828 protein-coding genes, 13 tRNA genes, 1 other RNA gene, 2 pseudogenes and 3 riboswitches (2 of these 847 running past the window's edge) are annotated in these 920,031 nt (G+C 74.4%); of the genes and pseudogenes, 538 read left to right on the top strand and 306 right to left on the bottom strand.

The features are described from left to right. Positions 1 to 551 carry the 3' end of a sodium-translocating pyrophosphatase gene (locus NP075_RS14355; protein WP_227565318.1) on the top strand. The gene continues 1,741 nt to the left of window position 1, outside the view, so the window shows 551 of its 2,292 coding nt (coding positions 1,742-2,292); its start codon lies off the left edge, out of view; it ends in the stop codon at positions 549 to 551. A gap of 66 nt (positions 552 to 617) precedes the next feature. On the opposite strand, the gene NP075_RS14350 is transcribed toward NP075_RS14355, so the two are convergent. Further along, complete coding sequence (locus NP075_RS14350) at positions 618 to 1,319, bottom strand: hypothetical protein (RefSeq protein ID WP_227565319.1); 702 nt, start codon at positions 1,317 to 1,319, stop codon at positions 618 to 620. A 173-nt stretch (positions 1,320 to 1,492) separates the two neighbouring features. Between NP075_RS14350 and NP075_RS14345 the strand changes: the two genes are divergently transcribed. The 9 genes from NP075_RS14345 to NP075_RS14305 all read left to right on the top strand — a co-directional run bounded on the left by NP075_RS14345 (position 1,493) and on the right by NP075_RS14305 (position 12,691). Beyond that, entirely contained in the window at positions 1,493 to 2,191 is a 699-nt protein-coding gene (locus NP075_RS14345; protein ID WP_227565320.1) for an endonuclease/exonuclease/phosphatase family protein, read from the top strand. A 70-nt stretch (positions 2,192 to 2,261) separates the two neighbouring features. Beyond that, positions 2,262 to 3,821, top strand: coding sequence for a DUF7059 domain-containing protein (locus tag NP075_RS14340; protein WP_227565321.1), 1,560 nt, complete (start codon positions 2,262 to 2,264; stop codon positions 3,819 to 3,821). Between the two features lie 504 nt (positions 3,822 to 4,325). Further along, the gene (proC, locus tag NP075_RS14335; protein WP_227565322.1) at positions 4,326 to 5,150 is read left to right on the top strand and encodes a pyrroline-5-carboxylate reductase; all 825 of its coding nucleotides are present in this window, start codon (positions 4,326 to 4,328) and stop codon (positions 5,148 to 5,150) included. 3 nt (positions 5,151 to 5,153) lie between these two features. Further along, positions 5,154 to 6,209 (top strand): LacI family DNA-binding transcriptional regulator, encoded by a 1,056-nt coding sequence (locus NP075_RS14330; protein ID WP_308054147.1) that lies wholly within the window; start codon positions 5,154 to 5,156, stop codon positions 6,207 to 6,209. A gap of 122 nt (positions 6,210 to 6,331) precedes the next feature. Beyond that, on the top strand, positions 6,332 to 7,945 hold the full coding sequence (locus NP075_RS14325) for a xylulokinase (RefSeq protein WP_227565374.1): 1,614 nt from the start codon (positions 6,332 to 6,334) through the stop codon (positions 7,943 to 7,945). A 95-nt stretch (positions 7,946 to 8,040) separates the two neighbouring features. Beyond that, positions 8,041 to 8,757, top strand: a complete 717-nt coding sequence (locus NP075_RS14320; RefSeq protein ID WP_207339140.1) for an L-ribulose-5-phosphate 4-epimerase — start codon at positions 8,041 to 8,043, stop codon at positions 8,755 to 8,757. 25 nt (positions 8,758 to 8,782) lie between these two features. Further along, positions 8,783 to 10,291, top strand: coding sequence for an L-arabinose isomerase (gene araA, locus NP075_RS14315; protein WP_227565323.1), 1,509 nt, complete (start codon positions 8,783 to 8,785; stop codon positions 10,289 to 10,291). Positions 10,292 to 10,989: 698 nt separating this feature from the next. After that, positions 10,990 to 12,180: a hypothetical protein gene (locus tag NP075_RS14310; RefSeq protein ID WP_256791134.1), complete on the top strand. Its 1,191-nt coding sequence runs from the start codon at positions 10,990 to 10,992 to the stop codon at positions 12,178 to 12,180. A 73-nt stretch (positions 12,181 to 12,253) separates the two neighbouring features. Further along, entirely contained in the window at positions 12,254 to 12,691 is a 438-nt protein-coding gene (locus tag NP075_RS14305) for a hypothetical protein (RefSeq protein WP_227565324.1), read from the top strand. A 41-nt stretch (positions 12,692 to 12,732) separates the two neighbouring features. Here NP075_RS14305 and NP075_RS14300 read toward each other — a convergent pair whose 3' ends face one another. Genes NP075_RS14300 through NP075_RS14290 form a run of 3 tightly spaced genes read right to left on the bottom strand, consistent with a single transcriptional unit; the run spans position 12,733 to position 15,892 of the window. Then, positions 12,733 to 13,770, bottom strand: a complete 1,038-nt coding sequence (locus tag NP075_RS14300; RefSeq protein WP_227565325.1) for a PPK2 family polyphosphate kinase — start codon at positions 13,768 to 13,770, stop codon at positions 12,733 to 12,735. 48 nt (positions 13,771 to 13,818) lie between these two features. Further along, complete coding sequence (locus NP075_RS14295; RefSeq protein ID WP_372456730.1) at positions 13,819 to 14,526, bottom strand: potassium channel family protein; 708 nt, start codon at positions 14,524 to 14,526, stop codon at positions 13,819 to 13,821. Further along, complete coding sequence (locus tag NP075_RS14290; RefSeq protein ID WP_227565326.1) at positions 14,519 to 15,892, bottom strand: TrkH family potassium uptake protein; 1,374 nt, start codon at positions 15,890 to 15,892, stop codon at positions 14,519 to 14,521. The genes NP075_RS14295 and NP075_RS14290 overlap by 8 nt, the downstream gene beginning before the upstream one ends. A 153-nt stretch (positions 15,893 to 16,045) precedes the next feature. Between NP075_RS14290 and NP075_RS14285 the strand changes: the two genes are divergently transcribed. The 5 genes from NP075_RS14285 (at position 16,046) to NP075_RS14265 (ending at position 20,641) form a co-directional block, all read left to right on the top strand. Then, a complete protein-coding gene (locus NP075_RS14285; RefSeq protein ID WP_227565327.1) occupies positions 16,046 to 17,266 on the top strand; it encodes an acetoin utilization protein AcuC in 1,221 nt (406 codons plus the stop codon). Between the two features lie 143 nt (positions 17,267 to 17,409). Continuing rightward, positions 17,410 to 17,646 (top strand): helix-turn-helix domain-containing protein, encoded by a 237-nt coding sequence (locus tag NP075_RS14280; RefSeq protein WP_227565328.1) that lies wholly within the window; start codon positions 17,410 to 17,412, stop codon positions 17,644 to 17,646. A 181-nt stretch (positions 17,647 to 17,827) separates the two neighbouring features. Then, positions 17,828 to 17,926: a 30S ribosomal protein bS22 gene (locus tag NP075_RS14275; protein ID WP_003792170.1), complete on the top strand. Its 99-nt coding sequence runs from the start codon at positions 17,828 to 17,830 to the stop codon at positions 17,924 to 17,926. Between the two features lie 207 nt (positions 17,927 to 18,133). Next, positions 18,134 to 19,150, top strand: a complete 1,017-nt coding sequence (locus NP075_RS14270) for a LacI family DNA-binding transcriptional regulator (protein ID WP_227565376.1) — start codon at positions 18,134 to 18,136, stop codon at positions 19,148 to 19,150. A gap of 162 nt (positions 19,151 to 19,312) precedes the next feature. Then, a complete protein-coding gene (locus NP075_RS14265; protein ID WP_227565329.1) occupies positions 19,313 to 20,641 on the top strand; it encodes a glycoside hydrolase family 27 protein in 1,329 nt (442 codons plus the stop codon). 34 nt (positions 20,642 to 20,675) lie between these two features. On the opposite strand, the gene NP075_RS14260 is transcribed toward NP075_RS14265, so the two are convergent. After that, positions 20,676 to 21,221: a GNAT family N-acetyltransferase gene (locus tag NP075_RS14260; protein WP_227565330.1), complete on the bottom strand. Its 546-nt coding sequence runs from the start codon at positions 21,219 to 21,221 to the stop codon at positions 20,676 to 20,678. Beyond that, positions 21,218 to 22,084 (bottom strand): HAD family hydrolase, encoded by an 867-nt coding sequence (locus NP075_RS14255; protein WP_227565331.1) that lies wholly within the window; start codon positions 22,082 to 22,084, stop codon positions 21,218 to 21,220. The genes NP075_RS14260 and NP075_RS14255 overlap by 4 nt, the downstream gene beginning before the upstream one ends. Positions 22,085 to 22,153: 69 nt before the next feature. Between NP075_RS14255 and NP075_RS14250 the strand changes: the two genes are divergently transcribed. After that, positions 22,154 to 22,432 carry a glutaredoxin family protein gene (locus NP075_RS14250; protein WP_227565332.1) on the top strand — a complete coding sequence of 93 codons (279 nt, stop codon included), beginning with the start codon at positions 22,154 to 22,156 and terminating at the stop codon, positions 22,430 to 22,432. A gap of 54 nt (positions 22,433 to 22,486) precedes the next feature. After that, the gene (locus NP075_RS14245; protein WP_227565333.1) at positions 22,487 to 23,182 is read left to right on the top strand and encodes a redox-sensing transcriptional repressor Rex; all 696 of its coding nucleotides are present in this window, start codon (positions 22,487 to 22,489) and stop codon (positions 23,180 to 23,182) included. Between the two features lie 79 nt (positions 23,183 to 23,261). Here NP075_RS14245 and NP075_RS14240 read toward each other — a convergent pair whose 3' ends face one another. Then, on the bottom strand, positions 23,262 to 23,831 hold the full coding sequence (locus NP075_RS14240; RefSeq protein ID WP_227565334.1) for a YceI family protein: 570 nt from the start codon (positions 23,829 to 23,831) through the stop codon (positions 23,262 to 23,264). Positions 23,832 to 23,958: 127 nt separating this feature from the next. Here NP075_RS14240 and NP075_RS14235 point away from each other — a divergent pair, with 127 nt between their 5' ends. Genes NP075_RS14235 through ccsB form a run of 6 tightly spaced genes read left to right on the top strand, consistent with a single transcriptional unit; the run spans position 23,959 to position 29,549 of the window. Continuing rightward, positions 23,959 to 24,540, top strand: coding sequence for a MarR family winged helix-turn-helix transcriptional regulator (locus tag NP075_RS14235; protein WP_372456731.1), 582 nt, complete (start codon positions 23,959 to 23,961; stop codon positions 24,538 to 24,540). Between the two features lie 46 nt (positions 24,541 to 24,586). Then, positions 24,587 to 25,243: a histidine phosphatase family protein gene (locus NP075_RS14230; protein WP_227565335.1), complete on the top strand. Its 657-nt coding sequence runs from the start codon at positions 24,587 to 24,589 to the stop codon at positions 25,241 to 25,243. 1 nt (position 25,244) lies between these two features. Then, positions 25,245 to 25,889, top strand: a complete 645-nt coding sequence (locus NP075_RS14225) for a TlpA family protein disulfide reductase (protein WP_227565336.1) — start codon at positions 25,245 to 25,247, stop codon at positions 25,887 to 25,889. After that, entirely contained in the window at positions 25,886 to 26,812 is a 927-nt protein-coding gene (locus NP075_RS14220; protein WP_227565337.1) for a cytochrome c biogenesis CcdA family protein, read from the top strand. Before NP075_RS14225 ends, NP075_RS14220 begins: the two co-directional genes overlap by 4 nt. Next, positions 26,809 to 28,542: a cytochrome c biogenesis protein ResB gene (gene resB, locus NP075_RS14215; protein ID WP_227565338.1), complete on the top strand. Its 1,734-nt coding sequence runs from the start codon at positions 26,809 to 26,811 to the stop codon at positions 28,540 to 28,542. The genes NP075_RS14220 and resB overlap by 4 nt, the downstream gene beginning before the upstream one ends. Continuing rightward, complete coding sequence (ccsB, locus tag NP075_RS14210; protein WP_227565339.1) at positions 28,539 to 29,549, top strand: c-type cytochrome biogenesis protein CcsB; 1,011 nt, start codon at positions 28,539 to 28,541, stop codon at positions 29,547 to 29,549. The genes resB and ccsB overlap by 4 nt, the downstream gene beginning before the upstream one ends. A gap of 28 nt (positions 29,550 to 29,577) precedes the next feature. Here the strand turns inward: ccsB and NP075_RS14205 are convergent, their stop codons facing one another. After that, positions 29,578 to 29,934 carry a PLD nuclease N-terminal domain-containing protein gene (locus tag NP075_RS14205; RefSeq protein WP_227565340.1) on the bottom strand — a complete coding sequence of 119 codons (357 nt, stop codon included), beginning with the start codon at positions 29,932 to 29,934 and terminating at the stop codon, positions 29,578 to 29,580. A 42-nt stretch (positions 29,935 to 29,976) separates the two neighbouring features. On the opposite strand from NP075_RS14205, the gene NP075_RS14200 reads away from it, so the two are divergent. Continuing rightward, entirely contained in the window at positions 29,977 to 30,270 is a 294-nt protein-coding gene (locus NP075_RS14200) for a DUF4229 domain-containing protein (RefSeq protein WP_227565341.1), read from the top strand. A 25-nt stretch (positions 30,271 to 30,295) separates the two neighbouring features. On the opposite strand, the gene NP075_RS14195 is transcribed toward NP075_RS14200, so the two are convergent. Continuing rightward, entirely contained in the window at positions 30,296 to 31,165 is an 870-nt protein-coding gene (locus tag NP075_RS14195) for a 1,4-dihydroxy-2-naphthoate polyprenyltransferase (protein ID WP_227565342.1), read from the bottom strand. Positions 31,166 to 31,179: 14 nt separating this feature from the next. Next, positions 31,180 to 32,343, bottom strand: coding sequence for an o-succinylbenzoate--CoA ligase (menE, locus tag NP075_RS14190; RefSeq protein WP_227565343.1), 1,164 nt, complete (start codon positions 32,341 to 32,343; stop codon positions 31,180 to 31,182). Between the two features lie 189 nt (positions 32,344 to 32,532). Between menE and NP075_RS14185 the strand changes: the two genes are divergently transcribed. Both NP075_RS14185 and NP075_RS14180 read left to right on the top strand, forming a co-directional pair. Beyond that, positions 32,533 to 33,615, top strand: a complete 1,083-nt coding sequence (locus NP075_RS14185; protein ID WP_227565344.1) for a DUF3048 domain-containing protein — start codon at positions 32,533 to 32,535, stop codon at positions 33,613 to 33,615. 155 nt (positions 33,616 to 33,770) lie between these two features. Further along, positions 33,771 to 33,959: a hypothetical protein gene (locus NP075_RS14180; RefSeq protein WP_227565345.1), complete on the top strand. Its 189-nt coding sequence runs from the start codon at positions 33,771 to 33,773 to the stop codon at positions 33,957 to 33,959. Positions 33,960 to 33,975: 16 nt separating this feature from the next. On the opposite strand, the gene NP075_RS14175 is transcribed toward NP075_RS14180, so the two are convergent. Then, positions 33,976 to 34,959 (bottom strand): 1,4-dihydroxy-2-naphthoyl-CoA synthase, encoded by a 984-nt coding sequence (locus NP075_RS14175; protein WP_227565346.1) that lies wholly within the window; start codon positions 34,957 to 34,959, stop codon positions 33,976 to 33,978. Positions 34,960 to 35,006: 47 nt separating this feature from the next. Here NP075_RS14175 and NP075_RS14170 point away from each other — a divergent pair, with 47 nt between their 5' ends. The 3 genes from NP075_RS14170 to NP075_RS14160 all read left to right on the top strand — a co-directional run bounded on the left by NP075_RS14170 (position 35,007) and on the right by NP075_RS14160 (position 39,494). Then, complete coding sequence (locus tag NP075_RS14170; protein WP_227565347.1) at positions 35,007 to 35,963, top strand: o-succinylbenzoate synthase; 957 nt, start codon at positions 35,007 to 35,009, stop codon at positions 35,961 to 35,963. Beyond that, complete coding sequence (menD, locus tag NP075_RS14165; protein WP_372456732.1) at positions 35,960 to 37,882, top strand: 2-succinyl-5-enolpyruvyl-6-hydroxy-3-cyclohexene-1-carboxylic-acid synthase; 1,923 nt, start codon at positions 35,960 to 35,962, stop codon at positions 37,880 to 37,882. The genes NP075_RS14170 and menD overlap by 4 nt, the downstream gene beginning before the upstream one ends. A gap of 103 nt (positions 37,883 to 37,985) precedes the next feature. Continuing rightward, the gene (locus tag NP075_RS14160) at positions 37,986 to 39,494 is read left to right on the top strand and encodes a S1C family serine protease (RefSeq protein WP_227565348.1); all 1,509 of its coding nucleotides are present in this window, start codon (positions 37,986 to 37,988) and stop codon (positions 39,492 to 39,494) included. Positions 39,495 to 39,679: 185 nt separating this feature from the next. Here NP075_RS14160 and NP075_RS14155 read toward each other — a convergent pair whose 3' ends face one another. Together NP075_RS14155 and NP075_RS14150 are read right to left on the bottom strand one after the other, a co-directional pair. Beyond that, positions 39,680 to 41,008, bottom strand: coding sequence for an isochorismate synthase (locus tag NP075_RS14155; RefSeq protein ID WP_227565349.1), 1,329 nt, complete (start codon positions 41,006 to 41,008; stop codon positions 39,680 to 39,682). A gap of 60 nt (positions 41,009 to 41,068) precedes the next feature. Next, the gene (locus NP075_RS14150) at positions 41,069 to 42,118 is read right to left on the bottom strand and encodes a TRM11 family SAM-dependent methyltransferase (RefSeq protein WP_227565350.1); all 1,050 of its coding nucleotides are present in this window, start codon (positions 42,116 to 42,118) and stop codon (positions 41,069 to 41,071) included. Between the two features lie 115 nt (positions 42,119 to 42,233). Between NP075_RS14150 and NP075_RS14145 the strand changes: the two genes are divergently transcribed. The 19 genes from NP075_RS14145 to NP075_RS14055 all read left to right on the top strand — a co-directional run bounded on the left by NP075_RS14145 (position 42,234) and on the right by NP075_RS14055 (position 64,687). Continuing rightward, positions 42,234 to 42,926 carry a demethylmenaquinone methyltransferase gene (locus NP075_RS14145; RefSeq protein ID WP_227565351.1) on the top strand — a complete coding sequence of 231 codons (693 nt, stop codon included), beginning with the start codon at positions 42,234 to 42,236 and terminating at the stop codon, positions 42,924 to 42,926. A gap of 339 nt (positions 42,927 to 43,265) precedes the next feature. After that, positions 43,266 to 44,570: a geranylgeranyl reductase family protein gene (locus NP075_RS14140; RefSeq protein ID WP_227565379.1), complete on the top strand. Its 1,305-nt coding sequence runs from the start codon at positions 43,266 to 43,268 to the stop codon at positions 44,568 to 44,570. An 85-nt stretch (positions 44,571 to 44,655) separates the two neighbouring features. Further along, the gene (locus tag NP075_RS14135; protein WP_227565352.1) at positions 44,656 to 45,018 is read left to right on the top strand and encodes an NADH-quinone oxidoreductase subunit A; all 363 of its coding nucleotides are present in this window, start codon (positions 44,656 to 44,658) and stop codon (positions 45,016 to 45,018) included. 60 nt (positions 45,019 to 45,078) lie between these two features. Continuing rightward, a complete protein-coding gene (locus NP075_RS14130) occupies positions 45,079 to 45,630 on the top strand; it encodes a NuoB/complex I 20 kDa subunit family protein (RefSeq protein WP_227565353.1) in 552 nt (183 codons plus the stop codon). Then, positions 45,627 to 46,475, top strand: coding sequence for an NADH-quinone oxidoreductase subunit C (locus tag NP075_RS14125; RefSeq protein WP_227565354.1), 849 nt, complete (start codon positions 45,627 to 45,629; stop codon positions 46,473 to 46,475). Before NP075_RS14130 ends, NP075_RS14125 begins: the two co-directional genes overlap by 4 nt. Then, positions 46,475 to 47,827 (top strand): NADH-quinone oxidoreductase subunit D, encoded by a 1,353-nt coding sequence (locus NP075_RS14120; RefSeq protein WP_227565355.1) that lies wholly within the window; start codon positions 46,475 to 46,477, stop codon positions 47,825 to 47,827. Before NP075_RS14125 ends, NP075_RS14120 begins: the two co-directional genes overlap by 1 nt. After that, positions 47,827 to 48,708: an NADH-quinone oxidoreductase subunit NuoE gene (gene nuoE / locus NP075_RS14115; protein ID WP_227565356.1), complete on the top strand. Its 882-nt coding sequence runs from the start codon at positions 47,827 to 47,829 to the stop codon at positions 48,706 to 48,708. Before NP075_RS14120 ends, nuoE begins: the two co-directional genes overlap by 1 nt. After that, positions 48,708 to 50,042, top strand: a complete 1,335-nt coding sequence (gene nuoF / locus NP075_RS14110) for an NADH-quinone oxidoreductase subunit NuoF (RefSeq protein ID WP_227565357.1) — start codon at positions 48,708 to 48,710, stop codon at positions 50,040 to 50,042. Before nuoE ends, nuoF begins: the two co-directional genes overlap by 1 nt. Beyond that, a complete protein-coding gene (locus tag NP075_RS14105) occupies positions 50,039 to 52,705 on the top strand; it encodes an NADH-quinone oxidoreductase subunit G (RefSeq protein WP_227565358.1) in 2,667 nt (888 codons plus the stop codon). The genes nuoF and NP075_RS14105 overlap by 4 nt, the downstream gene beginning before the upstream one ends. Continuing rightward, on the top strand, positions 52,702 to 54,078 hold the full coding sequence (gene nuoH, locus NP075_RS14100) for an NADH-quinone oxidoreductase subunit NuoH (protein ID WP_227565359.1): 1,377 nt from the start codon (positions 52,702 to 52,704) through the stop codon (positions 54,076 to 54,078). The genes NP075_RS14105 and nuoH overlap by 4 nt, the downstream gene beginning before the upstream one ends. Before the next feature lie 109 nt (positions 54,079 to 54,187). Next, positions 54,188 to 54,874 (top strand): NADH-quinone oxidoreductase subunit NuoI, encoded by a 687-nt coding sequence (gene nuoI / locus NP075_RS14095; protein WP_227565380.1) that lies wholly within the window; start codon positions 54,188 to 54,190, stop codon positions 54,872 to 54,874. Then, positions 54,871 to 55,812: an NADH-quinone oxidoreductase subunit J gene (locus NP075_RS14090; protein WP_227565360.1), complete on the top strand. Its 942-nt coding sequence runs from the start codon at positions 54,871 to 54,873 to the stop codon at positions 55,810 to 55,812. Before nuoI ends, NP075_RS14090 begins: the two co-directional genes overlap by 4 nt. Further along, entirely contained in the window at positions 55,809 to 56,108 is a 300-nt protein-coding gene (gene nuoK / locus NP075_RS14085; RefSeq protein WP_227565361.1) for an NADH-quinone oxidoreductase subunit NuoK, read from the top strand. Before NP075_RS14090 ends, nuoK begins: the two co-directional genes overlap by 4 nt. A gap of 31 nt (positions 56,109 to 56,139) precedes the next feature. Further along, on the top strand, positions 56,140 to 58,077 hold the full coding sequence (nuoL, locus tag NP075_RS14080) for an NADH-quinone oxidoreductase subunit L (protein WP_227565381.1): 1,938 nt from the start codon (positions 56,140 to 56,142) through the stop codon (positions 58,075 to 58,077). Between the two features lie 29 nt (positions 58,078 to 58,106). Next, a complete protein-coding gene (locus tag NP075_RS14075; protein ID WP_227565362.1) occupies positions 58,107 to 59,663 on the top strand; it encodes an NADH-quinone oxidoreductase subunit M in 1,557 nt (518 codons plus the stop codon). After that, entirely contained in the window at positions 59,660 to 61,369 is a 1,710-nt protein-coding gene (gene nuoN, locus NP075_RS14070) for an NADH-quinone oxidoreductase subunit NuoN (protein WP_227565363.1), read from the top strand. Before NP075_RS14075 ends, nuoN begins: the two co-directional genes overlap by 4 nt. A 97-nt stretch (positions 61,370 to 61,466) precedes the next feature. After that, positions 61,467 to 62,474, top strand: a complete 1,008-nt coding sequence (locus tag NP075_RS14065) for a polyprenyl synthetase family protein (RefSeq protein ID WP_227565364.1) — start codon at positions 61,467 to 61,469, stop codon at positions 62,472 to 62,474. Between the two features lie 16 nt (positions 62,475 to 62,490). Next, positions 62,491 to 63,258 carry a PP2C family protein-serine/threonine phosphatase gene (locus NP075_RS14060; protein WP_227565365.1) on the top strand — a complete coding sequence of 256 codons (768 nt, stop codon included), beginning with the start codon at positions 62,491 to 62,493 and terminating at the stop codon, positions 63,256 to 63,258. Between the two features lie 28 nt (positions 63,259 to 63,286). After that, the gene (locus NP075_RS14055) at positions 63,287 to 64,687 is read left to right on the top strand and encodes an FHA domain-containing protein (RefSeq protein WP_256791120.1); all 1,401 of its coding nucleotides are present in this window, start codon (positions 63,287 to 63,289) and stop codon (positions 64,685 to 64,687) included. A gap of 21 nt (positions 64,688 to 64,708) precedes the next feature. On the opposite strand, the gene rarD is transcribed toward NP075_RS14055, so the two are convergent. Then, positions 64,709 to 65,635 carry an EamA family transporter RarD gene (gene rarD / locus NP075_RS14050; RefSeq protein WP_227566630.1) on the bottom strand — a complete coding sequence of 309 codons (927 nt, stop codon included), beginning with the start codon at positions 65,633 to 65,635 and terminating at the stop codon, positions 64,709 to 64,711. Between the two features lie 220 nt (positions 65,636 to 65,855). On the opposite strand from rarD, the gene NP075_RS14045 reads away from it, so the two are divergent. Next, on the top strand, positions 65,856 to 67,241 hold the full coding sequence (locus NP075_RS14045) for an FAD-dependent oxidoreductase (RefSeq protein WP_227566629.1): 1,386 nt from the start codon (positions 65,856 to 65,858) through the stop codon (positions 67,239 to 67,241). A 186-nt stretch (positions 67,242 to 67,427) separates the two neighbouring features. After that, on the top strand, positions 67,428 to 68,297 hold the full coding sequence (htpX, locus tag NP075_RS14040; RefSeq protein ID WP_227566628.1) for a zinc metalloprotease HtpX: 870 nt from the start codon (positions 67,428 to 67,430) through the stop codon (positions 68,295 to 68,297). Positions 68,298 to 68,382: 85 nt separating this feature from the next. Here htpX and NP075_RS14035 read toward each other — a convergent pair whose 3' ends face one another. Continuing rightward, entirely contained in the window at positions 68,383 to 68,880 is a 498-nt protein-coding gene (locus NP075_RS14035; RefSeq protein WP_227566627.1) for a YajQ family cyclic di-GMP-binding protein, read from the bottom strand. A 214-nt stretch (positions 68,881 to 69,094) separates the two neighbouring features. Between NP075_RS14035 and NP075_RS14030 the strand changes: the two genes are divergently transcribed. Then, positions 69,095 to 69,176: transfer RNA gene (locus NP075_RS14030), tRNA-Tyr, on the top strand. A gap of 66 nt (positions 69,177 to 69,242) precedes the next feature. On the opposite strand, the gene NP075_RS14025 is transcribed toward NP075_RS14030, so the two are convergent. Continuing rightward, positions 69,243 to 69,668: a hypothetical protein gene (locus NP075_RS14025; protein ID WP_227566626.1), complete on the bottom strand. Its 426-nt coding sequence runs from the start codon at positions 69,666 to 69,668 to the stop codon at positions 69,243 to 69,245. Positions 69,669 to 69,816: 148 nt separating this feature from the next. Here NP075_RS14025 and NP075_RS14020 point away from each other — a divergent pair. The 5 genes from NP075_RS14020 to NP075_RS14000 all read left to right on the top strand — a co-directional run bounded on the left by NP075_RS14020 (position 69,817) and on the right by NP075_RS14000 (position 71,204). Continuing rightward, a tRNA-Thr gene (locus NP075_RS14020) sits at positions 69,817 to 69,889 on the top strand. Between the two features lie 58 nt (positions 69,890 to 69,947). Further along, positions 69,948 to 70,024: transfer RNA gene (locus NP075_RS14015), tRNA-Met, on the top strand. 93 nt (positions 70,025 to 70,117) lie between these two features. Beyond that, a complete protein-coding gene (gene rpmG, locus NP075_RS14010) occupies positions 70,118 to 70,288 on the top strand; it encodes a 50S ribosomal protein L33 (protein WP_013117912.1) in 171 nt (56 codons plus the stop codon). 32 nt (positions 70,289 to 70,320) lie between these two features. Continuing rightward, positions 70,321 to 70,773 (top strand): FAS1-like dehydratase domain-containing protein, encoded by a 453-nt coding sequence (locus NP075_RS14005; protein ID WP_227566625.1) that lies wholly within the window; start codon positions 70,321 to 70,323, stop codon positions 70,771 to 70,773. Then, complete coding sequence (locus tag NP075_RS14000) at positions 70,770 to 71,204, top strand: MaoC/PaaZ C-terminal domain-containing protein (protein ID WP_227566624.1); 435 nt, start codon at positions 70,770 to 70,772, stop codon at positions 71,202 to 71,204. The genes NP075_RS14005 and NP075_RS14000 overlap by 4 nt, the downstream gene beginning before the upstream one ends. A 22-nt stretch (positions 71,205 to 71,226) precedes the next feature. Here the strand turns inward: NP075_RS14000 and NP075_RS13995 are convergent, their stop codons facing one another. After that, entirely contained in the window at positions 71,227 to 72,294 is a 1,068-nt protein-coding gene (locus NP075_RS13995; protein WP_227566632.1) for a LacI family DNA-binding transcriptional regulator, read from the bottom strand. Positions 72,295 to 72,488: 194 nt separating this feature from the next. Between NP075_RS13995 and NP075_RS13990 the strand changes: the two genes are divergently transcribed. The 3 genes from NP075_RS13990 to NP075_RS13980 are packed head-to-tail and all read left to right on the top strand — an operon-like array spanning position 72,489 to position 76,327. Continuing rightward, a complete protein-coding gene (locus NP075_RS13990; protein ID WP_227566623.1) occupies positions 72,489 to 73,910 on the top strand; it encodes an MFS transporter in 1,422 nt (473 codons plus the stop codon). Next, complete coding sequence (locus tag NP075_RS13985) at positions 73,907 to 75,172, top strand: MFS transporter (protein ID WP_227566622.1); 1,266 nt, start codon at positions 73,907 to 73,909, stop codon at positions 75,170 to 75,172. Before NP075_RS13990 ends, NP075_RS13985 begins: the two co-directional genes overlap by 4 nt. A 9-nt stretch (positions 75,173 to 75,181) precedes the next feature. Continuing rightward, positions 75,182 to 76,327 (top strand): UDP-N-acetylmuramate dehydrogenase, encoded by a 1,146-nt coding sequence (locus NP075_RS13980; protein ID WP_227566621.1) that lies wholly within the window; start codon positions 75,182 to 75,184, stop codon positions 76,325 to 76,327. Positions 76,328 to 76,339: 12 nt separating this feature from the next. On the opposite strand, the gene NP075_RS13975 is transcribed toward NP075_RS13980, so the two are convergent. From NP075_RS13975 to NP075_RS13940, 8 genes are all read right to left on the bottom strand, one after another. Further along, positions 76,340 to 77,371: an adenosine deaminase gene (locus NP075_RS13975; RefSeq protein ID WP_227566620.1), complete on the bottom strand. Its 1,032-nt coding sequence runs from the start codon at positions 77,369 to 77,371 to the stop codon at positions 76,340 to 76,342. A gap of 37 nt (positions 77,372 to 77,408) precedes the next feature. Further along, positions 77,409 to 78,083 (bottom strand): response regulator transcription factor, encoded by a 675-nt coding sequence (locus tag NP075_RS13970; protein WP_227566619.1) that lies wholly within the window; start codon positions 78,081 to 78,083, stop codon positions 77,409 to 77,411. After that, positions 78,080 to 79,621: a sensor histidine kinase gene (locus NP075_RS13965; protein WP_227566618.1), complete on the bottom strand. Its 1,542-nt coding sequence runs from the start codon at positions 79,619 to 79,621 to the stop codon at positions 78,080 to 78,082. Before NP075_RS13965 ends, NP075_RS13970 begins: the two co-directional genes overlap by 4 nt. A 79-nt stretch (positions 79,622 to 79,700) precedes the next feature. Continuing rightward, the gene (locus NP075_RS13960; RefSeq protein WP_227566617.1) at positions 79,701 to 80,330 is read right to left on the bottom strand and encodes a response regulator; all 630 of its coding nucleotides are present in this window, start codon (positions 80,328 to 80,330) and stop codon (positions 79,701 to 79,703) included. After that, entirely contained in the window at positions 80,327 to 81,601 is a 1,275-nt protein-coding gene (locus tag NP075_RS13955; protein ID WP_227566616.1) for a sensor histidine kinase, read from the bottom strand. The genes NP075_RS13960 and NP075_RS13955 overlap by 4 nt, the downstream gene beginning before the upstream one ends. 43 nt (positions 81,602 to 81,644) lie before the next feature. After that, positions 81,645 to 82,520: an ABC transporter permease gene (locus tag NP075_RS13950; protein WP_227566615.1), complete on the bottom strand. Its 876-nt coding sequence runs from the start codon at positions 82,518 to 82,520 to the stop codon at positions 81,645 to 81,647. Further along, the gene (locus NP075_RS13945) at positions 82,517 to 83,413 is read right to left on the bottom strand and encodes an ABC transporter ATP-binding protein (RefSeq protein ID WP_227566614.1); all 897 of its coding nucleotides are present in this window, start codon (positions 83,411 to 83,413) and stop codon (positions 82,517 to 82,519) included. The genes NP075_RS13950 and NP075_RS13945 overlap by 4 nt, the downstream gene beginning before the upstream one ends. A 96-nt stretch (positions 83,414 to 83,509) precedes the next feature. Next, the gene (locus NP075_RS13940) at positions 83,510 to 84,745 is read right to left on the bottom strand and encodes a pyridoxal phosphate-dependent aminotransferase (protein WP_227566613.1); all 1,236 of its coding nucleotides are present in this window, start codon (positions 84,743 to 84,745) and stop codon (positions 83,510 to 83,512) included. A gap of 222 nt (positions 84,746 to 84,967) precedes the next feature. On the opposite strand from NP075_RS13940, the gene NP075_RS13935 reads away from it, so the two are divergent. The 5 genes from NP075_RS13935 to rplA all read left to right on the top strand — a co-directional run bounded on the left by NP075_RS13935 (position 84,968) and on the right by rplA (position 87,763). Further along, a tRNA-Trp gene (locus tag NP075_RS13935) sits at positions 84,968 to 85,040 on the top strand. A gap of 163 nt (positions 85,041 to 85,203) precedes the next feature. Continuing rightward, a complete protein-coding gene (gene secE, locus NP075_RS13930; RefSeq protein ID WP_227566612.1) occupies positions 85,204 to 85,485 on the top strand; it encodes a preprotein translocase subunit SecE in 282 nt (93 codons plus the stop codon). A gap of 101 nt (positions 85,486 to 85,586) precedes the next feature. After that, positions 85,587 to 86,420 (top strand): transcription termination/antitermination protein NusG, encoded by an 834-nt coding sequence (gene nusG / locus NP075_RS13925; RefSeq protein ID WP_227565761.1) that lies wholly within the window; start codon positions 85,587 to 85,589, stop codon positions 86,418 to 86,420. A gap of 84 nt (positions 86,421 to 86,504) precedes the next feature. Next, positions 86,505 to 86,936, top strand: coding sequence for a 50S ribosomal protein L11 (rplK, locus tag NP075_RS13920; RefSeq protein ID WP_147795436.1), 432 nt, complete (start codon positions 86,505 to 86,507; stop codon positions 86,934 to 86,936). A gap of 110 nt (positions 86,937 to 87,046) precedes the next feature. Then, positions 87,047 to 87,763 (top strand): 50S ribosomal protein L1, encoded by a 717-nt coding sequence (rplA, locus tag NP075_RS13915; RefSeq protein WP_227565758.1) that lies wholly within the window; start codon positions 87,047 to 87,049, stop codon positions 87,761 to 87,763. A 142-nt stretch (positions 87,764 to 87,905) separates the two neighbouring features. Here rplA and NP075_RS13910 read toward each other — a convergent pair whose 3' ends face one another. The 3 genes from NP075_RS13910 to NP075_RS13900 form a co-directional block, all read right to left on the bottom strand. Further along, on the bottom strand, positions 87,906 to 88,430 hold the full coding sequence (locus tag NP075_RS13910; RefSeq protein ID WP_227565757.1) for a hypothetical protein: 525 nt from the start codon (positions 88,428 to 88,430) through the stop codon (positions 87,906 to 87,908). Then, positions 88,411 to 89,052 carry an RNA polymerase sigma factor gene (locus tag NP075_RS13905; protein WP_227565756.1) on the bottom strand — a complete coding sequence of 214 codons (642 nt, stop codon included), beginning with the start codon at positions 89,050 to 89,052 and terminating at the stop codon, positions 88,411 to 88,413. Before NP075_RS13905 ends, NP075_RS13910 begins: the two co-directional genes overlap by 20 nt. 295 nt (positions 89,053 to 89,347) lie before the next feature. After that, on the bottom strand, positions 89,348 to 90,682 hold the full coding sequence (locus NP075_RS13900; RefSeq protein WP_227565755.1) for a S8 family peptidase: 1,335 nt from the start codon (positions 90,680 to 90,682) through the stop codon (positions 89,348 to 89,350). A gap of 147 nt (positions 90,683 to 90,829) precedes the next feature. Here NP075_RS13900 and NP075_RS13895 point away from each other — a divergent pair, with 147 nt between their 5' ends. The 48 genes and pseudogenes from NP075_RS13895 to NP075_RS13660 all read left to right on the top strand — a co-directional run. Beyond that, positions 90,830 to 93,382, top strand: coding sequence for a CHAT domain-containing protein (locus NP075_RS13895; protein ID WP_227565754.1), 2,553 nt, complete (start codon positions 90,830 to 90,832; stop codon positions 93,380 to 93,382). A gap of 267 nt (positions 93,383 to 93,649) precedes the next feature. Continuing rightward, positions 93,650 to 94,180, top strand: coding sequence for a 50S ribosomal protein L10 (rplJ, locus tag NP075_RS13890; RefSeq protein ID WP_227565753.1), 531 nt, complete (start codon positions 93,650 to 93,652; stop codon positions 94,178 to 94,180). Between the two features lie 94 nt (positions 94,181 to 94,274). Beyond that, positions 94,275 to 94,667, top strand: a complete 393-nt coding sequence (gene rplL / locus NP075_RS13885) for a 50S ribosomal protein L7/L12 (RefSeq protein ID WP_227565752.1) — start codon at positions 94,275 to 94,277, stop codon at positions 94,665 to 94,667. Positions 94,668 to 95,228: 561 nt separating this feature from the next. Continuing rightward, positions 95,229 to 98,735 carry a DNA-directed RNA polymerase subunit beta gene (rpoB, locus tag NP075_RS13880; protein WP_227565751.1) on the top strand — a complete coding sequence of 1,169 codons (3,507 nt, stop codon included), beginning with the start codon at positions 95,229 to 95,231 and terminating at the stop codon, positions 98,733 to 98,735. 118 nt (positions 98,736 to 98,853) lie between these two features. Then, positions 98,854 to 102,723: a DNA-directed RNA polymerase subunit beta' gene (locus NP075_RS13875; protein WP_227565750.1), complete on the top strand. Its 3,870-nt coding sequence runs from the start codon at positions 98,854 to 98,856 to the stop codon at positions 102,721 to 102,723. A 145-nt stretch (positions 102,724 to 102,868) separates the two neighbouring features. Next, entirely contained in the window at positions 102,869 to 104,296 is a 1,428-nt protein-coding gene (locus NP075_RS13870; RefSeq protein WP_227565749.1) for a C2 family cysteine protease, read from the top strand. Then, positions 104,296 to 104,649, top strand: coding sequence for a hypothetical protein (locus tag NP075_RS13865; RefSeq protein ID WP_227565748.1), 354 nt, complete (start codon positions 104,296 to 104,298; stop codon positions 104,647 to 104,649). The genes NP075_RS13870 and NP075_RS13865 overlap by 1 nt, the downstream gene beginning before the upstream one ends. A gap of 358 nt (positions 104,650 to 105,007) precedes the next feature. Beyond that, positions 105,008 to 105,376: a 30S ribosomal protein S12 gene (gene rpsL / locus NP075_RS13860; RefSeq protein ID WP_013117883.1), complete on the top strand. Its 369-nt coding sequence runs from the start codon at positions 105,008 to 105,010 to the stop codon at positions 105,374 to 105,376. Between the two features lie 5 nt (positions 105,377 to 105,381). Continuing rightward, positions 105,382 to 105,852 (top strand): 30S ribosomal protein S7, encoded by a 471-nt coding sequence (gene rpsG / locus NP075_RS13855; protein WP_089798424.1) that lies wholly within the window; start codon positions 105,382 to 105,384, stop codon positions 105,850 to 105,852. Between the two features lie 83 nt (positions 105,853 to 105,935). Then, complete coding sequence (gene fusA, locus NP075_RS13850; RefSeq protein ID WP_227565747.1) at positions 105,936 to 108,038, top strand: elongation factor G; 2,103 nt, start codon at positions 105,936 to 105,938, stop codon at positions 108,036 to 108,038. 121 nt (positions 108,039 to 108,159) lie between these two features. After that, complete coding sequence (gene tuf, locus NP075_RS13845; protein ID WP_227565746.1) at positions 108,160 to 109,353, top strand: elongation factor Tu; 1,194 nt, start codon at positions 108,160 to 108,162, stop codon at positions 109,351 to 109,353. 414 nt (positions 109,354 to 109,767) lie between these two features. Further along, positions 109,768 to 110,076, top strand: coding sequence for a 30S ribosomal protein S10 (gene rpsJ, locus NP075_RS13840; RefSeq protein WP_013117879.1), 309 nt, complete (start codon positions 109,768 to 109,770; stop codon positions 110,074 to 110,076). A 23-nt stretch (positions 110,077 to 110,099) separates the two neighbouring features. Then, positions 110,100 to 110,759, top strand: a complete 660-nt coding sequence (rplC, locus tag NP075_RS13835) for a 50S ribosomal protein L3 (protein WP_227565745.1) — start codon at positions 110,100 to 110,102, stop codon at positions 110,757 to 110,759. Between the two features lie 5 nt (positions 110,760 to 110,764). After that, positions 110,765 to 111,451: a 50S ribosomal protein L4 gene (rplD, locus tag NP075_RS13830; protein ID WP_227565744.1), complete on the top strand. Its 687-nt coding sequence runs from the start codon at positions 110,765 to 110,767 to the stop codon at positions 111,449 to 111,451. After that, positions 111,448 to 111,750 (top strand): 50S ribosomal protein L23, encoded by a 303-nt coding sequence (gene rplW / locus NP075_RS13825; RefSeq protein ID WP_089798428.1) that lies wholly within the window; start codon positions 111,448 to 111,450, stop codon positions 111,748 to 111,750. The genes rplD and rplW overlap by 4 nt, the downstream gene beginning before the upstream one ends. A 25-nt stretch (positions 111,751 to 111,775) precedes the next feature. Further along, positions 111,776 to 112,612, top strand: a complete 837-nt coding sequence (rplB, locus tag NP075_RS13820) for a 50S ribosomal protein L2 (protein WP_227565743.1) — start codon at positions 111,776 to 111,778, stop codon at positions 112,610 to 112,612. Positions 112,613 to 112,627: 15 nt separating this feature from the next. Then, positions 112,628 to 112,909, top strand: a complete 282-nt coding sequence (rpsS, locus tag NP075_RS13815) for a 30S ribosomal protein S19 (protein ID WP_207339054.1) — start codon at positions 112,628 to 112,630, stop codon at positions 112,907 to 112,909. A gap of 55 nt (positions 112,910 to 112,964) precedes the next feature. Next, positions 112,965 to 113,345, top strand: a complete 381-nt coding sequence (rplV, locus tag NP075_RS13810) for a 50S ribosomal protein L22 (protein WP_089798430.1) — start codon at positions 112,965 to 112,967, stop codon at positions 113,343 to 113,345. Next, positions 113,345 to 114,196, top strand: a complete 852-nt coding sequence (rpsC, locus tag NP075_RS13805) for a 30S ribosomal protein S3 (RefSeq protein ID WP_227565742.1) — start codon at positions 113,345 to 113,347, stop codon at positions 114,194 to 114,196. Before rplV ends, rpsC begins: the two co-directional genes overlap by 1 nt. Before the next feature lie 3 nt (positions 114,197 to 114,199). After that, the gene (rplP, locus tag NP075_RS13800) at positions 114,200 to 114,616 is read left to right on the top strand and encodes a 50S ribosomal protein L16 (RefSeq protein WP_191782354.1); all 417 of its coding nucleotides are present in this window, start codon (positions 114,200 to 114,202) and stop codon (positions 114,614 to 114,616) included. Continuing rightward, positions 114,616 to 114,852: a 50S ribosomal protein L29 gene (rpmC, locus tag NP075_RS13795; protein WP_225214955.1), complete on the top strand. Its 237-nt coding sequence runs from the start codon at positions 114,616 to 114,618 to the stop codon at positions 114,850 to 114,852. The genes rplP and rpmC overlap by 1 nt, the downstream gene beginning before the upstream one ends. Positions 114,853 to 114,859: 7 nt before the next feature. Then, positions 114,860 to 115,150, top strand: a complete 291-nt coding sequence (gene rpsQ / locus NP075_RS13790) for a 30S ribosomal protein S17 (protein WP_227565741.1) — start codon at positions 114,860 to 114,862, stop codon at positions 115,148 to 115,150. 162 nt (positions 115,151 to 115,312) lie between these two features. Beyond that, positions 115,313 to 115,681: a 50S ribosomal protein L14 gene (gene rplN, locus NP075_RS13785; protein WP_013117868.1), complete on the top strand. Its 369-nt coding sequence runs from the start codon at positions 115,313 to 115,315 to the stop codon at positions 115,679 to 115,681. A gap of 2 nt (positions 115,682 to 115,683) precedes the next feature. After that, complete coding sequence (gene rplX / locus NP075_RS13780) at positions 115,684 to 116,025, top strand: 50S ribosomal protein L24 (protein WP_227565740.1); 342 nt, start codon at positions 115,684 to 115,686, stop codon at positions 116,023 to 116,025. Next, positions 116,025 to 116,597 (top strand): 50S ribosomal protein L5, encoded by a 573-nt coding sequence (gene rplE / locus NP075_RS13775; protein ID WP_227565739.1) that lies wholly within the window; start codon positions 116,025 to 116,027, stop codon positions 116,595 to 116,597. Before rplX ends, rplE begins: the two co-directional genes overlap by 1 nt. Before the next feature lies 1 nt (position 116,598). Next, positions 116,599 to 116,784, top strand: coding sequence for a type Z 30S ribosomal protein S14 (locus NP075_RS13770; protein WP_013882869.1), 186 nt, complete (start codon positions 116,599 to 116,601; stop codon positions 116,782 to 116,784). A gap of 90 nt (positions 116,785 to 116,874) precedes the next feature. Further along, complete coding sequence (gene rpsH, locus NP075_RS13765) at positions 116,875 to 117,273, top strand: 30S ribosomal protein S8 (protein WP_191782362.1); 399 nt, start codon at positions 116,875 to 116,877, stop codon at positions 117,271 to 117,273. A gap of 25 nt (positions 117,274 to 117,298) precedes the next feature. Next, on the top strand, positions 117,299 to 117,838 hold the full coding sequence (gene rplF, locus NP075_RS13760) for a 50S ribosomal protein L6 (protein ID WP_227565738.1): 540 nt from the start codon (positions 117,299 to 117,301) through the stop codon (positions 117,836 to 117,838). Between the two features lie 3 nt (positions 117,839 to 117,841). Then, positions 117,842 to 118,213 carry a 50S ribosomal protein L18 gene (gene rplR / locus NP075_RS13755; protein ID WP_089798437.1) on the top strand — a complete coding sequence of 124 codons (372 nt, stop codon included), beginning with the start codon at positions 117,842 to 117,844 and terminating at the stop codon, positions 118,211 to 118,213. 34 nt (positions 118,214 to 118,247) lie between these two features. After that, positions 118,248 to 118,892, top strand: coding sequence for a 30S ribosomal protein S5 (gene rpsE / locus NP075_RS13750; RefSeq protein ID WP_089798438.1), 645 nt, complete (start codon positions 118,248 to 118,250; stop codon positions 118,890 to 118,892). Continuing rightward, positions 118,892 to 119,074 (top strand): 50S ribosomal protein L30, encoded by a 183-nt coding sequence (gene rpmD / locus NP075_RS13745; RefSeq protein WP_013117860.1) that lies wholly within the window; start codon positions 118,892 to 118,894, stop codon positions 119,072 to 119,074. The genes rpsE and rpmD overlap by 1 nt, the downstream gene beginning before the upstream one ends. 2 nt (positions 119,075 to 119,076) lie before the next feature. Beyond that, positions 119,077 to 119,811 carry a 50S ribosomal protein L15 gene (gene rplO / locus NP075_RS13740; RefSeq protein ID WP_227565760.1) on the top strand — a complete coding sequence of 245 codons (735 nt, stop codon included), beginning with the start codon at positions 119,077 to 119,079 and terminating at the stop codon, positions 119,809 to 119,811. 353 nt (positions 119,812 to 120,164) lie between these two features. Beyond that, positions 120,165 to 122,048 (top strand): prealbumin-like fold domain-containing protein, encoded by a 1,884-nt coding sequence (locus NP075_RS13735; RefSeq protein ID WP_227565737.1) that lies wholly within the window; start codon positions 120,165 to 120,167, stop codon positions 122,046 to 122,048. Positions 122,049 to 122,165: 117 nt separating this feature from the next. Continuing rightward, positions 122,166 to 122,795: an alternate-type signal peptide domain-containing protein gene (locus NP075_RS13730; RefSeq protein ID WP_227565736.1), complete on the top strand. Its 630-nt coding sequence runs from the start codon at positions 122,166 to 122,168 to the stop codon at positions 122,793 to 122,795. An 88-nt stretch (positions 122,796 to 122,883) separates the two neighbouring features. Beyond that, entirely contained in the window at positions 122,884 to 123,495 is a 612-nt protein-coding gene (locus tag NP075_RS13725) for a signal peptidase I (RefSeq protein ID WP_227565735.1), read from the top strand. Further along, positions 123,492 to 124,103: a hypothetical protein gene (locus NP075_RS13720; protein WP_227565734.1), complete on the top strand. Its 612-nt coding sequence runs from the start codon at positions 123,492 to 123,494 to the stop codon at positions 124,101 to 124,103. The genes NP075_RS13725 and NP075_RS13720 overlap by 4 nt, the downstream gene beginning before the upstream one ends. Beyond that, positions 124,100 to 124,819 (top strand): SipW-dependent-type signal peptide-containing protein, encoded by a 720-nt coding sequence (locus tag NP075_RS13715; protein WP_227565733.1) that lies wholly within the window; start codon positions 124,100 to 124,102, stop codon positions 124,817 to 124,819. Before NP075_RS13720 ends, NP075_RS13715 begins: the two co-directional genes overlap by 4 nt. A 29-nt stretch (positions 124,820 to 124,848) precedes the next feature. After that, positions 124,849 to 125,757 carry a hypothetical protein gene (locus NP075_RS13710; protein ID WP_227565732.1) on the top strand — a complete coding sequence of 303 codons (909 nt, stop codon included), beginning with the start codon at positions 124,849 to 124,851 and terminating at the stop codon, positions 125,755 to 125,757. A 75-nt stretch (positions 125,758 to 125,832) separates the two neighbouring features. Continuing rightward, complete coding sequence (gene secY, locus NP075_RS13705; RefSeq protein ID WP_227565731.1) at positions 125,833 to 127,128, top strand: preprotein translocase subunit SecY; 1,296 nt, start codon at positions 125,833 to 125,835, stop codon at positions 127,126 to 127,128. Further along, positions 127,125 to 127,703 (top strand): adenylate kinase, encoded by a 579-nt coding sequence (locus NP075_RS13700; RefSeq protein WP_227565730.1) that lies wholly within the window; start codon positions 127,125 to 127,127, stop codon positions 127,701 to 127,703. The genes secY and NP075_RS13700 overlap by 4 nt, the downstream gene beginning before the upstream one ends. Positions 127,704 to 127,713: 10 nt before the next feature. Further along, on the top strand, positions 127,714 to 128,547 hold the full coding sequence (gene map / locus NP075_RS13695; protein ID WP_227565729.1) for a type I methionyl aminopeptidase: 834 nt from the start codon (positions 127,714 to 127,716) through the stop codon (positions 128,545 to 128,547). A gap of 220 nt (positions 128,548 to 128,767) precedes the next feature. After that, a complete protein-coding gene (gene infA / locus NP075_RS13690; RefSeq protein WP_012867920.1) occupies positions 128,768 to 128,989 on the top strand; it encodes a translation initiation factor IF-1 in 222 nt (73 codons plus the stop codon). A gap of 68 nt (positions 128,990 to 129,057) precedes the next feature. Beyond that, positions 129,058 to 129,171 (top strand): 50S ribosomal protein L36, encoded by a 114-nt coding sequence (gene rpmJ, locus NP075_RS13685; RefSeq protein ID WP_013117849.1) that lies wholly within the window; start codon positions 129,058 to 129,060, stop codon positions 129,169 to 129,171. Between the two features lie 169 nt (positions 129,172 to 129,340). Then, a complete protein-coding gene (rpsM, locus tag NP075_RS13680) occupies positions 129,341 to 129,721 on the top strand; it encodes a 30S ribosomal protein S13 (protein WP_227565728.1) in 381 nt (126 codons plus the stop codon). A gap of 77 nt (positions 129,722 to 129,798) precedes the next feature. Further along, entirely contained in the window at positions 129,799 to 130,200 is a 402-nt protein-coding gene (gene rpsK / locus NP075_RS13675) for a 30S ribosomal protein S11 (RefSeq protein ID WP_046528973.1), read from the top strand. A 216-nt stretch (positions 130,201 to 130,416) separates the two neighbouring features. Next, the gene (locus tag NP075_RS13670; RefSeq protein WP_227565727.1) at positions 130,417 to 131,430 is read left to right on the top strand and encodes a DNA-directed RNA polymerase subunit alpha; all 1,014 of its coding nucleotides are present in this window, start codon (positions 130,417 to 130,419) and stop codon (positions 131,428 to 131,430) included. Between the two features lie 82 nt (positions 131,431 to 131,512). Next, positions 131,513 to 132,052: a 50S ribosomal protein L17 gene (gene rplQ, locus NP075_RS13665; protein WP_227565726.1), complete on the top strand. Its 540-nt coding sequence runs from the start codon at positions 131,513 to 131,515 to the stop codon at positions 132,050 to 132,052. Positions 132,053 to 132,172: 120 nt separating this feature from the next. Next, positions 132,173 to 132,790: pseudogene (locus tag NP075_RS13660) on the top strand (alpha/beta fold hydrolase); the annotation flags it as partial. Between the two features lie 111 nt (positions 132,791 to 132,901). Here the strand turns inward: NP075_RS13660 and NP075_RS13655 are convergent. Beyond that, positions 132,902 to 133,675 carry an ROK family protein gene (locus NP075_RS13655; RefSeq protein ID WP_227565725.1) on the bottom strand — a complete coding sequence of 258 codons (774 nt, stop codon included), beginning with the start codon at positions 133,673 to 133,675 and terminating at the stop codon, positions 132,902 to 132,904. A 35-nt stretch (positions 133,676 to 133,710) separates the two neighbouring features. Here NP075_RS13655 and truA point away from each other — a divergent pair, with 35 nt between their 5' ends. Continuing rightward, positions 133,711 to 134,625 carry a tRNA pseudouridine(38-40) synthase TruA gene (truA, locus tag NP075_RS13650; protein ID WP_372456740.1) on the top strand — a complete coding sequence of 305 codons (915 nt, stop codon included), beginning with the start codon at positions 133,711 to 133,713 and terminating at the stop codon, positions 134,623 to 134,625. A gap of 7 nt (positions 134,626 to 134,632) precedes the next feature. Here truA and NP075_RS13645 read toward each other — a convergent pair whose 3' ends face one another. After that, positions 134,633 to 135,121 (bottom strand): DUF5709 domain-containing protein, encoded by a 489-nt coding sequence (locus tag NP075_RS13645; RefSeq protein ID WP_227565723.1) that lies wholly within the window; start codon positions 135,119 to 135,121, stop codon positions 134,633 to 134,635. 101 nt (positions 135,122 to 135,222) lie between these two features. Here NP075_RS13645 and NP075_RS13640 point away from each other — a divergent pair, with 101 nt between their 5' ends. From NP075_RS13640 to NP075_RS13605, 8 genes are all read left to right on the top strand, one after another. Next, positions 135,223 to 136,899, top strand: coding sequence for an ABC-F family ATP-binding cassette domain-containing protein (locus tag NP075_RS13640; RefSeq protein WP_227565722.1), 1,677 nt, complete (start codon positions 135,223 to 135,225; stop codon positions 136,897 to 136,899). Between the two features lie 215 nt (positions 136,900 to 137,114). Beyond that, positions 137,115 to 137,558: a 50S ribosomal protein L13 gene (rplM, locus tag NP075_RS13635; protein WP_227565721.1), complete on the top strand. Its 444-nt coding sequence runs from the start codon at positions 137,115 to 137,117 to the stop codon at positions 137,556 to 137,558. Positions 137,559 to 137,601: 43 nt separating this feature from the next. Next, the gene (gene rpsI, locus NP075_RS13630) at positions 137,602 to 138,090 is read left to right on the top strand and encodes a 30S ribosomal protein S9 (RefSeq protein ID WP_207339029.1); all 489 of its coding nucleotides are present in this window, start codon (positions 137,602 to 137,604) and stop codon (positions 138,088 to 138,090) included. Between the two features lie 172 nt (positions 138,091 to 138,262). Then, on the top strand, positions 138,263 to 139,609 hold the full coding sequence (gene glmM, locus NP075_RS13625) for a phosphoglucosamine mutase (protein WP_227565720.1): 1,347 nt from the start codon (positions 138,263 to 138,265) through the stop codon (positions 139,607 to 139,609). Positions 139,610 to 139,652: 43 nt separating this feature from the next. Then, positions 139,653 to 140,348 (top strand): peptide deformylase, encoded by a 696-nt coding sequence (locus NP075_RS13620; protein ID WP_227565719.1) that lies wholly within the window; start codon positions 139,653 to 139,655, stop codon positions 140,346 to 140,348. Then, positions 140,345 to 141,139: a glutamine amidotransferase gene (locus tag NP075_RS13615; protein WP_227565718.1), complete on the top strand. Its 795-nt coding sequence runs from the start codon at positions 140,345 to 140,347 to the stop codon at positions 141,137 to 141,139. The genes NP075_RS13620 and NP075_RS13615 overlap by 4 nt, the downstream gene beginning before the upstream one ends. A gap of 93 nt (positions 141,140 to 141,232) precedes the next feature. Then, positions 141,233 to 141,931, top strand: coding sequence for a DedA family protein (locus tag NP075_RS13610; RefSeq protein ID WP_227565717.1), 699 nt, complete (start codon positions 141,233 to 141,235; stop codon positions 141,929 to 141,931). Between the two features lie 238 nt (positions 141,932 to 142,169). Continuing rightward, the gene (locus tag NP075_RS13605; RefSeq protein WP_227565716.1) at positions 142,170 to 142,721 is read left to right on the top strand and encodes a hypothetical protein; all 552 of its coding nucleotides are present in this window, start codon (positions 142,170 to 142,172) and stop codon (positions 142,719 to 142,721) included. 28 nt (positions 142,722 to 142,749) lie between these two features. On the opposite strand, the gene coaA is transcribed toward NP075_RS13605, so the two are convergent. Then, the gene (coaA, locus tag NP075_RS13600) at positions 142,750 to 143,715 is read right to left on the bottom strand and encodes a type I pantothenate kinase (RefSeq protein ID WP_227565715.1); all 966 of its coding nucleotides are present in this window, start codon (positions 143,713 to 143,715) and stop codon (positions 142,750 to 142,752) included. A gap of 70 nt (positions 143,716 to 143,785) precedes the next feature. Here coaA and glmS point away from each other — a divergent pair, with 70 nt between their 5' ends. Both glmS and NP075_RS13590 read left to right on the top strand, forming a co-directional pair. Beyond that, entirely contained in the window at positions 143,786 to 145,642 is a 1,857-nt protein-coding gene (glmS, locus tag NP075_RS13595; RefSeq protein WP_227565714.1) for a glutamine--fructose-6-phosphate transaminase (isomerizing), read from the top strand. Positions 145,643 to 145,667: 25 nt separating this feature from the next. Beyond that, positions 145,668 to 146,024, top strand: a complete 357-nt coding sequence (locus NP075_RS13590) for a holo-ACP synthase (protein WP_227565713.1) — start codon at positions 145,668 to 145,670, stop codon at positions 146,022 to 146,024. A gap of 163 nt (positions 146,025 to 146,187) precedes the next feature. On the opposite strand, the gene NP075_RS13585 is transcribed toward NP075_RS13590, so the two are convergent. Beyond that, positions 146,188 to 147,174: an LLM class F420-dependent oxidoreductase gene (locus NP075_RS13585; protein ID WP_227565712.1), complete on the bottom strand. Its 987-nt coding sequence runs from the start codon at positions 147,172 to 147,174 to the stop codon at positions 146,188 to 146,190. A gap of 141 nt (positions 147,175 to 147,315) precedes the next feature. Here NP075_RS13585 and NP075_RS13580 point away from each other — a divergent pair, with 141 nt between their 5' ends. From NP075_RS13580 to NP075_RS13550, 7 genes are read left to right on the top strand one after another with little or no spacing between them, the layout of a single operon-like run. Then, on the top strand, positions 147,316 to 148,812 hold the full coding sequence (locus NP075_RS13580; protein WP_227565711.1) for an NAD(P)H-hydrate epimerase: 1,497 nt from the start codon (positions 147,316 to 147,318) through the stop codon (positions 148,810 to 148,812). After that, positions 148,809 to 149,513 carry a nucleoside/nucleotide kinase family protein gene (locus NP075_RS13575; protein WP_227565710.1) on the top strand — a complete coding sequence of 235 codons (705 nt, stop codon included), beginning with the start codon at positions 148,809 to 148,811 and terminating at the stop codon, positions 149,511 to 149,513. Before NP075_RS13580 ends, NP075_RS13575 begins: the two co-directional genes overlap by 4 nt. Before the next feature lie 56 nt (positions 149,514 to 149,569). Next, the gene (gene alr / locus NP075_RS13570) at positions 149,570 to 150,775 is read left to right on the top strand and encodes an alanine racemase (protein ID WP_227565709.1); all 1,206 of its coding nucleotides are present in this window, start codon (positions 149,570 to 149,572) and stop codon (positions 150,773 to 150,775) included. After that, complete coding sequence (gene tsaE, locus NP075_RS13565) at positions 150,772 to 151,332, top strand: tRNA (adenosine(37)-N6)-threonylcarbamoyltransferase complex ATPase subunit type 1 TsaE (RefSeq protein ID WP_227565708.1); 561 nt, start codon at positions 150,772 to 150,774, stop codon at positions 151,330 to 151,332. The genes alr and tsaE overlap by 4 nt, the downstream gene beginning before the upstream one ends. Beyond that, entirely contained in the window at positions 151,332 to 152,021 is a 690-nt protein-coding gene (tsaB, locus tag NP075_RS13560; RefSeq protein WP_227565707.1) for a tRNA (adenosine(37)-N6)-threonylcarbamoyltransferase complex dimerization subunit type 1 TsaB, read from the top strand. The genes tsaE and tsaB overlap by 1 nt, the downstream gene beginning before the upstream one ends. Further along, entirely contained in the window at positions 152,018 to 152,512 is a 495-nt protein-coding gene (gene rimI, locus NP075_RS13555; RefSeq protein WP_227565706.1) for a ribosomal protein S18-alanine N-acetyltransferase, read from the top strand. Before tsaB ends, rimI begins: the two co-directional genes overlap by 4 nt. Then, a complete protein-coding gene (locus NP075_RS13550) occupies positions 152,509 to 153,369 on the top strand; it encodes a sulfurtransferase (RefSeq protein ID WP_372456739.1) in 861 nt (286 codons plus the stop codon). The genes rimI and NP075_RS13550 overlap by 4 nt, the downstream gene beginning before the upstream one ends. A 27-nt stretch (positions 153,370 to 153,396) precedes the next feature. On the opposite strand, the gene NP075_RS13545 is transcribed toward NP075_RS13550, so the two are convergent. Further along, the gene (locus NP075_RS13545; protein WP_227565705.1) at positions 153,397 to 154,023 is read right to left on the bottom strand and encodes a malonic semialdehyde reductase; all 627 of its coding nucleotides are present in this window, start codon (positions 154,021 to 154,023) and stop codon (positions 153,397 to 153,399) included. An 88-nt stretch (positions 154,024 to 154,111) separates the two neighbouring features. Between NP075_RS13545 and tsaD the strand changes: the two genes are divergently transcribed. Continuing rightward, the gene (gene tsaD, locus NP075_RS13540; RefSeq protein ID WP_227565704.1) at positions 154,112 to 155,152 is read left to right on the top strand and encodes a tRNA (adenosine(37)-N6)-threonylcarbamoyltransferase complex transferase subunit TsaD; all 1,041 of its coding nucleotides are present in this window, start codon (positions 154,112 to 154,114) and stop codon (positions 155,150 to 155,152) included. A gap of 18 nt (positions 155,153 to 155,170) precedes the next feature. Here tsaD and NP075_RS13535 read toward each other — a convergent pair whose 3' ends face one another. Further along, positions 155,171 to 155,734, bottom strand: coding sequence for a hypothetical protein (locus NP075_RS13535; protein ID WP_227565703.1), 564 nt, complete (start codon positions 155,732 to 155,734; stop codon positions 155,171 to 155,173). Continuing rightward, entirely contained in the window at positions 155,731 to 156,120 is a 390-nt protein-coding gene (locus NP075_RS13530) for a PadR family transcriptional regulator (protein WP_227565702.1), read from the bottom strand. The genes NP075_RS13535 and NP075_RS13530 overlap by 4 nt, the downstream gene beginning before the upstream one ends. A gap of 134 nt (positions 156,121 to 156,254) precedes the next feature. Here NP075_RS13530 and NP075_RS13525 point away from each other — a divergent pair, with 134 nt between their 5' ends. Continuing rightward, positions 156,255 to 157,454 (top strand): hypothetical protein, encoded by a 1,200-nt coding sequence (locus NP075_RS13525; protein WP_227565701.1) that lies wholly within the window; start codon positions 156,255 to 156,257, stop codon positions 157,452 to 157,454. A 3-nt stretch (positions 157,455 to 157,457) separates the two neighbouring features. Here NP075_RS13525 and NP075_RS13520 read toward each other — a convergent pair whose 3' ends face one another. Both NP075_RS13520 and NP075_RS13515 read right to left on the bottom strand, forming a co-directional pair. After that, positions 157,458 to 158,606: a glutamate--cysteine ligase gene (locus tag NP075_RS13520; RefSeq protein WP_227565700.1), complete on the bottom strand. Its 1,149-nt coding sequence runs from the start codon at positions 158,604 to 158,606 to the stop codon at positions 157,458 to 157,460. Beyond that, positions 158,606 to 159,808 carry a class I SAM-dependent methyltransferase gene (locus NP075_RS13515; RefSeq protein ID WP_227565699.1) on the bottom strand — a complete coding sequence of 401 codons (1,203 nt, stop codon included), beginning with the start codon at positions 159,806 to 159,808 and terminating at the stop codon, positions 158,606 to 158,608. Before NP075_RS13515 ends, NP075_RS13520 begins: the two co-directional genes overlap by 1 nt. 252 nt (positions 159,809 to 160,060) lie before the next feature. On the opposite strand from NP075_RS13515, the gene groES reads away from it, so the two are divergent. Next, on the top strand, positions 160,061 to 160,354 hold the full coding sequence (gene groES, locus NP075_RS13510) for a co-chaperone GroES (RefSeq protein WP_046528945.1): 294 nt from the start codon (positions 160,061 to 160,063) through the stop codon (positions 160,352 to 160,354). Between the two features lie 94 nt (positions 160,355 to 160,448). Here the strand turns inward: groES and NP075_RS13505 are convergent, their stop codons facing one another. Further along, positions 160,449 to 160,745: a WhiB family transcriptional regulator gene (locus tag NP075_RS13505; RefSeq protein ID WP_227565698.1), complete on the bottom strand. Its 297-nt coding sequence runs from the start codon at positions 160,743 to 160,745 to the stop codon at positions 160,449 to 160,451. Positions 160,746 to 161,003: 258 nt separating this feature from the next. On the opposite strand from NP075_RS13505, the gene NP075_RS13500 reads away from it, so the two are divergent. From NP075_RS13500 to NP075_RS13485, 4 genes are all read left to right on the top strand, one after another. Beyond that, positions 161,004 to 162,083, top strand: a complete 1,080-nt coding sequence (locus NP075_RS13500) for a MerR family transcriptional regulator (protein ID WP_227565697.1) — start codon at positions 161,004 to 161,006, stop codon at positions 162,081 to 162,083. Positions 162,084 to 162,279: 196 nt separating this feature from the next. After that, positions 162,280 to 162,954 (top strand): response regulator transcription factor, encoded by a 675-nt coding sequence (locus NP075_RS13495; protein ID WP_227565696.1) that lies wholly within the window; start codon positions 162,280 to 162,282, stop codon positions 162,952 to 162,954. A 74-nt stretch (positions 162,955 to 163,028) separates the two neighbouring features. Beyond that, entirely contained in the window at positions 163,029 to 164,555 is a 1,527-nt protein-coding gene (gene guaB / locus NP075_RS13490; protein ID WP_227565695.1) for an IMP dehydrogenase, read from the top strand. 40 nt (positions 164,556 to 164,595) lie between these two features. Further along, the gene (locus tag NP075_RS13485) at positions 164,596 to 165,720 is read left to right on the top strand and encodes a GuaB3 family IMP dehydrogenase-related protein (RefSeq protein WP_227565694.1); all 1,125 of its coding nucleotides are present in this window, start codon (positions 164,596 to 164,598) and stop codon (positions 165,718 to 165,720) included. 19 nt (positions 165,721 to 165,739) lie between these two features. On the opposite strand, the gene NP075_RS13480 is transcribed toward NP075_RS13485, so the two are convergent. Genes NP075_RS13480 through NP075_RS13460 form a run of 5 tightly spaced genes read right to left on the bottom strand, consistent with a single transcriptional unit; the run spans position 165,740 to position 170,882 of the window. Continuing rightward, a complete protein-coding gene (locus tag NP075_RS13480; RefSeq protein ID WP_227565693.1) occupies positions 165,740 to 166,855 on the bottom strand; it encodes an alpha/beta hydrolase in 1,116 nt (371 codons plus the stop codon). Positions 166,856 to 166,859: 4 nt separating this feature from the next. Beyond that, positions 166,860 to 167,723 (bottom strand): ABC transporter ATP-binding protein, encoded by an 864-nt coding sequence (locus NP075_RS13475; RefSeq protein WP_227565692.1) that lies wholly within the window; start codon positions 167,721 to 167,723, stop codon positions 166,860 to 166,862. Then, entirely contained in the window at positions 167,720 to 168,772 is a 1,053-nt protein-coding gene (locus NP075_RS13470) for a FecCD family ABC transporter permease (RefSeq protein WP_227565691.1), read from the bottom strand. Before NP075_RS13470 ends, NP075_RS13475 begins: the two co-directional genes overlap by 4 nt. Next, the gene (locus NP075_RS13465; RefSeq protein WP_227565690.1) at positions 168,769 to 169,824 is read right to left on the bottom strand and encodes a FecCD family ABC transporter permease; all 1,056 of its coding nucleotides are present in this window, start codon (positions 169,822 to 169,824) and stop codon (positions 168,769 to 168,771) included. The genes NP075_RS13470 and NP075_RS13465 overlap by 4 nt, the downstream gene beginning before the upstream one ends. Beyond that, positions 169,821 to 170,882 carry an ABC transporter substrate-binding protein gene (locus tag NP075_RS13460; RefSeq protein WP_227565689.1) on the bottom strand — a complete coding sequence of 354 codons (1,062 nt, stop codon included), beginning with the start codon at positions 170,880 to 170,882 and terminating at the stop codon, positions 169,821 to 169,823. Before NP075_RS13460 ends, NP075_RS13465 begins: the two co-directional genes overlap by 4 nt. 196 nt (positions 170,883 to 171,078) lie before the next feature. Here NP075_RS13460 and pfkB point away from each other — a divergent pair, with 196 nt between their 5' ends. The 6 genes from pfkB to NP075_RS13430 are packed head-to-tail and all read left to right on the top strand — an operon-like array spanning position 171,079 to position 177,805. Then, a complete protein-coding gene (gene pfkB / locus NP075_RS13455) occupies positions 171,079 to 172,074 on the top strand; it encodes a 1-phosphofructokinase (protein WP_227565688.1) in 996 nt (331 codons plus the stop codon). Position 172,075: 1 nt separating this feature from the next. Then, positions 172,076 to 172,537, top strand: coding sequence for a PTS sugar transporter subunit IIA (locus NP075_RS13450; protein ID WP_227565687.1), 462 nt, complete (start codon positions 172,076 to 172,078; stop codon positions 172,535 to 172,537). Continuing rightward, on the top strand, positions 172,534 to 174,102 hold the full coding sequence (locus tag NP075_RS13445) for a PTS fructose transporter subunit IIC (protein ID WP_227565686.1): 1,569 nt from the start codon (positions 172,534 to 172,536) through the stop codon (positions 174,100 to 174,102). The genes NP075_RS13450 and NP075_RS13445 overlap by 4 nt, the downstream gene beginning before the upstream one ends. A gap of 25 nt (positions 174,103 to 174,127) precedes the next feature. Then, positions 174,128 to 174,424, top strand: coding sequence for an HPr family phosphocarrier protein (locus NP075_RS13440; protein ID WP_227565685.1), 297 nt, complete (start codon positions 174,128 to 174,130; stop codon positions 174,422 to 174,424). Continuing rightward, entirely contained in the window at positions 174,421 to 176,139 is a 1,719-nt protein-coding gene (gene ptsP / locus NP075_RS13435; RefSeq protein WP_227565684.1) for a phosphoenolpyruvate--protein phosphotransferase, read from the top strand. The genes NP075_RS13440 and ptsP overlap by 4 nt, the downstream gene beginning before the upstream one ends. A gap of 52 nt (positions 176,140 to 176,191) precedes the next feature. Next, the gene (locus NP075_RS13430; protein ID WP_227565683.1) at positions 176,192 to 177,805 is read left to right on the top strand and encodes a succinic semialdehyde dehydrogenase; all 1,614 of its coding nucleotides are present in this window, start codon (positions 176,192 to 176,194) and stop codon (positions 177,803 to 177,805) included. A gap of 96 nt (positions 177,806 to 177,901) precedes the next feature. Here NP075_RS13430 and NP075_RS13425 read toward each other — a convergent pair whose 3' ends face one another. The 3 genes from NP075_RS13425 to NP075_RS13415 all read right to left on the bottom strand — a co-directional run bounded on the left by NP075_RS13425 (position 177,902) and on the right by NP075_RS13415 (position 183,867). Continuing rightward, the gene (locus tag NP075_RS13425) at positions 177,902 to 179,119 is read right to left on the bottom strand and encodes an acetate kinase (RefSeq protein WP_227565682.1); all 1,218 of its coding nucleotides are present in this window, start codon (positions 179,117 to 179,119) and stop codon (positions 177,902 to 177,904) included. Beyond that, the gene (gene pta / locus NP075_RS13420; protein WP_227565681.1) at positions 179,116 to 181,224 is read right to left on the bottom strand and encodes a phosphate acetyltransferase; all 2,109 of its coding nucleotides are present in this window, start codon (positions 181,222 to 181,224) and stop codon (positions 179,116 to 179,118) included. Before pta ends, NP075_RS13425 begins: the two co-directional genes overlap by 4 nt. A 93-nt stretch (positions 181,225 to 181,317) precedes the next feature. Continuing rightward, the gene (locus NP075_RS13415; RefSeq protein WP_227565680.1) at positions 181,318 to 183,867 is read right to left on the bottom strand and encodes a phosphoketolase family protein; all 2,550 of its coding nucleotides are present in this window, start codon (positions 183,865 to 183,867) and stop codon (positions 181,318 to 181,320) included. 204 nt (positions 183,868 to 184,071) lie between these two features. Here NP075_RS13415 and NP075_RS13410 point away from each other — a divergent pair, with 204 nt between their 5' ends. Then, entirely contained in the window at positions 184,072 to 184,887 is an 816-nt protein-coding gene (locus NP075_RS13410) for an SURF1 family protein (protein WP_227565679.1), read from the top strand. 45 nt (positions 184,888 to 184,932) lie between these two features. Here NP075_RS13410 and NP075_RS13405 read toward each other — a convergent pair whose 3' ends face one another. From NP075_RS13405 to NP075_RS13395, 3 genes are all read right to left on the bottom strand, one after another. Then, entirely contained in the window at positions 184,933 to 186,672 is a 1,740-nt protein-coding gene (locus NP075_RS13405) for an ABC transporter ATP-binding protein (protein WP_227565678.1), read from the bottom strand. After that, positions 186,669 to 188,504, bottom strand: a complete 1,836-nt coding sequence (locus tag NP075_RS13400) for an ABC transporter ATP-binding protein (RefSeq protein ID WP_227565677.1) — start codon at positions 188,502 to 188,504, stop codon at positions 186,669 to 186,671. Before NP075_RS13400 ends, NP075_RS13405 begins: the two co-directional genes overlap by 4 nt. Before the next feature lie 213 nt (positions 188,505 to 188,717). Then, positions 188,718 to 189,101 carry a DUF192 domain-containing protein gene (locus NP075_RS13395; protein ID WP_227565676.1) on the bottom strand — a complete coding sequence of 128 codons (384 nt, stop codon included), beginning with the start codon at positions 189,099 to 189,101 and terminating at the stop codon, positions 188,718 to 188,720. Positions 189,102 to 189,258: 157 nt separating this feature from the next. On the opposite strand from NP075_RS13395, the gene NP075_RS13390 reads away from it, so the two are divergent. The 13 genes from NP075_RS13390 to NP075_RS13330 all read left to right on the top strand — a co-directional run bounded on the left by NP075_RS13390 (position 189,259) and on the right by NP075_RS13330 (position 200,763). Then, positions 189,259 to 190,068, top strand: coding sequence for a hypothetical protein (locus tag NP075_RS13390; RefSeq protein WP_227565675.1), 810 nt, complete (start codon positions 189,259 to 189,261; stop codon positions 190,066 to 190,068). Next, positions 190,065 to 190,793: a Flp pilus assembly protein CpaB gene (gene cpaB, locus NP075_RS13385; protein ID WP_227565674.1), complete on the top strand. Its 729-nt coding sequence runs from the start codon at positions 190,065 to 190,067 to the stop codon at positions 190,791 to 190,793. Before NP075_RS13390 ends, cpaB begins: the two co-directional genes overlap by 4 nt. Continuing rightward, positions 190,793 to 192,361, top strand: coding sequence for a CpaE/TadZ family protein (locus NP075_RS13380; RefSeq protein ID WP_227565673.1), 1,569 nt, complete (start codon positions 190,793 to 190,795; stop codon positions 192,359 to 192,361). The genes cpaB and NP075_RS13380 overlap by 1 nt, the downstream gene beginning before the upstream one ends. Continuing rightward, positions 192,358 to 192,717 carry a TadE/TadG family type IV pilus assembly protein gene (locus tag NP075_RS13375; RefSeq protein WP_227565672.1) on the top strand — a complete coding sequence of 120 codons (360 nt, stop codon included), beginning with the start codon at positions 192,358 to 192,360 and terminating at the stop codon, positions 192,715 to 192,717. The genes NP075_RS13380 and NP075_RS13375 overlap by 4 nt, the downstream gene beginning before the upstream one ends. Beyond that, positions 192,714 to 194,090: a TadA family conjugal transfer-associated ATPase gene (locus NP075_RS13370; RefSeq protein ID WP_227565671.1), complete on the top strand. Its 1,377-nt coding sequence runs from the start codon at positions 192,714 to 192,716 to the stop codon at positions 194,088 to 194,090. The genes NP075_RS13375 and NP075_RS13370 overlap by 4 nt, the downstream gene beginning before the upstream one ends. Further along, positions 194,087 to 195,013 (top strand): type II secretion system F family protein, encoded by a 927-nt coding sequence (locus NP075_RS13365; protein ID WP_227565670.1) that lies wholly within the window; start codon positions 194,087 to 194,089, stop codon positions 195,011 to 195,013. Before NP075_RS13370 ends, NP075_RS13365 begins: the two co-directional genes overlap by 4 nt. Then, the gene (locus tag NP075_RS13360; protein ID WP_227565669.1) at positions 195,010 to 195,921 is read left to right on the top strand and encodes a type II secretion system F family protein; all 912 of its coding nucleotides are present in this window, start codon (positions 195,010 to 195,012) and stop codon (positions 195,919 to 195,921) included. The genes NP075_RS13365 and NP075_RS13360 overlap by 4 nt, the downstream gene beginning before the upstream one ends. Next, positions 195,921 to 197,126 (top strand): sensor histidine kinase, encoded by a 1,206-nt coding sequence (locus tag NP075_RS13355; protein WP_227565668.1) that lies wholly within the window; start codon positions 195,921 to 195,923, stop codon positions 197,124 to 197,126. Before NP075_RS13360 ends, NP075_RS13355 begins: the two co-directional genes overlap by 1 nt. Next, a complete protein-coding gene (locus tag NP075_RS13350) occupies positions 197,123 to 197,785 on the top strand; it encodes a response regulator (protein WP_227565667.1) in 663 nt (220 codons plus the stop codon). The genes NP075_RS13355 and NP075_RS13350 overlap by 4 nt, the downstream gene beginning before the upstream one ends. Before the next feature lie 139 nt (positions 197,786 to 197,924). Continuing rightward, positions 197,925 to 198,149, top strand: coding sequence for a hypothetical protein (locus NP075_RS13345; protein ID WP_227565666.1), 225 nt, complete (start codon positions 197,925 to 197,927; stop codon positions 198,147 to 198,149). A 92-nt stretch (positions 198,150 to 198,241) separates the two neighbouring features. After that, entirely contained in the window at positions 198,242 to 199,015 is a 774-nt protein-coding gene (locus NP075_RS13340) for a hypothetical protein (RefSeq protein WP_227565665.1), read from the top strand. Between the two features lie 54 nt (positions 199,016 to 199,069). Continuing rightward, complete coding sequence (locus tag NP075_RS13335) at positions 199,070 to 200,158, top strand: OmpA family protein (RefSeq protein WP_227565664.1); 1,089 nt, start codon at positions 199,070 to 199,072, stop codon at positions 200,156 to 200,158. After that, positions 200,155 to 200,763 (top strand): hypothetical protein, encoded by a 609-nt coding sequence (locus NP075_RS13330; RefSeq protein WP_227565663.1) that lies wholly within the window; start codon positions 200,155 to 200,157, stop codon positions 200,761 to 200,763. Before NP075_RS13335 ends, NP075_RS13330 begins: the two co-directional genes overlap by 4 nt. Positions 200,764 to 200,785: 22 nt before the next feature. Here NP075_RS13330 and NP075_RS13325 read toward each other — a convergent pair whose 3' ends face one another. After that, positions 200,786 to 201,205 (bottom strand): hypothetical protein, encoded by a 420-nt coding sequence (locus tag NP075_RS13325; protein WP_227565662.1) that lies wholly within the window; start codon positions 201,203 to 201,205, stop codon positions 200,786 to 200,788. A gap of 231 nt (positions 201,206 to 201,436) precedes the next feature. Between NP075_RS13325 and NP075_RS13320 the strand changes: the two genes are divergently transcribed. From NP075_RS13320 to NP075_RS13265, 12 genes are all read left to right on the top strand, one after another. Further along, a complete protein-coding gene (locus NP075_RS13320) occupies positions 201,437 to 201,817 on the top strand; it encodes a hypothetical protein (protein ID WP_227565661.1) in 381 nt (126 codons plus the stop codon). Then, positions 201,814 to 203,223 (top strand): hypothetical protein, encoded by a 1,410-nt coding sequence (locus NP075_RS13315; RefSeq protein ID WP_227565660.1) that lies wholly within the window; start codon positions 201,814 to 201,816, stop codon positions 203,221 to 203,223. Before NP075_RS13320 ends, NP075_RS13315 begins: the two co-directional genes overlap by 4 nt. 74 nt (positions 203,224 to 203,297) lie before the next feature. Continuing rightward, the gene (locus NP075_RS13310; protein ID WP_227565659.1) at positions 203,298 to 203,876 is read left to right on the top strand and encodes a hypothetical protein; all 579 of its coding nucleotides are present in this window, start codon (positions 203,298 to 203,300) and stop codon (positions 203,874 to 203,876) included. A 3-nt stretch (positions 203,877 to 203,879) separates the two neighbouring features. After that, positions 203,880 to 204,434 carry a hypothetical protein gene (locus NP075_RS13305; protein WP_227565658.1) on the top strand — a complete coding sequence of 185 codons (555 nt, stop codon included), beginning with the start codon at positions 203,880 to 203,882 and terminating at the stop codon, positions 204,432 to 204,434. A 159-nt stretch (positions 204,435 to 204,593) separates the two neighbouring features. Then, entirely contained in the window at positions 204,594 to 206,030 is a 1,437-nt protein-coding gene (locus tag NP075_RS13300; RefSeq protein ID WP_227565657.1) for a hypothetical protein, read from the top strand. Beyond that, positions 206,027 to 206,503: a hypothetical protein gene (locus NP075_RS13295; RefSeq protein WP_227565656.1), complete on the top strand. Its 477-nt coding sequence runs from the start codon at positions 206,027 to 206,029 to the stop codon at positions 206,501 to 206,503. Before NP075_RS13300 ends, NP075_RS13295 begins: the two co-directional genes overlap by 4 nt. Before the next feature lies 1 nt (position 206,504). Next, entirely contained in the window at positions 206,505 to 207,035 is a 531-nt protein-coding gene (locus NP075_RS13290; RefSeq protein ID WP_227565655.1) for a hypothetical protein, read from the top strand. Between the two features lie 47 nt (positions 207,036 to 207,082). Further along, positions 207,083 to 208,684: a glutamine-hydrolyzing GMP synthase gene (guaA, locus tag NP075_RS13285; RefSeq protein WP_227565654.1), complete on the top strand. Its 1,602-nt coding sequence runs from the start codon at positions 207,083 to 207,085 to the stop codon at positions 208,682 to 208,684. 13 nt (positions 208,685 to 208,697) lie between these two features. Next, complete coding sequence (locus tag NP075_RS13280) at positions 208,698 to 209,132, top strand: DUF3592 domain-containing protein (protein ID WP_227565653.1); 435 nt, start codon at positions 208,698 to 208,700, stop codon at positions 209,130 to 209,132. Positions 209,133 to 209,181: 49 nt separating this feature from the next. After that, a complete protein-coding gene (locus tag NP075_RS13275) occupies positions 209,182 to 209,604 on the top strand; it encodes a DUF3817 domain-containing protein (protein WP_227565652.1) in 423 nt (140 codons plus the stop codon). 17 nt (positions 209,605 to 209,621) lie between these two features. After that, on the top strand, positions 209,622 to 210,749 hold the full coding sequence (locus tag NP075_RS13270; RefSeq protein ID WP_227565651.1) for a glycosyltransferase family 4 protein: 1,128 nt from the start codon (positions 209,622 to 209,624) through the stop codon (positions 210,747 to 210,749). Between the two features lie 249 nt (positions 210,750 to 210,998). Next, entirely contained in the window at positions 210,999 to 211,475 is a 477-nt protein-coding gene (locus NP075_RS13265) for an aromatic ring-opening dioxygenase LigA (RefSeq protein ID WP_227565650.1), read from the top strand. A gap of 137 nt (positions 211,476 to 211,612) precedes the next feature. On the opposite strand, the gene NP075_RS13260 is transcribed toward NP075_RS13265, so the two are convergent. After that, positions 211,613 to 211,897 (bottom strand): hypothetical protein, encoded by a 285-nt coding sequence (locus NP075_RS13260; RefSeq protein WP_227565649.1) that lies wholly within the window; start codon positions 211,895 to 211,897, stop codon positions 211,613 to 211,615. Then, entirely contained in the window at positions 211,894 to 213,294 is a 1,401-nt protein-coding gene (locus NP075_RS13255) for a PspC domain-containing protein (RefSeq protein WP_227565648.1), read from the bottom strand. The genes NP075_RS13260 and NP075_RS13255 overlap by 4 nt, the downstream gene beginning before the upstream one ends. A 147-nt stretch (positions 213,295 to 213,441) precedes the next feature. On the opposite strand from NP075_RS13255, the gene NP075_RS13250 reads away from it, so the two are divergent. Together NP075_RS13250 and NP075_RS13245 are read left to right on the top strand one after the other, a co-directional pair. Continuing rightward, complete coding sequence (locus tag NP075_RS13250; RefSeq protein ID WP_227565647.1) at positions 213,442 to 214,773, top strand: ATP-binding protein; 1,332 nt, start codon at positions 213,442 to 213,444, stop codon at positions 214,771 to 214,773. Further along, positions 214,770 to 215,423: a LuxR C-terminal-related transcriptional regulator gene (locus NP075_RS13245; protein ID WP_227565646.1), complete on the top strand. Its 654-nt coding sequence runs from the start codon at positions 214,770 to 214,772 to the stop codon at positions 215,421 to 215,423. The genes NP075_RS13250 and NP075_RS13245 overlap by 4 nt, the downstream gene beginning before the upstream one ends. A 24-nt stretch (positions 215,424 to 215,447) precedes the next feature. Here the strand turns inward: NP075_RS13245 and NP075_RS13240 are convergent, their stop codons facing one another. Continuing rightward, positions 215,448 to 216,065, bottom strand: a complete 618-nt coding sequence (locus tag NP075_RS13240) for an HIT family protein (RefSeq protein ID WP_227565645.1) — start codon at positions 216,063 to 216,065, stop codon at positions 215,448 to 215,450. 119 nt (positions 216,066 to 216,184) lie between these two features. Here NP075_RS13240 and NP075_RS13235 point away from each other — a divergent pair, with 119 nt between their 5' ends. The 6 genes from NP075_RS13235 (at position 216,185) to NP075_RS13210 (ending at position 224,468) form a co-directional block, all read left to right on the top strand. Next, complete coding sequence (locus NP075_RS13235) at positions 216,185 to 216,532, top strand: hypothetical protein (RefSeq protein ID WP_227565644.1); 348 nt, start codon at positions 216,185 to 216,187, stop codon at positions 216,530 to 216,532. Between the two features lie 56 nt (positions 216,533 to 216,588). Continuing rightward, entirely contained in the window at positions 216,589 to 219,150 is a 2,562-nt protein-coding gene (gene pcrA, locus NP075_RS13230; RefSeq protein ID WP_227565643.1) for a DNA helicase PcrA, read from the top strand. A gap of 30 nt (positions 219,151 to 219,180) precedes the next feature. After that, on the top strand, positions 219,181 to 220,758 hold the full coding sequence (locus NP075_RS13225) for an OmpA family protein (protein ID WP_227565642.1): 1,578 nt from the start codon (positions 219,181 to 219,183) through the stop codon (positions 220,756 to 220,758). A 174-nt stretch (positions 220,759 to 220,932) separates the two neighbouring features. Continuing rightward, positions 220,933 to 222,114: an ADP-forming succinate--CoA ligase subunit beta gene (gene sucC, locus NP075_RS13220; protein WP_227565641.1), complete on the top strand. Its 1,182-nt coding sequence runs from the start codon at positions 220,933 to 220,935 to the stop codon at positions 222,112 to 222,114. A gap of 31 nt (positions 222,115 to 222,145) precedes the next feature. Continuing rightward, positions 222,146 to 223,024, top strand: a complete 879-nt coding sequence (sucD, locus tag NP075_RS13215; RefSeq protein WP_227565640.1) for a succinate--CoA ligase subunit alpha — start codon at positions 222,146 to 222,148, stop codon at positions 223,022 to 223,024. 148 nt (positions 223,025 to 223,172) lie between these two features. Next, positions 223,173 to 224,468: a cell division protein PerM gene (locus tag NP075_RS13210; RefSeq protein WP_227565639.1), complete on the top strand. Its 1,296-nt coding sequence runs from the start codon at positions 223,173 to 223,175 to the stop codon at positions 224,466 to 224,468. 6 nt (positions 224,469 to 224,474) lie between these two features. On the opposite strand, the gene NP075_RS13205 is transcribed toward NP075_RS13210, so the two are convergent. After that, positions 224,475 to 225,056: a hypothetical protein gene (locus NP075_RS13205; protein WP_227565638.1), complete on the bottom strand. Its 582-nt coding sequence runs from the start codon at positions 225,054 to 225,056 to the stop codon at positions 224,475 to 224,477. A gap of 72 nt (positions 225,057 to 225,128) precedes the next feature. Here NP075_RS13205 and purN point away from each other — a divergent pair, with 72 nt between their 5' ends. Further along, a complete protein-coding gene (purN, locus tag NP075_RS13200) occupies positions 225,129 to 225,785 on the top strand; it encodes a phosphoribosylglycinamide formyltransferase (protein ID WP_227565637.1) in 657 nt (218 codons plus the stop codon). Positions 225,786 to 225,794: 9 nt separating this feature from the next. On the opposite strand, the gene NP075_RS13195 is transcribed toward purN, so the two are convergent. Further along, positions 225,795 to 226,778, bottom strand: a complete 984-nt coding sequence (locus NP075_RS13195) for an NAD-dependent epimerase/dehydratase family protein (protein WP_227565636.1) — start codon at positions 226,776 to 226,778, stop codon at positions 225,795 to 225,797. A gap of 127 nt (positions 226,779 to 226,905) precedes the next feature. On the opposite strand from NP075_RS13195, the gene NP075_RS13190 reads away from it, so the two are divergent. After that, entirely contained in the window at positions 226,906 to 227,670 is a 765-nt protein-coding gene (locus tag NP075_RS13190) for a TetR-like C-terminal domain-containing protein (RefSeq protein ID WP_227565635.1), read from the top strand. A gap of 4 nt (positions 227,671 to 227,674) precedes the next feature. Beyond that, a riboswitch (ZMP/ZTP riboswitch) is annotated at positions 227,675 to 227,764 on the top strand. Positions 227,765 to 227,813: 49 nt separating this feature from the next. Continuing rightward, complete coding sequence (purH, locus tag NP075_RS13185; RefSeq protein ID WP_227565634.1) at positions 227,814 to 229,451, top strand: bifunctional phosphoribosylaminoimidazolecarboxamide formyltransferase/IMP cyclohydrolase; 1,638 nt, start codon at positions 227,814 to 227,816, stop codon at positions 229,449 to 229,451. A 78-nt stretch (positions 229,452 to 229,529) separates the two neighbouring features. On the opposite strand, the gene NP075_RS13180 is transcribed toward purH, so the two are convergent. Beyond that, entirely contained in the window at positions 229,530 to 230,795 is a 1,266-nt protein-coding gene (locus NP075_RS13180) for an NAD(P)/FAD-dependent oxidoreductase (protein WP_227565633.1), read from the bottom strand. A gap of 138 nt (positions 230,796 to 230,933) precedes the next feature. On the opposite strand from NP075_RS13180, the gene NP075_RS13175 reads away from it, so the two are divergent. Beyond that, positions 230,934 to 231,473 carry a hypothetical protein gene (locus tag NP075_RS13175; RefSeq protein ID WP_227565632.1) on the top strand — a complete coding sequence of 180 codons (540 nt, stop codon included), beginning with the start codon at positions 230,934 to 230,936 and terminating at the stop codon, positions 231,471 to 231,473. 93 nt (positions 231,474 to 231,566) lie between these two features. On the opposite strand, the gene NP075_RS13170 is transcribed toward NP075_RS13175, so the two are convergent. Continuing rightward, positions 231,567 to 232,652: an aquaporin gene (locus NP075_RS13170; protein ID WP_227565631.1), complete on the bottom strand. Its 1,086-nt coding sequence runs from the start codon at positions 232,650 to 232,652 to the stop codon at positions 231,567 to 231,569. 233 nt (positions 232,653 to 232,885) lie between these two features. Here NP075_RS13170 and NP075_RS13165 point away from each other — a divergent pair, with 233 nt between their 5' ends. Further along, a complete protein-coding gene (locus NP075_RS13165; protein ID WP_227565630.1) occupies positions 232,886 to 234,103 on the top strand; it encodes an NADP-dependent isocitrate dehydrogenase in 1,218 nt (405 codons plus the stop codon). A gap of 65 nt (positions 234,104 to 234,168) precedes the next feature. Here the strand turns inward: NP075_RS13165 and NP075_RS13160 are convergent, their stop codons facing one another. Both NP075_RS13160 and NP075_RS13155 read right to left on the bottom strand, forming a co-directional pair. Then, positions 234,169 to 235,515, bottom strand: coding sequence for a hypothetical protein (locus NP075_RS13160; RefSeq protein ID WP_227565629.1), 1,347 nt, complete (start codon positions 235,513 to 235,515; stop codon positions 234,169 to 234,171). Continuing rightward, a complete protein-coding gene (locus tag NP075_RS13155) occupies positions 235,505 to 236,065 on the bottom strand; it encodes a sigma-70 family RNA polymerase sigma factor (protein WP_227565628.1) in 561 nt (186 codons plus the stop codon). Before NP075_RS13155 ends, NP075_RS13160 begins: the two co-directional genes overlap by 11 nt. A gap of 413 nt (positions 236,066 to 236,478) precedes the next feature. On the opposite strand from NP075_RS13155, the gene NP075_RS13150 reads away from it, so the two are divergent. The 13 genes from NP075_RS13150 to NP075_RS13090 all read left to right on the top strand — a co-directional run bounded on the left by NP075_RS13150 (position 236,479) and on the right by NP075_RS13090 (position 256,582). Further along, a complete protein-coding gene (locus NP075_RS13150; protein ID WP_227565627.1) occupies positions 236,479 to 237,471 on the top strand; it encodes a malate dehydrogenase in 993 nt (330 codons plus the stop codon). Between the two features lie 14 nt (positions 237,472 to 237,485). Further along, the gene (locus NP075_RS13145; protein ID WP_227565626.1) at positions 237,486 to 237,758 is read left to right on the top strand and encodes a DUF167 domain-containing protein; all 273 of its coding nucleotides are present in this window, start codon (positions 237,486 to 237,488) and stop codon (positions 237,756 to 237,758) included. 136 nt (positions 237,759 to 237,894) lie between these two features. Beyond that, positions 237,895 to 243,756 (top strand): pullulanase-type alpha-1,6-glucosidase, encoded by a 5,862-nt coding sequence (gene pulA, locus NP075_RS13140; protein ID WP_227565625.1) that lies wholly within the window; start codon positions 237,895 to 237,897, stop codon positions 243,754 to 243,756. A 259-nt stretch (positions 243,757 to 244,015) separates the two neighbouring features. Then, complete coding sequence (chvE, locus tag NP075_RS13135; RefSeq protein WP_227565624.1) at positions 244,016 to 245,146, top strand: multiple monosaccharide ABC transporter substrate-binding protein; 1,131 nt, start codon at positions 244,016 to 244,018, stop codon at positions 245,144 to 245,146. Between the two features lie 88 nt (positions 245,147 to 245,234). Beyond that, positions 245,235 to 246,782 carry a multiple monosaccharide ABC transporter ATP-binding protein gene (gene mmsA / locus NP075_RS13130; RefSeq protein WP_227565623.1) on the top strand — a complete coding sequence of 516 codons (1,548 nt, stop codon included), beginning with the start codon at positions 245,235 to 245,237 and terminating at the stop codon, positions 246,780 to 246,782. Beyond that, the gene (mmsB, locus tag NP075_RS13125) at positions 246,779 to 248,014 is read left to right on the top strand and encodes a multiple monosaccharide ABC transporter permease (protein ID WP_227565622.1); all 1,236 of its coding nucleotides are present in this window, start codon (positions 246,779 to 246,781) and stop codon (positions 248,012 to 248,014) included. Before mmsA (NP075_RS13130) ends, mmsB (NP075_RS13125) begins: the two co-directional genes overlap by 4 nt. A 47-nt stretch (positions 248,015 to 248,061) precedes the next feature. After that, positions 248,062 to 249,288, top strand: coding sequence for an ROK family transcriptional regulator (locus NP075_RS13120; protein ID WP_227565621.1), 1,227 nt, complete (start codon positions 248,062 to 248,064; stop codon positions 249,286 to 249,288). A gap of 65 nt (positions 249,289 to 249,353) precedes the next feature. Then, a complete protein-coding gene (locus tag NP075_RS13115; protein WP_227565620.1) occupies positions 249,354 to 250,136 on the top strand; it encodes an ATP-binding cassette domain-containing protein in 783 nt (260 codons plus the stop codon). Between the two features lie 285 nt (positions 250,137 to 250,421). After that, positions 250,422 to 251,579, top strand: a complete 1,158-nt coding sequence (gene chvE / locus NP075_RS13110; protein ID WP_227565619.1) for a multiple monosaccharide ABC transporter substrate-binding protein — start codon at positions 250,422 to 250,424, stop codon at positions 251,577 to 251,579. A 78-nt stretch (positions 251,580 to 251,657) separates the two neighbouring features. Then, on the top strand, positions 251,658 to 253,214 hold the full coding sequence (mmsA, locus tag NP075_RS13105; protein ID WP_227565611.1) for a multiple monosaccharide ABC transporter ATP-binding protein: 1,557 nt from the start codon (positions 251,658 to 251,660) through the stop codon (positions 253,212 to 253,214). Then, the gene (gene mmsB / locus NP075_RS13100; protein WP_227565610.1) at positions 253,211 to 254,389 is read left to right on the top strand and encodes a multiple monosaccharide ABC transporter permease; all 1,179 of its coding nucleotides are present in this window, start codon (positions 253,211 to 253,213) and stop codon (positions 254,387 to 254,389) included. The genes mmsA (NP075_RS13105) and mmsB (NP075_RS13100) overlap by 4 nt, the downstream gene beginning before the upstream one ends. 124 nt (positions 254,390 to 254,513) lie before the next feature. Beyond that, the gene (locus NP075_RS13095; RefSeq protein WP_227565618.1) at positions 254,514 to 255,731 is read left to right on the top strand and encodes an ROK family transcriptional regulator; all 1,218 of its coding nucleotides are present in this window, start codon (positions 254,514 to 254,516) and stop codon (positions 255,729 to 255,731) included. Positions 255,732 to 255,793: 62 nt separating this feature from the next. Further along, positions 255,794 to 256,582 (top strand): ATP-binding cassette domain-containing protein, encoded by a 789-nt coding sequence (locus tag NP075_RS13090; protein WP_227565609.1) that lies wholly within the window; start codon positions 255,794 to 255,796, stop codon positions 256,580 to 256,582. A gap of 49 nt (positions 256,583 to 256,631) precedes the next feature. Here the strand turns inward: NP075_RS13090 and NP075_RS13085 are convergent, their stop codons facing one another. From NP075_RS13085 to purU, 3 genes are all read right to left on the bottom strand, one after another. Beyond that, on the bottom strand, positions 256,632 to 257,099 hold the full coding sequence (locus tag NP075_RS13085) for an aromatic ring-opening dioxygenase LigA (protein WP_227565608.1): 468 nt from the start codon (positions 257,097 to 257,099) through the stop codon (positions 256,632 to 256,634). Positions 257,100 to 257,242: 143 nt separating this feature from the next. After that, positions 257,243 to 258,664: an extracellular catalytic domain type 1 short-chain-length polyhydroxyalkanoate depolymerase gene (locus NP075_RS13080; RefSeq protein ID WP_227565607.1), complete on the bottom strand. Its 1,422-nt coding sequence runs from the start codon at positions 258,662 to 258,664 to the stop codon at positions 257,243 to 257,245. A gap of 200 nt (positions 258,665 to 258,864) precedes the next feature. Next, a complete protein-coding gene (gene purU / locus NP075_RS13075; protein ID WP_227565606.1) occupies positions 258,865 to 259,731 on the bottom strand; it encodes a formyltetrahydrofolate deformylase in 867 nt (288 codons plus the stop codon). A 48-nt stretch (positions 259,732 to 259,779) separates the two neighbouring features. Here purU and NP075_RS13070 point away from each other — a divergent pair, with 48 nt between their 5' ends. Next, on the top strand, positions 259,780 to 260,271 hold the full coding sequence (locus NP075_RS13070) for a GNAT family N-acetyltransferase (RefSeq protein WP_227565605.1): 492 nt from the start codon (positions 259,780 to 259,782) through the stop codon (positions 260,269 to 260,271). 18 nt (positions 260,272 to 260,289) lie between these two features. Here the strand turns inward: NP075_RS13070 and NP075_RS13065 are convergent, their stop codons facing one another. Beyond that, entirely contained in the window at positions 260,290 to 261,258 is a 969-nt protein-coding gene (locus NP075_RS13065; RefSeq protein WP_227565604.1) for a DMT family transporter, read from the bottom strand. Positions 261,259 to 261,297: 39 nt separating this feature from the next. On the opposite strand from NP075_RS13065, the gene NP075_RS13060 reads away from it, so the two are divergent. The 5 genes from NP075_RS13060 to NP075_RS13040 all read left to right on the top strand — a co-directional run bounded on the left by NP075_RS13060 (position 261,298) and on the right by NP075_RS13040 (position 265,770). Then, positions 261,298 to 261,831 (top strand): MarR family winged helix-turn-helix transcriptional regulator, encoded by a 534-nt coding sequence (locus NP075_RS13060; protein ID WP_372456738.1) that lies wholly within the window; start codon positions 261,298 to 261,300, stop codon positions 261,829 to 261,831. Between the two features lie 104 nt (positions 261,832 to 261,935). Next, positions 261,936 to 262,026, top strand: a riboswitch (ZMP/ZTP riboswitch). A 69-nt stretch (positions 262,027 to 262,095) separates the two neighbouring features. Further along, complete coding sequence (gene glyA, locus NP075_RS13055) at positions 262,096 to 263,376, top strand: serine hydroxymethyltransferase (protein WP_227565603.1); 1,281 nt, start codon at positions 262,096 to 262,098, stop codon at positions 263,374 to 263,376. An 11-nt stretch (positions 263,377 to 263,387) separates the two neighbouring features. Continuing rightward, on the top strand, positions 263,388 to 264,269 hold the full coding sequence (locus NP075_RS13050; protein ID WP_227565602.1) for a bifunctional methylenetetrahydrofolate dehydrogenase/methenyltetrahydrofolate cyclohydrolase: 882 nt from the start codon (positions 263,388 to 263,390) through the stop codon (positions 264,267 to 264,269). Between the two features lie 140 nt (positions 264,270 to 264,409). Then, entirely contained in the window at positions 264,410 to 264,889 is a 480-nt protein-coding gene (locus NP075_RS13045; RefSeq protein WP_227565601.1) for a VOC family protein, read from the top strand. 68 nt (positions 264,890 to 264,957) lie between these two features. Further along, positions 264,958 to 265,770 carry an exodeoxyribonuclease III gene (locus NP075_RS13040; RefSeq protein ID WP_227565600.1) on the top strand — a complete coding sequence of 271 codons (813 nt, stop codon included), beginning with the start codon at positions 264,958 to 264,960 and terminating at the stop codon, positions 265,768 to 265,770. 67 nt (positions 265,771 to 265,837) lie between these two features. On the opposite strand, the gene NP075_RS13035 is transcribed toward NP075_RS13040, so the two are convergent. From NP075_RS13035 to NP075_RS12970, 14 genes are all read right to left on the bottom strand, one after another. Beyond that, entirely contained in the window at positions 265,838 to 267,085 is a 1,248-nt protein-coding gene (locus NP075_RS13035; protein ID WP_227565599.1) for an ABC transporter permease, read from the bottom strand. Beyond that, positions 267,082 to 267,813 carry an ABC transporter ATP-binding protein gene (locus NP075_RS13030; protein ID WP_227565598.1) on the bottom strand — a complete coding sequence of 244 codons (732 nt, stop codon included), beginning with the start codon at positions 267,811 to 267,813 and terminating at the stop codon, positions 267,082 to 267,084. The genes NP075_RS13035 and NP075_RS13030 overlap by 4 nt, the downstream gene beginning before the upstream one ends. Continuing rightward, positions 267,810 to 269,438, bottom strand: coding sequence for an RND family efflux transporter (locus tag NP075_RS13025; protein WP_227565597.1), 1,629 nt, complete (start codon positions 269,436 to 269,438; stop codon positions 267,810 to 267,812). Before NP075_RS13025 ends, NP075_RS13030 begins: the two co-directional genes overlap by 4 nt. A gap of 28 nt (positions 269,439 to 269,466) precedes the next feature. After that, positions 269,467 to 270,450 carry a hypothetical protein gene (locus NP075_RS13020; protein ID WP_227565596.1) on the bottom strand — a complete coding sequence of 328 codons (984 nt, stop codon included), beginning with the start codon at positions 270,448 to 270,450 and terminating at the stop codon, positions 269,467 to 269,469. A gap of 155 nt (positions 270,451 to 270,605) precedes the next feature. Next, positions 270,606 to 271,802 carry an ABC transporter permease gene (locus NP075_RS13015; protein WP_227565595.1) on the bottom strand — a complete coding sequence of 399 codons (1,197 nt, stop codon included), beginning with the start codon at positions 271,800 to 271,802 and terminating at the stop codon, positions 270,606 to 270,608. After that, entirely contained in the window at positions 271,799 to 272,605 is an 807-nt protein-coding gene (locus tag NP075_RS13010) for an ABC transporter ATP-binding protein (protein ID WP_227565594.1), read from the bottom strand. Before NP075_RS13010 ends, NP075_RS13015 begins: the two co-directional genes overlap by 4 nt. Next, a complete protein-coding gene (locus NP075_RS13005) occupies positions 272,602 to 273,633 on the bottom strand; it encodes a permuted SH3 domain-containing protein (protein ID WP_227565593.1) in 1,032 nt (343 codons plus the stop codon). Before NP075_RS13005 ends, NP075_RS13010 begins: the two co-directional genes overlap by 4 nt. Before the next feature lie 224 nt (positions 273,634 to 273,857). Then, positions 273,858 to 275,099 (bottom strand): galactokinase, encoded by a 1,242-nt coding sequence (gene galK, locus NP075_RS13000; protein ID WP_227565616.1) that lies wholly within the window; start codon positions 275,097 to 275,099, stop codon positions 273,858 to 273,860. A 53-nt stretch (positions 275,100 to 275,152) separates the two neighbouring features. After that, complete coding sequence (galT, locus tag NP075_RS12995; RefSeq protein WP_227565615.1) at positions 275,153 to 276,346, bottom strand: galactose-1-phosphate uridylyltransferase; 1,194 nt, start codon at positions 276,344 to 276,346, stop codon at positions 275,153 to 275,155. Positions 276,347 to 276,351: 5 nt separating this feature from the next. Continuing rightward, complete coding sequence (locus NP075_RS12990; RefSeq protein ID WP_227565592.1) at positions 276,352 to 277,149, bottom strand: DeoR/GlpR family DNA-binding transcription regulator; 798 nt, start codon at positions 277,147 to 277,149, stop codon at positions 276,352 to 276,354. 121 nt (positions 277,150 to 277,270) lie between these two features. Next, complete coding sequence (locus NP075_RS12985; RefSeq protein WP_227565591.1) at positions 277,271 to 278,698, bottom strand: glycoside hydrolase family 10 protein; 1,428 nt, start codon at positions 278,696 to 278,698, stop codon at positions 277,271 to 277,273. Between the two features lie 245 nt (positions 278,699 to 278,943). Then, positions 278,944 to 280,110: an Mrp/NBP35 family ATP-binding protein gene (locus NP075_RS12980; protein ID WP_227565590.1), complete on the bottom strand. Its 1,167-nt coding sequence runs from the start codon at positions 280,108 to 280,110 to the stop codon at positions 278,944 to 278,946. 29 nt (positions 280,111 to 280,139) lie between these two features. Next, positions 280,140 to 280,667 (bottom strand): DUF1003 domain-containing protein, encoded by a 528-nt coding sequence (locus NP075_RS12975; protein WP_227565589.1) that lies wholly within the window; start codon positions 280,665 to 280,667, stop codon positions 280,140 to 280,142. Beyond that, positions 280,660 to 281,973 (bottom strand): magnesium transporter MgtE N-terminal domain-containing protein, encoded by a 1,314-nt coding sequence (locus tag NP075_RS12970; protein WP_227565588.1) that lies wholly within the window; start codon positions 281,971 to 281,973, stop codon positions 280,660 to 280,662. The genes NP075_RS12975 and NP075_RS12970 overlap by 8 nt, the downstream gene beginning before the upstream one ends. An 89-nt stretch (positions 281,974 to 282,062) precedes the next feature. On the opposite strand from NP075_RS12970, the gene NP075_RS12965 reads away from it, so the two are divergent. Beyond that, on the top strand, positions 282,063 to 282,707 hold the full coding sequence (locus tag NP075_RS12965; protein ID WP_227565587.1) for a YflT domain-containing protein: 645 nt from the start codon (positions 282,063 to 282,065) through the stop codon (positions 282,705 to 282,707). Positions 282,708 to 282,750: 43 nt separating this feature from the next. On the opposite strand, the gene NP075_RS12960 is transcribed toward NP075_RS12965, so the two are convergent. Then, positions 282,751 to 284,304, bottom strand: coding sequence for an aminopeptidase P N-terminal domain-containing protein (locus NP075_RS12960; RefSeq protein WP_227565586.1), 1,554 nt, complete (start codon positions 284,302 to 284,304; stop codon positions 282,751 to 282,753). A gap of 69 nt (positions 284,305 to 284,373) precedes the next feature. Between NP075_RS12960 and NP075_RS12955 the strand changes: the two genes are divergently transcribed. Both NP075_RS12955 and NP075_RS12950 read left to right on the top strand, forming a co-directional pair. Next, positions 284,374 to 285,216 carry a PHP domain-containing protein gene (locus tag NP075_RS12955; protein WP_227565585.1) on the top strand — a complete coding sequence of 281 codons (843 nt, stop codon included), beginning with the start codon at positions 284,374 to 284,376 and terminating at the stop codon, positions 285,214 to 285,216. Then, complete coding sequence (locus tag NP075_RS12950) at positions 285,213 to 285,833, top strand: MarC family protein (protein WP_227565584.1); 621 nt, start codon at positions 285,213 to 285,215, stop codon at positions 285,831 to 285,833. Before NP075_RS12955 ends, NP075_RS12950 begins: the two co-directional genes overlap by 4 nt. 79 nt (positions 285,834 to 285,912) lie before the next feature. Here the strand turns inward: NP075_RS12950 and NP075_RS12945 are convergent, their stop codons facing one another. Continuing rightward, entirely contained in the window at positions 285,913 to 287,730 is a 1,818-nt protein-coding gene (locus NP075_RS12945; RefSeq protein WP_372456737.1) for a DEAD/DEAH box helicase, read from the bottom strand. Positions 287,731 to 288,084: 354 nt separating this feature from the next. Between NP075_RS12945 and NP075_RS12940 the strand changes: the two genes are divergently transcribed. Beyond that, complete coding sequence (locus NP075_RS12940) at positions 288,085 to 288,864, top strand: ferritin-like fold-containing protein (protein ID WP_227565583.1); 780 nt, start codon at positions 288,085 to 288,087, stop codon at positions 288,862 to 288,864. Positions 288,865 to 288,925: 61 nt separating this feature from the next. Here NP075_RS12940 and NP075_RS12935 read toward each other — a convergent pair whose 3' ends face one another. Beyond that, positions 288,926 to 289,153: a DUF3107 domain-containing protein gene (locus NP075_RS12935; RefSeq protein WP_227565582.1), complete on the bottom strand. Its 228-nt coding sequence runs from the start codon at positions 289,151 to 289,153 to the stop codon at positions 288,926 to 288,928. Between the two features lie 57 nt (positions 289,154 to 289,210). Continuing rightward, on the bottom strand, positions 289,211 to 289,879 hold the full coding sequence (locus NP075_RS12930) for a TetR/AcrR family transcriptional regulator (RefSeq protein ID WP_227565581.1): 669 nt from the start codon (positions 289,877 to 289,879) through the stop codon (positions 289,211 to 289,213). A 119-nt stretch (positions 289,880 to 289,998) separates the two neighbouring features. On the opposite strand from NP075_RS12930, the gene NP075_RS12925 reads away from it, so the two are divergent. Beyond that, complete coding sequence (locus NP075_RS12925; protein ID WP_227565580.1) at positions 289,999 to 293,226, top strand: ATP-dependent helicase; 3,228 nt, start codon at positions 289,999 to 290,001, stop codon at positions 293,224 to 293,226. Next, positions 293,223 to 296,804 carry an ATP-dependent helicase gene (locus NP075_RS12920; RefSeq protein WP_227565579.1) on the top strand — a complete coding sequence of 1,194 codons (3,582 nt, stop codon included), beginning with the start codon at positions 293,223 to 293,225 and terminating at the stop codon, positions 296,802 to 296,804. The genes NP075_RS12925 and NP075_RS12920 overlap by 4 nt, the downstream gene beginning before the upstream one ends. Positions 296,805 to 296,844: 40 nt before the next feature. On the opposite strand, the gene NP075_RS12915 is transcribed toward NP075_RS12920, so the two are convergent. Beyond that, positions 296,845 to 297,780 (bottom strand): phosphotransferase, encoded by a 936-nt coding sequence (locus tag NP075_RS12915; protein WP_227565578.1) that lies wholly within the window; start codon positions 297,778 to 297,780, stop codon positions 296,845 to 296,847. 172 nt (positions 297,781 to 297,952) lie between these two features. Here NP075_RS12915 and nudC point away from each other — a divergent pair, with 172 nt between their 5' ends. After that, positions 297,953 to 299,002 carry an NAD(+) diphosphatase gene (gene nudC, locus NP075_RS12910; protein ID WP_372456736.1) on the top strand — a complete coding sequence of 350 codons (1,050 nt, stop codon included), beginning with the start codon at positions 297,953 to 297,955 and terminating at the stop codon, positions 299,000 to 299,002. A gap of 14 nt (positions 299,003 to 299,016) precedes the next feature. On the opposite strand, the gene NP075_RS12905 is transcribed toward nudC, so the two are convergent. After that, positions 299,017 to 299,277: a mycoredoxin gene (locus NP075_RS12905; RefSeq protein ID WP_227565576.1), complete on the bottom strand. Its 261-nt coding sequence runs from the start codon at positions 299,275 to 299,277 to the stop codon at positions 299,017 to 299,019. A gap of 81 nt (positions 299,278 to 299,358) precedes the next feature. On the opposite strand from NP075_RS12905, the gene NP075_RS12900 reads away from it, so the two are divergent. Together NP075_RS12900 and NP075_RS12895 are read left to right on the top strand one after the other, a co-directional pair. After that, positions 299,359 to 301,371 carry an ATP-dependent helicase gene (locus NP075_RS12900; RefSeq protein ID WP_227565575.1) on the top strand — a complete coding sequence of 671 codons (2,013 nt, stop codon included), beginning with the start codon at positions 299,359 to 299,361 and terminating at the stop codon, positions 301,369 to 301,371. Positions 301,372 to 301,771: 400 nt separating this feature from the next. Continuing rightward, entirely contained in the window at positions 301,772 to 302,113 is a 342-nt protein-coding gene (locus NP075_RS12895) for a WhiB family transcriptional regulator (RefSeq protein ID WP_284439895.1), read from the top strand. Between the two features lie 59 nt (positions 302,114 to 302,172). On the opposite strand, the gene NP075_RS12890 is transcribed toward NP075_RS12895, so the two are convergent. After that, entirely contained in the window at positions 302,173 to 303,231 is a 1,059-nt protein-coding gene (locus tag NP075_RS12890; protein ID WP_227565574.1) for a ThiF family adenylyltransferase, read from the bottom strand. 139 nt (positions 303,232 to 303,370) lie between these two features. Continuing rightward, a complete protein-coding gene (locus tag NP075_RS12885; protein ID WP_227565573.1) occupies positions 303,371 to 303,529 on the bottom strand; it encodes a DUF5679 domain-containing protein in 159 nt (52 codons plus the stop codon). Between the two features lie 255 nt (positions 303,530 to 303,784). On the opposite strand from NP075_RS12885, the gene NP075_RS12880 reads away from it, so the two are divergent. After that, positions 303,785 to 304,420: a M48 metallopeptidase family protein gene (locus tag NP075_RS12880; protein ID WP_227565612.1), complete on the top strand. Its 636-nt coding sequence runs from the start codon at positions 303,785 to 303,787 to the stop codon at positions 304,418 to 304,420. A 36-nt stretch (positions 304,421 to 304,456) separates the two neighbouring features. On the opposite strand, the gene NP075_RS12875 is transcribed toward NP075_RS12880, so the two are convergent. Continuing rightward, entirely contained in the window at positions 304,457 to 305,893 is a 1,437-nt protein-coding gene (locus NP075_RS12875) for a zinc-dependent metalloprotease (protein WP_227565572.1), read from the bottom strand. A gap of 137 nt (positions 305,894 to 306,030) precedes the next feature. On the opposite strand from NP075_RS12875, the gene NP075_RS12870 reads away from it, so the two are divergent. Then, positions 306,031 to 307,197 carry a YlbL family protein gene (locus tag NP075_RS12870; protein WP_308054150.1) on the top strand — a complete coding sequence of 389 codons (1,167 nt, stop codon included), beginning with the start codon at positions 306,031 to 306,033 and terminating at the stop codon, positions 307,195 to 307,197. A gap of 20 nt (positions 307,198 to 307,217) precedes the next feature. Here the strand turns inward: NP075_RS12870 and NP075_RS12865 are convergent, their stop codons facing one another. Further along, a complete protein-coding gene (locus NP075_RS12865) occupies positions 307,218 to 307,811 on the bottom strand; it encodes a PPA1309 family protein (RefSeq protein WP_255630379.1) in 594 nt (197 codons plus the stop codon). A 99-nt stretch (positions 307,812 to 307,910) separates the two neighbouring features. On the opposite strand from NP075_RS12865, the gene NP075_RS12860 reads away from it, so the two are divergent. From NP075_RS12860 to NP075_RS12830, 7 genes are all read left to right on the top strand, one after another. Next, positions 307,911 to 310,907, top strand: coding sequence for a UPF0182 family membrane protein (locus NP075_RS12860; protein ID WP_227565569.1), 2,997 nt, complete (start codon positions 307,911 to 307,913; stop codon positions 310,905 to 310,907). A gap of 152 nt (positions 310,908 to 311,059) precedes the next feature. Beyond that, a complete protein-coding gene (locus NP075_RS12855) occupies positions 311,060 to 312,031 on the top strand; it encodes a DMT family transporter (RefSeq protein WP_227565566.1) in 972 nt (323 codons plus the stop codon). A gap of 19 nt (positions 312,032 to 312,050) precedes the next feature. After that, positions 312,051 to 312,124 (top strand) — tRNA-Met (locus tag NP075_RS12850). A gap of 312 nt (positions 312,125 to 312,436) precedes the next feature. Further along, positions 312,437 to 318,046 (top strand): beta-1,3-glucanase family protein, encoded by a 5,610-nt coding sequence (locus tag NP075_RS12845; protein WP_227565565.1) that lies wholly within the window; start codon positions 312,437 to 312,439, stop codon positions 318,044 to 318,046. A gap of 30 nt (positions 318,047 to 318,076) precedes the next feature. Beyond that, positions 318,077 to 318,604 carry a hypothetical protein gene (locus NP075_RS12840; RefSeq protein WP_227565564.1) on the top strand — a complete coding sequence of 176 codons (528 nt, stop codon included), beginning with the start codon at positions 318,077 to 318,079 and terminating at the stop codon, positions 318,602 to 318,604. 131 nt (positions 318,605 to 318,735) lie between these two features. After that, positions 318,736 to 319,485 carry an ABC transporter ATP-binding protein gene (locus NP075_RS12835; protein ID WP_227565563.1) on the top strand — a complete coding sequence of 250 codons (750 nt, stop codon included), beginning with the start codon at positions 318,736 to 318,738 and terminating at the stop codon, positions 319,483 to 319,485. Positions 319,486 to 319,490: 5 nt separating this feature from the next. Further along, positions 319,491 to 321,377: an FtsX-like permease family protein gene (locus NP075_RS12830; protein WP_227565568.1), complete on the top strand. Its 1,887-nt coding sequence runs from the start codon at positions 319,491 to 319,493 to the stop codon at positions 321,375 to 321,377. Positions 321,378 to 321,600: 223 nt separating this feature from the next. Here the strand turns inward: NP075_RS12830 and NP075_RS12825 are convergent, their stop codons facing one another. Further along, positions 321,601 to 322,170 (bottom strand): MOSC domain-containing protein, encoded by a 570-nt coding sequence (locus NP075_RS12825; protein WP_227565562.1) that lies wholly within the window; start codon positions 322,168 to 322,170, stop codon positions 321,601 to 321,603. Between the two features lie 138 nt (positions 322,171 to 322,308). Here NP075_RS12825 and NP075_RS12820 point away from each other — a divergent pair, with 138 nt between their 5' ends. Next, positions 322,309 to 323,256, top strand: a complete 948-nt coding sequence (locus tag NP075_RS12820; protein ID WP_227565561.1) for a DUF808 domain-containing protein — start codon at positions 322,309 to 322,311, stop codon at positions 323,254 to 323,256. Between the two features lie 7 nt (positions 323,257 to 323,263). Here NP075_RS12820 and NP075_RS12815 read toward each other — a convergent pair whose 3' ends face one another. Beyond that, complete coding sequence (locus NP075_RS12815; RefSeq protein WP_372456735.1) at positions 323,264 to 323,725, bottom strand: MarR family winged helix-turn-helix transcriptional regulator; 462 nt, start codon at positions 323,723 to 323,725, stop codon at positions 323,264 to 323,266. Positions 323,726 to 323,778: 53 nt separating this feature from the next. Here NP075_RS12815 and NP075_RS12810 point away from each other — a divergent pair, with 53 nt between their 5' ends. Beyond that, a complete protein-coding gene (locus NP075_RS12810; protein ID WP_227565559.1) occupies positions 323,779 to 323,994 on the top strand; it encodes a hypothetical protein in 216 nt (71 codons plus the stop codon). 19 nt (positions 323,995 to 324,013) lie between these two features. Here NP075_RS12810 and NP075_RS12805 read toward each other — a convergent pair whose 3' ends face one another. The 3 genes from NP075_RS12805 to NP075_RS12795 all read right to left on the bottom strand — a co-directional run bounded on the left by NP075_RS12805 (position 324,014) and on the right by NP075_RS12795 (position 328,744). Further along, positions 324,014 to 327,481, bottom strand: coding sequence for a bifunctional proline dehydrogenase/L-glutamate gamma-semialdehyde dehydrogenase (locus tag NP075_RS12805; RefSeq protein ID WP_227565558.1), 3,468 nt, complete (start codon positions 327,479 to 327,481; stop codon positions 324,014 to 324,016). 112 nt (positions 327,482 to 327,593) lie between these two features. Then, positions 327,594 to 327,989 (bottom strand): Fur family transcriptional regulator, encoded by a 396-nt coding sequence (locus NP075_RS12800; protein ID WP_227565557.1) that lies wholly within the window; start codon positions 327,987 to 327,989, stop codon positions 327,594 to 327,596. Between the two features lie 74 nt (positions 327,990 to 328,063). Then, on the bottom strand, positions 328,064 to 328,744 hold the full coding sequence (locus tag NP075_RS12795; protein ID WP_227565556.1) for an NAD(P)-dependent oxidoreductase: 681 nt from the start codon (positions 328,742 to 328,744) through the stop codon (positions 328,064 to 328,066). Between the two features lie 127 nt (positions 328,745 to 328,871). Between NP075_RS12795 and NP075_RS12790 the strand changes: the two genes are divergently transcribed. Beyond that, positions 328,872 to 329,831 (top strand): AraC family transcriptional regulator, encoded by a 960-nt coding sequence (locus NP075_RS12790; protein WP_227565555.1) that lies wholly within the window; start codon positions 328,872 to 328,874, stop codon positions 329,829 to 329,831. 15 nt (positions 329,832 to 329,846) lie between these two features. On the opposite strand, the gene NP075_RS12785 is transcribed toward NP075_RS12790, so the two are convergent. Next, positions 329,847 to 331,412 (bottom strand): UxaA family hydrolase, encoded by a 1,566-nt coding sequence (locus tag NP075_RS12785; protein ID WP_227565554.1) that lies wholly within the window; start codon positions 331,410 to 331,412, stop codon positions 329,847 to 329,849. A gap of 207 nt (positions 331,413 to 331,619) precedes the next feature. On the opposite strand from NP075_RS12785, the gene NP075_RS12780 reads away from it, so the two are divergent. The 7 genes from NP075_RS12780 to NP075_RS12750 all read left to right on the top strand — a co-directional run bounded on the left by NP075_RS12780 (position 331,620) and on the right by NP075_RS12750 (position 336,764). After that, positions 331,620 to 332,042 carry a hypothetical protein gene (locus tag NP075_RS12780; RefSeq protein ID WP_227565553.1) on the top strand — a complete coding sequence of 141 codons (423 nt, stop codon included), beginning with the start codon at positions 331,620 to 331,622 and terminating at the stop codon, positions 332,040 to 332,042. Between the two features lie 147 nt (positions 332,043 to 332,189). After that, entirely contained in the window at positions 332,190 to 332,567 is a 378-nt protein-coding gene (locus NP075_RS12775) for a hypothetical protein (protein WP_227565552.1), read from the top strand. A gap of 79 nt (positions 332,568 to 332,646) precedes the next feature. Next, positions 332,647 to 333,048 (top strand): hypothetical protein, encoded by a 402-nt coding sequence (locus NP075_RS12770; protein ID WP_256791064.1) that lies wholly within the window; start codon positions 332,647 to 332,649, stop codon positions 333,046 to 333,048. A gap of 39 nt (positions 333,049 to 333,087) precedes the next feature. Beyond that, positions 333,088 to 333,264, top strand: coding sequence for a hypothetical protein (locus NP075_RS12765; RefSeq protein WP_227565550.1), 177 nt, complete (start codon positions 333,088 to 333,090; stop codon positions 333,262 to 333,264). Between the two features lie 312 nt (positions 333,265 to 333,576). Further along, entirely contained in the window at positions 333,577 to 335,946 is a 2,370-nt protein-coding gene (locus NP075_RS12760; protein ID WP_227565549.1) for a carbon starvation CstA family protein, read from the top strand. A 1-nt stretch (position 335,947) separates the two neighbouring features. Continuing rightward, positions 335,948 to 336,130 (top strand): YbdD/YjiX family protein, encoded by a 183-nt coding sequence (locus tag NP075_RS12755; protein ID WP_207338870.1) that lies wholly within the window; start codon positions 335,948 to 335,950, stop codon positions 336,128 to 336,130. Between the two features lie 166 nt (positions 336,131 to 336,296). Further along, positions 336,297 to 336,764 carry a hypothetical protein gene (locus NP075_RS12750; RefSeq protein WP_227565548.1) on the top strand — a complete coding sequence of 156 codons (468 nt, stop codon included), beginning with the start codon at positions 336,297 to 336,299 and terminating at the stop codon, positions 336,762 to 336,764. Between the two features lie 26 nt (positions 336,765 to 336,790). On the opposite strand, the gene recD is transcribed toward NP075_RS12750, so the two are convergent. The 6 genes from recD to NP075_RS12720 all read right to left on the bottom strand — a co-directional run bounded on the left by recD (position 336,791) and on the right by NP075_RS12720 (position 349,103). Beyond that, complete coding sequence (gene recD / locus NP075_RS12745) at positions 336,791 to 338,773, bottom strand: exodeoxyribonuclease V subunit alpha (protein WP_308054149.1); 1,983 nt, start codon at positions 338,771 to 338,773, stop codon at positions 336,791 to 336,793. Next, entirely contained in the window at positions 338,770 to 342,225 is a 3,456-nt protein-coding gene (locus NP075_RS12740) for a UvrD-helicase domain-containing protein (protein ID WP_227565547.1), read from the bottom strand. The genes recD and NP075_RS12740 overlap by 4 nt, the downstream gene beginning before the upstream one ends. After that, entirely contained in the window at positions 342,222 to 345,683 is a 3,462-nt protein-coding gene (gene recC, locus NP075_RS12735) for an exodeoxyribonuclease V subunit gamma (RefSeq protein WP_256791061.1), read from the bottom strand. The genes NP075_RS12740 and recC overlap by 4 nt, the downstream gene beginning before the upstream one ends. Positions 345,684 to 345,830: 147 nt before the next feature. Continuing rightward, the gene (locus tag NP075_RS12730; RefSeq protein ID WP_227565545.1) at positions 345,831 to 346,637 is read right to left on the bottom strand and encodes a glycerophosphodiester phosphodiesterase family protein; all 807 of its coding nucleotides are present in this window, start codon (positions 346,635 to 346,637) and stop codon (positions 345,831 to 345,833) included. A gap of 88 nt (positions 346,638 to 346,725) precedes the next feature. Continuing rightward, positions 346,726 to 347,739 (bottom strand): CNNM domain-containing protein, encoded by a 1,014-nt coding sequence (locus tag NP075_RS12725; RefSeq protein WP_227565543.1) that lies wholly within the window; start codon positions 347,737 to 347,739, stop codon positions 346,726 to 346,728. Beyond that, complete coding sequence (locus NP075_RS12720; protein ID WP_227565542.1) at positions 347,736 to 349,103, bottom strand: hemolysin family protein; 1,368 nt, start codon at positions 349,101 to 349,103, stop codon at positions 347,736 to 347,738. Before NP075_RS12720 ends, NP075_RS12725 begins: the two co-directional genes overlap by 4 nt. A gap of 275 nt (positions 349,104 to 349,378) precedes the next feature. Here NP075_RS12720 and NP075_RS12715 point away from each other — a divergent pair, with 275 nt between their 5' ends. The 3 genes from NP075_RS12715 (at position 349,379) to NP075_RS12705 (ending at position 350,621) form a co-directional block, all read left to right on the top strand. Then, a complete protein-coding gene (locus NP075_RS12715; protein ID WP_227565541.1) occupies positions 349,379 to 349,828 on the top strand; it encodes a helix-turn-helix transcriptional regulator in 450 nt (149 codons plus the stop codon). 10 nt (positions 349,829 to 349,838) lie between these two features. Next, complete coding sequence (locus tag NP075_RS12710; RefSeq protein ID WP_227565540.1) at positions 349,839 to 350,249, top strand: VOC family protein; 411 nt, start codon at positions 349,839 to 349,841, stop codon at positions 350,247 to 350,249. 72 nt (positions 350,250 to 350,321) lie between these two features. Continuing rightward, a complete protein-coding gene (locus NP075_RS12705) occupies positions 350,322 to 350,621 on the top strand; it encodes a hypothetical protein (protein WP_227565539.1) in 300 nt (99 codons plus the stop codon). 9 nt (positions 350,622 to 350,630) lie between these two features. Here the strand turns inward: NP075_RS12705 and NP075_RS12700 are convergent, their stop codons facing one another. Then, positions 350,631 to 351,017 (bottom strand): MerR family transcriptional regulator, encoded by a 387-nt coding sequence (locus NP075_RS12700; RefSeq protein WP_227565538.1) that lies wholly within the window; start codon positions 351,015 to 351,017, stop codon positions 350,631 to 350,633. A gap of 63 nt (positions 351,018 to 351,080) precedes the next feature. Between NP075_RS12700 and NP075_RS12695 the strand changes: the two are divergent. Continuing rightward, positions 351,081 to 352,112 (top strand): annotated as a pseudogene (locus NP075_RS12695) (MFS transporter); the annotation flags it as partial. Positions 352,113 to 352,222: 110 nt separating this feature from the next. Here NP075_RS12695 and NP075_RS12690 read toward each other — a convergent pair. The 5 genes from NP075_RS12690 to NP075_RS12670 form a co-directional block, all read right to left on the bottom strand. Further along, positions 352,223 to 354,964 (bottom strand): cation-translocating P-type ATPase, encoded by a 2,742-nt coding sequence (locus NP075_RS12690; protein ID WP_227565537.1) that lies wholly within the window; start codon positions 354,962 to 354,964, stop codon positions 352,223 to 352,225. 154 nt (positions 354,965 to 355,118) lie between these two features. Further along, positions 355,119 to 357,029 (bottom strand): DUF4914 family protein, encoded by a 1,911-nt coding sequence (locus tag NP075_RS12685; RefSeq protein ID WP_227565536.1) that lies wholly within the window; start codon positions 357,027 to 357,029, stop codon positions 355,119 to 355,121. Positions 357,030 to 357,187: 158 nt separating this feature from the next. Continuing rightward, complete coding sequence (locus tag NP075_RS12680; protein WP_227565535.1) at positions 357,188 to 358,099, bottom strand: DUF4349 domain-containing protein; 912 nt, start codon at positions 358,097 to 358,099, stop codon at positions 357,188 to 357,190. 126 nt (positions 358,100 to 358,225) lie between these two features. Next, positions 358,226 to 359,173: a DNA-3-methyladenine glycosylase family protein gene (locus tag NP075_RS12675; RefSeq protein ID WP_256791059.1), complete on the bottom strand. Its 948-nt coding sequence runs from the start codon at positions 359,171 to 359,173 to the stop codon at positions 358,226 to 358,228. 189 nt (positions 359,174 to 359,362) lie between these two features. Further along, complete coding sequence (locus NP075_RS12670) at positions 359,363 to 360,373, bottom strand: helix-turn-helix transcriptional regulator (RefSeq protein ID WP_227565533.1); 1,011 nt, start codon at positions 360,371 to 360,373, stop codon at positions 359,363 to 359,365. A 102-nt stretch (positions 360,374 to 360,475) separates the two neighbouring features. Between NP075_RS12670 and NP075_RS12665 the strand changes: the two genes are divergently transcribed. From NP075_RS12665 to NP075_RS12625, 9 genes are all read left to right on the top strand, one after another. Beyond that, on the top strand, positions 360,476 to 361,483 hold the full coding sequence (locus tag NP075_RS12665; RefSeq protein WP_227565532.1) for an ATP-binding cassette domain-containing protein: 1,008 nt from the start codon (positions 360,476 to 360,478) through the stop codon (positions 361,481 to 361,483). Further along, positions 361,480 to 362,298 (top strand): ABC transporter permease, encoded by an 819-nt coding sequence (locus NP075_RS12660; RefSeq protein WP_227565531.1) that lies wholly within the window; start codon positions 361,480 to 361,482, stop codon positions 362,296 to 362,298. The genes NP075_RS12665 and NP075_RS12660 overlap by 4 nt, the downstream gene beginning before the upstream one ends. 126 nt (positions 362,299 to 362,424) lie before the next feature. Next, positions 362,425 to 363,138, top strand: a complete 714-nt coding sequence (locus NP075_RS12655) for a DUF6518 family protein (RefSeq protein WP_227565530.1) — start codon at positions 362,425 to 362,427, stop codon at positions 363,136 to 363,138. A 69-nt stretch (positions 363,139 to 363,207) separates the two neighbouring features. After that, a complete protein-coding gene (locus NP075_RS12650; RefSeq protein ID WP_227565529.1) occupies positions 363,208 to 363,726 on the top strand; it encodes a methylated-DNA--[protein]-cysteine S-methyltransferase in 519 nt (172 codons plus the stop codon). Positions 363,727 to 363,748: 22 nt separating this feature from the next. Next, positions 363,749 to 364,282 carry a DUF1697 domain-containing protein gene (locus NP075_RS12645; RefSeq protein ID WP_227565528.1) on the top strand — a complete coding sequence of 178 codons (534 nt, stop codon included), beginning with the start codon at positions 363,749 to 363,751 and terminating at the stop codon, positions 364,280 to 364,282. Between the two features lie 139 nt (positions 364,283 to 364,421). After that, a complete protein-coding gene (locus tag NP075_RS12640; protein WP_227565527.1) occupies positions 364,422 to 365,618 on the top strand; it encodes a zinc-dependent alcohol dehydrogenase in 1,197 nt (398 codons plus the stop codon). A 25-nt stretch (positions 365,619 to 365,643) separates the two neighbouring features. Next, the gene (locus tag NP075_RS12635; protein ID WP_227565526.1) at positions 365,644 to 366,678 is read left to right on the top strand and encodes an NAD-dependent epimerase/dehydratase family protein; all 1,035 of its coding nucleotides are present in this window, start codon (positions 365,644 to 365,646) and stop codon (positions 366,676 to 366,678) included. A 42-nt stretch (positions 366,679 to 366,720) separates the two neighbouring features. Further along, on the top strand, positions 366,721 to 367,248 hold the full coding sequence (locus NP075_RS12630) for a DsbA family protein (RefSeq protein WP_227565525.1): 528 nt from the start codon (positions 366,721 to 366,723) through the stop codon (positions 367,246 to 367,248). A 56-nt stretch (positions 367,249 to 367,304) separates the two neighbouring features. After that, positions 367,305 to 368,159, top strand: coding sequence for an SDR family NAD(P)-dependent oxidoreductase (locus tag NP075_RS12625; RefSeq protein ID WP_227565524.1), 855 nt, complete (start codon positions 367,305 to 367,307; stop codon positions 368,157 to 368,159). Positions 368,160 to 368,170: 11 nt separating this feature from the next. Here NP075_RS12625 and nhaA read toward each other — a convergent pair whose 3' ends face one another. Both nhaA and NP075_RS12615 read right to left on the bottom strand, forming a co-directional pair. Further along, positions 368,171 to 369,496 (bottom strand): Na+/H+ antiporter NhaA, encoded by a 1,326-nt coding sequence (gene nhaA / locus NP075_RS12620; protein ID WP_227565523.1) that lies wholly within the window; start codon positions 369,494 to 369,496, stop codon positions 368,171 to 368,173. Between the two features lie 111 nt (positions 369,497 to 369,607). After that, a complete protein-coding gene (locus tag NP075_RS12615; RefSeq protein ID WP_227565522.1) occupies positions 369,608 to 370,054 on the bottom strand; it encodes an HIT family protein in 447 nt (148 codons plus the stop codon). Positions 370,055 to 370,212: 158 nt separating this feature from the next. Here NP075_RS12615 and NP075_RS12610 point away from each other — a divergent pair, with 158 nt between their 5' ends. Next, the gene (locus NP075_RS12610) at positions 370,213 to 371,013 is read left to right on the top strand and encodes an alpha/beta hydrolase (RefSeq protein WP_227565521.1); all 801 of its coding nucleotides are present in this window, start codon (positions 370,213 to 370,215) and stop codon (positions 371,011 to 371,013) included. 60 nt (positions 371,014 to 371,073) lie between these two features. Here the strand turns inward: NP075_RS12610 and NP075_RS12605 are convergent, their stop codons facing one another. Next, positions 371,074 to 371,637 (bottom strand): NYN domain-containing protein, encoded by a 564-nt coding sequence (locus NP075_RS12605; RefSeq protein ID WP_227565520.1) that lies wholly within the window; start codon positions 371,635 to 371,637, stop codon positions 371,074 to 371,076. Positions 371,638 to 371,763: 126 nt separating this feature from the next. Between NP075_RS12605 and NP075_RS12600 the strand changes: the two genes are divergently transcribed. Both NP075_RS12600 and NP075_RS12595 read left to right on the top strand, forming a co-directional pair. Further along, entirely contained in the window at positions 371,764 to 372,330 is a 567-nt protein-coding gene (locus NP075_RS12600) for a MarR family winged helix-turn-helix transcriptional regulator (RefSeq protein ID WP_227565519.1), read from the top strand. A gap of 103 nt (positions 372,331 to 372,433) precedes the next feature. Continuing rightward, positions 372,434 to 372,964 (top strand): flavodoxin domain-containing protein, encoded by a 531-nt coding sequence (locus NP075_RS12595; protein ID WP_227565518.1) that lies wholly within the window; start codon positions 372,434 to 372,436, stop codon positions 372,962 to 372,964. Positions 372,965 to 372,986: 22 nt separating this feature from the next. Here the strand turns inward: NP075_RS12595 and NP075_RS12590 are convergent, their stop codons facing one another. After that, positions 372,987 to 373,877 (bottom strand): serine/threonine-protein kinase, encoded by an 891-nt coding sequence (locus tag NP075_RS12590; RefSeq protein WP_227565517.1) that lies wholly within the window; start codon positions 373,875 to 373,877, stop codon positions 372,987 to 372,989. 236 nt (positions 373,878 to 374,113) lie between these two features. Between NP075_RS12590 and NP075_RS12585 the strand changes: the two genes are divergently transcribed. From NP075_RS12585 to NP075_RS12575, 3 genes are read left to right on the top strand one after another with little or no spacing between them, the layout of a single operon-like run. Then, positions 374,114 to 375,298: a ferrochelatase gene (locus NP075_RS12585; protein WP_227565516.1), complete on the top strand. Its 1,185-nt coding sequence runs from the start codon at positions 374,114 to 374,116 to the stop codon at positions 375,296 to 375,298. A gap of 46 nt (positions 375,299 to 375,344) precedes the next feature. Then, the gene (hemQ, locus tag NP075_RS12580; RefSeq protein ID WP_348519249.1) at positions 375,345 to 376,055 is read left to right on the top strand and encodes a hydrogen peroxide-dependent heme synthase; all 711 of its coding nucleotides are present in this window, start codon (positions 375,345 to 375,347) and stop codon (positions 376,053 to 376,055) included. Positions 376,056 to 376,114: 59 nt separating this feature from the next. Next, positions 376,115 to 376,564: an META domain-containing protein gene (locus tag NP075_RS12575; protein WP_227565515.1), complete on the top strand. Its 450-nt coding sequence runs from the start codon at positions 376,115 to 376,117 to the stop codon at positions 376,562 to 376,564. Positions 376,565 to 376,576: 12 nt separating this feature from the next. Here the strand turns inward: NP075_RS12575 and NP075_RS12570 are convergent, their stop codons facing one another. The 7 genes from NP075_RS12570 to NP075_RS12540 form a co-directional block, all read right to left on the bottom strand. Beyond that, positions 376,577 to 377,875, bottom strand: coding sequence for a Glu/Leu/Phe/Val family dehydrogenase (locus tag NP075_RS12570; protein WP_227565514.1), 1,299 nt, complete (start codon positions 377,873 to 377,875; stop codon positions 376,577 to 376,579). Between the two features lie 35 nt (positions 377,876 to 377,910). Then, positions 377,911 to 378,432, bottom strand: a complete 522-nt coding sequence (locus NP075_RS12565) for a hypothetical protein (RefSeq protein ID WP_227565513.1) — start codon at positions 378,430 to 378,432, stop codon at positions 377,911 to 377,913. Positions 378,433 to 378,507: 75 nt separating this feature from the next. After that, a complete protein-coding gene (locus NP075_RS12560) occupies positions 378,508 to 379,530 on the bottom strand; it encodes a LacI family DNA-binding transcriptional regulator (protein ID WP_255630357.1) in 1,023 nt (340 codons plus the stop codon). Positions 379,531 to 379,707: 177 nt separating this feature from the next. Beyond that, entirely contained in the window at positions 379,708 to 380,619 is a 912-nt protein-coding gene (locus NP075_RS12555; RefSeq protein ID WP_227565511.1) for a carbohydrate ABC transporter permease, read from the bottom strand. After that, positions 380,619 to 381,656 (bottom strand): carbohydrate ABC transporter permease, encoded by a 1,038-nt coding sequence (locus NP075_RS12550; protein ID WP_227565510.1) that lies wholly within the window; start codon positions 381,654 to 381,656, stop codon positions 380,619 to 380,621. The genes NP075_RS12555 and NP075_RS12550 overlap by 1 nt, the downstream gene beginning before the upstream one ends. Before the next feature lie 143 nt (positions 381,657 to 381,799). Further along, on the bottom strand, positions 381,800 to 383,107 hold the full coding sequence (locus NP075_RS12545; protein ID WP_227565509.1) for an ABC transporter substrate-binding protein: 1,308 nt from the start codon (positions 383,105 to 383,107) through the stop codon (positions 381,800 to 381,802). Positions 383,108 to 383,523: 416 nt separating this feature from the next. Next, positions 383,524 to 384,051, bottom strand: a complete 528-nt coding sequence (locus NP075_RS12540; protein WP_227565508.1) for a DUF2505 domain-containing protein — start codon at positions 384,049 to 384,051, stop codon at positions 383,524 to 383,526. Positions 384,052 to 384,174: 123 nt separating this feature from the next. Between NP075_RS12540 and NP075_RS12535 the strand changes: the two genes are divergently transcribed. Beyond that, positions 384,175 to 385,656: a sensor histidine kinase gene (locus NP075_RS12535; protein ID WP_227565507.1), complete on the top strand. Its 1,482-nt coding sequence runs from the start codon at positions 384,175 to 384,177 to the stop codon at positions 385,654 to 385,656. 118 nt (positions 385,657 to 385,774) lie between these two features. Here the strand turns inward: NP075_RS12535 and NP075_RS12530 are convergent, their stop codons facing one another. Further along, the gene (locus NP075_RS12530) at positions 385,775 to 386,023 is read right to left on the bottom strand and encodes a WhiB family transcriptional regulator (protein WP_013117620.1); all 249 of its coding nucleotides are present in this window, start codon (positions 386,021 to 386,023) and stop codon (positions 385,775 to 385,777) included. A gap of 505 nt (positions 386,024 to 386,528) precedes the next feature. Between NP075_RS12530 and NP075_RS12525 the strand changes: the two genes are divergently transcribed. Beyond that, on the top strand, positions 386,529 to 386,960 hold the full coding sequence (locus NP075_RS12525) for a hypothetical protein (RefSeq protein ID WP_227565506.1): 432 nt from the start codon (positions 386,529 to 386,531) through the stop codon (positions 386,958 to 386,960). 34 nt (positions 386,961 to 386,994) lie between these two features. Here the strand turns inward: NP075_RS12525 and NP075_RS12520 are convergent, their stop codons facing one another. The 5 genes from NP075_RS12520 to NP075_RS12500 form a co-directional block, all read right to left on the bottom strand. After that, the gene (locus tag NP075_RS12520) at positions 386,995 to 391,011 is read right to left on the bottom strand and encodes an FtsK/SpoIIIE domain-containing protein (protein ID WP_227582929.1); all 4,017 of its coding nucleotides are present in this window, start codon (positions 391,009 to 391,011) and stop codon (positions 386,995 to 386,997) included. Between the two features lie 205 nt (positions 391,012 to 391,216). After that, positions 391,217 to 393,796: an ABC transporter permease gene (locus NP075_RS12515; protein WP_227565504.1), complete on the bottom strand. Its 2,580-nt coding sequence runs from the start codon at positions 393,794 to 393,796 to the stop codon at positions 391,217 to 391,219. Then, complete coding sequence (locus NP075_RS12510) at positions 393,796 to 394,635, bottom strand: ABC transporter ATP-binding protein (protein WP_227565503.1); 840 nt, start codon at positions 394,633 to 394,635, stop codon at positions 393,796 to 393,798. The genes NP075_RS12515 and NP075_RS12510 overlap by 1 nt, the downstream gene beginning before the upstream one ends. Positions 394,636 to 394,784: 149 nt before the next feature. Next, the gene (locus NP075_RS12505; RefSeq protein ID WP_227565502.1) at positions 394,785 to 395,516 is read right to left on the bottom strand and encodes a response regulator; all 732 of its coding nucleotides are present in this window, start codon (positions 395,514 to 395,516) and stop codon (positions 394,785 to 394,787) included. Beyond that, a complete protein-coding gene (locus NP075_RS12500; RefSeq protein ID WP_227565501.1) occupies positions 395,513 to 396,835 on the bottom strand; it encodes a sensor histidine kinase in 1,323 nt (440 codons plus the stop codon). The genes NP075_RS12505 and NP075_RS12500 overlap by 4 nt, the downstream gene beginning before the upstream one ends. A 189-nt stretch (positions 396,836 to 397,024) precedes the next feature. Between NP075_RS12500 and NP075_RS12495 the strand changes: the two genes are divergently transcribed. The 5 genes from NP075_RS12495 to purE all read left to right on the top strand — a co-directional run bounded on the left by NP075_RS12495 (position 397,025) and on the right by purE (position 402,107). After that, positions 397,025 to 397,747: a response regulator transcription factor gene (locus tag NP075_RS12495; protein ID WP_227565500.1), complete on the top strand. Its 723-nt coding sequence runs from the start codon at positions 397,025 to 397,027 to the stop codon at positions 397,745 to 397,747. Between the two features lie 3 nt (positions 397,748 to 397,750). Next, complete coding sequence (locus NP075_RS12490) at positions 397,751 to 399,070, top strand: sensor histidine kinase (RefSeq protein ID WP_227565499.1); 1,320 nt, start codon at positions 397,751 to 397,753, stop codon at positions 399,068 to 399,070. A gap of 70 nt (positions 399,071 to 399,140) precedes the next feature. Then, the gene (manA, locus tag NP075_RS12485) at positions 399,141 to 400,331 is read left to right on the top strand and encodes a mannose-6-phosphate isomerase, class I (protein ID WP_227565498.1); all 1,191 of its coding nucleotides are present in this window, start codon (positions 399,141 to 399,143) and stop codon (positions 400,329 to 400,331) included. Between the two features lie 43 nt (positions 400,332 to 400,374). Then, on the top strand, positions 400,375 to 401,565 hold the full coding sequence (locus NP075_RS12480) for a 5-(carboxyamino)imidazole ribonucleotide synthase (protein WP_227565497.1): 1,191 nt from the start codon (positions 400,375 to 400,377) through the stop codon (positions 401,563 to 401,565). Beyond that, positions 401,562 to 402,107, top strand: coding sequence for a 5-(carboxyamino)imidazole ribonucleotide mutase (gene purE / locus NP075_RS12475; RefSeq protein WP_227565496.1), 546 nt, complete (start codon positions 401,562 to 401,564; stop codon positions 402,105 to 402,107). The genes NP075_RS12480 and purE overlap by 4 nt, the downstream gene beginning before the upstream one ends. Before the next feature lie 25 nt (positions 402,108 to 402,132). Here purE and NP075_RS12470 read toward each other — a convergent pair whose 3' ends face one another. The 7 genes from NP075_RS12470 to NP075_RS12440 all read right to left on the bottom strand — a co-directional run bounded on the left by NP075_RS12470 (position 402,133) and on the right by NP075_RS12440 (position 411,133). Further along, positions 402,133 to 403,068, bottom strand: a complete 936-nt coding sequence (locus NP075_RS12470; protein WP_227565495.1) for an LCP family protein — start codon at positions 403,066 to 403,068, stop codon at positions 402,133 to 402,135. A gap of 530 nt (positions 403,069 to 403,598) precedes the next feature. Continuing rightward, positions 403,599 to 404,849, bottom strand: coding sequence for an LCP family protein (locus tag NP075_RS12465; RefSeq protein ID WP_227565494.1), 1,251 nt, complete (start codon positions 404,847 to 404,849; stop codon positions 403,599 to 403,601). Between the two features lie 105 nt (positions 404,850 to 404,954). After that, positions 404,955 to 405,950: a dTDP-glucose 4,6-dehydratase gene (gene rfbB / locus NP075_RS12460; RefSeq protein ID WP_227565493.1), complete on the bottom strand. Its 996-nt coding sequence runs from the start codon at positions 405,948 to 405,950 to the stop codon at positions 404,955 to 404,957. An 83-nt stretch (positions 405,951 to 406,033) separates the two neighbouring features. Continuing rightward, a complete protein-coding gene (locus NP075_RS12455) occupies positions 406,034 to 406,900 on the bottom strand; it encodes a hypothetical protein (RefSeq protein ID WP_227565486.1) in 867 nt (288 codons plus the stop codon). Between the two features lie 111 nt (positions 406,901 to 407,011). Then, positions 407,012 to 408,946 carry an O-antigen ligase family protein gene (locus tag NP075_RS12450; RefSeq protein WP_227565485.1) on the bottom strand — a complete coding sequence of 645 codons (1,935 nt, stop codon included), beginning with the start codon at positions 408,944 to 408,946 and terminating at the stop codon, positions 407,012 to 407,014. Between the two features lie 19 nt (positions 408,947 to 408,965). Next, the gene (locus tag NP075_RS12445) at positions 408,966 to 409,979 is read right to left on the bottom strand and encodes a hypothetical protein (RefSeq protein WP_227565484.1); all 1,014 of its coding nucleotides are present in this window, start codon (positions 409,977 to 409,979) and stop codon (positions 408,966 to 408,968) included. A gap of 128 nt (positions 409,980 to 410,107) precedes the next feature. Beyond that, positions 410,108 to 411,133, bottom strand: coding sequence for a hypothetical protein (locus NP075_RS12440; RefSeq protein WP_227565483.1), 1,026 nt, complete (start codon positions 411,131 to 411,133; stop codon positions 410,108 to 410,110). A gap of 224 nt (positions 411,134 to 411,357) precedes the next feature. Here NP075_RS12440 and NP075_RS12435 point away from each other — a divergent pair, with 224 nt between their 5' ends. From NP075_RS12435 to NP075_RS12405, 7 genes are all read left to right on the top strand, one after another. After that, positions 411,358 to 413,184, top strand: coding sequence for a hypothetical protein (locus NP075_RS12435; RefSeq protein ID WP_227565482.1), 1,827 nt, complete (start codon positions 411,358 to 411,360; stop codon positions 413,182 to 413,184). Between the two features lie 180 nt (positions 413,185 to 413,364). Beyond that, positions 413,365 to 413,697: a hypothetical protein gene (locus tag NP075_RS12430; RefSeq protein WP_227565481.1), complete on the top strand. Its 333-nt coding sequence runs from the start codon at positions 413,365 to 413,367 to the stop codon at positions 413,695 to 413,697. Further along, entirely contained in the window at positions 413,694 to 416,003 is a 2,310-nt protein-coding gene (locus NP075_RS12425; RefSeq protein ID WP_227565480.1) for a glycosyltransferase, read from the top strand. Before NP075_RS12430 ends, NP075_RS12425 begins: the two co-directional genes overlap by 4 nt. Before the next feature lie 74 nt (positions 416,004 to 416,077). After that, positions 416,078 to 417,154 (top strand): class I SAM-dependent methyltransferase, encoded by a 1,077-nt coding sequence (locus NP075_RS12420; RefSeq protein ID WP_227565479.1) that lies wholly within the window; start codon positions 416,078 to 416,080, stop codon positions 417,152 to 417,154. After that, complete coding sequence (locus NP075_RS12415; RefSeq protein ID WP_227565478.1) at positions 417,147 to 419,393, top strand: glycosyltransferase; 2,247 nt, start codon at positions 417,147 to 417,149, stop codon at positions 419,391 to 419,393. Before NP075_RS12420 ends, NP075_RS12415 begins: the two co-directional genes overlap by 8 nt. Next, entirely contained in the window at positions 419,390 to 420,484 is a 1,095-nt protein-coding gene (locus tag NP075_RS12410; protein ID WP_227565477.1) for a glycosyltransferase family 4 protein, read from the top strand. The genes NP075_RS12415 and NP075_RS12410 overlap by 4 nt, the downstream gene beginning before the upstream one ends. Before the next feature lie 78 nt (positions 420,485 to 420,562). Beyond that, positions 420,563 to 422,668, top strand: a complete 2,106-nt coding sequence (locus tag NP075_RS12405) for a hypothetical protein (protein WP_227565476.1) — start codon at positions 420,563 to 420,565, stop codon at positions 422,666 to 422,668. A gap of 3 nt (positions 422,669 to 422,671) precedes the next feature. On the opposite strand, the gene NP075_RS12400 is transcribed toward NP075_RS12405, so the two are convergent. Together NP075_RS12400 and NP075_RS12395 are read right to left on the bottom strand one after the other, a co-directional pair. Then, positions 422,672 to 423,391, bottom strand: a complete 720-nt coding sequence (locus NP075_RS12400) for a class I SAM-dependent methyltransferase (protein WP_227565475.1) — start codon at positions 423,389 to 423,391, stop codon at positions 422,672 to 422,674. Next, the gene (locus tag NP075_RS12395; protein WP_227565474.1) at positions 423,388 to 424,338 is read right to left on the bottom strand and encodes a glycosyltransferase family 2 protein; all 951 of its coding nucleotides are present in this window, start codon (positions 424,336 to 424,338) and stop codon (positions 423,388 to 423,390) included. Before NP075_RS12395 ends, NP075_RS12400 begins: the two co-directional genes overlap by 4 nt. A gap of 115 nt (positions 424,339 to 424,453) precedes the next feature. Between NP075_RS12395 and NP075_RS12390 the strand changes: the two genes are divergently transcribed. Continuing rightward, on the top strand, positions 424,454 to 425,446 hold the full coding sequence (locus NP075_RS12390) for a lysylphosphatidylglycerol synthase domain-containing protein (RefSeq protein WP_227565473.1): 993 nt from the start codon (positions 424,454 to 424,456) through the stop codon (positions 425,444 to 425,446). A gap of 25 nt (positions 425,447 to 425,471) precedes the next feature. Further along, positions 425,472 to 426,500 carry a hypothetical protein gene (locus NP075_RS12385; protein ID WP_227565472.1) on the top strand — a complete coding sequence of 343 codons (1,029 nt, stop codon included), beginning with the start codon at positions 425,472 to 425,474 and terminating at the stop codon, positions 426,498 to 426,500. A 32-nt stretch (positions 426,501 to 426,532) separates the two neighbouring features. Here the strand turns inward: NP075_RS12385 and NP075_RS12380 are convergent, their stop codons facing one another. Together NP075_RS12380 and NP075_RS12375 are read right to left on the bottom strand one after the other, a co-directional pair. Then, positions 426,533 to 428,539, bottom strand: coding sequence for an FG-GAP-like repeat-containing protein (locus NP075_RS12380; RefSeq protein ID WP_227565471.1), 2,007 nt, complete (start codon positions 428,537 to 428,539; stop codon positions 426,533 to 426,535). 81 nt (positions 428,540 to 428,620) lie between these two features. Then, on the bottom strand, positions 428,621 to 429,721 hold the full coding sequence (locus NP075_RS12375) for a glycosyltransferase family 4 protein (protein ID WP_227565470.1): 1,101 nt from the start codon (positions 429,719 to 429,721) through the stop codon (positions 428,621 to 428,623). Positions 429,722 to 429,880: 159 nt separating this feature from the next. Here NP075_RS12375 and NP075_RS12370 point away from each other — a divergent pair, with 159 nt between their 5' ends. The 7 genes from NP075_RS12370 (at position 429,881) to NP075_RS12340 (ending at position 439,790) form a co-directional block, all read left to right on the top strand. After that, complete coding sequence (locus NP075_RS12370; RefSeq protein WP_227565469.1) at positions 429,881 to 430,681, top strand: ABC transporter permease; 801 nt, start codon at positions 429,881 to 429,883, stop codon at positions 430,679 to 430,681. A gap of 1 nt (position 430,682) precedes the next feature. Continuing rightward, on the top strand, positions 430,683 to 431,927 hold the full coding sequence (locus tag NP075_RS12365; RefSeq protein WP_227565468.1) for an ABC transporter ATP-binding protein: 1,245 nt from the start codon (positions 430,683 to 430,685) through the stop codon (positions 431,925 to 431,927). 13 nt (positions 431,928 to 431,940) lie between these two features. Then, the gene (locus NP075_RS12360; protein ID WP_227565467.1) at positions 431,941 to 433,107 is read left to right on the top strand and encodes a class I SAM-dependent methyltransferase; all 1,167 of its coding nucleotides are present in this window, start codon (positions 431,941 to 431,943) and stop codon (positions 433,105 to 433,107) included. A 2-nt stretch (positions 433,108 to 433,109) separates the two neighbouring features. After that, positions 433,110 to 434,972: a glycosyltransferase gene (locus tag NP075_RS12355; RefSeq protein WP_227565466.1), complete on the top strand. Its 1,863-nt coding sequence runs from the start codon at positions 433,110 to 433,112 to the stop codon at positions 434,970 to 434,972. 114 nt (positions 434,973 to 435,086) lie between these two features. After that, on the top strand, positions 435,087 to 437,489 hold the full coding sequence (locus NP075_RS12350) for an N-acetylmuramoyl-L-alanine amidase (RefSeq protein WP_227565465.1): 2,403 nt from the start codon (positions 435,087 to 435,089) through the stop codon (positions 437,487 to 437,489). After that, positions 437,476 to 438,039, top strand: a complete 564-nt coding sequence (locus NP075_RS12345) for a hypothetical protein (protein ID WP_227565464.1) — start codon at positions 437,476 to 437,478, stop codon at positions 438,037 to 438,039. Before NP075_RS12350 ends, NP075_RS12345 begins: the two co-directional genes overlap by 14 nt. Continuing rightward, positions 438,036 to 439,790, top strand: a complete 1,755-nt coding sequence (locus NP075_RS12340) for a hypothetical protein (protein WP_227565463.1) — start codon at positions 438,036 to 438,038, stop codon at positions 439,788 to 439,790. The genes NP075_RS12345 and NP075_RS12340 overlap by 4 nt, the downstream gene beginning before the upstream one ends. Positions 439,791 to 439,872: 82 nt before the next feature. Here NP075_RS12340 and NP075_RS12335 read toward each other — a convergent pair whose 3' ends face one another. Continuing rightward, positions 439,873 to 440,724, bottom strand: coding sequence for a glycosyltransferase family 2 protein (locus NP075_RS12335; RefSeq protein WP_227565462.1), 852 nt, complete (start codon positions 440,722 to 440,724; stop codon positions 439,873 to 439,875). A 118-nt stretch (positions 440,725 to 440,842) separates the two neighbouring features. Between NP075_RS12335 and NP075_RS12330 the strand changes: the two genes are divergently transcribed. Both NP075_RS12330 and NP075_RS12325 read left to right on the top strand, forming a co-directional pair. After that, entirely contained in the window at positions 440,843 to 441,853 is a 1,011-nt protein-coding gene (locus tag NP075_RS12330; protein WP_227565461.1) for a glycosyltransferase, read from the top strand. Beyond that, a complete protein-coding gene (locus NP075_RS12325; protein WP_227565460.1) occupies positions 441,850 to 442,917 on the top strand; it encodes an NAD-dependent epimerase/dehydratase family protein in 1,068 nt (355 codons plus the stop codon). The genes NP075_RS12330 and NP075_RS12325 overlap by 4 nt, the downstream gene beginning before the upstream one ends. Here the strand turns inward: NP075_RS12325 and NP075_RS12320 are convergent. The 3 genes from NP075_RS12320 to NP075_RS12310 are packed head-to-tail and all read right to left on the bottom strand — an operon-like array spanning position 442,854 to position 446,658. Further along, positions 442,854 to 444,398, bottom strand: a complete 1,545-nt coding sequence (locus tag NP075_RS12320) for a glycosyltransferase family 4 protein (protein ID WP_227565459.1) — start codon at positions 444,396 to 444,398, stop codon at positions 442,854 to 442,856. The genes NP075_RS12325 and NP075_RS12320 overlap by 64 nt on opposite strands. Continuing rightward, a complete protein-coding gene (locus NP075_RS12315; protein WP_227565458.1) occupies positions 444,395 to 445,972 on the bottom strand; it encodes a glycosyltransferase in 1,578 nt (525 codons plus the stop codon). Before NP075_RS12315 ends, NP075_RS12320 begins: the two co-directional genes overlap by 4 nt. Continuing rightward, the gene (locus NP075_RS12310) at positions 445,969 to 446,658 is read right to left on the bottom strand and encodes a hypothetical protein (protein ID WP_227565457.1); all 690 of its coding nucleotides are present in this window, start codon (positions 446,656 to 446,658) and stop codon (positions 445,969 to 445,971) included. The genes NP075_RS12315 and NP075_RS12310 overlap by 4 nt, the downstream gene beginning before the upstream one ends. Positions 446,659 to 446,731: 73 nt before the next feature. On the opposite strand from NP075_RS12310, the gene NP075_RS12305 reads away from it, so the two are divergent. The 3 genes from NP075_RS12305 to NP075_RS12295 are packed head-to-tail and all read left to right on the top strand — an operon-like array spanning position 446,732 to position 451,026. Beyond that, positions 446,732 to 447,718: a GDP-mannose 4,6-dehydratase gene (locus NP075_RS12305; RefSeq protein WP_227565455.1), complete on the top strand. Its 987-nt coding sequence runs from the start codon at positions 446,732 to 446,734 to the stop codon at positions 447,716 to 447,718. A gap of 3 nt (positions 447,719 to 447,721) precedes the next feature. After that, the gene (locus tag NP075_RS12300) at positions 447,722 to 448,720 is read left to right on the top strand and encodes a GDP-mannose 4,6-dehydratase (RefSeq protein ID WP_227565454.1); all 999 of its coding nucleotides are present in this window, start codon (positions 447,722 to 447,724) and stop codon (positions 448,718 to 448,720) included. Next, the gene (locus tag NP075_RS12295) at positions 448,717 to 451,026 is read left to right on the top strand and encodes a hypothetical protein (protein WP_227565453.1); all 2,310 of its coding nucleotides are present in this window, start codon (positions 448,717 to 448,719) and stop codon (positions 451,024 to 451,026) included. Before NP075_RS12300 ends, NP075_RS12295 begins: the two co-directional genes overlap by 4 nt. Before the next feature lie 7 nt (positions 451,027 to 451,033). Here the strand turns inward: NP075_RS12295 and NP075_RS12290 are convergent, their stop codons facing one another. Together NP075_RS12290 and NP075_RS12285 are read right to left on the bottom strand one after the other, a co-directional pair. Beyond that, on the bottom strand, positions 451,034 to 452,149 hold the full coding sequence (locus NP075_RS12290; protein WP_227565452.1) for a glycosyltransferase family 4 protein: 1,116 nt from the start codon (positions 452,147 to 452,149) through the stop codon (positions 451,034 to 451,036). Continuing rightward, positions 452,146 to 452,775: a dTDP-4-dehydrorhamnose 3,5-epimerase family protein gene (locus NP075_RS12285; RefSeq protein ID WP_227565451.1), complete on the bottom strand. Its 630-nt coding sequence runs from the start codon at positions 452,773 to 452,775 to the stop codon at positions 452,146 to 452,148. The genes NP075_RS12290 and NP075_RS12285 overlap by 4 nt, the downstream gene beginning before the upstream one ends. A gap of 105 nt (positions 452,776 to 452,880) precedes the next feature. Here NP075_RS12285 and rfbD point away from each other — a divergent pair, with 105 nt between their 5' ends. From rfbD to NP075_RS12265, 4 genes are all read left to right on the top strand, one after another. After that, positions 452,881 to 453,747 carry a dTDP-4-dehydrorhamnose reductase gene (gene rfbD, locus NP075_RS12280; protein WP_227565450.1) on the top strand — a complete coding sequence of 289 codons (867 nt, stop codon included), beginning with the start codon at positions 452,881 to 452,883 and terminating at the stop codon, positions 453,745 to 453,747. Further along, positions 453,740 to 454,909 carry a glycosyltransferase family 4 protein gene (locus tag NP075_RS12275; RefSeq protein ID WP_227565449.1) on the top strand — a complete coding sequence of 390 codons (1,170 nt, stop codon included), beginning with the start codon at positions 453,740 to 453,742 and terminating at the stop codon, positions 454,907 to 454,909. The genes rfbD and NP075_RS12275 overlap by 8 nt, the downstream gene beginning before the upstream one ends. A gap of 90 nt (positions 454,910 to 454,999) precedes the next feature. Then, a complete protein-coding gene (locus NP075_RS12270; RefSeq protein WP_227565448.1) occupies positions 455,000 to 456,553 on the top strand; it encodes a DUF2079 domain-containing protein in 1,554 nt (517 codons plus the stop codon). Continuing rightward, positions 456,550 to 457,371, top strand: a complete 822-nt coding sequence (locus tag NP075_RS12265) for a glycosyltransferase family 2 protein (RefSeq protein ID WP_227565447.1) — start codon at positions 456,550 to 456,552, stop codon at positions 457,369 to 457,371. The genes NP075_RS12270 and NP075_RS12265 overlap by 4 nt, the downstream gene beginning before the upstream one ends. Positions 457,372 to 457,402: 31 nt before the next feature. Here the strand turns inward: NP075_RS12265 and NP075_RS12260 are convergent, their stop codons facing one another. The 3 genes from NP075_RS12260 to NP075_RS12250 form a co-directional block, all read right to left on the bottom strand. Next, positions 457,403 to 458,740, bottom strand: a complete 1,338-nt coding sequence (locus NP075_RS12260; protein WP_227565446.1) for a lipopolysaccharide biosynthesis protein — start codon at positions 458,738 to 458,740, stop codon at positions 457,403 to 457,405. Then, the gene (gene rfbA, locus NP075_RS12255; protein WP_227565445.1) at positions 458,737 to 459,600 is read right to left on the bottom strand and encodes a glucose-1-phosphate thymidylyltransferase RfbA; all 864 of its coding nucleotides are present in this window, start codon (positions 459,598 to 459,600) and stop codon (positions 458,737 to 458,739) included. Before rfbA ends, NP075_RS12260 begins: the two co-directional genes overlap by 4 nt. A gap of 114 nt (positions 459,601 to 459,714) precedes the next feature. After that, positions 459,715 to 460,443 carry a TIGR03089 family protein gene (locus NP075_RS12250; protein ID WP_227565444.1) on the bottom strand — a complete coding sequence of 243 codons (729 nt, stop codon included), beginning with the start codon at positions 460,441 to 460,443 and terminating at the stop codon, positions 459,715 to 459,717. Between the two features lie 258 nt (positions 460,444 to 460,701). Between NP075_RS12250 and NP075_RS12245 the strand changes: the two genes are divergently transcribed. The 3 genes from NP075_RS12245 to NP075_RS12235 all read left to right on the top strand — a co-directional run bounded on the left by NP075_RS12245 (position 460,702) and on the right by NP075_RS12235 (position 466,305). Beyond that, positions 460,702 to 461,031: a WhiB family transcriptional regulator gene (locus NP075_RS12245; RefSeq protein WP_284439894.1), complete on the top strand. Its 330-nt coding sequence runs from the start codon at positions 460,702 to 460,704 to the stop codon at positions 461,029 to 461,031. Between the two features lie 85 nt (positions 461,032 to 461,116). Next, positions 461,117 to 464,719, top strand: a complete 3,603-nt coding sequence (locus tag NP075_RS12240; protein WP_227565443.1) for a glycosyltransferase — start codon at positions 461,117 to 461,119, stop codon at positions 464,717 to 464,719. Then, positions 464,716 to 466,305 (top strand): DUF5719 family protein, encoded by a 1,590-nt coding sequence (locus tag NP075_RS12235; RefSeq protein WP_227565442.1) that lies wholly within the window; start codon positions 464,716 to 464,718, stop codon positions 466,303 to 466,305. Before NP075_RS12240 ends, NP075_RS12235 begins: the two co-directional genes overlap by 4 nt. A gap of 28 nt (positions 466,306 to 466,333) precedes the next feature. Here NP075_RS12235 and NP075_RS12230 read toward each other — a convergent pair whose 3' ends face one another. Together NP075_RS12230 and NP075_RS12225 are read right to left on the bottom strand one after the other, a co-directional pair. Continuing rightward, positions 466,334 to 467,242 (bottom strand): glycosyltransferase family 2 protein, encoded by a 909-nt coding sequence (locus NP075_RS12230; protein ID WP_227565441.1) that lies wholly within the window; start codon positions 467,240 to 467,242, stop codon positions 466,334 to 466,336. A gap of 25 nt (positions 467,243 to 467,267) precedes the next feature. Then, positions 467,268 to 467,780 (bottom strand): metallopeptidase family protein, encoded by a 513-nt coding sequence (locus tag NP075_RS12225; RefSeq protein WP_372456734.1) that lies wholly within the window; start codon positions 467,778 to 467,780, stop codon positions 467,268 to 467,270. An 85-nt stretch (positions 467,781 to 467,865) separates the two neighbouring features. Between NP075_RS12225 and NP075_RS12220 the strand changes: the two genes are divergently transcribed. The 3 genes from NP075_RS12220 to NP075_RS12210 are packed head-to-tail and all read left to right on the top strand — an operon-like array spanning position 467,866 to position 468,757. Continuing rightward, entirely contained in the window at positions 467,866 to 468,255 is a 390-nt protein-coding gene (locus NP075_RS12220; RefSeq protein WP_227565440.1) for a DUF3499 domain-containing protein, read from the top strand. Next, positions 468,252 to 468,506: a hypothetical protein gene (locus tag NP075_RS12215; RefSeq protein ID WP_227565439.1), complete on the top strand. Its 255-nt coding sequence runs from the start codon at positions 468,252 to 468,254 to the stop codon at positions 468,504 to 468,506. Before NP075_RS12220 ends, NP075_RS12215 begins: the two co-directional genes overlap by 4 nt. A 41-nt stretch (positions 468,507 to 468,547) precedes the next feature. Continuing rightward, positions 468,548 to 468,757 (top strand): Trm112 family protein, encoded by a 210-nt coding sequence (locus tag NP075_RS12210; RefSeq protein WP_227565438.1) that lies wholly within the window; start codon positions 468,548 to 468,550, stop codon positions 468,755 to 468,757. An 81-nt stretch (positions 468,758 to 468,838) separates the two neighbouring features. Here the strand turns inward: NP075_RS12210 and NP075_RS12205 are convergent, their stop codons facing one another. Next, entirely contained in the window at positions 468,839 to 469,687 is an 849-nt protein-coding gene (locus tag NP075_RS12205; protein ID WP_227565437.1) for an RDD family protein, read from the bottom strand. 71 nt (positions 469,688 to 469,758) lie between these two features. On the opposite strand from NP075_RS12205, the gene NP075_RS12200 reads away from it, so the two are divergent. Next, positions 469,759 to 470,748, top strand: a complete 990-nt coding sequence (locus NP075_RS12200; protein ID WP_227565436.1) for a stage II sporulation protein M — start codon at positions 469,759 to 469,761, stop codon at positions 470,746 to 470,748. Between the two features lie 11 nt (positions 470,749 to 470,759). On the opposite strand, the gene NP075_RS12195 is transcribed toward NP075_RS12200, so the two are convergent. From NP075_RS12195 to NP075_RS12170, 6 genes are all read right to left on the bottom strand, one after another. Beyond that, positions 470,760 to 471,923, bottom strand: coding sequence for a winged helix DNA-binding domain-containing protein (locus NP075_RS12195; RefSeq protein WP_227565435.1), 1,164 nt, complete (start codon positions 471,921 to 471,923; stop codon positions 470,760 to 470,762). Positions 471,924 to 471,988: 65 nt separating this feature from the next. Continuing rightward, entirely contained in the window at positions 471,989 to 473,305 is a 1,317-nt protein-coding gene (locus NP075_RS12190; RefSeq protein ID WP_227565434.1) for a DUF58 domain-containing protein, read from the bottom strand. Between the two features lie 4 nt (positions 473,306 to 473,309). Beyond that, the gene (locus NP075_RS12185; RefSeq protein WP_256791044.1) at positions 473,310 to 474,410 is read right to left on the bottom strand and encodes an AAA family ATPase; all 1,101 of its coding nucleotides are present in this window, start codon (positions 474,408 to 474,410) and stop codon (positions 473,310 to 473,312) included. Further along, positions 474,407 to 475,627 carry a DUF4350 domain-containing protein gene (locus NP075_RS12180; RefSeq protein ID WP_227565433.1) on the bottom strand — a complete coding sequence of 407 codons (1,221 nt, stop codon included), beginning with the start codon at positions 475,625 to 475,627 and terminating at the stop codon, positions 474,407 to 474,409. The genes NP075_RS12185 and NP075_RS12180 overlap by 4 nt, the downstream gene beginning before the upstream one ends. Then, a complete protein-coding gene (locus NP075_RS12175) occupies positions 475,624 to 476,247 on the bottom strand; it encodes a DUF4129 domain-containing protein (RefSeq protein ID WP_227565432.1) in 624 nt (207 codons plus the stop codon). Before NP075_RS12175 ends, NP075_RS12180 begins: the two co-directional genes overlap by 4 nt. Before the next feature lie 30 nt (positions 476,248 to 476,277). Next, positions 476,278 to 477,468, bottom strand: coding sequence for a glycerophosphoryl diester phosphodiesterase membrane domain-containing protein (locus NP075_RS12170; RefSeq protein ID WP_227565431.1), 1,191 nt, complete (start codon positions 477,466 to 477,468; stop codon positions 476,278 to 476,280). Positions 477,469 to 477,636: 168 nt separating this feature from the next. On the opposite strand from NP075_RS12170, the gene mtrA reads away from it, so the two are divergent. From mtrA to secA, 7 genes are all read left to right on the top strand, one after another. Then, entirely contained in the window at positions 477,637 to 478,320 is a 684-nt protein-coding gene (gene mtrA / locus NP075_RS12165) for an MtrAB system response regulator MtrA (protein WP_227565430.1), read from the top strand. A 37-nt stretch (positions 478,321 to 478,357) separates the two neighbouring features. After that, positions 478,358 to 480,121: an MtrAB system histidine kinase MtrB gene (gene mtrB, locus NP075_RS12160; RefSeq protein ID WP_227565429.1), complete on the top strand. Its 1,764-nt coding sequence runs from the start codon at positions 478,358 to 478,360 to the stop codon at positions 480,119 to 480,121. Then, on the top strand, positions 480,118 to 481,809 hold the full coding sequence (locus NP075_RS12155) for an LpqB family beta-propeller domain-containing protein (protein WP_227565428.1): 1,692 nt from the start codon (positions 480,118 to 480,120) through the stop codon (positions 481,807 to 481,809). The genes mtrB and NP075_RS12155 overlap by 4 nt, the downstream gene beginning before the upstream one ends. Positions 481,810 to 481,967: 158 nt before the next feature. Further along, the gene (locus NP075_RS12150; protein WP_227565427.1) at positions 481,968 to 482,759 is read left to right on the top strand and encodes a phosphoribosyltransferase family protein; all 792 of its coding nucleotides are present in this window, start codon (positions 481,968 to 481,970) and stop codon (positions 482,757 to 482,759) included. 157 nt (positions 482,760 to 482,916) lie between these two features. Then, positions 482,917 to 483,552: a ribosome hibernation-promoting factor, HPF/YfiA family gene (gene hpf / locus NP075_RS12145; RefSeq protein ID WP_227565426.1), complete on the top strand. Its 636-nt coding sequence runs from the start codon at positions 482,917 to 482,919 to the stop codon at positions 483,550 to 483,552. A 364-nt stretch (positions 483,553 to 483,916) separates the two neighbouring features. Then, complete coding sequence (locus NP075_RS12140) at positions 483,917 to 485,200, top strand: winged helix-turn-helix domain-containing protein (RefSeq protein ID WP_227565425.1); 1,284 nt, start codon at positions 483,917 to 483,919, stop codon at positions 485,198 to 485,200. Between the two features lie 121 nt (positions 485,201 to 485,321). After that, the gene (secA, locus tag NP075_RS12135) at positions 485,322 to 488,132 is read left to right on the top strand and encodes a preprotein translocase subunit SecA (protein WP_227565424.1); all 2,811 of its coding nucleotides are present in this window, start codon (positions 485,322 to 485,324) and stop codon (positions 488,130 to 488,132) included. 46 nt (positions 488,133 to 488,178) lie between these two features. Here secA and NP075_RS12130 read toward each other — a convergent pair whose 3' ends face one another. Next, positions 488,179 to 488,895: an Rv3235 family protein gene (locus NP075_RS12130; protein ID WP_227565423.1), complete on the bottom strand. Its 717-nt coding sequence runs from the start codon at positions 488,893 to 488,895 to the stop codon at positions 488,179 to 488,181. Beyond that, positions 488,892 to 489,827 carry a LysM peptidoglycan-binding domain-containing protein gene (locus NP075_RS12125; RefSeq protein ID WP_227565421.1) on the bottom strand — a complete coding sequence of 312 codons (936 nt, stop codon included), beginning with the start codon at positions 489,825 to 489,827 and terminating at the stop codon, positions 488,892 to 488,894. The genes NP075_RS12130 and NP075_RS12125 overlap by 4 nt, the downstream gene beginning before the upstream one ends. 97 nt (positions 489,828 to 489,924) lie before the next feature. Here NP075_RS12125 and NP075_RS12120 point away from each other — a divergent pair, with 97 nt between their 5' ends. Further along, a complete protein-coding gene (locus tag NP075_RS12120) occupies positions 489,925 to 490,488 on the top strand; it encodes a hypothetical protein (RefSeq protein WP_227565420.1) in 564 nt (187 codons plus the stop codon). Positions 490,489 to 490,502: 14 nt separating this feature from the next. On the opposite strand, the gene NP075_RS12115 is transcribed toward NP075_RS12120, so the two are convergent. After that, a complete protein-coding gene (locus NP075_RS12115; RefSeq protein ID WP_227565419.1) occupies positions 490,503 to 490,727 on the bottom strand; it encodes a helix-turn-helix domain-containing protein in 225 nt (74 codons plus the stop codon). A 188-nt stretch (positions 490,728 to 490,915) separates the two neighbouring features. Here NP075_RS12115 and NP075_RS12110 point away from each other — a divergent pair, with 188 nt between their 5' ends. From NP075_RS12110 to NP075_RS12090, 5 genes are all read left to right on the top strand, one after another. Beyond that, on the top strand, positions 490,916 to 491,584 hold the full coding sequence (locus tag NP075_RS12110) for a CpaB family protein (protein ID WP_227565418.1): 669 nt from the start codon (positions 490,916 to 490,918) through the stop codon (positions 491,582 to 491,584). Beyond that, complete coding sequence (locus tag NP075_RS12105) at positions 491,584 to 492,831, top strand: CpaE/TadZ family protein (RefSeq protein WP_227565417.1); 1,248 nt, start codon at positions 491,584 to 491,586, stop codon at positions 492,829 to 492,831. Before NP075_RS12110 ends, NP075_RS12105 begins: the two co-directional genes overlap by 1 nt. 24 nt (positions 492,832 to 492,855) lie before the next feature. Then, entirely contained in the window at positions 492,856 to 493,314 is a 459-nt protein-coding gene (locus tag NP075_RS12100) for a DUF6912 family protein (protein WP_227565416.1), read from the top strand. Between the two features lie 143 nt (positions 493,315 to 493,457). Then, a tRNA-Gln gene (locus NP075_RS12095) sits at positions 493,458 to 493,529 on the top strand. A 143-nt stretch (positions 493,530 to 493,672) separates the two neighbouring features. Further along, positions 493,673 to 493,745 (top strand) — tRNA-Glu (locus tag NP075_RS12090). 132 nt (positions 493,746 to 493,877) lie between these two features. Here the strand turns inward: NP075_RS12090 and NP075_RS12085 are convergent. Further along, on the bottom strand, positions 493,878 to 494,597 hold the full coding sequence (locus tag NP075_RS12085) for an IclR family transcriptional regulator (protein ID WP_227565415.1): 720 nt from the start codon (positions 494,595 to 494,597) through the stop codon (positions 493,878 to 493,880). Between the two features lie 119 nt (positions 494,598 to 494,716). Here NP075_RS12085 and leuC point away from each other — a divergent pair, with 119 nt between their 5' ends. The 5 genes from leuC to NP075_RS12060 all read left to right on the top strand — a co-directional run bounded on the left by leuC (position 494,717) and on the right by NP075_RS12060 (position 500,158). Beyond that, positions 494,717 to 496,180 (top strand): 3-isopropylmalate dehydratase large subunit, encoded by a 1,464-nt coding sequence (gene leuC, locus NP075_RS12080; RefSeq protein ID WP_227565414.1) that lies wholly within the window; start codon positions 494,717 to 494,719, stop codon positions 496,178 to 496,180. 30 nt (positions 496,181 to 496,210) lie between these two features. Beyond that, positions 496,211 to 496,879, top strand: a complete 669-nt coding sequence (leuD, locus tag NP075_RS12075; protein WP_227565413.1) for a 3-isopropylmalate dehydratase small subunit — start codon at positions 496,211 to 496,213, stop codon at positions 496,877 to 496,879. 151 nt (positions 496,880 to 497,030) lie between these two features. Continuing rightward, entirely contained in the window at positions 497,031 to 498,362 is a 1,332-nt protein-coding gene (gene murA / locus NP075_RS12070; RefSeq protein ID WP_227565412.1) for a UDP-N-acetylglucosamine 1-carboxyvinyltransferase, read from the top strand. Between the two features lie 48 nt (positions 498,363 to 498,410). Further along, positions 498,411 to 499,142 (top strand): lysophospholipid acyltransferase family protein, encoded by a 732-nt coding sequence (locus NP075_RS12065; protein WP_227565411.1) that lies wholly within the window; start codon positions 498,411 to 498,413, stop codon positions 499,140 to 499,142. Then, entirely contained in the window at positions 499,139 to 500,158 is a 1,020-nt protein-coding gene (locus NP075_RS12060; protein WP_256791040.1) for an NAD(P)H-dependent glycerol-3-phosphate dehydrogenase, read from the top strand. The genes NP075_RS12065 and NP075_RS12060 overlap by 4 nt, the downstream gene beginning before the upstream one ends. Positions 500,159 to 500,174: 16 nt before the next feature. On the opposite strand, the gene NP075_RS12055 is transcribed toward NP075_RS12060, so the two are convergent. Further along, positions 500,175 to 501,395 carry a trans-sulfuration enzyme family protein gene (locus NP075_RS12055; protein ID WP_227565410.1) on the bottom strand — a complete coding sequence of 407 codons (1,221 nt, stop codon included), beginning with the start codon at positions 501,393 to 501,395 and terminating at the stop codon, positions 500,175 to 500,177. Between the two features lie 77 nt (positions 501,396 to 501,472). On the opposite strand from NP075_RS12055, the gene NP075_RS12050 reads away from it, so the two are divergent. After that, the gene (locus NP075_RS12050; RefSeq protein WP_227565409.1) at positions 501,473 to 502,639 is read left to right on the top strand and encodes a D-alanine--D-alanine ligase family protein; all 1,167 of its coding nucleotides are present in this window, start codon (positions 501,473 to 501,475) and stop codon (positions 502,637 to 502,639) included. Positions 502,640 to 502,669: 30 nt separating this feature from the next. Here NP075_RS12050 and NP075_RS12045 read toward each other — a convergent pair whose 3' ends face one another. Beyond that, a complete protein-coding gene (locus NP075_RS12045; protein ID WP_227565408.1) occupies positions 502,670 to 503,143 on the bottom strand; it encodes a DUF3515 domain-containing protein in 474 nt (157 codons plus the stop codon). 112 nt (positions 503,144 to 503,255) lie between these two features. Here NP075_RS12045 and NP075_RS12040 point away from each other — a divergent pair, with 112 nt between their 5' ends. Continuing rightward, positions 503,256 to 504,233: a thiamine-phosphate kinase gene (locus NP075_RS12040; protein ID WP_227565407.1), complete on the top strand. Its 978-nt coding sequence runs from the start codon at positions 503,256 to 503,258 to the stop codon at positions 504,231 to 504,233. A 33-nt stretch (positions 504,234 to 504,266) separates the two neighbouring features. Here NP075_RS12040 and NP075_RS12035 read toward each other — a convergent pair whose 3' ends face one another. Together NP075_RS12035 and rpmB are read right to left on the bottom strand one after the other, a co-directional pair. Then, positions 504,267 to 504,791, bottom strand: a complete 525-nt coding sequence (locus NP075_RS12035) for a GNAT family N-acetyltransferase (RefSeq protein ID WP_227565406.1) — start codon at positions 504,789 to 504,791, stop codon at positions 504,267 to 504,269. Between the two features lie 94 nt (positions 504,792 to 504,885). After that, on the bottom strand, positions 504,886 to 505,077 hold the full coding sequence (gene rpmB / locus NP075_RS12030) for a 50S ribosomal protein L28 (RefSeq protein WP_046528726.1): 192 nt from the start codon (positions 505,075 to 505,077) through the stop codon (positions 504,886 to 504,888). A 284-nt stretch (positions 505,078 to 505,361) separates the two neighbouring features. Between rpmB and NP075_RS12025 the strand changes: the two genes are divergently transcribed. Genes NP075_RS12025 through rsmD form a run of 5 tightly spaced genes read left to right on the top strand, consistent with a single transcriptional unit; the run spans position 505,362 to position 512,019 of the window. After that, complete coding sequence (locus NP075_RS12025) at positions 505,362 to 506,840, top strand: DAK2 domain-containing protein (protein ID WP_227565405.1); 1,479 nt, start codon at positions 505,362 to 505,364, stop codon at positions 506,838 to 506,840. Between the two features lies 1 nt (position 506,841). Then, positions 506,842 to 509,085, top strand: a complete 2,244-nt coding sequence (locus NP075_RS12020) for an ATP-dependent DNA helicase RecG (RefSeq protein ID WP_227565404.1) — start codon at positions 506,842 to 506,844, stop codon at positions 509,083 to 509,085. Between the two features lie 53 nt (positions 509,086 to 509,138). Then, positions 509,139 to 509,825: an ABC transporter ATP-binding protein gene (locus NP075_RS12015; RefSeq protein ID WP_227565403.1), complete on the top strand. Its 687-nt coding sequence runs from the start codon at positions 509,139 to 509,141 to the stop codon at positions 509,823 to 509,825. Next, positions 509,822 to 511,456, top strand: a complete 1,635-nt coding sequence (locus NP075_RS12010; RefSeq protein WP_227565402.1) for a DUF6297 family protein — start codon at positions 509,822 to 509,824, stop codon at positions 511,454 to 511,456. The genes NP075_RS12015 and NP075_RS12010 overlap by 4 nt, the downstream gene beginning before the upstream one ends. Continuing rightward, complete coding sequence (gene rsmD / locus NP075_RS12005) at positions 511,453 to 512,019, top strand: 16S rRNA (guanine(966)-N(2))-methyltransferase RsmD (protein WP_227565401.1); 567 nt, start codon at positions 511,453 to 511,455, stop codon at positions 512,017 to 512,019. Before NP075_RS12010 ends, rsmD begins: the two co-directional genes overlap by 4 nt. On the opposite strand, the gene NP075_RS12000 is transcribed toward rsmD, so the two are convergent. Then, positions 511,974 to 513,263 carry a saccharopine dehydrogenase family protein gene (locus tag NP075_RS12000; protein ID WP_227565400.1) on the bottom strand — a complete coding sequence of 430 codons (1,290 nt, stop codon included), beginning with the start codon at positions 513,261 to 513,263 and terminating at the stop codon, positions 511,974 to 511,976. The two genes, rsmD and NP075_RS12000, sit on opposite strands and share 46 nt — an antisense overlap. Positions 513,264 to 513,306: 43 nt before the next feature. Then, complete coding sequence (locus tag NP075_RS11995; RefSeq protein ID WP_227565399.1) at positions 513,307 to 513,912, bottom strand: GNAT family N-acetyltransferase; 606 nt, start codon at positions 513,910 to 513,912, stop codon at positions 513,307 to 513,309. Between the two features lie 61 nt (positions 513,913 to 513,973). Here NP075_RS11995 and coaD point away from each other — a divergent pair, with 61 nt between their 5' ends. The 6 genes from coaD (at position 513,974) to mutM (ending at position 517,715) form a co-directional block, all read left to right on the top strand. After that, positions 513,974 to 514,480 (top strand): pantetheine-phosphate adenylyltransferase, encoded by a 507-nt coding sequence (gene coaD / locus NP075_RS11990; RefSeq protein WP_227565398.1) that lies wholly within the window; start codon positions 513,974 to 513,976, stop codon positions 514,478 to 514,480. Then, positions 514,477 to 514,974, top strand: coding sequence for a hypothetical protein (locus NP075_RS11985; RefSeq protein WP_227565397.1), 498 nt, complete (start codon positions 514,477 to 514,479; stop codon positions 514,972 to 514,974). The genes coaD and NP075_RS11985 overlap by 4 nt, the downstream gene beginning before the upstream one ends. A 212-nt stretch (positions 514,975 to 515,186) precedes the next feature. Continuing rightward, complete coding sequence (locus NP075_RS11980) at positions 515,187 to 515,726, top strand: YceD family protein (protein ID WP_227565396.1); 540 nt, start codon at positions 515,187 to 515,189, stop codon at positions 515,724 to 515,726. 2 nt (positions 515,727 to 515,728) lie between these two features. Further along, the gene (rpmF, locus tag NP075_RS11975) at positions 515,729 to 515,926 is read left to right on the top strand and encodes a 50S ribosomal protein L32 (RefSeq protein ID WP_089799764.1); all 198 of its coding nucleotides are present in this window, start codon (positions 515,729 to 515,731) and stop codon (positions 515,924 to 515,926) included. A 46-nt stretch (positions 515,927 to 515,972) separates the two neighbouring features. Beyond that, positions 515,973 to 516,740, top strand: a complete 768-nt coding sequence (gene rnc, locus NP075_RS11970; protein ID WP_256791032.1) for a ribonuclease III — start codon at positions 515,973 to 515,975, stop codon at positions 516,738 to 516,740. Positions 516,741 to 516,743: 3 nt separating this feature from the next. After that, complete coding sequence (gene mutM / locus NP075_RS11965) at positions 516,744 to 517,715, top strand: bifunctional DNA-formamidopyrimidine glycosylase/DNA-(apurinic or apyrimidinic site) lyase (protein WP_227565394.1); 972 nt, start codon at positions 516,744 to 516,746, stop codon at positions 517,713 to 517,715. A 19-nt stretch (positions 517,716 to 517,734) separates the two neighbouring features. Here mutM and NP075_RS11960 read toward each other — a convergent pair whose 3' ends face one another. Then, positions 517,735 to 518,697, bottom strand: a complete 963-nt coding sequence (locus NP075_RS11960) for an NAD(P)-dependent oxidoreductase (protein ID WP_372456733.1) — start codon at positions 518,695 to 518,697, stop codon at positions 517,735 to 517,737. A 67-nt stretch (positions 518,698 to 518,764) separates the two neighbouring features. Here NP075_RS11960 and NP075_RS11955 point away from each other — a divergent pair, with 67 nt between their 5' ends. Then, the gene (locus tag NP075_RS11955) at positions 518,765 to 519,391 is read left to right on the top strand and encodes a response regulator (RefSeq protein ID WP_227565489.1); all 627 of its coding nucleotides are present in this window, start codon (positions 518,765 to 518,767) and stop codon (positions 519,389 to 519,391) included. A 21-nt stretch (positions 519,392 to 519,412) separates the two neighbouring features. On the opposite strand, the gene NP075_RS11950 is transcribed toward NP075_RS11955, so the two are convergent. The 5 genes from NP075_RS11950 to NP075_RS11930 are packed head-to-tail and all read right to left on the bottom strand — an operon-like array spanning position 519,413 to position 527,297. Continuing rightward, on the bottom strand, positions 519,413 to 521,185 hold the full coding sequence (locus NP075_RS11950) for a sensor histidine kinase (RefSeq protein ID WP_308054148.1): 1,773 nt from the start codon (positions 521,183 to 521,185) through the stop codon (positions 519,413 to 519,415). Continuing rightward, positions 521,182 to 523,014, bottom strand: coding sequence for a thiol reductant ABC exporter subunit CydC (gene cydC / locus NP075_RS11945; RefSeq protein ID WP_227565392.1), 1,833 nt, complete (start codon positions 523,012 to 523,014; stop codon positions 521,182 to 521,184). Before cydC ends, NP075_RS11950 begins: the two co-directional genes overlap by 4 nt. Then, positions 523,011 to 524,690, bottom strand: a complete 1,680-nt coding sequence (gene cydD / locus NP075_RS11940) for a thiol reductant ABC exporter subunit CydD (protein WP_227565391.1) — start codon at positions 524,688 to 524,690, stop codon at positions 523,011 to 523,013. The genes cydC and cydD overlap by 4 nt, the downstream gene beginning before the upstream one ends. Positions 524,691 to 524,709: 19 nt before the next feature. Further along, positions 524,710 to 525,759, bottom strand: coding sequence for a cytochrome d ubiquinol oxidase subunit II (gene cydB, locus NP075_RS11935; protein ID WP_227565390.1), 1,050 nt, complete (start codon positions 525,757 to 525,759; stop codon positions 524,710 to 524,712). An 11-nt stretch (positions 525,760 to 525,770) separates the two neighbouring features. Next, the gene (locus NP075_RS11930; protein ID WP_227565389.1) at positions 525,771 to 527,297 is read right to left on the bottom strand and encodes a cytochrome ubiquinol oxidase subunit I; all 1,527 of its coding nucleotides are present in this window, start codon (positions 527,295 to 527,297) and stop codon (positions 525,771 to 525,773) included. Between the two features lie 466 nt (positions 527,298 to 527,763). On the opposite strand from NP075_RS11930, the gene NP075_RS11925 reads away from it, so the two are divergent. The 13 genes from NP075_RS11925 (at position 527,764) to NP075_RS11865 (ending at position 542,396) form a co-directional block, all read left to right on the top strand. After that, the gene (locus NP075_RS11925; RefSeq protein WP_227565388.1) at positions 527,764 to 530,994 is read left to right on the top strand and encodes an Rne/Rng family ribonuclease; all 3,231 of its coding nucleotides are present in this window, start codon (positions 527,764 to 527,766) and stop codon (positions 530,992 to 530,994) included. 307 nt (positions 530,995 to 531,301) lie between these two features. Beyond that, complete coding sequence (gene rplU, locus NP075_RS11920) at positions 531,302 to 531,610, top strand: 50S ribosomal protein L21 (RefSeq protein ID WP_227565487.1); 309 nt, start codon at positions 531,302 to 531,304, stop codon at positions 531,608 to 531,610. A gap of 58 nt (positions 531,611 to 531,668) precedes the next feature. Continuing rightward, positions 531,669 to 531,926 (top strand): 50S ribosomal protein L27, encoded by a 258-nt coding sequence (gene rpmA, locus NP075_RS11915; protein WP_227565387.1) that lies wholly within the window; start codon positions 531,669 to 531,671, stop codon positions 531,924 to 531,926. Between the two features lie 107 nt (positions 531,927 to 532,033). Beyond that, complete coding sequence (gene obgE / locus NP075_RS11910; protein ID WP_227565386.1) at positions 532,034 to 533,551, top strand: GTPase ObgE; 1,518 nt, start codon at positions 532,034 to 532,036, stop codon at positions 533,549 to 533,551. Positions 533,552 to 533,630: 79 nt separating this feature from the next. Then, positions 533,631 to 534,779 (top strand): glutamate 5-kinase, encoded by a 1,149-nt coding sequence (gene proB / locus NP075_RS11905; protein ID WP_227565385.1) that lies wholly within the window; start codon positions 533,631 to 533,633, stop codon positions 534,777 to 534,779. 84 nt (positions 534,780 to 534,863) lie between these two features. After that, entirely contained in the window at positions 534,864 to 536,159 is a 1,296-nt protein-coding gene (locus tag NP075_RS11900) for a glutamate-5-semialdehyde dehydrogenase (protein ID WP_227565384.1), read from the top strand. A 125-nt stretch (positions 536,160 to 536,284) separates the two neighbouring features. Next, on the top strand, positions 536,285 to 536,440 hold the full coding sequence (locus NP075_RS11895) for a hypothetical protein (protein ID WP_227565383.1): 156 nt from the start codon (positions 536,285 to 536,287) through the stop codon (positions 536,438 to 536,440). Positions 536,441 to 536,442: 2 nt separating this feature from the next. After that, the gene (gene nadD, locus NP075_RS11890) at positions 536,443 to 537,060 is read left to right on the top strand and encodes a nicotinate-nucleotide adenylyltransferase (RefSeq protein WP_227565382.1); all 618 of its coding nucleotides are present in this window, start codon (positions 536,443 to 536,445) and stop codon (positions 537,058 to 537,060) included. Continuing rightward, the gene (locus tag NP075_RS11885; RefSeq protein ID WP_256791028.1) at positions 537,053 to 538,330 is read left to right on the top strand and encodes a hypothetical protein; all 1,278 of its coding nucleotides are present in this window, start codon (positions 537,053 to 537,055) and stop codon (positions 538,328 to 538,330) included. The genes nadD and NP075_RS11885 overlap by 8 nt, the downstream gene beginning before the upstream one ends. Before the next feature lie 70 nt (positions 538,331 to 538,400). Continuing rightward, entirely contained in the window at positions 538,401 to 538,784 is a 384-nt protein-coding gene (gene rsfS / locus NP075_RS11880) for a ribosome silencing factor (RefSeq protein WP_227566588.1), read from the top strand. Next, the gene (locus NP075_RS11875; protein WP_227566609.1) at positions 538,784 to 539,479 is read left to right on the top strand and encodes a histidine phosphatase family protein; all 696 of its coding nucleotides are present in this window, start codon (positions 538,784 to 538,786) and stop codon (positions 539,477 to 539,479) included. The genes rsfS and NP075_RS11875 overlap by 1 nt, the downstream gene beginning before the upstream one ends. A gap of 122 nt (positions 539,480 to 539,601) precedes the next feature. Beyond that, positions 539,602 to 539,674, top strand: a tRNA-Ala gene (locus NP075_RS11870). Positions 539,675 to 539,840: 166 nt separating this feature from the next. Next, the gene (locus NP075_RS11865; RefSeq protein WP_227566589.1) at positions 539,841 to 542,396 is read left to right on the top strand and encodes a LuxR C-terminal-related transcriptional regulator; all 2,556 of its coding nucleotides are present in this window, start codon (positions 539,841 to 539,843) and stop codon (positions 542,394 to 542,396) included. Positions 542,397 to 542,408: 12 nt separating this feature from the next. Here NP075_RS11865 and NP075_RS11860 read toward each other — a convergent pair whose 3' ends face one another. Then, positions 542,409 to 542,630, bottom strand: a complete 222-nt coding sequence (locus tag NP075_RS11860) for a DUF8691 family protein (protein WP_227566590.1) — start codon at positions 542,628 to 542,630, stop codon at positions 542,409 to 542,411. A 178-nt stretch (positions 542,631 to 542,808) separates the two neighbouring features. Here NP075_RS11860 and NP075_RS11855 point away from each other — a divergent pair, with 178 nt between their 5' ends. Further along, positions 542,809 to 543,222 (top strand): hypothetical protein, encoded by a 414-nt coding sequence (locus tag NP075_RS11855; protein ID WP_227566591.1) that lies wholly within the window; start codon positions 542,809 to 542,811, stop codon positions 543,220 to 543,222. A gap of 25 nt (positions 543,223 to 543,247) precedes the next feature. Here the strand turns inward: NP075_RS11855 and NP075_RS11850 are convergent, their stop codons facing one another. Further along, positions 543,248 to 543,538 carry a DUF1330 domain-containing protein gene (locus NP075_RS11850; RefSeq protein ID WP_227566592.1) on the bottom strand — a complete coding sequence of 97 codons (291 nt, stop codon included), beginning with the start codon at positions 543,536 to 543,538 and terminating at the stop codon, positions 543,248 to 543,250. Between the two features lie 243 nt (positions 543,539 to 543,781). Between NP075_RS11850 and NP075_RS11845 the strand changes: the two genes are divergently transcribed. Next, entirely contained in the window at positions 543,782 to 545,362 is a 1,581-nt protein-coding gene (locus NP075_RS11845; RefSeq protein WP_227566593.1) for a pectate lyase family protein, read from the top strand. 54 nt (positions 545,363 to 545,416) lie between these two features. On the opposite strand, the gene NP075_RS11840 is transcribed toward NP075_RS11845, so the two are convergent. The 3 genes from NP075_RS11840 to NP075_RS11830 are packed head-to-tail and all read right to left on the bottom strand — an operon-like array spanning position 545,417 to position 546,724. After that, a complete protein-coding gene (locus NP075_RS11840; protein ID WP_227566594.1) occupies positions 545,417 to 545,686 on the bottom strand; it encodes a hypothetical protein in 270 nt (89 codons plus the stop codon). Between the two features lie 55 nt (positions 545,687 to 545,741). Then, a complete protein-coding gene (locus tag NP075_RS11835; protein ID WP_227566595.1) occupies positions 545,742 to 546,254 on the bottom strand; it encodes a MarR family winged helix-turn-helix transcriptional regulator in 513 nt (170 codons plus the stop codon). 32 nt (positions 546,255 to 546,286) lie between these two features. After that, positions 546,287 to 546,724 (bottom strand): hypothetical protein, encoded by a 438-nt coding sequence (locus NP075_RS11830; protein WP_227566596.1) that lies wholly within the window; start codon positions 546,722 to 546,724, stop codon positions 546,287 to 546,289. Positions 546,725 to 546,831: 107 nt separating this feature from the next. Between NP075_RS11830 and NP075_RS11825 the strand changes: the two genes are divergently transcribed. Continuing rightward, positions 546,832 to 549,507 (top strand): phosphoenolpyruvate carboxylase, encoded by a 2,676-nt coding sequence (locus tag NP075_RS11825; protein ID WP_227566597.1) that lies wholly within the window; start codon positions 546,832 to 546,834, stop codon positions 549,505 to 549,507. A 79-nt stretch (positions 549,508 to 549,586) separates the two neighbouring features. On the opposite strand, the gene NP075_RS11820 is transcribed toward NP075_RS11825, so the two are convergent. From NP075_RS11820 to NP075_RS11810, 3 genes are all read right to left on the bottom strand, one after another. Beyond that, a complete protein-coding gene (locus NP075_RS11820; protein ID WP_227566598.1) occupies positions 549,587 to 551,083 on the bottom strand; it encodes an AAA family ATPase in 1,497 nt (498 codons plus the stop codon). Between the two features lie 76 nt (positions 551,084 to 551,159). Then, positions 551,160 to 551,666, bottom strand: a complete 507-nt coding sequence (locus NP075_RS11815; protein ID WP_227566599.1) for an NUDIX domain-containing protein — start codon at positions 551,664 to 551,666, stop codon at positions 551,160 to 551,162. Positions 551,667 to 551,717: 51 nt separating this feature from the next. Next, positions 551,718 to 552,110 (bottom strand): VOC family protein, encoded by a 393-nt coding sequence (locus NP075_RS11810; RefSeq protein ID WP_227566610.1) that lies wholly within the window; start codon positions 552,108 to 552,110, stop codon positions 551,718 to 551,720. Positions 552,111 to 552,431: 321 nt separating this feature from the next. On the opposite strand from NP075_RS11810, the gene NP075_RS11805 reads away from it, so the two are divergent. Next, positions 552,432 to 553,079 (top strand): hypothetical protein, encoded by a 648-nt coding sequence (locus NP075_RS11805; protein ID WP_227566600.1) that lies wholly within the window; start codon positions 552,432 to 552,434, stop codon positions 553,077 to 553,079. Positions 553,080 to 553,247: 168 nt separating this feature from the next. Further along, a complete protein-coding gene (locus NP075_RS11800) occupies positions 553,248 to 554,276 on the top strand; it encodes a sigma-70 family RNA polymerase sigma factor (protein ID WP_256791025.1) in 1,029 nt (342 codons plus the stop codon). A gap of 62 nt (positions 554,277 to 554,338) precedes the next feature. Here NP075_RS11800 and NP075_RS11795 read toward each other — a convergent pair whose 3' ends face one another. The 3 genes from NP075_RS11795 to NP075_RS11785 form a co-directional block, all read right to left on the bottom strand. Beyond that, positions 554,339 to 556,435 (bottom strand): pectate lyase family protein, encoded by a 2,097-nt coding sequence (locus NP075_RS11795; RefSeq protein ID WP_256791023.1) that lies wholly within the window; start codon positions 556,433 to 556,435, stop codon positions 554,339 to 554,341. A 202-nt stretch (positions 556,436 to 556,637) separates the two neighbouring features. After that, the gene (locus tag NP075_RS11790; protein WP_227566602.1) at positions 556,638 to 558,230 is read right to left on the bottom strand and encodes a DEAD/DEAH box helicase; all 1,593 of its coding nucleotides are present in this window, start codon (positions 558,228 to 558,230) and stop codon (positions 556,638 to 556,640) included. Positions 558,231 to 558,384: 154 nt separating this feature from the next. Further along, positions 558,385 to 560,193 carry an alpha/beta hydrolase gene (locus tag NP075_RS11785; protein WP_227566603.1) on the bottom strand — a complete coding sequence of 603 codons (1,809 nt, stop codon included), beginning with the start codon at positions 560,191 to 560,193 and terminating at the stop codon, positions 558,385 to 558,387. 109 nt (positions 560,194 to 560,302) lie between these two features. On the opposite strand from NP075_RS11785, the gene NP075_RS11780 reads away from it, so the two are divergent. Further along, positions 560,303 to 560,935 (top strand): CYTH domain-containing protein, encoded by a 633-nt coding sequence (locus tag NP075_RS11780; RefSeq protein WP_227566604.1) that lies wholly within the window; start codon positions 560,303 to 560,305, stop codon positions 560,933 to 560,935. A gap of 7 nt (positions 560,936 to 560,942) precedes the next feature. Here NP075_RS11780 and NP075_RS11775 read toward each other — a convergent pair whose 3' ends face one another. Next, on the bottom strand, positions 560,943 to 561,677 hold the full coding sequence (locus NP075_RS11775) for a class I SAM-dependent methyltransferase (protein WP_227566605.1): 735 nt from the start codon (positions 561,675 to 561,677) through the stop codon (positions 560,943 to 560,945). A gap of 180 nt (positions 561,678 to 561,857) precedes the next feature. On the opposite strand from NP075_RS11775, the gene NP075_RS11770 reads away from it, so the two are divergent. The 12 genes from NP075_RS11770 to holA all read left to right on the top strand — a co-directional run bounded on the left by NP075_RS11770 (position 561,858) and on the right by holA (position 578,824). Continuing rightward, complete coding sequence (locus NP075_RS11770; RefSeq protein WP_227566606.1) at positions 561,858 to 563,540, top strand: hypothetical protein; 1,683 nt, start codon at positions 561,858 to 561,860, stop codon at positions 563,538 to 563,540. A 49-nt stretch (positions 563,541 to 563,589) separates the two neighbouring features. After that, the gene (locus NP075_RS11765; protein ID WP_227566607.1) at positions 563,590 to 564,435 is read left to right on the top strand and encodes an aldo/keto reductase; all 846 of its coding nucleotides are present in this window, start codon (positions 563,590 to 563,592) and stop codon (positions 564,433 to 564,435) included. Between the two features lie 41 nt (positions 564,436 to 564,476). After that, a complete protein-coding gene (locus tag NP075_RS11760; RefSeq protein WP_227566608.1) occupies positions 564,477 to 565,268 on the top strand; it encodes an LLM class F420-dependent oxidoreductase in 792 nt (263 codons plus the stop codon). A gap of 46 nt (positions 565,269 to 565,314) precedes the next feature. Further along, entirely contained in the window at positions 565,315 to 567,405 is a 2,091-nt protein-coding gene (locus NP075_RS11755) for a metallophosphoesterase (protein WP_256791019.1), read from the top strand. Positions 567,406 to 567,526: 121 nt separating this feature from the next. Then, on the top strand, positions 567,527 to 569,074 hold the full coding sequence (locus NP075_RS11750; protein ID WP_227566510.1) for a D-alanyl-D-alanine carboxypeptidase family protein: 1,548 nt from the start codon (positions 567,527 to 567,529) through the stop codon (positions 569,072 to 569,074). A gap of 20 nt (positions 569,075 to 569,094) precedes the next feature. Next, positions 569,095 to 569,775, top strand: coding sequence for a metal-dependent transcriptional regulator (locus tag NP075_RS11745; protein WP_227566511.1), 681 nt, complete (start codon positions 569,095 to 569,097; stop codon positions 569,773 to 569,775). Between the two features lie 74 nt (positions 569,776 to 569,849). Continuing rightward, positions 569,850 to 571,097 carry an MFS transporter gene (locus tag NP075_RS11740; protein ID WP_227566512.1) on the top strand — a complete coding sequence of 416 codons (1,248 nt, stop codon included), beginning with the start codon at positions 569,850 to 569,852 and terminating at the stop codon, positions 571,095 to 571,097. Between the two features lie 49 nt (positions 571,098 to 571,146). Continuing rightward, positions 571,147 to 574,062: a leucine--tRNA ligase gene (gene leuS / locus NP075_RS11735; protein WP_227566513.1), complete on the top strand. Its 2,916-nt coding sequence runs from the start codon at positions 571,147 to 571,149 to the stop codon at positions 574,060 to 574,062. 32 nt (positions 574,063 to 574,094) lie between these two features. Next, entirely contained in the window at positions 574,095 to 575,036 is a 942-nt protein-coding gene (locus tag NP075_RS11730) for a DegV family protein (protein ID WP_227566514.1), read from the top strand. A 111-nt stretch (positions 575,037 to 575,147) separates the two neighbouring features. Further along, positions 575,148 to 576,167 carry a ComEA family DNA-binding protein gene (locus tag NP075_RS11725; protein ID WP_227566515.1) on the top strand — a complete coding sequence of 340 codons (1,020 nt, stop codon included), beginning with the start codon at positions 575,148 to 575,150 and terminating at the stop codon, positions 576,165 to 576,167. Next, a complete protein-coding gene (locus tag NP075_RS11720; protein ID WP_227566516.1) occupies positions 576,164 to 577,726 on the top strand; it encodes a ComEC/Rec2 family competence protein in 1,563 nt (520 codons plus the stop codon). The genes NP075_RS11725 and NP075_RS11720 overlap by 4 nt, the downstream gene beginning before the upstream one ends. A 132-nt stretch (positions 577,727 to 577,858) precedes the next feature. Then, positions 577,859 to 578,824, top strand: coding sequence for a DNA polymerase III subunit delta (gene holA, locus NP075_RS11715; RefSeq protein WP_227566520.1), 966 nt, complete (start codon positions 577,859 to 577,861; stop codon positions 578,822 to 578,824). A gap of 27 nt (positions 578,825 to 578,851) precedes the next feature. Here holA and NP075_RS11710 read toward each other — a convergent pair whose 3' ends face one another. Beyond that, positions 578,852 to 579,472, bottom strand: a complete 621-nt coding sequence (locus NP075_RS11710) for an EAL domain-containing protein (protein WP_227566517.1) — start codon at positions 579,470 to 579,472, stop codon at positions 578,852 to 578,854. A 109-nt stretch (positions 579,473 to 579,581) separates the two neighbouring features. After that, positions 579,582 to 580,307: an EAL domain-containing protein gene (locus NP075_RS11705; RefSeq protein WP_227566518.1), complete on the bottom strand. Its 726-nt coding sequence runs from the start codon at positions 580,305 to 580,307 to the stop codon at positions 579,582 to 579,584. A 194-nt stretch (positions 580,308 to 580,501) separates the two neighbouring features. On the opposite strand from NP075_RS11705, the gene NP075_RS11700 reads away from it, so the two are divergent. Together NP075_RS11700 and NP075_RS11695 are read left to right on the top strand one after the other, a co-directional pair. Next, on the top strand, positions 580,502 to 580,630 hold the full coding sequence (locus NP075_RS11700) for a hypothetical protein (RefSeq protein WP_255630744.1): 129 nt from the start codon (positions 580,502 to 580,504) through the stop codon (positions 580,628 to 580,630). A gap of 177 nt (positions 580,631 to 580,807) precedes the next feature. Further along, entirely contained in the window at positions 580,808 to 582,136 is a 1,329-nt protein-coding gene (locus NP075_RS11695; protein ID WP_227566521.1) for a helix-turn-helix transcriptional regulator, read from the top strand. Positions 582,137 to 582,263: 127 nt separating this feature from the next. Here NP075_RS11695 and rpsT read toward each other — a convergent pair whose 3' ends face one another. Then, positions 582,264 to 582,524, bottom strand: a complete 261-nt coding sequence (rpsT, locus tag NP075_RS11690) for a 30S ribosomal protein S20 (protein ID WP_227566522.1) — start codon at positions 582,522 to 582,524, stop codon at positions 582,264 to 582,266. Between the two features lie 144 nt (positions 582,525 to 582,668). Beyond that, positions 582,669 to 583,175, bottom strand: a complete 507-nt coding sequence (locus NP075_RS11685; protein ID WP_227566523.1) for a type II toxin-antitoxin system PemK/MazF family toxin — start codon at positions 583,173 to 583,175, stop codon at positions 582,669 to 582,671. 82 nt (positions 583,176 to 583,257) lie between these two features. On the opposite strand from NP075_RS11685, the gene NP075_RS11680 reads away from it, so the two are divergent. The 3 genes from NP075_RS11680 to NP075_RS11670 are packed head-to-tail and all read left to right on the top strand — an operon-like array spanning position 583,258 to position 586,597. Continuing rightward, positions 583,258 to 584,838 (top strand): circularly permuted type 2 ATP-grasp protein, encoded by a 1,581-nt coding sequence (locus NP075_RS11680; RefSeq protein WP_227566524.1) that lies wholly within the window; start codon positions 583,258 to 583,260, stop codon positions 584,836 to 584,838. Continuing rightward, the gene (locus NP075_RS11675; RefSeq protein ID WP_227566525.1) at positions 584,832 to 585,761 is read left to right on the top strand and encodes an alpha-E domain-containing protein; all 930 of its coding nucleotides are present in this window, start codon (positions 584,832 to 584,834) and stop codon (positions 585,759 to 585,761) included. The genes NP075_RS11680 and NP075_RS11675 overlap by 7 nt, the downstream gene beginning before the upstream one ends. After that, the gene (locus NP075_RS11670) at positions 585,758 to 586,597 is read left to right on the top strand and encodes a transglutaminase family protein (protein ID WP_227566526.1); all 840 of its coding nucleotides are present in this window, start codon (positions 585,758 to 585,760) and stop codon (positions 586,595 to 586,597) included. The genes NP075_RS11675 and NP075_RS11670 overlap by 4 nt, the downstream gene beginning before the upstream one ends. On the opposite strand, the gene NP075_RS11665 is transcribed toward NP075_RS11670, so the two are convergent. Beyond that, the gene (locus tag NP075_RS11665) at positions 586,581 to 587,468 is read right to left on the bottom strand and encodes a class I SAM-dependent methyltransferase (RefSeq protein WP_227566527.1); all 888 of its coding nucleotides are present in this window, start codon (positions 587,466 to 587,468) and stop codon (positions 586,581 to 586,583) included. The genes NP075_RS11670 and NP075_RS11665 overlap by 17 nt on opposite strands. 60 nt (positions 587,469 to 587,528) lie before the next feature. Beyond that, positions 587,529 to 588,278, bottom strand: coding sequence for a maleylpyruvate isomerase family mycothiol-dependent enzyme (locus NP075_RS11660; protein WP_227566528.1), 750 nt, complete (start codon positions 588,276 to 588,278; stop codon positions 587,529 to 587,531). A 160-nt stretch (positions 588,279 to 588,438) separates the two neighbouring features. Here NP075_RS11660 and lepA point away from each other — a divergent pair, with 160 nt between their 5' ends. Together lepA and hemW are read left to right on the top strand one after the other, a co-directional pair. Then, positions 588,439 to 590,316 (top strand): translation elongation factor 4, encoded by a 1,878-nt coding sequence (lepA, locus tag NP075_RS11655; protein ID WP_284439893.1) that lies wholly within the window; start codon positions 588,439 to 588,441, stop codon positions 590,314 to 590,316. Positions 590,317 to 590,347: 31 nt separating this feature from the next. Continuing rightward, positions 590,348 to 591,586: a radical SAM family heme chaperone HemW gene (gene hemW, locus NP075_RS11650; RefSeq protein ID WP_227566529.1), complete on the top strand. Its 1,239-nt coding sequence runs from the start codon at positions 590,348 to 590,350 to the stop codon at positions 591,584 to 591,586. 23 nt (positions 591,587 to 591,609) lie between these two features. Here the strand turns inward: hemW and NP075_RS11645 are convergent, their stop codons facing one another. Together NP075_RS11645 and NP075_RS11640 are read right to left on the bottom strand one after the other, a co-directional pair. After that, entirely contained in the window at positions 591,610 to 591,993 is a 384-nt protein-coding gene (locus NP075_RS11645) for a DUF4870 domain-containing protein (protein WP_227566530.1), read from the bottom strand. Next, positions 591,990 to 592,367, bottom strand: coding sequence for a DUF4870 domain-containing protein (locus NP075_RS11640; RefSeq protein ID WP_227566531.1), 378 nt, complete (start codon positions 592,365 to 592,367; stop codon positions 591,990 to 591,992). Before NP075_RS11640 ends, NP075_RS11645 begins: the two co-directional genes overlap by 4 nt. A gap of 203 nt (positions 592,368 to 592,570) precedes the next feature. Here NP075_RS11640 and NP075_RS11635 point away from each other — a divergent pair, with 203 nt between their 5' ends. Next, complete coding sequence (locus NP075_RS11635; RefSeq protein WP_227566532.1) at positions 592,571 to 593,551, top strand: hypothetical protein; 981 nt, start codon at positions 592,571 to 592,573, stop codon at positions 593,549 to 593,551. A 70-nt stretch (positions 593,552 to 593,621) separates the two neighbouring features. Here NP075_RS11635 and NP075_RS11630 read toward each other — a convergent pair whose 3' ends face one another. Further along, on the bottom strand, positions 593,622 to 594,491 hold the full coding sequence (locus tag NP075_RS11630) for a DUF3097 domain-containing protein (RefSeq protein ID WP_227566533.1): 870 nt from the start codon (positions 594,489 to 594,491) through the stop codon (positions 593,622 to 593,624). 183 nt (positions 594,492 to 594,674) lie between these two features. On the opposite strand from NP075_RS11630, the gene hrcA reads away from it, so the two are divergent. The 3 genes from hrcA to NP075_RS11615 all read left to right on the top strand — a co-directional run bounded on the left by hrcA (position 594,675) and on the right by NP075_RS11615 (position 597,664). After that, positions 594,675 to 595,697, top strand: a complete 1,023-nt coding sequence (hrcA, locus tag NP075_RS11625) for a heat-inducible transcriptional repressor HrcA (RefSeq protein WP_227566534.1) — start codon at positions 594,675 to 594,677, stop codon at positions 595,695 to 595,697. Between the two features lie 87 nt (positions 595,698 to 595,784). Continuing rightward, positions 595,785 to 596,909, top strand: coding sequence for a molecular chaperone DnaJ (dnaJ, locus tag NP075_RS11620; RefSeq protein ID WP_227566535.1), 1,125 nt, complete (start codon positions 595,785 to 595,787; stop codon positions 596,907 to 596,909). Beyond that, a complete protein-coding gene (locus NP075_RS11615) occupies positions 596,906 to 597,664 on the top strand; it encodes a 16S rRNA (uracil(1498)-N(3))-methyltransferase (protein ID WP_227566536.1) in 759 nt (252 codons plus the stop codon). The genes dnaJ and NP075_RS11615 overlap by 4 nt, the downstream gene beginning before the upstream one ends. A 168-nt stretch (positions 597,665 to 597,832) precedes the next feature. Here NP075_RS11615 and ppdK read toward each other — a convergent pair whose 3' ends face one another. Continuing rightward, positions 597,833 to 600,553: a pyruvate, phosphate dikinase gene (gene ppdK / locus NP075_RS11610; RefSeq protein WP_227566549.1), complete on the bottom strand. Its 2,721-nt coding sequence runs from the start codon at positions 600,551 to 600,553 to the stop codon at positions 597,833 to 597,835. A 278-nt stretch (positions 600,554 to 600,831) separates the two neighbouring features. Here ppdK and NP075_RS11605 point away from each other — a divergent pair, with 278 nt between their 5' ends. From NP075_RS11605 to NP075_RS11545, 13 genes are all read left to right on the top strand, one after another. Further along, complete coding sequence (locus tag NP075_RS11605; RefSeq protein ID WP_227566550.1) at positions 600,832 to 601,833, top strand: PhoH family protein; 1,002 nt, start codon at positions 600,832 to 600,834, stop codon at positions 601,831 to 601,833. Beyond that, positions 601,830 to 602,282 (top strand): rRNA maturation RNase YbeY, encoded by a 453-nt coding sequence (ybeY, locus tag NP075_RS11600; protein WP_227566537.1) that lies wholly within the window; start codon positions 601,830 to 601,832, stop codon positions 602,280 to 602,282. Before NP075_RS11605 ends, ybeY begins: the two co-directional genes overlap by 4 nt. Beyond that, entirely contained in the window at positions 602,279 to 603,649 is a 1,371-nt protein-coding gene (locus NP075_RS11595; protein ID WP_227566538.1) for a hemolysin family protein, read from the top strand. The genes ybeY and NP075_RS11595 overlap by 4 nt, the downstream gene beginning before the upstream one ends. Next, a complete protein-coding gene (gene era / locus NP075_RS11590; protein ID WP_227566539.1) occupies positions 603,646 to 604,566 on the top strand; it encodes a GTPase Era in 921 nt (306 codons plus the stop codon). Before NP075_RS11595 ends, era begins: the two co-directional genes overlap by 4 nt. A 1-nt stretch (position 604,567) precedes the next feature. After that, the gene (locus NP075_RS11585) at positions 604,568 to 606,163 is read left to right on the top strand and encodes an alpha/beta hydrolase family protein (RefSeq protein WP_308054155.1); all 1,596 of its coding nucleotides are present in this window, start codon (positions 604,568 to 604,570) and stop codon (positions 606,161 to 606,163) included. Positions 606,164 to 606,254: 91 nt separating this feature from the next. Beyond that, complete coding sequence (locus NP075_RS11580) at positions 606,255 to 607,145, top strand: PP2C family protein-serine/threonine phosphatase (protein WP_372456750.1); 891 nt, start codon at positions 606,255 to 606,257, stop codon at positions 607,143 to 607,145. After that, positions 607,142 to 608,464 carry an FHA domain-containing protein gene (locus NP075_RS11575; protein WP_227566541.1) on the top strand — a complete coding sequence of 441 codons (1,323 nt, stop codon included), beginning with the start codon at positions 607,142 to 607,144 and terminating at the stop codon, positions 608,462 to 608,464. Before NP075_RS11580 ends, NP075_RS11575 begins: the two co-directional genes overlap by 4 nt. Further along, positions 608,461 to 609,954, top strand: coding sequence for a serine/threonine-protein kinase (locus tag NP075_RS11570; RefSeq protein ID WP_227566542.1), 1,494 nt, complete (start codon positions 608,461 to 608,463; stop codon positions 609,952 to 609,954). The genes NP075_RS11575 and NP075_RS11570 overlap by 4 nt, the downstream gene beginning before the upstream one ends. Continuing rightward, entirely contained in the window at positions 609,951 to 616,118 is a 6,168-nt protein-coding gene (locus tag NP075_RS11565; RefSeq protein WP_227566543.1) for an Ig-like domain-containing protein, read from the top strand. Before NP075_RS11570 ends, NP075_RS11565 begins: the two co-directional genes overlap by 4 nt. Positions 616,119 to 616,191: 73 nt before the next feature. Further along, positions 616,192 to 617,148 carry an AAA family ATPase gene (locus tag NP075_RS11560; RefSeq protein ID WP_227566544.1) on the top strand — a complete coding sequence of 319 codons (957 nt, stop codon included), beginning with the start codon at positions 616,192 to 616,194 and terminating at the stop codon, positions 617,146 to 617,148. Between the two features lie 3 nt (positions 617,149 to 617,151). Then, the gene (locus NP075_RS11555; protein WP_227566545.1) at positions 617,152 to 618,300 is read left to right on the top strand and encodes a DUF58 domain-containing protein; all 1,149 of its coding nucleotides are present in this window, start codon (positions 617,152 to 617,154) and stop codon (positions 618,298 to 618,300) included. Positions 618,301 to 618,328: 28 nt separating this feature from the next. After that, positions 618,329 to 620,710 (top strand): transglutaminase-like domain-containing protein, encoded by a 2,382-nt coding sequence (locus NP075_RS11550; RefSeq protein ID WP_227566546.1) that lies wholly within the window; start codon positions 618,329 to 618,331, stop codon positions 620,708 to 620,710. Further along, a complete protein-coding gene (locus NP075_RS11545; protein ID WP_256791003.1) occupies positions 620,707 to 621,927 on the top strand; it encodes an RDD family protein in 1,221 nt (406 codons plus the stop codon). Before NP075_RS11550 ends, NP075_RS11545 begins: the two co-directional genes overlap by 4 nt. Here NP075_RS11545 and NP075_RS11540 read toward each other — a convergent pair. Beyond that, positions 621,924 to 622,661, bottom strand: coding sequence for a TetR/AcrR family transcriptional regulator (locus tag NP075_RS11540; protein ID WP_227563351.1), 738 nt, complete (start codon positions 622,659 to 622,661; stop codon positions 621,924 to 621,926). The two genes, NP075_RS11545 and NP075_RS11540, sit on opposite strands and share 4 nt — an antisense overlap. 72 nt (positions 622,662 to 622,733) lie before the next feature. Between NP075_RS11540 and NP075_RS11535 the strand changes: the two genes are divergently transcribed. The 6 genes from NP075_RS11535 (at position 622,734) to NP075_RS11510 (ending at position 628,581) form a co-directional block, all read left to right on the top strand. Continuing rightward, positions 622,734 to 623,111, top strand: coding sequence for a VOC family protein (locus tag NP075_RS11535; protein ID WP_227563350.1), 378 nt, complete (start codon positions 622,734 to 622,736; stop codon positions 623,109 to 623,111). 41 nt (positions 623,112 to 623,152) lie between these two features. Further along, positions 623,153 to 624,586 (top strand): outer membrane protein assembly factor BamB family protein, encoded by a 1,434-nt coding sequence (locus NP075_RS11530; protein WP_227563349.1) that lies wholly within the window; start codon positions 623,153 to 623,155, stop codon positions 624,584 to 624,586. A gap of 177 nt (positions 624,587 to 624,763) precedes the next feature. Next, positions 624,764 to 626,551 carry a 2-isopropylmalate synthase gene (gene leuA / locus NP075_RS11525; RefSeq protein WP_227563348.1) on the top strand — a complete coding sequence of 596 codons (1,788 nt, stop codon included), beginning with the start codon at positions 624,764 to 624,766 and terminating at the stop codon, positions 626,549 to 626,551. 55 nt (positions 626,552 to 626,606) lie between these two features. Continuing rightward, positions 626,607 to 627,338, top strand: a complete 732-nt coding sequence (recO, locus tag NP075_RS11520; RefSeq protein ID WP_227563347.1) for a DNA repair protein RecO — start codon at positions 626,607 to 626,609, stop codon at positions 627,336 to 627,338. A gap of 40 nt (positions 627,339 to 627,378) precedes the next feature. Further along, on the top strand, positions 627,379 to 628,164 hold the full coding sequence (locus NP075_RS11515) for an isoprenyl transferase (protein ID WP_227563346.1): 786 nt from the start codon (positions 627,379 to 627,381) through the stop codon (positions 628,162 to 628,164). Between the two features lie 57 nt (positions 628,165 to 628,221). Then, positions 628,222 to 628,581, top strand: a complete 360-nt coding sequence (locus NP075_RS11510; protein WP_227563345.1) for a VOC family protein — start codon at positions 628,222 to 628,224, stop codon at positions 628,579 to 628,581. Between the two features lie 38 nt (positions 628,582 to 628,619). On the opposite strand, the gene NP075_RS11505 is transcribed toward NP075_RS11510, so the two are convergent. The 4 genes from NP075_RS11505 to NP075_RS11490 are packed head-to-tail and all read right to left on the bottom strand — an operon-like array spanning position 628,620 to position 631,913. Beyond that, entirely contained in the window at positions 628,620 to 629,216 is a 597-nt protein-coding gene (locus tag NP075_RS11505) for a DedA family protein (RefSeq protein ID WP_227563344.1), read from the bottom strand. Positions 629,217 to 629,248: 32 nt separating this feature from the next. After that, entirely contained in the window at positions 629,249 to 630,217 is a 969-nt protein-coding gene (locus NP075_RS11500) for a metal ABC transporter permease (protein WP_227563343.1), read from the bottom strand. Then, complete coding sequence (locus NP075_RS11495; RefSeq protein ID WP_227563342.1) at positions 630,214 to 630,984, bottom strand: metal ABC transporter ATP-binding protein; 771 nt, start codon at positions 630,982 to 630,984, stop codon at positions 630,214 to 630,216. Before NP075_RS11495 ends, NP075_RS11500 begins: the two co-directional genes overlap by 4 nt. Next, a complete protein-coding gene (locus tag NP075_RS11490; RefSeq protein ID WP_227563341.1) occupies positions 630,981 to 631,913 on the bottom strand; it encodes a metal ABC transporter substrate-binding protein in 933 nt (310 codons plus the stop codon). The genes NP075_RS11495 and NP075_RS11490 overlap by 4 nt, the downstream gene beginning before the upstream one ends. A gap of 158 nt (positions 631,914 to 632,071) precedes the next feature. Here NP075_RS11490 and NP075_RS11485 point away from each other — a divergent pair, with 158 nt between their 5' ends. Continuing rightward, on the top strand, positions 632,072 to 633,460 hold the full coding sequence (locus NP075_RS11485; protein ID WP_227563340.1) for a glycine--tRNA ligase: 1,389 nt from the start codon (positions 632,072 to 632,074) through the stop codon (positions 633,458 to 633,460). A gap of 63 nt (positions 633,461 to 633,523) precedes the next feature. Here the strand turns inward: NP075_RS11485 and NP075_RS11480 are convergent, their stop codons facing one another. From NP075_RS11480 to NP075_RS11465, 4 genes are all read right to left on the bottom strand, one after another. After that, complete coding sequence (locus NP075_RS11480) at positions 633,524 to 634,054, bottom strand: SRPBCC domain-containing protein (RefSeq protein ID WP_227563339.1); 531 nt, start codon at positions 634,052 to 634,054, stop codon at positions 633,524 to 633,526. Further along, entirely contained in the window at positions 634,051 to 634,377 is a 327-nt protein-coding gene (locus tag NP075_RS11475) for an ArsR/SmtB family transcription factor (RefSeq protein ID WP_227563338.1), read from the bottom strand. Before NP075_RS11475 ends, NP075_RS11480 begins: the two co-directional genes overlap by 4 nt. Before the next feature lie 81 nt (positions 634,378 to 634,458). Beyond that, the gene (locus NP075_RS11470; RefSeq protein ID WP_227563337.1) at positions 634,459 to 635,400 is read right to left on the bottom strand and encodes a hypothetical protein; all 942 of its coding nucleotides are present in this window, start codon (positions 635,398 to 635,400) and stop codon (positions 634,459 to 634,461) included. Then, complete coding sequence (locus NP075_RS11465) at positions 635,397 to 636,023, bottom strand: SigE family RNA polymerase sigma factor (RefSeq protein WP_227563336.1); 627 nt, start codon at positions 636,021 to 636,023, stop codon at positions 635,397 to 635,399. Before NP075_RS11465 ends, NP075_RS11470 begins: the two co-directional genes overlap by 4 nt. A gap of 198 nt (positions 636,024 to 636,221) precedes the next feature. On the opposite strand from NP075_RS11465, the gene dusB reads away from it, so the two are divergent. Next, the gene (dusB, locus tag NP075_RS11460) at positions 636,222 to 637,403 is read left to right on the top strand and encodes a tRNA dihydrouridine synthase DusB (RefSeq protein ID WP_227563354.1); all 1,182 of its coding nucleotides are present in this window, start codon (positions 636,222 to 636,224) and stop codon (positions 637,401 to 637,403) included. Positions 637,404 to 637,463: 60 nt separating this feature from the next. Beyond that, positions 637,464 to 638,558 carry a carboxylate-amine ligase gene (locus tag NP075_RS11455; protein WP_227563353.1) on the top strand — a complete coding sequence of 365 codons (1,095 nt, stop codon included), beginning with the start codon at positions 637,464 to 637,466 and terminating at the stop codon, positions 638,556 to 638,558. Positions 638,559 to 638,608: 50 nt separating this feature from the next. Here the strand turns inward: NP075_RS11455 and NP075_RS11450 are convergent, their stop codons facing one another. Beyond that, positions 638,609 to 640,315 carry a glycoside hydrolase family 13 protein gene (locus tag NP075_RS11450; RefSeq protein WP_227563335.1) on the bottom strand — a complete coding sequence of 569 codons (1,707 nt, stop codon included), beginning with the start codon at positions 640,313 to 640,315 and terminating at the stop codon, positions 638,609 to 638,611. An 88-nt stretch (positions 640,316 to 640,403) separates the two neighbouring features. Then, entirely contained in the window at positions 640,404 to 641,459 is a 1,056-nt protein-coding gene (locus NP075_RS11445; RefSeq protein WP_227563334.1) for a LacI family DNA-binding transcriptional regulator, read from the bottom strand. A 190-nt stretch (positions 641,460 to 641,649) separates the two neighbouring features. Here NP075_RS11445 and NP075_RS11440 point away from each other — a divergent pair, with 190 nt between their 5' ends. The 4 genes from NP075_RS11440 (at position 641,650) to NP075_RS11425 (ending at position 646,904) form a co-directional block, all read left to right on the top strand. Continuing rightward, positions 641,650 to 642,888 (top strand): sugar ABC transporter substrate-binding protein, encoded by a 1,239-nt coding sequence (locus NP075_RS11440; RefSeq protein ID WP_227563333.1) that lies wholly within the window; start codon positions 641,650 to 641,652, stop codon positions 642,886 to 642,888. A 123-nt stretch (positions 642,889 to 643,011) separates the two neighbouring features. After that, positions 643,012 to 644,655 carry an ABC transporter permease subunit gene (locus tag NP075_RS11435; protein ID WP_227563329.1) on the top strand — a complete coding sequence of 548 codons (1,644 nt, stop codon included), beginning with the start codon at positions 643,012 to 643,014 and terminating at the stop codon, positions 644,653 to 644,655. Between the two features lies 1 nt (position 644,656). Further along, positions 644,657 to 645,565 (top strand): sugar ABC transporter permease, encoded by a 909-nt coding sequence (locus tag NP075_RS11430; RefSeq protein ID WP_227563328.1) that lies wholly within the window; start codon positions 644,657 to 644,659, stop codon positions 645,563 to 645,565. Between the two features lie 49 nt (positions 645,566 to 645,614). Further along, the gene (locus tag NP075_RS11425; RefSeq protein WP_256790998.1) at positions 645,615 to 646,904 is read left to right on the top strand and encodes a deoxyguanosinetriphosphate triphosphohydrolase; all 1,290 of its coding nucleotides are present in this window, start codon (positions 645,615 to 645,617) and stop codon (positions 646,902 to 646,904) included. A gap of 25 nt (positions 646,905 to 646,929) precedes the next feature. Here NP075_RS11425 and NP075_RS11420 read toward each other — a convergent pair whose 3' ends face one another. After that, the gene (locus tag NP075_RS11420; protein ID WP_372456681.1) at positions 646,930 to 647,292 is read right to left on the bottom strand and encodes a YciI family protein; all 363 of its coding nucleotides are present in this window, start codon (positions 647,290 to 647,292) and stop codon (positions 646,930 to 646,932) included. A 128-nt stretch (positions 647,293 to 647,420) separates the two neighbouring features. On the opposite strand from NP075_RS11420, the gene dnaG reads away from it, so the two are divergent. Next, a complete protein-coding gene (gene dnaG, locus NP075_RS11415) occupies positions 647,421 to 649,379 on the top strand; it encodes a DNA primase (protein ID WP_256790997.1) in 1,959 nt (652 codons plus the stop codon). A gap of 21 nt (positions 649,380 to 649,400) precedes the next feature. On the opposite strand, the gene NP075_RS11410 is transcribed toward dnaG, so the two are convergent. From NP075_RS11410 to NP075_RS11400, 3 genes are all read right to left on the bottom strand, one after another. Then, complete coding sequence (locus NP075_RS11410) at positions 649,401 to 650,195, bottom strand: transglutaminase-like domain-containing protein (protein WP_227563325.1); 795 nt, start codon at positions 650,193 to 650,195, stop codon at positions 649,401 to 649,403. Between the two features lie 321 nt (positions 650,196 to 650,516). Continuing rightward, entirely contained in the window at positions 650,517 to 651,035 is a 519-nt protein-coding gene (locus tag NP075_RS11405; RefSeq protein ID WP_227563324.1) for a phage holin family protein, read from the bottom strand. 153 nt (positions 651,036 to 651,188) lie between these two features. After that, positions 651,189 to 651,875, bottom strand: coding sequence for a TetR/AcrR family transcriptional regulator (locus NP075_RS11400; RefSeq protein WP_227563323.1), 687 nt, complete (start codon positions 651,873 to 651,875; stop codon positions 651,189 to 651,191). Between the two features lie 129 nt (positions 651,876 to 652,004). Here NP075_RS11400 and NP075_RS11395 point away from each other — a divergent pair, with 129 nt between their 5' ends. Then, positions 652,005 to 652,742, top strand: a complete 738-nt coding sequence (locus NP075_RS11395; protein WP_227563322.1) for an SDR family oxidoreductase — start codon at positions 652,005 to 652,007, stop codon at positions 652,740 to 652,742. Positions 652,743 to 652,798: 56 nt separating this feature from the next. Next, positions 652,799 to 653,689, top strand: coding sequence for an SDR family NAD(P)-dependent oxidoreductase (locus tag NP075_RS11390; RefSeq protein WP_227563321.1), 891 nt, complete (start codon positions 652,799 to 652,801; stop codon positions 653,687 to 653,689). A gap of 194 nt (positions 653,690 to 653,883) precedes the next feature. On the opposite strand, the gene NP075_RS11385 is transcribed toward NP075_RS11390, so the two are convergent. From NP075_RS11385 to NP075_RS11365, 5 genes are all read right to left on the bottom strand, one after another. Beyond that, positions 653,884 to 653,956, bottom strand: a tRNA-Asn gene (locus tag NP075_RS11385). A gap of 78 nt (positions 653,957 to 654,034) precedes the next feature. After that, positions 654,035 to 654,547: a hypothetical protein gene (locus tag NP075_RS11380; protein ID WP_227563320.1), complete on the bottom strand. Its 513-nt coding sequence runs from the start codon at positions 654,545 to 654,547 to the stop codon at positions 654,035 to 654,037. 56 nt (positions 654,548 to 654,603) lie between these two features. Next, a complete protein-coding gene (locus NP075_RS11375) occupies positions 654,604 to 655,287 on the bottom strand; it encodes a phosphatase PAP2 family protein (protein WP_227563319.1) in 684 nt (227 codons plus the stop codon). 41 nt (positions 655,288 to 655,328) lie between these two features. Next, positions 655,329 to 656,039 (bottom strand): phosphatase PAP2 family protein, encoded by a 711-nt coding sequence (locus tag NP075_RS11370; protein WP_227563318.1) that lies wholly within the window; start codon positions 656,037 to 656,039, stop codon positions 655,329 to 655,331. A 55-nt stretch (positions 656,040 to 656,094) separates the two neighbouring features. Further along, positions 656,095 to 656,168, bottom strand: a tRNA-Ile gene (locus NP075_RS11365). Positions 656,169 to 656,302: 134 nt separating this feature from the next. On the opposite strand from NP075_RS11365, the gene NP075_RS11360 reads away from it, so the two are divergent. The 4 genes from NP075_RS11360 to NP075_RS11345 all read left to right on the top strand — a co-directional run bounded on the left by NP075_RS11360 (position 656,303) and on the right by NP075_RS11345 (position 658,775). Continuing rightward, on the top strand, positions 656,303 to 657,085 hold the full coding sequence (locus NP075_RS11360; protein WP_227563317.1) for a DUF1206 domain-containing protein: 783 nt from the start codon (positions 656,303 to 656,305) through the stop codon (positions 657,083 to 657,085). A gap of 79 nt (positions 657,086 to 657,164) precedes the next feature. Then, positions 657,165 to 657,239: riboswitch (cyclic di-GMP riboswitch) on the top strand. A 19-nt stretch (positions 657,240 to 657,258) separates the two neighbouring features. Beyond that, positions 657,259 to 657,480 carry a BldC family transcriptional regulator gene (locus tag NP075_RS11355; protein WP_227563316.1) on the top strand — a complete coding sequence of 74 codons (222 nt, stop codon included), beginning with the start codon at positions 657,259 to 657,261 and terminating at the stop codon, positions 657,478 to 657,480. 157 nt (positions 657,481 to 657,637) lie between these two features. After that, the gene (gene def, locus NP075_RS11350) at positions 657,638 to 658,126 is read left to right on the top strand and encodes a peptide deformylase (RefSeq protein ID WP_227563315.1); all 489 of its coding nucleotides are present in this window, start codon (positions 657,638 to 657,640) and stop codon (positions 658,124 to 658,126) included. Between the two features lie 148 nt (positions 658,127 to 658,274). Further along, positions 658,275 to 658,775 (top strand): DUF3145 domain-containing protein, encoded by a 501-nt coding sequence (locus NP075_RS11345; protein ID WP_227563314.1) that lies wholly within the window; start codon positions 658,275 to 658,277, stop codon positions 658,773 to 658,775. Between the two features lie 428 nt (positions 658,776 to 659,203). Here the strand turns inward: NP075_RS11345 and NP075_RS11340 are convergent, their stop codons facing one another. From NP075_RS11340 to NP075_RS11315, 6 genes are all read right to left on the bottom strand, one after another. Next, a complete protein-coding gene (locus NP075_RS11340) occupies positions 659,204 to 659,584 on the bottom strand; it encodes a hypothetical protein (RefSeq protein WP_227563313.1) in 381 nt (126 codons plus the stop codon). A gap of 32 nt (positions 659,585 to 659,616) precedes the next feature. Then, entirely contained in the window at positions 659,617 to 660,861 is a 1,245-nt protein-coding gene (locus NP075_RS11335; RefSeq protein WP_227563312.1) for a beta-ketoacyl-[acyl-carrier-protein] synthase family protein, read from the bottom strand. A gap of 86 nt (positions 660,862 to 660,947) precedes the next feature. Beyond that, the gene (locus tag NP075_RS11330) at positions 660,948 to 661,196 is read right to left on the bottom strand and encodes an acyl carrier protein (RefSeq protein ID WP_013117379.1); all 249 of its coding nucleotides are present in this window, start codon (positions 661,194 to 661,196) and stop codon (positions 660,948 to 660,950) included. A 79-nt stretch (positions 661,197 to 661,275) separates the two neighbouring features. After that, positions 661,276 to 662,280 carry a beta-ketoacyl-ACP synthase III gene (locus tag NP075_RS11325; RefSeq protein ID WP_227563311.1) on the bottom strand — a complete coding sequence of 335 codons (1,005 nt, stop codon included), beginning with the start codon at positions 662,278 to 662,280 and terminating at the stop codon, positions 661,276 to 661,278. Next, a complete protein-coding gene (locus tag NP075_RS11320) occupies positions 662,277 to 663,257 on the bottom strand; it encodes an ACP S-malonyltransferase (RefSeq protein WP_227563310.1) in 981 nt (326 codons plus the stop codon). Before NP075_RS11320 ends, NP075_RS11325 begins: the two co-directional genes overlap by 4 nt. Positions 663,258 to 663,362: 105 nt before the next feature. Next, positions 663,363 to 664,595, bottom strand: coding sequence for a PucR family transcriptional regulator (locus NP075_RS11315; RefSeq protein WP_227563309.1), 1,233 nt, complete (start codon positions 664,593 to 664,595; stop codon positions 663,363 to 663,365). A 240-nt stretch (positions 664,596 to 664,835) separates the two neighbouring features. On the opposite strand from NP075_RS11315, the gene NP075_RS11310 reads away from it, so the two are divergent. Then, positions 664,836 to 665,396 (top strand): hypothetical protein, encoded by a 561-nt coding sequence (locus NP075_RS11310; RefSeq protein ID WP_227563308.1) that lies wholly within the window; start codon positions 664,836 to 664,838, stop codon positions 665,394 to 665,396. Between the two features lie 84 nt (positions 665,397 to 665,480). Here the strand turns inward: NP075_RS11310 and aceE are convergent, their stop codons facing one another. Beyond that, positions 665,481 to 668,228: a pyruvate dehydrogenase (acetyl-transferring), homodimeric type gene (gene aceE, locus NP075_RS11305; protein ID WP_227563307.1), complete on the bottom strand. Its 2,748-nt coding sequence runs from the start codon at positions 668,226 to 668,228 to the stop codon at positions 665,481 to 665,483. 303 nt (positions 668,229 to 668,531) lie between these two features. Between aceE and NP075_RS11300 the strand changes: the two genes are divergently transcribed. Next, a complete protein-coding gene (locus tag NP075_RS11300; RefSeq protein ID WP_227563306.1) occupies positions 668,532 to 668,951 on the top strand; it encodes a DUF3052 domain-containing protein in 420 nt (139 codons plus the stop codon). Next, the gene (locus tag NP075_RS11295; RefSeq protein WP_227563305.1) at positions 668,948 to 669,421 is read left to right on the top strand and encodes a peroxiredoxin; all 474 of its coding nucleotides are present in this window, start codon (positions 668,948 to 668,950) and stop codon (positions 669,419 to 669,421) included. Before NP075_RS11300 ends, NP075_RS11295 begins: the two co-directional genes overlap by 4 nt. Positions 669,422 to 669,538: 117 nt before the next feature. Here NP075_RS11295 and NP075_RS11290 read toward each other — a convergent pair whose 3' ends face one another. Next, positions 669,539 to 670,015, bottom strand: coding sequence for a MarR family winged helix-turn-helix transcriptional regulator (locus NP075_RS11290; RefSeq protein ID WP_227563304.1), 477 nt, complete (start codon positions 670,013 to 670,015; stop codon positions 669,539 to 669,541). A gap of 114 nt (positions 670,016 to 670,129) precedes the next feature. Here NP075_RS11290 and NP075_RS11285 point away from each other — a divergent pair, with 114 nt between their 5' ends. Then, positions 670,130 to 671,548 (top strand): MFS transporter, encoded by a 1,419-nt coding sequence (locus tag NP075_RS11285; protein ID WP_227563303.1) that lies wholly within the window; start codon positions 670,130 to 670,132, stop codon positions 671,546 to 671,548. Positions 671,549 to 671,631: 83 nt separating this feature from the next. Here NP075_RS11285 and NP075_RS11280 read toward each other — a convergent pair. Further along, positions 671,632 to 671,705 (bottom strand) — tRNA-Val (locus NP075_RS11280). Between the two features lie 100 nt (positions 671,706 to 671,805). Between NP075_RS11280 and NP075_RS11275 the strand changes: the two genes are divergently transcribed. The 4 genes from NP075_RS11275 to NP075_RS11260 all read left to right on the top strand — a co-directional run bounded on the left by NP075_RS11275 (position 671,806) and on the right by NP075_RS11260 (position 675,653). Then, entirely contained in the window at positions 671,806 to 672,855 is a 1,050-nt protein-coding gene (locus tag NP075_RS11275; protein ID WP_227563302.1) for a zinc-dependent alcohol dehydrogenase family protein, read from the top strand. Continuing rightward, a complete protein-coding gene (locus NP075_RS11270; RefSeq protein ID WP_227563301.1) occupies positions 672,852 to 674,039 on the top strand; it encodes a Nif3-like dinuclear metal center hexameric protein in 1,188 nt (395 codons plus the stop codon). Before NP075_RS11275 ends, NP075_RS11270 begins: the two co-directional genes overlap by 4 nt. After that, complete coding sequence (locus tag NP075_RS11265) at positions 674,036 to 674,770, top strand: zinc ribbon domain-containing protein (protein WP_227563300.1); 735 nt, start codon at positions 674,036 to 674,038, stop codon at positions 674,768 to 674,770. The genes NP075_RS11270 and NP075_RS11265 overlap by 4 nt, the downstream gene beginning before the upstream one ends. A gap of 64 nt (positions 674,771 to 674,834) precedes the next feature. Further along, a complete protein-coding gene (locus tag NP075_RS11260; protein ID WP_227563299.1) occupies positions 674,835 to 675,653 on the top strand; it encodes a histidine phosphatase family protein in 819 nt (272 codons plus the stop codon). Positions 675,654 to 675,720: 67 nt separating this feature from the next. On the opposite strand, the gene NP075_RS11255 is transcribed toward NP075_RS11260, so the two are convergent. Then, complete coding sequence (locus NP075_RS11255) at positions 675,721 to 676,500, bottom strand: YaaA family protein (protein WP_227563298.1); 780 nt, start codon at positions 676,498 to 676,500, stop codon at positions 675,721 to 675,723. A 153-nt stretch (positions 676,501 to 676,653) separates the two neighbouring features. On the opposite strand from NP075_RS11255, the gene NP075_RS11250 reads away from it, so the two are divergent. The 4 genes from NP075_RS11250 to NP075_RS11235 all read left to right on the top strand — a co-directional run bounded on the left by NP075_RS11250 (position 676,654) and on the right by NP075_RS11235 (position 678,579). Further along, complete coding sequence (locus NP075_RS11250) at positions 676,654 to 676,938, top strand: tautomerase family protein (RefSeq protein WP_227563331.1); 285 nt, start codon at positions 676,654 to 676,656, stop codon at positions 676,936 to 676,938. Between the two features lie 16 nt (positions 676,939 to 676,954). After that, on the top strand, positions 676,955 to 677,446 hold the full coding sequence (locus NP075_RS11245; protein ID WP_227563297.1) for a GNAT family N-acetyltransferase: 492 nt from the start codon (positions 676,955 to 676,957) through the stop codon (positions 677,444 to 677,446). A 34-nt stretch (positions 677,447 to 677,480) separates the two neighbouring features. Further along, positions 677,481 to 677,861, top strand: an RNA gene (gene rnpB, locus NP075_RS11240) — RNase P RNA component class A. Between the two features lie 118 nt (positions 677,862 to 677,979). Beyond that, the gene (locus NP075_RS11235) at positions 677,980 to 678,579 is read left to right on the top strand and encodes a PilZ domain-containing protein (RefSeq protein ID WP_227563296.1); all 600 of its coding nucleotides are present in this window, start codon (positions 677,980 to 677,982) and stop codon (positions 678,577 to 678,579) included. Between the two features lie 10 nt (positions 678,580 to 678,589). Here NP075_RS11235 and NP075_RS11230 read toward each other — a convergent pair whose 3' ends face one another. From NP075_RS11230 to NP075_RS11200, 7 genes are read right to left on the bottom strand one after another with little or no spacing between them, the layout of a single operon-like run. Further along, entirely contained in the window at positions 678,590 to 679,891 is a 1,302-nt protein-coding gene (locus tag NP075_RS11230; RefSeq protein ID WP_227563295.1) for a sensor histidine kinase, read from the bottom strand. After that, positions 679,888 to 680,556, bottom strand: a complete 669-nt coding sequence (locus tag NP075_RS11225) for a response regulator transcription factor (RefSeq protein WP_227563294.1) — start codon at positions 680,554 to 680,556, stop codon at positions 679,888 to 679,890. Before NP075_RS11225 ends, NP075_RS11230 begins: the two co-directional genes overlap by 4 nt. Before the next feature lie 47 nt (positions 680,557 to 680,603). Beyond that, a complete protein-coding gene (locus NP075_RS11220; protein WP_227563293.1) occupies positions 680,604 to 681,869 on the bottom strand; it encodes a cation:proton antiporter in 1,266 nt (421 codons plus the stop codon). Beyond that, positions 681,866 to 683,206 (bottom strand): cytochrome P450, encoded by a 1,341-nt coding sequence (locus tag NP075_RS11215; protein ID WP_227563292.1) that lies wholly within the window; start codon positions 683,204 to 683,206, stop codon positions 681,866 to 681,868. Before NP075_RS11215 ends, NP075_RS11220 begins: the two co-directional genes overlap by 4 nt. Then, entirely contained in the window at positions 683,203 to 684,234 is a 1,032-nt protein-coding gene (locus NP075_RS11210) for an alpha-hydroxy acid oxidase (protein ID WP_227563291.1), read from the bottom strand. The genes NP075_RS11215 and NP075_RS11210 overlap by 4 nt, the downstream gene beginning before the upstream one ends. A 1-nt stretch (position 684,235) precedes the next feature. Continuing rightward, a complete protein-coding gene (locus tag NP075_RS11205) occupies positions 684,236 to 685,789 on the bottom strand; it encodes an NAD(P)-binding domain-containing protein (RefSeq protein WP_227563290.1) in 1,554 nt (517 codons plus the stop codon). Continuing rightward, entirely contained in the window at positions 685,786 to 687,294 is a 1,509-nt protein-coding gene (locus NP075_RS11200; RefSeq protein ID WP_227563289.1) for an aromatic amino acid ammonia-lyase, read from the bottom strand. The genes NP075_RS11205 and NP075_RS11200 overlap by 4 nt, the downstream gene beginning before the upstream one ends. A gap of 62 nt (positions 687,295 to 687,356) precedes the next feature. On the opposite strand from NP075_RS11200, the gene NP075_RS11195 reads away from it, so the two are divergent. Further along, positions 687,357 to 688,793 (top strand): class I adenylate-forming enzyme family protein, encoded by a 1,437-nt coding sequence (locus NP075_RS11195; protein WP_227563288.1) that lies wholly within the window; start codon positions 687,357 to 687,359, stop codon positions 688,791 to 688,793. Here NP075_RS11195 and NP075_RS11190 read toward each other — a convergent pair. The 4 genes from NP075_RS11190 to map (NP075_RS11175) all read right to left on the bottom strand — a co-directional run bounded on the left by NP075_RS11190 (position 688,783) and on the right by map (NP075_RS11175) (position 692,749). Continuing rightward, positions 688,783 to 689,691: a DUF817 domain-containing protein gene (locus NP075_RS11190; RefSeq protein WP_227563287.1), complete on the bottom strand. Its 909-nt coding sequence runs from the start codon at positions 689,689 to 689,691 to the stop codon at positions 688,783 to 688,785. The genes NP075_RS11195 and NP075_RS11190 overlap by 11 nt on opposite strands. A 112-nt stretch (positions 689,692 to 689,803) precedes the next feature. Beyond that, on the bottom strand, positions 689,804 to 690,901 hold the full coding sequence (locus tag NP075_RS11185) for a fatty acid desaturase family protein (protein ID WP_227563286.1): 1,098 nt from the start codon (positions 690,899 to 690,901) through the stop codon (positions 689,804 to 689,806). Positions 690,902 to 691,073: 172 nt separating this feature from the next. Continuing rightward, positions 691,074 to 691,880, bottom strand: coding sequence for a polyphosphate--glucose phosphotransferase (ppgK, locus tag NP075_RS11180; protein ID WP_227563285.1), 807 nt, complete (start codon positions 691,878 to 691,880; stop codon positions 691,074 to 691,076). Continuing rightward, complete coding sequence (gene map / locus NP075_RS11175; RefSeq protein WP_227563284.1) at positions 691,877 to 692,749, bottom strand: type I methionyl aminopeptidase; 873 nt, start codon at positions 692,747 to 692,749, stop codon at positions 691,877 to 691,879. The genes ppgK and map (NP075_RS11175) overlap by 4 nt, the downstream gene beginning before the upstream one ends. A 57-nt stretch (positions 692,750 to 692,806) precedes the next feature. On the opposite strand from map (NP075_RS11175), the gene NP075_RS11170 reads away from it, so the two are divergent. Beyond that, the gene (locus NP075_RS11170) at positions 692,807 to 692,974 is read left to right on the top strand and encodes an SPOR domain-containing protein (protein WP_227563283.1); all 168 of its coding nucleotides are present in this window, start codon (positions 692,807 to 692,809) and stop codon (positions 692,972 to 692,974) included. Positions 692,975 to 693,016: 42 nt separating this feature from the next. On the opposite strand, the gene panB is transcribed toward NP075_RS11170, so the two are convergent. After that, positions 693,017 to 693,838: a 3-methyl-2-oxobutanoate hydroxymethyltransferase gene (gene panB / locus NP075_RS11165; protein ID WP_227563282.1), complete on the bottom strand. Its 822-nt coding sequence runs from the start codon at positions 693,836 to 693,838 to the stop codon at positions 693,017 to 693,019. 119 nt (positions 693,839 to 693,957) lie between these two features. Between panB and glnA (NP075_RS11160) the strand changes: the two genes are divergently transcribed. The 3 genes from glnA (NP075_RS11160) (at position 693,958) to NP075_RS11150 (ending at position 699,633) form a co-directional block, all read left to right on the top strand. Beyond that, a complete protein-coding gene (gene glnA / locus NP075_RS11160; protein WP_227563281.1) occupies positions 693,958 to 695,295 on the top strand; it encodes a type I glutamate--ammonia ligase in 1,338 nt (445 codons plus the stop codon). A gap of 4 nt (positions 695,296 to 695,299) precedes the next feature. Continuing rightward, positions 695,300 to 698,341: a bifunctional [glutamine synthetase] adenylyltransferase/[glutamine synthetase]-adenylyl-L-tyrosine phosphorylase gene (locus NP075_RS11155; protein WP_227563280.1), complete on the top strand. Its 3,042-nt coding sequence runs from the start codon at positions 695,300 to 695,302 to the stop codon at positions 698,339 to 698,341. 62 nt (positions 698,342 to 698,403) lie between these two features. Beyond that, positions 698,404 to 699,633, top strand: a complete 1,230-nt coding sequence (locus NP075_RS11150) for a cytochrome P450 (protein WP_227563279.1) — start codon at positions 698,404 to 698,406, stop codon at positions 699,631 to 699,633. A gap of 37 nt (positions 699,634 to 699,670) precedes the next feature. On the opposite strand, the gene NP075_RS11145 is transcribed toward NP075_RS11150, so the two are convergent. Both NP075_RS11145 and NP075_RS11140 read right to left on the bottom strand, forming a co-directional pair. Beyond that, a complete protein-coding gene (locus NP075_RS11145) occupies positions 699,671 to 700,975 on the bottom strand; it encodes an alkaline phosphatase (protein ID WP_227563278.1) in 1,305 nt (434 codons plus the stop codon). 136 nt (positions 700,976 to 701,111) lie between these two features. Then, complete coding sequence (locus tag NP075_RS11140) at positions 701,112 to 702,155, bottom strand: hypothetical protein (RefSeq protein WP_227563277.1); 1,044 nt, start codon at positions 702,153 to 702,155, stop codon at positions 701,112 to 701,114. Positions 702,156 to 702,276: 121 nt separating this feature from the next. On the opposite strand from NP075_RS11140, the gene NP075_RS11135 reads away from it, so the two are divergent. Then, on the top strand, positions 702,277 to 702,885 hold the full coding sequence (locus tag NP075_RS11135; protein WP_227563276.1) for a TetR/AcrR family transcriptional regulator: 609 nt from the start codon (positions 702,277 to 702,279) through the stop codon (positions 702,883 to 702,885). Positions 702,886 to 703,003: 118 nt separating this feature from the next. On the opposite strand, the gene glnA (NP075_RS11130) is transcribed toward NP075_RS11135, so the two are convergent. Further along, positions 703,004 to 704,428 carry a type I glutamate--ammonia ligase gene (gene glnA / locus NP075_RS11130; RefSeq protein ID WP_227563275.1) on the bottom strand — a complete coding sequence of 475 codons (1,425 nt, stop codon included), beginning with the start codon at positions 704,426 to 704,428 and terminating at the stop codon, positions 703,004 to 703,006. A 178-nt stretch (positions 704,429 to 704,606) separates the two neighbouring features. Between glnA (NP075_RS11130) and NP075_RS11125 the strand changes: the two genes are divergently transcribed. After that, complete coding sequence (locus NP075_RS11125) at positions 704,607 to 705,110, top strand: RDD family protein (RefSeq protein WP_227563274.1); 504 nt, start codon at positions 704,607 to 704,609, stop codon at positions 705,108 to 705,110. On the opposite strand, the gene NP075_RS11120 is transcribed toward NP075_RS11125, so the two are convergent. Both NP075_RS11120 and lipA read right to left on the bottom strand, forming a co-directional pair. Then, positions 705,111 to 705,851: a DUF4191 domain-containing protein gene (locus tag NP075_RS11120; RefSeq protein WP_227563273.1), complete on the bottom strand. Its 741-nt coding sequence runs from the start codon at positions 705,849 to 705,851 to the stop codon at positions 705,111 to 705,113. 75 nt (positions 705,852 to 705,926) lie between these two features. Next, entirely contained in the window at positions 705,927 to 706,940 is a 1,014-nt protein-coding gene (lipA, locus tag NP075_RS11115) for a lipoyl synthase (RefSeq protein WP_227563272.1), read from the bottom strand. A 169-nt stretch (positions 706,941 to 707,109) separates the two neighbouring features. Here lipA and NP075_RS11110 point away from each other — a divergent pair, with 169 nt between their 5' ends. Beyond that, positions 707,110 to 707,613 carry a flavodoxin domain-containing protein gene (locus NP075_RS11110; protein WP_227563271.1) on the top strand — a complete coding sequence of 168 codons (504 nt, stop codon included), beginning with the start codon at positions 707,110 to 707,112 and terminating at the stop codon, positions 707,611 to 707,613. Between the two features lie 10 nt (positions 707,614 to 707,623). Here NP075_RS11110 and lipB read toward each other — a convergent pair whose 3' ends face one another. Together lipB and NP075_RS11100 are read right to left on the bottom strand one after the other, a co-directional pair. Further along, positions 707,624 to 708,319, bottom strand: coding sequence for a lipoyl(octanoyl) transferase LipB (gene lipB / locus NP075_RS11105; protein ID WP_227563270.1), 696 nt, complete (start codon positions 708,317 to 708,319; stop codon positions 707,624 to 707,626). 10 nt (positions 708,320 to 708,329) lie between these two features. Then, on the bottom strand, positions 708,330 to 708,824 hold the full coding sequence (locus NP075_RS11100; protein ID WP_227563269.1) for a MarR family winged helix-turn-helix transcriptional regulator: 495 nt from the start codon (positions 708,822 to 708,824) through the stop codon (positions 708,330 to 708,332). A gap of 48 nt (positions 708,825 to 708,872) precedes the next feature. On the opposite strand from NP075_RS11100, the gene NP075_RS11095 reads away from it, so the two are divergent. From NP075_RS11095 to NP075_RS11085, 3 genes are all read left to right on the top strand, one after another. Continuing rightward, entirely contained in the window at positions 708,873 to 711,149 is a 2,277-nt protein-coding gene (locus NP075_RS11095; RefSeq protein ID WP_227563268.1) for an MMPL family transporter, read from the top strand. A gap of 9 nt (positions 711,150 to 711,158) precedes the next feature. Then, a complete protein-coding gene (locus NP075_RS11090) occupies positions 711,159 to 712,202 on the top strand; it encodes a Gfo/Idh/MocA family oxidoreductase (protein WP_227563267.1) in 1,044 nt (347 codons plus the stop codon). Between the two features lie 86 nt (positions 712,203 to 712,288). Beyond that, the gene (locus tag NP075_RS11085; RefSeq protein ID WP_227563266.1) at positions 712,289 to 713,626 is read left to right on the top strand and encodes a hypothetical protein; all 1,338 of its coding nucleotides are present in this window, start codon (positions 712,289 to 712,291) and stop codon (positions 713,624 to 713,626) included. Here NP075_RS11085 and NP075_RS11080 read toward each other — a convergent pair. The 3 genes from NP075_RS11080 to lpdA form a co-directional block, all read right to left on the bottom strand. Then, a complete protein-coding gene (locus NP075_RS11080) occupies positions 713,598 to 714,512 on the bottom strand; it encodes a TIGR01777 family oxidoreductase (RefSeq protein ID WP_227563265.1) in 915 nt (304 codons plus the stop codon). The two genes, NP075_RS11085 and NP075_RS11080, sit on opposite strands and share 29 nt — an antisense overlap. A gap of 100 nt (positions 714,513 to 714,612) precedes the next feature. Next, positions 714,613 to 716,373: a 2-oxoglutarate dehydrogenase, E2 component, dihydrolipoamide succinyltransferase gene (gene sucB, locus NP075_RS11075; RefSeq protein WP_227563264.1), complete on the bottom strand. Its 1,761-nt coding sequence runs from the start codon at positions 716,371 to 716,373 to the stop codon at positions 714,613 to 714,615. A gap of 29 nt (positions 716,374 to 716,402) precedes the next feature. Beyond that, positions 716,403 to 717,785, bottom strand: coding sequence for a dihydrolipoyl dehydrogenase (lpdA, locus tag NP075_RS11070; RefSeq protein ID WP_227563263.1), 1,383 nt, complete (start codon positions 717,783 to 717,785; stop codon positions 716,403 to 716,405). A 198-nt stretch (positions 717,786 to 717,983) separates the two neighbouring features. Here lpdA and NP075_RS11065 point away from each other — a divergent pair, with 198 nt between their 5' ends. After that, a complete protein-coding gene (locus tag NP075_RS11065) occupies positions 717,984 to 718,343 on the top strand; it encodes an oxidoreductase (protein ID WP_227563262.1) in 360 nt (119 codons plus the stop codon). Positions 718,344 to 718,369: 26 nt separating this feature from the next. Here the strand turns inward: NP075_RS11065 and NP075_RS11060 are convergent, their stop codons facing one another. Continuing rightward, positions 718,370 to 719,851, bottom strand: coding sequence for a leucyl aminopeptidase (locus NP075_RS11060; RefSeq protein ID WP_227563261.1), 1,482 nt, complete (start codon positions 719,849 to 719,851; stop codon positions 718,370 to 718,372). 76 nt (positions 719,852 to 719,927) lie between these two features. Here NP075_RS11060 and NP075_RS11055 point away from each other — a divergent pair, with 76 nt between their 5' ends. The 4 genes from NP075_RS11055 to NP075_RS11040 are packed head-to-tail and all read left to right on the top strand — an operon-like array spanning position 719,928 to position 722,018. Then, on the top strand, positions 719,928 to 720,284 hold the full coding sequence (locus NP075_RS11055) for a hypothetical protein (RefSeq protein ID WP_227563260.1): 357 nt from the start codon (positions 719,928 to 719,930) through the stop codon (positions 720,282 to 720,284). Further along, positions 720,281 to 720,745 carry a hypothetical protein gene (locus NP075_RS11050; protein ID WP_227563259.1) on the top strand — a complete coding sequence of 155 codons (465 nt, stop codon included), beginning with the start codon at positions 720,281 to 720,283 and terminating at the stop codon, positions 720,743 to 720,745. The genes NP075_RS11055 and NP075_RS11050 overlap by 4 nt, the downstream gene beginning before the upstream one ends. 5 nt (positions 720,746 to 720,750) lie before the next feature. Beyond that, positions 720,751 to 721,806 (top strand): quinone-dependent dihydroorotate dehydrogenase, encoded by a 1,056-nt coding sequence (locus NP075_RS11045; RefSeq protein ID WP_227563258.1) that lies wholly within the window; start codon positions 720,751 to 720,753, stop codon positions 721,804 to 721,806. Then, entirely contained in the window at positions 721,806 to 722,018 is a 213-nt protein-coding gene (locus NP075_RS11040) for a hypothetical protein (protein WP_227563257.1), read from the top strand. The genes NP075_RS11045 and NP075_RS11040 overlap by 1 nt, the downstream gene beginning before the upstream one ends. A gap of 10 nt (positions 722,019 to 722,028) precedes the next feature. Here NP075_RS11040 and yczR read toward each other — a convergent pair whose 3' ends face one another. After that, positions 722,029 to 723,480 carry a MocR-like transcription factor YczR gene (gene yczR / locus NP075_RS11035; protein ID WP_227563256.1) on the bottom strand — a complete coding sequence of 484 codons (1,452 nt, stop codon included), beginning with the start codon at positions 723,478 to 723,480 and terminating at the stop codon, positions 722,029 to 722,031. Positions 723,481 to 723,541: 61 nt separating this feature from the next. On the opposite strand from yczR, the gene NP075_RS11030 reads away from it, so the two are divergent. The 3 genes from NP075_RS11030 to NP075_RS11020 are packed head-to-tail and all read left to right on the top strand — an operon-like array spanning position 723,542 to position 725,160. Continuing rightward, positions 723,542 to 723,694: a hypothetical protein gene (locus tag NP075_RS11030; protein ID WP_227563255.1), complete on the top strand. Its 153-nt coding sequence runs from the start codon at positions 723,542 to 723,544 to the stop codon at positions 723,692 to 723,694. Continuing rightward, positions 723,691 to 724,329, top strand: coding sequence for a membrane protein YczE (gene yczE / locus NP075_RS11025; RefSeq protein WP_227563254.1), 639 nt, complete (start codon positions 723,691 to 723,693; stop codon positions 724,327 to 724,329). Before NP075_RS11030 ends, yczE begins: the two co-directional genes overlap by 4 nt. Positions 724,330 to 724,380: 51 nt before the next feature. Further along, entirely contained in the window at positions 724,381 to 725,160 is a 780-nt protein-coding gene (locus NP075_RS11020; RefSeq protein WP_227563253.1) for a hypothetical protein, read from the top strand. 36 nt (positions 725,161 to 725,196) lie between these two features. Here NP075_RS11020 and NP075_RS11015 read toward each other — a convergent pair whose 3' ends face one another. Then, positions 725,197 to 725,796: a DUF3043 domain-containing protein gene (locus NP075_RS11015; RefSeq protein ID WP_227563252.1), complete on the bottom strand. Its 600-nt coding sequence runs from the start codon at positions 725,794 to 725,796 to the stop codon at positions 725,197 to 725,199. 32 nt (positions 725,797 to 725,828) lie between these two features. On the opposite strand from NP075_RS11015, the gene NP075_RS11010 reads away from it, so the two are divergent. Then, on the top strand, positions 725,829 to 727,223 hold the full coding sequence (locus tag NP075_RS11010; protein WP_227563251.1) for a M20/M25/M40 family metallo-hydrolase: 1,395 nt from the start codon (positions 725,829 to 725,831) through the stop codon (positions 727,221 to 727,223). Between the two features lie 36 nt (positions 727,224 to 727,259). Here the strand turns inward: NP075_RS11010 and NP075_RS11005 are convergent, their stop codons facing one another. Beyond that, the gene (locus NP075_RS11005) at positions 727,260 to 727,778 is read right to left on the bottom strand and encodes an acyl-CoA thioesterase (protein WP_227563250.1); all 519 of its coding nucleotides are present in this window, start codon (positions 727,776 to 727,778) and stop codon (positions 727,260 to 727,262) included. 64 nt (positions 727,779 to 727,842) lie between these two features. After that, the gene (gene nadA, locus NP075_RS11000) at positions 727,843 to 729,039 is read right to left on the bottom strand and encodes a quinolinate synthase NadA (RefSeq protein ID WP_227563249.1); all 1,197 of its coding nucleotides are present in this window, start codon (positions 729,037 to 729,039) and stop codon (positions 727,843 to 727,845) included. 97 nt (positions 729,040 to 729,136) lie between these two features. Here nadA and NP075_RS10995 point away from each other — a divergent pair, with 97 nt between their 5' ends. Together NP075_RS10995 and erpA are read left to right on the top strand one after the other, a co-directional pair. Next, positions 729,137 to 730,345 (top strand): glycerate kinase family protein, encoded by a 1,209-nt coding sequence (locus NP075_RS10995; protein WP_308054126.1) that lies wholly within the window; start codon positions 729,137 to 729,139, stop codon positions 730,343 to 730,345. Positions 730,346 to 730,490: 145 nt separating this feature from the next. Then, positions 730,491 to 730,841, top strand: coding sequence for an iron-sulfur cluster insertion protein ErpA (erpA, locus tag NP075_RS10990; protein ID WP_227563248.1), 351 nt, complete (start codon positions 730,491 to 730,493; stop codon positions 730,839 to 730,841). A gap of 75 nt (positions 730,842 to 730,916) precedes the next feature. Here erpA and NP075_RS10985 read toward each other — a convergent pair whose 3' ends face one another. Continuing rightward, a complete protein-coding gene (locus NP075_RS10985) occupies positions 730,917 to 732,077 on the bottom strand; it encodes a cysteine desulfurase family protein (RefSeq protein WP_227563247.1) in 1,161 nt (386 codons plus the stop codon). Between the two features lie 213 nt (positions 732,078 to 732,290). On the opposite strand from NP075_RS10985, the gene ctaC reads away from it, so the two are divergent. From ctaC to NP075_RS10970, 3 genes are read left to right on the top strand one after another with little or no spacing between them, the layout of a single operon-like run. Beyond that, positions 732,291 to 733,160 carry an aa3-type cytochrome oxidase subunit II gene (gene ctaC / locus NP075_RS10980; RefSeq protein ID WP_227563246.1) on the top strand — a complete coding sequence of 290 codons (870 nt, stop codon included), beginning with the start codon at positions 732,291 to 732,293 and terminating at the stop codon, positions 733,158 to 733,160. Further along, complete coding sequence (ctaD, locus tag NP075_RS10975) at positions 733,160 to 734,989, top strand: aa3-type cytochrome oxidase subunit I (protein WP_227563245.1); 1,830 nt, start codon at positions 733,160 to 733,162, stop codon at positions 734,987 to 734,989. Before ctaC ends, ctaD begins: the two co-directional genes overlap by 1 nt. Further along, a complete protein-coding gene (locus NP075_RS10970; protein ID WP_227563244.1) occupies positions 734,986 to 735,384 on the top strand; it encodes a cytochrome c oxidase subunit 4 in 399 nt (132 codons plus the stop codon). The genes ctaD and NP075_RS10970 overlap by 4 nt, the downstream gene beginning before the upstream one ends. Positions 735,385 to 735,562: 178 nt before the next feature. On the opposite strand, the gene NP075_RS10965 is transcribed toward NP075_RS10970, so the two are convergent. The 5 genes from NP075_RS10965 to ctaE form a co-directional block, all read right to left on the bottom strand. Next, positions 735,563 to 736,192 (bottom strand): superoxide dismutase, encoded by a 630-nt coding sequence (locus NP075_RS10965; RefSeq protein ID WP_227563210.1) that lies wholly within the window; start codon positions 736,190 to 736,192, stop codon positions 735,563 to 735,565. Positions 736,193 to 736,315: 123 nt separating this feature from the next. Further along, complete coding sequence (gene qcrB, locus NP075_RS10960) at positions 736,316 to 738,061, bottom strand: cytochrome bc1 complex cytochrome b subunit (RefSeq protein WP_227563209.1); 1,746 nt, start codon at positions 738,059 to 738,061, stop codon at positions 736,316 to 736,318. After that, the gene (qcrA, locus tag NP075_RS10955; protein WP_227563208.1) at positions 738,058 to 739,113 is read right to left on the bottom strand and encodes a cytochrome bc1 complex Rieske iron-sulfur subunit; all 1,056 of its coding nucleotides are present in this window, start codon (positions 739,111 to 739,113) and stop codon (positions 738,058 to 738,060) included. Before qcrA ends, qcrB begins: the two co-directional genes overlap by 4 nt. Continuing rightward, the gene (qcrC, locus tag NP075_RS10950; RefSeq protein ID WP_227563207.1) at positions 739,110 to 739,895 is read right to left on the bottom strand and encodes a cytochrome bc1 complex diheme cytochrome c subunit; all 786 of its coding nucleotides are present in this window, start codon (positions 739,893 to 739,895) and stop codon (positions 739,110 to 739,112) included. The genes qcrA and qcrC overlap by 4 nt, the downstream gene beginning before the upstream one ends. 73 nt (positions 739,896 to 739,968) lie before the next feature. Beyond that, positions 739,969 to 740,607 carry an aa3-type cytochrome oxidase subunit III gene (gene ctaE / locus NP075_RS10945; RefSeq protein WP_227563206.1) on the bottom strand — a complete coding sequence of 213 codons (639 nt, stop codon included), beginning with the start codon at positions 740,605 to 740,607 and terminating at the stop codon, positions 739,969 to 739,971. A gap of 190 nt (positions 740,608 to 740,797) precedes the next feature. On the opposite strand from ctaE, the gene NP075_RS10940 reads away from it, so the two are divergent. Both NP075_RS10940 and trpD read left to right on the top strand, forming a co-directional pair. Beyond that, a complete protein-coding gene (locus NP075_RS10940; protein WP_227563205.1) occupies positions 740,798 to 741,214 on the top strand; it encodes a response regulator in 417 nt (138 codons plus the stop codon). Continuing rightward, complete coding sequence (gene trpD / locus NP075_RS10935; RefSeq protein ID WP_227563204.1) at positions 741,211 to 742,260, top strand: anthranilate phosphoribosyltransferase; 1,050 nt, start codon at positions 741,211 to 741,213, stop codon at positions 742,258 to 742,260. The genes NP075_RS10940 and trpD overlap by 4 nt, the downstream gene beginning before the upstream one ends. A 46-nt stretch (positions 742,261 to 742,306) precedes the next feature. On the opposite strand, the gene NP075_RS10930 is transcribed toward trpD, so the two are convergent. Beyond that, positions 742,307 to 742,588, bottom strand: coding sequence for an Lrp/AsnC family transcriptional regulator (locus tag NP075_RS10930; RefSeq protein ID WP_227563203.1), 282 nt, complete (start codon positions 742,586 to 742,588; stop codon positions 742,307 to 742,309). Positions 742,589 to 742,596: 8 nt separating this feature from the next. Then, positions 742,597 to 744,417: a DEDD exonuclease domain-containing protein gene (locus tag NP075_RS10925; RefSeq protein WP_227563202.1), complete on the bottom strand. Its 1,821-nt coding sequence runs from the start codon at positions 744,415 to 744,417 to the stop codon at positions 742,597 to 742,599. A 73-nt stretch (positions 744,418 to 744,490) separates the two neighbouring features. Between NP075_RS10925 and NP075_RS10920 the strand changes: the two genes are divergently transcribed. Then, positions 744,491 to 745,768, top strand: coding sequence for an NYN domain-containing protein (locus NP075_RS10920; RefSeq protein ID WP_227563201.1), 1,278 nt, complete (start codon positions 744,491 to 744,493; stop codon positions 745,766 to 745,768). Positions 745,769 to 745,867: 99 nt separating this feature from the next. On the opposite strand, the gene NP075_RS10915 is transcribed toward NP075_RS10920, so the two are convergent. Continuing rightward, the gene (locus NP075_RS10915; protein WP_227563200.1) at positions 745,868 to 747,670 is read right to left on the bottom strand and encodes an AMP-dependent synthetase/ligase; all 1,803 of its coding nucleotides are present in this window, start codon (positions 747,668 to 747,670) and stop codon (positions 745,868 to 745,870) included. 233 nt (positions 747,671 to 747,903) lie between these two features. Between NP075_RS10915 and NP075_RS10910 the strand changes: the two genes are divergently transcribed. Then, positions 747,904 to 748,851 (top strand): ROK family glucokinase, encoded by a 948-nt coding sequence (locus tag NP075_RS10910; RefSeq protein WP_227563199.1) that lies wholly within the window; start codon positions 747,904 to 747,906, stop codon positions 748,849 to 748,851. A gap of 40 nt (positions 748,852 to 748,891) precedes the next feature. Here NP075_RS10910 and NP075_RS10905 read toward each other — a convergent pair whose 3' ends face one another. After that, on the bottom strand, positions 748,892 to 749,512 hold the full coding sequence (locus tag NP075_RS10905) for a hypothetical protein (RefSeq protein ID WP_227563198.1): 621 nt from the start codon (positions 749,510 to 749,512) through the stop codon (positions 748,892 to 748,894). Between the two features lie 120 nt (positions 749,513 to 749,632). Between NP075_RS10905 and NP075_RS10900 the strand changes: the two genes are divergently transcribed. The 3 genes from NP075_RS10900 (at position 749,633) to NP075_RS10890 (ending at position 753,188) form a co-directional block, all read left to right on the top strand. Then, positions 749,633 to 750,427, top strand: a complete 795-nt coding sequence (locus NP075_RS10900; RefSeq protein WP_227563197.1) for a lysophospholipid acyltransferase family protein — start codon at positions 749,633 to 749,635, stop codon at positions 750,425 to 750,427. Between the two features lie 191 nt (positions 750,428 to 750,618). Beyond that, entirely contained in the window at positions 750,619 to 751,839 is a 1,221-nt protein-coding gene (locus NP075_RS10895; protein WP_227563196.1) for a pyrophosphate--fructose-6-phosphate 1-phosphotransferase, read from the top strand. Further along, positions 751,836 to 753,188: a class II 3-deoxy-7-phosphoheptulonate synthase gene (locus NP075_RS10890; RefSeq protein WP_227563195.1), complete on the top strand. Its 1,353-nt coding sequence runs from the start codon at positions 751,836 to 751,838 to the stop codon at positions 753,186 to 753,188. Before NP075_RS10895 ends, NP075_RS10890 begins: the two co-directional genes overlap by 4 nt. Positions 753,189 to 753,264: 76 nt before the next feature. On the opposite strand, the gene pknB is transcribed toward NP075_RS10890, so the two are convergent. After that, positions 753,265 to 755,256 (bottom strand): Stk1 family PASTA domain-containing Ser/Thr kinase, encoded by a 1,992-nt coding sequence (pknB, locus tag NP075_RS10885; protein WP_227563194.1) that lies wholly within the window; start codon positions 755,254 to 755,256, stop codon positions 753,265 to 753,267. A gap of 47 nt (positions 755,257 to 755,303) precedes the next feature. Continuing rightward, a complete protein-coding gene (locus tag NP075_RS10880; protein WP_227563193.1) occupies positions 755,304 to 756,626 on the bottom strand; it encodes a LysM peptidoglycan-binding domain-containing protein in 1,323 nt (440 codons plus the stop codon). 165 nt (positions 756,627 to 756,791) lie between these two features. On the opposite strand from NP075_RS10880, the gene NP075_RS10875 reads away from it, so the two are divergent. Then, positions 756,792 to 757,202, top strand: coding sequence for an Rv2175c family DNA-binding protein (locus NP075_RS10875; RefSeq protein ID WP_227563192.1), 411 nt, complete (start codon positions 756,792 to 756,794; stop codon positions 757,200 to 757,202). 37 nt (positions 757,203 to 757,239) lie between these two features. Here the strand turns inward: NP075_RS10875 and NP075_RS10870 are convergent, their stop codons facing one another. Continuing rightward, positions 757,240 to 758,358 carry a polyprenyl synthetase family protein gene (locus NP075_RS10870; protein ID WP_227563191.1) on the bottom strand — a complete coding sequence of 373 codons (1,119 nt, stop codon included), beginning with the start codon at positions 758,356 to 758,358 and terminating at the stop codon, positions 757,240 to 757,242. A gap of 15 nt (positions 758,359 to 758,373) precedes the next feature. Further along, positions 758,374 to 758,883 (bottom strand): hypothetical protein, encoded by a 510-nt coding sequence (locus NP075_RS10865; RefSeq protein WP_227563190.1) that lies wholly within the window; start codon positions 758,881 to 758,883, stop codon positions 758,374 to 758,376. A 130-nt stretch (positions 758,884 to 759,013) separates the two neighbouring features. Here NP075_RS10865 and NP075_RS10860 point away from each other — a divergent pair, with 130 nt between their 5' ends. The 6 genes from NP075_RS10860 (at position 759,014) to NP075_RS10835 (ending at position 764,504) form a co-directional block, all read left to right on the top strand. After that, positions 759,014 to 760,135 carry a DUF4192 domain-containing protein gene (locus NP075_RS10860; RefSeq protein ID WP_227563189.1) on the top strand — a complete coding sequence of 374 codons (1,122 nt, stop codon included), beginning with the start codon at positions 759,014 to 759,016 and terminating at the stop codon, positions 760,133 to 760,135. Positions 760,136 to 760,235: 100 nt separating this feature from the next. Next, entirely contained in the window at positions 760,236 to 760,628 is a 393-nt protein-coding gene (locus NP075_RS10855; RefSeq protein ID WP_227563188.1) for a universal stress protein, read from the top strand. 285 nt (positions 760,629 to 760,913) lie between these two features. Continuing rightward, on the top strand, positions 760,914 to 762,455 hold the full coding sequence (locus NP075_RS10850) for an RNA polymerase sigma factor (protein ID WP_227563187.1): 1,542 nt from the start codon (positions 760,914 to 760,916) through the stop codon (positions 762,453 to 762,455). Positions 762,456 to 762,568: 113 nt separating this feature from the next. After that, entirely contained in the window at positions 762,569 to 762,934 is a 366-nt protein-coding gene (locus NP075_RS10845; RefSeq protein WP_227563186.1) for an ArsR/SmtB family transcription factor, read from the top strand. Further along, the gene (locus tag NP075_RS10840; protein ID WP_227563185.1) at positions 762,915 to 763,409 is read left to right on the top strand and encodes an SRPBCC domain-containing protein; all 495 of its coding nucleotides are present in this window, start codon (positions 762,915 to 762,917) and stop codon (positions 763,407 to 763,409) included. The genes NP075_RS10845 and NP075_RS10840 overlap by 20 nt, the downstream gene beginning before the upstream one ends. A 123-nt stretch (positions 763,410 to 763,532) precedes the next feature. Then, complete coding sequence (locus tag NP075_RS10835) at positions 763,533 to 764,504, top strand: hypothetical protein (protein ID WP_227563184.1); 972 nt, start codon at positions 763,533 to 763,535, stop codon at positions 764,502 to 764,504. Positions 764,505 to 764,590: 86 nt separating this feature from the next. Here NP075_RS10835 and NP075_RS10830 read toward each other — a convergent pair whose 3' ends face one another. Next, on the bottom strand, positions 764,591 to 764,806 hold the full coding sequence (locus NP075_RS10830) for a DUF7455 domain-containing protein (protein WP_227563183.1): 216 nt from the start codon (positions 764,804 to 764,806) through the stop codon (positions 764,591 to 764,593). A 163-nt stretch (positions 764,807 to 764,969) separates the two neighbouring features. Here NP075_RS10830 and NP075_RS10825 point away from each other — a divergent pair, with 163 nt between their 5' ends. The 11 genes from NP075_RS10825 (at position 764,970) to NP075_RS10775 (ending at position 780,125) form a co-directional block, all read left to right on the top strand. Next, entirely contained in the window at positions 764,970 to 767,111 is a 2,142-nt protein-coding gene (locus NP075_RS10825) for a DNA gyrase/topoisomerase IV subunit B (RefSeq protein WP_227563182.1), read from the top strand. A 71-nt stretch (positions 767,112 to 767,182) separates the two neighbouring features. Next, positions 767,183 to 768,208 carry a GNAT family N-acetyltransferase gene (locus NP075_RS10820; protein WP_227563181.1) on the top strand — a complete coding sequence of 342 codons (1,026 nt, stop codon included), beginning with the start codon at positions 767,183 to 767,185 and terminating at the stop codon, positions 768,206 to 768,208. Positions 768,209 to 768,281: 73 nt separating this feature from the next. After that, positions 768,282 to 769,076 carry an ABC transporter ATP-binding protein gene (locus NP075_RS10815; RefSeq protein WP_227563180.1) on the top strand — a complete coding sequence of 265 codons (795 nt, stop codon included), beginning with the start codon at positions 768,282 to 768,284 and terminating at the stop codon, positions 769,074 to 769,076. 88 nt (positions 769,077 to 769,164) lie between these two features. Next, complete coding sequence (locus NP075_RS10810) at positions 769,165 to 769,638, top strand: NfeD family protein (RefSeq protein WP_227563179.1); 474 nt, start codon at positions 769,165 to 769,167, stop codon at positions 769,636 to 769,638. A gap of 78 nt (positions 769,639 to 769,716) precedes the next feature. Then, positions 769,717 to 770,928: an SPFH domain-containing protein gene (locus NP075_RS10805; RefSeq protein ID WP_227563178.1), complete on the top strand. Its 1,212-nt coding sequence runs from the start codon at positions 769,717 to 769,719 to the stop codon at positions 770,926 to 770,928. Positions 770,929 to 771,119: 191 nt separating this feature from the next. Then, on the top strand, positions 771,120 to 772,865 hold the full coding sequence (locus NP075_RS10800; protein WP_227563177.1) for an ABC transporter ATP-binding protein: 1,746 nt from the start codon (positions 771,120 to 771,122) through the stop codon (positions 772,863 to 772,865). Beyond that, complete coding sequence (locus tag NP075_RS10795) at positions 772,862 to 774,853, top strand: ABC transporter ATP-binding protein (protein ID WP_284439892.1); 1,992 nt, start codon at positions 772,862 to 772,864, stop codon at positions 774,851 to 774,853. The genes NP075_RS10800 and NP075_RS10795 overlap by 4 nt, the downstream gene beginning before the upstream one ends. Before the next feature lie 237 nt (positions 774,854 to 775,090). After that, on the top strand, positions 775,091 to 776,512 hold the full coding sequence (locus NP075_RS10790) for an SLC13 family permease (RefSeq protein WP_227563176.1): 1,422 nt from the start codon (positions 775,091 to 775,093) through the stop codon (positions 776,510 to 776,512). Positions 776,513 to 776,596: 84 nt separating this feature from the next. After that, positions 776,597 to 777,895, top strand: coding sequence for an endo-1,4-beta-xylanase (locus tag NP075_RS10785; RefSeq protein WP_227563175.1), 1,299 nt, complete (start codon positions 776,597 to 776,599; stop codon positions 777,893 to 777,895). Between the two features lie 56 nt (positions 777,896 to 777,951). Then, positions 777,952 to 779,256 (top strand): MFS transporter, encoded by a 1,305-nt coding sequence (locus NP075_RS10780; protein WP_227563174.1) that lies wholly within the window; start codon positions 777,952 to 777,954, stop codon positions 779,254 to 779,256. A 29-nt stretch (positions 779,257 to 779,285) separates the two neighbouring features. Next, entirely contained in the window at positions 779,286 to 780,125 is an 840-nt protein-coding gene (locus tag NP075_RS10775; protein WP_227563173.1) for a TrmH family RNA methyltransferase, read from the top strand. Positions 780,126 to 780,139: 14 nt separating this feature from the next. Here the strand turns inward: NP075_RS10775 and NP075_RS10770 are convergent, their stop codons facing one another. Together NP075_RS10770 and NP075_RS10765 are read right to left on the bottom strand one after the other, a co-directional pair. Further along, on the bottom strand, positions 780,140 to 780,907 hold the full coding sequence (locus tag NP075_RS10770; protein ID WP_227563172.1) for a YoaK family protein: 768 nt from the start codon (positions 780,905 to 780,907) through the stop codon (positions 780,140 to 780,142). Then, the gene (locus tag NP075_RS10765) at positions 780,907 to 781,647 is read right to left on the bottom strand and encodes a FadR/GntR family transcriptional regulator (protein ID WP_227563171.1); all 741 of its coding nucleotides are present in this window, start codon (positions 781,645 to 781,647) and stop codon (positions 780,907 to 780,909) included. The genes NP075_RS10770 and NP075_RS10765 overlap by 1 nt, the downstream gene beginning before the upstream one ends. A 236-nt stretch (positions 781,648 to 781,883) precedes the next feature. Between NP075_RS10765 and NP075_RS10760 the strand changes: the two genes are divergently transcribed. The 4 genes from NP075_RS10760 to NP075_RS10740 are packed head-to-tail and all read left to right on the top strand — an operon-like array spanning position 781,884 to position 785,997. Then, positions 781,884 to 782,810, top strand: coding sequence for an ABC transporter substrate-binding protein (locus NP075_RS10760; protein ID WP_227563170.1), 927 nt, complete (start codon positions 781,884 to 781,886; stop codon positions 782,808 to 782,810). A gap of 46 nt (positions 782,811 to 782,856) precedes the next feature. Next, positions 782,857 to 784,443 carry an amino acid ABC transporter permease/ATP-binding protein gene (locus NP075_RS19095; RefSeq protein WP_308054124.1) on the top strand — a complete coding sequence of 529 codons (1,587 nt, stop codon included), beginning with the start codon at positions 782,857 to 782,859 and terminating at the stop codon, positions 784,441 to 784,443. Position 784,444: 1 nt separating this feature from the next. Continuing rightward, a complete protein-coding gene (locus NP075_RS10745) occupies positions 784,445 to 784,864 on the top strand; it encodes a RidA family protein (RefSeq protein WP_227563169.1) in 420 nt (139 codons plus the stop codon). Continuing rightward, positions 784,861 to 785,997, top strand: a complete 1,137-nt coding sequence (locus tag NP075_RS10740; RefSeq protein ID WP_227563168.1) for an acetamidase/formamidase family protein — start codon at positions 784,861 to 784,863, stop codon at positions 785,995 to 785,997. Before NP075_RS10745 ends, NP075_RS10740 begins: the two co-directional genes overlap by 4 nt. 26 nt (positions 785,998 to 786,023) lie before the next feature. On the opposite strand, the gene NP075_RS10735 is transcribed toward NP075_RS10740, so the two are convergent. Genes NP075_RS10735 through NP075_RS10720 form a run of 4 tightly spaced genes read right to left on the bottom strand, consistent with a single transcriptional unit; the run spans position 786,024 to position 789,319 of the window. Next, a complete protein-coding gene (locus tag NP075_RS10735) occupies positions 786,024 to 786,596 on the bottom strand; it encodes a YbaK/EbsC family protein (protein ID WP_227563167.1) in 573 nt (190 codons plus the stop codon). A 23-nt stretch (positions 786,597 to 786,619) separates the two neighbouring features. Beyond that, the gene (locus NP075_RS10730) at positions 786,620 to 787,162 is read right to left on the bottom strand and encodes a YbhB/YbcL family Raf kinase inhibitor-like protein (RefSeq protein WP_227563166.1); all 543 of its coding nucleotides are present in this window, start codon (positions 787,160 to 787,162) and stop codon (positions 786,620 to 786,622) included. A 38-nt stretch (positions 787,163 to 787,200) separates the two neighbouring features. After that, positions 787,201 to 788,913 (bottom strand): SulP family inorganic anion transporter, encoded by a 1,713-nt coding sequence (locus NP075_RS10725; RefSeq protein WP_227563165.1) that lies wholly within the window; start codon positions 788,911 to 788,913, stop codon positions 787,201 to 787,203. Between the two features lies 1 nt (position 788,914). Beyond that, a complete protein-coding gene (locus NP075_RS10720; RefSeq protein WP_227563164.1) occupies positions 788,915 to 789,319 on the bottom strand; it encodes an ArsR/SmtB family transcription factor in 405 nt (134 codons plus the stop codon). A gap of 208 nt (positions 789,320 to 789,527) precedes the next feature. On the opposite strand from NP075_RS10720, the gene NP075_RS10715 reads away from it, so the two are divergent. Continuing rightward, the gene (locus tag NP075_RS10715; RefSeq protein ID WP_227563163.1) at positions 789,528 to 789,923 is read left to right on the top strand and encodes a hypothetical protein; all 396 of its coding nucleotides are present in this window, start codon (positions 789,528 to 789,530) and stop codon (positions 789,921 to 789,923) included. A 54-nt stretch (positions 789,924 to 789,977) separates the two neighbouring features. Here the strand turns inward: NP075_RS10715 and arfB are convergent, their stop codons facing one another. Further along, complete coding sequence (gene arfB, locus NP075_RS10710; RefSeq protein ID WP_207341190.1) at positions 789,978 to 790,427, bottom strand: alternative ribosome rescue aminoacyl-tRNA hydrolase ArfB; 450 nt, start codon at positions 790,425 to 790,427, stop codon at positions 789,978 to 789,980. Positions 790,428 to 790,775: 348 nt separating this feature from the next. On the opposite strand from arfB, the gene NP075_RS10705 reads away from it, so the two are divergent. Genes NP075_RS10705 through NP075_RS10695 form a run of 3 tightly spaced genes read left to right on the top strand, consistent with a single transcriptional unit; the run spans position 790,776 to position 796,862 of the window. Next, a complete protein-coding gene (locus tag NP075_RS10705; protein WP_227563162.1) occupies positions 790,776 to 791,690 on the top strand; it encodes a hypothetical protein in 915 nt (304 codons plus the stop codon). After that, positions 791,687 to 793,384, top strand: coding sequence for a DNA polymerase Y family protein (locus NP075_RS10700; RefSeq protein ID WP_227563161.1), 1,698 nt, complete (start codon positions 791,687 to 791,689; stop codon positions 793,382 to 793,384). The genes NP075_RS10705 and NP075_RS10700 overlap by 4 nt, the downstream gene beginning before the upstream one ends. Then, complete coding sequence (locus NP075_RS10695) at positions 793,377 to 796,862, top strand: error-prone DNA polymerase (protein ID WP_227563160.1); 3,486 nt, start codon at positions 793,377 to 793,379, stop codon at positions 796,860 to 796,862. The genes NP075_RS10700 and NP075_RS10695 overlap by 8 nt, the downstream gene beginning before the upstream one ends. 65 nt (positions 796,863 to 796,927) lie before the next feature. Here NP075_RS10695 and NP075_RS10690 read toward each other — a convergent pair whose 3' ends face one another. Together NP075_RS10690 and NP075_RS10685 are read right to left on the bottom strand one after the other, a co-directional pair. Further along, positions 796,928 to 797,200, bottom strand: coding sequence for a hypothetical protein (locus tag NP075_RS10690; RefSeq protein ID WP_207341194.1), 273 nt, complete (start codon positions 797,198 to 797,200; stop codon positions 796,928 to 796,930). Between the two features lie 5 nt (positions 797,201 to 797,205). After that, positions 797,206 to 797,376, bottom strand: coding sequence for a hypothetical protein (locus tag NP075_RS10685; RefSeq protein ID WP_207801365.1), 171 nt, complete (start codon positions 797,374 to 797,376; stop codon positions 797,206 to 797,208). Between the two features lie 245 nt (positions 797,377 to 797,621). Here NP075_RS10685 and NP075_RS10680 point away from each other — a divergent pair, with 245 nt between their 5' ends. Then, positions 797,622 to 799,025, top strand: coding sequence for a recombinase family protein (locus NP075_RS10680; RefSeq protein ID WP_227563159.1), 1,404 nt, complete (start codon positions 797,622 to 797,624; stop codon positions 799,023 to 799,025). 188 nt (positions 799,026 to 799,213) lie between these two features. Here NP075_RS10680 and NP075_RS10675 read toward each other — a convergent pair whose 3' ends face one another. The 10 genes from NP075_RS10675 to NP075_RS10630 form a co-directional block, all read right to left on the bottom strand. Further along, positions 799,214 to 799,960: a rolling circle replication-associated protein gene (locus NP075_RS10675; RefSeq protein WP_227563158.1), complete on the bottom strand. Its 747-nt coding sequence runs from the start codon at positions 799,958 to 799,960 to the stop codon at positions 799,214 to 799,216. Positions 799,961 to 800,259: 299 nt separating this feature from the next. Then, positions 800,260 to 801,093, bottom strand: coding sequence for a hypothetical protein (locus NP075_RS10670; protein WP_227563157.1), 834 nt, complete (start codon positions 801,091 to 801,093; stop codon positions 800,260 to 800,262). A 64-nt stretch (positions 801,094 to 801,157) separates the two neighbouring features. Continuing rightward, complete coding sequence (locus NP075_RS10665) at positions 801,158 to 801,532, bottom strand: type II toxin-antitoxin system death-on-curing family toxin (protein WP_207341195.1); 375 nt, start codon at positions 801,530 to 801,532, stop codon at positions 801,158 to 801,160. A 468-nt stretch (positions 801,533 to 802,000) separates the two neighbouring features. After that, a complete protein-coding gene (locus NP075_RS10660; RefSeq protein WP_227563156.1) occupies positions 802,001 to 802,564 on the bottom strand; it encodes a GNAT family N-acetyltransferase in 564 nt (187 codons plus the stop codon). Positions 802,565 to 802,832: 268 nt separating this feature from the next. Continuing rightward, complete coding sequence (locus tag NP075_RS10655; protein ID WP_227563155.1) at positions 802,833 to 803,885, bottom strand: Fic family protein; 1,053 nt, start codon at positions 803,883 to 803,885, stop codon at positions 802,833 to 802,835. Positions 803,886 to 804,370: 485 nt separating this feature from the next. Then, complete coding sequence (locus NP075_RS10650) at positions 804,371 to 804,721, bottom strand: MazG nucleotide pyrophosphohydrolase domain-containing protein (protein ID WP_227563154.1); 351 nt, start codon at positions 804,719 to 804,721, stop codon at positions 804,371 to 804,373. Continuing rightward, a complete protein-coding gene (locus tag NP075_RS10645; protein ID WP_227563153.1) occupies positions 804,718 to 808,098 on the bottom strand; it encodes an ATP-binding protein in 3,381 nt (1,126 codons plus the stop codon). The genes NP075_RS10650 and NP075_RS10645 overlap by 4 nt, the downstream gene beginning before the upstream one ends. Continuing rightward, positions 808,095 to 808,847: a DUF4194 domain-containing protein gene (locus NP075_RS10640; RefSeq protein ID WP_227563152.1), complete on the bottom strand. Its 753-nt coding sequence runs from the start codon at positions 808,845 to 808,847 to the stop codon at positions 808,095 to 808,097. The genes NP075_RS10645 and NP075_RS10640 overlap by 4 nt, the downstream gene beginning before the upstream one ends. Further along, positions 808,844 to 810,313: a DUF3375 domain-containing protein gene (locus tag NP075_RS10635; protein WP_227563151.1), complete on the bottom strand. Its 1,470-nt coding sequence runs from the start codon at positions 810,311 to 810,313 to the stop codon at positions 808,844 to 808,846. Before NP075_RS10635 ends, NP075_RS10640 begins: the two co-directional genes overlap by 4 nt. A gap of 87 nt (positions 810,314 to 810,400) precedes the next feature. Continuing rightward, positions 810,401 to 811,303: an SDR family NAD(P)-dependent oxidoreductase gene (locus tag NP075_RS10630; RefSeq protein ID WP_227563150.1), complete on the bottom strand. Its 903-nt coding sequence runs from the start codon at positions 811,301 to 811,303 to the stop codon at positions 810,401 to 810,403. A 94-nt stretch (positions 811,304 to 811,397) separates the two neighbouring features. Here NP075_RS10630 and NP075_RS10625 point away from each other — a divergent pair, with 94 nt between their 5' ends. Continuing rightward, positions 811,398 to 812,063 (top strand): TetR/AcrR family transcriptional regulator, encoded by a 666-nt coding sequence (locus NP075_RS10625; RefSeq protein ID WP_227563149.1) that lies wholly within the window; start codon positions 811,398 to 811,400, stop codon positions 812,061 to 812,063. Positions 812,064 to 812,159: 96 nt separating this feature from the next. Here NP075_RS10625 and NP075_RS10620 read toward each other — a convergent pair. Further along, a tRNA-Leu gene (locus NP075_RS10620) sits at positions 812,160 to 812,242 on the bottom strand. Between the two features lie 176 nt (positions 812,243 to 812,418). On the opposite strand from NP075_RS10620, the gene NP075_RS10615 reads away from it, so the two are divergent. The 5 genes from NP075_RS10615 to NP075_RS10595 all read left to right on the top strand — a co-directional run bounded on the left by NP075_RS10615 (position 812,419) and on the right by NP075_RS10595 (position 817,890). Then, positions 812,419 to 813,642 (top strand): AI-2E family transporter, encoded by a 1,224-nt coding sequence (locus tag NP075_RS10615; protein ID WP_227563148.1) that lies wholly within the window; start codon positions 812,419 to 812,421, stop codon positions 813,640 to 813,642. A 55-nt stretch (positions 813,643 to 813,697) separates the two neighbouring features. Further along, a complete protein-coding gene (locus NP075_RS10610) occupies positions 813,698 to 814,672 on the top strand; it encodes a PaaX family transcriptional regulator (RefSeq protein WP_227563147.1) in 975 nt (324 codons plus the stop codon). Positions 814,673 to 814,816: 144 nt separating this feature from the next. Further along, entirely contained in the window at positions 814,817 to 816,073 is a 1,257-nt protein-coding gene (locus NP075_RS10605) for a cellulose binding domain-containing protein (RefSeq protein WP_227563146.1), read from the top strand. Positions 816,074 to 816,173: 100 nt separating this feature from the next. Next, entirely contained in the window at positions 816,174 to 817,430 is a 1,257-nt protein-coding gene (dinB, locus tag NP075_RS10600) for a DNA polymerase IV (RefSeq protein WP_227563145.1), read from the top strand. Positions 817,431 to 817,515: 85 nt separating this feature from the next. After that, positions 817,516 to 817,890: a helix-turn-helix domain-containing protein gene (locus tag NP075_RS10595; RefSeq protein WP_227563144.1), complete on the top strand. Its 375-nt coding sequence runs from the start codon at positions 817,516 to 817,518 to the stop codon at positions 817,888 to 817,890. A gap of 19 nt (positions 817,891 to 817,909) precedes the next feature. On the opposite strand, the gene NP075_RS10590 is transcribed toward NP075_RS10595, so the two are convergent. Continuing rightward, positions 817,910 to 818,503, bottom strand: coding sequence for a ClpP family protease (locus tag NP075_RS10590; RefSeq protein WP_227563143.1), 594 nt, complete (start codon positions 818,501 to 818,503; stop codon positions 817,910 to 817,912). Continuing rightward, on the bottom strand, positions 818,500 to 819,129 hold the full coding sequence (locus tag NP075_RS10585; protein ID WP_227563142.1) for a ClpP family protease: 630 nt from the start codon (positions 819,127 to 819,129) through the stop codon (positions 818,500 to 818,502). Before NP075_RS10585 ends, NP075_RS10590 begins: the two co-directional genes overlap by 4 nt. Positions 819,130 to 819,250: 121 nt before the next feature. On the opposite strand from NP075_RS10585, the gene NP075_RS10580 reads away from it, so the two are divergent. Continuing rightward, complete coding sequence (locus tag NP075_RS10580; protein WP_227563141.1) at positions 819,251 to 820,057, top strand: alpha/beta fold hydrolase; 807 nt, start codon at positions 819,251 to 819,253, stop codon at positions 820,055 to 820,057. A gap of 7 nt (positions 820,058 to 820,064) precedes the next feature. On the opposite strand, the gene NP075_RS10575 is transcribed toward NP075_RS10580, so the two are convergent. The 3 genes from NP075_RS10575 to NP075_RS10565 form a co-directional block, all read right to left on the bottom strand. Then, the gene (locus NP075_RS10575; protein ID WP_227563140.1) at positions 820,065 to 820,829 is read right to left on the bottom strand and encodes a metallophosphoesterase family protein; all 765 of its coding nucleotides are present in this window, start codon (positions 820,827 to 820,829) and stop codon (positions 820,065 to 820,067) included. 39 nt (positions 820,830 to 820,868) lie between these two features. Then, positions 820,869 to 821,531, bottom strand: coding sequence for an alpha/beta fold hydrolase (locus NP075_RS10570; protein ID WP_227563241.1), 663 nt, complete (start codon positions 821,529 to 821,531; stop codon positions 820,869 to 820,871). Between the two features lie 174 nt (positions 821,532 to 821,705). Beyond that, positions 821,706 to 822,503: a fructosamine kinase family protein gene (locus tag NP075_RS10565; RefSeq protein WP_227563139.1), complete on the bottom strand. Its 798-nt coding sequence runs from the start codon at positions 822,501 to 822,503 to the stop codon at positions 821,706 to 821,708. 113 nt (positions 822,504 to 822,616) lie between these two features. Here NP075_RS10565 and ald point away from each other — a divergent pair, with 113 nt between their 5' ends. The 3 genes from ald to NP075_RS10550 all read left to right on the top strand — a co-directional run bounded on the left by ald (position 822,617) and on the right by NP075_RS10550 (position 827,291). After that, positions 822,617 to 823,750, top strand: coding sequence for an alanine dehydrogenase (gene ald / locus NP075_RS10560; RefSeq protein ID WP_227563138.1), 1,134 nt, complete (start codon positions 822,617 to 822,619; stop codon positions 823,748 to 823,750). 134 nt (positions 823,751 to 823,884) lie between these two features. Continuing rightward, positions 823,885 to 825,975: a M3 family metallopeptidase gene (locus NP075_RS10555; RefSeq protein WP_227563137.1), complete on the top strand. Its 2,091-nt coding sequence runs from the start codon at positions 823,885 to 823,887 to the stop codon at positions 825,973 to 825,975. Next, complete coding sequence (locus NP075_RS10550) at positions 825,972 to 827,291, top strand: M20/M25/M40 family metallo-hydrolase (RefSeq protein WP_227563136.1); 1,320 nt, start codon at positions 825,972 to 825,974, stop codon at positions 827,289 to 827,291. The genes NP075_RS10555 and NP075_RS10550 overlap by 4 nt, the downstream gene beginning before the upstream one ends. Before the next feature lie 38 nt (positions 827,292 to 827,329). Here NP075_RS10550 and NP075_RS10545 read toward each other — a convergent pair whose 3' ends face one another. Next, positions 827,330 to 827,578 (bottom strand): DUF5703 family protein, encoded by a 249-nt coding sequence (locus NP075_RS10545; protein WP_227563135.1) that lies wholly within the window; start codon positions 827,576 to 827,578, stop codon positions 827,330 to 827,332. Positions 827,579 to 827,679: 101 nt separating this feature from the next. Between NP075_RS10545 and NP075_RS10540 the strand changes: the two genes are divergently transcribed. Further along, positions 827,680 to 828,000 carry a primosomal protein gene (locus NP075_RS10540; RefSeq protein ID WP_227563134.1) on the top strand — a complete coding sequence of 107 codons (321 nt, stop codon included), beginning with the start codon at positions 827,680 to 827,682 and terminating at the stop codon, positions 827,998 to 828,000. A 17-nt stretch (positions 828,001 to 828,017) separates the two neighbouring features. Here the strand turns inward: NP075_RS10540 and NP075_RS10535 are convergent, their stop codons facing one another. After that, complete coding sequence (locus tag NP075_RS10535) at positions 828,018 to 828,974, bottom strand: aldo/keto reductase (protein WP_227563133.1); 957 nt, start codon at positions 828,972 to 828,974, stop codon at positions 828,018 to 828,020. 86 nt (positions 828,975 to 829,060) lie between these two features. On the opposite strand from NP075_RS10535, the gene NP075_RS10530 reads away from it, so the two are divergent. Together NP075_RS10530 and mshC are read left to right on the top strand one after the other, a co-directional pair. After that, on the top strand, positions 829,061 to 829,951 hold the full coding sequence (locus tag NP075_RS10530; protein ID WP_227563240.1) for an undecaprenyl-diphosphate phosphatase: 891 nt from the start codon (positions 829,061 to 829,063) through the stop codon (positions 829,949 to 829,951). A 43-nt stretch (positions 829,952 to 829,994) separates the two neighbouring features. Further along, on the top strand, positions 829,995 to 831,239 hold the full coding sequence (mshC, locus tag NP075_RS10525) for a cysteine--1-D-myo-inosityl 2-amino-2-deoxy-alpha-D-glucopyranoside ligase (RefSeq protein WP_227563132.1): 1,245 nt from the start codon (positions 829,995 to 829,997) through the stop codon (positions 831,237 to 831,239). Positions 831,240 to 831,282: 43 nt separating this feature from the next. Here mshC and NP075_RS10520 read toward each other — a convergent pair whose 3' ends face one another. After that, on the bottom strand, positions 831,283 to 832,140 hold the full coding sequence (locus NP075_RS10520; RefSeq protein ID WP_284439891.1) for a PAC2 family protein: 858 nt from the start codon (positions 832,138 to 832,140) through the stop codon (positions 831,283 to 831,285). A gap of 249 nt (positions 832,141 to 832,389) precedes the next feature. On the opposite strand from NP075_RS10520, the gene NP075_RS10515 reads away from it, so the two are divergent. Beyond that, on the top strand, positions 832,390 to 833,109 hold the full coding sequence (locus NP075_RS10515) for an HAD family hydrolase (protein WP_308054125.1): 720 nt from the start codon (positions 832,390 to 832,392) through the stop codon (positions 833,107 to 833,109). Positions 833,110 to 833,124: 15 nt separating this feature from the next. Here NP075_RS10515 and NP075_RS10510 read toward each other — a convergent pair whose 3' ends face one another. Then, positions 833,125 to 833,970: a RecB family exonuclease gene (locus tag NP075_RS10510; protein ID WP_227563238.1), complete on the bottom strand. Its 846-nt coding sequence runs from the start codon at positions 833,968 to 833,970 to the stop codon at positions 833,125 to 833,127. Positions 833,971 to 834,149: 179 nt separating this feature from the next. Between NP075_RS10510 and NP075_RS10505 the strand changes: the two genes are divergently transcribed. The 11 genes from NP075_RS10505 to hisF all read left to right on the top strand — a co-directional run bounded on the left by NP075_RS10505 (position 834,150) and on the right by hisF (position 845,604). Beyond that, positions 834,150 to 835,280, top strand: coding sequence for a site-2 protease family protein (locus NP075_RS10505; RefSeq protein WP_227563130.1), 1,131 nt, complete (start codon positions 834,150 to 834,152; stop codon positions 835,278 to 835,280). A gap of 164 nt (positions 835,281 to 835,444) precedes the next feature. Then, on the top strand, positions 835,445 to 835,927 hold the full coding sequence (locus NP075_RS10500) for a DUF1269 domain-containing protein (RefSeq protein ID WP_227563129.1): 483 nt from the start codon (positions 835,445 to 835,447) through the stop codon (positions 835,925 to 835,927). 62 nt (positions 835,928 to 835,989) lie between these two features. After that, positions 835,990 to 837,048, top strand: a complete 1,059-nt coding sequence (locus NP075_RS10495; protein ID WP_227563128.1) for a tRNA (adenine-N1)-methyltransferase — start codon at positions 835,990 to 835,992, stop codon at positions 837,046 to 837,048. A 166-nt stretch (positions 837,049 to 837,214) separates the two neighbouring features. Then, the gene (gene arc / locus NP075_RS10490; RefSeq protein WP_227563127.1) at positions 837,215 to 838,849 is read left to right on the top strand and encodes a proteasome ATPase; all 1,635 of its coding nucleotides are present in this window, start codon (positions 837,215 to 837,217) and stop codon (positions 838,847 to 838,849) included. An 87-nt stretch (positions 838,850 to 838,936) separates the two neighbouring features. Next, positions 838,937 to 840,544: a depupylase/deamidase Dop gene (gene dop, locus NP075_RS10485; RefSeq protein WP_284439890.1), complete on the top strand. Its 1,608-nt coding sequence runs from the start codon at positions 838,937 to 838,939 to the stop codon at positions 840,542 to 840,544. 123 nt (positions 840,545 to 840,667) lie between these two features. Further along, positions 840,668 to 840,862 carry a ubiquitin-like protein Pup gene (locus NP075_RS10480; protein WP_227563126.1) on the top strand — a complete coding sequence of 65 codons (195 nt, stop codon included), beginning with the start codon at positions 840,668 to 840,670 and terminating at the stop codon, positions 840,860 to 840,862. A 6-nt stretch (positions 840,863 to 840,868) separates the two neighbouring features. Continuing rightward, on the top strand, positions 840,869 to 841,699 hold the full coding sequence (gene prcB / locus NP075_RS10475; protein WP_227563125.1) for a proteasome subunit beta: 831 nt from the start codon (positions 840,869 to 840,871) through the stop codon (positions 841,697 to 841,699). Then, positions 841,696 to 842,430, top strand: coding sequence for a proteasome subunit alpha (prcA, locus tag NP075_RS10470; protein WP_227563124.1), 735 nt, complete (start codon positions 841,696 to 841,698; stop codon positions 842,428 to 842,430). The genes prcB and prcA overlap by 4 nt, the downstream gene beginning before the upstream one ends. Positions 842,431 to 842,467: 37 nt before the next feature. After that, positions 842,468 to 843,829: a Pup--protein ligase gene (gene pafA / locus NP075_RS10465; RefSeq protein WP_227563123.1), complete on the top strand. Its 1,362-nt coding sequence runs from the start codon at positions 842,468 to 842,470 to the stop codon at positions 843,827 to 843,829. Positions 843,830 to 843,952: 123 nt separating this feature from the next. After that, complete coding sequence (locus tag NP075_RS10460; RefSeq protein WP_227563122.1) at positions 843,953 to 844,837, top strand: FKBP-type peptidyl-prolyl cis-trans isomerase; 885 nt, start codon at positions 843,953 to 843,955, stop codon at positions 844,835 to 844,837. Beyond that, positions 844,834 to 845,604 carry an imidazole glycerol phosphate synthase subunit HisF gene (gene hisF / locus NP075_RS10455; RefSeq protein ID WP_227563121.1) on the top strand — a complete coding sequence of 257 codons (771 nt, stop codon included), beginning with the start codon at positions 844,834 to 844,836 and terminating at the stop codon, positions 845,602 to 845,604. The genes NP075_RS10460 and hisF overlap by 4 nt, the downstream gene beginning before the upstream one ends. A gap of 6 nt (positions 845,605 to 845,610) precedes the next feature. Here hisF and NP075_RS10450 read toward each other — a convergent pair whose 3' ends face one another. Next, on the bottom strand, positions 845,611 to 846,243 hold the full coding sequence (locus NP075_RS10450; RefSeq protein WP_227563120.1) for a TIGR03085 family metal-binding protein: 633 nt from the start codon (positions 846,241 to 846,243) through the stop codon (positions 845,611 to 845,613). Positions 846,244 to 846,370: 127 nt separating this feature from the next. On the opposite strand from NP075_RS10450, the gene NP075_RS10445 reads away from it, so the two are divergent. The 17 genes from NP075_RS10445 to NP075_RS10365 all read left to right on the top strand — a co-directional run bounded on the left by NP075_RS10445 (position 846,371) and on the right by NP075_RS10365 (position 867,745). Beyond that, positions 846,371 to 848,278 carry an ABC transporter ATP-binding protein gene (locus NP075_RS10445; RefSeq protein ID WP_372456677.1) on the top strand — a complete coding sequence of 636 codons (1,908 nt, stop codon included), beginning with the start codon at positions 846,371 to 846,373 and terminating at the stop codon, positions 848,276 to 848,278. Positions 848,279 to 848,322: 44 nt separating this feature from the next. Beyond that, positions 848,323 to 850,122: an ABC transporter ATP-binding protein gene (locus NP075_RS10440; protein WP_227563235.1), complete on the top strand. Its 1,800-nt coding sequence runs from the start codon at positions 848,323 to 848,325 to the stop codon at positions 850,120 to 850,122. A gap of 70 nt (positions 850,123 to 850,192) precedes the next feature. Further along, positions 850,193 to 850,618: a phosphoribosyl-AMP cyclohydrolase gene (hisI, locus tag NP075_RS10435; protein WP_372456676.1), complete on the top strand. Its 426-nt coding sequence runs from the start codon at positions 850,193 to 850,195 to the stop codon at positions 850,616 to 850,618. Then, entirely contained in the window at positions 850,615 to 852,192 is a 1,578-nt protein-coding gene (locus tag NP075_RS10430) for an anthranilate synthase component I (RefSeq protein WP_227582321.1), read from the top strand. Before hisI ends, NP075_RS10430 begins: the two co-directional genes overlap by 4 nt. Then, positions 852,189 to 852,794, top strand: a complete 606-nt coding sequence (locus tag NP075_RS10425) for a Trp biosynthesis-associated membrane protein (protein WP_227563118.1) — start codon at positions 852,189 to 852,191, stop codon at positions 852,792 to 852,794. Before NP075_RS10430 ends, NP075_RS10425 begins: the two co-directional genes overlap by 4 nt. A 63-nt stretch (positions 852,795 to 852,857) precedes the next feature. Beyond that, positions 852,858 to 853,163, top strand: coding sequence for an HGxxPAAW family protein (locus NP075_RS10420; RefSeq protein WP_227563117.1), 306 nt, complete (start codon positions 852,858 to 852,860; stop codon positions 853,161 to 853,163). Between the two features lie 73 nt (positions 853,164 to 853,236). Further along, positions 853,237 to 853,902, top strand: coding sequence for a DUF4190 domain-containing protein (locus NP075_RS19050; RefSeq protein WP_284439889.1), 666 nt, complete (start codon positions 853,237 to 853,239; stop codon positions 853,900 to 853,902). After that, a complete protein-coding gene (locus NP075_RS10410) occupies positions 853,899 to 854,345 on the top strand; it encodes a DUF2752 domain-containing protein (protein WP_227563116.1) in 447 nt (148 codons plus the stop codon). The genes NP075_RS19050 and NP075_RS10410 overlap by 4 nt, the downstream gene beginning before the upstream one ends. A 51-nt stretch (positions 854,346 to 854,396) precedes the next feature. After that, the gene (locus NP075_RS10405) at positions 854,397 to 854,897 is read left to right on the top strand and encodes a DUF4190 domain-containing protein (protein WP_227563115.1); all 501 of its coding nucleotides are present in this window, start codon (positions 854,397 to 854,399) and stop codon (positions 854,895 to 854,897) included. Between the two features lie 150 nt (positions 854,898 to 855,047). After that, positions 855,048 to 855,860 carry an indole-3-glycerol phosphate synthase TrpC gene (trpC, locus tag NP075_RS10400; RefSeq protein ID WP_227563114.1) on the top strand — a complete coding sequence of 271 codons (813 nt, stop codon included), beginning with the start codon at positions 855,048 to 855,050 and terminating at the stop codon, positions 855,858 to 855,860. 38 nt (positions 855,861 to 855,898) lie between these two features. Continuing rightward, complete coding sequence (gene trpB, locus NP075_RS10395) at positions 855,899 to 857,176, top strand: tryptophan synthase subunit beta (protein ID WP_227563232.1); 1,278 nt, start codon at positions 855,899 to 855,901, stop codon at positions 857,174 to 857,176. 2 nt (positions 857,177 to 857,178) lie between these two features. Further along, positions 857,179 to 858,006: a tryptophan synthase subunit alpha gene (gene trpA / locus NP075_RS10390; RefSeq protein ID WP_227563231.1), complete on the top strand. Its 828-nt coding sequence runs from the start codon at positions 857,179 to 857,181 to the stop codon at positions 858,004 to 858,006. Continuing rightward, positions 858,003 to 858,884, top strand: a complete 882-nt coding sequence (gene lgt, locus NP075_RS10385; protein ID WP_227563113.1) for a prolipoprotein diacylglyceryl transferase — start codon at positions 858,003 to 858,005, stop codon at positions 858,882 to 858,884. The genes trpA and lgt overlap by 4 nt, the downstream gene beginning before the upstream one ends. Positions 858,885 to 859,038: 154 nt before the next feature. After that, positions 859,039 to 863,604, top strand: coding sequence for a glutamate synthase large subunit (gene gltB, locus NP075_RS10380; RefSeq protein ID WP_227563112.1), 4,566 nt, complete (start codon positions 859,039 to 859,041; stop codon positions 863,602 to 863,604). Then, positions 863,597 to 865,072, top strand: a complete 1,476-nt coding sequence (locus NP075_RS10375) for a glutamate synthase subunit beta (RefSeq protein ID WP_227563111.1) — start codon at positions 863,597 to 863,599, stop codon at positions 865,070 to 865,072. The genes gltB and NP075_RS10375 overlap by 8 nt, the downstream gene beginning before the upstream one ends. Positions 865,073 to 865,179: 107 nt before the next feature. Then, complete coding sequence (gene pyk / locus NP075_RS10370; protein WP_227563110.1) at positions 865,180 to 866,616, top strand: pyruvate kinase; 1,437 nt, start codon at positions 865,180 to 865,182, stop codon at positions 866,614 to 866,616. A 118-nt stretch (positions 866,617 to 866,734) separates the two neighbouring features. After that, positions 866,735 to 867,745 (top strand): RDD family protein, encoded by a 1,011-nt coding sequence (locus tag NP075_RS10365; protein ID WP_227563109.1) that lies wholly within the window; start codon positions 866,735 to 866,737, stop codon positions 867,743 to 867,745. 23 nt (positions 867,746 to 867,768) lie between these two features. Here NP075_RS10365 and NP075_RS10360 read toward each other — a convergent pair whose 3' ends face one another. Beyond that, positions 867,769 to 868,614 (bottom strand): hypothetical protein, encoded by an 846-nt coding sequence (locus NP075_RS10360; RefSeq protein ID WP_227563108.1) that lies wholly within the window; start codon positions 868,612 to 868,614, stop codon positions 867,769 to 867,771. Between the two features lie 171 nt (positions 868,615 to 868,785). On the opposite strand from NP075_RS10360, the gene NP075_RS10355 reads away from it, so the two are divergent. Both NP075_RS10355 and NP075_RS10350 read left to right on the top strand, forming a co-directional pair. Continuing rightward, positions 868,786 to 869,337 carry a cysteine hydrolase family protein gene (locus NP075_RS10355; protein ID WP_227563107.1) on the top strand — a complete coding sequence of 184 codons (552 nt, stop codon included), beginning with the start codon at positions 868,786 to 868,788 and terminating at the stop codon, positions 869,335 to 869,337. A gap of 88 nt (positions 869,338 to 869,425) precedes the next feature. Further along, positions 869,426 to 870,805 carry a hypothetical protein gene (locus NP075_RS10350; protein ID WP_227563106.1) on the top strand — a complete coding sequence of 460 codons (1,380 nt, stop codon included), beginning with the start codon at positions 869,426 to 869,428 and terminating at the stop codon, positions 870,803 to 870,805. 70 nt (positions 870,806 to 870,875) lie between these two features. On the opposite strand, the gene NP075_RS10345 is transcribed toward NP075_RS10350, so the two are convergent. Beyond that, positions 870,876 to 870,956: transfer RNA gene (locus tag NP075_RS10345), tRNA-Leu, on the bottom strand. Between the two features lie 170 nt (positions 870,957 to 871,126). On the opposite strand from NP075_RS10345, the gene NP075_RS10340 reads away from it, so the two are divergent. Together NP075_RS10340 and NP075_RS10335 are read left to right on the top strand one after the other, a co-directional pair. Then, positions 871,127 to 871,810: an ANTAR domain-containing response regulator gene (locus NP075_RS10340; RefSeq protein ID WP_372456674.1), complete on the top strand. Its 684-nt coding sequence runs from the start codon at positions 871,127 to 871,129 to the stop codon at positions 871,808 to 871,810. A gap of 206 nt (positions 871,811 to 872,016) precedes the next feature. Then, positions 872,017 to 873,300: an ABC transporter substrate-binding protein gene (locus tag NP075_RS10335; RefSeq protein ID WP_227563105.1), complete on the top strand. Its 1,284-nt coding sequence runs from the start codon at positions 872,017 to 872,019 to the stop codon at positions 873,298 to 873,300. A 155-nt stretch (positions 873,301 to 873,455) separates the two neighbouring features. Here NP075_RS10335 and NP075_RS10330 read toward each other — a convergent pair whose 3' ends face one another. The 4 genes from NP075_RS10330 to NP075_RS10315 are packed head-to-tail and all read right to left on the bottom strand — an operon-like array spanning position 873,456 to position 877,571. Beyond that, entirely contained in the window at positions 873,456 to 874,271 is an 816-nt protein-coding gene (locus tag NP075_RS10330; protein WP_227563104.1) for an ABC transporter ATP-binding protein, read from the bottom strand. Continuing rightward, positions 874,268 to 875,200 (bottom strand): ABC transporter ATP-binding protein, encoded by a 933-nt coding sequence (locus NP075_RS10325; RefSeq protein WP_227563103.1) that lies wholly within the window; start codon positions 875,198 to 875,200, stop codon positions 874,268 to 874,270. The genes NP075_RS10330 and NP075_RS10325 overlap by 4 nt, the downstream gene beginning before the upstream one ends. Further along, positions 875,190 to 876,173 (bottom strand): branched-chain amino acid ABC transporter permease, encoded by a 984-nt coding sequence (locus NP075_RS10320; protein ID WP_227563102.1) that lies wholly within the window; start codon positions 876,171 to 876,173, stop codon positions 875,190 to 875,192. Before NP075_RS10320 ends, NP075_RS10325 begins: the two co-directional genes overlap by 11 nt. 12 nt (positions 876,174 to 876,185) lie before the next feature. Beyond that, a complete protein-coding gene (locus tag NP075_RS10315) occupies positions 876,186 to 877,571 on the bottom strand; it encodes a branched-chain amino acid ABC transporter permease (protein WP_227563101.1) in 1,386 nt (461 codons plus the stop codon). Between the two features lie 385 nt (positions 877,572 to 877,956). On the opposite strand from NP075_RS10315, the gene NP075_RS10310 reads away from it, so the two are divergent. Beyond that, positions 877,957 to 878,631, top strand: coding sequence for a GNAT family N-acetyltransferase (locus NP075_RS10310; RefSeq protein ID WP_227563100.1), 675 nt, complete (start codon positions 877,957 to 877,959; stop codon positions 878,629 to 878,631). Here the strand turns inward: NP075_RS10310 and NP075_RS10305 are convergent. After that, the gene (locus tag NP075_RS10305) at positions 878,547 to 878,951 is read right to left on the bottom strand and encodes a PaaI family thioesterase (protein WP_227563099.1); all 405 of its coding nucleotides are present in this window, start codon (positions 878,949 to 878,951) and stop codon (positions 878,547 to 878,549) included. The two genes, NP075_RS10310 and NP075_RS10305, sit on opposite strands and share 85 nt — an antisense overlap. On the opposite strand from NP075_RS10305, the gene polA reads away from it, so the two are divergent. The 3 genes from polA to NP075_RS10290 all read left to right on the top strand — a co-directional run bounded on the left by polA (position 878,950) and on the right by NP075_RS10290 (position 883,882). Beyond that, positions 878,950 to 881,685, top strand: coding sequence for a DNA polymerase I (polA, locus tag NP075_RS10300; protein WP_227563098.1), 2,736 nt, complete (start codon positions 878,950 to 878,952; stop codon positions 881,683 to 881,685). The two genes, NP075_RS10305 and polA, sit on opposite strands and share 2 nt — an antisense overlap. Before the next feature lie 167 nt (positions 881,686 to 881,852). Further along, positions 881,853 to 882,224: a DUF485 domain-containing protein gene (locus NP075_RS10295; RefSeq protein ID WP_227563229.1), complete on the top strand. Its 372-nt coding sequence runs from the start codon at positions 881,853 to 881,855 to the stop codon at positions 882,222 to 882,224. Then, positions 882,221 to 883,882: a solute symporter family protein gene (locus NP075_RS10290; RefSeq protein ID WP_227563097.1), complete on the top strand. Its 1,662-nt coding sequence runs from the start codon at positions 882,221 to 882,223 to the stop codon at positions 883,880 to 883,882. Before NP075_RS10295 ends, NP075_RS10290 begins: the two co-directional genes overlap by 4 nt. A 4-nt stretch (positions 883,883 to 883,886) precedes the next feature. Here NP075_RS10290 and NP075_RS10285 read toward each other — a convergent pair whose 3' ends face one another. Continuing rightward, entirely contained in the window at positions 883,887 to 884,714 is an 828-nt protein-coding gene (locus NP075_RS10285) for a class I SAM-dependent methyltransferase (RefSeq protein WP_227563096.1), read from the bottom strand. Positions 884,715 to 884,840: 126 nt separating this feature from the next. Between NP075_RS10285 and NP075_RS10280 the strand changes: the two genes are divergently transcribed. From NP075_RS10280 to NP075_RS10225, 12 genes are all read left to right on the top strand, one after another. After that, complete coding sequence (locus NP075_RS10280) at positions 884,841 to 886,514, top strand: ABC transporter substrate-binding protein (RefSeq protein WP_227563095.1); 1,674 nt, start codon at positions 884,841 to 884,843, stop codon at positions 886,512 to 886,514. Between the two features lie 18 nt (positions 886,515 to 886,532). After that, the gene (locus NP075_RS10275; protein WP_227563094.1) at positions 886,533 to 887,537 is read left to right on the top strand and encodes an ABC transporter permease; all 1,005 of its coding nucleotides are present in this window, start codon (positions 886,533 to 886,535) and stop codon (positions 887,535 to 887,537) included. Then, positions 887,534 to 888,475 carry an ABC transporter permease gene (locus NP075_RS10270; protein WP_227563093.1) on the top strand — a complete coding sequence of 314 codons (942 nt, stop codon included), beginning with the start codon at positions 887,534 to 887,536 and terminating at the stop codon, positions 888,473 to 888,475. Before NP075_RS10275 ends, NP075_RS10270 begins: the two co-directional genes overlap by 4 nt. Further along, the gene (locus tag NP075_RS10265) at positions 888,472 to 890,220 is read left to right on the top strand and encodes a dipeptide ABC transporter ATP-binding protein (RefSeq protein WP_227563092.1); all 1,749 of its coding nucleotides are present in this window, start codon (positions 888,472 to 888,474) and stop codon (positions 890,218 to 890,220) included. Before NP075_RS10270 ends, NP075_RS10265 begins: the two co-directional genes overlap by 4 nt. Positions 890,221 to 890,376: 156 nt before the next feature. Further along, positions 890,377 to 891,402: a 6-phosphofructokinase gene (locus tag NP075_RS10260; RefSeq protein WP_227563091.1), complete on the top strand. Its 1,026-nt coding sequence runs from the start codon at positions 890,377 to 890,379 to the stop codon at positions 891,400 to 891,402. Between the two features lie 211 nt (positions 891,403 to 891,613). Beyond that, positions 891,614 to 893,098 (top strand): 30S ribosomal protein S1, encoded by a 1,485-nt coding sequence (rpsA, locus tag NP075_RS10255; RefSeq protein WP_227563090.1) that lies wholly within the window; start codon positions 891,614 to 891,616, stop codon positions 893,096 to 893,098. Between the two features lie 162 nt (positions 893,099 to 893,260). Beyond that, a complete protein-coding gene (gene coaE / locus NP075_RS10250) occupies positions 893,261 to 893,890 on the top strand; it encodes a dephospho-CoA kinase (RefSeq protein ID WP_227563089.1) in 630 nt (209 codons plus the stop codon). Positions 893,891 to 894,064: 174 nt separating this feature from the next. Continuing rightward, positions 894,065 to 894,511 carry a hypothetical protein gene (locus NP075_RS10245; RefSeq protein ID WP_227563088.1) on the top strand — a complete coding sequence of 149 codons (447 nt, stop codon included), beginning with the start codon at positions 894,065 to 894,067 and terminating at the stop codon, positions 894,509 to 894,511. Positions 894,512 to 894,584: 73 nt separating this feature from the next. Beyond that, positions 894,585 to 896,690 (top strand): excinuclease ABC subunit UvrB, encoded by a 2,106-nt coding sequence (gene uvrB, locus NP075_RS10240; RefSeq protein WP_227563087.1) that lies wholly within the window; start codon positions 894,585 to 894,587, stop codon positions 896,688 to 896,690. Between the two features lie 37 nt (positions 896,691 to 896,727). Then, positions 896,728 to 897,165, top strand: a complete 438-nt coding sequence (locus tag NP075_RS10235; protein ID WP_227563086.1) for a VOC family protein — start codon at positions 896,728 to 896,730, stop codon at positions 897,163 to 897,165. A gap of 191 nt (positions 897,166 to 897,356) precedes the next feature. Then, positions 897,357 to 898,436, top strand: a complete 1,080-nt coding sequence (locus tag NP075_RS10230) for a TerC family protein (protein ID WP_227563085.1) — start codon at positions 897,357 to 897,359, stop codon at positions 898,434 to 898,436. Further along, the gene (locus NP075_RS10225; protein ID WP_227563084.1) at positions 898,433 to 899,443 is read left to right on the top strand and encodes a TerC family protein; all 1,011 of its coding nucleotides are present in this window, start codon (positions 898,433 to 898,435) and stop codon (positions 899,441 to 899,443) included. The genes NP075_RS10230 and NP075_RS10225 overlap by 4 nt, the downstream gene beginning before the upstream one ends. Before the next feature lie 55 nt (positions 899,444 to 899,498). On the opposite strand, the gene NP075_RS10220 is transcribed toward NP075_RS10225, so the two are convergent. Next, positions 899,499 to 899,789 (bottom strand): YciI family protein, encoded by a 291-nt coding sequence (locus tag NP075_RS10220; RefSeq protein WP_227563083.1) that lies wholly within the window; start codon positions 899,787 to 899,789, stop codon positions 899,499 to 899,501. A gap of 108 nt (positions 899,790 to 899,897) precedes the next feature. On the opposite strand from NP075_RS10220, the gene NP075_RS10215 reads away from it, so the two are divergent. Next, positions 899,898 to 901,061 carry an acyl-CoA dehydrogenase family protein gene (locus tag NP075_RS10215; RefSeq protein WP_227563082.1) on the top strand — a complete coding sequence of 388 codons (1,164 nt, stop codon included), beginning with the start codon at positions 899,898 to 899,900 and terminating at the stop codon, positions 901,059 to 901,061. A 3-nt stretch (positions 901,062 to 901,064) separates the two neighbouring features. On the opposite strand, the gene NP075_RS10210 is transcribed toward NP075_RS10215, so the two are convergent. After that, positions 901,065 to 901,778 carry an MBL fold metallo-hydrolase gene (locus NP075_RS10210; protein ID WP_227563081.1) on the bottom strand — a complete coding sequence of 238 codons (714 nt, stop codon included), beginning with the start codon at positions 901,776 to 901,778 and terminating at the stop codon, positions 901,065 to 901,067. Beyond that, positions 901,775 to 903,649 carry a glycoside hydrolase family 15 protein gene (locus NP075_RS10205; protein WP_227563080.1) on the bottom strand — a complete coding sequence of 625 codons (1,875 nt, stop codon included), beginning with the start codon at positions 903,647 to 903,649 and terminating at the stop codon, positions 901,775 to 901,777. Before NP075_RS10205 ends, NP075_RS10210 begins: the two co-directional genes overlap by 4 nt. A gap of 134 nt (positions 903,650 to 903,783) precedes the next feature. Between NP075_RS10205 and uvrA the strand changes: the two genes are divergently transcribed. Further along, a complete protein-coding gene (uvrA, locus tag NP075_RS10200) occupies positions 903,784 to 906,651 on the top strand; it encodes an excinuclease ABC subunit UvrA (protein ID WP_227563228.1) in 2,868 nt (955 codons plus the stop codon). 28 nt (positions 906,652 to 906,679) lie between these two features. On the opposite strand, the gene NP075_RS10195 is transcribed toward uvrA, so the two are convergent. After that, positions 906,680 to 907,192, bottom strand: coding sequence for an OsmC family protein (locus tag NP075_RS10195; RefSeq protein WP_227563079.1), 513 nt, complete (start codon positions 907,190 to 907,192; stop codon positions 906,680 to 906,682). 101 nt (positions 907,193 to 907,293) lie between these two features. On the opposite strand from NP075_RS10195, the gene uvrC reads away from it, so the two are divergent. The 9 genes from uvrC (at position 907,294) to NP075_RS10150 (ending at position 916,523) form a co-directional block, all read left to right on the top strand. Beyond that, positions 907,294 to 909,324, top strand: a complete 2,031-nt coding sequence (uvrC, locus tag NP075_RS10190; protein WP_227563078.1) for an excinuclease ABC subunit UvrC — start codon at positions 907,294 to 907,296, stop codon at positions 909,322 to 909,324. After that, positions 909,321 to 910,262 carry an RNase adapter RapZ gene (gene rapZ / locus NP075_RS10185; protein ID WP_227563077.1) on the top strand — a complete coding sequence of 314 codons (942 nt, stop codon included), beginning with the start codon at positions 909,321 to 909,323 and terminating at the stop codon, positions 910,260 to 910,262. Before uvrC ends, rapZ begins: the two co-directional genes overlap by 4 nt. After that, positions 910,259 to 911,269: a gluconeogenesis factor YvcK family protein gene (locus NP075_RS10180; protein ID WP_227563076.1), complete on the top strand. Its 1,011-nt coding sequence runs from the start codon at positions 910,259 to 910,261 to the stop codon at positions 911,267 to 911,269. Before rapZ ends, NP075_RS10180 begins: the two co-directional genes overlap by 4 nt. A gap of 58 nt (positions 911,270 to 911,327) precedes the next feature. Continuing rightward, complete coding sequence (whiA, locus tag NP075_RS10175) at positions 911,328 to 912,308, top strand: DNA-binding protein WhiA (protein WP_227563075.1); 981 nt, start codon at positions 911,328 to 911,330, stop codon at positions 912,306 to 912,308. Positions 912,309 to 912,551: 243 nt separating this feature from the next. Further along, positions 912,552 to 913,556 (top strand): type I glyceraldehyde-3-phosphate dehydrogenase, encoded by a 1,005-nt coding sequence (gene gap, locus NP075_RS10170; protein WP_227563074.1) that lies wholly within the window; start codon positions 912,552 to 912,554, stop codon positions 913,554 to 913,556. A 119-nt stretch (positions 913,557 to 913,675) separates the two neighbouring features. After that, complete coding sequence (locus NP075_RS10165; RefSeq protein ID WP_227563073.1) at positions 913,676 to 914,875, top strand: phosphoglycerate kinase; 1,200 nt, start codon at positions 913,676 to 913,678, stop codon at positions 914,873 to 914,875. A 3-nt stretch (positions 914,876 to 914,878) separates the two neighbouring features. Further along, positions 914,879 to 915,673 carry a triose-phosphate isomerase gene (gene tpiA, locus NP075_RS10160; RefSeq protein ID WP_227563072.1) on the top strand — a complete coding sequence of 265 codons (795 nt, stop codon included), beginning with the start codon at positions 914,879 to 914,881 and terminating at the stop codon, positions 915,671 to 915,673. A 244-nt stretch (positions 915,674 to 915,917) separates the two neighbouring features. Further along, positions 915,918 to 916,163, top strand: a complete 246-nt coding sequence (secG, locus tag NP075_RS10155) for a preprotein translocase subunit SecG (RefSeq protein WP_089799182.1) — start codon at positions 915,918 to 915,920, stop codon at positions 916,161 to 916,163. A gap of 12 nt (positions 916,164 to 916,175) precedes the next feature. Then, positions 916,176 to 916,523, top strand: a complete 348-nt coding sequence (locus tag NP075_RS10150; RefSeq protein WP_227563071.1) for an RNA polymerase-binding protein RbpA — start codon at positions 916,176 to 916,178, stop codon at positions 916,521 to 916,523. A 124-nt stretch (positions 916,524 to 916,647) separates the two neighbouring features. On the opposite strand, the gene pgl is transcribed toward NP075_RS10150, so the two are convergent. The 3 genes from pgl to zwf all read right to left on the bottom strand — a co-directional run. Further along, entirely contained in the window at positions 916,648 to 918,153 is a 1,506-nt protein-coding gene (pgl, locus tag NP075_RS19090; protein WP_308054123.1) for a 6-phosphogluconolactonase, read from the bottom strand. A 72-nt stretch (positions 918,154 to 918,225) separates the two neighbouring features. Next, the gene (gene opcA / locus NP075_RS10135; RefSeq protein ID WP_227563070.1) at positions 918,226 to 919,143 is read right to left on the bottom strand and encodes a glucose-6-phosphate dehydrogenase assembly protein OpcA; all 918 of its coding nucleotides are present in this window, start codon (positions 919,141 to 919,143) and stop codon (positions 918,226 to 918,228) included. Beyond that, positions 919,140 to 920,031, bottom strand: partial view of a glucose-6-phosphate dehydrogenase gene (zwf, locus tag NP075_RS10130; protein ID WP_227563069.1) — the 3' portion only. 650 nt of this gene lie beyond the right edge of the window; the window shows 892 of its 1,542 coding nt (coding positions 651-1,542); its start codon lies beyond the right edge, outside the window; its stop codon occupies positions 919,140 to 919,142. The genes opcA and zwf overlap by 4 nt, the downstream gene beginning before the upstream one ends.

Raw genomic sequence — 920,031 nt, 5'->3', positions numbered from 1 at the left:
CCGGCGAGGTGCGGCCCGAGTACGCGCGCGTCGTCGACATCTGCACGCGCGACTCGCTGCGCGAGCTCGCGACCCCGGGGCTGCTGGCGGCGTTCGCGCCGATCGCCGTGGGCTTCGGCCTGGGCGTCGGCCCGCTCGCCGGCTTCCTCGCCGGTGCGATCGGGTCGGGCGTGCTCATGGCCGTCTTCCTCGCGAACTCCGGCGGCACGTGGGACAACGCGAAGAAGATCATCGAGGACGGCAGCTACGGGGGGAAGGGCTCGCCCGCGCACGCGGCGGCCGTCATCGGCGACACGGTCGGCGACCCGTTCAAGGACACGGCCGGCCCGGCGATCAACCCGCTCATCAAGGTCATGAACCTGGTGTCCGTCCTCATCGCGCCGGCGATCGTCGTGGTGTCCGTCGGTGACGACGCCAACCACGTCCTGCGCCTGGCCATCGCGGTCGTCGCGACGGCCATCGCGTTCGGCGCGGTCGTCGCCTCGCGGCTGCGCGCGGCGAAGGTCGACCGCGAGGGGCGGCTCGAGCACGAGGCGCAGCTCGTCGGCTGAGCCGCGGCGCCACGGACGACGCGGGCCGGGCCCCCTCCTGACAGGAGGGCGGTCCGGCCCCGTCGTTCAGCGCCGCAGCGTGTACGTCAGGCTCACGGGGTCGCTGTCCTCGTCCGCCACCGTGGCCGTCGCGAGCGTCAGCGTCGCCGTCCCGCACGTCACGGTCGAGACCGTCGGCGGCAGCGCCTCGATCGCGTCCTGCGCGGAGCCCGGGGGCACGTCGATCGACTCGCCCCCCAGCGCCGCCGTCGTCGTCACGTCGAGCCCGGCGGCGTCGACGTCGGAGATCGTGAGCACGTCGCCGGCCAGGGACCACACGCCGGTGAGGTCGCCCGTCGACGCCGTGGAGGACGTGAGCTCCTCGCCGTCCGACGACAACGTCATGGACGACGAGGAGTCGACCGCCGCGGCGAACGACCCGTCCGCCGCGAACTCGTACGTCGTCGCGCCCTCGACCTCGACCTCCACGTCGCCGGCGGCCTCGCCGCCGCCCGCGAGCATCGTGCTCAGGTCGTCCTGCATGGCTGCCAGGTCGAGCCGCCACACGCCGACCAGGCACTGCTCGGTCCCGCCGTCGAACGGCGCGTCGGGCTGCGTGCCACCGCCGGCGTCGGCCGGGGCGCCCGGGCTCGCGTCCGCCGAGGCGCCCGCGCTCGCGTCGGCCGGGGTGGCGCCCCCGCTCGGTGCCGCCTCGCGGTCCCCGCCGGTGCACGCGGTCAGCAGCAGGGCGGTCAGGGCCGTCACGGTCACGGCAGGCGTGCGACGCACAGTGGTCCCCTCGTCGTGGCGCCGCGTGGCGCGGCGGTCGGTCGGTCGGTCGGTCGGGCCAACGTACGCCAGCGCCGGTGCCCGTGCCGGTGCCGTGCGGCCCGGCCCGGTGCCGTGACGCGCCGCGCGCCGGTCGGTACGCTCGCGCAGCCGGGGGACGGACGGAGGTCACGGTGGACGCGCGCGAGGTCGGCACCCTGCGGGTGATGACGTACAACCTGCGTGGGCTGCGCGAGGAGGTCGACGCGCTCGTCGAGGTCGTGCGCACCGCGCGCCCCGACGTGCTCGCGGTGCAGGAGCCCCCTCGCGGTCTCACGGGTCGTGCGCGGCTGCGGCGGTTCGCGGCCCGGACCGGTCTGCGGGTCGCGGTCGGCGGCGGCGGTGCCCGGACGACCGCGCTCCTCGTCGTCCCGCACCGCAGCGTGCGGGAGGCGGCGGGGATGCGGTTGCCGTGGCGCGTCGGGCTGACGCGGCGCGGCGTCGCGACGGCCCGCGTCGACGGCGTCCGGGTGGTCGTGGTGCACCTGGGCCTGCGGGCCGCCGAGCGTGCCCGGCACGTCGACCTGGTGACGCGTCGTCTGCTGCGCGGCGAGGACGGTCCCGTCGTCGTGGCGGGCGACCTCAACGAGCGCCCCGGTGGGCCGTCCTGGCACGCGCTGGGCGGGGCGGCCGGCGGGCTCCAGGACGCGGCGACGGCCGGCGACGCCGACCAGCCGACCTACCCGGCCGACGTGCCGCGTCTGCGCATCGACGTCGTGCTCGTCGACGGGCGCCTGCCGGTGCTCGGGGCGCAGGTGCCCGACCACGCCGCGGTGGGCGTCGCGAGCGACCACCGCCCGCTGGTGGTCGACGTCCACCTCCCGGAGCCCTGACCGCGCGTGCCGTGAGCCGGCCGGCCCCCGTGGCGGCGGCCGGCCGCCGCCCGCCTGGGACGATGGGGGCGTGAGCGCCACCCCGCACGCCCCTGTCGTCGTCCCCGAGCTGCTCGACGCGCTGCGCGTCGACCTGGACGCCGCCGCGTACACCGTCGAGCACGTCGAGGAGCTGCTCGGTCCCGTCGCGACCGGCGCGCTCGACCGCGGCGAGGCGCTTCCGGCGCTGCGCGCGACCGCACCGACGGCCTCCGCCGGTGCGGACCCCGCGGCGGTGCTGACCCGGTGCTTCGTGCTGGGGGTCCCGGTGCCGCGCGCGGCGCTGGAGCGCGCCCTGCCGTCCGTCGGCGTCGAGGGTGCCCGGCGCTGCGGGCTCGTCGACGCGGCCGGCCGGGGCGCCGACGACGACGTCCGGGCCCTCGTCGACCTGCGGCCGTACGCCGCGACCGACGGCGCGGGCGAGGCCGCGTGGTGGGTCGTGTCGGACCTGGGGGAGCTGGCGACCGGCCGCGCCCTGCGCACGGACCACGTGCTCGGCGTCGGCGGGGCGTCCGTGACGCTGGCGCAGGCGACCGTCCGCGACCCGCGCGAGCGCGTGCTGGACCTGGGCACCGGGTGCGGCGTGCAGGCGCTGCACGCCGGCCGGCACGCGCGCCACGTCGTCGCGACCGACCTGTCGACGCGGGCGCTGGCGTTCGCGCGGTTCACGACGGCGCTGGCCGGCCTGGGGCCGGACCGCGTCGAGCTGCGCGCGGGCTCGATGCTGGAACCCGTCGCCGGTGAGGCGTTCGACCTGGTCGTGAGCAACCCGCCGTTCGTCATCACGCCCCGGCGCGTCGACGTCCCCGCCTACGACTACCGGGACGGCGGGCGGGCGGGCGACGACCTCGTGCGTGACCTCGTCACCGGCGTCGGTGACGTCCTCGCGCCCGGGGGTGTCGCCCAGCTGCTCGCCAACTGGGAGGTGCGCGACGGCGAGGAGTGGCACGAGCGCATCGGGGCGTGGGTCGACGCGTCGGGCCTCGACGCGTGGGTCGTGCAGCGCGACGAGCAGGACCCCGCGCAGTACGCCGAGACGTGGATCCGCGACGGCGGGACGACACCCGCCGACCGCGACGCGTGGGAGCACCGGTACGGCGCGTGGCTCGACGACCTCGCGTCGCGCGACGTCGCGTCCGTCGGGTTCGGCATCGTCACGCTGCGCCGGCCGCTCGCGGGCGCACCGACCCTGCGTCGCCTCGAGTCGCAGACCGGACCCGTGCGCCCCCCGCTCGGCCCGGTGCTCGCCGCCGGCCTCGCGGCGCACGACGCCGTGACGCACCTGACCGACGAGGACCTCGCCGGCCTGCGGCTGCAGGTCGCCCCCGACGTCACCGAGGAGCGGTACCTGCAGCCGGGCGCGGCCGACCCCCGCGTCGTGCTGCTGCGCCAGGGCCACGGCTTCGGGCGCACGGTGCAGGCCGGGACGGCGCTCGCGGCGTTCGTCGGCGCGTGCGACGGCGAGCTCACCGTCGGGCAGATCGTCGGGGCGCTGGGCGCGCTGCTCGACGTCCCGGCCGCCGACGTGGCCGCCGACGTCCTGCCGACCGTCCGCGGCCTGCTCACCGACGGCCTCCTCACCCTCCCCTGAGCGCGAGAGCACGATCCAGTCCTCCCCGTGAGGCCTGCCGGTGGGCTCCGCCCGCGGTCCCACCGGTGGGCCCCACCAGTGGGCCCCGCCCGTGGGCCCCGCCCGTGGTGTGAGAGTGCAATCCAGTCGTGCCGGAGAGCCCCGCCGACGGGTCCCGCCGGTGGGTCCCACCCGTGGTGAGAGAGCAATCCAGTCGTGCCCGTGAGTCCCGCCCCGTGAGCGCGAGAGAGCAATCAAGTCTGCGTACGACCGAGCGCCCATCCGGCCGGGCGACCGGCAGCCCCACGTCCCTGGGGTGACTGGATTGTTCTCTCGCGGGGGGTGGGGGTGACTGGATTGTTCTCTCGCGGGGGGTGGGGGTGACTGGATTGTTCTCTCGCGGGGGGTGGGGGTGACTGGATTGCTCTCTCGCGGGCTGGGGGTGGGGGGTGGGGGCAGAGGGCTGCGCCAGTAGGCTCGCTGCGGTCGCAGGGGTGCGGCCGGCGAGCGGCGACGGAGGACACGATGGCGACGCAGGACCTGGGCGCGACGCCCGCGGTGGCGGTGCTCGGCGGTGGCGTCATGGGCGGCACGCTCGTGGCGGCGCTGCGCACGGGCGGCTGGCCGGGTGACCGGCTGACGGTCGCGGACCAGGACGCCGGCAGGGCGGCGGCCCTCGCCGACGAGCACGGGGCGCGCACGGCGGGCAACCGGGACGCGGCCGCGTCGGCCGATGTCGTGCTGCTGGCCGTGAAGCCGGACGTCGTGCCGGCGGTGCTCGCGGACATGGCGCCGGTGCTCCGCGACGGTGCGCTGGTCGTGAGCGTCGCGGCGGGTGTGCCGCTGCGCGTCTACGAGGACGCGCTGCCCGCCGGGACCCCCGTCGTCCGTGTCATGCCGAACACGCCCGCCCTCATCGGCAAGGGGGCCAGCGCGATCGCCCCGGGCCGTGCGGCCGGGGACGAGCACCTCGCGCTGGTCGAGCGGATGCTCGCGGCGACGGGCCTCGTCGAGCGGGTCGCCGAGAAGCACCTGGACGCCGTGACGGCGCTGTCGGGCTCGGGGCCGGCGTACGCGTTCTACGTCATCGACGCGCTCGCGGAGGCAGGGGTGCTGCTGGGACTGCCACGGGACCTGGCCTCGCGGCTCGCGGTCGCGACCGTGGAGGGCGCGGCCGCGATGGTCGCGCAGACCGGCGACCACCCGGTGGTCCTGCGGGAGCGGGTCTCCTCGCCCGGGGGCACCACGGTGGCCGGGGTCGCGGCGCTGGACGCGCACGCGGTGCGCGCCGGTCTCGTCGCCGGGGTGCGCGCCGCCGCCGAGCGCTCGCGCGAGCTGGGTGCGGGCTGACGCGTGGCCGTGGAACCGCGCCCGGTGGCGCGACCGGGGCGCACGCGCGACGGCCGGCCCCCGGCGATGAACGACGTGGCCGCGCTCGCGGGCGTCAGCCACCAGACCGTCTCGCGCGTGCTCAACGACCACCCGAGCGTGCGCCCGGCGACGCGCGAGCGCGTCCTGGACGCGATCGCGACGCTGGGCTACCGGCCCAACCTCGCGGCCCGGGCCCTGGTGACGCGGCGCACCGGGACGCTCGGCGTCATCACGCCCGCGACCGCGCTGTTCGGCCCGACGAGCACGCTGGTCGCGTTCGAGCAGGCGGCGCGCGACGCCGGCTTCTACGTGTCGGTGGCGACCTTGCGCGAGTTCAGCGGCGGTGAGGTGGTCGCGGCGGTCGAGCACTTCCTCGCGCAGGGGGTCGACGGCGTGGTCGTCGTCGCGCCGCGCAGCGGGACCGTCGACGCGGTGAGCGGTGTGCGGCTGCCGGTGCCGGTGGTGCTCGTGTCCTCGGGGCGTGAGGGCGTCGACCTGCCGACGGTGGCGGTGGACCAGGTGACGGGCGGCCGACTCGCGACCGAGCACCTCCTCGCGTCGGGCCGGCGCACGGTGGTGCACGTCGCGGGACCGCAGGAGTGGTACGACGCGCGGGACCGGCTGCAGGGCTGGCACGAGGCCCTCGAGGCCGCGGGTGCGCCGGTGCCGGCGGACCGTCCGGGCGGCTGGTCCGCCGCCGACGGGTTCGCGGTGGGCGGCCGGCTGGTGGAGGAAGGGCTGCCGGACGCGGTCTTCGCCGCGAACGACCAGCTCGCGCTCGGCCTGCTGGCCGCCTTCGCGCGGGCCGGTGTCCGGGTGCCGCAGGACGTGGCCGTGGTGGGGTTCGACGACGAGCCGGGCACCGCGTTCTACGCCCCCGCGCTGACGACCGTGCGGCAGGGTTTCGACGAGCTGGGGCGGCGTGCGGTGCAGGCCGTCGTCGACGCGCTGGCGGGCGCGACGGCGGAGCACCGGTCCATCGCGCCGGAGCTCGTCGTGCGCGCGTCGTCGGCGCCCCCGGACGGTCCGGTCGGCTGAGCAGGAGGTTGGCACCCGCGTCATGTGAGCGTTAACATCAACCAGGTGCCGGAGGGTGGAGACGACCTGGCGGACCTGACCACGACCCCGGGCGACGCGGCCCGGAGAGGGAGCAGCGCGTGATGGCGCACCACGACGAGCAGTCCCGACCGAACGCGGCCCGCGAGGCGATCGAGCAGGGGCGGGCGACCCTCGGGATCGAGCTCGGCTCGACCCGCATCAAGGCGGTCCTGGTCGGCGACGACCACGTGCCGCTCGCGAGCGGCGGGCACGCGTGGGAGAACCAGTTCGTCGACCGCACGTGGACGTACTCCCTCGACGCCGTGTGGGACGGGCTGCGCGCGGCGGTCGCCGAGCTGCTGGCCGACGCCGAGGAGCGCCACGGCGTGCGGCCGACGTCGCTCGCCGCGATCGGCGTGTCGGCGATGATGCACGGGTACCTCGCGTTCGACGCCGACGACGACCTGCTGGTGCCGTTCCGCACGTGGCGCAACACGTCGACCGGCCCGGCCGCCGCCGAGCTCACCGAGCTGCTCGGCTACAACATCCCGCTGCGCTGGTCGGTGGCGCACCTGTACCAGGCCGTGCTGGACGCCGAGCCGCACGTCGCCGACGTGCGCTTCGTGACCACGCTGGCCGGCTACGTGCACTGGCGGCTGACGGGCCGCAAGGTCGTCGGCGTCGGCGACGCCTCGGGCATGTTCCCCGTCGACCCGTCGACCCGCGACTACGACGCCGACCTGCTGGCCCGCTTCGACGCGCACGCCGCCGACCGGCTGCCCGTCGACCACCTGACCGACCTGCTGCCGCAGGTGCTGGTCGCCGGCCAGGAGGCCGGGCGCCTGACGGACGAGGGCGTCGCGCTGCTCGACCCGACCGGCACGCTGCGCGCCGGAACCCCGCTGTGCCCGCCCGAGGGCGACGCCGGCACCGGCATGGTCGCGACCGCGTCGGTCGCCCCGCGCACCGCCAACATCAGCGTCGGCACCAGCATCTTCGCGATGGTCGTGCTCGAGAAGCCCCTGGCGCGCGTGCACCACGAGATCGACCTGGTCACGACGCCCGCGGGCGACCTGGTCGCGATGGTCCACTGCAACAACGGCGCCAGCGAGCTGGGGGAGTGGGCCGGGGTGTTCGGCCGCTTCGCCACCGCGCTCGGCTCGGACGCGGGCTCCGACGAGGTGTTCGGCGTGCTGCTGCGCGAGGCGCTCGAGGGCGAGGCCGACGGTGGCGGGCTGCTGGCCTACAACTACCTGTCCGGCGAGCCGGTCACCGGCCTGGAGGAGGGGCGTCCGCTGGTCGTGCGCACCCCGGACAGCCGGCTCACGCTCGCCAACTTCGTCCGCACGCAGGTGTACGGCGCGTTCGGCACGCTGAGCCTGGGCATGCGCATCCTCACGGCCGAGGGTGTCGAGGTCGACGCGATGTACGCCCACGGCGGGCTGTTCCGCACCGCGGGCGTGGCCCAGCGGCTGCTCGCGGCGGCCGTCGACACCCCGGTCGCCGTCGGGCGCACCGCGGGCGAGGGCGGCGCGTGGGGCATCGCGGTGCTCGCCGGCTACCTCGCGAGCGGGGCGACGCAGGACCTCGGGACGTACCTGACGACGCGGGTCTTCGCGGACGCCGAGATCGACGTCGTGCAGCCCGACCCGGCGGACGTCGCCGGGTACGCGACCTGGCTCGAGCGCTACGAGGCCGGCCTGGCCGTCGAGCGCACCGCCACCGAGGTGCTCTGAGCACCACCTGAGACCACGCGCGGCACGGCCGCGCACCGGCGCCCGCGCGCCGGACCACACCGCCCGCCACCGCGGGCACCGACGCAGGAGGCCGGATGACCACCACAGCACTGGACGCCTACGGGCCCGACGTCCGCGAGGCCGTCGCGCGCGCCCGCGAGAAGGTCAGCGCGCTGCACGCCGAGCTGCCCCGGTGGGGCCTGGTCGTGTGGACCGCGGGCAACGTCTCGCAGCGCGTCGTCGTCGACCCCGCGGGGCCGAGCGAGCGCGACCTGCTCGTCATCAAGCCGTCGGGCGTGACGTACGACGAGCTGACGCCGGAGTCGATGGTCGTGTGCGACCTGCAGGCGAACCTCGTCGAGGGGGACCGGGCGCCGTCGTCCGACACCGCCGCGCACGCGTACGTCTACACGCACATGCCCCACGTCGGCGGGGTCGTGCACACGCACTCGACGTACGCCACGGCCTGGGCGGCCCGCGCGGAGCCCGTGCCGTGCGTGCTGACGATGATGGCCGACGAGTTCGGCGGGGACATCCCCATCGGTCCGTTCGCGCTCATCGGCGACGACTCCATCGGCCGCGGCATCGTCGAGACCCTGCGCGAGTCCCGCAGCCCCGCGGTCCTCATGCGCAACCACGGCCCCTTCACGATCGGCAAGGACGCCAAGGCCGCCGTCAAGGCCGCGGTCATGGTCGAGGAGGTCGCGCGGACCGTCCACATCAGCCGCCAGCTCGGCGAGCCGCTGCCGATCGCGCAGAGCGACGTCGACTCGCTGTACGCCCGCTACCAGAACGTCTACGGCCAGCACTGATGCCGGCCCACGGAGGAGATGCACGATGAGCAAGGCCTACCCCGACCAGGAGATCTGGTTCCTCACCGGCTCGCAGGACCTGTACGGCGAGGAGACGCTGCGCCAGGTCGCCGAGCAGTCGCAGGAGGTCGCCGCGGCGCTCGACGCGTCCGGCGACGTCCCGGCGAAGGTCGTCTGGAAGCCGGTCCTCAAGGACTCGGACTCCATCCGCCGTGCGGTGCTGGACGCCAACTCCGACGACCGCGTGCTGGGTGTCATCACGTGGATGCACACGTTCAGCCCCGCCAAGATGTGGATCACGGGCCTGGACCTGCTGCGCAAGCCGCTGCTGCACCTGCACACGCAGGCCAACGTCGAGCTGCCGTGGGACAGCATCGACATGGACTTCATGAACCTCAACCAGGCCGCGCACGGCGACCGCGAGTACGCGTACATCGCCACGCGCCTGGGCGTCTCCCGCACCACCGTGTCCGGCCACGTCTCGAACCCGGCCGTCACCGCGCGCATCGGCACGTGGGTGCGCGCCGCCGCCGGCTGGCAGGCCGCGCAGGACCTGCGCCTCGTGCGCTTCGGCGACAACATGCGCAACGTCGCCGTCACCGAGGGCGACAAGACCGAGGCGGAGATCCGGCTCGGCGTCTCGGTCAACACCTGGGGCGTCAACGACCTCGTCGCCGCGGTCGAGGCCGTCGACGACGCGAGCGTCGACGCGCTCGTCGCGGAGTACGAGGACCTGTACGACGTCGTGCCCGAGCTGCGCCGCGGCGGCGACCGCCACGAGTCGCTGCGCTACGCGGCCCGCCAGGAGATCGCGCTCGAGGGCTTCCTCACCGAGCGCGGCGCCATGGCGTTCACGACGAACTTCGAGGACCTGGGCGACCTGCGCCAGCTGCCCGGCATCGCCGTGCAGCGGCTCATGGCCAAGGGCTACGGGTTCGGCGCCGAGGGCGACTGGAAGACGGCCGTCCTCGTGCGCGTCGCCAAGGTGATGGGTGCCGGGCTGCCCGGCGGCGCCTCGCTCATGGAGGACTACACCTACGACCTCACCCCGGGTGCGGAGAAGATCCTCGGCGCGCACATGCTCGAGATCTGCCCGACCCTCACGACGTCGAAGCCGCGCGTGGAGATCCACCCGCTGGGCATCGGCGGCAAGGAGGACCCGGTCCGCATGGTCTTCAACGCCGACTCCGGCCCCGGTGTCGTCGTGTCGATGGCCGACATGCGCGAGCGGTTCCGCCTCACGGCGAACGTCGTGGACATCGTCCCGCCGACGGCCGACCTGCCGAACCTGCCGGTCGCGCGTGCCGTGTGGGAGCCCCGCCCGGACTTCACCACGTCGTCCGAGTGCTGGCTGACCGCCGGCGGTGCGCACCACACCGTGCTGAGCACGGCCGTGGGCATCGAGGCGTGGGAGATCTTCGCCGAGCTGGCGCGCACCGAGCTGCTGGTCATCGACGAGTCGACGACGCGTCGCGGGTTCGCGGACCAGGTCCGGTGGAACCAGGTGTACTACCGGGTCGCGCAGGGCCTCTGACCACGGCACGACGGCGGGTGCCCGGCTGCGGCCGGGCACCCGCCGTCGTACGGTCGGGAGAGCGGGTCAACGGTGACGCGCGGGAGGGAGCGTCGTCGTGCGTACGCACTCACGGACGCTGGTCTGGGCCTTGCGGGCCTTCCTCGTCACGGCGGGCGCCCTGCTGATCGTGGTCGTCGACGCCGTGCTCAGCGGCCCCTGACGCACCGGACGGTCACCCGGGGGACGCCACCACCGGGTCGCCGAGGAACGCCGCGGCGGGACCGGCCAGGACCCCGGCGCGGGTGACCGGCGCCCCCACACCGGCACGCCACCGTGACGTGCGGGACGAGCCGGTCGGGAGCCGGCCGTGGACGTCCGGTTCACCGCGACCCAGGCCGTCGCGCACGCGTCGGACCCCACGGCGCCGGCGGAGCCCTCGCGCACCACGTCCCCGACCCGGTTTCCGAGCCCCGCAGCGGCGTCGTCCCCGAGCGAGCCCGGCAGCCACCCGGCCACGTACAGCCACGAGGGAGGACCGTCCGCGCAGGCGCCGATCCTGCCGGGGCACCGGCGCGACGGCACGCGCACGCGGTGTCCCCGACGGGTCGGTCCGCGGCCGGCCCGTCATGTCGGATCGTGCGCATTTGGGTGGATCAGGCCGCATACTGTCCACGACGCACGCGTCGGGGTTGACGCGGACCGGGGAGGGGTCGGCCATGCACGCGCATCGGCTGGGACGAGCGGAGACGTGGGTCCTCCGCGCGCTCGTCGTCGCGCTCGGTGCCCTGCTGCTGCTCCTGCTCGACGCCGTGCTCGGCGGGTCCGGGCCGGCCCACGCGTCCGCGCCCGTCGCGTCCGTGGGCATCGCCGGCGAGGGCCACCCCGACGGTGCTGCCGACGCAGCCGGTGCGGCCGACGCGGCGGGTGCCGCCGACGAGGCCGTGTGGGACGCGCGGACGACAGCCGCCCAGGTGGGCGGGGAGGTCGTGGAGGAGGTCGAGGACGCGGCCACGGCCCCGTCCGAGCCGGACGAGCCGGCCGGTCCCGTGGATCCGGTCGACCCGGTCGACCCCGTGGATCCGGTCGACCCGGTGGATCCCGTCGACCCCGTGGATCCGGTCGAGCCGGTCGATCCGGTGCAGCCGGTCGAGCCGGTGCAGCCGGTGCAGCCGGTGGAGCCGTCCGACCCCGTCGAGCCTGCGCCCGCGGAGCCGGCGGCGGAGCCCGTCGTCGAGCCCACCGTGGAGCCCCGGACGTCGACGGGCCGGGAGACGGGCACGTCCGACGTGGACAGCGCCGCGGACGTCGTTCCCGCCGCGCCGACCGTGGACGTCGACGCGCCGGCCCTGCTCACGGTGACGGCGGCCACGCTCGTGACCGCCCCCGCGCTCGTCGACGCGGCGGTGGAACCGCCGCAGCGGCAGTGCGGGTCGCCCCGCGCGCTCGGCCCGGTCCCGGCGCACCGCGAGGGCGACGCGCCGCCGGACGTCGTCGCGGCCCTGTCGCTCCCGGCGCCCGCGGGGGACGACGCCGTCCCCGAGCCCGCCACGGCGACGCCACCGGCCGCCCCGCGGCCGTGGGCTCCGGCACCCGGACCGGCCGGACCGCAGCCGGAGGCGCCGGCGGTGGTGACGATGACCTTGCAGGTCACGACGGGTCACGTCGCGGACGTCGCCTCCGACGCCTCACCGGGCGCCCAGGTGCAGCCGCCGTCGACGCCCGTGACCACGACACCCGACACCGGCGTGAGTGCCCCCGGGACCGGGTCGGTGACCCCGCGCGCAGGGCCGTCCAGCGTGCCGGCGCACCGTCCCCAGCCCGTCGACGTCGTGCTCACCACGACGCTCGCACGGCCCGACGTACGCCTGACGGCCACTGCGCGCGACGTCCTGACGCACCCTGCCTGACCGGACGGACGCGCCGCGCGCGACGTCCCGCGCCCTCCGGGGCGCACCGGTCCCACAGGCAAGGAGCTCGATGATGCGTACCCAACTTCGCCGTGTCCTGCCGGCCGCGCTCGTGGTCGGCGGGCTCGCTCTCGCCGCCGCCGGCGTCGCCCTCGGCGCCGGGGAGAGCGCCCTGTTCGGCGCGGTCCTGCTCGTGATGTGCGGTGCTGCCACCTGGTGGCACCCGCACCTCCCGGCCCCGCGGCACGCCGCCCACCTGACGGCGCCCGCCGTCGGGTGGGGGGCGCCCGTCGTCCCGCCCCGGCGTGGCCCGGGCGCCACCCCGGCGGCCGTCGTCCCGTCGCCCCGGGGTGCCCCGGTGCTGCCGATCGCGGCGGACGACGTGCTCGGCCTGCCGAGCCCCTGGACGGACGTGGCGCGCTCCGGCGGCCCGCAGCGCGCCGGGGCGCCGGCCCGGGTGCGGCCGTACGGTGGCCTGCCGCACCAGCGTCGCGCCTCGAACGGCTCCTGACGGGCGGGCGGGCCGCACGTGGCAGCCCGCCCGCCCGTGCGTCAGCGTGTGGCGTCGAGCCGCGCGAGCTCGCTCGCCACGTCGTAGTCCGGCGTCGGCCAGTCGAGGTCCCGGTCGCTCAGCGCCCGGTGCAGCAGGGCGCTCACGGCGAGCCGCGCGTACCACTTGTGGTCGGCCGGGACGACGTGCCAGGGGGCGAGCTCGGTGCTCGTCCGGTCCAGGAGGTCCTGGTAGGCGGCCTCGTACGCCGGGCGCCTCATGCGCGCGTCGACGTCCGACGGGTCGTACTTCCACATCTTGTCGGGTCGCTCGAGGCGCTTGCGCAGCCGTCGGAGCTGCTCGTCCGGCGACACCCACAGCACGACCTTGACGAGGGTGGTGCCCGCGGCCGCCGTCTGCGCCTCGAACCGGTTGATCTCGTCGTACCGTGCCTGCCAGACCTCGGGCGCGACCAGCTCCTCCACCCGGGGGACCAGCACGTCCTCGTAGTGCGACCGGTCGAACACCCCGATGCTGCCGGGCCGCGGCAGCGCCCGACGCACACGCCACAGGTAGTGGTGCCGTCGCTCCTCGGCGCTCGGGACCCCGAACGACCGCAGAGCGACGCCCTGCGGGTCCACCAGGCCGAGGACGTGCCGGACGATCCCGCCCTTGCCGGCCGTGTCCAGCCCCTGCAGCACCAGGAGGACGGACCGGTCGCCGCCCGTGCGGCCGTGCGCGTACAACCGCTCCTGGAGCTCGGGCAGCTCCTCGCCCATGGCCGCGAGGGCACGTTCACCGTCGGAGCGGGAGCCGTCGAACCCCGGGGTCGCGGCGGCGTCGACGTCGGTGAGCCGGTCGCCCGGGCGCACCCGCAGCGACACGACGAGGGAGTCGCGACGGGCCGCGAGGCCGGCGGCGGCCGCCTCCCGCGCCGCCTCGGCCTTCGCGGCGGCCTTCCGCTCGGCCTTCGCCGCCTTCTCCGCGGCGGCCGCCTGCGCCGCCGCGCGCTTCTTCGCCGCCTTGGCGCGGGCCTTCCCGCCGTGCTCGCCCGTCGGGTCCTCGGCCGTCCTGCCGGCCTTCGTGCTGCCTTTCGCCATTGCCGTCTCCCTCGTCGCCGAGCCGTGCGGATGGTCCCCGGCGCCCGGTCAGGGACGCGCGGCGAAGCGTTCGAGCAGGTCGGCGTGCCCACCGACGATGATGAGGTCGTTCGCCGAGATGCGCGTCCCGTCCGTCGCGTACTGGAAGTCGATGCCGGGCGACTTCACCCCGATGATCGTGACGCCGTAGCGCTCGCGCACCTTGGACTGCGCGAGCGTGAACCCCTGCGTCTCCTTCGGCGGGCGCATCTTGACGACCGTGAACCCGTCCTCGACCTCGATGTAGTCGAGCATCTTGCCGCTGACGAGGTGCGCGACGCGCGCACCCGCGTCGGCCTCCGGGAGCACCACGTGGTGCGCCCCGATGCGCTGCAGGATGCGCGCGTGCTCGGAGCTGATGGCCTTGGCCCAGATCTGCGGCACGCCGATGTCGACGAGGTTGCCGGTGATCAGCACCGACGCCTCGAGGTACGACCCGACGCCGACGACCGCGACCGGGAAGTCGCGGGCGCCGAGCTGCTCGAGCGCCTCGGGGTTGACGGCGTCCGCCTCGACCAGGGGGATGCGGCCGGACCACTGGGCGACGAGCTCGGGGCTGCGCTCGACGGCCAGCACGTCCTGCCCCAGGCGGTCGAGGGTGGCCGCGATGGCGGAACCGAAACGGCCCAGGCCGATCACCAGGACGCCCGAGTCCTTGTGCGGGGTGCGGGGCGCGTTGCGCGGCTCGCCGCCGCCTGCGCGCAGGCTGTCAGCCAACGATGGGCCTCTCCTCCGGGTAGCGGATGACACGACGACGGTTGCGCAGCGCGAGCGCCGCGGCAAGCGTCATGGTGCCGGTCCGGCCGATGAACATGAGCACGAGGAGCACGTACTTCGCGGGCGTGGGCAGGTCGGCGGTGATGCCGGTCGACAGCCCGCACGTCGCGAACGCGGAGATGACCTCGAACAGGATGCGGTCGAGCGTGAGCCCGGTCATCGCCAGCATGAGCAGCGACGCGACGAGCACGATGCTGGCGGAGATGAAGCCGACGGCGATGGCGACCTGCAGCGTCTCACGCGGGATCCGCCGCCCGAACGCCTCCACGTCGCGGTCGCCGCGGCCCTCGGCGACGATCGCCAGGAGCATGACGGCCAGCGTCGTGACCTTGATGCCGCCGGCGGTGGACGCCGAGCCGCCGCCGACGAACATCAGGGCGTCGAGCAGCAGCCACGTGCCCTCGTGCATCTGCCCGACGTCGACGGTCGAGAAGCCGCCCGACCGCGGCATGACGCCGGCGAACAGCGAGGCCAGCGTGGTGCCCGGGGCGTCGAGCGGCTGGAACGTGCCGGGGTTGGTCCACTCGAACGCCGCGACGACCACCGACCCGAAGACCACCAGCCCCAGGCTCGTGGTGATCGTCAGCTTGGAGTGCAGGTTCCACCGGCGCGGCTCGCGCAGGTGGTGGGCGACGTTGAGGATGACCGGGAACCCGAGGGACCCGATGAAGACGCCGACGATGATCGGCAGCAGCATCCACCAGTCGGAGACGAACGGGTCGAGCCCTTCCGCCGTCGGGACGAAGCCCGCGTTGTTGAACGCCGAGACCGCGTAGAACACCGCGTGCCAGGCGGCCGTCCCCACGGGCTCGCCATGGACCAGCAGCCGGGGGAACAGGATGATCGCGATCGCCACCTCGAGCGCCGTCGAGGTGACGATGACCGTGCGGACCAGCGAGCCCACCTCGCCCAGGCGGGTGACCTTGGTCTCCGACGACACGAGCAGCCGCTGCGTGAGCCCGATGCGCCGCGAGACGGCCATCCCGAGCAGGGACGCCAGCGTCATGACGCCCAGGCCGCCGATCTTGATCGCCACGAGGATGACGACGAGCCCCCACGCGGACCAGTACTCGCCGGTGGGCACGACGACCAGACCGGTCACGGTCGTCGCGGAGGTCGCGGTGAACAGCGCGTCGACGAACGAGGCGCGCTCGCCGTGCGCCGTCGCCCACGGGGCCGACAGCAGCGCGGTGATCAGGGCGATCACGAGCGCGAAGACGCCGAGGGCGAGGCGGGCGGGGGACTGGCGGGCCGACCGGTCCACGTACTCGCGGGCGCTCCACAGCAGGCCGGGCCCTGCGGCCATCACACCTCCCGCTGCTCACGTCGTGCCGACAGGCACACTCTGGCACGTGCCGCCGACGCGTACGCGTCGGTAGGGGCGGCACCGGGGTGACGCGCGGCGGGCCGCGCACGTCTCACCTCGACACGTGCGGCGGCGCGATGGGACGGTGATCCCATGACGGCCACCGACGCCCACCGCGCCGTGCGTGACGGCGAGCGGCCGACCCTGCGGGTCGTGTGGTCGACGGAGCTGCTCGCGTACGACTTCGGGTTCGGCCACCCCATGACGTCCGACCGGATCGACCTGACGATCGCCCTCGCGGCCCAGCTGGGGCTGCTGGAGGGCGACGGCGTGGAGGTGGTCGGGGCCGACCCCGCGTCGGACGCGGTCCTCGCCACGGTGCACGACCCGGCGTACGTCGACGCCGTCCACGCGGCCGCCGAGCACGGCGTGCCCGACCTGGTGCGGGGGCTGGGCACGCGCGACGACCCGTTGTTCCCGCAGATGCACGACGCGGCGGCCCGCATCGTGGGGGCCACGCTCGACGCGGCCCTGGCCGTCTGGGAGGGCCGCGCGGAGCACGCCGTGAACGTGGGAGGCGGGATGCACCACGCGCGGCCGGACGCCGCGTCGGGGTTCTGCGTGTACAACGACGCCGCGGTGGCGATCCGCGCGCTCCTCGAGCAGGGCGCCCGCCGGGTGGCGTACGTGGACGTGGACGCGCACCACGGGGACGGGGTGCAGGCGGTGTTCTGGGACGACCCGCGCGTCCTGACCGTGTCGGTGCACGAGACCGGCCACGCGCTGTTCCCCGGCACCGGGTACCCGACCGAGACGGGTGGCCCGCGCGCCGACGGGACGGCCGTCAACGTCGCGCTGCCGTCGCGCACGGGGGACGCGGGCTGGCTGCGCGCGATCGACGCGGTCGTGCCGGCCGTGGTCCGGGAGTTCGAGCCCGACGTGCTCGTCACCCAGCACGGGTGCGACACGCACCGCATGGACCCGCTGGCGACGCTGCGGGTGTCGGTGGACGGTCAGCGGGTCGCGGCGTCGCTGCTGCACGACCTCGCCCACGAGGTCTGCGGCGGGCGCTGGGTCGCGCTCGGCGGCGGCGGGTACGCGACGCTCGACGTCGTCCCGCGCACGTGGTCGCACCTGATCGGCATCGCGGCGCACCGCCCGGTCGATCCGCTGACGCCCGTGCCCCAGGTGTGGCTGGACGTCGTGCGGCTCCGGTACGGCCACGCGGCGGTCCCCGAGATGACCGACCACGACCCGGCGACGTTCCGGCCGTGGTCGGGCGGGTACGACCCCGCGGACGACGTCGACCGTGCGGTCCGGGCGACGCGGGGCGCGGTCTTCCCGTCCCTGGGCCTGGACCCGGACCTCGACTGAGCGGCGGGCCGGGGGCGTGCTCCGTGGGCCGGGCGGGTGTCTCCCCTTTCCCACCCGTCACAGGCGCCACTACTGTTGTCCGGAGCACCCGGCACGTCGGGTGCGCGACGCCGGCGCGCCCCGGCCATCGGAAAGGCCGGATCATGGGCGAGGAGCAGGGCGGGCCGCAGGGCCGCGTGCGGTTCCTCACGGTCGTCGAGGTCGCGGACCTCATGCGTGTCTCGCGGATGACCGTGTACCGGCTGGTGCACGCGGGGGAGCTGCCCGCGGTGCGGGTCGGGAGGTCGTTCCGGGTGCCGCAGGACGCGCTCGACGCCTACCTGCGCTCGTCGGCGACCGTGGAGCGGGACACGTCCCACGAGGAGCGCCGCAGCTCCTGAGCGCCGCACCCCGCGGCCCGAGGTGGCGTCGCGGTTCGCGGTCGCGTCCGACGATCCCGTAAGGTGGGTGCTCGGACTTCTGCGTGCGTGGGTGATTCGGCTCGGCCCGATGCGCACCGCGCGTCGATCGACCACCATTCGCGGCCCGGGCGGGCCGTGACCGGACACGAGTGAGGACCGCATGGGCTCCGTCATCAAGAAGCGTCGCAAGCGCATGGCGAAGAAGAAGCACCGCAAGCTGCTGCGCAAGACGCGCCACCAGCGCCGCAACAAGAAGTGAGCTGAGCGCCGCTCGTCGGCGCGCAGGCACCCCGGGCCCGGTCGGACGACCGGGCCCGACGTGTGCCCGGACGTGGCCGACGGCATCTACAACGATGTACGGTGGCGTCGTCTGCCACGCGGTCCGCGGGCGGGCAGCCCGACGCACGGCCTGGTCGCGACGAGACGAGGACGCACGGTGAACCGACGACGCAGCGGCGCGGTGACCATGCACGAGGTCGCCGCGCGTGCAGGGGTGTCCATCAAGACGGTGTCGAACGTCGTCAACGGGTACCCGTACATCCGCGAGTCCACCCGCGAGAAGGTCGAGCAGGCCATCGCCGAGCTGGGCTACCAGCTGAACGTGACCGCGCGGAACCTGCGGCGGGGTCGCACGGGACTCATCGGCCTGGCCGTCCCCGAGCTGAGGCTGCCCTACTTCGCCGAGCTGGCGGACTCCGTCATCCGTGCGGCCGAGGACCGCGGGCTCACCGTGCTGATCGAGCAGACCGGGTCCGTGCGCGAGCGCGAGCTCGAGGTCCTGCGCGGCCAGCGCCGGCAGCTCACCGACGGCCTCATCTACTCCCCGCTGGCCCTCGGCCCGGACGACGTGCACGAGCTCGAGGGCGTCGGCTACCCGATGGTGCTGCTCGGCGAGCGCATCTTCGGCGGGCCGGCCGACCACGTGACCATGAGCAACGTCGAGGCAGCCAAGGCCGCGACCCAGCACCTGCTCGACCTGGGACGGCGGCGCATCGCCGTCGTCGGCGCGCACGAGGGCGAGACGGTCGGCTCGGCGTCGCTGCGCCTGCAGGGGTACGTCGCCGCGCTCGAGGAGAACGGCCTGCCCTTCGACCCCGCCCTGGTCGGCGGGGCCGGCCCCTGGCACCGGGCGACCGGCGCCGACACGATGGCGCGCCTCCTGGACGCCGACCTCGGCATCGACGCGGTGTTCGGCCTCAACGACGCCCTCGCGCTGGGAGCGCTGCACACGCTGCACCTGCGGCGCGTCGACGTGCCCGGGCAGGTCGCGGTCATCGGGTTCGACGACATCGAGGAGACGGCGTACTCCTCGCCCACGCTGTCCACCGTGCACCCGGGGCGCGAGCAGATCGCGGCCACCGCCGTCGACCTGCTGCTCGCGCGCATCGAGAACCGCGACGACGACCGGCCGTTCCGCCAGGTCGTGGCGGACTTCTCGGTGGTGGCGCGCCAGTCGACGCTGGGCGACGCCGCACCCGCCTGACGACACCCGCGTCGCATCGAGCCGTCCGAGCGCGCACCGCACGCCGGAGTCGGCGGGCTGTCGCCCAGGTCGCGTCGAGCCGCACGAGCCTCGTTGACGGGCTCGCGGTTGTCGTGCAGGGTGTGCCCTACAACGATGTAGATCGATGGGAGAAGCGCGACGATGACGTGGGCGCACACCCCACCCATGGGGTGGAACAGCTGGGACTGCTACGGCACGACGGTCACCGAGGCCGAGGTGCTGGCCAACGCGCGGTTCCTCGCCGAGCACCTGGCGCCCCACGGGTGGGACACCGTGGTCGTCGACATCGACTGGGCGGACCCCGACGCGCGCCCGCACGGCTACGTCCAGGACGCCGCGCTCGTGCTCGACGCGCACGGCTACCCCCAGCCGGCGCCCGGGCGCTTCCCGTCCGCCGCCGACGGCACGGGCTTCCGCACGCTCGCCGCGCAGGTCCACGCCCTGGGGCTGCGGTTCGGCGTGCACGTGCTGCGCGGGGTACCACGCCGTGCCGTCGCCGCCGCGCTGCCGGTGCCCGGTGACGGCGGCTGGACCACCGCGGACGTCGCGGACCCCACCTCGACGTGCCCGTGGAACGGGCACATGGTCGGCCTGGACCACACCCACCCGGGTGCGCAGGACTGGCTCGACGGCCTCGTGGCCCAGCTCGCGTCCTGGGGCGTCGACCTCGTGAAGGTCGACGACATGCTCGCCCCGTTCCACGCCGACGCCGTCCGCGCCTGGGGCACCGCGATCGCCCGCTCGGGGCGCGACATCGTCCTGTCGCTGTCACCCGGCACCCGCCTGTCGACCGAGCACCTGCCCGTGCTGCGCGAGCACGCCCAGATGTGGCGCGTGTGCGACGACCTGTGGGACCGCTGGGAGGACGTGCACGCGAACTTCGCGCGCCTCGCGCGCTGGGCGCCGCACCAGCGGCCCGGCGGCTGGGCGGACGCCGACATGCTCCCGCTCGGGCGCATCGGCATCCGGGCCGAGCGGGGGGAGGACCGCTCCAGCAGGCTGACGCCCGACGAGCAGCGCACCCTGCTGACGTTGTGGGTCATGGCCCGCTCGCCGCTCATGATGGGCGGGGACCTGCCGACGACCGACCCCGCGACCATCGGGCTGCTGACGACGCCTGCCGTCGGCCACGTCCTGCGCACCGGCGTGGACGGCCGCGAGCTGCTGCGCGAGCCCGCCGGCCACGACCTGGACGCCGGCGAGGTGATCGTGTGGGCTGCGCGCGCCGGCGACGGCTCGGACGGCCGCTACGCGGCGGTGTTCTGGACCGGTGAGCGGCCACGCGCGGAGCGGCTGCCCCTGTCCTCGCTCCTCGGGGACGACGACGCCCGCGGCCCCTGGCAGGTGCGCGACCTGTGGTCCGGCGACGCGCTGCACCCCGTCGCCGCTGCCGGCGAGCCGCACGGCTGGCTCGACGTCACCGTCCCGGCGCACGGCGTGCGCTGGGTCGAGCTGCACCGCCCCCGGTGACCCGGCCACCCGGTCGCTCGCGCCGACGGGTGCGTCAGAGCGGGCGCTCCAGCACGTGGTCGTCCTCGACCCGGGCACCCACGACGAAGTGCCGGGCGCCCACGACGGCGAACCCCTCGCGCGCGTAGAACGCCTGCGCACGCGCGTTCTGCTGGTTCACCCCCAGCCAGATGCCGGCGCCCCCGAGGGCACGCGCGTGGTCGAAGGACGCGCGCAGCAGCGCGGACGCGACGCCCGCGCCGTGGTGGTCGGGGTGCACGTAGCACTTCGACAGCTCGACCGTGGGGCGGATGTGGACCGCCGCGCGGGTGTCGTCGTCGGCCGGCTCGCCCGCGACCAGCAGGGTGTAGCCGAGCAGCGTCCCGTCGGGTGCGCACGCGACGAGGACGACGCGGGCGGGGTCGGACGCGTGCTGCGCGAACCGCGGTGCGGTCAGGTGCTCGTCGACGAACGCCTGCTGGTCGCCGGCCGTCGACCCCGGCGGGCACGCGAGGGGGAACGTGACGGCGGCGAGCGCGGCGAGCGCGGGCGCGTCCTGGGGGGTGGCGGTGCGCACGGCCCAGTCGGTCACCGCGGTCATCGGCCCTCCGTCCGGCGGAGCACCGAGCGGCGCAGGGACCGGCCCACCACAGCGAGCGCCCACACGACGCCGGCGAGGCTCGCGGCGTTGACGCCCCGGCGCGCCTGCCGGCGCCGCGTGCGGAACTCGCGCACCGGCCAGCCGACCTCGGCGGCGTGACGCCGCAGCCGCCCGTCGGGGTTGATCGCGCACGGGTGCCCGACGGTCGACAGGATCGGCACGTCGTTGGTGGAGTCGCCGTAGGCGTGGCACAGGCCCAGGTCGTACCCCTCGCGCTCGGCGAGCGCACGGACCGCGCTCGCCTTGGCCTCGCCGTGCAGCAGGTCCCCGACGAGGCGCCCGGTGTAGAAGCCGTCCCGGTGCTCCGCGACGGTGCCGAGCGCGCCGCTCGCACCGAGGCGCCGCGCGATGAGCTCGCCGATCTCGACCGGCGTCGCCGTCACGAGCCACACGGCGTGCCCCTCGGCGAGGTGCGCGTCGAGCAGGGTCTGCGTCCCGGGGTAGATGCGCAGGCTGAGGACCTCGTCGTAGACGTCCTCGGCGATCGCGGTCACCTCGGCGACCGAGTGCCCGCGCATGATGTCCAGCGCCCGCGCGCGGACGTCGTCGATCTGCTCGCGGTTCTCGCCGAAGGCCCGGTAGCGGGCCTGCTCCCACGCGAACTTCAGCAGGTCGTGCTTGCGGAAGAACCCGCGGCGGTACAGGCCGACGGCGAGGTGGAACGCGCTCGCCCCCCGGATGATCGTGTTGTCCACGTCGAAGAACGCCGCCACGCGCGTGCCCTCGGGCACCAGCCGTGCTCTCGGTGTCTCCACCGTGGCGGCGACCACGGTGTCGTCGCCCGTCCCGTCGCCCGCGTGCATCCGGACACTGTAACGAGCGCGGCCGCACGCCGGGCGACCGTCCGCCCCCGTGCGGGTTAGCGTGGCGGCGTGAGTCGGACGACGGCGCCCCGCGTGGTGCTCTACGGACGGGCCGGGTGCCACCTGTGCGACGAGGCGCGGTCGCTCGTGGAACGGGTCTGCGCGGACGTCGGGGCGACGTGGGCGGAGGTCGACGTCGACGTCCCGGCGCCGGACGGCCGGTTGCCGGCCGACGAGCTGGGCGACCTCGTGCCCGTCGTCGACGTCGACGGCGTGCGGCGCGGCTACTGGCGCATCGACGAGACCCGGCTGCGGCGGGCTCTCGCGGCGGGCGGTGCCAGGCCCTAGCGTGTGACACCAGGCGCCGGGGCCGTCCCCGGTGACGCGGGTACGGAGGGTCGTGTGGGCGTTCGGCGCACCTCGGGACGAGACGGCGTCCGGCGTGCCGCGCGCGAGGCCCAGGCGGTTCCGCACGCGACGGTCGGCCGGCTCCCGGGCTACCTGCGGGCGCTGGAGGAGACGGCCGCGGACGGCGCCGTCCTGACGTCGTCGGACGAGCTCGCGGCCCGGGCCGGTGTGACGCCCGCGCAGCTGCGCAAGGACCTGTCGTTCCTCGGGTCCTACGGTCGGCGCGGCGTCGGCTACGACGTGGGCCACCTGCGCGAGCAGATCACGGTGGCGCTGGGGCTCGCGGACGTCCGCCGCGTCCTGCTGGTGGGCGTGGGGAACCTGGGGCACGCGCTGGCGAACTACGCCGGCATCGCCGAGCGGGGGTTCGTCCTCGTGGGGCTGGTCGACGCGGACCCGGCGGTCGTGGGCACCACCGTGGCGGGGCTCGTGGTCGAGCCGGCGGCCGACCTGGCCGCGGTCGTCGCGCGCACCGGTGCGACGATCGCGGTGCTCACGACGCCGGCGGCCGTCGCCCAGCGCGTGTGCGACGAGCTCGTCGCGGCCGGCGTCGTGGGGGTGCTGACCTTCGCCCCCTGCGCGCTGCGCGTGCCGCCCCACGTGGACGTGCGGGCGGTGGACGTGGCCTCCGAGCTGCAGATCCTGGCGTTCCACGACCGGGCGCGCAGCGTCGGCGGGGGGGTGTCGTGACGGTGCCCGGACGCCGCGAGGGCGCGACCGAGCGGGTCGCGCCCTCGGGCGTGGGTGCCGGGCGGTGCCGGCGGGTGGCTCAGGCCGCCTTGATGGCCGAGACGTCGAGGTCGATGCGCACCTTGTCGCCGACGAGCACGCCGCCGGCCTCGAGCGCGGCGTTCCACGTCAGGTCGAAGTCCTTGCGGGAGATGGTCACGGTGGCCTCGAAGCCCGCACGCGTGTTGCCGAACGGGTCGACGGCCGTGCCGTTGAACGTCGTCTCGAGCTCGACCTCGCGGGTGACGCCGTGGATCGTCAGGTCGCCGACCACGACGTGCTCGGAGCCGCTCTCGCGCACCGCGGTGGACGTGAAGGTCCAGTCGCCGAACTTCTCGACGTCGAAGAACTCGCCGCTCTTGAGGTGGCCGTCGCGGTTGGCGTCGCCGGTGCTGACGGTCGTGGGGTCGAGCGTGACGGTCACGGACGACGCCTCGAGGTCCTCGCCGACGGTCAGGACGCCCGAGGTGACCGCGACGGTGCCGCGGACCTTGGAGATGCCCGCGTGGCGGACGGTGAACGACGCCTCGGTGTGCGAGGGGTCGATGTTCCAGGTGCCGGCGGTCAGGCCGGTGGGGAGAGCGGTCGTGCCGGTGGGGAGAGCGGTCATGGGGTCCTCCGTAGGGTCGTGGTGGGGGGTCCGCACGTCGGACCAACGGGTTCGTTGACTCGACAAGTATTCGGTGATTGATCTTTCTACTACAGTGCACGGTGAGCCGCAACCCCAGGAGGACGACGTGCCGACCCGCAGCTCGACGGCCAAGGTGCAGCCGGACGACGCCGGCCCGCCCGACGCCACCCCTGCCACCCCGTCCGCCCCCGACGACGTGCGCTGGCTCTCGGAGTCCCAGCAGAAGCACTGGCGGGCGTTCCGCGACGGCACGGCGCTGCTCTTCGACGTGCTCGCACGCGAGCTCGACGACTGCAGCGGGCTGTCGCTGGGGGAGTACGAGGTGCTCGTCCGCCTGTCCGAGGCGCCGGGGCACGCGCTGCGCATGTCCGAGCTGGCCGACGACCTGGCGCACTCGCGCAGCCGCCTGACGCACACCGTGGCCCGCATGGAGCGCGACGGCATCGTCCGACGCGAGCCCGCGCGCGACGACGCGAGGGGCGTCAACTGCGTGCTCACCGAGCACGGCTGGCAGGTGCTCGTCGCCGCGGCACCCGGGCACGTCGAGTCGGTTCGCGCCCACCTCGTCGACGTGCTCGACGACACCCAGCTCGCCGCGCTCGGCGTCGCGATGCAGGTGGTCGTCGAGCACCTGCGCGCACCGGCCGGTGCCCCCGCCGCGCCCGACGGGGTGGGGCGGCCGCGCTGAGCCCGCCGGGTGCCGGGCACCCGGAAGACTTTGCGAGACTGTGCACATGGTCGCCACGACGGTCCACCTGCTGCGGCACGGTGAGGTCCACAACCCCGACGGTCTCCTGTACGGCCGGCTGCCCGGCTACCGGCTGTCCGAGCGCGGGCAGCAGATGGCCGAGCTCGTCGCCCGCACGCTGGCCGGGGCGCAGGACGCGCCGCGCCGCGACGTCGTGGTCGTCACCGCGTCGCCGCTGCAGCGCGCCCAGGAGACGGCCGCTCCCATCGCGGCGGCCTTCGGGCTGCCCGTCGGGACCGACGACCGGCTCGTCGAGGCCGCCAACCACTTCCAGGGCATGACCTTCGGGGTGGGCGACGGCTCGCTGCGCCACCCGCGGCACTGGCCGCACCTGCGCAACCCGTTCCGCCCCTCCTGGGGCGAGGCGTACGCCGAGCAGGTCGACCGGATGCTCGCCGCGGTCGACGCCGCCCGCGTCGCCGCACGCGGCCACGAGGCCGTGCTCGTCAGCCACCAGCTGCCGATCTGGGTCACCCGCCTCGCGCTGGAGAACCGCCGGCTGTGGCACGACCCGCGCCGCCGGCAGTGCGCGCTCGCGTCGCTGACGAGCCTGCGGTTCGAGGACGACACGCTCGTCGGGGTCGGCTACGGCGAGCCGGCCGCCGCGCTGCTGCCCGGCGCGTCCCAGGTCGCCGGGGCCTGACGTGCGGCGACGCCCGGCATCCCGGTTCACGGCCGCCCTCGCGACGGGGACGGCGGTCCTCCTGCTGCTCGCCGGCTGCGCGGGCGGCACGGACGAGGACCGTGCCGCCCCGGACGTCGTCGACCAGGGGTACCAGTCCGGCGACGGCTCGACGACGACGTGGGCGCCGGCCGACCGCGTCGGCCCCCTGGACATCACGGGCACCGACTACGAGGGCACCGCGCACGACCTCGCGCAGTGGCGCGGCGACGTCGTGCTGCTCAACACCTGGTACGCCGCATGCCCGCCGTGCCGGGCGGAGGCGCCCGACCTCGCGCAGGTCGCCACGGACTACGCCGACGACGGCCTGCGGGTGCTGGGCATCAACAGCCGGGACGCCGCCGGGACCGCGCAGGCCTTCCAGCGCCGGCTCGAGGTGCCGTACCCGTCGCTCGACGACACGGGCGGCTCCGCGATCGCCGCGCTGCAGGGGGTCGTGCCGGTCAACGCCGTGCCCACCACCGTGCTGCTCGACCGCGAGGGCCGCGTCGCGGCGCGCGTCCTCGGGCTCGTCGAGGCGTCGACCCTGCGCGCGCTGGTCGACGACCTGCTCGCCGAGGCCCCCGGGTCCGCCGCGGGCGCGACCGGCGCGGCGGACGGCCGATGAACGTCGGCGTGGCGGTGCTCGGCGTCGGCTCGACCGTCGCCGACGGGTCGCTGCTGCTCGCCGTGCCCGTCGCGCTCCTGGCAGGGCTCGTCTCGTTCGCCTCGCCGTGCGTCCTGCCGCTGGTGCCGGGCTACCTCGGTCTGCTCGGCGGCCTCGTCGGCGGGGAGCGGCGCGGGACCGGTGCCCGGCTGGGCGTCGTCGACGCCACGGACGTCGTCCGCCTCGGTGCGCGCGCACGCGCGACCGTCGACGCCCGGCCCGCCGACGCGCGCCCCGCCGCCGCGGGGGCCGCCGTGCCCGTCGCCGGCACCGCGGTGCCGCTGCCCGCCCGCCCCGGCCGCCGCGCGCTGGTGCTCGGCGTCGCGCTCTTCGTCGCGGGCTTCTCCGCGGTGTTCGTCGCGTTCGGCGCGCTCGCCGGGTCGCTCGGTGCGGCGCTGTGGCAGTGGCAGGACCCGGTCAGCCGCGTGCTCGGCGCGCTGACGGTCGTGCTCGGCCTCGCGTTCCTCGGTGCCGTCCCGTTCCTGCAGGCCGACCGGCGGGTCCGGCTGGCGCCGCGGGCCGGCGTGTGGGGCGCGCCCGTGCTCGGCGTCGCCTTCGGCCTGGGCTGGACACCCTGCATCGGCCCGACGCTCGCCGCGATCCTCACGCTCTCGCTGACCGGCGGCTCGGCCGGGCGCGGCGCGCTGCTCGCGGCCGCGTTCTGCGTGGGCCTCGGGGTGCCGTTCGTGCTCGTCGGGCTCGGCCTGCAGCGGTCGCGACGTGCGCTGCGGTGGCTGGGACGCCACCGGCTGGCGGTGCAGCGCACCGGCGGCGCGGTGCTCGTCGTGCTCGGTGCGGCGCTCCTCACCGGTGCGTGGGGCACGTGGGCGGCCTGGCTGCAGGGCGTCCTGACCGGTGGCGACCCGTTCGTGCCGGCGCTGTGAGCGGCACGACGCGGCCGGGCGCCGCCACGACGTCCCCGGGCTACCGCCCCGCCGGTCTCGACGACGCGTTCTCCGACGGCGGCCAGGGAGCGCCGCCGCCGGCACCCGCGACCGGTGGGCAGCTGCCCGCCCTCGGCCCCGTCGGCTGGCTGCGCTGGGCCTGGCGCCAGCTGACGAGCATGCGGGTCGCGCTCCTGCTCCTGGTGCTGCTGGCGGTGGCCGCCGTGCCCGGCACCATGTTCCCGCAGCGTCCGCAGGACCCGGCCGGCGTCGCGGCGTACCTGACCGACCACCCGTCGACCGGGCCGTGGCTCGACCGGCTCGGGTTCTTCGACGTGTACGCGTCGGTCTGGTTCTCCGCGATCTACCTCCTGCTGTTCGTCTCGCTGATCGGCTGCATCCTGCCGCGCACGCGCGTCCACCTGGCGGCCGTGCGGGGACGCCCCCCGCGCACGCCGCGCAGGCTCGCGCGGTTCCCCGCCCAGGGTGCGGGCACGTCGCCCGACGCGCCGCAGGTCGTCGTCGAGCGGGCCGCGGCAGTGCTGCGCCGCCGCCGGCTCGGGGTGCCGGCGTTCCGTGCGGACGTGCACGACGAGGGCGGCGGCACCTGGTCGGTGTCCGCGGAGCGCGGGTACCTGCGCGAGACCGGCAACCTCGTGTTCCACCTGGCGCTGCTCGGCCTGCTCGTCGCGATGGCGGCCGGCCAGATGCTGCACTACCGCGGCCAGGCGATCGTCGTGCAGGGCACCGGCTTCGCCAACGTGCAGGCCGCCTACGACACGTTCGAGCGCGGCACCGCGTTCGACCCCGCCGACCTGGTGCCGTTCACCATGCGCCTCGACGACTTCGAGGCGCGCTTCGACCCCGCCACGCTGCAGTCGCGCGACTTCACCGCGTACGTCACGGTCGCCGAGCCGGGGGGCGAGCCGCAGGAGCGCACGATCAAGGTGAACCACCCGATCGTCGCCGGCGGCGCCAAGGTGTACCTGCAGGGCAACGGGTACGCGCCCGCGGTCACCGTGCACGACGCCGCGGGCGAGGTCGCCTTCTCCGGCCCCGTGCCGTTCCTGCCGCAGGACGACGTCTACACGTCGCGCGGCGTGGTCAAGGTCCCCGACGTGTCGGGGGACCAGCCGCAGGTCGGGCTCGTCGGGTACCTGCTGCCCACGGCCGTCGAGCCCGCCCCGGGGCTGTGGCGCTCGGTGGACCCGCAGCCCGCCGACCCGCTGCTCGTGCTCTCGGTGTGGTCCGGCAACCTCGGCCTGGACACGGGGGTGCCGCAGAACGCCTACCGCCTCGACGAGTCGCGCATGGAGCAGGCCGTCGACGACGCGGGCGAGGTCGTCACGCTCTACGTGCGTCCGGGCGAGACGGTCGAGCTGCCCGACGGGCTGGGCACGCTGACGTTCGACGACCTGCCCCGGTTCGTCGCCCTCGACCTGCGCCACGACCCCTCGCTCGCGTGGGTGCTGACGTTCGCGCTGCTCGCGCTCGCGGGGCTGACGGTCTCGCTGTTCGCCCCCCGCCGCCGCCTGTGGCTGCGGGCGGCACCCGCGCAGGACGATGGTCCCGGCCCGGCGACTACAGTGATCACCGCCGCCGGCCTCGCCCGCGGCGACGACATCGGCTTGCAGCCAGAGCTCGACCGCGTCCTGGCCGACGTGCTCGGCACGCCAGGCCCCTCGCACCACACCACCGGGTCCGCAGGCCCGCAGGAGGACACGACATGAACGTCGCCGAGCTGAGCGACCTGTTCGTCTGGTCGGCCGCGACCGCGCTGACCATCGCGCTCGTCGCGTACGCCGTCGACCTGGCGCGCGTCGCCGAGGTGGCGCGCGCCGCGCGGGAGGTGCGCGAGCCCGTCGCTGTCGGGGGTCCGTCCGCCGCGCCGGCGGCAGCGGTGACGCCGGGCGCGCCCGTGCGCGGCAAGGCTGCCGGCATCGCGTGGTCGACGCTCGTGCTCGGCACGCTGCTGCTGCTCGTCGCGATCGTGCTGCGAGGGGTCGCGGCGGGCCGCTGGCCGACCGCCAACATGTACGAGTTCACGATCGTGGGCACGTTCTGCGCCGCCGCCGTCCTCGTCGTCGTGCAGCGGCGCCGGCCCATCGCCTTCGTCGGGGTGGTCGTCACCGGCATGTCGGTCCTGGCCCTGGTGCTCGCGCTGAACACGCTGCACGTGCAGGCGGACGCGGTCCAGCCCGCCCTGCAGCGGTACTGGCTGGTCATCCACGTGGGCGTCGCGATCCTGGCGACGGGGGTGTTCACGGTCGCGTTCGCGACGGCCGCGCTGCAGGTCCTGCGCGAGTCCCGCGACGAGGGGCGCTCGCGCCTCGACCGGCCCTGGAGCAAGGCCGACGGCGTGCGCCAGGCGTTCGCCGGGGCGCGCGTCACCGGCCCCGCGTTCGCGTGGCTGGAGCAGGTGCCCGACGCGCGGCGTCTCGAGGCGATGTCGTTCCGCCTGCACGCCGTCGGCTTCGTGCTGTGGACGTTCACGCTCATCGGCGGGGCGATCTGGGCCGAGGAGGCGTGGGGCCGGTTCTGGGGCTGGGACCCCAAGGAGGTCGGCACGTTCGTCGCGTGGGTCGTCTACGCCGCGTACCTGCACGCGCGCACCACGCGGGGCTGGACGGGACGTCGTGCCGCGTACATCGCCTTCGTCGGCTACGCCGCCGTGATCGCCAACTTCACGGTCGTCAACCTGTTCGTCGACGGGCTGCACTCGTACTCGGGGCTGTGAGCCCCGACGGCCGTCGGCGCGGGCCGGCTCAGGCCGCCGGCGGCCCGTCCGCCGTGCTGCTCCCGTCGGCGGTGCTGCCGTCGTCCGGCCGGTCGCTCCCGTCCTGCCGCTGACGGCGCCGGCGCTCCTGGTCGAGCCGGAACAGGAACTCCGGGTCGTCGTCCGGTGCGACCGGCCCGCCGCCGCGTGCCCCCGGGGCACCGGCGTGCGGTGCGCGACGGCGCACGACGAGCCACACCACGCCACCGACGAACGGGAGCAGCACGATCAGCAGCCACACGGTGGTCGGCAGGCCGCGTCGTGCCCGTTCGTCGCTCCCCAGCACGTCGAAGACGCAGTAGATGATGAGGGCGACGGCGAGGATCAACGGCAGGTACCTGAGCACCTGTCCACCCTAGACGCGCCCGGCGGCGCCTACCCTGGGGGCGTGCCCGTTCTCGTCTACTCCCTGCTGCGCGTCGTCCTCTTCCTCGCCGTGACCGGCGTGCTGTGGTGGGCCGGGATGCGCTCCTGGGTGGCTCCCGTCCTGGCCGCCGTGATCGCGTTCGCCCTGTCCTACGTGCTGCTGCGCCGGCAGCGCGACGCGGCCGCGCTCCACCTCGCCGCTCGTGCCGAGCGGCGCCGCGGCGCCGCCGGCCAGGCCGCGGGGGCCGGTGCGGACGAGGACGCGGAGGACGCCGAGGTCGAGCGGTCGGCCGTCCAGGACCACCGCGGGGCCTGAGACCGCCGCGCGCCGTCGTCGGCGCCTACAGCGCCAGCCCGAGGCCCAGCAGCATCCCGAACCCGAGCTCGAGCAGGCCCGTGCCGCCCAGCACGGGGACGAGCGCGATGCCGCGCGCACCGGCCAGCACGGCCACGGCGAGCAGCACCGCGGGCGCGAGCAGCAGCAGCACGAGCAGCGACCACGGCGCGGCGACCGCGCACACGGCCCCCAGGAGCACGGGCAGCACCACCATCGCCGCGTACGCGCGGCGGGCCCGGTGGTCGCCGAGCCGGACGGCGAGCGTGCGCTTGCCGACCAGGGCGTCCGTGGGGATGTCCCGCAGGTTGTTGGCCATCAGCAGGGCGCACGCGAGCAGACCGATCGCGACGGCGCCGACCACCGCCGGCCACGTGACCCGGCCCGCCTGCGTGTACGTCGTCCCCAGCACGGCCACGAGGCCGAAGAACACGAAGACGCCGACCTCGCCGAGCCCGAGGTACCCGTACGGGCGCCGCCCGCCGGTGTACGTCCACGCGGCGACGACGGCCAGCGCGCCCACCGCGAGCAGCCACCAGGCGCCCGACAGCACCACGAGCCACAGCCCCAGCAGGGCGGCGACGCCCAACGCGGTGAACGCGGCGCCGCGCACCTGGCGGGGCGCCGCCGCGCCCGACGCGGTGAGCCGCCGGGGACCGACGCGGTCCACGTCGGTGCCGCGCACCCCGTCGGAGTAGTCGTTGGCGTAGTTGACGCCCACCTGCAGCGCGAGGGCCACGCCCGCCGCGAGCAGCGCACGGCCGGCGGACGCCGCGTCGACCTGCGCCGCCGCGCCCGTCCCGACGAGGACCGGGGCGACAGCGGCGGGCAGGGTGCGCGGGCGGGCGCCGGCGATCCAGTCGGAGGCGGTGGCCATGGTGCTCCTCGTCGTCAGGGGGCGTCGTCGGGGCGGGTGGGCGAGGCCATGCGCTCCGTGGCCAGGCGGGCGACCGCGCGGCGGTCGGGCTTGCCCGGCCCTCGCATCGGCAGCTCGTCGACCACGAGCACCTGCCGCGGCGCGCTCGCCGGCCCGAGCACGGCGGCGACCGCCGTGCGCAGGGGCGTCAGGGGCGGGACGACGCCGCCCCGGGTCACGACGACGGCGACGACCGACTGCCCCCAGTGCTGGTCCGGGACGCCGACCACGCACACCTCGCGCACGTCGGCGACGTGGGCGACGACCTCCTCGACCGCGAGGGGGTCGACCTTCACGCCGCCGGTGACCAGCACGTCGTCGAGCCGGCCGAGCACGTGCAGGACGCCGTCGGCGAGGCGTCCCCGGTCGGCCGTGCGCAGCCAGCGGCGGCCCTCGGCGGTGACGAACGTCGTCGCGTCGAGGTCCGGGCGGTGCAGGTAGCCGGTCGCGAGCACGGGCCCGGTGAGCGTGACGCGCTGCTCACGGTCCACCGCGACCTCGACGCCGTCGAGCGGCCGCCCGTCGTACACGCACCCGCCGCAGGTCTCCGTCATGCCGTAGGTCGTCACGACGCGCACGCCCGCGGCGCGGGCCCGTGCCAGCAGCGGCGGCGGGCACGCCGCCCCGCCCACGAGGACGGCGTCGAAGGCGCGCGCCGCGGCGGTGGCGTCCGCGTCGTCGAGCACGCGCACCAGCTGGGTGGGGACCAGGGACGTGTAGTGCCGGCCGTCCCCGTCGGTTGCGGCGCGGGCCGCCTGTGTGAAGGTCGCGGCGCGGAAGGGCCCGTCGGGGAGGGTGGCCGGGGGCCCGCCCGCCAGGAGCGAGCGCAGCACGACCTGCAGGCCCGCGACGTGGTGCACGGGCAGTGCCAGCAGCCAGGAGCCCGGCCCGCCGAGCCGGGCCGCGGTCGCGTCCGCGGAGGCGCGCAGCGCCGCGGCGGACAGCATGACGTCGCGCGGACGGCCGCTGGACCCCGAGGTGCGCACGACCAGCGCCACGTCCGCGGGCACGTGGACGGACCGCGCGGGGGCGGGCTCGTCGAGGGGCCGCACCGCCGGGCCGGTGCCGTCGAGCGCCGCGGTCAGGGCGGTGACGAGGTCCCGTGCCTGCGCGGGCACGTCGCGCAGCGGCCGGTCCACGGGCACAGCCTAGGTCGTCCGCCGCGAGGTGCGCGCCGCGGGGACCCGCCGACGCGCAGGGGTGTGCGGGCCCTCCAAGTCGCGCGTCGTAGAGTGTCCGCGGTCCGGCGCCGCCCCGGCGGGTGGTGCACGGGGCCGGGAGGACACGTCCGCGGCAGACGGCCGCGGCGCCGGTGGACGGGGAGTGACATGGCAGTGACGGGACGCAGGGGCACGACGCGCGGGCGGCAGGCACGGGCGGGCGCCCTGGCGGCGGTCGGTGCGCTCCTCGCGCTCGCGGCGTGCGGGTCACCGACGGCCACGCCGGCCCCGACCGTGACGAACCGCGCCGAGGTCGCCGCCGACAAGCAGGCCGTCCCGGCGCCCGAGGTGCCGCCGACGTGGCCGCTGACGGGCGTCCCCGGAGCCCCGGACCCGCGTCCCGCGATCGCGGTGAAGATCGAGAACACGTCGGCCGCGCGCCCGCAGTCGGGCCTCGAGAACGCCGACGTGGTCTGGGAGACCGTCGTCGAGTTCGAGGTCTCGCGCTTCGTCGCCGTCTACCACTCGCAGGCTCCCGAGGAGATCGGGCCGATCCGCTCCGTGCGTCCCATGGACCCGCTGATCGTCGCGCCCCTGCACGGTCTGCTCGCGTACTCGGGCGGGCAGGCGGGGATCCTGGACCTCGTCGCCCAGTCCGGCGTCCAGGAGGTCTCGCACGACGGCGGGGCGCCCGGGATGTACCGCGTGCGCGGGCGCTCGGCCCCGCACAACGTCTACGGGTCCCTGAGCACGTGGTGGGGGATCGCGGAGCCCGGTCGGACGGCACCCGGCGAGCAGTTCGCGTTCGCGCGCTCCGCCGACCGCGCCGCCGCCGTGACGGCGGGCACGCCGGCGGCCACGCTCGACTTCCGGCTGTCCGGCCAGGCGCACCCGGTCTGGAGCTGGGACGCGGCCAGCGGCACGTGGCTCCGCTCCGAGGGGTCGCAGCCGGCGACCGCCGCCAGCGGGGCGCGTCTCTCGGCCGTCAACGTCGTGTCGATCACCGCGCCGCACCCGCCCACGTCGTACGGCGCGCAGGGCGGCGCCGCGGTGCCGACCTACGAGCTCGTCGGGTCCGGCGACGCGGTCGTCGCGACCGGTGGCCGCACCGTCGCCGCGCGCTGGCAGAAGGACGCGCAGGACCAGCCGATGCGGCTGTTCCTGCCCGACGGCTCGGACGCGACCCTCGCGCCCGGCAACACGTGGGTCGAGCTCGTGCCCGCGGGCAGCGGGACGCTGACCGTCTCCTGACGTCACGCTCCCGGGGCGGTACCCCGTGAGGAGGCGGCGCGGCCCGGGGTCGTCCTCCCGGTGGACGGGACGCCACCGTGGGGGTGACGGCGGCGCCGCACGAGCGGTCCGTGGGGCCGACGCGCCGGCCACGTCCGGGGCGCGACGCTGGTCGCATGGCCGCACACACCTCGCTCCCCGCCGTCGTCCGCCCCTCCTTCGTGCCGCGTGAGCACGAGGACCACTCCCTGCGCTCCGCCGTCGCCGTCGTGGTGGCGGGGCTCGTGCTCGTCGCCATGCTCGTCGGCGGCGGCGCGATGCTCGCCACCGTCGTCGACCTCGCCTCCTGGGGCGCCGGCGCGTGACCGGCGCCGTCCGGCGTCAGTAGGCGTACGGGAAGCCGGACCAGTCGGGGTCGCGCCGCTGCAGGAACGCGTCGCGCCCCTCGACGGCCTCGTCCGTCATGTACGCCAGCCGCGTCGCCTCGCCGGCGAACACCTGCTGGCCCGCCAGGCCGTCGTCCGCCAGGTTGAACGCGAACTTGAGCATGCGCACCGCCTGCGGCGACTTGGTGGCGACGATCCGCGCGTACTCGAGCCCCGCGTCCTCCAGGTCGGCGTGGTCGACGACGTCGTTCACGGCGCCCCAGGCCAGGGCGTCGTCCGCCGAGTACTCGCGGGCCAGGAAGAAGATCTCCCGCGCGCGCTTCTGGCCCACCTGGCGCGCGAGCAGCGCCGAGCCGTAGCCGCCGTCGAACGAGCCGACGTTGGCGTCGGTCTGCATGAAGCGCGCGTGCTCACGGCTCGCGATCGTCAGGTCCGCGACGACGTGCAGCGAGTGCCCGCCGCCGGCGGCCCACCCGTTGACGAGCGCGACGACGACCTTGGGCATCGTGCGGATGAGCCGCTGCACCTCCAGGATGTGCAGCCGCCCGGCGCGTGCCGGGTCGACGGCCTCGGCCGTCTCGCCGTCCGCGTACCGGTACCCGTCGCGTCCCCGGATCCGCTGGTCGCCGCCGGAGCAGAACGCCCAGCCGCCGTCCTTGGGCGACGGGCCGTTGCCGGTGAGCAGGACCGTGCCGACGTCCGACGTGGTCCGGGCGTGGTCGAGCACGGCGTACAGCTCGTCGACCGTGTGCGGGCGGAACGCGTTGCGCACCTCCGGGCGGTGGAACGCGACGCGCACGACCGGCAGGTCGCGCGCGACCGCACCGGCCGCGGCCTGCTCGGGGGTGGGCCGGGCGTGACCGCGGTGGTACGTCAGGTCCGTGAGGTGCTCGAACCCCGGGACGTCGCGCCAGCGCGCGGGGTCGAACGTCTCCGAGACGCGCGCGGGCAGAGGTGCAGGGGTGCCGGTCTCGTTCACCGCCCCACCCTAACGAGCCGGGCGGGACGGCGGCTTAGCCTGTAGCGGTGAGCGCACAGCCCGACCTCGCCGTGTGGGACGTGCCCCTGCGCACCCGGTTCCGCGGCCTCACCCGGCGTGACGGCGTGCTCGTGCGCGGCGACGCGGGGTGGGGCGAGTTCAGCCCGTTCTGGGACTACGACGACGACGTCGCCGTGCGCTGGTGGCGCGCGGCGCGCGAGGCGGCCGACGAGGGCTGGCCGGACCCGGTGCGCACCCACGTCCCGGTGAACGTGACGGTCCCGGCCGTCGACCCCGAGCACGCGCACCGGATCGTCCGCGGCTCCGGCGGGTGCCGGACCGCCAAGGTCAAGGTGGCCGAGCCGGGGCAGCCGGTGGGCGCCGACGAGGCCCGGCTCGAGGCCGTGCGCGACGCGCTGGGCGCCGACGGCGCGATCCGGGTGGACGCCAACGCGGCGTGGGACGTCGACACGGCCGTGGCCAGGCTGGCGGCGCTCGACCGCGCCGCGGGTGGGCTCGAGTACGCCGAGCAGCCCGTGCCCGGCGTGGACGACCTGGCTGCGCTGCGCCGTCGGACGCACGTCCCGCTGGCGGCCGACGAGGCCGTGCGCCTGGGGGACGACCCGCTGGCGGTGGTGCGCCGGCAGGCGGCCGACGTGGTCGTGCTGAAGGTCCAGCCGCTCGGGGGCGTGCGCGCGTGCCTGCGGCTGGCGGAGCAGGTCGGGCTGCCCGTGGTCGTGTCGTCGGCGCTCGAGACCTCCGTCGGCCTGGCCGCGGGGCTGGCGCTCGCCGCCGCGCTGCCGGAGCTGCCGCACGCGTGCGGCCTGGCGACCGCCGCGCTGCTCGCCGACGACCTGGTCACCGACCCGCTGCTGCCGCGCGGCGGGGCGATCGAGGTCCGGCGTCCGCTGCCCTCGCCCGACCTGCTGGCCGCGGCCGCCGCGCCGCGCGCGCTGGCGGAGCGGTGGGGCGCGCGGCTCGCGGCCGTGCGGGCTCGGGCATGATGGCGCACGTGACCCCCGTGCCCGAGGACGCGCCCACGCCGAGCCGCCGCCGGCGGACGGTGGCGACGCCCGCGCCGGTCGACGACGCGTCGCCGGCCGTCGCCGCCGCGCGCGTGCTGGTGCAGGCGCTCGCGTCGCTCGGGGTGGCGGACGTGGTGCTCGCCCCGGGCTCCCGCAGCGCACCCCTGGCGTACGCGTTCGCGGACGCCGCCCGCCCGGACGACGAGCGCCCCGCGGGCGCCCCGGCGGTGCGCCTGCACGTCCGCGTCGACGAGCGGGACGCCGCGTTCCTCGCCCTGGGGCTGTCCAAGGCGTCCGCGCACACCGGTGAGCGCGGTCCCGGCCCGGCGCGGCCCGTGGCCGTCGTGACGACGTCCGGCACGGCCGTGGCGAACCTGCACCCGGCGGTCCTCGAGGCCCACCACGCAGGGCTGCCGCTGGTGCTGCTCACGGCGGACCGGCCGCACGAGCTGCGCGGCACCGGAGCCAACCAGACCACCGAGCAGGCGCAGCTGTTCGCCTCCGCGGTCCGGCTCGCCGTCGACGTGCCGGCACCGACGGGGCGCGACGGCGAGGACCGCGACCTGCGGCGGACGGTCTCGCGCGCCCTCGCGGCGGCGACGGGCGCCCGCACGGGCGACCCCGGGCCCGTGCACCTCAACCTCGCGTTCCGTCCGCCCCTCGTGCCCGGTGACGAGCCGTGGCCGGCGCCGTCCGACGCCGGGCTGACGCACGTGGCGGGACGCGTCCAGCCGGCGGAGCCCGCGGCGCTGCCGGCGCACGCGACCGTCGTCGACGCCGACGAGGACCGTGCGCGTGCGTCGCGCCGGTCGCGCGGAGCGGTCCCCACCGTCGTGGTCGCGGGTGACGGCGCGGGACCGGGCGCCGCCCGCCTGGCGGAGGCGAACGGGTGGCCGCTGCTGGCCGAGCCGTCGTCCGGCGCGCGGCAGGGTCCGAACGCCGTCGCTGCGTACCGGCTGCTGCTCGCCGACGACCGCCTGGGCGGTCGCGTCGGGAGGGTCGTGGTGCTCGGTCGGCCGACGCTGACGCGCCCCGTGCAGGCCCTGCTCGCGCGCCCCGACGTCGAGGTGGTGGTCGTCGCGCCGCGCGGGACGGACTGGCCGGACGCGGCGCGCAACGCGTCCCAGGTCGTGCTCGACGTGCCCGCCCGCATGCGGCAGGGGCGCGTCGGGGCGCCGTCCGGGTGGCTGGACGCCTGGCGCACGGCCGACGCCGCGGCGCAGGACGTGCTGGACGGCATGCTCCAGGCGGCGGAGGACGGCCGGCGGTCGCGCAGCGGCCCCCGCGTCAGCGGGTGGGCGCTGGCCCGTGCGGTGGCCCGTGCGAGCGCGCCGGACGACGTGCTGGTCGTCGGCTCCTCGAGCCCCGTGCGCGACCTCGACCTCGTGGCGCGCTGGGACCTGGCACCCCTCGTGCTGGCCAACCGCGGTCTGGCCGGCATCGACGGCACCATCGCGACGGCCACCGGCGTCGCGCTCGCGCTGCCGCACCGCCGCGTGCGGGCCTACCTCGGCGACCTGACGTTCCTGCACGACGTGGGCGGCCTGCTGCGCGGCCCGGCGGAACCGCCGGTCGACCTGCAGATCGTCGTCGCCAACGACGACGGCGGATCCGTCTTCACGACGCTCGAGCCGGGCGAGCCCGAGCGCGCGGACGTCTTCGAGCGCGTGTTCGCCACGCCGCACGGTGCGGACGTCGCGGCGCTGTGCGCCGGCTACGGCGTGCGGCACACCCGCGTCGTCGACACGGAGGGTCTGCTGCCCGCGCTCGCGGCACCGGGTACCGGGACCAGCGTCGTGGAGGTCCGCGTGGACCGGACGCACCGTCGGTCGCTCGCGGAGCGCCTCGCCGCCCAGGTCGCGGCGGCGGTGGACAAGGCGCTGTCGCCGCGGACCTGAGCGCCCCGCACCCGTACCTGGGAAACCCACAGGATCTTCCCAGGTTCCCTGGAGTGGGAACTCAGGCCGGCAGGGTGTCATGGTGGTCGACAAGGAGGAAGCCATGACCACCACGCCCCCGTCGCCGCAGCCCGGCGGCCACCCGCAGGAGCACCCGACCCAGCCGCTGCCCCCGCACGGCTCGGCGTCGGTCGCGGCCGAGCCCCGGCCGCAGGACACCACCGCCCGCCTGACGCCCGCCCAGGAGTGGGCACGCTACGAGTCGGCGCACCGCGCCGCCCGCGGCCCCGGCGACGGTGGCGCGGGCGTGCCCCCGCGCGCGCCGGGTCAGGTGCCGCCCGGGTCGGACCCGTGGGCCACGCCGGCCGCGCCCGCACCGGCGCCGCAGAAGCGTTCGCGGGCCTGGCTGTGGATCACGTCGGCCGCGGTCGCGGGGCTGCTCGTGGGCGGTGGCTCCGTCGCCGTCTCCGGTGTCCTCGACGACGCCGACCGTGCCGACCGTGCCGCGTCCCTGTCGGACGTGGGCCGGTCCGGCAACGACGAGGTCCCCGTGTCCGGCTCCAGCGCCGAGGACCCCGACTGGCGGGCCGTGGCGGCCGCCGTGCAGGCATCGGTCGTCGCGATCCAGGTGCAGACGCAGTCCGGCGGCGGGCAGGGCTCGGGCGTCATCATCGACGACGCCGGGCACGTGCTGACCAACAACCACGTCGTCTCCGGTGCGCAGGGCAACGTCCAGGTGACGCTCACCGACGGCCGGATCCTGGAGGGCGAGGTCGTCGGGACCGACGCGAGCACCGACCTGGCGGTCGTCGAGCTCATCGACCCGCCGGACGACCTGCAGGCCGCGGCGTTCGGCGACTCCGACGACGTGACCGTGGGCGACCCGGTCATGGCCGTGGGCAACCCCCTCGGCCTGGCGAACACGGTGACCACGGGCATCGTCTCCGCGGTGGACCGGCCCGTCTCCACGCAGGAGGACGGCGGCACCGAGACGGCCGTGACCAACGCGATCCAGATCGACGCGGCGATCAACCCCGGCAACTCCGGCGGCCCGCTGTTCGACGCGACCGGCCAGGTCATCGGCATCACGTCGTCGATCGCGACCCTCAGCGCGCAGTCCGGCTCCATCGGCCTCGGCTTCGCGATCCCGTCGAACCAGGCGCGGAGCGTCGCGGCCCAGCTGATGGACGACGGTGTGGCCGAGCACGCGTTCCTCGGCGTCTCGCTGTCCGACGGGACGGCCACGGCCGACGGCGTCACGCGCCGCGGCGCGGTCGTCGAGTCCGTCACCGAGGGCTCCCCGGCGGCCGAGGCCGGCCTGCGGGCCGGCGACGTCATCGTGGCGATCGGCGACGACCCCGTCGGCGGCGCGGAGTCGCTGACGGCGTTCGTCCGCGCGATGTCCTCGGGCGACGAGGCGACGCTGACCGTCGTGCGCGACGGGCAGACGATCGAGGTCGACGTGACGCTCGCGACGCGGCCCGACGCCGGTGACCAGCTCCCGCAGCAGGACCAGGGCGGTCAGGGCCAGGGCGACCAGGGCGGTCTGCCGGGCGGCATCACGCCCGAGCAGCTCTGGGAGTGGCTGCAGCAGCAGCAGGGCCGGGGCTGACGGACCGCCAGGACCAGGGCAGGCCTTGCGGGGTCGCGCCCGTGCGCCGACGGCCCACAGGCCGCGCGCACCGACGGGCCCGCCGTGGCACCCCCTCCCGCGGCGGGCCCTCGCACCACGACCACGGACGCTCTCCCACCGACCGGTGGGGGAGCGTCCGTGGCGTCGGCGCGTGGGGAGCGCGCTCAGCCCAGCGCGTGGCGCATGGGGTCGAGCTTGGCGACGGACTCCGCGAGCTCCGCGGCGGGGTCCGAGGCCGCGACCACGCCGCAGCCGGCGAACAGCCGCAGGCGGCGCGGGTCCTCGCGGTCCACCTCGGCGCACCGCAGCGCGATGCCCCACTCGCCGTCGCCGTCGGCGCCGAACCAGCCGACCGGCCCGGCGTAGCGCCCGCGGTCCATGCCCTCGATGCGGGTGATCAGCTCCCGCGCGGCCTGCGTCGGTGTGCCGCAGACGGCGGCCGTCGGGTGCAGCGCGGCGGCGAGCGCCAGCGACGACGGGTGCGCCTCGTCGCCCTGCGGCGCGGTCAGGACGCCCGTCACGTCGGACGCCAGGTGCAGCACGTTCGGCAGGGACAGGACGAACGGCACGTCGGGGACGTTCGACGACGAGCAGAACGGCGCGAGCGCGCGGGCGACCGACGTGACCGCGTACTCGTGCTCCTCGAGGTCCTTCGACGAGTGCGCGAGGATCGCGGCACGGGCCATGTCGGCGTCGTCGTCGCCGGTGCGCCGGACGGTCCCGGCGAGGACCCGCGACGTCACCAGGCCGCGCTCGGAGCGCACCAGCAGCTCCGGCGTCGCGCCGATCATGCCGTCGACGCTGAACGTCCAGCACGACCGGTACCGGTCCGCCAGGCGCTGCAGCGCCCACCGCACGTCGAGCGGGTGCTCGGTGCGGGCGCTCACGTCGCGCGCGAGCACCACCTTGTCGACCTCGCCGGAGCGGATCGCGTCGACGCCGCGCGCGACCACGTCCAGCCAGGCGTCGGCGCCCACCGCGCCGTCGCCGTACGTGACCTCGCCCGGCGGGTGCGGTGCGGTGCGCGGGGGGACGACGTCGCGCAGCCGCGGCGTGCGGCCCAGCTCACCGGCCGTGCTCACGGTCGTGAGCCACGTGCGCCCGTCCCGGCGTCCGACGACGACGCGCGGCACCACGACGACGCCGCCGGCGGGGGAGTCGTCGTCGAACGCGAAGGACGCGAACGCGACCGGGCCGGTGCCGGGCAGGCGGACCTCGTCGCGGACGATCGCGTGGGCGAGCACGTCCTGCCACGCGCGCTCGGCCGCGGCGAACCGGTCGGCGCCGTGGACCTCGACGCGCACGGCCTCGCCCCACGCGACGAGCCCGTCGCCGCGGCGCACCCACGCGAGCGGCGCGTCGGGTCCGAGCAGGTCGAGCAGGTCGGCCGGGTCCGGCACGTCGCTCGTCGGCAGGTCCCCGCACTCGACGGTGCGCACCACCAGGGGACGGGGGACGCCCCCGGTCACGGGGGAGCTGGGCGACGTGCTCATCGCCGTCCAGCGTAGGCCCTGACCAGCGCAGGCTCCCGTCGGGGGCGTGCGACGTGCGTCTCAGCGGGGCTTGGACGCCACGACCAGGTCGCGCTCGACCGCCTGGTCGACCCGGTGCGCCAGGTCGTGGAACGGCGCGTCGTCGAGCGGGTCGAGACCGGCGTCGACGAGCATCTCGACGAGGTCCTCGCGGGGGAGGACCTTGGTGTTCCACGACAGGCCCATCGCGCCGCCGCGGCGCAGCAGGTGCGCCCACACCGGGATGGCGTCGGCGAGCAGGGCGCGCGGGGAGCGCGACGGCGTGCGCGGGCCCGTCACGGACCCGTGCTGGATGCCGTACGGGGCGTCCGCGACGACGACGTCGAAGAACCCGGCGCGGTACATGCGGTCGGTGTCGAGGGTGTCGCCCTGCGTGACCTCGAGCGTCTGCACGTCGCCCGCGCGGTACGCCTCCTTGGACGCGGCGAGCTCGATGCTCGTGCGCCGTCCCAGGTTCTTGCCGGCCACGCGCACGCGCGACGAGCTCACGCGGTGCTTGAGGCGCTTGTCCTTGAGCCACCGCTCGGCGAACGCGGTGTACGCCTCGACGTCGCGGCGGTCCACGTCGACGCCGTACGCGTCCCACCCGTACATGAGCGCCTGGTTGAGGGTCGTGCCGCGCCCGCACATCGGGTCGAGCACCCGCACGCGCGACCCGAGGAAGTCCTCGAGCGGCAGCGCGGCGGCGGCGGTGAGGTTGAGCAGCAGCCGCGTGAGCTGCTCGTTGGTCTTGCCGACGTACTTCAGGATGGTCAGCAGGTCGTCGTCGTACCGGTCGAGGCGCTGCACGTCGAGGGGCACCAGCGCGCCGTCGTCCCGCAGCTCGAACAGCGCGAGCAGCGACGACAGGTTGCCGAGCACCCGCAGCTCGTCCTCGGTGAGGTCCGGTGCGGGGACCACGAGGTACCCGACGCCGCCCATCGTGCGCTCGACGGGCCCGCCGAGCGCACCGAGGCGCCCGTCGAGCAGCAGCCCGTCGAGCGCCAGCAGCTCACCGCGCATCAGGCGAGCGGCGTGCTGGGCGTACACCCGGTTCGCCGAGGGGTGGACGAGGATCGCGTACTGCGGCATGGCTGGTGACGCCCCCGGGGTCGGTCGTGCGGCGCGGCCCGGCGGCCGCCTCCACGCCGCAGGCTACCCGCTGGTCGGTGCGCGCCCGGCGCGGCGGACCTGCGACCATGGGCGCATGCCTCGCGCCGCCCTCGACAAGGACCCCCGCGACGTCGCCGCCATGTTCGACGCGGTCGCGCACAAGTACGACCTCACGAACGACGTGATCTCGCTCGGTCAGGACCGTGCGTGGCGGCGGGCCACGCTCGCCGCCCTCGACGCGCGGCCCGGCGAGACCGTGCTCGACCTCGCGGCCGGCACCGGCACGTCGAGCGAGCCGCTCGCGGACGCCGGTGTGCACGTCGTGCCGTGCGACCTGTCGACCGGCATGCTGCGGGTCGGCCGTCGCCGGCGCCCGGACCTGCCCTTCGTCGCGGGCGACGCGCTGCACCTGCCGTTCGCCGACGAGTCGTTCGACGCGGTCACCATGTCGTTCGGCCTGCGCAACGTGAAGGACGTGGACGGCGCGCTGCGCGAGCTCCTGCGCGTCACGCGGCCGGGCGGCCGTCTGGTGGTGTGCGAGTTCTCGCGCCCGACGTTCGCGCCGTTCCGCACGGTGTACACCAACTACCTCATGCGGGCGCTGCCGCCGGTCGCGCGCGCCGTCTCCAAGGAGCCGGACGCGTACGTGTACCTGGCGGAGTCGATCCGCGAGTGGCCGGACCAGCGCGGGCTGGGGCTCATGGTGCGTCGCGCGGGCTGGGGCCAGGTCGCGTTCCGGAACCTCACGGGCGGCGTCGTCGCGCTGCACCGGGCGCAGCGTCCCTGACCCGTCGGCGGCCGGCCGGCGGGGTGCCGACGGCGCCGGTGCGCGGGGTGCCGACGGCGCCGGTGCGCGGGGTGCCGACGGCGCCGGTGCGCGGGGTGCCGGCGGCGCCGGTGTGCGGTGCGCGTCACCGGTCCTGCGGGGGTGGTCCCGCCGGGAGACGATGGGGGGCCGGACCGGCGCCACGTGCCGCCCCGCAGGGCGTCGCGACGCTGCTCGGGCGCCGGTGCAGGACCATCGTCCTCGCCCGGCGATGAGGTAAGCCATACCTTCGCAGACAGGCCCAGAGGCGCTGGTTACACTCGCCGAGGCGCACGTGAACGACGTCACAAGTGGGGTGACCTGGTGGACGCAACGACCGATGACGCGGACGTCATCGTCGTCGGCGCAGGTCCGACCGGGGCCTCCGCGGCCTATCACTGCGCCTCCGCCGGCCTCGACGTGCTGCTGCTGGAGAAGGCCACGTTCCCGCGGGACAAGATCTGCGGCGACGGGCTGACGCCCCGCGCGGTCTCCGAGCTCGTGCGCATGGGAGTGCCGATCCGCGAGCAGGACGGCTGGGTCCGCAACCGTGGTCTGCGCGTCATCGGTGGCGGCCACCGCCTCGAGCTCCCGTGGCCCGAGCTGTCGAGCTACCCGTCCTACGGGCTGGCACGCGCCCGCACGTCGTTCGACCAGACGCTCGCGGAGCACGCGCGCGCCGCGGGCGCCAAGCTGCTCGAGGGCACGTCCGTCACGGGGCCGGTGCGCGACGAGCGCACGGGCCGGGTCGTGGGCGTGCGCGCACGGGCCGTCGCGGCCGACGGTCGCCGCACGGTCGACGCGGGCGACGAGGTCACGTACCGCGCGCCCGTCGTGATCGCCGCCGACGGGGTCTCGGCCCGGCTCGCCACGGCCGTCGGTCGGCCCAAGCGGGACGACCGCCCCATGGGCGTCGCCGTGCGCACGTACTTCCGCACCCCGCGCCACGACGACCCGTGGATGGAGTCGCACCTCGAGCTGTGGGACGGCGCCCCGGGCCGCTCGAACCTCATGCCGGGCTACGGCTGGATCTTCTCGCTCGGCGACGGCACCGCGAACGTCGGGCTCGGCTCCGTCAGCTCGACGGCCGCCGCGACGAAGGTCGACTACAAGGACCTGTTCGCCCGTTGGATGGCCAACGCGCCCGCCGAGTGGGAGTTCACGCCCGAGCACCAGGTCGGTCCCGTGCGGGGCGCCGCGCTGCCCATGGGCTTCAACCGCGGCCCGCTGTACGCCGACGGGCTGCTCCTCGCGGGCGACGCGGCCGGCATGGTCAGCCCGTTCAACGGTGAGGGCATCGCCTACGGCCTGCAGGCGGGGCGCGTCGCCGCCGACGCCATCGCGCAGGGCCTCGCACGCGGGTCCGCCGCGGGTCGCGAGCGGTCCCTCGCCACGTACCAGCAGCGCATGAAGGACGACCTGGGCGGGTACTACACGCTCGGCCGCGTGTTCGTGCGACTCATCGAGCACCCGCAGGTGATGCACCTGTGCACGCGCTACGGTCTCCCGCGGCCCCTGCTCATGAAGTTCGTGCTCAAGCTGCTGTCCGACTGCTACGAACCGCGCGGGGGTGACGCGGTCGACCGCGTGATCGCCGGACTCGCACGCCTGGCGCCCGACGCATGACGCCACCGCACGCGACCACCGACGCCCCGGACACGCACCGCCGGCCCCTCGCGGGCCCGGCCTCGACGACGAGGAGGACAGCCCGATGAGCAACCCGTACGTCCCGCTCCTGGTGATGATCGGGATCGCGGCCGTCCTCGCCCTCGGTGGCGTCGGCGCGAGCGCGATCCTCGGACCCAAGCGGTACAACCGCGCCAAGCTCGAGGCCTACGAGTGCGGCATCGAGCCGACGCCCCACGCCATCGGCGGCGGGCGGTTCCCGATCAAGTACTACCTGGTCGCGATGACGTTCATCATCTTCGACATCGAGGTCGTGTTCCTCTACCCGTGGGCCGTGAGCTTCACGGAGCTGGCGACGTTCGGCCTCGTGTCGATCCTGGTGTTCCTGCTGGTCATCACGGTCCCGTTCGTCTACGAGTGGAAGCGCGGCGGTCTCGAGTGGGACTGACCGCGCACCGCCCGGCACGTGCCGCGACGAGCTACCGACCGACCCTGAGGAGGGGCTGACATGGGCATCGAGGAAGCGCCCTCGGGCTTCCTGCTGACGACGGTCGAGGACCTCGTCGGCTACTTCCGCAAGGCCTCGCTGTGGCCCGTGACGTTCGGGCTCGCGTGCTGCGCGATCGAGATGATGGCGGCCGGCACGAGCCGCTACGACATCTCCCGGCTCGGCATGGAGGTGTTCCGCGCCTCCCCGCGCCAGTCCGACCTCATGATCGTCGCCGGGCGCGTGAGCCAGAAGATGGCGCCGGTGGTCCGGCAGGTCTACGACCAGATGGCCGGGCCCAAGTGGGTGCTGTCGATGGGCGTGTGCGCGTCGTCCGGCGGCATGTTCAACAACTACGCGATCGTGCAGGGGGTCGACCACATCGTCCCCGTGGACATCTACCTGCCCGGCTGCCCGCCGCGCCCGGAGATGCTGCTGCACGCGATCCTCGCGCTGCACCAGCAGATCCAGGACGAGCCCCTCGGCGTGAACCGCGAGGAGGCCGCCCGCAAGGCGCAGGAGGCGGCCATGGCCGCGACGCCCACGTCCCACATGACGGGCCTGCTGCGATGACCGACGACAAGGGGAGCGCCGTGCCCGGCGAGAAGCAGCCGGCCGACGCCGCGGCCGTCGACAAGGCGGACGCGTCCGCGGCCGTGCGCCCCGGCGACCCCGCACCGGCGGGCGCCCAGAAGACCACCGCTGTGGCCCTCGAGTCGGGGTCGCAGCACGTCCCCGCCGGCGGCCCCCGCACCCCGCTGGACATCGTCGACGTCCGCACGGGCATGTTCGGCGTGCAGGGCACGGGCGACACCTCCGGCTACGGCGGCCTGGTCGCGACCGTGGCCATGCCCGGGCCGAGCGAGCGTCCGTACGGCAGCTGGTTCGACGAGGTCGTCGACGTGCTCGTCGAGCTCCTCGACGGGTCCGGCACCGGCTACGCGAACGCCGTCGAGTCGGTCGTCGTCGACCGTGGCGAGCTGACGCTGCACATCGCCCGCGAGCACCTCGTCGAGGTCGTCCGGGCACTCCGAGACGACCCGGACCTGCGCTTCGAGCTGTCGCTCGGCGTGTCCGGCGTGCACTACCCGCACGACGCGGGACGCGAGCTGCACGCGGTGTACCAGGTCGTGTCGGTGACCCACGGGCGCCGGCTGCGGCTCGAGGTCGCGGTCGCCGAGGGCGACCCGCACATCCCGTCGACGACGGCGGTCTACCCGGCCAACGACTGGCACGAGCGCGAGACCTGGGACTTCTTCGGGATCGTGTTCGACGGCCACCCGGGCCTGGCGCGCATCGAGATGCCCGACGACTGGCCGGGCCACCCGCAGCGCAAGGACTACCCGCTCGGCGGCATCCCGGTCGAGTACAAGGGCGCCACCGTGCCGCCCCCGGACCAGCGGAGGTCGTACAGCTGATGACCGCGCCCACCTCTCACACCCCCCACGCGACCCGCCACGTCCCGCTGGACGACACGCAGGGCGTGCCGTCCTTCGAGGCGTCCGGCGGCGACTGGTCCGACATCGCCGAGGAGGCCGCGCGCCTCGGCGAGGAGCGGATCGTCGTCAACATGGGCCCGCAGCACCCGTCGACGCACGGCGTGCTCCGGCTCATGCTCGAGATCGACGGCGAGACCGTCACCGAGGCCCGTGCCGGCATCGGCTACCTGCACACGGGCATCGAGAAGAACATGGAGTTCCGCACCTGGACCCAGGGCGTGACGTTCTGCACCCGCATGGACTACGTCGCCCCGCTGTTCCAGGAGGCGGCCTACTGCCTCGCGGTCGAGAAGATGCTCGGCATCACCGACGACGTGCCCGAGCGCGCCTCGGTGATCCGCGTCCTGATGATGGAGCTCAACCGCATCTCCTCGCACCTGGTCTTCCTGGCCACGGGCGGCAACGAGCTCGGCGCGACGACGATCATGATCCTCGGCTTCACGGCCCGCGAGGAGGTCCTCAAGATCTTCGAGCTGATCTCCGGCCTGCGCATGAACCACGCGTACATCCGCCCCGGCGGTGTCGCGCAGGACGTGCCCCCGGGTGCGATCGACTCGGTGCGCGAGGCGCTGACCAAGGTCCGCGGCTACCTCCACCAGCTCGAGGACCTCATGCTGGCCAACCCGATCCTGCACGCGCGCATGAAGGACGTGGGCGTCCTCAACCTCGCCGCGTGCATGGCGCTGGGCGTCACGGGTCCCATCCTGCGGTCCACGGGCCTGCCGTACGACGTGCGCAAGACGGACCCGTACAGCGGCTACGAGACGTACGACTTCGACGTGCCCGTCAACGACGGCGCCGACGCCTGGAGCCGCCTGCTGCTGCGCATCGAGGAGTGCTACCAGTCGATGCGGATCGTCGAGCAGTGCCTCGAGCGGCTCGCGACGCCCGGGCCGGTGATGGTCGCCGACAAGAAGGTCGCCTGGCCCGCGCAGCTCGCGATCGGCACCGACGGCATGGGCAACTCGCTCGACCACATCAAGGAGATCATGGGCACCTCGATGGAGGCCCTGATCCACCACTTCAAGCTCGTCACCGAGGGCTTCCGCGTCCCGGCGGGCCAGGTGTTCCAGACCGTCGAGCACCCGCGCGGCGAGCTGGGCGTGCACCTCGTCTCCGACGGCGGCACCAAGCCGTACCGGGCGCACTTCCGTGACCCGTCGTTCAACAACCTGCAGGCCGTGTCGATGATGTGCGAGGGCGGTCAGGTGGCCGACGTCGTCGTCGCCGTCGCGTCCATCGACCCGGTGCTGGGAGGGGTGGACCGCTGATGTCCGTCGAGCACGCGGGCGCCGCTGCGCCCCACGACCACGTCCGCACCCCGGGGGACCGCCACGCCACGGGGTACGACGACGAGACCCGCGCCCGGCTGACCGCCGACGCGCAGGAGATCATCGCCCGCTACCCGCAGGCGCGCTCGGCGCTGCTGCCGATGCTGCACCTCGTGCAGTCGGAGGACGGGTACGTCAGCCCTCGCGGGATCGCCTTCTGCGCCGCGACGCTGGGCCTCTCGACCGCCGAGGTGTCGGCCGTCGCGACGTTCTACACGCAGTACAAGCGCCACCCCAACGGCACGTACACGGTCGGCGTCTGCACGAACACGCTGTGCGCGATCATGGGCGGCGACGCGATCTGGGAGGAGCTCTCCGAGCACCTCGGGATCGGCCACGACGAGACGACCGACGACGGGGCGATCACGCTCGAGCGCATCGAGTGCAACGCGGCGTGCGACTACGCGCCGGTCGTGATGGTCAACTGGGAGTTCTTCGACAACCAGACGCCGGCCTCGGCCGTCGAGGTCGTCGACCGGCTCGTCGAGGGCGCGCCCGTGGCGCCGACCCGCGGCGCGGCGTCCGTCTGCACGTTCAAGGAGATGAGCCGCGTGCTCGCCGGGTTCCCCGACGGCCGCGCGGACGAGGGCGTGGCCGCGGGCGAGGCGACGCTGCGCGGCACGCTGCTGGCGAAGGAGCGCGGCTGGACGGCACCGTCGTTCGACGCCGACGAGCGCGAGGCGACGACCGGCGCCACGCACGGCGAGCCCGCGGCCGGCGAGGCGCAGTCGAGCGCCGACCGGCCCGTGACGACCCCCGCCGACGTCTCGCCCGCGGGCGAGCAGCGCAAGCAGAGCTCCGACGACGCGAAGGAGTCGTGATGACGACCCTGACCCCCGTGCTGTCCGCGCACTGGGACGCGGACCGGGCGTGGAAGCTGGCGCGGTACGAGGCCGACGGCGGCTACCGCGGCCTGCGTCGCGCCCTGGCCATGGCCCCCGCCGACGTCGTCACCGCGGTGAAGGAGTCCGGCCTGCGCGGCCGTGGCGGTGCCGGCTTCCCGACGGGCATGAAGTGGGGCTTCCTGCCCGCGCCCGACGGCGGCCCGCGCTACCTCGTCGTCAACGCCGACGAGTCCGAGCCGGGCACCTGCAAGGACATCCCGCTGATGATGGCGAGCCCGCAGGAGCTCATCGAGGGCGTGATCATCACGTCCTACGCCATCGGCTGCCACCACGCCTTCATCTACGTGCGTGGCGAGGTCGTGCACGTCTACCGCCGGCTGCTGGAGTCCGTGCGCGAGGCGCGCGAGGCCGGCTACCTCGGGACGGACATCCTGGGCTCCGGCTTCGACCTGGAGATCACGGTGCACGCCGGGGCGGGCGCGTACATCTGCGGCGAGGAGACGGCGCTGCTCGACTCGCTCGAGGGCCTGCGCGGCCAGCCGCGCCTGAAGCCCCCGTTCCCGGCCGTCGCCGGTCTGTACGCGCGGCCCACGGTCGTCAACAACGTCGAGTCCGTGGCGTCGGTGCCCGGCATCCTCGTCGGCGGTGCCGACTGGTTCACGTCGATGGGCACCGAGCGCTCCGCCGGTCACGGCCTGTTCTCGCTGTCCGGCCACGTCACGCGGCCCGGGCAGTACGAGGCCCCGCTGGGCATCACGCTGCGCGAGCTGCTCGACATGGCGGGCGGCGTGCGCGAGGGCCACCGGCTGAAGTTCTGGACGCCGGGCGGGTCCTCGACGCCGATCTTCACCGACGCGCACCTCGACGTGCCGCTGGACTACGAGTCCGTCGGCAAGGCCGGGTCCATGCTCGGCACGCGCGCCCTGCAGATCTTCGACGAGACGACGTCGGTCGTGAAGGCCGTGTCGCGCTGGATCCAGTTCTACAAGCACGAGTCCTGCGGCAAGTGCACGCCCTGCCGCGAGGGCACGTTCTGGCTGGCCCAGATCATGGCGCGGCTCGAGGCGGGCCAGGGCACGGCGGCGGACATCGACCTGCTGCTCGACCTGTGCGACAACATCCTGGGCCGCGCGTTCTGCGCGCTCGGCGACGGCGCGACCAGCCCCGTCACGAGCGCGATCCAGTACTTCCGGGAGGAGTTCGAGGCGGGCACGCACACGCCCGCGGACGTCCTGTTCCCGCCCGAGCGCAGCTCGCTCTTCGACTACACGCCGCGTCGCAGCACGCAGCTGGCGGGGGTGCACGCATGACGATCACGACTCCGAAGGCCACCGACTCGGCACCTCTGGTGCCGGCGGCGCCGCCGACCGCGGAGCCGACGCCGGAGGCGACGGTGACGTTCACCGTCGACGGCATCGAGACGACGGTCCCGAAGGGGACGCTCGTCATCCGGGCCGCCGAGCAGCTCGGCATCCAGATCCCGCGGTTCTGCGACCACCCGCTGCTCGCGCCCGTGGGCGCCTGCCGGCAGTGCCTCGTCGAGGTGTGGGCACCCGGGCGCGACGGCAACGTCGCGAAGATGCCGAAGCCGCAGGCGTCCTGCACGCTCGAGGCCACCCCCGGCATGCAGGTGCGCACGCAGCACACGTCGCCCGAGGCCGACAAGGCCCAGCACGGGATCATCGAGTTCCTGCTCATCAACCACCCGCTGGACTGCCCGGTCTGCGACAAGGGCGGCGAGTGCCCCCTGCAGAACCAGGCGATGAGCAACGGGCGCGACACGTCGCGGTTCGTCGACATCAAGCGCACGTTCCCCAAGCCGCTGGCCGTCTCGACGCAGATCCTGCTCGACCGCGAGCGGTGCGTCCTGTGCCAGCGCTGCACGCGCTTCTCCGAGGAGATCGCGGGCGACGTGTGGATCGACCTGCAGAAGCGCGGGGCCAACCAGCAGATCGGCACGTTCGACACGCAGGTGCTCGGCTTCGCGGGCGACACCCCCGTGGGTGCCTCGACGCTCGACACCAGCGGGCGGCCGTTCTCGTCGTACTTCTCCGGCAACACGGTCCAGATCTGCCCCGTCGGTGCGCTGACGTCGGCCGCGTACCGGTTCCGGTCCCGGCCGTTCGACCTGGTCTCCGTCCCCTCGATCGCGGAGCACGACTCCAACGGGTCGGCCATCCGCGTCGACCACCGGCGCGGCGTCGTGCTGCGGCGCCTGGCCGGTGACGACCCGGCGGTCAACCAGGAGTGGGTGACCGACAAGGACCGGTTCGCCTTCCAGTGGCAGTCCGCGCCGGACCGCATCACGACGCCGCACGTGCGTCGGCGCCTGCCCGACGGCACGCGGGGCGAGCTCGAGCCCTGCTCGTGGACCGAGGCGCTCGAGACCGCGGCGGCCGGGCTGCGCGCCGCGCTCGACGGGGCCGGCGTGGGCGTGCTCCCGGGTGGGCGGCTGACGCTCGAGGACGCGTACGCGTACGCCAAGTTCGCGCGCGTCGCGCTGCGCACCAACGACATCGACCACCGCGCCCGTCCGCACTCGGCCGAGGAGGAGGCGTTCCTCGGCCACCACGTCGCGGGCCGCACGCTGCAGGTCACCTTCGGCGACCTCGTCGCCGCCCCGGCCGTGCTGTGCGTCGCGTACGAGCCCGAGGAGGAGGGCGGGGTCCTGTTCCTGCGCCTGCGCGGGTCCGTCGTGGCGGGCCGCACGCGGGTCTTCTCGGTCGCCGCCCTCGCGAGCCGTGGCCTCGAGCGGCTGGACGCCACGCTCCTGGCCGCCGCCCCGGGCACGGAGCCCGAGGTGCTCGACGCGATCACCCCGGGTGCCCAGGACGTCCTGGGTGCGACGGCCGAGGCGCTCGGCGTCGAGGGGGCCGTGATCCTGGTCGGCGAGCGTGCCGCGAGCGTGCCGGGCACGCTGTCCGCGGTGCTGCGGCTCGCCGAGCGCACGGGCGCGCGCCTCGCGTGGGTCCCGCGGCGCGCCGGCGAGCGTGGTGCCGTCGAGGCGGGCACGCTGCCGACGCTGCTGCCGGGCGGTCGCCCGGTGGCCGACGCGTCGGCACGGGTCGACCTCGCCGCCGCCTGGGGTGTCGACGAGCTCCCGGCCACGCCGGGACGCAGCGCCGACGAGATCGTCGCCGCCGCGGCCGCGGGCCGCCTGGGTGCGCTCGTCGTCGGTGGCGTCGACCCCGCGGACCACGCCGACCCGGTGGTCGCGCGGGCCGCTCTCGACACGGTGCCGTTCCTGGTGTCGCTCGAGGTGCGCCGCAGCGAGGTCACGGACCGCGCCGACGTCGTGCTGCCGGTCGCCCCGCCCGTGGAGAAGCCCGGCACGTACGTCACGTGGGAGGGGCGCCCGCGCCCGTTCCCGCAGGTGCTGACCACCACGCTGATGGCGGACTTCCGCGTGCTCGACCGGCTCGCCGACGCGCTCGGCGCCGACCTGGGGCTGCCCGCCCTGGCGGCCGTGCACGCCGAGCTGGACCAGCTCGGCGGCTGGGACGGCGCGCGCGTCGGTGCCCCCGCGACGGACCCGGCCGAGCCGCCGACCGTCCCGGTGCACCACGCCGTGCTCGCGACCTGGCACCAGCTGCTCGACGGGGGACGCCTGCAGGACGGTGAGCCGTACCTCGCGGGGACCGCGAAGCGGCCGGTCGTGCGCGTCAGCGCGGTGACCGCGCGCGAGGTGGGCGTGACGGACGGCGACGAGCTGGCCGTCAGCACGGACCGCGGCACGATCACCGCACCCGTGCAGGTCACGGACATGGCGGACCACGTCGTGTGGCTCGCGACCAACACGCGCGGCGCTGCCGTGCGTGACGTGCTCGGTGCGGTCGGCGGCAGCGTCGTGCGGCTCGAGGCGGTCGGCGCCGCGGGTGCGCCGCCGGTGACGGCGCACGCCGTCACCGGGCTGACCGGTGATGCCGCGGAGGCCGTCGCCGGCGTCCGCGTGGACGAGGAGGAGCGGGCATGAGCGTGCTGCCCACGGTGCTGGCGGCGCTGCCGACGGCCGTCGGCGACGGTGCCGTCGCGCCCGTCACGGCCGACTTCAGCCAGGACGTGTTCTGGGTGTGGCTGCTCAAGGCGGTCGGCATCATCGTCTTCCTGCTGACGAGCGTGCTCATCGCCATCTGGTTCGAGCGCCGCGTCGTGGGACGCATGCAGCTGCGGCCGGGGCCGAACGTGCACGGGCCGTTCGGTCTGCTGCAGTCGCTCGCCGACGCGATGAAGCTCCTGGTCAAGGAGGACGTCACCGTCAAGGCGGCGGACAAGCTCGTCTACATCCTCGCGCCGATGATCGCGGTGCTGTGCTCGCTGCTGGTCTACGCGGTCATCCCGTTCGGACCCGAGGTCAACATGTTCGGCGTCATCACGCCGCTGCAGCTGACCGACTTCTCTGTCGCGGTGCTCTACATCCTGGCCTGCGCGGCCGTGGGCGTGTACGGCATCGTCCTCGGCGGCTGGTCCTCGAACTCGACGTACCCGCTGCTCGGCGGCGTCCGCTCGACGGCCCAGGTCATCTCCTACGAGCTGGCGATGGGCCTGTCCCTGGTCAGCGTGTTCATCATGGCCGGGTCGATGTCGACGTCGCAGATCGTCGACTCCCAGACGCAGATCTGGTGGTTCCTGCCGCTGCTGCCGGCGTTCGTCATCTACGTCATCTCGATGGTCGGCGAGACGAACCGCCTGCCGTTCGACCTGCCCGAGGCCGAGGGCGAGCTCGTCGGTGGGTACACCACCGAGTACTCCTCGATGAAGTTCGCGTGGTTCTTCCTCGCCGAGTACATCAACATGCTCAACGTCTCGGCCGTCGCGACCACGCTGTTCTTCGGAGGCTGGCGCGCCCCGTGGCCGATCTCGGCCATCAACGACGGCATGTTCAACACCGGATGGTGGCCGTTCCTGTGGTTCGTCGCCAAGGTCTGGCTGTTCATGTTCGTGTTCGTGTGGATCCGCGGCTCCGTGCTGCGCTTCCGCTACGACCAGTTCATGAAGATCGGCTGGAAGGTGCTCATCCCGGCCGCGCTCGTGTGGGTCGTCTGCGTGACGCTCGTGCAGGCCGCGCGCCAGCTGTGGGACGTCGACCTGCGGACGCTGCTGTTCACCCTGGCGGGCGTCGTCCTCGTCGGCCTCGTGATCTCCTTCCTCGTGCCGGAGAAGAAGCCGCCGGCGGAGGAGGAGCCCACGGGCCCGAAGGAGTTCGACCCGTTCGCCGGCGGCTACCCGGTCCCGCCCCTCCCGGGGCAGGTCCTGCCCCCGTCCCCGCGCGCGCAGCGCCGCCTCGCGGCGGCCGAGGCCGCCGGACCGTCCGGACCCGAGACCCCGTTGGAGGTGCGCGGTGGCTGAGCAGCGCAAGAAGAAGGCCGCCCCGGACGCCCAGGCGCCCGGGAAGAAGGTGCAGCGCACCGAGCGCAGCGGTGGCGAGGTCGGCCGTCCCGCCGAGGGCTACCGGTCGATGATCGAGCAGCGCTCGGGGATCGCGGAGGTGTTCGCCCCCGTCGCCGGCTTCGGCGTCACGTTCGCCAACATGTTCAAGCCGACGGTGACCGAGCAGTACCCGCGCGAGCAGGCGCCGACCAAGCCGCGGTACCACGGCCGTCACCAGCTCAACCGCTACCCCGACGGTCTCGAGAAGTGCATCGGGTGCGAGCTGTGCGCCTGGGCGTGCCCCGCGGACGCGATCTACGTCGAGGGCGGCGACAACACCCCCGACGCGCAGTTCTCACCGGGGGAGCGGTACGGCCGCATCTACCAGATCAACTACCTGCGCTGCATCTTCTGCGGCCTGTGCATCGAGGCCTGCCCGACGCGCGCCCTGACCATGACGAACGAGTACGAGCTCGCGGGACCGACGCGTCCCGGCATGATCTGGGAGAAGCAGGACCTGCTGGCGCCGCTGCGCTCGGGTCAGCTCGCGGCCCCGCACCCCATGGTCGAGGGCACGTCCGACACCGACTACTACCGCGGCGAGGTCACGGGCGTGACCGACGACCAGGTGGCCTGGGTCGCCGAGCACCGCCCGGACGACCCGACCCTGCCGGAGAACGCCGCCCGGGGCGCGACGGTCCCGGACCTGGGCGAGACGCGCCTCGCCCAGCGAGCGATCACGGCGGCCGCGCACCGCCAGGGGGGTGCCAGGTGAGCACGCTTCTCACCGCGCTGCCGGCCGCCGCCGGCGCGCTGACCGAGTCCGGCCAGACGAGCACGGCCGAGGCCGTCCTGTTCTGGACCCTCGGTCCGCTCATGGTGCTGGCCGCGCTCGGGCTGCTGTTCGCCCGCAAGGCCGTGCACGCGGCGCTGGCCATCGTGTTCGTCATGATCTCGCTGGCGTTCATGTACGTCGCGCAGGGTGCCGAGTTCCTCGGCGTCGTGCAGGTCGTCGTCTACACCGGCGCCGTGATGATGCTGTTCCTGTTCGTCCTCATGCTCGTCGGCGTCGACCGGTCGGACTCGCTCGTCGAGACGATCCGCGGCCAGCGCTGGGTGGGCCTGCTGGCCGGGCTCGGGCTGGCGGTCGTGCTCGTCGGCGTCGTCGGGCGTGCGACGTACGGACCGCCGACCGGGCTCGCCGAGGCGAACACGCCGTCGAACCCCGAGGCGGTCGCCCGGCTGATCTTCGGCCAGCACGTGCTGGCCATGGAGGTCGTCGGCGCGCTGCTCGTCACCGCCGCGCTCGGCGCGCTCGTCCTGACGCACCGCCGTCGCCTGACCCCGAAGGTCGGGCAGCGCGAGCTGGCCGAGCGGCGCCTGCGGGACGGCGGGCACCCCGTGTCGCTGCCGGCGCCCGGCGTGTACGCGCGGCACAACGCGATGGACGTCCCGGCGCTCCTGCCGGACGGCACGCCGCTGGAGAGCTCGGTGCCGCGCGTGCTGCGCGTGCGTGGCCAGGAGGCCGACGCGAGCGAGTACGCGGCGCGCATCGACCGCGTCCTGGCCGGCGGCTGGGCGGTCGGTGGCGGCACGTTCACGTCCGACGACGACTACCGGGGCGAGCCGGGCGGCCCCGTCGCCGGCACGGTCACCGTGCGCGAGGCGGACGCCGCCGAGACGCCCACCCACGACGAGGAGGACGCCCGGTGAGCCTCACCCACTACCTGGTGCTGGCCGCGATCCTGTTCGCGATCGGCGCCACGACGGTGCTGCTGCGGCGCAACGCGATCATCGTGTTCATGGGCGTCGAGCTCATGCTCAACTCCACGAACCTGCTGCTCGTGACCTTCTCGCGGTTCCACGGCAACCTCTCGGGCCAGGTGCTCGCGTTCTTCGTGATGGTGGTGGCCGCGGCGGAGGTCGTCGTGGGGCTCGCCATCATCGTGACCATCTTCCGGACCAGGCGCTCGGCCTCGGTCGACGACGTCAACCTGCTGAAGAGCTGAGGGGCTCGACGTGCACACCCTGAACTCTGTGATGGTGCCTGCCGTCGCGCCGGCGGCTGCCTGGGACGGCGCGCAGGCGGCCGTCTGGCTCGTCGCGCTTCCGCTGCTCTCGGCCGCCGTCCTGCTCCTGCTGGGCCGGCGTGCCGACCGGTGGGGGCACTGGCTCGGCGTCCTGGCCTCCGCCGGCTCCTTCGTCGTGGCCCTCGTCCTGCTGGTCGGCCTGCTCGGACGCCCGGCGGCCGAGCGCGTGACCGACGTGCACCTCGGCACCTGGCTGGACGCCGGGGCGCTGAGCATCGACGCCGGCCTGCGGGTCGACCCGCTGTCGCTGACGTTCGTGCTGCTCGTGACGTTCGTCGGCACGCTCATCCACGTGTACTCCGTGGCGTACATGGAGCACGACGCGGCCCGCCGCCGGTTCTTCGCGTACCTCAACCTGTTCGTCGCGGCGATGCTGCTGCTGGTCCTCGCGGACTCGTACGTGCTGCTGTTCGTCGGCTGGGAGGGTGTGGGCCTCGCGTCCTACCTGCTCATCGGGTTCTGGAACCACCACACGCCGTACGCCGTGGCCGCGAAGAAGGCGTTCGTCGCCAACCGCATCGGTGACGTCGGCCTCCTGGTCGCGATGGGCCTGATGTTCGCGGCGTTCGGCTCCCTGGACTTCACGTCGGTGAACGCCGGCGTGGGGAACGCCTCGGAGGGCACGGTGACGGCCATCGGCCTGATGCTGCTGCTCGCCGCGTGCGGCAAGTCGGCGCAGTTCCCGCTGCAGTCCTGGCTCGGGGACGCGATGGCCGGCCCGACGCCGGTCTCCGCCCTCATCCACGCCGCGACGATGGTGACCGCGGGCGTCTACCTCATCATCCGCTCGGGCGCGGTGTTCACCGCGGCGCCGACCGCGCAGCTGGTCGTCGCGATCGTGGGGGCGATCACGCTCCTGTTCGGTGCGATCGTCGGCTGCGCCAAGGACGACATCAAGAAGGCGCTGGCCGCCTCGACGATGTCCCAGATCGGGTACATGGTGCTGGCCGCGGGCCTCGGCCCCATCGGCTACGCGTTCGCGATCTTCCACCTCGTGACCCACGGGTTCTTCAAGGCCGGCATGTTCCTCGGCGCCGGGTCCGTCATGCACGGCATGGACGACCAGGTCGACATGCGGCGCTTCGGCGGCCTGGGCCGGTACATGAAGATCACCTACTTCACGTTCATGGCCGGCTGGCTCGCGATCCTCGGCATCCCGCCGTTCGCCGGGTTCTTCAGCAAGGACAAGATCATCGAGGCCGCGTTCGTGCCCGTCGACGGCCAGCCGTGGCGCGCCTGGGTGTTCGGCACCGTGGCGCTCGTCGGGGCCGGCATCACCGCGTTCTACATGTCGCGCCTGTTCTTCATGACGTTCGAGGGGCAGAAGCGCTGGAGCAAGAAGCGGGACGGCTCCGACCAGCACCCGCACGAGTCCCCGGCGCTCATGACGTGGCCCATGATCGTGCTGGCCGTCGGGTCGGTCGGGCTGGGCTGGGTGCTCTCGAGCGTCGGCTTCGTCGAGTGGCTCGAGCCGTCCGTCGGTCACGCGGAGCACGCCGATCCCGTGCTGGCCGTGCCCCTGATCATCGGGCTGACGCTCGTGGCCGTGGCCCTCGGGCTCGTGCTCGCGTGGCGCCGTTACGCGGTCTCGACCGTCCCGGTGACACCCCCGCTGGGCACGGCGCTCACCCGCGCCGCCCGTGCCGACCTGCACCAGGACGCCGTCAACGACGCGCTGCTCGTGGCGCCGGGTCAGTACCTGACCCGCTCGCTCGTGTACGGCGACAAGGCCGTGGTCGACGGTGCGGTCACCGGCCTCGGCCGGACCACCGTCGGCATCGGCGACCTCGTGCGCCGCGTGCAGAACGGCTACGCCCGTTCGTACGCGGCCGTGATGGTCGTCGGTGTGGTCGGGCTCGCGTTCGTCGTCCTCGCCGCGCGCGGCTGACCGAAGAGTCGACAGGAGACCTTGAACTGATGTCGAACTTCCCCTGGCTCACCGCGCTGGTGGTGCTGCCGATCCTCGGTGCCGCGGCCATGTGGCTGCTGCCCGCCGGTGCCCGTCCGCGGACCCGCGTCGTGGCACTCGGCTTCGCGCTCGTCGAGGTGCTGCTCGTCGTCGGGGCCTTCCTGGCCTTCGACACGGGCGCGGCCGCGACGCACCAGCTCCTCGACACGGCGCCGTGGATCCCCGCGCTCGGCGTGTCGTGGGCGCTCGGCGTCGACGGCGTCGGCCTGGCGCTCATCGCGATGTCCGTCGTGCTCGTCGCGGTCGTCGTCCTGGCGGCCTGGCGCGAGCAGGGCTCGGTGGACGGCCCCACGGACCGGCTGCGGCACTACCTGGCGCTGGTCCTGCTCCTCGAGGCGTTCATCGTGCTGGTGTTCGCCGCGCGCGACGTGTTCCTCTTCTACGTCGTCTTCGAGGCGATGCTCATCCCCGTCTACTTCATGATCGGCGCGTTCGGCGGGGCCCAGCGGCGGTACGCCGCGGTCAAGTTCCTCCTGTACTCCCTCGCCGGCGGGCTGGTCATGCTCGTGGGCGTCATCGCCCTGTACCTGCAGGGGCCGGGCGGGCCCGAGGGCTTCCTCATCGAGAACCTCGTCGGGCTCGACATGGACCCGACGGTCGAGAAGTGGATCTTCGCGTCCTTCTTCCTCGCGTTCGCGATCAAGGCGCCGATGTTCCCGGTGCACACCTGGCTGCCCGACGCGGCGCAGCAGGCACCGGCCGGCACGTCGACGCTGCTGGTCGGCGTGCTCGACAAGGTCGGCACCTTCGGGATGCTGACCCTGTGCCTGCCGCTGTTCCCGGCGGCGTCGCGCTGGGCGGCTCCCGCGATCATCGTGCTGGCCGTCGTGTCGGTGCTCTACGGCGCGCTGCTGGCGATCGGCCAGAAGGACATGATGCGGCTGGTCGCGTACACGTCGGTGTCGCACTTCGGCTTCATCGTCCTGGGGATCTTCGCCTTCACGTCGACGTCGATCGCCGGCTCGTCCTTCTACATGGTCAACCACGGGCTGTCGACGGGGGCGCTGTTCCTGCTCGTCGGGTTCCTGGCGGCGCGGCGGGGGTCGCAGCAGATCGTCGACTTCGGCGGGCTGCAGAAGGTCGTCCCCGTGCTCGCGGGCCTGTTCCTCGTCGTCGGCCTGTCGGCGCTCTCGCTGCCCGGGCTGTCGACGTTCGTCAGCGAGTTCCTCGTCATCGTCGGCACCTTCGCCCGCCACCCGGCCGCCGCGATCGTGGCGACGCTGGGCGTGGTGCTCGCCGCGATCTACGTCCTGTGGCTCTACCAGCGCGTGTTCACCGGTCCCGTGCGGCCCGAGCTCGCGGCCATGACGGACCTCGGGACGCGCGAGCGGTGGGTCGTCGGCCCCCTCGTGGCGCTCATGCTCGTCCTCGGGTTCCTGCCCGGACCTGCGCTGGACCTCGTCCGGCCGCCCGCGCTCGAGAGCATCGCGCAGCTCGGCGTCGACGACGTCGAGCCGACGGTCCTCGTCGCGATCCCCGCCGGTACCGAAGGGAGTGACCAGTGAGCGGCTTCATCGCCCCCGAGATCGCGTGGGGGCCCCTCGTCCCCGTGCTCGTCGTGCTGCTGGCGGCGGTCCTCGGCGTGCTCGTCGAGGCGTTCGTGCCCGACGCCCGTCGCCGGGCCGTGCAGCTCACGCTCACGCTGGCGTCGCTGGCGGGTGCCCTGCTGGCCGTGGCCGCGCTGTGGTCGGGCGTGGAGGAGACCGGCGGGACCGACGTGCTCGGCGGCTCGCTGGTCGTCGACGGCCCGACCCTCGTCCTGCAGGCGACGATCGCGCTGCTCGCACTGCTGTCGACGCTGATCTTCGCCGACCGGTTCGCGGGGGGCGAGGACGCGTTCGCGCCGTCCGCCGCCGCGGTCCCGGGCTCGGACTACGAGGAGATCGCCCGACGCAAGGGCCTGCGCCAGACCGAGGTGTACCCCCTGCTCCTGTTCGCCACGGGCGGGATGATGCTGTTCCCGGCGACGACCGACCTGCTGACGCTGTTCGTGGCGCTCGAGGTCCTGTCGCTGCCGCTGTACCTGCTGTGCGGGATGGGACGCCGCCGCCGCCTGCTCTCGCAGGAGGCGTCGATGAAGTACTTCCTGCTCGGCGCCTTCGTCTCGGCGATCATGCTGTTCGGCATCGCGCTGCTCTACGGGTACTCCGGCTCGCTGCGGTACGCGGACATCGCGGTCGCGACGGCCACGCCGAACGGGCTCGAGGGTCTGCTCGTGGTCGGGGCCCTGCTGCTGCTCGCCGGCCTGTTCTTCAAGATCGGCGCCGTGCCGTTCCACATGTGGACGCCGGACGTGTACCAGGGTGCGCCCACGCCCGTCACGGGGTTCATGGCGGCGTGCACCAAGGTCGCGGCGTTCGGGGCCCTGCTGCGCGTGGTCTACGGCATGCTGCCGGGGATGGCCTGGGACCTCGACGTCGTCCTGTGGACCGTCGCGATCCTCACGATGGTCGTCGGCACGGTGGCGGCGCTCGTCCAGACGGACGTCAAGCGGCTGCTCGCGTACTCCTCGATCGCGCACGCCGGCTTCGTGCTGACGGGCATCGTCGCGCTGGACGACGCGGGCATCACCGCCGTGCTGTTCTACCTGCTGGCCTACGGCGCGACGACGGTGGGTGCCTTCGGGCTCATCGCCCTCGTGCGCGAGCAGGGCACGGGCGACGACGACGTCCCCGCGGTGCTGGGCGAGGCCACGCGCCTGTCCCAGTGGGCAGGGCTGGGCCGCACCCACCCCGTCCTGGCGGTGACCTTCACGCTGTTCCTGCTGTCGTTCGCGGGCATCCCGCTGACCGCCGGCTTCGTCGGCAAGTTCGCGGTGTTCACCGCCGCGGTCGAGGGCGGGGCGTGGCAGCTCGCGCTGGTCGGCGTGCTGGCGTCGGCGGCTGCGGCGTTCTTCTACGTCCGCATCATCGTGCTCATGTTCTTCACCGAGGTCCCCGAGGCTCCGGTGACGGCCGGCACGGGCACGGGCGTCGCCCCCGCGGCGGTCGCGGGCTCGACCCCCGTGGTGCACGGCGCAACCGGGCAGCAGGCCTCCGTCGCCACGGCGGAGCCGGTCACCACGGAGCGTGCTCCGGCCACGACCGTGGTCGCCGGGGAGGGCCTGACGGTCGTCGCCGTCGTGGTGTGTGCCGTTCTGACCGTGGTGCTCGGTGTCGCGCCGTCGCCGGTGCTCGACGCGATCGCCTCGGTGGCGGTGCTGCTGCCGTGACCCGACGGTGGCCGGGGGCGGGGCGTGAACCGGGATCGTCCGGGCATCGCCCGCTCCCGGTTCCGCCGTCCGCCCGTGGTGCGGATAGGTTCGTGCCGTGACGACCGCTCTCGCCCTCCCGCTCCACGACGCCGCGCTCGCCGAGCGCCTGACGGGGCGCCTCGACCTCGTCGAGGAGCTCCTGCGTGACGCGGTCACGTACGCCGACCCGATCGCGCACGACGCGTCGAGCCACCTCGTCAACGCCGGTGGCAAGCGCCTGCGTCCGCTGCTCGCCCTGCTGACGGCCGAGCTGGGCGACGGGGGCCGGCGCGAGGTCGTCGACGCCGCGGCCGTCGTCGAGCTCACGCACCTCGCGACGCTGTACCACGACGACGTGATGGACTCCGCGCCGCTGCGCCGCGGGGCGCCCTCGGCGCACGAGGTGTGGGGCAACTCCGTGGCCATCCTCACCGGCGACCTGCTGTTCGCGCGGGCGTCGTCGATCGTCTCCGGTCTCGGCCCCGAGGCCGTGCGGATCCAGGCGCAGACGTTCGAGCGGCTGTGCCTGGGCCAGCTGCACGAGACCGTCGGGCCCCGCCCCGACGAGGACCCGGTCGCGCACTACCTGCAGGTGCTGGCCGACAAGACGGCCTCCCTGATCGCGACGTCGGCCCGGTTCGGGGCGATGTTCGCCGGCTGCCGCCCCGACGTCGTGCACACGGTCACGCAGTTCGGCGAGACGATCGGCGTCGCGTTCCAGCTCGCCGACGACGTCATCGACCTGACGTCCGACGGCGAGGTCACGGGCAAGACCCCGGGCACCGACCTGCGCGAGGGGGTCCCGACCATGCCCGCGCTGCTCCTGCGCTCGCGCGCGGCGTCCACCGCCGCCGGGCCGGCCGACCGCGACGTCCTCGCGCTGCTGGATGCCGACCTCTCGGACGACGCCGACCTCGCCGCCGCGGTCGCGGCGCTGCGCGAGCACGAGGTCGTCTCGCTGACGCGCCGGCGTGCCGTGGACCTCGCACGGCAGGCCGTCACGGAGCTCGAGCCGCTGCCGTCGGGCCCGGTGAAGGACGCGCTCGTCGCGTTCGCCGACGCGCTCGTCGACCGGGCGTCGTGACCCGGGAGCGGTGACGGTGGCGGCGGGCGTCCGGCTGCGGTCCGCCGTCGCCACGGACCAGGCGGCCCGCGACACCAACGAGGACACGGCGTGGGCGTCGGACGGGCTCTTCGTGGTCGCCGACGGCATGGGCGGTCACGAGGCCGGTGAGGTCGCCTCCCGGCTCGTCGTCGAGGTGGTGAGCGGCCTGGCCGGCACGGACCCCAGTCTCGACGACGTCACGCGGGTGCTGCGCGAGGCCCACCGCCGGGTGCGTGACCTGCCGTCGCACGGGGAGCGTCGCCCGGGCACGACCCTCACGGGCGTGGTGGTCACGCGCCACGCGGGCGTGGCGTGCTGGCTCGTCCTCAACGTCGGGGACTCCCGCACCTACCGCATGGTCGGCGGAGTCCTCGAGCAGCTGACGCGTGACCACTCCGAGGTCGCCGAGCTGGTGGAGCAGGGGCTCGTCGCGGTCGAGGACGCCGCGCGGCACCCGCGTCGGCACGTGGTCACCCGCGTGCTGGGCGGCGGCGCGGCCCGCGTCGACCCCGACCTGAGCATGTTCCCGGTGAGTGCCGGCGACCGCATGGTCGTCTGCTCGGACGGACTGACGGACGTGCTGCCCGACGCGCGCGTCCAGGCGGTGCTGCGCGCCGAGCGGCACCCGCGCGCCGCAGCGGACCGCCTGGTGCGCGAGGCCCTGGCCGCGGGCGGCCAGGACAACGTCACGGTGGTCGTCGTGGACGCCGTGGCTCTCACCCCCTCACGCCCCGCCGCGGACGGCTCCGGCGTGGCACGATGACCGCTCACCCGACCCCGGAGGACCGCCCGTGAGCACCCGCACCTCGGCTCCACGCTGCGCGTCGTGCGGCATGCCGCTCGGCCCCGGCGCCGAGTCGTGCGCCGTCTGCGGGGCGCGGGTCCCCTTGATCGCCCGCCCGGCAGCGGCACAGGACGACGCGACGGCCGACGAGCCCGCCGGGGTGGGCGGCCTCGCGGCACGGCCTGCCGCGGCCCCCGAGGAGCCCGTCGCTGCGCGCTGGGACCTCCCGGCGCCGGTCGCTCCCGCGGCGGCGCCGAGCGCGCCCGCCGCGACCGCGGCGTCCGGCGCGCCCGCCCCGGCCGCGGCGTCCGGCCCGCCTGCACCGGCCCCGGCGTTCGACGCGGCAGCGGCGGGTCGCGCCGTGCGCGAGGCGGCCAGGCCGCCTCGCACGGCCTCGTCGGGTCGGGCGGCAGCGCCGGCGCCGGTGGAGGGCTCGCGCGTGGCCGGGTACGCGATCGACGTCCTGGCCGCCGCGGTCGTGGGCGTGGTGGGATTCCTCGTGGCGGGCCTGGTCGACGTCCCGGCGGCGGCCGTCGCCGGAGTGCTCGTCCTGCTGTTCGTGGCCGCGCAGGTCGTGGCCCTGCGCCGGTCCGGTGCGACGCTGGGCGTCGCCCTGGTGCGCACCGGCACGGGCGACGGGCGGACGCGAGGGGCACCGGGGGTGTCGCGGACGCCGGTCCGTGGACCCGGGGTGCCCACCCCGCCGCCGGGCCCGCAGCCGGGACCGGCGGGTGGCGGGTCCGAGCCGTCCTCCGTCCCGGCCCCGGTGCTGGACGTCGTCCTCCCGCCGCCGCCGTCCGCGCAGCCGGCAGCGGTCGCACCTCCCGTGCCCGACCTGCTGCCGCAGGCGCCGACGGGTGCCGAGCCGCTCGTCGCCGTCAGCACGCCGGCGGCGGACCTGCTGCCCGGACCGCCCGAGGCCACGCGTCGCACGCGCGGCGCGGCGCGCGCGGCGGGAGCGGGCGTCGCACCGGTCGAGGTGCCCGCGTCGGCGGGCGAGGACCTGGACGACCTGGAGCACACGCGCGTCCGGGACCCCGAGTCGCTGCGCCGGCGGTCCGGGACGCTCGCGCTGCACTTCGACACGGGCGAGCGCGTCCGCGTCGTCGGCCGCGGTCTGGTGGGCCGTGGACCGCGGGCCGAGGACGGGCAGGACATCCTCCACGTGGTCGTGCTGAGCGACGCCGCGCGGTCCCTGTCGCGCGTGCACGTCGAGTTCGGGCCGCAGGGCGCGACGACCGACGAGGAGGCGGCGATCTGGGTGATGGACCGTGGGTCGACCAACGGCACGGTCGTGGTCGACCCCTCGGGGGCCGGGCGGGTCCTGCCGGCGGGAGCACGTGCGGTGGTCGGTGCCGGCTGGGTCGTGCGGCTGGGCGACCGTGAGGCGCGCGTCGAGGACGACTGACCGGGGCGGCTCCCGGCGGCGTCAGGCGTCCGCCGCGTCGTCCCGGGGGTGGGGGCGGCGCGAGTGCCGCAGCCCGTCGACCGTGAGCACGGCCAGGGCGAGCCAGACGAGCCCGAACCCCCACCAGCGGGCGGGCGGCATGCGTTCGCCGGCGACGAGCACGCCGATCGCGAGCTGCAGCACGGGGGCGAGGTACTGCAGCAGCCCGACGGTCGACAGCGGGAGCCGTCGCGCGGCGGAGTTGAACAGCAGCAGCGGGACGGCGGTGAGCACGCCCGTGCCGACGAGCGCCAGGCCGTGCCAGTCGAGCTCCAGGGTGCCGACGCCCGCCAGGTGGAGCCAGACCAGGTAGCCCAGGGCCACGGGCGCCAGGACGGCCGTCTCGGCCGCGAGGCCCGGCAGCGCGGTGACGCGCGGCCCGACCCGGCTCTTGATGAGCCCGTAGGTGCCGAAGCTCCCGGCGAGGACGAGCGCGATCCACGGCAGCCTGCCGTAGCCGACGGTGAGCACGACGACCGCGAGCGCGCCGCAGCCGACCGCGACCCACTGCACGGCCCGCAGCCGCTCCCCGAGGACGAGCACCGCCAGCCCGATCGTCACGAGCGGGTTGATGAAGTACCCGAGCGCGGCGTCCACGACGTGGCCGGTCGTCACGCCGTGGACGAACACGAGCCAGTTGACGGCCAGCAGCACGGCCGCCAGCGTCAGGCGGGCGAGCAGGGCGTGGTCCCGCAGGATGGTCACGAACGCTCCCCAGGTCCGCGTGACGGCCAGCAGGAGCAGGCAGAAGAGCAGCGACCACACGACGCGGTGGGCGATGATCTCGACCGGGCCGGACGGCGCCAGCAGCGGGAAGTACAGGGGGAGCGCGCCCCACAGCGCGTACGCGGCGAGCCCGGCGGCGAGCCCGGCGCGGTGGCCGGGGGTGGTGGGGGCGGGTGCGGGCACCCCGTGACTCTAGGCGTCGCGGCGGGCCCCGCAGGCGTCCGGATGATGGGATGTCCGTATCGTGGAGTGGACGTCGAGCGCCGCGGCGGTCACGTCCTAGACTTGGCGCCGCACTGCACTCGCACCGACGGCGAGGCGCGCGGCCCCCGGGCCCGTCACGACGCCCGTCACGACGCCCCGTCGTGCGAGCGCTCCCCACACCGGAAGGCAACCAGGTCCCGTGAGCACCCCGACCCTGCGCGTCGCGATCGTCGGCGCCGGTCCGGCCGGCATCTACGCGGCAGACATCTTGTCGAAGACCGGCCTCGACGTCAGCATCGACCTCTTCGAGCGGCTGCCGGCGCCCTTCGGCCTCGTGCGCTACGGGGTCGCCCCCGACCACCCGCGCATCAAGCAGATCATCGTCGCGCTCCACAAGGTCCTCGAGCGCGGGGACATCCGCCTGCTCGCGAACGTCGACTACGGCACGGACCTCAAGCTCGACGACCTGCGGACCTTCTACGACGCGGTGATCTTCTCGACCGGCTCGATCCGGGACGCGGCGCTGCCGATCCCGGGCGTCGACCTCGACGGGTCCTACGGCGCCGCGGACTTCGTGTCGTGGTACGACGGACACCCCGACGTGCCGCGCACGTGGCCGCTGGACGCGACGCAGGTCGCGGTCATCGGGGCGGGCAACGTCGCGCTCGACGTGGCGCGCATCCTCGCCAAGCACGCCGACGACCTGCTGCCCACCGAGGTCCCCGGCAACGTCTACGACATCCTCAAGGCGAACCCCGTCACCGACGTCCACGTCTTCGCGCGGCGCGGTCCGGCGCAGGCGAAGTTCTCGCCTCTCGAGCTGCGCGAGCTGGGTCACGTGCCCGACGTCGACACGATCGTCTACCCCGAGGACTTCGAGTTCGACGAGGGGTCGATGGCCGCGATCCACTCGAGCAACCAGACCAAGCAGGTCGTCAAGACCCTGACGGACTGGACGCTCAAGGAGCCCGAGGACCTGACGGCCTCGCGTCGCATCCACCTGCACTTCCTGCACAAGCCGGTCGAGGTGCTGGGGGAGGACGGCAAGGTCGTCGGCCTGCGCACCGAGCGGACGGCGTTCAACGGCGACGGGAACGTCACGGGCACCGGCCAGACGTTCGACTGGCCGGTCCAGGCCGTGTACCGGGCGGTCGGGTACTTCGGGTCCCCGCTGGTGGACATCCCGTTCGACGACGTGGCCGGTGTCATCCCGAACCGCGAGGGACGCGTCATCGACGTCGACGGCGAGCACCTGCCGGGCGTGTACGCGACCGGGTGGATCAAGCGCGGCCCCGTCGGCCTCATCGGTCACACCAAGTCCGACGCGTCCGAGACGGTCCGCCACCTCGGGGAGGACGTCGCGGCGGCCGGTGACGCCTTCTACACGGCGACCGAGCGCGAGCCGCAGGCCGTCCTCGACTTCCTCGCGCAGCGCGGCGTCGACACCATCGAGTGGGCGGGCTGGGAGCTGCTCGACGCCTACGAGCGGTCGCTGGGCGAGCCGCACGGGCGCGAGCGCGTCAAGCTCGTCCCGCGCGAGCACATGGTCGCCGTCGCGCTGGGGCGCGACCTCCCGCAGGACTGAGGCCGACGTGGGGCCCCGGACGGCAGTCGGCCGTCCGGGGCCTCACGCGTGCCGGCGACCGTCCGTGCGGCGCGTTCCCCGGCGCCGGTCACCCGTCGCCCCACGTGCGGGAACGTCCACGCGTCGTCCGGCGTTGACGCCAGATGAAGGGCCGGATCATCGGCTGCGGGGAGGACGAGGACACAGATGGGCCATCGGCACTACAACGGGTTGAAGACGGCGGCGCTGTTCGGCGCGATGTGGGCGGTGCTGCTCGGGATCGGGTGGCTGATCGGCGGGGCGCGGTACCTGTGGCTGTTCGCAGGGCTGGGCGTCGCGATGACCGGCTACAGCTACTGGAACTCGGACAAGATCGCCATCCGCGCGATGCGCGCGCGACCGGTGAGCGAGATCGAGCAGCCCACGATGTACCGCATCGTCCGCGAGCTCTCGACCGCCGCCCGCCAGCCGATGCCGCGCCTGTACGTGTCGCCGACGATGGCACCCAACGCGTTCGCGACGGGGCGCGACCCCAAGAACGCCGCGGTGTGCTGCACGGAGGGGATCCTCGCGATCCTCGACGAGCGCGAGCTGCGCGGTGTGCTCGGGCACGAGCTGATGCACGTCTACAACCGCGACATCCTCACGTCGTCGGTCGCGGCCGCGGTCGCGGGTGTGATCACCTCGCTCGCGCAGTTCGCGATGTTCTTCGGCGGCGGCGACCGTCGTGAGGGCGGCAACCCGATCGCGGCCCTGCTGATGGTCTTCCTGGCGCCGCTCGCCGCGACGATGGTGCAGCTCGCGATCTCCCGCACGCGCGAGTACGACGCGGACGAGGACGGTGCGCGGCTCACCGGTGACCCGCTGGCGCTGGCGTCGGCGCTCCGCAAGCTCGAGGCCGGGGCGAACGCCCGCCCGCTGCCGCAGGACCGCGAGCTGGTCGACGTGTCGCACCTGATGATCGCCAACCCGTTCCGCGGCGGCGGCATGGGCCGGCTGTTCGCGACGCACCCGCCGATGACGGACCGCATCGCGCGGCTCGAGGCGATGGCCGGCGGCGGGGTCACCCGCTACTGACGCGTCCTCGACGGGCCGGCGCGGGCCCGACCGGCCGGAGCGGCCCGACGGGCCGCTGCCGGCCCGTCGGGCGTCCGGTGGTGGCCTAGCGGTAGTTGACGAACTGCAGCGCCGCGTCGACGTCGGCGCCCTTGAGCAGCGCGATCACGGCCTGCAGGTCGTCGCGGCTCTTGGCGGTCACGCGCAGCTCGTCGCCCTGGATCTGCGTCTTGACGCCCTTGGGGCCCTCGTCGCGCACGATCTTGGCGAGCTTCTTGGCCACCTCGGTGCTCAGGCCCTCCTTGATCGACCCGGCCAGGCGGTACTCCTTGCCCGACGGCTGCGGCTCGTTCTCGCCGGTGTCCAGGGACTTCAGGGAGATGCCGCGCTTGATCAGCTTGGTCTGGAACACGTCGAGCACCGCGAGGACGCGCTCGGGGGAGTTGGCGACCATGAGGATGTTCTCGCCGCTCCACGCGATGGACGCGCCGACGCCCTTGAAGTCGTAGCGCTGCGCGATCTCCTTCGCGGCCTGGTTCAGGGCGTTGTCGACCTCCTGGCGGTCGACCTTGCTGACCACGTCGAACGACGACTCGCTCGCCATGATGCTCCCTCCCGGCACCTGCGAGGTGCCACTGCGGTCCGTCGGGCGAGGGGTGCGCGGGGCCGCCTGCCGCGTGCGGCGGACGGGTGTCCGACGGCCGCGGCGGGCCGGTGTGCACGAGCCCCCTCTCGGACTTGCTATCCTTCCATCCGCACGCCGCTCACGCGGACGCGTCGGCCCCCGGGTCGTCGGGTCGACGTGGGAGTGCACCCCTGGCGGGTTACCCGAGTGGCCAAAGGGGGCTGACTGTAAATCAGCTGGCAACGCCTACGGGGGTTCGAATCCCTCACCCGCCACGTACCGGAGGGGGCGTCCTCGACAGAGGACGCCCCCTTCGTCGTCCCCCGGGCCGGGGGAGCGGGTCAGCAGGTCCAGGTGCCCGTCGTCACCGAGACGGTCGTGCCCTCGTCGCGCGTGTCGAAGACGCCCGCGTCCTCCTCGGAGGCGAACGCCACGCCGACGCCGGTGGGCTCGGCGAAGCCGGTGAGGCCGGCGAGGACCTCCTGCGCGCCCTCCTGGCAGCCCGCGGACGCCGGCTCGACCTCGTAGCCCAGCTTCCCGAGCCGGTCGACCTCGGTGGCCAGGGCGGGGTCGTCCGTCCCCTCGGCGACGGCCGTCCACACGACCCAGAGCTCGCCGTCGGCGTCGGCGGGGGCGACGGCGGTGGGCCAGTCCGCGGCCGAGGGGTCCACGCCCTCGTCGCCGGCCGTGCAGGCGGCGGGCAGCAGGACGAGGATCGACAGGGCCGCGGCGGCGGCCGCGCGGCGGTGACGGTGACGGGTGCGCATGCGCCGGATCGTGGCACGCGACGCCTGCCGCCGCGACGAACTGAAACGCTTCGGCAGGGCCTTGCGGAGCCGTGCCGAGCACGCGCAGGGAGGGGTTGCGGAGCCGATTTCACGACGACCCCGCTGCGCGTGTACTCTGGTCCGCGCTGCCCCGATAGCTCAGTCGGCAGAGCGTCTCCATGGTAAGGAGAAGGTCAAGGGTTCGATTCCCTTTCGGGGCTCTGTGGTATGTCACGGGCCGGTCGTCCTCGGACGGTCGGCCCGGGACACGACCGCTGTGGCGGGATAGCTCAGGTGGTTAGAGCACACGGCTCATAATCGTGGTGTCGCGGGTTCGAATCCCGCTCCCGCTACCACGTCCGGCGATACATCCGTCGCAGCAGCGCGCGTCGGCCGGCGCGCGCCAGGAGAAGAACGCAGCCCCCGCGGGGCGCGAGAGGTGACACAACATGGCCAGCAAGAGCGCGGACGTCCGCCCCAAGATCACGCTCGCCTGCACGGAGTGCAAGGAGCGGAACTACATCACCAAGAAGAACCGTCGGAACAACCCCGACCGGCTCGAGATGAAGAAGTTCTGCCCGCGGGACAACAAGCACACGGTGCACCGCGAGACCCGCTGACGCGGGCCGCGGCAACCGACCGACCCGCTGACGTGCCGGTCGACATCACCTTCGCCGGGCGGGTCTACCCGCCCGGCGACGTGTATGTGGTCTCCCGCGAGAAGCTGCGGGAGTTCGCCGAGGCGACGGGTGCCACGCACCCCGCCCACACCGACGTCGAGGCGGCCCGCGCCCTGGGGCATCCCGACGTCGTCGCGCCGCCCACCTTCGCCGTGGTGATCGCGCAGCGGACCGAGGCGCAGTACGTCGAGGACCCGGCCGCGGGCATCGACTTCAGCCGCGTGGTGCACGCCGACGAGCGGTTCACGCACCACCGCCCCATCCACGCGGGCGACCGGCTGCGCGCGGCGCTGCACGTCGACGCCGTCACGGTGCGCGCGGGTCTCGCCATGGTGACGACGCGCTGCGAGGTCGCGGACGAGGACGGGGCGCCGGTCGCCACCGTCGTCTCCACGCTCGCGGTGCGGCCCGAGGACGCCTCGTGACCGCCGGCCTCCGCCCCGTGGTGGCCGACCTCGCGGTCGGCCAGGAGGTCGCCCGCCGGACCATCGGTGTCGACCGCGCGCGGCTCGTGCGCTACGCCGGTGCGTCCGGCGACTTCAACCCGATCCACTGGAACGACCGCGTCGCGACGTCGGTCGGCCTGCCGGGTGTCATCGCCCACGGCATGTGGACCATGGGTGCGGCCATCGCGGTCGTCGTGGACTGGGCGGGGGACCCCGGCCGGGTCGTCGACTACCGGACGCGGTTCACGCGCCCCGTGCCCGTGCCGGACCCGGGTGAGGCGTTCGTCGAGGTCGTCGCCACGGTCGGTGCGATGGACGCCGAGGCCGGGACCGTGCGCGTCGACCTGGCGGTCGCCGTCGACGGCGTGCGGGTGCTCGGCAAGGCCCAGGCGGTCGTCCGTCTCGTCTGAGGCGGGCTTCGCGGCCGCGGCGTCACCCCTGCTGCGGGACGGGCCCCGTCGTCGTCCCCACGCGCAGCGCGACCGGCAGTACGCGCGGCTCGGGGGCGCGGCCCGCGAGCAGCTCGGCCACGGCCTCGCCGATCGCGGCGCCCTTCTCGGCCAGCGGCTGGGCGACGCTGGTGAGCACGTCGGGCGCGAGCCACGGCAGGTCCAGGCCGTCGAACCCGGCGATCGAGACGTCCTGGGGGATCCGCAGGCCGAGCTCGCGCGCGGCGAGCACCACCCCGGACGCCAGCAGGTCGGACTGGCAGACGATCGCCGTCGGGCGGTCCGCGGCGGACAGCAGCGCCCGTCCGGCGGACGCCCCGTGCTCGACGAGCGAGGCGGGCGTCTCGTACACGACGGTGGGCGTGACCCCGGCGTCGGTGAGCCCGGCGAGGCGGCGGCGGCTGATCTCCCACGTGATGTGCGCGAGCCGGGCCTCGTCGGCCGGGCCCTCCGTCCGCTCGCGGTCGAACGGCAGGGTGACCGTCGCGATGCGGGTGTGCCCGAGGTCGAGCAGGTGCCGCGTGAGCTCGGTCATGCCGCCGTGGTCGTCGATGCCGACGGCCGCGACGTCGGGCTGCGGCGTGCCCTCGACGAGGACGGCGGGGGTGCCGCGCCGGCGCAGCGTCTCGAGCACGGGGTCGTCCGTCGTGCCGCCCCACATCTGCACCGCGACGTCCATCGCGGCCGACTCCAGCAGCGGGTCGACGGCGGGCTGCGACGCGTCGTCGGGCCCCGGGATCAGCAGGACGCCCAGGCCCAGCGGGCCGAGCGTCGCGGTGAGGCCGTCGAGGACCTGCACGGCCACGGGGTCGCGGAACGCGCGCCGCAGGGCGTCGCCCATGATGACGCCGACGATCCCGGACCGCCCCCGGCGCAGCTGGCGGCCGAGCGGGTTGGGGCCGGCGTACCCGAGGGCCCGTGCGGCGTCGAGCACGCGCGCGCGGGTGGTGTCCGCGATGGGGCCGGAGCCGGAGAAGGCCAGGGACGCGGTCGAGACCGAGACGCCGGCGCTCGCCGCGACGTCGGCCAGGGTGGTGCGCTGCGCGGACAGGGAGACCTCCGGGGCCGGTCAGGGCGTGTGACGCGTGTGACGTCGCGCGCTGATTGACGTCGCGGTCAGCGTACCCGCAGAATTGGCAGATCCCATCAAATCGATTCGATGACGCCTGCGCGCAACTCGAATCGATTCGATCCGTGGCGGTGAACGCACCCGCCCCGCCCCACCCGCCCCACCGGAGCCTCGTTGTGACCCGTCCCGACCCGCCCGCCGTCGTCCGCGCGCGCCTGCTGCTCACCGGCCTGTTCACCCTGGCCGGGATCACGTTCGCGAGCTGGCTCGCCCGCCTGCCCACGGTGCGGGACCTCCTGGACCTCGGCACGGCCGACCTCGGCCTGCTGCTGCTGGTGGGCTCGGTCGGCTCGCTGCTCACCGTCACCACCTCCGGCATGCTCCTGGAGCGGTGGGGCAGCCGTCGCGTGCTGCTGGTCTCGACGTTCGTGCTCGCCGCTGCGCTCGTGCTGCTCGGCACCGGCCCGACGGTCGGCTCGGTCGCCCTGCTCGCCGCCGGCATCTTCCTCAACGGCGTGGCCGTGGCGCTCGGGAACGTCGCGATCAACGTCGAGTCCGCGCGCGTCGAGCGGGCGCTGGGCCGCACGGTGATCCCGCAGTTCCACGCGGCGTTCTCGGTCGGGGCGGTCGTGGGCTCCGGCCTCGGTGCCCTCGCCTCCGCCGGCGGCGTGCCCGTGGCCGTGCAGCTGCCGGCCACGGCGGCCCTCATGGTGGTGTGGCGGCTCGCGTCGCTGCCCCGCGTCGTCCTGCCGGCGTCCGCGGCCGAGACGGCGGAGCGGTCCGTCGGGCGCCCCCTGCCGGCGGACGCCACCGCGTCGCGGGCGCGTCGCGGGGTCCGCCGCGTCGGCGCCGCGCTCGGGGCCTGGCGCGAGAGGCGCACGCTGCTGGTCGGTGTCGTCGTCCTGGCGGCGGCGTTCTCGGAGGGCGCCGCGAACAACTGGCTGTCGCTCGCCGTCGTGGACGGCTTCGGGACCAGCGAGGCGGTCGGCGGCGCCGCGCTCGGCCTGTTCGTCGCCTCGATGACGGCCGTGCGGCTGCTCGGCACGCGCCTGCTGGACCGCTACGGGCGCGTCGCGGTGCTGCGCGCGTCCGGGGCCTCCTCGGTCGTGGGCCTCCTGCTGTTCGGCTTCGCCCCGACGTTCGCGCTCGCCGCCGCCGGCGTCGTGCTGTGGGGCGTCGGCGCCGCGCTGGCCGTCCCGATCGGGATCGCCGCGGCGTCGGACGACCCCGTGCGCGCGGCCGGACGCGTCGCGGTCGTCTCCGCGTTCGCGTCGATGGCGTCGCTCGTCGCACCGCCCGTGCTGGGCCTGGCGGCGGAGTCGGTCGGGGCCCGGCACGCGCTCACGCTCATCGTCGTCGCGATGGTCCTGAGCGTCGTCGTGGCGCCGGCGGTCGCGCGCGACGCCACGGCTCCCGGCGGGGCGCCGGCCCGGCCGGCCGACGCCCCTGCCGCACCCGCCGGCCGGCAGGCAGCCGCACCCGCGGACGGCGATCTCGAGGGCCTCGTGCGCTCCCGGCGCCACCACGTGCTGCCCGGCGGGCGCCGGCGGGCACGCCGCGCAGCCGGTCGACCCCCGGTGCGGGGTGCGGCACGATGAGCCGCGTGGACGACGTCCGACGTGCACCCGCTCCGCGCGAGGTGCGGCTCGCGTCGGCGGCCGTCTTCACCGTCTTCCTGCTCTCGGGCGTCAACTTCGCGTCCTGGGCCGCGCGGCTGCCCGCCGTCCGCGACGCGCTGGGGCTCAGCCCGGAGCGCATGGGCGTGCTGCTCCTGGTCGGGGCGTTCGGGTCGCTGTTCGCGCTGCCGCTGTCCGGCATCGTCGTCGAGCGGCTGGGCGCGCGGCGCACGGTCCTCGGCTTCGCGCTGCTCAACGCGGTCGGCTACGGCGTCGTCTCGGTCGGCGTGATGCTCGGCGAGGCCGTGCTCGTCGGTGCGGGACTCGTGCTCGCGGGGATCGGCACGGGCGTCTGGGACGCCGCGATGAACCTCGAGGGCGCGGTCGTCGAGCAGCGCCTGGGACGCACCGTGATGCCCCGGTTCCACGCCGGCTTCTCGTTCGGCACGATGGCCGCTGCGGGCGTCGCCGCCGTCGCGGCGTGGTGGCACGTGCCGGTGCAGGTGCACCTGCCGGTCGTCGTGGCGCTGTCGTCCGTCGGCGTCGCCGTGGCCGTGCGCGCGTTCCTCGCCGGTCCGGTCCCCACCGCCCCGCGCCCCGACGGGGCTCCCGGGACGCCCGCCGCGCCGCGGGGTGCGCGCGCGGCGGTGGGCGCCTGGCTCGAGCCGCGGACCCTGCTCATCGGCCTGGTCGCGCTCGCCGCCGCGCTGACCGAGGGCGCCGCCAACGACTGGGTGAGCCTGGCGGTCGTCGACGGCTTCGGCACGGCCCACGTGACCGGGGCGGTGGCCTTCGGCCTGTTCGTCACCGCGATGACCGCGATGCGGCTGTTCGGGACGCCGCTGCTCGACCGGTTCGGCCGGGTCGCCGTGCTCCGCCTGTGCGCCGGGCTGGCCGGCGTCGGCCTGCTCGTGTTCGGCCTGGCGGACCAGCTGTGGCTGGCACTGGTCGGGGTCGTCGTGTGGGGTGCCGGCGCCGCGCTGGGCTTCCCCGTCGGCATGAGCGCCGCGGCCGACGACCCGCTGCGGGCCGCGCAGCGCGTCGCGGTGGTCTCCACGATCGGGTACTCCGCGTTCCTCGCGGGCCCGCCGCTCCTCGGGCTGCTCGCGCAGCACGTCGGCTACCGGCCGGCGCTGCTGGCGATCCTCGTGCCCGTCGCCCTCGGCCTGCTCGTCACCGGCGCCGCGCGGCCCCTGGCGCAGGGTGCCGCACCCGACGACGACGCCGCCCGTCGCGCGGTCTAGCCTGGGCGCGTGGAGCTCGACACCTGCGCCCTGCCCGGCCCGGCCCCCGAGCCGGCGCAGCCGGCGGTCCCGACGCACACCGGCACACCGACGCTCGCGGACCTCACGACGCTGCGCGTCGGCGGCCCCGTCGCGCGCTACGTCGAGGCGACGTCCGAGGCGGAGCTGGTCGAGGCCGTCCGCGCTGCGGACGCGGCGGACGAGCCGGTGCTCGTCCTCGGTGGCGGCTCCAACGTGCTGGCCGCCGACGCCGGCTTCCCCGGCGTGGTCGTGCGTGACGTGCGCGGCGGCGTCGAGGTGCCCGACGCGTCGGCGTGCGCGGGCGTCACGCTGACCGTGCCGGCGGGGACCGTGTGGGACGACGTCGTCGCCTACGCGGTGCAGCACGAGCTCGTCGGCGTCGAGGCGCTGTCCGGCATCCCCGGCTCGACCGGTGCGACGCCCGTGCAGAACGTCGGCGCGTACGGCCAGGAGGTCGCGCAGACCGTCGCGCAGGTGCGGGTGTGGGACCGCGGACGCGGACGCGTGCGCACGCTGCCGTACGTGTCGCTCGGCTTCGGCTACCGCACGTCGGTGCTCAAGCGGTCGATGCGCCCCGACCCGTCCGACCCGCGGGCGCCCTGGGGGCCGACGCCCCGGTACGTCGTGCTCGACGTGACGTTCCAGGTGAAGCAGGGGTCGCTGTCCGCACCCGTCGCGTACCCGGAGCTCGCGCGCGCGCTCGACGTCGCCGTCGGGGAGCGCGCCCCCCTCGCGGACGTGCGCGCCGCGGTCCTCGCGCTGCGCGCCCGCAAGGGCATGGTGCTCGACGCCGGCGACCACGACACCTGGAGCGCCGGGTCGTTCTTCACCAACCCCGTCGTCCCCGCCGCGGCCGCCGACGCCCTGCCCCCCGACGCCCCCCGCTGGCCCATGCCGGACGACACGGTCAAGACGAGTGCCGCGTGGCTCATCGAGCACGCCGGCTTCGGCCGGGGGTACGGCGCGCCCGGCCCGGCGACCCTGTCGACCAAGCACACCCTCGCGGTCACCAACCGGGGCGACGCGTGCGCGGACGACGTGCTCGCCCTGGCGCGTGCGGTGCGCGACGGTGTGCGCGACAGGTTCGGCGTCGTCCTCGAGCCCGAGCCGGTGCTGGTGGGCGCCACGCTGTGAGCCCGCCCGCGCTCAGCCCGCGGCCGGCTCCGTGGCCAGCCACGCGTCCACGCCCGCGAGGAGCCGCGCGCGCGTGGTGGGGGACGCCGCGCTCGCGGTGATCGACGCGCGCGCCAGGTCCGCGAGCTCGGCGTCCGTGAACCCGTGCTCCTCACGCGCGACCCGGTACTGGTCGACGAGCCGCGCCCGGAACAGCAGCGGGTCGTCGGCCCCGAGCGCGACCCGCGCGCCGGCGTCGACCAGTGTCCGCAGCGGCACGTCCGCGGCCGTCGGGTAGACGCCGAGCGACACGTTCGACGACGGGCAGACCTCCAGCGCGACCTCGTCCTCCAGGACGCGCGCGAGCACCCGCGGGTCCTCCCCGCTGCGCACCCCGTGGCCCAGGCGGTCGGGGTGCAGGTGCTCGAGCACCTCCTCGACGTGCGCGGGCCCCAGCAGCTCGCCGCCGTGCGGCACGCTGAGCAGCCCGGCGCGGTGGGCGATGCGGAAGGCCCCGGCGAAGTCCGCGGTCGTGCCCCGGCGCTCGTCGTTCGACAGGCCGAACCCGATGACCTGGCCGGGCCCGTCGCCGGCGTGCCGCGCCGCGAGCCGCGCGAGCGTGCGCGCCTCGAGCGGGTGCCGCATGCGGGACGCCGCGACGACCACGCCGACCTCGACGCCCGTCGCGGCCTGTGCGGCGCGCGCCTCGTCCAGGACGATCTCCAGCGCCGGCGTCAGGCCGCCGACGAACGGCGCGTACGACGTCGGGTCGACCTGGATCTCGAGGCGTCCCGACCCCTCTGCGGCGTCGTCGGCGGCGGCCTCCGCGACGATGCGGCGCATGTCGGCCTCGGACCGCACGCACGCCCGAGCCGCGTCGTACAGGCGCTGGAACCGGAACCAGCCGCGCTCGCCGGCGGGCACCCGCAGGGGGTCCGCGTCGAGCAGCACCTGCGGGAGGCGGATGCGGTGGCGCTCCGCCAGCTCGGCGAGCGTCGCGACACGCATCGAGCCTGTGAAGTGCAGGTGCAGGTGCGACTTGGGGAGCAGGCTCAGGTCACGCATCGGTCCCAGTGTGCCAGGCGCGGTGCGTCGGCACCGGTCAGGCGGGGGCGTCCACGAGGCGGTACCCGACGCCGCGGATCGTGTCGAAGTGCTCGGCGCCGAGCTTGCGCCGCAGGTACCGCACGTACACGTCGACGACGTTGGAACCGGGGTCGAAGTCGTACCCCCAGACCTCGGACAGCAGCCGCTCGCGCGTGAGCACGTCACCCGGGTTCCGCATGAACGTCTCCGCGAGGGCGAACTCCCGCGCGGACAGGTCCACCTCGGTCTCGTCGACCCTCATGCGACGGGTCCGCAGGTCGAGCTGCAGCCGCCCGTGGGCGAGCACGTTGCCGCGTGACGCGGCCGAGGGCTGGCTGCGCAGCCGCAGCCGGACGCGGGCGAGCAGCTCCTCGAACCGGAACGGCTTGGCCATGTAGTCGTCGGCACCGGACTCCAGCCCGGTGACGGTGTCCGTGACCGAGGACCGGGCGGTCAGGACGATGACCGGCAGCGTGTAGCGCTCGGCGCGCAGGTAGCGCAGCACCTCGAAGCCGTCCATGTCGCCCAGCCCGAGGTCGAGCACGAGCAGGTCGACGCCGCCGGCCTCGACGTGCTCGAGGGCCTCCTCGCCGGTGACGACGGCGGTCGCCTCGTACCCGTGGGCGCGCAGGCCCTTGGCGACGAACGCGGCGATGCGCTCCTCGTCCTCGGCGATCAGGATGTGTGTCATCTGTGCGGCTCCACGAGCTCGAGGGACTCGGCCTCGCCGTCGACGAGGCCGACGGCAGGCAGGTCGAGGACGACACCGACGCCGGGACCGGCGCCGGGAGGGGGGTGCTCCAGCAGGACGCGCCCGCCGTGCGCCGCGGCGATGGCCGCGACGATCGGCAGACCGAGGCCCGCGCCGTGCTGGACGCGGTCGGCCTGCCCGCGGTGGAAGCGCTCGAAGATCCGCGCCTCCTCCTCGGGGGGGACGCCCGGCCCCTCGTCGCGCACCCAGACCAGCAGGCGGCCCCCGGACACCTCGCTGCCGAGTCGCACTGTGGAGCCGGGTGCCGAGAAGCGCACGGCGTTGGCCAGCAGCTGCAGCCAGGCCTGGGTGATGCGCTGGGCGTCGACGGCGACCACGACGTCGGCGCGCGCGACGACGACGAACCGGCGCTCGCCCAGCCCGCGGGCCTTCTCGTGCACGTCGTCGGTCAGGCGCCCGAGGTCCACCGGAGCCCGGCGCACGAAGTCGGGCCGGTCGGCGGTCGCCAGCGTGACGAGGTCGTCGACGAGCCGCTGCATGCGGTCGAGCTCGTCCAGCGCGAGGGCCTGCGTCCCGCGCACGTCGTCCACGTCGGCCGGGTCCAGCAGCTCGAGGTGCCCGCGCACGATCGTCAGGGGTGTCCGCAGCTCGTGGCCCACGTCGTCGAGCAGCTCGCGCTGCGAGCCGAAGGCGCGCTCCAGGCGCTCGAGCATCGAGTTCACCGAGGCGGCGAGGTCCGTCAGGTCGTCCTTGCCGGTGAGCTCGATGCGCTCCGACAGGTCGGACTCGGTGACGCGCCGGACGGTGTCCCGCAGCACCCGCACCGGACGCAGCATGCGCCCGACGACGAACCACGCGACGAGCGAGGTGACGGCGAGCGCCACCAGACCGACCACGGAGTACGTGAGGAAGATGCGCCACACGTCCGCGTTCTGCGCGGTCCGGTCGGACGCCACGACGAACATGCCCGCGACGCCCGGGTCGGCCTCGACGCCGACCGGCACGGTCACCAGCCGGTACTCGGTGACCGACGTGCGGACCGTGCGGGGGTGGCCCGCGAGCGGGTCGTCGGCCGGCAGGGCCGCGAGCCACGCCATGAGCTCCTCGTCGGTGTCGAGACGGATCGCCCCCGTCTCGTCCGCCGGGCGCAGGTCGAACGCGCCGTCCACCAGCGAGAGCATCCCCTCGTGCTCGGCGGGGACACGTGCCTCGACGGCTCGGCGCAGCAGGTCCCGGACGGACGACCACGGGGCGCGGGTGTCGTCGGCCTGCGCCTCGCCCTCGGCCTGGCTCGTGCGTACCGCGCTGACCGCGCGCTCGAGCGAGTCGTCGATGCGGGCGTCCGTCGCCCGCAGCTGCAGGGCCAGTCCGGTCACGCCGGAGACGGTCATGGCGGCGGCCGTCAGCGCCACCACCGCCGTCATCAGGCGTCCGCGGACGGTGGCCCGGGAGCCCGCCGCACGCGGCGCGTCGACGGGCGCGGCGGCGGAACGCCCCGACGCCGGCCCGTTCCGCATGCGGACAGTATGGTCGCGCGGCAACCCGGGCAGAAGGTGCGTCCGGGGCGCGGTCCGGCCCGGTCCACGCGTGCGTGGGTCAGGCGCCGGGCAGGATGCCGCGCTCGATGGCGACCGTGACGGCGCGCGTGCGGTCGTCGACGCCGAGCTTGGCGAACGCCCGCAGCAGGTGGGTCTTGACGGTGGCCTCGGTGATGAACAGCGCACGGCCGATCGCGGCGTTCGACAGCCCGCGCGCGACGCCGCCGAGCACCTGCTGCTCGCGCGGGGTGAGCCGCTCGCCGCGGTCACCGCGGACCTGCTGGACCAGGCGGCGGGCGACCGACGGCGACAGCGCCGACTCGCCGCGGGCCGCGGCCCGCACCCCCGCGACGAGCTGGTCACGCGGGGTGTCCTTCAGCAGGTACCCCGTCGCACCCGCCTCGACCGCCCGCAGGATGTCGGTGTCCGTCTCGTAGGTCGTGAGCACCAGCACGTGCACGCCCGGCAGCCCGGCGACGATCCGTACGGTCGCGGCGGTGCCGTCCGTGCCCGGCATGCGCAGGTCCATGAGCACGAGGTCCGGCCGCAGCTCCTCGGCCAGCGCCACGGCCTGCTCGCCGTCACCGGCCTCGCCGACGACCTCGAGGTCCGGCTCGAGGTCGAGCAGCGCCACGATGCCGGACCGCACGACGGGGTGGTCGTCGGCCACGACGACGCGGACGGTCACGGTGCGTCCGTCCGGGCCGGCCCGGTGGTGCCGGCGGCGGCGGGGCGGACGGGCACGCGCAGGCGCACCCGCGTGCCGTCGCCCGGGGTCCCGACGACGTCGAGCGTGCCGCCGGCGGCGTCGGCGCGTGCCCGCATGCCCCGCAGCCCCGTGCCCTCGGACGCGCCGGCGGGCAGGCCGCGTCCGTCGTCGGCGACCTCGAGGACCACCTCGTCGCCCGACCGCGCCAGCCGCAGCGTCACGTGCGAGGCGGCGGCGTGCCGCCGGACGTTCGCGAGGGCCTCCTGCGCGGCGCGCAGCAGCACGACCTGGGCCTCGCGGCCCGCGAGGTCGTCGCCGGCGTCGTCGACGACCTCGACCCGCACCCCCGTCTCGCCGGTGAACCGGGTCGCGAGGCGCGCCAGGGCGTCCGCGAGCGTGCCGTCCTGCAGGTCCGGCGGGGAGAACGCGGCGACGAGCGCACGGGCCTCGGCGAGGTTGTCCCGCGCGACGTCCTCGATGCCGGCCAGACGTGCCGCCACCCGGTCGGAGCGCCCGCGCTCGAGCTCGACCGACGCGGTCTGAGCGAGCATGACGACCGACGTGAAGCCCTGGGCGAGCGTGTCGTGGATCTCCGCCGCGAGCCGTTCGCGCTCGGCGACGACCCCGGCCGCGTGGTGCGACGCGGCGAGGGCGTCCTGCGTCGCGCGCAGCTCGTCGAGCAGGTAGGCGCGTTCCTCGCTCTGCTCGGCGACGTGGGTGATCCACAGCCCGAGCGCGACGGCGAAGAGCAGCGCGGACCCGAACTGCGCGGCGATCTCGACGATCTGCTCGTCCGTCCCCCGCACGCGCAGCGCCTCGGCGACGGTGCAGCCGACGGCGAGCGCCACCGCCCACACGACGCCCGCGACGCGGGTGCGCACGAGGTTCCAGATCTGCACGTAGGCGAGGAACAGCAGGACCGGCCCGATGTCCGCGAGCGCGACCTGGGAGACGACGACGACCACCAGCACCGCGAGGTAGGCGTCGACGCGTCGGGTGTCGCCGCGGACGACGCCGCGCCTGCCGACCAGCACGTAGGTCAGGACGAGCACGGCCATCGCGCCCGCGGGGAGCAGCGCGTCGGCGGGCGTGGAGACCTCCGTCAGCACCGCCACCAGGTACAGCGCCGTCAGCCCGACGAACACGAGGTCCCACATCCGCAGCGTGCGCAGCCAGAAGCCGTGCCGGTCCACGGTCTGCGGCCCGGGCCCGTGCTCGGTGCCGGCTCCGGCGTCCGCGGGGGTGCTCATGCGCGTGACTCTGCCACGGCGCCGACCGGGTGGTCGACGCGCGTCATCCGTCGTCCCGGCGCCGCCAGCTGAAGGTCCGCACACCCACGACCAGGGCGACGACCAGCCACGCCGCGAGCACGGCGGCCGTCGCACCGTGCTGCCACGACCCTGCCGGCTCGAGCGCAGCCCCCTCGTCGGGCAGGAACACCGAGCGCATGCCCTGCGCCATCCACTTCAGGGGGAAGACCGACGCGGCCTGCTGCATCCACGTCGGCAGCTCGTCGAACGCGAAGAACACCCCGGACACGAACTGCAGCACCAGCACCACGGGGATCACGACCGGGCTCGCCGACTGACCGCTGCGCGGCACGGACGAGAACGCCACGCCGCACACCGCGCCGGTGGCCGTGCCGAGCACGAAGACCCATGCGAACGTCCACCACCGGCCCGGCTCGGTCGGCAGCGGCACGTCGAAGACCAGCGCCGCGACCGCGAGCAGGAGGGCGGTCTGGACGCCCGCCGTGACCAGGACCTGGCCGGTCTTGCCCAGGAAGTACGCCGTGGCCGGCAGCGGGGTCGAGCGCAGCCGCTTCAGCGTGCCGTCGTCGCGCTCCCCGGCGATCGAGATCGCCAGGTTCTGGAAGCTCGAGAGCATGACGCCCGTGGCGACCATGCCGGGCAGGAAGTACTGCGGGAAGTACACCCCCGACCCGGGCAGCAGCTCCTCCTCGGCACCGAACACGGTCGCGAAGATCGCCAGCATGAGGATCGGGTACACGAACACGAACACCACGGCGTCGCGCTCGCGGAAGAACGCCCGGACCTCGAACACCGTGCGCGACCAGGCGAGGCGCGCGAGTCCGGGCAGCGCCGACGACGGACGGTCCGTGGGGTGTGCTGCGCGGGTGCTCCCGGTGGTGCGGTTCGTCGTCGTCATCGCGCCGTCTCCTCGCCCGCCGCGTCCGCCGCCGCGTCCTGTCCGATGAGCCCGAGGTACACGTCCTCGAGCGTGGGGCGCAGCACCTGCAGGCCCGGGACCTCGCCGTCGGTCCGGCCCAGCTCCGCGGCGAGCCGCGCGACCAGGGCCGTCGGGGTGTCGGTCGCCTCGTCGTGCGTCACGCCGTCGACCGTCCACCGCACCCGCGCGCGCCGTGCCCGGCGGCCTCCGAGGTCGGCCGGCGCGCCCTCCGCCACGACGCGCCCGTGCGCCACGACGACGACGCGGTCCGCGAGGCGTTCGGCCTCCTCGAGGTAGTGCGTCGTCAGCAGGATGGTCGTGCCCTCGTCGCGCAGGGACTCCACGAGCTCCCAGAACTCGTGACGGGCCTGCGGGTCGAACCCGGTCGTCGGCTCGTCGAGGAACAGCAGCTCGGGGTCGCCGACGACCCCGAGCGCGACGTCGAGCCGGCGTCGCTGCCCGCCGGACAGCGCGCGCGTGCGCGTCCCGGCCCTGTCGCGCAGCCCGACCGCGTCGATCACGCCCTCCGGGTCCCGCGGCGCGGGGTAGAAGCCCGCGACGTGGTGGACGATCTCGCGCACCGTCGCCTCGGCCAGGTCGCGGTTGTCCTGCAGCACCACGCCCAGGCGCGCCCGCCACGCCCGCCCCGCGCGCGCCGGGTCCTCTCCGAGGACACGGACGTGGCCGGCGTCGGCACGCCGGAACCCCTCGAGCGTCTCGACCGTCGTCGTCTTGCCCGCGCCGTTGGGCCCGAGCACCGCGACGATCTCGCCGTGCTCGACGCGCAGGTCCAGGCCGTCGACGGCGCGCTTCTCGCCGTACCGCTTGTGCAGGCCCTCGACCAGGACGGCCGGGGCGTTCGTCGTCACCATGCGTCCAGCGTCGTGCGCGGGACGTGCCGCCCGGGACGACCGCTCGGGGGTGCCCGGGGTCCACCGGTCGGTGGACCCCGGGCGCGCCCCGGACGGTCAGACCGCCTCGGCGAGCAGGGCCTGGACGCGGCCGACGCCCTCGACGAGGTCGTCGTCGCCCAGCGCGTACGACAGGCGCAGGTACCCGCTGGGGCCGAACGCCTCACCGGGCACGACCGCGACCTCGACCTCGTCGAGGATCAGCGACGCGAGCTGCGCGGACGTGGTCGGGGTGACGCCGCGGATCGTGCGGCCCAGCACGCCCTCGACCGACGGGTACGCGTAGAACGCGCCCTGCGGCGCGGGGCAGCGCACGCCCTCGATCGCCTCGAGCATCGCGACCATCGTGCGGCGGCGGCGGTCGAACGCCGCGCGCATCGCCTCGACCGCGGACAGGTCGCCGGTCAGCGCCGCGACGGCCGCGCGCTGCGAGACGTTGGAGACGTTCGACGTCAGGTGCGACTGCAGGTTCGTCGCGGCCTTGATGACGTCGGTGGGCCCGATCATCCAGCCGACGCGCCAGCCCGTCATCGCGTACGTCTTGGCGACGCCGTTGAGGACGATCGTGGTGTCGGCCAGCTCGGGCACGACGCGCACGATCGGGGTGAAGACCGCGTGGTCGTACGTCAGGTGCTCGTAGATCTCGTCCGTGATGACCCAGATGCCGTGCTCGAGGGCCCAGCGACCGATCTCCTCGGTCTGCTCGGGGGAGTACACCGCGCCCGTGGGGTTGGACGGCGAGTTGAACAGCAGCGCCTTGGTGCGCGGCGTGCGCGCGGCCTCGAGCTGCTCGACGGTCACGAGGTAGCCCTGCTCGACGCCGGCGAACACCTCGACCGGCTCGGCGCCCGTCAGCCGGATCGCCTCCGGGTAGGTGGTCCAGTAGGGGGCCGGGAGCAGCACCTCGTCGCCCGGGTCCAGGATCGCGGCGAACGCCTGGAAGACGGCCTGCTTGCCGCCGTTGGTGACCAGCACGTCCGCCGGCCGGACCTCGTAGCCGGAGTCGCGCAGCGTCTTGGCCGCGATCGCCTCGCGCAGCACGGGCAGGCCGGCCGCGGGGGAGTAGCGGTGGTTCACGGGGTCCTGGGCCGCGCGGACGGCGGCCTCGACGATGTACTCGGGCGTCGGGAAGTCCGGCTCACCTGCCCCGAAGCCGATCACCGGCCGGCCGGCGGCCTTGAGGGCCTTGGCCTTCGCGTCGACCGCGAGCGTCGCGGACTCCGCGATCGCGGCGATGCGCGCGGAGACCCGGGCGCGGGTGGACGTCGTCGTCTGGGCGGTGTGCTCGCTCACGGGCCCATCCTCGCAGAGGCGCGCAGCGCCGGGGCCACGTGATATCACGACGTGGTACGGCGTCCGCGGGCGGCACCCGGGTGGGGCGCGGGTGTGAGTTCGACCGCACGCCCGTGGTCGCGTACAGTGGTCACCCGGCGGTTGACGTCCGCCATGATGAAGCACGCCCTCAGGCCGAGCAGGTCGGAGTGCGTCCGGAGTCGTGGCGAGCCAGGCCGTCGTAGGGCAGTGGCGCAATTGGTAGCGCAGCGGTCTCCAAAACCGCAGGTTGCAGGTTCGAGTCCTGTCTGCCCTGCGCACGCGGACCGACCTGTCCCCGAGGGGTTCCGATCCCACGGGGCACGGGTCGGCGTCGTGAGCAGGACCGCCGGTCGGTCCGGCGCGTCGCGTCGGCCCGTCCGTGTCCTCGACCCGCGGCGTCCACCCGGAGGCCGCACGAGACGAGACAGGGGCCAGACGTGAGCGATACCGCTGCCGCCGCGGCGTCCGACGCCGAGGGCTCGGCCGCCCGCAGGAGCGAGCACGCGCCGCGTCGCGGTGAGGAGAAGCGCGGGCTGTTCGCGCGCATCGCGCTCTTCGTGCGCCAGGTCGTGGCCGAGCTCAAGAAGGTCGTCCGGCCCACGCGCCAGGAGCTGGTCACGTACACCGGCGTCGTGCTCGTGTTCGTCACCGTCGTGATGCTGTTCGTGACGCTCATCGACCTGGGCATCGGCAAGCTGACGTTCCTGGTCTTCGGGTGACGACGGCAGGCTGACGCCGCCTCACCACCCCACCCGCGCGGACCGGTCCGCGCACCACCGGCATGAGCGCCGGCCCCCCATCTCCAGAAAGCAGGTTGCACGTGTCGCAGGAGTCGCAGGAGCCCACGTCGGGCGCCGAGGCCGAGATGGCGGACGCCCTGGCGTCCGTCGAGGCCGTCGAGGCGAGCGCGGGTGACGAGGTCGACGACACGGACGCCACCGAGGTCGAGCCCGAGACCGACGAGGCCCCGGAGGCCGACGAGGCCCCGGAGGTCGACGCGGAGGCGGAGTCCGCCGACGAGCAGGACGCGCCGTCCGACGAGGACGACCCCGACGAGGACCCCGAGGTCGCGTTCAAGGCCAAGCTGCGCCGGCTGCCCGGCGACTGGTTCGTCATCCACTCCTACGCGGGGTACGAGAACCGCGTGAAGGCGAACCTCGAGTCGCGCACGCAGAGCCTCAACATGGAGGACTACATCCACCAGGTGGAGGTCCCCATGGAGGAGGTCGTGGAGATCAAGAACGCGCAGCGCAAGGTCGTCAAGCGCGTGCGGATCCCCGGCTACGTCCTCGTCCGCATGGACCTCACCGACGAGTCGTGGGGCGCCGTGCGCCACACGCCCGGTGTCACGGGCTTCGTCGGCCACACGCACCAGCCGGTGCCGCTGACGCTCGACGAGGTCTTCTCGATGCTCGCGCCCGTGCTCGAGGCCAAGACCCCGGCCCAGCACGCCGCCAAGGCGTCGAGCAAGCCCGTCGAGGTCGACTTCACGGTCGGCGAGTCGGTCACCGTCACCGACGGCGGGCCCTTCGACACGCTGCCGGCGACGATCTCCGAGATCAATCCCGAGAACCAGAAGCTCAAGGTCCTCGTCTCCCTCTTCGGCCGGGAGACCCCGGTCGAGCTGTCCTTCAGCCAGGTCTCGAAGATCTGACCTGTCTGACCCGCCCCGCGCTGCGGGGCGATGCAACCGGGTCATCGCCCACGGCGTCGGCCCACGAACAGAACGGAAGGCACCATGCCCCCGAAGAAGAAGGTCACCGGCCTCATCAAGCTCCAGATCAACGCTGGTGCCGCGACGCCGGCGCCGCCGATCGGGCCCGCGCTCGGTCAGCACGGCGTGAACATCATGGAGTTCTGCAAGGCGTACAACGCGGCGACGGAGTCGCAGCGCGGCAACGTCATCCCCGTCGAGATCACGGTGTACGAGGACCGCTCGTTCACCTTCATCACGAAGACGCCGCCGGCCGCCGAGCTGATCAAGAAGGCCGCGGGCGTGGCCAAGGGCTCGCCGACGCCGCACACCGTCAAGGTGGCGACGCTGACGGCCGACCAGGTGCGCGAGATCGCCAGCACCAAGCTCGAGGACCTCAACGCGAACGACCTGGCCGCGGCGGAGAAGATCATCGCCGGGACCGCGCGTTCCATGGGGATCAAGGTCGAGGGCTGACCCAGCCCCCGCACCACCCGTCCGCCGGCGCGACCTGCGCCGGTGGGCACGTGGCAGGGCCCGTGTGCGGCCCGCATGACCACGACTGCTGACACGAGGAGAACAAGCAGATGCCCAAGCACAGCAAGGCGTACCGCGCCGCCGTCGAGAAGATCGACGCCGAGCGGCTCTACGCCCCCCTCGAGGCCGTGCGCCTCGCCAAGGAGACGTCGACCACGAAGTACGACGCGACCGTCGAGGTCGCGTTCCGCCTCGGTGTCGACCCCCGCAAGGCCGACCAGATGGTCCGTGGCACGGTCAACCTGCCCCACGGCACCGGCAAGACGGCCCGCGTCATCGTCTTCGCGAACGGTGAGCGTGCCGAGCAGGCCCGCGCCGCCGGCGCCGACGAGGTCGGCGGCGACGAGCTCATCGCCCGCGTCGCCGACGGCTGGACCGACTTCGACGCCGCCGTCGCCACGCCTGACCTCATGGGCAAGGTCGGTCGCCTCGGCAAGGTCCTCGGCCCGCGTGGCCTGATGCCGAACCCGAAGACCGGCACCGTGACGATGGACGTGGCCAAGGCCGTGTCCGACATCAAGGGCGGCAAGATCGAGTTCCGCGTCGACCGGCACGCGAACCTGCACTTCATCATCGGCAAGACGTCGTTCTCCGACGTCGCCCTGGTGGAGAACTACGCCGCGGCGCTCGAGGAGATCTCGCGTCTGAAGCCCGCGTCGTCGAAGGGTCGCTACATCAGCAAGGCGACCATGTCGACGACCAACGGCCCCGGCATCCCGCTGGACCAGAGCAAGACCCGCAACCTCACCGAGGAGGACGCGGCCTGACGGTCGCTCCACCACGCCACGACGGCCCGGCACCCGCGAGGGAGCCGGGCCGTCGTGCGTGCGCAGGCGAGCGACGAGGCCCGGTCCCCCCTGCGGGCCGGGCCTCGTCGACGCACCGGTCAAGCCGCGGTGCGCCCTCCCCTCACCAGGGCAGCCACTCGGTCACGCACGTGCCGTCCGCGCTCTGGCACACCAGCCGGACGGGCCCGTCGGGCCGGTTCTCGAGGCGGAAGTAGCCGACCTCGTCGGTGTCGACCGCGGCGACGTCGCCGTCGGGGCGGCGCAGCACGACCCGACCGCGACGGGCGGGGATGAGCTGGCCCTCCACCGCGACGTCCGTGACCTCGATCTCGACGCCCACCCCGTCACCCTCGAACACGAGGGTGCGCGACGGCTGACCGCTGCGGTCGCGCACGGCCGCGACGCCGGCCGCGGTGCACGAGTCGTGCACGAGCGTCAGGAGCAGCAGGTCGGTGGCCAGCTCGTCGCGCAGCGCGAGCATGCCGCGGTGCGCGTGGAACGCCGTGACCGCGGCGGACCTGATCCGCTCGGCCGTCTCGCCGTCCCGGACCGCCCGCGTGAGGTCGGCGGCGAGTGCGTCGTCGTCCTCCCACGCGTCGGCCGGCCGTGGCTGCGGCACGCTCATGTCATCCGAGTGCCAGGACATCGCGGCCTCCTTCGCCGGGCGCGCGGCTGGACGTCGCCGCGAGGTAGGTACGGATGGCGTGGCTCTGACGCAGGCGGGCCAGCCCGCGCTGCCGGGTGGGGCCGATCGACCCCACCGGGATGCCCAGGCGCGCGGAGACCTCCTGGTAGCTCGGGGGTGGATCGGTCGAGAGCAGCAGCAGGAGGTCGCGCTGGTGGGCGGGCAGCTCCGCGAGCGCCGCCCGCAGGGCGGCATGCTGCTCGCTGCGCAGCAGCTCGACGTCCAGCTCGACGTCGTCCTGCGCGTCGAGCCGGCCCGTCGTCGGGTCGACCGGGATCGACCGGCGCGACAGGTTGGCCGTCCGGATGCACTCGTGCCGCGTCGCGGTGGAGATCCAGCCCGGCAGCGCCGCCGGCTCGCGCAGGTCGGCCAGGTGCTCCAGCAGGTTGAGCCAGACGGTCTGCGCGACGTCCTCCGCCTGCTGCGGCGTCAGGCGGAACTGCCGGACCCGTGCCATGACGAGGCTCGTGTGCCGGTGCACGATCTCGGACCAGGACCCCTCGTCGCCCGTCAGCGCTCCGGCCACGAGCTGCGACGTGGAGCGCTCGTCGTACGGGCTGCCCAGCGGTTCTCGGCTGCTCACGGCGCGGCTCCTTCGCCTGTCGGGTTTGTCCCGAAGCCCATCATTGCGCGCGACGAGGCAGGTGCCCAGCACTTGACGCGCCAGGTCGGGGTGGAGCGACAGCCGCACCGGCACCAGGTCGGGCGACCTGAGGTGCCGACCGGTCGACAGGGTCATGGCAGTCCTCCTTCGGCGGGGCCGGGCGTCGTCGGCGACGGCGAGGCGTTCGTCCTGTGGGAGTCGGAGCGCGGAACCGTGCCCCGTGATACGACGACGACCGACCTCGGCTCCACGGGCGGCGCCCCGCGGGCCGCGCTCACAGGCCGTCCAGGATGCGCAGGGCCCGTCCGTAGTCGGGCAGCGGCGTGCCGGTGGCCCGCAGGCGCGCGAACGCCCGGCGGGCGCCGATGCCGTGCTCGTGCATGAGCGCCGCGACGGCCCCGGCGACCTGCGGCGCGGCGAACGACGTGCCGCTCCACCACGCGAACCCGTCGGCCGGGAAGTCGTCCGGCTCCGCGGTGAACTCGTACGACTCCTTGCCCTTGACGAACGGGGCGTGGATCCCCTCGGCGACCGCCGAGCAGTCGACCCAGAAGCCGTGGCTCGACCACGGGGCGGCGCGGCCGTCGGGGGTGAGGCCCGCGACCGCGACGACGTTGCGGAACGCGGCCGGCCAGACGGGCCGCGTGTCGCCGGTGTTGCCCGCTGCGGCCACGACGAGGATCTCGCGCCCCGTCTCCTCCTCGATGGACTCGATGACGTCGAGGGCCGCCTCGACGGCGAGGGACGGCTGGTCGAAGCGCGTGTTGGAGCCGAGCGACAGGTTGATGACGTCGGCGCCCAGCCTCGCGGCGCGGACCATGGCCTTGGCGACGTCCACCTCGCTGCCGACGCCCCCGCCGAGGAGCGCACGGTGCACGGAGATGCGGGCCTGAGGTGCCACCCGCTCGACGACGCCCGCGACGAAGGTGCCGTGCCCCGCGCACAGGTCGAGCAAGCCGTCGTCGGGCTCGATGTCCAGCGGGTCGATGTTCTGGTCCGGGCCCTTGCGGTGGCGGGCCACCGACGACAGCCGGCCGTCGCCGCGAGGGCGTCCGTCGATGCCGGTGTCCACCACCGCGACGTGCGGCGCGTCCGGCGTCGGCTCGTGGTCGAACGGCGCGAGGGGCGGCGCGAGGGCGGGCCCGCCGAGGTTCTTCATGACGGGGTCGCAGGGCAGGACCTGGTTCTGCGACACCGCGAAGCCGCGCAGCCGCAGCTCCGCCACGGTGTCGTCCAGGTCGTCCAGCGTGACCCCGGAGGCGCGCAGCAGCACGACGCGGTCGGCGATGCCACCGAGATCCGCGCGGACGCGCCGCAGGCCCCGTGCCTCCAGGTAGCCGCGCGCACCCCGGTCGTCCCACGTCGCGCGTGTCGCCACCAGCTCGCCCTCGACCGCCAGCACGTGCGACCCGCCGTGCTGGCTGACGGTGCCGATACGCTGCTCCGTCCGCGCCTGGTAGCGGTTCGCGATCGACCGCGCCGCCTGTCGGCGCAGGGCCGGGTCGTGGGCGGCGCGGCTCAGCTCCGTGACCTGACGGCGGACCTTGGCGCGTCCTCGGGACCGATCGTGGTCCTGGTCGTGGTGGCCGGTAGCGTCGGACGTGCTCATCGACGGGCTCCTTCGGGTCGTTGGTCCCTGGCAGGGGAGGACATGACGGGTAGGCGCGCAGATGCGCCCGGGGAGCAGGAGCGCCCGGGGGCGCTCCTGATACAGGCACGCGCGCTGGCTGACCGGGCGAGCGCCGATCCCCGCTCCGTGGAGGCCGACGTGCGCGCCCTCGTGGCACGTGCGCGGTCCGAGCGCGCCCACGCGGCCCACGCCGTCGCGCTCCGCGCGCTGGCGGCCGTGCACCGGGCGCGGTGGGAGCACACCGAGGCCGCCCGGCTCCTCGACACCGCGCTGCGGCTCGCCGCGCGGCACGGTGACGCGATCGTCGAGGCGGAGGTGCGCGGCGCACGTGCCGCCGTGCGGCACGGCCAGGGCCGCGTCGTGGCGGCCGGACGGGACGTCGACGCGGCGCTCGCAGCGCTGAGCCGGGCGTCCGACGTGTCGGCCGAGGACCGCGAGCGACTGAGGGCCTTCCTCCAGCTCCAGCGGGCGGCGCTCGACCACAACGCCGGGCGGCTGCGCGACGCGGAGGTGCAGTACCGACGCATCCTGTCGATGCGCCACGCGTCGACGGACGTGACGGTGCGCGTCGCCAACAACCTGGCGATGATCCTGGCGGCGCGCGGGCGGTACGAGGAGGCGCACGCGTCGTCGGCGCGGGCCGTCGAGGTCGCGGCCGGCCTGGGGCCGGCGACCCACGCGGTCACGCGCCAGACGCATGCCTGGATCTCGGTGCACCGCGGCCGGCTCGCGGAAGGGCTCGCGGAGTTCGCCGAGGTCGCCGACGCCTACCGGAGCGCCGCCATGCCCCTCGGCGAGCACCACGTCGAGGTCGCGGAGGCGATGGCGGACCTCCGGCTGCTGCCCGAGGCGATCGCGGCGGCCGAGGCGGCCGTCGAGGAGCACGCGCGGTCCGGGACCTGGCTCATGTGGGTGGAGGCGCAGACCCGGCTCGCCCACCTGTGCCTGGCGCACGGTGACGCGGCACGTGCGCGGGATCTCGCGACCGCGGTCCTGCTCCGGAGCCGCACGCAGCGTCGGCACGCCTGGCAGGCGCGCGCCCTGGTGCTGGACTCGCGCGCGCGGGCCGCGCTCGGGCTCGACGTGAGCGGCGATGTCGCGGCGCTGCGCCGCGCGGCGGCAGGGCTGCAGCGGCGCGGTGACCTCGTGGCCGCGGTCGACGCCCACATGGCGGCCGGACGTGCGGCGCTCACCGGGCAGCACCCCGCCCGCGCGCGCGGCGACCTGGAGGCGGCGTCCCGCCTCGCGGCACGCGGGCCCTTGCTGCTGCGGGTACGGGGGCGCGTCGCGTCGGCGACGGCCGCGCTCGTCGCCGGGGACGACGTACGGGCCGTGGGGGAGGCCAGGGCAGGGCTGCGCGACCTCGCGTCGCACCGCTCGTCGCTGCCGACGATGGAGCTGCGCGCGCTGGCGTCCGGCCACGGCGGGGAGCTCGGGGAGATCGGCCTGCGCGTGCTGCTGCGCACGAGCGGACCGACGCAGGTGCTGCGCTGGATGGAGCGCACCCGCGCGGCCGCGCTGGCGGCCCGGCTGCCGCTGCTCCCGCCCGCCGTGGCCGGCGCGGACCGGGCGTCGGGGGAGGCCCTGCCCGAGCGGGCGTTGCGGGACGTGGTCCGTGGCGTCGGCCACGCGGTCGAGGCGTCTGCGGCCGTGCCGTCCGCCGCGCAGCTCCCGGACGGGTGGCAGGACCCGCCGGTGGGCGCGCCACCCACGACGTCCGCGCTGCGGGGCGCGCTCGGCGGGCGTGTCCTCGTCGAGATCGGCGTCTGCGACGGGCGCTACGTCGCGGTCGTGGTCGACCCCCGCCGCACGCGTGTCGTCCCGCTCGCGCGCACGGCGGACGTGGTGGCCGCGGCGCGTCCGCTCGTCTTCGCCCTGCGCAGGCTCGCTGACCCCTCCTCGCCGCAGTCCGGCGAGGCCGCGCGCCTGAGCGCGGACGTCAGTCTCCGCCGCCTGCGCGCGCTGCTCCTGGAGCCGTGCGCCGTCGAGGGTGAGGAGCTGGTCGTCGTGCCCGTGGGTGCGCTGCACCAGGTGCCCTGGGCGGCCCTGCACGACCGACCGGTCGCGCTGGCGCCCTCGGCCACGTCGTGGTGGGCGACCGCGACGGCCGGGAGCGCGCTCGCCTCGTCCGTGGTACTCGTCGCCGGGCCGGGGCTGCGCGGCGCGCAGGAGGAGGTCGACGCGCTCGCACGGCTGCACCGGCACGCCGACGTGCTCGGCCCCACGGCCAGCCGGAGCGGCGACGTGCTGGCCGCGGTGCGGGGCGCCGGTCTCGCGCACCTCGCCTGCCACGGCGTGCCGCGCATCGACAACCCGATGTTCTCCGCGCTCGTGCTCGCCGACCGGGCGGTCACGGTGCAGGAGCTGCACGAGCTGGGCGGCGCGCCGCAACGGCTCGTCCTGGCGTCGTGCCACGCGGGCGCGGACGTCGCGTACGACGGTGACGAGGTCCTCGGCTTCGTCTCCGCCATGCTGGCGCGCGGCACGCGGGGGGTCGTCGCCTCCATCGCCGCCGTGCCCGACGTCGAGGTCGTGGACCTCATGCTCGCGCTGCACCGCCGGCTGGCGGCGGGGGAGACGATGGCGCGGGCCCTGCACGGTGCGCGTGGTGAGATCGACCGTGACACCCCGGCCGGGTTCGTCAACTGGTGCACGTTCGGTGCGCACGGGGCCGCGTGAGGGATTTGGCCGGGCGGCCGGCGTGCCGTAGTCTCGTAAGGCCCAAGACCGCCGGTCGTCGGTCCGCTCGTCGGACCGGCCGAAGCTCCGCGAGACGCGGGGGCCTGCGCAGGTGAGAGTTCCGACGCATGTGAGTGCCCGGCCGTGGCCTGAGAAGGTCCGTGCCGGCTCACCGTGCCTACGAGCCCCGCGCCTGCGCGGGGCTCTTGTCGTCTGTGCGGCAGCGACGGGAAGACGCCCGGTGGCACCACCATCGGAAGGAATGCCATGGCGAGGCCGGACAAGGCTGCCGCTGTCGCGGAGCTGACGGAGCGCTTCCGCAGCTCGAACGCGGCTGTGCTGACCGAGTACCGCGGGCTCACCGTCGCGCAGCTCAAGACGCTGCGCAAGACGCTCGGCGGCAACGCGAACTACGCCGTGGTGAAGAACACGCTGACCGCGATCGCGGCCAAGGACGCCGGCCTCGAGGGCCTCGACGACGCGCTCGCGGGCCCGTCGGCGATCGCCTTCGTCACCGGTGACCCGGTCGAGGCGGCCAAGGGACTGCGTGACTTCGCCAAGGCGAACCCCGCACTGGTCATCAAGGGGGGCGTGCTCGACGGTCGCCCGCTGACCGCTGCGGACATCACCAAGCTCGCGGACCTCGAGTCCCGCGAGGTCCTGCTGGCCAAGGCGGCCGGCGCGATGAAGGCCAAGCTCTACCAGGCCGCGTACCTGTTCACGGCTCCTGCCTCGCAGGCCGTGCGCACCGTCGAGGCCCTGCGCGTCAAGCGCGAGGAGTCCGACGCCGCAGCCTGAGCCCGACGCTCCGGCCGCACGTTCTCGTAGCAAGCCCAGCACCCCCCGCCGTCCGACCACCGGGCTGCGGGTCCGAACGGAAGGAACCGCCACCATGGCGAAGCTCACCACCGACGAGCTCATCGACGCGTTCAAGGACCTCACGCTCATCGAGCTGTCCGAGTTCGTGAAGGCGTTCGAGGAGACCTTCGAGGTCACCGCCGCCGCCCCGGCCGCCGTCGCCGCTGCCCCCGCCGCGGGTGGCGCGGGCGCCGACGCCGAGGTCGAGGAGGAGAAGGACTCGTTCGACGTCGTCCTCGAGGCCGCCGGCGACAAGAAGATCCAGGTCATCAAGGAGGTGCGCACGCTCACGAGCCTCGGTCTGAAGGAGGCCAAGGACCTCGTCGACGGCGCGCCGAAGGCCGTCCTGGAGGGCGTCAACAAGGAGGCGGCCGAGAAGGCGAAGGCGGCCCTCGAGGGCGCCGGCGCCACGGTCACCCTCAAGTGATCTGAGCCGGCCGGCCGCCGACGGACGTCGACGGCCCGCCGGCACCAGGCACGCACGACGGAGCCCGCACCCCTCGGGGGTGCGGGCTCCGTCGTCGTCCGGGCCGGTGCGGTCCGGACCGTCGCTGGTGGGGCTCGGTGCGACGGCGGGGGGAGCGCCCCCGGCGGAGGGCGCGCGCCGCACCGTCTGCGGGGCGTCGGCGCTGGTCGCGTCGGGGGAGGGCCCGGTGGCACCCGTCCGGCTTCACGTCGGGCGCCCGGATGTGCCACCATGTCCACGACGGTGATGGAGCCGTCGCACGAGGAAGGGCCCGCGACGACCGGGGCCCGGATGCTCGGAGACGAGCGGCGACGTTGCCGCGACGACCGGGGTTCTCGCGGTGGGTTTACTTGGCACGCCTGTGCGGGTATGCTAGCGCTTTGCGCTGGCCTGTGCCCGCGACCTCAGATATCCCGACCCCGGATCCGACGCACGTGCGCGTCGGGCGCCGTGGTTCGCGGCCGGGGGGTCGCGCCTCGCCAGGCGGCGCAGCGTGCCACGATCCGCAGGGAAGGACCCCTCTTGGCTGCCTCGCGCATCCCTCATGCACCGTCCGCCGACGCCATCGCGAACCGCACCGCCTCCCGTCGCATCTCCTTCGCCAAGATCCACGAGCCGCTCGAGGTCCCCGACCTCCTCGGTCTGCAGACCGAGAGCTTCGACTGGCTGCTGGGCAACGAGCGCTGGCAGGCCCGCGTGGCCGCCGCGCTCGAGGCCGGCCGCACGGACGTGCCGGAGACTGCCGGGCTCGAGGAGATCTTCGAGGAGATCTCGCCGATCGAGGACTTCGGCGGGACGATGTCCCTGTCCTTCCGCGAGCACCGCTTCGAGCCGCCGAAGTACACGGCCGAGGAGTGCAAGGAGAAGGACTTCACCTTCGCGGCGCCGCTGTTCGTGACGGCCGAGTTCGTCAACTACACGACGGGCGAGATCAAGTCGCAGACCGTCTTCATGGGTGACTTCCCCCTGATGACCGAGCGCGGCACCTTCATCATCAACGGCACCGAGCGCGTCGTGGTCTCGCAGCTCGTCCGTTCCCCGGGCGTGTACTTCGAGCGCACGGCCGACAAGACGTCCGACAAGGACGTCCTGACGGCCAAGATCATCCCGAGCCGTGGTGCGTGGCTCGAGTTCGAGATCGACAAGCGCGACAACGTCGGCGTGCGCGTCGACCGCAAGCGCAAGCAGAACGCGACGGTGCTGCTCAAGGCGCTCGGCATGACCGAGAGCGAGATCCGCGAGGAGTTCGCCGAGTACCCGGCGGTCATCGACACCCTCGAGAAGGACCACGTCCAGACGCAGGACGAGGCCCTGCTCGACCTGTACCGCAAGATCCGCCCGGGCGAGCCGCCGACCGTCGAGGCCGGTCGCGCGCTGCTCGAGAACTTCTACTTCAACCCCAAGCGCTACGACCTGGCGAAGGTCGGCCGCTACAAGGTGAACAAGAAGCTCGGCCAGGACGCCCCGCTGTCGGACTCCGTGCTGACGCTGTCCGACGTCGTCGCGACCATCAAGTACCTCGCCGCCCTCCACATCGACAAGCCCACGCTGCCCGGCACGCGCAACGGGGAGTCGATCGAGATCCGCGTCGAGCCCGACGACATCGACCACTTCGGCAACCGTCGCATCCGCGCCGTCGGCGAGCTCATCCAGAACCAGGTCCGCACGGGCCTGTCCCGGATGGAGCGCGTCGTGCGCGAGCGGATGACGACGCAGGACGTCGAGGCCATCACGCCGCAGACGCTGATCAACATCCGTCCCGTCGTCGCCTCCATCAAGGAGTTCTTCGGGACCAGCCAGCTGTCGCAGTTCATGGACCAGAACAACCCGCTCGCGGGCCTGACGCACAAGCGGCGTCTGTCGGCCCTGGGCCCGGGTGGTCTGTCCCGCGACCGCGCCGGCATGGAGGTCCGCGACGTCCACACCTCGCACTACGGCCGCATGTGCCCGATCGAGACGCCTGAGGGCCCGAACATCGGCCTCATCGGCTCGCTCGCGACGTACGGGCGGATCAACCCGTTCGGCTTCGTCGAGACGCCGTACCGCCGCGTCAAGGACGGCAAGGTCTCGGACGAGGTCGACTACCTGACCGCGGACGACGAGGACCGGCACATCATCGCGCAGGCCAACGCGCCGCTGACGGCCGACGGCCAGTTCGTCGAGGACGCGGTCCTCGTGCGCACCAAGGGCGGCGAGCCCGACCTGGTGCCGCCGGCGAACGTGGACTACATGGACGTCTCGCCGCGCCAGATGGTGTCGGTCGCGACCGCGCTCATCCCGTTCCTCGAGCACGACGACGCCAACCGCGCGCTCATGGGCGCCAACATGCAGCGCCAGGCCGTGCCGCTGGTCCGCTCCGAGGCGCCGCTCGTCGGCACCGGCATGGAGCGTCGTGCGGCCGTCGACGCCGGCGACGTCGTCGTGGCGACCAAGCCCGGTGTCGTCACCGAGGTGTCGGCGGACCTGGTCACGGTGGCCAACGACGACGCGACGACGTCGACGTACCGCATCGCCAAGTTCCGTCGCTCGAACCAGGGCACCTGCTACAACCAGCGCGTGCTGGTCGAGCACGGCGCCCGCGTCGAGCCCGGCTCCGTGCTGGCCGACGGCCCGGCGACGGACGAGGGCGAGCTCGCGCTCGGACGCAACCTGCTGGTCGCGTTCATGTCGTGGGAGGGCCACAACTACGAGGACGCGATCATCCTGTCGCAGCGCCTCGTGCAGGACGACGTGCTGTCCTCCATCCACATCGAGGAGCACGAGGTCGACGCGCGCGACACCAAGCTCGGCCCCGAGGAGATCACGCGGGACATCCCGAACGTCTCCGAGGAGGTCCTGGGCGACCTCGACGAGCGCGGGATCATCCGCATCGGTGCCGAGGTCGGCGCCGGCGACATCCTCGTCGGCAAGGTCACGCCCAAGGGCGAGACCGAGCTGACCCCGGAGGAGCGCCTGCTGCGTGCGATCTTCGGCGAGAAGGCCCGCGAGGTGCGTGACACGTCCCTCAAGGTGCCCCACGGCGAGTCCGGCACAGTCATCGAGGTGCGCACGTTCAGCCGCGACGACGGCGACGAGCTGCCCGCGGGTGTCAACGAGCTCGTCCGCGTGTACATCGCGCAGCGCCGCAAGATCACGGACGGCGACAAGCTCGCCGGCCGTCACGGCAACAAGGGCGTCATCTCCAAGATCCTGCCCGTCGAGGACATGCCGTTCCTCGAGGACGGCACGGCGGTCGACGTCGTGCTCAACCCGCTCGGCGTCCCCGGACGCATGAACGTGGGCCAGGTCCTCGAGACGCACCTGGGCTGGGTCGCCAAGCAGGGCTGGGACATCGAGCTCGCCGAGGGTGACCTGACGTGGAAGGACGGCGTCCCGGCGGTCGCGCACCGCTCGGAGCCCGGCACCCCCGTCGCCACCCCGGTGTTCGACGGCGTGCCCGAGCAGACCCTCACCGGCCTGCTCGGCTCGACGACGCTCAACCGTGACGGCGAGCGGATGGTCAAGGGCGACGGCAAGGCGCGGCTGTTCGACGGCCGCTCCGGCGAGCCGTTCCCCGAGCCCGTCTCGGTCGGCTACATGTACATCCTCAAGCTGCACCACCTCGTGGACGACAAGATCCACGCCCGGTCGACCGGCCCGTACTCGATGATCACGCAGCAGCCGCTGGGTGGTAAGGCGCAGTTCGGTGGCCAGCGGTTCGGCGAGATGGAGGTGTGGGCCCTCGAGGCGTACGGCGCCGCCTACACGCTGCAGGAGCTGCTGACCATCAAGTCGGACGACGTCCCGGGCCGCGTGAAGGTCTACGAGGCGATCGTCAAGGGCGAGAACATCCCGGACTCCGGCATCCCGGAGTCGTTCAAGGTCCTGCTCAAGGAGATGCAGTCGCTCTGCCTGAACGTCGAGGTGCTGTCCTCGGACGGCGTCTCCATCGACATGAAGGAGAACGACGACGAGGTCTACCGCGCCGCGGAAGAGCTCGGCATCGACCTGTCGCGGCGCCCGAACGCCAGCAGCGTCGAAGAGATCTGACGTCGAGCCCCGGTCCGGCTGCACACACACGTGATGCCGGACCGGGTGCCCGCACCCCTCAGCACGATTTCCGTTCCGCTGGTTCTCGAAACCGGCAAGCGAAGGAAGTAGGACCCCCTTGCTCGACGTCAACGTCTTCGACGAGCTGCGCATCGGCCTGGCTACGGCCGACGACATCCGTGCCTGGTCGCACGGCGAGGTGAAGAAGCCCGAGACCATCAACTACCGCACCCTGAAGCCGGAGAAGGACGGGCTCTTCTGCGAGAAGATCTTCGGCCCCACCCGGGACTGGGAGTGCTACTGCGGCAAGTACAAGCGCGTGCGCTTCAAGGGCATCATCTGCGAGCGCTGCGGCGTCGAGGTGACGCGCTCGAAGGTGCGCCGTGAGCGCATGGGCCACATCGAGCTCGCCGCCCCCGTCACGCACATCTGGTTCTTCAAGGGTGTGCCGTCGCGACTGGGCTACCTGCTCGACCTGGCGCCGAAGGACCTGGAGAAGGTCATCTACTTCGCGGCCTACATGATCACGTGGGTCGACGTGGACGGCCGCCAGGAGGACCTCCCGAACCTCCAGAACGAGATCGACCTGGAGAAGAAGGAGATCTCGGACCGGCGCGACAACGACATCAACACGCGTGCCGCGAAGCTCGAGGCCGACCTGGCCGAGCTCGAGGCCGAGGGTGCCAAGGCCGACGCGCGCCGCAAGGTGCGTGACTCCGCCGAGCGCGAGATGGCGCAGATCCGCAAGCGGGCCGACGCCGAGCTCGACCGGCTCGAGCAGGTCTGGGACCGGTTCAAGAACCTCAAGGTCGCGGACCTCGAGGGCGACGAGATGCTCTACCGGGCGCTGCAGGACCGGTACGGCAACTACTTCGAGGGCTCGATGGGCGCCCAGGCGATCCAGAAGCGCCTGCAGGCCTTCGACCTCGCGGCCGAGGCGGACTCGCTGCGCGAGACCATCCGCAGCGGCAAGGGCCAGCGCAAGACCCGTGCCCTCAAGCGCCTCAAGGTCGTCAACGCGTTCCTCACGACGAACAACTCGCCGACGGGCATGGTCCTCGACGCGGTCCCGGTCATCCCGCCGGACCTGCGCCCGATGGTCCAGCTCGACGGTGGCCGCTTCGCCACGTCGGACCTCAACGACCTGTACCGCCGCGTCATCAACCGGAACAACCGCCTCAAGCGGCTCCTGGACCTGGGCGCGCCGGAGATCATCGTCAACAACGAGAAGCGGATGCTCCAGGAGGCCGTGGACTCGCTGTTCGACAACGGCCGCCGCGGCCGGCCCGTCACGGGCCCCGGCAACCGTCCGCTGAAGTCGATCTCCGACATGCTCAAGGGCAAGCAGGGCCGGTTCCGCCAGAACCTGCTCGGCAAGCGCGTCGACTACTCGGGCCGTTCGGTCATCGTCGTCGGCCCGCAGCTCAAGCTGCACCAGTGCGGTCTGCCCAAGCAGATGGCGCTCGAGCTGTTCAAGCCGTTCGTGATGAAGCGCCTGGTGGACCTCAACCACGCGCAGAACATCAAGTCGGCCAAGCGCATGGTCGAGCGCGCGCGCCCGGTCGTGTGGGACGTGCTCGAGGAGGTCATCACCGAGCACCCGGTGCTGCTGAACCGTGCACCCACGCTGCACCGTCTGGGCATCCAGGCGTTCGAGCCCCAGCTGGTCGAGGGCAAGGCGATCCACCTGCACCCGCTCGTCTGCGCCGCGTTCAACGCGGACTTCGACGGTGACCAGATGGCCGTCCACCTGCCCCTGAGCGCGGAGGCGCAGGCCGAGGCCCGCATCCTCATGCTCTCGAGCAACAACATCCTCAAGCCGTCCGACGGCCGCCCGGTGACCATGCCCTCGCAGGACATGATCATCGGCCTGTTCCACCTCACCTCCGACAAGGAGGACCCGGTGGGTCAGGGCCGGTTGTTCAGCTCGGTCGCCGAGGCGATCATGGCGTTCGACCAGGGGTCCCTCGACCTCAACGCGGTCGTGAAGATCCGGTTCGAGGACCTGGTGCTCGCCGAGGACCAGGCGCCCGAGGGCTGGGAGCCGGGGCAGCCGCTGCTGTACGAGACGACGCTGGGCCGTGCGCTCTTCAACGAGCTGCTGCCCGTCGACTACCCGTACGAGAACGGCGTCGTCGACAAGAAGCGCCTGTCGGTCATCGTCAACGACCTGGCGGAGCGGTACCCGAAGGTCGAGGTCGCGGCCTCGCTCGACGCGCTGAAGGAGGCCGGCTTCCGCTGGGCCACCCGCTCGGGCGTCACGATCGCGATCTCCGACGTCGCCACGCCGGCGGTGAAGCAGGAGATCCTCGACGAGCACGAGGCGCGTGCGGCGAAGGTGCAGGGCCAGTACGACAAGGGCCTCATCACCGACGACGAGCGTCGCCAGGAGCTCATCGAGATCTGGACGAACGCCACCGACAAGGTCGCCAAGGCCATGCAGGCGAACTTCCCGCCCCGCAACACCGTCTTCCGGATGGTCGGCTCGGGTGCGCGAGGCAACTGGATGCAGGTCCGCCAGATCGCGGGCATGCGTGGCCTCGTGGCCAACCCGAAGGGCGAGATCATCCCGCGCCCGATCAAGGCGAACTACCGCGAGGGCCTGTCCGTCCTCGAGTACTTCATCGCGACGCACGGTGCCCGCAAGGGTCTGGCGGACACCGCTCTGCGGACCGCCGACTCGGGCTACCTCACGCGTCGTCTGGTGGACGTCTCGCAGGACGTCATCGTCCGCGAGGAGGACTGCGGCACCGAGCGCGGCCTGACCATGCCGATCGGCGTGGCGGCGGCGGACGGCGCCCTGCGCCGCCACGACAAGGTCGAGACGTCCGTGTACTCGCGGACGCTGGCCACCGACATCGAGGTGGACGGCGAGATCATCGGCCACGCCGGTGACGACGTCGGCGACGTGCTCCTCGACCGTCTCCTGGAGACGGGGGTCACCGAGCTCAAGATCCGTTCGGTGCTCACCTGCGAGTCCCGCGTCGGCACGTGTGCCAAGTGCTACGGCCGTTCGCTGGCCACCGGCAAGCTCGTCGACATCGGCGAGGCCGTCGGCATCATCGCGGCGCAGTCGATCGGTGAGCCCGGCACGCAGCTGACGATGCGTACCTTCCACACCGGTGGTGTGGCGTCGGCCGACGACATCACGCAGGGTCTGCCGCGTGTCCAGGAGCTCTTCGAGGCCCGCACCCCCAAGGGTGAGGCGCACATCGCGGAGTTCTCGGGCCGGATCACCATCGAGGAGACGGACCGGGCGCGGGCACTCGTGCTCACCCCGGACGACGGCTCGGAGGAGATCCGCTACGCGATCACCAAGCGCTCGCGCCTGCTGGTGCAGGACGGCGACCACGTCTCGGTGGGCACGCAGCTGGTCCAGGGTGCGGTCGACCCCAAGAAGGTCCTGCGCATCCTCGGCCCGCGTGCCACGCAGAAGCACCTGGTGGACGAGGTCCAGGAGGTCTACCGCTCCCAGGGCGTGGACATCCACGACAAGCACATCGAGGTCATCGTGCGGCAGATGCTGCGGCGCGTGACGGTGCTCGACTCCGGCGAGACGGGCCTGCTGCCCGGCGAGCTGGCCGAGCGCGGTCGCTTCGAGGACTTCAACCGCCGTGCCGTGTCCGAGGGTGGCCAGCCGGCCTCGGGGCGTCCGGAGCTCATGGGCATCACGAAGGCGTCGCTCGCGACCGACTCGTGGCTCTCGGCGGCCTCCTTCCAGGAGACGACGAAGGTGCTCACCGAGGCCGCGATGTCGAGCCGTTCGGACCCGCTGCTGGGCCTGAAGGAGAACGTCATCCTCGGAAAGCTCATCCCCGCCGGTACGGGCCTGCCCCGCTACCGCAACGTGGAGGTGGAGGCGACCGAGGAGGCGAAGGCCGAGCTGTACCCGGCCTTCGGCTACGACGAGATCGACTTCCCGGCGCTCGGCCTGGGCACCGGCGACGCGATCCCGCTCGAGGACATCGACTTCGGCGACTACCGCTGAGGTCGGCTCTCTCCCAGCACGACCCCCGAGGGGCCCGTCGGTTCGTCCGACGGGCCCCTCGGGCGTTCCGGAGCAGGAGGTGCGGACCGGGCGATGGGTCGCTGGGCCCTGGGCCGGACGGGCGGACACCGGCAGGATCTCCTCCGTGAACCATCGAGCGAGGTGCGGCCGGGACGAGCGCGGCGCCGGGACGTTGGAGTACGTCGGCGTCATCGTGGTGGCGGCGGTCCTCGTCGTCGCCGTGATCGCGGGGGTGCGGTCGACCGGTGCGGCGCAGCACGTGGCTGCGGCCGTGTGCGACATCCGGTCGGCCTTCTCCCAGGCGGGCGACTGCGGCGGTGACGACGCACCCACGACCTACGACGGCCAGGACGGCGACGGGCTGACCGCCGGCGCGCCCGGTGGGTCCGGCGAGGTGCCGGCCGGTGAGGAGCAGGAACAGGACGACGCGCCGTCGCCCGACTACGTCAACGCCGCGGACGAGCGCGAGGAGGCGGACCCCGAGCGGGTCGCGGACGCTCTCGAGGAGCTGCGCGACGCGCTCGAGGGCGGGTTCTTCGGCGTGCGTGCGGGTGACCTCGAGGACGCGCGCGACGCCGTCGAGGACCTGAACGGTCGTGAGCTCGACGCGCTCATCGCCTCGATGGACGACGAGGAGCTCGAGCGCTGGGTCAGCCAGATGGAGGACGGCTGGCTGCTCGGCGGGTGGTCGCGCGAGGAGCGCCGCGAGCTGTGGGAGCTGCTGGCGTCCCGCGCCTCGAAGGCGACCCTCGACCGGCTCTCCGGGTTCACCGACGAGCTGCAGCCGTCGTTCGACGGTGTGGGCGGGGACGGTGCGCGTGACGACCCGCAGAGCCCGGCGAACGTGGCCGAGTTCGGCGAGGTCGCCCATGACCTGTTCGTGGGGACGGTCCGGCCCCAGGAGGTGTCCCAGGGCATGATCGGCGACTGCTGGTGGATCGCGTCGATGATGGCGGTGGCGCAGGCCGACCCGCAGGTGATCCGGGACGCCATCACGACCAACCCGAACGGCACCTACACCGTCCACCTGTACCGCGACGGGCAGCGGGTCGCCGTGACCGTCACGCCCGACATGGTGCTGATGCCCGACGGCACGCCGGCGTTCGTGTCGAACGACGGGGCCGGCCCCCCGTACGAGCTGTGGCCCATGGTCCTGGAGAAGGCGCTGGCTCTCGAGTACGGCGACTACGAGCAGATCGAGGGCGGGTGGCCGTCGGACGGCATGACCGCCCTGACCGGCCGGGAGTCGACGAGCCACGGGACCGGTGACCTCTCGATCCAGCAGCTCGCGTCGACGCTGTCGGACGGTGGGGCGATCGGCGTGGCGTCGCTCGAGCCGGAGGACGCGAAGAAGAGCACCTACTATCAGCAGGACGCGGGGGCGAACCGCCTGTTCGCGAACCACGCGTACTACGTGCAGTCGGTCGACGTGAAGGGCGGCACCGTGACGCTCGTGAACCCGTGGGGGATCGCGGGGAACCCCCCGATCACGATGCCGTACACCGACTATCTCGAGCAGTTCCGCCAGGTCGACGTCAACGAGGTGAGCTGATGGTGCGGGGACGGTCGCGCTTCCTCTGGGTGCTCGCCGTGACGGCTGCCCTCGCCCTGAGCGGGTGCGGCGACGACCCGGCGGAGCAGCCGGACGGCGCGGTGCAGCTGCGGCAGAACCAGCCGACCACCGTCGGGGACGTGCGCCTGGTGGCCGGCAACATCTGGGACGACTCGATCGTGCTGTCCGTCGACGACGGGGACGGCGCGGCCGAGAACGCCGACCTGGCCGTGGGGGAGCGCGCCACGATCAAGGGCCGGTCGTTCGAGCTCCTCTCGGTGCACGAGGACACGGCCGAGTCCGCGCCGGGCGGGTCGGGGAGCTACGCGTGGGTGCTGCCCGTCGACGACTGACGCCGCTGCGCAGGACCGACCCGCGCCGGGCGTAGAGTGCTCCTTTGACGCTCATGCCCGTGGGAGGTAGCGTAGGACACCGTGCCCGCGCCGTCGGGCCCTTGCGCGTGCACTCGGTCACCACCCCTTGCGGGGGCGGGATCGCCGAGGCACCGGGTGGCTCCCCACCTCCACCGGAACGGTCCTCACCAGGACGGTCGCCGTGCGGAGGGCCGGGGCGACACGCCCGGGCGCGGGGGTCGGTGCGGGAGGAAAGACCTCCGGGGTAGTCGCGCGACGGGCGACGATCCGGGCCGAGCCGGCCGTCCAGGGTGACGGGTGCCGGTCAGACCAGAGAACACCGACAGACGGAGACGTAGTGCCTACGATCCAGCAGCTGGTCCGCAAGGGCCGGCAGGCGAAGACGAACAAGTCGAAGACGCCTGCCCTCAAGGGCTCCCCCCAGCGACGCGGTGTGTGCACCCGCGTCTACACGACCACGCCGAAGAAGCCGAACTCCGCGCTCCGCAAGGTCGCGCGCGTGCGCCTCTCCTCGGGCATCGAGGTCACCGCGTACATCCCCGGCGTCGGCCACAACCTGCAGGAGCACTCGATCGTGCTCGTCCGCGGCGGGCGTGTGAAGGACCTGCCCGGCGTCCGTTACAAGATCGTGCGCGGCGCGCTCGACACCCAGGGTGTCAAGAACCGCAAGCAGGCACGTTCCCGCTACGGCGCGAAGAAGGGCTGAGACAGATGCCTCGCAAGGGTCCCGCTCCGAAGCGGCCGCTGATCGTCGACCCCGTCTACGGTTCGCCGGTGGTCACGCAGCTCATCAACAAGGTGCTCCTCGACGGCAAGAAGACCGTCGCCGAGTCCATCGTCTACGGCGCGCTCGAGGGCGTCCGTGAGAAGACGCAGTCCGACCCGGTCGTCGTGCTCAAGCGCGCGCTGGACAACGTGCGTCCCTCCATCGAGGTCAAGTCCCGCCGCGTCGGTGGTGCGACCTACCAGGTGCCGATCGAGGTCCGTCCGGTGCGGGCGACCACGCTCGCGCTGCGCTGGCTCACCGACTTCTCGCGCGCTCGTCGCGAGAAGACCATGACCGAGCGCCTCATGAACGAGATCCTCGACGCCTCCAACGGCCTGGGTGCCGCGGTCAAGCGTCGCGAGGACATGCACAAGATGGCCGAGTCCAACCGGGCGTTCGCGCACTACCGCTGGTGACCCGCCGCCGCCGCGGACCTGCACGCAGGTCCGCGGCGGCGTGAGCGGCACCACCTCAAGCCAACCGACAAGGGGCTATTCACGTGGCACTGGACGTGCTGACGGATCTCCAGAAGGTCCGCAACATCGGCATCATGGCGCACATCGACGCCGGCAAGACCACGACCACCGAGCGGATCCTGTTCTACACGGGGGTCAACTACAAGATCGGTGAGACGCACGACGGCGCCTCGACGATGGACTGGATGGAGCAGGAGCAGGAGCGCGGCATCACGATCACGTCGGCCGCGACGACCTGCTACTGGAAGAACAACCAGATCAACATCATCGACACGCCCGGGCACGTCGACTTCACGGTCGAGGTGGAGCGCTCGCTGCGCGTCCTGGACGGTGCCGTCGCCGTGTTCGACGGCAAGGAGGGCGTGGAGCCCCAGTCGGAGACCGTGTGGCGCCAGGCCGACAAGTACGACGTCCCGCGCATCTGCTTCGTCAACAAGATGGACAAGCTCGGCGCGGACTTCTACTTCACGGTCAAGACGATCGTCGACCGCCTGAAGGCCAAGCCGCTGGTCATCCAGCTGCCGATCGGCTCGGAGAACGACTTCATCGGAGTCGTCGACCTGGTCGAGATGCGCGCGCTGGTGTGGCGCGGCGAGACGGCCCTCGGTGAGAAGTACGAGATCGAGGACATCCCCGCCGACCTCCAGGAGAAGGCCGAGCAGTACCGGGCCGAGCTCGTCGAGGCCGTCGCGGAGACCAGCGAGGAGCTGCTCGAGAAGTACCTCGGCGGCGAGGAGCTGACGGTCGCTGAGATCAAGGCCGGCATCCGCCAGCTCACGATCTCGTCGGCCGCCTACCCGGTCCTGTGCGGCTCGGCGTTCAAGAACAAGGGCGTGCAGCCCATGCTCGACGCCGTCATCGACTACCTGCCCACGCCCCTGGACGTCCCGGCCGTCGCCGGCCACGACGTCAAGGACGAGGAGAAGGTCGTCGAGCGCCACCCGGACGCGACGGAGCCGTTCGCGGCCCTCGCGTTCAAGGTCGCCTCGCACCCGTTCTTCGGCAAGCTGACCTACGTCCGGGTGTACTCGGGCCGGGTCGAGTCGGGCGCCCAGGTGCTCAACTCGACCAAGGGGAAGAAGGAGCGCATCGGGAAGCTCTTCCAGATGCACTCCAACAAGGAGAACCCCGTCCCCGAGGCGCAGGCCGGGCACATCTACGCGTTCATCGGCCTCAAGGACGTCACCACCGGTGACACCCTGTGCGACCCGAGCGCGCCGGTGATCCTGGAGTCGATGACCTTCCCGGAGCCCGTCATCGACGTGGCGATCGAGCCGAAGACCAAGGGTGACCAGGAGAAGCTCTCCACGGCCATCCAGAAGCTCGCCGAGGAGGACCCGACCTTCCGCGTCAAGCTCGACGAGGAGACCGGCCAGACCGTCATCGGCGGCATGGGCGAGCTCCACCTCGACATCCTCGTCGACCGCATGCGTCGCGAGTTCAAGGTCGAGGCCAACGTCGGCAAGCCGCAGGTCGCGTACCGCGAGACGATCCGCCGTGCGGTCGAGAAGATCGACTACACGCACAAGAAGCAGACCGGTGGCTCGGGTCAGTACGCCAAGGTGCAGATGACGTTCCAGCCGCTGGACCCTGCCGAGGGCGAGCTGTACGAGTTCGAGAACAAGGTCACCGGTGGCCGGATCCCGCGCGAGTACATCCCGTCGGTCGACGCGGGCATCCAGAGCGCGATGCAGCTCGGCGTCCTCGCGGGCTACCCGCTCGTGGGCGTCAAGGCGATCCTGCTCGACGGTGCGGCGCACGACGTCGACTCCTCGGAGATGGCGTTCAAGATCGCCGGCTCGATGATCCTCAAGGAGGCGGTGCGCAAGGCGGACCCGGCCCTCCTCGAGCCGATCATGGCCGTCGAGGTGCGTACGCCCGAGGAGTACATGGGCGACGTCATCGGCGACATCAACTCGCGGCGCGGCATGATCCAGTCGATGGAGGACGCGACGGGCGTGAAGGTCATCCGCGCCCAGGTGCCGCTCTCGGAGATGTTCGGGTACGTCGGCGACCTGCGGTCCAAGACCCAGGGTCGTGCCGTCTACTCGATGCAGTTCGACAGCTACGCCGAGGTTCCTCGGAACGTTGCCGAAGAGATCATCAAGAAGACCCGGGGCGAGTAGTCCCACAGGTCGAACCCTGCAGTTCCAGCTACACATCCGACCCGTAGGACCGCACGTCGAGCAGGTACCGTCAGGTGGCTGCCGTCGGGCAATCTCTACCAAGTCCTGAGGAGGACACCCAGTGGGCAAGGCGAAGTTCGAGCGGACGAAGCCGCACGTCAACATCGGGACCATCGGTCACGTCGACCACGGCAAGACGACGCTGACCGCCGCGATCTCGAAGGTGCTGCACGACAAGTACCCGGACCTGAACCCCTTCACGCCGTTCGACGAGATCGACAAGGCACCGGAGGAGAAGCAGCGCGGTATCACCATCAACATCGCGCACGTCGAGTACCAGACCGAGAAGCGTCACTACGCGCACGTCGACGCGCCCGGTCACGCCGACTACATCAAGAACATGATCACGGGTGCGGCGCAGATGGACGGCGCCATCCTGGTGGTCGCCGCGACCGACGGTCCGATGGCCCAGACGCGTGAGCACGTGCTGCTCGCCCGCCAGGTCGGCGTGCCGTACCTGCTCGTGGCGCTCAACAAGTCGGACATGGTCGACGACGAGGAGATCCTCGAGCTCGTCGAGATGGAGGTCCGCGAGCTGCTGTCGTCGCAGGGCTTCGACGGCGACAACGCGCCGGTCGTGCGCGTCTCGGGTCTCAAGGCGCTCGAGGGCGACCCGACCTGGGTGAAGTCGGTCGAGGACTTGCTGGACGCGGTCGACGAGAACGTGCCGGACCCGGTGCGCGAGATCGACAAGCCGTTCCTCATGCCGATCGAGGACGTCTTCACGATCACCGGTCGTGGCACCGTCGTCACCGGTCGCGTGGAGCGCGGCAAGCTCAAGGTGAACGAGGAGGTGGAGATCGTCGGCATCAAGGAGAAGGCGATCAAGACCACCGTCACCGGTGTCGAGATGTTCCGCAAGCTGCTCGACTACGCCGAGGCCGGCGAGAACGTCGGTCTGCTCCTGCGCGGCACGAAGCGCGAGGAGGTCGAGCGCGGCCAGGTCGTCGTGAAGCCGGGCTCGATCACGCCGCACACCGAGTTCGAGGGCCAGGTCTACATCCTGGCCAAGGACGAGGGCGGCCGTCACAACCCGTTCTACGGGAACTACCGCCCGCAGTTCTACTTCCGCACCACCGACGTCACCGGCGTCATCACGCTGCCCGAGGGCACCGAGATGGTCATGCCCGGCGACAACACCGAGATCACGGTCACGCTGATCCAGCCGATCGCGATGGAGGAGGGCCTCGGCTTCGCCATCCGCGAGGGTGGCCGCACCGTCGGCTCGGGCCGGGTCACGAAGATCATCAAGTGATCCCCGCCCCTCGGGGCTGAACGACCGCGCAGGGCCCGGGAGCCTCGGCTCACGGGCCCTGCGTCGTCCCCGACACCTTGCCACGACGGTGCCGCGGTGACGACAGCCGGCGGTGCGGACCTCCTGGGAGGCCCGCCCCGCGGCCGTCGCCGGGCGGAGTTGGCCTTTCACCGTCATGTCTGGCAGACTGTCGGGGTTGCCCGCTGGGGTGTGCGTTCACGCGCGCCCATCGGCTGGGCGAACAGACGTGGCGAGCGCTCGGACCTCGGGGTCACCCGATGGGGGAGCGTTCGACAACCACGGCCCCTGTCCCGGGAACGGTACGCAGCGCGGAGGCGTGTCGCGAAGAGCGACACGCCCGAGTGCGGGGGTCGGACAGGACCGGTTTTTCGAGAGAGAGAAGTAGACGACGCCATGGCGGGACAGAAGATCCGCATCAGGCTCAAGTCCTACGACCACGAGGTCATCGACAGCTCGGCGCGCAAGATCGTCGACACGGTGACTCGCGCTGGTGCGTCGGTCGTGGGTCCGGTGCCGCTGCCGACGGAGAAGAACGTCTTCTGCGTCATCCGGTCGCCCCACAAGTACAAGGACAGCCGCGAGCACTTCGAGATGCGCACGCACAAGCGGCTCATCGACATCATCGATCCCACGCCGAAGGCCGTCGACTCGCTCATGCGTCTCGACCTGCCCGCGGACGTGAACATCGAGATCAAGCTCTGATCGCTGGGAAGGGACTGATCTTCATGGCTACCCAGCAGAACGCGCGCCCCGTCACGGCGCTGCTCGGCATCAAGCTCGGCATGACGCAGGTGTGGGACGAGGCAGGTCGCCTCGTGCCCGTCACCGTCGTCGCCGTGGGCACGAACGTCGTGACGCAGGTCCGCTCCGCTGAGAGCGACGGCTACGCCGCGGTCCAGCTGGCCTACGGCCAGATCGACCCGCGCAAGGTCACCAAGCCGCTCAAGGGCCACTTCGAGAAGGCGGGGGTCACCCCCCGCCGGCACGTGGCCGAGATTCGCACGTCCGACGCGTCCGAGCACACGCTCGGGCAGGAGATCACCGCCGACGCCTTCGAGGCCGGTCAGATCGTCGACGTCATCGGTACCACCAAGGGCAAGGGCACCGCCGGTGTGATGAAGCGTCACGGCTTCCACGGCGTCGGCGCCTCCCACGGTGCGCACCGCAACCACCGCAAGCCCGGCTCGATCGGTGGCGCATCGACGCCGTCGCGCGTGTTCAAGGGCATCAAGATGGCCGGTCGCATGGGCGTGGACCGCCAGACCACACAGAACCTGACCGTGCACGCGGTCGACGTCGAGAAGGGTCTGCTGCTCGTCAAGGGCGCGGTTCCCGGCCCCAAGGGCGGCGTCGTGGTCGTGCGTTCCGCTGCGAAGGGTGCGTGACCTCGATGAGCGACACGCTGACCGTCGACGTCCTCGACGAGTCGGGCAAGAAGGCCGGCACGGCCGACCTGCCCGGTGACGTCTTCGACGTCACGACGAACGTCCCGCTGATCCACCAGGTCGTCGTCGCCCAGCTCGCCGCCGCGCGGCAGGGCACGCACGACACCAAGAGCCGCGGCGAGGTCCGCGGTGGTGGCAGGAAGCCGTACAAGCAGAAGGGCACCGGCCGCGCCCGTCAGGGCTCGACCCGTGCGCCTCAGTTCGCCGGTGGTGGTGTCGTCCACGGCCCCACCCCGCGTGACTACTCGCAGCGGACCCCGAAGAAGATGAAGGCCGCGGCGCTCCGCGGTGCTCTCTCGGACCGCGCGCGTGCCGGTCGCGTCCACGTCGTCACGGGCTTCGCCCCGGGCGAGGTCCCGTCGACGAAGTCCGCTCTCGCGGTGCTCGACAACCTCTCCGGTCGCAAGAACGTCCTCGTGGTCGTCGAGCGTCAGGACGAGATCACCTGGAAGTCGCTGCGGAACGTCGAGCGGGTCCACCTGCTCGTCGCCGACCAGCTCAACACCTACGACGTCCTCATCTCGGACGACGTGGTCTTCACGCAGGGCGCGCTCGACGCGTTCCTCGCGGGCCCGGTCAAGGGCGCGAAGGCAGTCGCTTCCGAGTCCGAGGCCAACGAGGAGACGAAGTGACCGCCGCCGGCAAGGACCCGCGCGACATCCTGATCGCGCCGGTCGTCTCGGAGAAGAGCTACGGCCTGCTGGACGAGGGGAAGTACACCTTCCTCGTCGACCCGCGTGCCAACAAGACCGAGATCAAGATCGCCGTCGAGCAGGTCTTCGGCGTCAAGGTCGAGTCGGTCAACACCGCGAACCGTCAGGGCAAGGCCCGCCGGACCCGCTTCGGCATCGGCCGCCGCAAGAACACGAAGCGTGCGATCGTCACCCTCCGCGAGGGCTCGATCGACATCTTCGGCGGACCGGTCGGCTGACCGAGAGCGAAGAGGACTTACTTTCATGGGAATCCGTAAGTACAAGCCGACGACGCCTGGCCGCCGCGGCTCGAGCGTCGCCGACTTCGTCGAGATCACGCGCTCGCAGCCGGAGAAGTCGCTCGTCCGTCCGCTGCACAAGACGGGTGGACGCAACTCCACCGGTCGCGTCACGACGCGTCACCAGGGCGGCGGCCACAAGCGCGCCTACCGCGTGATCGACTTCCGTCGCCACGACAAGGACGGCGTGCCGGCCAAGGTCGCGCACATCGAGTACGACCCGAACCGCACCGCGCGCATCGCGCTGCTGCACTACGCGGACGGCGAGAAGCGGTACATCCTCGCCCCCAACAAGGTGTCGCAGGGTGACGTGCTCGAGGCCGGCGCGGGTGCCGACATCAAGCCCGGCAACAACCTGCCGCTGCGCAACATCCCGACCGGTACGGTCATCCACGCCATCGAGCTCAAGCCCGGTGGCGGCGCGAAGATCGCACGTTCGGCCGGTGCGTCGGTGCAGCTCGTCGCCAAGGACGGGCCGTACGCGCAGCTGCGCATGCCGTCCGGCGAGATCCGCAACGTCGACCTGCGCTGCCGCGCCACGGTCGGCGAGGTGGGCAACGCCGAGCAGTCGAACATCAACTGGGGCAAGGCCGGCCGCATGCGCTGGAAGGGCAAGCGCCCGACCGTCCGTGGTGTCGCCATGAACCCGATCGACCACCCGCACGGTGGTGGTGAGGGCAAGACCTCCGGTGGTCGCCACCCGGTGAGCCCCTGGGGTCAGGCCGAGGGCCGCACCCGTCGTCCGAACAAGCCGAGCGACAAGCTCATCGTGCGCCGTCGGCGCACCGGCAAGAAGCGCTGATAGGAGCCCGAGAGAATGCCTCGCAGCCTCAAGAAGGGCCCGTTCGTCGACGGCCACCTGCAGAAGAAGGTCGACGCGCAGAACGAGTCCGGCACGAAGAACGTCATCAAGACGTGGTCGCGTCGTTCGATGATCACGCCCGACTTCCTCGGCCACACCTTCGCGGTCCACGACGGCCGCAAGCACACCCCGGTGTTCGTGACGGAGTCGATGGTCGGGCACAAGCTCGGCGAGTTCGCCCCCACGCGGACGTTCCGCGGCCACGAGAAGGACGACCGGAAGGGCCGTCGCCGCTGACCCCCGGGTCAGCCTGGTGACGCCCTGACGGCAGAGACAAGAGAGCAGGACAGCGATGGAAGCCAAGGCGAAGGCGCGGTTCGTCCGCGTCACGCCCCAGAAGGCCCGCCGCGTCGTGGACCTCATCCGTGGCAAGCAGGCGGCCGAGGCCGTGGCGGTGCTGAAGTTCGCGCCGCAGGCCGCGGCAGAGCCCGTCCTCAAGACGGTGCAGTCCGCGGTCGCGAATGCGGTCGAGGGGGCCAAGCGCAACAGCGAGCGCCTCGACGAGGCAGACCTCTTCATTTCCGAGGTCTTCGTCGACGAGGGCCCGACGCTCAAGCGTTTCCGTCCGCGCGCGCAGGGTCGCGCCGGTCGGATCAACAAGCGCACGAGCCACATCACGGTCGTCGTCTCGCAGCGCGAGAAGGCGACGTCCACCAAGGGAGGGACCCGCTAGTGGGACAGAAGGTCAACCCGCTCGGGTACCGCCTCGGCATCACGACCGACCACCGGTCGCGGTGGTTCGCGGACTCGACGAAGCCGGGCCAGCGGTACCGCGACTACGTGCGCGAGGACGTGCAGATCCGCAAGCTCATGAGCACGGGTCTGGAGCGCGCCGGCATCGCCAAGGTCGAGATCGAGCGCACGCGTGACCGTGTGCGCGTCGACATCCACACCGCCCGCCCGGGCATCGTCATCGGGCGTCGTGGCGCGGAGGCCGACCGCATCCGCGGCGAGCTCGAGAAGCTCACGGGCAAGCAGGTGCAGCTGAACATCCTCGAGGTCAAGAACGCCGAGATCGAGGCTCAGCTCGTCGCCCAGGGCATCGCCGAGCAGCTGGCGAGCCGTGTCTCGTTCCGCCGTGCCATGCGCAAGGGCATCCAGTCGGCTCAGCGCGCCGGTGCCAAGGGCATCCGCGTGCAGGTCTCCGGCCGCCTCGGTGGCGCGGAGATGAGCCGTACGGAGTTCTACCGCGAGGGTCGTGTGCCGCTGCACACGCTGCGCGCGAACATCGACTACGGCTTCTTCGAGGCCCGCACGACCTTCGGCCGCATCGGCGTGAAGGTCTGGGTCTACAAGGGCGACATGACGGAGAAGGAGTGGGCGCGCGAGCAGGCCTCGCAGGCTCCCCGTCCTTCCCGCGGCGGCCCGCGTGGCGACCGTGGTGACCGTGGGGGTGACCGCGGCGGCGACCGTGGGCCTCGCGGTGGCGGTCGTCGTCCCGAGCGTCAGGACGCTCCCGCAGCACCGGCCGCCGAGCAGGCGCCCGCTGCGGAGGCGCCCACCGAGTCCGGAACGGAGGCCTGAGCCGTGCTGATCCCGCGCAGGCTGAAGCACCGCAAGCAGCACCACCCCGGGCGCTCCGGCGCCGCCACGGGTGGCACGACGATCTCGTTCGGTGAGTACGGCATCCAGGCTCTCGAGCCGGCCTACGTCACGAACCGGCAGATCGAGGCTGCGCGTATCGCCATGACCCGCCACATCAAGCGTGGGGGGAAGGTCTGGATCAACATCTACCCGGACCGTCCCCTGACGAAGAAGCCCGCCGAGACCCGCATGGGTTCCGGCAAGGGCTCGCCCGAGTGGTGGATCGCCAACGTCAAGCCGGGCCGAGTTCTCTTCGAGCTCGCCGGTGTCCCGGAGCCGCTCGCGCGTGAGGCCATGCGTCGCGCGCAGCACAAGCTCCCGATGAAGACACGTTTCATCGTGCGCGAGGGTGGTAACTGATGGCTATCGGAACCAAGGAGCTGGCTCCCACCGAGCTGGACACCTTCGACGACGAGAAGCTGGTCGCCGAGCTGAAGAAGGCCAAGGAGGAGCTGTTCAACCTCCGCTTCCAGTCCGCGACCGGTCAGCTCGAGAGCCACGGGCGTCTGAAGGCCGTCCGCCGCGACATCGCGCGCATCTACACGATCCTGCGCGAGCGTGAGCTCGGCATCCGTACCGCCCCGAGCGCGGAGTGAGGCAGCAATGACCACGAAGCACGAGCACACGACGGCCACGTCGGACCACCGCGCGTACCGTAAGACCCGTCGCGGCTACGTCGTGTCCGACAAGATGGACAAGACCGTCGTCGTCGAGGTCGAGGACCGCGTCAAGCACCCGCTGTACGGCAAGGTCATCCGCCGGACCAGCAAGGTCAAGGCTCACGACGAGCTGAACACCGCCGGCGTCGGCGACCTGGTCGAGATCATGGAGACCCGGCCGCTGTCGGCGACGAAGCGCTGGCGTCTCGTCGAGGTCCTCGAGAAGGCCAAGTAATCCTGCGTCGGCCGCGAGGCCACCGCAGCACAGCACCACGACAGTTGCCCACGACGCGGGCGGGTCTCCCGCCCGCGGCGTGTGCACCACGGCAACCATCCGGATGGCCAGGCTCGGCGCCATCGAGCGCACGAGAACCCGCCAGACGACAGGAGTAGCTAGATGATCCAGCAGGAGTCGCGACTGCGTGTCGCCGACAACACGGGTGCCAAGGAGATCCTCTGCATCCGTGTGCTCGGCGGCTCAGGCCGCCGCTACGCCGGTATCGGTGACGTCATCGTCGCCACCGTCAAGGACGCCATCCCCGGCGGCAACGTCAAGAAGGGCGACGTCGTCAAGGCGGTCATCGTGCGCACCCGCAAGGAGCGCCGGCGTCCCGACGGCTCGTACATCAAGTTCGACGAGAACGCCGCGGTGATCCTCAAGAACGACGGCGAGCCGCGCGGCACGCGCATCTTCGGCCCCGTGGGTCGCGAGCTGCGCGACAAGAAGTTCATGAAGATCATCTCGCTCGCTCCGGAGGTGATCTGACCATGGCCAAGATCAAGAAGGGCGACCTCGTCGTCGTCATCTCGGGCCGGGACAAGGGCCAGCAGGGGCGCGTCCTCGAGGTCCTCCCCGAGACCCAGCGCGTCGTCGTGGAGGGCGTCCAGCGTGTGCAGAAGCACACGAAGGCCGGCCAGACCGCGCGCGGTACCCGTACCGGTGGCATCGAGACGATCGAGGCCCCCATCCACATCAGCAACGTGATGCTCGTGGACCCGGAGACCAAGAAGGGCACCCGGGTCGGCTACCGCACCGAGCAGGTCGAGCGCGACGGACGCACGCGCAACGTGCGCGTCCGCGTCGCCAAGCGCTCCGGTAAGGACATCTGATGACCGAGACCACCATCGAGGCTCCGGCCTCCCCGCGCCTCAAGACGCGCTACAACGACGAGATCCGGTCGGCGCTCTTCGAGGAGTTCGGCCACGCGAACATCAACCAGGTCGCGCGACTCGTCAAGGTCGTCGTGAACATGGGTGTCGGCGAGGCCGCGAAGGACTCCAAGCTCATCGAGGGCGCGATCCGCGACCTGACCCAGATCACGGGCCAGAAGCCGCAGGTCACCAAGGCACGCAAGTCCATCGCGCAGTTCAAGCTGCGCGAGGGCATGCCGATCGGCGCGCACGTCACGCTGCGCGGCGACCGTGCCTGGGAGTTCCTCGACCGCCTGCTGTCCACCGCGCTGCCGCGCATCCGTGACTTCCGGGGGCTGTCGCCCCAGCAGTTCGACGGCCACGGGAACTACACGTTCGGCCTCGTGGAGCAGTCCGTGTTCCACGAGATCGACCAGGACAAGATCGACCGTGTCCGCGGTATGGACATCACGATCGTCACGACCGCGACGACGGACGAGGAGGGGCGCGCGCTCCTCAAGCGCCTCGGCTTCCCGTTCAAGGAGAACTGACATGGCGAAGACCGCTCTGATCAACAAGGCGGCCGCGAAGCCGAAGTTCGCGGTCCGCGGGTACACGCGCTGCCAGAGGTGCGGTCGCCCGCACTCGGTGTACCGCAAGTTCGGCCTGTGCCGGATCTGCGTGCGGGAGATGGCCCACCGTGGCGAGCTCCCCGGCGTGACCAAGAGCAGCTGGTAATCCAGCACCCAGTAGCACCCTCCTGACGTCGGTAGGTCCGCGGCCCCTCACGGGGCCGCGGATACCCCGGCGAGAAAGGGCTGACGCCCGATGACCATGACCGACCCGATCGCAGACTTCCTGACGCGTCTGCGCAACGCGAACTCGGCGCACCACGACACGGTGACGATCCCGTTCTCGAAGCTCAAGAGCCACGTCGCCGAGATCCTGCAGGCCGAGGGCTACATCTCCGGCTGGACCGTCGAGGACGCCCCCGTGGGCAAGAACCTCACGATCACGCTGAAGTACGGCCCCAACCGCGAGCGTGCGCTCGCCGGCGTCAAGCGCGTGTCCAAGCCGGGCCTGCGCGTGTACGCGAAGTCGACCAACCTGCCGAAGGTGCTCGGCGGCCTGGGCGTGGCGATCCTGTCCACGTCCTCCGGCCTCCTGACCGACAAGCAGGCCGCCAAGAAGGGCGTGGGTGGGGAAGTCCTCGCCTACGTCTGGTAAGTCCGAGACGGAGAGGAGAACAGCCATGTCTCGAATCGGCAGGATCCCCGTCCCGGTACCGGCCGGCGTCGATGTCAGCATCGACGACCGCCTCGTGACGGTCACGGGCCCCAAGGGCACGCTCAGCCACACGATCGCCGCGCCCCTCACGGTGGACCGCGACGACGCGGGCGCCCTCGTGGTGACGCGTCCCGACGACGAGCGCCTCTCGCGCTCGCTGCACGGCCTGACCCGCACGCTGCTGGCCAACCTGGTCACCGGCGTCACGGAGGGCTACACCAAGAAGCTCGAGATCGTCGGCACGGGTTACCGCGTCACGGCGAAGGGCGACAACCTCGAGTTCGCGCTCGGCTTCAGCCACCCCGTCGTCGTCGAGCCGCCGGCGGGCATCACGTTCGCCGTCGAGGCGCCGACCCGCTTCTCGGTGCAGGGCATCGACAAGCAGCAGGTGGGCGAGGTCGCCGCGAACATCCGCAAGATCCGCAAGCCTGAGCCGTACAAGGGCAAGGGCGTGCGGTACGCGGGCGAGAACGTGCGCCGCAAGGTCGGAAAGGCTGGGAAGTAACCCATGGCTATCGGCATCAAGGGCAAGGGCACGTCCATCGCCCGTCGTCGCCGCCACCTGCGCCTTCGCAAGAAGGTCGTCGGTACGGCCGCTCGTCCCCGCCTCGTCGTGACGCGCTCGGCGCGGCACATCACCGCCCAGGTCGTCGACGACGCCATCGGCAAGACCGTCGCGTCCGCGTCGACCCTCGAGGCCGACCTGCGCGCGAACGACGGCGACAAGACCGCCAAGGCGAAGAAGGTCGGCGAGCTCATCGCCGCCCGCGCCAAGGCCGTCGGCGTCGAGGCGGTCGTCTTCGACCGCGGTGGCAACAAGTACCACGGTCGCGTGGCTGCAGTTGCTGACGGCGCCCGCGAGGGTGGTCTGAACCTGTGACGACGAACTCCGCATCGAAGAAGAGGACTTTCTGATGGCTGCTCCTCAGCGCAGCAACACCGGTGCCGGTGGCACCGGCGGCGACCGCCGGGACGGCGGCCGTCGTGACGGCGGGCGGCGCGGTGACGCCGCCGAGAAGAGCGCGTTCGTCGAGCGCGTCGTGACGATCAACCGTGTCGCCAAGGTCGTCAAGGGCGGCCGCCGGTTCAGCTTCACCGCGCTCGTCGTGGTGGGCGACGGTGACGGCACGGTCGGTGTCGGCTACGGCAAGGCCAAGGAGGTGCCCGCGGCGATCGCCAAGGGCGTCGAGGAGGCGAAGAAGAACTTCTTCCGCGTCCCGCGCATCCAGGGCACCATCCCTCACCCCGTCCAGGGTGAGAAGGCCGCCGGTGTCGTGTTCCTGCGTCCCGCGTCGCCGGGTACCGGTGTGATCGCCGGTGGTCCGGTGCGTGCGGTGCTCGAGTGCGCCGGCATCCACGACGTGCTCAGCAAGTCGCTCGGGTCGTCCAACGCGATCAACATCGTGCACGCCACGGTCGAGGCCCTGCGCTCCCTCGAGGAGCCCGAGGCCGTGGCCGCCCGTCGTGGGCTGCCGCTCGACCACGTCGCGCCGCACTCGCTGCTGCGGGCGCAGGCCGAGGGCCGTGCCGCCGCGGTGGCCGCGAAGGCAGGTGCGTGATGGCGCGCCTGAAGGTGACCCAGACCCGTTCCGCCATCGGCGGGAAGCAGAACCAGCGCGACACGCTGCGCACCCTGGGCCTGAAGCGGATCGGCGACGTCGTCGTCAAGGAGGACCGTCCTGAGATCCGCGGCATGGTCAAGACGGTGACGCACCTCGTCGCGGTCGAGGAGGTCGAGTGACCATGGCCGACGACAAGAAGGCCGACGACAAGACGACGGAGACCACGGCCCCCAAGGCCAAGGCTCCGGCGAAGAAGGCCGCCGCCAAGGCGGAGACGGCTCCTGCTGCGGAGAAGAAGACGGCCACCAAGGCGTCCTCCGCGAAGGCGTCCTCCGCGAAGTCGGCGTCCGCCAAGGCGGAGTCCTCCGCCGCGGCGGACAAGGCCCCGGCGAAGGCCGACAAGGCCCCGGCGAAGAAGGCTCCGACGGCTGCCGCGAAGGCTGCCGCCGAGGCCGCTGCCCAGCCCGGCGGCGGCGGCACCCTCAAGGTGCACCACCTCCGTCCGGCTCCGGGCGCCAAGACCGCCAAGACCCGCGTGGGTCGTGGCGAGGCGTCCAAGGGCAAGACCGCCGGCCGCGGTACCAAGGGCACCAAGGCCCGGTACCAGGTGCCGGACCGCTTCGAGGGTGGGCAGATGCCGCTGCACATGCGGCTGCCCAAGCTCCGCGGCTTCAAGAACCCGTTCCGCGTCGAGTACCAGGTCGTCAACCTGGACAAGATCTCGGCGCTGTACCCCGACGGTGGCGACGTGACGGTCGCCGACCTGGTCGCCAAGGGTGCGGTCCGCAAGGGCCAGCCCGTCAAGGTGCTGGGTGACGGCGAGCTGACCGTCAAGGTCGCCGTGGACGTGGACAAGTGCTCCGCGTCCGCGAAGGACAAGATCGAGGCCGCCGGCGGGAGCGTCGCGCAGGGCTGAGGCCCTCCGCACGCGGCCGCACGGCCGGACCACGCACGCAGCGGGCGGTCCCGGGGAGACCCGGGGCCGCCCGCTTCGTCGTGCCCGCACGCACGCTACCCGGCCGCCGACGACGGCAGGCCCATGATGCCTGGGGCTGATCGACTTTCGGTGGCACGGGTGAAAGTTGCGGCCGGCCTGGGTGCTAGCACCCGGCGATGTGGCGCGATGGTCCGATCTCGTCCGGTTCGGGTGCTTCCCAGTCGTGGCGGACGTGTTGGACAGGTGTCCTACTAAGCCCAGCGGGATGTGGACGTCCGCGAGTCGGCGCTCGAGACGAGCGCCCCGGACGTCCGCCGCGGGCCGAGGGACGTATGCGAGAGAACACGACAGCAGGGCGCCGCGCGCGCCTGCGTCGGCGCACGACGAGGACGGCCGCGTCGATCGCGCTGGCCCTGGTCCTCGCGCCGGTGGTCGGCGTCGCCACGGCGCCCTCCGCTGCCGCTGTTCCCGTCACCATCGGCCCCGTCGAGGCCGATCTGAGGGGTCACCGCGGAACCGACGGCAACGGCACCCTCGTGCCGGCGACGGACAACGCGGCTGCCGGCTGCGTCAGGTACTCGCCGGCGCCCGGGACCCCGTCGAGGGCCGAGGTGCGCGTGGGGCACGGTCGGGAGCAGGTGGACTCCCGCATGCGCGTGTTCGTCTGGGGCGCCTGGAGCCACCACTCCACCCAGTGCCCGGACGTGCTCGGCACCGAGCGGAGCTGGGACGACGGCCGCCTCCTGCTGCCGACCGAGTACCGCACCGCGGGGCAGAGCACGCTCGGGTTCGCGCCCGCCACCGTCGCGTCGGTCCCGACCGGCACCTCGTTCCTCGTCGGCACCCTCCGGTACGCCAACAACCCCACCCAGTCCGTCGCGTCGCACTACGAGGGTGCCCTGGGGCTGCGCCTCGGCACGCGCGGCACCCTGGCGCCGACGTACGTGCTGCGCGACACGGCGGCAGGCGACGACACCCTGGCGTTCGGTGACCTCACGCGCACGTTCCCGGTGGTCCACGACGGCATCGAGCACAGGCTCACCGTGGAGGGCTTCACGGCCGCCGGGTCCGGCGCCGGCTGCGGTGCAGCACCGACCGGCACCCCCACGACGGGCGTGACCGCACCGCACGGTGCGGTCACCACCGCGTGCCTGTGGGCGCGGCTGGACCAGGTGCGGCCCCTGACGATCGTCCAGCAGGCCGCCGCGGTGGGTGACGCACCCGCGTCGGTACCGCCGGGCTTCTCCGTCACGGCGGAGCGCGGCGCCGCACCGGCGGCCAGGTACACGCTGTCGCCGACGGCCGTCACCGGCCCGGGGAGCACCGTGTCGACCGCCGCGGGCACGGTCCTCGCGCGACGCGAGCGCGTCGTGCTCACCGCGGACGCACCGGCGGCCTCGTGGGAGCTCTCCTCGATCACCTGCCGGGACGGGCGGGGCGCCGTGCTGGCGCCGGGCGCCACGGTCGGTCCCGGCGCGCGCAGCGTCGTGCTGGAGAACGTCCCGGAGGCCGCGACGGCCGCTGCCGCCCCGCTCGTCTGCACCTTCGTCAGCAGCTACGTGGCACCCACGACCCTCACCCTCGTCGGCGTGGCGGTGCCCGAGGGCGCGGCGCCGGGCGCGGGGGTACCGACCGCGGGCTGGGAGTTCACGGTCGACGCGCTGGGTGCGGCCCCGCTCGTCACCGGACCCGGCGGCTCCGCCGCGGCGACGGTCGCCGTGCCCGACGCGACGCGCGTCGTGCGCGTGACGGAGGCGGTGCCCGCCGGCTACGTCGTCGACACCGTGACCTGCCGCCGCGACGACGGCGGCGCGGCGGCCGTGACCGCCACCGGGAACCCGTACGACGTCAGGCTGGAGCGCGGACGCAGCCACACGTGCACCGTGGTGAACCTGCGGCCCGGTGTCGAGGTCGTCACGCAGACGTTCCTGGCCGACGACACGGCGTTCGCGTCGCCGATCCCCACCGGCGAGCGGCGGCCCGCCGGGACGCACATCGTCCGGCGGTACACGGTGCGCAACACCGGCCAGACCACCCTCGTCGACATCCGGCTGCGTGACGCCTACGCCGCCGTCACCGTCGGCGGGGCCACGACCACGGGCGACGCCGCCATCGCGTGCCCGGGACGCACCGACATCCCCGCCGGGACGTCCGTCACCATCCCGTCCCTGGCCCCCGGCCAGGAGATCGGCTGCCGGTCCAGGGGGGTGCTGTGACGACGCAGCCCCCTGACCGGCGACCAGACCGACCGACCTGATCCACCCCTCGAGGCGCCCTCCGGACGTCTCGGACACCGCCTCCGGGCAGACCTCTCCTCTCAGAAGGGCACGACCATGAACAAGAAGACCAAGGGCGTCCTCGCCGGTGTCGCCGGCATCGCGCTGCTCGCGGGCGGCACCACGTTCGCGACGTGGAGCGAGACCCTCACGCAGAACGGCGCCACCATCACCTCCGGAAAGCTCGACATCACGGGTGTCAGCACGCCGGTCTGGTACGACGTGACGGCCGGCCGGTCGGACGCCGCCGCGACCACCCCGGTGACGGGGCGTGCCGGGCACACGATCGACCTGGCGACGTGGCGCACCGTCCCGGGTGACAGCGCGGAGGCGACGTACTCGTTCGACGTGGCGCTCGAGGGCGACAACCTCGCCGCGCAGCTCGACGTCTCGAACCTCCGGGTCGTCGCCGCGAACGGTGGCACCGCGGCGTTCAAGATCTACGACGGCAACAGGAACGAGATCACGAGCAAGCTCGTCGGCGGCAAGCTGACGTTCGTGGGCCCCGACGCCGGCGCCGACCTGCGCGGCGCGGCCGGCAACGTGGCGGTCGACAAGACGACGGCCGCCGACGTGCACGTGGTCGTGACCGTCGACTTCGCCTCGGACAAGGCGGCGGACATGTCCGCGACCGTCTACCAGCTGGGCGAGGTGGGCGTGAGCCTCACGCAGGTCGCCGGCGCCTGACGGACCACCCGGGCGGCGGCGCCTCCGCGGCGCGCCGCCCGGGTCCCCACCCGACCGACCTACCACCCCGCACCGACAGGAGGACGCCATGAACCGGCCCCGCACCGCGCGCCGCCGCGTCCTGCCGACCGTCCTGTCGGTGCTCAGCACGGCCGCGGTCGTCGTGGTGCTCACACTGGCCGTCGCGCTGGCGCTGGTCCCGCGGCTACTCGACGGCGTCGCGCTCACCGTCCTCACCGGGTCGATGGTGCCGACCTACGAGCCCGGTGACGTCGTCGTCGTCCGCGGCGTGAAGGACGTGCCGGCCGAGATCGAGGTGGGCGACGTCGTGTCGTTCCAGCCCTTCCCGGAGGACCCCACGCTCGTCACGCACCGCGTGGTCGCCGTCCGCTCGACGTCCGACGGCCCGCGCTGGGTGACGCGCGGTGACGCCAACGACACCGACGACGAGCCCCTGCGCCCGGAGCAGATCAAGGCCGAGGTCGTCTACCACGTGCCCGACGTCGGGCACGTCATGGTGGCCGTCGGCGCCCACCGCTCCACGGTCGTCATGGCGGGCGCCGCCGTCCTGCTGGTGTACGGCGCGTGGATGGTGCTCAGCCCCGACCGGGGGCGTCGTCAGGCGCGCGCGGACGGTGCCGCAGCCACGGACGGGACCGCGTCCGACGAGGACCGGCGCGCCGCGGACGTCGACGCATGAGCCGGCGCCGCCTCGCCGCCCTGGCGGTGGCCGCCGTGCTCACGGCGTCCCTCATGAGCAGCACCACCTACGCCCTGTGGTCGACCGACGCCGAGGCGTCGATCGGCGTCCTGCGCTCCGGGGACCTCGATCTCGAGCTGGTCGGTGACGTCCGGTGGGCCGAGACCTCCCCGGGCCACGTCGGCCACGCCGTCGCGTCGGGAGCGGACGGGACCGCCGGCCACCTCGCGGTCCCGGGCGACTCCTTCACGGTCACGCAACGCTTCCGGACGACCCTGGAGGGCGACAACCTGCGCGCGCGTCTCACGGTCTCCTGGCTGCCGGCCGGGCCCGTCCCGGCGGGCGTCGAGGGCACGTACGTCGTGACGCCGCCGTCGGGCGTCCCCAGCGCCCCGGCCCCGCTCGGCACGCCGTTGACGCTGCCGTCGGGCGCCGGGGCGAGCCTGCCCCTCGGCACGGGGGAGTGGACGCTGGTGGCGACCCTCGTGTGGAACGGCGCCGACCGGGTGGTGGCACCGTCCACCCTGGCCGGGCAGCCCGCGACCCGGGTCGGCGGGACGATCCAGGTCGACCTGCGGCAGGTGCGGGACGACGGGCTCGCGCCGTGAGCGGCCTGCGCGACCGGGTCGTCAGCCTGCCCACGGCCGGGGTGCTGGCCCTCACCGTCGCGCTCGCCGCGCTCGTGGGGGTCGTCGGCGGCGGGACGCTCGCGCTGTGGCGCGACGTCGAGACCGTCACGGCCGGCATGCCCGCCGGGGTCGTCGTGTTCGGGGTCGGGCCCCCCGGCGAGCCCGGGACGCTCACGGACTACGCGACGGGCCCCGGTGACACCGTGGACCTGACGTTCGGTCCCGCCGCCGCCGCGACGCTCCTCGCGACCGGGTCGATCGCCGTCCCCGTGCAGGTCGACGCGCTCGCGCAGGGGCACCGGGGCCTGCGGTACACCGTGACGCGGCACATCGCGGGCGGCATCCTCGGGGAGTCGGACGTGCGGCTCGTCAAGGTGGCCGGGCCCGCCGCCTGCACGACCACGGTGGCCGGTCCCGACGCCGGCGCGTCGACGCCCGTCCCGGCCGACTACAGCGACACCCGACGGCTGACCAGCGAGTACTGGTGCCTCGTGGCGACCTTCGACCCCGTGCAGGGCACGTACGACAGCACGGCGTCCGTCGACGCCGGCGTCGCCACCTCCGGCGGGGCCACGCCGCAGCGCGTGACCGACGAGGACCGGTGGAGCGCGTCGGTGGGCAGGGCCCTCGTGCCGGCGGACGAGCCGACGCACCGCCTGACGTTCACGTTCACCACGTTCCGGCCCGGCCGGTGACGCGGGCGGCCCCCGCCTCCCGGGCCCTCGTGGCCGGTGTCCTCCTGGCGCTCGTGGTGCCGGCCGGCGCAGCGGCGGCGTCCGGCGACGAGCTCGTGACCACGTGGGACGGGCCGTCCGTCGACCTCGCGTGGGACGGGCCGCCGGCCACGGCCAGCTCCGCGACGTTCTCGGGTGCGCCGGTCGTGGTGCCGGGCGGCGTCCAGGGCAGGACGATCACCGTGACCAACGCCGGCCCGACCGACGCGGTGCTGCGCGGCTGGGTGCAGGACGTGCAGCTCCTCGACCCCGACGCCCCCGAGGCCGACCTCCCCGACGGTCCGCCGGAGGTGGACTTCTACGCCGACCTCACGCTCACGTGGCGCACCGCGTCGGGGGACGGGCACTCGTCGTTCCGTCGGCTCGCGACGGCGGGTGCCACGCCCGTGGTCGACGTGCTGCTCGCGCGCGGGGCGAGCACCGAGGTCACCGTGGTGACCGCGCTCGCCACGGACGCGACGTCGGGCAACCGTGCGAACGTCGCGCCGCGGGAGGCCACGTACGAGGTCGTGCTGCGGCTGGACGGGAGCACGTGGGCCAGGGCCGCGGCCACGTCGCCCTCCGGGCCCGCGGGGACCGACGTCGACGCCGTGACGCCGCAGGCCGACACCATCGTGACGATCGCGGAGGTCCAGGCGGCAGGAGGGGCCGGTGCGGGGCCGCTCGCCCACACCGTCCTGCACGGTCTGCGGGCCGCGCTGGTCGCGGTGGTCGCGATCGGGACCGGCTCGATGCTGCTGGGTGGGGCCCGGCGTCGTCGCGACGCCCGGCGCGAGGCCGGCCGGCTGCCGGTGGCGCCGTCCGTCGACGGCGCGAACGGCGCCGGACCGGGGGCGCCGGGGCCGGCCGGACGACCCCGGGAGCCGCACGGGTGCGGCGCTCCGCCGTCTGCGGGGTAGTCTCTACCGGCGGTCCGTCCCGCTCTTCGACGGCGACGGGGTCTGAGGACGGCCCACACAGCAGGAGGACGACAGGTGCTCAGTGCATTCGTTCGGGCGTTCAGGACGCCCGACCTGCGGCGCAAGCTGCTCTTCACCATCGGCATGATGGTGGTGTTCCGCATCGGGTCGTTCCTGCCGACCCCTGGTGTCAGCTACCCGAACGTGCAGGCCTGCATCGAGCAGACCGCCGACAACGACCTGCTCGGCCTGGTCAACCTGTTCAGCGGCGGCGCGCTGCTGCAGCTGTCGGTGTTCTCGCTCGGGATCATGCCGTACATCACGGCCAGCATCATCGTCCAGCTCCTGCGCGTGGTGATCCCCAAGTTCGAGGAGCTCCACAAGGAGGGCCAGTCCGGCACCGCGAAGCTCACGCAGTACACGCGGTACCTGACCATCGGCCTGGCGATCCTGCAGTCGACGACGATCATCACGTTCGCGCGCTCCGGCAACCTGTTCCAGGGCTGCAGCCTCGAGGTCATCCCCGACGACACGCCGATCACGCTGCTCATCATGGTCATCACGATGACCGCGGGCACCGGCCTGATCATGTGGCTCGGCGAGCTCATCACCGAGCGCGGCGTCGGCAACGGCATGTCGCTGCTCATCTTCACGTCGATCGCCGCGTCGTTCCCCGGCGCCATGTGGTCGATCGCCGGCGGCGCCGGCGGTGCCGGCAAGTTCATCGCCGTCCTGGCGGTCGTCGTCCTGGTCATCGGGCTCGTCGTCTTCGTCGAGCAGTCGCAGCGCCGCATCCCGGTCCAGTACGCCAAGCGCATGGTGGGCCGCCGCATGTACGGCGGGTCGAGCACCTACATCCCGATCAAGATCAACATGGCCGGCGTCATCCCGGTCATCTTCGCCTCCTCGCTGCTGGCCGTGCCGACGCTCATCGCCCAGTTCGGCGACGCGACCGCGGGCTGGGTGCAGTGGATCAGCGTGAACCTCGCGGACCCGGGTGCGCCGCTGCACATCGGGATCTACCTGCTGCTGATCATCTTCTTCTGCTACTTCTACACGGCGATCACGTTCAACCCGGACGAGGTCGCGGACAACATGAAGAAGTACGGCGGGTTCATCCCCGGCATCCGTGCGGGCCGTCCCACGGCCGAGTACCTGGACTTCGTCATCACGCGGATCACCGCGCCGGGCTCGATCTACCTGGCCCTGGTCGCGCTGATCCCGACGATCGCGTTCATCGTCCTCGGCGTGGGCACCAACATCCCGTTCGGCGGGGCGTCGATCCTCATCGTCGTGGGCGTCGGCCTCGAGACCGTCAAGCAGATCGAGTCCCAGCTTCAGCAGCGGCACTACGAAGGGTTCTTGCGTTGAGCGCACGTCTGGTCCTGCTCGGCCCCCCCGGAGCGGGGAAGGGTACGCAGGCCGTCCGTCTGGCGGATCGGCTGGGTGTCCCGGCCATCTCGACGGGCGACATCTTCCGGTCCAACATCAAGAACGGCACCGAGCTCGGACGCCGGGTGCAGGACATCACCGCGTCGGGGTCGCTCGTCCCGGACGAGCTGACCAACGAGCTCGTCCGTGACCGCCTGGCCCAGGCGGACGCGGTCGACGGGTTCCTGCTCGACGGGTACCCGCGCAACGTGGCCCAGGTCGCGGCGCTGGACGAGATCCTCGCGGCCGCCGGGCACGCGCTCGACATCGCGCTCGAGCTGACGGTCGACGCGCAGGTGGTCGTCGAGCGGCTCACGCGTCGCGCTCAGATCGAGGGGCGCGCGGACGACACCGAGGACGTCGTCCGGCACCGGCTCGACGTCTACGCCGAGCAGACGGCCCCCATCTCGCAGGTCTACGCAGCCCGTGGCCTGCTCGTCCAGGTCGACGGCCTGGGCGCGGTCGACGACGTGACGGCCCGGCTCCTCGCGGCGCTGAGCCCCGTCCTGTCCTGACGGGGCGACGGTGTTCGGTCGCGAGCGCATCGAGTACAAGACACCCGAGCAGGTCGCCGTCATGCGGCGCGCCGGGCTGGTGGTCGCCGACGCGCTGGACGCGGTGCGGGCGGTGCTCGCGCCGGGCGTGACGACGGCCGAGCTCGACGCGGTGGCCGAGGAGGTCATCGCGTCGGCGGGGGCCACGCCCTCGTTCCTCGGGTACCACGGCTACCCCGCGTCGCTGTGCGTGTCGGTGAACGACGAGATCGTCCACGGCATCCCCGGCTCGCGCGTGCTGCAGCCCGGTGACGTCGTGTCGGTCGACTGCGGCGCCGTCGTCGACGGCTGGCACGGCGACTCGGCCTTCACGGCCGTGCTCGACCCCGCCGACCCGGCGGACGTCGCGCTCGCCGCCACGACGGAGAACGCCCTGTGGGCCGGCATCGCCGCGCTCGCGACGGGGGAGCGCCTCGGTGCGGTGGGCGAGGCCGTCGAGGACGTCGTCGAGGCCGCGGCCGCCCGGACCGGCACGGCGCCGCTGGGCATCGTCGAGGACTACGTCGGCCACGGCATCGGCACGGCCATGCACCAGCCGCCGGACGTCCCGAACTTCCGCACCCGTGACCGCGGCACCCGGCTGCGCCCGGGGCTCTGCGTCGCGGTCGAGCCCATGCTCGTGCGGGGCTCGCAGGTCAACCACGTGCTCGCCGACGACTGGACCGTCGTCACCGACGACGGGTCGCGGGCGGCGCACTGGGAGCACACGGTCGCCCTCCTGGACGGCGGGATCGTCGTGCTGACGGCACGGGACGGCGGCGCCGAGCGGCTGCGGGCACTGGGTGTGGAGATCGCGTCGATCTGACCGGTGCGCCGGTCCTGTGCGGCTCCGGGTACCGACCGCCCGTCCGGATGCCGTATGATTTCCCGTTGGTTGTGTGCGCCGTTGGTTCGGCGACCAGTCACCCCATGATCCTCCGCGGGACCAGGCATGGTCCGGCGGTGTCCGGCACGTGTGCCGGGCTGCGGCGCGGGGTGGGACGACCACCGGCAGGACAAGTCGAGCACGACAGTTAGCGGAGGACATGGCCAAGAAGGACGGCGTCATCGAGATCGAGGGCAGCGTGGTCGAAGCGCTGCCCAACGCGATGTTCCGCGTGGAGCTCGCGAACGGCCACAAGGTGCTTGCCCACATCTCGGGCAAGATGCGCCAGCACTACATCCGGATCCTCCCCGAGGACCGGGTGGTCGTGGAGCTCAGCCCGTACGACCTGTCCCGCGGGCGCATCGTCTACCGCTACAAGTAACCACCACCATCGAGACGCCGTCGGTCGGGCCCCAGGGTCCGGTGTGCGGCGGCGGAGGAACGAACGCGATGAAGGTCAAGCCGAGCGTCAAGAAGATCTGCGACAAGTGCAAGGTGATCCGCCGGCACGGTCGCGTCCAGGTGATCTGCGAGAACCTGCGCCACAAGCAGCGCCAGGGCTGAGCAGCCACCACCACCGGTCCACCAGGACCAGCAAGCGCACCGCCGCTCCGTGACGAGGGCCCTCGGGCCCGCCGGCACGGTGAACCCCCAGCTCGGAGGCTGGGGCCCGCAGATCCGCGGGAGGACGGTGCGGCAGACCTCCGAACGCCGTACAGGAGCCACCAGGCACATGGCACGTCTCATCGGTGTCGACCTCCCCCGCGACAAGCGGGTCGAGGTCGCTCTCACCTACATCTTCGGGGTCGGGCGCACGCGTGCGCAGCAGACCCTGGCCGCCACGGGCATCAGCCCCGACGTCCGGGTCAAGGACCTGGGCGACACCGAGCTGGTCGCGCTGCGCGACTACCTCGAGGGCAGCTTCAAGCTCGAGGGTGACCTCCGTCGCGAGATCGCCGCCGACATCCGCCGCAAGGTCGAGATCGGCAGCTACGAGGGTCTGCGTCACCGCCGCGGCCTCCCGGTGCGTGGTCAGCGCACCAAGACCAACGCGCGTACCCGCAAGGGCCCCAAGCGCACCGTCGCCGGCAAGAAGAAGGCCGGGCGCAAGTGACGACGCGGGCCGGTCGCGCTCGCCGCTGACCGCCCGCCCGTCGGCCCACCGACCCGTAGACCTCGAGAGAAGAAGAGATGCCTCCCAAGTCCCGCACCGCCGTGCGCAAGCCGCGCCGCAAGGAGAAGAAGAACGTCTCCCACGGCCAGGCGCACATCAAGAGCACGTTCAACAACACCATCGTCTCCATCACGGACCCCTCGGGTGCCGTGATCGCCTGGGCCTCGTCGGGCCAGGTGGGCTTCAAGGGCTCGCGCAAGTCGACCCCGTTCGCCGCGCAGCTCGCCGCCGAGGCAGCCGCGCGTCGCGCGCAGGAGCACGGCATGCGCAAGGTCGACGTCTTCGTCAAGGGCCCCGGCTCGGGCCGTGAGACGGCGATCCGGTCGCTGACGGCTGCCGGCCTCGAGGTCGGCTCGATCCAGGACGTGACGCCGCAGGCCCACAACGGCTGCCGTCCGCCCAAGCGTCGCCGCGTCTGAGTCACGCATGGCCGGGACGGTGCCGCACGGCACGCGTCCCGGCCCTCGCGTGTCCGACACGGACCACGCTCGTCGCCCCGTGAGGGGACACAGGCGCACGGCACGACGTCGGACCACACCCGCACTCCCGCCCGGACATGCGGACCGAGGCACGTCCAGGCACGCAGTACCTGCGAAAGCGTCATATGGCGGACGCTCGCGGAGAGGAATCACACCGTGCTGATCGCACAGCGCCCCACCCTGACCGAAGAGGTCATCTCGGAGAACCGTTCGCGGTTCTCCATCGAGCCTCTCGAACCCGGCTTCGGCTACACCCTCGGCAACTCCCTGCGCCGGACCCTGCTGTCGTCCATCCCGGGCGCCGCCGTCACCTCCATCCGGATCGACGGCGTGCTGCACGAGTTCTCGACGATCCCGGGTGTCAAGGAGGACGTCACCGAGATCATCCTCAACATCAAGAACCTCGTCGTCTCCTCGGAGAACGACGAGCCCGTCGTGATGTACCTGCGCAAGCAGGGCTCGGGCGAGGTCACCGGCGCGGACATCGTGCCGCCCGCCGGCGTCGAGGTCCACAACCCGGGCCTGCACCTGGCCACGCTGAACGACAAGGGCAAGCTCGAGATCGAGCTGACCGTCGAGCGCGGCCGCGGCTACGTGTCTGCCAACCAGAACAAGTCCTTCGACGCCGAGATCGGCCGGATCCCGGTCGACTCGATCTACTCGCCGGTGCTCAAGGTGACCTACAAGGTCGAGGCGACCCGTGTCGAGCAGCGCACGGACTTCGACAAGCTCATCGTCGACGTCGAGACGAAGGCGGCCATCAGCCCGCGCGACGCGCTCGCGTCGGCCGGCCGCACGCTCGTCGAGCTCTTCGGGCTCGCCCGTGAGCTCAACGTCGAGGCCGAGGGCATCGAGATCGGCCCGTCGCCGACGGACGCGGCACTCGCCGCGGACCTGGCGCTGCCGATCGAGGACCTGCAGCTGACGATCCGGTCGTACAACTGCCTCAAGCGTGAGGGCATCCACACGGTGGGCGAGCTCGTCGCGCGGTCCGAGGCGGACCTGCTGGACATCCGCAACTTCGGTGCGAAGTCGATCACCGAGGTCAAGGAGAAGCTGGCCGAGCTGGGCCTGACCCTCAAGGACAGCCCGCTGGACTTCGACCCCTCGGCCGCCGGTGGCTACTACGGGGACGACGAGACGGACTTCGTCGAGGACGAGCAGTACTGACGTAGGTGATCCGGGGACCGAGCGCTGACGCGCCGGCCCCCGGGACGTCGCCCCTCACCGCATCACTCAAGGAGTAGAGACCATGCCCACGCCCACCAAGGGTCCGCGGCTCGGTGGCAGCCCGGCGCACGAGCGGCTCATCCTCGCGAACCTCGCGACGGCGCTGTTCGAGCACCGGCGGATCACCACGACCGAGACGAAGGCCAAGCGCCTGCGCCCTCTGGCCGAGCGCCTCATCACGTTCGCCAAGCGCGGCGACCTGCACTCGCGCCGCCGGGTGCTGACCGTCGTCAAGGACAAGGGTGTCGTGCACGCCCTGTTCACCGAGATCGCGCCGGCCGTCGCCGAGCGTCAGGGCGGCTACACGCGCATCACGAAGATCGGCCCGCGCAAGGGCGACAACGCCCCCATGGCCGTCATCGAGCTCGTCCTGGAGCCGCTGTCGCCGAAGCAGGCCGTCGTCAAGGAGGCCACCAAGGCCACCGAGAAGGCCGCGCCGAAGAAGGCCGCCAAGCCGGTCGAGGACAAGCCGGTCGAGGACGCGCCCGTCGAGGACGCGCCCGTCGAGGACGCGCCCGTCGAGGACGCGCCCGTCGAGGACGCGCCCGCCGACAAGGCCTGACGCACGCAGCACCCTCACGAGGGCCCGGACACCACCACGGTGTCCGGGCCCTCGTGCGTCGTGCGGGGGGCCCGCCCGAGCGTCCGGGCAGCGCCCGGTGCGCCGCAGTAGCCTGGCCGCATGGCTGCCGCGGCACCTCCCGTCGTCCTGGTGCACGGGATGCGGGCCTCCCGGACCATGTGGCGTGCCCAGGTCGAGGCGCTGCGGCAGGCCGGTCACGTCGCGGTGGCGATCGACCTGCCGGGGCATGGCGAGCGGATGGCGGAGACGTTCACGCTCGACGGTGCCGTCGGGGCCGTGCGCGACGGGGTGGACGCCGTCGGCGGTCGTGCGCTGGTCGTCGGGCTGTCCCTCGGCGGCTACACCGCGATCGCGCACGCGGCGCGGCACCCGGAGCAGGTGGTCGGTCTCGTCGCCGCCGCGTGCAGCTCGGTGCCCCGTCCCGCCGTGGTGCGGGCGTGGGGGCTGGCCGCGGACGCGTTGTTCGCCCGGCTGCCGGACCGCGGCGCGGCGATCAACCAGGCGCTGGTCGACCGCACGCTGCCCCCGGGGAGCGCCGCGGACGTGGGCGCCGGCGGCTTCGCCCTCGGCGTCGTCGGCGACGTCATGCGGGCGATGCGCCAGGCGGCACCCGTCGCCGATCTCGCCCGGGTACGGGCGCCGGTCTGGCTCGTGAACGGCCAGTACGACCACTTCCGCGGCGACGAGCGGCGGTTCCTCGCGGCGTGCCGCGACGGGCGGCTCGTCGTGGTGCCGCGGGCCACGCACCTGGTCAGCCTCGTCCAGCCGGTGCGCTTCACGCGGGTGCTGCTCGACGTGCTCGACGTGCTGGCGGCACGATCGGGCGGGTCAGTGCTCCCGGCCGGTGAGGTCCCACGCACGCACGCCGCCGACGATCCCGGCCTGGTTGGGGACCACGACGACGTCGTCCCCGAGGTCGTCCAGGACGCGCGCGGTGATACGCCGCGAGTTGCCGCCGCCGAGGTACAGGCGGTCCCACCTGAAGACCGGGCGGAAGCCGTCGACGACCCGGCGGACACGGCGTGACCACAGGGCGTCGCCCAGACGCGCCCGCTCGTGCTGCCCGATGTACGCGTCGTACGTCGTGCCCCGGCGCACGGGGGCGTGCGAGAGCTCGAGGTGCGGCGCGAGTCGCCCGCCGTCGAACAGCGCCGAGCCCAGGCCCGTCCCGAGGGTGAGCACGAGCTCGAGCCCGGTGCCCGACACGACGCCCGCGCCGTGCACCTCGGCGTCGTTGAGCACGAGCGTGGGGAGCCCCAGGCGGTGCGCGAGCACCGCCTGGACGTCGCAGCCGGACCACGCCGTGAGCAGCTCCGGGAGCACCGCCGAGCGCGGCCCGGAGCGCGTCACGTAGTGCGGCGTGGCGACGACGACGCCGTGGCGGATCATGCCCGGCACGCCGACGGTCGCGCGCTGGGCGGGCGGAAGACCCGCCGCGATCTCGGTGATCGTGTCGGCGAGCCGCTCCGGCGGCAGCGGGTAGGGCGTCGGGACACGGACGGGCGGGACGTGCAGCGTGCCGTCGGCGTCGAGCACCGAGGCCTTGATGCCGCTGCCGCCGCAGTCGACGGCCAGCGTGTACGGCTCGGAGGCGCGGGTCACCGTGCCACGGTAGCCCGGCGGCTACCGTGGGGGCCGTGACCGGCGAGGAGACACCCACCGTGCGACTGCGTCTGGACCTCGCGTACGACGGGACGCACTTCGCGGGCTGGGCGCGCCAGCCCGGTCTGCGGACCGTGCAGGGCGTCCTGGAGGAAGGGCTCGCCACGGTCCTGCGCAGCGTGCCGCGGGGCGAGGCGCCGCCGCGCGTGACCGTGGCAGGGCGGACCGACGCCGGGGTCCACGCCCGTGGGCAGGTCGCGCACGTCGACGTCGTCGCGGCCGCGCTGGACGCGGCGCGCGGGCGCTCCGGCCGCGCGGACGTCGACGCGCTGGCGGCGCGGCTGGCGGGCGTCCTGCCCGCCGACCTCGTGGTGCGGGCGGTCACCCACGCGCCGCCGGGCTTCGACGCGCGCTTCTCCGCGCTGCGCCGCCGGTACGCGTACCGGGTGTGCGACCTGGACGCCGCGCGCGACCCGCTGAGCCGCGGCTGGGTGCTGTGGCACCGTCGTCCGCTGGACGCCGCGGCGATGGACGCGGCGGCCCGCACGCTCGTCGGGCGCCACGACTTCGCGGCGTACTGCAAGCCGCGCCCCGACGCGACGACGATCCGCACGCTGGAGGAGTTCGGCTGGTCCCGCCCGGCCGACGGCGCCGACGCGGGCCTCGTGGTCGCCCACGTGCAGGCCGACGCGTTCTGCCACTCGATGGTCCGTGCCCTGGTGGGGGCGAGCCTCGCCGTGGGGGAGGGGCGCCGGCCCGTGACGTGGCCGCGCGAGCTGCTCGACGGCCGCCGCCGGGAGGGCGGGGCGACGGTCGTGGCCGCGCACGGGCTCACGCTCGAGGAGGTCGGCTACCCGTCGGACGACGAGCTGGGGCGACGCGCCGAGCAGACGCGCGCGCGGCGCGCCGCCCACGACGTGGACGACGCGCCGCGCGGGTGCTGCGGCTGACGGCTCGTCAGCGCGGGCCCGGCTCGTCGGTGCCGGGCAGGTACGTCACCTCGTCGTCGTCGCCCATGGGGTCCACGACCACGTACTCCTCCTCGATGACGTGCACGGCGGCCTCCTCGGCGCTCGCCGCACCGCCGTCCACGCCGGCGTCGACGGCGAACTGGTCGGTGCCGCCCGCCTCCACCGCGTCCTCGTCCTCGACCAGGCGACCGGCGCGGAGCTCGTCGCGGTGGGGCGCGGGCGGCGCGTCGACCTCCCACACCTCCGGCTCCTCCTGCGCGACGCGCTGGTCGAGCGTCTCGCCGCGCGCCTCCTCCCAGGCGGTCTCGCCGAAGTGCGCGGACGCCGGTCGCGGCCGCTCGGGCGGCGCGACGCCCTCGTCGAGCGGGTCCTCGACGCCGCGCTCGACCAAGGTGTCCTCGCCCGGAAGCTGGTTGCTGTCGCCCTCGGAACCGAGGGCGGGGTCGGTGCTGGTGGCTGGGGTGTCCTCGCTCATGCCCCCGACCCAAGCACCGCAGCCGGGAGCCCGCCACAGGACCGTTGCCCGTGGTGCGCACTGCGTTTCGCCGCGGGCCCGTCGCCGGGGACACTGACGGCATGGGTCATCTCGACGTCGGCGGTGTCGGCTACACGCTCCCCGACGGTCGCCCGCTGCTGCACGACGTCACGTTCCGCGTCCCGGAGGGCGCGCGCGTGGCGCTGGTCGGCCCCAACGGCGTCGGCAAGTCGACGCTGCTGCGCATCGTCACCGGGGACACCTCGCCGCACGCGGGATCGGTCCAGCGCAGCGGCGGGCTGGGCGTGATGCGGCAGGACGTGGGGCGCATCGACGACGACCGCAGCGTGCGGGACCTGCTCGCGGACCTCGCCCCGCCGGCCGTCCGCTCGGCGGCGGCCGAGCTGACGGCCGCCGAGCTGGCGATGATGGAGGTGGACGACGAGCCGACGCAGATGCGCTACGCGCAGGCGCTCGCGGACTGGGCGGACGTCGGCGGGTACGACGCCGAGGCCGGGTGGGACCGCGTGACGCAGGCGGTCCTCTCGCTGCCGTTCGAGCGTGCGCAGCACCGGTACGTGCGCACGTTGTCGGGCGGCGAGCAGAAGCGGCTCGTCGTCGAGGCGCTGCTGCGCGGCCCGGACGAGGTGCTGCTGCTCGACGAGCCCGACAACGCGCTCGACGTGCCGACCAAGCGCTGGCTCGAGGACCGTCTGGTCGCCAGCGGGCGGACCGTGCTGTTCGTCAGCCACGACCGCGAGCTGCTGGCCCGCGTCGCGACGCACGTCGCGACGCTCGAGCCGACGCCCGGGGGCGCCCGGGTGTGGGTCCACGGCGGCGGCTTCGCGAGCTACGCGCAGGCCCGGGCGGATCGTCGCGCGCGCCTGGAGGAGCTGCTGCGCCGCTGGGAGGAGGAGCTCGCCCAGCTGCGCGAGCTGGTCCTCACCCTGCGCACCAAGGCGGCCTTCAACGACGGGCTGGCCTCGCGCTACCAGGCCGCGCAGACCCGGCTGCGCAAGTTCGAGGAGGCGGGACCGCCGGCCGTCGTCGCGCGCGAGCAGCAGGTCCGCGTGCGCCTGCGGGGCGGGCGCACCGCCAAGCGGGCCGTGGTCGCCACCGGGCTGGAGCTCACGGGCCTCATGAAGCCGTTCGACCTGGAGGTCTGGTACGGCGAGCGGGTGGCGGTGCTCGGCGCCAACGGGTCGGGCAAGTCCCACTTCCTGCGCCTGCTCGCGGCCGGCGGCTCGGACCCCGAGCACGCGCCCGCGGGCGACGTCGTCGCCGCGCCGGTGCCGCACACCGGGTCGGTCGTCCTCGGGTCGCGCGTGCGGCCCGGCTGGTTCGCGCAGAACCACGCGCACCCCGAGCTCGTGGGGCGCACGCTGCTGGAGATCCTGCACCGCGGCGACGGGCACCGGGCCGGCCTCGGCCGGGAGGCCGCGAGCCGGGCCCTGGACCGCTACGAGCTGGTCGCCGCGGCCGAGCAGCCGTACGAGACGTTGTCGGGCGGGCAGCAGGCGCGCCTGCAGATCCTCCTGCTGGAGCTCGGGGGAGCGACGCTGCTGCTCCTCGACGAGCCCACGGACAACCTCGACCTGCACTCGGCCGAGGCGCTGGAGGTGGGCCTCGCCGCGTTCGACGGCACGGTGCTGGCCGTCACGCACGACCGGTGGTTCACCCGCACCTTCGACCGGTTCCTGCTCTTCGCGGCCGACGGCTCGGTCGTCGAGACACCCGAGCCCGTCTGGGACGCGGGGCGTGTGCAGCGGGTGCGCTGAGCACCTGGCCGGACCGCGTTTTGCCGTGCGGCGACGTACGGGTAGTCTGTTGTGTCGTTGTGCGTCCCCCGTTGCGCACCGGTGGCTTCTCACCACCGTGTGCCGATGGCCGTCCTGGTGCGATCCCACTCGCCGGGCGGGATGCTCCGGCAGCCATCCTCGGCCGGTCGCCCCGTGCGCCCGGCCACGACACGTATCACGAGACAGAGGCACCCGTGCGCACGTACACCCCGAAGCCCGGCGACGTCGAGCGGAACTGGTACGTCATCGACGCGACCGATGTCGTGCTCGGCCGCCTGGCCAGCCACGTGGCCACCCTGCTGCGCGGCAAGCACAAGGCGACCTTCGCTCCCCACGTCGACGGCGGCGACTTCGTCATCGTCATCAACGCGGAGAAGGTCGCGCTCACCGGCAACAAGCGTGAGACCAAGCTCGCCTACCGGCACTCCGGCTACCCGGGCGGTCTGCGGGCGACCCGTTACGTCGACCTGCTCGAGAAGCACCCGGAGCGGGCGATCGAGAAGGCCGTTCGCGGCATGCTGCCCCACACGACCCTCGGTCGTCAGCAGCTGAGCAAGCTCAAGGTCTACGCCGGTGCGGAGCACCCGCACCAGGCCCAGCAGCCGAAGCCGTTCGTGCTGACCCAGGTGGCGCAGTAAGCCCCCGGCTGCTGCGGCGAAGAAACTAGAACGCGAGGATCCCGTGGCTCAGACCACCGTCGAGACCGAGTACGAGGGCGACGACACGCCCACCAGCTACACCTCCGAGACCGCTGCGCCCACCGGCCGCGGGCAGTCCCTCACGGCACCGGGCCAGGCGCTCGGCCGTCGTAAGGAGGCTGTCGCCCGCGTCCGCCTGGTGCCCGGCACCGGCCAGTGGAAGATCAACGGCCGCGCCCTGGAGGAGTACTTCCCCAACAAGGTGCACCAGCAGCTCGTCAACTCCCCGCTGAAGCTCGTGGACGTCGAGGGTCGTTTCGACGTCGTCGCGCGCATCACCGGTGGTGGCGTCTCCGGCCAGGCCGGCGCCCTGCGTCTGGGCATCGCCCGTGCGCTGAACGCCATCGACGAGGAGAACAACCGCCCGGCCCTCAAGAAGGCCGGCTTCCTCACGCGTGACGCGCGTGTGGTCGAGCGCAAGAAGGCGGGTCTCAAGAAGGCCCGCAAGGCGCCGCAGTACTCGAAGCGCTGACCCAGCGCTCCGGCCCGATGGCCCCGGCGGTCGACAGACCGCCGGGGCCATCGGCATGCCGGGGCGCAGGGCCGCGACGCGCCCGCAGCGTCGTCGTACACGGATCAGGCACGCCGGCGGCGGTGCGCCCCACGCGGGGTGCCTGTCGTGGGCAGGACGAAGGAGCCGGTTGATGGGTCGACTGTTCGGGACCGACGGGGTTCGCGGTCTTGCGAACCGGGACGTGACGGCGGAGGTCGCACTCGACGCGTCCGTGGCCGCGGCGCACGTGCTGGCGACCACCGGGGCGTTCGAGGGGCACCGTCCCCGCGCCGTCGTGGGTCGCGACACGCGCGTGTCGGGGGAGTTCCTGTCCGCGGCGGTCGCGGCCGGCCTCGCCTCGGCGGGTGTCGACGTCGACAACGTCGGCGTCCTGCCGACGCCCGCGGTGGCGTACCTGACCGCCGCGAGGGGTGTCGACCTCGGTGTCGTGCTGTCGGCGTCGCACAACCCGATGCCGGACAACGGCATCAAGTTCCTCTCCCGTGGTGGGCTCAAGCTCGACGACGAGGTCGAGGCCGCGATCGAGGCGCGGATGGGCGAGGTGTGGGACCGACCGCTGGGCGCCGCCGTCGGGCGCATCCGCACCGACGTGAGCCTCGCGGGCCAGCAGTACGTCGACCACCTCGTCGCGACCATCGGCACGCGGCTCGAGGGCCTGCGCATCGTCGTGGACTGCGCCAACGGCGCGGCCAGCGAGGTCGGCCCGGCCGCCCTGCGCGAGGCGGGCGCGGACGTCGTCGTCATCAACGCGTCGCCCGACGGCCGCAACATCAACGAGGCGTGCGGCTCCACGCACCCGGAGCAGCTGCAGTCCGCGGTCGTCGCGGCGCACGCCGACCTGGGTGTGGCCTTCGACGGCGACGCGGACCGGTGCCTGGCCGTCGACGCGACCGGCAGGCTGGTGGACGGCGACCAGATCATGGGCATCCTCGCGATCGCGCTGCGCGACCGGGGCGAGCTGCCGCACGACACGCTGGTGACCACCGTCATGAGCAACCTCGGCCTGCGCATCGCGATGCGGGAGGCGGGGATCGCCACCGTCGAGACCGGCGTCGGCGACCGGTACGTGCTGGAGGCCATGCGCACCGGTGGCTACGGGCTGGGCGGCGAGCAGTCGGGGCACATCATCATGGCGGCGCACGCGACCACCGGCGACGGCCTGCTCACGGCGCTGCAGCTCGCAGCGCGCGTGGTCGAGACGGGCCGCACGCTCGCGGAGCTCGCCGGCGTGGTGCAGCGGCTGCCGCAGACGCTCGTCAACGTCCCGGACGTCGACCGCGCGCGCACGGACGACGAGGTCCTGGCGCAGGCCGTCGCCGTGGCGAGCGAGGCGCTGGGCGACAGCGGGCGCGTCCTGCTGCGCCCGTCGGGCACGGAGCCGCTGGTCCGTGTCATGGTCGAGGCAGGCACGCAGGACGAGGCGGACCGTGTGGCGCACGAGCTGGCCGACGTCGTGCGCGCCCGGCTGGCGCTGTGACGAGCACGCGAGCAGCCCGGCACTGAACCGAGCGAGGAGCACCATGACCGGACGCGACCGGATCGTGCGCGAGCTGGCGCTGCGCACGCTCGAGGCGGCACGGGTGGCCGGACCCGACGCCGTCGCCCCCATCGTGCAGGCCGGGCACCCCGTGCTGCGCGCCGTCGCGTCGCCGTACGACGGGCATCTGGGCGCCGACGAGCTGACCGCGCTGCTGGCCCTCATGGACCGCACCATGCGCGCGGCACCCGGGGTGGGGCTCGCCGCGCCGCAGATCGGCCTGCCGCTCGCCCTCGCGGTCGTCGAGGACCCGGGCGCCGGCGACGAGGAGGTGGCGCGGGTCCGTGAGCGGCCGGTCCTGGCGCACCGGGTGCTGGTGAACCCCGCCTACTCGCCGGTCGGCGACGACCGCGTCGGGTTCTACGAGGGCTGCCTGAGCGTCGTCGGCTACCAGGCGGTGGTCGCGCGGCCCCGGGCCGTCCACCTGACCGGGTACGACGAGACGGGCCGCGCGCTCGACGAGGTCCTCACCGGCTGGCCCGCGCGGATCGTGCAGCACGAGACGGACCACCTGAACGGGACGCTGTACGTCGACCGGGCGCTGCCGCGCTCGCTGTCCGCGACGGACGCCTGGGGCGCACACTGGGGGTCGGAGCCCGTCCCGCACGAGGCCGCGCGGGCGCTGGGCTTCGAGATCCCGCAGACGGCGCGTCCGGGCGCCCGGGAGGAGCCGCGATGAAGCCGTTCCTGTTCCTCGGGGTGCGCCCGGAGGACACACCCGCTGACGACGAGTACGCGGCCATGCTGCGCTGCACCGGCCTGGACGAGTCCACGCTGCGCCGGGTGCGGCTCGAGGCGGCCCCGCTCGGCGAGGTGGATCTCGACGCGTGGTCGGGGATCGTGCTCGGCGGGGGACCGTTCTGCGTGAGCGACCCGGAGGACGGCAAGTCCGCCGTGCAGCGCCGTGTCGAGGCGGACCTCGCGCGCCTGCTGGACGCCGTGGTGCCCGCCGACTTCCCGTTCTTCGGCGCCTGCTACGGCATCGGCACGCTGGGACGGCACCAGGGCGCGGTCGTCGACCGCGCGCACCCCGAGCCCGTCGGGGCCGTGACCGTGGAGCTCACGGCCGCAGGTCGCGCCGACCCGGTCATGGGTGCCGCGCCCGCGCGGTTCGGTGCGTTCGTGGGGCACAAGGAAGGGCTCAGCGCCCCGCCGCCGCACGCCGTGCTCCTCGCGACCTCGGCCACCGCACCCGTCCAGGCGTTCCGCGTGGGACGCCACGTGTACGCCACCCAGTTCCACCCCGAGCTCGACGCGGACGGCCTCGAGACGCGCGTCGAGGCCTACCGCTACGACGGCTACTTCGACCCGGAGGAGGCGACGGAGGTCGTCGCCGCCGCACGCACGAGCGGTGTGCGCACGGTGCCCGCGGTGCTACGCGCCTTCGTCGAGCGGCACGTCCACCCGGGGACGGACGGCGGCCGCCGTGGACCCGTACCCCGGGACGGGAGCGGCGTCTCTCAGGGCTGATTCGGGGGTAATCCCCATGTACCTGCACGGTGCGCGCGCCTAGCGTGGTCCTGTCGGCCCCGCTGGGGGGTGGGCACGACGGGGGGAGATCACGTGCTCGAGCAGTGGGCACTCGACCTGGCGGGATCGCCGTGGGTCTTCGCGGTGCTGCTCGGCATGGTGACCGTCGACGGGATCTTCCCCCCGGTCCCCAGCGAGTCGATCGTCATCGCGCTCGCCTCGTTGTCGATGTCGACGGGCAGCCCGGTGCTGTGGGCCGTCATCGTGGTCGGGGCGCTCGGTGCCTTCACCGGTGACCAGATCGCCTACCAGATCGGTACGGCCGTGCCCATCCGGCGCCTGCGGATGTTCCGCGGCCGTCGCGGCCACGCGGTCCTCGACTGGGCGGAGCACGCGCTGCGCACGCGGGGTGCCGCCTTCATCATCGGGGCCCGGTACGTGCCCATCGGTCGGGTCGCGGTCAACATGACGGCCGGCGCCCTGCGGTTCCCGCGCGGCCGGTTCGTGCTGCTCACGGGGATCGCGGCGGTCACGTGGGCGCTGTACGCGACCGCGATCGGCGTCGGCACCGGCGCCGTCCTCGGCCACTCGCCGCTGACCGGCGTCGTCGTGGGCGTCGTCGGCGGGTTCGTCATCGGCCTCGTGGTGGACTGGGTCATGCGCCGGTGGCTCGGCGTGGCGCCTCCGGAGCTCCCGGGTCCGGACGAGCCCGGGGACGAGCCGTCCGCCGACGTGCCGGGCGCGCCGATGGCGGTCGAGCAGACGGCGCCCCGCGAGGGCACCGCGGCCTGACGGGCCGAGCCGCCGGTCGGCGCGGCACGCCGTGTAGAGGTCACGATGACCTCACGATACGGACGGTGTGACAACGATCCGGTATCGACTGCTCCGTCACCGGGCGGCACCCCGCGGTCCGTCCTACGCTCGGGCGCAGGGCGACGTGGCAGTCGTCCTTCCCCGCGCTCGCGAGGCCCTCGTCCGACGGGGGTCCGGCCACGCGTGCGCCGGGACGGACGGCAGCGGGAGGCGACAGGTGCGGGCAGCAGGACGCGTGGCGGCGGGGGCGACCGCGGTGCTGCTGCTCGCCGGCTGCAGCGCAGCGACGTCCGACGCACCGGCTGCCACGACCGCGGAGGTGCGGACCGAGGCGAGCTGCCTCGACCCCGACGTGCTCGACGCTCTGGGCCTCGAGCTCGACGAGTCCCTGCGCACCCGGGCCCCCGCACCCGTCACGCGCGGCCTGCCGCCCGAGGGGTTCGTCGCGGAGACCGCCCTGGTGTGCGACCGCGGCGAGACCCTGCGGGACTCCGCCGGCCGGTGGCGCGCCGTCACCGCCACGCTCCTCGAGGGCGACCTCGACCCGCTCGTCGACCTCGTCGCCGGGACCACGACGGTCGCAGCGTGCGGGACCGGCGTCGTCGCGCAGGTGTGGCTCGTCGACGCGATGGGCGCGGCCGTGCTGCTGCCGCGCGACGCGGCGTGCGCGGGCGACGAGCTCGCGGTGGCGCTGGCCGACCTCGGCGTCGTCGACCGCACCGAGCACCCCGTCGCCCTGGCGCAGCCTGTCGCGGGGGCGTCCTCCTGAGACGTGCGGTGCCTCGGCCGCCGTGCCGTCAGATCTTGCGCAGCCGGACCCGCTGCACGGTGTGGTCCGGACCCTTGGTGAGCACGAGCGTCGCGCGGCTGCGCGTCGGCAGGATGTTCTGCTCGAGGTTCGGGGCGTTGATGCTGTCCCAGATGCTCTCGGCGCGCGCCACCGCCTCCTCGTCCGTGAGCGACGCGTACCGGTGGAAGTACGACTCGGGTCGCGCGAACGCGGTGGCCCGCAGCGACAGGAACCGGTCGACGTACCACTGCTTGACGTCCGACGTGCGCGCGTCGACGTAGATCGAGAAGTCGAAGAAGTCGCTCAGGGCCAGGTTGGACGTGCCCTCGAGGGTCGGGCGCGCGGGCTGCAGCACGTTGAGCCCCTCGACGATCAGGACGTCGGGCTGGCGCACGACGACCTGCGCGCCCGGCACGATGTCGTACGTCAGGTGGTCGTACACGGGGACCGCGACCTCGGGGCGGCCCGCCTTGACCTTCGACACGAAGCGCAGCAGCGCACGCCGGTCGTACGACTCGGGGAAGCCCTTGCGCTGCAGCAGGCCACGTCGCTCGAGCTCGGCGTTGGGGTGCAGGAACCCGTCCGTCGTCACCAGCTCGACCCGCGGCGTCGCCGGCCAGCGTGCGATGAGCTCGCGCAGCACGCGGGCCGTCGTGGACTTGCCGACCGCGACGGACCCCGCGACGCCGATGACGAAGGGCGTGCGGCCCACGTCCTCGCGCAGGAACGTGCTGGTGGCGCCGTGCAGGCCCTGCGTGGCCTGGATGTACAGGTCGAGCAGGCGGGACAGCGGGCGGTAGGTCGCGTCGACCTCCGCGAGGTCGATGGGGTCGCCGATGCCGCGGAGCCGGTCGATGTCGGCGTCGGTGAACGGCAGCGGCGTCGAGGCGGACAACCGGGTCCAGGCGTCACGGTCGAGGTCGACGTAGGGGGTGGCGGGGACCAGGGACGGCACCCGACGATTCTCCCGCATCGCGGCCCGTGCGCCCGCCGGGCCGCGCCGTCCGGGCCGAGACGCGTGGACCCCCGTTAGGATCGGGCGCATGTGCGGAATCGTCGGGTACGTGGGCAGCGGGGGGCCGAGCGGACGTCCGCTCGACGTGGTGCTGGAGGGTCTGCGGCGCTTGGAGTACCGGGGGTACGACTCCGCCGGTGTCGCTCTGGTCGTGCCCGGTGGTGAGCTCGCCACGGCCAAGAAGGCGGGCAAGCTCGCCAACCTCGTCGAGGAGCTCGAGCAGCACCCGCTGCCGCCGGCGACGGCCGCGATCGGGCACACCCGGTGGGCGACGCACGGCGGGCCGACCGACGCCAACGCGCACCCGCACGTGGCGGGTCGGCTCGCGGTGATCCACAACGGCATCGTGGAGAACTTCGCCGCGCTGAAGGCGGAGCTGCTCGCCACGGGAGCCGAGTTCCTCTCCGAGACGGACACCGAGGTGGTGGCCCACCTCGTGGCGCGCGCGTACGACGAGTCGAAGGACCTGACCGCGGCGCTCACGTCGGTCTCGCGGCGCCTCGACGGGACCTTCACGCTGCTCGCCGTGCACGCCGACGCCCCGGACACCGTGGTGGGTGCGCGGCACGACTCGCCCCTCGTGGTCGGGCTCGGCGACGGCGAGAACTTCCTCGGGTCGGACGTCGCGGCGTTCATCGGCTCCACGCGTCGCGCGCTCGAGCTGGGCCAGGACCAGGTCGTGACGATCACACCGACGTCCGTCGAGGTGACGGACCTCGAGGGCAACCCCGTCGAGGCGAAGCCGTTCACGGTCGACTGGGACACGAAGGCCGCCGAGAAGGGCGGCTACCGCTCGTTCATGGAGAAGGAGATCCACGACCAGCCGCACGCCGTCGCGGACACGCTCCTCGGCAGGCTGGACGTGTCGGGGCTCCTCACGCTCGACGAGATGCGCATCGACGAGTCGGTGCTGCGGTCGGTGGACAAGATCGTCGTCGTCGCGTGCGGCACCGCCGCGTACGCCGGCCACGTCGCCAAGTACGCGATCGAGCACTGGTGCCGCATCCCGGTCGAGGTCGAGCTCGCGCACGAGTTCCGGTACCGCGACCCCGTCGTGGACGACCGGACGCTCGTCGTCGCGGTGTCGCAGTCGGGCGAGACGATGGACACCCTGATGGCCGTGCGTCACGCGCGCGAGCAGGGCGCCACGACGCTCGCCATCGTCAACACCCACGGCTCGACCATCCCGCGGGAGTCCGACGCCGTGCTGTACACGCACGCCGGCCCGGAGATCGCGGTCGCGTCGACCAAGGCGTTCCTGGCCCAGATCACGGCCGCCTACCTGCTGGGGCTGTACCTCGCCCAGCTGCGCGGCAACAAGTTCCCGGACGAGATCGCGACGACCCTCGGCGAGCTGCGCCAGATGCCGGACAAGATCCAGCAGGTCCTGGACCGGTCCGAGCGGGTGCGGGAGATCGCCCGGTGGATGGCCGACACCCAGTCGGTCCTGTTCCTCGGCCGGCACGTCGGGTTCCCGGTCGCGCTCGAGGGCGCGCTGAAGCTCAAGGAGCTGGCGTACATCCACGCCGAGGGCTTCGCCGCCGGCGAGCTGAAGCACGGGCCGATCGCGCTGATCGAGCCCGGCCAGCCGGTGTTCGTCATCGTGCCGTCACCGCGCGGACGCAACTCCCTGCACTCGAAGGTCGTCTCGAACATCCAGGAGATCCGTGCGCGCGGCGCCCGCACGCTCGTGGTGGCCGAGGACGGCGACGACGCGGTCGTGCCCTACGCGGACGAGGTCTTCTTCGTGCCGCAGACGTCGACCCTCCTCGCACCGCTGCTCGCGGTGGTGCCGCTGCAGATCTTCGCCTCGGAGCTCGCCACGGCCAAGGGGCTCGACGTGGACCAGCCGCGCAACCTCGCGAAGTCCGTCACGGTCGAGTGACCGGCACGGACGGGCGGTGCGCCGCGTGATCGTCGGCGTGGGCATCGACGTCGTCGACGTCGCGCGCTTCGTGGCGACGATCGAGCGCGTACCCGCGCTGCGCACGCGCCTGTTCACGCCCGACGAGCGGGACCTGCCCGACGCGTCGCTCGCCGCGCGGTTCGCCGCCAAGGAGGCGATCGCCAAGGCGCTGGGTGCCCCGGCCGGCATGAGCTGGCAGGACGCGACGGTCCGGCGCGCGGTCGGTGCCCAGCCGGTCGTCGAGGTCGTCGGGACGGTCCGCGCGCGTGCGGACGAGCTCGGCGTGTCCCGGTTCCACCTGTCGATCTCGCACGACGCGGGCATCGCGTCGGCCGTCGTCGTCGCCGAGCGCGACGCCTGACCGCCGGCGTCGGACTGGATCGCCCTCTCACGCCTGGGGGGTGGGGTGGGCTGGATTGCTCTCTCACGCCTGAGGGGCGGGGGGACTGGATTGCTCTCTCACGCCTGGGGTGGGGGGACTGGATTGCTCTCTCACCCTGGGGTGAGAGAGCAATCCAGTCGGGTCAGCGGAGCCGGGGCGCGACCTCGCGCGCGAAGAGCTCGATGCCCGAGCGGTCGTACGCCGCCTCGGCGAAGTAGCAGATCGCGTACGTCATGCCCAGGTCCTGCAGGGCGCGCAGCTTCTCGACGATCTGGTCGGGGGTGCCGACGAGCGGGCCGCGACGGAACTCCTCGGCGACACCGGGCGCCTTGTCCGGCACCGTGTTCGCGTAGTGCTCCTCGACCCACGCGATGCGGTCGTCGACCTCGGCCTGCGTCGCACCGATGACCACGTTGTAGTTGGACGACCGCGTGATCTCCTCGAACGGGCGGCCGATCGCCTCGCAGTGGCCGCGCAGGATCTCCGACTTGTGCGCGAAGCCCTCAAGGCTGCCGTCGAAGTTGGTGTACTGCGCGTGCTCCGCGGCGATGCGCAGCGTCTTCTTCTCGCCACCGCCCGCGATCCACAGCGGCGGGCCGTCGACCTGCAGCGGGAGCGGCGAGAGCTGCGCGCCCTCGACCTGGTAGTGCTCGCCGTGCAGGGTCGCGGTGCCGTTGGTCCACATCTGCTTGAAGATCTGGACGCCCTCGTCGAGCATCGCGATGCGCTCGCCGGCGCGCGGGAAGCCGTAGCCGTACGCACGCCACTCGTGCTCGTACCAGCCGGCGCCGATGCCCATCTCGACGCGGCCGCCCGAGATGACGTCGGCCGTCGTGGCGACCTTCGCGAGGTAGGCGGGGTTGCGGTACGCCATGCACGTGCACATCTGGCCGAGGCGCACGCGTGACGTGGACGCCGCGAACGCGTTGATGAGGCTCCAGGCCTCGTGCGTGGCCTCGCCGTTGGGCTCGGGCACCGCGTGGAAGTGGTCGTAGACCCAGATGGACTCGAAGACGTCGCCGTCGTCGGCCCACCGGGCCAGGCCGTGCATGACCTTCCAGTGGTCGCGGGGCTCGATGCCCGTGAGGTCCTGCCGCCAGCCCTGGGGGATGAAGAGTCCGAAGCGCATGTGACGCACGCTACCCGGGCGCACGGGGCGCGGCCTCGTCGGGGCGCGGAGGCCGCGCCGTGGACGCGCGCTCCTCGCCGTGCGGGTGCGTCGAGGGCGCGCCCGTGCGCGCACCGGGGCGCGGGGAGGCAGGATGAGCGGGTGCTGCACTCGTGGGACGCCGCCGCCGTGCGAGCCGCCGAGCAACCGCTGCTCGCGGCCGGGGTGCCGCTGATGGGACGCGCCGCCTTCGCGCTCGCGACCCACGTGGCGCGCGTGCTGCGCGACGCCCGCGGCCGGGTCGGGGGGTCGCGGGTGGCTCTGCTGGTCGGTTCCGGCAACAACGGGGGTGACACCCTGCACGCCGGCGCGCTGCTCGCGCGCCGCGGGGTGCAGGTCACCGCCGTGCTCACCGCCGCACGGACCCACGCCGGCGGTCTCGAGGCGCTGCGCGCCGCACACGGACGCGTCGTGACGGCGCTCGACGACGCGGCGGCCGAGGCCCTGGCGGGCGACCTGGCGCGCGCGGACGTCGTGCTCGACGGGCTCCTGGGCATCGGCGGTCGCGGAGGCGTGCGCGGACCGGGGGCGCGGCTCGTCGCGCAGCTGGCGGCGCTCGACGCGGGCGCGCGTCCTCTGGTCGTCGCGGTCGACGTGCCGTCGGGCGTCGGGGTCGACGACGGCACGCGGACGGGCGACGTGCTGGACGCCGACCTCACCGTGACGTTCGGCGCGTGCAAGCCCGCGCTCCTGCTGCCGCCCGCGGCGGCCGCGGCCGGCCGTGTCGAGGTCGTCGACCTGGGCCTGCACCTCACGGGCCGGCCGGCGGTCGTCCGGCTGGCGGCCGCGGACGTCGCCGGCCTGTGGCCAGTGCCGGGACGCGACGCGCACAAGTACGTGCGCGGGGTCCTCGGCGTCGTCGCCGGCTCCGCCCGCTACCCCGGCGCCGCGGTGCTGCAGGTGTCCGGGGCGATCGGCGCCGGTGTCGGCATGGTGCGCTACCAGGGGGCGGCCGGGCCGCAGGTGCTCGCCGCGCACCCCGAGGTCGTCGTGGGGGAGGGGCGCGTGCAGGCCTGGGTGCTCGGGTCGGGCGTCGCGCCGGACGACGACGAGCAGCGCGCGCGGGCACGCGACGCGCTGGAGCACGCCCTCGCGCACGGCGAGCCCGCGGTCGTCGACGCCGGAGCGCTCGACCTGCTGCCGGACAGGGTCCCCCCGCACGTCGTGCTCACGCCGCACGCGGGCGAGCTCGCGGCCCTGCTGCGCGACCGGGGCGCCGACGTCACCCGCGCCGACGTCGAGGCCGCCCCGTGGGCCCACGCACGTCGCGCGCACGAGCTGACGGGCGCGACCGTGCTGCTCAAGGGCGGGACCACGGTGGTCGTGGGACCGCACGGTGCGTCGTACGCGCAGGCCGACGGCCCGCCGTGGCTGGCGACGGCGGGGGCCGGGGACGTCCTCGGCGGGGTCCTCGGCGCGCTGCTGGCCGGCAGGGCGTCGCAGGCGGCCGCCGAGCCGACGCTGCCGGCCGCGCTCGCGGCGGCCGCGGCGCTCGTGCACGGCCGCGCCGCGCACCACGCCAACCCGGGGGGACCGGTCTCGGCCGGTGGCGTGGCCGCCGCGCTGCCCGGTGCCGTCGCAGGGCTGCTGCGGGCATGACCGACCGCCCGTCCGCCCGCGGATCGTCGTCCGCGCCCGCCGCGCCCGCCGCGCCCGCCGCGCTCCCCGACCCGCCGCTCGCCCCGGCGCTGACCCGCCGCGTGCGTGCGCTGCTGGCGGGCGGCGGGCGGCGCGTGCTCGGCATCACCGGCCCGCCCGGCGCGGGCAAGTCGACGCTCGCCGCGCAGCTGGCCGCGACGTTCGGCGACGCGTGCGTCGTGGTGCCGATGGACGGGTTCCACCTGGCGCAGACCGAGCTGGAGCGGCTCGGCCGGGCGGACCGCAAGGGTGCGCCGGACACGTTCGACGCCGACGGCTACGTCGCGCTGCTGCGACGCCTGCGCGAGCCGCGCCCCGGGCACGTCGTGTACGCCCCCGAGTACCGCCGTGACCTGCGCAACGGCGTCGCGGGCGCGATCGCGGTGCCCGCGGACGTGCCCCTCGTCGTCACGGAGGGCAACTACCTGCTGCTCGACGCCCACGGCTTCGCGCCCGTCGCCGAGCTGCTCGACGAGTCCTGGTTCACGGCACCCCGGGAGGACCTGCGGCTCGCGCGTCTCGTCGCGCGCCACGAGCGGTTCGGCAAGCCGCCCGCCGCGGCGCTCGCGTGGTCCACCGGCCCGGACGCCGCCAACGCCCGGCTGGTCGCCCCGACGGCCGCGCGCGCGGACGTCGTGGTGGGCCCGGACCTGCTCGGCTGACCCGCCGCGCGGCGGGCCATCACCGGACGCGACGCGGCGGTGAGACACTTGCGGGCGTGAACGACTTCCCGGCACGTGCGGTCGTCGACCTGGGGGCGGTGCGCGGCAACGTCCGCGCGCTCGCGGCCCACGCACCCACCGCGCAGGTCATGGCCGTGGTGAAGGCCGACGCGTACGGGCACGGGCTGGTGCCCGCGGCGCTCGCGGCCGTCGAGGGCGGCGCCACCTGGCTGGGGACCGCGCAGATCCCCGAGGCCCTGCACCTGCGGCGCGTGGGCGTCACCGGCGTGCGGATCCTGGCGTGGCTCTACGCCCCGGGCGCACCGCTGCGCGAGGCCGTGGAGGCCGACCTCGACCTGTCCGTGGCGTCGCGCTGGGCCCTGCACGACGTCGTCGCCGCGGCACGGGAGGCGGGGCGCACCGCGCGCGTGCACCTCAAGGTCGACACCGGGCTGGGGCGCAACGGCCTGGTGCCCGCGGAGCTGCCCGACGTGCTCGCCGCCGCTCTGGCGGCCGAGGCGGAGGGCGTGCTGCGCGTCGTCGGGCTGTGGTCGCACCTCGCGTTCGCCGACGACCCCGGGCACCCCGTGGTCCGTCGGCAGGCCGCGGTCTTCGCGCAGTCCGTCGCCGCCGTCGAGGCGGCAGGTGCGCGGCTCGAGGTCCGCCACCTCGCCAACTCCGCCGCGACGCTCACGGCACCGGACCTGCACTGGGACCTCGTGCGTCCCGGCGTCGCGGTGTACGGCCTGTCGCCGGTCCCGCAGGTCGGTGGACCGGAGCGGTACGGCCTGGTGCCGGCGATGACGCTCGAGGCGCAGCTCGCCACGGTCAAGCCGGTGCCGGCCGGGTCCGGGGTCTCGTACGGCCACGAGTACGTGGTGCCGCACGACACGGTCCTGGGCGTCGTCCCGCTCGGGTACGCCGACGGCATCCCGCGGCACGCCTCCGGGACGGCCGACCGCTGGGGCGGTCCCCTGCAGGTCGGGGGGCGGCGCCTGGGGATCGCCGGGCGAGTGTGCATGGACCAGGTCGTGGTGGACCTCGGACCCGGGGCGGCCGAGGTCGCCGGCGACCGGGTCGTCCTGTGGGGCGACGGCCGCGACGGCGGGCCCACCGCGCAGGACTGGGCCGAGGCGGCGGGCACCATCTCCTACGAGATCGTCACGCGGCTGGGCGCGCGCGTGCCGCGCGACTACGTCGACACCGAGCGGGGCGACCTGTCCGTGACCGCCCTCACGACGGTCGTCGGAGGTGCCGCGTGACCGCGCAGGTGCGCCTGCCCGACGCCGACGCGACGCGGGCGTGGGGCCGGGCGCTGGCGGCGGTGCTGCGCGCCGGGGACCTGCTCGTGCTCACCGGTGACCTCGGCGCCGGCAAGACCACGCTCACGCAGGGGATCGGCGAGGGCCTCGGCGTGCGCGGGCAGGTCGCGTCGCCGACGTTCGTCATCGCGCGCGAGCACCCGTCGCTGCCCCGCCCCGACGGCACGCGTGGTCCCGCGCTCGTGCACGTCGACGCGTACCGCCTGGGCTCCCTGGACGAGGTCGAGGCGCTCGACCTCGACGCGGGGCTCGACGAGGCCGTCACGGTCGTGGAGTGGGGCGAGGGCTGGGTCGAGGGGCTCGCCGACGACCGCCTCGAGCTGCGCCTGGAGCGCCCGCACGGGGGCGTCGTGGACGACGTCGAGGACGCCGCCGCGGGGGAGCGGGTGCTCACGGTCCACGGGGTGGGGAAGCGCTGGGCGGGCGTCGAGCTGCCGACCACGTCCGCGACCGCGTCGCGCGTGCACGCGGACGACCACGAGGGGAGCGGGGCCTGATGCACCTGGGGATCGACACGTCGGGGGAGGTCGCCGCCGCGCTCGTGCTCGACGAGGTCCACGCCGAGTCGCTCGCCGACGACCAGCCGCGCCGGCACGCGGAGCTGCTCGCACCGCTGATCGCCGAGCTCTCCGAGCGGAAGGGGCGGCCGCTGCGGGACGTCGAGAGCATCGTCGTCGGGACCGGGCCCGCCCTGTTCACGGGGCTGCGTGTCGGCCTGGTGACGGCGCGCACGCTGGGTCTGGCCCTCGGCGTCCCCGTCCACGGGGTGTCGAGCCTGGACGCGCTGGCCGAGCGGGCGGCGCAGCTCGGGGCCGTGGACGACGGCACGCCGCTGCTCGTCGTGACCGACGCGCGCCGCCGCGAGGTCTACTGGGCTCGCTACGAGGTGCGCGACCGTGCGGCCGTGCCCGTCTCGGGCCCCGACGTGGCCGCGCCGGGCGACGTCCCGCGCGTGCCCGGCGAGATCGTCCTCGGTGCGGCGCGCGACCTGTACCCGGAGGTGTTCGGCGCGCCCGATCCGCGCGTGCCGTCGCACGACCCCGACCTGCGCAGCCCGAACCCCGTGCACCTCGTGCGGATCGCGCAGCGGCGCCTCGCGGCCGGCGAGGAGCTCCCCGCGGACCCGCTGTACCTGCGCCGCCCCGATGCCGTGCCGCCCTCCGGCGCCAAGCGGGTCCTGGCGTGAGTGCGGCCGCCGTCGACGTGCTGGTCCGGCCCCTCGTGGCGGCCGACCTCGCGGCGCTCGACCGCATGGAGCGCACGCTGTTCGGCGTCAGTGCGTGGTCGCGGCAGATGCTCGCCGACGAGCTCGTCGGGCCCGGCCGCACGTACGTCGGTGCCGAGCTGCCGGGCGGGTCGCTCGTGGGGTACGCCGGCCTGTGGTTCGACGGCCGCGACGCCCAGGTCATGACCGTCGCCACCGACCCCGGGCACCAGGGGCAGGGCATCGGGCGCCGGATGCTGACGACGCTGCTGGACCATGCACGCGCGGTCGGCGCGGAGTCGGTGCTGCTGGAGGTGCGGGTCGACAACGCGCCCGCGATCCACCTGTACGAGAGCCTGGGCTTCCGGCGGCTGGGGCGCCGCCGCGGGTACTACCAGCCGGAGAACGTCGACGCGTGGACCATGCAGCTGCCGCTGCCGCGTCCGGCCCGCACCGCGCAGGAGGCGCCGTGAGTGCGTCCGACGCCGCCCGCCGGGGCGTCCTGGTCGACGTGGACGAGCTGGCGCGGCTGCTGGCGGACGACGAGCCGCCCGTCCTGCTCGACGTGCGGTGGGCGCTGGGGCGCACCGACGGCCACGAGCGGTACCTCGCGGCGCACCTGCCGGGCGGCGTGTACGTCGACCTCGACACCGAGCTGGCGGGGCCGCCGTCCCCGGGGGCCGGGCGTCACCCCCTGCCCGACGTGGCGGACCTGGAGAGGGCCGCCCGCCGCTGGGGCGTGCGCGACGGTGCGGCGGTCGTCGTCTACGACGACGCGGGCGGCACGTCGGCCGCGCGCGCGTGGTGGCTGCTGCGCTGGGCGGGCGTGCGCGACGTGCGGATCCTCGACGGCGGGCTGCCGGCGTGGACCGCGGCGGGGTACGGCGTCGAGCCGGGCGAGGTGACGCCCGAGCCGGGGGACGTCGTGCTCGTGCCCGGGGCGCTGGAGACGGTCGACGCGGACGGGGCGGCCGCGATCGCCGCGGACGGCCTGCTGCTCGACGCGCGCGCGGCCGAGCGGTACGCCGGCCTGGTCGAGCCGGTCGACCCGCGCGCGGGTCACGTGCCCGGTGCGGTGAGCGCGCCGACGTCGGCGAACCTCGCACCCGACGGCCGCTTCCTGGACGCCGACGCGCTGGCCGCGCGCCTGGCGGGGCTCGGCGTGCCGGTGTCCGGCGGCGGCGTCCGTGTGGGGGTGTACTGCGGGTCCGGGGTCACGGCCGCGCACGAGGTGGCCGCGCTCGCGTCGGTGGGGGTCGACGCCGCGCTGTACCCGGGATCGTGGTCCCAGTGGTCGAACGACCCGGACCGCCCTGTCGCGACCGGCTGAGCGGGACCGCACCGCCGTCTCACGCGGTCAGACGACGCGCGCGACCTGGTCCCACGCGAGCCGCGGTGCGCGCGGCCGGTCGGTGCCCTCGCCGTCGGGCCACCCGACGTTGAGGACCGCCAGCGTGCGCCACGACGTGCCGGCGAAGAACTCGCCGTCGACGCCGTCGGCGTCCATGCCCGTCATGGGCCCGACGCCCAGGCCGGCGGCGCGCAGGCCGACGACGAGGTAGCCGGTCTGCAGCCACGCGTTGTCGCGGGCCATGCGGGCGCGCACCTCGGGAACGCCCGCCAGGCCGTCCCCGGAGGTCGGGGCGTGCGGCGTCAGCGTGGGCAGGTGCAGGTGGAAGTCGGTGTCGGCGGCGACGACGAGCGTGACGGGCGCGGCCAGGACGCGCGCGCGGTTGAACTCGCTCATGTGCGCGGCGAGGCGCTCGCGGGCGTCGCTGCTGCGCACGACGAGCATGCGCAGGGGGACGGTGTTCATCGCGGTCGGGCCCCAGCGCACCGTGTCGTGGACGTCGCGCAGCAGCTCGTCGGGCACCGGGGTGTCCAGGAAGCGGCCCGTGGTGCGGGCGTCACGGAACAGCAGGTCGAGGGTGCGCTCGTCGGCGCGCGGCGCCGGGGTCGCGTGGAGGAGCTCGCTGGTGGTCACGCCGTCGTCAACGTCGTTGCGTTCGCATCGATACCCCCGGGCAACCGTGAGACGCGTCACGGTGCGGGTGCCGCCTATCCTGGACGCCGTGAGCGCACCCCTCGTCCTCGGGATCGAGACCTCCTGCGACGAGACCGGCGTCGGTCTGGTGCGCGGGTACGACCTGCTCGTCGACGCCGTCGCCAGCTCGGTCGACGAGCACGCGCGGTTCGGCGGGATCATCCCCGAGATCGCGTCGCGGGCCCACCTCGAGGCGATGGTGCCCACCATCGAGCGTGCGCTCGCCACGGCGCAGGTGACGCTCGACCAGGTCGACGCGGTCGCCGTCACCGCCGGCCCCGGGCTCGTGGGCCCGCTGACCATCGGCGCCGCCGCCGCCAAGGCGCTCGCGCTCGGACTCGGCAAGCCGCTCTACGGCGTCAACCACGTCATCGGGCACGCGGTGGTCGACGAGCTCGTCGACGGGCCGTTCCCCGAGCGTGTCATGGCGCTCGTGGTGTCCGGCGGGCACTCGTCGCTGCTGATGATCGACGACACCGTGAACGTCACCGAGCTCGGCTCGACGCTCGACGACGCGGCGGGGGAGGCGTTCGACAAGGTCGGTCGGCTGCTCGGCCTGCCCTACCCCGGTGGCCCGCACATCGACCGGCTCGCGCGCGCGGGAGACCCCACGGCGATCCGGTTCCCGCGCGGGCTGACGGCGCCCAAGGACCAGGCGAAGCACGCGACCGACTTCTCGTTCTCCGGGCTGAAGACCGCGGTGGCGCGGTGGGTGGAGGCGCGGCAGGACGCCGGCGAGCCGGTCCCGCTCGAGGACGTCGCCGCGTCGTTCGCCGCCGCGGTCGCCGACGTGCTCACCGCCAAGACGATCGCGGCGTGCCGGCGCGAGGGTGTCTCGACGCTCGTCGTCGGCGGCGGCTTCTCCGCCAACTCCCAGCTGCGCGACATGGCGGCGGCACGCTGCGCGGAGGCCGGCATCGACCTGCGGATCCCGCCGATCCGCTACTGCACGGACAACGGCGCGATGATCGCGGCGCTCGGGTCGGCGGTCGTGCGGCGCGGCCTGCCGCCGTCGCCGCTGGACCTGCCGGTGGACTCGACGATGCCGCTGACCCAGGTCCTCGTCTGACCCACCCCGGCGGGGGTGTCACGGCCGGGGCGTCGCCCACAGCCGCCAGATGCGGGCGCCGAGGGCGAACGCGATCGACCCGAGACCCAGGGCGACGGCCAGCGGCTGCCACGCCGTCGCGAACTCGACGCCCATCGCGTCGTCGGTGCTCTCCACCGTGACCGGGGCCCACAGCCACGTGAGCTCCACGGTGCCGCCGCCCATGGCAGCGACCGCCTGCGTGGCCCCCACGGCCCACGCGCAGGCCAGGTACACGGGGAACGCGGCCCCGACCAGGAAGGCCAGCACGGCGCCGTCCGTCCAGCGCGGGCGCGGCCGGTCCAGCTGGGCGAAGTACGCCGCCGCGAGGCGGGAGGGCCGACCGAGGTCGCGCAGCGCCGCCGCCATGCCGACGCGCGACGCCTCGTCGAGCGCGGACGCGCGCAGGTCCCGGCGGATCTCGCGAGCGGCACGCCGCGGGTAGTCGTCCATCGCCTGCGCGAGGCGCCACAGCCACACCTCGAGCCGGAGCCGGTCGGCACGCCCGAGGTGCCGGGCGGGCTGCGGGGCGGGTGCCCCCGGCAGGTCGGCGGTCAGGGTCATGGCGTCCTCCTGGGGTGGTCGGTGCGGGGTGGGACGTACGGGTGGACGTCGGGCGGGGGAACGGCGTCGAGGACGCCCTCGACGGTGGCCACGAGCGCGTCCCAGGCCGCGCGCCGCTCGTCCAGGGCGGCCACGCCCGGTGCGCTCAGGCGGTAGTACTTGCGCGCGGGACCGGACGACGACGGGACGAGCCGCGACGTCACGAGCCCGTCGTGCTCGAGCCGGCTGAGGACCGGGTAGAGCGTCCCCGTCGACAGGTCGTCCAGGCCGGCTTCGCGCAGCGCCGTGACGAGCTCGTAGCCGTACGTCTCGTCGTGCGCCAGCGCGGCGAGGACGAGCATCGGCAGCACGCCCTTGAGCAGCTGGGGGTCGCGGGGTCGGTGCACTGCTGAACAGTAACGCCGGGTAGCAGGCTATGCAAGATAGCCGACGGTGCGGCCCCGCGGCTCAGCGTGTGTGGCCCCCCTCGTCGCGGGTCAAGTCCACCGCGCCCCGTGCCGACTGCGTCGGGGTGAGCGACGTGCACACCGCACTGCTGGTCGTGGTCGGCGCGGGGCTGCTGTGGCTGTTCGTGCGTGACCTCGGGCCGCTCGGGCGGTGGCGGCTGCGCCGCCGCATGATCCGGAGGCTCGACCCCCGGCTGTCGCCGCAGGACCGGGCCGCCGCCGTGCGCCACGTGCACGAGATCGTCCCGGTCGCGCGGGCGCCGCGCGGGTTCGCGGCCCTCCCGCGCGGCGCGGACCCCGCCGTGCCCACCGTGCCGATCCGCGTCGCGCCGCTCGGCGACGGGCGGCCCGGTGAGGCGTTCCTGGCGCCGGGGCCCAACGACCCGCGCGCCGGGGCACTGGGAGAGGACGGCAGCCGGACGGACGTCGTCGTCGGGCTGGGTCCCGGTCGCGCGCTCCTCGTCGCGTGCAACGGCCGCGTCGGTGCGGTCACGCGCGGTGAGCTGATGCCCGCCGCGCCCGACCGCCCGGTCGTGGTGCGCGCGATCGGCGGTGACCGGACGCGCCACGTCGGTGAGGTGGAGCACGCGCAGACGGCCGCCGGGCCGGCGTGGCGTGCCACGTTCGTCGTGGGGAACGGCCGCATCACGGACACGCACGTCGACCACGACGGTTGGGCGTTCGCCATCGGGGTGATGCGTCGCGACGGGGAGACGGACCTCGACGTCGACCGTCTCGTCGACGCCGTCCTGGCGAGCTGGCAGTGGCTGCCGGACGACCCCGCGGCCGCCCCGTGTCCCGCCGCGCCGGACCTGCCCGACGACCCGTGCGACGCGACCCTGCCGGTCGCCGTCGGTGGACCCGAGGGCTCGACGGTCGCCACGTGCCTGCTGCCCGCGGCACCGACCGCCGTCGACGTGCCGGCGGTCGACGGCACCTGGACCCACCTGTACGTGCGGCTCACCCGCGCTGCGGCGCTGGTCGTCACGTCGGCGCCGCTGGCCGGCGGGCGCGACGCCCGTACCGCTCTGGAGTCCCCGCACGTGCACCCCTACGGGCCGTCGGTGCTCCCGGTGGGACCCGTCACGGCGCGTACGACACCCGCGGGCGAGGTGCTCGCCCGCACCTTCGCGGTCGGGGACGGCGTGCGGCGCACGGAGCTGCGGCTCGACCGCGACGGCCGCACCTGGGCGTGGTCGCTGACGCGCACGACGCCGGAGCCGGCACCGCTGCACGCCCTCGACGCGCTCCTGGCGTCCTGGCGGTGGGTCTGAGGCTCAGAGCGGGCGGCCGGCCGCGAGCTCGGCGACCAGGGACCGCACGACGGGCTCGAGCTCGCCCGCGTGCCGTCGGGCCACCGCCCGCTGCCGCTGGTACGACGCACCCCGCCGCAGGATGACGCGCACCTGCTCCAGCTCCGCCGCGCACCCCAGGCGCTCGGCGACGGGCGCCAGCTCGACCAGCCAGCGGCCGATCGAGTCGGTGACGAGCTCCTCGTCCCCGTCGGCGTTCGTGATGACGATCGCGTCCATGCCGTACCGCGCCGAGCGCCACTTGTTCTCCTGCGCGAACCACGGCGGCAGGGTGGGCAGCGGTTCGCCGGCGTCGATCATCGACGAGAAGTGCTCGACCAGGCAGTGGGTCAGCGCGCTGATCGCCGTGACCTCGAGCAGGTTCGCGGCGCCGTCGGCGATGCGCATCTCGAGGGTCCCGAACCGCGGCGACGGCCGGATGTCCCACCGCACCTCGTTGACCTCGTCGATGACGCCGGTGTGCCTCATGTCGCCCACGTACTGCTCGAGCTGCTCCCACCGCTCGAACTGCGGCGGCAGCCCGGCGGTGGGCAGCTGCTGGAAGAGCAGGGCCCGGTTCGACGCGTAGCCGGTGTCCTGGCCGCCCCAGAACGGCGACGAGGCCGACAGCGACTGGATGTGCGGGAACACCGTGAGCATCGCGCGGCTCAGCGGCAGGACCTTGGCGCGGTCCTCGATGCCGACGTGCACGTGGACGCCGTAGATGAGCATCTGCCGGCCCCACCACTGGGTCCGGTCGATGAGGGTGGTGTAGCGCTGCTTGTCGGTGACGCGCTGCGTGGCCCAGTTGGCGAACGGGTGGGTGCCCGCGCCCATCAGCTCGATCCGCAGGGGCCGGGCGGCGGCCGCGACCTCGTCGAGCGCGCGCTGCAGGTCGGCACCGGCCTCGCCGACCGTCCGGCACTTGCCCGAGGACACCTCGACCGTGTTGAGCAGCAGCTCGGAGGTGATGTGGGGGTGGTCCCGCCCGTCCGGGGGCTGCACGGCCGCGAAGATCGCCTGCGCCGCCTGCCGCAGGTCACCGGAGTCCTGGTCGACCAGCGCGACCTCCCACTCGATCCCGACGGTCGAGCGCTCGGAGTGCGCGAACGGCAGGGCGACGGGCGCGGCCATCAGATCGGCTCCACGACGAGCACACGCTGCTGGCCGGCGACGCGCGTGAGCACGACCGTGCCCTCGGCTCCGCCCCTCAGGTCCAGCTGGCGGCGCAGCGTCTCGGGGACCACCGCGGTGCCGCGCTTCTTGATCGTCAGCCGGCCGACGCCCCGCTCCCGCAGGTACGTGCGCAGCCGCTTGAGCCCGAACGGCAGCTCGTCGAGGACCCGGTACGCGGTCGCGTACGGGTACCAGGCGGTGCGGTCGGCGAGGGCGTCGGACGTCACGTAGGCGATCGTCGGGTCCACCAGCCGTCCGCGCACGCGGTGCGCGACGGTGCCGACCAGGCCGGCGCGGATGACGGCGCCGTCGGGCTCGTACAGGTAGCCGCCGACCGGCCCGACCGGGGGCGCGTCGTCGACGCCGTCGGGGTGGGCGCGCAGCGTGTGCGCGGCACCGTCGCGCAGCACGAGCGCGGAGCGTCCCGGGCCGTCGGGCGCCAGGGGGCCGAACCACAGCCCGAGCTCGACGACCTCGCCGTCCGCGGAGACCCACTGCGCGTCGGCGTCGACCGGCAGGTCGCGGTGCGCGAGGCCGGGGCCCAGCTTCAGGCCCAGCGCGGGGACGGTGTCGCGCACGGCGAGCACCTCGTCCAGCGGCGGGGAGTACGCCCGGGGGTCGAAGACGCGCCGGCCCGTGCCGGTGCGGCGCGCGGGGTCCGCGTACACGCCGTCGACGCCCTCGGCGACGAGGTCGAGCGCGAGGCCGTCGCCCATGCGGATCTCGACCTCGGGGAAGGCGCGCAGGTTGACGGTCGCGAGCGCGGCCGTCGTCTCGTCGACGTCGGTGGCCAGCACCCGCAGGCCCACGCCGGCGAGCGCGAGGGCGTCGGCGCCCAGGCCGCACGTCAGGTCCGCCACGTAGGTGCAGCCCGCATCGAGGTACCGCCGGGCGTGGTGCGCCGCGACCTCCAGGCGGGTGGCCTGCTCCAGCCCTGCGACGGTGAAGAGCATCCCGTCGGCGAAGTCGCCGAGCTTGCCGCGGGCCTTGGCGCGCAGCCGCGACTGCGTCAGCGCGGCGGCGACGAGGGAGGGGTCCAGGCCCTCCTTCTGCAGCCGCTCCGCGATCGGCAGCGCGAGCCGCTCGTCGTACGGCGGCAGCGCCTGCAGCAGCGCCCACCCGTCGGGTCGCAGGAGCTTGACCAGGCCGGCGTCGTCCACGTGCCCAGCCTCCCACGTCGCGCCGCGGCTGGTCACGGCGCTCCGGCCGCGCGGGCGGGTCACGAGCCCGGAAAACGGGTGGATGCTGGCACTCGGGTTGACCGAGTGCTAACGCCTTCCTAGAGTGAGGATCTGGCACTCTCCCCGTGAGGGTGCCAACCGTGCCCGTGGCCCCGGCTCCCGCGACGACGGCGGCGACGGTGCGGCGCAGACACTCACCTGAACTACTCACATGCGAAGGGGAGGTCCGCTGTGTCGGTCTCCATCAAGCCCCTCGAGGACCGCATCGTCGTCAAGACCCTTGAGGCCGAGACGACGACTGCTTCGGGTCTCGTCATCCCCGACAGCGCCAAGGAGAAGCCCCAGGAGGGCGAGGTCCTGGCGGTGGGCCCCGGTCGGATCGACGACAAGGGCAACCGCGTGCCGCTCGACGTGGCCGTCGGCGACAAGGTCATCTACTCCAAGTACGGCGGCACCGAGGTCAAGTACGCCGGTGAGGACTACCTGATCCTCTCGGCGCGCGACATCCTCGCGATCGTCGGCTGACGACAGATCTGCTGACCGGGACGCGTCCCGGGCACGACGAAGGCCCCCTCCCTCGGGAGGGGGCCTTCGTCGTGCACCCAGGTCGGTGGTCGGCTCAGGCGGTGACGCGACGCCCTGCGCGGTCGGCGAGCACGGCGGCCCGCTCCTCCTCGGACAGGCCGCCCCACACGCCGTACGGCTCGCGCACGGCGAGCGACTGCTCGCGGCACTCGTTCAGCACCGGGCACGTGGCGCAGATCGCCTTGGCGGCCTCCGCACGACGACGACGGGCCGAGCCGCGCTCGCCCTCGGGGTGGAAGAAGAGGTCCTGGTCGGCGTCGCGGCACGCGCCGTCGAACTGCCACTCCCACAGGTCCATCACCGGTCCGGGCAGACGCGAGATCTCGGCCATGTGTTCCTCCTGGGCTGCGTCGTGAACGTCCAGCGGCACCGCCGGGACGAAAGTCGTCGTCGACACCGTGGTTCTCGTGGCGACGTGCCGCAACGCTACAACCGCGCCACAAGTTGTTCAAGACCCTCTTTCTGACGCGATCGTGCGGCGCGGTTCGCTGGCGCGATCTGGACGGAGGTGCAGGACGTCCGTCCGGGCGCTCAGGGCGTGTACGGGCCCCCGGCGGGCGATCGCGCCACCGGCTGGCACAATCGCGTCATGGCGCCCGCAGCAGACGAGACCTCGGTGGGTCCCGGCGACGCGGAGCGCACCGGGCCGGCCGCCGAGGCGGACCGCGCTCCGGAGCCGCCCGGCGCGGGCAGCCCGGCGCTGACGGTCGCGGCGGTCGCGCGCCGCCTCGGCGTCGCCCCGGCCACGCTGCGCACCTGGGACCGGCGCTACGGGCTGGGGCCGTCCGAGCACTCCGCCGGCGCGCACCGGCGCTACAGCACGCACGACCTCGAGCGGCTCCTGGTGATGCGGCGGCTGACCATCGACGGTGTCGCCCCGGCGGAGGCGGCGCGGCTCGCGCTCTCGTCCGACGTGCGTGACGCCGTCGTGCCCCCGACCACCCCGGCCAGCGACGACCTCACCGGCCGCCTGCCCGCGACGACGGTGCCCAGCGCGCGCACGGACGGGGGCGCGAGGGGGTCCGCGACGTCCGGCCGGGCCGACGGGGGAGCGGGCGCGACCGTCGCGCTGGTCGACGCCGCGCTCACCGGCCGGGCCGATCGCTGCGCCGCGCTCCTCGACGTCGCCGCCGGCCAGGACCTCGCGCGGTGGTGGACGGGACTCGTGCAGCCGGCCCTCGCGGCCCTCGCGCGCCGCACCGTCGTCGAGCGGCCGGGCGTCGACGCGCGCGAGACCTTGCTCGGTGCCGTGCTCGCGGCCCTGCGTGCCCACACCGCGACGCCGCCGCCCTCCGGCGCCCCGGTCGTCCTGCTGCTGCCCGTCCCGGGCGAGCCGCGGCCGGTGCTCGCGCACGTGCTCGCGGCCGCGCTGGTCGACGGCGGCGTCGACGCGCGCCTCGTCGCCGGACCCGTGTCGACCCGGCACGCGGGCGAGCTCGCCCTGATGACCCGGGCGCGGGCCGTCGTGACCCTGTCGGAGTCGCCGACGCCGGACCTGTCCGTGGTCGCCCGGCTCGCGCAGGAGCGCAGCGACCTCCCGCAGTTCGTCATGGTGGCCGAAGCGGCCGAGGGGCGTGTCCCGCTGGACCGCTCGGTCCACCGCGCGCGCACCCTGCCGGGCCTGCTCCACGAGGCGCTGGCCGCGGTCGTCCAGTCGTCGCCGCTGTGACGTTGTCTCATTCGTCCACGACCGGATGACCCGAACGCGTGATCGCATAGCACGCGAGCGCCCGTAACTGTGAGGAAACGGCGCGTTCGATTATCGACGGTACGTCCCGGGGGCTAACGTGACGCACCGGTAACGCCGATGCAGGCATGGACCCGTGCACGCGTGTGGTATCGGGATCGGCGCGAGGAGGAACCCCATGGCTGGAGTCGTGGTCTGCCACGGCTCGGCGACCGTTCGCGAGCGGCTCGTCGTGACATCGATCGGCGTGCCGTCGTTGGCGCCCGTCCGGGCTGCCGCGACCGCGGACGAGCTGCTCGCGCTCGCGCGCCGCATCGCTCCCACGGTCGTCCTGCTCGACGCGCACCTGCCCGGTGCTGGCCCGGCCGAGGCGATCCGGCGGCTGCGTGCCGTCGCGCCCTCGGCGGCGGTCGTCCTGCTCGCCGGCCCTGAGGACGGGGAGGCGCTCGACCGCGCGCTCGCCCTGGGCGCCCGCGGTTTCCTCGCGCCCGACGTCGGCCGCGCCGAGCTCGCCGCCGTCGCCGCCCACGTGCAGGCCAGCCCGGTCTCGTCCGCGCCGGCCGGGGCGCAGGCGGTGCCCCACCCGGCGTCGCCGTTGCAGGAGGCGCACGCCCAGCGCGCCGACGCCGGCCTCACGACGCGCCCGGCTGATTCCACGCCCGTGCTGACCAAGCGCGAGATCGAGGTCCTCATCGGCATGAGCCACGGTCGCTCCAACGCGCAGATCGGCCAGGAGCTGTTCCTGTCCGAGGACACGGTCAAGACGCACGCGCGCCGGCTGTTCCGCAAGCTCGGGGCGTCGGACCGCGCGCAGGCCGTGGCCATCGGGCTGCGACGCGGCATCATCGACTGACGCGACCACGCAGGGGCGTCCGCCAGCCGGGACCGCCCACCCGGACGCACCGTCGCGCCACGTATCCTGAGGCGATGACGGCGCCCGAGTCTCCCACGACCGCCCCTGCGGACCCGTTCGCCCGGGTCGGACTCACCTACGACGACGTCCTGCTGCTCCCCGGCGAGACGGACGTCATCCCCTCCGAGGTGGACACGAGCTCGCGCCTGACGCGCGAGATCTCGGTCCGCGTGCCGCTGGTCTCGGCGGCGATGGACACCGTGACCGAGTCGCGGATGGCCGTCGCCATGGCGCGCCAGGGCGGCGTGGGCATCCTGCACCGCAACCTGTCGATCGCCGACCAGGCGCACCAGGTCGACCTGGTCAAGCGCTCCGAGTCCGGCATGGTGTCCGACCCGGTGACGGTCGGGCCCGACGCGACGCTCGCCGAGCTCGACGCGCTGTGCGGCACGTACCGGGTGTCGGGCCTGCCCGTCGTCGACGGCGACGGCCGGCTCGTCGGCATCATCACCAACCGCGACCTGCGCTTCGTCCCGCCGGGCGAGTTCGCCACGCGCCGGGTGCGCGACGAGATGACGTCGATGCCCCTGGTCACGGCCCCCGTGGGGATCGCCCGCGCCGACGCCGCCGCGCTGCTCGCCAAGCACAAGGTCGAGAAGCTCCCGCTGGTGGACGACCACGGCAAGCTCGCCGGCCTGATCACGGTCAAGGACTTCGTCAAGTCCGAGCAGTACCCGCACGCCACGAAGGACGGCGAGGGGCGCCTCGTCGTCGGCGCCGCGATCGGGTTCTTCGGCGACGCCTGGGAGCGCGCCGCCGCGCTCGTGGAGGCGGCGGTCGACGTGCTCGTCGTCGACACGGCCAACGGTCACGCCCGGCTGATGCTCGACATGGTGCGCCGGCTGAAGTCCGACCCGGCGACGCGCCACGTGCAGGTCATCGGCGGCAACGTCGCGACCCGTGCCGGCGCCCAGGCGCTCGTCGAGGCCGGCGTCGACGCCGTGAAGGTCGGCGTCGGCCCCGGCTCGATCTGCACGACGCGGGTCGTGGCCGGCGTGGGCGTGCCGCAGGTGACGGCCATCCACGACGCCGCGCAGGTGTGCAGGCCGGCCGGCGTACCCGTCATCGGCGACGGCGGCCTGCAGTACTCCGGCGACATCGCCAAGGCCCTGGTCGCGGGGGCGGACACCGTGATGCTCGGCTCCCTCCTGGCGGGCTGCGACGAGTCGCCCGGCGACCTCGTGTTCGTCAACGGCAAGCAGTACAAGCACTACCGCGGCATGGGGTCGCTCGGTGCGATGGCGTCGCGCGGGCGGGTGTCGTACTCCAAGGACCGGTACTTCCAGGCCGACGTGACGACCGACGAGAAGATCGTGCCCGAGGGGATCGAGGGGCAGGTGCCGTACCGCGGGCCGCTGTCGGCCGTCGCGCACCAGCTCGTCGGCGGGCTGCACCAGTCCATGTTCTACGTCGGTGCGCACACGATCGCCGAGCTGCAGCAGCGTGGGCAGTTCATCCGGATCACCCCGGCAGGGCTCAAGGAGTCGCACCCGCACGACATCCAGATGACGGTCGAGGCCCCGAACTACACGGGTCGCTGAGCCGCACGGGGCCACCCGCGGGCGCCGGTAGGCTCGTGGGGTGACCAGCGACATCGAGATCGGACGCGGCAAGCGGGGACGCAGGGCGTACTCCTTCGACGACATCGCGGTGGTGCCCTCGCGGCGCACCCGCGACCCGGAGGAGGTCTCGGTCGGCTGGCAGATCGACGCCTACCACTTCGACCTGCCGATCCTCGCCGCTCCCATGGACTCCGTGGTGAGCCCGGCGACCGCCGTCGCGCTCGGGCAGGCCGGGGGTGTGGGCGTCCTCGACCTCGAAGGGCTGTGGACGCGGTACGAGGACCCGACGCCCCTGCTGGAGGAGATCGCGTCCCTCGACGCCGCCCGCGCGACGGCCCGCATGCAGGAGATCTACGCGGCGCCCATCCAGCCCGAGCTGATCCGCGCGCGCCTGCAGGAGATCCGCGACGCCGGAGTGGTGGTGGCCGGCGCGCTGAGCCCCCAGCGGACGCAGGAGCACTGGCGGACCGTCGTCGACGCGGGGGTCGACCTGTTCCTCATCCGCGGCACCACGGTGTCCGCCGAGCACGTGTCCGGGCGTGCGGAGCCGCTCAACCTCAAGCGGTTCATCTACGAGCTCGACGTCCCGGTGATCGTCGGCGGCGCGTCCACGTACACCGCCGCGCTGCACCTCATGCGCACCGGTGCCGCGGGCGTGCTCGTCGGCTTCGGCGGGGGAGCGGCCCACACGACGCGGGTGTCGCTGGGCATCCACGCGCCCATGGCCACGGCCGTGGCCGACGTCGCCGCGGCCCGCCGCGACTACCTCGACGAGTCCGGTGGCCGCTACGTCCACGTCATCGCCGACGGCGGCGTGGGGCGCTCCGGCGACCTCGTCAAGGCCGTCGCCTGCGGCGCCGACGCGGTCATGCTCGGCGCCGCGCTGGCGCGCGCGAGCGACGCGCCCGGCCGCGGCTTCCACTGGGGCCCCGAGGCGCACCACCCGCAGCTGCCGCGCGGCGAGCGCGTCGAGGTGGGCACGGTCGGCACGCTGGACCAGATCCTGTTCGGCCCCGGGCGGACCGCCGACGGCACCCTCAACCTCGTCGGTGCGCTGCGGCGGGCCATGGCGACCACGGGGTACTCGGACCTCAAGGAGTTCCAGCGCATCGAGGTCGTCGTCTCGCCGTACCAGCCGTTCTGACGGGTCGGCCCGCCCGGCGTCACCCGCGGCCGGTGACGTCGCGGTGGCGGCGGGCGAGCCACTCGAGGAGGCCCGGGTGCGTCGGCGCGGCGCCCCGGGCGTCGGGGGAGCGGGCGGCGGCCGCCGTCACGTCGCCCAGGGTGACCGTCCCGGCCACCCAGCGGGCCGTCGCCTCGTAGGCGGCGTTGCGCACGGGCGCCGCCGACAGCACGACGTCGTGCAGCGCTCCCTCGATCCGCACGATCGTCACGTGCCGCCCCAGGTCGGCGGCCCGGCGGGCGACGCCGTCGACGTCGAGCGCGACGTCCGCCCGGGTCATCCGCGCGGGGTCCCAGCGGGGGAGCAGCGCGCTGCGGGTGGACAGCAGGACCAGCACCGGAACGAGCAGGTCGAGGCCGCGGGCGAGGCGGTCCTGCCCCGCGAAGATCGCGCCCAGCCAGCCGGAGGTCACGCGGAAGCCGCGCTCGGGACGCCACGCCATGTCGTAGTGCCACTCACCGCCGTACGCGTCGGACACCACGCGCGTGTAGAAGCCCGGGTCGACGACCGGCAGCTGCCGCGCCGGGTTCAGTCGCGCGCCCACCTGCACGACCGGCTCGAGCAGGACCCGGCCGACCTCACGCGTCTGGAGCTCCAGCCACGGGCTGTTGAGGACGAGGGCCGCCGCCTCGCCCGGGTTCCGCTGCGCCCACAGGCTCAGGGTCAGGCCGCCGGTCGAGTGCCCCATGAGCACCAGACGCCGCGGCGCTCCGTCCGGCACGTCCTCCGCCATGGCGGCACGGGCGGCGGCGACGTCCTCGTCGTACGTGGCGAGGTCGGTGACGAAGCCGGGGATCTGCCCGGGACGCAGGCTGCGCCCGTAGCGGCGCAGGTCGAGCGCGAAGAACCGGGCGCCCTGCGCCGTCCAGAAGTCCGCGAGCTCGGTCTGGAAGAAGTAGTCCGACCACCCGTGCACGTACAGGACGTCGAGCCCCAGGTCGGGGGCATCGGGTCCCCGCACGCGCCGCACGAGGGTCGCGACCACCGGCCCCTCGGGGTCGTCCGGCAGCGGCAGCGTCCGCTGCTCGTACCCCTCGCCGAGGACGTCCGGCTCCCACCCGGCCGGGTACACCACCGCGTCCTCGCGAGAGGTCATCTCCTCACGGTACGGGCAGGGAGACCGACCGCTCGGTGAGCGCCGCGGCGGACGGCGCCTGCCGGGCCCGGTGGCGTCCCACCGGCAGCACCAGCGGCGTGCCGCTGACGGGGTCCGGCACGACGCGCGCGGTCATGCCGAACACGTCCTGCACCATCTGCTCGGTGACGACCTGCGCCGGGTCGCCCTGCGCGTACAGGCGGCCGTCGGTCAGCGCCACCAGGCTGTCGGCGTACCGGGCGGCCAGGTTGAGGTCGTGCAGCACCATGACGATGGTCGTGCCGCGCTCGCGGTTGAGGTCCACCAGCAGGTCGAGGACGTCGACCTGGTGGGCGACGTCGAGGAACGTCGTCGGCTCGTCGAGCAGGAGGACGTCGGTCTGCTGCGCGAGGGCCATCGCGATCCAGACGCGCTGGCGCTGCCCGCCGGACAGCTCGTCGACGGGGCGGTCCGCGAGGTCGAGGATGTCGGTGGCCACGAGCGCCTGCTCGACGACGGCGTCGTCGTCCGCGGTCCACCGACGGAACCAGCCCTGGTGCGGGTACCGCCCGCGCCCCACGAGGTCGGCCACGGCGATGCCCTCCGGGCACACCGGCGACTGCGGGAGCAGGCCCAGCACGGTCGCCACCTGGCGCGACGGGATCGTGTCGATCGGCACGCCGTCGAGGAGCACGCGACCCGTGCGCGCCGGCAGCAGACGGGCCATGGCGCGCAGCAGCGTCGACTTGCCGCAGCCGTTGGCGCCCACGATCGCCGTGACGGCGCCCGGCACGACCTCCAGCGTCATGTCGTGCACGACGACGCGGTCGTCGTACCCGACGGTGACGGCCTCGACCGCGAGCGTGTGGGGAGCGGGGGAGTCCGTCACAGGGAGCCTCCGGAACGGTTGGTCCTGGCGAGCAGCCAGAGCAGGTAGGGCGCCCCGAGGACGCCGGTGACGACGCCGACCGGGAAGCGGTGACCCAGCAGGTGCTGCCCGACGAGGTCGCCCACCAGCACGAGCAGCACGCCGACGAGCCCCGCGGGCACGACCAGGGAGCCGGCGCCGCGCAGCAGCCGGTGCGCGATGGGCCCGGACAGGAAGGCGACGAACGCGATCGGTCCGGACGCCGCCGTCGCCACCGCGATCACGGCGACCGCGACGAGCAGCAGGTAGAGGCGCGACCGGTCGGGCGCGACGCCGAGCCCGGCGGCCGCGTCGTCGCCGAGCTGCAGCGCGGGCAGCCGGCGGGCCAGCGCCAGGAGCAGGGGCACCAGGACGGCGAGCGCGGCCGCGAGCGGGCCGACGCCCGCCCAGAAGGCGGAGTTCAGCGATCCCGTGAGCCACCGCAGCGCCTCGCCCGCGTCGTACACGCCCGCCCGCGTCATCGCGTAGGCGATGACGGAGTCGAGCATGGCGCCCACGGCGATGCCGATCAGGACGAGCCGCGCCCCCTGGACGCCGTTGCGCCAGGACAGCGCGTAGATCACCGCCGCGACGCCGAGCCCTGCGACCACGGCGACGAGCGAGAGCGACGCGCCGGACAACCCGAACATCGTGATGGCGACGACCGCGGCGGCGCTCGAGCCCGCGCTCACGCCGATGATGTCGGGGCTGGCCAGGGGGTTGCGCAGCATCGTCTGGAACACGACGCCGCCCATCCCGAACGCGAGGCCCACGAGCATCCCCGTCAGGACCCGCGGCGCCCGCAGCACGCCGACGTTGAAGGACGCCCCCGGCACCTCCTCGCCGAGCAGCACGCGCAGCACCTGCACCGGCGTGTAGGTCCGCTCCCCGACGCACAGCGCCACGACGGCGACCGCGAGCACCGCGAGCAGCAGCACGAGCACCACGGCGCGGGCGCGCCGCGTGCGGGCGCGCCGGCCGCGGGCCACGACGACGCCGGTGGCCGGGGCGTCCGGCAGGACGGCGGTCACAGCTCGCTCACCTTGCGTCGTCGGATGATCGCGATGAACACCGGCGCACCGAGGACTGCGGTGACGATCCCGACCTCGAGCTCCTGGGGGCGGGCCACGACGCGGCCGACGACGTCGGCCGCCAGCAGGAGCGCGGCCCCGAGCGCCGCGGAGCACGGCAGCAGCCAGCGGTGGCTGGGCCCGGTGAACGTGCGGGCGAGGTGCGGCATGACGAGGCCGACGAAGCCGATGGGGCCAGCCGCGGCGACGGCCGTGCCGCACAGCAGGACGGCGGCGCCCCCACCGACGGCCCGCACGACGCCGACACGCTGCCCGAGCCCGACGGCGACGTCGTCGCCGAGCGCGATGGCGTCCATGCCGCGCGCGCAGCCGACCGCCAGCGCGGCGCCCGCGACGAGGAACGGCAGGACCTGGCCGATCTCCGTGAACGAGGCGCGGCCGAGGGACCCGACCTGCCAGAACCGGAACGTGTCGAGCACGTCGGTGCGGGACAGCAGGACCATGGAGACGCCGGACCCGAGCGCCGCGGTGGTGGCGGCACCTGCGAGGGCGAGCTTCAGGGGCGTCGCGCCCTCACGGCCGAGCGACCCGATCGCGTAGACCAGCAGGGAGGCCAGGCCGGCGCCCGCGAACGCGAACCACACGTACTGCGTGAGGGTCGACAGGCCGAGCAGCATGATGCCGAGGACGACGGCGAGCGACGCCCCGGAGCTGATGCCGAGCAGGGCGGGGTCCGCGAGCGGGTTGCGCGTCAGCCCCTGCAGGACCGCACCGCCCATGCCGAGCGCCGCCCCCACGAGCAGGCCGAGGACCGTGCGCGGGACCCGCGACTGCACGGCGGCCTGGGCGATGTCCGAGGTGTCGGGGTGCAGCACGCCGGCGACGACGTCGGACCACCCGACGACCCGCGCGCCGAACGCGAGCGACGCGACCACGGCCAGCAGCACCGCCACGACGCACGCGGCGAGCCCGAGGGCGCGCCGACGGCGCAGGGACGCCGGCCCCACCCGCGAGGGTGCGGCCGGCGTCCCCGGTGCGGCGGTCAGGGTCATCCGACGCGCTCGGCGGCACCCTGGAAGATGTCGAGGTACGCGTCGAGGGCCCACGGCACCGACAGGATGGTCGGGCCCGACGTGGCCGAGGCCAGCGGCACGCCGTCGGGGATCACGGCCACCGACCCGCGGGCGACGGCCGGGATCTTGCTGAGCAGCGGGTCGGCCTGCAGCCGGGCGAGCGTGGTGTCGTCGCCGTAGGTCGCCAGGACGTCCACGTCCGACAGCGCGTCGGCCTGCTCGGCGGCGAGGTCGACGAAGAACTGGTCGGTGTCACCCGCGAGCTCGAGGACGGACGGCGCGTTGGTCATGCCGAGGTCCGCGAGGAGCTGCACGCGCGCGTCGAGCGGCGTGTAGACGCCGATGGTGCTGGGGTCGGCGGGGTCCAGCCACGTGAACGCGACGGTCTTGCCCTCGACGTCAGGGCGCTCGGCGAGCGCGTCGTCGATCTGGGCGAGGACGTCGTTCACGAGCGCCTGCGCGTCGGCCTTGCGGCCGAGCGCCTCGCCGTTGACCAGCGCCATGTCCTTCCAGTTCGTGCCCCACGCGAACTGCGGGTACGAGACGGTGGGCGCGATCTGCGACAGCGTCGTCCAGTCGTCCTCCGTGAGGCCGGAGTACGCCGCGAGGACGACGTCGGGGGACGTGTTGTTGACGGCCTCGTACGGGATGCCGTCGGTCTCGTCGAAGAGCACGGGCAGGTCGTCACCGGTCGCGTCGAGCGCCTCGAGGCCCTCGTACGTCCAGGGGTGCACGCCGTCCCCGTCGTCGTCGCCGTAGGTCGCCCCCGCGAACCCGACGGGGACGATGCCGAGCGCGATCGGCACGTCGTGGTTGCCCCAGTTGACGGTGGCGACGGCCGTGGGCTCCGACTCGATCGTCGTCTCGCCGAAGGTGTTCGTCAGGGTCACGGGGAAGACGTCGTCCGAGGCGCCGGACGTGGCCGCGGCGTCCGCGGGGTCGTCCGTGCCGCCCGAGGCGCAGGCGGCGAGGAGGAGCGACGCGGCGGTCGCGGCGACCAGCGGTCGCAAGGCGCGGCGGGAGAGCGCAGTGCGCATGGTGGTCCTTCAGGGAGGTCGCAGTCGTCACGACGGCGCGCGGGCGCCCGTCCGACGGGCCCGCGGGAGGCGGGCTCTGTAGGTGAGGCTTACCTTAGCCCATCGACCCCGGGGCGAGGAAAGGTGACCTGCGCGACACGGGCGCGTGCGCGCAGCGACCCGCGGGCGCAGGATGGGCCCCGGGGGCGATGTGGACATGACGGACGCGACGACGCGTGGGCCGGGTGCGACGAGCAGCGCACGCACGGTCGTCACGGTCACGCCCAACCCCAGCCTGGACCGTGCGCTCGAGCTCGACCGTCTCGAGGTCGGTGAGGTGAACCGGGCGCACGGGGTGCACGTGCACCCGGGCGGCAAGGGCATCAACGTCGCGCGGGCGCTGGTCCGGCACGGGGAGGCGGCGCTCGCGGTCGTCCCGGTCGGGGGCGCCGACGGGACGCGGCTCGTCACGCTGCTCGCGGAGCACGGGGTGCCCGCCGTGCCGGTGCCGGTCAGCGGTGACACCCGCACCAACATCACGCTCGTCGAGGCCGACGGCGTGACCACCAAGGTCAACGCGCCCGGCCCGCGGCTGTCCGACGCCGAGGTCGACGCCCTGCTCGCGGCGGTGGAGGACCAGCTCGCCACCGCGCCGCGCGCGGTCGTCGCCGCGGGGTCGCTCCCGGCGGGCGCCGGCGACGTCTTCTTCGTCCGCCTCGCGGGCCTGGCCGGGCGCTACGGCGTCCCCGTGGTGCTCGACACGTCCGGGACGCCGCTCGCGCGCGCCGTGCGGGCCGGCGGGCTGTGCCTCATCAAGCCGAACGCCGAGGAGCTCGCCGAGCTCGTCGGAGGTGACCTCGTCACCGTCGGCGACGTCGTCGCGGCCGCGCGGGAGGTCATCGCGCTCGGCACGTCGGCCGTCCTCGTCAGCCTCGGCGCGCACGGTGCGCTGCTGGTGCTGGACGACGCCACCTGGTGGGCCGGCGGCCCCCCGCTCGTGCCGCTGTCCACCGTCGGGGCCGGCGACTCGACGGTCGCCGGCTTCCTCGCCGGCACCGGCACGGGTGCCGAGCGGCTCCGCAACGGTGTGGCGTGGGGGCGCGCCGCGGTGCTGCTGCCCGGCACCGAGGTCCCCTCACCCGCCCAGCTCGACCTCGACGCGGTCCGCGTCGTCGAGGGCCCCGACCCCGGCCTCGCACTCAAGGAGCTGTGACATGGGCACGACCACCCCGCTCATCACCGCCGACCTCGTCGCCGTCGACCTGGTGGCCGCCGACCGCACCGAGGTGACGCGTCGCCTCATCGACCTGCTCGTCGCAGCCGGACGCGTGTCGGACGGCGACGGCTTCGCGGCCGACGTCGCGGCGCGCGAGGCGCAGATGGCCACCGGCATGCCCGGCGGCATCGGCCTGCCCCACGCCCGCTCCGAGCACGTCGTCGCCCCGAGCCTCGCCGTCGGCAAGCTGGCGCAGGGCGTCGACTGGGGGGCGCCCGACGGCCCGGCCCGGCTCGTGTTCCTCATCGCCGCACCCGCCTCGGGCGACGCCGACCACCTGCAGATCCTGGCCGCCCTCGCCCGGCGGCTGGTGCACGAGGAGTTCCGCACCTCGCTCCTCGAGGCGCCGGACGCCGCGACCGTCGCGCAGATCGTCACCCGAGAGGTGGTCCCGTCATGAAGCTCGTCGCCGTCTCCTCGTGCCCCACGGGGATCGCCCACACGTACATGGCCGCCGAGGCGCTGGAGCAGGCGGGCAAGGCCGCCGGCCACGAGGTGCACGTCGAGACGCAGGGCGCTGCCGGTTCCACCCCGCTCGACCCCGCCGTCATCGCCGCCGCGGACGGCGTCATCTACGCCGCCGACCTGGAGGTGAAGGACAAGCAGCGCTTCGCCGGCAAGCCCTTCGTCGACGTCGGCGTGAAGAAGGCCGTGCACGACGCGCCCGGCGTCATCGCCGCCGCGGTCGCCGCGGTCCAGGCGGGCGCCACGGCCGACCCCCGCCCCGAGGAGGCGCGCACCGGGCCGGCCCACGCCGCCGACCGCCCTGCCGCCACGCCCGCACCGGCGCCCGCGGGCGACCGCGGCGCCGGGGCGGGGACGAAGGTGCGCCAGTGGCTGATGACGGGCGTGTCCTACATGATCCCGTTCGTCGCCGCCGGCGGGATCCTCATCGCGCTGTCCTACATGCTCGCGCAGGTGGCGTGGGGCGGTGCCGAGGGTGCGATCGAGGTGACGAACGTCGACGCCGCCGAGGTCGTGGGCGCGTTCGACCCCGCCTCGCTGCAGGACTGGTCGGTCATCCTGCTGAAGACCGGGCAGCTCGCGTTCGGGTTCCTCGTGCCCGTGCTGTCCGGCTTCATCGCCTACGCGATCGCCGACCGGCCGGGGCTCGTGCCGGGGTTCCTCGGTGGTGCCGCCGCGGTGTTCGTCGGTGCCGGGTTCCTGGGTGGTCTGGTGACCGGCTTCATCGCCGGCGGCCTGGCCCTGTGGATCAGCCGCTGGAACGTCCCCCGGGGCGTACGCGGGATCATGCCCGTCGTCGTCATCCCCCTGCTGTCGTCAGCGATCGTCGGCGTCGTCATGCTCGTCCTGCTGGGACGCCCCATCGCCGCCGCGATGGAAGGGCTGTCGAGCTGGCTGGAGGGCCTGTCGGGGTCCAGTGCCGTCCTGCTCGGCCTCCTCCTCGGCGCGATGATGGGCTTCGACCTCGGCGGGCCCGTCAACAAGGTCGCGTACACGTTCGCGGTCACGGGGCTGGCCACCGAAGGGCTCACGGCCGACGCGACGCAGTACCGGATCATGGCCGCCGTCATGGGCGCCGGGATGGTCGCACCGCTGGCCCTGGCGCTCGCCACGACCGTGCGCAAGCGGCTGTTCACGCACGTCGAGCAGGAGAACGGGAAGGCGGCGTGGCTGCTCGGGGCGTCGTTCATCTCGGAGGGGGCGATCCCGTTCGCGGCGGCCGACCCGTGGCGCGTCATCGTGTCGTCGGTCGTCGGGTCCGCCGCGACCGGCGCCCTCGTCATGGGCTTCGGCTCGACGCTCGTCGCTCCGCACGGCGGCTTGTGGGTGCTGCCCCTCATCGGCAACCCGCTGGGCTTCCTGGCGGCGGTCGTCGTCGGCACGGTCGTCACCGCGGTGATCGTCGTCCTCCTCAAGACCCTGGCCCACGATCCCGTCGTCGCCGCCGAGCGTGCCGCCGAGGAGGAGCGCGACCCCGCGCTCGTCGCCCGGTCCGCCTGATCCCTCCCCGTCGAAGGAGACCACCATGGCCGAGCGCACCGTCGCCGTCGCCTCGCGCGTGGGGCTGCACGCCCGCCCCGCGATGCTGTTCACCCAGGCCGTCGCCGCGAGCGGGGTCCCCGTGACCATCGCGAAGGCCGGCGGCGCGCCCGTCGACGCGTCCAGCATCCTGTTCGTCATGTCGCTCGGCGTGCCGCACGGCGAGGAGGTGACGCTCGCCGCCGACGGACCCGACGCCGACCGCGTGCTCGACGAGCTCGTCGCGCTGCTCGCGACGGACCTCGACGCGCCGGACGCGCCGGGCACCGCGGCCGCGTCATGACCGCCCCCACGGTCGACGAAGCCGCCGGCGGCGTGCTGCAGGGCGTGGGCGTGGGGCGACGTGCCGTCGTCGGCCCCGTCGCGCAGGTGCGCGCCGCACCGGCCGTCCCCGCGGACGCGCCGCTCGTGGTCGACGGCGAGGTGGCCGGGCCCGGGCGTGTCCACGACGCCGTCGAGCGGGCGTTCGCCGAGGTCGCGGCCGGGCTGCGCGAGCAGGCCGCGGCCGCGTCGGGCACGGTGGCCGACGTGCTGGCCGCCACGGCGCAGATGGCGGACGACGCCGCGCTGCGCAGCCAGGTGCTGACCCGCGTCGACGCCGGCGAGCCCCCGGTGGGCGCCATCGACGGCGTCGTGGAGATGTTCGCCACGATGTTCGAGCAGGCCGGCGGCTACCTGGCCGAGCGGGTCACGGACCTGCGCTCGGTCCGCGACCGCGTCGTCGCCCGCACGCTGGGGCTGCCGGACCCGGGCGTGCCGCGTCTCGATCGCGCGTCGGTCGTCGTCGCCCGCGACCTCGCCCCGGCGGACACCGCCGCGCTCGACCTGGACAAGGTGCTGGCCATCGTCACCGAGCTGGGCGGGCCGACGGGTCACACGGCGATCATCGCCGGTCAGCTCGGGCTGCCGTGCGTCGTGCGCGTCGCCGGCGCCGCGGACCTGCCCGACGGCACGGTGGTCGCCGTCGACGCCGCCGCCGGCACCGTGCAGCCCGACCCGGACGACGCGGTGCGCGACGCCTTCGAGCGGCGGCGGGTCGCGCAGGCCGCGCTCGCGGCCGACACCGCGCCCGGTGCCACGGCGGACGGGCAGGCGGTCGCGCTGCTCGCCAACATCGGCACCCCGGCGGACGCCGAGCGCGTCGGCGCCGTCGCCGAGGGCATCGGGCTCTTCCGCACCGAGGTGCTGTTCCTCGAGCGGCAGGCGGCGCCGACGGTCGAGGAGCAGGCCGAGGCCTACGCGGCCGTCCTGCGCGCGGCGGACGGGCGCAAGGTCGTCGTCCGCACGCTCGACGCGGGCGCCGACAAGCCGCTGGCCTTCGCGACCCAGCCGGACGAGGAGAACCCGGCGCTCGGGGTGCGCGGCTACCGCCTGGTGCGCTCGCACCCCGAGCTGCTCGACACCCAGCTCGCGGCACTCGCCCGGGCGCAGGACGCCACCGGCGCCACGCCCTGGGTGATGGCCCCGATGATCGCGACGCCCGAGGAGGCGCGCGACTTCGCGGCGCGGGCGCGGGCCGCCGGCGTCGTGACGGCGGGCGTCATGGTGGAGGTGCCCGCCGCGGCGCTGCGGGCCGGGGACATCCTGGCGGAGGTCGACTTCGTGTCGCTCGGGACGAACGACCTCGCCCAGTACGCGATGGCGACGGACCGGCTGCGCGGCGAGCTGGCCGACCTGCTGGACGCCTGGCAGCCGGCGGTGCTCGACCTGGTCGCGGCGACCGCACGGGCCGGGGCCGCGACCGGCAAGCCCGTGGGGGTGTGCGGCGAGTCGGCGGCGGACCCGGTGATGGCGCTCGTGCTCGTCGGTCTCGGCGTCACGAGCCTGTCGATGGCTCCCGGTGCGCTGCCCGCGGCCCGGTACGCCGTCCGGCGGCACACCTCGGCGCGCTGCGGGCAGATCGCGGCCGCCGCGCTCGACGCGCGCACGGCCCGCGAGGCGCGTGCCGCGGCCACGGCCCTCGTGGACCCCGAGGTGCGCACGACCCTCGCCCTGTGACGGGGACGGTGTCGCACGAGGGCTGACCGGCGCGGCGGCGTACGCTGACGCGATGGCGCCCGAGCATGCCGACCTGCACGACCCGGAGACCGACCCGCTCGCCACGTACGTGCTCGAGCCCGACGACGTGCGTCCTCTCCTCGCGCGCGTCGTCGCGAGCCCGGGGCACGCCACGGCGTCGGCCGTGGCACCGTTCACGGGCAGCCCCGTCGCGGCCGTCCCGCTCACCGCGCCCGGTGACCTGCCCGACGCGGCCCGCCGCGCCCGCGCGGCGCAGCGGCTGTGGGCGGCCCGGCCGGTGGCCGAGCGCGCTGCCGTGCTGCTGCGGGTGCACGACCTGCTGCTCGAGCGGCAGTCCGACGTGCTCGACCTGCTGCAGGTGGAGACCGGCAAGGCCCGCGCGCACGCGTGGGAGGAGCTCGGTGACGTCGCCAACGCGGCGCGCTACTACGGGCTGCGCGCCCGCCGCATGCTCGCGCCGCGCAGCGTGCGCGGGCTGTTCGGGCCCTTCACGTCGGCCCGCGTGCTGCGGCACCCCGTCGGGGTGGTCGGGATCGTCACGCCGTGGAACTACCCGCTGTCCCTCGGCCTGGGGGACCCCCTGCCCGCGCTCGTGGCCGGCAACGCGGTGCTGCTGCGTGCCGACCCCCAGACGGCGCTCACGCTGCTGTGGGGTGCCGAGCTGCTCGAGGACGCCGGCCTGCCGCCCGACCTGCTGCAGGTGCTCGTCGGCGGCCCCGACGTCGGCATGGCGCTGCTCGAGCACGTCGACCACGCCGGCTTCACCGGGTCGACCGCCTCCGGGCGGGTGTTCGCCGGGCGTGCGGGTGAGCTCGGCGTGCCGGTGACCCTGGAGCTCGGCGGCAAGAACGCGATGTACGTCGCCGACGACGTCGACGTGGAGGCGGCCGCGGAGGGCGCCGTGCGGGCCTGCTTCGGGTCCGCCGGGCAGCTGTGCGCCAGCATCGAGCGGATCTACGTCCACGAGGACGTGCGCGACGCGTTCGTCGCGGCCCTCGTGCGCCGGACGGCCGCGCTGCGGCTCGGGGCGGGGCTCGACTACCGCGCCGACATGGGGTCGCTCGTCGGCCCGGCGCAGCTCGCGCGCGTCGTCGAGCACGTCGAGGACGCCCTGGGGCACGGCGCGACGCTCCTGACGGGCGGTGAGCAGCGGCCCGACCTCGGGCCGTACTTCTTCGAGCCGACGCTGCTGGCGGACGTGCCTCCCACGGCCCGGGCCCACCGCGAGGAGACCTTCGGGCCCGTCGTGTCGGTCTACCCGGTCGCGTCCGACGACGAGGCCGTGGCCGCGATGAACGACTCCGAGCTCGGGCTCGTCGCGGCCGTGTGGACGCGCTCGACGGCGCGGGGCACGGCGCTCGCGGCGCGCACGCGGGCCGGTGCGGTGGTCGTCAACGACACCCACCACCTGCTGTGGGGAAGCGTCGGGGTGCCGATCGGCGGGGTGGGTGCGTCGGGGTTCGGCCGCCGCCACGGCCGCGAGGGCTTGTGGGAGACGACGTGGACCCAGGGTGTCGTCGCCCAGCGTGGCGTCCACAGCGGCCGCGGGTTCGGCATGCGCGAGCTCCACGAGCTCGGTCCCGACGTGTGGCCCCGGGTCCTCACGCGCCTGCTGCGGGCGGAGCGGACGCTCCGCCTGCCCTGAGGCCGTCCGCGTCGGGACCGGATCGCTCTCCCACGCCCGGGCGGGTGTCCACCCCGCGGTGAGAGAGCGATCCGGCCCGTCGCCGAGGTGCCGGCGTCAGGCGCCGACGACCTCGATGGCCTGCCGGGCGATCGCGAGCTCCTCGTTCGTCGGGAGCACCAGGACCGTGACCTTGGCGCCGTCGGGGGAGATGACCGTCGGCTCGGACTTGCGGCCCGCGTTGCGCTCGAGGTCGAGCTCGATGCCGAGCGCCTCCAGCCCGCTCAGGACGCCCGCGCGCACGATGTCGTCGTTCTCGCCGACGCCGGCGGTGAAGGCGATGACGTCGAGGCGGCCCAGCACCGCGTGGTACGCGCCGATGTACTTGCGCAGACGGTGCAGGTACACGTCGAGCGCGAGGCGCGCGGCCGTGTCGCCCGCCGCGACCATGTCGTGCAGCTGACGGAAGTCGTTCTCGCCCGACAGGCCCTTGATGCCCGACCGGCGGTTGAGCAGGTCGTCGATCTCGTCGATGCTCATGCCCGCGTTGCGGTACAGGTGGAACACGACGGCCGGGTCGATGTCGCCCGAGCGCGTGCCCATGACCAGGCCCTCGAGCGGCGTGAGCCCCATGGACGTCTCGACCGCGACCCCGCCGCGCACGGCCGAGGCCGACGCGCCGTTGCCCAGGTGCAGGACGATCTGGTTCAGCTCGGACACCGGACGCCCGAGCAGCTGCGCCACCTGCTGCGACACGTACTGGTGCGACGTGCCGTGGGCGCCGTACCGGCGGACCTGGTGGTCCGCGGCCACCTGCGCGTCGATCGCGTACGTCGCGGCCGCGTCGGGCAGCGTGCGGAAGAACGCGGTGTCGAAGACCACGACGTGCGGCACGTCGGGCAGCAGCGCCTGCGCGACCCGGATGCCCGTGAGGTTGGCCGGGTTGTGCAACGGCGCCAGGGGAGCGAGCTGCTCGATCTTGCGCTCGACCTCGGCGTCGACCAGGGCCGGGCCGTCGAACAGGGCGCCGCCCTGGACGACCCGGTGCCCCACGGCCACGACGTTCGACGTCGCCAGGTCCGGGCCGATCTCGTCGAAGAGCCCGAGCACGATCCGCAGGCCCTCGGCGTGGTCCGGCACGGGCACCTCGCGGCGCGTCGTCACGCCGTGCGCGACGTGCTTGACCGCGCCGGTGTCCTCGCCGATGCGCTCGACCAGCCCCGAGGCGACGGCGTCGCCGCTGTCCGGGTCCACGAGCTGGTACTTGATCGACGACGACCCGGAGTTGACGACGAGGACCGTCGCGCGGTGCTGCGGGGAGGGGGACGTGCTCATCGGGTGGTGCCTTCCGGGTTCGTGGCGGTGTCGGCGGCGTTCGCGGCGGCGAGCGCCTGCGCCTGGATCGCGGTGATCGCGACGGTGTTGACGATGTCCTGGACCAGGGCGCCGCGGGACAGGTCGTTGACGGGCTTGCGCAGCCCCTGCAGCACCGGGCCGATGGCCACGGCGCCGGCCGAGCGCTGCACGGCCTTGTAGGTGTTGTTGCCGGTGTTGAGGTCGGGGAAGACGAACACGGTCGCACGCCCGGCGACCGCCGAGTCGGGCATCTTCGTCTTCGCGACCGACGCGTCGACCGCGGCGTCGTACTGGATCGGGCCCTCGACCGACAGGTCGGGACGGCGCTCGCGGACCAGCCGGGTCGCCTCGCGCACCTTCTCGACGTCGGCACCCGAGCCGGACTCGCCGGTCGAGTACGACAGCATGGCGATCCGCGGCTCGATGCCGAACTGCGTCGCGGTCTCCGCGGACGAGATCGCGATGTCCGCGAGCTGCTCGGCCGTCGGGTCGGGGATGACGGCGCAGTCGGCGTAGACCAGCACGCGGTCCTCGAGGCACATGAGGAAGCAGGACGACACGCTGCCGACGCCCGGCGTGGTCTTGATGATCTCGAAGGACGGCTTGATCGTGTGCGCCGTCGTGTGCACGGCGCCGGACACCATGCCGTCGGCCATGCCGAGCTGCACCATGAGCGTGCCGAAGTACGACACGGACGAGACGATCTCGCGCGCCCGCTCGACCGTCATGCCCTTGTGCTTGCGCAGCTCGGTGTAGATCTCCGCGAACCGCTCGAGCGTCTCGCCGTTCTTCGGGTCGATGACCTGCGCGCCGTCGAGGTCCAGGCCGAGCTCGATCGCCCGCGTCCGGATCGCGGCCTCGTCGCCGAGGATCGTCAGGTCCGCCACCTGCCGCTGGAGCAGGGTCGACGCGGCGCGCAGGATGCGGTCGTCGTTGCCCTCGGGCAGGACGACGTGCTTGCGGTCCGCGCGGGCCCGGTCGAGCAGCGCGTACTCGAACATCAGGGGCGTGACGACCTCGGGGCGCGGCACGTCGAGCGTCGCGAGCAGCTCGCCGCCGTTCACGTGCTGCTCGAAGAGCGCGAGCGCGGTGTCGACCTTGCGCTGCGCGTCGTGGGTCAGGCGCCCGCGGGCCGCCGCCGCCGCGCTGGCGGTGCGGAACGTCCCGAGGTTGGTGGTGATGAGCGGCAGCCGCGAGCCGAGGCCGCTGACGAGCCGCTCGATGCTGGGGGCGGGGGCGAGCCCGCCGTTGAGGATGAGACCCGCCAGGGACGGGAAGCCCTCGGCCTGGTGGGCCATGAGCAGGCCGAGCAGCACCTCCGAGCGGTCGCCGGGCGTGATGACGACGGCGCCGTCCTGCAGCCGGTCCAGCAGGTGCTCGATCGACATGGCGCCGACGAGCACGTCGAGCACCTCGCGGCCCAGCAGCTCCTCGTCGCCACCGGTCAGGGTGCCGCCGACGGCCTCCATGAGCTGACGCAGCGTGGGCGCGTACAGCAGCGGGGAGTCGGGCAGCGCCCACACCGGGACCGGCCCGGCGAGCGCCTCGCGCACCTGGTCGAGCGAGCCGGGGGCGCAGCGGTTGGCGATCACCGAGACCACCTGCGCGTGGTCGGCCGTGATCGCGGCGGTGGCGACGTCGACCGCGTGGTGCACGTCCTCGGGGGTGCGCTGGGCGCCGTTGACCACGAGCACGACCGGTGCGCCGAGGTTCGCGGCGATCCGCGCGTTGTACGCCAGCTCGGTGGGCCCGGCGACGTCCGTGTAGTCGGTGCCGACGACGACGACGGCGTCGCAGCGCCGCTCGACGTCGTGGAACCGGGACACGATGCGCGACAGCGCGGCCTCGGGGTCCTCGATCACCTCGTCGTACGTCGCGCCGACCGCCTCGTCGTAGGCGATCTCGACCCCGTCGTGCTCGAGCAGCAGCTCGAGGACGTAGTCGCGCTCGTCCGTCGACCTGGCGACGGGGCGGAAGACGCCGACGCGCTGCACCGAGCGCGTCAGCAGGTCGACGAGACCCAGGGCGACGACGGACTTGCCCGTGTCACCCTCGGCCGACATGACGTAGATCGTCCTGGCCACTGTGCTGCTCACTCCTGTCGCCCCGGGTGGGGGCTGGTCGTGTTCCGGTGGCGTCCGGGCCGGTGGGCCCGGACGCCACCGCTGATGGTCCGGCTACTCGTTGTCCCCGCCGGTGTCCGCCGCCGTGGACGGGCGCGCGGGCTGCGGGCCGCCCTCCTCCGTCGCGGTCTCACCGACGTCGGGCCACACCCAGTCACGCACCTCGGGGATGTCCTCGCCGTGCTCACGCGTGTACTGCCGCGCTCGGATGCGGGCATCGACCATACGCTGACGCAGGCCCGCCTGGGACGCGCGCAGCCAGTGGACGTGGTCGATGACGTCGATGACCAGGTGGTACCGGTCGAGGTCGTTGAGCATCACCATGTCGAACGGCGTGGTGGTGGTGCCCTCCTCCTTGTAGCCGCGGACGTGCAGGTTGGCGTGCCCGTTGCGGCGGTACGTGAGGCGGTGGATGAGCCACGGGTACCCGTGGTACGCGAAGACGATCGGCCGGTCCGCGGTGAAGATCGTGTCGAACTCGGCGTCGGTCATACCGTGAGGATGCTCACGTGCGTCCTGCAGCCGCATGAGGTCCACGACGTTCACGACGCGCACCTTCAGCTGCGGCAGCTCGCGTCGCAGGATGTCGGCGGCCGCGAGCACCTCGAGCGTCGGCACGTCGCCGGCGCAGCCGAGCACGACGTCCGGCTCCTCGTCCTGGGCCTCGGACCCGGCCCACTCCCAGATGCCGAGGCCGCGCGTGCAGTGCGCGACCGCCTGGTCCATCGTCAGGAAGTTCGGTGCGGGCTGCTTGCCGGACACGACGACGTTGACGTACTGCCGGCTGCGCAGGCAGTGGTCGTACGTGCTCAGCAGCGTGTTGGCGTCCGGCGGCAGGTAGACCCGCACGACCTCGGCCTTCTTGTTCACGACGTGGTCGATGAAGCCGGGGTCCTGGTGGCTGAAGCCGTTGTGGTCCTGGCGCCACACGTGGCTCGACAGCAGGTAGTTCAGGCTCGCGACCGGCCGGCGCCACGGGATGTCGTTGGTGACCTTCAGCCACTTCGCGTGCTGGTTGAACATCGAGTCGACGATGTGGATGAAGGCCTCGTACGACGTGAACAGCCCGTGCCGCCCGGTGAGCAGGTACCCCTCGAGCCAGCCCTGGCACTGGTGCTCCGACAGCATCTCCATGACGCGGCCGGCACGGGCCAGGTGCTCGTCGACGTCGGGCCCGTAGAACTCCGCGTTCCACTGCTTGTCCGTGACCTCGTACACCGCCTGCAGGCGGTTGGACGCGGTCTCGTCGGGCCCGAAGATCCGGAAGTTGTCGGGGTTGCGCCGGATGACCTCGGTGAGGAACTCCCCGAGCACGCGCGGGGCCTCGGCGAACGTGGCACCGGGGGCGGGCACGTCCTGCGCGAACGTGCGGAAGTCGGGCATCCGCAGGTCGCGCAGCAGCAGGCCGCCGTTGGTGTGCGGGTTCGCGCTCATCCGCAGGTCGCCCGCCGGGGCGAGCGCGGCGATGTCGGGGTCCAGGCAGCCGGTGGCGTCGAACAGCTCGGCCGGGCGGTAGGACTGCAGCCACTCCTCCAGCACGGCCAGGTGCTCGGGGGTGTCCCGCGCGTTCGCGAGCGGCACCTGGTGCGCCCGCCACGAGCCGGTGGTCTTCTTGCCGTCGATCTCCGCCGGCCCCGTCCATCCCTTGGGGGTGCGGAACACGATCATCGGGTACATCGGCCGCGTGAGGTCGCCCTCGGCCGCCCGCGCCTTGATCTGCGCGATCTCGTCGAGCACCTCGTCGAGCAGGACCGCGAACCGGCGGTGCGTCTCCAGGACGTCCTCGTCGTCGAAGCCCGCGACGAACACGTGCGGCGTGTGGCCGTAGCCGACCATGAGGTCGTGCAGCTCGTCGTCGCTGATGCGCGCGAGGACCGTGGGGTTGGCGATCTTGTACCCGTTGAGGTGCAGGATCGGCAGGACGATGCCGTCCTGGCGCGGGTTGACGAACTTGTTCGAGTGCCAGCTGGTCGCCAGCGGGCCGGTCTCGGCCTCGCCGTCGCCGACGACCGCCGCGACCAGCAGGTGCGGGTTGTCGAACGCGGCACCGTACGCGTGGCTCAGCGCGTAGCCGAGCTCGCCGCCCTCGTGGATCGACCCGGGGGTCTCCGGTGCGACGTGCGACGGGATGCCACCGGGGAAGGAGAACTGCCGGAACAGCCGACGCAGGCCCTCCTCGTCCTTCGTGATGTCGGAGTACACCTCGGAGTACGTGCCGTCGAGGTACGCGCTCGCGACGAGCCCGGGGCCGCCGTGGCCGGGTCCGGTGACGTAGATCGTCGACTGCTGCCGCTCCGCGACGGCGCGGTTGAGGTGCGCGTACAGGAAGTTCAGGCCGGGCGTGGTGCCCCAGTGGCCGAGCAGCCGCGGCTTGACGTCGTCCCGGCTCAGCGGCCGGCGCAGCAGCGGGTTGTCGAGCAGGTAGATCTGACCCACGGACAGGTAGTTGGCGGCGCGCCACCACTTCTCGATGCGGCGCAGCGTCGCGTCGTCGAGGGCGCCGGACCCCGTGCGCCAGGCGGTTCTCGCCTCGGCCTCGGCGAACAGCCCCGGGGCGATCGGACCGGCACCGGAGGTGTGCGGGTCCGCAGTGGTGGATGTCATGTCCCCTCCCGAGGGCAGTACCTGTGGCCGGGCCGTCGCCCAGCCTTCCGTCAGGTCGGGGCGAGAGGTGGGACGTCCGGCCCACATCGTCTGTGCTCCTGACCACAGCCATACAAGCGCACATGCGGCGCCACCGCAGGGGCATCGTCGTGCGCGGCGCGGGTGACGCACCGGCCGGCCGGCCGCGGCGGGTACCGTGAAGACGTGGCCGACACCCCCACCTCCCTGTGGCGCGCCGCGCTCCGCCCGCGCATGCTCGGGCTGCTGGTCGTGCTGCTGGCCGCCGCCGCGGTGTGCGCCCGGCTCGGCGTGTGGCAGCTCGAGCGGGCCGAGGTGCGCGGCGCGCTGTCGGCGGACCGGGAGGCCGAGCGCATCCTGTCCGCCGACCCCGAGCCCCTCGCGGACCTGCTGGCGCCCGGCGACCCCTTCGTCGGGGACCTCGTGGCGCGCAAGGCCGTCGTCACCGGCACCTACGACGACGACGCCACGCTGCTGGTGACGGGCCGCTCGCACGACACGCGCAGCGAGGGGAACCTCGTCCTGACGCCGCTGCTCGTGCCCACCGACGAGGGGACGGCCGTCCTGCCCGTCGTGCGCGGGTGGACGGCCGGGGACGACGTCCCGTCCGCGCCGGACGGACCCGTCGAGGTCGTGGGGTGGTTGCAGGTGGGCGAGGCGGCCGGCGACCCCGTCGTCGACGGACGCACCGACGCGATCAGCCCCGCCCAGCTCCTCACGACCTGGGGCGGTCCCGTCTACACCGGCTACCTCGTGGTGCAGACGAGCGACCCCGCGGACCCGGCCGCGCAGGCCGGTCTCGAGCCGCTCGACCCGCCGACCAGGGCCGGCTCCGGCCTGAACATCCAGAACCTCGCGTACGCGGCGCAGTGGTGGATCTTCGGGCTGTTCGTGGCCGCTCTCTGGTGGCGCCTGGTGCGCGACGAGGCGGCGGGACGGCCCCTGCTGCCGGGCGACGCACCGGCCGAGGCCGAGGACGACGCGCTCGCGGCGCGACGCTGACGGGCGGGACCGCGGCCGCCGTCGCGACGGCCGCGGTGCCCCGTGTCAGGCGGACTCGTGCTGCCAGGACCGCCACAGCGCGGCGTACTCGCCGCCCGCGGCGACGAGCTCGTCGTGCGGTCCGATCTCGCTGATCCGGCCCGCGTCGACCACGGCCACGCGGTCCGCGTCGTGCGCGGTGTGCAGGCGGTGGGCGATCGCGACGACCGTCCGCCCGGCGAGCACCGCGGACAGCGAGCGCTCGAGGTGGCGTGCCGCGCGCGGGTCGAGCAGCGACGTCGCCTCGTCGAGCACGAGCGTGTGCGGGTCCAGGAGCACGAGCCGCGCGAGCGCGAGCTGCTGGGCCTGCGCCGGCGTCAGCGCCGTGCCGCCCGAGCCGACCTCGGTGGCCAGGCCCTCGGGCAGCCCCTGCACCCACTCCCACGCGTCGACGGCACGCAGCGCGCGCTCGATCTCGGTGTCGTCCGCCTCGACCTTCGCCAGGCGCAGGTTGTCCGCGACCGTGCCGACGAACACGTGGTGCTCCTGGGTCACCAGGGCCACGTGCCCGCGCAGCTCCTCGAGCGGCAGGTCGACCAGCGGCACGCCGCCGACCGTCGCGGAGCCGCCCGTGGGCGGGTGGATGCCGGCGATCATGCGGCCGAGCGTCGACTTGCCGGCCCCGGACGGGCCGACGACGGCGAGCCGCTCGCCGGGCGCGAGGTCGAGGTCGATGCCGTGCAGCACGTCGTGGCCCTCGCGGTACGCGTACCGCAGGCCGCGCGTCGAGATGCGCTCGTCGACGGGCTGCGCGTCCGACGCCTCCCGGTCGGTCTCGACCAGCCGGACGCCGACGATGCGGGCCAGGGCCGTGGCGGCGACCTGGATCTCGTCGACCCAGAAGATGAGCTCCCACACCGGCCCGGTCACCTGGTAGGCGTACATCACGATGGTCGTGACCGCGCCGAGCGTCACGTGGCCGGTCGACGCGAGGTACCCGCCCCAGACCAGGACGGCGACCGGCGCGAGGACGAACGCGAGGTCCACGCCCGGGAACAGGATGGTGCGCAACCGTAGCGTGGCGCGCTCGGCGTCGAACGCCTCGCGCAGGTCGTCGCGCACCTGCTGCTCGCGCGCGTCGGCCAGGGCGAGGGCGTCGACGGTCCGTGCGCCCTCCACCGTCTCGGTGATCGTGCCGTTGAGCACGGCGTAGGCCGCCGACTCCCGCACGTACGCGGGCGTCGCGCGCCGCAGGTACCAGCGGACCATCACCACCATCGTCGGCACGCCGAGGAACAGGCCGAGGGACACGAGCGGGTCGATGACCAGGCACGCGACCACGGTGAGCGTGATGGTGACGACGGCGACGATGACCCGCGGCACCCCGAACCGGACGGCGTGCTGCAGCTTGTTGACGTCGTTCGTGGTGCGGGCCACGAGGTCGCCGGTGCCGGCCCGCTCGACGACCGACAGCGGCAGGGACGTCACGGTCTCGAGGAACTCCTCGCGGAGCTCGGCGAAGACCTTCTCGCCGAAGAGCATGGAGGCCCGCTGCGCGTACCGGATCAGGCCGGTCTGCGTGAGCACGGCCGTCACGCCGATCACGACGAGCGTGTTGACGTACCGGGCGTCGGTGCCGCGCGTCACCGCGTCGACGAGCCGGCCCAGGAGCAGCGGACCGGTCAGGCCGGCGACGGCCGCCAGCGTGTGCAGCGCCGCGAGGCCCCCCAGGCGGCGGCGGTGCCGGCCCAGCAGCTCGGCGGCGTAGGCGCGCACGGTCGCCGCGTCCGCGATGGGGAGCTTCACGCGGCACCTCCGGTGGACTGGTCGACGGGGGACAGGTCGTACGGTGCGAGGTCGGGACGTCCCGCGTCGTCGAACGACTCCTCGACGGGTGCGTCGTCGTCCATGCGCCGGCCGACGACGCGGCGGTAGCTGGCGGCGACCTCGCGCCCCGCGACGCCGTCGAGCAGCCCGGCGTGGGTGCCGCGGGCGACGAGCCGGCCGTCGGCGACGAGCTGCACCTCGTCGACGTGGTCGAGCACCAGCGGGCTCGCGGTGACCACGAGCGTCGTCCGGCCGCGGCGCGCGTCCGACAGGCGAGCGGCGATCCGCGCCTCGGTGTGCGCGTCGACCGCGCTCGTGGGCTCGACGAGCACGAGGATCTCGGCCTCCGTGACCAGTGCCCGGGCGAGCGCCACGCGCTGGCGCTGGCCGCCGGACAGGGACCGGCCCTTCTCCGGCAGCTCCCCGTCCAGGCCGTCGGGCACGGAGTCGAGCACGTCCTGCGCGTCGGCGAGGCCGATGGCCGCGAGGAGGTCCTCGCGGGCGGCACCGCCGCGCACGTCGAGGCCGGCGGCCAGGCTGCCGGAGAACAGCTGCGGCATCGCCTCGGCGACGACGATGCGGCGCCGGACGTCGGCCAGGGGCAGGTCGCGCAGCGGCACGCCCCCGAGCAGCACCGGCGTACCGGCCTCCGCGTCGTCGTCGAACCGTCCGAGCCGGGTGGCGATGGCGGCCGACTCGTCGGGGTCCGCCGACACGAGCGCGACGACGCGGCCCTGCTCGAGCGTGACACCGCTGGCCTCGTCGACGAGGGGCGACCCGGCGGGTGGCATGGCGGCCGCGCCCGGCGTGGCCCCCGCGGCCGGCACGACGCGCAGCACGGCGAGCACCTTGCGCGTCGCCACGACGGCGCGGGTGGTGGACTGGAGGAACTCGGTCGCGTTCTGCACGGGCCACCCCAGGAAGGCCGCGTACCCGTAGGTCGTGACGAGCTGCCCGGGCGTGATCGTGCCGTCCAGCGCCATGTGCGCACCCATCCACACCAGCGCGGTGACGAACAGGCCGGGCAGGAGCACCTGCAGCGCGTCGAGCCAGGACTGCGTGACCGCGACGTTCTCCCCGCGCTCGCGCACGAGCTGGGACTGCCGGCGGTAGCGACCCGTGAACACCGACTCCCCACCGATGCCGCGCAGCACGCGCAGCCCCGAGACGGTGTCGGACCCCAGCGTGGTCAGCCGGCCCGACGCCTCCCGCTGTGCCGACTGGCGTCGCTGCAGGGGCTTGACCAGCAGGCCGAGCGTCGCCGCGACCGTGGGCAGGCCGAGCAGGACGACGAGGCCCAGCGGGACCGAGACCTGGAGCATCAGCACCGCGACGGCCGCGTACGCCGTCAGCGACCCGATGAACCGCGCGGTGACGGCGAACAGGTCGCCGACGCGCAGGGCGTCGTTCGCCACGGCGGACACGACCTCGCCGGTCGGGAGCTCGGCCGTGACGGCGTGCCCGGAGCGTGCCGTGGTGCGTCCCACCAGCTGTGACGTCGTGAACGCGGCGCGCAGCCAGTTCGCGACGTCGAACCGGTGGCCCACCGCCGAGGCGGCCGCGCTCAGGACGCCGAGGCTCAGCAGCGCGCCGGCGGCGCGGAGCAGGTCCGGGCCGAAGCCGTGCTCGAGCCCGCCGTCGATCGCCCGTCCCGTGAGGAAGGGGAGGAACGCCTGGCAGGCGAACTGCACGACGCCGCACGCGACGGCGGCCAGGAGGATGCCCCACTGGCGCCGGGCCGTCCACCACAGGTAGGCGGCGGGCCCACGCAGCGGCGGGGTGCCGGGGTCGGCAAGGGGGAGGGAGCGCACGTCGGGCAACGTTACGTGCCGGTGCCGACATCCCCGAAGGGGTTATCGCGGCGCACGACGCGATGCGGCGGGCCCCCCGCGGTCCGTCGGGGCGAGGGTCTCCGGACAGGTCGGGCGAGCCGGACGCACCGACCCGCCGCGGTGGGTCGCCGGGCCCACCGCCGGCAGGTGAATCGGTCCGTGGGCCCTACGTCCCGCTGCCCCGGGTGTCGATCATGTGAGCATGCCTCGGAAGCCGTCTGCCTGCGCCACGCCGTCGCCACGGCGCGCCAGCGCGCTCCCGACGGCCAGGCCCCAGGCGTCGAAGCTGCCGCGCGCGGCCTCCAGCACGTCCGCCACGCCGCGCCGCGGACGTGTCATGCCGAACGGGCGCAGCACGGTCGTGGCCAGCACCCGCCCTTCGCGGTCCAGGAGCGCGACGTCCAGCGACCGGGTCATCCCGACACCGTGCACGCCGCTCTCGCCCACGAACCACATCGCCTCCGGCGGGGACCTGCGCGCGAGCATGCCGCGGGCGCGCCGGGCCCAGGTGTCCGCGACGACGACCTGCGCCACGTCCCTGCCGTCCACGATCAGCCGAGCATTCCTGCTGCTCATCACAGGCCTCCCACTATCATCCGGACGTCCGGTGCTCCCCACGTCACACGCCGGGCCGCACGTCCCCACGTTCCCCCCGTGTACCGCACACCTCGCGGTGCCCGGAGGCCGCCACTGTGCCCACGCAGGCCACGGCACCGAGGAGAGCACGGTATCCATGCATCGCATCGTCGTGTCGGCGCTCGTGCCGCCCACCCCCGACGCGCGGGAGCTGCTCGAGAGCGACTCCCTGCTGCTCGTCCCCCCGGGCGACCTCCCCGCACTGGTCGAACGGCTCGACGGGCGTGCACCGCACATCCTTCTGCTGGGTGAAAAGCGCCATGAGCCCCTCGTGCGTCAGCATGCCGCCCTCGCCTCGGACAGGGGCTGCCACGTCGCGTGGCGCGCAACGCACCACGGGCCCGCCGCGATCCTCCTGATGGCCAACCAGATCGCCGCCGCCGGCGTGGACGCGGGCATCGCGGTGGTCATCGCCGACCGCCTGATCGCCGAGACGTGGAGCGGCGCCTGGACGCCGAGCGTCGCGCGGCTGGAGCACCCCGAGGTCGCCGTCGGGCAGCACCTGCGGTCGTGGCTCCCCGGGGGCGACGGGTTCGTCGTGACGTTCTCCGGCCCGCTGCCGGAGGCGCGGCTCGTGGGGCGCGCGTCGGCGGCCGAGCCGGAGCTGCGGCGCGGCGACGTGTACGGCGCGGGCATCGGCCGGATCCCGGCCGCCGCGCTGCCCGACGTGCTGACGACCGCCGGTGCCGCCAGCACGGTCGACCTGCCCGCTCTCGCGCTGGACGTGCGCGGGCGCGTGGGCGTCGACACGGCGGTCGAGCTCGTCGCGCTGCCCCTCGAGCAGCGCATGGAGCTGCCCCCCGCCCGGGGTCGCTGCTCGGTGTGCGACGCCCTCCTGTTCTCCGACACCTGCCCCTTCTGCCACGTACGGCCCGCGGTCGTCGATCCCCAAGGAGTCCTTGCGTGAACCCCCGCCAGCGTCGAGGCGTCCTGTTCATCCTGCTGTCCGCCGTCCTCGCCGTCGTCGTCTTCTTCGTCATCGCCAGCTACGTCGGCAACGTGCAGAGCCAGGTCGGCTCCGTCGTCACGGTGTACCGCGCCGCCGACGACCTGCCGGCGTACGCGATCCTCGACGAGTCGTCGATCGAGACCGACGAGGTGCCGGCCCGGTGGCTGTCGGACACCGCGCGCGTCGAGGCCGAGGACCTGCTCGGCCGTCGCATCGGGTTCAACGTCGGGGCCGGCACGCTGCTGTCCGAGGACATGCTCGTGCCGCCGTCCGACCTGTCCGAGACCGAGCGCGAGATCGCGATCCAGGTGAACCAGATCACCGGCATCGCCGACCGTGTGCGTCCCGGGGACTACGTCGACATCTACGCGGTCTTCTCCGACGTGCCCGGGCTCCCGAAGCAGGTGCGGGTCCTGGTGAAGAACGTGCGGGTCGTGTCCGTGCGCGGCAGCCAGGTCCGCTTCGACGAGGACAGCCCGACCGGTGAGGCCGCCGTGGTGCCGGTGACCCTGGCGCTCGAGCCCAACGACGCGCTGGCCGTGACGTACGCCGCCGCGTTCGCCGAGGAGGTCCGTCTCGTCGGTCTGCCGACCGGCACGGGCGAGGACCGCACGGACGAGCAGGACGACTTCGACGCCGAGGACCTCGGCGGGCAGGCCGTGGCCGAGGGGAGCGTCGGCTGATGGCCGGGACCGTCATCATCGGGTGCGCGGACCAGTCGCTCGCGTACGACCTGCGCTCGCAGCTGTCGGAGGTCGGGGACCTGGAGGTCCTCGCGGTCGCCGAGAGCACGACGGAGCTCGTGGCCCGCGTCGTGGAGCGGGAGCCGAACATCGTCCTGGTGCACGACCGGCTCGGGCCCGAGCCGATGCACCAGGTGGTGCGTGAGCTCACGCTGCGCCGTCCGGCGAGCGTGTCGCTCGTCGTGGCGGGGGAGGCCGACCCCGAGGTCCTGGCGCAGGCCATGGACGCCGGTGCGCGCGGTGTCCTGTCGTACCCGTTCAGCTTCGCCGAGGTGCAGCAGCGCGTCTCCAACGCCCTCGACTGGTCGGCCCGCCTGCGGGAGTTCCTCGTCGACCGGTCGGACAGCGCGGGAGGGCACCGGGCGCTCGTCCTCGCGCTGTCCGGCGCCAAGGGCGGGGTCGGCGTGACGACGGTCGCGACCCACCTGGCCTGGGACGTGCGGCGCGAGCTGCCGGACCGCAAGGTGCTGCTCGTCGACCTGGACCTGGAGAAGGGCGACGTCAGCTCCGTCCTCGAGGCGCGGCACCGGACGTCCGTCGCGGACCTCGCCAAGGTCGCCGACGACCTGTCGCTGCGGACCGTCGCGGACGCGGTGTACGAGCACGAGTCCGGCATCCACCTGCTGCTGCCGCCGGAGGACGTCCGTGACGCGGGCTTCGTGACGCCGCAGGCCATCCGCCAGATCGTCGGCCTCGTCCGCCAGCAGTACGACCTCGTCGTCGTCGACGTCGGCGCGCGCGTGACGCCGGTGCAGGCGGCGGTCGTCGAGATCGCGGACGAGGTGGTGGTCATCACCACCCCCGACCTCGTCAGCATCCGCGGGCTGCGCCGCAACGTGGGCTGGTGGGAGCAGCTCGCCGTCCGCAAGCCCGACGCGGTGCACGTCGTGCTCAACAAGCACGCCCGTGCCGACGAGATCCAGCCGGACACGGTCCAGCGGCTCTCGCCCTCGCCGGTGCTGGACGTGGCGATCGCGGACCAGGGGCGTCGGCTCGAGCAGTCGACGAACTCGCGGTCGCCGGAGTACATGACCGACGCGCAGTGGTGGCAGGCCCTGCGGGGGATCGGCAAGACCCTCGGCGTCGGCCGACGCGAGACGTCCGAGGCCGGCGAGGGCGAGGAGCCCGCGCGCAGGTCGCGTGCGCGGCGCCGGCGTGGCGACGACGACGAGGGCGCCGTGGCCATGGAGTTCATCTCCGTGCTGCCGTGGGTCCTGCTCATGGCGATGGGGCTCCTGCAGCTGGTCGTCGCGGGGCTGACCTTCGTGTGGACCGGCTACGCCGCGTCCGCCGCGGCGGACGCCACGGCGCTGCGCGAGAACCCGACGAGGGTGCTGGACGCGGCCCGCGACCGGGTGCCGGACACGATGCGCGACACGGTGCGCGTGGAGAGCGACGTCACGACGGGCCGGGTCCAGGTGACGGCCAACGTCCCGCTGCTGGCCCCCGGCCTGCGCAGCACGCCGTGGGAGATGACGATCGACCGACAGGTGGTGGTGGAGCCGTGAGGCTGCTGCAGGCGTCCGTCCGGCGACCGTCCGCACGCGACGACGACCGGGGGTCGGCGGCCATCGAGGTCGTCGGCGCGGTGATCGTGATGGGCGTCGTCCTGTTCGCCATCGTGCAGATGATCTCGTTCATGATCGGGATCCACGTGGCGCACCAGGCGGCGCGCGACGGTGCCCGGGCACTGAGCCTGGGCAGGTCCGTGCCGCTGGCCGTCGCCCGGTCCGTGCCGGGTGACTCCACCTACCGGATCGAGTACCCCGCGAGCGACACCGTGCGGGTCGAGGTCACCGTCGACGGTCCCATCTTCACGATGGACGTCGGGCGCCAGGTCGCCATGCCGAGGACGGGACGATGAGCGAGGGATTCGCGGACTGGGGCCGTCCCGCGGGGCTCGAGGCGCCGTCGAACGGGTCGATGGCCGCGGTCCGCAACGACGTGGACGAGCAGCTGGTGACGCAGTTCAAGCGCCAGCTCCTCGACGAGGTGGACCTCCACGAGCTGGGCCGGCTCGACGCGGGCCAGCGCCGCGTGCGGCTCGAGCGCGTCGTCGCCCACCTCGTGTCGACCGAGGGCGTCATCCTGTCGACCCGCGAGCGCAACTCGCTGATCCGGCGCGTGGTCGACGAGTCCATCGGGCTCGGAGTCCTCGAGCCGCTGATCGCGGACGACAGCATCTCCGAGATCATGATCAACGGGCACGACACGATCTACGTCGAGCGGTTCGGCCGGATCGAGCGCGCCACCACCTCGTTCGCGAACGAGGAGCAGCTGCGGCAGACGATCGACCGCATCGTCTCGACCGTCAACCGGCGCGTCGACGAGTCGAGCCCCATGGTGGACGCACGTCTGCCCGCCGACGACCGCATGCCGCGCGGCGCGCGCGTCCACGTGATCCTGCCGCCGCTCGCGCTCAACGGGCCGACCGTGACGATCCGTCTGTTCCCCCGCTCCTACGGGCTGGACGAGCTGATGCGTCGCGGCACGCTCGACCAGCCGACCGCGGACCTGCTCGCCGCGTGCGTCCGCATGCGCGCGAACATCGTGGTCTCGGGCGGCACGTCGTCCGGCAAGACCACGTTCCTCAACGCCCTGTCGGCCTTCATCCCGGGCCGGCAGCGGATCATCACGATCGAGGACGCCGCGGAGCTCTCGCTGGAGCAGGAGCACGTGGTGCGCCTGGAGACCCGCCCGGCGAACGTCGAGGGGCACGGCCAGGTCACGATCCGCGACCTGGTGCGCAACGCGCTGCGCATGCGGCCCGACCGCATCATCGTCGGCGAGGTCCGCGGTGGCGAGGCCCTGGACATGCTCCAGGCGATGAACACGGGCCACGAGGGCTCGCTCGCGACCGTGCACGCCAACTCGTCGGTCGACGCGCTCATCCGCCTGGAGACGCTCGCGTCGATGAGCGACGTCGAGGTGCCGTTCCACGCGCTGCGCGACCAGGTCAACAACGCGATCGACATCGTCGTCCAGCTGCTGCGCGGCTCCGACGGCACGCGGCGCGTGGTGGAGGTCGGGTACGTGACGTCCCGCCACCGCGAGGACTTCCAGATCTCTCCGATCATGCACTGGGACCCCGAGGCGCCGGGCGACGGCGCGACGCCGGGGGCGTTCGTCCGCCACCCGCTGCCCAAGGTCCTCGTGGACCGCCTCCGGATCGCCGGGGAGGGCCCGAAGCCCGCGGCCGCGGAGCAGGAGACCCCCGAGTGGGAGGCGACGTCGTGACCCTCGTCCTCGTCCTGGCCCTCGTGTTCGTCGCCACCGTGGCCTTCGTCGCCGGCGTCGTCGAGCTGACGTCGGTGTCCACCCGCCGGCGCACCATCCTGTCCGGCGTGGCCGACGAGCCCGTGCCGACGTGGCAGGGCCGGGTGGCGCAGTGGGACCGCGTGTTCGCCCGGACGAAGGCGGGTGCGTGGACGCAGCGGCAGCTGCTGCTGGCCGGCGAGGAGCGCCGCTCCCCGGTCCTCGTCGTCGCCGTCGCGGCGGGGGTCGGGGTGGTTCTGGCGTGGATCCTGGCGGCCGGCCTCGCGCCGGTCTTCGCCCTCGCGGGCCTCGCGGGAGGTGTCGTCGCGGTCCGCGTCTGGCTCGCCCGCGCGCGCGACCGCCGCAACGAGCAGTTCATCGCGCAGATGCCGGAACTCGCGCGGGTGCTGTCGAACGCCACCAGCGCGGGTCTGTCGATCGCGTCGGCCGTGGCCGTGGCCGCGGAGGAGCTGCAGGCACCGGCCGGTGTCGAGCTCCAGCGCGTCGCCTCGCGCCTGCGGTTCGGCGGCAGCCTGGAGACCGCGATGCGCGAGCTGGAGGGGCGGCTGCCGTCCCGCGAGGTCAGCGTGCTGGTCTCGACGCTCCTGGTCTCGGCGCGCAGCGGTGGTTCCCTCGTGACGGCGCTGCGCGACATCGCCGACACGCTCGACGACCGCAAGGAGACCCGCCGCGAGGTGAAGACGACGCTCGCCCAGGCGACGGTCACCGGGTACGCGGTGATCGGCATGGGGGTGGCCATCCTCTTCCTGCTCAACACGATCCAGCCGGGCACCGTCCAGGCCATGACCGAGTCCTGGGCGGGCCGTACCGCGCTCGTCGTCGCCGGTGGCCTGTTCTTCGCCGGGTTCGTCGCGATCCGCAGGATGACGAGGTTCGACGGGTGAACGCGCTGCTGCTGGGTGTGCTGGTCCCGCTGGTCGGCGCGGTCGCCGTCGTGCTGCTCATGACGGGGTACCGCCAGCTGCGCACCGACGCCCTCGACACCCTCGCGGTGGAGGACCTCGAGCTGCTGCGCGGGCAGCAGCGGCGTCGCGCCGAGGGCACGTCGCCGCTGCAGCGGCTCGCCGACCGCCTGGTGCCGCCGATCCGGCGGCGTCTGGGCGCGCGCCGGCTCGCGAGCCTGCAGCGTCGTATCGACGAGGCCGGGCGGCCGGACGGCATGACGGTCGACGGGTTCCTCGGCCGTGTCGCGTGGTGGCTCGTCCTGGTGATTCCCGTCGGGCTGCTCGCCGCGATCCAGGGCTACGTGCTGCTCGCCCTGCTCGTGCTGCTCGTGCCCGTGTTCATCCCCCTGGGCAGGCTCGACCGCGCACGACGGGTACGCCGCGAGCAGATGGACCGTGACCTGCCGGACTTCCTCGACGTGCTCGCGGTGACCGTGATGGCGGGCGTCAACTTCCGCCAGGCGCTGTGGCGGGTCTCCGAGCAGTTCGCGGGGGCGCTCGCGGACGAGGTGCAGCTGACGCTGCACCAGATCGCGAACGGCGCCTCGGTGCGCGAGGGCTTCTCCGACCTGCGTCGGCGCTCGTCGTCCGAGCCGGTCGGGCAGTTCGTCTCCGCGCTGCTGCAGTCCCAGGAGCTGGGTGCGCCGCTCGCGGAGTCGCTGCGCCAGATCGCGATCGACATGCGCCGCGACTCCGGTCAGCGGCAGCGGCAGGCCGCCGCCCGCACGGCGCCCAAGGTGACGTTGACGAGCACGATCCTGCTGGTCCCGGCGGCGATGATCCTGCTGCTCACGGGACTGGTGCTGGGTTCCGACCTCGACTTCACGGCGCTCCTGGGCAGTCTGTGATGGCGCACCCCGAGCGGGACTTCGCCGGGCGCATCGTCGGCGTGGCCCTCGTGCTGCGCCTGCTCGCCATCATGATCGCGCTGATCGGCCTGGTCGGTCAGCTGATCACCGGACCGCTGCTGGCCTGCGTGCTGGTGCTGAGCGCGACGACCTTCGCGATGCTGACGTACCAGCGGACCATGGACTTCGCGATGCGGCACCCCCTGGTGCTGGTGATCGACGTCCTCATCAACCTCGCGGTGGTCTGGGCGCTCGGCGTGGAGTCACCCCTGGTGCTGGCGACCTTCCCGGTGGCCCTCATCGTCGGGGTGATCGTCGAGCGGCGCGTCGCGATCGGTGCGGCCGCCGTGCTGTGCGCCGGGTACTACCTGGTCGCCATCTCCTCGCCCGTGCAGCCGGAGGCGCGGGGCTTCATGTCGGACCTGGGTGTGCCGCTGCTGTACGTGTCGCTGCTCGCGATCGGCGTCAGCGTGCGCTCCGCCCACCGCCAGCAGGTCGAGGCGGTGCACGCGCTCGGCGTGGCGCAGCGCGACGCGGCCGCGGCCGACGAGCGTGCGCGGCTCGCACGCGAGATGCACGACTCGGTGGGCAAGTCGCTGCACGGCCTGGCGCTCGGGGCGCAGGGGCTGGTGGCGTGGATCGACCGCGACGTGGCCGTCGCGCGGCAGCAGGCGCAGGCCCTCGCCGTGGGGGCGGAGCAGGCCGCCCGCGAGGCGCGCGAGCTCCTCGTGCGGATGCGCCGCGACGAGCCGGACCGTGCCCTCGCCGAGGTGCTGGCCGACCTGTGCGGGGCGTGGCAGGCGCAGACCGGCGTCCGCTGCACGTTCACCGCGCACGAGGCCGTCGACCTGCCCACCTCGGTGCGCTACGAGGTCCTGGCGATCGTCGGGGAGGCGCTCGAGAACGTGGTCCGCCACGCTCGCGCCTCCCGCGTCGCCGTGACGCTCGAGCGTGTGGGCGAGGCGGTGCGCGCCGGCGTGCGGGACGACGGCGTCGGGTTCGTGCCCGGGCCGCCGGGGGAGGGCCCTGCCGGCCACTTCGGGCTGGTCGGGATGTACGAGCGGGCGGAGATGGTCGGCGCACTGCTGCGCGTCGACTCCGCGCCGGGTGACGGCACGTCCGTGACGGTGACGTGGTCGCCGGTCGGTGACGCGCGCGCGTCGCGTCCGCGGGAGCGCTCGACGGTGACGGGAGGAGCACAGTGACGGCCGAGGTGAGCGTCGTCGTGGTCGACGACAACGCGGTGATCAGGATGGGTCTGCGGAGCCTGCTCGGCGCCATGGCGACCGTGCGGGTCGTCGGCGAGGCCGGCGACGGCGAGGAGGCGGTGCGCGTCGTGCGCGAGACCGTGCCCGACGTCGTGCTGCTGGACGTGCGCATGCCGCGCCGGGACGGCGTGCAGGTCGCCGCCGAGGTCCGGGCCTGGAGCAAGGTCCTCATGCTCACGTACTCCGACGCGCCGGAGGTGGTGCGTGCCGCGGTCGAGGCCGGTGCCGTCGGGTACCTCGTGCACGGGCAGTTCGACGCCGGGGAGCTGGAACGGACCATCCTGGCCGTGGCGCAGGGGTCGTTCGTCCTGTCGTCGCCCGCGGCGGTCGCGATGCGGTCCGCCTGGTCGTCGCCCGCGGCCCCGGCCGCGCCCGTGCGGCCCGACGCCGGCCTGTCGTCGCGCGAGATCGAGGTGATGGAGCTGGTGGCCGCGGGGCGGACGAACGGCGACATCGCGCGCGAGTGCTTCCTGTCCGAGAAGACGGTCAAGAACCACATCAACCACATCTTCGCCAAGCTGGGCGTCCGGACCCGGGCGGAGGCCGTCTCGGTGTGGCTGGGCGGGTCGACGAGCCCACACCGCGTCGGGACCTGATTGGGCCCGTGTTTGGGTCCACGGACCCGTCGGCGGGTGCGGGAGGGACCGTAGGTTTTCGGTCATCAGCACACGACCGGCTCACCAGCCGGAACGCCACACGGAGCCGGGCGGCCGGCGCGACGAGATGGAGACAGCGATGACTCGGATGTTCGTGAACACCAAGGTCCGTCTGCAGAACGCGGTCGAGGCCCGCCTCGCCGGCCAGGACCGTGAGGCCGGTCAGGGCATGCTCGAGTACGTCGGCATCCTCGTGATCGCCGCCGTCCTCATCGTCGCCGTCATGGGCGCGCTCGACATCATCGACGTCGAGGGCATCGTGGGCGACCGTGCGCAGGAGATCCAGGACTCGCTCAACCGTTGACAGGTGACGACGAGCCTGCGGCACCCTCGGTGCCGCAGGCTCGTCGTGCTGTCCGGGGTGGGCGCGTCGTCCGGCTGACGAAGGAGGAGCGCATGCGTGCGCTGAGCGTGGTCCGTCGAGCACGGGCCGTCGAAGGGCTGCGGGCGGCCCTGCGGTGGTCGGCGCGCCACGACGACGGCATGGCCGTCTCGGGGCTGACCCTGATCGTGGCCCTCGCCGCGCTCGTCCTGCTCATGGCCGCCGTCGTGCCGATCATGCAGCTGACGGCCAACTCCGACCAGGGCGAGGACGCCGCGGACGCCGCGGCCCTGGCGGCCGCCCAGCGCGTGCGCGTGCTCGCCCTGGACTCCGTGCCCGGCCTCGCGGTCGGGGTCAGCCTCGCGTCGGTCCTGCCGGCGTCGACGGGCATCGGTGAGGCGGCGACCTACGCGTCGCGCAACGGCGCCGACCTCGTCCCGGGCACGTACTCCCTCGACCGCGGCGACGGGCGCGTCGAGCTCCGGGTCGCGCTGCGGGACCAGGGGGAGGTCGTCGAGGGCGACGACGGGCGGACGGTGCGCAACGGTGCGGCCGAGGTCGGTGTCACCCTGAGCAGCTGCCGCCTCGAGTCGCGGGCGGAGATCATCGGCTACGAGCCCCCGCCCGAGCCCTCCCCGACGCCCACGCCCCCGCCGGAGGACCCGGCCGCGACCCCGACGCCGACCCCGTCGCCGACCCCGCCGCCACCGCCCGTGCCCATCTGGGGCACCAGCTACCGGTTCCTCTGCGACGGGTACACCGGAGCCTGGGACCGGGACCGGTCCGACGTGCTCGACGCGGGGCGCGCCTGGCTCGACGCCCGGCTCGAACCGCGCCTCGTGCGATGATGTCCGACCTGTCGCGATCCATCCGGCGGCGATGACCAGGAGGTCAAGGTGCAGGTGAGCACACGACGAGCGCGTGCGGGCACGGCGGTCGCCGTGCTGGCGGCGCTTCTCGCGGGAGGCGTGGCCGTCCCGGCGGGCGCTGCCGACACGGCGCGTACGCCCTCGGGCACGCTCGAGGTGGACGGCGTGGACGTGCCGGTGCTCGGCACCTTCGCGCGCCGCGCCCGCGACCGCGGCGACCTGGACCTGGTGCGCGGAGCGGTCCACGGCGTGCAGCGGGTCGAGGGCGGGACGGTGCTGTACGCGTCCGCGGGCGTCGCGGCGGACGCCGACAGCACCTTCAGCGCCGGGCAGTTCTTCCGCGAGACCAGCCGGGGCTACCCGACCGACGCGCTCGGGCAGATGTACCTCGTGGACCGGGTGGGGCTGAAGGTGTACCGCGTCCTGCTCGACGGCGAGACGACGTTCACGACGACCAAGAAGGACGCCCGCTTCGACCGGGGTGAGCTGCGCGTCCTGTGGGGCGTGTTCCCGGAGCTCCCGGAGTCCGTCGCCTCGGTCGACGTCGTCCTCGGCGACACCAACGTGGTGGTGGCGCGCGTCCCCGTCGGCGACGGCGCGCTCGAGCCGGTGTCGGACGAGCCCGCGCCCCTGCTGGGCACGGGGTGGCCCGAGCTGCCCGACGCGGCGGTGCTGGCGCAGGCCGACCCGCAGGCGTCGATCTTCGACCTCGCGCGTCGCACCGTGACGCCGGACGAGGTGGTCGCGACCGCCGAGTCGACCGAGCAGGTCGCCACGACGCTCGACGCCAACGTGCTGTTCGACAAGAGCTCGGCGACGCTGACCCCCGCTGCCGCCGACGCGCTCGCCGGCGTGGCCGCGGACATCGCGGCCCGCGGCAGGGGCGAGGTCGTCGTCACGGGGCACACCGACTCGGACGGGTCCTCCTCGTCCAACCAGACGCTCTCGGAGCAGCGGGCCGCGGCCGTCGTCGCCGCGCTGCAGCCCGGTGCCGGCGGCAACGTGACGTTCAGCGCGGTGGGTCGTGGCGAGAAGGACGCCGTCGCGCCGAACGACACCCCGGAGAACATGCAGCTCAACCGGCGGGTGACGGTCCAGTACCAGATCGGGGCGGGGTCATGAGGGTCACGAGGACCGGGGTCGTGTCGGGGGCGGTCGTGCTCGTGCTCCTGGCGGGGTGCTCCGCCGACGCGACGCCGACGCCCACCACGGCGCCCAGCGGGTCCGCCGCGGCCGAGGAGCCGCAGTGGACTGTCGAGTCGCTCGCGGAGGCGGTGCTCGAGTCGGACGTGCTCGGCGCGGAGCCCGTCGCGGGCACCAGCGGGACCGTGGCGTCCGCGAAGGGCGACTGGGACGTGCAGGTCGACGTCCTGTCGGTGACGGCACACGCGCAGGGGACCGACCTGGTCTACGTGCTGCGGTCCACGGACGACGGCGTGACGGACGTCGACCGGCGCCCCTGGGGCGACGGTCGCGACATCTGGAACGACACGCGCTCGATCGTCGTGGTGGACGCCGGCGGTGAGCGCCTGCTGCCCTACACGGGGTACACGGCCGGCGACACGACGAGCGACGACTTCTGCGCCTGCTCCCAGATGCCCATGTCGATCGGGGAGGGCGACGTGCTCGCCGCCCTGCTGCCCCCGCTCGCGGAGGGCACCACCGAGGTCACCATCGAGTTCCCCGGGCTCGAGCCGCTGGTCGCCGTGCCGGTGACGCGGTCCTGACCCCCCGCGGGCGGCGGGCCGCTCACCCGACGGCGTACGTCGCCCGCTCGCCCGCCGCCGCCGGTGCGCTCGCCACCATGACGACCGCACCGCCGACGACGAGCCAGAGCGCGAGGTCCAGCAGGACCGTCGCCGTGCCCGGTGCCACGACGAGCTGGGCGGCGTAGGTGCGCCCCTGCCACGTCGTGGGACTCAGCGCGTAGCCCAGCGCGAGGCCGAGCAGCGCACGGAGGCGCAGGCCGGCGCGGGTGGCACCCAGGACGCGCGGACGTACCGCGGCCCAGGACCCCACGACCAGGGCCACGGTCACCAGGAGCGCGCGCAGGACGACCCCCGCGCGCGCGTCCATGGCCTGCTGCGCGACGTACAGCGCGGCGAACGAGCTCAGCAGCGCGGCCGCGGCTGTCGTGAGCGCGAGCTGGGCGGTGAGAGCGGGTCGCATGGCACGGGTCCTCGGCGGGTCGGCGACGGTGGGACGCGTCGCGTCCCCGGATCACGGCCACGCTAACCACGCGCCGGACCGTGCCGGTGGGCCCGGGAGCCCACCGCCGGACGGATGTCCGGACCCCTCGACCCACCGCCGCACCCCTGCCGACGTCGACACTTGCCGTGCCGGCGGGCGCTGGGCCAGCCGCGGGGAGGTGGGGACGTGTCGGTGGTTCGGCTCGCGGTCATGACCGCGGTGTATGCGGCCGGTGCAGCGGTGATGGCGTGGGCCGCAGGGGTCCTCGCGCTCGCGGGCCTCCCGACGGTCCCGGCCCTGCTCCTCAAGACGGTGCTGGTGGCGATGGTGCTGGTGGTCGTCACCTGGCGCGGTCTGCAGGGCGTCCGGGTGACGTCCGGCGTGGTCGTGGCCGTGACGGTCGCGTCCGTGGTCGGCTTCCTGGCGAACCCGTTCACGTGGGCCGCCCGGACGTTCCTCGGGCAGCTGCTGCTGCCGGCGGGCGCCGGGACGCTGGCCGTCGACCTGGTGGCCTGGGTCGCGGTCGTGCTGGCCACGGCGGTCGGTGTGCGGGTGCGGATGCGCGAGACAGCGAAGGGGTATGTGCGATGAGGCGGTGGCGGAAGGCGCGGGAGCGCGCCCTGCAGGGCGACGCGGGCATCGGCACGCTCGAGTACGTGGGCGTCATCACGGTCGCCGCCGTCCTCATCGCGGCCGTGGTGGTCTCGTTGACGTCCATGCGGCCGGGTGACCACGCGCAGGCCGCGATGTGCCGCATCATGGAGGCGTTCGGGCAGGGCGGTGACTGCTCGACCGTGCCCGGTGGCCGGGCACCCGGGGACTACGTCCCGCCGGAGGAGTGCGTCGTGTCCTCCAACGGCCGGGAGGAGAACGGCTCCATCACGGTGGTCGTCACCCTCGACAGCGGCGAGCGCTGGGTCATCGAGCAGCTCGGTGACGGCACGTACCGGCTGACCCGGGCCGCGGACGTCGGCGTCGGCATGGGCGTGGGCGTCGGCTTCGACGTCAGCGTGACCAACGACGGCCAGACCTACGGCGTCGGGGCGACGGCGGACGCGAGCGTCTCGCTCGTCGTCGGCGGGGGCGAGTCGTACATCGCGAAGTCGGCCGAGGAGGCCAAGCGCATCCTCGACCACAAGCGCAACGACGACACCAAGGACTTCTGGTTCGGTGACGACAACCCCCTGCGCGACGGTGTGGACTGGGTGAACGAGGAGCTCGGCGGCAGCAACGAGTTCGAGCAGCTCGACCCCGACGAGTGGTTCGTGGAGGGTGGCGTCGAGGGTGAGGCGTCGGCCGGCGTCAACGCGATCGCCGGGTCCGTGGACGCCGAGGCGTTCCTCGAGGCCTACGTCGGGCGCACGAACCGCAAGGACGGGACGTCCACCGACTACCTGCGGGCGGACATGGGGATCGGTGGCGGCCTCCAGGGTCACGGTGTGACCCCCACGGGCAACGACATCTACCAGCAGTTCACGCTCGACGGGTCGATGGGCGCCGTCATGGAGGTCGACCGCGACGAGGACGGCAACCCCACGGCGTTCCGCATCCGCAGCGTCACGAGCTGGGACACGGTGGCTGACGAGAGCTACTCGGGCCCGGGCGGCATCGACGGCGACCCCTCGTTCACCGAGCGCGTCGTCGAGATCCCGCTCGACTCGGCGGCCGACCGTCGGCTGGCCACGCGCGTCATGCACGCCGCCGGTGTGCCGTACTACCCGGGCATCACCGACAGCGTGAACGTGTCGCAGACGGTGCTGGACCGCTTCAACCCGGCGGACCTGGGCAGGGAGCTGGGCGTGGCGGCCGCGGACCGCGGGTACATCTACGAGCAGACGTACACCACGGGCTCCACCGAGGACGGCGTCAACGCGCAGGGCAAGGTGGGCCTCGAGCTCGGGCTGAGCGCGGAGACCATCGACAGCACCCGCGCCACGACCGACTACCGCTACTTCGACGGCACGGGCATGGTGGACCGGGCCGAGTGCGTCGTGTGATCCTCGTGCCCCGGACCGCCGCCCCGACACGCGGCCGGGCCCTCGCCCGGACGTCCCTTCCCCTGGAGGCCTGTGTGACAACCCCTGCCCGACGCCGCCGGATCCTCGCGGTCCTGCTCGCACCGCTCGCCCTCGCGGCGTGCGGGACGTCCGAGGACGCGAGCGGTGACGCACCGCTGGTGCCGGCCGCCGCGCCCGACGGCTGGACGTCGCACGCGATGGGTCCGGTGGACCTCTCGGCGCCGGGGGAGTGGGAGGAGTTCGCCACCGAGCCCGGCGAGGCCGCCGACGAGGCGTACGCGCTGCGTGCGCAGGGTGAGGGTCCGGGCACCGGGGTCCACACGTCGGTGACGTCGGAGCGGCGGCGGGACGCCGAGGCCGCGATCGCGAACCTCAAGGACGTCGGCTCGGCCGGCGTCGAGGCGCGCGACGTCGAGGAGGCCGTGCTGTCCTGGCCCGGCGCCGAGAACGCGGGGTGGATCGGGTACGAGGCGACCGTGCGGATCGGTGCCGACGACGTCGACATGCGCTACGAGTACCTCGTCATCGACCTCGAGGACAGCTCGCAGGCCATCGTCGCCGTCGTCGCACCCGCCGAGGACTTCGACGAGTCGGGGGCGCACGACGTCCTCGCGTCCGTGACGGTGGGCTGACGCGTGGCCGTCCTGACGCGCCGCAACCTGGGGCGCACGGCCCGGCTGTGGTCGTGGGTCGCGATGCTGGGCGCACCGTTCGTGCTGCTCATGGGCGTCCTGCTCACGATGGGGACCGGTCCGGGTGCGCAGGCGCCCGTCGAGATGTGGCGGACGGGCCCGGCGGGCGAGCCGCTGGAGCTGCTGCCGGCCGCGGGGGACGCGGCCGTGTGGGGCCGGCCGTCGTCCGCGGGCGTCACCTGCACCACCGCCCGGTCGTCGGGTGACCCCGTGGCCGATCTGCCCGTCGGGCCCGTCGAAGGGCTGCCGTCGACGGTGCAGGACGCCGGGGGGACGGGCGAGTGGACGCTGCTCGCCGTCACGGCCGGCACCGGGGCCGCGGCGACCGTCACGTGCAGCGGCGGCGACCTCGCCGAGGTCGCGGTGTCGGCGGACCCGAGCGTCGCCGGTACGCCCGGCTTCGGTCTGGCGCTGATCGTGTTCGCCCCCGTGCTGTTCCTCCTGGGCTGGCTGACGCGGCGGGCGGTGCGCGGTCCGCGCGCCCCCGCGGCCGGCTGACGCACCGACCGCCGTCGCGCGGTGCCCGGGGCCCGGACCTGCCGTGATGGGTCCGCGGCCCCAGGCGTGACGCACAGATGGACCCCTGGGCCCCGGCCGACGGCCGGGCGGGGCCCGTAGCGTCCTGTCCACACACATACCGAGGACCGGGAGGTCGACGTGGGGCTGCGCACGCTCCGGCGTCACGCGGCACCGCCGCGCGACGAGGGTTCCGGGACGCTCGAGTACACGGGCATCATCGCGGTGGCTGCCCTGCTCATCGGCGTCACCGTCGCGGCCACCCCCACCATCACGCCCTACGCGGCGTCGGCGGTGTGCCGCGTCGTCGCGGTGCTGGACGGCGGGGCCGGGGACTGCGACGTGCCGGCACCGACGACGGCGCCCGACGACATGGACTACCACCCCGGTGTCTGCATGCTGTCCGAGACCAAGGAGAGGTACTCGGCCGAGGTCAAGATCTGGTTCTTCAAGATCAGCGACAGCTCGGGCTTCATCGTCCAGGAGTTCTCCGACGGCACGGTCCGGGCGACCCTGACGGACGGCGCCGGGATCGGCGCGAGCACCAGCCTGGGATCCAAGACGTTCGACGCCGGCAAGCTCGGCGACGGCGACAACGCGGGCGTCGAGGTGAGCCTGGGCGGCGACCTGAAGTTCGAGTACGGCTCGACCTGGGAGTTCGACGACGCGCAGCAGTGGGAGTCGATGCAGGAGCAGCTCGACGACTACCTCATCCAGCAGCAGCAGCTCAAGGGCGAGGGCGCGGCGGGGATGTCGATCTACCTGTGGCTGACCGACGGCTGGGTCGACGCGCCGAAGGACCCCAGGATCTCGTACAGCAGGATCTCGCTCGAGGCGGCGCTCAAGGCCAGCGCGGGCGCGCGCATCCCCGGCACCAGCAAGGACGCCGACGGCAAGGACAAGCTCATCGACCCCAAGCTCGGTGTCAACGGCTCCCTGTCCGCCGGCGGGTCGGTGACCGTCATGAACGACACCGAGAAGGGGACCAAGAGCTACACGTACGAGCTGAGCGGCAAGGGCACCCTCGGCGGCAGCATGGTCGTCGGCCACGCCACCGGCGAGGGCTCGGTCTCGGGTGCCTTCACCACGACGTACGACGCGGACGGGAACCTCTCGCAGATCGCGTTCAAGTCGTCGTACGAGGTCGGCGGCAGCATGAACCTCGGCAACAACACGTTCAAGTCGGTGAGCGGCAAGCTGGCGGAGGGGGAGACCCGGTCCGTCGTCACGACCACCAAGCTCGACGTGACGGACGAGAACCGCGCCGAGGTGCAGGAGTGGATCGACCGGAACGCCGCGGGCGAGACGCTGACGCTGCCGTTCTCGGCGATGATCCCGGAGCACCCGTCGGACGACCCCTTCCTCCAGCTGATGTACGAGGAGGCGAGGCTCAGCCAGGTGACCTACCACAACGTCAAGGACTCCTGGGAGTTCGGTGCGGCGGTCAAGAAGGGTTGGGAGTTCGGCTTCAACATCAGCGCGGAGGAGGCGACGGCCACGAAGGTGGACGCGTCGTTCCTGGGGGCGCCGACGCAGGACGGCAGCAGGCAGCTCGTCGACGACGGGCTGTGCGCATGAGCGGCGTCGTGCGGCGCCGGACCGACGAGGACGGGGTGAGGACGGTGCGACGGCTCCTGGTGGCGTGGGTGGCGGGGACGGTGACCTACCTGGCAGCGCTGGTGGCCGGGGCCCTGCTCCTCGGGGTCCTGGTGGCCCGGTCCGGCGCGGCGGTGACCGCCTGGCCCGTGCTGGTCGTGCCGGGCCTGCTCGCGGGAGCCGTCTCGGTGCTGGTCGTGGTCGCCCGTGCCGCGGTGCGGCCGGCACGGTCCAGCGGCCTGGTGGCCGTCGCCGTCCCGGCGGTCGTCGCGCTCGTGACGTCGCTGCTGGGTGCCGCCGAGGCGGCCGCGCGCGCCGACGTTGCGCCGCTCGTGCAGGTCCTCGACGTCGCCGTGCCCGTGCTCGTGCTGCTCGCGACCGGTGCGGCGGGCGGTGCGCTCGCCCACGTACGCTGGTCGCCGCCGAGCCGTTCGACCTATGCCGAGGTGGTGTGACGTGCCCCGTCGTCCGTTGTCCGTCCTGATCGGCGGCAGCCTGCTCGCGCTGGCCGTCGCGGGATGCACGGGGTCCGACGAGCCCGCCGCGACGACGCCCGAGGGGTGGCAGCGCGTCGAGTCCGGCCCGCTGTCGTTCGCGGTGCCTGATGCGTGGGTCGAGGTGCCGCAGAGCGACGACGTGTGGAGCGTCGGCTGGTCCGACGACGCGGACCCCGGGGCGACGTCCGTGCTGCTCGTCGGCGCGCCGGAGCTGGGGCAGGACGGCGCCGAGCAGGCGCTCGACACCTTCGTCGCCGGCGCCCAGGTCGGCGGCTGGGGCTACGCGTCGACGGGGACGTCGACGCCCGTGGCGACCGAGACGCTCGAGGTCCGGCGCAACGACTTCACGTACGACGACGTGCAGGGCGTGTTCTGGGCCGCGGCCGACGCCCGCTCGGGGGCGAGCGTCGGGCTGCAGCTGACCGGTCGCGACCTGCCGGACGACGTCGTCTCCGGCATCGAGGAGAGCATCACCGTCGTCGGGGACTGACCGCAGGCGGCACGGGCGGCGGGCGCGCGGCGACTAGGCTGGACCGCGTGACGCAGACACCCGCCACCGCCACGCCCGCACAGCCCACGCACCACCGGCCGGTCCTCGTCGTCGACTTCGGCGCCCAGTACGCCCAGCTCATCGCGCGGCGGGTGCGCGAGGCGAACGTCTACTCCGAGATCGTGCCGCACACCGCGAGCGTCGAGGAGCTGCTGGCGAAGGACCCCGCCGCGATCATCCTGTCCGGCGGCCCCTCGTCGGTGTACGCGGCCGGCGCCCCCTTCGTCGGCCCCGAGCTGTTCGAGGCCGGCGTGCCCGTGCTGGGCATCTGCTACGGCTTCCAGGCGATGGCGCAGGCGCTCGGCGGGACGGTGGCCCAGACCGGTCAGCGCGAGTACGGCGGGACGGCGGTCGAGGTGACCGAGCCCGGGACGGTGCTCGAGGGCAGCCCCGAGGGCCAGACGGTCTGGATGAGCCACGGCGACGCCGTGCACGCCGCCCCCGAGGGCTTCGAGGTGCTCGCGACGAGCGCCGGCAGCCCCGTGGCGGCGTTCGAGGACCGCGAGCGACGCCTGTACGGCGTGCAGTGGCACCCCGAGGTGAAGCACTCGCCGCTCGGTCAGCAGGCGCTGGAGAACTTCCTGTACCGCGGTGCCGGGATCACGCCCGACTGGAACCCGGGCAACGTCGTCGCCGAGCAGGTCGAGCGCATCCGCGCGCAGGTCGGCGACGCGCGCGTCATCTGCGGCCTGTCCGGGGGCGTGGACTCCTCGGTGGCGGCCGCGCTCGTGCAGCGCGCCGTCGGTGACCAGCTCACCTGCGTGTTCGTGGACCACGGGCTGCTGCGCCAGGGCGAGGCCGAGCAGGTCGAGAAGGACTTCGTCGACGCGACGGGCGTGCAGCTCAAGGTAGTCGACGCCCGCGAGCGGTTCCTGCACGCGCTGGCGGGTGTCAGCGACCCGGAGACCAAGCGCAAGATCATCGGCCGCGAGTTCATCCGCGTGTTCGAGGACGCGGCGCGCGAGGTCGTCGAGGACGCGGGGGCGCACGGCGAGACCGTGAGGTTCCTCGTCCAGGGCACGCTCTACCCGGACGTCGTGGAGTCCGGCGGCGGCGAGGGCGCGGCGAACATCAAGTCGCACCACAACGTCGGGGGCCTGCCGGACGACCTGCAGTTCGAGCTCGTCGAGCCGCTGCGCACGCTGTTCAAGGACGAGGTCCGCGCGGTCGGCCTGGAGCTGGGCGTGCCCGAGGTCATCGTGTGGCGCCAGCCGTTCCCCGGGCCCGGCCTGGGCATCCGCATCGTCGGCGAGGTCACGGCCGAGCGCCTGGAGACGCTGCGCGCCGCCGACGCGATCGCCCGCGAGGAGCTGACGCGCGCCGGTCTGGACCGCGAGATCTGGCAGTGCCCGGTGGTCCTGCTCGGCGACGTGCGCTCCGTGGGCGTGCAGGGCGACGGGCGCACCTACGGCCACCCGGTCGTGCTGCGGCCGGTGTCGTCGGAGGACGCGATGACCGCCGACTGGACGCGCCTGCCGTACGACGTGCTGGCGACGATCTCGACGCGGATCACCAACGAGGTCCCCGAGGTCAACCGCGTCGTGCTGGACGTGACGAGCAAGCCGCCGGGCACGATCGAGTGGGAGTGACGGCGGGTCGCACGTGACGGTCGCCGAGGTGGTCGCGGGGCTGTTCGGCGTCGGCTGCGCGGTCGTCGGCCTCGGGCTGGGGGTGGGCGGCGTCGTCGTGCTGCGGCGCGCCACGCGCCTCCCGAGCACCTGGGTGGCGGTCGAGGCGGTGGTCGTGCACAGGACGTCCCACGTGCGCCCGGCGAGCGTGACGTTCGACTACCCGGTGCCGGGTGGGTGGCTGCGTGCCCGGCGCGTCGAAGGGCTGGCCGTGACCACCGGCGACGGTCGGGTGGCAGGGCCGGGGGACCGGATCACCGTGTGGGTCGACCCGCGGGCCCCGGGTGCCGTCCGGCTGGCGGCCGGGTCCGCGTCGTCGGTGGCCGGCGTGCTGCTGCTCCTCATGGGCCTGATGCTCGTCGGCCTCGCGCTCTGGTTCACGGCCACCGCGCTGGTCGTCGGACGTTGAGCACCCGACGCGTGAGGGACAATCGACGGGCGACGACGAGAGGACCACAGTGAGCACGGAACCGACGAGCACCCCGACCGACGCGGGGCAGGCACCCGACGTGGACGCCTGGGCCCGCAAGGCCCGCGGCGCGCTGACCCGGTACCGCGTCATGGCGTGGGTGACCGGCACGATGCTCCTGCTCCTGTGCGTGGAGATGGTGGCCAAGTACGTCTTCCACGCCGGCGGGTTCGACGCCGAGGGTGAGCCGCTGGGCGTGTTCGGCATCTGGGTGGCGATCGCGCACGGCTGGATCTACGTGCTGTACCTCGTGACGGTCTTCGACCTGTGGGCGACCCTGCGCTGGCGGATCGGGCGCTTCGTGACGATGGCCGCTGCCGGCGTCGTGCCGGTGATGTCGTTCGTCCTGGAGCGGCGCGTGCACGCCGACGCGCAGGCGCGCATCGCCGCGGCCGCCGGCTCGCAGGCCTGACGGGCACGGTCGCCCGCGTGCGGATCGTCCACGTCTCCGACTGCTTCGCCCCCCGGACGGGTGGGATCGAGACGCAGGTCGGTGACCTGGCGCGGCACCAGGTGCGCGCGGGGCACGAGGTCCACGTCCTGACGGCCACCCTGGGGGAGGGCGGCGAGCGCGGGGGCGTCGTCGACGTCGAGGACGGCGTCCACGTGCACCGGCTGGGCGCGCGGCTGCCGTTCGACCTGCCGGTGAACCCCCTCGCCGGGCCCGGCCTGATCCGGTCCGCGCTGCGCGAGGCGCGTCCCGACGCGGTGCACGTGCACGCCGGCGTGCTCTCGCCGTTCGCGTTCGACGGTGTGCGCGTCGCGACCGCGCTGCGGCTCCCGACGGCCGTCACGTGGCACTGCATGCTCGACGGCACGACCGGCCTCGGTCGCCCGCTCGTGCGGCACACGCGGTGGCGGCGGCTGCCGGCGGCGTTGAGCGCGGTCAGCGGTGCCGCGGCACGGCGGGTGGCGGAGCTGTTCGACACGCAGGTCGACGTCGTGCCCAACGGCATCGACGTCGCGGCGTGGGCGCCCGGCACTCCCGTCACGCCCGCCGCGCCGGACGCCCCGGTGCACCTCGTGGCGACCATGCGGCTGGCGCCGCGCAAGCGGGCGGTCCCCTTGGTGGACCTCGTCGCCGCGGCCGTGCGACGCCTGCCGCCGGGCGCCGTGCGGCTCACCCTGGTCGGGGACGGTCCCGCGCGCGACGCCGTCCGGGCGCGGGTGGCCGCGACCGGGCTGGGCGACGCGGTGGACCTGCGCGGACGCCTGAGCCGTCCGGCGGTCCGCGCGACGTACGCCGACGCCGACGTCTTCCTCGCACCCGCGCGCCTCGAGGCCTTCGGCATCGCCGCGCTCGAGGCGCGCACGGCCGGTCTGGTCGTCCTCGCCCACGCCGGGACGGGTGTGGGGGAGTTCGTCACCGACGGGCTGGACGGCTTCCTCGTGGCGGACGACGCGGCCATGTCCGACGCCGTCGTGCGGCTGGCGCAGGACCGCGGCCTGCTCGCCGCGATGCGCGGCCACGCCGCGGCCGTGCCGCCCCCGTTCGACTGGGACCACGTCCTGGCCGCGGCGGACGCGCAGTACGCGCGGGCCCGACGACTCGTCTGAGCGGCTCCGGCCGTCGACGACGTGCGGGGCACGACGCGGCAGGTGAAGCGCGTACCCCGGGCCCTTGGTCCGGGGTAGCGTCGAGGGTTCACCCGTCGGGGTGACGACGCGTCGCGCTCGCCGGACCAGACAGGACCAGAGTCCCAGCGGATCGGCCCTACCTGCGGCGACGCTTGTCCACGTGAGCAGATGGCTCATCGGGCCGGACATCCGGTCCCGTGGGGGAACTCAACGATCGGGGAGATCGAGATGTCCAACGCAGCAGCAGTCCAGTCGAAGCCCGCCCACATCAAGCTCCTGGCAATCATCGTCATCGTCTTCGGCGGCCTCTTCGCCGTCGCGGGCGCCGGCACCTGGATCGCGGTGTCGACCAACCTGCGCGCGGAGCAGATCACGGTCTCCGACGACGCCGCCGCCTTCGGCGGCGAGCTCGTCGACACGCCGTGGGAGGCCTGGGCCCAGGCCGACATCATCAACAAGCACGCGCTCGCCGGCTCGGACGGCAAGACCTACGCCGAGCTCGACAAGGAGGACCCGGCGCGCGCCTCGGTCATGAACGGCTCCTTCCTGCGGGCCTCGCTGTTCACCTCGGTCGTGGCGTTCGGCGTCGGCCTCCTGGTCTTCGGCCTGGGCGTCGTCTTCATCGTCACCGGTGAGGCCCTGCGCCGCATCGCCGTCCGCGTCGAGGCGCCGGCGTCCGCCACGCCCGTCACGCAGACCGTCTGAGCCGCCCGCTCCCTCCACGGGTCGCGCCCCGCGCGGTTCGGTGAGCGGACCGCTCCGGCAGACGACGAAGGGCCGGTACCCGTCACGGGTACCGGCCCTTCGTCGTGCACGGGCCCCGCCCTCCGCGGGGCCCGGCGTCACTGGTCGCCGGTGCGGCCGCGGCGCAGCCCCTGGACCAGCGGTCCGAGGATGAGACCGACGCCGGCGGCGATGAGCAGCACGATCGCCGCGAGCTGGACGTCGACCGTGTACCCGGCGGCGACGAGCAGCACGCCCGCACCGAGGAGCACGACGATCAGACCTCCCACCACCGTGCCCACCCGGACGCCCGGCCGGTGCTGCGTGCGCGGTGCGTCCGGCGCGGCGGACGGTGCGTCGTCGTGCGCGACGGCGTCGGTCGGTGTCACGTCGTCGGTGCTCATGCTGCGTCCTCCTCGATGATGCGGACCTCGCCGACGCCCGCGCTGATCTCGAGCACCAGGTTCGGGGTGCCGGCCGCCGCGTCGTCGTCCTGGTAGACGAGATCGCCCAGGCCGACGCCGCTCTGGTGGTACCGGTCCTCGTCGACCTCGAAGCGCACGGAGCCGATGCCGACCGTGACGTCCGCCCGCACCGCCGCCTCCGGCGGCACGACGACCGTGAGCTGACCGGTGCCGATGTCGATCGGGACCCGCAGCACCTCGTCCTCCAGAGGCACCTGCGTGAGGTCGATGCGCGAGCGGCCGGCACCGAGATCGAAGCCGGAGCTCGCGACGTCGCGGCTCGTCACCGCCACGTCACCGGCCCGGTCGCCGTCCCACCGGGCGGCCGCGTCCGCCCAGGCCCCCTGGTGCAGCATCGCCGTGGGCACCCACACGAGCGCACCGGCCACGGCCAGGAACCCCACGAAGCCGCTGCTGCGGCCCCGCAGGCCCAGCGCGACGATGCCGAGGCCCGCCACCACGAGGGCGATGCCGCCCGCGACGAGCCACACCGGCCCGCCGAGGAGCCCGGCGCGCTCGAGCAGCATCACCACGCCGAGGCCGATGACGCTCAGCCCGACCACCGCGCCGACGGTGGCCCCGTCGGCGCCCCGCCGGGCGGGACGAGGTGCGGGCGGGGGCGGTGGCACGGGCGGGACGGGCGCGCCGCCGTACGGCGGGTAGGGCGGTGCGGGTGCAGCAGGGCCGGCCGGCCCGGGGCCGGCCGTCGGCAGCGGTGCCGTCGCCACCGGCCGCGTCCACGCGGCGGACGGTCCGGTGGGCGCACCCGGCGCCGGCTCGGTGCCGTACGGGGGTGCGCCGGCCGGCGGGCGCCACGCCGTACCGCCGTCGCGACGCTGCACGGCCGTGGCGATCAGCGCGACGATCGCGATCGCGGACACGACGGCGATCGCACCGAACAGGCCGCCGCCGCCGTCCCAGAACCACCACCAGCCGTCGCCGCGGGCGAACCCCACGACGACGAACGCGAGAGAGCCGAGCAGCGCGCCGTCGGCGTCGCCGGCGCCCAGCCGCTCCAGCAGGATGCGGCCGTCGCGCTGGTCGGGCAGCAGGGCCCAGGCGACGCCGTAGAGCACGAGGCCCAGCCCGCCGACCAGGAACGTCACGGCGAGCACGCCACGCACGAGCAGCGGGTCGACCCCGACGCGCTCGGCCAGGCCGCCGGCGACCCCGCCGACCCAGCGTTCGTCGGAGCGGTACAGCCCCGTGCGGCGCACCCCGGCCCAGAAGGTGTGGGGTGCGGGCGGGGGCGTGGTGCCCGGGTACGGCCCGGGGCCCGCGCCGGGCGTCGGGCCTGGCGTGCCGGCGTCGGCACCGGCGGGAGTCTGCGTGTCCATGGCTCGATCCTGACCTCGCGTGCCGGCCGACCACATCAGGGACCACCCCTGAGGTGACCCTGGCCCGTACCCTCAACCTGGGGTCCCGGCCCCTGAACCCGGCCCGGGTGCACACCGGCGGGCGCCTGCGCGTGTGACGATCGGTGCGTGAACCCCGCTCCTGCCGGCGCCCCGCCGCGTCCCGGCGTGCCGCCGCGCGTGCGGCTGCCGCTGCGCCGCCCCGAGCGCGGCCGGTGGTTCGCGGGGGTCGCGACGGGTCTCGCGGCGCACCTGGACCTGCCGGTGCCGCTCGTGCGCGTCGGCTTCGTCGCGCTGGCGACCGTCGCGGGCGTCGGGATCGCGCTGTACGTGTTCTGGTGGCTCACGGTGCCGGCGGGGGACCCCGCCGCCGTGGCGGCCGGCTCGCGGCCCAGCGCCCTGCAGCGGCTCGCGCGCCGCCAGCCCCTGCGCGACGACTCCCGACGCATCCCGTGGGCCGAGCTCGCGCTCGGTGCGCTGCTGGTCCTCACCGCCGCCGTGCTGGTGGCGATGCGGTTCGGGGCGCAGATCGACGCGGCGTGGGCGTTGCCCGTCCTGGTGGTGCTCGTGGGCGTGGCGCTCGCGTGGAGCCAGCTCGACGCCGTGCAGCGCGGGCGGCCGGACGGGCGGCGCATCAGCGTGCTGCGGCTCATCGGCGGTGGCCTGCTCGCGGCCGCGGGGGTGCTGCTCGTCGCCGGGCAGGTGGTCGGGCAGGGGGTCGAGCCGGCGCTGCTCGTGCAGTCGGGGGTCGCGGCGCTCGCGGTGCTGCTGGGCGTGGGCCTGGTCATGGCACCGTGGTGGGTGCGGCTGGTGCGCGAGCTCGGTGACGAGCGCGCGGCGCGGGCCCGGGAGGCGGAGCGTGCGGACATCGCCGCGCACCTGCACGACTCGGTGCTCCAGACGCTCGCGCTGATCCGGGCCCGGGCCGACGAGCCCGCCGAGGTCGCGCGCATGGCGCGCGCGCAGGAGCGCGAGCTGCGCGAGTGGCTGTACGACGACCGGCACGAGCCCGGCACGTCGCTCGTCGCCGCGCTGCGGGCCGTCGTCGCCGAGGTCGAGGACTCCCGGTCGGGGCCGACCGGCGAGCCCGTGGCCGTCGACGTCGTGGTCGTCGGGGACCGCGCGCCCGAGCCGGACACGCTGGCGCTGCTGCAGGCCACGCGGGAGGCCCTGGTCAACGCGGTGGTGCACGGGCGGCCGCCGGTCTCGCTCTACCTGGAGGTCGGGCCGGACTCCGTCGAGGTGTTCGTGCGCGACCGCGGCGACGGCTTCGACCTGGAGGACGTCGGACCCGACCGCTTCGGCGTCCGGGAGTCGATCATGGGACGCGTGCGGCGCCGCGGCGGCACCGCCCGCGTGACGAGCAGCCCCGGGCGGGGCACCGAGGTGCACCTGTGCATGCCGGTCGGCGGGCCCGGCTCCGGCAGGGGCCCTGACGAGGACGAGGAGCGCGACGCGTGAACGAACCGGTCGACGTGGTGCTGGTCGACGACCACCACATGTTCCGTGCGGGCGTGAAGGCGTCGCTCGACGCCCGGGTGCACGTGGTGGGGGAGGCGGCCGACGTGGACTCCGCCGTGCAGGTGGTGCACGACCTGCGCCCGCCCGTGGTGCTGCTCGACGTCCACCTGCCGGGTGGCGACGGGGGCGGCGGCGCGGAGGTCGTCCGGCGGTGCGTCGACGTACCCGGCACGCGCTTCCTCGCGCTGTCCGTGTCGGACGCGGCGGAGGACGTCGTCGCGGTCATCCGCGTGGGCGCACGCGGCTACGTCACCAAGAACATCGACCCGCAGGCGCTGTCCGACGCGGTGCTGCGGGTCGCCGGCGGCGACGCGGTGTTCTCCCCGCGGCTCGCCGGGTTCGTGCTCGACGCCTTCGGTGCGGCGGCGGGGGACGTCGCCACGGGCGACGACGAGCTCGACCGGCTCTCGGCGCGCGAGCGCGAGGTCATGCGGCTGATCGCCCGCGGGTACACGTACCGGGAGGTCGCCGCCGAGCTCTTCATCTCGGTCAAGACGGTCGAGACCCACGTGTCCGCGGTGCTGCGCAAGCTGCAGCTGTCGAACCGCAACGAGCTGACCCGGTGGGCGGCGGCGCGCCGGCTGCTCTGAGCCGCCCGCCGCCCGAGGTGGAGGTCAGGTGCGGCCGGCGTCGAGGCGCGCGACGACGGACGCGACGATCGCGGCCCATTCGTCGTCGGGCAGCGCCGGCAGGTGGAGCGTCCACAGCGGCATGACGAGACCGCGCAGCTGGAGCATGCCCGCTGGGCGTGCGGAGAAGAACACGTGCAGGTGCCCGTTGCCGTCGCCCCAGCGCTGCACGTGCACCCGCCCGACGCCCGGCACGGCGGCCAGCGCGCGCTCGACGCGGACGATCATCCGGCCGAGGTCGGCGGCGGCCTCGTCGTCGAGGTCGCCCAGGTCGCCGTGCGCGCGGCGGTCGAGGATCACCGACGGGACGCTGACCGAGTCGGGTGCACTGACCCGCCACGCGTCGTCCGTCCAGGCGAAGCGCTCGTCGGGGCGGGCGCAGCGCGCGCAGGTCCCCGCGTCCTCGTCGGACCGCTGCGGCTCGGGGACCACCGGGTCGTCGAGCTCGCGCAGGCGCAGGCCGTCGGGCTCGAAGGGGAAGGTGTCCCAGGTGACGACGTCGCCGACGGGCAGGCTGCCGTCGGGACCCGCGGCGGCGCGTGCGCGGGCGACCAGGGCCGGGACGTCGAGCGCCGCGGCCGGGTGGCGTTGCAGGTCGGTCATCCGGGCTCCTCCGCGCGTCGGTGCGTGTGCGCGTGAGGCTACCGGCCGGGACGGACGCGCGGGGCGGGCCCGTCCCGGGAGGTGATCTGACACGGCGTCAGATCGCCTACCATGGGGCCATGGACACGGTGTACGGGATCCTTGTGGTGCTCCACCTGCTCGGGTGGGCGATGGTGTTCGGCGGCGTGCTCGCCGGGATGAAGGGCGTGACCCTGAACCCGGGCGCCTTCCACGGGGTGCTCACCGCGCTGGTCACCGGCATCCTGCTGGTCGGGCTCGCGTCGTCGGGCGTCGCGGGCCACGAGCCCGACAACGCGAAGATCGCGGTCAAGCTCGTCGTCGCGCTCGCGGTGACGGCGATGATCGTCGTCGGTCGCCGCCGCCCCGAGCTCGTCACGCGCGGGTACCTCGGGGGGATCGCGGGCCTGACGGCCCTCAACGTCGCGATCGCCGTCCTCTGGCGCTGACGCGCGCCACGTCGCGGGGCGGGGATGTCGGCGGTGGCGCCTAGGCTGGAGGTGCCATGACGTCGTTGTTCGAGAGCCTCGCCCTGCCCGTTCCCGGAGCGCCCGTGCCTGCCACGCCCGGCCCACGCGCGGCCGCCGCGCGCTCGCACGCCGGGGAGTCCTCCGGCCTGCCGCTCGTCGTCCCGCCGCGCGACGGCGACGTCGAGGCCGACCCCGGTGCGGGGGAGCGCGCCGCGGCACAGGAGGAGCGCGCGGCCGCCCTGCTCGACGGCCTCAACCCGCAGCAGCGTGCCGCGGTGCTGCACGCCGGCGGACCGCTGCTCATCGTCGCCGGGGCCGGCTCGGGAAAGACGCGCGTGCTGACGCACCGCATCGCGCACCTGCTGGCCACGCGCCGGGCCCGCCCCGGCGAGATCCTCGCCATCACGTTCACCAACAAGGCGGCCGCGGAGATGCGCGAGCGCGTCGAGCACCTGGTCGGCCCGTCGGCGCAGCGCATGTGGGTCTCGACGTTCCACTCGGCGTGCGTGCGGATCCTGCGCCGCGAGGCGGCCACGCTCGGCCTGCGCACGAGCTTCTCGATCTACGACCAGGCGGACTCCCAGCGCCTGCTGACGCTCGTGGCGCGCGAGCTCGAGCTCGACCCGAAGAAGTACCCCGCCAAGGCGCTGGGGCACAAGATCTCGGCGCTCAAGGACGAGCTGGTGGACCCCGACGCGTTCGCCGCGAGCAACGGCGGCGGCCGCGCCGACGAGTTCGACACCGTCCTCGCGCAGGTCTACACGCGCTACCAGCAGCGGCTGCAGCAGGCGAACGCGCTGGACTTCGACGACCTCATCATGCGCACCGTGCACCTGCTGCAGGCGTTCCCGCAGGTGGCCGAGCACTACCGGCGCCGGTTCCGGCACATCCTGGTCGACGAGTACCAGGACACGAACCACGCGCAGTACGTGCTGGTGCGCGAGCTCGCCGGGGTCGGGGCCACGGACGGGGACGGCGTCGGGCGCGGGGAGCTGACGGTCGTCGGTGACGCCGACCAGTCGATCTACGCGTTCCGCGGCGCGTCGATCCGCAACATCATGGAGTTCGAGGCCGACTACCCGGACGCCACGACCATCCTGCTGGAGCAGAACTACCGCTCGACGCAGAACATCCTGTCGGCCGCCAACGCGGTGATCAGCAAGAACTCCGGACGCCAGGCCAAGCGCCTGTGGACGGACTCCGGTGCCGGCCCGCAGATCGTCGCGTACGTCGCGGACACCGAGCACGAGGAGGCGCGGTTCGTCGCGGAGGAGATCGACCGCCTCGGCGACTCCGACGGCGTGCGTCCCGGTGACGTCGCGATCTTCTACCGCGCGAACGCGCAGTCCCGCGCGCTGGAGGAGGTCCTCGTCCGCGTCGGCCTGCCGTACAAGGTCGTCGGTGGCACGCGCTTCTACGAGCGCAAGGAGATCAAGGACGCGATCGCGTACCTGCGCGCGCTGGCGAACCCCGACGACGACGTGAGCACGCGGCGCATCCTCAACGAGCCCAAGCGCGGGCTGGGGGAGCGCTCGGAGGCGATGGTCGCGGCGTTCGCCGAGCGGGAGCGCATCTCGTTCGGCGCCGCGCTGACCCGTCTGGACGAGGTGCCGGGCCTCGGGACCCGCGCGCTGACCGGCCTGCGTGCGTTCGCCGCGATGCTCGACGAGCTGCGCGACCTGGCCGCGTCGGGCGCCGGGCCGTCCCAGGTGCTCGGGGCGGCTCTCGACCGCAGCGGCTACCTCACGACGCTTCGCGCGAGCGACGACCCGCAGGACGGGTCGCGCGTCGACAACCTCGCGGAGCTGCACGCCGTGGCCGCGGAGTTCGAGGAGTCCGACCCCGAGGGCGACCTCACCGACTTCCTCGAGCGCGTGTCCCTCGTGGCGGACTCCGACCAGATCCCCGTGCCGGACGGCGCCGACGACGAGGCGACCGCTGCGGCCGCGCGTGACGCCGGCGTCGTCACCCTCATGACGCTGCACACCGCCAAGGGCCTCGAGTTCCCCGTCGTCTTCCTCACGGGGATGGAGGACGGCACGTTCCCGCACATGCGCTCCCTGGCCGACCCCGACCAGCTCGCCGAGGAGCGCCGCCTGGCGTACGTCGGGCTCACGCGCGCGCGGCAGCGGCTGTACGTGTCGCGCGCCGCGGTGCGCACGGCGTGGGGCGTGCCGAACGAGTTCCCGCCCAGCAGGTTCCTCGACGACATCCCGGAGGAGCTCGTCGACTGGCGCCGCCGGGAGTCGTCCACGTCGCGGTTGCGCGGCGGGTGGGGCTCGGGCTTCGGCTCCGGCGGCGGGTCGCGCGGCGCGTCGTCGTGGGGTGAGCGCGGCTCGTCGGGGTCGAGCAGCGGCCCGGTGCGCAGCGAGAAGCGCGAGCCGCTGCCCCGCACGGGCGCATCCTTCGGGTCGGCGACGCCGCGGGCCTCCGTCCCCGACCTCGCCGTCGGCGACAAGGTCACGCACGACTCCTACGGACTGGGCACGGTCGTCGCGCTCGAGGGCGCCGGGCAGAACGCGGTCGCCAAGATCGACTTCGGCTCGAACGGCGAGAAGCGGCTGCTGCTGCGGTACTCCCCGGTGACGAAGCTCTAGGCTGCTCCTCCCGACCCCAGGAGGAGACCCATGACCAGCGCCTTCACGCGCGCCGGGGGCGCCGTCGTCGCCGTCGTGCTGCTCGCCGCCTGCACGGGTGGCGCGGAGCCGGCGACGCCCGTGTCGACACCGACCTCGTCGGCGACGCCCGAGGCCCCGCCGGCCGAGCCGGTCGTCGTCCAGGCGCGGCTCGACGGCGAGACCGTCGACCTCGAGGTGGGCCCGCTCGCGGTCCACGACGGCGCGGGTGTGCTGCGGCTGGCGGCGCCGACGAGCTACTCGACGCTGGCGATGGCGTTCTGGCACGTCTACGAGAGCACGGGCAGCCCGGCGCCGAACGGTGTGCGGCTCGTGGACCTCGAGGCCGGGACCGTCACCAGCGTGCTGCGCTCGACCGACGACCGGGTGGTGGCGACCCGCAACGGCAGCCCCGAGGGCCCGGCGACGGAGGCCGCCGACGCGGCGGCCGGCGAGGACACGACGATCGTCTACGCCGCGTTCCCGGTCCCGGACTCCCCGACCGTGGACGTGCTGCTGCCCGAGGTCGGCTGGGTGCAGGACGTCGCCGTCGTCCCCGCGTCGCAGGCCGGCACGCTCACCGTCCCACCCGCCGAGCTGGTCGAGGGGTCGCTCGACGAGGCCGAGACCTTCGTGCTCGAGGAGTTCAGCGAGGCGCACGACGGGAACGTCCGGGCGCGGCGCACCACCGAGCAGGTGGCCGTCGCGGTCGCGTCGGACGTGCTCTTCGCGTTCGACTCCGACCAGCTCGCCCCCGAGGCCGACGGCGCCCTGCAGGCGGCCGCCGCGCAGGTGGCGGCGCACGGCGGTGGTGAGCTCGCGGTGGTGGGCCACACCGACGACCAGGGCGACGACGCCTACAACGTCGACCTGTCGCAGCGCCGCGCCGCGACCGTCGCCGCGCGGCTCGCCGAGCTGACCGACCTCACGGCGTTCGACGTGACGGTCGAGGGCCGGGGCGAGTCGCAGCCCGTGGTCGCCGGCACCGGCGACGCCGAGCGGGCGCTGAACCGCCGGGTCGAGCTGGTGCTCGTCCCGGACGTGGACGCGGACCCCGTCGAGGTGCAGGCCGTCGAGGAGACCGGCGCGCTGCCGGACCCGGCCGGGCCCACCGCGCCCGGAGCCACGGGCCTGTCCGTCGTCGACGGCGACGGGACGTTCGACGTGCGGCTCCCGGAGGTCCGCCGCGTCGGCCGGTACCTCGTGGGCGCCCTCGAGGTGACGAACACCGGGACGGACGACCTGTCGCTGAACGCCCTGTCCGGCAGCGCGTGGGACTCCCGTGGGTCGTTCGACGCCCGCCTGCAGTTCGCGCCCACGAACGTCACGCTCGTGTCGACGACGACCCGGTGGTACCCGGTCGACTACCTGTCGGACCCCGAGAACGGCCGGCGCGACCCGCTGACCGACCGGATCGTCAACGGCATCGGCCCCGGTGAGACGCGGGTCGTCACGGTCGTGTGGCCCGACCCGGGCACCGACACGGTGACGGTGGACGTGGCGCCGCGGTTCCGCGGCGGCGGGGGTCAGCTCCAGGTCGCGGGGAGGGCACCCTTCCGGCTGACCGACGTCCCCGTCGTGTCCGGCTGACCCCGGGCCGGTCCCCGTCCCGGTCGACGGCGACGTCGGCGCGCCCCGGCAGGAAGGTGAGCGCGGACACATCTCTTGATGTCGAGGGACCTCGGTCCCGGCGATAGCATGCGTCCGGGCGATGCGGCCGCACCGAGGTCGCTGCGCGCGGTCGACGAGAGGAAACCGGACCAGGTGGACCTGTTCGAGTACCAGGCACGTGACATCTTCGAGAAGCACGGCGTGCCCGTGCTCGGCGGCATCGTCGCCACGACGCCCGAGGAGGCGCGCGCGGCAGCCCAGCAGCTGCTCCCGCCCGAGGGTGGCGTGGTCGTCGTCAAGGCCCAGGTGAAGACCGGTGGGCGCGGCAAGGCGGGCGGCGTCAAGATCGCCCGCTCCGCCGACGAGGCGGCCGAGAAGGCCGGCGAGATCCTCGGCATGGACATCAAGGGCCACACCGTCCACCGGGTGATGATCGCCGCGGGCGCGAAGATCGCCCAGGAGTTCTACTTCTCGCTGCTGCTCGACCGCGCCGAGCGTCGCTACCTGGCGATGGCGTCGGTCGAGGGCGGCATGGACATCGAGCAGCTCGCCGTGGAGCGCCCTGACGCGCTCGCCAAGGTCGCGGTCGACCCGCTGGTCGGCATCGACCAGGCGAAGGCTGACGAGATCGTCGCCGCCGCGGGCTTCGCGCCCGAGGTCGCGGACAAGGTCGCGGACGTCCTGCGCACGCTGTGGGACGTCTACGCCGGTGAGGACGCGACGCTGGTCGAGGTGAACCCGCTGGTCCTCACCGAGGACGGCGACGTCGTCGCGCTCGACGGCAAGGTCACGCTCGACGCCAACGCGGACTTCCGCCACCCGGACCACGCGGCGCTCGAGGACACGGCCGCCGCCGACCCGCTCGAGGCGCGTGCCAAGGAGAAGGACCTCAACTACGTCAAGCTCGACGGCGAGGTCGGCATCATCGGCAACGGCGCGGGCCTCGTGATGAGCACGCTCGACGTCGTCGCGTACGCCGGCGAGGCGCACGGCGGGGTCAAGCCCGCGAACTTCCTCGACATCGGCGGCGGCGCGTCCGCCGAGGTGATGGCCGCGGGCCTCGACATCATCCTCACGGACCCGCAGGTCAAGTCCGTGTTCGTCAACGTGTTCGGCGGCATCACGGCGTGCGACGCGGTGGCCGACGGCATCGTCGCGGCGCTGCGCATCCTCGGTGACGAGGCGTCGAAGCCGCTGGTCGTGCGGCTCGACGGCAACAACGTCCTCGAGGGCCGCCGCATCCTGGCGGAGGCCGGCCACCCGCTGGTCACCCTGGCCGACACGATGGACGGCGGGGCCGACACGGCCGCCCGCCTGGCGCACGCCGCCGCCTGAGACCCCCGACGCAGAGAGAAGCAGACTTCACATGGCGATCTTCCTGACCGAGGACTCCAAGGTCATCGTCCAGGGCATGACGGGTTCCGAGGGCCAGAAGCACACGAACCGCATGCTCGCGTCCGGCACCAACGTCGTCGGCGGGGTGAACCCCCGCAAGGCCGGCACCACCGTGACGTTCGGTGACGTCGACGTCCCGGTGTTCGGCTCGGTGGCCGAGGCCATCGACAAGACCGGCGCCGACGTCTCCGTCATCTTCGTCCCGCCCGCCCACACCAAGGGCGCCGTCGTCGAGGCCGTCGACGCGGGCATCCCGCTGGCTGTCATCATCACCGAGGGCGTCCCGGTGGCCGACACGGCCGAGTTCTTCTCCTACGCCCAGGAGAAGGGCGTGCGGCTCATCGGCCCGAACTGCCCCGGGCTCATCAGCCCCGGGAAGTCCAACGTGGGCATCATCCCGGCCGACATCACGGGCCCCGGCAAGGTCGGGCTCGTGTCGAAGTCCGGCACGCTGACGTACCAGATGATGTACGAGCTGCGGGACTTCGGGTTCTCCACGGCCATCGGCATCGGCGGCGACCCGATCATCGGCACGACGCACATCGACGCCCTCGCGGCGTTCGAGGCGGACCCCGAGACCGAGGTCATCGTGATGATCGGTGAGATCGGTGGCGACGCCGAGGAGCGCGCCGCGGCGTACATCGCCGAGCACGTCACCAAGCCCGTCGTCGGCTACGTCGCCGGGTTCACCGCGCCCGAGGGCAAGACGATGGGCCACGCCGGCGCCATCGTGTCCGGCTCGTCGGGCACCGCGCAGGCCAAGAAGGAGGCCCTCGAGGCCGCCGGCGTCAAGGTCGGCAGGACGCCGTCCGAGACCGCCCAGCTGGCGCGCGAGCTCCTCAGCGCCTGAGGTCCTCGCGGACGTCACCCGCAGCCCCGGTCCCGACGGACCGGGGCTGCGGTGCGTCGGGGCGGGGCGCCACGGGGTGACCCAGACCGCGGGCGACGCGCCGGGGTGGGTCCGGCGACGCGCCGCGCCCACCGACCACCATGGGTGCGTGCCCTCCACCGGTCCCGTGCCCGTCGCGGGACGCGCGCGCCGCGTCCTGCAGGACGACCCGCGCCCGTCGTTCTTCACGTCCGCCATCGACGGCGCGCCGCGCTGGGGAGTGGGGGTGCTCACGGCCGTGCAGGCCGCGGCGCTGTCCCTGCTGACGGTCGCGGTGCCCGCCGTGGCGGTGTTCGTCGCGACGTCGGCGGACCCCGCCAACGCCGACGTCGCCTGGACGCGAGCGGTCGTCGTCGCCTCCCACCTGTGGTTGCTCGCGCACGGCGTGCCCACCGTCCTGGACGGGGCCGTGGTGTCGGTCGTGCCGCTGGGCCTGACGGGCCTGGCGCTGTTCGCCTGCTACGCGTCGGCGCGCCGGTCGGGGCTCGCGACGCGCGGCACCGCCGTGGCCTCCGTCGCGGGGTACGCGCTGCTCACGCTGCTGGTCGCGCTGGTCGCCGGCACGGACGGTCCGGGTGCGCTGCGCGCGCTGCTCGGCGGCGTCGTCGTGGGCGGCCTCGGCCTCGGCGCCGGGCTGCTGCGCCGCCCGGAGGCCCCGCCGTGGTCGCACCTGGTCGCGCCGCTGCGCGACCGGTGCCCGGACGCCGCGGTCGTCGGCGTGCGCGCCGGCCTCGTCGCCACCACCGGGCTGCTGCTGCTGGCCGCCGTGGTGTCCCTGTTCTGGGTCCTCGCGGGGCGCGCCACGATCCTCGACATCGTGCGCGGGCTGTCGCTGGACGCCGTGGGCGGTGTCGTCCTCGCCGTGGCCGAGCTCGCGTTCGTGCCGAACCTGGTGGTGTGGGCCCTGGCGTGGGTGGTCGGGCCGGGTTTCGCGGTGGGCGCGGGGACACGCTTCGCGCCGGACGAGGTGGTCGCGGGCCCGCTTCCCGCGGTGCCGATGCTCGGGGCGCTGCCGGATGCCACGGGCGGCGCCGTGCTGGCCGCGCCGGCGCTGGTGGTCGCGGTCGGGGTGCTCGCCGGGCTCGCCGTGCGACGGTGGCTCGACCCGGTGCGGGTGCGGGACGTCTGGGTCGCCGTGGGGGCGGTCGCCGCGACGTCGGGGCTGCTGGTGGCGCTGCTCGTGGCCGTGGCCAGCGGCTCCGTGGGCCCGGGCCGGATGGCCGAGGTGGGCGCCCACCCCGCGTGGGTGGGCCTGCTCACCGCCGCCGGGTGCGGCCTCGCGGCGGCCGGCGCGAGCGTGCCCTTCGATCCCCAGGTCAGGGCCGCCGTCCGCCGGTGGCGTGCGCGTCGGCATGGCACGCAGGAGCAGGACGGGGCGGCGCGCCCCGGGCCGGGTGGCGACTGAGCCGGGTCAGGGACGGGGCGTGGGCAGCCCGCGCGAGCCGAGCATCGACCGGAGCCGCTCCTCCATGTCGTCCTCCAGCTGCAGGGCGCACGTGCGCTCCGCCTGCTGCGTGAGCGCGGCGGACCGGCACTGCTGGTAGTCGCGTGCGGCGTCGACGTACAGCAGGGTCTGGGCGCTGACGACGACCCAGCCCAGCGAGGCCAGGAGCAGGACGACGGGCAGCACGACGACGGGCCCCCGGGCCCGCGCACGGGCGGCGCGGACCACGGCCAGGATCGCCAGCACGAAGCCGGTGAGGGCCGTGACCGGGGCGAGGAGCATGGCCGGGTACGACGCACCGGACAGGAGCAGGCCGACGAGCAGCGCCGCGGCGCTCCACATGGTCGTGCGCGCCGCGCGGGCGACCCCGGCGGGGTCGGGCGGCGGCACGGGGTGCGGACCGGGTGCGTGCGGACCGGGCCCGTGCGGGCCGGGTGCCGGTGCGTGCTCGGGCCACCCGCCCCCGTCGGGGGTCGTCGCAGGCTGCTGCTCGGGAGCCTGCCGTCCCGGTGCCTGCGACTGGTCCGACGGTGCCCAGGGGTTGCCCATGGCGCCATTCTCCCGCACCGGCGCCGGTGGACGTGCGGACGTCGCGGCCCGCGGGCCGGTAGGTTGCGCGGCGTGACGCCCTCCGCACGTCCCGGCCCCGTCCCGCCCGCCCGTCCCGTCACCCGGACGCACCGTCTCGTGGTGCTCGTGTCGGGCGGGGGCTCCAACCTCGCCGCGCTGCTCGAGGCCCACACCGACCCGGGGTACGGCGCACGCGTCGTCGGTGTGGTGTCGGACCGGCCCGGCGTCGCCGCGCTCGACCGCGCACGCGAGGCCGGCGTCCCGACCGCCGTGGTGGCGCTGCGGGACTTCCCCGACCGCGCCGCGTGGGACCGGGGGCTCACCGAGGCGGTCGCGGTGTTCGCCCCGGACACCGTCGTCGCCGCGGGGTTCATGAAGCTCGTCGGTGCGGCGTTCCTCGACCGGTTCGGTGGGCGGACGGTCAACACGCACCCGGCGCTGCTCCCGTCGTTCCCCGGCGCGCACGGCGTGCGCGACGCGCTCGCGTACGGCGTGAAGGTCAGCGGGTGCTCGGTGATCGTGGTCGACGAGGGCGTCGACGCGGGGCCGATCATCGCGCAGGAGGCCGTCCCGGTCGCCGACGACGACGACGAGCAGTCGCTGCACGAGCGCATCAAGGTCGTCGAGCGCCGGCTCCTGGTCGACGTCGTGGGACGGATCGCGCGCGACGGCCTGCGGGTCGAGGGCCGGCACGTGCGGCTGGGCTGAGGCCGTGCCTCACGGGCGGGTCGCGACGGGGCCCGGGTGGTCGGCGCGGTGCGCCGCGAGCGTGCGGGCGACGATCGTGTCCCAGTCGGTGGGCTGCAGGCCGAGCGCACGGCGGCTCGCCGCGTCGTCCGCGACGAACGGCTCGGTGAACTGGTAGGTCATCGCGGCGACCTCGCGCATCATCGGGTTCACCAGACCGAGCGCACGCACGACGGCCACGGGGACGGGTGAGATGCGCGGCGCGGGCGCACCCGCCGCGGCCGCGAAGCGCTCGGCCACCTGGCGCAGCGTGAGCGGCTCGGGGGACGGCACGTGCCACGGACGGCCCCAGGCCGCGGGCAGCTCGGCCGCACGGACGAGAGCGTCGGCGAAGTCCGGCAGGTAGGTCCAGGTGTGGGGCTGGTCGGCCGAGCCCACCGGGCGCAGGACCTTGCCGGCGAGGAGCGGCGTGAGCATGCGCGGTCCGGCGTGCGCGTGCGCCTCGGCGCCGGGGCCGAGGTAGTCGCTGCCGCGCACCTCGGTGGTGCGCAGCGCGCCGGCCTCGTGGCGCGCGAGGGCGTCCGCCCACATCCGGGCGCGCACCCGGCCCTTGGTCTCGCGCGTGGCGGGCGCGTCGTCCTCGTGCATGTGCTGGTTGCCGGCGCCGTAGCCGTACAGGTTGCCGGTGATGACGAGCACGGCACCCGTGCGCTCGGCGGCGGTCAGCAGGGCCGCGGCGACCGGGGGCCAGTCGGTGACCCAGCGGTGGTACGCGGGGTTGACGCAGTTGAAGAGGGCGGCGGACCCGCGGGCGTGCGTCGTGAGCGCGTCGGCGTCGGCGCCGTCGACGACGTGGTGCGCGACGCTGCCGCCGCTCGCGACCTCGGTGCGGGCGGGGGAGCCGGGGCGGGGCCCCGAGCGGGACAGGACATGGACCTCGTGGCCCGCGTCGGCCAGGTGGCGGGCGAGGGTGCGGCCGATGGGGCCCTTCCCGAGGACGGTGTGCCGTGCCATGGTCGTGGCCCTTCGTGGAATGTGAGCAGTGCTCTCTGATGTGAGCAATGCTCGCGGTCTGGGGAGACCTTGTCAAGAGCGCTGCTCTCGTTTGCGTGCGATGCTCTCGTCGCCCATGCTGGCGTCCATGGCCGACGCCACCACCCGCCCCACGCCACGCGAGCGCGCCCGCGCCGAGCTCATGCGTGACCTGCTGGCGGCGGCGCGCGCCCGCCTCGCGCAGGACGGGCCGCAGCAGCTCTCGCTGCGGGCCGTCGCCCGCGACCTCGGCCTCGCGTCGTCGGCCGTGTACCGGTACGTCGAGTCGCGGGACGCCTTGCTCACGCTCCTCGTGTCGCAGTCCTACGACGCCGTCGGGCACGCCGTCGAGCAGGCCGCCGAGGCGTCCGTCGCCGCCGGCCACGCACCGGCGCGCACCTGGCTCGAGGCCGGGCGCGCGTTCCGCGCCTGGGCGCTCGACGACCCGCACGGGTTCGAGCTCATCTACGGCACGCCCGTGCCCGGGTACGTCGCGCCGCCCGACACGGTCACCCCCGCGGCGCGCCTGTGGGGCGTGGTGGTGGACGTCCTGGTCGCCGCCCGCGAGGCCGGGTCGCTGGACCCTGCCGGTCACGCGTTCCCCCCGGCCGGTGTCGTCACCGACGACGTGCTCGCGTTCGCCGTCGCGCGGGACCCGCGGGCCGCGGTGCTCGACGCCGCGGACGCCGCCCGCTGCCTGACGATGTTCGCGACCCTCGTCGGCGCGGTCACGTCCGAGCTGTTCGGCCACCTCACCGGCATCGCGGCGGACCGGGCGCGCGCGTTCGACGTCGTCGTGGCGACCGCAGCCGCCGGGGTCGGGCTGCGGATCGACCTCGCGGAGGCGTGGGGTGAGCCGGTGGCCGCCCTGTAGGCTCGGGCGCGGTCGTGACTGGCGCGGGTGGAGGACCACCGGGGAGCGACCGAGCGTCACCCCTGTCCGTGCACCGCCCGCCTGGGTGCCTGGGTCCTTGCCGAGGTCCACCCGGACCGCCGACCGACCCAGGAAGGTGTGCCATGACGCACGCACCGACCCCGCCCGCCGCCGTCGTCGCCGACCCGACGTCCGACGCCACCCGCCGTCCCGTGCGCCGCGCGCTGCTGTCGGTCTACGACAAGACCGGCCTCGTCCAGCTCGCGACCGCGCTGCACGACGCGGGCGTCGAGCTGGTCTCGACCGGCTCGACCGCCGCGACGGTCGCCGCCGCCGGGGTGCCCGTCACGCGCGTCGAGGACCTTACCGGGTTCCCTGAGTGCCTCGACGGGCGCGTCAAGACGCTCCACCCGCGCGTGCACGCCGGCATCCTCGCCGACACGCGCCGTCCGGAGCACCTCGCGCAGCTCGAGGAGCTGGGGGTCGCCGCGTTCGAGCTCGTCGTCGTCAACCTGTACCCGTTCACGCAGACGGTCGCGTCGGGCGCGGGCGTCGACGAGTGCGTCGAGCAGATCGACATCGGGGGACCCTCGATGGTCCGCGCGGCCGCCAAGAACCACCCGAGCGTCGCGGTCGTCGTGGACCCGGAGCGGTACGACGACGTCGTCGCCGCGGTCGCCGCGGGCGGCTTCACGCTCGCCGAGCGCACCCGGCTGGCCGCGCAGGCGTTCGTCCACACCGCGACGTACGACGTGGCCGTGGCGTCCTGGATGGGCAGCGTCGCGACGACGACCGACGAGGTCGACGGCGTCGCGACCGGCTTCCCCGCGTGGGTCGGGGCCACCTGGGACCGTGCGGACGTGCTGCGCTACGGCGAGAACCCGCACCAGCGGGCCGCCCTGTACACGGCCGGGCACGGTGCCGCGGGCATCGCCCAGGCGCGTCAGCTGCACGGCAAGGCCATGAGCTACAACAACTACGTCGACGCCGACGCCGCGTGGCGGGCCGCGCACGACCACGGCGACGCCGCCACGGTCGCCGTCGTCAAGCACGCCAACCCGTGCGGCATCGCCGTGGGCGCCGACGTCGCCGACGCGCACGCCAAGGCCCACGCCTGCGACCCCGTGTCGGCCTTCGGGGGCGTCATCGCCACCAACCGGCCGGTCACGCGCGCGGCGGCCGAGCAGATCGCACCGGTGTTCACCGAGGTCGTCGTCGCACCCGGGTTCGACGACGACGCGCTCGAGCTGCTCACGCAGAAGAAGAACATCCGCCTGCTCGTGCTCGACACGCCGCCCGCGGCGCAGGTCGAGATGCGCCCCGTGTCCGGTGGCCTGCTGCTGCAGTCCACCGACCGCATCGACGCGCCGGGCGACGACCCCGCGGCGTGGACGCTGGCCGCGGGCGAGGCCGCCGACGCGGCGACCCTCGCCGACCTCGTGTTCGCGTGGCGGGCCGTGCGGGCCGTGAAGTCCAACGCGATCCTGCTCGCGGACGGCGGCGCGGCCGTCGGGGTGGGCATGGGGCAGGTCAACCGCGTCGACTCCTGCCGCCTGGCGGTGGAGCGCGCCAACGCCGGTGACGTCGAGCGCGCCCGCGGTGCCGTCGCGGCGTCGGACGCGTTCTTCCCGTTCGCCGACGGCCTGCAGGTCCTGCTCGACGCGGGCGTGCGGGCGGTCGTGCAGCCGGGCGGATCCGTGCGGGACGAGGAGGTCGTCGCCGCCGCGGCCGCCGCGGGCGTCACGCTCTACCTCACGGGCACGCGCCACTTCGCGCACTGACACGGGCCGGACCGACCCCTCGTCGCGAGGGGTCGGTCCGCCTCCCGGCGGGGTGCGGGGGAGGGCTCCGTGGCGTGGTCAGGCGGCCGGCGACGTCCGCAGGAGCGTGCGCAGGTCGTCGGGCAGGTCCCGCTGCGCGGGCAGTGCGACGTGCGGGAGCCCGTCACGGGAGAACAGCCGGCGTGCCGCACCGACGTCGCGCGGCCGGTCGACCACGAGGGCACCCGTCACGACGTCGCCGCGTGACCACACGGCGGTCCACCCCGGGCCTGCCGGGTCGCCCAGCACGCTCACCGCGTCGCCGTCGCCCGGCAGGCCGAACACGGTCAGGTCGTGCCCCAGCTGGGTGGAGAACACGTACGACGTCGCCTCCGGCTCGTCGACGGCGAGCCCCAGGAGGCGGCGGACCAGGACGTCCGGGCCTCGCAGCGCCTCGTCCCAGTGGCCGCCGCTCACCCACCCGTGCCGCGCCGAGCGACGGACCGCGACGTCGCCGACGGCCAGCAGCCCCGGCAGCGCGCCCGAGGGCCCCAGGACGCGGTACGACTCGTCGACCGGGACGGCGCCGCCCGCGCGGAGCGGGACGGCGTCCGCGAGCCACGTGGTCGCGGGCCGTGCGCCGACGGCGACGAGGACGACGTCGGCCGCGAGGCTCGTGCCGTCCTCGAGGTGCACGCCGAGGTCGTCGACGTGACCGACCCGCGCTCCTGCCCGCAGGTCCACACCGGCGGCGGCGTACCAGGGCGCGGTCAGCGCGCCCACGCGTTCGCCGAGCGCCGTGGCGAGGGGTGCGGCACGCGCCTCGACCACCGTGACGTGGTGGCCGGCGGCCGCCGACACGCCGGCGACCTCGGCGCCCACCCAGCCCGCGCCCACGACGACGAGCCGGGCGGGCCCGTCCCCGAGCGCCGCACGCAGCGCGTCGGCGTCGGCAGCCGTGTGCAGCGTGCGGGCGCGCCAGCCGGGCACGGTGACGGCGTGCGCGCCGGTCGCCACGACGACGCACGCCGCCCGCACGTCGCCCTCGTCCGTGGCGACCACCGCACCGCCGTCCGGCAGCGGGCGCAGCGACCGGGCGGGGCGGGCCAGGTCCACGTGGTCGGCGAGCGCGTGCAGGTCGTGCCCGAGGTCGTCGGCGAGCCAGGCGGGCGACGTGCGGTCGAGCAGGTGCTTCGACAGCGGCGGTCTGTCGTACGGGTCGAGCCCCTCGGCGCCCAGCACGCGCACCGGTCCGTCGTAGCCGTGCTCGCGCAGCGCCGCGACCGTCCGGAGTGCGGCGAGCCCGGCTCCCACGACGAGCACGTCGTCCGGTGGTACGGGTGGGGAGGTCGGATCGCACGTCACGGGCTCACCGTATCCAGGAGGGTCCGGCGGTACGCTGGGACCCACCGCAGACAGCCGACGGACGCACGTCCGCGTGCTGCGGGGTCCCGGGTGTCCCGGTCCCCGCGGTGCGGCGGACCGGACGGAGGGAGCGCACGGATGTCGACACCCGCGCGCACGCCCGCCGCCGGGCTGCCCGGCCCGGTGTGGCCGGCGCGTCCCGCGCCGCCGCTGGCACAGGGCCGCGCCGACGCCGGTGCGCCCGTGGCACCGGGCGAGCGTGCCTCCCGGAACGGGGCCGCCGCCGCACCGGCCCCGACGGCGCCCGCCCGGCCGGCGGCCGCGCCCGCACCGTCTCCGGTCGTGGCCGACCACGTCCCGGCGGACGTGCCCCCGGAGGAGCGGGAGCTCGACCCGCGCAGCATCGCGCGTGCCTCGCTCGCGGCGGGTCGCAACCGCTCGCTGTGGTGGACGCTGACGGGCATCGCGACGGCCGTCGGCGCCACCTACGTGTGGGACGCCGTGGTGGGCACGGGTGTGCTGGTCGTGCTGCTGCTGGTGTACGCGGTGGTGCGCGCCGTGGGCCGGCCGCCGGGCCCGGCCGCCGTGACGGTCCGCTCGAAGCCGCTGGACGTCGCGGTCCTGGTGCTCGCAGCGGTCGCGCTCGCGGTGCTGGCCTCCGTGCTCCCGGCCGCGTGACGGCGAGGCGTCGCCACAGGCGTCGACCCGGGGCGTGACGCGCACGGGGCCCCGGGAGCGGTGCTCCCGGGGCCCCGTGCGTGCGGCGTCAGGTCAGCGGTCGACGACGACGACGTCCTCGTCGGCGACGTACAGCTCGTCCTCCGCGAACAGCGAGTCCTCGACCGGCTCGGCCGCGAACGCGCGGTAGACGAGTGCGGCGATCGCGGCACCGAGCAGCGGTGCGACCCAGAAGAGCCAGACCTGCTCCAGCGCCCACGACTCGGAGAAGATCGCCGCGGCGAGCGAGCGCGCCGGGTTGATCGAGCCGTTGGTCACCGGGGTCGCGAGCATCAGCACGACGGTGAGCGTCAGGCCGACCGCGAACGGGACGTGCGCCTTGTTGGCGCGCCGGTCGGTGGCGCCGAGGATCACGCCGACGAACACGGCCGTGCCGACGACCTCGATGAGCAGGGCGGACACGAGGCCGAACTCCGCCCCGCCGCCGGACAGCGTCGCCAGCGGCGAGTGCGGGCCGTAGCCGTTGGCGGTCGCGCTGAAGAAGGAGCGGACGCTCGCCGGCGCGCCCTGGCTCAGGAGAGCCGGCAGCTCGGAGGGGATGGTGAGGAACAGCACGGCGGCGCCGAGCGCACCGCCGACGACCTGGGCGAGCCAGTACGGGAGCAGGTCGCGGAAGGACGTGCGGCCCGCGAGGCAGGCGCCGAGCGTCACGGCCGGGTTGAAGTGCCCCCCGGACACGTGCCCCACCGCGACGATGGCGGCCAGGACCGCGACGCCGAAGCCGAGCGCGGAGCCGAGGCCGCCGCCGACGTTGCTGAACGACGAGTACAGCGCGATGCCGACGCCGACGAGCACGAGGAAGAACGTGCCGAACGCCTCGGCCCCGAGGCGCGCGACGAGCCCCGGGGTCCCGGTGACCACCGTGCCGGCGGGCAGGACGTACGCACCCTTCGGGTCGTCGTGGTCCTCGTCGTCCTCGTCCTCGCGGGGGGCGCTGGGTGCCGCGGCGACGGGGACGACGGGCTCCTCGACCACGACCTCCTCGACGACGACCTCCTCGACCGGGGTGCCGGCTGCGGACCGCTCCGGGGGAGTGGTGCCGGCCGGGGTGGCCGAGGTCGCCGTGGTGTCCTCGGGCTCCGGGGTGCCCCCGGGGGACTCTGGCTTCTGCTGGGACATGTCGGTCCTGTCGTGTGAGGTGGGTGAGCCACCGGTCGGTGCCGTGCGGCCGCGCCTCGTCCGCGACGGACGGGACGGGGCGACACGGGCGAACTACGCAAGCCCAGCATGCCAGCCCGGGCCGTGCGAGTGCAGGGGTGGATCGCACCGGGGCCGTGCGGGGGGCAGTCCCAGGTCTCTCGATGTCGAGTAACCTGGGCGCCACACCCACGGCACAGGAGGCAGGCCCCCGCATGGCGAAGATCAAGGTCGTCGGTCCGGTCGTCGAGCTCGACGGCGACGAGATGACGCGCATCATCTGGCAGTTCATCAAGGACCGCCTGATCCACCCGTACCTCGACATCGACCTGCGCTACTACGACCTGTCGATCCAGAACCGGGACGCGACCGACGACCAGGTGACGATCGACGCCGCCCACGCCATCAAGGAGCACGGCGTCGGCGTCAAGTGCGCGACGATCACGCCGGACGAGGCGCGCGTCGAGGAGTTCGGCCTGAAGAAGATGTGGGTCTCGCCCAACGGCACGATCCGCAACATCCTCGGTGGCGTCGTCTTCCGCGAGCCGATCATCATCTCCAACATCCCGCGGCTGGTCCCGGGCTGGAACAAGCCGATCATCATCGGCCGTCACGCCCACGGCGACCAGTACAAGTCGACGAACTTCAAGGTGCCCGGCGCCGGGAAGATCACGATGACGTTCGAGCCGGCCGACGGCTCCGAGCCCCAGCAGTTCGAGGTCGTGACGATGCCCGAGGCGGGCGGCGTGGCGATGGGCATGTACAACTTCAACGAGTCGATCCGCGACTTCGCGCGCGCCTCGTTCTCGTACGGCCTGCAGCGCGGGTACCCCGTGTACCTGTCGACGAAGAACACGATCCTCAAGGCGTACGACGGTGCCTTCAAGGACATCTTCGCCGAGGTGTTCGAGACCGAGTACAAGGACAAGTTCGACGCCGCGGGCCTCACGTACGAGCACCGCCTGATCGACGACATGGTCGCCGCCGCGATGAAGTGGGAGGGCGGCTACGTCTGGGCGTGCAAGAACTACGACGGCGACGTCCAGTCCGACACCGTCGCGCAGGGTTTCGGCTCGCTGGGCCTGATGACGTCGGTCCTCATGACCCCGGACGGCAAGACCGTCGAGGCCGAGGCTGCGCACGGGACGGTCACGCGCCACTACCGCCAGCACCAGCAGGGCAAGCCGACGTCGACCAACCCGATCGCGTCGATCTTCGCCTGGACCGGTGGCCTGAAGCACCGCGGCAAGCTGGACGGGACCCCCGAGGTCACGCAGTTCGCCGAGACGCTCGAGGACGTCGTCGTCAAGACCGTCGAGAGCGGCAAGATGACGAAGGACCTCGCGTCGCTGGTCGGCCCCGACCAGGCGTGGCTGACGACCGAGGAGTTCCTCGCGGCACTCGACGAGAACCTGGCCGCGCGCCTGGCCTGAGCCTTCCCGATCCGCACCGACGGCGCCCTCCCCACCCGGGGAGGGCGCCGTCGTCGTCCGTGGGGTCAGACGCACTCGTAGGCGGTGTTCACGGCGTCGCCACGCAGCGCGAGCATCCACCGCCCGCCGGGGCCCTCGAAGCCGAGCAGCGCCCGGCGGTCGAGCAGCTCCTGCACGGACGTCAGCGGGTACGCGTCCGCGCCGTCGGTGAACCCGTCCTCGTCCATCGCGTACGACCGCTCCTGCTGGGACCCGAACACCTGCGTCGCGAGGTCGGTGCTGCCGGGTGCCGGCACGTGGATCGCGACCCCGTCGGCCTCGCCCGCGCGGACCCACGCCGAGCGGTCCGTCCCACCGGGCGGCACCGCGAAGCCCGGCCCGTCGCACCGCGACCCCGACGGCGGCCACGAGCGCGGGTCGTCGCTCGCGCGCGTCACGCCGTCGTCCCAGGTGATCCCCGCGCTGTCACCGCCGGGCAGGTCCTGCGCCTCGAGCCGCACGAGGGCGCCGTAGGGCAGCTGGAGTGCGACCGCCACCTCTCTCCAGCCGGCGAACGGGCCCTCGGTGTGCGTCCGCCGGACCTCCTCGACGACGCGCACCCCACCGCCGAGGTCGGCGTGGACCTGCACCTCGTTGTCCCAGTAGGCCGCGGACATGCTGCCCGTCACGGCACGGCCCGTCGCCCAGGTCTGCCCGGTGCGCACGACGTACCCGTCGGGCAGGGTGATGCGGCGCGGTGGTGTCAGGCTGTCGTAGAACGTGTCCTCGTCGCGCTGCGCGTCCACGCCCTCGACCCCGTCGGGGCCGCACGCGTCGGACGGCCGCGCGCTGGGGCAGGCGATGTGCCGCAGCGTGGCGTCCTGCAGCTCGTACAGCGTGACCCGCAGGTCGTCGAGCCAGACGTCGAGGTCGTCCCGGGCGTCCGTGCCGCGCGTCACGGCGTAGACGCGGGCGTCGCCGCGCGTCCCGACCTCGTACCAGTCGAGCGGCGTGTCACCGCTGACGGGGACCGGTGCCGCCACGCGGACGGGTGTCGACCAGACCTCCCCGGTCCGGGGCGCCGACAGGCGGGCCAGGGCCGTGGCGTCGTCCACGTCGTCCTCCCGGACCGGCGGGCCCGTCGGGACGGGCGGCGCAGGGGTGGGCGTCGCCGACGGTGTGGGGGTCGCCGACCCGGTGGGCACAGGCGTCGGGTGGGCCGGCTCCACGGGCGGTCGCCCGGCGAACGTCAGGCCGACGGCGACCACGGCCACGACGGCGACGGCCCCGACGGACTCGGTGGCGTGCCGCCGGATGCGCCCGCGCCGCGCACGGGCGTGGACGTGGGAGAGGGTCGCGGCGGGGGCGGGTGCGGTCGCGGCCTCGATGTCGTTCGCCGCGCGTGCGAACAGGTCGTCCAGGTCACCGGTCACGGAGCACCTCCTTGCCCACCGTCGTCGTGACGGTCGTCGTCTCGTGCTCCGCCGCGGACGGTACGGCGTCCAGCAGGTCGCCGAGGCGCCGGACGGCGTCGGCGGTGTAGCGCTTCACGGCGCCCTCGCTCAGCCCGAGCACGGTGGCCGTCTCGGCCACCGACATGTCCTCCATCTGCCGCAGCACGACGCACGCGCGCTCGCGAGGGCTGAGGGTCGCCAGGGCGCGCACGACGTCGGCGCCGGGCAGGCGGTCGACGTCGTGCGTCGCGGTCGGCGTGCGTCCGGCGACGTCGGCGACGAGGCGCCGGTCCCGCGCACGGCGGCGCGACGCGTCGACCGCCCGCGAGGCGATCGCCCGGCGGACGTACGCCTCCGCCTGGTCCGCGGTCGTGAACCGCGCCCGCCCGGAGAAGGTGCTGATGAGCGCCTCCTGCACCAGGTCGGGGGCGTCGGCGTACGACCCCGACACGAACGTGGCGTGCGTGACGAGGCGCCGCCACCTCTGGCGCGCCACCTCCTCGAGCAACACCTCCCATGGTCGTGCCACGTGTCCACCTCTCCCGCCGTCCCGTCGTGCTCGTGCCACCTCAACGAGCGCCGGGTGGTGCGGGGTTGGGGTCGGGGGTGGCGCCGCGTCGGGCGACAGTGTGCCGGGCCGCCGGGTGGGCCCGGTCGGGCCGGCGCGACCGGCGCGGCCCGCCGGCCTCCGGGTCGTACCGGGCGGGGACGACGTCCGTTCCTGGCCCGGCCGGCGTCGCAGGTGCTGGGCGCGGACCTGGTGCAGCTGGTCGCCGTGGTCCGGCGGGCGGCCGCCGGCGGCTGGACCTGTTCGGCGTACGCCTGACGTCCTGCGGGTCGGAGCGGATCGGTGCCGTCCGTGGTGACGCTCGGGTAGGTTCGACGCAGGCGTCGACGCCCTGGGTGTCGCGCCGCCCGTCGGCCGATCGAAGGAGCCCGTCCGTGTCCGTCTCCACGCCCGCTGTCGTCACCGTCACCGGCGCCGCCGGTCAGATCGGGTACGCCCTCGCCTTCCGCATCGCCTCGGGCCAGCTGCTCGGGCCCGACACCCCGGTGCGGCTGCGCATGCTGGAGATCCCGCCGGCGGTGAAGGCCGCCGAGGGTGTGGCGATGGAGCTCGACGACTGCGCCTTCCCCCTGCTCGACGGCATCGACATCACCGACGACGCCAAGGCCGCGTTCGACGGCGTGAACGTGGCGCTGCTGGTGGGTGCCCGTCCGCGGACCAAGGGCATGGAGCGCGGCGACCTGCTGAGCGCCAACGGCGGCATCTTCGGCCCGCAGGGCGCGGCGATCAACGCCGGTGCCGCGTCCGACGTGCGTGTCCTGGTGGTGGGCAACCCCGCCAACACCAACGCGTACATCGCGTCGTCCCACGCGCCCGACGTGCCTGCCGACCGGTTCACCGCGATGACGCGGCTCGACCACAACCGGGCCCTGGCCCAGCTGCGGCACCGCACGGGCGCCGCTATCGACGACATCGCACGCGTCGCCATCTGGGGCAACCACTCCGCCACGCAGTACCCCGACCTCACGCACGCCACGATCGGCGGGCGCCCCGCGCTCGAGGTGGTCGGCGACGACGCGTGGGTGCGTGACACGTTCATCCCCACGGTCGCCAAGCGCGGCGCGGCGATCATCGAGGCACGCGGCGCGTCGTCGGCGGCGTCGGCGGCCAACGCGGCGATCGACCACGTGCACACGTGGGTGCACGGCACGCCGGCGGGGGACTGGACGTCGGCGGGCGTGGTGTCCGACGGCTCCTACGGCGTGCCCGAGGGTCTCCTCTCGTCGTTCCCCGTCACGGCCGCCGACGGCGCCTACACGATCGTCCCCGACCTCGACGTCGACGCGTTCTCCCGCGAGCGGATCGACGCGTCGGTGGCCGAGCTGGTCGAGGAGCGCGAGGCGGTGCGGGCGCTCGGGCTCGTCTGAGCGGGTCGGGTCGGGTGCGCGTCGCGATCCGGGTCCGGCCCGGTGCGTCGCGCACGCGGGTCGGTGGCAGGTACGCCGACCGGCTGGTCGTGGCGGTGACCGCGCGCGCCGTGGACGGCGCCGCGACGCAGGCGGCCCTCGCGGCCGTCGCGGACGCGCTCGGTGTGCGCCCGCGTCACGTGACCCTGGTGGCCGGCGCGACGAGCCGCGACAAGGTCCTCGACGTCGACGACGCGGTGGTGGACGACGGGCTGCGCCGGCGGCTGGACGAGCTGCTGGGCGGTTGACCCGCCGGATCGCGCTCGCGTCGTGGTGCCCGGTGCGTCGGGTATGACCGAAACCTTGCTGCAACACGTTGCAGCGGGCTAGGTTCCCAGGACAGCCACCGACGGCACGACGGAGTGCCGCGACGAAGGAGTCACGATGGTCGGCGCCGCCCTGCCACGCCCCTGCACCCGCCGGACGTCCGCCCGCGCGACCCGCGGCACCGGCGTCCGACGCGCCGTCGCCGGCCTCGCGGCCGGCTCCGTCGTCCTCGGGGGAGCGCTCGTCGCGCTCGGTCCGCCGGCGGTCGCCGCTGCGGGTTCCGTCACGCTCGTCGGCAGCCTGCAGAGCGAGCTCGGCTGCGCCGACGACTGGGACCCCGCGTGCGCCGCGACGACGCTGGCGGCCACCGACGTGCCCGGCCGCTTCTCCGCGACGTTCACGGTGCCCGGCGGTGCGCACGAGTGGAAGGTCGCGCTCGACGGCAGCTGGGACGCGGCGTACGGGGCGGACGGCGGCGACGCGAACACGCCGCTCGTCCTGGCCGGTCCCGCCGACCTCACGTTCACCTACGACGACACCACGCACCGCACGTCGGTGGTCGTGACGGACCTGACCGGCGGCTACACCGAGGACGACGCCCCGCTCGTCGCCGAGCCCGTGCGGGACCCGGGCGCGGGCGAGCAGCTGTACTTCGTCCTCACGGACCGCTTCGCCAACGGCGACGCCGGCAACGACGCCGGCGGGCTGGCCGGCGACCGCCTGGCCACCGGCCTGGACCCCACGGACAAGGGGTTCTACCACGGTGGCGACCTCGCGGGTCTGCGCGAGCGCCTGGACTACATCGAGGGCCTGGGGACGACCGCGATCTGGCTGACCCCCTCGTTCCTCAACCGCCCCGTACAGGGCGAGGGCGCCGACGCGTCGGCCGGCTACCACGGGTACTGGGTCACCGACTTCACGCGCATCGACCCGCACCTGGGCACGAACGCCGAGCTCGAGGCCCTCATCGCCGACGCCCACGCGCGCGGCATCAAGGTCTACTTCGACATCATCACGAACCACACGGCCGACGTCGTCGACTACGCCGAGGGGGAGTACACGTACGTCGAGCAGTCCACCGAGCCGTACCGCGACGCCGCGGGCGTCCCGTTCGACCCGGCCGCCTACGCCGGGACCGACGACTTCCCGGCGCTCGACGCGGCCGCGTCGTTCCCGTACACGCCGGTCGTGGACCCGGCGGACGCCGACCTCAAGGTCCCCGCCTGGCTCAACGACCCGACGCTGTACCACAACCGCGGCAACTCGACGTGGACGGGCGAGTCCGTCACGCACGGCGACTTCGACGGTCTCGACGACCTGATGACCGAGCACCCCGACGTGGTCGACGGCTTCGTGGACGTCTACGAGGCGTGGGTGGACCTGGGCGTCGACGGGTTCCGCATCGACACCGTCAAGCACGTGAACCGCGAGTTCTGGGACGTCTTCACGACGCAGGTCGCGCAGCACGCGGCCGCGGCGGGCGACCCGGACTTCTTCATGTTCGGCGAGGTCTACGACGCCGACGCCGCGCTCACCGCGCCGTACGTCCGCGAGACGGACATGAACGCCGTCCTCGACTTCTCGTTCCAGGCCGCAGCGGCGAACTACGCCAAGGGCCTGTCGGCCGCGGGCCTGCAGGCGCTGTTCGCGAGCGACGACCTGTACACGACGGCGACGAGCAACGCCCAGGCGCTGCCCACGTTCCTCGGCAACCACGACATGGGCCGCATCGGGTACGCCGTCAAGGACGCGCCGGACCCGCAGGCGCGGTCCGGGCTCGCGCACGCGCTGATGTACACGAGCCGCGGTCAGCCGGTCGTCTACTACGGCGACGAGCAGGGGTTCGTCGGTGACGGGCCGCTCGCCGGCAAGGACAAGGACGCGCGCCAGTCGCTGTTCGCCACGCAGGTGGCGCAGTACGCCGACCAGGCCCTGCTCGACGGCACGCCGGCGGGAGCGGTCGACCGCTACGACACCGACGCACCCCTGTACGCGCACGTCGCGGCCCTCGCGGACCTGCGCGCGACCACCCCGGCGCTGACGTCCGGTGCCCAGGTCGAGCGTCTCGCCGCGGGGTCGGTGTACGCGTTCTCGCGCATCGGTGACGACGACGTCGAGCACCTCGTCGCGCTCAACAACGCCGACGCGCCGGCGGCCGTCACGGTCGACACGCTCACGCCCGGCGCGGCGTTCACCCCGCTGCTGGCGACCTCGGGCACGGACGTGGTCGACGCGGCGCCGGTCGAGGCCGCGGCGGACGGCACGATCGGGCTCACGGTGCCCGCGCACGGCTCGGTGGTGCTGCGGGCCGGTGCGACGGTCGCCGCGGGTGACGACGCGATCACGCTGACCGCCCCGGGTGCCGGCGCCGCGCTCACCGGCCTCGCCCCCGTGGCGGCGGACACCGACGACGCCTACGCCACGACGTCGTTCGCGTACCGCGTCGTGGGGGACGGCGACTGGACGCCGCTGGGCACGGCCGAGACGGCCGACCCGCGCGTGTTCCACGACGTGGCGGAGCTCGCTCCCGGCACCCTGGTCGAGTACCGCGCCGTGCGCGAGGACGTGACGGGCCACCGCAGCGCCGCGTCGACGTACGCGAGCGTGGGCGTCGCGGTCGACGGTGTCGAGCCGCCGCCCGGCCCGGGGGACGTGCACGTCACGGTCCCGGGCAGCCACAACGCGGCCATGGGGTGCCCGGCGGACTGGCAGCCCGGCTGCGAGGCCGCGCGCCTGACCTCGACGAACGGCCTGGTGTACTCCGGGACGTTCACGATCCCGCCGGGCTCCTACGAGTACAAGGTCGCGATCGGCGGCACGTGGGACGAGAACTACGGCGCCGGCGGCGCGCCGGGCGGCGCGAACCTCACGTACACCGTCACGGGTGACGCGCCGCAGCCGGTGACGTTCGTGTACGACGCGACGACGCACCAGGCCACGTCGTCCGCGCAGGGCGCGTTGATCACCCTGCCGGGCTCGTACCAGAGCGAGGCGGGCTGCCCGGCGGACTGGGACCCCGCGTGCCTGGAGACGGCGCTGGTCGACGGCGACGGCGACGGCACCGCGACGTTCACGCTGCCCGACCTGGCGGCCGGGACGTACGGGGTGAAGGTCGCCCACGGGCTGACGTGGGACGAGAACTACGGTGCCGACGGTGTGCCCGGCGGCGCCGACATCGCGTTCACGGTGCCCGGGGGCTCGCCCGTGACGTTCACGTACGACCTGACGACGCACGTGCTGACCGTCCAGGTCACGGACCCCCCGCTGTCCGGCACGGGTGAGCTGGCCGCGCAGTGGCTGGACCGGCGGACGATCGCCTGGCCCACGTCGCTCGTGGCGATCGGGACCGACCCCGCGACGCTGCGGTTCTCGCTGCACGGATCCCCCGACGCCGCGCTCGAGGTGGTGGACGGCCAGGTCACGGGCGGCGAGGACGTCGGGCTGACCCTCGTGCCCGGCGGGCTCACCGCCGACCAGCTCGCACGGTTCCCCGCGCTCGAGGGGTACCTCGCCCTGCGGGTCGACGCCGACCGGCGAACGGTCGAGCGGCTGCTCACCGGCCAGCTGCTGGTGCGGCAGGCGGACGCCGCCGACGTCGCCCAGGCCGTGACGGGGGTGCAGGTGCCCGGCGTGCTGGACGACCTGTACAGCGGCAAGGCCGTCGAGCGTACGTTCGGCACGACGTGGTCGAGGGGTCGCCCGTCGCTCGCGCTGTGGGCACCCACGGCGCAGGACGTCGACCTGCTCGTGTGGCCCGCCGACCGCCGGGGTGCGGTCGACCTCGAGGCCGACCCCGTGCGCACCGACGCGTCGCGGCAGCGGGACGGGTCGTGGACCGCGTCCGGGCCGTCGTCGTGGTCCGGTGGCGCCTACCTGTGGGAGGTGACCGTCTACGCGCCCACGACCGGGCAGGTCGAGGTCAACCGTGTGACCGACCCGTACGCCGTCGCCCTGACGCTCAACAGCACGCACGGCGTGCTGGTGGACCTCGACGACCGGCGCTACCGGCCGCGGCAGTGGGAGCGCACGGCGCAGCCGGTCGTCCGGCCCGTCGACCAGACCATCTACGAGCTGCACGTGCGCGACTTCTCGATCTCGGACGCGACCGTCCCCGCCGCCCTGCGCGGCACGTACGGCGCCTTCGCGGTGCGCTCCAGCGACGGGCGCGAGCACCTGCGCGACCTCGCGGAGGCCGGCCTGACGACGGTGCACCTGCTGCCGACGTTCGACATCGCCTCGATCGAGGAGGACCGCGCCGCCCAGGCCCGCCCGGCCTGCGACCTCGCGTCGCTGCCGCCCGACTCGACCGAGCAGCAGGCGTGCGTCACCGCGGTCGCGGGCTCCGACGGCTTCAACTGGGGCTACGACCCGTGGCACTGGACCGCGCCCGAGGGCTCCTACGCCGTCGACGCGCACGGTGGCGCCCGCATCGCCGAGTTCCGCTCGATGGTCGGCGCGCTGCACGCCGACGGCCTGCAGGTGGTGCTCGACCAGGTGTTCAACCACACGGCCGCCAGCGGGCAGGACGCGAAGAGCGTGCTCGACCGCGTGGTCCCGGGGTACTACCACCGGCTGAACGCCACGGGCCAGGTCGAGACGTCGACGTGCTGCCAGAACGTCGCGACCGAGCACGCGCTGGCCGAGAAGATGATGGTCGACTCGGTCGTCACGTGGGCCCGCGACCACAAGGTCGACGGCTTCCGGTTCGACCTCATGGGGCACCACTCCCGCCAGACGATGGAGGCGGTGCGCGACGCGCTCGACCGCCTCACGCCGCGGCGCGACGGCGTCGACGGACGCAAGGTGTACCTGTACGGCGAGGGCTGGAACTTCGGCGAGGTGGCCGACAACCGCTTGTTCGAGCAGGCCACGCAGGGCCAGCTCGGCGGGACCGGCATCGGGACCTTCTCCGACCGGCTGCGTGACGCGGTGCGCGGCGGCGGCCCGTTCGACGAGGACCCGCGCCTGCAGGGCTTCGGCTCGGGTGCGTTCACGGACCCGAACGGTGCTGCGGTCAACGGGACCACCGACGAGCAGCTCGCACGCGTGCAGCACCAGGCCGACCTGGTCCGGCTGGGCATGGCGGGCAACCTGCGCGACTACGAGCTGGCGACGAGCGACGGCACCGTGCGCCGCGGCGACCAGGTCGACTACAACGGGCAGCCCGCCGGCTACGCCGACTCCCCGGAGGAGGTCGTCACCTACGTCGACGCGCACGACAACGAGACCCTGTTCGACAACCTGTACCTCAAGCTGCCGCAGGACACGTCCATGGCGGACCGGGTGCGGATGAACACGGTGTCGCTCGCGACGGCGACGCTCGCGCAGACGCCGTCGTTCTGGCACGCCGGCGCGGACCTCCTGCGGAGCAAGTCCCTGGACCGCAACTCCTACGACTCGGGCGACTGGTTCAACGTGCTCGACTGGTCGGGGCAGACCAACGGCTTCGCCCGCGGGCTGCCGCCGGCACCGGACAACGAGGCGAAGTGGCCGTTCCAGCAGCCGCTGCTGGCCGACCCGGCCCTCGTGCCGACGCCCGACGACATCGCCGCGGCGGGCACGGCGGCGACCGAGCTGCTCGAGCTGCGGTCCTCGACGCGGCTGTTCCGGCTCGGGGACGCGGACCTGATCGAGCAGAAGGTGACGTTCCCGGGCGCGGGCGCCGACGCGACGCCCGGGGTCGTGGTGATGCACGTCGACGACCGGGCCGGGTGGGACTGGTCGCGGTGGACGTGGCGCACGGACGTCGACCGGCGGCTCGACGGGCTGCTCGTCGTCGTCAACGCGTCGGACGAGCCCACGACGCAGCGCTTCGACGCGCTCGCCGGTCGCCGCTACGCGCTGTCCCCGGTGCAGGCCGGCGGCGCCGACCCCGTGGTGCGGACGACCACGTGGGACCGGGCGACGGGGACGGTCGTGGTGCCCGCACGGACGGTGGCGGTGCTGGTGGAGACCGCGCACGGTGGCTTCAGGCCCTGAAGTCAGGTGGGGGACCGGGGCGAGGGTCGTGCCGCTCGTCCCGGTCCGTCGCGCGGCGTGTCCGGCACGAACCGCACGCAGAGGGTGGCAAACGGTCGCCGGATACGGTCAGGACACGGATTGGTCACGTCCCTTGCTCTCGCAAGCCTTCAGGTCTTGAATTCAGCGCGAAGCCGTACCGGGCACCGGCACCGATGCCGCCCGGGACCGCGACGACGGACGTCGTGGCGGGCGGCGCGACGCGAGGGAGCGGACAACGATGTCACTGGCGTGGAAGAAGAGCGCGATCGCCATGGTCGCCGCAGGTGTGCTCGTGGGGTCGATGGCGGCCTGCAGCACGGAGCGCGACTCCGGTTCGGAGAGCACCGAGGGCGCGGGGAGCGCCGAGGAGACGCTCGTCGGCATCGCGATGCCGACGAAGAGCCTCGAGCGGTGGAACCGTGACGGTGCCCACCTCGAGGAGCTGCTGACCGACGCGGGCTACGAGACGAGCCTGCAGTACGCCGACAACAAGGTCGACCAGCAGGCGACCCAGCTCGAGAACATGATCAACCAGGGCGCGGACATCCTCGTCATCGCCGCGATCGACGGCACGGCGCTCGCGCCGACGCTCCAGCAGGCGGCCGACGCGGGCGTCACGGTCATCGCCTACGACCGCCTCATCAACGACACCCCGAACGTCGACTACTACGCGACGTTCGACAACTACCGCGTCGGCACGATGCAGGGCGAGTTCATCGCCGAGGCGCTCGACCTGGCCGGCGGGGCCGGCCCGTTCAACCTCGAGCCGTTCGCCGGGTCGCCGGACGACAACAACGCGAAGTTCTTCTTCGCCGGTGCTTGGGACGTCCTGTCCGAGTACGTCGACAGCGGCAAGCTGGTCGTGCCGTCGGGCAAGGCCCCGGCGTCGAACGACGACTGGGCGTCGATCGGCATCCAGGCCTGGGCGTCGGAGACGGCCCAGTCGGAGATGGAGAACCGGCTCAACTCGTTCTACGCCGGCGGCACGCAGGTCGACGTCGTGCTGTCGCCCAACGACTCCCTCGCGCTGGGCATCGCGCAGGCGCTCGCCGGCGCCGGCTACGCACCCGGCGCGGACTACCCGGTGCTGACTGGTCAGGACGCCGACCAGGCGAACGTCCTCAACATGATCGCCGGCAAGCAGTCGATGTCGGTGTGGAAGGACACCCGCATGCTGGGCGACCAGGTCGCCGTGATGATCCAGCAGATCGTCGACGGCGAGACCGTCGAGGTCAACGACGAGAAGACGTACGACAACGGCGAGAAGGTCGTGCCGACGTTCCTCCTGGACCCGCAGGTCATCACGCCGGACACGGTCGACGTGCTCGTCGAGTCGGGCTTCTACACGGCCGACGACCTCGGCATGTGAGACCTCGCCGGCCGCGCGACCACCACGGTCGCGCGGCCGGCCGGCTACCCGACACGCACGGCCCGCCCGGACCAGCCAGCGAGGACACATGGACACCGAGCACATCCTCGAGATGCGCGGCATCACCAAGACCTTCCCCGGCGTGAAGGCGCTCGCGGACGTCACCCTGGCCGTGCGCCGCGGGGAGATCCACGCGATCTGCGGCGAGAACGGCGCCGGCAAGTCGACCCTCATGAAGGTGCTGTCGGGGATCTACCCCCACGGCAGCTACGAGGGCGACATCGTCCTGGACGGCCAGGTGCAGGAGTTCCGGGGCATCCGGGACTCCGAGCGCCGGGGGATCGTCATCATCCACCAGGAGCTCGCGCTGTCGCCGTACCTGTCGATCGCCGAGAACATCTTCCTCGGCAACGAGCGCGCCGAGCGCGGCGTCGTCGACTGGAACCGCACCAACGCCGAGGCCGCCCGGCTGCTCGGGCGCGTCGGCCTCGCCGAGCGGCCCGACACCCGGGTCAGCGACATCGGCGTCGGCAAGCAGCAGCTCGTCGAGATCGCCAAGGCGCTGTCGAAGGAGGTCCGCCTGCTCATCCTCGACGAGCCGACGGCCGCCCTCAACGACGAGGACAGCGCCCACCTCCTCGGCCTCATCGAAGGGCTGCGCTCCGAGGGCATCACCTCGATCATCATCAGCCACAAGCTCAACGAGATCGAGGCGATCGCCGACACCACGACGATCCTGCGCGACGGGCAGACGGTCGAGTCGCTGGACATGCACGGCGACGACCCCGTGACCGAGGAGCGCATCATCCGCGGCATGGTCGGACGCCCGCTCGACCACCGCTTCCCCGAGCACACGCCCACCATCGGCGAGGAGGTGCTGCGCATCGAGGACTGGACCGTGCACCACCCGGTCGACCAGGCGCGCAAGGTCGTCGACCGCGCCAGCCTGACGGTGCGGCGCGGCGAGATCGTCGGGCTCGCCGGTCTGATGGGCGCCGGCCGCACCGAGCTCGCGATGAGCGTCTTCGGCCGCTCGTACGGCACGGGCATCTCCGGCCGGCTCTACAAGGACGGCCGCGAGATCACGGCCGGTAGCGTGCAGCAGGCGATCGCCCACGGCATCGCGTACGCGACCGAGGACCGCAAGCGGTTCGGGCTCAACCTCATCGACACCGTGCAGCACAACGTGTCCTCCGCGGGCCTGGACAGGCTCTCGCGCCGCGGCGTCGTCGACCGCGAGACCGAGCTGAGGGTCGCCGAGCAGTACCGCAAGGAGCTGAACATCCGGACCCCGACGGTCGCGGCGCTGGTCGGCAAGCTGTCGGGCGGCAACCAGCAGAAGGTCGTCCTGTCGAAGTGGATCTACACCGACCCGGACGTGCTGATCCTCGACGAGCCGACGCGTGGCATCGACGTCGGCGCCAAGTACGAGATCTACACGATCATCAACAGGCTCGCCGACGAGGGCAAGGGCGTGCTCGTCATCTCCTCGGAGCTGCCCGAGCTCATCGGGGTCTGCGACCGCATCTACGCGCTCAGCCAGGGTCGTGTCACGGGCGAGGTGGCCCGGGCCGACGCGACCCAGGAGCACCTCATGCACTTCATGACGATGGACAAGGACGGGATCGCCCGATGAGCACGACCACCGACCTCAACCTTCCCTCCCCGACGCCCCCCGACGCACCGCGTCTCTCGGTCGCGCAGCGGCTGCAAGGGCTCGGGGGCAACGCGCGCCAGTACGGCATCTTCGCCGCGCTCGTCGTCATCGTGCTGCTGTTCCAGGTGCTGACCGACGGCAAGCTGCTGCTCGCCAACAACGTCGCGGCCCTGTTCCAGCAGAACGGGCACATCATGGTGCTCGCGATCGGCATGCTCATGGTCATCGTGGCCGGGCACATCGACCTGTCCGTGGGATCCGTGGTCGCCTTCGTCGGCGGCGTCGTCGCGGTCACGATGCGTGACTTCGACACGCCGTGGATCGTCGCCGTGCTCGTCGGCCTGGCGCTGGGTGCGCTGGTGGGGGCGTGGCAGGGGTTCTGGGTCGCGTACGTGGGCATCCCGGCGTTCATCGTCACGCTCGCGGGCATGCTCGTGTTCCGGGGTCTCGCGCTCGTCGTCGTGGGCGAGACGCTCGCGGGCCTGCCCTCGGCGTTCATCCGGATCTCCAAGGGGTCGCTGCCGAACGTCCTGGGATTCGTCAACAACATGGACGTCGTCACGCTCGTCATCGGTGCGGCCGCCATCGCGGCGATCGCGCTCACGCAGGTGCGTGCCCGGCGCGCGCTGCGCCGCCACGACCTGCACGTCGAGTCCACGGGCCTGTTCGTCACCAAGATCGCCATGGTCGTGCTGGGCATCGGCGTCTTCACGGTGATCCTGTCGCTGTCGGCCGGTGGCACGCCCATCGTGCTCGTCATCGTGGGCATCCTGGTCGTCGCGTACTCGTTCCTCATGGGACGCACGGTGTTCGGCCGGCACATCTACGCGATCGGCGGCAACCGTCCGGCCGCCGCGCTGTCGGGCGTGAACACGCGCAAGGTCGACTTCCTGATCTTCGTGAACATCGGCCTGCTCGCCGGCGTGGCCGCCGTCATGACCACGGCGCGTGCCGGTGCGGCGATCGCGTCCGCCGGCGTGAACTACGAGCTCGACGCGATCGCCGCCTGCTTCATCGGCGGTGCGGCGGTCACGGGTGGGGTCGGCCGTGTCGCGGGTGCCATCGTCGGTGCGCTCATCATGGGCGTGCTCAACATGGGCCTGTCGATCCTGTCGGTCGACCCGTCGTGGCAGCAGGCCATCAAGGGGCTGGTGCTGCTGCTGGCCGTCGCGTTCGACCTGCTCAACAAGCGCCGCGCGGGCACGCAGTAGGGCCTCGGTACCGCGGTGAGGGACGTACGCGCCGGTAGGTTGCCCTCGTGAGCGGGCGAGCGACGGCGGCAGGCTCGCAGACGTCCCTGCGCGAGGCGAACAAGGCCTCGGTGGTCGGCACGGTGCAGCGGTACGGCGGGCTCACGCAGGTCGAGCTCGCCGCCGCCACCGGCCTGTCGCAGGCGACCGTGTCGAACATCGTCCGCGAGCTGCTGGCCGCCGGGCTCGTCGACACGGCCGTCACGACGCGCAGCGGGCGCCGGGCGCAGCTCGTCACGCTGGCCCGCCGCGTGGGGCTCGCGGTCGGCGTCCACGTCGGCCACCGCCACCTGCGGGTCGCGCTCGGGGACTTCGCGCACGAGGTGGTCGCCGAGCAGATGCTGCCGCTGCCGTACGAGCACCCGTCGGACACGACGCTGGACCGCGCCGCGCTGCTGATCATGGACCTGCTCGAGCGCATCGGGTCCGGCCTCGACGAGGTGGTCGGCATCGGTGTGGGCGTGCCCGCACCGGTGGACACCGACACGGGGATGGTCTCGGTGCCCGGCATCATGCGCGGCTGGGAGGGGGAGCACCTGGGGCAGGTGCTGACCAAGCGGCTCGGGCGGCCGGTGCTCGTCGACAACGACGCCAACCTCGGGGCGCTCGCGGAGTCGACGCTGGGTGCGGCGCGCGGGTACCGCGACGCGGTGTACGTGCGGGCGTCGTACGGCACCGGCGCGGGCATCGTCATCAACGGGCAGGTGCACCGCGGGTTCGCGGGGACGGCCGGGGAGATCGGGCACGCGCAGGTGGACCCGGCCGGCCACATCTGCCGGTGCGGGTCACGCGGCTGCCTCGACACGGTGGTCGGTGCGAACGCGCTGGTCGAGCCGCTGCGGGCGACGCACGGGTCGCTCGCGCTGCGTGACGTCATCGCGCGCACGCGCGACGGCGACCCCGGCTTCGTGCGTGTCGTGGCCGACGCGGGCGCCGCGATCGGCGCGGTCGTCGCGGGCCTGGGCACGGCGGTCAACCCGCAGTGCGTGGTCGTGGGCGGCGAGCTCGCGGAGACGGGAGAGGTGCTGCTGGGACCGCTGCGCGAGGCGGTGCGGCGCCGGGTGCTGCTCAACCAGATCGCCCCGCTCGAGGTGGTGCCGGCCGCGCTCGGGCAGCGGGCCGAGGTGATGGGCGCCCTGGTGCTCGCGCTGCGGTCGGCGGACGTCCCGGTGCGGGTGGAGGAGGACGTCCCCCTGCCCGAGCCGGACGGGCCGGCGGAGCACGACCAGGGTTGACCGTACGAGGGCAGGGGGTTTCACTGCACGTGACGCGTGCGCGACGGGGAGCAGGTGGGTCTGGCATGGCTGACGCGACAAGGGTGCCCTTGCTCTCGATGCGCGGCATCAGCAAGCGGTTCGGCGGGGTCGAGGCGCTCGTGGGCGTCGACCTCGACGTGCACCGCCACGAGGTCGTCGCACTCGTGGGGGACAACGGCGCCGGCAAGTCGACGCTCGCCAAGATGGTCGCGGGCGTGGTGACGCCCGACACGGGCCTGATGGAGATCGACGGCGTGCCCGTGAGCATCCCCACGCCGGCGGCCGCCCACGGCCTCGGGGTCGCGACCGTCTTCCAGGACCTCGCGCTGTGCGACAACCTCGACGTGACGTCCAACATCTTCCTCGGGCGCGAGCTGTCCTCCGCGCGCGGGGTGCGCGACGACGAGCGCATGGAGCAGATCGCCCGGCAGACCCTGCGGGACCTGAGCAGCCGGATCCCGTCGGTGCGGATCCCGCTGTCGGACCTGTCGGCCGGGCAGCGGCAGTCGGTGGCCATCGCGCGCACGCTCATCGGCGCCCCGCGCATCGTCGTGCTGGACGAGCCGACGGCCGCGCTGTCGGTGGCACACACGGCCGAGGTGCTGATGCACATCGAAGGGCTGCGCGACCTGGGGCTCGGCGTGATCCTCATCAGCCACAACATGACCGACGTCCGCTCGGTCGCCGACCGCATCGAGGTCCTGCGCCACGGGCGCAACAACGGCTCCTTCGACGCCCGGACGACGGGCTACGAGTCGATCCTCGGCGCCATCACGGGCGCGGTGCGCCCCGACGCGTACCTGCGTCCGGCCGTCGCCCGGTCCTGAGCCGGGCGGTCGTCGTCCACCGACCGCACCGTGGGCGCGCTCCCAGATCCCCCGTTCGTGGCGCGCACGCGTGTCGTGATGAGTTCGTAACCAATATTCGCCCGATGTCGTTTGACTTCGGGTTCCGAACGAAAGCAGAGTGGGCGCACTGCAGCGGGACGACGACGACCCCATGTCACGGCCCACGCAGCCGGTACCTCCGGTCGAGTGCGGCACAACGGCCGCGCTCGGACGCCCGATGAATTCGGGACAGGAACCTCTCGACGACGAGAAGGAGCGCACGAGATGCGACGCAAGATCACCATGGCGGCAGCGGCCGGAGCCCTCGCCCTGAGCCTCGCCGCCTGCGGCGGCGGCGGTGCGGGCAGCACCGACAGCACCGAGGGTGCCGGCGACGGCGCCGACAAGAGCGACATCACCATCGGTGTCGCGATGCCCACCGAGACGTCCGAGCGGTGGATCGCCGACGGCAACGCCGTCAAGGCCGGCCTCGAGGAGCTCGGGTACAAGGTCGACCTGCAGTACGCGGGCGACGACATCCCGACCCAGACGCAGCAGATCGACCAGATGATCACCAGCGGCGCCGACGTCCTGATCATCGCGTCGATCGACGGCACCGCGCTGACGAGCCAGCTCGAGAACGCGGCCGCGCAGAACATCCCGGTCATCGCCTACGACCGCCTCATCCGCGACAGCGAGAACGTCGACTTCTACGTCACGTTCGACAACTTCGCGGTCGGCGTCGCCCAGGGCACCGCCCTGCTGCGCGGCATGGGCCTCGTGGACGAGACGGGCGCCGAGGTCGCGGGTGTCACCGGGCCGTTCAACATCGAGCTGTTCGCCGGCTCGCCGGACGACAACAACGCCGGGTTCTTCTTCGAGGGTGCGATGTCGGTCCTCGAGCCCTACATCACCGACGGCACGTTCGTCGTGAAGTCCGGCCAGACCGACTTCGACACGGTCGCCACGCTGCGCTGGTCGCAGGAGGCCGCACAGAAGCGCATGGAGGACCTGCTCACCTCCACGTACTCCGACGGTTCGAAGCTCGCCGGCGTGCTCTCGCCGTTCGACGGCATCTCGCGCGGCATCATCACGGCGCTCCAGGGCGTCGGCCAGGGCCCGACCATCGAGGCCGGCCTGCCGATCGTGACCGGCCAGGACGCGGAGATCGCGTCGGTCAAGCTCATCGCCGACGGCGTGCAGTCCTCCACGATCTTCAAGGACACCCGCAAGCTCGCGGACCAGTCCATCAAGGTCGCCGAGGCGTTCATCAACGCCGAGGAGCCGGAGGCCAACGACACCGACACGTACGACAACGGCGTCAAGGTCGTCCCGTCGTACCTGCTCGACGTCGACACGGTGTTCGCCGCCGACATCACGCCGCTGCTGGTCGAGTCCGAGTACTGGACCGAGGCCGAGGTCGCCTCGGGCGTCTCCGACTGACCCGGCCGCGCGGCCCGGCCCTCGGGCCGGGCCGCGCGCCGTGCCCGACCACCCGACCCACCACTGAACGGAGGGGTCATGGACCACAGCGACATCCTCGAGATGCGGTCCATCACCAAGACCTTCCCGGGCGTCAAGGCGCTGCAGGACGTCAACCTGTCCGTGCGGCGCGGCGAGATCCACGCCATCTGCGGGGAGAACGGCGCCGGCAAGTCGACCCTGATGAAGGTCCTGTCCGGCGTCTACCCGCACGGCACGTACGACGGCGCGATCGTCTACGAGGGCGCGGAGGTCGAGTTCGGCTCGATCAACGACTCGGAGAGCCGCGGCATCGTCATCATCCACCAGGAGCTCGCGCTGGTGCCGCACCTGTCGGTCGCCGAGAACATCTTCCTCGGCAACGAGGTGCGCAGCAGCGGCCCGCTGATCGACTGGAACAAGGCCAACTCCGAGGCCGCGGCGCTCCTCGCCCGCGTCGGGCTCGTCGAGAACCCGACGACGCAGGTGTCCCAGCTCGGTGTCGGCAAGCAGCAGCTCGTCGAGATCGCCAAGGCGCTGTCCAAGGAGGTCCGGCTCCTCATCCTCGACGAGCCGACCGCGGCGCTGAACGACACCGACTCCGAGCACCTGCTCGGCCTGCTGCGCCAGCTCCAGGAGCAGGGCATCACGTCGATCATCATCAGCCACAAGCTCAACGAGATCGCCGAGATCGCCGACCGCACGACCATCATCCGCGACGGGCGCACCATCGAGACGATCGACATGAGCGAGCCCGGCTCGACCCAGGACCGCATCATCCGCGGCATGGTCGGGCGCGACCTGGAGCACCGGTACCCGGAGCGGACGCCGCAGATCGGCGACGAGGTGCTGCGGGTCGAGGACTGGACGGTGCGCCACCCCACCCAGGCGGACCGCATCGTCATCGACCGTGCGTCCTTCAACGTGCGGGCGGGCGAGGTCGTCGGCATCGCCGGCCTCATGGGGGCCGGGCGCACCGAGCTCGCGATGAGCATCTTCGGGCGCTCGTACGGGCGCGGCATCACCGGCCGGATCTACAAGAACGGTCACGAGATCGTCCTGCGCGACGTCGATGACGCGATCGAGCACGGCCTGGCGTACGCCACCGAGGACCGCAAGCGGTACGGGCTGAACCTCATCGAGGACATCCGCCGCAACATCTCCGCCGCCGGCATGCGCCGCCTCGCCCCCCGGGGCTGGGTCAACGGCAACGAGGAGATCAAGGTCGCGGAGGAGTACCGCAGGAGCCTGAACATCAAGGCGCCGACCGTCATGGCGATCACCGGCAAGCTCTCCGGCGGCAACCAGCAGAAGGTCGTCCTGGCCAAGTGGCTCTACACCCAGCCGGACGTGCTGATCCTCGACGAGCCGACCCGCGGCATCGACGTCGGTGCCAAGTACGAGATCTACACGATCGTCAACGAGATGGTCGCGGCGGGGAAGGCGGTCGTCGTCATCTCCTCCGAGCTGCCCGAGCTGCTCGGCATCTGCGACCGCATCTACACCCTCGCGTTCGGGCGGATCACCGGTGAGGTGCCCGTCGCGCAGGCCACCCAGGAGCGGCTGATGGAGCTCATGACCATCGAGCGCGAGACAGCAAAGGACCTTGCATCATGACGGCCATCGCCGGTTTCCGGGACATGGTGACGCGGAACGTCCGCCAGAGCGGCATCTTCATCGCGTTCGTGCTCATCGTCCTGCTCTTCTCGTTCCTGAACTCGAACTTCCTGAGCCCCGGCAACCTGACGAACATCGTCCTGCAGTACTCCTACATCCTCATCCTCGCCATCGGCATGGTGATGGTGATCGTGCTGGGGCAGATCGACCTGTCCGTCGGGTCGGTGGTGGCCCTGACCGGGGCGGTCGCCGGTGTGCTGGTCATCCGGCACGGAGCGCCGTGGTGGGTCGGCGTGCTCGCCGCCCTCGTGGTGGGCGTCCTGGTCGGCATGTGGCAGGGCTTCTGGGTGGCGTACGTCGGGATCCCCGGCTTCATCGTCACGCTGGCCGGCATGCTGCTGTTCCGCGGCATGACGTACCGGGTCCTCGACAACGTGTCGCTGTCGCCCTTCGGCGGCACGTACTACGACATCGCCAACGGGTTCTCGACCAACGGCTGGTTCGGCGGCTACGGCGTCGACGTGTTCACGCTCGTGATCTTCGCGATCGCGGTCGTCGGGTACGCCGTGAGCCAGTGGCGCACGCGCCGCGGACGCATCGCCTACCAGCAGGTCGTGGAGTCGATGCCGATCTTCGTCGGCAAGATCGTGGCGATCGCGGCCGTGGTCATGTGGTTCGGGTACCAGCTCGCGCAGTACCGCGGCCTGCCGAACGTGCTGATCCTGCTCGCGGTGCTGATCATGGCCTACTCCGTGATCACGCAGCGCTCGGTGTTCGGCCGTCACATCTACGCCATCGGCGGCAACCTCAACGCCGCGCAGCTGTCCGGCGTGAAGGTCCGGGTCGTCACGTTCTGGACCTACGTCAACATGGGTCTGCTCGCGGGCGTCGCCGGTGTCGTGTACTCCTCGCGCATGAACGGCGCCCAGCCGAGCGCCGGCAACATGTTCGAGCTCGACGCCATCGCCGCCGCGTTCATCGGCGGGGCGTCGACGACCGGTGGCGTGGGCCGTGTGACGGGCGCCATGACCGGCGCGCTGATCATGGCCGTCATGAGCAACGGCATGCAGCTCATGGGCGTGCCGCAGTCGATCCAGCAGATGGTCAAGGGCCTCGTGCTCCTGCTGGCCGTCGCGTTCGACGTCTGGAACAAGCGCCGCGCCGACGCGCGCTGACCAGGGCTGCGCGGGCCCGTGCCGGTGATCCGGTGCGGGCCCGCGTCGTCCGGCGCGCCGCCCGTGGGGGCGTGACCTGCGCCGCACCGTGTCACCGCTAGGCTCGGCCGACGTGAGGGGACCGATGACGGGATCGCAGTCGTCCCTCCGGGGCGCCAACCGGGCCCTCGTCGTCGAGACCGTCAAGCGGTACGGCGGCCTCACCCAGGTGGAGCTCACCGCCGCGACCAGCCTGTCGCCTGCCACGGTCAGCTCGATCGTCAAGGAGCTCCTCGCCGCAGGCGTCGTCGACACGCGCAGCACGATCCGCTCGGGGCGACGGGCCCAGCTCGTCACGATCGCGCGGAGCACCGGGCTCGCCGCGGGCGTCGACGTCGGCCCGCGCCACCTGCGCGTCGCACTGGGCGACGTGACGCGCGAGATCGTCGCGGAGCAGAGCCTGCCGCTGCCGGCGGACCACCGCGCCGACACCACGCTCGACCGCGCGGCCCTGCTCGTCGTCGACCTGCTGGAGCGGGTCGGCGCCTCGCTCGACGACCTCGTCGGCCTGGGCGTCGGGCTGCCGGCCCCGGTCGAGCCCGGCACCGGGCTCGTCACGGTCCGCGGCGTGCTGCGCGGGTGGGACGAGACGCCGGTCGTGCACGTCCTGGCCAAGCGCCTCGCCAAGCCCGTCCTCGTCGACAACGAGGCCAACCTCGGTGCGCTCGCGGAGAGCCGGTTCGGCGCCGCCCGCGGCTACCAGGACGTCGTGTACGTCTCGGTGGGCGCCGGGACCGGCGCGGGAATCGTGCTCTCGGGCCACCTGCACCGCGGCTTCGGCGGCACCGCGGGGGAGATCGGTCACGTGCAGGTCGACCCGCAGGGGAGGATCTGCCGGTGCGGCTCGCGCGGCTGCCTCGACACCGTCGTGGGGTACCCGGCGCTGGTCGAGCCGCTCGCCGTCAGCCACGGGGCGCTGACCGTGCGCGACGTCGTGCAGCGCGCCGTCGACGGCGACCCCGGCTGCCGGCAGGTCGTCGCGGACGCGGGCGTCGTCATCGCCGGCGTCGTCGCGACGATGGCGATGGTCGTCAACCCCCAGTGCATCGTGGTCGGTGGGGAGCTGGCCGGCACGGGGGAGGTGCTGCTGCAGCCGATGCGTGAGGCGATCGCGCGCCGGGTGCCGCTGAACCAGGTCGTGTCGCTCGACGTGGTCGCGGGGGACCTGGGGGTGCGGGCGTCGGTGCTCGGCGCGCTCGCGATGGCGCTGGAGGCGACGGACCAGGCGGTCGCGACGGGGACCTCGGGGGAGTCGGCCGAGGCCGGGGGCGGGATCGACGCCGCGACGGGCGGCGCGGGATGACGACGATGGACGGCCCCCTGGGCCGGGGATCGACTGGAGACGACGTGCGCGACGGAGGGCAGATGAGCGGGACAGCGGGTGCCGGCCACCGGACGCCGGTGCTGTCGGTCCGGCAGGTGTCCAAGCGGTTCGGGCCCGTGGAGGCGCTCGTGGGCGTCGACCTCGTGGTGCACCCGCACGAGGTGGTCGCGCTCGTCGGGGACAACGGGGCCGGCAAGTCGACGCTGGCCAAGGTGGTCTCCGGCGTCCTGCAGCCCGACGGCGGCCTGATCGAGCTCGGCGGTGAGCAGGTCGCGATCACCTCGCCCTCGGACGCCCACCAGGCCGGCATCGCGACCGTCTTCCAGGACTACGCGCTGTGCGAGAACCTCGACGTCACGGCCAACCTCTTCCTGGGCCGTGAGCTGCGGGAACGCACGCTCATGCGGGACGGCGAGATGGAGCGGGTGGCCCGCCGGATCCTGCAGGACCTCACCAGCCGCATCCCGTCGGTCCGCACGCCGATCGGTCACCTGTCGGCCGGTCAGCGCCAGACCGTCGCGATCGCGCGCACGCTCATCGGGTCGCCCCGGCTCGTCGTGCTCGACGAGCCCACGGCGGCGCTGTCGGTCGCGCACACCGCCGAGGTGCTCAACCACATCGAGCGGCTGCGCGAGCTCGGTCTCGGTGTCGTGCTCATCAGCCACAACCTCAACGACGTGCGGGCCGTGTCGGACCGCATCGAGGTGCTGCGCCACGGCCGCAACAACGGGTCGTTCGACGCGCGGCACGTCTCCCAGGAGGAGCTGCTGGCGGCGATCACGGGGGCCACGCAGGTGCCTCCCGCGCGTCCGCTGGGCGCCGTCGGCTGAGGTCGGCCGACGGCCCGGACGCGCACGCCCGGGCCGTCGGCCGATCGGGTCAGCGGGCGGCGGCGCCGCGCAGGCCGAGCCCGCCGAGGACGAACCCCGTGCCGACCCCGACGAGCGCGAGGGCGACGCCGAACGCGACGACCGACGTGATGAGCGACGCCCGCAGGAACGTGCCGGTCGCGACGGCTGGACGCTGCGGGTCCTCACGGTCCATCTCCGCGTAGGTGCGCCCGCCGGTCATCTCGTCGAGGTCGGCCCGGATGACCTCGGCCTGCGCCCAGACGGTCCAGGGCGTCACGACGGGCTGCCCGGCGAACGCGGCCGCGTCCTCCGAGACCGTGATCTCCTCCTGCGCGAGTCCCTGGGCGATGGCGGCCCAGGTCCCGACTCCCGCGAGGCCCATGAGCAGGCCCAGCGCGACGAGCAGCGTGCCGAGGACGCGGACGCGCCGGTCGGCGGGTGGTGCGGCGGGCGTGGCGCCGGCGGATGCGGCGGTGGGTGCGACGTCGGCGGACATGGGTACCCCTTCGTTCGTGCGGTACCGGCCCCCTGAGCGGTACCGGTGGACTCACGGTGGTGGGTGAAATCTCAAGGAGATACTCAACAAAACGCTTCATGTGACCTGGGTCACATTGCCTCCGTGGTCGCCGCCGGCCCGCCTCAGGTCGTCGTGCAGGCCGCCCCGTTGAGCGTGAAGGAGCTCGGGGCGGCGTTGGTGCCGCTGTGCGTCCCGTTGAACCCGAACTGCACCGACCCACCCGCCGGGATCCGGCCGTTCCACGGCGCCTGCGCCGCCGTGACGGTGCTGCCCGCCTGCGTCACGGTGCTGCTCCACGCCTGCGTCACCTGCTGCCCGGACGGGAACGACCACCGCAGCGACCACGCGTCGAGCGCGGTGCCCGACGTGTTGCGGATCGTGACGCTCGCCGTGAACCCCGTGTTCCACTGGTTGACGGTGTACGACACCGCGCACGACCCGGCGGGGGGCGTGGGGGTGGGGGTCGCCGTCGGGGTCGGCGTGGGGCTGACCGTGGGCGTGGGGCTCACGGTGGGCGTGGGGCTGACCGTGGGTGTGGGGCTCACGGTGGGCGTCGGCGTCGGGGACGGTCCGGCCTGGTCCAGGCCGAAGAACGCGATGGCGGCGGCGGCGTCGACGGGCAGGTTGTGGGAGGTGCTCTGCAGGCGGTTCGTCTCGAGCGGCGCCTGCGTGCCCGTGCCGCCGTAGCGGGCGCGGGTGCGGTTCGACCCGATGGTCTCGGTGCTGCTCGGCGTGGCGCTGAGGCCCAGCACGTCGGTCCACTGCTTGGTGGCCTCGGTGAAGTTCTGGAAGCCGAGGGTCTCGTCGTTGGTGCCGTGCCACAGCTGCACGCGCGGGCGCTTGCCCGTGTACCCGGGGTACGTGGCGCGCGCCAGGTCGCCCCACTGCTGCGCCGTGAGGATCCGCCGGCCCTGCGCGCACTCGCTGTTCCACCCGGCCTGCGCGGTGGTCCCCGGCTTGGCGCCGCCGGTCGAGAAGCAGGTCGCCGGGACGCCCGCGAACGCGGACCCGGCCGCGAACACGTCGGGGTACTCGGCGAGCAGCAGCTGCGTCGTCATCGCGCCGGACGAGACGCCGGTGACGAAGACGCGCGACGTGTCCGTGGTGTACCGCTGCTGCACGTACCGGACCATCTGCACGATGCTCTGGGGGTCGCTGCCCCCGTCACGCGTCATGGCGGCCGTGGAGGAGACGTCGAAGCAGTTGCCGGGCCGGTCGGTGCTCGGGTAGACCGCGATGAACCCGTGCTGCGACGCCAGCTCGTCGAACTGCGCGCCGTTGTACATCGCCTGCGCGCTGCCGGTGCAGTAGTGCACGACGACGAGGATGCCCGGGGTGGGTGCGACCCGGTCCGGCACGAACAGGTGCATCCTGAGCCCGCCGGGGTTGGTGCCGAACCCCGTCACCTCGACGAGCGACGCGGCCTGCGCCGGTGGTGCGGTCGCGAGCTGCACGGCGGCCGTCAGGCCCAGCGTCAGCGCGGTGGCCAGCACCCCGGCGCGCACGGCGGCACGGCGACGTGCGCCGGAGCGGAAGAGTCTCATCGCGGGGGTCCTCTCGCCCTGCCGGGCGCGGCGGTACGCCCGGCGTCGTCGACCGGTCCGAGAACGTTTGTCGGACCGTCGAGCCGAGCATGTTCCCCGCGGGGCGCTCCCCGCACGACGCGAAACGCTTCGTGCCCCCGGCTCTCACCGCCCTCCGGGGATGAAGGGCGTGAGAGGACGATCCAGCGCGCGGGTCCGCGTCAGCGGAAGACGATGGTCCGCGTGCCGTCGAGCAGCACACGGTGCTCGGCGTGCCAGCGCACCGCGCGGGCCAGTGCGCGACGCTCGACGTCCTGCCCCAGCGCCACGAGGTGCTCCACGGCGTGGGTGTGGTCCACCCGCTCGACGTCCTGCTCGATGATCGGGCCCTCGTCGAGGTCGCCGGTCACGTAGTGCGCGGTCGCGCCGATGAGCTTGACCCCTCGCTCGTGGGCCTGCGCGTAGGGCCGGGCACCCTTGAACGAGGGCAGGAACGAGTGGTGGATGTTGATGACACGGCCCTGCAGGCGCCGGCACAGGTCGTCCGAGAGGATCTGCATGTACCGCGCCAGCACGACGAGCTCGACGTCGAGCTCCTCGACGAGCTCGAGCAGCCGCGCCTCGGCCGCCGCCTTGGTCGCCGACGTCACGGGGACGTGGTGGAACGGGATGTCGTAGAAGTCGGCCATGGGGCGCAGCAGGTCGTGGTTGGACACCACGGCGACCAGGTCGACGGGCAGGCCCTCCGACCGCTGGCGGAAGGCCAGGTCGTTGAGGCAGTGGGCGGTCGTGGAGACCATGACCAGCGTGCGCACGGGGCGGCCCGCCAGGTCGAGCTGCCAGCTCATCTCGAACCGGTGGGCCAGCGCCGTGAGGTCCGCGCGCAGCACGTCGGCCGGCGCCTGCGTCGTCACCTGCACCCGCATGAAGAACAGCCCCGACAGCGGGTCGCCGAACTGCTGCGACTCGGTGATGTTCCCGCCGTGCTCGGCGAGCAGTCCGGCGACGGCCGCGACGATGCCGGGGCGGTCCGGGCACGACAGGGTCAGGACGAGGTGGCTCGGGTCGAGGTCCGAAGTGGGAGACACGAGGTCCGAGAGTAGTGCGCGCAGGGCGTGGGCTGAGACGATGGCCGCATGACCGCCCTCGACATCCGCCCCGTCACGGCCGACGACGCGGGTGAGCTGCTCACTCTGCGCCGTGCCGCGTTCGTCACGGAGGCGCAGCAGTACGGCGACCCGAACATCCCGCCGCTGACCCAGACGCTGCCGGAGCTCGAGGAGGACCTGCGGGCCGACGGCGTCATCACGCTCGGCGCGTGGTGGGGCCACCGGCTGGTGGGCTCGATCCGCGTGCTCGTCGAGGGGTCCAAGGCGACGCTCGGCCGGTTCGCGGTCGCCCCCGACCTGCAGGGCAAGGGCATCGGCACCGAGCTGCTCTCGGCGATCCTGCCGACGCTGCCCGACGGGATCGACGAGGTCTGGGTGTTCACCGGGCGCGACTCGCTGCAGAACATCGCGCTGTACAACAAGGCCGGCTACGAGCACCAGCACGACCAGACGGCGGGCGACCTCACGTACGCGTACCTGCGCAAGCTCCTCGGCGACGGTGAGCCCGTCCGAGCCTGACGCCCCCTCGTGGGGAGGTCATGAGGACGACGACGTCGCGCCCGGCGACGCGACGTGTGGCCCGGGGGGCGTGAGCTGCGCGACGGCTCGCACGGTGTCGTGCCCGGGGTGGGGCGTCGGGCGGCGACCGCGGAGCCGCGCCTGCACCGCGGGCTGCCCGAGGAGGACCGCGGCGAGGACGGCCACGACGCCGAGCGTCTGCCGGCCGGTGAGGTGCTCGCCGCCGAGCGTGAGCCCGGCGGCGACGCCGGTGACGGGGTTGAGGAGCCCGACGAGACCCACTGCGCTCGCGGGCAGGTGCCGCAGCGCGGTGAACCACGTGACGTAGGCGAGCGCCGTCGCGACGAGCGACAGGAACGCCAGGCCGAGCCAGCCGCGGGCGTCGAGCGTCGGGGGAGCACCCTCGGCCGCGACGGCGACGGGGACGAGCAGCAGCCCGCCGGCCACCAGCTGCCAGGAGGTCGTCGTCAGCACGTCGACCTCGTCCTTCCACCGGGTGGCCAGGACGAACCCGACGGACGACATGAGCATCGCGGCGGTGCCGGCGAGCACCCCGACCGGGTCGATCTGCACGCTGCCGGTCAGCAGCATCGCGACGACCCCGGTGAACCCGAGGCCCGCGCCCGCGAGCGACGCGACGCGCGGCCGCTGGCCGAGCAGCGGCCAGGCGACGAGCGCCAGCGCGAACGGCGAGACCGCCATGACGGTGGAGGCCACCGACGTGGGCAGGCGCTGCGCGGCGACGTACACGAGCACGAAGAACGCGCTCATGTTGAGCGCGCCGAGCACGAGGGACCGCCACCACCAGGCGCCGCGGGGTGCCCGGCGGGCGACCACGAGCAGGAGGAGACCGGCCGGAAGGGCGCGCATCACGGAACCCCACAGGGGGTGCGAGTCCGGCAGCGTCTGCGCGGTGACGTAGTAGGCCGCGCCCCAGGTGACCGGGGCGACGGCGGCGAGCAGGGACCAGCGCCAGGTGCTTTCCATGGAAGACAAAATACTTGACGAGGAAGATATATTCCTCGCGTGATCCCACCCTCGCCCCGGCCGACGCCCTCGCCGGACCGCCTCGACCTCATCGGCGACGCGTGGCGGCGCGAGCGTCCCGACGTCGACGTCCGCCCGCAGCAGGTCATCGGCCGGCTGCACCGCGTCGCCCACCACCTGACCGACGAACTCGTCGCCGTCTACGCGCAGCACGGGCTCACCGAGGGGGAGTTCGACGTCCTCGCGACCCTGCGCCGCGTCGGCCCGCCCTACGAGCGCTCGCCCGGCGACCTCGCGGCCCACACCCTCGTCACCAGCGGCGGCATGACCAAGCGCGTCGACCGGCTCGAGCGCGCGGGCCTGGTGGCCCGCCGCGTGAGCGACACCGACGCCCGCGCCCGGCTCGTCGCGCTCACCGACCGCGGCCGCGAGGTCATCGACGCCGCGTTCACCGACCACATGGCCAACGAGCGCCGCCTCCTGGGCGCTCTCACCCCCGCCGACGCCGACGAGCTCGAGCGCATCCTGCGCACCTGGCTGGCGACCCTGGAGCACCCCCCGGCCACGGCATGACCCCCTGTCCCGCGAGACAGAGGATCCGGGGCATGGGATGCCCGCAGTCCTCTCTCTCGCGAGAGCGGGTGACCGCGGGGGGCGGGCTGCCGTGGTTGGTAGGGTGTGTGGGTCGCGACTGGCGCAGCAGGGTGGGTCACCACCGGGGAGCGACGCAGCAGCTGGACCAACGGGTCGGACGCCTGGGCCCTCGGTCGCCCCACACCCGACGTGTGCGGTGCGCCGGACGTCGCCCGCACAGTTGACTGCGACAGGAGTCCCTGCATGAGCGAGAACGTGCTCGACCAGAACATCTCCGACCTCGACCCCGAGATCGCCGCCGTCCTCGACGGTGAGCTGGCCCGCCAGCAGAACACCCTCGAGATGATCGCCTCGGAGAACTTCGTGCCCCGGGCCGTCCTGCAGGCGCAGGGCTCGGTGCTCACCAACAAGTACGCCGAGGGCTACCCGGGCCGCCGCTACTACGGCGGCTGCGAGCAGGTCGACATCGCGGAGACCATCGCGATCGACCGCGCCAAGGCCCTGTTCGGCGCCGAGCACGCCAACGTCCAGCCGCACTCGGGCGCCACGGCCAACGCCGCGGTCCTGCACGCGCTGATCAACGCCGGGGACAGGATCCTCGGTCTGGACCTCGCGCACGGCGGCCACCTGACGCACGGCATGCGGATCAACTTCTCCGGCAAGCTGTACGACGTCGCCGCGTACGGCGTGGACCCGCAGACGTTCCGCGTCGACTACGACGCCGTCCGCACGGCCGCGCTCGAGCACCGCCCGGACGTCATCATCGGCGGCTGGTCGGCGTACCCGCGTCAGCTCGACTTCGCGGCGTTCCGCGAGATCGCGGACGAGGTCGGCGCCAAGCTGTGGGTCGACATGGCGCACTTCGCGGGTCTGGTGGCCGCGGACCTGCACCCGTCGCCGGTGCCGCACGCGGACGTCGTGTCGTCCACCGTGCACAAGACGATCGGCGGCCCGCGCTCGGGCTTCATCCTCAGCAAGGGCGAGTACGCCAAGAAGATCGACTCCGCGGTGTTCCCGGGCCAGCAGGGCGGCCCGCTCATGCACGTCATCGCCGCCAAAGCCGTGGCGTTCAAGGTCGCGGGCACCGAGGACTTCAAGGCCCGTCAGCAGCGCACCCTCGACGGCGCGCGCATCATCGCCGACCGCCTCACGGCCCCGGACGTCGCTGCGGCCGGCATCTCGGTGCTCACGGGCGGCACGGACGTGCACCTCGTGCTCGTCGACCTGCGCCACTCGCCGCTCGACGGCCAGCAGGCCGAGGACCTCCTGCACTCCGCCGGTGTGACGGTGAACCGCAACGCGGTGCCGTTCGACCCCCGCCCCCCGCGCGTGACGTCGGGCCTGCGCATCGGCACGCCCGCGCTCGCGACGCGCGGCTTCGGCGACGCCGAGTTCACCGAGGTCGCGGACATCATCGCGACCGCGCTGGTGGAGGGCCCGGGTGCCGACGTCGAGGCGCTGGCCGCCCGGGTGCGCAAGCTCACCGAGGCGTTCCCCCTGTACCCCGGTCTGCAGCAGTACTGAGCGGGGGACCGATGACCGCCCAGAAGCTGGACGGCAGCGCGACCGCTGCCGCCATCAAGGCCGACCTCACCACCCGCGTCGCGGCGCTCGCCGCGCGCGGCGTGGCGCCGGGCCTCGGCACGCTGCTCGTCGGCGACGACCCCGGCTCGCGCTGGTACGTCAACGGCAAGCACAAGGACTGCGCCGAGGTCGGCATCGCCTCCATCCGTGAGGACCTGCCCGCCGACGCCACGCAGGCCGACATCGAGGCCGCCGTGCAGCGGCTCAACGACGACCCGGCGTGCACCGGGTACATCGTCCAGCTGCCGCTGCCGCAGGGCATCGACGTGCACCGCGTGCTGGAGCTCGTCGACCCGGAGAAGGACGCCGACGGCCTGCACCCGACCAACCTCGGGCGGCTGGTGCTGCGGGTCAACGACGAGATCACGTCGCCGCTGCCGTGCACCCCGGCGGGGATCATCGAGCTGCTCGAGCGGCACGACGTCCCGCTGCACGGGGCCGACGTCGTCGTCGTCGGGCGCGGCGTGACCGTCGGCCGGTCGATCGGCCTGCTCCTGACGCGGCGCGCGGTCAACGCGACGGTGACCCTCACGCACACGGGCACCGACGACCTGGCCGAGCACACGCGCAACGCGGACGTCATCATCGCCGCCGCCGGTGTCCCGAGCATCATCACCTCCGAGATCGTGAAGCCGGGCGCCGTGGTCGTCGACGTCGGCGTCTCGCGGGTCGAGGACCCGGAGACCGGGCGCAGCCGCATCGTGGGTGACGTGCACCCGAACGTCTGGGACGTCGCGTCGTGGGTGTCGCCCAACCCGGGCGGGGTCGGCCCCATGACGCGGGCGATGCTGCTGAGGAACGTCGTGGAGACCGCGGAGCGGCACGTCGGCTGACGCTGCGCGCACCACGAGGGCCCCGGGTCGCACGACCCGGGGCCCTCGGCGTCCTGCGTGCCGACGTGTCGCGCACGGGCGATGAGTCACGGGCTCACGGCGGGTCGGTACTGACGACGCACCGACGAGAGGAGCCCGCCATGGGCATGGTCCGCACGCACCTGTGGTTCGTCGACCGAGGCCACGAGGCCGCGCAGTTCTACGTGTCCGTCGTGCCGCGCTCGCGGATCACGCGGGTGGTGCACGCGGCGCCGGGGATGCCGGACGTGCCCGAGGGGTCGCCGTTCCTCGTCGAGCTCGAGCTCGACGGGCACGCTGTCACCATCCTCACCGCCGGTCCGTCGTTCACGCCGGACGAGGCGTTCTCCTTCTACCTCGCGGTCGACACGCAGGAGGAGGTCGACCACTACTGGGAGGCGCTGGTCGCCGGCGGCGGGTCCCACGGGCCCTGCGGCTGGCTCAAGGACCGGTACGGCGTGTCCTGGCAGGTGGTGCCCCGTGCGTTCGACGAGATCATGTCCCGCCCGGACGCGGCGGGGGTCGTTCGCGCGACGCAGGCGATGCTCCGGATGCACAAGCTCGAGATCGCGCCGCTGGAGGCGGCCTACGCGGGGGAGTGACGAGGGCGACGTCTCCCGCACCCCGCATCCGGCCCGGCGACGTCGGCGGCGTGGTGCAGGATGGCCGGGTGCTTCGCGTCGCCACCGTCAACGTCAACGGGATCCGGGCCGCCTTCCGCCGCGGCATGGCCGACTGGCTGGACGTCCGCAAGTCGGACGTGCTGCTGCTGCAGGAGGTGCGGGGGTCGGACGAGATCCTCGCCGACCACCTGGCACCCGGCGAGTGGCACCTGGCGCACGAGGCCGGGCACGCCAAGGGCCGGGCCGGGGTCGCGATCGCGTCGCGCCTGCCGATGAGCGCGGTACGCATCGGGCTGGGGACCGGCGTGACCGGTGACGCCGGTCGGTGGGTCGAGGCGGACCTCGAGGTGCCGGCCGAGGACGGGCGGCCCGCGCGGACGCTGACGGTGGCGTCCGCCTACCTGCACTCGGCGACGGCGGGGACGCCGTCGCTGGAGGAGAAGTACGCCTTCCTCGCGCAGGTGACCACACGGCTGACGGCGCTGCTGGACGACGAGCGGCTCGCCGTCGTCGCCGGGGACCTCAACATCGCCCACCGCGAGGTGGACATCAAGAACTGGAAGGGCAACCTGAAGAAGGCCGGGTTCCTGCCCGAGGAGCGGGCGTACCTGGACCGGTGGTTCGACGGCCTCGGCTGGCGCGACCTGGGCCGCGACCTCGGCGGCCCGGGGCCCGGGCCCTACACGTGGTGGTCGTGGCGCGGGAAGGCGTTCGACAACGACGCGGGCTGGCGCATCGACTACCAGCTCGCGACCCCGGCGCTGGCGGCCCTGGCGCGCACGGCGACGGTGGACCGCGCGGCCGCCTACGACGCGAGGTTCAGCGACCACGCCCCCGTCGTCGTCGAGTACGACCTCTGACGCCCCCGGCCGTCGCAACGGCCGGTGCTGCATCGTCCTGTCACCGGGGCGACGCGGGGGTGGGGCGTCAGACGCCGCCGCGCAGCGCGGAGATCGGCTCGATCGACGCGGCCTTCATCGACGGGTAGAGGCCCGCGAGCAGGCCGATCAGGCCACCGGACATCGCCGCGACGCCCACCATCCGCAGGTCGAGGACGGGCGTCCACTCCGACACGGCGGACACGACGGTCACGACCGCGACGCCGAGCGCCGCGCCCACGAGGCCGCCGAGCATGCCGATGACCACCGACTCGACCATGAACTGGGCCGCGATCTGGCGACGCGTCGCCCCGAGCGCGCGTCGCAGGCCGATCTCCCCGACCCGCTCGAGCACCGACAGCAGCGTCACGTTCGCGATGCCGACGCCACCGATGAGCAGGGCGACCCCGCCGAGGGCCAGGAAGATCGCGTTGATGTCCGCCTGCACGTCCTGGCGCACCGAGGACGTCCCGGCCGGTACCTGGACGTCGAACGTCTCCGGCGCGTGGGGGTCCAGCGCGACGGGGAGCTGCTCGCCGACGACGGGCCCGGCCCCCACGGCCAGGTGCAGGTGCAGCTCCTGCGGCGTGGTCAGCGCGAGGTCGGCGCGTGCGGTGCCGTTCGGCATGATCACCGCGGACAGCAGGTCGGTGCGTCGCACCACGTCGTCGATGATGCCGATCACCTGGTAGGCGCGGTCACCGATGAAGATCGACGGCTGCCGGTCCACGCGGACGACGCCGAGGCGGGCCGCCGCCTTCGCACCCAGCACGACGACGCGGTCGGCACGCTCGTCGTGCCCGCGGTCGAAGTAGCGACCCTGCACGATCCGACCGTCGAGCGCCGCCACGACCCCGGGGCTCGTCGCGAGGACGGCAGGGCTCGTGACCCGGGCCGCGGAGGGGTCGTGGACGGGCACCGCGGTCACCTCGCGCTCGCCCAGGGCGATCTCGGAGACCAGCGCGGCCGCCTGCACGCCGTTGAGACGCTCGGCGCGGTCGGCGGCGTCCCACGGCAGCGTGCCGATCGGGCGCGGCGTGCCACCGAACGGGTCGCTCTCGGCGGGCTGGGCAGCGCCCTGCGTCGCCGCGACGGCGTCGAACTGCTTGTTGATCTGACCGGCGGCCGTCTGCGCGAGGCCCACGGTGACCACGACGGACGCGATCCCCAGGACGGTCCCGAGGATCGTCAGCACGAGCCTGCCGGGTCGTGCGCCGATACCGGCGGCGGCCTCGGCGAGCAGGTCGCTCGCGCCGAAGCGGTCGGTGCGCGGCACGTCCTGCACGACCGTCGTCACGCGATCTCCTGCAGGTGGCCGTCGGCGATCCGGACGCGGCGCTGCGCGCGCGACGAGACGTCCGTCTCGTGCGTGATGACGAGCAGCGTCAGCCCGTCGGCGTGCAGCTCGTCGAAGAGCTCGAGCACGGCGGCGGAGCTCTCCGAGTCCAGGTTGCCCGTGGGCTCGTCCGCGAGCAGCACACGGGGCTGGGACACCACCGCGCGTGCGACGGCGGTGCGCTGGCGCTCACCCCCCGACAGGACCGTGGGCCGGAAGTCGAGGCGGTGCGTCAGGCCGACCCGCGCGAGGGCCTCGACGGCCCGGTCACGACGCTCGGCGCGGGGGACGCCGCTGTAGAGGGTCGCGAGCAGGACGTTCTCCAGCACCGTGCGGTGCGGAAGCAGGTGGAAAGCCTGGAAGACGAAGCCGATGTGCCGGGCGCGCAGCGCGGCCCGCTCACGTTCGCCCGCGCGCGCCGTCGGGACGCCGTCGATGAGGTACTCGCCGTGCGACGGCCGGTCGAGCAGGCCGAGCAGGTTCAGCAGGGTCGACTTGCCGGAACCGGACGGCCCGACGACCGACACGTACTCGCCGGCGTCGACCCGCAGGTCGGCCGGGTACAGCGCGTGCACGGGCGGCTCCCCGGGGAACTCGCGCGCGACCCCGCGCAGCTCCACGACCGGGTGCACCCCGGCGTCCTGCGGTGCGCCCTCCTGCGGTACTCCGAGCAGGTCGAGGACGGTCACGCGTCCTCCTCGGGGGTCTCGTCCGGGTCGGTCCCGGGCTCGGCGGTCTCCTCGTCCGTGGGCGAGACGCCGACGACGACGAGGTCGCCCGCCTCCAGCGGCTCCTCCGACGCGGTGATCTCGACGTACCCCGACGCGGCCAGGCCCGTCGTGACCTCGACGAGGCGGCTCGTCCCGTCACCGGACACCTCGACGCGGCTCTCGCCGCCCGGCCCGGCGGTGAGCGCCGCGAGCGGGACCGCCAGGACCTCGGAGTCGGTGGAGCTGACCGGGACGCGCACGCGCACGTTCGTGCCCTCGAGCGCGGTCAGCTGCTCGGGGGTCAGCTCCCCGACCGTGAACACCACCCTGCGCCGGTCGCTGGTGGCCGGCTTCGCCTCGGTCCCGGCGGCGGCGTCGGCCTCCGTCGCCTCGGCGTCGGTCACCTCGGCCACCGTCACGGGCGCGTCCGTGCCGTCGATGCTGATGACGCCCGCGGTCCCCGGCGTCATCAGCTCGGCGTCGGCGCGCGACGCCGAGGCCGTGATCTGGACGGTGGCGCCCGACACGCTCATGAACTTGCCCTGCACGATGCCGCCGCGCTCGACGGACACCGCGTCCACGCGGCGCGGCAGCGAGGGCAGGTACACGATCTCGGTGGCCGGCAGCGGCGTCAGGGCCGCGGACTGCGCCTCCGTGAGCCGCTCGCGGGCGGCGGTGAGCTGGTCCTTCGCGGCGCGCACGCCCTGACGCTCCGCCGAGGTGTCGGGGGCGACGTCCGCGGCCGCGCGGGCCGCGCGGGCGCTGTGGAGCTCCGCGTCCGCCCTGACGCGCCCGGGGGGCGTGCAGTCGGCGACGGACATCTCCGGTGCGGCCTGCGGGTCCGGCGGTGCCGCCGGCCGCGAGCACTGCTCGGCGAGGTACGCGACCTGCGCCTCGGCGATGCGCACGGCGCCGTCGAGCTCCGCGACGGAGGCGCCGCCGGTCGCACGTGCCGCCGCGGTCAGCGCGGCCTCGGCGCTCGCGACCTGCGCCTGCGCCGCGGTGACGCCCTCCTGTGCGGCCTCCACCGCCTCCTGCGTCTCGGGTCCGCCGGTCGGGGGCTCGTAGCCGACCTTCTGGTACAGCGCCCGGACGCCTGCGGCCGCGGTCGCGTCGTACGTCGCGCCCGCGGGGTCGCCGCCGTCGATGCCGACGGCGCGCAGCGCCGCCTTCAGCTGCTGGACGTCGGGCCCGGAGACCCCGGTGCGCAGCGTCCGGTAGGTCGGCAGGTCGCCCGGCAGCGCGATGACGGGTCGGCCGGTGACCTCGAGGACGACCGCGGCCGCGTCGACCGTCGCCCCCACCTCCTTGACCTGACCGGTCACGACGGCCGGGCCGCCGAGGTCGCCCGTCTCCATCGCGAGGTCCACGGGGTCGTCGTACCCGACGTCGCCGCGCAGGACGACCTCGTTCGCGATGACCCGGCTCTCGACGGGGACGGTGATGGGGCCGGCGGTCGGCGGCGCAGCGTTGGCCGCCGCCTGGCCGGGGGAGATGATCAGCCTGGACAGCAGCAGACCCGCCGCCAGGCAGACGACGGCCACGACGGCCATCGCGACGATCGTGCGGCGGCCGCCGGTGACGCGGGTGCCGGTGCTGCTCATCGTGCCGTCCTCGTCCCGGGGCCGGTCGTCACTTCGCCGGGGTCTTCGCCGCGGCGGCCTCGAGCTGGTCGCCGTACTTCTCCCAGAGGCGCTCCTCGAGCGCGATGACGGCCGCCTGCTGGGCCTTCGCGAAGCCGGTGGACCTGCGGCACTCGTGGTCGGCGGCGGAGAGGGCGAACTCCTTCTCCTTCAGCTCGGCCACGGCCGCCGGGTCGGGTTCGAAGGACGCGGTGGGGTCGATCTCCGCCTCGGGGTCGGCCGGCATCACGGCCTCCCACAGCGCGCTCATCTCGTCGCTGATGCTCTGCTCGGCCTCGTGGGGGGCCGCGAAGTCGTATCCCGCCTCCGCGATGCACTCGCTCCACCTGCCCTGCGCCTCGCTCAGCGAGGGGTCGTCCTCGAGGTTCTCGTACTCGACCTGCATCTCCTCCGTCATGTCCGCGACGGCCGGGTCGTCCCAGATCTGGGCCTGGTTCACCTCGTGCGAGGCGGCGCCCCAGCAGCCCTCCTCCTCCCAGTTCGACTCGATCGGCGCGTCGGGGTCCGCCTCCGGGTCCACCTCGGTCATCGCACCGTAGAGGGCCTCGTTGTAGGCGAGCTGCTCGCTCTCCGACATCGCGGCGACGTACTCCTGGTTCGGGTCGGTGGACGGCTCCTGGCCGCCGCCGAACAGCTCCTCGCCGGTGGTCACCCCGTAGCCGTACTGCTCGACGAACTCCTCGGAGCCCCAGTCCGGGGCGTCGTCGCTCGACATCACGCCGCCGGACGTCGGGTCGACGGGCGTGTACTCGAAGCCCTCCTCGGTCATGCAGGCGGCGATGAGCTCCTCGATCCTGCGCTGGTCGTCCTGGAACTGCTCGTCGTCGAACGAGCCGCCGACCTTCTCGAAGAACGCCGTCACCGGGCCGGTCTCGTCGTCGGACGGGCCCGCCGCGTCGCTCCCGGTGCAGCCCACCAGGACGAGTGCCGCGACGGCTCCGGCAAGGGCGGGCAGGACGGGAGGACGACGCATCGGCGTGCCTTTCGCGGGAGATGATGACCGAGGTCACCGCGCCCTCGACGGGCGTCACCGCGACGATATCGGCGGGATGTGCCCGCCGTGTCCGACTTCGGGATGACCTTTCCGAAAGGTTGGGGTACCCAGGTCGGGTTCCTGGCCCGGCCTCGTCAGTAGCGGATCGCGTCGATGACCTTCACGCGGACGGCGACCGTCGCCGGGATGAGGCCGGCGAGGGCGCCGACCCCCGTCGCGCACGCCATGCCGACGAGCGCCGCGGAGACGGGGAAGGGCGGGCGGTCCTGGAGGGTGCCGAAGAGCACGTCCACGGGGATGTTCTTGACGATCGCCACGGCCAGGACGACACCGACGAGCCCCGCCACCACCGTGGCGACCACGGACTCCATGAGGACGCCGAAGAAGATCCGTCCCGACGTGGCGCCGAACGACCGGCGGATGCCGATCTCGCGGATCCGGTACCGGACGGTCACGAGCGCGATGTTCACCAGGCCGAGCCCGCCGAGCAGCAGCGCGAAGCCGCCGACCCCCAGGGCGACCCAGCGTGCTGCGCCGTCGAGGCCCGATCCCGTGCTGCGGTTGTCCCAGACCTCGACCTGCCAGCCGGGCAGCACGGCGGCGACGTCGCGCCGCAGGCGGGGCCCGAGGTCGTCGGCGGACTCGGGAGGCACCCAGACCTTGAGCTCGGGTGCCTGCTGCCCGCCGCCGGACTCCGGCGCGTACCAGCGGGTCAGCTGGTCGTAGAGCACCATGGCCTGGGGCATCTCGTCCGGCCAGCGGTCGGGCACGACGCCGATCACCCGCGCCCGGACGGGCTCCCGGTCGCCCAGGAGCACGGTCGGCCGTGTCTCGAGCCCGTCGGCGCCCAGCGCCCCGAGGAACGCCTCGTTGACCACGAGCAGCGGCGCGAACGTGTCGCGGTCGGCCTCGGTGAACCACCGGCCCTCGTCGACCTGGACCCGCTGCATGGTGCCGAGGTCGGGGTCGACGGCGCGGACCTCGGTGGGCCGGGTGCCGTCGGGGAAGCGGAACGGCACGCGCAGGTACCAGTCGCGGGTCGCCCACGTGATCCCGTAGCGGTCGAGGGCGCGCAGGTACGTGGCGTCCAGCTCGTCCAGCGGTGCCGCCTGCTCGGTCTGCGCCCAGGCGCTGAGGGTCAGCGTGACCTGGCGGCCCATGTCGCGCTCGGACTGCTCCTGGAAGCCCTGGGTGAGCATCTGGACGGCGGCGGTCACCGCCGTGATGGCGGCGACGGCCACGGCCACGCCGATGAGGGCCAGCAGGACGCGCAGCTTGTGCAGCCGCAGCTCGTCCCAGGCCTCGACGAGCGCGCCGACGAACCCGCTCACGGCCGGACCTCCGCCGGCACCGACGGGCCGAGCTCGGGCACGCCCGCGACCGCGTCCGGCAGGCGCCGGGCGCCGGGCGCCAGCGGCACGTCGCCCACCCACTCGTGCCCCGCACCGGTGAGGTCCACGGGCACCAGCACGCCCTCGGCGAGCCGGTAGTGCCGTTGCGCGCGGGCGGCGACGGCCAGGTCGTGGGTGATGGTCACGAGCGCGGCCCCGGTCATCGAGGCGATCTCGTCGAGCAGGCCCATCACCTCCTGGCCGGTCTCGACGTCGAGGGCACCCGTCGGCTCGTCGGCCAGGATGACGCGCGGGCCGCGCACGAGGGCGCGCGCGATGGCCACGCGCTGCTGCTCGCCGCCGGACAGCTTCTCGGGCATCGTGTCGAGGCGGTCGCCGAGCCCGACCCGGTCGAGCATCTGCTCCGCGATGGACCGCCGGCGCCAGAACTGCTGCCCCGTGGCGTACATCAGCGGTGCGGCCACGTTCTGCAGGGCGGTGCGGCCCGGCAGCAGGTTGAACTGCTGGAAGACGAAACCGAAGTCCCGGCCGCGACGGCGGGTCCGCTCGCGGTTCGACAGGTGGCCGATGGGCACGCCCTCCAGCAGGTACTCCCCGGACGTCGGGGCGTCGAGCAGGCCCAGGATGTTCAGCAGGGTCGACTTCCCGGTCCCCGAGCGGCCGACGACGGCGACGTGCTCGCCCGTGTCGACGCTCAGCGTGACGCCGCGCAGGATCTCCAGGAGCCGGTCGTCGGGCAGCCGCACGGACCGGGTGACCCCGGTGAGCTCGAGCAGGCTCATCCGCCGCACACCATCGGGTCGTACTGCATCGGGTCGCCGCAGTCGACCTCGCCGTCGCCACCGGGGACGGGCACGAACTCGAGGACCTGGTCACCGAGCGCGAGGCCCTCGGTGATCTGCACGACCTCCCCGTCGGTCAGGCCGAGCCCGACCTCCCGTTCCTCGGGCTCGGCGCCCTCGGCGGTCACCACCCAGACGTTCCCGCGCTGCACGGTCCCCTGGACGGCGGTGACGGGGACGACGACGGCGTCGGCCGCGGTGCCGTTGACGATCTCGAGGTCGGCGCCCAGCCCTGGGAACGCGGTGACGTCGCCGGGCAGTGCGCACAGGACCGTGCCCGACGCGGCGGACGCGGGGTCGCCCTCGCCCTCGGCCACGGGGCCGGGCGCGGCCGGTGCCGCCGTGCCGATGCGCAGGCCCGTGCACGTGAACGGTGCGGGGCCGCCCTTGAGCGTCACCTGCGCCTCGGTGGGTGCCCCGACCAGGCGGTACTGCTGGTCGGCCGTCAGTGTCCCGGAGACCGAGAGCGTGCCGGGTGCGACCTGCCCGACCGTGTCACCCACGGAGACGACCTGGTCCTTGAGCGTCGGGAGGCTGAGCGTGCCCGCGACGGGCGCCGTGACCCGCTCCACGACCACCTTCGGCTTCCGCTCGGTGACCGTGGTCTCCCCGGTGTCCGGGTCGGTCTTCGTGATCGGGTCCTGCGGGGTCTCCTGGCGGATCTCGAGCACCGGGGTTCCCGCGTCGACGCGCTGACCGTCGGCCGCCAGCAGCTTCGACACCGTGCCGGCGAGCGTGGCGCGCACGACGACGGACGGGTCCGCGACGACCGCGCCCCGCACGGTGACGGCGTTGGTGATGCTGCCGGTGACGGCCTCGACCGTCGGCTCGACGACCTGCCCGGTGGGCTCGGCGCCGGAGGCCTCGGTGGTCACGTCCGCGCCGGCGAAGGCGATGCGGACGAGCGCGACGGCGATGACGGCCCAGATCACCAGGCGCAGGGTCGGGAAGACGTATCGACGGACCACAGGGGTGCTGCTCCTCGCGACGTGGACGGCGGGCGGCGCGGTGGCGTCGTCACGGGTCCGGTCGGGCTGTCGCCGTCACGGGTGGGGGCGCCGCTGCCGTGCGCGCCGCACGCTACTACGCGATGAGGAGTAGCGGGCCCGGATCGCCGGGTCCCTCCGTTCCGCCACCGCCTCTCACCCGGACGGGCGAACGCGTGGGACGCGAACGGCGGCAGGCGCGCACGTCAGCCCGCCGGCGGACCCGCCACGGCCACGGCGAACGCGGGGGAGCGCAGGCCCCGCGCGGCGAACGCGCGCGCGACGCCCTCGGCGACGGCCTCGACCTCGTCGACGCCGACCAGCGCGATCGCCGACCCGCCGAAGCCCCCGCCCGTCATGCGCGCGCCGAGCGCCCCGGCGGCCCGCGCCGCGTCGACGGCCACGTCGAGCTCGTCGCACGACACCTCGTAGTCGTCCCGCAGCGACGCGTGCGAGGCGTCCATGAGCGGCGCGACCGCACGGACGTCCCCCGCGTCGAGCGCCTCGACGAACGCGGTGACCCGGCCGATCTCCGAGGTCACGTGGCGGACGCGGCGCGCGAGCAGCACGCCGTCCTCGTCGGCGGTGAGCGCCTCGAGCGCCCAGCCGTCGCCGCGCGCGTCGTCGGCCACCTCCCGCAGCGAGGCCACGCCCAGACGGCGCGCGGCCGCCTCGCACGCGGCGCGCCGCTGCGCGTACTCGCCGTCGACGTGCGAGTGCTCGGCGCGGGTGTCGACGACCAGAAGTGCCAGGCCGTGGGCGGCGAGGTCGAAGGGCACGTGGCGCACCGACCCGTCGCGGCAGTCCAGCAGCAGCGCGTTCCCGGCGCGCGCCCGCAGCGACGCGGCCTGGTCCATGCCCCCCGTGGGGGCACCGGCCATCTCGTTCTCGGCGCGCACGCACAGGGTCGCGAGCACGCCGCGGCCCGCGTCGTCGGTCGCCGCGCCCGCGTCGTCGACGCCCCCCGCGAGCCCGAGGCCGTGCAGGGCGTCGAGCGCGACGGCCACCGACGCCTCGAGGGCCGCGGACGAGGACAGGCCGGCCCCGAACGGCACGCACGAGTCGATCGCGACGTCGAACCCGCCCACGTCGTGCCCGGCCGCCCGCAGCGCCCACGCGACCCCGACGACGTACGCCGCCCAGCCGCGCACCGCACCCGGCACGGCCTCGGCGAGCGGGACCTCGCGCACGCCCGACGGCTCCTGCGCCGAGACGAGCCGGACCAGGCCGTCGGTGCGCCGCGCGACGGCCGCGTACGTCCGGTGCGGCAGCGCGATCGGCAGCGCGAGGCCGTCGTTGTAGTCGGTGTGCTCGCCGATGAGGTTGACCCGTCCGGGCGCAGACCACACGCCGTCGGGCGCCGCGCCGAACGTCCCGGTGAACAGGTCGCGGGCGCGCCGCTCACCGTCGGCGCGGTCCCAGGCGTGGGTCCAGGTGGCGCTCGTCATGGGGTGCGGCTCCGTGCTCGTCGGGGTGGGGGTGCGGCGTGCGGGGCCGGCGCTCACGCCAGCTCCTGCAGGCGGCGCGCGATGCGCTCGGGCGTGGTGTCGCTGATCCACGAGGCCATGGCGGACTCCACGCCCGCGAGGTACTTGAGCTTGCCCGGCGCGCGCAGCACCGAGAAGACCTGCAGGTGCAGGCGCGACACGTCCCGGCCCTCGCGTACCGGCGCCTGGTGCCAGCCGCTGATGTAGGGCAGCGGGATCGCGCCGCCGTCGCCGTCGACGAAGAACTGGTCGAGGCGGCGCAGCAGCGTCAGGTACGTCATCGACAGGTCGGCCTTCTCGGCGTCGGTCAGCGCCGGCAGGTCCGGCACGTCCCGGCGCGGTGCCAGGTGCACCTCGACCGGCCAGCGCGCGGCGTAGGGCACGTACGCGACCCAGTGCTCCGACTCCAGCACGACGCGCGTGCCGTGGCGCAGCTCGGCGTCGAGCACGTCGCGCAGCAGCACGCGGCCCGTCCCCGCGTGGTACGCGCGGGCCTGGCGCAGCATCGTCCGCGTCTTCGGCGTCACGTACGGGAAGGCGTAGATCTGCCCGTGCGGGTGGTGCAGCGTGACGCCGATCTCCTTGCCGCGGTTCTCGAAGCAGAACACCTGCTCGACGCCGGGCAGGGTCGACAGCTCGCGCGTGCGGTCCGTCCACGCCTCGACGACCGTGCGCATGCGCCGCGGGCTCACCGTCGCCAGCGAGGCGCTCGGGTCGGACGAGAAGCAGATGACCTCGCAGCGCCCGGTGGCCGGACGGCGCTGCCACAGCACCTCGCCGTCGACCAGCTCGTCCGTGTCCTCGAGGTCCGGCACCGCCAGGAGCGAGGGGAAGCGGTTCTCGAACACCACGACGTCGTAGTCGGTGTCGGGGATCTCGCCGTCCTGGTAGGCCGCGCCCGGCGTGGCGGGGGCCAGCGGGTTCGCGTCGGCCGGCGGCAGGAACGTGCGGTTCATGCGGTGCGCGGCCATGGGGATCCACTCCCCGGTCAGCGGGTCGAGACGCAGCTCAGGGCCGATGACCGGGTGCACGACGCCGTCGGCGTCGACCACGGGCGCGAACCGGTCCGGCAGCGGGCGCGGGTCGTCGAGCCGGCGCGTGGCGGCGCCCGAGACGTACGGCTCGGAGTCGTCGAAGTAGATGAGCTCGCGGCCGTCGGCGAGGCGGGTGGGTGTGCGCCGCACGCGGGCGCGGACGTCGGACGGGATGTCGCTCACTGCGGGTCTCCGGGGGTCGGGCGGGCCAGGACGAGGCGGTCGACGGCTGCGGCGAGGTGGGTGCGCGCGTCGTCGGCCAGGCCGGCGTCGACGACGAGCGTGTCGATCTCGTCGAACCCGCAGATGCGCGCGAGCCCGACGGTGCCCCACTTGGTGTGGTCGGCCAGGACGGTGGTCGCGGCCGCGCACCGCACCAGCGCGCGGTCGGTGGCGGCCTCGGCGAGGTTCGGGGTGGTGGGGCCGTCGGCGTCGAGCCCGTGCACGCCGAGGAAGGTGCGGTCGACGCGCAGGTCCGCCAGCGTCGCGTCGGCGACGGGCCCGACCAGGGCGTCCGACGGCGTGCGGGTCCCGCCCGTGAGGACGACCTCGACGTCGTCGGCGCCGTGCAGCGCGTCCGCCACCCGCAGCCCGTTGGTGACGACGGTGAGCGGGCGCAGCGTCGGGTCGGCGGCGATCATCGTGGCGAGCACCCACGTCGTGGTCCCGGCGGACAGCGCGAGCGCCTGCCCCGGCTCGACGTCGGCGAGGGCGGCGCGGGCGATCGCCGTCTTCTGCGCGGACGACCAGGTGCGTTTGGCCTCGAATCCCGGCTCGTCGGTGGACCGGGAGGGCGTGTCCGGTGCGACCGCGCCGCCGTGCACGCGCCGCACGAGCCCTTCGCGGGCCAGCTCGGCGATGTCGCGGCGGACCGTCATGTCCGAGACGCCCAGCGCCACGACCAGGTCGGCGACCCGAGCCGCTCCGTGGGCGCGGACCTCCGCGAGGATCCGTTCACGTCTCTGGGTCGCCAGCATCCCGACAGTATCCATCATGAACGAACAGAATCCAACAAGAATGGTGTCCGGGACGCACGACGGGACGGACGCGGTGCGAGGAGCACCGCGCCCGCCCCGTCAGGTGCGGACGATCAGGTCGTCAGGAGGCGGAGCAGCTGACCGCCGGCCACGTCCAGTTGCCGCCGTGCTGGACCGTGAAGCCGAACGACGCCGTCTGGCCGTTCGCCAGGGCACCGCTGCCGCTGGGACGCATCGTCATGACGTTGCCGCTGCTGTCCCAGGTGGGCGAGCCGCTCCAGGTCGCGACGATGCGCTGCGGGGAACGGACCGTGACGGTCGAGGTCCAGCTGCTGATGTTGCCGTTGGCGCGGATCGTCACCGTGCCGTTGAACCGGTCGTTCCACTTCTGGCCCTCGGAGTACGTCGCCGTGCAGCTGCCGCTGCCGGTGGGCGGCGGCGTCGTCGTCGGGGTCGGCGTCGGGCTGGTGCTGGGGCCGGGCGTCGGGCTCGTCGAGGGGCCGGGTGTCGGGCTCGTGCTCGGGACCGGCGTGCCGCCGGCGTTGAGCGCGTTGAGCGTGCTCGTGTAGGCCGCCTTCTTGTTGCCCGAGCCGTCGAACAGCAGCGGGGTGCCCGAGGCGCGCCACGAGTCGCTGTCACGCACGCCCCACACCGTGATGCCGGTGCAGCGGGCCACGGAGAGGCAGGCCTGGACGACGCCCTGGTACTGCTGCGCCTGCGAGGAGCCGGAGCCCTCGATGTCGAGCTCGGTGATCTGCACGTCCACGCCGAGCGCGGCGAAGTTCCGCAGCGTCACGTCGTAGTTCGACGGCACCGGGTTGCCCGAGTTGAAGTGCGCCTGGAAGCCGACGCAGTCGATCGGCACGCCGCGCGCCTTGAAGTCCTTGACCATGTTGTAGACGCCCTGCGTCTTGGCGTGGGACCAGTTGTCGGTGTTGTAGTCGTTGTAGCAGAGCTTGGCGGCGGGGTCCGCGGCGCGGGCGGCGCGGAAGGCCGCCTCGATCCAGTCGCTGCCGGTGCGCTGCAGGTTCGAGTCGCGGCGGCCGCCGGAGTTCCCGTCGGCGAACGCCTCGTTGACGACGTCCCAGGCGTAGATCTTGCCGCGGTAGTACGACGCGACCTGCGTGACGTGGTCGAGCATGGCGGTGCGGAGTGCGGAGCCCTCCATCGTCCGCATCCACTCCGGCTGCTGCGAGTGCCAGGACAGCGCGTGGCCACGGACCTGCTTGCCGTTCTGGCGGGCCCAGTTGACGATGCGGTCGCCCGAGGACCAGTTGAACTGGCCGCGGTTGGGCTGCATCGCGTCCATCTTCATCTCGTTCTCGGCCGTGATCATGTTGAACTCACGGTTCGCGATGTTCGTGTAGGTCCCGTCGTTCAGCCGGCTGGCCGCGATCGCGGTGCCGAAGTAGCGGCCCGACTCGGCCGCGGCCGCCTGGAGCGTGCTGCCTGCTGCCGCGGCCGGAACGGCCAGTGCGACGGCCAGTGCGGCCACGGCGACGGCGCCGACCGCGCCGACGCGTGCGCGCCGGTGACGTGTGATCGTCATCGATCCCTCCTCAGGGGTGCTCGCCGGAACAACCGGCAGCACACCGTCCTCCACGGCGAGGTTTAACGTCAACGCGAGATGTCGTATTCGCGTGGTTTCGACGATCTCGTAATCGTTTAAGCACTCTGTCGTGGTGTGGACGGGGGGATTTGTATCGTTAAAGGACTCTCATGCCGTGACCTGGGTCACAGTCGCCATCCCCGACGCGCTCATGTCGACCTGTCGCGGCGCGAAAGTTGCGGGACTCAGCGGGTGACCGGCGAGAGGTCGAGCGGGCGCCCGGCCAGGTTGCGCGGGCGCGCGGCGAGGGAGCGTGCCACCGCCCGCAGCGCGACCGCGCCCGGCGACCCGGGTGCGGACAGCACCACCGGGGTGCCGCCGTCGCCCGCCTCGCGCAGCTCCACGTCGAGGGGCACCTGGCCCAGCAGGGGGACCTCGGCGCCGGTCAGGCGCGAGAGGTTGTCCGCCACGCGACGGCCGCCGCCCGCCCCGAACAGCTCGAGGCGCGAGCCGTCCGGCTGCACCAGCCACGCCATGTTCTCGACGACGCCGACCACGCGCTGGCGCGTCTGCACCGCCACGGCTCCCGCACGCTCCGCGACCTCCGCCGCCGCCACCTGCGGCGTCGTGACCACGACGATCTCCGAGCCCGGGAGCAGCTGCGCCACCGAGATGGCGATGTCGCCCGTGCCCGGCGGCAGGTCGAGCAGCAGCACGTCCAGGTCGCCCCAGAACACGTCGGCCAGGAACTGCTGGAGCGCGCGGTGCAGCATCGGCCCCCGCCACACGACGGGCTGCCCGGCGGGCACGAACATGCCGATCGACACGACCTTCACGTCGTGCGCGACGGGCGGCAGCAGCATGTCGTCGACCTTGGTCGGCGGCCGGTCCACACCGAGCATGCGGGGGATCGAGAAGCCGTAGATGTCGGCGTCGACGACGCCCACGCGCAGCCCGTCGGCCGCCATGGCCACCGCGAGGTTCGCGGTCACGGACGACTTGCCGACACCGCCCTTCCCGGACGCGACCGCGATCACCTTGGTCAGCGAGCCCGGCTGGGCGAACGGGATCTGCGGCTCGGCGTCCGTGCCGCGCAGCAGCGTGCGCAGGCCGGCGCGCTGCTCGGCCGACATGACCCCGAGGTCCACGCGCACGCCCACGACGCCGTCGAGCGGTGCGACCGCTGCCGTCACGTCCCGCGTCAGCGTCTCCTTCAGCGGGCAGCCAGGCGTCGTCAGGTCGAGCCCGACGACGACGAACGCACCACCGTCGCGCGGCTCGACGTCGACCGAGCGGATCATCCCGAGCTCCGTGACCGGGCGGCGGATCTCGGGGTCCTGCACGCCGGACAGTGCCGCGCGGACGGCCTCGATCAGCGGGTCGGCGGGCGTGGAGGCGTCGAGTGGTGGCACCGCACCATCGTAGGTCGCGGCGCGCGCGGCTACGGCTGGCGGTCGGCGCCGCGGCGGACCCGCTCGCCGTCCTCCTCGTCGTCCGACCCCGTCTGGAGCTCCTCGAGGAGGTTGCGCAGCTCGGACCGGACGAAGTCGCGGGTCGCGACCTCGGACATGGCGATGCGCAGGGACGCCATCTCCCGGGCGAGGAACTCGGTGTCGGCGAGGTTCCGCTCGGCGCGCTGCCGGTCCTGCTCGGCCGAGACGCGGTCGCGGTCCGCCTGCCGGTTCTGCGCCAGCAGGATCAGCGGTGCCGCGTACGACGCCTGCAGCGACAGCATGAGCGTCAGGGCCGTGAACCCCACGTCGGCGCGGTCGAACCGCAGGTCGGCCGGCCCCCACGTGTTCCACACGAGCCACACGACGCAGAACGCCGTGAGCCAGAAGATGAACCGGGGCGTGCCGAGGAACCGGGCGATCGACTCCGAGAGGCGGCCCGAGGCGTCGGCCTCGAACTGCACGCGGGGCAGCAGGGAGCGGCCGCGCACACGCGGCTGGTCGAGGCGGTCAGCCACGGCCGGCCCCCTGACCGGGCGCCCGGACCGTGGGGGTGGGGCGCGTCGGCGGGCCGGCGTGCACGTCGTCGGTCTCGCGCCAGTCGTCCGGCAGCAGGTGGTCGAGCACGTCGTCGACCGAGACGGCGCCGAGCAGGCGGCGCTGCTCGTCGACCACCGGCAGCGCCAGCAGGTTGTACGTCGCGAGCTGGCGCGTCACCGTCAGGAGCGGCGCGTCGACGGCGACGGGCTCGAGGTCCGTGTCGACGATCTGCCCGATGGCCTCGTGCGGGGGCTCGCGCAGCATGCGCTGCAGGTGCACGACGCCGATGTACCGGCCCGTCGGGGTCTCCAGCGGCGGCCGGGCGACGAACACCAGCGACGCCAGCGCCGGGTTGAGGTCCTGCCGGCGCACGTGCGCGAGCGCCGCGGCGATCGACGTCTCGGGCCCCAGGATCACCGGCTCCGTCGTCATGAGCCCTCCGGCGGTGTTGTCCGCGTAGGCCAGGAGCCGGCGCACGTCCTTCGCCTCGTCGGGCTCCATGAGCGCGAGCAGCTCGGTCACCTGGTCGTGGGGGAGCTCGGCCAGCAGGTCGGCGGCGTCGTCGGGCTGCATCGCCTCGAGCACGTCGGCCGCGCGGGCTCGCCCGAGGGCGCCGAGGATCGCGACCTGGTCGTCCTCCGGGAGCTCCTCGAGCACGTCGGCCAGGCGCTCGTCATCGAGGGCGGACGCGACCTCGAGGCGTCGGGTGACGCCCATGTCGTGCAGCACGTCCGCGAGGTCGGCCGGCTTCAGGTCCTCGTACTGCGCCAGCAGCAGCCGGGCGCCCTGCGCCGCCGAGGGCCGCCCCAGCCCGACGACGTCCTCCACCGCCACCAGCAGCGTCTCGCCGCGGCGGCGCAGGAGCCCTCCGCGCTGGTCGGTGCGGCGCACGAACACCTTGGTGGCCAACCAGTCGCCGTTGCGCTGCAGCTCGATCGCGACGTCCTCGACGCGTGCGCTGCCCGAGCCGTCCGCCAGCTCCACGGTGCGGTCCAGCAGCTCGCCGACGACGACCGTCTCGGACATCCGCTGCTCGAAGCGGCGCATGTTGACCAGGCCGGTCGAGATCACCTGACCGGCGTCGATCGACGTCACCCGGGTCAGCGGCAGGAACACGCGCCGCCGCCCCGGCACCTCGACGACCAGGCCCACGGCGCGCGGCGCGCCCTTGAGGCGGACGAGGACGACGACGTCGCGCACCTTGCCGACCTCGTCGCCGATCGGGTCGAAGACGGAGGTGCCGGCGAGGCGCGCGACGAACACCCGGGTCCCGACGCTGCTCACGCGGTCAGCCTAGACGCCGCGACCACGGGAGGCCGGGCACGCGCCGCGCTCCGGGGGCGATGTCCAGGTGCGTGGGGGAGGATCAGGTCATGTCGTTCACGCAGTCCGAGCGGATCCCGACGACCCCGACGCTGCCGACCGGCGAGACCGTCGCCACGTACGGCACGTACCTCCAGGCGCAGAAGGCCGTCGAGCTCCTCGCGGAGAAGCAGTTCCCCGTGCGCGCGGTCACGATCGTCGGGACGGACCTGCGCATGGTCGAGCGCGTCATCCGTCGGCTGTCCTACCCGAGCGCCGCGCTGGGAGGGTTCCTGTCCGGCGCGTGGTTCGGGCTCTTCGTGGGCCTCCTCCTCACGCTCTTCTCTCCGGGGGGCAGCGCCGGCGTGATGCTGCCCGCCATCCTGTTCGGCGGCGCGTTCGGTCTGCTGTTCTCGGTGATCGGGTACTCGTTCACCCGGGGGCGGCGCGACTTCGCGTCCTCGAGCCAGATCGTCGCGACGTCGTACGCCGTGCTGTGCCAGGCGGAGCACGCGCACAAGGCGCGCAACCTGCTCGCCGACACCGGTGGCGTGGTGTCCGGCTGGCCGCAGCCCGTCAGCCCGCCGGCGCCGCCCGTCGGGGCGCCGCCGTCCGACCCGACCGTGGGCTACCCGCCGCCGACGGGGACGGGCTACCCGCCGCCCGCCGGCACGCCGCAGCCCCCGCCGGGACCGCCCGGGCCGCCGAGCGCGTAGCGGCCGAGCGCCACCCGCCGGGCGCCCCGGCGCCGCCGGGCGCTCAGGCCTGCTGCAGCGACGCCATCCACGCCTCGACGGCGTCGGGGTCCCGGGGGAGCGCGGCCGAGAGGTTCTCGTTGCCGTCGGCCGTCACGAGCACGTCGTCCTCGATGCGCACGCCGATGCCGCGGTACTCCGCCGGCACCAGCAGGTCGTCGGACTTGAAGTACAGCCCGGGCTCGATCGTGAAGACCATGCCCGGCTGCAGGACGCCGTCGAGGTACAGCTCGGCCCGCGCCTGCGCGCAGTCGTGCACGTCCAGCCCCAGGTGGTGCGACGTGCCGTGCACCATCCAGCGACGGTGGTGCTGGTTGTCCGGGTCGAGGGACTCCTCGGCGGAGACCGGCAGCAGGCCCCACTCCTCGAGGCGCGCGGCCAGGACGCGCATCGCGGCGTCGTGCACGTCGCGGAACCTCGCGCCGGGGACGGCCGCCTCGAAGCCCGCGTCGGCCGCGTCCAGCACCGCCTGGTAGACGCGGCGCTGCACGTCGGTGAACGTGCCGTCGACCGGCAGCGTGCGTGTCACGTCGGCGGTGTACAGGGAGTCGACCTCGACCCCGGCGTCGACCAGGACGAGCTCGCCCGGGCGCACCTGCCCGTCGTTGTCCGTCCAGTGCAGCGTCGTCGCGTGCTCACCGCTCGCCGCGATCGTCGTGTAGCCGACGTCGTTGCCCTCCTCGCGCGCGTGCCCGAGGAACGTCCCCTCGATGACGCGTTCGCCGCGCCGGTGGGTCACGGCGCGCGGCAGGGCCCGGACGACCTTCTCGAAGCCCTCGATCGTGGCGTCCACCGCGAGCCGCATCTGCTCGACCTCGTACGCGTCCTTCAGCAGCCGCAGCTCCGAGAGCGCCTCGGCGAGGCGGGCGTCGGCCTCGCCGGACTCCTCCTCGGCGCGGACCTGCGCGACGACCTCCTCGACGGACTCGTCCGCGCCCGGCACCACCAGCACGCGGACGCCACCCTCGCCGACGTCCTTGGCGACGGCGTCGGCCAGGTCCGCGACGTGCGCGGTCGCGATGCCCGTGGTCGTCGCGATCTCGTCGAGCGTCGGCCGCGCGCCCACCCAGAACTCGCCGTACCGGGCGTCCGAGAAGAACTCCGGGGTGTCCCGGCCGGCGAGCGGGTTCATGTACAGCACCGCCCGGTGCGCGCTGCCGTCGTCGCCCGTGCCGTCCTCGACGGGGTGCAGCACGAGCACCGCGTCGGGCTCCTGCTCGCCCCCGAGGCCGGTGAGGTGCGCGAACGCCGCGTGCGGGCGGAACCGGAAGTCCGTGTCGTTCGAGCGCACCTTGTACGAGCCGGCGGGCACGACGAGCCGCACGCCGGGGAACTGCGCCGACAGGGCGCTGCGGCGCGCGGCCGTGTGGTCCGCGACGGGCGCCCGCGTCGCGCTCGACGGCGGGCGCTCACCCCACCCGGACGTCACGAACTCGACGAAGCGTCGCGACTGCGGGCGGTGGGACCGGTTGGTCCCGCGCTCCTCGAGCGGCTGCTCGTGGTCCGCCGGGGTCACGGTCTCGGAGGTGAGGTTCTCGGGGCGCGCGTCGGTGCTCACGGCTCCAGTCTCGCACCGAACGCACCCGGCGCGGCGGGGGTCACGCCCGTGAGCGACTAGCGTGGACGGGTGCGCATCGACCTCCACACGCACTCCCGCGCGTCGGACGGCACGCAGACCCCCGCCGAGCTGGTCCTCGCCGCGCGCGACGCCGGCCTCGACGTCGTGGCCCTCACCGACCACGACACCACGGCCGGCTGGGACGAGGCCGCAGCCGCGGCCCGCGACGCCGGCATCGCGCTCGTGCGCGGCACGGAGGTCTCGGCCCGCTCCCGCGGCATCAGCGTGCACCTGCTGTGCTACCTGCAGGACCCGGACCACCCGGCGCTCGCCGACGAGCTCGCGCGGGCCCGCGAGTCGCGCGTGCACCGTGCCCGGCACATCGTCGAGCGCCTCGCGCGCGACGTGCCGGTCACCTGGCAGGACGTGCTCGACCAGGCGGGCGGCGCGCTCGCCATCGGTCGGCCCCACATCGCCGACGCGCTCGTCGCCCTCGGGGTGGTGCGCGACCGTGACGCCGCGTTCGCGCACCTGCTGGCGTCCGACAGCGAGTACCACGTCGACCACTACGCGCCGGACGCCGTGGCCGCGGTGGCCGCGATCCGGGCGTCCGGTGGCGTGCCGGTGTTCGCCCACCCGGCGGCCGACGCGCGCGGCCGGACGGTGCCCGACCGGGTGTTCGACGAGCTCGCGGAGGCGGGCCTCGCCGGTCTCGAGGTGCACCACCGGGACCACTCGCCGGCCCAGCGGGAGCGGCTGCTGGCGATCGCGGAGCGCCTGGGACTGCTGGTCACGGGCTCGAGCGACTACCACGGGTCCGGGAAGGTCAACCGGCTGGGGGAGAATCTGACCGAGCCCCGGGTGCTGGACGAGATCGTCCGGCAGGGCACGACGGAGGTGGTGACGGCGTGAGCAGCGTGCTCGACGTCCAGCTGTTCATGTCGGTGTTCGTGACGCTCTTCGTCATCATGGACCCGCCCGGGACGGTCCCGCTGTTCCTCGCCCTGACCGGGTCGATGACGCGCCACCAGCGGGTGCGCGCCGCGCGCCAGGCGATCCTGGTGGCCTTCGGCGTGATCGTGGGCTTCGCGCTGTTCGGCCAGTCGCTGCTGAACTACCTGCACGTGTCCGTCGAGGCGCTGCAGGGCGCCGGGGGCCTGCTGCTGCTGCTCGTCGCGATGGAGCTGCTGACCGGCAAGATGGACACGAACGAGGGCTACGAGGGCACCCAGGGCAACGTCGCGCTCGTGCCGCTGGGCACCCCGCTGCTCGCCGGGCCCGGGGCGATCGTCGCGACGATGGTCTACGTCCAGCAGTCCACCGAGCCGTCCGACTGGGTCGCGCTCGGGCTCGGCATCGTCCTGGTGCACGTGTGCCTGTGGCTGTCCATGCGCTTCGCCGGGTCGATCCACCGCGTCCTGAAGGACTCGGGGACGATGCTCGTCAGCCGCATCGCCGGTCTGCTGCTCGCGGCCATCGCCGTGCAGCTGCTCGCCGACGCCGTCGTGACGTTCGCCCGCGAGATCTGACCCCCGCCGTCGGGCGGTACGCCGATCGCCCCCTCACCGGGTGGTGAGAGGGCGATCGGGTCGCTCGTGGTCCGGGGACTCAGGCGTCGCTGGGAGCCGGCGTGCCGGCGTCCGCGCCCGGTGCGCCGCCGCGTGAGCGGCGACGGCGACGGCGGCGGGGCGCACCCGCCGACTCGCCGCCCTCCGCGGGGCCGTCGGCGCCGGCAGGGCCGGACGTCGCGGGCACGGCCTGCGGCTGCGCCGCGGGCTGCTGCCGGGTGCCCTCCTCGGTGCGCGACGGCTCGTCGCCCGACCGGCCGCGTCCGCCGCGGCGACGGCCGCGGCCCTCGCCGCCGGCCTGCTCGTCCGACCCGCCGTCGCGACGGCCGCCGTCCCGCGCCGGTCCGCGCGCGCCCTCGCGGCCGCCCGCCGGCCGGTCGTCGGACCGTGCCGGACGCGTGCCGCCCCCGCGCTTGCCCGTCTCGCCCAGGTCCTCGAGGACCTCGGCGCCCAGGCCCGCGCGGGTCTGCTGCGACTTCGGCAGCCGGCCCGTGACGCCCCGCGGGATGTCGAGGTCGGTGTAGGCGTGCTCCGACGAGGAGTACGTCTCGACGGGCTGCGGGATGCCCAGGCCGAGCGCCTTGTCGATGAGGCCCCAGCGCGGCAGGTCGTCCCAGTCGACGAACGTCACGGCCGTGCCCTTGTTGCCCGCGCGGCCGGTGCGGCCCGTGCGGTGCAGGTACGTCTTCTCGTCCTCGGGGCACTGGTAGTTGATGACGTGCGTGACGTCCTCGACGTCGATGCCGCGCGCGGCCACGTCGGTGGCGACGAGCACGTCGACCTTGCCGTGGCGGAACGCGCGCAGCGCCTGCTCGCGCGCCCCCTGGCCGAGGTCGCCGTGGATCGCGCCGGCGGCGAACCCGCGGTCGACGAGCTCGTCGGCGACCTTCGCGGCGGTGCGCTTGGTCCGCGCGAACACGATCGTCAGACCGCGGCCGTTGGCCTGCAGGATCCGCGCCAGCAGCTCGACCTTGTCGAGCGCGTGCGCGCGGTACGCGACCTGCTTGATGTTCTTGACGGTCTGGCCCTCGTCGTCCGGCGCCGAGGCGCGGATGTGCGTGGGCTGCGACATGTAGCGACGGGCCATCGCGACGACCGCACCCGGCATGGTCGCCGAGAACAGCATCGTGTGGCGGTTGCCCGGCGTCGCCGCGAGCAGCTTCTCGACGTCGGGCAGGAAGCCCAGGTCGAGCATCTCGTCGGCCTCGTCGAGGACGACCTCGGTCGCGTGCGCCAGGCGCAGGTGCCGCTGGTTGAGCAGGTCGATCATGCGCCCGGGCGTGCCGACCACGACGTCGGCACCACGCTTGAGCGCCTCGACCTGCGGCTCGTACGCGCGCCCGCCGTACACCTGGACGATCCGCACCTTGCGGCCGGTCGAGGCCATCGCGAGGTCGCCCGCGACCTGCACGGCGAGCTCACGGGTCGGCACCACGACGAGCGCCTGCGGCTCGCCCGGTGCGGCCAGGCGGTCGTAGCCGTCCTCGTCCGGCGCGATGACGCGGTGCAGCAGGGGGACGCCGAAGCCGAGGGTCTTGCCGGTGCCCGTCTTGGCCTGGCCGATGATGTCGTGGCCCGACAGCGCGACCGGCAGGGTCATCGCCTGGATGGGGAACGGCTGCGTGATCCCGGCGGCGGCGAGCGCGGCCACGATCTCGGGGCGGACGTCGAAGTCGGCGAACGACGCGTCGACGGCCTGCACGGAGGCGGCGCGGCGCGAGCCCGTGGGCGACTCCGTCGGCACGGCGTCGGCAGCGGTGCGGAGCTCGGCCTCGGGTGCTGCGGTGGTGTCGGGGACAGGGGTGTCGACGGCGGCGTCGGTGCGCTGCTCGGTGTCGACGGTCTGGTCGGTGGTCACGTGCGGCTCTTCACTGCCAGGGTGGCGGCTCACGGTGCGGGCCGGGGGCCGGCGGCGCGTCGCGCGCGCTCGTCCGCCCCGGGCGACAGCGGGCTGCGCCACGCGGGTTGGCCGGCAGCCGATCGTAGAAGTCGCCCCGAGCGGCGCACCCTGCCGGCGTGTCCGCGGGCGTGGAGCCCGGCGGACGGCGGGCCGGTGCGCGTCGCACGGGGAGGGTCGCGGCATGTGCCGGACCGGGAAACCGAGACGAACGGGCAACCGATGTACGGGTTGTACACGGGCAGTCTATCGGACGCCCGTCCCGGTACCCGGCCCGGGCGGTGACGGCGCGTCCGGCGGCGATACGATCCCCGGATGACGACCAGCGCCGGCAACGCCCGCCCCCTGCGCTCCGAGTCCACCGGGAGCGACGACCGGTCGGCGAACCGGACCGGCAAGGACGCCGCAGCCGTGCGGTCGGCCGAGGCCGCCGACGCCGTCGAGGTGCTGGCCCTCGTCGCGAGTCTCGAGCACCAGGCCTTCGCCCGGCTCGCCGGCGACAGCCGCCAGGCGCCCGGCCTGGAGCAGTCCCTCGCCCTGAGCCGCCTCGCCGCCCGCTGCACCGAGCGCCGCGACCGGGTGCTGGCCCGCATCGAGGAGCTCGGCGGCGACGCGGTCGCCGCGCTGGGCCGGTTCGACGGGCTGCTCGACGACTTCGACGCCCGCACCCCGCCGAGCACGTGGGCCGAGCGGCTGCTCAAGGCGTACGTCGGCTACGGCGTCGCCGACGACTTCTGCCGGCTCGTCGCGCGCGGGCTCGACGCGCAGTCCGCGGGTCTCGTCGAGGAGGTCCTCGACGACGCCTCGCACACCGAGCTGGCCGTGCGCGAGCTGGACGAGGCGTGCGCGGGCGACCAGGTGCTCTCCTCACGGCTCGCGCTGTGGGGGCGGCGGCTCGTCGGTGAGGCCCTCGGTGTGGTGCAGCGCGTCGCACAGCGCCCGGAGGTGGCGCGCGTGCTCGACCGCGCGGGGGTGGCCGGAGCGGTGGTCGACGCCGACGGGAAGGGCGAGGCGGTCCAGACGCCTGCCACGGTGTTCAACGAGCTGACGGCGGAGCACACGCGTCGCATGTCGCGGCTGCACCTGACCGCCTGACGGTCCGACGGCCGCCACGGCCCGACGCGCCCGGCGGCTGCCGCGCGCGTCGGGACGTCGCTCAGATCGAGCCGAAGCCCACGCGGCCCTTGGTCTCGGCCCCGATCTCGACGAAGCCGAGGACGGCGGTGGGCACGATGACGCGACGTCCGCGGACGTCCGTCAGCTCGAGCGTCGCGGCCGTGCCGTCGAGCGCCGCCTGCACCACCGCGGCGATCTCGTCCGCCGACTGGTCGGACTCGATCGTCAGCTCGCGGGTCAGGTTCTGCACGCCGATCGTGATCTCCACGGACACTCCTCATCGCCGCTGTGCCCGGCGCGGGCGCCGGGCTGGTCGTCCACGATCCTAGGCGTCCCCGTACGGGTAGTCCGGACGCACGAGCCCGGCGAGGCCGTGCCACTGCAGGTCGGAGACGAGGTCGACGACCCGCTGGGTGCTCTGCCCGGCACCGTGGCGCAGCCAGTACGTCGCGGCGCCCTGGGCCGCCGCGACGAGCGCCGCCGCCAGCACGTCGGCCTCGGCGCGGCCGCGGCCGGTGACCCCGGCGAGCACGTCGGCGATCCGGCGGGTCGCCTCCGCGGACGCGTGCTCCACGCGCCCGCGGACCTGGGCGTCGTGCGTGACGTCGGACTCGAAGAGCAGGGTCGAGGACTCGCCGGCCACCTGGACGAACGCCAGGTACGCCTCGACCACCGCGCCGACGACCGCCCGTCCCTCGCCCCGCCCGACCGGCCCGGCCTCGATCGGCGCGACCGCGCGCTCGACGGTCGCGAGCAGCGCCGCCCCCTGCTCGTCGACGAGCGCGAGGTACAGGTCGAGCTTCGACGGGAAGTGCCGGTAGAGCACGGGCTTGGAGACCGCGGCCCGGTCGGCGATGTCGTCCATCGAGACGTGGTGGAAGCCGTCGGTCGAGAACAGCTCGAGTGCCGTCGCGAGGAGCTGGGAGCGGCGCTCGGCGCGGGCCATCCGCGGCCCGCGGGACCGGGACGCGGGCGCACGCTGGGCGTCGGTCATCCGCCGATCGTAGCCACGGTGTGTTGCGGGCAGGGGTCGCGTCCGTGGTGCGGTGACGGCGGTGCGGACGTCGCGGCGGGAGGGCGGGGATGTCGGCGGGGCGTGATGTGATCGGCGCCGTGACGACGGCACCGACGACCCGGCTCGTGGCGGCACCTCTGGTCGAGCGCGCGGCGCTCGGCGACGAGGCGCGCCCCACGCTGGACGCGCGGCAGCGCGAGGTCGTCGAGCGTGTCGTGGCCGGGGTCGACGGCGCGCTGCTCGTCACCGGCGCGCCGGGGACCGGGCGGACGACGGTGGCGCTCGAGTCCGCCGCCGCGGCCGTCGAGGCAGGGCTCGCACCGGACGACGTCCTGGTGCTCGCCGCGAGCCGCCGCGCGGCGGCCGAGCTGCGCGACCGGCTCGCGGTGCGGCTCGGCCGCACCGCCGGTCGGCCGCTCGTGCAGACGCCCGCCGCCGTGGCGTTCGCGGTGCTGCGGGCGCGGGCCGGTGCCCTCGGAGAGCCGCCGCCCGTGCTGGTCTCCGGGCCGGAGCAGGACCTGGCGCTGGCCGAGCTGCTCGCCGGGCACGCCTCCGGGGAGGTGCCCGGCCCGCGGTGGCCGGCGGGCGTCCCGCAGGCGGCGCTGGCGACCCGCGCGTTCCGCGACGAGCTGCGCGACCTGCTGATGCGGGCGGCCGAGCGCGGCCTGGCGCCGACGGACCTGGCGGCGCTCGGGCGCCGGGAGCAGCGGCCCGCCTGGGTCGCCGCGGCCCGCGTGTACGAGGAGTACCTCGACGTCATGGCGCTCGCGACCGCGACGCCGGACGCCGGCGAGCGGCTCGACCCGGCGGTCGTCGTCGACGCGGCCGTCGCGGCGCTGCGCGGCTGGGACGACGACGTCCCCGGTGTCCCGTGCCCGCGTCGCCGGCTGGTGGTCGTCGACGACCACCAGGAGAGCACCGCCGCGACGGCCCGGCTGCTGCGCGCCTTCGCGGACCGCGGCGCGCGGCTGCTGCTGCTCGGGGACCCCGACGTCGCGGTGCAGACGTTCCGCGGCGCGCAGCCGTCGCTCGTCGCGCGGGCGGCGGCCGCCGGTGCGGGTGAGCTCGCGGCGGAGCACGTCGTCCTGCGCACGGTGTGGCGCCAGAGCGCGCCGCTGCGCGAGGTGACGGCACGGATCACCGAGCGCGTCGCGGCGTCCGGGACGGTGGCGCACCGGCGCGCGGACGTCCCGGACGACCGCGCGGCCGGCCCGGCGCCGCGCGTGGCCGTGCTGCCCAGCGCCGCGCAGGAGGCCGCGTGGGTCGCGCACCGGCTGCGCCGCGCGCACCTGACGGGCGGCGTCCCGTGGGACGAGATGGCCGTGGTCGCACGCGCCGGCAGCCGCGTCACGGCCGTCCGGCGCGCGCTGGCCCAGGCCGGCGTGCCCGTGCGCGTCGTCGGGAGCGACGTCCCCCTGCGCGAGGAGCCGGCGGTCCGGCCGCTCCTGGACGCGGTGCGCGTCGCGCTGCAGCCGCAGGACCTCGACGCGGAGGTCGCCGCACGGCTCGCGTGCTCGCCCCTCGGCGGGCTCGACGCGGTCGGCCTGCGCCGGGTGCGGCGCGCGCTGCGCGCGGAGGAGCTCGCCGGCGGCGGCGGACGGTCCAGCGACGTCCTGCTGGTCGAGGCGCTGGCCGCTCCGGGCCGAGCCGCGACGCTCGAGCCGCACGTCGGCCGGCCCGTGCAGCGGCTGGCGCAGGTGCTGCAGGCCGGGCGCGACGCGGCCGCCGCGCCCGCCGCCGACGTGCAGGCGGTGCTGTGGGCGGTGTGGGACCGGGCCGGTCTGGCCGACCCGTGGCGCCGGGCGGCGCTCGCGGGCGGGTCCGGTGGCGAGCGGGCCGACCGCGACCTCGACGCCGTCCTCGCGCTCTTCCGCGCGGCGGAGACGTTCGTCGAGCGCATGCCGCAGGCCACGCCGCTGGCCTTCGTCGACTGGGTGCTCGCGCAGGACCTGCCGGCCGACTCCCTGGCCCCGGCGTCGCGTGCCGCGGGCGTCAGCGTGCTGACACCCGCCGGCGCCGCGGGCGGGTCGTGGGAGGTCGTGGCCGTCGTCGGCGTGCAGGAGGGCGTCTGGCCCGACCTGCGGCTGCGCGACTCGATGCTGGGCGCCCAGGCGCTGGTCGACCTGCTGGCCGGGCGCGAGGCCACCACCGGGCCGGGGGAGGAGCACGCCCGCGCGGCGCGCGCCGCGGTGCTCGCCGACGAGCTGCGCGCCTTCGCGCTGGCCTGCTCGCGCGCCCGGACCCACCTGCTGGTGACCGCGGTGGACGACCAGGACGCGACGCCCTCCCCGTTCGTCGACCTCGTCCAGCCGGGGTCGGACGACGACGGTCCGGACCCTCGACGCACGAGCGCGCCCGCGCCCCTGGACCTGCGGGGCCTCGTCGCGCGGCTGCGGGCGACGCTCGAGCGCACCGCCGCGCTGGGGGAGCCGGACGAGGCGGCGGCCCGCACGCTCGCGCGGCTCGCGGCGCACGGCGTCCCCGGCGCCGACCCGGCGTCGTGGTTCGGGCTCGCGGAGCCGTCGAGCGACGCACCGCTGTGGGAGCCCGACGCCCGGGTCCCCGTCTCGCCGTCGCGGCTCGAGACGGCGCAGCGGTGCACGCTGCGGTGGGCGCTCGAGGCGGCCGGCGGGACGCCCGCGTCGTCGGCGCAGCAGTCCCTCGGCACGCTCGTGCACGCGATCGCGCAGGAGCACCCGACGGCCGACCTGCCGACGCTGCGTGCGGAGCTCGACCGCCGGTGGCACGAGCTCGCGCTGGGGGACGGCTGGCCGGCGGTGGCTGCGCGGCGCAGGGCCGACGCGATGATCGAGCGGCTGGCGTCCTACCTGCGCGCGGCGGGCGAGCCCGTCCTGGTGGAGGCCCCGTTCACGCTCGAGACCGACCGCGCCGTCGTCCGCGGCTCGGTCGACCGGGTCGAGCGCGCGGTCACCGAGGGCGACGGTGGCGGCGGCGCGGTCGAGGTCGTCGACCTCAAGACCGGGTCGCGCGTCCCGACCCTCGCGCAGGCCGGCGAGCACGCACAGCTCGGGGCGTACCAGCTCGCGGTGGACGCGGGTGCCGTCCCCGGCCTCGAGCCGGGGACGCGCAGCGTCGCGGCCAGGCTCGTGCACCTCGCGCAGGGGTCCGGCGGCCCCACGCAGCGGCGGCAGGAGGGCCTGGGTCCCGAGGACGACGGGCCGAGCTGGGCCCGCGTGCTCGTCGACGACGTCGCCGGGCGCATGGCCGCGTCGAGCTTCGAGGCACGCGCCAACGACCTGTGCGACCGCTGCCCCGTCCGGCGCTCGTGCCCGCTGCGGGGCGAGGGTGGGCAGGTGGTCGCATGAGCGCCCTCACCACGTCGCAGGCCCAGGGCCTCTCGGCGGTGCGCATCGCGCGGCTCGTCGGGCAGCACCCGCCGACCGAGGAGCAGCGTGCCGTCATCGAGGCGCCGCTGCGCCCGTCGCTCGTCGTGGCGGGCGCGGGCTCCGGCAAGACCGAGACGATGGCGGCGCGGGTGGTCTGGCTGGTCGCCAACGGCCTGGTGGCGCCGGAGCAGGTGCTGGGCCTGACGTTCACGCGCAAGGCGGCCGGCGAGCTCTCGGAGCGCGTGCGGCGCCGGCTGCGGGCCCTGGTGCGGTCGGCGGCTGCCGAGGGCGTCCCGCTGCCCACGGGCGCGGACGTCGTCGACGAGCTCGCCCGGCCCCACGTCTCCACCTACCACGCCTACGCGGCCTCCCTGGTGACCGACCACGCGCTGCGCCTCGGCGTCGAGCCGGGGGCCAGGCTCCTCGGGGAGGCCGCCCAGTGGCAGCTCGCGTCGCAGGTCGTCGAGTCCTGGGCGGGCGACCTCGACACGTCGGCGGCGACGTCGACGGTCGTGGACGCCGTGCTCGCGCTGTCCGGCGCGCTCGACGAGCACCTTCTCGACCCCGCCGCCGCACGCCGTGGCATCGAGGCCCTCGTGGCGGACCTCGAGGCCACGCCCGCAGGCACCCAGCCGCGCGTGCCGTACGCGAAGGTCCGCGACCTCGTCGCCTCGCTCGGTGAGCGCGCCCGGGTGCTCGACCTCGTCGCGGACTACCGCGCGCGCAAGCGGGCCGCCGACAGCCTGGACTTCGGCGACCAGGTGGCGCTCGCCGCCCGCCTCGCCCGCGACGTCCCCGAGGTCGGTGCCGCCGAGCGCGACCGGTTCCGGGTCGTCCTGCTCGACGAGTACCAGGACACCTCGTACGCGCAGCTCGTGCTCCTGCAGGCGCTGTTCTCGGGCGGGCACCCGGTGACGGCGGTCGGGGACCCGCACCAGTCGATCTACGGCTGGCGCGGCGCCAGCCCGGGCGGGCTCGCCCGGTTCCCGGCGGCCTTCCCGGTCGTCGAGGCGGGCCGGGGCGCCGACGGCGGCCCCGGCGGCGACCCTGACGGCGGCCCCGACGGCGGCCCCGGCGGGTCGGGCTCTGCGGGCCCCACGGCCGAGGGCGTGCGCGCGCGGCGGCGGCCTGCGGACGTCGTCCAGCTCTCGACGTCGTGGCGCAACGACGTCGCGGTGCTGGACGCCGCCAACCAGGTCGCCGCGCCCCTGCGCACCGGTGCCGCCCGGGTCGACGTGCCCCGGCTGGCACCGCGACCCGGCGCCGGCCCGGGTGCCGTCCAGGGGGTCGTCGCGAGCACCGTCGAGGACGAGGCGGAGGCCGTCGCCGCGTGGGTGGCCGCCCGGTGGCGGCCCGCGGCGCACCCGGCGGGACGCCGGACCGCCGCCGTGCTGTGCCGCAAGCGCTCGCAGTTCGAGCCCGTGCGGCGGGCGCTGCGCGCCGCGGGCCTCCCGGTCGAGGTGGTGGGGCTGGGCGGGCTGCTCGCCACGCCCGAGGTGGTCGACCTCGTCGCCGTGCTGCAGGCGGCCCACGACCCGACGCGTGGGGACGCGGTCGTGCGGCTGCTGACCGGCGCCCGTACCCGGCTGGGCGCCGCGGACCTGCATGCGCTGGGCGACTGGGCGCGTCAGGGCGCGCGGCCGGCGGGACGCGCGCCGGGCGGGCAGGGGGTCGAGGCCGACGTCGTCGACGAGCGCAGCCTCGTCGACGCGCTCGACGACCCGCCGCCCCCGGGCTGGCGCAGCCCTGCCGGCCGTGCGCTGACCGCCGAGGGGCGCCGTCGGCTGGCGGAGCTGGCGGGGGTGCTGCGCGCCGTCCGCGCCCAGCAGGGCCTGTCGCTGCCGGAGCTCGTCGGCGAGGCGGAGCGGCTGTTCGGCCTCGACATCGAGGTGCAGGCGCGTGCCGACACCGCACCCGGGCGCGCGCGGGCGCACCTCGACGCCTTCGCGGACGTCGCCGCCGAGTTCGCGCGCGGGGCCGACCGCCCGACGCTGGGCGCGTTCCTCGCCTGGCTCGAGGCGGCGGACGCCCGTGAGGACGGCCTCGAGCTGCCCGTGACCGAGCCGGACCCCGACGCGGTCCAGGTGATGACGGTGCACGCCGCCAAGGGCCTCGAGTGGGACGCGGTCGCGGTCGCCGGGCTCGTCGACGGAGGGCTCCCCGCGACCGCGATGCTCGGCAAGGACGGCCCCAAGGACTCGGCGTGGCTGACCGGGCTGGGCGTGCTGCCGTACCCGCTGCGGGGCGACGCGGACGACCTGCCGCGCCTGGACTGCGCGGGCGCCGAGTCTCCGAAGGAGCTCGCCGACCGTCTCGACCGGTTCCGCCTGGACGCCGGCGACCACGAGGTCGCCGAGGAGCGCCGCCTGGCGTACGTCGCGGTGACCCGCGCACGGGAGGACCTGCTGCTGTCCGCGGCCTACTGGGGGGAGCCGAAGGCGCCTCGCCGGTTGTCCCCGTTCCTCACCGAGCTCGTCGACGCGGGGCTCGTCGACGTCGTCGCCCGGGCCGACGAGCCGGAGACCGGCACCCAGAACCCGCGCGGCGCCCTCACCCCGGCGGCCGTCTGGCCCGTCGACCCGTTCACCGTCGACGGGGCGGCGCCGCGGCGCGCCGCCGTGGCCGCGTCGGCCGCGGCCGTCCGTGCCGCCGCGGCGGCGATGCGCGCCGAGGTCCCGGCGTCCCTCACCGGCGCCCCGGCGTCCCGATCCGACGTGCCCGTCCCTCGCGGCGGCACGGACGTCCGGCTCGGCGGCGACCCGCTCGGCCACGACGTGCCCGACGGCACGCGGACCGACGGCGGCGGGGCCGACGGCGCCCGGCCGTCGCGCGCCGCCGACGACTGGGACGCGCTCGCGGACCGGCTGCTCGCGGAGCAGGCCGCGCGCCGACGGGGTGACGCCCGCGTCGCGCTGCCGGCGCACCTGTCGGCGTCGTCGCTCGTGCGCCTCGACGCCCAGCCCGACCAGTTCGCCCTCGGCCTGCGTCGACCGGTGCCGCGCGAGCCGTCCCCGCAGGCGCGCCGCGGCACGGCGTTCCACGCCTGGGTGGAGGCCTGGTACGGCCAGGCGACGCTCGTCGACGTGGACGACCTGCCGGGGGCCGACGACGACGTGCTCCCCGACGACCCGGACCAGGCGGCGCTGCGGGCGGCCTTCCTGCGCACACCCTGGGCCCACCGCTCGCCGGTGGCCGTCGAGGTCGACGTCGAGACGACCATCGGCGGGTACGTGCTGCGCTCGCGCATCGACGCCGTCTTCCCCGACCCCGACCGTCCGGGTGTGCCGGGAGCGGTGGTCGTGGTCGACTGGAAGACCGGTGCGCCGCCCCGCGACACGGCCGAGCAGGGCTCACGTGAGCTGCAGCTGGCCGTCTACCGCATCGCCTGGGCGCGGCTGAGCGGCACGGACCCCGAGCTGGTCCGGGCGGCGTTCTGCTACGTCGGCGCGGGTGTCACGGTGGTGCCGGACCGGCTGCCCGGCCCCGACGAGGTCGCGCACCTGCTCGCCACCGCCGCTCCCGCGAGCGGTCGGCCGGACGGGGACCGTGCCCGCTGAGGGACGTCGACCGGCCGGGCCGGAGAGATCCGGCGGGGCGTCAGAAGGCCGCGGCGGCCTCGTCGACGCGGGTGTGCTCCTCCAGGTCGTGCAGCATCTGCACGGCGTCGTCCACGACGTCCTGACGGTGGGCACGCACGCCGTGCAGCAGCCAGCGGGCCAGCGCCAGCTCACCGGCGAGCAGCGCGCGGTCGGCCAGGTGCGGGTCCGTCAGCTCGGTGCGGCGCAGCAGGTACGCCTCGAGGATCGAGTCCACCGCGTCCTGCGGTGCGGCGACGAGCAGCCACGACAGGTCGTCGGCGGGGTCCGCGACCATCGCCGACCCCCAGTCGAGCACGCCGGTGACGGCGCCGTCGGACACCAGCACGTGCGTGCTCGACAGGTCGCCGTGCACCACCGTCGGCCGGAACCGCCACATCGCGACGTCCTCGAGCAGCTCCTCCCAGCGCCGCAGCAGCGACGCGGGCACGAGGCCGGTGCGCGCCGCCTCGTCGACCTCGGCCTGGCGGCGCTCGCGGTAGCCGGCGGCGTCGTAGACCGGCAGCCCGGCGTTCTCCACGACGGACGTCGGCAGCTCGTGGACGGCGGCGAGCGCGCGGCCCACCGCGGCGGCCAGGCCGGGCCCGGGGCGCAGGGTCTCGAGCCGCAGCGGCCGGCCGGGGACCTCCCGGTGGACGCTCGCCCGCCCGCCCTCGGGCAGGTGCGCGAACCCGACCGGGCGCGGCACCGCGAACGGCAGCCGGTCGTCGTCGACGAACGGCCCCAGCGCCTCCAGGAGCGCGACCTCGGCCTCCAGCGCCGCGCCGGCGGCCGGGTGCTGGGGCGCCCGGACGACCCAGCGCTGGCGGACCGAGTCGACGACGACGGCGACGTCGACGTCGGCGCCCGGGTGCACGGGGCGCCGCACGTCGTACGCGTCGAGCCCCGGGACGGCGACGGTCGCGAGGGCGGCGAGTGCGAGCGGCGAACGGGTCACGACCGCCAGGGTAGGTCGTGCGGGGCCGTCCTCCGGGCCGGACGCACGGCGTGTTGGCGTCCGGTTCGTCCACGGACGTCCCGGGACGTCAGGGGACGTCCCCCGGCGCGGCCCTGCGGCCTGCGGTCGCGGGCGCCCGTCGGCGCGGCCGGCTCCGCGTAACGTGACGCACGTGACCCGTCCCGCCCTGACCGACCTGCCGCTCGCGCGGGCGTCCGTGGCGCGCGCCGCCGAGCTGCGCGACGGCCCGCGGGTGCTGACCGACGCGCTGGCCGACCGTCGCACCCGCGTCCTGGCGGTCCGCGACGGCGGCCTGCTCCTCGACGGCGACGGCGCGGTGCGCTGGCTGGACCCCGCCGGTGCGCGTGCGCTGCTGGCGGCGGGCGCGGCGGTCGGCGAGGCCGGCGCCGCGACGGACGTGCGATCGGCGGGCGCGCCGGGCGACGTCCCGACGGGCGACGCCGAACCCCACGACGTCTGGCTCCTGCTGGGCGCGGAGGACGACGGCGCACGGGTGCTGGCCGTGCGGCTGCCCGACGAGCACCCGCTGCCCGTGCGCGGCGAGCCGGCCGACGTGCTGGTCCACCTCCCGGACGGCCCGGTGACGCGCGGTGGCTGGCATTCCCTGCGCGCCGTCGGTGCGGGCCTCGACGCGCACGACGCGGGACTCGCCACCGCGGCGGTGGCGCTCGACGCCTGGCACGACCGTCACCCGCGCTGCCCGCGCTGCGGCGCGCCGACGCGCGTCGCGCAGGCCGGGTGGTCACGCGTGTGCGAGGCCGACGGGTCCGAGCACTACCCCCGCACGGACCCGGCGGTGATCATGGCGGTCGTCGACGACGACGACCGTCTGCTGCTGGGTCACGCCGCGGCGTGGCCGGCCGGCCGGTGGTCGACGCTGGCGGGCTTCGTCGAGGCCGGCGAGTCGGCCGAGCAGGCCGTGCGGCGCGAGGTCGCGGAGGAGACGGGCGTCGAGGTCGGCGACGTGGAGTACGCGGGGAGCCAGCCGTGGCCGTTCCCGGGGTCGCTGATGCTGGGCTTCCGGGCGCGCGCGACGAGCACGCGCGTGCAGGTCGACGGCGTGGAGATGGCCGAGGCGCGCTGGTTCACGCGCGAAGGGCTCGTCGCCGCCGTCGCGTCGGGCGAGGTGCTGCTGCCCGGCGGTGCGTCGATCGCGCGGGCGCTCGTCGAGCAGTGGTTCGGGCGCCCGATCGCGGACTGACCGGCCGCCGGGCGTCAGACGCCGAGGCGCTCGCGCACCTGGGCGAGGGACGGGTTGGTGGCGGCGGAGCCGTCGGGGAACACGACGGTGGGCACGGTCTGGTTGCCGCCGTTGAGGTCCTCGACGAGCTGCGCGGCCTCGGGCTGCTGCTCGATGTCGACGACGTCGTAGGCGATGCCCGCGGAGTCGAGCTGCTTGCGCAGGCGGTGGCAGTAGCCGCACCACGTCGTGGAGTACATCGTCACGGTGCCCGGTGCCGGGGTGGGGGTCGTCATGGCTCCTCGCCGGTGCTCGTCGGTCGTCTCCTCCACAGATCCTCGCACGTCGTGTCGGCGGGGCCTGGGAGACTGGTCACGATGTCCGCCGACTCCCTCCTCGACGCGCTCGACCCCGAGCAGCGCACCGTCGCCACCGCCCTGACGGGTCCCGTCTGCGTGCTCGCGGGCGCGGGCACGGGCAAGACGCGCGCGATCACCCACCGCATCGCCTACGGCGTGCGGACCGGCGTGTACCGCCCTGCGTCCGTCCTGGCCGTGACGTTCACCGCCCGTGCGGCGGGGGAGATGCGGGTGCGGTTGCGCGACCTGGGCGCGAGCGGGGTGCAGGCCCGCACGTTCCACGCGGCGGCGCTGCGCCAGCTCGGGCACTTCTGGCCCCGGGTCGTGGGTGGCGCGCCGCCGCGGCTGGCGGAGCAGAAGGCGACGCTGGTCGCGGAGGCCGGTCGGCGTGTGGGCGTCTCCGTCGACCGGATCACGGTGCGCGACCTCGCGGCCGAGATCGAGTGGGCGAAGGTGTCGCTCGTCACCGCCGAGGACTACGAGCGCGCGGCCGCAGCCGTGCGGCGGCCCGCGCCCGCGGGGCAGGACGCGCAGGCGGTCGCCCGGTTGATCACCGCGTACGAGGACGTCAAGACCGAGCGGGGCGTCATCGACTTCGAGGACGTGCTGCTGCTGCTCGCGGCCATGCTCGCGCAGCGCGGGGAGGTGGCGGACGAGGTCCGCTCCCAGTACCGGCACTTCGTGGTCGACGAGTACCAGGACGTCAGCCCGCTCCAGCAGTACCTGCTCGACCAGTGGCTCGGTGGGCGTCACGACGTCTGCGTCGTGGGTGACCCGAGCCAGACGATCTACTCGTTCGCCGGCGCGACGCCGCACCACCTGCTGACGTTCGCGCGGCAGCACCCCGGCACCCGGGTCGTGAAGCTGGTGCGCGACTACCGCTCGACGCCGCAGGTCGTGGGCCTGGCCAACCGTGTCCTCACCTCGACGCGCAGGCCGTCCGACCCGGTGCCGCTGCACCTCGTCGCGCAGCAGCCCGACGGGCCGCAGGTGCGGTTCACCGCGTACTCGGACGACGAGGCGGAGGCCGCGGGCGTCGCCGCGCGGGCCGCGCGGCTCGTGGCGGCCGGGGTGCCGGCCAGCGAGATCGCGGTGCTGTACCGCACCAACGTGCAGTCCGAGGTGCTCGAGCAGGCGCTCGCGGCCGCGGGGCTGGGCTACCAGGTGCGCGGCGGCCTGCGGTTCTTCGCCCGGCGCGACGTGCGGGACGCGCTCGTGCTGCTGCGCGGCGGGGCACGGTCGGCGGACGCCGACGTGCCGCTGGGGCAGACGGTCCGCGACATCCTGACGTCCGTGGGGTGGGCGCCCCAGCCGCCCTCGGCGCGCGGCGCGGCCCGGGAGCGGTGGGACGCGATGCAGGCGCTCGTGGGGCTCGCGGACGACATGGTCGCGACGCGCGGCGGCGCGACGCTCACGGACCTCGTGGCCGAGCTCGACGACCGTGCGTCCGCGCAGCACGCCCCGACCGTGGACGGCGTGACGCTCGCGTCGCTGCACGCGGCCAAGGGCCTGGAGTGGGACGCGGTGTTCCTCGTCGGCCTGTCGGACGGGCTCCTGCCCATCTCGCTGGCCCAGACGGAGGCGGCGGTGTCCGAGGAGCGGCGGCTGCTGTACGTCGGGGTCACGCGCGCGCGGCGCCACCTCGAGCTGTCCTACGCGGCCGCCCGCACCCCCGGGTCCCGGGCCTCGCGGACACGGTCGCGCTTCCTCGCCGGGCTGTGGCCGGGGGAGGACGGCGGTCGGGGGACCGGACGGCGCGCCTCGGCCGCCGCGGACCCGGCCGTCCTCGACCGGCTGCGCACGTGGCGCGCACAGGTCGCCGACGAGCGCGGGGTCCCTGCCTTCCGGGTCCTGCCGGACGTCGCGCTCGAGGCCGTCGCCGCGGCGATGCCCACGGCGCCCGCGGACCTGCGGTACGTCCAAGGGCTCGGCCAGACACGCCTGCGGGAGTACGGCGACGCCCTGCTCCGCGTGGTCGCCGACGAGACCCCGCAGGACGACGGGAAAGACGTCCGGACGAAGTTCCGTTAATTGCTTGTGACGGTCAGACGGGCCGCCCTAGGGTGGTCACGTCCTTGTTCGCGGGGTGCTGCCGAAGAGGCGGGACCCGACCCTGGAGAGGAGGTGGGTGACCTGATGGAGACCAACACGATCGACATGACGTCGGCCCGTGCGTACACGCGCGTCCTCGCGCCCACCGCCGGGAACTTCCAGGGGATCGCTGTGCCCATGTCCGGGCACAAGCGCCGTCTCCGTCCCGCGACGTCCGTCACCGATCTTCGACACAGGACCCCGTAGCAGCAGCCTCACCAGGCAGGCCGCGGAGTCCGAACTCGGATCCGCGGCCTCTCTCATTTCTCCGGTCCTCCACCGGGGCGAGCGGCCCGATCCGGCATCCACAGCTCACCCGCAAGGACATCAGGAGGACATCGTGCGGCTCACGACGCTGCTCGACAACGTGAACCAGGGGGGCTCCGGCCCCTGGCCCACCAGCAGCACCGCGACGACGAACGACCAGTTCGACCGGATGGTGGCCGGCCTCATCCCGTGCCGGTCGAACGACGCCGAGCTGTGGTTCGCCGAGCGTCAGTCCGACGTGGAGCTGGCCAAGGCCCTGTGCCGCGAGTGCCCGCTCATCGACGGCTGCCTCGCCGGCGCCGTCGAGCGGGCGGAGCCGTGGGGTGTCTGGGGCGGTCAGGTCTTCGTCGGTGGCGTGGTCGTCCCGACCAAGCGCGGCCGTGGTCGGCCCCGCAAGGACGCGACGGCTGCCTGAGCCGGCGGCCGGTGCTCCCGTCCCGTCGCCGTCGCGGCACCCGGGCCGGGCCGCCGAGGTCACTCCTCGTGCGGCCCGGCCCGCGCCGTCCCCGGCGGCACCACGCACCCGCACGCGGGGTGCGGCCCGAAGCGGCGCTCGCGGGCGACGAGGTCCGGCAGCGCGAGCTCGAGGGTCGCGCCGCAGGTGACGGGCGTCGCCCCCGCCAGGAGGGTGAGGACGTGGGCGGCCGCCGACGCGGCGCACGCGCCGGCGAGCACCCCCACCTCGCCGGACGCCGGGACGTCCGCGCCGCCGGGCCCCGTGAGCGACCCGAGCACCGTCGGCCACGCGGGGTCGGCGTCCGCGCGGTGCAGGTCGAGGCAGCGCAGGCACGGGTCGGTACCGGGGCGCACCATCGGCCCGACGAGCGCGTCGGCCGTCCGCACGACGACGGACAGGTGCGCCACGCCGTGGGTCGTCAGCACCGCGGCCCGCAGCGGGTCCGCCGCCTCGTGCTCGACGACCACGACCACGTCGGGGTCGTCGTCACCGTCGAACCGCACGCCGGGCGCCGCCTCCCGCAGCGCGCGCCGTGCCGCGACCGCGCGCGGCGCCCCCACGTCCGCCCACCGGTGGATCCCCGCCGCGACGTCCGGTGAGCGGACGGGGGCCTCGTCGTCCAGGAGGAGGCTCCCCACCCCGGCGACGGCCAGGTGCCGGGCGATGCCGAGGCCCGTGGGCCCGAGGCCGACGACCCCGACGACGGCCCGCTCGCGGGCCGTGACGACGTCGTCACCGGTCGCGTCGGGCAGCAGCAACGTCCACGCGGCCGCGTCGGCAGCGGTCGGCCCGCGGACCGCGTCGGGCCGGTGCCGTGTCAGCCCTGCCCGTCGCAGGTCGTCGACGGTCGCGGCGACGGCCGCGGGGTCCGTGCCGAGCGCCCGTGCGCGTGCGGGCAGCGTCGACAGGTCCGTGGTCGCGTCGACCCCGCCCCACAGCCGCGCCTCGGCGGGCCGCAGCCCCACGAGCCGGACGGCCCAGCGGGGGTCCGTGCCGATCTGCACCTCGTCGTCCGCGCGGGTCAGGACGCGCAGACCGGGTCGCAGCCGGAGGGCGGGGGACGTCGGGCCGGTCACCCGCCCACGATGGCACCGGGCGGGCGCACCCGTCGGGCGTCGTCCACAGGCCGCCGACGACGGGCGCGGACGTGACGAGGGCACCGTCGCGTGCGACGGTGCCCTCGTGGCGGTCACGGCCTGGCCGCGACCGGGGACGTCAGGCCTTGCCGAGGATCCGGTTCAGCTTGGTCCCGCAGACGGGGCACGTACCCTTGGCCATGCGGCGGCCGGACTCGGAGACGACGACCTCGCCCTCCGTCTCCCGCTTCTCCTTGCACTTCACGCAGTAGAACTCGCCCGCCCAGGTGTCGGCCATGTGGTCCCTCCTCGAACGCTCTCCCGGGCGGTGGCATCGCGCCCGGGGCAAGGGACCATGACGGCCTCCGTGCGCTCACACAGTAGTGGTCGGTGCGGCCGCGCACGCCTGCGGGGCCCGGCGTCGCCCACCCGGAGCGGGTGAACCGCCGATGTCCTGAGTGCCGCGGGGGGTCCCGCGCGCTAGCGTTCGAGGGTGCCGACATCGCGCGAGGCGACGCCGACCGCCGGGTCGCGCCCTGACGGCGCACCGGGCGTGTCGTCGCCGCGCCGCGGACCCGCTGCCGAGCCGGTCGTGGAGGTCCGTCGTTCTCGGCGCCGCGCGCGCACGGTGAGCGCGTGGCGCGAGGACGGCCGCACGGTCGTCGCGATCCCGGCCCGGTTCACGCGGGCGCAGGAGCGGGAGTGGGTCGGCCGCATGGTCGACCGGCTGGCCGCGCAGGAGCGGCGCCGCCGGCCGTCCGACGACCAGCTCGTCACGCGCGCCACCGAGCTGTCCCGCCGGTACCTGGGCGGGCGGGCGGTGCCGACGAGCGTGCGCTGGTCGTCGAACCAGGGGCGGCGCTGGGGGTCGTGCACGCCGTCCGAGGGGACGATCCGCATCTCCGACCGGGTCCGTGGCATGCCGCGCTGGGTGCTCGACTACGTGCTGCTGCACGAGCTCGCGCACCTCCTGCAGCCCGGGCACGGGGAGCATTTCTGGGCCGAGCTGTCGACGTACCCGCACACGCAGCGGGCGCGAGGCTTCCTCGAGGGCTGCGCGTTCACGCGTGACGGCCACGACGGCGGGGAGCCGCCCGACGAGCCGCTGGACGACGAGCCCGCGGACGACGACGACCGGGTGGACGTCCACGCGCCCGACGGCGAGCCGGCGACCGCCGCCACCGACTGACCCGGGCACCGGGGCCCGAGGGCCCGGGGGTGTCCGTCAGCCCGCGGGCGTGCCCGTCGCCTGGTCGCCCTCGTCCGTGCCGTCGGCGTCGCCGAGGATCTGGGCCAGTGCCCGGTCCAGGTCGGCGGACCCGTCGACCTCCGCCTGGCGGCGGGCGTCGAACCCCGCGGGGTCGTCCAGGTCCTCGGGCGTGGGCACGAGGTCCGGGTGCGCCCACAGGGCGTCGCGGCCCGCGACGTCACGCGTCGCGGTCAGGTGCGCCCACACCGTCGCGGCGTCCCGCAGGCGTCGTGGCCGCAGCTCGAGCCCGACGAGGCTGGCGAACGTCTGCTCGGCCGGGCCGCCGGCGGCGCGGCGACGGCGGACCATCTCGCGCAGCGGCACGGCGTGCGGCAGGTGCGGTGTCGCGGCGGCCGTCGCGACCTCGTCGACCCAGCCCTCCACGAGGGCGAGGGCGTGCTCGAGGCGGGCGAGGGCGGCCTGCTGCGCGGGTGTGGTCTGCGGGGCGAACACGCCTCCCGACAGTGCCTCCTGGAGTGCCGCGGGGTCGGTCGGGTCGATGGAGGCGACGGCCTCCTCGAGGTGCTCGACGTCGATCGCGATGCCCCGCGCGTACTCGGCGACGGTGTCGAGCAGGTGCGCCCGCAGCCATGGGACGTGGCCGAACAGGCGGCTCGCGGCCGCCTCCCGCAGCGCGAGGTACAACCGCACCTCCTCCGCCGGGGCGTCCAGCCCCTGGGCGAAGGCGTCGACGTTGGCGGCGACGAGCGCGGGTGCCGGCCGCTCCAGCAGCGGCAGCCCGATGTCGGTCGTGCCGAACGCCTCGCGGGCCAGCGTGCCGGCGGCCTGACCGACCTGCAGCCCGAACACCGCCGACCCGAGCCCGCGCAGCAGCTGGGTGGGGTCGCCGGCGCCCGCGTCCGTCAGACCGCCGGGGAACGCCGAGCCGATCTCGCCGATCGCCGGTCCCAGCGCGCCGGCGAGGGCTGCGGAGAGCGACGTCGCGACGGGCTCGGTGAGCGTGCGCCACGTGGGGAGCGTCGCCTCGACCCACTCGGCCCGGCTCCACGCCTGCGGTGCGCCGACGACGGGCGGCAGGTCGGTCGCGACGTCGAGCCACAGCTCGGCCACGGACAGCGCGTCACGCACCTCCTTGGCCTGGGCGGGCGTGAGGCTGGGGTCGCCCCCGACGGCCGCCTGCTGACGCGCCAGGTCGTGGGCCATCTGCCAGTTGACGGGCTGGTCGCCCGAGGTGGCGAGCATGCGCTGGACCTGCGCGAGCGCCTGCTGCAGCGCCACGGGGTCCGCGGGCAGCCCGGACGCGGCGGCCATGGCCGCCGGGTCGACGCCCATCTCGCGCATCTCGCGGATCGCGTCGTCGGCCGCGGGGCCGAGCATCGCGCGGAGCATCTGCTCCCACTGCTGCGGACCGGTCGCGTCGGGACCGTCCGGGGCGGGGACGTCGGGGCTCATGCGGGCCTCCTGGCTGGCCGGGAGCCTCCACGGTAACCGGGCGGTGGCCCCCTCCGACGGGTGCGTGGGCCCGGTTCGCTCACGGCGCACACGCGTGCCGCGGGGCGGCCCGTCCCCGGTGAGGGATGATCGGTGACGTGCTCGACGACCGACCGCTCGACGACCCTGCCGACGACCCTGCCGACGACCCGCGTCCCTCGGACGGTCCCGGCCCCGCGGACGCGCCCGGCGACGGCGACGGCGAGCCCGCGCGGCCGACGCCGCGGGCGCTCGTCCTGTCCTTCGGGATGCTCGCGATCGCCGTCCTGACGGGCGTGCTGGTCGTCCTGCCGGCGCCGTACGCGGTCAACGGGCCCGGCCCCACCAAGGACGTGCTGGGCGAGGTGGACGGCGAGCCCCTGATCGAGGTGGCGGGCGCGGAGACGTACCCGTCGACGGGGGAGCTGCGCCTGACCACCATCTCGGGCGTCGGTGGCCCGGGCTACCCGGCGTACGCGCTCAACGTGCTGCAGGGCTGGTTCTCACCGTCGTCCGTCGTGCGCCCGGTCGAGGAGGTGTACCCGCAGGACGTCTCGCGCGAGGAGATCGACGAGGTCAACGCGGGGCAGATGGTCTCGTCGCAGGAGAACGCGAGCGTCGCGGCGCTGACCGAGCTCGGGTACGAGGTGCCCGCCACCCTCGTGGTGGCCGGCACGGTCGAGGGGACGGACGCCGAGGGCAAGCTCGAGGAGGGCGACGTCCTCACCGCGCTCGACGGGGAGCCGCTGCCGGACTACCAGTCGCTCGTCGCCCGCCTGGCGGACGTGGAGCCGGGCGACACCGTGACGCTCACCGTCACGCGGCACTCGCGCAGCGTGGACGTCCCGGTGGTGACGGGGGAGCGCGAGGACGGCGGCGCGCAGATCGGCGTCTTCGTGGACCCGTCCTTCGACATGCCGGTCGACGTCGACATCAACATCGAGGGCATCGGCGGGCCGAGCGCGGGCGCGATGTTCGCGCTCGGGATCGTGGACCTGCTCACGCCCGAGGACGAGGCCGCCGGCGAGGTCATCGCCGGGACCGGCACGGTGGACGTCACCGGTGCGATCGGGCCGATCGGCGGCATCCGCCAGAAGCTCGCGGGCGCGGCGCGCGACGGCGCCACGTGGTTCCTCGCACCGAGCGACAACTGCGACGAGGTCGTCGGGCACGTCCCGGACGGCCTGCGCGTCGTCGAGGTCGCGACGCTGCACGAGGCGCGCGAGGCGATGGTCGCGATCGGCGCGGGCGAGGGCGGCGACCTGCCCACCTGCACCGCGGGCTGACCGACGGGCGTCGCCGCGCGTCACGCCAGGGTCGCGCGCACCGCCTCGACGAGGCCGGGCACGAGGTCGGGCCCCTGGCCGACCGCGTCGTCGCTGTCGTGGGCCCGGGTGCGCACCGCACACCACGACGGCCCGTCGCGCAGCACACCGACCGCGAGACGCACGTCCTGCCGCTGCGGGTGCGACAGCAGCGCCGCGAGCGCCGCCTCGGGATCCGTCGGCAGGTCCTCCTCGGCGCCCGGGGGGAGCACGACCCGCTCCACCGTCACCGCGGCGCCGTGCACCGTGGGCGGCCACGTCAGGCCCCCGAGCAGGTGCTCGAGGTCGTCGGCGGACGGCAGGCCCTCCTGCTCGACGGACGTCAGGTGCTGGTCGTCGGCACGGGCGGCCGCGAGCACCTGGGCGTCGAGCTGCCCGGCCAGGCCCGGCTCCGCCTCGAGCGCGGCCTGCGTGCGCACCAGGGCGAAGACGCGGACGGGCGCGTCCCAGCCCGCGGAGGCCACGTGGTGCTCGATCTCGCGGACCGCGTCGGCCAGCGCGCGGCGGGCGCGGGCGTCGGACGAGGAGTCGTCGGTGGGCTGCGGCGGGGTGGGGGACGTGCTCACAGCATCCATGGTCCCACCCGTGTGGGAACCTGGGACCCACCCGGCCCGTTCGCCTGGGTGGGCGCGCCCTGCGCCCGTCGACCGCCGAATGACGAGGACCGCCACGCCGTGACCTTCGCCTCCCCGCCCCGCCCTCGACCCGTAGCGCCCCGCCGCCGCGGACCGCTGGTCCCGACGCTCGTCACCCTGGGTGTGCTCGTCGTCCTGCTCCTCGTCCTCGCCCAGGTGTGGACCGAGGTGCTGTGGTTCTCCCAGCTCGGGTTCACCGAGGTGCTGCGGACCGAGTGGGTCACGCGCGGGCTGCTGTTCGTGCTCGGCTTCGCGGTCATGGCCGCGGGCGTCGGGTTCTCCCTGAGCTTCGCCTACCGCGCACGGCCGGTGTACGCGCCGTCGACGCAGGAGCAGGCGAACCTCGACCAGTACCGCGAGGCGATCGAGCCCCTGCGTCGCCTCGTCCTGGTGATCGGCCCGGTGGTCCTGGGGCTGTTCGCCGGCGGTGCCGCGTCGCAGCAGTGGAGCACGGTGCAGCTGTGGCTCAACGGCGGGCGCGTCGGCGTCACCGACCCGCAGTGGGACGTCGACCTGGGGTTCTACCTGTTCACGCTGCCCGGGCTGCGGTTCGTCGTGTCGTTCCTCATGGCCGTCCTCGTGCTGTCGTCGGTCGCGGCCGTGGCCACGCACTACCTCTACGGGGGCCTGCGGATCGGTGGCGGCGCGGGCGCGCCGCGGACGACGCGCGCGGCGCGCGTGCACCTGTCGGTGCTCGGCGCGCTCGTGCTGCTGCTCGTCGCCGCCAACTACTGGCTCGACCGCTACTCGATCCTCACCAAGCAGCAGACCGGTGAGCAGCGGTGGCAGGGCGCGGGCTTCACCGACGTGCACGCCGTCATCCCGTCCAAGGCCATCCTCGCCGTCGCGGCGGTCGTGGTCGCCGGGGCGTTCGTCGCCACCGCGTTCACGGGCAACTGGCGGCTGCCGGCGATCGGCGTGGGCCTCATGGTCGTCGCCGCCGTCGTCGTCGGTGGCGTGTACCCCGCGGTCGTGCAGCGCTTCCAGGTGCAGCCGAACCAGCAGGACGCGGAGTCGGAGTACATCCAGCGCAACATCGACGCGACGCTGTCGGCGTACGACCTGCGGGACATCGAGATCAGCGAGTACGACGCCAAGGTCACCGCCGAGCCCGGCGCGCTGCGCGAGGACGCGGAGACCACGTCGTCGATCCGCCTGCTCGACCCGAACATCGTCTCCCCGTCGTTCAAGCAGCTGCAGCAGATCCGCGGCTTCTACAACTTCCCCGACTCGCTGTCGGTCGACCGCTACACGATCGAGGGCGAGAGCCGCGACACGGTGATCGCGGTGCGCGAGCTCGACCTCGCCGGCCTGAACGACGCGCAGCGCAACTGGACCAACGACACGACGGTCTACACGCACGGCTTCGGCGTGGTCGCCGCCTACGGCAACACCCGCGGTGCGCGCGGTGCGCCGGCGTTCTGGGAGGGCGGCATCCCCTCGCAGGGGCAGCTCGGCGAGTACGAGCCGCGCATCTACTTCGGCCAGCAGTCGCCCGAGTACTCCATCGTCGGCGGCCCGGAGGGCACCGACGGCTGGGAGTTCGACTACCCGGACGACGAGACCGGCACCGGGTCGGTCCCGTTCCGGTTCCCGACGCAGGACGTGTCCGCCGGTCCCTCGGTCGGCAGCCTGTGGCACAAGGCGCTGTACGCCCTGAAGTTCGGTGACGAGCAGCTGCTGTTCTCCGAGCGCGTCAACGAGAACTCGCAGATCCTGTACGACCGTGACCCGCGCGAGCGGGTCGCGAAGGTCGCGCCGTTCCTCGACCTCGACGGGCGCGTGTACCCCGCCGTCGTCGACGGGCGGGTCAAGTGGATCATCGACGGCTACACGACCTCCGACCAGTACCCGTACGCGGCCGTGCGCTCCCTGGAGGACGCGACGACGGACTCGCTCACCGAGCGCAGCGCCACGGTGCAGGCCCTGCAGCCCAAGCAGGTGAACTACATCCGCAACTCGGTGAAGGCCACCGTCGACGCGTACGACGGCTCGGTCGACCTGTACGCCTGGGACACGGAGGACCCGATCCTCAAGGCGTGGACGAAGGTCTTCCCGACGACGCTGCAGCCGATGTCCGACATCAGCGGCGACCTGATGAGCCACATCCGGTACCCGGAGGACCTGTTCAAGGTCCAGCGGGCCCTGCTCGGGCAGTACCACGTGACGAGCGCGGCCGAGTTCTTCTCCGGCAACGACTTCTGGCAGAACCCGGGGGACCCGACGGCGACCAACTCGGACGTCCCGCAGCCGCCGTACTACCTCACGCTGCAGATGCCGGGTGAGCAGGACGCGACGTTCTCCCTGATGTCGACGTTCATCCCGGGCGGTGGCAACGCGCGCAACGTGCTCACCGGCTACCTGGCGGTGGACGCCGAGGCCGGCAACACCCCGGGGAAGGTCTCCGAGACGTACGGCAAGATGCGGCTGCTGGAGCTGCCACGGGACTCGACGGTGCCGGGCCCGGGTCAGGCGAGCGCCAACTTCACCGCCGACCCGAAGGTGTCCAACGAGCTGAACATCCTCCAGCGCGGGGACTCGTCGGTGCGGCGCGGCAACCTGCTGACGCTGCCGGTCGGCGGCGGTCTGCTGTACGTGCAGCCCGTGTACGTGCAGGCGGCCAGCGGGACGACGTTCCCCCTGCTGCAGCGCGTGCTCGTGTCCTTCGGTGACGAGATCGGGTTCGCCGAGACGCTCGACGGGGCGCTGGACCAGGTCTTCGGCGGCGACTCCGGTGCCGACGCGGGCGACGCGGGCGCGGAGCCCGTGCCCGAGGTGCCGACCGAGGCGCCCGGCGAGGACGCGACCGACGACCCGACGGCCGAGCCCAGCGCCGACGCGACGCCGGCGCCGAGCGCCGACGCCACGGACGCGCGGACCGCGCTCGACGAGGCCCTGCAGCGTGCGCGGCAGGCGATCGTCGAGGGCCAGGAGGCGCTGGCGGACAACGACTTCGCCGCCTACGGCGAGGCGCAGAAGCGCCTCGACCAGGCCCTCGCGGACGCGATCGCCGCGGAGGAGCGTCTGGGCGGCTGACGCCGCACCGTCGACGCCCGTCGTCCCCACCCTCGCGGTGGGGACGGCGGGCGTCGTCGTGCTCCCGGCCGGCCCGGCGTCGGGCCGGGACTCGACGGTCGGCGGCAGAGATCCTGCTGTCGGATGTCAGTGGCGTGCGCGACCCTCGGGGGATGACGTCCGACAACCGCGTGGTGGCCCCGTACCTGGCCGCCGCACTCGTGTGGGGTTCGAGCTTCCTGTTCATGAAGGTCGGCCTCGAAGGGCTCTCGCCCGCCCAGGTGGCGCTGTCGCGCCTGCTCCTCGGCGCCCTGACGCTCGTGGTCGTCATGGCGGTCGCGCGCCGGGCCTGGCCGCGGGACCGGCGGACCTGGGGGCACCTCACCGTGGTCGGCGTGCTGCTGTGCATGGTGCCGTACCTGCTGTTCGCGTGGGCGGGGCAGCACCTCGCCTCGGGCCTGTCCAGCATCTTCAACGCGACGACGCCGCTCATGACGGCCGCCGCCGTCGCGCTGCTGCTGCCGGTCGAGCGGCTCACGGCGATCCAGCGCGTGGGCCTGGCCGTCGGCGCGGTGGGCGTCGTGGTCGTCGTCGGCCCGTGGGCGTACGCGGGGGACGTCGCCACCGCGGCCCCGCTGCCGGCCGTCCTCGCGTGCCTCGGTGCGACGGCCTGCTACGGGCTCGGCACCACGTACCAGCGTCGGTTCGTGGTGCCCCTGCGGCTGCCGCCGGAGACCGTGGCCGCCGGTCAGGTGAGCGCGGGTGCCCTGCTGCTGACGCTCGCCTCACCGCTCGTCGCGACGGGGCCCGTGCACCTGACCTGGCCCGTCGTGCTGTCCATGCTCGGGCTCGGCGCCCTGGGCACGGGTCTGGCGTACGTCTGGATGGCCCGCATCATCGACGCGTGGGGCCCGCAGCGCGCCTCGACGGTCACGTACCTGACGCCGCTGGTCGGTGTGCTCCTGGGGATCGTCGTGCTGGGGGAGCAGCTGCACTGGAACGAGCCGGTCGGAGGGCTGCTCGTCGTGCTCGGCGTGGTCGTGGCGCAGCGGGCCGGGCGGCGGTCCGCGGTGCCGCCGAAAGCGGCCCTGACGACCGGCACGGCCGCTGACCAGCGCACCGATTTGGACGCTCGGCGCACCTGACGTATGGTTGAGACACCGACGCGGGGTGGAGCAGCTCGGTAGCTCGCTGGGCTCATAACCCAGAGGTCGCAGGTTCAAATCCTGCCCCCGCTACTCGTGAAGTAGAAGTCCAGAGGCCCTTCCGATCAGCTGATCGGAAGGGCCTCTGGCGTTCCTGCGGCTGCACACGTGCGCCGGGGAGGGCGGCTCGATCGACTCGACCTCTCGCGTCCCGGTCCTTTCGCGCGTGTTACGTCCGTGAGAAGAGTTGCCCCAGTCATTGACTCCGGACATGCCCGGGCTGTCAGGATGCTCCCGGTTCGTCGCGCGGGAAACCCGCCGACCATCGTCGCAGGGGGCCTCGTGGACCGAACTCGTCATGCGCGCACGCGGCGCTCCGACCGTCTGATGCGGACGCTCGGCGCCGTGCTCACGTCACTGGTCGTCGCAGCGGGCCTCACCGCCCCGGCCCAGGCCGCCGCAGGGATGCTGCCCTTCACGGTGACGAACAGCTCGGGCCTGTCCGACAGGACGTTCCTGTACGTCATGGCGCGTGACCAGGCGACAGGCGTGCAAGGTTGGGTCGACGGCGCAGGTACCTTCCACGCGTTCGACATGCCGGACGAGCTCGAGGAGGGGACACCCCCGCCGCCTGCCCCGGACACGGCCATCCCGGGTCCGGCCAACGGCACGAGCATCACGCTGCAGCTGCGTGCGGGACTCGTCTCGGGTCGCATCTACATGTCGTTCGGCAACGAGCTGAAGTTCTTCCTCGCACCCGAAGGACTGGTCGAACCGGCCGGCTGGGTCGAGACCGACCCGAACCACGACACGCTCTTCGACTGGGTCGAGTTCGCACGGGACGGGTCTCGCTTCTTCATCAACACCACGATGGTGGATGCCTTCTCCGTGCCGATCTCGGTGTCCGTCGTGCACGGTGACGGGCGCCCGGAGACCCAGGGACGCCTGGTGACGAATGGTCGGCAGCGGATCTTCGACGACCTGAAGTCGTACGGCTGGGGCGGTCTCATCCAGTACCGCGAGGGCGGCAAGATGCCCCTGCGGGCGATCGCCCCGATCCACGGCGTGGAGGACGGGACCATCCCGGCGAGCTACTTCACGAAGTACGTCAACGACGCGTGGACGTACTACACGACGCACCCGCTCACGGTGACCACTGCGCTCGGCAACTTCGTCGGACGGGTCGAGAACGGCAAGTTCGTGTTCCGGGACACCGCAGGAGCAGTCGTCGGGACGTTCGCGAAGTTCTCGACGACCGACATCTTCGCGTGCGAGGGCACGACCCAGCCGCTCGGTCAGCCCCACCACCACGCAGCGCTGGCCATCGGGGCTCGGCTGTGCGCCGCGTTCAACCGCGGGACACTGTCGACGTCCTCGTTCCAGGGGTCGGACGTGCAGGCGACCCACGACGCGGCGTCCTTCTACCGGCCCGGTGTCGCGTCCAACCTGTACTCGAAGGCGATGCACCGCAGCGAGGCCAACGGCAACGCGTACGGGTTCGCCTTCGACGACGTGGCGGAGTTCTCCCCGAGCATCAACTCGGAGAACCCCCGCGTCGGCAACATGACGGTCACGCCGTTCGTCGGCGGTGCCGGAGGCTCGTCCGGTGGGCGACCGATCAGCGCGACCGTGGAGTCGCTGTTCGGGCACTCGACGTACGGCGGGTACTCCGACGACCCGGTGAACGTCGCGACCGGCAACTTCACGCAGCCCGAGCGGGTGCTCGACTTCCCCGGGCCGTGGACGCCGAGCGTGTCCCTCACGTACAACTCGCGCGACGACCGTGAAGGCCCGTTCGGGCCGGGGTGGTCCTCGTCGTTGACGCAGTCGGTCACCGAGAACGAGGACGGCTCCGCCACCGTGCGGTGGCCGGACGGCTCGACCGTCGTCTACCCGCTCGGGGACGACAACGGCTACGTCACCCCGCCGGGCCTGGACGCGGCGCTGACGCGGCAGTCGACAGGCTGGGCGACCTCGCGGCCCGACGGCTCGGGCGAGACCTTCGACAACGCGGGGCGGGTGCTGTCCTTCCGGGATCCGGACGGCCGCGTCGTCACGGTCGAGCGGGCATGGTCCGGCCAGGTCCGGACCCTCGAGGGATCCGGCTACTCGATGGAGCTCACGTACTCCGACTCCGGGCTGGTCAGGTCCGTCACCTCGTCGGACGGACGCACCGCGACCCTGAGCTACGACGACGGGCGGCTGGTGGGTGTCGCGGACCCCGCAGGCGGTGAGCGCCGCTACGGGTACAGCGACGCCGGTCTCCTCGACTCGATCACGGACGCCGACGGGAAGAAGGTCGTCGACAACAGGTACGACTCGGACGGGCGTGTGCTGGAGCAGTCCCGCCCGGGGCAGCCCACCGAGGTGTTCGAGTACGACGAGGAGCACGGCTCGGCCCGCATCACCGACCCGGACGGGACGCTCGTCATGGCGTACACGTTCGACGAGGACGGTCGGCTCACGGCGATGACCACCGGTGACGGCACGACGACCACCCGGTCCTACGACGCGGACGGGCGCATCTCGGAGTCCACGGACCGTGCCGGCGCGGCGACCACGACCACATGGACGGCCACGGGGCAGGTCGAGTCCGTCACCACGAACGGTGCGACCACGACCTACGAGTACGACGACGCCGCGCGTCCGACGAAGGTCACCGGTCCCACCGGCGAGGTGGTGACGTACAGCTACGAGGGCGCGAGTCGTGTGCCTACCGGCGCAACCCTGCCCGACGGCTCCGAGGTCGACGCGCAGGTCGACGGCCCGCGGCTCTCGGCACTGACGGACGCCGACGGGCGCACCACCCGCTACACCTACGACGAGCAGGGCAACGTCGCCTCGGAGACGGCGCCGAGCGGCGCCGTGACGACCTTCACCCGCGACGCGGCGGGCCGGGTCACGACCGTGACCGCCCCCGACGGCGGCGTCACGCTGCTGAAGCACGACGACGCCGGCAGGCTCGTCTCACAGACCGAGCCGACGGGCGCGGTCACGAGCACGACGTACACGAAGGCGGGGCGGGTCGCGAGTCGCACCGACCCGGACGGTCGGACCACGACGTACACCTACGACGACGCGGGCAGGGTCGAGACGCAGACCGGCCCCGACGGCGGCGTGACGCGCTACCACTACGACGAGCGCGGAGACCTCGCCCGGACGGTCGACCCGTCGGGCGTGGAGACGACGTACACGAGCGACCTGTTCGGGCGCGTCGCCACGTCCACCCGCGGCGACGTCACGACCTCGTACGCGTACGACGCCAACGGGCGGCGCACGGCCGTCGAGCAAGGCGGTCAGAGCGTCTCACTCACCTACGACGACGCCGGGCGCGTCATCGGGTCGACGGACGCCGACGGCGCGATGACCCGGTACGGGTACGACGCGCACGGGCGGCTGCTGTCGACGGTCGCACCGGACGGCACGACGACCACGTCCACGTACGACGCGAACGGCAACGAGGTCTCGCGCCGCGACCCGATGGGCCGCACGTCGGCCGCCACCTACACGGCTGCCGGCCTCCTGGCGTCCGCGACCGACGCCATGGGCTACACGACGCGGTACGGCTACGACGTCGACGGACGCCTGGCGACCGTCACGACCCCGGGTGACCACGAGTGGACGTACGGCTACGACGCAGGCGGACGCGTCACGTCGATCACGAGCCCTGCCGGACTCGTGACCAGCTACGGGTACGACGCGGCCGGGCGTCGCACGTCGGTGACGGCACCGGGGACCGGCACCGTGACGACGGAGCTCACGGGGGCCGGGCTCCCCACGAAGGTGGTCGACGCGGGCGGTGGAGCGATCGGCTACACCTACGACGACGCGGGTCGTCCGGCGTCGTCGACGGACGCGGTCGGCGGCAGGACGACGTACGCCTACGACGAGGCCGGGCTGCTCACCGTCCAGACCGACCCCCGCGGAGGGGAGACGCGGTACGCGTACGACGACAACGGGCACGTCACGTCGGTGACGGACCCGCTGGACCGCGTGACGTCCTACCGGTACGACACGCGCGGCAACGTCACGCGGGTGGAGGACCCGGACGGCGAGGTGACCGCGTACACGTACGACCGGGTGGGGCGGCTGGTCTCCCGGACGGACCCGAGCGGTGAGCGGTCGTCGTGGACGTATGACCTCATGGGCCGGCGAACGTCGATGACCGACGCCACCGGCACGACCCGGTACACCTACGACCCGGCGGGCCAGCTCACGTCGATCGACTCGCCGCAGGACGAGCCGCCCTTCACGTTCACCTACGACGGCAACGGGCGGGTCGCGACCACGACGTACCCCGACGGGACGATCGTGACGTACGGTCGGGACCCCGACGGCCACCTGGCTGCGGTGACGGACAACCGTGGGAGCTTCCTCGCGTACTCCGTCGACCAGGACGGTCGGGTGACGCGTGAGGGATCGTCAGCGGGAGCGGTGCGCACGTTCACCTACCTCGACGGGCTGCTGTCGAGCTACACGGAGCAGCTGGGTGCCGAGGCCCCGACGGCCACGACCGGCGTCGAGCGCGACGCCAACGGCCGCATCACCACGCTGACCACGGACGGTGCGGCCACCGCGTACGCGTACGACCGCGCCGGGCAGCTCACCGGCGTCGACGGCCCTGGCGACGACGACGGCACCTACACGTACGACCGGGCGGGCAACCGGGCGACCAGGACCGTCGGTGGGACGCTCGAGGAGTACACCTACGACGCGGCGAACCAGCTGACCGCGGTGGAGCGGGGCGGACGGACGTGGGCGACCTCGACCTACGACGGCGCCGGCCGTCTGACAGGGCGCGAGGTCGCCGACGGCTCGACGCTGGAGCTGTCGTACGACGGCCTCGGCGTGCCGACGTCGATCACGTCCGTGCGACCGGACGAGTCGGGTGACGCGAGCGCGCGGACCGTGGCGGAGCTCGTTCGCGACGGTGACGGGAACCCGCGGTCGGTGTCGTGGTCCACGACGGGGGCCGGTTCCGGGACGACGGCGCTGGACTGGTTGCCCGACCTGCGCGGTGTTCCAGCGGTCGCGGCGTTGTCGGACGGCGAGTCGACCACCAGCCTGCTCCGCGGTGCCGGAGGGGCGCTGCTGCAGACGTCGACCGACACGGTCATCTCCGACGTGTCGCGTGACGTGCTCGGGTCGATCCTCGGTAACGACGTGATCGGGCGCCTCGCGGGCGGGTTCGACGAGTTCGGCAGCGCGACCGGCACGGCGGACGTGCCGGCGGTCGGGTTCGGTTATCGGGGGCAGCTGACGGTGGCAGGGCTGGCGTTGATGACGTCGCGCGCCTACGACGCGGCGACCGGGCGGTTCACTGCCGTCGATCCGTTGCCGCCGGTGGCCGGGCTCGCGGGCACGACGACGCCGTACCCGTACGTCAACAACGACCCCTTGAACCTGGTCGACCCGCTCGGGCTGCGCTCGGTGAGCGACCGCGCGTTCCAGGGCTACGCCTCCGGGCCCTCGGCGTCCCAGTTCGACGTCGCTGCGCCACGGTTCCAGCTCCGCCCCGCGCGTCCGTTGTGGCAAGCGCCCGGGGTGGGCACCTGGCAGCAGGAGGCGGTCGCAGGTCTGTCCGGGGCCTCCGGCGTCCTCAACACCGTCGAGCTGAGCGCTGCGGGACTGGCCGACTACTCCGCGAGCGGTACGGCAGCAGCCACCGTCAGCAGGGTCGGGGGGTTCTTGGACGACGCCGCACCGCGCGTTGGGCTGCTCGCGCGCGGCGTGCCGCCGGCGGCCGTCGTGGTGGCGACGGGCTCGACCGTGTACTCGTCGATCGAGGCGGGTGAGAGCGGTGGTGTCGTGGCAGCGCGCGGCGTCAACGCGGCCGCTGCGACGACCACTGGAGTCATGGCCGGCGTCGTGGCCGGAGCGGCGATCGGCAGTGTGGTGCCCGTCGTCGGTACTCTCGTCGGGGCGATCGGGGGCGGCATCATCGGGTTCGGTGTCACGTACTTCGCGCAGCGAGCCGGGGACCGGGCGATCAACCGCGCGGCGTACGGCCAATGACTTGGGAGCACGGCACCCCGAAGGGACCACATGAGCACGTCCATGACCCCCGTTCCCACGACGGGGACCACCGTCGTCTTCGTCGGCCTCTTCGTTCTCTGCATGCTCGTGGTCGGCCTGCTCGGATTCCTGACGTACAGCCGCCGCCACTCCCGGGCGCGCACGGCGGTCGGCGCCGACGGGCCCGGCTGGAGGACGTACGGGGCGCGGCTGACGTCGACCCAGGCGGCGGACCTCGAGGCCGCGGGGGTGTGGGACGCCGCGGCGATGTGCGGCTTCGGGTACTCCTCCGAGGGCGTGCGGCTGTGGCTCGAGGACGGGGGGCGTGAGGTGCTGAGCATCGCCCGCCAGGACGTGGCCGCGGTGGGAACCGACGACGTGGAGAGCATTCACCATCGCGTGCAGCGCGGGCTGGTGGTCGTCCTCGCGGACGGCACGCGGCACGGGTTCATCCTGCACACACCGGGCGGCGGAGGTCTGAGCCGTCGGCGCGGCAAGGGCTACGAGGCCGTCGCCGCGGACCTCGCGTCCGTCCTCGGCGTGGCGGTGGCTTCCTGACGACACCGGGGTGACGGCAGCCTCCATCGAAGGATGCAACCCTCCGGGGGCCATCCTCCGAGGCTCGATGGGCACCCCTCCCGCTTCCTAGGTTCGAGATCGACAAGAGACCTCGACCTCGGGAGCACATCATGGCGACACCGACGACGACCGAGGTGACGGCCACCGCCGTCCGCCTCGTCGACATCCACAAGACGTACCCGGGCCGCGAGCCCGTCCACGCGCTGCGCGGTGTGACCCTGGAGCTGCTCGCCGGGTCCGTGACCGCCGTCGTGGGCCAGTCCGGCTCGGGCAAGTCCACGCTGCTGAACTGCGCCGCCGGGCTCGACTCGCCCAGCCGCGGCTCGGTCGTCGTCGGGGGGCACGACCTGACGACGCTGCGGCCCGACGACCTCACGCGGTTCCGCCGCGAGCACGTGGGCTTCGTCTTCCAGGCCTACAACCTCATCGGGCACCTGACGGCACGCGAGAACGTGCGTCTGCCGCTCGCGCTCGCGGGCCGCCCGGTCGACGCGGCGTGGGAGTCGGCGCTGCTGGAGTTCCTCGGCGTGCCGCACCTCATGGACCGGCTGCCGGGCGAGCTGTCCGGCGGGCAGGCGCAGCGGGTTGCGATCGCCCGCGCGCTCATCACGCGCCCCGCCGTCGTCTTCGCCGACGAGCCCACGGGCGCGCTCGACTCGCGCACCGGGGCCGCCGTGCTCCAGGTGCTGCGCGACACGGCCGCCGAGCTGGGGCAGACCGTCGTCGTCGTGACGCACGACGCGGGGGTCGCGGCCGCCGCGGAGCGCGTCGTCGTCCTCGCCGACGGCCTCGTCGTCGACCAGCTCGAGCGCCCCACGGCCGAGCAGGTCACCGCCCGCCTCCTGTCGAAGGGGCGGTGAGCACGATGTGGAAGCTCGCGTCCTCGGGCGTCCGCGCCCACCGCGGGGCCTTCGCCGGCACCGCCGTCGTCCTCGCCGTCGCCTCGGCGGTGCTCGCCGTCACGGGCGTCCTCTTCGAGTCCGGCCTGCGCCTGCAGTCGGGTGGCGACCCGGAGTCCGGAGGGTTGCTCGTCAGCCTGGCCTCGTCGTACGCGGGCACGCTGATCGTCGTGGTGGTGATGGTCGTCGCGGCGACCGTCAGCCTCGCGCTGCGCAGCCGCCGCCGCGAGTTCGCCCTGCTGCGTGCGGTCGGTGCCACGCCGGCCCAGGTGCGGCGGGCCGTCACCCTGGAGGTCGGGGTGGTGTCGCTCGTCTCCGCACCCCTCGGTGCGGTCGCGGGCCTGTTCGGGGCGCGCCTGCTGGACCCCGTGCTCGTCCGGTCGGAGATGGTCGCGCCCGACTTCACCTCGGCGCTCTCGCCGCTGCCCGTGCTCATCGCCGTCGCGCTGATCGCGGTCACCGCGATCCCCGTGGGTCGGCTCGGCGCCCGTGAGGCCGCCCGCACCGCCCCCACGGCCGCGCTCCAGCAGAGCGCCGTCGAGGACCGCCAGGTGGGGGTCGCCCGGCGCGTCATCGCGCTCGTGCTCACCCTCGGTGGGGTCGCCATGGCCTTCTCCAGCCTGTGGATCCCCGGGCCGATGGGGGCGGCCACGGCCTCCCTCTCGGCGTTCATGCTGGTGGGAGCCGCAGCGCTCGCCGGCCCGGTCCTGGTCGGGTGGATCTTCGACCGCCTGGCGCGGGTCGGCCCGTCCACCGGGCACCCGGCGGCGATGCTCGCCGTCCGCAACGTGCGCGGGTTCTCCCGCCGGCTGACGACCGTCGTCGTGCCGCTCGCCCTCGTCGTCGCCGCGGCGACCGTCCAGACCAGCGTCAACCGGGCGCTCGTCACCGGCATGCAGCAGGAGCTCACCGCGGCGATCAGCGCGGACCTCGTCGTCACGCCCGCGCAGGGCGCGACGCCGGACCTGCCCGCGCAGGTGGCGGCGGTCCCGGGCGCGGCGTCGACCGTCCCGCTGGCCCTCGTCCCGGCGGAGGTCCGCGGCGAGGACGAGGGCGTGGTGACCTGGGAGGCGACCGGGCTGCGCGTCGTCCCCGGCGACACCCGGGCGCTCGACCCCGACGTCGTGGAGGGCACGCTCGCCGACATCGACGCGCCGGACACCGTGGCCGTCAGCACCGACACGGCCTGGCAGGCCGGCGCCGGCCTGGGCGAGACGGTGACGCTGCGGCTCGGGGAGGACGTCGTCGACGCGACCGTGGTCGCGGTGTTCACCCGCGGACTGGGTGTGGCCGGGTTCATCACCGGTCCCGCGACGGCCGAGGCCCACGGCCTGCCGGTCGTCGCCGACACCGTGCTGGTCGACCTGACCCCGGGTGCGGACCGGGCGGACGTCGTGGCGGAGATCGCCGCGCTGGGGGCCACGGCGACGGACGTCGAGACGTACGTCAGCACGTCGACCCAGTCGGGTGGGACCGGGAACGAGGTCGGCAACGCGCTGCTCATGCTGCTCCTCGCCGTCGTGGCGGTCGGCGCGGCCAGCACGCTGGCGATGACCACGGTCGCCCGGCGCGACGAGCTGGCCCTGCTGCACCGCACCGGCACCACCCGGCGCCAGCTGATGGCGATGACCACCGTCGAGGCGGCGGTCACGGGGCTGACGGCCGCCGTGGTCGGGACCGTGGCGGTGGTGCCCGCCGTCATCGGGGCGAGCGCCGGGATCCTCGACGGGCCGCCGGTGGTCGACCTGCCGTCCTACGGCGTCGTCAGCGCCGCCGTGGTCGTGTTCGCCCTGGTCGCCACCGCGCTGGCGGCCCGTCGGACCACGCAGGTCGCGACGGCCGTCGTCGCGTAGCAGGGTCGACGGGCCGCCCCGCCGACGCGGGGCGGCCCGTCGGCGCGCCCGGTGTCGGTCCGTCGGGAGGGGGCCAGGCCCTCGGTCGTCCACCGGACCAGCAGCAGCGTGGCGTGGCGGCGCACGTGGTGCGGGGCGGCCCTGCGGGTGGGCGGCGGGTGTTCCGCGTCGCGCCGGGCGGTGACCCCGCCGTCCGGGGCAGCTGCCCCGACGCGCGGGTCCGTCAGGGCAGGTGAGGACGTCGCAGCGCCTCGCCGGCGCGCGACGGGTCCATCGGCACGGGGCTGACCAGCACGGCCGGCCCGCGGTGGAGCACCCCGTCGGTCAGCGGGCGGCACCGCACGCCGCCGCGCCCGCCGCGCATCGCGGGGTGGGCGCCGGGCGCCAGGACGCGGTCCATCCACGCGCAGGGGTTCGCGAACCGGCCCACGCGCAGTCGGACCGCGTCCCCGCCGGACTCCAGGACGATCTCCTCGCCGACCAGGGGGGTCAGGTGCGCGCCGCGCAGCACGACGTTGCGCCGGGCGAGCATCGGGTCGAACCGGGGGACACCGAGCTCGGCGGCGACCGCGTCGAGCGCCTCGACCGCCAGGAGCGTCACCGAGGCGTCCAGGTGCACGGCCCTGCCGTAGAAGCGGTCGCCGACGACGCCCTTGTCGGCGACGACGTCCGCCCGGTCCGCGTCGTGCGTCGGGACGTCGGCGGCCCCGTCGCGCGGCCGGCCGAAGTAGGCGTGCGCGGGCGAGACGAGCAGGTGCAGGATCTCGACGTCGTACCGGTGGAGCGCGCTCACCCCCCGAGTCTGACGGGGACCGGCCGGAGCGACGAGCGCGACGCCGCCGCACCGCGCGCGCCGGACGCGCCGGACGCGCCTACCCTGTCCCTGCGCACGGTCCGCCCGGACGTCGCACGGCACGGACGAAGGTGGCACATGGCAGGCGGTCTGGCGGCGCTCCTGGACGACATCGCGACGCTCGCGAAGCTGGCGGCGGCGTCGATCGACGATGTCGGTGCGGCGGCGGGCCGTGCCAGCGCGAAGGCGGTGGGCGTCGTCATCGACGACACCGCGGTGACGCCGCAGTACGTCCACGGCGTGACGTCGAACCGCGAGCTGCCCATGATCTGGAAGATCGCGAAGGGCTCGCTGCGCAACAAGCTGCTGTTCATCCTCCCCGCGATCCTGCTGCTCAGCCAGTTCCTGCCGTGGCTGCTGACGCCGATCCTCATGGTCGGCGGCACCTACCTGGCGTTCGAGGGCGCTGAGAAGCTGTGGGAGGCGGTGAGCGGCAAGAAGCACGAGAAGCCCGCCGTCACCGCCCCCGAGCAGGGCCCGGACGCCGAGAACCGCATGGTGTCCAGCGCGATCCGGACCGACCTCATCCTGTCGGCCGAGATCATGGTCATCGCGCTCAACGAGGTGGCGGACGAGCAGTTCCTGTCGCGCGCGCTCATCCTCGTCGTCGTGGCGCTGGGCATCACGGCCCTCGTGTACGGCGTGGTCGCGCTGATCGTGAAGATGGACGACATCGGGCTGCGGCTCGCGCAGACGCGCAGCGGGGCCGGAGCGGCGTTCGGGCGCGGACTGGTCAACGCGATGCCGAAGGTGCTGTCCGTCCTGTCGACGGTGGGCACCGCCGCGATGCTGTGGGTCGGCGGTCACATCCTGCTCGTCGGCGTCGACGAGCTCGGCTGGCACGGCCTGTACGACGTCGTCCACCACCTGGAGGAGGCCGTCCACGGTGTCGCCGGTGTGGGTGGGCTGCTGGCGTGGCTCGTGAACACGGTGGCGTCCGCGCTCGTCGGGCTCGTCGTCGGCGCCGTCGTCGTGCTGGTCATGCACCAGGTGCACAGGCGCAAGGGCCACGCCGTGCAGCACTGAGCCGGGGTCAGGGCCGTGCAGCGGCCGTCGCGTCGATGACGAGCTGCGCGGCGCGCCGGACCTCGTCGATCTGCTCGGATGTCAGGCCCAGGCGCTCGACCATCGTCCCGGGCACGGGCTCGGCCCGGTCGCGCATCGCCAGGCCCGTGGCCGTGAGGGCGATCTCGAGCGTGCGCTCGTCGCCCGCCACCCGGGTCCGGGTGACCAGGCCCAGCCTCTCGAGCCGGCGCACGAGCGGGGACGCCGTGGCCGGCTCGAGGTGCAGCAGGTCCGCCAGGTCGCGCAGCGACAGCGGTGCGTGCTGCCACAGGGCCAGCATGGCCAGGTACTGCGGGTGCGTCAGGCCGAGCGGCTCGAGCAGCGGACGGTAGAAGCCGACGAGGCTGCGTGCGGCGGCGGACAGGGTGAGGCAGACCTGGGTCTCGACGGCGAGCGGGTCGATGGCGGGCTGCGACGTCACGGGCCTCATCGTAGGGCTGGCATAGTGTGGGCGTTGACAGTGAGGGCACGAACGGAGCCGGTGTGACCAGGCAGCGCAAGGAACGGCTCGACGCGACGGCGTGGCTCGCGCGGTACCTCGTCGGCCCGGCCCAGGTGACCGACCCGCGTCGCGCCGGGCGTGGCACGACGGACGCCGAGCGGGCCCGTGAGGGTGAGCTGCGCGGCGGGTTCGAGCGGGTGCGCGACGCCTCGGGCCGGGTCTACCTCGTGGCGAGGGACGACGCGCCCGACGCCTGAGCCGCGTCGACCCCAGGTCTCAGGGACCGAGGGGCAGCGCGCGGGACGTCAGGTCGTGCGCGGTGCCGAACCGGTGGGCCGTGACGCTCACGGCCTGCTCCCGCAGGAACGGCAGCAGCTCGATGCGCCCCGCCTCGGTGACGGGGTGGTCCCAGACGGCGACGTCGGGACGGCCGCGCGTCGCGTCCGCCACGGAGGCGGCCGCCGCCCCGACGAGCCGCACCCGACCGGCCCCGAGGGCACCGACCCGCGCGGCCCACGCCGCGTCGTCCTCGACGTGCACCGGCCCGACCGCGTCGACGGCGGCCGCGAGCCCCGTCGGGAGTGCCGCAGGCACCGACGCGACGAGCCGCGCCCCGGCCACCGCCGCGGCGGCGACCACGCGCACGAGGTCGGCCACCGGTGCGCCGGGTGCGAGGCGGACCAGCACCGCCTCGGCCACCGGCAGGTGGCGCAGCACGTTGCGCTCGCACGCGAGCCCGCTGACGTCACGCGCGGCGAACACGTCGCGCCACGCGGCGGCGTCGCTGCCGGCCGCGCGCTCCACGCGGGCGGCCTCGGCCGGGGGGAGGTCGACGCCCGCGGCCGCGACCAGCCGCACGGCGTCGGGGTCCGTCACCGGGGCGCCGGACGTCGCACGGGCCGGCGCCCACCCGCCGAGGCCCACCAGGTAGCTCGGACCGCCGGCCTTGGCGCCCGGCCCCACGGCCGACCGCCGCCACCCCCCGAACGGCTGGCGGCGCACGACGGCCCCCGTGGTGCCGCGGTTGACGTAGAGGTTGCCGGCCTGGACCCGGCCGAGCCAGGTCGCGATCTCGTCGGGGTCGAGGCTGTGCAGGCCGGACGTCAGGCCGTACTCCACGTCGTTCACCAGGTCGATCGCGTCGTCGAGGGTCCGCGCGGTCATGATGCCCAGCACGGGGCCGAAGTACTCGGTGCGGTGCGTGCGCGACCCGCGCCGCACGCCGGTGACGACGCCCGGCGTCCACACCCGGCCCTCGGCGTCCAGCGGGCGGGGGGTCAGCGCCCACGCCTGGCCGCGCTCCAGCTCGGTCAGCCCGGTCAGCAGCTTGCCGGCGGCGGGCTCGATCAGCGGGCCCATCTGCGTGCGGGCGTCGTCCGGTGGCCCGACCGCCAGGGACGACACGGCGTCGAGCAGCTGGGAGCGGAACCGACGCGACGTCGCGACCGACCCGACGAGCACGACGAGGGACGCCGCCGAGCACTTCTGCCCCGCGTGCCCGAACGCCGAGGCGACCACGTCACGCACGGCCAGGTCGAGGTCCGCGCTCGGGGTCACGACGATCGCGTTCTTGCCGCTGGTCTCGGCCAGCAGCGGCAGGTCGGGCCGGAACGACCGGAACAGCTCGGCCGTCTCGTACGCACCGGTGAGGATGACGCGGTCCACGGCCGGGTGGGCGACGAGGTCGCGGCCGAGGGTGTCCTCGTCGACCTGCACCAGGCGCAGCACGTCGCGCGGGACCCCGGCCTCCCACAGCGCCTCGGCCAGCACCGCACCGCACCGCTCGGCGGGCCGGGCCGGCTTGAGGACGACCGCCGACCCCGCGGCCAACGCCGCGAGCGCCGACCCGGCCGGGATCGCGACGGGGAAGTTCCACGGGGGAGTGACCAGCGTGAGGGCCGCGGGCACGAACACCGCGCCGTCGACGTGGTCCAGGCCGCGCGCCAGCTCGGCGTACCAGTGCGCGAAGTCGACGGCCTCCGACACCTCGGGGTCGCCCTGGTCGACGGTCTTGCCCGCCTCGGACGCCATGACCTCGAGCAGGTCGCCGCGGTGCGCCTCGAGGGTCGCGCCGGCACGGTCGAGGACCGCGGCGCGCTCGGCCGCGGGCCGGGCGCCCCACGCCCGCCCGGCCTTCTGGGCGTCGCGGACCAGCACGTCGAGCGTGGCCGCGTCGCGCACTCTCGCGGCGTCGATCCCCGCCACCCCGAGGCGGGACCCCGGCACCCGGGCCAGCACCTCGCGGACCCACGCCCGGTGCTCGCGGACCGCCGGGTCCGTGTCGGGGGTGTTGGTGAACGCGCCGGGTGCGGACGGCGGCACGGCGGCGTGCCGGTCCGGCACCCGGTGGCGGTCCGGGACGGGGGAGCCGACGTCGGCCAGCGACGCGACGAAGCGGTCGCGCTCGCGGTCGAAGAGGGCGTCGTCGTCGGCCAGGTCGAACACCGCGGACATGAAGTTGTCGCTCGACGCGCCCTCCTCGAGGCGCCGCACGAGGTAGGCGATCGCCACGTCGAACTCCTGCGGTGCGACCACGGGCGTGTACAGCAGCAGGCTGCCGACGTCCCGACGCACGGCCTCCGCCTGGCCCGGTGCCATGCCCAGCAGCATCTCGACGTCGACGCCGTCCCGGACGCCGCGCTCCCCGGCCAGCAGCCACGCGTGGGCGACGTCGAACAGGTTGTGCCCCGCGACGCCCAGGCGGACGTTCGCGACGCGGTCGGGCCGCAGCGCCCAGTCGAGGACCCGCTTGTAGTGGGCGTCCGTCGCGCGCTTGCACGACCAGGTGGCCGGCGGCCAGCCGTGCAGCTCGGCCTCGACCTGCTCCATCGGCAGGTTCGCGCCCTTGACCAGCCGGACCTTGATGCCCGCGCCGCCCCCGGCACGGCGCGCGGCGGCCCACTCCTGGAGCCGGTGCATCGCGGGCAGCGCGTCGGGGAGGTACGCCTGGAGCACGATGCCCGCCTCGAGCCGGCGCAGGGACGGACGCTCCAGCAGGCGCGTGAAGACCTCGACCGTGAGGTCCAGGTCCTTGTACTCCTCCATGTCGAGGTTGATGAACTTCGGCGTCGACGAGGCCGCCGCCTGCTCGAACAGCGGGACGAGGCGCTCGACGACGTCCGTGACGGACTGGTCGAACGCCCACGGGGCGTGGGGTGCGACGACCGACGACACCTTGACGGACACGTAGTCGACGTCGTCGCGCGCCAGCAGCCGGCGGGTGCCGGCCAGCCGGCGTTCCGCCTCGCGGTCGCCCAGCACGGCCTCGCCGAGGAGGTTGACGTTGAGGCGCGTGCCGTCGCGGCGCAGGCGTGCGATCGCGGACCCGAGGCGGCGGTCCCCGGCATCGACGACGAGGTGGCCGACCATCTGGCGCAGGACGCGGCGTGCGACGGGCACGGCGACGTCGGGGAGCGCGGGCGCGACCGACCCGCCCAGCCGCAGCGCCGCCCGCAGCGGCGGTGGCAGGAACTGCGGGGGACGCGCGGCGAGCTCCCGCAGCCGCCGCGCGGCGACCCGGTGGTCCTCCGGACGCACGACGCCGTCGACGAACCCGACGGCGAACGCCAGCCCGTCCGGCTCGCGCAGCAGAGCCGCGAGCTGCCGCGCCGCCGGGTCGACGGGCTCGTCGGCAGCCTCGGTCAGCCAGCGGCGCACGAGCGCCACGACCTCGTCGCCGTGCGCTGCCGACCCGGCCGGAGGCCCGGTCGTGTCGTCGGGGCGCGCCGCTGCCGTGTGCGTCATGGTGTCCTCACCGGTCGTGGCCCCCCGTGCCCTGCCGTGCAGGTCCTCCGGCCAGTATCGACAGGCGCCGGGCCCGGCGCACCCCGTCCCCCGGGGGAGCCCGGTCGGGACGTCAGGCGCGGGCGCAGTCGCGGCAGGTGCCCACGAAGTCGATGCTGTGCTCGACGTCGGCGAAGTCGTGGCTGGACGCCAGGGCCTCGACGATGCGCTCGAGCTCGGGGGCCGCGACGTCGACGGTGCGCCCGCAGACGCGGCACACGAGGTGGTGGTGGTGCTCGCTGCGCGGCTCGCACCGCAGGTAGGTGTGCTCGCCGGTGGGCTGCAGGAGCACCTCGAGGTCGCCCTGCTCGGCCATCGCGTTGAGCGTGCGGTACACCGTGGCGAGCCCGATCTCCTGCCCGCGCTGCTGGAGCATCTGGTGGATCTGCTGCGCGCTGCGGAACTCGTCGACGTCCTCGAGCAGCTCCGCGATCGCCACCCGCTGGCGGGTGACCCGCTGACCGATCATCGCCTGCACCTCTCACCGTCCGCACCGTCGCCGTTCTCAACGAGGACACCGTAGTTGAGAATTCCGGAGCGGTGTCACCGGGCGACGGAGGCCGGGGCGGACGCCGGGTCGTGCGACAGCGCGACCGTGGCCGCGACCTGTGCGCCCGGCTCGACCGCGTCGGCGAGGAACCGGCCGACCTGGGTGCGCGAGACCTTCATGCTCCGCTGCGCACCGGTGACCGACGCGAACGCCGCTCCCGGCAGGTCCGCGTCGACGAGGTTGACCGGCTGCACCTCGACCCAGTCCAGGCCGCTGCGGTGCACGATCCTCGCCTGCCGCTCGGTGTCCGCGATCTGCGGGGCGAGCAGCAGCGCGAACATCGCCCGCATCGTGAACGGCAGCAGCGGACGCGTCGCGCCCACGCCGTACGACGTCTGCACGACGAGGCGGCGCACCCCGTGCCGCGCCATCGCGTCCACGACGTGCCGGGTGCCCCGCGAGCGCACGTCGGCGGGCGTGGTGGACGGCCCGCGCAGCCGCACCCGCACCGGGTTCTCGCTGATGCCGAGAGTGACGACCACCGCGTCCTGCCCGGCCATGACGGCGTCGACCGTGACGGCGTCGGTCACGTCGCCGTCGACGCCGCGCACCAGCGGCCCGGTGAGCGCCGACGCGTGGCGCGACAGCGCGGTGACGGTGTGACCGCGGGCGGTGAGCGCGGCGACGGCCGCGCGGCCCGACCCTCCGGTGGCTCCGACGACGAGTACCTGCATGGTGGCCTCCGAGGTCCGCCGGCGGTCCGTGCGACCGCCGCTGGGTCCAGCACACCAGCGCTGGCGTGGACGGTCTATGCTCGTGCGTCGTCGAAGCATGCTCGATCGTCCAGCACCGGGAGGTCCCGTGGGCGGACCCGTCGTCCCGCCGCGCGCCGCGCCCGACCCGGTGGGGGAAGCGCTGCACCGGCTGCGCGTCGCGGGCGTCTTCTACTGCCGCACGGAGGCCGCGGGGCCGTGGGCGGTGGACATGCCCGCCTTCGGCGACTGCCTGTCGTTCCACGTCGTGACGCAGGGCGAGTCGTGGGTCGCGGTCCCGGGGGCCGAGCCCGTGCGGCTGCGCAGCGGTGATCTCGCGCTCGTGCCGCACGGGCGCGGCCACGTGCTCGCCGGCGACCTGGCCGCACCGTCGCTGGGTCGCGTCGACCTGCTCCCGCAGGAGTACGTCACCGAGAGCTACTCCGTGCTGCGGCACGACGGCGACGGCCCGCGCACGACGCTGGTGTGCGGGGTCCTGAGCGTGGACGGGCCCGCCGCGCGGCCGCTGCTGGAGCTGCTGCCGGCGGTCGTGCACGTCCCGGCGTCGTCCGGGACGTGGGTCGGACGCACGCTCGGGCTCATGGCAGCCGAGCTCGAGCACGTGCGCCCGGGCGGGGAGGCGGTCCTCACGCGGCTGGCGGACGTCCTGGTCATCCAGGCGGTGCGCGCCTGGCTCGACGCGCAGGAGCCGGTCACGGGCTGGATCGGCGGGTTGCGCGACCCGTACGTCGGCGCGGCGCTCGCGGCGGTGCACCGGGACCCCGCACGGCCGTGGACCGTCGCGGGGCTCGCCCGCGAGGCTGCGATGTCGCGCTCGGCGTTCGCCGCCCGGTTCACGCAGGTCGTGGGCGTGCCGGCGATGCGCTACGTCGCGACGTGGCGCATGCACGTCGCCGCCGACCGGCTCGCGCGCGGTGACGGCGTCGCGCAGGCGGCCGCGGCCGCGGGGTACGAGTCCGCCGCCGCGTTCAGCCGGGCGTTCACGCGGGAGACGGGAGGGCCGCCGGGGCGCGCCCGGCGCCGGACGGGGGTCGAGGCGGCGTCGTGAGGGCCAGGCGCGACCTCAGGTCACCGCGCCGAGCTGCCAGGGGACGAACTCGTCGCGGCCCAGGTCCAGCTCCTCGCTGACCGTGGCACGCCCGGAGGCGACGTCGAGCACGAGCTCGAGGATCTCGTGGCCCACCTCGTCGATCGTCGCCGTCCCGGTGACGATGCGGCCGGCGTCGAGGTCCATGTCCTCGCGCATCCGCTCGTACATCTCGGTGCTGGTCGCCACCTTGACGCACGGCGCGGGCTTGGCGCCGAGCACGGAGCCGCGGCCCGTCGTGAAGACGACGACCGTCGCGCCGCCCGCCACGATGCCGGTGACCGAGACGGGGTCGTAGCCGGGGGTGTCCATGAACGTGAAGCCGCGGTCGACGACCGGCTCGGCGTACTCGTACACCGCCGTCAGCTCGGCGGTGCCGCCCTTGGCCACCGCGCCGAGGGACTTCTCGAGGATGGTCGTCAGGCCGCCGGCCTTGTTGCCGGGTGACGGGTTGTTGTCGAGGGTGCCGCCGCCGCGACGCACGTAGTCCTGCCACCAGTCGATGCGGTCGAGCAGGCGGCGGCCCACGGCCTCGCTCACGGCGCGGCGCGTCAGCAGGTGCTCGGCACCGAAGACCTCGGGCGTCTCGGCCAGCACGCTCGTGCCGCCCTGGGCCACGAGCAGGTCCGACGCGCGGCCGAGCGCGGGGTTGGCGGTGATGCCGGAGTACCCGTCGGAGCCGCCGCAGTTGAGGCCGAGGACGAGCTCGGAGGCCGGCACGGTCACGCGGCGGCGGGTCTCGAGGTCGTCGAGCATGGTGCGCACGACGTCGACGCCCGCGCGGACCGTCGCGCGGATGCCGCCGGTGTCCTGGATGGTCAGGTGCTCGACGAGCGTGTCGGGCGACGCGGGCAGGTCCGCGAGCAGCCCTTGGACGGCGAGCATCTCGCAGCCCAGGCCGAGCACCAGCAGGCCCTGCACGTTGGGGTGCGCGGCGTACCCGCGCAGCGTGCGACGCAGCACCTGCCCGCCCTCGGACTCGGGCACCAGCCCGCACCCCGAGTCGTGCGTCAGGGCGACGACGCCGTCGACGTGCGGCCACGCGTCCATCACCGGGCCGCGGAACTGGTCGGCGATCATGCGGGCGGTGGAGGCCGAGCAGTTCACGGACGTCACGATGCCGACGTAGCTGCGCGTGCCGACGCGGCCGTCGGCGCGCCGGAAGCCCTCGAACGTGCGCGTCGTGGTAGCCGGCGGGATCGTGACGCGCGCCGTGCCGAACTCGTACGCGTGGGCCACGGAGTCCATGCCGAGGTTGTGGGCGTGGACATGGGCGCCGACCGCGACGTCGGTGGTCGTGCGACCGATGACCTGGCCGTACTTGTGCACCTGGGCGCCGGCGGGAAGGGGGCGGACCGCGAGCTTGTGGCCGCGCGGGACGTCGCTCGAGGCCGTGACGACGGTGTCGCCCAGCGCCACGGAGGTGCCCGCGAGGACGTCCACGACGGTCACCGCGACGTCGTCGCCGGGAGCGAGCAGCAGGGCGGTGCGCGGCGGCGTGGACGTGGCGGCGCCGGAGCGTCCGGGGGAGGCGAGGGACACGGGGTTCCTTGCGGTCGTCGGCGGGGAAAACGCTTACATCGTGCCATGACGAGCCCGTGGCGTCGACGTCGCGACGCCGTGCGCGGGGTCGCCGGTCCCGAGATCGGGTGAGACGGGACGCAACCGGCAACTGCGCCGATAGCATCCACGCAGCGACGGCGAGGTGGCGGCCGGCGACGGGATCCGCGAGCGGTGGAGGTGACGTGCATGTGCCGTCCAGTCGCGCTCGGACGAGCCGCCGCCGCGTTCGTCGGACTGCTGGAGCTGCTCCTGGTGATGGCGATCCTGGGTGCCGGAACGCTCACGGAGCCGTTTGCGCTCTGCCTGCTCGCGGCGTCCGTCGCCATCGCGCTCCGCGCGGCAGTCGTCGGCTGCTACCCCCGCACCGACCGACTCCTCGTCCGTTCGTGGCTCCGGACCTCCGGCATCGACCGCGAGAAGATCCTCGACGTCCGCGTCGTCGCGTACTCCGGCTTCGCCAACCGGTTCAGCGACTCGCGGTTCGTGTCGATGGTGTCGCTCGAGGTCGTGGGTCGTCGCCTGCCCGTCGAGCTCCGGTTCACGGCGGACACGCCGTCCCGCGTGCGTGAGCGCGCCGAGCTGCTCCACGAGGCCGTGATGAGGTCGTGAGCGTCGCCTCGCTCGCCGTGTCGGGACGTCGTGCCCGAGTCCGCGCTGGTGCTCCTGCGAGCCCTGGCCGACGCCCGCCGCGCACGGTCCCGTTCATGACGCGCGCCCGCAGGACCTCCGGGCTCGTCGCACGTCGAGGTCGAGTCGGTGGCCTTCGCGCCGGACGACGGCGCGTCAGCCCTCGACGAGTCCCGCTGGTGGACCGCGAGCGGGTACGTCGCCCCGAGCACGAGTGGTACGTCCGCGGGACGCGCGCCTCGTATCGTCCTCGACCCCGCCTCCCGGGAGAGCTCGAGCGGCCCGGCACCGGACTGGACGACACCCTTCAGCGTCGATGTCGTCACGGACGGCGGGTGGTACGGCGGGGTCGCGGACGAGAACGACGTCCGTGCCCTGGAAGGGCTCGACGACGGCGCGTACATCGTGGACGGCGTGGTCATGACCGAGCGTCAGCTCCTGGAGGCGGAAGGGCCGATCGACTGTCCCGAACCGTCCTCGGGGACGACGGGGGTCGGACTCCGGTGAGGCGGCGATGACACTCCGTGGGGCTCGTTATCGAACCGTCGACTCGGGCTCCCTCGGGTGGCCCGCGTACGCCTTCATGGTGGCCTTCTGCTGGTTGGCGTCGTGGGCGTTCCTCGAGCCGCCATGGCTGTACGTGTCGGCCGTCGGCGGCACCGTCGCCGTCGGTGTCATCGCAGTGTGGCTGCGTTCTGAGCACCTCGTCATCGAGATCTCCGGTGCGACCCTCACGCGTGAGGAGGGGCGCGGGCCCGAGGTCTTCGAGATGTCCGACCTCATCGGTGCGACGTTCCACTGGATCCCGTTCTACGGGTCCGTGATCGACCTCGAGTGGAGCGATGGCCGTGCCCTCGAGGTCCCGGTGGTCTGGGGAACCCGCGAGTTCCGGGCTCAGCTCGCGGCGGCGGTCCGGATGGGCAGTCCCGCGGCAGCCCTGAACGACCCGGGGTCGGCGAGAGCGCTGCGGCGTGCGGGCCTCCTGTGACGGGTCGCGGGGCTGTGTGACGAGGAGGTGGCTCGACGCGTGGAGCTCGTGGTGATCGCCGCCGGCGTGGTCATGGTGGTGCTGACGCTCGTCGACGTGAGGCAGCGCACCGCCGACCGCACCGTGCTGGAGGCGTGGGCGAACCCGTCAGCTCTGCGCTCGGTGTCGCTCGTCGTCTTCCTGGGACTGCTCGTGCTGTGGAGGCTCGCGGAATGACCGGCTACGGGTTCGTCGTCGGTCGACGACGGCCCCGGCCGGGACGATGTGCACACCGCACCGGGAGGCGTCGCCGATCCGCACTCCGACCGCCCCTCGCGGGGTCGCTGACCAGCCGTGAGCGGTGCCTCAGGGCGGCAGACCTGCGCATACGCGGCACCGGGTCGACCCGCCGGTCCGCAGGCACGAAACCTGGTGCGGCGCGAGTGACGTGAGTCCCGTGCGCAATCCTCGGGCGACGTCCACGATGGTGCTGCTCAGGGCCGTCGGGCGGGCGACGATGGCCGCCTCACTGTCACCGACGGAGTTGACATGACGACCACGCAAGAACCGCGCGTGCCCGAATACACGCCTGAGGAACAGGCGGAGATCCTCCGTGACGACGCCGGGGTACCCGTCGGCGTCGTCGAGAAGCCGCGCTGGACGCCGATGAAGGTGGCGCTCTGGGTGGGCATCTCGCTGCTCGGGGCGTTCGGCTGGATGATGCTCGCCGTCGTGCGCGGCGAGGAGGTCAACACGATCTGGTTCGTCGTCACCGCGGTGTCGACGTACGCGATCGCGTACCGGTTCTACGCGCTGTACATCCAGCGGCGCATCATGCGGCCCGACGACCGGCGGGCGACCCCCGCCGAGCGCATCAACAACGGCCGGGACTTCGACCCCACCGACCGGCGCGTGCTCTACGGGCACCACTTCGCCGCCATCGCCGGTGCGGGACCGCTCGTCGGGCCCGTGCTCGCGGCGCAGATGGGCTACCTGCCCGGCACGCTGTGGATCATCCTCGGCGTCGTCGTCGCCGGCGCGGTCCAGGACATGCTGGTGCTCTTCTACTCGATGCGTCGGGGCGGTCGGTCGCTGGGCCAGATGGCGCGCGACGAGATCGGGCGGTTCGGCGGCACGGTCGCCATCATCGTCGTGTTCGTCATGCTGATGATCGTCCTGGCCGTGCTCGCGCTGGTCTGCGTCAACGCCCTGGCCGAGTCCCCGTGGGGCGTCTTCTCGGTCGGCTGCACCATCCCGATCGCGCTGCTCATGGGCCTGTACCTGCGGTACCTGCGCCCCGGCCGCGTCACCGAGGTGTCGATCATCGGGTTCGTCGCGCTGCTGGCGGCGATCATCGGCGGACGCTACGTCGCCGAGTCCTCGTGGGGTGACTTCTTCCACCTCACCCCGACGACGCTCGTCGTGTGCATGGTCATCTACGGGTTCTTCGCCGCCGTGCTGCCCGTGTGGCTGCTGCTCACGCCGCGCGACTACCTGTCGACGTTCATGAAGGTCGGGACGATCCTCCTGCTCGCCGTCGGGATCATCGTCGTGCGGCCCATCGCGCAGATGCCCGACGTCACCGAGTTCGCGTTCAACTCGGAGGGCCCGGTGTTCGCCGGGGCGCTCTTCCCGTTCCTGTTCATCACCATCGCCTGCGGCGCCCTGTCCGGCATGCACGCGATGGTCTCCTCCGGGACCACCCCCAAGATGGTCCAGAAGGAGTCGCAGGTCCGCATGATCGGGTACGGCGGCATGCTCATGGAGTCGTTCGTCGCCATCATGGCGCTGGCCGCCGCGGTCTCCCTCAACCAGGGCATCTACTTCTCGATGAACATGTCCCCGGCGTCGATCGAGCAGACGGCCGGCGAGCAGTACTCGGCCGACGGCACGCCCGAGGAGAACGCCGCGGCCGCCATCGCGAACCTCGGCGTCTCGGACCCGGCCGGCAACCAGCCGGAGGTCACGTGGGACTCCGTCGTCGACGGTGAGGAGGTGACGCTCACGGGCGCCGCTGCCCTCGAGCAGGTCGCCAAGGACGTCGGCGAGCCGTCGATCGTGTCCCGCACGGGCGGCGCACCGACGCTCGCGGTCGGCATGGCGAACATCATGCACAACGTCGTCGGCGGAAAAGCGATGATGTCGTTCTGGTACCACTTCGCCATCATGTTCGAGGCGTTGTTCATCCTGTCCGCCGTGGACGCGGTGACCCGCGTCGCGCGGTTCCAGCTGGGTGACGCCATCGGCAACCTGCTGCCGAAGTTCCGGGACCCGGGCTGGCGCCTGGGGTCGTGGCTCACGACGGGCGTCGTCGTGGCCTCGTGGGGCTCGCTGCTGCTCATGGGCGTCACCGACCCCAACGGCGGGATCCGCACGCTGTTCCCGCTGTTCGGCATCGCCAACCAGCTCATCGCTGCGAGCGCGCTGACGATCGTCACGGTGATGGTCGTGAAGAAGGGCTTCGTGAAGTGGGCCTGGATCCCGTTGGTGCCGCTCGCGTTCGACACCGCGACCACGTTCACGGCGTCGTACCAGAAGATCTTCTCCAGCGACCTGGCGATCGGCTACTGGGCGCTGCACAACGCGACCAAGGACAAGATCGCGGCCGGCGGGCTCGAGGGTGACGCCCTCGCGAACGCCGAGGCCACCGTGCGCAACACCGCCATCCAGGGCACGCTGTCGATCCTGTTCGTCGTGCTCGTCGGGCTGCTCATGGCGACGGCCGTCGTGGCGGTCGTCAAGGCGCTGAAGGCCGGCGCGGGACGCGGGGACGAGGTCGGCACGAGCGAGGACCCCGACGAGCCGTCGCACTTCTACGCGCCGTCCGGGCTGCTGGTGCCGAGCCCGCTCGAGCGCAAGGTCGAGGCCGAGTACGCGGTGGTCGGCGATCCGAAGCTGCTGGCTGGAGGGTCGCACTGAGATGAGGAAGGTGCTCCGTGCCGTGCGGTGGTACGTGCGGGAGATGACGGGTGAGGCGGCGTACGACCGGTACGTCGCCGCGCACGCCACCCACCACGGCGACCACCCGCCGCTGACCCGCGCCCAGTGGTGGCGGGCACGCGACGACGCGCGCGAGCGCGTGGCGCACGAGAGCTGCTGCTGAGGCGAGGGGCCCGGGCCCGGGGCAGGCGAGAGCCGCCCGGGTCCGGGCCTGTCGCGCGCCCGCCTTCGGAAGCGCGGCATCGTCGGCATGACGGTCTCGGGCCTCTGGCCAGGGCAGGGGAAGGTGCGGCAGGGTTCGAGGGTTCGAGGACCCACGTGAGGAGTGGATGGTGCCCGCACAGGGACGGGAGTTCATCAGCGAGGAGCAAGGCCGCGTCAACGCTGCCGCCCTCGCAGCAATCGGCCTCCTGGTGGGAGTCCCGCTGTGCGTGCTCACGTTCGCTGGGCCGTTGCGGCCGGCGTCCGTCGGCGCGTGCGTCATCGGCGCCGTCGTGTACGTCGCATGCTGTCCGGTCAGGCGGCACTGGATCGATGGCGACCGCCTCGTGGAGCAGACTCGGCGTCACGTGACAGCGATGCCCGTCTGCGACATCAGCGGGCTCGACTACGTCTGGGTGCCGCGTGGCGACGACCTCGTGGAGCTGCGTGGTCGGCACTCCTCCGTCGTGATGCGGATCATGGTGATGGAGGAGTCGGCCGCGCTACGTGGCGAGCTGGGAAGGAGGCTGGGTGCGCTGCCCACACGTCCGTCCTTCGATGGTCGCGCCATGCGCGCGCTCTCGATGGGTGCGTGAGCGATGCTGCCGCGGGCCCGCTGCCGCTACCGCGGGAAGCGCAGGCCGCTCGCGCGGCGGACCGGGCGCTCGACCGCGGCCCGCACGGCGTCGGCCGAGCCGACGACGCGCACGTTCTCGCGTGCCCGCGTGATCGCGGTGTAGAGCAGCTCGCGGGTCAGCAGCGGTGACGACGCGGGTGGCAGGACGACGGTGACGTACGTGAACTGGCTGCCCTGCGCGCGGTGCACGGTCATGGCGTGCACGGTCTCGACCGCGGGCAGGCGGTGAGGCCGCACGAGCCGCGGCGCGTGCGGGTCCCCGAACGCCGCGACCACGCCGCCGGCCCCGTCGGCGACGACCACGCCGGTGTCGCCGTTGGACAGCCCGGTCGTCCGGTCGTTCGTGGTGACCAGCAGCGGACGGCCCACGGGCCATGGGCCGTGCGCGCGGTCGCCCGTCGCGTCCTCGACCCAGCGCTGCGCGAGCGCGGCCCACCGGGCCACACCGGCCGGCCCACGGCGGTGCGCCAGCAGCAGCCGGTGGGTGCCGAGCGCCTCGAGCGCGCCCGCGGCGTCACCGGTGAGCGCGGACGCCCGGATGCGCGCGCCTGTCGCCCCGACGTCGACCTGCAGCCCGGGCACCTCGTCGTCGGTGGGCGTGCCACCCGCGGGCTCGACGAGCGACGCGTGCGCACCGCCGGCCCGCAGCAGCTCGAGCGTCGTGTCGGCGTCGCCACGACGCACCGCGTCGGCCAGCGCACCGAGGTCGTGGCCGAAGCGGTGGGGAACGACGAGCCGGACCACGCCGCCGTGCAGGGCGGCTGCGTCGCGTGCGTCGTCGTCGGGGGCGCCGTCGCCCTGGCGGCGCTGGGCAGCCTCCCCGCTCGGCGAGGCCGACCGCGGCACGTCGTCCGGCAGCACCGCCGCCAGCCGGGAGGGGAGGAGCCCGGGGCGCATCGTCCGCGTGACGAGGTCGCCCAGCACCGCGCCGACCTCGACGGACGCGAGCTGGTCCGGGTCGCCGACGAGGACCAGCCGTGCGTCCGGGCGCAGGGCGTCGAGCACGCGCGCGAGCAGCGGCAGGGAGACCATCGACGCCTCGTCGAGCACGACCACGTCGTGGGGCAGCCGGTGCGTGCGGTCGTGCGCGAAGCGCGTGCCCGACGGCCGCCAGCCCAGCAGGCGGTGCACCGTCGACGCCGCGAGCGGCGTGACGGCCGCCGTGTCGGCCGTCCCACCGGCCAACCGGGCGAGCTCGGAGTTCACGGCCTCCTGCAGCCGCGCCGCGGCCTTGCCCGTCGGCGCGGCGAGCGCGACGCGCAGGCCGGGTCCGGCGACGTCGCGCAGGACAGCGACCAGACGTGCGACCGTCGTCGTCTTGCCCGTGCCCGGGCCGCCCGTCAGGACGGTCAGCCGGGACAGGGCCGCGGTCGCCGCGGCGAGGCGCTGGCGGGCGTCCTGCGGGCGGCCGAACCGTGCGTGCACGGCGGCGCGCAGGGCGTCGTCGTCGACGTCGAGCAGCCCGACGAGCCGCGCGTCGACCTCCCGGCGGACGACCTGCTCGTCGCGCCAGTACCGGTCGAGGTAGACGCGCCCGTCGACCCACCGGACGGGACGGTCGGCGGGCCCGTCGACGCCGTCGGCGACCAGCGGGCTGCGGCGCACGGCCGCCGTCCACGGGTCGAGCCCCGGCCAGGGGAGGTCGACGTCCGGGGCCGGGGCGTCGGGGTCCTCCGGCGAGCCCTCGGCCGCGAGCGACGGGGCGTCGGCCAGGTCCACGCACACGGAGCCCGACCGCACCGCGCGCACCGCCAGCGCCGCGGCCAGGTGCACCGTCGGGTCGGCCTCACCGGTGAGCAGCCCCAACCGCTCGGCGACGCGCACGTCGGCCGACGTCAGGACGCCCGCGGCGGCGAAGGTCGCGAGCAGGGGCCCTGCGCGCCACGGCCGACGCGGGTCGCCGGGGTCGACGTCCGCGCCGGGCAGCCCGGGCGGGGTCGTGCCCGTCCACGCCTCGGTCGCGCTCACCGGGACGCCCCCCGGCCGTCGAGGAGCGCGGAGAGCGCCACGACCAGCGCCGCGGGTGGCCGCCACGACACGACACCGCACGGCGAGCCGTCGACCACAGGCGTGTCCGGCCCGCACATGCCGCGCACGAACAGGTACGCCCCGCCGCCCAGGTGACGGTCCGGGTCATACCCCGGCAGCCGCCACCGCAGGAACCGGTGCAGCGCGACGGTGTAGAGCAGCAGCTGCAGCGGGTAGTGCGCGTCGAGCATCGCCGTGCGCATCGCGGCGGGCCGGTAGTGCCACGCGGTGAGCGGCTCGTCGGGCGGGCCCAGGCGGTTGGTCTTGTAGTCGACGACGACGTACCGGGTGTCCCCGTCGACGTCCACGCGCAGGACGGCGTCGATGCTGCCGGTCAGGTACCCGCGCAGCGCGGCCGGCCGGGTCCGCACGTCGGCGTGCAGCGCGTCGAGCCGCTGCGCGTAGGCGGCGAACGGGTCGTCCGGCGGCAGGTGCGCGCGCAGCAGGTCCGCGACGTCGTGCAGCGTCGCCGGGCGGCGGCCGGCCGGGTCCAGGTCCCCGCCCGCGAGCGGGAGCTCCAGGTCCAGCTCGGCCAGCCGGTCCCGCGGCGCGATCTGGGCGAGCGTGCGGCTGCCGAGCAGGGGACCGCCGGGGGTGTGCAGCGCGGGCAGCAGGGCGTCGGCCAGTGCGTCCGGGTCGAGGCCGAGCCCGCGTCCGGGCCCCACGGCCTGCGCGCAGCGGGCACGCAGCTCGGCCGCCAGGTCGTCGGCCGCGGTGTCGACCTGCTCCAGCACGTGGTGCACGAGCGTGCCGAACGCGGTGCCGCCGGGCAGGCCGCCCAGCGGCGAGGGCACCGACCGCAGCGCCGCGACGGCCGCGGGGTCCGGGGTGACGACGGCCAGGACCTCCGGGTCCGGGGCGTCGCCGGAGCCCACGTGCGGCGCGGGCACGGGGCCGTCGGCCTCGTCCTGGATCCCCGGGTCCTCCGGCTCGTCGGCGACGCCGGTGCGGTCGGGGGCGCCCGGTCCGGCGGGGCCCGCGTCGTGCGCGGCCGCCGTCAGCCCGGAGTACGAGGTGCGCCGCCAGGTCGTGTCGACGCCCCGGCGCAGGCGCGCGACCTCGAGCGGGACCGGCTCGCCGCGTGCCGGCTCCCACCGGACCGCCGGCGGCGGCCCGTCGACGGTCTCGTGCACCACCGTCCCGCCCGACCGCACCGCGAGCCCGTCGAACCCGGCGGCGGCCTGGTCATCGCGCGGCACGGGCACGGTGTCCGGCGGCAGCCCTTGCGGGTCGCGCGCACCGAGTGCCAGCCGCCCCACCGCTCCGGACGCCGAGACGGTGCTCGGCGCCCACCACACCACCACCTGGGAGGCGGCCCGCGTCAGCGCCACGTACGCCAGGCGCAGGTCCTCGCCGGACTCCTCGGCCTGGTGGCGCGTGCGCGCGGCGTCGTAGCCCGCGCTGCCCGGGCCGCCGACGTGCAGCCGCCGCGTGCCGTCCTCGTCGTGGTACCGCAGCACGGTCGGGGTGCGGGGCACGAAGCGGTCCCAGGCGAACGGCACCATGACCACCGGGAACTCCAGGCCCTTCGCGGCGTGCACCGTCACCACCTGCACGGCCGCGGCGTCCGTCTCGAGGCGCCGGCTGCGCTCCTCGGCGTAGTCGCCCGCCGCCTGGTCGATGCGCGCGCGCAGCCACTCGGTGAGGGCGGCCGCGCCGAGGCCCGCGTCGCGTGCCGCGGCGTGCAGCACCTCGCCGACGTGCCGCACGTCCGTGAGCGTGCGCTCGCCGTCGACCCGGGCGGCCAGCCGCTCGTGCAGGCCCGCCGCGGCGGCCGCCTGCAGCAGGGCGGCGACGCCCTGGCCGGCCAGCACGTGGGACCAGCCGCGCAGCAGGTCCGCGAGGTCCTCGCGCTCGACGTCGTCCGCACCCGCGAGCCGCGCGGCGTCCCAGCCGACGAACGGCGTGAGCGCCGCCGCCGCGACCCGCGCGGAGTCGCCGGTCGACGCCAGCGCGCTGAGCAGCACCAGCCAGTCGCGTGCCGCCGACGTCGAGAAGACGCTCGACAACCCCGAGACCACGGCCGGCACGCCCGCCGCCGCCAGCGCCTCGCGCACCGCCAGCGCGTCGGCGTTCCGGCGCGCCAGCACGGCCACGTCACCGGGCAGCACCGGGCGCCACCCGTCCCCGTCGCGCAGCCGGGCGCCGTCCAGCGTCCGCACCACCTGCGCGGCCACGTCCCGGTGGACCAGCGAGCGCACGGTGTCCACGCGCGGTGCCGCGCTGCCGGCACCGACCGCGCGGCGGGTCACGCGGCGCACCAGCACGGGCGGACCCCCGTCCAGCCGGCGGCGGGAGTGCGCGGCCTCGACGGGGTGCACGACGATCCGCGGGTCGCCCAGCGCGGCACCGCCCAGGAGGTGCGCGAGCCCGTCGAGCACGGGCCCGTCCGTCCGCCAGTTCCGACTCAGGGTCGACGTGGAGGCGACCTCCCGCGCCTCGAGGTACGTGTGCACGTCGGCGCCGCGGAAGGCGTAGATCGCCTGCTTGGGGTCCCCGATGAGCACGAGCGTGCGGTGCCCGTGGAACGCGGTGCGCAGGATCTGCCACTGCACCTGGTCGGTGTCCTGGAACTCGTCGACCATGACGACGCGGTACGGCGAGCGCACGCGCTCGGCCGCTGCGGAGCCCGTCGCCGGGTCGGTGAGCGCGGCGTGCAGGAGGGTCAGCAGGTCGTCGTAGTCGACGACGTGCGCGGCGCGGCGCCGCCGCACGATCTCGCGCCGGGCGGCTCCCGCCAGGCGGTAGCGGTGGTCCGGGGCGGTGCCCGCCGGTGCGTCGTCGGGCGCGAGCGCGGCCGCGTGGTCGCTGACGGCGGCCCGGGCGACCTCGCGTGCGTCGGCGACGGTCAGCACGGGCACGTCGGCGCCCGCGTACGCCGCGAGGTACAGGTCGTCGACGACCTCGGCCTCGAGGTCCGCGACGTCCGGCAGGAGCGTCGCTCCCGGTTCGACGACGCCGCCGCCGGTCGTGGTGCCCAGCGCGCGCAGCATCTGCTGGCAGAAGCCGTGCGTGGTGGTGATCGTCGCCGCGTCGACCTCGGACAGCGCGACGGTGAGCCGGTCGCGGCGCCGGGCCAGCTCGGCGTCGTCGACGTCCGCGAGGTGCCGCACCAGCGGGTCGTCGCTGGTCCGGGCGCCGGCGTCGCGCAGCGCGCGCTCCGTCGTGACGAGCCGGGCGCGGACCCGGTCCCGCAGCTCGCTGGTGGCCATGCGCCCGAACGTCACGAGCAGGAGCTCGGGCAGGCGCGCGTGCCCCTCGGCGACGTAGCGGGCGGCGAGCGCCGCGATCGTGAAGGTCTTGCCCGTGCCCGCGCTGGCCTCCAGCACGGTGGTGCCCGTGGGCAGGGGGCCGCAGACGTCGAAGACGTCGGTACCGGTCGTGGCGGTCATGCCGGGCCCCGCCCCTCGTGGGTGAGCAGCGCGTCCCAGACCGTGCGCGCCAGGGCGCCCAGGAGCGTGGGCTCGTCCGGCCAGGCGGCGCGGTCGGCCGGCGTCGGGTCACCCGCGACGCCCGTGAGGGTGAAGCCGTCGCCCCAGGCGAGCACGTGGTACTCGTCGGTGTGCTCGAAGCGGTCGCGCAGCACCTGCTGGGCGTCCGCCAGGGCGCCCGCCGGGTCGTCGTGCCCGTGGCGGCGCTGCGCGTACGTGCCGGCGGCGGCGACCGGCAGCGGCAGCGGCGCGCACATCGCCCGGTCCCGCACGGCCACCAGGTCGGCGAGCAGGCGGCGCGCGTCGTCCGGGGACGGGGGAGTGAGCCACGACGTGGCCGCCGTCGCGCGCGTCCCCGGGCCGCGCCCGACGGTCGCGGCTCCGCGGACCGGGGGCGCTTCCGGGCCGGCGACGAGCGCCAGCAGGCGGACCCAGGCCCGGAGCCGGTGCTTGGCCCCCAGCCGGGCGTACACCGCGCGGACCAGGACGTCGCCGTGCACGCCGGGCACCGTGCCGGTCAGGACGCGGCCGCCGGGCAGGGGCACGGTGACGTCGACGGTCGTGGCCGGCGCCCCCAGGACGGGCACGGCCGCCGCGGCGACCGCGGCCACGCGCGTGGCGACGTCGGCGAGCGCCGCACCGCCCAGGTTGCCGGGCGGCACCTTGCCCCGGCGCCGCTCGGCGGCCGCGGCGCGGTCGAGGTCCACCCCGTCCAGCACGGCCGCGAGGAGCCGGTCACCGGTCGCCCAGCCGTCCAGCGGCGCGAGCGTCAGCGGCAGCCGGTCGTCCAGGTCCTCGACCTCACCGGGCACGAGCACGCCGAGCCGGCGGCGGACGAACGCCTTGACCGGGTGCTCCAGCGCAGCCACCAGGTCGTCGAGGTCGAGGACCGGCTCGTCGAGCGGCGGGAGCGGCGCGCCCAGCAGCGGGGGACGGGGCCGTCGCGGGCTGCGGGCGACGACCGCCGCCGCGCGGTCCACGTCGTCGAAGCTGAACGGCCCCGGGCGGCCCAGCGCACCCGGGACGAAGTTGCGCTCGTCGACCGTCTGCAGCGGGTGGTGCACCACGAGGGCCTCGCGGGCCGGTCGCCCGCCGGGCAGCTCGACGGCCTCGTCGACCGCGTCCAGGAGCTCGCCCACGGGCACCGCGGGCGGGCGCGGCGCCCCGGTGCGCTCGTCCGCGCCGCTGTGCACGATCAGCAGGTGGTCGCCCGCGGCCGTCACCGCGTCCAGGAAGAGCTGGCGGTCCTCCGCCCGGCGGTCGCGCTCGCCGACCAGCGGGTCGCGTGCCAGGACGTCGTCGCCGTCGGGTGCCCCGGCCCGCGGGAACACGCCGTCGTCCAGGCCGAGGAGGCAGACCACGCGGTGCGGCACGGCGCGCATCGGCTCCAGCGAGCACACCGTGAGCGCGCCGGTCCGGAAGCCGGTGCGCGTCGGGCGGCCCGCGAGGTACGGGTCGAGCAGCGCGACCACGTCGGGCAGGCGCAGCGGGACGTCGGCCCCCGCGGCGGACGTCCGCGCCTCCGTCAGGACGGCGCGGGCGCCGACCTCCTGCCACGCGTCGGCGGGGTCCGCGGCGGTGAGCAGCAGGAGCGCGCGGTCGAGGGCGTCGAACCACGCGGACGCGGGTCGCACGCCCTCGAGCTCGTCGAGCAGGGCCGTGAGCCGCTCGACGAGCTCGGCGAACCGGCCCGCGAGGTCCACGGCCGTGCTGTCCACGTCGTCCAGCGGCAGCGCCGAGCCGACGAACCTGTGGTCCTCCTCCGCCATCGCGACGCCGAGCAGCAGCCGGTCCGTCGCCGTGCGCCACGTGCCCTGGGCGACGGCGCCGAGGCCGTACCGGGCGCGTCGCACCTGGTCCTCACCCCAGCGCACCCCGGACTCGAGGGCCCACCCGCGCACGCGCTCGAGATCCGCGTCGTCGAACCCGAAGCGCCGGCGCACCGCGGGCAGCCCCGCGAGGTCCACGACCCCCGACGCGGTGACGCGCGACCCGGCGAGCGCGAGCAGCTCGGCGAGCACCCGCAGCAGCGGGTTGGTGCGGGCCGGGGCGCGGTCCGCGACGCGTACCCGCAGGGTGCGGCCGGGGTGCACCGCGGGACGTGCGCCGCCGGGTGCGCCCGCGTCGTCGGGCTCGCCGGGGGTCGCCGCACCGCCGAACGCGGCCACGACCAGCGGTGCGAACGCCTCGACGTCGGGGCACAGCACGACGACGTCGCGGGGCTGCAGCGTGGGGTCGTCGGCCAGGACGCCCAGCACGGCCTCGCGCAGCACCTCGACCTGCCGGCCGCGGCCGTGGCACGCGTGGACCTGGATGCTGCGGTCGTCCGGGCCCACGGCCGTGCGGCCGGCCGGCCGTTCGTCCGCCCGCAGCGCCGCCTGCAGCGCACCGAGCACCGTCGCCGCCGGCGCCGGCGCCGGGTGGTGCGTCACGTCCGCGCCGACGGCCGCGAGGCGCAGCCCGAGCTCGGTCGCGTCCCGTGCCGCCGAGGCGAGCAGGGGGTGGACGGCGATCGTGGGCACGGCGCGCCGCCGGGGCGCGACGCCGGCGGCGTCCGTCGTGGCGTGCCGCTGCGCCCGCTGCCACAGGGCGGCCGACGGGTGCGGCAGCCACAGGTGCACGTCGCGGTGGACCGCCAGCGCGGTCAGCACGTCGACGTGCGCGCGCGGCAGCCGGGTCGGGCCGAGCACGGACAGGCGGGAGGGCAGGTCGACGCGGTCCGGGTCGGTGCGCAGGGCTGCGACGGCGTCGGCGAGCAGCTCGGCGGGGCTCGGCGTGGCGGCGGCGGCGCGGACCGCGCGCCACAGCGGTGCCTGCCAGGCCACGTCGGCCGGCAACGGCGCGCCCGCACCGTCGTCGTCGCGGCCCGCGGCCCACGCGACGACCAGCGACGGACGCTGCGCGGCGTACGCCGCGAACGCCCCGGCGAGGCGACGTGCGAGCCGCAGCCGACGCCCGGCCCGCACGTCGTCGCGGGCGCCCGGCTCGTCGGTCAGGTGCCGGGCGAGGGGGCCGGCCCACGTCATTGCCTGGGCGACGGCGTCGTCGACCGCGCGCAGCACGTGCCACACCAGGCGCTCGGGCTCCCACGGGTCGTCGTCGCGCGAGGTCCCCGTGGCGTCGGCGACGGCCCGCGCCACCAACCGCGCGGGCGGGTCGAAGTCGATGCGTGCGCTCACGCCGGCCTCGCCGTCGGGACCGGCGCCCAGGCGGTGCGAGAGCCGCTGCGCGACCCACCGCTCGACGCCCCGCGTCGGGACCGCGACGACCTCGCGGGCGAACGGGTCGGTCCCCGCGGGCAGGTGCGTCAGCAGGTCGCCGAGCGCGTCGACCAGGACGTCCGCGCGCTCGGACGTGTGCACGCGCAGCGGGCCCGCCGCCCCGGTCGTCCCCGACCGTCCCCGCCCTGCCGCCGTCACCCGACGCACGCTAGCGAACCGCGCCGACAGCGGACGCGTCGTCCACAGCCGGTGCCGCCGCGGACCGGCGGCGCGGCGCGGCGGGACGGGAGGGTGAGGGAGTGACTGGATCGACCTGTCGCGGGGGGGAGGGGGAGAGAGAGGGGGTCAGGGCCAGAGGCCTCGGGTGCGCAGGACGTCGCGCAGGAGGTCCGCGCGGTCGGTGACCAGGCCGTCGACGCCCAGGTCGAGCAGCCGGTGCATCTCGGCCGGGTCGTTGACCGTCCACACGTGCACGTCCCGGCCCGCGGCGTGCGCGGTGGCGACCGTGCCGGCGTCCACGACCGTGACGCGCCCCTGGGCCACCGGCACCTGCAGCGCGTCCACGTCGCGCAGCGCCCGGGCCGCCAGCCGGGGCACGTGCGCGCGGTGCGCCGCGAGGAACCCCACGACCTCCGCCGTCGCCGCCGACGTCGCCACCGGCCTGCTCAGCAGCGCGAGCGTCCCGCGCCGGCGGGCCGCGGAGAACGACGTCACGCACACCCGGTCGTGGGCGGCGGTGCGCTCGATCGTCTCGGCCACGGGCGCCATCGCGTGCTCGCTCTTGACGTCGATGTTGACGCGCAGGTCCGGCCACGTGCCCAGCACGTCGTCGAGGCGCGGCACGGGGTCGACGCCGCCGATGCGCGCACGGCCCACCACGGACCACGGCAGCTCGCGGACCAGGCCCGTGGCGTCGGTCGTGCGGTCCAGGGTCTCGTCGTGCAGCGCGACGGCGACGTGGTCCGAGGTCGCGTGCGCGTCGGTCTCGACGTACCGGAAGCCCAGGTCCACGGCTGCGGCGAACGCCGGCAGGGCGTTCTCCCGCCCGTCGAGCGCGAAGCCCCGGTGGGCGAGCGCCACGACGCCCGAGGGGTCGCGGAAGTACGGGTGCCGCGGACGGCGCCCGTCGTCGACGTCCCGCCGCGCGTGCACGGCACCACTCTCACCCGCCGGGGGACGGTGCGCGGGGACGGCGCGCCGGGGCGTGCGGGCCGTCCGGTGCGGCCCGCACGCCGCCGGCTCAGGCGGCCGTGCCGGTCGTCTGCGGCAGCAGCCGCGCGACGACGTCGGTGAGCGTCACGACGAGCGGACGCTCCCCACCGGTCACGATCGCCAGGTGGTGGCGTCCCTCGCGCATCCCGGCGAACGCGGTGGCGACGAGCGTGTCGCCCGGCAGCTCGTACGCCGGCCGGACGAACGGCGTCGCCGGCTGCGCGGGGTCGGTCATCAGGGTGTCGCGCACGTGCACGACCCCCGACACGGCCCCGTCGTCGCCCACGAGGATGCGCAGGTGCCCGCTGTCGAGGGACGCGCGCTGCACGTCCGCGACCGTGGCGGACGTCGGCACCGTGACCGGGACCGACGCGGGGTCGGCCAGGTCGCGGACCTTCATGCGCTGCAGCTCCAGCGCCTGCGAGAGCTGCGTGGAGAACGCGGCGTCCAGCGCGCCGACGTTCGCGGAGTGCTCGACGAGGTGACGCAGCGACGCCGGGTCCGTGCCCGCCGTCATCTCGTCGACCGGCTCGATGCCGACGCGTCGCAGCAGGCCGTTCGCCGCCTCGTTGAGCGCCCGCAGCACGGGCCGCACGGCCCACATGAAGCCGCGCATCGGCAGCGCCAGCAGCTCGGCGGACGCCTCCGGGTGGGCGATCGCCCACGACTTCGGGGCCATCTCGCCGACCACCAGGTGCAGGAACGTCACGATGACCAGCGCGAGCACGAAGCCCACGACGTCGGCCGGGACCGCGGGCAGGCCCCACGACGCGAACAGCGGCGTGAGCCAGTGGTGCACGGCGGGCTTGGTGATGGCCCCGAGCGCGAGCGTGCACGCGGTGATGCCGAGCTGGGCGCCGGCGAGCAGCACCGTCAGCTCGTGGGAGCTGCGCAGGGCGGCGCGTGCGGAGCGGCTCGTGGCGGCCGCGTCCTCGAACCGGTGGCGGCGCGCGGCGAGCATGGCGAACTCGACGGCGACGAAGAACGCGGACAGCGCGATGATCGCGACGGTCGTCGCGACGACGACCCAGGGGTTGCTCATCGGTCCGCCTCCTCGTGCGTGCCGGCGCCCGCCGTGGCGGGCTCGATGGTCAGCCGCACCCGGGAGGGCACGTGCCGCTCGATGCGCAGGACCTCGATGCGCAGCACGAGGGGCAGCGGCTCGGCGTCGTCCACGAGGTGCGCCGGGTCCGGGGCCAGCGGCACCTCGACGACCGTGCCGAGCGGCGGCAGCGCGCCGTGGGCGTCGATCGTCAGGCCGGCGATGGTCTCGTAGTCGTCCCGCGGCAGGTCGTGCTCCAGGGTGCGCTCGACCTCGTCGACGTGCACGTCGCCGGCGACGAGCCAGGACCCGTCGTCCTGCCGGGTCAGGTCGGCCGCGTCGAGCGGGTCGTGCTCGTCGTGGATCTCGCCGACGAGCTCCTCGGCGACGTCCTCCACGGACAGCGTGCCCGCGAAGCCGCCGTACTCGTCGATGACGACGGCGAGCTGGTTGTCGGAAGCGACGAGGACGCGCACCGCGTCGGGCAGCGACATCGACTCGGGGACGAGCGCGGGCGGCCGCTGCAGCGTGCCCGCGGTCGCGGTCGGGTCCGTGCTGCGCAGCACGTCGGGCAGGTGCACCACGCCGGTCACGGTCTCGTCGTCGAGCACGGGGTAGCGCGAGTGCCCGTCGGACATGAGCTCGCGCAGGCGGGCGACGCCCGTGTCGGGGGTGACCGTGTCGACGCGCGAGCGCGGGACCATGGCGTGCTCGACGTCGCTGGCGGGGAAGTCGAGGATGCGGTCGAGCAGGACCGACAGGTCGCGGGGCAGGTCGGCGGAGTCCGCGACGATGTGCTCGAGGTCGCGTGCGGTGGCCGAGTGCTCGACGTCGTGCACGGGCTCGATGCCCAGCACCTTCAGCAGCGCGTTGGACGCGGCGTCGAAGACGCGGATGAGCCACCCGAAGCCGCGCAGGTACCAGATCGTCGAGGTCGCCAGGCGGACGGCCGTGGGCTCGGGGCGTGCGATCGCGAGGTTCTTGGGGAACAGCTCGCCGAAGAGCATCTGCACGAACGTGGAGAACAGCAGCGCCAGCACGGTGCCGACGGCGACGCCGACGCCCGTGGGCACGTTCACCAGGCCGAACGCCTCACCGAGGGACTCACCGATGAGCGGCTCTGCCACGTAGCCGACGAGCAGCCCGGTGACGGTGATGCCCAGCTGCGCACCGGACAGCATGAAGGACGTGCGGCGCGTGACGTCGAGCGCCTTGCGCGCGCCCTCGTCACCGGCCTCGGCGCGCGCGGCGAGCCGCGAGCGGTCGACCGACATGTAGCCGAACTCCTGCGCCACGAAGTACGCGGTCACAGCGGTGATCGCCAGGACGACGACCACACCGACGAGGAGCGTGAGCACCCACATCAGGTCCCCACCTCCCGGTGCGCCGTCGGCGCGTCACAGGGGTGGGGCAGGGGACTGTGGCTGGGACTGTCGGGGTCCATCGTCTCTCCGGTCGGTGGGTGCGGGACGCAGCATGAACGCCCGCCGGCCTGCGCCGGTTCCCGCGCGGTGGCCGGGTGGTGCACGGCGCTGCTCGCACCACGCGCCGTGCGTCCCGGCGCTCACCCTGACACACCTGCCCGGGTGCACCCGCTCGAGGGCTGGGCACGGCGCGCTCCGCGCGGCAGGCTCTTCCCATGGCTGCCGACGCCGACGCCCGGCTGCGCGAGCTGCGCGCGCTGCGGGCCGTGCGGGACCGCATCGACCGCGACTACGCCCAGCCGCTGGACGTCGAGGCGCTCGCGCGCGGGGCGCACATGTCCGCCGGCCACCTGAGCCGGCGGTTCCGGGCGGCGTTCGGCGAGTCGCCCTACAGCTACCTCATGACGCGTCGCATCGAGCGGGCGATGACGCTCCTGCGGCGGGGGGACCTGTCGGTGACGGACGTGTGCTTCGCCGTCGGCTGCGGGTCGCTGGGCACGTTCAGCACGCGGTTCACCGAGCTCGTCGGGATCCCGCCCGGCCGGTACCGCCAGATCGCCACGGGGGACGGCGCGGGCATCCCGTCCTGCGTCGCCAAGCAGGTCATGCGGCCGCGGCGGGATCGGTCAGGATCCGAGAAGCCGGGGACGGGAGCGTCCTCCTAGCGTGGGTGGCATGGACCTCTACATCCACTACACGTTCCTCCCCGCCGACGACCCCGAGGCCTCGCTCGCGTTCTACCGCGACGTCCTGGACTTCGACGTGCGCAACGACGTCGGCTACGGCGACATGCGCTGGATCACCGTCGGCCCGCCCGCGCAGCCGCAGACGTCGATCGTGCTGCACCCGCCGGCCGCCGACCCCGGCATCACCGACGACGAGCGGCACACCATCGCCGAGCTCATGGCGAAGGGCTCGTACGCGTCGATCGTGCTGGCGGCGTCCGACGTCGACGCGGCGTTCGAGAAGGTGCAGGCCGGCGGCGCCGAGGTCGTCCAGGAGCCCATGGACCAGCCGTACGGGACCCGCGACTGCGCCTTCCGCGACCCGGCGGGGAACATGGTGCGCATCAACCAGCTCGCGTGACGGTGTCCGACGACGGGTGAATCCCGGCAGCGGACAGGTTCGCTCGAACACGTGTTCGAGTAGGATCGGACCATGCCCGACCGCCCCGCCCCACCTCGACCCCCGGCCCGCGACGTCGCGAACAGCGAGGTCCCCGACGGCATCCCGACGCGCCCGCAGGGTGACGTGGCGGTCGTCGTGCGGCTGGTGTGGTCGGACGGGGCCGAGGAGTGGCGGGCGGCGCGCGCGATCCGGTGGACGCGTACGCACGTCATGGTCGCGTGGCGCGAGCACGACGCCGACCCGCGCTCGGAGCGTCACACGTGGCTGCGGGCGGGCGACGTCGCGCGGTCGGTGAGCTGGTTCGTCCCGCCGGAGCGCACGCCGGCGTGAGCGGCCGCGTCAGGCCCGCGCCGCGTCCCGCAGCAGCACCGCGTGCTCCGTGCGCACGAGGTAGTCGTGCAGGGTCGCCCGGCTCGCGGTCAGGCACGCGATGCGCTGGTCGAGGCCCTCCAGCTCCTGGGCGAGCATCTCGGCGACCGTCCGGGGGCAGGACGCCGGCAGGTCCGTCTCCTGGGCCGCCTCGAGGTCGAGGATCACCCGGACCAGGCGCGTGGGCACGCCCGCCCGCACCAGGCCCGCGACGCGCTCGACGCGTGCGACGTCGTCCTCGCCGTACTCGCGGTAGGCGTTCGAGCCTCGCGCGGGCGAGAGCAGCCCTTGCTCCTCGTAGTAGCGCAGCAGTCGTGTCGCGACCCCCGTCCTGCGCGCCAGCTCGCCGATCCGCACGTCGCCGCCCCCGTCGTCGCACCCTTGACCTTCACACTGGTGTCAAAGTCTAGCGTCGCGCTCATGGACACCCTCCGCCGGAGCCTGCTCGTCCTCGCCGCGGGCACGTTCGTCATGGTCACCGCCGAGATGCTGCCGACCGCCGTGCTGCCGCAGATGGCCGCCGACCTCGGCACGACGCCCGACCGCGTCGGCGTGCTCGTGTCGGCCTGGGCGCTCGCGGTCGTCGTCGTCAGCTTCCCCCTCGTGCGCCTGGCCGCCCGGTGGGGGCGGCGCGACGTCATCGTGGTCGCGATGGCCGCGCTCGCCGTGTCGGCCGCGCTCACCGCGGCGGCACCCGACTACCCGCTCGTGCTGGCGGCGCGCCTGCTGGGGGCCGCCGCCTGCGGGCTGCTGTGGGCGAGCGTCAACGCGCACACCGCCGACCTGGTGCCGGGCGACCGGCTGGCGCCTGCGGTCGCCGTCGTGCTCGGTGGTGCGACGCTCGGCACCGTCGTCGGGGTGCCCCTCGCCGGGGTGGTGGCCGCGGCGACCGGCTGGCGCGCGGCCTTCGCGGGTCTCGCCGTCGTCGCCGTCCTCGCCGCGGTGGCCGTGCGGGTCGCGGTCCCGGCGGCCGGTGCGCACGTCGCGTCACCGGCCGGCGCCGCGCCCGACGACCCGCCGGTGCGCACGGTCCTGGGTCGCGTGGCCACGACCACCGGGCTCGTGGGCCTGCTGCTGGTGGGCCACTTCGCGGCCTACACGTTCGTCACGCGGCTGCTGGCGGCCCCCGCGACGGCGCTCCCCGGCGGCGTGCCCACGCTGCTGCTCGTGTTCGGGCTCGCGTCGGCGGGAGGGCTGGCCGTAGTGGGGCGCCTGCCCGCGGCCCGCGTCGCGCTCGCGCTGCCGACCGCCGGCGCGCTGACGGCGGTCGCGCTGGCCCTCGTGCCGCTCGCGACGGCGCACCTCGCGTCGGCGGTGGGTGTCGTCGTGCTGTGGGGCGCCGCCACCGGCGCCCTCCCGGCCCTCGCGCAGACCGAGATCATGCGGCGCGCGGGCGAGCGGCTGCGCACGACGGCGGGTGCGCTGATCCCCGTCGTGCTCAACCTGGGCGTCGCGGTGGGTGCCGCGGCGGGCAGCGCGGTCGTCGCGCGGTCCGGTGCCTCGGCGGTGCCGCTGCCCGCGGCGCTCGTCGTGCTCGTCGCCGCGGCCGGGCTGGCCGTGGCTCAGGCACGCATGCGGTGCGCGACCGCCTTCCCCGCCTCGCTGAGCAGGAACACCCCGAGCGCGATGACCACCGTCAGTCCCCAGTCCCGCAGCCCGATGGGCGCGGAGCCGAACCAGGAGTGCATGAACGGCGCGTAGTTGAAGACGAGCTGCAGCACGAGCAGCGCACCGACCGCGATCCACACCACGCGGTTGCCCCGCACCACTCGCCAGGTCAGCGACGAGCCGTTGAGGAACCGGCACGAGAACAGGAACGCCATCTGCCCCAGCGCGAGCATTGTGACGGCCGAGGTCTGCGCCACCCCGTCGGCCGCGCCGAGCTGCTTCTCCACCAGGAAGACGCCCAGCGTCGCCCCACCGATGAGCAGCGACGCCCACACCACCACCGCGAGGGCCGGCCGCGACAGCACCGGCTCCTTCGGCGACCGTGGCGGGCGGTCCATGATCCCGGGCTCCGCCGGCTCGTAGGCCAGGGCGAGGGACAGCGTGATCGCGGTGACGAGGTTGACCCACAGGATCTGCACGGGGGTCAGCGGCAGCGCGAGCCCGAACAGCACGGCGACGAGGATCACCAGCGACTGCGCGCCGTTCGTGGGCAGCAGGAAGACGACGGACTTGCGGATGTTGTCGTAGATCCGCCGCCCCTCCTCGACGGCCCGCTCGATGGTCGCGAAGTTGTCGTCGGCCAGGACGATCTCCGCGGCCTCCTTGGTCGCCTCGGTGCCCTTGATGCCCATCGCGATGCCGACGTCGGCGCGCGTCAGGGCCGGGGCGTCGTTGACGCCGTCGCCGGTCATCGCGACGACCTCGCGGTGCGACTGCAGCGCGCGCACGATCCGGATCTTGTGCTCCGGGCTGGTGCGCGCGTACACGTCCACGTCCTGCACCCGGGTGCGCAGCTGCTCCTGGCTCATCGCCTCCAGCTCGGCGCCCGTCAGCGCCTCGACGTCCCCGCCGTGCCGGACGATCCCGAGCTCGCGCGCGATGGCGACGGCTGTGCCCGCGTGGTCGCCGGTGATCATCTTCACCGCGATCCCCGCGCGGTGGCAGTCGGCGATGGCCGCCACGGCCTCGGGGCGCGGCGGGTCGACGATCCCGACGAGGCCGAGGAGGGTCAGGGACGTGACGTCGTCCAGGTCGAGGGTGGCCGTCCCGGGTGCCGCGGGCCGCTCGGCCGTCGCCAGGACGCGCAGCCCGCGGCTGCCGAGCTCGTCGACCGCGCGCTCCCAGTGCTCACGGTCCAGCGGCACGGCCTCGCCGGACGGCCCGCGCTGTGTCGTCGCGCGGTCGAGCAGCCGGTCGGGGGCCCCCAGGGCGTGCACGCGCAGGTCCCCGTCCGGCAGCAGGTCGAGCGTCGCGGAGAACTTGTTCGCCGACTCGAACGGCACGGCGGCGACGCGCCGTGCACCTGACGTGTCGGCGTCGGTCTTCAGCGCGAGGGTCCGCAGCGCGCCCTCGGTGGGCTGGCCGACGACACCCCAGCGACCGGCGTCGTCCGCCGTCACGCGGGCGTCGTTGCACAGCGCCCCGGCCAGCACGAGCGCCCGCAGGTCCGCGTGCTCCGCGAGGGGTGCCGGTGCGCCCGCCAGCGTCACCCCGCCGGTCGGCTGGTACCCCAGGCCCTCGACGTCGTACCGGTGCTCGGCCGTGACCACCGTGCGCGCCGTCATCTCGTTCTTCGTCAGCGTGCCGGTCTTGTCCGAGCAGATGGTGGTCACCGAGCCGAGCGCCTCGACCGCGGGCAGCTTGCGGGTGATGGCGTTGCGGCGGGCCATCTGCTGCACGCCGAGCGCGAGGGTGATGGTCACCAGCGCGGGCAGGCCCTCGGGCACGGCGGCGACCGCGAACCCGATGGCGGCCGACACGAGGTCCGGCAGCTCGAAGTCGTGGATGACGCGCCCGATGACCAGCATCGCGAACGCCATGACCAGGATGCCGCGCGACAGCAGCGTCCCGAGGCGGCCGAGCTGGCGCTTGAGCGGCGTCTCGAGGGCGTCGACGTCCGCGATGAGCGACTGGATGCGCCCGATCTCCGTCCCCGCACCCGTGGACGTCACGACGCCCAGGCCCGTGCCCGCCGCGACGATCGTCCCCGAGAAGAGCATGCTCGTGCGGTCCCCGACGCCCGCGTCGGTGCCGACCGGTGCGACGTCCTTGGCCGCGGGGACCGACTCGCCCGTCAGCGCCGACTCGTCCACCTGCAGGTTCGTGGCCTGGACGAGCCGCAGGTCGGCGGGCACCTTGTCCCCGGACCGCACGCGCACGACGTCGCCCGGCACCAGGTCCTGCGAGTCGACGTCCGTCCACTCGCCGTCGCGCCGCACCGTCGCGGACAGCGACAGCATCGTGCGGATGCCGTCGAGCGCGCGCTCGGCCTGCCCCTCCTGCAGGAAGCCGACCAGCGCGTTCACCACGGCGACGACGAGGATGACGGTGAAGTCGACCCAGTCGCCGAGGAACGCCTTGAGGACGGCGGCGGCGAGCAGGATGTAGATGAGCACGTCGTCGAAGTGCGAGAGGAACCGGGCCAGGACGTGCGGACGCGGGGCCGTCGGCAGGCGGTTGGGACCGACGGTGTCGAGCCGGACGGCGGCCTCACCGGACGTCAGGCCCCCGGTCGTGGTGCCGAGCCGGTCGAGGACCTCGTGCGCGTCCTCGGCATACGGGCGGTACTCGCCCAGGTCGGTGAGGAAGTCGGCGCCGGCGCTGCGTCGCGGGCGGTCGTGGGCCGTGCTCGTCATGCGACACCTCGGGCAGGTGGCAGGGATCCGGCGTCCTCCTGCATCGTGACACGCCGGATGCGGTCGCGACACAGCGCGGGGCCGCCCCCACAGGTGGGTGCGGCCCCGGCCGTGCTGGTGGTGCGTGGGCTGCGGTGCGCCCGACGTGCTCCCGTCAGACGTACAGCGGCGTGAGCTGCTCGTACTCCTCGACGCCACCGCCGCGCAGGACCACCTCGATGATCTGGCGGCCCAGCGGGTCCAGGTCGTCGGTGAGGAACTGCTCGAGCTCGGCGCGGAAGAAGTCCGTGAGGATCTTCGCGCCCGTGTCGTACGCCTCCAGGCCCACCTGCGACTGGTACTCCGGCTGCAGGAGGGTCGGGCGGATCTGCTGCCCGTCGAGCTTGATCTCCTTGGGCCGGTACCCGAACAGCGGGCAGCGCGCCGGCGTCAGCTGCTCGGGCTGGATCCGCCCGCCGCCGCGCCGCGCGAGGTACTCGCGGGTGAGCCACTCGGCGGAGAACCCGACCTTGTACGCGCCGATGTGCTGGTTGGGCGTCAGCACGTAGCGGGTGCGGTCGTTCTCGACGATCTGGCGGAGCAGCAGGTTCGCGGCCGCGACCTTGGTGCCCGTCGAGAACGGCCAGTAGGAGCCGACGCCCTCGGCGACCATGCCGCCGTGCTTGAGCGCCTTCTTGACGTCCTTGCTCTCACCGATCGACGGGTTCTTGTCCCCGCGCGGGGCGATCAGGCGCCACACCCACGCCAGCGACGGCGGGATGATGTGCATCATCCCCATGATCCCGTAGGTCGGGTTGTCGCGGGTGCACAGCGGCATCCGGACGCCGAACGTGCGGACGTCGACCTCCTTGGGCTCGGAGATGACGTTCTTGACGAAGGTCCGCGGGATCACGACGCGCGGGTTGGGGCACGGCTTGCCGTTGGAGTCACGCGTGTGCTCCCACGGCAGCGCGGTCGCGTCGGGCACGCCGTCGATCGACAGGAAGAGCAGCGGCTCCTCCGGCTGGATGACCGCGCGCTCGAACGCCGGGTCCTCGCCGTAGCTCGTCAGGTTGTCCACCCGGACGAACCAGCCGGCCTCGGCGTCGGCGACCACGAGACGCCCGTTGCCCTTCTGCACCGACGGGTGGCACAGCGTCATGTCGTCCGTGACGGGCGCCAGCGACGACGTCTCCCCGAGGGTGATGTGGTACGGCTCCTGCCGCACGACGTTGGTGCCGACGAGGATGCGGCCGTCGTCCTCGCGGCGGATCTCCTGGCACATCTCGGACTTGCCGCCGCCCGACGCACCCTCGTGCATGATCACGGTCTCGTTCTCGTACGGCGTGGTCACGCGCACGCTCGACGCGTGCGCGGTGAGCCAGCCCTCCTGCTCGCCGATGTCGAGCAGCACCGAGAACACGCCCTTCTTGGCGCTCGGCCCCGGGTACAGGTTGTACGCCCACACCTCGTGCAGCTCGTGCGAGCGGTTGTGGACGACGACCTGCCGGCCGCCGAAGTGCGTGTGCCGGAACGGGGGAGCGACGTACAGGATCGAGCGCGGGGTGAACGGGCCGATCTCGTCGAACGTCACCCAGCCCTGCAGGTCCACGAGCGTGAGCGCGAAGAAGGCGCTGTTCAGGGGCACGATCGCGAGCGACGGGTAGCCGAACTGCGGCCCGCCGGCCTTGAACGGCACGACGACGAGCTCCTGCGTGGCGAGCCACTCGAGCGTCTCGGTGCGCGTCGGGTCGAACTCGGCGTCGAACACGTCGCGGTACCGCGGCTTGTCCGTCGGCAGGTCGTCGGCGATGCGCATGCAGTCGGGGTCCCGACGTCGCATGTAGTCCTCGGGGTAGTTCACCGCCACCCCGTTGCGGCAGCGGGTGACGGTGGCCTCCGGCACCATCTCGCCGTTCACGTCGTACTCGACGGTGAAGACCGGGCCGCCCTCGGGGCCCAGTGCCAGTCGGTACAGCTCGTCGCGGGTCGCCGGGATCACGACGCGCGGGCTGGCCTCCAGTGCCGCCCGCACCTCGGGTGCGACTGACACGTCCGCCAGGGGACCGGTCACGGTGACGCTCATGGCAGCTCCTTCGCCTCGGGGACCGGGCGCGGTCACCCGTCGAGGCGCCACCCGGCGGGCAGTCGGCAGCGCTGGAAGGCGCGGCACGGTCTGCCCTTTACCAAGAGATTACGACCGGAGCCGCGATCCGCCGCGGGACCTTCGGGCCTGCGTGAGGCTCAGGCGCGGGCCGCGGGGTCCCCCGACGCCCCGTCCGCGGGCGGCAGCGGGACGGCCGCCCGGCGCCGGCGCCACACCAGGACGGCGGCGCCCGCGAGGCCCGCGACGACGAGCCACGGCAGCAGCACGCCCACGACGTGCAGGAACGTGCGCACGGTCGCGACGAAACCGGTCCACCCGGTCGCCAGCCCGTCGAGGAACGTCGGCGGGCCCGGGTCGGGCTCGGGAGCCCGCTCGGGGGCGTAGATCTCGACGTCGACCGTGGACAGCGCGACCCGGTCCGCCAGCCCCGCCCGCTCCGAGCGGAGCCGTTCGAGGTTCGCCTGCCGCTCGGTCAGCGCGCTCTCGGCCTCGATGATCTCGCTGCTCGACGCCGCGCGGGCGAGCAGTGCCCCCATGCGGTCGACCGACAGCTCAGTCGCGGTGATGCGTGCGTCGAGGTCCTGCGCCGCCGTCGTGACGTTCTCGGTCTCGACCGCGAACTCGCGGACCTGGCCGATCTCGGCGAGGTCGTCGGACAGCGTGGGCATCGCCGCGGACGGCACGCGCAGCGTGAGGGTCGCGCTGCCGGGGTCGTGCCCGTCGGTGCCGGAACGCTCGTACCGCGCGTCGACGCGGCCGTCGAGACGCACCACCAGCGCGACGACGTCGTGCGCCGCCGCCACGGGGTCCGGCGCGAGCAGGGTCGCGCGAGCCGTCTGCACGACCTGCTGGGCGTCGGCGGCAGCAGCCCCGTCGGCGCCGGCCGCCGTCCCGCCGTCGGCCGAGCCGGCACGGGCCACCACGTCGCCGGCCGAGCTGTCCGCGGCCCCCTCGGCCGTGATGCCGGACTCGTCGCTGCCGGCGCTGCAGGCGCCGAGCGCGGCGATCACGAGCAGACCGGCCAGGACGGTGCGGGTGCGTCTCGTCATGGCGGCACGCTAGGGACGCGGTGCCCCCCGTGGTACCCGACGCCTGGATCGTGACCCGCCCGTCACCGGATCGCCGCCGGGCCGACGCCGTGCTCACCCGGACGGCCCACGGCACGGGCGTCCCGCTCAGTCCGGGTAGGCGGCCGACGACCACAGGTGCGTCGCCGCGAAGGCGCGCCACGGCGCCCAGGCGCGGCCCGCGTCGGCGACGTCCCGCACGGTCGGCACGCCCAGCGCCCGACGGAGCACGAGGTCGCCCGAGGGGAACGCGTCGCGGTCGCCCAGCGCGCGCAGCGCGACCACGTCGGCCGTCCACGGGCCGATGCCGGGGACGGCGAGCAGCGCGGCGCGCACCTCGGCCGCCGGTGCCCCGGGGACGAGGGTGAGGCCCTGCGTGCACGCGAGGGCGAGCGCGTGCACGGCCCGGGCGCGCGCGTGCGGCACACGCAGCACGGCCTGCAGCGCGAGGGGGTCGACGGCCGCCACGTCCTCGGGACGGGGGAACGCCACCAGCCCCGACGGGTGCGGCCGGCCGTGGGCGGCAGCGAGGCGACCGCCGGTGGTACGTCCCGCCCGCAACGAGACCTGCTGGGTGAGGACGGCCTGGACGGCGGCCTCGAACCCGTCGGGGTGTCCCGGCACCCGTAGGTGCGGGCGGGCGGCGAGGAGCGGGCCGACGACGGGGTCGGCCTCCAGCGCGTCGTGCACCGCCGCGAGGTCGTCGGCCAGGCCGAACCAGCGGGCCGCGAGCCGGTCGGCCGAGCCGGGCGCGGCCGGCCCGTCGACCCGGATCTCGACACCCGCGGCGGTCAGGTGCGCGGTCACGGGCACCGGCCCGGCGCCCAGGTCGACCAGTCGGTGCACGGTGGCGGCCGCCACGTCGACGACCTCGACGCCCGGCACCGCGCGGGCCGCGAGCGATGCGAGAGCCGGGGCGGGGTCGAGGAGGGCGCGCACCGGCGCCACGGTAGCGGCGACGTCGGACACGCCGCCCGCGACCGTGCGGGCAAAGCCCCGGTAGCAAACTGGTCGCACGTTCGAGATGCGCCGGTCACACGACGGTGCGATGCTCACCCTCATCAGCCGATCGCGTCACCCGCGACCGGCTCGGCGCGGGTCGCGAGGTGGTCCCTCGCGCCTGCAGCAGCTCGAGGGGCCGGCGAGAGCCGGTCCGGCCCTCCGGGGCCAGGGGGTCCGCCACGCCTCGTGCCGGCGAGACGGCTCTCCACCGGGTCCCGCTCCCAGCGTCGGGAGCGGGACCGGTCATGTCGGCGGGATCTCCCGCGGGTCGGGGTGCCCGGTGGTGGCCGCGGCGTGGCGCGCGGCCAGCCGCCGCGTGGCGGCGACGAGCTCGGGCGGTCCCACGACCTCGAACGCGACGCCGAACATCCCCAGCGTGGCCGCCAGGCCGTCCCACGACCACGCGCGCGTGACGAGGCGCGCGCGGTCGACGCCCACCGCCTCCACCAGTGCGTCGCGCCCCGCCCAGCGCGTCACGTCCGCCGCTGCCATGTCGAGCACCGCCTCCCCGCGGCAGGGCAGGTCGGGCCGCCCACCCAGGCGCTCGGCGACGAACGCCGCCAGGTCGCCGCCGGGCACGTCGCGCGGCGCGACCCGCCGGCCCGTGGGGGTGCGCGGCGTCATGCGGTCCACGCGGAACGTCCGCCAGTCCTCGCGGTCCAGGTCGTACGCCACGAGGTACCAGCGCCCGCCCCACGTGACCAGGTGGTGCGGCTCGACGCGCCGGGGAGCCCGGAACGCCCGATCTCCCTCGCCCAGCACCCGATGGCTGCCGCCGTCGTAGTCGAAGCGCAGGGTGGCACGTGCGCGCACGGCCGCTCCCACGGCGAGCAGGACGTCCTGGTCGACGCCGACCCGGCGCCGGTCGCGCGGCACGGCCGTCACCGCGAGTGCGTCCGACGCCGCGCGCAGCCGCTGGGGCATGACCTGGCGCAAGGTCGTCAGTGCCCGCAGCGCCGCCTCGTCGATGCCGTCGACGCCCGTGCGGGCGGTCTGGAGCGCGAGCGAGAGCGCCACGACCTGCTCGTCGTCCAGGAGCAGCGGTGGCATCCGGCTGCCGTCCGTCAGCCGGTAGCCCCCGTCGGGGCCCTTGGTGGCCCGGACCGGGTACCCGAGGTCGCGCAGGCGGTCCACGTCGCGCCGCACCGTGCGCGCGCTGACGCCGAGCCGGTCCGCGAGCACCTCGCCCGGCCAGTCGCGGCGCGACTGCAGCAGCGAGAGCAGGGCGAGCAGACGCGACGACGGGGACGACATGTCCTCAGCGTGCCACCGAGTAGCGGACAGAACCTGACCGCTGCCCACGGAAGCATCAGGGATGTCCGATCCGCAGCGCGCCACCACAGCCAGGAGACGCTCATGATCCGCACCCGAGGCCTGACGAAGGACTACCTCGTCGGCCGCGCCCCGACCGTGCACGCCGTGCGCGGCGTCGACCTCGACGTCGCGCCGGGCGAGCTCGTCGCGGTGCTCGGCCCGAACGGCGCCGGCAAGACCACCACGATGCGCATGCTCACGACGCTCGTCCGCCCGACCGCCGGCAGCGCGACGGTCGCCGGTGCCGACGTGCTGGCCGACCCGGCCGCGGTGCGCCGCCGCATCGGCTACGTCGGGCAGGGCAACGGCGCCGGGAGGCACCAGCACGTCGTCGACGAGCTCGTCGTGCACGGCCGCATCCACGGGCTGCCGGGCCGCACGGCCCGGGCGCGTGCTCACGACCTGCTCGACGCGCTGGACCTCGCGGGTCTCGCGCACCGCAAGGTCGAGAGCCTGTCCGGCGGTCAGCGCCGGCGCGTCGACGTCGCCCTGGGGCTCGTCCACGGCCCGCGGCTGCTGTTCCTGGACGAGCCGTCCACGGGTCTCGACCCGCACACGCGCGCCCACCTGTGGGCCCACGTCGCCCGGCTGCGCGCCGAGCACGACATGACGATCGTCCTGACGACCCACTACCTCGACGAGGCCGACACGATGGCCGAGCGCGTGGTCGTGGTCGACCACGGGCGCGTCATCGCCGACGACACGGCCGACGCGCTCAAGCACGAGCTCGCGGGGGACCGGGTCGTCCTCGGGGTGGCCCGTGCGGCGGACGCACCCGCGCTCGCCGGCGTCGTGGCCCGGGCGCCCGGTGCGCGCGAGGTGGCGGTCGACGGCCCACGCGTCACCGCGCGCGTGGCCGACGCCCCGACGGCCGCGGCGCACGTGGTGCGGGCGGCCGCGGCTGCGGGCCTCGACGTCACCGACGTGCGCGTCGAGCGCCCCACGCTCGACGACGTCTTCCTGGCCCTGACCGGCCGCAGCCTGCGCGACGCGGGCGCCACCACCCCCGACGACGAGGCGGCCCCGGCCGCCGGGACGGACGCAGCATGACCGCCGCGACGCTCACCCCCGTGCCCACCACCGCCACGAGCCCCGAGGCCCGGCGCACCTGGTGGTCGGACGTGTGGCTCGTGCTCGTGCGCGAGCTGCGGCCCGTCGCCCGCGAGCCGTTCTCCGTCGTCTTCGGCCTCGTGCAGCCGCTGGTGTTCCTCGCGCTGTTCGGGCCGCTGCTCGTGGGGTCCGCGGGCGGCGGGCTGCCGACGTCCGACGTCTGGCTGTGGTTCGTGCCGTCCGTCCTGGTCATGACCACGCTGTTCGGCACCTCCACCACGGGCTCCAACCTGCAGGACGAGATGGCGTCGGGCTCGTACGAGCGCATGCTCGTCACGCCCCTGTCCCGCTCGTCGCAGATCGTCGGCCGCGCCCTGAAGGAGGTCGTGCCGCTCGTGGCGCAGGGGCTGCTCGTGGTCCTGGTCATGCTGCCGTTCGGGCTGCGGCCCGACCCGGTGGGCGTCGTCGTCGGCTTCGTGCTGCTCGCCGTGCTGGGGGTCGGCCTGGGCGCCCTCAGCTACGCGCTGGCCATCGCCGTGCGGCAGCAGGAGTGGATGTTCTGGGCCGTGCAGCAGACCTTCCTGTTCCCGCTGATGATCCTGTCGGGCCTGCTGCTGCCGCTGGAGGCCGGACCGCGGTGGATGCAGGTGGCGTCGGCGGCCAACCCGCTGCGGTGGGTCGTGGACGCCGAGCGCGCGCTGTTCGCGGGCGACCTCACGGCGCCGGTCGTGGCCTGGGGCTTCGTAGCCGCTGCCGCGACGGCCGTCGTCGGGCTCGCGGTGGGCGTGCGCGCCATCCTGCGCGCCTCGCGGTGAGGTGTCCGTGAACGGGCCGGACCACCCTGGGTGGTCCGGCCCGTCCCGCCGTGGGGGGAGCCGCGCAGGACCTGCGCCCGCCCCCGGGGTGACGCAGGCGCCCGCCGCGTCGGGAAGGCTGTGGCTGTGCCACCGACCTCGACCGCCCTCGCCTCCGGCCCGCCACCCCCGGTCGCCCCCCGCCCCTCCACCGACCTCGGCCCGGCGACCCCCGTCGCACCTGGCCCCACCACAGGCGGGAGCGGCGCGAGCGGCCCGCAGGCGGTCGCCGTCGCGGTGCTCGCCGGGCTGGTCGTCGGTGCGCTCACGTCGTTCGCCCAGGGCCTGCCGCTCGGCCCGTTCGGGGGACTCGCGAACGCCGTGGCCCCGTGGCTCCTGGTCCCGTTCGGCATCGGTGCCCTCGCACGCGGGTGGCGGTGGGCGCTCGGCGCCGGAGTCGTGGCGTGCGTCGCGCAGGTCGCCGGGTACTACGTGGCGGCCGACCTGCGGGATATCGGCGTCGGCGCGCCGTGGCTCCTGATCTGGCTGGCGTGCGCGCTGCCCGGCGGGGCCGTCGCCGCGGTCGCCGGGCGGTCGTGGTGGCGGACCGGACCGCTGCAGGCGGGGCTGGAGCGCGGGGCCGGCGCCGCGGTGCTCGTCGCGGCGTGGCTCGCCGAGGCGGTCGTCCGGTACGCGGTCGTGCTGCGCTACCCGGGCCACGCCGTGGTGTTCGCCGTCACCGGGCTGGTCGCCCTCGCCCTGCTGGGGTGGCGGGGACGGCAGCACGCGCGCGTCGCGCTGTGGCTGGTGCCGGCGCTCGTGCCGGCGTGCGGCGTGTTCGCCGCCCTGCCCGTGCGGTGACCTCACACCCTGCCCGCGGCGTGCGTCTACGGGTGACCGGTTGTCGGAGGGCGGGGAGAGGATGGGCACGTGAGCACGAGGTACGCGGTGGTGCCCGCACCGTTCGGGCCGGTGACGGTCGGCGTCGCCGACGGCGCCGTGACGGACGTGCGGTTCCCGCACGCCGACGGGTCGGCGGCGACCGACGCGATGGGCGTGCGCGCGGACCCGGGGGAGGACCCGGTCCTGGCGGAGGCCGTGCGGCAGCTCGCGGGCTACCTGGCGGGCGACCGGCGGGTGTTCGACCTGCCGCTGCGCCTGCGGGGCAGCGCGTTCCAGCGACGGGTGTGGGAGGGGCTGCGCGCGGTCCCGTACGGCACGACGACGACCTACGGCGCGCTGGCGACCGCCCTCGGGCTGGACCCCCGCACGACGGCCCGCGCGGTCGGTGCCGCGAACGGCGCCAACCACCTGCCGATCGTCCTGCCGTGCCACCGGGTGATCGGCGCGGACGGGACGCTGACCGGGTTCTCGGGCGGCCTGGAGCGCAAGCGCGAGCTGCTGGCGCTCGAGGCGTGCGTCGCGTCGGGCACGGGCACGCTGTTCTGAGCGGCGACGAGGAGGACGGTCGATGACGGTCATGGTGGCGCTCCTGCGCGGGGTGAACGTCGGCGGTGCGGGCAAGGTCCCGATGGCGGACCTGCGTCGCGTCGTCGCCGACGCCGGGTACGGCGACGTCCGCACCTACGTCAACAGCGGGAACGTGCTGCTGTCGACCGACGGCACCGACACCGAGCAGGTCGCTGCCACGCTGCGCGCCGCGTGCGCCGAGGCGTTCGAGGCGGGTCCCGACGTGATCGTCCGGACCCGCGACGAGCTGCGCGGCGTCGTCGCCGGCAACCCGTTCCTCGGCCGTGACGACGACCCCACCCACCACCACGTGGTCTTCCTGGCCGGTACCGCGCCGGCCCGCGTCCCCGACGTCGAGGTCACGGCGCCGGAGGACCTCGCGGTCGCGGGGCGCGAGGTCTACCTGTACCTGCCGGGCGGCATCGGGCGCAGCCCGCTGGCCGCCCGGCTGGCCAGACGCCCCGGCCCGGGTGGCACGGCCCGCAACTGGCGCACCGTCACGACGCTCCTGCGGATGGCGGACGAGCAGGGCTGACGCCGCTGCGACGTCGGTCCTGCGCGCCCGGCGAGGGTGACACCCGGTCGGGTGGTCGTCGGTGCCCGGGATGCGCGCCCGCCGGGCGGGTGCGACGGTGGCACGCGAGGTCAGGGACGAGCGACGAGGTGGTGGAGCGGTGCGGGCACTGACGTGGCAGGGACGCGAGCAGGTGACGGTCGAGGACGTGCCCGACCCCCGCATCGAGGAGCCGACCGACGCGATCGTCCGCGTCACCTCCACGGCCGTCTGCGGGTCCGACCTGCACCTGTACTCCGTGCTGGGCGCGTACCTCACGCCGGGGGACGTCCTGGGCCACGAGGCGATGGGCGTCGTCGAGGAGGTCGGGCCGGAGGCGGGACGGCGCCTGAAGGTCGGGGACCGCGTCGTCGTCCCGTTCGGCATCGCGTGCGGCACGTGCCACATGTGTGCGCTCGGGCTGCAGAGCCAGTGCGAGACGACGCAGGTCAAGGGCACCGGCAAGGGCGCCGCGCTGTTCGGCTACACGTCCCTGTACGGCAGCGTGCCCGGCGGCCAGGCGCAGTACCTGCGGGTGCCGCAGGCGCAGTACGGCCCGGTCGTGGTGCCGGACGACGGCCGGCCGGACGAGACGTACCTGTACCTCTCCGACGTCCTGCCCACGGCGTGGCAGGCGGTGGAGTACGCCGACGTGCCGCCCGGGGGCACCGTGGCGGTCGTGGGCCTGGGGCCCGTGGGGCAGATGGCCGCACGCATCGCGCTGCACCGCGGCGCCGAGCGCGTCATCGGCATCGACATCGTCGCCGAGCGCCTGCGCATGGCGGCGCGGCACGGGGTGGACGTCATCGACGCCGCCCGCACCGACGACGTCGTCGAGGCCGTGCGTGACCGGACGCACGGCCGGGGGGCCGACGCCGTCGTCGAGGCCGTGGGCATGGAGGCGCACGGGTCGCCCGTCGCCGCGGCGGGACAGCGGGCGGCGTCGTTCCTGCCGGACGCGCTGGCGCGGCCGCTCATCGAGAAGGCCGCGGTCGACCGCATGGCGGCGCTGAACACGGCGATCGGTGTCGCCCGTCGCGGGGCGACCGTGTCCGTCGTCGGCGTCTACGGAGGTGCCCTGGACCCGTTCCCGATGATGGACGTCTTCGACCGCCAGCTGTCCTTCCGCTTCGGCCAGGCGAACGTGCGGCGCTGGTACGACGACCTGCTGCCGCTGGTCATGGACCCGTCGGACCCCCTGCAGGTGGCCGACCTGCGGACGCACCGGGTGTCGCTGGAGCAGGGACCGCAGGCGTACGACGTCTTCCAGCGCAAGGCGGACGGGTGCATCAAGGTCGTCCTCGACCCGGTGGTCTGAGGCGGGATCCGCGAAGGGGGCGCGCATGAGGGTCGTCGTGGTCGGGGGCAGCGGCAACGTCGGGACCGCGGTGCTGCGCCGGTTCGCCGCGGACAGCACGCTCACGTCGGTGGTCGCCGTCGCGCGACGCACGCCACGGACGGCCCCGCCACCGCCGTACGACGTGGCGACCTGGGTCGCGTGCGACATCGGCGCGCGCGACTCCGACGAGCAGGTGGTCGCCCGGCTCGCGGAGGTGTTCGCCGGCGCGGACGCCGTGGTCCACCTCGCGTGGGCGATCCAGCCGAGCCACGACCGTGCACGGCTGCGCTCGACGAACGTCGTGGGCACCCGCCGCGTCGTGCAGGCCGCCTCCCGGGCGGGCGTCCCGCACCTGGTGGTCGCGTCGTCGATCGGTGCGTACTCCCCGTCGCCGGGGGACGTCGCGCGCGACGAGTCGTGGCCCACCGGCGGGGTCGCGTCGTCGTCGTACAGCGTGGACAAGTCGGCGGTCGAGGCGCTGCTGGACCGCACGGAGGACCGCACGTCGCTCGTCGTGGCGCGGATCCGGCCGGCCCTGGTCTTCCAGCACGACGCCGGCCACGAGATCGCCCGCTACTTCCTGGGTCCCGCGGTGCCGCAGCGCATGCTCGACGGCGGGGCACCGGTGCTCCCGTGGCCACGCGGGCTGCGGGTCCAGGCGGTGCACGCGGACGACCTGGCCGACGCCTTCCGCGAGGCGGTGGTGCGGCAGGTGCACGGTGCGTTCAACGTCGCCGGCCACGGCGTCGTGCGCGGGCCCGACGCGGCTGCGCTCGTCGCGGGCGCGCGCCTGCGCGAGGTGCCGGTCGGGCTCGCCCGCGCGGCCCTGTCCGCCGCGTGGCACGCGCGGGTCGCGCCGGTCGGCCCCGGGTGGCTGGACATGGGCATGTCCGCGCCGCTGCTCGACACCACGCGCGCCGAGCGGGAGCTGGCCTGGCGGCCGGCGCGGACGTCCGTCGAGGCCCTCCACGAGGTGCTGCGGGGCATCGCCGAGGGGGCGGGCACCGTCAGCCCGCCGCTGCGCCCCCGCGGGCGGTGACGCCCGGGTGCGGCGCGGACGTGGGCACGGCACGCTGAGCGCATGACATCGCCCGACGCCCCGCCCGCGGTCAGCACCGACCCCGACAGGCACGTGCTGGGCGACCCGGCGGCGCCGGTGACCGTCGTGGAGTACGGGGACCTGGAGTGCCCGTACTGCCGTGACGCGGAGCCCGTGCTGCGGCGGCTGGTCGAGGAGTCGGGGGGTCGGGTGCGCCTCGTGTGGCGCCACTTCCCGCTGTTCCAGGTGCACCCGCACGCCCTGGCGGCGGCGCTCGCGGTGGAGGCCGCCGCGGCGCACGGGAAGTTCTGGGACATGCAGCGCCTGCTGTTCGCGCACCAGGACGCGCTCACCGACGACGACCTCGCGGGGTACGCGCGTGAGCTGGGGCTGGACCCCGACGAGGTCGCAGGAGCGGGGGCGGACCAGTACGCGCGGGCCGTGCAGGCGGACTACGAGGGCGGGATCGAGCTCGACGTGCCGGGGACGCCGACGCTGCTGGTCGACGGGGTGCCGTACCGGGGACGCGTGGAGCTCGAGGCGCTGCGGGAGGTCGTCGACGCGGCGTGAGCGCCGCCCCGCGGTCGCCGGGCGCGGCGGCGCGCGTCCTGCGTCACGATGGTCGGGTGACCGCCGCCTCGCCGGACGCCCCGGCCCACCCGACACCCGACATCCCCCGCACGGCGCTCGTCACGGGCGCCGGCCGCGGCATCGGCCGCGAGATCGCCCTGGCGCTGGCCCGCGACGGCTACGCGCTGGGCCTCGTGGCGCGCACCCGTGAGCGGCTCGAGGAGGTGGCCGAGGAGGCCCGCGCGCTCGGTGCGCCGGTGACGGTCGCGGCGGCGGACCTCGTGGACGCGACGGCCGTCGCGGACGCGGTGGCCCGTGTCGAGGCAGGGCTGGCCACGGACGGCGGGATCGGCCTGCTCGTCAACAACGCGGGCGTCATCGAGCGAGCCGAGCTGCCGTTCGCGGCCGACGACGTCGAGGACGTCTGGCGCGTCGTGGAGACGAACGTGCGGGGGCCGCTGCTGGTCACGCACGCGGTGCTGCCGGGCATGCTCGCGCGCGGCGGCGGGCGGGTGCTCAACATCAACTCCGGGGCCGGCCACCGCGCCATGGAGTCCTACACGGGGTACGCGATCAGCAAGGGCGCGCTCGCGCGGTTCACCACGCAGCTGCACCGGCAGTACGGCGACGCGGGCCTGCGGGTCCTGGACCTGGCGCCGGGTGTCGTGGCCACCGACATGACCGCGGCGATGCCCGTCCACGCCGACCGGACGCAGTGGACGTCCCCGCAGGACGTCGCGGCCCTCGTCCTGGGCTTCGCCGCCGGCGACCTCGACACGCTGTCCGGGCGCTTCGTGCGGGCGGGTGCCGACACGGTCGCGTCGCTGCGCGAGCACGCCGGCGCGATCCTCGCGACGGACGCGCGCACGCTGCGTCTGGCCACGTGGGGAGCCGACGACCCGGCGGTGTGATCCCCGCGGCGTCACCCGGCCGTGCGCCAGGGGAGAGGCGGCAGGGTCGGCGGCAGGCGCGGCGGGGTGCACAGCGGCAGGCGCTCGCCCAGCCAGCGCAGCAGGAGCGAGCCGGCGACGGCCGCGACGAGCGAGCCCGCGAGCACGCCGATCTTGGCGCGCTCGAGGAGCACCGGGTCGTCGAAGGCGAGCTGCGCGATGAACAGCGAGATCGTGAAGCCGATGCCCGCGAGCACCGCGCCGCCCACGAGGTGACCCCAGCGCACGCGCCCGGGCAGGTCACCCAGGCCCAGCCGCAGCGCGAGGGTCGCCGCCCCCGTGATGCCCACCGCGTTGCCGACCACGAGTGCCACCGCGGTGCCGACGGTCAGCCGCGAGCCGAAGGCGTCGGCGAGCGTCGCGGCGTCCAGCCGCACCCCGGCGTTGGCGAGCCCGAACAGCGGCACGACGACGTACGCGCTCCACGGGTGCAGCGCCCGCTGCAGCCGGTCGCCGGTGGCGACCGCGGCCCGGCCCGCGACCGCGGCGGCGTGCCCGCGGTCCGCGCCGCCCTCCGACAGGAACCGGCGGGCGCGCACCGCGACCTCCTGCCGGCGGCGGTCCTGCGGCAGCGACGTGGGCACCAGCAGCCCGACGAGGACCCCGGCGATCGTCGCGTGGACGCCCGAGGCGAGCACCGCGACCCACAGCGCGACCCCGACGCCCACGTACGGCGCCAGGCGCCACACGCGGCGCCGGCGCAGCCCGACGAGCACGGCGACGAGGACGGCGGCGACGACGAGAGCCCGCAGGTCGACGTCGTCGGTGTAGAACACGGCCATGGCCGCGATCGCCCCGATGTCGTCGACGATCGCGAGCGTGAGCAGGAACAGGCGCAGCCGGTCGGGGCAGCGCGGCCCGAACAGGGCGAGGACGCCGACGAGGAACGCGGTGTCGGTGGACATGACCACGCCCCACCCGTGCGCGGCGTCGGTCCCGGCGTTGAGGGCCAGGAAGATCAGCACGGGGACGAGCAGCCCGCCCAGGGCGCCCAGCGCCGGGACGGCGACCGCGCGGGGGTCCCGCAGCTCGCCGCGGGTCGCCTCCCGGTTGATCTCGAGCCCGACGACGGCGAAGAACACCGCCATCGCCAGGTCGTTGACCCAGTGCTGCAGGTCGAGCTCGAGGCGTGCGTCGCCGACGAAGACGCCGGCGGTGGTGTGCCACAGGGCCGTGTAGGTCTCACGCCACGGCGAGTTCGCCCACACCAGCGCGGTGAGGGTCGTGACGAGCAGGACGACCGCGCTGCCGGCCTCCGTGGCGAGGAACGTGCGCAGCGCCGGCGCGACGGTGACCACCCGCAGGTCCGTCCCGAGCCCCACGCGCTCGCGGAGCGCCGCGCGGCGGGAGGTCCCGCTCAGCGTGGTGCCCGCAGGTGCCGGCCCGCTGCGGTCATCGCACCGCGTGCCTCACAGCCGGGGCGACGACGCGTCCGGTGGCACGTGCGCACCGTGGCCGGCGTCGACCAGCGCGTCGCGCAGGCGGGTCGCCGCCGCGTCGAGCTCCGCGGCGGGGACGTCGGTGCGCGCACGGGAGAAGCTGAGGCTCGACTCGTCCCACGCGGGCAGCACGTGCAGGTGCAGGTGCGGGATCTCGAACCCGGCGACGAGCAGCGCCGCGCGCGGCGCGCCCCACGCGGCCTGCTGCGCCCGCCCGACGGTCTTGGCGACCGTCGCCAGGTGGGCGAGCAGGTCGTCGGGTGCGTCGGTGAGCTGCTCGACCTCGGCGCGGGGGATCACCAGCGCGTGACCGTCGGTGATCGGCGCGATGGTGAGCACGACGACCGCGAGGTCGTCGGCCCAGACGAAGCGACCGGGGAGCTCGCCGTCGATGATGCGGGTGAACAGCGTCGGCATGACCTCACGCTAGCGCGTCCGGCCTCGCGTGCCCGGGTGCCCGCCCGGTGGCACGGGCGTCGGGGGACGACGTCCAAAAACGTTTAGGCCTGCGGCATCCGCTTGTCGCGGGCGCCGGCACCGCCTAGGAATCGCTTGTGCGCCAGCCCAACGCCTCCGTGCCCCCCCGTCCGACGCCCACCTCCCGGCGGGTCAGATCCCTCGCCGCGCCGATCCTGGCACTGGCGCTCCTCGGCGCGTGCTCCGCCGGCACCGAGCCCGGACCGCAGACCGGCGAGGCGGCGCAGGCGGACGCCCCCACACCGACCATGCTGGAGAGCGCACCGGTCGCCATCGCGGCGGCGCCTCCTCCCGAGTGCCTCTCGGACGGCGTCGCCTTCGCCGACGTCGGAGCGGCGGGGTCCGCCACGAAGGTCGCCTGGGCCGGCGCCGGCGAGCGTGCCGTCCTGTTCGCGCCCCAGGTCGACGGCGACGTCTGCCAGTGGGCGGACGAGCTGGTGCGCCTGGCGGGCGCCGGCTACCTCGTCGCGACGTACGACTGGGGCACGTCGGGGGAGGCAGGCTTCCAGGCGACGCTGGACCTGCTCCGGGCGACCGGTGCCCAGGGCGTCGCGTTCGTCGGCGCGTCCGCCGGCGGCACGCTCGCCGCCGGCCTCGCGGACGACCTCGGTGCCGTCGCCGTCGTCGCGCTGAGCCCGCCCGCCACCTACGGCGAGGTGGACGCCCGCGCGGAGGCCAACCAGTTCGCCGGCCCGCTGCAGGTGTTCTCCTCGACCGACGACCCGCAGGTACCGGCGGCGGACAGCGCGCTGGTGGTGCGCAACGACAAGACGTCGATCGTCACCGAGGTGTCCGGCACGGCGCACGGGATCGAGTTCATGGCACCCGACGGCTACCACGCGGACCACGTGCGCTCGACGATCGACGAGGCGCTCACGCAGGGCTTCGGCGAGGGCTGAGCGGCCGACCCCCGGCGGCCCGACGGCCGCGCCCGCACCGGGGCGCGGCCGTCGGCGCGCTCACAGGTAGCGCAGCGGGTCGAACTCCTCCAGGGGGATGATCCGCAGGCGCGGCAGCTGCACGTTGAACGCCGCGACGTCCGACTCCAGGTCGAACGTCTGCAGCCCGCGCGTCGTCAGCGTCGCCAGCGACTGGCTCGTGAACTCGCGGAAGGCCAGCAGCCCCACGCGCCGTCCCGCGTCGACGAGCTGGGCGACCTCGGGGGCGAAGTCGCCGTCGTGGCTGGCGAGCATCACGTCGCCGTCGCGCCCCGCGATGGCCTCCAGCGTGCGCTTGATGCCGATGTCGACGACCTTCTCGTACGTCTCGCCCGACAGCGGGATCGGCACGAAGCCGATGGCCGTGAGCGCCTGCACGAAGGACATCGGCAGCGAGCCGTTGGACGCGTTGAGGAAGAACAGCCCCTTGACCGGCTGCTGCCAGGTCTGCTGCGCGAAGCTGAGCACCCGCTCCCAGCGCGGGCGCTGGTCCGGCGTCGGCCGCCCGCCGAGGATCGAGGAGCCGAGCGTGGCGTCGATGTTCTCGCCGTCCACCAGCAGGTACGTCGTGCCCGTCTCGCTCATCGCCCCAGCGTAGACGTGCGCCGGGGCCCGGCGGCGCGCCGGACCGCGCGGGGCGTGGTGACATGATGCCTGCGCGTCGCCCGGTGCGGCGCCGACGTACCCGGTGCGCGAGGAGGTGGTCCCGCGATGGTCGACGACGCCGACCCGCCCCGCGACCACGGCGGCGCGGACCGCACGGCCGCGGGACGCCTCGCGTCCGCTGCCGGCGGCTCCGACGTCCGGGCGTCGGTCGACGCCTGGGAGGCGCTGTTCCGCGCCCAGGTCACCCTCATGCGCCGGTTCGCGCGCGACGACGTGTGGGGCGGCAGCTCGATCCACGAGTACGACGTGCTGTACACGCTGTCGCGTGCCCCGCAGCGCGCGCTGCGCCTGCGCGAGCTCGCCGAGTCCAGCCTCCTGACGCAGCCGAGCCTGTCGCGCCTCGTCGACCGGCTCGAGGCGGACGGGCTCGTGCGGCGCGCGCCGGTCGAGGGTGACCGGCGCGGCAAGGCGGTGCACCTGACCGACGCCGGCGCGCTCCGCCAGCGCGAGATCGGGCGTCGCCACGCGCGGTCCATCGACGCGCTGGTCGGCGGCGCCCTGAGCCCCGACGAGCTCACGACGCTCGAGCGCCTGTGCACACGGCTGCGCCTCGCCCAGCGTGACCTGCCCGATCCCACCGGTCCGGACCGTCAGGAGTCACCCGACGGCTGACCCCTGCGGGGACCTCCGGCCCACGACATCCGCAGCCACCCCGACGACGATGGACCGACGGAGGGCGCCGGGCCCGCCGGTCGGACGGCGAAGGAGGGGAACGATGCGCATCCTGCTGGCAGTGGCCTCGCGCCACCAGGGCACGTGGGAGATCGGCGACGTGGTCGCGCAGAGGTTGCGCGCCCGCGGCCACGAGGTCGACCAGAGTGCCCCCGAGGACGTCACGACCGTGGCGCAGCACGACGCGGTGGTCCTGGGCTCGGCGGTCTACACCGCCCACTGGCTGCCCGCGGCCCGCGACCTCGCCGACCGCTGCGCGCAGGAGCTGCGCGCCCGGCCCGTGTGGACGTTCTCGTCCGGCCTCGCGACGCAGCCGGCCAACTCCGCCAACTCGCCGCTCGAGGTCGCCGCGCTGTGCGAGCGCATCGGCGCCCGCGGTCACCGCAGCTTCCGCGGTCGTCTCGACCGCTCCGTGCTGTCCTTCACCGAGCGCGCGATCATCGCCGGTGGGCGGGCGCGCGAGGGCGACCACCGCGACATGGAGGCCGTGGCGGCCTGGGCCGACACGATCGCCGACGCGCTGGACGCCGAGCCGTGCGCGGGTCGTTCCTCCATGGCGGGTCACAGCGCCTGACGGGCGCGGGCGGGCCGGTCCGTCAGCGGACGGGCTGCACCCGCTGCTGCTCGCGCTGCCGCTGGCGGCGCAGGCCGCGCAGCTCCGCGGCGACCGCGACCATGGTGGGTCGCTGCAGCGGGTCCGTGCGCGTCATCGCCCGCAGCAGCGCCGCGAACTCGCGGTCGACGTCGTCGGCGATCTGCGGGCCGTGCAGCAGCCGCGCGAGCGACGCCGTCAGCGGGTCGCCCGGGTAGGCGCGGCGCCCCGTGAGGCACTCGAGCAGCACGAGTCCCAGGGAGTACACGTCGCTCGCGGCGCCGGCGGGCTCGCCGAGGGCCTGCTCGGGGCTCTGGTAGCCCGCCGTGGCGCGGTCGTCGGGGTGGGCGTGGCGGGCCGCGTCGGAGGCGGCGATGCCGAAGTCCGCGAGGACGACCGGCAGCCCCGGGGCGTCGCGGCGCCCGGACGCCGGCGTCGTGTCGGCGACCAGCACGTTCGACGGCTTCACGTCGCGGTGCACCACGCCCGCGCGGTGGGCGTGCGCCAGCCCTTGCGCGAGCTGGTACCCGACGTCGGCCGTCGTCGCCGCGTCGAGCGGGCCGTCCGCCACCACCTCGCGCAGCGTGCGTCCCTCGACGAGCTCCATGACGAGGAACGCCACGGGCCCCACCCCGGCGACCACGTCGGCGCCCACGTCGAGCAGGGCCACGAGGGAGGGGTGGGACAGGTCGGCCAGCACGCGCGCCTCCTGCGCGTACCGACGCACCTGGGCGGTGTCGGCGTCGGCGAGGCGGAACACCTTGATGGCGACCGGCCGGTCGAGCCGGGTGTCGACGGCCCGGAAGACCTGCGCCGAGCCACCCTGGCCGAGCTGGTCCCCGAGCACGTAGCGGCGCGCCAGCTCGGGGGCGGCGTGCCGTCCGCCGCGCGTCACAGCTCGGTCATCGCTCTGGCTCCGGTTCCTCTGCGGGCGCGGGCTGCGCCAGCACGACCGTAGAGCGGGACCGGGGTCGGCGCACGCCGAGGGGGAGCCCCGACAGGGTGACGGCGGGCTCCTGCGCGGGCCCGGCGGACGAGGTGACGGTCTGTCGCGACAAGATCACGTCGCGGACCCCCTCCCGCCCTCCGCTGCCCACCAGGGTGCGGTGCGATGATCGTCCTGTGCTTCCCGTGACTCCCCCCACGACCGAGCTGCCTTCCGTCCCCCCGGGCGACCCGGCCGGGCTCGCGCCGTACGACGCCGTCCTGCTGTTCTCGTTCGGCGGCCCGAACGGCCCCGACGACGTCCTGCCGTTCCTGCGCAACGTCACCGCGGGCAAGAACATCCCGGACGAGCGCCTGGCGGAGGTCGCCGAGCACTACCACCACTTCGGCGGGCGCAGCCCGATCAACGAGCAGAACCTCGCGCTGCGGGCCGCGCTGCAGGCCGAGCTCGAGCGCCGGGGCCTCGACGTCCCGGTGGTCTGGGGCAACCGCAACTGGACGCCGTACACGACGGACGCGCTCGCGGAGGCCTACGCCGCCGGCGCGCGGCGGGTCGTGGCGGTCGTGACGTCGGCGTACTCGTCGTACTCCGGGTGCCGGCAGTACCGCGAGAACCTGTGGACCGCGCTGAGCGACCTCGCCACGCGGGTCGGCGCGCCCGAGGGCACCCACCCGATGGCGGTCGACAAGGTCCGGTCCTACTTCAACCACCCCGGCTTCGTGCAGGCGAACGTCGACGCGGTCGTGGAGGCCTACCAGGGTGTCGCGGCCGACGCGGCCTGGCCCCGCCTCGTCTTCGTGACGCACTCGATCCCCGACACGATGGAGGAGGCGTCGGTCGTCGCCGGCGCCTCGTACCGCGAGCAGCACCTCGACGTCGCGCGCACCGTCGCCGCGGCGGTCGCGGAGCGCCTCGGCCGCGAGGTGGAGTGGGACCTGGCGTTCTGCTCGCGCTCCGGCCCGCCGAGCCAGCCGTGGCTCGAGCCGGACGTCAACGACCACCTCGGCACGCTCGCCGCGGCGGGCACGACGTCCGTGGTGCTCTCGCCGATCGGCTTCGTCTCGGACCACATGGAGGTCGCCTTCGACCTGGACACCGAGGCGCTCGAGACCGCGCAGGAGCTGGGCATGACCGCCGTGCGCGCGGACTCCGTCGGGGTGCGCGAGGCGTTCGTCCGCGGCCTGGTCGACCTGCTCGTGGAGCGCGCCGCGATCGCCCGCGCGGACGCCGCCGGCCTGCCGCGCCCCGCCGAGGCGACCGCCGGCGACCTGCCCGCGTTCCGCTCGGTGTGCGCCCCCGGCTGCTGCCGGATGCGTGCCGGCGTCGACTCCGGCCGCCCGGCGGCGTGCTCGACGGACCCCTGGTCCTGACCGCGCCCGCCCACCCCGCCCCGCATCCCGAGCCGAGAGAGAGCCCGTGACCACCCAGGCCGTCCCCGCCCCGACCGACGCGCTGAACGCGAGCATCCGCTACACGATGTGGTCCGTCTTCGCCGTCGACACCCCGCTGCCCGCCGACGACGCCGAGCGCGCCGCCGTCGTCGCGGACGCCGAGCGTGCCGTCGCCGCCGACGGCGGGCTGGTCGTGCGCGGGTGGTACGACGTCGCGGGCCTGCGGGCCGACGCCGACCTCATGGTGTGGTGGCACGCCGAGACCGTCGAGCAGGTGCAGGCCGCGTACCACCGGCTGCGCGCCAGCGCCCTCGGCGCCCACCTGACCCCCGTGTGGTCCGTCGTCGGCCTGCACCGGCCGGCGGAGTTCAACCGCGCGCACGTCCCCGCCTTCCTGGCGGGCGAGCCCGCGGGCGACTACCTGTGCGTCTACCCGTTCGTGCGGTCGTACGACTGGTACGTGCTGCCCGACGAGGACCGTCGCCGCATGCTGCACGAGCACGGTGCCGCGGCGCGCGACTACGCCGACGTGCGCGCCAACACGGTGGCGTCGTTCGCGCTCGGTGACTACGAGTGGCTGCTCGCGTTCGAGGCCCCGGAGCTCCACCGCATCGTGGACCTCATGCGTGACCTGCGCGCCACGCAGGCGCGGCTGCACGTCCGCGAGGAGGTGCCGTTCTACACCGGTCCGCGCGTCGAGCTCGCCGACTGGGTGCAGCGCCTGCCGCGCGCCTGAGCGGCCCGGTCGTCGTCCGCCCCGCGGGCGGACCGCCGGGGCGGGTGCCATGATCGACCATGCGCGAGCACGGGCAGGACGAACCGACGACCGCCGACCTGACGGGCGGCATCCCGGACGCTCCCTGGCTGCACGGGACCTGGCAGGTCGCGCGCATCGACGGCGCCGAACCCGCCGCGGGGCTGCAGGGCCCGCCCTGGCTGACCTTCGAGGGTGACGGCGTCGTCTTCGGGTACGCGGGCGTGAACCGCGTGCGGGGGACGTGGCGGCTCGACGGTTCCACGCTGACCTTCGGTCCGGTGGTCGCGACGCTCATGGCCGGACCGGCCGACGCGACCGCGACCGAGCGCTCCGTCCTGGCCGTCCTCCAGGACGGCGGCACCGTCACGCCCGGGCCCGAGGGGTGCGGCGTGCGGACGCCGGCGGGCCGCACGGCCGAGCTGGTGCGCACGTCCGCGCGGCCCGCCGCCGACCCACCGGTCGACGCCGGGCCGCACGTGCTGCACTGACCGGCCGGTCGCTCAGGGGTACAGCCCGCGGATGAGGTGCGCCTCGGCCACCCTCCGCACGCCGATCGTCATGGCCGCCTCGCGCAGCGTGACGGACTCCGCGTGCGCCAGGGCGGCGACCGACGCGTGGCTGGCCAGCATGCGCTGTTCCAGCCGTTCGGCGATCTCGCCCTCGGTCCACCAGTACGCCTGGTTCGCCTGCACCCACTCGAAGTAGGAGACGACGACACCCCCCGCGTTGGCGAGGATGTCGGGCACGACGACCACGCCTCGCTCCGCGAGCACGCGGTCGCCCTCGCCGGTCGTGGGGCCGTTCGCCCCCTCGACGACCCAGCGCGCCTTGACGCGCGCCGCCGTCTCACCGTCGAGGACGCCCTCGACGGCCGCCGGGACGAGGAGGTCGACGTCGAGGGCGAGCAGGTCGGCGTTGGTGACGGGGTCCGCGTCCGGCAGGCCGGTCACCGATCCCGTGCGCTGCACGTGGTCGAGGAGCGCCGGCACGTCGAGCCCGTCGTCGCGGCGCACGCCGCCGTGCTCGTCGCTGACGGCCACCACGCGGGTACCGGCCTCGTGCAGCAGGCGGGCCGCGTGAGACCCGACCTTGCCGAAGCCCTGGACGGCGGCGCTCACCTCGGACAGCTCGACGCCGTCCGCCCGCAGAGCGGCGCGTGCCGTGTGCACCACGCCCTGCGACGTGGCCGTGGGGCGTCCCAGCGACCCTCCGACGGCGAGCGGCTTGCCGGTCGTCACCGCGGGGATCGTGAAGCCGTGGTTGACGGAGTACGTGTCCATGACCCAGGCCATGGTGCGTTCGTCGGTGCCGATGTCGGGGGCCATGATGTCCCGCTCGGGTCCGATGATCGGCATGATCTCGCTGGTGTAGCGGCGCGTGACGCGCTCCAGCTCCGACGCGGAGTGCGCGTGCGGGTCGATGGTGACGCCGCCCTTGGCGCCGCCGTAGGGCACGTCGACGACCGCGCACTTCCAGGTCATCCACATCGCGAGGGCCCGGACCTCGTCCACGTCGACGCCTGGCGCGTACCGCAGCCCGCCCTTGCCGGGGCCGCGCGAGATGTTGTGCTGGACGCGGTACCCGGTGAAGACCTGGACGCGGCCGTCGTCACGGCGCAGCGGGACCGCGACGCGCAGCTCGCGGCGTGGCGTCGCGAGCACCTCGTGCAGGCCTGCGTCGTAGCCGAGGATCTCGACGGCGCGGGCGAGCTGCTGCTGCGCGGTGGCCAGGGGGGCGGAGGAGAGGGCGGGCGTGGCGGCCGGTAGGGCCGCGCTCGGGGGGGAAGCGTCGTCGCTCATGCCTCACCCTGGCACGGTCGGCCCGTGCCGTGATGTCAGCAGAGCCGGATGTCGGTGACCCACCGCGCGATGTTGCCGCCCAGGTGACGGCTGTGGCGTGCCGGGACGACCACGCACGTGCCGGGCGCCTCGTCGGAGTACACCGGCGCGACCGCGAGCGCGTCCCGGCCGCAGTTGATGACCCGCGCCGACCATGGCGACGGGAACGACAGGTAGTGCGACTCGAGGTACGAGCACCAGGCGTCCTCGTCCTGGAGCGCGTCGTCGGGCTGTGCGGCGCCCGCACCGGGACGGGGCAGGGAGCGCTGGTCGGCAGCCCGGGCGGCGGCCGGCAGCGCGGTCGCCAGCAGCAGGACGACCGCGAGTGCGATGCCCGTGCGCCGCCGCCGGGTCGTCCGCGCTCGTCCGCGCCGCGTGGTGGAGGTGGGTGCCGACCGGGGCGCGGGGGAGGTGGGTGCCGACTCGGGAGTCGTGGCGGGACGGATGATGATCGGCTCCTCTCCCGTCGCCCTGGACGGGCGGGAGCGCCGCACACCGTTGTGCGGCGCTGCGACCACCTTTGCGCGGCAGGGCCGCCGATGTCAAGAAGAGATGAGACTCCAGTCAGACGGTTCTTGCGGCGATGCCCCCGGTCACGCCGAAGCGCGCACCACGAGCTCGGGGGCGAAGATCAGCGGTTCGCTGCTGGGCGCACCGTGCAGCTGGTCGAGCAGGCGCGCGCCGGCAGCGCGCGCCATGGCGACGACGGGCTGGATGACGCTGGTCAACGGGGGCGTGGTCGACGCGGCGACGCCGAGGTTGTCGTAGCCGACGATCGCCACGTCACCCGGCACGTCGCGACCCAGCTCCGCGAGCACACCCAGGGCACCCGTCGCCATGAGGTCGGACGCGATGAAGATCCCGTCGACGTCGGGGAACCGTGCGAGCAGGTCGCGCGCGGCGCGCGCGCCCGACGTGATCGTGAAGTCGCCGTGCACCACCGCGGACTGGTCGAGGCCGGAGGCCTCCATCGCCACCCGCCAGCCGACGAGCCGGTCGATGCCGGCGGACATGTCCTGCGGCCCCGCGATCGTCGCGATGCGGCGGCAGCCGCGGTCGATGAGGTGCTGGGTCGCCAGGCGCCCGCCCTCGGTGTTGTCGGTGTCGACGTACTGGACGTCCTCGTGGGACGCCGACAGGGGGCGGCCGACGAAGACGTTGGGCACGCGGGAGGCGAGCAGCGCCTGGTCGAGCGCGTCGTCCCGGTGGTGCGACACGACGATGGCGCCGTCGACGTGCCCGTTGCGCAGGTACCGGATGGTCCGCTCGCTCTCACCCGGGCGCGCGATGACCAGCACGACCTGGATGTCGGAGTCGGCCAGCGACGTGCTGAGCCCGTTGAGCGTCCCGGCGAAGAAGGGGTCGGACAGCACCCGCTCGTCGGGCTCGGGCACGACGAGCGCGATCGAGTCCGTCCTGCGCGTGACGAGCGACCGTGCCGCCCGGTTGGGCGTGTAGCCGAGGTCGGCGACGGCGGCCTCGACCGCGGAGAGCGCCTCCGGCGACACGCGCAGGCCGCCGTTGATCGCGCGCGACGCCGTCGAGCGCGAGACACCCGCCCTCTCGGCCACCTGCTCGAGCGTCGGCGCCGCCGGGCGCGCGAGATCTGCGCGCATCGAGAAGTTCTCGACCACCGTTGGTCATCCCCTCGTGTGGCTGCACGGGTGCAGCTTGGGTGTTCTCCTGGCCATGGTCCGCGTCCCGCGCACGAGGCGAAGGTTACCTCCGGACCTGCTCGGTCACTGGTCGGGCGCACGGGTGTCGCGCGCCCGACCAGGTGAGCACCGAGGGCCTCAGCCCTTGACTGCGCCCGCCATGATGCCCGCGACCAGCTGTCGGCCGGCGAAGACGAACAGGATGATCAACGGCAGGGTGACGATGAACACGCCCGCCATGACGAGCGAGTAGTCCACGAAGTAGTTCGCCTGGAGCAGGCGAAGTGCCACGGGGAGCGTCGGATTCGTCTGGTTGAGCACGATCGAGGGCCAGAAGAAGTTGGTCCACTGGGTGACGAACGTGAACAACGCGAGCATGGCCGCGGCGGGTCGCGCCGCGGGCATCGCGATCGACCAGAACGTGCGGAACATCGACGCGCCGTCGACGCGGGCCGCCTCGACGAGCTCGTAGGGCAGCGCCTCCTCGAGGTACTGCGTCATCCAGAACACGCCGAAGGCCGTCACGAGGGCGGGGACGATCACGGCCTGCAGCGTGCCCACCCACTGCATCTTCGCCATGATGATGTACAGCGGGATCACGCCCAGCTGGGTCGGCACGGCCATCGTGGCGATGACGAACACCAGCAGAGGACGACGGCCGCGGAAGTTCAGCTTCGAGAACGAGAAGCCCGCGAGCGTCGAGAAGAGCACCGTCGAGGCGGCGGTGACCGTCGAGACGATCAGCGAGTTGCGGAACGCCTGCCAGAAGTCGAAGGCGTTGGAGTTCATGACCTCGCCGAACTTCTGGAACAGGCTCGCGTCCGGGAAGATCTGCGGCAACGGGCTCTGCGCGATGGCCACCGGGTCGGACGAGCCGAGCAGCAGCGTGTAGTAGATCGGTGCGATGCCGACGAGCAGGGCCACGCCGAGCAGGACGTAGGTGACGATCCCGGGCCGACGCTCGTAGCCGCCGACGTTGGGGCGCGCACGGCGTGCTGCGCGCGCCGCTCCGGCGCCCGCAGACTGCCGGATCGCGGGGACGGAACTCATCACGGCCTCCTCGTGGAACGTGCGGCTGCGCGCCGCTGGCGTCGGGACCTTCGCTGCGGCCCGTGGCCGCCCGAGCTCGCGATCCGGTTGCTGAGTGCGAAGTTGATCGACCCGATGACGATGACGATGAGGAAGAGGATCCACGCCACGGCGGCGGCTCGTCCGAGGTTGCGCTGAGTGCCCCAGCCCACGTCGTAGAGGTACAGGGTCGTCGTCATCCACTGCTGCGAGGACCCGCCGCGGCCGAGCTCGTCGAACACGCGGGGCTCGTCGTAGATCTGCAGGCCACCGATGGTCGAGGTCAGGACGACGAAGATGATCGTCGCGCGGATCTGGGGGACCGTGATCGAGAAGAACTGACGGATGCGACCGGCGCCGTCGATGATCGCCGCCTCGTAGAGGTCCCGCGGCACGGCCTGCATGGCGGCCAGGAAGATCAGGGCGTTGTACCCCGTCCACCGGAAGTTCACCATCGTGGCGATGGCGATGTGGCTCGGGAGCGGTTCGACGTGCCAGCGGACCGGGTCGAGCCCGAAGACGCCGAGCGCGGCGTTGATCAGGCCGGACTGGTCGGCGAACAGGCGGCCGAAGATGATGCCGACGGCGACGGGCGCGACGACGTACGGCAGCAGGACCCCCATCCGCCAGAACGTCCGGGCGCGCAGGTTCTGGTCCAGGAGCGCGGCGAGCACGATGGCGACGGCGACCTGCGGGACCGTCGACAGCAGGAAGATGGAGAACGTGTTGCGCAGCGACTTCCAGAACACGTCGTGGGCGAGGATGGCCGCGAAGTTCTCGAAGCCGATGAACTCGCCCTGGCCACCCAGCAGCTTCCACTCGTACACGGAGACGTATCCCGTGTAGATGAGGGGGAAGAGCCCCGTGATCGCGAAGGCGATGAAGAACGGGGAGATGTAGAGGTACGGAGAGACTTTGACGTCCCAGCGCGACAGCCGCTGGGAGAATCCGACCCGGCGGGGTGGCCGGGGGGCGCCGGCGGTGATGACCCGCTCCGGCGCCGGTGACTTCACGGACATGAGGGACCTCGCGTGGATGGTGACCCGGGGGGACTCAGGGTCGCGTCGTGCCGGCGGACCCTCGGACGGGCCGTGCGGCGGGCGAGCCGTCGCACGGGAGGACCGGCCGGGGACCCGCGTGGGGTCCCCGGCCGGTCAGTGGGTCACAGGTCCAGGTTGCTGAAGGCCTGGACTGCGCTGTCCCATCCCTGCTCGGGCGTCTCGGACTTCTCGATGTCGACGCGGTTGATCGCGTCGCTCACCACCTGGTGGATCTCGAAGTAGTTCTCACCCTTGAACGGCGTGACGTCGATCGCGGCGGCACGGTTGGCGAAGATCTCACCGACCGGGGCGTCGTTGAAGAAGTCGTTCGTCGCGCCCGTCAGGTCCGCCGACTCCCAGGCCTCGACCTGGCTCGGGAACGTACCGGCGTTCAGGAACGCCTTGACCTGCGTCTCGGGCGACGTGAGCCACTCGGCGAGCGCCTTGGCCTCGTCCACGTTCTTGCCGCTGGCCGGGACGGTCAGGTACGAGCCGCCCCAGTTGCCGCCGCCGCCGGGGAAGACGTCCGCGACGTCCCAGCCGGTGACGCCGCCGGCGCGCTCCTCGATCGGACCGGTCATCCACGCGGGGCAGAGCATCGTCGCGAAGCTGTTGTTCTGGAACGCGGCGTCCCAGTCGCCCGACCACTGGGCGAGGTTGGCGGACAGGTCGGCGGAGGCCGTGACGGTCGCGAGGTACGCGTCCTTCACGTCGGTGTTCTCGGCCAGCGGCTTCGCCGTGCCGTCGCTCTCCTCGTACGCGTTCTCCAGCTGGTTGACCATGCCCTGGTAGATCGAGCCCGCGGTCTCGAACCACGCGACGTCGGGCGTGGCCGCGACGAACTGGCGGCCGACCTCGAAGTAGGAGTCCCACGTGGCGTTCTCGCCACCGAGGAGCTCGGCGACCGCCGCGCGGTCGGTCGGCAGGCCGGCGGCCTCGAACAGGTCCGCCCGGTAGCAGATGCCCTCCGGGCCGATGTCGGTGCCGTAGCCGATCAGGCGGCCGTCCTCGGCCGTCGCGGCAGCGACCTTCCATTCGTCCCAGCGGCCCTCGACCGCGTCGTCCGAGAGGTCGGCGAACGCGTCGGCGCTCGCGACGAGCTCGGGGAGCCAGTCCACCTCGATCGCCTCGATGTCCGCCAGGCCGGCGCCGCCGGCGGCGAGCTTCGTCGTCAGGTTCGTGCGAGCGTCGGCCGACTGCGCGGCACGCGTCTGCTCGACCTTCACGTTGGGGTTCAGCTCGGTGTACTCGGCGAGGAGCTCCTCGGTGTACCCGAAGTCGTTGAAGGTGGCGATGGTGAGGGTGATCGCCTCGTCGCCGTCCGTGCCGCCCTCGGCGGACGAGCCGCCGTCCGAGCAGGCGGTGCCGAGCAGCGAGATGCTCATGACGCCCGCTGCGAGCGCCCACGCCTTGCGTGTGGTCTTGCGCACAATGACTCCCTTGTCAGTCTGACGGCGGCCTCGCCGTGCATCCAGTCCGCCCGCCGCCGCCCAGCCGCACCGGCTGTGACCTGCGTCGCGCGTGGGCCGTCGGGCCCGTCGTGGTGTGCTCCTGTGAAACCGTCTCGCGGGAGCGTTCCCACGCACTGCGGGACACCTTCGTCCCGGATATGGGCGGGTGTCAAGGATCGGCTCGCGCAGACGGGTGGTGGTAGCGATCCCACGGAAGTGAACGCGCAGGTCAGACGGGGTTTTTACGCCTCTCGCGTTATCCAATCGTTACGGCTGGGAGGCCTCCGCGTGACCCGTGGCGCGAACGGGTGCCGGGACCGCCGTCGGTCGCCGACGGGCCGCGGCCGCGCGGACCGTCCGCGGGCGGTGGCGGCGCGGGGTGCACCGCTGCGGCCTCAGCGGGTCGTCGAGCCGTCCCGGTCGGCGTCGCCGGCGAGCCAGCGGGCGGCGACCGCCTCCTCCTCGCCGAGGGCGGCGCGGACGGCGCCGGCCGCGGCCTCCTCGACGGCCGCACCGAAGAGCGGGACGGCCGCTCGGACGTCGCCGTCGTAGACCACCCGGGAGGCGTCGGGGCCCACGGCCACCAGGGACGTGCGCCCCGTGAGCCGCACCGGTGCGCCGGCGATCTCGACGACCACGGTGCCGGAGCGCGAGCCGTCCGCGGCCGGGGCCTCCCACGCCTCGACCTGCCGGACGTCGATCCGGTCGCCCACGAACGACCGCAGGTGGGCCGGTATCTGCGCGGTGGGCAGCGCGCGCCGGCTCGTCACCGTGAAGGCGTCGTCGGCCGTGCCCGTGACGTCGACCTGCTGCTCCACGGCGCCGGACGCCCGCACCTTCGCGTGCACGTACGCCGGGTCCGCCAGCAGGCGTGACGCGTCGCGCACGTCGGTGGGCAGGTCGATCGTGACGTGGAGCTGCACCGCGGACCTCCCGGACGGGCGTGGGCGTGGGGGACCGAGCGGACGCGCGGCCCCGCGACGGCGAGGCCGCCGGCCGGCCTCCCGTCGTCGTCGAGCGTAGCCGTCGCTGCGTACCCTGGGGCGGTGTCCACGCTGAGCGACCTCGTCACACGTCACGGTGCGCTCGACGCCGCCGACCTGGAGTGGCTGCACCTGCTGGTCGGTGACTGGCAGGTCGTCTCCGACCTGGCGTTCGCCGACCTGGTGCTGTGGCTCCCCACGGCCGACGGCGACTTCGTCGCGGTCGCCCAGTGCCGGCCGTCGACGGGTGCCACCGTGCACTACGACGACGTCGTCGGCTCCCGGCCGCCCGAGGGGCAGGTGGCGCAGCTGCGACGCGCCCTCGAGGAGCAGGCGCCGCAGCGTTCGCGCGAGCCGCGCTGGTTCGGCTCGTACGCGGTGCGCGAGGAGGCGGTGCCCGTCGTGCGCGGCGGGCGCTCCATCGCGGTCCTCGCCCGGCAGACCAACCTCGGGGGGGCCCGGACGCCGTCGCGGCTCGAGCTCAACTACGTCGAGGCGGCCGACGACCTGGTCGCCATGGTCGCGCGGGGCGAGTACCCCTCGCCCGACGCGCCGACGGGGCCGCGCCGCGGCGCGCCCCGCGTCGGTGACGGGCTCGTGCGCATGAACGGTGAGGGGGAGGTGCTCTACGCGAGCCCCAACGCGCTGTCGTGCTTCCACCGCCTGGGGGCGCTCGGCGACCTCGTGGGCAGGTCGCTCATCGAGGTCACGGCCGACCTCATCGAGCAGAACGCCACGGTCGACGAGTCGATGCCGCTGGTGCTCATGGGGCGGGCCCCGTGGCGCGTCGACGTGGAGGCACGCGGGGTCGCGCTGTCGCTGCGCGCGGTGCCGCTCACCGAGCGCGGTCAGCGCACGGGCGCCGTGCTGCTGTGCCGCGACGTCTCCGAGCTCCGGCGGCGCGAGCGCGAGCTCATCACCAAGGACGCGACGATCCGCGAGATCCACCACCGCGTGAAGAACAACCTGCAGACGGTGGCGGCGCTGCTGCGCCTGCAGTCGCGGCGCATGAGCTCACCCGAGGCGCGCGAGGCGCTGGGCGAGGCCATGCGGCGGGTGTCGACGATCGCGCTGGTGCACGAGACGTTGTCCCAGACGCTGGACGAGAGCGTCCCGTTCGACGACCTCGTCGGGCGCAGCCTGCGCCTCGCGGCCGACGTGGCGACGGCGGGGGCGCACGTGCGGACCACCGTCCGAGGTTCGTTCGGCGCCGTCCCGGCCGAGGACGCGACCGCGCTCGCCCTCATCCTGACCGAGCTCGTGACGAACGCCGTCGAGCACGGGCTGGCCGGTCGCGACCACGGGACGGTGGAGGTCGTCGCCGAGCGGGAGGGTCATCACCTACGGGTCGAGGTCGTCGACGACGGCAGGGGCGTGCCGGACGGCAAGGGCGCCGGGACGGGGCTGGGCACGCAGATCGTGTCGACGCTCGTGCGCAACGAGCTGGGTGGCTCCATCGAGTGGCGCGGCCGCGACGGCGGCGGCACCTCGGTGGTCATCGAGGCCGTCCTGCGGCAGGGGCGGGACGCGGCGACCGTGGCGTGACGCCCGGTGCGGCGCCGGGCCCGGACATGCCGACAGGGCCGCCGTGACCGGTCGGCCCTGTCGAGGTGGTCGGTGCGTGGCGCCGGTGGCGGCACGTGGCCGCGGCTCGTCCGGTCGGTCAGCCGGCGCGACGCTGGCGGGCGGTGCGGCGCTTGAGTGCGCGGCGCTCGTCCTCGGACAGGCCGCCCCAGACGCCGGCGTCCTGGCCGGTCTCGATCGCCCACTTCAGGCACGTGTCGACGACGTCGCAACGACGGCAGACGGCCTTGGCCTCCTCGATCTGCTGCAGCGCCGGGCCCGTGTTGCCGATCGGGAAGAACAGCTCGGGGTCCTCGTCGAGGCAGGCTGCGCGGTGGCGCCAATCCATGGGGGCTCTCCTTGGCACACGCCTCGCCGCGCGCTCGTCGGAGCGCGCGCCGGTGGGCATGGGATCAGTGGTGGGGGAAACGTGCTGCCTCAAGCGTCACACCCGATCCGTCGGGGCACAAGGGTTACGGCAACGTTTCATTGCCATAACGACTGAGGCGTTGGTCACAGCGCGAGCTGGTGGCGTCGGCACGTCCGGCCCGCCCCGGGCGACGCTCTCACGACGGGCCGAACGAACGTCCAGGTCAGGGCCCTGTCCAGGCCTTAGGCCTCTGACCTGGGAGATCGCTGTGTCCCCGATGTGGGAAGGAGCGGCGTGCGCGCCGCGGGACCGCGGGGCAGCCCGTCGCGTGACGTCGCTCACGCGGTGCGCCGTGCACGCGGTTGCGGCGGTGATCGAGGGTTGCGTGGTCACATCGGCCCCCGATGTCTGGTATTGGCGGGCGGCCCGGGGCCGGTGGTGAACGGCGGACGTGTCGGGGGCACGCGCGACCTAGGGTCGTGCCATGCCCAGCACGTCGTCCGGCCCCGCGCCCGCACCTCGCCCCTCCCCGTCGCCGCGCCCGACGATGCTCGTCGTGGCGTGCGCGTCGGTGCTCCTGGAGGCCGCGGCGCTCGTGGTGGGTGCGGGCGCCGGCGTGGTCGCCCTGGTGGGCGGTGCCGACGCCGGGCCAGTCGTGTTCCTCGTCGTCCTGGCACTCGGTGCCGCGGCGCTGCTGGTCGCGGCCGCCCGAGGGCTGTGGGGCGGCCGCCGGTGGGGTCGCGGACCGGTGCTCACGGCGCAGATCCTCGTCGTCGTCACCGCCGCGACCTGGTGGGGGGCGGGCGGAGGCCTGCGTGCGCTCGTCCCGATGGGCCTCGCGCTGCTCGTCGTCGTGGGCGTGCTCAGCCCTCGGGTCGTCCGGGCCACGTCGGGCGGCCGGGCGGCCGCGTCCTGACCGCCCACGGCACCCGCCGCGTCCTCCGCGGGCCTCAGGGCCGCGGGCCGCGACCCGCGAGAGGGCGGGGCCCGGGGTCGTGGACCTGGACGCGGAGGAGCGTCCGGTCGAGCCGCAGCACCCCCCGCCCCGCCGGGCGGTGCCGCGGGTCGGTCTGCAGGGCCGCGCCCGGGCCCAGCAGGTCCGCGGCCGCCGGGCCGTGCGGGTCGAGCACCAGCACGTGCCGTGAGCGCAGGGCCGTGGCCACCGGCCCGCGGTAGCAGCCCGACGCGTGGTCGCAGGTCGTCGCCAGGGCCACGACCTGTGCGCCCGGGGCGCCGGTCAACGCACGGTCCACCAGGTCCGCGAGCTCCGGCGTGGCGCGCTCCGCCTGGTCCTGGTCGTCCACGAGGAGCACGACGGGTGCACCTGCGGGCGCGCCGTGGCCCGTCGTGCCGCCCGTCCCGTCCAGCAGGCGGGCGGCGGCGTCCCACGACACCTCGACGACGTCCCCCGGTGCCGGCAGGGTGTCGCCGCCACCCGGTGCGCCGGACGCCCGGCCGGCGAGCAGCACGCGTCGGCCGGCCTCGGCCCACCCCAGTGCCAGGGTGCGCAGCGTGGTGCTGCGTCCCGACCCCGGCGGGCCGGCGACGACGAGCGGGCGCTCCTGCTCGACGTCCACGGGCCAGGGGCCGTCGCCGCCCGCACCGAGCGGAATGCCGCCGGGCAGGGGGGAGCGGGCGCCGACGGCGGAGGGCGGGCCGTCCCGGGGCGACCGCACCGGCAGCGCGCCGATGCGCAGCGGGCCCGCCGGGCCGCCGCTCCTCCGCGGGTGCCCACCCGTCACGGGACCGGTGCACCGCACCGTCGCCGGCAGCACGACCTGGCACAGGTGGGTGCCGTCGCGCGAGGACACGATCGCGCGGCCGGGGTCCGTGCGGGGGCCGGCGAGGGCGGGCGGGACCCCGGCCAGGGCGTCGAGGGAGGGGTCGGGGACGGGCAGGACGACCCGGCACGCGAAGGCGCCCACGAGGCGGGCGAGGGCGGGGACGACCGGTCCTGCCGCCGCGACGTGGACACCGGCCGGCGGACGGTGCAGCAGGGCGGTGAGCAGCTCCACGCCCGCGCCACGCGCGTGCGTCACCAGCGCGTCGAGCAGGGCGTCCAGGCCGTCCACGAGCAGGAGGTCGGCGGGCCCGTCCCGGTCGTCGCGGGACGTCAGCCGGTCCAGCAGCAGCAGGGTGCGGTGCGGGTCGTCGAGGGACGGGGTGGTGCCCACGAGGTGCGGCGCGGCGACGTGGAGGTGGGCGAGCGCCTCATCCGGCAGCCCGACCGCGTGGACGTGCGCACCGGCGACGACCGCGTGCGTCCCGACGGTGAGCAGCGTCGTCGACCGGCCGGAACGGGGCCCACCGAGCACGAGGAGCGGCCCTTCGTCCGGCGCCCAGCGCACGACCGCACGGCGCTGCTCCGCCGGCACGTCGGCGAGCGCGAGCAGCAGCCCGCCGGGGGCCGTGAGCGGTCCGGCGTCCGCGGCGAGGACCCGGTCCGGCAGCGCCGGCGGCCACGGCACGCCCGTGCCGGGCAGTCCCCGGGCGGCGACGCGTGCGGCGTCCACCCACGCGGCGACGTCGTCGGTCGGTGCGGACGCGGCGCGCCACCCCGGGGCGTCGGACGGTCCACCGGCCGGGTGGACGAGCCGGACGGGTGCCGCGGCCGGGTGCCGCCGCGCGCGGGCCACCTGCACGGGCACGGCCGCGCGTGCGCCGGCGCGCACGAGCGCGCGCCCCGGGGCGGCGGCGTCCAGGTGCGCGGCGTCCGACGTGCCGACGAGCTCGCGCGAGTCCGCCTCGTCCGCGACCCGCAGCGCGATGCGCAGGAGCACGTTGGCCCGCAGGTCTGCGGGGGCCGCGCCCCCGGGACGCTGCGTGGCGAGCAGGAGGTGCACGCCGAGGGCCCGCCCCTGGGCGCCCAGCCGCGCGAGCGTGGCCGCCGCGTCCGGCAGGTCGTCGACCAGTGCGCGCAGCTCGTCGACCACCACCAGCAGCCGTGCGGGCGTCGCGGGGTCCGCGGGGTCGAGGTCGGCGACGTCGGTGAGCCCGGCGCGGGTCAGCAGGCGCTCGCGGCGGTGCAGCTCGGCGCGCAGGCCCACCAGGGTGCGCCGCGCGGCGGTGACGTCGAGGTCGTGGACGTGGTCGACGACGTGCGGGAGGCCTGCGACCGGACCGAGGCCGGTGCCGCCCTTGAAGTCGACCAGGAGCACCGCGAGGCGTCGCGGCGGGTGCGTGAGGGCGAGCGCGAGCACCAGGGTCGTCAGCAGCTCGGACTTGCCGGCACCCGTCGTCCCGGCGGCGAGCGCGTGCGGGCCGTCGCGCACCAGGTCGAGGACGGCGGGCCGGCCGTCCGCGCCGACGCCCACCGGCGCCCGGAGCTCTCGGGCGTCGGACGGCCGACGCCACGCCGCGGCGACCGCGGCCGGGTCCGGTGGGGGCACCCCGGGCAGCAGCCCCAGCGCCACCGAGCGCGGGAGCGGTCCCGTCGCACCGCGAGTCGCGAGCAGCCAGCCGAGCGCGGCGGCGGCGCGCGCCTGGGCCTCGGCCACGTCGCGGCCCACGGCCTGCGGAGGGCCCGTCGCCAGGTCGTCGGCCCCCGTCGGTGGCGGGTCGTCGAGGGACGCCCGCCCGCTGCCGAGCCCGTCGCCGGCGGTGCGGCGGGCGGTCACTGCGCGGGGCCGGCGCGTGGCCGGCTCGTCACCTGCCCGGACGACCGTCGACGCCCAGGCCGGCACCGTGCCGCCCGGCGGCACGACCAGCAGCAGGAGTGCCCGGCCCGCCGCGAGCCGCCACGGCCCGAGGCCGTCGTCGAGGCCGTCCGCGACGACCAGGACGTGACCGTCGTCGGCCCCCGGGAGGTGCTGCGAGGGCTCCCACCACCGTGTCCAGCGCCAGTCGTCCCCGGCACGCCCGCGCACGACGAGCCGCATCGGGCCGCCGGCGCCCATCGCGCGCACGACGAGGGCGCGCGCGACCGCGAGGGTCGCGTCGCGGGGACCGACGAGCGCGAGCGTGCGGTCGACCGGCCACGGGCCGTCGTCACCCGCGACGGGGCCGGCCCTGTCCAGCAGGCGGCGGGCCGTGGCCAGGCGGACGGCGGCCACGTCGACGGTGCCGGCCGCGGGATCCCGGTCCGCGCCGGGCGGCCCGGCCGCCGGCCGACGCGCAGGTCCGACGTCCTCGGCCGGCGCGGGGGAGGGGTCGGCGGCGGACGGGCCGCGCGACCGGCCGGCGCCGCCGGCGACGAGCCCGAGCAGCCCGGTCAGGCCCGTGACCGCCGTGAGCAGGAGCAGCGGCTGGCGCAGCGCGGCTGCCAGGACGAGCGCGGCGACCGACGACGCCGCGGCGGTCCAGGCCCACGGCGGCAGGCGGTGCGTCGGCCGGGTCCCCGCCGGCTCGCCGTCACCGCGTGCGCGCAGCACGAAGGTCGTCCCGGCGACGCTCAGCAGCGTGCCGGCCGGCCACGTGCGGCCACGTCGCCCGACGGGGCGAGCGACGGTCGCGCCGCGGGCACCCGGGCGTCGCGCCCGTGCCCGCAGCGTGCCGCGGGCACCGACGACCCGGACGCGCACCCGACGTCCCCGCCGGTCGGTCTCCACGTGGACGGCGGGACCGGCGTCCTGCGGACCACTCCCGTGCGCGGGCCGGGCCGTGCCCGACGGTGCGCGCGGCACGGCCAGACGTACCCGGGCGCCGTCGGGGAGCGGCACGAGCCGCCCGGCGTCCGTGCCGCGCAGCACCGCGACGTGCACGGCGGTGAGCACGGCACGCGCGGCGTCGTCGGGGGGTGCGGCGCCCGGACCCAGGTGCGCCCCGGGGACCAGCGGCGGTGCGCCCGCGGGGTGGGCGTCGTCGAGCGCCGTGCCCGCGACCCGCAGCGGCGTGTGCGGCGCGGCCCACCCCGGGTCGCCCGTGAGGAGCGCGAGCCGGCGTCGCAGCGCACCCGCCGACAGGCCCGGCTCGACGTCGACGTCGACGTGCCGCGCGGGCGCGACGGGGGAGGGGACGGTGATGCGCATCCCGGGAGCATGCGGCCGCTGTGCCGCCGTCGGGGGTGCGCCGCGGGGAGCTGTGCGTGACGCGGACCTGCCCCGGGGCTGTGGTCCGCTCGCGCCGTGCGGAGGGACGACCGCGGGCCGGGAGGCGCGGTGGCACCTCCCGGCCCGGGTCCGGGTCGGCTCGACGGTCCGGCGGCCCTCCTGCGCGCCGTCCCGCGGCCGTGGCTCAGTCGACGCCGAGCGCCGCGACGGGCGGTGTGCGGGCGGCGGACCGTGCCGGGAGGGCGGAGGCCGCCAGGCCGGCGAGCACCGCGACCACGAGCACGGCACCCACGTGCGCCCACGGCACCGACAGCCGCACGTCGCTGATCGGGCCGAAGACCGCCGCTACGCCCGCCCAGCCGTACAGCAGACCGAGCACCGTCCCGATCAGCGCCCCGACCACCGCGATCAGCATGCCCTCGGTCGCGAGCATCCACCGCAGGCCCCGGCGCGACAGCCCGACCGCGCGCAACGTCGCCGACTCCCGCCGCCGCTCGATGACCGACAGCGACAGCGTGTTCGCCACACCGATGAGCGCGATGAGGACGGCCACGCCCAGCAGACCGATGACGACCGCCAGCACCACGTCGATGAACCGTTCGTCGGACTGCCGCTCCGCGGCCGCGCTCGCGACCTGCACCGCGTCGCTCCCGACGGCGTCCTGCACGTCCTGCATGACCCCCATCGCGTCGGCACCGGGGTCGAGCAGCACGAGCAGCGCCGTCTCCTGCTCGTCGAGCGCGAGGTCGTCGGCGGCCTGCGTCGTCAGCAGCGCCCCGTCCGTCGCGCGGGTCAGGACGTCGATCCGCGCGGTCCGCCCGCCGGTCGCCTCGACCTGCGTGGCGTCGTCCGCCCACCAGCGCGGCACGACGCTGCGTCCGGACGCGAGCGCGTCGGCCGCCACGGCGTCCCGCACCACGTGCGTCTGCTCCGGCCCGACGACGAGCACCTCGACCATCGCCGACGCGCCCTCGACGAGCCCCGACCGCGCCGGCACGACCGCGGCCACGCCGTCGAGCGCCGCCACGTCCTCCCGCACGTCGGTCGTGAACGCCGCGCCGTCGATCCGGGTCGCGACCAGGTCGACCGGGGCGCGCTCGTCCATCTCGCGCGCCAGCGACGCCTGCGCCGACACGGCACCGGTGCTCATCATCATCACGAGCGTCACGCCGATCACCAGCGCCGTGCTCGTCGCCGACGTGCGCCGGGGGTTGCGGACCGTGTTGGCGGCCGCGAGGCGAGCGGTCGTGCTGATCGCCGCCACCGGCCGGCCCACGGCGGACACGACGGCGGGGATCCACAGGGGTGCACCGACGAGCAGGCCGACGAACGACGTGGCACCGCCGAGGACCGCGACCGCCAGCGGCAGCATCGCGTCCACGGCGTACCCCGCCCGGCCCATCGCGACGCCGCCGAGCAGCGCCGCGACGCCACCGAGGGTCAGCAGGAGCGAGAACGCCAGCCGGACCCTGCCCGGGCGTGCCCGCACCGACGGGTCGTCCGCGGGGCGCAGCGCCGCCACGGGTGACACCCGGGTGGCCGCGCGCGCCGGCACCAGCGCGGCACCGACCGTCACGAGGGTGCCGACCACGACGGGGAGCACGACGTTGGTGAGCGTCGGGTGCACGGTGGTCGGGAGCGGGACGCCGTCCTGGGTGCGCGCCAGCACGCTCAGCGCGGCCTGGCTCAGACCCAGGCCGACGAGGACGCCTGCCGTGCCGGAGGCGAGGCCCAGGATGCCTGCCTCGAGCAGCACCGACGCGCGCAGCTGGCCGCGTCGCGCACCGACGCACCGCAGCAGTGCGAGCATGCGGGTGCGCTGGGCGACGATCACCTGGAACGTGTTGGCGATGACCAGGCCGGCGACCAGCAGCGCGACGGCCGCGAAGCCGAGCACGAGCATCACGATCACGTTGCCCCCGCCGAAGTGCTCGACGGCTGCGATCGCGGCCTCGTCGCGGGTGAGGACCTCGCCGCCGCCCGCCAGGTCCTCGGAGATCGCGGTGCGCACGGCCTCGACGTCGGCCGCCTCGCCGACCTCGACCAGCACGGTGCCGCCGGACTCGTCGAGACCGCTCCTTCCGGACCAGAGCACGACCGCGTCCACCGTCGCCGACCCCGCGCCGCCGTACTGGGACCACGCGCCGCGCGGGTCGTCGACCAGGCCGACGACGGCGACGTCCGCCGTCGACTCGGTGGCGACGGGCTGCGTCGGCGCGGGCTCGGCGGCGGGGGTGGCCACGGCTCCCTCGTCCGACGTGGCCGCGGCCTCGTCGGTGGGTACGGCCGTCGCCTCGTCGGACCACACCACCCAGGTGGCCCGGACGGTGTCACCGACGCCCACGCCCAGGCGCTCCGCGGTGGACGGCGGCAGGGCGACCTCGTCCGATGACGTGGGTGCGCGCCCGTCGACGACCTCGAGCGACGCCAGCGACGGGGCGGAGGGCTGGGCCAGCACCGCCTGCGACACGCTGCGGCGTCCGCTCGTGAAGGATGCCCACCCGAGGACCAGGGGGTCGGCGGCGGTCACCCCGGGGGTGTCCCGTGCGACCTCCAGCGCGTCCGCCAGCGTGACCTCGTCCGCGGCGACGACGAGGTCGGCCGAGCCGTAGGAGGCCGTGATCGCGTCGTACCCGCCGCGCGTGATCGCGTCGCCGGCCGTGAGCGTCGCGGTGAGGAACGCCGATCCGAGGAGGATGGCCAGCCCGGCGGCGACGAGCCGCGGCAGGCTGCGGCGCATCTGCGCCAGGGTGAGCCGCAGCATCAGCGCAGCCCTCCCGCGGTCACGTCGACGACCGGGACCGTGCCGGTCGGCGTGCCGGCAGGTGCCTCGAGCGTCCGCAGCGCGTCCAGGCCCGCGAGCACGGACTCGGGCGTCGGGTCCGCGATGTCGCCGGCGATGCGACCGTCGGCCAGCAGCAGCACGCGGTCGGCGTAGGCCGCCGCCGTCGGGTCGTGCGTGACCATGATGATCGTGCGGCCGAGCTCCCGGACGGAGCGGCGCAGGAAGCTGAGCACCTCCGCCCCCGAGCGCGAGTCCAGGTTGCCCGTGGGCTCGTCGGCGAAGACGACCTCGGGCTGCGTGACCAGGGCGCGTGCGATCGCGACCCGCTGCTGCTGACCGCCGGACAGCTCGCCGGGCCGGTGCGTGAGGCGCCCCTGCAGCCCCAGCGTCGTGACCAGCGTGTCGAACCACTCGCGGTCCGGGGCGCGCCCGGCGAGGTCCAGCGGCAGGAGCACGTTCTGCTCCGCCGTGAGCATCGGCAGCAGGTTGAACGACTGGAAGACGAAGCCGACGCGGTCCCGGCGCAGCCGGGTCAGGGCGTCGTCGTCCAGGGAGGTGATCTGCGTCGAGCCCAGGTGCACGGTCCCCGAGGTCGCGTCGTCCAGCCCTGCGAGCAGGTGCATGAGCGTCGACTTGCCGGAGCCCGACGGGCCCATGATGGCCGTGAAGGCCCCGCTCGCGAAGTCCACGTCGACCCCGTCGAGGGCGCGGACCTCGGCCGCACCGGACCCGTACACCTTGGTCAGTGCGCGGGCGCGGGACGCGGGGGTCGGGTCCGCCGCGTCACGCTCGTGGGTGCGGGGGGCAGTGGTGTTCAACGGGTGCTCCTTGTCGTCGACGGTGTGCCCCCAGCGTCGTCGGGGTCGGGCACGCGGCGCGTCCGGCCCAGGGTGGGTGGCGCCGGTGGCGGAGTCATCCCGTGGCCGCACGGCTCCCGGTGCGGCGGGCGACCATGGGCGGGGTCGACTCAGGCCCCCGGTCGCACCAGGCCGGCCTCGTACGCCACGACGACGGCCTGCACGCGGTCGCGCGCGCCCAGCTTCGCCAGGATGCGACCGACGTGCGTCTTGACCGTGGCCTCCGCGACGAAGAGGTCCCGGCCGATCTCGGTGTTCGAGCGGCCACGCGCCATGAGGACCAGGACCTCGCGCTCGCGGTCGGTGAGCTGGTCGACCGCCTGGCGCGCGGGGTGGCCGTCGGTGGCCGGCGCGTCGTCGGGCAGCGCGGTCACGAGGTGCTCCAGCAGCCGTCGTGTGCTCGACGGCGCGATCACGGCGTCGCCGCGGTGGACGGTCCGGATCGCCGCGAGCATCTCCTCCGGTGGGGCGTCCTTGAGCAGGAACCCGCTGGCACCGGCGCGGATCGCGGTCAGCACGTACTCGTCGAGGTCGAAGGTCGTCAGCACGATGACGCGCGGAGCGGGCGCCTCCGGCGTGGCGCGCGACACGATCTGCTCGGTGGCTGCCAGCCCGTCCATCGTCGGCATGCGCACGTCCATGAGGACGACGTCCACGGGTCCCGTCGCCGTCCGCGCCGCCGGGTCGAGGGCGCGGACCGCCTGCGCGCCGTCACCGGCCTCCAGCACGACCTCGAGGTCCGGCTGGGAGTCGATGACCATGCGGAAGCCGGCACGGACGAGCTGCTGGTCGTCGACGAGGGCGACGCGCACGGGGGCGCCGGGGTCGGTGGTGGTGCTCACGAGGAGGATTCTCCCGCAGGTTCGTGGTGGGTCGTGGCCGGTTCGTGGTGGGCCGGTGGCCCACCGGGCGTCGGCAGCGTGGCGCGCACGCGGAAGCCGCCACCGGGCCGCGGTCCGGCGGTCACGGTCCCGCCGAACATCGCGGCGCGCTCGCGCATCCCCAGCAGGCCCTGCCCCAGGCCGTCGGAGTCCGCGGCGGCACCCCGGCCGTCGTCGCTGACCTCGACCGTGACCGCCGCCGGCTGCCACTGCAGCAGGACGGTCACCCCCGGGTCGGGCCCGGCGTGCTTGAGGACGTTCGTCAGCGACTCCTGCGCGATCCGGTACACCGTCAGGCCGGCACCCGGCGGCAGGTGCCGCGGTGTGCCCAGGCGCACGAAGGACACGCGGACGCCGCCGGCACGCATCTGCGCGACGAGCTGCTCGACGTCCTCCGCGGCCGGCTGCGGCGACGTCGTCGTCGTCGTGGGCAGCGTGGGCGTCGAGCGGGGACCGGGTGCCCGCGCGAGGACACCGGGTGCGCGCCCGCCGGAGGGCTCGGCACCGGGAGCGTCGCGCAGCACGCCCAGCAGGCGGCGCATGTCGGTCAGCGCCGCGCGCCCGGTCTCGGCGATCGTGCCGAGCGCGCGCGTCGCCGCCGCGGGGTCCTGCGCGCCGGCGTAGCGTCCGCCGTCGGCCTGGGCGATCATCACCGAGAGGCTGTGGGCGACGATGTCGTGCATCTCGCGTGCGATGCGCGCGCGCTCCGCGGCGGTCGCGATGATCGCCTGCTGGTCACGCTCCACCTCGAGCCGGTGCGTCCGGTCGACGAGCGCCTCGACGTGCTCACGCCGGCTGCGGCGCACGAGGCCGAACGCCCAGGCGACGAGGAAGATGCTCGCGGCCAGCACCGTGAGCAGGACCGCGCCGGTCCGGTCGTACGGCAGCGCGACGCCGACGCCCACCAGCACGGAGCCGACCAGCGCGCCGACGATGCCCGTGCGGTGCGCCCACCGCGGCCCGTGCAGCGCGACCGAGTACAGCGCGAACGGGACGACGGCGTCGACGAGCAGCACGGGGAACCCCGCGACGACGTGCAGCAGCGCGCAGGTGTAGACGACCGCCACGGACGCGGCCGGACGCGTGCGCCGCCACGCCAGCGGCACGACGACACCCAGCACGCACAGCGCGAGCAGCAGCGGCCCGACGCCCGACGTCCCGGTGCTCAGGATGGCGACCGACGGCGCGACCAGCCCGAGCGCGAGGACGAAGGTGAGCGCGACGTCGACGCCCTGCCGGTGGGTGTCCTCCCACTGCCACAACCGGTCCCACCACGACATCCCCCGAGCCTAGGCGCGTCGCGCCCGGCCGTCGTGCACCCGCGGTCGGACGCGCGAGGACGGTGCGGTCCACCTCCGGGTGCACGGCGGGGGCGTCCCGCGCGGCGGCGGGTGACGATCGGGCGACAATCCCGGTGGCCGGGACCCACGGCGGGCGAGACGGGGGAGTTCGTGACCTAACATGGGCGAATGACCCAGGTGCTGCTGGCGGAGGACGACCCCGCGATTGCCGAGCCTTTGGCGCGGGCCCTCGGGCGTGAAGGTTACGACGTGCGCGTGCAAGGCACTGGTCAAGGAGCGATCGACGGCGCCGCCAGTGCGGACCTCGTCGTCCTCGACCTCGGTCTGCCGGACATGGACGGCCTCGACGTCGCCCGCGCGATCCGCAGCCAGGGCCTGACGACACCCGTGCTCGTGCTCACGGCCCGTGCCGACGAGGTGGATCTCGTGGTGGGGCTCGACGCGGGTGCCGACGACTACGTCACCAAGCCGTTCCGCCTCGCCGAGCTGCTCGCCCGCGTGCGTGCGCTGCTGCGCCGCACGGTCGGCGACCCGGCCGACGAGGACGAGATGCACGCCCAGAACGTGCGCGTCGACGTCGCCGCGCACCGGGCGTTCCAGGGGGAGCGCGAGCTGCACCTGACGGCCAAGGAGTTCGACCTGCTGCGGGTGCTCGTCGCGGCGGCCGGCACCGTCGTGGCCCGCGAGACGCTGATGCGCGAGGTCTGGGGCTCCGACCCGACGGGCTCGACCAAGACCCTGGACATGCACGTGTCGTGGCTGCGCCGCAAGCTCGGTGACGACGCCAACGCCCCGCGGTACATCACGACCGTGCGCGGCATGGGCTTCCGGTTCGAGACGGGCGCCGCCGACGTCGCCCCCGCGGCGGCGGGCCAGCTCGACAGGGCCTGACGCGTGCGTCGCCGGGTCCTGCAGGCGACGATCGCCGCCGTCACGGTCGCGGTCGTCCTGCTGGGCTTTCCCCTCGCCTTCCTCGGTGCGCAGCTCGTGCGCGAGAACGAGCTGCGCGGGCTGGAGATCAGGGCGCAGTCGGTGGCCCGCACGGTGGACTTCCGGGTCGACCAGGAGATCGCGCTGTCGGACCGCATGCTCGAGCCGTACACGGGCGGCGAGGGCGAGATGACGGCGACCGTCGTCGTCCGCACGCCCGACGGCCAGACGTACCGCGCGGGCCCGACGGTCGACCAGCGGCGTCTGACCGTGCAGGCCACGTCCGACACCGGGGCCACGATCCTGCTGTACGTGTCGTGGTGGGACGTCTTCTGGATGTCCACGCAGGTCATCGCGCTGGTGGTGGTCGCGGCGGTCGTCGCCTTCGGCGCCGGGATCGCGATGGCGATCTGGCAGGCCAACCGCCTCGCCGCCCCGCTGGTGTACCTCGCCGCGTCGGCCGAGCAGCTCGGGTCCGGGCAGGTCCGTCCCCAGCTCGAGCCGTCGGGCGTCGAGGAGATCGACCTGGTCGCCGCCGAGCTGGCCCGCAGCGCCGACCGCATGGCGGGACGCCTGGCGGCCGAGCGGCAGTTCGCGTCTGACGCCTCCCACCAGCTGCGCACGCCGCTCACGGCGCTGTCCATGCGCCTGGAGGAGATCATGCTCGCCGCGGGGGAGCCCGAGGTGCGTGAGGAGGCCCGGATCTCCCTCGAGCAGGTCGAGCGGCTCGTGCGCGTCGTCGACGACCTGCTGGCCGGCTCCCGACGTGCCCAGGGCGGCACGACGGAGGCGATCCTGCTCCAGGAGGTCGTGCACCAGCAGGAGGAGGAGTGGGCGCCGACGTTCGCCGCGGCCGGACGGCGCCTCGTGGTGGACGTCGACCCGTCGACGCAGGTGCTGGCCACCCCCGGCGCGCTCGCGCAGGTCCTGGCCACGCTCATCGAGAACTCCCTGAAGCACGGCGCCGGGACCACGACGGTGCGGTCACGGCCCGGTGGCTCGTCCCGGGCGGTGGTGGTCGAGGTCGGGGACGAGGGCGAGGGGGTCCCGGACGACCTGGCGCCCCGCATCTTCGAGCGCGACGTCACGTCCGGTGCCGGCACCGGACTGGGACTGGCGCTCGCGCGGGACCTCGCGAACGCCGACGGGGGTCGCCTGGAGCTCGCGCAGCGTCGGCCCGCCGTGTTCGCGCTGTTCCTGTCCGGCGTGCCCGCGTCGCTGCGACCGGACGTCGTGCTGCCGCGCGGCGCCGTGGTCTCCGTGCGGCGGGACCGTCGCTGGTGACCCCGGCGCGGCCGCGGTCCTCGACCGCCCGGTAGTCTTCCACCAGCCGCGTTTCGCGAGAGGGGAAGACGTGCAGGTTCTCGAGCCGGCGCTCCAGGGCTACGCCTGGGGATCGTCGACCGCCATCCCGGAGATGCTCCAGCGACCCGCCGACGGCTCTCCCGTGGCCGAGGCGTGGTTCGGTGCGCACTCGTCGGCGCCCTCCCACCTCGCCGGGGCCGAGCTGGTCGCCCTGGACCGCGCCATCGCGGCCGACCCCGTCGCCACGCTGGGCGACGACGTCGTCTCGCGCTTCGGCGCGGGCCTGCCCTTCCTGCTCAAGCTGATCGCGGCCGCCCGGCCGCTGTCGCTGCAGGTGCACCCGAGCGTCGAGCTCGCGCACGAGGGCTACGCCCGGGAGGACGCGCGCGGCGTGCCCGTCGACGACCCGCGCCGCTCGTACCGCGACCGCAACCACAAGCCGGAGCTGGTCTACGCGCTGTCGGCCTTCGAGGCGCTCGTCGGCTTCCGCGCACCTCGCCGTGCCGCGGAGATCCTCGACGGCGTGGACCACCCGACCGCGCGGCAGCTCCGCAAGATCGTCATGGCGGACCCGACGTCGACGGGCATGCAGGAGGCCTTCACCCTGCTGGTGAGCGAGGCCACGCGGCCCGGTCCCGACGAGGTGCACGACCTCGCGGACGCGTTCCGTGCGCGCCTGCGCGCGGGTTCCCCGTCGCCGCGCACCGACCGTGCCGTGGACCTGCTCGAACGTACCTACCCCGGCGACCCGGGGGCGGTGACGGCGGTCCTGCTCAACCCGGTCAGCCTGCGTCCGGGCGAGGCCCTCTTCGTGCCCGCGGGTGCGGTGCACGCGTACCTCGACGGGTTCGCCGTCGAGCTGATGGCGAACTCCGACAACGTGCTGCGCGCCGGGCTGACCTCCAAGCACGTCGACGTGCCGGAGCTGCTGCGGATCGTCGAGTGCGTCGCCGCCCCGCCGATCCGCATCGCGCCGGAGCACGTGTACGACGCCACCGACGTGTTCTACGCGCCGGTCGACGACTTCGAGCTCTCGGTGACACGCCTGTCCGGCGAGCCGTGCCGGCTGCCCGGAGGTGGCCCGCGCGTCGTGCTGTGCCTGTCGGGTCAGGCCGTCCTGCGTTCGCAGACCGGCGACGTCCTCGAGATCAGCTCGGGTCAGGCCGCCTTCGTCGCCGCCTCGGACGGCTCGCTCAGCGCGGGCGGCAACGGACGCGTGGTCCAGGCGTCCGTCCCGTGACCGGTCCGCGGTCCCTCGCCGCGAGCGGCTACCCTCGACGCCCGTGACACCTCCGACCGTGGCAGTCGTCGGCGGCGGCCAGCTCGCCCGCATGATGGCGGGGCCCGCCACCGCCCTGGGGCTGCACCTGCGCGTGCTGGCCGAGGCGCCCGACGGGTCCGCGGCGCAGGCCGTCGCCGACGCCCCCGTCGGTGCGGCCGGCGACGTCGACGCGGTGCTGTCCCTCGTCGACGGTGCCGACGTCCTGACGTTCGAGCACGAGCACATCCCCGCCGAGGTGCTCGACGCCGTCGTCGCCCGCGGCGTCCCGGTGCACCCGGGGCCGGACGCGCTGCTGCACGCCCAGGACAAGACCGTCATGCGCCGCAGGCTCACCGACCTCGGCGTGCCGTGCCCCCGGTGGGCACCGGTCGGCGACCTCGAGGAGCTCGACCGGTTCCGCCTGACGGTCGGCGGGCGGGCCGTCGTCAAGACCGCTCGTGGCGGCTACGACGGCAAGGGCGTGCGTGTCGTCGGGGACGGACCCGTCCCGGGCGACGTGGTCGCCTGGTGCGCGGCCGCGGCCGACGGCACCGGTCCCGCGCTGCTGGCCGAGGAGCTGGTGCCGTTCACGCGCGAGCTCGCCGTGCTGGTCGCGCGCGCACCGTCGGGACGCAGCGTCGTGTGGCCGGTCGTGGAGTCGGTGCAGCGCGACGGGGTGTGCGCCGAGGTCGTGGCGCCGGCGCCGGGGCTCGACCCCGCGACCGCCGCGCAGGCCGAGCACGTCGCCCGGCGCATCGCCGACGGGCTCGGCGTCACCGGCGTCCTCGCGGTCGAGCTCTTCGAGGTGCCCGACGCCGACGGCGGGGCGCCGCGCGTGCTCGTCAACGAGCTCGCGATGCGCCCGCACAACTCCGGGCACTGGACGATCGACGGGTCGGTGACCAGCCAGTTCGAGCAGCACCTGCGGGCGGTGCTCGACCTGCCCCTCGGTGACGTGGCCCCCGTGGCGCGGTGGACCGTGATGGCCAACGTGCTGGGCAGCACCCTCGCGGACCTGACCGGCGCCCTGCGGGCCGTGCTCGACGCCGACCCCGGGGCGAAGGTCCACCTGTACGGCAAGGAGGTCCGTCCCGGTCGCAAGCTGGGGCACGTCAACGTGTCCGGCGAGGACCTGGAGGACGTCCGCGGACGGGCACGCGCCGCGGCGGCGCTGCTGCGGGGCGAGCCCACCCACGACGGAGGCGCGAGATGACACAGCCCACCCCCGGCGCACAGGTCGGCATCGTGATGGGGTCCGACTCGGACTGGCCCGTCATGGAGGCGGCCGCCGACGTGCTCGGCGAGTTCGGCGTGACGTTCGAGGTGGACGTGGTGTCGGCCCACCGGCAGCCGGACAAGATGATCGCGTACGGGCGGCAGGCTGCCGATCGAGGGCTGCGCGTGATCGTGGCCGGCGCCGGGGGTGCGGCGCACCTGCCGGGCATGCTCGCGGCCGTGACGCCGCTGCCCGTCGTCGGCGTGCCGGTGCCGCTGGCGCACCTGGACGGCATGGACTCGTTGCTGTCGATCGTCCAGATGCCTGCGGGCGTGCCCGTCGCGACGGTCTCGGTCGGCGGCGCACGCAACGCGGGGCTGCTGGCCGTCCGCATCCTCGCGTCCGGGGACGGCCCGCAGGCCGAGAGGCTGCGCGCGGCGATGGTCGACTTCCAGGACGCCCTGCGCACGCAGGCCGACGTCAAGGGAGAGCGTCTGCGCGCCCGGGCCACGCGACCCGGCGTGGGTTTCACCGCCTGACGGGCACGCTCGACGGGCGGGTGACCTAGGAGGGCGCCCCGCCCTGCTCCCCGGGCGGCAGCGTGCCGTCGCGGACGGCGGTGAAGAACGCAGGCGTCAGGTCGGGGTCGAGCAGGACCGTGGACCCGATGCCGCCCGGGCGGTGGTCGAGGCTCGCGATCGGCGGGGTCCCGGTGATGCCGCCCTCGCCGTTCGCGTCCCGGAACGCGAGCGCCAGGCGCGCCACGTCGAGCACGCCGGCGTCCTCGTCGAACGTCAGCGCGCCGGTACCCGCCTCGACGAGCGAGACCTGCGCCCCCGGGTCGAACGCCAGCGACCGCGGGCTGACCTCGCCCATGACGGCACCGATGAGCTGCCTCTGCCGCAGCGCGCGGCCGACGTCGCCCTGCGGGTCGGCCTTGCGCATGCGGGCGAACGCCAGCGCGGCCCCGCCGCCGACGTCATGGCATCCCGCGGCCCACACCATGCCGGAGTCCGGGTCGTCGACGTCGCCGTCGTAGCAGAGGTTCACGCCGCCGACCGCGTCGACGAGTCGTGCGACGCCGCCCATGCCGATCTCGGCGTAGTGGTCGACCGTCAGCCCGGTGAGCCCTTCGACCGTCTGCACCAGCAGCGGCGCACCGCCCCACGCGAAGGCGGAGTTGAGCTTGGACCCGCCGTGGCCCGGGACGTCGACGTAGGTGTCGCGCGGCAGCGAGATGAGCGCCGTCGGACCGCTGGACGGGACGTGCAGCAGCAGGATCGTGTCCGTCCGCTGCCCCTCGGTCCCGTCCTCGGCGATGCCGCCCTCCTCACCCCGGGCGTCGGATCCCGCCAGCAGGTAGGTGGTGCCGGGGGTGTCGGGTGCTCCGGAGAGCGCGGGGGTGTGCTGCAGCAGCCCGTTCGCCCAGATCAGCAGGCCGACGGGCCACGCGACGAGCGCAGCCAGCACGACGAGCGCGGCCACGCCGGCGACGCGCACGCGTCGCCGCGAGGAGCGCCCTGGCGGCGCCGGGGGGACGGGCGCGACGCCGGGCCGTGGCGGTTGCCGCGGGACGCTCGTCCGCGCCGCCTGGGGGGCGGTGCCACGTGCGGGCACCGCCCGGGGGGCGGCGGAGGACGCCTCATCGGGTGCGCCGCGTCCGCGGACCGGCACGGGTGCGTCGCTCCCGTCCCTCGGTCGCGCCGACGCGGGCGCGAAGGACGCCGGGGTGCCCGACGCCTCCGGCCGCGGCTCGGCCTGCCGGGGTGTCACGGGACGGGGCCGGCGTGCCGACGTGCCGCGGATCTCGCGCGACGCGGGCAGGGCAGGCGGCGGCGTGCCCGCGCTGCGGGCGTCCCGAGGGGCGGGCGGGCGCGATGAGCGCACCACCCGCGCGGGCGCGGGTGGGCGAGCCCCCGGTGCGCCGACGACGCGCGCGCTGTCGGCGTCGGGTCGTCGGCGCCCGCCGTCGGGAGCGAAGCTGGGGGGCGGGGACGCGTCGTCGTCGCGGCGGCCGGTCACTGGCCCGCTCAGCAGCTCGTCGTCGTCGCGTCCGCGGCCGTGAACGCGTCGACGCCGGGCGTCTTGGTCTCGGTCGGGGTGGGCTCGGTCGGCGGCGGCGCGGGGGCCTCGCTCACCGGGGGAGCCGCCGGGTCGGTGGTCTCCGCGGGGACCTCCGGGACCACCGGCGGGTCCGGCTCGCCCAGCATGGGGACGTCCGCCGCGATGTTCGCCCAGAGGGCGTCCGCCTCGGACGTCCACTCCACGCGGTTCCTGTCGCTCCGGGCGGGCGCCCACGGCACGGTCATGAGAGTGATGTTGGCACGGTCGATGCCGCGCAGGCTGAAGGCGAGGCCGGTGAGGTCGCTGACGCCGAGGTTGGTGGTCACCGACTGGGTGGCGGCGCTGAGGAACTGCACCAGCTGGGCCCCGTCGGTCAGCAGGTTCTTCGAGAGCACCTCGTTGGCGACGTTCGCGATCAGCTGCTGCTGACGCCCGGCGCGCATGGTGTCCGAGCCGTCGAACGTCGTGCCGTGGCGGGCCCGCGCGTACTGCAGGGCCGTGGTCCCGTCCAGGGTCTGCTGCCCGGCGGTGAGGTTCAGGCCCGTGTAGTCGTCGGAGACGTCCTCGACGATGCACATCGGGACACCGCCGATCGCGTTGATCATGTTCTGGAACCCGGCGAAGTCGACGACGACCACGTTGTTGATCGTGATGCCCGTGTTGGCCTGGACGGTGCTGACCGTGCAGGCGGCCGCCGACTCGAGGTCGCCGCCCTGGTCCCAGCCCAGGGCGAACGCCGAGTTGAAGATCGCGTTGGACTGCGGCTTCGTCGTCTTGCCGTTCGTGAGCGTGCACGCCGGCACGTCGACGAGCGAGTCGCGCGGGATCGAGACCATCTCGACGCGGGTGCGGTCGGCCGAGACGTGGACGAGGACGGTGGTGTCCGAGCGCATCCCCTTCTCGTCACCGCCGATCTCGGCGTTCACGCCGTCGCGCTGGTCGGAGCCGAGGACCAGGACGTTGACGGCCTGGCCGGCGTGCGCGTCGGCGGGGTCGGGGGCGCTGGTCGCCTCCGGAGCCGCCACCACGAGGTCGTCGATGTCGAGGCCGTCGACGTTGTTCGTCAGCCGCGTCGCGAACGCCGCTCCGCCTGCCGCGCCGAACACGACGACGCTCGTCACGGCCAGCGCGACACCGCGCAGCACGCCGTGGGAGTGCAGGTTGCGGGCGTGCCGGGGCGCACGGGGGCGCCGCGGCGCGGCATGGCGAGAGCTCACGGACTGATCGTAGGAGAGCCGACGGCGCGATGCGGGGGAGCCGCGCACGGGCGTCGTGGAGGATCTGTGCAGATGGCGGGGCTGCGGGAGCCGGACGTCGGTCGGTCAGCGACCGAGCACGGCGTACTTCGCCTCGGTGGCGTCCTTCTGCGGTCGCCACCACGCCTCGTTCGCGCGGTACCAGTCGATCGTCGCGGCGAGGCCGTCCTCGAACGTCGTGTACCGCGGCGCCCACCCCAGCTCGCTGCGGAGCTTGGTCGCGTCGATCGCGTAGCGCAGGTCGTGGCCCGGACGGTCGTTCACGTGGTCGTACGCGTCGGACGGCTGACCCATGAGCTCGAGGATGAGCTCGATCACCGTCTTGTTGTCCTTCTCGCCGTCGGCACCGATGAGGTACGTCTCGCCGAGCCGGCCCTTGTCGATGATGGACCAGACGGCCGAGTTGTGGTCCTCGACGTGGATCCAGTCACGGACGTTCTCGCCCGTGCCGTAGAGCTTGGGACGCACGCCGTCGACCACGTTGGTGATCTGACGGGGGATGAACTTCTCGACGTGCTGGAACGGCCCGTAGTTGTTCGAGCAGTTCGAGATCGTCGCGCGGACGCCGAAGCTCCGTGCCCACGCGCGCACCAGCAGGTCGGACGACGCCTTGGTCGAGGAGTACGGGCTCGAGGGGTTGTACGGCGTGTCGGGCGTGAACTTGGCCGGGTCGTCGAGCTCCAGGTCGCCGTAGACCTCGTCCGTCGACACGTGGTGGTACCGCACGTCGTAGCGGCGCACGGCCTCGAGCAGCTGGTAGGTGCCGATGACGTTGGTGCGCACGAACGGCCACGGGTCGTGCAGCGAGTTGTCGTTGTGCGACTCCGCCGCGAAGTGCACGACGAGGTCCGCGTCCTTCACGAGCCGGTCGACGATGTCCGGGTCGGCGATGTCGCCCTTGGCGAAGGTCACCTTGCCGTCGACGGGGTCCAGGCTGCGCTCGTCGCCCGCGTACGTCAGGGCGTCGAGCACGGTGACGTGGACATCGGGCCGCTCGCGCACGGTCTGGTGCACGAAGTTCGAACCGATGAAGCCGGCCCCGCCGGTCACGAGCATGCGCATGTGAGGACTGTAGGGGAAGGTGCCGTCCGTGGTGGTAATCGCACCGGCCCGGCCGGGCGACAGGTCGCCCGGCCGCGGCTCGGTCACGGCAGGACGTGGTACGCGACGCCTTCGTAGTTCCAGTTGCGGTCGGTGGACCGGATGTAGTCGGCCTCGCTCTGGGTGGCGGTGAAGAAGTGCTTGCCGAAGACCGGGCTCCAGAAGCGGTACAGGGGCGCGGTGCCGTCCACGGGCTCGGTGTACGCGCAGTAGGAGACGCCCTCGTAGTTCCAGTTCCGGTCGTTGTCGACGATGTGGCTCTTCTCGGCCGCCGACTGGGTGTAGAAGTGCGACTGGAAGTGCGGCGAGTAGAACCGGAACACCGGCGTCCCCACCGCGCACGTCTCGCCGTCCGCCTCGACGCCGCGGAAGCCGATGCCCTCGTAGCGCCAGTTGGGGTCGTTCGTGTCGAGGTGATCGAACTCGTCGGGGTCGGTCGTGAAGAAGTGCGCGTTGTTGAAGACGGGGCTCCAGAACCGGTAGACCAGCGTCGACAGCGCCTCGTGCTCGCAGTCGAAGCCCGACCGCGCCGTGCTCGTCCCGGCGACGGGCACCACGGCCACCTGGCACTCGATCGTCGCGCCGGGTACGGCGTCGACGACGCCCCATCCGGCCCGGTAGGTGGCGTCCTCGACGAGGTCGAGGTAGTACGCGGTGGCCCGCGGGAAGGTGAAGGAGAACGTGCCGTCGGCCGCGACGGTGGTCGTCATGTGGTCGACGGCGGCGTCGTCCCACTCCGTGAAGGTCGTGATCCTCGCGCCCGTCGCGGGGGCCGACGTGCCGACCACCGCGGCCTTGCCGGTCAGGGTCGGGGCACCGCCGGCGCCGAGCGCTCCGGTCGCGAGCACCGCGACCGCCCCGACGGCCCCGACCACGGCGGTCAGGCCGCTCCATCTCGTCCGAGCGTTCACGCGCGTCTCCTCGGTGTGTGGGCCGGCACGTGTGGCCGACCGTGGACGTATGTGTACCGCCGACGGCCGCCTCGCGTGCGGGAACGGTGGGTGAAGCCGGCTCCCGGCCGGTCAGTCCGCGACGGACGCCTGCAGGTCCCGGGCACGGCCCGCCGCCGCCTCGGCACGGGCGTCACCGAGGCGTGCGAGCACGCCCGCGAGCTGCTCCCACGCGACGACGTGGTCAGGTGCGACGGCGACCGCGGCGTCGAGGTCCTCGCGCGCGCCGTCGAGGTCGCCGAGCGTCGCCCGGGTCACCGCGCGCTGCACGAGGGTGTCCGGTGCGTGGGGCTGCCGCGCGAGGGCGTCGTCGAGCACGGCGAGCGCCTCGTGCGGGCGGCCCGACGTGCGCAGACCGACGGACAGCGCGGTCGCCGCGGGGACGGATGCGGGCAGCCGGGCGGACGCGGACGTGCCCCAGGCCACCGCGACGTCCGCCGCACCGGGCACACCGGACGAGGCGAGGGTGGCGAACGCGGCGGCCGCGTGCGCCGTCAGGTCCGCGTCCCACGGCCGCAGCCGCTGCGCCGTGCCGAACGCCGTCACGGCGCCGGCCAGGTCGCCCTCGCCCACGCGGCGGTAGGCCGTGCCGAGCACGGCCTCGCCCGCCACGGCGGCGGCCAGGACGACGCTCAGGGCCGCCGCGCCGGCCCGCCACAGCGCGTCGGTGGCGGCCGTCGCCCGACCGGGACCGGGCACGGAGGTGCCGTCACCCCGACCGGCCGCAGCGATGTGGTGCCCGGGCCGCTCGTGGCCGTCCCCGCCGCCTCCGCCGCAGGCGATCACCGGGGCCGGTGTCAGGCGGGACCTGGCGGGCGCCGCGGCGACGGCCGCGCCGGCGAGCAGCGCGACGAGCGGCGTGGTCCCCGGGGCCGTGAAGTGCGTCAGCAGCGCGGTGCCGTACCCGACGACGGCGGCCAGAGCGCCCCCGAGCGCCCACGCCGGCACCCCGGGCGCGTCGGAGCGCGCACGTCGGGTCCCCAGGACGACGACGAGGACGGCGAGCACGGCCGCGAGCGCGGCCAGCCCCCACCCACCGGCGACGGCTGCCTGCAGCGGCCAGGAGTGCGGACTGTCCGGCGGGTCCTGCACCCCGACCCGGGTCAGCCACTGCGCGCCGTGCACGGGGCCGACCGCGTCGACGAACCCGCTCGGTCCCACCCCGAGCAGCGGCGAGCCGCGCAGCAGCTCGAGCGTGTCCGCCCAGAGCACCGCGCGGCCCTCGACGGTCGAGGTGGTCAGGAGCCGCGCCCGGGCCGCCGGCACCAGCAGCGCGAGCGTGGTCACCCCTGCCGCGGCGGCGAGCGTCACGAGCGCCGGGCGCCGCCCGGACCGGCTCGTCACCAGCAGGAGCACGCCGCCGGCGACCAGCGCCGCGAGGCCCGCCCGCGAGCCGGACGCCGCGAGCGTGATCGCCGCCGCCAGGACGCCGGCGAACGGCAGCGGCCGACGCGTGGCGACGGTCACCGGCAGCAGCGTCAGCAGCAGCACGGCGCCGAGGACGCCCAGCTCCGAGGCGTTGCCCTGCAACGAGCCGATCCGCAGCCCGTCCGCGCCCGGCAGTCGAAGACCGGCGGCCTCGACGAGCGCGACGGCGGCCATGCCGAGCGCCACCACCGCAGCCGTCCGGTGGACGACCCGCCAGCGCGCGGCGTCGGCGCCCGGACCCAGCAGTCGCGCCCCCGCCCAGGCCGCGCCCGCGTACAGGGGCAGCGCGATCATGCCCTCGTAGCGCGGCCAGCGTCCGGCGAGCGCCGCCGCCGTGCCGACGTCGGACAGGGCCGCGGCCGCGACGAGCACGACCGCCCCGACGGCCAGCACGGCGACGACGGGCCGCGGCAACCGCCCGGACGCCGGTACGTGCGCGGCGACGAGCAGCCCGACGGCGACGACGGCGAGCTTGCCGAGGACGTGGACGGACGTCGCGCCCGGGACGACGACGAGCGGGGCGCCGACCAGGAGCACGAGGGCCACGGTCGCCGCGTCGCCGCGCGGCCGTGCGTTCACGCGCACGGTTGCGGAGGCGTCACGGCAGGACGTGGTACGCGACGCCCTCGTACACCCAGTTGCGGTCGTTGGCGCGGATGTGGTCGGCCTCGGCCTGGGAGGCGGTGAAGAAGTGCTTGCTGAAGCCGGGGCTCCAGAACCGGTACAGGGGGGTGCTGCCGGGTGCGGGCTCGGGGTAGGCGCAGTAGGCGACACCCTCGTACTGCCAGTTGCGGTCGTTGGCGACGATGTGGTTCTTCTCGGTGGCCGACTGGGTGTAGAAGTGCGAGCGGAAGCCGGGGGACCAGAACCGGTGCACCGCGGTGCCGGTCGCGCACGTGCTGCCGGACGCCTGCAACGCGTTGAACGCGACGCCCTCGTACGTCCAGTTGTCGTCGAAGTAGAGGATGTTCTCCGCCTCGGTCTCCCCGGTGGTGAAGAAGTGGGCGTTGTCGAACCCGGGGCTCCAGAACCGGAACACCGACTGCTGGACGGCGGACGGCGAGACGGTGTCCGCTCCGGCGCTCACCGGCGCGGAGAAGGCGCGCAGCGAGTCGTTCGGCGCGATGTCCCAGCCGGCGCTGGTGAAGATGCCGAGCAGCACCTTCACCTGGGCCGGATTGCCGACGCAGGCGGCGGGGATGCTGAACGACGCCGAGTTGACCGTGAGAGCAGCCGCACCGTCGCAGTCCGACAGGGAGCCGTCCGAGCTCGCGAGCAGCCACTCGCCGTCGCTGGCGTAGGCGATGTAGTCCGCCACCTGGTCGCCGGTGGTCTCGATGTCGACGAAGACGGTGCTGTCCCCACGCAGGGGCATGGCGGACGACCCCGTGGTCCACAGCGTGATCGACAGCGCCGAGCTCGTCAGACCGACCTGGTAGCGCGTGATGTCGATGTCCGCGCTCGTGTACTCCTCGCCGACGTCGTCGGCGAACGTGCTCGTGGCGGCCGTCGCCGGTGCCGCGCCGGCGACGCCGGCCACGAGCAGGAGCGTCACGGCGGCGCCGGCGAGGGCGCTGCGGCGCCGGGCGGCGGTACGGGGGGCGAGCAGCATCGGTGCCTACCTTCTGGGGCCGTGGCCCACGGGAGCGCACCTCGACGTGCGCGCAACGTGCGTCACCGTAGCGATCGGCGGCCGGGAGCGACACGGAGGGACCGGCATCGTCACTCGTTCGGATGCGGTCACGGAAGGACGTGGTACGCGACGCCCTCGTACACCCAGTTGCGGTCGTTGGCGCGGATGTGGTCGGCCTCGGTCTGGGAGGCGGTGAAGAAGTGCTTGCCGAACCCGGGGCTCCAGAACCGGTACAGGGGGGTGCTGCCGGGTGCGGGCTCGGGGTAGGCGCAGTAGGCGACGCCCTCGTAGGTCCAGTTGCGGTCGTTGGCGACGACGTGGTTCTTCTCGGCGGCCGACTGGGTGTAGAAGTGCGAGCGGAAGCCGGGGGACCAGAACCGGTGCACCGGGGTGCCGGTCTCGCACGTGCTGCCGGACGCCTGCAACGCGTTGAACGCGACGCCCTCGTACCGCCAGAGCCAGTCCATGGCATTGACGTTCCAGGCCTCCGTGTCGTCGGCCGTGTAGAAGTGCGCGTTGTCGTAGGTCGGGCTCCAGAACCGGTGGACGGACTGCCGCACGGCGGTCGCCGAGGTCGTGTCCGGCCCTGCTGACACGACGGAGGTCCACCGCTGGAGCGGGTAGCCGGGTGCGAAATCCTGGCCGCCCGACCACGAGAGGATCGTCGCGATCCGAACCTGCGACGGGTCGCGGAGGCACGCGGCCGGGACGGTGAACGACACGGTGGGGGACGTGATCGAGAGCGGTCCGGCGCATGTCTGGGCCAGCAGCTGGTTGTCGAAGAGAGTCCAGTAGTCCTCGCCCTGGGGCAGGTGGACGACGAACTCGCGATCCTCATCACGGTCCGTCTTGATGTCGACGTACATGCTTGTGCGTCCCGGATCCCGGAAGACTGCCGTGGCGTCGGCGACCGTCCAGTAGGTCAGGGTCAGCTCGTCCGCGTCGAGCGAGACACGGAACCGGGCGATGTCCCCCTCCGGCCGCAGTCCCGGTTCCCCGACGGCGTCGGCGAAGGTGACGGTCTCGGCGGACGCCGCGGGCGCCACGACGACGCCGGCGGCGCCGACGAGCAGGGCGCAGGCCGCCGTCGCGGTCAGCCGCCGGCTGCGGGTCAGGGCGTGGTGGGGGGTCACGAGGTTCCCTTCTCGAGCCGGCGCCCGCATGCCGGCTCCGGTGGCGGGCGACACGGTAGCGGTCGGGCGGTCCTCGTGTGGCGGTTTCCACCCTTTTTCGGGTCGGCCGACGCGCGGCACTCGCGTCTCGTCGTCACCGCTCCCGTTCCCCCACCGGCGGCGTCACCGGCCGCTACGCTGCCCCCCGGTGCCCGGGCGGGGCCTGCGGACCGACGAGGAGCAGCGTGAGCGGACGACGACAGGTGTGGGCCGCGGCGGTGACGGTCGGGACGGCCACGGTGGCCCACCTGTGGCTGCAGGCGGGCGTGATGCTCGGCTGGACCGGGTTCAACACCTCGTACTTCCGCAACTACTACTGGAGCGACCAGCTCGCGTACCTCGGGATCGCCGCGAACGTCGCCCACGGGGCCGGCGCGGACGTCGAGCCGTACACGACGACGGGGTCGATCTACTACCCCCGCGCGCACTACGTGGTCCTCGGTGCGCTGGCCCGCCTGACGGACACCCACCCGGCGACGATGTGGCTCGTGTGCGGTCTGCTCGTCCAGGCCCTGCTGGTCGTGGCGATCGGTGTGACGACCGTGCTGCTGACACGGCGCTGGTGGACGGGCGTCGTCGCGTTCCTGCCGTTCGTGCTCGGCACGGGGTCGTGGCTGCGCGACCGCGGCTGGTCGCGACAGCTCGACTCGCACGCCGTGCTGTGGGGGCCGGGCGGCGTGATGTACACGCTGAACGGGGAGACGGTCGCGCTCTCAATCGGCGGCGTGGCCCTGCTGGCCCTCCTGCTGGTGGCCGCGGGCCGGATCCGGGGGCGCGCGGCGTGGGTCGTCGCCCTGCTCGCCTGCCTCGCGGCCGGCGCGACCGCCAACGTGCAGACGTACGGGTTCCTCACGACCGTCTACGTACTGGTGGCGGCGACGGCCGCCGTGGGCCTCGTGCGGCACCGCTCGCGGCCCGCGCTTGCCGTCACCGGCGGCCTGCTCGTCCTGCTCTTCGTGGTGGGGCCGGTCGTCGCCGACGGGGTGTCGCCGCTCGCGGCGCTCGCACTGGGGCTGCTGCCCGCCGTGCCGGGGGTGCTGCTCGTGCTGCGCGAGACGCGCTGGTGGGGGATCGCGTGCGTCGCCGCCCTGGGGCTGGGTGCCGCGCCGCAGGTGCTCGCGACGGCGCTGGGGCTGCTCGGTCGCGACGACTTCCTGGTCTACCGGGAGAGCTCGTCGAAGAACCTCGGCGTCCCGCCCTCGGCGGGTCTGTGGGCGGCGCTCGCGGTGCTGCCGGTGCTGGTGCTCGTCATCGCGCTCGGGGTCCGGCACCGCCGGGTGCTGTGGGTCGCCGTGCCGTCGGCCCTGCTGGTCACGTGGGCGCTGCTGGCCTCCAACGACCACTGGGGTGCGAACCAGGAGCCGTACCGCCTGTGGCTGGACACGTACGTGCTCACGGCGGTCCTCGTCGTACCGCTGGGCACGTGGGCGTGGACGGAGTCGCTGCTCGTCTCGCGGACCGCCGACGAGCGGACCCCCGCCGACCCGGTGGAGCGCGTAGGTGTTCACCGTGGTCTGCGCACGACCGAGGGGCGGGTCGTCGCCGGGCTGGTGGCGGTGTGCGTCGTCGTCGCCGGGCTGTGGAGCCTCGACTTCCGCACGTTCCGCTCGGACACGGCGGCGGGGGGCTACCTGGCGATCACGTCACCCGGGTACCTCGCGGCAGCCGAGCTGGCCGACCTCACGGACGGGGGCATCGTCCTGACCGACGCCTGCATCGACCCGGTGATCTTCAAGCCCGTGTGGGGCGGCCCCGTCGCCTACTACAACCCGGGGCTCGCCTGGCCGGGCGACAAGGAGGCGATCGACGCGGCGCTCGCGGCCCGTGCCGCACCGCAGGACTTCGACCAGGAGCTCGCCATGCGCGGGGGAGTGCGGTGGTTGCTGGTCAACGAGGGCTGCGAGCTCGACCTCACCGCGGACGCGCGGGCGGAGTTCATCGAGAGGCGAACTTTCTCGGACGACGGGCGTGTCGAGCAGACGCTGGCGCTGTGGGCGCTGCAGAAGGGCTGAGAAGGGGTGATTCTGGGCTTCCCGTCGACGTGGCCTGCAACGTTCTCGTCATAGTTCGCGATTGTGCGTCACATCTATGACCTAGGCTACCCAGCGTCATGGCCCCGACATCCGCACGTGCGCTGCTTCCGGCAGGTGGCAGCGCGAGGGGCCGGAAAACCGTCTTTGTGGAGACAGACCGTGGTGAAGAAGTGGCTCTCGGCCCCGTTTCGGCGATATTTCAATGTCCGCTTCGAGTCCATTGCGAGTGAAATCCGTTCTGTCCGGAATGACTCCGACCGTGTGACGACGACCGTCCACGGTCTCGACCAGCGGCTCCTCGACCTCACCGAGCAGGTGGCGACCATCCGAGCAGAGCTGCTCGAGCGGGACGAGCGGACCGCGCACCTGATCTCGGTCCTCGGCCGCGCCGTCGACGGCTTCACGGACGACCGCAGCGGCCACCCGGACCAGGCTGCCAGTGAGGAGCCTCCTTCGAGCGCGGCGACGCGCGACCGACACGCCCCGCGATGATGCGCGTCTACGTCGACGGGCAGTCGCTGCAGGACCGGATCACGGCGGAACGGGGTATCGGGCGGTACGTCGCTGAGTACGCGGGCGCGGTGGAGCGGCTGCGGCCCGGGTTCGTCGACAAGTGGCTCATCCGGAGCGACGGGCCGGTACCTGCGCAGGTCGCCGACCTCATCTGGCGCGGCCGGGTCGCCATGTCCGACGACACGGACCTCGAGCGGCCCGACATCTGGCACGTGCCCTCGCCCTTCGAGGCGCTGGACGCCCCGATCGACGCAGTCTGGCCCGAGTGGGCCCGGCACCCTCGCACGAGCCTGTACGTCACCCTCTACGACCTCATCCCGCTCGTGTTCTCCGACCAGTACCTCGCCGATCGTCGGTGGCGCGCCCGGTACAACGTCAGGGCGCAGATGGTCGCGCGTGCCGATCGGGTCCTGGCCATCTCGGAGGCCACGGCGCGAGACGCCACCAGGATCCTGGGCATCTCGCCGTCCCGCATCGACGTCGTGGGGACGGGCACGTCGAGCTGGCTGCTCGACGACCGGGCACCGTCGACGCCGGCCGGCGGCCGGCCCGAGGTGCCGGGCCTGAACCGTGAGTACGTCATGTACACCGGGGGCATCGACTTCCGCAAGAACATCGAAGGGCTGCTCCGGGGCTGGAGCCTCGTCGCGCCCGAGGTCCGCCGCACGCACCAGCTGGTCCTCGTGTGCCGGATGTCCCAGGTCGAGCGCGACGTCCTCGACGGGTACGCCCGGGAGCTCGGTGTCGAGCGGGACGTCCTCTACACGGGGTACGTCGACGACGACCTGCTCCGTGACCTCTACGCCCACGCCAAGCTCTTCATCTTCCCCTCCCTGTACGAGGGGTTCGGGCTCCCCGTGGTCGAGGCAGCCGCCTGCGGTGCTCCCGTCATCGTGGGTGACAACTCGTCCCTCATCGACCTCGTGCCGGACCCCCGCGGGCGGTTCGACGCGAGCGACCCGGCCGACATCGCGGCCTGCCTCATGCAGGTCCTCGAGGACGACGTGCTGCGTGCCGCGCTCCGTCAGCCGCGGCTGGCCGAGCAGCACCGGTGGGAGGACGTCGCACGCCGCACCGTCGAGTCCTACGAGAAGGCCGGGCGGCGGCGCCTCGCACGTCGGCCGCGGGTGTGGCTCGTGAGCCCGATGCCGCCGACCCCGAGCGGGGTCGCCGACTACTCGATGGCGCTGCTCCGCGAGCTGGCGAAGCTCGCGGACGTCGACGTGATGACGACGCCGGACGCACAGCGGGACCCGATCCCCGGCGTCAGGTGGTTCACGTACGACGACGCGGGAGCTGTCGAGCGCCTCTACGGTCGCCCGGACCTGCGGATCATGGCGATGGGGAACAGCGAGTTCCACGTCCCGATCATGCGTCTGCTGCGTCGGTACGGCGGGGTCGCCATCGCCCACGACGTCCGCTTCACGGGCCTGCTCGCCGCAGCCCGGGCACTTGCGCCCGAGCTCCTCGACGAGGACGTCGCGCAGATGCTCGACGACATCGCGTCGGAACGTCGGCCGTCGCAGCACCGTGACCACATGTGGCTCGACTCCCACCGGTACTACCTCGTCAACGGCCTGCTCACCGGCAGCGCGCTGCGGGGCAGCGAGATCATCCTCACGCACTCACCGAGCTCGCAGAGCCTCGCCCGGCTGAACCTGGCCCCCGAGATGCGACCCAAGGTCGGGGTGATCAACTTCGGCCACCGGGTGCTGCCCGTGCCGGCCGGCACCGTGAGGGACGCGGTCGTGTCCCTGGGGATCCAGCACTGGACGAAGGACTCCGTCAAGGTCTGCGAGGCGTTCGTCGACCTCGCGCCGCAGTACCCGGAGCTCACCTTCGCGCTCGTGGGGCGCTTCTTCGATGACGAGGCGTACGCCCGGTGCCGGGAGATGATCGACGACGCCGGTCTTGCCGACCGTGTCCTGCTCACGGGCTGGGTGACACCCGACGAGTACGCGCGGTGGCTCGAGCGCGGGCGTCTCGCGGTCCAGCTCCGTGCCTACACGAACGGTGAGTCGTCGGCGGCGGTGGCCGACTGCCTCGGCGCGGGCGTCCCGCTCGTGACGACGGCGCTCGGATCGTCCGTCGATCTGGCGGACGTCGTCCACCTGGTGCCCCCGGACGTGCGTGCGGACGATCTCGCGGCGTGCCTGAAGAACCTCCTTGAGGATGCAGACCGCTCCGCGGAGCTCGCCCGGGCCGGGCTGCAGCACGCCCAGGAGAGCTCCTTCGAGCGCGTCGCGCAGGAGCTCATGGCGCTGTGCCCGGTGATCCGTGCCTAGCGGGGCTGATGTGGTGAGGACCGGGAGGCGCTGCCTCGCCGGTGGTCTGGTCGTCGACGAGAGGGTGCCCCGCCGTGCGTAACTTCCTGAAGGCGCTGTTCCGGCCTCTCCTGCGGGTTCCCGTGCTGGGCAGGTTGCTGCGAGTGCTCCTGGCCGCGTGGCGTGCACCCGTCGGCGCGGTCCGCCTCGACCAGGTCGAGCGTGCGGCGCTGGAGCTCACGGTCCGGCTCGATGCGCTGCAGGCGCAGACGGCCGCGGACCGGCAGAGCTCCGTCGTCCACATGGACAGGCTCCTCTCGGTCGTCACCGACGTCAGCGCCCGGCAGGCCGAGGCGGACGCCGACAGGGACAACCTCGCCCGTTCGGTGCCCGTCGCCCTGCGGCGGCTCGCCCGGCACGACGTCGACCTGCGTCTGCAGCTCGAGGAGGCGCAGGCCAGGCTCGCGAGTCTTGAGCACCGGGCGGCCGAGCCCGTCGTGCTTCCTGAGGAGGTCACGACCCTGGGTGCGCGGGTGGACGAGGCCGCGGGTCACGTCGGGTACCTGCTGGAGCGCGTGGAGTTCGTCCGGTCCGAGCTGATGTTCGAGATCCGCTACGGCGCATCGTCCGGTGGTGGCGACGTCGCACCCGCCCCCGTGGTCAAGGCCCCGCTCGAGGGGCGTGCCGGTCCGATGCGGGTCAACCTGGGATGTGGACACGTGCCGCTCGACGGGTACGTGAACGTCGACAACCGCGACCTGCCCGGCGTGGACGTCGTCGCTGACGTGCGCCACCTGCCCTTCGAGGACGGCACGGTCGACGAGTTCTTCTCGTCCCACTTCCTCGAGCACTTCCCCCAGGAGCAGCTGCGCCGCGTGGTGCTGCCCTACCTGCGGGACAAGCTCGCGCCCGGTGGGCGGATGCGCGCGGTGGTACCCGACATCGACGCCATGATGCGGGAGTACGTCGCCGGGCGGTACCCCTACGGTGACCTGCGGGAGGTCGTCTACGGCGGGCAGGACTACGACGGCGACTTCCACTTCAACATGTTCACGCCGGAGTCGCTGTCCGCACTCCTGGCGGAGCTGGGTTTCGTCGACATCGACGTGCCCACGCGCGGCCGGGTCAACGGGCGCTCGCTGGAGTTCGAGATCGGTGCGACCCGTGCCTGATCGGGTCCGCACGTCCGGCACGCCCACGGTCTCGGTCGTGATCAACACGCTCGACCGCGCGACAGAGCTCGCCCAGACCCTGCGAGCCCTGCGCCGGATCCGGTACGCCGGTGAGTTCGAGGTCGTCGTGGTGAACGGTCCGTCGACCGACGGGACGGCAGCCCTCCTCGAGGAGTGGGGGGAGGACCTCGTCCTCGGGTCGGTCGACGTGCGCAACCTGTCGGTCTCACGGAACGCGGGTATCCGGCTCGCTGCCGGGGAGATCGTGGCGTTCCTCGACGACGACGCCATCCCTGAGCCGGAGTGGCTCACCGAGCTCGTGGCCGCGTACGACTCGCCCGCCGTCGGCGCGGCCGGCGGGTTCGTCCTCGATCACACCGGCCACGCCTTCCAGTACACGTACGGGTCGGTCGACCGCTTCGGCGTCGCCGAGACGCACCTCGAGGCTCCGTGCCCCGAGAGGTGCTACCCGGCGTCCTGGAAGATCCCGCACCTCATGGGCACCAATGCGTCCTACCGGCGGACCGCGCTCGAGGAGATCGGCGGGTACGACGAGTTCTACGAGTACTTCCTCGACGAGTCCGACGTGCAGGTGCGGCTCGCCGACGCGGGGTACCTCATCGCGCAGACGTCCCGCGCGCGGGTTCACCACCATTTCGCGCCGAGCCACGTGCGCAACGCCGCGCGTGTCCCTCGCGACCGTTACCCGATCCTCAAGAACAAGCTGTACTTCGCTCTGCGTCACGCGAACGACTTCGTGTCGATCGACGAGATCCTCCGGATGTTCCACGCGTATGTCGATCACCACCGCGAGGACGTGAGGTGGCAGGTCGAGCACGGCAACCTCGTCGAGGCGGACCGAGCGCGCCTCGAGGCCGACGCCCAGCGGGCCACCGAGGACGGTCTGCGCGGCGCGTTGTCGACCACGGGGCCGGCGCCGACCGACGTGAGTCGTCACCGTGACGAGCTCCGCGCGTTCGACACCTTGTCGCGCCAGGACCCGCGGTGCTTCGTGCTCGTGTCCCAGGAGTTCCCGCCGGAGTCGTTCGGAGGCATCGGCACGTACACCCGTGACCTCGCGTCCGGGCTCGCAGCGGCCGGTCACGACGTCCACGTCCTGACGCGGTCGGCCGACTTCGACCGGGTCGACTGGGACGACGGCGTGTGGGTTCATCGGCTCGTCGTCGCGGACGAGGAGCGGCCGGCCGACGCGGGCTCCGTACCGGCGCACATCTGGGCGTGGTCGCGTGCGTGCCTCGCCGAGGTCGCGCGCATCGACGACGTCACCCCCGTGGACCTCGTCGAGGCGCCCCTGTGGGACGCGCAGGGCATCGCGCTCGTCCGGGACGGACGCTGGCCGGTCGTGGTCGCTCTGCAGACGTCGCTGGCGGTGTGGCTCGAGTCCCACGAGAGCCTCGCCACGGACGAGGAGTGGATGGCGGGGTTCGGACGCCCCGTGCTCGCCGCCGAGAAGGAGGTGCTCGAGCGTTCCGCGGCCGTTCGAGGCATCAGCCGTGCGATCGTCGAGACGGTCGCCGCCCTGCACGGCCTCGACCTGGGCGGCCGTTCCCAGGTCACCGCACTCGGAGTGGGCGCGCCCAGGCTCCTCGACGCGGAGCGGCACGTCGCCCGCGTGGAGCGAGAGGCCGGCCGTGTGAACGTGCTGTTCGTGGGTCGGCTCGAGGAGCGCAAGGCGCCCGACGTGCTCCTCCGGGCGTTCGCGAAGGCCTGGGAGCGTGAACCGTCGCTCGCCCTGCACGTCGTGGGAGACGACACGATCGTGTGGCCCGCCCACGGGACGACGCTGCGCCAGTGGTACGAGACGGAGCTGGGTGACGACCCGAGCGCCCGCGCTGTCCGTTTCCTCGGGTCCGTGAGCGAGCACCAGCTCGCGCTGGCCTACGGCAACTCCGACGTGTTCGTCGCGCCCAGCCGCTACGAGTCGTTCGGGCTGGTCTTCGTCGAGGCGATGATGCGCGGTCTGCCGGTGGTGGGGACCGACGTCGGCGGCGTGCCCGAGGTGGTCCGCGACGGCGTCGACGGTCTGCTCGTGCCGGCGGACGACGTCGATGCCCTGGCCGACGCCCTGGTGCGCCTCGGGCAGGACGCCGCGCTCCGCTCGCGGTTCGGCGCCAACGGTGCCGACCACTACGCGGCGGAGTTCACGGCCGAGGCGATGGCGGACCGCACCGAGCGCTTCTACGACCACGTGCTGACAGCAAGGGCTCCGCTGCGATGAGGATCTCCTTCGTCGCGAGCGTGTGCGTGCCGTTCGACGCGATCTCCGCCTCCGTGCGCGCGAATGTCCGGTGGGCGATGGAAGCGGGCCACGACGTGCGCCTGTTCACAGGTCGATGCGAGTACGACGACCTACCGGCGACGGTCGTGCCCGGTCCCGGCGAGCTGGCGTCCGACCCGTTCTTCCGGACGAGCGACCTCGTGGTGCTGAGCTTCGGGATCTACTACACGCAGTTCGCGGCCCTGGTCGCCGCCCCGACCGGTGCCCGCGTGGTCGTCCAGTTCCACAACGTCACGCCGAGAGAGCTCCTCCCGTCGTGGCACCACGAGGTCATCGACCTCTCGATGCAGCAGATCGCGCTCATGCGGTTCGTGGACGAGGTGTTCTGCATCTCGGAGGTCAACCTGGCGTTCCTGCGCGAGCGCGGTGTCCGGGCCCCCGCGCTCGTCAGGCGGCTGGCGATCGACGTGCCGCTGGACCCACCGCCGGCCAAGCCCAGCCACTCGGACGGTGTGCTGCGCATCGCCTTCCTCGGCCGTTTCGTCAGGTCGAAGGGGCCGCTCGAGCTGCTCGTCGCACTCGACGAGGCGCTTCCCGAGATCTCGCAGGACCGGGTCGAGCTCTCCATGGTGGGGAACACCGACTTCTCGGACGCAGACCACCTACGGGAGGTCCAGGCGGCCGCGAGCCGGCTCGAGAGGGCGTCCGGTGGTCGCCTGACGGTCACGATCCTGGGCAACGCTCAGGACGCGCACCGCAACGAGGTGCTCCGCGAGTCCGACCTGTTCGTGCTGCCGACCTACCACGAGGGGTTCTGTGTGCCGGTCGTCGAGGCGTTCGCCAGTGGGTGCGACATCGTGACCTACGACAACTCGAACCTGCCGGTCATCACGAACGGCATGGCCACGCTCGTCCCGACCGGCGACGTCGAGGCGCTCAGCGAGGCGCTCCGCGGGCGGGCGGAGGTCGTGGGCTCGCAGGAGTGGCAGAGGTCGGGTTACGCCGACCATGTCGACCGCGCGGCGCGCTACGTCGCGGAGTTCGCTCCCGAGCGTGTCCGCGACCAGTTCCTCGCGGACCTCGCGGGCTGAGGTGGTGCGGGTGACCGCGTCCCGACCGTTCGGGCGGCGCTGATGGTGGCTGTCCTGTCAGCGGCGCTGTTGCTCGGCATGGTTCTGCTCCTCGTCGGTGGCGCGGCGCGCCTGGCGCTCGGGGCCCGCCTGGACGTCGTCCCCGGGCTCGGGGTCACCCTGGGGCTCGGTGCGGCAGCCGTGGCGGTGCCGGTGTCGATCGTGTTCGCACTCGGTGGGGATGCCACTCACGCCGTCGTCGGGGTACTGGTCGTCGCGGCCGTCGCGTGGCTCAGCTCGGGACTCGTGACGGTCCGCCGCGAGCGCGGGACGGCGGCGCTGTGGCGGTGGGTCCGACGTGCGGTCGCCGCGACGCCGCTCGACGCGCTGGCGGCCGCCGTCGTCCTGGCGGCCACCGTGCCGCTGCTGTGGCACGGCCTGACCTACTGGACCACGTTCAGCAACGACTTCCCGAGCTACGCCGCCTCGGTCGAGGTGTGGGCCGCGGGGCCGCAGGGCGGCGCCGCCTTCCTCGAGCGGCATCCCGACGGGTTCGGCGAGTACCAGCACTGGCGTGCTCACACCGCCAAGCCGATGGCGACGGCGCTGCTGCTCCTCGCCTCGATGGTGACGGGACTGCCGGGTGCGCAGCTCCTGGCGCCGGCGACGGTGGTGCTGCTGTTCCTGCTGGTCTCGACGATGCTCGCGGTCACGGCCGTCGTCGCGCCCGGTCGGCGCTGGCCGGTCGCCCTGGCGACGGCGGCACCGCTGCTCTCGGTCGTGCCCCTGGGCCGGGTCTACGACGCCCAGCTCGGCCAAGCGGCGGCGGCCGCGCTCCTCGCCGTCGTGCTGGCTCTGCTCGCCGGGTCGGGGCCTCCTGCCCGCCCGTGGGTCGCCGCGTCCGCTGTCGCGGTCGTCCTCGCCGCCGCGGTCGGGATGAACCCGACCCTCGTCGTCGGTTCGTCGGTCGCCGTCGCGGGTGCCTGCGTCTATGTCTGGGGCAGGCGTCGGCGCGCGTCGAGGGCTCTCGACCTGAGAACGGTGGTGCTCGGGGTCATCGGTGCGGTGGTGCTCAGCCTGCCGTTCCTCGGTGACTACCTGGGCCTGGGGGTCGCCGAGGCCGACGGGACCGGCGGGTACGAGCTGCCGTTCCCGTCACCGGCCGCGCTCGTAGGGCTGCAACGCACCGTCGACGACGTGACCTCCCCGTGGGCGTGGACGGTCGTGGTGCTCGTCGTCGCCGGGTACGTCCTGTACAAGCGGAAGCACCCGGGGCCGTGGTGGGCCGCGGTCGCCGCAGGTGCGGCAGCGGCGAACCTGGCTCTGCTCGTGCACGTGTATGGGCTGCAGTCGTACAGCGTCCACAAGTACGTGGCGCTCGCGGTCGTGGTCGTCGTCCCCCTGCTGCTGGCCCGGGCGGTCGGCCTGCTGTCCGCGGTCACCCGGCTCGCCGACGCGGTCGCGGTGGTGGTCGCCCTCGGGGCGGCGAACGCCTGGGTCGCGGCGACGCAGGTCCCCGTCGTCGTCCCGGACGACCTGTGGGCGCTCGCAGGGGACCGGCGTGTCGAGCAGGTCCCCGTGCTGAACGTCCATGTCTCGAACGCCTATGAGGCGCCCGTCGCGGCGACGGTCCTCGGCAACGAGCGCATCGTCGTGACCCAGCTCACCTACGCACCGAGCCACCCCCCGGTCGGCGACTGGGCGCTGATCCACCGGGACTGGTGGGACCTCGGACCGCTCGACGAGGTGATCGACCTCAACGAGACGTACCAGCTCGTGCGGTTCGGCCTGACCGAGGTGTCCGAGGGCGAGCGGCTCGTGCTGGACGCCGCCCACCCGGAGCACGAGCGGCTGCTGTACGGCAGGTGGAACCGTTCGACCCGCGGCGAGCTGTGGGGCGCCGGCGAGCAGACGTGGCTCGCCTTCGCGCTGCCGGACCAGCTCGTGGGCCGCGAGGTGCGACTCACGCTGGAGGGCGAGCTCGACCTCGAGGACGGTGACCGGCTCCGGGCCGAGGCCAACGGGCAGCCCGTGGACGTGACAGCACCGGGGAGCTCGGGGGAGGGGCGCATCGTCGTCACCGTGCCCGCTGACGCGACGCGGCGCGACGGCGATCGGCTCACGGTGCGCCTGTTCCCCGACCGGGACGGCGCGCGCATCGGGGTGCGGGTCGAGTCCCTCGAGGTCCGGGGCTCGTCCGGCTGACCGTCAGGGGGCCGGTTCCGCCCGACGTCGGACGAGAGCGGTCCGGGTCGGGTACGGCAGCGCCGGCGTCAGGCCGCGGGTCCACGTCACGTCCACCTCTGCACCGTGGGCCTCCAGCGCTGCCCGGTACCGTGCCCGGTCGACGTTGTCGAAGACCACGATGCCGCCGGGTGCGAGGTGGCGCAGGGCGCGTGGGAGGCAGTGCTCACGGGCGCGCCCGTCGATGACGACGACGTCGAACGGCTCGTCGTGCGCGTCGATGGCGTCGACGTACCGGGCGAAGTCGAGGCCGGTGGACCCCCTCTTCGCGGAGGTCACGGAGGAACCCGGCCCCGCCGGTGTCGCCGGCACCACGCTGAGCGCGACGTTCGCAGGCAGCAGCGGACGGAGCGAGCGTGCCCACGCGCCGTCGTGCTCGGTGGACACGACGGACCCCGCCCGCGCACCGAGCCAGACGGACGACGCGCCGGAGCCCCACTCGAAGACCCGGGCCCCGGGCCTGCCGGCGAGGAACCTCTCGACCTGCGCGGCCGCCTCGAACGTCCACCAGGGGACGTCGAGCGCGGTCAGTGCGGGGACGTCGTAGATCGCGAGCAGGGACTTCAGCCACAGCGTGCGGCGGCTGTCGCCGTCCTTCGCATCGAGCTGCACGCCGGCGGCCCGAGCCGCGACGCGTGCCGTGCGCATCGTGGAGACCCATGCCGCCCGAGGGTCGAGCCTCATGCCTCTGACCCGGCGTCGGCGGCAGCCTCGTCCGCCCTGCGCCCGTTGCGGTGCCGCACGCCGAGCTCCGCGGACAGGCCGAAGAGGAAGAACTGGAGGCCGCCGAGCACGAGGAGGACGGCCGCGAGGAGCATGGGACGGTCGCCGACGGTGGCGCCGGACAGCCGCAGCGCGAGCAGGTAGAGCAGCATGAGTCCGCCCAGGCCGAGACCGGCCGCGCCGATCCCCCCGAAGAGGTGCGAGGGACGGTTCTCGTACGAGAGCAGGAACCGGACGGTCAGCAGGTCCATGAACCCACGCCAGAAGCGCGCCGGACCGTACTTGGTCGTCCCGTGCATCCGGGCGTGGTGCTGGACCGGTACCTCGCTCGTCCGGAAGCCCTTCCAGTGCGCCATGACGGTCAGGTACCGGTGCATCTCGCCGTACATCATCGGAGCGAGCTCGGCGACGACGTCGCTGCGCATCGCCTTGAAACCGGAGTTGAAGTCGGTGCCGGGGACCCGGGCAAGGGCGGAGGTCGTCCGGTTGTAGAGCCGCGAGGTGTGCCGCTTCACGAAGCGGTCGTTCCGCACGGTACGGGCGCCCGTCACGAGGTCGACACCTTCGCCGAGCCGCTCGACGAGCCGCGGCAGCTCGGACGGGTCGTCCTGACCGTCGGCGTCCATCATCACCACGGTCGTGGCCCCGGTGGCGACCGCTTCGCGGAACCCGACGCGCAGGGCCTCCGACTTCCCGCGGTTCACCCGCAGGCTGGTGACCCGCAGCACCTCCGGGCCCGGCGAGACTTCTCGGACGACATCCGCGGTGTCGTCGTGCGACCCGTCGTCGATGACGAGCACGGCGAGCCCCCCGGCGACGGCCGGACCCTGGGCGAGGATGCGCGGCAGGAGCACTCGCAGGTTCTCTGCCTCGTTGTACGCGGGGACGAGGACCAACGTCTGTGGCACGTGCGCGGCACTCCTTGGATCACGGCGGCCCCGGACGGGAGCTAGCCTGACGACCGAGCCTAGGTGGGCCGGTGAGCGTTTTCCCGGACCGTCACCCGAAGGTAGGAATGGTGTCATGAGCAGGGAGACTCCCCAGAGAAGCGTGCTGTTCGCGCGCTTCCTGCACATCGGTCGCCTTGTCGTCGTGGCCCTGGTCGTGGTCGCGCTCGTGCGGTTCGTGCTCGTCGACGGCGCGACGATGGCGGACGCGCTGCGGTCGGCCGACCCCGGCCTGGTCGGCCTGGCCGTGGTCGCCGCAGCGGCGGGGCAGGTCTGCCTCTGGCTCTCGTGGCGCCGGTTGTGGTCGACCGTGACCGGCACCCACCTCGGCCTGCGCGGGCCGGGCGTCTTCTTCACCGGGCAGCTCGGCAAGTACCTGCCGGGTGGCGTGTGGACCGTGCTCGCCCACGCGGACCTGGGCGCGTCCCGGCACGTGCCGCGGGCCCTCGGCGGGCTGGCCTCCGCGGTGTCGCTGCTCGTGCTGCTGGCGACGGGAGGCGCGGTGGGGGCGGCGGCCGTCCTGGGTGCGGGCCCGCCGCCGGCGCTCGTCGGTGCCGTCGTGGTGGTGGTCGTCGCGTGCGCGGTGGTCCTCGTCCCGCGTGTCCTGACGGCCGTCGCCGAGCGGGTCGCGCGCCGGCCGCGCGGGACGCTGTCGATCGCGGGACGGGACGTCCTCGCCGCCGCCGCCTGGGCAGCGGCCTGGTGGTGTGCGGCAGGCGTGCACGCGTGGCTGCTGCTGGCGGCGCTGGCTCCGGTGGCGGTGCAGGACGTGCCACGGACGGCCGCGGCGTTCGCGTTCGCCTGGGTCGCAGGCATGGTCGTCGTCGTCGCGCCGGCCGGCGTCGGTGCCCGGGAGTCGCTCCTGGTGGTGCTCCTCGCGGGCACCGCACCCCAGGCCACGGTCCTGACGCTCGCGCTGCTCAGCCGCGCGGTCTTCGTGCTGCTCGACGTGGCCTGCGCGGGGCTCGGTTGGCTGGTCGCACGGACGCCCGTGCGGGGCACGGTCGACCCGCTCGAGAACGGACATGCGGTCCGGCCCTCGCGGCCTGCCGAAAACCCCTCGCCGTGAGGGGGACCTGCCCCACAATGTGGCCATGATCACCTCGGACAGGCCCCGCCGCGGAGTGTCCCGGCGCACGCGCCTCGTGTCGGCTGCCGTCGTCTCGGTCCTCCTGGGGCTGCTCGCGCCGACGGCCCCCGCGGCCGCGGGGTCGGTGACGTGGTGGGACGAGGCGGGCGACAACGGCCCTGGCACACCGGACCTCCGGCAGCACCGGCTCGAGCTGGACGCGAGCACGCTGCGGTTCACCGCCTGGTTCGACCCGGCGCAGCCCCTGGTCGACGCCCGGTTGGAGATCACGATGCGGGACCCCGATCGCCCCGGGGTGAAGCTGTACGGCAGCCTGGCGGCGGGGGAGTCCTCCCAGCCGGGGACGTTCGGGTGGTCCTACGGCGAGGACTCGGACTACTGCTCCGTGTGGACACAGCAGGCCGGGGGGCGGCTGACCGTGGCCGTCCCGGCCTCGTGCATCGGCTCGCCCCGTCGGCTGACGTGGCAGCTCGAGGGGTGGCGCGACGAGCGCGGCAAGGGACTGGCCTTCATGGACGCCGGAGGGGAGGTCGAGGACGCCCTGGGCGTGAGCGTCGACGGCCCCGTCGACCTGATCCCGCGGCAGGCCGTGCGGCGCTGGTGGAGCCCCGGGTTCGCCGACGCGCACTTCTTCTCCGCCAGCCCCACGGAAGCGCAAGCGCTGGCCGAGGACAAGAACTGGGCGTACGAGAACGTGGCGTTCGCGGTGGTCCCGTTCGAGGACGACCGGTGCGAGGGCGGGGCGCCGGTGCACCGGTTCTGGTCGGACCGGTTCCGCACCCACTTCTGGACCATCGACGCGGCGGAGGCCGCGCACCTCACGGCCCACGACCGCAACTGGCGGCCCGAGAGCATCGCGTGGTGCGCCTACACGTCGCCCCAGCCCACGACCGTCCCGCTCCACCGGTTCTGGTCACCGGCGCGCGGCAAGCACTTCTTCACCGCCGACGTCGCGGAGTCGAACTGGCTGCGGGCGACACAGCCGTCGTGGAGCTACGAGAACGTGGCGTTCCACGTCATGCCGGTGCGCTGACGCCCCTGGGCAGTGCGCACCGGCAGCCCCGCTCACGGCAGGACGTGGTAGGCGACGCCCTCGTAGGTCCAGTTGCGGTCGTTGGCACGGATGTGGTCGGCCTCGGCCGCGCTCGCGGTGAAGAAGTGCTTGCCGAAGCCCGGTGACCAGAAGCGGTGCAGGGCGACCGTCCCGGACCCCGCCTGCGCGTAGGCGCAGTACGCCACGCCCTCGTAGGCCCAGTTGCGGTCCGTCGCCACGATGCGCGCCCGCTCCGCCTCGCTCTGGGTGTAGAAGTGCGAGCGGAACCCCGCCGACCAGAACCGGTGCACGGGCGAGCCGCCGGACGTGCACGTCCCGCCCGGTGCCGGCCGGGCCCCGAAGGCGCGCCCCTCGTACACCCAGTTCACGTCGGTGTCGATGATGCGCACCGCCTCCGACCCGCTCGTCGTGAAGAAGTGCGCGTTGTCGAACCCCGGGCTCCAGAACCGGTACACGGACGCCGTCGAGCCCGACGGGTCCCGCGGCGCGAGGGACCGGTCGATCGGGGTGACGCGCTGCTGGAACTGCGGGTGGACGAGCCCTCCGCGTCCGGGCGTCCGCCACACGTAGAGCCTGCCGGCGCCCGCGAGGTCGTTGAGGTTGCCGGTGTTCGGCCCGTTCTGTGCGGCGGACCCGGCGACGACCTCGTTGGTGCCGTCGCCGTCGAGGTCCCCGACGGCGGCGCTCGCCCACACGGGGAACGTCGTCCCGGTGTCGGCGACGACGCGACCGGTCGGCACGTCGAAGGCCTTGACGTGCCAGTTGCTGTCGGTGGCGACCACCTCGGCCCGCCCGTCCCCGGTGACGTCCGCCAGCACCGGTGCGCCGAAGTGCGCCCCCGACCCGTGCGGCGCGCGGGTGGTGACCCCGTTGTTCTTCCACATCAGCTGGCCGAGGCGGTTGAGGAGGTAGGTGTTGCCCGCGTAGTCGCCGAAGGCGATCTCCGGGGTGCCGTCGCCGTTGACGTCCCCCACGGTGGGCGCGGACAGGATGACCGAGTCCGCACGGAACGACCAGCGCAGGCGTCCGTCGTGCCCCACGACCCACAGGTGGTGGCCCCGCCACTCGGTGCCCTCGGTGAACAGCCCGCCGCCTGCGATCGTCTCGAGCTTGCCGTCGGCGTCGAGGTCGGCGAGTGCCGGCGTCGAGTGCATGAAGGAGTCGGTGCGGAAGGGCCACCCCGAGACCTCCTTGCCGGCGATCGTGAACGCGTGCAGCAGACCGCCCTTGGCCAGTCGTCCGTAGGGGCGGCAGTCGGCGCAGTCGTTCGCCACGTCCGACCCGACGACGATCTCCGGGCGGCCGTCCGCGTTGATGTCCCCGACGGCCGCCCCGGAGGCGATGCCGTCCCAGACGTCGACGGGCCATCCCGGCAAGGCCTGGCCGCGGTGGTTCCACACCCACATGAGGTGGCTGTAGGAGCCGACGATCACCTCGAGGGTGCCGTCGCCGTCGAGGTCCGCGAGGGTGGGGCCTGCGACGACGCCCGTGCAGGCGTCCGTCGCGCAGCGGTTCGGGTAGTCGGCGTTCCAGCCGGTGAACTGCGGCCAGCCGGCCTTCGTGGCACCGGTGCGGTCGAACGCGAACACGTACCCGTTCTCCGACCCGACGACGACCTCGAGCGAGCCGTCGCCGTCGATGTCGCCCACCGCCGGGGAGCCGATGACGGGGCCCGCCGCGTGCTGGGCGTCGAGGTACCGGCTCCAGAGCAGCGAGCCGTCCCGTCGGTAGACGTAGACGCGTCCGTCGAGCGAGCCGACGACGATCTCGGGGCGTCCGTCGGCGTCGATGTCGGCGAGCGCGGGCGACGAGTGCTTCGACCAGCCGCTGCGCCCGGTGCTGCCCTCGATGGGCACGTTCATGGGCCGGGCGGACGCGAGGTCGGTGTCCCGCGGCCACCCGGGCTGCAGCGGCCACTCCGGCTCGGCGGCGGCAGCCGGGCCCGAGGTCGAGGACAGGATCACCGCGGCGGCGACGAGGACCGCAGCGAGGCGTCCGCGCCGTCGTGCCGTGGCCACCGGTCGTGCGTCGAGGGCCCGCGCCCTCACCTCGGGCTCTGTCGCCTTGCTCGTCACTGGGTCCCCCCCGGGGATCGTGGCTCAGTCGGTCCTCATGTATACGGCCACGGTCGCGTCGGCGCACGCACCCCACGTCCAGCGCGCCGCGTGCGCGCGACGGGCCTGCCGGTCCGTCGGGCCGTCGTCGGCCTGCAGGACGCGCTCCAGGCCTTCGGCGACGGCGTCGGTGTCGTGCGGGTCCACGTACGTGGCGTACGGGCCCGAGACCTCGCGCAGCGCGGGGATGTCGGCGGCCAGGACCGGTCGGCCGCTGGCGAGCGCCTCCAGGGCGGGCAGGCCGAAGCCCTCGTCGATCGACGGCAGCGCGAGCGCGCGCGCGCCGGCCACGACGCGACGCAGGTCGGCGTCGTCGAGCCAGCCCGTGAGGTGCACCCCGGGTCGCGCGCGCAGCGTCTCGTCGCGGCCGGCGGGGCCCGCGAGCACGAGCGCCGGCGCGTCCCGGCGTCCCGCCCGCACCCGCTCGAACGCCTCCACGAGGCGGGGGAGGTTCTTGCGGGGGTCGAGCGAGCCGACGAACAGGACGTAGTCGTCGGGGAGGTCGAGCCGTCCAGCGGGTGCCGGTGCGGGCGGCGTGAACCACTGCGGGTCGACGCCGAGCGGCGTCGGCGTCACCTGCTCGTCGGGGAGGTCGTAGAAGTCACGCACGGCGTCGGCCACCGCCCGGCTGGGGGTCACCACGTGCGCGCCGCGCCGCAGCGCCCGCACGACGAGCGTGCGGTACGCGAGCGAGTCGGCCGACACCGTGGACCGGTGCTCCTCGTAGGTCAGGTCGTGGACGGTGACGACCTCCCGCGCCCTGCGCGTCGGCGGGCTGACGAAGTTGGTCCCGTGCATGACGTCGCACCGCCCGACGAGGGTCTCGACGTGCGGTCGGTCGGTGCGGGTCCACGCCGTGCGCAGGGCGCGCGCGGGCACCCGCGGGCCCACCTGGCGCACTCCGGCCGGCAGGTCGTGGAGCGCCCCGCCCCGGGCCGTCCACGTGGTCACGGCGACGTCCGCGGCCACGCCCGCGCGTCCGAGGGCCGCCGGCAGCTCGTCCAGGAGGTGGCCGGTGTACTGGCCCACCCCGGTGCGTCGTCCCAGCAGGGAGGTGGCCTCGAGCACGATCCGCATGCGGGTCATCGTCCCATCTGCCGCGGGTCGCGACGCCCGCGAGGGGAGCGGGGAGGGGCGACCGCGACCGGTACCTCCCGGTCGCACGGTAGGCTGCTCCCCATGCCTGGAACGTCCGGCACCCTTGCGGTGCGGAGCAGTCGCGGTCCGAGACCTACCAAAGTGGAGTTGCGCAAGACGGTCGAGGAGTACCGGGCTGCGAAAGAGCTTCTGCGCAACCTCGTGCGGCGCGACCTGAAGATCCAGCACCGCGGGACGGCGCTGGGGAACGTGTGGTCGCTGATCACGCCGATCCTCACGGTCGCGGTCTACACGTTCGTCTTCACGGTGATCATGCCCGCGTCGCCCGTGCACGAGGGCGTCGACGTGCCGTTCGCGGTGTACCTCTTCGTGGGTCTGACGATCTGGAACCTGCTGCAGAACAGCATCCTGGCGGGGACCGGGTCGGTCGTGGGCGCGGGGTACCTGCTGTCGAAGGTGTACTTCCGACGCGAGATCCTCCCGCTGACGAGCGTGCTGTCGGCGCTCGTGACCTTCTGCTGGGAGTTCGGTGTGGCGCTCCTGGTGTCGACGATCTTCGTCGGCCTGCCGGGCTGGCACGTGCTGTGGGCGCCCGTGATCGTGCTCATCACCGCGATGCTGGCGTTCGGCCTCGCGCTGCTGCTGTCGACGGCCGCCGTGTTCTTCCGCGACGTGCAGCACTTCATCGGGATCGCCATGCAGATGTGGTTCTGGGGCTCCCCGGTCATCTACTCGCTCGGGATCATCGGCGACCGGCCGACGCTGCTCAACATCATCCAGCTCAACCCGATGGCGGGGATCCTCACGTCGATGCGCAACGTCGTGCTGCTCGACCAGCCGCCGGACTGGCCGCTGCTGGGCTATGCCGCCGGCGTCGGGGCCGTTCTGCTCGTCCTCGGCTACGCGGCGTTCCGACGCAACGAGCGACTCTTCGCGGAGATGATCTGACGTGACCGACACAGCGATCGAGGCAGTCGACCTCTGGAAGAGCTTCCGGGTGTACCAGGAGCGCTCGCACACGCTCAAGGAGCGCTTCATCGGCCGGTCGAACCGGTACGACGAGTTCTGGGCGCTCAAGGGCGTGAACTTCGAGGTGCCCACGGGCTCGACGCTCGGGATCGTCGGGCCCAACGGCTCCGGCAAGTCGACGACGCTCAAGGTGCTCGCCAAGATCCTCAGCCCGAACAGGGGCCACGTCCGGGTCAACGGGTCGATCGCGTCGCTGCTCGAGCTGGGCACCGGGTTCCACCCCGACCTCACCGGCCGGGAGAACGTCTACCTGGCCAGCTCCGTGCTGGGTCGCAGCGAGAAGCAGACCGACGCGCTGTACGAGTCGATCGTCGACTTCGCGGGCGTCCAGCAGTTCATGGACCTGCCGGTCAAGAACTACAGCTCGGGCATGTACGCCCGCCTCGCGTTCGCCGTGTCGATCTCCGTGGAGCCCGACGTGCTGCTCCTCGACGAGGTCCTCGCGGTCGGCGACGAGGAGTTCCAGATGAAGTGCTACGACCGCATCGCGCACTTCCGTGACACCGGGCGGACCATCGTGCTGGTGTCGCACAGCCTCGACACGATCCGCAGCATGTGCCGCGACGCCCTCTGGATCGAGAAGGGCGACCTGAAGGCCTACGGCCCGTCCGACGAGGTCGTCGCGCAGTACCTGGGTGACGTGCACGTCGAGAGCCAGCAGCAGACGCGCCTCGAGGGCGACAACCGTTTCGGCAACGGTGACGTCGTCATCACCGCAGTGCGCTTCCTCGACGAGCGCGGCCGGGCCACGACCGCGCTGCGCGGGGCCGCGCCGGCGTCCATCGAGGTCGACTACGAGATGGTGAGGCCCGTCGACGAGCTCGTCATCGGGTTCGCGATCCACCGAGCGGACTCGGGTCAGCACGTCCACGGCCAGAACTCGTTGCGGTCCGACCTCGGTCTCGCGCTCCCGCAGGCCGGCACCGTGCGTTTCAGCACGGACGACCTGCCGCTGCTCAAGGGGCCGCACCAGGTGACGGTCGCCGCCCACGACCGGTCGAGCGCCGGCGTGTACGACTGGCACGACCGTGCCTACCCGTTGTCGATCCTGGACGGCCCTCGGACCCTCGGTCAGTCCGGGATCGTCCACGTGCCGGGGACGTGGAGCCTGCTCGAGAAGCCGACCACCTCCGCGGACGCCCCCCAGCGCACCACGGCCTCGTGACCGGGAGTCACCCATGCTGAAGAACTCCGACGTGTCCACGATGATGCACCGCGTCCGCGTCGCCGCGGCACGAGCGCGGCGCGACGACACCACCTCGGTGGTGTTCGTGGAGGACCGCCACCCCGACCTCTTCGGCCTCGAGGCCCTGCGACCCGACGCCGAGGTGATCATCGACCGGCCGTCCGGCTCCGCCCGGCCGGTCGTCGGGCAGGGCATCGTCTTCACGAAGCGTGTCGTCCGCCGCCTGGTGCGCTGGTACGCCAAGCCGCCCGCCGTCCAGCAGTCGCAGTTCAACCAGCGGCTGCTCGACGCGCTCGGGCGGATGGCGCGCGCCCTCGTGCGCACCGAGTCGACGTACGACGACCTCCTGCTCCGGATCGACCAGCTCGAGGAGACCGTCGACGGCCTGCGTGCCGACCTGCGGCAGGTCGGCACGAGCGGGACGGTCGCGGCGGACTCCTCCGCGCTCGCCCCGAGCGTGCAGCGCATCCTCTCCTACAGCAGGTTCGAGGACCGGCACCGTGGGGCCCAGGGCGTCGTGCGGCCGCTGCTCGAGCCGTACCTGCAGTACTTCGACGGCTGTGCCAACGTCGTGGACCTCGGCGCCGGCCGCGGCGAGTTCGTCGACATGCTGAACGAGCGCGGCATCCCCGCGTACGGCGTCGACTCCGACGAGTCGCAGGTCGAGGTCGCGCGTGCCGCCGGCCGCGACGTCCGGCTCGAGGACGTCGTCGAGCACCTCAACGGGCTGCGCACCGGTCAGGTCGACGGCGCGTTCTCGAGCCAGGTCGCCGAGCACCTGACGACCAACGAGCTCGTCGGCTCGATCGAGCTGGTGTACCGCAAGCTCAAGCCGGGCGGCGTCTTCGTCATGGAGACCCCGAACCCCGAGGCGCTGTTCATCTTCGCGACGTTCTTCTACGTCGACCTCACGCACATCAAGCCGATCCACCCCGAGGCGCTGCGCTGGGCGTTCGAGGCCTGCGGGTTCGAGGACGTGCGGGTCGTGCGCAGCCAGAAGGTGCCCGACGCCGCGCGTCTGGCGCCCGTGCCGGAGGACCTGCGGACCCAGCCCGGCTGGGACGTGCTCGCCCGTAACATCGACACGCTGAACGATCTCATCTATGGCTACCAGCACTACGCGGTGGTCGCGCGCAAGCCGGAGGCACACCAGGGATGACCATGTCGACCGATGTCAGCAGCCCGGAGGTACCCGTGCGTCGTGGCGTCGCGATCGTCATCCTGACGTGGAACGCGCTCGACTTCACCAAGCAGTGCTACGAGTCGCTGCGCGCCACGACCCCCCGGGGTGACTACCACCTGGTCTTCGTCGACAACGGCAGCGTCGACGGGACGGTCGACTGGCTGCGCGGCATCGCCGAGGCGAACGACGACGTCCAGGTGATCGAGAACGGCGAGAACCTCGGCTACACGCGGGCCGTCAACCTCGGCATCGGACGCGCCGCGGCTGACGAGGACGTCCTGCTGCTCAACAACGACATCCGGTTCGACACCCCCGGGTGGCTCGCGCGGCTGCAGTCGACGGCCTACGGCGAGCCGGACATCGCGGTCGTCGGCACGCGGCTGGTCGACCAGCGCGGCCTCATCAACCACCTCGGCGCGTTCGTCCAGCCGGTCTCGGTGTTCGGCCAGCAGCTGGGCGGCGAGGAGAAGGACGTCAACCAGGGGCGCGGCACCCGGGACGTCGAGGCCGTGATCTTCGCGGTCGCCTACCTCACCCGTGAGGGCCTCGACCGGATCGGCCTGCTCGACGAGGGCCTGTTCGCGTACTTCGAGGACACCGACTACTGCCTGCGCGCACGCCGCGCCGGGATGCGGGTCGTCTTCACGGGCGACGTCTCGCCCGTCCACTTCCACAACACCTCGACGCGCGCCAACAAGGTCGACGTGTGGGAGATGCTCCACACGTCGCGCGAGTACTTCGCGGAGAAGTGGGGCGCGTGGCTCGACGAGGAGCGGTACGACGTCCGCGCCAACTGGCGCTCGGTGATCCACTCGCCGCTCGGCTACGCCGTGGGCAGCCGGCGGATCATGGAGCAGCTGCACCAGTCGGACGTGCGCGTGACCTTCGAGAACGCGTACGGGCAGGAGGACGGCCCGACGGGTGACCGCCTCATCGACGACCTGGTGCTGCGGGAGCCGGACCCGTCCGCGACGTCCGTGTCGTACTGCCAGGCCGACTTCTTCCGCCGCACGGGCGACCGGCACCACGTCGGCTACACGATGCTCGAGGTCACGGGCCTGCCCGAGGACTGGGTCGCGGGCTGCAACCGCATGGACGAGGTGTGGGTGCCGGCGACGTTCAACGTCGAGACCTTCCGCGCGAGCGGCGTCAAGGTCCCGATCCACGTCATGCCGCTGGGCGTCGACCCCCTGTACTTCAACCCGGAGATCCGCGGCGAACGCGCCAGCGACTCCTTCACGTTCCTCTCCGTCTTCGAGTGGGGGGAGCGCAAGGCGCCCGAGGTGCTGCTGCGGGCGTTCGCCCGTGAGTTCGCGCGTCACGAGGACGTGACCCTGCTGCTGTCGGTCTTCAACCGCGACCCCGCGGTGGACGTGCGCCGGGAGATCGCGGCGCTCGGCCTGCCGGCGTCCGCCCGCATCGTCGTGATGGTCAACCCCGAGTTCGCCGGGTACCAGATGGGCTCGCTCTACCGCTCGGCCGACTGCTTCGTGCTGCCGACCCGCGGCGAGGGCTGGGGCCAGCCCGTCCTCGAGGCGATGGCGTGCGGCCTGCCGGTCATCGCGACCGGCTGGGGCGGCGTGGCCGACTTCCTCGACGAGGAGGTCGGGTACCCGATCGGGTACCGCATGGTGCCGGCCGAGGCGAGGTGCACGTACTACGACGGGTTCGACTGGTCCGAGCCCGACGAGGAGCACCTGCGGGCCCGCATGCGCGAGGTCGTCGGCGCCTACGACCTGGCGCAGGTGAAGGGCAAGCGGGCGGCGCGCCGGGTCGCCGAGCAGTTCACCTGGCAGCACACCGCGAAGCGCATCAGCGACCGGTTGCGCGAGATCGGCTGACACCAGCGTCCGCGTCCCACCAGCGGCGCCCCCAGCACGTAGGGTCGCAGCGCTCGGTGACGACGACAGGGGTGGGGGACGATGAGGACTTCGACGACCAGGCGCAGCTGGGCTGTGGCTGCGCTGGTGGGTGCACTGGCGTTGCCGCTCACCACGACGACGGCACACGCGTCCGCGTCGCCGTCCCCGACGGACGTGGCGGCGCCGTCCGACACCGACACCACGTTCCGCGAGCTCGAGCTCGGTGACGCGAAGCCGGAGGGTGCGCGCGACCGGACGGCCGTCGTCGACTCCGGCGTCCGCACCGTCGACGAGTTCACGGTGCTCGGCATCAGCTGGGCGGCGACCGAGACCGACGTCACCGCCCGGTACCGCACGCGAGCGGACGGCCGCTGGACGCCGTGGCGCGAGACCGGCGCGGGTGAGGGCGAGCAGGGGGAGACCCGGACCAACAGCGACGCGCTGGTGGTGCCACCCAGCACGGCCGTCGAGGTCGAGGTCCGGACCGCTGCAGGCCCGGTGAACGACGTCAAGGTCGTGCTCATCGACGGCGGCGAGGGCTTCGCGCAGGAGCCGGCAGCCGCCGCGGCCTCGAGGTCGGCGGCGCAGTCGGCCGTCGCGGCGTCGAGCATGCCGCGCCCGGCGATCATCTCGCGCGCCCAGTGGGGCGCCGACGAGTCGATGCGCACCTGCTCGCCGGACTACACGACGACGACGTCGGCGGCTGCGGTGCACCACACCGTGTCGAGCAACACCTACTCCGCCGAGGCGGCGGCCGGTGTCGTCCGCGGCATCTACGCGTACCACACGCGCGCGGAGTCCAGCGGGGGCCGCGGCTGGTGCGACATCGGCTACAACGCGCTCGTCGACCGGTTCGGGCGCGTGTACGAGGGTCGGGCCGGCTCGTTCGACCAGTCGGTGGTGGGTGTGCACACCGGGGGCTTCAACAGCCGGACCTTCGGGGTGTCCGTGATCGGTGACCACAGCACGACGGTCCCGAGCGCGCAGGTCCTCGAGGGCGTGTCGCAGGCGATCGCCTGGAAGTTCGCGACCGAGCGGATCCTGGCGAACACGACGGTGACGATGGTCTCCGGCGGCGGCGCCTCGAAGTACCCCGAAGGCACACCCGTGACCTTCCACACGATCTACGCGCACCGTGACGCGGCGCAGACGGCGTGCCCGGGCGAGCAGCTCTACGCGCGGATCCAGCAGGTCCGGGACCGTGTCGCGGCGCTCGCCAACGACGTCGTGCACGCCTCGCCGCTGGCGATCTGGGAGTCGACGTCGACCACCGCCGGCTCCGTGCGGGTGGCGGGCTGGGCGTTCGACCCCGAGAGCACGCAGTCGCTCGTGGTCGACGTCGTCGTCGACGGCGTCTCGCACCCCGTGCTCGCGGGGGACGACCGGCCCGACGTCGCCGCCGCCTACCCCGGTGCGGGTGCGGCGCACGGGTTCCGGGCCGAGGTCCCGCTCGCCCCTGGCGAGCACACCGTGTGCCCGTGGGTGCGCAACGTCGGCAACGGCGCCGACCAGCTCCTGGGGTGCCGGCGCGTGACGGTGACGAACACCGCGCCCGTCGGGTTCCTGGACCGGGTGACGGCGACGCGCTCGACGATCCAGGTGGCGGGCTGGGCGCTGGACGCGGACGTCGCGGGTCCGGTGCAGGTGCACGTCTACGCCGGACCCACGTTCATCGGCGCGCTCACCGCGGACCGTGACCGGCCGGACATCGCTGCGGCGTTCCCGCAGGCCGGCGGTGCGCACGGGTTCACCGGCGAGATCCCGGTGGCGGCCGGGCGCCACCGCGTGTGCGTCTACGCCATCAACGCCCCGGCAGGGGTGAACCCGTCGCTCGGCTGTGCGCAGGTGGACGTCGTCAACGCGACGCCCGTCGGCTTCCTCGACGCCGTCGGCTCCGACGGCTCGTCGGTGCGGGTCGAGGGGTGGGCGCTCGACACCGACGACGCGACGGCACCGGTCCAGGTGCACGTGTACGCCGGCAGCACGTTCGTCGGCGCGGTCACGGCCGACCAGGCACGCCAGGACATCGCGGCGGCGTACCCCGGTGCGGGGGCCGCGCACGGGTTCGCGGCGAACCTGCCGATCGCCGCGGGGCGCCATCGCATCTGCGTCTACGCGATCAACGCGCCGGCGGGGGTCAACCCCGGCCTGGGCTGCCGCCAGGTGGACGTCGTCAACCCCGAGCCGGTGGGCTTCGTCGACGAGGTGGTCCGCACCTCGCCGCAGAGCGTCCGCGTGTCCGGGTGGGCCGTGGACACCGGGGCCGGCGCGGGACCCGTGCAGGTGCACGTCTACGGGGGCGCGAGCTTCCTCGGTGCCGTGTCCGCGGACCAGGCCCGGCCCGATGTTGGCGCGGCCTACCGGTGGGCGGGGGAGAGGCACGGCTTCTCGTTCGAGGTGCCGCTCGCCGCCGGCCCGGCGCGCGTGTGCGTCTACGCCATCAACGTCCCCGCAGGTGTCAACCCCTCGGTCGGGTGCCGCGATGTCGCGAGCTGACGTCCGGTCCGTGCGTCCGCTCGCCGGTGCGCTCCTCGTGGTGCTCCTCGCGGGGTGCGTGACGGGCACGCCGCAGGACCCGGCCGCCGGTACGCCGCGGCCCACGTCGACGGCGTCGGCGACCGGTGCGTCCGCGTCGCCGTCCACCACGCCGGTGGCCGACCCGCCGGCCACCGCCGCGGCCACGCCACCGGCGCCGTCACCTGCGCCGAGCGCGCCGGCGCCCGGCCCGGCCGCACCGGCCCGCACCCCTGTCGAGGTGGTGGTGAGCTGGGCGATGTGGGACGAGCAGGCGGGGCAGGTGCAGGTCGCCGGCTACGCCGCCGACGTGGTCGAGTCCGGCGGGACGTGCACGCTGACGCTGCGCCTGGGCGAGCACACGGTCACGGCCGAGCAGCAGGCCACTCCCGACGCGACCACCACGACGTGCGGCGCCGTCGCCGTCCCGCGCGACCGGCTGCCGCAGGCGGGCACCTGGGTCGCGGTCATGTCCTACGTGTCCGACAAGTCCTCAGGTTCGTCGCCGGACGTGTCGATAGGAGTCCCGTGATCATCGTCCGCAGTCGGCGTGCGCCCATCGCGGCCGTCGTCACCATGCTCGCGCTGCTCCTGTCCTCGATGGTCGCGGCCGCGCCACCCGCGTCGGCCGCGAACATGAGCCAGTTCGACCCCGGGTACATCATCAGCGACGCGGTCTTCTACGACGGCTCGGCGATGTCGGCGCCCGCGGTCCAGGCGTTCCTGGACTCGAAGGGGGCCAGGTGCAACCGCGCGGCCGACGGGACGGCGTGCCTGAAGGACTACGTGACGTCGAGCAACGACCGGGCCGCCGACTCCCGGTGCGCCCAGCCCTACCAGGGAGCGGCGAACGAGAGCGCGGCGACGATCATCACCAAGGTCGCGCAGGCGTGCGGCATCAACCCGCGGGTGCTGCTGGTGACGCTCCAGAAGGAGCAGAGCCTCGTGACCCGGACCACGGCGGGCACGGACGCCGTCTACCGCAAGGCCATGGGCTTCGGGTGCCCCGACACCGCGGCCTGTGACAGCAGGTACTACGGCTTCTTCAACCAGGTGTACTCGGCGGCGTGGCAGCTCCGGTCCTACGCGCTGAGCCCCACCCGCTTCAACCACCGGGCCGGTGCGGTGAACACCGTGCGGTACCACCCGGACAGCGCGTGCGGCTCGTCGCAGGTCTTCATCCGGAACCAGGCGACCGCGAGCCTGTACAACTACACCCCCTACCAGCCCAACGCCGCGGCGCTCGCCGCGGGCTACGGCACGGGCGACTCCTGCTCGTCCTACGGCAACCGCAACTTCTGGGCGTACTTCACCGACTGGTTCGGCTCGACCATCAGCCCCGACCCGGTCGGTTTCCTCGACAGCGTGACGTACGCCGGTGCGGGTGTCGTCCGGGTCTCGGGGTGGGCGCTCGACCCGGACACCTACGACCCGATCGACGTCCACGTGTACGTCGGCAGCAACCCGGTGGGCGTGCGGGCGGACGCATCGCGTCCCGACATCGCGGCCGCGTACCCCGGCTGGGGCGACAGGCACGGGTTCACGGCGGACATCGCGGTCGGCGAGGGCACGCACCGTGTCTGCGCCTACGCGATCAACGTGCCGGCCGGCGGGAACCCCGGCCTCGGCTGCCGCGACGTCGTCGTGACCAACGCCGGGCCCCGGGGAACCCTCGACCTGGTCGCGCCGACGGCGTCGACGGTCCGCGTGGCGGGCTGGGCGTGGGACCCCGACACGGCGGCCCCGGTGGAGATCCACGTGTACGCGGGGAGCAACCACATCGCGACGACGAGCGCCGACAGGTCGCGTCCCGACGTGGCCGCCGGCGTGCCCGGTGCCGGCGAGCTGCGGGGCTTCGACCTCGAGATCCCGATCGCCGCGGGCAGGCACCGGGTCTGCGCGTACGCCATCAACGTCCCGACGTCCCTCAACCCGTCCCTGGGGTGCCAGACCGTGGACGTCGTCAACGCCGAACCCACCGGCTTCCTCGACCAGGCCACCGGGGCGAGCGGCGCCGTCGTGCTCAGCGGCTGGGCGTGGGACTCCGACGGTGTCGGGCCGACGCAGCTGCACGTGTACGTCGACGGCGCGTACGCCGGTGCGGCGGTCACGGACCGTCCCCGGCCCGACGTCGCCGCCGGCGTGCGCGGGGCGGGCCCGAACCAGGGCTTCGAGCTCGCGGTGCCGGCCGTGGCGGGCTCGCGCGAGGTCTGCGTCTACCTGATCAACTCACCGGCGGGCGTGAACCCGCGCCTGGCGTGCACGCGGGTCACGGTGCGCTGACGGCGCGGTGCGCTGACGGCGCGGTGTGCTGACGGCGCCGTGTGCTGACGGCGCGGCGCGCTGCGCCGACGGCGCCGACCGCTCAGCCGGCGGCCGCGGGGCGCGCCGTCATGCGCCTGCCCAGGACGGCGTAGGCCACGCGTCGCTGCAGCGCGGCCACGCCGGCCCGCACGTCGCCGACGCGCACGTCGACCTCGCGCACCGCCTCCGGGGCGAGCGCGTGCATGCGGGCGTTGAACGCCCTGGCCTGGGCGTGCTGCTCGGCCGCGAGCCGCACGCTCCACTGTGACGCGCTGACGCGGAACGACGCGAGCGTCTCGTCCACCGCGACGAGGTCGCCACGCAGCAGCAGGTGCGCGTAGGTCCCGAGGTCGATGTAGTAGGGCTGGGAGTCGTCCCACCAGCCGGCGCTCGCGAGGGCGTCACGGCGCAGCAGGACGCACGCGGGCTCTCCCAGCGGGTTGCCGCCGCTGCGCACGGCCGTGCGCAGGGCGCGCCGCCCGTCGACCCGGCCGCGCATGCCGGCCAGCCCTCGGCCCCGCAGGAAGACCTCACCGCGGGCGTCCACGAGGTCGCGGCGGCACGCGACGACCGTCGCGCCGGGGCCGGCGGCGTCGAGCGCCGCGACCTGGCGCTCCAGCGCGCGGGGGTGCAGCAGGTCGTCCCCGCAGACGAGCTTGAGGAGCTCACCGCCGGCGGCCTGGCTCACCGCGTCCCAGTTGCGGCGGGCGCCGCCGCCCGCGGGCGTCCGGCGGAGCGTCACCCGGGGGTCGTCCGCGTACGGTTCCAGGACCTCCCAGGTGCCGTCGTCGGACCCGTGGTCCGCGACCACGACGTCGAAGTCGTCGTAGGTCTGGGCGAGGATCGAGTCCAGCGTGGCGCCGACGTGCTCGGCGTTCCGGTACGCGGGGACCACGACCGACACGCGGCTCACGGGGTCACCGGCGGGCAGGTGGTGGCCGGTCGGCGACCGGGGTGGGGCGTGCTCACTCGCAGATCCGTCCGTGCGTGGGGGGTCAGGGCCGATACGAACGCCTGACTATAGTCTTCCCGTGTCGTCGCTCCCCGTCCCCCCTGACGCGGCCCCCCACCGCATCTCGGTCGTGGTTCCCGTGTACCAGGGGGAGCGCACCCTGCCGGGTCTTCTCGCGGAGATCGAGGCGTGGTCCGCGCCCTTCGAGACGTCCGACGGCCACCGCGCCGTCGTGAGCGAGGTGCTCCTCGTGCACGACCACGGGCCGGACGGCTCCGAGGACGTGATCCGCAAGCTCGCGGCCACGTCGCACGTCGTCCGCCCGGTGTGGCTGAGCCGCAACTACGGGCAGCACGCCGCGACCCTGGCCGGGATGGCGTCCGCGGGTGGGGACTGGATCGTGACGATGGACGAGGACGGTCAGCACGACCCGGCGTCCATCGGTGACCTCCTGGACGTCGCGATGCGGGAGCGCGCGTCCCTCGTGTACGCCCGGCCGACCAACCCGCCGCCGCACGGCGCGCTGCGCAACGCGGCGTCCCGGGGCGCCAAGCGGCTCACCGACGCCCTGACCGGCGGACGGCAGAGCAGGGACTTCCAGAGCTACCGCCTGGTGCTGGGTGAGCTCGGCCGCAGCGTCGCGGCGTACGCGGGCTCGGGTGTCTACCTCGACGTCGCACTCGGATGGGTCGTCGGCGACGTCGCCACCTGTCCGGTGGTGCTGCGGACCGAGGACCGGCCCTCGGGCTACCGCCTGCGCACCTTGCTGTCGCACTTCTGGCGCATGGTCCTGACGAGCGGCACGCGCGGCCTGCGGTTCGTGAGCGTCCTCGGTGTGGTGTTCGGCGTGCTGGGCGTGCTCCTCGCGCTGTTCGTCGTCGTCTCGTCCCTGACGGGCGGCGACACGCCCGAGGGCTGGTCGTCGACCGTCGTCGCCGTCCTGCTCACGAGCGGCGCGGTGCTGTTCTCCCTCGGGATCGTGGCCGAGTACGTGGGCGTGGCCGTCAACATGGCCATGGGGCGCCCTTCCTACCTCATCGTGAGCGACCCGGCCGACGGGCCGCTCGGACGGGGAGGGCGCGGGCGGTGAACGCGCAGCGGGTCGATGGTCCGCCGGCACTCGTGGTCGGCGGCGGCGGCCTGCTGGGTCGCGCCGTCCTCGCGCGGGCCGCGCGCACCGGCTGGGACGTGGACCGGTGCGCCGTCCCGTGGCACGACCCGGCCGAGGTCGCCCCTGTCGTCGCCGACGCCGTCGACGCCGTCCGGGCCCGGGCCGGCAGCGGTCCGTGGTACCTCGTGTGGTGTGCGGGAGCGGGCGTGACGTCGAGCCAGGGCGACGCGCTCGGTCGTGAGGTGGCGACGATCGAGAGCGTGGTCGACGCGCTGCTCGACCGAGCCGGACCGGGCGGCCTGACGCAGGCCCGCGTGTTCCTGGCGTCCTCCGCGGGCGGTGTGTACGCCGGCTCGTCCGGCCCGCCGTTCACCGAGCGGACGGTGCCGGTGCCCCTGGCGGCCTACGGCCGCGCGAAGCTCGCCACCGAGCAGGTCGTCGCGCGTCTCGCGACGCAGGGCGGTGCGCGCGTGCTCACCGGGCGTCTGTCGAACCTCTACGGACCCGGTCAGAACCTCGCGAAGCCCCAGGGCCTCGTCTCCCAGCTGTGCCGCAGCCAGCTCACCGGCCGGCCCGTGGGCGTGTACGTCTCGCTCGACACGCTGCGTGACTACCTCTTCGTCGACGACGCCGCAGCGCTCGTCGTGGACGGGCTCGAGCGGCTGCCGGAGGTCGTGGCACCCGGGCAGGTCCTCACCAAGATCCTCGCGTCGCAGCGCGCCGACTCGATCGCGTCGCTGGTCGGGGAGGTGCGGCGGCTGTCGCGCCGCCATGCGCGCATCCTCGTGGCCCCATCGCCCGCGTCGTCGGGCCAGGTGCGGGACCTGCGGCTGCGATCGGTGGTGTGGCCGGAGCTCGACCGCCGTCCGGTGACCCCGCTGGTCGTCGGCGTCCACGCGACCATGCGTGACCTCGCGGCCGGCCTCGGCGCCGGCGCCGTTGCCCGTGCCGGTGGCGCCCAGGCCCCGCCGCCGGTCCCTCAGCCGCGTGCGGTGCCGACGGCCCCGGTCGTGGTGCCCGCGGCGGTGCCGGCGACGAGGTAGTCCCACGTCTGCGCGGCGTACTCGTCCCAGGTCCGGGCCGGGGACGCGACCGCCTCGGCCGTCAGGGAGGCGAGCAGCTCGTCGTCGTCGGCGAGCCGGCGCAGGCCCCGCGCGAGCGCGACGTCGTCCCGCGGGTCCACGAGCAGGCCGCCGCGACCCTCGGCGATCTCCCGCATGCTCCCGAAGTCCGACGTCAGCACGGGCGTGCCCGTCGCGATCGCCTCGGCGACGGGCAGCCCGAACCCCTCGTTGAGCGACGGGAAGACCACGAAGCGGGCCAGCGCGTACAGCGCCCACAGCTCGTCGTCGGAGAGGGCCGAGACCGCCGAGACGGGCCGGCCGGCCGCCGCCAGCTCCTTGAGCCTGCGCTCGAACGTCTGCGACCCCCAGGCGTTGCCCCCGACGAAGAGCAGGCGGAAGCGGCTGCCCGACCGCCAGGCGAGCTCGGCGGCCTGGAGGACCGCGAGGTGGTTCTTGCGGGGCTCGTGGCTGCCGACGCACAGCGCCACCGGCAGGCCGTCGGCGGCGAACCGGGAACGCGCGCGACGCACGTCCTCCGCGGAGGCGGGCTGCGCCTCCACCGGGAGCACCACGGGCGCGATCTCGGGGCCGTCCAGCCCGGCACCCGTCAGCATCCGGCGCCAGCCGCGGTACTCGCCTGCCGCCGCGTGCGAGATCGTCGCGACGCGGTCCATGTGCCGGACCGCGGCGAGGTTCTGCGCGAACGCCGCGCCCATGCCGGTGCCGATGGTCTCGGCGCTGGTGATCGGCACGCAGTCGAAGCCGACCACCCCGGTGCGCGAGCCCGACCAGCGGGCCAGGGCGAGGATGCGCTCGGTGCGCTCCTGCTCCGTCGCGAGCTCGGGCAGGACGTAGGTCGCCCGCCACGGCAGGACGACGCGGTCCGTGGCCAGGGCGCGCGAGGGGACCGGCCCGCCGTGCAGTGCGACGCGCACCTCGTCGGGCGTCAGGCGCCGCAGTGCGCGGCCGTCGGCCGTCCACCCCACGAGGACCACGTCGTGGGCGTCCGCCCACCGACGTGCCGTCTGGCGCGCCACCCGCTGGATCCCCGTCGCGAGGGACGTGCGCGAGGTGTGGGCCAGGTCGACCAGGACGACGTCCGACAGGACCTCGACGTCGCGTCCCGCGACGGCGCGCCGCCACGGGGCACGTGGTCCGGCCAGCACGTCCGCGAACCCGGTGAGCGGCCCGTCCAGGGCCACGGCACGGACGTGGGCCAGCACCTCGGCGTCGCGCGGCATCGCGCCCTGCAGCACCGCCAGGGTGAGCCAGGTGGCGTCGGGGGCGGCGCCGGCGAGCAGGTCGTCGAACGACGCGACCAGTCCCCGCGGGTCCGTGGGCGGCTCCTGGCCCGACAGCGTCCTGACGACGGTCGCGAGCCGCGCCCGCGCACCCGTCGCGGCAGGGCTGCCGCCGGTGAGCGCGCGGACCGCCCGGCGGACCTCGGCCTCGGTGCTCATGGCGTGTCCTCGTCGGTCGTGGCGGTGCTCGGGACGTCCCCGGCGACCAGCGCCGCCCAGGAGTCGCGGGCGTAGTCGTCCCAGGTGCGGCGCCGGCGCGAGCGCGCCTCCTCGACGAGGCGCGCGTGCAGCGCGTCGTCGACCAGGAGCCGGCGCATCGCGTCCGTCACGGCGTCGTCGTCGCGCGGGTCGACCAGCAGCGTGCCGCCGTCCTGGCCGATCTCGCGCGTCGAGCCGAAGTTGCTGGTGATCGCCGGCGTGCCGACCGCCAGGGACTCCGCGACCGGCAGCCCGTACCCCTCGTGCACGGAGGGGAACACGGTGAAGCGCGCGGTCCGGTACGCGGACCACAGGGCGTCGTCACCGACGGCGCGGCCCACCTCGACCGGGCGGCCGCGGGAGGCGAGGGTCCGCACCGCGCGGTCGAACGGTCGCGAGGCCCAGCTCGACCCACCGATGAACCGCAGGCGGAACCGGTGCCCCTCGCGCCAGAGCACCTCCGCGGCGTGCAGGACCGTCAGGTGGTTCTTGCGGGGCTCGTGGCTGCCGACCACGACGACCTGGGGCAACCCGTCCTCGGGAGTCACGGCGTCCGGCAGACGGGCCGGCACGTCGACCGGCAGGTCGCAGGCCGCCACGCCCGGGCCCGTCAGGCCCTGGGCGGGCAGCATGTCGACGAACCCGCGGAACTCCTCGGCGGCCGACGCGCTGATCGCGGCCACCCGGCGGGCGTGCTTGACGACGGTGAGGTACCGCACGAAGCGCTCGGGCTCGGCCGGCGGCATGAGGTCCGCGCTCACCACCGGGATCGCGTCGTACCCGACGAGCGAGACGGCGTTGCCGGAGTGCTGGGCGAGGGCGGCGAGGGGGAGGCACAGGTGCGGGGCGGGGACCTCGGGCAGCACGACCGTGCTGCGCCACGGCACCACGACCACGCGCGGGCGCGCCGTCAGGGGCTGGACACCGATCGGGCCCCGCCACCGCAGGACCCGGGAGGTCTCGGCGTCGTCGAGCCGCCGCATCGCGCCCGTACCGGTCCACGCGACGAGCGTGAGCTCGTGCTCGCGCGCCCACCGCGGCACGGTGCTGCGCACGACGCGCTGGATGCCCGTGTTCAGGTCGTGCCGGGCGGAGAAGTCCACGTCGACGACCACGCCGTCGTGCACGATGTCGATCCCGGCGAGGCAGTCCGTCACGGTGGCGAGGGCGAGCGCGGTCGTCAGGAGCCACCGGGCGGACGCGCCGGGCGTGTCCGCGACCAGCCGGCGGCGGGCGTCGAGGACCTCCTCGGACGTGGGGAAGGCGCCCGTCAGCGCGACGAGCAGGAGCCAGGTCATCGACGCGTCGGGGTGCGATCGCGCCCGGTCGACGAGGTGGGCGAGGAGGTCGCCGACCCGCTCCGGCGAAGCGGGTGCCACGACGAACGCGTCGTCGGCGGGCCGCGTGGTGCCGTCCCCGGCCGGGGGCAGCGCGCCGTCCGGGTGGCCGGTCGGCATCCCCACGGCGTCGGCCACCGCCTGCAGGCGCGCGTGCAGGGCCTGCAGGACGTCGGCGGGCGTGGACCCGTCGCTCACCTGGGGATCCACCCGCGCACCGCGCGCAGCGGGGCGGTGATCCGCCACGACAGCGTCGCGCGCATCGCCTCGGCCTCGGCGTGCTGGATCTCGGTCCCGCGCCGTCCGGGTCCCAGCTCGGCCACGGCCTGCGCCCAGCCGTCGACGGCGAGCGACCGCCAGGACGCGGCCTCCGCCTGCGCCTCGGCGAGGGCGGCCGCGGATGCGTCGTCGTCGGGCGCGGCGGACGTGCCGGACGGCTCGTCGCCGGGCAGCAGCAGCGCGGTCCGCCCGGGTGCGGCGTACCACCACGACGCGCCGTCGAACAGGGCGGGCGTGTACCCCAGCGCCACGAGCGCCGCGTCCGGCTCGCCGTCACCCGTCCCGGCGACGACGACCAGCCACGGCCGGGCGCCGGCCGCCAGGGCCCGTGCCACGCCGGCTGCCGCCGCCTCCGCGAGGACCAGCGCGTGCGGCGGCGCGTCGACGTCCAGGGCGGCGTCGACGTCGTCGGCCGCGACGGCGCGCGCCTCCCAGCCGAGGGCCGCGAGCGAACGGGTGACGGACGGCGCACCGTCCGCCGTCACCTCCACGACACGAACGGCGGGCAGATGGCCGAGCGTGCGCAGGAGGACGACGTCCTCGGCGCGTGCGGCGGTCGACACGAACGGCTCTCGGGGCACGTCGGCGAGTCTAGTGCCGGGCATGGCGCGTCCTCGCGCCGCACGCCCACCCGGTAGAGTCGAGCCGACCCTTGCCGACCCGACGAGTTAGGTCCTGATGAAGCGCGCATTGATCACCGGTGTCACCGGCCAGGACGGCCTGTACCTCTCCGAGCTGCTGCTGTCGAAGGGGTACGAGGTCTACGGCCTGGTCCGTGGGCAGAACAACCCCAAGCTCGCGCTGCTCGAGCAGACGGTCCCAGGTGTCAAGGTCCTGACCGGCGACCTCATGGACATGTCGTCCCTGCTGCGTGCGCTCAACGTCGCACAGCCCGACGAGGTCTACAACCTGGGGGCCATCTCCTTCGTCGCGTACTCCTGGGAGAACGCGCACCTGACGTCCGACGTCACGGGCAAGGGCGTGCTGAACCTGCTCGAGGCCATCCGGCTCTACGCGGGCGACGACATCCGCAAGGTGCGCTTCTACCAGGCGTCGAGCTCGGAGATGTTCGGCAAGGTCCAGGAGGTCCCGCAGCGGGAGTCGACGCTGCTGTGGCCGCGCTCGCCGTACGGCGTGGCGAAGGTCTACGGGCACTACATGACGATCAACTACCGCGAGTCGTACGGCATGCACGCCTCGTCGGGCATCCTGTTCAACCACGAGTCGCCGCGCCGCGGGCCGGAGTTCGTCACCCGCAAGGTGTCGCAGGCCGTCGCGCGCATCTCGCTCGGCCTGCAGGAGAACATCTCCCTGGGCAACCTCGACGCCAAGCGTGACTGGGGCTTCGCCGGCGACTACGTCGAGGCGATGTGGCGGATGCTGCAGCAGGAGGAGGGCGACGACTACGTCGTGGCCACCGGGGAGACGCACTCGATCCGCGAGCTCCTCGACGTCGCCTTCGCGCACGTGGGCATCGAGGACTGGAGCTCGCTGGTGCTGCAGGACCCGCGGTTCATGCGTCCCGCCGAGGTCGAGCTGCTCATCGGCGACCCGGCCAAGGCGTTCGACAAGCTCGGGTGGAAGCCGCAGGTCGGGTTCGAGCAGCTGGTGCGGATGATGGTCGACAACGACCTCGCCGAGCAGCGGGCGCTGGCCGGGCTCTGAGACGTGCCCGCTGCACTCGTGACCGGTGCCACCGGTCAGGACGGGTACTACCTGTGCCAGGGCCTCGCCGCGGCGGGCCTCGAGGTCCACGCGGTGGTGCGACCGTCGGACGACGGCACGCAGGACCCGGGTCTCGACGACCTGCGGGCCGTCGTCCCGGGCCTCGTGGAGCACGAGGCGGACCTCGGTGACGCCGACGCCCTGAGCGCCGTCGTCGCCGAGGTGGCCCCCACCGAGGTCTACAACCTCGGCGGCATCTCGTCGGTCGCCCAGTCCTGGGCGCAGCCGGTCGCGACGGGCCTGGTCAGCGGGCTCGCCGTCGGCGTCCTCCTCGACGCCGCGTGGCAGCTCCAGGAGCGCACGGGCCGGCAGGTGCGGTTCGTGCAGGCGTCCAGCGCCGAGATCTTCGGTGAGGCGCCGACGTCCCCGCAGGACGAGCGCACGCCGGTCCGGCCGCGGTCGCCCTACGGTGCCGCGAAGGCGTACGGCCACCACATGGTGGGCGTCTACCGTGCCCGCGGTCTGCACGCGTCGGCCGTCGTGCTCTACAACCACGAGTCGCCGCGGCGGCCCGAGGCGTTCGTGACCCGCAAGATCACGCGGGGTGCCGCGCGCATCGCCGCCGGCCTGGACAGCACGCTGACGCTCGGCTCGCTGGACGTGCGGCGCGACTGGGGCTGGGCGCCGGACTACGTCGAGGCGATGGTGGCCGCGGTCCGTGCCGACGTGCCGGACGACTACGTGATCGCCACCGGTGTCGCGCACACCGTCGAGGACTTCGTGCGCGCGGCGTTCGCGCGCGCCGGCATCGACGACTGGGCCGCGCACGTGCGGACGGACCCCGCGTTCGTCCGGCCGGCGGAGGCGTCGCTCCAGGTGGGGGACTCCACCCACGCACGTGAGGTGCTGGGCTGGCAGCCCACGAAGGGCTTCACGGACGTCGTCGACGCGATGGTGGACCACGACCTCGCCCTGCTCGCGGCGGTGGGCCGGCGGCCGTGACCACCGAGGTCGGTCTGAGGGCGCCGTCGACGTCGCCCGACGGGACCGGGGAGACCCGGTCCCGTCGGGGCGCGCGCCTCGCGCTGCTCGCGGAGCCGGCGACGTACGTGGCCTCGGCGCTCGCGACGGTCGTCGCGACGTTCCTGGGCCTGCGGCTGTGGCAGGCCGACCTGCGGGTGCCGTTCGCCTACCACGGCGACGCGGTCGCGATCGCGGCTCACGTCAAGACCGTCATCGAGACGGGCTGGTACGAGTTCCAGCCGTTGCTGGGCTATCCCGCCGGGCAGACGTACCACGACTTCCCGACGGCCGACAACCTCAACTTCGCGGCCGCCCGCGTCCTCGGCTGGTTCACGTCCGACTGGGCGCTGGCCACCAACCTGTACTACCTCGTCGGGTTCCCCCTCGCCGCCGTGGCGATGGTGTGGTTCCTGCGGGAGGTCGGCGTCTCCCGGGCGGTGACCGTCGCGCTGTCGGTGCTGTTCGCCGTCGCGCCGTACCACTTCCTGCGCGGCGTCGGGCACCTGTGGCTCGCGTCGTACTTCACGCTGCCGCTCGGTCTGGTCGTGGTCCTGCGCGCGGTGCGCGGCGAGCCCCTGTGGGGACGGGGCCGCCGCGGTGGGCCCGTGCTCGGGCTCCTGACGGGCCGGGGCGCGGTCACCGTGCTCTGCGTCGGGCTCGTGGCCACGGCGTCGTCCTACTACGCGGTGTTCCTGCTGGTGCTGCTGGCCTCGGCCGGCCTGGCCGCCTGGCTGCGGGAGCGCGACTGGCGGCGGTTCGTCGGCGCGGCCGTCGCCGGGCTGACGACCCTCGCGGTGATGCTCGCGAACATGCTCCCGGACTTCCTGTACGAGGCGCAGCACGGTCCGAGCGCGACGGGACTGGTCCGCGACCCCGCCGAGGTCGAGATCTACGCGCTCAAGCTCGCGCAGCTGCTGCTGCCCGTCCCCGGGCACCGGGTCGACCTGCTCGCGGCGCTGCGCTCGCGGTACGACTCGTCGTACCCGCTGGTGTCCGAGCAGCCCGCCCTCGGCGTCGTCGCCGCGGTCGGCCTCGTCATCTGCTTCGTCGTCGTCGCGTACACGCTGGGCGCCCAGGGCGCCCGCAGGCGTGCGGAGCGGACGGCCGAGCAGGTCGCGAGCACGGTCACGATCGCGCACCTGTCGATGCTCACGTTCGTCGCCTTCCTGTGCGCCACCGTCGGCGGCCTGGCGACCTTCCTGTCGTTCGTCACGGCGAGCCTGCGGGGCTGGAACCGGATGTCCATCGTGATCGCGGCCCTGTGCCTCGCGGTCGTCGGTCTGGTGGTCGACGCCGCGGTGCGGGCGTGGGCCCGCCGCGTCCAGCCGCGTCCGGCCGCGCGACGGGCCGCTGCGTGGAGCGTGGCGGGCGCGCTGCTCGTCGTCGGGTGCGCCGACCAGATCGCGCCCGGGGCGGTCCCGGACTACCCCGGGACCCGTGCCGCCTTCGAGGCGGACGCGGCGTGGGTGGCGGCCGTCGAACGGCAGATGCCCCCGGGCGGAGCGGTGTTCCGGCTCCCGCACGCGGGCTTCCCCGAGACCCCGCCCGTCAACGGCGTGGCGGACACCGAGCAGCTCAAGCTGTACCTGCACTCCGCGACGCTGCACTGGTCGGGTGGTGGCATCAAGGGCCGCGCCGCGACGGACTGGGCGGCGGCCGTCGCGCAGGAGGAGCCGGCCGAGCTGGTCGAGTCGGTGACGCTCGCGGGCTTCGACGGGATCCTCGTCGACCGTGCGGCGTACGGGCTCGAGCGCGCCGGTGAGGTGGAGGCGGGCATCGCCTCGCGCGTGGGGGTGTCGGTCGCCGAGAGCGCCGACGGCAGGTTCGCGCTCTTCACGCTCGCGCCCGAGCACGCGCGGCTCGACGCCGAGCTCGGCGACGAGGAGCTGGCGGCACAGCGCGAGGAGGTGGTGGCTCCTGTCGCGATCTACGACGGGCGCGGCGTGGGCACCACCACGGACGAGGACGGTCTGGACCTGCGGGCCCTGCCCACGGGGGACGGGACCTTCACCTTCGACAACCCCCGCGAGGTCGTGGTGCCGGTCCGGGTGCGGGGTGTCGTCGAGGCCCCCGGCGCGGGGCATCTCGTCGTGGAGGCCCCCGGGATCGAGGAGACGATCGAGGTGTCCGGTTCCGGGCTCGCGACGCTCGACGTGGTCGTGGACGTCCCGCCGGGGCACTCCACCCTGAGCCTCGTCGTGCACGGTGACCTGGAGGCGGCCGCCCCGGTGACGCTGCGCGACCTGACCGTCGACGAGGCCGACGTCACGGCGGCCGTCCGCTGAGCTGGCGTCAGCGCCGGGCGGCGGCGCGCCGGTAGACCGCGAGGGTCTGCTCGGCGCACCGGTCCCACGTCTGCTGCTCCGCGTACGCGCGCCCTGCGGTGGCCAGCCGACCGTGCGAAGGGCCCGCGGCCTCGAGGATCGCATCGGCCATGGCAGCGGCGTCCAGCGGCGGGACGAGCAGGGCGCGGTCGGCGCCGGCGATCTCGGCCATCGACGTCCCGGCCGACGTCACGACCGGCACGCCGTGCGCCATCGCCTCGAGCACCGGCATGCCGAAACCCTCCCAGACGGACGGGAAGCAGAAGGCGCGCGCGCCCGCGTACGCCGCGTGCAGCGTCGCGCTGTCGACCTGCCCTGCCAGGTGCACCCTGCCCTCCGGCAGCGCACGCAGGGCGCGGTCCAGGTCCGGGTCGCCCCAGCCGCGGGGACCGATGAGCAGCAGGTCCAGGTCGCTGGAGCGGGCCACCACCGCGAACGCCTCGAGCAGGGTGCGCACGTTCTTGCGCGGCTCGATGGTGCCGCACCACATGACGTACGGCCGGGTCAGCCCGAGCCGCTCGCGCACCTCGGCGACGGTCGCGGCCGCCACCTGCGGCACCTCGACGCCGTGGGGCACCACGTGCAGGCGCTCGGGGTCGATGCCGGCCGCGGCGGCGTCGGCGCGGGTGGCCTCGGAGACCACGACCACCTCGTCGGCCTCGCGGGCGACGACCTCCAGGGCGCGCCGGAAGAACGCGTTGCCGCGCGGTGTGAAGTGCGTCGGGTCGCGCAGGAAGGCCAGGTCGTGCACGGTGACGACCAGACCCGGCCCCCTGGGCGGGACGGCCCACGTGGTGGCGTGCACGACGTCGGGGTGCGCGGGGCGCCACGTGTGGGGACGACGAAGCCGCGCCCACGCCTCGTAGAGCGCCGGGCGGGGGAGGCGCGACGCCACAACGGCCAGGTCCTCCGGCGGCGCCCAGGTGCCCTCCGGCGGCCCGCCGTGCCGCGCCCGCACCCCCGTCACCTCGACGTCGGTACGCCGGCGCAGAGCGGCGGCCAGCTCGAGCACGTACCTGCCCGAGCCCCCGGGCTGCGGCTGCCACAGCTGTTCGACGGTGAGGCAGGCGCGCAAGGGGGTCATGCGCGCGCGGCGGCGTCCAGACCGCCGACGTAGTCCGCCGTGGCGTCCCAGGTCGGCAGCAGGCCGGAGGCGAGCGCCTCGGCGAACGTGGGGGCGGCGAGGTCCTTCTGCGAGAGCTCGTGCTCCATCGGGCGGCCGTGGCGGTCCGTCGAGGGCCAGTCGATCGCGAGCTCCGGGTCGAGCGGGTGGATGCCGTGCTCGCGCGTCGGGCTGTACTCCGACGAGCACAGGTACTGCACGGTCGTCTTGTCGTCCAGCGCGCAGAAGGCGTGGCCCAGGCCCTCGCCCAGGTAGACGGCCGCGCGGTTCACGTCGTCGAGCAGCACGGCGTCCCACGTGCCGAACGTGGGGGACCCGACCCGGATGTCGACGATCACGTCGAGGATCGCCCCGCGCAGGCACGTGACGTACTTGGCCTGGCCGGGCGGGACGTCGGCGAAGTGCACGCCGCGCAGCACACCGGGCGCCGACACGGACGTGTTGACCTGCCGCAGGTCGAACGGGTGGCCGACGGCTTCGGTGAACGCGGTCGACTTGTAGAGCTCCAGGAACGCGCCCCGGGAGTCGCCGTGGATCACCGGCGTCACCTCCCACGCGCCACTGACCTTCAGCTCACGAAACCGCATCGAACCTCCATCGCCGCCCAGCCCGGACGACCTCGGTCGGTCGCCCGGACCACCCTACCGCCGGGTATCGTGGCTGGCCGTCGGTCGGAGGAGAGGAGCGCCACGGTGCGTTGGCTCGTGACAGGTGCTGCCGGGATGCTCGGTCAGGACCTGGTGGAGGTGCTCGGGGGCGAAGGCCCCGACGTGCGTGCGGTCGACCGCGAGGAGGTGGACATCACCGACCCGGGGGCGGTCGCCACCGCCGTCGCCGACCGGGACGTCGTCGTCAACTGCGCCGCGTGGACGGCGGTCGACGCGGCCGAGGAGCGCGAGGGCGACGCGTTCACCGTCAACGCGGTCGGGCCGGCGACCCTGGCGCGAGCGATCGCGGGGGCCGGCGGACGACTCGTGCAGATCTCGACGGACTACGTCTTCGACGGCAACGCCGAGCACCCGTACGCAACGGACGCGCCGCAGCGGCCGCGGTCCGCGTACGGCCGCACGAAGGCCGCAGGCGAGTGGGCCGTCGCCGCGAGCGGCGTCGACCACCTCGTCGTGCGCACGGCGTGGCTCTACGGCGCCCGCGGGCCGTGCTTCCCGCGGACGGTGCAGCGGGTCCTGACCGAGCGCGGCGGGATCGACGTCGTCCAGGACCAGGTCGGGCAGCCGACGTGGACGCGTGACGTCGCCGCGTACGTGGTGCGCCTGGTCGAGGCCGGCGCGCCCACCGGGTCGTACCACGGCACGTCCCAGGGGCAGACCTCGTGGTTCGGGTTCGCCGGTGCGGTCGCGGCCAGCATGGGCCTGGCGGCGGACGTCGTGCGGCCCACGACGAGCGAGGCCTTCGTGCGCCCCGCGCCCCGGCCGGCGTACTCCGTGCTGGCGCACGACGAGCGGGCGGGCGTGGCGCCCATCGGTGACTGGGCCGACAGGTGGCGGGCGGCCGCCGACGAGGTCCTCGGTCTGGACGCAGCGGTGCGGCCGGGTGCCTGACACGCGACGCGTCCTCGTCGACGCGACGGCCATCCCGGCCGACCTCGGCGGCGTCGGCCGCTACGTCGTGGAGCTCGTGCCCGAGCTCGCGGAGCTGGGGCCCGAGGTCGTCGTCGCCTGCCGTCCGGGCACCGAGGGCTGGGTCGCCGAGCGCGCGCCGCAGGCGCGCGCCGTCGTCGTGCCCCGTGCCGCCGCGTCCTCGCGGCCCGCCCGCATGGCCTGGGAGCAGGTCGGGCTCCCCGGTCTCGTGCGCAGGACGCGCGCGGACGTGCTGTTCAGCCCGCACTACACGATGCCGGTGGCGCCGGTGCCCGCGGCACGCGTCGTCACGCTGCACGACGCCACCTTCTTCAGCCGGCCCGACGTGCACTCGCGAGACAAGCGGGTCTTCTTCCGGCAGGCGACGTCGTGGGCGGTCCGCCACGCCGACGCGCTGGTCGTGCCCTCGGCCGCGACCCGCGACGAGGTGCTGCGGCACGCCGGCGGCGACCCTGCCCTGTTCCACGTCGCGCACCACGGGGTCGACGCGTCCACGTTCCACCCGGTCGACGAGGCCGAGAAGGCGCGCGTCGCGGCGTCGCTCGGGGTGCGACCCGGCGGGTACGTCGCCTTCCTCGGCACGCTCGAGCCGCGCAAGAACCTGCCGGCGCTGGTGCGCGGGTGGTGGTCGGCGTTCGGCGACGCGACGGATGCCCCCGACCTGGTGCTCGCGGGAGGACGCGGGTGGGACTCGGAGCTCGATGCCGTCGTCGCGAGCCTGCCCGGCGGCGGGCCGCGGGTCGTGCGGCCCGGCTACCTCCCGGTCGACGACCTCGCCGGGTACCTCGGGGGAGCGGCGGTCGTCGCCTACCCGAGCCTCGGCGAGGGCTTCGGTCTGCCCGTGCTCGAGGCGATGGCGTGCGGTGCGGCGGTCCTCACCTCGCGCGAGCTGTCGCTTCCGGAGGTGGGCGGGGACGCGGTCGCCTACACGGGCACGTCGGCGCCCGAGGTGGCCGACGCGCTGCGCACGGTGCTGGCCGACGCGGCGCTGCGGTCCCGGCTGGGCACGGCGGCGCAGGCCCGTGCGGCGTCGTTCACGTGGTCCGCAGCCGCACGTGCGCACGTCCTGGCGTTCGACGCCGCCGTCGCCCGGCGTGAGGGTCGAGCTGCACTTCTGCGCTAAGGTGCCTGGGGCTCGATTACGGACATTCCGGCGTCGAGGGTGCGCGACCAGGGGATAGGTGCTGTGGAGTCCACCGTGGGGGTCACGCCTGTGAGCGTCGACGCGACACCGGACGACGGCACGACGGCCGACGCCCGCCGCGAGGTCCTGGGGGGACGCGCGCGGGTGTGGTGGGCTCGCCGGACCTGGCACGACGGCGTGCTCGTGGTGATGGTGCTGGCGTTCACGGCCGTCTTCGGGGCGCTCGGGATCGCGCGGCACCGCGGCCTGCTGACGCACGCGTTCGACGCCGGCCAGATGATCCAGGCGTTCTGGACCATCCGGCACGGCGGTGACGTCAACACCGTGACGGGGCTCCCGTTCCTCGGTGACCACGCCCGGTTCATGCTCTACCCGCTGGCGCTGCTCGGTCTGCCGGCCCAGGCGCTCTTCGTCGCGCAGTCGTTCACGCTCGCACTCGGAGCCGTGCCCGTCTACCTGCTGACGGCACGACGTGCACCGCGGTGGGCGGCACTGGTCGCGGCCGCACTGTTCCTCGCGTACCCGAGCCTGCAGTGGACGGCGCTGTTCGACCTCCACCCCGAGGTCATGGCGACGACGCTGCTCCTGCTCGCGTTCTGGGCGGTCGACGGGCGTCGGCACGTGGTGTACGCGGTGATGGTCGTGCTCGCGCTGGCCTGCCGGGAGGACGCCAGCGTCGCCGTCGGGCTCATGGGTCTGCTGCTGGTGCTCGAGCGGCGCTGGCGTGTCGGTCTGCTGACCATCGGCGGTGCCGTCGGCGGGCTCGTCGTGGCGACGCTCGCGCAGCGCGCGGCGAACCCGTGGGGCCTGTCCGTGCTCGAGGAGAGGTTCGGCTACCTGGGGACGACGCCGGGTGAGGTCGTCGCGCGGCTGGCCCAGCCCGCCGAGACGTTCGCAGGCCTGCACCTGGGGCTCAACGGGTGGCTCATGGTCCTGGGGTTCCTGCTGCCGGCCGCACCGATGTTCCTGGCGCGCTGGACCCGCCTGCTGCCCGCCCTCCCGCTGCTGGTGCTGAGCCTGCTGTCCACGCTGCCGATGCAGAAGACGATCTACTTCCACTACGGCTTCCTGCCGACCGTCTTCATCTTCATCGCCGTGTCCGACGGCATGGTGCGGCTGGCAGCCCTGCGCCCGCGCGCACGTGCCGTGGTGACGCCCGTCGTGGCGGCCGTCGTCGCCGTCACCGTGGTCGTCGGCTCCCCGTTCACCGACCTCGGGTACCGGGGCCCGGACGCGTGGGGCAAGCCGGCGACCGTCCCGGACCAGCTGGCCCGCACGTTCACGCCGGAGTTCCGGGCCGACGCCCGTGCGGTGCTCGCGCAGGTCGGGGAGGGGTCGGTCAGCGCGTCGGCGAACCTCCTGCCGCAGCTGGCCGAGCGGTCCGAGGTCTACATGTTCCCCAACCCGTTCTACCCGGCGTGGAACGGGCGGTACCTCACGAGCTGGCCGGGCCGGTCCGTGCGTCCGACGATCCCGAAGGACCCCCCGCGCTGGGTCGTCGTGGACCTCGTCCACACCGGTCCGGAGCCACCGGAGGTCCGCGAGGAGGTCCTCGACCTGCTGCCCGAGGCCTACCGCCTCGTGAGCGAGACACCGAACGTCCAACTGTGGGAGGAACGATGAGCGCGAGCACCGCCGACGAGAACGCGCGGGTCGACACGCCGGGTCCCGGCGGCGGCAGGAAGATCGTGATCGTGATGCCCGCCTACAACGCGGCGAGCACGCTGGAGGACACGGTCCGCCTCATCCCCGCCGGCTACGCCGACGAGGTCATCGTGGTGGACGACGCGTCGCTCGACGCGACGCTGACGGTCGCGAGCACGCTGGACGTCACGACCCTCCCGCTGCCGCACAACGTGGGGTACGGGGGCAACCAGAAGTCCTGCTACCTGGAGGCGCTGCGGCACGGTGCGGACGTCGTCGTCATGCTGCACCCCGACGGGCAGTACGACCCGGAGCTCATCCCGCGCCTGGTGCAGCCGATCCTCGACGGCGAGGCCGACATGGTGCTCGGGTCGCGGCTCGCCGCCGGGGCCTCGGCAGCACGCGCGGGCGGCATGCCGTGGTGGAAGCTCGCAGCGAACCGCTTCCTGACCACCACGGAGAACACGGTTCTCGGTACCGGCTTCAGCGAGCTGCACACCGGGTACCGCGCCTACTCGCGGGGCTTCCTGGAGTCGGTGCCGTTCCTGCGCAACTCGAACGACTTCGTCTTCGACTCCGAGGTCATCGTGCAGTCCGTGGCCTACGGCCAGCGCGTCGTCGAGGTCCCGGTGCCGACCCGCTACTTCCCGGACGCGTCGTCCATCAACTTCCGCGTCAGCGCGGTGTACGGCATGAAGACGCTCTGGACGCTGGCGCGGTACGCGCGCCACCGGGCGGGCCTGGGATCGGCCCCGTTCCTGCGCCCCGTGCGTCGCACGCCCCGACCCGAGGCCTGAGGCGCCGCGCGTCGGGCCGGTGCACGGAGCCTCAGGCTCCGTGCGCCACCGTCGTCGCGGGCTCGGTGCGACGCTGTCGCCGCACCGTGGAGGCGAGGGCGGCACCGAGGGCGACGGCGCTCGCCAGGGACCCGGCGAGCAGTGCGAGCTCGACGCGCAGGAACAGCGGCCCGGGCCAGAGCAGGGCGAGCCCGAAGACGACGACGCCCGCCGCCCACCCCAGTCCCGCCCGTGCGTGGCGGTGCACCGACACGAGGGCGCCCCCGCACGCCTGCGCGCTCATGAGCGTGCAGCTCGCCAGCGTCAGGAGGGCGAGGTCGAGGCGCGTCAGCGTGAACTCGGGGCCGAACAGGAGCGACAGGGCGGCGGGACCGACGGTCACGGCTCCGAGCACCCCGAGAGCCGTCAACGCCCCGATCGCCAGGAGCAGCCGCGTGATGCCGCGCCGGAAGCTGGTGTGGTCGCTGGCGGCTCCCATGGCGGCGAGCTCGGGGACGAGCGCCGCCTGGACCGCCTGGAACATGTAGAGGGGGACCCGCGTCAGCACGAGGCCCGCGAGCAGACGGCCCGCGGCGTCCGGCTGCTCACCACCGCCGATGAGCTGCACGGCCAGCGGACCCGCGTTGATGAGCACCTGCAGCCCGAGGGACCCGACGAGCAGGTAGGCCACCGACTCGATGACCCGGCGCCACGGGACGACCTCGCGCACCGGCGGGATCCTCGGCCGGGAGGCCAGCGCCACCGCGACCACCGCGATCAGCGGGGCGAGGCCGACGAGGATGCCGTACTCGCCGACGAGCGTCGCGCCCGCGAGGAAGAGCAGGGCGGCGCCGACGAACCTGACGACACCCTCGGCGCCCAGCAGCCACGCGTACGGCATGAACCGGCCCTGACCGGCCAGCAGCCCGCGCAGCAGGTGGGTCGCCGCCAGGGCGGGAACCGCGATGCAGCAGGCGGCGAGCAGCGCCCACGACCCGCCGAAGAGGTGCTCCAGCAGCGGCTGCGATCCCACGAGGGCGACCGTCACCACGAACGCGCTGACGACGGTCCCGACGATCACGGAGCGGCGCACGAGCGACCCCGCGAGCGGTCCGCCGGCACCGACCCCGGCGAGCGAGCGTCCCAGCTCCTGCTCGAGCGGGACGAACAGCCCCGGACCCATGATCAGCACGAGCGACCACAGCACGGACAGGGGGGCGTACTCGACCGGTCCGAGCACGCGGGCGGTGAGGCCGAGGAAGCCGTAGACGGTGATGCCGGCCACGGCGGTCGCGCACGCGAGCGGGAACGTGCCGGGAGGCAGGGCGCCGAGGGCGGCTCTCCGTGCTCGCGTGAACAAGGAGGTCGTCCCCTCGTCGCTCGTGCTCATGCGTCGAGCAGCCCGAGCAGGTACGCGCCGTACCCGGACTTCACGAGCTTCTCGGCCCGCTCGCGCAGCTCGTCGTCGCTGAGGAACCCACGACGCCAGGCGACCTCCTCGGGCGAGCCGACCTTCAGGCCCTGCCGGTGCTCGATCGTGCGGACGTAGTCCGACGCCTCGAGCAACGAGTCGAACGTGCCGGTGTCGAGCCACGCCGTGCCCCGGGGGAGGACCTCGACCTGCAGGCGGCCCTGCTCGAGGTAGACGCGGTTGACGTCGGTGATCTCGTACTCGCCACGCGCGGACGGCTGCAGGTCGCGGGCGATCGCGATGACGTCGTTGTCGTAGAAGTACAGGCCGGGCACGGCGTACGAGCTCTTCGGCTGAGCGGGCTTCTCCTCGAGCGACAGCGCGCGGCCGGACGGGTCGAACTCCACCACGCCGTACGCGGTGGGGTCCGCCACGCGGTAGGCGAAGACCGCGCCGCCGTCGATCTGCTCGAAGCGCTCGAGGCGCGCGCCGAGACCGGGGCCGTAGAAGATGTTGTCGCCGAGCACGAGGGCGGCCGGCTCCGTACCGACGAAGTCGGCACCCAGGACGAACGCCTGGGCCAGCCCGTTGGGCTCGGCCTGCACGGTGTACGAGATCGAGATGCCGAACTGCGACCCGTCGCCCAGCAGCCGCTGGAACTGCTCCGCGTCGTGCGGCGTCGTGATCACCAGCACGTCCCGGATGCCCGCGAGGATCAGCGTCGACAGCGGGTAGTAGATCATCGGCTTGTCGTACACCGGGACCAGCTGCTTGCTGACGCCCAGGGTGATCGGGTGCAACCGCGTGCCGGAGCCGCCGGCCAGGATGATTCCGCGCATGACGCCCAAGTGTGCCGCATCAGGGGACGCCGCACGGCGCTGCCCGTCCGCGGCCCCGGTGCCGTCCCGGATGCCGGGCGCCCGTCGTGGCGCCGCGGCGAGGGGGCAGAGGGCTCAGACCAGGTCCACGTCGACGCGCTCGGGCGCCAGGACCCGCGCGCGGCGTGCGGGGTCCTCCCGGAGCGCCGCGGCCGTCGCGCCCTCGACCAGCACGACCGACCCGTCGCCCGCCCACGTGGCCAGCGCGGTGCGCACCACGGCGGCGAGGTCGTCGGCGGCGAGCGCGACGCGTCCGCCCGCGGGTGCGAGGTCGGTGAGCAGCCGGCCGTGGGTCAGCGTGCCGTCGCCCGCGACGAGCGCCGGGGCCGCGGGGTCGGTCGCCGGCGCCCAGGTCACGACGTCCGCGTACGACAGGACGGCGGCCCCGTCGACGGCGTGCGGGGGGAGCGGGGCGCCGAACGTGCGGGCCAGTGCCGCCAGGGCGACGGCGACGACGAGCGGGCCGTCGGGCTGCGCGTCCGGGCGGGCCGTGATCACGACGTCCGCGTCCGCCGCCGGGTCCAGGACGAGGCAGGCGCCGCAGCGCCACGCGGCCAGCGCCCACACCAGCGCCCGCCAGTGCGGGGGGAGGTCGAGGCGGACGCGCACACCCGGCGCGGCGTCGGCCTCCTCGACGAGCAGGTTCGTGCACTTGGCGACCCAGTTCGCGAGCACGGCCCCGGACAGCTCGACGCGCTCGGCGTCGGGGCCGTACCAGGTGATCCGCGGGCGTCCGGGGTCCCGCTGCAGCACGCCGAGCAGGGTCTCGACGTCGGTCGGCGGACGGCTGCTCAGGGTCGACATGGGGACCAAGGCTAGACGCGCGGACGCGCCACGCCGGGGTGTGCGAGATTTCACCCGGACAACTCGGGCAACTAGCACGTCCGCGGTTGACGATCGGGAACGACACGCGTGTAATTCCTGAAGAACTGGTTCCAGCGCGCACCACCGTCGCGGCCTCCGCGCCGCACCGGCCGGATCGGGCGTGATCAGCGAGGACGACGCCCACCTGGCGGCAACGGCCTGCACCAGCACCGAGCACGACTTTTCGCGGAGGCACGTATGTGGCACCTGCTCGACGACGAGAGCTTCCCCAACGACGTCGCCGCCCCCGCGCCCGCGCAGCCGGTCTCGAACGTGCTGTCGATCTTCGGTGCGCCCGAGGACGACGGTCCCATGGGGTGGCAGGAGCGCGCGCTGTGCGCGCAGACCGACCCGGAGGCGTTCTTCCCCGAGAAGGGCGGCTCGACCCGCGAGGCCAAGAAGGTGTGCACGCAGTGTGACGTGCGCGCCGAGTGCCTGGAGTACGCGCTCGAGAACGACGAGCGCTTCGGCATCTGGGGCGGCCTGTCCGAGCGGGAGCGGCGCAAGCTGAAGCGCCGCGTGGTCTGACGGGTGGCTCCCGTGCCGGCAGGGTGCGCCACGCCCGGTCGGCCTACCGCCCGTGACGTCACCGCGACGGCATGATGGCGCGAGCATGACTGACACGCTGTCCCCCGTGGACCACATCACCACCGCCGCGGTACCGGTGACGACACCGGTGACCGCGGTCGTCGTGACCCGCGGCCGCACGCGGTACCTGGCGGCGACGCTCGCGGCCCTGGCCGCCCAGTCGCGACGGCCGTCGCGCGTCCTGGTCGTCGACGTCGGGCCGCAGGACTCGCACGTGGGCGAGGTGCTCGACCGGGCGTACGCCGGGGCGCCCGCGCCGGCGCCGCGGCTGTCGACGGCCCACGCACCGCACGCCCGCACGTTCGGCGAGGCGGTGCGTGCCGGGCTCGACACCCTCGCGGCGGCCCTGGACGAGCGGCCGACCGCGTGGCTCTGGCTGCTGCACGACGACAGCGCGCCCGCGCCCGAGGCGCTCGCGCGGCTCGTGCGCACCGTCTCCAACGCCCCTTCCGTCGCCGTCGCGGGCTGCAAGCAGCGCACGTGGACCGACCCCGAGAGGCTGCTCGAGGTCGGCGTCCGCACGACGCGGTCCGGACGTCGCACGACCGACGTCGAGCCGGGTGAGCTGGACCAGGGACAGCACGACGGGCGGACCGACGTGCTGGGTGTCGGCCTCGCCGGGGCGCTGGTGCGACGCGACGTGTGGGACCGGCTGGGGGGCACCGACCCGGCCCTGGGCCCGTACGGCGACGGCCTGGACCTGTCACGCCGCGCACGGCTGGCCGGGCACCGCGTCGTCGTCGTCCCGACGGCCGTCGTGCGGCACGCCCAGGCCGCGTACCACGGGCTGCGTCCCGCACGCGGCGGCGCCGACGACGGCGCGACCGGCGCGGACGTCGACCTGGACGGCGACGGCGAGCCCGACGACGCCGACCCGACGCGCTCGTTCGCCGCCCGGCGCCGCGCGCTGCTCCACCAGCGGCTGACCACCGCCCCGCTCCCGCTCGTCCCGGTGGTCGTGCTGCTGACGCTCGGCGCGGCCGTGCTGCGCAGCCTCGGCCAGGTCGCCGCCAAGCACCCGCAGCTCGCGATCGCCGAGCTGCGCGTCGCGCTGCTCGTCCTGCTCCGCCCCGGCCCGGTGGTCCGCGCCCGGCGGCGTTCGCGGGCGACGAGTGTGGTCCCGCGGCGCACGCTGCGGCCCCTGCAGGCGACGTGGCGCGACGTGTGGCGCCAGGCACGGGACCGGCGTCTCGCCCGGCTCGAGGCGCGGCGGGTCGTCACCGCCCCCAGCGAGCTCGAGCTGCGTGAGCTCGCCGCGCTCGCGGTGCGGCGACGCGTCACCTTCGCGCTCGTCGTCGCCGGGCTGCTGCTGCTCACCGTCACCGCCGCGGGCAGGCTCCTCGGGCCCGTCGCGGCCGGCGCGCCGCTCGTCGGCGAGGCGCTCGCGCGCGTGACGACCGACCTGGACGACGTGTGGGCGGCGGCGACGTCGGGCTGGGTCGCCGGTGGGCTGGGCGCACCGGGCCCCGCCGACCCGCTGCTGGTGGTCCTGGCGGCCCTCGCCGCGCCCGTCGGCGGCGACGTCGCCGCGGTGGTCGCGCTGCTGGTGCTCGGCGGCGTGGTGCTGGCCGGCGTCGGGGCCTGGGCGGCGGCCGGGGCCGCGACCCGGTCGGTCGGTGTGCGTGCGTGGGCCGCGCTGGTGTGGGCGTCGGCGCCGGCGTTGCTGCTGGCGGTCGGGGACGGCCGGGCAGGTGCCGTCGTCGCGCACGTCGCGCTGCCGTGGGTCGCGCTGGGCCTCGTGCGCGCCGTGGGCGTGCAGCGCGTCGACCAGGTGCTCACCGGTGTCTCCACGGCACGCCGTGACGAGGAGGCGCAGGACGCCGACGTCGCGGCCGAGGCCCGCGCTGCCGAGGCGGCGCTGCGCCGACCTCGCCACCGCGGCGTGCGCGCGGACGTCCCGGACGTCCCCGACGGCGCCGAGGCCGACGTGGTCACGCCCGTGCGCGGTGTCGACGTCGTCCCGGCCCCCCGTGCGCCCGCGTCGGGGGCGGTGCCCGCCGCGGCGGCACCCGGTCCCGACGCGGACGGGTCCGCCGCGCGCCCCGTGCTCGTCGGGGCACCGGACCCGACCGGCTCGCTGGCCGCCGCGGCGGGTGCCGCGCTCGCGCTCGCGGTCGCCGTCGCCGGTGCCCCGGTGCTGCTCGTGCCGGCGGTCGTGCTGCTGCTGGTGGTGGCGGTGACGGTCCCGCGCGGGCGGGCACGGGTGCTCGGCGTGATGATCCCGTCGCTGGTCCTGCTCGCGCCGCTCCTCGTCGAGGCGGGCACCCGCGGGGCCGCCGGCGTCCGGCTCCTCCTCGCGTCGCCCGGCCCCGCGGCCGTGGACCCGCCGGCGTCCGCGCTCGCCCGCGTGCTCGGAGTGCCCTCCGACCCCGCCGCGCTCGTGCCGCCGGTGCTGCCGTCCCCGATCGCCGACGCCTGGCCCTACCTCACCGGCGCCGTGCTCGTCGTGCTCGCCGCGGTCGCGTTGCTGCGCGGGCGCGCCGTCGCCCGCGGCACGCGCGTCTGCTGGACGGTCGCCGCGGTGGGCGTGGCGGCCGGCGCCGCGGTCGCGGCGCTGCCCGCGGACGTCACGCCCGACGTCGTCGGGGCCTCCTGGACCGGCGCGACGGTCTCGTTGACCACCCTCGGGCTGCTCGGGGCCACCGTCCTGGGCAGCGACCGGCTCATGGACCGGCTCGGGCGCCAGTCGTTCGGCTGGCGACAGCCGCTCGTGGCGCTCGGCACGGCGCTCGCGGTCGTCGCCGTGACGTGCGCCACCGTCGGCTGGGGCTGGACGGCCCGGGCGGGGGAGGCGGTCGGGCTGCAGGCCTCGACCGTGCCGGTCGTGCCGGTCGTCGGGCAGCAGGGCGGCCGCTCGGACGCCGCCTCGCGCGTGCTGGCCCTGAGCGTCCGCGCGGACGGCTCGGTCGACTGGTCGCTGCTGCGCGCCGACGGCGACCAGCACGTCGACCACGCCGCGTCGGTGGCCCTGCGCGGTGTCACGGGCCCGCTCGACGCACCGCGCCCCGCCGACCCCGACGCGGCCGCGGCCGAGGTCGGCGGCCTCGCCGCGCGTCTCGTGCAGGGTGCGTCGGGCGACGTGGCGCCGGACGTCGCCGCCCTCGGGGTCGGGGACGTGCTCGTCCCGGCCCCGGTGGACGACGCGGCGGCGACGCGAGCCGCCCGCGCACGGCTCGTGGGCGTGCTCGACGCGACCGCCGGGCTCGAGCGCGTCACGCACGACGGCGCGGGCACGCTCTGGCGGGTGCGCGGTGCCGAGGGGGACGTCGTGACCGCCTGGGCACGTCTCGTCGACGGCACCGACGGTGACCCGCGGCGCCCCGCCCTCGCCGTCGCGGCCGAGCGGCGCACGGTGGAGACGCAGGTCCCGCCGGCCGGTGGGCGGCGCGTGCTCGTCCTCGCCGAACGCGCCGACGCCGGCTGGCAGGCGTGGCTCGACGGGCGACGGCTGGCGACGGCGGAGGCCGGATGGCGTCAGGCGTTCGAGCTGGGTGCGGACGGTGGTGAGCTCGAGGTGCGGTACGTGTCGCCCCCACGTGGTCCGTGGCTCGCCGCGCTCGGCCTGACGACCCTGGTCACCGCACTGCTCGCACTGCCGCTGCGACGTCGTCGGGGGATGCGCACATGACCGCCGCCCCGACCACGCCGCCGTCCGGCACGCCGCTGCCGGACCGGCCCCGCGAACGGCTCACCCAGCGGGCGGTGCGCGCCGCCTCCGGGCTGCTGGTGCTCGGGCTCGCGGGCGGCGCGCTCGCCGGTGCCGCACAGCTCGGGTCCGCCGACGCACGAGCCGCGACCGTCGACGAGGTCGAGGTCGCGCCCGCCCCCGTGACGCTGCAGTGCCCCGGGCCTGTGCTGCTGCCCCAGCGCGCGGAGCGCGGGGACGCGGCCTTCGACCCGTCTCCCGTGGCCCCCGTCGTGACCGTCGACGCCGTGACGGCCGCCGGTGCCGGTGCCGGTGCGCTGTCCGTGCAGCCGCTCGGCGGCACGCCGACCGCCCAGGACGTGACGGCGGGCGGCGGCTCGGTGCACCGTGACGGCGTGGAGGGCCCGCTCGTCGTGCGCGCCGAGCCGGGGGACGTCGCGCCGGTCGCCGCGGCCACGGGGGTGTCCGTCGTCACCGACGGCGACGCCCGCGGCCTGGCCGCGGCGTCGTGCCGCGCACCGGCCGGCGACGACTGGTTCGTCGGTGGCTCGACGTCGGTCGGTGCGACGTCCACGCTCGTGCTGACCAACCCCGGTCTGACCGCCGCACAGGTCGAGCTGGAGCTCTACGGCCCCAACGGGCGTGTCGTGCCCACGACGACGCAGTACGCCGTCGCCCCGGGTGCGACCCAGAGCGTCGACCTCGGTGGTGCGGCCGCCGAGCAGGCGGCCCTGGTGGTGCACGTCACCGTCACCGGCGGGCTGGTCGCGGCGCACGTGCAGGACACCGTGGTGCGCGGGTTCACCCCCGCGGGCACGGACCTCGTCGTCCCGGGTGCGGCACCGGCCACGCGCCAGGTGGTCACGGGTGTCGTCGCGCCGGCCTCGCAGGTGGGATCGCCGGACGCCCCCGTGCTGCGCCTGCTGGCGCCGGGTGACGCGGCGACGACGGCGCAGGTGACGCTGCTGGGCGCCGACGGCCCGGTCGAGCTGCCCGGTGCGCAGCAGGTGCCGCTCGAGGCGGGGGAGGTGACCGAGGTCCCGCTCGGTGGCCTCCCGGCGGGCCCCTACACGGTCGTCGTGGACGCCGACGTGCCGGTCGTGGCCGGCGCCGTGACGTCACGCACGGGGCTGCCGGGTGACCTGGACGACGAGCCGCGGGTCGACCGCGCGTGGTCGCCCGCGGCGGCCCGCGACACGCACGGGACCGTGGCGTTGCCGCGGGGAAGCGGTGCGCGGGTGGTCGTCGGGGCCGTCGGCGAGGACGCCGTCGGGCGAGGCGAGGGGACCGCGACGCTCCGGGTGCTGGGGGCCGACGGGCAGGTGCTGTCGCAGCACACGGTGCGCGTCGACGCGGGCACCACCGGTGCCTGGGACGTGGCCGACCTCGCCCCGGACGCCGCGGCCGTCGAGCTCGAGCCGACCGGCGGGGCCACGCTCGTGTGGGCGGTCGCCCTGACGCTCCCGCAGGCGGACGGCGACCTCGTCGCCGTCCTCGACCCCGTGCCGGTGACCGGAGCGCGATCGGCCGTCGAGGTGCGGGAGGACGCGCGCCCCGCACGCCGCTGACGGCCGGCGCCACCCGCGTGGCGTCGGCTCAGCCCGCAGGGCTGCGCAGCTGCAGGTGCTCGCGGACCCGCAGGCCCGCACGCAGGGCGAGCCGCACGGGCGCGTGGTACCAGCGGTCGTACCGGCGCTCCAGGTACATCCGGGCGCTCGCGTGGTGGGCCCGGATCATGGGCGCCGGTCGCTCGCGCCAGGACGTGCCGCCGACGTGCGTCACCTGGACGTCGGGCACGTACAGGTTCTCCCAGCCTGCCCGCCCCAGACGCTCGCCGAGGTCGACGTCCTCGAAGAACATGAAGTACGACTCGTCGAACCCACCGAGCTGCTCGAACGCCTCGCGCCGCAGCAGCAGGCACGCGCCGGAGAGCCATCCGGCCTCGCGCAGGTAGCCGCCGGCGGACTCCTGGCGGGCGTGGTACCGCCGCGTCCACGGGTTGCCCGGCCAGACGCGGGCGAAGACCGCGTGGCCCGCGCCCTGGCGCAGGGACGGCAGCGCGCGCGCCGAGGGGTACATGGTGCCGTCGGTGTTGAGCAGCATCGGCCCGAGCGCGCCGGCGTGCGGCTGCTCCTCACCGGCGGCGACGAGGCGGTCCAGCGAGCCGGGCGTCCACTCGATGTCCGAGTTGGCGACGACCAGCCACGGCGTGCGGGCGCCCGCCGCGCCGCGGTTGGCCGCGGCCCCGTAGCCGAGGTTCGCGCCCGGCACGACGAGCCGGGCGCCGGACCGGGCGACGACGGACTCGGCGACCGCGTGGTCGGTGCCGTTGTCGACGACGACCAGCTCGACGGGGCGTCGGGACGCCGTCGCGAGGGTCTCGGCGAAGCGGGTCAGCTCGTCACCGGGGTGGTAGACGACGCAGACGACCCGGACGAGGGGGGCAGCCGGATCAGGCACGCGGGTCTGCGTGCCGACGGGCTCGGGGGAGGCGGACGTGGTCATCGTGCGTCACCTTAGTGCGCCCGGCTCAGTGCCCGTCGTCGTACCCGGGGTCGACCTCCTCGGGGGCGCGCCCCAGCAGGTGCGCGACCTGCTCGACGACGACGTCGCGCACGAGGTCGGCGAGGTCCGCCGGGTCGGCGGCGCGCGCCTCGACGGGGCGGCGGTACACGACGATGCGGTGCGGCAGCCCGGCGTCCGCGGGGAAGTACCGACCGAGGGGAACGCCGCCGTGCTCCCACGGCGCGGGGTTGGACGGCGGGACGTCCTCGACCGCGAACTCGGCGCCGTCGAGCTGGTGCGCCCAGCGCCGCTCGAGGTCCTCGACGGCGTCCAGCACGAGGTCGTCGAACCGCTCGGCGCGCGTGCGGTAGCCCGGCGTGCTCATCGGCAGGACCGTCCCGCGCAGCCCGCGGCCGCGACGGTCACGGCGGCGGACGGGTGCCGCGGGCGTCCCGACGGCGGCGGCACGGCGCCGCAGGCCGGACGGGCGCGCACCCTCGCCGGACGCGGACGGACGCAGGGGACCGAACGGGCTCACCCCGTCACCTTATCCAGCCCGCCGTGCCCCGACACGCTGCCCGCGCCGACGGCGGTCCGGGACCTGTGCGGGGTACCGTCTGCACGTGAGATCCGTCCGGCAGTGCTCGCGCACGGCGTGCCCGCACGCTGCCGTCGCGACGCTCACCTACGTCTACGCCGACTCGACGGCGGTCCTCGGTCCGCTCGCCCAGCTGGCGGAGCCCCACTCGTACGACCTGTGCGTCGAGCACGCCGACCGCCTGACCGCACCGCGGGGGTGGGAGGTCGTCCGGCTGCTGCCGGACCTGCAGGCAGCCGCACCGAGCCACGACGACCTCGTGGCACTCGCCGAGGCGGTCCGGGAGGCCGGCCGGCGGCGCGCTCCCGAGCCTGCTCCCGCGCTCGCTCCGGTCGCCGCGCCGCTGCCCGACACGTCCCGCCGCCGTGGCCACCTGCGCGTCGTCCCCGGTGCCGTGCCCGGTGAGCAGGCGTGAGCGCCCCGCGTGACCGTCGTCCGCCGGCGGACGAGCCGCTGGGCTCCATCACGCGTCCCCTGGCGGACGAGACCGCGACGGCGCCCGCGTGCTACGGGTGCGGCGCGACCGACCTGACGCGGGTCCGGCTCGCGATGCCCGACAGCCGACCGGCGGTGTTCGCGTCGTGCCCGGACTGCGAGGCGACGGCGTGGTTCGTCGTCGACGGCGACGGCACCGCTCTCGGCCCCGACGGCGTCGCGCGCCCCTGACGCGCGCACCGGACCCGAACGACCACGACCCTGGAGATGCCATGACGGCCACGGACCGCCCCGCGACGGACCTCGAGCCCTGGGCGCGCGCGCTGCTGCGCTGCCCCGTGACGGGCGCGGAGCTCGTCGACTCGGTCGACGGCGACGGTGCGCCCGTCCTGGTCTCGACCGACCCCGACCGCCCGCTGGCGTACCCCGTGCTCGACGGGATCCCGGTGCTGCTCGTGGACGAGGCGCGCCCGGCGTCCTGAGGACGCGTCAGCCGCGCGCGGCGTCCTCGGGGGCGTCGACGGACGTCCGGCCCGCCTCGAGGGCGGCGGCGTGGGGGGACGTCACAGCTCCGGGTCCGGCACGCCGTGCGGCAGGCGACGCAGCAGCACGGCCTCCGCCTGCTCGCGACGCACGCGCTCGAGCTCGATGAGCGACTCGCGGCGGCCGCGCTCCGCCAGCACGGCGGACAGGAACGCCTCCGGCGGGGTGCCGTCCGGCGGGGGAGGGCTCACGAACGGACGCAGCTCGGCCGCGAGCCGGTGGCCGATCTCGACGCGCGAGCCGGGGTGCAGGAGCGTCGCCCGCCCGAGGAACTGCCGGACGGCGAGCGCGAGCCCGTCCGGGAGCCGCGCGACGTCGGCGTGCGTGGCCCAGCCGGCGAGCTGCGGCGGCATGACCGCCGCCGTGCGCACCGGTGCCGCCGCGCGGACCCGCGAGCCGTACGTCCCCGCGAGCACGTCACCGACGCGCTTGCCGCGCGGGTGGACGATCGAGCAGATCACGGCCACGGAGCCGAACGTCAGCCACAGCTCGCCGACGCCCGCCAGGGCCCGCACGAACGCCTGCCGGAACGTGATGGGCCCGCCGTCGTCACGCACGATCCGGACGCCCGCCACCAGCTTGCCCAGGGAGCGTCCGCGGCTCAGCGTCTCGACGGTCGTCGGGAGCACGACGGTCACGGTCACGAGGAGGACGACGAACAGGATGCGGGCCGTCCGGGCGTCGAAGGTGACGTCCAGGCCACCGAGCACGACGAACGTCACGACGGCGAGCGCGAGGAGCGCGAGGAGGTCGACGAACGCGGCGAGCAACCTCGACGCGACCGTCGCGGGGCGGGTGTCGAGCACGACGCCCTCGCCGATGACCACCCCGTCCTGCAGCTGCGTCGGGCGCGGCGTCGATCCTGTCACCTGCGAAGACTAACGGGCGGCGCGCGCCGGACCGGGCACGTGCCGGTCGTCGGCGATGGCAGGCTGGTCCCGTGGACCTCGACGCCTACACCCGCGCGCGCACCCCGACGTGGCAGCGCCTCGACGTGCTCAGCCGTCGTCGCCGCCTCACGGGTGCCGAGGCCGACGAGCTCGTGGCGCTCTACCAGGCGACCGCGACCGACCTCTCCGCGGTGCGGTCGGCGGCGCCCGACCCCGAGACGGTGACGCGCCTGTCGCAGGTGCTGGCGCGGGCGCGGGCGCGCCTCGCGGGCACCCACGCGCCGTCGCTCTCCGACGTCACCTCGTTCGTCGTGCTGCGGCTGCCCGCGGCGCTGTACCGGATCAGGTGGTGGACGGTCGCCGTCACCGCCGCCTTCCTCGCCGTGGGCATCGCGACGGGCGTCTTCGTGGCCACGTCGCCCGACGCCCTCTCGCTCATGGGGACGCCGAGCGAGCAGCAGGAGTACGTCGACCACGCGTTCGCGGAGTACTACGCGCCGGGCGCCGGCTTCGCGGCCATGGTCTGGACCAACAACGCCTGGATCGCGGCGCTGTGCGTGGGCACGGGCATCACGGGGGTCGTCCCGGCGTACGTGCTGCTGACCAACGCCGTGAACGTCGGCGCCGCGGGCGGCCTCATGGCGGCGCACGGTCGTCTCGACGTCTTCCTGCAGCTCATCGCCCCCCACGGGCTCATGGAGCTCACGGCCATCTTCGTGGCCGGCGCGGCCGGGCTGCGGCTGTTCTGGACGTGGGTCGACCCGGGGCCGCGCACACGCGGCCGGGCGCTGGCGCAGGAGGGGCGCGCGCTGTTCACGGTGGCGCTCGGCCTGGTGGGGGTGCTGGCGGTGTCCGGGCTCGTCGAGGGCTTCGTGACCGGCTCGGCGCTGCCGTGGCCCGTCAAGGTCGCCATCGGGGCCGTGGTGCTGGCCGCCTTCTGGACGTACGTGCTCGTCCTCGGCCGGCGCGCTGTCCGTGCCGGTCACACGGGTGACCTCGACGCGGACCGCGCCGGGTACTCCGTCGCGACCGCCGGCTGACCGGGCGGGCGTCAGCCGGCGTACCGCACCGCGTGCGCGTCGGCGTCGTCGGCGACGAACCGCACGCAGCGCTCGGCCTCCGCCAGCACGTCACGCCGCTCGCGGGGTGACAGCCGCTCGAGCGGCGTCACCGTCAGGGTCGCCGTCGTACGGCGCGTCCCGCGCTCGCCCGCACGCCCACGCTCCAGCACCCAGGTGGCGCGTACGGATCCGTCGACGAGCACGGCCGCGGGCATCCGGCCGTTCGGCGTCTGCAGCGCCCGGCGGTGCGCGTCGTCGACGACCCGGCTGCGCTGGGCGTGCGAGAGCCACACGTTGTCGTAGTCGGGCAGCAGGCGCACCGGGGCGGGTACGTCCGCGTCGGGCCGCGGTGCGTCGGGCAGGTCGAGCAGCTCGCGGGTCCGGCCACCGGGCCGCGCGGGGACGGCCGGGAGCGTCAGCAGACGGTCGCGGAGCCCGTCGACGACCTCCCGCAGCCCTCGCAGGCCCGACCACGCCTGGACGTCGGCCACGCTCGCCGGCCCGAAGGCGGCGAGGTACCGCAGGACGACCGTCTCGAGCGCGCACCGGCGCGCCTCGTCGTCGCGGAGGTCCGCTCCGGCCGCGGCCTCGGGCAGCCACGCGTCGAGGGTCGTCCACGTCGTGGCCGCCGGGTGGCGCCACAGTCCCCGCGGCGTCACCTGGACGAGCGGCAGCAGCGCCCGCGCGAACGCCGACAGGTCCTGCGGGTGGGCGGCCGGCCACTCCTGGGCCAGCCGCGCGCCCAGGTCCGTGGTCACGCGCGGCTCGCTGCGCACGTACGCGGCCGCGAGCTCCACGAGGCGGTCCAGGTCGACGACGTCCCAGGCGGCGCGCCTGCGCGGGTTCGCGGTCAGCTCCCGGGTCATCACCGGTCGGGCCAGAGCCGTCAGCACGGGGGCGTCCCGGGCCGTGAGGAGGTGCACGGTCGAGCGCATCGCGGCGACCCGCACGACCGTGCGTGCGAGGAGGGCGGCGTCCAGGTCGCGCGTCGAGAAGCCCTCGACGCGACTCCACAGACCCACGAACGGCGACCACGGGTTCTGCGCCTGCAGCCCGACGAGGTGCTCGACCACCGTGGGCACGTCGTCGCCCGTGCGCGCGAGCAGGTGCTGACGCGCGAGCAGCGCGCGGTTCAGCGCGCGGTCGTCGAGCATGCCCCGAACCTAGCGACGACCACCCACACCGGCGTCGCGCGAGACCCGGTGGCGCGGCGGTACGGCTACAGCCGGCCGGCCGCCTTGAGGGCCAGGTACGTGTCGGCGAGCCGGGGTGCGAGGTCGTCGGGGGCCGCCTCCACGACCTCGACACCCCGCTGGCGCAGCCGCACGGCGACCGCGGTGCGCTCCAGCGACGTGCGCTCGGCCGCCGCGGCGTCGAACACCTCGTCGACCGTGCGTCGCGCGGTGCGCAGCTGCTCCAGCTCGGGGTCCGCGACGGACGCCAGCACCACCTGGTGGCGGCGGGTCAGGCCGCCGACGACGTCCAGCAGCCCCTGCTCGACCGACGCCGGGTCCAGCGACGTCAGCAGCACGACCAGCGCCCGCCTGCTCAGCCGGGAGCGCACCTGCCCGACCAGCCCGGGCCAGTCCGCCTCCACGAGGGCCGGCTGCACACCCGCCAGCGCCTCGGCCAGCCCGGGCAGCACGCGCGACGAGTGGGAGTCCGCCGCGCGGGCGCGGACCCGCCGGTCGTACGCCAGCAGCTCGACGCGGTCGCCCGCGTGGGCCGCGAGGACCCCGAGCAGCAGTGCCGCCTCCACCGACGCCTCGAGGCGGGTGCCGTCGAGCACGCGCGCCGCGCTGGTGCGCGAGGTGTCGAGGACGAGCAGCACGTGCCGGTCGCGTTCGGGGCGCCAGGTGCGGACGACGACCTCCCGCCGCCGGGCCGTCGCCCGCCAGTCGATCGAGCGGACGTCGTCGCCGTCGACGTACTCGCGCAGCGAGTCGAACTCGGTGCCGCCGCCGCGGACCTGGACCGCCGCCCGGCCGTCCAGCTCACGCAGGCGGGCCAGGCGCGACGGCAGGTGACGGCGGGACGCGAACTCGGGCAGCACCCGCAGCCGGCCCGGGACCTGGAGCGACGCCTGCCGCGCCGCCACGCCCAGCGGGCCGAGCGTGCGCACCGTGACGCGGTCCACGACGGCGTCCCCGCGCCTTGTCGGCACGAGCGTCGTCGTGACGCGTCGTGACTCGCCGGGCGGGACGTCGACGCGGTGCCGTGGCGTGCGTGCCCCGGTCGGCTGGTCGCCGTCGGGCAGCGTGGACGGCGGCCAGCCGTCGCGCACGACGGCACGCGCCGTGCGGCGCCCCGTGTTCCGCAGCGTGAGGACGGCGTCGGCGGTGCCGGACAGGCGCACGGACGCCGGGAGCCGACGGGAGACGGCCAGCTCGCGCGGTGACGCGGCGAGGACGGCGTCGACCGCGCACAGCGCGACGACGACGATCGCCCAGACGAGCACCGTCAGGGGGGCGGGCAGCAGCGCGACCGGCACGAGCCCGGCCAGCGCGACCAGCACCGCGCGCGACGTCAGTGCCACGGGCTCAGCGGGGGACGGGCACGGACGCGAGCACGGTGTCGAGCACCGACTCGGCGGTGACGCCCTCGATCTCGGCCTCGGGGCGCAGCTGCACGCGGTGCCGCAGCGTCGGGTGGGCGAGCGCCTGCACGTCGTCGGGGGTCACGTAGTCCCGGCCGGACAGCCAGGCCCACGCGCGCGAGGTCGCCAGCAGCGCCGTCGCACCGCGGGGGGACACCCCGAGGCTGAGCGACGGCGACGTGCGGGTGGCGCGGCACACGTCGACGACGTAGCCGAGCACCTCGGGAGCGACCTGCACGCGCTGCACCTGCTCGCGGGCGCGCGCCAGGTCCTGCGCGCCGGCGACGGCCCGGACGCCGGCGGCCGCGAGGTCCCGGGGGTCGAAGCCCGCGGCGTGACGCGAGAGCACCTCCACCTCCTCGAGACGCTCGGGCAGCGGCAGGAGCAGCTTGAGCAGGAACCGGTCGAGCTGGGCCTCGGGCAGCGGGTAGGTGCCCTCGTACTCGACGGGGTTCTGCGTCGCCACCACGACGAACGGGTCGGGCAGCAGGCGCGCCACGCCGTCCACCGTGACCTGCCGCTCCTCCATGGCCTCGAGGAGCGACGCCTGCGTCTTGGGGGGCGTGCGGTTGATCTCGTCGGCGAGCAGCAGGTTCGTGAACACCGGGCCCTCGCGGAAGGAGAACTGCGCGGTGCGGGCGTCGTACACGAGCGATCCCGTGACGTCGCCGGGCATGAGGTCGGGGGTGAACTGCACGCGCTTGGTGCCCAGCGACAGCGCGCCGGACAGCGAGCGCACGAGGAGCGTCTTGGCGACGCCCGGCACACCCTCGAGCAGCACGTGGCCGCGGCACAGCAGCGCGATGATCAGGCCGGTCACCGCGGCGTCCTGGCCGACGACCGCCTTGGCGACCTCGGTACGCACGGCCGCGAGCGCGACGCGCAGGTCGGGGGCCGCGGCGTCGGGCGCGTGGTCGACGGCAGCGGCCTGCGCGGGCCCGTCGACGGCCGGGTGCGGTGCACCGGCCGGAGCGAGCGGGGCCGCGGGTGCGTACAGGCCCTCCGGTGCGTCGGGGGTGGCGGGACGCGGCGTCTCGTCGGTCACGGTCGGTGTACCTCGCTCTCCAGGTGGTGCAGGTCGTCGGCGAGCCGCAGCAGGCCCGCGTCGTCGGTCGGGGGCGGCCCGTACAGCAGGGCCTCCAGGTCACGGGTGGACCGCCCGGTGGTCCGGGCGAGCGCGTCGACGAGCGACGGGGCGTCCGCCGAGCGCGGCAGCCCGAGGCGGTGCGCGACGCGCGCGGCGGTCCCGGCACGCAGCGCCGCCCCGGCGTGGCCGTGGGCGCGGGCGCGCCGGTACAGCCGCCCGCGCCCGCGCGTCGCCTCGGCGGAGCGCACGACGACGGGCAGCGGTTCGGGGACGACCGGACCGAGCCGGCGGGCGCGCCACACGACCGTCACGGCGAGCACGAGCACGAGCCAGCCCGCCACCGGGCGCACCCACGGCACGAGGTCCGTCAGCGCCGTGCCCGAGCCGCCCTCGTCGACGTGGCCGAGGTCGTCGTAGCTCGGGACGTACCAGACGAGGTGGTCGTGCCGGCCGAGCATGCGCAGCACGAGGGCGGCGTTGCCGTCGTTCGCGACGGAGGCGTTCGTCAGCGGGTCGATGTCCGACAGCGCGGTGATCCGGCGGACTCCCTGGTCGAGGGTCAGGTACGCGCCGGCCGTCGCGTCGTCGGGCGCCGGGAAGCACACCCGTGCGGTGCGCGCGAGGTCCTCGTACCCGCCCGCGGCGGTGATCGTGCCCGCGGCGACCGCGTCCGGGTCGCTGCAGTCCGCCGCCCGCGCGCCGCGCGACGCGGTGGTGCTCGACGCGACGACGTCGGGGGCGATGGACGTCAGCGCCCAGCCGGCGTCGACGAGCACGAGGTCGTCCTCGAGCCCTGCCAGGACGTCGACCTGGTCGTCGGTGAGCCACTGGTCGCCGATGACGAGGACCGTGCTGTCACCCGTCGCGGCCGCGACCACGGCGGACGTCGTCGTGACGTGCTCGATGGTGACCCCCTGGCGCTCGAGCACCTGCGCGACGACCCGGGAGCCCGACGCACCCGGGTTGTCGGGTGCGCCGAGCGCGGTGCCCGCGGGGGGTGCCGGCAGCGTGAGGACCACGCCGCCGACGATCACCACGCCCAGCAGGGCGAGCCACGGCCGGGAGCGCCGCCACCGGTGCGCGGCGCGGCTGCGCCCCGTCGACCCGTCGCCGAGCACCTCGGCGCTCGCGGTCGGCGCGCCGGACGGGTCCTGGGTCGTCGTCGGGGTGGTCATGCGTCGGCCCTCGCGAGCCGTGCGGCGCGGACCGTGGCGTCGAGCTCCCGCAGGACGTCGTCGTCGGCCCGGGTCGCCTCCCGGTCCCCGTAGACGACGTCGTCGAACAGGTCGCCGCCGCGCGCGAGCGCGGCCGCGTGCGCGGGCAGCGCAGCCCCGGCGACCCGCGCGGCCTCGTGCGCGGTCCGCCCGGGCCGCTCGTCGAGCAGCCCCCGCTCCTCGAGGTCCCGGACGACCGCCCGGAACCGGTCGGCGACGGCGGACGACCACGCACCCGCACGTGCCGCGGCGTCGGCCGCGTCGCGCAGCTGCGCCGCCGTGCGCCGGTCGTCCACGTGCAGCACTCCCGCGCGGCGCTGTCGGGCGCCTGCCCGCACCGGCCCCGCGACGCGCAGCGCGACGAGCACCACGACGACGACCACGCCGACCACCACGAGCAGGCCGGCGGTGCCGGACATCCCGATCGCGGGCAGGTCCTCGAGCTGGTCGAAGACCCAGGACAGGGCGCGCTGCAGCAGCGACTCCTGCTGGTGGTACGCGGGGTCGAGCAGCTCCTCGCGGACCCAGCGGCGTGCGGTCGCGGCATCGGGCTCGACGGGGACGCCGCCGACGGTGCGCACGTCAGGCCCGCCCGGTGCGTCGCGTGCCGGTCATGCGTCGGCGGCCGCGGCCCGCGCGAGCTCGAGGTCGAGCCCCTCGCGACGGATGCGGACGTCGACGTAGAGCAGCGCGACGACGGCCGCGAGGAACGTCGTGGACAGCGTCATGCCGAGGACCTGGGCGACGGCCGACACGAGCACCGTGATGTCGTCTGAGCCCGACGACAGGGACACGAGGCCCGCCACCATGCCCGCCGGCACGACGAAGAGGTACATGAGCGCCAGCACGAGCAGGTTGGCGAGCACGTAGATCCCCAGCAGCCGCCAGAAGCTGCCGCGCGTCAGGCGCCACGCGCGCGCGACGGAGCGCCAGAAGGGCTTGCCCTCGAGCATGAGCGCGGGGGGGACCAGCAACGTGCGCGTCGTGACCCACACGAGGGCGGCGAACAGCGCGACGCCTCCGAGCAGCGCGGTGGCGACCGCTGCGCCCGTGGCCCCCGCTGCGGCGAGGGCGACGACCGCACCGACCCCCAGGGCGGCGGCGAGCAGGGACGCGAGGAGCTGCAGCAGACCCCACCCGACGAGGAACCACACCCGGCGTGTGCGCCACACCTCGCGCAGCGCCACCCGCCGGCCCAGCACCGACTGGCTCACGGACACGATGAGCAGGCCGGTCAGCACCGAGGTCACGGGCACGAGGAGCGGCTGCGTCAGCACCTGGCCCCCGCTGGTCGACAGCAGCTCGGACATCACGGCCGTGTCGGCCGACGACAGCCCCTCCTCGAGGGCGGCGTCGCCGAGCGCCATGCCCAGGAGGCTGGAGACGTAGAGCTGGACCAGGGTCTGCAGGGCGACGGCCACGGTCACGACGACGGCCGACAGCCCGAACATGACGGCGGGGTTCGCGCGGATGGCGCGGACCGCGCCGTCCAGGATCTCGCCCAGGCCGAGCGGGCGCAGCGGGATGATCCCGGGCTGCAGGACGGGCAGGTGCCATCCCGGCGTGCCCGCGACGGGCGGGGCCGCACCGGTGCCCGGGGGTGCCGCGGCCGGTCCCCAGCCCGTCGGTGCCGGGGGCCCGCCCCACGCCGGCGGCGTCGGCGGCTCGCCCCACGAGCTCGCGCCGCCGGGCGCGCCGGGTGCAGCAGGCGGGGGCGGGGGCGTGGCACGGCCACCCGCCGGGGGGCCGGCCGGGCTCGCCCACCCGGCGGGGCCGGCGCCGTCGTCCTGCGGGGAGGTCATGCGTCCGGCTCCTCGTGTCCTGGCGGGCTGGGCGGTCCCGACCGCTGCGCGCCGGGGGGCCCCATGGTGCCACGGTGCACGTGGCGCAGTGCCGCTGACGCACCGGTCACCCGCCTGCGCGGCGCGAGTGACCCCGCGACGGCCCCGGTCGGTGAGAGGATCACCCCCATGAAGGGACGCGTCCTGGTGGTCGACGACGACACCGCCCTGGCCGAGATGATCGGCATCGTGCTGCGCTCCGAGGGGTTCGAGCCGGTGTTCTGCGAGGACGGGGACGAGGCCTTCGGCGTCTTCCGGGCCACGCAGCCCGACCTCGTGCTGCTCGACCTCATGCTGCCCGGCAAGGACGGCAACGAGGTCTGCCGCCAGATCCGGGCCGAGTCGGGCGTGCCGATCGTCATGCTCACCGCCAAGAGCGACACGGTCGACGTCGTCCTGGGGCTGGAGTCCGGCGCCGACGACTACATCTCCAAGCCGTTCAAGCCCAAGGAGCTCGTCGCGCGGGTCCGCGCGCGCCTGCGCCGCAGCGACGAGCCCGCCCCCGAGCACCTGTCGATCGGCGACCTGACGATCGACGTGCCGGGCCACCGCGTCGAGCGCGCCGGGCGGCTCATCTCCCTGACCCCGCTCGAGTTCGACCTGCTGGTCGCGCTCGCACGCAAGCCGTGGCAGGTCTTCACGCGCGAGGTGCTGCTCGAGAAGGTCTGGGGGTACCGCCACGCCGCCGACACGCGGCTGGTGAACGTCCACGTCCAGCGACTGCGCTCCAAGATCGAGACGGACCCGGAGCGTCCGGAGATCGTCGTGACCGTGCGGGGCGTCGGCTACAAGGCGGGCGTCGGCGGGCCGTGACCACGCAGGACCGGGCGCGCACGCAGGGGGGCGCGACGTGCCGCGGCTGACCGCCCGGGGTCGGCTCGTGCGGGCGCGGGCCGGCCGACGGCTGCGCGGGCTCGTGCGCCGGTGGCGGTCGTCGCTGCAGCTGCGCGTCCTGGCCTCGACGCTGACGATCGGGCTCGTGGCGCTCGCCCTCATCGGGGCCTACGTGGGCGACCGCATGAGCGCGGGCCTGTTCGACGCGCGGCGGCAGCAGGTGCTCTCCGAGAGCGCGCGCAGCACGCAGCAGGCGCAGGACGTGTTCGACGCCTCGGCCGCCAACACGTTCTCCGAGGTCGCGCTGCTGCTGGAGGACGTCACGACCGCGCAGCGCAACGGCGGCTCGGGGGAGCGGGACGTGTTCCTGCTCCGCGCCCCCCGGCAGACCGGCATCGGCGTGGGCGCGACCGCGTCGGACCTCTCGCTCGTCGGCGTCGTGAGCCGCGAGCTCAAGCAGGCCGTGTCCGACGGCGGCCAGCAGTGGCAGTCGGTGGCCATCCCCACGTCCGGCGGCGGCGTCGAGCCCGGGATCGTCGTGGGGCAGGACGTCGAGGTGCCCATGGCCGGCACCTACCAGATGTTCTTCCTGTACAGCCTGAAGGCGGAGCAGGACCGCCTCGACTTCCTGCTCGGGACGCTGGCGCTCGGCGCGGCCGCCATCGTCGTGCTGCTCGGCGCCGTGACCTGGCTGGTCACGCGGCGCACGGTCCACCCGGTGCGGCGCGCCGCGCACGTCGCCGAGCGCCTGGCCGACGGTCACCTGTCGGAGCGGATGGTCGTCCACGGCGAGGACGAGATGGCCACGCTCGCGCGCACGTTCAACGAGATGGCCGCGAGCATGCAGGACCAGATCCACCGCATGGAGGAGCTGTCGACGCTGCAGCGCCGCTTCGTGTCGGACGTGTCGCACGAGCTGCGCACGCCGCTGACCACGATCCGGATGGCCGGTGAGGTGATCCACGGCGCGCGCCAGGACTTCGACCCCGCGGTCAAGCGGTCGGCCGAGCTGCTGGCCACGCAGCTGGACCGGTTCGAGGACCTGCTCGCCGACCTGCTCGAGATCAGCCGCTTCGACGCGGGCGCGGCCGTGCTCGACGCGGAGCACCGCGACGTGCGCGACATCGTGGCGCAGGCCGTGGACAACGTGATCCCCCTCGCCGGGCGCCGCGGGTCCTGGCTCCACGTCGACCTGACGGACCAGCGTGCGGAGGCGGACGTCGACCCACGTCGTGTCGAGCGCATCCTGCGCAACCTGCTGGTCAACGGCATCGAGCACGCCGACGGGTCGGACGTCGAGGTGCGCGTCGGCGTCGACGCCAGGGCCGTCGCGGTCACGGTGCGCGACCACGGCGTCGGCATGACGTCGGACGAGGCCTCCCACGTGTTCGACCGGTTCTGGCGCGCGGACCCGGCCCGTGCACGGACCACGGGAGGCACCGGCCTCGGGCTGGCCATCTCCCTGGAGGACGCGCACCTGCACGGCGGTTGGCTCGAGGCCTGGGGCCGACCCGGCGCCGGAGCGTGCTTCCGCCTGACCCTGCCGCGCCGCGCCGGCATCCGGCTCGAGGACTCACCGCTGCCCCTGGTCCCCGGCCCGGAGGTGTCGCCGGCTGCCGAGGCGGGACCCCGGCGCAGCACGGACCCCACGGCGCTGCCCGAGCTGCCACCGATGACGGGGGAGATCGCGATCGTGAGCAACCCGACGGACCCGGTCCGCACCGACGTGCGCGTCGACCACCCCGCCACGTCGACGGCCGAGCCGGGGAGGGTCGGGTGAGCCCCCGGCCCACGCGCCGTGCGCGGCTGCGCGCCTCCACGGTCGTCCTGCTGGTCGGCGCGGTGCTGGCGGGGTGCGTCGGGATCCCGACGACGGGCACGGTGACCCGTGGCGACGCCGACGAGGTGCGTGAGCAGGACGGCGTGGTCGTCCTCGCCCAGGGGCCGCAGCCCGACGCCGACCCCACCGGGATCGTCGAGGGGTTCCTCCTGGCGGCGGACGCCGAGGTGACGGGCGACTTCGACGTGACCCGGCAGTTCCTCGCCGCCGACGAGCGCTCGCAGTGGGACCCGGGCGCGGGCACGGTCGTGGCGAGCGCGCGCAAGGTCGAGCAGACGGGCGACGCCCAGGTCACGGTCTCCCTGAGCGTGACCGGCAAGGTCGATGCCGAGGGGCGCTACCTCGAGACCGCGGCCGACGCCCTGGAGACCCTGCGCTACGAGCTCGTGCAGGACGCGCGCGGCGACTGGCGCATCGCGCACGCCCCGGACGTCGTCGTGGTGAACTCGCGGAGGTTCGACCAGCAGTTCCGCCCGACCACCCTGTACTTCCTGACGCCGGACCATCGCATGCTCGTCCCCGAGGTCAGGTGGTTCCGGGACCGCAACGTGCCGACGGCCGTCGTGCGGGCGCTGCTCGCCGGGCCGTCGCCGTGGCTGCGTCATGCCGTGACGACGGCGCTGCCCCCCGACGCGGAGCTCAAGCCGGAGGCCGTGCTGCTCCAGCACGGCGTCGCGGAGGTGACGCTGGAGCCCGCCCGGGCCGTGCAGGACGCGGACCGGGGCCTGCTGCTCGCGCAGCTCGAGCACTCGCTGCGGTCGCTGGGCGCGACCAAGGTGCAGGTGCGCGCGGGCGCGGCCGGGGCCGTGCTGGAGGAGGTCGCGGCCGACCTGCCGGCGGCCGCTCCCGAGGACCTCGAGATCCTCGTCGACGGTCAGACGCTGAGCCTCGCCGGGGACACGCCCACCCCCCGGCAGGGGGTGGGCCCGGTGCTCGGCGCGAGCCCGCAGGGTCTCGCCCGGTCCGCCGACGAGTCCGTCCGCGTGGCGCTCGCCGACGCCACGACGCTGGTCTCGGTCCCCTCCGGGGGGAGCGGGCAGCGCACGCTGCTCGAGGGCCCGGCGCTGGCACCGCCGTCGGTGGACAGGTTCTCCTGGGTGTGGACCGCCCGTGCCTCGGTGCCCGGCTACCTGGCGGTGGTGTGGACGGACGGGACGACGGTGGAGCTCACGGCCGACTGGCTCGCGGGACGGACCGTGCGGGCGGTCCGGGTGTCGCGCGACGGGACGCGGGTCGCGATCGTGTCCGCCGGTCCCGACGGCGCGACGCTCGACGTCGCCGGTGTGGTCCGTGACGACGAGGCGGTTCCGGTCACGATCGGGGCAGGTGTCCGGGCGGGGGCCTCGCTGACCCCCACGACGTCGCTCGTGTGGGTCGACGACGTCACGCTCGGCGTGCTGTCGGACGAGGAGGCCGGCCGGACGCCCTACCTCGTCCCCGTCTCCGGCATGAGCACGCCGCTGCCGGCGGTCGCCGACGCCGTCGGCCTGGCGGCGGACCGCGGTGAGCGCTCGGTGTTCGTGGTTACGGCGGGCGGCGACCTGCTGCGGCACCAGGGGGGCACCTGGGTCGCGGTGCCGCAGGTCACGGGCGTGCTGGACGTGGCGGCGGCGACGTTCCCCGGCTGAGGCCTCTCGGCGCTGCGGTGGCGGGCCGCCCACAGCCCCTCCGGTGACCGGGCCGTCCACCGGGTCGCCGGCGTGCGGTGCACCGCGGGGCCGGCGCACGGGACGCTGGCCGCATGCCACCGGACCACCCCGCGCCGGGCCACCGCCGTGCGCCGCGCGTGCCCGGATCACGCGCGCGCCGGGCCCGCACGCTCCTGGCGGGCGCCTGCCGGGACCTGTCCGGCCTGCTGGTGCCGGTTGCGTGCGCCGGGTGCGGGCGGCCCGACGTGCCCTGGTGCAGCGCCTGCGACACCTGGTGGCGTGCGCCCGCGGTGCGGCGCGACCACGGCGCGGGTCGCCTCGACCTCCTGGATGGACGCACGCTGCTGCCGGTGCGGGCGCCTGCGGCGTACGCCGGACCGGTACGTCATGCGCTCGTGGCGTGGAAGGACGGGGGTCGCGCCGACCTCGACGTGCACCTCGGCGCGGTGGCGCGTCGGGTCGGCGTCACCCTCGCCGACGACGTGTGCGCGGCGGTACCGGCCACGGTCGGTCCCGTCCTCGTGGTGCCGGTGCCGTCCACGGTGCGGGCGCGACGCCGTCGCGGGCGCGATCCCGTCGTGGTGCTCGCCGCCGGCCTGGTCGCAGGGCTCGCGGACGGCGGCGTCGACGCCCGGGTCGCGCGCGCGCTGCACCGGTCGGGTGGCGCCGACCTGGCCGGGCTGGGGGCCCGCGCACGTCGCGAGGCCCTCGCCGGACGCGTCCGCGTGCGCCGCCGGCACGTCGTGCGGGGGCGCGTCGTGCTGCTCGTGGACGACGTGCTGACCACCGGTGCGACGCTCGCGGCGTGCCACGCCGCGCTCGTGGCGGCCGGCGCCCGCGTCCTCGGCGCGGGTGCCGTCGCGGCTACCGCACCGCCGGCCGCTCGTTCGGCCCAGCCAGGTGTGCATCCGGGTGTCGAAGCGGGTTAGCGTGGGGCTCAGGGAACGACGCCGCGACTCGGCCCCCGCAGCATGCGGGCGGGGCACGTGCGGCGGAGGAGGTGATGCCGCCCGCCCATCTCGGGGCAGCAGACGTACGTCTCGTCCGGGTGGGCAGTGCCCACCCCTGACCTCCCAGGAGGCCCACATGGAGATCGTGGTTGCCGGCCGGCACACCGAGGTGTCCCCGCGGTATCGCGCCCACCTCGAGAGCAAGCTCGCGAAGATCGAGCAGCTGGCCCCACGCGCGCAGCGCGTCGACGTCCTCGTGTCGCACGAACCGAACCCGCGCCAGTCCGGCAGCAGCGAGAAGGTCGAGCTGACGGTGGTCGACAAGGGTCCCGTCATCCGGGCGGAGGCGTGCGCCGACGACGCGTACGCCGCCCTGGACGTCGCCCTCGGCCGCCTGCTCGAGCGCCTGCGCCGTGCGCGCGACCGGCGCAAGGACCACCGCAACCACACTCCGCTGGCGCCCGTCGACGTGCGACCCCCGGAGCCGGAGCCCGAGCCGGAGGACGCACCCGTGCAGCTGCCGGACGGCGTCGTCGAGACGACGCTGGGCGACTCCCCGGTCCTCATCCGCGAGAAGGTGCACCGGGCCCAGCCGATGACGGTCGACGACGCGCTCTACGAGATGGAGCTCGTCGGGCACGACTTCTTCCTGTTCGTGGACGCCGAGACGGCACAGCCCGCGGTCGCCTACCGCCGACGGGGCTGGAGCTACGGCGTGATCAAGCTCGACACGCCGGTCGCCGTCACCGGGACGGGCCGCGCGGCCGTCTGAGGCGAGCGCGGAGCGACGGGGCAGCGGGCGCGCCCGCCCGCTGCCCCCCGCGTCGCGGGCCCGGTGCCGGACGGCGCGGTCCGTCCGGCACCGGGGTCCGTGGGCCGCCCACCGCTGCGGCGGACGCGGCCGGGCACGACGGTCGCCCGGGGGGCCACGTCGCGTCAAGGCCCGGACCGGACTTTCGGAGAACTTTCGGCAACTTCGCTCGTTGGTGGGCGTGCCAGCGCCGGCCTGACGACGCGAGAACGTTTGCCTTCCTCCCGACCCGTACTGCCCCGCGGTCGGCATGCACCCGGCCATCGTTCCCGAAAGTGTCGAGGGCGCCGGCTCGGGTGTCGGTGGCTGCGGGCAGGATCGGGGCATGGCCGCGACCCGACCCGACCTCCTGTCCCGCTCGCAGGCGCGCCGGCTGGTGCTGCGCGCGTCCGGGCTCGACGCGCCCCGGCCGCAGCGTGCCGTCGCCGGCACCCGCGCGCTGCAGCAGGTCGTCGACCGGCTCGGCCTGCTGCAGGTGGACTCCGTGAACGTCCTCGCGCGCGCGCACCTCGTGCCCGTCTACGCGCGCGTCGGGCCGTGGGACGTGGGCACCCTGGACCGTGCGACCGGGCGTGCACCGCGTCGCCTGGTCGAGACCTGGGCGCACGAGGCGTCGCTCGTCCCGGCGGCGACCTTCCGGCACCTGGCGTTCAAGCACGCGGAGAACCGCGCCCGCATCGAGCGGCGGGGCGATTCGATGCACGGCGTCCCCGTCGGACGGTCGCCGGAGGTCGCCCGCGTCCGTGCGGTCGTGGACGAGCTCGGCCCCGTCACCGCGCGCGAGGTGCAGACGGTGCTCGGCGGTGACGGCCGCCGCGCGGAGGCGTGGGGGTGGGCCTGGACGGACGCGAAGCGCGCGCTCGAGCACCTCTTCGTGGTGGGGGAGCTGACGTCGGCGGGTCGCAACGCGCAGTTCGAGCGGCGCTACGACCGGCCCGACCGGGTGCTGCCCGCCGACGTCCTGGCGGCCCCGGCGCTCGACGAGGCGACGGCGCGCCGCCACCTCGTCGAGGTCGCGGCGCGCGCGCACGGCGTCGTCGACGTGCGGTGCCTGGCGGACCACTGGCGGACGGCCACCGCGCCGACCCGCACGGCCGTGGACGAGCTCGTCGAGGAGGGGGTCCTCCTGCCGGTCGAGGTCGAGGGCTGGCGGGGGCCCCTGTACCGGCACCGCGACGCGACCGTGCCGCGCCGTGCGCGCGGACGCACCCTGCTCAGCCCCTTCGACCCGTTGGTGTGGGAGCGCACGCGCACGGAGGCGCTGTTCGGGCTGCGCTACCGCATCGAGATCTACGTGCCCGCGGCGGCGCGGGTCTGGGGGTACTACGTCCTGCCGTTCCTGCTGGGGGAGCGGTTCGTCGCGCTGGTCGACCTCAAGGCCGATCGGCGGGCGGGCGCGCTGCGCGTGCACGCCGTCCACCGGGCCCCGGGGCCGGCGGCCGCCGCGGGCACGAGGCTCCCGGCCGACGCGGAGGTCGCGCACGAGCTCGCTGCGGAGCTGTGGGCGGTGGCCGACTGGCTCGGCCTGTCCGACGTGCACGTGCCGGCCGACGCCGCGGGTGACCTGGTCGGGCCCCTGACCCGGGCACTGGTGCCGGCCCTGGTCTGAGCGGCGACCACACGGGGCCCGCACCTCGCCTACGATGGTCGGGCCCCGGCCGCGCGGTCGGGTCACACGCACCGCCCCGACGCCGCGAGCGGACGGGCGCCAACGACGTCGGGAGAGTTGCGTGACGGCGATCCTCGAGAAGGTCCTCCGGCTGGGCGAGGGGCGGATCCTCAAGAAGCTGTCCGGCGTCGCGAGCCAGGTCAACGCGCTGGAGGACAGCTTCACCTCGCTGTCCGACGCCGAGCTGCGCGAGGAGACCGACAGGTTCAAGTCCCGCCTCGCCGACGGCGAGAAGCTCGACGACCTGCTCCCCGAGGCGTTCGCGGCGGTCCGTGAGGCCTCGCGCCGCACGCTCGGCCAGCGGCACTTCGACGTCCAGATCATGGGTGGCGCCGCGCTGCACCTGGGCAACATCGCCGAGATGAAGACCGGTGAGGGCAAGACGCTGGTCGCAACGGCGCCTGCCTACCTCAACGCGCTGTCCGGCGACGGCGTCCACGTCGTCACGGTCAACGACTACCTCGCGGGCTACCAGGCGGACCTCATGGGCCGCGTCTTCCGCTTCCTCGGCATGACGACGGGCACGATCCTGTCGCAGATGACGCCCGCGCAGCGGCGCGAGCAGTACGCCTGCGACATCACCTACGGCACCAACAACGAGTTCGGCTTCGACTACCTGCGCGACAACATGGCGTGGAGCGTCGACGACCTCGTGCAGCGCGGCCACCACTTCGCGATCGTCGACGAGGTCGACTCGATCCTCATCGACGAGGCGCGCACGCCGCTCATCATCTCCGGGCCCGCCTCGGGTGACGCGAACCGCTGGTACGGCGAGTTCGCCAAGGTCGTGCGCCGTCTGCAGCCCGAGCGCGACTACGAGGTCGACGAGAAGAAGCGCACCGTCGGCGTCCTGGAGCCCGGCATCGCGCGCGTCGAGGACTACCTCGGCATCGACAACCTCTACGAGTCGCTCAACACCCCGCTCATCGGCTTCCTCAACAACGCCATCAAGGCCAAGGAGCTGTTCCGGCGCGACAAGGACTACGTCGTCATGAACGGCGAGGTCCTCATCGTCGACGAGCACACCGGGCGCATCCTCGCCGGCCGCCGCTACAACGAGGGCATGCACCAGGCCATCGAGGCCAAGGAGGGCGTGGCGATCAAGGCGGAGAACCAGACGCTCGCCACGATCACGCTGCAGAACTACTTCCGCCTGTACGGCAAGCTCGCCGGCATGACCGGTACCGCCGAGACCGAGGCGGCCGAGTTCCAGGGCACCTACAAGCTGGGCGTCGTGCCGATCCCGACCAACCGGCCGATGCTGCGCATCGACCAGAAGGACCTGGTCTACAAGTCCGAGGAGGGCAAGTTCGACGCGGTCGTCGAGGACATCGTCGAGCGTCACGCCAAGGGCCAGCCGGTGCTGGTGGGTACGACGAGCGTGGAGAAGTCCGAGCTGCTGTCGTCCAAGCTCAAGAAGCAGGGCGTCCCGCACGAGGTGCTCAACGCCAAGCAGCACGCGCGGGAGGCGTCGATCGTGGCGCAGGCCGGGCGCAAGGGCGCGGTGACGGTGGCCACCAACATGGCCGGCCGAGGCACCGACATCATGCTGGGCGGCAACGCGGAGTTCATGGCCGTCGCCGAGATGGCCGAGCGCGGGCTGGACCCGGCCGAGAACGCGGCCGAGTACGAGGCGGCGTGGCCCGAGGTGCTGGAGCGGGCGAAGCTCGCGGTCGCCGCCGAGCACGACGAGGTCACGGCCCTCGGCGGGCTCTACGTGCTGGGCACCGAGCGGCACGAGTCGCGCCGCATCGACAACCAGCTGCGCGGACGGTCCGGCCGTCAGGGCGACCCGGGGGAGTCCCGGTTCTACCTGTCGATGCAGGACGACCTCATGCGCCTGTTCAACTCCGGCCTCGCCGAGTCGATGATGACGCGCGCGGGCTTCCCGGAGGACATGCCGCTCGAGTCGAAGATCGTGACGCGCGGCATCCAGTCCGCCCAGTCGCAGGTCGAGGCCCGCAACTTCGAGATCCGCAAGAACGTCCTGAAGTACGACGACGTCATGTCCCGTCAGCGCGAGGTCATCTACGACCAGCGCCGCCGGGTGCTCGAGGGCGAGGACCTGCAGGAGCAGGTCACGCACTTCCGCACCGACGTCCTCGGGGACTACATCGCCCTCGCGACCGCCGAGGGCCGTCCCGAGGACTGGGACCTCGAGTCGCTCTGGACGGCGCTGCGCGGCGTGTACCCGATCTCGATCACGCCGGAGGAGGTCGTGGAGGAGGCCGGCGGCCCCACACGGTTGTCGGCCGAGCTGATCACGCGCGAGGTGCTGTCCGACGCCGAGCACGCCTACGCCGAGCGGGAGCAGATGCTCGGCGAGGCGAACATGCGGCAGCTCGAGCGACGCGTCGTGCTGTCGGTGCTCGACCGCAAGTGGCGCGAGCACCTGTACGAGATGGACTACCTCAAGGAGGGCATCGGGCTGCGCGCCATGGCGCAGCGCGACCCGCTGGTCGAGTACCAGCGCGAGGGCTTCCAGCTCTTCACCGCGATGACCGACGCCATCAAGGAGGAGTCGGTCCAGTACCTCTACAACCTCGAGGTCCAGGTCTCCCAGCCGTCCGACGCCCCGCTCGTCAGCGCGGACTCGGCGGCCGCAGCCGCGGCGTCGGCGGGTGCGTCTGCTGCAGCGACGCGGCCGTCGGACGAGACACCGGCACCGGGTGCCCTGGTGGCGAAGGGGCTGGACGGGCCGGCGGAGCGCGCACCGCTGCAGTACTCGGCGCCGTCGGCCGACGGTGACGGCGAGGTCGTCACCCAGGCGGAGAAGGGCGGCGCGCCGGCCGGTGCGGCAGCGCGTACCGGGGGCGCGGGCGGCGCGAACCGTGCCGACCGCCGCAAGCAGGCCAAGCAGCGCAAGCGCTGACCCGCCCGCGCGGGTGACCGGCTGACCGTCGTCCCAGGGGCGACGGTCAGCCGATCTCCAGCTGGGTGACGCGCCACGCGCCGCGGTGCGCCTCCAGGCGCAGGGCGACCGCGCGGACCCGCGCACCGTCGTCGACGACCAGGCACGCCTCCGCGGTGTGCGCGTCGACGGCGCACACCCGCACCCGGCGCGCCGCCGGGCGTCGCGCGTGCGCGCGGATCCCGGAGCGACGGACCAGGTCGGCGCGCTGCTGGAGCATCTCCAGGACGCCCGGCCCCACCCACCGGGCGAGCTGCGCGGCGGGCCGGCGGCCGAGCGTCACCTCGACGCAGGCGAGCCCGACCCCGTGCGCGAACCGACCGGGGTCGGCCGCGGGGGCGGCGCCGCGGTCGTCGTCGTGGTCCGTCGTCCGTACCCGGTCGACCATCGCGAGGCCGCGGACGCGCTCGACGAGGACCGGTGGCGGCGCTGCGGGCGCCGCCGTCCGGGCCGGGACCGGCCGGAGCGCCGGGACGAGCCGGAGCCGCGGTCCGGGAGAGGTCTGCGCGGCTGCGGTGTCGGCCGGAAGGGCCGTCCCGACGCGCGCCCGGCCCGTCGCGGTGCTCGCGTCCGGCCGGCGCACGCCCGCCGGCCGCGGCACGGGGGAGTCGACGGCACGCAGGTGCGCGTGGGGGCGTGGCCCGGCGTCGGTGGTGTCGAGCACCGAGAGGGCCTCCTCGACCGCCGTCGTCGGCGCGACGTCGTCGTGGCGCGTCGTGGTCATCGGGTGCTCCCGTCGGGAGCGGTCGGTGCCGTGAGCACCTGACCGGGGTGCAGGAGGTCGGGGTCGGGCCCGATGACCGACGCGTTCGCGGCGTACCACCGCGGCCACTCGGCGGCGATCGCGGCGTCGGAGGCGCCCGGCCCCAGGCTGCGTGCGGCCACCGCCCAGAGCGTGTCGCCCGGTTGCACCTCGACCGTGCGCCCGGCGGGGGGCGCGCCCGGCGGTGCGGGGTGCGCGAGGGCCGGGGGTGCCACCGAGGCCGGGACCGGCGCGGCCACCGGTGCGAGGGGTCCCCCCGCCGCCGCGGTCGCGGGTGAGGCGTCGGCGGTGGGTGACGTCGACGTGGCCGGTGCCGGCGAGGGAGTCGCGGCGGGGGCCTCGGGGATCGCGCCCCCCGGCGCGGGGCTCGCCGCAGGCGGTGCCTCGGGCGACGAGCCCGGGACGGCCGCGGTCGCATCGGCCGAGGCCGGCAGGCGGTCCGCCGTCGGGGCCCAGCCGAGGTCGGCCGTGACGACCGCACGTGCGAGGTCGACCGGGACGGTCGGCGCCGCGTGCGCCCCCGCGGCGGTCCCCAGCCCGACGCCGGCGGCCAGCGCCACGGCCAGAGCCCGGCGGACGAGGCCGGGCGCCCACCGGTGGACCACCGCCTCGCCGCCCCGCCAGGCGCCTCCGGCCGCGCGGGCCCCTGCGCAGGCAGCGGCCACCAGCGACGACACGGCGACCCACCCGCAGGCGAGGACGCCGAGCGTCACGACGGCGGCGGCGACCACCGACTCCACGCGCCACAGCCGGGTGGACCCCAGCTGGTCTGCGACCCACAGGGCGAGGAGCGCGGCCACGACGAGCCCGGCTGCGCCGGCGAGGGACAGTGCGGCAGCCGTCACCGCGAGGCGTGACGTGCTCGGGCGAGCAGGCGAGGGCGGGGCGGTCACGGATTCTCCTCGATGATGCAGTTTGATGTCGTTTGATGAAGTACGTAGGAGATAGATGTAGCCCACTCGGGGAGGTATGTCCAGTAAAGTCCGGTCCGTGAGTCGCGAGGGCACAGGTGCGGGGTCGCCCGCAGCGTCAGGCCGCTGGGAGCAGCTCTTCGGCGACCTGGAGGCGCAGCTCGCGGCCGGCCGCGCCGACGAGGCGCGGTGGGACGTCGCCGACCTGACGCGCGCGGAGCGGGCCCGGGTTCCGCTCGGTGACCGGCTGCGCGCCGCGGTGGGGACGCGGCTGCGCGTCGTGACAGGCCCCGGGGAGTCGCTCGAGGGTGTCGTCGCCGAGGCCGCCGCGCAGTGGGTGCTCCTCGACCTCGGCGGCGGGCGGCGGGCCCTCGTCCCGACCGCCGCCGTGCTGACGGTCGACGGGCTGGGCACGCACGCGGCACCGCCCGCCGGCCGGGTGGAGTCAGGGCTGGGGCTCGGTCACGTGCTGCGTGCGCTCGCCCGCGACCGCGCCGTGGTCACGGTCAGGACGGGTGCGGGAACGCTCACCGGTCGCCTCGACCGCGTCGGCGCGGACCACCTCGACCTCGTCCTCGACGTTCCCGCGCGGCGTGCCGTCAGCGTGCCGTTCGGCGCGCTGCGAGCGGTGGAGTCGCGATGACGCCGCGCGTGCCGTCACACGGTGCCGTCGGACGCGGCGCCGTGCGCGTTCCGCGCCCGCGTCTCCTCGTACATCCGCTCGATGTACCGCTCGAGCTCGCTGGACTCGACGCGCCACTGCATGCGCCCGCCGATCTGGATCGCCGGCAGCTCGCCGGACCGGACGAGCGCGTACGCCTGGGGCGCCGAGATGTTGAGGATCTCGGACACGTCGGCGAGCGTCAGGAACCTCGGTGCCATGTCGGCAGTCTTCCACGGTGGGCGGGTACCGGAGCGTTGTCCACAGGCCGTGCCGCCGCCCTGTCGGAGACGGGCCGGGGCGCGTCACACTCGTCGCGCCGGACGAGCCTGGCCCCGACGCCCGGCGCCACCCGACCGCACCCCTCCGCCGGTCCACGCGACCCGCGCCCCGCCGACCAGGAGTCCTAGTGGACACGTCCGTGCTCGACCTGCCCGCACCGACGGCCGCGCGCCTGCGCCGCCCCGGGTGGCGCGACCCGCGGCTGCTCGTCGGGATCGCCCTCATCGCCGCGTCCGTCGTGCTCGGCAGCTGGGTCGTCACCACGTCCCAACGGACCGTGCCCGTCTACGTCGCGCGGGACGTGCTGGTGCCGGGGACCTCCCTGACGTCGGCGGCGCTCGTGGTCGCGGACGTGCGGCTCGCCGACCGAGCGGACGGCTACCTGCGCGCCGACGCCCCGCTGCCCGAGGCTGCCGTGGTGCTGCGCGCGGTGGGCGCCGGCGAGCTCGTCCCCGCCGCGGCGGTCGGCCGGGCGGACGAGCTCGACGTGCGCGCGGTGCCCGTCCCGCTGTCCGGACCCGCGTCCAGCGGGCTGGTCGCGGGTGCGCGCGTCGACCTGTGGTTCACGCCCGAGTCCGGGGACGCGACGGACCGGGGCGCCGCACCGGGGGAGGCGACGCCCCGCGAGCTCGCGGCGGCGCTCACGGTGGCCGAGGTCAGCGGCGCCGACGGCGCGTTCGCGAGCGGCGGGACGCGCACGGTGCACGTCCTGGTGCCCGTCGACGACCTCCCGGACGTGCTGGGTGCCCTCGCCGGCAACGGCACCGTCGACGTCGTCCCCGTGCCGGGGGCGTGATGGGCGTCGGGGTGCTGTGCGCCGTCCAGGGCGCCGCGGAGTCGGCGATCGTGCAGGCGGTGGAGCGGTCGGGCGGGCGCCTGTCGGTCACCCGCCGGTGCGCCGACCTCACCGAGCTGCTCGCTGCCGCGGAGGCGGGTCTCGGGGGCCTCGCGGTGGTGTCGGGCGACCTCGACCGGTTCGACCGTGAGGCGGTCGCGACGCTGCACCGCTGCGGGGTGCGGGTCGTGGGGCTCGGTGACGCCACCCGGCCGTGGCTCGCCGAGCGCCTGACCGCGCACGGTGCCGACCTGGTGGTCGACGTGACGAGCGAGGGCGACGTCCCCGACGTGGTGCGCGAGGCGCTCGCGGTGCTCGACGTCGGGCGTCCGCCCGCCGCGGCGGTCCCCACGGCGCCCGCGCCGCCGACCCGTCGCGGTGCGACGGTGGCCGTCTGGGGCCCGACCGGCGCGCCGGGCAGGACGTTCGTGGCGGTGAACCTCGCGGCCGAGCTCGCCGCGCTGGGTCGGTCCACCCTGCTGGTGGACGCGGACACGTACGGCGGCGCGGTCGCGCAGGTGCTGGGCGTGCTCGACGAGGCGCCCGGGATCGCCGCGGCCGCGCGCGCGGCCGGACAGGGGGCGCTGGACCTGCCGACCCTCGCCCGCCTCGCCCCGGTCGTGCTGCCGGGCCTGCGGCTGCTCTCGGGCATCTCGCGGGCCGCCCGGTGGCCCGAGCTCCCTGCGAGCTCGCTGGAGCTCGTGCTCTCGCAGGCGCGCGCGCTCGCGGACGTCACGGTCGTCGACACGGGCTTCTGCCTGGAGCAGGACGAGATGCTCAGCTACGACACGCGGGCGCCCGCGCGCAACGCCGCGACGGTGACGGCGCTCGAGCAGGCGGACCTCGTCGTCGTGGTCGGCGCAGCGGATCCCGTGGGCGTGCAACGGCTCGTGCGCGCGCTCGCGGACGCGGCCGAGCGTGGCCTGGTCCTCTCGCGGCGGGTGGTCGTCAACCGGGTGCGCCCGACCGTGGCGGGGTCGCGCCCCGGGGAGGCGGTGGCTGCCGCGCTGGCGCGGTACGCCGGGGTGGAGGACGTCGTCCTGGTGCCCGAGGACCGTGCCGCCGCGGACGCCGCGATGCTCGAGGGGCGTGCCCTGCGGGAGGTGGTGCCGGGATCGCCCGCCCGGCGCAGCCTGGCGGACCTGGCCGCCGAGGTCGCCGCGACGGTGGGCGCCGACGCGCCGGGTGCGCAGGTCGCGGTCGGGTGAGACGCCGGGCGGCAGACTGGGCACGTGCGCGTCTACCTGCCTGTGACCCTCGACGAGCTCCAGGGCGCCGATCCGGTGCTCATCGGTCCGCGCGTCGCCCACGCCGTGACGCCCGCGCTGCGCGCGCTGTGGCCCGAGGAGGACGATGAGGGCTGGGAGTACGCCGCCCAGGCCGACGCCGGGGACGGGTCGCTGGTCCTGCTGGCGTCGCGGCGCGCCGCTCCGCCGCTACGGGTCGTCGTCGCGGCCGACGTGGCGGAGGCGTGCGTGCAGACGCTCGACGACCCCCCGGTGGCCTCGGCCGTCGAGGTGGTGTGCGGCGTCGACCTGGGCCAGGTGGTCAGCGTGCACGTCGACGAGCCGGCGGCTGCGGCCGACGTGGCGGGTGCCGCCTCCGGTGACGAGACGGCTCTGGCGAGGCTCGACGAGCGGGACCTGCTCTGGTACGACGTGACGGAGATCGGGCAGATCCCGGCTCCCTGACGTCCCCGGGGGGCGGGTGACCTGCGCCACCCGGCGCCGGTTGGACCGAGCCCCCCTCGCTCGGGTAATGTTCACGGCCGGTGCGGGGTCCGCGTGACACGTGCCGATGGTGCTGTGCACGGCTTCCTGCCGGTCACGGCCCGTGGGGTATGGTGTAATTGGCAGCACGACTGATTCTGGTTCAGTTAGTCTAGGTTCGAGTCCTGGTACCCCAGCGTTGTTCGTCGGCGTCAGTCGACGGTCAGCACGGACGCGTCCGCCCTGGTGGCGGGCCCGCGGACGCCGGCGAGTTTTCGACTCCGGGCGAACGTCGGGTACAGTATCCACTCGGCACACGGCCTACGGGTTCGTGAGCAAGGCCCCCGTTGTGTAGCGGCCTAGCACGCCGCCCTCTCACGGCGGTAGCGCCGGTTCGAATCCGGTCGGGGGTACGGTCGAAGGCCCGGTCACCACAGGTGACCGGGCCTTCTTCGTGCGTACCTTCTTCGTGCGTACCTGCTCCGTGCGCGGGCATTCGCCCGCGGGCCGGGACCCGGGTGCGGCCGAGGCCGCACCCGGCCCCCTCACTCGGCCGTGCGGCGCAGGACCTCCGTCAGGCGGTTCGCGGCGGAGACGACAGCGGCGGCGTGCAGCCGACCGGGCTGCCGCGAGAGCCGCTCGAGCGGCCCGGAGACCGAAACGGCGGCCACGACGCGCCCCGACGGCCCGCGCACCGGTGCCGAGACCGACGCGACGCCGACCTCGCGCTCGGAGACCGACTGGGCCCACCCCCGACGGCGCACGCCGGACAGGATCGTGGCGGTGAACTTCGCGCCCTGCAGGCCCCGGTGGAGCCGGTCCGGCTCCTCCCACGCCAGCAGCACCTGGGCGGCCGACCCGGCCTGCATCGTGAGGGTCGCGCCCACGGGGATCGAGTCGCGCAGGCCGATGGGCCGCTCGGCGGCCGCGACGCAGATCCGCTGGTCGCCCTGGCGGCGGTAGAGCTGCGCGCTCTCGCCCGTGTGGTCGCGCAGCAGCGTCAGGACGGGGCCGGCGGCGGCCAGCAGGCGGTCCTCCCCGGCTGCCGTCGAGAGCTCCGACAGGCGGGGCCCGAGGACGAACCTGCCCTGCAGGTCACGAGCCACGAGACGATGGTGCTCGAGCGCGACGGCCAGACGGTGGGCCGTCGGGCGGGCAAGATGGGTGGCGGCGACGAGCTGCGCGAGGGTCGCGGGTCCGGCTTCCAGCGCGCTCAGTACCGACGCGGCCTTGTCCAGCACGCCGACTCCGCTAGAGTTGTCCATAGGTCGATATTGGCGTCTCGCAGGCTGAGATGCAAGCCGGGGGACAGGATCCCCCGGGCACGCACAGTCATCGGCTCGGTGACCGGGACGCCCCCGCCCGGACGAGAGGAACGACGAACATGGCCGGCACGCTGGCGGAGAAGGTCTGGGAGGCGCACGTCGTGCGCCGCGGCACGGACGGTGCACCGGACCTGCTGTACATCGACCTGCACCTGGTGCACGAGGTCACGAGCCCGCAGGCGTTCGAGGGCCTGCGGCTGGCTGGCCGGCCGGTCCGTCGTCCCGACCTCACGCTCGCCACCGAGGACCACAACACCCCCACGCTCGACATCGACCGCCCGATCGCGGACGCGACGAGCCGCACCCAGATCGAGACGCTGCGCACCAACGCGGCCGAGTTCGGCGTGCGGATCCACTCCCTGGGCGACGCCGACCAGGGAATCGTCCACCAGGTCGGTCCGCAGCTCGGTCTGACGCAGCCCGGCCTCACCGTGGTCTGCGGCGACTCCCACACCTCGACGCACGGCGCCTTCGGCGCCCTCGCGTTCGGCATCGGCACCAGCGAGGTCGAGCACGTGCTCGCGACCCAGACGCTGCCGCTCGCGCCCTTCAAGACCATGGCGATCACCGTGAACGGGCAGCTGCCGATCGGGGCGAGCGCGAAGGACATCATCCTGGCGATCATCGCCAAGATCGGCACCGGCGGCGGTCAGGGCTACGTCCTGGAGTACCGCGGCGAGGCGATCCGCAACCTCTCGATGGAGGGGCGGATGACGATCTGCAACATGTCGATCGAGGCCGGCGCCCGTGCGGGCATGATCGCGCCCGACGAGACGACCTTCGAGTACCTCAAGGGCCGCCCGCACGCGCCCGAGGGCGCGGACTGGGACGCCGCCGTGGAGTACTGGCGCACCCTGCGTACCGACGACGACGCGGTCTTCGACGCGGAGGTCGTGCTCGAGGCGGCGGACCTCGAGCCGTTCGTCACGTGGGGCACCAACCCCGGTCAGGGCCTGCCGCTGTCCGGCAACGTGCCCGTCCCGGAGCAGATCGCGGACGCCAACGAGCGTGTCGCCGCCGAGCGGGCCATCGAGTACATGGGTCTGACGCCGGGCCAGCCGCTGCGCGAGATCAAGGTCGACACCGTCTTCATCGGCTCGTGCACCAACGGCCGCATCGAGGACCTGCGTGCCGTCGCGAAGCTCGTCAAGGGGCGCACCAAGGCGCAGGACGTGCGCGTCCTCGTGGTCCCCGCGTCCGCACGCGTGCGGCTGCAGGCGGAGGCCGAGGGGCTCGACCAGATCTTCCTCGACTTCGGCGCCGAGTGGCGCAACGCCGGCTGCTCGATGTGTCTGGGCATGAACCCCGACCAGCTGGCACCGCAGGAGCGGTCGGCATCCACCTCGAACCGCAACTTCGAGGGCCGTCAGGGCAAGGGCGGGCGTACCCACCTCGTCTCGCCCCTGGTGGCCGCGGCCACCGCGATCCGCGGCACGCTGTCCTCCGTCGCCGACCTCGGCGCGGACGTCGAGGTACCGGACGGCAGCCCGCTGGCCCCGCACGACACGCTGCAGACCGTCTGACGCCCCCCGACACACGACAGGTAGGCCATCATGGAGAAGTTCACTCGGCACACCGGGGTCGGCGTGCCCCTGCGGCGCAGCAACGTCGACACCGACCAGATCATCCCCGCCGTGTACCTCAAGCGGGTCACGCGCACGGGCTTCGAGGACGCGCTGTTCGCGGCGTGGCGGGGCGACCCCGAGTTCCTCCTCAACCAGGACGCCTACAAGGCGGGATCCGTGCTGGTCGCGGGCCCCGACTTCGGGACCGGCTCGTCGCGTGAGCACGCGGTGTGGGCGCTGAAGGACTACGGCTTCCGCGTCGTGATCTCCTCGCGGTTCGCCGACATCTTCCGCGGCAACTCCGGCAAGCAGGGTCTGCTGGCGGCGCAGGTCGCGCAGGAGGACGTCGAGCTGCTCTGGAAGCTCCTCGAGACCCGGCCGGGCACCGAGGTCACCGTCGACCTGGTCTCACGCACCGTGACGTGCGACGACGTCGTGGTGCCCTTCCAGGTCGACGACTACACGCGCTGGCGGCTGCTGGAGGGCCTCGACGACATCGGCCTGACGCTGCAGCACGCCGACGAGATCACCGCGTTCGAGCAGCGTCGCGAGCCGTGGCGCCCGGCGACGCTCCCGGCCAAGCACCTGCCGCCGGTGCCGGTGCGTCCGGCCCGTCCGGTGGTCAGCGTCGACCTGGGCCCGACGCGCGCCGTCTGAGGCACCCGGTCCTCACCTGCACGGTCGCCCCGGCCGGGCCTGCGGCGTACGCCGCGGGCCCGGCCGCACACGTTGTGAGGGTTCTGCGAGGACAGCCGGCCGTGGCGCGTGGATGACGCGCGCACAGGGCCGCGTGGTGGACGATAGGGGCATGACCGACCTGCTGTACGTCGACGGTGGCAACCCGCTGCGGGGCGAGATCACCGTCCGGGGCGCCAAGAACTTCGTCTCCAAGGCGATGGTCGCCGCACTTCTCGGGGAGACCCCGAGCATGCTGCGCAACGTCCCCCAGATCCGCGACGTCACCGTGGTGTCCGGCCTGCTGCGCCTGCACGGCGTCCAGGTCGAGATCGACGAGGACGCGGGCACGATCCGGCTCGATCCCACGGACGTCGAGTCGGCCCACGTCGCCGACATCGACGCGCACGCCGGATCCAGCCGGATCCCCATCCTGTTCTGCGGCCCGCTGCTGCACCGGCTGGGGGAGGCCTTCATCCCCGACCTCGGCGGCTGCCGCATCGGCGACCGGCCGATCAACTTCCACCTCGACATCCTGCGGCAGTTCGGTGCGGTGGTGGACAAGAGCGACAACGGCATCCGCATCCGCGCGCCCCACCGTCTGCAGGGCACCAAGATCGCCCTGCCGTACCCCAGCGTCGGCGCCACCGAGCAGCTCCTGCTGACGGCCGTGCGCGCCGAGGGCATCACCGAGCTCGCCAACGCGGCGATCGAGCCCGAGATCATGGATCTCATCAACGTGCTGCAGAAGATGGGCGCGATCATCTCGGTCGACACCGACCGCGTCATCCGCATCGAGGGCGTCGACCGGCTGGTCGGCTTCCAGCACACCGCCCTCGCCGACCGCATCGAGGCCGCGTCCTGGGCGTCGGCCGCGCTGGCGACCGGCGGTGACGTGTACGTGCGCGGTGCGTCGCAGCCCGAGATGACGACGTTCCTCAACACGTTCCGCAAGGTCGGCGGCGAGTTCGCCATCGACGACCACGGCATCCGGTTCTTCCACCCCGGTGGTGACCTGCGCTCGATCCAGCTCGAGACCGACGTGCACCCCGGGTTCATGACCGACTGGCAGCAGCCGCTCGTCGTCGCCCTCACGCAGGCCCGTGGCCTGTCGATCGTCCACGAGACGGTGTACGAGAACCGGTTCGGCTTCGTCGACGCCCTGGTCGGCATGGGCGCCACGATCCAGGTGTACAAGGAGTGCCTGGGTGGGCGGCCGTGCCGCTTCGGGCAGCGCAACTTCTACCACTCGGCCGTCATCTCCGGACCGACCCCGCTGTCCGCCGCCCAGATCGAGGTGCCGGACCTGCGGGGCGGTTTCAGCCACCTCATCGCGGCGCTGACCGCCAAGGGACAGTCGGCGGTGCGCGGCATCAGCCTCATCGACCGCGGCTACGAGCGGTTCGCGGAGAAGCTCGACGCGCTGGGCGCGCAGTTCAGCCGTGAGGCCGACGGGCGTCGCTGACCCGGACGCCGGACCGGAGCACGCGCGGCCGCGGCTACCATCGGGGCCGTGCCGTCGCCGTCGCGCTCCAACCTCGCCTACCGCAACGTCGCACGTATCGTGCGGCCCTTGCTGTTCGCGACGACCCGTCCCGACTGGCACGGTGCCGAGCACCTGCCCGCCGAGGGCGGGTTCATCGTCGTCGCCAACCACATGACCGAGGCCGACCCGCTGACGTTCGCGCACTACCTGTGGGACCACGGGCACGTGCCGCGGGTGCTCGCCAAGGCCTCCCTGTTCTCGGTCCCGGTCGTCGGCGCCGTGCTGCGCGCGACGGGGCAGATCCCCGTGCACCGCGAGACGGCCGCCGCCGGGGACTCCCTGCGCGCCGCGGTCACCGCGGTCGAGCAGGGGGAGTGCGTGGCGATCTTCCCCGAGGGCACGCTCACGCGGGACCCGGACCTGTGGCCGATGGTCGGACGCACCGGGGTCGCGCGCCTCGCGCTGACGACGCGGGCGCCGGTCGTCCCCGTCGCGCAGTGGGGGCCGCAGGACCTCCTGGCGCGCTACGGCAAGGTGCCCCGCCCCTTCCCGCGCAAGAAGGTGACGCTCGTGGCCGGCCCGCCGGTCGACCTGTCGGACCTGTACGACCGGCCGCTGGACAACGCGACGCTGCGCGAGGCGACCGAGCGGGTCATGGCCGACATCACGCGGCTGCTCGAGCAGATCCGCGGCGAGAAGGCGCCGGCGCAGCGGCACGACATGCGCCGGCGTGCCGCCGGCGACGGGTCGGCGTCGTGACCACCCAGGGCGTGCCGCTGCGGGCCGCGGTCCTCGGGTCCGGCAGCTGGGGCACGACCTTCGCCGCCGTCATGGCGGACGCGGGCTGCGACGTCACCGTGTGGGGCCGGGACGCCGCCACGGTCGACGAGATCGCACGCGACGGGCGCAACACGCGCTACCTGCCCGGCATCGACCTGCCGGCCGGTGTCACCGCGACGCACGACGTCAGGGCCGCGGTCGCGGACGTCGACGTGGTCGCGGTCGCCGTGCCGTCGCAGCGCGCGCGTGACGTGCTCGCGCCGCTGGCGGACGCGCTGTCGCCCCGTGCGGCCGTCGTCTCGCTGATGAAGGGCGTCGAGCTGGGCACCGACCAGCGGATGAGCGAGGTGGTCGCGCAGAGCCTGGGCATCGCGCCGGCTCGTGTCGCGGTGCTCTCCGGGCCGAACCTGGCGCGGGAGATCGCGCTGCGGCAGCCGACCGCGACGGTCGTGGCGTCGACGGACGACGCGACGGCGCGGCTCGTGGCGCGTGCGTGCGCGTCGTCCTACTTCCGCCCCTACACCAACCCGGACGTCGTCGGCGTCGAGCTGTGCGGCGCCGTGAAGAACGTCATCGCGCTCGCGGTGGGGATCTCGCAGGGGCGGGGCATGGGCTTCAACACCATGGCCACGGTCATCACACGGGGCCTCGTCGAGATCACGCGCCTCGGGCTCGCGCTCGGCGCCGACGCGGAGACGTTCCCGGGGCTGGCCGGCATGGGGGACCTCATGGCGACCTGTGCGTCCCCCGACTCGCGCAACCACACGCTCGGGGTGCACCTCGGTCGCGGCATGACGCTCGACGCGGCCGTCGTCGCGACCGGGGGCACCGCCGAGGGCGTGAAGTCGTGCCGGTCCGTGCTCGAGCTCGCGACGTCGCTCGGCGTCGAGATGCCCATCACGTCGGCGGTCGTGCGCGTGCTCCACGAGGGCCTGCCGGTCGACGACCTGGCCGGGCTCCTGCTCGCGCGGCCGCACCGGGCCGAGGGCGTCTGAGCCGACGGCCCGCGGCTCAGACCCCGGCCGCGGCGTCGAGGGCGGCCGAGAGGTCTGCCCACAGGTCCTCGACGTCCTCGATGCCCACCGACAGCCGCACGAGGTCCTCGGGCACCGTCGGCGACTCGGTCGCGAACCGGCGGCGCCGCTCGAGCGTCGACTCGACCCCGCCGAGGCTCGTGGCGGGGACCCACAGCCGCACCGCGGCGACCAGCGCGTCGGCGCCCGCCGGGCCGCCGACCGGACGCAACCCCAGGATCGCGCCGAAGCCGTCCATCTGGGCGCGGGCGCGGTCGTGGCCGGGATCGGCGGGCAGGCCGGGGTACCGCACCTCGACGACGTGCGCGTGGGCGTCCAGGCGCCGCGCCAGCTCGGCCGCGTTGTGCTGCGCGCGCTCGACGCGCAGGGCGAGCGTCCGCAGCCCGCGCAGCGCGAGCCAGACCTCGAACGGGCCGGCGATCGCCCCGTGCGTCGTGCGGTGCCCGACGAGCCGTGCGTGCAGCGCGGGGGAGTCGGTGACCGTGGCGCCCAGCACGACGTCCGAGTGCCCGGCGAGGTACTTGGTGACCGAGTGGACGACCACGTCCGCACCGTGCGCGAGGGGCCGCTGCAGCAGCGGCGTCGCGAACGTGCTGTCGACGACGACGAGCGCACCGACGTCGTGCGCCGCGGCGATCAGCACCGGCAGGTCCGCGACCTCGAGCATGGGGTTGGTCGGCGACTCGAGCCACAGCATCGCGGCCGGCGCGTCGCCGTCCCGTCCCCGCAGGGTCGCGAGGACCGCCTCGGTGTCGGCGACGTCCACCTGGTCGACGCGCAGCAGCCCGCGCTCCGCCTGCTCCCGCAGCAGCACGAGCGTGACCTGGTAGGCGTGGCGGGGCACGACCACGCGCCCTCCCACGGGCACGAGCGCGAGGGTGGCGTCGATCGCCGCCATGCCGGAGGCGAACACGGTCGCGGGGGGCCCGTCGGCCGGGCGGCCGGTCGCGAGGTGGTCGGCACGCTCGAGCACGGCCAGCGCCTCCTCGAACGGCTCCCACGCGGGGGTGCCCATGCGGCCGTACAGGTGCTCGCCGGCGGCCGGGGCGCCCTGCGACACGAACGTCGAGGTGAGGACCACCGGAGGGTTCACCGAGCCCCCCGCGGTGCGGGCGGGACGCCCCGCGCTGACCGCGAGCGTGCGCGGTGAGACGGTGGCGTGCGGCAGGTCGGGGGAGGCGGGCGCCGGCGTGGTCACGACGGCAGGCTACGCCCGGCGACGACGGGCGCGGGCGCGGCCCCGGGGCCCGCGCAGGAGGGTAGGGTCGGTGCGCGATGGACGCCACGAAGATCCCCCTGCCCGACGCCGACGGGCGCACCGACGGCGAGACCGGGGACCGTCGTCCCCGTGTCATGGTGCTGTTCGGCGGCCGCTCCGGCGAGCACGCGATCAGCTGCGCGACGGCCGGCGGCGTGCTGCGCGCCATCGACCGCGACCGCTTCGACGTGGTCGCCGTGGGCATCACGCGCACGGGGCAGTGGGTGCTCGCGGACGACGACCCCGACCGCTGGGCCATCCGCGACGGCCACCTGCCCGAGGTCGAGGACACGCGGACCCGCGTCCTGCTCCCGCAGGGCACGGGGGACCGCGAGGTCCAGGTCCTGCACGACGGTCGGCTCGGGACGCCGCTCGGCGCCGTCGACGTGGTCTTCCCGCTGCTGCACGGGCCCTTCGGGGAGGACGGGACCCTGCAGGGCCTCCTGGAGCTGGCCGACGTGCGCTACGTGGGCTCCGGTGTCCTCGCGTCGGCGGTCGGCATGGACAAGCACATGATGAAGCTCGTGCTCGCCGGGTCCGGCCTCGCCGTCGGGCCGTACCGCGTGCTGCCGGCGGGCCGCGCGGTCGACGCGGCGACGGTCGACGCGATCGTCACCGAGCTCGGCCTGCCGCTGTTCGTCAAGCCGGCGCGCGCGGGGTCGAGCCTCGGCATCTCCCGGGTGGACGACCCCGCGGAGCTGCCGGCCGCCATCGAGGTCGCGCGTGCGCACGACCCGAAGGTCATCGTCGAGGCGGCGATCGTGGGCCGTGAGATCGAGTGCGGCGTGCTCGGCGGCCGCGCCGGTGCCCCGGCGCGGGCGTCGCTGCCGGGCGAGATCGTCGTCACGGACACGCGCCACGCGTTCTACGACTTCGAGGCCAAGTACCTCGACGAGGCCGGCGTGACGCTCGCGTGCCCGGCGCAGCTGGCGCCCGACACGGTCGCGCGGGTGCAGGACGCCGCGGTGCGTGCGTTCGAGGCCGTCGGGTGCGAAGGGCTCGCGCGGGTCGACGTGTTCGTGACGCACGACGACCAGGTCGTCGTGAACGAGATCAACACGATGCCCGGCTTCACGCCCTACTCGATGTACCCGCGGATGTGGGAGGTCACGGGCGTGGACTACGCGACGCTCGTCGACGAGCTCGTCGGCCTCGCGCTGGAGCGGCCCACCGGCCTGCGCTGAGCCGCCGCGGTCCGCCGGACGCGCCCGACGTCACAGGCAGCTGCGCTCCTGCGCGGTCCTCGCCACGGCCGGGCCCAGCAGGTCCACGAACGACGTCGAGCGCTCGGCGGCGACGGCCGCCGGGACGCGGAGCTCGACCGCGGGCACGCGACCGTACGTGGTGAACGTCCAGTCGCCGTCGTCCTCGACGACCACCCAGTCCACGGTCGGTCCGCCCGGCGTGGTGACGGACTCGCAGCGGTCCGTCGTGGGGCCCGGCGGCTCGACGCCGCAGCGCAGCACGACGGCCTCGCGCGGCTCGCCCCAGGCGGCCGTGGCCTGGGCGTCGGTGTCGACGCGCGTCAGGCCGTCGCCGAGCGACGCGGGCAGGGACAGCACGACGGACGCGCACACGGGGTCGGTCGCGTGCGGGGCGACCGTGACGGGCACGGTCGACGAGCACGCCGACACCCCGAGGAGCGTGACCGTCGCTGCGGCGGTCAGGACGGTGGGGCGGTGGTGCACCCCGCCACGCTACCCGGCACCGCGGTGCGCCCGTGACGCCGGCACCTGACCGCGGGCCGCCGGCCGGTGCCGGGTGGCCGCTGCGCGCGACCGGACCGTCTACCGTGGTCGCGTGCCGCCCGACAGCCCGCTCGTCGCCGACCTCGCCGAGCAGGACCTGCTCGACCGGATCTTCCCCCACCTGCCCGTGGGGTCGCGCACGCTCGTGCCCCCCGGGGACGACGCGGCGGTCGTGGTCGCTCCCGACGGCCGGTACGTCGTCACGTGCGACGTGCTCGTCGAGGACGTGCACTTCCGCCGCGCGTGGTCCACCGGTGAGGACGTGGGACGCCGGGCAGCGATGCAGAACCTCGCGGACGTCGCCGCGATGGGCGCGCGACCGGTGGCGCTGGTCGTGGGGCTCGTCGTGCCGGGGACCACGCCGGTCGACTGGGTCGAAGGGCTGGCCCGAGGGCTCGGCGCGGCGTGCCGGCCGCTGGACGTCGGCGTCGTGGGCGGGGACCTGTCCGGGGGTCCGGTGGTCGTCGTGTCGGTCACCGCGCTCGGCGACCTCGAGGGACGGCCGGCCGTCACCCGCGCGGGGGCCCGCGCGGGTGACGTCGTGGCGCACGCGGGCCGCAGGGGCTGGTCGGCGGCCGGGCTCGCGCTGCTGACCGCCGGTCAGGCCGACGTCGACCCCGAGCTGGTGGCCGCGTACCGGGTGCCCGAGCCCGACCTCGCCGCCGGACCGGCCGCCGCGCGTGCCGGTGCGACGGCGATGCTCGACGTGTCCGACGGGCTCCTGCGCGACGCCCGGCGGCTCGCACGCGCCAGCGGCGTCACGCTCGAGCTCGACGACCCCGCCGACGCGTTCCCCGAGGACGGCGCCCGCCTGGCGGGCGCGGCGGACGCCGTGGGCGCCCGGGCGTCGGACTGGCTGCTCGCCGGGGGAGAGGACCACGGACTGCTCGCGACCTTCCCGCCGGACGCGCCGCTGCCGCCCGCGTTCCGACCCATCGGGTCGGTGACGGGGCGGTCGCTCGACCCCGTGCTCGTCGGCGGTCGGCCGCCGCAGGCCGCCTCGACGGGATGGGACCACTTCGGCGCGTGACCCCACCGGCACGCAGCGTGCCGGTGGGACCGCTCAGCCCCGGCGGTACCGCACCTCGAGCAGGTCGGCGCCGCCGACGGACTCCAGACGCTCGACGCCGTCCGGGGCGAACCCGTGGCGACGGTAGAAGTGGCGGGCGCGGGCGTTGTCGGCGAGCACCCACAGCGACATCGGCGTGTGCTCGCCGGTCTCGGCCAGCACCGTGCGCATCAGGTCGCGGGCGACGCCGTGCCCCCACGTCCCCGGGTCGAGGTAGATCGAGTAGATCTCCCGCTCGCGGCGCCGCGCGTCCTCGTCCCGGCTCGGCCCGAAGGACGCGAACCCGAGCATCCGGCCGCCCGACTCGGCGACGAGCGTGCGCACGTGGTCGGCGGGGCCCTGCGCGAGCCTCTGCGCCCACCGTTCGGCGCGCTGCGCGGGATCGAGGGAGCGCAGGTAGTCGTCCGGGACGATGCCGGCGTACGCCTCCTGCCACGAACGGATGTGCACGGCGGCGATCGCCGCCGCGTCGTCCGTGGTCGCGGGGCGGATGGTGACCTCGTCGATGTGCTCGACCATGGCGCCCACCCTGCCACAGGCGGGGGGCAGCACGAAGGCCCGCGAGCTGAGCTCGCGGGCCTTGCGGCGTGTCGGTCCTTCGGGTGCGTCGCGCTCAGACGGCGCGCTGCACCTTCCCGGCCTTGAGGCACGACGTGCACACGTTGAGGCGCTTGGGCGTCCCGGCGACCACGACGCGCACGCGCTGGATGTTCGGGTTCCAGCGCCGCTTCGTGCGCACGTGCGAGTGCGAGATGCTGTGCCCGAAGCTCGGGCGCTTGGCGCAGACGTCGCAGTTGGCAGCCACGGTCTTCTCCTGGTTCTGTCCTGTCGCGGGCCGACGGCGACCCGGTGTCGTGCTCGTCCCGCGCCCGCCCTGCGTGGACCGGGCCCGTGGGCCAGGACCGCACGACGATGCGTCGGAAGTCTGTGGGGGTACCCGGACAGGGGCCCGGGCAACCGGGCAAGACTAGCCCATCGCCGGGGTGGCACCCAAATGTGGGCGCGGTGCGGCACAGTGGGGCGCCGGTGCGCCCGACGCCCGGCGGGCGTGGGACGTGACCTCGGGCGAGCGGACGTGAGGAGGGGCCGGTGGGGGTCGTGTCGGGGCAGGACGTGCTCGGTGGTGTCGTGGTGCGCGCGTGGGCGGTGGCCGCGACGACCGCGTGCGGCGCGGCCCGTGAGCGCATCGACGCCGTCAACGTGTTCCCGGTGCCCGACGCCGACACCGGCTCCAACGTCGCGCTGACCGTCGCGGGGGGCGCGGACGCCGTGGCCGCCGCGGGCCCCGAGGCCGACGCCGCGGCGGTCGCCGCGGCCTTCGCGGACGGGGCCGCGCGCGCGGCCCGGGGCAGCTCCGGGATCATCCTGAGCCAGTGGCTGGTGGGCTTCGCCGCCGGGCTCGCCGCGGGCTCCGACGGCATCGGCACGCAGGCGCTGGTCGGTGCCCTCGACCGGGCGTCCGTGACCGCGCGCGGCGCGGTGCCCGACCCGCAGGAGGGCACGGTCCTGACGGTGGCCCACGAGATCGCGGGCCACGCCCGGCGCGCCGCCGGCACCGCGGCCGCCGGCTCGGCCGGCGACGTCCTGGCCGCAGCGGCGGACGCCGCCCGCGCCGACCTCGGCCGGCTCAGCGCGGGCCACGACGTGCTGCGCGCGGCCCGTGTCGTCGACGCGGGCGCGTGCGCGCTCCTCGTGGTGGTGGACGCCCTCGCCCACACCCTGCGCACGGGCGGGCGGCAGCTGGACGGCGCGGACGTCGACCTGAGCTGGCTGCCGCAGGCGGGCCCGGACGTCGTCGCCGGCTGCGCGCCCGCGGCCGGGGGCGCGTTCGAGGTGATGATGCTCGTGCGTCCGGGCTGGCCCGGGGCGGGTGCCCTGGCGTCGGCGCTGCAGGAGGTCGGCGACGCGGTCGCGGTCGTCGACGCCGGCGGCGTGAGGCACGCCCACGTGCACTGCGACGACCCCGCGGCGGCCGTCGGGCTCGTGCCGGCGGACGCGCGTGCGCAGGTCGTGGTGCGGCGGGTCGACGAGCCGGCGCCGGCCGAGCGCGGGCTCGTGGTCCTGACGACGTCGCCGGGCCTCGCCGCCTGGTACGCCACCTGTGGTGCGGTGACGCTCGTCGGCCCCGACCCCGGCCCCCACGAGGTCGCGCGCGCGGCGCTCGACACCCGCGCGGGTCGCGCGGTCGTCGTCGACGCGGGCGTCGGGACCGCCGGCGCCCGGGACGGCGGAGCCGACGACGTGCTCGTGACGACCGGCGACGGTCCCGCGGTCGTCGCCTGCCTCGCCCTCGTGGCCGACCCCGGCCTCGCGCCCGACGCCGCGCGGCAGGCGCTGCGGCGCCTGCGCTCCGCGGGTCCGGTGCCGGCCGACGCCGTCCCGGAGGTCGTCGCCGGTCTGCTGCCGCAGGTACCGGCGGCGCAGGGCGTGACCCTCGTGCACGGGCACGACGTCGGTGCGGACGCGGCCCGCGCCGTCGCCGACGCGCTGGCCGACGCGCTGCCGCAGGTCGAGGTCGTCGTCGCCGGCCCCGCGGCCGGCGCCGCCTGGTGGGTCGGGGTGGACTGACGTGCTCGCCGCCGACCCGCTGGCCGTCCCCCTGACGCGCCTCAACGCCCGCACCGCCAAGGCGCTGGCCAAGCTCGGCCTCGAGACGTCGGGCGACCTGCTGCGGCACTACCCGCGCCGGTACGCCGAGCCGGGCACGCTGACCGACATGGCGAGCCTGCGGGTGGGGGAGCACGTGACCGTCGTCGCCGAGGTCGTGCGCACGTCGTTGCGGCCCACGGCGCAGGGTCGCGGGCTCCTGCAGTCGACCATCACGGACGGGCGCAGCCGCATCGAGCTCACGTTCTTCGCGTCGCACGTCAAGAAGCTCGAGTGGCGCCAGGGCCAGCTGCGCCCCGGCCGGCGCGGGCTGTTCACGGGCGAGGTCTCGGTGTACCGGGACACGCTGCAGCTCATGCACCCCGAGTGCCGGCTGTTCGGTGCGGACGACGACGCGCAGGAGGAGGACGAGGCCCTCGTCGAGGCGGGTCGGCCGATCCCCGTGTACCCGGCGGTCGCGGGGTTCGAGTCGTGGAAGGTCGCGCAGGCGGTCCGCACCGTCCTCGACCCGCTGCGCGAGCAGGACGTCCCCGACCCCGTGCCGGCCGCCCTGCGGGAGCGCGACGCGCTGCCGACGCTGGTGGAGGCGCTGCGCCTCGTGCACGTCCCGCAGGACGAGGCGGACTGGCAGCGGGGCCGCGCGCGCCTGCGGTACGAGGAGGCGCTCGTCCTGCAGGCGGAGCTCGCGCGGCGCCGCGCCCGCGTGGCGCGCGAGGAGGCCGTCGCCCGGCCACGGCGTGACGGAGGGCTGCTCGACGCGTTCGACGCCCGCCTGCCGTTCACGCTCACGGCCGGCCAGCGCACGGTCGGCGAGCAGATCTCCGGCGAGCTCGCGGCGCCGAGGCCCATGCAGCGGCTGCTGCAGGGCGAGGTGGGCTCGGGCAAGACCGTCGTCGCGCTGCGGGCCATGCTGCAGGTCGTCGACGCCGGCGGCCAGGCCGCGCTGCTCGCGCCGACCGAGGTCCTGGCCGCCCAGCACGCGCGCACGCTGCGCGGTCTGCTGGGCGACCTCGCCGAGGGCGGGTTCCTCGGCGGCGCGGGCGACGCGACGCGGGTCGCGCTGCTGACCGGGTCGCTGCCCACCGCGGCGCGGCGAGCGGCGATGCTCGACGCCGCGAGCGGAGCTGCCGGGATCGTCGTGGGGACGCACGCGCTGCTCTCGCAGGACGTGCAGTTCGCCGAGCTGGGCCTGGTGGTCGTCGACGAGCAGCACCGGTTCGGCGTCGAGCAGCGCGACGCCCTGCGGGCCAAGGCCGGCCGGACCCCGCACACGCTCGTCATGACCGCGACGCCCATCCCGCGGACGGTCGCGATGACCGTCTTCGGGGACCTGGAGACGTCGGTCCTGAGCGAGGTCCCCGCGGGCAGGCAGGGCATCACGACGCACACGGTGCCCGCCGACAACCCCCGTTGGACCGACCGGACCTGGCAGCGCGTGCGCGAGGAGGTCGCCGGTGGGGGACGGGCGTACGTCGTGTGCCCGCGCATCGACGGCGACGCGACCGCGGGCGACCCGGCGGACGAGGACGGGTCGGACCTGGTGGTCGACGCCGGACCGACGGTCGGCGCACCGGACACCGGCGCACGCCGGCCGCTGCGGGCCGTGCTCGACGTGGCCGACGAGCTGCGTGCCCGGCCCGACCTCGCGGGCATCGGCATCGGTGTGCTGCACGGCCGGCTGTCCCCCGAGGAGAAGGACCGGGCGTTCGCGGCGTTCGCCTCCGGCGACGCGCCGGTGCTCGTGTCGACCACGGTCGTCGAGGTCGGCGTGGACGTGCCCGACGCGACCGTCATGGTGGTCCTCGACGCCGACCGGTTCGGCCTGTCCCAGCTGCACCAGCTGCGCGGCCGCGTGGGACGCGGGTCGCGGCCGGGGCTGTGCCTGCTGGTGAGCTCGGCGCAGCCCGGGACGGACGCGCACACGCGCCTGGAGACGCTGGCCGCCACGACCGACGGCTTCGAGCTCGCGGCGCTCGACCTCGAGCTGCGGCAGGAGGGCGACGTCCTGGGTGCGGCCCAGCACGGGCGGGGGAGCTCGTTGCGCCTGCTGCGCGTGACGCGGGACGCCGACGTCATCGCCCGCGCCCGCACGGACGCCCGCGCGCTCGTCGACCAGGACGAGGACCTCGGTGCGTGGCCCGCGCTGCAGGCGGCGATTCAGGCGTCGCTGGCCGGCGAGCGCGAGGAGTTCCTCGACCGGGCGTGACCCCGGGGCCCGAGGCGTCCGGTGCCGTGCGCCGCGCTGACTACCCTGACCGCATGGCTCCCGTGGTGCGTGCGCGTGATCTGAAGGTCGGCTACGGGCGGACGTCGGTGTGCGCACCCGTCTCGTTCACCCTCGGGGCGGGCCGGGCGGTCGCGCTCGTGGGGGCCAACGGCTCCGGCAAGTCGACGGTCCTCAAGACCGTCCTCGGACTCCTGGACCCCCTGGCCGGGTCCGTGGAGGTGCTGGGGCGGCCCGTCGACGAGCGCGACGTGACGTTCCGCCGGGAGGTCTCCTCGGTCCTCGACGACGACGCGTACTTCCCGGCGCTGACGGTGTCCGAGCACCTGTACCTCACGGCCCGCGGGCACGGTGTCCTGGGCGCCCAGGACGAGGTCGTGACGCTGCTCGAGGAGTTCGGGCTCGCCGACCACGCGCGTGCCACGCCCGTGTCGCTGTCGTCCGGCCAGCGGCGGCGCCTCCTGCTCGCCGCGGGGTTCGCCCGTCCGCGCTCGCTGCTCGTGCTCGACGAGCCCGAGCAGCGGCTCGACCAGCGCATGCGCGCCCGCCTGGCGGACCGGTTGCGCGCCGAGCGCGAGGCGGGCGGCGCCGTGCTCATCGCGACGCACGACCCGGACCTGGTCACCGCGGTGTGCACGCAGGCCGTGCACGTGTCCGACGACGCCTCCCGCGTGCTCTCGCCCGCCGAGGCGGCCGACCGCATCGCCCGGGTCGCGCTGTGACCGACCTCGACGCGCCCGGCGGCGACGCCTCGCCCGTGGACGACGACCCGCGCGTGGGTGGCTTCGACCTCGGCGAGGTGCCGTCGGCGAGGTCGATCCGGCGGTTCACCGCGCAGGCCGCGCGGGCGCGGGCGGGCGCGAGCATCGGGTCGCTGCTCACCGACCTCTACAGCGTCGTCACCAGCATCGCGATCTCGGTGCTGATCGTCCTGGGCGTGGTGCAGCAGCTGCGGGACTCGTTGCCCCCGGCGCCCCCGGTGCAGGAACCGGGCGGGCTGAGCCTGCCGATGCTGGGCGCGTTCCTCCTGCTGGCGGCCGCCGGCGCGCTGCTGTCGACCGCCGGCAGCCTCGGTCCCGTCGGGACGGAGGGCGCGCAGTCCGCGTGGTGGCTGCCGCTGCCCGTCGACCGCCGAGGGCTGCTGCGGCCCGCCGCCGCGCGGCTCCCGCTGGTGGCCGCGCTCGCGGGAGGGGCCGTCGTCGTCGTCCTCGAGGCGGGACTCCTGGGCCGTGGTGGCGCCGACCTCGTGCGTGCGGGGCTGCTCGGCGCGGTCACCGCTGCCGGAGTCGTGCTCATCGCCGCGTTGGCCCAGTCCCTCGGTGCCACGCGGCGGAGGATCGCGCTCGCGGGTGACGCCGTGCTGGTCGCGGCGCCCGTGCTCGCCGGCGTGGTCGTCCTCGCCGGGCGGACGCCCGCGACGCTGCCGTCCCCGGCCTGGCCCGTCGTGCTCGCGGCGGCGGTGCTCGCCGCCGTGCTGGCGGTGCAGCTCGACCGGCGCCTGGGCGACCTGCCGGGTCGCACGCTGCGCGAGGGCGGGTCCGTCGCCGCCCAGGCGGTCGGCGCGGTCGTGTCGCTCGACTCCCGGGAGCTGGGCCGGGCCCTGTCGGGCGGGGCCGTCGCGGCCACGCGGCGCCGCGTCTCGCGGCTGCGCACGGCACGTGGGCCCGCGACGGCGCTGGTCACCGCCGACCTCGTCGTGCTGCGGCGGTCGCTGCGCCACCTCGTGCAGCTCGTCGTCGCCGCCGGCCTGCCGCTGCTCGCGACCGTGGTGCCGCAGCTGGCGAGCCCGGTCGGCGTGCTCGTCGCGGTGCTCCTGGGTGGGTGGATGGCGTCGAGCGCGAGCGCGGAGGGTGCGCGCTGGGCCGAGATGGCGCCGATCCTCGACCGCCTGCTGCCGCTCGGTGACCGCACCGTGCGCCGGCTGCGCATGGTCGTGCCCGGCGTCGTCATGCTCGTGTGGTCGCTCGTCGCGTTCGCCGCCGTCGGACGCTGGGCCGGTGCGACGCCGGACTGGCTGGTGCTGGCCGTGGTGTCCGCACCCGTGTGGGCGGCCGCCGCGGTCCGTGCCGCCTACCGCCCGGCCCCGCGGTGGGACAAGCCGCTCATCGCGACGCCCGCCGGTGCCCTGCCGACGGGGGTGCTGCAGGTGATCGCGCGGGGCCCCGACCTGGTCGCGCTGTGCCTGCTGCCGCTGTGGATCGCGATCGGGCTGACCACGGTCTCGACGATCATGGTCACGTCGCAGCTGCTCCTGTCGGTGGTCGCCGTGATGATCGCGTCGTCGACCGCCGAGAAGGGCTGGATGGAGCGCATGCTCGAGGAGCAGGACCAGCGCAAGGGTGCGTCGTCGTGACGCGCATCGTGGCCGGCAGCGCGGGGGGACGCAGGCTCAGCGTGCCCCCGTCCGGGACGCGGCCCACGAGCGAGCGGGTCCGGGAGGCGCTGTTCTCCCGCCTCGAGCACCTGGACGCGGTCGACGGCGCGCGCGTCCTCGACCTGTACGCCGGGTCCGGCGCGCTGGGCCTCGAGGCGGCGAGCCGCGGCGCGGTCCACGTCGTCCTCGTCGACGCGGCGCGGGGCGCCGTCGAGGTGTGCCGCCGCAACGCGCGCGCTCTCGGGCTGTCCGACCGCGTCGACGTGGTGGCCGACCGGGTCGACCGCTACCTGGCCCGGGTCGTTCCCGCTGCCACCGACGCGTTCGACCTGGTGCTGCTGGACCCGCCGTACGACCTCGCCGACGACGAGCTGGCGGGTGCGATCGCGGGTGCGGCGCGCTGCACGGCCGCCGGTGGCGTCGTGGTCGTGGAGCGCTCGTCGCGCGCGGCGGCGCCCACCTGGCCGGCACCGCTCGTGGCCGTCGACGACCGCCGTTACGGCGAGACGCGGGTGTGGTTCGCCGAGCGACCCGTGGACTGATGCGCGGGAGCGGGTGCTGACGGGGAGGCCTCGTAGGTGTGCCCGGCCGCACGCAGCCTCTCGACGAGCACGTCCCCGAGGGCCGTCGCGGGGGTGAGCGAGCCGGCGCGGGCCGGGAGCCGGTCGGCGTCGAGGGCGAGGGCCAGCGCCGCCTCGCCCAGCATCACGGCCGTCGCGCTGTAGCCGGGGTCACCGGGACCCGCGGCGACGGACCGGTACCGCCGGCCGGTGGTCGTGACGGCGTGGACGTCCATGTGGAACCAGCCGGTGCGGCGCGTGTGCTCGTCCGGTCCCGTGCCCGGTGCCGGCAGGGCGCGGTCGAGGAGCGCGCGGGTCGGCGGGAGCGCGAGGGCCGCGAGCGCGAGGGGCAGGCCGGCGGCCACGGCGGCCGCGGTGAGCGCCCCGCGCAGCCCGGGGCCGGTGGCCGCGACCTCCTCGTAGCGCAGTCCGCGCCCGTAGGCCCAGCCCTGCAGCGCGTTGGAGCGGCGGACGACGCGCGTGTCGAACGACGCCATCGGCGACGGCGCGACCCACCCGCCGTCCTGGGTGCGGCCCGGGACCGGGGTGTCCGAGGGCTGGGGCGTCACCGGCTCGGCGGCCCGGGCGGGGCTCAGGGCGTAGGGGTCGGCCAGCAGGCGTCGCACGGACGGGTCGCGACCGGCGAGCTCGGCCAGCCCGCGCACCGTCGCGGCCGTCCCCCCGCTGACGCCCCCGCGGGCCGACGCGACGAGGCGCACGTGCCCGAGCGTCCCCGCGTCGTCGGCGGCCACCCGCCGGTGCAGCACCAGGACGGCCAGGTCGGAGGGGACGGCGTCGTACCCGCACGCGTGCACCAGGCGTGCGCCGGTCGCGCGCGCGACCTCGTCGAACGCGTCGGCCGCCCGCCGGACGAACGGCACCTCGCCGGTCAGGTCGGCGTAGTGCGTCCCGGCGCGGGCGCACGCCTCGACGACGCCCAGGCCGTGGCGCAGGTACGGGCCGACGGTGCTGACCACGACCCGCGCGGACCGCGCCAGCGCCCGCAGGGACGCGGCGTCCCCGGTGTCGGCCAGGAGCACCGGCCAGTCCGCGGCACGTGGGGGGAGGCCCGCACGCACCCGTTCCAGCCGCTCGCGGGAGCGGCCCGCGAGGGCGATCCGGGCGTCCGCCGGGGCGTGCCGCGCGAGGTGCTCCGCGACGAGCGCGCCGGCGAACCCGGTCGCACCGAGGACGACGACGTCGTGGTCGCGCGCGGGGCCGGTCATCCGGTCAGGCTCGCCGCACCGCGCGCGGGTCGCAACCGCGCCGTCACGGCCGGTGCAGCACCGCGAGCGCCGGACCGTGCGGGGCGAGGTCGTAGGAGCCCGCGACGACGAAGCCGTGCCGCTCGTAGAACGGCACGTTGCGCGCGTCGGTCGTCCCCAGCCACGGCGTGCCGGCCGCGCCGGCGAGGGCGTCGAGCCCGTGGCGCAGCAGCTCGCCCCCGTGACCCCGCCCCTGCCGGTCGGGGTGCACCGCGAGGTAGTTGAGGTACGGGCCCGGCACCGCGGGGGCGAGCCCGGCGGAGCCTGCCAGCGCCGCCAGCACCTCGGCGGCGCGTGCCCGCCCCACGAGCGCGCGCAGCACGCCCGCCGGCTGCGGCAGCGTGGCCGCGGCCGCGGTGCCGGCGGGGTCGAGGCCGGGCACGCGCCAGGCGGCCACCGCGACGACGTCGTCCGCCGCCGTCAGGACGTCGACGCGGCCCGCCGCCAGGTACCGCTCGAGCGCCGGACCGAGCCAGGCGGCGCACGCGTCGTCGCGCGTCGCGGCGTCGGGCAGCACCCACCGCATCAGCGGGTTGTCGCGGTAGGCCAGCGCGCACACGGTCCGCAGGTGCGCGACGTCGGCCGGTCCCGCCGCGCGGATCGTCGCCATCGCCGCACGCTAGCGGGTCGCCGCCGCGAGCGTCGCGGGTCCGTGACGTAGGTTGGCGTCCGTGAGCATCGCGGTCTGCCCGGGGTCGTTCGACCCGATCACGCTCGGCCACGTCGACGTGGTGCGGCGCGCCCGGAGCATGTTCGACGAGGTCGTCGTCGCCGTCGCCCACAACTCGTCCAAGCGCTCGCTGCTGTCGCCGACCGAGCGGGTGCGCCTCGCCGCCGACGCGCTGCGAGGGGTGGACGGCGTGCGGGTCGTGGCGACGGACGGGCTGCTCGTCGACCTCGTGCGCGACCTGGGCGCGCGCGCCGTGGTCAAAGGGCTGCGCAGCGGGGCCGACCTGGACGCCGAGCTCGCGATGGCGCTGATGAACAGGCACCTGTCAGGTGTCGAGACGGTCTTCGTCCTCGGTGACCCGGGCCTCGCGCACGTCGCGTCGTCGCTGGTCAAGGACGTGGCCCGGCACGGTGGACGGATCGAGGACATGGTGACGCCGACGGTCGCGGCGGCAGTGCGGCACGCGCTGACGCCCGCTGCCGGCGACGAGGGAGGGGACGCACGATGACGCAGGACGTGGACGACGCCGAGGAGCGCACCGAGGGGGTCGCCGGGGTGCTCGACGCGATCGAGGAGGCGGTGGGCCAGGCGCGGGCGATGCCCATGTCGTCGTCGGTGCTGGTGAACCGCGCCGAGCTCCTGGAGCTCGTCGACCAGGTGCGTGCGGCGCTGCCCGACCAGCTGCACCGCGCGGACGAGGTCCTGGCGGACGCCGACGCGGCCCGGTCGGCCGCGCAGGCGGAGGCCGACGCCGTCCTCGCGCGGGCGCGGGCGCGCGCGGCGGAGCTGGTCGAGCAGGAGAGCGTCGTGACGGCCGCGCAGGAGCGGGCGGCCCAGATCGTCGCCGAGGCCCAGGAGACGGCGCACGCGCTGCGCCGCGACGCCGACGACTACTGCGACCGGCGCCTGGCGGACTTCGAGATCGACCTCGGCAAGGTGCTCTCGCAGGTGCAGGCCGGACGCGCCAAGCTCGCGGGCAGGCTCGCGCCGGGCGAGTCCTAGCGCCGTGCCGCCACCGCGCCCCGTCGGGCGTCGCGGTGGCGGTTTGGGCAGGGGCCCGCCGTGCCGTAGAGTTGACGGTCGGTCCTGCCGTTCGTGGCGTGGGCCGAGTCATCCATGCCGCAAGACCGTGCCGCACGCCCGCGTGCGGCACCCACCTGGAACGAGGGGACCGGACCGTGCGCCCATCCCACCTCGATCCCCACTCGCCGTTCGTGCTCGAGACCCATGAGCTCGGTCGGCGTCCGGGGTCGATGCGGACGGTGCAGCGGACGGTCGCGGCACCGGACGATCTCGGCAGCGGCATGATCGGCATCCCCCCCGGGAACGACCTCGAGCTGGACGTCCGGCTCGAGGCGGTCATGGAGGGGGTCCTGGTCACCGGCTCGATCCGCGGCGAGGCCGTCGGGGAGTGCGTGCGGTGCCTGGAGCGGGTCGTCGAGGATGTCGACGCCCCCCTGCAGGAGCTGTACGTCTACCCCGAGCGTGCCGAGGCCGCGGCGCAGAGCGGTGACGACGACGAGGACGTGCGCGAGCTGGAGGGCGACCTGGTCGACCTCGAGCCCGCGCTGCGGGACGCGATCGTGCCCGTGCTGCCCTTCCGGCCCCTGTGCCGGCCGGACTGCCCGGGACTGTGCTCGGAGTGCGGGGAGCGTCTCGCGGACGACCCGGACCACACGCACGAGACGATCGACCCCCGGTGGGCTGCCCTCGGCAGCCTGGCGGGTACTGACGACGAGAAGAGAGAGAGCTGACCGTGGCGGTTCCGAAGCGCAAGATGTCGCGCAGCAACACCCGTGCGCGTCGGTCGCAGTGGAAGACCACTGCCACGACGCTCACCACCTGCCCCCAGTGCAAGTCGCAGACGCGGCCGCACATCGCGTGCCCGTCGTGCGGTGCGTACAACGGCCGTCGCTACGTCGAGGCCGTGCGCAGCGAGCACGAGGCCGTCTGACCTTCGCGGCCCCGATGACCGGCACACCCGTCGACACCGACGTCGCGTGAGCACGGCAGCGCAGTCGCTCCTCGAGAAGCTCGGGGTCCACCTGGACCCCGAGCTTCTCGTGCTGGCGCTGACCCACAGGTCGTTCGCCCACGAGGCCGGCGGCATCCCCACCAACGAGCGCCTGGAGTTCCTGGGCGACACCGTGCTGGGGCTCGTCGTCACCGAGCACCTCTACCGGACGCACCCCACGCACGCCGAGGGCGACCTCGCCAAGATGCGCGCCGCGACGGTCTCGCAGCGTGCCCTCGCGCAGGTCGCGCGCACGCTCGACCTCGGCAGCTACGTGCTGCTCGGCAAGGGTGAGCTCGCGACGGGCGGCACCGACAAGGACTCGATCCTGTCCGACACCCTCGAGGCGATCTTCGGTGCGGTCTACCTGTCGCACGGCCTGGAGCCGGCACGCGAGCTCGTCTTCCGGCTCGTGAGCCCCACGCTTGCCGCGGCCGCCGACCTCGGCGCCGGCCTCGACTGGAAGACGTCGCTGCAGGAGCTGTCCGCGGCGCTCGGCCTGGGCGCGCCCTCCTACGAGGTCACGGGCGAGGGCCCCGACCACGCCCGCACGTTCACGGCGCACGCCGTCGTCGCCGGCGAGGTCCGCGGCAGCGGCACGGGATCGGCCAAGAAGATCGCCGAGCAGCAGGCGGCATCGGCCGCCTGGGCAGCCCTCAGCGCGCTGCGGGACGCCGCGCAGGACACCGCGTCCGCTCCCGAGCCGGTCGCGGTGGAGGGCGGGGCGGCACCTCCCACGGCCGACGCGCGCTGACGCGTGCCCGAGCTGCCCGAGGTCGAGACCGTCCGCGACGGTCTGGCACGCCACGTGCTCGGCCGCACCGTCACGGCGGTCCGCGTCCGGCGCGACTACTCGGTGCGCCGGCACGACGCCGGACCGACCGACTTCGCCGCTCGTCTCACCGGGCGACGGCTGGACGCGGCGGTCCGCCGCGGCAAGTTCCTGTGGCTCCTGCTCGACGAGGGCCCCGGCCGGGGTGACGACGCGCTGCTGGCGCACCTCGGGATGAGCGGGCAGCTGCTCGTGCGAGGTGCCGCGCCGGCGGACGGTGGCGCGACGCCCGGCGGCCCTGTCGTCGCGACGGGCCCGGAGGGCTGGGTCGAGCACCCCCACCTGCGCGTGCGCCTGGAGCTCGACGACGGCTCGGCGCTCGACTTCGTCGACCAGCGCACGTTCGGGCACCTGTCGGTGCCGGATCTCGTCGCCACCGACGACGGCGCGCCCGGCGGGCTGGGATCGTCCCGGGCCGTCGTGCCCGCCCCGGTCGCGCACATCGCCCGTGACCTGCTCGACCCCGCGCTCGACCGGGACGCCGTCGTGGACGCCCTGCGCGCCCGCCGCACGGAGCTCAAGCGCGCCCTGCTCGACCAGACGCTCGTGTCGGGCATCGGCAACATCTACGCCGACGAGGCGCTGTGGCGGGCGCGCCTGCACGGTGCGCGTCCCACCGCGGTGCTGCGCCGCGCCGACGCCGTCCGGGTCCTCGCGGCCGCCGCCGAGGTCATGGCCGAGGCGCTGGTGCAGGGCGGGACGAGCTTCGACGCGCTGTACGTGAACGTCAACGGCGCCTCCGGGTACTTCGACCGGTCGCTCGCCGTGTACGGCCAGGAGGGCCGCCCGTGCCCGCGCTGCGGCACGCCCGTGCGACGCGACGCGTTCGCGAACCGCTCGTCGTTCACGTGCCCGCGGTGCCAGCCGCGCCCGCGGCCGCCCCGCCCGCGTCAGTGACGGGCGGGACGACGGGACGTCACCGGTCGACGACGTTGCGCAGGGTGCGACCGGCCAGGAACCGGTCGACGTTGTCCGCCACCAGGTCGGTCCACCCGACCGGACGGCCACCCGCGGCGTGCGGGCTGACGAGCACGCCCGGCTCGCTCCACAGCGGTGAGTCGGCCGGGAGCGGCTCGGTCGCGAACACGTCGAGAGCGGCCCCCGCGACGCCGCCGGCGCGCAGGGCCGCGAGCAGCGCGTCCTCGTCGAGCGTCGACCCGCGGCCCGCGTTGACCACCCAGGCGCGGGAGGGCAGGAGGTCCAGGACGTGCGCGCCGATGGCGTGGCGGGTCGCGTCCAGCGCGGGCAGCAGGCCGATCAGCACGTCCGTGCGCGGCAGGACGTCCGGCAGGTCGGCGGGCGTGACGACGGGGAACCCGTGGCGCTCACCGGCCGACGTGGCGACGCCCGTCACCCGGGCGCCGAGGCCGACGAGCAGGGGGGCGAGCCGTGCGGCGATCGAGCCGAAGCCCCACACCGTGACCTGCGCACCGATGAGGGTGCGCACGGCACCCGCCGGGTGCAAGGGCTGCAGGCCGCCCAGCTCGTGCGCCCACCGGTGCTCGGCCTGCGCGCGCACGAGGTCCGGGACGCGGCGCACGCACGCGAGCGTGAGGGCCAGGACGTGCTCGGCCACGGTCGCGTCGTGCAGACCACGACCGTTCGTCACCACCACGTCGTCCGCGAACCCGGCCGCGAGCACGGCGTCCGGCCCGGCGGCGAGGGTCTGCACCCAGCGCAGGCGTGGCGCGGCCGCTGCGAGCTCGGCGAGGCGGTCGGGCGGGTTGCCCCACACGACCAGCGCGTCGGCCTCGGCGGCCTGCGGCGGGGGCGGTGCGGTGACGTCGTAGGGGACGGCGACGACGCCGGAGGGGAGGGACGGCGCGCCGTCGACGTCACGGGGGATCAGGATCGTGGTCACGGGTCGATACGATGCCATTGTGTCTGCCACGAGCCAGTCGACTCCGCCTCCCCCCGCGGGTGAGCGGTCCGGGCCCATCTCCGTCATGATCGTCGACGACCACGAGGTCGTCCGCCGCGGCATCGCCGAGGTCGTCGAGCGCACCGACGGCATGACCGTCGTCGCCGAGGCGGGGTCCGTCGCCGACGGGGTCCGGCGCGCGACGCTGGTCCGGCCGCAGGTGATGCTGGTCGACCTGCAGCTGCCCGACGGCACGGGGATCGACCTCATCAAGGCGGTGCGTGAGACGCTGCCGCAGGCGCGGGCCATCGTCCTGACGTCGTTCGACGACGACGACGCGCTGGCCGCCGCCCTCGACGCGGGTGCGGCCGCCTACCTGCTCAAGAGCGTGCGCGGCGCCGAGATCACCGACGTCATCCGCGCGGTCGCCGCCGGGCGCACGCTGCTCGACGACCGGACCGTCGCCCGCCGCCGGGCCGGGCACGAGGACCCCACGGAGTCCTTGACGCCGAGCGAGCTGCGCGTCCTCGACCTCATCGGCGAGGGCATGTCGAACCGCGAGATCGCCGAGCGTCTCGGGGTCGCGGAGAAGACCGTCAAGAACCACATCACCTCGCTGCTGGCCAAGATGGGCCTGCAGCGGCGCACGCAGGTGGCCGCGTGGGTGGCGTCGCGCAAGAACTCCGGCTGGCGGGCCGAGCCCGGGCACTGAGCCCGCGCGCGGGCGCCGCTCTCAACCGAGCGGCGCCTGCCAGCTCAGCAGCGTCCCCGTGCCGCTGGGCGACGCACCGACGCTGAACGTGCCGCCGTGCTGGCGCGCGCGGGACGCGAGGTTGCCGGTGCCCGAGCTGCGCTCGCGCTCGACCGGGAGGCCGACCCCGTCGTCCTCGACCTCGACCTCGACCGAGCCGGTCGGGCCGGCCCCACGGACCATGACACGCACGGTCACCGACGACGCCTGGGCGTGCCGTGCCGCGTTCGCGAGACCCTCGCGGACCACCGCGACGACGTCGTCCGTCAGCTGCTGCTCCAGCCGCTCGTCGATGCGGTCCTCCTCCTCGCCGTCGCCGGGCGTCAGGCCCTCGCCGTCGAGGAACATCACGAGCGACGGGGCGAACCCCAGCCCCGTGCGGGCCAGGGACGCCTCGCGCCGCAGCCGCTCGACGAGTCCCGTCGCGGCGTCCGGGTCGCGCAGCGCGTAGACGATCTGACGGATCTGGCGCACGGAGGAGTCGACGTTGTCGAGGGCCTCCTCGACGATGCTGGTCAGCTCGTGCGCGTCGACGCCCCGTGCCGCGCGACGCCGCACGGTCTCGAGCTGCATGCCCGTCGCGAACAGCTGCTGGATGGCCAGGTCGTGCAGGTCGCGGGCGATCCGCTCGCGCTCGTCGAGCAGGGCCGCGACGTCCTGCGCGTGACGGGCCTCGGCCAGGACGTACGCGAGCGCCGCCTGGGCCGCGAACGACTCCGCCGTGGCCAGGTCGCTCTCGTCGAACGGGGTGCGTCCGATGCGCCGCAGCAGCACCAGCACGCCCACGCCCCGCCCCGACGAGTGCAGGGGCGCGAACATCGCGGGTCCGAAGGCGCGCATCTCGTCGAGCTTCACGGTGCGCGACGCCGACAGGGACGGGGTCAGCAGCCCGTGCCCCTCCTCCAGGACGGTCCACGCGCGGCCGCCGCGCGGCATGACCAGGCCCGTCAGGACGTCGGCCTGGTGGCCGTCGGCCAGCTCGATGAACAGCTCACCGCCCATGCCCGGCAGGGCGAGGGCGGCCGTGTCGGCGTCCGCGACCTCCCGAGCCGTGCGGGCCACGTGCTCGAGCGCGGACTCCTCGTCGACGCCCTCGAGCAGCATGGTCGTGATGTCCTGACCGGCGCGCAGCCAGTGCTCGCGGCGTTCGGCCTCGGCGTACAGCTGGGCGTTGGCGATCGCGACGCCCGCGGCGGCGGCGAGGGCGATCACCATGTTCTCGTCGGTCCGCGTGAACGGCCCGCCGCCGTCCTTCTCCGACAGGTAGAGCTGCCCGTAGACGTGCTCGCCGACCTTGACCGACGCGCCGAGGAAGGAGCCCATCGACGGGTGGTGCGCCGGCCAGCCCTGGAACGCGGGGTGCTGCGTCAGGTCGTCGAGGCGCAGCACCCCGTCGATCGGGATCTTGCCGAGGACGCCCTGGGCGTGCGGGGGGTGGCGCATCATGCGCGCCACGGCCGTCGGGACGCCCGTGTACACGAACGTCGTGGACGCCCCCGCAGGGTCGAGCACGTTGATGGCTCCGTACCGGGCGTGCGTGAGCTCGGCGCTGACCTGCACGAACCGGTCGAGGACGGCGGGGAGCTCGAGGTGGCCGGCGACGGCCAGCATCGCCCCCAGCAGGTCCGTCAGGGCATCGCCCGTCAGGGGTGCGGGGGCCGGTGCGTCCTCGGTGAGCACACCGCGCTCGAACGGCGCGCCGGACGCCGGCGCCCGCCCCTGGACCTCACGCATCTCGCCCCGGTGCTCGTTCACGACGTCTCCCGCATCTCGGCTCGCACGGCCTCACGGTAGCCCGGGACGTGCGCCGCCAGCCGGGCGTGCGTGCCGCGCGCCGCGACCTGCCCACCCGCGAGCCACAGCACCTCGTCGGCCGCCGCGAGGGGGGCGAGGCGGTGGCTCACGACGACGACGCCCCGGGCGGTGCCGCCACGCGTGGCGGGCGCGTGCCACAGCTCGTCGAGGACGGCGTCGGCCGTGGCGGCGTCCAGGTGCTCGGCCGGCTCGTCGACCAGCAGGAGGGGCGCGTCGGCGAGGAGCGCGCGCGCCAGCAGCAGGCGGCGTCGCTCGCCGCCGGACACCGTCCGGGCGTCCGACCCCACGAGGGTCTCGAGCCCGTCGGGCAGCCCGGCCAGCCACGGCCCCAGGCCGGCACGCCGCAGGGCGTCGGCCGCCTCGTCGGGCGTCACGTCACCGCGTGCCACCCGCAGGTTCTCCAGGACGGTCGTGCCGAAGACGTGGGCGTCCTCTCCGGTCACCACGACGTCGCGCACGACCTCGTCGCGGGGGAGGGCGGTCAGCGGGGTCCCGTCGAGCGTCAGGGAGCCCGCGACCGGGGGCAGCAGGCCCGCGAGGGTCAGCAGCAGGGTCGTCTTGCCCTCGCCGCTGGGCCCCGCGACGGCGAGGCGGGTGCCGGGGGCGAGGACCAGGTCGACGCCGCGCACGGCGGGTGGTCGCCCCGGCCAGCCGCAGACGAGCCCGTCGGCGACGAGCGCGGGCGACCCGACGGTGCCGGCCGCCGTGGCCGGCGTCTGCCGGGCAGCCGCCGTGCGTCCCGGTCCGGCTGCGTCGCCGACGCCCGGCTCCGCGGCCGCGTCGAGGAGGGCGAGGACGCGGGCGGCGGCGGCCCGTGACCGCTGCACCTGCACCGCGGCCGCGGGCAGCAGCGCGGTGGCCTCGAACGCCGCCAGGGGCGTGAGGACCACCACCGCGAGCTCGACGGGGGCCAGGAGACCGGCGCCGACGGCGGGCACCCCGGTGACGAGCGCCGCGAGGACGGCGACCCCGACGGCGAGCTGCCCGATGAGGGTGGCGAGCGCCGCAGGGCCGGCACCGGCGTCGGTCGCCCGGGCGAGGTCGGCGTCCGCGGCGCGCAGCGCGTCGAGCTCACCGGGCAGGCGCCCGGACACCGCCAGCGGTCCGGCGTCGTCGAGCACGCCCAGGGACGTCGCGCTCATCCGGCCCCGCGCGGCCGCACCGCGTGCCTCGGCGGTGCGGGCGCCGCGCGCCGCCAGCCAGGGGGCGAGGACGCCGGCGGCCAGCAGGCACGCGGCGAGCGCCGCGCCGGCCGGCGGCCAGAACAGCGCCATCGCGACGCTCGTGCCCACGCCGAGCGTGGCGGCGACCGCGGCGGGCAGCAGGCCCCGGACGACGACGTCCCCGACCGCGTCGACGTCGGTCCCGACGCGCGCGAGGAGGTCACCGCGCCGCACGGCGAGCAGGGCCTGCGGGCTCCCGGCGGCCAGCCGGGCGTACAGGGTCGTGCGGAGCGTGGCCATGCCGCGCAGCGCCACGTCGTGGGACACCAGGCGCTCCAGGTAGCGCAGCAGCCCGCGTCCGATGCCGAACGCCCGGACCGCGACGGTCGCGACGGACAGCTGGAGCACCGGCGGCATCTGCGACGCCCGGGCGATGAGCCAGGCCGACACCGCGGCGAGCGCGACCGCGCAGCCCAGCGCCAGCGTGCCGAGGACGACGGCCAGCGCGAAGCGCCGGGGGTCGACGTCCAGGAGGCGCACGGCGCGCCGCAGCGTGCCCCGCGCCGCTCGGCCGCTCGTCACGGGGTCGGCCTGCCGGACGCTCACGTGGTCACCTGCCGGGCCACCGGGTCCGCGGCGTCGGCGGTGGACGTCACGGCGACGACGACGTCCGCCGACGCGGTGAGCGTCGCGCGGTGCGCGACGAGGAGCACCGCGCTGCCGGACGCGCGCAGCGCGTCGAGCGTGGCCAGGACGACCTGCTCACCGGCCGCGTCGAGGTGGGCGGTCGGTTCGTCGAGCACGACGACGGGACGCGGGTGCAGCAGCGCACGCGTGAGCGCGAGACGCTGCCGCTGGCCGACGCTGAGCCCGGACCCGCCGCCGCCGAGCGGCGTGTCCCAGCCGTCGGGCAGCGTGGCGACCACGTCGTCGAGGCCCGTCAGGGCGGCGGCGCGGGCCCGGTCGGCGGGGGCGGGGGAGCCCAGGACCTCGTGCACGGTGCCGGGCTCGAGCAGGGGCCGCTGCGGCAGCCACGTGACCTGACGCCAGTAGTCGTGCAGGTCGACGTCCGCCAGGGGTGTCGCGGTGCCGTCGGCGTCGACGAGCGACACGGTGCCCGCGTCGGGCGGGAGCAGTCCGAGCAGGACCTCGACCGCCGAGGACTTGCCGGCCCCCGACGGGCCGACGAGCGCGACCACCCGGCCGGGCAGGAGGTCGAGGTCGAGCGGCGCCGGTGCCCAGCCGGCCCGGCTGCGCACGGCCACGCCGCGGGCGCGCACCGCCCCGCCGGCCAGGTCGGGCGCGGGCCTCGTGCCGGGGGCAGGCACGGGCACCTCGAGCACCGCGAACGCGCGCTGCGCGGCCGCGACGCCGTCGGTCGACGCGTGGAACTGCGCGCCGACCTGCCGCAGCGGGTTGAACACCTCGGGGGCCAGGACCAGCACCGCGAGCCCCGTCACCAGGTCGAGGTGCCCGTACACGAGCCGCAGGCCGATCCCCACCGCGACGAGCGCGACCGACAGGGTGGTGAGCAGCTCGAGCACCATGCCGGAGAGGAACGCGATGCGCAGCGTGCCCATCGTCGCGCGGCGGTGCGCGGTGCCCAGGTCCCGCACGCGCGCGACGGGTCCGCGCTCGCGGCCGAACGCCCGCAGCGTCGCCAGGCCGGCGAGCAGGTCGAGCACCTGGGCGCCGAGGCGCTGCATCGTCGCGAGGCCGCGCTCGGAGCGGCCCTGCGTCATGACGCCGACGAGCCACATGAACACCGGCACCAGGGGCAGGGTGCCGGCGATGATCGCGGCCGAGACCCAGTCGAGGCCGAGGACCACGAGCAGCGTCGCGGGCGTCAGCGTGGCCGCGAGGACCAGCTGCGGCAGGTACCGCACGAAGTACGGCTCGAGGGCGTCCAGCCCGCGCGTGGCGAGGGTCACGAGGCTCGCCCCGTCCGCCGGCGCGGCGCGGCGCGGCCCGACCGCGGCGGCGTGCGCCACGACCCGCTCGCGCAGCTCCGCGACGGCCCGGGTCGCGGCACGGTGCGCGTAGCGCTCCTGCAGGCCCGCGACGACCGCGCGCACGACCACGACCACGGCGAGCCAGCCGACCAGCGGCGCGACGGCCGCGAGCGACGCGCCCTGCGCGACCGCCGACCCCAGCGCGTGCGCGAGCAGCAGCGCCTGGGCGACGACGAGCGCACCCGTGAGCACGCCCAGCACGACCGTGAGCGCGAGGTAGCCCCGGGCGGCCCGCGCGTAGCGCAGCAGGCGGGGGTCGAGAGGCTTCACGCGGCCCAGCACACCACGGTCAGGGCCGCGAGATCACGCGGCTGAACGTGAGTCCCGTCGCCTCGGGCAGGTGCTCGACCGTCAGGCGCTTGCGGAACACCCAGTACGTCCAGCCCTGGTAGAGCAGGACGACGGGCGTGAGGATCGCGGCGACCCACGTCATGACCGTCAGCGTGTAGTCGGTCGACGACGCGTTCTCGATCGTCAGGGAGTTCGCGGGGTCGAACGCCGGCATGACGTCGGGGAACATCGAGCCGAAGATCAGCACGACGGCGGCGACGATGGCGACCGCGGAGGCCGTGAACGCGATGCCCTCGCGCCGCTTGCGGGTCGCCGCGACGACGAGGACCAGCGCGGCGGCGGCGACCAGGACGGCCGCCCACGTCCACCCCTTGCCGCTGTACGCGAGCTGGGCCCACACGGCCCAGACGCCGGCGACCAGCAGGGTGACGACGGAGCTGCGGGCCGCGAAGGCACCGGCGCGCTCGCGCATCTCGCCGTCGGTCTTCATCGCGAGGAACACGGCGCCATGGGTGAGGAAGACGCAGAGCGTCATGACGCCGCCGAGCAGCGCGAACGGGGACAGCAGCGCGAGGAACCCGCCGACGTACTGGTGGTCGGCGTCGAGCTCGACGCCCCGCACGAGGTTCGCGAACGCGACGCCCCACAGCAGCGCGGGCACGAACGAGCCGAAGATCAGTGCGCGGTCGGCCCACGCCCGCCACACCGGGGTGTTGATCTTGCCGCGCCACTCGAACGCCACGACACGCACGATGAGCGCGATCAGGATGAGGAACAGCGGGATGTAGAAGCCGGAGAACAGCGTCGCGTACCACTCGGGGAACGCGGCGAACGTCGCGCCGCCCGCGGTCAGCAGCCACACCTCGTTGCCGTCCCACACCGGCCCGACCGTGTTGATGAGCAGGCGCCGCTCCTTCTCGCGGCGGGCCTTGTCGCCGCGGGGCAGGATCGACAGCAGCATGCCGACACCGAAGTCGAAGCCCTCGAGCACGAGGTAGCCGGTCCACAGGACGGCGATGAGCAGGAACCAGAAGGTCGCGAGATCCATGGCCGGCTCCTCTAGTACGCGAAGGACAGGGGACGGTCGGTGCCGTCCGCGTCGGGGGCGTTGGCGGGGTTGTCGGGGCTCGGGTCGTGCTCGGTGTCGGCGACGCCCTCGACGGCGTACCGCTTCATGAGGCGGAACCAGACGACCGCGAGGACGCCGTACAGGAGTGTGAAGCCGATCATCGAGAACAGCACCATGCCGGGGGAGACGACCTCGCTGACACCGCGTGCGGTGAGCAGCCACACGCCGTCGACGCCCGAGGAGTTGGGGTTGGGCGCGACGACCCACGGCTGGCGGCCCATCTCGGTGAAGATCCAGCCGAACGCGGACGCGAGGAACGGCGTCGGGATCGCCGCGACACCGAGCGTGGCGAACCAGGGCTTGTCCGTCACGGAACCCTTGCGGCGCAGCAGCCACAGCGCGGCCAGCGCGAGCGCGGCGGAGCCCGCGGCCCACCCGATCATGAGGCGGAACGACCAGTAGGTGACCGCGAGGTTGGGGTAGAAGCGCGTGTCCTGCGGGTCGAAGGTCGCCTCGACGCCGTTGTCCGCCTCCCACTGGCTGATCCAGTCGGTGTAGTAGCCCTGCAGCTCGTCGACGCCGCGGATGCGGGAGTCGAAGTCCCCGGTCGCGAGGAACGACGTGAACCCGGGCAGCTCGATGAGGTGCCGCACGCCGTCGCAGTCGTTGGTGAGGTCGCCGATCGCCAGGATCGAGAACGCCGCACCGTCCTGCGTCTCGCACAGGCCCTCGGCGGCCGCCATCTTGGCCGGCTGCTGGTCGAACATGAGCTTGGCCTGCCAGTCGCCCGTCAGCGCCACGCCGGCGCCGGAGACCAGCATCGTCACGAGGCCGAGCACGACCGCCGGGCGGTAGACGTCGCGCGCCGTCGCGGTGTCGCCGCTGCGCACCTTGCGGACCATCCACCACGCGGCGATGCCCGCGACGAACGTGCCGGCCGTGAGGAACGCGGCGGCGATGGTGTGCGGGAAGGCGGCCAGCAGCGTCGGGTTGGTGAGCACCGCGAGGATGTCCGTCATCTCGGCGCGGCCGGTCTCGAAGTTGTACGTCGTGCCGACCGGGTGCTGCATCCACGAGTTCGCGGCGAGGATGAAGTACGCCGACAGGTTGGTCGCGATCGCGACGGCCCAGATGCACGCCAGGTGGATCTTCCTGGGCAGCTTGTCCCAGCCGAAGATCCACAGGCCGAGGAACGTCGACTCGACGAAGAACGCGGCCAGCGCCTCCATGGCGAGCGGAGCGCCGAAGACGTCGCCGACGAAACGCGAGTACTCCGACCAGTTCATGCCGAACTGGAACTCCTGGACGATGCCGGTCGCGACACCGATCGCGAAGTTGATCAGCAGGAGCTTGCCGAAGAACTTCGTCAGGCGCAGCCACCGCTCGTTGCCGGTGCGGACCCACGCGGTCTGCATGATCGCGACGAGGGGCGACAGCCCGATCGTCAACGGGACGAAGATGAAGTGGTAGACGGTCGTGATGCCGAACTGCCACCGTGCCAGGTCGAGGGCGTCCACGCGGGTCTCCGGGCTGGTGCGAAGCGGGTGATGCTGCCGGACGGGGCGCGACCGTGGTCGCGACAGGGCGCGGAGCTGACGAGGCGCCCTCTGTCGACCGTAGGCCGGGACCGGCGGCGCCTCGGGGACCAAGGTCCCGGGTGCTGACGGTTCGTCGTCAACTCGATGGGGGTGTCGTCCCGGCGGACGGGCGGTCCTGTGCGATACTGACGGCAGGCCTTGGCGACCACACCGTCGGGGCCGACGAGCTCGCCGCAGCAGTGACCGTGCAGGCCAGCCGCCGCCCCGCCCTCGGCGGGCTCCAGCCCGGAGCCCCGAGACGGCCTGGCAGGCGATGGCGCCGGACGGGCGGCAGCCGCAACCGACGACTTCCGTCGCCGCGCCGGACGCCCGGCCGTGAGCGACGACCGACCACCAAGGGGCGCACGTCGTGTGGGCGGGCTCCCTTGTACCCAGGAGCACGCGCTTGTCTCCCGTGAACAGCCCCGAGAACCCCTCCGACGTCGACGCCACCGCGGTCGCCGACCAGGCACCGAAGAAGCGGCGTCGCCGCGTCGTCCGGGACGTGGTGACGCCTGACGCGCCCACGACGCCGGCGTCCGAGCCGCAGGCCGAGCCGGTCCCGCCGGTCGTCGAGCCGGAGCCCGTCACCCCGCCGGAGGCCGCGGCGCCGGTCGAGGCCCCGCCGACGCAGGACGGGCCGACCCAGGACGCGCCGGCCGCGCCGCGCGCACGCCGCTCGCGCCGCGTGACGCGGACCGTCGTCCTGGACGACGCCCCGCCCGCCGCCACGCCCGAGCCGGTGGTCCCGGCCGAGCCGGTGCAGGACGAGCTGACGCAGGACGAGCCGGTGCAGGACGAGCCGGTGCAGGACGAGCCGACCTCCGCGCAGGACGACGACGCGGCGGCCGCCGAGGCCACCGCCGCGCAGGACGCGGAGGAGCCCGAGGCCAGCGGTGTCGCGGAGTCGGTCGACGAGGAGGCCGAGGAGCGCGCTCCCCGGCGTCGTCGGTCGGGTCGGCGCGGTGGCCGGTCGTCGCGCGCGGCGCAGGACGCCGAGCCCTCGGACGCAGCCGCCCCGGCGGAGGCCGCGGCCGACGTCACGGTGACCGACGCCGCCGGCGACGCGCCCGGCAGCGTGGCCGCGCTCGACGTGCTCGCGGAGCTCGGGCCCGTGCGCCCGACCGAGGAGCCGCCGTCCCGCGCGCGCCTCGCCACGACCGCTCTGCTCTTCCAGGCGCCCGACCCCGCCGCGCGCCCCCGCCGCCGCCGCTCCCAGGCGACGGCCGGCACACCGGCCGAGATCTCCGAGGCCGCACGGGTCGAGGAGGCCCCGGACGCCGACGTCACGCCGGAGGAGCCGCAGGAGGCCGCACCCGCCGCCGACGAGGGCGCGGGCCGCGCACGTCGCCGCCGTGGACGGGGCCGCCGTGCGTCGACGGACGTCGACGAGGCCGTCGCCGAGGACGCCGTCCCCGCCGAGGGGTCGGCTGACACCGACGAGGACGACGTCGAGCCCGTCGACCTCACCGAGTCCGCCGACGACGCGGACACCGACGCCGACGGTGACGACGAGGTCGGCGAGGACGGGACGTCCCCGCGCCGCCGTCGCCGCCGGGGCGGGCGCGGACGCCGTGGACGCGCCGGCGAGGACGGCGCGGACGACTCCGAGCAGGACGAGACCGAGCCGGAGACCCCGGCCGAGCCCGTGGACGACGGTGGCGACGAGGAGGCCGGCGGTTCCAGCCGGCGTCGTCGGCGTCGTCGGCGCGGCGCACGCGGTGAGGTGGCCGAGGAGCCGCGTCGGCGCTCCGGCGGCGACGAGGTGACGGCCCTGCGCGGGTCGACGCGGCTCGAGGCGAAGCGGCAGCGGCGGCGTGAGGGTCGCGACGCGGGCCGGCGCCGGCAGATCATCACCGAGGCGGAGTTCCTCGCGCGTCGTGAGGCCGTCGAGCGCTCGATGGTCGTCCGTGAGGTCGACGCGCGCACGCAGATCGCGGTGCTCGAGGACGGCGTGCTCGTCGAGCACTACGTGTCGAACCAGGCGCAGGCCTCGATGGTCGGCAACGTGTACCTCGGGCGCGTGCAGAACGTGCTGCCCAGCATGGAGGCGGCCTTCGTCGACGTGGGCAAGGGCCGCAACGCCGTGCTCTACGCGGGCGAGGTCAACTGGGACGCGGCCGGGCTCGAGGGTCAGCCGCGTCGCATCGAGCAGGCGCTGAAGTCGGGCGACGCGGTCCTGGTGCAGGTCACCAAGGACCCGATCGGCCACAAGGGCGCCCGCCTGACCAGCCAGATCACGCTCGCGGGCCGGTACCTCGTGTACGTGCCCGGCGGCGGGATGACCGGCATCAGCCGCAAGCTGCCCGACACCGAGCGCTCGCGCCTCAAGAAGATCCTGCGCGACCTCGTGCCCGACTCCGCCGGCGTGATCGTGCGCACGGCCGCCGAGGGTGCCTCCGAGGAGGAGCTGCGCGCCGACGTCGCCCGCCTGCAGGGCCAGTGGGAGGCGATCGAGAAGAAGCGGAAGACCGCGAACGCCCCCGCTCTGCTCCAGGGCGAGCCCGACATGGCGATCCGCGTCGTCCGCGACATCTTCAACGACGACTTCTCCTCGCTGGTCGTCCAGGGCGACGACGCGTGGTCGACGATCTCGACGTACGTCGGCGACCTCGCGCCCGACCTCGCCGCGCGCGTCGAGAAGTGGACGGGGACGCAGGACGTCTTCACGGTGCACCGCGTCGACGAGCAGCTCGCCAAGGGCATGGACCGCAAGGTCTGGCTGCCGTCCGGCGGCTCGCTCGTCATCGACCGCACCGAGGCGATGACGGTCGTCGACGTCAACACCGGCAAGTTCACCGGTGCGGGCGGCACGCTCGAGGAGACCGTCACGCGCAACAACCTCGAGGCGGCCGAGGAGATCGTGCGCCAGCTCCGGCTGCGTGACATCGGCGGCATCATCGTCATCGACTTCATCGACATGGTGCTCGAGTCGAACCGTGACCTCGTGCTGCGCCGGCTGGTCGAGTGCCTCGGCCGCGACCGGACCAAGCACCAGGTGGCCGAGGTCACGTCGCTCGGCCTGGTGCAGATGACCCGCAAGCGCGTCGGCCAGGGCCTCGTCGAGGCCTTCAGCGAGACGTGCGAGCACTGCCACGGGCGCGGCTTCATCGTGCACACGGACCCCGTGGGCAGGAGCGGGCGCCCGGACGCCGGCGGTCAGCCCCCGGCGGAGCCCGCCGAGTCCAAGCGGTCGCGCCGCAAGCGTGCCGCGGCCGAGCAGTCGGGCACCGCGGCCACGCAGCCCGCAGCCGTGCCGGTGCTCCCCGAGGCGCGGGAGGCGGTCAAGGCGACGCTCGCCACGATCGCCGCTGCGGCCGCGCACGCGCACGAGCACGACGGGTCCGCGCCGGACGGCGCGGAGCCCGCCGAGCCCGAGGACGGGCGCACGACGCTCGTGGTCGACGTGGTGCCCCCGACGGGCGGCTCCGCCGCCACGCTGGACGTCGTCGCCGAGCTCAGCGCCGCAGGCGTCGAGGCCGGTCCCGGGGCGGCGACGGCTCTGCCCACCGACGCGCAGCTGCAGCTGCACGCGGTGGCGCCCGAGGTGTTCGAGGACGCGGACGAGCCGCAGGAGCAGGCCGCGACGACGTACGACGGCGACGCCGACGGGCGCGTGGCGGACGACGAGGTCTGACGGGGTGTGCGGCGCCCGTCGGTGACGGGCGCCGCACCCGCGTCGTTTGACCGGGCGCAGGCGGGTCCGTACCCTAGAACGTCGGTGCGTCGCGCGCGTTCCGGGAGGCGTGAGCGCCCCGTTCACCGAGGAGACTCGGGTGGCGGTGGCTCACAGGGTCCCGGTCCAGGCGCTGCGGATGACACCGCCGACGCGAACCCCTCGCCCTCGTGGCAGGGCGGTGCGCGGGTACCGGCGGGTCGCGCGGCACCGACGGCAGGAACGAAGCACCGATGAGCAGGTCCGACGAGCAGAGATGAGCAGCAACGTGGTGTACGCGATCGTGAAGGCTGGCGGCCGCCAGGAGAAGGTCGCCGTCGGCGACGTCGTCGTCGTCGACCGCCTCGCCGCCGGGGCGGGGTCGTCGGTCCAGCTGCCGGCGCTCCTGCTCGTCGACGGGGAGAAGGTCACCACCGACGCCGCGGCTCTGGCCAAGGTGACGGTGACGGCGGAGGTCGTGCGGGACGAGAAGGGTCCCAAGATCGACATCCTCAAGTACAAGAACAAGACCGGCTACCGCAAGCGCCAGGGTCACCGCCAGAAGCTGACCCGCCTGAAGGTCACCGGCATCGAGTGAGCCCGCGCCGCTCACGCGGCCGTCCATCTTTTCTGAGCACCCGGAGAGCAGGTCTGTCATGGCACACAAGAAGGGCGCGAGCTCCTCGCGCAACGGTCGCGACTCGAACGCCCAGCGCCTCGGCGTCAAGCGCTTCGGCGGTCAGGTCGTCAAGGCCGGCGAGATCATCGTCCGCCAGCGCGGCACGCACTTCCACCCCGGCGACAACGTCGGCCGCGGGGGCGACGACACGCTGTTCGCCCTGGCCGCCGGCTCGGTGCTGTTCGGCACGCGTCGTGGCCGCAAGGTCATCGACATCGTGGTCGCCGAGGCCTGAGCCTGCGACACACCCCAGCTTGACGGTCGAAGGGGCGCACCGGTGCGGTGCGCCCCTTCGTCGTGTGACGATCGAGATCTGCACCCGCAGACGAAGGAGGTCCAGCCGTGGCGACGTTCGTCGACCGTGTCGTGCTGCACGCGACCGGCGGTGACGGTGGGCACGGCTGCGCGTCCATCCACCGCGAGAAGTTCAAGCCCCTCGCCGGGCCCGACGGCGGCAACGGGGGCAACGGCGGCTCGGTGATCCTCGAGGTCGACCCCCAGGTGACCACGCTGCTGCCGTTCCACCACCTTCCCCACCGGCACGCGCCGTCGGGGACGCAGGGCATGGGCGACCACCGCAGCGGTTCCACCGGTGAGGACCTCGTGCTCGGGGTGCCCGACGGGACCGTCGTGAAGTCGCCCGACGGCACGGTCCTGACGGACCTCGTCGGCGCCGGCGCCCGCTACGTCGTCGCCGCGGGCGGCCGCGGCGGTCTCGGCAACGCGGCGCTCGCCTCGCCCCGGCGCAAGGCGCCCGGCTTCGCGCTCCTGGGGGAGCCCGGCGAGCAGGCCGACGTCGTCCTCGAGCTGAAGACCATCGCGGACGTCGCGCTCGTGGGGTTCCCGTCGGCCGGCAAGTCCAGCCTGGTCGCCGCGATCTCGGCGGCCCGGCCCAAGATCGCCGACTACCCGTTCACGACGCTCGTGCCGAACCTCGGTGTCGTGCAGGCCGGCGACGCCCGCTACACCGTCGCCGACGTGCCGGGTCTCATCCCGGGCGCGTCCCAGGGCCGAGGGCTCGGGCTGGAGTTCCTGCGGCACATCGAGCGCTGCTCCGTCGTCGTGCACGTGCTGGACTGCGCGACGCTCGAGCCGGACCGGGACCCGGTCACGGACCTCGACGTCATCGAGGCCGAGCTCGCGGCGTACGCCGAGGACCTCGAGACCGCCGCGAACGGCGTGCCGCTCGCGCAGCGTCCCCGGGTCGTGGTCCTCAACAAGATCGACGTGCCCGAGGCCCGCGAGCTGGCGGAGCTCGTGCGCCCCGAGCTCGAGGCACGAGGGCTGCCGGTCTTCGAGATCTCCACGGCCAGCCACGAGGGCCTGCGCACCCTGACGTTCGCGCTCGCCGAGCGCGTCGGCTCCGCCCGTCGCGAGGCGCCCGCCCCCGAGCCCACGCGCGTCGTGCTGCGGCCGCGCGCCGTGGACGAGTCGGGCTTCACCGTGACGCGCCGCGAGGGCGGCGGCCAGGTGTGGTTCGCGATCCGTGGCGAGAAGCCCGAGCGGTGGGTCCGTCAGACCGACTTCGCGAACGACGAGGCCGTGGGGTACCTCGCGGACCGGCTCGCACGCGCGGGCGTCGAGGAGGCCCTCTTCAAGGCCGGCGCCGTCGCGGGCGACGAGGTGCGCATCGGGCCGGACCACAACTCGGTGGTGTTCGACTGGGAGCCCACGCTGCTGACGGGCTCCGAGCTGCTCGGTGGCCCCCGCGGCACCGACGTGCGCCTCGAGGACCGTGCGCGGCCGACGCGCGGGCAGAAGCGGCGCGAGTACACCGAGCGCATGGACGCCAAGGCCGCCGCCCGGGCTGAGCTGTGGACCGAGCGGGAGCAGGGCGTCTGGACGGACCCCGACGCCTGACCGGTCGGGCCCCCGCGCGTTGCCACGCGCGCGTCCGGGGGCCGGTCGGTGCACGGGTCGCGGCGCGCGGCGAGGCATCATGGGGGCCGTGAGTGCCGCCGCCCTGTCCGGACGTGACCAGCTGCCCGGCGCGGGCCGGATCGTCGTCAAGGTCGGCTCGTCGTCCCTGACCACGCCCGACGGGCACCTCGACCCGCAGCGGCTGGCCGCCGTGGTCGACGTCCTCGCCGCCTGCCGCAGGGCGGGCACGCAGGTCGTGCTCGTGTCGTCCGGTGCGATCGCGGCGGGGATCGGCCCGCTGGGGCTGGCCGCCCGGCCGCGGGACCTCGCGACGCAGCAGGCGGCGGCGTCCGTGGGGCAGGGGCTGCTGGTGGCGCACTACACGCGGGCCTTCGCGGCGCAGGGGCTGACGGTCGCGCAGGTGCTCCTCACGGCCGAGGACACGTGGCGCCGCGGCCAGTACCGCAACGCGCACCGCGCGCTGACGCGGCTGCTCGACCTGGGCGTCGTGCCGATCATCAACGAGAACGACGCCGTCGCCACGGACGAGATCCGGTTCGGTGACAACGACAGGCTCGCGGCTCTGGTGTCGCACCTCGTGCACGCCGACGCGCTCGTGCTGCTCACGGACGTCGACGCGCTGTACACCGGCCCGCCGTCGCGCCCCGGGTCGCGGCGCATCGCCGAGGTCCATGGACCCGATGAGCTCGAGGGGATCGACGTCACGGCGCGCGGCAGCGCCGTGGGCACCGGCGGCATGGTCACCAAGCTGGAGTCGGTCGCGATCGCGACGCAGTCGGGCATCCCGGTCGTGCTCACGTCCGCCGCGCACGCGGCCTCGGCGCTGCGGGGCGAGGACGTCGGCACGTGGTTCACCGCGACCGGACGGCGACGGTCGATCCGGCTCCTGTGGCTCGCGCACGCCGCGCGGACCCGGGGGCGGCTCGTGCTCGACGACGGTGCCGTGCGCGCCGTCGTCGACCGGCAGACGTCGCTGCTGCCGGCGGGCGTCACCGACGTCGAGGGCGCGTTCGAGGCGGGGGACCCCGTCGAGCTCGTCGACGCCGAGGGTGCGGTCGTCGCGCGGGGCCTGGTCGCGTACGGGGCGGAGGAGGTGCCGCAGCTGCTGGGGCGCAGCACGTCCGAGCTGCGCGACGCCCTGGGCCCCGGGTACGACCGTGAGCTGGTGCACCGCGACGACCTCGTGCTCGTGCGACGCCGCCGCTGAGCCGCGTGCCACGGGGCGACAGGGAGCGGATCGGCCTGCGGACGGGTGCGTGAGCGGGCGGTGGAGCGCGGCTAGCCTGGTGCCATGACCACGTCGCTCGAGCAGCCCGTCCAGGACGACACGGACGCCGCCGTCCTGGCCGTGGCGACCCGTGCCCGCGAGGCCTCGCGGGCGCTCGCGACGGCGACCCGTGCGACGAAGGACGACGCGCTGCGCGCGCTCGCCGACGCGCTCGTGGCCGCCACCGACCGCATCCTCGCCGCGAACGCCACGGACCTGGAGCGCGGGCGCGCGAACGGCATGTCGCCGGGCCTGCTCGACCGCCTCGCGCTGACCCCCGAGCGCGTCCACGCGATCGCCGAGGCGCTGCGCGAGCTCGCCGTGCTGCCGGACCCGGTCGGTGAGGTCGTGCGCGGCTCGACGCTGCCGAACGGTCTGCGCCTGCGCCAGCTGCGCGTCCCCATGGGTGTCGTCGGCATGATCTACGAGGCCCGTCCCAACGTCACCGTCGACGCCGCGGGGCTCGCGCTGAAGAGCGGCAACGCGGTGGTCCTGCGCGGCGGGTCGGCGGCTGCCGCCAGCAACGAGGTGATCGTCGACGTCCTCGCGCAGGCGCTGGTCGGGCGCGGTCTGCCCGGCGAGCTCGTCCAGTCGGTCGACGCCTGGGGCCGTGACGGTGCCGTGGCGCTCATGCGCGCCCGGGGCCTCGTCGACGTGCTCGTGCCGCGCGGCGGCGCCGACCTGATCGCCACGGTCGTGCGGGAGGCGACGGTCCCGGTCATCGAGACGGGCGTCGGCAACTGCCACCTGTACGTCGACGCGACCGCCGACCGGGCCGACGCGCTGGCGATCCTGCTGAACGCCAAGACCCAGCGCGTGGGCGTGTGCAACGCCGTCGAGACGCTGCTGGTGCACCGCGACGCCGCCGACGACTTCCTGCCCTCGGCGCTCGCCGCCCTCGCGGCCGCCGGCGTGACGGTGCACGGTGACGAGGCGACGCTCCGGCGTGCCCCGCTCGGCACCCCGACGGTGCCCGCGACGGACGAGGACTGGGGCACCGAGTACCTGTCGCTCGACCTCGCCGTGCGCGTCGTCGACGACCTGGACGCCGCCATCGCGCACGTGCGGCGCTGGTCGACCGGTCACACCGAGGCGATCGTCACGCAGGACCTGCGCGCGTCCGAGCGCTTCGTCGCCGAGGTCGACGCGGCGGCCGTCATCGTCAACGCCTCGACCCGGTTCACCGACGGCGGGCAGCTCGGCCTCGGGGCCGAGATCGGGATCTCCACGCAGAAGCTGCACGCGCGCGGCCCCATGGGGCTGGCGGAGCTGACGACGACCAAGTGGGTCGTGCACGGTGACGGTCACGTCCGGCCCTGACCGCCGCCGCGAGACGCGGCCCGGTCCGGCGGCCCCGGCGTGCGACACTGGGACGCTGCGGCGCCGGGTCGACCGGCAGCCGCACCGGATGACGCACCACCGACGAGCACCAGCAGGAGGACGACGTGCACGCCACCTTGATCGCCGCGGCCGAGACGGCTGCCGAGCACACCGAGGCTCTGCCCTTCCCGCCCCTCGTCTTCGGCCTGGGTGCGTTCGCGGGGCTGGTCGCGATGCTCCTGGTGACGTACGCCTTCCGGTCCGTCGGGACGCGCCACTGACGGTGCAGGCCACCGTCGGGGTCCCCTCGCGTCCACGCCTCGGGGTGATGGGCGGCACGTTCGACCCCGTGCACCACGGGCACCTGGTCGCGGCGAGCGAGGCCGCGGCGAGGTTCGACCTCGACGAGGTGGTGTTCGTCCCCACCGGGCACCCCACGTTCAAGCAGCACCTGGACGTCTCGCCCGCCGAGCACCGGTACCTCATGACGGTCATCGCGACGGCGTCGAACCCGCGGTTCACCGTCAGCAGGGTCGACATCGACCGCGCGGGGCTGACCTACACGGTCGACACGCTGCGGGACCTCAAGGAGGAGCGTCCGGACGCCGACCTGTTCTTCATCACCGGTGCGGACGCGATCGCGCAGATCCTCACGTGGAAGGATGCTGTGGAGCTGTTCGACATGGCGCGGTTCGTGGCGGTCACCCGCCCGGGCCACGCGTTGTCGGTGGACGGCCTGCCCGCCGGGCGGGTCGACGTGCTGGAGGTCCCGGCCCTCGCGATCTCCTCGTCCGACGTCCGTGCACGCGCGCGTGCGGGGGAGCCGGTGTGGTACCTCGTCCCGGACGGGGTCGTCCAGTACATCGCCAAGCACAGGTTGTATCGAGGTCGTGATGAGTGAACCCGGAGAGCGCCGCCGCCGTCGTGAGATGGAGCGGGCGTCCCAGGACGGCGACCAGGGCCCCGTCGGCCCGGCCGCGTCCCCGCCCTCGGGTGACGGGCCGGCCACGCCGAGCTCGCGCCGTGCCATGCGCAGCCGTCTGGTGACCCCACCCGCCGGCACGTCGCCGGCCGCTACCACGGGGACGCCCGCCTGGTCCGCCGGCCCCGCCCAGCCGTCGCGCCCGGCGCCCGGTGGCCCGCCGGCCCCGCAGGTGCCGTCGGCGGGCGACACGTCGCGGTCGCGCCGCTCGTACCGCGACCCGTCGCTCGACCCGACGTCCGCGCCGCGCCCCGCCACCGCAGGACGCCCCGACGCGCCCGCGTGGCAGACCGCCGCCCCGCCGTCGCAGCAGCGCCCGGCACCGACCCCGTCGCCGCGTCCCGCGCCCACGCCGCAGGCCGGCCCCACGTGGGGTGCGCCGTCCGGGCCGCGCGGGGGGGACGAGCGCGTGACCTCGCGCCCGGCCGCGAGCACGCCGCCCGCGACGAGCCGTCCGTGGGGCCAGTCCCCGCCGGCCCCGGTGCCGGCGCCCGCGCCGTCGCCGCGTCCGGGCGAGGGATCGCCGTGGGCCCGCGGCAGCGGCACCGCCCCGGCGGGGGGTGCGCCCGCCTGGGCCGCCGCCGCCCCGGCGTCCGCCGCCCCGCCGCGCACGTCGGCCTGGGGGACCGGGGCCGAGGCCCCTGCCGCCCCGGGCGCAGCACGCGAACGTGCCGAGACCTCGCGGTCGTGGGCGCCCGCGTCGCCGTCGGCCGGCCCGTCGCAGGCGGCCCCGGCCGCGCCGACCGTGAGCTCGTTCGAGTCCGCGACCGCAGCCCCCGAGGCGTCGCGGACGGCGTCCCCGTCGACGTGGACGCCCGCGACCCGTGCGGACGCCCCGGAGACGTCGGCACCGGCGTCCGCCGCGGACGCGTGGCCGCGCACAGGGGCGCCGAGGCCGGCACCGCCCGAGCGGCTGACCGACGAGCCCGCGACCCCGCCGTGGGCGGGGCTGCGCCCGGCGTCCACGCCGCACGACGACCTCGAGGACGACGACTTCGAGGACGAGGACGAGCCCGCGCGCCGGCTGCACCCCTACACGTGGCTGCACGTGCTGGTGCTGGCGGTCGTGGCGTTCGTGCTGGGCTTCCTCATCATGCTGCTGGTCATCCAGGCGCGCGACGTCAACGACAGCGGCGAGACGGCCGCCGCGCTGCTCGGCTGGGTCGCCGGCCGCGCCGGCACGCTCTGACCCACCGCCCGACACCTTCCGGCGTCGCGCCGCCCGGCCGACGCCGTCCCGACAGACCCGAGGAGCCACCGTGCCCGCGAGCCCCCGTGCGATCGAGCTGGCCCATGCCGCCGCCCGCGCCGCATCCGACCTCAAGGCGCAGGAGATCATCGCGCTCGACGTGAGCGAGCAGCTGGTGCTCACCGACGTCTTCCTCATCGCGTCCGGCACCAACGAGCGGCAGGTCGGCGGCATCGTCGACGCCGTCGAGGAGGCCCTGCACCACCTGGGTGCCAAGCCGGTGCGTCGCGAGGGCAAGGCGCAGGGCCGGTGGGTCCTCATCGACTTCGGCGAGATCGTCGTCCACGTGCAGCACGCCGAGGACCGGGTCTACTACGCCCTCGAGCGGCTCTGGAAGGACTGCCCCCTCATCGAGCTGCCCCCGGAGGAGCGCGGCGAGCAGGCGGACGCGTGATGCAGCACCTCCTGCTCTGGCGCCACGCCCGCACGGCCTACAACTCCCAGGCGCGGCTGCAGGGGCAGATCGACATCCCGCTGGACGAGGTCGGCCACTGGCAGGCCCGCACGGCGGCGGCGCGCATCGCCGCCCGGCACCGTCCCGTGCGGATCGTCGCCTCCGACCTGACCCGTGCTGCCGACACGGCCGGCTACCTGAGCCGCGCGCTCGACGTGCCCGTCGAGCTGGACCCGCGGCTGCGTGAGCGCGGGTTCGGTGCGTGGGAGGGCATGACGGGCCACGAGATCGAGGCGCGCTGGCCCGGTGAGTTCCAGGCGTGGCGCGCCGGGGGCGACCCGGTCGGCGTCGGTGCCGAGGCCCGGGCGGACGTGGCGGCGCGCGTCGGCGAGGCGGTGCTCGACCAGGTGGCACGCACCGCCGGCCGGGGGAGCCTCGTGATCGTCTCGCACGGCTCGGCGCTCGGCTCGCTGGTGGCCGAGTTGCTGGGGCAGGACCCCGCGTGGCGCGGGGTCGTCGGCATGCACAACGCGCACTGGGCCGAGCTGCTGGGGTCCGGCCCCGGCGTCGACCCGGCGTGGCGTCTGCTGGGCTACAACCTGGGTCCCACGGACGCGTCGTCGGACTGGAACGCGGGGCCGGACCCGGAGCCTGTCGACGCGGACGCCGACGACACGACCCGCGACCCGGACTGACGTCACGGGGCGGTGGGACGGGCTGCGCCCGGCCCCCGCGGGACGCGATTGGCGTTCCGCCGCTCGTTCGTCCTAGACTCTCGGGGCGCCCCTCGGGGCGTCGAGGTCCGCTCGCGGACCACGGGGCTGTGGCGCAGCTGGTAGCGCACCTGCATGGCATGCAGGGGGTCAGGGGTTCGAGTCCCCTCAGCTCCACCGGACGTTCGCTCAGAGGCCACGACGGATCCTGGACACAGGGACCGACGTGGCCTCTGGTCGTTGCAGGGCAGGTCGTGCCGCCGCCCCTCCCACGCGCAGTGGCCGGAGTGTCGCTCGTCACAGCGGGTTGTACGCTGCGACGAGGTTCTCCGGGGGGAGAGACATGCTCGGTCATGTCGCACGTGAGCCGTTCGCGGGTGTGGGCGTCCCTGCCCTGCGTCTCAGTCCGCCCGACCTCCCGGCGGACCTCGTGGACCGTCCGCGGTGCCACGCGGACGTCGAGGAGAGCACCTGCACGGTGATCACGGCACCCGCCGGGTACGGCAAGTCCACCCTCGCCGCCTCGTGGGCCGCGACCACCCCGGGGCCGGTCGCCTGGGCCACGCTCGACGCCTACGACGACGGGCTGCGGCTGCTGCGCCTGCTGGTGGCCGCGCTGGGCCGGTCGGTCCCCGTGCTCGCCGGGCCGCTGGCGGCACTGGGCGACGCGCTGCGCGGGGGCCGCCTCGACGTCGCGGCCGGCGTCGACGAGCTGCTGTCCGCGCTCGACGCCCTCGACGGCCCGGTGCACCTCGTCCTCGACGACGTGCACGAGCTGCCGACCTCGTCGCTGCGGGGCGTGCTCGGGCCGCTGGTGCGGTACCGGCCCGAGGCCCTGCGCCTCGTCCTGGTCAGCCGGTACGACGCGGTCCTGCCGCTGCACCGGCTGCGCCTGAGCGGTCGCCTCCACGAGGTGCGGTCCGACCAGCTGGCGTTCACCGTCGCCGAGGTCGCCCGCCTGGCGGCGCACGTCCGCGCGGGCGTCGACGACGTGACCGTCCGCCGGCTGCACGCCGTCACCGGGGGATGGCCCGTCGCCGTGCGGCTCGCGCTGGCGGCACCGGGCGCCGGCGACCTGGGGGAGAGGCTGACGCGCGCCCAGGCGGCTGCCGTGCCCCTGACCGGGTACTTCGTCGAGGAGGTCCTGGACGGGCTGCCGTCCCGGCTGCGCACCTTCGTGCTGCGTGCCAGCGCCGCGGGCACCGTGGACCCCGTGCTCGCCGCCGCGCTGGCTCCCGACGGTGCCGCGGCGCTCGAGGAGTGCGTGCACCGCGGCCTGTTCCTCACGGCGCGCGCCCCCGACGGCTCCGCGCCCTACACGTGGCACGCGCTGTTCGCGGCGCACGCGCGGATCACGTACGAGCGGACGGACCCGGCCGGCGCGGCGCAGGCGCACCGGGTGGTCGCCGCGCACGTCCGCGTCGCCGACCCGGTGGCGGGTGTGACGCACGCGCTCGCCGCCGGCGATCCGGGCCTCGCGGTCGAGATCCTCGCGGAGCGGTGGCCCGACCTGCTCGTCCGGGGCGACGCGCAGGTGGTCGAGCGGCTCGTGGCCCGCATCCCGGTCGCCGTGGGCGACAGCCCCGACCTGCAGGTCGCCCTCGCCGCGAGCAGGGCGTACCTGGCGGCCCCCGCGGGCCGCTGGACGGACGACGCGCCGGCTGCCGGTGCCGTGCGCCACCTCGTGGAGCTGTTCGTCGGCGACCGGCGGCCCCCGCTGCCGCAGGCCGTCGCCGCGGGGCGTGCGCTCGTCGACGGTGGGCCCCTGCCCCCGGCGACGCGCGCGCTCGGCCTGTACCTGCTCGGCCGTGCCGAGGTGCACGAGCCGACGTCGGGCGGCGACGCGATCGGGCTGCTGGAGGAGGGGGCGGCGCTCGCGGGTGCGCACGAGTGGCCGGGCGTGCGCGTCGGCTGCCTCGCGGAGTCGAGCCTCGCGCTGCTGGCGGCGGGGGCGACGTCCGCCGCGGAGGAGCGTGCGACGGACGCGCTGGCCGAGACGCGCCGGCACGGCTGGCGGCGCACCAGCGTCACCGGCACCGCGTCGCTGACGCTGGGGATCGCTGCGCACTGGCGCGACGACCTGACCGCCGGTGCGGCGCACCTCGCCGACGCCGCCGCGGCGGCGGCGCCCACGCGGCCCGACGTCGTGCTCCACGCCGCCGTGCTCCTCGCCATGACCGCGCTCGCGGCCGGTGACGCCGCGACGCTGGCCCGCGCCCACGCGCTGCTCGACGGCCCGCGCACGGGGCAGGTGCTGCCCACGCACCTGCCGGACCTGGTCGACATGCTCCGCGCCCACGAGCTGGACGTGCGCGGCGACCTCGACGGCGCGGTCGAGGCCGTGCGCGCGCTGCCCGCGGCGGCTCGGCACCCTCTCGCGCGGTGCTGGGAGGCCGACCTCCTGCTCCGGGCGGGCGACCGGGCAGGGTCGCAGCGCGCCCTCGGTGCGCTGCGGGGCCGCCAGGCGCGGCACGTGGAGGTGCTGGCGCTCCTCGTGCGGACCGCCGCGTCGCACGGCCACGCCGCGCACGTGCTGCTCGAGCGCGCGCTGCAGGTCGGCGCCCCGGAGGGAGCGGTCCGCGCGTTCCTCCAGGAGCCGTTGCGTCCGCTCCTGCTCGAGCACCTCGGCTGGAACGGCGGGCACGACGCGTTCGTCGCGCGGGTCCTGGCCCGGTTCGACTCGGCGCCGCGGCTGACGCGGGCCGGGTGGGACCTGACCGCGCGGGAACGGGACGTGCTGGCGTGCCTGCGGTCGCCCATGACGGCGGAGGAGATCGCGTCGTCCCTCTTCGTGTCCGTCAACACCGTCAAGACGCACCAGCGCGCCGTCTACCGCAAGCTCGGCGTGGAGAGCCGGCGCGAGGCGGTGCGGGTCGCCGCGTCGCGCGGGATGCTCTGACCGTCCGGGGGGTCAGCCGCGCGCGGTGCCGCCGGTGTCCTCCAGGGCGTACATCTCGGTGATCGGCACGCCCAGGTCCGTCAGGAGCGCGATGAGTCCGGCGAGCGCCGCCGCGTCCGGCACGCGGCAGGACAGCAGGGCGCCGTCCTCCGTCGGGGTCGCGACCACGTCGGCGTAGTCCGCCAGCGAGGACAGGTCGTGCACGGGAGCGACGACGCGGATGTGGTACAGCATCGGGTACCCCACTTCCGACGGGCCTGGGTCGACCCTGCCAGGGCGCCGCGGGCCGGGCCTCATCCGCACCGGGTGACAGCCCGCGCGCGCCGCGCGCTCATGCGCGGGGGGTGAGGCGCCGCGGCCGGACGCACCGCAGGCTCGGCAGGGCAGGGATCGACTCGTGAGAGGTGGGGCCATGCGTCGCAGCAGGGGGGTCCGGGTGACGGCAGTCCTGGCCGTGCTGCTGGCCGCGGCCGGCTGCTCCGACGACTCGACCGAGGCGAGCTCGACGCGCGCGTGCGACGCCGCGGACGACCTGGAGAAGGCGTTGTCGGACTTCGAGGACGCGCTGTCGCCCGAGGCCACGGTGGACGAGCTCCGGGACGCGCGGCAGCGGGTCGACGACGCGCAGGACGCGCTGGACGACGCCGCCGAGGACGTCGTGGAGGCCCGTGCCCGCGACGTCGAGGAGGCGTGGGACCGGTTGGACGACGACGTCAGCGGGCTGCGCGGCGACGAGACGGTCGGCGAGGCCGTCGACGCGCTGCGCACCGACGCAGCCGCCGTCCGGGACGCGCTGCGCGAGCTCGTCGCCGACGTGGACTGCTGAGCGGCGCCGGCCGGGACCGTCCCCGTCAGCGCACCTCGACCGGGAAGAGCTCCGTGCGCGCGACGACACGTTCGCGGTCGGCCGCCAGCCGCGCCCGCCGGGGGTCCGCCACGTACGCGTCCATCGCGGCGCGGTCGGGGAACCGGTAGACCTGCACCTCGTGCGGGTGCCCGTCGGCGCCGTCGCCCACGACGCGGTGCAGGACCTGGGCGCCGTGGTCCGCCACGAGCTCGAGGACCGCGTCCTCGTACCGCGTCATGGCGGCCTCCTGGCCCGGGGTGGCCCACAGCAGGCAGCACAGCGTCAGCTCGGCCATCCCGACAGTGTGCCCGCAGCGGACGGAAGTGGCGAGGGCCCCGAAGCGACCGGCGCCGCACGGCTATAGCATTCGCAGCGCTGCGCGCCCTTGTCGGCCGGGAAAGCGTTCGCCTACGTTTGAGAAACCGGTTTCTCACCGGCCCGCGGCGCGTCCACGCCGCGGACCTGCCGGCACAGGTCGGTCCGCGCCCCGGGGCGCCGGCCGCGACGACGCGTCGACGACGACGAGGAAGAGGCGACCATGAGACGACCACTGGCAGCACGAGCCCTGGCGACGGGGGCGGCTGCGGCCCTGGCAGCCGTGATCGGCGTGCAGGCCGCGGCACTGCCGGCGCAGGCGGCCACCGGCAGCGCGAACGGCTTCGCGTCCCAGAACGGCGGCACCACCGGCGGCGCGGGCGGCCAGACGGTCCGCGCGACCACGGGCACCGCGATCCACCAGGCGCTGTGCAGCCGCGCGAGCGCCGCCACGCCGATCGTCATCGAGGTGTCCGGCACGATCGACCACGGCAACACCGCGAAGGTGTCGGGCGACAGCTGCAGCACCGCGGCCGGTGTCGTCGAGCTGAAGGAGATCAGCAACGTCACGATCGTCGGCGTCGGCAGCGGTGCCGTGTTCGACCAGGTGGGGATCCACCTGCGCGACGCGCAGAACGTCATCATCCAGAACGTGACGGTCAGGAACGTCAAGAAGTCGGGCTCGCCCACGTCGAACGGCGGCGACGCCATCGGCATGGAGAGCGGTGTGAGCAACGTGTGGGTGGACCACGTGACGCTCGAGGCGTCCGGCGGCGAGTCCGAGGGCTACGACGGCCTGTTCGACATGAAGGCCGGCACGAGGTACGTGACGCTGTCCTACAGCATCCTGCGCAACTCCGGCCGCGGCGGCCTCGTCGGGTCGAGCGACAGCGACCTGGCCAACGGTCCGGTGACCTACCACCACAACCTCTTCCAGAACCTCGACTCCCGCGCACCCCTGCTGCGCGGCGCGACCGCGCACGTCTACAACAACCACTACCTGGGCATCAAGGAGTCCGGGATCAACGTGCGTGCGGGCGGCAGGGCCAAGGTCGACAACAACTACTTCGAGGACTCGAAGGACGTCCTCGGCACGTTCTACACCGACCTGCCCGGGTACTGGCAGGTCTCCGGCAACGTCTTCGACGGCGTCACGTGGTCGGCCGCGGGCGAGGACACCCGCCCGGCGGGACCGAACCCGACGTCCACGACGACGGTCTCGATCCCGTACGGCTACACGCTCGACGGTGCGAGCTGCGTGCCGGCGCTCGTGCGGGCGACCGCCGGGGCGAACACGGGCAACCGGGTCTCCGACGGGTCCTGCTCACCGCAGACCCCGACGCCGACGGCCGGCCCGACGGCGAGCCCCACGCCCGGCCCCACCGTCGGCCCGACGGCGAGCCCCACGCCGTCCCCGGCGCCCACGTCGTCGCCCACCGGCCAGAACCTCAGCATCGGCGCCGGGGCCGACGGCTCCGGCAAGGGCGGCGGCACGAGCTACGGGAACGCGATCGACGGCTCGACGAGCACCTGGTGGCAGCCGAGCGGCTCGACAGGCCGCATCTCGGTGAAGTGGGAGTCGGCCACGACGGTCGGACGGGTCGTCGTGCGTGAGGCGTCCGGCTCGGCCGGGGCCATCGGCTCGTGGCGCGTCGTGAACAACGACACCGGGGCGGTGCTCGCCACGGGGACCGGGGCGGGGACGATCCGCTTCGCCGCGACGTCGTTGCGGAAGCTCAACTTCGAGATCCTCGGCTCGTCCGGGACGCCGCGCGTCGCGGAGCTCGAGACGTACGCCGGCTGACGGCCCGAGCACGTCGCCGACGCGGGGCACCGCTGCCCCGCGTCGGCGCACGCGTCAGCGGGGGGCGTCGGGCCGGGCTGCCGCGGTGCCCGGCCCGACGTCCGGGACCGGCTCCTCGCTGCTCGCGCGTCCGGCCACGAACCGCGCCAGCGCGGGGTCGTCCGACTCGACCCGCTCCACGACCTCGCCGCCCGTGCAGGTCCACAGCCCGACGACGAGGCGCTCCCCGTCCGCGCCCAGGACGCGCCACACCGCCCCGGAGTCCTCCCAGCGCCGCAGGACCCCGACGACGTCCCGGGCGTCCGCGGCGTCCTGGCTCGTCATGGCGGCCCCGTCCGGCGCCGGTCGTGCGGGGCGCTCCCGGGACGACCCGTCCACGCTAGCGCCCTGGCTCGGGAGCACCCACCTCGTCGAGCGGCGGTGTCAGGCGCCCGTCGGGGTCCAGGCGCAGGAGCATCGTGCGCGTCAGCTCCTCCAGCTGGGCGACCTGCTCGGCGCTCAGCGCGTCGACGACGAGCGCGCGCGCCGCCGCCACGTGCCCGGGCGCCGTCCGCACGACGAGGTCCCACCCGGCGTCCGTGAGGTGGGCGTTGGTGGCCCGGCGGTCCTGCGCGCAGGGCGCGCGCTCCACGAGGCCCCGCTCCTCGAGGCGGCGCACGACGTGCGACAGGCGGGGGAGCGTCGCGTTGGTGCGCTGCGCGAGGGCCGACATGCGCAGCGTCCGGTCCCGCGCCTCGGACAGCATGGCCAGGACCTGGTACTCGAAGTGCGTCAGGCCGGCGTCGCGCTGCAGCTGGGAGTCGAGCCGGGCCGGCAGCAGCTCGGCGACGGTGACGAGGCCGAGCCACGCGCGCAGCTCGGCCGGAGTGAGCCAGGGGGTCTCGGAGGTCACGGCCCCATCCTGTCACGAGGTTGACGCGACAATCAGGCGTGGCCGTCCAGCCGGCGCAGCGGGACGCCGAGGATCGAGGGCTCCGGGGGCGGCAGCGTGTCGAGCCCCTCGGGCACCGGCGGGAACCCGTCCGGCGGGACGTCGCCCACCCACACCCGCCACGTCCCGTCCGCGCGGTGCACCGCACCGCGGACCATGAGCGTCGCGTCCCCCGCGGCGTCGAGCCGGACGGCGAGGTCCGGCGCCGCGTGCGCGGGGACGAAGCCCACGATGACGTTGCGCCAGACGAGGACGAGACGGTCGTCGGCGCCCCGGTCGACCTGCAGCCGGGCCGGGACGACGGTCGGGGCGGGGTGCTCGCCGAGCCCCAGCGCCGCGAGGAGGGAGCGCTGCATCGCCGGCGCCTCGGCCGCGCAGAAGCCCACGAGGACGTCCGCGGAGACCTCGGGCCGACGACGGAACAGGGGCACGCGCCCAGCATGCCACGGGACGTCGGACGCGTTGCGGGGCACGTCCGGCGGCGCCCACCGGCTGGGCGGCCGGGGCACCTGCCCGCCACGTCATCTACCTTTCTCCCGTGAACGAAGTGGAGAACGGGCCGGACGTCCCTCGAGGCGTCGTCAGCCATGAGGTACCGGAGCTCCTGCGCAACGACGTCCGGCTCCTCGGCGAGCTGCTCGGTCGTGTGCTGCGGGAGGCCGGGGGCGACGACCTGCTCGCCGACGTCGAGCGGCTGCGCGAGCTGGCGATCGCCTCGCACAGCGAGCCCAACGGTCATGCGCTGGACGAGGCGGAGGCACTCGTCGCCGGGTTCAGCCACGAGCGCGCCGAGCAGGTGGCCCGCGCCTTCACGTGCTACTTCCACCTGGCCAACCTGGCCGAGGAGTACCACCGGGTGCGGGTGCTGCACGACCGCGAGTCGCGGCTCGCGCCGCACGAGCTGGCGCCCGACGACTCGCTGCCGGCCGCGTACCAGCAGCTCGTCACCGAGGTCGGCGAGGACGAGGCGCGCGCCCGGCTGCGCGGCCTGGAGTTCCGGCCGGTCTTCACGGCGCACCCCACCGAGGCGCGTCGCCGCGCGGTGTCCCGCTCCATCCGGCGCGTCGCCGAGCTGGTCGCCGAACGGGACACGCTGCAGATCGGCGGGACGACGCTCGCCGAGAACGAGCGACGCCTGCTCGCCGAGATCGACACGCTGTGGCGCACGTCGCCGCTGCGTGCCGAGAAGCCCACGGTGATCGACGAGGTCGCGACCGTCCTGTCGATCTTCGACTCGACGCTCGCCGACGTGCTGCCGACCGTCTACCGGCGCCTCGACGACTGGCTCCTGGAGGACGCCGCCGGGACCACCGCCCCGGTCGTGGCGCCCTTCGCACGCCTCGGCACGTGGATCGGCGGGGACCGCGACGGCAACCCCAACGTCACGGCCGAGGTCACCCGCGCCGCCGCGGTGCTCGCGTCCGAGCACGCGCTCGACGCGCTGCTCGCCTCCGCGCGCCGCACCAGCGACGGCCTGACGCTGGACGGCTCCGGCACCCCGGCGTCCGCCGAGCTGCTGGCGCTCTGGCAGCGGCAGCGCTCGCTGTCCGACGCGATCACCGCGCGCATCGCGGGCGACGCGCCCAACGAGCCGCACCGGCGCGCCCTGCTGGGCGTCATCGAGCGCATCGCGGCCACGCGACGGCGCGACGCCGACCTCGCCTACGCCACCGCCGAGGAGCTCGAGTCGGACCTGCGCACGGTGCAGGCGTCCCTCGTCGCGGCCGGCGCGCGGCGGGCCGCGTACGGCGACCTGCAGCGCCTGATCTGGCAGGTGCAGACGTTCGGCTTCCACCTCGCGGAGCTCGAGGTACGCCAGCACTCGCAGGTCCACGCCGCGGCGCTCGCGGACATCGAGGAGCACGGCATCGACGGCGACCTGCAGCCGATGACCGTCGAGGTGCTCGACACGTTCCGGGCGCTCGGCACCGTGCAGCGGCGCTTCGGGGTCGACGCGGCGCGCCGCTACATCGTGTCCTTCACGCAGTCGGCCGACCACCTGCCCGCCGTCTACCGCCTCGCCGAGCTCGCCTTCGGCGGCACGGAGCACGCGCCCGTCATCGACGCGGTCCCGCTGTTCGAGACGTTCGCCGACCTGCAGAACAGCGTCGAGATCCTCGACGCGGCGCTCGCGCACCCGCGCGTGCAGGAGCGGCTGGCCGCGAACGGCCGCCGCGTCGAGGTCATGCTCGGGTACTCCGACTCCTCCAAGGACGTCGGCCCGGTCTCCGCGACGCTCGCGCTCGACGACGCGCAGCGCCGGATCGCCGAGTGGGCGCGGCGCAACGACATCGTGCTCACGCTCTTCCACGGCCGTGGCGGCGCTCTGGGCCGCGGCGGCGGCCCCGCGAACCGCGCGGTGCTCGCGCAGCCCCCGGGCTCGGTCGACGGCCGGTTCAAGCTCACCGAGCAGGGCGAGGTCATCTTCGCGCGCTACGGCGACCCGGACATCGCGACGCGGCACATCGAGCAGGTGACGGCGGCGACCCTGCTCGCCGACGCACCCAGCGTCGTGCGCCGCAACGACGAGGCGGCCGCGCGGTTCGCCGACCTCGCCGCCCGGCTCGACGCGTCGTCGCGCGAACGGTTCCACGCGCTCGTGCGCGCCGACGGGTTCCCGTCGTGGTTCGCGCAGGTGACGCCGCTCGAGGAGATCGGCCTGCTGCCGATCGGGTCGCGCCCGGCGCGGCGCGGGCTGTCCGTCTCGTCCCTGGACGACCTGCGGGCGATCCCGTGGGTGTTCTCGTGGTCGCAGGCCCGCATCAACCTGGCCGGGTGGTACGGCCTGGGCAGTGCGCTGGCGGCCGTCGGCGACGAGGCCGAGCTGCGCGCGGCGTACGCCGAGTGGCCGCTGTTCGCGACGATCATCGACAACGTCGAGATGTCGCTCGCCAAGACGGACGAGCGCATCGCCGCCCGGTACCTGGCGCTCGGCGACCGCGACGACCTGGCCCGGATGGTGCTCGACGAGATGGCGCTGACCCGTCGCTGGGTGCTCGCGACGACGGGCAGCACGGGCGTGCTGTCCCGCCGCCGGATCCTCGGCCGCGCCGTGCAGCTGCGCAGCCCGTACGTCGACGCGCTGTCGCTGCTGCAGCTGCGGGCGCTGCGCGGCCTGCGGACGGGGGAGGACCCCCAGTCGGCGGACGAGCTGCGCCGCCTGCTGCTGCTCAGCGTCAACGGCGTCGCCGCGGGCCTGCAGAACACCGGCTGACCGCGCGCACCCGCCCCCGTCCCGCCCTCGCGGCGGCGGCGGGGGCGTCGTGCTGCCCGGTGCCGCCGCGGTGGGCGGCTCAGCGCGCCGGGACGGTCCGGGTGGCCGCCCACGCCCGCAGCGCGCCGAGGCGTTCGGCCATCACCACGGACAGCGGGCGTGTCGCCCGCAGCTCGTCCAGCACGGCCGCCGCGTCGAGGTCGACGCCCCGCGCGTGCGCCGCGTACGTCGCGGCGACCACGGCCTGCTCGACCTCGGCACCGGAGAACCCGTGCGAGGCGGTCACGAGCGCCGGGACCTCGTCGCCGCGCAGCGTGAGCCCTCGGCGGGCGGCGTGCAGCCGCAGCAGCGCGTCGCGGGCGCCCTCGTCCGGCAGGTCGACGAAGAACAGCTCGTCGAAGCGGCCCTTGCGGACGAGCTCGGGCGGCAGCGCGGAGATGTCGTTCGCGGTCGCGGCGACGAAGACGCGGTGTCCGCGGTCGGCGAGCCAGGTGAGCAGCGTGCCCAGCACCCGGCGGGCCGAGCCGCCGTCACCGTCGCCGGTCGCGATCGCCTTCTCGATCTCGTCGACCCACAGCACGCACGGTGCGAGCGCGTCCGCGGCGGCGAGCGCGTCACGCAGCCGTCGCTCGGACTCGCCGACGTACTTGTCGTGCACGCCGGCCAGGTCGAGCCGCAGCAGCGGCACGCCGAGGATCGAGGCGGCGGCACGGGCGGCGAGGGACTTGCCGCACCCCTGCACGCCGACCAGCAGGACGCCGCGCGGCGCGTCGAGGTGCGGTGCCGTGCCGTCCATCGCCGGACGCCGCAGCACCAGCCAGCGCACCACCCGGTCGAGCCCGACGAGGTCACCGGGGGCGACCGTCGCGTACTCGTAGGACAGGACGCCGTCGGCGGCGAGCGCGTCGAACCGGGCCCGCTCGACGACCGGCACGTCGCGGTCCGTGAGGGCTCCGTCGTCGACGACCGCGCCGTGCGCGAGCCGGGCCACCTCGCCCCGCGACAGCCCGGCGAGGCGCTGCACGAGCAGCTCGCGGGCCCGCGGGTCGACGTGGGGGACCTGGCCGGTCACCTGGGACCACGCCGCGACGGTGCGGTCGACGATGAGCCCGCGCTCCGCGGGGGACGGGAACGACACGGGCACGCGCACGGCGAGGTGCTCGACCTCCCGCGGCAGGACGAGCGCGCGCGACACGAGCACGAGCGTGCTGCGCAGCCCCATGGGCCGCTGCGCGACGTCCTTGAGCAGCCGGACGACGACGGGGTCGTCGAACCACGGGTGCAGGTCGAGGAGCACGTGGACGGCGGGCTCGACGGAGTCCGCGATCGTGCGCAGGAGGGCCGGTGGCTCGCTGTTGTGCCGCTGGGCGCCGCCGAGGTCCACGTCGAGCCGGCGCAGACCGTCGGTGACGCTCCACCGGAAGACGGGCTGCGGCGGCCGGCCGCCCGGCGGGCGGGAGGCAGCACGCAGGACCAGCTCGACGGCGCCGCCCTCGTCGTCGGTCTCGAGGACGATGATCGGGGTTCGTGCGGCCACGAGCGCCGCGAGGTCGTCGCGCGTGGGCTCCGGTTGCACGCAGGCGAGGCTAGCGCCCGGTGGGTGCGACGACGTGCACCGCGGCGCGTGCGGCCGCGATGTCCACCCGCACGCGTCAGCGCGGCAGCGACACGACCGCGGGGACGGGTGCGCCGGAGGCCAGCAGGTCGAGCACCAGCCGCTCGTGGGGCACGACGTCGTCGGGCAGCGCGTGCAGCGGGTGCCAGCCCATCTCGGCGGCGCGGTCCGGCTCCCGGAGCGAGGGCTCCCCGCTCCACGTCGTGACCTCGAAGAACACGTCGACGCGCTGCTCGACCGCGGGTCCGCCGCGCTCGAAGCGGTGCAGCGCCGTGAGCGGCCGCAGCGCGTCGGGCGCCACGACGACCCCGGACTCCTCGGCGGCCTCACGCACGGCCGCCTCGTGGACGGACTCGTCCGGGTCGACGTGCCCGGCGAGCACCGACCACCACCCGTCCATGTAGCCCGTGCCGGCGCGGCGCTGCAGCAGCACCTCGTCCCCGCCGGGCCCGGTGCGTCGCAGCACCACGTACGCGGCAGCGACGAGCAGCGTCCGCTCGCCGAGGTGGTCGTCCGGGGCGTAGCCGTCGGGGGGCGCAGGCATGGCGCGAGTCTGGCACGGCTCGCGGGCGTGCCGGCCCGGGGCGCCCTCGGATCAGCCCGCCCCCGAGAGGTCCGTGTGCAGGATCTCCCACACGTGGCCGTCCGGGTCGGTCACCGTGCGCGCGTACACCCCGCCTCCCTGCTGGACGGCGCGGGGCTCGGCGCCCCCGGACGCCACGGCGCCGCGCACGAGGGCGTCGACCTCGTCACGGGACCGTGCGGTCAGGCAGTGGAGCACCTGCGTGCTCGCGCGCGCGTCCGCGACGGGCAGGGACGTGAGCCGCGCGAACCGCGCGCGCTCGAGCAGCATGACGCAGATCGCGTCGGACACGACGACGCAGACCACGTCGTCGTCGCTGCACGCCTCGTTCACCGCGAAGCCGAGCCCGGCGTAGAACGCGCGCGCCGCGCCGAGGTGCCGCACCGGGAGGCTGACGATGATCATGCGCTCCACGAGGGCTCCTGCGGGTGGGTGGGGCCGGGCGTCACCTGTGCCGACCGTCGCGGGGGTCGAGGCTCATCGGGGGTGGGGAGTCGCGTGGCAGCTGCGCCGAACTGCGCGAGCGCAACGTGGAGCGGCACAGGCGCAGCATCGACGCGCCGATCGAGCCCGAGCCCCCGTCCGGCGCTGCGCGACAGGCTGCTCTCCGCACCGGAGTGGGGCACCGGTTCACCACCGCGGCGCCTGGCGTCACCCTGAGCCTTCGTTGGAGGACCGCTGCCGGTTCGACGCCGAGCCGTGACCGGCGTCCGCCACACTCGTCCCGTGACGATGCCCACCGCCCCACCGGCGTTCACGGCGGCGTCCCCTCCGAAGGTGGTGCGCTGGCTCCGCCCGGTCGGCGCCACGCTCGCGATCGTCGGCACCGTCGTGCTCGGCGCGATCACCCTCGTGACGATGCTCACGGTCATGTCCCACCCGGCGACGCCCTGGGTGGGCTTCGTGCCAGGTCCGGACGGCACGCCGACCGTCGTGGTCCAACGGTCCGGAGCCACGAGCGTGACCCAGGTCCAGGTCCGGGTGTCTGACACCGACCGGACGGTTCTTTGGGAGATCGACCGGGTACCAGGCTCGTCGTGGGACGGAACTGTCGGGCTCGGCGACGTCCCGAAGGGCTTCATGGCGAGCCATGCGATGCAAGGGGCGGCGATCCCCGGTGGCGCGGTGGTCGTCGTCACGAACGGCTGCTACGCGTCGTATGTCAGCGTGCCGGACGGGCCACTGACGCCCGGCGTCGTCACGACCGACGACGAGCAGGTCAGCCTCGACGAGTTCTACAGCTCCGGAGGGGCGTTCACGCCGTGCGGGCACGCGGAGCTCCGGACCCAGCGCAGCATCGCAGCCGGTGGGCTGGTCCTACTGAGCGCCGGCATCGGCGCGCTCATTGCGAGCATCCGGCGCCGCGCCGTGTGACTCGAACGAGTCGGGCTCCCGGACGGCTTCGAGCCTGCCGCGCGCCGCGAGGGCGGCTCATCGGTGGTCGTCGTCACCGCCCCCTCACGACGGTGTGCGCTCGGCGCAGCTTCCGTGCAACTCCACGGGGGGTGTGCGATGTCGGTGGCCGGGACTACCGTCGCAGATGTGACGACCACCACATCCGAGCAGACGTCCGGCTCCGGTGCGACCACCGCGTCCGTGCCCGCCGACCTGACCGCCGACGAGTTCGCGCAGCGGCTCGCGCCGATGCGCCGCGAGATCCTCGCGCACTGCTACCGCATGACCGGTTCGGTCCACGACGCCGAGGACATGCTGCAGGAGACCTACCTGCGCGCGTGGCGCGCGATGCACGGCTTCGAGAACCGCTCGTCGCTGCGCACGTGGATGTTCCGGATCGCGACGAACACGTGCCTGACGCACCTCGAGGGCCGCCGGCGCCGCCCGCTGCCGACGGGGCTCGGCGCGCCGGCCGCGGACCCGCGGGACCAGCCGCGCGAGGACCACGGGACGTCGTGGCTCGAGCCGCTGCCGGACTCCCTGGTCTGGGCGCAGCCGCCGGCGGACCCCGCTGAGACCGCGGTCCACCGCGACACGGTGCGGCTGGCGTTCGTCGCGGCCCTGCAGCACCTGACCGCGCAGCAGCGCGCGGTCCTGCTGCTGCGGGACGTGCTCGCCTGGTCGGCCGCCGAGGTCGCCGACGCGCTCGGCCTGTCGGTCGCCGCCGTGAACTCGACGCTGCAGCGCGCGCGCGGCCACATGGCCAGCGTGCACGACGTCCCGCCGCTGGAGCCGACGGACCCGCGTCAGCAGGAGCTGCTGGCGCGGTACGTGGCCGCGTTCGAGGCGTACGACGTCGCGGCCATCGTGGAGCTGCTCGCCGCCGACGTGGTGTGGGAGATGCCCCCGTTTCCCGGCTGGTACGCGGGGCCGACGGCGGTCGGCGAGCTCATCGACAGGTGGTGCCCCGCCCGGGGGCCGGGCGACATGCGGCTGGTGCCGACGTCGGCCAACGGGCTCCCGGCCTTCGCGGTGTACATGCGCGACGCGCGCGGTCGGCACCGCGCCTTCCAGGTGCAGCAGGTGACCGTCACGGCCGACGGCGTGCGGCACGTGACCGTCTGGTTCGGCCGGGACCTGTTCGCGCGCTTCGGGCTGCCGGCCGAGCTGGCCTGAGCCGCCGCAGCGGCACCGGGCGTCGCCCGACCCCGGAGAGGTGGGGACGGGCGACGCGCGGGTCAGGGGCCGACGACCACCTCGAGGGGAAGGCTCGAGGACTCGCCGGCCGCGTTGCGGAACGTCGCGACGACGGTGTGGCGCCCGGGCGCCCACCCCGCCGTGGACGTCGTGACGGTCTGGCGCGCGGGTGACCGCGGGGACAGCTGCCGGCGGTCCACCTCACGCCCGTCGGCCGTCAGCACGTACTCGGAGGCGTTCGTGCCCCACCACAGGGTCGCGGTGACGCCCACCGTGCCGTCCGCCGCTGTCGAGGTGCTCAGGCGCGGGGTGCCCGGTGCGGCGTCGCGGACCGTCACCGTGCGGGGCGCCGAGCGCGACGTCCCCCACGGGTTCAGCGCCTCGGCGACGTAGGTGTACGTGCCGTCGGGCCGCCCGGTGAGGGTGAAGGCCGTGTGCTGCGCGGCGGGTGACCGGGCGTCGACCCGTCGTGCCTCGACCAGCACGTCGTTCTCGTACAGCCGGACGACGGTCGCGTTCTGCCCCCACCACAGCGTCGAGGTGATCGTGTAGTCGCCGTCGTGCAGGCCGGTGTCCCAGCCGTTGTCGTCGGACAGCCGGGGTGCGTCGGGCGCCGCCGAGGTGCCGGGTGCTCCCGACGGGAGCGTGGCGCCGGCGCCGGCGCGGACGGCGACGGCCGCGTCCGCGGCCGGCTGCACGTGCGGCGCGTAGTGGTCGCCCGGGACCCAGCGCGCCTCGTCCGCGAGCGGGGTGGGGGAGGTCGCGTTGAACGCCGCGACGAGGTCGACGGGCACGTCGCGCACGAGCGAGCCGCGCTCGGCGAGCATCGTGCCCTTCCACGCCGTGACCACGGACGCCGGGTCGACGCCGGGCGCGAGGTCGAACACGTTCTCCTCGGCGACGACGCTCGACTCGACACCGGCACCCAGGAGGTACGCGTACCCCTGTGCCCGGCTCTGCTCGTAGACGTTGTTGTACACGTGGACGTCGCCGAAGCGGACCCGGGGCGCCCGCTGCCCGATGTCGGTCCAGAGGTTGTGGTGGTACGTCACACGGTGCTGCCCGCGGTCCTGCAGCCGGGAGTCCGAGGATCCGACGAGGCTCGTCTTGTCGTGGTCGTCGAAGTGGTTCCACGAGACGGTGACGAGGTCGGAGCCGTGCGTGACGTCCAGCAGGCCGTCGTGCACCTCGTACGGCCGTCCGTAGACCGTCTCGAGGAGGCTCGGGGGGTGCTCGCCGTCGTCGAGCGTGAGGTGGTCGGCCCAGACGCTCGTCGACGCCCACACCGAGAGGTTGTCGTACGCCGAGTTCCAGTTGCCCGCGTCGCTGTCGCCCGGGTCCCACTGGGGGAAGCAGTCGTAGGCGTCGGAGAGCGTGAGGTTGCGGACGATGACGTTCGAGGCGTCGCGGATGCGCAGGTTCGCGCCGACGATCCGGGCGTCGTCCCCGACGCCGACGAGCGTGACGTTCGAGCCGACGTGCTGCTGGGTCTGGCGTGCCTGGAGCGCGGCGGCGGCGACGCGTGCGTCCTCCAGGGGGCCGGCCGGGTCGGTGCGTCCCCACGGCCCCGTCGGGTCGAAGTGCGCGATGTAGGCGGCCATCGAGAACGGCTCGTCCGTGCCGGCGACCGTCACCTGCGCGGCGAAGTCGTCGCAGGTCAGCCGCGCACCGTCGGGTCCGGCGAACGCGTCGAGCGTGCCGCGCACGTACACGATCCGCGGCTCGGTGACGGTCCGTGCCGTCGTGCCGGTGGACCCCGGGCCGCCGCCGAGCGCGTCGCGCAGCTGCGTCCAGGTCTCGACGACGTGCACCTGCGCGGCATGGGCCGCTGCGCCGCCCGTCGTGCCGGTGGCCTGCACGACACGACCGTCGGGGCGGGTGGTCCCGGTCCACGACGCCCAGCCGTCCCCGGGTGCGAGCGTCTCCTGCCCGAGGTCGCGTGTCGTGGCGGGGGTGTCCGCCCGGGCGGGCGAGGCCGTCGCGGTGGTCGCGGCGGCGGCCGTCCCGGCGGCCAGCGCGACCGCGACGACCGCGACGGCCGCCCGCCGCGGGGGCGACGGCCGCACGGGCTCGGCGCGTCGGGACGAGGTCTGTTCGGCTCCCGGGCGGCGTGGCGGGGTGGCAGCGGTGTCGCGCATGGGACTCCCTTGTCGCCGGCACGGCGAGAAAGCGGTTTCCCGTCGGGCGGTCAGCCTGGCACACCGGGCAGGGAAAGCGCAATCCCCCCACATCGGGCATCTGCTGCGGGCACCGTCGACGACGGAACGCGGGCCCCCGCCGCTCCTGACCTGCAGGAGCGGCCGGAGCCCGCGTTCGTCGGTGGTGCGGTGTGCCGAGCGGTCAGGCCGTGGTGGGCGCGCCCGGACGGTGGCTGCGGCCGCGGCCACCGCGGCGGCGGCGACGCGGGGCGTCGGTGGCCTCCCCGCCCGGCGCGGCGTCGCGCACCGACGAAGGGCCGGTGGGCTGCGGCGCGCGGGTGCCACGCGTGTCGCGCGGGGTCTCCGAGGTCCACGTCGTCGCCGGGCCTGCCGGACGCGACGCCGCACGGGAGCCGGAGCGCCGCGGGGCGCCGCCGTCGGGCTGGGCCGACGCACCCCGGGGAGCACGCTGCGACCGGCCGCCCGTGGCGGACTGCGCACGCGGTGCGCCCGACCGGCCGCTGCCGGACGGCGCGCGCCCGGAGCCGGCGGGACGGTCGCCCGTCATCACGTGGCGCGCAGCGTCGTGCGACACCGCGGCGCCGCTGCCGGCGCCACCCGTCGCGGGCACCGTGCCGGGCTCGCCCGCGAGCCGGCGCACGAGGTCGTCGCCCGGGCGCACGGCGACGGGGGTGACCGTGATGCCCGCGGCGCGGGTCATGGCCCGGACGTCCGCGCGCTGCTCGGGCAGCTGCAGGGTGAGCACCGTGCCCGCGGCGCCGGCGCGGGCCGTGCGGCCCGACCGGTGCAGGTAGGCCTTGTGCTCGGCCGGCGGGTCCACGTGCACGACGAGCTCGACCTCGTCGACGTGGATGCCGCGGGCCGCGATGTCGGTCGCGACGAGCACGCGCGCCTCGCCGGAGGTGAACGCCGCCAGGTTGCGCTCGCGCGCGCCCTGGCCGAGGTTGCCGTGCAGGTCGACGGCCGGGATGCCTGCCAGCGTGAGCTGACGTGCGAGCTTCTTGGCGTGGTGCTTGGTGCGCATGAACAGCACCCGGCGACCGGAGCCGGCCGCGAGCATCTCGACGACCTCCTTCTTGGCCGCGGCGTCGGCGACCTCGAGCACGTGGTGCGTGCTCGCGACGACCGTCTGCGCGGCCGGGTCGACGGCGTGCTCGACCGGCGACGTCAGGTAGCGGTCGACGAGGGTGCCGACCCCGTTGTCGAGCGTCGCGGAGAACAGCAGGCGCTGCCCGCGCTTCGGCGTGCGGTCCATGAGGCGGCGGACCACCGGCAGGAAGCCGAGGTCGGCCATGTGGTCGGCCTCGTCGAGGACGGTGATCTCGATCCCGTCCAGCGTGAGGAGCCCCTGGCGCAGCAGGTCCTCCAGGCGGCCGGGGCAGGCGACGAGCACGTCGACGCCCCGGTCGAGGGCGGTGACCTGGCGCGACTGCGCGACACCGCCGAACATGGCCGTCGTGCGCAGGCCGGCCGCGGCGGCCAGCGGCGCGAACACGGCCTCGATCTGCGTGGCGAGCTCCCGGGTGGGGCACAGGACCAGGGCGCGCGGGCGGCGCGCACGACGCGTCGTGGTCGACGCCGCGAGGCGGGCCACGACGGGCAGCGCGAACGCGAGCGTCTTGCCGGAGCCGGTGCGGCCGCGGCCGAGCACGTCGGCGCCGCGCAGCGTGTCCGGCAGCGTCGCGGTCTGGATGGGGAACGGGGTGGTGATCTGCTGGTGCGCGAGGGCGCGCACCAGCGCCTCGGGCACGCCGAGGTCGGTGAAAGTGGTCACAGGGATGGTGCCTCTCGGGGGAGAAGAGTCGGGGTCCGCCGCACGATTCCCGGGGGGACTCCACGACGCGGGCGCGCGGTACATCGCGCTGCCTCTGGCCCCCACTGTCTCACACCCGTCGTCCGGCGCCCTGGTGGACGGGTCGAGCCGCAGGTCAGCGGTCCGCGACGGACGTGTCCTGCGGGGCGTCGAGCGCGGTGTGCAGCAGGGCCGTCGCGGTGGGCGTCCACCCCGGGGGCGGCGCCACGGCCGCCCACGCGTCCGCGTACTCGCCGACGAAGGTGTGGCCGTGACCCGGCGGGGCCTCGCCCGCCACGAACAGGTCGATGACCACCCGGAAGAAGGTGGCGACGGGGAACCAGGAGACGTCCGGCAGCACGTCCGCGCCCCGCGGCTCGCGCAGCCAGTCCGGGCGGTCGAGCACCAGGTCGGGCGACCACCACGTGACGCCGTCCGACGGGTGCTGCAGGTACACCACCCGCGGGTGCCGCCACTCCGCGTCCCCGTCGGCCAGGGACGCGCTGTCGTCGGGCAGGGTGCGCCCCCAGCGCACGGTGCGTCCGCCGTCGAGCACCGGGTACACCTCGCGCGACCCGGCGTCCCGGTCGCTCGTGAGCTCGCTCCACAGCGGCGTGAACCCCGGGGTGCCCGCCCACACGGCGCCGCTGGTGCGCGCCGCCACGTCGGACAGGCTCGCGAAGGCTCCCTGCGAGCCGAAGCTGCCCAGCGAGATGCCGGACGGGTAGAGCGCCGGGCGGTCGTCCGGCGGCAGCTGCGACCACCGTGCGTACACGGCCTCGAAGAGCGCGCGGCCGGCGGCCGGCGGCGTCGCGCGGTCGCCGACGAAGCTCACCCAGCTCGGCAGGTAGGAGTACTGCATGGCGGCCACCGCGGTGTCCCCGCCCCACAGCAGCTCGACGGCCGCCGCGGAGGCGGGGTCCACCCAGCCCGTGCCCGTCGTGGTCGTGACGACGAGGACGGAGCGGTCCCAGGCGTCCGTGCGGTCGAGCTCCGCGACGACGAGCGCCGCGACCTGGTCCAGGTCGGCGTCGGTGTCCAGGCCGGCGTACACGCGGACGGGCTCGCGCACCTCGCGCTCGAGCCCGGTGGCCGCCGAGAACCGCGCGAGCTCGTCGACGTCCGGGCCCCCGGCGACGAAGCGGCGTCCCTCGCGGCCCAGGGAGTCCCACGCCGCGAGGGACGCGGGCGACCCGCTGCGCTCGGGGTCCGTCGGCTGCTCGTCGCCCGGGAACGTCTCCTCGTCGAGCGCGGCGTACGTCGTCGTCAGGACGTGCCGCAGCCCGGCGACGACCGTCCCGTCGAGCACCAGGTACGCGGCCACGCCCACCACGACGACCGCGACGAGCCGCGCGGGGACGGGTGGCAGCAGCCGGCCGGCCAGCCGGGCGACGGCGAGCGCCGTCGCGCGCAGGGCGCGCGCGAGCAGGACCAGGAGCAGGCCCAGCGCCACGGCCAGCGCGACCACCTGCAGCGGCCGGGCGGGTGCCGCCGGCCCCATGTCGAGCAGGCCGCGCGAGCGTGCCTGCCAGTCGGCGTCGACGAGCAGCGCCGCGGCGACCACGAGCAGCGCGAGCGCGGCCGTGACGCGGTGGACGAGCACACGTCGCGCGGGCGGCCAGGGTGCCCGCAGCCCGATGCGGCGGGCACCCCACCCGGCGAAGGTCCCCACCGCGTACCCGATCGCCGCGCAGACGCCCGCGATGGCCCCCTGGTAGACCGGGCTGCGGGGCATGAGGGACGGTCCGAGCGCGGCCGCGAACAGCACGAGCGCCCCGACCAGGCCGGCGGGGGAGAAGCGGGCCCACCACCGGGCCGCGCGCGCCGCGACCCGGGCGACGAGCCGGGGTGCGCCCTCGCGAGGGCCGTCACCGCCCGGTGGCGCCGTCGTCCGGGCCGCAGGGCCGACGACGGTCGCCGCGTCGTCCGACGCCCCCCTCGTCATCCCTGCACTGTGCCACGCCCGTCCGCGCGGCACGTCCGCGCGGGTCGACACGCCGCGGGTGGGTACGGTATGGGCAGGCGGCCGTCGGGCTGTCGGACGGGCGGCGACGATGAGCGACACCGGGTACGGGGACTTCGAGTTCGAGCGGCGCTTCGTCGCGCGTGGTGTGCCTCCCGAGCTGCTCGACGCCGCACCGGCCCTCATCGTCCAGAGCTACTACCTCGCCGACGCCGGCTTCGCGCTGCGTGTACGTGCCCAGGTGTCCTCGGTGCCGGGCGTGGACGTCCGCTCCGACGAGCTCACGCTCCTGGAGCGGTACGCCGAGCAGGTCGACTTCTGTGCCGTGACGGTCAAGGGCCCGATGAACGGCGGCACGCGGTACGAGGCCGAGCGTGAGATCGACCCGCTCGTGGGCGTCGAGATGGTGCGACGCGGCGGTGCGCGGGTCGCCAAGGTGCGGCACTCGGTGTGGCTCGGTGAGGACGGCTGGGTCGTCGACGTGTTCGCAGGCGCCAACGCACCGCTCGTGGTGGCCGAGGTGGAGCGCGGCGGGCCCGTCACCGACCTCGCGATCCCCGACTTCTGCGTGACCGAGGTGACGACCGACCCCCGGTTCGCCAACGACGGGCTGGCCCACACGCCCTACGGCCGGTGGGCGCGCGCCTGGGAGGCCGAGCTCGTGCGCGACGGGCCGCGGTTCCTGCAGGGCTTCGGACGCGACCACCGCATGACCGGCATCTGACGGCCGGTCAGCGCGTCGCCCGCAGGACGAGCAACCACGAACGGTAGTGCTCGGTGACGCGTCCACCGAGCTCGGTGACCGCTGCCGATGCCTGGTCGACCTCCGCCGGGCTCCAGTCGCTGAACGTGCTGAACAGGGCGCGCACCTGCTCGGCGTCGAGGTCGGTGCGCCAACGGAACGTGGCGGTGTCCTCGAGCGCGAACCACCCGCCGTCGGTCAGCGCCCGAGCGACCGCGGCGGCGTCCTGCGCGTCCGGTCCAGGGCGCCCGGGCCCGGACCGCGCCGCGACGACCTGCCCGATGCGCTCGCGGAAGGGGGTCGTCACGTCCGGGTCACCGAAGACGTGGCGCCACACGAGGAACCTGCCGCCGGGCGCCAGCGCCCGGTGCAGCCGGGGCAGCACGATCCCGAGGTCGAACCAGTGCACCGCGGTCGCGGCGACCGCGACGTCGACGCCGCCCGCCGGCAGCTCGACCTCCTCGGCGCGCGTCACCAGGACCGTCGCCGCCGGGTGCGTGGCCGCCAGCCTCGCGGCGAGCCGTGGGCCCGGCTCGACCGCCGTCACGCGGGCGCCCGCCGCCAGCAGCGGGCCCGTCGCCTCACCTGTCCCGGCCCCCAGGTCCAGCACGCGCGTGCCCGGCGCGACCAGGAGCAGCACCCGGTCCCAGAGCGCGGGCGGGTAGGGCGGACGGGCCGTGCGGTAGACGTCCGCGTGCTCCTCGAAGTGCATCGGATCGACCACGCGGGCGAGCCTAGGCCCGCCCGCGCCGCGGTGGCCTCGCGGTCGCCCGTGGGGCTGCGCCTCCCCGGTGACGTGCCTACAGTGGCGGCGCGTCGGCGACCGCCGGCCGGCGGCGGTGACGCCGCACGACCGCCGGGGAGGCTCTGGGTGCACGGGTGGGACCACGTCCGGGGTGCGCGGGTGCGCGCCGGCATCGTCACGGTCGTCGTCGCGCTGCTCGCGTCGTGCACGTGGGGGACCGCCGACGACGCCGCGCCGGCGACGCCCTCGGCCTCCGCCACCCCCGAGCCCGTCGCGGTGACGCCCCTCGAGGCGCCCGCCCCGGCGACCGTCGTCGACGGGGACGACGCCGCGGCGGCCCTCGCGACGTCGGCGGCGCTGCTCGACGCCGCGCCCGTCGTGGTCCTCGCCGCCGCCGGGGACGTCCCGGGCACGCTCACGGCCGCGACGGCCGCGGTCGCGCTGGGTGCCCCGGCGCTGCTGACGGGCGCGGACGCCGACGTCGCGTCCGAGCTCGCGCGCCTGGGGGCGCGGCACGCGCTGGTCGTCGGGGACGTCGACCCGGCCGTGCTGCCCGACGACGTGGTGGCCGTCGCGGTGCCCTCCGGCGCGGGGGCCGACGTGCTGTCCGCGGCGGTCGGCCGGCCGCTCGGCGAGCCGGCCCCCGTGCCCGCCGGCGGCGAGGCGGCCGCCGTGCGGGCCCTGGCCGCGCCCGAGCCGGCCGTCCTCGTCGCCGAGGGGGCGACCGCGACCGCGTCGGCCGATCCCGCGGCGACCCCCGGTGACCAGGAGGCCACCGTCCTCCCGCCGACCACCGCGGTCACGGTGCCCGGCGTGCTCGCGCTCGCGGACGGTCCCGTGCCGCCCGCCGCGGCGGCCACCCTGCGTGCGCTGGGCGTCGACGTCCTGGACGTGCCGGGCGGTGACCCGCGCGCGACCTCGGCCGCCGTGCAGGCGCTTGCCGGGGCGTCGCCCGAGGCCGTGGTCGCGTACGGGTCGTCGTTCGCCCCGGCCGACCGGCTGGTGCACCGGGTGGCTGCGGCACGCACGGGCGCCGAGCTGCCCGGCGGCGGCCAGCTCGTGTTCCCGGCCGTCGAGGGCCAGCCGGGCAAGCGGTACGTCGCGCTGTACGGCACCCCCGGCTCGGGTGCGCTCGGCGTGCTCGGCGAGCAGGACGTCCCGGCCACGGTCGCGCGGGCGGAGCAGCACGCGGCGCCGTACCGCGGGCTGACGACGGACACCGTGGTGCCCGCCGTGGAGATCATCGCGACGATCGCGTCGGCGGGCGCCGAGCCCGACGGCAGCTACTCGCGCAAGCGCTCCGTCGAGGAGCTGCGTCCTCTCGTCGAGGCGGCCGGCGCGGCCGGCCAGTACGTCGTGCTCGACCTGCAGCCCGGCCACCAGGACTTCGTCACGCAGGCCCAGCTGTACACCGACCTGCTCGCCCTGCCGCACGTGGGGCTCGCGCTCGACCCCGAGTGGCGGCTGGCGCCCGGCCAGGTGCACCTGCGGCAGATCGGGTCCGTCGGCATCGACGAGGTCAACGCGACCGCGGCGTGGCTCGCGCAGCTGACGCGCGAGCGCGCGCTGCCGCAGAAGATGTTCGTCCTGCACCAGTTCTCGCTGCGCATGATCAGTGAGCGCGAGCGCCTCGACACGTCGCACGACGAGCTGGCCCCGCTGATCCACGTCGACGGCCAGGGCGGTCAGCCCGCCAAGGCCGGCACCTGGGCGGCGCTGCGCAACGCCGCGCCGCCCGTGCACTGGGGGTGGAAGAACTTCTACGACGAGGACGTGCCGATGCTCGACCCCGCGCAGACCTTCGAGGTGCAGCCGGTGCCCGACCTCGTCACCTACCAGTGACGGCCTGCCACGAGGTGCCGGATGCGCGCCGGGCCCTACCGTGGCAGGCATGACCGACGGACCCGTCCCCACCCGCACGCTGATCGACGGGCTCGAGCTGCCCGTCCTCGGTCTCGGCACCTACGGGCTGCGCGGTCCGGACGGCGTCGACGCCGTCCGCCACGCGATCGACGCGGGCTACCGGCTTGTCGACTCCGCGTACAGCTACGAGAACGAGGGCGCGGTCGGCCGGGCGGTGCGTCGCAGCGGCGTCCCGCGCGACGAGCTCGTGCTCACCTCCAAGCTCCCGGGCCGCTACCACCGGCGCGACGACGCCGTGCGCGCCGTGCACGAGTCGCTGTGGCGCGCGGGCCTGGACCACTGGGACCTGTACCTCGTCCACTGGCCCAACCCGCGGCAGGGGTACTTCGTCGAGGCCTTCGCGACGCTCCTGGAGCTCCGGGACGCCGGGCTGATCAGGTCCGTGGGCGTCTCGAACTTCCTGCCCGAGCACCTGACGGCGGTGCTCGACGCGACCGGGCACGTCCCCAGCGTCAACCAGGTCGAGCTGCACCCGCGGTTCCCGCAGCGCGAGCAGCGTGCGGCGGACGAGGTCCTGGGCGTGGTCACCCAGTCGTGGAGCCCGCTGGGGCACGGCGGCGACCTGCTCGACGACCCGACGGTCGCGCAGGTGGCGCGCGCCCACGGCGTCGGACCGGCCGAGGTGATCCTGCGGTGGCACACCCAGCTCGGTGCCGTGCCGCTGCCGAAGTCCGCGACGCCCGCGCGGCAGCGCGCCAACCTCGGGGTCCTGGCGTTCACGCTCGACGACGACGAGGTGGCCGCGATCACCGCGCTCGGCCGCCCCGACGGACGGATGTCCGACCAGGACCCGGGCGTCTACGAGGAGCTCTGAGCACGAGGGGCCCTGAGCGGTTCGTCGGTTAGCGTGTGCCCGTGACCGAGACGTCCCCGGCCGGCGTGCGCGTCGGCGTCCAGATCCAGCCGCAGCACGCCGACTACGCCCAGATCCGCGACGCGGTGCGTCGCGCGGAGGACATCGGCGTCGACGTCGTCTTCAACTGGGACCACTTCTTCCCGCTCTACGGGGACCCCGACGGCAAGCACTTCGAGTGCTGGACGATGCTGGGTGCCTGGGCCGAGCAGACGAGCCGCGTCGAGATCGGCGCGCTGGTCACCTGCAACTCGTACCGCAACCCCGACCTCCTGGCCGACATGGCCCGCACGGTCGACCACATCAGCGGCGGGAGGCTGATCCTGGGGATCGGCGCCGGGTGGTTCGAGCGCGACTACACGGAGTACGGGTACGAGTTCGGCACGGCGGGCTCGCGGATCGCGGACCTCGCGCAGACGATGCCGCGGATCCGCGCGCGGTGGGCCGCGATGAACCCCGCACCGACGCGGGACATCCCGGTGATGATCGGTGGCGGCGGTGAGCGCAAGACGCTGCGCGTCGTGGCCGAGCACGCCGACATCTGGCACTCGTTCGGTGACGTCGAGACGCTGCGGCGCAAGAGCGCGATCCTCGACGAGCACGGGGCGGCCGTCGGGCGGGACACCGCGGCGCTGGTGACCCGGTCGCTGGGCGTCGACGGGTCCGACCCCGACGAGGTCGGCGACGAGCTGCTCGCCGCGGGCGTGCGACTGTTCACGGTCGGTGCCGACGGCCCCGCCTACGACCTGACCCAGGCCGAGAAGTGGGTGCGCTGGCGCGACCGGCGCGCCTGACCTCGCGCGGCCCGGCGGTCGTGGCGCCCGGTCCCGTCTAGGCTCGGTGCCCGATGGACGACCCGACGAACGAGGTGCCGGAGCCCGGCCCGGCCGCGCCCGCGCACGCGTCGGACGGCCGCCGGTCCCCGGGGGCGCGCCGGCGTGGCGCGACCGGCTCCCGCGCGCGCGGCGGCGCCTCGCGCACGCCCTGCGCGCGGCGCGCACGTGGCGACCCCGGCACGGGTGGTGGGCGGCGACGGGCCTGGTCGCGGCCGCGCTCCTGGTGTCGGTCGCGTTCGGCGTGACGACGGCGACCACGCAGGGAGCGCTCGGGCCGCACGTGACGCGGTACGACGTGACGACCGACTCGACGGTCACGATCGACTTCGGTCCGCTGGGCACGCTGCAGACCCGGTCGCCGCTGCCGCTCGCCCTGGGCGTGCGCGCCACCGTCGGCGAGATCCCGGCGAGCGTCACCGAGCTGGGCCAGGCACGCACGCTCCAGGCGCTCGGCGAGGACCTGAGCGCGTACGTCTCGTTCTTCTCGGGCCCCGCCGCCGCCGTCGAGGACATCGCCCGGGCCCTGGTGAGCGACGCCCTGGTGCGGACGGCCTGGGCGTTCGTGGTCCTCGTGGCCGTGTGGTGGGCCGTCCGGCTGCTGCTCGGGCCCGACCGGCGTCGCCAGCTGGCGAGGCCGCTCGCCACCCACGCCCGGCCCGTGACCGCGGGCGTCGTCGCCGTGGTGGTCGGCGCGACCGTGCTGACGTCGAGCGTGGCGCCGGGCGACCGGCCCGGGACCGCCCGGCTCGCCTCGAGCGTGTTCGACGGCACGCCGCTGGAGGGCGCGTGGGTCACCGGCCGGCTCGGCGGCGTCATCGACACGTACGGCGTGTACGCCGTGGACGCCTGGCGCGAGAACGAGGAGTTCTACCAGACCGCGGACGACGCCCTGGCCGTCGCCTGGGAGCAGTGGGAGGCGGACGAGGTGCGGCTCGCGGCGGAGGAGGCCGCTGAGCAGGAGGCGGCCGAGCAGGCGGCCGCCGAGCAGAGGGCCGCCGAGCAGGAGGCGGCGGCTCAGGCGGCAGCCGGCGGCGAGGCCACGCCCGACGCCCTCGGCACGGGCGAGGCGGGAGCGCCGGACGGGGGCACGGCCGGTGACACCCCGGCCGACGGAGCCCTGGGTGACGGAGCTCCGGCCGACGGAGCCCTGGGTGACGGAGCCCCGGCCGACGGAGCCCTGGACGAGGGAGGCACCGGCGGCGCGCGGTCAACGGCGACAGCGACCCCGACACCGACCCCGCAGGTCGAGCCGGTCGTGCTGGTCGTCGTCTCGGACCTGCACTGCAACGTCGGCATGGCCCCCGTGATCGGCACCCTCGCGCGGCTCGCCGGCGCGGACGCGGTGCTCGACGCCGGCGACACGACGATGAACGGGACGTCCGTCGAGCAGTACTGCGTGACGTCGTTCGCGCGCGCCGTGCCCGACGGCGTCCAGCTGGTGACCGCGCCCGGCAACCACGACTCCGCGGACACGTCCGGGCAGTACGCCCGGGCGGGGGCCCTCGTGCTCGACGGCGAGGTCGTCGAGGTCGCGGGTGTGCGGATCCTCGGCGACAGCGACCCGAACGAGACGCGTGTGGGCGCCGGCGGCACCGCGTCGGCGCGTGGTGAGACACCCGCGGAGGCGGCGGAGCGGCTCGCGGAGGTCGCGTGCGACGACGGCGACGTCGACCTGCTGCTGGTCCACAACCCGGTGGTCGGGGACACCGCCCTCGACGAGGGGTGCGTGCCCGCGCAGGTCTCCGGCCACTACCACCGGCGGTCCGGCCCGGAGCAGGTCGGCCTCGGCGTCCGGTACGTGTCGTCCAGCACGGCCGGTGCGACGCTGAACCAGCCGACGGTCGGGCCGCTGCGGGGCGTCGCCGAGCTCACGGTCCTCCGCGTGGACCCGGTGTCGGGGAACGTCGTCGACCACCAGCTGGTGCAGGTCGCCCCCGACGCGACGGTGACCGTGAACCGGCCGCAGCCGTGGCCGGAGGTCGTGGTGCCGCAGGACGACGCGGTGACCGACGTCGACGACGTCACCCCGCCCGCGGACGACGGGGCCGCCCCCGGCGCCGGCGACCCGGCGAGGACGACCGAGGAGGGCGGCTGACGCTTCCTCCGGGATGAATCCGGCCCAAAAGGTTGCGCATCCGTGACGGAGATGTTGGCCTGGAACCGTGCGCAGCGCGCCGGCCGCCCGAGCCGGCGCGGTGCGGCGGGGGGGAACGCGCATGGGACGGGTGACGGCGATCGCGGTGGTCACCGCCGGTCTGGTGCTCGCCGGTGCCGTTCCCGCCGTCGCGGGTGCGGGGGAGGACGTCCTGCGTCCCGGCGAGCAGCTCACGGCCGGGCAGGCGCTGATGGCGCCGGGCGGCGGTCACCTGCTCGTCGTCCAGCCGGACGGCTCGCTGGGGCTGTACGCGCTCGACGACGTCACCCGCTGGTCGTCGGGCCGGGGCGTCCCGGGTGCCACGCTGGCGACCGACCCGTCCGGCGACGTACGCCTGGTCGCACCCGACGGCACGCTCCTGTGGAGCACTGCCACGGGCGGGACCGGCGGGGCCCTCCACGTGCGCGACGACGGTGACGTGGTGGTGGAGGCGCCCGACGGGACCGTCGTGTGGAGCAGTGGCACCGCGCAGGCGCCCACGACGCTCGACGGCCCCGCGCGCCTGACCGGTACGGACATCCTGACGTCCCCGGACGGCCGTCACACCCTGCTCGTCGTGCCCGGTGAGGGGGTCCAGCTGCAGGGCCCCGACGCGGCCGTCCGGTGGGCGCCCGATGCCGTGGCGACCGACCCGGACGCCGGTCCGTCCGTCGCCCTCGAGCTGCGCGCCGACGGGAACCTCGTCGCCGTCGACGAGGCGGGTGACCCCGTGTGGCGCAGCCGCACCGCCGGCCGCGGCCCGCTGACGCTCGCCGTGCAGGACGACGGCAACCTGGTCCTGCTGGACGAGGCCGGCGCCCCGGTCTGGAGCTCGCAGACCCCGATCGGGCCGGCGACGCTCGACCCCGGCGGCGTGCTCGCCGCGGGCACGACGCTCGGCTCCCCGTCGGGACACCTCGGCCTGGGGATGGCGGACGGCGTGCTCGTGGCGACGTGGGACGGGACACCGTTCTGGACGTCGCCGGCCGACGCGGCTCCCGGCGAGACGGCGCGGCTGCAGGAGGACGGCGACCTCGTGCTGCTCGACGCGGCGGGTGCCCCCGTGTGGGGGACGGGCACGGCGGGTCGCCCCGGCGCCCGGCTCGTCCTGGAGGAGGCGGCGGTGCTGCTCGTCGCGCCGCAGGGCGAGGTGCTGTGGCGGGTCGACGCCCCCGAGGCCCTCGTCCCGTCGGGCGTGCAGCCGACGGACTGCGCGGACGTGGACGGGCCGGTGGCGGAGGGTGACGTCGTGCGCACCCGCAGCGGGATCCGCGTCCACCCGTGCCTCGCGGACGCCGTCGACGCGCTCGTCGACGCCGCTCGCGCGGACGGCGTCGAGCTGGGCGGCGGCGGGTGGCGCAGCCCGGACCAGCAGGTGGCGCTGCGTCGTGCGCACTGCGGCCCGACGGACGCGGACGTCTACGACAAGCCCGCGTCCGCGTGCTCGCCGAGCACGGCGCGTCCCGGGTCCTCGCGGCACGAGCGCGGCCTCGCGATCGACTTCACGTCCGGCGGCCGCTCGCTGCACTCCGGCAGCCCCGCGTACGCCTGGATGGTCGAGCACGCGGGGGACTACGGCCTGGAGAACCTGCCGGGCGAGCCGTGGCACTGGAGCGTCGACGGGTCCTGAGGGCGCTTACGCTGGGCCTCGTGACGGAGAGCCCTGCCCCCCTGTCGGCGGTGACCCAGGACTACCTCAAGGTGGTCTGGGGGGCGCAGGAGTGGTCCGACGTCCCCGTGACCACCAAGCTGCTCGCGAGCCGGCTGGGCGTGGGCGCCTCGACGGTCTCGGAGACCGTCAAGCGGCTCGCGGACGCCGGCCTGGTGACGCACCGCCCGTACGGGGCGGTCGAGCTCACCGAGGAGGGGCGCGCGCACGCCGTGGCGATGGTGCGCCGCCACCGGCTCATCGAGACGTACCTGGTCCAGCGCCTCGGCTACGGCTGGGACGAGGTCCACGACGAGGCCGAGGTCCTCGAGCACGCGGTGAGCGACCGCTTCGTGGAGCGGGTGTCCGCCGTGCTGGGGGACCCGGACCGGGACCCGCACGGCGACCCGATCCCGGCGGCCGACGGCACGGTGCACCTGCCCGACGCCCGGGTGATGTGGGAGCTCGAGCCGGGGGAGTACCGCGTCGCGCGGATCTCGGACGCCGACCCCGAGCTGCTGCGGTACCTCGAGGGCGTCGGACTGGTGCTGGACGCCCCGGTGACGCTCGACGAGCGCCGCGCGGTGACCGGGGTCGTCAGCGTGCAGGTCGACGGCGCCGCGGACCGCGTGGAGCTGGGCGAGGTCGCGGCGAGCGCGATCTGGCTGACCGCTCGCCCCTGACGTACTCTCGCCCGATCCCCTGAGCGACCGACCGTCTCGGTCGCACCCGTGTCGAATCGATTCGAGGACAGTCCGTGAGCACAGCGCCCCGAGCAGCCGCGCCGGCCGCCACGCCCGCCGGTGCCGGCCGGGCGCTGCTGGCCCTCGCGCTCGGCGGGTTCGCGATCGGCACGACCGAGTTCGCCACGATGGGTCTGCTGCCCGAGATCGCCGCCGACCTCGACGTCGACATCCCCACCGCGGGGCACGCGATCACGGCGTACGCCGTCGGCGTCGTCCTCGGGGCGCCCACGCTCGCGGCGCTCGGAGCGCGCCTCGACCGGCGCCGGCTGCTCCTGCTGCTCATGGTCGCCTTCACCGTCGGCAACGTCATGGCGGCGTTCGCGCCGACCCTGGAGACGCTCGTCGCGGCCCGCCTGCTCGCCGGGCTGCCGCACGGCGCCTTCTTCGGGGTGGGTGCCGCCATGGGCACCGCCGTCGTCGGGGCCGAGCGCCGCGGCCGCGCGGTCGCGGCGATGATGACGGGCCTGACCGTCGCGTGCGCGGTGGGCGTGCCCCTGACCGCGGTCGTCGGCCACGCGACGGGCTGGCGCTGGGCGTTCGTCGGCGTGGGGGCGACCGGGATCGCCACCCTCGCCGCGCTGCACCGGTGGACGCCGTCCCTGCCGTCCGACCCCGCCGCCGGTGTGCGGCGCGAGCTCGCGGCGGTGCGCAACCGCCGGCTGTGGGTGGCGTTCGCGGCGGGCTCCGTCGGGTTCGGCGGCATGTTCGCCGTGTACTCCTACGTCAAGCCCCTGCTCACGGACGTGACCGGCCTGGACGTCGGCCTCGTCCCGCTCGTGCTCGCCCTCTACGGCGTCGGCATGACGGCAGGCACCCTGCTCGGCGGACGTCTTGCCGACCGGTCCGTCCTCGGGACCGTCGTCGTGGGCATGGTCGCGACCATCGTCGTGCTCGTCGTCATCGGGCTCGTCGGTCGCCACCCGGTGGCGGCGGTCACGGCCATCGTGCTGCTGGGCGTGACGTCCCAGGTGCTGGGGCTGTCGCTGCAGACCCGCCTCATGGACCTCTCGCCCGATGCGCCGTCCCTCGGTGCCGCGCTGTGCCACTCGGCGCTCAACCTCGGCAACGCCGCGGGCGCCTTCCTCGGTGGCCTCGTCATCGCCGCGGGCTGGGGGCTGCTCGCCCCCGCGTGGGTCGGTGCGGGCCTGACGGCCGTGGGGCTGCTCATCGTGCTGACGGTCGGGTGGACGCCTCCGCCGGTCGCGGCGCCGCCCGCCGAGCGCGCGGGCGACCCGCCGGTGGAGGCGCGGGTCGGCTGACCGCGGCGCCGGGTACGGCGGGCCGGGCAGGCGTCGGTACGATTCACCGGTGAGCGACCAGTCCCCGAACCCGACCCCCGACGACGTCCCGTTCCGCTACACCGCCGCCCTCGCGCAGCAGATCGAGCTGCGCTGGCAGGACGAGTGGGAGAAGCGCGGCACGTTCTTCACACCCAACCCGGTCGGCCCGCTCACCGACGGCCAGGGTCGCCACGCCGACCCGGCGGCGCGCCCCTTCTTCGTCATGGACATGTTCCCGTACCCGTCGGGCGCCGGCCTGCACGTCGGGCACCCGCTGGGCTACATCGCCACCGACGTCGTCGGGCGGTTCCGGCGCATGTGCGGGGACAACGTGCTGCACGCGCTGGCGTTCGACGCGTTCGGCCTGCCCGCGGAGCAGTTCGCGGTCCAGACGGGCCAGCACCCGCGCGTCACCACCGAGGCGAACATCGCGATCATGCAGCGCCAGCTGCGTCGCCTGGGCCTCGCGCACGACCCCCGGAGGTCGTTCTCGACCATCGACGCGGACTACGTGCGGTGGACGCAGTGGATCTTCCTGCAGATCTTCGAGGCCTGGTACGACGAGGACGCGGTGCGTCCCGACGGCGGCACGGGCCGCGCGCGCCCCGTGTCCGAGCTGGTCGAGGAGTACGCCGCCGGCACGCGCCCGCTGCCCACGGACGTCGAGGGCGTGCCCGCCGGGGCGACGTGGGCCGACCTCGACGAGGCCACGCGGCGTCGCGTCGTCGACTCGCGCCGCCTGGCGTACCTGTCGCAGACGCCCGTCAACTGGGCACCCGGGCTGGGCACGGTCCTGGCCAACGAGGAGGTCACGTCCGACGGGCGCTCCGAGCGCGGCAACATGCCGGTCTTCCAGCGCAACCTGCGCCAGTGGAACATGCGGATCACCGCGTACGCGGACCGCCTGACGGACGACCTGGAGCTCATCGACTGGCCCGAGAAGGTCAAGGCGATGCAGCGGCACTGGATCGGCCGCTCGACCGGTGCCCGCGTCCGGTTCGCGGTCCAGGGCGGTGACGAGGTGGAGGTCTTCACGACACGGCCCGACACGCTGTTCGGTGCCACGTTCCTCGTCGTGTCGCCCGAGCACCCCCTGCTGGACGAGGTGCCGCAGGCGTGGCCCGACGGCACGTCGAGCGCCTGGACGGGCGGGCACGCCTCGCCCGCCGAGGCCGTCGCCGACTACCGCCGGCAGGCCGCCGCCAAGACGGCCGTCGAGCGGCAGCAGGACGCCGGACGCAAGACGGGCGTGTTCACCGGTCACCTGGCCGCGAACCCCGTCAACGGCGAGCTGCTGCCGGTGTTCACCGCCGACTACGTGCTCATGGGCTACGGCACGGGCGCGATCATGGCCGTCCCCGGCGGCGACGAGCGCGACTTCCAGTTCGCCGAGGCCTTCGAGCTGCCCGTCGTCTACACCGTCGACGCCCCCGAGGGCACGCCCCCCGGGGCGCGGACGGGCGACGGCGCCGTCATCAACTCGTCCAACGACGAGATCAGCCTCGACGGCCTGGAGGTCGGCGAGGCCAAGGAGCGCATCGTCGAGTGGCTGGCCGCCAAGGGCCTGGGCGAGGGCACCGTCACGTACCGCCTGCGCGACTGGCTGTTCAGCCGGCAGCGCTACTGGGGCGAGCCGTTCCCGATCGTCTACGACGAGCACGACACGCCCATCGCCCTGCCGGACTCGGCGCTGCCCGTCGAGCTGCCCGAGGTCCCCGACTTCTCCCCGCGCACCTACGAGCCGGACGACGCGGACTCCGAGCCGGAGCCGCCGCTGGGCCGCAACACCGACTGGCTCTACGTCGAGCTGGACCTGGGCGACGGGCCCAAGCGCTACCGACGCGACGCCAACACCATGCCCAACTGGGCGGGCTCGTGCTGGTACTACCTGCGCTACCTGGACCCGCGCTCCGACGACGTCCTCGTCGACCCGGCGCTCGAGGAGTACTGGATGGGCCCCGGTCACGGCGCGCAGCCGGCCGGGTCGACCGGGGGCGTGGACCTGTACGTCGGGGGTGTCGAGCACGCCGTGCTGCACCTGCTGTACGCGCGGTTCTGGCACAAGGTCCTGCACGACCTGGGGCACGTGCGCAGCTCCGAGCCGTTCCACAAGCTCTTCAACCAGGGGTACATCCAGGCGTACGCCTACACCGACGAGCGCGGCGTGTACGTGCCCGCGGCCGAGGTCGTCGAGGACGAGGCGTCCCCGACCGGCTTCACGTGGGAGGGGCGGCCCGTCAACCGCGAGTACGGCAAGATCGGCAAGTCGCTGAAGAACGCGGTGTCGCCGGACGAGATGTACGAGGCGTACGGCGCGGACACCCTGCGCGTCTACGAGATGTCGATGGGCCCGCTGGACCTGTCGCGCCCGTGGGAGACCCGTGCCGTCGTCGGCGCCCAGCGGTTCCTGCAGCGGCTGTGGCGCAACGTCGTGGACGAGGAGACCGGCGAGCTGGTCGTCTCGGACGACGAGCCGTCCGTCGAGACGCTGCGCGTGCTGCACCGGACCGTCGCGGGCGTCCGCGACGACATGGAGGGCATGCGGATCAACACCGCCGTCGCCAAGCTCATCGTGCTCAACAACCACCTCACGACCCTCGAGCGCAGCCCGCGGTCCGTGGTCGAGGCGCTCGTGGTGATGACCGCGCCGATCGCGCCGCACATCACCGAGGAGCTGTGGTCCCGTCTGGGGCACGACGAGTCCGTGGTGCACGCCACGTTCCCGCAGGCGGACCCGCAGTACCTCGTCGACGACACGGTGACGTGCGTGTTCCAGGTGCAGGGCAAGGTGCGCGGACGCGCCGAGGTGGCGCCGTCCGTCGGTGACGACGAGCTGCGGGAGCTGGCGCTCGCCGACGCCGGGGTGCAGCGTGCGCTGGCCGGGCGTGACGTGCGCACCGTCGTCGTGCGGGCACCCAAGCTCGTGAACGTGGTGCCCGCCTGAGCCCGGCGGCCGCGCCGCGCCCGCGGGTGGCGGTGGTCACCGACTCCACCGCCGCCCTGCCGCCGGGGCTCGCCGGGGCCGTCGGCCTGCAGGTCGTGCCCCTCGACGTGAGCATCGACGGCGTGCGCTACAGCGAGGGCGTCGACGTGACGCCGGACCAGCTGCTGCACGCCCTGGAGCGGGGCGCCAAGGTGACCACCTCGCAGCCGCCGCCCTCGGCGTTCGCCGCCGCGTACGAGCGCGCCGCCGCCGCCGGGGCGCACGAGATCGTGTCCGTGCACCTGTCCGGCGAGATGTCGGGGACGGTGCGGTCCGCGCGGACCGCGGCGACCGTCAGCCCTGTGCCGGTGCGGGTGGTGGACACCCGCACCGCCGCCCTCGGCCTGGGCTTCGCGGCCCTGGCCGCGGCCCGCCACGCCGGCACGCCGGAGGACGAGGTCGAGCAGGACACGGACCCGGCGGGGGACGGCCGCGGTCGGGCCGTGCGGCGGTGGGTCAGCCGTGCGGTGCACCGCGGCGGGCCGGAGCCCGTGTGGCCCGACGCCGACCAGGTCGCCCAGGTCGCGTCCGCGGCGGCCGAGAGCAGCCGCGTGTGGTTCCTGGTGGACTCCCTCGAGCACCTGCGCCGGGGTGGCCGGCTCGGCACCGCCGCCGCCGCGCTCGGCACGGTGCTCGGCCTGCGGCCGATCCTGTCGGTGCAGGACGGGCGCCTCGTGGTCGGCGAGAAGGTCCGCACGCGTCGCGGTGCCCGGGAGCGGCTGGAGCAGGTCGCGCTCGCGGACCTCGTGGCGCGCGGACCCGCGCGCATCGGGGTGCACCACGTGGGACCGTCCGGCACGGCGGACGAGCTCGCCGAGCGGCTCACCGGCGCCGCGGGCACGACGGCGGTCGAGGTGCTCGTCGCCGACGCGGGCGCGGTGCTCACCGCGCACGTCGGCCCGGGGCTGCTCGCGGTGGTCGTCACCGACGCCTGACCCGGGCGCGGGCATCGTCGAGGCGACCACAAGCCCTTCGTCGGCCCGCACCGTCCACCGACCGGCGGAGCGGCCGGTCCTGCGCCGGGCCGCCGCCCTAGCGTCGTTGCGGTGCCGCACCTCGATCGCCCTCGCGCCCCGTCCGACGTCGCACGTCGGCTCGCGGCCCTCGCCGCGCCGCGGCACGGCGCCGAGGTGGGGCCCGCGCCGCGCGGGACCCGCGACCACGTGCCGCGTGACGGCGGTCCCGTGCCGCGCAGCGCCCCGGGCGTGGGGACGGACGGCGGTCCCGCCCTCCGGCGGGCGCCGTCCGGCTGGACGCCCCAGGCGCGCGTCCCGCCGCCGGGCCCCGGGGACGAGGTCACCGGGCGCGTGGCCATCGGGCACAGGGAGGTCGAGCACGGGGACGTCAGGCAGGAGGGCGCGGACCTCCCGTGGCGTCCCACGGTGTCGCAGGCCCTGAGCGCGGCCGCAGCGGACGCGACCACGGTCCCGCTGGGCGAGGCGCCGCGGGCGGCGGTGCGGTGGGTGCCGGACTGGCGGACGGTCGGGGCGGCGGTCGTCGTCCTCGCACTCGTCGCGGGCGGCCTCGCGCTGCGCGCAGGGCTGGCACCACGGGGTGAGCCGGTGATCATCCCGACGCCCGCGGTGCCGGGGGAGGCGGGCGGGACGTCACCGGCCGCCGGGACCGCGCCGCCCGCGGTGCCCGTCGGGTCGCAGGAGCGCGTCGTCGTCCACGTCGTCGGCGCGGTGGCACGGCCCGGCGTCGTCGAGCTCGCCCTCGGGGCTCGCGTGAGCGACGCCGTCGCGGCGTCCGGCGGGAGCCTGCCCGCCGCGGACCTCGCCGGGGTCAACCTGGCGCGGGTGCTCGCCGACGGCGAGCAGCTCGTCGTGCCCGTCGTCGGGGAGGTGGCCGCTGCGCCCGTGCAGCCCGCGCACGACGGGCTCGTCGATCTCGCGACCGCCGACGCCGCGACCCTCGAGGAGCTGCCGGGGGTGGGGCCGGTGCTGGCCGAGCGCATCGTGGAGCACCGGACCGCGCACCCGTTCACGTCGGTCGACGAGCTGGACGACGTCCCGGGGATCGGGCCGGCGCTGCTGGCGGACCTGCGGACCCGGGTCCGCGTGTGAGCGCCGGGCCGGCGGCAGCCGCGGTCAGGGCCGACCTGCGGCTCGTGCCGCCGGCCGTCGCCGCGTGGGGTGCGGCGCTCGCCGTCGTCCACGCGCCTGCGGCAGCCGCTGCGCTCGCGCCGGCATCGCTGGCAGGGTTGTCCGCCGCGGCCGTCCTGGTGCTGGCGCTCGCCGTCCGCCACGTCGCCGGGCGTCCGTCCCGCCCGGGCCGGGGGCCGCGGACGGCCGCGCACCGCGTCCCGGGACGTGCACGGGCCGCGCTGCTCCGGGCGGCGCCGGCGGTCGCGCTGTGCGCGGCGACGGCGGCCGTCGTGGTCGTCGCCGGCGGTGGCGCGCACGCGCTGCGCGCACCGGCCCCGCTCCTGGCCGCGGTGGACGACGGGCGCGGTGTCCAGGTGCTCGGTCGGGTGGCGGACGCCCCGCGCCCGGCGGTGGGGACGGACGGGTCCGTGCGGTTCACCGTGGCCGCCTCGGCGGTGGCCGTCGGCGGGCGATGGCACCGGGTGCGCGCGCGGGTCGACGTCGTCGCCCCGGGCGGGGCGCCGCTCGGCGCCGCGGTGCACGTGCGCGGCACGGTCGCGCCCGTCGCCGGGGGCGCCGGGCCGACGGTGCGCCTGCGGGCACGGCAGCCGCCCGTCGTCACCGCGCCGCCGCCCGCGACGCAGGCCTGGGCGGCGGGCGTGCGCGACGGCGCCCGGGCGGTGTCCGCGTCCCTGCCGCCCGACGTGCGCGGGCTGCTGCCCGCGGTGAGCGTGGGGGACACCTCGGGGGTGCCGGGGGACCTCGTGACCGCCATGCGGTCCGCCGGGCTGGCGCACGTCATGGCGGTCTCCGGCGCCCACTTCGCGATCCTCGGGGCGCTGGCGCTCGCGGTTGCGTCCGCGGTGCGCGCGCCGCGCCTCCTGCGGGTCGCCGCGGTCGCCGCGTCCGGCGCCGGGCTGCTGCTCGTGGTCGGGCCGGCGTCGAGCGTCGTACGGGCGGCCGTCATGGGGGGGATCGGGCTGCTCGGCCTCCTCGCGGGCCGCCGGGCGGCCGGACCCGCCGCACTCGCGGCGGCCGTCGTCGGCCTCCTCGCGGCGGACCCGTGGCTGGCCGTCGACGTCGGCTTCGCGCTGTCGGTGGCGGCGACCGCCGGCCTGGTCGTCCTCGGGGGCCCGCTGGTCACCCGGTGGTCGCCGCGCTGCGGGCGGGCCGGTGCGACGCTGCTCGCCGCCCCCGTCGCCGCCCAGCTGGGCTGCCTGCCGGTCACCCTGGCGCTGTGGCCGACGCTCGGCCCCTGGTCCGTCCTGGCGAACCTGGTGGTGGCGCCCGTGATCGCACCCGCCACCGTGCTGGGTCTGCTCGCCGCCCTGCTGGCGGACCTCTGGCCGGCGGGTGCCGAGGTGCTCGCCGCGGTGGCGGGTGCGGCCTGCTGGTGGCTCGCCGCCGTCGCACGGTGCGCGGCCGCCCTGCCCGGCGCCGGCCTGGCCTGGTGGCCCGGTCCCGGCGGCGCCGTCGCGGCCGTGCTGGTGGTCGTCGCCGCGGCCGTCCTGGTGCTGCGGCCGGCGGCGGACCGGTGAGCGCGCCGGCAGGCCGTGGGTGTCGGCCGCGTCTGGCAGGCTGGTGCCGTGGCCGCCCGAACCCCTGCACGCTCGTCCCGCGGCGCCGGCGGCTCGTCCGGCCGCGGCCGTTCCGCCGGCACCTCCTCGGGGGTGCCCTGGACGCAGGCCGAGCCGGCTCCGGTGGTCCTGGTCAGCGGCCCGGAGGACCTCCTGGCCGAGCGGGCGTGCGACCGGATCGTCGTGCGCGCGCGCGAGAACGACCCGGACGTCGAGGTGACGCGTGTCGACGCGGCGACGTACGCGACGGGGGAGCTCACCGTCCTGACGAGCCCGTCGCTGTTCGCCGAGGCCAAGGTCGTGCTCGTCGAGGGTGTCGAGCGTGCCGGTGACGCGCTGCTGCTCGACGCGGAGGCCTACCTCGCGGACCCGGTGCCCGACGTCGTGGTGGTGCTGCGGCACGCCGGCGGCCAGCGCGGCAAGCGCCTGCTCGACGCGGCCAAGCGCGCACAGGTACCCACGGTCGGCTGCGACCAGGTGCGTTCGGACGCGGACAAGTCCGCGTTCGTGACCGAGGAGCTGAAGCGGGCCGGGCGCCGTGCCGACGCGCGGGCGGTCCGGGCCCTCGTCGACGCGGTCGGGTCCGACCTGCGGGAGCTCGCGGCCGCCTGCGCACAGCTCGTCGCCGACACGACCGGCCTCATCGGTGAGGAGGCCGTGCAGCGTTACCACGGGGGTCGCGTCGAGGCGACGGGGTTCCAGGTCGCCGACGCCGCGGTCGCGGGCGACCCCGGGCGCGCCGTCGCGCTGCTGCGCCACGCGCTCGCGACGGGGCTCGATCCCGTGCCGATCGTGGCCGCCGTCGCCGCACGGCTGCGCACGCTGGCCAAGGTGGGCGCCGTCCGCGGGCGGGGGGCCGCCGCCGCCCGTGAGCTCGGCATGGCGCCGTGGCAGGTCGACCGCGCGACGCAGGACCTGCGCCGGTGGACGCCCGAAGGGCTCGCGGTCGCGATCTCGGCCGTGGCCCAGGCCGACGCCGAGGTGAAGGGCGAGGGGCGCGACCCGCGGTTCGCGGTCGAGCGTGCCGTGCTGCGCGTCGCGGCGGCCGTCGACCGCTGAGGGCTCGCCGCGCGGGCCGGTGATGCCTCAGGCCGCGCCGGTGACGAGGCTCGGGCGCCCCAGCGCGTACCCCTGCAGCAGGTCGAACCGGAGCGCGACGCAGCGTGCGCGCAGGTCCTCGTCCTCGACCCGCTCGGCGACGAGGCGGGCGCCGCCCGCGCGCGCCCGACGCAGGCCGGCGTCGCCGATGGCGTCGAGGTCGCGGCAGTCGATCTTGACGAAGTCCGCGTGCGGCAGCATCGCGCGCTGGTCCCGCGTGGCGGTCCAGTCGTCGAGGGCGATCCGGTAGCCCTGCGCCCGCAGCCTGGCGAGCCCTGCGAGGCTGGCGCCGTCGGCGGGCACCGACTCCACGACCTCGAGCACCAGGCGGCGGTCCGCCGGGGGCAGCGGCAGCCGGCCGACGAGGAAGGCACGCGTCACGTTGACGAACACGAGCCCGCTGCCGGCGGGTGGCCGGGTGCCGTACAGCATCCGCAGGACCGACGCCGACGCCGAGTCCTGGCGGTGCGACGGCCAGCGGTCCACGCCCGCGACCTCGCCCGTGGGGGAGCGGTAGAGGTACTCGTGGCCCAGCACGCCACCGTCGGTCCGACGGATGGGCTGGCGCGCGACGGGTGCGGTCGGCGGCCCGGCCTCGTTCGTGGTCACGTCATGGGAGAGGGCGGTGCTCCCACTTCATGACGTCACCATCGGTGCACGTCACCCGGACGGACGCAGCAGCCGGGCGACCCGACCCGACCCGCCGGTGGGGGGGGTGTCACCGCACGAGGCGGGCCCCCGCACGGTCCAGGACGCCGGCACGCTCGATCAGGTTGCCCTGGAACAGCGTGAAGCCGAGGTCCCGTGCGTGCTGCAGCGCGTCCGTCGACTCGACGTACTCGGCGACGAGCATCGCGCCGAACGACCGCGCGACGCGCACGACGGGGTGCCCTTCCACGTCGAGGTCGCGGACGTCGACCTTGACGAAGTCGCAGTGCGGCAGCAGCCTGCGCTGCTGCGGCGTGTCGACGAAGGCCGGCAAGGCGATCCGGAAGCCCTGCTCGCGCAGTCGCCGCAGGCCCGCCAGGGCGGCGGCGTCCACGTCCGTCGTGGTGCTGAGCTCGATGACGAGCCGGTCGGGGCGCGCGGGGAGGGTCAGCTCCCCGAGCAGGTGGGCGCGGGGGCACCGCACGAACAGCAGCCGACCGTGCGCCACGTCCTCGAGGTCCGCGCGCCCGAAGGTCGCGTGCAGCACGTGATCCGTCGCGCGCTCGTGGTCGAAGCGGTCCCAGCCCCGGGCAAGCTCGGGGTGGTGACCCGGGGCCCGGTAGGAGAACTGGTACGCGAACGGGCGGCCGTGGGCCGAGTAGATCCCCTGGCGTGCCACGAGCACCGGCGCCTGCGCGACGTGCCGTTCCCACGCGCGTCGCAGCTCGCGCGGGATCGCCGCGTCGACCGCCGCTGCGAGCTGCGCGATCAGCGCGTCACGGTCCTCCGATGTCATGGGCCCTATGACACCACAAGTCCGGACACGTGATCTCCTGGACGGAGGGTGGAATCCCGTCCCGACACGTTCGGGTGCATGGGTGTTCGCACCACTCCTGGTGATGTGTCACTCTGTCGGCGACGTGTCCCGACCTGGCGGGCCGTCGAAGTCCCGTCCCCAGGGAGCACGCAGCCCTCAGACAGGAGAACGACATGAAGCCCCTCACCAGTGCAGTCGCCGCTCTCGCGATCGTCGGCGCGCTCGTCGTCGGCACGCCCGCAGTGAACGCGTCCGTCTCGCTCAACGGCGGCGGCAGCGGGTGCTGCAAGGACTTCGTCTGAGCTTGTCGGACCGGGGTGCGGTGACCGCGGCGGCTTCGTCGCGGTCGTCGCGCCCTCCCGTCGGGGCCGTGCGCATGCCGAGGTGCGCACGGCCCCGACGTCCGTGCGGACGGGCGCGACGCGCCGTGTGCGCCAGGGGGATGGCGTCCGCGATCGTCATACGTACAATGACTTCTCATGACGACAATCGGTGACCGCGTCCGCGAGGCGCGGTTGGCCGCTGGGCTGTCCCAGACGGCCCTGGCGGGCAGCGCGTTCTCGCCCAGCTACATCTCCCTGATCGAGGCGGGGCACCGGGAACCCACCGACGCCGCGCTCGGCGTGCTGGCCGACCGGCTCGGCACGACGCTCGAGTTCCTCAAGCACGGGGAGGACGGCCCGAACGAGGCGCGCACCCGGCTGGAGCTGGACTACGCGCGGCTCGACCTCGCCACCGGCGACGCAGCCGGGGCGGTGGCGCGCGTCGGCGCGCTCGACCTGGCGGTCGTGACGCCCGTGCTGCGGGCGGAGGCGCTGACGACGCTCGCCCGTGCGCACGAGCTCCTGGGCGAGCTCGAGACGGCGATCATGCTGCTCGAGCCCTTGCTGGCGGAGACGCAGCAGCGGCCCGACCACCTGCGCGCCGCCGTGCTCACCACCGCGCTCGTCGGGTGCTACCTCGAGGCGGGTGACCTGCACCGGGCCGTCGAGGTCGGGGAGCGGACGCTCGCCGACCTGGACACCGCCGACCTGGTGGGCACCGACGAGCACCTGCGCCTCGCGTCGACAGTGCTCTGGGCGTACGTGGAGCGGGGAGACCTGCTGTACGCGACCCACCGGGCGGCGGAGCTCGTCCGGCTCGCGGAGTCGCTCGGCACGCCCCGCGGCCGCGGGAGCGTGTACTGGAACGCCGCGCTCGTGGCGGAGCAGCGCCGTGACTACGAGCTCGCCCAGCGGTACACCGAGCGGGCCCTGGCGCTGCTCTCCGAGGGTGAGCCGGACCGTGACCTGCCTCGGTTGCGGCTGAACTACGCCTGGCTGCTCCTGCGCTCGGACCCGGCGGACCCCCGGGCCGCGCTGCAGCAGATCGACAAGGCGGAGCCCGGGCTGACCGCGGTCGGGTCGGCCCTCGACGTCGCACGGCTGCGCGTCGAGCGCTCGCGCGCGCACCTCCTGCTCGGCGACGAGGCGGCCGCGGAGGACGACGCGCGAGCGGCGCTCGCCGGGCTGGGTGAGGCGCCGCGCCTCGAGGCCGCCACGGCTCACATCGCGCTCGGGGACGTCCTCGACGCGCGCGGCGACCACGAGGGAGCGGTCGCGGCGTTCAAGTGGGGCGCCGACATGCTCGGGATGATGGCCGCCACGCGGTACTCCGCCGGCGTCTGGCGCGACCTGGGCGACCGGTACCTGCGCCACGGCGACGTCGAGGCCGCGGCACGCGCGTTCGACCGTGCGCTGCGCGAGGCCGGCTTCCAGCCGTCGGTGCCGACGGGCGCTCCGCGCGAGACGTGGTCCCTCGGCAGCTGACCGAGGGCGGACGTGCGGAAGGGCGGCACCCCGGGGGGTGCCGCCCTTCCGCACGTCCGTGCGGGAGCCGGCCGCTCACGCGGGCCGGCGGTCCCGTGCGCGCAGGTGGAAGCTGCGCGCGGGGGCCTCAGAGGCCGTTGACGGCCTTCGACAGCGCCGACTTGCGGTTGGCGGCCTGGTTGGCGTGGATCACGCCCTTCGACGCCGCCTTGTCGAGCTTGCGGGCCGCGACGGCGAGCGCAGTGCTCGCCGCCTCCTTGTCGCCACCGGCGACAGCCTCGCGGACGCGCCGCACGTACGTCTTGAGCTCGGACTTGACAGCCTTGTTGCGCTGCCGTGCCTTCTCGTTCGTGCGGATGCGCTTGATCTGGGACTTGATGTTCGCCACGTGTGGACTCTCTTGGCTAGGTCGCCGAAGCGATCTGACAGGTCGTAGAGGGCATGCGCAGCGCCAGGACTGGGGCGTGGGGACACCCTCGGGAAAGGCCTGCGCCCGCGCCCGCCGACCCAGGCGGGCACGCGGTTCGACATCCTACCAGCCGTGCGTCCGGGCAGCGGCCCGCACCACCTCGTCGTACCGCTGCCGGTCGAGCGCTGCGCCCTCGCGCCGCACGCCGGCGACGGGGAGCCGCAGCAGCCGGTCGATCCGCACCTCGCTCGGCCGGCCCCGCGGATCCCACCCGCCGGGCCCCACGTCCAGCCAGATCCGGCCGTGCCGTGCCTCGTCCGCCGCGTCACGGTCGTGGTCACGGCTCGTGAGCATGAGCGCGACGACCGTCGGGCCCTCGACCGCGAGCACCAGCACGGGGCGGTCCTTGCCCCGGCGGGGGTCGTCCTCGTAGGGGACCCACGTCCACACGACCTCGCCCGGGTCGGGCTGCCCGTCGGGGCGCGGTGCGTAGCCGGGGCGGACGACGGCGGCGTCGCCGGCGCCTGGACGGCGCCGGCCCGGCACGGCGTCGGACGGCCGTGGCCGTCCGCCCGTGAGGAGACGCCGGCCCGCGGTGCGCAGGGCGGTCCGCCAGCGTCCGTCGGTCACGGTCACCGACCCTAGCGGCGAGGGTGTCGTGGCCGCCGCGCCACGTAACGCGACGTTGACACGGGCGGACTAGATTCGCGCCATGGCGGACCTCTTCGACGACTACCCGCCGGGTGCGGCATGGGACGAGATGATCGGTCCCGAGGGCGAGATCCAGGCGGCGTACCGCCACGTGCACTCGGCCCTCGCCCAGCTCTCGGCCGGTGAGCTGCGGGCACGTGCGGAAACCCTGGCGCGCTCGTACCTCAAGCAGGGCGTCACGTTCGACTTCGCGGGCGAGGAGCGTCCCTTCCCGCTGGACGTCGTGCCCAGGGTGATGGGCGGCGACGAGTGGGACCACGTCGCCCCGGGCGTCGCGCAGAGGGTGCGGGCGCTGGAGGCGTTCCTCGCGGACGTCTACGGGCCGCAGAAGGCGGTCGCGGACGGTGTGGTACCCCGGTCCGTCGTGGTCTCGTCGACCCACTTCCACCGCGCCGCGCGCGGCATCGAGCCGCCCAACGGCGTCCGCGTGCACGTCTCGGGCATCGACCTCGTCCGCGACTCGCTCGACGGGTGGCGCGTGCTGGAGGACAACGTCCGCGTGCCGTCCGGCGTCAGCTACGTGCTGTCGAACCGGCGGGCGATGGCCCAGACGTTCCCCGAGCTGTTCGCGACGCTGCGCATCCGGCCGGTCGTGGACTACCCCCGTCGGCTGCTGGCCGCTCTCACCGCGGCGGCCCCCGACGGTGTCGACGACCCGACGGTCGTCGTCCTCACGCCGGGAGTGTTCAACTCCGCGTACTTCGAGCACACCCTCCTGGCCCGCACGATGGGCGTCGAGCTGGTCGAGGGCAGGGACCTGTACGTCTCGGGCGGGCGGGTGTGGATGCGGACCACGCAGGGTCGCAAGCGCGTCGACGTCGTCTACCGCCGTGTCGACGACGAGTTCATCGACCCGGTGACCTTCCGGTCGGACTCGCTGCTGGGCTGCCCCGGCCTGATGACCTGCGCGCGGCTCGGCAACGTCACGATCGCGAACGCGGTCGGCAACGGCGTCGCGGACGACAAGCTGCTCTACACCTACGTGCCCGACCTCATCCGGTACTACCTCGGCGAGGACGCGATCCTGCCCAACGTCGACACGTGGCGGCTGGAGGAGCCCGGGGCCCTCGAGGAGGTGCTCGACCGATTGCACGAGCTGGTGGTCAAGCCGGTCGACGGGTCGGGCGGCAAAGGGCTGGTCGTGGGGCCGAGCGCCACACGTGCCGAGCTCGACACGCTGCGCGCGCGGCTGCGGGAGGACCCGCGCGGGTGGATCGCCCAGCCCGTCGTCCAGCTGTCGACCGTCCCGACGCTCGTCGAGGACGGGCTGCGGCCGCGGCACGTCGACCTGCGGCCGTTCGCCGTCAACGACGGCGACTCCGTGTACGTCCTGCCGGGCGGTCTGACCCGCGTGGCGCTGCCCGAGGGGCAGCTCGTGGTGAACTCGTCCCAGGGTGGCGGTTCCAAGGACACCTGGGTGCTCGGCGGCCGCGTGCCGCGCCGGGCTCCCGTGCCCAACCAGGCGCTGCCGCAGGCGGTGCCGAAGGACGCGTCGGTCCCGATCGACTCGAACCCGTCGGACGCCCGGGTGCAGGTCATGCAGCAGCAGCAGCAGAGGACGACGGGGGGCACGGCGTGCTGAGCCGGATCGCGGAGTCGCTGTTCTGGATCGGCCGCTACGTGGAGCGCGCCGACGACACGGCACGCCTGCTCGACGTGCACGTGCAGATCCTCCTGGAGGACCCGTGGGCCGAGGAGGACCTCGCGTGCCGGTCCCTGCTGTCGGTCATGGACCGGCCGGCGCCGCCCGCCGACCTCGACGTGGGCCGCGAGCACGTGCTCGACGTGCTCGGCTACGACCGGTTCTCGCCGTCCTCGATCGCCGGTGCCCTCGTCGCGGCCCGGGAGAACGCGCGCCGGGCCCGCGAGATCGTGTCGACGGAGCTCTGGGAGTGCCTCAACGCCACCTGGAACCAGCTGCCCTCGCAGATGCGACCGGCGCGCCCGCACGACTACTTCACCTGGGTGCGGGAGCGCGCGGCGATCGTCACCGGGATCGTCGAGTCGACGACGTCACGCGACGAGACCTGGCACTTCATGGTCCTGGGCCGCTCGATCGAGCGCGCCGACATGACGGCGCGGCTGCTGACGACGCGGGCGCTGGCCGGCTCCGCCGGGCCGAGCTGGGTGACGCTGCTGCGGTCCTGCGGAGCGCACGAGGCGTTCCTGCGGACGTACCGGGGCAACGCCTCCGACGAGCGCGCCGCCGGGTTCCTCCTGCTCGACCGGCTCTTCCCCCGGTCGATCGTCTACGCGCTCAACGAGGCCGAGGCGTCGCTCGCGGCGCTCGAGCCGGTCGCGGACCGCGCGAGCATCGGTGACGCGCGTCGTCACATCGGTCACGTCCGCACGAACCTGGAGTACCGGCCGCTCATGGAGATCGTCGACGCGCTGCCGCGGGAGATGGAGCTGGTGCAGCGGGCGTGCTCGGCCGCCTCCGACTCCATCCGTGGGCGCTACTTCCCCTCGGGGTCCGAGCTGACGTGGGTGGGGGAGGCGCTGTGAGCAGGTTGCGGATCGTCCACACGTCCACGTTCCGCTACACCGACCCGGTGGTCGCGTCGTACAACGAGGCCCGCATGACGCCGCTGTCCCACCCCGGGCAGGTCGTGCTCGAGTCACGCCTCGACATCCACCCGCAGACGTGGACGCACGACTACCGCGACTACTGGGGCACGCACGTGACCGCGTTCGAGGTGCTCGCCCCGCACCGGTCGCTCGTGCTGACGGCCGAGCACGTCGTGGAGGTCGCCGAGCGGCCCGGGCCGTCGTCGACGGTCGGCTGGGACGTGCTGCGCGGACCCGAGGTGCGGGACCGGCTCTCGGAGCACCTCGCCGTGACCGACGCGACCGAGGTGCCGCAGGAGGTCGTCGACCTCGCGCAGGCCGCCGCCGACGGGCTCGAGCCGGCTGCGGCGGCCGAGGCGGTGTGCCGGGCGCTGCGCGACGAGATGGAGTACATCCCGGGGGTCACGACCGTCCACACGCCCGCGACGGAGGCGTGGACCAAGCGCACGGGCGTCTGCCAGGACATGGCCCACCTCGCGCTGGGCGCGCTGCGCGCGCTCGGCATCCCGGCGCGCTACGTCTCGGGGTACCTGAACCCCGACGCGTCGGGGGAGGTCGGTGCCACGGTCACGGGCGAGTCGCACGCCTGGCTCGAGTGGTGGACCGGCGAGTGGACCGGCTACGACCCGACGAACCGGGTGCGGGCGGGGGAGCACCACGTCGTCCTGGGGCGGGGGCGCTGCTACGACGACGTGCCGCCGTTGCGCGGGATCTACGCCGGTCCGCAGACGCAGGACCTCGTCGTGCAGGTCCGGATCACGCGGGAGGCCTGAGCCGTGCGGTGAGGGTGAACGACGCCGGGAGACGCTCCGGACGGTCCGTCAGCCGGCACTCGCCGGTGGCGGGGTCGTAGGTCATCAGGCCGGGCAGCGCGTCCCAGGGCACGCTGTCGTGCTCGTGCAGGCCGGTGACCTCCATGCCCGCGTCGAGCACCGCTGTCACGATCTCTCCCAGCCCGTGGTTCCACTCGACCGAGACCGGTGAGACCACGGCGCCGGCGCCGCCCGTGTACGTCGTCGCGTCGTCCCAGCGCAAGGGCTCGGACTGCTCGAAGTAGGGCAGCTCCAGCGCGGGCGTCGCCGTGCCCGGTGCGGTGATCCAGGGCTGCTGGGCCCGATCGGGATGCTCCGCGCCGACCACCATCCCCAGGGACGCGAGCAGGACGGGGTGCGCGTCGCGGACGAACAGCCGCCCGCCCGGCCGCAGCAGCCCTGCCACGGTCTGGGCCCAGCGCTCGATGCTGGGCAGCCAGCACAGCGCGCCGATGCCCGTGTACACGAGGTCGAACCGCGCCGGTCCGAGCACGTCGACCGCGCTGTACACGTCCGACACGACGTACTCGACGTCGGTCCCCGCGCGGGCTGCCAGGTCCTGCGCGGCAGCGATCGCGTCGCCCGACAGGTCGAGGCCGGTGACCCTCGCCCCCAGCCGCGCGAGGCTGAGCGTGTCGGTGCCGAGGTGGCACTGCAGGTGCACGGCGTCCAGGCCGGCGATGTCACCGAGGCGCGGAAGGTCGAACCGCACGACACCGGACAGCGCCGTGGGGTCCGCCAGGAGCTCGTGCGTCCCGTACCCGCTCGCGAGGTGCACGGGCACGCGGGCGTCCCAGTTGGCCCGGTTGATCGTCAGGTAGTCCTCGTCCACGCGCAGGAACGTAGCGCCCGCACAGGGTGCGCTGCCCACGCGTTTGCGGGACCAGGCTCTTCAGGGGGTCAGGCCGGGTGCCAGCGCCGCCTCCAGCGTGCCGCGGTCGCCGGTCACCGCGAGCCGCGGGTCGTCGCACGTGGTGCGCCCCCACAGCAGCAGCGCGAGCGCGCCGGCCGGGCCCGCCACCTCGACGACGGGCGCCGCGGGTGCGTCGTCCGCGGCGTGCACGGTCCACGCCCGGCCGACGTCGGTGGCGGCCAGCCCGATGCGCCGGTCCGGTGCGCCGACGCGCCCCAGTCGCACCTGGCGGGGATGCATCACGCGCACGACCTCGTCGACCGTGTCCGCCCACAGGGCGGCCGGGACGTCGAGAGGCAGGCCGCCGGCCGTCCGCAGGTCCCACAGGTGCACGAGCGTCTCGTGGACCTGCCGACGGTGCCAGAACCGCACGACCCGGCTGTCGTCGAGGGTCCAGGCCGGTGCGTCGGGGTCGAGTGCCGCCAGGGTCTCGCGCAGCTCGCGGGCCTGCGCGCCGTAGAGCTCGTCGAGCACGAACGGCCCGCGGCCCAGCGGCGTCTCCTGGGAGCGTCGTGCCTGGCCCGCGGCCCAGTGGTGGATGCGCGCCAGGTGCACCACGAGGTGCCGTACCCGCCACCGTCCGCACCACGGCACGCGGGTGTCGGGGGGCACCGCGGGCACGGCCGCCAGGAACGCGTCCTGCAGCGACCCGAGCGTGGCGAGGTCGGGCTCGCCCCCGCACGTCGTCAGGTCCGCGCCCGCCCGTGCATCACCTCGGTCGCCCGTCATGGGACCATGGTGGGACCCGCCACCGACACCCGGGAGAGCCGGGCCAGCCGACGTGGGTCGAGATACCGCCGACCTCCGGACGCCCGGGCGTCGAGGCGGCGCGCCAGTGCCACGGTCGCCCGACCGTCGACAGACCGTCAAGAAGCCGGAGAACGCCGAGTTGCCGATCCCGTCCGCCACCGCCGCCGAGCGGATCCGCCCTGCGGCGACCGCTCCTGAGCTGCTGCGCAACTTCTGCATCATCGCGCACATCGACCACGGCAAGTCGACCCTCGCCGACCGCATGCTGCAGCTCACGGGCGTGGTCGACGCGCGTGCCATGCGCGCGCAGTACCTCGACCGCATGGACATCGAGCGTGAGCGCGGCATCACGATCAAGTCCCAGGCCGTCCGGATGCCGTGGGGCGTGGGTGCCGACGCCTACGCGCTCAACATGATCGACACCCCGGGTCACGTCGACTTCACCTACGAGGTGTCGCGCTCGCTGGCGGCCTGCGAGGGCGCGGTGCTGCTGGTCGACGCCGCCCAGGGCATCGAGGCCCAGACGCTGGCCAACCTGTACCTCGCGCTCGAGAACGACCTGGCGATCATCCCGGTGCTCAACAAGATCGACCTGCCGGCCGCGCAGCCCGAGAAGTACGCCGAGGAGCTGGCCAAGCTCATCGGCTGCGAGCCCGAGGACTGCCTGCAGGTGTCGGGCAAGACCGGTGCGGGTGTCGTCGAGCTGCTCGACCGGATCGTCGAGAGGGTCCCGCCGCCGGTCGGCGACGCGCACGCGCCCGCCCGCGCGATGATCTTCGACTCGGTCTACGACACGTACCGCGGCGTCGTCACCTACGTCCGGGTGGTCGACGGCAGCCTGAACCCGCGCGAGAAGATCGTCATGATGTCGACCCGCGCGACGCACGAGCTGCTCGAGATCGGCGTCAGCTCCCCGGAGCCGGTGCCGACCAAGGGCCTCGGGGTCGGTGAGGTCGGCTACCTCATCACCGGGGTCAAGGACGTGCGCCAGTCCAAGGTCGGCGACACCGTGACGAACGCGAGCAAGCCCGCCGCGACGGCGCTGGGCGGCTACTCCGACCCCAAGCCCATGGTGTTCTCCGGCCTGTACCCGATCGACGGCACCGACTACCCGATCCTGCGCGACGCCCTGGACAAGCTGAAGCTCAACGACGCCGCGCTCAACTACGAGCCGGAGACGTCGGTCGCCCTCGGCTTCGGCTTCCGTGTCGGCTTCCTCGGGCTGCTGCACCTGGAGATCGTGCGCGAGCGCCTGGAGCGGGAGTTCGACCTCGCGCTCATCTCGACGGCCCCGAACGTGGTCTACGAGGTGACGCTCGAGGACAAGAGCGTGGTCACGGTGACCAACCCGAGCGAGTTCCCCAGCGGCAAGATCGGCGAGGTCCGCGAGCCGATGGTCAAGGCGACGATCCTGGCGCCGGCCGAGTTCATCGGCGCGATCATGGAGCTGTGCCAGGGCAAGCGCGGCGAGCTGCAGGGCATGGACTACCTGTCCGAGGAGCGCGTCGAGCTGCGGTACGTGCTGCCGATGGCGGAGATCGTCTTCGACTTCTTCGACCAGCTGAAGTCCCGGACGCGGGGGTACGCGAGCCTCGACTACGAGCGCATCGGTGACGAGGCGGCGGACCTGGTCAAGGTCGACATCCTGCTGCAGGGCGAGACCGTGGACGCCTTCAGCGCGATCGTGCACAAGGACAAGGCGTACGCGTACGGCGTGATGATGACCGCCAAGCTCAAGGAGCTCATCCCGCGCCAGCAGTTCGAGGTGCCGATCCAGGCCGCCATCGGCGCGCGCATCATCGCCCGCGAGACGATCCGCGCGATCCGCAAGGACGTGCTGGCCAAGTGCTACGGCGGTGACATCTCGCGCAAGCGCAAGCTGCTGGAGAAGCAGAAGGAGGGCAAGAAGCGCATGAAGACGATCGGACGGGTCGACGTGCCGCAGGAGGCCTTCATCGCCGCGCTGTCGTCCGACGCCGCCGGCAGCAAGGACGCGAAGGACGCGAAGAAGAAGTGAGCCGCACCGCCGCGCACGCAGGCGGCGCCCGGTGAGCCCCGCCCTGCCCGAGGGCGACCCCGCCCCCGCGGACGGCGCGCTGCCCGCCTCGGCCGCCGATGGCGCGGGCGCGCGCGCGTTCGGCGTCTACCTGCACGTGCCGTTCTGCGCCGTGCGGTGCGGGTACTGCGACTTCAACACGTACACCGCCACCGAGCTCGGCGGCGGTGCGAGCCTCGCCGCGTACGCGGGCACGGCGCGCAGCGAGATCGCGTTCGCGGACCGCGTGCTGCGCGCGGCCGGGGTGCCGCCGCGCGAGGTGGCCACGGTGTTCGTCGGCGGGGGGACGCCCACGCTGCTGCCGGTGGACGACCTCGTCGGCCTGCTCGACGGCGTGCGCGAGACGTGGGGTCTGGCGCCCGGTGCCGAGGTGACGACCGAGGCGAACCCCGACTCCGTGACGCCGGACGGCCTCGCTCGCCTCGCGGCGGCCGGCTTCACCCGCGTGTCGTTCGGCATGCAGTCCGCCGTGCCGCACGTGCTGCGCACGCTCGAGCGCACGCACGACCCGGCCCGGGTCCCCGACGTCGTGCGGTGGGCGCGCGACGCGGGTCTGCGGGTCTCGCTCGACCTCATCTACGGCACGCCGGGGGAGTCCCTCGACGACTGGCGCCGCTCGCTCGACGCGGCGCTGGCCACGGGCGTGGACCACGTGAGCGCCTACGCGCTCGTGGTCGAAGCCGGCACGCGGATGGCCGTGCAGGTGCGCCGCGGCGAGCTCACGCTGCCCGACGAGGACGACCAGGCCGCCAAGTACGAGCTGGCCGACGACCTGCTCACCGCGGCGGGCCTGCGCTGGTACGAGGTCAGCAACTGGGCGCGGACCCCTGCCGACGCGTCACGCCACAACCTCGGTTACTGGCGCGGCGACGACTGGTGGGGCGTCGGCCCGGGTGCCCACAGCCACGTGGGCGGCGTCCGGTGGTGGAACGTCAAGCACCCCCGCGCGTACGCCGACCGCCTCGCGCGCGGCCTCAGCCCGGCCGCCGGCCGCGAGATCGTCGACGGGGACCTCGCCGCGCTGGAGCGCGTGATGCTGGGCGTGCGGATCGCCGACGGCCTGCCGCTCGCCGACCTCGCGCCCGCAGCGCGCACGGCGGTCGCGGGCCTCGTGGCGGACGGGCTCGTGGAGGCTCCCGCGGCGCTCGGGGCCGACGGCCCGCGCCGGGTCGTCCTGACGCGCCGGGGACGGCTGCTCGCCGACGCCGTGGTGCGGGCCCTCACCGCCTGAGCGCGGGCCGCACCGACGCGTTGTCAGGAGACGAGGCGCAGGGTCGCGGGGTAGCGGTACCACTCCCACCGGCTCGCGGCGACGGCCGCGAGGATGCAGATCACCAGCCACGCGATGCCGATGCCGAACAGCACGGGCGAGGCGGCACCGAACGTCACCACGGTGAGCAGCGACCCCACCACCGTCGCGATGAGGGCGGTGAGCTGGAAGTTCAGCGACTCCTTGGCGTGGTGCTCGAGGAACGGGCCACGCCCACGGAACACGAGCCAGATGACCAGCGGAGCGAGGAAACCGGGCCCGAGCAGCGGGATCACGTGGGCGAGGACCGCCCAGGTCCGTTCGTCCTCGGGGCGCAGGGGCGCCGGGGCCGGCGCGTCCCAGACGGGCGGGGGAGGAGGCATGGTCATCGGACGAGCTCCAGGCTGACGGGGTAGCGGTACGAACCGCCTCGGTAGGCGGCCGCGGCGGCGACGATCGACAGGACGAGCGCGATGATCCCGACGGCCAGCTTGCCGATCCACCCGAGGATCCCGATGACGGGGAACTGCTCGACGACGCTGAGCACCACGAACGCGATGAGTGCCGTCAGCTGGAAGTTCAGCGCCACGCGCGCCTCGTTCGCGGTGGCCGGGTCCTGGTCACGCTGCACCAGCCACACCACGAGAGACGCGATCCAGCCCGCGTACAGGTAGGTCAGGACGCCACCGAGGTGCGCCACCGTCGCCAGCGTGCTGCCCTGCGGGGGACGGTCGTTCGGGGTGGCCCGAGGGTCGTAGGACACGTGCGGCTCCCGGAGCTGGTCGTGGACGGCGTCGGTGGCGTCCGTGCCGCGTCTGCGCAGGTCGGACGTCCCGCGTGCGGCAGCGTACCGGTCGGCGGGGCGGATGCGCCCGTCGCTGCGGCGCGGTGCCTTGACACGTTCTGCGCCAGGTGGGTTCGCTGAACGCAGGGGCGTGTCCGCGTCCCTCCAGGCCAGGAGGCACCATGAGCGAGAACACCGGCGCCACGCCGCCGCGCGACGACGACGACCCGGCCGTCCCCCCGCCGCCCCCCGTGCCCGGGCAGCCTGCCGGCCCGCAGCCGCCGGTGCCGCCGCACCCGGGGGCAGCGGCGCCCCCGCCGCCGCCGTACGGCACACCGACGGGCGGCGCCGGCTACCCGCCGCCCGCGGCGCCGTACGGGCAGCAGCCGCCGTACGGCCAGCAGCCGCCCTACGGCCAGCAGCCGCCCTACGGCCAGGCGGGTCAGCCGCCGTACGGCTCGCCCTACGGCTCGGCGCCCGGCCAGGTCGACATCGGCAGCGGGCTGTCGTGGGCGTTCTCCAAGTTCGGACAGCACTGGGCGGCCTTCGTCCTGGGCGGCCTGGCGTGGTTCGTCGTGATCGCCGTCGTCGCGGTGATCGGGCTGAGCCTCGTCGGCGGCGCAGCCGCCTTCACCGGTCGCTCCGACGGCGCCGCGGGAGTCGTGGCCGGCATCGGCGCGTCGATCGGGGTGGCCGTCTACGTCGCGCTGCTCGTGCTGCTGCTCGTGCTGTTCAGCGCGGCGTTCGTCAAGGCGGCGCTCAAGGTCGCCGACGGGCGGCCGCTGTCCGTGGGGGACCTGTTCGACACGTCGCACGCGGCCCAGCTCGTGCTCCTCGCAGTCATCATGGCCGCCGTCGGCCTCGTCGCGAGCTTCGTGCCGCTGGTCGGCCAGATCGGGTTCGTCGTCGTCGGGTTCTTCGTGTTCTACGCCGTCGTCGCGATCGTCGAGCGCGACCAGAGCGCGGTGGAGGCCATCCGGACCAGCATCGCGCTGCAGACGCGCGACCTCGGCACGGGCGTGCTCGTCTACCTCGTCGTCGCGGTCGTGAGCTGGGTCGGCTCGCTCGTCTGCGGCGTCGGCGTGCTCGTCTCCCTGCCGGTCGGCGCGCTGCTCACCGTGTTCGCGTACCGGCGGCTGACAGGCGGCCAGGTCGCGGTCTGACGCGGCCCGGCGCACGCGGGCCCGTCCGGTCGCCACCGGGCGGGTCCCGCCGCGCGGGGCCGGGCCGCCGTCAGGTCGTGACGAAGTCGATGAGCTCCTCGACCCGTCCCAGGAGGCTCGGCTCGAGGTCCGCGTACGACCGGACCGAGCGCAGGATCCGCTGCCAGGCGCGCGCGACGTCCGCCTGGTCGTCGGCCGGCCAGCCCAGCTCGCGCAGGATGCCACGCTTCCACTCGGTGCCACGCTCGATCGTCGGCCACGCGTCGAGCCCCACGCGCTGCGGCCGCACGGCCTGCCAGACGTCGACGTACGGGTGGCCCAGGACCAGGACGGTCCCGTCGGGCACGCCCCGCAGCGCCTGCGCGGCCAGCCGGGACTCCTTCGAGCCGGGCACCAGGTGGTCGACGAGCACGCCCACCCGCCGGTCGGCGGTGGGACGGAACTCGCGCAGCGCGTCCTCGAGGTGGTCGACGCCGTCGAGCAGCTCGACGACCACGCCCTCGACGCGCAGGTCGTCGCCCCACACCTTCTCGACGAGCTCGGCGTCGTGCTTGCCCTCGACCCAGATGCGCGACCCGCGCGCGACCCGCGCCGGTGCGTCGGGGACCGCCACGGAGCCGGACGCGGTGCGCGTCGGCCGCGCGGGCGCGCGCGACGTCACGGGCGCGGTGAGGACCACGGGCTCCCCGTCCACCCAGAAGCCCGGACCGAGCCGGAACGTGCGGGTCCGGCCCCGGCGGTCCTCCAGCACGACCACGTGCTGACCCCCGGACTTCTCGACGCGCACGACGGCCCCCACCCAGCCCGTCTCGACGTCCTCGACGACGAGGCCGCGCTCGGCCGCCTGCTCGCGCGACGTGCGCGCGGGACGGTGGTGGGCCGGGCGGGGGGCGGCGCGGCCGCCCGACAGCACGTCGGAGCCGTAGCGGTCGTCGTTCACCCGGGCACTCTAGGAGGTCCGCCGGGCGCCCGCTCCCGTGACGCGCGGTGGACCACCCCGGGGCGCGGTCCACCGCGTAGAATTGGCACTCGGTCCCTGCGAGTGCCACGCAGGACCGCCGTGACGCCGGCCGTGGACGGCCGCGCACGGACCCACGAGGAGACCAAGGACAGGAGGGGAGCGATGAGCGAGGACCGTCGGCTGGACGTGCTGCGGGCGATCGTCGAGGACTACGTCGCGACCCGCGAGCCCGTCGGCTCCCGCGCGCTCGCCGAGCGGCACGCCCTGGGCGTGTCCCCGGCCACGATCCGCAACGACATGGCCGCCCTCGAGGAGGCCGGGCTCATCGTCCAGCCGCACACGTCGGCCGGCCGCGTGCCGACCGACCTGGGCTACCGCGAGTTCGTCGACCGGCTCACGGGCGTGCGGCCGCTGTCCGCCGCCGAGAAGCGCGCCATCGGCACGCTGCTCGAGGAGGCCGTCGACCTCGACGACGTCATCGACCGCGCGGTCCGGCTCATCGCGCAGCTCACGCACCAGGTCGCCGTCGTGCAGTACCCCTCGCTGCGGCGGTCCGCGCTGCGGCACGTCGAGCTGGTGCCCGTCGGCGCGCGTCACCTGCTGGTCGTCATCATCACCACCACGGGCCGCGTCGAGCAGCGCACGCTCGAGCTCACCACGGACCTCGACGAGGCCGTGGTCGCGCGGCTGCGGGTGCGGCTCAACGTCGCGGCCGCCGGCCTGCGGCTGGCCGACCTCGACGGCGCCCTCGAGTCGCTCGCCGCCGAGTTCACGCCCGACGGCGAGGACCTCGCGCGGTCGGTCGTCGCGGTGGTCGCCGAGACGCTCTCCCAGGAGCGCGAGGAGCGCGTCGTCGTCGCCGGCGCGTCCCACCTCGCGCGCAGCGCGGGTGCCGACTTCCCGCACACCATCGGCCCGGTGCTCGAGGCGCTCGAGGAGCAGGTCGTCCTGCTCCGCCTGCTGTCGGAGATGGCCGAGGACTCGGGCGGTGTCGCGGTGCGCATCGGCCGCGAGACCCAGCACGAGGGCCTGGCCGAGACGAGCATCGTCACCAGCGGCTACGGCGGTGACGGCTCCTCCGTCGCCGTCCTGGGCGCCGTCGGCCCGCTGCGCATGGACTACCCCCAGACCATGGCGGCGGTCCGCGCCGTCGCCCGGTACCTCACCCGGATCCTCGCGGGCTGACCGGTACGCCCCGTGCACGCGTCGTCCGGCGCCCGGTGCGCGGGACCGGGCACACCCCGCACGAGCAGGAAGCGAGCAGCACGCCACGTGACCGACTACTACGAGATCCTCGGTGTCCCGCGCGACGCGACGCCCGAGCAGATCAAGAAGGCCTACCGGCGCCTGGCGCGCGAGCTGCACCCCGACGTGGCGGGTACCGACCCGGCGTCCGAGGAGCGGTTCAAGGGCGTGTCGCGGGCGTACGACGTGCTCGGCAACGCCGAGAAGCGTCGTGCGTACGACATGGGGGCCGACCCGTCGTCGCCCGGCGGCGGCATGGGTGGGGGCTTCGGCTTCCAGGACATCTTCGAGACCTTCTTCGGTGCCGCGGCGGGCGGTGCCCCGCGCGGTCCCGTGCCGCGTGCGCGCCGCGGCCAGGACGCGCTCGTCCGCCTCGACCTGGACCTGGCCGAGGCAGCGTTCGGGGTGCACCGCGAGGTGCAGGTGGACACCGCGGTGCTCTGCCCCACCTGCGGGGGCACGTGCTGCCGGCCCGGGACGTCGCCGCGGACCTGCGAGGCCTGCGGCGGGCGCGGGTCCGTCCAGCGCGTCGCCCGGTCCTTCCTCGGTCAGGTCATGACGACGCAGCCGTGCGCGGCCTGCCACGGCTTCGGCACCGTGATCCCCGAGCCGTGCACCGAGTGCGCCGGCGAGGGCCGCGTGCGCTCGCGCCGGACGCTGTCGGTGGACGTGCCCGCGGGCGTCGACACCGGGACGCGCATCAAGCTGACCGGCCAGGGCGAGGTCGGCCCGGCGGGTGGCCCCGCGGGGGACGTCTACCTCGAGGTGCGCGAGCGCAAGCACGAGACGTTCGTGCGCCGCGGGGACGACCTGCACGCGACGCTGCAGGTGCCGATGACCGCCGCGGCGCTGGGCACGGTCCTGACCATGGAGACGCTCGACGGGCCGCAGGAGGTCGACCTGCGGCCGGGCACGCAGCCGGGGCAGGTCGTCACGCTGCGCGGGCTGGGGATCGGGCACCTGCACGTCGGCGGCCGCGGTGACCTGCACGTGCACGTCGAGGTGCTGGTCCCGACGCCCGAGGACGAGGAGCAGGCCGAGCTGCTGCGCCGCCTGGCGGCGCTCCGGGGCGAGGAGCGTCCCGAGGGGCGCCTGTCGGCCGCCAACCCCGGGATGTTCGCGAAGCTGCGCGACAAGCTCGCGGGCCGGTGAGCGCACCCGTCTTCGTCGTCGAGCCGGGGCAGCTCGGCGACGTCCGGGCGGGCGGCGAGTACCTGCTCGACGGCACCGAGGGCCGGCACGCGGGCGTCGTGCAGCGGCGCGGCCCCGGTGAGCGCGTCGACGTCGTCGACTGCGCGGGCGTCCGGCTCGTGGGGCGGGTGCGCACCGCCGGTCCCGACGGCGTGCGGATCGCCGTCGAGGAGGTCGTCGTCGAGCCGGAGCCGGTGCCGCGCCTCGTGCTCGTGCAGGCCCTGGCCAAGGGCGACCGTGACGAGATGGCGATCGAGGCCGCGACCGAGGTCGGCGTCGACGTGGTCGTGCCCTGGCAGGCCGAGCGGTCCGTCGTCATCTGGCGTGGCGAGCGTGCGCAGAAGAGCCGCGCACGCTGGGTCGGCACCGTGCGCGCCGCCACCAAGCAGTCGCGGCGCGCGCGCATGCCGCTGGTCGAGCACTCGCTCGACGACAAGGGCCTCGTCGCACGGGTCGTCGCGACCGTCGCCGCGGGCGGGACGGTCGTCGTGCTCCACGAGTCCGCCACCAGGCCCCTGCGCGAGGCCCCGCTGCCGGGGGCCGGCGAGCTGGTGGTCGTCGTCGGGCCCGAGGGTGGCATCAGCGACCGCGAGGTCGACGCCCTGACGGGCGCCGGGGCGCTGCTGTGCCGTCTCGGCCCGCACGTGCTGCGCACGTCCACCGCAGGCCACGTGGCGCTCGCGATGCTGGCCGACCGGCTCGGCCGCTGGGGCTGACCGACGGCGCACCGCGCCCGTGTGGCGGGCCGGACCGACCTCTCACCGGCCGGGTCGGGGAGGGGTGCCGACGGGGGCGCCGATCCCGGGGTGAGAGGGCGATCCGGCCCCAGGCGTGAGGGCGGCGGCAAGACGGGGTGGGCCGCCGCCCTCACGGGTCCGGTGAGGTCAGCGCGAGTCGCTGCCCTCGTGCTCGATGGCCGCGCGGCCGGCCTCGAGGCGCGCGATCGGCACCCGGAACGGCGAGCACGAGACGTAGTCGAGCCCGACGGCGTCGAAGAACCGGATGGACTCCGGGTCGCCGCCGTGCTCGCCGCACACCCCGAGCGTCAGGTCCGGGCGGGTCTGGCGACCCTTCTCGACCGCGATCTGCACGAGCTGCCCGACGCCCCGGACGTCGATCGTCTCGAACGGCGACACCGACAGCACGCCGTTCGCCGTGTACTGGGCGAAGAACGCGCCCTCGACGTCGTCCCGGCTGAAGCCCCACGTCGTCTGCGTGAGGTCGTTCGTGCCGAACGAGAAGAACTGCGCCTGGGCGGCGATGCGGTCCGCCGTCAGGGCCGCGCGCGGCAGCTCGATCATGCAGCCGACCGGAAGGTCGATGGCCACGCCCTGCTCGGCCGCCACGTCCGCCATGATCGCCTGCGCACGGTCGCGCACGAGCCGCAGCTCCTGCACGGAGCCGACCAGCGGGACCATGATCTCGGCGTGCGGGTCGCCGCCGGCCGCGAGCCGCGCCGCCACCGCCTCGCAGACCGCCCGGATCTGCAGGTCGAACAGGCCGGGCACGACGAGCCCGAGGCGGACGCCGCGCAGACCCAGCATCGGGTTCGCCTCGTGCATGCGCCGCACCGCGGCGAGCAGCGTCACGTCGTCCTCGTCGACCTTGCCGCGCTCGGCCGCGAGCGCGACCCGCACCGACAGGTCGGTCAGGTCGGGCAGGAACTCGTGCAGGGGCGGGTCGATGAGGCGGATCGTGGTCGGCAGGCCGTCCATGGCCTCCAGGAGCTCGGTGAAGTCCTGCCGCTGCAGGGGCAGCAGCGCGTCGAACGCCTTCTGCTGCTCCGCGTCGTCCGCGGCGAGCACGACCCGCTCGACCAGGACGCGCCGCTCACCGAGGAACATGTGCTCCGTGCGGCACAGGCCGATGCCCTCCGCGCCGAGCGAGCGGGCGCGCACGGCGTCCTCCGCTGTGTCGGCGTTGGCGTGCACGTGCAGCCGGCGCGTCGCGTCCGCGTGCCGCAGGATCCGGTCGACGGCCCGCACCAGGTCGCGGGTCTCGTCGTCGGGCGCCTCGGCGAGCGCCACGTCGAGGCCGTCCTCGAGGTAGCGCTGCACGGGGGACGGCATCACCGGGACGTCGCCGAGGACGACCTCGCCGCTCGTGCCGTCGATCGCGATGATGTCGCCCTCGTGGACCGTGTGGCCCCGGGCCTTCATGGTGCGCGACGTCGCGTCGATGACCAGCTCCTCGGCGCCGACGACGCAGGTGCGGCCCATGCCGCGGGCGACGACCGCCGCGTGGGAGGTCTTGCCGCCGCGCGCGGTCAGCACGCCGACCGCGGCGATCATGCCGCCGAGGTCGTCGGGGTTGGTCTCGCGGCGCACCAGGATGACGTCCTTGCCCTCGGCGGCCCACTGCTCGGCCGTCGCGGGGTCGAAGACCGCCATGCCGACCGCGGCGCCGGGGGAGGCCGGCATCGCGCGGGTCAGCAGGACGCGGGACTCGTCGTCGTCGGCGGCGGGCGCGAACTGCGGGAACTGCAGCTGCGAGAGCTGGGCGCCCGTGACGCGCGACAACGCCTCGTCCATCGTGATCAGGTGCTCGTCGACGAGCTGGCACGCGATGCGGAACGCCGCCGGTGCGGTCCGCTTGCCGACGCGCGTCTGCAGCATCCACAGCTTGCCGCGCTCGATGGTGAACTCGATGTCGCACAGGTCGCGGTAGTGCGTCTCGAGGCGCCGCATCGCCTGGCGCAGCTCGGCGTGCGCCGCCGGGTCGACCTGCTCCAGGTCCGCCAGGGACAGCGTGTTGCGGATGCCGGCGACGACGTCCTCGCCCTGGGCGTTCACCAGGTAGTCGCCGTAGTCGCCCGTGCGGCCCGACGCGGGGTCGCGCGTGAAGGCCACGCCCGTGCCCGACGTGGGCCCGAGGTTCCCGAAGACCATCGAGCACACGTTGACCGCCGTGCCCAGGTCGTCGGGGATGCGCTCCTTGCGCCGGTAGAGCCTCGCGCGCTCGGTGCCCCACGAGTCGAAGACGGCGACGATCGCCATGTCGAGCTGCTCGCGCGGGTGCTGCGGGAACTCGCGCCCCGACTCCTCGCGCACGATCTGCTTGTAGGTGTCGACGAGGGCACGCAGGTCCGTGGCGTCGAGGTCGACGTCCGCGGTCACCCCGCGCGCGGCCTTCGCCTTGTCGAGCGCGTCGGCGAACCGGTCCGCATCGATGTCGAGCACCGTGCGGCCGAACATCTGGATCAGCCGCCGGTAGGAGTCCCACGCGAACCGCTCGTCGCCCGAGAGCTCCGCCAGGCCCTGCACGGACGCGTCGTTGAGCCCGACGTTCAGGACCGTCTCCATCATCCCGGGCATGGAGAACTTCGCGCCCGACCGCACCGAGACCAGCAGCGGGTCGTGGAAGTCGCCGAGCCGGCGTCCGAGCTGGTCCTCCAGGTGCCGCACGGCCATCGTGACCTCGACCCGCAGCTCCGCCGGCACCTCACCGCTGCGCATGTAGGCGCGACAGGCCTCGGTCGTGATCGTGAAGCCGGGCGGCACGGGCAGGCCGAGCCGGGTCATCTCGGCGAGGTTCGCGCCCTTGCCGCCCAGCAGGTCCTTCTGGTCCTTGTCGCCTTCGCTGAAGTCCTTGACGTAACGCGCCATGGTGCTTCCTCCGTCGTACGCGTTCACCAGGCTCCGTTGCCCGGCGTCCTGCTCCCAGTGTTCTCCCGCCGGGGCGCGGACGCCCGGGGACGAAGGGCCCACACGGGACGCCCACACCCCCCGCGTCTCGCGAGACCGGGCGTTCTGGGCGCCGTGGGCCGTTTCGCCGGTCGTGCGCGACCGGGCCGGTGCCCGGCGGGTCGGAGCCGTAGGATGGTGCGGTGCCTCTGCAGCAGGGCACGCGTCGAGAGAAGGAGCGCACGGCACCTGCCGAGCACATGGCCGAGTCCACCCCCGCACCCAGCGTCCCGGAGCACCGGCACGCGCACGTCGAGCACCGCATCACCGTCCCGCCGGACGTGTCGATGGTCGAGCTGCTCGGGTTGCGCGACGAGGTGCTGCGCAGCATCGAGGACGGCTTCCGCACCGTCGACGTGCACGTCCGCGGCAACGAGATCACCCTCGCGGGCCCTCCCGGCGACGTCGCCCTCGTGACGCGCCTGGTCGACGAGCTCATCGAGGTCGCCGCCGCGGGCACCCCGCTGAGCCCTGAGGTCGTCACGCGCTCCGTCGCGATGCTCACGGCCGACTCCGGCGCGCGCCCCGCCGACGTGCTGACCTTCAACATCCTGTCGTCCCGGGGCCGCACCATCCGCCCCAAGACGCCCGGGCAGAAGGAGTACGTCGAGGCGATCGAGCGCAACACCGTGACGTTCGGCATCGGCCCGGCCGGCACCGGCAAGACGTACCTCGCCATGGCGAAGGCGGTGCAGTCGCTGCAGGCGCGCAAGGTCAACCGGATCGTCCTGACACGGCCCGCGGTCGAGGCGGGCGAACGCCTCGGCTTCCTGCCCGGCTCGCTGTCGGAGAAGATCGACCCGTACCTGCGCCCGCTGTACGACGCGCTGCACGACATGGTGGACCCCGAGTCGATCCCGCGGCTCATGGAGGCCGGGACCATCGAGGTGGCTCCGTTGGCGTACATGCGCGGGCGCACCCTGAACGACGCCTTCATCATCCTCGACGAGGCGCAGAACACGTCGGTCGAGCAGATGAAGATGTTCCTCACGCGGCTGGGCTTCGGCTCGAAGGTCGTCGTGACGGGCGACGTCACGCAGGTGGACCTGCCGAGCAGCACGACCTCCGGGCTGCGCGTCGTCGAGCAGATCCTCACGGGCGTCGACGACGTCGAGTTCTGCCGGCTGTCGTCCTCCGACGTCGTCCGGCACCGCCTGGTCGGCGAGATCATCGACGCGTACGCCAGGTGGGACAGGTCATGAGCATCGAGGTCAGCAACGAGTCCGGCGTCGAGGTCGACGAGGCGGAGTTCGCAGCACTCGGGCGGTACGTGCTCGACGAGATGCACGTGCACCCCCAGGCCGACCTGTTCGTCCGGCTGGTCGACACGCCGACGATGACGGACCTGCACGTGCGGTGGATGGACGAGCCGGGCCCGACCGACGTGCTGTCCTTCCCGATGGACGAGCTGCGCCCGGGGCGCGAGGGCGAGCCCGCCGGCCCGGGCGTGCTCGGTGACGTCGTGCTGTGCCCGGACGTCGCCGCCACGCAGGCGCGTGCCGCCGGTCACTCCACGGCGGAGGAGATGCTGCTGCTGACGACCCACGGGATCCTGCACCTGCTCGGCTACGACCACGCCGAGCCGGACGAGGAGAAGGAGATGTTCGCGCTGCAGCGTCGCCTGCTCCTGACGTTCCTGGCCGGTCGATGAACGGCGTCCCTGTCGCCCTGCTCCTCGCTGTCGCACTGCTCGGGATCGTGCTGGCGGCCGCGCTGTCGGCGGGAGAGGTCGCGGTCCTGCGCGTGACGCGTGCGCGCGTCACCGAGCTCGAGACCGAGCGGCCCGGAGCCGCCGCACGCGTCCGGCGGCTCGTCGACGACCCGGCGCGCGTCGCGTCGGCCGCGGCGTTCGTCCGGCTGCTCGCCGAGATGACGGCCACGGTGTGCCTGACGCTCGCGATCAGCGCCGGCAGCCTGTCGTGGTGGGCCACGGCGCTGCTCGCGATCGCCGCCTGCGCGGTCGTGGCCTTCCTGCTCGTGCGCGTCAGCCCGCGCAGCATGGGGCGGCGGCACCCCGTGGGCGTCCTGGCGAGCCTGTCGCGGCTGCTGCTCACCGTCACGGTGGTCGCCGGCGGCGTGGGACGTCGGGGTGACGCCCCGGGCTCGACGAGCGAGCAGGACGACGCCGAACTGCGCGACATGGTCGAGCGGGTCAGCGAGTCCGACGCGATCGAGGAGAACGAGCGCGAGATGTTCCGCTCGGTCCTCGAGCTGGGGGACACGCTCACGCGCGAGGTGATGGTGCCCCGCCCGGACATGATCACGACCCAGGCCGACACGCCGCTGCACAAGGTGCTCGCGCTGCTGCTGCGCTCGGGGTTCTCCCGCGTGCCCGTCGTCGGGGAGTCGGTCGACGACGTCGTCGGCGTCCTGTACCTCAAGGACGTCGTGCGGCGGATCCCCGCGCGGGGCGCAGGCGGCCCGGGGACCGGCGAGGCCGACCCGCTGGACGCCCCCGCCTCCTCGCTCGCCCGGCCGCCGGTGTACGTGCCGGAGTCCAAGCCGGTCGACGAGCTGCTGCGCGAGCTGCGCGACGGGTCGAGCCACATCGCGCTCGTGGTCGACGAGTACGGCGGCATCGCGGGGCTCGTGACGATCGAGGACGCGCTGGAGGAGATCGTCGGCGAGCTCACCGACGAGCACGACACCAGCGCGCCCGGCGTCGAGGAGCTCGGGGACGGCGGCTACCGTGTCCCGGCGCGACTGGGCCGGGACGAGCTCGGCGACCTGTTCGGCATCGACGTGGAGGACGAGGACGTCGACACGGCGGCCGGTCTGCTGGCCAAGGCGCTCGGCAAGGTGCCGCTGCCCGGCTCGGTCGGCGAGATCCACGGCCTGCGCCTGCAGGCCGAGCGCGTCGAGGGGCGCCGCAAGCGGCTCGCGACGGTGCTGGTGCACCGTGCGGCCGACGCGGACGACGACGCACCCACGACCCCCGCCCGCGGCACGTCCGCCACGGGCACCCCGGCGCGCGGCACCCCCGCCGCGCGCGACCACGGCTCGGAGGCCACCCGATGACCCACCGTTCCGGCTTCGCGTGCCTCGTCGGCCGGCCCAACACCGGCAAGTCGACGCTGACGAACGCGCTCGTCGGTCAGAAGGTCGCGATCACGTCCGGCCGGCCCCAGACCACGCGGCACGTCGTGCGCGGCATCGTGCACCGCGAGGACGCCCAGCTCGTGCTCGTCGACACCCCCGGGCTGCACCGTCCGCGCACCCTGCTCGGCGAGCGGCTGAACGACCTCGTGCGCGACACGCTCACCGAGGTCGACGTGATCGGCTTCTGCCTGCCCGCCGACGAGAAGATCGGCCCCGGTGACCGCTTCATCGCCGAGCAGCTCGCGCGGATGACGCAGCCCGGGCGCACCGGCACGCCCGTCGTCGCGATCGTCACCAAGACCGACACGGTGCCGCGCGCGCGGCTCGCCGAGCAGCTCATCGCCGTGGACCAGCTGGGGGAGTGGGCCGACATCGTGCCCGTGTCCTCCCGTGACGGCTACCAGGTGGACGTGCTGGCCGACGTGCTGGTCAAGCACCTGCCCGAGGGGCCCGCGCTGTACCCCGAGGGTGAGCTCACGGACGAGCCCGAGCAGGTGATGGTCGCGGAGCTCGTCCGCGAGGCCGCGCTCGAGGGCGTGCGCGACGAGCTGCCGCACTCGCTCGCGGTCGTCGTCGACGAGATCGTCCCGCGCGACCAGCCGCCCGCCGCCGACGGCCGGCCGCTGCTCGACGTGCGCGTCCACCTGTTCGTCGAGCGGGACAGCCAGAAGGCGATCGTCATCGGGCGCGGGGGCGCGCGCCTGCGCGACGTCGGCACCCGGGCGCGCACGCAGATCGAGGCGCTGCTCGGCGCCCGCGTGTTCCTCGACCTGCACGTCAAGGTGGCGAAGGACTGGCAGCGCGACCCCAAGCAGCTCGGTCGGCTGGGCTTCTGAGGTGACGGGGGGGAGCACCGGCGCGTGGCGCCGGGTCACGCGGCTGACCGGGCGCGGTGGCCGGACGGGTCGGTCGGCGTCCGTGTACGGGCTCGTCGCGGGCGTCGCCCTCGGTGTCGTCCTGCTCGCGCTGATCGGGGCCGTCATGGGACCCCGTTGGGACCCGACGCCGCTGGCGGACGAGATCGAGGTCGAGGCCGTGAGCACCGCGATCGGTGAGGCTCCCGCACCGGCCACGTACGACGTGCGGACCGTCGAGGTGACGGTCCCCCTCGACGGGACGAGCGTGCGGGCGCGGATCAGCCTGCCGGTCGGCGCGCCGACGCCGGCACCCGCGGTCCTGTTCGTGCACGGTGCGGGCACGGGGAAGTTCTCGAGGGCGTTCACCGAGCCGGCGCGGGCCCTGGCGGCGGCCGGCGTCGTCACGATGGTCCCGGACAAGCGGCTCGACACGTACACCACCAGCCACCGCGACTACGTGGCGATGGCACGCGACTACCTGCACTCGGTCGAGCTCCTGCGGGACAGGCCCGAGGTCGACCCCGACCGCGTCGTGGTCTACGCCGAGAGCGAGGGCGGCTGGATCGCCCCCGTCATGGCGGTCGAGGACCCCCGCATCGAGGCGCTGGTCCTGGTCTCGTCACCGGTCGTGCCGCCGCGCCAGCAGGCCGCGTTCGCCGTCGACGCCTACCTGCGCAACACCGGCGTCCCGCAGGCGGTGTTCCGGGCCATCCCGCGCGCCGTCGGCATGTCGATGCCGGGCGGCGGGTTCGAGTACGCCGACTTCGACGTGCAGCCGTGGCAGGAGCGGATCACGCAGCCCGTCCTCGTGGTGTACGGCACGGGCGACGCCTCCATGCCGATCGTCCAGGGTGCCCTGCAGATCCGCAGCGACCTCGCGGCCGCGGGCAACGACGACGTGACGGTCCGCTACTACGACGGGGCCAACCACGGCATCCGCGTCGGAGGGCGCGTCGTGCCGACGTACCTCGAGGACCTCGCCGGGTGGGTCCTCGGCCAGCCGGCGACCGCCGACGCGTCGCCGCGGGTGGCCGGCGCCACGCCCACGCAGACCTACGTCGCGGGGCCGGTGCCGCAGCCCGGGTGGCTGCGCGACGGCACCGTGCTGCTCGGACTGGTCATCGGGGCCCTCGGGACGATGGCGCTCTGCGCGGCGGGGGTCGGGACGACGCGCGTCGTGCAGCACGCGACGGCCGGCCGGCGCGCTCGGCAGGACGCCGCGCCGCCCCGCCGGTACGCGCGGGGCGTCGCGGGACGTCTCGCGCTGGTCGCCGGGACCACGGTCGTGACCGCTGTCGCGCTGGTCTGGTACGTCGTGTCGGTCGCGCGGCTCGCGGTGGACTACGAGCGCAACGCCTGGATCGTGCAGGGCGGCTGGGTCGCCGTGCGCCTGCTGGGGATCGCCGCGGTCGTCGCGGCCGTGCTGCTGGCCCGCCGCGTGCACGACGCGCGGCAGGACGGCGACGTCGTCGCGCCCGGCGTCGTGCGCACGGTGGCGGCCGGTGGCGTGGTCCTCGGCTCGGCCGTGCTGCTCGTGGTGCTGGCGTACTGGGGCGTCTACCAGCTCGGCATCTGAGGGTGAACTGGACGGACGGACGTGAACCGCACCGCTCAGGTGAGGCACCATGTGCGCCGATGACTGACACGGGTCGGGACGGGGTGGTGCAGTGCGTACGTCGTGGGGATCGGCGACGGATCGGGGACGCGTCCGCGAGGTGAACGAGGACGCGCTCCTGGCGTACCCGCCGGTCTTCCTCGTCGCCGACGGGATGGGCGGCCACGACGCGGGCGACCTCGCGAGCCGCATCGCCGTCGAGGAGTTCGCGCAGCTCGCGGGCCAGGCGTCGGCGACGTCGGACGACGTGCACGCCTGCTTCGCGCGCACCTCCACCCGCATCCGCAGCGAGTTCACGCGCGGGCGCCAGGGCGGGACGACGGTGGCGGGTGTCGCCGTCACCGAGCACGACGGCGGCTGGTACTGGCTGGTGTTCAACGTGGGCGACTCGCGCGTGTACCGCTGGTCGGAGGGCCGGCTCACGCAGGTGAGCGTCGACCACTCCGTCGTGCAGGAGCTCATCGAGTCCGGTGCGCTCACCGCGGGCGGCGCACGGCGCCACCCGGAGCGGCACGTGCTGACGCGGGCCCTGGGGACCGGGGAGCCTCCCGAGCCGGACTACTGGCTGCTGCCCGCCGGCGTCGACGACCGGCTGCTGCTGTGCACGGACGGCCTCACCCGTGAGCTCGGCGACGACGAGATCGCGCTCGTCCTGGCCGGGGTCGACGACCCGCAGGAGGCCGCGGCTCGCCTCGTGCAGCACGCGCTCGAGCGCGGTGGCCGCGACAACGTCAGCGCGGTCGTCGTCGACGTCGCGGCCGCCGCCGCACCCGACCGGACGCACGCGACCGCTCCTCGCTCCGCACCCGACCTCGGCCCGCACCTGTGGGACGAGATGCTCAACGGCGCCACCGTGCCCCGGTCCGCCGGCAGCCCCGCCGGTACGGCCGACCCCTTCCCGACGGCCACCGCGCCGGACGACGTCCAGGAGGACCACGCATGACCGAGCGCGACCACCACGAGTACCAGCACGGGCCGTGGACCGCCGTGGCGGGCGGTGGGTTCCTCGCGCTCGTCGAGCCGGACGCGTCACGGCGCGTGGTCGACGGGCTGTGGGACGTCGCGCGCGACGGGGGCGACGTCCTGGCGGCGCTCGGCGTCGTGGCCGCCGACGGGTTCGCGGCGCTGCCCCGGTTCGCGGTGGTCCGTGCGGACGCCGACGGCGTCGTGCACGCGGTGCTGCGGGGGCCCGTGCGGCTGCGGCTGCACGGCGGCGCCGACGCCCAGGACGTGGTGGCCGGCGACGGTGCGGTGTGGACGGAGCACCGTGCGCTCGGCGTGAAGGGCCTGGAGCTCGCGGTCGACGAGGACGCCGGGAGCACGTGGTGGCCGTTCGTCGGCGGTGTCGTGCGCGCCGCCGGGCTGCGCACGCGGGACACGACCGAGGTCACGGTGGCGCCCGGTGCCGTCACGCACGAGCAGCCCGTCGTGCCCGAGCCGCCGCACCCGCCGCAGCAGGAGGCGGTGCTGCCGGCCGCGATCCCCGTCGTGGCGCCCGAGCCGGCGGTCGAGCCGGAGGCCGCCGCGGAGCCGGTGGTCGTGACCGAGCCGGAGCCGGTCGCGTCCGTGGAGCCGTGGCCCGTGGCCGACGCGGAGCCGGAGCCGCCGATGGCGGAGCCCGAGCCCGTCGGGGCGACGCTCGCGCAGCACGCGACCGTGCCGGACGCGGAGCCCGAGGCCGTCCCCGACATCCCGTGGTGGCCGTTGGCCGCACCCGCGGCCGACGAGCCCGGTGGGAGCGGGCCGCTCCCGTCGGCGGCACCGGTCGCCACCGTGGACGCCCTGTCGGCGGAGCCCGGTGCGGACGACCACGACGGCATGACGATCCTCTCGAGCGACCTCGCGCGGCTGCGCGACCGCCTGCCGGCGTGGTCGCAGGACGCCGTGCCCGGGCCGTTCCCGACGCCCGAGGCGACGCCGCTGCCGGCCCGCCTCGTGCTGTCGACCGGCCTGGTCGTGGCGCTCGACCGCGCGGTCCTGCTCGGGCGGGCGCCGCAGGTCGCGCGGGTGACCAACCGCGAGCTGCCGCGCCTGGTCACCGTCCCGAGCCCGAACCAGGACATCTCGCGCACCCACGCCGAGGTGCGCGTCGAGGGCGAGCACGTCGTCGTCACCGACCTGGACTCGACCAACGGCGTGCACGTCTCGCGGCCCGGCGAGGGCGTGCGTCGCCTGCACCCCGGTGAGCCCAGCGTGGTCGGCACCGACGAGGTGGTGGACCTCGGTGACGGCGTGACGTTCACCGTGGAGCGCAGCGCGTGACCGCACGTCGTGAGGCGTCCGCGCCGCCGGACCTGCCCGGGTACGAGTACGTGCGCGTGCTCGGCCTGGGCGGCTTCGCGGACGTCTTCCTGTACCGCCAGCACCTGCCGCGCCGCGAGGTCGCGGTCAAGGTGCTGCTGGCGGGCAGCCTCGACGACGAGGTGCGCGAGCGGTTCCAGACCGAGGCCAACCTCATGGCCCAGCTCTCGCACCACCCGTCGATCGTCACGATCCACCACGCCGCGATCGCCGCCGACGGCCGGCCCTTCCTCGTCATGGAGTACTGCTCGCGCGCAGGACTGGCCGAGCGGTACCGCTCCGAGCGCATCCCGGTGCCCGAGGTCCTGCGCATCGGCGTGCGGCTCGCGTCCGCCGTCGAGACGGCGCACCGGGCCGGCATCCTGCACCGCGACATCAAGCCCGCGAACGTCCTCACGACCGACTTCGGCTGGCCGGCGCTGACGGACTTCGGCATCGCCGCCACCACCGGCCCGGCGGTGCAGACCATGGGCATGTCGATCCCGTGGTCGCCGCCCGAGCTGCTGGCGGAGCACCCGACGGGCGACGAGCGGTCCGACGTGTACGCGCTGGCGGCGACGATCTACTCCGTGCTGGCCGGACGCACCCCGTTCGAGCTGCCGGGCGGCAACAACAGCGCCCAGCAGCTCGTGGCGCGCATCGAGCGCTCACCGCTGCCGCCGGTGGGGCGCGAGGACGTGCCGCTGCAGCTGCAGGCGGTCCTCGACCGCGCGATGGCCAAGCACCCGTCGCGCCGCTACTCCTCGGCGATGGCGGTCGCGCGCGCCCTGCAGGAGGTCGAGGCGGCGCTGCGCCTGCCGATCACGCCCCTCGACCTGCCCGACGAGCCCGCCGTGGCACCGGGCGGAGCCGCGGGTGACGAGGACGCGACCCGCCTGCGCGGCATTGCGCTGCCGGCCCCGGGCGGCGCGTCGGACGACGAGGACGCGACGCGGGCGCGCTCCGTCGTCGTGGGTCGCCCGACGCTCGTGCCGCCGCCGGCGCCGCCCGCGCCGCCCCGGCCTGTCGGGGTCCCCGACGGGCCCGCATCCCGCCGGGGTGCGCGTGTCGCGGCCGTGGCGGGAGCGGTGGTCGTGGCCGCGGTCGTCGGCGTCCTCGTCGCCACCCTGGGCGACAGCGCCCCCGGGGGCACCGTCGCGCCGAGCGACGAGCTCGCGGCCCCGCAGACGGGGTCCGTCGCCGCTCCCGTGCCGGCACCCCACTCCCTCGAGGGCACGCGCGCCGCCGACGGCTCGGTGACCTTCACGTGGCAGAATCCGGACCCGCAGGACGGTGACCGCTATCTCTGGGGCGTGCTCGCCGTGACCGGTGACCCGACGATGGCGCTCGTGGACGAGGAGCGCGTCACGGTCCCCGCCGACCAGGCGACGGGTGAGGTGTGCATCGAGGTGTCCATCGTGCGGGCGGACCGCAGCAGCTCGGCACGGCCGGTCCAGGGGTGCGCCCCGTGACGTGGTTCGATCCGCGCACCTGGCGCCGGAAACCGGTGACCACGGTCGCCGCGGTCGTCACGGTGCCCGCGATCGTGCTGGCGCTGGCGCTCGTGGACCGGGGCTTCCCGCTCGCGCGCGTCGACCTCAACGACGGCGGCGTGTGGCTGACGGCGACGGAGCAGCGCAGCCTGGGCAGGTACAACGTGCCGGTCGAGGAGCTGGACGGCGGCCTGGTCCCCACGGGCAGCACGTTCGACGTGCTGCAGGACGAGGGGTGGGTGCTGCTCGTCGAGCCCGCGGCGGTGGCCGTCGTCGACCCCGCGACCGTGGCCACGACCACGCAGCTCGCGGTCCCCGACACCGACGTCTCGATGGCGGCCGGACGGGTCGCCTTCGTCGACCCCGCGGGTGACGGCTGGGTGCGTCAGGTCTCCGAGCTCGACCTGCTGGACCTCGAGGGCGACGTCCCGGACCTGCAGCTGGGCGAGGGGGGCGCGGCGGTCGTCGCCCGCAGCGGCGCCGTGCTCGCCGTCGCCCCGGAGGACGGCACCGTGACGCTCGTGCCGGCGACGCAGCCGGTCGCGCCGCAGCAGGTCGGGTCGATCGGGGCCGGCGACGTGGACGACGTGACCGCTGTCGGCGACGAGCTCGTCGTGCTCGACGGCAGCACCGTGCGCACCCTCGCGGGCGAGGTCACGGTCGACGACACCGACCTGGTCCTGCAGCAGCCGGGCCCCGCCGCGTCGTCCGTGCTGCTCGCGGGGTCCTCCGCCCTGTGGGAGGTGCCGCTCGACGGCGGGACCCCGCGGCGGCACGAGACCACCGGGTCCGGCGTGCCCGCCGAGCCCGTGCGGGTGGGGGAGTGCGCGTACGCGGCGTGGGCGTCCACCCGCGGTGCGTCGCTGCGCCTGTGCGACGGCGAGGACGCGAAGGTCGACGACCTCGAGGGGATGACGGCGGGCGACCAGCTCGCCTTCCGGGTCAACCGCGGCTTCGTCGTGCTGAACGACACCGCGCGCGGACGGGTGTGGCTGCCGCAGGAGGACACCGACGTCCGCGTCCCCAACTGGGAGGACATCGTCCCGGAGGAGGACCCGGAGGACTCGGAGGAGGACTCCGACAGCGGTGAGGTCATGCAGGAGCCGGTCACCGAGTGCAGCGACCAGAGCGCGCCGCCCGTGGCCGTGGACGACGAGTTCGGGGTGCGTGCCGGTCGCACGCGCGTGCTGCCGGTCATCGACAACGACTCCTCGTCGGACTGCGGGATCCTCGTGATCTCCGAGCTGGACAGCCTGCCCCCCGACTTCGGCACGGTCGAGAAGATCCGTGGCGGACGCGCGCTGCAGGTGCACGTCCTCGAGGGGGCCACCGGGACGGCCGAGCTGCGGTACACCGTGGCCGACGGCCGTGGCGTCAACGCCCCCTCGACCGCGACCGTGCGGCTCACGGTCAGCGACGGCGACAGCGCCCCGACGCAGGTGCGCACCTCGACCCTGACGGTCGAGACGGGCGGGCAGCTCGTGCACGGGGTCCTCGCGGACTTCCAGGACGCCGACGGCGACGACCTGCTGCTCGTCGCCGCCAGCGCCGACCCGACCGTCGGAACGGCGCGGTTCCGGCAGGACGGCGTGCTGACGTTCACCGCGGACGGCGGTGCGCTCGGGCGCACGACGGTGCGGGTCCAGGTCTCCGACGGCACGAACGTCGTCGACGGCGAGGTCGCCGTCGACGTGCGTGCGGCGGGGTCCGTGCCCCCGCAGATCGACCCGGTCCACGCCGTCACGTACGTCGGCCAGGAGGTCCTCGTACGACCGCTCGACGCGGTGCGGTCGGCGTCGGCCGAGCCGCCGCGACTCGCGGCGGTGTCCGACACCGTGGGTGCCACGATCGTCCCGGACCTGCAGGCGGGGACGTTCGCGTTCAAGGCGCCGCGGGCCGGGTCCTACTACGTCGAGTTCGTCGTCACGGCAGCGCCGCAGCAGGCCACGGGCATCGCGCGGATCGACGTGCGCGACTGGCCCGAGCAGGCGCAGCCGCCGATCGCGGTGCGCGACCTCGCGCTGCTCCCGGCCGGCGGTGAGGTGACGGTCGACCCGCTCGCGAACGACGAGGACCCCGCCAACAACGTGCTCGTGCTGCAGTCGGTGACCGCCCCCGAGGGCTCCGGGCTGCAGGTGGCGGTGCTCGAGCACCGGTACGTCCAGATCCGCGCGGAGCGCACGCCCGACGGGCCGGTCGCGCTGCGGTACGAGGTCTCGAACGGGTCGGCCTCGGCGTTCGGGGAGATCGTCGTGCAGCCCGTGCCGCCGTCGGCGTCGTCGCAGCCGCCCGTCGTGCCGAACGTCGAGGCGACCGTCCGCGCGGGCGGGGTCGTGACGATCCCGGTGCTGGCGGGCGCGTCGGATCCCGACGGTGACAAGCTGACGGTGCGGCGCGACCTGCCCGAGCCGCTCGCCGACGGCGACGGCCTGCTGTTCGTCTCCGGCGACGTGCTGCGGTACCAGGCACCCGACCGCGCGCTGACGGCGCGTGCGACGTTCGAGGTCGAGGACACCGCCGGGAACGTGACCGCCGCCACCGTGACGGTCCGCGTCCACGAGTCGGACCCCGCCACCAAGTCCCCGCCGCGACCGCAGGACCTCGAGGCGCGCGTCTTCGAGGGCGACACCGTGCGCATCCCGGTCCCGCTCGTCGGCATCGACGACGACGGTGACGGGGTGACGCTGCTGGGCCAGGCGTCCGCGCCGACGCTCGGACGCGTCACCGAGGTCGGGCCCGACTGGATCGAGTACGAGGCGCTGCCCGGCTCGCGCGGGACCGACACGTTCACGTACGCGGTCGAGGACTGGATCGGCCAGCGTGCCGTCGCGACCGTGCGCGTCGGCATCGCGCCGCGCCCGTCCGGGGCCTCCGGCGTCGTCGCCGTCGACGACGCCGTGACGCTGCGGCCCGGGCAGCGGGCCGAGGTGCGGGTGCTCGCCAACGACATCGACTCGACGAGCCGTGAGCTCACGCTGGACTCGATCGAGGTGCCGGACGGCGTCGAGGCCGAGATCCAGGGTCGCCGCATCGCGGTGACGGCGCCGTCGTCGCCCGGTGTCGTGCAGATCCAGTACCTGGTGACGAACGACGGCGGCGGGCACGACTACGGGGTCCTCACGGTGACCGTGACCGACGACGCTCCCGTCGAGCCACCTGTCGCGCGTGACGTGCTGGTGCCGGCGATCGACACGCTCGGCAAGACCGAGGTCTCGGTCGACGTGCTCGCGGTCGCCCAGAACCCGTCGGGTCCGCTGTCGGACCTCGAGGTGCTGGTCCCGGCCTCGCACGCGGACGTCGCGCGGGTGACCGAGGACGGGGACGTCGTCGTGACGCTGGTCGACCACGCGCAGAACGTGCCCTACCGCCTCGTCAACCGCACGGCCCCCGAGGCCGACGCGTACGCGTTCATCACCGTGCCGGCGCTCGGGTTCTTCCCGCCGCAGCTGCGCCCACGGGCTCCCGAGCTGCGCGTCGCCAGCGGCGACCAGCTCGTGATCCCGCTCGCGGAGCACGTGCAGGTCGCGCCCGGCCGCGAGCCGAGCATCGCGGACCCCACGCAGGTCACCGCGACCCGGTCCGACGGCGCCGAGCTGGTGCGGGACTCCGGCACGCTCGTGTTCAGGTCGGCCGCCGGCTACGCCGGGCCGGCGTCGATCACGATCCCCGTCACGGACGCCACGAGCGCGTCCGACGTCACGGCACGGACGGCGCTCCTGACGCTGCAGATCACGGTCTTCGCCGTGGACGACCACCCGCCGACGTTCGACGCCGCGACCGTCGAGGTGGAGCCGGGCGAGGCGGCGAGGCGCGTGGACCTGCTCGCTCTGACGCGCGGCCCGGAGCAGGCCGACGACGCTGCCACCCCGGCCGCCCGGTACGGCTACCGGACGGTGTCCGGGGTGCCGGCCGGCTTCACGGCCACGCTCGAGGGCTCCGACCTGCGGGTCTCCGCGCCCGCGACGACGCCCAAGGGCACCACCGGCCGCCTGGAGATGCAGCTCACCTACGGTCGCAGCGGCGTGATGGACGTGGCCGTGGACCTGCGCGTCGTCGCCAGCACCCGCCGCACGGCGACCGTGCAGGACTTCGTCGTGGACGACGGCGCGCAGGGTCGTGAGAGCACGGTCGACGTGCTCGAGGGCTCCGTGAACCCGTTCCCCGACCAGGGGCCGCTCACCGTCGTCGGCGCGGTCGTCGAGACGCCCGGGGCGGGGACGGCGGGCGCGACCTCGAGCAGCGTGACGGTGCGTCCGAGCGCGGACTTCGTCGGGCAGATGGTCGTGCGGTACCGCGTGCGCGACGTCACCGGCGACCCGGGACGCGAGGTCGAGGGTCGCGTCAGGGTGCGGGTCAGCGGGGTCCCGCTGGCCCCGGTGCCGCCGCGGATCGGCGAGGTGCGTGACCGCACGGTCGTCCTGTCGTGGACGGCGCCGGACAACCGCGGCGAGCCGATCACCGAGTACCGCGTCACGGCGTCGCCGGGCGGCATCGTGCGGAGCTGCCAGAGCACCACCTGCACGATCGACGGCCTCACCAACGACGTCGAGTACACGTTCACCGTCGCGGCGCGCAACCGCGTCGGGTGGTCGGAGGAGTCCCCGACGTCGGCGCCCGCGCGTCCGGACGCGGTGCCGGACACACCGGGCCCGCCGCGTCTCGTGTTCGCCGACCAGGCGGTGACCGCGACGTGGGAGGCTCCCGTGTCCACGGGGTCGTCCGTCACCAGCTACACCGTCGAGATCAGCCCTGCGCCCGAGTCGGGTGCCGCGAGCAGGACCACGACGTCGACGTCGTACACGTTCGAACGGCTGCGCAACGGTGTGGCGTACGCGGTGCGGGTCCGCGCGCACAACAAGGCGCCGGAGCCCAGCGGCTGGAGCCTGTGGTCGGCCACCGAGGTGCCCGCCGGCCCGCCCGGGGCACCGGCAGCGTTGAGCGCGGCGCGCCACGACACGCCCGTCGGCGGGCAGATCAACGTGGCCTGGGGTGACGCGACACCGAACGGCGACTCGCTCAAGGGCTTCCAGCTCGTCATCCGCGGACCCAACGGGCGCACGGTCGACATCCCGAACCCCGACGCGCGGTCCTTCGCGTTCACCGACGCCGTCAACGGCCAGAGCTACACGTTCGAGCTGCGGGCGACGAACAAGGCAGGGCTCGGTGCACCGTCGACGGCCAGCGCGAGCGCGTACGGCGTCCCGACGGCGGTGTCCGGCCTGCGCGTCGTCGGCGCGACCGGGGGAGACGTCGGTGCGGGCTCGGCGACGGTGTCGTGGCAGGGCGCCGACGACCGCGGCTCGCCGGTCACGCGGCACGTCGTGAAGGTCAACGGCGCGGACCGTGAGGTGGGCGCCGGCACGGGCCTCGAGATCGGTTCGCTGACCGGCGGCGTGCCGGTGTCCGTGCAGGTCCAGGCATGCAACGCGGCGGGCTGCGGCGAGTGGAGCGCGGTCGCGACCTCGCAGCCGCACCCCGTCACGCGGCCGGGGGCGGTCCAGTCGGTCACCGTCGGTGAGCCGCAGTGGACTGACTCCCGCCAGATCGCGTCGGTCGGCGTCAGCTGGGCGGCCGTCGACTGGGGCGGCTCGACGGGCACCTACACCGTCGAGTTCCGCGTCGACGGCCGCGTCACCGAGACGCAGCGCAACGTGTCGGGCACGTCGGCGACCTCGTCGGCCGGCCTGCCCGAGCTGGGCTTCCTCAAGCGGCGCGTCACCGTCGGCGTGGTCGTCACCCCCACCAACGCGGCGGGCGCGGGCGGCTCCGGATCGGCCGAGCGCGAGTTCCGGCGGGCCAGCGAGCCCGGCGACGTCCGCGGCGGGTTCCCCGTCTCGGTCTCGGCGGACGGGTCGTCGGTCACCGCCGACTGGGCGCCGCCGAACGACACCGGGGACACCACCATCACCGGCTACGACGTGCAGGTGTCCCTCGACGGCGGCACCTGGCAAGGCTTGCCCCGGGCGGCCTCGGACCGGCTCGACAACGCACCGCTCCCGACGGCGGCGAAGCCGGGTGCGATCGTCCGCGTGCAGGTCAAGGCGGTCAACCAGTTCGGCACCTCGGGCTCCTGGGCGGAGTCGGCGCCGTACCGCGTGCCCGAACCACCCGCACCGACACCGACACCGACCCCCGACCCCTGACCCGGCGCCGGTCGCCCGACCGTCGCACCCACCCCACGTCCCCCTCCGCAACCCTCGACTGGAGCCCTGCCACATGACCCCCGAGCAGACCACCTGGTTCGCCGAGACCTTCGACGCGCTCGTGGCGAACGTCGGGCAGGCCCTCCTCGGCAAGGAGGAGTCCGTCCGTCTGGTCCTGACCGCGATGCTCGCCGACGGGCACGTGCTGCTCGAGGACGCACCCGGCACCGGCAAGACGTCGCTCGCCAAGGCGATCTCGGCGACGGTGCAGGGCTCGCACCACCGCATCCAGTTCACGCCGGACCTGCTGCCGTCCGACGTGACCGGCGTGACAATCTACGACCAGTCGTCCCAGCGCTTCGAGTTCCACCCCGGGCCGATCTTCGCGTCCGTCGTGCTCGCCGACGAGATCAACCGCGCCTCGCCCAAGACGCAGGCCGCGCTGCTGGAGGTCATGGAGGAGGCGAACGTCACCGTCGACGGCGTGACGCACCCCGTGGGTCGCCCGTTCATGGTGATCGCGACCCAGAACCCCATCGAGCAGGCGGGCACCTACCGGCTGCCCGAGGCCCAGCTCGACCGGTTCCTCATCAAGACGTCGCTCGGGTACCCCGATCGTGCGTCGACGGTCGAGATCCTGGGCGGCGCGAAGGACCGGACGGCCGCGCTGCGCCCCCGGATCACCACGCAGGCGGTCGGCACCATGGCGGACCTCGCGCTGACGGTCCACGTCGACGAGGTCGTGCTCGACTACGTCGCCCGGCTGCTGGAGGCGACGCGCGACGACCCGCAGACCTCCCTCGGCGCGAGCGTGCGCGGCGGTCTCGCGCTCGTGCGCTGCGCGAAGGTGTGGGCCGCGTCGGACGGGCGCGACTACGTCCTGCCCGACGACATCAAGGTGCTCGCGCAGGCGGTCCTGGCGCACCGGCTGATCCTGGACTCCGAGGCGGAGTTCGCGGGCGTCACGGCCCAGGAGGTGCTCGCCCGCGTCCTCGGGCAGGTCGCGCCGCCGTCGCTGCGGCAGGCCTGAGCCGTGGGTCTGCGCGTCGCGCCCCTCGGGTGGGGGGTGGCTCTCGCGGCGCTCGGCGCCCTCGTGGCGGGGCGTCTGCTCGGCTGGGGCGAGCTCGCCGCGCTGGGTGCGGCCCTGCTGGCCGTGCTGGTGGCCTCCCTGCTCATGACGGCCGGCCGCACCCGCTACCGGGTCGTGCTGGACCTGGCGGACCACCGCGTGCGCATCGGGCAGCGCGCGGTCGGCCGGGTCGACGTCCGCAACGCCGCCCGCCGCCGGTCCCTGCCGTCGCAGGTCGACCTGCCGGTGGGTGACCGGGTCGTCGAGCTGTCCGTGCCGGGCCTGCCCCCGGGCGGGGAGCACGACGACCTGTTCGCCGTCCCCACGGACCGCCGCGCGGTCATCGTCGTCGGCCCCGTGGTCTCCCGTCGTGGCGACCCGCTCGGGCTGCTGCAGCGGCGCCTGCGCTGGACGGAGCCGGCGGAGCTGTTCGTCCACCCGGAGGTCGTCGCGCTCGGGGGGGCCAACGCGGGCCTCCTGCGCGACCTCGAGGGTCAGGCGACGCGCGACCTGTCGGACTCCGACCTGAACTTCCACGCGCTGCGCGACTACGTCGCCGGTGACGACCGCAGGTACATCCACTGGCGCACCACGGCGCGCCGCGGGGTGCTCATGGTCAAGCAGTTCGAGGACACGCGTCGCACGCTCACGTCGATCGCCCTGGCGACCGCCGTCGCGGACTACGCGCACCCGGACGAGCTCGAGCTGGCCGTGTCGGTGGCCGCCTCGATCGCCGTCCAGGCGATCCGTGACGAGCGGGACGTCGAGGTGCTCGCCGGCGCGGGCCGGCTGCGGACGGGGACCCCGCCGCTGCTCCTCGACGACTGCTCCCGCCTGTCGTGGTCGTCCGCGGGCGCCGGCGTCGTGCTGCTCGGCCGCCGCGTGGTGCGCGAGACGCCCGACGCGTCCGTGGCGTTCCTGGTCACCGGTGGCGTCCCCACGGACGCGGACCTGCGGCTCGGTGCGCGGGCGCTGCCGGCGGGGACCCGTGCGGTCGTGGTCCGGTGCGCGCTGGACGAGGAGGTCGCCGTGCGCACGCAGGGTCCGTTGACGCTCGCGACGATCGGGCGGCTCGAGGACCTGCCGCGCGCGCTGCGTCGGGTGGTCGGGTGAACGCCGTGGCGGCACCGGGGGGTGCACGATGAGGCCCGGGCAGCGGATCGGGGTGCGCGAGCCGGCGGACGCCGTGCGCGACGTCCTGGTGCTGGTCGTGCTCGTGGGGCTGGCGCTGACGCCGCTCCTGCCGGTCTACGGGACGTCGGCGGTGCTGCCGGCGCTGCTCGGCGGCATGGTGCTCGGGGCGGCGGTCGTGGTGGTCGGCGCGCTCCGGCGCTGGTCGGCGCTCGTCGTCGTCGCGGTGCTCATCGGTGCGTACGTGCTGGCGGGCGGTGCGCTCGCCGCGCCGACGACCACGGTCGCCGGCGTGGTGCCGACGCCGCAGACGCTGCTCGCGCTGGCGCGCGGTGCCGCCTCGACGTGGAAGCAGGTGCTCACGCTGCAGCCGCCGGTCGGGACGGGAGGGACGCTGCTGGTCGCGGCGTTCCTGCTCGCGCTCGTCGGGACGGCTGCGGCCCTCTCGCTCACGCTGCGGGTCCGCCGGGCGGCTGTCGCGACGCTCGCCGCCGGCGTGCCGGTGCTGGTGCTGGTCGGTGCGATCGTGCTGGGCACGCGCACCCCTCCGGTGCCGCCCGCCGTGGCCGGGACGGCGCTCGCCCTGGTGGGGCTGACGTGGGCGGCCTGGCGCACGGGGGCGTGGCGGCCGCGGCGCGTGGTGGCGACCGCGGCGCTGGCCGCGGTGGCCCTCGGCGGCGGCGTCGTCGGCGGTCCGCTCGTCGCGGCGGACCAGCCGCGGGTCGTGGTCCGCGACGAGATCGTGCCGCCGTTCGACCCGCGCGACTACCCGAGCCCGCTGGCGTCGTTCCGTCGTCTGGTGAAGATGGACGACACGGTGCTCATGACCGTCGACGGGCTGCCGCAGGGTGGGCGCGTGCGGCTGGCGACCTTCGACCGGTACGACGGCGTGGTGTTCAACGTCGCGGGGGACGGGTCCGCGCAGGCGTCCGGGGAGTTCCGGCGCGTGGGCGACCGGCTCGACGTGCCCGTCCGGGGGACGTCGGCGCGCGTCGAGGTCACGGTCGGCGCCCTGCAGGGCGTGTGGCTGCCGACGGTCGGGCACGCGAGGTCCATCGACCTGGGTCGCGCCTCGGGGGACCTGCGGTTCAACGACGCCACGGGAGCGGCGGTCGTCACGTCGGGCGTGCGCGAGGGCATGACGTACGAGCTCGACGTCGTGGTGCCGGACGTGCCCGACCTCGACGCCATCGGCGGCTCCGGCGCCGGCGGCGTCGCGCAGCCGCGGCCCGTCGGCCTGCCGCAGGCGGTCTCCGTCGCTGCCGCCGACATCGCGCGCGACGCGGGGACGCCTGTGCAGGTGGCCGACGCGATCACGACGCACCTCGCCGAGCAGGGCTACTTCAGCCACGGACTGACCGACGCGGGCGACCACCCGTCGCTGTCGGGGCACGGTGCGGCGCGCCTCGCGGACCTGCTGGCCGGCGAGCTGATGGTCGGCGACGGCGAGCAGTACGCGGCGGCGGCGGCGCTGATGCTCCAGGAGAGGGGCCTGCCGGCGCGTGTCGTGCTCGGGTTCGTGCCCGGGTCCGGGGACGACGAGGAGAGCGACGGCGAGGCCGTCGTGCCGACGGACGAGGACGGCGCGGTGCAGATCCGCGGACGGGACGTGCAGGCCTGGGTCGAGGTCGCGTTCGCGGGGCACGGCTGGGTGCCGTTCGACGTCACGCCGCCACGCTCGCGGACGCCCGAGCAGGAGCAGGAGGAGACGGACACGGACCCGCAGCCGCAGGTCGTGCAGCCGCCCGCACTGCCCCCGGACCGCGTCACCCCGCCCGAGGACGACACCGAGCAGCCGCAGACCGAGGACCCCGCGCAGGACGACTCCGGGCTCGCCCTGTGGCTCCGTGTCGCCGCGTGGACCGGGGTGGGTCTGGGCGCCCTCCTGGTGCTGCTGTCGCCCGTCCTCGTGGTGCTCGCGCTCAAGGCGCGGCGGCGCCGGCGGCGCCGACGCGCGGCCGACCCGGTGCGCCGTGTCGCGGGCGGCTGGGACGAGGTCGTCGACACCGCGCGCGACATGGGGGGCGCGCCCCCGGCCGCGGCCACGCGGCGCGAGGCGGCACGGACGTGGACGGCGACGATCGCCGTGGGGCACCCCGCGGTCGCGGCGCGCGTCGACGCGCTCGCGCGCCGCGCGGACCGCGCCGTCTTCGCGGCAGGCGTGCCCGACAGGTCCGAGGTGGAGGCCTACTGGGCCGACGTCGACGCGACCGTCGGTGCGCTGCGCCGGACCCTGCCGTGGCGCCGTCGGGTGCGCACCCGGGCCTCGTGGGTGTCGCTGCGCAGCCCGGCACGGCAGCGCCGCGCGCCTCGCGGCGCCCGGCCGCGACCGGAACCGCCGTCACCGACCCCATCCGTCCGTACCCGCCGAGCCCGCCGAGGTGAGCGATGACCGCCCGACCCGCGACAGCTCCCGACGACCGACCGGCCGGCCTCGGCCGGCGGTTCCTCGCGGTCCTGCTCGACCAGGTGCTCGTGCTGCTGCTCGGTGGCGGTGTCCTGGTCACCGCCGCGGCGCGCGCCGCCCTGGCCGCGGCGGACGCCGGCGCCGCGTCCGCGGTCCCGGCCCCCGGCGTGCCAGGGCCGCTGCTCGCCGCGTGCGCGCTCCTCACGCTCGCGGTCACGGTCGCGCAGTGGCTCGTGCACGGCCGGTACGGCTGGACGGTCGGCCGGCGCGTGCTGGGTGTCCGGACGGTCGACGTCCACAGCCGTCGCCCGATCGGGCCCTGGCGCGTGCTGGTGCGCGGTGTGGTCGTGGCGGTCGGCGTGCTCGCCTGCGGGCTGGGCCAGTACGTCGTGCTGCTCTCGCCGCTCCTCGACCGGACCGGCCGGCGTCGTGGCTGGCACGACCGTGCCGTCGACGCCGAGGTCCTGCGCGCGGGCCACGCAGCCGGGGCCCGCGCCCACGTCGCGTCCGCGCAGCGGGTGCCCGCGGGCAGGGCGGCGGCGCGCGCGGGCGCGGGACCCGCCGCGTCGCGCGACACGGCGCCCGCCGGCCGGCAGCCCGGGGGACCGGCAGCGGTCCGCGCGGACCTGCCCGCGCCCCGGCACCCCGCGGCGCCGCCGACGCCCGCGGCCGGCCTGGTGCTCGCGCCGCTGCACCCGCAGCGTGCCGCCCCCGACCTGGACACCCGGGCGATCCCCCTGGTGCGCGCGACGCCGACCCTGGCGTTCGGGCTGGCACCCGAGCTCGAGCTGACCCGCCCCGCCGCGCCGCGGACCGACGTGGTCCCGGCGCCCCGCACCGGAACGGCGCAGGGCCTGCGGGTGGCGTTGGACGACGGTCGCGTGGTCACGGTCGAGCGGCTGGCGCTGGTCGGCCGCAACCCCTCACCGGGGCCCGACGTGCAGGTGGTCCGCGTCGTCGATCAGTCGCGCTCGGTGTCCAAGACGCACCTGCAGCTGGCGGTGGACCCGCGCGGGGGCTCCTGGGTGGTCGACCGCGGCTCGACCAACGGCACCGTCGTGACCCTGCCGGACGGTGCGCAGGTGGTGTGCCGGGTGGACCACCCGGTGCGGCTGCGCGAGGGGGCGGTCGTCGTGTTCGGTGACCGCTCGCTGCGGGTGCTGGCGGTGCCCGCGGCCGCCGGGGGCGCCGAGCGCGGCTAGGGGAGGCCCGTGCCGCGCCCGACGAGGGCGGACAGGGCGTCGAGGACCCGGTCGAGGCCGAAGCGCCAGGCGTGCTCGGCGTCGTACGGGGCGTCCATCGCCGCGCCCGCGGCCGCACCCACGCGCCGCGCGAGCGGGTACCGGTCGCCGACGTACCCGGCCAGGCGTCCGCCCCACGCCTCCCACGACGCCGCCATGTCGACCGCCTGCGGGTCGGGGCGGCGGGCGCGGGCGGCCGCGCGGACGAAGTCGGTGACGAACGTCAGCGCGGCGTCCCGGTCGACGTCGGTCAGGTCCGTGCCGTCGAGCGCATGGAGCTGCTGGTCGTACGCGGCGATCGTGCCGGGGCCGAACGCGGTGCGCTGATCGGTCACGTCGACGAGCCACGGGTGCGCGTCGTACAGGGCGAGCTCCGCCTCGGCGACGTGCCGCACCCGCCCGCGCCAGTCGTCGGTGGCGTAGGGCCGGGGCGCTCGGCGCGCCCGGACCGTGTCGGCCATGAGCACGAGCAGGTCGTCCCGGGACCCGACGTGCGTGTAGACGGCGTTGGGCGCGATCCCCAGGCGTGCGCCCAGCCGCCGGACCGTCACCGCGGCGAGCCCGCCGTCGTCGGCGAGCCGGATGGCCTCGTCGACGGCCTGCGACGTCGACACCTTGGGGCGCGGGCCGCGTGTGCCGCCGTCGGGCGCGCCGGGGTGGTCGCGCCACAGGAGGTCGACGAGGTGGTTGGCCATGGCGCCTTCCGGGAACAACTCGCGGGCGGTTACGTTGTACGTCGTACAAGATACCTTCGAGAGGAGATCGGCGTGCGCATCCTCGGATCCGCCGTGTCCCTGAACGTCCCCGACCCGGCGGCGTCGGCCGACTTCGCCCGCACGCACCTCGGCTTCACCGAGGAGATGTCGGCCGACGGCTTCATCGCCCTCACCCACCCGGACGCCGGCTACAACCTGGCGCTGCTGCGGACCGGCCTGCCGACGTTCAAGCCCGCGCGGATCGCGGGGCCCGCAGGCCAGGGCCTGCTCCTCGCCTTCGTCGTGGAGGACGTCGACGCCCAGTTCGCGCGCATCAGCGCCGCGGGCGCACAGGTGGTCACCCCGCCGGAGACCGAGCCGTGGGGTGAGCGGTACTGCCAGTTCTCCGACCCGAACGGGCTCGTGTGGCAGCTCGTGCAGTGGGTCTGACGAGCGGCCCGCCCCGCTCGCCCGTGGCCTAGTCTCAGGCCATGGGTGCCGGGCGCCCGGCCTCGCGGATGCGGCCGGTCGAGCTGGTCGACGGGGACGACACCGGTCCACGGTCGACCAGTGCACCGTCGCGCGCCGGAGCCTGGCGCGACGACGGGTCGACTGGACCGGACGGGCCCGCCCGCCGCTGGTGGCCCTGGGCGGCGGGTGCCCTCGCGGTCGTCGTCGCCGCCGGTGCCGTCGCCACGGTCGTGACCGAGCGCGCAGCGCGTGCACGTGCCGACCTGCTCGCCGGCCTTCCCGGCCTCGTGCGACCGCTCGAGTCGGCGCCGACGGTCCTGTGGCGCGCGCCCGTGCGGGGGCCGACCCCGGTGACGGCCGCGCGCGGGGCGATCGTGACGGTCTCGCAGGTCGACGAGCGGTGGGCGGTCGGCTCCCACGACCCGGCCTCGGGTGCCGTGAGGTGGCAGGTGCCGGTCGTGGGGGCGGTGGGAGCCGGGTACGGATCCGTGGCGGTGACGTGCGAGGGGGCCGCCGAGGTCACGGCCGACCTGCTGTGCGCCTGGGAGCAGCCCGACGCGCTCGACGCGGGCCGACCGGCGACACGCATCGTCGCGCTGGACCCGGCGGACGGCGCCGAGCGCGGCGCGTGGCAGATCGAGAGCGAGGTGCTGGGCATCGTGCGCCACGAGGACGCCGTGGTCGTCGCGACGGCCCTCCCGGACCGCCGCGTGCTCGTCGAGCGCCGTGACGCGTCCGACGGGACCGTGCGCTGGTCGTGGACCTCGCCCGGGCCGCTCGTCGACCGCGGTGGCGTGCGGCCGATGCCCACGCTGCGGGCCGGCGGTGACGTCGTCGCCCTCCTCGCGCAGTCCACGGCCGTGCTCGACTCCCGCACGGGACGCGTGCTCGAACAGGGACCGCCGGGGCGCCAGATCCTCGTCGGCGCGCTGCCCGGCGGCGGGTACGCCACGTGGTCGTCGGGCCTCGAGGGCCAGCTGCGCGACGCCGACGGCACGGTGCGGGCCACCGTGCCGGCCCTGCCGGTCCCGGTGGTGGGGGACGGGTCCCTCGACGGCCTGCTCGTCGACGCCGGCAACCGGCTGCTCGCGGTCTCCGCACGGGACGGCGCGACCGCGTGGTCGCTGCCGACGTCGATGACCCCGGTCGCGGTGGTGGACGGCGTCGCGGTGCTGCGCGGCGGTGCCTCGGTCGGGGCGGTCAGCGTGTCCGACGGCCGTCTGCTGTGGGAGCAGGAGCTCGCCGCGGAGCTGCGGTCGCGGCCGCTGACGGACGGATTGCACGTGCTGGTCGCGCAGGCCGAGGAGGACGACGGCCTGGTCCTCGTCGCCCGCGGCCTGCGCGACGGCGTCGAGGCGTGGCGCGTCGCGCTGCCGGCCGGCGCGGACGCGGTGGCGGCCGTCGGCGGTCACGTCGTCGCGGTGACCGCCACCGAGGTCCTCGTCCTCGGCTGAGGCTCGCCCGCGGGCGGCAGGGGTTGCGGGACGGGGTCCGGACGGGGGTAGGGTCATCCCGTGCGCGTACGCTCGCTGCTCCTTCGTCGCCGCGACGAGGCCCTCTAGGCCGGCCCCTCGTCGCGGTGTGTGTCGTGCCCGGCTGAGCCCGCCGACACCCGCGACGAAGGATGACCGATGAGCAGCCACACCCCGATCACGCAGGCGCCGATCACCCCGGCACCCCGCAGCGAGCGCAACCCCCAGCGGCCCTCCGGCATGCCGGTCCACCGGTACCGCCCGTTCCACGAGCAGATCACGGTCGACCTGCCGGACCGCACGTGGCCCGACCGTCGCATCACGCAGGCGCCGCGCTGGTGCGCGGTCGATCTGCGGGACGGCAACCAGGCCCTCATCGAGCCGATGAACGCCGCCCGCAAGCTCGAGATGTTCGAGCTGCTGGTCGACATGGGGTTCAAGGAGATCGAGGTCGGCTTCCCCTCGGCCTCCCAGACGGACTTCGACTTCGTCCGGATGCTGATCGACGAGGGACGCATCCCGGACGACGTCGTCATCCAGGTGCTGACCCAGGCGCGTGAGCACCTCATCGAGCGCACGTACGAGGCGATCGCGGGCGCCAAGCAGGCGATCGTGCACCTCTACAACTCGACGTCGGTCCTGCAGCGGGAGGTCGTGTTCCGCTCCGACGAGGACGGCATCACGGACATCGCGGTCTCCGGCGCGCGGTTCTGCAAGAAGTACGAGGAGATGGTCCCGGACACCGAGGTCCTCTACGAGTACAGCCCCGAGTCGTACACCGGCACGGAGCTGGAGTACGCCGTGCGGATCTGCAACGCGGTGCTCGACGTGCTGGAGCCCACGCCCGAGCGTCCCGTCATCATCAACCTGCCGGCGACGGTCGAGATGGCGACGCCGAACGTCTACGCCGACTCGATCGAGTGGATGAGCCGGCACCTGCGGTACCGCGAGTCCGTGGTGCTGTCCCTGCACCCGCACAACGACCGCGGCACCGCGGTCGCGGCGGCCGAGCTGGGCTACCTGGCCGGTGCCGACCGCATCGAGGGCTGCCTGTTCGGCAACGGGGAGCGCACCGGCAACGTCGACCTGGTGACCCTGGGCATGAACCTGTTCAGCCAGGGCGTCGACCCGCAGATCGACTTCTCCGACATCGACCGCATCCGCCGGACGGTCGAGCGCTGCAACCAGATGCCCGTGCACGAGCGGCACCCGTACGGCGGGGACCTCGTCTTCACGGCGTTCTCCGGCTCGCACCAGGACGCGATCAAGAAGGGGCTCGACGCGCTGGAGGCGCGGGCGGCCGCGACCGGCAGGAGCGTCGACGACGTGGAGTGGGCGGTGCCCTACCTGCCGATCGACCCCAAGGACGTCGGCCGGTCGTACGAGGCGATCATCCGGGTGAACTCGCAGTCCGGGAAGGGCGGGATCTCCTACCTGCTCAAGTCCGAGAAGGACCTGGACCTGCCCCGCCGGCTGCAGATCGAGTTCTCGCAGGTCGTCCAGCGGCACACGGACCAGCACGGCACCGAGGTCACGGCCGACGACCTGTGGTCGATCTTCAGCGACGAGTACCTGCCGGCGGCTCCGGACGGGCCGCTGGAGCCCTGGGGCCGGTTCGCGCTGCGCGGCACGCGCGCCACGAGCACCGAGGGCGGCCAGGACACGCTCGAGGTCGACCTCGTGGACCGCGGCGTCGCCAAGACGCTGCGCGGCACGGGCAACGGGCCGGTCGCGGCGTTCGTCGCCGCGCTGCGCTCGACGGGCGTGGACATCGCGGTGCTGGACTACGCCGAGCACGCGCTGTCGGCGGGCGGCGACGCCACCGCGGCGGCGTACGTCGAGTGCGCCATCGGCGACGACATCCTGTGGGGCGTCGGGATCGACCCGTCGATCACGACCGCGTCGCTCAAGGCGCTCGTCTCGGCGGTCAACCGGCACGAGCGCTGACGGCGGGCGCCGCGCGTCGGGCGGTGGTGTCGGCGGCACGGGGGACAATGGCCCCGTGAGCCTCTACCGCGACGAGGCGATCGTGCTGCGCACCCACAAGCTGGGTGAGGCCGACCGCATCGTCACCCTCCTGACGCGTGAGCACGGCAAGGTGCGCGCCGTCGGCAAGGGTGTGCGCCGGACGACGTCGCGGTTCGGCTCGCGCCTCGAGCCGTTCATGCACGTGGACGTCCAGCTCAGCACGGGGCGCAACCTCGACGTCGTCACGCAGGTCGAGACGCTGGGGTCGTACGGGCGCCAGGTGTGCGAGGACTACTCCCTGTACACGGTCGGCACGGTGATGCTGGAGACCGCCGAGAGGCTCGTCGAGGCCGAGCGCGAGCCGTCGGTGCAGCAGTACCGGCTGCTGGTGGGTGCCGTGCGTGCGCTGGCGACGCGCGCGCACGCCCCGGGGCTGGTGCTCGACTCCTACCTGCTGCGGGCGCTGGCGGTGGCCGGCTGGGCCCCGAGCTTCACCGACTGCGCCCGCTGCGGCGAGCCGGGACCGCACCACGCCTTCGCCGCGCCCGTGGGCGGTGCCGTGTGCGGGGCGTGCCGCCCGCCGGGCGCCGCGGCGCCGGCCCCCGAGACCTTCACGCTGCTCGCGGCGCTGCTCACCGGTGACTGGGCGGTCGCGGACGCGAGCGCCGAGCGCCACCGCGCGGAGGGCAACGGCCTGGTGGCGGTGTTCTGCCAGTTCCACCTCGAGCGGCGGCTGCGCTCGCTGCCGATGGTCGAGCGCGTCTGACCCGCACCGTGCCGGTGCCCGCGGGTGGCACGATGTGGGCGTGCCCCGCGAGATCGTCCCGCCCTACCCGCACCCGTCCGGCGCCCGCCCGCCGCAGATCCCGCGGGAGCTGGTGCCGCGGCACGTGGCGGTCGTCATGGACGGCAACGGCCGCTGGGCCAACGCGCGCGGGCTGCCGCGCGTCGAGGGCCACCGGGCGGGGGAGGCGTCGCTCCTCGACGTCGTCGCCGGGGCCATCGAGATCGGCGTGCAGCACGTGTCGGCGTACGCGTTCTCGACCGAGAACTGGTCCCGCTCGCCCGACGAGGTGCGCTTCCTCATGGGCTTCAACCGGGACGTGCTGCGCCGGCGGCGCGACCTCATGGACTCCTGGGGCGTGCGCGTGCGGTGGGCCGGGCGGCGCCCTCGCCTGTGGCGGTCGGTGATCAACGAGCTCGAGACGGCCGAGCGGCAGACGGTCGACAACACCACCTGCACGTTGACCATGTGCGTCAACTACGGCGGCCGCGCCGAGATCGCCGACGCCGCGCAGGCCATCGCGCGGGAGGTCGCAGCCGGGCGCCTCAAGCCCGAGCGCGTCACCGAGAAGACCGTGCAGAAGTACCTGGACGAGCCGGACCTGCCCGACGTCGACCTGTTCCTGCGGTCGTCGGGGGAGCAGCGCATCTCGAACTTCATGCTCTGGCAGTCGGCGTACGCCGAGCTGGTCTTCCTCGACGAGCCGTGGCCCGACGTCGACCGGCGGCACCTGTGGCGGGCGGTCGAGACGTACGCCCGACGGGACCGGCGCTACGGCGGTGCCGTCGACGCCCCCGCACGGGGCTGACCGTGTCGCGGGCGCCGGGGTCCGGCTCACGTCGGCGGTCGGCGCTACGTTGCGGGCATGGGACTGACCGTGAGCATGGTGACCTTCGACACGCACGACGCACGCGCGCTGGCCGACTGGTGGGCGAGCCACAGCGGCGGTGAGGTGCAGGCGCACGACGACGAGTTCGTCATGGTGCTCCCGGCGTCGCCGGGCCAGCCCGCGCTCGGGTTCCAGCGGGTCGACGACCCGACCCCGGGGAAGAACCGGGTGCACGTGGACCTGGGGGTGGACGACCCCGCGGCCTGGGTCGAGCGGTTCGTCGCCTCCGGGGCTTCGAAGGTCGCCGAGCACGCGATGGACGACGGTTTCGCGTGGACGGTGCTGACCGACCCGCACGGCAACCACTTCTGCGTCTCCCCGGCTCACCCGGGGTGAGCGCACCCGCGGCCCGTCCGGCCGGTGCAGAGCCGTGGTCAGCGGTGCTGGGCGGCCAGGTCCTCCGCGGGCAGGGGCTCGGGCACAGCCAGGTGGGGCTCGCCGCGCCGCCTCCGGCGGGCGCTGACGACGACGAGCGTGGCGACCAGCGCGAGCGCTGCGCACAGCGCCGCCAGCCCCCACGGCGACCCGGCGGCGATCGCGAGCGCACCCCAGACGGCGCCGATCCCGACGGTGCCCCAGATGACGGCCCACATCACCGCGCCGGGCAGCGACGCGAGCGTGAAGCGCAGGTAGGGCATGCGCAGCAGGCCGGCTCCCGCGAACACGGCCGTCTGGATGCCGACGGTCACGTACGCGAGGGTCACCGCGAGGGGCCCCCAGCGGTGCACGAGCGCGACGCCCCGCCGGGCCGAAGGTGTGGAGGCCAGCCGGGCCGTCCTGTCCACGGTGCGCTGCCACCAGCGCGGACCGCGCCGGTGCCCACCCTCGATCCGTGCGCCCCGCGCGACGCCGCGGCCGGCCCAGTACGTGAGGTGGGAGCGTGCCAGGACGATGCCGAACAGGCAGAGCAGGGCGACCGCGACGGGCAGGCCGTCGAGGCCGTACTCCGCCAGCACCTGCGTCGAGGTCACGGATCGATCGTACGCCGGAACAGAGGTTTGCCTTACCTGTCGACGGTTCCGCGGTGCGGGGATCGAGACGGCTCGTCGGCACAGGCGGCGTCGGTCGCCGGGACGAGCACGTCGTCCGACAGGTCCGGGTGCGGGTCGTCCGCGGCTCGTCGGCGCGCCACCAGCGGGTGCGCCACCGCGGCCGCGAGGTACAGCACGATCGCGAGCACGACGATGGTGGCACCCGGCGGGATGTCGTTCCAGTACGTCAGGACGAGCCCGGTGACGCTGACCGTGACGCCGATCGCGCACGCGGCGGCCATGGTGCGCCCGAAGGATCGCGCGTAGATCTGGGCGACCGCGACGGGCACGATCATCAGGGCGCTGACGAGGAGGAGCCCCACCACCCGCATGGAGATCGTCACCGTGAGCGCTGCGAGGGTCGCGACCAGCATCGACAGGGCGCGGACCGGCAGGCCGCCGGCGCGCGCGAACTCCTCGTCGTGGCTCACCGCGAACAGCGCCCAGCGCAGTCCGACGCCCACCGTCAGGACGAGCACGGCGAGCCCTGCGGTCCACCACAGGTCTCCGGTCGACACCGTCGAGATCGACCCGAACAGGTAGCTCATGAGGTTGGCGTTGGTGCCACCCGCGACCTTGATGAGCAGCACGCCACCGGCGATGCCGCCGTAGAACATGATCGCGAGCGCGAGGTCCCCGCTCGTGCGGCCGCGCTCGCGCACGAGCTCGATGACGACGGACCCGACCACCGCGGCGACGACCGCACCGGGGACGGCGAGCGCGTCCGCCGGTGACACGGCGGCCCAGCTGCCGACGAGCCACCCGAGCGCCACCCCGGTCAGGGCCACGTGGCCGATGCCGTCACCCATGAGCGCCATGCGGCGCTGCACGAGGAATGTCCCGACGACGGGCGCGGCGGCGCCGACCAGCACGGCCGCGACCAGGGCGCGCTGCATGAGCGGGGAGCCGAGGAGCTCCAGCACCTGCTCCCACCCGGTCACCGGGTCACCTCCAGCGTCAGGTCGGGCCCGTCCGTCGGGGGGCCGGGGTCCGCGTGCGGATGCGTGTGGTCGTGGCCAGCATCGCCGTGCTCACCACGGGCGGGCGGCGGTGGGCCGTCGTGCACGACGCGGCCGTGCCGCAGGACGACCGCCCGGTCGATCAGCGGTGCGAACGACCCGATCTCGTGCAGGATCACGACGACCGTCGTCCCCGCGTCGCGCAGGCTCGAGAGCACCCGCACGAACGACTCCTGCGTCGGCAGGTCGATGCCGGACGTCGGCTCGTCGAGGACGAGCAGCGCGGGCTCGCGCACCAGCGCGCGGGCGATGAGCACCCGCTGCTGCTGGCCGCCGGACATCTCCTGCACACGCCGGTCGCGCAGGTCGGCGACGCCGAGCGCCTCGAGCGCCGCGGCGGCGCGTGCGTGGCTGTCCCGTGGCGGCCGCAGCCGGCGGCCGTGCAGCAGTCCCGAGACCACCACCTCGAGCGCGGTCGCGGGCACCCCGCCGCCGGCGGCCATCCGCTGCGGCACGTAGCCGACGCGTCGCCAGGGGACCGCACGTCCCAGCGGCTCCCCGAGCAGCCGGACGGTGCCACCGGCCAGCGGCACCACGCCGAGCAGGGCACGCACCAGCGTCGACTTCCCGGAGCCGTTGGCCCCGAGCAGCGCGAGCACCTGGCCCGTCGGGACGGTCAGGTCGACGCCGCGGACGATGGGCTGGCCGCCGAGCGTCACCCGGACGTCGGAGGCCTCGATGGCGTTCACGAGCAGGACAATGCCACGCGCAGGGCGTCGAGGTTCGCCTCGGCGATCGAGAAGTAGTCCTGGGAGTCGTCCGCCAGGCCCTCGATCGGGTCGAGGACCGCGGCCTCGACACCCAGGTCGGCCGCGAGCGTCTGCGCGACCTTGGGGGAGGCCAGCGTCTCGAAGAAGATCGTGGTGACGCCCTCGGCGTCGACGATCTCGCCGACCTCGCGCAGGCGGGCCGGAGACGGCTCGCTCTCGGGGTCGATCCCGGAGATGCCGACCTGCTCGAGGCCGTACCGCTGTGCCAGGTAGCCGAACGCCTCGTGGGACGTGACGAAGACCCGCTGCTCGCACGTCGCCAGTCCGGTCGTGTAGGCCTCGTCGAGCGCGGCGAAGCGCGCGTTCAGGGCCTCGGCGTTGGCGCGGTAGGTCTCGGCGCCGTCAGGGTCGATCTCGGTCAGGGCGTCGGCCACCGCGTCGACGACGGCGGGCATGCGGGTGGGGTCGAGCCAGAAGTGTGGGTCCGGACCGTCGTGGTCGTGCCCGTCGTCCTCCGTGTGCCCGTCGGCGTCCTCGTCGGCCCGCAGGGTCGTGAGGTCGGCCACGTCGGTCGCGTCCACGACGTGCTCCGGGGATGCCTGCGCGAGCGCGTCGTCCACCGCCGGCTGGAAGCCCGACTGGTACACGACCAGGTCGGCGCCGTCCACGGAGGCCACCTGGGCGGGGGAGAGCTCGACGTCGTGCGGCTCGGCGCCGGGAGGGGTCAGCGAGCCGACGTCGACGCGGTCGCCGCCGACCTCCTGGGCCACCACCTGCAGCGGGTAGAAGGACGCCAGCACGTCCACGGCGCCGTCGTCACCGCCGCTCGACGAGCACGCCGAGACCGCGAGCAGGGGTGCGACGAGCGCAGCGGCGAGCGCGACGGCGCGACGGGGCGGGCTGAACATGAGATCCATTCTCAACTTTACGAGAACCGTTGTCAACACAGCATGCGCCGTCGCGCCGCGTGCCGTGCCGGTCGGAGGTCCCGCGGGTGACCGATAGCCTGGTCAGGTTGCCCCCGCGGCACCCAGCCGCGGGTCCCTCGACCCAGGAGAACCCCACCGTGGCTGCCACACCTTCCCGTCTCGACGCCGTCGTCTCCCTCGCCAAGCGCCGGGGGTTCGTCTTCCCGAGCGGCGAGATCTACGGAGGCACCCGCTCCGCGTGGGACTACGGACCGCTGGGCGTCGAGCTCAAGGAGAACATCAAGCGCCAGTGGTGGCGGGCGATGGTCACCAGCCGTGACGACATCGTCGGTCTCGACTCCTCCGTGATCCTGCCGCGCCAGGTCTGGGTCGCCTCGGGCCACGTCGGCGTCTTCACCGACCCGCTCACCGAGTGCCTGTCCTGCCACAAGCGGTTCCGCGAGGACCACCTGCTGGAGGAGTTCGAGGAGAAGAAGGGCCGCGCGCCCGAGAACGGCCTCGGTGACATCGCCTGCCCGAGCTGCGGCACGCGCGGCCAGTGGACCGAGCCGCGCGACTTCAACATGATGCTCAAGACCTACCTCGGCCCCGTCGAGGACGAGTCCGGGCTGCACTACCTGCGGCCCGAGACCGCGCAGGGCATCTTCGTGAACTTCAAGAACGTCTACACCGCCGCCCGCATGAAGCCGCCGTTCGGCATCGGGCAGATCGGCAAGTCGTTCCGCAACGAGATCACCCCCGGCAACTTCATCTTCCGCACGCGCGAGTTCGAGCAGATGGAGATGGAGTTCTTCGTCGAGCCCGGCACCGACGAGACGTGGCACCAGTACTGGATCGACACGCGCACCGACTGGTACGTCGACCTGGGCATCGCCCGCGACAACCTGCGCCACTACGAGCACCCGGCCGAGAAGCTCTCCCACTACTCCAAGCGCACGGTCGACATCGAGTACAAGTTCGGCTTCACGGGCAGCGAGTGGGGCGAGCTCGAGGGCATCGCCAACCGCACCGACTTCGACCTCGGCACGCACTCCGAGCACTCGGGCCAGGACCTGTCGTTCTTCGACCAGGCCAAGAACGAGCGCTACGTGCCGTACGTCATCGAGCCCGCGGCCGGCCTGACGCGCTCGCTCATGGCGTTCCTCGTCGAGTCCTACACCGAGGACGAGGCGCCCAACACCAAGGGCGGGGTCGACAAGCGCACGGTGCTCAAGCTCGACCCGCGGCTCGCCCCGGTCAAGGCGGCGGTGCTGCCGCTGTCGCGCAACGAACAGCTCAGCCCCAAGGCGCGCGACCTCGCCGCCGAGCTGCGCAGGAGCTGGAACGTCGAGTTCGACGACGCCGGCGCGATCGGTCGCCGCTACCGCCGCCAGGACGAGATCGGCACGCCGTTCTGCATCACGGTCGACTTCGACACCCTCGAGGACCAGGCCGTGACGATCCGCCACCGCGACGACATGTCGCAGCAGCGCGTCGCGCTCGACCAGGTGACCGGCTACCTGGCGCAGCGGCTCGTCGGGGCCTGATCCCACGACGCGGCGCGGGTCCGGGGGCAGCAGCGCCCGGGCCCGCCGCCGCGTCGTCCACCGTCACGGTCCGCCGACGGCCCCCCGGTAGCGTGCGCGCATCGCGGCCTCGGCGTCGTCCGGGATCCCGGCGGTCGGCCGCGGCGCGCCGGCGAGGAGGTCCTCGAGCAGGTCGAGGCACAGGTGGTAGCCCGCCGCAGTGCCGGCCGCGTCCTCGCCGGACGCCCTGGCCAGCCAGGTCGTGAACGTGAGCCGCGTCCCGTCGCCGTCCTCCTCGAGCTCGAAGAGCAGCAGGTCGCCGCCCCAGGTCCACGAGGCGCGGGACGGCGGCTCCCACGCCTCGACGGTGCCCTCGACCACCGGCTCGGCGATGCCGTAGCGCGTGACGTGCTCGGGCCAGAACGGCAGGCGCAGCGGGGCGCCGGGGTGCCGCTCGCCGACGAGGTCGGCGGGGAACCAGTGCCGCAGGTGACGGGACTCGGTCAGCGCGGCCCACACCGTCTCCCGCGGGTGGGGGAAGGTGCGGACGAAGCGCAGGCCGAGTCGCGGGCCGTCGCGCAGGACGGTGCCCAGCCGCGGGTCGGTGGTGGTCACGGGTGCTCCTCGGGTGCGTCGGCGGGCAGGGAGTCGAGGTGGTCCGCGAGCGCGTCGAAGGTGTCGGCCCATGCCTCGCGGTACGGGAGCAGCCAGGCGTCGAGCTCTGCGAGCGGCGCCGGTCGCAGCCGGTACCAGCGCAGGCGCCCCTCCGGGCGGACGTCGACGAGTCCGGCGGTCCGCAGGGTGCGCAGGTGCTGGGAGACGCTCGGCTGCGCGACGCCGAGCGCGTCGACGAGGTCGCTCACGACCCGCTCGCCACCGCGCAGCTCGTCGAGGATCTGTCGGCGCCGCGGTTCGACCACGGCCTCGAACACGTTCATCCATGAAGCATGCGCCCATCGGCATATGCACGGCAAGGCATGTGTTCGCCCGCAACCGGCGGCGGTCCGTGCCCCCGCCCGTCAGAGCGCGGCGCCCATCGCACGGAGCTCCGCGACGACCTCGTCCACGGCGCCCTCGCCGAGCCACACGCCCAGCTGGCCGGGCGTCACGGGCAGCCCGTTGACGTAGGTCGAGCCGTCGGCGCCGACGAACACCACCCAGGACGCACCCGAGACGGACCCGCCGCGCGGGACGGTCCCGGTCAGGTCGGGGAGCGAGGGGTCGCCGGCGACCGCGTAGAGCTGCGCGCCGGTGCCGGAGGGGTCGGGGAACGTCGGGAGCTCGACCACGTGGCGGACCTCCCCGTCCGCGTCGGGGACGCCGTACGAGAAGGTCAGCGCCACCCGGGCTCCGGGCATCCAGGCCGGGACGGCACCCATCGTGATCTCGAGCGCGTCGCCCGGCACCCCCAGGGACGTCGACGCCTGCGAGGGGTAGCCGTTGCCCGGGCCGTGGTCACGCACGTCGGCCTGCGCGTCCCACTCGAGCTCCAGCGAGGCGACGCCCGCGTCGGACCCCGGGTCGCCCGCCGCGAACGGGACGCTCGTCCGGGTGCCCCACCGCACGGGCGCGTCCCCGAGCACGAGGTGCTCACCGCTCGCGGACAGGCCGGTGAGCCACCACGTCGTGCCGCCGGGCGACGTGGTCGCGGCGGGGGACCGGGTGGCCCGGAGCGTCGGTGCGAGGGCGACGACGTCCGGGGTCGGCTGCGGGGCGGCCGCCGACGACGCGACGAGGTCGGTCGGGGCCGCGGGCAGGGTGGGTGCGCGGTCCGGCAGGGCGCTGGCCCCGACCGCGACGGCGACCACCAGCACCGCGGCGCCCCCCAGCGCCCCGGCCCGCCGCGTGCGGGCCCGGCGGCGCCCGAGCCGGACGGTCTCGACGGGGTCGAGCGACATGTGCGGCGCGCGGGACGCGGCCCGGTGCAGGGCGGCGGTGAGCTCGTCGGCGGTGCGGTTCATCGGTGGCTCCTCCGGGCGGCGGACGGCACGGCGCCGTGTGCGCCGTCGTCGTGGGGGTCGAGGGTGCTGCGCAGGGACGCGAGCGCGCGGGACGCCGTCGACTTGACGGTCCCGACGCTGATGCCGAGGTCGTCGGCGACCTCCTGCTCGCTCAGGCCGACGAGGTGGCGCAGCACGACCACCCGCCGTTGCCGTGGTGTGAGTCCCGCGAGCGCCCGCACCACCTCGTCGCGGTCGTCCGGCCCCGGGTCGGGCGCGGCGCCCGCGTCGGGCAGGTCGGAGGTGAGGACCTCACGGCGGCGGCGCCGCCAGGTGTCGGTGCGCAGGTTGACGAGCGTCCGGCGTGCGTACGCCGCGGGGTTGCCGCCGCGAACCCGTGGCCAGGCGACGTACGTCCGGACGAGCGCCTGCTGCGTCAGCTCCTCGGCACGGTGGGCGTCGCCGACCAGCAGCCACGCCGTGCGCAGCAGGTCGGGGCCCGCGGAGAGCATGAAGGCGGTGAACTCGTCGTCGTGGGCGGTGCGTGGCGGGGACGCCGGGCGGGGCACCACCGGGATCGACTCGCCCGTCCGGTCGGCCGGGGCGGGGTCACCGGGTGGCGGGTGCACGGGTGTCGTCGTCACGACCGGTCAGACGCACGACCGGTGCCGCAGGTTGCGTGGCGGGGCGCGCGGTCACCCGGACGGCTGCCGGACGCGGCGCTGGGACATGCCCGGACGCTACCGTGCGCCCCGCGTGCGGAGCCGTGCGGGCCCGCGCGGACGGTGCGGGCCCGTGGGCGGCGGCGCTGCCCGTCGTCCGCGGGCGACAATGGTCGCGTGCTGCCCACCGCCACGTCCTCCGACGACACCCCGGCCCCGGTGCTCCCCCCGCTGCGGATCGGCCCGATCACCGTCGACACGCCCGTCGTGCTCGCCCCCATGGCCGGCGTCACCAACGCGGCGTTCCGCCGGCTGTGCCGGGAGTCCGGGGCCGGGCTGTACGTGGCGGAGATGCTCACGAGCCGCGCGCTGGTCGAGCGCAGCCCCGAGTCGTTCCGGATCATCGCGTTCGAGCCGGACGAGGTGCCGCGCTCGGTGCAGGTCTACGGGGTGGACCCGGTCACGGTCGGCGCGGCCGTGCGCCTGCTGGTCGAGGAGGACCGGGCCGACCACGTCGACCTCAACTTCGGCTGCCCGGTGCCGAAGGTGACGCGTCGCGGCGGGGGAGCGGTGCTGCCCTGGAAGCGTGACCTGTTCGCCGCGATCGTGCGGGCGGCGGTCGAGGCCGCACGCCCGGGCGGCGTCCCCGTGACCGTCAAGATGCGCAAGGGCATCGACGAGGACCACCTGACGTACGTCGAGGCCGGGCTCACCGCGCAGGACGCCGGCGTCGCCGCCGTCGCGCTGCACGGACGGACGGCCGCCGACTACTACTCCGGCACGGCCGACTGGGACGCGATCGCGACCCTGAAGCAGGCCGTCACGGACATCCCGGTGCTGGGCAACGGCGACATCTGGTCCGCCGAGGACGCCGTGGCGATGGTCGCGCACACGGGGTGCGACGGGGTCGTCGTGGGACGTGGCTGCCAGGGCCGCCCGTGGCTGTTCGCGGACCTGGCGGCCGCGTTCGCGGGGTCGGACGCGCGCATCCGCCCGGGGCTGGCCGAGGTCGCCCAGGTCGTGCGACGGCACGCCGAGCTCATGGTCGACCACTTCGGCGACGAGTCCAAGGCGCTGCGCGAGATGCGCAAGCACATGGCCTGGTACCTCAAGGGGTACGTCGTCGGGGGTGAGCTGCGGGCGCAGCTCGGCCTGGTGTCCTCGCTGGCCGAGCTGGACGACCTGCTCGCGCGGCTCGACCTGGACCAGCCGTACCCCGGGGACGCGGCCGAGGGGCCGCGCGGCCGGGCCGGCTCGCCGAAGCGCCCGATCCTGCCCTACGGGTGGCTCGACTCGCGCGAGCTGTCCGAGGACTTCCGTCGCGACCTGCACGAGGCCGAGCTGTCCGTCTCCGGCGGCTGACGCACCCGTCTCGACGCGCGCCGCCCGCCGCGTGCCTGCAGACTGCACCGCGTGCGAACCATGGGAGTCGAGGAGGAGTACCTGCTGGTCGACGCCGAGGGCGTCCCGACAGGTGTGGCGGACGCGGCGGTGCGCGCGCACGAGCGTGGCGGCGGTGAGGCCGCCGACGAGGGGCAGCCCGGCGGCGGCCTGGAGAAGGAGCTGCAGGAGCAGCAGGTCGAGACGGGGACCCATCCGTGCCTCGAGCTCGACGACCTCGCGGCGGAGGTCCGCGAGGGGCGCGCACGGGCGTCCGGCGCCGCGCTGCAGGCCGACGGGCGGCTCGTGGCCGTGGCGACGTCGCCGATGGTCGGGCCCACGACCTTGTCGCACGGCGCCCGCTACGAGGCCATGGCGCAGGCCTACGCGCTGACGGTCCGTGAGCAGCTCACCAGCGGCTGCCACGTGCACGTGTCCGTGGCGGACGACGACGAGGGCGTCGCGGTGCTCGACCGCGTCGGCCCGTGGCTGCCGGTGCTGCTCGCGCTGAGCGCGAACTCGCCGTACTGGCGCGGCGAGGACACGGGCTACGCGTCCATCCGGTCGCAGATGTGGAACCGGTGGCCGACGGCGGGGCCGACGGCGCCCTTCCGCACGGCAGAGGCCTACCGGCGGACCGTCGCCGGGCTGGTCGCCTCGGGCGTCGCGCTGGACCCCGCGATGATGTACTTCGACGCCCGGCTCTCGCCGCGGTACCCGACGGTCGAGATCCGGGTCGCGGACGTGTGCCTGCGCGCCGACGACGCGGTGCTGGTCGCGGCCCTGTGCCGGGCGCTGGTCGAGACGGCGGCCCGGCAGGCGGCCGACGGCGTCGCGCCCACGCACGACCGCGTCGAGCCGCTGCGCGCCGCGACGTGGCGCGCAGCCCGCTCCGGGCTGGGCGGGGACCTGCTGCTGCCGCCGTCCATGACACCCGTGCCGGCGCGGGACGCGGTGGCGCAGCTGCTCGACCACGTGCGCCCGGCGCTGGTGGACAGCGGGGACCTCGCCACGGTGCAGGAGCTCCTCGCGCGGCTGTGGCGGCGCGGCACGGGAGCCGACGAGCAGCGGGCGTGGGCCCGCGAGGGCGGTCTGCCGGCCGTCGTCGAGCACGCCGTGGCCGCGACCCTGGCCTGACGCCGACGGCCCGTCGCCCACGGGGCGCCGGCCGTCGGCGAGGCCGCGGGTCAGGCCGCGCGCAGCCAGACCGTCGTGCCGGCCGGCAGCACGCCGTCGCGCAGCGGGCCGGACGCGAGCAGCACCTCACCGCTCAGGGGGAGCTCGACGTCGGCCTCGTCGAGGTTGGCGACCACCACGACGTCACCGTTGCGGAACGCGAGCACGTGCTCGCCCGCGGGCTCCGTCAGCCACTGCAGGCCGCCGGCGCCGAGCCGCTCGGCACGGCGCAGCCGCAGGGCGGCGCGGTAGAGCTCGTACGTCGAGCCCTCGCGGCCCCGCTGGCGGTCCACCGCCAGGTCGGCCCAGGCGGTCGGCTGCGGCAGCCAGGTCGCGCCCGTGGGCGAGAAGCCGAGGCCGGGCGCGTCACCCTCCCAGGGCAGCGGCACGCGGCAGCCGTCCCGGCCGCGCTCCGCGCCACCGGTACGGAAGAACGCGGGGTCCTGACGCAGGTCGTCGTCGAGCGCGGTGTGGTCCGGGAGCCCGAGCTCCTCGCCCTGGTAGACGTAGGCGGAGCCGGGCAGCGCCAGCATGAGCAGCGAGGCCGCGCGAGCCCGGTGCAGGCCCAGCACGGCGTCGGGCTGCTCGTCACCGTCGCCGATGCCGTTGGGGCGGTGCGTGGGGTCCGTGAGGCCCAGGCGGGAGGCGTGCCGCACCACGTCGTGGTTGGACATCACCCACGTCGTGGGGGCGCCGACCGCGTCGTTCGCGGCGAAGGACGCGTCGATGACGCGACGCAGCGACGGCGCGTGCCAGCCGGCGGCGAGGAACGCGAAGTTGAAGGCCTGGTGCATCTCGTCCGGGCGCACGTACCGGGCGAGGCGGGACAGCGGCTCCACCCAGGCCTCGGCGACCATCGCGCGGTCGCCGTCGTACGCGTCCAGGACGCGGCGCCACGACCGGTAGATGTCGTGCACGCCGTCCTGGTCGAACATCGGGCCGTGGTTCCCGGTGCCCGCCACGGCGTCCGTGTCGTCGCTGCCGTCGATCATCGCCACGTGGCCGTCCCAGTCCGGCAGGCCGTCCTGCTTGACCATGCCGTGCGCGACGTCGACGCGGAACCCGTCCACGCCGCGGTCGAGCCAGAACCGCAGGACGTCCTCGAACTCGGCCCGCACCTCGGGGTTCTCCCAGTTGAGGTCCGGCTGCTTGGAGTCGAACAGGTGCAGGTACCACTGCCCGGGCGTGCCGTCGGGCTGCGTCGTGCGCGTCCACGCGGGCCCGCCGAAGACCGACTCCCAGTTGTTCGGGGGCAGCTCACCGTGCTCGCCGCGGCCCTCGCGGAAGTGGTAGCGCGCGCGCTCGGGCGACCCGGGCGCCGACGCGAGGGCCGCCCGGAACCACACGTGCTCGTCGGAGGTGTGGTTGGGGACGAGGTCGACGACGACGCGCAGGCCCAGCTCGTGCGCGCGTGCGACGAGCGCGTCCGCGTCCGCCAGGGTGCCGAACAGCGGGTCGACGTCGCGGTAGTCGGCGACGTCGTACCCGGCGTCGGCCTGGGGCGAGCGGTAGAACGGGGACAGCCAGACGGCGTCGACGCCGAGCTCGACGAGGTGGTCGAGGCGCGCGGTGACGCCCGGCAGGTCACCGATGCCGTCGCCCGACGCGTCGGCGAAGGACCGGGGGTAGACCTGGTAGATGACGGCGTGGCGCCACCACTGCGCGTCGGTGTCGGGGCGGTGGGCGACGAGCCCGGTGGGAAGCGTCTCGAGGGTCACGGGGGCCTTCCTGACGTGGTGCTGTGGTCGGTGGGGACGACGAGGGACGTCGGAGGCGCGCGGACGCGCGGGCCGGCGCGCGGTGGGGTCAGCGCGCGGCGGGGGCGGCGACGTGCGTGGCGGTGGCGTGCGCGTCGGCACGGGCGCTGCCGGTCGAGCCGCGGACGACCAGCTCCGGGTGGAACAGGAGCTCACCGCGTGCCGCCCGCGTGCCGCTGATCTCCGCGACGAGCGCGGAGACGGCGGCGTGGCCCATGGCGGCGACCGGCTGGCGCACCGTCGTCAGGGGCGGGTCGGTGAACGCGATGAGGGGGGAGTCGTCGAAGCCCACCACGGAGACGTCCTCGGGGACGCGCAGCCCCAGGGCGCGTGCGGCGCGCACGGCGCCGAGCGCCATGAGGTCCGACCCGCAGATCACGGCGGTGTGGCCCGACGCGAACAGCTGGGTGGCGGCCGCGTGCCCGCCCTCGACGGTGAAGAGGGTGGACACGACGTGCGTGTCGAGGTCCGTGGCGCCGAGGTGCTGCTCGGCGAGCGCGGCGAAGGCGTCGCGCTTACGCTGCGAAGGAACGAAGCGCGTGGGCCCGACGGCGAGCCCGATCGCACGATGGCCGAGGGAGTGCAGGTGGCGGAACGCCTGGTCCATCGCCGCGGTGTCGTCGGTGGACACCGCGGGCGCGTCGACGCCCGAGGCGTAGCCGTTGACGAGGACGAGCGGGACGCCACGGCCGCGCAGCCGGTGGTAGCGGTCCTTGCTGGCGGACGCGTCGGCGTGCAGGCCGGAGACGAACACGATGCCGTCGACGCCGTGCTCGAGGAGCACCTCGACGTACTGGTCCTCGGTGGTGCCGCCCGGCGACTGCGTGCACAGCAGCGGCGTGTAGCCGCGGTCGCTGAGCATCGTCTCGATCACCTGGGCGAACGCGGGGAAGACCGGGTTGGTCAGCTCGGGGACCACCAGGCCGATGAGGCCGGCCGACCGCAGCCGCAGCTTCTCGGGACGCTCGTAGCCGAGGACGTCCAGGGCGGTCAGCACCGCCTGACGGGCTCGTGGGGAGACGCCCGGCTTGCCGTTGAGCACGCGGGAGACCGTCGCGGTGCTCACCCCGGCCTGTGCAGCCAGGTCGGTCAGTCGGGTGCGCACAGTCGGCAGCGTAGTCCCGGACACCGGCCCTCCTCGTCCCCCGCACGTGGGCGTGTGGAGATGGTCAGAAAGCGTAGCCTGAAAGTTACCGCAACGGTTTGCATGAGGGGGTGCACCGCGCCTAACGTCGCGGTATAGGCCAGCGTCGGCGTTCTGCCGACGCGGCGGGGGACGACAACAGGAGACAACGATGCGACGAGGCATCCCGGCCGCTGCGGTGACGCTCGGCCTCGTGCTGGCGCTCACGGCGTGCAGCGGGTCAGGCGACGACAGCACCGGAGGCGCCACCTCCGAGACCACGGCAGGTGGCGGGGCGTCCGAGGACGCCCTGGTCATCTGGGTCGACGAGACGCGGCAGGCCGCCGTGGAGAGCGCCGCCCAGGCGTTCGAGGACGAGAACGACGTGGCCGTCGAGGTCGTGCTCAAGAACTTCGAGGACATCCGCACGGACTTCCTCGCCCAGGTCCCGACCGGCGAGGGTCCCGACCTCACCGTCGGTGCGCACGACTGGCTGGGCGAACTCACGACGAACGGCGTGGTCGCGCCGATCGAGCTCGGTGACACGGCCGGCGAGTTCCTCCCGATCGCGATCGAGGCGTTCACGGAGGACGGGCAGGTCTACGGGCTGCCCTACGCCATCGAGAACGTGGCCCTCATCCGCAACACCGCGCTCGCGACCGAGGCGCCGTCGACGTGGGACGCCGCCGTCGCCGCCGGCCAGGCCGCCGGCACGCCCTACCAGGTCCTCATCCAGACGGGCACCGAGGGCGACCCGTACACGTACTACCCGCTGCAGACGTCCTTCGGTGCGCCGGTGTTCGTGCAGAACGAGGACGGCACCTACACGTCCGAGCTGGCCATGGGCGGCGCACCGGGCCAGGCGTTCGCGACCTGGCTGCAGGCGCAGGGCCAGGCGGGCACGCTGTCCACGGACATCACCTACGACATCGCGGTCGAGGCGTTCAAGAACGGCGAGTCGCCCTTCATCATCGGCGGCCCGTGGATGATCGAGCAGTTCGAAGGCCTCGAGCTGTCGATCGACCCCGTCCCGTCGGCCGGTGGTGAGCCGGCGCAGCCGTTCGTGGGCGTCCAGGGCTTCTACGTCTCGGCGCAGAGCGACAACGCGCTGCTGGCGAACGACTTCCTCGTGAACTACGTCGCGACCGACGAGGTCCAGCTGGCGCTGTACGAGGCGGGCAACCGCCCGCCGGCGCTGGCCTCCGCCGCCGAGGAGGCGTCGGCCGACCCGATCACCGCCGGCTTCCTGGCCGTCGGCGAGGACGCGCTGCCGATGCCCTCGATCCCCGAGATGGGTTCCGTCTGGGCCTTCTGGGGCGTCACCGAGGCGAACATCCTCTCGGGCGCGGCCGAGCCCGTCGCGGCCTGGGACAAGATGATCGCCGACATCCAGGCGGCCATCGGGTCCTGACCCGCACCGGTCGCACCGCGGTCCGTCCGCGGTGCGACCGGTCCCGGAACCCGGCGCTCCCGGCGCCGGGTCCCCACCTTCCGGCGCTCTGCCGCGCCGAACCGACCGCACGGAAGGCGCACGATGCCCACCCAGCCCACCCTGACCGGCGACGCCACGGGCCCCACGGGGACCCCCGGCGGCACGTCCGGTCCTCCGGCGTCGCCCACGCGTGACCGCCAGGGCCCGTCCCGCGGTCCCGTGCGTCCCGGGACCCTCGTGAAGATCGCGCTGATGGCGGTCATCAACGCCCTCGGTGTCTTCGGGATCCTCGCCGCGTGGCGCGAGGGCCACATGGGCATCCTCGCGTCGATGGTCGTGCTCCTCGTGGTCGCGGACTGGGTGTACTTCTCGCGGCGCACGCTGCCGCTCAAGTACGTCCTGCCCGGCCTCGCCTTCCTGCTCGTCTTCCAGGTGTACGTCGTCGGCTACACCGGCTGGGTGGCGTTCACCAACTACGGGGACGGCCACAACTCCACCAAGGAGCAGGCCGTCGAGGCGCTGCTCATCCAGAACGAGCGCCGTGTCGAGGGGTCCGCGACGTACCCCTTGACGGTGGTGGAGCGCGGGGGCGCGCTCGGCTTCGCCATCGTCGACGACGGTGAGGCGCAGGTCGGCACGGCCGACGACCCCCTGAGCCCCGAGCCGGACGCGACGGTCGACGACGACCGTGTCACCGAGGTGCCCGGTGCCACCGTCCTCAGCCGGCAGGAGGTCCTGCAGCGGCAGGCCGAGGTGACGAGCCTGCGCGTGCCGTTCTCGGACGACCCGAACGACGGGTGGGTGCGCACGCAGGACGCCCGCACCGGCTTCGTCGCCGTCCCGTCGCTGGAGTGGGACCCCGAGGCCGACACCATGACCGACGTCGTGACCGGCACCGTCTACCACGCGACGTCCGACGGGTCGTTCCGGTCGGACGACGGCGAACGCCTCAACGTCGGCTGGCGCGTGATGGTCGGGTTCGACAACTTCCGCACCGCGTTCGGCGACGAGCGCTACGCCCAGCCGTTCGTGAAGATCCTCCTGTGGACCTTCGCGTTCGCCATCCTGTCGGTCGTCTCGACGTTCCTGCTGGGGCTGTTCCTCGCGATCACCTTCAACGACACGCGCGTGCGCGGCCGCAGGCTCTACCGCACCCTGCTGATCTTCCCGTACGCGATCCCGGGGTTCCTCGCCGCGCTGCTGTGGTCGGGGATGCTCAACCGCTCGTACGGCTTCGTCAACCAGGTGCTGCTGGGTGGGGCCGCGGTGCCCTGGCTGACGGACCCCTGGCTGGCGAAGGCGTCGGTGCTCGGGGTGAACCTGTGGCTCGGCTTCCCGTACATGTTCCTCATCTGCACCGGCGCGCTGCAGTCGCTGCCGGGCGACGTGCTGGAGGCGGCCAAGGTCGACGGCGCGGGCGCGTGGCGCACGTGGCGCTCGGTGACGCTGCCACTGCTCCTGGTCGCCACGACGCCCCTGCTGATCTCGTCGTTCGCCTTCAACTTCAACAACTTCACGCTCATCTACATGCTCACCCGCGGAGGCCCGCGCTTCGCCGACGCGTCCGTGCCGCTCGGGCACACGGACATCCTCATCTCGATGGTGTACTCCGTGTCCGGCCTGGACGGCACCGCCGCCAAGAACTACGGCCTGGCGAGCGCGTTGTCGATCGTCATCTTCGTCATCGTCGCGACGATCTCGGCGATCACGTTCAAGCGGACCAAGCAGTTCGAGGAGATCAGCTGACATGGTCACCACCGACGTCACGCCCTCGTCCCGCACCGCGTCCCGGGGCGACACGAACCGCATGCCGCGCAGCCGGTGGTTCGCCGAGCTCGGCTGGCGCCACCTCGTCGGCGTCGTCGCGGTCGCGTACGCGCTCTTCCCGATCGTCTACGTGATCTCGGCGTCGTTGTCCGAGGGCGGCACGCTGACCGGCTCCAACGACCTGTTCGCGGAGGTCAGCACGGCCAACTACGAGGCGCTCGGCGGCACGCTGTTCTGGACGTGGCTCGCCAACTCGCTGCAGATCGCGATCGCGACGGGCGTCGGGACCGTGCTGATGGGCGCCGCTGCGGCGTACGCCTTCTCACGCTTCCGGTTCACGGGCCGCCGAGCCGGCCTGACCTCGCTGCTCATCATCCAGATGTTCCCGCAGATGCTCGCCTTCGTGGCGATCTTCCTGCTGCTCATCACCCTGGGCAACGTCGTGCCCGCGCTGGGGCTCAACAGCAAGCTCGCGCTCATCGCCGTCTACCTCGGCGGTGCGCTCGGGGTGAACACCTTCCTCATGTACGGGTTCTTCAACACCGTGCCGCGCGAGATCGACGAGGCCGCCAAGATCGACGGAGCCACGCACGCGCAGACGTACTGGACCATCATCCTGCGGCTCGTCACGCCGATCCTCGCGGTGGTCGCGCTGCTGTCCTTCATCAGCACGTTCGGCGAGTTCATCATCGCCCGGCTCGTGCTGCAGTCGGAGCGCAACTGGACGGTGGCCGTCGGGCTCTTCGGCTGGGTGTCGGCGCTGCTCGAGGCGAACTGGGGGCTGTTCGCGGCCGGGGCGGTCATCTCCGCGCTGCCGGTGCTGCTGCTCTTCCTGTTCCTGCAGAAGTACATCGTCGGAGGCCTGACCGCGGGGGCCGTCAAGGGGTGATCGGCGGACGTCCGGCAGCCGGGTGGTCACGCGCCTCTACGCTGGTCGCGTGACCGCTCCCGACCTCCTCGCCCACGACGTCGACGGGTACGCCGACGCCGACCGCGAGCGCTGGGTCCACGAGGGCGAGAAGTCGCGCGAGCGCACCCCGTTCGAGCGCGACCGCGCCCGCATCGTGCACTCCTCGGCGCTGCGCAGGCTCGGCGCGAAGACGCAGGTGCTCGGCCCGTCGTCCGACGACTTCGTGCGCACCCGGCTGACGCACACGCTCGAGGTCGCGCAGGTCGGGCGGGAGATCGGCAAGGCCCTCGGGTGCGACCCGGACGTCGTCGACACCGCGTGCCTCGCGCACGACCTGGGCCACCCGCCGTTCGGCCACAACGGCGAGCGGGCGCTCGCCGACCTCGCGCGCGGCATCGGCGGGTTCGAGGGCAACGCCCAGACGCTGCGGCTCCTGACGCGCCTCGACCCCAAGGTCGTCGCCCCGGACGGCCGCTCCGTCGGGCTGAACCTCTCGCGCGCCAGCCTCGACGCGTCCGTGAAGTACCCGTGGCGGTACGGCCAGGGACCGATCAGCCCGGCGAGCGGACGGCCGACGCACAAGTTCGGCGTCTACGAGGACGACCTGCCCGTGTTCGAGTGGCTGCGCGCCGACGCACCGCCGGGACGCAAGTGCCTCGAGGCGCAGGTCATGGACCTCGCCGACGACATCTCCTACTCGGTCCACGACGTCGAGGACGCCGTGGTCGGCGGGCGGCTGGACCTCGCGGTGCTGACCCGTCCCGACGAGCGGGCACGCGTCGTCGAGGCCGTGGACACCTGGTACGGCGCCCAGGTCACCGCGGCGGAGCTCGAGGGCGCGATGGACCGGCTCGTCGCGGCCCGGCTCTGGGGCCGCGGGTTCGACGGGTCGCGCGGTGCGCTGGCCGTCCTCAAGGACGCGACGAGCCAGCTGATCGGCCGGTTCGCGAAGGCGGCGCAGCAGGCCACGCGCGCGAGGTACGGCGACGGGCCACTGACGCGCTACGCGGCCGAGCTGGTCGTGCCGCACGAGACTCTCGCGGAGATCCTCGTCCTCAAGGGTCTCGCGGTGGCGTACGTCATGGCGCCGCGCGAGCTGGAGCCGGTGTACCAGCGGCAGCGGGAGGTCCTCACCTCGCTGGTCGAGGTGCTCGCCGACCGCGGGCCCGACGCCCTGGAGCCGCCGTTCGCCGCGGACTGGCGCGCCGCCGACGACGACGCGCAGCGGTTGCGCGTCGTCGTCGACCAGGTGGCCTCCTTGACCGACGTCTCGGCGGTCGCGCTGCACGCGCGGCTCGTCCACCCCCCGCGGCACTGAGCGGGCGCCGCGAGGCGCCGTGGGGTCAGTCGCCGCCGTCCAGCGGCCACACCGGCCGCACCTCGATCCTGCCCGCCCGGGCCATCGGGTGCGCGGCCGCGATCGCGACGGCCTCGTCCAGGTCGGCCGCCTCGATGACGTCGTAGCCGGCGATGTGCTCGCGGGTCTCGGCGAACGGGCCGTCGGTGAGCAGGACGTCGTCGCCTCGCCGGCGGACGGTCGTGGCCGCCTCGACCGGCCGCAGCCGGTCGCCGTGCCGCCAGACGCCGCGTGCGTCCACGTCGGCACCCCACTGCTCGGTCGTCAGGTCGCCCGGTGCGGCGTCCTCGCCCTCGGGGTCGGTGCAGATGAACAGGATGTACTCCACGTCGTCCTCCTCGTGCCTCACGGGCGCGGGTCCGCCCGTCACCGCCATGACGCGCGGCACCGGAGACATTCGACACCACGGGCGGCGCCGGGCGCGTCGGACGGTCGACGCGTCCCTCGCGCGCCCCGCCGCCGCCTAGACTCACGGTCGTGGCCGGACGGATTCTGCGGGAGGACGTGGAGGCCGTCCGCGAGCGCGTCCACATCGAGGAGATCGTCGGTGCGCACGTCGCGCTGCGGTCCGCGGGCGTCGGCTCGCTCAAGGGGCTGTGCCCCTTCCACGACGAGCGGTCGCCGTCGTTCCACGTGCGCCCGCAGGTGGGCCGGTACCACTGCTTCGGCTGCGGCGAGGGCGGGGACGTCATCGCGTTCGTGCAGAAGGTCGACGGCCTGGGCTTCACGGACGCCGTCGAGTACCTGGCGTCGCGCGCCGGCATGCAGCTGCGGTACGAGGAGGGCGGCGGACCGTCGCGACCGGGCGAGGAGCCGGGCCGTCGGCGCCGTCTGCTGGACGCCCACCGCATCGCCGAGGAGTTCTACCGCGAGCAGCTCGTGCTGCCGGCCGCGGCCGCGGCCCGCGCGTTCCTCGCCGAGCGCGGGTTCGACCGCTCGGCGGCCGACGACTTCGGTGTCGGGTTCGCCCCGCAGGGGTGGGACGGGCTGCTGCGGCACCTGCGCGGCCGGGGCTTCACCGAGGCCGAGCTGACGGTGTCGGGCCTGGTCAGCCAGGGGCAGCGCGGCATCTACGACCGCTTCCGCGGGCGCCTGGTGTGGCCCATCCGCGAGGTCACGGGGGAGACCGTCGGGTTCGGCGCGCGGCGGCTGTTCGACGAGGACACCGGGCCGAAGTACCTCAACACCCCGGAGACCCCGCTGTACCGCAAGTCCCACGTGCTCTACGGCATCGACCTGGCCAAGCGGGAGATCTCCCGGGAGAAGCAGGTCGTCGTCGTCGAGGGGTACACCGACGTCATGGCGATGCACCTGTCCGGGGTCCGCACCGCGGTGGCGACCTGCGGCACGGCCTTCGGCCCGGACCACGCGCGCATCGTGCGTCGGCTCGTCGGCGACTCCGGCAGCGCGGGCGGCGTGCAGCTCGCCGGCGGGTCGTCGGTCGGCGGCGAGATCGTCTTCACGTTCGACGGCGACGCGGCCGGCCAGAAGGCCGCCCTGCGGGCGTTCGGCGAGGACCAGGCCTTCACGGCCCAGACGTTCGTGGCCGTCGAGACGTCCGGCATGGACCCCTGCGAGCTGCGGCAGGCGCGCGGTCCGGACGCCGTGCGCGCCCTCGTGTCGTCGCGCCAGCCCCTCTTCGAGTTCGTGATCCGCTCGACGCTCGCCGCGCACGACCTGCGGACCGCCGAAGGACGCGTGGGTGCACTGCGCGCCGCGGCGCCGGTCGTCGCGGGCATCCGCGACTCGGCCTTGCGGCCCGAGTACGAGCGTCTGCTGGCGGGGTGGCTCGGCATGGACGACGTGGCCGGTGTGCGGCGCGCCGTCGCCGACGCGCGGCGTGCGCCGCGCCAGGCCCCGCGCGGCGGGTCGGACCGGGACGCCGGCCGCCGGCCGGGGAGCTCGTCCGACGGGGCACCCACCCCCGTGCCCGTGGCCCGCATGGCCGTGCCCGACCGCCGCGACCCCGTCGCGCAGGTCGAGCGCACGGCGTTGGAGGTGGTGCTGCAGCACCCGACGCTCGTGCCCGCGGAGTTCGACGCGCTGGCCCCCGACGCGTGCACCGCGCCCGCCTACCGGGCGGTCCACGAGGCCGTGCGTGCCGCCGGCGGCATCGCCGCTGCGCGCGACGTCGTCGCGCGCGGTGGCGAGACGGCGTGGGTCGGTGCCGTGCTGGAGGAGGCGGCCGAGCCCGTGCACGCTCTGCTCACGGAGCTGTCGGTCTCGCCGCTGCCCGAGGACCGCCCGCAGTCGCTGCCCGGCTACGTGCGCGGCGTCGTCCTGCGCCTCGTCGACATCGGGGTCACGCGCCGCATCGCCGACGTCCGCGGCCGTCTCCAGCGGCTGGGGGACGACGCGGACCCGGCCGAGCAGCGCGCGCTGCTCGGCGAGCTGCTCGAGCTCGAGGCACAGCGCCGGGGCCTGCGCAGCGCCTGACGCCCCGGTGCCGCGCGCGGGTCAGCGCAGGGCCACGAGCCCCGTGCCGTCGTCCACCGGCCGGGTGTCGGCCACCGCGGTCACCGTCATCGAGCGCAGCCGCAGGCTCCCGCCGTAGTACGACAGGAACGCCGTGTCGGTGGCGTCGCGGCCGGTCGCGATGCGCAGCAGGGACTCCCGCGGCGCCAGGCGTGTCGCGTCGACCACGTACCAGGCGCCGTCCACGTACGCCTCGGCGACCGCGTGGAAGTCCATCGGCTTGAGGCCCGGCGCGTACACCGACGCGAGGCGCGCCGGCACGTCGCACGCCCGCAGCAGCGCGACGACGAGGTGCGCGAAGTCCCGGCACACGCCGCGCCGCTTGAGCAGGGTGTCGGTGGCACCGTCGGTCGGCAGGCTCGACCCGGACAGGTACGTCACGTGCTTGCTCACCCACGTCACGACGGCGTCCAGCAGGTCGGCGCCGGACAGGCCGCGGAACTGGTCGCGGGCGAACGCCAGGAGGCGGTCGGAGTCCGCGTACCGGCTGGGACGCCGGTACTCGACCAGGTCGACGTCCTCGACGGGCGGCGCCTCGCACTGCCCCGTGACCCTCGCCTGGTAGTCCACGACGACCCGGCCCGCCGGCGCGAGGATGCGGTGCATGCGCCCACCGTGCGGCGTCTTGATCTCCTGCACGTCGAGCGGGTCGTCGTCGGAGCGGGCGAACAGCACCTCGCTGCGCTCGTACGGGCCCTCGGCGACGGCGACGCAGAGCAGCAGCTCGAGCGGTGCGTGCACGTCGAGCGAGAGGTGGGCGGCCACGGAGCGCAGCACGGACGACGCATCCTTCCCCGACCAGGACGGGTCGGACGACGGGTGGTGACGGGGGGTCGACAACGTGTCCGGAACCTCGCCGGCGATGGCGGAGGGCACCCGGACGAGGGCACGGCGAAGCAGGGGCGAGGCGGGGGTGTGGTCCCGTGACGAGCGGGAGTGAGGCAAGTGTGAGGCTCATGAGGTCGTTCGTCCAGCCCTGCTCCTCACCGATGCATCGGTGCAGGTCAGAGCCGTGATCCCGGTGGGCGGAGCCGGTTGCGCGGGGGAGCCTCCCCCCGCGGTCTGCGCCGGCCGCGGGGCCGGTGCGCGCGGCTGCGCTCAGCCGCGCGCAGGCTCCGCGTCGTCGGTCCGTCCACGGCGCCGCTCCCGCAGCAGCACGAAGGGCAGGGTGAACGTCGCGAGCGCGGTGACCGCCCAGACGATGATCGTGGCGAGCACCCAGGTCGCGGCGCCGTCGATGCGCAGCCCGTCGGTCAGCAGGTGCGCCAGCAGCAGCGCGACGAACGTCGAGACCAGCCCGATGCCGCCGAGGAACGCCGGGGCGTACCGGGTGCTCATCTTGAGGATGAACGGCGAGAGCACCGACTGCGCGACCGCGAACACGACGACCGTGACGATGAACCCCGATGCGGTGACGGTGAAGTCGTCGAGCGCCGCGGCCGCCGCGAGCAGCCCGAGGGCGGCCGAGGCGAGGAAGATCAGCGCGCGCAGCAGCAGCCGGACCATGGGGCCAACGTAGACCCGGGCGCTCCGGTGGGCGAGGGAGCGCAGCTGCGGCGGCACGCGCGACCCGTGGAAGATCGTCGGGTTCGGGGTCCACGGGCTGTCGGTCGTCATGCCGTTCGTCCCGGCGCGCTGCACCACGGGCCCGACCGGGGCCCGTGGGTCGACGAGGTGCTGCGGACCCTGGATCCCACCTCGGTGCTCGTCCTCATCGCCGGATCGGTCACGCGCTCGTGCTCGTCGAGTCCCGCGACGTCGTCGGCGGTCCTACCGCGAGGCGCGGTCCATCCACTCCACGAGGAGCGCGCGTTCCGCGTCGCTGAGCCCGGTGAGCTCCGGCGCCATGGCACGCATCGCGACGACGGCGCCGCGCCGCCCGCGGCCGACGTCATCGGCGCCGCCACCGGTGGTGACCGCCGCGATCGTCGCCTCCCGGGCACGCGCTGAGAGATCCGGGTCGCGCTGGTCCTGCGGCATGGAGATGAGGGTGAAGGTGACGCCACAACCCGCGGCGTGAACGAGGTGCGCCGCAGCGCCCTCGCTCATCTGGAGCCGTCCAGCGAGAGCGATGGCGTTGACCTGCCCCGCGAGGATGGCGCCGGCCCGCTTCGCCGCCGGGGTCTGCACGCCGGGCTGCCCCTGGCCGTACGCGAGCGAGTAGAGCGCGGGATGGCTCACCCCGAACTCCACGTGCAGGTCCCAACCCCGCCGGAGGTCCTCGACCGGGTCGCCCGACGGGGTCAGAGCGCCCTTCGTCAGCAGGTAGTCCTCGAACCCGTGCTCGGCGACGGCGTCCAGGAGTGCGCTCATGTCGCCGAAGTGCCGGTAGATGGCGGGCGACTGCACGCCCGCGGCAGCGGAGACCGACCGCGTCGAGACGGCCTCGCGGCCGCCTTCGGCGAGAAGGGCTGCTGCGCTCCGGACGATGCGCTCGCGGGTCGATGCGGTGGCCACCTGGCGATGATAACGGGCCGACGATGGCTACGCCACTACCACCGCCAACATCAAGATGTTGTCAACGGTACTTAGCGGTGCTAGTTTGACGGCGTTATCAACGACACCAACTCGGCCGAGGAGAATCACATGAACGGGACAACGGATCGCGTCGCCATCGTGACGGGAGGCTCGCGAGGCATCGGTCGAGCCGCTGCCGAGCGGCTTGCCGCCGACGGCCTCGCCGTCGTCATCGCGTACGTCGGCAACCAGGCCGAGGCGGACGCCGCAGTGGCCGGCATCCAGGACGCCGGTGGCCGCGCCCTCGCCGTCCGGGCGGACGTGGCCGACGAGGCCGCGGTCGCCGCACTGTTCGACGCGGCGGAACGGCACTTCGGCGGCGTCGACGTCGTCGTCAACGCCGCAGGGGTCATGGTCCTGGCGCCGGTGGCGGACATCGACCTCGTCGCGCTGGACCGCATGCACCGCACCAACGTGCGCGGCACCTTCGTGGTCGGTCAGCAGGCGGCCCGGCGCGTCCGAGGGGGCGGAGCGATCATCAACGTGTCCACGTCGGTGACACGGCTGAGCACCCCCGGCTACGCCGCGTACGCCGCGAGCAAGGCGGCTGTCGAGGCGCTCAGCCTCGTCCTCGCCCGGGAGCTGCGCGGCCGCGACGTCACGGTCAACGCCGTCGCTCCGGGTCCCACGGCGACTGCTCTCTTCCTCGAGGGCAAGAGCGCCGAGCTCGTCGAGCAGATCGCCGCCCAGAACCCGATGGGACGCATCGGCACCCCGGGCGACGTGGCCGAGGTGATCTCCGCGCTGGCCGGCCCCGCGCGGTGGATCAACGGCCAGACGCTCTTCGTCAACGGCGGCCAGGCCTAGGTCCCGCGGGGCCGGTCGTCCGCCACCACCCACACCACCTTTCGAAAGAGGCAATCATGTCGGTCATCCTCATCACCGGTGCCGCCACGGGCATCGGCAACCTCACCGCCAGGCACCTCGCCGCCAGCGGGCACATCGTCTTCGCCAGCATGCGCGGCGTCGACGGACGCAACGCCGCCCACGCCGCGAGCCTCCTCGACACCGCGGCGCGCGACGGCGTCGACCTCCGGGTCGTCGAGCTGGACGTGACGTCGGACGCCTCCGTGCAGGCGGCCGTCGACCGGGTCGTCACCGAGGCCGGCGGGCTCGACGTCGTCGTGAACAACGCGGGCCACCTCAACGTCGGGTACGTCGAGGCATTCACGCCCGACGAGCTCCTGCACCTGATCGACGTCAACACCATCGGCGTCCACCGGGTGAACCGCGCCGTCCTGCCGCACTTCCGCGAGCGGAGGTCGGGCACGCTGCTGTACGTCGGCAGCACCATCCCCGTCACGACGCCACCGTTCCTCGGGCCCTACGTCGTCTCGAAGGCGGCCATGGACGCCCTCGCCGTCACCACGGCCTACGAGGCCAACGCGTTCGGCATCGAGACGGTGATCGTCATGCCGGGCCCGATCACGCAGGGCACCGAGCACTTCCCGAACGCCGGCCGTGCGAGCGACCTCGAGCGGACCAGCGCCTACCGGGCGCTCGACCCGCTGGTCGCCGCGAACGAGCAGGCGACCGCGGGCCTCCTGGGACCCGGACCGCTCCAGGGTGCCGAGGGCGTGGCGAAGGAGGTCGTCCGGGTCCTGGCCCTGCCCTTCGGGGCGAAGCCGTTCCGCACGGTCATCGACGACGCCGACGCAGGGGTCGAGCACGTGAACTGGGCGGCCTACCAGGCGCGCGCCGCCTTCGTGGAGCGGCTCGGCATGGCCGAGCTGCTCCACCCGGCCGCCCCGTAGGCGCGCCACCAGCCCGAGGACGACGGTCACTCGCCTCGTGGCCGAGAGCTCGTAGGTTCACGTCCTGCCCGTCACCGCGCGCAGGGAACCGCGCCGCACGGACCGCCAGGTGCAGTGCCCACGGACGGATCTGGGCCCAGACGACGAACGGCGCCCCTCTCGGGGCGCCGCTCGTCGTCTGACCTGCTGCGATGCTCCCCCGACTGGACTCGAACCAGTAACCCTTCGATTAACAGTCGAATGCTCTGCCAATTGAGCTACGGGGGATCGTGCGGGGAAAACCCTAGCAGGCTCCGGGGTGTGCGGCCGACACGACCGGCGCCCGGGCCGCGGCCGGACGAGGTCTCACGGTGCCAGGCCGGCCTCGGCGCGCACGTGCGCCTCGGCGCGTGCCACGCGGCGGGCCACGTCCGGCTCCTCGAGGTCGACCGTGCTGTCGCCGATGACCTGCGTGAACAGGGCGCCGTCCTCGTCGCGGCGCAGGGCCACGCGCACCGGCGACCCTCCGCCCGGCAGGCTCACGTGCTCCACGTGCACCACCGAGCGCTGGACACGCTCGCGGAACGCCTGCGACAGGTCCCACGCGTCGACGTCCGGTGCCAGCACCAGCTCGGCGCGGGCGCCGCTGACCCAGTGCACCGTGAGCGTGCGGGACGTGGCGTCGAGCGAGCCGCGGTCGACGTCCGCCCACGCGGTGCGCGCGGCGCCGGCGTCCGAGACGAGGTGCAGCGCGCGGCGCGTCGCGACGAGCCACCGCCCGTCGTCGAGGGGAGCGGTCGCGAGGATCGCGTCACCGCGCAGGTCGAGGACGCGTCGCAGGTCGTCGGGCAGCCGGCGTCGCCGGGAGAACAGGGCCACGGCACCACCGTAACCGCGTGCGCCGCCGGGCCCGGCCGCGGGCCGACGGGGCGGCGTCACGTCGTGCGGCGCAGGTAGTTCCACGCGATGACGGCGCACGTCGCGCCGTTGAGGAAGCCGACGACCACGTCGCTGAGCGAGTGCATCCCGCGGTACGTGCGAGCGACGCCGACCGCGACGGGGACGAGCACGCACAGGACGGTCGCCGCCCAGCGGGCCACGGGGTGCGTGATGCGCTGGGCGCCGAAGGCCATGGTCAGGTAGAAGGCGGTCGCCGCGCCCGTGTGGCCGCTCGGGAAGCTCGACGTGGGCGGTGCGTGGTCGAGGTGCTCGACCTCGGGACGCTCCCGGCCCACGACGAGCGCGGAGGTGAGGAAGATCACGGCCTGCACCGCCACCGCCAGGCCGGGGATGATCGCGTACCACCACTGCCTCGTGCGCCACCAGATCAGGGCCATGGCCAGGAGACAGGCACCGATGAGGAACTCGGTCTGCCCGATCGCGGAGAGCACCGTCGTGACGGCGTCGAGCGCGGGTGTCCGCTGCGTGACGAACCACTCGTTGATCGAGGCCTCGGCCGGCAGGCCGCCCAGCGGGCCGGTGACGAGCAGGCCGGTGCCGACGACGACGCACCACAGCGCGGCGGCCGGCAGCAGGACGCGCCGCACGAGATCGCGGCGCACCTGCCGGCCGTCCGGCCTGCTGGTGTCGATCTCGTAGCGGTGCCAGAACGCGTGCACAGGTCCTCCGGGGGTCGGGGTCGCGAGGACCTCGGGCGGGATCACGGGGAGTCGGCGGCGGTCGGGGTGGCGGCCGGCGCGCGGCCGCCTGCGGGCGCGGCGGCACGGTGGCGGAAGCCGACGAACGACGCGGCGGCGATGGCGGTGCCCAGGACGATGCCCGCGACGACGTCGGTCGGGTGGTGGACACCCAGCAGCACCCGGTCGGCGGCGGTCGCGAGGACCAGGACCCCGGCCGTCGTCGGGACGACCACGCGCGCCGTGCGCCCGAGGACCGGCCACACCAGCACGGTGAGCGCCACGGCGACCACGGTCGTGTTCGTGGCGTGCCCGGACGGGAAGCTCGAGCCGGGGACGTGGGCGACCGCGTCGTCGATCACCGGCCGCGTGCGCTGGACGAGGCCCTTGGCGGCGAGCTGCAGCACCCACCCGGCGGCGACGGTCGTCGCGGCCCACACGACCCGGTCGTGCAGTCGGTGGCGGCGCCAGGCCCAGACGCCCACCGCGGGCACGAGCACCAGGTTCAGCCAGCGGGCAGCGAAGACCTCCTGCCAGACGAGGAGCACGGTCCGCAGGGTGGGCGACCGGCGCGTGACGTCGGTCGCCCCGACGACCGCGGCCTCGTCGAGTCGCACCAGGGTGCCCGACTCGCCGCGCACCACGACGGCCAGCACGACGACGGGGAGCGTGACGGCGGCGCCCAGCGCGGCGGCCCGCAGCAGGGCGCGGCGACGGTCGCGGGCGGCGAGCATGGCGAGACAGTAGGGGTGGCCCGCGGGTCCCGCACGCCGGGCGTGCGGACGTCGGTGGGCCAGGTGGGGCTTGAACCCACGACCGACGGATTATGAGTCCGCTGCTCTGACCGACTGAGCTACTGGCCCGCGGACGGCAGCCTACCGACGCGCTCGGCCGGGCAGCCCGGCCCTGCGGATGCCGACCACGCCGGTCGCTGCCACCATCACTGCGGGTACCGACGCGCGTCGGAGGGTGGGGGAGCCCGCGTCGAGGAGGTGACATGGCCACGATCGCGACGTCGTCCCGGCAGGGCGCGTGGGAGCTGGGCGCACGGGCGGGGTACGCCGCCAGCGGGCTGGTGCACGTGCTCATCGGGGTGCTGGCGGCACAGCTGGCGGTGGGCTCCTCGGGTGGGAGCGCCGACCAGTCGGGGGCGTTCTCCGAGATCGCGAGCACGCCGTTCGGCACCGTGGTGCTCTGGATCACCGTCGTGGCCTTCGCGGCGCTCGGTGCCTGGTACGCCGCCGCGGCCGTCAGCGGCGCGGCGGGCCGGACGTCCGACCGTGCCAAGGCGGGCGGCAAGGCCGTGATGTACCTCGCGCTGGGGGCCACCGCGTTCGCGTTCGCGCGCGGCTCCGGCACGGGCAGCGGCAGCCAGACGTCGTCCATGACGGCCGAGCTGATGCAGGCGCCGGGCGGGCGCTTCCTGGTCGGCGCCGTCGGTCTGGGGACCATCGCCGTCGCCGCGTACCACGTGCACAAGGGGCTGCGGCGTCGCTTCCTGCAGGACCTGCGCCGGCTGCCGGCCGGCACCGCCGGCCGCGTCGCCGAGCGGGCCGGGATCGTGGGCTACGTGGCGAAGGGTGTCGCGCTGGGCATCGTCGGTGCCCTGTTCGTCGTGGCGGCCGTCCACGCCGACGCGCAGGAGGCCACGGGTCTCGACGGCGCGCTGCAGACGTTGCGCGACGCCCCGGGCGGCCCGGTCCTGCTGCTGCTCGTGGCGCTCGGGCTCGTCGCTTTCGGGGCATATTGTGGCGTGAGGTCCCGCTTCGGCAGGCTGTGACTTTTCACCCGCTCCGGACAGATCTGGCACGGCGGCGGTTCTTGCACAGTTGTCCAGTTCGGGGCATAGTTGGGGATGTCAGCGACAACGGCAAACCCGCCGCGAGGTGGGGACGCAAAGCCACGGGGCCCTCTGGGCCAGCCGAGCTACCGAACGACGAAGGAGTACCAGCCATGGCTGTTCACACGTCCCACGAGGCCCCTCTCACGCAGGGCTCGCTGCTCACCCCGGGTGAGGTCGCGGTGCTGTTCCGCGTCGACCCGAAGACGGTGACGCGGTGGGCGCAGGCCGGCAAGCTGTCCGCGGTCCGGACGCTCGGTGGGCACCGCCGCTTCCACGAGGCCGAGGTCCGTCAGCTCCTGACCGGCGTCCCGCAGCAGCGCGCAGGGGAGTGACCTGCGCCGTCGGAGACGACGGAGCCACGACACGACATGACGCCGGCGGTGACCCTGGTCACCGCCGGCGTCATGTCGTCTGCGCACCGTCGGCGTGCCGGCGCCCCAGCCGCGACGGGCGACCCGTGCGGTCCGTCCGACGTGAAAGGATCGGGGCATGGCCCTGCGTGAGATCCGCATCGTCGGTGACCCCGTCCTTCGCACGCCCTGCGACCCGATCGCGACCGTCGACGACCGCGTCCGCTCGCTCGTCGAGGACCTGCTCGAGACCGTGGACATGGAGGGGCGGGCCGGGCTCGCGGCCAACCAGATCGGCGTCGGCCTGCGGGCGTTCTCCTGGAACATCGACGACGAGGTCGGCTACGTGCTGAACCCCGTGATCGTGGAGCTGTCCGAGGACGAGTACCAGGACGGCGACGAGGGCTGCCTCTCGGTGCCCGGCCTGTGGTACCCGACGCACCGCGCCTGGTACGCGCGCGTCGTCGGCACCGACCTCGACGGCCGCGAGGTCGTGGTGGAGGGCACGGAGCTCATGGCGCGCTGCCTGCAGCACGAGGTGGACCACCTCGACGGGATGCTGTACCTCGACCGGCTGGAGCGCTCCGTGCGCAAGAAGGCGATGCGCGCGATCCGCGAGCAGCTCTGAGCCGGTTCCGCGCGTCCGCTGGACCTGCGGTGACGCATGGGGCATCCTGTGCCGTGCACGCCGCGTGCGAGAAGCTGCGCCGTGATGGCTCCCGTCGGGGACGAGGTCGTTGGGGAAGGCGACCCTCGAACCCATCCGGGAGGACCACATGGCCGGTGCCGTCACCCGCGGTGTACTTTTCGTGCACTCTGCGCCGCGCGCTCTGTGCCCCCACGTCGAGTGGGCGGCAGGCAACGCGCTGGGCGCACGCGTGAGCCTGGACTGGACGTCGCAGCCGGCCGGTCCGAGCTTCTACCGCGCTGAGCTCTCGTGGCAGGCCGCGCCCGGCACGGGCGCACGGCTCGCCTCCGCCCTGCGCGGGTGGGCGCACCTGCGGTACGAGGTGACCGAGGAGCCCAGCGCCGGTGTCGACGGGTCCCGCTGGAGCCACACGCCCGAGCTCGGGATCTTCCACGCCGCGACGGACGTGCACGGCAACGTCGTCGTCCCCGAGGACCGGATCCGTGCGGCGCTGGAGCACGCCGCTGACCCGGAGCGGCTGCGCGCCGAGCTCGACCTCGCGCTCGGCCAGGCCTGGGACGACGAGCTCGAGCCCTTCCGCTACGCGGGCGCCGGAGCGCCCGTGCGCTGGCTGCACCGCGTCGGCTGACCTCGTCGTCGGCGAGGGCGGGCGGCTCGCCGTGCGGGTGGGCGGGCCGCCCGCCCGCGTGGTGAATCGTTTCCTATCTCCCGCGCGGGTTCGGCGCGCGAGGCGTCCTCCGCTACCGTCCCTCCCACGCGCCGGGTCCGCCGGGTGCGTCGACAGCCATCCGGGTGAGACGGACCGCAGGCGGGGTGCGTCTGTCGCCTGCGGAGGACGCCGATGCCCGGCTGACGAGCCTCGCCGGCGTGGTCGCGACGTGGGTGGTCGGCGAGCGGGCGATGGTCGCCGACGGTCTCCCGACCGCGCTCTTCCTCGCCGACCCCGACGTCCTGCAGGGCGTCGCCGAGCACACGTACGTGCAGCTGCGCGCCGACGGCAGCGCACGCGTAGCGCTCGCGCTGCCGGGCGAGGTGTCGGCGACGCGCGCGGCCGGGCTACGACCCCCGCAGGAGCGTGTGCAGCCCGTTCACGAGCGCCACGGTCGCGGACGCGCCGTACGCGGCAGCGCCGAGGAAGTACCCCGTCGACTTCCAGACCTGGCTCGACCTGTGCTCGCCGACGCCGCGGCACACCAGGCCGCCGGCTCCCAGCACGACGACGAAGACCACGCCCACGGCCAGCTCGACGTCGTCACGCCCCACCCGTGAGATCACGACGGGCACGGCGATCACGAGCAGGACCAGGACGCCCAGCAGGACGACGCCCGCCCTGACGCGGTGCACCGTGCGCACCTCCGGGCCACCGACGAGCGCCTGGTCGAGCAGGCGCACCAGCGCCGAGGGTCGCGCGCCGTCGTCCTGCTGAGAGGTGCTCACCTGCCCGACGCTAGCGCGCCCGGAGGGAGCCGTCAGGCGGAGGTGACCACGAGAGCGACGTTGTGGCCGCCGAACCCGAACGAGTTGTTGATCGCGGCCACGGGTCCGGCCCGCAGCGCGCGGGGCTCGTCGCGCACCAGGTCGAGCACGAGCTCCGGGTCCGGGTTGGCCACGTTGATCGTGGGCGGCGCCGTGCGCTCGTGCAGCGCGAGGACGGTGAAGATCGTCTCCAGCGCGCCCGCCCCGCCGAGCAGGTGTCCCGTCATCGACTTGGTCGCCGAGAGCACGGCGTGGTCCGCGTCGTCGCCCAGGACCGCCCGGATCGACCGCGCCTCGATGAGGTCGCCGACCACGGTGGAGGTCGCGTGCGCGTTCACGTGGACGACGTCGGTCGTGGCGACGCCCGCGTCCGCGATCGCGGCGCGCATCGCCCGGATCTGCCCGTCGCCGGACGGCTCGGGGGAGGTGAGGTGGTAGCCGTCGGCCGACAGGCCCAGACCCGCGACCCGGCCGTAGACGCGCGCTCCACGGGCGGCGGCGTGCGCGGCGGACTCCAGGACCACCACGCCCGCGCCCTCACCGATCACGAACCCGTCGCGGTCGACGTCGTACGGGCGCGAGGCCCCGGCGGGGTCGTCGTTGCGGGTGGACAGCGTGCGGGACGCCGCGAAGGCGGCGATCGGCATGGGGTGGATCGTGGCCTCGGTCCCCCCGGCGACGACCACGTCGGCCCGGCCGTTGCGGATCATCTCGACGCCGTAGGCGATGGCCTCGGCGCCGGACGCGCACGCCGAGACGAGGGCGTGCGCACCGGCGCGGGCCCCCAGCTCCAGCGACACGTACGCGACCGGGGAGTTCGGCATGAGCATCGGCACGGTCATGGGCAGCACGCGTCGGCCGCCCTTCTCACGGAGCGTGTCCCAGCCGTCGAGCGTCGTCCAGATGCCACCGATCCCGGACGAGACGACCGCGCCGAGGCGGTCGCCGTCCACCTCGGGCGAGCCAGCGTCGGCCCACGCCTCGCGCGTCGCGATGATCGCGTACTGCGCGGACGGGTCCATGCGCTTGAGCTCGGGCCGGGGCAGCACCTGGTCGGCGGGGACCTTGAGCGTCGCCCCGAAGTTCACGGCGATGTCGTACCGCTCGGCCCAGTCGTTGTCGAAGGCGCGCGCGCCCGACTCGCCGGCGAGCGCGGCCTGCCACGTGCTCGGGACGTCACCACCGAGCGGGGTGGTGGCGCCCAGGCCGGTGACGACGACCTCGGGGACGGTGCTCATGGGTTCTCCTCGGTTCAGGCGGGCGGTGCGCACGGCCGTGAGGTCCTGCGCACCGCCCGGGTGCACGCGGGGTGCGGCGTGCAGGCTCAGGCCTGGGCGCCGGCGATGAAGCTCACGGCGTCGCCGACCGTGGCGAGGTTCTTGACCTCGTCGTCGGGGATGCGGACGTCGAACTTCTCCTCCGCGAGCGTGACGATCGTCATCATCGACAGCGAGTCGATGTCGAGGTCGTCGGTGAAGGACTTCTCGGGCAGGACGGAGTCGGTCGGCAGCCCCGTCTCCTCGCTGACGATCTCGGCCAGGCCGGCCAGGATCTCCTGCTCGCTGTGCGCCATCGGGTGTCTCCTCATGTCGGGTGGTGCAGGGACGTGCTGAACGGTACAGCCGGGGCGTGCGCCGGCCGGCGGGGGTGACTCAGGGCAGGACGACGACCTGGGCGGCGTAGACGAGACCGGCGCCGAAGCCGATCTGGAGCGCCAGCGCACCGGAGCCGACCTGGCCCTCGCGCAGCAGGCGCTCGGTGGCGAGCGGGATCGACGCCGCCGACGTGTTGCCGGTGTCGGCGATGTCGCGGCCCACCACGACGGTGTCCGGCAGCTTCAGCTGCTTGATCATCTGGTCGATGATCCGCATGTTCGCCTGGTGCGGGACGAACGCCTCGATGTCCTGCGGCGCGACGCCCGCGGCGTCCATGGCCTTCTGCGCGACCGGCGCCATCTGCCACACCGCCCACTTGAACACCGACTGGCCCTCCTGGCGCAGCGTGGGCCACCCCGCGCCCTCGTCACGCGTGGCGAGCCAGGAGTGCGTCTGCCCGATGGCGTGCGCCTGGCCGCCGTCCGAGCCCCAGACGGTCGGGCCGATCCCGGGCGTGTCGGACGGGCCGATGACGACCGCACCGGCACCGTCGCCGAGCAGGAACGAGATCGACCGGTCCGTGGGGTCCACGAACTCGCTCATCTTCTCCGCGCCGATGACCAGCACGTGCCGCGCCGTCCCGGCGCGCACGAGCGCGTCCGCCTGGCCGATGCCGTAGCAGTAGCCGGCGCAGGCCGCGGAGATGTCGAACGCGGCGGCCGGGGTCGCGCCGATGCGGTCCGCGACGACGGCGGCACCCGCCGGCGTCTGACGGAAGTAGGTGACGGTCGACAGGATGACGACGTCGATGTCCGCGCCCGTGAGCCCGGCGTCGGCCAGGGCGGCGCGGGCCGCCCCCTCGGCGAGGTCGAGCACGTCGGTGCCCTCGGCGGCACGCCGCCGGGTGACGATGCCGGTGCGCTGGCGGATCCACTCGTCGGAGGAGTCGATGGGCCCGACGAGGTCGTCGTTGGGGACCACGCGCTCACCGCGGACGCCGCCGAGGCCGAGGATGCGGGTGTGCGCGGGGCCGGTGGCCTGCGTCAGGGTCGGACGGGTCACGACTGGCTCTCCTGTGCGGTCAGGGGGGTCCCGGCGTGCCGACGGACGAGGTCGCGTGCGGCGTCGAGGTCGGCGGGGGACTTCAGGGCGAGGGTCTCGACGCCGGGCAGCGTACGCCGCGCCAGGCCGGTCAGGACACCGCCCGGGGCGACCTCCAGGAGGGCCGTCACCCCCAGCGCGAGCAGCGTGGCCTGGCACAGGTCCCACCGCACGGGCCGCGCCACCTGCGCGACGATGCGGGCGAGGGCGTCACGGCCGTCGGCGACCTGCGCACCGTCGGCGTTGGCGAGCAGGGGCACCACGGGATCGTGGGGAGCGACGCCCGCGGCGGCGTGCGCCAGCTCGTCGACGGCGGGTGCCATGTACCGGGTGTGGAAGGCGCCGGCGACCTGCAGGGGCACCACGCGTGCGCGCGCGGGCGGCGCGTCGGCCAGGGCGGCGAGCGCAGCCAGGGAGCCGGCGGCCACGACCTGGCCGGCCCCGTTGACGTTCGCCGGCACCAGGTCGAGCGCCTCGAGACGAGCCAGCACGTCGGCGGGGTCGCCGCCGAGGACCGCGCTCATCCCCGTCGGCTCCGTCGCCGCGGCGCGCGCCATGGCCGCACCGCGCACCGCGACCAGCCCGAGCGCCTCGTCCTCCGTCACGACGCCGGCCACGGCGGCGGCGGCCAGCTCGCCGACCGAGTGGCCCGCCACGACGTCCACGACGCCCGCTGCCGCGTCCGGCAGGGAGCGGGTCGTCCCGACGACGTCCAGCACCGCCCGCAGGCTCGCCAGCGCGGTGGCGACCAGCAAGGGCTGCGCCACGGCCGTGTCGCGGATCGTCCCCGCGTCCGAGGTGGTGCCGTGCGCCAGCAGGTCGAGACCGACGACGTCGCCCGCGCGGGTCAGCGCGTCGGCGAAGCCGTCGACCTCCGTCCACGGGACGAGCATGCCGGGGGACTGGGCACCCTGGCCGGGGCAGGCGACGACGAGCACCCGACAACTGTGCCCGGCACCCGACCGTGGGCCCGGTCGCGGCGCGCACCAACCTCGGGACCCAGGCTTGTCGGACCTGTACAAAGCCCGCCTGCCAGCCGGTGGTCAGCGCGCCGCGGCGTCGAGCCTCCCGACCGCCAGCGCCGTCTGCAGCACGTACGACTCGCGCGCCTCGAGCGGGTCCCACCCGGTCACGTCGGCCACGCGCCGCAGCCGGTAGCGCACGGTGTTGGGGTGGACGTAGAGGGTGCGGGCCGCCGCCTCCAGCGAGCGTCCCGCGCCCAGGTAGGCCGACAGCGTGTCGAGCAGTGCGCCCTGGCTGGCGGCCAGCGGTGCGTAGGCGCGCTCGACCAGTGCCCGGCGGGCCTCCGCGTCCCCCACCAGCACGCGCTCGGGCAGCAGGTCGTCCGCGTGCACGGGACGCGGGGCCTGCTGCCAGCCCGGGGCGGCGGCGAGACCGGCGAGCGCGGCGCGGGCCGACCCGGTGGCCTCGGCCAGGCCGGGTGCGGTCGGCCCGACGACGACGGGGCCGGGGCCGAACCGGGGCAGCAGCGTCATCGCGGCGGCGCGCAGGTCGCCCTCGCCCCCGAGGAACACCACCAGCCGGTCGCCGAGGATCCCGACGAGCGCGTCGTCGGCGGCGCGTCGGGTCGCCCGGCGCAGGTCAGCGGCCTGGACCTCGTCCATCTGCGCCGCGGCGGTGCCCACGACCACCAGGGTCGACCCGCGACCGCCCCAGCCCAGCGCCGCGACCCGCGAGCGCAGGGCGTCGTCCGCGTCACCGCGCACGAGCGCGTCCACCACGAGCGCCTCGAGGCGCGCGTCCCAGGCGCCGCGGACCTCGGCCGCACGGGCGTAGACCTCGGCCGCGGAGAACGCGACCTCCCGCGAGTACCGCATCACGGCCTCGCGGAGCTCACGTTCCGCACCCGGTGCCGCGAGGCGGTCCGAGTGCGTCTCGACGACGTCGACCACGACGCGCACGAGCTGCAGGGTGTGCTGCAGGGAGATCGACCGCGTGAGCTCGGGCGGGGCGCTCGCGAAGATCTCGCCGACGCCGTGGGGCGTGCGCGACGGGTCCGCGTACCAGGTGACGAACGCCGTGATGCCCGCCTGCGCGACGAGGTTGACCCAGGAGCGGTCCTCGGCCGGCAGCGCCCGGTACCACTCGAGGTCGGCGTCGAGGCGGCGCATCGCGGCGGTCGCGAGCAGACCCGTGCCGTCACGCACCCGGCGTTGCGTCTCGCTCTGGTCCTGCGGGCCGGGCGCAGCCGCCGGTCCGGCGGGCGCGGCGCGGCGCGGCCCCCGCGTCGCCGGAGTCCTCGGGAGCGTCGCCATGCCGCGAGCATAGGGCGGGGCTTGTGGGAAGTCGACAAACCTGTGTGCGTGCCGTGCGCCCCTTCGGGTGCGCTCGGATGGTTGCGCATGGGACGGAACGGATAAGGTCGCCGCATGGCTCTCCTGCCCCGCTTGCGTCAGCTCATGCGGCGACCCTCCTCGGCCTCCCGGGTCGGGGCGCGTCGCCCGACGACGGCTTCCCGACGCGGGGACACGCTCCACGAGGACGCGTTGCGTTCCATGCTGAGCGACGACCCCAACAACGAGCGCGCCTTCCAGGCGCTCGCCGAGATCGTGCGTCGCCGCGCCGCCGAGTCCGTCCCGGAGGAGGACCCGCTGACGGCGCCGAACGTCGAGCACGAGCGCCAGCACGCGGCGGACCTCGCGGTCTGGTCGCTCGGCGAGGAGCTGGCGGGCAACCCCCGCGCCTGGTACCCGCTGATCGAGGTCGCACGCCTGTCGTTGCGTGACGACCACGAGGGCACGATCCGTCGCCTGACCACGGCCGCCGAGCGCGACACGTCGGGCCAGGCGCTCGTGCAGGGGCTGGCCCTGCTCACCGAGGCCGGCCAGCCGGTCGACGCCCTCAACCTGGGGGTGGGCCACTGGCGTCCGCGCGACCACGTCCCCGAGGTCGCACGCGAGCTCGTGCTCGCGGCGATCGCGGCGGGCCGGCCGCTCGAGGCCAAGCAGCACCTCGCGTCGCTGGAGCTCTACCCGGACCAGGCCGCGGTCGCGGACCTCAAGGCCGAGCTGGCCCGCGAGATCGCCCAGGCGCAGCAGGCCATCCCCGGCACCTGACGACGCCGGCGCCCCGGGCGCCGGCCCCGCACGCACAGACGCCCCCGGCCGTTCGGCCGGGGGCGTCGGTGCGTCAGCGGCGCGTCAGGAGTCGCCGCCCGTGTTGCCGGACGTGCCGGCGGTGACGTCGTGCAGGCGGTAGCGCTCGATCGCCTGCGCGGGGACCGACGGGTCGACCTTGCCCTCGAGCACGAGCTGCTGGAGCACGCGCACCGTGGTCGACGGCCCGTCGATCTTGAAGTGCCGGCGGGCGGCCGCGCGGGTGTCGGAGAACCCGAACCCGTCGGCGCCGAGCGTCGCGTACCGCCCGGGGATCCACGCCCGCACCTGGTCGGGGACGAGGTGGTCGTAGTCGGTCGTCGCGACGAACGGGCCCTCGGCGCCCTGCAGCTTGGCCGTGAGGTACGGCGTGCGGACCTCGTCGCCGGGGTGGAGGAACGCGTGCTGCTCGGCGGCCAGGGCGTCGCGGCGCAGCTCGTTCCAGCTCGTCACCGACCACACCGCGGCGCGCACGCCCCAGTCCTCGGCGAGCAGGTGCTGCGCCTCGAGCGCCCACGGCACGGCCACGCCCGACGCGAGGATCTGGGCGCGCGGCCCGTCGCCCTGCGCCGGGGCGATCAGGTGGATGCCCTTGAGGATGCCCTCGACGTCGACGCCCTCGGGCTCCGCCGGCTGGACCATCGGCTCGTTGTAGACCGTCAGGTAGTAGATGACGTCCTGGTCACGGCCGTCGGACCCGTCGCCGTACATGCGCTCGATGCCGTCGCGCACGATGTGCCGGATCTCGTACCCGTAGGCCGGGTCGTAGTGCACGACGTGCGACATCGTGCCGGCGAGCAGCGGCGAGTGACCGTCCGCGTGCTGCAGGCCCTCGCCGGTCAGCGTGGTGCGGCCCGCGGTGGCGCCGATGAGGAACCCGCGCGCCATCTGGTCGCCGGCGGCCCAGAACTGGTCGCCGGTGCGCTGGAACCCGAACATCGAGTAGTAGAAGTAGAACGGGATCAGCGGCTCGCCGTGGGTGGCGTACGACGTGCCCACCGACTGGAACGCGGCCGCGGAACCGGCCTCGTTGATGCCGGTGTGCATGATCTGCCCGGCCTCGGACTCCTTGTACGAGAGCATGAGGGCGCGGTCCACGGCCATGTAGTTCTGGCCGTTGGTGTTGAAGATCTTCGCGCTCGGGAAGATCGAGTCCAGGCCGAACGTGCGGGCCTCGTCGGGGATGATCGGGACCAGGCGGTGCCCGAACTCCTTGTCCTTCACGAGGTCCTTGAACAGGCGCACGAGCGCCATGGTCGTGGCGACCTCCTGCGTGCCCGAGCCCTTCGCGAGGCCCTCGTACACCTTGTCGCCGGGCAGCGAGAGCTTCGTGTGCTCGGTGCGGCGCTCGGGCACGAACCCGCCCAGCTGGCGGCGGCGGTCCAGCATGTAGCGGATCGCCTCGTCGTCCGGCCCCGGGTTGTAGTACGGCGGCAGGTACGGGTTCTCCTCGAGCTGCTCGTCCGTGATCGGGATGTGCAGCGAGTCGCGCAGCGTCTTGAGCTCCTCGACCTTGAGCTTCTTCATCTGGTGCGTCGCGTTGCGCCCCGCGAAGCCCGAGCCCAGGCCGTAGCCCTTGATCGTGTGCGCGAGGATCACCGTCGGCTGGCCGGTGTGCTCACGGGCGGCCTTGTACGCCGCGTAGAGCTTGCGGTAGTCGTGCCCGCCGCGCTTGAGCGCCCAGATCTCGTCGTCCGTCATCTTCTCGACGAGCTGCTTGGTGCGCGGGTCGCGGCCGAAGAAGTGCTCACGGATGAACGCGCCGCTCTCGGCGCGGTACGTCTGGAAGTCGCCGTCGGGCGTGGTGTTCATCAGGTGCACCAGCGCGCGGTCCTTGTCGGCGTTGAGCAGGGTGTCCCACTCGCGGCCCCAGATGACCTTGATGACGTTCCAGCCGGCGCCGCGGAACTGCGCCTCGAGCTCCTGGATGATCTTGCCGTTGCCGCGCACCGGCCCGTCGAGACGCTGCAGGTTGCAGTTGACGACGAACGTGAGGTTGTCGAGACCCTGCTGCGCGGCGTGCTGCAGCATGCCGCGCGACTCCGGCTCGTCCATCTCGCCGTCGCCGAGGAACGCCCACACGTCCTGCTGGCTGGTGTCCTTGATCCCGCGGTTGTGCAGGTACCGGTTGGTCCACGCCTGGTAGATCGCGGACGCCGGGCCCAGGCCCATCGACACCGTGGGGAACTCCCACAGCTCGGGCGCCAGGCGAGGGTGCGGGTACGACGGCAGACCGCCGCCGGGGTGCGACAGCTCCTGGCGGAACCCGTCGAGCTGGTGCTCGGACAGCCGGCCCTCGAGGAACGCGCGGGCGTAGACGCCGGGGGAGGCGTGGCCCTGGAAGTAGACCTGGTCGCCGCCGCCCGGGTGGTCCTTGCCCCGGAAGAAGTGGTTGAGGCCCACCTCGGTGAGCGTCGCGACGGACGCGTACGACGAGATGTGCCCACCGACCGCCACGCCCGGGCGCTGCGCGCGCGTGACCATGACGGCCGCGTTCCAGCGGATCCACGAGCGGTAGCGCCGCTCCATGACCTCGTCGCCGGGGAAGTACGGCTCGTTGTGCACGGCGATGGTGTTGACGTACGGCGTGTTGAGCGACGCCGGGATCGCGACGTTGCGCGCGCGTGCGTGCCGCAGCATGCTCATCAGCACGTACCGCGCCCGCGGTCCGCCCTTGTCCTCGATCAGCCCGTCGAGGGACTCGACCCACTCACCGGTCTCCTCCGGGTCGATGTCGGGGACCTGGCTGAGCAGGCCGCCGATCAGCGGTCCCGTCTCGTCGATGGAAGCCACCGGTGCTCCTTCGCGTCTCGTGCGTTCCCGGGGCCGTGCGTGTGGCGCCCCGGTACGCTCCAGTCCTGCACCCGGCGCGCTGCGTCCTGTGCAGGCGCGGGTGCGGGTAGTGCGGCCATTCTCCGTCCGTCGGGGGCCGAAAGTCACACCGATGCCCCCCGAACGGCGCGTGACGTCCGTGACACGGGCCCCGGACGCCCTCTTGCCAGGGCCGCCCGGCCTGCGGTGGGCTAACGTGTGCCGACATCGACAGGTGGGTCCGCGGACAGTGCGGCGCACCGGGGGAGAAGGGAACCGGCCGACGTGTCATCCACCGCGGACGACTCCGCGACGCAGGTCACCCGGCTCGGCTTCACAGCCGGGCAGGTGATCCAGGAGCTGGGCTACGACGACGACGTCGACAGCGAGGTGCGCGCGGGGCTCGAGACCCTGACGGGCAACGAGCTCGTCGACGAGGACTACGACGACGTCACGGACGGCGCGATCATCTGGTTCCGTCAGGACGACGGCGATCTGACCGACTTCCTCGTGGACGCGATGACCGTGCTCGACGACAGCGGTCCCATCTGGGTGTTCACGCCGAAGGCAGGACGTGCGGGCCACGTGTCGCACTCCGACATCGAGGAGGCCGCGACCACCTCGGGCCTGCACGCCATGTCGACCTTCGCGGTCAGCCCCGACTGGTCGGCCACGCGGCTGGCGACCCGGGGCCGCGGCAAGTGAGTGCCGCGAGCGCCCCGGCGGTCGGGGCGCCCGCACCCGGGTTCACGCTGCCCGACACGCACGGCACGCCCGTGACGCTGTCGGAGCTGCGCGGCACGCCCGTGGCGCTGGTGTTCGTGCCGTTCGCGTTCTCCGGCACGTGCACGAGCGAGCTGTGCGAGCTGCGGGACAACATCGCCGCGTTCGACCAGGCCGGCGTGCGTCTGCTCGCGGTGTCCTGCGACCCCATGTTCGCGCTGCGGGCCTGGGGCGAGCAGGAGGGCTACACCTTCGACCTGCTGTCGGACTTCTGGCCGCACGGCGCCGCGGCGCGCGCCTACGGGGTCTTCGACGAGGCCACCGGGCACGCCGTGCGCGGCTCGTTCCTCGTCGACGCCGACGGCGTGCTGCGCTGGAGCGTCGTGCACCCCCGCGGGCAGGCCCGCCCGCTCTCGGCCTACCGCGAGGCCCTCGCCGCACTGGCGCGCTGAGCGGCGGCTCATTCGTCCTCGGCGCGATGACCCGGCGCCGGCACGACGTGCACCGACCGCCCATGAACGTGTCGTGCCGCCCGGTGGACGTCGCTGCGGATCGTCCTGCCGCAGCGCCTAGCGAGGCGCGTCGTGGGGCTTCGCACGGGCGTCCAGGATGCGCTGGAGCGTCGACGTCAGGGCGTCCCGGTCAGCCTGTGCGAGGCCGCTGAGCAGGTCTGCCTGTGCCGCGTCGAGCGTCGCGGCCACCTGCTCCAACCGCCGTCTCCCGGCGTCCGTGAGCGTGATGAGGTTCTGCCGTCTGTTGCCGGGGTCCTGGCGACGGTCGGCGTAGTCGTGCGCGGTGAGGTCGTTGACCGTGGCGACGATGTCGCTGCGGTCGATGTGGCACCGCCTGCCGAGCTCGGCCTGGCTGAGCGGCCCGAACTCCTCGAGGGCGGCCAGTACCGCGTACTGGTAGCGCGTGGCGCCGACCTCTGCCAGGGCGGTCGTGATCACGCGCTGGGTCAGGGTCGCGGCCTGGGTGAGGAGCCAGCTCGGCGTCGCACGCAGCCGTGCGGGCTGGGTCCCGCTCGCACCTTCGGCCTCGTCCATGCCCCGACGTTACCAGCAGTGTTGGCGCGACCCACGATCCGTGTATCGTCGGGCCTGCCAATATTGGTGACGCCAATGGTAGGGGAGCGTGCAATGAGGCTGAGGACGACAGTGGTGGGCGAGTCGCGAACCCGCCGGTGGTGGGCGCTGGCGTGGATCTCGGTGACCCAGGTGATGATGGTCGTGGACGGCACGGTGATGAACATCGCAGTCCCGTCGGCTCAGCAGGAGCTCGGCCTGTCCGACGTGCAGCGCCAGTGGGTCCTCACCGTCTACGTGCTCGCGTTCGGGTCGCTGCTCCTGCTCGGCGGTCGGGTCTCGGACGTGATCGGAAGGCGTCGGGCGCTGCTGATCGGCCTCGTGGGTTTCGCGCTCGCGTCGATCGCCGGCGGGCTGGCCGTGAGCGGTGCGATGCTCCTCGCGGCACGCGCCGTCCAAGGGGTCTTCGGTGCGCTGGTGACCCCTTCGGCGCTCGCCCTGCTGTCCGTCACCTTCCCCGACGGTGCCGACCGGGCGAGAGCGTTCGGCGTGTTCGGCACGATCATGGGATCCGGCTCCGGGATCGGTGTCGTCCTGGGTGGCGTGCTGACCGACTCGTGGGGCTGGCGGTGGGCGCTGCTCATCAACGTGCCGATCGCTGTCGCCACCGGCCTCGGGCTGCTGCTGTCGCTGCGGGTCGACCCGGGCGGGCGCGGCCCCGTCGACGTGACCGCAGGCCTGCTCAGCGCCGCGGGGCTCACGGCGGTGACTCTCGGGCTGACCGGTACCGGGTCGTCCGGCTGGGTGTCCGCTCCCAGGCTCGGGCTGCTCGTGGCGGGACTGGGGGCACTGGCCGTGTTCGCGGTCGTCCAGGGACGAGCGCAGTCCCCGCTGATGCCGCTGTCCCTGTTCTCGGACCGGCTTCGCGTCGCCGCGTTCACGGCCATGCTCGCCTGGGGAGTGGCGGTCCTGCCAACCTTCCTGTTCCTGAGCGTGTTCCTGCAGCAGGTCGCCGGGCTCACGCCGCTGGTCACCGGTCTGGCGTTCCTTCCCTACACCGCCGCGATCCTCCTCGCCGTACGCCTGGTCCGCCCCGCGCTCACCGCGGCCCCGCCACGGGTGTTCCTCGCCGCCGGACTCGCGCTGCTGGCCGTGGGGCTGCTCGTCCTGTCCTGGCTGACGCCGGATGCGCCGTACGGGTCCCGCGTCCTGCCCGTGCTGCTGCTCCTCGGGCTCGGTACCGGGTGCGTCCAGCCCGCGGCGAACAGCGCCGCGACGCACCGCGCCGGCCCGGCCTCCGGCGTGGCGGGGGCCGTGGCGAGCACCGCCCAGCAGGTCGGCTCGTCGATCGGGCTCGCCCTGCTCGGCACCATCGCGGCGACCACCACCGCAGCACTGCTCGCGGAGGCACCGACCTCGGGAACGACCACCGCGGTCGTCAGCGGATACGCCGGCGCGAGCTCCACCGGAGCCGTGGTCCTCGCCGTCGCTGCGGTCGTCGTCCTCGTCCTCGCCGGCCGACGGCCCGCCGCGGACCGGACGGAGAGCCGATGATCCCCGTCACCGGGACCGAGGGTCCGCGACCGCGGGAGGGCGGCATCCGTGACACGTCGCAGGTGAGGGCATCGGCACGTCGGTGGGCCCGGCCGGTCTCGAACCGACGACCTCCGCGGTGTAAGCGCGGCGCTCTGACCAACTGAGCTACAGGCCCCTGCGGTCGGTCAGCCTACCGGCGCGTCCGCCCTGCGTCGCACGTCGCCGGAGGGTGCGCCGCGGGCAGCCGCTCGGGGTCGCACCGTAGGCTCGACGACGTGCGAGCCACCGTCATCCACGGCCCCCGCGACGTGCGCGTCGAGCAGGTGCCGGACCCCGTGATCCACCGCCCCACCGATGCCGTCGTGCGCGTGGTCGCGACGTGCGTGTGCGGCTCCGACCTGTGGGGCTACCGCGGCGTGCGGTCCACGCCGGAGCCCCACCGCATCGGCCACGAGTTCGTGGGCGTCGTCGAGGAGATCGGCTCCGATGTGCGTCGCGTGCGCGTCGGTGACTTCGTCGTCGCGCCGTTCTCCGTCAGCGACAACACCTGCGTGCACTGCCGCAACGGGGTGCACACGTCGTGCGAGCAGGTGGCGTGGTGGGGGTCGCCCGACCACGAGGGCGTCCCGACGGACGCCGCGCAGGGCGAGTACGTGCGCGTCCCGCTGGCCGACGGCACGCTCGTCGTCACCCCCGAGCACCCGGACGACGCGCTGCTGCCGCACGTCCTGACGCTCACCGACGTGCTGGGCACCGGCCACCACGCCGCGCTGTCCGCGGACGTGCACGCGGGCTCCACCGTCGCCGTGGTCGGCGACGGGGCCGTGGGGCTGTGCGGCATCATCGCGGCGCGCCGGCTCGGTGCCGAGCGCGTCGTCGCAATGTCGCGCAACCCCGTGCGGCAGGCGCTCGCGCGCCGGTTCGGTGCCACGGACGTCGTCGAGGAGCGGGGTGACGAGGGCGCGGCCGCCGTCCTCGACCTGCTCGGCGGCGTGGGGCCGGACGGCGTGCTGGAGTGCGTGGGGACCAAGGAGTCGATGGCGCAGGCGCTCGCGACGGTGCGACCGGGCGGCCGTGTCGGCTTCGTCGGCGTCCCCGCCGGCGGCCCCGAGCTGCGCGTCCAGACGATGTTCAGCGGCAACAAGGGCGTCGTCGGGGGTGTGGCCCCCGTCCGCGGCTACATCGAGGGCCTGATGCCCGACGTGTGGGCGGGCACGATCGAGCCCGGGCTGGTGTTCGACGCGACGTTCGGTCTCGACGACATCGCCGACGCCTACCGCGCGATGGACGAGCGCACCTGCACGAAGGCGCTGGTGCGGCCGTGACCGCGACGCTGGCCGACGTCGTCGCGGCGCTCGATCGGCGCTACCCGCCGCGTACCGCGGAGCAGTGGGACCGGGTGGGGCTGGCGGCCGGGGACCCGGACGCCCCCGTGCGCCGCGTGCTGCTGGCCGTGGACCCGGTGGCCGCCGTGGTCGACGAGGCGGTCGAGTGGGAGGCGGACCTGCTGGTCACGCACCACCCGCTGCTCCTGCGGCCGGTGCACTCGGTCGCGGCCACGACGTACAAGGGGGCGCTGCTGCACCGGCTCGTGCGTGCCGGCTGCGGGCTGTACACCGCCCACACCAACGCGGACTCCGCGCACGGCGGCGTGGCCGAGGCGCTCGCCGACGCCGTGGGTCTGGTCGGCACGTCCCCCCTGGTGGCGGCCGACGCGCCGGCGCTCGACAAGCACGTGGTGCTGGTGCCTGCCGCGCAGGCCGGGGCGCTGGTCGACGCGCTCGCGGCCGCCGGCGCCGGTCACGTCGGTGCGTATGAGCGGTGCGCCTGGACCACGACGGGCGAGGGCACGTTCACGCCGTTGCCCGGCGCGGCCCCCGCCGTGGGCGAGGTCGGGCGGCGCGAGGTCGTCGCCGAGACGCGGGTCGAGATGGTCGCACCCCGCGGGCTGCGCGCGCGGGTGGTCGCGGCCATGCGGGCCGCGCACCCGTACGAGGAGCCGGCGTTCGACGTCCTGGAGCTCGCGGCCCTGCCGGGGGACACGGGCCTGGGACGTGTCGGCACGCTGCCGTCGCCCGTCCCGTTGCGTGACTTCGCCGCCGCGGTCGCGCGCGCGGTGCCGGCCACCGCGCAGGGCGTGCGGTACGCGGGCGACCCCGACATGCCGGTGAGCCGCGTCGCCGTCCTCGGCGGCTCGGGCGACTCGTTGTTCGACGCGGTGCGCGCCGCCGACGTCGACGTGTACGTCACCGCCGACCTGCGCCACCACCCGGCCTCCGAGCAGCAGGAGCGCGCGGCGTTCGACGCCCGCGGGGGTGCGCCGCGCCCGGCACTCATCGATCTCGCGCACTCCGCGTCCGAGTGGCTGTGGCTGCCGCGCGCCGCGCAGGCGCTGCGCACGGACCTGGCAGCCACGGGCACTACGGTGGAGACCCGCGTCAGCACGCGGCGCACCGACCCGTGGACGGGTCACGTGCCGCAGACGGACCAGCCGGAAGGAACCCCGTGACGAGTGCCCCCGCAGCCGACCAGCGCCGCCTCCTCGACGTCCAGGACCTGGACACCCGCCTCGCGCAGCTCGCGCACAAGCGGCGCACGCTGCCGGCGCTCGCGCGGCTCGTCGAGATCGACGCCCAGCTGGCCGATCTGCAGACGGCGCTGGTGACGTCGCGCACCGCCGCCTCCGACCTGCGCACCGAGCTGGCCAAGGCCGAGGCCGACGTCGCCCAGGTGCGCGGCCGGGCGGCCCGCGACCAGCAGCGGCTCGACGGCGGGCAGGTCGGCGCCAAGGACGCGCAGGCGCTGACGAGCGAGCTCGCCAGCCTCGCGACGCGGCAGGCGCACCTGGAGGACGTCGAGCTCGAGGTCATGGAGCGCCTCGAGGCGCACGAGGCCGTCCTGACCGACCTCGAGCAGGCGCACGCCGCCCTGGTGGCCAACCGCGACGAGGTCGTGGCCGAGCGTGACGCCGGCTACGCCGAGGTGGACGCCGAGTCCGCCCGCGTGCGCGCCGAGCGGGACCGCGCAGCGGACGGGCTGGACGCGGGCCTGACCGCGCTGTACGAGCGGCTGCGCGGTCAGCTCGGCGGCAGCGGTGCCGCGGCTCTGCGGGGCAACCGGTGCGAGGGCTGCCGCCTCGAGCTGAACCCGCTCGACCTCGAGGCGATCCGTGCGCGCCCGGTCGACGCGGTCGTGCGTTGCGAGGAGTGCGGCCGGATCCTGGTGCGGCTCACCGACTGACCGGGAGGGGCCGGCGCGCGCGGGTCGAGTGGACCCGCGGCGCGCCGCGGCGAAGACTGCTCGCGTGAGCAGAGCACCCCACGACCACGACCGGCGGGACGCGCCGACCGGCACCACCGCGCCCGACGCCCCGCTCGGCGACGACCGGGCCGACCCGACGGGCTCCGGTGCGGAGGCCGTCGCGCAGGCCACCCGGCTGCGCGCCCTGCGTCCGTCGGGGGCGTCCCCGCGGTTCGACGACGAGGAGCCGACGACGGTCGTCCTGGTGCGGCACGGGCAGACCACGATGACCGTGTCGCGCGGGTACTCGGGGTCGTCCGAGCCCGGTCCGCCGCTGGACGAGCGGGGGCGTGCGCAGGCCGTCGCCGCGGCGACTCTCGTCGAACGCATCGGGCGGGACCTGTGGGGGGACATCCCGTACCCCAGCGACGTCGTGGCCTCACCGATGGTGCGCACCCAGGAGACGGCTGCGGTCGTGGCGGCGGCGCTGGGCCTGCAGGTCCGCACGGACCCCGCCTTCCAGGAGGCGGACTTCGGGCAGTGGCAGGGCCTGACGGCCGAGCAGATCGAGGCCGGATGGCCCGGCCAGCTCGAGCCGTGGCACACCGACGGCCGCCTGCGCCCGCCGGGCGGGGAGTCCATCGAGGACGTGGGCCTGCGGCTCGCACGCGGCCTGGACTCGCTGCGCGGCACCGGCGGTCGCACCGTCGTCGTCGTCTCGCACGCGGTCGCGATCCGTGCCGCCCTGGGCGTGACGATGGGCGCCGCGCCGGGCACGTGGAGCCAGCTGCGCGTCGCACCGGCGTCGGTGAGCATCGTGCGGCTCTTCACCGACCGCCGCGACGAGATCGCGGTGGCCGGCGCGCCCAGCGAGGGCTGGTGACGGGGACGGACCGCTGAGCGAGCCGCGTTCGGGTCGTCAGACGTCCCCGACGCTGCACGCTTCGCCGTCAGACGACGACGAGGGACAGCGTGCGAGGGCCCCGGCGCGGGGCCGGGCCCAGCTCCACGGCGTGCAGCGCGTCGCCGACCAGTGCGCTCGCCGCGTGCGCGAGCTCGTCGGCGTCGCGCGGCTCGCGGCCGCGTCGCGTGACGAGGTGCCGCGTGAGCACGCCGCGGGTGTGCTTGGCGTGGTGCGAGACGACCGTGCGCCGGCCGTCGAGCTCGCGCAGCACGCGCACGTCCACCCAGTGCGCACCGGCCGGCGTCCACGCGGCGCGGTACGCCGCGGAGCGGCAGTCGACGACGAGGCGGCCCTCGGACTCCTCGGCCAGCTCGACCCCGAGCGGCCCGCGCCACGCCGCCGCGAGCGGCCCGATCCCCGGCAGGTCGGTGCCCATCGACAGGCGGTACGCCGGCACGGCGTCGTCGACCGTCAGGGCGCCCCACAGGGCCGAGACGACCCGCACGCTCGCGACCGCGCGCGCCCGGGCCGCCGGTGGGAGCGCGTCGAGCCCGGCGGCGGCGTACAGGACGCCCGAGTAGACCCGCGACGCGCGCGCGGCGGGTGCGTCGCGCAGCGTCGTGTTGCGCGCGACCTCGTCCGCGAGGCCGGGGGACACGCCCAGGACCTCGCACGCGTCCGGCCGTCCGCTGGCCGCGACGAGCGCGTCGAGGACCTTCTCGCGCACCGGCGTCAGGCCCGGGTGCGACAACGCCGCCAGGTCCAGCGGGGGAGCGGTGGGGGGTGCGGGCGTCTTGCCCTCGGAGGGAGGCAGCAGCACGAGCACCGCACCACGGTACGGTGTGCGCCCCGGAGTCCGGTGACGCGGAAGGTGTGGGACGTGGCACAGGTGAAGCTCTACGGGCGGCGCTCGGTGTGGGCCCCGCGACGCGCGGAGGTGTCGGACGCCGTGCACGGCGCGCTCGTCGGTGCGTGAGGGCTGCCGCCGGACAAGCGGTTCCACCGGTTCCTGCTGCTCGACGACGAGGACCTCGTCGCGCCGCGCTCGCCGGAGTACCTGGTCGTCGAGGTCGTGTGCTTCGCCGGCCGCAGCCCGGCGGCCGTGCGCGCGCTGATCGCCGCGTTCTTCGACGACGTCGCGCCCGCGCTCGGCCTGGGCCCCGACGACCTCGAGGTCGTGGTCCTCGAGAGCCCGCCGACGCACTGGGGCATCCGCGGGGTCGCGGGCGACGAGCTGGCGCTGTCGTACCGGGTCGACGTGTGACGCGGCACGCTGCCGCATGACGAGCGACGTCCTGCTGCGCGCCGCCGTCCCGGACGACGCTGCCGCGGTCGCGGCGGTCCACCACGGGTCGTGGGTGGAGACGTACTCCGGGCTGCTCCCCGCCTCGCACTGGGAGACCGACACGCTCGACGGACGCACCGAACGGTGGCGGCGGGCGCTCGCCGACGGCGTGCCGCTCACCGTCGCCGAGGTCGGCGGGCGGATCGTCGGGATCGCGCTCGCCGGTGACGCCGTGCCGGTGGGGGAGCACCCGCCGGTGCGCGAGCGGCACCTGTTCCAGCTGTACGTGCTCGCGTCGCACCACGGGACGGGGGTGGGCCAGGCGCTCCTCGACGCCGTCGTCCCTCCGGGCACGCCCGCGCAGCTGTGGGTCGCCGAGGACAACCCGCGGGCCCGACGGTTCTACGACCGCAACGGCTTTCGCGCCGACGGCGCCCGTGTGGACGACCCGGACCACGGGATCGTCGCCGTCCGCCTCGCGCGATGACGCCCGGTGCGGTCCGCTAGGCTGGCCGCGCGGATGAGTCAGCCAGGCGGCCGCGTCAGGGCCCTCGGGTCCTGCCGAGGAACGTCCGGGCTCCGTAGGGCAGGGTGGTGGGTAACGCCCACCCGGGGTGACCCGCGGGACAGTGCCACAGAGAACAGACCGCCCCACCGGCTCGCCGGCGGGGTAAGGGTGAAACGGTGGTGTAAGAGACCACCAGCGCACCGGGTGACCGGTGCGGCTCGGCAAACCCCACCCGGAGCAAGGCCAGACAGGGAGCGTCCGAGGGTTGCCCGCCCGAGCTCCCGGGTAGGCCGCTGGAGGCGTGCGGCAACGTACGTCGTAGATGGATGGTCGCCACCCGCGCGGGGGTGACCGCGCGCGGGGACAGAACCCGGCGTACCGGCTGGCTCATCCGCACCACCACCCGCTCGGCGGTAGCCCGGGCCCGTGTGCCCCACGTACAACTGGACGGTTGACCAACACGCGAGGGCACCAGGCAGCCGGCCGGTGGCGTGTGGTGCCGGAGGTGACGCGTGCACGAGCTCGCGACCTGCTACCTGCGCACGAAGTCCGGTGACGTCGAAGGGCACGTGGCGACGTTCGACTCCGACGTGATCGTGCTCGAGGTCCGGGAACCTGTGGAGGGCCGCGAGATCGGCGACGCCGCGAGCCTCACGGTGCTCGACCCGGTGCGGGGTCTGTGCCGGTACGTCGGGCTGCTCGGGGGGATGGCCGGGAGCACCGTGCAGCTCGTCGTGCTGGAGCGTGGCCTGCCGGACCAGCGGCGCTCCGCCGCGCGCGCGGCGTACCGCGTCGAGTGCACGGGCAAGCTCGAGACGGCGACGGGTGTCGAACCCCTGCCCGTGACGGTCGTGGACGTCAGCGCCGCCGGCGTGCGGTTCGTCACGCGACGCCGCCTGGCGAGCGGTGACGTCGTGCGCTTCGCCATGGCGGTCGGCGAGGGCGACGTGGAGCTCGCTGCGCGGGTCCTGCGCATCGAGGAGGGGCAGCACGAGTGGCGCTACGGCTGCGAGCTGCTCGACGTCGACGAGCGGACGCGTGAGACGTTGTTCCGGCTCGTGCTCAGGCTGCAGCGCGCCGAGGCGAAGGAGCGCAGCCTGGCCCGCTGGTAGGCCGGCACTCTCAGAGCGCGGCCCCCACCTCCTGCTCGTCGCGTGCCGCCGACGCGAGGCCGCGCGGTCCGGGCACGCCCGCCGTCGTCGCCGGCAGCCGGAGCACGAACGTCGCGCCCTGCCCGGGCGCGCCGCCGGCGCGGATCGTGCCGCCGTGGCTCGTGACGACCTCGCGCAGGAGGGCCAGCCCGAGGCCGAAGCGCCGTTCGTCCGCACCGGTGCCCCGGTGGAACCGGTCGAAGATCCGTTCGCCGTCCCCGGGGTCCAGGCCTGGGCCCGTGTCGGTCACGACGACCTCCACCACCCGGTCCTGCTCCGCCGCGCGCGCGGCGACACCGATGTGACCGCCCGGCGGCGTGTGCGACAGCGCGTTGCTCAGCAGCTCGGCCACCACCCGGCGCAGCGCCGACTCGACGCCCACGACGGCGGGCAGCCCCGGCGCCGTCACGGAGGTGACGGTGACCCTGCGGACGGCGGCTCGTGCGGTGTCGGCCGCGACCGCGTCCTCGACGAGCGCCGCGATGTCCACCGCCGTGCTGTCCGGGCGCGTCGCGGCCGTGCCCTGCGCCGCGGCGAGCCGCGCCGAGAGCAGCAGCTCGTCGACGATCTCGCCGAGCCGGCGGGTCGTGGACACCAGCCGGTCCAGGTCCCGCGCCTGGGCGTCGTCGTCCGCCGCCCGCGCGCGCCGGGCCAGCAGCTGCGCGCGGGCGTGGACCTGGGCGATCGGGGTCCGCAGCTCGTGGCTCGCGTCGGCGACGAACCGGCGCTGGCGGTGCAGCGCCTCGGCGAGCGGTGCGACGGCGCGGCGACCGACGACGACGCCCCCCACGACCGCCGCGAGCGCGCCGGCACCGGCGGCGACGCCGAACGCGATGAGCAGGTGCCGCCGGTCGGCCAGCTGGAACCGGGCGTCGAACACGGCCTGCACGACCTCGTCGCCCTGCCGCGCGGTGCGCACGTGATAGACGGTGCCGTCGCGCGCGATCCGCGCGTCCTGGGTCGCGCCCGTCGCGGCGACCTCCACGAGGTCGTCGTGCAGCGGGAACCCCGGCGGTGGCGGCGCCACGCCGGTGTCCACCGTGGACCCGTCGTACGTGAAGATCCAGCTGCACGCGGGCGGGCCGGCGATCGTGCCGTGGGTGACGCCCCAGGCCAGCTCGCCGTCGATCTGCTGCTCCTGGCTGTGCAGGAGGATCCCGTAGGAGATGGCACCGGCGAGGCCGAGCAGCGCGGCGATGACCAGGCCGACGAGCGAGCCGATCCGCAGCCGGGCGCGCCGGACCACGCGCTCCTCGGGCGTGCCGGCGCTCACAGGGTGCCCAGCCGGTAGCCGGCGCCGTGCACCGTCCGGATGACGGTGCGGCCGAGCTTGCGGCGCACGTAGTACACGTACGTGTCGACGATCGACGCCGCCTCGGTGTCCGCGAAGACGGCGCGGCGCAGCTCGTGGCGCGTGTGCACCGCCGCGGGGCGGTCGGCGAGCGCGCGCAGCAGCGCGTGCTCGCGTGCCGACAGGTCCACCCGGGTGCCGTCGGCGAGCACCGCCTGCCGCGTCACCAGGTCGATGGCACCCTCGCCGAGGGGGAGCAGGGTGTCCGCCTCGTCGACGCGGCGGCACAGCGCGCGGATGCGGGCACTGAGCTCGTCGAGCTCGAACGGCTTGGTCAGGTAGTCGTCGGCGCCGGCGTCCAGGCCGGCGACGCGGTCGGCGACCGAGCCGAGCGCGGTGAGCACGAGGGCGCGGGCGCCGACCGCCCGTGACCGCAGGCGGGCGAGCATGTCGAGGCCGTCGACGGCGGGGAGCCGGCGGTCGACCACGAGGACGTCGTACGGGCGCGTGAGGGCGAGGTGCAGGCCGCGGTGACCGTCGCGGGCCTGGTCGACGACGTAGCCCTCGTCGGTGAGGACCTCGGCCAGCGTGTCGCACAGCTCCCGGTCGTCCTCGACGACGAGGAGCCGGTGGGTTCGTCCGGACATGTCCCGACAATGGCACACCCGGTGTGACCTGAGTAATACCCGTCTCGTCACAGCGTCGCGCGGACCGGCTCGCCGACGTCCGGCGTCGGCTCGACGGCGGGGTGACGACGCTCCACCCAGGTCAGCAGCGGGCTCGTCATGATCGTCGTCACGAGCGCGACGAGCACCAGCACGGTGAAGAGCGCGGGCCCGACGATCCCGGCCTCGAGCCCGATGTTCAGGGCGATGAGCTGCATGAGCCCGCGCGCGTTCATGAGCGACGCGACCCGCAGCGCGACCCCCTGCGGCTCACCGCGGCGTCGTGCGGCCGCCCAGCAGGCGCCGAACTTGCCGACGACGGCGAGCACCACGCAGGCGACCGCGAACAGCAGCACGGCCGGGTCGGTGAACAGCCCGAACTGCGTGTTGAGGCCCGAGTACGTGAAGAACAGCGGCACGAGGACCCCCGTGACGGGCGTCAGCCCGGCGACCACCCGGTCGGCCGCCGGCACGCGCGGCACCGCCAGCCCGAGCGCGAACGCGCCGAAGACCGCGTAGAGGCCGATCTCGTCGGTGAACCACGCGGCGGCGAACAGGACCGCGACCGTGCCGATGAGCCGTGCGTGGTCGTCGACGCGCGTGGTGGCCATGAGCCGCCGCATGCCCGGGCGCGCGACGAACCACACGAGGGCCACGAACACCAGCGCGCCGCCCACGGTCAGCAGGGCGGGGCCGGGGCTGCCGGAGGCGACCGCGAGGACGCCCGCGAGCAGCACCCAGGCCACGACGTCGTCGACCGCGCCGCTGGCCAGGGCGATCGACCCGTGCCGGGTGCCCGCCTGCCCCCGCTCGGTGATGATGCGCGCGAGCATCGGGAACGCCGTGATCGCCAGCGCGACGCCGACGAACGCCGCGACGACACCGACGGGCACGCCGTCGGGCCGCAGCGGCACGTGGTCGGCCGCGACGAGGACGAGCGCGGTCCCCAGCAGCAGGGGCGCTGCGACGCCCCCGAGGGACACCGCGGCCGCCGTCCGTGCCAGGCCGTCGGAGCGGTGGGTGCTGAACGCGTACCCCGCGTGGAACATCAGCAGGACGAGCCCGATCTGCCCGACGACGTACAGCACGGGCCGCAGCTCGTCGGGGAAGAGCGCCTCCTGCACCGCCGGCAGGAGCAGGCCGAGCAGGGAGGGGCCCAGGAGGACGCCCGCGACCATCTCGCCGACGACGGGGGGCTGGCCGACGCGGCGCATGAGCGCGGACACGCCGCGGCACACGACCAGGATCACGACGACGGCGAGGAAGAAGCGTGGTGCCAGCTCGACGGGTGTCATGCGCGGACCTCCGCGAAGTAGGTGGTGCAGGGTTTGATCCGACGGGCCTCGAGGACCATGTAGGTGCCGAGGACGAGCTGCTGCACCGAGCGCCCGACGTCGGCCCAGCGGTCGCCCACCCGCATCGCCGCGAGCCGCACGCGACCGGGCCCGAGGGCTCCGACGGGCGTGAGGTGGGCGGGTCCGCGATCGGGCAACGAGCGGGTGTGCACGGCCGTCGAGGTGACGTCGTACCGGCGCAGCACCTCGCGCAGCACCGCGCGCAGCATGACCGGTGCGGACCCGCGGGCCGGGCAGGCCCTGTTGGCCGTCACGCCGAACGGGATGAACCGTGCGTCGTGGTGCCGCAGCGTGCGCCACCGCTCGGGGTCGAAGGCATCGTCGCCCGCGGCACCCGTGCGCTGGTAGGCGAGGTAGTTGAAGAGCAGGACGGACCCGGTCGGCAGGGTGACGTCCTCGTCCACGACGATCGGTGCGGACGTGATCCGGTGCGCGACACCGAACAGCGGGTGCACCCGCAGCGTCTCGTCGACGATCCGGTCGAGCGCGTCGTCGTCGTCGAGCTGGTCGCGCGCCGGCGGGTACGCGCCCGCGCACAGCAGCAGGTGGGCCGCGGCCTCGGACATCTGCACGATCGCGGTGTTGAAGAACGCACCCTGGAGGTACCAGGCCGTCTCCTGCGCCGTGAACGGTGGCGGCAGGACGACGGGGCACGTCCCGTCCTCGACGCGGCGCCGCAGGTACTGCGTGAGGCGGTCGCGGCGGTCCATGTGCCGCAGGCCGGTGCCCTTCAGGGCGGTCACGACGTCGTCCGCGTTGGCCACGACGAGGTCGCGGGCCTCGCGTGGGCACGGCTCGGCGAAGACGAGCTCGTGGTAGACCTCGGCCCACACGGGCATCATCAGGTCCCGCAGCCGCACGAGGGTGGTGCGACCCGGGGGCAGTGCGTCCAGGGCGCGCCGCACGGCGGCCGTCGCCAGCTCGTCGCTGCGCGCGTGGCGCACGGCGAGCACCTGGCGCGTCGTGCGCGCGACCGTGCGGTACCGCTCACCCGGCTCCAGGTGCTCCTGGTGCATGTGGGGCCCGGGGGACAGCCAGTACCAGAAGAGGTCGGACAGCCCCGCGCCGGCGCTGCGGCCGTCGGCCGCGGGGTCCGCGTACACCCGCTCGAAGTGCTCGGCCGGGACCAGCGGGCCGGGCACGGCGATGCCCTCGGTCCCGTTGACGCGCGTGAAGACCCGTTCCCGCAGCCGCACGACGGCCCGCGGCAGCCACCTGGGCAGCGTGCCGACCGTCCCGAGGGCGAGCGCCCCGATCGCGACCGTGGACACCTTCACGGGACCACCACCAGGTCCGGCGTGAGGTCGGCCGGGCGGTGCGCGCCGGCGAGCGCCATCGCGTGGGCGAGTGCGTCGGCGAGGTCGTCGAGCACGGCCCGCACGCCGTCGGCCCCCGACAGCGCCAGCCCCCACAGCACCGGGCGGCCCACCATGACGGCGTCCGCGCCCAGCGCGAGCGCGACGAGCGCGTCGACCCCGCTGCGCACGCCGCCGTCGAGCAGCACCGGGACGCGGCCCGCCACGGCGTCGACGACGGCCGGCAGGGCGTCCAGCGTGGCCAGCGCGCCGTCCAGCTGCCGCCCGCCGTGGTTCGAGACCACGACGCCGTCGACGCCGTGCTCGACGGCGAGGCGTGCGTCGGCCGGGTGCAGCACGCCCTTGACCAGGACCGGGAGCGACGTCGTGCCCCGCAGCCAGGCGACGGCGTCCCAGCCCAGGTCGGGGTCGACGACGAGGTCCCGCAGGCGCCCGTCGCGCCCGCGCATGTTCTCGCACACGAGGCCGGCGGGCAGGTCCGTGAACCGGTGGCGCTCGTCGCGGACGTGGCGCCCGCGCACGGGGGAGTCGACCGTCAGGACGATCGCCCTGCACCCGGCGGCCTCGGCGCGCGCGACCACGTCCGCGGTGAACGCGCGGTCGGGCTGCACGTAGAGCTGGAACCACAGGGCGGCGCCGGTCTCCGCGATGTCCTCCACGGCCGTCGTGGCCATCATGCTGACGGTCAGCAGGCCGTGGGCGGCGGCCACCCCCTCGCCGGTCGCCACCTCGCCGGCGCGGTGCGCGAGGCGGTGGAAGGCCGTCGGGGCCACCACGACGGGTGCGGCGAGCCGCGCGCCGGGCAGGTGGGTCGACAGGTCGGGCGTCCCGGGCCCGCGCAGGACCCGGGGCCGCAGCCGGCGACGCACGAACGCGTCCTCGTTGCCCGTCAGCGTGCGCTCGCTGCCCGCGCCACCGGCCAGGGCGTCGAAGTGCACGGGGTCGAGCACGTCGCGCGCACGGCGCTCGGGCTCGCGCGACGGTGTCATGTCAGTCCCCCGCCAGGGCGCCCGCGACGAACGCCTCGAGCGGCGCGACGTGCGCGTCGGGGCGGTCCCACCGGTTCTCGAGGTTCTCCGCGACGTGGTGGGTCGCCACGTGCTCGCCGTGCCGGTGGTGCCGGACGACGGGGTGCAGGTAGGCGGCGTCGTGCGCGACCCCCGGGGTGTCCTGCGCGATGCGGCTCACGGTCGCGTCGAACGGGTCGACCTTGTCGTGGTCCGGCCCGTACTCGAGGGTGACGACGAACGCGTCGTCGTCGTGGCCGTCGGGCCCCAGCCCGACGCGTGCGTGGTAGTCGACGGGGACCTCGTCGTGGTAGCGCGCCTGCCCGCCGGTGACGGTCACCACGTCGGCGAGCACGCCGAACTGCTGCCAGAGCGCGGACGTGCGGTTGACCCGCGCCACGACCGCCGCCGTGATCGCGGCCGGTGTCGCGTCGACGGGGACCGACGGCCACGGCTCGCCGGCGTACCGGCGTGCCAGGACCCGGTGCAGCGCGCGCGCCCCGTAGCGGAACCCGTGGACGAAACCGCTGGTGGAGCGCCGGAAGTCACGCTGCTGGCTGATCGTCCCGGCGAAGAACAGGCCGGGGACGTCCACCGACTCCCACTCGTCGGTCTGCGCCGGGAAGCGGCCGCCGATCGCGAGGGCCGGCCGGCACGACGCGTCGAACACCGAGGCGTCGAACGCGAAGCCCGTGCACGCGAGCACGCGGTCGTAGTGCAGCACGCGCGTCTCGTCGGCCCGCGTGAACCGGAACGTGACCGCCAGGCCCTCGCCGTCGCGCTCGATCCGCTCGACCGTGCCGTCGAGCACCGCGTTGGCGGACTTCAGCTGGTAGGTGTCGAGGAAGTTGTTGTTCACCGCGCGCAGGTGACCGACGTAGTGCGTGCGCCACGCCAGGTGGACCGACTCCGGGCCGGCGACGTGGATGACCGTCGTGGTCTCCATGAGGGCGTCGGCCGTCTCGAAGGCGGAGTTGCCCTTGCCGATGATGAGGACGCGCTGGTCGAGGTAGTCGGCCGGGTCGACCGACATGGTGTCGTAGCCCTCGGCCAGCTCGAACCCGGGGATCGGGGGCCGGTGCGTGCGGCTGACACCGGTGGCGACGACGACCGAGCGCGCGGTCAGCGTGTCGCCGCCGACCTCGACCTCGAACACGTCGTCACGGCGGGAGACCCGGGTCACCGCCGCGCCGTACCGCACCCGCACCTTCGACCGCTCCGCGAAGTCCGCGAGGTAGCGGACCATCACGTCGGCGTCGGGGAAGTAGCGGTCGGTGTAGCGCGTGAACCGCAGGTCGGGGTCGTCGCTCAGCAGCGAGTTCCAGTCGAGACGCAGGTTCAGCTCGGGGTCGTCGCTGCCCGTGCGGGGCTTGTTGATCGAGATGAGCCGGCGGTGCCGCGGGTACCGCGTGAAGAACGAGCCGGGCACGTCGGCGCGCTCGACGACGAGGTAGTCGCGACGCCCGTCGGCCTCCAGCAGCGCGCCGAGCTGCAGGCCGGCGGGGCCCGCTCCGATGACGAGGTGGTCGAGGGTCACGGCTGGTCCTCCGGATCTGTGGGCAGCAGGACGTGCGCGCACGCGCGCACGTCCCGCGCGAGCGGGCGGTCGGGGTCGACGGGACGGACGGCGGCGGCGAGCGCGGACAGCAGCGCGCCTGACGCCGACGTGGTGGGGGGTCGGGCGCCGACGTGGGCGGCCTGGCGCAGGCCGAGCGCGAGCGAGCCGACGAGCAGGCGCAGGACCTCGACGCCGTCGAGCGAGCGCAGCGCCGCCTGCGTGCCGAAGGGGACGACGTCCTGCGTGCGCAGGTTCGTCGACAGCGACTGCATGCTCGCCGGCGTCGCGTCCCGGCGGAGCTCGGCGACCAGCGCCGTGGACGCGAGCTGCACGCCCTGGACCCCGTGCTGGCGTCCGGGGCCCGCGGCGAGCATGGGCGGGAGGTCGCCGTTGCGGGTGGGGTCCACGAGCAGGTCGAGCTGGCGCTCGGCGAGGTTCCCGAGCTGGGCGGTGACGAGCGCGAGCAGGTCGGCCGCGAACGCCGCCGGCTGACCGAAGAAGTTGCCGCCGTGCACGATCTTGTCGTCCTGGGGGAACAGCAGCGGGTTGTCGCTGACCCCCGCGAGGTCGGCCGCGACCACGTCCCCGACGTACCGCAGCGCGTCGTGGGCGGCGCCCAGGAGCTGCGGCGTGCACCGGATGGAGTAGGGCTCCTGCAGCGGACGGGTGCCCGACGGGCGCAGGCCCGTCAGGAGCTCGCGCATGCGGGCGCCCACGGCGGCGGCGCCCGGGTGGGCGTACCGCTCGAGCAGGTCGGCGTCGGTGAACTGACCGTCGCAGCCGAGCAGGTCGGTCAGCAGGCACGCCAGGCGCACGAGCGCGCCGTGCGCCCGGTCGATGCCGTCCAGCGCGAGTGCGAGGGCGGCGGTCGTCAGCGACGTGCCGTTGACCAGCGCCAGGGCGTCGCGGCCGTCGAGCCGGAGGGGGGTCAGCCCGGCGGCGTCGAGCGCGTCGCGCGCGGGCATGCGCCGTCCGTCGACGTCCGCCTCGCCGTCTCCGCGCAGGGCTGCGGCGACGGCGGCCAGGGGCACGAGGTCGCCGCTCGCGCCCACGGACCCCCAGCGTGGGACGACGGGGGTGAACGTCGTGGCGAGCATCGCGGCGAGCGCCTCGAGGACGTGCGGCCCCACGCCCGACGCGCCCTGCGCGAGCGAACGGGCCCTGACCAGCACCGTCGCCCGGACCAGCCCCGGCGGCAGCGTCGGCCCCTGCCCGGCGCCGAGGTGCGCGAGGGTGTTGTCCGCCTGGTCCCCGCCGTCGGCGCGCCCCCGGAACCCGACCAGGGCGCCGAACCCCGTGGTGCGCCCGTACACCGCGCGGTCGTCGGCGACGGCCGTGTCGAGGAGGGCCCGCGCCGCGCCGGTGCGCTCGCGTGCCTCGAGCGGCACGACCACGTCGACCGGGCCGGCGGCGGCCACCAGGTGGTGGGTCCGCAGAGGGGCGGCGAGGTCGACGCGTGTCGTCAGCGCGGCGCGGGCTCTCATGGGCCCGACGGTAGGTAGTTGATCTCAAAACTATGTGAGATGGGTCACCTAGTTTCGTCGGCATGGACGACGACGTCACGCACGGCACGGCGCCTCTCTGGCCGCAGCCCGTGCTCGACCTGCTGGCCCGGGACCCCGACCGGCCGGTGTTCGAGGACGGCGACCGCGTCGTCGCGGCGGGCCAGATGCTCGAGGCGGTGGCGCGTGCCGTCGCAGGGCTGCGTGCGGCCGGCGTCGGCCCGGGTGTCGGGGTCGCGCTCGACCTCGGGGTGTCACCGGAGGCGTTCGCCGTCACCGTGGGGTCGTTCGCCGTGGGTGCGCGGGTGTGCGCGGTGCCGCCTCTCCTCACGCCGCAGCACAGGACGGACCTGCTCTCCCGTGCCGACGTCGCGCTCGTCGTCGACGAGGACCGCCTCGCGGACCTCCTGTCGTGCCCGCCGGTGACGTCCGTCGTGGCGGCGGGCCAGCCCGCCGGCGTCGCCCGTGTCACGTGGACCAGCGGCACGAGCGGACGCCCGAAGGGGTGCGTCGAGTCGTACGCGGCGATGAGCGCCGCGTGGGCCGCCCACCCCGACCGGTGGCCGCCCGCTGTCGCCGCGCTCGCGCCCCGGCTGCAGCGCTACCTCGTGTTCGGGACGCTCGGCAGCCAGGTGATGCTCGAGTACGGCGTGCTGACGCTGGCCGCGGGCGGCGTCCTGGTCGCGGCGCGACCGCCGGGGTTCCCCGACGCCCTCACCCGGCACCGGGCGACCGCGAGCGTCATCACCGTCGGGCGGCTGCACCAGCTGGTGCGCGCGCAGCGCGAGCACCCGCGCGACCTGTCGACGCTGCGAGCGCTGATCGTCTCCGGGTCGCCGCTCGAGCCCGTACGCCTGGCCGAGGCGCTCGACGTCCTGGGCCCGGTCGTCTTCCACGGCTACGGGCAGACCGAGACCGGCATGATCGCGATGGCCACGCCCGACGAGATGCTCGCCGACCCGGCCGTCCTCGCGTCGGTGGGCCGGCCCCCGGCCGCCGTGGAGGTGCGGGTCGACGACGGGGAGCTGTGGGTGCGCACCGGCGCACAGGCGCAGGGGTACTGGGACGACCCGCAGGAGTCCGCCGACGTCTTCGTCGACGGGTGGGTGCGCACGCGCGACCTCGGGGACGTCGACCCCGCCGGGTACGTCCACCTGCGGGGCCGGGCCCGGGACGTCGTGATCGTGGACGCGCAGCTCGTGCACGCCGGCGCCGTCGAACGGGTGCTGGCGCAGGACCCGGCGGTCGCCGAGGCCTACGTCACGGGCCGCCCCGACGACACGACCGGCGAGGCCGTGCACGCGTGGGTCGTGCCCGCGGCGGGGCGCACGCCGGACCCCGGCGCCCTGCGGGCGCACGTCGCGCGGGTCCTCGGTGCGCGTGCCGTCCCGCGCACCGTGAGCGTCGTCGACGGCGTCCCGCTGGCACCGAGCGGCAAGCCGGACAAGTCCGCGCTGCAGCCCGCCGAGGTCATCGCGTGACGGCGCCCGCGCCGTCCGGGGGGCGGGGCGGGTACACCCAGGTCACGAGCACGACCGAGACGATCATCAGCAGGAACCACGAGACGAGCTTGGTGCCCCCGACGACGTGCCACCCGTCCACCTGCGAGGGGTAGAGCCAGGCGCCCGCGAAGGTCGCCAGGTTCTCGGCGACCCAGATGAACGCGGCGACCAGGGTGAACGCGAGGAGCAGCGGCATGCGCAGGCGGGCCGCGTGGACGCGGAAGTGCATGACCGTACGTCCGTACACCGCCACGACGGCGGCGAGCAGGACCCAACGGGCGTCGGCGACCCAGTGGTGCGTGAAGAAGTTGGCGTAGATGCCCACGGCCAGCGCGGCGGTCACCCATCGGCGCGGGTGACGGTCGAAGCGCAGCTCGAAGATCCGGAACACGCGCACGAGGTACGACCCGACGGCGCCGTACATGAACCCGGAGAACAGCGGCACGTCGCCCACGCGCAGGACGCCCTCGGCGGCGTACGACCACGAGCCCGCGTCCGTCTTGAACAGCTCCATCGCGGTGCCGACGAGGTGGAAGAGCAGCACCACGCGCATCTCGCGGACGGTCTCCAGGCGCGTGGCCAGCATGAGGACCTGCAGCCCGAGCGCGGCGAGGGTGAGCGCGTCGTTGCGGGCGAGCGACGCGGACTCGGGGTACCAGAACCGGGCCGCGAGCAGCAAGGTGAGCAGCGCACCGCCGAACAGGCAGGCCCAGCCCTGCTTGAGGACGAAGACCACGAGCTCGACCAGCCACGCGTGCGCCCGGCTCCCGGGCACGAGCGCGAGACGGCCGCGAGCCCACGCGTCGATGCGTTCCTCGACGATCGTGAGCTCGCGCGCACCGGCTCGGGGGAGCGTCAGGCGCAGGTCGCGGAGCATCCCCCCATCCCACCGCGGCGGTGCGGTGGGACGGGGGCTGCTCGGCGGGTGGGTTCTCGGCGGGACCTGTGCAGATCCTGTGCGGCGCCCCACACCGGGCGCCACGCGCGGGTCAGCGCGTCGAGCGCGGGCGGTACCGCTGGACCATGGGGCAGTCGAAGGGGTCGCGGGCGGCCAGGCCGACGCGGTTGAGGTACTGGACGACGAGGACGTAGGAGCGCACGAGCGAGGTCTCCGTGTACGGCATGCCGACGCTCTCGCAGTGCTCGCGCACCATGCGGCGGGCGCGGGCCAGGTGGGGCCGCGGCATGCTCGGGAAGAGGTGGTGCTCGATCTGCGCGTCGAGGCCGCCCATGAGCATCGTGACCGTCATGCCGCCGTTGATGTTGCGCGACGTGAGGACCTGCTTGGACAGGAAGTCGAGCCGGCTGTCCGCCGGGATGATCGCCATGCCCTTGTGGTTGGGGGCGAACGACGCGCCCATGTAGACGCCGAAGACGGCGAGCTGCACGGCGAGGAACGCCGCGGCCATGCCGAGGGGGAGCGCCCAGACGACCAGGGCGACGTAGATGCTCAGCCGGGCCGTGATCATCACGAGCTCGACGGTGCGCATCCGCGACGGCGGGCTCGCGAGCAGGCTCTTGAACGCCAGGACGTGCAGGTTCACGCCCTCGAGCGTCAGCAGCGGGAAGAAGAGCCAGCCCTGGCGGCGCGTGATCGCGGCCATGAGACCGCGCTGCTTGGCGGCGTCCTCCTCGAGGAAGGACACGGTGTCCCACTCGATGTCCGGGTCCTTGCCGACGCGGTTGGGGTTCGCGTGGTGGCGGGTGTGCTTGGTCATCCACCAGGAGTGGCTGATGCCGACGACGCCGTTGGCCAGGATCCGGCCCAGGCGGTCGTTGGCGGGGCCGGTGAGCAGGACCTGACGGTGCGACGCCTCGTGCGCGACGAACGCGAACTGCGTGAGCACCAGGCCGAGGCCGGCGGCGACGGCGAGCTGCCACCAGGAGTGCCCGAGCAGCACGAACGCGGCGACGAGACCACCGAGAGCGGTGGTCAGTCCCGCGAGCAGCGAGATGTAGAAGCCGGGTGTGCGGTCCAGCAGACCTGCCTCGCGCACCTTCGCCGACAGCTCGTGATAGCTGCCGGTGGCGGCCGTCTGTCGGGTGGGCGTCGCAACGGGGGGCGCAGGTACGGGTGCAGGAGCCATGTGACCTCCAGGGCTCGGGTCGACTTCCCAGCCGTGGGGGGTGAGCGGGCGCTCGCGGATGCTCCTACCCTACGCGACCGTAGGTTCGCTGTCCCGGGGTGCCGTCGAACGGCGCGCCACGCGCACAGTTCTACCCGTTCGGCCCCGGACGCCCGGCGCGCAGGCGCGGCCGTCAGTGGGCGTGCGCCGCCGCCAGGCGCGCGGCGCCGACGATGCCGGCGGCGTTGCGCAGGTCCGCCGGAACGATCTTCGTGCGCAGGTCGAGCAGCGGCAGGAACTGCGCGTGCTTCTTGCTCACGCCGCCGCCGACGACGATGAGGTCGGGCCAGAACAGGTTCTCCACGACCGTGAAGTACCGCTGCAGGCGCTGCGCCCACTGCTCGAACGACAGGTCCTCGCGGTCGCGCGCGGCGTCGGACGCGCGGGACTCGGCGTCGTGCCCGTCGATCTCGAGGTGGCCCAGCTCGGTGTTGGGCACCAGCACGCCGTCCACGACGAGCGCGGACCCGATGCCGGTGCCCAGCGTGACGACCAGGACGACGCCCGGCACGTCCTTCGCCGCGCCGTAGACGACCTCGGCGTACCCGGCGGCGTCGGCGTCGTTCACCGCCAGCACGCGCCTGCCCGTGGCAGCGCCGACGGTCGCGGCGACGTCCGTGCCGATCCACGAGTCGTCCACGTTCGCGGCCGACTGCGCGACGCCGTGGAGGATGACCGCGGGGAACGTGACCCCGATGGGCACGTCCTTGTCGAGGTCGAAGGAGTCGACGACCTCGGCCACCGTGCGCGCGACCGCGTCGGGCGTCGAGGGCTGGGGCGTCGGGATGCGGACGCGCTCGGCGGCGAACTCACCGGTCTCCAGGTCGACCGGCGCGCCCTTGATGCCCGAGCCGCCGATGTCGACGCCGAACGCCGTCGCCGGGTGGCGCTTGCCGTGCTTCTTGCCGTGCTCCGTCTCGTGCCTGTCGTCCTTGCTCATGGCAGTGTCAGGACCTCCGCCCCGGAGTCGGTGACCAGCAGGGTGTGCTCGAACTGCGCCGACCGGCTGCGGTCGGCCGTGACGACCGTCCACCCGTCGTCCCACATCTCCCAGTCCGCGGTGCCCAGGTCGAGCATCGGCTCGATCGTGAAGACCATGCCGGGCTCGATGACGGTCGCGTACTGCGGTGCGGCGTCGTAGTGCGGCACGACCAGGCCCGTGTGGAACGCCGGCCCCACGCCGTGCCCGGTGAAGTCGCGCACGACCCCGTAGCCGAATCGTGCCGCGTACTTCTCGATGACGCGACCGATGACGTTGATCTCGCGGCCGGGCCGCACCGCCCTGATCCCGCGCTCGAGGGCCTCCCGCGTGCGCTCGACGAGCAGCCGCGACTCCTCGTCGACGTCGCCGGCGAGGAACGTCGCGTTCGTGTCGCCGTGCACGCCGCCGACGTACGCCGTGACGTCGATGTTCACGATGTCGCCGTCCTGCACGACGGTGGAGTCCGGGATGCCGTGGCAGATGACCTCGTTGACCGACGTGCACAGCGACTTGGGGAAGCCGCGGTACCCGAGCGTCGAGGGGTAGGCGCCGTGGTCGAGGAGGAACTGGTGCCCGACCGCGTCGAGCTCGTCGGTGGTCACCCCGGGCGCCACGTGGCGGCCCACCTCCTGCAGGGCCTGCGCCGCGATGCGGGCGGCCACGCGGATGCGCTCGATCGTCGCGTCGTCCAGCACGTCCGGCCCGCGCCACGGCGCCGGCATCGGGCGGTCGACGTACTCCGGACGGGGGATGTGCGCGGGGACCGGACGCCGCGGGCTGACCTGCCCGGGGACGAGCGCGGTGCGCGACGGGTGGACCGACGGCATGCTGGTCAGTCTACGTAGCGGCGGGCCGCACCGGCCTGCCGGGCGAGAGGAGCCGAGGTGGCGGAGTACTTCTACAACACCCGTACGCACGAGGTGGAGGAGGGGCGCCAGAGCGACTGGTCGCAGCTGATGGGCCCGTACGCGACGCGCGAGGAGGCCCTGCAGGCGCTCGAGCGGGCGCGCGCCCGCAACGACGCGTGGGACGCGCAGGACGCGGAGCAGTGAGCGCCGCGCGACGGCCGCCCGGGCGCGGCCGTCACGCCGACGTCACGCGTCGAACGAGTGGGCGGCGTCCGGGAACGTCCCGGAGCGGACCTCGTCGGCGTAGTCGCGCGCGGCCGCCGTCAGGGCCGCGCCGACCTCACCGAACCGCTTGGCGAACCGGGGCGACCAGTCGCCCATGCCGGCCATGTCCACCCAGACCAGCACCTGCCCGTCGCAGTGCGGGCCGGCGCCGATGCCGATGGTGGGCACCCGCACGACCTCGGTGATCCGTGCGGCGACGGTCGCCGGCACCATCTCCAGCACGATCGCGACCGCGCCGGCGTCGGTCACCGCGACGGCGTCGTCGCTGAGCTGCTCGGCCGCGTGCCCGCGGCCCTGCACGCGTGGCCCGCCGAGGGCGTTCTCCGACTGCGGGGTGTAGCCCAGGTGCGCCACGACGGGGATGCCGGCCTGCGTCAGCGCGCGGATCTGCGGCACCGAGCGGTGGCCGCCCTCGAGCTTGACGGCCGAGACGCCCGTCTCCTTCATGACCCGCACGGCGCTCGCGAGCGCCTGCTCGGGTCCCGCCTCGTAGGTGCCGAAGGGCAGGTCCGCGACGACGAACGCGCGGCGCACCGCACCGGCGACGGCCCGCGCCGCGACCACGATGTGGTCGAGCGTCACCGGCAGCGTCGTGGCGTGCCCGTGCATCGTGTTCCCGATCGAGTCGCCGACGAGCAGCATGTCGATGCCCGCGTCGTCGAACAGCCGCGCGGTGAGCGCGTCGTACGCCGTCAGCATGGTCAGCCGCTCGCCGCGGTCCTTGGCGGCCTGCAGGTGGTGGACGCGCACGCGGCGCGGTGTCGGGACGTCACTGGGCGACATGTCGCGAGCCTAGCCGCGGCGGCTGGTCGAGGGCTGTGAGGTCCCGCACACGCCGACGCGCTCGGCCACGTGCGTGACGCACGCACCGACCGGCGCGTTCATCAGGCAGGATGTACGCCATGGACAGGCAGCAGGAGTTCGTTCTCCGCACCGTCGAGGAGCGGGACATCCGCTTCATCCGTCTGTGGTTCACGGACGTCCTCGGCATGCTCAAGTCGGTCGCCGTCGCGCCCGCCGAGCTCGAGCAGGCGTTCAGCGAGGGCATCGGGTTCGACGGCAGCGCGATCGAGGGTCTGACGCGGGTCTACGAGGCGGACATGATCGCCAAGCCCGACCCCTCGACGTTCCAGATCCTGCCCTGGCGGGGGGAGCGGCACGGCACCGCGCGGATGTTCTGCGACCTGCTGACGCCGGACGGTGAGCCGTCGCTGGCGGACTCCCGGTACGTGCTCAAGCGCGCGCTCGACCGCGCGAGCGACCGCGGCTTCACCTTCTACACGCACCCCGAGGTCGAGTTCTACCTGTTCGACGCGCCGGCGGACCCCAACCGTCCCCTGGTGCCGGTCGACCAGGGCGGCTACTTCGACCACGTGCCGCGCGGCACGGCGCACGACTTCCGACGCGCCGCGATCACGATGCTCGAGTCCATGGGCATCTCGGTCGAGTTCTCCCACCACGAGGCCGGCCCGGGTCAGAACGAGATCGACCTGCGCTACGCCGACGCGCTGACGACGGCCGACAACATCATGACGTTCCGCACGGTCGTCAAGGAGGTCGCCCTCGAGCAGGGCGTCTTCGCGTCGTTCATGCCCAAGCCGCTGGCGGACCAGCCGGGCTCCGGCATGCACACCCACCTGTCGCTCTTCGAGGGGGACCGCAACGCGTTCCACGAGCCGGGCGCCCCGCTCGAGCTGTCGAAGGTCGCGCGGTCGTTCATCGCCGGCCTGCTCACGCACGCGGCCGAGATCACGGCCGTGACGAACCAGTTCGTCAACTCCTACAAGCGGCTGTGGGGCGGCGCCGAGGCGCCGAGTTTCGTCTGCTGGGGTCACAACAACCGCTCCGCGCTCGTCCGCGTGCCCATGTACAAGCCGGGCAAGGGCAACTCCAGCCGCGTCGAGTACCGCGCCGTGGACTCCGCCACGAACCCCTACCTCTCGTTCGCCGTGCTGCTGGCGGCGGGCCTCAAGGGCATCGAGGAGGGGTACGAGATGCCCGAGGGCGCCGACGACGACGTCTGGGAGCTGACCGACGCCGAGCGCAAGGCCCTCGGCATCGAGCCGCTGCCGACGTCGCTGGAGGCCGCCATCGACGTCATGCAGCGCTCGGAGCTCGTCGCCGAGACGCTGGGTGAGCACGTCTTCGACTACTTCCTGCGCAACAAGCGCCAGGAGTGGGCCGAGTACCGTGCGCAGGTGACCCCGTACGAGCTGCAGCGGTTCCTGCCGCTGATCTGACGCCATGTCGACGTCGACCGGCCGTGGCGCCTCGCTGGCGGCGCGGCTGACGCGCGTCGGCGTGGCCGACGTGCCACGGGCCGAGCGGCTCCTGGCCGACGCGGCGCTGACGGCGGTCGACCCGGACGTCGTCGACCACGTCGTGGACGCCTTGCGGGACGTCGGCGACCCCGACGAGGCGCTGCTCGCGCTCGCGAAGGTGGCCGGGGCGGTGCAGCGGGACCCGGCGCTGTCGGGCCTGCTGCGCGACGTGCTGGCCGACGACGGACCGGCGCGCCGCCGGCTGCTCGCGCTGACCGGCGCCTCGTCGGCCATCGGCAACACGCTCGCCGCGCACCCGGGCAACCTGCGCGTGGTCGCGGACCCGGAGCCGGGCCTGGGTGTCGACGCCGGGCGGGTGCGCGCCGAGCTCCTGCGCGCGGTCGACGCGGACCCGGACGCCGAGGTGCCCGTGGCTGGTCTCGCCGGCACGCCCGGGATCGACGCGATGCGGCGTGCGTACCGGACCCGGCTGCTGCGCGTCGCGGCGACCGACCTGACCTCGGCCGACCCGCTGAGCCGGCTGCCCGGCGTCGGCGCGGCCCTCGCGGACCTGGCGGCGGCTGCGCTCGAGGCGTCCCTGGCGCTGGCCCGGGCCGACCTCGACGACGAGGGACGCGGTGTGCGCCTGGCCGTCATCGGCATGGGCAAGGCCGGTGGGCGCGAGCTCAACTACGTCTCGGACGTCGACGTCGTGTACGTCGCGGAGCCGGTCGAGGGGACGCCGGAGGACGACGCCATGATCACCGGTGCGCGCCTCGCCGCGGGCCTGGCGCGGGCGTGCTGCGGTCCCGCGGGCGAGCCCGCGCTGTGGCCGGTGGACGCGGCGCTGCGCCCGGAGGGCAAGGACGGCCCGCTGGTGCGCACGGTCGCGAGCCACCGTGCGTACTACGAGCGCTGGGCGAAGACGTGGGAGTTCCAGGCGCTGCTCAAGGCCAGGCCGCTGGCCGGTGACCGCGCGCTGGGCGGCGCGTACGTCGAGGCGGTGTCACCGTTCGTGTGGTCGGCGGTCCAGCGCGACAACTTCGTCGAGGACTCGCAGGCGATGCGTCGCCGGGTCGAGGCCCACATCCCGCGCGCCGAGGCGGACCGTCAGCTCAAGCTCGGCAGCGGGGGCCTGCGGGACGTGGAGTTCACCGTCCAGCTGCTCCAGCTCGTGCACGGGCGCGCCGACGAGACGATCCGCAGCCCGAGCACCCTGACGGCGCTGGCGGCGCTCGCCGCCGGTGGTTACGTCGGACGCGACCACGCGGCGCAGCTCGCGGTCTGCTACCGGTGGATGCGGATGATGGAGCACCGCATCCAGCTGCACCGGCTGCAGCGCACGCACCTGGTCCCGACCTCGGACGCGGACCTGCGGCGACTGGCCCGCACGATGGGCATGCGGGCCGAGGGTCCGCAAGGGCTGCTCGAGCGGTGGCGCACGATCCGCCGCGACGTGCGACGGCTGCACGAGGAGCTGTTCTACCGGCCGCTGCTGCCCGCCACCGCCGCGCTGTCCACCGAGGAGGCGCGCCTCGCGCCCGAGGCGGCGCGCGCCCGGCTGGCCGCGATCGGGTACCGCGACCCGGCCGGCGCCGTCCGGCACATCGCTGCGCTGACCGACGGCGTCTCCCGGCGGGCGGCGATCCAGCGGCAGCTGCTGCCCGTCATGCTCGGCTGGTTCGCCGACGGTCCCGACCCCGACGGCGGTCTGCTCGCCTTCCGGCGCCTGTCGGACCAGCTCGGCACGACGCACTGGTACCTCAAGCTGCTGCGCGACTCCGGTACCGCGGCGCAGCGCCTCGCGCAGGTGCTGTCGACGTCGCGGTACGCGGCCGACGCGCTGCGCAGGTCGCCGGAGTCGGTCACCTGGCTGGGCGACGACGCCGAGCTCGCGCCGCGCTCCGCCGAGCGGCTGGCGGCGGAGGCGGACGCCGTCCTGCGCCGTGCGGCCGAGCCCGTGCCCGCCGTCACGGCGCTGCGGGCCCTGCGGCGCCGGGAGCTGGCGCGCACGGCGGTGGCCGACGTCCTCGGTGTGACCACGGGCGTGCGGGCGTCGCAGAGCCTGACGATCACCGCGGACGCCGTGCTCGCCGGCACGCTGCGGGTCGCGGAGTCCGACGCGCGCACGGCCGCCGGCATCGACGCGAACCCCACACGGCTGCTGGTGGTGGCCATGGGGCGGCTCGGCGGCCGCGAGATGGCGTACTCCTCCGACGCCGACGTGCTGTTCGTCCACGACCCGGAGCCGGGCGCGGACGGCAGGGTCGCCCAGGACTTCGCGGTGGCCGTGGCCACGCGCGTGCGCCAGCTGCTCGGCAGCGTCGGCCCGGAGCCGACCCTGAGCGTCGACGCCGACCTGCGTCCGGAAGGTCGCAACGGCCCGCTGGCGCGGTCGTTCGACGCGTACGCCGAGTACTACCAGCGGTGGTCCTCGCCCTGGGAGAGCCAGGCGCTGCTGCGCGCGCGGCCGGTCGCGGGAGACCGGGCCCTGGGGGAGCGGTTCGTCGCGCTCGTCGACCCGCTGCGGTACCCCGCCGGCGGGCTCGACGCGGCGACGGTGCGCGAGGTCCGGCGCATCAAGGCGCGGGTCGAGGCGGAGCGGCTGCCGCGCGGCGTGGAGCCGAGCCGTCACCTCAAGCTGGGTCGCGGAGGCATCAGCGACGTGGAGTGGACCGCCCAGCTGCTCCAGCTGCAGCACGCGCACGAGGTGCCCGGGCTGCGGACCACGTCGACGCTCGACGCGCTGGCCGCCGCCCGGGACGCCAGGCTGCTCGTGGCGGACGACGCGAGCGTGCTGCGCGACGCGTGGGAGCTGGCCTCGCGCATCCGGGACGCCAACGTCCTGTGGACCGGACGCGCCGAGGGTGTGCAGGCCGACGTCCTGCCGCACGACCGCACGGCGCTCGCGGGCGTCGCGCGCGTGCTGGGGCACCCCCCGGGGTCGGGCGCGATGCTCGAGGAGACGTACCTGCGGACCGCACGCCGCGCGCGTGCCGTGGTGGAGCGCGCCTTCTACGGCTGACGCCTCGGGCCGACCCTCCCCGGGGGTGGTGGGCCGGACGGGTGGCCCCTAGTGTCGAACGGGTGACGGCCACCGCGGACGGGCAGACGCAGGACGCACCGACGGGCTGCCCGGTGCGCAAGCTGGCCCAGCCCGACGACGGCACCGGCCCCGACATCGAGCACGTCACCGGGGACCGGCCGCGCTGGCGCATCCGGTCGTACGCGCTGGCCCGCACGGTGCTGCGGCACCCCGAGCACACGCGGCAGGCGGGCTTCGGTGCGGAGGAGCTGGGCGGCGGGGGACCGGTGCGGATCCGTCCGCCGATCCTGTTCGTCGAGGGGGAGGCCCACCACGCCCAGCGCCGCGCGGCGGCCCACCTGTTCGCCCCGCGCGTCGTCGCCGGCTACCGGGACTGGATGGGGGAGACCGCGGAGCGTCTCGTCGCTCAGGTGCGCACCGACCGGTGGACGGACCTGACCGGGCTCAGCATGCAGATGGCCGTCGAGGTCGCGTCCCGGGTCATCGGCCTCGACCACGGTGGGTCACCGCGGATGCGTGCCCGGCTGGACGAGTTCTTCGCACCACCGCCGCGGCCGGGCTCGCCGCTCGCGGGGGTGCGCGAGGCGCTGCGCGGCACCGCGATGTTGCGGTTCTACCTGCTCGACGTGAAGCCGGCCATCCGCGCGCGGCGGCGTCGTCGGCGCGAGGACCTCATCAGCACCCTGGTGGACGCCGGCTACTCGGACCTGGAGATCCTCACCGAGTGCGTCACGTACGCGGCTGCGGGCATGGTGACGACGCGGGAGCTCATCGCCGCGGCCGTGTGGCACCTGCTCGACGACGGCGCGCTGCGTGCGCGGTACCGCGCGTCCGACCGCGACGGCCGCGTCGCGATCATCGAGGAGGTGCTGCGCGTCGAGCCCGTGGTCGGGCACCTGCTGCGCCGCACGACGGCTCCGCTGACGTTCCACGGGCCTGACGGCCCGGTCGAGGTGCCGGCCGGTGCGCTGATCGACGTGGACGTCCGGGCGGTCAACGCCGACGAGCGGGTCGTGGGCGCCGACCCGCACGCGGTGCACCCCCACCGGGCCATGGCGCGTGCGTCCGGACCGGCCGTCCTCGCCTTCGGCGACGGTCATCACCGGTGCCCGGGTGCGCCGCTCGCCTCCGCGGAGGCGGAGGTGTTCGTCTCCGCCCTCCTGCGCGAGGACCTCGCGGCCGCCGGTCCGCCCCGCGTCCGGTGGAGCGAGCAGAGCCAGGGGTACGACCTCACGGCGTTGCGCGTGCGGCGGGTGCCCCTGCCGCGGTGAGGCGTCGGCGCGTCCCGTACGGGAGCCGCCGCCCGGGTCAGCCGCGACCGTGGCGCATGGCGGCGAGGATGGTCGCGAACACGTCGGTGCTGTGCTGCGTCCGCGCGAGCTCCTCGGCACCGGGGCCCTGCGCCGTCAGCGGCGTCGCACCACCGGTGTGGCCGCTCGTCGTCCAGTCGACGGTGAACGTCAGCGTGCTGCCCGCGATGTCGAACGGCCCGTCCTCGCCGCTCTGCAGCACCTCCGGCGAGGTGCTCGCACCGTCGCCGGACTCGTCGTCGGGGTCGAGGTTCTCCACCGCCAGGCCACCGGTCTCGTGGTCCCCGACCACGACGACGAGCGTGTCGCGCCGCTGCGCCGCGAAGTCGCGGACCAGGGCGACGGTCTCGTCGAACGCCTGACCGGCGCGGATGGCGAGGCCCGCGTTGTTGGCGTGCGCCATCTCGTCGATGCCCTCCTCCTCGACGAGCAGGAAGAAGCCGTCGCGGTCCGCGGAGAGCACGTCGAGTGCCTTCTGCGTCATGGTGCGCAGCGGCACGACCGGGGCGTACTCGTCGCCCTGCCCCTCGGGAGCCTGCTCGAACATCTCCTCGTTGGCGAACAGGCCGAGGATCCGTCCGGCATCCGTGGCCGCGAGCTCCTGCGGGGTGCTGACGTAGGTGTAGCCGTTGTCGACGGCGAGGTCGACGAGGTTGCCGAGCGTGCTGCGGCTGACCTCGGGGCGCGGGTCGTCGGGGTCGTCCGGGTACGCGCCCTCGTCGCCCTCGGGGTACCACCAGTCCTCCCCGCCGCCCAGGACGACGTGCGGCCTGGACTCCTCGACGAGCTGGCGGGCGATCTCGCTCTGGTCGGCGCGGTCGGCCACGTGCGCGCCGAAGGCACCCGGCGTCGCGTCGGTCACCTGTGCCGTCGTGACGAGGCCGGTGGACCTCCGCAGCGCGGTCGCGTGCTCGAGCAGGCTGGTCACGGGTCGCCCGTCGGCGTCGACGCCGACGGCGCCGTTGTAGGTGCGCACCCCGGTGGCGAACGCCGTGGCGCTCGCCGCGGAGTCGGTCACCGCCTCGTCGGGGTCCGCAGAGTCGGTCCGGGTCCAGCCCGCGTACCGCAGCTGGTCCATCGCCAGCGTGCCGTCGTGCCCCACGGTCGCCAGCCGGATCGCGTCCCGGGCACCGATGCCCAGCCCGTCCCCGACGAGCAGGACGACGTTCCTCGCGCGCTGCGGGTGGGGCTTGCCGCGTTCGCCCCCGCGGGCGTCGTCCGCACCTCCTGCGGCCAGCCCGAGCGCGAGGGCGAGGACACCGCCCGTCGCGACCCATCCCTGACGTAGGTCGAGCCTGCGCATGCTCCGCTCCGTCCTCGGACGCCGTCGTCCGTGGTGACGTCCCCCGCGCGGGGCCTCCAGGCCATGCTCGGCGCCGCCGACGGGCAGCGCAAGCGGCCGGCCGCGACGCGCTCAGCGCCGCGGCCGGGCCGACCCGTCAGGCGACGGCGGGCTCGAGGGCGGTGGGTGCCTGCCGCGTGCGACGCGTGCCGATCGCGTGGACCGCGAGCCCGACGACGACCCACGCACCGAGCGTGAGACCGGCGGTCAGACCGCCCGTGCCACCGAAGTACGCGACCGAGCGGACGAGGGTGCCGGTCGCCCCGGGAGGCAGGACCTGCCCGAACGCCCCGAGCCCGGACGGCAGCCAGGCGGCGGTGGTGGCGATGCCCGCGAACGGGTTGCCGAGGAACATCATCGACATCGCGCCGATCGTGAACCCCTTGCCGCCGAAGGCCTCCTGGAGCCCGGTGAGCGGGAACGCCATGGCGGCGATCCCCAGTGCCATGGCCCCGGCGACCGGCAGGAACGCGGAGTCGATGCTGCCGAAGCCGAACCGCAGCACGGCGGCGACGACGAGGCCGCCGACCACGGAGAAGGTGAGCAGGCCGATGAGCTTCCAGGTGTTGCTGCGCGCGAAGGCGGTCCGGAACGCGACGACGGGCACGATGCCGCCGAACACGAGCGGGAACGCCAGGCCGCCGATGCCGATGCCCGACGGGTCGGTGGTCGGCAGCGCGACGACGTCGGCGGTCGTGACGGGGACGCCCATCGCGGTGCCGATGGCCTGCGCGGTGGAGGAGACGGACTGCGCGATGGCGCCGCCACCGGCGGACGCGACGACGCTGTGGACACCGTTGGGCCCGACGACGAAGCCGCCGACGACCTCGCGCCCGCGCACCGCCTCGACCAGCGCCGCCTGGTCGGTGAACTCCTGGACGTGGTAGGCGCCGGGCGCGGAGGCCGTCAACGCCTCCTCGAAGCGGTCGGCCTCCTGCGAGGACCCGACGAGCCCGACCGGCAGGTCGGTCGGCCCGCTCTTCAGCGACGGGAGGATGAAGATGGCCAGCAGCGCGGCCAGGACCGCGCCGAGCGCGACGGTCATGCCGACGAGTGTGGTCAGCTGCTTGCGCTTGCGCGGGGGCGCGACCTCGCCCTCAGGGTCGCGCAGGGCGGGGGCGAGCTCGGTCGTCGCAGTCATGAGTTCCTTCATCCGGGACAAGCGGAGGATGACCGTCCGCTTATGTGGATGATAGCCCTCCGGTTAGGCTGGAGGTGTCGGAATGCCCCGCTCGTGGGCATCGTCACACCGAGGGGGAGACATGCGGGCGGACGCAGCGCGTCGTCGTGCCGCGCTCATCCGCGCGGCCCGGCACCTGTTCGCGCTGCACGGCAGCGACATCGCCCTCGACGCAGTCGCCGAGGCGGCCGACGTGGGCATCGCGACGCTGTACCGCAACTTCTCCTCGCGGGCCGTTCTGGCCGAGGAGGTGGCCCTCGCCATCCTGGACGACGTGCACGCGGCGGCCGACGAGGCGCTGGACCGCATGTCCGACGAGCCGGAAGCAGCCTGGCACGCGTACGTCCGCCGGCTCGTCCAGCTCGACCTGGGGGCCCTGTCAGCCGCGCTGACCGAGCACCTCACGGACGACATGTCCGCGCACGTGCGCGCGGCGCAGACCACGACGCTCGCGGGGGTGGGTGACCTGCTGGGTGCCGCACGCGCCGCCGGCCTGGTCCGCCATGACCTGGAACCGCTCGACCTCGTGCTCGGCATCGGGCTGATCACCCGTCCGCTGCCCGAGCCCGTGGCGCGCGACGTGCCCGACCTGGTGCCCCGGATGGTCGACATCGTGCTGGCCGGGATGCGGCCCGGTGTCGACGACGGGCGCCGGCCGGACGGTGCCGGCCGACCCGACGCGAGGGCGTGAGCTCCGACGCGCGTGGCAGGGGATGTCCGTCGTCGCCGCCTGCACGGGCGCCGGACACGCCACGAGGGGCGCCCCTGACGGGACGCCCCTCGGTGCCTCACTGATCGGGAGCAGCCGATCAGCAGTCGTAGTAGAGCTCGAACTCGTGCGGGTGCGGACGCAGCCGGATCGGGTCGACCTCTGCCGTGCGCTTGTAGTCGATCCACGTCTGGATGAGGTCCGGCGTGAAGACGTTGCCGGCCGTGAGCCAGTCGTGGTCGGCCTCGAGGTTGTCGAGGACCTCGGACAGCGAGCCCGGGACCTGCTGGATGAGCGCGTGCTCCTCGGGGGGCAGCTCGTACAGGTCCTTGTCGATCGGGTCCGGCGGCTCGATCCGGTTCTGGATGCCGTCGAGGCCTGCCATGAGCATGGCCGCGAACGCCAGGTACGGGTTCGACGACGGGTCGGGCACGCGGAACTCGATGCGCTTGGCCTTGGGGTTCGACCCCGTCACCGGGATGCGGATGCACGCGGAGCGGTTGCGGGCCGAGTAGACCAGGTTGACCGGCGCCTCGAACCCGGGCACCAGGCGGTGGTAGGAGTTCACCGTCGGGTTGGTGAACGCCAGCAGCGCGGGCGCGTGCTTCAGCAGGCCGCCGATGTACCAGCGGGCCATGTCGGACAGGCCCCCGTAGCCCTTCTCGTCGAAGAACAGCGGCTCGCCGTCCTTCCACAGCGACTGGTGCACGTGCATGCCCGAGCCGTTGTCACCGAAGAGCGGCTTCGGCATGAAGGTCGCCGTGCGGCCGTTCTCGTGCGCGACGTTCTTCACGACGTACTTGAAGAGCTGCACCTTGTCGGCCGACTTGCCGAGCGTGTCGAAGCGGTAGTTGATCTCCGCCTGTCCGGCCGTGCCGACCTCGTGGTGGGCGCGCTCGACCTGGAAGCCCAGCGCGTCGAGCTGCAGCGAGATCTGGTCGCGCAGGTCGGCGAAGTGGTCGACCGGCGGCACGGGGAAGTAGCCACCCTTGTAGGGCGTCTTGTGCCCGAGGTTGCCACCCTCCTCCTTGCGGCCCGTGTTCCACGCGCCCTCGATGGAGTCGATGTAGTAGAACGACGCGTCCTGGCGGGTCTGGAACCGGATGTCGTCGAAGATGTAGAACTCGGCCTCGGGCGCGAAGAACGCGGTGTCCGCGATGCCGGTCGACTTGAGGTACGCCTCGGCCTTGGCGGCGACCTGGCGCGGGTCGCGGCTGTAGGGCTCGTCGGTGTACGGGTCGACGATGTGGAAGTTGATGTTGAGCGTCGTCTCCGTGCGGAACGGGTCGACGTACGCCGTCGTCAGGTCCGGGATCAGCTTCATGTCGGACTCGTGGATCGCCTGGAAGCCACGGATCGACGAGCCGTCGAACATCTGGCCGTCGGTGAAGAAGTCCGCGTCGAGCGAGCCGGCCGGCACGTTGAAGTGCTGCATCACGCCCGGCAGGTCGCAGAACCGCACGTCGACGAACTTGACGTCCTCGCTCTTGATGAACGCCAGGACTTCCTCCGGCTTGGTGAACATCCGCTGCTCCTCGGTCGATGGTGCCCGGTCGTCCCGGGCAGAGCGAGGCTAGGAGCATGGCGTTTCCCTGCCGTGCCACCACTGTTTCCGGGACGTTACGGGGCGGTGTGCGAGGTAACGATCGCACGACATGACGCGTGTGTCGGCCCGTACGGGTGGCGCACGTACCCTGGGACGCATGGCGACGCGCGACTCGGTGGGCTCCTGGCTCGAGGGCGGCCCGGGAGGTCACGACGACGGTTCGCCCCGAGGCGCACGGCTCGGCCTGCCGCCGACGGGTCCCGGGTCCATGGCGCGCCTGGGGCGCCGGGTCGCCGCGCTCGCGGTCGACTGGGTGGCGTGCCTCGCCGTCGCGGCGGTGCTGCTCCCGGTCCGCGCCGACGGCCCGTTCCTGCTGCGCGGTGACGCGCTGGGCACCCTGGCCGTGTTCGCCGTCGAGAACCTCGTGCTGGTGGCGACGCTGGGTCACACGCTCGGGCACCGCCTGCTGGGCCTGCAGGTGCGACCGGTCGTCGGTGGTGGCTCCACGGCCGGCGCGTCGGTGCCGCCCAGGGCGCCGGGGTTCGTCCAGAGCCTGCTGCGGGCGCTGCTGCTGTGCCTCGTCCTGCCCGCCGCGGTCTGGGACGGCGACGGCCGCGGGCTGCACGACCGCGCCGCCGGCACGGTCATCGTCCGCCGCTGATCAGCGGCCGCGCATGCCCTTGCGGTCCGGGCGGGCACGCATCGGGTCGATGCCCTTGGGCACGGGCAGCCGCGCCGCGCCCAGGGACGTGACCCGGCGCAGCACCACGGCGACCTCGTCCTTGGTGAGCTGCGGCTTGAGCTTCGTGACGGTGCGGGGGAGCCGACGCAGCGGGACCTGACCCTCGCCGTCGCCCACCTGGATGAGGTGGATCGGCGCGCCGGACACCACGCGCGCCGTGCGCTTGCGCTCGGCCTCGAGCAGCTTGCCGATGCGGTGCGAGGGCCCTTCGCCCACCAGCACCACACCGGGGCGGCCCACGCCGCGGAACACGAGGTCCTGCGTGCGGGGGTCGGCGGCGACGGGCTCCTGCGTGAACGTCCAGCCGCGACGCAGCGTGCCCAGGGCGGCCAGAGCGGCACCCGGCTGGCCCTCGATGCGGGTGTAGGCGGCGGTCTCGGCGCGGCGAGCGAGCACGAACATGCCGCCCATGAGGGCGAACGGCACGCTCAGCACCAGGACGTACACGAGCTGGTCGAGCAGCAGGCCGACGACGACGCCGATCGCCACGATGGCGACGAAGACCCCGAGCATGATCCACGTCACCGCGGGGTCGGACTGCCGCGTGATCTTGTAGGCCTGCCAGACCTGGTGGTACCAGCGGGTCTTCTTGACCTTGCCGGTGTCCTTCGCCGTGCCGTGGGCCGAGCCCTGCGGGGCCGTGGAGCGCTCGCGTGCCATGAGGCGGGAGTCTACCGGCGCCGGAGCGGGCGCACGCCGCCGTCGGCGTGCACCCGCTGCGGCGCCGCGCGCGGCTCAGCCGACGGGCGTGCGGGCCAGGAGCGAGGACGCCTCCTGGCGGGCCGTCGTCGGCTCGCCCAGGTGCGCGAGCGCCGCGGGGATCGGCAGGCCGCGCCGACGCATGGCCTGGCCCCAGAGCCGACCGGCCCGGTACGACGAGCGCACCAGCGGGCCGGACATGACCCCGAGGAAGCCGATGCGCTCGGCCTCGTCGGACAGCTCGACGAACTCCTCGGGCCGGACCCACCGGGCGACGGGGTGGTGGCGCACGGAGGGCCGCAGGTACTGCGTGATGGTGATGAGGTCGCACCCCGCGTCGTGCAGGTCGCGCAGCGCCTCCACGACCTCCTCGGTCGTCTCGCCCATGCCGAGGATGAGGTTCGACTTGGTGACCAGCCCGGCCTCGCGGGCGCGGGTGATCACCGACAGCGAGCGCTCGTAGCGGAAGCCCGGGCGGATCTGCTTGAAGATGCGCGGCACCGTCTCCAGGTTGTGCGCCAGCACCTCGGGTCGGGACTCGTTGACGACGTCCAGCAGCTCGGGGGTCGCGTTGAAGTCGGGGATCAGCAGCTCGACGCCCGTGCCGGGGTTCAGCGCGTGGATCTGGCGGACGGTCTCCGCGTACAGCCACGCCCCGCCGTCGGCGAGGTCGTCGCGCGCGACACCGGTGACCGTCGAGTACTTCAGGCCCATCGCCTGCACCGACTCGGCCACGCGGCGCGGCTCGTCGGCGTCGAAGTCGGCGGGCTTGCCCGTGTCGATCTGGCAGAAGTCGCACCGCCGGGTGCACTGGTCGCCACCGATGAGGAACGTCGCCTCGCGGTCCTCCCAGCACTCGAAGATGTTGGGGCAGCCCGCTTCCTCGCACACGGTGTGCAGGCCCTCGCGGCGGACGAGGCCCTTGAGCTCGCTGTACTCCGGGCCCGTGGTCGCCCGCGTGCGGATCCACTCCGGCTTCTTCTCGATCGGGGTGGCGGCGTTGCGCGCCTCCACCCGGAGCATGCGTCGTCCCTCGGGTGCGATCGTCACCGCGCCAGACTAACCCCGCTGGTCATGGGCCGTCCCTGCCCCCGGGGTGTGACGGGGACCTCCGTCCCGCGCGCGGGCGGCGATCCGGGGCCAGGCTGGTGAGCAGCCGGCCGGACCCGCGGGGGGTCTGCGGTCCAACGACGGCCGGCGGCCCGGAGGAGGTGGCGCGGTGCGCGTCCTGGTGACAGTGGCGTCGCGGCATGGTGCGACGCGCGAGATGGGGGCCGAGGTCGCGGCGCAGCTGCGCGCCGCGGGCCACGAGGTCGACGAGATCGAGCCCGACGACGTCGAGCACGTCGAGCCGTACGACGCCGTCGTGCTGGGGTCGGCCGTGTACGTCGGGCGGCTGGCTCTCGGGCTGCGCGACCTGGTCGACCGGCAGTCCGGTCAGCTGCGCGAGCGGCCCGTGTGGCTCTTCTGGTCCGGGCCCGTGGGCGACCCGCCGGTCCCCGAGACGGTGCCCGACGACGTGACCGACATCGCCCGGACCGTCGGCGCCCGCGACGTCGCGGTGTTCGCCGGGCGGCTGGACCGCGACGGCCTGAACATCTCCGAGCGTGCGCTGGTGGCGCTCACGCGGGCCGACGCGGGGGACTTCCGGGACCTCGACGAGGTGCGTGCGTGGGCCCAGGGCGTCGCCGGGTCCCTGCGGCTGATCGCGCGCGAGGCGTAGCCGGCCGTCGTCAGGCGGTCGTGGGCGCCGCTCCGGCGCGCACCAGCAGCGGCGCGAGCGTGTCCTGCAGGTGCCCGACGACCAGCGGCGTCGCCTCGGCGATCGTCACCTCGCGGCCGGCCTCGGCGGACAGCGTCGTGACGTCGGCGTCGTCGATGCCGCACGGGACGATCCGCGCGTACCAGTCGAGCGACGCGGTGCAGTTCAGCGCGAAGCCGTGCATCGTCGTGCCGCGCGCGACGCGCACGCCGATCGCCGCGACCTTGCGCGCGCGGCGCGGGACGGACGGTCCCGTGGCGGCCGCGGGGTCGTCGGCGGGGAGCCACACCCCGCTGCGCCCCTCGACCCGCCCGGCCGTGACGCCCAGGTCCGCGCACGTGCGGATGAGCGCCTCCTCGAGCGCGCGGACGTACCGCACGACGTCGACGGGCTCGGCGAGCCGGACGACGGGGTACCCGACCAGCTGACCCGGGCCGTGCCACGTGATGCGTCCGCCCCGGTCGACGTCCACCACGGGCGTGCCGTCGACCGGCCGGTCGGCGCGCGCGGTCCGCTTGCCGGCGGTGTACACGGGCTCGTGCTCGACGAGCAGCAGCGTGTCTTCGCGCTCGCCGGCCGCGACGGCGGCGTGGATCTCGCGCTGTAGGTCCCACACCGGCACGTACGGCTGGAGGCGGGTGCCGAGCTCGAGGGGTTCGACGCGCATGGTCGTCAGGCTAAGCCCTCGCCGGAGGAGGGTTCTCGACGGCGTCGGGAGCGCGGGTGGGCTCCGGGATGCCGCCCCGCGGCCCCACGACCTCGCGCAGGAGGTCGTCCAGCAGGGCGCGACGCTCGGGCGGGAGGTGGCCCAGGACGGCCTCCTGGGCCGGACGGGGGTCGGCGCATGCCGCGAGGGCGGCCGCACCGGCGGGGGTGATCGCCACGACGTGGCGCCGCCGGTCGTCCGGGTGGGGGCCGCGGGTGACGTAGCCCGTGCGGACGAGGCGGGTGACGACGCGGCTCATGGTCTGCTCGGTCACACCGCACGCGTCGGCGAGCTGGCGCTGCGAGAGCGGCTGCTCGGTGACGTAGACCAGCACGGGCAGGCTCGCGTGGTTGAGGTCCCAGGACGCGAGGTGGGCGTCCCAGGCGCGCTCGATCCGCCGTGCCGCTGCGGACAGCATCCGGCCGACCGGCCAGTGGTCCGGCGGCTGGCCCTGCTCCGTGCTCACGCGACCTCCCGTTTGCCGTGTCGCTCTGCGGGGCCCATGATACTCAGCATGCTGAGGAATCCCGTGGCCCGTGCGGTCGCCGTCGCCGTGGTGCTCGTCGCCTGGCTCGCTGTCGGCTCCGTGGGCGGTGCCGCCCAGGGACGTCTGTCCCAGGTCCAGACCAACGACTCGGCGGCGTTCCTGCCGTCGTCGGCGCAGTCCACGCAGGCCGCGGAGGCCTCGCGCGAGTTCGTCGACACGCAGACCCTACCCGCGCTGGTCGTGCTCACCCCGGCCGACGGGGGTGAGGTCACCCCGGAGCAGCTCGCGGCCGTGACGGCGTTCGCCGAGACGTTCCCCGACGAGGCCGTCGAGGACGGGACGTGGGCCGACCACCTCACCGGCCCCGTGGTGCCCGTGCCGTCGGAGGACGGCGAGGCGATCCTGCTGGCCGTCCCGCTCGACGCCGAGGACGCCGAGATCCTCGTCGGCGAGGAGACGCTCAACAACCTGCTCGTCGAGGACCTGCGCGCCGGGCTCGCCGACGACCTCGGCGCCACGGCGTCGAGCGCCGGCGACCTCGGCCTCGAGGCGTGGGTGACCGGCCCTGCGGGGTTCGTCACCGACCTCGGCACCGCCTTCGCGGGCATCGACGGCCTGCTCCTGCTCGTCGCCCTCGGCGCCGTGCTCCTCATCCTCGTGGTGGTCTACCGGTCCCCGTTCCTGCCGTTCGTGGTCATCTTCACCGCGGTGTTCGCGCTCGCGCTCGCGGGGCTCGTCGTCTACGAGCTCGCCGACGCGGGCGTGCTCGTGCTGAACGGCCAGGCCCAGGGCATCCTGTCGATCCTGGTCGTCGGCGCCGCCGTCGACTACTCGCTGCTCCTCGTCGCGCGGTACCGCGAGGAGCTGCGGCACACCGAGCAGCCGGCCGACGCCATGCGCGTCGCCTGGCGGCAGTCGCTCGAGCCCATCGCCGCGAGCGCCGGGACCGTCGTGGCGGGCCTGCTGTGCCTCCTGCTGTCCGACCTCGCGTCGAACCGCAGCCTCGGGCCGGTCGCGGCCATCGGGATCGGTGCCGCGCTCCTCGCCGCGCTCACGCTGCTGCCTGCGATCCTGCTGATCGCCGGCCGTCGCTCGCGCGTCCTGTTCTGGCCGCGGGTGCCGCGGTACGTCGTGGCGGCCGAGGCCGGTCGGCCGACGCACGGCGGGCACGCCGCCGACCTGCCGCCCGCGGCGGTCGACGCGGCCGAGGGCGCCGGTCTGTGGGCCCGGTGGGCCAGGTTCGTGGCGCGCCGCGCACGGCCCGTGTGGATCGTCAGCGCGGCCGTGCTGCTGCTCGCCGCGGTGTTCGTCCCGACGTTCCGTGCCGGCGGCACGAGCCAGACCGACGTCTTCCTCACTCCCGTCGACTCGGTCGCGGGGGAGGAGGTGCTTGCGGAGCACTTCCCCGCCGGCGCCGTGCAGCCCGCGCTCGTCATCGTGCCCGAGAGCGAGCTGGACGCCGTGGTCGCCGCCGCCGAGGGCGTGGCGGGCGTGGAGTCCGCGGCGGCGTACACCGGTGCGCCCGGTGGCGCCCCGGGTGCTGCCGGTGCACCGCCGGTCGTCGTGGACGGCGACGTCCGCGTCGACGTCGTCACCGAGGCACCGTCGGACAGCCAGGAGGCCGTCGACACGGTCGCCGACCTGCGGGAGGCCGTGACCGCCGTGGCGCCCGAGGCGCTCGTGGGGGGACCGGCCGCCGAGACGCTCGACACGCAGATCGCGAGCGAGCGCGACCTGCGGGTCATCGTGCCGGTGGTGCTCGTCGTGATCCTGCTCATCCTGGTGCTGCTGCTGCGCTCGGTCGTCGCGGGGCTGCTGCTCATGGCGGCCAACGTGCTGTCCTTCGCCGCGACCATCGGGATCTCCGCACTCGTCTTCAACCACGTGCTGGACTGGCCCGACGCGGACCCGGTGGTCCCGCTCTACGGCTTCGTGTTCCTCGTCGCGCTGGGCGTCGACTACTCGATCTTCCTCATGACGCGGGTGCGCGAGGAGTCGCAGTCCGTCGGGACGAGGGAGGGCGTGACGCGTGGTCTCGCGGTCACCGGCGGGGTGATCACGTCCGCCGGCCTGGTGCTCGCGACGACGTTCGCCGCACTGTCCGTGATCCCGCTGCTGTTCCTCGCCCAGCTCGCCTTCATCGTCGCCCTGGGCGTGCTGATCGACACGTTCGTCGTCCGCAGCCTGCTCGTGCCGGGGCTGGTGCACGACCTGGGACCGCGCACGTGGTGGCCGAGCCCGCTCGCGCGACGCCCCGAGCACGGCGCGCACGCGTCCGTCGGGGCGGCGAGCACGTCCTCCTAGAGTGGCGGCATGGAGCCGCTGCGCATCGGGCTGATCGGGTACGGCGGAGCCGGGCGTGGGATCCACGCCCGGCTCGCGCGCGAGACGGGGCAGGAGGTCGTCGCCGTCGTCACGCGCCACCGCGGCGACCAGGTGCGCGCGGACTGGCCCGACGCGCGCGTCCTGCCCGACGTGGAGGCGCTGCTCGCGGAGGCGGGCCTCGACCTCGTGGTCGTCGCCAGCCCGACGGGGGAGCACGCCGCGCACGTGCGGGCGGCCCTCGAGGCCGACGTGCCCGTCCTGGCGGACAAGCCGCTGGCCACCACGCGGGTCCAGGCGGCGGGCCTCGTCCGGCTCGCCCAGGAGCGCGGCCGGCGGCTCACGGTCTTCCAGAACCGCCGGTGGGACCCCGAGCAGCTGACGCTGAGAGGGCTCCTCGACGCCGGGACGCTCGGCCGGGTGCACCGGTTCGAGCGCCGCTGGGAGAGGTACCGCCCCGAGCCGCAGCGCCGCTGGAAGGAGGAGGACCCCGTCTCCGGCGGCCTCCTGCTGGACCTCGGCACGCACCTGGTCGACTCCGCCGTGCAGCTCTTCGGGCCCGTGCGGCGCGTCCACGCCGAGCTGCGCGCACTGACCACGCCGGCGCCGGACGACGTGTTCCTCGCGCTGGAGCACGCCCCCGACGACGACGGGCACCACGTCGTGTCCCACCTGTGGGCGGGCGGGCTGGTCGGCGCGCCCGGGCCCCGCACGCGCGTCCTGGGGGAGCGCGGCGCCTACCTCGTGACGAGCTTCGAGGGGGAGCCGACGCCGTTCGCGGTGCTCGACGACGCGCAGGAGGCGGGACGCCGGCCGGGCGAGCCGGTGCACGAGGGCTGGCTCGTGCGCGGCGCCGAGCGCACGCCCGTGCCCCGCGCGGCCGGCGGGCACGGCGACCTGTACCGCGCGCTGCAGGCGTGGCTGCGGGCCGACGGGCCGCGGCCCGTGGACCCCGCGGACGCCGTGGCGACCGCGCGCGTGCTCGACGCGGCCCGCGTGGCCGCCGAGACCGGGGTCGCGCAGCTGCTCGGCTGAGCGAGCCTGTGGACGACCCTCCCGCACGGGCCGTCCGCCGGTGTTGGATGTCGCCCGTGCACACCGCCTCCCCACCCCCGGACGATGTGACCCGGCTCCTGCAGGCGCACGGCACGCGGGTCGCCTCGCCCGTCGGCACGGACGGGTCCTGGTGGGTCGCGCGTCCGGACGACGGTACGGACGGTCCGTGGCTCGAGGTGCTCGTCGCGGACGTCCCGGTGGACGGCGCGCTCGCGTCACGTGCCGGCCTGCTCACCGGGCTGGACCACCCGCACCTGGCCCGGGTGCTCGCGGTCGAGCCGCTCGCCCCGGGCCGTGTCGCCCTGGTCTGCGAGCACGTGCCGGGGCCCACGCTGGCGGCCGTCCGCGCCGCGCGCCCGCCGCTCGCCGACGGCGAGGTGGTCACCGTGGCCGTGCCCGTCGCCCAGGCGCTGGCGGCGCTGCACGCCGCGGGGCTCGCGCACGGTGCCGTCGGGGCCGACCGCGTCGTGCTGCGACCCGGTGGCATGCCCGTGCTCGTCGACCTGCGCGGCGCGCTGCGCGGGGTGGGGACGGCGTCGGGCGACGTGCACCGGCTGGTCGCCGCGCTGCTCGGCCTCATGCCGCCGCTGGACGCGCACCTGGCGGCAGGCCTCGAGGACGCCGTGCGCCTGCGCGACGCGCTCGAGGGCCTCCTACGGGGCCGTGCGACGCCCGAAGGGCTCGTCGAGACGGTGTTCGCCGCCGCGAGCCCCGAGCCGGTGCAGGTGCCCGACCCCGACGAGCTCGCCGGTGCGCAGGTCGCGCTCGCCGCCGGTCGCAGCGGCGCGCCGCGGGCCGTGGCCCCCGTGGCGCCGCCCGTGCGGCGTGCCCGGCGATCGACGCGGCGTCGCGCGAGGTGGCCGGTGGCGGCGGTCGCCGCGGCGCTCCTGCTGGTCGGCGGCGGCGCGCTCGTCGTGCGCGCCCTGCCCGACCAGCCTGCTGCCGGGCCGGCGGCCGGGGCAGCGGACACGGCCGCGAGCCCTCCCGCCGACGACGTCCGTCTCACGACGGACGACCAGGACCCGGCGGGCGCGGCCGCGGCACTGACGCGGCTGCGGACGGCGGCGCTCGCTGACGCGGACGCCGCGGGCGTGGCGGACGTGGGGGTGGCGGGCTCGCCCGCGCTCGCCGCCGACACCGCGCTGCTGCAGGACCTGGCAGGTGCGCGCAGCGAAGGGCTGACGGCCGACGTCACGTCGGCGGTCGCCACGGCCACGGACGACTCCGGGGACGTCACGGTCGAGGTCACGTCGGCCCTCAGTGCCCACGTGCGGGTCACACCCGCGGGCGAGCGCACCGACGTGGCCGCCACCGCACCGCGCACCGTCGCGCTCGTGCTGCGGTGGACCGGCGACGGGTGGCGCGTGTGGGACGTCAGGGAGCCGAGCGGCGCGACGCCCTGAGCCAGCGGGCCACGGCCGTCGCGGTGCGGTGCTGCGGCACGAATCCGGAGCCGCGCAGGACGGCGGGGTCCGCGTTGACCGACCCCAGGACCTCCGAGGCGAAGTCGCCCAGCGCGACGCGCAGCGCGGGTGCCGGGACAGGCAGCGTCAGGCGTGCGCCCCAGGCGTGGCGCAGCGCCTCCACCAGCTCACCGTGCCGGTCCGCACGCGCCACGAGGTTCGCCGGGCCGTGGACCGGTGCCGAGAGCAGGTGCTCGATCGCACGGACCTCGTCGAGCAGGCTGATCCAGCTCCAGTACTGCCGTCCGGAGCCGAGCCGCGTCGCGATCCCCGCGCGCAGGGGCAGGAGCAGCGGGGCCGCCGCACCGCCGTGAGGGCTGAGCACGATGCCCGTGCGCAGGTGCACGACGCGCACGCCGGCCTCCTGCGCCGGGGCCGTCGCGGCCTCCCAGCGGCGCACCACGCCGGCGAAGAACGTGTCGCCCAGCGGCTCGTCCTCGGTGAGGGAGGCGTCACCGCGGTCGCCGTAGGCACCGATGCCCGACGCCTGGAGCAGCACACGCGGGGCACGGTCGTCCCGGTCGGCCAGGGCGGCGAGCGTCCGTGACAGCAGACCGGCCGTCCGCACCCGGGAGGCGACGACCTCCCGCTTGCGCGCGGCCGTGAGCGGCCGGGACGCGACGTTGACGCCGGCGAGGTCGACGACCGCGTCGCACGACGCCACGGCATCCGTGTCCACGCTGCCGGCCACCGGGTCCCAGGCCACCTCGTCGGACCGTCGGGGGGCCCGCCGGACCAGCCGGACGACGTCGTGGCCGGACTCGCGCAGGTGCTGCACGAGCGACGTCCCGATCAGGCCGGACGACCCGGCGACGAGCACACGCATGCGGGTCACCCTAGCCACGCGGCGGCACAGGGGCGCGCCGGCGGAACGACGCAGGGCCGCCCACCGGTCGGTGGGCGGCCCTGCGGGGTCGTGCGTGGCGTCAGAGACCGAGCTCGGCCTCGAACGCGCCCTCCTCGAGGCGGTTCTTCACCGCGGTGAGGTAGCGCGACGCGTCCGCGCCGTCGACCAGGCGGTGGTCGTACGACAGGCACAGGTAGCACATCGACCGGATGGCGATGACCTCTTCGCCGTCCGCGCCCTTCACGACGACCGGGCGCTTGACGATCGCGCCGGTGCCGAGGATCGCCGACGTGCCGCCGGGGACGATCGGCGTGTCGATGATCGCGCCGCCCGAGCCGGTGTTCGTGACCGTGAAGGTCGCGCCCGACAGCTCGTCCGGAGTGACCTTGTTGGCGCGCGTGCGTGCCGCGAGGTCGGCGATCTTGCGGGAGATGCCCGCGATGTTGAGGTCGCCCGCGTCGCGGATGACCGGCACCAGCAGCCCGCGCTCGGTGTCGACCGCGATGCCGACGTTCTCCTGGCCGTGGTACGTGATCGTCTTGTCCTCGAGCACCCCGTTGACCTTGGGGTACGTCTTGAGGGCCTCGACGGCGGCCTGGACGAAGAACGGCAGGAACGTGAGGTTGACGCCCTCGCGTGCCTTGAAGTCGTCCTTGGCGCGTGCCCGCAGGCGCGCGATCTTGGTGACGTCCACCTCGACGACGGTCGTGAGCTGCGCCTGCGTGTGCAGCGCCTCGACCATGCGCTCGGCGATGATCTGACGCAGCCGGCTGGCCTTCTCGGTGGTGCCGCGCAGCGGCGAGACGGCCGCCGGTGCTGCTGCCTTGGCCGGTGCCGGCGCCGCGGCGGCCTTGCGGGCCTCCTCGGCCTTGGCGGCGGCCTCGAGCACGTCCTCCTTGCGGATGCGCCCGCCGACGCCCGAGCCGGTGAGCGTCGAGACGTCCACGCCCTTCTCGGCCGCGAGCTTGCGGACCAGCGGCGTGAGGTACGAGCCTCCGGCCGTGGGCTGCGGCGCCGACGACTGCGCGGCGGCAGGCTCCTGCGCGGCGGGTGCGGGCTGCTCCGGGGCCTTCTCGGCGGGTGCCTCGGAGGCCTCGGGGGCGGACGGCTGCGGGGCGTCGGCCTGCTGCGCCGGCTCCTGCGGCGCGGCGGGCTGCTCGGCGGCCGGTGCGGACGCGGCCGCTCCGGACCCGATGACCGCGAGCACGGCACCGACCTCGACGGTCTCGTCCTCGCCGACCTTGATCTCCTGCAGCGTGCCCGCGACCGGCGACGGGATCTCGGTGTCGACCTTGTCGGTGGAGATCTCGAGCAGCGGCTCGTCGACCTCGACCTGGTCGCCGACGGCCTTCAGCCACCGGGTGACGGTGCCCTCGGTGACGGACTCGCCGAGCGCGGGGAGGGTGACCTCCTGGCCGTCGCCGCCCGACGACGCGGCCGGTGCCGGCGCGTCCTCGTGCTGCTCGACCGGCTGCTGTGCGGAGGCCTCGGCTGCGGGCTCCTCGGGCTGCGCCTGCTGCGCGGGCTCCTCGGCCGGCGCGGCCTCGTCGGCCTGCGGCGCGGGGGCCTGCTGCTCGCCGGAGGGGGCGTCGCCGCCGCCCTCGCCGGAGCCGATGACGGCCAGCGAGGCGCCGACCTCGACGGTCTCGTCCTCCTGGACGAGGATCTGCTCGAGCACGCCGGCGAACGGCGAGGGGATCTCGGTGTCGACCTTGTCGGTCGAGATCTCGAGCAGGGGCTCGTCGACGGCGACGGTGTCGCCGACGTTCTTGAGCCAGCGGGTGACGGTGCCCTCGGTGACGGACTCACCGAGCGCGGGAAGCTGCACGTTGTCGGACATGACCGCTCGTGTCTCCTTGGGTCCTGGGGTCAGTTGTGGGCGTGCAGCGGCTTGCCGGCGAGCGCGAGGAACGCCTCACCGAGAGCCTCGTTCTGCGTGGGGTGCGCGTGGACGAGCTGCGCGACGTCCTCCGGGTAGGCCTCCCAGTTGACGATGAGCTGGCCCTCGCCGATGAGCTCGCCGACACGCGCACCGATCATGTGCACGCCGACGACCGGGCCGTCCTTCTTGCGGACGAGCTTGATGAAGCCCTGGGTGGCGAGGATCTGGCTCTTGCCGTTGCCTCCCAGGTTGTACTCGAGGACGTCGACGCCGTCGTCGCCGTAGAGCTCCTTGGCGCGCTTCTCGGTGACGCCGACCGAGCCGACCTCCGGGTCGGAGTACGTCACGCGCGGGATGCCGGACTCGTCGATGAGCGGCGGGTTGAGGCCCGCGATCTGCTCGGCGACGAAGATGCCCTGCTGGAAGCCGCGGTGCGCGAGCTGCAGGCCGGGGACGATGTCGCCGACCGCGTAGATGTTCGCGACACCGGTGTGCAGCCGCTCGTCGGTGATGACGAAGCCGCGGTCCAGCGTGATGCCCTGCTCCTCGTAGCCCAGGCCGCCGGTGTTCGGGCCGCGGCCCACCGCGACGAGCAGCACGTCGGCGTCGAAGGTCTTGCCGTCCTCGAGCGAGACGTGCACGCCGTTGTCGTCCTGCGTGACGCCGGAGAAGCGGACCCCGAGGTTGAAGGCGATGCCGCGCTTGCGGAACGCGCGCTCGAACGCCTTGGAGATCGCCTCGTCCTCGTTCGGGACCAGGTGGGGCAGCGCCTCGATGATGGTGACGTCGGCACCGAACGACTTCCAGACGCTCGCGAACTCCGAGCCGATGACGCCGCCGCCGAGGATGATCGCCGAGCGGGGGACCCAGTCGAGCGTGAGCGCCTGGTCCGAGGTGATGACCCGGCCGCCGATCTCCAGACCGGGCAGCGAGCGCGCGTAGGAGCCGGTGCCGAGCACGATGTGCTCACCGGTCAGCGTGCGGTCGCCCACCTGGACGGTGTTCGGGCCGGTGAGCTTGCCGTAGCCCTCGACGACCTCGATCTTGCGGGACTTGATGAGACCCTGCAGGCCCTTGTAGAGCCGGCCGATCACGTTGTCCTTGTAGGTGTTCACGCCACCCATGTCGATGCGCTCGAGCGTGCTGTGCACCCCGAACTGCGCGCCGTCACGGGCGTTGTCGGCCAGCTCGGCCGCGTGCAGGAGGGCCTTGGTGGGGATGCACCCGCGGTGCAGGCAGGTGCCACCCACCTTGTCGGCCTCGACCAGGGCCACGGTCTTGCCGAGCTCGGCGGCACGCAGGGCGGCTGCGTAGCCGCCACTACCTCCGCCCAGGACGACGATGTCGAAAGCGGTGCCGTTGTCGGCCACGTGCGCACTCCTCGAGGGTGTGGGATTTGCTGCGCGCCCATCTTGTCATCCCGCCCGCGCGGCGACGAACCGTCTAGCACATCCGGGCGTGTGAGACCCGCGACAGTCGTCCCATGACACGGTGCGCGCCGCGGCCGGCCCCGGCGGCGGGCGGCCACGTCCAGGTGGCTCCCCGGTGGCGTCGGTAGGGTGCACGCCATGGGTCTGTTCTCACGTCGCCGGCCGGGCCGTACCGGCTCGTCCGCGGACGCGCCGACCGGTCGCGACGCGCGGGCGGAGACCCTCGCCTACCTGCGGGACTTCGTCACCACACGCGTCGGCGTCGAGGCCTACGTCGAACCGCGGACGAACGTGACGCCGACGACGATCATGCTCGTCGCGACGGACGGCGAGTGGACCCGCCGCAAGGTCCCGGACGAGCGGGCGGCGGCCTCGATCGCGCGTGACCTGCAGATCCCCGTGTACGACGTGCAGCGCACCGGCTACCCGCAGCGGGTCCGGGACTGGAACGCGCGCCAGAGGCTGGAGCGCAAGCGCCGCAGCGCCGACCGCACCTGACGGTCGGGCGCCGCGGGCCCGTGGCGTCAGGACGCGCGCTGCTCCAGCAGCCGCAGGAGGGTGCGGACCCCGACGCCCGTGCCGCCGACGGGGGTGTAGCCGAAGGCCGTGCGCTCGTTGAACGCCGGGCCGGCCACGTCGAGGTGCGCCCACGGCGTCGTCCCGACGAACTCCTGCAGGAAGATGCCGGCGGTGAGCATGCCGCCGAAGCGGTCTCCGATGTTCGCCAGGTCGGCCACCTTGGACTTCAGGCCCGCGCGCAGGTCGGCCGGCAGCGGCATCGGCCAGAACTGCTCACCTGCGCCGTGCGCGGCGTCGACCAGCTCGGCGCGGGCGGCGTCGGTGCCCATGACGGCCGACACCCGGTGGCCGAGCGCCACGACCTGCGCGCCCGTCAGCGTCGCGATGTCGACCACGAGGTCGGGCTTCTCCTCGACGGCCGCGACGAGCCCGTCGGCCATGACCAGGCGGCCCTCGGCGTCGGTGTTCAGCACCTCGACGGTCTTGCCGCCACGGATCGTGATGACGTCGGACGGTCGCTGCGCGGTGCCGGACGGCATGTTCTCCGCCAGGCACAGCCAGCCGGTGACCGCGACGCGCAGACCGAGCTGCGCGGCCGCGACCACGGTGTGCAGGACGGCGGCCGCACCGGCCATGTCCGACTTCATCGCCTCCATGCCCGCGGCAGGCTTGATCGAGATGCCGCCGGAGTCGAACGTGATGCCCTTGCCGACGAGCGCCACGTGGCCGGCCGCCTTCGCGGGGGAGTACGTCACCTTGACGAGCCGCGGCGGCCGGGCCGAGCCCTGCCCGACGCCGACGAGGCCGCCGTAGCCACCGGCGGCGAGCGCCTTCTCGTCGAGCACCGTGACCTTCAGGCCCTTGGCGCCGGACGCCTTCACGGCCGCCTTCGCGGCGTCGGCGAACGCCGCGGGGTACAGGTCGTTGGGTGCCGTGTTCACCAGGTCCCGCGTCCCGTGGACGGCGGCGGCGAGCACCTCGGCCCGCGCGAGCGCGGCCTTGGCCGCCTTGTCCCGCGCGGCGGCGGTGACCACCTCGACGCGCTCCACCGGGGCGTCCTGCACGTGGTACCGCCCGAAGCCGTAGGCGCCCAGCAGCGCGCCCTCGGCGATCGCCGCGACGGCGTCCGCGTCGGGGGCCGGCAGGGCGATCGCGACCGACGACAGGCCGGCCAGCTCGCGTGTCGCGGCACCGCTCGCGCGGCGCAGCAGCTCCGCGCCGGCGGGCGTCGCGGGGTCGAGGGGACCGTCGCCCAGGCCCGTCACGACGAGCGTCGCCGCGCGCAGACCCGTGCCGGGCAGCCGGCGGACCTCGTCGACGGCACCGGTGATGCCGAGGCGCGCACCGTCCTGCGTGATCTGGCGCGCGAGCTCCGCAGGCAGCCAGTCCGCGCCGGCGGGGACCAGGGACGTCCCCTGTGCGTGGACGCCGACGACGACCGCGTCGACGTCGAGGCGGGTGGGGTCGGTGGAGGTCAGGGAGATCACGCACCGATCGTAGCGGCGCCCAGGCGCGCGACCCGCAGGGAGGAACCACGGCGTCGCGGCGGGTAGTTTCTGCCCCGTGCTCGTCCCTCTCGCGCTGCTCGTCGCCGCCCTGTGCCTGGCCCTCTCCGCCTGGGCCGGGTGGTTCGTCGTCGCCGACCGCGCCGTCGTGCTGCGCCAGCTGTGGGGCGGGGCGGTGGTCGAGGGCGTGCTGCTCGTCCAGGCGGTCGTCCTGGCCGTCGTGCAGGCGACGGGGGACCAGGACGTCGACGGCGTGCTGCTGTGGGGGTACGTCGTGACGCAGCTCGTCGTGCTGCCCGTCGCGGCCGCGTGGGCGTTCGCGGAGCGGACCCGCTGGAGCTCGGTCGTGCTGGTCGTGGCCGCGCTGACGGTCGCCTTCCTCGAGCTGCGCCTGATGCAGATCTGGGGGGCGTGACCGTGGCCGGGACCGCCGACGCCGCCGTGCCACCGCGCCCCACGGGGACAGGGGCCGGCCGGCTGCTCGTCGCGGTGTACGGCGTGCTCGCGCTCGCCGCGTCCGCCCGCGGGCTGTACCAGGTCGGCACGAAGCTGCACGAGGCGCCCCTCGCGTACCTGCTCTCGCTCGTGGCCGGCCTCGTGTACGTCGTCGCGACGTACGCCCTCGCGCGCGACCTGCGCCCGCTGGCGTGGGGCGCCGTGGTGTTCGAGATGGTGGGGGTGCTCCTCGTCGGGACGCTGTCGACGGTGGACGTCGGGGACTTCCCCGACGAGACGGTCTGGTCGAGGTTCGGTGCCGGGTACGGCTACGTGCCGCTCGTCCTGCCCTTCGTCGGGCTGTGGTGGCTGCGCCGCACCGGCCGACCCGGGCCGGCCGTGGACGCCCCGCCGCCCGGCGCACCTCCCGCCGTAGGGTGACCCGCGTGTACCGGCTGCTGTTCGACCTGGTCTTCCGTCGCATGGACCCCGAGCGGGCGCACGAGCTGGCGTTCGCGCTCATCGGCGGCCTGGGGCGCGTCCCCGGCCTGCGGACGCTCGTCTCCCGTGTCCTGCGCGTGCCCCGCGGCGACGCCGGTCGCGTGCGGGTGTGGGGACGCGAGCTGCCCGGGCGCTTCGGGCTCGCGGCCGGCTTCGACAAGGACGCCCGCGCGGTCGAGGGCCTGGCGATGCTCGGGTTCTCGTTCGTCGAGATCGGCACCGTCACGGCGCACGCGCAGCCGGGCAACGAGGGGCCGCGCCTGTGGCGCGTGCTCGACAGGCGCGCGCTGCGCAACCGCATGGGCTTCAACAACGAGGGCTCGCAGGCCGTGGCGGCACGCCTGCGCCGGCTGCGGGCGACCCCGCACGGCCGGCGGATCGTCGTCGGCGTGAACATCGGCAAGACGAAGGCGACACCCGCGGCGGAGGCGGCGGCCGACTACGCGACGAGCGCGGGCCGCCTGGCGCCGTACGCGGACTACCTCGTCGTCAACGTGTCGTCGCCCAACACCCCGGGGCTGCGCGACCTGCAGGCGGTCGGCTCCCTGCGGCCCGTCCTCACCGCGACACGTGTCGCCGCCGACGAGGCCACCGCGCGTGCGGGCCGCCCGGTCGTCCCCGTGCTGGTCAAGATCGCCCCCGACCTGTCCGACGAGGACGTCGACGCCGTCGCCGACCTCGTCGCCGAGCTGGGGCTCGACGGCGTCGTCGCTGTCAACACCACGATCGCGCACGACCTCGGCCCCGGCGGGCTGTCCGGGCCCCCGCTGCTGGCCCGCGGTCTCGACGTCGTGGCGCGGCTGCGCACCCGGCTCGGCGACGAGGCGGTGATCATCGGGGTGGGCGGCGTGAGCGGACCCGCCGACGCACGGGAGTACCTCGCCGTCGGCGCGACGTTGGTGCAGGCGTACACCGCGTTCATCTACGAGGGCCCGGCCTTCCCGGCGCGCGTCGCCCGCGCGCTCGCGGACGACGCGGTACGCGCCCCGGGGGTGCGGTGATGGTCGCGCGCCCGCGGTGGCAGTGGCGGCTGGAGGGTGTGGACGGCGGCGACGTCGAGCGTCCGGGCAGCCCGGTGTTCCTCGCCCGCTTCGAGGCCGAGCAGTGGCTCGGCGAGCACTGGCGCGCGCTCGCGGGCCAGGGGGTGCGGCGTGTCGTGCTGCAGCACGACGGGGCGGACCTGCCGCCCGGGATCGACCTGCCCACCGACTGAGAGCGGGCGCTCAGACGAGCGCGGGCTGCCCGCCCGACGCTCGCACCGGGCTCGCGCCGCCCAGCGCCGCCCAGGCCGCCGCGAGGCCGTCGACGGCACGGCGCAGCGCGTCGACCGGCTGGGAGAACGGGACGCGCAGGTGGTCGTCGAAGGTCCCGTCGACACCGAACGCGGGACCGGGCGCGATGCGCACCCCGTGCCCGTGGGCGAGCGCGGCCAACGCCGTCGACACCGGGGCGCCGAGGTCGACCCATGTCGACAGTCCGCCGGCCGGGACGGTCAGGCGCCAGTCCGGCAGCTCGCGGGCGAGCAGTCCGGTCAGGGCGTCGCGCTGCTCGCGCAGGGCCGTGCGGCGCTGGGCCACGATCTCGTCCGCCTGGGCGAGGAGCTCGACCGTGACGAGCTGGTCGAGCACGGAGGTGCCCAGGTCGACGTGGGCGCGCCGCTGCGCGAGCGCGCTGACCAGGTCGGGGTGGCCGCGCACCCACCCGACGCGCAGACCGCCCCAGAAGGACTTCGACGCCGATCCCACGCACACGACGTACCGGTCGGTGCCGCGACCGGCGCCGGCGAACGGCGCGAGCTCGGGGCCGTCGAGCCGCAGGTCGACGAGCGTCTCGTCGCCGACGACGACCGTCCGGGTGCGCCGCGCCAGGTCCCGCACCCGCTCGCGTCCGGCGGCGGACAGCGAGGTGCCGGTCGGGTTGTGGTGGTCGGGCACGAGGTACACCAGGCGCGGGGCGGACTGCCGGACCGTGGACTCCAGGAGGTCGAGGTCGGTGCCCTGCGGCGTGACGGGTACGGGCACGGCCCGGGCGCCGGCGGCCCGCACCGCGTCGATCGCGTGCGGGTAGGTCGGGTGCTCGACGACCGCCCGGTCGCCCGGGCCGGCGAACGCGCTCGCCAGCAGGTGGATGGCCTGCTGGCCCCCGGTCGTGATCAGCACCTGGTCCGGGCCGGTCGGCACGCCGCGGCGCGTGTAGCGCTCGGCGACGGCCGCGCGCAGCTCGGGCAGGCCGAGCGGCACGTACCCCGCGCCGGTCGCGTGGCGCGGCAGGGCGTCCAGCGCGGCGGCGCACGCCGTCGCGAGCTGCGGCGGGGCGGCCGGCGCGGCCGCGGAGAGGTCGACCAGGCCGTCGTCGACGGTGCCCAGCCGGGCGGGCGCGCGGTCGCCCGCGTGGGCGGGAAGGGTGGTCACGGTGCCCGAGCCGCGCCGGCTGACCAGGAAACCCTCGTCGCGCAGCAGGTCGTACGCCGCGGTGACGGTGGTCCGGGACACGCCGAGCGCGTCGGCGACCTCCCGCTCGCTTGGCAGGCGCGTGGCGAGCGGGAGCGTCCCGGAGCGGGTCAGGCCGCGCAGCGCATCGGCGAGGGCCTGGTAGGCGGGCCCACGCCGCTGCCAGGAGCCGAGCAGCGTGCGCAGCCGTGGTCCGTTCACGCGGCGGTCGGCGGGCAGTGGCATGGGGCCACTATCGAGCAAGTGGCTATGGCTGACAAGGCCACCGATCTCCGATCGTGGGGCCATGACGTCGTCGTTCGTTCCGGCTGTGGTCGCCGGTGCACTGCTCGCCCTCGGTCTCCTGGCCCTGCTCGTCCGCACCGTGCGGGACGACGGCCTCGGCCACCGGCCACCGCCCCCCTCGCACCCGCGCGACACGGTGGACCGGCCGTGGTGAGCGCGTCGCCCGACGTCCGGCCGGCGCCCCGCAGCGCCCACGCGCACGCCCGCCGCGGCGGGCGCCTGCTCGTCGGCCTCGTCCTGTACGCGGCGTCCGTCGCGCTGCTGGTCCGCGCCCAGCTGGGCTCGATGCCGTGGGCCGTGCTCAGCCAGGGCCTCACGCGCGTCACCGGGTGGTCGTTCGGCACCGCCACGGTCGTCGTGTCGTTCGCGGTGCTGCTCTGCTGGGTCCCGCTGCGCCAGCGCCCGGGACTCGGGACAGTCGCCAACGTGGTCGTCATCGGGCTGCTCGTCGACCCGTTCCTCGCCCTGACGGACCTGCTGCCCGACCCGCTGCCCCTCGCCGCAGCCGGCGGGCTGGTCGCCGTCGGCGTGGTCGTCAACGGGCTGGCCACCGCGCTGTACGTCGGCGCGCGGCTCGGTCCGGGGCCGCGCGACGGGCTCATGACGGGACTCGTGGCCCGGACCGGTCGCCCGGTGCGGCTCGTGCGCGGGTCGATCGAGGTCGTGGTGGTGGCCGCCGGCTGGCTGCTCGGTGGCACGGTCGGCGTCGGCACGCTGGCCTACGCGCTGGCCATCGGGCCGGTCGTGCACGTGCTGCTGCCCCGCCTGAGCGTGCCCGCCGACGGGTAGCCTGCGGCCACAGGGCAGGGGACGAGCAGGGGACGAGCGGCGAGGAGCACGATGTACACGGTCGGCGCGGTGGTGGACGGCTTCGAGCTGACCGAGTCGGGGGACTGGGTGCGCCGCTCCCCGACGGCGGGCTCCCCGTACCGCCTGGGGGACGTCGTCGACGGGCACATGCTCGATGCCGACCTGACGTGGGTGCCGCTGCGCCGTGACCCGTCGGAGCCGTACGCGCCCGGCGACGTCGTCGACGGCCACGTCCTGACGCCCGGGGGCGACTGGGTGCCGCTCGCCTCGCGTGTGCGAGACAGGGTGGAGGCGGGCGCGGCGCGGCGCCCGAGGCCCGCCGCCGCGCAGGAGCCGGGCGGGACGCGCCGTCCCGAGCAGACCGCCGCGCAGCGCGCGGCGACCCGCGCCACCGAGCACCGGCTCGCGCGGGAGCGCGCCACCACGGAACGTCGTGACGCCGCGCAGAGCGCCTCCGCCGAGCAGCGGACGGTGGAGTACCGCGCCGCGACCGAGCGTGCCACGGCCGACCGCGCGGCGGCCCGGGAGGCCGCGGCGTCGGCACCGGCGCGGCAGGACGCCCCGGCCCCGGCCCGCCGCACCTACCGGGTCGGTGACGTCGTCAACGGGCACGTCCTGCTGCCCGACCACCGGTGGGTCCCCGTCCCCGTGCCCGGTCGGCCCGGCCCCCGGCAGCCCGGCGCGCGCGCGTCCGTGCCCGGCCCGGGGACGCCGCGCTCACCTGCACCGCGTGGCAACAGGGTCAACCCGTTCGTCCCGCTGCTGGTCCTGGGGTTCGTCGTGCTGCAGGTGCTGCGGGCCTGCGGCTGAGCCGCCGGGCTGGGCCCGGGGCCGACGCGGCGACCGTCAGGCCGGGTGCTGCCCGTGCTTGGCCATCGGCTTCGGCAGGCGCGAGGGACGCACCTGGAACGCACGCAGCACCGCGTACATGGCCAGGCCGCGGGGCAGGGCCGTCTCGCCGAACTTCGCGACCAGGCGCTTCTTCAGCCCGCGCCACATCAGCCAGGCGTCGACCATCGCCGACAGGATGTAGACGTACAGCAGGATGAGGGACGCGAAGGCCACGACCGGCGCGCCCTGCGCGGTGACGAACTGCAGGACCAGGAACACCGCCGCCAGCGGCAGGAAGAACTCGCCGAGGTTCCACCGGGCGTCGACGCTGTCGCGCACGAACCGGCGCACGGGCCCGCGGTCGCGGGCCGGCATGTGCCGCTCGTCGCCGTTGCGCATCGCCTGGTACTCGAGGTCGCGCTGGGCGCGCGCCCTGACACGTGCCTCCTTGGCCGCCGCCCGGCGGTCCGCGGGGACGAGGGGGCGCTTGTTGCGTGCCTCCGCCTCCTTGCGCCGGGGCGTGGGCCGGCCCTTGCCCGAGGGCACCGGCTGGGGCGGGTCGTCGACGACGGGTGCCTCGACGGTCGGCGGAGGGTCCTGCTTGCGTCCGAACACGCTTCCAGGGTAGTCGAGTAGCGTCGTGGGACGTGACCACCATCGACCCCGTCCCTGCCCCCACCGAGGAGCGCGTGGCGCTCCTGCGGGCGCGCGTCGCCGAGCAGTTCGCCGGTGTCCGCGCGGACCTGGAGGCGCTCGTGCGCATCCCGAGCGTCTCGAACACCGAGTTCGACCAGGCCCACGTCGAGGCGTCCGCCGCCGCGGTGGCGCAACTGCTCGCCGGGGCCGGGATGCCCCAGGTCGACGTCCTGCGGGTGACCACGGCGGACGGCGCAGCGGGCGCACCCGCGGTCGTCGCGCGGCGGCCCGCACCGGCCGGTGCGCCGACGGTCCTGCTCTACGCCCACCACGACGTGCAGCCGCCCGGTGACGACGCGCACTGGTCGTCGCCGGCCTTCGAGCCCACGCAGCGCGGCGACCGGCTGTTCGGGCGGGGCGCCGCCGACGACAAGGCGGGCGTCGTGGCGCACGTCGGAGCGCTGCGCGCGCTGGGCGACGAGCTGGGCGTCGGCGTCACCGTCTTCGTCGAGGGCGAGGAGGAGGTGGGCTCCCCGACGTTCGTCGACTTCCTGCACACGCACCGCGACCTGCTGGCGGCCGACGTCATCGTGGTGGCCGACTCGTCGAACTGGAAGGTGGGCGTCCCCGGGCTCACGACGTCGCTGCGTGGGCTGGTGGACCTCGTCGTCGAGGTCGAGGTGCTCGACCACGCGGTGCACTCCGGGATGTTCGGTGGCCCGGTGCTCGACGCGCCGACCCTGCTGGCCCGTCTCCTCGCGACGCTGCACGACGACCACGGCGACGTGGCGGTGTCGGGGCTGCTGCGGGCCGCGGACCCCGAGGTCGACTACGACGAGGCGGACCTGCGCGCCGACGCCGGCGTGCTGCCGGGCGTGCGGCTGGCGGGGACCGGGCCGCTGACGGCGCGGCTGTGGACACGACCGGCGATCGGCGTGATCGGGCTCGACGCCCCGCGCGTCGCGAGCGCGTCGAACACGATCGCCCCGCGGGCGTCGGCGAAGCTCTCCGTCCGGCTCGCGCCCGGCCAGGAGCCCGCCGCCGCGATGGCGGCGATGCGGGAGCACCTGCTCACCCACGCGCCGTTCGGGGCGCGCGTGACGGTGCACGAGGGCGAGCTCGGCCGGTCGTTCCAGGCGCCCGAGGACTCGCCCGGCATGCAGGCCGCCCGCTGGGCCATGCGCACGTCGTGGGGGACGCCCCCGGTGGACATCGGGCTGGGCGGGTCGATCCCGTTCATCGGTGACCTGCTCGACGTCTTCCCCGGCGCGACGATCCTCGTCACCGGCGTCGAGGACCCGGACTCGCGTGCGCACGGGGCCGACGAGTCCGTGCACCTCGGCGAGCTGGAGCGGGCCGTGCTGGCCGAGACGCTGCTGCTCGAGGTGCTGGCGCCGCACGCCTGAGCGCGACGGCCCGCCGGCTCCCCGGCGGGCCGACGCTCAGCGGTGGGCGACGTCGACCGCGCGCGCCCAGGCCGTGACGTCGTCGGGCAGCTGCGGGCTGAGCCGGGGCTCGTCGGCGATGGCCGTGACGACGTCCGCCGGTGCGATCCGGTCGCCCGCGCGGGACAGGAACCGGCCTGCGACCCAGCCGCGTGCGACGTGCTGCCCGTCGCGGTCGACCAGCTGCTCGAGGTACACGACGCGCTCGTCCCAGCCGAGCACACGCGTCGTCACCGTGAAGCGCTGGCCGAGCGTCAGCGAGCGGCGGTACTTCACGGTCGAGGCGGCGACCACCGGATACCAGCCGCGGTCCGACAGCCGGCCGAACGCGCCGAGGTCGGCGAGGTAGTTCGACCGGCCCAGGTCCATGTACTGCAGGTACACCCCGTTGTTGACGTGGCGGTACAGGTCGAGGTCGCCGGGACGCACGCGCAGGTGCGTGACCGACGCGTCGAGGACGTCACGGCCGGGGACGGCGCGGCGCGGGCGGAGGGTCGCGAGGGTCAGCTGGATCATCCGGGACACCGCGCAGACGTTACCGACCGGTGGGGCGTGGCGCGGTCCGGACGTGCGGCGTCGGTCAGTGACCGGGCAGCGCGAGCATCCGGTCCAGCGCGACGCGCGCCCACCGGGCGTCGTCCGCGTCGACGACGATGCGGTTCGGCACGCGGCCCTCGACCAGGGACTCGAGCGTCCACACCAGGTGCGGCAGGTCGATCCGGTTCATGGTGGAGCAGAAGCACACCGTGGAGTCGAGGTAGTGCACCGACAGCCCGGGGTGCTGGGCCGCCAGGCGTCGCACCAGGTTCAGCTCGGTGCCGATCGCCCACGACGTGCCCGGCTCGGCCGCGTCGAGCGCCTTGATGATGTACTCCGTCGACCCCACCATGTCCGCCGCGGTGACGACCTCGTGCGTGCACTCGGGGTGGACCAGGACCGTCACGCCGGGCACTGCCGCCCGCACGTCCGCCACGTTGCGCGCCGAGAACCGGCCGTGCACCGAGCAGTGGCCGCGCCACAGGATCATCCGGGCGTCGCGCAGCTGCCGGGTGGTCAGGCCGCCGCCGGGCCGGCGCGGGTCGAACACCACGCAGTCGTCGAGCGAGAGGCCGAGCTGCGTGACCGCGGTGTTGCGTCCCAGGTGCTGGTCCGGCATGAACAGGACCTTGCCGCGGCCGTCGAGGCCGCCGACCCGGTCGAACGCCCACCGCAGGGCGACGTGCGCGTTCGACGACGTGCAGACCGTCCCGTCGTGCCGGCCCGTGAACGCCTTGATGGCGGCGGTGGAGTTCATGTACGTCACCGGCACGGTGTCCTGCGCGACGCCCGCGTCGACGAGGACGTCCCACGCGTCCTCGACCTGGTCGATCGCGGCCATGTCGGCCATCGAGCAGCCGGCCGCCAGGTCGGGCAGGACCACCTGCTGCGCGTCGGACGTGAGGATGTCGGCCGACTCCGCCATGAAGTGCACGCCGCAGAACACGACGAACTCCGCGTCGGGACGGGCCGCGGCCTCGCGCGCGAGCTTGAAGGAGTCCCCGGTCACGTCGGCGAAGGCGATGACCTCGTCGCGCTGGTAGTGGTGCCCCAGCACGAAGGCCCGGTCGCCCAGCGCGGCCCGCGCGGCCCGCGCGCGCTCCACGAGCGTCGGGTCACCCGGCGCAGGCAGCGCCCCGACGCACTCGACACCGCGCTCGGAGGCCAGGTCGGCACCGCGCCCCAGGAGCAGCAGCGCTGACGGGGCGGGCTCGGCGAACGTGCCGGTCGAGGTGGTCACGGCCGCATGATCGCACAGCGGCCTCCCGCCCCGCCGACCTCGTCGAGTGCCGGCCCCCGTGTCCGGACCACCGCCGCGCGCGTGCCACGATCGGGGGGTGCGCGTCCTCATGGCCCCCGACGGCTTCGGCACCAGCCTGACCCCCGCCCAGGCGGCCGACGCGCTGCGCGCGGGCTGGTCGGACGGCGCCCCGCACGACGTCATCGACGTCTGCCCGCTCGCCGACGGCGGCCCGGGGTTCGTGGCGACGCTCCACGCGACGCTCGGCGGCGACCTCGAGCCGGTGACGGTCACCGGGCCGCTCGGTGAGCCCGCCCTCGCGGCGGTCCTGCGCGTGGGCGCGACCGTGCACGTCGAGTCGGCCCACGCCGTCGGCCTCGCGCTGGTGCCGGAGGACCGCCGCGACCCGACCCGGACGACGAGCCGTGGCGCGGGCGAGCTCCTGGCGGCGGTGCTGCCCGGTGCGCACCGGGTCGTGGTCGGCCTCGGCGGGTCGGCGACCAACGACGCGGGCGCCGGGCTGCTGCTCGCGCTGGCGGACGCGCTGCTCCCCGCCGGCACCGTCGCGCCGGACGTCGCGGCACGTCTGGGGGGCGGTGGCGGCGCCCTGGGCTCCCTCGGCGTCGACGACCTGCGCTGGCTGCCCGACCTGCGGGCCGCCCTGCGCGGCGCCGACCTCGTCGCCGCTGTGGACGTCGACGTCCCGCTGCTCGGCCTCCAGGGTGCGTCGGCCGGCTTCTCGGCGCAGAAGGGCGCGACCCAGGAGCAGGCCCAGGACCTCGAGCGGGCGCTGGGCGCCTTCGCGCACGCCGCGACCGCCGCGCTGGGACCGGTGCGCACGGGGCCGGGCGCCGACCTGCTCGGGTCGCCGGACGCACGTGCGGGCCGACTGTCGGCCCTGCCGGGCGCCGGCGCCGCGGGCGGTCTCGGCTTCGCGCTCGCGCTGCTGGGGGCGCGGCTGCTGCCCGGCGCACGGCTCGTCGCCGACGCGGTGGACCTGCCCGGGCGCATCGCGGCGCACGACCTGGTGGTGACGGGGGAGGGGCGCACCGACTGGCAGTCCCTGCACGGCAAGGTCGTCGCGGAGGTCGCCGCCCGGGCGCTGCCGTACGCCGTCCCCGCCGTCGTCGTGTCCGGGGAGGTGCTCGTGGGACGGCGCGAGCTGTCCGCGGCCGGCATCACGGCCGCGTACGCCGTCGCGGACGGGACCGACGCCGTCCGGGCGGCGCTCGGCGACCCGACGGGCACGCTGCGGGCGCGCGCGGCGCGCGTCGCGCGCACGTGGTCACCGGCGCGCGCGTCGTGACGCGGCGTCGCACCCGGGAGCGCGCCCTGCGTCGCGCCGGGGCCATGACCCGGCGCGGCACCGGCGCGTAGGCTGGCCGGGAACAAACGGCCCGGCGGATGGTGTTGCGTCCTCGAAGGACCGTTCTGGCGAACCCGGGAGTGACATGAGCGAGACCACGCAGACCGCGACGCACGGCGTCCAGCTCAGCGACGTGGCGGCCGAGAAGGTGCGCAGCCTGCTCGAGCAGGAGGGTCGCGACGACCTCCGCCTGCGCGTCGCGGTGCAGCCCGGCGGCTGCTCCGGCCTGATCTACCAGCTGTACTTCGACGAGCGCCTGCTCGACGGGGACGCGACCCGCGACTACGACGGCGTCGAGGTCGTGGTGGACCGCATGAGCGTCCCCTACCTCGAGGGCGCGACGATCGACTTCGCGGACACCATCGAGAAGCAGGGCTTCACGATCGACAACCCCAACGCGGGCAGCGCCTGCGCGTGCGGCGGCTCCTTCAGCTGACCGGACCGGCCCGTCCGCACGAGCCCGCACCCGCGCAGGGTGCGGGCTCGCGCGCGTCCGGGCGCCGACGGCCCGTCAGGCGCCGAGTGCGGCGCGCACGTCGGCGACGGCGCCGGGCAGCACGTCGCAGAACCTCCGCACGGCCGCGGCCTCCACGTCCGGGGGAAGCGACAGGCGCACGTTGCCCTGCGTGAGCACGCCCATCGCGGCGAGGACGTGGCTGGGCTCCAGCGCGCTCGACGTGCACGCGGAGCCCGAGCCCACGCCGAACCCGGCGCGGTCCAGACGTTCCACGATCGCCTCACCGTCGACGTACAGGCACGAGAACGTCACGACGTGGGGGAGCCGGTCGACGGGGTCGCCGGCGACCTGGACGTCGGGCACCTCGGCGGCGACCCGGCGACGGACCTCGTCGACGAGGCCGCGGCGGTGCGCGTCGGCCGCCGCCCGGCCCGCCGCCGCCTCCTGCAGCGCGACGGCGGCCGCCAGCGCGACGGGCACGTGCACCCCGCCCGGTGACCACCGGTCCTCGTCCTCCGGCCAGTCCGGGCTGCGGCGCACGCCCGCCCGCGTCACGACGACGCCCAGCGCGGGCCCACCCCAGTCGCCGGCGTCGGCCACGAGCACGTCGCCGGCACGGCCCACGTCCACGTGGCCCGCGCTGGCGCCGACGTCGACGACCAGGGGCACGCCGCGCGCCTGCAGCCGGCCGTGCACCTCCTCGACGGGCTGCCGCGTGCCGACCTCGCCGTTCGCGTGCTGCAGGACCGCGAGGCCGGTGCCTGCCGTGGCGGCGGCCGCGAACGCCTCGGGGTCCACCCGGCCGTACCCGTCGACGCCGACGGTGCGGACCTCGCCGCCGGAGCGGTCCGCGACGAACGTCGCCACGTGGTGCAGCGCCGCGCGCTCCACGGCGCCCACGACGACGTCGGCGCCCGCGCGGCGGCGCCCGCGCGCGACCGACCGCACGGCGTTGTGCAGCGCGAGCGTGTGCGTGGGCACGAGGTCGACCTCGTCGGTGCGTGCGCCGAGGCAGGCGGCGATCGCCTCCCGGGCGCCGTCGAGCAGCAGGCGTGCGCGCCGGCCCTCGGCGTGCAGCCGGCGCGGGTCGGCCCAGCCCTGGTCGAGCGACTCGAGCAGGGCGGCCCGTGCGGCGGGTCGCAGCGGCGCGTGGCCCGCGACGTCGAGCACGGCCCGCGGGGGAGGGGCGGCGTCGCGGGGCACGGTGGTGGTCACGCGACGCACGCTAGCGTCGTGCGCGCGGTGCGGGTCGGGGCCGGGCGGGACGGTGCCGGTGTGACGGTGCTGACACCACGTCGTCAAACGTGCGGCGCAGCACGTGAGGGCTCCGATCCCACGCTAGGCTGACCGCGTCGAGGACGAAGGTCCCACACGGCTGCGCGCCCACCTACGGGGCGCGGCCCGAGGGACGCGAGTGGAAGGTCCCCCGTGCACCCGCTTCCCCCCCGCCGCACACGGCGAACGATCGTCGCCGTGCTGGCCACGGCGCTCGTGCTCGTGCTCAGCGGCTGCTCCGAGACCGTCCAGCGCGGCTGGCTGCCCGGCGACTCCGACCACGAGGCGACCGACCAGACCGGTCGGATCGTCTCCCTGTGGGTCGGGTCCTGGGTCGCGGCCCTGGCGGTCGGCGTCATCACCTGGGGTCTGATCCTGTGGTGCGTCGCGGTCTACCGGAAGCGCAAGGACGACCACACGCTGCCGGTGCAGCTGAGGTACCACGTCCCGCTCGAGATCATGTACATCCTGCTGCCGATCGTCATGGTGGGCGTGCTCTTCTACCACACCAACGACGACACGCTCGCGATCCAGGACACCTCCGCCGAGCCGGACGTGAACATCCAGGTCGTCGGCAAGCAGTGGAGCTGGGACTTCAACTACCTCGACGAGGACGTCTACGAGACGGGCCAGCAGGCCCAGAACTTCGGCGTGGAGTTCCCGTCGCTCGACGACCAGGTGACGCTCTACCTGCCGGTCGACCAGCGCGTGGAGTTCACGCTCGACTCGCGCGACGTCGTCCACTCGTTCTGGATCCCCGAGTTCCTCTACAAGCTCGACGTGATCCCGGGGTACACCAACACCTTCCAGGTCACGCCGACGCGTGAGGGCGTCTTCCGCGGGAAGTGCGCCGAGCTCTGCGGGGAGGAGCACTCCTCGATGCTGTTCAACGTCGCGGTCGTCTCCCAGGAGGAGTACGACGCCCACATGGAGGAGCTGCGCGAGCGCGGCCAGACGGGCTCGCTGGGCCTGGAGTACAGCCGGTTGCAGGACCTTGACGACGTGGCAAAGGACGAGCACTGATGGCGGCGCACACCGAGGTCATCCCCGGACTGGCGCCCCGGCGGCAGTCGCTGGGACGCACGATCGTGAAGTGGATCACCTCCACCGACCACAAGACGATCGGGTACCTGTACCTGATCACCTCGTTCATCTGGTTCGCGATCGGCGGCATCCTCGCGCTGCTCATCCGCGCCGAGCTGTTCGCGCCCGGGATCGACCTGTTCCAGTCCAAGGAGCAGTACAACCAGGCGTTCACCATGCACGGCACGATCATGCTGCTGCTGTTCGCGACGCCGCTGTTCGCCGGGTTCGCCAACATCATCATGCCGCTGCAGATCGGCGCGCCGGACGTCGCGTTCCCGCGGCTGAACATGTTCGCGTACTGGCTGTACCTCTTCGGCGGACTCATCGCCGCCGCCGGCTTCCTCACGCCGCAGGGCGCCGCGTCGTTCGGCTGGTTCGCGTACGCGCCGCTGTCGAACCAGATGTACTCGCCGGGCCTCGGGGGAGACCTGTGGGTCTTCGGCCTCGCGCTCACCGGCTTCGGCACGATCCTCGGCGCCGTCAACTTCATCACCACGGTCGTCACGATGCGCGCGCCCGGCATGACGATGTTCCGCATGCCGATCTTCACCTGGAACATCCTGGTGACGTCGCTGCTGGTGCTGATGGCCTTCCCGCCGCTGGCGGCCGCCCTGTTCGCGCTCGGCGCGGACCGGCGCCTGGGCGCCCAGGTCTTCAACCCGGACAACGGTGGTGCGCTGCTGTGGCAGCACCTGTTCTGGTTCTTCGGGCATCCGGAGGTCTACATCATCGCGCTGCCGTTCTTCGGCATCGTGACCGAGATCCTGCCGGTCTTCAGCCGCAAGCCGATCTTCGGCTACAAGGGCCTCATCTACGCCACGATCGCGATCGCCGCGCTGTCCGTGACGGTGTGGGCGCACCACATGTACGTGACCGGTGCCGTCCTGCTGCCGTTCTTCTCGTTCATGACGATGCTCATCGCCGTGCCGACCGGTGTGAAGTTCTTCAACTGGATCGGCACGATGTGGCGAGGAAAACTCACCTTCGAGACTCCCATGCTCTGGTCGATCGGATTCCTCGTGACGTTCCTCTTCGGAGGACTCACGGGCGTGATCCTGTCGAGCCCCGCCCTGGACTTCCACCTGTCCGACACGTACTTCGTCGTGGCGCACTTCCACTACGTCGTGTTCGGCACGGTCGTGTTCGCGATGTTCGCCGGCTTCTACTTCTGGTGGCCCAAGTTCACCGGCCGGATGCTCGACGAGCGCCTCGGCAAGATCCACTTCTGGATCCTGTTCGTCGGCTTCCACATGACGTTCCTCATCCAGCACTGGCTGGGCGTGATCGGCATGCCCCGTCGCTACGCCGACTACTCGCCGGACGACGGCTTCACGTGGATGAACCAGGTCTCGACGGTCGGCTCGGCCATCCTCGCCGCCTCGACGCTGCCGTTCCTCTGGAACGTGTACACGACCTGGCGCAACGCGCCGAAGGTCACCGTCGACGACCCGTGGGGCTACGGCGGTTCGCTGGAGTGGGCGACGAGCTGCCCGCCCCCGCGGCACAACTTCACGTCGCTGCCGCGCATCCGCTCCGAGCGCCCCGCGTTCGACCTGCACCACCCCGAGGTCGCGGCCATGGACCACGTGGAGCCCGAGGACCCGGGACCGCTGGACTGGGCGCCGCAGCGCACCGGTGAGCGTGAGCTCGCCGAGGAGCGCATGGAGCGCGGCACGGGCCAGGAGCGCCAGTCGTCCGCCACGGTGGTCGAGGACGACATCGACGACGTGCGGGCGCGCCGCGACGACGAGGAGGAGCAGCGATGAAGATCGAGGCCAAGCTCTTCCTGTACGGGATCCTGTTCTTCATCCCCGTCGGGCTCGTCTACGGCTTCTGGAGCGACGGCGAGGCGGTCGGGACGGTCGGCATCCCGCTCGTCGGCGGCCTCGTCGGGATGATCGGCGGCTACTTCGCCCTCCTGGCGCGTCGCATCGACGCCCGCCCCGAGGACGACGAGCTCGGCGAGATCGAGCAGGGGGCCGGCAACCAGGGCACGTTCAGCCCGTGGAGCTGGTGGCCGCTGGTCGTGGCGCTCGCCGCGTCCGTGGCGTTCCTCGCGATGGCGGTGGGCTGGTGGCTCATGGCCGTCGCCGTGCCGCTCGGCGTCGTCGGGCTCGTCGGCTGGTTCTTCGAGTTCTCCCGCGGGCAGCACGCGCACTGACCCCTGCCGCACCCGGTCGACGGCCCGCCACCGCGAGGTGGCGGGCCGTCGTCGTTCCGCTCTCGGCCCGTGGAGCGCTCGTGCGGGACCCACCCGGTGGCGCGGCGCACGAAGCACGAACGCCTGCGGCCGCCCACCTCACGAGGTGGACGGCCGCAGGCGTTGTCCGCAGGAGTCGTCAGACGGTCGGGACGATGAGCCCGGCGGTCTGCGTACGGGCCCGCGCGAACCGCTCCGCGGCGTCGGCCCAGTTGACGATGTTCCACCACGCCTTGACGTAGTCCGCCTTGACGTTGACGTAGTCGAGGTAGAAGGCGTGCTCCCACATGTCGAGCACGACGATGGGCACGAGGCCCAGCGGGTAGTTGCTCTGCTGGTCGTACAGCTGGAAGATCGCCAGCTTCTGACCCACGGAGTCCCAGCCCAGGATCGACCAGCCGGAGCCCTGGATGCCCAGCGCGTTGGCGGCGAAGTGCTTCTGGAACGCTGCGAACGAGCCGAAGAACTCGTCGATGGCGGCCGCCAGCTCACCGACGGGCTGGTCGCCGCCGTCGGGGGAGAGGTTCTCCCAGAAGACCGAGTGGTTCACGTGCCCGCCCAGGTTGAACGCGAGGTTCTTCTCCTGGAGGTTCACCGTCGCGAAGTCGTCCGCCTCGCGCGCCGCAGCCAGCTTCTCGAGCGCCGTGTTCGCGCCCGCGACGTACGCGGCGTGGTGCTTGTCGTGGTGCAGCTCCATGATCCTGCCGGAGATGTGCGGCTCGAGCGCCGCGTAGTCGTACGGCAGATCCGGGAGCGTGTAGTCAGCCATCTCGTACCTCTCCTGCGTCGGGTGGCGGTGCCAGGCATCCGCCCGTAAACGCCGTTCGCGGTGCCCGGCACATCCGGCCGGACACCGCGAGCGGTGGTCTTTCAGGTCAACTCTGGCCCAGGATCACCTGTTCCGCGTGTCGAGGTCCGTCTCATCCTCCGGGCGCAGGCGGGATCCGCCGCCCGTCGGGGCGCTCTCGCCGAGCATCTGCGCGGGTGCCTTCTCCTGGTCGGAGCCGAGCTCGTCGTGCTCGCCGTGCGAGTGCGACGCCTGCAGCTCGGCAGGTGTCACCGGCTCCACGCGGTCCTCGTAGAAGACCTGCGACAGGCGCTGGCGCATGCGGTCGAGGCGGTACCCCTTGCGGCGGACGCCGCGGGAGTCCTCGGCCGGCTCGATCTCGATGGGGCGCGTCGGGTCGTGCTGCACCCGCAGCCAGCGCTCGTGCTCGTCGAGCGGCTTGTGGACCTCGATGTACTCACCGGACGCGAACCGCACGATCTGGCCGGTCTCGTGCCCGTGCAGCACCAGCTCGCGGTCCTTGCGCTGCAGACCGAGGCAGATGCGCTTCGTGATGACGAACGCGGCCCACGGTGCGAGGAAGAACAGGAACCGGAACACCCACGTGATGTCGTTGATCGACAGGTCGAAGTGGGTCGCGATGATGTCGTTCGAGCCGGCCAGCACGAGGATGAAGAACGCGACCAGCACCGACACGCCGAGCGCCGTGCGGAACGGGCGGTTGCGCGGCCGGTCCAGCACGTGGTGCTCGCGCTTGTCGCCGGTGGCGAAGGCCTCGACGAAGGGGTACAGCGCGAGGATGGAGAACAGCGCCCCCGGGATGACCACGGCCGGGATGAGGACGTTGAGCGCGAGCGTGTACCCGTCGGGGCCGAAGAGCACGTACTCCGTCTGGCCCGGCATCAGGCGCAGCGAGCCCTCGAGGAACAGCATGTACCAGTCGGGCTGAGCGCCGGCGGACACGGGTGACGGGTCGTACGGCCCGTAGTTCCAGACCGGGTTGATCGACATCGTGGCGCCCATGAGGGCGATGACGCCGAACACCACGAAGAAGTAGCCGCCGGCCTTCGCGACGTAGATCGGGAACAGCGGGTAGCCCACGACGTTGGCGTTCGTACGGCCCGAGCCCGGGTACTGCGTGTGCTTGTGCAGCACGACGAAGAACAGGTGCAGCGCCACCATGGCCAGGATGAGTCCCGGCACCACGAGGATGTGCAGCGTGAACAGCCGCGGGATCACGTCGTGGCCGGGGAACTCGCCGCCGAAGATGAAGTACGACAGGTAGCTGCCGAGGATCGGGATGGACCGGACCACGCCGTCGGTGATGCGCAGGCCGTTGCCGGACAGCACGTCGTCGGGCAGGGAGTAGCCCGTGAAGCCCGCCGCGAGGCCGAGGATCATCAGGACGAAGCCCACGACCCAGTTCAGCTCGCGCGGCTTGCGGAACGCCCCGGTGAAGAAGACGCGCATCATGTGCGTCACGATCGACGCCATGAAGATCAGCGCGGCCCAGTGGTGGATCTGCCGCATGAGCAGGCCACCGCGCACCTCGAACGACAGGCGCAGGGTCGACGCGAACGCCTCGGACATCTCGACGCCGTGCATCGTGGGCCACGGGCCCTCGTAGTGCACCTCGTTCATGCTCGGGACGAAGAACAGGGTGAGGAAGACACCCGAGATCAGCAGCGTGACGAAGCTGTACAGCGCGATCTCGCCCAGCAGGAACGACCAGTGGTCGGGGAAGATCTTGCGGGCGAACTCCTTGACCGCCTTCCCGACGCCGGTGCGCTGGTCGAGGTAGTCGGCGGTGGCGGCAGCCTTGTTCCCGCTCGGTGCGGTGGTGGCGCTCATCGCAGCCGCTCCCAGAAGCTCGGACCGATGGGCTCGTGAAAGTCGCTCTGCGCGACCAGGTAGCCCTCGTCGTCGACGGTGATCGGCAGCTGGGGCAGCGGCCGCTTGGCAGGACCGAACACGACCTTCGCGCTGTCGGCGACGTCGAACGTGCTCTGGTGGCACGGGCACAGCAGGTGGTGCGTCTGCTGCTCGTAGAGCGCCACCGGGCATCCCACGTGGGTGCAGATCTTCGAGAAGGCGACGATGCCGTCGTACGACCAGCCCTCGCCCTGCTCCGACTTGATGTCCCGGGGGTCCAGGCGGACCAGCAGGACGACGGCCTTGGCCTTCTCGTCCAGCGGTGCGTCGGTCTCGTCGAGACCCTCGGGGATGACGTGGACGACCGAGCCGATCGTGACGTCGGCGGCCTTGATGGGCCGGCCCGTCGGGTCGATCGTCAGCTTCTTGTTCTTCGCCCACATCGTGCGCTTGAACTTCGAGACGTCCCAGTCCTCGCCGACCTCGCCGATCAGCGGCAGGGCGATCGTCAGCGGGAAGAGCGCGAGCGAGGACACGAGGGCGCCCTTGAGCACCCCGCGCCGGCCGATGGCCGAGTCCTGCGCGCCGTCCTTGAGGACCTGCACCGCCTGGGCGCGGGTCTCGTCCGAGCTGCGCTGCGCGTGACGGTCCTCCGCCTTCTCGTGGTCGTTCATGAGCGCCTTGGCCCAGTGCACGGCCGCGAGCCCGATGCCGAGCAGCGACAGCGCCAGCCCGAGCCCGAGGGCGAGGTTGGAGATGCGCAAGCGCTCGGGGGTCTCGTCGAGCGGCAGGGCGAAGTACGCCACGATGAAGCCGATGGCGCCGACGATCGAGACGGTGAACAGGGCGACGACCTGTCGCTCCGCCCGCTTGTTCGCCGCCGGGTCGACGTCGGACCGGCGCGGCCGGTGCGGACCCATGCCGGGGTTCGGGAACCGTCCGGCGTCCTCGCCCTCGCGCAGGACGACGTCCGTCCCGAGTCCGTCGCCGGGCTCGTGGCCGTCGTGGCCGTGGTCGTGGGTGGTGCTCACGAGGACCTCGCTCCGATCCAGACTGCTGCGCCGATGAGGAGCCCCATGCCGACGACCCAGGCCCACAGGCCCTCGCTCACCGGTCCGAGGCTGCCGAGGTCGATACCGCCGGGAGCGGCCCCGCCCTGCAGGTCGAGGTACGCGATGATGTCGCGCTTCTCGTCCGGGGTCAGGGTCGCGTCGTTGAAGACCGGCATGGACTGCGGGCCGGTGGACATCGCCTCGTAGACGTGCGTGGGCGTGGTGTCCCACAGGTTCGGTGCCCACTTGCCCTCGGAGAGCGCGCCGCCGGCTCCGACGGCGTTGTGGCACATCGCGCAGTTGGTACGGAACAGCGCCATGCCGCTCGCCGGGTCGCCCAGCGTCGGGTCGACCTGCTCCGCGGTGGGGACGGACGGGCCGGGGCCGAGCGAGGCGACGTAGGCCGCGAGCGCGGCGATCTGGTCCTCGTCGAACTGGGCCGGCTTGGCCGGCGCCTGCGGGCCGTTCATCTGCATGGGCATGCGGCCGGTACCGACCTGGAAGTCGACGGCTGCGGCGCCGACGCCGACCAGCGACGGCACGACCTCCGTGCCGGTCGCGTCCGGCCCGTGGCACGTCGCGCAGTTGGCCTGGAACAGCTTCTCACCGGTCTCGACCTCGTCCGCCGTGGCCGCCGCGGGCGCGGCGTCGGCGGACGTGGGGGACAGCACGGCGTACAGCGCGCCGGTGAGGAGCAGCGCCAGCAGGAGCAGCACGACCGGCGCACGCCGGTCGTGCCTGCGGGCTGCGAGTGCCTTCACGGATCGGTCCTCGTCTCGCATGTGGGGGTGGTGTGCAGGGGGTGGCGCCGGCCCGTGTGCGGGCCGGCCGTCGTCATCGGACGAGGTAGATGACCGCGAACAGCGCGATCCAGACCACGTCGACGAAGTGCCAGTAGTACGAGGTGACGATCGCGGTCGTCTCCTCGTGGTGCGTGAACCGCTTGGCGGCGAAGGAGCGTCCCAGCAGGAAGAGGAACGCGATGAGCCCACCGACCACGTGCAGGCCGTGGAACCCGGTCGTCAGGTAGAACACCGAGCCGTACGGCGACGACGAGATCGTCAGGCCGTGCTCGACGAGCTCGGCGTACTCGAAGATCTGACCGCCGATGAAGACGGCTCCCATGACGTACGTCAGGGTGATCCACTCGTTCATGCCCCAGCGCCAGAACTGCATCAGCGAGCCGGTGCGGACGGGCTGGAGCCGCTCGGCCGCCCACACGCCCATCTGGCAGGTCACCGACGACAGCACCAGGACCGTCGTGTTCGCGAACGCGAACTGCAGGTTGAGCTTGACCGTCTGCTCCGCCCACTCCTCCGGGACGGCGGCGCGGACCGTGAAGTACATCGCGAACAGCCCGGCGAAGAACATGAGCTCGCTGGCGAGCCACACGATCGTCCCGACCGACACAGGGTTCGGTCGGTTCACGGTCAGGTGGGGGGCGGGGCGCGAGGCAGCCGTTGCGGTCGACACGTGGACATTATGGCCGACGAGCGCGCCGCATGGGTCGTTCGACCCACCCGCGCACCTTGGGATATGTCACATCGTCACCTTCTCGTGACCGCGGGTGCCCTGCGCGCGCCCGGGCACCGGTCCGCGGTGCCCCACCTGTCGGCGACGTGCCAAGATGCCCTCTGCACGTCGACGACGAGTGAGGGGCACCATGAGCACCGCAGACCCGGCGGCCCGCGCGCCGCGCATCCTGCTGTACAGCGACGACGTCGACGCGCGCGAGCAGGTGCGTCTCGCGGTCGGTCGCCGGCTCGGGCGCGGCGAGCCCGACATCGAGTGGACCGAGGTCGCGACGGCGGACGCCGTGATCGCCGCGACGGACGCCGGCGGTCTCGACCTGCTGGTGCTCGACGGCGAGGCGGACAAGGTCGGAGGGCTGGGCCTGTGCCGCCAGCTCAAGGACGAGGTCTACCGCTGCCCCCCGGTCCTCGTCCTCACAGGCCGCCCGCAGGACGCGTGGCTGGCGTCGTGGTCGAACGCGGACGCCGTCGTGAGCCGCCCCCTCGACCCGGTCGTGGTGCACACCGCCGTCGCCGGACTCCTGCACGCGGAGCCGGCCGGCCGATGACGCCGACGACCACCTGGTCCGACCTGCTGACGACGCTGGTGCGGGGCCAGGACCTCGACAGCGCCGACGCGTCGTGGGCCATGGACCGGATCATGAGCGGCGAGGCATCGCCGTCGCAGGTCGCGGGCTTCCTCGTGGCGTTGCGGTCGAAGGGCGAGACCGTCGACGAGCTCGCGGGCCTGGCCGACGTGATGCTCCGGCACGCGCACCGCTTCCAGGTGCCCGGCCGGACCGTCGACATCGTCGGCACGGGCGGCGACCGGCTCCACACGGTGAACATCTCGACCATGGCGGCGCTCGTCGTCGCCGCGACCGGGCTGACCGTCGTCAAGCACGGCAACCGGGCGGCGTCGTCGTCCACGGGCTCCGCGGACGTCCTGGAGTCGCTGGGCATCCGTCTCGACCTGCCGCTCGACCGCGTGACCGCGCTCGCGTCCGAGGTCGGGATCACGTTCTGCTTCGCCGGCGCGTTCCACCCGTCGATGCGTCACGCCGGGGTCACCCGCCGGGACCTGGGGATCGCCACGGCGTTCAACTTCCTCGGCCCGCTCACGAACCCGGCGCAGCCGCAGGCCAGCGCGATCGGTGTGGCCGACGCCCGCATGGCCGGGCTCATCGCCGGCGTCCTGGCCGCGCGCGGGCGGTCCGCCCTCGTCTTCCGCGGCGAGGAGGACGGGCTCGACGAGATCGCCGCGACGGGCTCCACCCGGTTCTGGGAGGTCCGGGACGGGTCGGTGCGCGAGGAGGTCGTCGACTGGGCGGCCGCCGGGGTGCCGGCCGTGACGGTCGAGCAGCTGCGCGGCGGCGCCGCCGCGCAGAACGCCGACGTCGTGCGGGCCCTCGTCGCCGGGGCGCGGGGACCGGTGCGGGACACGGTCGTGCTCAACGCCGGCGCCGCGCTGGTCGCGGACGCCACGCTGCCGGGCACGGCCGAGGGCACGCTGCTCGACCGCCTGCTCGCGGGCGCGGCGCACGCGGAACGGGCGCTCGACGACGGCGCGGCCGCCGACGTGCTCGAGCGCTGGCGCGTCGCCGCACAGGCCTGAGGCCGCACAGGCCGGGGGCGCCCGGCCGGCCGCGGCCCGTGGCCGGTCAGTCCTCGAGGCCGAGCGCGAACGCCTCCTCGAGGTCGTGCCGCGAGTACGCCCGGAAGGCGATGTAGGTCTGGGTGCGCAGCACCCCGTCGACCTTGCTGACCTTGTCGGCGATGACGTCGGCCAGCCGCTCGTGCTCGCGGACGCGCACGAGGGCGATGAGGTCGACCTCGCCGGTCACGGAGTAGACCTCGCTGACGCCCTCGATCTCCGCCGTCGCGGCGGCGACCTCGGGGATGCGGGCGGCGTCGCAGTCGATGAGGACGATGGCAGTGAGCATGGCACCCATCATGCCGTGCGGCGTGGTGCGGGGGAGGCCGTGGGCACCGCGTCGTCGAGGAGCGGCGCGCGGGGTGCGACGAGGTCGAGGGTGACCGCCGCGGCAGCGTCACGGACCGCCTGGGCCGAGCGCGCGGGCGACGACCACTCGCCGTCGACCTCGACCAGCCGCACGCCGGGCTGCTCGAGCCACGCGAGCACCAGGTCCGTCTCCTCGGGGTGGGCGGCGGTCGCGGGCGCCACCGGTGCGGGCACGTGCTCGCCGCCCGCCCGCAGGCTCGCGACGACCGGCCGCGGGTCGGTGCGCCGGTCGACGACGGCGGTGCCCGCCAGGCGTCCGTGGCGCACGAGCACGAGCTCCCAGCCGCCCTCCTCGGTGCGGCGCGCCGCGACGAGCTCCCGGCACGACGCCGCCCGCGCGTGGCGCTGGGCACGCGCCGCCCCCCGGAGGAACGCGGTGAGCCGGTCGCGGACGGCCGCGGCCTCCTCGAAGCGCTCCTGCGTGACCAGCGTCCGGATGCGCCCGGCGTGCGCCTGGACGACGGAGCGCGGGTCGGCGCGCATGGCGTCGCGGACGGCGTCGGCGACCGGCGCGTACGCGGCCACGTCCTGCCCGCCGACGCACGGTGCGCCGCACCGGCCCACCTCGGCGAGCACGCACGCGTGCGCCCCGGCGGCGGGGACCGCCGGGAGCCTGCCGGTGCACTGGCGCACCGGGAACGTGGCGTGCAGCGCGTCGACGGCCTGCTGCGCGACCGTGCGGGACGCGAACGGGCCGATGTGCGCGGCACCGTCGCGCACGTCGCGCACGACGGACAGCCGGGGGAACGGCTCGTCGGTGAGGCGGACCCACGGCATGCGCTCGGGTGCGCGCGACCGCCGGTTGTACCGGGGGGCGTGCTCGGCGATGAGACGCAGCTCGCGCACGCGCGCCTCGAGCGAGGTGGCGCACACGACGGGGTCGACGCGCACCGCGAGGCGCACCATCTCCCTCATGCGGCCGCGCTTCTCCGCCGAGGTGAAGTAGCTGCGCACGCGCCGCCGGAGCGACGTCGTCGACACCCCGACGTACAGCACCTCCTCGCGTGGTCCGCGGAACAGGTACACGCCGGGTGCGTCGGGCAGGCCGTCGGCGAGGGTGCTGCGCCGCCGCACGTCGGCGGGGACGGGGTCGGTCGCCGTCGCGAGGTCCTCGAGGTGCGTGACCCCGAGCGGTGCGAGCCGCCCCAGCAGCGCGTGCAGCACGTCGACCGTCGCGCGGGCGTCCGCCAGCGCGCGGTGGTTGGGCGTCTCCTGCGCCCCGAACAGCGCGGCCAGGGTCGAGAGCTTGTGGTTGGGAGCCTCGTCGCGCAGCACGACGCGACGCGCGAGCCGGACCGTGTCGACGACCTGGAACCCCGGCCACGCGCGGTCGCACCGCGCGGCGGCCGCGCGCAGGAAGCCGACGTCGAAGGGCGCGTTGTGCGCTACCAGGACGGACCCGCGTGCGAACTCCAGGAAGCTGGGGAGCACCTGCGCGATGGTGGGGGCACCGATCAGCATCGAGGTCGTGATGCCGGTGAGCACCTGGATGAACGGTGGCACCGGGCCGCCCGGGTCGACCAGGGTCTGGAACTCCCCGAGGACCTGGCCGCCCCGCACCTTGACGGCGCCGATCTCGGTGATCGCGTCGTCCGCGGCGCGTCCCCCCGTCGTCTCGAGGTCGACGACGACGAACGTCACGTCGCGCAGCGGCGTGCCCAGCTCGTCGAGCCCGAGCTGCACGGGGGTCGCCCCGGGCACCGGTGACGGCGCGTCCGCCGACGGGTGCAGGCGTCGAGGGCTCGGCATGTGGCGGACGGTACCGGGCACGACCGACAGGACCCGGGCGGGCGCGGGGCGGGCGCACGCCTAGGCTGGCGTCATGGCAGGTCAGGAGCACAGCCCGGGCGCCGGGGAGGGCGCGGACGTGCCCGAGGCGTTGCGTGCTGCACTCGTCCGGCTGGCCGCCGACGTGCTCGCGGACATCGAGCCCGCCCGGACGCCGCCGTCGTTGGTGGCCGTGCGGCGGTTCGCGCCGCGTCGACGCGCCGCCGCCGGCGCGCTGCCGCTGTGGGCGGCGCTGCGCGACGACCCGGAGTTCCGCGCCCGCGTGGGTCGGGCGTGGGTGGAGAACCACGAGGCGGCGGGCGGCGCGGCGGCGCCCACCGACGGGCCGGTGGCGGCGCTCGACGACGCGGTCGGCGCGTGGCTGCGGCACCTGCCGTGGGAGCACCTGGTCCCGCCGTCCGACCCGGGAGCGGACGACGGCGCCGCAGCCCGCCGGCTCGAGGGGGCCGAGCGCGAGGTCGCGCGGCTGCGTACCGAGCTCGCCGCCGCCCGCGACGGTGAGAGAGCCGCCCGCGACGAGCTCGCCGGGCTCCAGCGCGAGCTGCGCAGGCTCCGGTCCGACGCGGACCGCGCACGCAGCGAGGCGCGCGCACTGGCCGCCGCCGCCGAGAAGGACGCCGAGCGTGCCGCCGCCGACCTCGCCGCCGCCGCGGACGAGCGCGCGCTCGCCGCGGCCGACCTGCGTGCCGTCGCCGCGGAGCGTGCGGCGGTCCGGGACGAGGCGCGCACCGGCCAGCGCCTCGCGGAGACGCGCGTCCGGCTGCTGCTCGACACGGTCGTGGACGCCGCGAGCGGCCTGCGTGCCGAGCTGGCGCTGCCCCCGGTGCGCGACCTGCCGGCTGACCTCGTGGCGCCGCCCGAGGTGGCGCCGCACCCGCGGCCGTCGTCGCGGGGGCGGTCCGTCGACGACCCCGTGCTGCTCGACGACCTGCTCCGGCTGCCGCGGGCTCACCTGCTCGTGGACGGCTACAACGTCTCGAAGACGGGCTGGCCGCACACGACGCTCGTCGACCAGCGTCGCCTGCTGGTCGACGGCATGGCAGCGCTCGCCGCCCAGACCGGGGCCGAGGTGACGTGCTGCTTCGACGGGCAGCCGGGCCTGCGTCCCGTCGCCGCGGTGCGCGGGGTCCGGGTGCTGTTCACCGCCGGCGAGACCGCCGACGACCTGCTGCGCCGGCTCGTGGCCGCCGAGCCTGCGGGACGCGTGCTGGTCGTGGCGACGTCCGACCGCGAGGTCGTGCACGACGTCGAGGGCGCGGGGGCGTGGGCGGTCCCCTCGGCGACGCTCGTCGAGCGGTTGCGCCGACGCTGAGGACGCCGCGAGGAGTGCGGGTCCGGACATGCCCGTGCCCCCGGACCGGGGGTCCGGGGGCACGGGCCAGACGCCCGGACGAGACGTCCGGGCGGCCGCTCAGCGGGCGCCGTCGGTGTAGAGCGCCTCGACGTCGGCGGCGAAGTCCTTGAGCACCTCGGCCCGCCGCACGCTCAGCTTCGGCGTGAGGTACCCGTCCGCGATCGTGAGGTCACGGTCGAGGATGCGGTACCGACGGATGGACTCGGCGCGCGAGACGGCCTTGTTCGTGCGCTCGACGGCCTTGTCGAGCGACGCGAGCACGTCGGGGTCCTTCGCGGCCTCCTCGATCGTCATCGAGGGCTTGCCGTGCGCGGTGAGCCACCCCGGGACGCCCTCGGGGTCCAGCGTCACGAGCGCCCCGATGAAGGGGCGCTGGTCACCGACGACCACGACCTGGCTGACCAGGGGGTGGCCGCGCAGCCGGTCCTCGAGCACGCTCGGCGCGACGTTCTTGCCGCCCGCCGTCACGATGATCTCCTTCTTGCGGCCCGTGATCGTCAGGAAGCCGTCCTCGTCGAGGGCCCCGAGGTCGCCGGTCCGGAACCACCCGTCGTGCAGCGACTCCTCCGTCGCCTGCGCGTTCTCGTGGTAGCCGCGGAAGACCTGGATGCCCTTGATCTCGATCTCGCCGTCCGCGGCGATGCGCAGCGAGGTGCCCGGCAGCGCCGGACCGACCGTCCCGATCTTGGTCCGCTCCGGCAGGTTGACGGTCGCCGGGGCCGTGGTCTCCGTCAGGCCGTAGCCCTCGAGCACTTTGAGGCCGACGCCGCGGTAGAAGTGGCCGAGCCGCTCGCCGAGGGGGGCGCCGCCGGAGATCGCCCACTCCACCTGCCCGCCGAGCACCTTGCGCAGCTTCGACAGGACGAGCACGTCGGCGACCTTGTGCTGCAGCCGCAGCCACGGGCTGGGGCCGCGCGGCGTGTCGAGCGCGCGGGAGTAGACGATCGACGTCTTCGCGGCGCGCTGGAAGATCGCGCCCTTGCCGCCGGCGGCCGCCTTCTGCTCCGCGGAGTTGTACACCTTCTCGAACACCCGCGGCACGGACAGGATGAACGTCGGCCGGAACGTGCCGATCCCCTCGACGAGCGTCCTGGTGTCGGGCCAGTGGCCCAGGACCGCGCCCGCGGGGATCGTCAGGACGTGGACGAAGCGCGCGAACACGTGCGCGAGAGGCATGAACAGCATCGTGCGGGCGCCCGGCGTCGAGACGACGACGTTGAGCTTCTCCACCGCGTTGATGGTCAGCGCGGAGAAGTTGCCGTGGGTCAGCTCGACACCCTTGGGCCGGCCCGTGGTGCCCGACGTGTAGATCACGGTCGCGAGGTCGTCGCGCGCGGCCAGGCCGCGCCGCCGGGCGATCTCCGCCTCCTCGACGTCGGCCCCGGCGGCGACCAGCGCGTCGACGGCCCCCTCGTCGATCACGAGCACCTCGCGCAGGGACGTGGCCTGGTCACGGACCTCCGCGACGAGCTCGGCGTGCGCGGCCGTCTCGACGACCAGCAGGCTGACGTCGGCGTCGGTCAGGATCCAGGCGACCTGCTCGGCGGACGACGTCTCGTACAGCGGCACGGGCACCGCGCCCGCCGCCCACGTCGCCCAGTCCAGCAGCGACCACTCGTAGCGGGTGCGCGACATGATGCCGACGCGGTCGCCGGGCTGCACGCCCTTGGCGACCAGACCGCGCGCGGCGGCGACGATCTCGGCGTCGTACTCACGGGCGGTCGTCGGCAGCCAGCGGCCGTCGACGTGCCGCTCGACGAGGACGCGGTCCGGCGTGCTGCGGACCCGGGACGCGAGCAGGTCGTTGAGGTTGTCCGACGGATCGACCTCGACGAGCAGGGGGCTGTGGGACTCGTCCATGCTGACTCCAGTGGCAGTGGGGCGAAGCGTGGCATGAGGATACGGGACGTCGGTCCCTGGTCACGTGTCCGGGTCCGGGTGGTGTCGGGCGTCGCGCACGCCTCTCACCTGCGCCTGCGCCCCGCGCGGAGCCCCGTGGGTGTGGGCGCGCTCTCGCACGACGGTGACTACGGCTAGCGTGGTGGCGCTGCGCGAGCGACGCGTGGCGGCGAGGGCAGGAGCGGACCAGGGACATGCACGCCATCGGGGTCGACATCGGCGGGACGAAGATCGCGGCGGGCGTGGTCGACGACGAGGGCACGATCCTCGCGCAGACCCGCCGGGACACCGACCCCGACGACGTCGCGAGCATCGACGCCGCGATCGCGGACGTGTACCGCGAGCTGAGCGCGTCCTACGAGGTGTGCGAGGTCGGCCTGGCCGCGGCGGGGTTCGTCGCCTCCGACCGTGCGCGCGTGCTCTTCGCGCCCAACATCGCCTGGCGCGAGTACCCGCTGCGCGACAACGTGGCCGCGCTGATCGGCGACCCCGGCGTGCGGATCGTCGTCGAGAACGACGCGAACGCCGCGGGCTGGGCGGAGTTCCGCTTCGGCGTCGGACGCGACGTGCAGGACATGGTGATGCTGACGCTCGGCACCGGGCTGGGCGGCGCCATCGTCATGAACGGCCGCCTCGCGCGCGGTGCGTGGGGGGCCGCGGCGGAGATCGGGCACATGCGCGTCGTCCCCGGCGGGCACTACTGCGGCTGCGGGCACGAGGGCTGCTGGGAGCAGTACGTCTCCGGGTCCGCCCTCGTGCGCGACGCGCAGGCGACCGCGATCACGCAGCCGGAGCGCGCCGCGGGCCTGCTGGCGCTCGCGGGGGGGCGCGCGGACGCGATCACCGGGCCGCTCGTCACCCGCGCCGCGCAGGACGGCGACGCGCTCGCCGTCGACCTGCTCACCGAGGTCGGCCGCTGGGTGGGGGAGGGTGCGGCGAGCGTCGCCGCGCTGCTGGACCCCGAGATCTTCGTGATCGGCGGGGGTGTCAGCGCGGCGGGCGACCTGCTGCTCGTCCCCGCGCGCAAGGCGTTCGGGGAGCAGCTGTCGGGCCGCGGGCACCGCCCGGAGGCGACGATCGTGGTCGCCGACATGGGCAACGACGCCGGGATGGTCGGCGCCGCCGACCTCGCACGGGTCTGAGCCGACCGGTCGCCGGCGCGCGCCGGGCCGGTCCGACGCGTCAGACCACGGCGCCGTCGTCGTCGGACGGCTCCCGGCGTTGCGGCATCCGCCACACGAGCACCGCCACGGCCACGACGAACACGACGGCCGCCGTCCGGACGAGGATCGTCGGTGCGTCCTGCCACGCGACGACGACCACGAGCATGAACAGGGGCACACCGGCGGTGGCGCACCACGCGAGCGTCAGGAGCGGGTCGCCACCGAGCACCGGTCCGGGGTCGGCGGGCACGAAGTGCTCGAGGTCGTCGACCGCGTCCTCGGCCGTGTCGTACTGCGACGTGCCGTCCCAGTCGCGGCCCACCGGCACGACCGCGGGCACGTCGTCGGCCGCGTCCGGCACGTCGTCGTCCGTCGCGCGGCGCAGCACGCGACGCTCCGGCGGCGGCTCGGGGTCCGTGCCGACGTCCGACAGCCGGGCGACGATCGACGCCCAGACCTCGTCGTCACCGGGTGCCGGTGCGGGGTCCGGGTGCGACGCGGGCCGGTCGTCCGAGCGCGCCGCAGTGCCCTCGTCGGCCGCTGCCTGCTGCTCGTCGGGGGTCCCTCCCGGGGTGCCCGGGGCACCGTGCGCGCCGTTGGTGCCGTCGGCGCCGGCGTCGTCGTCGGGACGTGCGTCCATGGGAGCACTCTAGAGTCGGACCCGACGTACCGGCCTGTCGCGGTCGGTGGCGGGTCCACGGAGCCGACCGGTGTCCGGCGGGAGGACGGCGGCGCGGTGGACGTCGAGCGAGGAGACACGTTGTTCTACTGGTTGATGAAGCGGGTGTTCGTCGGACCCGTGCTGCGCCTGATCTACCGGCCGTGGGTCCGTGGTGCGGAGCACGTCCCGGCCGAAGGGGGTGCGATCCTCGCCGGCAACCACCTGGCGGTCATCGACTCGTTCTTCCTGCCGCTGGTGCTGGACCGCGAGATCGTGTTCATCGGCAAGCAGGAGTACTTCACCGGTGCCGGTCTCAAAGGGCGCCTGACCGCGGGGTTCATGCGCGGCGTCGGCACGATCCCCGTCGACCGTGGGGGCGGCAAGGCCGGCGAGGCCGCCCTGCGCACCGGGCTGCGCCGACTCTCCGAGGGCGGGCTGTTCGGCATCTACCCCGAGGGCACGCGCAGCCCCGACGGGCGGCTCTACCGCGGCAAGACGGGCGTCGCGCGGCTCGCGCTCGAGTCCGGCGCGCCGGTCGTCCCGGTGGCGATGGTCGGCACCGACGTCGCCCAGCCGCTCGGGCGACGCATCCCGAAGGTCATGCGCATCGGCGTGGTCATCGGCGAACCCATGGACTTCTCCCGCTACCGCGGCATGGAGAACGACAGGTTCATCCTGCGCTCGGTCACCGACGAGATCATGTACGCGATCATGAGCCTGTCCGGCCAGGAGTACGTCGACGTCTACGCCGCGACGCAGAAGGCGCGCATCGCGACGGGCCACCAGGACGTCGACGGCGGTGGCCGCATGCCGGCGGCGCCGGGCGGCCGGCCCGTGCCCGATGTCCAGGTTCCGGTCCCGCCGCAGGACGAGGCGCCGCCGTCAGTAGGATGAGGTGGACCCGGACGTGCGTCGGGCCCGTGCGCGTGCCCGTCGGGGTGCGTGCCCGCCGTCACCTGGACGACGGACCGCCGGAGGACCTCGGTCCCGGCGGGGCGTCGTCGCAGGGCCCCACGCTGGGCGCCGGCCGGGCACGTCGTCCCGCGCCGCGTCCGTCAGTGCTGTGCCAACGAGAGGTGTGTCCCATGTCGGTCCGTCGTGTCGCCCTTCTGACCGCCGGCGGTTTCGCTCCCTGCCTGTCCTCCGCCGTCGGTGGGCTCATCGAGCGCTACACGGAGATCGCCCCCGAGGTCGAGATCATCGCCTACCAGCACGGCTACCACGGCCTGCTGCGGGGTGACAGCATCACGGTCACGCCCGAGGTGCGCGCCAAGGCCGGCATCCTCCACCGCTTCGGTGGCTCGCCCATCGGCAACTCGCGGGTCAAGCTCACCAACGCCAAGGACTGCGTCAAGCGGGGTCTGGTCGCCGAGGGCGAGGACCCGCTGAAGGTCGCGGCCGAGCGCCTCAAGGCCGACGGCGTGGACGTGCTGCACACGATCGGCGGCGACGACACCAACACGACGGCCGCGGACCTCGCCGCGTACCTGCACGACAACGGCTACGAGCTGACCGTCGTGGGGCTGCCCAAGACGATCGACAACGACGTCGTGCCGATCCGCCAGTCGCTGGGTGCGTGGACGGCGGCCGAGGAGGCCGCCGGCTTCGCCGCGAACATCATCGGCGAGCACCGCTCCGGCCCGCGCATGCTCATCGTGCACGAGGTCATGGGGCGGCACTGCGGGTGGCTGACCGCCGCGGCCGCCGCCGAGTACCGCAAGTGGCTCGACCTGCAGGAGTGGGTGCCCGGCATCGGCCTGTCGCGCGAGCGCTGGGACATCCACGCCGTCTTCCTGCCCGAGCTCGCGCTCGACATCGACGCCGAGGCCGCGCGCCTCAAGCAGGTCATGGACGAGCAGGGCAACGTCAACATCTTCCTTTCCGAGGGTGCGGGCATGCACGAGATCGTCGAGCAGCTCGAGGCCGCCGGCACGCCTCCGGAGCGGGACCCGTTCGGGCACGTCAAGCTCGACACGATCAACCCGGGCCAGTGGTTCGCCAAGCAGTTCGCCGACAAGCTCGGTGCCGAGAAGGTCATGGTCCAGAAGTCGGGCTACTACTCGCGCGCCGCGGCGGCGAACGCCGAGGACCTGCGCCTCATCAAGTCGATGACGGACCTGGCCGTCGAGTGCGCGCTGCGCGGCGAGTCCGGCGTCATCGGGCACGACGAGGAGAACGGCGACCGCCTGCGGGCCATCGAGTTCCCGCGCATCGCCGGTGGCAAGGCGTTCGACGTGTCGCAGCCCTGGTTCGGCGCGCTCCTCGCCGACATCGGGCAGACCCTCGTGCCGGCGAGCCACTCGTGAGCGTCGAGCCGGACCCGCAGGTCGTCGCCGGGCTCGACGCCTGGGAGTCGCTGCCGGCCGGGCAGCAGCCGCAGTGGCCCGACGCCGAGGCCGTGCGGCGCGTCCGCGACCGCCTCGCGACGCTGCCGCCGCTGGTGTTCGCCGGCGAGGCGGACGCGCTGCGGTCGCAGCTCGCGGCCGCGTCGCGGGGCGAGGCGTTCGTCCTGCAGGGCGGTGACTGCGCCGAGACGTTCGCCGAGGCCACGGCCGACAACATCCGCAACAAGATCAAGACGATCCTGCAGATGGCGGTCGTGCTGACGTACGGCGCCAGCATGCCGGTCGTCAAGATGGGCCGCATGGCGGGGCAGTACGCCAAGCCGCGGTCGTCCGACGTCGAGACGCGCGACGGCGTGACGCTGCCCGCGTTCCGTGGGGACATCATCAACGGGTTCCCGTTCACCCCGGAGGCCAGGACGCCGGACCCCGCCCGGCTGCTGGAGGCGTACCACACGTCCGCGTCGACGCTGAACCTCATCCGCGCGTTCACCACCGGTGGCTTCGCGTCGCTGCTGCGGGTCCACGAGTGGAACCGCGGGTTCACGTCGAACCCCGCGTACTCCCGGTACGAGGAGATCGCCGCGGAGATCGACCGGGCCATCCGCTTCATGGCGGCGTGCGGTGCCGACTTCGACGCGCTGCGCACGGTCGACTTCTTCTCGGCGCACGAGGCGCTGCTGCTGGACTACGAGCGGCCCCTCACCCGGATCGACTCGCGCACGGGCCTGCCGTACGTCTGCTCGGCGCACTTCGTGTGGATCGGGGAGCGCACGCGCCAGCTCGACGCCGCGCACGTCGACTTCTTCTCGCGCGTGCAGAACCCGATCGGCGTCAAGCTCGGACCCACGACGACGGGTGACGACGCGCTCGCGCTGATCGACCGTCTCAACCCGTCGGGTGAGCCCGGCCGGCTGACGTTCGTCACCCGCATGGGCGCCGGCAAGGTCCGGGACCTGCTGCCGGGCCTGGTCGAGAAGGTGACGGCCGACGGGCGTCCCGTGACGTGGGTCTGCGACCCGATGCACGGCAACGGGATCACGTCGGCGAGCGGGTACAAGACCCGTCGCTTCAGCGACGTCATGGACGAGGTCGCCGGGTTCTTCGAGGTGCACCGCGCGCTGGGCACCGTGCCCGGAGGGCTGCACGTCGAGCTCACGGGCGACGACGTCAGCGAGGTCCTCGGCGGCACGGAGGAGATCGACGACGAGGGCCTCGCGCGGCGCTACGAGACGCTCGTCGACCCGCGCCTGAACCACCAGCAGTCGCTCGAGATGGCCTTCCAGGTGGTCGAGCTGCTGCGTCGCGCCTGACCCCGGGCTCGCGCACGACGAGGCCCCGGTCACCCCACGGGTGACCGGGGCCTCGTCGTGCCGTCGGCCCTGCGCCTCAGACGACGGTGAGCGTGATGGTGGCGCCCTTCGGTGCGGTCTGGCCACCGTCCACGCTCTGGGCGACGACCCGACCGATGAGCCCGCCCCACGAGTTCTTGCGGTCGACCTTGAAGCCCGCGGCCTCGAGCTGCTGCTTGGCCTGCGCGAAGTCGGTCTGGACGACGTTGGGGACCACGACGGGCTCCGGTCCCGCCGACACGGTCACCGTGACGACGTCACCCCGGTGCGCGGTCTCGCCGGCCGAGGGCGTCTGGTCGATGATCCGTCCGGCGGGGACGGTGTCGTGGTGCGCCTCGGTGGCCTCGACCGTCAGGGCGTCCGGCGTGAGCTGGTCCTGGGCGGCCTCGACGGTGATGCCGACGACGGACGTGACCGTGACGGGCGCGGGCCCCCGCGAGACGACGAGCGTCACGGTGCTCCCGCGCTTGACCTCGGCGCCCGGCTCCGCGGCGTCGCCGCCCGGGACCGTGGCGCTGAGGACCTGACCGGCGGGCGCCTCGTCGTGGTAGCTCTCGTCGCCGTACTCGACGGCGAGGTCCGCACCCTCGAGCGCGGCCTCCGCGTCCGCCTGCATGGCACCCACGACGCCGTCGGGCACGAGGACGAGGTCTGGACCCTTCGAGACCGTGTACGTGACCGAGCCGTCCTTGCGGACGGGCTCTCCCGGTCCGGGGTCCGTGGCGAGGACCGACCCCACGGGCACGTCGTCGTGGAACGCCTCGGCCCGGGTGTGCCGCAGGCCGGCCGCCTCGATCTCGGCGACCGCGTCGGCCTCGGTCTGCTCGACGACCGCCGGGACGGCGGTGTAGGCACCAGGGCCGACCTCGAGGTACCACCACGTCCCCAGGCCGAGCAGGGCGAGCACGGCGACGACCGCCACCGGGAGCACCCACCGGCGCCGGGACGTCTCGGGTCGTGCCTCGGGCTCGGCCACGACACCCAGGCCGATGGGCAGGGCGACCGTCCCGCCGCGGGCGTGGTCACCGACGGGGACGCGCGTCGTCGCACCGTCGTCGTCGCCTTCGGGGGTGTCCTCGTCGCCCTGCGCGAGCGCGTCGGCGTCGGACGGGTCGGTCGCGCTCGGCAGCGCGACGGTCGGGGGGACGTCGGCACGGCGGTCGAGCGTGATCCCGTCGAGCGCGGCGCGGGTCCGGCGCACGAGCTGCAACGCCGCGCCGGCGTCGACAGGGCGGTCGTCGGCGTCGTGCGCCGCGAGCGCGCCGACCAGCTCGTCGATCTCGGACGGCAGCCAGTCGACGAGGGTGGACGGCGCCGGGAGCTCCGAGCTCACGTGCTGGAACGCGACCTGGATGGGCGTCTCGCCGGTGAACGGCTGCCGGCCCGTCAGCATCTCGAAGAGCATGACCCCGGTCGCGTACACGTCGGTGCGTGCGTCGCCCGTGCCGTGCCGGACGAGCTCGGGCGCGAGGTAGGCGACGGTCCCGAGCACCGTCCCGGTGGTGGTCGACGTGACCTCCGTGACCGCGCGGGCGAGGCCGAAGTCGGCGACGCGGACGCGTTCGTCCGACGCGATGAGGACGTTCTCCGGCTTCACGTCGCGGTGCACGAGGTCGGTGCGGTGCGCCGCCGCGAGGGCGTCGAGCACGCACTCCGTGACCCGCAGCGCCTCACCGACGCGCAGCGCGCCCTCCTCGGCGATCCGGCGCCGCAGGTTGGTCCCGTCGACGTACTCCATCGTCAGGTAGCTGGTCTCGCCGTCGAGGCCCTGGTCGAAGACCCCGACGAGCCCGGGGTGCGTCAGGCGGGCGGCCGCGCGCGCCTCGCGGCGGAAGCGCGCGACGAACGCCCCACCGGCCGCGCCCTCGGCGAGGTGGGGGTGCATGACCTTGAGCGCCACCTCACGGTCGAGGCGGCGGTCGATCGCCAGGTACACCGTCGCCATGCCGCCCCGTGCGATGCGGGAGACGACCTCGTACCGCCCGTCGACCAGGCGGCCCACGAGCGGATCGGTGACAGTGGTTCCCACGCGCGGCAGTCTACGGTTGCGGACCTGAAGTTCCTGGGAGCCGCGCGTCAGCGGAAGCGCGTCATCAGCGTCTGGACGTTCGCGACGTACCGGCGGGTGTCGGAGAACATGCCGTTGCGCTTCACCGAGGACGCGCCCTGGTAGTACGACGCGATCGCGGTGGGCAGGTCGTCGCCCGACGTCCGGACCAGCGAGCGCAGGATCGCGACCCCGGCCACGACGTTGTCGTCGGGGTCGAGGAGGTTCAGGTCCCGTCCGACGAGCTGGGACGCCCACTCCCCGGACGACGGGATGACCTGCATCGTGCCGATGGCGTTGGCGGGGGAGACCGACGTGTGGTCGAAGCCGGACTCCTGGTGGGCCACGGCCTGCGCGAGCGCGGGGTCCACGCCCATCGCCACGGCGGTCGCGGCGACCTTCGCCTGCATGGCGGCCCGCGACGGGGCGCCCGTCGCCAGCAGCGTCGCCTTGTTCTGGTTCGCCGCGTCGACGACCTGCGGTGCGTAGGTCCGGCCCGCGAACGTGTTGCCGACGAGCTGCGTGGCCGGTGCGGCGGGGGTCGCGGCACCAGGGATCGTCAGCGTCTGACCGGTGCGGATGGTGGCGCGCGCGTCGAGCCCGTTGGCGGCGACGACGGCCGCGACGGTGGTGCCGTGCCGCGCGGCGAGCGCGGAGACCGTGTCGCCGGCGCGCACCGTGTGGCTCGCGCCCGTCGCGGCCGGTGCGGCGGGCGGTGCGGCGGGGGTCGCGGCACCGGGGACGGTCAGCGTCTGACCGGCACGGATGGTGGCGCGCGCGTCCAGTCCGTTGGCGGCGACGACGGCCTGCACGGTGGTGCCGTGCCGGGCGGCGATGGCCGAGACCGTGTCGCCGCTGCGCACGGTGTACGCCCCGCCGGCGGCGGCCGGCGTGGCGCCGGGGGCCGGCGCGCCCGTGGCGCCGGGGATCGTGAGGACCTGGCCGGCGCGGACGAACGCGCGCGCGTCGAGGCCGTTCGCGGCGACGATCGCGGCCACCGACGTGCCGTGCCGGGCGGCGACGGCCGAGACCGTGTCGCCGCTGCGCACGGTGTACGTCGCCGCCGATGCTGCGGGCGCGGGCGCCGGGGCGGCCTTCTCGGGAAGGCGCAGCACCTGCCCGGCGCGGACCCGCGAGGGGTCGGCCAGGGCGTTGTCGGCGGCGATGCGCGCGACGTCCGTGCCCGCGCGGCGGGCGATCGACGTCAGCGTGTCGCCCTCCTGGACGGTGTAGTCGGCAGCGTGGCCGGCGGTGCCGGTCGCGGCGAGCGCGACGGTGGCGAGCGCGAGCGTGGCACCCGTCCCGGTCGCGGTGCGCGCGACGGTGCGCGGACGCGTGGACAGTGCGGACATGTGCCCCCCCAGGCGGTGGTGATGCAGGTGGTCGAGTGCCGACGTGTGACGTCTGGTGCCCGTGTGACAGGTGTGACAGAAATCGACGCTAGACGAGAATGGCCGCGACGGAAAGCCCACGGGGTCGATGGCGGGCATCCCGCGCCCGACCCGTAGGCTGGTCGGGTGAGTTCGTCGTCGGATCTTGATCAGCTTGTCGGCTCGTGGCTGACCCTCCCGGACGTGGCGCAGATGCTCGGCGTCGACACCGGCAGGGTGCGTCGCCTCCTGCAGGAGCGCCGCCTCGTCGGCGTGCGGCGCGGCAGCCCGCCGGTGCTCAGCGTGCCCGCCGACCTACTGGTGCCGGGCCACCTCGCCAACCCCGCCGCGCCGGACGTGCCGTCCGACGACAAGCCGTGGACGGTGCTGGCGTCGCTGCAGGGGACCCTCACGGTGCTGGCCGACGACGGCTTCAGCGACGAGGAGACGATCGCCTGGCTCTTCGCCGTCGAGGACTCGCTCGGCGTGTCCCCGATCGCCGCCCTGCGGGCGGGACGCAAGACCGAGGTGCGCCGGGTCGCCCAGGCGATGCTGTAGCCGGACGCGGGACCGCCGGGGACGGCGGTCCGCGCCGTCAGGCGGCGCGGTCGATCGTCGCGTGCGCGAGCGCGACCAGGGCGCTGCGCGCAGGCTCCGGCCAGTCGCGCGCCGCGATCTGCGTGAAGGTCTCGGAGCGCAGCTCGTCGATGAGCGACTCGACCTCGTCGACCGCGCCGGTCCGCACCAGCAGTGCGGTGAGCTCGGCGATGGCGTCGGCGTCGAGGCCGGGGTCGCCGACGCCGCGGGCGAGGGCCGCCGCGGCCTCGGTGTCGCCCGCCTGGGTCGCCAGCGCCAGCGCGCGTGCCACCAGCACCGTGCGCTTGCCCTCCCGCAGGTCGTCGCCGGTGGGCTTGCCGGTGGTCGCGGGGTCTCCGAGCACCCCGAGCAGGTCGTCCCGGAGCTGGAAGGCCTCGCCGAGCGGCAGCCCGACCGCCCGGCAGCCCGCGAGCGCCTCCTCGTCGGCCCCCGCCAGCGCTGCCCCGAGCACGAGCGGGTGCTCGACGCTGTAGCGCGCGGCCTTGGTGCGCACGACGTCGCGGGCGCGCCGCTCGTCGTCGGCCGGATCGCCCCACGGCATGGTCTGCGCGACCAGGTCGAGGTACTGGCCGACCGTCACCTCGGTGCGCATGAGGTCGAAGACCGTCCGCGCGGCCCGCGCGACGGGGGCCGGGAGGCCGGCCAGCGCGTGGGCCATCTCCTCGTCGCTCGCGACGAGGGCGAGGTCGCCGAGGAGGATCGCGGCGCCGTCGCCGAACCGGCGTGCCTCGCCACGGCGCTGCGAGGTGCGGTGCTCGTCGGCGAAGACCCGGTGCGCGGTCGGCAGGCCGCGGCGGGTGCTGGAGTCGTCCATCACGTCGTCGTGGAACAGGGCCGCGGCCTGGAAGAGCTCGAGCGCAGCTCCTGTGCGCAGCACGGCGGCCTCGCGCTCGTCGCCTGGTGTGCCCCCGTGGGCACGCCAGGACCAGTAGCAGAACGCGGCCCGCAGCCTCTTGCCGCCCGCGAGCATGCGCTCGACCGCGTCCACGAGCGGCGTGGCGTCCGGGCCGATCGCCAGGACGGTCTCGCGCAGGGACGCGACGTGCCGTGCGAGCGCCGCGTCCACGCCCTCTCGCAGGTTCTCACGGTCGACGAGAGCGGTGTTCGCGGTGGGCACGAGCCCACCCTAGGGTCAAGGGGCGGCGAGAGTCCCGCCGAGGGTCATGGTCCGCAGGCCGTCGCGGTCCAGCACGCCGACCACGAGCAGCTCGGCGCCGTCGGACCGGGAGAACGTCGTCCGGGCGGCGAGCCCGGCCTCGGGAGACGAGGGCGGCGACTCGGCGAAGCCGGCGGCGACGAGCGGCGCGCGCACGGCGTCGAGGAGTCCCGCCGCGTCCTGCCCCGTGCGCACGTTGAGGCTGATGGCCAGGCGGCCGTCGGGCAGCGGCTCGGCGGACGACACGAGGACCTCGGCGCCGGGCGGCACCGGCACGAGCGCTGACGGGAAACCGGGCGCGAGCGTGCCGACGGCGGAGTCCTCGTCGGTGTCGACGGGGAGCAGCGTCTCGTCCGGCGACGGGGAGGGCGAGGGCGAGGTCACCGACGCCGTGGGCTCCGGCGAGGGCGCGGCCGTGCACCCGGCCGCGAGCCCGACGCAGAGGAGGGCGGCGGCCGCCAGGGCGCAGGACGACGGGCGCGGCACGGCGCCAGGGTAGCCCCGCGTCCCGACCGCCGGTGCCCGAGCCGACCACAGCCCGGTCGTGGGGCGGTCGAACCCACAGGTCGGTCGAACCTCGCCCCGAGGGCTGGTGACCCGCGCTTTCGTGGTGCCCATGGAACCCCTCGTCCTCCGGCTCGGTGAGCCCCGTGAGCTGCTCGCCCTCGTCCCTCACCTCCTCGGTTTCCGTCCGCGGGACAGCGCGGTGGCCGTCAGCCTGCGCGGCACCCGGGGGCGGGTCGGGCTCGTGGCCCGGGTCGACCTCGCCGACGTGGGCGACCCCGTCCACGGCGCGCAGGTGGCACGTTCCCTGGCGAGCCACCTGGCCCGCGACGGGGCACGGCGTGCGGTGCTCGTCGTCTACGCCGACGGCGCGTCCGGGGGGCGTGGCAGTCTCGTCGCCACGGCCGTCGGCCACGTCGCCGAGGCGTTCGACCTGCCCTTCGGCGGGGTCGACGTCGTCGTGGTGGGCGACGGGACCTACCGGTGCCTCGGGTGCGGACCGGACTGCTGCCCGCCCGGCGGGCGCCCGCTGAGCGACCTGGAGTCGACGCGCGCGGGTGCCGAGATGGTGCTCGCCGGATCGGTCGTGGCGCCCCTGCGCGACGCGCTCGGCCAGGTGGTGCGGGCGCCGGGTGACGTGCGCCGCGCCGTGGCGCGGGTCCGTCGCCGGCGTGCTGAGGCGCACGTGCGTGCGCTCGCGAGCGGTCCGGCAGCCGTGGCCCGCTGGCGCTGCGAGGCCCTGGCGGCCTGGCGCGCGCTCGTCGCAGCGAGACCGGGGAAGGGCGCCGGGGCGGTCACCCGGGTCGCGCTGCTCGGGCGGGTCGAAGCCGGTCTCGCCGACCGGCGGGTGCGTGACGCGGTGCTCGTGACGTGCCTGCCCGGTGCGGGCACGCTGCCCGAGCGTGCGCTGACGCGTGCGGGCCCGGACGAGGACGCCGAGCTGCGGGCGGCGATCGGGCGTCTCGTCGACCCGGACGTGGGGGAGCCCCCCGACGACGCCGCACGCGCGGTGCAGGGCGCACTCGAGGACGTCGTGGCGCACGGGCTGCGAGGCGCGCAGGCGCCGGCGTGGACGCTGCTCGCGACCCTGGCCTGGTGGCAGGGGGATGGCGCGCGCGCAGCGGTGCTGCTCGGGCGTGCACTGCGGGACGACCCGACGTACCGGCTCGCGCAGCTCCTGCGCAGCGCCCTGGAGGCCGGCCTCGCACCGGGATGGGCGCGTCGGTCGACGTGATCCTCCGCCGCGGAGCGCCGTGCGCGCCGAGGTCGTCGCAGGTCCCGCGCTCCGGTAGCGTCGCGTACGAGGCCGACCCGGGCCAGGAGGAGGAGCGACGATGGGCATCGTGGTCGGCTACCTGGCGACCCCTGAGGGGCACGCGGCGCTGGACGCCGCGGTCGAGGAGGCCAGGCGGCGGTCGGTCCCTGTCGTCGTCGTGCTCAGCACGCGTCCGGACGAGCCGCAGGAGCGCCGGGAGCAGACCCGGCAGGACCTGGAGGGCGTCCGAGAGGAGCTCGACTCCCTCGGGGTCGCCCACGATATCCGCCTCCTGGAGGGTGGCGACGTCGCGGACGACCTCATCAGCACTGCCGAGGCGGTCGGCGCGGAGCGCATCGTCCTGGGCCTGCGCCGGCGCAGCCCGGTAGGCAAGCTCATCCTCGGTTCGAACGCCCAGCGGGTCCTCTTCGACGCGCCGTGCCCGGTGCTCACGGTCAAGCCGGCCGGCTGACCCGCCCCGGACGCGCAGGTCCGTGCCTTCAGGTCCGGCCGCGCGTGCGGCCCTGCTGCGGCCAGGTCACCCGGAGCGCGGTGCAGTCCGTCCGGCGGTGCACGGGAATTCTCCTGCTCCCGCGCGTGTTCAAGCAGGTCGGCCCCCGAGGACGGCCCGTACGCCTGTCGCGTGATGCGTCGCACCACGCGCGGCACCCCCCCGCGGGTCGGTACAATATCCGTCTGTCTCCCGGTCCTTCGGACTCTCCTCGGTTCCGGTTGCCGCGCTGACGAAAGGTCCTTCGTGACGTCCCAGACCCCCCACCCCGCACTTCCGCGCGAGTTCCAGCACCCTGCCCTGCAGGAGCTGGTCATGCGCGGGCGGACCCACGGCAGCGTCGACTCCGCGTCGGTGCGTGCCGCGTGCGAGGCCGCAGGTGTCGAGGGGCCCAAGCGGCTGCGTGCGGTCGTCCGTGGGCTCGGCACCGCCGGCATCGACGTGAACGACCTCGGCACCGCCGGCCGCGCGGTGGCCGCGACCAGCGCCAAGTCCCGTCCTGCCGCCAAGGCGTCCGTCGCGGACGGCGCGAAGCCCGTGGCCAAGACCAGGGCCGCCGCGACGAAGTCGACCACCGCCAAGGTGGCCACCAAGGCCGCCCCCGCCAAGGGCTCGAAAGTGACCGACGACTCCGCCGACGTGGCGGACGACGTCGAGGTCGATGTCGACGTCGCCGACCTCGAGGACGTCGAGGCCGTCGACGTCGAGGTCGACGCCGACGACGTCGTCGAGGCCGTCGAGGTGGTCGAGGAGGGTGACGACACCGAGGCGAAGCCCGCCGCGGCGAAGAAGGAGGACGAGCCGGAGGACACGGGCTTCGTCTACTCCGACGCCGACGACGACGACGCGCCGGCGCAGCAGGTCGTCACCGCCGGTGCGACCGCCGACCCGGTCAAGGACTACCTCAAGCAGATCGGCAAGGTCGCGCTGCTGAACGCCGAGCAGGAGGTCGAGCTCGCCAAGCGCATCGAGGCCGGCCTGTTCGCCGAGGAGAAGCTCGCCGAGACCCGCGACCAGCTCGAGCCGAAGCTGCGTCGTGAGCTCGAGTGGATCGCGCAGGACGGTCGCCGCGCGAAGAACCACCTGCTCGAGGCCAACCTGCGACTCGTCGTCTCGCTCGCCAAGCGGTACACCGGTCGCGGCATGCTCTTCCTGGACCTCATCCAGGAGGGCAACCTCGGTCTGATCCGTGCGGTCGAGAAGTTCGACTACACCAAGGGCTACAAGTTCTCGACGTACGCGACGTGGTGGATCCGGCAGGCCATCACCCGCGCGATGGCCGACCAGGCCCGCACCATCCGCATCCCGGTGCACATGGTCGAGGTCATCAACAAGCTCGCGCGCGTGCAGCGCCAGATGCTCCAGGACCTGGGCCGTGAGCCCACGCCGGAGGAGCTGGCCAAGGAGCTGGACATGACGCCCGAGAAGGTCGTCGAGGTCCAGAAGTACGGCCGCGAGCCCATCTCGCTGCACACGCCCCTCGGCGAGGACGGCGACAGCGAGTTCGGTGACCTCATCGAGGACTCCGAGGCAGTCGTCCCCGCGGACGCCGTGAGCTTCACGCTGCTGCAGGAGCAGCTGCACCAGGTCCTGGACACGCTGTCCGAGCGTGAGGCCGGTGTGGTCTCCATGCGCTTCGGTCTGACCGACGGCCAGCCGAAGACGCTGGACGAGATCGGCAAGGTCTACGGCGTGACCCGTGAGCGGATCCGTCAGATCGAGTCCAAGACGATGTCGAAGCTGCGTCACCCGTCGCGCTCCCAGGTGCTGCGGGACTACCTGGACTGAGACGCCTCAGCACGAACGTCGAGAGCCCGGCCCGTGAGGGCCGGGCTCTCGTGCTTCCGATCCTGTGATTCGTCAGCCTTGACTAACCGTTAGCCCTTGCTCACCATTGCCACGTGACCGGAACAGAGCGCGACCGGACCGACGAGGCGCTGCGCGCGCTGGCCGAGCCGCGCCGCCGCGCGATCGTGCGGGTCCTGTCGGCCGGAGAGCTGCCCGTCGGCAGGTTGGCCGAGCGCTTCGACGTCACGCGCAGCGCGGTCAGCCAGCACCTGCGCGTGCTCGAGGCCGCCGGGCTCGTGACGCACCGCAGGGACGGGACCCGGAACCTGTACCGCACGCGCCCGGACGGGCTCGTGCCGTTGCGGACGTTCCTCGAGGAGACGTGGGCGGCCTCGCTGGACGCGGCGCGGCGGGTCGTCGAGCAGGAGGCCGGGACATCCGACGGCGAGGAGCACCGCCATGAGCGACGCACGGGATGAGAGCACGCACGGCAGGGCTGCGCCCATGACGGAGGCGCCCGGCCCGCTCCGGCAGGCCGTGACGGTCCGCGCCGACCGGGCGACGACCTTCGAGGTGCTCGTCCGCGACATCGGGGCGTGGTGGCCGGTGACCGGGTTCTCGCTCGGTGGCGCACGGGTCCGGGGTGTCCACCTCGAGGGTGGGGCAGGCGGGCTGCTCGTCGAGCGCTGGGACGACGGGACGCAGCACGCCTGGGGTGAGGTGCTCGTCTGGGACCCCCCGCACCGCCTCGTCCTGTCGTGGCACGTCACGGGTGTCCCGACCGAGGTGGAGCTGCGCGTCCTCGCGCTGGGACCGGGCCTGTGCCGGGTCGAGGTCGAGCACCGGGGCTGGGAAGCGCTCGAGCCGACGCCGGCGCCCACGGTGCGTGCGACCTACCGTGACGGCTGGCCGGTGGTGCTCGGCCGCCTCCGCGACCACGTCGAGGCGCACTGAGCCCGGCCGTCGCGGAGGGAGCACGACGAGGCGCGGACCGGGCGGTCCGGCTACCGCGGGATCACCCGGCCCGACGGGGCAGTTCCCGCCCGGTGGGCGGCCGCCTGTACTAGCCTGCGCGGCATGACCAGCTCCCGCCGTCGTCGCCTCCCGTGGGGCGCTGCCGCGCTCGCGTTCGCTCTCGTCGCCGGGTTGGCCACGGCTGACCTGGTCGGCGGTGGGTCGGCCCAGGCAGCGCCGGCGCCGTCCGCGCCGTTCCCGCTGACGGGTCTGACGACGTCCGCGACGCAGGCCGAGATCGCGGCGTGCTCGGCGGACCAGTCCCACCGCACCCGGGAACCCAACGCGCACCTGTACTACTTCAAGCGGGGGCAGGTCTGGTACGTCGTCGGTGCGGGGCAGGCCTCGCCCTCGCCGAACGTCGGAGCGGCGTCGTTCTGCTTCATCTTCGGCAACGAGGGTGACATCGGTGTGATCGGGACGTGGGGCGTGAACGGCAAGACCTACGCGACCCCTGGCGTCTTCCGCCCCTCCACCGGTGAGTGGTTCTTCAGCGGCACGGAGTTCGGCAGCACCGCGGCCGAGAGCCGGCGTTTCGGCAGCCCGGGTGACCAGCCGTTCGTCGGGGACTGGGACGGCGACGGACTGTCCGACCTGGGGGTCAAGCGCGGCACCACCTGGTACCTGCAGACCGACCGGACGTCGACCATCGCGCAGGGCACCCGGACGTTCGGGGCCCCGGAAGACGTCCCGCTCGGTGGCGAGGGCAGCAGCAGGATCGGCTTGCCCCTCCAGCTCGACGTCTACCGCCCGTCGACCGCGACGTTCTCCACCTTCCGCGACGTCGACGGGCAGATCGTCCCGGTCATCACCGGGGCGGTCGGGGACCAGCCGGTCGCCCCGGTCCGGATCCTCCACGACAGCGTCGCCCAGGTGGACGCCGGGCACGGGGCCTATCGCCCGTCGACCGCGACCCTCCGTCTCGGAACGGGCTTTGGCTGGAGCTCCTACGCCATCGGCCAGGCCGGCGACCAGGTGCTGCGCACCGGCGTCATCTGCGACCTCAACGAGTGCGGGTCGTACCCGTACCCCTGACCCGGCCCGGCGGTCGCTGCCGGACGGACGACGAAGGCCCCGGACCGTGGTCCGGGGCCTTCGTGGCTCGTGGTGCGGAGCGCTCGTCAGCCGGCTGCGCCCGGGCCGGCGCCGTGCTCGGCGAGCAGCCGGTCCGTCTCGTCCTGGACGTGCGTCGCGACCGCGGCGAACTTGGGTGCGTGCTCGCGCGCGTGGTGCGCGCAGAACAGCAGCTCACCGACGGGGAGCACGACGCGGACGTAGGCCTGCGCGTTGCAGCGGTCGCAGCGGTCGGCAGCCGTCAGCGGGGTCCTGGATTCCATCGTCGTCCCTGTCACATCTCCATACAACCATCCGGTCCGCCGATCCATACCATCAGGAGCGGTCGGTTCGCTGTCTGCGTACAAGATCGTGACATGACGTCCGCGGGCGCCGGTCCGGCACGGCGGGGCGGGCACACGTCGCTCCCGGTCTACGATCGGCGCCGTGACGACGACCTCCGCCCAGTCCGGGTACACCGCGCGGCACCTGTCGGTGCTCGAGGGCCTCGAGGCCGTGCGCAAGCGGCCCGGCATGTACATCGGCACCACCGACAGCCGCGGGCTCATGCACTGCCTGTGGGAGATCATCGACAACTCCGTCGACGAGGCGCTCGGTGGGCACGGCGACCGCATCGAGGTCGTGCTGCACGCCGACTCGTCCGTCGAGGTGCGCGACAACGGGCGCGGCATCCCCGTGGACGTGGAGCCGAAGACCGGCCTGACGGGCGTCGAGGTCGTGCTCACCAAGCTGCACGCCGGGGGCAAGTTCGGGGGTGGGTCGTACGCGGCGTCGGGTGGCCTGCACGGCGTGGGGGCGTCCGTGGTCAACGCGCTGTCCGCGCGTCTCGACGTCGAGGTCGACCGTGGCGGCCGGACGTACCGCATGACGTTCCACCGCGGCGAGCCGGGCACGTTCGACGACAGCGCGGGCGTGAGCCCGGAGTCGCCGTTCGAGCCGTTCGTGCAGGGGTCCGAGCTCGCGGTCGTCGGCAAGGTCGCCAAGGGCGTCACCGGCACCCGCGTGCGCTACTGGGCGGACCGCCAGATCTTCCCCAAGACGGCGGTCTTCTCCTACGACGAGCTCGTCACGCGGGCGCGCCAGACGAGCTTCCTGGTGCCGGGCCTCGCGATCACCGTGCGTGACGAGCGCCGGGTCCCCGGGACGCCGGGGGAGCACGGCCCGCACGAGGAGACGTTCCTGCACACCGGTGGGGTCGTCGACTTCGTCGACCACCTCTCGCCCGACGCCGCCGTGACCGACACGTGGCACCTCACGGGCGAGGGGACGTTCACCGAGACCGTCCCCGTGCTCGACGACCGCGGCCACATGAGCCCGCAGGAGGTCTCGCGGCGCTGCGAGGTCGACGTCGCGGTGCGCTGGGGCACGGGGTACGCGACGGAGGTGCGCAGCTTCGTCAACATCATCGCGACGCCGAAGGGCGGGACGCACCTGGCCGGCTTCGAGGCGGGGCTGCTCAAGACGGTCCGGGCGCAGGTGGCCGCGAACGCGCGTCGCCTGAAGATCTCCGCGAAGGACTCCTCGTCCGAGCGCGTCGAGAAGGAGGACGTGCTCGCCGGTCTCACGGCCGTCGTGACCGTGCGGCTGGCGGAGCCGCAGTTCGAGGGGCAGACCAAGGAGGTCCTGGGCACCGGGCCGGTCCGGGGCATCGTCGCGCGCGTCGTCGAGCAGGAGCTCACGGCGCTGTTCGGGTCCTCGAAGCGCGAGCACAAGGCGCACTCGGCGCTGCTGCTCGACAAGGTCGTGGGGGAGATGCGGGCGCGCGTGTCGGCGCGCAAGCAGAAGGAGATCTCGCGCCGCAAGAACGCGCTCGAGTCGTCGTCGCTGCCGGCCAAGCTGGCCGACTGCCGCATCGACGACGTCGCGCGCAGCGAGCTGTTCATCGTCGAGGGCGACAGCGCGCTGGGTACCGCCAAGCTCGCGCGCAGCTCCGACTTCCAGGCGCTGCTGCCGATCCGCGGCAAGATCCTCAACGTCCAGAAGGCGTCGGTCGGCGACATGCTCAAGAACGCCGAGTGCGCCTCGATCATCCAGGTCATCGGCGCGGGCTCGGGGCGCACGTTCGACCTCGAGGCCGCCCGTTACGGCAAGGTCGTGCTGATGACGGACGCCGACGTCGACGGCGCGCACATCCGCACGCTGCTGCTGACGCTGTTCTTCCGGTACATGCGACCGCTGGTGGAGGACGGGCGCGTCTACGCCGCCGTGCCGCCGCTGCACCGCATCGAGGTGATCGGTGCGGGCTCCCGCAAGAACGAGTACCTGTACACCTACTCCGAGGCGGAGCTCACGGCGACCCTCAAGAAGCTGGACCGCTCCGGCAAGCGCTACAAGGACGACATCCAGCGCTACAAGGGCCTCGGCGAGATGGACGCCGACCAGCTGGCGGAGACGACCATGGACCCGCGGCACCGCACGCTGCGGCGTGTGAGGATCGGCGAGGCCGAGCAGGCGGCGGCCCAGGTGGAGAAGGTGTTCGAGCTCCTCATGGGCTCGGACGTGGCGCCGCGCAAGGACTTCATCGTCGCGAACGCGCACGCCCTGGACCAGTCCCGCATCGACGCCTGAGCGCGCCGGGTGCGGTGTGCGACGCACATAACGGTGGACCACGGCCGCGGTTCCGCGCGACGCTGGCGACCATGACCGACACGACCACACCCCTGGCCGTCCGCGCCGCACCCCCCGCGCAGGTCCCGGTCCCCGACCCCGGGCTCGGGCTGACGTGGCGCCCCGCGACCTTGCAGGACGCGGCGGCGCTGGCCGCGCTGAACGTCCGCTCGGAGGAGGCCGACGGCCTGCCGTACCGCACCTCGGTCGCCGAGGTGGCCGAGGAGCTCGCGGGCCAGTGGCGGGACCTCTCGCTCGACACGCTCGTCGGGGTCGACGCCGACGGCACGCCGCGGGCGTACGCCCACGTCGACACCGCGCCCGGTGACGAGCGCGTGGTCCGCGCGTTCGTCAGCGGCACGGTCGACCCCGCGTGGCGTGGGCGCGGGATCGGCGCCGCCCTCGTGGCCTGGTCGCAGGCGCGTGCGCGTCAGCTGCTCGCGGCGTCGGGCAAGGAGCTGCCCGCGCGTATCGCGACGTACGCCGACGACTCGGTCCCCGAGGTGGCGTGCGTGTTCGAGGCCGCGGGTTTCGCACCCATCCGCTACTACACGCACATGCGGCGCCCGCTCGACGCGCCGCTGCCCGACGTCCCGCGGATCGAGGGACTGCGCGTGGTGCCGTGGTCGTCCGAGCTCGACGACGCCGTGCGCCTGGCCCACAACGAGGTCTTCGCCGACCACTGGGGGTCCGAGCCGCGCACACCGGAGCAGTGGCGTGCCGCACGCGCGATGTTCGCGCCCGCGTGGTCCTTCGTGGCGCTCGACGACGCGGACCACGTCGTCGCCTACGCGGTGTCGGGCCGGTACGAGGAGGACTGGCCGGCCGCCGGCTACCCGTCGGGCTACACCGAGCTGCTCGGGGTCCGGCGCGAGTGGCGCGGCCGTCGGGTGGCTGTGGCGCTGCTCGCGACGGTGATGCGTGCCTACCAGGCGGACGGCATGGCGTACGCCGAGCTCGAGGTCGACACCGAGAACCCGTCCGGGGCGCACGGCCTGTACGCCGCGCTCGGCTACGAGGTCGCGCACTCCTCGACGATGCTGACGATCGAGCTGTGACGTCCGTCCCGGACGGGCCCGCAGCGGCCCGTCCGGGCACTGTCGCGGCCCGCGGCCGTTAGTGTCTGTGCACATGACCGACGTGCTCGACCTGCAGGACGTGACGATCCGCCGAGGGACGACGACGATCCTGGAGTCGCTCTCGTGGCGGGTGCAGGAGGGCGACCGCTGGGTCGTGCTGGGACGCAACGGCGCGGGCAAGACGACCCTGCTGCAGGTGGCGTCCGGTCGCATGCACCCGACCTCCGGGACCGCCTCGCTGCTCGGTGAGCGGCTCGGTGCGACGGACGTGTTCGAGCTGCGTCCGCGGATCGGGTTCGCGAGCGCCGCGCTCGCCGACCGGATCCCCTCGGGGGAGACCGTGCGCGACGTCGTGCTCACGGCGGCCTACGGCGTGACCGGGCGCTGGCGCGAGTCGTACGAGTCGGTCGACGAGTCGCGCGCAGCGGACCTGCTCGCGGCGTTCGGGGTCGCGCACCTCGCCGAGCGGTGGTTCGGCACGCTGTCGGAGGGGGAGCGCAAGCGCGTGCAGATCGCGCGGTCGCTCATGAGCGACCCCGAGCTGCTCCTCCTCGACGAGCCCGCGGCGGGCCTCGACCTCGGGGGGCGCGAGGAGCTCGTCGGTGCCCTGGCGGAGCTGGCCCACGACCGCCGCTCGCCGGCGCTGGTGCTGGTGACCCACCACGTGGAGGAGATCCCCCCGGGGTTCACCCACCTGCTGCTGCTGCGAGCGGGACGGGCGTTCGCCGCGGGGCCCATCGAGGAGGTCCTGACCGCGGAGAACCTGTCGGGGACCTTCGACGTCCCGCTGCGCCTGGACCGTGCCGACGGCCGCTGGGCCGCGCACGCGCACCGCGACGCCCGCTGAGGGACGTTCCTCGGGCCGATCCGCCGGGGACGGAGCCATCAACTAGGATCTGACCAGGGACGACGGCGACCGGCGGAGGTGCAGTGCGATGGGATGGCTCTGGTGGGTCGGTGGCGCACTGACGCTGGGCATCCTCGAGATGCTCTCGCTGGACCTCGTCCTGATCATGTTCGCGGGCGGCGCGCTGGCCGGGGCGCTGGCGTACGCGCTCGGTGCGCCCGTGGCGGTGCAGATCCTCGTCGCGGCGCTGACGTCGACGGCGCTGCTCGTGCTGCTGCGGCCCTGGCTGCTGCGCCACCTCAAGGGCCGGGTGACCCTGACCGAGACCAACGCCGCCGCTCTCGTCGGCCGGTCGGCCGTCGTCGTCGCGACGGTGGACGGCACGACGGGCCGCGTGAAGCTCGCGGGTGAGGTGTGGAGCGCGCGCACCGCCGACGGCGGGTCCCTGCCCGCCGGTGCCACGGTGACGGTCACCAAGATCGACGGGGCGACGGCCGTCGTCAGCCCTCTGCCCGCGACGGCCAGCGGCGACACGGCTGCTCCGGGCGTCGCGCCCGCCTGACCCCTCGTCCGAGACAGCGACCCGGCCCCGGGTCACCGACGTCGTCCCGGTCGGGGCGGCAGAACCTGCGGAGGTCCCATGAACGACGGCCCCGGTGCCGGCCAGATCGCGCTGATCGTCGTCCTCGTCCTCGTCCTGGTCTTCGTCGTCGTCGCCCTGGTGCGCGCGGTGCGGATCGTGCCGCAGGCGGTCGCGATCATCGTCGAGCGGCTCGGGCGGTACCACAAGACGCTGGACGCCGGTCTGCACCTGCTGATCCCGTTCATCGACCGTCCGCGCGCGAGCGTCGACCTGCGCGAGCAGGTCGTGTCGTTCCCCCCGCAGCCGGTCATCACGTCCGACAACCTCGTGGTCAGCATCGACACGGTCATCTACTTCCAGGTGACGTCGCCGAAGGACGCGGTCTACGAGATCGCGAACTACATCACCGGCATCGAGCAGCTGACGGTGACCACGCTGCGCAACGTCATCGGCTCGATGGACCTCGAGCAGACGCTGACGAGCCGCGACCAGATCAACGGGCAGCTGCGCGGCGTCCTCGACGAGGCGACCGGCAAGTGGGGCATCCGCGTCAACCGCGTCGAGCTCAAGGCGATCGACCCGCCCGCCTCGGTGCAGGGCTCGATGGAGCAGCAGATGCGCGCCGAGCGCGACCGTCGTGCGGCCATCCTCACGGCCGAGGGCGTCAAGCAGTCGGCGATCCTCACCGCCGAGGGCGAGAAGCAGTCGGCGATCCTGCGGGCCGAGGGTGAGGCGCAGTCCGCGATCCTGCGGGCCGAGGGTGAGGCGCGCGCGATCCTCCAGGTCTTCGACGCCGTCCACCGCGGTGACGCCGACCCCAAGCTGCTCGCGTACCAGTACCTGCAGACGCTGCCGAAGATCGCGTCGAGCCCGTCGAACAAGATGTGGTTCCTGCCGGCCGAGCTCAGCGGTGCGCTGGGCTGGCTGTCCAAGGGCTTCCAGGGCGACGGGGACGGCGGGAGCTACCCGACGCGGCCCGCGGGCAGCTCGCCCATCGCCGAGGGCGACCTGCCGCCCGTGTCGCTGACCGACCCGGGCGAGGCACTGGCCGAGGCCCGGCGCGAGTCGGCCGCCGCGACGGCCGACGCGACGAGCGCGGGCACGCTGTCCGGCGTGCCGTTCGACCCGTCGGCCGAGCGCGGGCAGCGCCCCGGCCCCGGTGTGGCGCCGCGGCCCACCTACGGCTCGCCGGCGACGGCCCCGCAGGTGCCGCCGTCCGACGCACCGCCGCAGGACGACCCGCAGCCGCCGGTGCAGCCCGCCGGCTGACCGGCCGCTCGACGCACCGACGCCGGTGCCCCGTCCCGGGGCGCCGGCGTCGTGCTGTCCGCCCAGCGCGGAATCGTGGTGCACTGCGCCGGTCGGCGGGGCATCGTGTACCTGCTGCCCCTGGGGCCGGCCCGCAGCGGAGCCGGCCGACCGTCGCCGGGGTGCCCGTCGTCCACGGAAGGGCTCGGCCCATGCTCACGCGCCTCCTCCGGGAGTACCTGCAGCCCTACCAGGCGTCCGTCGCCGCCGTGCTCGTCCTGCAGCTCGTGCAGGTGATCGCGACGCTGTGGCTCCCCAGCCTCAACGCGGACATCATCGACGACGGCGTCGCCCGCGGTGACACGGCCACGATCTGGCGCCTCGGCGGGGTGATGCTCGTGGTCAGCCTGGTGCAGGTCGTCGCGTCCGTGGCGGCGGTGTGGTTCGGGGCCCGGACCGCGATGGCGTTCGGGCGGGACGTGCGCGCGCGGCTCTTCGACCAGGTGCAGTCGTTCTCCCAGCAGGAGATGGGCAGGTTCGGGGCGCCCACGCTCATCACGCGCACGACGAACGACGTCCAGCAGGTGCAGATGGTCGTCTTCATGACGTTCGTGTTCCTCGTCATGGCGCCGCTCATGCTGGTCGGCGGCGTGGTGATGTCGTTGCGCGAGGACCTCGCGCTGTCCGGCCTGCTCCTCGTGATCGTGCCCGTGCTGGCCGTGGTGATCGGGCTGATCGTCTCGCGGATGGTGCCGTGGTTCCGCCAGATGCAGCAGCGCATCGACGCCGTCAACCGCGTCATGCGCGAGCAGCTGTCCGGCGTGCGCGTCATCCGCGCGTTCGTCCGCGAGCGGCAGGAGCAGGCGCGGTTCGAGGTGGCCAACACGAACCTGTACACCGCGTCGCTGCGGGCGGGTCTGCTGATGGCGCTGATGTTCCCCGTCGTCATGCTGGTCATGAACGTGTCCAGCACGTCGGTGGTGTGGTTCGGCGCCCAGCGCGTCGACGCCGGGGAGATGCAGATCGGCTCTCTCATCGCGTTCCTCAGCTACATCATGTTCGTGCTCATGGCGGTGATGATGAGCTCGATGATGGTGGTGATGGTGCCGCGCGCCATGGTCTCCGCCGACCGCATCGGAGAGGTCCTGGACACGGCGACCACCGTGGTGGCGCCCACGCAGCCCGTGGCGTTCCCGACGGGCGCGGCGGCGCGGCCCGGTCTCCTGGAGCTGCGCGACGTCGAGTTCCGGTACCCGGGTGCCGAGAACCCCGTGCTGATGGACGTGTCGTTCGTCGCCGAGCCGGGCCGGACGACGGCGGTGATCGGCTCGACCGGGGCGGGCAAGACGACCCTGCTGAACCTCGTCCCGCGGCTGTACGACGTGACCGGCGGGCGGGTCCTCGTCGACGGCGTCGACGTGCGCGACGCAGACCCCGTGGAGCTCGGCAGGCGCATCGGCCTCGTGCCGCAGCGTCCGTACCTCTTCTCCGGCACCGTGCGCAGCAACCTGGAGTTCGGCCGTCCGGAGGCAACCGACGACGAGCTGTGGCACGCGCTCGACGTCGCCCAGGCCCGCGGGTTCGTCGAGGCGCTGGCCGACGGGCTCGACGCGCCGGTCGCGCAGGGCGGCACGAACCTGTCGGGCGGGCAGCGGCAACGGCTCGCGATCGCCCGGGCGCTGATCCGTCGGCCCAGCATCTACCTGTTCGACGACTCGTTCTCGGCGCTCGACTACGCGACCGACGCGGCGCTGCGCGCCGCCCTGGCACCCGAGACCCTTGACGCGACCGTCCTCGTGGTGGCCCAGCGGGTCGCCACCATCCGCTACGCCGACCGGATCCTCGTGCTCGACGAGGGCCGGGTGGTCGGCGACGGCACCCACGACGAGCTGCTGGCCTCGAACGAGACCTACCAGGAGATCGTGTACTCCCAGCTGAGCGCGCAGGAGGCGGCATGAGCGCCACGACCCGGTCCGAGCGTCCTCCCGGCCCTCCCGCGGGCGGACCTCGCGGTGGCCCCATGGGCATGGGGCTGGGCATGCCCGGGCAGAAGTCCATGGACTTCCGCGGCTCGCTGCGCCGGCTGCTGACCGTCCTGCGGCCCGAGCGCCCGCGGCTCGTCGCCGTCCTGGTGCTCGGTGCGCTGTCGGTGGCCGCTGCGGTGGCCGGCCCCAAGCTGCTGGGCAACGCCACGGACGTGCTGTTCGAGGGCGTCGTGTCGCGGCAGCTCGCCGGGTCCGTGCCCGCGGGGACCACCCAGCAGCAGGCGGTCGAGGCGCTGCGGGCGGCGGGGCAGGAGACGCTGGCCGACATGGTCGCCGGCATGTCCGACCTGACGGTCGGCGCCGGGGTCGACTTCGAGCGGCTCGGGTCGATCCTGCTCGTCGTGCTGGGGGTGTACGTCGCGGCCTTCCTGTTCGGCTGGTGGCAGGGGCGGCTGACGGCGCGCGCGGTGCAGAACACGGTGCTCCGGATGCGCTCGCAGGTCGAGGAGAAGCTCGGCCGGGTGCCGCTGTCGTACTTCGACCGGCAGCCGCGCGGCGAGCTGCTGTCACGCGTCACCAACGACATCGACAACGTCGCCCAGACGGTGCAGCAGACGCTGTCGCAGCTGGTCACGTCCGTGCTCACGGTCATCGGCGTGCTCGCGATGATGTTCTGGATCTCGCCGTTGCTCGCCGTGGTGGCGCTGGTGACCGTGCCGCTGTCGGTGGTCATCGCCGCCGCCATCGCCAAGCGGTCGCAGCCGCAGTTCGTCGAGCAGTGGGCGTGGACGGGCAAGCTGAACGCGCACATCGAGGAGATGTTCACCGGGCACGACCTCGTCACGGTCTTCGGCCGCCAGCAGGAGGCCGCCGCGACGTTCGCCGAGCGCAACGAGCGCCTCTACGAGTCCGCCTTCCGTGCGCAGTTCATCTCCGGGATCATCCAGCCGGCGCTCGGGTTCGTCGCCAACCTCAACTACCTGGTCGTCGCCGTGGTCGGCGGCCTGCGGGTGGCGTCCGGGACCATGACGCTCGGCGACGTGCAGGCGTTCATCCAGTACAGCCGGCAGTTCACCCAGCCGATCACGCAGATCGCGTCGATGGCGAACCTCCTGCAGTCGGGCGTCGCGTCGGCCGAGCGCGTCTTCGAGCTGCTCGACGCCGACGAGCAGACCCCGGGCCCCTCGCAGCCGGCGACGCTGCCCGCGCGCGTGCGCGGGCGCGTCGCCTTCGAGGACGTGTCCTTCCGCTACGAGGCGGACACCCCGCTCATCGAGCACCTGTCGGTCGTCGCCGAGCCCGGCCAGACGATCGCGATCGTCGGGCCCACCGGCGCGGGCAAGACCACGCTGGTCAACCTGATCATGCGGTTCTACGAGGTCGACGCCGGACGGATCACGCTCGACGGGATCGACACCCGGGACCTCACGCGTGACGCGCTGCGCTCCCAGATGGGCATGGTCCTGCAGGACACGTGGCTGTACGAGGGCACCATCGCGGAGAACATCGCGTACGGCGTCGACGACGCGACGCAGGAGCAGATCGTCGAGGCGGCCGTCGCGACCCACGTCGACCGCTTCGTCCGGACGCTGCCCGACGGGTACGACACGGTCCTGGACGACGAGGGCGGGGCGGTGTCCGCGGGGGAGAAGCAGCTGCTCACCATCGCGCGGGCGTTCCTCGCGGACCCGGCGATCCTCATCCTCGACGAGGCGACGTCGTCCGTGGACACCCGCACCGAGGTGCTCGTGCAGCACGCGATGAATGCGCTGCGCGTGGGCCGCACGTCGTTCGTCATCGCGCACCGGCTGTCGACGATCCGCGACGCCGACGTGATCCTGGTGATGGAGCACGGCCAGATCGTGGAGAAGGGCAGCCACGACGAGCTGCTGGCGGCGCACGGCGCGTACGCCCGGCTGTACGAGAGCCAGTTCGCCGCGGCGGTCGCGCCCGTCGACTGAGAGCGGGCGGTGGTGCAGGCCGCTTCGAGGGAGTCAGGCCGCCCCCGAAGGTCCCAGGTGAGGGCTGAGGACGCGCCGTAGCGTCGAGTGGGACGACGCCGCGTCTCACGGGAGGGTCGACCCATCAGCTCCGCCACCGCCTCAGCGCCCACGCACCAGCCGGCCGGCAAGGACCGGGGGAGCAGGCCGCCGCGCGCCGAGCGGTTGCGTCGGCCCAGCCGCCCGACCGTCGGCCTCGTGGTCGGTCCGCTGCTGGCCCTCCTCGTCGGCTGGGCAGTCCCGGACATGATGCCCGAGGCGGCCGGGGCGCCCCAGTACGCCGGTGCCGTGACCGCCGCGACCCTCGTGCTCATGGGCGTGTGGTGGATGACCGAGGCGCTGCCGCTGGCGGTGACGGCGCTGCTGCCGCTGGTGGTGCTCCCTGTCGCGGGCGTCGCACCCGTCTCCGACGTCGCCGCGCCGTACGCGAACAAGGTGATCTTCCTGTTCCTCGGCGGGTTCGTGCTCGCCGTCGCGCTGCAGCGCTGGGACGTGCACCTGCGGATCGCGCTCGGCGTGGTGCGGCTGGTCGGCACCGCCCCGCGGCGCCTCGTGCTCGGGATGATGGTCGCCACCGCCCTGCTGAGCATGTGGGTCTCGAACACCGCGACCGCCGTGATGATGCTGCCCATCGGGGTGTCCGTCCTCGCGCTGCTGGGGCGGGAGCGAGGCGGCGTCGACGCGCGGCTGTCGGCCGCCCTCATGCTGGGCATCGCCTACGCGGCGACGATCGGGTCGTTCGGCACGATCATCGCGAGCCCGCCGAACGCGCTGCTCGTCGGCTACGTCTCGGAGACGTACGGCATCGAGATCAGCTTCGGCCAGTGGATGGCCGTCGGGCTCCCGCTGTCGATCGTGTTCCTGCTGCTCGCCTGGCTCGTGCTGACCCGGGTGATCTTCCGCTTCGACCCCGCACCGTTGTGCGAGGACGACACCGTGGTGCGCGTCGAGCTCGACCGGCTCGGCCCCATGGGCCACCCGCAGCGGCGGGTCGTCGCGGTCTTCGCGCTCGCGGCGGTGTCCTGGATCGCGCTGCCGCTGGTCTGGCCCGGCACCCCCGTCACGGACGAGGTCGTGGCCGTCATCGTCGCGATCCTGCTGTTCCTGCTGCCGTCCGGCGACGACTGCGGCGGACGGCTGCTCGACTGGTCGGACACGCGCGAGCTGCCGTGGGGGATCCTCCTGCTGTTCGGTGGCGGCCTGGCGCTGGCCTCGCAGATCACGGCGTCCGGGCTGTCGGTCTGGATCGGCGAGCGCGCGCACGGGCTGCACGGCCTGCCCACCTTCGTGGTCGTCGCCGCGGTGTGCGTGCTGACCGTCGCGATGACCGAGTTCATGTCGAACACCGCCACGGCGGCGACGCTGCTGCCGATCATGAGCACGGTCGGCGACGCGCTCGGGTACGGGCCGCTGCTCCTCGCGGTACCGGTCGCGCTCGCCGCCGGGTGCACCTTCATGATGCCCGCCGCGACCCCGCCCAACGCCATCGCCTACTCGTCCGGCTACGTGCGGGTGCCGGACATGATCCGCGCGGGGGCGCCCCTGAGCGTCGCGTCCGTGCTGCTCGTGACGATCACCGTGACGACGCTCGCGTCGTGGGTGCTCGGCATCCCGGGCTGAGGATGAGAACCTGGTCACCGCTGCGGTGGCGCCGACGTCCTGACGCGCCCGCAGATCTCTGACACCGTCGTCCCGAGGAGCCGCATGACCGTCCACCCGACCACGCCCGCCGCCGTCGCGAGCAGGGCCGTCGCCGACCCCGGGGTCGCGCACCGCGCGCGGACCCGCACCGTCCAGGTCGTCGACACCGCGGGCCGCCCGCTGGCCGGTGCGCCGGTCACCGTCGAGCAGGTGGCGCACGGGATCGCCTTCGGCTGCATCGGGTTCGACGAGACCGAGCGGGCCTGGCGCCGGCTCACGGGTGTGCAGGCCGCACCCGGGGAGGACGAGCTGCTCGACCGCCTCGACGCGCTGTGGTTCGACCTGTTCGACACCGCCACCCTGCCCTTCTACTGGGGCACCTTCGAGCCGCGGCAGGGCCAGGTGCGGACCGCCGCCCTGCGTGCGGCCGCCGAGCACTACGTGTCCCGCGGGGCGCGCGTGAAGGGCCACCCGCTCGTGTGGCACACCGTGGCGCCGCGGTGGCTCGAGCCCCTGCCGGACGACGAGGTGCTGCGCCTGCTGCGCGAGCGCGTGCGTCGCGACGCGGGCGAGTTCGCGGGCCTCGTCGACACGTGGGACGCGATCAACGAGGTCGTGATCATGCCGGTGTTCACCAAGGACACCAACGCGGTCACCCGGGTCGCCAAGACCGTGGGGCGCGTGGGCATGATCCAGCTGGCCTTCGACGAGGCGCGCGCCGCCAACCCCGCGGCGACGCTCCTGCTCAACGACTTCGACATGTCCGCCGACTACGAGCACCTCGTCGAGGACTGCCTGGCCGCCGGCGTGCGCATCGACGCACTGGGCCTGCAGAGCCACATGCACCAGGGCGCGTGGGGCCGTGACAAGACGCTCGACGTGCTCGAGCGGTTCGGCCGGTTCGGCCTGCCGCTGCACTTCACCGAGACGACGATGCTGTCCGGCGAGCTCATGCCGAAGCACCTCGACGACCTCAACGACCACCGGGTCGACGTGTGGCCCAGCACGCCCGACGGCCTGGACCGGCAGGCGGAGGAGATGGTGGCGCACTACCGCACGCTCATCGCCGACGCGCGGGTGCAGGCGGTCACCTACTGGGGCCTGTCGGACCACGGGATGTGGCTCAACGCACCCGGCGGGCTCGTCTTCGCCGACGGCACGCCCAAGCCCTCGTACGACGCGCTGCGCGACCTGGTGCGCGGGCAGTGGTGGCTCGCGCCGACCACGGTCGTGACCGACGACGCGGGCCGCGTGGACGTCACCGGTCTGCCCGGGCGCTACGCGGTCGAGGTCGACGGCACGCGCACCGAGGTGCTCATCGGGGAGGGCGACACCGCCGTCGTGCCCGTGACGGTCGGTTGACCGGGCGGGTCGGCGCCGGCGGCGGTGAGGTGCGGGACACCTCACCGCCGCCGGTCGTGCGAGGAGCGTCCGCGGCGGACGACGCCCCCACACCCCTCGCCCGTCCGCGGCTCGTCCGCGACCGTCTGACGCTCGGCCTGTACGCGCCGTTCGTGGTGTGGGGCTGGCTGCTCTACAGCTTCAACCCGTCCGTGCCGCTGCTGGCCTCCGAGCTCGGCATCACCGGCGCGCAGGCGGGCCTGCACGGCACCGCGATGGCGGTGGGCGGCCTGGCGGCCGCGCCGCTGACGCCGCGCGTCGTGCGGCGGGTCGGCCGCCGGGGCACCCTCGTGGGCGGCTCGTTGCTCGTCGCGCTCGGCGTCGTGGGGCTGCTGCTCGGGCCGACGCTGCCGTGGACGCTCACGGGGATGTTCGTCACCGCGCTCGGCGGCAACATCATGATCGCGTCCACCGTCGTGGGCATCGCGCAGCACACCGGGCCGGCGGCCTCCGCCGCGATCACGGAGGCCAACGGGGCGGGATCGACCGTGGGGCTCGTGGGGCCGCTGGCGGTCGGCGCGTGCGTGGCCGCCGGGTGGGGGTGGCGGCCGGGAGTGGCCGTGACGATCGTCCTCGGGATCGCCGCCGCCGTGCTGCTCGCGCGTCTGCCGGCGTCGCCGGCGCTGCCGCGCGGACTGCGCCGCGGTGCCGCGAGCGGGGCGTCGAGCGGGCAGGACGCCGACGCGCCGCCGGTCGTCGCGCCTGCCGCCGGGAGCGGCACGAGCGTCGGGAGCGCGGGGTCCTCCGTCCGCGGCCGCGTCCGGTTCGCGGTGCCGCTGTTCCTCACCTCCATCGTCGCGGCCACCGCGCTCGAGAACGCCACCACGTACTGGGCCACCGACCTCGTGCTGTCCCGGACCGACGCGGGCCCCGGCATCGCGACCGCCACGGCGGCGGGGCTGATCGCGGGCATGTCGGCCGTGCGGTTCGTCGTCGGGCCCCTGTCGTTGCGGGTGCACCCCGCGCACCTGCTCGCCGCGTCCTTCGGGGTCGCGGTGGTGGGGTGGGCGATCCTGTGGACCGCCACGGACGCGCGGGTGGCGCTCGCCGGACTCGTCGTCGCCGGGATCGGGTACGGCGTGCAGTACCCGCTGTCGGTCGCGCTGCTCCTCGCCGCCTCGCCGGGGCAGGGCGACCGCACGCAGTCGCGTGCGACCCTGGCCGGTGCCCTGGCGATCGGCGTCGCGCCATTCCTGCTGGGGGCGCTCGCCGACGCGTTCGGCACCCACCGGGCGTTCCTGCTGGTCCCCGTGGTCGCCGTCGTCGGGATGGTCGTGGCCACCCTGGGCGGGCGGGTCGTGCGCCGGCCGGCGGTGCTCTGAGCCCGTGCGCGGCCTGGCAGGATGACGCGGTGTCCCGCCTCGACCTGCACCACGTGACCGACCGTGACGACCCCCGCCTGGCCGACTACGTCGGCCTGACCGACGTCGCGCTGCGGACGCGGGTCGAGCCGGCGAACGGGCTGTACATCGCCGAGAGCTCGACGGTCCTGGGCCGTGCGCTGCGCGCGGGGCACCGGCCGCGGTCGGTGCTGCTGGCGCCGCGCTGGCTGCCGGACCTCGAGGCGATGCTCGACGAGGTGCCCGGCGACGAGCCCGTCACCGTGTACGTCGCCGACGAGCCGGTGCTCGAGGCGATCACCGGCTTCCACGTGCACCGCGGGGCGCTGGCGGCGATGCACCGGCCGGACCTGCCGTCGGTCGCCGACGTGCTGGCCGGGGCGCGCGGGGGCACGGGGGCGCGGCGCGTCGCGGTGCTGGAGGACCTCGTCGACCACACCAACGTCGGCGCGGCGTTCCGCTCGGCCGCCGCGCTCGGGGTCGACGCCGTGCTGGTCACGCCGCGCTGCGCGGACCCGCTGTACCGGCGCTCGGTGCGCGTGTCCATGGGCACCGTGTTCCAGGTGCCGTGGACGCGCATCGACCCGTGGCCCGGCGGCATCGCGACGCTGCGGGACGCCGGGTTCGTCACCGCCTCCCTCGCGCTGTCGGACGACGCCGTGTCGCTCGACGACCTGGTGGCCGACCCCCCGGAGCGCCTCGCGCTGGTGCTCGGGGCCGAGGGTGACGGGCTCAAGCCGGCCACCGTCGCCGCCGGCGACGTCACGGTGCGGATCCCGATGGCCGGGGGAGTCGACTCCCTGAACGTGGCGGCCGCGGCGGCCGTGGCGTTCTGGGCGACCCGGGTCTGACGGGCACGCGTCGTTCAGCCGGCGGCCAGGCCGACGGCCTCCTGCCGGGCGGACGCCCCGGCCACCTCGCGTCCCGCGTCCTCCTGCGGGCGTGCCGGACGGCGCGGGCGGCCACGCGCGACGAGCAGCACCGTGACCCCGGCGGCGAAGACGACGCCGCAGGCCGCGAGGGCGACCGGCCCGTCCGCGACGCGCAGCACGGCGGCTCCGACCGCCGCACCGGCGCCCATGGCGAGGACCGCGAACGTCCGGTGACGCCACTGCGCCCCCGTCTGGCGTCCGCCGCCGAGGCGGCTCTCGCGCGTGACGTTGGCCAGCGTGCTGGTGACGACGACCGTGGTGATGTCGGTGTTGCCCACGGGCTTGACCGCGGCGACCTGCGCGCCCATGAGCGCCGCCAGCACGGCGGTGAGTGTGATCTGCCCGACGGCCGCCAGCTCCCCGACCGCGGCCCACACGCCGACGAGCACGAAGACCAGGGCGGTCCCGGCGACCAGGAGCCAGGCGCTGCGCGCCGGCAGCCCCACCGGGTGGCCGCGCCGCACGAGCCGTCCGCCGACGACGGACCCGAGCGCGAACCCGACGAGGGCGAACGCGTTGTTGAGCAGCGGGATGTCGGGCACCCCGACCAGCGCGAACGCCAGGAACAGCACGTTGCCGGTCATGTTGCCGGTGAAAACGCCGTCCAGGGCGAGGAAGCTCACGGCGTCGATGGCGCCGGTGGCCGCGGTCAGGAGGAGCAGGCCGGAGGTGTACAGGCCGACGGGGGTGGGGCGGCGCATCAGGCGTCCTTCAGCTGGGTGTGGATGTCGGTCAGGTGCTCGCGCATCGCGGCGGTCGCGGCGTCCGCGTCGTGCGCCTCCACCGCGGCGTAGATGGCGCGGTGCCCGGCGAGCGAGCTCGCGCGGGCGGCCCTGGTCGCGTGGGAGCGGCGGCGCACGGGCAGGGTCCAGTCGGCCATGAGCCCGTGCAGCGTGGTGAGCAGCGGGTTGCGCGCCGCCTGGGCGAGCAGCAGGTGGAACTCCAGATCGAGCTCGACGGAGCGTGCGGCGGTGAGCGGACCCTGCGACGCGTCGAGGACGTCGTGCAGCTGCAGGAGGTTCGCGGCCGTGGCGCGACGGGCGGCGAGCCCGGCCACGGACGGTTCGACGATGAGCCGGAGCTCGGCGGCGTCGGCGCTCGCGACGCCCGTCACGCCCGCGTTCAGGCCCTCGAGGGCGCGCTGCTCGGCCGAGGCCTCGACGACCACGGTGCCCCGGCCCGGGCGGCGCTCGATGAGGTGCTTGGACTCGAGCTCGAACATCGCCTCACGCAGCGAGGCGCGGGACACGGCGAGCTGCTCGGCGAGCTCCCGCTCGCCCGGCAGACGCTGCCCCGGGGCGAGCTCGCCGGTGGCGATGAGGCGTTCGAGGTGGGCCGCCAGGGTGACCGAGATGGTCGGTGACCTGCGCGCCAACGGCGGGACCGGTGTCGTCACGAGGAGCTCCTTCGCCTGTCCGTCGTCGGTCGCACGGGTGTGCACGACGGCACGCTAGCAATCACCAGCGGTCAGATGGTCTGACCAATGTTTCGCCCTGGGTCGACTCGGTAAACAGTGCGTTTCCGTGTCCGGGATGCCCGTTCCCGCCCTCGGAGGCGCGTCTACCTTCATGCCACATCGGTCAGACCATCCGACCGAGAGACACCAAGGGCGGCGTCGCGGCACCTCCGTCCGGTGGGGCCTCGACGCCGGTGCCCGGCGACCGGAAGGCACCCGCGATGCGCACCACGAAGAACTCCCGCACGGCAGTCCTCATCACCGGAGCAGTCGCCACGCTGCTCGCCCTGACGGCCTGCGCGGGGTCCAGCTCGGCCGCCGAGGGCGCCGGCGAGGTCACCTACCCCGAGCTCGCCGAGTCGGCGGCCTGCGTCGAGCTGCGCGAGCAGAACCCCGACCTGGTGGGCACCACCCAGACCAACGCGCTGAACCCGCACACCCCCGGCTACGAGGTCGTCAACCCCGAGAACCCCGACGAGTTCATGGGCTTCGACATCGACCTCGGTGAGGCGATCGGCGACTGCCTCGGCTTCGACGTCGACTACCTGCCCGTCGGGTTCTCGGAGCTCGTGCCCACGGTCGCCAGCGGCCAGGCCGACTGGATCATCTCCAACCTGTACGCCACGCAGGAGCGCGCGCACGGCGGCGTCGACTTCATCAGCTACTCCAAGGTCTTCGACGGGATCCTGGTGACCACGGGCAACCCGCAGGGCATCACCGGCATCGACACCTCGCTGTGCGGCACCACCGTCGCCCTCAACAAGGGCTACGTCGAGGTGCCGCTGGTCGAGGCGATGGTCCCCGAGTGCGAGGCCGCCGGCCTCGAGGCGCCCACCGTCAGCCTCTTCGACTCCAGCGCCGACTGCGTGCAGGCGATCCTCGCCGGCCGCGCCGACGCCTACATCAACGACGTCAACACCGTGCGGGGCTACGTCGCGCAGCACCCCGACGACCTCGACACCGCCGAGACCGTGATGCTCGACTACGAGATCGGCATCGGCGTCCTGCAGGGCGAGCACGCCTTCCGCGACGCCGTCCAGGCCGCGCTCGTCGAGATCCAGGAGTCCGGGCTCCAGACGGAGCTGGCCGGGAAGTGGTCCCTCGACGAGAACGCGCTGGCCGAGCCCGCCGTGCTGAGCGTCGGCTGACCGTCGCACCGACCGAGATGACGAGCGACGCGAGGGCGGCCCGACCATGACCGAGTTCCTGCACTACCTGACCCTTCCCTACCTGCTCGAGGGCATCGGCTTCACCCTGCGGCTCACCGCGATGGGGTTCGTCGGCGGCATGGTCCTGGGCCTGCTCCTGGCGGCGATGCAGCTCACCCGGTTCCGGGCACTGACCTGGGTCGCCCGGGCGTACGTGACCCTCTACCGGGGCACGCCGCTGATCCTGCAGCTCGTCTTCGTCTTCTCCGTGCTGCCACGGGCGGGGATCACCCTGTCCCCGCTCGTGGCCGGGGGTGTGGCCCTCGCGCTCAACGAGGCCGTGTTCTTCGCGGAGATCTTCCGGTCCGGCATCAAGGGCGTCGACCCCGGTCAGGTCGCCGCGGGACGTGCCCTGGGCATGCGGCCGACGCTGCTGATGCGCCGCGTCGTGGCACCCCAGGCCCTGCGGTCGATGGTCCCGGCGCTGGGCAGTGAGGCCGTCACCACGATGAAGAACTCGGCGCTCGCGTCGATCATCGCGGTGCCGGAGCTCACGCTGCGCACGCAGCAGCTCGCGTCGGCGACGTTCGACTACTTCGAGATCTACTTCGCCACCGCGGTGATGTACCTGGTGCTGACCGGGGCGCTGACCCTGGTACAGCTCGCGGTGGAGCGGGCGCTCGACCTGGACCGTCCGGCGCGGACCTCGCTGCGGACGTGGGCCGCGCGCCTCGGCCGGCCGGCGGTGGCCGTCCCGGCCACGGTCGCGCCGGACCCGCGCCGGACGTCGGACCGTACCGACGCCGGCCTCGGCACGGTGGTCCCGCTGACCCACGCGGACCCGCCGCCGCGCAGCTTCGGCCAGGCGCTCATCGAGGCGTTCGGTCTGCGCAAGTCCTACGGCGAGAACGAGGTGCTGCGCGGCATCGACCTGCAGATCCGGCAGGGCGAGGTCGTCGCCCTGCTGGGCCCCAGCGGGTCGGGCAAGAGCACCCTGCTGCGCTGCATCAACCACCTCGAGGGTCTCGACGGCGGCGCGGTGCTGGTGGGCGGCACGGCCATCGGGTACTCGGAGCGCGGCGACGAGCTCGTCGAGCGGCGCGTCGCCCAGCAGCGGGTCGACGCCGGCGTCGGGATGGTGTTCCAGCAGTTCAACCTGTTCCACCACCTGACGGCGCGCGAGAACGTCGCGGCCCCGCTGCGCTGGGTGCACGGCTGGTCCCGCGAGGACGCCGACGCCCGCGCCGACGAGCTGCTGGCGCAGGTCGGCATGGCGCACCGCGCGGACGCCCTGCCGCGGCACATGTCCGGTGGTCAGCAGCAGCGCGTGGGCATCGCCCGGGCGCTGGCGTCCAACCCGAAGGTGCTGCTGCTCGACGAGCCGACCAGCGCCCTGGACCCCGAGCTCGTCGCGGAGGTGCTGGGCGTCATCCAGAACCTCGCGCGGCAGGGCGGTCTGACGATGATCATCGCCACCCACCAGCTGCGGTTCGCCCGCGAGGTGGCGGACCGGGTCGTCTTCATGGCGGGCGGGGTGGTCGTCGAGCAGGGCACGGCAGAACAGGTGATCGGTGACCCGCAGGTCGAGGCGACGCGTCGCTTCGTCCGCGCGATGGACTCGGCGGAGGTCTGAGATGAGCACGGTTGGCGCAGCACGCACGCACCACGTCTTCCCGGCGTCCGCAGGGGTGCCGCCCCAGGTCGGCCCGTTCAGCCACGCCGTGCGGTTCGGCGACCTGCTGTTCGTCACCGGGCAGATGCCCACCGACCCCGCGACGGGGCAGCTCGTGGCCGGCGGCCTGGTGGAGCAGACCCGCCAGGTGATGGCGAACCTGCAGGCCGTCGTCCGTGCCGCGGGCGCCGAGCTGGACGACACCCTCATGGTCCGCGCCTACCTGACGGACTTCGACGACTTCGACGCGTTCAACGCGGAGTACCGCACCTGGTTCGACGACCCGCTGCCGAGCCGGACCTGCGTCGGTGTCACGGGCCTCGCGGTCGGTGCGCTGGTCGAGGTGGACCTGGTGGTCGGCATGCCGGGCGGTGCGGCATGAGCGCGGCGACGGTCGTGGGCGCGTCCCCGACGCTGCAGCCCGGCCAGGGCGCCGTCCGAGGCGAGCACTACCTGCCGTCGCGCGCCGACGAGGTGCGCTGGGGCTGGCTGCCCAACGCCGATGCGTCCCCGGCGCTGCGCGTGGCCGACGGTGCGACGGTCACCATCGACACGCTGTCCCACGAGGGCCTGCTGGCCGACCAGGGCCGCGACCCGGCGCGCTACATCCGGCAGTTCGGCGACGTGGACGTGCTGGACGACGCGGTCGAGGTGGCCGCGAGCGGGCTGGTGAACGGCCCGGACGACGGCCCGCACGTGGTCACCGGGCCGGTCGCGGTCGCCGGTGCCCGGCCCGGCGACATGCTGCGGGTCGACGTGCTGGACCTGGCGTACCGGGTGCCGTACGGGTTCGTGAGCAACCGGCACGGGTTCGGTGCGCTGGCGGGGGAGTACCCGCAGGACCGGGACTCCACGCCCACCCGGCACGTGGACCGCATGATCACGGACGGCTCGGTGAGCCACTTCGCGTGGGTCGAGCACCGCGCCGGACGTGACGTCGGCGTGATGGACGCCGGCCCCGGGCGCACGGTGCAGTTCGCGCTCGCACCGTTCCTCGGTCTCATGGGCACGGCGCCCGCCACGAGCGACGCGGTGCCGTCGGTGCCGCCGGGGGACCACGGCGGCAACATCGACATCAAGCACGCCGGCGTCGGGGCCACCCTGTACCTGCCGGTGTCCGTCGACGGCGCCCTGTTCTACACGGGCGACCCGCACTTCGCCCAGGGCAACGGCGAGGTCGCGCTGACGGCGCTCGAGGCGTCGCTGCGCGCGACGCTGCGCCTGAGCGTGGTCCCCGCGGCGCAGGTGCCCGGTGTGCTGGGCGGGGTGCGCACGCCCGTCGTGGAGACGGCGACGCACTGGATCCCGACCGGCATGGACCCGGACCTCGACGAGGCGATGCGCCATGCCGTGCGCCACGCCGTGGCCTTCCTGCACGGCCGGTTCGGGGTGCCACGCTCGGTGGCGCTGGCGTACCTGTCGGCGGCCGGCGACTTCGAGGTCAGCCAGGTGGTCGACGCGGTCAAGGGCGTGCACTGCCTGATCCCGAAGGCGGACTGGGCCGCCTGGGTCTGACGCGCGCTCGGCTGACCCGCGCCGGGTCAGCCGAGCGCGAGCCCGTCGACCACCTCGACACCCGGCGCCCGCACCAGCAGCGCACCGGGCAGCGCGATCTTCGAGTGCCGCACGCCGCTGCCGATGACGACGGTGGCACCGGCGGCCGGGTCGTCGGCCGCCACGTCCGCGTCGGCCAGCACGCGGTACCCCGTCGGCAGGCCGAGCGGCGTGATGCCGCCGTACTCCATGCCGGAGTCGGCGGTGGCCCGGTCCACCGGCAGGAAGGACGCCTTGCGCACGTCGAGCAGGCGCTTGACGGCGTTGTTGACGTCGGCGCGGGTCGTGGCGCGCACGAGGCACGCCGCGGTGCGTTCCTCACCCGCACGCCGGCCCGCGACGAGGACGCAGTTGACCGACGCTGACAGCGGCAGGTCGTACGCCTCGGTCATGGCGGCGGTGTCGGCGAGGTCGGGGTCGATGGCGGCGACGAGGACGGCGTCGGCGACGGCGGGCTCGACGACCGCCCACCCGCTGATCGCGGCGTGCGTGCCCGCGGCCAGCAGGTCGGGGCGGTCGACGGCGCGCTCCCAGGTCAGGGTCCCGAGGGCGGTGGTCATGCGCGGCAGGGTACCCGGCCGGCTCACCGCTGGCAGGTGCCCATGAGGACGGCGCGGGCGACGGTGTGGAACACCAGGGCGCAGCTCGCGGCCCCCGGCAGGGTGTCGCGCGTCAGGCCCAGGTCGGCGGTGTCCAGGGCGTGCACCGCGACGTAGTAGCGGTGCACCTGGTCACCGGGCGGGGGCGCGCAGCCCACGTACCCCGCGACTCCGTCGTCGCCCCGCAGGTGGAACGCCCCGGAGGGGAGGCCGGAGCCGTCGGGACGCCCGGCGCCGGTCTCCAGCGACGTGACGTCGGGGCCGAGCCCCAGCACGGTCCAGTGCCACCACCCGGCGACCCCCGGCGCGTCGGGGTCGAAGACGCTCACCGCGAACCCGGCCGTGTGCTCCGGGAACCCGGACCACGACAGCTGCGGCGAGACGTTCTGCCCCGCGTCGGTGTTGGTGTGCACGTCGGGGACCGGTGCGCCGTGCACCCAGTCGGTGCTGGTGAGCGTGAACGTCGGGACGGGGGGCAGCAGCGCGTACGGTTCTGGGGCGACAGGACGAGTCAGGGACGTGGGCACGAGAACCTCCGGTCGGCCCCGGCGCCGGTCGCCGGGGGTCAGCCCATCGTGGCGGTGCCGAGGGACCGGCGCACGTGCGCGCGGGCGTGGGCGAGCGCGTCGTCCAGGTCGTCGAACAGGTGCCGCTCGTCGGCGAGCGCTGCGATGACTCCGAGGCTCTCCGCGAGCCGCTGGTGCTCGGGTCGCAGCCCTTTGAGCAGGACGACGATGCCGCGCCGGCGCAGGTCGTCGATGATCTCGACGAGCGCGTTGGCGCCGCTCGCGTCGAGCATGCGCACGTTGCCCAGCCGCAGCACGACGACGCGCACGTCGCTGACCAGTGCGAGCTCGTCGAGGAACCGGCGCACGTCGGCGAAGAACAGCGCGCCGTCGATGCGGTAGACCGCGATGTGCTCATGCAGCAGGGTGCGTCCCGTGTCCGCGGTGAGCTGCTCGTGGGACTCCTCCGCCTCGTGCGGCATCGGCTCGCGGTGCAGACCGCTGCTGCGGGCCATCGCGCGCAGCGCCACCACAGCGGCGACGGCGACCCCCACCTCGACGGCCATGACGAGGTCGAACACGACGGTCACCGCGAGCGTCACGCAGAACACGAGCGCACCGGAGCGCCCGGACCGGCAGATGGCGCGCGCGGTCCGCAGGTCGACCATGCGGGCGGCGGTGACGAGCAGCACGCCGGCCAGCACGGACAGCGGGATGCGCCCGACCAGGGGCCCGGCGAGGTAGATGATCGCGGCCAGCACGAGGGCGTGCATGAGGGCGGCGACCCGGGTGCGCCCGCCGGCGCGGACGTTGACGGCGGTGCGGGCGATCGCCCCGGTCGCCGGCAGACCGCCGAACAGGCCCGACGCGACGTTGGCCAGGCCCTGGCCGAACAGCTCGCGGTTGGGCCGGGTGCGCTCGATGTCGTCGGCCATGCCGTCGGCGACGCGCGCGGACAGCAGCGACTCCAGGGCAGCGAGCGCCGCCACCGCGAGGGCCGCGGAGAACAGCGCGCTGGTGGTGGCCAGGTCGACGACCGGCAGGTGCGGACCGGGCAGGGTGTCGGGCAGGACGCCGATGCGGTCGACGTCGAGCCGCGCGACCTCGGCGACGAGCGTGGCGAGCACGACGGCCACCAGGGAGGCGGGCAGGCCCTTGTGCAGCCGGGGTAGCACGATCATGACGGCCACGACGAGGGCGACGAGGGCGAGCGGCGCGACGGCCTGCGCCCAGTCGGTGGCGCCCAGGGTGCGCAGCGCGACGAGGCCGGCGTTCTCGCCCTCCGCGCGGGGGGTGTCCAGCGCGAGCGGCACCTGCTGCAGCGCGATGACGACGCCGATGCCGCACGTGAACCCCTCGACCACCGGCCACGGGATGTACGCGACGAGGCGGCCGATGCCCAGGACCCCGGCCAGCAGCACGAGGCCGCCGGCCATGATCGCGACGACGGGCACGGCCTCGGCCCCGTGGCGGGCGACCACGGGCAGCAGGACGACCGCCATGGCGCCGGTGGGCCCGCTGACCTGCAGGTGCGACCCGCCGAACACGGCGGCCACGGCACCGGCGACCACCGCGGTGATGAGGCCGGCGGCGGCGCCGAGGCCGGAGGAGACACCGAACCCGAGGGCGAGCGGCAGCGCGACGATGGCGACGGTGAGCCCGGCGATCAGGTCGTGCCGCCACGAGCGCGGCAGGTCGGCGTAGTCGGAGCGGTGGGGGGCGAGTGCGAGCAGGCGTTGCCGGGCGGTCGGCAGGAAGGTCTCGAGGCTCATGTCAGGCGTCGGTGTCGGTGTCGGTGGTGGGGGAGGCGGGGTCGGACGAGGTGGGGGCGGCGAGCGCGGAGGTCTCCTCGAGCCGGTCCCGGTGGCGCGTCGCCGCGTCGACGAGGACGTCACGGGCAGCCGTGAGCATGTCGGCGACGGCGGGCAGCGCGAGCGCGTAGTGCACGGCGTTGCCGGTGCGGTGCGCGGTGACGACACCGGCCCGTCGGAGCACCGCCAGGTGCTGGGACAGGTGCGACGCCTCCAGGCCGAGCTCGGCGAGGAGCTCGCTGACCTGCCGGTCGCGCACGACGAGGAGCTCCAGGGTGCGCACCCGCACCGGGTGGGCGAGGGCCTTGAAGAGATCGGCCTTGACGTCCGCGAGAGGACGGTCGACACCGAGGGCGTGCAGGGGCACGAGGCCTCCTGATGGCGATGTGATGAAACCATCAAATGGTAGGCGCGCGTCCGGTGAGGTCGGGACGGTGTCCCGGCATGCGCGACGGGCACCCTGGCGGCGCGTGCGCTCCCCGACTGCGCGGGTGCCGTCTGCGCACGGGCGTCGTCGGTCGGTGCCGGCGCGTGCGTCCCTCGTCGGAGCCTGCCTGGCCCTCGGGGGTTGGCTCGTGGCGGTCGTCCAGGGCGTCCTGACGTACAACCGGCTGATGGTGATGGTGAGCGCACGCCAGGCCACGGAGCTGGAGCGGCTGCTGCTCGTGATCGGCGCCGTCCTCCTCGTCGTCCACCTGGTCCAGCGGCGCCGGTGGCGGGGGGTTCTGCGCGCGGGTGCGCGAGGCGACGTCACGGCGACGTGGCTGGCGACGACGGCCGCGCTCGGCGCCGCCTGGTACGGCATCGCCGTCGTCCAGTGGTACCTCGTGGTCCGTCTCGCCTCGACCGGGCCGCAGGACCTGACCCGCGACCCGACGGTCCTGGAGCACCTGCTCCTGACCGGGGCGGGGATCGCGCTCGTCGCGCTGGCCGTGCGCCGCGTGAGTGGTCGGGCGTCCGAGGTGGCCTGAGGGCGGTCCGGCCGTCCTGGTCGGGGCGGCGCGACGTGGGCGCACGTGCTGCCCTCAGCCCACGTCCCCGCGACCGGGGCGGCGACGGTCGCGCTTGACCGACGCCCGCTGCTGCTTCGCCTCGAGGCGCCGCCGCTGTGATCCGCGCGTCGGTCGCGTCGCCCGTCGCGCCGGCCCGGGCGGGGCGAGGGCGTCGGCGACGAGCGCGGCCAGGCGTGCCCGGGCCGCGTCGCGGTTGCGCAGCTGGGAGCGGTGCTCGGAGGCGACGACGGTGAGCACGCCGCCCACGAGCCGCGACGCGAGACGCTCCAGCGCGCGCGCCCGTTGGTCCGGGGTCAGCACCGTGGAGGTCGCGACGTCCCACGACAGCTCGACGCGCGAGTCGGTGGTGTTGACGCTCTGGCCGCCGGGGCCCGACGAGCGTGAGAACCGCCACTGCAGCTCAGCGTCGGGTACCACGAGGGCGGGGGTCACCCGCAGCCCGGCGGACGGCGGGTCGGTCATGGTCCCATCCTCGCCTCTCGTCGGGGCGGTGCGGACTCCCGGCGCGGTCAGTCCTCCGCCGCGGCGGTCTCGGCGCGCAGCAGGGCCGCCGGCCGGACCGTGACGAGGCGCAGGATGCCATCGGTCGTGTGGCCATCGGCGGTGATCGGGCGACGTGCGGGGCGGCGCCGTTGCTGTCGGCCCACCCTCCCGGCAGCGGATTGACACCCCTCGAGGTGTCAGCGTCTACTGGCATCATCGAACATGTGTTCGATGATGCGGGACGGCGCGGATGTCCGTAACGCACCGTGGCGTGTCCTGCCCGTGACGGCGAGGGGGCGCGGCGGCGGGTCGCACGAGGGAGCTGACGTGGCAGGGACGAGCACCGTGGAGCGCGCGGCACGCGCGCGCGCCGCGCTGGTGGCCGCGGAGCGGCGCACCGGTGCGCGCACGGTGCTGACCGGCGCCCCCGGGGTGGTGGCGGGCGGGGCGCAGGACGCCTCGCCCGGTGCGGTGCACGACGTCCGACGCGACAGCGTGCCCGGCGGTCCGGCGACGGTGCACGCGGCGGCACCGGTCGCTTCGTCCGTCACCTCGCCGGTCGCCCCGCGGCACGACGAGCCGGTGCCTGAGCCCGGCTACCGGCGCACGTCGCTGCTCACCAGCGAGCGTCCGCCGCTGCCCGTGCCCCCGCCGCTGGCCGGGCTCCTGCCCGACGGGCTGCGCCGCGGAGCGACGACCTCGGTGCTCGGGTCCACGTCGCTGGCGCTCGGCGTGCTCGCGCACGCCTGCGCGTCGGGGGCGTGGGCCGTGGCCGTCGGGCAGCCGCGACTCGGCCTGCTGGCGGCCGCGCAGGCCGGGGTCGACCTCGCGCGGTTCGCGCTCGTCCCGGACCCCGGGGCCGACGCCGCCCTCGTGCTGGCCGCGCTGGTCGACGGGATCGACGTCGTGCTCGTCGGCCCCGACACCCCCCTCGCCGAAGCCGACCGTCGCCGCCTGTCCGCACGTGCACGCGAGCGTGGGGCCGCGCTGGTGACGACCGTGCCGTGGCCCGGTGCCGCCGTCGTCCTGGACGCCGGGCCCGTCCGCTGGTCGGGTGTCGGTGAGGGCGACGGGCGACTGCGCACCTGCGAGGTGCAGGTGCGCCGCACCGGGCGCGGCAGCGCCGCCGTCCCCACGTCGGCCGACGTGGTGCTGCCGTTCGCCCCGCCCGGTGAGCACGTGCCGCCGGGTCCCGAGCGCCGCCGTCCCCGGACGGCCGGCGGGTTGCGGCTCGTCGGATGAGCACGCGGACGACGGTGGTGTGGGTGCCCGACTGGCCCGTGGTCGCGGCGATGGCCGCCGACGAGGTTCCCCTCGACCTGCCTGCCGCCGTGCACGACGGGCGACGGGTCACCGCCGTGTCGGCGCTCGCCCGCGCCGACGGGGTGCGCCGGGGGATGCGACGCCGCCAGGCGCAGGGGGTGAGCCCCGAGCTGGTGCTGCTGCCCGCGGACGACGCGCGCGACGTGCGGCTGTTCGAGCCGGTCGCCGCGGCGACCGAGACGGTGGTCGCCGGCGTCGAGGTCGCGCGTCCCGGCCTGCTCCTGCTGCCCGCCGGCGGTGCGTCGCGGTACCACGGGTCGGAGGAGGCGCTCGCGGAGCGGATCGTCGACGCGGTCGCCCGCGCCACGGGCCACGAGTGCGGCGTCGGGACGGCCGACGGGCTGCTCGCCGCCGTGCTGGCCGCGCGCACCGGGGCCGTCGTCGAGCCCGGGGTGTCGGCGGTGTTCCTCGCACCGCACGGCGTCACCGAGCTCGTGCACGCGACCACCACGCCGGAGCAGGCCGCCGAGGTCATGCGGCTGGTCGACCTGCTGCACCGCCTGGGCCTGCGCACGCTCGGCGCGTTCGCGGCGCTGCCGGCACCCGACGTGCACGCGCGGTTCGGCCGCCTCGGCACGTGGGCGCGCACGCTCGCGCGCGGCCTCGACGAGCGTCCGCCGGCGCGTCGCCGGCCCGAGGCCGACCTCGAGGTCACCGCCGACCTGGACCCACCGGTCGACCGTGTCGACACCGCGACGTTCGCCGGGCGGCGCCTGGCCGAGCAGCTGCACGCCGACCTCGTCGCCCGGTCCGTGACGTGCGGGCGCCTGCAGATCACGGCCCGCACCGACGAGGGCACGGAGCTGGTGCGCACGTGGCGCACCGACCTGGGCGGGTGGGGTGCGCTCGCGGCCGCGCGCATCACCGACCGGATCCGCTGGCAGCTCGACGGGTGGCTCACCGCGTCGGCCGTCGCCACGGCCCGGGACCGGCGGCGCGAGGCCTGGGAGCGGGAGCGGGGCGTCGGGTCCGGTGACCGGCCGGTCGACGTGCGCGCGCCCGGCGACGAGGACGACCTCGCGCCCGTCGCGCTGGTCCGCCTCACGCTCACCGCGCTCGACGTCGCCCCCGCGGGGGCCGAGGCCACACAGCTGTGGGGTGGCCCGTCGGGCGGTGACCTGCGTGCGCACCGGGCGCTGGAGCGTGCGCAGAGCATCGTCGGGGGGCAGGGTGTCCTCACGGTGACCCTGCAGGGCGGGCGGGACGTGCACGACCAGGTGCACGTGCGGCCCTGGGGCGAGCAGAGCGACCCGCCGCGCCCGCTCGACCGGCCCTGGCCGGGGCGTCTGCCGGACCCGGCGCCCGCGACCGTGCTGACGGAGCCCGTGCGCGTCGAGGTGCGGGACGTCGGCGGGACGCCCGTACGGATCGACCGGCGCGGCCGGCTGAGCGGACCGCCCGGCAGCGTGCGTGCCGTGCGGACCGACGTCGACGACGGCGGCCGGGCCGTCGCCGGGTGGGCCGGGCCCTGGCTGCTGTCCGACCGCTGGTGGGCCCACCCGGGTACCGCGCCGCAGGTGCGCGCCCACCTGCAGGTCGCGTTCGACGACGGCGGTGCGGTGCTGCTCACGCACACCGACGGGGTGTGGACCTGCGAGGCCGACTATGACTGAGCACCGCGTCCGCGGACGCGTCGTGCACGAGGCCCGCACGGACTGGCCGCCGCGCTACGCCGAGCTGCACGCGCACTCGGCCTTCAGCTTCCTCGACGGGGCGAGCCAGCCCGAGGAGCTCGCCGCCGAGGCCGCCCGGCTGGGCCAGAGCGCGCTGGCGCTGACCGATCATGACGGGCTCTACGGCGTGGTGCGGTTCGCGCAGGCCGCGCGGGCGGTGGGGTTGCCCACGGTGTTCGGTGCCGAGCTGCACCTGCCCGCGCCCGACCCGCGCCGCCACCCGCGCGAGAAGCGCCCGACGCCCGGCCCGCCGGTGCTCGACGCGCCCACGGGCGTCCCCGACCCGCGCGCGAGCCACCTGCAGGTGCTGGCCCGCGGGCCCGACGGGTACCGCGCCCTGTCACGGGCGATCGCCGAGGGGCACCTGCGCACGGGCCGCAAGGGCGCCGCCGAGTACCACCTCGAGGAGCTGGCCGAGGCCGCCGCGGGGCAGTGGCTGGTGCTGACGGGGTGCCGCAAGGGTGCCGTCCGGCGGGCGCTGGCCGGTGGGGACCCGTCGGGGGTCCTCGGTGTCGCGCGCGGCGGGCTCGAGGCGGCGCGCGTCGAGCTGGACCGGCTCGTCGCGCTGTTCGGGCGGGACAACGTGGCCGTCGAGACGACGATGCACGGTGACGCGTACGACACCGACCGCGCCGACGCGCTCGCCACGCTCGCGAGCGAGGCGCACCTGCCGCTGGTGGCGACCGGCAACGTGCACTACGCCACCGAGCGCGACGCGGACCTCGCCCAGGCGCTCGCGGCCGTGCGCTCGCGGTCCTCGCTCGACGACCTGGACGGGTGGCTGCCCGGTGCGCCCGTCGCGCACCTGCGCTCGGCCGCCGAGATGCTCTACCTGCACCGCCGGCACCCGAGCGCGGTGGCCACGGCGGCGGACCTGGCCGCCGAGTGCGCGTTCGACCTGTCGCTCGTCGCCCCGAGCCTGCCGCCGTACCCGGTGCCGGACGGGCACACCGAGGCGACGTGGCTGCGCGAGCTCGTGCGACGCGGCGCGCTGGACCTGTACGGGCCGCCCGAGGCCGAGCGCGTGCCCGGCGCGTACGCGCAGCTCGCGCACGAGCTGCGCGTCATCGAGGACCTGGGGTTCTGCGGCTACTTCCTGGTGGTCTACGAGCTGGTCGACTTCTGCCGCCGCAACGGGATCATGGCGCAGGGGCGCGGCTCGGCCGCCAACTCGGCGGTCTGCTACGTGCTGCGCGTCACCGCGGTGGACCCCGTGAAGCACGGTCTGCTGTTCGAGCGGTTCCTGGCGCCCGAGCGCGACGGCCCACCGGACATCGACGTCGACATCGAGTCCGCGCGCCGCGAGGAGGTCATCCAGCACGTCTACGCCATGCACGGCCGGTCGCACGCCGCGCAGGTCGCCAACGTCATCTCCTACCGGCCGCGCTCGGCGGTGCGCGACGCCGCGCGCGCCCTGGGGTACGACGTGGGGCAGCAGGACGCGTGGAGCTCGTCGATCGAGCGGTGGGGGAGCCTGCGCGGGCAGGAGAAGCCGAGCCCGTGGTGGACGCTCACGCGGTCGGGGCCGGTGGCGCCGGAGACGCCGGGACGTCCGACCGCCGACAACCATGACGTCGTCCCGGCGCACCTGCCGCCGTCCGCCGCGGACACCGAGGACATCCCCGAACACGTCATCGACCTGGCCGAGCGGTTCCTGCGCCTGCCGCGGCACCTGGGCATCCACTCCGGCGGCATGGTGATGTGCGACCGGCCCGTCATCGAGGTGTGCCCCGTGGAGTGGGCGCGCATGGAGGGGCGCACGGTCCTGCAGTGGGACAAGGAGGACTGCGCCGACGCGGGGCTGGTGAAGTTCGACCTGCTGGGCCTGGGCATGCTCACGGCGCTGCGGCTGGCGTTCACCGAGGTGCAGAAGCACGAGGGCGTCGCGCTCGACCTGCACGGGCTGCCGCACGAGGACCCGGCGGTGTACGAGCTGCTGTCCGCCGCCGACACCGTGGGTGTGTTCCAGGTGGAGTCGCGCGCGCAGATGGGGACGCTGCCGCGGCTGCGGCCGCAGAAGTTCTACGACATCGTCGTGGAGGTCGCGCTCATCCGGCCCGGGCCGATCCAGGGCGGGTCGGTGCACCCGTACATCGAGCGGGCCCAGGGCCGGCAGAAGGTCACGTACCTGCACCCGTCGCTGGAGAAGTCGCTGAGCAAGACCCTCGGTGTGCCGCTGTTCCAGGAGCAGCTCATGCAGATGGCCATCGACGTCGCGGACTTCACGCCCGCCGAGGCCGACCAGCTGCGCCGCGCGATGGGCTCGAAACGGTCCGTCGAGCGCATGGAGGCGATGCGGGCGCGGCTCATGGACGGCATGGCCGCCAAGGGCATCGGACCGAAGGTCCGCGAGGAGATCTTCGACAAGCTCAAGGCGTTCGCGGACTTCGGGTTCCCCGAGTCGCACGCGTACTCGTTCGCCTTCCTCGTGTACGCGAGCTCGTGGCTCAAGGTCCACCACCCGGCCGCGTTCTACGCGGGGCTGCTCGCGGCGCAGCCCATGGGCTTCTACTCGCCGCAGTCGCTCGCCGCCGACGCGCGCCGACACGGCATCGAGGTGCTGCGCCCGGACGTGCAGGCGTCCGACGTGCTGGCGGTCGTCGAGCGGGTGGGCCCGACACCGCCCGGCGGTGAGCCGCGCCTGGTGGCGCAGCCCAGCGGCACCGGTCCGACCCGGCCCGTGGGGGTGCGCACGGGCGAGGGGTCGGTGCGCTCGCTGGCGGTGCGGCAGGGGCTGACGCAGGTGCGGACCATCGGCGAGGACGTCGCGCGTGCCCTCGTCGACGCGCGCACCGCGCGCGGCCCGTTCGCCGACCTGCACGACCTGGTGCAGCGTGTGCAGCTCACCACCGCGCAGCTCGAGGCGCTCGCGACGGCCGGTGCGCTGGACTCCCTCGGGGTGGACCGGCGGGCGGGGCTGTGGGCAGCGGGTGCGCTCGCGCAGGAGGGACCGGACACGCTGCCCGGGGTGGCCGTCGGTGTGAAGGCCCCGACGCTGCCGGGGCTGTCGGACGTCGAGGTCGCGACCGCCGACGTGTGGGCGACGGGGGTGTCGGTCGACTCCTACCCGACGCAGTTCGTCCGCGAGGGTCTGGACGAGGCCGGTGTGCTGCGCGTCGAGCAGGCGTTCCGCACCGAGGAGGGCCGCCGCATCGCCGTCGCCGGCGTCGTCACGCACCGCCAACGCCCGGGCACAGCCGGGGGAGTGACCTTCCTGTCCCTGGAGGACGAGACCGGGCTGCTCAACATCGTGTGCTCCGCCGGGCTGTGGCAGAGGTTCCGGCGGACGGCCCGGACGGCGAAGGCGATGGTCGTGCGGGGGCGGCTGGAGAAGGCGGACGGGGCGACCAACCTCGTCGCGGAGCACCTCAGTCCGTTGTCGTTGAAGGTGCGGAGCAGGTCGCGGGACTTCCAGTAGGACCGCGCCTGCGGCCGGTGACCGCCCTGCGTCGAGCTGATCCAGTCAGCGTCGAGCGGATCCTGTCAGGAGGCGTGCTTCCGTCCGTACCGTTGCCGTGCGGCCTCGCCGCTCGTGCCGACCGCGGCGCCGATGACCTTCCACGGGGTGTGCGACTCCCGCGCCGCGGCGACGGCCTCCGCGATCTCACGCTCGGCAGCTGCGCGCTTGAGCGCAGCGAGCCGCATCTGCGTGACCGGCGAGACGGTGTCCCGGTCCTCCGGGCGCGGCTCGTACTCCTCGAACGTGTCGGCCAGGTCGTCGGCCTGAGCCACGATCTCCTCCAAGGAGCGGGGCATGGGCATCACCTCAGGAACGTCGAGCGAGCGGGCATCGCGTGCACCACGTGGAGGTCGCCGTACCGCTCGACGACACCGACCTCGATGAGACCACCGCTGTGGTCCGGACCGATGACCATCGTCATCCCGTCGCCCACGTCGAACAGGTCGACGTGGTTCTCCAGCGCGTGCCTCATCCCTCCGGGACACCGTGGCGAAAGGCGCTGTGGAGCACGATCAGCTCGTTGTCCACCTCGACAAGTGAGCTTTGCGACGTGTTCCGTGGGCAAGCATGCGACGACCTCTGCGCGCTGGACCGGCTGCGGGTCGGACAGCTGCCCCATTCGCGACCGCGTCCGGGGCTCAGGGTGCTGTCGAGCGAGCAGCCCTGCCCGCGGGACACACCGGTATCGCCTTGCCCACTAGTCGCTAGTGTGCCCTCATGACGACGAGGCGAGCAGTGGCGCTGTACGCCCGGATCTCCCAGGACCGCAGCGGCGACGAGGCCGGGGTGACCCGGCAGTTGCTGGACTGCCGCGCGGAGGCCGAGCGGCGCGGGTGGACCGTGGCTGAGGAGTACGTGGACGACGACGTGTCGGCGTACTCGGGGAAGCGGCGACCTGCGTACGAGCGGCTGCTGCGGGACATCACCGAGGGTCGACGTGACGCGGTGGTGGTGTGGCACATGGACCGGCTGCACCGTCGGCCCATCGAGCTGGAGCAGTTCGTGACCGTGTGCGAACGGGCCGGGGTGCGGGACGTCGTGACGCTCTCGGGCGAGGTGGACCTGGCGAACGGGGATGGGCTGCTCATGGCGCGGCTGCTGGCGGCGGTGGCGGCGAACGAGTCGGCGTCGAAGTCGCGGCGGCTCAAGCGCAAGGCGCTGGAGATCGCTGAGACAGGGCGCCCGACGATGGGCGGGCGGCGGCCGTTCGGGTTCGCGGAGGACCGGATCGCGCACGAGCCGACCGAGGCCGGTGTGGTGCGCGAGGCCGCCGCGCGGCTGTTGGCCGGGGAGAGCCTGAACTCGGTCACCAGGTGGATCGAGGAGACCGGAGTACCCACGGTCTCCGGAGCGGACTGGCGCCCTCTATCAGTGCGGCAGATCGTGACCAACCCGCGGATGTGGGGGATGCGGGTGCATCAGGACCAGGTGATCGGTGCCGGGACGTGGGAGCCGATCCTGACGCCCGAGCAAGGCGAGCGGCTGCGACGGCTGCTGCTGGACCCGGCCCGGCGCACGAACCGCACGGCACGGCGGTACCTGCTCTCGGGCATGCTGACGTGCGGCAAGTGTGGAGCCCGGATGGTCTCGGCACCGCGGGAAGGCGTGCGGCGGTACGCCTGCCGCACCGGCCCGGACCAGCGCGGGTGCGGCGGTGTCTACGTCGTGGCCGACCCGCTCGAGCGGTTCGTCGCAGCGGCCGTGCTGCACCGGCTCGACAGCCCGCAGATGCACGACGCCCTGACCGGCAACGAGCACGACGACGCGGAGGTCGCGGCGCTGGCTGCGAAGGTGCAGGAGGACGAGCGGCGACTGCTGGACCTGGCTGACATGTTCGCCGCCGGGGAGATCGACCGGCTCGGGATGAAGCGGGTTCGCGACCAGATCACCCCGCGCCTGGACGCGAACCGGCGCGCGCTCGCGGCGGCGAACGGACGCGATCAGGTCGTCGAGTACGCCGGACGCGGTGCAGAGCTGCGTGAAGCGTGGGACGGGCTGGACCTGTCGCGGCAGGTGGCCGTGGTCAAGGCGGTGCTAGCCGGCGCGACGGTACTGCCGGCTACGCAGCGGGGCCGGCGCGGGTTCGATCCCGGGCGACTGGTCCCGGACTGGCGGGCCTGACGCCGCGGGCGCGGGCAGCGGCGTGCTCGGCGCTGGCGCGCCGTGCGCGCGCCTCGGCCCGTTCCCCGTGGCGAGCCTGAACGCCACGTCAGCGAGCACCGTCGTATCGGTGACCTTCTCCGGCACACCCTGTGCGGCGGTCGTGGCACGCACCCACTCTGCGACCACCGCCGGGTCGATCGGTGACGTCAGCGCCACTGTGCCCACACCGCCGGAGGCCGGTCCCAGTCGGGGACATCCCCGGACCACCAGAGCCGTTCGGGGTCGGCGCCCATCGCGGCGCAGGCCTGGTCGAGCACGTCATCGAGCGTGCGGCCGTGGATCGTCACCTTCGGCGGCTGGAAGCCCTGGGCCACGTCGTACCGGTGCAGCCCGAGCACCCGGGTGGTGGGGTCGTCGAAGGTCTTGGCGACGTACTTCGACAGGTACCCCGCCGCGCGGCGGGCTTCCTCACGAGGCCCGGACCCGACGGGCATGCCGCCGAGCAGCTTGATGTGGACGAACCCGCGACCCCACGCCTCATCGATCAGCGCCCGCGGGACGTACCGACCGACAGCGAAGTGCACGTGCAGGCCATGACCGGACTTGTGCCACTCCGGCACCCACACATAGGCCAGCCGCTCGCCGTCGAGTCCGGCCCGTAGGGCGCGGAAGAACTCCCCGACATGCTCCCGTACGACACGAGCGTCGTGGCAACCCTCGCCGCGGTAGGTCAGCGTCCCGAGCCTGTTCAGGCGGTTGGCGGCGCAGTAGCGGCGCAACTTCCCGCGCGCGCGACGTCCCGCCTCACGTGCAGCGCGGGATGGATCGGCCGCCTCACCAGGCGCGACACGCGCCTGAGCGCGACGTGAAGGTGTGAGGACGGTGCCGCCGCCCTCGGCAGCATCCGGGTACAGCGAGAACGACCAACCGGTAGGGGAGAACAACGAGACCACTCCGCGCACACGAGACGACAGGGACGCTGCGCGCGTTCTCGTCTCATGTGTGTACGTCGGGCTGATCGGCAGGGCTCCCGGGGCGACCCTGACCAACCCGTCGCTGGCGTGTCTCGTTGTGTTCCCAGGACGCAGTGCCAGCACCAAACCACAGGCGTGCGACTCACCTCAACGAGGTCACCCGTTCGGAGGCGCTGCCGCGGGACCGTTCGTCCTCGCCCGCAGAGCGGGCTGCGGGCGCTGCGTCCCTTGCCCTCGAACCCCTCTGGTCGCCTCCCGAGTTACGTTGCTACTTCAAGTCAAGAGGCGCCGCCTCCGGCGTCTTGGCCGACGCAAGGCTCTCCGGCCTCGTAGAGAACCGCAAGGAGGGAGGCTCCAAATTCTGTGACCTTCCAACTAGGTGCGGGGTTCGTCGCTCCTATTGGATAGAGCGCGTTCTTCGCGCGCCTTTCCTGGTCCTCCAAGTAGCCCTTTACGTCCGTCGCGACCTCCGCGATCAGTCCGTGCCTTTCGAGCGCCGCGAGTACCCCGTCCATGGCAACGCCATATTGCGGAAGTTTCCAGTCGAGCCTCCTTCGCTCCCACTTCGGCGCGAACCGCCCGATGAAGCTCCAGCCCTCTGGATCGTTCGGGGGGTACTTTGCGTTAAACGGCCTCGCCATGGTGTCCAGCAGCCGAACGTGCGGCACCTCGACGTCCGCGAGCGCGGCGACCATCAGCGCACTTTCGTCCACGAGCGCGTCGTCGTCCGATTTGAGCGCCCTGCCAAGCACCATCCCGAGCGCGCGGATCTTGCCCTGCATTGCCGTGCTGGCGCCTGCGTTTAGGGCAATGCCCGTAAGGATCTCCTTCGCTGGCGATTCGCACGCTAGTAGCACATTCTCGATACTGCCCATTTTGTCGGCCGCGCCTATCAGTACCTGCGCCGCATTTGCCTTCCGGTGCGAACTCCACCGGGCGCCAAACGTATCGAGGGCTGCTAGCGCATACGGCGGGACGAGTGCGCCCACAACACCAGCCGTAGGGCCGAATCCGACGGAGCCCACCAGAGCACCGGCGGCGCTCGCGACTCCTTCTATTGTCGCCCGCGTCCACGGGTTGCCGCCTTCATTGCCAGCATCCTGATCGTCCATCCCGCTAGTGTGCACCAGGGTGGATTAGCGACTAGCGGCCTTGGCAGAGTCGGTGCTGCTGCGCTCACCAGGCTTCGGTGAGGTGTGCGAGGCGCTCGCGGATGCTCTCGACGTCGTCCACCCGGCCGGCAGCGACATCCATGATGAGGTCGTAGGCGTCGTCGTTCGTGGCGACGAGTCGTGTGCCGTTGACGCCGAGGAACACGATCGTGCCTGCGAGTGCCAGCCTCTTGTTCCCGTCCAGAAGTGCGTGGTTTCGGGTCAGTGAATGAAGGAGCGCTGCGGCCTTGGCGAGGAGGTCGGGGTAGGCGTCGGTCCCGCCGATCTGAGTCCGTGGTCGTGCGGCTGCCGACTCCACGAGGCCGATGTCACGCACGACCAGATCGCCGACGACGCGCCGCGCGACGACGAGCAGCTCTTCGGCGGTGAGGTAGATCATCGACCGAGTCGCTCGAGCGCCTCTGCGTAACGGGGGAGCTCGCTGTCCATCACGGCGTTGATGAGGTCCTCTCGTGAGGTGCGCTCGATGTAGTCGCGAACGGCTTGACGGGCTACGTCCTGCATCGAACGGTGCTCGACCTCCGCGCGGCGCCTCAGGGCCTCTGTCTCGGCCGTGTCGAGTCGAAGAGTCATTGCCATACGGCCAAGGTATCAGCCGCGGTATCAGACGCCAGCGACGCATGCCGCGAGGGTGTAGGTGCACCTGGTCGCCTCAGTGAGGGCGGATGTCCCTCACGGTCGGTGCTTGCGGTCGAGTGTGTCCGGAGCCGGGCGACCCTGCTGCCGACGCGCACGCAGCATCCGCATGGTGGCGGTCGATCGCAGAGAGCTCGTCCGTCACCAGCACCTCGAGGGGTGCGGCCGCGTCCCTCGTCACCCCGAGATCACGGCCCCGAGGTCTCCTGCGTCATTGCGCTGAAGCACCGGCGATCGATGGTCGGATCGCGGAGTACAGCAGCATGTCCACCCGTCGCCCGCCGATCACCTGCCGGCTGCGCAGCAGCCCTTCGCGTTCGTAGCCGGCGTTCTCGGCGGTGCGGGTGGACGCCACGTTCCACGGCTCGATGAAGAGCTCGATGCGGTGCAGCTCGGGGATGGTCCACGCGAACGCGGTGAGCGCCGTCAGAGCACGCGCCGCGACGCCTCGGCCGCGTTCGGTCGGTGCGACGCCGTACCCGGCGGTCGCACGCCCGCGCTCGATGTCGGCGAGCCACAGCCCGACCTGCCCGAGGGCGCGGTCGTCGGCGGCGTCGGCGACGCAGAACGAGTACCCGGCACCCGTGACCAGGCGTTCGTGCTGCCGGTCGATCCACTCGTGGGCCTGCGCGGCCGTGGCATCGGCCACCAGCGTGCCGGTCAGGGGCGTGTACGGGTCCGTGGAGAGGTCCTGGACCATCCCGACGTCGCGGGGTCCGAACGCCCGCAGGCGGACGCCACCGAACGTCGGGGCGGGCGTCGGCAGCACGAGCATGCGGACAGTGTCGGCGCACTGCCGAACCTCGTCCACGGCTCCGCGCTGGCGACTTCGTGCCTCGAGCATCCGCGCGGTGCCGCCGTGCGCGGAGCACTCCGAAGCGGAAGCGCGCACCTCGTGTCCCCACCCGCAGGTACGAGCCGGTGGTCGCCCCGCTCCCTCCGCGGACCCGAACCCGCCCGTGGGCGTGGATCGCGCTGGGTCTCATCGCGGTGGTCGCCGCGGGCGCATTCGTCGCGACAGGGCTCGAGGTCTGCGCTGCGCGCTACCGCGTGCGCACCGTGCTCCACGTCGCGCTGCGGCCCACACCGTCCACCTCGACCAGTCCGTCGTTCCTCAGCTCGCCGAGGACGAGCCGGATCGTCTGGTCGGAGACCCCGGGCAGCGCGGTCCGGGCATCGCTCATGCGGAACGAGCGCCCTGCGTGATGCAGCACGTAGGTGCGGACGCGCTCCTGCTTGCTCCGGCCGCTGCGTGCCGTGGCGACGAGGGACGCGAGCTCGTCGGAGCAGTCGGCCAGTGCGCGGACGAGCGAGCGCAGCCACGGCCACGGATCGTGCCGGGCGTCCTGCCAGTCCGCGGTCGAGTCGAGCAGTGCGGCGGCGTGCGCCTCGGCCGACCGCGCGATGGCCGCGTCGAGCGACACGTACCGCGCGACGTCGTACCCGGCATCGTGCAGCAGACCCGGGGTCAGGGCGCGCGCGAGCCGGCCGTTGGCGGTGGTGAAGGGGCGGATCGCCACGAGGTCGAGCACGAACAGGCCCGTGAGCAGGACGGGGTGGTGGCGTCCGGTGGTGAGTGCACCGCGGTACCGGGCGATGAGCTCGTCGAGGTGCTGCGGGACATCGGCCACCGCGACCGGCGTGAAGCGCTTGACCCGCGCGGCGCGCGGGTCGCGGTCCAGGACGACGCTCTCGACCCGCCGGAGCCGTCCACCCGGCATCGGGGTGCGCGCGAGCAGCAGCCGGTGGACGTCCAGGACGAGGTCGACGTCCAGAGGTCCCCGATCCTCCCGGGCGACGTGGTCGAAGGCGTCGCGGCACCCGGCGAGCTCCTGCTCCTCGCGGCCCTGCAGCCGCTCGACGTCGCCCGCGATGACGGCCGCCGCGCGTCGGCGCGGGACGACGATCCCGTCGAGGGCGGCCGACGACTCGATGCTCACGGGGCGTGCGCGGTCGCGCAGGCTCGACAGGAGGCCGGGCAGGACGTCCGGCAGCAGCCCCGCGCTGCCGCGCACCGTGTCCACGACGCGCAGGTCTGCGACGACGTCGAACGGGACGGACCCGATCAGGGAGTCGAGGTCCTCGAACGACTTCACGCTGTCACCAGGTCTCATCAATCGCTACAGAAGACGCCATCGATTGGTGAGTTTAGCTGCTAGTTAGCGATTTGGCCGCCGTGGTGACGGCTGGTGCGCGCACGTCGCTGCCGAGGCTGAGGGCAAGGTCCTCGTGTGGACGGCCAGCTCGACGCACCGCGTGCGGAGGTACTCGTCGAGCAGCAGCGTGTGGCCTTGGTGGCGCACGGCGGTCGGTGGGCTCCTGCGGGAGCCGGGCGCGCAGGCGGTCGAGCGCGGCGGCCACCTCGGTGGTGCGCCCTTCGACGCCCTGCGCTCGACCTGGAGCACACGCTGCGTGACAGGTGCGCCGGGAGCTCTCCGATGCTCATGCCGCCCAGCACGGACGGGTCGTGCCACGCGCGGGCCACCGCGTGGCTCGTCACGAGGTCCACGGCCGTGTCCGCCCCGGCGCGGTAGGCGTCTCGCGCTGCCGTCGTCATGGCCGCGAGCATGTCGGTGCGGCCTCAGGAGCCGGGGCGGTCCTCGTCGGGGGTGAGGTGTGCGGTCAGCTCGTCCATCGTCCTGCTGAACGCCGCGGACAGGTCGACCCCGTACGCGTCGGCGAGCACGAGGACCGACCACAGGCAGTCGGCGAGCTCGTGCGCGAGGGCGTCGTCGAGGTCGGCGCGGGGGCGTACGCCCGCCTTGCCCTGCACGAGCTTGGCCAGGTCACCGACGTCGCCGACGAAGCCGAGCATGATCTCCTCGGTCGTCCACGTCCGCCCGTACCGCGCGGCCTCTGCCCGCGCGTAGAGCTCACGCACCGCGACGGCGCGCCGCTGCAGCGCGGCGAGGTCGTCGCCGTCGCCGGTCACTCGGCCGGCCCGTCCGCCGGGAGCCCTGCCACCGGCTTGGTCCGCGACCGGCCCGTGGCGTCCTTGAGCACGACGTACTTGAGGTCCACGTGCGGCTCCAGCGCGCTGAACTTGTCGTTCGGCGCGCCGATGATCAGCTGGAAGCCCAGCCCGCGCCACGCGCCGATCGCGCGGCCGGTGAACCGGGCGTCGGCCTTGATGAGGGCCTCGTCGAGGAACACCGGCGCGTACCGGGGGCGCGCGGCACCCGCGTCGCCGAGCTGGTAGCGCAGCGCCGCGCCGACGATGAACGCCACGAGCTCCTGCGACTCCCCGCCGGACTTCTCGCCGATGTGGTCGTACAGCGCGACGTGGTTCCCGTCGAGGTCGACCTTCTCGGCCGACAGCCGCACGTGCCGGCGCACGTCCACGAGGTCGGCGAAGTCGGGGGAGGTGCGCCGGATGCGGTCGATGACCTTCGCCATCCGGTGGTACCGGCGCTCGCGGTCGGCGTCCGTCGCCTCGGTCGAGAGCACCTCGCGCAGGTCGCGCAGCTCCTTGCGGAACCGGGCGACGACGGTCGACTGGGTGTCCCGGGCGTCGATGCGCAGGCGGTGGTCGTCGTCCGCGAACGGCAGGTCCGCGAGGATGTCGTTGACCGGGCGGATGCGCTCCTTGATCTCGCGCACCGAGCGGGACAGCGCGCTGTGCAGGTCGGCCAGGTCGTTGCCGGACAGCCGCAGCAGGCTCTTGCGCCACTCGGCCTCGAGCTCGTGCAGGCCCTGGGCCTGCAGCTCGGTGAGGATCCGGTCGTAGTCGCCGTACGAGGCGTCGGGGTCGGTGCCGAGGTTCGGGTCGGGCCAGCGCTCGACGAACGTCTCGAAGGTGCGCCGCAGCGCGTCGCGCGCGGTGGCGACGGTCTGCTGGGCTGCCTGCCGGTCGGCGCGCAGCAGGTCAGCGGCGCGCGCCACGACGGCGTCGAACGCGTCGAGCGCGGCCCCGGGGTCGGTCCGGTCGTCGCCTCGCGGCAGGTCGGGCTCGGTGCCGCCCAGCACGCGCTCGAGGTACGCGCGCTGCTCGGGGTCGAGCCGGGTGCCCGCGTCCTGCGCGGCGTCCAGGGCACCCTGTGCGACGTCGACCGCGTCGGTCGTCGCCGACCAGCGTTCACCCAGGTCGCCGGTGGTCCCCTTGGTGCGGCCGAGCTGCTCGGACAGGTCCTGGATGAGGACCTCGAGCTCGGCGCCACGCTGCTGCAGGCGCACGACGTCGGGGTTGCCCGACGTGACCTCGTCGACGACCCGCTGCCAGCGGTCCCGCTCGGCCTCGACGCCCGCGACGTCCACCTGGTCCCAGGTGAGCTCGACGACGGCCGTGTACGCGCGCAGCGCCCCGTCGTGCCGGTCCCACGCGGCCTCCGCCTCCTCGACGCGCGCCTCGGCCTGCGTGAGCCGCGCTTCGGCGCGCTCGAGCTGGCGGTTGAGGTCCGTCAGGCGGCGCGTGTTCGTGAAGCCCAGGACGTTGCGCGCGCCCTGGCCGCCGTGGGCACCGCGACGCCCCTCCGACAGCTGCCCGCCGCGCGTCAGCGCCTTCTCGTGCTGCGCGAGCTCGCCGGGGGTGTCGACGCACACGTACGCGAAGCGCGACGCGAGCTCGCCCTTGAGCCACCCCGTGAAAGGGCTCTGCCGGTAGTCCAGCCGCCCGGGCAGCGTGCGCCCGTCGAGGCCGACGTCGTCGCGCAGGTCGCTCGGGACGCCCTCGAACCGGATGCGCCGCCCCGTGCGCACCGAGTCGATCGCGCGGCGGAACGCCTGCAGGTGCGCGACGTCGAGCAGCATGAGCGTCGCGAACCCGCCCAGCGCGAGGTTGAACGCGTCGCGCCACGGCTCGTGCTCGGTGCGGACCTCGATGAGCTCGGCGACGAACGGCAGGTCCTCGGGTGTCAGACCGGCAGCCTGCGCGAGCGCGGCGCGCGTCGCGTGCAGGTCGCCGGGGATGTTGTCGTGCCGGTGCCGCGCGTCGGCGTGGTCACGTCGCAGCACGGCCAGGTCGGCCCCGGCCTCCTTGCGCTCGGACATCGCGTCGAACAGCGCCTGGCGGGCGGCGGCCTTCGCGTCGGTGTCCGCCAGCGCGGTGCGCGCGCGCGCGACGAGGTCGGTGAACTCGTCGAGCGAGGAGACGGTGTGCCCGAGCGTCGAGCGGAGCACGTCGTCCAGGCGTGCCCGCGCGCGGCGGACCTCCTCGACGTGCGCCGCCACGCCCCGCAGCTCGCGCTGCGCGGTCGCCAGCCGGTCGCCGCCGGACGCCCAGAGCGTCTGCTTGACGCCGTCGAGCTCCGCTCGGGCCGCGGCGACGCGCGCCGACGTCTCCGCCGCGAGCCGCTGGGCCTCGCGGTGCCGGCTCTGCAGGTCCGCCTCGACGTCGCGCAGCAGCCCCAGCCGGCGCTCGTGCCGCCACACGGCGGCGGGCGACGTGCCGTCGTCGAAGCCGCCGACGGCGTCCACGACGCGCAGCCGCGCGGCGGCCTCGTCGATCGCGGCGCGGTGCTCGCGGATCGGCTCGAGGGACTTGACCTGCTGCCGCGCGGTGATCATCTGCTCGCGCGTGCCCGTGAGCTTGTCGAACTGCTCGACCACGGCGTCGGCCGTGGCGAACGTGTCGGGCTCCTCCAGCACCATCGCCTTGTACAGGGCGTCGACGGTGGTGATCTGCTGCCCCGCCTGGATGCGGCCCAGCAGCGCGACGGCCTTGCCGCCGTCGCCCGCCGCGCCGATGCCGAGCGTCGAGTGCAACCGGGCGGTGAACTCGCGGTCGGTGTCGAAGCACGTCAGGCCCGCCGCGGTCACCGCCGAGCGCGTCAGGCGCTGCGCTGCGGCCGGCTCCAGGTCGCGCAGGTCGAACGGTGTGTCGCACGTCGCGCGCACGGCCGTGACGTCCTCGAGCGTGCGCGCCGCCGACGGCACGTACCAGCCGCGCACCGCCGTGAAGCGCGTGCCCGACTGGTCCGTCCACGTCATGGCGATCGCCGACCACGTGTCCTTGCCGTCGCCGCGCAGCACGCGCTGGCGGGTGCCGTCCTCGGTGCGCGACTCGTCGAGCTTGCCGCGCGCGTAGGACAGGATGTTGCGCTGGTCCTTGCCGCGCGGACGCCCGACGACACCACCGTTCGACGCGCCGTTGAACGGCGTGGTGTGCGGCATGAGCAGCGCGATGTACGCGTCCATCAGGGTGGACTTGCCGGAGCCCGACCCCCCGGACAGCAGCGTCGCCGTGGACGCCAGGCGCACGCGGTGGTGGCCGTCGTAGCCACCCCAGTTCACCAGCTGCAGGTCCAGGGCCACCCACTGCTGGCCCGTCGACGCCGCCGGGATCAGCCCGAACAGCGAGTCGACCATCGTCACGGTGCCGTCTCCTCGTCGTCGGTCTCGTCGTCCGTCTCGTCGTCGTCCTGCGCACCGTCGTCCGCACCGTCGTCCGCGACGTCGGCCGCGTCCTCGTCGCGCGTGCGCAGCCACTCGCGCAGCTCGGCGAGCCGCTCGTTGCTCAGCACGACCTCCACCAGCGGCGTCACGCGGTAGCGACCCTCGGACTCCTCGTCGATCAGGCCGTCCTTCGCCAGGCGGGCGACCGCCGTACGGATCTCGCGCTGGTGCGCGGCGACGTTCGTGTCGTCGGGGTCGAAGTACGTCAGGGCGGTCGTCTCGAGCTCCTCGACGTCGACGCGCGCCGACGTCTCCCCGGCGCCGCGCCCGCGCTGGAAGACCGTGCGCAGGTGCACCAGCACGAGCGTCTCGGCGCGCGTGTACGGCTCGTCGCGCAGCAGCACCGGCACGTCGAGCTCCGCCGAGCGCACCTGCCGCTTGTACGCGATCCCACGGTCGTGGTCGACGACGAGGTGCACGAACAGGTCGTGCAGCCGCGACTCGACGACCTGCTGGTTCTCCAGCAACGTGCGCCACTGGGCGGGGTTGCGCTCCGCGAGCAGGAACCTGCGCTGCAGGAGGCGGACCAGCACGCGACGCACGTCGGCGTCGAGCGTGCCGGTGTCCCCGGCGAACAGCTCGGCCGGGTCGTCCTCCATCGCGACCGGCGCGATGAAGCCACCGGCCTGCGCGTCGGCGTCGTCGTGCACGACGTCGGTGTCGGTCATCCGTCCTCGTCCCTCGTCCTCGTCGTCGTTGCACCGAACGCGAACCGGCGGCGTGTGCCGTCGGGCCGCACGGCGTCGACGAACGCGACCTCGTCGCGCTCCGTCATGCCGAGCTGGTGCGCCAGCTCCAGCAGGCCCAGCAGGTCGACCGGGCGGCGCAGCTGCGCCGGTGCCGCGTTGAACGCGGCCGCCAGGTCGACGTCGGGCGCGTCCGCCCCGAGCGCACGCAGGTGCGCCTCGAGGTCCGCGTAGTGCGGCCCGCCCCAGGCGCGGGCGTCCGCGTCCGACACGTCGACCGGGTCGTCCCGGTCGGTCAGCGCGTCCGGCGCCTGCGCGGGACGCAGGTCGCCCGGCGTCCGGCGCAGGTGCTCGACGTCGGCCACGGGCAGCCGGCGCAGCGGGGTGACGGCCTGCCCGCGGCGGGAGCCCGGCAGCCACGTCTGCATGCCCGCCATCACGTCGCGCAGCAGGTCGTCGACCTGCCGGTCGCGCAGCGGGTCGTGGTGGCGCACCTGAGCCGTGATGACGTACGACGCCTCGCGCTGCGCGGCGAACACCTGGTCCAGGCCCTGCTCGATGCGTCGGACGAGCTCGCGCAGCTCGGCGCGCTGGTGCGACGGCAGCCGTGCGGCGAACCGGTGCCGCAGCACGGTGTCCAGCTGCGCGGACAGCTCGTCGAGCCGCTGCGGGTCACCGATGAGCCGCAGCGCACCCGCGAAGGCGCGTCCCTCCGACGTGGAGTCCATGACGTGCTCGCCGCGCTGCAGGTACTCGCGCAGCACGTCGCCCGTCGGTCGCTGGTCCTGGCGCAGCGCCGTCACCACGTCGCGCTGCATCGCCTTGATGGACTCGGCCACGCGCGCGAAGTCGGCGGGGAGCTCGCGCACGAGGTGCAGGACGTTCTCCGCCTCCTCGAGCAGCTCCTCGTCGTCGACCTCGTCGACGGTGCCCGTGCGCTCCAGCCGGGCGATCTCGCCCTGCAGCCGCTTCACCTCGGTGTCGAGGCGCGCGATGCGGACCATGACGTCCGGGTCCGCGTCGAGCGCCAGCCGCTCGACGGCCTCGAGCAGCGTCCGGACGCGCGACTGCGACACGCGCGCCCGCGCCCCGCCCGCCCGGCCGGCCACCTCCAGCGCGCCGACAGCGTGCGCCGACAGCCGGTAGACCTCCACGTCGTCGTCCAGCACGTGGCGCACCAGCCAGCCCGCGTCGGCCCACTGGCGGCACAGGTCCCGCGCCGAGCCGGTGGGCAGGTCCTCGCCGTACCCGGCGGCGCGGAGCTGGTCGAGGGCGTCGGCGACCTCGGTGTGCGCGTCCGCGACCGCCACGGTGGGCCGCTCGGCGGTGAAGACGAGCGACAGCAGCGAGACGACGAGGGGAGCGTGCCGCTTGTGCAGCAGGTCCAGCATGGGGTTCTGGAACGCCCGGACGGCGCCCAGGTACGCCCCTTCGGCACGAGTGATCATCGCGGGACAGCGTAGGCGGGCCCGCCTGGTGCTCCGGACCCGACACCCCTGGCCGGTGCGGTGCGCTCACCGACGGGACGTCCCGTCTCACCCCAGCGGGTAGGTGACGCCGGTCAGCTCCTCGGAGACGGCCCAGAGGCGCTGCTGGACGTCCAGGTCGTAGGAGGCGGGGCTGGAGGTGACGAGGCGCGGGTACCCGCGGAGCTCGCCCCGGCTGCCCGGTCCGTAGTACTGGCCGCCCAGGACGGCGGGGTCCGTGGCAGCGCGGAGCGTGGGCAGCGCGCCCGTCGTGGCCGGCTGGATGAGCACCGACGAGAACCACGTCAGGGGCAGGCGCAGCGCGGGGTGGGCGTCGCGCGCGAGGTCGGTCGCGGCGACGCCCGGGTGGGCGGCGACCGCGACCGTCGTGCCGTGCGGCGCGAGGCGGCGCTGCAGGTGGTAGGTGAACATGAGGTTGGCGAGCTTGGACTGCCCGTAGGCGGCGACCCGGTCGTACGAGCGCTCCCACTGCAGGTCGTCGAAGTGGATGGCGCCCCGCAGGCGGTGACCGGTGCTGGCCACGGTGACGACGCGGGAGCCGGCGACGGGCAGCAGCCGGTCGAGGAGCAGTCCGGTGAGGGCGAAGTGCCCCAGGTGGTTGGTGCCGAGCTGCAGCTCGAACCCGTCGGCCGTGGTCCGTCGCGGGGTGTGCATGACGCCCGCGTTGTTGACCAGCAGGTCGATGCGCGGGTGGGCGGCACGCAGATCGGCCGCCGCGGCCCGCACGGTGTGCAGCGAGGTCAGGTCGAGTGCCTGGACGGTGACGTCGCCGCCCATGCGGGCGGCCGCCTGCTTGCCCTTCTCGACGTCCCGGACGGCAAGGACCACGGTCGCGCCGTGCTCGGCGAGCATTCGTGCCGTCTCGAAGCCCAGTCCGGTGTTGGCGCCGGTGACCACGGCGACCCGGCCGGTCTGGTCGGGGATGTGCTGCGCGGTCCAGATGTCGTTCATGACGCCTCCTCGGGTGGCCGCTCGCGTCCTCGAACCGTAAGGGACTGGCGGTCTGATAACAAGGGACCGGCGGTCTGCAAGCTACGGTGGGGTGGTGACCTTCCAGCGCGCGCGCAGCCCGGAGCAGCGCGAGATCCGGCGTCGGGCCATCCTCGCGACCGCCGAGGCGATGCTCGACGAGATGCCCGTGGCCGAGGTGAGCCTCAACGAGCTCAGTCGGCGGGTGGGTCTGGCGAAGTCGAACGTCCTGCGGTACTTCGAGTCGCGCGAGGCGGTGCTGCTCGCGCTGCTGGACGACTTCCTCGCGCGCTGGCTCGTCGACCTGGAGCGGGACCTCGACGCCGGCGTCGAGCCGCGCGCCCCGGTCGAGGTGCGTGCGGGCCGGCTCGCGGACGTCCTGAGCCGCTCGCTGGCGGACCGGATGGTGCTGTGCGACCTGTTCGGCGCGCAGGGCGGCGTGCTGGAGCACAACGTCTCGCTCGAGGCGGTCAAGCGGCACAAGCGGTCCTCGCTCGGCAGGCTCGAGGAGATGACCGGGCTCGTGCGCCGGCACCTGCCGGAGCTCGGTGAGGACGCCCGGTCGTTCTGCCTCATGAGCCTCGTCACGGCCGGTGCCATGTCGTCGTTCGTGCCGCCGCCGCCCGTGGTGCTCGCCGCGTACGAGGACGAGCCCGAGCTCGCCGTGGTCCACGTGGAGGCGCGTGACGGTCTGCGGCTCGCCTTCGGCGCGCTGCTGCTGGGTGTGGTCCCGCGGGACTGAGCGCACGCGGCGCGGGGAGCGCGTCGGGGCGGGCACGAAGAAACCCCCGCCCCGCGTCTCCGCAGGTCGGGGGTTCTTCGTCGCTGTCTCAACGAGTGTCCGGAGGGGGACTTGAACCCCCACGCCCTTTCGGGCACTAGCACCTCAAGCTAGCGCGTCTGCCATTCCGCCACCCGGACAGGTGGACGTCGCGGAGCCGTTTCCGGCCCCTCGGCGCGGCAGAGAACATACCACGGTGCGGGTGCGGTTCCCGCATCGCCCCTCGTGACGGGCACGTCGGAGGGTCGCCGCGCACGCCGCGCACCGCAGGTGCACACTGCACCTGACGAAGCCCTCGTGGTCGGGAGGTCGAAGGATGGTCGACGTGTCGGACGCCCGGACCCCGGGGGCGGTCAGCGCGACCGCGCGCAAGGTCGCGGGCGGCCGACGGAACCCCGCGGTGGCGGGACGCGACGACGGGCCGCCCCGGTGGTTGCGCAGGTCCTCCGACGTCGCGTGGCGCCTGCTGGTGGTCCTCGCCGCCGTGGTCGTGGTGTTCTTCGCGACGTCGCGCGTCACGCTGCTGTTCATCGCGGTCTTCCTCGCCCTGGTGTTCACCGCCGTCCTGCGACCCTTGGTGGAGCTGCTGGCCCGCGTCATGCCGCGAGGGCTGGCGACGGCGCTGTCGCTGCTCGGCGGGATCCTGTTCTTCGTCGGCATGCTCACGTACGTCGGCTACTCGATCGCCACGCAGTGGAACGACCTGAGCAAGCAGTTCGCCACCGGCATCAAGCAGATCACCGACTTCCTCGAGAGCGGCACGCTGCCGTTCACGATCACCAGCGGCCAGATCGCCGAGTGGATCGAGGACGGTCTGACCTGGGTGCAGGACCACGCGGGGGACCTGGCGGGTCAGGTGGCGGCGAGTGCGGGCTCCGTCGTGGAGGCGTTCACGGCGCTCGCCCTGGCGGTCTTCTGCACGGTCTTCTTCCTGGCGCGTGGCGCGGCGATGTGGACGTGGTTCCTCAACCAGCTGCCCATGCGCGCGCGGCCCACCTGGATCACCGCCGGCGAGGCCGGCTGGTACACCTTCTCGGGGTACACCCGGGGCACCGTGATCATCGCCCTGACCGACGGCATCATCGCGTTCCTGCTGCTCACGGTCCTGCGGGTGCCGCTCGCCGCGCCCCTGGCGGTCCTGGTCCTCATCGGTGCGTTCATCCCGCTGATCGGTGCTCCCGCCGCGATGGTCGTCGCGATGATCGTGGCGCTCGCGGCCAACGGGCTGTGGTCGGCCGTGTTCGTCGGGGTGGGGATCGCGCTCATCGGCCAGCTCGAGGGGCACATCCTGCAGCCGCTCATCATGGGCAAGCAGGTGTCGCTGCACCCCGTCGTGGTCGCGTTGTCCGTCACCGCCGGCACGCTGACGGCCGGGATCCTGGGCGCCGTGATCGCCGTCCCGCTCGTGGCGGTCGCCTGGGCGGTGTTCGCGCGGCTGCGGACGCTCGACCCGCCGATGGACCAGGACGAGGACGAGGAGGACGTCGACGACGTCGTCCTCGCCGACGACGTCGCCGACGCCGACGCCCAGGGCAGGTAGCCGCACCCGCTCGCGGCGCCCCCGCGGCCGGTGGGGCGGGCGCTAGGTTGACGGCGTGGAAGCCGACCATCCGGACGTCGACGTCCCGCGGTCCCAGGCGGGGCCGAACCCGCAGCACCTGCTGACCACCGTCATGGGGGAGTACCTCGACTCGTCCGAGGCCGCTCTGCCGGCGGCGGCCGTCGTCGCCGTGCTCGGTGAGTTCGGTGTCAGCCCGGCGAGCGCCCGCGCGGCGCTCGCGCGGCTCGTGCGCCGCGGGCTGGTCGCGGTCCGCGCGGGGGGGCGCGTCCCGCTGTACCACGTGACGCCGGGCACGATCGCCCGGCACCGGTCGACGATGCACCGGTTCCTCGCGTTCGGCGGCGTCGCGCGCCCCTGGGACGGTCAGTGGCTGCTCGTGTCGTACTCGCTGCCCGAGGCCCGGCAGGCGCAGCGGCACGCCGTGCGCAAGGCGCTGGGGGCCCTCGGGTTCGCCCGGCTGTACGACAGCGTCTGGATCAGCCCGGACCCGGACCCGGCGCCCGTCCGGGCGGCGCTGCACGACCTCCTCGAGCCGGTGGCCGGCGCCCGGTGGAGCGTGATGCGCACCCGCTTCGAGGACGAGACCGGACCGGGCGGGCCGGCCGCCGCCTACGACCTGGACGACCTCGCCGCCCGGTACCGCGCGTTCGTGGCGCGGCACGTGGACCTGGCGGCGCGCGTGCGTGCGGGGCAGGTGCCGGCGCCGCAGGCGCTGGTCGCGCGGTCCACGCTCATGGACGACTGGCGACGGTTCGTCGTCGTCGACCCCGACCTGCCGGCGCACCTGCTGCCCCCGTCGTGGCCGCGTCAGGAGGCGCGCGCGATCTTCCTCGAGATCCACGCCGCGCTCGGTCCGCCGGCTCAGCAGCGGCTCGTCGAGCTGATGACGCCGTCGTGGCCGGACGCCGCGACGTGGGTGACGCACTACGTCGCCGCCGACGACCCGCGCGACCGGCCGCGCCGGGCCGAGCCCGTCGCGGCCGCCGAGCCGGCGGCCGGGCATCGCTAAACGATTCGAACGCCGAAGAGCCTCCCACCCGCCTCGACAGGTGTCGTGACTGCAGCGACGGTGAGTGTGCACACACGTTCTTCGCGGCACCGGGGCCGCTCCTCCGGCGGACCCGCGACGTCGCCCATCCCTGGAGGTAGCCCCATGAGACGAACCCTCGCGCGCGCCGCGCTGGCCGCGGTGGTGTCGGCCGGTGCACTCGTCGGCGCGGCCGTGCTGACGCCGGCCGCCGCCGCCCCGGGCGGGTCGGGTCCGTACCCCGCCGACTACTCGACCACGGGCGCCCTGCCCAACCACACGGTGTACCGGCCGGTGAACCTGCCGGCCGGGCCGATGCCCGTCGTCGTCTGGAGCAACGGTGCGTGCTCGGCCGACGGGACGTCCGCGCAGAACTTCCTGCGGGAGATCGCGTCGTACGGCTTCCTGGTGATCTCCAACGGCCGGCCCGGCGGTGGCGGCAGCTCGAACTCGACCTGGCTCACGCAGGCGATGGACTGGGCCACGGCCGAGAACTCCCGGCAGGGGAGCGCGCTGTACGGGCGGATCGACGCCGACAACGTCGGCGTGGCCGGGTTCTCGTGCGGCGGTGTCGAGGCGTACGCCGTGTCGAACGACCCGCGCGTGCAGACGACCGGCATCTTCAGCAGCGGCCTGCTCAATGACGCCGACGACTACCAGCTGCGGCGCCTGGACCACCCGATCGTCTACATCATCGGCGGGCAGAGTGACATCGCCTACCCCAACGCGATGGACGACTGGGGCAAGCTGCCCGCCGGCCTGCCGGCCTTCATGGGCAACCTGAACGTCGGGCACGGCGGCACGTACCACGAGACCAACGGCGGGCAGTTCGGCCGTGCGGCGCAGCTGTGGTTCCGGTGGCAGCTCCAGGGCGACCGCCAGGCCGGTCAGGCGTTCGTCGGCCGGGACTGCGGCCTGTGCACGTCCGGCTGGGCCGTGCAGCAGAAGAACCTGACGCTCGGCCCGGAGCCGAGCCCTACCCCGACGCCGACGCCCACGCCGACGCCGACGCCGACGCCTACCCCGACGCCCACGCCCACGCCCACGCCGACGCCCACGCCGACGCCGACGCCCACGCCCACCGACGGTGGCAACGGCGCCTGCACGGCGACGTACAAGGTCGTCAACCAATGGGGTGAGGGCTTCGTCGCCGACGTCACCGTCACCGCGCAGACGTCGCTCACCGGGTGGAAGGTGCGGCTGACGCTGCCCGGCGGTGCCGTCTCGAACGCCTGGAACGGCGCGTCGAGCGGCTCGGGCGGATCGGTGACCGTGTCGAACGCGCCGTGGAACGGCGCGGTCGCGGCCGGCCAGGCCACCAGCTTCGGGTTCCAGGGCACGGGCAGCGGGGCGGGCGCCACCGCGACGTGCGAGCGCGCCTGACCTGACGGCCGGTCCCGACGCGGTGGGCCGCACGTACGGCTCACCGCGTCGGGACCTCGCAGGCAGCAGATTCGAACAGGTGTTCGAGTACGATGGCGCCATGGCCGGCCCGACGATCCTGCACGCCGACCTCGACGCGTTCTACGCGTCGGTCGAGCAGCTGCTGGACCCCCGGCTGCGCGGACGGCCCGTGGCCGTGGGCGGCAGCGCCCGGGGCGGGGTCGTCCTGGCCGCGTCCTACGAGGCCAAGGCGTACGGGGTGAGCGGCGGCATGCCGGGATGGCGTGCCGCGCGGCTGTGCCCGGCGCTGCAGTTCGTGCCCGGGCGGTTCGCGGAGTACCAGCCGCTCGCCGACCGGGTGATGGACATCCTGGGGGACGTGACACCCGCGGTGGAGCGCATCTCGATCGACGAGGCGTTCCTCGACGTCGCCGGCTCGACGCACCTGTTCGGGCCGCCGGCCGCGATCGCCGCGCTGCTGCGACGGCGGGTGCGCGAGGAGGTCGGGCTGCCGATCTCCGTGGGTGCGGCGCGCACCAAGCACCTGGCGAAGATCGCGTCGCAGGTCGCCAAGCCGGACGGTGTCGTGGTCGTCGACCCCGAACGCGAGCGCGAGTTCCTCGACCCGTTGCCCGTCGGCCTGATGTGGGGCGTCGGGCCCGTCGCCCGCGAGCGCCTGGCGGAGCGCGGCATCACCACGATCGGCGAGCTCGCGCGCACGCCCTCCGGGGCGGTCGAGCGGGTGCTCGGGCACGCCGTGGGGGCGCGGATGTCGGCGCTGGCCCACAACGAGGACCCGCGGCGGGTCTCCGGCGCCGGCCGGGCGCGGTCCGTCGGCGCCCAGTCCGCGCTGGGCCGTCAGGTCGCGTCCCGCGAGCTGGTCCGCGAGGTGCTCAGCCAGCTCGCGGACCGGGTCGCCGGCCGGCTGCGCGCGAAGGACCGGGCGGGGCGCACCGTCACCGTGCGCGTGCGGTTCCCGGGGATGCGGTCCGTCACCCGGTCCACGACGCTGCCCGGACCCGTCGCCGCGACCCTCACGCTCACCGAGGTGGCCGAGCAGCTGGCGTGGCAGGCGATCGACGACCAGCCCGGGAGCGACGTCGAGATCACGCTCCTGGCCGTCTCCGTCTCGGGGCTCACCGCGCAGTCGTCGCTGCAGCTGGAGCTGCCGCTGCTGACCGACGACCCGCGCCGCCCGGGCTCGGAGCCCGGCGCCGCACGGTGGGCGGTCGACCGCTCCGTCGACGCCGTGCGCGCACGGTTCGGCCGGGGTGCGGTCGGCTACCTGCCGAGCGCGATGCCGCGGGTGCGGACGGTGCCCGACGAGTTCCGCGAGCTGGCCGAGCACGACCTCTGAGCGGCGGGGGACCGGGGCGGCGCTCGCCGTTCTGCCCTGAGCAGATCGTGCCGCGCGGCGCGGTCCGCGTGGCTAGGTTCGGTCCATGGAGCACGACGTCGTCCCGCTGGTCCCGCGCCGCCCGTCCGCGTGGCGACGCACGATCGGTGCGCTGCTGCGCGCGGCGCGTGAGGACCGGGCGCTGCGCCTGGTGGACGTCGCCGCCCGCGCCCGGCTCTCGCCGCAGTACCTCTCGGAGGTCGAGCGCGGGCTCAAGGAGCCGTCGTCCGAGGTGCTCGCCGCGCTCACCGACGCGCTGGGGCTGACGCTGGTCGACCTGGCCCAGGGCATCGTCGACGCGCTCGCCACACCCGCGGCACGTCCCGCGGGCGTGGTGCGCCCGCTGTCCTCCCGGCCCGGCGCGGCCGGGCACGCGCGCGCGGCGACCGCCCTCCGAGGCGGCGTCCTGCTCGCCGCCTGAGCGGGCCCGGCCGCCGCGCTCACCGCCTGCGCGACGTCACCACGTGGTCCGCGATGCCGTAGGCGACGGCCTGCTCCGCGGTCAGCACCAGGTCCCGGTCGGTGTCGCGCCGCAGCGTCGCGACGTCCTTGCCCGTGTGGCGCGCGAGCACCTCCTCGAGCTGGCCGCGCACCCGGACGACCTCGTCGGCCGCCAGGATGAGGTCGGGGATCGTGCCCTGGCCACGCGTCGACGGCTGGTGCAGCACGACGCGCCCGTGCGCGAGGATCGCCCGGTGCCCGGCGGCACCTCCCGCGAGCAGCACCGCCGCGTCGGACGCCGCCTGGCCCACGCACGTGGTCTCGACGTCCGGACGCACGTACTGCATGGCGTCGTAGACGGCGAGCATCGCCGACGTCGAGCCGCCGGGGGAGTTCACGTACAGCTGGATCGGCAGGTCGGGGTTCTCCGACTCCAGGTGCAGCAGCTGCGCCACCAGCACGTTCGCCACGCCGTCGTCGATGGGCGTGCCCAGGTACACGATGCGCTCGGACAGCAGCCGGCTGAACACGTCCACCGTGCGCTCGACGTTGCCGCGACGCTCGACGACGTTCGGCACCAGGTACCCGCTCACGCGTCGGCCCCCACGAACCCGGCGCCGACCTGGACGTGACGCGTGGTGTCGGGCAGCACGTGGGCGAGGTCGTCCGCCACCGCGTCGACGAACCCGTACGCGAGCGCCTCGGCGGCCGTGAACCAGCGGTCGCGCAGCGAGTCCTCCCGGACGCGCTCGACGCTCTGGCCCGTGTGCCGGGCGATGAGGCCCAGCACGGTGTCGCGCGTGTGCCGCAGGTCGTCCGCCTGGAGCTCGACGTCGACGGCGGTGCCGCCGATGCCCGCCGACCCCTGGTGCAGCAGGACGCGCGCGTGCGGCAGCGCGAACCGCTTGCCGGGCGTCCCGGCGGACAGCAGGAACTGCCCGGCGCTCGCGGCCATCCCCGCCGCCACGGTGCGCACGTCGTTCGGGATCAGCCGCATGACGTCGTGGATCGCCAGCATCGCCGGCACGGAGCCGCCCGGTGAGCTGATCCACAGCGTCACGTCCGTGCGCGGGTCCTCGGCGGACAGCAGCAGCAGCTGGGCCGCCAGGCGGTGGCCGGTGTGCTCGTCGAGCGCCGTGCTCAGCACGACGATCCTGCGGTACGCGAGCCGGGCGATCAGCTCGTCGTCGTAGGGGCGGAGGGACGTCGGGGTGCTCATGCCTCCCACCCTGCGCCGCCCGGTGATCCCCACGGGCCCCGCGCTGCCGACGGCGGATCCGCCCTCGGCAGCACGTGACGTGGTGCGCTCGGCGGGCCGGCACGTCCTAGGCTCGGTGCCCGTGAGCAGCAGCGCGTCGGGCACCCTCAGCAGCACGACCGTGGGGGAGACCGGTGCCCCGGTGGTCTTCCTGCACGGCCTGTTCGGACAGGGGCGCAACTTCACGCAGATCGCCAAGGCGCTGGTCCCGGACTTCCGTTCGCTGCTGGTCGACCTGCCGAACCACGGCCGCTCGCCCTGGACGGACCGGTTCGACTACGCCGCCACGGCCGACCTCGTCGCCGCGCACCTGCGCGAGGGGTTCGCCACCGCCGGGCCGGTCCACGTCGTCGGGCACTCGATGGGCGGCAAGGTCGCCATGGTCCTCGCCCTGCGCCACCCCGAGCTCGTCGACCGGCTGGTCGTCGCGGACATCGCCCCCGCGACTGGTGGCTCCCTGGGGGAGTTCGCCCACCTGCTCGACAGCCTGGCGGCGATCGACCTGACCATGGTGACGCGCCGCGGCGAGGCGGACGAGGTCCTCGCGCAGCGCGTGGACGACGCACGGGTGCGGGGCTTCCTGCTGCAGAACCTGCGGGCCGACGGCGACGGCTTCCGCTGGCAGGCGAACCTCGACCTGCTCCGCCGCGAGCTCCCGGTGATCGGCGGCTTCCCCGACGTGGGCGGCGCCGTGCTCGACCGCCCGGTGCTGTGGGTCGCCGGCGACAGGTCCGACTACGTGCGGCCGGAGCACGGCCCGGCGATGCGCCGGCTCTTCCCGCGCACGACGCTCGTGACGATCAAGGGCGCCGGGCACTGGGTGCACTCGGAGCAGCCGGACGCGTTCGTCGCGGTGCTGCGCACGTTCCTCGGTGCGGACGAGCGCTGAGCACGCGTCACACGTCGTCCGCGCGCAGCCCCCGCTCGGCGTGCAGCCCGCGGTAGACGGCGGTGCGCAGCTCGACCGCGTACGCCTCGCGCTGCGGCATGCGCAGGTCCCGGGCCACGGCGATCTCCGCCTCCACGTCGTACGGCACCCGCACGACCTGCAGCGAGAACGGCGCGGACGCGTTCGGCCCGGGGTCGCCCTCGAGCACCACGTACGACGCCGTCGGCTCGTCCAGCGGGTTGCCGACGCTCCCGACGTTGAACAGCGTGCGGCTCTCGAACGTCTCGACGTACGCGTCGTGCACGTCGCCGTACCCCACCATCGTCGGCTCGGGGCCGTCACCGGTCAGCTCCGTCGTGGCGAACATGCCGGCGAACTCCTCGGCGGTGTGGTGGAAGTGCACGCGCACGTGCACGCTCGCCGCCGAGGCGTGCAGCAGGCGGATCCGCCGGCCGCTGAGCTCGAGGTGGTGCACGAGCGGCAGTCCCCGCAGCCACGCGCGGTCGTCGGGCGTCAGCTCCTCGTACCACCACGTCAGCGCCTCGTCCCGCACGGTGGCGGGGTCGGGCAGGAAGTCGTCCCAGTTGCCGCGCACCGTCACCGCGCAGCGCTCGCGGCTGCGTGCCACCGCGGCGGACCCGCGGGGCCCCTTGCCGGCGACGTCACCCAGGTTGACGATCGTGGTGATGCCGCGGGAGTCGATGTCGCGCAGCACCGCGTCGAACGCCGTCGTGTTGCCGTGCACGTCGGACAGCAGCGCGATGCGCTCCACTGCGTGCTCCTTCCCTCCGCGACGGCGCGGCGTGCCGGGTCAGGCCAGGGCGGACCGGCGGGCGGGCACCGGGGCGTGCGCGGCGAGCTCGTGGAGCGCGTCGAGGAGCACGCGGTTGAAGGCGGCCGGCGCGTGCGCGTTGACGTCGTGGCCCGCGCGCCGAACGACGGTCAGGCGGGCGCCGGGCAGGGCGCGCAGGTAGCGGCGCTCGTCGAGGCGCAACGGGTCCCGCGCGCCGTTCACGAGCCACACCGGCAGCGGCAGGCGGCGCAGGTCGGTCAGCGGCGAGTACCCGGCCAGCGCGGTGAGCATGTCCGTCACCACGTGCCACGTGCCCTTGCCGAGGCCGAGCCACCGCGTGACGTGGTGCGCCGCGCGCCGGTACAGGGACACGGGCTTGCCGCGGATCTCGGTCGAGCAGCCCGCGAGCACCACGCCCGCGACCCGGTCCTCGTGGCGACCCGCGTACGCCAGGGCGGTGTACCCGCCGAGCGACAGCCCGACCAGCAGCGGGGGCTCCTCGCACGACGCGACCGCGTCGTCGATGACGGCCAGCGCACCGTCGAGCGTGAAGCGCTCGTGCGTGCGGGTGCCGTGACCCGGCAGGTCGACCGCCACCGTCGGGTGCCCGCTGCGACGCATCGCCTCGACCTGGGCGGACCAGATCGCGGACGACGTGCGGGTCCCGTGGACGAGGACGATGGGTCTGGTGATGGTGGGCCTCCTCCGGGCGTTCGACGTGCGGTCCGCCGACCGTGCCGGCAGCCGCGGGACGATCTGCAGCTGCCCTGGAGGGTAGTCCGCCTACCTGGGCGCGCGACCGGTGGCGGGGGTGCTCACGAAGCTCTCACAAGTCCGACGCGCGCCGCCGCCAGGTCAGGACCCGGCCGCCGCGTGCAGCAGCCGCCGCGTCTGCGCGACGTACCCGCCGCCGAACAGCAGCGCGTGGACCGCGACGGGGTACAGCTGGTGCAGCCCCGATCGGTGCCGCCAGCCGCGGCGCAGCGGGCGCGCCGCGTCGTACGCGGCGAGCACCTCCTCGAGGTGCGGCAGCCCGAACAGCACGAGCATGGCCAGGTCCGTCTCGCGGTGGCCGCCGTGCGCGGCGGGGTCGATGAGGGTGGCGCCCTGCGCCGTCCACACGACGTTGCCCTGCCACAGGTCCCCGTGCAGCCGTGCGGGCGGCTCGTCGTCGTCCCAGCGGCCGTCGCGCAGCAGGCCGGCGAGCCGGTCGAACGCCGCGTCGTCGTCGGGGGTCGTCAGCCCGGCACGGCGCAGCGCCCCCGCCACGGGGACGATGCGGCAGTCGGCCAGGAACGGCCCCCACGCGTCGTACCGGCCCGCGGCCATGCGCAGCGGTGCGTCGAGCGGGCCGAACCAGCCGTCGCCGTCCCAGCCGTCGGGAGGCGCCCCGAAGGCGGGCGCCCCCGCGGCGTGCGTGCGCGCCAGCGCCTCGCCGAACGCGTGCGCCGCCGCGACGTCCGGCCGCACCGGGGCGAGGCGGACCAGGTCGAGGTGGTCCACGCCGACGTCGAGGACCTCCACGACCGGCGCACCGCTCGCGGCGGCGAGCCAGCGCAGGCCGGCCGCCTCGCACGCGAAGAACCCCGCCGGTGCGCCGGCCCGGCGCTTGCGGTGCACCGCCACGCCCCCCGGCGGTGGGTCCACGGACATGCCGTCACGCTACCGAACGGCAACCGGTCGTCATGCGGCGGCAACGACCGGAGCCCACACTCGGGTTGAGCGGCACCCACGCCGGTCACGTCCCCCGGACAGGAGCACCCGTCATGCAGGTCGGCATCCCGCGCGAGACCAAGAACCGCGAGTACCGCGTCGCCCTCACGCCCGCTGGCGTGCAGCAGCTCGTGTCCGCCGGCCACGAGGTCCTCGTCGAGGCCGGTGCGGGCGCCGGCTCGGCGATCGACGACGCCGACTACGTGTCCGCCGGCGCCCGCGTCGTCCCCACCCCGGCCGACGCGTGGTCGGCCGAGCTGGTCTGCAAGGTCAAGGAGCCGGTCGCCGCGGAGTACCCGTACCTGCGCGACGACCTCACGCTGTTCACGTACCTGCACCTGGCTGCCGACCGACCCGCGACCGACGCGCTGCTCGCCGCCGGCACCACGTCGATCGCCTACGAGACCGTGCAGCTGCCCGACGGGTCGCTGCCGCTGCTGGCCCCCATGAGCGAGGTCGCCGGACGGCTCGCCACCCAGGTCGGTGCCTACCACCTCATGCGCAACGAGGGCGGCCGCGGCGTCCTGCTCGGCGGCGTGCCCGGCGCCGACGGCGCCAAGGTCGTCGTCCTCGGCGGCGGCGTCGTCGGCACGCACGCCGCCCAGATCGCCGTGGGCATGCGCGCCGACGTCACCGTCCTGGACCTGTCCGTGCCGCGGCTGCGCGAGCTCGACGACCTGTTCGGCGGCCGCGTGCGGACGCTCGCGTCCTCGACGTGGGCGATCGAGCGCGAGCTGCTCGACGCGGACCTCGTCGTCGGCGCCGTGCTGCGCCCCGGTGCGCGGGCCCCGCGCCTGGTGAGCAACGCCCTGGTCGCGCGCATGCGGCCGGGGTCGGTGCTGGTCGACGTCGCCGTCGACCAGGGCGGGTGCTTCGAGGACACGCGCGCCACCACCCACGACGACCCCACCTTCCGGGTGCACGGCTCGGTGCTGTACTGCGTCGCCAACATGCCGGGCGCCGTCCCCGTCACCTCCACGCACGCCCTCACCAACGCGACGCTGCCGTACCTCACCGCGCTCGCGGACACCGGGTGGCGGGCCGCCGCGCTGGCCGACCCGGCGCTCGCGGGCGGGCTCACGACGCACGCCGGGCGCGTGCTGAACGCCCCCGTCGCGCAGGCGCACGGCCTGCCCTGGACCCCGCCGCAGGACGTGCTCGAGGTGCCGGGCGGCCCGCCGCGCTGAGAGCCCCGGCCGGCCGGCCGGGGCGCACCCTCGGGTGTGCAGCTGTCGCGGAGGGCGCGACGTCCCGTGCTCGTGCGGCGACGTGCCGCCGGGCTACCCGCCCCGGGCGGCCCGGAGTCTGTGACGATGAGGCCATGACCTCCGAGGCGCTGCCGCTCGACCCTGCCAACCCCTTCGCCCGCACGTCCGACCTGCCCTACGGCCTGCCGGACTTCCGGGAGCTGCGCGAGGAGCACTTCCTGCCCGCGCTGCGTGCGGGGATGGCCGAGCAGCGTGCCGAGGTCGAGGCGATCGCCGTCGACCCGGCGGAGCCCACCGTGGAGAACACCCTCGAGGCGCTGGAGCGCTCGGGGCGCCTGCTGTCCCGTGCCGCGTCGGCCTTCTTCGTGCAGTCGGGTGCCGAGTCGACGCCCGGCCTGCAGGCCGTCGAGGAGGAGGTCGCGCCGCTGCTGGCCGAGCACTCCGACGCCATCTGGCTGGACGCCCGGCTGCACGCCCGCGTCGAGGCGCTCGCCGCGCGGCTCGAGGCCGAGGGCGCGCAGCTCGCCCCCGACACGGCGTGGCTGCTGCACCGCACGCGCACCCGGTTCGCGCGTGCCGGCGTGGGCCTGGACGCACCGGCGCAGGAGCGACTGCGCGCGATCAACGCCGAGATGACGTCGCTCGACGCGACGTTCGGCCGCCTGCTGCTCGCCGCGACCAACGAGGCGGCGGTGCTGGTCACGGACGAGGCCGAGCTCGACGGCCTGCCCGAGGACGCCCGCGCGGCGGCGGCCCGGGCGGCCACCGCCCGTGGCCACGAGGGCGCCTGGCTGCTCGAGCTGCAGCTGCCCACCCAGCAGTCCGTGCTCTCCCTGCTGCGCGACCGCGGGCTGCGCGAGCGCGTCATGACCGCGTCGGTGACGCGCGGCGCGGGCGGGGAGGCGCACGACACGCGCAGCACCCTGCTCGCCATGGTCCGGCTGCGTGCCGAGCGGGCCCGCCTGCTCGGCTTCGAGCACCACGCCGCCTACGTCGCCGCCGACGCCACCGCAGGTTCCGCCCAGGCCGTCGAGGCCATGCTCACGCGGCTCGCGCCGGCGGCGGTCGCCAACGCCCGTGAGGAGGCGGCGGACCTCGAGCACGCGCTCCAGGCCGACCACCCGGGGGCGTCTCTCGAGCCCTGGGACTGGGCGTACTACGCGGGCCGCGTCCGGCAGCAGCGCCGTGCGCTCGACGAGGCCGAGCTGCGCCCGTACCTGGAGCTCGAGCGGGTGCTGGCGGACGGGGTCTTCCGGGCGGCGAACAGCCTGTACGGCCTGACGTTCGCCGAGCGCCACGACCTCGTGGGCTACCACCCCGACGTGCGCGTCTTCGAGGTGTTCGACGCCGACGGCACCGGCCTCGGCCTGTTCCTCGGCGACTGGTGGACGCGCCCCGCCAAGCGCGGCGGCGCGTGGATGAACTCGCTCGTCGAGCAGTCGGGCCTGCTGGGGGAGGCGCCCGTCGTCGTCAACAACCTCAACATCCCCCAGCCGCCGCCCGGTCAGCCGACCCTGCTCACGTGGGACGAGGTCATCACGCTGTTCCACGAGTTCGGGCACGCGCTGCACGGCCTGCTCTCGGCCGTGCGGTACCCGTCGCAGTCGGGCACGAACGTGCCCCGCGACTTCGTCGAGTACCCGTCCCAGGTCAACGAGATGTGGGCGTGGGACCCGCAGGTGCTGCGCGCGTTCGCGGTGCACCACGAGACCGGTGAGCCGATGCCGGCGCAGTGGGTCGAGACCCTGATCGCCTCGCAGCAGGACGGCGAGGGCTTCGCGACCACCGAGTACCTCGCGGCGGCGCTGCTCGACCAGGCGTGGCACCGCCTCGCGCCCGAGGAGGTCCCGACGGACCCGGCGCAGGTCGAGCAGTTCGAGGCGAAGGCGCTGCGCGACGCCGGCGTGGACCTGCGCACCGTGCCGCCGCGGTACCGCACGACCTACTTCAACCACATCTTCTGCAGCGGCTACGCGGCGGGGTACTACGCGTACATCTGGTCCGAGGTGCTCGACGCGGACACGGTCGAGTGGTTCGCCGAGAACGGTGGTCTGCGGCGCGAGAACGGTGACGCGTTCCGGGCCCGGCTGCTCGGTCGCGGGGGATCGATCGACCCGCTGCAGGCGTTCCGCGACCTGCGGGGGCGCGACCCCCGTATCGAGCCCCTGCTGGCCCGCCGCGGCCTGCTCGGGGCGTCGGCGTGAACCCCGCCGGGCCCACCGCCCAGGACGAGGTCGTCGACCTGTGCCGCGACCTCATCCGCTTCGACACGACCAACCCCGGCGACGGCACGGGACCGGGGGAGCGGGAGGCGGCCGAGTACGTCGTCGGGCTGCTGCAGGACGTCGGCCTGGAGCCCGAGCTGTTCGAGAGCGCACCCGGGCGCGCCAACGTGGTCGTGCGGCTCGAGGGCACCGACCCGACGCGCCCCGCGCTCGTCGTGCACGGCCACCTGGACGTCGTCCCCGCGCACGCGCCGGACTGGTCGGTGGACCCGTTCGCCGGCGAGCTGCGCGACGGCCTGGTCTGGGGTCGCGGCGCGGTCGACATGAAGGACATGGACGCGATGGTGCTCGCGGTCGTCCGGCAGATGGTCCGGGAGGGCAGGCGTCCCGCCCGCGACGTCGTCGTGGCGATGTTCGCCGACGAGGAGGCGGGCGGACGCCTCGGCGCCCACTGGGCGGTCGAGCACCGCCCCGAGCTGTTCGCGGGGGCGACCGAGGCGATCAGCGAGGTCGGCGGGTTCTCCGTGGACGTCGCCGGGCAGCGCGTGTACCTGCTGCAGACGGCGGAGAAGGGCCTGGCGTGGCTGCGGCTGGTCGCGGCGGGCCGCGCGGGGCACGGCAGCCAGGTCAACCCGGACAACGCGGTGACGCACCTCGCCGCGGCCGTGGCCCGGATCGGGCAGCACGCGTGGCCGCTGCAGCTCACGCCGACGGTCCGCGCGCTGCTCGAGGGCGTCGCCGACCTCACGGGGCTGCCGTTCGACCCCGAGGACCCGGCGGCGGTCGACGCGCTCGTCGACGCGCTGGGTCCCGCCTCCCGGTTCGTGGGTGCGACGCTGCGCCACTCGACGAACCCCACGCGCCTGGCCGCCGGGTACAAGGAGAACGTCATCCCCGGCAGCGCGACCGCCTCGATCGACGGGCGCTTCCTGCCGGGGGCGTCCGACGAGTTCGACGCGACCGTCGCCCGGCTCGCGGGGCCGCACGTGGACGTCGAGGACCTCGTGCGCGACACCGGTCTCGAGGCCCCCTTCGAGGGCGCCCTCGTCGACGCGATGGTCGCGGCCGTCGTCGCGGAGGACCCCGGTGCGCACGTGCTGCCCTACATGCTGTCGGGCGGCACCGACAACAAGTCGCTCTCGCTCCTGGGCATCACCGGGTACGGGTTCGCCCCGCTGCGGCTGCCCCCGGACCTCGACTTCGCGGGCATGTTCCACGGCGTGGACGAGCGGGTGCCGGCCGACGCGCTGCGGTTCGGCACCCGGGTGCTCGACCGGCTGCTCATGACCTGCTGACCTGCTGGCCGGCTGACCGGCGTCCGCCGGTGCACCGCTCAGGCGACGGTCTGCGTGAGCGTCGACCGGACGCGGATGATCTTGCGCCGCAGCCACACGCGCCGCTCGCCGCCGGCGTACAGGCGCAGCCGCGCCAGCTCCCAGCGGCCGCGCTCGGCCTCGTCGGTCAGCATGCGGCGGGCGTCACCGCCCGAGGTCGTCGGTGGGATCCGCACGACGCGGTACTCCCACTGCCCGCCCTGCGTGTCCCACTCGCTGCGCCGCTCGCGCCCCGTGCCGTCCGCCATCGCTCACCTCGTCCTGCCCGCAGGGACCCGACGTCGTGCCAGGAGCGCCCGCGGGCGTCGGCACGCTGCCATTGTGCCCCGCGCGGCGCTACGGTCATCGCATGACCGTGGACCCGCGCGCCGCCCTCGACCGCCTGGTGGCCGCCCTCGAGGCGCACTACGCGGCTGTGCTCAACAAGGACGGGGACGACGACCCCGCCGTGGACGACGCGTACGACGTGCTGGCCGACGCGTTCGAGGTCTACGACGACGCGCTGGGCACGGTCCACGGCGAGGCCACGCCGTTCTACCTCGCCGAGGACGACGACGAGGACGACGACGAGGACGACCTCGACGAGGACGACCTCGACGACGACGAGGACGGCGACATCGACGCCGACGACCTGGAGGACGCGGACGCCTACCCGCACGCCGGGGCCTGAGGCACCGGCCGCGACGGTCAGCGTTCCGGGTAGCCCGCCGGCGGTGCGGTGATCTCGTCGAGCACGACGACGATCTCCGGGGGCAGCCGCAGCTCCTCGGCACTGAGCGCTGCGCGCAGCTGCGCCGCGGTGCGGGCGCCGACGACGGCGCTGGCGATCCCGGGGCGGGACGTCACCCACGCCAGCGCGACCTCCAGCGGCGTGCGGTCCAGGCCCGCGGCCGCCGTGACGACGGCGTCGACGACGCCCGCCGCGTCGGCCGTGAGGTAGGGCTGCACGAACCCCGCGAGGTGCGCCGAGGCGGCACGCGAGTCCGAGGGGATCGTGCGGCGGTACTTGCCGGTCAGCACTCCTCGCCCGAGCGGGGACCACGCCAGCAGCCCGGCCCCCAGCGCCGCGCACGCGGGCAGCACCTCGCGCTCGACGCCCCGCTGCAGCAACGAGTACTCCGCCTCGACCGCCGCGAGCCCGGGGTCGGGCTCGAGCAGCGTCGCGGCGCGCGCGACCTGCCACCCGGCGTGGTTGGACAGGCCCACGTACCGCGCCTTGCCGGCGTCCACCGCCCGGCGCAGCGCCGAGACGGTCTCCTCGAGGGGCGTCCGCGGGTCCGGCGTCGCGAGCCACAGGTCGACGTGGTCCGTGCGCAGCCGACGCAGCGAGGCGTCCAGGCTGTCGAGGAGCGCGCCGCGGGACGCGTCGACGACCCCGCCGGCCGAGGTGCGCCGCACACCGGCCTTGGTGCACACCACCACGTCCTCGCGGTCCGCGACGTCCCCCAGCAGCCGTCCCAGGAGCTCCTCGGCGCCGCCGTCGGCGTAGGACGCGGACGTGTCGACCAGCGTGCCGCCGGCCTCGACGAAGTCGCGCAGCTGGTCGGCCGCCTCGTGGTCGTCGGTGTCGCGGCTCCACGTCAAGGTGCCGAGCCCGAGCGACGAGACGCGCAGACCCGTGCGGCCCAGACGGCGGTGCTCCATGGGGCGCCACCCTAGCCGGGCGCGGGGCGACGACGGGCCGCGCGGCCCGCGCGGCGCCGCTAGGGTTGCGCCTCGTGGCAACAGGCATCGGGACAGGTGAGGCGATCCTCCTGGGGCTGGTCCAGGGGCTGACGGAGTTCCTGCCGGTCTCCTCGAGCGCGCACCTGCGCATCTTCGGCGAGCTCCTCGGGTCCGGGGACCCCGGTGCGGCGTTCACCGCCATCACCCAGCTGGGCACGGAGACGGCCGTCCTGCTCTACTTCCGCCGGGACATCAAGCGCATCGCGCTGGCGTGGTGGGCGGCCGTGCGCGGCGCGTACGGGACGGACTGGCGCTCGCGCGCCGGGATGCCCGCCGGACGCCCGGCGGACCACGACGCCCTGATGGCCTGGTTCATCGCCCTCGGCACGGTGCCCATCGTCGTGCTCGGCCTGGCGTTCCAGGACGCGATCGAGCGGCCGTTCCGCAACCTGTGGCTCGTCGCCCTGACGCTCGCCGTGTTCGCGCTCGTGCTGGGCTGGGCGGACCGGCGGGGGAGCAAGCGCCGGCCGCTCGAGCAGCTGACGGCCCGCCACGCGCTGGCGTTCGGCTTCTGGCAGGCGCTCGCGCTGGTCCCGGGGGTCTCGCGCTCGGGCGGCACCATCACCGGCGGGCTGCTCATGGGCTACACGCGGGAGGCCGCCGCCCGGTACTCGTTCCTGCTGGCGATCCCGGCGGTCTTCGGGTCGGGCCTGTTCCAGCTGGCCAAGAGCGTCGGTGACTTCGGCGAGGCGGGCACGCCCGGCTTCGGCGCGACGCTCGTCGCGACGCTCGTCGCGTTCGTCATCGGCTACGTCGTCATCATCGCGTTCCTCAAGATCGTCTCGACGTTCAGCTACGCGCCGTTCGTCTACTACCGCCTGGCGCTCGCCGCGCTCGTCGTGGTGCTGCTGCTCACCGGTGTCCTGGACCCGGTGACGGCGCCCGCGAACGCCTGACCGGCGGGGTCGGGCGCCCGGCGACGGCGGTTAGGCTTCCGGCGTGCTCACCTGGCCCGCCCCGCAGATCCCTCGGCTTCCCGGGACCGGTGAGCCGGTCCGCGTGCTCGACACCTCGACGGGCGACGTCGTCGTCGCGGCCCCCGGCCCCACGGCCCGGCTCTACGTGTGCGGCATCACCCCGTACGACGCGACGCACCTCGGCCACGCGGCGACGTACGTCGCGTTCGACGTGCTGCAGCGTGCCTGGCGCGACGCCGGGCAGGACGTGACGTACGCCTCGAACGTGACCGACGTGGACGACCCGCTGCTGGAGCGCGCGACCGCCACGGGTGTGGACTGGCGGGAGCTCGCCGCGGACCAGACGGCCCTGTACGCGTCCGACATGACCGCCCTCGGCGTCGTGCCGCCCGACGTGTACCGCGGCGTCGTGGAGTCCGTGCCGCAGGTCGCCGCGGCGGTGCGCCACCTGCTCGAGCGCGGGGCGGCGTACCGGCTGCCGGCACCCGACGGCGGCGACGACGTCTACGCGGACCTGTCGGTCGACCCGGCCTTCGGCACGGTCGCCCGCCTCGACGCGGTCACCATGCGCGCCCTGAGCGCGGAGCGCGGCGGCGACCCCGACCGCCCGGGCAAGCGGTCGCCGCTGGACCCTCTGCTGTGGCGTGCGGAGCGGCCGGGCGAGCCCGCCTGGGACGCGCCGGGCGTCGGGCGCGGCCGGCCGGGCTGGCACGTGGAGTGCGCGGTCATCGCGGCCGACGGCCTCGGTGTGCCGTTCGACGTGCAGGGCGGCGGGTCCGACCTCGCCTTCCCGCACCACGAGTGCAGCGCGTCGCACCTGCGCCTCCTGGACGACGGCCGGTCCGCCGGTGTGCACGTGCACACCGGGATGGTCGGCTACGAGGGCCACAAGATGAGCAAGTCCCGCGGCAACCTCGTGCTGGTCTCGCGGCTGCTCGCGGACGGCGTCGAGCCGATGGCGGTGCGCCTGGCGGTGCTCGCGCACCGGTACCGCGAGGACTGGGAGTGGACGGACGGCGGGCTCGTCGCCGCGCAGCGCCGCCTCGTCACGTGGCGGCGGGCGCTGTCCGGCAACGGTGGTCCGGACGCGGCGCCGGTGCTCGCCGACGTGCGGGCCGCGGTCGCCGACGACCTGGACACCCCACGCGCGCTGGCCACGGTCGACGCGTGGGCGGTGGCGGCGCTGGCGGGCGACGTGCCGTTCCACGAGGGCGCGCCCGGTGTCGTCGCCCGCACGATCGACGCCCTGCTCGGGGTGCGGATGTGACGACCCGGGACGCCCTCGGGCGCTCGCGCAGGGGATCCGGCGGTCAGCCGCCGGTTCCCCGGTCCCGCCGACGCAGGTAGCGCTCGAACTCCTGGGCGATGGCCTCGCCGCTCGCCTCGGGCAGCTCCGCGGTGTCCTTGGCCTCCTCGAGCTGGCGCACGTACTCGGCGATCTCCGAGTCCTCACCCGCGAGCTCGTCGACGCCGTGCTGCCAGGCCGTCGCGTCGTCCGGGAGGTCGGACAGCGGCACGGGCTCACCGAGCAGCGACTCGATGCGGTGCAGGATCGCGAGCGTCGCCTTGGGCGACGGGGGAGCGGCGACGTAGTGCGGCACGGCGGCCCAGAGCGACAACGCCTGCATGCCCCGGGCGGCGGCCTCGTGCTGCAGGACGCCGACGATCCCGGTCGGACCCTCGTAGGTGTTCGGCTCCAGACCCATGAGCTCACGCACGTGGGTGTCCTCGCTGGTCGCGTTCACCGGGATGGGCCGGGTGTGCGGGACGTCGGCCAGCAGCGCACCCACCGTGACGATCGTGCGCACGCCCAGGCCCGCCGCGATGTCGAGCAGCTCGCCGCAGTAGCGGCGCCACCGCATGGACGGCTCGATGCCGTGGACCAGCACGACCTGGCGGCCCGACCGGGGGGTCGACGCGACCGCGACCGCCGTCGTCGGCCACGTGATCTCGCGCGCACCGTCGGGGCCCGGTCCCACGACCGGGCGGTTGACCTGGAAGTCGTGGTACTCCTCCGGGTCGAGCTCGTCGACCTGCTCGGCGCCCCACACGTCGTGCAGGTGCTCGAGCGCCGCCGTCGCGGCGCTGCCGGCGTCGTTCCAGCCCTCGAAGGCCGCGAGCATGACGGTCTCACGGGCCGGCAGGTCGGGTGCTGCGTGCTCGCTCACCGTCCCAGCCTAGGGCGCGAGCGCCGCCGGGGCCGGGTGCTCGGGCCCCGGCCGCACGACCACGGACGTCGCGGCGTGCCCCGCACGCCTCTCGGGGCGTGCCGTCGACGACGCGTCGGGGCGCTCGACGAGGGGCACGGGCGCGCCGTCGCGGGGCGCCGACTACCGGACCGGTGACGGGTGGCGCGCCGGCGCCCCGGTAGTCTCGGGTGCTCATCCGCGCCCCACCGACGCACCAGGAGCCCTCCGCTGAGCACTCTCGCCGGCAGCCACCCGAGCCCCGCCGCCACCCCAGGACAGGCCCTTCCCGCCGCCGTCCTGTGGGACATGGACGGCACGCTGATCGACACCGAGCCGTACTGGATGGCCGCGGAGATCGAGCTGGTCGAGGCGCACGGCGGCGTGTGGACCCGCGAGGACGCCGTCGCCCTGATCGGCAGCCCGATGGCGGTCTCGGCGGCGCAGCTGCAGGGCCGGGGCGTGGCCCTGGGTGTCGACGAGATCGCCCACGCCCTGAACTCCGCCGTCGGGGCGGCGGTCGCCGCCGGGATCCCCTGGCAGCCCGGCGCGCACGAGGCCCTGCGCGCGCTGCACGCCGCGGGCGTGCCGCAGGCGCTCGTGACGTCGTCGTTCGAGGTGCTGGCGACGCCCTTCGCGCAGGCCGTCGGCCTCTTCGACGTCGTCGTGGCAGGGGACACCGTGGCACGGCCCAAGCCGGACCCCGAGCCGTACCTCGCCGCGGCCCGGTTGCTGGGCGTCGACGTGACGCGCTGCGTCGCGTTCGAGGACTCGCGCTCCGGTCTCGCGTCCGCCGTGGCGAGCGGCGCGCGGGTCGTCGCGGTCGACTCCCACGTGGTGCTGGCGCCGCCGGCCGGCGTCAGCCGCACGTCGTCGCTCGACCGCCTCGACGTCGCCATGATCAGCCGCATCGCGAGCGGCGAGACGATGGACCTGCGCCTGCCCGCCTGAGGCCGGACGGCCCGCTCAGCCGGCGGCGACGGGCGTGACCCCGATCGCGCGTTCCACCGCACCCGGCGGCACGTCCGGCGGCGTGCCGCCAAACGCGGGGCACCGGTCACGGAACGAGCACCAGTCGCACAGCCGCGACGTCCGCGGACGCCAGTCGCCCGAGCGTGCGGTGTCCTCGATGCCCGCCCAGATCGACCGCACCCGCGCCTCGAGGGTGTGCATCTCCGACTCGGTCGGCTCGTGGCTGACCACCACGCCGTCCCCGAGGTACGCGAGCTGCAGCCGCTTGGGCAGGACGCCGCGCGTGCGCCACACGACGTACGCGTAGAAGCGCATCTGGAACAGCGCCGAGCTCTCGTACCCCGCACGCGGAGAGCGACCCGTCTTGTAGTCCACGACGCGGACCCAGCCGTTGGGGGCGACGTCGACCCGGTCCACGACGCCCCGCAGGCGCGGGCCGCCCTCCAGGTCGTGCCGCACCTGCAGCTCGCGCGCACGCGGCTCGAGGCGGGTCGGGTCCTCGAGCGTGAACCACGTCGCGAGCAGCCGCTCGGCCCCCGCGAGGAACTCGGCGCGCTCCTCGTCCGTGGTGTGCAGCTCGGCGTAGCGCGGGTCCTCCGCCAGCAGCGCCTCCCAGTGCGCCGGCAGCGACGCGCACGCCGCCGCGAGCGTGCGCTCGGGAGCGGGGAGGTCGAACAGCGTCTCCAGCACCGCGTGCACCAGCGTGCCGCGCGCGGCGGCCGGCGACGCGGGCTCCGGCAGCCGGTCCACGACCCGGAACCGGAACAGCAGCGGGCACTGGAGGAAGTCGTTGGCGCGCGAGGGGGAGAGCCCGGGCACCCGCGGCTCCGCGCCCGCCACCGCGCCGTCGCCCGACGGCGGGGTCGCCGCGGTGACCGGGCCGTCGACGGGTCGGGAGGGCTGCTCGGTGTCCACGCTCACGCGACGAGCGTAGGCGCGCCCACCGACAGGTCGCGCCTGGTGCTGCCCGGGGTGCACCGCGCCCGACCGGGCCCGGGACGGACCGTAGGCTGGCGCACGTGAGCGCACCTCGACCCGAGCATCCGTCCGGCTGGGTGCTCGGGCACGTGGCCGGAGCACCCGTCGTCCTGGCGCGGTCGTGGGTGCTCGCCGCGGTGGTCCTCACGCTCGTGTTCGCCCCGAGCGTGCAGTCCTGGACGGGCGGCGGCGGGCTGCTGCCGTACGTCGTCGCGCTCGTCTTCGTCGTCCTGCTCTTCGCCTCCGTGCTCGTCCACGAGCTCGCGCACGGGCTCGTGGCCCGCGCGCGGGGCCAGCAGCCCCGCGCGTTCGTGCTCACGCTGTGGGGCGGGCACACGACCTTCGGGGGAGCGGCGTCCAGCCCCGCGACGAGCGCCCTGGTCGCGGTCGCCGGGCCGGTCGCCAACCTCGTGCTGGCCGGCGCGTTCCTGCTCGTCGCGGACCACGCCGTCGCGGACGGCACGCTGCTGCAGACGGTGCTGCGCGCCGGGGCCCTCGCCAACGGGTTCGTCGGGCTGTTCAACCTCGTGCCCGGTCTGCCGCTCGACGGCGGCCGCATCCTCGAGGCCGCCGTGTGGGCGGCGACCCGCGACCGGCACCGCGGCACCGTCGTCGCCGGCTGGGCCGGGCGCGTCGTCGCGGTGGGTGTCGTCCTGGCCGTGCTCGTCCGTCCGCTGCTCGCCGGCACCAGGCCCGACCTCGTCACCGTCGCCTGGGCGGCGCTCATCGGCGCGTTCCTGTGGGCGGGAGCCTCGGGCGCGGTGCGCGCGGGGCGCTCCGGGCGGGCCGTGGACGCCCTGAGCCTGCAGACCGTCGGGCGCCCCGCCGTGGTGGTCGGCGCGCAGGCCTCGCTCGCGCAGGCACGTGCCACCGCGGCGGCCGCGCACGCGGCCGAGGTCGTCGTGCTCGCGCCCGACGGCCGGCCCGCGGCGTACGTCGACACGGACGCCGCCGCGCGCGTGCCCGCCGAGCTGGCGGGCACGACGAACGTCGTCGCGGTGTGCACGCCGCTGCCCGTGGGGGCCGTGGTCGACGGCGCCCTCACGGGGGACGCGCTGCTGCGCGCCCTGTCGACGGCGTCGGCGCACAGCCCCGTGGTCGCGGCCCTCGTCGAGGGTCGCGTCGTCGCGCTCGTGCGCACCTCGGACGTCGTGGCCGCCCTGCGGGGTTGACGTCCTCTGCGCGACCGGGGCGCGGCCGGCCCCGGCCGGCGGTCCACGGGGCGCCGGACTCACCCGCACCGGGGGAGGCGCGCGCCGCGCCGCGCGGGCCAGCGTGGAGCGTGGTCGTCCCCTGCGTGCCGACCGCGGGACGACGACGAGGAGAGGGCGGGACGATGACGACGTTCACCGTGTGGAAGTTCGACGACCCGGAGCGCGCCCAGGACGCGGCGCGGATCCTGGCGGACGCCGAGGGCGAGGGTCTCGTGCACGTGGTGGACCGCGCCGTCCTGTCGTGGCCCACCGGGGCGTCACGGCCGACGATGCACCACGCGCGCAACGACGAGTGGCGGGGCACGGCGTGGGGTGCGCTGTGGGGGCTGATCGTCGGCGGGCTGTTCTTCCTGCCCGTGCTGGGGGCCGCTGCCGGGGCCGCGATCGGGGCGATCGCCCGTGCCGTCGCCGCCGTCGGCATCACCAAGGAGCAGCTCGAGACCGTCGGTCGGGAGGTCACGCCGGGGACCTCGGCGCTCTTCGCCGTCACCGAGGACGCCGACCTGGACCGGCTGGGCGAGCGCTTCCACGGTCTGCACTCGACGCTCGTCTCCACGAACCTGACCCCCGCGGAGAGCGCACAGCTCATCGAGACGTTCGGCTGACGTGGCCGGCGGGCACGGCCCGCGGCCGGGTCGCCGCGCGCCGGCGCCTAGACTCGGCGCCCGTGACCACCCACGACGCCGCCGTGCCCGCACCAACCGGGGCCGCGCAACGGCGCGGCCCGTTCCGCACGGGTGAGCGCGTGCAGCTGACCGACCCGCGCGGTCGACTCCACACGATCACGCTGCAGCCGGACGCGAGCTTCCACACGCACCGGGGGTACCTGCGCCACAGCGAGCTCATCGGGGCGTCCGAGGGCGTGGTGGTGCGGAACACGTCGGGCATCGAGTACCTGGCCCTGCGGCCCCTGCTGGCGGACCACGTGCTGTCCATGCCGCGGGGCGCGGCCGTGGTCTACCCCAAGGACGCGGGGCAGATCGTCACGATGGGCGACGTGTTCCCCGGGGCGACGGTCGTCGAGGCCGGTGTCGGGTCCGGCGGGCTGACCCTGTCCCTGCTGCGCGCGGTCGGCGACGCCGGACGCCTCGTGTCGATCGAGCGCCGCGAGGACTTCGCCGCCATCGCACGCGGCAACGTCGAGAGCTTCTTCGGGGGCCCGCACCCGGCGTGGGACCTGCGCCTGGGTGACCTCGCCGACGTCCTGCCGACCGCCGCGGCCCCCGGGTCGGTGGACCGCGTCGTCCTCGACATGCTCGCGCCCTGGGAGAACCTCGACGCGGTGGCCACGGCGCTCGCGCCCGGCGGGGTCCTGATCTGCTACGTCGCCACGACGACCCAGCTGTCCCGCCTCGCCGAGGACCTGCGTTCCGACGGCCGGTACACCGAGCCCGAGGCCTGGGAGTCGATGGTCCGCGGGTGGCACCTCGAGGGCCTGGCCGTGCGTCCGCAGCACCGCATGGTCGGGCACACCGGGTTCCTGATCACCGCGCGCCGGCTCGCGGACGGCGTCGAGCCGCCCCACCGCAAGCGCCGTCCCGCCAAGGGCTCCTACCCGGTCGCGGAGGACGGTGCGCCGGCCACGGACACCGAGCTGTGGTCGCCCGAGGCGATGGGGGAGCGCGAGACGTCGGCCAAGAAGATCCGCCGCGTGCGCCGCGACCTGCACGTCGCACCGGAGGACCTCGGCCCGCAGGGCCCGGCGACGGCACCGCCGACCGACTGACGCGACGGCGCGGCCGGACGTGTCCACGGTGCGGGACGGGCCGGCTGCGCCCGGCCGGGGGCGCGCCGGATGTTGACATGTGCGGCTAGGGTCGTCGGACCAGCAGGCACAGCGACGTGCACGGTGGACCGGAGGGCGCTCGCGAGGCGGAACGGAGGCCGATCACATGACGGAACCTGCTGTCCCAGGACGTGACCTGCAACGCGAGCTGGCGGTCCTCGCCGCCAAGAACGAGCGGCTCAGCGAGGCACTCGTGGCCGCACGTGAGCAGATCCTCGAGCTCAAGCGCCAGGTGGACGACCTGGCCAAGCCTCCCGGCACCTACGCCACGTTCCTCGGCGCGCGCGCCGACGGCACGGTCGACATCGTGTCCGCCGGCCGCAAGATGCACGTGGGGGCCAGCCCGAGCCTCGACGTCCACCACCTGCGCCCCGGCCAGGAGGTCATGCTCAACGAGGCGCTGACGGTCGTCGAGGCCGGTGGGTACGAGAAGGTCGGCGAGATCGTCACCGTCAAGGAGATGCTCGGCGAGGGCCGCGCGCTCGTCGTCGGGCGTGGTGACGAGGAGCGGGTCGTGCGGTTCGCCGGCCAGGTCGCCGACGGCGGCGTGCGGGTGGGCGACGCGCTGACGATCGACTCGCGCAGCGGCTTCGTGTTCGAGGTGATCCCGCGGGCGGAGGTCGAGGAGCTGGTCCTCGAGGAGGTCCCGGACATCGACTACACCGACATCGGTGGTCTGGGTCCGCAGATCGAGGCGATCCGCGACGCGGTCGAGCTGCCCTTCCTGCACCCCGAGCTGTTCCGCGAGCACGGGCTCAAGCCGCCGAAGGGCGTGCTCCTGTACGGCCCGCCGGGCTGCGGCAAGACGCTGATCGCGAAGGCCGTCGCGCACTCGCTCGCCGCCACCGCCGCGGCCGCGCGGGGCGACGACGTCTCCGACGCCCGCTCGTACTTCCTCAACGTCAAGGGCCCCGAGCTGCTCAACAAGTACGTCGGGGAGACCGAGCGGCACATCCGCCTGATCTTCGCGCGTGCGCGTGAGAAGGCGTCCCAGGGGCACCCGGTGGTCGTGTTCTTCGACGAGATGGAGTCGCTGTTCCGCACCCGCGGCACGGGGGTGTCCAGCGACGTGGAGACGACGATCGTCCCGCAGCTGCTCTCCGAGATCGACGGCGTCGAGCGGCTCGACAACGTCATCGTCATCGGGGCGTCGAACCGCGAGGACATGATCGACCCCGCCATCCTGCGGCCGGGGCGGCTCGACGTGAAGATCAAGATCGAGCGGCCCGACGCCGAGGGCGCGCGGGAGATCTTCGCGAAGTACCTCACGGCCGACCTGCCGATCCACGACGACGACATCGCGGAGCACGGCGGGTCGCCCACGGCGGCCGTCGAGGAGATGATCTCCCGCGTCGTCGAGCGCATGTACTCCGAGGCCGACGAGAACCGCTTCCTCGAGGTGACGTACGCCAGCGGCGACAAGGAGGTCCTGTACTTCAAGGACTTCAACTCCGGCGCGATGATCCAGAACGTCGTCGACCGCGCCAAGAAGTCGGCGATCAAGGACCTGCTCTCGACGGGCCAGCGGGGCATCCGGGTCGACCACCTGCTGTCGGCCTGCCTCGACGAGTTCAAGGAGAACGAGGACCTGCCCAACACGACGAACCCGGACGACTGGGCCCGGATCTCGGGGAAGAAGGGCGAGCGCATCGTCTTCATCCGCACGATCGTCCAGGGCAAGAAGGGCGTCGACGCGTCGCGCACCATCGAGAACGTGACGAGCACGGGCCAGTACCTCTGACGTCGCGGCCGTGGCCGCGGGACGGCCCGCGTGCACGGCGGTGGACGCACGCGGCCGCGTCGCGTGCGGACACCTAGGCTGGGCCTCGTGACCGTGCGCCGTGTGATGGGGCTCGAGACGGAGTACGGCGTCCTGCAGCCGGGCCGTCCGCTGGCCAACCCGATGCTCCTGTCGAGCCACGTCGTGGCCGTGCACGCCGCGGCGCGCGAGCTCGGCCGGGCGCGTGCCCGCTGGGACTACGACGACGAGGACCCGCTGCACGACGCGCGCGGGTTCCACCTGCAGCGGGCGTCGGCCCACCCGTCGATGCTCACGGACTCGCCGACCGTCGCCGCACCGTCGGGGGACGGTCCGCAGGAGATGGCGCGCTCGGAGGTCGAGGAGTACGAGGACCCCGGCGCGGCCAACGTGATCCTCACGAACGGTGCGCGGCTGTACGTGGACCACGCCCACCCCGAGTACTCGTCGCCCGAGGTGACGACGCCGCTCGACGCCGTGCGCTGGGACCGGGCGGGCGAGCTGGTCATGCTCGAGTCGGTGCGTCGGCTCGCCGCGACGCCGGCGCTGCCCGACGTCACGCTGTACAAGAACAACGTCGACGGGAAGGGGGCGACGTACGGGACGCACGAGAACTACCTCGTGGACCGTGCCGTCCCCTTCGGCGACCTCGTCTCGCGGCTGACACCGTTCCTCGTGACGCGGCAGGTGTTCACGGGCGCCGGACGCGTCGGCCTGGGCCCGCGCGGCGAGCACCCGGGATTCCAGCTGTCCCAGCGGGCGGACTACATCGAGGCCGAGGTCGGCCTGGAGACCACGCTGCGCCGGCCGATCGTCAACACCCGCGACGAACCGCACGCCGACCCGGCGCGCTGGCGGCGGCTGCACGTCATCATCGGGGACGCGACGATGCTCGAGGCCGCGACCTACCTGCGGCTCGGCACGACGTCGCTGGTGCTGTGGCTCGTCGAGCAGGCGGAGTCCGGCGGCGCCGCCCGTGCGGTCGTCCACGCCGTGGACCGGCTCGCGCTGCGGGACCCCGTGGCCGCGGTCCACCGGGTGAGCCACGACCTGGCCCTGACCGAGCGGCTGGAGCTGGTCGACGGCCGCCGGCTCACGGCGCTGGAGGTCCAGGCGGAGTACCTGGCCGCCGTGCGTGCCGCCCTCGACGCCACGGGCGACCCGCCGGACGACCAGACGCGCGACGTCCTGGACCGCTGGGAGTCGCTGCTGGGGCGCCTCGCCGACGACCCCGCCTCGTGCGCGGGGGAGGTGGAGTGGCTGGCGAAGCTGCGCCTGCTCGACGGCATGCGCCGCCGCGACCACCTGGCGTGGGACCACCCGCGGCTGGCGGCCGTCGACCTGCAGTGGTCCGACGTCCGCCCCGAGCGCGGCCTGTACCACCGGCTCGTCGCCGCGGGCGCCGTCGAGCTGCTCGTGACGCCCGAGCAGGTGCAGGACGCCGTCGTGCACCCGCCGCAGGACACCCGGGCCTACTTCCGCGGCGAGGCGGTCGCGCGCTACGGCGGGCAGATCTCGGCCGCGAGCTGGGACTCCGTGGTGTTCGACGTGCCGGGGTCGCAGACGCTGCAGCGGGTGCCGATGCGCGACCCGCTGCGCGGCACGCGAGCGCACGTCGGCGAGCTGCTCGACCGCAGCCCGGACGCGCGGTCGCTGCTGGCGGCGCTCGGCGGGTGACGCGTGGGCACGTCCCCGCGGCGCGCCGTCCGTCCGGGGGCGCGCGCGGCACGCGGTTGAGGCGTTGGGCCTAGGGTGGTCACGCGGGCACGTGGGACGTGACCGCAGGACGGAGGTCACCCCATGGCTGAGCAGGAGCACGTCCGGCGCCGTCACGAGGACGAGCCGGGCGACGAGCCCGAGACGCCCACGCCGGCGGCACCCAGCACGCAGGCCCGGGACGCCGAGGTCGACGCGTTGCTCGAGGAGATCGACGACGTGCTCGAGCAGAACGCCGAGCAGTTCGTCCGGGGATTCGTCCAGAAGGGCGGGCAGTGATCCTCGATGACGCGCCACGCCTCCTCCGGTCGGCTCCCGTCCGCCTTCACCACACCCGGCAGCTCGTCGTTCGTCGACTTCCTGTCGGGGTACGCCCCCGACCTGCTGCCGGGCCGGCGGCCGGTGCCGGCCGGTGAGCTGCAGGCGCCGCACGCCACCACGATCGTCGCGCTGACCTTCGACGGCGGCGTCGTCATGGCGGGCGACCGCCGCGCGACGATGGGGTCGATGATCGCGAGCCGGCGCATCGAGAAGGTCTTCCCGGCGGACGAGTTCTCCGCCGTCGGGATCGCGGGGACCGCGGGTCTCGCGATCGAGCTCGTGCGGCTCTTCCAGCTCGAGCTCGAGCACTACGAGAAGATCGAGGGCAGCCTGCTGTCGCTCGACGGCAAGGCCAACCGGTTGGCGACGATGATCCGCGGCAACCTCGGCCTGGCGATGCAGGGTCTGGCCGTCGTCCCCCTGTTCGGCGGCTACGACCTCGACCGGGGTAGCGGCCGCATCTTCTCCTACGACGTCACGGGCGGGCGGTACGAGGAGCTGGGCCACCACGCCGTGGGCTCGGGGTCGGTCTTCGCGCGCGGCTCGCTGAAGAAGCGGTGGCGCCCCGACCTCGACGCGGCCACGGCCGTGCGGGTCGCCGTGGAGGCGCTCGTCGACGCCGCCGACGACGACTCGGCGACCGGCGGGCCGGACCACGCCCGGCGGATCTGGCCCGTCGTGGCGACCGTGACGCAGGCCGGCTACCTGCGCGTCTCGGACGACGACCTGGCCGCCGCGGTCGACGTCGTCGAGAACGGCCGACGCAGCGCACGCCGCGAGGGAGGTGCGCGATGAGCATGCCGTTCTACGTCTCGCCCGAGCAGCTCATGAAGGACCGGGCGGACTACGCCCGCAAGGGCATCGCCCGGGGCCGGTCCGTCGTCGTGCTGCAGTACGACGACGGCATCGTGTTCGCGACCGAGAACCCGTCGCGCGCGCTGCACAAGATCTCCGAGATCTACGACCGCATCGCGTTCGCCGCCGTCGGCAAGTACAACGAGTTCGAGAACCTGCGGGTCGCCGGCGTGCGGTACGCGGACCTGCGCGGGTACTCCTACGACCGCGTCGACGTCACGGCGCGCGGCCTGGCCAACGCGTACGCCCAGACGCTGGGCACCGTCTTCACCACGGAGTCCAAGCCGCTGGAGGTCGAGCTGGTCGTCGTCGAGGTCGGGCGCGAGCCCGCGGGCGACCAGATCTACCGCCTGGCGTACGACGGCTCCGTGACCGACGAGCACGGCTGGGTCGTCATGGGCGGCCAGGCGGAGCGCCTGGCCGGCGTGCTGGGCAGGGAGTGGCGCGCCGGCATGACGCTCGCGGAGGCGCTCGGACTGGCCGTGCGGGTGCTCGGCTCCGCGGCCGACGACGCCGACGCCCGCGTGCTGGGTGCCGCCCAGCTCGAGGTCGCGGTGCTGGACCGCACACGCCCGCGGCGGGCCTTCCGTCGGCTGACGGGCGCCCTGCTGGAGGACGTGCTCGGCGGGGCGGCAGCCCCGGCGGGCGGGGACGCGCCACCCGCACCCTGACGGTGCCCGGGCCGACGAGGGAGACGGGGACGAACGCATGGACAGGCGCATCTTCGGTCTGGAGACCGAGTACGGGGTCACGTGCGCGGCGCAGGACGGCCGCGGCCTGTCCGCGGACGAGGTCGCGCGGTACCTGTTCCGCAAGGTCGTCGCGTGGGGGCGCTCGTCGAACGTGTTCCTGCGCAACGGCTCGCGGCTGTACCTCGACGTCGGGTCGCACCCGGAGTACGCGACCGCCGAGTGCGACGACTGGCGCCAGCTGGTCACCCACGACCGGGCGGGTGAGCGGATCCTCGAGGGCCTGGTGGGGGACGCCCAGCAGCGGCTCGAGCACGAAGGGCTGCCCGGGCGCATCCACCTGTTCAAGAACAACACCGACTCGGCCGGCAACTCCTACGGGTGCCACGAGAACTACCTGGTGCGGCGGCAGGGTGACTTCGCCCGCCTGTCGGACGTCCTCGTGCCGTTCCTCATCACCCGGCAGATCCTCACCGGGGCGGGCAAGGTCCTGACGACGCCGCGCGGTGCCGTCTACTGCCTGTCGCAGCGCGCCGACCACATCTGGGAGGCGGTCTCGAGCGCCACGACCCGGTCGCGGCCGATCATCAACACGCGCGACGAGCCGCACGCGGACGCCGAGCACTACCGCCGCCTGCACGTGATCGTGGGCGACTCCTCGATGTCGGAGACGACGACGATGCTCAAGGTCGGGTCGACCGACCTGCTGCTGCGCCTGATCGAGTCCGGCGTCACGATGCGCGACATGACGCTCGAGAACCCGATCCGTGCGATCCGGGAGATCAGCCACGACATGACGGGCAAGCAGCCCGTGACGCTGACGACGGGCCGGACGGTCACCGCGATCGACCTCCAGGAGGAGTACCTCTCGCGCGTGAGCGACTTCGTCGCCGGCGAGGTGGGGCCCTCCCCGGAGACCAAGCAGGTGCTCGACCTGTGGGAGCGCGGGCTGCGGGCGCTGCGCACCGGCGACCTGACGCTCGTCGAGCGCGAGCTCGACTGGGTCATCAAGTACCGCATGATCGAGCGCTACCGCGCGAAGCACGACCTCGAGCTCTCGGACGTGCGCGTGCAGCGCCTCGACCTGGCGTACCACGACATCTCACGCACGGAGGGCCTGTACAACCTCCTCGCGGCACGCGGCCTCGTCGAGCGGGTCACGACCGACCTCGACGTGTTCGAGGCCACCGCGGTACCCCCGCAGACGACGCGTGCGAAGCTGCGGGGCGACTTCGTGCGCGCCGCGCAGGAGGCCCGGCGGGACTACACCGTGGACTGGGTGCACCTCAAGCTCAACGACCAGGCGCAGCGGACGGTCCTGTGCAAGGACCCGTTCCGCAGCGTCGACGAGCGCGTGGACAGGCTCATCGAGTCGATGTGACGGTGGCCACCCGTTCCGGACGCCGCGCCGGAAGGGGCGGCGCGCGCCGTACAGTGATGCCGCGAGCGGGCGGCCCGGTGCCGCGTGCTCGCCGATGACATGGTCGGACGAGCTGGCGGAGGCGTGAGCGTGCGGTGGGTAGCGGGTGTCCGCCGGGTCGTGGGGCCGGCCGTCGTGGCGCTGCTGCTCGCGGCGTGCGGTGCCGTCGACGCCGTCGACCCGGAGGTCACCGTCACGGGCGGCGCGGGGGAGACCCCCACGGTGACGTACCTGACGCCGCTGACGGTCGACACGACGTACCGGCAGACGGTGTGGCCGGGCACGGGTGCCGAGCTCACGGACGGCGCACCGGTGCTCATCGACTTCTGGCTGGAGAACGCGACGGACGCGAGCCTGGTCAAGGAGAGCTACTCGACGAGCCCGACGCCGCGGCTGCTGACGGCCGAGGAGCTCGGCACGGACCTCTACGAGACGCTCCAGGGCCAGCAGGTCGGCGCGCGGCTGCTCCAGGTGGCGCCGGGCGGGGCGGGCGCGGACTACCCGACGGTCACGGTGCTCGACGTGCTGCCCACGCGCGCGGTCGGTCAGCCGGTGCCACCGTCGCCGGCCCTGCCGGTGGTGACGGAGAGCAGCGACGGTGCCTTCACGCTGACGCCCACGGGTACCGAGCCCCCGGACGACCTGGTGGTCCAGCCCCTCGTGCGCGGCACCGGAGCCCAGGTCGCCACGGGTGACGTCATCACCGTCCAGTACAGCGGCTTCACGTGGGACGACGGGGTCCTGTTCGACTCCACGTGGCAGCACGGCCTGCCCGTGTCGTTCCCGCTCTCGGACGTGCCGTCGTGGGCCGAGGGCCTCGTCGACCAGCCCGCGGGCAGCCGCGTCATGCTCGTCGTGCCGCCGTCGTACTCGCTCGGTGTCACGGAGAGCGAGGAGCTCGCCGGAAGGACGGTGGTGTTCGTGATCGACATCCTCGCGACGGGCAACCCCGCCCAGGGTGCACCGTGACGCTCGCGCTGCGGGTGATCCCGTGCCTCGACGTCGACGCGGGCCGGGTCGTCAAGGGCGTGAACTTCGAGAACCTGCGGGACGCCGGTGACCCGGTCGAGCTGGCGCGACGCTACGACGCGGAAGGTGCCGACGAGCTGACGTTCCTCGACGTCTCCGCGTCGTCGTCCGACCGTGAGACGACGTACGACGTCGTGCGCCGCACGGCGGGCGAGGTCTTCGTGCCCCTGACGGTCGGCGGCGGCGTCCGCTCGCCGGAGGACGTCGACCGCCTGCTGCGGGCGGGCGCGGACAAGGTCGGTGTCAACACCGCGGCCATCGCCCGTCCCGAGCTCATCACGCAGATCGCTGACCGGTTCGGTTCGCAGGTCCTCGTGCTGTCGGTGGACGCGCGCCGCACGACCGGCGACGTGCGCACCGACTCCGGCTACGAGGTCACGACCCACGGCGGGCGGCGCGGCACCGGCATCGACGCCGTCGAGTGGGCGCACCGCGCCGTCGAGCTGGGTGTCGGCGAGGTGCTGCTCAACTCGATGGACGCCGACGGCACCACGACGGGCTTCGACCTGCCGATGATCGCCGACGTGCGCGCCCGTGTGGGCGTGCCGCTGATCGCGTCCGGCGGGGCCGGGACGGTCGAGCACTTCGTCGAGGCGGCACGCGCCGGGGCCGACGCGGTGCTCGCCGCGAGCGTCTTCCACTTCGGCACGCTCACGATCGGGCAGGTCAAGGACGGCCTGCGCGCCGCGGGCGTCGTGGTGCGCTGACGTCCCTCAGGGGCCGGTGAGCAGGTCCCTGACGGCCGCGACGTCGTCCGGTGCGCCGTCGACGCGGACGTCGGCCGCCTGCAGGCGGCCCGACACGGCGAGCACCAGCTCACCGACGTCACCGCGCAGCACGACCGCACCGTGCCCCGCGCGCGGGGCGTGCACGGCCGAGCGCACGTCGTCGTGCCGCACGAGCACGACCCCGGGACCCAGCCGGCGCAGCCGCAACGGGGCCATGCGCAGGAGCTGGCCCCACAGGACCTCGGCCAGGTCGTCGGGCAGGTCGCGGGGTTCGGCCGCGCCGGCGCCGCGGCGGACGTCCTCGGTGTGGACGAAGTACTCCGTCGCGTTCACGGCGTCGCCCGCCCAGGCGACCGGGCTCCAGCGCGGGGGAGGAGCCGCGAAGCGGTCGACCAGCGCCGCGTAGCCCTCCGGGTCGCTCGCCGTCGCGGCGAGCCGCTCCGTCGCGGCGGCGAGGCCGCCCCGCACGGCCGACGACGCGGCGCCGGGGTGCTCGCGCAGCACGAGGTGCGCCGCCAGGTGGCGGGCCTGCCACCCCTCGCAGAGGGTCGGGTCGTCCGGGTCCGCGGCGCGCAGCGCGTCGGCGAGCCAGCCTCGTTCGGTCTCGTGCCACGTCATGGCCGTGATCGTGCCACGCATGGCGCCGCGGTGCGCACGGCGCTCCGGCCACGCGGCCCACCGGGCCCTGTGGGTGCTGCGTGAGAAGATTCACGCCTTCCCCTCGCCCGTCAGGAGTGTGACCGCCGTGCCCGCGCGCCCGCCCACCCCCGCCGCCCCGCGCTCCGCGCTGCAGGGGTCCGCCGCGCGGCGCTCGGCCGCCCTGGTCTGGCGGGGCATGCGCGCCCACCCGCGCACGTACCTGGCGGCCGTCGGGACGTCCGCGCTCTTCGGGGCCCTGACGGTCGCGGTGAGCCGCGTGCTGGGCGCGGTCACGGACCAGGTCGTGGTGCCCGCGCTGGCGGGATCGCAGGCGGCGCAGGGACGGATCTGGGGCGCCGGCGCCGTCGTCGCCGCGGTGGCGCTCGCGCTGGCCGTGTCCGTCGCCGGGCGCCGGATCTTCGCGGGCATCGGTGTGGCCGACATCCAGGCGGACCACCGTCGCGCGGTGACGCGTCAGTACCTGCGCCTGCCGATGCCGTGGCACCGCCGTCACCCCACCGGCCAGCTGCTGTCCAACGCCGGGTCGGACGTCGAGGCCGCGACCGGGGTGTTCAACCCCCTGCCGTTCGCGCTCGGCGTCGTCGTGATGATCGTCGTCGCCACGGTCGCGCTGCTGCGGACCGACGTGTGGCTCGCGGTCGCCGCGCTCGTCGTGCTGCCGCTCGCCGTGGTCGCGAACCTGGTCTTCCAGCGGCGGATGACACCGGCGATCACCCGCGCCCAGCAGCTGCGGGCCGAGGTCGCCGACGTCGCGCACGAGAGCTTCGAGGCCGCGAGCCTCGTCAAGTCGCTGGGCACCGAGGACCGTGAGGACGCCCGGTTCGCCGACCGGGCGCGCGCCCTGCGCGACGCGAACGTGCGGGTGGGCGTCGTCCGGGCGGTGTTCGACCCCGTGATCGACCTGCTCCCGAACCTCGGCACCCTGCTCGTCCTGCTGGTCGGGACGCAGCGCGTGGCCGCCGGGGCGATCGGCACGGGCGACGTCGTCGCCGCGGCGTACCTCCTGACCTTGCTGGCCGTGCCCGTGCGCGCCTTCGGGTGGGTGCTCGGCGAGCTCCCGCGCGGGCTCGTCGGCCACGACCGCATCTCGCGGGTGCTCGACGCGCAGGGCGTGCCCGTCGAGGGCCGGAGGCGGCTGCCCCACGACGGTGGCGGCGCCGACGTGCGCCTGCGGGGCGTGCACCTGCAGGTGCCCGCCGCGGACGGCGACGTCGAGCTGCTGCACGACGTCGACCTGCACGTCACGCCCGGCCGCACGCTCGCGGTGGTGGGGCCGACGGGCTCGGGCAAGTCGACGCTCGTCGGGCTGGTCCCGCGGCTGGCGGACCCCTCGCGGGGTGTGGTCGAGATCGACGGGTGCGACGTGCGCGAGATCGCCCCGGCGGACCTCGCCGCGCAGGTGGGCTACGTGAGCCAGTCGGCGTTCGTCTTCGAGGACACGGTCCGCGGGAACGTCGCGCTCACCGACCCCGGCGACCCCGGGGCGCCGGACGACGAGCAGGTCTGGGCCGCGCTGGCGGCCGCACGCGTCGACGACGTGGTCCGGGCGCTGCCCGGTGGTCTGGACGCACCCCTCGGTGAGCGCGGGGCGAACCTGTCGGGGGGGCAGCGCCAGCGTCTGGCGCTCGCGCGCGCCCTCGTGCGGCGCCCCCGCGTGCTGGTCCTCGACGACGCGACCTCGGCGGTGGACCCGGCGGTGGAGCGCGCCATCCTCACCGGGCTGCGCCCGGCCGCCGACGAGCCGGGCCCGACGGTGCTCCTGGTCGCCTACCGGATGTCGTCGGTGCTGCTCGCCGACGAGGTCGTGCACGTCGACGGCGGACGGGTCGTCGACCGCGGCACGCACGCGGAGCTGCTCGCGCGCGACCCGGGCTACCGCGAGCTCGCGACGGCGTACGAGCGTGAGTCCCAGCGACGTGAGCGGGAGCGCGCCGACGAGGAGGCCGCCGCCGTGTGGGACGAGGACGCCACGACCGGAGGGGGACGCAGGTGACGAGCACCGCCGACGCACCGCAGGAGGCGGTGTCCTCGGGCAGGATGGCGCCCGCGAGCACGCTCGGCGTGCTGGCCACGCTGCGGCGCGGGGTGCAGGTGTCCCCGGAGCTCCTCGACGGGGTGACGGTCACGCTCGCGCTGGCGGTCGTCGCGGCCTCCGCCCGGGTGCTCGTGCCGATCGCCGTGCAGCAGACCATCGACACCGCCGTCCTCGCCCCGGGTGGCGTCGACGTGTCCCGTGCCGCCGCCCTGGTCGGGCTCGCGGCCGTCGGCCTGGCGGTCGGCGCGGCGTGCTCCGCGCTGGTCAACGTGCGGCTCTTCCGCTCGAGCGAGGCAGGGCTGCTGACGCTGCGCACCCGCGCGTTCCGGCACGTGCACGACCTGTCGGTGCTCACGCAGAACACCGAGCGGCGCGGCTCGCTCGTCTCCCGCGTCACGTCCGACGTCGACACGATCTCGATGTTCGTGCAGTGGGGCGGCATCATGCTGCTCGTCTCGGTCCTGCAGATCCTCGTCGCGACCGCGCTGATGGCGGTGTACTCCTGGCAGCTCACGCTGCTGGTCTGGGCGTGCTTCATCCCGCTGCTCGTCGTCCTGCCGCGGCTGCAGCGCGGGGTGAACCACCGGTACGCGGCCGTCCGCGAGCAGTACGGCGCCATGCTCGGTGCCGTCTCGGAGGCCGTCGTGGGCGCCGAGACGATCCGCGCGTACGGCGTGGCCGCGCGCACGCAGCGCCGCATCGACGCGGCGGTCACCGCGACCCGGCGGGCGATGGTGCGCGCGCAGAGCCTCGTCGCCGTGGTGTTCTCGTCCGGGGTGCTCGTCGCCAACCTCGTGCTGGCCGTCGTGGTGGTCGCCGGCACGTGGCTCGGCGTCGCGGGGGAGCTGTCCGTCGGCCGCGTGCTGGCCTTCCTCTTCCTCGTGCAGCTGTTCACCGGGCCGGTGCAGATGGCCACCGAGATCCTCAACGAGCTGCAGAACGCCGTGGCCGGCTGGCGCCGCGTGCTCGGCGTCCTGGAGACGCCCGTGGACGTGGCGGAGCCCACCGGCGACGACGCGGTCCCCAGCCCGCGCGGCCCGGCGACGGTGACGCTCGAGCGTGTCGGGTACGCCTACCCGGACGGGCCGCCGGTGCTGCAGGACGTCGACCTGCACGTGGCGGCGGGCACGTCCGTGGCCGTGGTCGGCGCGACCGGCTCGGGCAAGACGACGCTCGCCAAGCTGGTCGCGCGGTTCATGGACCCGACCTCGGGCGCCGTGCGGCTCGACGGCGTGGACCTGCGGCGAGTCGCGTCGCACGACCTGCGACGGCGCGTCGTGCTCGTGCCGCAGGAGGGGTTCCTGTTCGACGGCACGCTCGCCCAGAACGTCGCCTACGGGCTGCGCGACGGCCACGGGGGTGGCCCGGACCCGGAGCCCGAGGTGGCGCGCCGGGTCCGGCGCGTGGTCGACGAGCTCGGGCTGGACGCCTGGGTCGCCGAGCTGCCCGCCGGACTCGACACGCCGGTCGGGCAGCGCGGGGAGCTGCTGTCCGCCGGCGAGCGGCAGCTCGTCGCGCTCGCCCGGGCCCGCCTCGCCGACGGTGACCTGCTGCTGCTCGACGAGGCGACGTCCGCCGTGGACCCCGTGGCGGAGGTGCGGATCGCCCGCGCGCTGCGTGAGCTCGCACGTGGACGCACCACGCTGACGATCGCGCACCGCCTCTCGACCGCCGAGGCCGCGGACGTCGTGGTCGTCGTGCACGCGGGCCGGGTCGTCGAGACGGGCACGCACGCCGAGCTGGTCGCCCTGGGCGGCCACTACGCCGCGATGCACGCCGCCTGGGTGGCGCAGACCCGCTGAGCACCGGGTGTCCCCGGTCCGTCCACGGACGGGTCGGGACCCGGCGTGCCGCGCGTGGCAGGATCGTCGCGTGCCGCAGACCCCGCCCACCACCACGCCCGACGGCCCCGTGACGCGCAGCGCCCTCGACCCCGCGATCGCCGCCCGCCTGCGCCGCGACGACGCCGGCCTCGTGGCCGCGATCGTCCAGCAGCACGACACCCGCGAGGTGCTGATGCTCGGCTGGATGGACGACGAGGCGCTGCACCGCACGCTCACGACCGGCCGGGTGACGTTCTGGAGCAGGTCGCGCCAGGAGTACTGGCGCAAGGGGGACACGTCCGGCCACGTGCAGCACGTGCGCTCGGTGGCCCTCGACTGCGACGGCGACGCCCTGCTCGTGACGGTCGACCAGGTGGGGGCCGCCTGCCACACCGGCACCCGCACCTGCTTCGAGGCGGGCGGCGCGCTGCCCGTCACCGCCCCGCAGGAGACCCCCCGAGGAGCCCGGCCGTGACCCCGACGCCCGCTTCCACCGCACCCCGCGTGACCGCCGCGGACCTGCCGTGGGGCGCCACCTGGCCGACCCCCGAGGGGTTCCGCGAGCTCGCGGAGCAGCGGCGCGTCGTGCCGGTGGTGCGCAGGCTCCTCGCGGACGACGTGACACCCGTCGGGCTCTACCGCACGCTGGCGGCCGGGCGACCGGGCACCTTCGTGCTGGAGTCCGCCGAGTCCGACGGGACGTGGGGGCGGTGGTCGTTCGTGGGTGTCGCGTCGCGCGCGAGCCTGTCCGTGCGCGACGGGCGCGCGGTGTGGTCCGGCGACGTGCCGGTCGGCGTGCCCACCGATGGCGACGTGCTCGACGTGGTCGGACGGACGCTCGAGGTGCTGCACACACCGCGCGTCGAGGGCCTGCCGCCGCTGACGGGCGGGCTCGTGGGCGTCCTGGGCTGGGACGTCGTGCACCGCTGGGAGCCCACGCTGCCCGCGCTCGCGCCGGAGGAGCTGGGGATCCCCGAGGTCACGCTCCTGCTGGCGAGCGACCTGGCCGCCGTCGACCACGTCGACGGCTCGGTGTGGCTGGTCGCCAACGCCATCAACTTCGACGCCACCGACGAGCGCGTCGACGACGCGTACGCCGACGCGCTGCGGCGGCTGGACGACATGCAGGCCGCGCTGCGCCGGCCCGCGCCCCCGGCGCCCGCCGTCATCGACGTGGACGCCGCCGTGCCCGAGCTCGAGTTCCGCAGCACGCGCGAGGAGTTCGAGGAGTCGGTGCGGCGCGGCCAGGCGGCGATCCGGGACGGCGACGTGTTCCAGGTCGTGCTGTCGCAGCGCCTCGACCTCGACTGCCCGGCCGAGCCGCTGGACGTGTACCGCGTGCTGCGCACCGTCAACCCGAGCCCCTACATGTACCTGCTCGCGCTGCAGGACGCCGACGGGCGCGACTTCGCCGTCGTCGGGTCGAGCCCGGAGACGCTCGTCAAGGTCAGCGACAGCCACGTCACGACGTTCCCCATCGCCGGGTCGCGGCCGCGGGGGGCGACGCCCGAGGAGGACCGGGCGCTGCAGGACGAGGTCCTGGCCGACCCCAAGGAGCGCGCCGAGCACATCATGCTCGTCGACCTGTCCCGCAACGACATGGTCAAGGTCTGCGAGCCGACGAGCGTCGAGGTCGTGGAGTTCATGGCCGTGCGCCGGTTCTCGCACATCATGCACATCTGCTCGACGGTCGTCGGCCGGCTGCGCGCCGGGTCGACGGCGCTCGCGACGCTCATCGCGACCTTCCCCGCCGGCACGCTGTCGGGCGCGCCCAAGCCCCGCGCGATCGAGCTGATCGACGAGCTCGAGCCCGCCCGGCGCGGCGTGTACGGGGGCACCGTCGGGTACTTCGACTTCGCCGGTGACATGGACATGGCGATCGCGATCCGCACCGCGGTGATCCGTGACGGCCGCGCGAGCGTCCAGGCCGGCGGCGGCATCGTCGCGGACTCCGTGCCCGCGCTGGAGTACGCGGAGTCGCGCAACAAGGCCGAGGCAGTCGTCCGTGCGGTGCAGCTCGCGGCGCGCCTGCGACGCGACGCGCCGTGAGCCGTGCGACGCCGGCGCGCGCGGCCGGTGATCCGCCCCGTCGTGCCCGGTGGGTCCTGCTGCTGCTCCTCGCAGCCGCGCTCGTGGGCGTGGTGGCACGGCCGACCTGGGTGGTGGCGGAGGGCACCAGCGCGCTGGCCGGGACCGTGACCGTCACGGTGACGGGCGCGCAGGCCGCTCCTCAGACGGGTGCAGCCGCGCTCGTGCTGCTCGCCGCCGCAGGGGCGCTCGGGCTGGTCGGGCGCGTCGGGCGCTGGGTCGTGGCGGCCGTCGCGGCGGCGGCCGGCGTGCTCGTCGTGGTGGGCGCCGCGGCCGTGGTCTCCGATCCCGCGCGCGCCGCGTCCGGCGCGGTGGCCGAGGCGACGGGCGTCGCGAGCGGCGCAGCGGGTGCCACGACGACGGCCTGGCCGCTGGTGGCCGTCGTCGTCGGTGCGCTCGTGGTCCTGCTCGCGGCGGCCTTGGCGCGCACCCGGGGCGCGTGGGACCAGCGCTCCCGGCGGCACGAGCGCCCCACGGGGCCGTCCGGCGGTACGGCCACACCCGGCGCGGCGGACGAACGTGCGGACTGGGACGCGCTGACACGCGGCGACGACCCGTCCTGACCAGCGCGTGGGCCCGTCGGGTCTCGGATAGGGTGAGGCAAACCGAGCACGAAGGACGTACCCATGGCCGATCATTCGCTGGCCCACCGAGCCCAGACCCCGACCCGTACCGAGACGGTGCACCTGCCGCCGACGACGCCGCCGACGAACCACGGACGCACCCTTGCCGCGTGGACGACCACGTGGTCGGTCGTGCTGGGGGCCGTCGTGGCCGCCCTGGGCGTGACGTTCACGCTCGCCTGGCTCTTCTGGGTCGGGATGGCGGTCATCGCGGCCGGCCTGGTCCTCGGCAAGGTCCTGCAGCTGCTGGGGCACGGCCAGGGCGGCGCTGCGACGCTCGCCCGCGCCCAGCGTCGCGGGAGCCACTGACCGCACCCCCGGGGAGTCCTCCGGTCCGCACCAGGCCGGCTCGACCGGCCACCAACGAGCCAGGGAGAGCCGCATGACGACGCCCAACGAGCCGCGTGACCCGTACGTGCCCGACGACCAGCCGGGTGCCGGGTCCGGGGCCCCCGACCCGGCGTCGCAGCCGCCCACACCGGCGGCCGGTGACGTCCCGCCGTACCCGGCGGGGACCAGCCCGGACGTGCCGGGCGCGGGTCAGCCGCCCGCGTACGGCCAGCCGCCGGCGTACGGCCAGCCGCCCGCGTACGGCCAGGGTCAGCCGCCGGCCTACGGCCAGGGTCAGCCGCCGGCCTACGGCCAGGCACCCGCCTACGGCCAGGGCCCGGCCTACGGCCAGGAGGCCGCTGGGTACGGCGCGGCCGGGTACGGCGCGCCGCAGTCCACGGCGCGCAACTCGCTCGGCGTCTGGTCCCTCGTGCTCGGCATCGTGTCGGTGCTGCTGTGCTGCCTGGTCGTCGGCATCGTCCCCGGCGCCGTCGGCGTCTGGCTCGGCATCAAGGGCCGCGCCGCGGCCGCGCGCGGCGAGGCCACCAACGGCGGCCTCGCGCTCGCCGGCATCATCATCAGCATCCTCGGCATTCTCATCGGCCTGTACTTCCTCGTGAGCTTCGCGGTCGCCTTCGCGCAGTACGGCGGCTGGGACGGCTTCTGGACGTACGTCCAGGACGAAGTGGAGCGTCAGCAGCAGCTGCAGGTCCCGTGACCCTCTCGGGTGCCGCCGGCACCGCACCCACGTCGCACCCCGTGCGGCGGGGTGCGGTGCCGTTCGCCGTCGGGGCCGTGGCCGCCGCCGGTGCGGCGCTGCTGGCCCTGCGCTCGCCCTACGAGTCGCTCAGCTACGGGATCTGCCCGTCGGTGCTGTTCCTCGGGGTGGCCTGTCCCGGCTGCGGCGGCCTGCGGGCCACCCACGACCTGGTGACGGGCGACCTGGCCGGCGCCTGGCAGGCCAACCCGCTGTGGACGGTCCTGGCGCCCGTGCTCGTGGCGACCTGGGTCGTCTGGACCGCCAGGCGGCTGCGCGGCGGTCCCGCGCTCGTGCTGCCGTCCTGGGTGCCGTGGGCGCTCCTCGTCGCCGTGGTGGGGTTCGCGGTGCTGCGCAACGTGCCGGTGCTGACGCCCTACCTGGGGCCGGCACCCCTGCCGTGACCGTCGGGCGTCCAGCGCCCTCGTCGACCGATCCGTCCGGAGGAACCACCGATGACCCAGTCCCACGACCCGCAGCCCGGGCCCGTCTACGGCCAGGAGGGTGCCTACGCGCCGCACGACGCGCCGCCGCCGCCCGGCACGGGCGGCGGTCCCGTCCCGCCGCCGGTGGGCCCGGCCGACGGCCGGGCGTCGGGCACGTACCCGCCTGCGGGCTACCCGCCTGCCGGCTACCCGCCTGCGGGGTATCCGCCGCCCGGGGCGGGCCCGTACATGCCCCGGAACGACCTCGCCGTGTGGTCGCTCGTGCTGGGTCTGCTCGGCGTGCTCGGCTGCGTCTTCTTCACGGGCATCCCGGCCGTCGTCGTCGGCGCCAACGCGCGCAAGGCGGTGGCGGCGGGGCAGGCGGACAACGAGGGGATGGCCACGGCGGGCATCGTGCTCGGCTGGGTGGCCACCGGGCTGGGGGTGCTGGTCGTCGCGCTGTTCCTGATGGCGCTGGTGCCGCTCTTCCTGGTCGGGCTCACCGTGCCGTTCATGAGCTCGGTCCCCTGAGGCGGGCGGTCCGGGCGGAGGTCCTGGTCCCACGCTTCGGGCGGTGGGCCGGTGGCGTGCGTCACGGCGTCTACGATGGCTGCTCGGCGGCAGGCCCGGGCAGAGGGCTGGTGCGCGCCGCACCAACCGGCCAGAGGGGATGATCCGTCGATGACCGTGCTGGACGACATCGTCGCGGGGGTCAGGCTCGACCTCGCCGCACGCGAGGCGACGACGCCTCTCGGCGAGCTCAAGCAGCAGGCGGCACGCCGCGAGTCGGCGCTGCAGTGCGTCTCGCGACTCAAGGTCGCGGACGCCGTGACCGTGATCGCGGAGGTGAAGCGCTCGAGCCCGAGCAAGGGTGCGCTGGCCGCGATCTCCGACCCGGCCGCCCTGGCGGCCGAGTACGAGAAGGGCGGTGCCGTCGCGATCTCGGTGCTCACCGAGCAGCGGCGGTTCAACGGCTCGCTCGAGGACCTGGACGCCGTGCGTGCCCGCGTCGACGTGCCGGTGCTGCGCAAGGACTTCGTGGTCTCGCCGTACCAGGTGTGGGAGGCGCGCGCGCACGGGGCGGACCTCGTCCTGCTCATCGTCGCCGCGCTCGAGCAGACGGTGCTGGAGTCGCTGGTCGAGCGCGTCCACTCGCTCGGCATGACGGCGCTGGTCGAGGTCCACGACACCGAGGAGGTCGCGCGGGCGGTCGACGCCGGCGCACGGGTCATCGGGGTCAACGCGCGTGACCTGCGTTCCCTCGAGGTCGACCGGACCACGTTCTCCCGCGTGGCGCCCGCGATCCCGTCCCACGTCGTGAAGATCGCGGAGTCCGGCGTGCGCGGGCCGCACGACGTCATGGACTACGCGCGTGCCGGTGCGGACGCGGTCCTCGTCGGCGAGGCGCTGGTGACCGACGACGCCCCACGGCAGTCCGTCGCCGACCTCGTCGCCGCGGGCGCGCACCCGGCGCTGCGGGCGGTGCGGCAGTGACCGCGCCCGCCGCGGGACGCGGCACGCCCGGCCGGCGGATGAGGGACGTGCTGCTCGGTGGCGGCCCGCTCGGGACGCACGAGGGCCCGTACTTCGGGGACTTCGGCGGCCGGTTCGTGCCGGAGGCGCTCATCGCGGCGCTCGACGAGCTCGAGACCGAGTACCGCAAGGCCCTGGCCGACCCCGCCTTCTCCGACGAGCTGGGACGGCTGCACCGGACGTACACGGGGCGGCCGAGCCCTCTGACGGAGGTGCCGCGGTTCGCGCGCCACGTGGGCGACGGCGTGCGCGTGTTCCTCAAGCGCGAGGACCTCAACCACACGGGGTCGCACAAGATCAACAACGTGCTGGGCCAGGCGCTGCTGGTCAAGCGCATGGGCAAGCGACGGGTGATCGCCGAGACGGGCGCCGGCCAGCACGGCGTGGCGACCGCGACGGCCGCCGCCCTGCTGGACCTGGAGTGCACCGTCTACATGGGCGAGGAGGACACCCAGCGCCAGGCGCTGAACGTCGCCCGGATGGAGCTCCTCGGCGCGACGGTCGTGCCCGTCACGATCGGCTCGCGCACCCTCAAGGACGCGATCAACGAGGCGCTGCGCGACTGGGTCGCCAACGTCGAGTCGACGCACTACCTGCTGGGGACCGTCACGGGACCGCACCCGTTCCCCGAGATGGTGCGCGACTTCCACAAGGTCATCGGCGACGAGGCCCGGGCGCAGCTGTTCGACGAGACGGGTCGCCTCCCGGACGCGGTCGCGGCGTGCGTGGGTGGCGGGTCCAACGCGATGGGCATCTTCAACGCGTTCCTCGATGACCCCGACGTGCGGCTGTTCGGCTTCGAGGCCGGGGGCGCGGGCATCGCGTCGGGCCGTCACGCCGCCCGGTTCTCCGGCGGCGCGCCCGGTGTGCTGCACGGTGCGCACAGCTACCTGCTGCAGGACGAGGACGGGCAGACGCTGCCGAGCCACTCGGTCTCGGCAGGGCTGGACTACCCCAGCGTGGGGCCGGAGCACGCGTGGCTGCACGACACGGGCCGCGCGGAGTACCGGCCCGTGACGGACGACGAGGCCATGGAGGCGTTCCGCCTGCTGTGCCGCACCGAGGGCATCATCCCGGCGATCGAGTCGGCGCACGCCCTGGCGGGCGTCATGCGCCTGGGGGACGAGGCGCGTGCGTGGGCGACGGACGGGCGCGAGCCGCTGATCCTCGTCAACCTGTCCGGTCGCGGGGACAAGGACGTCGCCACGGCGGCGGCCTGGTTCGGCCTGATCGAGCCGGAACCCGTGGTGAAGGCCGACGAGGGAGAGCAGCTGTGAGCATGACGGACGTGCGGTCGGTGACGGGCGCGCGGATCGACGAGCTCGCCCGGGGCCCCGAGGCGCGTGCCGCGCTCATCGGGTACCTGCCCGTCGGGTTCCCCTCGGTGCCGGGCTCGGTGCAGGCCGTGCGGACGATGGTGGACGCGGGCGTCGACGTCGTCGAGCTCGGGATGCCCTACACCGACCCGGTCATGGACGGCCCCGTCATCCAGGCGGCCGCCAACCGGGCGCTGGCGAACGGCACACGCGTGCGCGACTCGCTGCGCGTCGTGGAGGAGATCGCGGCCACGGGCACGCCCGTGCTCGTCATGACGTACTGGAACCTGGTGCTGCGCTACGGCGTCGACGCCTACGCCCGTGACCTGGCCGCGGCCGGCGGCGCGGGGCTCATCACGCCCGACCTCGTCCCGGACGAGGCAGCGCAGTGGATCGCCGCCGCCGACGCCCACGGGCTGGACCGCGTGTTCCTCGTGGCGCCGAGCTCGACGCCCGAGCGGCTGGCCTCGACGGTCGCGGCCAGCCGGGGGTTCGTCTACGCGGCGTCGACGATGGGCGTCACCGGCGAGCGGGCCACGGTGGGGGAGCGTGCGGAGCAGCTCGTCGCCGACACGCGCGCCGCCGGTGCGGCCCGCGTGTGCGTCGGGGTGGGGGTCTCCCTGCCCGAGCAGGCCGCGGAGGTCGCCACGTACGCCGACGGCGTGATCGTCGGGTCCGCGCTCGTGCGCGCGCTGCTCGACGCACCGGACGAGGCGGCGGGCCTGGACAGGCTCGCGGAGGTCGTGCACGGGCTGGCCGAGGGAGTGCGATCGGTGCGGCGTCCGCGGTGAACGGGCTGCTGCCGCTCGCGCTGCCCAGCCCGTCGCAGGGCGTGTGGTACCTCGGCCCGTTCCCGCTGCGGGCGTACGCGTTCGCGATCCTCCTCGGCATCGTCGCCGCGACGCTCATCACCCAGCGCCGCTGGAAGGACCGCGGCGGCGACCCGGAGGCGGTGCTCGACGTCGCGTACTGGGCCGTCCCGTTCGGCATCGTCGGGGGACGGATCTACCACGTCATCAGCTCGCCCGACGCGTACTTCGGCCCCGGGGGAGACCCTTGGAAGGCGTTGGCCATCTGGGAGGGCGGGCTGGGCATCTGGGGAGCCGTGGCGTTCGGCGCCGTCGGTGCCTGGATCGGCTGCCGGCGGCACGGGCTGCGCCTCGCGCCGTTCGCCGACGCACTGGCACCGGGCCTGCTCGTCGCACAGGGGATCGGACGGCTCGGCAACTGGTTCAACCAGGAGCTGTTCGGGGCGCCCACGACGCTGCCGTGGGGTCTGCGCATCGACGACGCGCACCTGCCGTCCGGCTACGACCCCGGCACGCTGTTCCACCCGACGTTCCTGTACGAGATGCTGTGGAACTTCGCCGCGGCGGCGCTGCTGATCTACCTGGACCGCCGACTGCGGCTGGGCCACGGGCGGGTCTTCTGGCTGTACGTCGTGCTGTACACCGTGGGACGCCTGTGGATCGAGCTCCTGCGCATCGACCCCGCCGAGACGGTCCTGGGCCTGCGGCTCAACGTCTGGACGTCGATCCTGGTCGGTGCCGGGGCGCTGGTAGCGTTCGTGGTGGTCGGGCGTCGGCATCCCGGACGTGATGCGACCCTCCTGCTGACACCCCCCACCACGCAGGACGACGAGGCGGACACGCCCGACCGCACCCGGTGACACCGGGTCCGGCCTACGCGGTGTCGTGCGAGGCGGTCATCCGGACCGTTCCTCGGACGGTATCGTCGCCTCACTGCACGGGCCGACGGCGTCCCGGTACCCCCATGTTCGTGCGACTTCCCGGCCTCCGTCGGGGACTGTGAGGACGGTGCTGATGTCGACGTCGCCCGTGAGCCCCGGCGCCGCCGCGGCGCCATCCCGGCACGCTCTGTACGACCCGGCAGCCGAGCACGACGCCTGCGGCTTCGCGTTCGTCGCCACGCTGCGGGGCACGCCCGGCCGCGACATCGTGGACGCCGGCCTGACGGCCCTGCTCAACCTGGACCACCGCGGCGCGGTGGGCGCGGAGGAGGACAGCGGCGACGGTGCCGGCATCCTCACGCAGATCCCCGACGCCTTCCTGCGCGACGTCGTCGACGCCGATCTCCCGGCGGCGGGGTACTACGCCATCGGCATGGCGTTCCTGCCCGTCGACGAGGCGGAGTGCGCGCGCGCCGTGGCCGCGGTGGAGTCCGTCGCGGCCGAGGAGAAGCTCGAGGTCCTCGCGTGGCGCGAGGTCGTCGTCACGGCCGACCTCGTGGGGCCGACCGCGCGCGCCTCGATGCCGGTGTTCCGTCAGCTCGTCGTCGCCGACCCGTCGCGGGAGCTGTCCGGCATCGCGCTGGACCGCCGCGCGTACCGGCTGCGCAAGCGTGCCGAGCGGGAGCACGGCGTGTACTTCGCGTCGCTGTCCGCGCGCACGATCACGTACAAGGGCATGCTCACGACGGGCCAGCTCGAGCCGTTCTTCGCCGACCTGTCCGACCCGCGCTACGCGACCGAGATCGCGCTCGTGCACTCCCGCTTCTCCACGAACACGTTCCCCTCGTGGCCGCTGGCCCAGCCGTTCCGCATGGTCGCGCACAACGGCGAGATCAACACCGTGCGCGGCAACCGCAACTGGATGGCGGCGCGCGAGGGCATGCTCTCCTCGGAGCTGCTGGGCGACCTGGCGCCGCTCCTGCCCGTGTGCACGCCGGGAGGGTCGGACTCCGGCAGCTTCGACGAGGTCCTCGAGCTGCTGCACCTGTCCGGCCGCTCGCTGCCGCACGCGGTGATGATGATGATCCCGGAGCCGTGGGAGAACCACGCGCAGATGGACCCGTCGACGCGTGCGTTCTTCGAGTACCACTCGACCCTCATGGAGCCGTGGGACGGCCCGGCGGCGATGACGTTCACCGACGGCACCGTCATCGGCGCGGTGCAGGACCGCAACGGGCTGCGCCCGGGCCGGTACTGGGTGACCGAGGACGGCCTGGTCGTGTGCGCGTCCGAGGCCGGTGTGCTCGACCTCGACCCAGCCACGATCGTCGCGAAGGGCCGCCTCGAGCCGGGGCTGTTCTTCCTCGTCGACATCGCCCAGGGCCGCATCGTCGCCGATGTCGAGGTCATGGCCCAGCTCGCGGCGCAGCGCCCCTACGCCCAGTGGGTGCAGGAGAACGCCGTCCGGCTCTCGCAGCTGCCCGACCGTGAGCACGTGGCGCACTCCGCCGCCTCCGTGCGACGTCGGCAGCGGGCGTTCGGGTACACCGAGGAGGAGCTCAAGATCCTCCTCGCGCCGATGGCCGCGGCCGGCGCCGAGCCGCTGGGCGCGATGGGGTCCGACACGCCCGTCGCGGTGCTCTCGAAGCGTCCCCGGCTGCTGTTCGACTACTTCACGCAGATGTTCGCGCAGGTCACGAACCCGCCGCTCGACGCGATCCGTGAGGAGCTGGTCACCTCGATCGGCGGGGCGATCGGCCCGGAGCCGAACCTGCTGGCCGACGGCCCCGAGCACGCGCGCAAGATCATGCTGCCGTTCCCGGTCATCGACAACGACCAGCTCGCCAAGATCGTGCACGTCGCCAAGGAGCCGTCGCTCGGCTTCCGGGCGACGACGATCCGCGGTCTGTACCGGGTCGACGGGGGCGGGGCCGCGCTCGAGAAGCGGCTGGAGGAGATCTTCGCCGAGGTCGACCGCGCGGTCGCCGACGGCGTCAGCTTCCTCGTGCTGTCCGACCGCAACTCCGACGCCGACCTGGCCCCGATCCCGTCGCTGCTGCTGCTGTCGGCCGTCCACCACCACACGCTGCGTCGGCACACCCGCACGCAGATCTCGCTGGTGGTCGAGGCGGGCGACGTGCGCGAGGTGCACCACGTCGCGCTGCTCATCGGCTACGGCGCGGCGGCCGTCAACCCGTACCTCGCGATGGAGACGGTCGAGCACCAGGCGCGCAGCGGCTACCTCACGGACGTCACGCCGGAGAAGGCGGTCGCGAACCTCATCAAGGCGCTGGGCAAGGGCGTCCTGAAGGTGATGTCGAAGATGGGCATCTCGACGATCGCGTCGTACCGCGGTGCCCAGGTCTTCGAGGCGATCGGCCTGTCGCACGCGCTGGTCGACCGTTACTTCACCGGCACGACGAGCCGGCTGGGGGGCATCGGCCTCGACGTCATCGCCGCCGAGGTCGCGGCGCGGCACGCCGACGCCTACCCGGCGAGCGGCAACCGCCAGGCGCACCAGCGGCTCGCGGTCGGCGGCGAGTACCAGTGGCGTCGCGGCGGCGAGGAGCACCTGTTCGACCCGGAGACGGTCTTCCGGCTGCAGCACTCGACGCGCACGCGGCAGATGGACGTGTTCCGCGAGTACACGCACCGCGTCGACGAGCAGTCCGAGCGGCTGATGACGCTGCGCGGCCTGCTGCGGTTCAAGGACGGCGTCCGCCCGCCCGTGCCGATCGACGAGGTCGAGCCCGTCAGCGAGATCGTCAAGCGGTTCAACACCGGCGCCATGTCCTACGGGTCGATCTCGGCGGAGGCGCACGAGACGCTCGCGATCGCGATGAACCGGCTCGGCGGCAAGTCGAACACCGGTGAGGGCGGCGAGGACCCCGAGCGCCTGCACGACCCCGAGCGGCGCTCGGCGATCAAGCAGATCGCGTCGGGCCGCTTCGGTGTCACCAGCGAGTACCTCACCAACGCCGACGACATCCAGATCAAGCTCGCGCAGGGCGCCAAGCCCGGCGAGGGCGGTCAGCTGCCCGGGCACAAGGTCTACCCGTGGGTGGCGAAGACCCGTCACTCGACCCCCGGCGTCGGTCTGATCTCGCCGCCGCCGCACCACGACATCTACTCGATCGAGGACCTCGCGCAGCTCATCCACGACGCGAAGAACGCGAACCCGTCCGCGCGCATCCACACCAAGCTCGTCAGCGAGTTCGGTGTGGGGACGGTGGCGGCGGGCGTCGCCAAGGCGCACTCCGACGTCGTGCTCATCTCGGGTCACGACGGCGGGACGGGTGCGAGCCCGCTGACGTCGCTGAAGCACGCGGGCACGCCGTGGGAGATCGGCCTGGCCGAGACCCAGCAGACGCTCGTGCTCAACGACCTGCGCGACCGCGTCGTGGTGCAGGTGGACGGGCAGCTCAAGACGGGCCGAGACGTCGTCGTCGGTGCGCTGCTGGGCGCCGAGGAGTTCGGCTTCGCGACCGCGCCGCTCGTCGTCTCGGGCTGCGTCATGATGCGCGTCTGCCACCTCGACACGTGCCCCGTCGGTGTCGCCACCCAGAACCCCGAGCTCCGCGCACGCTTCACCGGCAAGCCGGAGTTCGTCGTGACGTTCTTCGAGTTCATCGCCCAGGAGGTGCGCGAGCACCTCGCCGCCCTCGGCTTCCGCTCGATCCAGGAGGCCGTCGGGCGGGTCGAGCTGCTCGACACGCGTCGTGCCGTCGACCACTGGAAGGCGGAGGGCCTCGACCTGTCGCCCGTGCTGGCGGTCCCGGCACCCAAGCCGGGCTCCGCGCTGCACCACGTGCGGTCCCAGGACCACGGCCTCGAGCGCGCGCTGGACAACCAGCTCATCGCGCTCGCGGCCGACGCCCTCGAGCGGGCCGAGCCGGTGCGCATCTCCCTGCCCGTGCGCAACGTCAACCGGACGGTCGGCACGATGCTGGGCCACGAGGTGACCAAGCGGTACGCCGGGGCGGGCCTGCCCGACGACACGATCGACGTCACGCTCACCGGCTCCGCCGGGCAGTCGTTCGGCGCGTTCCTGCCGAAGGGCATCACGCTGCGGCTGTTCGGCGACGCGAACGACTACGTCGGCAAGGGCCTGTCGGGTGGCCGCCTGGTCGTGCGGCCCGACCGCAGCTCCGTCCTGGCCAGCCAGCACAACGTCATCGCCGGCAACGTCATCGGGTACGGCGCGACGAGCGGGCAGATCTTCCTGCGCGGGCTCGTGGGGGAGCGGTTCGGCGTGCGCAACTCCGGCGCGACGCTCGTCGTGGAGGGCGTGGGCGACCACGCGTGCGAGTACATGACCGGCGGCACCGTCCTGGTGCTCGGCCCCACGGGCCGCAACCTGGGCGCCGGCATGTCCGGCGGCACGGCGTACGTGCTCGACCTGTCCCCGGCACTGGTGAACGTCGACGCCGTCAGGTCGGGCGAGCTCGCGCTCGACCCGCTCGACGACGAGGACTTCGCCGTCGTCGAAGGGCTCCTGCGGACGTACGCCGAGGAGACCGGCTCGCGGGTCGCGGCACAGCTCCTGGAGGACCCCGCAGCGACCCGTGCGCGGTTCACGCGGCTCCTGCCGACCGAGTACGCCCGCATCCGACGCGCCCTCGCCCGGGCGGAGGCCGACGGCCTCGACCCCAGCGCCCCCGGTGTGTGGGACCAGATCCTGGAGGTGGCTCGTGGCTGACCCCCGCGGCTTTCTGAAGGTGCGGGAGCGCGAGCTCCCGCCCAACCGCCCGGTCGAGGTGCGGCTGCGCGACTGGAAGGACGTCCACGCCCACCTCGAGGACGGCCAGCCGTTCCTGCGGGAGCAGGCGGGACGCTGCATGGACTGCGGCATCCCGTTCTGCCACAACGGCTGCCCGCTGGGCAACCTCATCCCGGAGTGGAACGACCTGGTGCGCCGCGGGCAGTGGGCCGACGCGATCGAGCGCCTGCACGCCACGAACAACTTCCCGGAGTTCACCGGCCGGATCTGCCCGGCACCGTGCGAGTCGAGCTGCGTGCTGGGCATCAACCAGCCGCCCGTGACGATCAAGAACGTCGAGGTCTCGATCATCGACGAGGCGTTCGCGCGCGGCCTCGTCACGCCGCAGGTGCCGCAGCGCCTCACCGGGCACACGGTCGCCGTCGTCGGATCCGGCCCGGCCGGCCTCGCCGCCGCCCAGCAGCTGACCCGCGCGGGTCACACCGTCGCGGTGTACGAGCGCGACGACGAGATCGGCGGCCTGCTGCGGTACGGCGTGCCGGACTTCAAGCTGGAGAAGGTCCACATCGAGCGCCGGCTGGAGCAGATGCGGGCCGAGGGCACGCGGTTCCGGCCCGGCGTCGACGTCGGCAAGGACGTCACGTGGGTGCAGCTGCAGGCGCGCTACGACGCGATCGTCGTCGCCACGGGCGCGACCGTGCCGCGCGTGCTGCGCGTCCCGGGCGTCGAGCTCGACGGCGTGCACGTCGCGATGGACTACCTGCACCAGGCGAACGCGGTCGTCGCCGGCAAGGACGTGCCCGACCAGATCACGGCCGCGGGCAAGCACGTCGTCATCATCGGCGGCGGCGACACCGGCTCGGACTGCCTCGGCACCGCGCTGCGGCAGGGCGCCGCCTCCGTCACGACGCTCGCGATCGGCAAGAGGCCGCCGACGGAGCGTCCGGAGTCCCAGCCGTGGCCCACCGACCCCGTGCTGTTCGAGGTCTCGTCGTCCCACGAGGAGGGCGGCGAGCGCGCGTACCTCGCGTCGACCGTCGCGTTCCTGCCGGGTGACGGCGACGCCGCGGGTCGGGTGCGGGCGCTGCGCCTGGCCACCACCGAGTACCTGCCCGACGGGCGGCGCGAGCCCGCCCCCGGCACCGAGCACGACATCCCGGCGGACCTCGTGCTCGTCGCGATGGGCTTCACCGGCCCCGAGACCGGTCAGCTCGTCGACCAGATCGGCGTCGACGTGACCGGCCGCGGCGCCGTCGCGCGCGACGAGGACTTCGCGACCGGCGTGCCCGGCGTGTTCGTCGCCGGTGACGCGGGACGCGGTCAGTCCCTCGTGGTCTGGGCCATCGCGGAGGGCCGCGCCGCGGCCGCCTCCGTCGACGCGTACCTGTCCGGTACGTCGGAGCTCCCGGCACCCGTGTCCGCCTCGACGGTGGCCATGCGACCGTGAACTCCGTCTCTCGTTCCCCCCGCCCGGGACGCGTAGCCGCAGGCCGGCCGCGCTGCCCGGGACGTCCGGCCCTGCGGCCGAAATCCAGGAAGGCATAGTCTCGAGTTATGCGTAGAGCCAAGATCGTCTGCACCATCGGCCCCGCGACGGAGTCGCCCGAGCAGGTCCAGGCCCTCGTCGACGCCGGCATGGACGTCGCGCGCCTGAACCGCAGCCACGGTGACACCGAGGTGCACAAGCGCGTGTACGACAACGTGCGTGCCGCGGCGAAGGCCTCGGGCCGCTCGGTGGCCGTCCTCGTCGACCTCCAGGGCCCCAAGATCCGCCTCGGGCGGTTCATCGAGGGCAAGCACGACCTCGCCGTCGGCGACGTCTTCACCATCACCACCGACGACGTCGAGGGCACCAAGGAGCGCGTCTCGACGACGTTCAAGGGCCTGCCCGGCGACGTCAAGCCCGGGGACCCGATCCTCATCGACGACGGCAAGGTGCTCGTGCGCGTCACGAGCGTCGAGGGCAGCGACGTGGTCACCCGCGTCGAGGTCCCCGGCCCCGTCTCGAACAACAAGGGCCTCAACCTGCCCGGCGTCGCGGTGTCCGTCCCCGCGATGAGCGACAAGGACGAGGAGGACCTGCGCTGGGCCCTCAACGTCGGCGCCGACCTCATCGCGCTGTCGTTCGTCCGCACCGCGGCCGACTACGACGACGTGCGCCGGATCATGGAGGAGGAGGGCCGCATCGTCCCGGTCGTCGCCAAGATCGAGAAGCCGCAGGCCGTCGAGAACCTCACCGAGATCGTCCAGGCGTTCGACGGCATCATGGTCGCCCGCGGCGACCTGGGCGTCGAGCTGCCCCTCGAGCAGGTGCCGCTCGTCCAGAAGCGCGCGGTCGAGCTCGCGCGCCGCAACGCCAAGCCCGTCATCGTCGCCACGCAGGTGCTCGAGTCGATGATCACGAGCCCCCGCCCGACGCGCGCGGAGGCCTCGGACTGCGCCAACGCGGTGCTCGACGGTGCCGACGCGGTCATGCTGTCCGGCGAGACCAGCGTGGGCGACTTCCCGATCGAGGCCGTGCGCACGATGGCGCGGATCATCGAGAGCACCGAGGAGCTGGGCCGGGAGCGCATCGCGCCCCTCGGGTCGGTCCCCTCGACCCGCGGTGGTGCGATCACCCGGGCGGCCGCCGAGATCGGCGAGCGCATCGGCGTGAAGTACCTGGTGACGTTCACGCAGTCCGGCGACTCGGCGCGGCGCATGTCGCGTCTGCGGTCGCCCATCCCGCTGCTCGCCTTCACGCCCGAGGAGTCCGTGCGCAACCGGCTCTCCCTGTCGTGGGGCGTCCAGACGTACCAGGTGCCGTCGGTCGAGAGCACCGACTCGATGGTCAGCCAGGTGGACCACACGCTGCGCGCCAACGGGCTGGCCGAGGTCGGGGACTACGTCGTGGTCGTCGCGGGCACGCCCGTCGGGGTCGTCGGCTCCACGAACACGGTCGTCGTGCACAAGATCGGTGACGAGGAGGCGGCGCGCACGCGCATCGCCTGACGTCCTGACGCCTCGACGGCCGTCGTCCCCCACCGGGGCGGCGGCCGTCGTCGTCCGTAGCGAAGGCCAGATGGGCGATTCGCCCCCGGGCGTGCCCGCGCCCTGCGAGGATGGCCCCGTGACCGTCGCGGACGTGGTGCCCGACCCCGAGGTCGAGCGCGCGTCCACGCCGCGAGCGCCATGGTCGATGCGGGTGCTGGCGGTCGTCCTCGACGCGGCGCTGCTCGCCACGTTCACCTGGCTGGTGGCACCGGGTGCCACGCCGCCCGACCTCTGGCCCGGCCTGTCCTCGTCGTCACCGCCGGACGCCGCGGGGGGCACGACGGTGGCAGTGGTCGCCGCGGTCGCCGCCCTGCTTCTCCTGCAGGGCTGGACCGGGGCCTCGCCGGGCAAGCGCGCGCTCGGGGTCGTCGTGGTCGACACCGCCACCGGTCGGCCCGTCGGCTTCTGGCGGACGCTGCTGCGGCAGGTGCTGCACCTCCTGGACGCGATCCTCCTGCTGGGGTACCTGCGCCCGCTGTGGCACCCCGAACGCCGGACGTTCGCGGACTCGATCGTCCGCACCGACGTCGTGGTGGCGTCCTGGCCGCCGGCCTGGCGGCGGGTCCCGGTGTCCGTGCACCGCGGGGCCCGGACCGTCGCCGTGGCGCTGTGCGTGCTCGGTGTCGTGGGGAGCTTCCCGATGTCGAGCGGCGGCGCGGCGACTGCCGTCGACCAGCCGTGCGTCGTGCTGTCCGGGCCGCCGGGGACGACGGCGCGGGTCCGCCTCGACGCGTACCGGTCCTGGGAGTCACGGCTCGGGGTCCGCCGGGAGGTGCCGCTGGAGCCTGCACCGTGGACGGTCTCGTGGGAGCCGGGTGCCGGCGCCGGCTGGGACGTGGGCGACGTGCTCGTCCGGACGACGGTCACCACGACGGACGCGTCCGGCGCGACGGACGTGCGGCGCGGGACGACACCGAACTCGGTCGGGGACACCGGCCAGCACCTCGGTGAGGTGGCACGCGGCAGCACGTCCTCCACGGGCGACGTCACGATCGACAGCACCGTGCTGGTCGACGGCGACACGGTCGCGACGTGCTCCGCCTCGGTGCGCCTGTCGCCCGCCGACCTCCACGTCCCCGGGCCCTGAGGTCCCGTTCCGTCGGAAGGTCGTCAGCCGGCGGGCCGACGCGAGGGGCGGGCGACGTCGACGCCCCACAGCTCGATCGTCTGCAGCACCCAGAACGCCGCGAACAGCCCGAGCAGCGCGGCCTCGAGGACCAGCACCGCCTCCTCCCAGCCCGGCACCGTCGCGTGCAGGGCCACCACGACGGCGAGCGTCAGCAGCATCGCGACGCCCAGCGCGGTGTAGGCGGCGGCCCACCGGCCGCTCACCGCGCGGGCGGCGAAGGCGTTGAGGAGCACGACCCCGACGACGGCGATGAACAGCAGCACCGCGGCGATGTCGTGCGCGGACGCGACGAGGACGTCGGGCGCCGTGACGAGCAGGACGCCGAGGACCAGCAGCACCACCGCGACCCCCGCGCGGGTGACCGCCGCGGCGGGGGAGAACGCGGTCCGGCGTTCCAGGACGGTCCGGAACCCCCACGCGAGCAGGCCCGCGACGACGAGCGCCGTCAGGCCCGTGCGGGCGTCCGCGAGCGCGGCGGGCACCTCGGTTGCCGTCCCGCCGGCGCAACCGGTGCCGGGCTCGCTGGGTGTGAGCGCGACCACGAACGCGAGCAGCCCCGCGATGTCGAGGAGTGCGTCCTCGAGGTCCGCGGTGCCCCGGTTGACCACCAGCAGCACGCCGACCGCGCACACCGCGCCGACGAAGGCGTCGTGCGCGCCCGTCCAGTAGTAGGCGCTGAACGAGTCCAGCCAGCACCCCGCGCGGGCCGCCTCCGTGACGACGGCCGTGACGAGCAGCACGAGCAGGACCACCACGCCCAGCCGCAGGCTCCGGTAGGTCGAGCGGACGGCGCGTCGCTCCACCACGGACAGCGGCTCTGCGGGCACGGTGCACCTCCCGGGCACACCCTCCCACCGGTGTCGTCGGCACGCTCGCGCACCCGTGCCGCTGCCCCGGTCTCCTGCCGGCGGCCGGTCGCGGGACGGCCCGGCGGCGTTGTCGGAGGCCGCGCGTAGCGTCGCGGAGGTACGGCTGACCGTCCGACCGAGGAGACCGTGATGACGACGCTCGAGAACCGCCACCGTTCAGCTCTGCTCGTCATCGACGTGCAGGACGGCGTCCTCACCGGCGCCCACGAGCGCGACGACGTGGTGCAGCGCATCGTCGCGCTGGTCGACCGCGCACGGTCGGAGGGGGTCGACGTGGTGTGGGTGCAGCACAGCAGCGACGAGCTCCCGCTCGGCTCGCCGTCGTGGCAGATCGTCCCCGAGCTCCGGGTGGCGGACGGCGAGCACGTGGTCCACAAGCTCTACGGCGACGCGTTCGAGGCCACCGACCTCGAGGACGCGCTCGGCGCGCGCGACGTCGCCCGGCTCGTCGTGGCGGGCGCGCAGACCGACGCGTGCGTGCGCTCGACGGTGCACGGGGCGTTCACGCGCGGGTACGACGTGACGCTCGTGGCGGACGCGCACACGACCGAGGACCTGACGCCCTGGGGTGCGCCGCCCCCGGGCGACGTCATCGCGCACACCAACCTGTACTGGGGCTTCCAGGAGGCCCCCGGGCGTACGGCGGACACGGCGGCGGCCGCCGACGTCCGACTCGTCTGACGGTCGCCCGCTACGGGTGAGGCGGCGGGGGCGCGCCGCGACGGAGCATGTGACGCTGCGTGTCGCGCCCCTGCGGAAGGACCCGGGCATGTCGGAGGACCAGTCGTCGGCCGGGCCCGAGGCCCTGGACGACCTCGCCGCACGTCTCGCACGTCTCGAGCAGGAGAACGCGGACCTGCGCGCCCGCCTCGTCGCACGGTCGGACGAGGCGGTGACGAGGCCGTCGTCGCCTCGCCGGCACCGCGCGCGGGCCTTCGTGGCCGCCGTCCTGGTGACCGTCGGACTGCTGCTCGCGCCCCTCGCGGTCGTCGCGTCGTGGGCGCAGCAGGAGCTCACCGACACCGACCGGTACGTCGCCACGGTCGGTCCGCTCGCTGCGGACCCCGCGATCCGGTCGGCCGTCGCCGCCCAGCTCACCGACGTGGTCATGGAGCGGGCGGACGTGGCGACGCTCGTCCACGAGGCGGTGACCACGGTCAGCGACCAGGAGCAGCTGCCCACGGAGGTCTCGTCGGCGCTCGTCGCGCTGGAGAAGCCGCTGACCGACGGCATCGAATCGTTCGTGCACCGTGCGGCCGACCGGGTCGTCTCCAGCGACGCGTTCGAGACGGCGTGGGTCGAGGCCAACCGTGTCGCGCACGAGCAGCTCGTCGCCGTCATGCAGGGGCGCGAGGACGCGACCGTGCAGCTCGGCGACGACGGGCGGCTGACGATCCAGCTCTCCGGGGTGATCGAGGCCCTCAAGGACAGGCTCGTCGCCGACGGGTTCGGCATCGCCGCGAACATCCCGGAGGTCGACGCGACCTTCACCCTGGTGCAGTCGACGCAGCTCGTCCGCGTCCGTGACGCCTACGAGGCCGTGCGGCTGCTCGGCACCTGGCTGCCGTGGCTGAGCCTCGGCCTGGTCGCCGCCGGCGTCCTGACGGCACGCAACCGCCCACGGGCGCTGGTGATCGCCGGCTGCGGGCTGGCGGTGGCGATGCTCGTCCTCGCGCTCGGCCTGTCCGTGGGACGGACGCTGTACCTCGGCGCGCTCGCGGGGAAGGTCGAGCGGCTCGACGCGGCCGAGGCGGTGTTCGACCAGGTCGTGCTCTTCCTCCGGGTCGCTCTGCGGACCGTGGCCGTCACCGGGCTGGTCGTCGCGCTGGCCGCGTACCTCAGCGGGGGGAGCGCCTCGGCGCGCACCCTGCGCGCCGAGCTGTCCCGCGGCTTCGCGGCGGCGCGCTCCTGGGCCGAGCGCCGGGGCGCCACGACCGGGCCGGTGGGCACGTGGCTGGGGGTGCACAAGGGCCCCGTGCGCGCGGTGGTCATCGTCACCGCAGGGCTCGTGGTCCTGCTCGCGCGGTCGCCGACGCCGGGCCTCGTCGTGGGCGCAGCCCTCGTCGCGGCGGCGCTCGTGGCACTGGTCGAGCTGCTGGCTCGGCCGGCGTCGCGGGCGCGGGTCGACACCGGGCGGACGCCGCCGTAGGGGGAGGGGAGCCTGTCCGTGCGCGATGCGCGCGCAGGTGTCGGGGTCCACCCTCCGACCGTCGCGACCGTGCCCCCGGAGGGACTCGAACCCTCACGCCTTGCGGCACTCGATTTTGAGTCGAGCGCGTCTGCCATTTCGCCACGGGGGCCGCCCCAGACGCTACCGGAACGAGTGAAGGGGTGCGGTCGTCAGGCGCACCTTCCCGCGGGCCGTGCAGCGCGCTGCGGCAGTCCGTCGCGTGGGCGCACCGGCCCTGCCGTGACGGTGACCACGCGCGAGGCGAGTCATGCCGGTCTGCCGGAGCACTACGATGTGCCCGTGACCAAGGACGCCAGCACCGACCCCACGCAGGACGCGACCCCGGCCGCGGACCTGCCCGCCGAGCCCGCGCCGCGCGCCGCTGTGCCGTCGGCCGGCAAGCCGGCCCGCCGAGCCGTCGTCGCCGAGGACGAGGCGCTCATCCGCATGGACGTGGTGGAGACGCTGACCGAGGCCGGGTTCGAGGTCGTCGGCGAGGCCGGCGACGGTGAGCGCGCGGTCGAGCTCGCGACCGAGCTGAAGCCCGACGTCGTCGTCATGGACGTCAAGATGCCCGTGCTCGACGGGATCTCCGCGGCCGAGCGCATCGGCAAGGCGCACCTGGCGCCGGTCGTGCTCCTGACGGCGTTCTCGCAGACCGAGCTCGTGGAGCGCGCCCGCGACGCGGGCGCGATGGCCTACGTCGTCAAGCCCTTCAGCCCGGCCGACCTGCTGCCGGCGGTCGAGATCGCGATCTCCCGCTACGCGCAGATCACCGCGCTGGAGTCGGAGGTCGCGGACCTCGCCGAGCGCTTCGAGACCCGCAAGCGGGTCGACCGCGCCAAGGGGCTCCTGATGACGAAGATGGGGCTCTCGGAGCCCGAGTCGTTCCGGTGGATCCAGAAGACGTCGATGGACCGCCGGCTGACGATGCGCGAGGTGGCCGACGCGGTCATCGAGCAGGTCGGCGGCGCGTCGTCCTGACGACACCCCCCGCACTGCCGGAGCCCGGCCGACGCCCGACGTCGGCCGGGCTCCTTTTGTGCGTCGTTGGTCACAAGTCCACAACGACATGGTTCGAGACATTGCCAGTCACATGTCGGACACAAACCATGAGTACGTTCGCGGCCACATCGTCGTGGTCCGCGCCCGGGCCCGGCAGGTGCAGTACTCACAGAGGGGTACCACGCATGAATCGTTCGACACGTGCAGGACGTGCGCTGGCGGTCGCGGGGGCGGTCGCCCTGGTGCTGACCGCCTGCAGCGGCGGCTCCGACGACGCCGGTGCCGAGGAGACGGCGGACGGAGGGACCGGCGAACCACTGCTCATCGGCACGGTCCTCCCCGTCACCGGCTCGCTCGAGCAGCTCGGCCCGCCGGAGATCGCCGGGGTCGACCTGGCGGTGCAGGAGATCAACGAGGCTGGCGGCCTCTTCGGCGCCGACGTCGAGGTCCAGCACACCGACTCGTCCGACGCGAAGAACGCGTCCATCGCGACTGCGTCCGCACAGGAGCTCATCTCCGCGGGAGTCTCGGCGATCATCGGCGCGGCGTCGTCGTCCGTGACCCTGAACATCGTCGACGACATCACCGGCGCCGGCATCGTCCAGGTCTCGCCGGCCAACACGGCGACGGACCTGTCCGGCTACGCGGACTTCTACTTCCGCACCGCACCGCCCGACAGCGTCCAGGGTGACGTGCTCGGCAACCTCATGGTCGGTGACGGTGCGAGCAACGTCGGCATCCTCGTCTTCAACGACTCCTACGGCACGTCGCTGCGCGACGTCGTCGAGGGCGTGGTGACCGAGGCCGGCGGCACGGTCGTGTACGGCACGTCCGGCCAGGAGTTCGACCCCGACGAGACGAACTTCGCGACCATCGTCGCCGACGCCATCGCGGCCGGGCCCGACGCCATCGCCATCCTGACGTTCACGGACCAGACGCCCCCGATCGTCCGCGAGCTGGCCGCCCAGGGCTGGGACATGAGCAAGACCTACTTCGTGGACGGCAACCTGGAGAACTTCGGCACCGACGGTGCCACGGGCTTCCCGGCGGGCACGCTGGAGAACGCCCAGGGCACCCTGCCCGGTGCCTTCCCGTCCGAGGAGTTCCAGGCGCGCCTGCTCGAGGTGGACCCCGGCCTGACCGGGTTCTCGTACGGCCCCGAGGCGTACGACGCGACCATGCTCGTCGCGCTCGCCGCGCTGAAGGGCGGGGACTCGAGCGGTGAGACGATCCAGGCCAACATGGCCGCCGTCTCCGGCGCCGACGGCGGGACCGACTGCACCGGCTGGGAGGAGTGCTCGCAGCTCCTCGAGGACGGCGAGGACATCGCCTACCAGGCCGTCTCGGGTGTCGGCCCGTTCAACGACGCCAACGACCCGTCGTCGGCGTTCATCGGGATCTACCAGTTCGGCGCGGACAACATGTACACGTTCAACCGCTCGGAGGAGGGCGAGGTCCCCGAGGACTGACGCGCGGACCCGTATCGGCCGACGACCCCCGGAGCCCGGCTCCGGGGGTCGTCGTGCGTCGTGGGACTGCCGCACGCCCTGAGGTCTCGACCTGCGCACGCCGTCGGGACCCGCGAGCACACCCCTGACCGGGGCGATCGCGGGCCGTGCGCGGGTCAGGCCGTCGGTTCCGCGCGGTCCTGCTCGGCGGCGCGCGCGGCGTCGACGTCGGTCGCGAGCGTGCCGAGGTACAGCTCGACGACCTTCGGGTCGTTCATCAGCTCGCGACCCGGTCCGGAGTACGCGTTCCGCCCCTGGTCGAGGACGTAGGCCCGGTCGCAGATCTGCAGCGCACGCCGGGCGTTCTGCTCCACGATGACGACCGAGACGCCGGCCTTGTTGATCCGGCGGGTGCGCAGGAACGCCTCGTCCTGGCGGACGGGGGACAGCCCGGCCGACGGCTCGTCGAGCAGCAGCACCGACGGCTCGGGCATGAGCGCGCGCGCCATGGCGACCATCTGCCGCTCCCCGCCCGACAGCGCGCCGGCGCGCTGCTTGCGACGCCCGACCAGCTCGGGGAACAGCGCGAGGACGACCTCGAGCCGCTCGGAGAACCTCTTCGGCGTCTGGTAGACGCCCATCTGCAGGTTCTCCTCGATGGTCAGGCTCGGGAAGACGTTGTTCGTCTGCGGGACGAACCCCAGCCCGCGTCCCACCAGCGCGTCGGCGCGCAGGTTCGTGATGTCGTCGCCGTGCAGCGTGAGGTTGCCGCCGCGGATCCCGACGAGGCCGAACAGCGCCTTGAGCAGGGTCGACTTGCCGGCACCGTTGGGCCCGATGATGCCGACGAGCTCGCCGGGGTGCAGCACGAGCGAGCACTCGTTGAGGATGTTCACGCCCGGTACGTACCCGGCGACCAGCCGGTCGGCGTGGAGGAGCGGCTCACCCTGCGGGGCGCCGCGGTGCAGCGCGGGGGCGTCGGTCTCGGTCACGGTGCCTTCTCCTCGGACGTCGCGATCTCGGCCTCTGCCTCCGCGTCGATCACGCTGCCCTCGTCGAGCAGGGCGTCGTCGCCCAGGTCCATGTCGTGGTGGGCGCCGAGGTACGCGTCGATGACGGCCTGGTCGGCCATCACCTCCGACGGCGGGCCCTCCGCGACGACCTCGCCCTGCGCCATCACCACGACCCAGTCGGAGATGTGCCGGACCATGTGCATGTCGTGCTCGACGAACAGCACGGTGGTCCCCGTGTCGCGCAGCTCGGTGATGTGGCCGAGGAGCGACTGCGTCAGCGCCGGGTTGACCCCGGCCATGGGCTCGTCGAGCATCACCAGACGCGGGTCGGACATCAGGGCGCGGGCCATCTCCAGCAGCTTGCGCTGCCCGCCGGACAAGGAGCCCGCGAAGTCGTCCTTCTTGGTGTCGAGCTTGAACCGCTCGAGCAGGGTCAGCGCCTTGTCCGTGATCTCGCGCTCGCGCGGTGCCCACAGCGGCTTGACGAGTGCCGCGAACAGGCGTTCCCCGGGCTGGTCGCGCGCGCCCAGGCGCATGTTGTCGAGCACCGTCATGCGGGCGAGCGCCTTGGTGAGCTGGAAGGTCCGCACCATGCCGGTCTTGGCGACCCGCGACGCCGCGACGCCGGCCAGCGACGTCCCGTCGAAGGTCCAGTGCCCGGTGTCCGGCTTGTCGAACCCGGTCATGAGGTTGAACAACGTCGTCTTGCCGGCGCCGTTGGGGCCGATGAGCGCCGTGATGACGTTCCGCTGCACCTCCAGGTGCTCCACGTCGACCGCGTTGACGCCGCCGAAGCTGCGGCGCACGTGGTCCGCGACCAGCAGTGCGTCCGGCTTCGGCGCACCGGGGACGCGGGGGACCTGCGCCAGGTCGGCCCTGGCCTGCTCGACGGCGTCCTCAACGGGCATTGATCGCCAGCTCCTTCTTGTCACCCAGGACGCCCTGGGGGCGGAAGACGATGAGCGCCATCAGGGTGACGCCGACCAGCACCCACCCGATCTGCTCGATCTGCGGCACGGACAGGGCGTCCCCGACCACGCCGCGCAGGACACCGCGGACGAGCACGAGGGCCGCCCAGAAGATCAGTGACCCGAGGACCGGTCCCAGGACCGTCGCGGCGCCGCCCAGCAGCAGGATGGTCCAGGTGTTGAACGTCACGGGTCGCCCGAGGGAGTCGGCCTGCACCGAGCTCGCGAGCACGAAGATCACGCCGCCGAGGGCGCCGAACACGCCACCGAGGACGAGGGCCTGCAGCTTGTAGCCGTAGACGTTCTTGCCGAGGGCGCGCACCGCGTCCTCGTCCTCCCGGATGCCCTTGAGCACGCGGCCCCACGGGCTGCGCATGAGCCGCCAGACCAGCAGGCACGCAAGGAGCACGAGGGTCCAGCCGACGATCCGCAGCCACCACGAGTTCGAGGCGTTGGTGGCCAGGGTGATCGGGCCGAGCGTCCACCGGTCGTCGGGGAACGGCGAGGCGTCCTGGAAGGTGGACTTGAACGAGCTGCCCGTCAGGCCCTCGGCGCCGCCCGTCACGTCCGTGAGCGCGGTCGACCGGCCGATCATGCGCACGATCTCGGCAGCCGCGATGGTGACGATCGCGAGGTAGTCGCCCCGCAGCTTGAGGGTGGGCAGGCCCAGGAGCAGCGCGAAGACGACGGCTGCGGCCACGGCGACGAGGAAGGCGAGCCACACGGGGGCACCCTGGATCGTCGCGATGGCGAAGCCGTAGGCGCCCAGCAGCATGAAGCCGGCCTGACCCATGTTGATCAGGCCGGTCAGCCCGAAGTGGATGTTCAGGCCGATCGCCGCGAGCGCGTACGCGATCGCGGTGGGGCCGAGCATCTCGGTGAGGACGTTGGTGCCGAGCTGTGCGAAGTCCATGGCGATCTCCCGCTAGCCGATGCGCTCGGCGCGCCCGAGGATGCCCTGCGGCCGCACCAGCAGGACGAGGATGAGGATGACGAGCGCGCTCGCGTAGCGCATGTCGTTCGGCAGGAAGATCGTCGACAGCTCGACCACCAGTCCGATGACGAGCGCGCCCAGCACCGCGCCGAGCGGTGAGCCCAGACCGCCCAGGGTGATGGCCGCGAACATCAGCAGCAGGAGGGTCGAGCCGAAGTTGAACCGCGCCGTGTTGAGGTAGAGCGACAGCAGCACCCCGCCGAGGGCCGCCAGCGCGGCGGACACCACCCAGACGCGGTTGATCACGGACTCGACGTTGATGCCGGTGGCGGCCGCGAGCGCGGGGTTGTCGGACACGGCCCGCGTCGCGCGACCTGTGCGCGTACGGGACAGGACGAACGCCACGGCGCCCAGGACGACGACCGCGATGCCGACCGAGATCAGCGACTGTCCCGAGATCTGCACGGGACCGATCTGCATGCGCTGGGAGATGCCGGACACGATCGGCTTGGGCTGGGCGCTGAAGAAGAACAGGAACGTCGACAGCATCGCCAGCGAGAGCCCGATGGTCACGATCATCTGCTGCGTGTTGCCGACGCCGCGGCGACGCAGCGGGCCGAACAGGAAACGGTCGAGGACCCAGCCGACGGCCGCGCCCACGGCGGTCGCCACGACGATGGCCAGCCACAGCGGCAGGTGCCACTGCTGCACGGCGAGGAACGCCGTCATGCCGCCGAGGGTCACCAGCTCGCCGTGCGCGAAGTTCGACAGCCCGGTCGTGCCGTAGATGAGGTTGGCGCCGAGTGCGGCGAGGGCGAGCAGCAGCCCGAACACCGTGCCGGCCAGGACGAGCTGGGCGTAGCGGTTGGTACCCGGCCGGGCGGACGCCTCGGCGCTCTCCTCCGCCTCGGCCCCGGCCTCGGTGTCGGCCCCGGAGGTGGCGTCGTCGTCGGGTGCCGTCGACGTGGCACCACCGTCGCTGGGCGTGTCGGCCGGCGCGCCGGCCTCGGCGGGCGGCACGGCCTGGACGATGCGCCCGACCGAGCGGCCGAGCACGACGCCGACGGTCACGGGGTTCGCCGCGGGGTCCTTGAGCACCGTGCCGGCGGGCAGCGTGCTCTCGTCCACGGTGACCGTGTAGTCACCCGCCGTCGTGAGCGGCACCGACACCTTTCCGGCGTCGTCCGTGGTCGCCGTCACGGGGTCACCCTCGCCCTCGACCGTGAGCGCGACACCGGGCGCCGGGCCGGTGCCCGGCACGCTCACCGTCACGTTGAGGCACGCCGTGACGTCGTCCGGGCTGCAGGGGGTGGTCGCCGCGTGCGCCGGGCCTGCGACGACGAGCGTCGACAGGGTGGCCAGGAGAGCCAGCAGCATCCCGGCACCTCCGCGTCGCACGGCGACGGAACGGTCCCGGCACGCGACTGCTCGCACGTCAGACCTCCGTCCAGGCTGGGCACGGACGCCGCGGCGCCGCACGTCGGATGTGATGGGGCTCTCGCCCACGGTCAGCAGACGATAGGGAGGGATTGTGTCCTGTTCATTACGTCTGCGCGAGGGTCTGCTACCGATCGGTAGCGGATCCGGTGGCCCATCATGCCCGTAACGCACGGTTGCTCCGGGGTTCACCGGGACGTGGCGGTGCGCGGACTAGGCAGGAGCCGGGAGCCTGGTCCATGATCGGAGGCAGGGCGCGCGGTCCGGGGGAGTCGAGCGCCGGTAGGTTTCGACTCGTCCCGGGAGGCCCACAGTGCGGCCAGGTGTGCACGTCCGACACGCGACGTCGTCGGACCTCGAGGATCTCGTCGACCTGTGCCTGGAGGCGCGCGCCGAGTCCGGCGTCGGCCGCCAGCTCTGCTCGGACGACAGGGAGCGCCTGCGCGCCCAGCTGTCCGTCCTCGGGTCGATGGACGACGGTGTCGTCCTGGTCGCGACCTGCGACGGTGAGCCGGCGGGCCTCGCGCTGTGCCGGCTGATGGGTCCCGGGCTGCTGTCGGACGAGGTCGTCCTGAGCCTCGACGCCGTCTTCGTCCGCCCCGGGTCGCGCCGACGCGGCCTCGGGCACGCGATGCTGCACGCCGCCGCCGAGGTGGCCGAGGCGGCGGGCGCGACCGACGTCTACGCGGCGCCGCTGCCGGGATCCCGGGGCATGCAGCGGTTCCTGGCCAGGCTGGGGTTCGCCCCCGCGGCGGCGCACCGCGTCGTCAGCACGACGGCGCTGCACCGGCGTCTCGCCGGGGACGCGCCGGCGCCGGGCCGTCGCACGAACCCGCGAGGGCTCGAGGACCTCATCGCCCGGCGGCGACGGGCGCGTGCCCGTGCCGCCGCGGGTGACGACGAGGCGGTCGTGCGTCACGCCGGGGCGTCGATGAGCATGCAGGTGAGTCGTGCGGTGCACAGCCGCCGGCCGTCCTCGTCCTCGACCACCACCTCGTAGGTCGCGAGCGACCGACCGCGGTGCAGGGCGCGCGCCGTCCCCGCGACGGTGCCCGCGCGTGCCGACCGGTGGTGCGTGGCGTTGAGCTCGATGCCCACCGCCGCGCGACCGCTCCCGGCGTGCGCCATCGCCGCGAGCGAGCCCAGCGTCTCGGCGAGCACGGCGGAGGCGCCACCGTGCAGCAGGCCGTACGGCTGGGTGTTGCCCTCCACCGGCATGGTGCCCGTGGCGCCGTCGGCGTCCACGTGCCTGATCTCGATGCCCATGCGGCGCAGCAGGGTGCCGTCGGTCGGCGGGACGGCGAAGGGGTTGTCGGACATGGCAGATAGGTTGGCACCCGTGAGTGCCGACCAGCCAGCGACGCCCCCCCGACTGCTCCTCATCGACGGCCACTCGATGGCCTACCGCGCGTTCTACGCCCTGCCGGTGGAGAACTTCGCGACGTCGACGGGGCAGCCGACGAACGCGGTCTTCGGGTTCACGTCGATGCTCGCCAACCTGCTGCGCGACGAGGAGCCGACCCACGTGGCGGTCGCCTTCGACGCCGGCCGCACCACGTTCCGCACCGAGCGCCTCGAGTCGTACAAGGGCAACCGCGCGGCCACGCCCGAGCCGTTCCGTGGCCAGGTCGACATCATCAAGGACCTGCTCGCCACGATGCACGTCCAGGTGCTCGACAAGCCGGGCTTCGAGGCCGACGACATCCTCGCCACCCTCACGGCCCAGGCCCGTGACCAGGGCATGGAGGTCCTCATCTGCTCCGGGGACCGGGACACCTTCCAGCTGGTGGGGCCGACGGTCACCGTGCTGTACCCCGTGCGTGGGGTCTCGGAGATGTCCCGCATGACGCCCGACGCCGTCGAGGCGAAGTACGGCCTGCCGCCGCAGCGGTACCCCGACCTGGCGGCGCTCGTCGGCGAGACGAGCGACAACCTGCCGGGTGTGCCCGGCGTGGGACCGAAGACCGCGGCCAAGTGGATCGGGCAGTACGACGGCCTGGCCGGGGTCCTGGAGAACGCCGAGCGGATCACGGGCAAGGCGGGGGAGTCGCTGCGCGCCAACCTCGCGCAGGTCGCGCTCAACCGGGAGCTGAACCGGCTCCTGGACGACCTCGAGCTGCCGGTGGGCCCGGAGGACCTCGCGGTCCGCCCGTGGGACCGGGCGGCGCTGCACGAGATGCTCGACGGCCTGGAGTTCCGCACGCTGCGCGACCGGCTGTTCGCCATGCTGCCCGACGAGAGCCGCGACGAGCGGGTGGCGACGGCCGCGGCCCTCGACCTGGTCGAGACCGGGGTCGGGGGCCTCGCGGCCTGGCTCGACGCCCGGGCGGGGGAGCTGCTGGGCCTGGACGTGCGCGGCACGGGCGCTCCGGCGCGCGGCGACGCCTGGGGCGTCGCGATCGCGGACGCCGCGGGTCAGGCCGTGGCGTACGACCTCACCGCGATCGAGCCGGCCGACGACGCCGCGCTCGCCGCGTGGCTCGCCGACGACGCGCGTGCCAAGTCGGTGCACGCCGCCAAGGAGGCGTGGCACGCCCTCGAGGGCCGCGGCGTGGCGCTGCGCGGGGTCCGCTTCGACACCGAGCTGGCGGCGTACCTCTGCCAGCCCGACCGCCGCGCGTACGACCTGCCGGACCTCGCGATCGGCTACCTGCACCGCGAGCTCGGCAGCACCGACGCGTCGACGGACGGGCAGGGAGCCCTCGACCTCGAGGTCGACGGCGCGGACGAGGGCCGCCGCGCGGCGGTGCGGGCCGCCGCGGTGCGGGACCTCGTCGACGTGCTCGGCAGCGAGGTCGCCGACCGGGGCGCCGCGACGCTCCTGACGGACCTCGAGCTGCCGCTGCAGGACGTGCTGGCCCGGATGGAGCGCACCGGCATCGCGATCGACCGCGACGACCTCGCCTCGCTCGAGCGCGACTTCGACGACCAGGTGCAGGGCGCGGCGGCCGACGCCTACGCGGTCATCGGCCGGGAGGTGAACCTCGGCTCTCCGAAGCAGCTGCAGGAGGTCCTGTTCGACCAGCTCGGCATGCCGAAGACCAAGCGCATCAAGACCGGGTACACGACGGACGCGGCGGCCCTGACCGACCTGTTCGCCCGCACCGGCCACCCGTTCCTCGAGCACCTGCTGGCGCACCGCGATGCGATCCGCCTGCGCCAGACGGTCGAGGGTCTGCTGCGCTCGATCGCGGACGACGGACGGATCCACACGACGTTCCAGCAGACGATCGCCGCGACCGGACGGCTGTCGTCCGCGGACCCGAACCTGCAGAACATCCCGATCCGGACCGAGGCGGGGCGCCAGATCCGCCGCACGTTCGTCGTCGGCCCGGGCTACGACACGCTCCTGACCGCCGACTACTCGCAGATCGAGATGCGCATCATGGCGCACCTGTCCGGCGACGAGGGGCTCATCGAGGCGTTCCGGTCCGGTGAGGACCTGCACAGCTATGTGGGGTCCCGCGTGTTCGGCGTGCCCACCGACGAGGTGACGTCGGCGATGCGGTCGAAGATCAAGGCGATGAGCTACGGCCTGGCCTACGGTCTCTCGTCGTACGGGCTGTCCCAGCAGCTCGCGATCGAGGTGTCCGAGGCATCGACGCTCATGGCCGACTACTTCGAACGTTTCGGGGGGGTGCGCGACTACCTGACCGGTGTCGTGGACGAGGCGCGGGCGACCGGGTACACCGCCACGATCCTGGGGCGACGGCGCTACCTGCCGGACCTCACCAGCGACAACCGGCAGCGGCGCGAGACGGCGGAGCGCATGGCGCTGAACGCCCCGATCCAGGGCAGTGCGGCGGACCTCATCAAGGTGGCGATGCTCGGGGTGGACCGTGAGCTCACGCGCCGCGGCCTGCGGTCCCGCATGCTGCTGCAGGTCCACGACGAGCTCGTGCTCGAGGTCGCCGACGGGGAGCGCGAGGAGGTCGAGCACCTGGTGCGCGACCAGATGGCGCGCGCCGGCGACGGCGCGCCCGGCGGTGCGCTCGACGTGCCGTTGGACGTCTCCGTCGGCGTCGGTGCCAGCTGGCACGCGGCCGGGCACTGAGAGGACGCCGCGCCGCGGCGCGCTGTCACCAGATCGTGTGACGTGCGTCGGGGCGCCGGACACCTCGGTCCGATACTCGCCGGGCCGAGGTGTGGAAATGTCGGGGTGATGTGCGCCACAGTGGTCCCCCGGCGGCGACGGGGCCGCCCGGACCAGCGGAGGTGCATGTGTCCGAGAGCCATCCAGAGACCGACTACCAGCGCGTCCAACGCTCCCCGGAGTTCCAGGACCTGCGGCGCAGGTTCCGCAACTTCGTGTTCCCCATGACTGCGCTCTTCCTCGCGTGGTACTTCCTGTACGTCCTGCTCGCGAACTACGCGCACGACTTCATGAGCCAGAAGGTCGCCGGCAACATCACGGTCGGCCTGCTGTTCGGGCTGGGGCAGTTCGTCTCGACGTTCGTCATCACGATGACCTACGCACGGTGGGCGAACCAGAAGCAGGACGCCGTGGCCGAGGAGCTCCGGGACCAGATCGAGTCGGGCTCGCTGACGGCCGGCGACGCCGGTGTCCGCCCCGGTGAGGGGAGCCACGCATGACCCGCCACGACGCCCTCGTGCACGCCGTCGCCGCCCCCGCGGAGCAGATCGGCGAGCCCGTCGTCAACATCGCGATCTTCGGCGCGTTCGTCCTGGTGACGTTGATCATCGTGTTCCGTGCGTCGCGCAACAACAAGAGCGCCGCCGACTACTACGCGGCCGGGCGGTCGTTCACCGGCCCGCAGAACGGCACCGCCATCGCGGGCGACTACCTGTCCGCGGCGTCGTTCCTGGGCATCTGCGGTGCGATCGCGATCTACGGGTACGACGGGTTCCTGTACTCCATCGGGTTCCTCGTCGCATGGCTCGTCGCGCTCCTGCTGGTCGCGGAGCTGCTGCGCAACACCGGCCGCTTCACGATGGCCGACGTGCTGTCGTTCCGTCTCCGGCAGCGTCCGGTGCGCATGGCGGCCGCCATCTCCACCCTCGCCGTCGTGTTCTTCTACCTGCTGGCGCAGATGGCCGGCGCCGGCGGCCTGGTGGCGCTGCTCCTGGGCATCGACAGCGCCGCGGCGCAGGGCCTCGTCATCGCGGTGGTCGGCGCGCTGATGATCCTGTACGTCCTGGTCGGCGGCATGAAGGGCACCACGTGGGTCCAGATCATCAAGGCGGTCCTGCTCATCGCGGGTGCCGGCGTGATGACGTTCTGGGTGCTGTCGAAGTACGGGTTCAACCTCTCGGAGCTGCTGCAGGGAGCCGTCGACACCGCCGGTGAGGGCGGCGAGACGCTCATCGAGCCCGGACGCCAGTACGGGGCGTCCGCGCTGACGCAGCTGAACTTCCTGTCGCTGGCGCTGGCGCTGGTGCTCGGGACCGCAGGGCTGCCGCACGTGCTCATGCGCTTCTACACGGTGCCCTCGGCCAAGGAGGCGCGCCGGTCCGTCGTGTGGGCGATCTGGCTGATCGGGATCTTCTACCTGTTCACGCTCGTGCTCGGCTACGGTGCCGGGGCGCTCGTCGGGCCGGAGCGGATCATGACCGCGCCGGGCAAGGCGAACTCCGCCGCCCCGCTGCTCGCGTACGAGCTGGGCGGGGTGCTGCTCCTGGGCATCATCTCGGCCGTCGCGTTCGCGACGATCCTCGCGGTCGTGGCCGGTCTGACCATCACGGCGGCCGCGTCCTTCGCCCACGACATCTACGCGTCGGTCATCAAGCGCGGCGAGGTCGCGCCCGACGGGGAGGTGCGCGTCGCGCGGATCACGGTCGTCGCCATCGGCGGGCTGGCCATCCTCGGCGGCATCTTCGCCAACGGGCAGAACGTGGCCTTCCTCGTCGCGCTGGCGTTCGCCGTCGCCGCGTCGGCCAACCTGCCCACGATCATCTACTCGCTGTTCTGGAAGCGGTTCAACACGGCGGGTGCGCTGTGGAGCATGTACGGCGGCCTCGTGTCGTGCGTGCTGCTCATCGCCTTCTCGCCCGTGGTGTCCGGCAAGGTGGACCCGGTGACGGGGGACAGCCTGTCGATGATCCGTGACACGTCGGTGGACTTCGCGATCTTCCCCCTCGAGAACCCGGGCATCATCTCGATCCCGCTCGCGTTCCTCCTCGGGATCGTCGGGACGCTGCTGTCGAAGGAGCAGCCGCACCCGGAGAAGTTCGCCGAGATGGAGGTCCGCTCGCTCACCGGCGCCGGGGCCGAGAAGGCCACGTCCCACTGAGCGGCTAGGCAGGGGGTCGGTGTGCGCGCACCACCAGCGTCCCGGGCAACCGGGCGCCGCGCACCGGCCCCCAGCCCCCCCACACGCGCTCGTGCCCGGCCGGCCACTCGGGCTCCACCAGACCGTCGAGCACGAGCCCTGCCCCGACCACGTCGGCCACGTGGTCGGCGAGCGTGCGGTGGTACTCGGCGTAGAGCACACGGCCGTCGGCGGCCGTCTCGACGTAGGGGCGGCGGTCGAAGTAGGAGCGCGTCGCGGTGAGTCCGCCCGTTCCCGGGTCGTCCGGGAAGGCCCACCGCAACGGGTGGGTCACGGAGAACACCCACCGCCCGCCGGGACGCAGCACGCGGGCGACCTCGGCGTGCACGCGGTGCGCGTCCGGCACGAACGGGAGGGCCCCGAACGCCGTGAAGACGACGTCGAACGCACCGTCGGCGAAGGGCAGCGCGCGCGCGTCCGCCTGCACGAGCGGCGTGCGGGTGCCGGTCGCGGCGTCCAGCCGGGCGGCTGCGGCGAGCATGCCGGCGGAGACGTCCGTCGCGATGCCGTGCGCACCGGCCGCGGTCCGCAGCCACCGGGTGCCCTGGGCGGCGCCGGCGCCGACCTCGAGCACGCGCGCACCGCGCACGTCCCCGAGCAGGTGCGCCTGCGACTCCCGCAGGCCCTCGGGGCACCACAGCAGGTCGGCGGGGCCGAGGAAGTCGCCGTGCTCGTCCAGGTACTCGTGCGCGTTGGCGTCCCACCACCGTCGGGCCGCTCTCCCGCCCTGATCGTCGGGGACGTGGTGGTACCCGGCATCGGCCAGCGCGTCGTCCAGCGGTTCGTCCTGCATGCTGCCAGTCTGTCCGATGCCGAATCCGTACCACTGCGTAACATCCGTGTGACACGGCACACCTAAGGTCTGCCGGGTCCCGCGGCCGCCCGGTGTGCGCCCGGGCCCTGACGAGAGGTGGCAGCTGTGAGGACCAGATGGCAGATCGTCGCAGGCGTGGTGGTGGCAGGGCTCGCCCTGACCGGCTGCGCAGCGAGCGAGCGCGACCCCGAGGGGTCCGGATCGGACGGCGCGACCGGAGGTGGACGCGACACGTTCATCTTCGCGGCGTCGGGCGACCCCGCGTCGATGGACCCGGCGTTCGCGAGCGACGGCGAGTCGTTCCGCGTGGCCCGGCAGATCTTCGAAGGGCTCGTCGGGGTCGAGCCCGGCACCGCGGACCCGGCACCGCTCCTCGCCGAGTCGTGGGACGTCAGCGACGACGGGCTGGAGTACACGTTCCACCTCAAGGAGGACGTGACGTTCCAGGACGGCACCGAGTTCGACGGCGAGGCCGTGTGCTTCAACTTCGAGCGCTGGAACAACTTCACCGGCGTCCTGCAGTCCGAGTCGCTGTCCTACTACTGGCAGAAGGTCAACGGTGGGTTCGCCACGAGCGACGTCGCGAGCCTGAACGGGACCGGCAAGTACGAGTCGTGCGAGGCCCCGGACGCGTCGACCGCCGTCATCCACCTGCGCAGCCCGCTCCCCGAGCTCGTGTCGGCGCTGTCGCTCCCGTCGTTCTCGATGCAGTCGCCGACGGCGCTGCAGGAGTACGACGCCGACGCCGTCACCGGCGACGGCGAGGCGCCCGTGCTGCCCGAGTACGCGACGGGGCACCCCACCGGGACGGGCCCGTACCAGTTCGAGTCCTGGAGCCCGGGGGAGGAGGTCGTGCTCACGGCCTACGACGGGTACTGGGGTGACCAGGGCCAGGTCAAGCGGATCGTCTTCCCGATCATCTCGGACGCGACCGCCCGGCGGCAGGCGCTGCAGGCCGGCGACATCGACGGCTACGACCTGGTGGGCCCCGCGGACGTCGTCGCCCTCGAGGAGGCCGGGTTCCAGATCGTCAACCGCGACCCGTTCAACGTGCTGTACCTCGGCATGAACCAGGCGAACCCCGACCTGGCCGACCTCAAGGTCCGCCAGGCCATCGCGCACGCGATCGACAAGGACGCGCTGGTCGCGCAGACGCTGCCCGAGGGCACCGAGGTCGCGACCAACTTCGTCCCGCCGGCGGTCGTCGGCTGGAACGAGGACGTCGCGACCTACGAGTACGACCCTGCCAAGGCGAAGGCGCTGCTGGCCGAGGCGGGGAAGTCCGGTCTGACGATCGACTTCAACTACCCGACGAACGTGTCGCGGCCGTACATGCCGACGCCCGAGCAGGTGTTCACGGCCATCGAGGCGGACCTCGAGGCCGTGGGCATCACGGTCAACCCGGTGCCGGACCCGTGGAACCCCGAGTACCTCGACAAGATCCAGGGCGGCCAGGAGCACGGCCTGCACCTGCTGGGGTGGACGGGCGACTACAACGACACCTACAACTTCATCGGCGTGTTCTTCGGGGGCCCGTCGAACGAGTGGGGCTTCGACAACGCCGAGCTGTTCACGGCGATCAACGAGGCGCGGTACGTCGCCGACGTCGACGCCCAGCGTGAGGCGTACGAGGTGGCGAACGCGGCGATCCTCGAGTTCCTGCCCGGGATCCCGCTCGCGCACCCGGTGCCGTCGCTCGCGTTCAAGGCCGACGTCCACGGCTACCCGGCCTCGCCGGTGCAGGACGAGGTCTACAACGTGATCACCCTGGGCGACTGAGGAGCTCTGCACCCACCGATGACCCGACTGATCCTGCGGCGCCTCGCGCTGCTCGTCCCCACCCTGCTCGGGTTGTCGGTCCTGCTGTTCTTGTGGGTGCGCGCTCTCCCGGGAGGGCCGGCGACGGCTCTCCTGGGGGAGCGCGCCACCCCGGAGGCCGTGGAGCGGATCAACGCGCTCTACGGCTTCGACCGGCCGCTGCCCCAGCAGTACGTCACGTGGCTCGGCCAGCTCCTCCAGGGCAACTTCGGCGTCTCCACGCGCACCGGGCGCCCGGTCGGCGACGAGTTCTGGGCGCGGTTCCCCGCGACGGTCGAGCTCTCGCTCGTCGCGCTGCTGATCGCGGTGTGCGTCGGCGTCCCGCTGGGGTACCTGGCCGCGCGCCGGCAGGGTCGGCTCGTCGACCACGCCGCGGTCGTCACGTCGCTGCTCGGCGTGACGATCCCGGTCTTCTTCCTGGCGTTCCTGCTGAAGTGGCTGTTCGCGGTCCAGCTGGGCTGGTTCCCGTCGTCGGGACGCCAGGACCCGGCGATGATCGCCACCCACCCCACGGGGTTCTACGTGCTCGACGGCCTGCTGACCCGCGAGTGGGACGCCAGCTGGGACGCCCTGGTGCACCTGGTCCTGCCCGCACTGGCGCTCGGCACGATCCCGCTGGCGATCATCGCCCGCATCACGCGTGCGTCCGTCATCGACGTGCAGCACGCCGACTACGTGCGCACCGCCCGCGCCAAGGGGCTGTCCGCCCCGCACGTGCGCAGCCGCGTGCTCCTGCACAACGCGATGCTGCCCGTCTCCACGACCATCGGCCTGCAGGTGGGCCTGCTGCTCTCGGGGGCGGTGCTCACCGAGACGGTGTTCGCGTTCCCGGGCGTCGGCAAGTTCCTCGCCGACGCCGTGTTCAACCTCGACTACGCCGTCCTGCAGGGGTTCATCCTGCTCATCGCGGTGGTGTACGCCCTGGTGAACCTGGCGGTGGACGTGTCGTACGGCCTGATCGACCCGAGGATGAGGACGCGATGAGCGCACCCGAGGTGTACGAGGTCCCGCAGGCCCCGCTCGACCCCGGCGAGGCGCTCGCCGAGGACCGGCGCGCGGGCGAGGCGTTGTGGCGCGTGGCGGCGCGCCGCCTCGCGCGCAACCCCGCCGCGATCCTCGGGATCGTGATCGTCGTGGCGTTCGTCCTCGTGGCGCTGTTCGCCCCGGTGCTGGCGGCGTACGACCCGGGTGAGCTCCCCGGCCGCGCCGACGTCCGGCCCACGTCCATCCCCGGCCCCTCGCCCGACCACCCGCTGGGCGTGGACCGCTACGGCGCCGACGTGCTCTCCCAGCTCATCTGGGGCGCGCGTGCGTCCCTGCTGATCGGCGTGCTGTCGACGCTGCTCGGCCTGGCCGGCGGCATGGCCGTCGGGCTGGTCGCCGGTGCGTTCGGCGGCTGGGTCGACTCGGCCGCGATGCGACTGGTCGACCTCATGCTGGCCGTGCCCAGCCTGCTGCTCGCGGTGTCGATCGCCGCGGTGGCGGGCCAGACGCCCTCCTCGGTGGTCATCGCCATCGGCGTCGTGCAGGTCCCGGTGTTCGCCCGTCTGCTGCGCGGCTCGATGCTCGCGCAGAAGGGGCAGGACTACGTCCTCGCCGCGCGCTCGCTGGGTCTGTCGCGGCGGACGGTGACCATGAGCCACGTCCTGCCCAACAGCGTGTCGCCCGTCATCGTGCAGGCCACGCTGCTGCTCGCGACCGCCGTGATCGAGGCGGCGGCCCTGTCGTTCCTCGGGCTCGGCGGCGGGTCGCCCACCACGGCCGAGTGGGGCCGCATGCTCGTCGCAGCGCAGAACGAGCTGGAGATCGCGCCGCGTCTCGCGCTGTGGCCGGGCATCTGCATCTCGGTGACGGCTCTCGGCTTCACCCTGTTCGGGGAGGCGCTGCGCGAGGCGCTCGACCCGCGATCGAGGAGGCGATGAGCGTGTCGGACGCACTGCGGACACCCACCGGCGAGGCCACGGGCGAGCCGCTGCTGAGCATCCGTGACCTCGAGGTCACGTTCCGCACCGAGACCGGTAGCGCGACCGCCGTGCGCGGTGCGTCGTTCGACGTGCACGCCGGTCAGACCGTGGCGGTCGTCGGTGAGTCGGGCTCGGGCAAGTCGACGACCGCGGCCGCCGTGATCGGCCTGCTCGCGACGAACGGGTCCGTGACCGGCGGGCAGATCCTCTTCGAGGGCGAGGACCTCGTCGCTCTCGGGCCGGACGCGATGCACCGCCTGCGCGGGTCCCGCATCGGCATGGTCCCGCAGGACCCGATGTCGAACCTCAACCCCGTGCGCCGGGTGGGGGCGCAGGTCGACGAGACGCTCGCGGACAACGGGGTGGTGCGCGGACGCGGGGTGCGGGAGCGCACCGTGGAGCTCCTCGCGGAGGCCGGCCTGCCCGACGCGCAGCGGCGCGCCCAGCAGTACCCGCACGAGTTCTCCGGCGGGATGCGCCAGCGCGCGCTCATCGCGATGGGGCTCGCGGCGCGTCCCCGGCTGCTCATCGCCGACGAGCCGACGTCCGCGCTGGACGTGACCGTGCAGCGCACGATCCTCGACGGGCTCACGGACCTGACCGACAGCCTCGGCGTGGCCGTGCTGCTGATCACGCACGACCTCGGCCTCGCCGCCGAGCGCGCCGACCGGGTCGTGGTCATGTACCGGGGCGAGGTGGTCGAGCAGGGCGACGCCCGCACGATCCTCACGGACCCGCAGCACGAGTACACGCGCCGGCTGCTGGCGGCCGCGCCGTCGCTCGCGTCGCGCCGCATCGAGCTGGCCCGGCACGGCGCCGACGTCGACGCCGCGCCGGTGGGCGAGGACCTGCTCGCGCCGTCCGGCCACGCGCCACGGGACGACGACCGCGCGGCGGCTCCGCTGGTCGAGGTCGACCACGTGTCGAAGGTCTTCCGCCTGCGCGGGCGCGGCCTGCTGGGGCGCTCGACGGACTTCACCGCGGTCGACGACGTGAGCTTCGACGTGCCGCGCGGGCGCACCCTGGCGGTCGTGGGGGAGTCGGGGTCGGGCAAGTCGACCGTCGCCCGCATGATGCTGGGCCTGCTGCCGCCCACGTCGGGGACGATCCGGTTCGACGGCGCCGACGTCGTGCAGTCGGACCGTGCCGGGGAGGTGGCGTTCCGGCGGCGCGTCCAGCCGATCTTCCAGGACCCGTACGCCTCGCTCGACCCGCTGTTCACCGTGTACCGGACCATCGAGGAGCCGCTGCGCGCCCACGGCCTCGGCGACCGCGCGCAGCGCAACGCCCGGGTCCGTGAGCTCATGGAGCAGGTCGCGCTGCCCGCCGGGCTGCTGCGGCGTTACCCGTCGGAGCTGTCGGGCGGTCAGCGGCAGCGGGTGGCGATCGCCCGGGCCCTGGCGCTCGAGCCGGAGCTCGTCGTCTGCGACGAGGCGGTCTCGGCGCTGGACGTCATCGTGCAGTCCCAGATCCTGCGGCTCCTCGCCGACCTGCAGGAGCGGCTCGGCCTGACCTACCTGTTCATCAGCCACGACCTCGCGGTGGTGCGGCAGATCGCCGACGAGGTGTGCGTCATGCAGGCCGGCCGGATCGTGGAGCGCGGCACGGTCGACGAGGTGTTCGACGCACCCCGCACCGAGTACACGCGTGTGCTCCTGGACGCCATCCCCGGGCGCGACCTGGAGCTCGTGGGCGAGCGCTGACGCCGGGCCGTACCCGCAGCCCGGCGCCCATGCCCGGGACCGAAGGCGTACCGGTGTCGGGCAGGGCATGGCTAGTGTGGTCGTGCGGCGCTGCGTCGGAGCGCGCCCGGCCCCCTGATGCTCGACGGGGCGACCCTGCGAACGAGGAGCTCCACCGTGCGAGTCGGTCTGCTGACCGGGGGCGGCGACGTCCCCGGCCTGAACGCCGCGATCAGGGCGGTCGTCAAGCGGGGGGAGGGCGAGCACGGCCACACCATCATCGGCTTCCGCAACGGGTGGAAGGGCGTCGTCGACGGCGACGTCATGCCGCTCACCCGCCGGGACATCCGCAACGTCCTGCCGACGGGCGGCACGCTGCTGGGCACGGCCCGGTACCACCCCCACGCCTCGGACGGCGGCCTGGAGGCGGCCCTCGCGACGTTGGAGGCGGAGCGCATCGAGGCGCTCATCTGCATCGGCGGCGACGGCACGCTGAACGCCGCGAGCAAGGTCGCCGAGGCCGGCGTGAAGGTCGTCGGGATCCCCAAGACGATCGACAACGACGTGTGGGGCACCGACGCCGCCATCGGGTTCGACACCGCCGTCAGCATCGCCACGGAGGCCATCGACCGGATCCACACGACGGCCGAGTCCCACAACCGCGTGATGGTCGTGGAGGTGATGGGACGGCACGCCGGCTGGATCGCGGTGACGTCGGGGATCGCCGGCGGTGCCGAGCTGGTGCTCGCCCCCGAGGAGCCGTTCGACATCGGCCGGATCGAGCGCTTCCTCAAGCACCGGCACCGCGCGCACGCGAGCTTCTCGATCGTCGTCGTCGCCGAGGGCGCCGTCCCGGCCGAGGGCACGCCGATGCACTACGAGACGCAGGTCGGCAAGTACGGCGAGATCGTCGCCGGCGCCATCGGCGAGCGGCTCAAGGTCGAGATCGAGCAGCGCACCGGGTTCGACACGCGCGTGACGGTGCTCGGGCACACGCAGCGCGGCGGCATCCCGACGGCGGCCGACCGGATCCTGGCGTCCCGCTTCGGCGTCGCGGCCATCGACGCGGTCACGGCCGGGACGACGAACGTGATGACCGCGATCCGCGGCGAGGAGGTCGTGCTGGTCCCGCTGGACGAGGTCGCCGGCAGGGTCAAGTTCGTCCCGGAGAACCTGCTGACGGTGGCGCGCGCTCTCGCGTGACGTGCCTTTGCCCAGCCGGCCGTCCACCCGATAGGGTGGACGGCGGTGCCGCGCGTCCTCGTGATTCCTCGCGCGCAACCCGCTCGTCGTCACCCGCCCGGTCAAGGCCGTTCACGGGTACCGCCGGCCGGAGCACGCGTGGGTCGACGCGCCCGCCACGACACCATCCCTGTCCGTCCTACTTCCTGTCCGCATCGGAGCCCACCACTACATGAGCATCTCCACCCCCGCGAAGCCCGCCAGCCCGCAGGTCGCGGTGAACGACATCGGCTCGGCCGAGGACTTCCTCGCCGCCATCGACGCCACCATCAAGTACTTCAACGATGGCGACATCGTCGAGGGCACCATCGTCAAGGTCGACCGCGACGAGGTCCTGCTCGACATCGGCTACAAGACCGAGGGCGTCATCCCCTCCCGCGAGCTGTCCATCAAGCACGACGTGGACCCCGGTGAGGTCGTCAAGGTCGGCGACGAGGTCGAGGCCCTGGTCCTCCAGAAGGAGGACAAGGAAGGCCGGCTGATCCTGTCCAAGAAGCGCGCGCAGTACGAGCGGGCGTGGGGCACGATCGAGAAGATCAAGGAGGAGGACGGCGTCGTCACCGGCACCGTCATCGAGGTCGTCAAGGGTGGACTCATCCTCGACATCGGCCTGCGCGGCTTCCTGCCGGCCTCCCTCGTCGAGATGCGTCGTGTCCGCGACCTCCAGCCGTACGTCGGCAAGGAGATCGAGGCGAAGATCATCGAGCTCGACAAGAACCGCAACAACGTGGTGCTGTCGCGGCGCGCGTGGCTGGAGCAGACGCAGTCGGAGGTCCGCTCGACCTTCCTGCAGACGCTGCAGAAGGGCCAGGTCCGCCCCGGTGTCGTCTCGTCGATCGTCAACTTCGGTGCGTTCGTGGACCTGGGTGGCGTCGACGGGCTCGTGCACGTCTCCGAGCTGTCCTGGAAGCACATCGACCACCCCTCCGAGGTCGTCGAGGTCGGCCAGGAGGTCACGGTCGAGGTGCTCGAGGTCGACTTCGACCGCGAGCGGGTCTCGCTGTCGCTGAAGGCGACGCAGGAGGACCCGTGGCAGGCGTTCGCCCGGACGCACGCCATCGGCCAGGTCGTGCCCGGCAAGGTCACCAAGCTCGTCCCGTTCGGCGCGTTCGTCCGCGTCGAGGACGGCATCGAGGGCCTGGTCCACATCTCGGAGCTGGCCGTGCGCCACGTCGAGATCCCGGAGCAGGTCGTCCAGGTCGGCGACGACGTCTTCGTCAAGGTCATCGACATCGACCTCGAGCGTCGCCGCATCTCGCTGTCGCTGAAGCAGGCGAACGAGGGCTTCGACCCCGAGTCGGACGACTTCGACCCCGCGCTGTACGGCATGGCGGCGGAGTACGACGAGCAGGGCAACTACAAGTACCCCGAGGGCTTCGACCCGACCACGAACGAGTGGCTCGAGGGCTTCGAGACCCAGCGCGAGGCGTGGGAGGCCCAGTACGCGGCCGCTCACGAGCGCTGGGAGGCGCACCGCAAGCAGGTCTCGGCAGCGGCGCAGGCCGATCTCGAGGCCTCGACCTCGGAGACGCCGAGCAGCAGCACGACCAGCGGCCCCGCGCCGTCGACGTACTCGTCGGCGTCCGAGGAGGTCACCGGCACGCTCGCGTCGGACGAGGCGCTCGCCGCGCTGCGCGAGAAGCTCACCGGCAACTGACGCCACGCGTGCGTGGCACGCGCGGTACCACGACGACGGCCGGTCACCCTCAGGGGTGGCCGGCCGTCGGCGTGCCAGGCGCGGCCGGCCGTCGGCGTGCCAGGCGCACCCGGCGCCGGGCGCGCAGTCGCGGGCCCTGCCGGCGGGCGCGACGATGGGGCGATGCAGAGGATCGGGCTCACCGGAGGGATCGCTGCGGGCAAGTCGGTCGCGGCGCGCAGGTTCGCCGCGTCCGGGGCCGTCGTCGTGGACGCCGACCTGCTGGCACGCGAGGCGGTCGCGCCCGGGTCGCCCGGCCTCGACGCCGTGGTCGAGGAGTTCGGGGCGGGCGTCCTGGACGCGGCGGGGGAGCTGGACCGGGCGGCACTGGGCCGCATCGTGTTCGCGGACCCCGTGGCGCGCGCGCGTCTCGACGCGCTCGTGCACCCCGTCGTCCGGCGGCTGGCGGCGGAGCGCGAGGCGGCCGCCGCCACGCTCGACGCGGGCGCCGTGGTCGTGCACGACATCCCGCTGCTGGTCGAGACCGGGCAGGCCGAGGACTTCCACGTCGTCGTGGTGGTGCACACCCCGGCGGTGCTCCGGGTGGAGCGCCTGGTGCGGCTGCGCGGCATGGACCGCGCGGACGCCGAGGCGCGCGTGGCCGCGCAGGCGCGCGACGAGGAGCGGCTCGCGGTCGCCGACGTCGTGCTCGACGGGTCGGGCAGCGACGCCGACCTTGAGCGCCAGGTGGACGAGCTGTGGACGCGCCTCGCGGTCGAGCGGGCCGACGAACGGGCCGCAGACGCCCGGTGATGTGCGGTGCAGGACGTTGGTCCTGTGCGGAGCGGTCCTCCGTCGCCTGTTCGAGTGAATTGAACGCATGTCCACGCGAGGAGTAGCGTTCGGACGCCGATCACTCGGACGGATGCGCGCGGCGCGTCCTCGGACCGCTCGCGCGGTCCATCGGGCAACGAAGCCGGAGGAACGATGGCGCTCCAGTCGGGCAGCAGTGGATGGGAGGCGCGCCCGCTGCAGTCCAAGGCCTCGATGTCGGTGGCATCGGGCGCCCTGACGGCCGGTCAGGTCCTGGACCTCGTGACGACCGCAGCGGCCGCGGTGGAGGACGAGAGCGGGTGGCTGCGCGTGGGCGAGCGCAGCTCGAACAAGGTCGCGGTGTCGATCCGCGACATGACCCGCGAGAACACCGACCCTGTGCTGTTCTTCGACGTCGAGGTGGACCGGGCCGTCGGCCGCGTCACGGTCCGCACGCTCATCACGAGCTACGTGGTGAAGTCGTCCGGCATGAGCGGGCTGATGCCGATGACCAAGCGGAAGATCGCGGGCTTCAACGCGTACCGCTCGTTCATGGACAGGTACGCGAAGCTCCTGCAGCAGGCGGACCCGGCCGTCCACGTGTCGTTCAGCGGGGACTGAGCGCCGGCACCCCGGCGCCGGGGCGCGACGCCGCGGTCGAGACGTTGTCAGCGGTCGGACGTACGGTGTCCACATGCGTCCCGTCACCGACCTGAAGCGGACCGTCGCGCCGTTCGAGGTGGTGTCCGAGTACACCCCGAGCGGTGACCAGCCCACGGCGATCGCCGAGCTCGCCGCGCGCGTGCGCGCGGGCGAGAAGGACGTCGTGCTGCTGGGCGCCACGGGAACCGGCAAGTCCGCCACGACCGCGTGGCTGATCGAGCAGCTGCAGCGCCCGACGCTCGTCATGGCGCCGAACAAGACGCTCGCGGCCCAGCTCGCGACCGAGTTCCGCGAGCTCATGCCGAACAACGCCGTCGAGTACTTCGTGTCGTACTACGACTACTACCAGCCCGAGGCGTACATCGCGCAGACGGACACGTACATCGAGAAGGACTCGTCCATCAACGACGAGGTCGAGCGACTGCGGCACTCGGCGACCAGCTCGCTGCTGACGCGCCGCGACGTCATCGTCGTCTCGACGGTCTCGTGCATCTACGGGCTCGGCACGCCGCAGGAGTACGTCGACCGGATGGTGACGCTCGCCGTCGGGGACCAGGTGGACCGCGACCAGCTGCTGCGCAAGTTCGTCACGATGCAGTACACGCGCAACGACATGGCGTTCACGCGGGGCACCTTCCGCGTCCGCGGCGACACCGTCGAGATCATCCCCGTGTACGAGGAGCTCGCGATACGCATCGAGTTCTTCGGCGACGAGATCGAGGCCATCGCGACCCTGCACCCGTTGACGGGCGACGTCGTGCGCTCGGAGGAGCAGGTGCACGTCTTCCCGGCGACGCACTACGTCGCCGGCCCCGAGCGCATGGTGCGGGCGATCGCGAGCATCGAGACGGAGCTCGAGGAGCGGCTGGCCGAGCTCGAGCGGCAGAACAAGCTCCTCGAGGCCCAGCGGCTCCAGATGCGCACGACGTACGACATCGAGATGATGCGGCAGGTCGGTTCGTGCTCCGGCATCGAGAACTACTCGCGTCACATCGACGGGCGCGCCCCAGGGTCGGCGCCGAACACGCTGATCGACTACTTCCCCGAGGACTTCCTGCTCGTCATCGACGAGTCGCACGTGACCGTGCCGCAGATCGGGGCGATGTTCGAGGGCGACATGTCCCGCAAGCGTGCGCTCGTCGACCACGGGTTCCGGCTGCCGAGCGCGGTCGACAACCGCCCGCTGCGGTGGGAGGAGTTCGTCGAGCGGATCGGGCAGACGGTGTACCTGTCGGCGACCCCGGGCGACTACGAGCTGTCCATGTCGGACGGCGTCGTGGAGCAGATCATCCGGCCGACGGGACTGGTCGACCCGCAGGTGCTGGTCAAGCCCACGAAGGGCCAGATCGACGACCTGCTCGGGGAGATCCGTGAGCGCGTCGAGCGCGACGAGCGGGTCCTGGTCACGACGTTGACGAAGAAGATGTCCGAGGACCTGACGGACTACCTGCTCGAGAAGGACGTGCGGGTGCGCTACCTGCACTCCGAGGTCGACACGCTGCGGCGTGTGGAGCTGCTGCGCGAGCTGCGGCTGGGGGAGTACGACGTGCTGGTGGGCATCAACCTGCTGCGCGAGGGCCTCGACCTCCCGGAGGTGTCGCTGGTCGCGATCCTCGACGCCGACAAGCAGGGGTTCCTCAGGTCGGGCAAGTCCCTCATCCAGACCATCGGCCGCGCCGCGCGCAACGTCTCGGGCGAGGTGCACATGTACGCGGACACGGTGACGCCCGCGATGCGGCAGGCCCTGGACGAGACCGAGCGCCGCCGTGACAAGCAGATCGCGTACAACCTCGAGCACGGCATCGACCCCCAGCCCTTGCGCAAGCGGATCGGCGACATCACCGACATGCTGGCGCGCGAGGACGCGGACACGGCGGAGCTGCTCGGCGGCGCCGGCCGGCAGGCCAGCCGGGGCAAGTCGCCCGTGCCCGGCCTCGGGTCCCGGGCGGGCGGGCACGACGACCGGACCCGCCTGGCCGGCGCCGCGGCACACGACCTGGCCGATCTCATCCAGCAGCTCACCGGCCAGATGCACGCCGCCGCGGGCGAGCTGCAGTTCGAGCTCGCGGCCCGGTTGCGTGACGAGATCTCGGGACTGAAGAAGGAGCTCCGCCAGATGCAGGCGGCCACCGCCTGACGGGGGCGGTGACCGACGGACCGCGCAGGAGGACCCGATGGACCGCAGGCTCCAGATCGTGCTCGACGCACACGACCCGAGGGGGCTCGGCGACTTCTGGGCGTACGTGCTCGGGTACCAGCAGGAACCCCCGCCGGACGGCTTCGCGACCTGGGAGGAGACCCTGCGGGCGTGGGGCCTGCCCGAGGAGCGGTGGAACGACGCGTACGCGATCGTCGACCCGCAGGGCGCCGGGCCGCGCGTCTTCCTGCAGAAGGTGCCCGAGCCCAAGGCGGGGAAGAACCGGGTGCACCTCGACGTCGGCCTGCCCGGGGCCGGCGGCCGCGGCGGGCCGCCCGACCGGGAGGCGGTCCGCGCCCGTGCCACCGAGCTGGAGGGCCGCGGCGCGCGGCGCGTCCGGGAGTTCGACGCCGAGCAGCAGGGGTACTGGATCGTCATGCAGGACCCCGAGGGGAACGAGTTCTGCCTCGTCTGACGAGGCACCGTGCCTATCGTCACCTATAGTTCTCGGCGGAGGGGAGTACTCCCCACGACGTCATCGTCATCACGGTCGCCAGCGTTGCCGGCCCGGTGTCGTCGGCCGCGCGCAGGGACTCGCAGACGCTGCAGCCCGCGCTGGCGGAAGAGACCTCCAGTCATCAGTCGTCTCTGTGCGGAGGTCTGTCCGTGGATGTTCCTGTCTGGGTGTGGGCGGTCATCGTTGCCGTCCTCATCGTCATGCTCGCGGTCGACTACGTCGGCCACGTGCGCTCACCGCACGAGCCGACGATGCGTGAGTCGGCCTGGTGGTCCGCCGGGTACGTCGCGATCGCGCTGATCTTCGGCGTCATCGTCTGGGCGGTGTGGGGCTCCACCTACGGTGCCGAGTACTTCGCCGGGTACGTGACCGAGAAGAGCCTGTCGGTCGACAACCTCTTCGTGTTCGTGCTGATCATGGCGAGCTTCCGCGTCCCGCGGCTGTACCAGCAGAAGGTCCTGCTGATCGGGATCACGATCGCGCTGGTGCTCCGGACCGCCTTCATCTTCGCCGGCGCGGCGATGATCGAGAACCTGTCGTGGATCTTCTACGTCTTCGGTGCGTTCCTGCTCTACACCGCGTGGACCCAGGTCAGGTCGGGCAGCACGGAGGACGACGAGTACCACGAGAACGCGGTGCTGCGCTGGACGCGGCGGGTGTTCCCGACGACGGACGACTACGTCGGCGACAAGATGGTCGTCCGCGTCGACGGCAAGCGCCTGCTGACGCCGATGCTCATCGTGATGATCGCGATCGGCACCGCGGACATCATCTTCGCGGTCGACTCCATCCCCGCGATCTTCGGCCTCACGCAGGAGACGTTCCTCGTCTTCACGGCGAACGCCTTCTCCCTGCTCGGCCTGCGCCAGCTGTTCTTCCTCATCGACGGGCTCCTCGACAAGCTCGTGTACCTCTCCTACGGGCTGGGCGCGATCCTCGGCTTCATCGGCATCAAGCTGGTGATCCACGCGCTGCACACCAACGAGGTCCCGTTCATCAACGGCGGTGAGCACGTGACGGCCGTCCCGGAGATCGGCACCTGGGTCTCCCTCGGGTTCATCGTCGGCACGCTCGCGGTGACGACGATCCTGTCGCTGCGGCGCACCCGCAAGGACGAGGCGGCGCGGGCGCTCCACGTGGCGACGTACGGCCTGGCGCCCGAGCACCACGAGCACCCCGGCACCGCCACCGAGCGTCGTACGCCGGAGGGTGAGGCCGACCGCTCGTGACGCACGAGCTGCCGGTCGCGTTCGAGATCGCGTCGCTGGTCGCCGTCGTGGCGATCCTCGTGACCGACCTCGCGATCGTGCGGCGCAGGCCCCACGTGCCGTCCGTGCGCGAGAGCGTGGTCTGGGTGCTCGTCTACGTCGCGCTGGCGCTGGCGTTCGCCGGTCTCCTCGCGGTGGTCGGCGGCGCCGCGCCGGCCGAGGAGTTCGTCGCCGGCTGGCTGACCGAGTACAGCCTGTCGGTGGACAACCTCTTCGTGTTCCTGCTCATCATGTCGAGCTTCGCGGTCCCGCGGGCGCAGCAGCAGCGCGTGCTCATGGTGGGCATCATCGTGGCGCTCGTCCTGCGGGCGGGCTTCATCCTCGCCGGTGCGGCGATCATCGAGCGGTACACGTGGGTGTTCTACGTGTTCGGCGCGTTCCTGGTGTGGACGGCGGTCAAGCTCGCGCGCGGCGGCGTCGGCGGCGCCGACGAGGAGTACGAGGAGAACGCGCTGGTGCGGGCCGTCCGCCGCGTGCTGCCGATGTCACCGGGGTACGACGGCGGCAGGGTCCGCACCGAGCACGCCGGACGCCGGGTGTTCACCCCGCTGGTCGTCGTCTTCGTCGCGATCGGCACGACGGACGTGCTGTTCGCGTTCGACTCGATCCCGGCCATCTTCGGCCTGACGCACGACCCGTTCATCGTGTTCACGGCGAACGTCTTCGCGCTCATGGGTCTGCGACAGCTGTACTTCCTGCTGGGTGGGCTGCTCGACCGGCTCGTCTACCTGCCGTACGGCCTCGCGGCGGTCCTCGCCTTCATCGGCGTCAAGCTCGTCCTGGAGGCGCTGGCGACGAACTCGCTCGGGTTCGTCAACGGTGGTGAGCCGGTGCCGTGGGCGCCCGAGGTGCCGACGTGGGTGTCGCTGGCCGTCATCGCGGTCGCGCTCGGTGGGGCGACGGTCGCGAGCCTCGTCCGGGTGCGCCGGCTCGCCGGCCGCCCACCGGGCACGCCACCGCTGCCCTGACGGGGCGTCGCCGTGCCGCGGGCCGACCGAGGGGGTGACGGTCAGGCGGTGACGGTCAGGCGGTGACGGACCACGGACCCAGGACGACCTCCCACGCGCGCACCTCCGTCTGCGCCACGAGGCCCTCGCGCGCGAAGGGGTCCTGCGCGAGCACGCTCCGCAGGGCGGTCTCGTCGTCGGCGCGCAGGACGAGCAGCGCACCAGGCGTGCCGTCCGTGAACGGGCCCGAGCCCAGCAGCACGCCGGCGTCGGCCTGCCCGGCCAGCCAGGCCCGGTGCTCGGGGCGCACGGCGTCGCGGACCTCGGCGCGCTCGTCGTAGGTGTAGCGGACGGCGAAGATGCTCATGGCGTCACATCCTGCCCGAGCCGGAGCCCGGGCGCGCCGGCGACGCCGTACCCCGCGCCGCGGCGGTGGCAGAGTGGACGGCATGACCACGACGACGCGGACGCACCGATGACCCGGCAGCTGCGCACCCTCCTGACCGACGACCTGCTCGAGCGCGTCCACGACCGCGCCGACGGGCACGACCGTGCCAACACCTTCCCGCACGACGACCTCGCCGACCTGGTCGCCGCGGGCTACCTGACAGCCTTCGTGCCCGAGCGGCTCGGAGGGGCCGGCCTCACGCTCGAGGAGGTCGCCCGCGAGCAGGCGCGGCTCGCCGCGGCAGCGCCGGCGACCGCACTGGCCGTGAACATGCACCTCGTGGTGACGGGTCTCGCCGCGCTGCTCGACGCGCGCGGCGACGCGTCCGTCGAGTTCGTGCTCCGTGACGCCGCCGCGGGGGAGGTCTTCGCGTTCGGCAACTCCGAGGCCGGCAACGACCTGGTGATGTTCGGTTCGCGCACCCGCGCCGTGCCGCAGCCCGACGGCGGCTACCGCTACCACGGGACGAAGATCTTCACGTCCCTCTCGCCGGTGTGGACCCGGCTCGCCACGTTCGGGCTCGACGACTCCGACCCCGACGACCCGCGCCTCGTGCACGGCGTCGTCGCGCGCGAGGACGGCGGCGTGCAGGCCCGCGACGACTGGGACACCCTCGGCATGCGGGCCACGCAGTCGGCGACCACCGTGCTCGACGGCGCGTACGCACCAGCAGGCCGCGTGTACCGCCGGCTGCCCCCGGGCCCGTCCGCGGACTCGTTCGTCTTCGCGCTGTTCGCCGTCTTCGAGACGCTGCTCGCGGCCGTGTACACCGGGATCGGACGGCGCGCGCTCGAGCTCGGGGTGGCGCACGCCCGCCGGCGCACGTCGTTCAAGCACGACGGACGCTCCTACGCGCAGGATCCCGACATCCGCTGGCGCATCGCCGACGCCGCCCTGGCCCAGGACGGTGCCGAGCTCCAGGTGTTCGCGCTGGCGCGGGACGTCGACGAGCAGGTCGACCACGGCACGCGCTGGTTCGCCCAGCTCGTGGGGCTCAAGGTGCGTGCGACGGAGACGGCACGCGTCGTCGTGGACCTCGCCCTGCGCGTGTCGGGCGGTGGCGCCTACTTCACGGGCAGCGAGCTGGCACGGCTGTACCGCGACGTGCTCGCGGGCATCTACCACCCCTCCGACGACGAGTCGGCGCACGCGACGGTCGCGACGTCGGTGCTGGGCCCGCCGGAGGGCTGACGCTCACCAGCCGCGGGCGGCCCACTGCGGCAGCGCGGGGCGCTGCGCGCCCAGCGTGGTGTCGTCGCCGTGCCCCGGGTACACCCAGGTGTCGTCGCGGTACCGGTCGAAGACGCGCGAGGTGACGTCGCCCAGGAGTCGGCCGAACCTGGCGACGTCGCCGCCGGTCGCGCCGACGCCCCCGGGGAACAGCGAGTCACCGGTGAACAGGTGCACCCGGCCGGGCACGGCGCCCGGTGCGTCGGCAGCCGGCGGCTCGGTCAGGGCGAGGGCGACCGACCCGGGCGTGTGCCCGCGCAGCGCGACCACGTCGAGCACCAGCCGCCCGACGGAGATCGTGTCGCCGTGCGCCAGCCGCGTGCCCACCGCGCACCCCGTGGCCTGCTCCACGGCGTCCGCGTCGTCCTCGCCGGCCGCGACCGCCGCACCCGTCCGCGCCACGAGCGGTGCGAGCGCGCCCAGGTGGTCGCCGTGCCGGTGGGTGACGACGACGGTGTCGAGCCGGCCCGCGGCGGACCCCTCGCGCACCAGCGCGAGCAGACGGTCCGGGTCGGCCGGTGCGTCCACGAGCAGCTGCGCACCCGAGCGTCGGCACGTCACGAGGTACGCGGCGTTGTCCATCGGCCCGACGGACGCCTTGCGGATCTCCGCGGCGCCGAGCAGGCGCACGTCGCTCGCACCCCCAGGGCGCACGCGGCCGGTGTAGCCGTCGTTCACCGCGCACCCGCCACCGTGGTCGCCTCGGCGCGTGCCACCGCGAGGCGGTGGCTGTGCGCCGCACGCACGAGCGCGAGGTGGGACAGGGCCTGCGGCACGTTGCCGGCCATGCGGCGCTCCCAGGGGTCGTACTGCTCCGCCAGCAGGCCGACGTCGTTCGCAAGGGGGACGACCGCGTCGAGCACCTGCGCAGCCCCGGCGACGTCGTCCCCGCGGGCGAGCGCGTCGGCGAGCCAGAACGAGCAGGCCAGGAACGGTGCCTCCGCGCCCGCCAGCCCGTCGTCCGTGCGGGACGTGCGGTACCGCAGCAGCAGGCCGGGGGCCACCTCGAGCTCCTCGCGGATCGCCGCCACCGTCCCGCGGACGTGGGGTCCGTCTGCCGGCAGGAAGCCGACGTGGACCAGCTGCAGGAGCGACGCGTCGGTGTGCGTCGCCCCGTAGTGCTGGACGAACGTGCCGCGCTCGGCGTCCCACCCGTGCGCGAGGACGTCGTCACGGATGTCCTGGCGGACCTGCCGCCACCGCTCGACCGGCCCGGGCAGGTCGTGGGTCTCCACGGCGTGGACCGCACGGTCGAGCGCCGCCCAGGCCATGATCTTGGAGTGGGTGAAGTGCTGCGGTCGCCCGCGCACCTCCCAGATCCCGCGGTCCGGCTCGTGCCAGGCCGCGGCCAGGTCGTCGACGAGCCGGCGCTGCAGCGACCACGAGCCGGCCGTCTCGGACAGCCCCGTGTCGCGCGCCATCGCCAGGGCGGACATGACCTCGCCCAGCACGTCGTGCTGGACCTGGCCGACGGCGTCGTTGCCGAGGCGCACGGGACGTGACCCGGCGTAGCCGGGCAGGTGGTCGAGGCGGGTCTCCGGCAGCCGGCGGCTCCCGTCGAGCCGGTACATGATCTGCAGGTCCTCGGGCTCGCCCGCGACGGCGCGCTCGAGCCAGTCGCGCCACTGCGTCGCCTCGTCACGGAACCCCTGCTCCAGCAGCGCCTCGAGCGTGAGCGCCGCGTCGCGCAGCCAGCAGTAGCGGTAGTCCCAGTTGCGCTCGCCGCCGAACGTCTCGGGCAGCGACGTCGTCGGTGCGGCGACGATGCCGCCCGTGGTGACGTCGGAGAGCATCCGCAGGACCAGCAGGGAGCGGATCACGGCCTCGCGGTACGGGCCGTCGTACGTGCAGCCGCGTGCCCACGCCCCCCACGCGACGGCCGTGGCGTCGACCCGGTCGGGCACGGACAGCCGTGGCGGGACCGGCTCCCAGGAGTGCACCCACGTCATCGACAGCTCGACGCTCTCGCCGGCGTGCAGGGTGAAGCGGTCACGGTGCCGGTGGTCGTCGGCCTGCGGCAGCCGGTCGCCCCGCAGGACGACGGAGTCGGGGCCGGCGACCGCGCGGATCGAGTCGCAGCCGTCGGCGTCGGTGTCGTGGCGCACCCACGGCACGACGGCGCCGTAGCCGAACCGCACGACCCACTCGTGCTCGACCTCGACCTCGCCGTCCGTGCACTCCACGCGGCGCACGATGTCGGCCCGGCCGTCGCCCAGCGGCATGGCCTCCGTGGCCACCGCGGTGCCCCGGGCGCTGCGGTAGGTCGTCTCGAGGACGAACGAGTCGCGACGGTACCGGCGCGTGACCTCGGTGGCGTCGCGGACGGTGAGCAGCCAGCGGCCGTGCTCGGGGGTCCCGAGCAGGGCGGCGAAGCACGCGTCGGAGTCGAACCGCGGCAGGCACAGCCAGTCGACCGAGCCACGCCGGGAGACCAGCGCGGCGGTGTGCCCGTCCCCGAGCACGGCGTACTCCTCGAGGGGCACCTGGCAGCCGAGGAGGCCGGGGGCGGGGCCGCGGTCGTCGGAGGGCGGGGCTGCGGGCGGGATCATCGCGACCAGCATGACGCGCTCGCGGTGCCCCCGCCCGACGATGGGCGGGCGCGGCGTGCCGGCACCGCCCGAGGGTCGAACACCTGTGCGACTGTCGGTGGTCCGACGTAGACTCGTCCGCTGTGACCGAACCACTGTCCGACCGCCTCGTGATCCGCGGGGCGCGCGAGCACAACCTGCGCAACGTCGACCTCGACCTTCCTCGTGACGCGCTGATCGCGTTCACCGGGCTGTCCGGCTCCGGCAAGTCCTCGTTGGCGTTCGACACGATCTTCGCGGAGGGGCAGCGGCGGTACGTCGAGTCGCTGTCCGCCTACGCGCGCCAGTTCCTGGGCCAGATGGACAAGCCGGACGTCGACTTCATCGAAGGGCTGTCGCCGGCCGTGTCGATCGACCAGAAGTCGACGAACCGCAACCCGCGCTCGACCGTGGGCACGATCACCGAGGTCTACGACTACCTGCGCCTGCTCTTCGCCCGCGCCGGCACGCAGCACTGCCCGGTGTGCGGCGAGCGTGTCACGGCCCAGACTCCCCAGCAGATCGTCGACCGGCTCCTCGAGCTGCCCGAGGGCACGCGCTACCAGGTGCTCGCGCCCGTCGTGCGCGGCCGCAAGGGGGAGTACGCCGACCTGTTCCGCGAGCTGCAGGGCAAGGGGTTCTCGCGTGCGCGGGTGGACGGTGAGGTCGTGCAGCTCGCGTCGCCGCCGGCGCTGGAGAAGAAGCTCAAGCACGACATCGAGGTCGTCGTCGACCGCCTGGTCGCACGCGACGGCGTCCAGCGCCGGCTGACCGACTCGGTCGAGACCGCGCTCGGCCTGGCCGACGGCCTGCTGGTCGTCGAGCTCGTCGACGCCGACGCCGACGACCCGCAGCGGGAGCGCCGGTTCTCCGAGAAGCGGGCCTGCCCCAACGACCACGTCCTCACGCTCGAGGAGGTCGAGCCGCGGACGTTCTCGTTCAACGCGCCGTACGGTGCGTGCCCCGAGTGCACCGGCATCGGCTCGCGTCTCGAGGTCGACCCGGACCTCGTCGTCCCCGACGACGAGCTCTCGCTCGCGCAGGGTGCGGTGGCGCCGTGGGCGCAGACGTCGTCCGAGTACTTCCAGCGGGTCCTGACGGCGCTCGCCGCCGACCTCGGGTTCTCGATGGACACGCCGTGGCGTGCGCTGCCGAAGCGCGCACGGGACGCCGTGCTGCACGGGCAGAACCACGAGGTGCACGTCCGCTACCGCAACCGGTGGGGCCGTGAGCGGCAGTACTCGACGGGCTTCGAGGGTGTCATCACCTTCCTCCAGCGCCGCCACGCCGAGACGGACTCGGACTGGAGCAAGGAGAAGTACGAGGCCTACATGCGCGAGGTGCCGTGCCCCGCGTGCGACGGCACCCGGCTGAAGCCCGAGGTCCTCGCGGTCAAGATCGGTGGGCGCTCGATCGCGGACGTGTGCGCGCTGCCCATCGACGAGGCCCGCACGTTCATCGACGGTCTGCAGCTCGGTGAGCGCGAGCGGGCGATCGCCGCCCAGGTGATCAAGGAGATCCAGGCGCGCCTGGGCTTCCTGCTCGACGTGGGGCTGGACTACCTGTCGCTCATGCGTCCGGCCGCGACGCTGTCGGGCGGGGAGGCGCAGCGCATCCGTCTCGCGACGCAGATCGGTTCGGGGCTGGTGGGCGTCCTGTACGTGCTCGACGAGCCGTCGATCGGTCTGCACCAGCGCGACAACCGCCGGCTGATCGACACGCTCACCCGCCTGCGTGACCTGGGCAACACGCTCATCGTCGTCGAGCACGACGAGGACACGATCCGGACCGCGGACTGGATCGTCGACATCGGGCCCGGGGCCGGCGAGCACGGCGGCCGGGTGGTGCACTCCGGCGACCTCGACGGCCTGCTGGCGTCGACCGAGTCCGTCACCGGTGCGTACCTGTCGGGGCGCCGCTCGATCCCCATGCCGGCGCAGCGCCGGCCGGTCGACCGGTCGCGTCAGGTGACGGTGGTGGGTGCGCGGGAGAACAACCTGCGGGGGATCGACGTCTCGTTCCCGCTGGGTGTGCTCACGGCGGTCACCGGGGTCTCGGGGTCGGGCAAGTCCACGCTCGTCAACTCGATCCTGTACACGGTGATGGCGAACGAGCTCAACGGCGCGCGCCAGGTGGCGGGGCGTCACCGGCGTGTCACGGGCCTGGACCAGCTCGACAAGGTGGTGCACGTCGACCAGGGCCCGATCGGCCGGACGCCGCGCTCCAACCCGGCCACCTACACCGGTGTGTGGGACCACGTGCGCAAGCTGTTCGCCGAGACGACCGAGGCGAAGGTGCGCGGCTACACGCCCGGGCGGTTCTCGTTCAACGTCAAGGGCGGGCGCTGCGAGGCGTGCTCCGGCGACGGCACGCTGAAGATCGAGATGAACTTCCTGCCCGACGTGTACGTCCCGTGCGAGGTGTGCCACGGGGCGCGGTACAACCGCGAGACGCTCGAGGTGCACTTCAAGGGCAAGACCGTCGCCGACGTCCTGGCCATGCCGATCGAGGAGGCCGCGGGGTTCTTCGCGGCGGTGCCCGCGATCTCGCGCCACCTGAGCACCCTCGTCGACGTCGGTCTCGGCTACGTGCGCCTCGGGCAGCCGGCGCCGACGCTCTCGGGCGGTGAGGCGCAGCGCGTCAAGCTCGCCGCCGAGCTGCAGCGGCGCTCGACCGGCCGCACGATCTACGTGCTGGACGAGCCGACGACCGGGCTGCACTTCGAGGACATCCGCAAGCTGCTCGGCGTCCTGCAGTCGCTGGTCGACAAGGGCAACACCGTGCTGGTGATCGAGCACAACCTCGACGTCATCAAGAACGCCGACTGGGTCGTCGACATGGGCCCCGAGGGCGGGTCCGGCGGCGGCACGGTGGTCGCCGAGGGGACGCCGGAGCACGTCGCCGCCGTCCCCGAGAGCCACACCGGGCGGTTCCTCGCCGAGGTGCTGGAGCCCGAGGCGGAACGCGTCAGCGTCCCGGCGTGACGGCCGGCCGCCGGCGCGGCGGGACGCGTCAGACGGCCGGCTGCTGCTCGACCGTGACGGCGCCGGGCGTGACCCGGACCGTGAAGTTGACGGAGCGCGCGATGAAGCAGTGCTCGTGCGCCCGGTGGTGGAGGTCCGCCAGCAGCTCGGGAGCGACGACGGTGCCGCCCTCGGTGGTCGTGCCGCGCACCTGCACCTGGGGGCGCAGCACCACCTCCGTGAACTGCCCGTTCCCGGCGGCCTCGATGCGCATCGTCCCCGACGCCGCGTCCTGGTAGCCGACGACCACGACCCCGGCGGCGGCGGCCAGGTGCAGGAACCAGAGCATGTGGCACTGCGCGAGGGCGCCGACCAGGAGGTCCTCCGGCGACCAGCGGTTCGGGTCGCCCCGGAAGTGCGGGTCGGACGTGCCGGGCAGCGGCGGCTTGGCGCCCGAGGTCAGCGTGTGGTCGCGGCCGTACGACGTGTAGGTCGCCGTGCCGGCGTCGCCCGCACCGGTCCACGTGAGGTCGACGGAGTACTGGTGCAGCAGCTGTGCCATGGACAGACCCTAGTGGTGCGCGTCACAGCGTGAGGTGCGTACCCCCCGGGAGCCCGGGCGCGGGAACGGGTCTGTCGGTCACCCGACATAGGCTCGGAGGCATGGCCGATCCCGCGACCTACCGACCCGCGCCGGGTGAGATCCCGGACGCCCCGGGCGTCTACCGGTTCCGGGACGAGCACGGCCGCGTCATCTACGTCGGCAAGGCCAAGAGCCTGCGCAACCGGCTCAACAGCTACTTCCAGGACATCGGCGGGCTGCACCCGCGCACGCAGCAGATGGTCACCACGGCGGCATCGGTGCAGTGGACGGTCGTCGGCACCGAGGTCGAGGCCCTGGCGCTGGAGTTCACCTGGATCAAGGAGTTCGACCCGCGGTTCAACGTCAAGTACCGCGACGACAAGTCGTACCCGTACCTGGCGGTGACGATGGCCGACGAGGTGCCCCGTGTGCAGGTCATGCGCGGCGCGAAGCGACGAGGGACCCGCTACTTCGGGCCCTACGCCCACGCGTGGGCGATCCGGGAGACCGTCGACCTGCTGCTGCGCGTCTTCCCGGTGCGCACCTGCTCGGCCGGGGTCTTCAAGCGTGCCCGGCAGCAGGGCCGGCCGTGCCTGCTGGGCTACATCGACAAGTGCTCCGCGCCGTGCGTGGGCCGCATCGGCGTCGACGAGCACCACCAGCTCGCGCAGGACTTCTGCGACTTCATGGCGGGCGACACGGCGCGGTTCACGCGCAGGCTCACGCAGGCCATGAAGGCGGCCGCCGCGGAGCTCGACTACGAGCGCGCCGCGCGGCTGCGCGACGACATCGCGACGCTCGAGAAGGCCACCGAGCGCAACGCGGTCGTGCTGTCCGACGGGACCGACGCCGACGTGTTCGCTCTCGCGGGGGACGAGCTGGAGGCGGCGGTCCAGGTCTTCCACGTGCGCGACGGGCGGATCCGCGGTCAGCGTGGCTGGGTCGTCGAGAAGGTCGAGGACCTGGACGACGCCGCGCTCGTGGAGCACCTCCTGCAGCAGGTGTACGGCAACGAGGACGCCGAGTCGGCCCCGGCGTCGGTGCCGCGGGAGGTGCTGGTCCCCGTGCTGCCGACGGACGTCGAGCAGGTCCAGGCGTGGCTGTCCGGGCTGCGCGGCAGCCGGGTGCAGGTGCGCGTGCCGCAGCGGGGTGACAAGCGTGAGCTCGCGGCGACGGTGCTGCGCAACGCCGAGCACGCCCTCGCGCTGCACCGCACGCGGCGTGCGGGCGACCTGACGAGCCGCAGCCTGGCGCTGCGCGAGATCCAGGAGGCGCTCGACCTGCCGACGGCGCCCCTGCGCATCGAGTGCTACGACGTGTCGCACAACCAGGGCACGTACCAGTCGGCGTCCATGGTCGTCTTCGAGGACGGTCTGGCACGCAAGAGCGAGTACCGGCTGTTCACCGTGCGGGGGCCCGAGGGCGAGGGTGCCCGCGACGACACCGCGGCGATGCACGAGGTCATCACGCGGCGCTTCCGGAGGTACCTCGCGGCCCGTGTCGACTCGCAGGACCTCGACCTGGGGGAGGGCGACGAGGACGACGCCCCGCGCAGCGGTCCCATCGACGAGCGCACGGGCCGCCCCACGCGGTTCGCCTACCCGCCCAACCTCGTGGTGGTCGACGGCGGGCCGCCGCAGGTGGCGGCGGCCGCCGCGGCGCTGGCCGAGCTCGGGATCGACGACGTGGCCCTGTGCGGCCTGGCGAAGCGCCTCGAGGAGGTGTGGCTGCCGGGGGAGGAGTACCCCGTGATCCTGCGGCGCGCGTCGGAAGGGCTGTACCTGCTGCAACGGGTGCGGGACGAGGCGCACCGGTTCGCCATCACTGCTCACCGCAAGCGACGCAGCAAGGGCATGACGGCGTCGGTGCTCGACGACGTGCCGGGCCTCGGCCCGGCTCGCAAGGCGGCGCTGCTGCGGCACTTCGGCTCGGTGAAGCGGCTGCGCGCGGCGTCGGCCGAGGAGATCGCCACGGTGCCGGGCATGGGCGCCCGCACCGCCGAGGCGGTGGTCGCGGCCCTGGCCGGGCCGGTCGGCGCCCCCGGTGCCGCGCCGGCGCCCGGCGGGTCAGGCGACCCCCAGGGCGCCGAGCCTGGCATCCTGGGGGCATGACCGAGCCCTCGCCGATCACCGTGCCGGCGGGTATCCCGGCCCTCGAGGCAGCTGCCGAGGCACCCGTGCTCGAGCTGCCGCAGGTCCTGGTCATCACGGGCATGTCCGGCGCGGGCCGCACGCGCGCCGCCGCCGTCCTGGAGGACCTCGGCTGGTACGTCGTGGACAACCTGCCGGCTCAGATGCTGACCCACCTCGTCGGCATGCTCACCAGCGGCCCGGTCGGGACGGGCGCACGCCGGCTCGCCGCCGTGATCGACGTGCGCGGCCGGGAGTACTTCGCCGCCCTGACCGGCGTGCTCGACCAGCTGCAAGGCAGCGGCGTGGACCTGCGCGTGCTGTTCCTCGACGCGTCGGACGAGGTCCTCGTGCGGCGCTTCGAGCAGGTGCGGCGCCCTCACCCGCTGCAGGGCGCTGGCCGCATCCTCGACGGGATCGAGGACGAGCGTGCGCTCCTGTCCGACCTGCGCGAGCGCGCCGACACGATCATCGACACCTCCGAGCTGAACGTGCACGACCTCGCGCGGGTCATCCGGGCCGAGGTCGCCGGGCCGAGCGACGACGTGCTGCACCTGTCCGTGCTCTCGTTCGGCTTCAAGTACGGGATCCCCCTGGACGCCGACCACGTGGCGGACGTCCGCTTCCTCGCCAACCCGTACTGGATCACCGAGCTGCGGCACCTGTCGGGCCGGGACGCCCCGGTGCGCGACTACGTGCTGTCCCTGCCGGGTGCGCTCCTGTTCGTCGAACGGTACGTCGACGCGCTGGAGCCGGTGCTGGCGGGCTACCTGCACGAGGAGAAGCGCTACGCGACGATCGCCGTGGGCTGCACCGGCGGCAAGCACCGCTCCGTCGCGATCAGCGAGGCGATCGCCGCGCGGCTGCGCGAGCGCGGCCACCGGGTGCGGGTGACGGCGCGCGACCTGGGCAAGGAGTGAGCGCGTCGGCCGTGGGCCGGTTCGGCGACCCCGCCCGTCCGGCGGTCGTCGCGCTCGGCGGCGGGCACGGGCTGTCGGCGTCGCTCTCGGCGCTGCGGCTCATGACGGACCGCATCACCGCGGTCGTCACCGTCGCGGACGACGGCGGCTCCTCCGGTCGCCTGCGCGACGAGATGGGCGTGCTGCCGCCCGGTGACCTGCGGATGGCCCTGTCGGCGCTGTGCGACGACTCGGAGTGGGGTCGCACGTGGCGCGACCTGCTGCAGCACCGCTTCTCGACCGACGGCCCGCTGGACCGGCACTCCGTGGGCAACCTGCTCATCGTGGCGTTGTGGGAGCTGCTCGGGGACACCGTGGGGGGCCTCGACCTGGTCGGCCGGCTGCTGGGCGCCCGGGGCCGGGTGCTGCCGATGTCCATGGTGCCGTTGTGCATCGAGGCCGACGTGCGCACGCAGGACGGGCGGGCCGAGGTCGTCCGCGGCCAGACGCACGTCGCCGTCACGCCGCACCGGATCGAGCAGCTGCGCCTGGATCCCGTGGACCCGCCGGCGTGCCCGGAGGCCGTCGCCGCGGTCATGGACGCCGACTGGGTCGTGCTGGGACCGGGCTCCTGGTACTCCTCGGTGCTCCCGCACCTGCTGGTGCCCGAGCTGCGGGCCGCGCTGCTCGGGACGTCCGCGCGGATCGTGGTCACGCTCAACCTCACACCGGACGACGAGACCGCCGGCATGCGCGCCGTCGACCACCTCGCGGTGCTGCGCACGCACGCCCCCGAGCTGCCGATCCACGCCGTCGTCGCGGACCCCGCGTCCGTGGAGGACGTCGGTGAGCTCGCCGACCTGTGCGCGGCGACCGGCACGCGGCTGCTGGTGCGCCAGGTCCGCCGCGGCGACGGCAGCGCGGTCCACGACCCGCTACGCCTGGCCGCGGCCCTCCGCGACGTGGTCGACGACTACCTCGGCGACGTGGGGACCACGACGGGGACCGACGCGCTCGGCGGCACCTGACAGATCACGGGTCACGGGACCGTCACGATCACCCGGGCACCAATGGCAGGATGACGCCATGGCGCTGACGGCACAGGTGAAGGACGAGCTCGCCCGGCTGAAGGTGGACAAGACCTCCTGCCGCAAGGCGGAGATCTCCGCGACCTTGCGGTTCGCCGGCGGGCTGCACATCATCTCGGGCCGGATCGTCATCGAGGCCGAGCTGGACACCGGGATCGCGGCGCGGCGCCTGCGTCAGGCGATCGCCGAGATCTACGGGCACGAGAGCGACATCATCGTCGTCTCCGGCGGCGGGCTGCGGCGTGGCAGCCGCTACGTGGTGCGTGTCGTGAAGGACGGGGAGTCCCTGGCCCGCCAGACGGGCCTGCTCGACAACCGCGGACGACCCGTGCGCGGGCTGCCCCCGCAGGTCGTGTCCGCGGGCGTCGGTGAGGCCGAGGCGGCCTGGCGTGGCGCCTTCCTGGCCCACGGCTCGCTGACCGAGCCGGGGCGGTCGTCCGCGCTGGAGGTCACGTGCCCGGGGCCGGAGGCGGCGCTCGCGCTCGTGGGCGCCGCGCGGCGCCTCGGTGTCGCGGCCAAGGCGCGCGACGTGCGCGGCGTCGACCGCGTGGTCATCCGCGACGGTGACGCGATCGGCGCCATGCTCACCCGTCTCGGCGCCCACGACACGATGCTCGTGTGGGAGGAGCGCCGGGTGCGCCGCGAGGTGCGCGGCACGGCGAACCGGCTCGCGAACTTCGACGACGCGAACCTGCGCCGGTCGGCCCGCGCCGCCGTCGCGGCCGGCGCCCGCGTCGACCGCGCGTTCGAGATCCTCGGGGACGACCTGCCCGAGCACCTGCGCCAGGCCGGCGAGCTGCGCCTCGCGCACAAGGAGGCGTCGCTCGAGGAGCTCGGCAAGCTCGCGGACCCGCCGCTGACGAAGGACGCCGTCGCCGGGCGCATCCGTCGTCTGCTGGCGACCGCGGACCGCCGCGCGGCCGAGCTCGGCATCCCCGACACCGAGGCAGGCCTCAGTCCTGACCTGCTCGACCTCTGACGTCGCCCGTCGGCAGCCCCGGATCGTCCAGCATGCGAACGCCCCGGGGGGTGGACCTTCGTCTTGGGCGAGCCCCACGCCTCCGGGTATAGGCTCAAGTCATCCGATCGCAACGAGGACGCAACGCGCTGGGCATGCCCCGGCCGGTGGTGGTCAGTGGCGGTCGGGACGCACAGCGGCGTGCGTGACCCGAACACCAACTGTGTGCGCCGGCATGGGTTCGGCGCGTGCCGAGGAGGGCAAGTGACCATCAAGGTCGGCATCAACGGCTTCGGCCGCATCGGGCGCAACTTCTACCGCGCCATCGTGGCCTCGGGGGCCGACATCGAGATCGTCGGCGTCAACGACCTGACGGACAACCACACCCTGGCCCACCTGCTCAAGTACGACACGGTCCTGGGCCGCTTCCCGCTGAGCGTGGACTACGACGACCAGAACATCATCGTCGACGGCAAGAAGATCCGGGCACTGGCCGAGCGCAACCCGGCGGACCTGCCCTGGGGCGAGCTCGGTGCGGACATCGTCATCGAGTCCACCGGCTTCTTCACGGACGCCGCGAAGGCCAAGGCGCACATCGACGCCGGTGCGAAGAAGGTCATCATCTCCGCGCCCGCCAAGAACGAGGACGCCACGTTCGTCGTCGGTGTGAACCACACGGACTACGACGCGGCCGCGCACCACATCATCTCGAACGCGTCCTGCACGACGAACTGCCTGGCCCCGGTGGCCAAGGCGCTCAACGACGCGATCGGCATCGAGCGTGGCCTCATGACCACGATCCACGCCTACACGGGTGACCAGAACCTGCAGGACGGCCCGCACCGCGACCTTCGTCGTGCGCGTGCCGCCGCGCAGAACATCGTGCCGACGACGACCGGTGCGGCCAAGGCCGTCGCGCTCGTCCTGCCGGAGCTCAAGGGCAAGCTGGACGGCTTCGCGCTGCGCGTGCCGGTCATCACGGGCTCGGCGACCGACCTGACCTTCACCGCCTCGCGCGAGGTCACGGTCGAGGAGGTCAACGCCGCGGTCAAGGCTGCCGCCGAGGGCTTCCTCAAGGGCACGCTGGAGTACACCGAGGACGAGATCGTGTCCTCGGACATCATCAGCAACCCGCACCAGAGCATCTTCGACGCGAAGCTCACCAAGGTGAGCGGCGACCTGGTGAAGATCGTCGCCTGGTACGACAACGAGTGGGGCTACTCCAGCAGCCTCGTGAAGCTCACCGAGTACGTCGGCGCGCGTCTCTGACGTCCGTCACGCACTGAGGCAGTCCATGCGTCCGGGGCGGTAGAGCCCACACCGTGCCCCGCGCAGACGGGGGAGACCGAGGTCGCCGGCCACGGCCGGCGACAGGTAGGTAGGAGATCATGAAGACCATCGACGACCTGGGCGACCTGCGCGGCAAGCGCGTGCTCGTCCGCTCCGACTTCAACGTGCCGCTCGACGGCACGACCATCACCGACGACGGGCGCATCCGCGCCGCGCTCCCGACGCTGCAGGCGCTGCTCGCCAAGGGCGCGCGCGTCGTCGTCGTGGCGCACCTCGGCCGCCCCAAGGGCGCCCCGGAGGCGAAGTACTCGCTCGCGCCCGTCGCGGCACGCCTCGGCGAGCTCCTCGGCCAGCCCGTCGCGCTCGCGGACGACCTCGTGGGCGACTCGGCCAAGGCCACCGTCGCGGCGCTCGAGGACGGGCAGGTCGCCCTGCTCGAGAACGTGCGGTTCGACGCGCGCGAGACCTCCAAGGACGAGGCCGAGCGCGGCGCCCTGGCCGACGAGCTCGCCTCGCTCGTGGACGCGTACGTCTCCGACGGCTTCGGTGTCGTGCACCGCAAGCAGGCCTCGGTCTACGACGTCGCGCAGCGTCTGCCGCACGCGGTGGGCCAGCTCGTGCTGAAGGAGGTCGAGTCCCTGCGCAAGGCGACCGACGACCCGGCGCGTCCGTACGTGGTCGTCCTGGGCGGCTCCAAGGTCTCCGACAAGCTCGGTGTCATCGAGAACCTGCTCGGCAAGGCCGACCGCCTGCTCATCGGCGGCGGCATGCTGTTCACGTTCCTCGCGGCGCAGGGGTACTCGGTCGGCAAGAGCCTGCTCGAGCAGGACCAGATCGACAACGTGAAGGGCTACCTCGCCACGGCGAAGGAGAAGGGCGTCGAGATCGTCCTGCCCGTCGACGTCGTCGTCGCGCCCGAGTTCAAGGCCGACGCCCCGGCGACGGTGGTCCCGGTCGACGCGATCCCCGACGACCAGATGGGCCTGGACATCGGCCCCAGGAGCGCCGAGCTGTTCGCCTCCAAGATCGTGGACGCGAAGACGGTGGTCTGGAACGGTCCGGCCGGCGTGTTCGAGTTCGAGGCGTTCGCCGCCGGCACGCGTGCCGTGGCGCAGGCGCTGGTCGACGCGGGCCGCAACGGCGGCTTCACGATCGTCGGTGGCGGCGACTCCGCCGCGGCCGTGCGCACGCTCGGCTTCGACGAGGCCGACTTCGGCCACATCTCCACCGGCGGCGGCGCGTCGCTGGAGTTCCTCGAGGGCAAGACCCTCCCCGGCATCGCCGTCCTGGAGGGCTGACGCATGGCAGGCACCCGTACCCCGCTCATGGCGGGCAACTGGAAGATGAACCTGGACCACCACCAGGCGACGCACACCGTGCAGAAGCTGGCGTGGACGCTGAAGGACGCCAAGCACGACTACGCGGCCGTCGAGGTCGCCGTCCTGCCGCCGTTCACGGACCTGCGCAGCGTGCAGACGCTCGTGGACGCCGACAAGCTGGAGCTCGTGTACGGCGCGCAGGACGTGTCGGCCCACGAGTCCGGCGCGTACACCGGCGAGATCTCGCCGCTGTTCCTCGCCAAGCTGGGCGTCACGTACGTCGCGGTCGGCCACTCGGAGCGCCGCGAGTACCACCACGAGGACGACGCGCTCGTCAACGCGAAGGTGAAGTCGGCGCTCGGGGCCGGGCTCGTCCCGATCCTGTGCGTCGGTGAGCCGCTCGAGGTCCGCGAGGCCGGCGAGCACGTCCCGCACACCCTCGCGCAGCTCGAGGGCGCCCTCGCCGGCCTGTCGGCCGAGCAGGTGGCGGGTCTCGTCGTCGCGTACGAGCCGGTGTGGGCCATCGGCACCGGCAAGACGGCCACCCCGGACGACGCGCAGGAGCTGTGCGCGGCGATCCGCGGCAAGGTCGCCGACCTGTACGACCAGGCCACGGCCGACGCGGTCCGTGTGCTGTACGGGGGCTCCGTGAAGTCGTCCAACGTCGCCGAGATCATGGCGAAGCCGGACGTCGACGGCGCGCTGGTCGGTGGCGCGAGCCTCGACCCGGAGGAGTTCGCGAAGATCGCGCGGTACCAGGCGCACACCGTCGCCTGACCGGCCGCGGGGGACCGGGCCGCCCGTCGCGGCGGCCCGGTCCGCACCGCGCGCGTCCCACGCGGCGCGGGGTGGTGGAATGCACCGCCCTGCGTCGCCTACCCTGTACCGCGGTCACCATGGCGACGGACCCCGTCGACGAGCGGCCGCACTGCTCCACCGGTACCGACCTCCGCCGCGTCCCGCGGCCCGGTCGCACCGCTGCACCGCCGCACCGAACCGCCCGAGTGAGGATCCCACCGACGTGACTGGTCTGCGTATCACCCTTCAGGTGCTCCTGGTGCTCACCAGCCTCCTGCTCGTCCCGCTGGTGCTGCTGCACAAGGGGAAGGGCGGAGGCCTGTCGGACATGTTCGGCGGTGGCATCACCGCCGGCGCCGGGTCGTCCGGCGTGGCGGAGCGCAACCTCAACCGGATCACGGTCACCGTCGCCCTGCTGTGGACGGTCATGATCGTCCTGCTCGGCCTGATCGAGAAGTTCTCGGAGTAGGGGGACCTGGCCATGGCGAGCGGGAGTGCGATCAGGGGGTCGCGCGTCGGTGCCGGCCCGATGGGCGAGGCGGAGCGCGGCGACGCCGCGCCGCGCGTGTGGATCTCCTACTGGTGCGCGAACGGCCACGAGACACGGCCCAGCTTCGCGGAGGAGGCGGCCGCGGACGCGCCCGTCACGTGGGACTGCCCGCGCTGCGGGTACCCCGCCGGGCAGGACCCCGAGGCGCCGCCCGCGCCGAGCAGGAACGAGCCGTACAAGACCCACCTCGCGTACGTGAAGGAACGTCGCAGCGAGGAGGACGGTGCGGCGATCCTCGACGAGGCGCTCACCGCGCTGCGGGCACGCCGCGGCCGCTGAGCCCACGTCGCCGACCGGAGCGGTCGAGCTCTCAGCCGGACGTCACGACGGCGCCGCACCCCACGGGGTGCGGCGCCGTCGGCGTCCGTCCTCGGGATCGGGCGCGGGGATCGGGCGCGGGTCGTCAGCGCACGATGAGCAGCGCGAACCCGTCGTAGCCCTTCTCGCCCACCGTCTGCAGGACCGTGCCGTCCACCCGGCCCTCCGCGGCGGCGCGGGCGAAGAACGCCCGCACCCCCTGCACGCGGTCGTCGGGGTGCTCCGGGTCGACCACGGCCCCGCCCCGCACCACGTTGTCGACGAGGACCAGGGTCCCCGGCCGCGCGAGGGCCACGGCGCGGTCCAGGTACGCGGCGAGCTGCTGCTTGTCGGCGTCGACGAACACCAGGTCGAAGGGCTCGACGTCCGCGGCCGCCAACCGGTCGAGGGACTCCAGCGCCGGCCCGACGAGCACGTCGACGCGCTGCCCCAGGCCGGCGTCCGCCAGCGACGCCCGCGCCACCGCCGCGTGCGCCTCGCTGAGCTCGAGGCTCACGACGGTGCCGTCGTCGGGCACGGCCCGGGCGAGCCACCAGGTGCTGTAGCCACCCAGCGTGCCGATCTCCAGGACGCGCCGTGCGCCCACGGCCCGTGCCAGGACGTCCAGCAGGCGCCCCTGGGAGGCGCTGACGGCGATGTCGGGCAGTCCGGCGTCGGCGGCCGCCGTGCGGACGGCCACGGCCTCCTGGGGCTCGGCGACGAGGGGAGCGGCGTACGCGTCGACCGCGGCCCACACGGCCTCGGCGGACGACACCGAGCGGGGCCGCAGCCCGTCGGCCGCACCCGACGACGCGGCGTGCGAGCCGCCGTCGGAGCGCTCCGCGGCAGCAGCCCCCGGCAGCTCGGCCGCCGCGGCGACGTCCAGCAGCCACAGCGTGCGCTCCGTGCCCTGCGCCGCGGCCGCGGGCGTCCGGGCCACGTCGTCGCCCGCGAGGGCCCGGGCCACGGCGGGTGCCTTCTCCGCTCCCGCCGCGACGACCCACACCTCACGCGCCGCCCGCACGAGGGGGAACGTCAGGCTCACGCGCTCGGACGGCGGCTTGGGGGAGTCGTGCTCGGCGACGACCAGCGCGCTGGCCTCGAACAGCGAGGACCTGCCCGGGAAGAGCGAGGCGACGTGCCCGTCCGGCCCCATGCCGAGCAGCAGCACGTCGAACCGTGGGGCGAGACCGTCGGCACCGGCGTGCGCCCGCAGCTCGGCCGCGTAGCGGCGTGCCGCGGTCTCGCCGTCCGGCACGTCGTCGGACAGGGCGGGGACGGGGTGCACGTTCCCAGCCGGCAGGGCCTCGCCGAGCGCGTCGAGGAGCGCCTCCCGGGCCTGCGTCTCGTTGCGGTCGGCGTCGCCGTCGGGCAGGAAGCGCTCGTCCCCCCACCACAGGTGGACCCCCGACCAGTCGACCGCGTCACGCGCGGGTGACGCGGCGACCGCGCGCAGCGCGGCGATGCCCACGGTCCCGCCGGTGAGCACCACGTGCAGCGGCGCACGGTGGGACTGCAGGTCGACCAGGCGCGTGAGCAGGCGCGCCGCGGTCGCCGCGGCCAGCACGTCGGCGTCGGGGTGGACGAGGACCTCGGGCGTGGCGGGGCTCATGCGTCTCCTCGGGGTGCCCGGCGCGCCGGGGTCGTCGAGGTGGGGCCGGCCCGGCGGCCGGTCCTCACCGGGTCAGGCGTCGATCCGGGCGAGGCCCTTCTGCAGCACCTCGCCGTAGACCTCGTCGGCGTCGAGGCGCCGCAGCTCCTCGACGAGGCACTCGCGCAGCTGCCGGATGGGCAGCGCGATGCGGTGCTCGGGCTGGTCGGGCTGGCGCAGCGACGCGGTCTTGCCGTCGGGGCGGTCCAGCACGATGTCGCCCGACGTGCGCTCCAGCCGCACCTGCGTGATCGCCGGCGCGCCCGGGACCCGCTCGATCTCGACCGGGCAGCGCAGCGCCTGCGCGAGCCACGCCGCCATGAGGTCCACCGACGGGTGCGTGCTCTCGCCCGTCACGACGGCGCGCTGCACGGGCTCGTACGGCGGCTGGTCGAGCGTCGCGGCGATCAGCCCTCGCCACAGGGTCGCGCGGGTCCAGGCCAGGTCGGTGTCCCCGTCGGCGTAGACGCGCGCGAGGTCCCGCAGCGCACGGCTCGGACGCGAGCACGTCGTGGTGTCCGTGATGCGGCGCTGCGCCATCTGCCCCAGGGGGTGCTCCGCGGGGTTCGACGGGACGTCGTACGGCCACCAGACGACGATCGGGGCGTCGGGCAGCAGCAGCGGCATGACGAGCGTGTCGACGTGCCGCGTCACGGCGCCGGAGATCCGCAGGATGATGACCTCGCTGGCGCCCGCGTCACCGCCGAGGCGGATCTGGGCGTCGAGGTTCGACTCCCGGTCGGCGGTGCTCTCCGTCATGACGATGATGCGGCACGGGTGCTCGCGGCTGGCGGCGTTGGCCGCGGCGATCGCGTCCTCCGGGTCGTGCGCGTCGGCGTCGATGATGAGCGTCAGCACGCGCCCGAGAGCGACGGCTCCGCCCTCCTCGCGCTCCTTGATCAGGCGCCGGTTGATCTCGCGGGTGCTCGTGTCGGGCATGTCGATGATCACGGGAGCCTCCAGGCGCGCCCGTCGCGGGCCATCATCTCGTCGGCCGACGCGGGCCCCCACGTGCCTGCGCGGTACTCGTCGGGCTTGCCCTTGCCCGCCCAGTACTCGGTGACGGGGTCGAGGATCTTCCAGGACAGCTCGACCTCCTCGTGCTGCGGGAACAGCGGCGGGTCGCCCAGCAGCACGTCGAGGATGAGGCGCTCGTACGCCTCGGGGGAGGACTCGGTGAACGCGTGGCCGTACCCGAAGTCCATCGTGACGTCGCGGACCTCCATGGCGGTGCCGGGCACCTTGGCGCCGAACCGCAGGGTGACGCCCTCGTCGGGCTGGACGCGGATCACCAGCGCGTTCTTGCCCAGCTCGGCGGCGGCGGTCGCCTCGAACGGCAGGTGCGGCGCGCGCTTGAACACGACCGCGATCTCGGTGACGCGTCGGCCCAGGCGCTTGCCCGTGCGCAGGTAGAACGGCACCCCGGCCCAGCGTCGCGTGTCGATGTCGACGCGGATCGCGGCGTACGTCTCCGTCGTGGACTCGGGGTTGAAGCCCTCCTCCTCGGCGTAGCCGACGACCTTCTCGCCGCCCTGCCAGCCGGCCGTGTACTGCCCGCGGGCGGTGTGGCGGCCCAGGTCGCGCGGCAGGCGCAGCGCCGAGAGCACCTTGGTCTTCTCGGCGCGCAGCGCCGCGGCGTCGAAGGAGACGGGCTCCTCCATCGCCGTCAGGGCCAGGAGCTGCAGGAGGTGGTTCTGGATGACGTCGCGTGCGGCGCCGATGCCGTCGTAGTACCCCGCGCGTCCGCCGATGCCGATGTCCTCGGCCATGGTGATCTGCACGTGGTCGACGTAGTTGCCGTTCCAGATCGGCTCGAACAGCTGGTTCGCGAAGCGCAGC

The organism is Cellulomonas wangsupingiae (genome assembly GCF_024508275.1).
In the GTDB taxonomy this organism is placed as follows: domain Bacteria; phylum Actinomycetota; class Actinomycetes; order Actinomycetales; family Cellulomonadaceae; genus Cellulomonas; species Cellulomonas wangsupingiae.
This window is presented reverse-complemented; position numbering and strand designations above follow the sequence as displayed.

Excerpts from the sequence above, each read along its gene's own strand:
- leuA (WP_227563348.1), top strand. The coding sequence starts at position 624,764 with ATGAGCAGCCACACCCCGATCACGCAGGCGCCGATCACCCCGGCACCC.
- NP075_RS10905 (WP_227563198.1), bottom strand. The coding sequence starts at position 749,512 with ATGGACGCACGTCCCGACGACGACGCCGGCGCCGACGGCACCAACGGC.
- NP075_RS11225 (WP_227563294.1), bottom strand. The coding sequence starts at position 680,556 with ATGTCCGGACGAACCCACCGGCTCCTCGTCGTCGAGGACGACCGGGAG.
- NP075_RS13045 (WP_227565601.1), top strand. The coding sequence starts at position 264,410 with ATGGGCATGGTCCGCACGCACCTGTGGTTCGTCGACCGAGGCCACGAG.
- NP075_RS11330 (WP_013117379.1), bottom strand. The coding sequence starts at position 661,196 with ATGGCGCACAGCGAGCAGGAGATCCTGGCCGGCCTGGCCGAGATCGTC.
- rplD (WP_227565744.1), top strand. The coding sequence starts at position 110,765 with ATGAGCGACACGCTGACCGTCGACGTCCTCGACGAGTCGGGCAAGAAG.
- NP075_RS11530 (WP_227563349.1), top strand. The coding sequence starts at position 623,153 with ATGGGTGCCGGGCGCCCGGCCTCGCGGATGCGGCCGGTCGAGCTGGTC.
- NP075_RS10585 (WP_227563142.1), bottom strand. The coding sequence starts at position 819,129 with ATGAGCACCCCGACGTCCCTCCGCCCCTACGACGACGAGCTGATCGCC.
- NP075_RS12680 (WP_227565535.1), bottom strand. The coding sequence starts at position 358,099 with ATGACGAGACGCACCCGCACCGTCCTGGCCGGTCTGCTCGTGATCGCC.
- panB (WP_227563282.1), bottom strand. The coding sequence starts at position 693,838 with ATGTCGCCCAGTGACGTCCCGACACCGCGCCGCGTGCGCGTCCACCAC.
- NP075_RS11605 (WP_227566550.1), top strand. The coding sequence starts at position 600,832 with ATGGCCGAGTCCACCCCCGCACCCAGCGTCCCGGAGCACCGGCACGCG.
- NP075_RS10500 (WP_227563129.1), top strand. The coding sequence starts at position 835,445 with ATGACGACGTTCACCGTGTGGAAGTTCGACGACCCGGAGCGCGCCCAG.
- NP075_RS13725 (WP_227565735.1), top strand. The coding sequence starts at position 122,884 with ATGAACCGGCCCCGCACCGCGCGCCGCCGCGTCCTGCCGACCGTCCTG.
- NP075_RS11575 (WP_227566541.1), top strand. The coding sequence starts at position 607,142 with ATGACCGAGCGCGACCACCACGAGTACCAGCACGGGCCGTGGACCGCC.
- NP075_RS12965 (WP_227565587.1), top strand. The coding sequence starts at position 282,063 with ATGTCGTTCACGCAGTCCGAGCGGATCCCGACGACCCCGACGCTGCCG.
- NP075_RS11750 (WP_227566510.1), top strand. The coding sequence starts at position 567,527 with ATGGGACGGGTGACGGCGATCGCGGTGGTCACCGCCGGTCTGGTGCTC.
- NP075_RS11765 (WP_227566607.1), top strand. The coding sequence starts at position 563,590 with ATGACCGACGGACCCGTCCCCACCCGCACGCTGATCGACGGGCTCGAG.
- NP075_RS12170 (WP_227565431.1), bottom strand. The coding sequence starts at position 477,468 with ATGACCTCCCCGCAGGACGACGGCGCCGGCCCCGCCGGGTGGGCGAGC.
- NP075_RS12405 (WP_227565476.1), top strand. The coding sequence starts at position 420,563 with ATGGTTCTGCTCCTCGTCGGTGGCGCGGCGCGCCTGGCGCTCGGGGCC.
- NP075_RS10785 (WP_227563175.1), top strand. The coding sequence starts at position 776,597 with ATGACCGTCCACCCGACCACGCCCGCCGCCGTCGCGAGCAGGGCCGTC.
- NP075_RS11865 (WP_227566589.1), top strand. The coding sequence starts at position 539,841 with ATGCTCGGTCATGTCGCACGTGAGCCGTTCGCGGGTGTGGGCGTCCCT.
- NP075_RS13735 (WP_227565737.1), top strand. The coding sequence starts at position 120,165 with ATGCGAGAGAACACGACAGCAGGGCGCCGCGCGCGCCTGCGTCGGCGC.
- NP075_RS11540 (WP_227563351.1), bottom strand. The coding sequence starts at position 622,661 with ATGGCCAACCACCTCGTCGACCTCCTGTGGCGCGACCACCCCGGCGCG.
- ptsP (WP_227565684.1), top strand. The coding sequence starts at position 174,421 with ATGACCGCCCCCACGGTCGACGAAGCCGCCGGCGGCGTGCTGCAGGGC.
- NP075_RS13575 (WP_227565710.1), top strand. The coding sequence starts at position 148,809 with ATGACCGACCGCCCGTCCGCCCGCGGATCGTCGTCCGCGCCCGCCGCG.
- NP075_RS11020 (WP_227563253.1), top strand. The coding sequence starts at position 724,381 with ATGTACACGGTCGGCGCGGTGGTGGACGGCTTCGAGCTGACCGAGTCG.
- NP075_RS10740 (WP_227563168.1), top strand. The coding sequence starts at position 784,861 with ATGAGCGCGGCGACGGTCGTGGGCGCGTCCCCGACGCTGCAGCCCGGC.
- nuoF (WP_227565357.1), top strand. The coding sequence starts at position 48,708 with ATGACGACCCTGACCCCCGTGCTGTCCGCGCACTGGGACGCGGACCGG.
- NP075_RS11195 (WP_227563288.1), top strand. The coding sequence starts at position 687,357 with ATGGACGACGACGTCACGCACGGCACGGCGCCTCTCTGGCCGCAGCCC.
- NP075_RS12575 (WP_227565515.1), top strand. The coding sequence starts at position 376,115 with ATGCGCGAGCACGGGCAGGACGAACCGACGACCGCCGACCTGACGGGC.
- NP075_RS11395 (WP_227563322.1), top strand. The coding sequence starts at position 652,005 with ATGAACGGGACAACGGATCGCGTCGCCATCGTGACGGGAGGCTCGCGA.
- NP075_RS14075 (WP_227565362.1), top strand. The coding sequence starts at position 58,107 with ATGTCGAACTTCCCCTGGCTCACCGCGCTGGTGGTGCTGCCGATCCTC.
- NP075_RS12940 (WP_227565583.1), top strand. The coding sequence starts at position 288,085 with ATGACGACCAGCGCCGGCAACGCCCGCCCCCTGCGCTCCGAGTCCACC.
- NP075_RS14325 (WP_227565374.1), top strand. The coding sequence starts at position 6,332 with ATGGCGCACCACGACGAGCAGTCCCGACCGAACGCGGCCCGCGAGGCG.
- proC (WP_227565322.1), top strand. The coding sequence starts at position 4,326 with ATGGCGACGCAGGACCTGGGCGCGACGCCCGCGGTGGCGGTGCTCGGC.
- htpX (WP_227566628.1), top strand. The coding sequence starts at position 67,428 with ATGGGCCATCGGCACTACAACGGGTTGAAGACGGCGGCGCTGTTCGGC.
- NP075_RS10630 (WP_227563150.1), bottom strand. The coding sequence starts at position 811,303 with ATGAACGACATCTGGACCGCGCAGCACATCCCCGACCAGACCGGCCGG.
- pcrA (WP_227565643.1), top strand. The coding sequence starts at position 216,589 with ATGACGTCGTTGTTCGAGAGCCTCGCCCTGCCCGTTCCCGGAGCGCCC.
- NP075_RS10695 (WP_227563160.1), top strand. The coding sequence starts at position 793,377 with ATGACTGAGCACCGCGTCCGCGGACGCGTCGTGCACGAGGCCCGCACG.
- NP075_RS12515 (WP_227565504.1), bottom strand. The coding sequence starts at position 393,796 with ATGCTGCGGCTCACCCTGGCGCAGATGCGCCGCAGCCTGCCGCGGCTC.
- rplN (WP_013117868.1), top strand. The coding sequence starts at position 115,313 with ATGATCCAGCAGGAGTCGCGACTGCGTGTCGCCGACAACACGGGTGCC.
- NP075_RS10940 (WP_227563205.1), top strand. The coding sequence starts at position 740,798 with ATGAGCACCGCAGACCCGGCGGCCCGCGCGCCGCGCATCCTGCTGTAC.
- NP075_RS12180 (WP_227565433.1), bottom strand. The coding sequence starts at position 475,627 with ATGACCACCCCGACGACGACCCAGGACCCGTCCGGCGCGCCGACCGCG.
- NP075_RS13165 (WP_227565630.1), top strand. The coding sequence starts at position 232,886 with ATGGCGAAGATCAAGGTCGTCGGTCCGGTCGTCGAGCTCGACGGCGAC.
- NP075_RS13415 (WP_227565680.1), bottom strand. The coding sequence starts at position 183,867 with ATGACATCCACCACTGCGGACCCGCACACCTCCGGTGCCGGTCCGATC.
- trpB (WP_227563232.1), top strand. The coding sequence starts at position 855,899 with ATGAGGGACGTGCTGCTCGGTGGCGGCCCGCTCGGGACGCACGAGGGC.
- NP075_RS13955 (WP_227566616.1), bottom strand. The coding sequence starts at position 81,601 with ATGAGCACCCCCGCGGACGCCGGAGCCGGCACCGAGCACGGGCCCGGG.
- NP075_RS12310 (WP_227565457.1), bottom strand. The coding sequence starts at position 446,658 with ATGCCCGGCACTAGACTCGCCGACGTGCCCCGAGAGCCGTTCGTGTCG.
- NP075_RS13390 (WP_227565675.1), top strand. The coding sequence starts at position 189,259 with ATGCATCGCATCGTCGTGTCGGCGCTCGTGCCGCCCACCCCCGACGCG.
- NP075_RS12725 (WP_227565543.1), bottom strand. The coding sequence starts at position 347,739 with ATGAGCAACCCCTGGGTCGTCGTCGCGACGACCGTCGCGATCATCGCG.
- def (WP_227563315.1), top strand. The coding sequence starts at position 657,638 with ATGGCCCTGCGTGAGATCCGCATCGTCGGTGACCCCGTCCTTCGCACG.
- NP075_RS13315 (WP_227565660.1), top strand. The coding sequence starts at position 201,814 with ATGAGGCGGTGGCGGAAGGCGCGGGAGCGCGCCCTGCAGGGCGACGCG.
- NP075_RS13010 (WP_227565594.1), bottom strand. The coding sequence starts at position 272,605 with ATGAGCCTGCTCGAGCTCACCGGGGTCACCCGGTCCGTGCGGCTGCCC.
- NP075_RS12530 (WP_013117620.1), bottom strand. The coding sequence starts at position 386,023 with ATGGATTGGCGCCACCGCGCAGCCTGCCTCGACGAGGACCCCGAGCTG.
- NP075_RS13190 (WP_227565635.1), top strand. The coding sequence starts at position 226,906 with ATGGCCGACGCCACCACCCGCCCCACGCCACGCGAGCGCGCCCGCGCC.
- NP075_RS10685 (WP_207801365.1), bottom strand. The coding sequence starts at position 797,376 with ATGAGGCACGCGCTGGAGAACCACGTCGACCTGTTCGACGTGGGCGAC.
- NP075_RS11440 (WP_227563333.1), top strand. The coding sequence starts at position 641,650 with ATGCGACGAGGCATCCCGGCCGCTGCGGTGACGCTCGGCCTCGTGCTG.
- nuoE (WP_227565356.1), top strand. The coding sequence starts at position 47,827 with ATGTCCGTCGAGCACGCGGGCGCCGCTGCGCCCCACGACCACGTCCGC.
- NP075_RS10895 (WP_227563196.1), top strand. The coding sequence starts at position 750,619 with ATGTCGGTCCGTCGTGTCGCCCTTCTGACCGCCGGCGGTTTCGCTCCC.
- rpmA (WP_227565387.1), top strand. The coding sequence starts at position 531,669 with ATGGCACACAAGAAGGGCGCGAGCTCCTCGCGCAACGGTCGCGACTCG.
- NP075_RS13175 (WP_227565632.1), top strand. The coding sequence starts at position 230,934 with ATGTCGACACCCGCGCGCACGCCCGCCGCCGGGCTGCCCGGCCCGGTG.
- polA (WP_227563098.1), top strand. The coding sequence starts at position 878,950 with ATGGCAGATAGGTTGGCACCCGTGAGTGCCGACCAGCCAGCGACGCCC.
- NP075_RS11190 (WP_227563287.1), bottom strand. The coding sequence starts at position 689,691 with ATGCTCCGCGACCTGCGCCTGACGCTCCCCCGAGCCGGTGCGCGCGAG.
- arc (WP_227563127.1), top strand. The coding sequence starts at position 837,215 with ATGACGGAACCTGCTGTCCCAGGACGTGACCTGCAACGCGAGCTGGCG.
- NP075_RS10420 (WP_227563117.1), top strand. The coding sequence starts at position 852,858 with ATGGCCGATCATTCGCTGGCCCACCGAGCCCAGACCCCGACCCGTACC.
- NP075_RS14155 (WP_227565349.1), bottom strand. The coding sequence starts at position 41,008 with ATGAGCACGTCGCCCAGCTCCCCCGTGACCGGGGGCGTCCCCCGTCCC.
- NP075_RS13445 (WP_227565686.1), top strand. The coding sequence starts at position 172,534 with ATGAAGCTCGTCGCCGTCTCCTCGTGCCCCACGGGGATCGCCCACACG.
- NP075_RS11875 (WP_227566609.1), top strand. The coding sequence starts at position 538,784 with ATGCAGCACCTCCTGCTCTGGCGCCACGCCCGCACGGCCTACAACTCC.
- NP075_RS10820 (WP_227563181.1), top strand. The coding sequence starts at position 767,183 with ATGACCGACACGACCACACCCCTGGCCGTCCGCGCCGCACCCCCCGCG.
- NP075_RS12755 (WP_207338870.1), top strand. The coding sequence starts at position 335,948 with ATGAGGAAGGTGCTCCGTGCCGTGCGGTGGTACGTGCGGGAGATGACG.
- NP075_RS13020 (WP_227565596.1), bottom strand. The coding sequence starts at position 270,450 with ATGCGTCGTCCTCCCGTCCTGCCCGCCCTTGCCGGAGCCGTCGCGGCA.
- rpsM (WP_227565728.1), top strand. The coding sequence starts at position 129,341 with ATGGCACGTCTCATCGGTGTCGACCTCCCCCGCGACAAGCGGGTCGAG.
- NP075_RS13720 (WP_227565734.1), top strand. The coding sequence starts at position 123,492 with ATGAGCCGGCGCCGCCTCGCCGCCCTGGCGGTGGCCGCCGTGCTCACG.
- NP075_RS13865 (WP_227565748.1), top strand. The coding sequence starts at position 104,296 with ATGGTGCGGGGACGGTCGCGCTTCCTCTGGGTGCTCGCCGTGACGGCT.
- NP075_RS13535 (WP_227565703.1), bottom strand. The coding sequence starts at position 155,734 with ATGACCCTGACCGCCGACCTGCCGGGGGCACCCGCCCCGCAGCCCGCC.
- NP075_RS12015 (WP_227565403.1), top strand. The coding sequence starts at position 509,139 with ATGGCTCCCGTGGTGCGTGCGCGTGATCTGAAGGTCGGCTACGGGCGG.
- NP075_RS10835 (WP_227563184.1), top strand. The coding sequence starts at position 763,533 with ATGACCAGCTCCCGCCGTCGTCGCCTCCCGTGGGGCGCTGCCGCGCTC.
- menD (WP_372456732.1), top strand. The coding sequence starts at position 35,960 with ATGATGGCGCACGTGACCCCCGTGCCCGAGGACGCGCCCACGCCGAGC.
- glmS (WP_227565714.1), top strand. The coding sequence starts at position 143,786 with ATGTGCGGAATCGTCGGGTACGTGGGCAGCGGGGGGCCGAGCGGACGT.
- NP075_RS13640 (WP_227565722.1), top strand. The coding sequence starts at position 135,223 with ATGGGTCATCTCGACGTCGGCGGTGTCGGCTACACGCTCCCCGACGGT.
- ctaD (WP_227563245.1), top strand. The coding sequence starts at position 733,160 with ATGGCGGCGCACACCGAGGTCATCCCCGGACTGGCGCCCCGGCGGCAG.
- NP075_RS12500 (WP_227565501.1), bottom strand. The coding sequence starts at position 396,835 with ATGTCGTGGTGGGACCGGTTGTGGCAGTGGGAGGACACCCACCGGCAG.
- glyA (WP_227565603.1), top strand. The coding sequence starts at position 262,096 with ATGAGCGAGAACGTGCTCGACCAGAACATCTCCGACCTCGACCCCGAG.
- NP075_RS11475 (WP_227563338.1), bottom strand. The coding sequence starts at position 634,377 with ATGAACGTGTTCGAGGCCGTGGTCGAACCGCGGCGCCGACAGATCCTC.
- NP075_RS11900 (WP_227565384.1), top strand. The coding sequence starts at position 534,864 with ATGACCACGTCGCTCGAGCAGCCCGTCCAGGACGACACGGACGCCGCC.
- NP075_RS11785 (WP_227566603.1), bottom strand. The coding sequence starts at position 560,193 with ATGACGAGGGGGGCGTCGGACGACGCGGCGACCGTCGTCGGCCCTGCG.
- NP075_RS10540 (WP_227563134.1), top strand. The coding sequence starts at position 827,680 with ATGACCGTGGACCCGCGCGCCGCCCTCGACCGCCTGGTGGCCGCCCTC.
- NP075_RS12360 (WP_227565467.1), top strand. The coding sequence starts at position 431,941 with ATGCTGAAGAACTCCGACGTGTCCACGATGATGCACCGCGTCCGCGTC.
- NP075_RS12885 (WP_227565573.1), bottom strand. The coding sequence starts at position 303,529 with ATGGCCGACACCTGGGCGGGCGAGTTCTACTGCGTGAAGTGCAAGGAG.
- NP075_RS10565 (WP_227563139.1), bottom strand. The coding sequence starts at position 822,503 with ATGTCCGTGGACCCACCGCCGGGGGGCGTGGCGGTGCACCGCAAGCGC.
- mmsB (WP_227565610.1), top strand. The coding sequence starts at position 253,211 with ATGACGGCCATCGCCGGTTTCCGGGACATGGTGACGCGGAACGTCCGC.
- NP075_RS12600 (WP_227565519.1), top strand. The coding sequence starts at position 371,764 with ATGGTCGACGACGCCGACCCGCCCCGCGACCACGGCGGCGCGGACCGC.
- purE (WP_227565496.1), top strand. The coding sequence starts at position 401,562 with ATGACACAGCCCACCCCCGGCGCACAGGTCGGCATCGTGATGGGGTCC.
- NP075_RS12555 (WP_227565511.1), bottom strand. The coding sequence starts at position 380,619 with ATGAGTTCCGTCCCCGCGATCCGGCAGTCTGCGGGCGCCGGAGCGGCG.
- rplR (WP_089798437.1), top strand. The coding sequence starts at position 117,842 with ATGGCTATCGGCATCAAGGGCAAGGGCACGTCCATCGCCCGTCGTCGC.
- purH (WP_227565634.1), top strand. The coding sequence starts at position 227,814 with ATGACGCACGCACCGACCCCGCCCGCCGCCGTCGTCGCCGACCCGACG.
- NP075_RS12815 (WP_372456735.1), bottom strand. The coding sequence starts at position 323,725 with ATGAGGCCCGTGACGTCGCAGCCCGCCATCGACCCGCTCGCCGTCGAG.
- NP075_RS13910 (WP_227565757.1), bottom strand. The coding sequence starts at position 88,430 with ATGTCCTGGCACTCGGATGACATGAGCGTGCCGCAGCCACGGCCGGCC.
- NP075_RS10235 (WP_227563086.1), top strand. The coding sequence starts at position 896,728 with ATGGACCGCAGGCTCCAGATCGTGCTCGACGCACACGACCCGAGGGGG.
- NP075_RS10665 (WP_207341195.1), bottom strand. The coding sequence starts at position 801,532 with ATGATCTACCTCACCGCCGAAGAGCTGCTCGTCGTCGCGCGGCGCGTC.
- rpsE (WP_089798438.1), top strand. The coding sequence starts at position 118,248 with ATGGCTGCTCCTCAGCGCAGCAACACCGGTGCCGGTGGCACCGGCGGC.
- NP075_RS14150 (WP_227565350.1), bottom strand. The coding sequence starts at position 42,118 with ATGCCGCAGTACGCGATCCTCGTCCACCCCTCGGCGAACCGGGTGTAC.
- NP075_RS13380 (WP_227565673.1), top strand. The coding sequence starts at position 190,793 with ATGGCCGGGACCGTCATCATCGGGTGCGCGGACCAGTCGCTCGCGTAC.
- NP075_RS12645 (WP_227565528.1), top strand. The coding sequence starts at position 363,749 with ATGACGGTCATGGTGGCGCTCCTGCGCGGGGTGAACGTCGGCGGTGCG.
- NP075_RS14120 (WP_227565355.1), top strand. The coding sequence starts at position 46,475 with ATGACCGCGCCCACCTCTCACACCCCCCACGCGACCCGCCACGTCCCG.
- sucB (WP_227563264.1), bottom strand. The coding sequence starts at position 716,373 with ATGTCCGACAACGTGCAGCTTCCCGCGCTCGGTGAGTCCGTCACCGAG.
- NP075_RS13450 (WP_227565687.1), top strand. The coding sequence starts at position 172,076 with ATGGGCACGACCACCCCGCTCATCACCGCCGACCTCGTCGCCGTCGAC.
- NP075_RS13975 (WP_227566620.1), bottom strand. The coding sequence starts at position 77,371 with ATGCGTGACCTGAGCCTGCTCCCCAAGTCGCACCTGCACCTGCACTTC.
- NP075_RS11220 (WP_227563293.1), bottom strand. The coding sequence starts at position 681,869 with ATGACACCCGTCGAGCTGGCACCACGCTTCTTCCTCGCCGTCGTCGTG.
- NP075_RS11140 (WP_227563277.1), bottom strand. The coding sequence starts at position 702,155 with ATGACTGCGACGACCGAGCTCGCCCCCGCCCTGCGCGACCCTGAGGGC.
- NP075_RS10925 (WP_227563202.1), bottom strand. The coding sequence starts at position 744,417 with ATGCCGAGCCCTCGACGCCTGCACCCGTCGGCGGACGCGCCGTCACCG.
- NP075_RS11985 (WP_227565397.1), top strand. The coding sequence starts at position 514,477 with ATGACGCAGGACGTGGACGACGCCGAGGAGCGCACCGAGGGGGTCGCC.
- NP075_RS13425 (WP_227565682.1), bottom strand. The coding sequence starts at position 179,119 with ATGAGCACGTCCCCCTCCCCGCAGCACCGCGCGACGGTCCTCGTCGTC.
- NP075_RS10215 (WP_227563082.1), top strand. The coding sequence starts at position 899,898 with ATGACCCGGCAGCTGCGCACCCTCCTGACCGACGACCTGCTCGAGCGC.
- NP075_RS12230 (WP_227565441.1), bottom strand. The coding sequence starts at position 467,242 with ATGACCACGTCCGCCTCCCCCGAGCCCGTCGGCACGCAGACCCGCGTG.
- murA (WP_227565412.1), top strand. The coding sequence starts at position 497,031 with ATGACCGACCTGCTGTACGTCGACGGTGGCAACCCGCTGCGGGGCGAG.
- NP075_RS10800 (WP_227563177.1), top strand. The coding sequence starts at position 771,120 with ATGCTCACGCGCCTCCTCCGGGAGTACCTGCAGCCCTACCAGGCGTCC.
- NP075_RS10290 (WP_227563097.1), top strand. The coding sequence starts at position 882,221 with ATGACCCGCCACGACGCCCTCGTGCACGCCGTCGCCGCCCCCGCGGAG.
- NP075_RS11810 (WP_227566610.1), bottom strand. The coding sequence starts at position 552,110 with ATGATCATCGTCAGCCTCCCGGTGCGGCACCTCGGCGCGGCGCGCGCG.
- NP075_RS10880 (WP_227563193.1), bottom strand. The coding sequence starts at position 756,626 with ATGTCCGCACTGTCCACGCGTCCGCGCACCGTCGCGCGCACCGCGACC.
- rplL (WP_227565752.1), top strand. The coding sequence starts at position 94,275 with ATGGCGAAGCTCACCACCGACGAGCTCATCGACGCGTTCAAGGACCTC.
- pgl (WP_308054123.1), bottom strand. The coding sequence starts at position 918,153 with ATGAGCCCCGCCACGCCCGAGGTCCTCGTCCACCCCGACGCCGACGTG.
- coaE (WP_227563089.1), top strand. The coding sequence starts at position 893,261 with ATGCAGAGGATCGGGCTCACCGGAGGGATCGCTGCGGGCAAGTCGGTC.
- NP075_RS12750 (WP_227565548.1), top strand. The coding sequence starts at position 336,297 with ATGGTGCCCGCACAGGGACGGGAGTTCATCAGCGAGGAGCAAGGCCGC.
- NP075_RS10335 (WP_227563105.1), top strand. The coding sequence starts at position 872,017 with ATGAATCGTTCGACACGTGCAGGACGTGCGCTGGCGGTCGCGGGGGCG.
- qcrB (WP_227563209.1), bottom strand. The coding sequence starts at position 738,061 with ATGAGCGCCACCACCGCACCGAGCGGGAACAAGGCTGCCGCCACCGCC.
- NP075_RS12795 (WP_227565556.1), bottom strand. The coding sequence starts at position 328,744 with ATGCAGGTACTCGTCGTCGGAGCCACCGGAGGGTCGGGCCGCGCGGCC.
- NP075_RS11120 (WP_227563273.1), bottom strand. The coding sequence starts at position 705,851 with ATGGCACGCGAGCGCTCCACGGCCCCGCAGGGCTCGGCCCACGGCACG.
- NP075_RS12495 (WP_227565500.1), top strand. The coding sequence starts at position 397,025 with ATGACCCAGGTGCTGCTGGCGGAGGACGACCCCGCGATTGCCGAGCCT.
- NP075_RS10480 (WP_227563126.1), top strand. The coding sequence starts at position 840,668 with ATGGCTGAGCAGGAGCACGTCCGGCGCCGTCACGAGGACGAGCCGGGC.
- araA (WP_227565323.1), top strand. The coding sequence starts at position 8,783 with ATGAGCAAGGCCTACCCCGACCAGGAGATCTGGTTCCTCACCGGCTCG.
- tsaB (WP_227565707.1), top strand. The coding sequence starts at position 151,332 with ATGCACCTGGGGATCGACACGTCGGGGGAGGTCGCCGCCGCGCTCGTG.
- NP075_RS11335 (WP_227563312.1), bottom strand. The coding sequence starts at position 660,861 with ATGAGCACCGTCCCCGAGGTCGTCGTCACCGGCCTGGGCGCCACCACC.
- NP075_RS11125 (WP_227563274.1), top strand. The coding sequence starts at position 704,607 with ATGGCGACGCGCGACTCGGTGGGCTCCTGGCTCGAGGGCGGCCCGGGA.
- NP075_RS14285 (WP_227565327.1), top strand. The coding sequence starts at position 16,046 with ATGACGGCCACCGACGCCCACCGCGCCGTGCGTGACGGCGAGCGGCCG.
- NP075_RS11065 (WP_227563262.1), top strand. The coding sequence starts at position 717,984 with ATGGGTCTGTTCTCACGTCGCCGGCCGGGCCGTACCGGCTCGTCCGCG.
- NP075_RS11030 (WP_227563255.1), top strand. The coding sequence starts at position 723,542 with ATGACGTCGTCGTTCGTTCCGGCTGTGGTCGCCGGTGCACTGCTCGCC.
- NP075_RS13900 (WP_227565755.1), bottom strand. The coding sequence starts at position 90,682 with ATGAGCACGTCCGACGCTACCGGCCACCACGACCAGGACCACGATCGG.
- NP075_RS13370 (WP_227565671.1), top strand. The coding sequence starts at position 192,714 with ATGAGCGAGGGATTCGCGGACTGGGGCCGTCCCGCGGGGCTCGAGGCG.
- NP075_RS13460 (WP_227565689.1), bottom strand. The coding sequence starts at position 170,882 with ATGCGCACTGCGCTCTCCCGCCGCGCCTTGCGACCGCTGGTCGCCGCG.
- NP075_RS12105 (WP_227565417.1), top strand. The coding sequence starts at position 491,584 with ATGGGCGTCGGGGTGCTGTGCGCCGTCCAGGGCGCCGCGGAGTCGGCG.
- NP075_RS12740 (WP_227565547.1), bottom strand. The coding sequence starts at position 342,225 with ATGACCGCCACGACCGGTACCGACGTCTTCGACGTCTGCGGCCCCCTG.
- NP075_RS10640 (WP_227563152.1), bottom strand. The coding sequence starts at position 808,847 with ATGACCGACACCGACGTCGTGCACGACGACGCCGACGCGCAGGCCGGT.
- NP075_RS10670 (WP_227563157.1), bottom strand. The coding sequence starts at position 801,093 with ATGGACGATCAGGATGCTGGCAATGAAGGCGGCAACCCGTGGACGCGG.
- NP075_RS13355 (WP_227565668.1), top strand. The coding sequence starts at position 195,921 with ATGGCGCACCCCGAGCGGGACTTCGCCGGGCGCATCGTCGGCGTGGCC.
- mmsA (WP_227565611.1), top strand. The coding sequence starts at position 251,658 with ATGGACCACAGCGACATCCTCGAGATGCGGTCCATCACCAAGACCTTC.
- leuC (WP_227565414.1), top strand. The coding sequence starts at position 494,717 with ATGGCCGGCACGCTGGCGGAGAAGGTCTGGGAGGCGCACGTCGTGCGC.
- NP075_RS12260 (WP_227565446.1), bottom strand. The coding sequence starts at position 458,740 with ATGAGCACGAGCGACGAGGGGACGACCTCCTTGTTCACGCGAGCACGG.
- map (WP_227563284.1), bottom strand. The coding sequence starts at position 692,749 with ATGCCGTCGGTCCACCCGTCGCGCACCGCGCTCGTCCCCGGGCAGGTC.
- NP075_RS11660 (WP_227566528.1), bottom strand. The coding sequence starts at position 588,278 with ATGACGGGCGACCGAGGTGATGCACGGGCGGGCGCGGACCTGACGACG.
- rfbB (WP_227565493.1), bottom strand. The coding sequence starts at position 405,950 with ATGCGCATGCTCGTGACCGGCGGGGCCGGCTTCATCGGTTCGAACTTC.
- NP075_RS12905 (WP_227565576.1), bottom strand. The coding sequence starts at position 299,277 with ATGACGACCCCCACCCCGGCACCGGGCACCGTGACGATGTACTCCACG.
- pfkB (WP_227565688.1), top strand. The coding sequence starts at position 171,079 with ATGACGGACGCGACGACGCGTGGGCCGGGTGCGACGAGCAGCGCACGC.
- rpsA (WP_227563090.1), top strand. The coding sequence starts at position 891,614 with ATGAGCATCTCCACCCCCGCGAAGCCCGCCAGCCCGCAGGTCGCGGTG.
- pafA (WP_227563123.1), top strand. The coding sequence starts at position 842,468 with ATGGACAGGCGCATCTTCGGTCTGGAGACCGAGTACGGGGTCACGTGC.
- guaB (WP_227565695.1), top strand. The coding sequence starts at position 163,029 with ATGACGGCGCCCGAGTCTCCCACGACCGCCCCTGCGGACCCGTTCGCC.
- NP075_RS12605 (WP_227565520.1), bottom strand. The coding sequence starts at position 371,637 with ATGAGCGAGACGGGCACGACGTACCTGCTGGTGGACGGCGAGAACATC.
- rpmG (WP_013117912.1), top strand. The coding sequence starts at position 70,118 with ATGGCCAGCAAGAGCGCGGACGTCCGCCCCAAGATCACGCTCGCCTGC.
- era (WP_227566539.1), top strand. The coding sequence starts at position 603,646 with ATGACCCACCGTTCCGGCTTCGCGTGCCTCGTCGGCCGGCCCAACACC.
- NP075_RS13050 (WP_227565602.1), top strand. The coding sequence starts at position 263,388 with ATGACCGCCCAGAAGCTGGACGGCAGCGCGACCGCTGCCGCCATCAAG.
- NP075_RS11850 (WP_227566592.1), bottom strand. The coding sequence starts at position 543,538 with ATGGCCGAGCTGACGCTGTGCTGCCTGCTGTGGGCCACCCCGGGCCAG.
- NP075_RS11490 (WP_227563341.1), bottom strand. The coding sequence starts at position 631,913 with ATGTTCAGCCCGCCCCGTCGCGCCGTCGCGCTCGCCGCTGCGCTCGTC.
- NP075_RS12720 (WP_227565542.1), bottom strand. The coding sequence starts at position 349,103 with ATGTGGGTGCTCACGCTCCTCGTCGGTGTGGTCGTCGTCCTGGCGATC.
- NP075_RS12710 (WP_227565540.1), top strand. The coding sequence starts at position 349,839 with ATGGACCTCTACATCCACTACACGTTCCTCCCCGCCGACGACCCCGAG.
- NP075_RS11200 (WP_227563289.1), bottom strand. The coding sequence starts at position 687,294 with ATGAGAGCCCGCGCCGCGCTGACGACACGCGTCGACCTCGCCGCCCCT.
- mmsA (WP_227565623.1), top strand. The coding sequence starts at position 245,235 with ATGGACACCGAGCACATCCTCGAGATGCGCGGCATCACCAAGACCTTC.
- NP075_RS11955 (WP_227565489.1), top strand. The coding sequence starts at position 518,765 with ATGATCGTCGACGACCACGAGGTCGTCCGCCGCGGCATCGCCGAGGTC.
- NP075_RS12855 (WP_227565566.1), top strand. The coding sequence starts at position 311,060 with ATGACGTCCGACAACCGCGTGGTGGCCCCGTACCTGGCCGCCGCACTC.
- NP075_RS10910 (WP_227563199.1), top strand. The coding sequence starts at position 747,904 with ATGCACGCCATCGGGGTCGACATCGGCGGGACGAAGATCGCGGCGGGC.
- NP075_RS14320 (WP_207339140.1), top strand. The coding sequence starts at position 8,041 with ATGACCACCACAGCACTGGACGCCTACGGGCCCGACGTCCGCGAGGCC.
- NP075_RS13465 (WP_227565690.1), bottom strand. The coding sequence starts at position 169,824 with ATGACCCTGACCGCCGCACCGGGGACGCCGGCCGCACCCTCGCGGGTG.
- pyk (WP_227563110.1), top strand. The coding sequence starts at position 865,180 with ATGCGTAGAGCCAAGATCGTCTGCACCATCGGCCCCGCGACGGAGTCG.
- NP075_RS10150 (WP_227563071.1), top strand. The coding sequence starts at position 916,176 with ATGGCGAGCGGGAGTGCGATCAGGGGGTCGCGCGTCGGTGCCGGCCCG.
- NP075_RS11405 (WP_227563324.1), bottom strand. The coding sequence starts at position 651,035 with ATGACGACCGACAGCCCGTGGACCCCGAACCCGACGATCTTCCACGGG.
- NP075_RS10305 (WP_227563099.1), bottom strand. The coding sequence starts at position 878,951 with ATGTCCGACAACCCCTTCGCCGTCCCGCCGACCGACGGCACCCTGCTG.
- NP075_RS12705 (WP_227565539.1), top strand. The coding sequence starts at position 350,322 with ATGCCCGACCGCCCCGCCCCACCTCGACCCCCGGCCCGCGACGTCGCG.
- NP075_RS14180 (WP_227565345.1), top strand. The coding sequence starts at position 33,771 with ATGGCCGCACACACCTCGCTCCCCGCCGTCGTCCGCCCCTCCTTCGTG.
- NP075_RS11135 (WP_227563276.1), top strand. The coding sequence starts at position 702,277 with ATGCGGGCGGACGCAGCGCGTCGTCGTGCCGCGCTCATCCGCGCGGCC.
- NP075_RS10320 (WP_227563102.1), bottom strand. The coding sequence starts at position 876,173 with ATGGACTTCGCACAGCTCGGCACCAACGTCCTCACCGAGATGCTCGGC.
- NP075_RS10830 (WP_227563183.1), bottom strand. The coding sequence starts at position 764,806 with ATGGAATCCAGGACCCCGCTGACGGCTGCCGACCGCTGCGACCGCTGC.
- NP075_RS13235 (WP_227565644.1), top strand. The coding sequence starts at position 216,185 with ATGGACACGGTGTACGGGATCCTTGTGGTGCTCCACCTGCTCGGGTGG.
- NP075_RS13295 (WP_227565656.1), top strand. The coding sequence starts at position 206,027 with ATGAGCGGCGTCGTGCGGCGCCGGACCGACGAGGACGGGGTGAGGACG.
- NP075_RS12240 (WP_227565443.1), top strand. The coding sequence starts at position 461,117 with ATGACTGACACGCTGTCCCCCGTGGACCACATCACCACCGCCGCGGTA.
- NP075_RS10555 (WP_227563137.1), top strand. The coding sequence starts at position 823,885 with ATGACCTCCGAGGCGCTGCCGCTCGACCCTGCCAACCCCTTCGCCCGC.
- NP075_RS12715 (WP_227565541.1), top strand. The coding sequence starts at position 349,379 with ATGGCTGCCGACGCCGACGCCCGGCTGCGCGAGCTGCGCGCGCTGCGG.
- NP075_RS19095 (WP_308054124.1), top strand. The coding sequence starts at position 782,857 with ATGACCGAGTTCCTGCACTACCTGACCCTTCCCTACCTGCTCGAGGGC.
- NP075_RS10855 (WP_227563188.1), top strand. The coding sequence starts at position 760,236 with ATGGGCATCGTGGTCGGCTACCTGGCGACCCCTGAGGGGCACGCGGCG.
- rpsG (WP_089798424.1), top strand. The coding sequence starts at position 105,382 with ATGCCTCGCAAGGGTCCCGCTCCGAAGCGGCCGCTGATCGTCGACCCC.
- NP075_RS12290 (WP_227565452.1), bottom strand. The coding sequence starts at position 452,149 with ATGACCCCCTTGCGCGCCTGCCTCACCGTCGAACAGCTGTGGCAGCCG.
- NP075_RS12780 (WP_227565553.1), top strand. The coding sequence starts at position 331,620 with ATGTGCCGTCCAGTCGCGCTCGGACGAGCCGCCGCCGCGTTCGTCGGA.
- ybeY (WP_227566537.1), top strand. The coding sequence starts at position 601,830 with ATGAGCATCGAGGTCAGCAACGAGTCCGGCGTCGAGGTCGACGAGGCG.
- NP075_RS13115 (WP_227565620.1), top strand. The coding sequence starts at position 249,354 with ATGGCTGACGCGACAAGGGTGCCCTTGCTCTCGATGCGCGGCATCAGC.
- sucD (WP_227565640.1), top strand. The coding sequence starts at position 222,146 with ATGGCGATCTTCCTGACCGAGGACTCCAAGGTCATCGTCCAGGGCATG.
- NP075_RS13730 (WP_227565736.1), top strand. The coding sequence starts at position 122,166 with ATGAACAAGAAGACCAAGGGCGTCCTCGCCGGTGTCGCCGGCATCGCG.
- NP075_RS11155 (WP_227563280.1), top strand. The coding sequence starts at position 695,300 with ATGTCGACGTCGACCGGCCGTGGCGCCTCGCTGGCGGCGCGGCTGACG.
- NP075_RS12345 (WP_227565464.1), top strand. The coding sequence starts at position 437,476 with ATGTCGCGAGCTGACGTCCGGTCCGTGCGTCCGCTCGCCGGTGCGCTC.
- NP075_RS11095 (WP_227563268.1), top strand. The coding sequence starts at position 708,873 with ATGCTGAGGAATCCCGTGGCCCGTGCGGTCGCCGTCGCCGTGGTGCTC.
- NP075_RS10735 (WP_227563167.1), bottom strand. The coding sequence starts at position 786,596 with ATGACCACCGCCCTCGGGACCCTGACCTGGGAGCGCGCCGTCGACCGC.
- NP075_RS12400 (WP_227565475.1), bottom strand. The coding sequence starts at position 423,391 with ATGAGGCTCGACCCTCGGGCGGCATGGGTCTCCACGATGCGCACGGCA.
- NP075_RS10795 (WP_284439892.1), top strand. The coding sequence starts at position 772,862 with ATGAGCGCCACGACCCGGTCCGAGCGTCCTCCCGGCCCTCCCGCGGGC.
- glnA (WP_227563275.1), bottom strand. The coding sequence starts at position 704,428 with ATGTTCACCAAGCCGGAGGAAGTCCTGGCGTTCATCAAGAGCGAGGAC.
- NP075_RS11645 (WP_227566530.1), bottom strand. The coding sequence starts at position 591,993 with ATGACCATGCCTCCTCCCCCGCCCGTCTGGGACGCGCCGGCCCCGGCG.
- NP075_RS11560 (WP_227566544.1), top strand. The coding sequence starts at position 616,192 with ATGACCCCCGAGCAGACCACCTGGTTCGCCGAGACCTTCGACGCGCTC.
- NP075_RS12830 (WP_227565568.1), top strand. The coding sequence starts at position 319,491 with ATGTGGAAGCTCGCGTCCTCGGGCGTCCGCGCCCACCGCGGGGCCTTC.
- NP075_RS11695 (WP_227566521.1), top strand. The coding sequence starts at position 580,808 with ATGACGACAATCGGTGACCGCGTCCGCGAGGCGCGGTTGGCCGCTGGG.
- NP075_RS14300 (WP_227565325.1), bottom strand. The coding sequence starts at position 13,770 with ATGGCGAAAGGCAGCACGAAGGCCGGCAGGACGGCCGAGGACCCGACG.
- NP075_RS12085 (WP_227565415.1), bottom strand. The coding sequence starts at position 494,597 with ATGGACAACTCTAGCGGAGTCGGCGTGCTGGACAAGGCCGCGTCGGTA.
- NP075_RS10810 (WP_227563179.1), top strand. The coding sequence starts at position 769,165 with ATGGGATGGCTCTGGTGGGTCGGTGGCGCACTGACGCTGGGCATCCTC.
- rpmC (WP_225214955.1), top strand. The coding sequence starts at position 114,616 with ATGGCTATCGGAACCAAGGAGCTGGCTCCCACCGAGCTGGACACCTTC.
- NP075_RS11355 (WP_227563316.1), top strand. The coding sequence starts at position 657,259 with ATGGCTGTTCACACGTCCCACGAGGCCCCTCTCACGCAGGGCTCGCTG.
- ccsB (WP_227565339.1), top strand. The coding sequence starts at position 28,539 with ATGAACGTCGCCGAGCTGAGCGACCTGTTCGTCTGGTCGGCCGCGACC.
- NP075_RS14125 (WP_227565354.1), top strand. The coding sequence starts at position 45,627 with ATGACCGACGACAAGGGGAGCGCCGTGCCCGGCGAGAAGCAGCCGGCC.
- NP075_RS14160 (WP_227565348.1), top strand. The coding sequence starts at position 37,986 with ATGACCACCACGCCCCCGTCGCCGCAGCCCGGCGGCCACCCGCAGGAG.
- NP075_RS14240 (WP_227565334.1), bottom strand. The coding sequence starts at position 23,831 with ATGACCGCTCTCCCCACCGGCACGACCGCTCTCCCCACCGGCCTGACC.
- NP075_RS13205 (WP_227565638.1), bottom strand. The coding sequence starts at position 225,056 with ATGGGCAACCCCTGGGCACCGTCGGACCAGTCGCAGGCACCGGGACGG.
- NP075_RS12900 (WP_227565575.1), top strand. The coding sequence starts at position 299,359 with ATGTCCGCCGACTCCCTCCTCGACGCGCTCGACCCCGAGCAGCGCACC.
- NP075_RS12375 (WP_227565470.1), bottom strand. The coding sequence starts at position 429,721 with ATGACCCGCATGCGGATCGTGCTCGAGGCCACCTCCCTGCTGGGACGA.
- tpiA (WP_227563072.1), top strand. The coding sequence starts at position 914,879 with ATGGCAGGCACCCGTACCCCGCTCATGGCGGGCAACTGGAAGATGAAC.
- NP075_RS10195 (WP_227563079.1), bottom strand. The coding sequence starts at position 907,192 with ATGGCACAGCTGCTGCACCAGTACTCCGTCGACCTCACGTGGACCGGT.
- NP075_RS12865 (WP_255630379.1), bottom strand. The coding sequence starts at position 307,811 with ATGGATGCTGTGAGCACGTCCCCCACCCCGCCGCAGCCCACCGACGAC.
- uvrC (WP_227563078.1), top strand. The coding sequence starts at position 907,294 with ATGGCCGATCCCGCGACCTACCGACCCGCGCCGGGTGAGATCCCGGAC.
- NP075_RS11040 (WP_227563257.1), top strand. The coding sequence starts at position 721,806 with ATGGTCGCGCGCCCGCGGTGGCAGTGGCGGCTGGAGGGTGTGGACGGC.
- NP075_RS10690 (WP_207341194.1), bottom strand. The coding sequence starts at position 797,200 with ATGCCCCGCTCCTTGGAGGAGATCGTGGCTCAGGCCGACGACCTGGCC.
- rpmD (WP_013117860.1), top strand. The coding sequence starts at position 118,892 with ATGGCGCGCCTGAAGGTGACCCAGACCCGTTCCGCCATCGGCGGGAAG.
- coaA (WP_227565715.1), bottom strand. The coding sequence starts at position 143,715 with ATGCGGGAGAATCGTCGGGTGCCGTCCCTGGTCCCCGCCACCCCCTAC.
- NP075_RS12130 (WP_227565423.1), bottom strand. The coding sequence starts at position 488,895 with ATGACCACGACGCGCCACGACGACGTCGCGCCGACGACGGCGGTCGAG.
- chvE (WP_227565619.1), top strand. The coding sequence starts at position 250,422 with ATGCGACGCAAGATCACCATGGCGGCAGCGGCCGGAGCCCTCGCCCTG.
- rplB (WP_227565743.1), top strand. The coding sequence starts at position 111,776 with ATGGGAATCCGTAAGTACAAGCCGACGACGCCTGGCCGCCGCGGCTCG.
- NP075_RS12210 (WP_227565438.1), top strand. The coding sequence starts at position 468,548 with ATGACGGCCACGGACCGCCCCGCGACGGACCTCGAGCCCTGGGCGCGC.
- NP075_RS12320 (WP_227565459.1), bottom strand. The coding sequence starts at position 444,398 with ATGAGCACCGAGGCCGAGGTCCGCCGGGCGGTCCGCGCGCTCACCGGC.
- NP075_RS13225 (WP_227565642.1), top strand. The coding sequence starts at position 219,181 with ATGACCAGCGCCTTCACGCGCGCCGGGGGCGCCGTCGTCGCCGTCGTG.
- NP075_RS13340 (WP_227565665.1), top strand. The coding sequence starts at position 198,242 with ATGCGTGCGCTGAGCGTGGTCCGTCGAGCACGGGCCGTCGAAGGGCTG.
- NP075_RS13265 (WP_227565650.1), top strand. The coding sequence starts at position 210,999 with ATGTCCAACGCAGCAGCAGTCCAGTCGAAGCCCGCCCACATCAAGCTC.
- NP075_RS14255 (WP_227565331.1), bottom strand. The coding sequence starts at position 22,084 with ATGCACGCGGGCGACGGGACGGGCGACGACACCGTGGTCGCCGCCACG.
- NP075_RS13095 (WP_227565618.1), top strand. The coding sequence starts at position 254,514 with ATGACGGGATCGCAGTCGTCCCTCCGGGGCGCCAACCGGGCCCTCGTC.
- proB (WP_227565385.1), top strand. The coding sequence starts at position 533,631 with ATGGGGGCCGTGAGTGCCGCCGCCCTGTCCGGACGTGACCAGCTGCCC.
- NP075_RS11550 (WP_227566546.1), top strand. The coding sequence starts at position 618,329 with ATGAGGCCCGGGCAGCGGATCGGGGTGCGCGAGCCGGCGGACGCCGTG.
- NP075_RS14305 (WP_227565324.1), top strand. The coding sequence starts at position 12,254 with ATGCGTACCCAACTTCGCCGTGTCCTGCCGGCCGCGCTCGTGGTCGGC.
- NP075_RS10315 (WP_227563101.1), bottom strand. The coding sequence starts at position 877,571 with ATGCTGCTGGCTCTCCTGGCCACCCTGTCGACGCTCGTCGTCGCAGGC.
- NP075_RS10760 (WP_227563170.1), top strand. The coding sequence starts at position 781,884 with ATGCGCACCACGAAGAACTCCCGCACGGCAGTCCTCATCACCGGAGCA.
- pulA (WP_227565625.1), top strand. The coding sequence starts at position 237,895 with ATGGTCGGCGCCGCCCTGCCACGCCCCTGCACCCGCCGGACGTCCGCC.
- NP075_RS12990 (WP_227565592.1), bottom strand. The coding sequence starts at position 277,149 with ATGCTGGCGACCCAGAGACGTGAACGGATCCTCGCGGAGGTCCGCGCC.
- rpsK (WP_046528973.1), top strand. The coding sequence starts at position 129,799 with ATGCCTCCCAAGTCCCGCACCGCCGTGCGCAAGCCGCGCCGCAAGGAG.
- glmM (WP_227565720.1), top strand. The coding sequence starts at position 138,263 with ATGGGTCGACTGTTCGGGACCGACGGGGTTCGCGGTCTTGCGAACCGG.
- NP075_RS12560 (WP_255630357.1), bottom strand. The coding sequence starts at position 379,530 with ATGCGCGCAGATCTCGCGCGCCCGGCGGCGCCGACGCTCGAGCAGGTG.
- mtrA (WP_227565430.1), top strand. The coding sequence starts at position 477,637 with ATGAAGGGACGCGTCCTGGTGGTCGACGACGACACCGCCCTGGCCGAG.
- NP075_RS19050 (WP_284439889.1), top strand. The coding sequence starts at position 853,237 with ATGACGACGCCCAACGAGCCGCGTGACCCGTACGTGCCCGACGACCAG.
- nuoH (WP_227565359.1), top strand. The coding sequence starts at position 52,702 with ATGAGCGTGCTGCCCACGGTGCTGGCGGCGCTGCCGACGGCCGTCGGC.
- NP075_RS13260 (WP_227565649.1), bottom strand. The coding sequence starts at position 211,897 with ATGAGCACCGACGACGTGACACCGACCGACGCCGTCGCGCACGACGAC.
- rplQ (WP_227565726.1), top strand. The coding sequence starts at position 131,513 with ATGCCCACGCCCACCAAGGGTCCGCGGCTCGGTGGCAGCCCGGCGCAC.
- mmsB (WP_227565622.1), top strand. The coding sequence starts at position 246,779 with ATGAGCACGACCACCGACCTCAACCTTCCCTCCCCGACGCCCCCCGAC.
- rpsJ (WP_013117879.1), top strand. The coding sequence starts at position 109,768 with ATGGCGGGACAGAAGATCCGCATCAGGCTCAAGTCCTACGACCACGAG.
- NP075_RS11470 (WP_227563337.1), bottom strand. The coding sequence starts at position 635,400 with ATGAACCGCACCGCCGACGAGCTCACCGCCGCCCTGCACCGGGCCGCG.
- NP075_RS11315 (WP_227563309.1), bottom strand. The coding sequence starts at position 664,595 with ATGGCGACGCTCCCGAGGACTCCGGCGACGCGGGGGCCGCGCCGCGCC.
- NP075_RS13240 (WP_227565645.1), bottom strand. The coding sequence starts at position 216,065 with ATGACCGACCTGCAACGCCACCCGGCCGCGGCGCTCGACGTCCCGGCC.
- NP075_RS13320 (WP_227565661.1), top strand. The coding sequence starts at position 201,437 with ATGACCGCGGTGTATGCGGCCGGTGCAGCGGTGATGGCGTGGGCCGCA.
- NP075_RS12690 (WP_227565537.1), bottom strand. The coding sequence starts at position 354,964 with ATGACGAGCACGGCCCACGACCGCCCGCGACGCAGCGCCGGCGCCGAC.
- NP075_RS11860 (WP_227566590.1), bottom strand. The coding sequence starts at position 542,630 with ATGCTGTACCACATCCGCGTCGTCGCTCCCGTGCACGACCTGTCCTCG.
- NP075_RS11185 (WP_227563286.1), bottom strand. The coding sequence starts at position 690,901 with ATGGCTCCTGCACCCGTACCTGCGCCCCCCGTTGCGACGCCCACCCGA.
- chvE (WP_227565624.1), top strand. The coding sequence starts at position 244,016 with ATGTCACTGGCGTGGAAGAAGAGCGCGATCGCCATGGTCGCCGCAGGT.
- NP075_RS11370 (WP_227563318.1), bottom strand. The coding sequence starts at position 656,039 with ATGCTCGCCGCCCGCGACCGTCGCCGCGCCCTGCTGCGGGCCGCCGCG.
- glnA (WP_227563281.1), top strand. The coding sequence starts at position 693,958 with ATGGACAGGCAGCAGGAGTTCGTTCTCCGCACCGTCGAGGAGCGGGAC.
- NP075_RS10920 (WP_227563201.1), top strand. The coding sequence starts at position 744,491 with ATGGCAGGTCAGGAGCACAGCCCGGGCGCCGGGGAGGGCGCGGACGTG.
- NP075_RS12615 (WP_227565522.1), bottom strand. The coding sequence starts at position 370,054 with ATGCCGACGCTGTTCACCCGCATCATCGACGGCGAGCTCCCCGGTCGC.
- NP075_RS12410 (WP_227565477.1), top strand. The coding sequence starts at position 419,390 with ATGAGGATCTCCTTCGTCGCGAGCGTGTGCGTGCCGTTCGACGCGATC.
- NP075_RS11245 (WP_227563297.1), top strand. The coding sequence starts at position 676,955 with ATGACGAGCGACGTCCTGCTGCGCGCCGCCGTCCCGGACGACGCTGCC.
- NP075_RS13945 (WP_227566614.1), bottom strand. The coding sequence starts at position 83,413 with ATGGTGACGACGAACGCCCCGGCCGTCCTGGTCGAGGGCCTGCACAAG.
- NP075_RS13345 (WP_227565666.1), top strand. The coding sequence starts at position 197,925 with ATGACTCGGATGTTCGTGAACACCAAGGTCCGTCTGCAGAACGCGGTC.
- NP075_RS11145 (WP_227563278.1), bottom strand. The coding sequence starts at position 700,975 with ATGCGCAGGCTCGACCTACGTCAGGGATGGGTCGCGACGGGCGGTGTC.
- NP075_RS10660 (WP_227563156.1), bottom strand. The coding sequence starts at position 802,564 with ATGCTCGTGCTGCCGACGCCCGCCCCGACGTTCGGTGGCGTCCGCCTG.
- leuD (WP_227565413.1), top strand. The coding sequence starts at position 496,211 with ATGGAGAAGTTCACTCGGCACACCGGGGTCGGCGTGCCCCTGCGGCGC.
- NP075_RS11680 (WP_227566524.1), top strand. The coding sequence starts at position 583,258 with ATGGCGGACCTCTTCGACGACTACCCGCCGGGTGCGGCATGGGACGAG.
- hrcA (WP_227566534.1), top strand. The coding sequence starts at position 594,675 with ATGAGCGAGGACCGTCGGCTGGACGTGCTGCGGGCGATCGTCGAGGAC.
- NP075_RS12685 (WP_227565536.1), bottom strand. The coding sequence starts at position 357,029 with ATGAGCGTCACCGTGACCGGTCCCCTGGCGGACGTGTCAGTCGCACCC.
- NP075_RS14260 (WP_227565330.1), bottom strand. The coding sequence starts at position 21,221 with ATGACCGCGGTGACCGACTGGGCCGTGCGCACCGCCACCCCCCAGGAC.
- NP075_RS14220 (WP_227565337.1), top strand. The coding sequence starts at position 25,886 with ATGAACGTCGGCGTGGCGGTGCTCGGCGTCGGCTCGACCGTCGCCGAC.
- NP075_RS10930 (WP_227563203.1), bottom strand. The coding sequence starts at position 742,588 with ATGCTCACTGCCATCGTCCTCATCGACTGCGACGCCGCCCGCATCCCC.
- NP075_RS12385 (WP_227565472.1), top strand. The coding sequence starts at position 425,472 with ATGATCACCTCGGACAGGCCCCGCCGCGGAGTGTCCCGGCGCACGCGC.
- NP075_RS13495 (WP_227565696.1), top strand. The coding sequence starts at position 162,280 with ATGGCTGGAGTCGTGGTCTGCCACGGCTCGGCGACCGTTCGCGAGCGG.
- NP075_RS14185 (WP_227565344.1), top strand. The coding sequence starts at position 32,533 with ATGGCAGTGACGGGACGCAGGGGCACGACGCGCGGGCGGCAGGCACGG.
- infA (WP_012867920.1), top strand. The coding sequence starts at position 128,768 with ATGGCCAAGAAGGACGGCGTCATCGAGATCGAGGGCAGCGTGGTCGAA.
- rapZ (WP_227563077.1), top strand. The coding sequence starts at position 909,321 with ATGACCGAGCCCTCGCCGATCACCGTGCCGGCGGGTATCCCGGCCCTC.
- NP075_RS10245 (WP_227563088.1), top strand. The coding sequence starts at position 894,065 with ATGGCGCTCCAGTCGGGCAGCAGTGGATGGGAGGCGCGCCCGCTGCAG.
- erpA (WP_227563248.1), top strand. The coding sequence starts at position 730,491 with ATGAGCGAGACCACGCAGACCGCGACGCACGGCGTCCAGCTCAGCGAC.
- NP075_RS11960 (WP_372456733.1), bottom strand. The coding sequence starts at position 518,697 with ATGGCATCGTATCGACCCGTGACCACGATCCTGATCCCCCGTGACGTC.
- rplK (WP_147795436.1), top strand. The coding sequence starts at position 86,505 with ATGCCCCCGAAGAAGAAGGTCACCGGCCTCATCAAGCTCCAGATCAAC.
- rfbA (WP_227565445.1), bottom strand. The coding sequence starts at position 459,600 with ATGCGCGGAATCATCCTGGCCGGCGGCTCCGGCACGCGGTTGCACCCG.
- NP075_RS11005 (WP_227563250.1), bottom strand. The coding sequence starts at position 727,778 with ATGATCCAGCTGACCCTCGCGACCCTCCGCCCGCGCCGCGCCGTCCCC.
- rplC (WP_227565745.1), top strand. The coding sequence starts at position 110,100 with ATGGCTACCCAGCAGAACGCGCGCCCCGTCACGGCGCTGCTCGGCATC.
- NP075_RS13770 (WP_013882869.1), top strand. The coding sequence starts at position 116,599 with ATGGCGAAGACCGCTCTGATCAACAAGGCGGCCGCGAAGCCGAAGTTC.
- NP075_RS13440 (WP_227565685.1), top strand. The coding sequence starts at position 174,128 with ATGGCCGAGCGCACCGTCGCCGTCGCCTCGCGCGTGGGGCTGCACGCC.
- trpA (WP_227563231.1), top strand. The coding sequence starts at position 857,179 with ATGACGGACGTGCGGTCGGTGACGGGCGCGCGGATCGACGAGCTCGCC.
- NP075_RS13080 (WP_227565607.1), bottom strand. The coding sequence starts at position 258,664 with ATGAGACTCTTCCGCTCCGGCGCACGTCGCCGTGCCGCCGTGCGCGCC.
- NP075_RS12930 (WP_227565581.1), bottom strand. The coding sequence starts at position 289,879 with ATGACCGACGCCCAGCGTGCGCCCGCGTCCCGGTCCCGCGGGCCGCGG.
- NP075_RS11290 (WP_227563304.1), bottom strand. The coding sequence starts at position 670,015 with ATGGACGAGGCCGAAGGTGCGAGCGGGACCCAGCCCGCACGGCTGCGT.
- NP075_RS13620 (WP_227565719.1), top strand. The coding sequence starts at position 139,653 with ATGACCGGACGCGACCGGATCGTGCGCGAGCTGGCGCTGCGCACGCTC.
- NP075_RS13430 (WP_227565683.1), top strand. The coding sequence starts at position 176,192 with ATGGCGCCCGAGCATGCCGACCTGCACGACCCGGAGACCGACCCGCTC.
- NP075_RS10285 (WP_227563096.1), bottom strand. The coding sequence starts at position 884,714 with ATGCAGGACGAACCGCTGGACGACGCGCTGGCCGATGCCGGGTACCAC.
- prcA (WP_227563124.1), top strand. The coding sequence starts at position 841,696 with ATGAGCATGCCGTTCTACGTCTCGCCCGAGCAGCTCATGAAGGACCGG.
- NP075_RS12875 (WP_227565572.1), bottom strand. The coding sequence starts at position 305,893 with ATGAGCCCCGACGTCCCCGCCCCGGACGGTCCCGACGCGACCGGTCCG.
- NP075_RS13505 (WP_227565698.1), bottom strand. The coding sequence starts at position 160,745 with ATGGCCGAGATCTCGCGTCTGCCCGGACCGGTGATGGACCTGTGGGAG.
- NP075_RS11855 (WP_227566591.1), top strand. The coding sequence starts at position 542,809 with ATGCGTCGCAGCAGGGGGGTCCGGGTGACGGCAGTCCTGGCCGTGCTG.
- NP075_RS12050 (WP_227565409.1), top strand. The coding sequence starts at position 501,473 with ATGGACGCCACGAAGATCCCCCTGCCCGACGCCGACGGGCGCACCGAC.
- NP075_RS11360 (WP_227563317.1), top strand. The coding sequence starts at position 656,303 with ATGGCCACGATCGCGACGTCGTCCCGGCAGGGCGCGTGGGAGCTGGGC.
- NP075_RS13330 (WP_227565663.1), top strand. The coding sequence starts at position 200,155 with ATGAGGGTCACGAGGACCGGGGTCGTGTCGGGGGCGGTCGTGCTCGTG.
- NP075_RS13480 (WP_227565693.1), bottom strand. The coding sequence starts at position 166,855 with ATGACCTCTCGCGAGGACGCGGTGGTGTACCCGGCCGGGTGGGAGCCG.
- NP075_RS12985 (WP_227565591.1), bottom strand. The coding sequence starts at position 278,698 with ATGACGATCACACGTCACCGGCGCGCACGCGTCGGCGCGGTCGGCGCC.
- arfB (WP_207341190.1), bottom strand. The coding sequence starts at position 790,427 with ATGACCGACCCGCCGTCCGCCGGGCTGCGGGTGACCCCCGCCCTCGTG.
- NP075_RS12665 (WP_227565532.1), top strand. The coding sequence starts at position 360,476 with ATGATCCGCACCCGAGGCCTGACGAAGGACTACCTCGTCGGCCGCGCC.
- rpsQ (WP_227565741.1), top strand. The coding sequence starts at position 114,860 with ATGACCACGAAGCACGAGCACACGACGGCCACGTCGGACCACCGCGCG.
- NP075_RS12035 (WP_227565406.1), bottom strand. The coding sequence starts at position 504,791 with ATGGTCGAGCACATCGACGAGGTCACCATCCGCCCCGCGACCACGGAC.
- NP075_RS10205 (WP_227563080.1), bottom strand. The coding sequence starts at position 903,649 with ATGATCCCGCCCGCAGCCCCGCCCTCCGACGACCGCGGCCCCGCCCCC.
- NP075_RS11080 (WP_227563265.1), bottom strand. The coding sequence starts at position 714,512 with ATGCGTGTGCTCGTCGCCGGGTCGTCCGGCCTGATCGGGACGTCGCTC.
- rplF (WP_227565738.1), top strand. The coding sequence starts at position 117,299 with ATGTCTCGAATCGGCAGGATCCCCGTCCCGGTACCGGCCGGCGTCGAT.
- NP075_RS13395 (WP_227565676.1), bottom strand. The coding sequence starts at position 189,101 with ATGAGCAGCAGGAATGCTCGGCTGATCGTGGACGGCAGGGACGTGGCG.
- NP075_RS13965 (WP_227566618.1), bottom strand. The coding sequence starts at position 79,621 with ATGCGGAACGGGCCGGCGTCGGGGCGTTCCGCCGCCGCGCCCGTCGAC.
- NP075_RS12550 (WP_227565510.1), bottom strand. The coding sequence starts at position 381,656 with ATGTCCGTGAAGTCACCGGCGCCGGAGCGGGTCATCACCGCCGGCGCC.
- NP075_RS10815 (WP_227563180.1), top strand. The coding sequence starts at position 768,282 with ATGACCGACGTGCTCGACCTGCAGGACGTGACGATCCGCCGAGGGACG.
- NP075_RS10745 (WP_227563169.1), top strand. The coding sequence starts at position 784,445 with ATGAGCACGGTTGGCGCAGCACGCACGCACCACGTCTTCCCGGCGTCC.
- NP075_RS11815 (WP_227566599.1), bottom strand. The coding sequence starts at position 551,666 with ATGCCTGCGCCCCCCGACGGCTACGCCCCGGACGACCACCTCGGCGAG.
- trpD (WP_227563204.1), top strand. The coding sequence starts at position 741,211 with ATGACGCCGACGACCACCTGGTCCGACCTGCTGACGACGCTGGTGCGG.
- dinB (WP_227563145.1), top strand. The coding sequence starts at position 816,174 with ATGGCCGGCCCGACGATCCTGCACGCCGACCTCGACGCGTTCTACGCG.
- NP075_RS12805 (WP_227565558.1), bottom strand. The coding sequence starts at position 327,481 with ATGACGCACACGGCAGCGGCGCGCCCCGACGACACGACCGGGCCTCCG.
- NP075_RS12660 (WP_227565531.1), top strand. The coding sequence starts at position 361,480 with ATGACCGCCGCGACGCTCACCCCCGTGCCCACCACCGCCACGAGCCCC.
- NP075_RS11885 (WP_256791028.1), top strand. The coding sequence starts at position 537,053 with ATGAGTGAACCCGGAGAGCGCCGCCGCCGTCGTGAGATGGAGCGGGCG.
- NP075_RS12920 (WP_227565579.1), top strand. The coding sequence starts at position 293,223 with ATGAGCGCCCTCACCACGTCGCAGGCCCAGGGCCTCTCGGCGGTGCGC.
- NP075_RS12265 (WP_227565447.1), top strand. The coding sequence starts at position 456,550 with ATGAGCGCGAGCACCGCCGACGAGAACGCGCGGGTCGACACGCCGGGT.
- NP075_RS14290 (WP_227565326.1), bottom strand. The coding sequence starts at position 15,892 with ATGGCCGCAGGGCCCGGCCTGCTGTGGAGCGCCCGCGAGTACGTGGAC.
- NP075_RS11595 (WP_227566538.1), top strand. The coding sequence starts at position 602,279 with ATGAACGGCGTCCCTGTCGCCCTGCTCCTCGCTGTCGCACTGCTCGGG.
- yczR (WP_227563256.1), bottom strand. The coding sequence starts at position 723,480 with ATGCCACTGCCCGCCGACCGCCGCGTGAACGGACCACGGCTGCGCACG.
- NP075_RS14145 (WP_227565351.1), top strand. The coding sequence starts at position 42,234 with ATGCCTCGCGCCGCCCTCGACAAGGACCCCCGCGACGTCGCCGCCATG.
- NP075_RS10700 (WP_227563161.1), top strand. The coding sequence starts at position 791,687 with ATGAGCACGCGGACGACGGTGGTGTGGGTGCCCGACTGGCCCGTGGTC.
- NP075_RS10615 (WP_227563148.1), top strand. The coding sequence starts at position 812,419 with ATGGTCGACGTGTCGGACGCCCGGACCCCGGGGGCGGTCAGCGCGACC.
- NP075_RS13255 (WP_227565648.1), bottom strand. The coding sequence starts at position 213,294 with ATGGACACGCAGACTCCCGCCGGTGCCGACGCCGGCACGCCAGGCCCG.
- NP075_RS12390 (WP_227565473.1), top strand. The coding sequence starts at position 424,454 with ATGAGCAGGGAGACTCCCCAGAGAAGCGTGCTGTTCGCGCGCTTCCTG.
- NP075_RS12140 (WP_227565425.1), top strand. The coding sequence starts at position 483,917 with ATGGCCGCGACCCGACCCGACCTCCTGTCCCGCTCGCAGGCGCGCCGG.
- NP075_RS12595 (WP_227565518.1), top strand. The coding sequence starts at position 372,434 with ATGCGCATCCTGCTGGCAGTGGCCTCGCGCCACCAGGGCACGTGGGAG.
- NP075_RS14025 (WP_227566626.1), bottom strand. The coding sequence starts at position 69,668 with ATGCGCACCCGTCACCGTCACCGCCGCGCGGCCGCCGCCGCGGCCCTG.
- NP075_RS10325 (WP_227563103.1), bottom strand. The coding sequence starts at position 875,200 with ATGCCCGTTGAGGACGCCGTCGAGCAGGCCAGGGCCGACCTGGCGCAG.
- NP075_RS14270 (WP_227565376.1), top strand. The coding sequence starts at position 18,134 with ATGCACGAGGTCGCCGCGCGTGCAGGGGTGTCCATCAAGACGGTGTCG.
- NP075_RS11845 (WP_227566593.1), top strand. The coding sequence starts at position 543,782 with ATGAGACGACCACTGGCAGCACGAGCCCTGGCGACGGGGGCGGCTGCG.
- NP075_RS11995 (WP_227565399.1), bottom strand. The coding sequence starts at position 513,912 with ATGGCGACGATCCGCGCGGCGGGACCGGCCGACGTCGCGCACCTGCGG.
- NP075_RS12835 (WP_227565563.1), top strand. The coding sequence starts at position 318,736 with ATGGCGACACCGACGACGACCGAGGTGACGGCCACCGCCGTCCGCCTC.
- NP075_RS14135 (WP_227565352.1), top strand. The coding sequence starts at position 44,656 with ATGAGCAACCCGTACGTCCCGCTCCTGGTGATGATCGGGATCGCGGCC.
- rpsS (WP_207339054.1), top strand. The coding sequence starts at position 112,628 with ATGCCTCGCAGCCTCAAGAAGGGCCCGTTCGTCGACGGCCACCTGCAG.
- NP075_RS10970 (WP_227563244.1), top strand. The coding sequence starts at position 734,986 with ATGAAGATCGAGGCCAAGCTCTTCCTGTACGGGATCCTGTTCTTCATC.
- NP075_RS13065 (WP_227565604.1), bottom strand. The coding sequence starts at position 261,258 with ATGGAAAGCACCTGGCGCTGGTCCCTGCTCGCCGCCGTCGCCCCGGTC.
- NP075_RS11430 (WP_227563328.1), top strand. The coding sequence starts at position 644,657 with ATGGTCACCACCGACGTCACGCCCTCGTCCCGCACCGCGTCCCGGGGC.
- NP075_RS10840 (WP_227563185.1), top strand. The coding sequence starts at position 762,915 with ATGAGCGACGCACGGGATGAGAGCACGCACGGCAGGGCTGCGCCCATG.
- NP075_RS12355 (WP_227565466.1), top strand. The coding sequence starts at position 433,110 with ATGTCGACCGATGTCAGCAGCCCGGAGGTACCCGTGCGTCGTGGCGTC.
- NP075_RS12525 (WP_227565506.1), top strand. The coding sequence starts at position 386,529 with ATGCCCAGCACGTCGTCCGGCCCCGCGCCCGCACCTCGCCCCTCCCCG.
- NP075_RS12250 (WP_227565444.1), bottom strand. The coding sequence starts at position 460,443 with ATGTCGACCCTGAGCAGCCGTCCGCCGACCGACGTCGAGACCCTGCTC.
- NP075_RS10270 (WP_227563093.1), top strand. The coding sequence starts at position 887,534 with ATGAGCGCACCCGAGGTGTACGAGGTCCCGCAGGCCCCGCTCGACCCC.
- NP075_RS13520 (WP_227565700.1), bottom strand. The coding sequence starts at position 158,606 with ATGGCCGCGCCCGTCGCCCTGCCGTTCGCGCACTCCGAGCGCTCGACC.
- rplJ (WP_227565753.1), top strand. The coding sequence starts at position 93,650 with ATGGCGAGGCCGGACAAGGCTGCCGCTGTCGCGGAGCTGACGGAGCGC.
- NP075_RS14275 (WP_003792170.1), top strand. The coding sequence starts at position 17,828 with ATGGGCTCCGTCATCAAGAAGCGTCGCAAGCGCATGGCGAAGAAGAAG.
- NP075_RS13070 (WP_227565605.1), top strand. The coding sequence starts at position 259,780 with ATGACCGCCCTCGACATCCGCCCCGTCACGGCCGACGACGCGGGTGAG.
- NP075_RS10355 (WP_227563107.1), top strand. The coding sequence starts at position 868,786 with ATGACGACGCTCGAGAACCGCCACCGTTCAGCTCTGCTCGTCATCGAC.
- NP075_RS12800 (WP_227565557.1), bottom strand. The coding sequence starts at position 327,989 with ATGATCGGTCAGCGGGTCACCCGCCAGCGGGTGGCGATCGCGGAGCTG.
- NP075_RS13950 (WP_227566615.1), bottom strand. The coding sequence starts at position 82,520 with ATGACGACGACGAACCGCACCACCGGGAGCACCCGCGCAGCACACCCC.
- rpsH (WP_191782362.1), top strand. The coding sequence starts at position 116,875 with ATGACCATGACCGACCCGATCGCAGACTTCCTGACGCGTCTGCGCAAC.
- hpf (WP_227565426.1), top strand. The coding sequence starts at position 482,917 with ATGGAGATCGTGGTTGCCGGCCGGCACACCGAGGTGTCCCCGCGGTAT.
- NP075_RS13195 (WP_227565636.1), bottom strand. The coding sequence starts at position 226,778 with ATGGCACGGCACACCGTCCTCGGGAAGGGCCCCATCGGCCGCACCCTC.
- NP075_RS10805 (WP_227563178.1), top strand. The coding sequence starts at position 769,717 with ATGAACGACGGCCCCGGTGCCGGCCAGATCGCGCTGATCGTCGTCCTC.
- NP075_RS13585 (WP_227565712.1), bottom strand. The coding sequence starts at position 147,174 with ATGCGCTTCGGACTCTTCATCCCCCAGGGCTGGCGGCAGGACCTCACG.
- NP075_RS12520 (WP_227582929.1), bottom strand. The coding sequence starts at position 391,011 with ATGCGCATCACCGTCCCCTCCCCCGTCGCGCCCGCGCGGCACGTCGAC.
- whiA (WP_227563075.1), top strand. The coding sequence starts at position 911,328 with ATGGCGCTGACGGCACAGGTGAAGGACGAGCTCGCCCGGCTGAAGGTG.
- NP075_RS12445 (WP_227565484.1), bottom strand. The coding sequence starts at position 409,979 with ATGCTGCTCGCCCCCCGTACCGCCGCCCGGCGCCGCAGCGCCCTCGCC.
- NP075_RS12425 (WP_227565480.1), top strand. The coding sequence starts at position 413,694 with ATGATGCGCGTCTACGTCGACGGGCAGTCGCTGCAGGACCGGATCACG.
- cydB (WP_227565390.1), bottom strand. The coding sequence starts at position 525,759 with ATGGATCTCGCGACCTTCTGGTTCCTGCTCATCGCCGTCCTGTGGACC.
- NP075_RS11435 (WP_227563329.1), top strand. The coding sequence starts at position 643,012 with ATGCCCACCCAGCCCACCCTGACCGGCGACGCCACGGGCCCCACGGGG.
- NP075_RS12195 (WP_227565435.1), bottom strand. The coding sequence starts at position 471,923 with ATGCTCGACGACCGCGCGCTGAACCGCGCGCTGCTCGCGCGTCAGCAC.
- NP075_RS11635 (WP_227566532.1), top strand. The coding sequence starts at position 592,571 with ATGAGCGAGAACACCGGCGCCACGCCGCCGCGCGACGACGACGACCCG.
- NP075_RS14265 (WP_227565329.1), top strand. The coding sequence starts at position 19,313 with ATGACGTGGGCGCACACCCCACCCATGGGGTGGAACAGCTGGGACTGC.
- NP075_RS12840 (WP_227565564.1), top strand. The coding sequence starts at position 318,077 with ATGAGCACGTCCATGACCCCCGTTCCCACGACGGGGACCACCGTCGTC.
- rplO (WP_227565760.1), top strand. The coding sequence starts at position 119,077 with ATGGCCGACGACAAGAAGGCCGACGACAAGACGACGGAGACCACGGCC.
- NP075_RS14280 (WP_227565328.1), top strand. The coding sequence starts at position 17,410 with ATGGGCGAGGAGCAGGGCGGGCCGCAGGGCCGCGTGCGGTTCCTCACG.
- nuoL (WP_227565381.1), top strand. The coding sequence starts at position 56,140 with ATGGTGCCTGCCGTCGCGCCGGCGGCTGCCTGGGACGGCGCGCAGGCG.
- NP075_RS10535 (WP_227563133.1), bottom strand. The coding sequence starts at position 828,974 with ATGGAGCACCGCCGTCTGGGCCGCACGGGTCTGCGCGTCTCGTCGCTC.
- rplX (WP_227565740.1), top strand. The coding sequence starts at position 115,684 with ATGGCCAAGATCAAGAAGGGCGACCTCGTCGTCGTCATCTCGGGCCGG.
- NP075_RS10915 (WP_227563200.1), bottom strand. The coding sequence starts at position 747,670 with ATGGACGAGTCCCACAGCCCCCTGCTCGTCGAGGTCGATCCGTCGGAC.
- rplA (WP_227565758.1), top strand. The coding sequence starts at position 87,047 with ATGCCCAAGCACAGCAAGGCGTACCGCGCCGCCGTCGAGAAGATCGAC.
- NP075_RS14310 (WP_256791134.1), top strand. The coding sequence starts at position 10,990 with ATGCACGCGCATCGGCTGGGACGAGCGGAGACGTGGGTCCTCCGCGCG.
- NP075_RS13985 (WP_227566622.1), top strand. The coding sequence starts at position 73,907 with ATGAGCCGCGTGGACGACGTCCGACGTGCACCCGCTCCGCGCGAGGTG.
- NP075_RS11390 (WP_227563321.1), top strand. The coding sequence starts at position 652,799 with ATGTCGGTCATCCTCATCACCGGTGCCGCCACGGGCATCGGCAACCTC.
- NP075_RS10165 (WP_227563073.1), top strand. The coding sequence starts at position 913,676 with ATGAAGACCATCGACGACCTGGGCGACCTGCGCGGCAAGCGCGTGCTC.
- NP075_RS10265 (WP_227563092.1), top strand. The coding sequence starts at position 888,472 with ATGAGCGTGTCGGACGCACTGCGGACACCCACCGGCGAGGCCACGGGC.
- NP075_RS11545 (WP_256791003.1), top strand. The coding sequence starts at position 620,707 with ATGACCGCCCGACCCGCGACAGCTCCCGACGACCGACCGGCCGGCCTC.
- NP075_RS10350 (WP_227563106.1), top strand. The coding sequence starts at position 869,426 with ATGTCGGAGGACCAGTCGTCGGCCGGGCCCGAGGCCCTGGACGACCTC.
- NP075_RS12635 (WP_227565526.1), top strand. The coding sequence starts at position 365,644 with ATGAGGGTCGTCGTGGTCGGGGGCAGCGGCAACGTCGGGACCGCGGTG.
- NP075_RS10770 (WP_227563172.1), bottom strand. The coding sequence starts at position 780,907 with ATGCGCCGCCCCACCCCCGTCGGCCTGTACACCTCCGGCCTGCTCCTC.
- rplV (WP_089798430.1), top strand. The coding sequence starts at position 112,965 with ATGGAAGCCAAGGCGAAGGCGCGGTTCGTCCGCGTCACGCCCCAGAAG.
- NP075_RS11210 (WP_227563291.1), bottom strand. The coding sequence starts at position 684,234 with ATGACACCGTCGCGCGAGCCCGAGCGCCGTGCGCGCGACGTGCTCGAC.
- NP075_RS12820 (WP_227565561.1), top strand. The coding sequence starts at position 322,309 with ATGGCAGGCGGTCTGGCGGCGCTCCTGGACGACATCGCGACGCTCGCG.
- NP075_RS10595 (WP_227563144.1), top strand. The coding sequence starts at position 817,516 with ATGGAGCACGACGTCGTCCCGCTGGTCCCGCGCCGCCCGTCCGCGTGG.
- NP075_RS14230 (WP_227565335.1), top strand. The coding sequence starts at position 24,587 with ATGGTCGCCACGACGGTCCACCTGCTGCGGCACGGTGAGGTCCACAAC.
- NP075_RS11345 (WP_227563314.1), top strand. The coding sequence starts at position 658,275 with ATGGCCGGTGCCGTCACCCGCGGTGTACTTTTCGTGCACTCTGCGCCG.
- uvrB (WP_227563087.1), top strand. The coding sequence starts at position 894,585 with ATGCGTCCCGTCACCGACCTGAAGCGGACCGTCGCGCCGTTCGAGGTG.
- NP075_RS11455 (WP_227563353.1), top strand. The coding sequence starts at position 637,464 with ATGGGAGTCGAGGAGGAGTACCTGCTGGTCGACGCCGAGGGCGTCCCG.
- NP075_RS10275 (WP_227563094.1), top strand. The coding sequence starts at position 886,533 with ATGACCCGACTGATCCTGCGGCGCCTCGCGCTGCTCGTCCCCACCCTG.
- NP075_RS10405 (WP_227563115.1), top strand. The coding sequence starts at position 854,397 with ATGACCCAGTCCCACGACCCGCAGCCCGGGCCCGTCTACGGCCAGGAG.
- NP075_RS14195 (WP_227565342.1), bottom strand. The coding sequence starts at position 31,165 with ATGGCCACCGCCTCCGACTGGATCGCCGGCGCCCGCCCGCGCACCCTG.
- NP075_RS10965 (WP_227563210.1), bottom strand. The coding sequence starts at position 736,192 with ATGGCTGACTACACGCTCCCGGATCTGCCGTACGACTACGCGGCGCTC.
- NP075_RS13615 (WP_227565718.1), top strand. The coding sequence starts at position 140,345 with ATGAAGCCGTTCCTGTTCCTCGGGGTGCGCCCGGAGGACACACCCGCT.
- rplE (WP_227565739.1), top strand. The coding sequence starts at position 116,025 with ATGACCGAGACCACCATCGAGGCTCCGGCCTCCCCGCGCCTCAAGACG.
- NP075_RS12000 (WP_227565400.1), bottom strand. The coding sequence starts at position 513,263 with ATGACCGGCCCCGCGCGCGACCACGACGTCGTCGTCCTCGGTGCGACC.
- NP075_RS10450 (WP_227563120.1), bottom strand. The coding sequence starts at position 846,243 with ATGACGTGGCACGAGACCGAACGAGGCTGGCTCGCCGACGCGCTGCGC.
- NP075_RS10545 (WP_227563135.1), bottom strand. The coding sequence starts at position 827,578 with ATGGCGGACGGCACGGGGCGCGAGCGGCGCAGCGAGTGGGACACGCAG.
- ald (WP_227563138.1), top strand. The coding sequence starts at position 822,617 with ATGCAGGTCGGCATCCCGCGCGAGACCAAGAACCGCGAGTACCGCGTC.
- NP075_RS13085 (WP_227565608.1), bottom strand. The coding sequence starts at position 257,099 with ATGTCCGCCGACGTCGCACCCACCGCCGCATCCGCCGGCGCCACGCCC.
- NP075_RS12245 (WP_284439894.1), top strand. The coding sequence starts at position 460,702 with ATGTGGCACCTGCTCGACGACGAGAGCTTCCCCAACGACGTCGCCGCC.
- NP075_RS14035 (WP_227566627.1), bottom strand. The coding sequence starts at position 68,880 with ATGGCGAGCGAGTCGTCGTTCGACGTGGTCAGCAAGGTCGACCGCCAG.
- trpC (WP_227563114.1), top strand. The coding sequence starts at position 855,048 with ATGACCGTGCTGGACGACATCGTCGCGGGGGTCAGGCTCGACCTCGCC.
- NP075_RS12115 (WP_227565419.1), bottom strand. The coding sequence starts at position 490,727 with ATGGCACCGAGGTTCCTGACGCTCGCCGACGTGTCCGAGATCCTCAAC.
- NP075_RS11795 (WP_256791023.1), bottom strand. The coding sequence starts at position 556,435 with ATGCGCGACACCGCTGCCACCCCGCCACGCCGCCCGGGAGCCGAACAG.
- NP075_RS13025 (WP_227565597.1), bottom strand. The coding sequence starts at position 269,438 with ATGAGCAGCACCGGCACCCGCGTCACCGGCGGCCGCCGCACGATCGTC.
- NP075_RS12235 (WP_227565442.1), top strand. The coding sequence starts at position 464,716 with ATGACCGCCGCCCCGACCACGCCGCCGTCCGGCACGCCGCTGCCGGAC.
- NP075_RS12760 (WP_227565549.1), top strand. The coding sequence starts at position 333,577 with ATGACGACCACGCAAGAACCGCGCGTGCCCGAATACACGCCTGAGGAA.
- NP075_RS11510 (WP_227563345.1), top strand. The coding sequence starts at position 628,222 with ATGGGACTGACCGTGAGCATGGTGACCTTCGACACGCACGACGCACGC.
- NP075_RS13500 (WP_227565697.1), top strand. The coding sequence starts at position 161,004 with ATGGCGCCCGCAGCAGACGAGACCTCGGTGGGTCCCGGCGACGCGGAG.
- NP075_RS10605 (WP_227563146.1), top strand. The coding sequence starts at position 814,817 with ATGAGACGAACCCTCGCGCGCGCCGCGCTGGCCGCGGTGGTGTCGGCC.
- NP075_RS12285 (WP_227565451.1), bottom strand. The coding sequence starts at position 452,775 with ATGCGGTTTCGTGAGCTGAAGGTCAGTGGCGCGTGGGAGGTGACGCCG.
- NP075_RS13645 (WP_227565723.1), bottom strand. The coding sequence starts at position 135,121 with ATGAGCGAGGACACCCCAGCCACCAGCACCGACCCCGCCCTCGGTTCC.
- NP075_RS11700 (WP_255630744.1), top strand. The coding sequence starts at position 580,502 with ATGAAGCCCCTCACCAGTGCAGTCGCCGCTCTCGCGATCGTCGGCGCG.
- ppdK (WP_227566549.1), bottom strand. The coding sequence starts at position 600,553 with ATGGCGCGTTACGTCAAGGACTTCAGCGAAGGCGACAAGGACCAGAAG.
- NP075_RS13170 (WP_227565631.1), bottom strand. The coding sequence starts at position 232,652 with ATGTCCCAGCAGAAGCCAGAGTCCCCCGGGGGCACCCCGGAGCCCGAG.
- galK (WP_227565616.1), bottom strand. The coding sequence starts at position 275,099 with ATGACGAGCGCCACCTGGACCCACGCCTGGGACCGCGCCGACGGTGAG.
- NP075_RS12630 (WP_227565525.1), top strand. The coding sequence starts at position 366,721 with ATGACATCGCCCGACGCCCCGCCCGCGGTCAGCACCGACCCCGACAGG.
- NP075_RS11310 (WP_227563308.1), top strand. The coding sequence starts at position 664,836 with ATGCTGAGCGACGACCCCAACAACGAGCGCGCCTTCCAGGCGCTCGCC.
- NP075_RS12570 (WP_227565514.1), bottom strand. The coding sequence starts at position 377,875 with ATGAGCGACGACGCTTCCCCCCCGAGCGCGGCCCTACCGGCCGCCACG.
- NP075_RS13090 (WP_227565609.1), top strand. The coding sequence starts at position 255,794 with ATGAGCGGGACAGCGGGTGCCGGCCACCGGACGCCGGTGCTGTCGGTC.
- NP075_RS11840 (WP_227566594.1), bottom strand. The coding sequence starts at position 545,686 with ATGACGAGCCAGGACGCCGCGGACGCCCGGGACGTCGTCGGGGTCCTG.
- NP075_RS13970 (WP_227566619.1), bottom strand. The coding sequence starts at position 78,083 with ATGACACACATCCTGATCGCCGAGGACGAGGAGCGCATCGCCGCGTTC.
- NP075_RS10860 (WP_227563189.1), top strand. The coding sequence starts at position 759,014 with ATGGAACCCCTCGTCCTCCGGCTCGGTGAGCCCCGTGAGCTGCTCGCC.
- NP075_RS13325 (WP_227565662.1), bottom strand. The coding sequence starts at position 201,205 with ATGCGACCCGCTCTCACCGCCCAGCTCGCGCTCACGACAGCCGCGGCC.
- NP075_RS11780 (WP_227566604.1), top strand. The coding sequence starts at position 560,303 with ATGAGCGACACCGGGTACGGGGACTTCGAGTTCGAGCGGCGCTTCGTC.
- NP075_RS12305 (WP_227565455.1), top strand. The coding sequence starts at position 446,732 with ATGAAGCGCGCATTGATCACCGGTGTCACCGGCCAGGACGGCCTGTAC.
- NP075_RS12670 (WP_227565533.1), bottom strand. The coding sequence starts at position 360,373 with ATGTCGTCCCCGTCGTCGCGTCTGCTCGCCCTGCTCTCGCTGCTGCAG.
- NP075_RS11090 (WP_227563267.1), top strand. The coding sequence starts at position 711,159 with ATGGAGCCGCTGCGCATCGGGCTGATCGGGTACGGCGGAGCCGGGCGT.
- rpmJ (WP_013117849.1), top strand. The coding sequence starts at position 129,058 with ATGAAGGTCAAGCCGAGCGTCAAGAAGATCTGCGACAAGTGCAAGGTG.
- NP075_RS10680 (WP_227563159.1), top strand. The coding sequence starts at position 797,622 with ATGACGACGAGGCGAGCAGTGGCGCTGTACGCCCGGATCTCCCAGGAC.
- lipB (WP_227563270.1), bottom strand. The coding sequence starts at position 708,319 with ATGCGCGTCGAACCCCTCGAGCTCGGCACCCGCCTCCAGCCGTACGTG.
- prcB (WP_227563125.1), top strand. The coding sequence starts at position 840,869 with ATGACGCGCCACGCCTCCTCCGGTCGGCTCCCGTCCGCCTTCACCACA.
- NP075_RS11705 (WP_227566518.1), bottom strand. The coding sequence starts at position 580,307 with ATGACATCGGAGGACCGTGACGCGCTGATCGCGCAGCTCGCAGCGGCG.
- NP075_RS10635 (WP_227563151.1), bottom strand. The coding sequence starts at position 810,313 with ATGATCACTCGTGCCGAAGGGGCGTACCTGGGCGCCGTCCGGGCGTTC.
- NP075_RS14105 (WP_227565358.1), top strand. The coding sequence starts at position 50,039 with ATGACGATCACGACTCCGAAGGCCACCGACTCGGCACCTCTGGTGCCG.
- NP075_RS10440 (WP_227563235.1), top strand. The coding sequence starts at position 848,323 with ATGGCGCCCGCGAGCACGCTCGGCGTGCTGGCCACGCTGCGGCGCGGG.
- NP075_RS10725 (WP_227563165.1), bottom strand. The coding sequence starts at position 788,913 with ATGAGCCTCGAGACCTTCCTGCCGACCGCCCGGCAACGCCTGCTCGCA.
- NP075_RS10220 (WP_227563083.1), bottom strand. The coding sequence starts at position 899,789 with ATGAGCATCTTCGCCGTCCGCTACACCTACGACGAGCGCGCCGAGGTC.
- gltB (WP_227563112.1), top strand. The coding sequence starts at position 859,039 with ATGTCGACGTCGCCCGTGAGCCCCGGCGCCGCCGCGGCGCCATCCCGG.
- NP075_RS14130 (WP_227565353.1), top strand. The coding sequence starts at position 45,079 with ATGGGCATCGAGGAAGCGCCCTCGGGCTTCCTGCTGACGACGGTCGAG.
- nuoI (WP_227565380.1), top strand. The coding sequence starts at position 54,188 with ATGATCGAGCAGCGCTCGGGGATCGCGGAGGTGTTCGCCCCCGTCGCC.
- ppgK (WP_227563285.1), bottom strand. The coding sequence starts at position 691,880 with ATGAGCAAGGACGACAGGCACGAGACGGAGCACGGCAAGAAGCACGGC.